The sequence below is a fragment of the Paracoccaceae bacterium genome (genome assembly GCA_019454225.1).
Classification (GTDB): domain Bacteria; phylum Pseudomonadota; class Alphaproteobacteria; order Rhodobacterales; family Rhodobacteraceae.
This window is the reverse complement of sequence record CP075370.1, coordinates 2,095,554-3,003,546: the sequence shown is the minus strand read 5'-3', so window position 1 is coordinate 3,003,546 and position 907,993 is coordinate 2,095,554. Positions and strand designations below refer to the sequence as shown.

Below are 907,993 nucleotides of genomic sequence, written 5' to 3'. Positions count from 1 at the left end.
TCTCGCGGATCGATTCGTCGAACAGCGCCGCGTTCTGCGTGACCACCGCAAAGGCCGCCCGCAGGTCCGCCAGCGCCAGCTGTTCGGCATCCTGCCCGCCGATCAGGATCTGCCCCGACGCGGGCCGCGCCAGCCCGGTCAGCAGGGAAAACACCGTCGTCTTTCCGGCGCCCGAGGGGCCGACGAGCGCCGTCATCCGCCCCGCCGGGGCCGTGAAGCTCAGGCCCGACAGCGTGGCGCCGGTGCCCGGATAGGCAAAGGCCACGTCGCGGAACGCGATCTCGGGTGCACCGGGGGCCAGGCGTGCCGTGGCGGGGGCGCGCGGGGCCGGCACGGTGTCGAACAGCCGGAACAGCCGTTCCAGCGATGTCGCCGCGACCTGCCAGAATCCCGACAGATCGCCCAGGCGCCGCAGCGGCTGGAAGGTCAGCGCCATTGCGGAAAAGAAGGCCATGAAATCGCCGATGGTGCGGGTTCCGTCCGCGATCTGGCGGCCCGCCAGCAGCAGCACCAGGAAAAAGCCCGCACCCGTCACCACGTCGATCAGCGCCGGAATGGTGGCCCGGCCTGCCGCCATCCGCACCTCGGCCCGGCGGATACGGGCGACCGTGGCCGCGAAACGCGCGGTCTGATACCCTTCCATCCCGTTCAGCTTGACCGCCTCGATGCCATGGAACACCTCGTCCAGCCGGGTGGCGCGGGCCTGCGCGTGGTCGCGCATCGCGCCGGTCTTGCGGCGGATGTAGCGCTGCACCGCAAGCGTCGGCAGGATCAGCAGCGGCGCTCCGACCAGCGCGGCGGCCGTCCAGACCGGATCGATCGACACCGCCACGACCATCAGCCCGACCAGCGCGATCGCGTCGCGTCCCGCGCCGGTGATGAACACGGTCCAGATGCCCTGCACCGCCGCCGTGTCGCCCTGCACCCGCTCGATCAGCGCGCCGGGTGGGTTGGTCTGGAAGAACCCCTGATCCAGCGTCAGCAGATGGCGCAGCAGATCGACCTGCAGCGCCGTCGCGGTGCGCTGCGCCACGATGGTCAGCAGCACCTTCGACAGGATCGAGGTGACGGCGCGCAGCAGGAACAGGCCCAGGATGCCGCCCCCCACCCACCAGATCATCGCGCCGCCGCCGCTGGCGAACACATCGTCGAACAGCGGCTTCAGCAGATAGCTCAGCGCCCCCAGCGTCGAACCCTCGACCACCATCACCGCGAAGGCCAGCGCCATGATACCGCGGTGCGGCCGCAGCCAGCCGCGCCACAGCCGCGCGAACAGGCGGCGCGAGGCATAGGGATTGGGCACGGGGCGGTCGGGTTCGGCCATGACAGGGGTGTAGGGGATGGGCTGGCCCGCGGCAAGGCGCGGGCCGCGCCGGTGCGCGCGCAGGGCGGCGGCCCGCAGCCTGCAGCCCGGACGGGGCGCTTGATTCCCCCGCCCGGCGATGCGACAGGGGCGGAACGGTCGGCAGGAGGCGGATGCGATGGAGGACGGCGGGGCCAGCGGGCGCAAGGTGCCGGACCACGAGCGCACCTATGCCCGGCTGCGCGACATGGTGCTGTTCGGCCATCTGGAACCCGGCCAGCCTGTCACCATCCAGGGCCTGATCCGCGATCTCGGTGCCGGCATGACCCCGGTGCGCGAGGCGATCCGGCGGCTGGTGGCCGAGGGCGCCCTGATGGCGCAGGACAACCGCCGCGTGCTGGTGCCGCCGATGACCGTGGCTCTGGTCGACCAGGTGGCCTTTGCCCGGCTGGCCATCGAGCCCCGCCTCGCCGAACTGGCCGCCCCGCATCTGGATGGCGCCCTTGTGGCCCGGCTCGAAGCTGCCGACGGCACGGTCGACCGGGCCATCCGGGCGGGCGACATCCCGGCCTATCTGGCCGGGAACCAGGCCTTCCACTTCGCGCTCTACGAGGCGGCGGGCGCCCCGGTGCTGGTCGACCTCGCGCGCTCGCTCTGGCTGCGCTTCGGCCCGTCGCTGCGCATCGTCTGTGCCCGCTACGGAGATCTGGAACTGCCCGACCGCCATGCCGAGGTGCTCGCGGCCGCCCGCGCGGGTGACGGCGCGGCCCTCGCCCGGGCCATCGAGCGCGACATCGCCCAGGGTGTCGACCAGGTCCGCGCCGTGCTTGCGGCACGCGGCTGACGGAATAATTTGATCAAATTCCTTGCGGCCCCGCCGCCTCCGGCCTATCCTGCGCCCAGGGGCAGGCGGCCGACTCGGGTGCCGCGCGATGCCAGACCGCAAAGGACCGCGCCATGAACATGATCACCAACAACCTGCCCACCGCCGAACTGCAGGCCCTGGACGCGGCTCATCACTTCCACCCGTTCACCGACAAGGCGGCACTGGCCGCCAAGGGCGCCCGCGTCATCCTTCGGGGCGAGGGCGTCTGGCTGACCGACAGCGAGGGGCATCGCATCCTCGACGGCATGGCGGGCCTGTGGTGCGTGAATGTCGGATACGGCCGCCGCGAACTGGCCCAGGTCGCCGCCCGGCAGATGGAGGAACTGGCCTATTACAACACTTTCTTCCAGACCACCCATGTCCCCGCCATCGCGCTGGCCGCCAAGATCGCCGAGGTCGCGCCGGGCGACCTGAACCATGTGTTCTTCGCAGGCTCGGGGTCCGAGGCAAATGACACCAACATCCGCCTGGTGCGCCGCTACTGGGATGTGATGGGCAAGCCCTGGCGCCGCATCATCATCTCGCGCTGGAACGGCTATCACGGCTCGACCATGGGCGGCGGCAGCCTTGGCGGGATGAAGCCGATCCACGCCCATGGCGGCATGATCGACGGCATCGCCCATATCGACCAGCCGCACTGGTGGGCCGAAGGTGGCGACATGTCGCCCGCCGAATTCGGCCTGGCCCGCGCCCGCCAGCTTGAGGAAAAGCTGCTGCAACTCGGCCCCGACAATGTCGCGGCCTTCATCGGCGAACCGATCCAGGGCGCCGGCGGCGTGATCGTTCCGCCCGAGACCTACTGGCCCGAAATCCAGCGCATCTGCGACAAGTATGGCATCCTGCTGATCGCGGACGAGGTCATCACCGGCTTCGGCCGCACCGGCAACTGGTTCGGCTCGCAGACCTTCGGCATCCGGCCGCACATCATGACCATCGCCAAGGGCCTGTCCTCGGGCTACCAGCCCATCGGCGGCTCGGTCGTCTGTGACGAGGTCGCCCGCGTCGTCGGCTCGGGGGGCGAGTTCTTCCACGGCTACACCTATTCGGGCCATCCCGTCGCCGCCGCCGTGGCGCTGGAAAACCTGCGCATCATCCAGGACGAGGGCATCATCGAGCATGTCCGCACCGTGGCCCATCCCTATCTGGCCGAGCGCTGGAACGCCCTGACCGATCACCCGCTGGTGGGCGAGGCGAAACTCGTGGGCCTGATGGGCTCGATCGCGCTGACGCCCGACAAGGCGAAACGCGCCCGCTTCGCCGCCGAGACCGGCACGGTCGGCCTGCGCTGCCGCGAACGCTGCTTCGCCAATGACCTGATCATGCGCCACGTCGGCGACCGCATGATCATCTCGCCCCCGCTGGTGATTTCGCCCGCCGAGATCGACATGCTGATCGACCGCGCCCGCAGGTCGCTGGACGAATGCCTGGACGGGCTCGTGAAGGACGGGCTGATGGTCGCGGCGGCATGAGGGCAGGGGACCGGCGCATCGTTTCGCCGGTCCTCTCCGCAGCCGCCGGGCCAGGCCGCAACCCGGTTCCCCCGATTCCCCTCGCATGGTTAACGCCATGTCGCCCCGCCGCGCGTCGGGACAGATGCCATACGCATGCCAGACGCGGGCCAGACGTTTGCCAGCACCGGAAAACAAAGCCGAAACAGCGGGTTGACCAACCGTTCGGTGCCCTGACGGACACCCCGCCCCGACACGCCGCTTCCCCCTGCCGCCCGGTCCGCACCTCCATGGTCCAGCGCAGGGCCCCAGACGCCAACGGAAGGTGCCGACGGGCAAACCAGACGGGTGCCCTTGCCGCATGTGACGATGTGGAGATTTGGCGCACCCGACAGGATTCGAACCTGTGACCTCTGCCTTCGGAGGGCAGCACTCTATCCAGCTGAGCTACGGGTGCCTGCCTGTTCTATAGCCGTGCAGGAATCCGGCCGCAACGCATAAGTCGCGCCTTGTGCGGTCAGGCCGGTGCGGCGTCGTCGAGGCGCAGCTCGATGCGTGTCCGCCCGCCCCAGTCGTTCCGGTCCAGCCGTCCGGCCAGATGGAACCGCGCCTGCGGCGGTGCCGAAAGCAGCGCGCCAAGCGGCCCGTCCGTCACCCCGAAGGCCACCGCCTCGATCCGGTGGTCGCCGTCGCGGGCGGTGAGGCGCAGATGCGTGTCACCCATCCGCCGTGCCGTCACGGTCACCGACGGCACGGCAAAACGCGGCGAGGGCGCGCCCTGGCCGAACGGTCCCGCGGCCTCGACCTGTGCATAAAGGTCGGGCGTCGCAGCGGCCGGGGCGATCAGCCCGTCGAGCCGAAGGTCCTGTGGCCCCACCGTGCCCGCGCCCTGCCGCGCCAGCAGTTCCGACAGCCGGGCCATGGCCGGTTCCACACGGTCCCGCGCCACCGTCAGCCCGGCCGCCATGCGGTGCCCGCCGCCCCGCAGCAGATGCCCCTCGACCTCAAGACGGTGGATCGCGGCGCCAAGGTCGACGCCCGCCACCGACCGGCCCGACCCCTTGCCGACATCGCCCTCCAGCCCGATGACCACGGCAGGGCGGTTGAACGCCTCCTTCAGCCGTGCGGCCACGATCCCCACGACACCGGGATGCCAGCCTTCCCCCGCCGCCCAGACCAGCGGGCCGGTTGCCCCCCGCGCCTCGGCCTGGGCCTGCGCGCTGGCACGCACCGCCGCCTCGATCTCGCGGCGCTCGGTGTTCAGCCGGTCCAGCCGTTCGGCCAGCGCCGCCGCCTCGGCCGGATCGTCGGTTGCCAGCAGGCGCGCACCCAGATCGGCCTTGCCGATCCGCCCCCCGGCGTTGACCCGCGGCCCGATCAGGAAGCCGAGCGCATGGGCATCCGGAGCCGCGGACATCCGCGCGACATCGGCAAGCGCCACCAGCCCCGGGCGTTCACGCCGTGCCATCACCTTCAGGCCCTGCCGCACCAGGGCCCGGTTCACGCCGGTCAGCGGCGCCACGTCGGCCACCGTGGCCAGCGCGACAAGGTCGAGCAGCGACAGCAGGTCCGGGCCGGTGTGCTCCCCGGCGCGCAGCCGGCGGTTCGCCTCGACCAGCACGAGGAACACCACCCCCGCCGCACAGAGATGTCCGAGATCGCCGGTCTCGTCCTGACGGTTCGGGTTGACCACAGCCAGCGCGGGGGGCAGCGTCGGTCCGCCAAGATGGTGGTCGAAAACCAGAACGTCGCAAGCCGCCGCCGCGATCGGCTCGTGGGACAGGGTTCCGCAATCGACGCAGACGATCAGGTCATGCGCGCGGCCAAGCGCCTGCATCGCGGGAACGTTCGGGCCATATCCCTCGTCGATGCGGTCGGGAATGTAGAGCGTCGCCTGCCGCCCCATCGCGCGCAGCCAGAGCGTCAGGACGGCGGCCGATGCGCCACCGTCCACGTCGTAGTCGGCAAAGATCGCGATCCGCTGTTGCATCCGCACCGCGGCGACCAGCCGGTCCGCGGCCACCGCCATGTCACGCAGGGTCAGAGGGTCGGGCAGCAGGTCGCGCAGGGCCGGGGCCAGATAGGCCGTCGCATCCGCCGGGGCGACGCCCTGCCGGGCGAGGATGCGGGCCAGCGACAGGGGAAGGCGGGCCGTCTGGGCAATGGCCTCGGCCTGGCGTTCCGTGGACTCGTCCGGTCCGACCCAGCGTCGGCCGGTCAGCGATGCCTCGACATTCAGGAAGGGGCGGGCCGTCATGGCCCGGGGATGCAGCAAGCGCCGCGGCGGCGCAAGGGCCGAGGCAATGCGGATGGGGGCGAAGGGTGTCCTGGTGCGATGCGGCCGGCCGGATGGGCGGGCGGGGCCCCCCTGTCCGTTGCCGCCCCTGTTGCTGCCCGTCGGCGGCATCCGTCCGCGCGGCGATGCCCGGCGTCAGGGCCGCCAGCCATGCCGGAACGCCGACATTCGACGCGCGTCATGGCTGCGCGGGGATGTTCAGCCGGACCACCTGACGCGGCTATTGCTGTTGTCCCAGCCAGACCGCGGCGCCGACGAGAACCGCGACGACGACGACCGCGACCGCGATCTTCCACGCGCTGTAGGGCCGTTCACCCCGGACCTTGCCGGTCTGGCCGTTCACCACGAAGCGATAGGTCTTGCCGTTGTACTTGTAGGCGGCCATCCACACGGGCAGCAGCACGTGCTTGAACGTCTCAAGGCTGAATTCGCTGTCGATATCGGCGATGCGCTGTTCATCGCCGCCGATGTCGCGCGTCACGTCGTCGCGAATCACGCCCGCCATGATCTGCCGCGCGCGGGCATGGCCGTCGGTCAGGGGCACGGTATAACCCTCGGCCGTGAAGCCCGCCAGGAAATCGGGCCTGTAGGGTTCGAGCGCCGAAAGATCCCAGGGCGCCAGCGCATCGGTATAGCCCTGCGGCAGCGACGTCGAGGCCAGGACCAGAACATCATCGAAATCGCGCGTCACCCAGCCCGATACCGGCTGCCACCTTGTCTTGCGAACCTGTTCCTGCCGCCGCTCGGGCTTGCCGTTGACCTGCACGGTCACGGTGCGGGTCTCGTAGTAGTGGGTGCCCCGCTCGCCCCGGTAGCGGCTGCGCGAGGCGGCATCGAAGGTCCAGTAGGGGGTATAGAGCCCGGCCAGCGCCCGGCCCTTGCGGGCGTATTCGACAAGGCCCGAGGGTGCGAACCACAGGCGGCCCAGCCATTTCGTCATGGCGTCGCGGGCCTGCCCCTCGGAAAGCCGGAAGGGAACCAGGGCCTGCGGCTTGATCTGCCGGTGCGTGCCGGTGCCCACCGCCACGGGCGAGGCGCAGAACGGGCATTCGGTGGCGTGTTGCGCGCCCTTGAATTCCACCAGCGCGCCGCAACTGGCGCAGCGCGTTGTCTGCGGTTGCTCCATCGCCGCGCCCGGCAGGGCATCGCGCAGCGCGGATTCCAGATCGTGTTCGCCAAGGGCGCGCTTCCGATCCTGCCGGTCGGTCTGCGGTATCTGTTGGCGATGTCCGCAATGGGCGCAGACGAGTTCGGTTGCGCCGGGGGCAAAGCGCAGGTCGGACCCGCAGGCTTCGCAGGGCCAGCGGTGGACGGTGTCGGCCATCGGTCAGACCCCGGGTGGCGGGGGTGGCGGCATGTGCGAGAACAGGCGCGACAGTTCGGTGTCGGCGGCGGGCTTCCATCCGTCCATGCCCGCACACCAGACCACGCTGGCGCGCGTCAGGGTGCCCGCCTGCACCATGGCCGCAAGGTCGGCGTCGGAATAGGGGCCGGTCGTGGCGCCGTTCGCGGCGATGTGCCATTGCCGCGCGGCGGGCGGCGGCGGTGGCGGCGGCGGAGGCGCGGCGGCGGCAGGGGCCGCGCCCCACGGGCCGGGTTGCGCCATCTGCGCCCCCATCTGCATCCCCATTCCGGCGCCCATGCCCGTGGCCATCGCCGAACCTGCGGCAGAGGCCGGGTTGCCCAGTGCCTCGGCCGCCGAGAACTGCATGTATTTCGACAGGTCGCCCGCGATCCCGACCGATGTGCGCTTGTCCAGCACCTTCTCGACCTCTTCGGGCAGGCTGATGTTCTCGATGTAGAATTCGGGGATCGACAGCCCGTAGTCGGCGATCTTCGGTGCGATCGCCTTGGTGACGATCGATCCGAGGTCGCCGGTGTTGGCGGCCATGTCCAGCACCGGGATTCCCGAGCCCGCAAGCACCTGGCTGACCTGCTGGAGGATCACGTTTCGGATCTGGTTCGACACCTCGTCGGTGGTGAATTCGCCGTCGGTGCCGACGATCTCCTTCATGAACTTCGCCGGATCGGCAACCCGCATCGAATAGGTACCGAAAGCACGGATGCGCACCGGGCCGAATTCGGGATCGCGGCACATGATGGGGTTCTTGGTGCCCCACTTCTGATCGTTGAAGCGCGTGGTGTTGACGAAATACACCTCGCTCTTGAACGGCGACTGGAACCCGTGGTCCCAGTGCTGCAGCGTCGTCATGATCGGCATGTTGTTGGTCTCGAGCATGTAGAGCCCGGGCGCGAAGACGTCGGCCAGCTGCCCCTCATGCACGAAGACGGCCGCCTGGCCCTCGCGCACCGTCAGCTTTGCGCCGTACTTGATCGCCTGGCCGCGACGTTCGAACCGCCAGACCATGGTGTCGCGCGTGTCGTCGAGCCAGGCGATGACATCGACAAACTCGCCTTTCAGGAAATCGAAAACCATCGCTGTCTCCCTGGGTCGTGCCGCTTCAACTCTCCCCGCCGACAAACGCGATGGCAAGGGATTCGACAATCGGGCTCGCCTCGGCCTCGGTCATCCCGGGACGCAGCGAGGGGTGGTAGAGCAGGCGCAGCAGCAGTTCGTCATGCGGGGTCAGCAGGGCGAATTCCTGGTCGTCGTTGAAGATCGACGGGCGCGCGCGCGGGCTGTCGTTGGGCAGTCCAAGCCCCTGGGCGATTTCCTCGTGCAGGCAGGACAGGAACATCAGGTCGGGATGCTCGGCCCGGATCACCGCCAGGGCACGTACGTAGACGCCGCTGCTGCGGTCGGACACGGCCGAGACCTGGCAGTAGGTCGAGGGCGGCATGCCGGTGAAGGCGCCGATCTCGACCGCCGAAAGCCCCGGCATTGCCGCCGCGATCTGTGGCCCCATGGCGCGGCGCTCGTCCTCGTCGACGATGTAGAGGAAAAAGTTCGGCGCCCCGTCGGCCAGCCTGATCGAGTGCCCGGTCACCCGCGACAACCGGGCAAGGTATGAGGCGACGCGCGCGCGTTCGACCGCCTGGCGCGCTGCCGGCACGCTGTCGCCGAAACGCAGGCTGACGCGCACCGGCGCCGCCCAGCGGCGCAGGATGCTGGGGGTCTCGCGCGCCGTGAACCCGCCGCCGGTCTGGACGTATTCGTCGTAAAGCGCGACGCGGACAAAGTTTTCAGCAAGCATCCGGGCACTGAACGGGGCGTCGGTGCGGCCCTGGTCGGTCCGCATCAGGCCGCGCGACAGCAGGCTGGATTGCACCTGCGCGTAATAGGCGGCCAGCGCACGGCTTTCCGCCGACGCCACCGGTGGCCCGGCCACGGCAGCGGGGGCGCGGGGCGGCGGGGCGATGGTGCCGGTCGCGGGAATGTCACAGCCCGCGACAAGGACCGCCAGGCCCGCCGCCGCGATCAGCCTTGGCGCAGGGCGCGGCAGGGCAGGGGGCCACGGGGGCATGGTGGTCGCGTCAGCCCGCCGCTTCGCCGACCGTCGCGCCAAGGCCGGTGGCCTTGGCCCGTGCGGCGGCCAGCGTGTCGCGGAGTTCCGTCTCCATCTTCTGCAGATCCTGTTCAGCGGCCGCGCGCTTGGCCTTGCCCTCATCGGCGATCTGCAACGATTCCTGGATCGTCGCGATCAGGGTGGCGTTGGCCTTCTTGACCGCCTCGATGTCGAAGACGCCGCGTTCCATCTCCTGGCGCACCACGCGGTTGGCCTGTTGCAGGTTCTCGGCATTCGCGGTCAGCAGTTCGTTCGTCAGGTCGTTGGCGCCGCGGATCGCCTCGGCGGCCTCTTTCGACCGCTGGATCGTGACCGCCTGCGCCAGCTGCGTTTCCCACAGCGGGACGGTGTTCACGAGGGTCGAGTTGATCTTGGTGACAAGGCTCTTGTCGTTTTCCTGCACCAGCCGGATCGAGGGCAGCGACTGCATGGTGACCTGCCGCGTCAGCTTCAGGTCGTGGACGCGACGTTCCAGATCGTCACGGGCGCCGCGCAGGTCGCGCAGTTCCTGCGCCACCTTGACCTGGTCGCCCTCGGGTGCCGCCGCCACGGCGGCCTCCTTCGCCGGGATCGTCTCGGCGTCGAGTTCCTTGAGCTTTGCCTCGCCCGCCGCGATGTAGAGCGCAAGCTCGTCGTAGAAGCTCAGTGTCTTGGCATAGAGGATGTCGAGCGCCTTGATATCCTTCAGCAGCGTGTGTTCGTGCCGCAGCAGGTTCTCGGTGATCTTGTCGATCTGGCCCTGGACCGACTCGAACCGTGCCACGAAATTGGCAAAGGGCGCAGCCTTTCCGGTCAGCTTTTCCCACCAGCTTTTCTTGCGCCGGACGTCCAGTTCGCTGACCGAGAACCCCCGGATCGTGGTGACGATGTCGCGCAGGGAATCGCCCGCAGGGCCGACATCCTTGTTCTTCACGTCCTGCAGCATCTCCTGGCTGATGACCTGAAGCTCGGCCTGGGCCTTGGACCCGAAGCTGATGATCGACTGTGTGTTGGCCATGTCGATCTCGGCCATGCGCTTGCGGATGTCATCGGCAAGCGGCGCCGGCGCGGCCTCGAGCGGCACGAGATCGCGCCCCGGTTCGGGCAGGATGACGGCGGTGACCTTGGCGACCTCGGCCAGTGCGGCCTCGGCCTCGGTGCGGACGGAACTGGTCATGACAGGCGGCTCCCGGGTTGTGCGGCGGCGGAGACCGCCGGGATTTTCCACAGACTGCGACAGGTGATGGCCGATTGCCAGCACGCTTTTCGGATGGGCGTGCGTCAGGTCTCGCGGGCCAGCCTGTCGCGCAGAACCTCGATCTCGACCGTCAGGTCGGTATGGTCGTTCTCGCGCAGCTTGGCCGTCGCCTGCGTGAAGTTGCGTTCCAGATCGTCCAGCAGCGCCTCGTAGTCGGTGCGCGCCTGCGGGTCGCGCGACCGGGCATAGAGATCGGCGAACTTCACGGTCGCGTCGCGGGCACCCATCAGGTAGACGCCCAGGTACTTGCGCGAGGCCGTAAGGTCGCGCGGATCGGCCTCGACCGCGCGGAACATGGCGCGGGCGGTGGCGGCAAAGCGGTCGACACGGCCCTCGATCCGCCGGTCGCCCGCGCGCAGGATCGCATCCTTCATCGCCGAAAGGTGCCGCTCGGCCTCATCCACGGCTCCGGCCACGCGGTCCGACTGGAACTGGTCGATTCCCTCGGCGCCCTTGTCGCGCAGCGGGTCGGCGCCGAAGGCTGCAAGGTGCAGCGCGCTGCCGATCGCCCCCAGCACCGCCGCGATCACCGGGCCCTGGCCTGCCATCACCGTTGCCGTCGCCAGCCCCGCACCCATCAGCGCGGCCCCGAATATCTTGCGGGGGATCGCGGGGCGGCGCGCGACGGCGCGCGCGTCATAGGCGTCCTGCGCGCGGATGCCGTCGCGTGTCAGCCAGGCGGACAGCATCATCAGGGCAAAGACGGCAAACGACAGGACCAGCGTTGCCGGATCGCCGGTGAAGGCCTTCCAGACGAACAGGAAGGGCAGCGCGAACAGCAGGTTCGCGCGCAGGCCCACGCCGCTCGGGCGCTGTCCGTCGAACGGGTTCGGGGCGGGCGCCTGCGCATGTTCGCCGGGGCCGGTGACGCGGCCGTCGGGGCTGTGCTTTCCGCCAAAGCGCTGCGCCATGTCACGCCGCCCCGAGGAAGGCCACGTAGAACACGAGGCCGACCAGAAGAATCCAGGCGGTCGTGCGCAATCCTGCCGATGACATGCTGACCCCGCGTGCGTTGCAGCGCGACGATAGCGGAAGCCCGGCGCACGATCCAGCGTGCCGCGTCAATGGCACGTCAATTGTGCCGGACCGGCTTTCCGTAGCGTCAAGCCCTTGTATGCTGGTATCCTGAACGCGCAGGCCATGCCCTGCGCGCAATGGCGGGGGGAGCCGATGGCCGACGCGCGCGACGAGGACCAGCCGACGGCCCTGCCCGAGGCCTGGATGGCCCTGATGGCGGGCCTTGCGGTCGACTACGACCTGATGAAGCCCGCCATGCCCGGCGCGTCGGATGCCCGAATCGCGGCACTGCTGGCCATCGCCGACGATCCCGCCCACCCGCGCCACGGCCGCTATGCCGTGGCCAACGAGATCGAGCGGCGTCTGGCCGGGCATGCCGATGCCGCGCGGCTTTCGGCCATGTCGGTGGTTCAGCTGGCAAGGGCGGAACGGATCGGGGTGCCCGGCCACGCTGCCCTTGCCGACCGCATCCGCGCGGCCGAAGAGGCGGGCGATGCCGATCGCCAGCGCGCGCTCGTCCTTGCGCTGTTCGATCAGGTTCACCGCCGTTTCGTCGATCGCCGGTCCGAACGGCGCTGCCGGTCCGAGGTGGCGATGCGGCTGTGCCAGTGGGGCTTCCTGCTTCTCGGCGGCGCGTTGCTGCTGCTGCTCGTCGGGTTCATCTACAGCCGCTTTCCCCAGCACCTGCCGCCGGGCATAGCCGGTCCGCCCGGCCTGGCGCCGACGATGTTCGACGTGATCGGCAAGTGGCATGTCACGGCGCTTGTGTGGTTCGGGTTCTTCGGCGCCTTCTTCTCGCGCCTGATCGCGTTCCAGACGCATGCGGGCGCGATGACATGGGACGACCTGCACAAGGGGTACAGGCACCGCGTGCTGATCGTGCGCATGATGATCGGCGGGTTTGCGGCCGTCATCGTCTACTACATGATCGCGGCCGGTCTGCTGGGCGGCGACCTGTTTCCCGACCTGACCGCCGCAGTCCCGGCACCGTTCTGGCGGCTGGGCGAGACGACCGCCCAAAGCGGCCAGGCGCTCGACTTCGCGCTGCCCACGCCGGAGTTCGCCAAGCTTGTCGTCTGGTGCTTCCTCGCGGGCTTTGCCGAGCGGTTCCTGCCCGACCAGCTGACCGCGCTCGAGGCGCGGGCGCGGACCGCGTCCTGATCGTCAGCGGCCGTGCGGGCCGGTGCGGGTGGGCCGCGCGGGTGCCATCGGCCCGGCCCCGCGCGGGGCGTTCCTGGCGCCGGGCGTTTGCGGCGGCTTGGTCGGCTTTGCCGCCGGTTTCGGCCCCTTGGCCGCCTGCGGCGCGGTCGCCCTGGTGCCCTGCGGCGGCCTTGGCCCGGCCTCGGCCAGCCCCAGCTGGTCGCGCAGCACGCGGCCCTTCACCTCTTCCACCGCACCCTCGGCCAGCTCGCCCAGCCGGAACGGCCCATAGCCGATGCGGATCAGGCGGTTCACCGTCAGCCCGATGGCGTTCATCGCGCGCCGGATCTCGCGGTTGCGGCCCTCGCGCAGGCCTACGGTCAGCCAGGCGTTGGCCCCCTGGATCCGGTCGACCGTCGCGGTCATCGGCTGGAAATCCTCGCCATCGACGGTCACCCCGCGCCGCAGCGGTTCGAGATCGGCGTCGGTCGGGTTGCCGTTCACCCGGACGCGATACTTGCGCAGCCAGCCGGTCGAGGGCAGTTCAAGCCGCCGCTTCAGCGCGCCGTCGTTGGTCAGCAGCAGCAGCCCCTCGGAATTCAGGTCCAGCCGTCCGACCGGCATGACGCGCGGCAGATCCCCGGGCAGGGCGTCGAAGATCGTCGCGCGGCCCTTCTCGTCCGAGGAGGTCGTCACCAGCCCGGATGGCTTGTGATACAGCCACAGGCGCGGCGGCTCGGGGGCGCCGACGGGTTCGCCGCGCACGGTGATCCGGTCGTCTGGCGTGACATTCAGCGCCGGGCTGTCGATGACACGTCCGTTCACCGCAACCTCGCCAAGCGCGATCATCCGCTCGGCCTCGCGCCGCGAGGCGACACCGGCGCGGGACAGGACCTTGGCAATGCGTTCGCCGGGCGGCGGGGTGGACATGGGCGGACCTTCCGGCCGCGTCACGGGGCGCGCGGCAGCCCCGGCGGCCAGATCTGCCCCCGGACGCCGAAGGTATTTGTGCCGGGCCGCAGGGGCAAGGCGATTGTGTCGGCGCAAGGGTCCGGGCATGACAGGGGCATGAGCGGTTTCCGGACCTTCATGGATGTGGCGCTCGACGAGGCGCGGGCGGCCGGCGCGCGGGGCGAGGTGCCCGTGGGCGCGGTGGTGGTGCGCGATGGCGTGGTCGTGGCGCGCGCGGGCAACCGGATGCGCGAACTGGCCGATCCCACGGCCCATGCCGAGATGCTGGCGATCCGCGCGGCCTGCGCAGCGGCGGGGTCGGAGCGGCTGGTCGGGCACGATCTCTACGCGACGCTGGAACCCTGCCCGATGTGCGCGGGCGCGATTTCCGCCGCGCGGATCGCGCGGCTCTACTATGGCGCGGCCGACCCGAGGTCGGGGGGGGTGGCGGCGGGGGCGCGGGTCTTCGCCCATCCCCAGTGCCACCATGTCCCCGAGGTCTACGACGGCATCGGGGCCGAGCCGGCGGCCGAACTGCTGCGCGGCTTCTTTGCGGTGCGGAGGTAGCGGGTTCAGGGCAGCAGGCGGCGCAGATGTGCGGCGGCCGCGGGCCAGGTGGCGAAATCCGAATGGAAGGGCAGGAAGGGAACACCCTCGCCCGCCATGAAGGCGTGGAGGTCGGCCAGCGCCCCGGCGCCCCGCACCTTTTCCACGTCGTTCAGCGACCCCATGACAGCCTTCAGGCGGGCGCCGAAGACGGCGCGGAAGGCGCGGATGGTCTCGGCCTCCGCGCCCTCGTTGTTCAGGCGCAGGACCACGGGACCCGCGGGCCGGGCCAGTCGCGCCACCGGATCCGCATTCCGGCGATTGGCGTGGACCCGGCCGCCCATCCCCTGATCGACCCGGACCTTCTGGACCCCGACGGCGACGGCTGGCTCTACGGCTACTGCTGAGGGTCAGAAGGCGAGCGGTTCCATGACCTGCGGTTCGATCACCCGGGTGCCGGGAAGCACGCCCTTGACCAGTGCCTCGGCCGATTGCGCCAGGGCCGGAAAGGTGCGGTAGTGGCAGGGGATCACGCTGTGGAAGCGGAACCAGCGGCGGCAGGCATAGGCGGCGCGGTCCATGTCCATCGTGTAGTGCCCGCCCGCCGACAGGATGCCGATGGAGGGCCGGTGATAGTCGGCCATCCACTCCATGTCGGCCATCAGGTCGGTATCGCCCGAGATGTAGATCGTCTCGCCTTCTCCCGCGATCATGAATCCCGCCTCGTGCCCGGCATAGACGGGGGCGCCGTCGGGGCCGGCGACCGAGGAGGAATGGCTGGCGTTCACCAGCGGGGACCCGGGCGCCTCCCAGGTCCACCGTGCCGCCCTTGTTGAAGCCGAGCCCGGCGATACCCTCTCGCGCGGACCACCAGCCGACCAGATCGTAGGTGCCGACCAGCACCGCCCCGGTCTCGCGGCAGATGGCGATGGCGTCGCCCGTGTGGTCGCCATGGCCGTGGGTCAGCAGGACATGGGTCGCGCTGCCAATGGCCTCGGCCCGTTTGTCTTGCGGAAACATCGGGTTGCCCGTCATCCACGGGTCGATCAGCAGCACCGCCTGTTCGATCTCGATGCGGAAGCCGGAATGGCCGAGCCAGGTGATTTTCATTCTGTCCTCCTTGCCTTGTCGCGCTAGAAGAAGTGCGATCGAGGACGGAGGCAAGCGTGGACTGGTTCGAGCAGGTGGACGGCTATTGCGAGCGGACGGGGCCGGAATACTGGTCGGAACCGATCAACGCATTGACGAACCTTGCCTTTTTGATCGCAGCCGCAATCATGTGGCCGCGTGTGCGGGGGATGGTCACGGGGCAGGTGTTGTGCGTCATGCTGGCGGTGATCGGGGTCGGTTCCTGGCTGTTCCATACGCATGCGAATCGCCTGACCGGGCTGATGGACGTGCTGCCCATCGTCGCCTTCATCCTGGCCTATGTCTTTGTGGCGACGCGGGATTTTCTGGGACAACGGCCCTGGGTGGCGGGCCTGGCGGCGGTCGGATTCGTGCCCTATGCGGTTCTGCTGACGCCGGTGTTCCGGTCGCTGCCGTTTTTCGAGGTCTCGGCCTTCTACTGGCCGGTGCCGGTGCTGATCCTTGTCTACAGCTGGTTGCTGAAGGCCCGCGCGCCCGCAACATCTGCGGGACTGGCCTGGGGTGCGGGCATCCTGATGGCGTCGCTTGCCTTCCGGTCGGTGGATCAGGCGTTGTGCGACAGCCTGCCCATCGGGACGCATTTCATGTGGCATGTGCTGAATGGCACGATGCTGGGATGGATGATCGAGGTGTGGCGGCGGCACCGGGTGGCAAGGCGCTGAAAAGGCGGGAAAACCCTGTCTGGCCGACGTCTGGCCTGCGTCTGGCATGCGTATGGCATCCGTCGGGCATTCCGGCGGCGCCGCAGCGCGGCCGTCAGGCCCAGAGCGCCGCGTCCGCGAACTCGACCGAGTTGCCTGCCGGGTCACGCACATAGATCGAGCGGCCGCCGCCCGGCCAGTCGATCCGGGCCTCGATCGCGATGCCTTCGGATTGCAGGTGGTCGCACCAGGCCGCCAGATCGCCCGAGGCCACGGCAAAGCAGAAATGCCCCGCGCCGGTGGCGCCGTGCGGCGGCACGGGCAGGGTGCCGGGTTTCGGGGGCTCGCGCGTCGCCGCCGGATCGAAGACCAGCAGCATCGAGGTGCCCGTGCGGAAAAAGACATGCCGCCCGTCCTGCCGCATGACGACGGGCAGCCCCAGCGTTCCGGCGTAGAACCGTTCGGCGGCGGCGAGGTCGGCCGCGTAGAGCACGGATTCCAGCGTGCCGAGGATCGGGGGGCGGGGCATGCGTTCTCCTTTCCCGTCGGGTTGCAGGATATGACGGCGGGCGCGGTCTTGCCAGCCTTGCACGGCGGGCACGCCGCCGCTAAACCGGCGCGGTTCCGGCAGGAGGCAGTGATGGCCATCGACATCGACACCGCGCGCAAGGTTGCGCATCTGGCCCGCATCCGGGTGGACGAGGGCGATCTGCCGCGCATCGCGCAGGAGCTTTCGGGGATCCTGAACTTCATGGAAGAACTGAACGAGGTGGACGTGTCGGGCGTGGAGCCGATGGTCAGCGTCACGCCGATGCGGCTGAAGCGACGGGCCGACCAGGTGACCGACGGCGGCTATCCCGCGCAGGTGCTGTCGAACGCGCCCGACGCGCGCGAGGGGTTCTTTGCCGTGCCGAAGGTGGTGGAATGACCGTTTCGCATGCCAACGAGATGACGATTGCCGCCGCGCGCGACGCGCTGCGGGCGGGCGAGATTTCGGCCGTCGACCTGACCATGGCCTGCCTGACGGCGATGGATGCGGGCGACGGGCTGAATGCCTTTGTCCACAAGACCCCCGAGATCGCGCTGGATCAGGCGCGGGCGGCGGATGCGAGGATCGCCGCGCGCGGACGATCCGGGGACGATGCCCCCGCGATGTGCGGCATCCCGCTGGGCATCAAGGATCTGTTCTGCACGAAGGGCGTGCCGAGCCAGGCCGGATCGAACATCCTGCGCGGGTTCCGGCCCGAATATGAATCGACCGTCACGGCGCGGCTGTTCGGCGCGGGCGCGGTGATGCTGGGCAAGCTGAACATGGACGAGTTCGCCATGGGGTCGTCGAACGAGACGTCCTGCTACGGCAATGCGGTGAACCCCTGGCGGCGGGGCAACGATCCGGCACCGCTGACGCCCGGCGGTTCGTCGGGCGGGTCGGCGGCGGCGGTTGCGGCCGACCTGTGCCTTGCGGCGACGGGCACCGACACCGGCGGGTCGATCCGCCAGCCCGCGGCGTTCACCGGCATCGTGGGGATCAAGCCGACCTATGGCCGGGTCAGCCGCTGGGGGATCGTGGCGTTTGCGTCCTCGCTGGACCAGGCCGGGCCGATGACCAAGACCGTGCGGGACGCGGCGATCATGCTGGGCGCGATGGCGGGCCATGACCCGCTGGATTCGACCAGCGCCGACCTGCCGGTGCCCGATTTCGAGGCGATGCTGACCGGCGACATCCGGGGGCAGGTGATCGGCATTCCCCGCGAATACCGCATGGACGGGATGCCCGCCGAGATCGAGGCGCTGTGGGCCGACGGCATCGCGATGATGCGCGATGCGGGCGCGGTGATCCGTGACATCAGCCTGCCGCACACGAAATACGCGCTGCCCGCCTATTACGTCGTGGCACCGGCCGAGGCGTCATCGAACCTCGCGCGCTATGACGGCGTGCGCTATGGCCATCGCGCCCGGCTGGCGCAGGGCGACGGCATCGTGGACATGTATGAAAAGACCCGCGCCGAGGGCTTCGGGCGCGAGGTGCAGCGCCGGGTGATGGTGGGAACCTATGTGCTGTCGGCGGGGTTCTATGATGCCTACTACAACCGCGCGCGGAAGGTGCGGGCGCTGATCAAGCGGGATTTCGAGACGGTCTTTGCCGAGGGGGTGGACGCGATCCTGACCCCCGCGACGCCGTCGAGCGCCTTTGGCCTGGGCGAGATGGCCAGCGCGTCGCCGGTCGAGATGTACCTGAACGACGTGTTCACGGTGACGGTGAACCTGGCGGGGCTGCCGGGGGTTGCGGTGCCGGTGGGGCTGGATGCCAAGGGCCTGCCGCTGGGACTGCAGCTGATCGGGCGGCCCTGGGGTGAGGGCGAGCTGCTCAATCACGCCCACGTGCTGGAGCGTGCCGCGGGCTTTGTGGCCAAGCCTGCGAAATGGTGGTAGAACCGGCGGTCAAGCGGGCCGGATGGTGAAGCAGGCCCCGGAGCGAGTGCGATGCGAGCGGTAGTTGCGGTTCTGACTCTGGCGGCCCTGGCCGCCTGTTCCACCCCCGTGCCCGACAGCGGCGTGGGGTTTGGCGACTATTCGGCCTATCTGCGCGAGCGCGAGCGCGCCCTGGCCAGCGGACAGCCCGTTGCCACGCCCCCGGCCACGGTGCCCGGGACGCCCGCGCCGGGCGGGTTCGACCCTGCCGCCATCGGATCGGCCATCGACCGCGCCGACGGGCGGACGGTGGCGCCCGGCCCCTCGGCCCCGGCCCCGGCGGCCGGTGCGCTGATCGGTGCCGAGGCGGCGCGCCCGCGCGGCGACGCGCCCGCCACGATCCGCCCGGAGGGCGGCGAGGTGCGCCAGTCCACCGGGATTTCGGACGAGCAGGACTTTGCGGCGGTGTCGGCCCGCGAGACCATCGAAAGCGATGCCGAGCGCATTGCCCGGGCGCGGGCGCAATACCAGGTGGTGCAGCCCACGGCGCTGCCCACGCGGACGGGTTCGGCGGGTCCGAACATCGTGTCCTTCGCGCTGAGCACGACACATGCGCCCGGCACGCCGATGTACCGCCGGTCCGCATTCGGGTCGCGCGATCCCTTTGCCAACTGCGGCAAGTTCGCCTCGCCCGACCTGGCACAGGAGGCGTTCCTGTCCGCCGGCGGCCCCGAGCGCGATCCGCAGCGGCTGGACCCCGACGGGGACGGCTTTGTCTGCGGCTGGGATCCGAGGCCGTTCCGCGCCGCGAAGCGGTGAGCGTCTCGCCCAACTGCGGCCCCCGTCGCGGGGGCGCGCGGCCCGATCTGGTGGTGATCCACTTCACGGCGATGGCGACCGCCGCGGCGGCGCGCGCCCGGCTGTGCGACCCGGGCGCCGAGGTGTCGGCCCATTGGCTGATCGACGCGGCGGGGCAGGCGGAATGCCTGGTGCCCGAGGATCTGCGCGCCTGGCATGCGGGGGCGGGGCAATGGGGGGCGGTGACCGATGTCAATTCGCGCTCGATCGGGATCGAACTGGCCAACGACGGCCGCTCGCCCTTTGCCGCGCCGCAGATGCGCGGGCTGGAGGCGGTGCTGCGGGGCGTGATGGACCGCTGGGGCATCCCGCCGGAACGGGTGATCGGGCATTCCGACATGGCGCCCGAGCGCAAGTCGGACCCCGGCGCGCGGTTCGACTGGCGCGGGCTGGCGCGGGCGGGGCTGTCGGTCTGGCCGGTTCCGGGGATGCCGGGCGATTTCCGCGCCGATGCGGCGGCCTTCGGCTATCCGCCGGTGGCGGAGGCGGCGCTGCTGCGGGCATTCCGGCTGCGGTTCCGCCCCTGGGGCCACGGCCCGCTGTGCGACGCCGACCGGGCGGTGGCGGCAGGTCTGCGCGCCTGGCCGGGACCGGGCGCCTGACCGGCGGCGGTCGGCCGTGCACCGGTGCGGCCCTTGGCGCGGCCCTTGACCGGCGGCCCGCCAGGGCCTAGACCCCCCGACGCGCGGATGGCCGGATGACCGCGGGGGGGCGACCCCACGAGGAAAGTCCGGACTCCATGAGACAAGGGTGCCGGGTAACGCCCGGCGGGGGAAACCCCAGGGAAAGCGCCACAGAGAACAGACCGCCCTGCATGCAGGGCAAGGGTGAAACGGTGGGGCAAGAGCCCACCGCGGACCGGGCAACCGGGACGGCACGGCAAGCCCCACCCGGAGCAATGCCAAATAGGGGCCTCGCGCGGGGCTGGTCCGGGGGCGAAAGCCCGGGGATACCGCCCGCAGGGACGTCTCAGCCCGAGAGGCCCGGGTTGGCAGCTTGACCGCCCTGGCGACAGGTGCGGCAGAGGAATGGTCATCCAGAGGGGGCAACCCCTTGGACAGAATCCGGCTTACAGGCCATCCGCGCAGCCGGCCCTCCGCCATCGTTCCTGTTGAGCCCTGCGCCCGATCCGTGGCAACCTCACCGGGGCAGGGCGGCTGGACAGGCGATGGACCCGAGGATCGAGGCATGGGTCAAGGCATTCTATGCCGTGCGGGGCTGGGACATGACACCCGCCCCCGTGACCAACCCCGGCGACATGCAGGTGGACGATCCGATGCAGGCCGCCAACGTCCTGCGCATCGAGTATGGGAACACCGTCAAGGTGCTCGAACAGCTTCGCCTCTGGCCACCCGACGGGATCGATCCCGAAGGGAGCCTGTTTGCGGCGGCGGACGAACACCGGGACGAGGCCGACACCGCCATTGTCGAGGGCGAGCTCGAAGCAGCCCGCGAGGCGCTGGATGCGCTGCAGAAGCAGATTCACAAGATCGCCACCTGGCGAAAGCCCGGCAAGGCCCCGCCTTCGCCACCGCCCGTGCCGGACGGGGTGCTTGGCTACGAATGGCATCGGATCGACCCGCCCGAGCGGCAGCAGTTCCGCATCGGGCTGGCCTTCGTCGAGGCCGAAGCACCGGAGGATGACGGGAACCAGACGGGCATGACCGGGCTGCCCGACATCGTCGAACTGAAAAGCCTGGCGGGACGGCCGCGCGGCAAGCACGGCGGGGCGCAGGGGCAGCATGTCACTGCCTTCGTGACCCTGCGCGAAACGCTGGTCAGCGCATGCGACGGGCGCACCGAGGACGAGGCATGGGAGAACATGCAGCACCTGTTCGCGGGGCTGCTGCTGTTTCCCGCCTTCGGCCCCGAGGGCATGCCAGACGGTCTGGACCCGGCCCTTGTCGCGCGGATCCGGGGGATCGCGCGGCAGGATGAGGACGTGCTGGGGGACATGACGCTGTCCGAGGCCATGGCGCTTTACATCGAGGTCCGCGACAGCCTGCCGGGGGCGACACTGGCGCGGGGCAGCTACAAGGATACCACCGGCAAGGCCGAGGCGCGGGCGGTCGCGGAGATTTCCAGGGCGGAAGGTACGCTCGACTATCCGCTTGAGGGCGAGGATGGCGAAGGCCGTCCGATGTCCCGCAAGGACGCCGACGCCCTTGTCAGGCAGATGCTCCGCCTGGTTGACCGCGGGGGCGCGCATCGGTTGACCGACGCGACCGCGCGCCGGCACGCGATGGAGACCTATGTGCTGGGCATGGCGCAGGCCTATCCGCGGGTCTTTGCGTGCCCCTGCCTGGTGGAGGACGACGACGAGGAGGAAACGGCGGGCGATCTGACCACGGTCGGAGAACTGCTGATCGAACGGGCGAACCTGGTGTTCGCCCAGGCCCCCGATCCGGAGGCAGGGGAGGACGGTGAGGACGACATCGACGAGGACGGGGACACGCTGGCCAGCGACCTGCAGGTCGCGGATCTGACCGACCGGGCAAAGCAGTGCGCGGCCATGCCGGTGCTGCGCCCGACCGGTGCGCGCCCGAAGATCGAGAGCTTTTCGGTGGGGCTCGACCAGGTTCCCGGCAAACCGCTGCGCCTGGATTTCACCGGGCGCCCGAGCGACTCGCTCAAGGATGCGGGCAAGATGGGCGACCATACCTGCGCGATGCGGCTGATGACGGCTGCGGTCAGCAACGCGCTTTTGCAGGGCGACGAGGCGATGCCCAGGCGATCCACGCTGAAGGCCCGTGTCGAGGACCTGCTGCGGACCTTCGATCCCGAAGGCTACGCGCCGCTGTTCGACCTCGCTGTGCTGCGGGGCGGCATTCAGGACGAGGAAGACGGCGAGGAAGACGAGGAAGAGGAAGAGGAAGAGGAAGAGGACGACACCGGCGACAGTTCCGAAGCCGTCACGCACCGGCGGCGGGTGCAGATGATGCGCCAGCAGGTGCAGATCCTGCGCGATGCCTGCGAGAAGCTGGCGGTGAACGGCGACGCGCCGGTGGACAGCCAGACGCTTCTCGCGATCGGCGAGGACGCGATGCGGCTGGTCGACCAGCGGCCGACCGCCGTCAGCTATCGCAAGGGCAAGAGCGACGGGCGCGGCGAGGGCAAGGCGGCCGGGACGCTCGACGACTATGAACGCAGGCTCAAGGCTGCCGACGGGAACACGGTCAAGATCGGCTGGGCGGAGGCGATCAAGGCCGCGCTGCTGACGCTTTACGATCCGGCCTCGGCGAATTTCCTGACCTTCGGCGTGGTCGAGGATGACCAGCAGGGCGCCACGCTGGCAAAGCTGGTCGACGAATTCCTGTGGTTCGCCCGATCCGCCTATCCGCGCTGCTGCGCAGAGGTCGGGGAGTTGGCGCTGAAGGCCGCGATCCAGGAGAAGATCGTTCTGACCCATCACGACGAGGACGAGAAGGACGGGGATCACAGTTCCGACGAGGACGAGCTTGACGAAAGCGAGGACGAGGAGGACAAGAAAGCCAAGAAGCGCCGCCTTTCATCCGCCAAGGGCAAGTCTTCGAGCCAGGTCGCAAAGAAGCCCAGACCGCGCGGCGAAGATGACGAGGAGGATGACTAGCCGGGCAATCCGCCGCGTTTCCCGGTTGACACCGCCCGCGCCGTCCGTAAAAGGCGGGCTTCAGGATTTCGACCGGGTGGACATGCCATCCCGGGGCTAGGAGAGACGACCATGGCGAAGCCGACGACGATCAAGATCCGTCTGAACTCGACGGCGGGCACGGGGCACTTCTATGTGACCAAGAAGAACGCCCGCACGATGACCGAGAAGATGGTGGTCAAGAAATACGACCCCGTGAAGCGCGAGCACGTCGAATACAAGGAAGGCAAGATCAAGTAGGATCGCCTGACTGTCTTCGGATTACGGGCCGCGCCGCAGGGTGCGGCCTTTTGCTTTGCGGGGTGCGGGATGACCCTTTCGCTGACGGTCCGGACGGCGCGGCCCGCCGATCTGGCGGCGGTGGACCTGCTGCTGTCGCGCAGCTATCCGCGCCTGCTGGCGGATGACTATCCGCCCTCGGTGCTTGTCACGGCGCTGCCGCTGATCTCGCGCGCGCAGCCGGGGCTGCTGGCGTCGGGGCGGTATTTCGTGGTGATGGCGGGCGACAGGGTGGCGGGGGCCGGCGGCTACAGCCTGGCGCCGCCGCAGGGGCGGGGCGAGCCCGGGGTCGGCCATATCCGCCATGTGGCCACCGACCCGGGGCTGGTGCGGCAGGGTGTGGGCGCGGCGCTGATGGCGCAGATCTTCGCGCAGGCTGCGGCGGAGGGGGTGCAACGGTTCGACTGCCTGTCCACCCGCACGGCGGTGCCGTTCTATGCGGCGCAGGGCTTTCGCGTGGCGGGTGAGGTCGAGGTGCGGCTGGCGCCCGGCATCGGTTTTCCGGCGGTCCGCATGGTGCGGTGACGCGCGTCACGACGGCGGGCTCCGGGCCGCACATGAAAAGGGCCGGTCTTTCGACCGGCCCTTCGGCTTTCCTGTCCGGCGCCCCCGCCTTATTCCCGGTTGCCCAGGAACTGCAGCAGGAACATGAACATGTTGATGAAGTCGAGATACAGCCGCAGCGCGCCCATGATCGCGGCCTTGCCCAGCCATTCCTGGTCGCCGTAGGTGGCGTGCTGGATGTACTCGTTCTTGATCGACTGCGTGTCATAGGCGGTCAGGCCGGCGAAGATCAGCAGGCCGATCACGCTGATCGCGAAATGCAGCGCCGAGGAGCCGAGGAAGATGTTCACGATCGAGGCGACGATGATGCCGATGAGGCCCATCATCAGGAACGTGCCCATCCCCGACAGGTCGCGCTTGGTGACATAGCCGTAGAGGCTGAGCCCCGCAAACGCGATGGCGGTGACCAGGAAGGTCTGCGCGATCGAGACGCCGGTGTAGACCGCGAAGATGAAGCTGATCGACAGCCCCATCACGGCGGCGTAGGTGTAGAAGAACAGCTGCGCGGCCGCGACCGACAGCCGGTTGATCAGCGCGCCGAACGCGAACACCATGATCAGCGGCGCGAACATCACGAGCCACTTGAGCGGGGTGCCGAAGATCGCGCCCAGCATCGCGTCATTGGTGCCAACGGCCCAGGCCACGCCGCCGGTCAGGAGCATCCCGACCGACATCAGGCCATAGACCTTGTTCATATGGGCGCGCAGACCTTCGTCGATCTGCGCGACTTGCGCGCCGGTCGCGGTGGCGGCGCGCATGGTTTGGAATTCTGCCATGTGGTCCCTCCGGTTGAACTTTCAGGACGGCGCGGGGGGCGCACACCCTTCGCGCAAGATATTGGCAGAGGGGGCGCGCAATTCAACCCGTCGCCTGCCAAAAGCGGCGGGAAATCTGCATGAATTTTCTAACCCTTGCGCCAGTGGTCGGGAACATCCCAGGGCGCGCGCGCGGCCTCGGCCTCGGCCTGCGCGCGGTCGAGGCCGATGTCGCGCAGAAGGTGGTCGTCAAGCGTCGCGAGCCGCGCGCGGCTGCGGGCCAGCGTGAGGGCCGCGACAAGGCGGGACAGCAGATGCGGGCGGCGCGTCTGGCGGGTGCGGGACAGGGCGGAAAGCATGGAACGTGCCTTTCGGTGATGGGTTTCGCTGTTCTGATCACGATGCTTGAAGGATGCGGCGTTTCGTGGCAGAAGTGAAACGAATGATTGTGGCGATATGCATCACGAAAGGTGAACCATGCCCCGCACGATGGACCTGACCGCGCTGCGCAGTTTTGTCGCCGTCGCCGAGGCGGGCGGGGTGACGCGCGCGGCAGGATTGCTGAACCTCACGCAGTCGGCGGTGTCGATGCAGCTGAAGCGGCTGGAGGAGATGCTGGGCGTGGCGCTGTTCCTGCGGGCGGCGCGGCGCATGGCGCTGACGCCCGAGGGCGAGCAGCTGCTGGGCTATGCCCGGCGGATGGTCGAGATGAACGACGAGGCGATGCTGCGGCTGACCTGTTCCTCGTTCGAGGGTGAAATCCGGCTGGGTGTGCCGCATGACATCGTCTATCCGGCGATCCCGGGCATCCTGAAGCGGTTGGCCGGGGCCTTTCCGCGGGTACGGGTGAACCTGGCGTCATCCTTCACGCTGCTGCTGAAGGACGGTTTCGCCCGGGGCGGGTTCGACGCCATCGTGACGACCGAGGCGCAGCCGGGTCCGGGGGGCGAGGTTCTGGCGCGGCGCAACCTGGTCTGGGTGGGGGCCACCGGCGGCCGGGCCTGGCACCGGCGGCCGCTGCGGCTGGGGTTCAAGGATACCTGCATCTTCCGCCCGGCGGCGCAGCTGGCGCTGGACGCGGCGGGGATGTCCTGGGAAATGGCCTATGACGGCGAGAGCGAGCAGGCGATCGAGGCGACGCTGGCCGCCGACCTGGCGATTTCTGCCCGGCTGGAGGGGGCGCTGCCCGCGGATACCGAAGTGATCGACTCGCGCGGGATGCTGCCCGACCTCGGGTCGCTGGCGATCTGCCTTTACACCGCGCCCACGCTGAAGGGGCCTGCCGCCGAGGCCCTGCTGCGGGAACTGCACTGCGCCTATGGCGGCGAGGCGGCGGCGGTCGCGGCCTGAGGCGTCAGTCCATCGTGACCACGACCTTGCCGGTGGCCCGCCGGTCGCGCAGCAGCGAAAGTGCCTCGTCGGCGCGCACCAGCGGCAGGACATGGCTGATGTGGGGATGGATCATTCCCCGGCTGTGCCAGTCCAGCAGCGTCATCAGGCTGTCCTTCAGGACGTGCGGCGCAAAGCGCAGGTAGCCGCCCCAGTAGAACCCGATGACGTCGATGTTCTTGACCAGCAGCAGGTTGGCGGGAACCTGCGGCACATCGCCCCCCGCAAAGCCGATGGCCAGCATCCGGCCCAGCGGCCGCATGGCGCGCAGCGCCTCGTGGAAGGCGGGGCCGCCCACCGCGTCATAGACCACGTCCACCCCGCCAAGCGCGCGCAGCGCGTCGCGCAGGCCGGGGCTTTCGCTGTCGATCAGGTGGTCGGCCCCGGCGGCCTGCGCGACGGCCAGTCGCCCCGCGCCCCGCGCGCTGGCGATCACCCTGGCCCCCAGCCGCTTGCCGATCTCGACCGCTGTCAGCCCGACACCTCCGGCCGCGCCCAGGACCAGCAGCGTCTCGCCGGGCTGCAGGCGGGCGCGGTGGGTCAGCGCCAGGTGGGAGGTGCCATAGGCGATCTGGAAGGCGGCGGCCTCGGTCCAGGACATGCTGTCCGGCAGCGGCATGCAGCGGTCGGCGGGGAACACCCCGGCATCGGCCAGCCCGCCCTGGCCCGCAAAGACCGCGACGCGCGTTCCCGGCGCCGGGCCGGTGACACCGGGGCCGAGCGCCGTGACCTCGCCCGCAAGTTCCATCCCCAGGGTGAAGGGGGTGGCGGGCGTATCCTGATACTTGCCGTCGATCATCAGGAGATCGGCGAAGTTCAGCCCGCAGGCACGGATCCGCAACGCCACCTGGCCGGGCCCGGGCTGCGGGTCGGGGGCAAGGGTCAGCCGGGGGGCCTGGCCGGTGGATTCGACGGTGTAGGCGCGCATTCTGTCAGGTCCCGTGATCCGGAGGTGACCGGCCGGGGCCGGGTCGTGGAGGACAGGCTGCCAGCGCTACAAGGCCGGATCAAGGCCCTCGGGCCAAGTTGCAAGATGCGATTCGTCGCAAATTGCAATGCATGGTGCAATACACCTATGACGCGAATCGTGGTGCCGAGGGCGTTACCTGAGCGCGACCCTGGGTGCCGCAGCCCGTCTTGTTGTTCGTCTGTATAATTGGACATATCCAAAAAGACAGGTTTTTGCCCCCCGGAGGGGATTCGCAAAAAAACCTGGGCCTCCGCCAGGAATGGCACGGAAATTGCTTGTAAGAGGGTATCGCAGACCGGACTGTCAGGAGTAGAGTATGAAGCACCCCGTCGACGCCCATGTGGGCAAGCGCATCCGCCACCGCCGCTGGATGGTGGGAATGACGCAGCAGCAGCTGGCCGACAAGGTGGGTATCAAGTTCCAGCAGATCCAGAAGTACGAGACCGGCATGAACCGCGTTTCGGCATCCCGCCTGTGGGACATCGCCGAGGCACTGGGTGTGCAGATCGCCTTTTTCTTCGAGGGGCTGGGCGAGACCCAGGCGCCGCAGTCGGTCGAGGGCGACATGCTGGCCGACCGCGAGGCGCTGGAACTGGTGCGGTCCTACTACGCGATCCCCGAGGCGCAGCGTCGCCGCCTGTTCGACCTGGCCCGGGTTTTGTCCGACGCCGCCTGACCGCCCGGACCCCGGGATTGACCGATACGCCCCCGCGCTGCTAGCGCGGGGGCGTATCGTTTTCCGGGAGAGAGATGGATGCGGGCGGATGCGCAGGACCTTATCGACACCGCCGCCGCACTGGCCGGGGCCGCGCGCGCGGCGACGCTGCGGCATTTCAGGGCTGACGGGCTGACCGCCGATACCAAGGAGGATGACCGTTTCGATCCGGTGACGGTGGCCGACCGCGAATGCGAGGCGGCGATGCGCGCGGTGCTGGCGGCGCGGCGGCCGCAGGATGCGATCCTGGGTGAGGAGTTTGCGGGCGTTTCCGGGACCAGCGGGCTGACCTGGGTGCTGGATCCGATCGACGGGACGCGCGGTTACCTGTCGGGGACGCCGACCTGGGGCGTGCTGATCGCGGCCTGCGACGAGACCGGGCCGATCTATGGCGTGATCGACCAGCCCTATATCGGCGAGCGGTTCGAGGGCGGGCTGGGGCGGGCGCAGGTGACGGGGCCGATGGGCACCCATCCGCTGCGGGCGCGGGCGCCGCGCGGGCTGTCGCAGGCGATCCTGTTCTCGACCTTCCCCGAGGTGGGCACGGTGGCGGAACATGCCGCCTTCCGCCGGGTGGCCGGGGCCGCGCGGCTGGTGCGCTATGGCATGGACTGCTACGGCTATGCCCTGGTTGCGGCCGGGCAGATCGACCTGGTGATCGAGGCGGGATTGCAGGCCTATGACGTCTGTGCCCCGATCGCGGTGATCGAGGCGGCGGGCGGCATCGTCACCGACTGGCAGGGGCGGCCCTGCCACGGCGGGGGGCAGGTGCTGGCGGCCGCAAATGCCGCGATCCATGCCGAGGCGCTGGCGCTGCTGGCGGCAGGCTAGGGCGGCGGTCCCGGGATAGTCCCGGGCGGGCGAAGGGGGTTTCCGCCCGGCGCGGCCTGCGGTAGTCTGCGCCCGCGCGGTGCCGAGTCCTTCGCCCCTTCTGTCGCCCGCGTCCGGTTCCGGTTCCCCGAAGGTGGCACATATGGGGGACCCATGCCTGAACACACCGAAATCCTGATCCGTGAAGCCGATGTCGTGGTGACGATGGATGCCGACCGGCGCGAGTTGCGCGGGGCTGATGTGCTGATACGGGGCGGCGTGGTCGCCGCCGTCGGCGCGGATCTCGTGGCGCCGGGCGCGCAGGTGCTGCGCGCGGCGGGCTGCGTGGTGACACCGGGACTGGTGAACACGCATCACCACCTGTACCAGACCCTGACGCGCGCGGTTCCGGGCGGGCAGGATGCGCTGCTGTTCGGCTGGCTGCGCAGGCTCTATCCGATCTGGGCGCGGTTCGGACCCGAGGAGATGTTCGTATCGGCGCAACTGGGGCTTGCGGAACTGGCGCTGTCGGGTTGCACGCTGACCTCGGACCATCTGTACCTCTTTCCCAACGGCGCGCGGCTGGATGACACGATCGCGGCGGCGGCCGAGGTCGGGCTGCGGTTTCATCCGACGCGCGGCGCGATGAGCATCGGGGAAAGCGCGGGCGGGCTGCCGCCGGACCGGCTTGTCGAAAACGAACATTCGATCCTGGAGGATTGCGTCCGGGTGGTGGATTGCTTTCATGATCCGAACTCCGGCGCCATGGTGCGGGTGGGTCTGGCCCCCTGTTCGCCGTTCTCGGTCAGCCGCGACCTGATGCGCGAGGCGGCCATCCTGGCGCGGGACAAGGGCGTGATGCTGCACACCCATCTGGCCGAGAATGCCGAGGACGTGGCCTACAGCCTGGCGACATTCGGCTGCCGCCCGGGCCAGTATGCCGAGGATCTGGGCTGGACGGGCGATGACGTGTGGCATGCGCATTGCGTGCAGCTTGACGCGCAAGAGATTGATCTTTTTGCAAGAACGCGGACGGGTGTGGCGCATTGCCCGTGTTCGAACTGCCGTCTCGGGTCCGGCATCGCGCCGGTGCGGGCGATGCGGGATGCGGGCGTGCCGGTGGGGCTGGGGGTCGATGGTTCCGCCTCGAACGATGCCGGCAACCTGGTGGCCGAGGCGCGGATGGCGATGCTGTTGCAGCGGGTGGCGCGCGGCGCCGATGCCATGGGATCGCGCGAGGCGCTGGAGATCGCAACCCTTGGGGGTGCGCGGGTGCTGGGACGGCCAGATGTGGGGGCGATTGCGCCGGGCCTGCGGGCCGATATCGCGATATGGGATGTGTCGGGGGTCGAATCCGCCGGGTCGTGGGATCCGGCGGCGATGTTGCTGGCGGGGCCGATGCGGGTGCGCGACCTGTTCGTCGAGGGGCGGCAGGTGGTGGCGGGCGGGGCGTTGACGACGGTCGACCTTCCGCGTCTGGTGGCACGGGCCAATGCGCTGGCGCGGCGGCTGGCGGAATAGGGGGCGGAGATGGCGAAACCCAAAGGGCACGACTGGGACGGCCAGCGGGCGGAAACCTTTGAAACCTTTGCCGAACTTGGCGAGATGTCCGATCTGCCGACGCGCGCGGTCGTGCATTTCCTGTTCATCGCCGAGAACGTCGAGCCGGACTGGGCCGGGTTCGAGGCGGCGTTGCGGGCCAAGGGCTTTGCCCCGGAGTGGGACGAGGACGAAGGCATGGTCGATGCCGCCTTCGGGCCGATGCCGGTGACGGCCGAGGCGATCTGGGCCAAGGAGCGCGAGGCGACGGAGATCGCGCTGCGGTTCGAGTTCTGGCCCGATGGCTGGGATATGCTCGAATCCTGACCCGCAACCCATTGCGAACGCTGACTTAACCGGCGCGACTGGCGGCGGGCCCGGGGGTGGCGGCCGTCCGGCCGCCGTCGGTTCCGCGTATGGCATCCGTCCCGACACTGTCGGGACGTTCGGCGCGTTCACCACGCAACGGGGCGGCGGCGGCGGGCGATTCGGGGTTCAGCGGGCGACGGGCTGCCCGTTCACCCAGACGGCGCGGATCGCCCGGTCGTCGCCCATCATGATGGTGGGAAAGAGCGCCTGCCACAGCGTCTCGGCCCGCGCCGAGGCCTGGGCGATGGCCGGGGTCGAGGCGAGGTCGATCACGGTCAGGTCGGCCTCCATCCCCGGGGCGATGGTGCCGATGCGGTCATCCGCGTGCAGGGCGCGGGCGGAACCGGCGGTCGCCAGCCACCAGAGTTCCGCCGGGTGCAGCGACTGGCCGCGCAGTTGCGCGACCTCATAGGCGGCGGCCATGGTGCGCAGCATCGAAAAGGACGAGCCGCCCCCCGTATCGGTGGCCAGCCCGACGCGCAGGCTGCGGGCCAGGCCCATGTCGAACAGGCCCGATCCGATGAAGGTGTTCGAGGTCGGGCAATGGATCAGGCTGGCGCCCGCCTCGGCCAGGCGCGACTTCTCGCGGGCGGTCAGGTGGATGGCATGGCCGTAGAGCGCGCCTTCGCGCAGCAGGCCCTGCGCCTCGTAGGTGTCGAGATAGTCGCGCGACTGCGGGAACAGGCTGCGCACCCACTCGATCTCGTCGGTCTGCTCGGACAGATGGGTCTGCATCAGGCAGTGCGGATATTCGCGCCAGAGCGTGCCGAGGGCGGCCAGTTGCTCTGGCGTCGAGGTGGGCGAGAAACGCGGTGTGATCACATAGGACAGCCGGTCGGTGCCGTGCCATTTCTCCAGCAGGGCGCGGCTGTCTTCATAGGCCGATTGCGCGGTGTCGCAGAGCCCGGGGGGGGCGTTGCGATCCATGCAGGTCTTGCCCGCCCAGATGCGCTGTCCCCGGCTGCGGGCGGCGGAAAAGATCGCGTCGACGCTGGCCGGATGGATCGTGGCATAGGTGCAGAACGAGGTGGTGCCATGCGCCAGCGCCAGGTCGCAGTATCGGGCGGCGATGGTGTCGGCATAGGCCGGATCGGCCAGCCGCATCTCCTCGGGGAAGGTGTAGAGGTTCAGCCAGTCGATCAGCCGCTTGCCCCATGAGGCGATGATGGCGGTCTGCGGATAGTGGACATGGGCATCGACGAACCCCGCCGAGACCAGGGCGGTGCCATAGTCGGTGACGCGGGCGCCGGGATTCGCCGCGCGCAGGTCCGCGCCGTCGCCCACCGCCGCGATGCGGCCGGCGCGGACCAGCACGCCGCCCCGCGACCAGTGGCGCGCGGCGCCGATGCCCGCCGCGAAGGGATCGGCATCGAAGGTCAGCACCTGGCCAAGGATCAGATCGTCCGTCATGCGCGCGCCCCCGTGGTTTCGCGGCACAGGCTAGGGCGTTTCTGCGGGCGCGTAAATTTCCCCCACCACCCTGTTTTTCCGAAACACCTTTCGCTAGGCTCGGGCAATCCGGCAACTGTGGACAGGGGAGAGTGGCATGGCGGACACCGCGCATGACGACCGGATGCTGGACCCCCGGCGCGTGGAGATGGTGCTGGCGGCGGTCGAGGCGCAGGATGCGCAGGCGCTGTCGGCGCTGCTGGAGCCGCTGCATCCGGCCGATATCGCCGACCTTCTGGAGCAGATCGGCCCGGCGGACCGGCGCAGGTTCCTGGCGCTGTGGTCGGGTGAGATCGACGGCGACGTGCTGTCGGAACTGGATGAGGCGATCCGCGAGGAGGTGATCGACGCGCTGCCTGCCACGGTGCTGGCCGACGCGGTGCGCGATCTCGATACCGACGACGTGGTGGACATCCTGGAGGACATGGAGAGCGAGGAGCGCGCCGGTCTGCTGGCGGCGCTGGATGCCGCCGACCGGGTCGCGGTGGAACAGGCGCTGTCCTATCCCGAATACTCCGCCGGGCGCCTGATGCAGCGCGAGGTGGTGGTGGCGCCGTCGCACTGGACGGTGGGCGAGACCATCGACCACCTGCGGGCCGCCGAAACCCTGCCCGACCAGTTCTATCACGTCATCCTGGTCGATCCCCGGATGCATCCGGCGGGCTATGTCACGCTGGGCCGCATCCTGTCGTCGCGCCGGGAGGTGGCCCTGCAGGCGATCACCGAGGACAGTTTCCGCACCGTCACCGCGACCGACAGCGAGACGGACGTGGCCTATCTGTTCAACCAGTACCACCTGATTTCCTGCCCGGTGGTGGACGAGGCCGGACGGCTGGTCGGGGTGATCACCATCGACGACGCGATGAACGTGCTGGACGAGGAGCATGAGGAGGACATGCTGCGCATGGCGGGGGTCGACGACGAGTCGAGCCTGTCGGACGGGGTCTGGGGCACGGTGGGGCGGCGGCTGCCCTGGCTGGCGGTGAACCTGTGCACGGCGACGCTGGCGGCCTTTGCGATCTCGCTGTTCGAGGGGACGATCGGGGCCATCGTGGCGCTGGCCGCGCTGATGCCGATCGTGGCCTCGATGGGCGGCAATGCGGGGACGCAATCGCTGACCGTGGCGGTGCGGGCGCTGGCGACCCGCGACCTGACGCGGTCGAACGCGGGGCGGTTCGTGCGGCGCGAGGCGGCGGTGGGCGCGATCAACGGCATGGTGTTCGCCCTGGTGCTGGCGGCGGTGGCGGCGCTGGTGTTCGACTGGCCGATGCTGGGGCTGGTGATCGGGCTGGCGATGGTGATCAACCTGATCGTCGCGGCGTTGGCGGGGGTTCTGGTGCCGATGGCGCTGGAGCGGCTGCGGCTTGACCCGGCGCTGGCCTCGGGCACCTTCGTGATGACGATGACCGATGTGGTGGGGTTCTGTTCCTTCCTGGGGCTGGCGACATGGCTGCTGATCTGACGGCCGAGAAGGCGGCGCTGCGGCGCGCGATGGTGGCGCGGCGCGCGGGGGCGCATGCGGCGGGGCAGGGCGCGGCGGCGGCGCATCTGGCGGCGCTGCTGGCGCCATGGGGCGACCGCGTGCTGTCGGGCTATCTGCCGATGCGGACCGAGATCGACCCGCTGCCCGCGATGGCGGCGCATCCCGGCCCGGTCTGCGTGCCCGTGACGCCACCCCGGGGCAACCCGCTGCGGTTCCGCGAGTGGCGGCCGGGCTGCGCGCTGGAAACCGGGCCGTTCGGGGCGATGGTTCCATCCGGGGGCGGATGGCTGGTGCCGCAGGTCCTGATCGTGCCGCTGCTGGCCTGGGACCGCCGGGGATACCGGCTGGGCTATGGCGGGGGATACTATGACCGGACGCTGGAAGGGCTGCGCGCGGCGGGCGGCTGCATCGCGGTGGGGTTCGCCTTTGCCGCGCAGGAGGTGGACGCGGTGCCGATCGACGCGACGGACCAGCGGCTGGACCATCTGGTCACCGAGGCGGGGCAGGTGTTCTGATGCGGTGGCTGGCGGTCGCCATGCTGCTGGCGGGCGGCGCGGCGGCGGCGGACGCGGGCTGTTTCGACCTGGCAGGGCGGGCGCCGCGCGCGATCACCTTCGACGGTGGCAGCGTGGTGCGCGACATCCGGCGCGACGGCGATGTGATCACCTACGAGACGCGCCACCCCGAGATCGGCGCGGTGCGGACCACCGCACATGCCGGGGTGTTCCCGCTGGGCGCCACGACGCGGCACGGCACCTCGCGCCATGTCTGGAGCGCGGCGCTTCCGCCGCGCGCGGCTCTGGTGCCGGGAGCGCGGTTCGAACGGTCGGGCGTTCTGGTCGGCGTGGGGGATGCGGTGCTGCCGGTGCGAATCGAGGTCGAGGCGGGGGCGTGGGGCGAGGCGCGGGTGGGCGCCTGCCGCTACCCCGCGCTGACGGTGACGACACGGATGACCCTCGGGGATCAGCCCGTGATCACCGTGCTGCGCCAGCTGGACCCCGAGACCCTGATCGTGTTCCGCAGCGTGACGACCCGCCCCAAGGGCGGCGGGCAACCGGCGATCCGCCAGGAATTCCGGGCGGTGCGGATCGAGTAGCGCCCGAGGGCGCTACTTCGCGATATGTTCGTCGCGCACGAACATGTTGCCCCAGGCGCGGTCGATCAGGTCGGGCGTCATCTGGTAGGGGATCTTCTCGAATTCGCAGACCGCGATCATCTGGTCGATCAGGAACACCGGCATGTAGTTGGCATAGCGGCTGTCGATGGTGGGGAACTTGACCTTCATCAGGTGGACAAGCGCCGATTCATCCAGCGGCATCTTCTTTTTCCGCGCGACCATCGCGAAGATCTTCAGGAAATTCTCCTGGCTCGGGCCATCGACCTTGATCTTGAAGAAGATCCGCCGCAGCGCCGCGCCGTCGAAGATTTCGTTCGGGTGGAAGTTGGTGGAAAAGATCACCAGCGTGTCGAAGGGCACCGTGAACTTCTCGCCGGATTGCAGGGCCAGGATGTCCTTGGCCTCTTCCAGCGGGACGATCCAGCGGTTCACCAGTTTCTGCGGCGGTTCCTGCTGGCGGCCGAGGTCGTCGACGATGAAGATGCCGCCGGTCGATTTCAGCTGCAGCGGCGCCTGGTAGGTGCGGGCCGTCGGGTTGTATTTCAGGTCGAGCATGTCGAGCGTCAGTTCCCCGCCGGTGATCACCGTCGGACGTTCGCAGTAGACATAGCGGTTGTCGAAGCGGTTCGACGTGCGGCGCAGGCTGGTCGGGTCGTCCACGGCCTGTTCGGCGGCGCGGTGGACGATCGGGTCATAGACGGTGATCACCTGGCCGGAATATTCCAGGGCGCGCGGCACATAGATCCGGTCGCCCATGGCATCGCGGATGCCGTTGGAAATGCTGGATTTCCCGTTGCCGGGCGGGCCATACATCAGGATCGAGCGGCCCGAGGTGATGGCCGGGCCGAGGTTCGACAGCAGATCGTTCGGCAGGATCAGGTGACCCATGGCGCGGGTCAGATCCTCGCGCGTCAGGCGGATGTCGCGCACCGACTGGCGCTTGCACTGTTCCTTGTAGGCTTCGAGCGGCACCGGCATGGCGCCGTAGTATTCCGACTGCGACAGCGCATCGAGCGCACGCGCCTTGCCGCCGTCGGTCAGCTGATAGCCCATCTCGTTGCCGCTGGTGGCGTGCAGCGTGCCAGTCGCCTCGAGCAGCTTCTGGCTGCGCGCGAGATCCACCAGTTCCTGCACCACGGGCACCGGCAGGCAGATCACGCGGCTCAGATGCGACACGAGGTCGAGGTTGGTGCGGAACATCGTCTTGAGGAGGATGTCGCGCATCATCACGACGGACAGGCCGACCTCGGTCATGTTGCGCGGCGCGGTGGGCGCGGTGACATTCGGGGCAGGCGGGCTGAAAGGCACGTTCATGATGACCCCCAACGGACGGAACAGCCGTGAACCTGCCGCATTACCGTGGCAGGAAAAGGGCAAGAACCGGGTAGATTATCAGCAGGCCCGCCAGCGACAGGCCGAAGGGAAATTTCCGGCTGGTCCAGCTGCGCCAGTCGGGCGTTGCGGCGCGCAGCGACGGGATGGCGCGGGCGGTGCGGTGGACTGCCAGCGCGGCCACGCCGCAGGCCGCGTAGAGCAGCATCACCGCGCGCGGATCGGCGCCGGTGAAGAAGGGTGCCATCGCGGCGGCGAATTTCGCGTCTCCGGCCCCGACGAGGCCGATCATGTTCAGCAGGAAGCCCGCCAGCAGGACCACCGCCATCAGCAGCACGCCCCAGAGCACCGCCTGCCACGGCAGGATCAGGGGCGAGATCAGCCAGACCGCAGCCAGTGCCAAAACCGCCTGGTTCGGGATCTTCATCCGCGCCATGTCGGACCAGGCGACCCAGACGGCGATCGGTGCGGTGAGGGGCAGGAACCACAGGAAGGCAGCCGGGTCGATCGGCGGCAGGTCGGGCAGCATCAGTTCGTCACATTGGCATCAAGCGCGGCCAGGGCGCGCGCCGCTTCCTCGAAATGCTGCGGGTGGGTATCCACGGCCTCCTGCAGCAGGCCCTTGCCGATGCGCAGGTCGCCCTGCTTGATCGCGGCGAGGCCCATGGTGTGCAGCAGCTGCGCGCGTTCCGTCTGCGACATCTGCACGACCGGCAGGTCGTACTTGCGCTGCGCACCGCGAGCGAGAACGAGGTTGTTCTTGGCGGTGAACAGCGCGGGGTCGTATTTCAGGGCATCGAGGAACAGCCGTTCCGCCCCCGCATGGTCGCCGCGCGTCAGCTTGGAAAAGCCCCAGTTGTTGTAGACCCCGGCCGGCGTGGTGGTCAGCCCGGCGGCGATCTCGTAGAAGCTGTCGGCCTTGGTCCAGGCCTTCTTGCTGTCGGCCACCATCGCCTCGAGCCGATAGCGCTGATAGCTCTCGTGGGTGGGGGGGATGCCGTTCAGCGTGGCCTCGGCGGCGGGCCAGTCGTTCGCGCGGATCTGGGCGTCGGCCAGTTCCACCTTGTCGTCCAGGGTCGCGCCAGGCATCGCCACGACCTGTTTCCAGGCCGCGACCGCCTCGGTCGCGCGGCGGGCGCGGACCAGCGACTTGGCCAGCCCCCGCTTCAGGTCGATGCGGTCGGGATTTTCGGTGCTGGCGCGGGTGAAGTAGGACACGGCCTCGTCCGGATCGCCCACCGTCAGCATGATGTCGCTGAGGTTCGATTCGTCGATGACGTTGACGGATTTCAGCGCCCTGTTGACCTGCGCGTCGTCATTGCGTCCGCATGCCGTCAGGGCCGCCGTGCCAAGGCACAGCGCGATCACGATGGGGTGGCGCATTTCGCGTCCTTTTGCTGCTCTTGCCCGTCATCCGCCCCTAGAGTTGCGACAGCAGGACGTATTGCCCCTTGTCGCGCCGCACCAGGGAGAAGGCCGGGCGATCCTCGGGATCAGTATAGACGTTGGCGTCGGTCCGCGCGATGGCGAGGCGCAGATTTTCGCGGATCGAGTCCGATTGGCCACTGTCCTGCGCGAAGGCCTGCTGAAAGACTGCCCGCGCCTCGCCCGCGCGGCCCTGTTCCATCAGCACCACGCCGAGATTGTTCATGGCGGGCACGAAGGTGGGATCGGCCTCAAGCGCGCGCTTCAGCAGGCGTTCGGCCTGGCCCAGGCGCCCCAGTTGCAGGTTCGCCGAGCCGAGCGCCGACAGGACATCGGCGTTCAGCCCCTGTTCGCCCGCCGCGCGCAGATAGGCCCTGAGCGCCAGCTCATGTTCACCCGAGGCCATCAGCCGGTGGCCGACGATCAGCCCGTCCTCGCCCTGGGCGCGGGAGGACACCGCGGGGGGGCGGTTCTCGCGCGTCGGGTCGGTGGTCGGGGCGCAGGCCGCCAGCCCCATGGCGATGGCCATCAAGGAAAGAAGCAAGGCGCGCACGGGGCGGCCTTGCGGTTGGTCGTCGCGTCGATTGTCGCGTCTCATGCGCGGGTACACTCTGCCTCATGCCCCGCGCCTTTGGTCTGAGTCCGCCGGTCAGCCGCCGCGACCGCCCATATGCGTGGCGATGCCGTGGATCGACGGGCCGATCAGGATGATCATCAGGGGCGGCACGGTGAACATCATTGTGCCGAGGGTCAGCTTGGTCGGCAAGGTGTTTGCCTTCTCTTCCGCGCGCATCACGCGCTTGTCGCGCATTTCGGCGGAATAGACCCGCAGCGCCTCGGCGATCGAGGTGCCGAAGGTGGCCGATTGCACAAGCGTGGTGACGAAGGACTGAACGTCGGCGATGCCCACGCGCTCGGCCATGTCCTTGAGGACCTGCACCCGTTCCTTGCCGGCCTTCACCTCATGGCTGACGATCTCGAACTCCTCGGCGAGCGCGGGATAGCCGGCGCGGCTTTCCCTGGCCACCCGCAGGATGGACTGATCCAGCGACTGTCCGGCCTCGACGCAGACCAGCATCATGTCGAGGGCATCGGGGAAGCCCTGGGTGATCTCGGTCTCGCGCTGCTTCACCCGCTTGTTCACGTAGTAGATCGGCGCGTAGTAGCCGAGCGCGCCCGGCAGGATGGTGTAGAGCACCATCTGCTGGCTGGTCAGCGCGCCCGATTGCGAGACGATCAGCGCATAGATGGTGCCCAGCGCCAGCAGGCCGAGGCCAAGGCAGAGCTGGGCAAAATGGAAGATGCGCACGGCGTTCTTCGACCGGTAGCCCGCCCGCAGCATCCGCATGCGCGAGGCCGAAAGCTCTTCGGCCGATTGCGGTTCGAGGAAGCCCGCGAATTTCTCGAGCTTGTCGACCTTCTTGGCCGAGCGCAGCATCTGGCCCTGCGGCGTGATCACCGCCGCGCGGGCCTGCGACTTGAGCTTGTCGAAAGGTTCGGGGCGGGCCCGCAGCATGGCGGGCAGGGTGGCCAGCACCAGCATGAACCCCAGGGCGCCCACCGCGATGAGCGGTCCGGCAGGGCCCAGGTTCGCGACCAGCATCGCTTCGATATTGGCGAGGAATTGCATGGATTTGCCCCTAGACCTTGATGTTGACCATGATCTTCATGAAGACCACGTTGGCGACGAGGAACGCACCCACGATCAGGGCGGCGGGAATGAAGGCCGCGGTTTCCTTCACCTCGTCGTAATAGTCGGGCTGGATGACGTTGATGAAGATCAGCGCCACGATCGGGAAGGCCGACAGGAACATGCCGGACCACTTGGCCTCGGCGGTGATGGCCTTGACGCGGCGGAACAGCTTGAACCGGGCGCGGATCACCTTGGCCAGCCCGTCGAGGATCTCGGCCAGGTTGCCGCCCGAGGTCTGCTGGATCGACACCGCCACCGCAAGGAAGCGGAGGTCCTGGTTGTCCATGCGCTCGGCGAAGTCCTTGAGGCTGTCGGCCACGTCACGGCCATAGGCGGCCTCGTCCGCGATCAGGCCGAACTCGGTTCCCAGGGGGTCGGCGACCTCCTTCGCGACGATGCCGATGGCGGAGGAGAAGGGATGGCCGACGCGCAGTGAGCGCACCATCAGTTCGACCGCATCGGGCAGCTGTTCCTCGAGCAGGGCCATGCGCTTCTTGGCCTTGCGGTTGACCCAGACATAGACGCCGCCCACCCCCATGCCCACGGCCATCAGCACGCGGACGGCAAGTTCCGCCCCGGTGCCGACCGTCAGCCCGAGGAAGGCAAACCCGGACAGCCCCGCCATGATCATGACCAGCTGTTTCGGCGTGAAGGCGATGTTGGCGCGCTGCGCCTTGGCGGCGAGCATCGAGTAGAGCGGTATGCCCTTGGCGGTCAGGTGCTGGGACATCTCCTTGCGGAGCTGCTCCAGCACCTGCTCGCGGTTGCCGTTCTTGGCGAGCAGGTCAAGACGGCGGGAAACCCTGGAATTCAGGCTGATCGACTTGCCGAAGACCGTGAGATACAGGCCCTCGACCAGCACCACGACGGCGACGAAGATCAGGATGTAGATGATGGGCGCGGCGCTGATCGTCATCGGGGCACCTTACGGAAGGGGTTCATAGATCGAGGCAGGCAGATCGAAGCCCCACTGGCGGAAGCGGTCGGAGTAATGGCTGCGCACGCCGGTGGCGTTGAAGCGGCCGATGATCTTGCCGTCCGGCGCGATGCCGAGGCGTTCGTATCGGAACACCTCCTGCATCGAGATCACCTCGCCCTCCATGCCCGTAAGCTCGGTGATCGACACCATGCGGCGGCTGCCGTCCTGCAGGCGGGAGGCCTGCACGATCAGGTTGACGGCGCTTGCGATCTGGCTGCGCACGGCCTTGAGCGGCATCTCGATGCCGGCCATGGCGACCATGTTTTCCAGACGGCTGATGCCGTCGCGCGGGTTGTTGGCGTGGATCGTGGTCATCGAGCCGTCGTGGCCGGTGTTCATGGCCTGCAGCATGTCGATGACTTCCTCACCCCGGGTTTCGCCGACGATGATCCGGTCGGGGCGCATCCGGAGCGCGTTGCGCAGGCAGTCCCGCTGGGTGACGGCGCCCTTGCCCTCGACGTTCGGGGGGCGGCTTTCCATGCGGCCCACATGGACCTGCTGCAGCTGAAGTTCCGCCGTATCCTCGATCGTCAGCACGCGTTCCTTGTTGTCGATGAAGGAGGACAGCGCGTTCAGCGTGGTGGTTTTCCCCGAGCCGGTGCCGCCCGAGACGATGATGTTCAGCCGGGTGGACACGGCGGCCTGCAGGTAGGCGGCCATTTCCTCGGTGAAGGCGCCGAAGCGCACGAGGTCCGGGATGCCCAGCTTTTCCTTCTTGAATTTCCGGATCGAGACGAGCGAACCATCCACCGCAACCGGCGGCACCATCACGTTGAAGCGCGACCCGTCGGCCAGGCGCGCGTCGCAGTAGGGGTTCGATTCGTCGACGCGGCGTCCCACCGCGCTCACGATCTTGTCGATGATGCGCAGCAGGTGACGTTCGTCCTTGAAGGTGATGTCGGTCAGTTCCAGCTTGCCCGAGCGTTCCACGAAGATCCGCTTGGGGCCGTTCACGAGGATATCGTTGACCGTGTCATCCTTCAGCAGCGGCTCCAGCGGGCCGAGGCCCATGACCTCGTCATAGAGTTCCTGGTTGAGGGTGGTGCGGTCTTCCTTGTTCAGGGCCACCGAAAGCTCGTCCAGCGCCTCGGAGGTGATGGCCGAGATTTCCTGCTTCAGGTTGGATTCGGTCGCATGTTCCAGCGCGGCAAGGTTCAGGTTTTCCAGCAGGCGCTTGTGAAGCTCGACCTTGAGCTCCATCAGCCGTTCCTTGCGCTTCTGCTCCTTGTCCGCAGCCATCGCCTCGGCCGGGCTGCGGCCGGCGGTGCCGTTGACCGGCCGCAGCGGGACGGCCGTCTTGTTGCCAGCCGTCTGCACGGGCGGGGCGACGCTGGGCGTCGCGGCACCCACGGCGACCGAGGGCGGAGCTTTCGGCGCGGCATCGCCGGGCTTCTTGAAGCGCGAGAACATCCGGTTACCCCTTGTGCGGCATGATGCGGGTGGCGGGCAGGCGGGTCATGATCACCCCTTGCCCGTCTCGACCGCCCGGTTCAGATCGTAGAGCGACTTGGCAAGCTTCTGCACCTCGCGGCGCAGCGCGTTCTTGGCAGCCCCTTCGGACAGCGGCAGGCCATGGTCGTTCGACTGGGTGACCTGGCTGCCGCCGTCGGGCAGCTGCACCTCGATGTCGATGTCCAGGCTTTCGGCCATCCGCTTGACGCGGGACTTGGCGCTGAGGTCGGTGAAGCGCGGCGCGCGGTTCAGCACGTAGCGCAGCTTTTCATGCGGCAGACCCTCGGCCTTGAGCGCGCGGGTCAGGCGCAGCACGTTCTGTGCCGAGCGCAGGTCAAGTTCCATCAGCGCGAAGTAGACATGGGCGCGGGTCAGCACCGTCTCGGTCCAGCCGACGATGGTGCGCGGCATGTCGACCACGACGAAATCGAAGTTCGACAGCGCCATGTCCAGGATGCGCGTGACATCCTCGCCGGTGATCATCTCCAGCGGCAGCATGTCGGGTGGTGCTGTGAAGACGTGCAGCCTGTCGTTGAAGGTGAGCATGGCACGCAGGAATGCCTCGCTGTCGAGGCTGGCGGTGTCCGACAGCACCTCGAACACCGCGTCGCGGCGGGGCAGGTCGAGCCCGGTCGAGACGGCGCCGAACTGCAGGTCGAAATCCAGCAGGCAGACGCGCGGGGCGTCCTGCTTGACGATGGTGGCGAGTTCCCAGGCCAGGTTGACCGCAAAGGTCGTGGCACCCACGCCGCCCGCCATGCCATGCACCGGCAGCAGCACGCCGTCACGGTCGCCCTTGGCGCGGAAGCTGGGGCTGTTGACGTTGGGCACCTCGGGCGCGACGGCCGCTGCCGGGGCTGCCGCGGCCGGAGGGGGCGCGGGCTTGCGCAGCCGCGCGATCGCGTCATGCAGCGCACCCTCGGGCAGGGGGTAGGGCACGAAATCCTCGGCGCCGAGGCGCAGCAGCTGGTGCAGCCCGACGGGGCTGATCTGCTGGGCGATCAGGATCACCTTGATCCCGCGCGCCTTGGCCTGGCGGATGATATCGGTAATGCGGGTCAGGTCCGCCTCATCCTCGCCGTCGACGGCGATGGCGACGAATTCCAGCGTGCCGGCATCGGGCTGTTCCAGAAAGACCAGCGCATCCTCGAACGAGAGGTCGCCCCAGCTTTCGCCAAGCTCCTGCTCCATGTCGTCGATCAGGAGGTCGAAGTTCTGCACATCGCGAGAGATGGTGCACGCCAGGATAGGTGCCGGTTCCGGCTGAAGATTAGCCACGCTCGTCATCGCCTTCTTTGCCCTCTGCCAACCAGGGCCGGGGGTCGAACCCGCGACACCCGGGTGCGGATTGATCCGCACGCCTGTCCCATTGCAGGGAAAATGCCGGGTGATGGTGGCGAGATTGGGGCTAAAAAATCGTTATTCTTTGATTTTTGTTGTTTTGCGAACAAAGCGGCCCCGCCGTTGCGGCGGGGCGCGCTGTGGCGTCACTGCAGCGCGGCGCCGACGGTCTGGTTCGCGGTGGTCGTCACCGGCGGATGGGGGCGCTTCGCAAGCTCGATGTACTCGCGGAAGATGACCTCGGCGTACTTGCCTTGCAGGACGGTCGGGTGGCGGCGCACGAAGCCCGTCACCTCGGTGACCGTGCGGCGGTTGCGCACCTCGGGGGCATTCGTCTGCACCAGCGGGCGGGTCTTGCCGAACGAGGCCACGGCCTCGAGCCGCGAGCGGCTGATGCCCTGGCGCACCAGGAAGTTCACCGCCGCCTGCGCCCGCCGCAATCCGAGCGCCTGGTTGTAGGCATTGCTGCCGACCAGATCGGTGTGCCCGTAGACGCGGAACCGCACCTCGGGGAACTGCTTGATCCAGTTGGCCTGCTGCACCAGCACGCGCTGCGACTCGCCGTCCAGCGTGGCGCTGTCGAAGGCGAAGTTGATGGTGTCGGGCACCTCTTGCGAGAAGCGCCCGGCAAGCGCCATCACATAGTCGCGCTGGCCCGAGTGGACCAGCACGTTGTTCATCGTGGCGTTGCCGAAGTCACCCATGTTGACCTCGCTGCCGGTTTCCCGGTCGGGGGCACAGGCTGCGAGCGCCAGAAGCGAGGCTGCAAGAAGCAGGGAACGCGTCATCGCCGTCACTCCATCACATAGCCGTAGGAACCGCCGAAGTCCTGCCGGGCAACCTCGCCCGCCGCACCCTGCTGGGCCTTGCGGCCCTCGATCTTGCCGAACAGGAAGAACTCCTTCTCGGTCGGCAGGCGCACGCGGTCGGTGGGCAGCGCCAGAGCCTCGCCCCGGGTCGGGGTCACGAGGTGCGGGGTCACGATGATCACAAGTTCCGACTGCGCCCGCTGGTATTCCGCAGAACGGAACAGCGTGCCCAGCACCGGAATGTCGCCCAGCCACGGCACCTGGCCGTTCAGGTTCTTGAAGTCATCCTGCAGCAGGCCCGCGATGGCAAAGCTCTCGCCGTCGCGCATCTCGACCGTGGTCGATGTCTCGCGCCGCTTGAAGGCGTTGACCGCGACACCGCCAGCCTGGATCGTGATGGTGTTGTCGATCGAGGATACGGCGGTCATCATCGTGAGGTTGATCACGTCGCCGTCCACCACAACGGGGGTGAAGTTCATCTCGACCCCGAACGGCTTGTACTGGATGCCGATGCCATTGTCGGTGGCCACGGGGATCGGATATTCACCCCCGGCCAGGAACTTGGCCTCCTGCCCGGAAAGGGCGGTCAGGTTCGGTTCCGCAAGCGTGCGGACGACGCCCTTGGATTCCAGCGCCTCAAGCAGGACGCCGAATTCCAGACTGCCGGCCGTGAAGCCCAGCGCGAGGGCAGAATTGGCGTCTGACCGCGTATTGACGGCATTGCCGGTGTTGATGCCGTTGCCGGGCGCCAGCCATGTGCCGGTTTCGCCGCTGACACCGATCTTGGTCCCGCCCTGCACCGCAAGGCTGGAGGACAGGTTCTTGGACACCGACCGCTGCATCTCGGCGAAGCGGACCTTGAGCAGAACCTGCTGCGTTCCGCCCACCGTCATCAGGTTCGACACGCGCTCCGGCGCATAGCGGTTGGCCAGGTCCAGCGCGCGGTCCAGCTTGACGGTCGAGCTGACCTGCCCCGACAGCACGATACCGTCATTCGCCGTGCGAACCTCGATCGGCTCTCCGGGCAGGATCTGGCGCAGCCGTTCCTTGAACTCGGCGATATCGGGGGCGACATGGACATCCACGTTCGAGATCAGCCGCCCGTCGGCGCCCAGCAGGGTCAGCGTCGTTCGACCCGGTGCCTTGCCCAGAACGTAGATCGACCTGTCGGAGAGGGTCGAGATATCGGCGATGCCGGGGTTGGCAATCGACAGTTCCGCAAAGGGAATGTCGCTTTCCACCACCACCGCGCGGTTCATCGGGACGCTCAGCGCGCTTGACGGCGAGCCGGTCATCACCCGCAGCGTCTCGGCCCCCAGGGGGGCAGGCGGCGCCAGGGCCAGCGAAAGGCCCAGGGCCGTCGCCGTCATCAGGATTCGAACGCTCATGTGACCTGCCTCTCCGATCACGCCTCTGTTCCGGGTCTTCATGCCCGGTCTTCTGTCGGCAGAGTGTGCCAGTTCAGGTTTTTTTGCAAGAATCATATGGTTGTGGCGCAACCTTTATGTGGATAACTTGCAACAGGGTGCAGGTGTTGTGTGCGGGCATGCGAAAAGGGCACCACATAGGGTGCCCTTGCCACATTGCCGGCCGGTTGCCGCAGCTGTCAGTTGGTGCAGGGGATCGGGATTTCCACGACATCGGCTCCGCGCCGCGTCTTGACCGAACACACCTTTTCCACCTCGACCTGCGCCTGCTGTTCGATGACGATGCCCAGAAGGCTGCGGCTGTCGACGTCGATCACGCCGCTGGCGGCGACATCGCCCTGGCCCACCAGCGACAGCGCCAGGCGGCCGGTCGCCTGGGCCTGTGCCAGCCGGGCGACCTGCTGGGGCGTCACCTCAACCGTCACCGTCCGGGCAACAAGCGCGCCCGAGCTGCGTTCGCTGTTGGCGATCTGGTCCACCGCCACGATCTGCACCGATCCTTCGATCAGGCGGGTCATCTCGCCCTCGATGTCGCGCGTCGTGCCGGTCCAGTAGATGTCGACGTTGTCACCCGGCTGCAGGAAGCCCGACACGCCCGAGGCGACGTCGACCTTGATCGCGAAGGCCCGCATGCCCTTGGCCAGGCGGGCCGTCAGCCCCGCGTCCTCGCCCGGTTCGGTGACCTTTACAGCCAGGATCGGTTCGGATTTCTCCATCTGTCGAACCACGAAGCGCGGTTTCAGATAGTCGCCGGGGAACAGCGCCGCCTCGTCGGTGAACACCGATTCGGGCAGGTTGTTCTTTGGCATCAGCACCTTGCGCACGTCGTCCCGGGTCAGGGGGGCACCGTAGACCAGTGCCTCCTTGGCGACGTAGACTTCGACAACCGGCCCGAGCTTTGCCCGGAACGCCCGCTCCTGCGTCAGTTCCGCCTGATTCTGGCCCACGTACTTCTGGACCATGTAGACGGCGAAACCCGCCAGTGCGAGCCCCGCGATGAAGACCAGTCCGAATATCGCACGCATGTGCGCCCATCCTTCGTATGCGGCCGCCGGTGGCGGCCTTGCCCCACGCGCCGCGGCAGAGCGGCGCTACCCATCCATCACGTCAGCGGGAAGCTGCCTCGGCCACGTCCTGCGCGATCCGCACACCCGCATTCTCATACAGCGACACCGTCAGCAGCTGGTGCAGCGCCATCACGACGCCCACGAGCGCCGCCGTCAGCACGACCCAGTCCACCGTCACCGCGCCACCTTCGTCCTGCGCAAAGCGCCGGACGGAAGCCTTCAAACCGTTGCCAATGCCGCGCATTGATGCTTGCTCCGCGTAAAGCGCCCCTCACCTTCCGGGGTATCGCCTGAATGTGGCGTCAAAGGGGCGGATTTGGATCGATTCCGCGGTTGCCCCAGCCTTTCCGGCCCGACCTGGCGGGCGCCCGCGGAAACGGAAAACGCGGCCCCGTTGGGGGCCGCGTCTTGGCGGGGGTGTGGTCGGCGGCGGCACCTGGCCGCCGCCTGACACCTCAGGATCAGCGCGAAGCGGCTTCTTCCAGGTCGGCAGCGATCTGGTCGCCGGCAGCGGTGATCGCCGGTTCGATCGCGTTCATCACGACGAGGCCCAGGCCGACGATGGCAGCGGTCAGCACGACCCAGTCAACGGTCACGGCGCCGTCTTCGTCTTTCGAGAAGTTCTTGAAGATGTTCAGCAGTTTCATGGTTCTGTCCCTTTCCAAGGAGCTGTCAGGTTCGGTTGCCAACCGCTTCGGATCGTCTTGGACCGGCCTCTGTTCCGCGTCCCTCTCCGTCTCGGTATGGTTGCTTTATCGACCCCGATTGTGTTGGGAATGCGCAGTCCGAGAGGCATTTTCGGGAAAATGCAGCCGATTGCAGGATTCTTTCAAGCCATTGAAAATATTGCGAAACACGAACGAACTTTCACAGAATGGCGTGGCCGTGGCTGTGGCCGGGGTGCCGAGTTTGGCGTTTTTGCCACATTTGACGGCCGAATTTGCTTGGCATGAAGGCGCGATTCCCGCAGCTTCACCGAAAAATAACGAGCAGGCGACAGGACGGCAGGCATGCGGGGCTCGAACAGGCTCCTTGCGGTGATTCTCGGCGTTGGAATCGGGACGGCTTCGGCGCAGGTGGCGGCGGCCGAGGATGATTTCACATTCCGGAGGGTCAAGCCGCCCTCGGCCGGAAGCGGCCCGCGAATCAATGTGCAGATCGACCCCGCCGAGCAGGCCCGCCGTCTGGCGGCATTGCCGAAGGTCGAACCGCGAAAGCCGGACGCGGCGCAGGAGCCCGCCGCGCAGGATGTGGCCGCGGCGCCCGCCGCGCCGCCCGCCACCGCCTATGGATGGTTCTGGGATCTGGTCTCGCCCGCCCGGGGGGCCGACGCGGGGCGGTTCCCGACGGCGATGGCCGCACTTTCGCAGGGGCCGGGCGGCGCCTCGGTGCGCGCCCCCCGCCTTCAGCACCTGCAGCAGGTCGCGCAGGCCCATGGCACCGAGATCCTCAAGGCCACGATCGGCACGCAGGTGTCGCCCGCGCTGGTCCTCGCGGTGATCGGCATCGAAAGCGCGGGCCGGGTCGATGCCGTCAGCCATGCCGGGGCAGAGGGGTTGATGCAACTGATCCCGGCCACGGCGGAACGGTTCGGCGTGTCGGATTCCAAGGACCCGGCGCAGAACATCCGGGGTGGTGTGGCCTATCTCGACTGGCTGATGACCGAGTTTGACCGCGACCCGCTGATGGTGCTGGCCGCCTACAACGCGGGTGAGGGCGCGGTCAGGGCCAACGCCGGTGTCCCGCCCTATGCCGAGACGCGCGACTATGTACCGAAGGTTCTGGCGGCCTGGCAGGTGGCGCAGGGTCTGTGCCTGACGCCGCCGGAGCTGGTCAGCGATCCCTGCGTGTTCCGCGTGGTGTCGGCGGCGCCGTGAGGTTTCACGCGGCGAAGACGTCCGCCCATTCCGGATGGCGCCTGCGCATCGCGTTCACGAAGGGGCACAGCGGCACCACCTTGAACCCCTCGGCGCGGGCGTCCGCCACCAGCCGCTCGACCAGGGCCAGGCCCGCCCCGGTGCCACGAAAGCTGTCGGGCACCAGCGTGTGATCGGCGATCACCAGGGTGGGCGTCGTGACCGACCAGGTCAGTTCGGCCTCTTCCCCGTTGCGGCGGATCACATAGCGGCCCTTGTGGCCCGCCACCTCGCGCGCGATGTCGAATGCGTCAGACAATGGTCGCCTCGGTGGCCGCGCGCAGATCGGCCTCTGAGACGCCCGGGGCGCATTCCACGATCTTCAGGCCGCCCGATACCACGTCCAGGACCCCGAGATTGGTGATGATCCGGTCCACCACGCCCGCGCCGGTCAGCGGCAGGGTGCAGCGTTTCAGGACCTTGGATTCACCCGCCTTGTTGGTGTGGTCCATCACCACGACCACGCGGCCGACGCCCGCCACGAGATCCATGGCGCCGCCCATGCCCTTGACCAGCTTGCGGGGGATCATCCAGTTCGCAAGGTCGCCGTTCTCGGCCACCTCCATCGCGCCGAGGATCGCCATGGCGATCTTGCCGCCGCGGATCATCGCGAAGGACTGGGCGGAGTCGAAATAGGCGGTCTGGGGCAGTTCGGTGATGGTCTGCTTGCCCGCGTTGATCAGGTCGGCGTCCTCTTCCCCCTCCCAGGGGAAGGGACCCATCCCGAGCATCCCGTTTTCGGATTGCAGCGTCACCTCGACCCCCTCGGGGATGTGGTTCGACACCAGCGTCGGGATGCCGATGCCGAGGTTGACGTACCAGCCGTCCTGCAGTTCCTGCGCGGCGCGCGCCGCCATCTGGTCGCGGTTCCACATGTCAGACGGTCTCCCGCTTGCGCACGGTGCGCTGCTCGATGCGTTTCTCGTGCTGCCCCTGGATGATCCGGTGCACATAGATGCCCGGCAGGTGGATCGCGTCGGGGTCCAGCGAGCCAAGCGGCACGATCTCCTCGACTTCCACCACGCAGACCTTGCCGCAGGTCGCGGCCGGCGGGTTGAAGTTGCGCGCGGTCTTGCGGAAGATGAGGTTGCCCGAGGGGTCGGCCTTCCAGGCCTTCACGATGGACAGGTCCGCGACGATCCCGGTCTCAAGGATGTAGTCCTTGCCGTTGAAGGTCTTCACGTCCTTGCCTTCGGCGATCACGGTTCCGACGCCGGTGCGGGTGTAGAAACCGGCGATCCCCGCTCCGCCCGCCCGCATGCGTTCGGCCAGCGTGCCCTGCGGGTTGAATTCCAGTTCCAGTTCGCCCGACAGGTACTGGCGCATGAATTCGGCATTCTCACCCACATAGGACGAGATCATCTTCCTGACCTGCCGGGTTTCCAGCAGCACGCCAAGCCCGAAACCGTCGACGCCCGCATTGTTGGATGCGACGGTCAGCCCCTTGGTCCCCGCGTCGCGGATGGCCGAGATCAGCAGTTCCGGAATGCCGCAGAGGCCAAAGCCGCCCGCCGCGATCGTCATGCCGTCAAACAGAAGCCCGTCGAGCGCCTCGGCCGCAGAGCCATAGACCTTTTTCATGCCACCCCCCGATGGTGTTGCCGCCCCCCTTTTGCCCGGGGCGGGGGGCCGCGTCAATCACGCTGCGGCGCGGCGTGACGGTCAGCGGGCCGCGCGGATGCGCGGCCGGTCGGCGGACATGAACAGAAGCACACCGTTGCCGTCGATCTCGAACCGGTCGATGGCCGACAGCGCATCGAGGAACGCGCGCTCGCGTGTCATCACGTCGGGCGGACAGGCCATCATGGTGCCCGCCGCCTGCGTGAAGCGCAGGGACTCGCCCGTAACCTCGATCCCCGCCATGTAGCGGTTGCAGCCCGAACGGCCCGCGACCCGGCCTTCGGCGAATTCCATCGTGACGTCGGCGCCCCCTGGAACCTCGTCGCCGTCGACGTGCAGCACGCGCCAGACGCCCCGCAACAGATCCTGCGGATCACCGGCGCAGCCCAGAAGCTGCATCCCGCGGCTGTCCAGCGGCGTTGCGGCGGCGGTCAGCGGATAGGGCATGCCGGTCATCGTGTCGCTGCAAGGGCCCGGCAAGAGGTCGACAATCAGCCAGCCCGGCACGACATAGGTGATCGCATCGGCGCGGACGATCGCGGGGGGCAGCATCGCCGCCTCGCCGGTCTGACCCGCCTCGGTCGTCAGCCGAAGGCCATCGGACGACATGTCCAGCCGCCAGCCCGGTTCGTTGCCGCGCGCGATGAGTGCCGACTGTTCCGGCATGGTGACGGCCCGGCATTCGGGCAGGGTGACCCCGAACCATGTGACCGTGGCCGCATCGCCCTTGGACCAGAATGCGGTCTCATTCCCCGCACCGTCCGAAAAACGTGCGCCGGAGGCGGATTCCACCGCGCCAAGGCGGCGGCTTTCCCCCGCCATCGACAGGATCGCCGCATCACCGGCAAAACCCGCCGTCACGAACTTCGCCCCGCAGGCAAAGGTGGTCGCAAAGCCCGCGGCGGCGTGGCGACGCAGCGGCAGGATCGGCAGCATGACATCGGCGCTTCCCGCGCCGATCTCGATGACCTCGGCCAGCCAGGTGATCGCCCCGCCCTCCTGTACCGCCGCCCGCAGCAGCAGCGGCGCATCCGGCACATCGGTCAGCCGGAAGGGCAGCGGCACCTGCCGCCCCTCTGACGGGATGCGTGCCTCGGCCACGACACCGTCGCGGCCGATGATCTCGACCACCAGCACCGCATCCGGGGCCAGGGCGATCCGCTCGGCATGGGCCACCCCGCCCTGAACGTCCCGCGCCTCGGCGGACGCGAGAGGCAGCACGAGCGCGGCGGCAAGCAGGAACGGGCGGAACATGGCATCACTCCGGTGCTGGATGGCGACGAGTGTCGCAGCGTGCCCGGCAGGGCGTCAACCGCGAGCGGACTTTACGCCGCCGCCGCGCCGCCTATGCTGCCCGCGCCTGCCCGCGTGGTGGAACGGTAGACACAGGGGACTTAAACTCCCCAGGCCGAAAGGCCGTGCCGGTTCGAATCCGGCCGCGGGCACCAGGGCGGCGATCGGCGGGCATGCGGCCAGGTCCAGGCAGCCCGGCGCGCGGCCGGGATGCCGCCCTAGCCCTCCTTCACCGTTTCCATGGCGACATAGGTCGATGTCTGCGCCACATGCGGCAGCGCCGAGATGCGTTCGCCCAGGACCCGCCGATAATCCGCGATGTCGGTCGTGCGCACCTTCAGCAGATAGTCGAACCGGCTGGCGATCATGTGGCATTCCTCGATCTCGGGGATCCCCTGCACGGCGCGGTTGAATGCGGTCAGCGCGGTTTCGCGCGTGTCGGACAGCCGCACCTCGACAAAGGCCACATGCGCGCGGCCCATCCGGACCGGGTCGAGCCGGGCATGGTAGCCCGTGATCACGCCGGACTCCTCCAGTCGCCGCAGCCGTACCTGCACGGGCGATTTCGACAGCCCGATCCGGCGGGCAAGTTCCGTCGCGCTGATCCGGCCGTCGGCGGCCAGATGGCGCAGGATCGCATGGTCGAAACTGTCCAGTTCATCCGGCATGCCACGCCCCCGGGTTTCAGGCGGATCGCCTGCATCCCGATACAATTCAGGAGAAACGCCCGGCAGACCTGCGGTATCATGGGCCTGACAGGAGAGCCAGACATGCCGCGCGACGACACCCCCGACCCCCGTCAGATCATCACCCACGGCGCGCTTGCCCCCGAGGCGCCCCTGGTGGCGGCCCTGGTCGCCGCCGCGGCGCTCGACGCCCCCGCGCGCGCCGCGATCGTGGCCGAGGGCGCGCGGCTGGTCACCCGGATCCGCGACAGCGCCAGGCCCGGGCTGATGGAGGTGTTCCTGGCCGAATACGGGCTGTCGACCGAGGAGGGCGTCGCGCTGATGTGCCTGGCCGAGGCCTTGCTGCGGGTGCCAGATGCCGACACCATGGACCGCCTGATCGAGGACAAGATCGCGCCGTCCGACTGGGGGCGGCACCTGGGCCGTTCGGCATCAAGCCTGGTCAACGCCTCGACCTGGGCGCTGATGCTGACCGGCCGTGTGCTGGACGATCGCGAGCCGGGGATCGCCGGGCACCTGAAGGCCGCGATGCGGCGGCTGGGCGAGCCGGTGATCCGCGCCGCCGTGGCCCGCGCCATGAAGGAGATGGGCCGCCAGTTCGTGCTGGGCGAAACCATCGCCGCCGCGATGGACCGCGCCGCGGAGGCCGAGGCGCGGGGCTATACCTACAGCTACGACATGCTGGGCGAGGCCGCCCGGACCGAGGCCGATGCGCGCCGCTATCACCTGTCCTATTCGCGCGCGATCGGAGCCATCGCCGGGGCCGCCCGGGGCAACGACATCCGCACCAATCCCGGCATCTCGGTCAAGCTGTCGGCGCTGCATCCGCGCTACGAGATGGCCAAGCGTGACCGGGTGATGGCCGAACTGGTGCCGCGCGTGGCGGCGCTTGCGGGTCTGGCGCGGGCCGCCGGCATCGGGTTCAACATCGACGCGGAAGAGGCCGACCGGCTGGCGCTGTCCTGCGAGGTGATCGAGACGGTGCTGTCGGATTCCTCGCTGGCCGGGTGGGACGGGTTCGGCGTGGTGGTGCAGGCCTACGGGCGGCGCGCGGGCGCGGTGATCGACTGGCTGCACGCCCTGGCCACCCGGCTGGATCGCCGCATCATGGTGCGGCTGGTCAAGGGCGCCTACTGGGATACCGAGGTCAAGCGGGCGCAGGTGCTGGGCCTTGCGTCCTTCCCGGTGTTCACCCGCAAGCAGGCGACCGATGCCAGCTACATCGGCAATGCCCGGAAACTGCTGGGGATGACCGACCGGATCTATCCCCAGTTCGCCACGCACAATGCGCATACGGTGGCGGCGGTGCTGCACATGGCAGGGCAGATGGGCGTCGATACGGCCGCCTATGAATTCCAGCGGCTGCACGGCATGGGCGAGCGGCTGCACGACATCGTGCTGGGCGAACGCGGCACCCGGTGCCGCATCTACGCCCCGGTGGGCGCGCATCGCGACCTGCTGGCCTATCTGGTGCGCAGGCTGCTGGAAAACGGGGCGAATTCCAGCTTTGTCAACCAGATCGTCGCGGCGGATGTGCCGCCCGAACGGGTGGCGGCCTGCCCGCTGGCGGCGGTCGAGGGCATGGCCGATACGGTGAACGGCGCAATCCTGCCGGGGCCCGAGATCTTTGCCCCCCGGGCGAATGCGCGGGGCTGGGATCTGACCGATGCGGGCGATCTCGCGGCGATCGGGGATGCCCGCGGCGCCCATGCCGAAACCCTGTGGGACGCGCGGCCACGGCTGGCCGGGCCCGTGGCCGGCGCGGTGCGGGCCGAGGTGCGCAACCCCGCGACCGGTACGCTTGTCGGCCATGTCATCCCCGCAGGCGCGCCCGATGTCGAGACGGCGCTGCGGCTGGCCGCGCCCTGGGATGCCGCACCCTCCGAACGCGCCGGGGTGCTGCGGCGGGCGGCCGACCTGATGGAGGCCGAACACGGCGCGATCTTTGCCCTGCTGGCGCGCGAGGCGGGCAAGACCCTGTCCGATTCGGTGGCCGAACTGCGCGAGGCGGTGGATTTCCTGCGCTACTATGCCGAGGGTGCCGTGTCGCTGACCGCGCCGCCGCGCGGTGTCTTTGCCTGCATCAGCCCCTGGAACTTCCCGCTTGCGATCTTCACCGGGCAGGTCGCCGCCGCGCTGGCGTCCGGAAACGGCGTCCTTGCCAAGCCTGCCGAACAGACTCCGCTGATCGCCACGCTGGCCGTCGACATCCTGCACCGTGCCGGGGTTCCCGCCACCGCGCTGCAATCGCTGCCGGGCGACGGACCGACGGTGGGCCGCGCCATCACCTCGGATCCGCGGGTGCATGGCGTGGCCTTCACCGGCTCGACCGAGACCGCACAGGCGATCCGCCGCGCGATGGCCGGGGGAATGGACCCGACCGCCCCGCTGATCGCCGAGACCGGCGGCCTGAATGCCATGGTCGTGGATTCGACCGCGCTGCCCGAACAGGCGGTGCGCGATGTCATCGCATCGGCCTTCCAGTCGGCCGGCCAGCGCTGTTCGGCCCTGCGCTGCCTCTATGTGCAGGAAGACATTGCCGAGGGCGTGACCGCGATGCTGACCGGCGCGATGGCCGATCTGTCGCTGGCCGATCCCTGGCATCTGACCACCGATATCGGCCCTGTGATCGACGCCGCGGCGGCACAGGACATCCGCGCCCATGTCGATGCGGCGCGTGCCGAGGGCCGGGTGATCCGCGAACTGGCCGCGCCGGGGCAGGGGCATTTCATCGGCCCCTGCGTGATCCGGGTGGGCGGCATCGCCGACATCCCGCGCGAGGTGTTCGGGCCCGTCCTGCATCTGGCCACGTTCCGCGCGGGCGATCTGGACCGCGTGATATCGGACGTGAACGCAACGGGTTACGGGCTGACCTTCGGGTTGCACACGCGCATCGACGACCGGGTTCAGGCGGTCGTCAGCCGGATCCGGGCGGGCAATACCTATGTGAACCGCAACCAGATCGGCGCCGTGGTGGGCAGCCAGCCCTTTGGCGGCGAGGGGCTTTCGGGCACCGGGCCCAAGGCCGGCGGGCCGCATTACCTGGCCCGCTTCACCCGGCAGGCGGCCCCCGGCCTGCCCGACGCCCCGCCGGGCGCGACACCCGAGGCAACCGTGGCCACCGCGCTGTCCTTCGCGCCTGCGGCCGGTGTGGCCGCGACGCTGGACCTGCCGGGACCGACGGGGGAATCGAACCGCCTGTCGCTGGTGCCGCGCGCGCCGCTCCTGTGCCTTGGCCCGTCCGCCCAGCAGGCGCTCGCGCAGGCCGAGGCGGTGCGGCGTCTGGGGGGGCAGGCGATCGAGGCGCCCGGGCTGGCGCCGGCCGCCCTGTCGCGGCTGTCGGGATTTTCCGGCGCGATCTGGTGGGGCGATCCCGAGGGCGGGCGGGCACTGGCCCTTGCGCTCGCCGCGCGCCCCGGTCCGATCCTGCCGCTGGTCGGCGGGATGCCCGACATCGGCCACGCGATGCTGGAACGCCATGTCTGCATCGACACCACGGCCTCGGGCGGCAACGCGCAGCTTCTCGCGGCGGGCAGCTGAGCCCCCCGGCTTGACCGCGCGCGCCGGATCGGGAAGGGTCGGGCGATGTTCCCGATACGCGACCACAATCCCTCGGGCCGCACGCCCATCGTCTGCTGGAGCCTGATCGCGATCAACGTCGCGGTCTTTCTGGGCTATTGGCACACGATACCCGGCGACCGCGCGATGATGATCTTCTTCGATACCTGGGGCCTTGTCCCCGCCGCCGTGGTGCAGGGCGAGGACTGGCACGGCTTCCTCACCTCGATGTTCCTGCACGGCGGCTGGATGCACCTGATCGGCAACATGCTGTTCCTGTGGATCTTTGGCGACAACATCGAGGATGAACTGGGCCACCTGCGGTTCCTGGGCTTCTATCTTCTTGCCGGGTTCCTTGCCGCTGCCGGTCAGGTTGTGGCCGAGCCCTATTCCCCGATTCCGATGGTCGGCGCCTCGGGGGCGATCGCCGGGGTGCTTGGCGCCTATCTGGTGATGTTTCCGCGCGCCAAGGTCGACGTGCTGATCATCATCGTGATCTTCTTCCGCATCTTCCCGGTTCCGGCCTGGATCATGCTGTGCCTGTGGTTCGGCCTGCAACTGCTGGGCGGTTTCTCGACCCCCTCGGACGAGGGGGGCGTGGCCTACTGGGCGCATGCCGGCGGGTTCCTGGCGGGGATGGTCCTGATCCTGCCGGTCTGGATCGCGCGGGGCGGGCCCGGGTTCTGGTCGCGCACCCATGGCACGCCACCGCATCCCGAGGCGCGCTATGCCGTGTCGAAGTCGCGCGTTCCCCAGGTGCCCCGGCGCTGATGCGCTGTCATTTCTTCTTTTTCTGCTCGCGCTCGTAGTCGTCCATGTATTTCCTGACCGAGGGGTGGTTCAGGATTTCGCTCTTGATCTCGTCCTCGAGCTTCTCGGGCTTGTCCTCGGCCTTCCAGCGGTCGAGCACCTCTTTCACCGCCTTCGGCCCCAACTGGTCCACCAGTTTCAGAAGCCCCTCCTGACCCGCCTTGTCGAGCTTTACCTTCTTGGAAATGCCCGCGAAATCGGCCTGGGTGAAGTGCTTTGACGCGCCCTTGCCGAACTTTTCGGCCACCGGCCCGAGCAGTTTCAGGCCCGCCCCCTTGATGAAGCTTTCGGCGGCGGCATCGACGAAATCGTCGAAGGTGAATTTCTTCTTGGGGTCGGTCAGGCCCTGCAGGCCCTTGATGCCGTCCTCGATCATCTGCTGCGCGCCGCCGTTGATCGAACGGTAGATGAAGGTCTTGAGCAGCGGCGAGCCCGCCTTCTTGATCGCCTTCTCGGAGACCTTGTCGAGGAACGGGCCCAGCTTGCCGCCCTTCAGGATCAGCCCCACCGTGCCGTCCACCACGGCCGCCATGAAGACGTTGACCACGCCATTCGGCACCGAATAGCTGGCGTCCTTGCCGGCCTTGCCGATCTCGCCCAGTGCCGCCTCATAGGCCGCGAGGCTGGCCGACACCGCGACCTGCGCCTGCCACGAGGCGCCGCCGGTGGCCACGGCCGCCGTGACCTGCAGCGTGATGATACAGGCGCTCTGCACCATCTCCAGCTGCTTGATCATGTCCTCGCCGCCGTCGAACATCGACTTGCGGTATTCGGACATGGCCTTGAAGGCGACGGCTATAGGCTTGACGCGGCTTTCGAATTCCCGGTCGGTCAGCATCCCGGTGCGGGCTTCCGCCTCCAGCGATTCCGCCGCCCTGACGGCGGCGGCCATCATCGAGGCCGAAGGAAAGTCGGCCCCCGTCCAGGTTTCGATCGCCTTGCCCCAGAACCAGTTGGCCTTGCGCGTCTGGTCATGCGCCTGCCAGTACATCTGCGCCTCGCGCGCCAGGCCGACCAGCTGGCGTACGGTGTCGCCCGCGACCTTGCCTGCGGCCTTGCGCATCTCGGCGACCTGCTGGGGGGTGGCCGCGACCTCGGTGCTGCCGATGCAGTAGAGCTTGCGCGGGATCGTCGCGTCCTTGATCGCCTTGAGCGTGGCGGCGTCGATCTCGCCCGAGGAGTGGCCGACGTTCAGCCGGGCCTGCACCTCGGCGATCACGGCGCGAAGTTCGTCGTCATAGGCGCCGGTCTCGGGCAGCTTGTAGCCGAGCTTCGCGTTCAGCATCTTCTGCAGCGCAGCAACCTGGGGGCTGCTGGTGCCGTATGTCATGGTGGCCATGGGGAACCTGCGGGACAAGGAAGTGGTTGGAAATCAATTGCCAACCGCTAGCGCGCCCATGGCGAAAATCAAGGGGAAATCCCCGTCAGGCCACCTTCTCCAGCACCACGCGCGGGGCGATGCCGAGGGCACGGCAGACCTCACGCGTCAGATGGGGCCGATTGAGCGTGTAAAAGTGAAGGTTTTCAATGCCTTCCTGGATCAGCCGGTCGCAGAGCATGGTGCAGTGCGTCAGCGCCAGAAGCTCTTCGCGGCCGTCGCGCGCGGCGGTCTGGAACGCCTCGTCCAGCCGGGCGGGGACGGCAGAGCCGCAGCGGCGGGCGAATTTCTTGGCGCCCTCCCAGGACTGGATCGGCAGGATGCCGGGAATCACCGGGGCGGTGATGCCCTCTTTCGTGCAGAGGTCGCGGAACCGCAGGAAGGTTTCGGCCTCGAAGAAGAACTGGGTGATTGCGCTGGTGGCCCCGGCGTCGATCTTGCGCTTCAGCCAGCGCACATCCGCCGCCGTATCGGGCGAATCCGGGTGCGGTTCGGGATAGGCGCCGACGCGGATGGTGAATTTCCCTGTCTTTGCAAGGGCCTCGACGAGTTCGACGCTGGAGGCGAAGCCCTCGGGATGGGGGGTGAAGCGGTCCGCGCCCTTGGGCGCGTCGCCGCGCAGGGCGACGATTTCGGTCACGCCGGCCGCCGCGTAGGTGTCGACGATCTCCATCGTCTCGGCGCGGGTCGCCTCGACGCAGGTGAGATGCGCGGCGACCTTGAGCCCGTAGTTGCGCCCGATCGTGGTCACCGCCTCGTGCGTCAGCTTGCGCGTCGTGCCGCCGGCCCCGTAAGTCACGGAAACGAATGAAGGATCCAGCGGCGCCAGGGTCTGCACCGTTTCCCACAGCCGGAAGGACGCATCGAGCGTCTGCGGCGGGAAGAACTCGAACGAGACGGACGGGATGCGGGACATGGGACTCTCCTTTCCGCCCTTGTCGCGCATGTCGGAGCGTGAGACAAATTCATAATCCTCAACATGGTCATGAGGCGAGGCGCAATATGCACATCGAATTCCGGCACCTGCGGACAATCCGCGCGATCCATCAGGCGGGTGGGCTGGCGCGGGCGGCGGAGGTGCTGAACACCACGCAAAGTGCCCTGTCGCATCAGGTGAAGGGTATCGAGGATCAGGCAGGCGTCGAGCTTTTTGTGAGGCGGTCCAAGCCCTTGCGCCTGTCGGCCGCGGGGCTGCGGATGCTGCGCCTGGCCGAGCGCATCCTGCCCGAGATCGAGGCGCTGGAAGAGGAGTTCCGCGGGCTGCGGTCCGGCAAGACCGGGCGGCTGCACATTGCCATCGAATGCCACGCCTGTTTCGAGTGGCTGTTCCCGGTGCTGGCCGAGTTCCGCCGTGCCTGGCCGGATGTGGATGTGGACATCCGCGCGGGCCTGGCCTTCGAGGCGCTGCCCGCGCTGGCGCGCGAGGAGGTGGACCTCGTGGTGTCGTCGGACCCGGTCAGCCTGCCCGGCGTGGTGTTCAACCCGCTGTTCGACTATGAGCCGCTGTTCGTGGCGGCTGCCAGCAACCCCTTGGCACAGAAAGAGGAAATCTCGGCCGAGGATTTCCGCGAGGTGACGCTGATCACCTACCCGGTGGCGCGGGACAAGCTGGACATCTTTACCGAACTGCTGAGCCCCGCCCGGGTCGAGCCGCGCGCGGTGCGGCAGGTGGAGCTGACGGCGGTGATCCTGATGCTGGTGGGATCGGATCGGGGGGTGGCGGTGCTGCCCGACTGGGTGGTGCGCGAGGTGCGGCTGAGCGCGGATTACGTGACGCGGCCGCTGGCTGGGCGGCCGGTGAAGCGGCTTTATGCGGCGACGCGGGAAGAGGATGCGACGCGGCCCTTCATGGCGCAGTTCCTGCGGCTGGGGCGGACGGAGCCGGTGAAATTGCAGGGCCGTGCCCGTTCGGCAGGTTAATTCACTGATATAGTTGGGTAAATCACGTATGGCAGCCGTCCTGCGCCCGTCGGTTCCCTGTACGGCATCCGTCCCGACAGGGCGTACGGTGATCCGACGTTAACGAATTTCAGCGGTCGGCCGCGAATCGGTGCCCGGCGGTCCGGCAGGGCCGCCGCCGCCCGGTGTCAGCGCCCGGTGTCAGCGCCGGGTGTCAGTGATGGGCGGACGCGGCGGACGACTGGTTCCCCAGCAGCAGGTCGCGCCCGGCGTAGATGTCGCCCGTCATCTGCAGCGACAGGCGTTCGGCGTCCCGGCGGCGCACGTCCTGAAGCACCTCTGTGACGGTCTCGGGCGCCTCGCCCAGACTGCGCAGCGCCTCGGCGCCCGTGGCCAGCGCCGACTCGAAGGTCTCGCGCATCTGGAAGGCGGCACCGGCGTGGACCAGTTCGATCGCGTGGCCGCGGTCGTAGGCCCGGGCGAGCACGGGGACCAGCGGGAATTCGTCGTGCATCAGGTGGGCGATGCGCGTCGCATCGGCGGCCCGGTCGACGGCGATCACCACCGCGCGGGCATGCCCGGCCCCGGCCGCGTGCAGGATGTCGAGCCGCGTGCCGTCGCCATAGAACACCTTGAAGCCGAAACTGCGGGCGGCGGTGATCATCTCGGGGTCGGAATCGATGGTGCTGACGGCATAGCCGCGCGCCAGCAGCGGCTGGCTGACGATCTGGCCGAAGCGCCCGAAGCCCACGATCAGCACATGCGCGCCTTCATCCTCGGGGCCGGCCAGCCCTTCGGCACTGGCCCGCGTGCGCGGCATCAGGCGGTCATGCAGCATGACGAACAGCGGTGTCATCACCATCGAGACGATGATGATCGCGGTCAGCATGGCGCTGCCCTCGGGGGTCAGCAGGCCCACGGCCAGCGCCGCGCCGTAGAGGACGAAGGCGAATTCGCCGCCCTGCGCCATCAGGACGACGCGTTCCACCGCCTCGGGATGGGAGGCGCGGAAGAACCGGGCCACCGCATAGATCCCCGCCATCTTGAGCGCGGTGAAGGCCACGACCGAGATCAGGATGATCCGCCATTCCGCCGCAACCACGGAGAGGTCGAGCGACATGCCGACGGCGAGGAAGAACAGCCCGAGCAGGATTCCCCGGAACGGTTCGATGTCGGCCTCGAGCTGGTGGCGCCAGGACGATTCGGACAGCAGGACGCCCGCCAGGAATGCGCCCATCGCGGTGGACAGGCCGCCGGTCTGCATCCAGAGCGCCGCGCCCAGCACGATGAGGAGTGCGGCGGCGGTCATCACCTCACGCGCGCGGGCGGCGGCCAGCAGGCCGAAGAACGGGTTCAGCAGGTAGCGCCCCGCGACCACAAGTGCCGCGATGGCGCCCAGGCCGATGGCGATGCCGGTCAGGCGTTCGGTCATCGTGACCTCGGCCGCGCCGGGGGCGAGGAAGGCCGCCAGTGCCAGGAGCGGCACGATCGCCAGATCCTCGAACAGCAGGATCGCGATGATCCGCTGGCCCTTGGGTGCGGTCAGGTCGCCCCGTTCGCCCAGCATCTGCATGACGATGGCGGTGGAGGTGAGCACGAAGCCGGTGCCCGCGATCAGCGCGGTGGCGAAGGGATAGCCCAGCGCCACGCCCACGACGCTGAGCAGCCCCATGCAGAGCACGACCTGCACCAGGCCGAGGCCGAAGATGTCGCCGCGCATCGCCCAGAGCTTGCCGGGTTCCATCTCGAGCCCGATGATGAACAGGAACATGACGACGCCGAGTTCCGCGACATGCAGGATCGTCATCGGATCGGCGAACAGGGCGAGGCCGAAGGGCCCGATCGCCAGCCCCGCCGCGAGATAGCCGAGGACCGAGCCGAGGCCCAGCCGCTTGAACAGCGGCACGGCGATGACGGCGGCGGCCAGCAGGATCACGGCTGAGGCGATGTCGGGGCCATGCGCCGCCGCATGGGCGGCGTCGGTGGCGGCGTCAGTGGCCATGGGTCATGTCCTTCAGGCGGGGGAGCAGCGCAGCGGCGGCCAGCGCCGCGGCGGCGGGCAGGGCGAAGTTGACGGCGAGGATCGGCAGTTCCTGCGCCACGGTGAACCCCGCGCGCGTCACGCCCACCCACATGTGCGCCAGGGTCACCGCCAGCCAGACCGGCAGGAACAGCCGGGCCGCCAGCACCGGCCCGTCGGGCACGCCGCCCCAGAGCCGCCCGAAGATCAGGAACACGGCAAGGAGCAGGAGCCCCGCGAGAAGCGTCAGGATGGTGTGCATGGCGTTGATCCGGGGCTGCGGCGCGGCGGGGTGGGGCGACTATCGGTCGCCCGGCGGGTGCTGGCAAGCCCTGCGGCGGTGGCCGATTTTCCTTCGGCCGCCGGGCGCGGCGCGCTATCCTGCGGGATGCCCCTGCGTCGCCCGCCGCTTCGCCCCTGCCTGACGGCCTGCCTTGCGGGCCTGATGGCGCTGGCGGCGGCCCCGGCGGATGCCTGCCGTCTGGCGCTGGCGCTGGCGCTGGATGTGTCCTGGTCGGTGGACGGGCGCGACTATGACATCCAGCGCGGCGGGCTGCTGGCGGCGCTGGCCGACCCGGCGATCCGGGCGGCGTTCCTGCGGGGCGATCCGGTGGCGCTGGCGGTCTACGAATGGTCGGGCGTGCAGCATCAGGATCTGGTGGCGGACTGGCGGCTGATCCTGTCGGAGGCCGATCTGGACCGGGTGTCGGCGCAGGTGGCGGGGCACGCGCGGTCGCCCTTCGGGCTGCCCACGGCGACGGGGGCGGCGCTGGCCTTCGGCGCCGAGCTGATGGCCCGGGCGCCGGCCTGCGCGGTGCAGGTGATCGACATCTCGGGCGACGGGCAGTCGAACAACGGGCCGGACCCCGACCGGGTAACGGCGGGCTGGACGGGGATCACGGTGAACGCGCTGGCGATCGGCCAGCACGAGATGGGGCTGGTGGACTATCTTCAGCGCAAGGTGATCCGGGGACCGGGGGCCTTTGTCGAATATGCCGCGCGGCACAGCGATTTTCCCGAGGCGATCCGGCGCAAGCTGTTCCGCGAACTGACCGAGCCGGTGTTCGGTGCGGCGCCTGCCGCGCCTGCCGGGCCTGCCGCGCGCACGGCGCCGGGGTAGGCGGGGCGCGAAATCCGCAGGCGGCGCGGGCGTGCCCCCTTTCCCCCGGGCGCGCTTGCCCCTATAGACCCGCCCTTGATCCGCACCCGCCCGGAGGCCCGCGATGCAAGGCAGCGCCAACCTGAACCTGATGATCAAGGCCGCGCGCAAGGCGGGACGGTCGCTGGTCAAGGATTTCCGGGAGGTCGAGAACCTGCAGGTGTCGTCCAAGGGGCCGGGCGACTTCGTTTCCAAGGCCGACCGCGAGGCCGAGCGGATCATCAAGGAAGAGCTGATGGGGGGCCGCCCGACCTATGGCTGGCTGGGCGAGGAGACGGGCGAGACCGCCGGCGAGGATCCGACGCGCCGCTGGATCGTCGATCCGCTGGACGGGACGACGAACTTCCTGCACGGGCTGCCGCACTGGGCGATCTCGATCGCGCTGGAGCACAAGGGCGAGATCGTTTCGGGCGTGATCTATGACCCGGCGAAGGACGAGATGTTCTGGGCCGAGAAGGGGCAGGGCGCCTGGCTGAACGACAGCCGCCGCATGCGGGTGTCGGGACGGCGCGACATGATCGAGGCGATCTTTGCCACCGGCGTGCCCTTTGCCAGCCGGCCCGCGCTGCCTGCCACGCTGCAGGATCTGGCGCGGCTGATGCCGGTCTGCGCGGGTGTGCGGCGCTGGGGCGCGGCGGCGCTGGACATGGCCTATGTGGCGGGCGGGCGGTTCGACGGGTTCTGGGAGCGCGGGCTGAGCCCCTGGGACATGGCGGCCGGCCTGATCCTGGTGCGCGAGGCGGGCGGATTTGCCGAGGGGCTGCGCGCGGGGCAGGATGCCTTTGCCTCGGGCGGCGTGATCTGCGGCAACGGCCTGCTGTTCCCGGCGTTCCGCGACATCATCCGCGGCGCCTGAGGCAAGGCCGGCGGCACGGGCCGTCAGGGCCGCCAGGACAGGAAGTTCGCGATCAGCCGCAGGCCGGTGGCCTGGCTTTTCTCGGGGTGGAACTGGGTGCCGACCATGGTGTCGCGCCCCACGATGGCAGTGACCGGCCCGCCATAGTCGGCATGGGCCAGCCGTTCCGCCGGGCGCGTCACCGTCATGTGATAGGAATGCACGAAATAGGCGTGGTCGCCGGTGCGGATTCCGGCAAGGACCGGATGGTCGGCCTCGACCACCAGGTCGTTCCAGCCCATGTGCGGCACCTTCAGCCCGGACGCGCCGGGCACGATGCGGTCGACCGTGCCGCCGATCCAGCCGAAGCCCGGGGTTTCGGCATGTTCCAGCCCGCGCTCGGCCATCATCTGCATGCCGATGCAGATGCCCAGGAAGGGGCGGGCGCGGGGGCCCGCCGCCTCGGCGATCGCGTCATAGAGGCCGGGGCGCGCCAGAAGCGCGCGTCGGCAGGCCGGGAAGGCGCCGTCGCCCGGCAGCACGATGCGATCGGCGCGGGCCACATCCTCGGGCCGGTCGGACACGATCACGCTGCCCGCGCCGGTCTGGTCGGCCATCAGGCGGAACGCCTTTTCGGCGGAATGCAGGTTGCCGCTGTCGTAGTCGACCAGAACCGTCAGCGCCATGTCCGCCCCCGGACCCCGCGGGTCACAGCGTGCCCTTGGTCGAGGGGATCGCGTCGGCACGGCGCGGGTCGGGTTCCACCGCCATGCGCAGGGCGCGGGCGGCGGCCTTGAACGCGGCCTCGGCGATGTGGTGGCCGTTGACACCGTGCGGCCGGTCGAGATGCAGCGTGATGCCGCCATGCGTCGAAAGCGCCTGGAAGAACTCGCGCACCAGTTCGGTGTCGAAACTGCCGATCTTCGCGGTCGGGAAGGCGACATTCCACACCAGATAGGGCCGCCCCGACAGGTCGAGCGCGCAGACCACCTGCGCGTCGTCCATCGCCAGCCGCGCCTCGCCATAGCGGCGGATGCCGCGCTTGTCGCCCAGCGCCCGGGTCAGCGCCTGGCCCAGCGCGATGCCGCAATCCTCGACCGTATGGTGATCGTCGATATGGGTGTCGCCGCGCGCCGTCAGCGTGATGTCGATCAGGCTGTGGCGGGCCACCTGGTCGAGCATGTGGTCGAAGAAGCCGACGCCGGTGTCGATCCTGGACTGGCCGGTTCCGTCAAGGTTCACCGCGACGGTGATGTCGGTCTCGGTCGTCTGGCGGGTCAGGCTGGCCTGGCGCATCGCGCGGTTCCTTTCGGCAGCGTCGGCGGGCCTTGTAGCGGGGGCGGTGCCGCTTGGGAAGGGTCAGGCGCGGCGGAGCGCGGCAAGGCCGAGGCCGACGCCCCCGGTGACCGCGATCATGCCGCTGGCGCTGACCGCCGCATGATGGCCCAGCGCCAGCGGGCCCCAGCCCGCCAGCACCGTGCCCGCGAGCGCGGTCGTCGCGGCGATGACGGCGCTGAGCGCCACCTGGCGGGGCAGGCGGTCGGTCAGCAGGCGGGCGGTGGCCGCGGGCAGGATCAGCATGGCGATGGTCAGGATGGCGCCGACGGCGGCGAAGGCGGCGACCGATGCGACGGCGGTGACCGCGACCAGCAGCAGGGACAGCCCGCGCACCGGCAGCCCCTGGGTGGCGGCGTGGACCGGATCGAACGAGGCCATGACCAGCGGGCGCCAGGCCATCGCCAGCGTCGCCGCGACCAGCCCCAGTGCGGCGGCCAGATGGAACAGCTCGGGCGGCAGGCCCGCCAGCGCGGCGGGGTCGAGCAGCGCGCCCCAGCCTGTCGCATCCAGCCAGATCAGCGATTCGAGGCTGCCGTAGAGCGCGTGTTCCACATCCAGATGGACACCGCCCGCGCCCGTCAGTTCCAGCATCAGGACGCCCGCGGCGAAGAGCGTGGTAAAGGTCATCGCCATGGCGGCGGGGGCGGGCACCGGGCCCGCCGCGCGGATCGCCTGGACCATGCCGACCGACAGCAGCGCCGCCGCCATGGCGCCGAGGGTCATCGCCAGGCCCGATGTCGACCCGGTGACCAGGAAGGCGGCGACGATGCCGGGCAGGGCGGCATGGGCCATCATGTCGCCCACCATCGCCTCGCCCCGCAGGATCAGCAGGTTGCCGGGCAGGGCGGTGGCCAGTGCCGCCAGAACGGCGGCGAGCATCGGCACCAGCGACAGGGCGACGAAATCGGCCGCCATCACGCCAACCCCCGCATCCGGCGCAGGGCCGCGGCCATGGCGAAGGCCGCGGCGGCGGCGCAGACGATCACCGCCCCGGTGGGCAGGCCCGGCACGGCGGCCGAGGCGGCGGCACCCAGCCAGCCCGCCGCGCCGCCGATCAGCCCCGACAGCATCGCCATGTGTCCGGACCGGTCCGTCGCTAGGCGGGCGGCGGCGGCCGGTGTCACCAGCAGCGCCACGATCAGCACCGCGCCCACCACCCGCAGGCCGGTGATCACCACGGCCAGCACCAGCGCCAGCAGGAGCGCGTCGAGCACCGACGGGCGCAGGCCCATCGCGGCGGCATGGGCGCGGTCGAAGGCGGTCATGGTCAGCGGGCGCCAGGCCAGCGCCAGCACCGCCAGCACCAGCGCCCCGCCCGCCCCGATGATGATCGCATCCGCGCGCAGCATCCCGGCGGTCGAGCCGAGCAGGAACCCTTCCAGCCCGGCCTGGCGGCCGCCCGGCAGGCCCTGGATCAGCGTCAGCAGCACGATGCCCGCGCCATAGGCCACCGACAGGACGGCGGCGGTGGCGGTGTCCTCGGCCAGCCGGGTGCGGGCAGTCAGCCGCTGCAGGGCCCAGAGCCCGGCCCCGGCCGTCAAGGCCCCGCCCAGCATCAGTGGCGCAAGGCCGCGCGATTCGGTGCCCAGCGCGGTGAGGGCCAGGAAGGCCAGCGCCACGCCGGGCAGGGTGGCATGGGCGATGGCATCGGGCACCAGCGACCGGCGGCGCAGGAACAGCGCCGCGCCGGTGGCCCCGGCTGCGACCCCCAGCATGGCGGCGCCCAGCGTCACCAGCGTGGCGTTGTAGCCGAGTTGCAGGGTCAGCGCCGACAGGAACATGCGATCAGGCCCGCGGCTCGGGCGGGCGGACAGGGCGGATCGGGGCGCGGGGCCGCATGGACGATCCCTTCAGGCCGCGTCGGCCACGACCGGCGCATAGGTGCGGCCGATCCGGTCGGCGGTGAAGGTCTCGGCCACCGGCCCTTCTGCCACGACGCGGCGGTTCAGCATCAGCACCCGGTCGAAGCGGTCGGATACGGTCGCCAGGTCGTGGTGCACCGCCACCACGGCCGCGCCCGCATCGCGCAGCGCCCGCAGGACGCCCATGATCGCGGCCTCGGTCGCGGCATCGACCCCGGCGAAGGGTTCGTCGAGAAGGTAGAGGTCGGCCCCCTGTGCCAGGGCCCGCGCCAGGAACACGCGCTGCTGCTGGCCGCCCGACAGGGCGCCGATCTGGCGCCGCGCAAGATCGGCCAGGCCGACGCGCGACAGCGCATCCATCGCCAGCGCGCGGTCGGCCCGGGTCAGCCTGCGGAACGGGCCGGTGCGGCGGTAGAGGCCGGTCGCCACAACGTCGAAGGCGGACAGCGGGAAATCCCAGTCGACGCCTGCGCGCTGCGGCATGTAGGCCACGCGGGCGCGGGCGGTGTCGAGCGCGGTGCCGAAGAACCGCACCGCCCCCTGCGACGGCACCAGCCCCAGCGCGGCCTTGATCAGGGTGGACTTTCCCGCACCGTTCGGGCCGACGATGGCGGTCAGCGCGGCGCCGGGGAAGGTCGCGGTGACGGCCTCGATCGCCGGGGCGCCCGCATAGTCGGCGGTCAGGCCCGCCACCGCCAGCGCCGGGGTGGCGGGCGGTGCAGCCAGGCGGGCAAGGGGTGCGGCATCCGTCGTCATGCGCCCGCCGCCAGCCGCCCGGCCATGCCGCGCGCCGGCGCCTCGCCGCCGAGCGCGCGGGCGATCACGGTGGCGTTGTGATCGACCATGCCGATCCAGGTGCCTTCATAGGTGCCGTCCGCACCCATCGCATCCGAGAACAGTTCGCCCCCGATGGTGACCTGGTGGCCCCGGGCGGCGGCCCCCTCGATCAGCGCGCGGACGGCGCGGGCGGGCACCGAGCTTTCGACAAAGACCGCCGGGACGTCACGGGTCACCAGCAGGTCCACCAGATCGGCGATGCGCGCCAGACCCGCCTCGCTGTCGGTGGACAGGCCCTGGATCCCCTCGACCTGCCAGCCGTAGGCGCGGCCAAAATAGTTGAAGGCATCATGCGCCGTGACCAGCAGGCGGCGATCGGCGGGCACCGAGGACAGTACGCGCGCGGCGTAGGCGCCCACCGCCCGGGCATCCGCCGCGAAGGCCGCCGCACCCTCGGCATGGATCGCGGCGCGGTCGGGAAAGGCGGTGTCGAGCGCGGCCGCCAGCGGCGCGGCAATGCCCGACCAGAGCGCCGGGTCGAACCAGACATGCGGGTCGAACAGGCCGGGATATTCGGGGTCGGGCAGCAGCGCATCCTGCGGCAGCGCCTCGGCCAGTGCGACCACCGGCTTGCGCGCCGCGAGGTCCGCCATCAGGTCGCGCAGCTGGGCCTCGAGGTTCAGGCCGTGCCACAGCACGAGATCGGCCCTGGCCAGCGCGGCGATATCGGTGCGGGTGGCACGCCAGGAATGCGGATCGATCCCCGGACCCATGAGGCCCTGCACCGGCGTTCCCGACAGGCGCCGGGCGGCATCGGCGATCATGCCCGTGGTGGCGACGATGCGCGGCGCGCCCTGTCCGAGGGCGCCGGGCGCGAAGGCCAGCGCGCCGAGGCTTGCCAGGATGGCGCGGCGGGTCGTGCGGGTGGCGGGCATCGGAAGGCTCCAGCTGGCGGGAATGCGGGGAAGATATGCGAACGAGTCGCAAAGTCAATGCGATTGAGAATTATTCGCAATCTCTCGCCGATCTGGTGCGGCGCCGCCTCAGCCCGCCAGCACGGGCCAGAGCGACAGAACCAGAAGCACCGCCATCGCGCGGTTGAAGGCCACCCGCCGGCCCGGCGCCTCGAGCCAGCGCCGCAGGCTCTGGCCTGCCGCCGCCCAGACCGCGACGGAGGGCAGGTTGACCGCGCAGAACACGGCCGCCACCAGCGCCATCGACGCGGTGCTGCGGTCGGGCGCATAGACCGCAGTGGCGGTCAGCGCCATGGCCCAGGCCTTGGGGTTCACCCACTGGAAGGCGGCCGCCTGCAGCGCGGTGAAGGGGCGGCCCGGGGCGGTGCCCGGCCGGGGCGGGGCGGCATGCGCGATCTTCCAGGCCAGCCACAGCATGTAGCCCACGCTTGCCAGCTTGAGCAGCGTCACCAGGCGCGGTTCGGCCAGGAACAGCCCCGCCAGGCCCAGGCCCACCAGGAACACCATCAGCGCATGGCCCAGGCTGACGCCCAGCATGTGCGGCACCGTTCGCCGCAGGCCGAAGTTCACCCCCGAGGCCAGAAGCATCAGGTTGTTCGGCCCCGGCGTGATGGACGAGGCGAAGGCGAAGCCCGCAAGGGCCAGGATCAGGTCGGTGCTCATGCGCGCAATCCTGCACCGGATCAAGCGGGTACGGATTGCAAAATGGTGCGTCCTGCGGCTACTCCTGCAATCCATGACGAAACTGGACGACATGAACCGCCGGATATTGCGCGAACTGTCGCGCGATGGGCGCATGGCCAACCTCGACCTGGCGGCACGGGTGGGTCTGTCGCCCTCGGCCTGCCTGCGCCGCGTGCAGGAGATGGAGCGCGCGGGGCTGATCCGGGGCTACCGGGCCGTTCTTGACCCCGCGAAACTGGGGGTCGGCTTCGTGGCCTATGTCACGGTCGGGCTGAACCGCCACACCAAGGACGCGCAGGAGGCGTTCGAGCGCGCGGTGGCCCGGGCCCCCGAGGTGCGGGAATGCCACAACATCACGGGCTCGGTCGAATACCTGCTGCGGGTCGAGGCCGCGGATCTGGCGGCCTACAAGCATTTCCATACCGAGGTGCTGGGCGTGCTGCCGCAGGTGCAGGCGCTGACCACCTTTGTCGTGATGGGCAGCCCCAAGGATGACCGGGCCTGACCGCCCCGGTGCCCGGCCGGTCCGCGCTTGCGCGAATCCCGCCTGCGCGGCACGCTGTCGGCACCGACCGCTGCGGGACGCCGGGAACTGAGCGGATCGGAACTGCTGCCACTGTTTCCAGCGAAGGAGGACAGAATGGGTGCAACCGTCGTCGATACGTCCCTGAAGGCTGCCACCTGGGAGAAGGTGAAACCCAAGGACTACAAGAACGGCGACCTGTCCAAGGCGCTCAAGGCGCTTGAGGGCGCGACAAAATCGTCGTTCTCGATGCCCGCCGACGTGCCGGGTCTGAAACTGTCCGAGATCGAGGCCTGCATCAAGACGCTCGAGGCCGCGAAGAAGGATCTCAAGCCCATGGTGGACGCGATGGGCGGCGTGGCCGATGCCGCCAAGTCCACGGCGGCGGAGTTGCTGAAGCTCGCCAAGGACAAGGAAGGCAAGGACAAGGGCGCCTATGAGGAGGCGAAGGGCGTGGCGGCCACCATGGCCACCAACGCCGCCAAGCGGAAGAAGGAGATGAGCTGACCGCTCAGCCCGACCGCAGGCCGGTTTCCACCAGCATGCCCCGCCGCTTGGCCTCGTAGTAATAGCCGCGCGCATACCACATGACCGCGCGTTCCTCGCTGCCGTCTGCCAGCAGCCAGGCGCCCCGCAGATAGCGGACGCCATAGGTCAGGTTCGTGTCGGCATCCAGCAGGTCCTGCGGCTGCCCCCGGAACCCCATGGTGCGGGCAGTCTGCGGCAGGATCTGCATCAGACCGTAGTAGGGGCCGTTGCGCGCCCCGGGCCGGTGGCGGCTTTCGCGGATCACCACCCGGTGCACCAGGCTGCGCGGCACACCGTTCGCATCCGCATGGTGGTTGATCAGCCGCCGCAGTTCCGGCGTTTCGTTGGCATGCAGCGGGGTGCTGTCGGACAGCGACGATGCCCCGCGCCCGCAGGCGGCAAGGGCGGCAAGCGACAGGATCAGGGCACGGCGGTGCATCGGTCTCTCCGGCAGGGGGCCGCTGCCCTGCTAGCCTATGCGCGCGCGCCGCGAAAGCCGGGCCGCGCCGCCTATGGCAGGGTTCCGCCCGGGGCGGTGTCGGCGGGGCGGCAGCGGCGGCAGGGCCGGAACCCCGCCGCCTGCGCCTGCGCAAGATCGGCGAACAGCCGCACGTTCCGCCGCAGCGGCGTGCGTGCGGTGCAGCCCGCGCGGCAGACGATGCCGGTCGTCACCACGGCATAGAACCAGGGCGACGGCGCCCGCGCGGCCAGCGCCGCCCATTCCTCGTCCTGCGGCGAACGTCCCGTCATGCCCGTGCCCCCCTTGTGACCAGCCAAAGACCCACCCCGATCAGCACCAGCCCCGCCACCTGCGCGGGCCCCACGTGCTCGGCCAGAAAGGCCACGCCCGTCGCGATCGCGCTGACCGGGATCAGGAAGGTCACCAGCGACAGGTTGACCGCCCCCGCCCGGGCCAGCAGCCGGAAATAGATCAGATAGGCCAGCGCGGTGCAGAGCACGGCGAGCGCCGCCACAGAGGCCAGCGCCGCCGCCCCCGGCGCGTCGCGCGTGAACGGTGTGTCATGGATCAGCACGACCGGCGCCAGCCACAGCGCGGCAGACGCCAGCATCCCGAAGGCGGCGGCGGGCGGCGACAGGCCAAGCCCGGCCAGCCGCCGCCCCCAGACCCCCGCCAGCGCATAGAGAAGGGCCGCGCCCAGGCACAGCGCCTGCGCCCCCGGCGCCCCGGCACCGCCGCCCATCAGGGCCGCGACACCCGCAAGCCCCGCAAGCACGCCCGCGACGCGCAGGCCGCCGACCCGTTCCACCCCGGCGGCGGCGGCCACGATCACGGTGAACAGCGGCGTCGTGGCGTTCAGCGTTGCCGCAAGGCCCGCGTCGATCTGCCCCTGCGCCACGGCGATCAGGGTGAAGGGCAGGGCGTTGTTCACCAGCCCCATCACCGCCAGCGCGCCCCAGGCCCGGCGCGGCGGCAGCGCGGTGCCGCCCGCCCGCAGCACCGCCAGCAGCACCAGCGCCGCCAGCGCGACGCGCAGCCATACCAGCGTCAGGGGCGCGAGTCCCCGCAGCGCCAGGGCCACGAACAGGAACGACCCGCCCCACAGGACCGACAGCAGCAGAAGAAGCGCCCAGTCGGCGCGGGACATCACAGGCGAGGGCATCGGTGGCTCCGGTCAGGCGGCCGTGCCATCCTGGCCCCGGGCCGCGTCGGGCGCGACCCGGTCCTTGCGGGTTATTTCACCCGTGTCCAGGTGCCGCCGTCGCGGCAGATGCCCAGGACGCAGCCCGATACCGCCAGGCTGTTGCCGTTCAGCTGCATCTTGGAATTGTAGGTCTTGTCGCGGTCGGGCGACCAGATCTTGCCGTCGCCATAGGCACCGCCGCCCTTGGCCTTCATGTCCCAGATGATCCGCTTGCCGACATTGGGCGAGGCCATTTCCTTGCCGTCCTTGCCGAAGGCCTTGACCAGCGTGCCGCAGACGGCGGCCCCACAGGCCTTGACGTCGACATGGCCGAAGTTGCCGTTGTCGTCGGGCTTGGTCTTCCAGACGCCCAGAACCGGGTCGGCGGCGGCCATGCCGGCCACGAGGGCCAGCGCGGTGGCGAGTGCGAGGGTGGTCTTCATGGTGTCCTCCTCCCTGAGGTGATGGCCGATTCTCTGCGCGCAGCGGGGGATTCGGGCAAGCGTGACGTGGGGTCCGGGGCATGCCGCGCCGGGTCGGGGGGCGGGCGCGGGGTCTTGGCAAGGCCATCCCCCCGTGCGACAGGGCGCCCGACGATCCACCGACGCGACATCCACCGGGGGCTGCGCATGATCCTCTATCCGGCCATCGACCTGAAGGACGGCGCCTGCGTGCGCCTGCTGCGCGGCGACATGGACAGCGCCACGGTCTTCGGCACCGACCCAGCCGCGCAGGCGGCCGCCTTTGCCGCAGCGGGCTGCGCCTGGCTGCATCTGGTGGATCTGAACGGCGCCTTCGCGGGCACCCCGGTCAACGGCGCGGCGGTCGGGGCGATCCTCGGGGCGGTCGATGTGCCCTGCCAGCTGGGCGGCGGCATCCGCGACATGGCGACCGCCGAGATGTGGCTGGCCGCAGGCGTGGCGCGCGTCATCCTCGGAACGGCGGCGGTCGAGGATCCGGGCTTCGTGCGTGCCGCCGCGCGGGCCTTTCCCGGCCGGGTGGCGGTGGGCATCGACGCGAAGGGCGGCATGGTCGCGACGCGCGGCTGGGCCGATGTGACCGAGGTGCAGGCCACCGATCTGGCGTTGCGCTTCGAGGATGCGGGCGTGGCCGCGCTGATCTATACCGACATCGACCGCGACGGCGCCATGGCGGGCCCCAACGTCGCGGCGACCGAGGCGCTTGCGCGGGCGGTCTCGATCCCGGTCATCGCCTCGGGCGGCGTCTCGCGGATGGACGACCTGATCGCCCTGCGCGATACCGGCGTGGTCGCCGGCGCGATCTCGGGCCGGGCGCTCTATGAGGGGGCGATCGACCTGGCCGAGGCGCTGGCGGTGCTGCGCGGCAACGCCTGACCGCGCCGCCGCGTCAGCCCCAGGGTGCCGCGCCCTCCAGCGTGATCTGGCCAAAGACGTTCTCGCGGTGCCATGCCAGGCTGTCGCGATGTGGCCAGTCGCGCGGGTCGCGCGGCAGGCACAGCCGCCCTTCCGGCCGGACCAGCCGGGCCGCCACCTCGGCCGGCACCTTGTTGCGCGAGACAAGGATCGTCATGTCCTCGGCCACCGACAGCAGGCCCCGGTCGAACATCCAGTGCACCGTGCCCGACAGGGCCAGCCCGTTGCGGACCGAGTCGCTGCCCTGGTGTTCCACCGGGCGGATATGCGCGGCCTGCACCTCGGGCCGCCCGCCGCCATTGCGCAGCCGCAGACCGGAGATCGCACAGCGATAGTCATAGGCGGCACGCACCTTGCGGCGAAAGGCGACATCCCGGTAGGGGCGGCTGGTCAGGCGCTCGATGACCGGCCGGTCAAACGGCGCCGCGGGATCCTCTGCCCCGGGGCGCTGCGGATCGTATCGCGCGGCTTCGGCCTCGATCAGGTCGGCGGGCAGGCCCAGCGCGACGATCCGGGCAAACTCGTGGTCGGGCAGGCGGCGCACCGCCAGCTGCTGCGCACCGCCCGATTTCGGCGAACCGTCCGCTGCCGCCAGTGCCGCCTCCAGCGGCCGGCCGTCGCGCAGGCGCGGAACCTCGCGGTCGAAGGGCAGATAGCTGTCCGGCGCGATAAGCGCCAGGAACCGCCCCTCGACCCCCGGCTTCGGCACGATCCCCCTGATCCTGGCCACGGCGAAATACCCGCGCGGCCCGGCCTTGACCGGCTCGTAGTAGATCGCCCAGTCACCGACCCCCTCCTGCATGGGCTTCAGGTAGGTCCTGGGGAAATCATAGACCACGTCAGGCTCGTCGTCGTAGATCGAGTCCGCCTTGTGCATCAGGATCAGCTTTGCCATGCCGCCAGGAAATCAATCCGGCGCGGTCTGGCAAGCGTTTTCCGGCCGTGGCATGCGGCCGTGGCGCCCCGCTTGGCGCTTGCCTTTCCGCGGTCGGCGCGGCAATCAGGCGCCATGCTGAAAACCCGCATCATTCCCTGTCTGGACGTGGCCGAGGGCCGCGTGGTCAAGGGCGTGAACTTCGTCGACCTGATCGACGCGGGCGATCCGGTCGAGGCGGCGGCAGCCTATGACGCGGCCGGTGCGGATGAGCTGTGCTTTCTCGACATCAAGGCCACGCATGAAAACCGCGGCACGATGTTCGATCTGGTCACCCGCACTGCCGAACGCTGCTTCATGCCGCTGACCGTGGGCGGCGGGGTGCGCGCGCCCGAGGACGTGCGTGCATTGCTGCTGGCCGGGGCGGACAAGGTCAGCCTGAATTCCGCCGCCGTGGCCGACCCCGACGTGGTGGCGGCCTGTGCCGACCGCTTCGGGTCGCAGTGCATCGTGGTGGCCATCGACGCCAAGGCGGTGGCGCCTGACCGGTGGGAGATCTTCACCCATGGCGGGCGGCGCCCCACCGGCATCGACGCGGTGGCGTTCGCCCGCCGCGTGGCCGAACGGGGCGCGGGCGAGATCCTGCTGACCTCGATGGACCGCGACGGAACGCGGGCCGGGTTTGACATCGCCCTGACGCGCGCCGTCGTCGATGCGGTGCCGGTGCCGGTCATCGCCTCGGGCGGGGTCGGTACGCTTGACCATCTGGTCGAAGGCGTGCGCGACGGTGGCGCGGCGGCGGTGCTGGCCGCCTCGATCTTCCACTTCGGCACCTATACGATCGCCGAGGCCAAGGCGCGCATGGCCGCCGCCGGCATCCCCGTGAGGCCCGCATGACCCATCCTTTCGACCGCCTTGCCGCAACCGTGGCCGCCCGCGCCGGCGCCGACCCGGCCAGTTCCTGGACCGCCAAGCTGCTGTCGGCGGGGCCCGAGACCTGCGCAAGGAAGTTCGGGGAAGAGGCGGTCGAGGCGGTGATCGAGGCGGTCCGTGGCGACCGCGACCGCCTGCTGTCCGAGGCCGCGGACGTCGTGTTCCACCTGACGGTCATGCTCGCCGCGCGCGGCGTGACGCTGGCCGAGGTCGGGGCCGAACTCGACCGCCGCGCGGGCGTGTCCGGGCTGGCCGAAAAGGCCGCGCGCCAGGGGTGATCCTGCGGCCAGGGCCCGGGCCGTCCGCCCCGCCGGATGGCGGGCCGGACGTCCGGATCCTCAGGCCGAGACCTGTTCGCGCAGGATCGCCGCCGTCATCGACACCATCAGGTAGATGCCCGCGAAGATCAGCATCGCCACCATCGTGTTCTCGAAGGCGCGGGGATAGGTTGCCTCGTCGGGCGGCACGGGGCTGACCGACAGCGACAGATAGCGCACCTGGCGGTTCGCCTCGACGCGCGCCGCTTCCATCGCCGACAGCGATTGCGCCAGCAGCATCTGGCGGGTCTGCACATCGGCCTGCGCCACCAGCAATTCGCCCTGCACCTTGGCGATCGAAAGGCCGTCGGCGCTGTCCTCGGTCAGCTTGGCGCGCAGCGCGGCGATCTCGGATTCGAGCGTGGCGATACGCCGGATCAGCGGGTCCATCCGGCTGGTGTTGGGGTTGGCATTGGCCTGCATCTGCTGCAACGACAGCCGGTCCTGTGTCAGCAGGGTTTCCAGTTGCCCGATCTGCTGGGTGATCAGCGAGACCTCGACCTCGGAGGACAGCACCTTGTACTGTTCCTGCAACTCGACCACGCGCCGCTGCGCATCGAGCATCTTGGCCTCGGCGTCCTCATAGCTCTGCCGCGCGCCCTGCATCTGGTCCTCGCGCAGGCGCTGCGTCAGCTGGTCCACCTGCCCCTCGGCATAGCGGATCAGCGCGCGCGAGAATTCCGCCGAGGTCTCGGGATCGGCGGCGATGACCTCCATCTTGATGATGCCCTCGGTCGGGTCATAGCTGATCTGGATGTTGTTCTGATAGGTCTTGTAGGTCTTCTCCGAACTCGCATCGGGTTCCAGCCGCACGATCGGGTCGAGCGTGGGCTGGCTGAAATGCGCGCGGAAGCCGTGGTCGGCATCCAGCCGCTGCATCGCCTCGCGCGACTGCAGATAGCCCTGCACGGCAATCGAATCCTGCTGCGTCGCAAAGGGCGACCCCTGCAGCAGCCCGCCCAGCCCCCCTGCGGCGGCGGCCGGGTTGTTCGACTGCTGGATCACGAATTCCGACTTGGTGGCGTAAAGCGGTGTGGCCACGATGTAGAAATACCAGCCGCAGATGAAGGTGGGCAGGCCCACGAAGAACAGCAGCCGCGCCAGCAGCAGCGCCGATTTCTTCTTGCGGCGGCGCGCGATGTCCTTCTGGATCTTCAGGATGTCGGCGGCATGGGCGGTATCGGCGCGCACCTCGGGGCTGGGCAGGCGCGGCGGCTTCACCGTCTGCGGAAGGCGCACGCCATCGCCTTCGCCCGGTGTGGTGGTCAGTGCCCGGCCGGTCGCGGGCGGTTCGGGCATGGCGGCGGGCAGGGTCTGCGCCTCCGCCCCCTCGGGCGGGGTTCCGGGCAGCACCAGATCCAGCACGTTGCCGCGCTGGAACGGGTCGATGCCCTTGCGGCGCAGCAGGCGCACCGCGTCGAAGTCGGATGTGGCGGCAAGGCCGTGCTTCTGCGCGATGCGCCGCGCCAGGCGCAACTGCCGGCCCGTCAGCCCCTCGCGCCGGATCGCGGCCAGATCGGCCTCTGACGCGACCTCGCCGGGGCCCGCGATGTCGCCCGGATTGGCGGCGGGAACGGCACGGGCGGCGGGCGGGGCGATCCCCGGCGGGCGGGCGGGGGCCTGCGGCGGCGGGGCCGGCGCCGGGGCGGCGGCGGTCGGAAAGGGCTCCGGCCCGAAACCGTCATCGGTCAGGTTGTCGAACAGCAGATCGTCCTCGCCGGCGGGCATCGGTGCGACCGCAGGAAATTCGGGGCGCCGCAGGCGGAACCGCCTAGCTTTGAGCTTCGTAGTCATACAGACGCTTCGCTTCCTCGAGGGTCTCGAACATGTAGAGCTGCCCGTGCCGCAGCACGGCCGCCTGACGGCAGAATTTCTCGATCGTCTGGGGCTGGTGCGACACCACCACCACCGTGGCCCGCGTCAGCCTCTCGCGCAGGATCGCGCCCGCGCGGCGGTTGAACTCGACATCCGAGGTCGAGGGCATCCCCTCGTCGATCAGGTAGATGTCGAACTCAAGCGCAAGCATCAGCGAGAAGGTGAAGCGCGCCTTCATCCCCTGGCTGTAGACACCCACCGGCCGGTCGAAATACTCGCCGATGCCGGCCATCCAGCGGCAGAACCCCTCGACATAGTCGGGGTCCAGCCCGTAGAGCCGCGCGATGTACCTGGAATTCTCGGTCGCCGTGTGCTTGGTCACGACCCCGCCCATGAAGCCCAGCGGAAACGAGATGCGCGAGGTGCGGAAGATCTGCCCCTCGTCCGGCTTCTCCAGCCCCGCCATCATGTTGATGATCGTGGTCTTGCCGGTGCCGTTCGGCGCAAGGATGCCCAGCGAGCGCCCCAGCTCCACCCGGAACGAAGCGCGGTCAAGGATCACCTTGCGCTGCGTGCCCGTCCAGAAGGACTTGCTGACATTCTCGAACGCGATCATCGCCTGTCCGCGGCCCCCGCCGCCCCCTGCCTGCTGCCCCGTGCCCCGCCATCACGCCCGCTGCGCCCCGGTTTCCGGCTGGTTCCGGAATACCGCACCATGGTGAACACCGCGCTACCACGGTCGGTCCGGTGGTGGCGCAGCATTGCGGCGCCAGTATGGCGCAGGACCCCGGTTCCGGCAATGCCGGGGCTGCCCGGGCTTGACAGCGCCGCGTCGGCGCGGCCACCTGCGCCCGGCCCCGAGGGAGGGGGCGCGCATGTCCGAACCGCTGCTGCTGATCCAGACCTCCGCCGACGCCGGACCGCGTGCCGGCCTGCTTGACGGCGATGCCTTCCGTCCGGCCGCCGACGGGGCATCGGTGCTCGACCTTGCGCAGCGCGCCATCGCGGCGGGCACGACACTGGCCGACACCGTCGCAGGCACCGTCTGGGGTGCTGCGCAGCCGGTGGCGGGGGTGGCGTTCCTGCCCCCCGTCACCCATCCCGATCCGACCCATCTGCACGCCACCGGCACCGGCCTGACGCATCTGGGCTCGGCCGACGCGCGCGACCGCATGCACGCCGCCACCGGCGCCGAGGTGACCGATTCCATCCGCATGTTCCGCGACGGCCTGGCGGGCGGCAAGCCTGCGGCGGGTGGCGTGGGCGTGCAGCCCGAATGGTTCTACAAGGGCAACGGGCACGTCATGGTGCCGCCCGGCGGCGACCTGCCGATGCCGCCCTTCGCCGAGGACGGCGGGGAAGAGCCCGAACTGGCCGGGATCTACCTGATCGGCCCCGACGGCACGCCGCACCGGCTGGGCTTCGCACTGGCCAACGAGTTCTCGGATCACGTGCTGGAACGGCGCAACTACCTGCTGCTTGCCCATTCCAAGCTGCGCGCCTTCTCGGTCGGGCCTGCGCTGCGGGTCGGTCCGCTGCCCGACGACATCCGCGGCACCAGCCGGGTGCTGCGCGGCGGGGCGGAACTGTTCGCCTCTCCCTTCCTGACGGGCGAGGCGAACATGAGCCACCACATCGCCAACCTCGAACACCACCACTTCAAGTATGACCTGTTCCGCCGCCCGGGCGAGGTGCATGTCCACATGTTCGGCACTGCCTGCCTGTCCTTCGCGGCCGGGGTCCGCACCGAGCCGGGCGACCTGTTCGAGATCGCGGCGCCTGGCTTCGGCCCTGCGCTCGTGAACCGCCTGGTGCGGACGGCGGGCGATGCCGGTGTTCCGATGCGCGTGCGCAGCCTGTGACCCTGCCGCGCCAGCGGCCCGGCCATCACCCTGATTGACGTACCTCATCCGCCGTCCGATACTCCGCGGCGGAGGAACCCATGCGGCCCACGGTGAACGACATCGCGCGCGAGGCGGGCGTCAGCCTGGCCACCGTGGACCGGGTGCTGAACGCCCGCCCCGGCGTCCGCGCCCGCACCGTCGATGCGGTCAACGACGCGATACGGCGGCTTGGCTATGTCCGCGACGTGGCCGCCGCCAACCTGGCCCGACAGCGTGTCTACCGCTTTGTCTATGTCCTGCCCGAGGTGTCGGGCCGCTTCGTCGCGGGCCTGCGCGCGGCGATTGCCGAGGCCGGTCGCGGCCTGATCGCCGAGCGCAGCGAGGTCGCGCTGCTGACGGTGCCGCCGCGCGACCCGCATGCGCTGGTCCTGGCCGTCGAGGCGGCGATGCAGGCGCCGCTCGACGGCGTGGCGATCATGGCGCATGAAACGCCCGAGGTGCGCGACCTGATCGCCCGGCTCCGGGCGCGCCGCATCGCCGTGGTGACCCTGGTCACCGACCAGCCCAAGGCGGCGCGCGACCACTTCGTCGGGATCGACAATATCGCGGCCGGGCGCACGGCAGGCACCCTGCTGGGGCGCTTTGTCGGCGCACGGCCGGGCAAGGTGGCGGTGGTCGTGTCGTCGATGCTGGCCCGCGACATGGTCGAGCGCCGCCTGGGTTTCGACGCCGTGCTGGCCGAACGCTTCCCCCATCTCGAACCGCTGCCCTCGGTCGAGGGGCATGATGACCGCGACCTGACAGGCCGCGTGACCGCCGCCTGCCTCGCCGCCAACCCGGGCGTGGTGGCGGTCTATGTGGCCGGGGCAGGGACCAGCGCGGTGACCGGCGCGTTGCGCGTGGCCGGGCTTGGCGGCCGGTCGGTGGTGATCGCCCACGAACTGACCCCCAGCACCCGCGCGGCCCTGATGGAGGGCACCATCGACGCCGTCATCGCCCAGGACGCGGGGCATATCGCGCGGTCGTCGCTGCGGCTTCTGCGGGCGGTGGCCGATGGCCTGCCGATCGACGAGGCGCAGGAACGCATCCGCATCAGCATCCTGCTGCGAGAGAACCTTCCGCCCCCCGGCTGAGGGCCGGAAACAGAATTGAGGGACGTACCTCAAAGAATCGTGGACAGGCCCGCCGGGGCAGGGCTATCGTTGCGTCAATGAAGAAGGCGGGCCGGACCCTGCCCGCACCAAACCTCTGGGAGGACTATCATGAAACGGACATCTCTGGCCGCCTCGGCGGCCATCGCGCTCGCATGGTCGGCGGGTGCAGCCCAGTCGGAAACCCTGACGCTGTGCTGGGCCGCCTGGGATCCGGCAAACGCGCTGGTCGAACTCAGCAAGGATTTCGAGGCCAAGTCGGGCCACACCATGCGGTTCGAGTTCATCCCCTGGCCCAACTTCGCCGACCGGATGCTGAACGAACTGAACTCGGGCGGCAAGCTCTGCGACCTGCTGATCGGCGACAGCCAGTGGATCGGCGGCGGCGCCGAGAACGGCCACTACGTCAAGCTGAACGACTTCTTCGACAGCGAAGGCATCAGCATGGACGATTTCGCCCCGGCGACCGTCTATGCCTATTCGACCTGGCCCAAGGGCGAACCCAACTACTACGCGCTGCCCGCGATGGGCGATGCGAACGGCTGGTTCTACCGCAAGGACTGGTTCTCGCGCCCCGACATCCAGGCCGCCTTCAAGGAAAAGACCGGCCGCGACCTGGCCGAGCCCAAGACCCAGAAGGAACTGCTGGAAATCGCCCAGTTCTTCCAGGGCCGCGAGATCGACGGCCAGACCGTCTATGGCGCCTCGATCTTCACCGAACGCGGGTCGGAAGGCATCACCATGGGCGCAACCGGCGCGCTCTACGCCTGGGGCTTCAAGTACGAGAACACGCCCGGCCAGTATGACATGGAAGGCGCGGTGAACTCGCCCGAGGCCGTGGAAGGCCTTGAATTCTACAAGGAACTCTACAAGACCGCGACGCCCCCGGGCTATACCAACGCCTATATGGAACAGTCGCTCGACGCCTTCAAATCCGGTCAGGTGGCGATGGCGATGAACTGGTTCGCCTTCTTCCCGGGCCTCTACGCCGATCCCACCGTCGGCGGCGACAAGATCGACTTCTTCGTGAACCCCGCCCAGAACATCGCCGCCTCGACACTGGGCGGCCAGGGGATTTCGGTCGTCAGCTACTCCGAGAAGAAGGACGCGGCGCTGGAATACATCAAGTGGTTCGCCGACCCCGAGGTGCAGAAGCGCTGGTGGTCGATGGGCGGCTATTCCTGCCACAAGGCGGTGCTGGAAGACCCGAACTTCGTCAACACGGCCCCCTTCGCGGCCGACTTCCTCGAGGCGATGGCAGGTGTCCAGGACTTCTGGCAGGAGCCGGCCTATGCCTCGCTGCTGCTTGCGATGCAGGAACGGCTGCACGACTACATCGTGGCCGACAAGGGCACCGCGCAAGAGGCGCTCGACGGCCTGATCGCCGACTGGACCGAAGTGTTCGAGGACGAAGGCAAGCTCTGACACGCCGCGCCGGGCAGGGGGCGGCCTCGCCGCCTCCTGCCCCGTGCCGGGCCGGTGCCACCGGCATCCGCCCGCCACCCGCCCTGAGCACCCCCCTCCGCCGGATGCGGCAGGGGTGTGCCCTTCACCCCGGCGCATCCGCGCCGACCCCGGAAGAGCCTGCCCCATGACCGACACGCCCGCCGACCGCATCGCCCGCGCGACCCCTCCCGCTGTCGCCCGCCGCATCCGGGGCCTGTCGGACCGCGCCATCGCCTGGATCTTCGTGGCGCCCACGATCTTCCTGCTGCTGGCGGTGAACATCTTCCCGCTGATCTGGACGGTCCGGCTGTCCTTCACCAACTTCCAGGCCAACCGCCCGAACCGAGAGGTCGAATGGGTCGGCCTGCGCAACTACGAACGCATCCTGACCGACGACGGCATCTGGGCCAACATGCAGGCCACGGCGCATTTCCTCGTCTGGACCATCGTGCTCCAGGTGATCCTGGGCTTCGCGCTCGCCTGGGCGATCAACCGGAAATTCCGGGGCAACGACCTGCTGACCACGCTGATCGTCCTGCCGATGATGCTGTCGCCCGCCGTGGTGGGCAACTTCTGGACCTTCCTCTACCAGCCGCAGATCGGGCTGTTCAACTATGCCGTCAGCTTCGTCTCGGGCGTCCCGCCCTCGTCCTTCGAGATGCTGGGTTCGGTGCGGCTGGCCCCCTGGGCGATCATCATCGTCGACACCTGGATGTGGACGCCCTTCGTGATGCTGATCTGCCTTGCCGGTCTGCGCTCGATCCCCGAATACATCTACGAGGCGGCCGAGATCGACCGCGCCTCGAAATGGCGGCAGTTCTGGACCATCACGGTTCCCATGGTCCTGCCCTTCCTTATGCTCGCGGTGCTGTTCCGGGGCATCGAGAACTTCAAGATGTTCGACCTTGTCGTGCAGCTCACCGGGGGCGGACCGGGTTCGGTGACGGAACTCGCCTCGATCAACCTCAAGCGCGAGGCCTTCGAGAAATGGCGCACCGGCTATTCCTCGGCCTATGCGATCATCCTGTTCGTCACCGTCTTCGGACTGGCGAGCATCTACGTCAAGGCCCTGAACAAGGTGAAGGAAAGATGAGCGCGGTTTCCATCACCGAACCCACGGCCCGGTCGAAATGGGTCGCCGGCATCCTTGTCACGCTCTACGCCGTGATCACGCTGATGCCGCTGGCGTGGATCATCATGACCGGCTTCAAGTCGGGGCCGGATTCGATTTCCTACCCCCCCAAGGTGGTGTTCGAGCCCTCGCTGGAAGGCTATGTGAACCTCTTCACCACCCGCACCCGGCTCAGCCAGCAGGCATTCCAGCAACTGCCACCCCCCGAAACCTGGTATGACCGCATCGTGCGCGATCAGGGGATGGTCATCGCCGGCCAGTCGCGTTTCGGCGAAAGGTTCATGAACTCGGTCATCATCGGCTTCGGATCGACCTTCCTGTCGATCTTCCTCGGCACGCTGGCGGCCTATGCCTTCAGCCGCTTCAAGGTTCCGCTGAAGGATGACCTGCTGTTCTTCATCCTGTCCACCCGGATGATGCCGCCCATCGCCGTCGCCATCCCGATCTTCCTGATGTACCGCACGCTGGGCCTCAGCGACACGCATCTCGGGATGATCATCCTCTACACGGCGGTGAACATCAGCCTCGCGGTCTGGCTGCTCAAGGGCTTCATCGACGAAATCCCCCGCGAGTACGAGGAAGCCGCGCTGATCGACGGCTACACGCGGTTCCAGGCCTTCCGCAAGGTCGTGCTGCCGCAGGCCACCACCGGCATCGCCGCCACCGCGATCTTCTGCCTGATCTTCGCCTGGAACGAATACGCCTTCGCGGTGCTGCTGACCTCGGGCGTTGCCCAGACCGCGCCCCCCTTCATCCCCACGATCATCGGCGTCGGCGGCCAGGACTGGCCGGCCGTCGCGGCGGGGGCCACGCTGTTCCTGCTGCCGGTGATGATCTTCACCATCCTGCTGCGCAAGCATCTCCTGCGCGGGATCACCTTCGGGGCGGTGCGTAAATGAAACCCTGCAGCACAGCGCGTCCTGTCGGGACGGATGCCATACGCCTGCCATACGCAAACCAGACGGGAAACAGACGGTGAATTCCTTTCTATCCGGCCTCGTCCGCCTGCGTCGCGGACCCTGGGAACTGGTCGCCTCGGTGCTGATCGGCCTCGGCGTCGTGATGCTGATGCAGCCCCTGTCGCTCTGGGCCTATGGCTGGTCCTTCGCGGTGACCCTGACCGGCACGGTGATGTTCATCGTCGTCTCGCATTTCCCGGACTGACCCATGGCCGAGATCGTCATCAGGGATTTGTGCAAGGAATTCGGGAACTTCACCGCCGTGAAGGGATCGTCCTTCACGATCCGCGACGGTGAATTCTTCATGCTGCTGGGCCCGTCGGGCTGCGGCAAGACCACCACGCTGCGGATGATCGCGGGGCTGGAACTGCCCACCTCGGGCCAGATCCTGATCGACGGCGAAGACGTCTCGCAACGCCCCGCCAGCCAGCGCGACATCGCCATGGTGTTCCAGATGTTCGCGCTCTACCCGCATATGAACGTGCGCAAGAACATCTCGTATCCCCTTGTTTCCCAAGGAGTTAGACGGCCAGAGGTGCAGGCCCGCGTGGCCGAGGTGGCGCGCATCCTGCGCATCGCCGACATTCTCGACCGCCCGGTGGGCGGCCTGTCGGGCGGCGACCGCCAGCGCGTCGCCCTGGCCCGCGCCATCGTGCGCCGCCCCAAGGCCTTCATGATGGACGAACCGCTGGGCGCGCTCGACGCCGAATTCCGCGAGATCATGGCCGAGGAACTGCGCAACCTGCACGACCGGATGGGGGCGACCACCGTCTATGTCACCCATGACCAGCTGGAGGCGATGCAGATGGGCGACAAGATTGTCGTTATGAATCATGGGGTTGTCGAACAGTTTGGAACCCCGCAGGATATCTATGACCATCCCGCCACGCTGTTCGTGGCCGATTTCATCGGCAGCCCCTCGATGAACATGCTGCGCTTCGACGGCGCCGTGGCGCCCGGTTCATCATCCGTCAACCTTGGCGGCGTAGAGATCGCGCTGCCCACCCTGCGCGAAGGCGCCCGGGGGCCACTGGTCCTGGGTGTCAGGCCCGAACATGTCCGCCTTGACGATGCCGCGCCCTACCGCGCGCGGATCGAGGCGGCAGAGTATCTGGGGACGACCCAGATCATCACGCTGACCGCCCCGCATGGCACGGTCAAGGCGCGCATCTCCTCGGCCGAAACGCTGCGCCCCGGTGACATGACCGGCCTCCGCCTCCTTGCCCCCACCCTGTCGCTGTTCGATGCCGGGACCGGCCGGGCGCTTGCGACCGAAGCCAACGAAAGGGTGCTCCGTGGCTGAGGTTGTCCTGTCCAGAATCCGGAAATCATTCGGAAAAACCCTGGCACTCTCGGATGTGACGATGACCGTCCCCGACGGCGCATTTGTCGTGCTGCTGGGCCCGACCGGGGCCGGAAAGACCACGACGCTGCGCCTGATCGCCGGCCTCGACCGGCCCGACGCAGGTGACATCCGCATCGACGGGGCCTCGGTCCTGAACGACACGCCGGCACAGCGCGACATCGCCATGGTGTTCCAGCAGTATTCGCTCTACCCCCACCTGACGGTCCGCGAGAACCTGGCCTTCCCGCTGCGCTCGCCGGTCCTTGCCTGGCCTGCGGACCGCATAGCGGCGCAGGTGAAGGACGTCGCGGAAGTTCTTAGAATCACACATAAACTCGACAACAAGGCGACGCAGCTGTCGGGGGGCGAGATGCAGCGCGTCTCGATCGGGCGGGCGCTCGTGCGATCTCCGCGCATCTACCTGATGGACGAACCGCTGTCGTCGCTCGATGCCAAGCTGCGCGCGGAATTGCGTATCGAACTCAAGCGGATACATCGAGATCTTCAGGCAACGTTCCTGTATGTGACGCATGACCAGATCGAGGCGATGACCATGGCCACCCATGTCGGCGTGCTGGACCATGGGCGCCTTGTCCAGTTCGGCACCCCGCGCGAGGTCTATGAGGATCCGGCCAGCGCCTATGTCGCCACCCGTCTCGGGCAGCCGCGCATCAACCTGCTGCCCGCGCGGGCCTTTCCGGGGGCGCCGCCCGGTGCTGCGCAGATCGGCCTGCGTCCCGAACATGTCGCGCTGGGCCAGGGCCAGCCCGCCCATGTCCATCGTGTCGAGCATCTGGGCGACCAGACGCGCCTGCACCTGCGGCTGGCGGACCATGACCTGATCACCCTGACCGACCCGCATACCACATTGGCCCCGGGCGCCGAAGTGGCCGTCGCGCCGCTTGGCGCGCTGTGGTTCGATGCTGAAGGCAATCGCATCCGGCAAGGATAAGACCATGAAACAGTTCATGAATGCAAAGGACACCCTGGTCACCGAGGCCGTCGAGGGCGTGGTTCGCGCCAGCGGCGGGCGCCTGGCCCGGCTGGACGGGTTTCCCCATATCAAGGTGGTCGTCCGGGCCGACTGGGACCGTGCGAAGGTCGCGCTCGTCTCGGGCGGGGGATCGGGGCATGAACCCAGCCATGCCGGTTTCGTGGGGCGCGGGATGCTGACAGCGGCGGTCTGCGGCGATGTCTTCGCCAGCCCGTCGGTCGATGCGGTGCTGGCGGGAATCCTCGCGGTGACCGGGCCTGCGGGGTGCCTGCTGATCGTCAAGAACTACACCGGCGACCGGCTGAACTTCGGCCTTGCCGCCGAACGCGCCCGCGCCTTCGGATTGCGGGTGGCGATGGTGGTGGTGGATGACGATGTGGCGCTGCCCGACCTGCCGCAACCGCGCGGGGTGGCCGGAACGCTGTTCGTCCACAAGATCGCGGGGGGCATGGCAGAGGCCGGCGCAGACCTGGAAACCATTGAAAAGATGGCGAGATCGGTAATTTCCGGCGCAATCTCGATCGGCATGAGCCTGGACACATGCACCGTGCCCGGCAGCCCCAAGGAAGATCGGATCGGCACTGGCAAGGCCGAGCTTGGCCTTGGCATCCATGGCGAGCCGGGTGTCGAGCAGGTGGATTTCGCCGGCGCGAGGGCGGCCATCGCGATGGTTGCGGATCGTCTGGCGCCGCATATGGGGCAGGGGCCGCAGGTGGCGCTGCTGAACAACCTCGGGGCCACGACACCGCTGGAGATGTCGGTTCTGGCCGAGGAACTGGCGCGGCACATGGGGGACCGGCTGGGCTGGCTGATCGGCCCCGCGGCGATGATGACCTCGCTCGACATGCACGGCTTTTCGGTCTCGCTGCTGCCGGGGACGGACGAGGTGATTTCTGCCCTGGCCACGCCGGTCGAGCCCGCCGCCTGGCCGGGCCTGGCGGTGGTGGGGCCTGTGGCGGTGCGGCCGCTGCCTGACGGTCTTGCGCCGATCCAGCCCATCCCCTCGGCCCATCCGGCCCGGCGCGATCTTGTGTTGCGCTGCTGCAATGCGTTGATTTCGCAGGAATCCGCGTTGAACAGCCTGGATGCGAAGTCGGGTGACGGCGATACCGGCACGACGCTTGCCACCGCGGCGCGGGCGCTGGTGACGGCGGTGGACCGGTTGCCGCTGGCCGACCCGACGCAGCTTTATCGTGCGATCGGCATGGAGCTGAGCCAGACCATGGGCGGATCGTCCGGCGTCCTGCTGGCGATCTTCTTCGCCGCGGCGGGCGATGCCTCGGCCTCGGGGCGGACGTGGATCGGCGCGCTGGCGGCAGGGCTGGATCGGGTGATGCAGGTCGGCGGCGCCGCCCCCGGCCACCGCACGATGATCGACGCGCTCGCGCCCGCGCTGGCCGCGCTGCCCGAGGGGCTGCCGGCCGCCGCTGCCGCGGCGCGGGCGGGTGCCGATGCGACATCGGGCATGACCCGCGCACGGGCGGGGCGCGCGAGCTATCTTGGCGCGGACAAGCTTGCCGGTCACAACGATCCGGGTGCCGAGGGTGTGGCGCGTCTTTTCGAAGTGCTTGCAAGGGGTTGAACACCGCCGGGCCGGGGCTCGGCGGATCGGTGCAGCCCGGTTCCGCGCGGGGCGCGGCGCGTGCGGGCCGCTGATCCCGGCGGGCCACGGATCATGGGACCACGCAGCACCCCCGCATGTCGGATAGCTCTTGACCGGCGGCGCCCTCCGCCGTCAGATTTACGCGGGGATAGTGTGATTTCGCGCCGCTGCGGCGCTCTTCGGCTTTCGAACGGATGGGGGGCATTGTGTCAAAGGAATTTCCGCTCGTCGACGATGCGGTCAAGAAGATCGTCAAGAAGTCGCGCGCCATGCCGGTGGCCTTCGGCTTCAACCCCGGCACGACCGACGAGGACGACGAATACCTCGCCGCCCATGTCCGCAAGAAGCCCGAGATGCTGGGAAAGCTGGCCCTGCATGATGGCGCGGGCACGAAATCCGCCTTCGGCACCTTCCAGGCCGTCGGGTCGGAAATCCACCTCACCTGCTTCCGGACGATCCCGCAGCTGGCGAAGAAGATCAAACGCTACCTGAAGCGCTACAAGGTGACGCTGAACGTGGTGGTGATGGACCCGGACGGAAACGTCATCGACAGCGATGTCGAGGTGCTGACCGAATGGTTCGACGAATCCGGGGACGAGGACGCCATCGAGGTTCCCGGGACCGCGCCCGACGAGGCGGCGGAAGATGCCGCCGCCGATCCGGTCGAGGCGGTTCCCGACCCGGCCGCCGACCCGGCGGAACTGGCGGCGCGGCTCAAGGCCCTGCAGCCGGAGGTCGCGGCCGCCCCCGCCGACGTGGCGGCCCGCGTCGCGCAGGGTTTTGCCGGGGCAGTCGCCCTGGTCAGGGGCGGCAAGCTGGTCGAGGCGGAAAGCGCGATTTCCAAGCTGGAGATGGTGGTGGCCAGGCTGGCGATGATGCGCGCCTCGGCGCCACCGGTGGCGCCACCCGCACCGTCCCCGGGCGATGACCAGCGGCTGCCGAAGCTGCGCCAGGCGATCGAGATGCTTCGCGGATCGGTCAATGCGCTTGCGGGCGCGGATGCGCTGTCCGGCCGGCTGGATACGGCGACCGGCCACGTCGATGCGGGCGAGCCCGAGGCCGCGATGGGCATCCTGCGCGAGGTCCAGTCCGGTGTGGCGGCATTGCAGGCCGCGCGGGACAAATGGACCAAGGCCGAGGCGATGGTGACGCCGCAGGTGGCGCAGGCCCTGTCGGCGCGCAGCATCGCCGATCCCGACGGGTTGCGGACCCGCTGGGCATTCGTCACCGGGCTGGCCGCCGACGGGGCCTATGACCGTGCGCTGGCCGCGCTGCCGCAGATCGTCGCGCTGCTGCGCAGCGGCCCGGCAGCGCCCGAGGTGGCGGCGGGCACCGTGGCGTTCCAGAAATCCCGGGTGCTGTGGGTCGGCGCGCGGTCGAGGATGATGGACGAGGCGCGCAAGCTGGCTGACGCCATCATCGCGCAATCCGCCGATGATGCCGACGCGGCCGAGATCGCGGAGGCCGCGCAGGAGATCCTGGACGAGGTCGCGGTGATCGACGACCGGCTTCAGGATGTGCTGGACCGCATCACCGAAGCGCCCGAAGGCCCCGCGCGCGACGGGCTGAAGCGCCAGGCCTCGACCGTTCTGGCGGAATATCATGGCCTTCTGGGTCAGGGCATCTTTGCCGTGATCGACTCCAACCCGTTTGCCGCCGTCTCGGTCACCTCTCGCGCGCGTGCCGCGCTGGATCAGGTGGCCCGGACCCTGGCCGCCTGAGCCCGGAAAGGTCATCCCGATGCCCACGCTCGACGAGAATCAGCGCGCCTGGCTGGACAAGGCGCTTCAGTCCAAGGGCCGCTTCACCCGCGCCGCCTCGATCCGCAAGGAATGGGAGGACTACCGCCGCCGCCGCGACAAGGCGGTGGCCAACAGCGCGGGCCTGCCGCCGGAACACCCCAACCGGAAGCTGATCGACAACGGCATCCGCGATGCCGACGCCCTGGCGAAGGACGGCAAGTTCGCCCAGGCCTACAAGGCGCTCGACTCGATCAAGAAGATGGGCGCGACCGCTTCGGTCGAACGGGCGCGCACGATCAGCATCTCCGGCATCGAGACCGAGCTGAACGTTCTGCGCTCGAAGATCGGCAACGTGAAATCCACCGTCGAGTTCGCGCATCGGTTCTATGGGGATGTGTTTGACCGTGTCGACCAGTTGACGCCCTGTTCGGCACAGCCGGACCTGACAGCCGCGACGCTGCATCTGAAGGGCCTCAACGAAACGGCCGCCGAACTGATGATCGAACTCGCGGTGCGCGAGAAGTGGATGTACCGTGCAAGCGACGAGGTCCGCGCCGCCGGTTTCCGCGACCATATCGAGCGCATCGAGCGGGACATTGCGGTTCACGTGACCGCCGGCCATGCCGACAAGGTGGCGAACGCGACCCAGCGGCTGCAATCCATGAAGGCCGAGATCACCACGCCGGACAACCGGTACTTCAATCCGGATTATGTGGTCTCGGCCGTTGCCGAGCGGCGCGGCACGTTCGAGACCGCGATGCGCGCGCTGCGCGACATCTCGATGTTCAAGGGCACGGTCGAAAACACCAGGGACCCCAGCACCGAGCAGGTGCGCGACAGGCTGGAGCCGACCACCAATCTCGAATGGCTGGAGCAGGAGGAAGAGGACCGGCTGGCCCTGGCCAGGCGGATGATGGTTTCGGCGGGCCTCAAGGACAGCACGCTGCAGTCGCGGACGAAGGAGCGCGATGTCGAGGTTGCGCCAGAACTCGACAGGTTCGACGGCGACACGATGTTCGAGGACCTGTCGGATGCGGTGTTCGGCCAGGGCAACGACATGCCCGAGGCGCTGACGATGTCGCAGATCGAGGCCCTGATCGCAGGTGCCGGGACGAAGCTGCGCGACGAGATCGCGAATCTCGACCCCGCCGGCGACGAGATGTTCGACCTGATGCTGAAGACTCCGAAGGAGCTTGCCAGCCTTGCCTGCCTGAAGCTGACGGGCATTGCCGACCTGTCGCAGGCGGGCGATGCGTTGAAGGAGCTCTTCACCCGGATGGGCAGGGAGATGCGCAAGGCGATCCTGGAGAATTCACCGAACCGGATGAAGGACGACAAGTCCGAGATCGTCGTGAACGGCCAGACCTACACATTGGTCGACACGATCGGCGAGGGGGCCAATGGTGCGATCCGCCGCTATACCGACGGCACGAAGACCTTCGTGGTCAAGTCGCTGAAGCGGGGCGAGGAACGGTCGTTCGGTGCGATGGCCGAGGAGATGCGCACGCACAAGCGGCTGATGGATGGTGCGGGCGAGGGGTCCGAGAACATCGTCGAGATGAAGGGTGCCGCCGTGTCGAACGACGGCGCGCTGCACATGATGATGGAAGAGGTCGAAGGCGGCGACATGACCACGGTGGGCAACAACCTCGTCATGCTCGAATCCCTCGGGGTGCTTCCGCCCGAGGCCAAGCGGGTGCTGTCGCTGGACCTGATCGCGCAGACCGTCAAGGGCATGATGGCGATGCAGCAGTCGGGCCTTGTGCACAACGACCTGAAACCGCAGAACATGATGATCGCCCGCGACGGGACGGTGAAGATCATCGACTTCGGCGAAAGCCGTTTCGTCGACGAGCAGACCGAAACGATCCCCGGCGCCGGGGATGGCGATTACAACACCACGCCCGGCTACGAGGCTCCGGAACACTGGGGCGGCGACCAGGGGGTCACCAGCAAGGCCGACAGCTTTGCCCTGTCCGGCATCATGAAGATCCTGATGGACCCGTCGATGAGCGAGGCATCGGTGCTTCGGGGCCAGAAGCCGGTGGGCGCGCTTGGCCGGATCGTCGCCGCGCTGTCCGATCCGGACCCCAAGAAGCGGCCCGCGCTCGACACGGTGCTGGTGTCATCGCTCATGGACCAGGTGTCGCAGAACGCGAACCCGCAGGATGTGCGTGACCTTCAGGTGGCGGCGGCCGAGGTGAACACGGCAATGCGCGGCCTGAAGGCGACGATCAGCGCCGAGGACCTGCGGGCGAACGCGCCGTCCGGCAAGGGCATGACCGACACGATGTGGCTGCCCTATCTGGAAAAGGGCCTTCAGAACGGGGCGGAAGTGCCGATTGCAGCCTTCCAGACGATGGTGACCAAGCTTGACGACAAGCTGAGAGAACTGCGCGGCAAGCTGGCCGGCGGTTCGCCCGATGGCGCGCAGGACCTGCGCGACAAGATCGCCGAGGCGGAACGGCAGAAGAAGTTCTGGATGGCCGAGGTGACACGCCAGATGGACGGCCATCGCGCCGAGGGCAAGAAGGAACTGGACGATCTGCTCGCCGATCCTGCGAACACGACCACGGTTCCGGGCAAGGGCGGCGGCAAGATGACCTTGAAGGACGCGGTCGCCCTTCGCGAACGCAACCTGTCCGACATCGACCGGCTGCAGAAGGATTTCTACACGCTGGCCAACGACCGGCCCGACATGGCGCAGGCCTGGCTGGACGAGACCAACGCCACGCTGAACGCGCTTGCCGATCAGGCGGCGGCGATCGAGAAGGCGGTGGTTGCTGCGGCCGGACCCAAGGCGCGCTACTTCCTTGCCGAACAGAAGATGTCCGAAATCGCGGCCCGCTTCGGCCCGCGCAAGACGACCGGCGAGGAGATCAGGGACAAGGCCACGCCCAAGAGCCCGCCGGTGCAGCCGCCCATGCCGCCGCAGGGCGGCGACAGGCCCAACCCTCCACCCCCGCCGGGCAGCTAGGGCGGGCCGCGACCGCCTGCGGGCACGGAGCCGGGACCAATTCCGATGCTTCCTGCGAAAAACCGCGGGCATTCGACGTTTTCTTCGCGGGGCAGGGTTGAATCTCGGCAATTGGTGAATAAAACTGACCAATAGGCACGGAGCACGAAGGCACCGGCCGCGACATGTCTGGGGAGGACAACATGACCAATTCCGGCAAGCCGGCGCTCTCGCGCCGTTCGTTCCTGCGCACGGGCGCGCTCGCGGGCGGCGCTGCAGCAGGTTCGGTTCTGGCCGCGCCCGCCGTGCTGGCGCAATCGCCCGTCGTGGTGAAGATGCAGACGTCCTGGCCGGCGTCGGACATCTGGATGGATTTCGCGCGCGAATACGTGACGCGGGTGCAGGAAATGTCGGGCGGCCGCCTGACGATCGACCTTCTGCCGGCGGGTGCCGTCGTCGGCGCTTTCCAGGTGATGGACGCAGTGAACGATGGCGTTCTGGACGCCGCGCATACCGTGCCGGTCTACTGGTACGGCAAGTCGAAGGCCGCGTCGTTCTTCGGGACCGGCCCGGTGTTCGGCGGTTCGGCGGGCACGATGCTGGCCTGGTTCTATCAGGGCGGCGGTGCGGAACTGTATCGCGAACTGACGCAGGACATCCTGGGCCTGAACGTCTACGGCTTCATGGGCATGCCGATGCCGGCCCAGCCCTTCGGCTGGTTCAAGGGCGAGGTGAACACCGTCGCCGACCTGCAGGGCTTCAAGTACCGGACCGTGGGTCTTGCCGCCGACCTGCTGCAGGCGATGGGGATGTCGGTTGCCCAGCTTCCGGGCGGCGAGATCGTGCCCGCGATGGAGCGCGGCGTGATCGACGCGTTCGAGTTCAACAACCCGTCGTCCGACAGCCGGTTCGGCGCGCAGGACGTGGCCAAGAACTACTACCTGTCGTCCTACCACCAGGCGTCCGAATCCTTCGAGTTCCTGTTCAACAAGGACTTCATGGATGACCTCGACCCCGACCTCCAGGCGATCCTGAAATACGGTGTCGAAGCCTCGGCGACCTCGAACCTCGCCCTTGCGATGCGCGAGTATTCGAGCGACCTGCAGAAGCTGCAGACCGAGTCGGGTGTCACCGTGCACCGCACGTCGAAGGAAATCCTGGCCGGCCAGCTGGAAGCCTGGGACAAGCTGATCGCCGATCTGGAAACCGATCCGTTCAACAAGAAGATCATGGACAGCCAGCGTGCCTGGGTGGAAAAGGTCGCCTACTACGAACTGATGAACGCGCCGGACCTCGCGCTTGCCTACGATCACTACTTCCCGGGCAAGCTGGCGCTCTGATCGCAGCTTCGCTACATCCTTCGGCCGGGGGCGTGATCGCCCCCGGCCTTGTCACAGAGGAACCCCATGCGCCGCTACATCGTGTTCGCCGACACCCTGTCGGCGTGGTTCGGCAAGACGTTCGGCTGGCTCATCATCCTGATGACCTTCGGGGTCAGCTATGAGGTTCTGGTGCGCTATGTCTTCAACGCACCGACCCCGTGGTCGCTGGATGTGTCCTTCATCATGTATGGCACGCTGTTCATGATGGGCGGCGCCTACACGCTGTCGCGCGGCGGGCATGTGCGGGGCGACTTCCTGTATCGCACCTGGCAGCCACGCACCCAGGCAATGGTCGATCTGGTCCTCTACATCTTCTTCTTCTTTCCCGGCATCATCGCCCTGATCCTTGCCGGATGGAAATATGCCTCGCGGTCCTGGGGCTATGCCGAGGTGTCGATCAATTCGCCCGCCGGAATCCCGATCTTCCAGTTCAAGTCGGTGATCGTCGCGGCGGGCATCCTGCTGTTCATCCAGGGCATCGCGCAGGTCTTCCGGTGCATCCTCTGCATGCGCGAGAACCGCTGGATGGTCGCCGACGAGGATGTCGAGGAAACCGAAACCATCCTGATCAAGCAGGCGCAGTCCGGCCAGACCCACGGCTGACCGCCTTTCCCGAACCGACCTTGCCGGAGTTCACCCCGTGACCGACCCCCAAGTCGCCCTGATGATGCTGGCCGTGTTCATCGGCTTCGTGTTCCTGGGCTTTCCCATCGCCTTCACGCTCATGGCCCTGGGTATCGGCTTCGGCTATTACGCCTACTACGATCCGACGCGGATGTGGCGGGCCTACAATCGCCTGACCGAGGATGCGGGCTGGGGCGAGAGCTTCGGCCTCTGGATCGAGGGGTTCTACAACAACCGCATCTTCGACCTGTTCGTGAACCAGACCTACACGGTCATCTCGAACGAGGTGCTGACCGCGATTCCGCTTTTCCTGTTCATGGGGTACATCGTCGAACGCGCAAACATCGTGGACAAGCTGTTCACGACGCTTGCCGTGGCCACGCGCAATGTGCCCGGGTCGATGGGCGTTGCCGCCCTGATCACCTGCGCGCTGTTCGCCACCGCGACCGGCATCGTGGGCGCAGTCGTCACGCTGATGGGCTTGCTGGCGCTGCCGGTCATGCTCAAGGCACGCTACAACCAGAGCTTTGCGTCAGGCATCATCTGTGCGGGCGGGACGCTCGGCATCCTGATCCCGCCGTCGATCATGCTGATCGTCTATGCGGCCTCGTCCGGCGTGTCGATCGTGCGGCTTTATGCGGCGGCGCTGCTGCCGGGTTTCACGCTGGTCGGCCTGTACCTGATCTACATCATGGGTCGGTCGATCCTGAACCCGACACTCGCACCCAGGCCGACCGAGGAGGAACTGCCCTCGGTCCCGCTCGGCCGGCTCTTGTGGATGCTGGTCACGTCGTTCTTCCCCCTGGCGTTCCTGATCCTGTCGGTGCTGGGCTCGATCCTGTTCGGCCTTGCCACCCCGACCGAGGCTGCGGCGATCGGGTCGCTGGGCGGCTTGCTGCTCGCCGCGGGCTACCGCGCGCTGACCTTCCAGCGGCTGCGCGAAAGCGTCTACCTGACGGTGCGCACCACGGCGATGGTCTGCTGGCTGTTCGTCGGCTCCTATACGTTCTCGGCCGTGTTCTCGTATCTTGGCGGCGAACACGTCATCGCCGATTTCGTGAAGAGCTTTGACCTCACGCCGTTCCAGTTCCTGATCCTGGCGCAGATCATCATCTTCCTTCTGGGCTGGCCGCTGGAATGGTCCGAGATCATCATCATCTTCGTGCCGATCTTCCTGCCGCTGCTGCCGCTCTACGGCATCGACCCGCTGTTCTTCGGGGTGCTGGTGGCGCTGAACCTTCAGACGTCCTTCCTCACACCACCCATGGCGATGAGCGCGTACTATCTGAAAGGGATCGCCCCGCCGCAGATCAAGCTGACCGAGATCTTCTCGGGTGTCCTGCCCTATGTCGGGATGGTCTTTGTCTGCATGGCACTGATGTACAGCTATCCGCAGATCGTGTTCTACCTGCCCGAGGCGTTCTATGGCCCATCCCGCTAGGTCCCGGCGCACGGCGCCCGAGGCGATCCTCGGGCTGTCCGCGGTCGAGTTGCGCGACCGGATCGCCGCCGGTGCGCTGAAGGCCGAGACCGTTGTCGAGGCCTGCCTTGCCCGCATCGCCGAGGTCGAGCCGCAGGTCGGCGCCTGGGCATGGCTTGACGGCGATCTGGCGGTCGCACAGGCCCGAGCGCTTGACGCGCGGCGGCAGTCCGGCGCCGCCCTCGGTCCGCTGCATGGCCTGCCGGTGGGGCTGAAGGACATCATCGACACGCGCGGTATCCCCACCTGCAACGGGACCGCGATCGATGCCGGCCGGGTGCCCGCGCAGGACGCCTGGGTTGTTGCGCGGATGCGGGCTGCGGGTGCGGTGATCCTGGGCAAGACCGTCACGACCGAATGCGCCTTCATGCATCCGGGAAAGACCGTGAACCCATGGAACCACGCGCATACCCCGGGCGGGTCGTCGCAGGGTTCGGCGGCGGCGGTGGCGGCGGGCATGGTGCCGCTGGCGATCGGCACCCAGACCGGCGGTTCGGTGATCCGCCCCGCCTCGTTCTGCGGCGTGGTGGGGTTGAAGCCGAGTTTCGGGCTGATCCCGCGCACCGGCGTCCTGATGCAGTCACCCTTCCTGGACACGCTCGGCATCTTTGCGCGCGATGCCGCCGACGCCGCGTTGCTGGCCGACGTGCTGGCCGGTCACGATCCCGCCGACCGCGCAACCGAACTGCTGCCGATGCCGCGCATTCTGGACACGCTGCGCGCGGGTGCCCCGGTCCGGCCGATGTTTGCCCGCCTGCGCCTGCCCGCCGAGGCCGAGGCCCACCCCGACATGGTCGCGGCCATGGATGAGCTTGCCGCCGCGCTTGGCGACCAGTGTTTCGACGTGCCGGTGCCGGGCCTCTTCGCCGAGGCCGAGGCACAGCGCCGCCGGATCAACTTTGCAGAGATGGCCAAGTGCTATTACGCGCTTGAACGCCGGGGCCGCGACCGGATGTCGACCCTGCTGACCGATGCGATCGACGAGGGCAAATCGGTGCTCGCCCGCGACTATCTGGCGGCACTGGACTGGCGCGACCTGCTGGGCGGCGCCCTGGCCGAGATATTCAGCCGCTGTGATGCCATCCTCTGTCCGGCGGCGCCCGGCCCTGCGCCGCAGGGGCTGGGCAGCACGGGCAGCGCCATCATGAACGGCGTCTGGACACTGGCCGGGACACCGGCCGTCACGCTGCCGCTGTTCCAGTCGGCCGACGGCCTGCCGATGGGCGTTCAGGTGGTGGGGCGACGGGGCGACGACGCCCGGCTGATGCGGACGGCAGGGTGGCTGGCCGACTGGGCCGGGAAAATGTCGAAGGGGGAAGGCACATGAACCGGACAATGGCGATGGTCGCGCTGGCCGTGCTGGCAGGCTTTCTGGGCATCCTGGTCTGGAAGGTCCCGCGGCTTGACCTCGTGACGGTCGTGGGCGTGACCTTCCTTCTGGCCGCCTGGGACATCTGGCAGACCTCGGGGTCCCGCAAGCGCTGAGCCGCAGGGTCAGCGCCCCCAGACGATCGCGTTCTCGTGGCGCTTGATCAGGTGGCGCAGGTCGTCGAACGATGTGGTGATATGGGCGGCGAACCGGTCCGCCGCCAGGCTGCGCCCGGTGCCCGCCCGGCGCAGAAGGCCCAGCGAACGGTTCGGCTGGGGGATGTCGAAGGGCAGGACCGTGATCCGGTTCTCCTTGCGATGGGCAAAGACGCAGGAATGCGGCAGGACCGCCAGGGCCGTGGTCTCGGCCATGTAGTTCATCACGCTCATCAGCGAACCGCCCGAGTAGCGGATGCTCAGTTCCGGTATACCCATGGCCAGCAGGATTGCGTGCAGGTCGGACAGCAAGGGCGATCCGGGCAGGGGGGCGACCCAGGGAAAATCGGTCAGGTCGGTCGTCGCCAGCCGCCGCTTGCGCAGCAGGGGATGGCCGACGCGGCAGGCCACGATATTGCGCCCCGGCAGGATCTCGATGAACTCGAATGCGGGATCGGCCTCGGTCAGGCCAAGCGGCACCACCGCAAGGTCGATCTGGTCGCCCTTCAGGGCCGCCGCCAGTTCCGCGTAGTGGCCATAGGACTGCTGCACCATGATGTCGGGTTCGCGGTTCTGGAACTCGGCGATCAGGCGGCTGACGATGGCATCCATGAAGAACGGCACCCCGCCCACGCGCACCGTGCCCTTGGTGCCCTTCACGAAGCCCTGCACGAGGTCGGAGGCCTTGCGCGAGGCCATCAGCATCGTCCGGCCGTGAGTGGCCAGCTGGCGTCCGATCTCGGTCGCCTGCAGGGGGCGCTTGCCCTTCACGAACAGCGGCTCGCCGACCCGCGCCTCGAGCATCGACAGCGACCGTGACACCGCCGGCTGTGACAATCCCAGGACCGCCGCGCCCTCGCTGACACCGCCCGCGTCCAGCACGGCGGCGAGCTGGATCAGGTGGCGCTCGCTCAGCTTCATAACAGAATGGTATATGGCGCGTCCGCAATCCGATCAACGCCCGTTCGTGGCGCGCTACCCTTGAGCGATCGCAATCCAGAGGGGGGATGGCGCGAATGATGGATGGTGCGCCACAGGACAGGTCCGCGGAACACCCCCGCGACGCCCTGGCGCGCCGTCTGGCCGAGGCGGGCGCGCAGCCCGGGGTGGTCGCGATGGTGACCGTGATCGACCATCTGCACCGCCTGGTGGCCGATCTGCGCCCGACCCCGGATGACCTGCGCCGGACGCTGGAGTTCCTGACCGAGGTCGGCCAGCAATCCGACGCCCGGCGCCAGGAATGGGTGCTGCTGGCCGATGTGCTGGGCGTCTCGACCGCGGTCGAGGATATCGCGAACCCGCGCCCCGAGGGCGCCACGCCGAATACCGTGGCAGGTCCGTTCTATCGACCCGACGCCCCGGAGCAGCCCATCGGCGCCGACATCTGCCGCGATGCGCGGGGCGAACCCCTGGCGGTCGCGGGGCGCGTGGCCGGGCTGGAGGGACAGGCGGTCGCCGGCGCGGTCGTCGAGGTCTGGCACGCCAACGGCGAAGGTCTGTACGAGAACCAGGAGCCCGACCGCCAGCCCGACATGAACCTGCGCGGGCGGTTCACCACCGATGCTGCGGGGCGTTTCGGCTTCAGGTCGATCAAGCCTGCGGGCTACCGTCTGCCCTGTGACGGGCCGGTGGGCCGGCTGGCACAGGCCCTGGGCCTGTGCCTGGAACGTCCCGCGCATCTGCACTTCCGCGTGACGGCGCCAGGGTTCCAGACGCTGACCACGCATGTGTTCGATCGCGACGATCCCGCCATCGGCCGCGATGCCCTGTTCGGGGTCAAGCCTGCGCTCTGCGTGCAGTTCCGGCCCCACGGCACGGCCGCCGCGCGGCACTGGACAGTTGAAACCACACTCGTGCTGGCGCCCCTGCGCGGCACGCCCACAGCATGAAGGAGACGGACATGGCACTTGTCAGCGGCTATCATCACCTCACGCTTTCCACCGATGGCGTGCAGGAAGACTTTGATTTCTATACGCGCACGCTCGGGCTCTATTCGATCAAGCGCACGGTGCTGTTTGACGGCACGATCCCGGTCTACCACCTGTACTACGGTTCGCAGAACGGCGACGCCTCGACCATCGTCACCACATTCCCCTTCCGCAAGCCTGCCATCTACGGCCGCCGGGGCACCAACCAGACCCGGACGATCATGCAGACGATCCCGGCCGGGGCGTCGGATTTCTGGGTCGACCGCCTGAACGCCGCCGGTATACCCGCCGAAAAGGGCAGCCGGTTCGGCCTGACGCGGGTGATGTTCGCGCATCCCTGCGGCATCCCGCACGAACTGGTGGAGAATCCCGCCGATACCCGTCCGCCGATTGTCAACGCCAGCCGGGGGATTGGCCCGCAGGTGGCGATACGCGGCATCTATGGCGGCGCGGTCGCCTGCTTCGACCCGTCGTCGATGGACGAATTCCTGATCGACGGCATGGGCCTGGTGCTTGAGGCACGCACTGACGAGGGCCTGATGTTCAGCGTTCCCGACACCCTCGGCCCGCATTCGGTGGTCGAGGTGATCGAGGATCGCGTCAGCCGCCAGGGCACCTGGATGCTGGCGGGGGGGACTGTTCACCATATGGCCCTGAACACCGGGACCGAGGAAAACCAGATCGCCCTCAAGGCGCGGCTCGAAGGGATGGGGTTCACCGACGTCAGCGAACAGAAGGACCGCAACTACTTCAAGTCGATGTATGTGCGGTCGCCCGGCGGCGCGCTGTTCGAGATTGCCTGGACGGTGCCCGAGGGCTGGGCCAAGGACGAACCCGTGGGCCAGACCGGGCGCAGCCTGGTGTTCCCGCCGTGGTTCGAGGATCGCAAGGCCGAACTGATCGCCGGGCTGGAACCGGCCGATTTCGGATGACCGGCCCCGCCCCCCTCATGCGTGGCGTGGCGCCCGGCCTTGCGCGGGCTGTCTGCGTGTTTGTCCACGGCCGCGGGCAGTCGCCCGAGGAGATGGACGCGCATGTTCTGGCCAGGGTCGAGGCGCCGCATGTCGCCTTCGTCCTGCCGCGCGCGGACGGGGGCGCGTGGTATGGCGCGCGGGCGGTCGACCGGCTGACCGACACGACGCGGGCCGAGATGGCGGACGCGCTCGACCGCATCGGGCGCGATCTGGCGGCGGCGCGGGCCGCCGCGCCCGGTGTGCCCGTTGTCCTGGCCGGGTTCTCGCAGGGGGCATGCCTGACGCTGGAATACCTTTGCCGCGAGGGTGCTGCCGTCGATGCGGCCTGTGCCTTTACCGGATGCCGCGTCGGCCAAGCGGGAGATGCGCGGCCGCGCGCCGATCTGGCGGGCCTGCCGGTGCTTCTGACGGGGTCGGACGCCGACCCCTGGATTCCGGTTGCCGCATGGGCGTCCGCTTCGGCCGAGCTTGGGTCGATGGGCGCGCGGCTTCGGGTCGAGGTTCTGCCCGGTCGGCCGCACGAGGTGTCAGATTTCGAACTGTCCGTGTTCTCGCAGATCCTGCAGCGGGTCTGTTCGGGGGCGGATCCGATGGCGGAGGCCGCGTGATGCGTCCCTTCCTGTTCCCCGGCATGACCACCCGTGTGATCTTTGGCGCGGGCACCCTGACGCAGGTCCCGGATGAGGTTGCGCGGCTCGGGCACGACCGGGCCATGATCCTGTGCACGCCGCATCAGGAGGCCGAGGCGCAGGCGCTTGCCGACACGCTGGGCGCACGGGCGGCCGGGGTGTTCGCGGGGGCCGCGATGCATACGCCGGTCGAGGTGACGGCAGGGGCGCTCGATGCCTATGCCGCATCCGGCGCCACCTGCGTCGTGTCGCTGGGCGGCGGCTCGACCACCGGCCTGGGAAAGGCGATCGCGGTGCGGACGGGCGCCGATCAGGTGGTGATCCCCACCACCTATGCCGGGTCCGAGATGACCGATATCCTGGGCGAGACGGAAGCGGGCCGGAAGACGACGCGCCGTGAGCCGGAAATCCGCCCCGAAACAGTGGTTTACGATGTGAACCTGACGTTGTCCCTGCCGGTCGGGATGACGATGACCTCGGCGTTCAATGCCCTCGCTCACGCGATGGAGGGGCTTTATGCCCCCGACCGCAACCCGGTGACCGACGCGCTGGCACGCGCGGCGCTGCCCGCGCTGCGGGACGGGCTGCCAAGGCTGGCCGCCGATCCGGCGGACCCAGAAGCACGGGCGCAGGTGCTCTATGCCGCCTGGTGCTGCTCCACGGTGCTGGGGCAGGTCAGCATGGCGCTGCATCACAAGCTGGCGCATGTGCTGGGGGGATCGTTCGATCTGCCCCATGCCGAAACCCATACGATCCTGCTGCCCCACGCCACCGCCTTCAACGCCGTGGCGGTGCCCGACCTGCTGGCGCCGATCGCCGAGACGTTCGGCGGTCCGCCGGGGGCGGCCCTGTGGGATTTCGCCGGCACCGTCGGGGCCCCGCGTGCCCTGCGCGACCTGGGCCTGACCGAGGCCGATCTGGACCGGGCGGCCGACATTGCGGTGCAGAACCCCTATGCCAACCCGCGCCCCTTCACCGCCCGCGACATCCGAGACCTGCTGGCGGCGGCATGGGAAGGACGTCGTCCAACAAATTGACATAACAAGGAAAAACGGGAGGATACCATGCTTACCAGACGGAAGTTCCTGCGCACGTCCACCGCAACCGGCCTGACGCTTGCGGCCTCGGGCCTGGCCGCCCCTGCCATCGCGCAGGGTGCGAAGATCCGGCTTGGCTATGTCTCGCCCCAGACCGGTCCGCTGGCGGGCTTTGCCGAAAGTGACGACTACAACATCCGCGCCTTCCTTGGCACGCAGGCGGGTGCCAACTTCGAGGTCTTCGTCAAGGACAGCCAGTCCAGCCCTAACCGCGCGGCGGAGGCGGCGAAGGAATTGATCATCAACGACGAGATCGACCTGATGCTGGTCGCCTCGACGCCCGAGACGACAAACCCGGTCGCCACGACCTGCGAGGCCGAGGGCGTGCCGGTCCTGTCGACCAAGGCGCCCTGGCAACCCTGGTTCATCGGCCAGCAGGGCAACCCGGGCGACCCGGCATCGTGGAAGCCGTTTGACTTCGCATTCCACTATTTCTGGGGTCTGGAGGACGTGATCGCGGTCTTCACCGCGATGTGGAACCAGCTTGACACCAACAAGCAGGTGGGCGGGCTGTTCCCCAATGATGCCGATGGCAACGCCTGGGGCGACCCCAATCTGGGCGTGGCACCCGGTTTCGCGGCGGCGGGCTACACCACCACCGATCCGGGCCGGTTCCAGAACTTGACCGACGATTTCACCGCCCAGATCAACGCCTTCAAGGCCGCGAACGCCGAGATCGTCACCGGGGTGGTGATCCCGCCCGATTTCACAACCTTCCGCAACCAGGCGATCCAGCAGGGGTTCAGCCCCAAGGCGCTGACGGTGGCCAAGGCGATCCTGTTCCCGCAGTCGGTGGAGACGCTGGGGACGGCGGGGCACAACCTGTCGTCCGAGGTCTGGTGGTCGGCCTCGCATCCGTTCGCGTCATCGCTGACCGGGCAGTCCTGCGCCGATCTGGCCGCCGATTTCACCGCCCAGACCGGGCGGCCCTGGACCCAGCCCATCGGCTTCGTGCATTCGCTGTTCGAGATTGCGGCCAACGTCATGGGCCGGGTGTCGGACGTGACCGACGCCGAGGCCGTGGCCGCCGCGATTGCCGCGACCGAGATGGACACGATGGTCGGGCGCATCGCCTGGAACGGCGCGGGGCTGCCGCCCTTTGCCGCGCAGAACGTGACCAAGACGCAGCTGGTGGGCGGCCAGTGGCGGCGCAAGGACGACGGGACCTTCGATCTGGTCGTGGTGGACAATTCCACCGCACCGAACATCCCCACCGGCGGCGTGATGGAAGCGCTGTGACCGATCCGCGCCCCGGCGACGGTGCCGGGGCGCGCCACCAAGGACGGCCCGATGACCGAAATCCTGACCCTGCGCGACGTATCGAAAAGCTTTGGCGCCCTGAAGGTGACCGATGGCGTCAGCCTGTCGGTCGCGCGGGGCGAGGCTTTGGGCATCATCGGGCCGAACGGCGCGGGCAAGTCGACCCTGTTCAACCTGATCACCGGCAACATCCTGCCCGATGCGGGACGCATCGCCTTTCTCGGACAGGACGTGACGCGCCGCCCGGCCATGGCGCGGGTGCGCATGGGGGTGGGGCGGTCGTTCCAGATCCCGCAGCCGTTCGAGGGCCTGACGGTCTTCGAGAACCTGGTCGTCGCTGCCGCCTTCGGCAGGGGCCTGTCCGAGGCGGCGGTCAGGGATGATTGCGTCGCCGTCCTGGAGGCCACGGAACTCATGCGCCGCGCCAACATCCCGGCCGGGGGGCTGAGCCTGCTGGAGCGGAAACGCCTTGAACTGGCGCGGGCATTGGCGACGGGCCCGGAACTGCTGCTGCTGGACGAGATCGCGGGCGGCCTGACCGAGGGCGAATGCAAGGCCCTGGTTGACACGATCCGCGCGGTGCATGCGCAGGGTGTCACGATCATCTGGATCGAGCATGTGCTGCATGCGCTGATCTCGGTGGTCACGCGGCTGGCGGTGCTGGATTTCGGCCGCCTCATCGGCGTGGGCGAGCCTGCAGCGATCATGGCCAGCCAGGAGGTGCGCGACATCTATCTGGGGATCGAGGCATGACGCTCTTGCAGACCCGGGGGCTGACGGCCGGATACGGCGATTTCCGCGCGCTGTTCGGCGTGGACATGATGCTCGAGGAAGGCGAGGCGGTGGCGGTGATCGGTGCCAACGGCGCGGGCAAGACCACGCTCATGCGGTCGATCACCGGCGTCCTGCGGAACGCGCCCGGCATGGTGCTGCACCGGGGCGAGGAGATCGGCGCGTTGCCCTCGGACGCGGTGATGAAGCGCGGCATCGCCATGGTTCCCGAGGGGCGGCGGCTGTTCCCCTCGCTGACGGTCGAGGAGAACCTGCTGATCGGCGGCCAGAACCGCCCCGCCCAGGGGCCATGGTCGCTGGCGTCGGTCTACGATCTGTTTCCGGTCCTGCAGGAACGCCGCCGTTCGCCGGGCACCGCCCTGTCCGGCGGCCAGCAGCAGATGGTGGCAATCGGGCGGGCGCTGATGTCGAACCCCGAGATCCTGCTTTGCGACGAGATCAGCCTTGGCCTGGCCCCTGTGGTGATCCGCGACATCTATGCCGCGCTGCCGCGGATCCGTGCCGAGGGCACGGCGGTGATGATCGTCGAACAGGATATCGGCCGCGCGCTGTCGGTGGCCGACCGGTTCTATTGCCTGATGGAGGGCCGCGTCACGCTGACCGGCGCTGCGGCGGGTGCAAGCCGCGCCGCGATCCATGATGCCTATTTCGGGGCGCATGCATGATCTGGCTCGATACCCTTGTGCAGGGCATCCTTCTGGGGGGGCTTTACGCGCTGTTCGCAGCCGGGCTGAGCCTGGTGTTCGGGATCATGCGGCTGGTCAACCTGGCGCATGGCGACCTGATCGTCTGCGCGGCCTATCTGTTGCTCGTGCTGGTCAGCCTGCTGGGGCTGCATCCCTTTGCCGCGCTGCTGGTGGCCGCCCCCGTGATGTTCGGCCTTGGCTGGGTGCTGCAGCGGGTGGTGCTGAACCGCACGCTGGGACGGGACATCCTGCCCCCCCTGCTGGTCACCTTCGGCCTGTCGGTCGTGCTGCAGAACGCGCTGCTGGAAGGGTTCAGCGCCGACAGCCGCCGGATTCCCGGCGGGATGCTGGAGACGGCCTCGGTGCCGCTGGGGCCGGTCACGGTGGGGGTGGCGCCGCTGCTGACGTTCCTGTCGGCGGTGGCGGTGATCGTGGCGCTGAATGCCCTCTTGTATCGCACCGCGCTCGGGCGGGCGTTCCGGGCCGTGTCGGACGATCCGGTGACGGCCGGCCTGATGGGCATCCGGCCCTCGCGGATCTTCGCACAGGCGACCGGGCTGGCCATGGTGGTGGTCACGATTGCCGCGATGTATCTGGGAATGCGGGCGAACTTCGATCCGTCGATCGGCCCGGCCCGGCTGATCTATGCCTTCGAGGCGGTGATCATCGGCGGCCTTGGCAGCCTGTGGGGCACGCTGGCGGGTGGCATCATCATCGGGGTGGCGCAGACCATGGGCGCGGCGGTGAACCCCGAATGGCAGATCCTGTCGGGCCATCTGGCCTTTCTGGCCGTGCTGATCCTGCGGCCGCGCGGGCTTTTCCCGAGGGCGGTGGACTGATGGCATACCGGGTGGAAACGCGGACGCGGGCGGGTGCTGTGGCCGGGATCGCGGCGGCCGGACTGGTCGTGGCGGGGTTCGTTCTGCCGGCCTTCGTCGGGCGGGGGGTGATCCTCGACCTGTTCTTCATCCTGACCATGCTGACCCTGGCGCAGCTGTGGAACCTGCTTGCGGGATATGGCGGCCTCGTCTCGGTGGGACAGCAGGCCTTTGTCGGGCTTGGCGCCTATGCGATGTTCGCGGGCGTGATCCTGTGGGGCTGGGACCCGATCGCCGCGATCGCGCTCGGCGGGGTCGCGGCGGCGGTGCTGGCGGTGCCGACCGCGTTCTTCGCGTTCCGGCTGGCGGGGGCCTATTTCGCCATCGGCACATGGGTGGTGGCCGAGGTCACGCGCCTGATCGTCGCGCAGTGGAAGGCCTTGGGCGGCGGCACCGGCACAAGCCTGCCGCGCGAGGCGACATCGGCGATGTGGGGCACCGAATTCGTGGCCGACCTTCTTGGCGTGCGGGCCGCCGCCGCGCGCGACATCCTGGCCTATTGGGTGGCGCTGGCACTGGCGGTGGCCACCATCGGCGGCATCTGGTGGCTGATGCGCAGCCGCGCCGGGCTTGCGCTGGCCGCGGTGCGCGACAATGCCGAGGCGGCGCGGTCTGTGGGGGTCGATGCAGGGCGCCTGCGATGGCAGGTGTTCCTGATCGCCGCCTTCGGCACGGGTCTGTGCGGGGCGCTGATCTTCGTGCAGACGGCGCGGATCTCGCCCGACGCCGCCTTCAGCGTGCTGCAATGGACGGCCTATGTGATCTTCATCGTGGTGATCGGCGGCATTGGCACGATCGAGGGGCCGATCCTTGGAATCCTTGTGTTCTTTGCCCTGCGCCAGACGCTGTCTGACTACGGGGCGTGGTATCTGATGGCCCTGGGCGGCATCGGCATCGCGGTGATGCTGTTTGCGCCGCGGGGTCTGTGGGGCCTGCTGTCCGAGCGCACCGGCCTGCATTTCTTCCCGCTGCGGCGGCGGCTGGTGGCCGCGCCGGGTGCGGCCGACCAACAGGAAAGGACAACATGATGGGCGATATCCGGACCGATGTGATGATCGTGGGCACCGGCCCCGCAGGCAGCGCCACGGCGGCGCTGCTGGCCAGCTATGGCATCGACTGTCTGGTGATCAACCGCTACCGCTGGCTGGCCAACACACCGCGCGCCCACATCACCAACCAGCGGACGATGGAGGTGCTGCGCGACCTGGGCCCCGAGGTCGAGGCCGAGGCCTACATGCATGCCGCCGAACAGGACCTGATGGGCGAAAACGTGTTCTGCGAAAGCCTGGCGGGCGAGGAAATCGGGCGGATGAAGAGCTGGGGCAAGCACCCGCTGTCGCGCGCCGAACACCTGATGTCGTCGCCCTGCCACATGAACGACCTGCCGCAGACCTTCATGGAGCCGATCCTGTTCAAGACCGCCTGTTCACGGGGCGCGCAAAGCCGGATGAGCACGGAATACCTTTCGCATCAACAGGATGCGGATGGCGTGACAGTGACCTGCCGCGACCGGCTGATGGGGCGCGAGTTCACGGTGCGCACGAAATACCTGGTGGGGGCGGATGGCGGCAACTCGCTGGTGGCCGAACATGCCGGCTTGCCATTCGAGGGGAAGATGGGTGTCGGCGGCAGCATGAACATCCTGTTCCGCGCCGATCTGTCGCGCTATGTGGCGCACCGTCCGTCCGTGCTCTACTGGGTGATGCAGCCGGGGGCCGATGTGGGCGGCATCGGCATGGGGCTGGTGCGGATGGTCCGGCCCTGGAACGAATGGCTGATCGTCTGGGGCTATGACATCAACCAGCCCGCGCCGGTGGTGGATGCCGCCATGGCCACGCAGGTGGCGCGGCAACTGGTGGGCGACCCGGGACTGGAGATCGACCTGATCTCGGCCAACACCTGGACCGTAAACAACTGTTTTGCCACGCATATGCAGAACGGTCGCGTGTTCATCATGGGCGATGCGGCGCACCGCCATCCGCCGTCGAACGGGCTGGGATCGAACACCTCGATCCAGGACGGGTTCAACCTCGCGTGGAAGCTGGCGGCAGTGGTGAAGGGGCAGGCGGCGCCTGGGCTGCTGGACAGCTACTCCGCCGAGCGTGCGCCGGTGGCGCGGCAGATCGTGACCCGGGCGAACCGGTCGATTGCCGAGTTCGGCCCGATTTTCGAGGCCCTGGGCATGGATGGCGGGGTCGACCATGACAAGATCCAGCGGTCGATGGCGGCGCGCTGCGATGCGACGCCGGCGGCCGCGACGCAGCGCGAGGCGCTGCGCAAGGCCATCGCCTTCAAGTCCTACGAGTTCGACTGCCACGGGGTCGAGATGAACCAGCGGTACAGGTCGGAGGCGGTGGTGACCGATGGCCAGCCCGAGCCGGGTTTTGAGAGGGACGCGGAATTGCATTACGCGCCAACCACTTGGCCGGGCGCGCGGATCCCGCATGTCTGGGTGTTCGACCGCGCCGGGCGGCAGCATTCGACGCTGGATCTGTGCGGAAAGGGGCGGTTCACGCTGATCACCGGCATCGGCGGCGAGCCCTGGGCCGAGGCCGCCCGCACCGAGGGGGCGCGGCGCGGGATGGAGATTGCCGTACATGTCATCGGGCCCCGCCGCGACTGGGAGGACCACACCGGCGACTGGGCACGGGCACGCGAGATCGCCGATGCGGGCTGCCTGCTGGTGCGGCCCGACCAGCATGTCGCCTGGCGCGCGCCGGGCCTGACGGCCGACCCGGCCGCCGATCTGGCGCGGGTTCTTACGCAAATCCTTGGAAAACAGGCATAATCATGACCGCCTATTTCACAGAACAGAACAGCGCCGCCGTCGTCACCGCCCGCAATGCCGCCGCCGACCCCCGGTTGCAGGCGATCATGGAGGTCGTCACCCGCAAGCTGCACGAGGCGGTGAAGGAGATCGAGCCGACGCAGGACGAATGGATGCGCGCCATCCTGTTCCTGACCGAGACCGGGCACATGTGCAGCGACTGGCGGCAGGAGTTCATCCTGCTGTCGGATGTGCTGGGGGTGTCGATGCTGGTCGATGCGATCAACAACCGCAAGCCTTCGGGGGCGTCGGAATCCACCGTGCTGGGCCCGTTCCACGTCGCGGATGCTCCGGAATTGCCAATGGGATCAGATATTTGCAAGGACGGCAAGGGTGAGCCGATGCGGGTATCGGGGCGGATTCTGGATACCCGGGGCAATCCGGTGGCCGGGGCCAGGATCGACGTCTGGCAGGCCAATGACGAAGGGTTCTATGACGTGCAGCAGAAGGGCATCCAGCCCGACTTCAACCTGCGCGGCGTGTTCCGGACGGGGGCGGATGGGGCCTACTGGTTCAGGGGCGTGAAGCCGAAATTCTATCCGATCCCCGACGACGGGCCGGTGGGCAAGCTGCTGGGGGCCTTGGGGCGGCATCCGTGGCGGCCTGCACATCTGCACTATATCATTGAGGCAGAAGGATTTTCCCCGCTGGTTACGCATATCTTCGATCCGGACGACCCCTATATCGCCTCGGATGCGGTTTTCGGCGTGAAGGAAAGCCTGCTGGCCGAGTTCCGCCGTGTCGAGGATGCGGCGGCGATTGCGGCGGCGGGGATGCCCGGGCCGTTCTGGGACGTCAATTTCGACTTCGTGCTGTCGCGCGGCTGAGGCGGCGCCCGAATCGGGGGGTTAACGGCTGAACGGGCTGGATTTTCCGCGTCGGTTTCCCGTCCCGCCCGCGTCGGTTCCGCGTATGGCATCCGTCCCGACAGGCCGCGCCCCGGGGGCGGGGTTAACGCAACGCGCGGCGATCCGGCGTCAGACCCGCGCGGCCGTCACCTCGACCTCGACCAGGAACGCGGGACGGGTGAAGCCGGAGACGATGACGAGGGTCGAGGCCGGCAGGCGGGCCACCCCGGCAAGCCAGGCGTCGCGCGCGGCCATGTAGCCCGCCATGTGGGCGCGGTCGGTGACGAAGGCGTTGATCCGGATGACATCGGCCGGGCCCATGCCGGCCTCGGCCAGGATCGCCGCGCAGTTGGCCAGGCAGAGCCGCGCCTGCGCCTCGGCACCCTCCGGCACGGTGCCGTCGGGGGCAAGCGCCAGTTGGCCCGATGTCACCACCAGCCGCGCGCCGGGCGGCACCTCGACCCCGTGGGCATAGGCCGCGAAGGGCGGGCTGATCGCGGCGGGGGACAGCATGCGCGGCCCGGGTTCGTGTGTCATCGTGTTGTCCTGCACAATATTTGGGCGCATTTTCGAACCCGAACCGCCACCGGCACGGGCCTGCGCATCTTTTTCCGGCAGGGCGGTCCGCCGCCCCTCGCACTTATCCTCTGGCGCCCTAGGCTTTTGGCAAGAGGAATCACGCCACATCCGGAGGTATCCCCATGGCCTGGACAGCCCGCATCCTTGGCGCCGCATCGCTGGCCGCGCTTGTCACCACACCCGCCCTTGCCGAGAACGCCAAGGTGGTCTTCGGGTCCAACTGGGTCGCGCAGGCCGAGCATGGCGGGTTCTACCAGTCGGTCGCGGATGGCACCTATGCCGCCTGCGGTCTGGACGTGACGATCCAGCCGGGCGGGCCGCAGGTGAACAACCGCGCGCTGATGATCGCGGGCAAGGTCGACTATCACATGGGCGGCAACCTGCTGGAGACGTTCAGCGCGGTGGCCGAGGGCATTCCGATCGTCGCGGTGGGCGCCTCGTTCCAGAAGGAGCCTCAGGTGATCGTGACGCATCCGGGCCGGGTGGCGAGTTTTGACGAGATCAAGACCCTGCCGCGCGTGTTCATCGGGGATGCGGGCTTTGCCAGTTTCTACCAGTGGATGATCAACGCCTACGGGTTCACGGCGGAACAGCGCGTTCCCTACACGTTCAACGCCGCGCCCTTCATCGCCGACAAGGACAGCGCGATGCAGGGCTATCTGTCGTCGGAACCCTATTACGTGGCGAAGGAGGGCGGGTTCGAACCCGATGTCTGGCTGATCGCGGATGCGGGCTATTCGACCTATTCGACGATCATCGAGACGATGGGCCCGACGGTGGCCGAGAAGCCCGAGCAGGTGAAGTGCTTTGTCGAAGGGTCGATCAAGGGCTGGTACAACTATCTCTACGGTGACAACACGGCGGCCAACGACCTGATCAAGAAAGACAATCCCGACATGTCGGATGAGGCCATCGCCTATGCCATCGCGAAGATGAAGGAGGCGGGCATCGTCGATTCCGGCGACGCGCTGGAAAAGGGCATTGGCGTGATGACCGAGGAGAAGGTGAAGGACTTCTACGACAAGATGGTGGCGGCGGGCGTCGTGGCCGCCGATCTGGACTGGGCCAGCGCCATCGACTTCACCTTTGCCGGGAACGGCGTCGGCATGGACCTGAAGAAGTAGGGCACCCCCGGGGGCCCGGCCGGGCCCCCGGAACCGCCGATGGCCGAGTTTCGCCCCACGCTTCCGCCGGGCCAGCGCCCCCGCGTCCTGACCATGCAGGACGTGGACAAGACATTTGCGGGCGGCGTGCAGGCGCTGAGCCGGATGCGGCTGACCGTGGGCGAGGGCGATTTCATCTCGCTGCTGGGGCCGTCGGGCTGCGGCAAGTCGACCGCGCTGCGGCTGATCGCAGGGCTGATGCCCCCCACGGCCGGGCGCATCGCCTGGGAAGGCGGAATGGCGGCGGGTGACCTGGGCGTGGTGTTCCAGGAACCCACGCTGATGCCCTGGGCCACGGTGGCGCAGAACGTCTGGCTGCCCTTCCGGCTGCGCGGCAAGAGCTATTCCTCGGTGCGCGACGAGGTGCTGGAGGCGCTGCGGCTGGTGGGGCTGGAGTCGTTCCTGAACGCCTATCCGCGCGAACTGTCGGGCGGCATGAAGATGCGGGTGTCGATTGCGCGGGCGCTGGTGACGAACCCCCGCCTGATCCTGATGGACGAGCCCTTTGCGGCGCTGGACGAGATCACCCGGCAGAAGCTGAACGACGATCTGCTGGCGCTGAAGGCGCGGATCGGCTGCACGGTGATCTTTGTCACGCATTCGGTGTTCGAAAGCGTGTTCCTGTCGGACCGCATCGTGATCATGGCGCCGCGCCCCGGCCGGGTGGTGCAGGAGGTGGCGGTGGATGCGCCCTATCCGCGCGACCTGGCCTGGCGGACCTCGGCCCGCTATGCGGCCCATGCGCTGGAGGTGTCGAAGGTGCTGCACGGCGCGATGGAGGCAGCGTGAGCACGCGGACCGAGATCGACGCCGACGAGGCGCGGCGCCAGCGGGCGCGGCGGGTGGAGAACATCGCCAAATGGGTGCTGCCGGTGGTGGTGCTGGGGCTGGGCCTGTGGCTGTGGGACCGCGTGGTGGTGTGGAACCAGATCCCGCATTACATCCTGCCCGGGCCGGGGCTGGTTCTGGAGACGCTGGTCAAGGACTGGGCGATCCTGTTCGACGCGCTGCTGGTGACGGTGCAGATCACGCTGATGGCGCTGGCGGTGGCGGTGGTGGGGGGCGTGGGCCTGGCCATCCTGTTCACGCAGAGCCGCTGGGCCGAGATGTCGTTCTATCCCTATGCGGTGATCCTGCAGGTCACGCCGGTGGTCAGCATCGCGCCGCTGATCTTCATCTATGTCGACAACCGGCTGGCGGGATTGCTGCTCTGTGCCTGGATCGTGGCGTTCTTTCCGATCCTGGCCAACACGACGCTGGGCCTGAAGTCGGCCGACCACAACCTGCGCGACCTGATGACGATCTATCGCGCGACGCGGTGGCAGCGGCTGCGCCTTCTGCAATTGCCCTCGGCCTTGCCCTATTTCCTGGGGGGGCTGCGCATCGCCGGGGGGCTGGCGCTGATCGGGGCGGTGGTGGCGGAATATGTGGCGGGGACAGGCGGCATCGGGTCGGGGCTGGCGTTCCGCATCCTCGAGGCGGGATACCGGCTGAACATCCCGCGGATGTTCGCGGCGCTGCTGCTGATCGCGGCGACGGGGGTGGTGATCTTTGCCGGCCTGTCGTTCCTGTCGCACATGCTGCTGCGCAAGTGGCACGAAAGCGCATTGAAGCGAGAGACATGAGCGGTTTCCTGACCCTTCCGCCGGGCCCGCTGCGGCTGGTGAATGCCACGGTGCCCGCCTGCCTGCTGGGGCAGGGGGGCGACCTGCTGCGCCATGCCTTCACCATCGCGGACGGGCGGTTTTCCGATGCGCCGGCGCCGGAACTGGATCTGCGGGGGGCCATGGTGCTGCCCGCCTTCGTCGACATGCACACGCATCTGGACAAGGGCCATATCTGGCCGCGCAGCCCCAATCCCGACGGCAGCTTCATGGGCGCGCTGACCACCGTGCAGGCCGACCGCGCCGCCCGCTGGACGGCAGCCGATGTGGCGGCGCGGATGGAATTCAGCCTGCGCTGTGCCCATGCCCATGGCACCCGCGCGATCCGCACCCATCTGGACAGCATTCCGCCGCAGGATTCGATTTCCTTTCCCGTCTTCGTCGAGAAACGCGCGGAATGGGCGGGCCGGATCGCGTTGCAGGCGGCCTGCCTGATCGGTGCCGAGGGGTTTTCGACCGACGGTCCGTTCCGCAGGACGGCGCGGATCGTCGCGGAATGCGGCGGGGTGCTGGGGATGGTGACCTATCCGCTGCCCGACATCCGCGACCGTATCCTGGCATTCCTGGCGATGGCCGCCGACCTGGGCCTTCCGGTGGATTTCCATGTGGACGAGACGCTGGACACCGCGTCGAACACGCTGCGGATGATCGCCGAGGCGGTGCTGGCCACCGGGTTCGCGGCGCCGGTCGTGGTGGGGCACTGCTGTTCGGTCAGCGCGATGGCCGAGGCCGAGGCGATGGAGACGCTCGATCTCGTGGCGCGGGCCGGGCTGAACGTGGTGAGCCTGCCGATGTGCAACCTCTACCTGCAGGACCGCCACGCCGGACGCACTCCGCGGATGCGGGGCATCACGCTGGTCCACGAGATGGCGGCGCGCGGCATCAACGTCAGCTTTGCCTCGGACAACACGCGCGATCCGTTCTACGCCTATGGCGACATGGACATGCTGGAAGTCCTGCGGCAGGCGGTGCGGATCGGCCATCTGGACCATGCGCGTCCCGACTGGGTGCAGGCGGTGCTGGGCAATCCTGCGCGGGCCTGCGACCTTGCCGCGCCGTCGCTGGCGCCCGGGGCGCCCGCCGATCTGGTGATCTTCCGGGCGCGGTCGTGGACGGAACTGCTGTCGCGCCCGCAGGCCGATCGCGTGGTGATCCGGGGCGGCCAGGCCATCGACACGACGCTGCCCGACTATGCCGAACTTGACCATCTGATGGGCTGACCATGAACATTGACGCCGCGAAGGCCGCCCTGCGGCATCTGGAGATCGACGAGAATCCGGTTTCGGTAAGGGCCAAGAGCCGCGATTTCTTCTGGTACTCGCCCGTCCTCAAGGCGCGGCTGGACCATGTGACGGCCGATTTCGTGGTGGCGCCCCGCACCGAGGCCGAGGTGATCGAGGTGCTTCGCGCCTGCCATGCGCAGGACGTGCCGGTGACGACGCGGGGCACCGGAACCGGCAACTATGGCCAGGCGATGCCGCTGGCCGGGGGATGCGTGCTGCACCTGAAGCACATGAACGCGGTGCGCGCGATCCACCCCGGGCGGGTGGTGGTGGAGCCGGGCTGCCTGCTGAAGGATCTGGATGCGGCCTGCCGGGCCCGATCGGGGCAGGAAATCCGGATGTTCAGCTCCACCTGGGCCACCGCCACGATCGGCGGCTTCATCGCGGGCGGCTCGGGGGGGGTCGGGTCCTGCACATGGGGGGCGCTGCGGGACCTGGGCAACATCATCCGCCTGCGGGTCGTGACGATGGAGGCCGAGCCGCGCATCCTGGAATTCACCGGCGAGGAACTGCACCGCGTCAGCCATGCCTATGGCACCAACGGCATCATCACCGAGATCGAGATGCCGCTGGCCCCCGCCTATGACTGGGTCGAGATCTTCGTGACGACGCCCGATTTCCCGATGGCGGCGGACCTGGCGAATGACCTGGCGAACGAGGACGGCATCCTGAAGAAACTGGTCTCGGTCTACGAGGCGCCGATCGCGCAGGCCTATTTCCAGCGGGTCGCGCCGCATGTGCGGCCGGGCGAGGCGGTTCTGGGGCTGATGATCGCGCCGCATGCGATGGACGGGTTCCTGACCTTTCTGGCGCGCCGGCCGGGCGCCCGGCTGATCTGGCGGTCGGACCGCCCCGACTGGGACCGCGAACCGGGCCCGGTGTTCGAATACGGCTGGAACCACACGACGCTGCGCGCGCTCAAGGTGGACCCGTCGATCACCTACCTGCAGGTGCGCTATGCCGCGCCCGACCATGTGGCAAAGGTCGAGGAGATCCGCGCGGCCTTTCCGGGTGGCGAGGTGATGCAGCACCTGGAGGTGATGAAGGAGAACGGCCGCAGCATGTTCGCGGGCCTGTCGCTGGTGCGCTTCACCACCGAGGCGCGGCTGGACGAGATCATCCGGATGCACGAGGCGATGGGCGCGATGGTGTTCAACCCGCATCGCTACACGCTGGAAGAGGGCGGGCGGCAGACGGTGGACGACCGGCAACTGGCGTTCAAGCGCGAGGCTGACCCGAAGGGCCTGCTGAACCCCGGCAAGATGATCGCCTGGGACGACCCGGGGTTCGACTATCGCGGGGTCTATGCCTATCGGGGCCTGAGGGCCGCGCCATGAGGCGGGCAGGGCAGGGGGGCTGTCTGCCCCCCTCTGCGGCTTGCGCCGCATTCACCCCCCGAGGGTATTTCGCACGAAGAAGAGAACGCGCCGGGTTCCCGTCTTCGCAAGGATACCCAGCCGAACCCGCCGCGGGCGCGGTGCCATGACCCGGGCGCTGGTGCTTGCCGCACACCCCTGCGCCGAAAGCTTCAGCCAGGCCCTGCATGGCGCGGTGGTCGAGGTGCTGCGCGGGCGCGGCTGGGAGGTGGACGACTGCGATCTCTATGCCGAGGGGTTCCAGCCCGTGCTGACCGGGGCCGAGCGGCGCGGGTATCACGACACGGGGACGAACGAAGCGCCGGTGGCGGACTATGTGGCGCGCCTGCGCGCGGCCGATGCCGTCATCCTGGTGTTTCCGGTGTGGAACTTCGGGTTTCCGGCGATCCTCAAGGGATTCTTCGACCGGGTGTTCCTGCCCGGCGTCAGTTTCCGGCTGGAGGAGGGCCGGGTGCTGCCGAACCTGACCCATGTGCGGAAGCTCGCCGCGGTGACCACCTATGGCGGCACGCGGATGCGGGCGTTCCTGGCGGGCGATCCGCCGCGGCATGTCGTCCGCCGCGCGATCTGGCATGTGTGCAGGCCGGACAGGATGCGATATCTTGCGCTCTATGACATGAACAGGGCCAGCGATGGCGACCGGGCGGCGTTTCTGGCCCGGGTCCGGGCCGAGATGGAGCGGTTCTGATGCGGGCGCTTGTGGTGTACTGCCACCCGAGGGAAGACAGCTTTACCGCCGCGGTGCGGGATGTGGTGCTGGAGCGGCTGGCGGCGGCCGGTGCCGAGGTGCGGCTGGCCGACCTGTACGGGCGGGGGTTCCAGCCGGTGCTGACCGCGCCGGAGTGGACGGGCTATCTGGACGTGCCGTCGAACACCGCCGGGGTGGCGCGGGATGTCGAGGATCTGCGGTGGTGCGACACGCTGGTCTTTGTCTACCCGACCTGGTGGTACGGGCTGCCCGCGATGCTGAAGGGCTGGCTTGACCGCGTGCTGCTGCCGGATGTGGCGTTCCTGATGCCGGACGACACCAGCCGGGTGATCCGGCCGGGCCTCGGCCATGTCACGCGGCTGGGGGTGTTCACGACCTGCGGCGCGTCGTGGTGGCTGACCACGCTGGTCGGCGCGCCGGGGCGGCGGACGCTGACGCGCGGGGTGGGCTTTCTCTGCGCGGCGCGACGGCGGCAGGTGTTTGCGGCGCATTACCTGATGGACAGCTCGACGCCGGAGAGCCGGGCGCGGCATCTGGCCAAGGTGGCGGCGCGCATGGAGCGGCTGATCGGGCGCCAGGCGGCGCGGCGCGAGGCGACGGCATGACCTGCCGCGACTGGGGCGACCTGCGGGCGCCGGAGTTCGCCGCGCTGGATCCGATGCGCGACATCGCGGTGCTGCCGCTGGCTGCGACCGAGCAGCACGGGCCGCACCTGCCCACCGGCACGGACAGCCTGATCATGGCGGGGATGCTGGAGCGGCTGCGGGCCGACTGTCCGGCGGATCTGTCGCTGATCCTGCTGCCGGTGCAGCAGGTGGGCAAGTCGAACGAGCATTCCTGGGCGCCGGGCACGCTGACGCTGACGGCCGAGACGGCGCTGCGGGCCTGGGTGGAGATCGGGCTGGCGGTGGCGCGCGCGGGGGTGCGCAAGGTGATCCTGGTCAACAGCCACGGCGGCAATCTGGACCTCATGTCGATCCTGTCGCGCGAGTTGCGGGTGCGGGCGGGGATGCTGGCGGTGCGCTGCCAGTGGGGATCGTTCGGGGTGCCCGAGGGGGCCTATTCACCGCGCGAGCTGGCCTTCGGCATCCATGGCGGGGATTACGAGACCAGTCTGATGCTGCATTTCCGGCCGGGGCTGGTTGACCGGGCGGCCTGCGGCGACCTGCCGAGCCGGGCGGAGGGGGCGGCGATCCCGCCGGTGGGGGGGATCGCCTTCGGCTGGATCGCGTCGGACCTGAACCCTGCGGGCGCGGTGGGCGAGGCGCATCTGGCGACCCCGGAGAAGGGGGCGGCGACGGCGGCGCATCAGGTGGCGGGGTTCATCGCGCTGGCCCGGCAGGTGGCGGGGCACGGGCTGGAGGGGTTCGCGCCGGTGCCGGGGCAGGGCGGGGCGTTCCCCTGAACCCCGTGCGTCGCCCCCGGGGGGCGTCCCACGGTGGGACGCCTTGCGGGGGTCAGCGATATCAAGGGCTTGCTCTTTCGTCTTAACGGTTTGTCAAGACATGCGGCCGCCGCACCGCGCGGCTGGCCCCCGCCTGTCGCGAGGGGCAGGCCGGATCACGGACCGGGCGGGGCCGCGTCACGCCATGCGCGAGAGATAGACCGCGCAGCCGGTAAGGGGGGCGTAATCGTCTTCCAGCAGGCGGACGGCGAAATTGCCCATGAAGCCCGCGAAGCGCCCCTTGTCGCGGAACGCCTCGGCAAAGCCCATCGGGCCCAGATGCGCGGCGAAGGCGCGGGCCACGCCGCCCACCAGGCAGATGCCGCCGAAGGGCAGGTGGATCAGCGCGAGGTTGCCGGTTTCGGCGCCCAGAAGCCGGGCGAACAGCCGGGCGGTATCGGTGGCGCGCGGGTCGGTGCCCGCGTCGATGGCCGCCATGATCTCGGCGGCGCGCGCCTCGTCCGGGGTTCCCGCCTCGGCGCAGACGAAGGACCAGAGGCGTTCGAGACCGCGCCCCGACAGCACATCCTCGACCCCCGGAAAGCCGTGGGCGGTTTCGACGAAACGCGCCAGCCGCAGGTCGGCCTCGGTGCGCACGGGCATGTTGACATGGCCGCATTCCGAGGCCGCGACCACCCGGCCGAAGGGGGTTTCGAGCACCGGGGCGGCGTTGAACCCGGTGCCCACGTTGACCACCAGCATGGCGCCGCCGGGTTCCTCGGGGCCGTCGATGACCGGGCGCAGCTTGTCGGCCGCGACATGGCCGAGCGCATGGCCCGGCGCCTGAAGGTCGTTCAGGATCGCCACCCGGGTTGTCCCGGTGGCGCGGATCAGCGTGTCGTGGTCGATCGTCCAGTCGAGATTGGTCAGCGTCGCCACGCCATCCTTGACCGGCCCGGCGGCGCAGACGCAGGCCCCCGTCACCGCCGGGGTGCCCGCGTCGCGCAGGTATTCGCCCAGCACCGTGGCCAGCCCCGGATAATCGGCATTGCGGAAGCGGCGGATGCTATCGGTGGCGACCGCCGTGCCGCTGGCCAGGGCCACGCGGGTGTTGGTGCCGCCGATATCGGCCACGAGGGACAGGGCAGCGGTCATCTGGGCCTCCGGGAGTGTCAGCGGGCGAGTGCGCGCGCCAGCGCGTGATAGGACGCCTTCGGCCGGCGCTGCAAGCTGTCGAAATCCACATGCACGAGGCCGAAGCGCTTTTCATAGCCCAGCGACCATTCGTAGTTGTCGAGCAGCGACCACAGGAAATAGCCCTGCACCGGCACGCCCGCCGCGATGGCGCGCCGCACGGCGGCAAGGTGGTCGCCGACATAGGCGATGCGGGCGTCATCCTCGATACGGTTCCGGGACAGGGTGTCCGGGTTCGCCATGCCGTTCTCGGTGACATAGAGCGGCAGGCCGCGCGCATAGTCGGCATGGGTGCGGCGCAGGAAGAATTCGAGGCCGTCGGGATAGATTTCCCAGCCCATCTGGGTTTTCGGCAGCGGGCCGTCGACCTCTTGCAGGGCGGGGAAGGGGCCGGGCGCGGGCGCGATCAGCTTGCGCGTGTAATAGTTGATGCCGACCCAGTCGATCGGGGCGGCGACGGTGGCCATGTCGTCCTGCCAGCCCTGCGGCATGTGGGGCGCCAGATGGTCGAGCACGTCCTGCGGATAGGCGCCGTTGCACATGCCGCCGAGGAACCAGCGGTTGTAGATGCCGTCATAGAGCCGGGCGGCGGCGGCAGCCCCGGGCGTGTCGTCGGCGGGCTGGCTGTATTCCATGTTGCAGACCGCGCCGAGGTTGCCCAGGCCTTCGGCGCGCATCGCCTGGATCGCCCGGCCGTGGGCCAGGCCCACATGGTGCATGGCGCGGGTGGCGGCACGGATGTCGCGCAGGCCCGGGGCGTGCAGGCCCATGAAATGCGAGAGCCAGGCGACGCACCAGGGTTCGTTGACGGGGGCGGCCGACCAGAGGCGGTCGCCGATGCGGCGGGTCAGGACGGTGGCGTATTCGGCGAACCATCCGGCGATGTCGCGGTTGCGCCAGCCGCCCTGGTCGGCAAGCGCCGAGGGCAGTTCCCAGTGGTAGAGCGTCAGGGCGGGCCGGATGCCGCGCGCCAGCATCCCGTCGACCAGACGGTCGTAGAAATCGAGACCCTGCGCGTTCACCTGGCCCCGGCCCTCGGGGATCACCCGGGCCCAGGAGGCCGAGAAGCGGTAGACATCGAGATTCGCCGCCGCGATCAGGTCGAGATCCTCGGGCCAGCGGTGCAGGTGGTCGCAGGCGCGGTCGCCGTTCTCGGCGCGCACCACGTTGCCCGGGGTGGCGGCGAAATCGTCCCAGTGGGTGCGGCCCGCGCCGCCCTGGGCGTGGCCCTCGATCTGATAGGCCGAGGTGGCGGTTCCGAACAGGAAGCCCGGGGGAAAGTCTGCTCGGGTCGGCAGCATGGGAAATCCTAGGGTCTGGGCGCGGGGCCGGTGGACTGACCGATGATGAGTTCGGCCTCGAGCAGGATCTGGCGCGCGGCGGTCGCCTCGCCGGCGATCATCGCCAGCAGCATCTCGGCGGCGCGGCGCCCGGCCTCGCGCACCGAGGAGCGGGTGGCGGTGTAGATCGGCAGGTCGTCGCCGTTGCGCAGATAGGACAGGTCGTCGTCATGGATGATGACCGAGACGTCGCGGCCAAGGCGCAGGCCGCGTTCCTCGACTGCGCGGCGCACGCCCATGCCCGACAGGATCGAGGCGGCGAGAAAGGCGGTGGGCGGGTCCGGCGCGTCGAGCATGCGCGTCGCGGCCTGGTGGCCGCGCACCTCGGTCATCTGGTCGGAGAACATCAGCGCGGGGTCGGGCGCGATGCCGCGCGCGGCCAGCGCCTCTTCGTAGCCGCCCTTGCGGCGGACGGCGAAATCCATGAACTCGAGCCCGTTGATCAGGGCGATGCGGCGGTGTCCGAGGTCGAGCAGGAAGTCGGTGGCGCGGCGGAAGGCGCGGCGGTTGTTCACATCGACCCAAGCATAGGGCAGGGCCGAGCCGGTGGCGCGGCCGTGGATGACGAAGGGCGTGCCGATCTCGGTCAGCAGCGGGATGCGCGGATCGTCAAGGCGCGGGGCATGGACGATCAGCCCGTCGACGGCGCCGCGTGCGCTGAGTTCGCGGTAGGTGGTTTCCTCGGCCTCGTCGGCGACGACCGACAGCAGCATGTCATAGCCGGAGCGCGAATAGACCTCGCCCGCGCCGGCGATGAAATCGGCAAAGATCGGGTTCACCACCTCGTGCCGGGTCGCCAGCGGGATCACATGGCCGATCGCCATCGAGCGGCCGGTGGCCAGCCGGATCGCGCGGGTGTTCGGGCGGTAGTTGTGCCGCCGCGCGGCGGCCAGCACCCGCTCGCGCGTGGCCTCGTTCACCTCGGGATATCCGTTCAGCGCGCGGCTGACGGTGGTCGGAGACAGCCCGAGCTTTTCGGCGAGTTCCTTGAGGTTCATGCGGGGCGGCCGGGCATTCTGGGTTCAAAGCGATTTGAGGCGTGGCGAAGTCTAATCATCGCAACCGCGTGCCGTCAAAGCGAAAGCCGCCGACCGCATGCCGAAAAGTGACCCCGCCCCGGCGTGTTCGCACTTGCAGAATAACGGTTTTCGGAGACCCCGCCGACCGCGTGACGATTGACTTGAGGCGGGTCATCGGCAACTGTGGCGTATCCAAAGCGGTTTGACCTTGATTCTGACCCTTGGGCTAAAACGGTGCGCCGCAGTGCGCGCGTCTCGGGAGGACGACAATGAGATCCGGATTTTATGCAAGCGCGGCGGCGCTTGCCCTGCTGGCCGGTCCGGCCATGGCGCAGAATCTGAAGTTCCCCGTCGGTGAGGGTGGCTTCAACTGGCAGAGCTTTGCCGATTTCGATGCGGCCCACAACCTTGAGGGGCAGACGCTGACGATCTTCGGGCCGTGGCGCGGCGAGGACCAGGTTCTGGTCGAGTCGGTGCTGGCCTATTTCTCGGCGGCGACGGGCGTGACGGTGAACTATTCGTCGTCCGAGAACTACGAGCAGCAGATCGTGATCGACACCCAGGCGGGCAGCCCGCCGGACATCGCCGTGCTGCCGCAGCCCGGCCTGATCGGCGACCTGGCATCGAAGGGCCTGATCGTGCCGCTGGGTGCGGAAACCGAGGCCTGGCTGGCCGAGAACTACGCCGCCGGTGCAAGCTGGGTGGGGCTGGGCACCTACAACGGCCGCGACGGCACCCCGGCGCTTTATGCCTTTCCCTACAAGATCGACGTGAAGTCGCTGGTCTGGTACGTGCCCGAGAACTTCGAGGACGCGGGCTATGAAGTGCCCACGACCATGGAGGAGCTGAAAGCACTGACCGACCAGATCGTCGCCGACGGCGGCACGCCCTGGTGCATCGGCCTGGGCTCGGGCGGTGCGACGGGCTGGCCCGCGACCGACTGGGTCGAAGACATGATGCTGCGCACGCAGCCGCCCGAGGTCTATGACCAGTGGGTTTCGAACGCCCTTCCGTTCGACGCGCCCGAGGTCGTCGCCGCGATCGAGGAGTTCGGGTATTTCGCGCGGAACGACGCCTATGTGGCGGGCGGTGCGGGTGCGGTGGCCGCGACCGATTTCCGTGACAGCCCCAAGGGCATGTTCGCCTCGCCCCCGGCCTGCTACATGCACCGGCAGGCGTCGTTCATCCCGTCGTTCTTCCCGGACGGGACGGTCGTGGGGCAGGATGCCGACTTCTTCTACTTCCCCGCCTATGAGGGCAAGGACCTGGGCCAGCCGGTGCTGGGCGCGGGCACGCTGGCCTTCATCACCAAGGACGGTGAGGCGGCGCGGGCCTTCATCGAGTTCCTGAAGACCCCGATCGCGCATGAGGTGTGGATGGCGCAGTCGGGCTTCCTGACGCCGTTCAAGGGCGCCAACCCCGACACCTACGGCAGCCCGACGCTGAAGAAGCTGGGCGAGATCCTGCTGAACGCCACGACCTTCCGGTTCGACGGATCCGACCTGATGCCGGGTGCCGTGGGCGCGGGCAGCTTCTGGACCGGGATGGTGGACTACACCGGCGGCAAGGATGCGGCGGCGGTGGCGGCCGGCATCCAGGCGTCCTGGCCCAAGTGATGCGGCACATCTGATCCGCCCGAGGGCGTGACGACAGGGGCGGGCCTTCGGGCCCGCACCCCAGGCCAAGGCAGCCGTTCGGGGAGGGACGCATGCATCCGGCATTACAGGCGGTCATCACCATCGTCATCGGCGTGGGCGGCTGCGTCGGCTATTTCTTCCTGTCGAACCTCGTGCTCGACAAGGTGCTGTATCCCGCCAAGGGGCCGGATGCCGGGCACAACATCAACCGCGCCAACCAGATACGCCCCTGGCTGTTCCTGTTTCCGGCGCTGGTCGCGCTGGGCCTCTACCTGGCCTATCCGGTCTTTGCGACCTTCTGGCTGTCGCTGCACCGCGAGGTGGGGGGCGACCGGACGTTCGTCGGCTTTGCCAACTATGTGCAGATGTCGGGCGAGGCGAAATTCTGGGAATCGATGCGCAACAACATGCTGTGGCTGGTCGTGGTTCCCGCGCTGTCCACCGCATTCGGCCTGCTGGCGGCACAGCTGACCGACCGGCTTCGCTGGGGCAACTTTGCCAAGGCGATGATCTTCATGCCGATGGCGATTTCCTTCGTCGGCGCCTCGGTGATCTGGAAGCTGATCTATGACACCCGCCCCCTGGGGCAGGAGCAGATCGGCATCCTGAACGCGATCTATCTGGCGCTGGGCGGGTCCGAGCCGCAGAACTGGCTGCAGATCCCGTTCTGGAACAACTTCTTCCTGATGGCGGTGCTGGTCTGGATCCAGGCCGGGTTCGCCATGGTCATCCTGTCGGCGGCGCTGCGCGCCATTCCCGAGGAGACGATCGAGGCGGCCATCATCGACGGCGCCGGTCCGTTCCAGATCTTCTTCAAGATCAAGGTGCCGCAGATCATGGGGACGGTGGTGGTGGTCTGGACCACGATCACCATCACGGTGCTGAAGGTGTTCGACATCGTGCTGGCCATGACCAACGGCCAGTGGGAGACGCAGGTTCTGGCCAACTACATGTACGACAAGTTCTTCCGGGCCTTCGACGTGGGCACCGGTTCGGCGGCGGCGATGGTCATCATGCTTCTGGTGATGCCGATCCTCGTCTGGAACGTGCACAACGCACGCAAGGAAATGCGGTAGGGGGGCCCGGGCCATGGACAATATCGCCGGACAGAAGGCGGGCCTGACCTGGGCCGTGCAGATCTCGGCGGCCCTGCTGGTGATCCTGTGGGTGCTGCCGACCTTCGGCCTGCTGGTGTCGTCGTTCCGCACCGGCGACCAGATCTCGACGAGCGGATGGTGGCGGTCGCTTTCGACGCAGGAAAGCCAGTTGTCGCCGATCCGCGTCGAGGGGCCGGAGGTCGAGCGCGACGGGGTCTTCGTGATCGAGGGCAACCTGTTCCGCGCGGCGGGTGCCACGATCAGCGCCTGGGGGACCAACGTGAACCGGCCGACCGAGTTCGCGCCCGGCGCGACCGCCACGCTGAATGACGGGCTGACGCTGACCTTGCAGGCCGACGGGGCCTATGTGCTGACCTCGCCCGTGACGACCGAGGGCACGCGCCTGCCGCGCGTGTTCGCCACCGCCTCGACCCCGCCCGAGTTCACCACGCAGAACTACGGCACGGTGCTGTTCAGCCCGCTGGCCGGGCAGAGCGTGGGGCAGGCGTTCCTGAACACGCTGACGGTGGCGATCCCGGCCACGGTCATTCCGATCCTCGTCGCGGCCTTCGCGGCCTATGCGCTGGCCTGGATGGATTTTCCGGGGCGCGCGCTGCTGATTGCCGCGATCGTCGGGCTGCTGGTGGTGCCGCTGCAACTGGCGCTGATCCCGCTGTTGCAGTTCCACAATGCCATCGGCATCGGGAAGGGGTATCTGGGCATCTGGCTGGCGCACACCGGGTTCGGGCTGCCGCTGGCGATCTATCTTCTGCGCAACTACATGGTCGGCCTGCCGCGCGACATCATCGAGAGCGCGCGGGTGGACGGGGCGACCGAGTTCCAGATCTTCACCAAGATCATCCTGCCCCTGTCGTTCCCCGCGCTGGCGAGCTTTGCCATCTTCCAGTTCCTGTGGACGTGGAACGACCTGCTGGTGGCGCTGGTGTTCCTGGGCACCGGCAACGACCAGCAGGTGCTGACCGGCAACCTCGTGAACCTGCTGGGATCGCGGGGCGGCGACTGGGAGATCCTGGCGACTTCGGCCTTCGTGAGCATTGCGGTGCCGCTGCTGGTGTTCTTCTCGATGCAGCGCTTCCTGGTGCGCGGGCTTCTGGCGGGTTCGGTGAAGTGAGCGCGATGGAGAAGCTGAAGGGCAGCGTGCTGGCCATGGACCCCGACTGGTGGCGGGGGGCGGTGATCTATCAGATCTATCCGCGCAGCTATCAGGATTCGAACGGCGACGGGATCGGCGATCTGGCCGGGATCGTGGAGCGGCTGGACCATATCGCGGGGCTGGGTGCCGACGCGATCTGGATCAGCCCGTTCTTCACCAGCCCGATGAAGGACTTCGGCTATGACGTCAGCGACTACTGCGACGTCGATCCGATGTTCGGAACGCTGGCCGATTTCGATGCGGTGATGGCGCGGGCGCATGAGCTGGGCCTGCGGGTGATGATCGACCTGGTGCTGTCGCATACCTCGGACCAGCATCCCTGGTTCGTCGAAAGCCGGAAGGACCGGACGAACCCCAAGGCCGATTGGTTCGTCTGGGCCGATCCGAAGCCCGACGGCACGCCGCCGAACAACTGGCTGTCGGTGTTCGGCGGGTCGGCCTGGGCCTGGGACGGGCGGCGCCGGCAATACTACCTGCACAACTTCCTGGCGTCGCAGCCCGACCTGAATTTCCACCACGCGCCGGTGCAGGAGGCGCTGCTGGACGTGGTGCGGTTCTGGCTGGCGCGGGGGGTCGACGGGTTCCGGCTGGACACCATCAACTTCTACATCGCGGACAAGTACCTGCGCGACAACCCGTCGCTGCCGCCCGAACTGCGCAACGATTCCATCGCGCCCTCGGTCAACCCCTACAATCACCAGCTGCACCTGTTTTCCAAGAACCAGCCGGAGAACCTGGAATTCCTGCGGAAGTTCCGCGCGGTCCTGAACCCCCATGGCGCCGCTGCCGTGGGCGAGGTGGGTGACGCGCAGCGCGGCCTCGAGATCATGGCGGAGTATACCAGCGGCGGCGACAAGGTGCAGATGTGCTATCCGTTCGAGATGCTGCAGCCCAAGCGGCTGACGGCGGCGGGCCTGGCGCAGACCTTCGCGCGGATGGACGCGGCGGCGCCGGATGCCTGGCCCTGCTGGGCCTATTCCAACCACGACGTGATCCGCCACATCACGCGCTGGAACCTGTCGGATGCGGCGGCGCGGACCTATACCGCGCTGATGGTCTGCCTGCGCGGGTCGCTGTGCCTGTATCAGGGCGAGGAACTGGGCCTGCCCGAGGCCGAGCTCGACCTGTCCGAGTTGCAGGACCCCTACGGGATCGAGTTCTGGCCCGAGTTCAAGGGCCGCGACGGGTGCCGCACGCCGATGGTGTGGGTGACCGATAACGCGGCCGCCGGGTTCACCACCGGCCAGCCCTGGCTGCCGGTCAAGGCGCCGCACCGTCCGCTGTCGGTGGCGGCGCAGGCGGCCGACCCGGGATCGCTGCTGAACCACTACCGCGCGGCGCTTGCCTTCCGGCGCGCGCATGGCGTGCTGCGGCAGGGCGAGATGACGCTGCCGCAGGCGGCCGGCGACCTTGTGACGTTCCGCCGGAGCGGCGACGAGACGATCCTCTGCGCCTTCAACCTCGGGGAGGGGACGGTCGCCTTCGACCGGCCTGCGGGGAACTGGGTGCCGGTGGGCGAGACAATGGGGGCCGTGCCGGCAACGGACGGGCGGCTTGGGCCGTGGCAGTATTGCCTGCTGCGCAACGGATAGGGGAGGAACAGCCATGGCCGATCTGAAACTGGTCGATGTGGAAAAAGCCTATGGCGAGGTGAAGGTTCTGAAGAACATCAACCTCGACATCCGGACGGGCGAGCTGATCGTGTTCGTGGGGCCGTCGGGCTGCGGAAAATCGACGCTTCTGCGGATGATCGCGGGGCTGGAGCGGATTACCGGGGGCGAGTTCACCATCGACGGCGTGCGGATGAACGACGTGCCGCCGGCGCAGCGCGGCATCGCCATGGTGTTCCAGTCCTACGCGCTTTACCCGCACATGACGGTGCGGGCGAACATGGAGTTCGCGCTGAAGCTGGCCAAGAAGACCCCCGAAGAGATCAAGGCGGCGGTGGACCGGGCAGCCAAGGTGCTGCAGCTGACGCCCTATCTGGACCGCCTGCCCAAGGCGCTGTCGGGCGGGCAGCGGCAGCGGGTGGCGATCGGGCGGTCGATCGTGCGCGACCCGAAGGTCTATCTGTTCGACGAACCCCTGTCGAACCTGGATGCGGCGCTGCGGGTGGCGACGCGGATCGAGATCGCGCAGCTGAAGGAGTCGATGCCGAACTCGACGATGATCTATGTCACCCATGACCAGGTCGAGGCGATGACGCTGGCCAGCCGGATCGTGGTGCTGGCGGGGGGCGGGATCAGCCAGGTGGGCAGCCCCCTGGAACTGTACGAGCGGCCGCAGAACGAATTCGTGGCGCAGTTCATCGGGTCGCCCTCGATGAACCTGATGCCGGGCGAGGTGACGGAGACCGGCGCGATGACGACGGTGCGGCTGGCCAATGGCGGAACCGCGCGGTCGTCCGTGGCGACGCTGCAGTCGGACATGGGGATGAAGGTGAACATCGGGGTGCGTCCCGAGGACTTGCTGGCCACCGATGGCGAGGCGCTGTTCTCGGGCGAGGTGGAGATCACCGAGGCGCTTGGCGAGGTGACGCTGCTGTATTTCCGGCGGCAGGGCGAGGCGGCGCAGGTGGTGGCCAAGCTGCCGGGCATCCATCCGGGGCTGCGCCACCAGACCGTCCGCCTGTCGGCGGACCCGTCGAAGGTGCATCTGTTCCACGCGGGCAAGTCGCTGCTGTACCGCTAGGCGCCGCGCGCGCGGTCAGCGCCGGGCGCGCGCGTCGAAGACGAAGCCCAGAAGGTTCAGCAGGATCTGCGCCGCCAGGATCGCGGTGGACCCCGTCGGGTCATAGTCGGGCGCGACCTCGACCAGGTCGATGCCTGCCACGTCATGCGCGCGGGCCGCGGCCTGCAGGATTTCCAGCACCTCGTAGTACAGGAAACCGCCGTGCGAGGGCGTGCCGGTGCCAGGCGCGATCGAGGGGCAGAAGCCGTCGATGTCGATGGTGATGTAGAGCCGCGCGCCAGGCGGGATGCGGGCGATGGTGTCGGCCACGCCCAGCTTGCGCACCTGGCGCACCGACAGGATGTCGTCGCCCATGGCGCGGGCGGCCTGATAGCCTTCGAGCGTGGTGGAACTGACATTGCGGATGCCAAGCGCGGTGATGCCCGTCACATGGTCCTGCTCGGCGGCGCGGCGCATCGGGTTGCCGTGGCCGTGGCGCACCCCGTGGCGGACATCGACGAAATCCAGATGCGCGTCGATCTGCAGGATGTGGATGGGCCCGCGACCCGCGAAGGCGCGGATGCAGGGGATGTTCACCGAATGGTCGCCGCCGATGACCACGGGCAGCGCGCCCGCGTCCAGGATGGCGCGGACGCCGGTCTCGATGTTGGCGTGGCTGGTCTCGGTATCGGTGTGGACGATGTCGGCATCGCCGATGTCGACGATCCGCACGTCGGGGCCGAGATAGGTACGGTCATCCTCGTGGTCATAGGCCCCGGCATGGCCGAAGGAGAACAGGGTCGAGGCCTCGCGCACCGCGCGGGGGCCGAACCTTGCCCCGGCGCGGAACTGCGTGCCGAAGTCGAACGGTGCCCCCAGGATCGCGGCATCGGCCCGGATGGCACGCCAGTCCTCGACATAGGGCCGCTTGCCGAAGGTGGGGATGCCGACGAACGGCAGGTTCAGCCGCCCGGTGTCGTAGCCATGTCCGGTCATCCGGTCCTCCGCTGGGTGCGCGGCGCAGGATGCGAGGCGGAACACCGCTTGGCAAGGCCCGGCGGGGCGGGGCAGAGTGGCACGAAACAGGAGGCGGATGTGGCAGTCACGGTCACCGACGAGATGGTGCGGGCCTATCAGCAGGACGGGGCCGTCCTGGTCCGGGGGCTCTGGGCGGAGGAGGTGGAGGCGTTGCGCGCGGGCGTCGCCCGCAACATGGCCAGCCCGACGCAGCAGATGGCGACGCTGAAGCCCGGGGAGCCGGGGTCGTTCTTTGACGACTACTGCAACTGGAGCCGGATTCCGGAATTCGAGCGGGTGATCCGCGACAGCGCGGTGGCCGAGGTGGCGGCACGGCTGATGGGGTCCCGGCGGGTGCAACTGTTCCACGATCATGTCCTGGTCAAGGAACCCGGAACCACCAAGCCCACGCCCTGGCACACCGACGGACCCTATTACTTTGTCGCCGGGCGGCAGACCGTCAGCTTCTGGTCGCCGCTGGACCCGGTGCGCGAGGCCAGCCTGCGCTGTGTCGCGGGCAGCCACCTGTGGGAGCGCGACGTGCTGCCGACCCGCTGGATGGCCGAGACGAATTTCTACCCCGGCGAGCATGACTACATGCCGGTGCCGGACCCCGAGGCAGAGGGGATGCGCATCCTGGAATGGGAGATGGAGCCGGGTGACGCCGTGGCCTTCAATTTCCGCACGCTGCACGGGGCGCGCGGCAACACCACCACGAACCGCCGCCGGGCGTTCTCGCTGCGGCTGGTCGGCGATGACGCGCGCTATGTCGAGCGGCCCGGCCCGACCTCGCCGCCCTTTCCCGGCCACGGGATGCAGCCGGGCCAGCGGCTGCGCGACGACTGGTTCCCGGTGCTGCGGGGGTAGCGGCCCGATGGGCCGGATGCCGGATCAGGGCGGGGACGAGGGCGGCAATGCGCCGCCTGTGCGCCGTGGCCGGGCGGGCGTAGCGGTGGCCGGACCCAGCGGAGCCATGCCATGACGCGCCCCCCGATCTTTCCGCCACCGCAGTTCCCTCCGGTGCGGCTGCCCGCCTTCGCGCGGATGCCGCCTGCGGTGTTCCCGGCGATCATGGGCCTGTTCGGGCTGGGACTGGCGCTGCGCCGGGTGGATGCGGCGGGGGCATTCGCCGACCTGCTGCTGGGGGCGGTGTCGGCGCTGTGGCTGTTCGCCGCCGGCGGCTATGTGGTCAAGGTGATGCGCCGCCCGGGCGTGGTGGCCGAGGACCTGCGCATCCTGCCCGGGCGCGCCGGGCTGGCGGCGGGGTCGCTGGGCTGCCTGCTGATGGCGGCCGCGATGGTGCCGCTTGCGCCCGGGCTGGCGCGGGGCCTGCTGTTCGGCGGGCTGGTGCTGCACGGGCTGGTGGCGGCGCTGATCCTGCGGGCGATCCTGGCGGGCCCGGCCGAGGCGCGGGGGGTGACGCCCGCATGGCATCTGGCCTTTGTGGGTTTCATCATCGGCGGGTTGTCGGCCGCGCCGCTGGGCCATGCCGCGCTGGCAGAGGTGCTGCTGTGGGCCATGCTCGCGGTGGCCGGGACGATCTGGGCAGCAAGCCTGTGGCAACTGGCAACCCGCGTGCCGCCGGGGCCGCTGCGGCCGCTGCTGGCCATTCACCTGGCCCCGGCCAGCCTGCTGGGCCTGGTGGCGGCGGGGCTGGGGATGGAGGGCATCGCGGCGGTCTTTGCCGGGATCGGCGCCGCGATTCTGCTGGCACTGGTCGCTGCCGCCCGGTGGATCACCGTGGCGGGGTTCAGCCCGCTGTGGGCGGCCTTCACCTTTCCGCTGGCGGCCTGGGCGGGGCTGGCGCTGGCGGTGGGCTGGACGGTTCCGGGCCTTGCCGCGCTGATCGCGGCATTCGGCATCGTGCCCTGGATCGCGGCCCGGGTGCTGCAGATGTGGGTTCGCGGCACGCTGGCCGCAAAGACCAACGCGGCGACGGCCTGAGCCGCCTCGATCAACCCGCGATCTGTGCCACGAAGGCCCGGGCGAGCGTCAGCCCGGCGGCATCGGCCGCAGCACCCTCGGCCAGGGCGCGGGCGGGCATGTCGGCACGGAAGGCCGGGTCAAGCCGGTCGACCGCCTGCGGAAAGCGGCGAGCCCAGTCGGCCACCACGGCGCGGCTGGCCTCGAAATGGAACTGCGTGGCCCAGGCGCGCGGACCGGCGCGGAACGCCTGCACGGCGGCGGCGGGCGAGCCTGCCAGATGGACGCAGCCCGGGGGCAGGGTGAAGGTATCGGAATGCCACTGGAAGATCGGGAACCGGTCGGGCAGGGACGAGAGCAGCGGGTCGTCGGCCCCTGTCCGCGTGACGTCGCACCAGCCGAACTCGGGCGCGGCGCCCAGGATGTTGGTGGCCCCCATGCCGCGCGCCAGCACCTGCGCGCCGAGGCAGATGCCCAGCACCGGCAGGCCGGCCCGCGCTGTCCGCGCCATCAGCGCGGCGAGTGCGGGCAGATAGGGATGCGCCGCATCGTCCATCGCCGACTGTTCGCCGCCGAACACGATCAGCGCATCGACGGTTTCGGGAAGCGGCTGGCCCAGGAACGGGCGATGGATGTCGATCAGCGCGCCCGCCTCGTGCAGGGCAACCCCGACCTGGCCGTGATGGGTGACGGCGGTGTTCTCGACGATGGTGACGCGCATGGATTCCCCGGCAGTCTGGCGGTCCTGAACAGCATGGCGGCACGCGCCGCGCAAGCCCCGCGCTCTTGCCTTTCCGCGACCCGCGTGAAAAGGGGAAGCGCCAATCGAACCCGGCTCCGGAGGGACCCATGGAGATTCGCGAGGCACTGACATTCGACGACGTGCTGCTGGTGCCTGCCGCCTCGTCGGTCCTGCCGTCCGAGGCCGACACCTCGACCTTCGTGACGCGCCGCATCCGCATGAACATTCCGCTGCTGTCCAGTGCCATGGACACGGTGACCGAGGGGCGCATGGCCATCGCCATGGCCCAGGCCGGGGGAATCGGGGTGATCCACCGCAACCTCGACCCCGAGGCGCAGGCGCGTGAGGTGCGGCGGGTGAAGCGCTTCGAAAGCGGTGTGGTCTACAGCCCGGTGACGCTGACCCCCGACCAGACGCTGGCCGATGCCAAGGCCCTGATGGAACGCTATTCGATCACAGGGTTCCCGGTGGTTCGGGATGGCAGGGTGGTGGGCATCGTCACCAACCGCGACATGCGCTTTGCCACATCCGACGACACGCCGGTGCGTGTGATGATGACGGCCGACAACCTTGCGATCCTGCGCGAACCGGTCGACCGAGCCGAGGCGATCTCGCTCATGAAGGCGCGGCGGATCGAGAAGCTGCTGGTGACAGATGCGGATGGGCGGCTGACCGGTCTGCTGACGCTGAAGGATACCGAGAAATCGGTGCTGAACCCCCATGCCTGCAAGGACGATCTGGGGCGGCTGCGGGTGGCGGCGGCGTCCACCGTGGGCGATGCGGGGTATGAGCGCAGCCAGGCGCTGATCGAGGCGGGGGTCGACCTTGTGGTGATCGACACGGCGCATGGCCATTCCGAGGGCGTGGCGCGCGCGGTCGAGCGGATCAAGCGGCTGTCGAACGAGGTGCAGGTCGTCGCGGGCAATGTGGCGACGGCCGAGGCGACGCGGGCGCTGATCGGTGCGGGGGCCGATGCGGTGAAGGTGGGCATCGGGCCGGGCAGCATCTGCACCACCCGCATCGTTGCGGGCGTGGGCGTGCCGCAGCTGACGGCGATCATGGATGCGGCGGGCGCGGCGGGCGACGTGCCGGTGATCGCGGATGGCGGCATCAAGTATTCCGGCGACTTCGCCAAGGCGATCGCCGCCGGGGCATCCTGCGCCATGGTGGGGTCGGCCATCGCGGGCACGGACGAAAGCCCCGGCGAGGTGATCCTGTACCAGGGGCGCAGCTTCAAGTCGTATCGCGGGATGGGGTCGCTGGGCGCCATGGCGCGGGGTTCGGCCGACCGCTATTTCCAGAAGGACGCGGCGTCCGACAAGCTGGTGCCTGAGGGGATCGAGGGGCAGGTGCCCTACAAGGGCGCGGTGGCGGCGGTGCTGCACCAGATGGTGGGCGGCCTGCGCGCTGCGATGGGCTATACGGGCAACGCCACCGTGGCCGCGATGCGCCGCAACTGCCGCTTCGTCAGGATCACCGGGGCGGGGCTGAAGGAAAGCCATGTGCATGACGTGCAGATCACCCGGGAAAGCCCGAACTACCGTCTGGGCTAGGCCCGGTGCCGCCCCTGCCGGGTGGGACGGGATAGCCACGAAATATCAGGCGACTGCGGCCACACCCTCATGTTCCGCATGAGGTTCGCATGACCCCCGCTGCCCGGATCGCCGCCGCCATCGGCGTGCTGGATCGCTGGCTGTCCGGAACCCCGGCCGAGCAGGCGCTGACAAACTGGGCGCGCGGCAGCCGGTTCGCCGGGGCCGGGGACCGGCAGGCGGTGCGTGACCTGGTGTTCGATGGCATCCGCTGCCGCCTCTCCTTCGCGCACATGGGCGGGGCCGGGACGGGGCGTGGCCTGATGATCGGGCTCTTGCGGGCGCGCGGGGACGACCCCGACAGCCTGTTCACCGGCGAGGGCCACGCCCCGGCGCCGCTCTTGCCGGCCGAGCGCGGCACGGCGGCGGACATGCCGGATCTGGTCGCGCTGGATTGTCCCGACTGGATCGCGCCCGCGTTGCGCGACAGTCTGGGCGACCGCTTTGCCCCGGTCATGCAGGCGCTGCGCAGCCGCGCGCCGATGTTCCTGCGGGTCAACACGGCCCGCATCACGCGCACGGCGGCGGCCGCGCGGCTGGCCGATGAGGGCATCGCCACCGAGCCGCATGCGCTGGCCGAGACCGCGCTGCGGGTGATCTCGGGCGGGCGCGGGGTGCAGCGTTGCACCGTCTTTGCCGAGGGGCTGGTCGAGGTGCAGGATGCGGCGTCGCAGGCCGTGGTCGAGACGCTGCCGGTCGCGGCGGGGGACCGGGTGCTGGACCTCTGCGCGGGGGGCGGTGGCAAGGCGCTGGCGCTGGCGGCGCGCGGGGCGCGGGTGACGGCGCATGACGCCAATGCCGGCCGGATGCGCGATCTGCCCGGGCGCGCGGCCAGGGCCGGTGCCCGCATCGACCTGTCGGACCGGCCCGAGGCGGTTGCGCCCTTCGATCTGGTGCTGGCCGACGTGCCCTGCTCCGGCTCGGGTGCGTGGCGCCGGTCGCCCGAGGAGAAGTGGCGGCTGACGGCAGGGGCGCTGGCGGACCTTGTGGCCCTTCAGGCGGCGATCCTGGATCGCGCGGCGGGGCTGGTGCGGCCGGGCGGATCGCTGGCCTATGCCACCTGTTCGCTGCTGAGGGCCGAGAACGATGCCCAGGCGCGCGGCTTTGCGGCGCGCCACCCCGGGTTCCGGCCGCAAATGTCGCGGCACTGGACGCCGCTGGACGGTGGCGACGGATTTTTTGTGGCGATTTTCGAGCGAGCGACCTAGCTTTCCATCAATCGCAGGATGTATCCCTTGTGCGGTTAAGCCGCGCTTAAGGATTCTGCCCCCGGTATGGGCGCATGCGAATCTGAAGGGGGCGGGCTTGGCCAGATCTCTTGCGCGAACCAGGGATGTCATCGCCACGGCGCGCGATCTGTCGCCGCGCGTCTGGATCCTCATCGGCGGCGCCTTCCTGTGCCTGGTGCTGGCGCTGTTCGCGCCCGACCGGGTGACGCAGCTGTCGGCGGTGGTGGCGGGCGTGACCTTCTCTGCGCTCGTCCTGGTGATCCGCGGGCTGGTGGCGGCGGCGGGCCTGTCGGAACGGCTGGCCGAGGCGCGGCTGGGCACGCTGGTGGGCCAGGATGCGACACCCTGCTTCACCACCAATGACATCGGCCAGATCGGATTCCAGAACCAGGCCGCGCGCGACCGTTTCCGCGCCGATGGCGGCGCCACGCTGGTGGCGACGCTGGGCGATCACTTTGCCAGCCCCGCCTCGGTCCTGTTCCGGCTGCAGAGCCGCGCGTCGAACCTGGGCTCGGCGCGCGAGGATGTGGTCACGCGGAGGGGCCACATGCGCCTGTCGGTGCATCGCATCGCGCCGCGCCGGTTTCTCTGGCGGATCGAGGAGTTCACCGAACGCGGCGCCAGCGGCCGGGGGGCCGAGACGCTGAGCCTGCCGATGCTGGTGGCGAACAAGGCCGGCGTTGTCCTGTTCTCGAACGAATCGATGCGCCGCCTGCTGGGGCAGCGTCCCAAGCGGCTGGACCGGGTGTTCCTGACGCCCGTCCTGCACCCGGGCGAAGAGGTGCAGGTGGCAGGCGTGGACGGCCCCGTGCGCGCCTTCCTGGCCGAAATCGAGGGACCGGGAGAGCGGCGCGAGATCTATCTGCTTCCCGTCGCCGACCGGCCCGAGGATACGCGCGTCCTCACCGACTTCGAGAATGTGCCGGTGGCGCTGGCACGGTTCCGCCCGGACGGCGAGTTGCTTGCGGCGAACCGCGCCGCGCGCGAGATCCTGGGGCTGGAGCCGGGCGCGCAGGCCCGGTTCCAGGAACTGTTCGAGGGGTTGGGGCGGTCGCTGTCGGACTGGCTGGACGATGTGGTCAGCGAAAGGCTGCCGCATTCCGCCGAGGTGCTGCGCCGCCACCGCGACGCCGGCGAGAGCTTCCTTCAGATCGCGCTGCGCCGGATGGTCGAGCAGGGGCGGCCCTGCGTGCTGGCAGTGATCCAGGACGCGACCGCGCTGAAGACGCTCGAGGCACAGTTCGTGCAGAGCCAGAAGATGCAGGCGATCGGCCAGCTGGCGGGCGGGATCGCGCATGACTTCAACAACCTGCTGACCGCGATTTCGGGCCATTGCGACCTGCTGCTGCTGCGTCACACGGCGACCGACCCGGATTTCGCCGATCTGGTGCAGATCCACCAGAACGCCAATCGCGCCGCGGGGCTGGTGGGGCAGCTGCTTGCCTTCTCACGCAAGCAGACGCTGAAGCCCGAGCGGGTGGACCTTGAAGAGGCGCTTTCGGATCTCGTGCATCTGCTGAACCGGCTTGTCGGCGAACGCGTGAAGCTGCGGTTCTCGCATTCGCCCGGACTGGGCGCGATCCGCGCCGACCGCAGGCAGTTCGAACAGGTGCTGATGAACCTTGTGGTCAACGCCCGTGATGCCATGCCCGACGGCGGCACCATCCGCATCGAGACCGGCGCGCTGTCGCTGGCCGAGCCCCAGCATCGCGGGCGGGCCTTCATGCCGGCGGGCGACTATGCGGTGATCCGCGTGATCGACAGCGGAACCGGCATTCCCGCCGACCGGCTGGACAAGATATTCGAGCCGTTCTTCACCACGAAAGGCGTGGGCGAAGGCACCGGTCTCGGCCTGTCCACGGTCTACGGCATCGTCAAGCAATCGGGCGGCTTCGTCTTCGTGACTTCGGAAACCGGGCAGGGCAGCACCTTCGAGGTGTGCTTCCCGATGCATGACGGCCAGCCGGAACCGGAACCGGCGCCGATGGACCCCGGCCTGTCGACGGCGACGGTCCGGTCCACCGGCATGGACGGTGGCGTGGCGGAGCGGCTTGCCGGGGCTGCACCGCGCGCCGGCCGGCAGGGCGAGGGCGTCGTGCTGCTGGTCGAGGACGAGGCGCCGGTGCGGGCCTTCGCCTCGCGTGCCCTGCGGTTGCGCGGCTACACGGTGATCGAGGCCGAGAACGCGGAGGAAGCGCTGAACGCACTTGCCGATCCCGCGCTGGAAGTGGACGTGTTCGTGACCGATGTGGTGATGCCTGGCATGGACGGCCCGTCCTGGGTGCGCGAGGCGCTGCGCGACCGGCCCGGGGTGCGTGTGGTGTTCGTGTCGGGCTATGCCGAGGACAGCCTGACCGAGGGACGCCACCACATCCCGAACGCGGTATTCCTGCCAAAGCCGTTCTCGCTCAATGACCTGGCCGCCACTGTGCAGGGGCAGATCCTGCACTAGGCGTTCGATCCGGCGGCTCGAGGGGGCGGTTCTTTCCCGGGCATGGGCGGAACCGTTCCGGGACGGGTTCGTCATGCGCGCGCGTCGATCGAAGGGGCACGTCCCCATCGGTTCGCGCCCGCTGGCGAGGGCACGCTGCCAGAGCGCACGGACCTGCGCCCCGGAACGTCGCGCGCCGCGAGGTCGGGTCTTGCCAGCCTGAAGGGGCAGCCGATGCGTGCGACAGAGCCGATTGAACCTGAGATCTGCTCATGTTGAGATGGTCAGCGTTCCCTCACGTCCAGACCCAGTCAGTCCGAGACTTCGTGCGCTTTCGGGTTCCGATCACTTCTTGAAGCCGATCGACAAGGCGAAGGCATAGCTGCCGTCAATCAATTCCTCTGGTGCAGCCGGGAAACGCCCGGCGCGCTCGACGGCCCTGAGTGCCGCTTGGTCGAGGACGGCACGTCCGGACGAACGCGAGACGCTCACGCTGATGAGGCGCCCGTCGCGCCCGACTACCAGTGAAAGCGCCACCTTGCCGTCGGCCCCATCGGCCTTGGCCGGATATTCCTTCCGTCGTTCGATGCGGGCGCGGATCCTGGCGCCCCAGCTTGCTTTCAGGTCGTTCACCTTCGATTGCGAAAGCGTTGCAGCTTCGGCATTTCCCCCGGTGCCAGCAGCGTCGTTCTTGCCCTTGCCAGCGGCGGTCTCGGCCTTGCGGCTTTCGCTTGGCGCCCGGGGTGCCTGGTGGGCAGGCGGTGCCGCCTCGGAAGCCGGCTTTCTGTCCGCGCGACGTTCCGGGTTCTGCGCCTCTGGAGGGTCTGGTTCCGGCAAGTGGCCATCCGCGGCCTTTGCTGTCGTATTCTGCGGCGTCTCGGGCAGTGGATCCGCAGACGGCGGAGCGGCATCAGCCAGGGGCGGGGGAGGCAGAACGTTCTCTGGTGCCCTGTCGGGCTCTGCCACTGCAGCCGATTGCGGCAGTTCGGGTCGGGCGAGCAGGGGGGGTAATGACCTCAGCACCGGTTCTGGAAGGATCGGCGGGCGTTCTTCGGGCGCCGGTTCAGGGACTGCGAGCCTTGGGGCCTGCGCCATGACATCGGGCGGTGGCGCGGGCCTGGTCCAATCCGGGACCAGTTCCACAATCATGGCCTGTGTTTGCCGCGCGGCCTGTGCCGACACAAGATCCCCGCCATCCGCCCCGTCCGACACGGCCCCGGGAACGGCGACAAGAAGGAAACTCAGCGGGGCAAGGTGCAGGGCAAGCGACAGCACCATCGGAAGCCGCTGCGCCCGGTCCGGTCGGTCTTGCGCAGGGCTGGTCGACCGCAGGGCAATGAGGTCGTCTGTTCTGACGCGCTGCCCGTCGTCCCGTGGGACCAGAACCGGCGCGACGGTCGCAGGAATCGGGCCCCGCGCACTTCCAAGCCGGACCCGGTGCGGGCTCACCGCCTCAATGTCCCGGCTTCTCGGTCTCCGCATCGGGGTCTTCCTCGGCGATGGCGTCGTAGGCATGGCTCCAGGCCGCAAGCAGGGGGCTGTCGCCGTGCAGCCTGCGCCATTGCCGCAAGCCGTTGCGCAGGCCCGCCCGGCCGGTGCGGCTGGCGGGGGCGGCATGTCCGTCGGGGCCTTGCGCCTGGGCGAGGGCCGTCCAGACAGCCGCCTTTGCCTGACAATAGGCCGTGGGCCCCCAGGCATTCAGAAGACTCTGGAACCGGTCAAAGGCGGCACGGTCCAGATCACGGTCTTCGCCCATGCGGCCGATGACCGGATTGCCCGGGTGGAAGTTCGCGCAAGGCACCCAACCCTCCGGGATCGGCGCATTGGCGGAATGGGTGCGGCCCGCCCGCAAGAGCTTTGGCAGGACATGGGTATGCGGACCCTCGGGCGAAACGCCGCCCGTGTCCGGCCCGCCGATCTTCTGGTAGACCTCCACACGGCCAAGACGGGTCAGTGCCACCCGATGCGGATGCGCCTTCAGGATCGCCATCATCGCCGGGTTGTCATGGTCGAACAGCGAGCGTCCGGCATTGGCGCGCAAGGTGGCCAGAAGGTCCGGATCGGCGGTGCGGATGCAGAAATCGACCTGCGGCTGGGCCAGCCCCATGTCGAACAGGATCGCGCCGCGGTCAGCCTCGCGCAGGGCGTCATGGTCCGGGCCAAGGTCGGTCAGGACGGTGCGGCGATGCATCATCGTCTGGGCCTCGGGCAGGCACAGCGCCACGGCCTGCGACCAGCGATGCGGGCGCGGGCTGAGGAGTTCGTAGGCCACCGGGCGCACGCCGTCCAGCCGCGCGATCTGCACGCCGCCCCGGGCGGTGATCTGGATGCCGGGTCTGACCACCGGCGGTGGCACTTCATCGCCGACATGGTGAAACTCGGCGATGGCCCCGAAGGACCCCATGTTCCAGCCGGTCTCGGCATTGGTCAGGCCTTGGGCCACCACCGTTTCAAGATCAAGCGTCATCCAAAGCCTCCCGTTTCCTGCGGTCTTCGATCCAAGCCCGCGCCCCGTCCAGCGTGGCGCGGTAGACGGCGGCACCAAGCGCCTCACCAACAGCGGTGTGCAGGCCGGCGTGATCGGCCTCGCCCGGCAGGGAGGCAATCGCCAGGCAATCAGTGCCGGTGCCTGTCGCCCGGCCCGTCGGCAGCTGGAACCCTGCGTCGATCACAGCTGCCGTGCGCGCCTCGGCCGCGATGCTGAGGGCCTCGATCAGCCCGGCCTGCGACAGGCCAATGTCAAGCATGGCGGCGATGTTGATGGTTCCCCAATTCGCTTGGCTGCGGTCCAGCCGGTGACCCACCCGTTCGGCATTCGACAGGCCGACCGTGGCCACGCAGGCGGCACGGACCCCTTCAACCACTGCATCCGTTCGGGTGAACTGCCGCACATCGCGCGAGGTCAGGAACGCGACCGCCTGATCGAACCGACGCCCGGCAAGTTCGGCCATCAGCCATTGGCGCGCATCGCGCCCCTCGGGCAGGTCGGCATTGCGCACCTCGCGCCAGACGATCTGGCTGGCCTCCACAAAGCCGGGCCGGTTCAGCGCCCAACTCAGGACCTGCATCCTTTGGCCCAGGTCGACCGTCAGCCAGGGCCTTGCCTCGGTGACGGTGATCATTCCAGCACCTCAAGCGGCTGGAACACCGGCCCCTGCGGCGTCGCCGCGACATAGGCCGTGATCGCAAAGCTTTCGCGCAGCCGGTCGGGCGACAGAACCTGCAACGGCGGGCCATCGGCCACGATCCGGCCCCGGTCCAGCACGACCAGTCGCGTGCAATGCCGCACGGCAAGACCCAGATCGTGCAATGAGACGACGACCGCCCGCCCCTCGGCCGCAAGCTCGGCGAAGATGCGCATGGTCGAGATCTGGTGTGCGGGGTCAAGGCCCGCAATCGGCTCGTCCGCCATCAGGATCGGCGTCTCTTGCGCCAGCGCGCGGGCGATCAGCGCGCGGGCCTGTTCGCCGCCAGAAAGTTCAGTCGCGGGGCGGTGGCGAAAGCCCTCCAGGTCCAGCCGCGCGATGGCGCGGTCCACCGCCCGCCGGTCGGCGTCACCAGGGCGCGCGGCGGGGCCAAGATGCGGCGTCCGGCCCAAGGCCACCAGCGTTTCCACCGACACCGGCCAGGCCACCTCTCGCGACTGCGGCATCCAGGCGACCTGCCGGGCGCGGGCGCGTGGCGACAGGGCGGCAAGCGAGGCGTGCCCCTCCAGCGGCAGCAGCCCCTGCATGGCGCGCATCAGCGTGGTCTTGCCTGCGCCATTGGCCCCGACCAGCCCGACCAGCTCACCACCCGCGACCGTCAGCCCGATGTCCTGCAACACCGGCTTGCCGTGACGGCGGACCGCCAGGTCCTTGACCGTGATCAGCGTCATGTCCCCCTCCGCGTGCGGTAGATCAGATGCAGGAAGAGGGGCGCGCCGATCAGTGCGGTCAGGACGCCCAGCTTCAGGTCGCGCGCAGGCAGCACGACCCGCACGGCGATGTCCGCCGCTAGCAGCATCACCGCCCCGCCCAGGGCCGACGCCCAGAGCAAGTGACCCGGCCGCCCGCCGACAAAGCCGCGCAGGACGTGTGGGACCACCAGGCCGATGAAGCCGATTGCCCCGGCCACAGCGGTCGAGGCACCGACGACCGCCGCCGTGCCGAAGATCAGCACCAGCCGCAGGCGGGTCATCCCGATCCCCATCGAGGCGGCCGCGTCCTCGCCCAGGGTCAGCGCATCAAGCCCCCGGCCCAGCGTGGCAAGTGCCAGCGACCCCACCACGATCAGCGGCAGCGCGATCCAGACATGGGTCATCGACCTGTCGGCCAGCGACCCCATCATCCAGAAGACAATCTCGTTCGCGGCGAAGGGGTTGGGCGACAGGTTCAGCACCAGCGAGGTCAGCGCCCCCGCAAGTGCCGAAATCGCGATCCCGGCCAGGATCAGAGTCAAAGACCCGCCGCGCGGTCCGGCCAAGGCCAGCACCAGCGCCACCCCGATGACGGCGCCGGCCAGGGCGGCGACGGGCAGGGCCAGCGTCGCCGTTCCGGCAATCCCGGTCTGGATCGCGATGACCGCTCCCAGCGCGGCAGACCCCGAGACCCCGATCAGGCCGGGATCGGCCAGGGGATTGCGCAGGTATCCCTGCATCGCCGCCCCGGCCAACCCCAGCGCCGCGCCGATGGCCAGCGCCAGAATCGCGCGCGGCAGGCGGATTTCGCGCATCACAAGGGTCATCGGCCCTTCGCCCCCTGCCAGCAGCGCGCGCAGGCTGTCGGTCGGGGCGATGTTGGCAGGTCCGATCAGAAGCGACCCGAGGAACAGAACTGCGACCAGCATCGCAAGGACAAGGGCAAGCCACCGCATGCTCACTCACCTTCCGTCAGTGTCTGGCGCAGCTTGCCCATCTCGGCCACCGCGCGCAGGACGTAAGGCGTGCCGCAGACCCAGTCGCGATCCGAGATCGCCCCCCGCGCGCGTTCGTCCTGACTGGCCAGAAGGGCCGGGTGGGACATCACTGCCTCGGATCGCGAGGCGCCCGGATGGGGGCGGCTGGTGATGATCGCCTCGGGTGTCAGCATGACCAGAAGCTCCAGCGGCAGGATCCCGCCACTGGCATAGCCCGCCTCGGCGGCCACGTTGGCGAACCCGGCCGCGCGCAGGATCTGCCCGGACAGGCTTTCGTCGCCCTGGGTATAGCCGTTCGCCGCATAGATCGCCGCGCGGGGGTTGCGGGCGACCTCGCCCCGGAACGCCGCAAGGTCCGCCTGATACTGGGCGACCATGGCCCTTGCCGCGTCGGACTGGCCGAGGACTTCGCCCATTCGCAGCATCTGCGGGGGGATCTCGTCCAGGCCATAGGCGGGCTCGAAAATCTCGACCCGGACGCCCAGATGCTGCAGCATCGACACCGTCGCGCGTGACGTGAAGGACCCGGCGATCACCAGATCGGGCTGCATGAGATAGATTTCCTCGGCCAGCCCCCGGTTTGGCGGATAGGCCTTGGCCTCGTCCGCCATCGCCGAGCCGCGCGGGTCGGACGCAAGATAGGACACCGACAGAAGCTGACCGGGCGCAGCCAGCAGCATGGCCAACTGGTCGGTGCAGAGGTTCATCGAGACCACCCGCAGCGGAGCCTCGGCGGCCAGGGGGGTGCCGTTCAGCACCCCCAGAAGTCCAAGGATTGCCAGCGGCCTAGAAGCGCGCATTGATCCCTACATAGACCGCGCGGCCCCGGGTGGCGTAGCCCCAGACATCGGTGGCCTCGCTGTCGAACAGGTTCTCGACCCGGCCGGTCAGGCGCAGGGTGTCTGTCAGATCATACGCGGCAGCGAGGTTGACCGTGGTGAAGGCCGGCAGCTTGACGGTGGCATAGCTGCCCCAGAACTGGGTGTCGAAATTTCCCGAGACATGCCGCAGATCGGCGGAAACCGAGCCGCGTCCGCCAAAGGCCGCCAATGTCGCGCCCAAGGTCAGCTCGTGGCGCGGGCGGCGGATCTCGACGCTTCCGTTGGGGTTCCTTGCGTCGATGTAGGTATAGGCCAGCCGCACCGACAGGTCATCGGTCACCTGCGCCTGACCCTGAACCTCGACCCCCTTCCGGTCGCTGTCCCCGGTCTGGTTGATGTAGCTGAAGGTGCCGGGCCCGGTGCTGACGGACGTGATCTCGTCCGTCAGGGCCTCGCGGAAGAGCGTGACATCCAGCGTGCCGCGGTCCCCGAAGATCGGGACCTCGACGCCGACGTCAAAGCTGCGGTTGCGTTCCGGTTGCAGGTTCGGGTTGCCGGTGAAGCCGGAGGCATTGGCGTAAAGCTCGAAATAGCTTGGGTTCACGACACCCGTCCCGGCCGAAGCGTGCAGGCGAACGCCGCTGTCCAGTGTGTAGGACAGGCCAAGGTTCCAGGTCGTCGCATCCTGGAAGACCGAGTTGTCGTCGAACCGAACCCCTGCCTGCAGGTCCAGCCCCCAGTCCAGGCTTCCCCGATACTCGACCGCAACCGAGGTCGCCTTGCGCCCATAGGCGGGATTGGAACTGCTGGAATCCTTGCGATGCTCCAGGAAGACGTTGAGGAGGTGGTCGGCCTCCTCGACGGTGCCGTCGATGCCGTAGCTGAGCCGGTACTTCAGCGCATTTGTCGTTGTCTCGGTCGGCGTCCCGCCGTTGAAGCTCTGGTCGTTGCGGGTCGTTTCGGCGGAAAGGCGATGTGTCAGCCGACCGCCAGGCGTGGACAGTTCGGCATAGGCCCCGAAGGTCAGTTCGTCACGGTCCGAGAACTGCGTCGGATCATCCACGACATAAGAGGCGGCGTCGGTCGCGACAAAGCTGGTGCTGTCATAGTCGTAGTCCTCTACCGACCGCCGCAGCGTGAACCCGAGCGTCAGAGTGTCGGTCACCAGATAGTCACCCGAAAGGATGGCGGTGGTCCGGTCGAGGCCATCCTTCTCGCCCCCGTCGCCGGACTGGTCGTATCCCCTGTCATCCGTCCGCGACAGCGACAGCGACACGCCCCCCCGTTCGTTGCGCCGCGCGATGAAGGCGGTGGCGATCGTGCCGCTTCCCACCTCAAGGCTGGCACGCGCGGTCGTACCGTCGCCCCCCTTCTTCGTGATGATGTTGATCACCCCGGCCGAGGCGTTCGAGCCATAGAACACCGACTGCGGGCCGCGCAGCACCTCGATCCGCTCGATGTTCGCGGTCTCGAGCCCGCTCAGGATGTATTCGCCCTCGCCACCGGCGGCGGCGATTCCATTGATCAGGATCAGCGTGTGGTTGGCCTCGCCGCCCCGGATGCGGACCTGCGTGAAACTGCTGCCCGAGCCGTTGACCGACACGCCTGGCAAGGCGCGCAGGGCATCCTGGACACTGGTGATGCCACGGTTTTCGATCTCTTCCGACGTGACCACACTGACAGCGCGGCCGTATCGTCCGGCCTGGATGGGCGAGAACCCGCCCGAGACGATGATGTCGTCCAGTGTGAACACCTCTTGCGCCTGACCAGGCACGGCAAGAAGGGCAAGCCCCGCAGCCGAGGCAAGGAATTGGAGTCGAGTCATGATATCCCCCACGAACGGCCCCGACGGGACCGCGATTTCAGAACAGATGTCAGTGAGGGATCAGGCCCCCGCAGACGGTGAAATCACCACGCGCGGAAGCTCCGCAGCCCGGAGCGCCCCTCGCGTCCGAACAGGGTGAACACCTTGGCAGGTCTCCTGACTTGCGGGTCATCGCTTCGCCGGACCTTCCCGCAACCCTTTGGGCCGCAGTGGCACTTCCCGGTTTCGCTCGCCGCCTACAGTTGCGGGGGCAGTTGTGGCTTCGGTGCCTGATGGCTACGCCTGACCACATTCCCTATTAACCATGCAGCGCACTGCACGGACCAAGATGCATAATGGTATCGCGACGGGCCGCCGGATGAAAAGCAGATTCTTGCTGCCCCGCCGCATCGTCATGCGTCGATGGTGACGCGGCCGATCGGGTTCGGGCAACAAGCAAGGATGAAGCCCGCAGCGATGTCGTCATCGCTGATGCCGCCGTTGTGCGCCATGTGGACCTCGCCTTCGGTCTTTTTCACCGTGCAGGTGCCACAGAGGCCGAAAGTGCAGCCCGAGGGGATGTTCAGGCCGGACCGTTTTGCCACTGCGAGGATCGTATCCGTCTGCGCGCAGGGCGCGGAAATGGCGCTGGCCGCAAAGGTGACAAGCGCGCCGGTATCCGCATCGGGCACCACATCGCCGTGAACCGGCGCTTCGGCCTCGGTCCGGACCGGGGCGCCAAGGCTTTCCTGATGGTAGCGCGCCATGTCGAGGCCCAGCGACGCGGTTGGCCAAATTATCCGGCCGCTCGCGGAAGATGATGTCCGACGGGCGGCGGGCGGCGTGGACAAAGACGATGTCCGGCATCTCGCCCGAATCCCAGGCCCAGGTCGTCATCGACATCATTCAATGAAGTCAAATGTGTATGGCGGACAGTGAGGGATTCGAACCCTCGAGACGGTTCCCCGCCTACACACTTTCCAGGCGTGCGCCTTCGACCACTCGGCCAACTGTCCGTCGCGCGTCGATACACGGGCGATGCGGGGGGCTGCAAGGGGTTTGCCGTCGGAAAACGGCGGGGGACTTCAGCACCGGGGCCGGGCGCGGGGGACCGGACCTGTCAGCGGACGACGGTCACGGCGGTGTCCTGCGTGTCGGCGCCGGTTGCTGCCTGTGGCATCCCTGCGCATGTCGCGAGCCGGCGCGCGCTGCGGCGGCAGGTTCGCCCTGGCCGTGCTGCGTGCGGGCTTGATCCGGAGGACGGGATCGGGTTCAGTCCCGTGCCATGACCGGAACGCCGCGCTACACCCCGCTTGTCGCCACGCTGCCCTCGACCGTGCCCTTTGTCGGGCCGGAGGCGCAGGAGCGGGCCAGGGGCGAGAGCTTCGTTGCCCGGCTCGGCGCGAACGAAAGCCTGTTCGGCCCATCCCCGCGGGCGGTGGCGGCGATGGCCGATGCGGCGGCCGAGGCCTGGATGTATGGCGATCCCGAGACGCATGACCTGCGCCATGCGATCGCGGCGCATCACGGGTTGACGCCTGCCCATGTCGTTGCGGGCGAGGGGATCGACGGGCTGCTGGGATATCTGGTGCGGCTGACCGTCGGGGCGGGCGATCCGGTGGTGACGTCGGACGGGGCCTACCCGACGTTCAACTTCCATGTCGCGGGGTTCGGCGGGGTGCTGCACCGTGTGCCCTATGCCGCCGACCACGAGGATCCCGGTGCCCTGCTGGATGCCGCGCGGCGGACCGGCGCGCGGCTGGTCTATCTGGCGAATCCGGACAATCCCATGGGGTCGCACCACCCCGGCCAGGTGATCGAGGAGATGATCGGGCGCCTGCCCGACGGAACGCTTCTGGTGCTGGATGAGGCCTATGTGGATCTCGCTCCCCCGGACACCACGCCGCGGGTCGACCCCGACGACCCAAGGGTCATCCGGATGCGCACCTTTTCCAAGGGCTACGGTCTGGCCGGGTTGCGGGTGGGCTATGCGCTGGCGGCGCCGGGGCTGATCGCGGCCTTCGACAAGGTGCGCAACCATTTCGGGCTCGGGCGCGTGGCCCAGGCCGGGGCACTGGCCGCGCTGCAGGACCAGGCGCATCTGGAGCGGGTGCGGTCGCAGGTGCATGCCGCACGCGCCCGGTTCGGCGCGGTTCTGCAGGCGAACGGACTTCGGCCCCTGCCGTCCGCCACGAACTTCGTCACCGCGGACACCGGGCGGGACGGGAGCTTTGCGCGACGCCTGCGCGATGCGCTCGTGTCGCAGGGGGTCTTCGTGCGGATGCCGTTCGTCGCGCCGCAGGATCGCTGCATCCGCGTGACACTCGGCACCGAAACGGAGTGTGCCGTGCTCGATCGGGTGCTGCCGCAGGCGCTGGCCCAGGCCGCGGCAGGCTAGCCGCGGCCGTTCGGGAAGGGCACGACGGGGCCGACGGGTGGCGCGGCCCCGGGTTCCGGCCGGGCGAGGGGAACCAGGACGGTGCGTTCCTCGGCCTCGTCCGGCACAAGGTCCGACATGTCGGTCATCGTCGGGGCAGCGGGGGGCGCGGCGGGCCGCGCCGTCGCCGCCGGTTGCACCACAGGGCGGCGGAATACCAGCATGTGATGGAAATGGGTTGCGGTGCCGGTCAGGCCGACACGTTCCTCGCAGGGCAGGGCGTCGGCGCGCAGGTATTCCCATCCGTCACGCGCCAGATCGTTCATCACATGCGCCAGCGCGACGCCGAAGCGTTCCGACACGGTTTTCGCGCCCTTCGTCTTCTCGCCCCGGCGCGGCGCGGGCACGACCCTGTATTCATAGTTCTGCATTGTCCGCCCGCTGCCCCTGTCGTTCAAGTCCCGGCAAGATAACGGCCGTTCCGCCCGGCGCCAAGTGCGGTGTCCCGTTGGTCACAGCCCTTGTGGCGGCGCGATGCCCAGGCGCGCGGCCAGCAGCGCGAGGGCCGCATCGTCCTCGGGGCTGCGGGGCGCCGCACGCGACAGGAAAAGCGTGGCCTGGCTGGCATGGATCAAGCCGTCCGAGAGGATTCGCAGATGGTTCGCCCTCAGCGTCTCGCCGGTCGAGGTGATGTCGGCGATGGCCTCGGCGGCGCCGTTGGCCACGGTGCCCTCGGTCGCGCCCTGGCTGTCGATCAGGGCATAGTCGGCAACGCCATGGGCGGTCAGGTGCTCGCGGACCAGCCGGTGGTATTTCGTCGCGATGCGCAGGCGGTGGCCATGCGCGGCGCGGAAGGCGGCGGCGGCGGCGTCCAGATCGTCCAGCGTGTCGACGTCGATCCAGGCGGCAGGCACGGCGATGACCAGATCGGCATGGCCAAAGCCCATCGGCGCGATCTCGGTCACCTGCGACGACCAGTCGGCCAGCTTGTCCCGCACGAGGTCCGATCCGGTGACGCCCAGATGGATGCGGCCCGCCGCGAGGTCGCGGGGTATTTCGCCCGCCGACAGCAGCACCGGCACCGCGCCGGGCAGCCCGTCGAGCGTCGCCGCATACTCGCGCCCCTCGCCGGTCTGGCGGATGGCGATGCCGCGCGCCGCGAACCATGCCAAGGCCTGTTCCATCAGCCGCCCCTTGGACGGCAGGCCGATCTTCAGCATCCTGCCCCCCCGAGCCGCAGGCCCATCTGCATGCCAAGTGCGGGCCCCTGCGCGGCCGACAGCTGCGCCACAAGCGCCGGGCGGATCACACCGCCAACGGCCGGAATCGAGCGGCCCTCGCCCAGGATCGCGGTCAGCGCGTCATAGCGTCCGCCCGAGGCCACGGGGGGCAGATCGGAGGCGACGAAGCTGAACACGAAACCGTCGTAGTATTCCATGGCGGTGCGGCCGTGGCTGGCCTCGAAGGCCAGGCGCCCCGTGTCCACCCCCCGCGCATCGAGCGCGTCAAGCCGGGCGGCGAACCGGTCGACTGCCGGGGCGATGGCGGGCAGCAGCGGCGTGATCCCGCGCAGATGCGCCAGGGCGGCGCGGGCCGGGGCGGTCAGCGTCAGCAGGTCATAGAGCAGCGCCGCCTCGGGGGCCGCAAGCGGCGGCGTGCCGGCATCGTCCAGCAGCGCCTGCGCGCGCGCCGCGATCTCGTCGGCGCCGCGCAGCCCGATGACCGGACCGGCGGCGGTGATCAGGGTGGCGGGGTCTGCCTGTGCCAGCCGTTCCAGCAGCGCCGCGCGTTCCACGGGCAGGGGCGCCCGCCCCGCAAACCGGTCGAGCAGGCGGCGGAACCGCTGTGGCCGCCAGATATGGCGCAGCAGCGCGGCGCGGCGGCGCTCGGTGGTGGCGAGGCCGCGCACGGCGGCCATCAGGATGCCGATGTCGCCGGTAACGGGGGTCAGGTTCAGCGGCCGCAGATGCCCCGCGAACAGCGCAAAGACCTCGGCATCCGCCTGTTCCGGCGCGCTGCGGTCGAACAGTTCGAACCCGACCTGCAGGTATTCGCGTGGGCGGTCGCCCGGGCGGTCCTGTGACCGGAACACCGGCCCCATGTAGCAGTAGCGCGCCGGATCGGCCCCGCCCGCCATATGGGCCTGCACCACGGGCAGCGTGAAATCGGGGCGCAGCATCATCTCGCCCGCCACCGGGTCGTGGGTGACATAGGCGCGGGCGCGGATGTCCTCGCCGTAGAGGTCCAGCAGGACCTCGGCCGGTTGCAGGATGTCGGCCTCGACCGGCACGGCACCGGCCTGCCGGAAGGCCGCAAAGGCGGCCTCGGCGGCGGTTCGGACGGCGGCGGCCCCGGGCGTCACGACAGCATCTTGCGGATTTCGGCCACCAGATCGGCGCGGGGAACCTCGACCTGCGCGGGGCGGTCCTTCCATTCCTCAAGCGTGGCGCTTTCGGCGATCTTCGCGCCCAGCACCAGGTCCTTCAGGATCACGGTTCCGGCGGCGGCCTCGTTCCCGCCCTGGATCACCGCGATGGGAGAGCCGCGCTTGTCGGCATATTTCAGCTGGTTGCCGAATTGCCTGGGGTTGCCCAGATAGACCTCGGCGCGGATGCCCGCGCTGCGCAACTCGCCCGCCATGGCCATGTAATCGGCCATCCGGTCCCGGTCCATCACCGTCACCACCACCGGGCCCGCCGTGTCGGCGGTGCTGCGGCCCTTGGCGCGCAGGGCGGCCAGCAGGCGGTCCACCCCGATGGAGACGCCCGTGGCCGGCACCTCCTGCCCGGTGAAGCGCTTCACCAACCCATCATAGCGCCCGCCGCCCGCCACCGAGCCGAAGTTGCGCGGTCGGCCCTTTTCGTCCTCGATCTGGAAGGTGAGTTCCGCCTCATAGACCGGACCGGTGTAGTAGCCGAGGCCGCGGACGACGCCGGGGTCGATCATGATGCGATCAGGGCCGTAGCCTTGGGCCTGGAGCAAGTCAGATATCTCGGCAAGCTCATCCAAGCCTTGAACCCCGGTCTGGCTATTCCAGACAATGCGTCGCAGGTGATCCTGAACAGCCCAATTCCAAGTGCGGCCTGCATATTCGCTTCGTTGATGCGGATCGGCGAGTTTCAAGCCCATGCCGCCGGGAATGCGATTGTCTGGTTTGGGAGGGCCGTTGAGCAGTTCTTGCTCAACAATGGCGGTTGCGCTCACAAACCCCATCACTACCTCGGCCTGGGCGTCACTCAACCCCGCGCCCTTGGTGAAATCCCCGCTCTCGTCGCGGCGCCCCTCGCCCAACAGCGCCCGCACCCCGTCCGGCCCCAGCCGGTCGATCTTGTCGATGGCGCGCAGGACGATGCCGCGTTCGGCCTCCTTGTCGTCGCCCGACAGGCCCGCGACCTCCATCACCCCGTTCAGCACCTTGCGGTTGTTGATCTTCACCACATAGTCGCCGCGCGGGATGCCGACGGCCTCCAGCGCATCCGCCAGCATCATGCAGATCTCGGCATCCGCCGCCACCGACGCCGACCCCACCGTATCCGCATCGCATTGATAGAACTGCCGGAACCGCCCCGGCCCGGGCTTTTCGTTGCGCCAGACCGGCCCCATCGCATAGCGCCGGTAGGGCGACGGCAGGTCATTGCGATACTGCGCCGCCACGCGCGCAAGGGGTGCGGTCAGGTCATAGCGCAGGGCCAGCCAGTCCTTGTCCTCATCCTGCCAGGCAAAGACGCCTTCGTTCGGGCGGTCGACATCGGGCAGGAACTTGCCCAGCGCCTCGACCGTCTCGACCGCGCTGGTCTCCAGCGGGTCGAAGCCGTAGCGCTGATAGACCCCGGCGATGGCGTCCAGCATTGCCTTGCGCTCGGTGACCTCGGCGCCGAAGTAGTCGCGGAAGCCCCGGGGCGGTTCGGCACGGGGGCGGCGGGAAGATGCGTCCTTGGCCATGGGAACCCTGTTCAGCCTGTCGCGCGCGGTGTAGCGGAAGGGGTGCGGGGCGGCAAGCCGGGGGCGGGGATGGAGCGGATCGAGCGGCTGGAAGAACGGATCGCGCATCTGCTGCGGACGGTCGAGGACCTGTCGGACGTCGTGGCGCAGCAGGGCGACGAGATCGACCGCCTGGTCCGCCGGGTGGCGCTGCTGATGGAACGCGAGGCGGCGCGCGAGGCCGAAGGCGGCGGCGGCGTGGTGCTGGGCGACGAACGCCCGCCGCACTGGTAGGCCGGGTCGCCCGGCCGTGCCGGTTTCGCGGTGGCGGGTCCAAGGGGGCGGTTGCACCCGGGCGTCGGCGGTGGTTTCAAGGGCCATGGCCGCGCTGATCCAGACCGAAACTGCCGATCGCCCCGTCGCGGGCGCGCTGTGGATGCTTGCCACGGGGCTCTGTTTCGTGGCCGTGACGGGCATCGTGCGCTATCTGGGCACCGATCTGCCGGCCGCGCAGTCGGCCTTCCTGCGCTTTGCCTTTGGCGCGGTATTCCTGATGCCGACGCTGGTTCCGGTGCTGCGGGCGGGATTCGCGCCGGGGGTGCTGGCATTGCACGCACAGCGGGGCATGGTGCATGTGGCGGCGGTGGTGCTGTGGTTCTATGCGATGGCGCGCCTGCCGGTGGCCGAGGTGACGGCCATCGGATACCTGAACCCCGTGCTGGTGACGCTGGGTGCCGCGCTGTTTCTGGGCGAAACCCTGGCGGCCCGGCGGCTGATCGCCGTGGGCGTGGCGATCTGTGGCGCGCTGATCGTGCTGCGGCCCGGCCTGCGCGAGGTGACCGACGGGCACTGGGCGCAGGTGGCGGCCGCCTTCTGCTTTGCCGCCTCCTATCTCTATGCCAAGCGGCTGTCGGCGCTTGCCGGTCCGGGTGCGGTGGTGGCGATGATGTCGCTGACGGTCACGCTGGGCCTTCTGCCCTTTGCGGTGTGGGTCTGGGTGCCCGTCAGTCTTGAACAGCTGGGTTGGATGGCCCTGGTGGCGGCCTTCGGTTCGGCGGCGCATTACTGCATGATGCGCGCCTTCGCCGCCGCGCCGCTTGCGGTGACGCAGCCGGTGACCTTCCTGCAACTCGTCTGGGCCACGCTTCTGGGCGTGCTGGTCTTCGATGAGCCGGTGGATGGCTTTGTCATCCTTGGCGGTGCGGTGATCATCGGGGCGATCAGCTATATCACCTGGCGCGAGGCGGTGCTGAAGCGCCGTGCCGTCACGCCGCCCCTCGCGGCGGGCTAGGCGATGGCAGGCCGGGCGCGCGCCGCATGGCTGGCAGCGATGCTGGTGGCGGGCACGGCGGCCGATGCGGCGCCCGTTGCCATCTGCGCCACCGTGCCGGGGGCGCCCGACGATCTGTGTTCCGCCTTTCTGGACCGCTTGCAGCAGAGCCATCCGGGCGCACTGGCGGGCCAGGACGCACGGGCGACGGTGCGGCTTGTCGTGCTGCGGGCCGGTCCGCGACGCATCGCGGCGCGGATCGACTGGCGCCAGGGCGACCGCTGGCGCAGCGGCCCGGTGATGGGCGCCGCCCGGTCGGGGGGCGAATGGGACAGGCCGGGCCTGACGCGGTTTCTGGACTGTCTGATCGCCCGCAGTCCGCAGCCCTGACGGCGACAGCGCGAGTTCTTCGCAAAGGCCGCTTTCCCGCCATCTTCGATTAAGTGCGGTTTCAGGCACCCGGGGCAGGGTCATCCCACGCGTGGGGACGCGAGTGGGGTTGGACGGATGCAGCGGCTCGATCTGGTCGGGACGGTGGGCGGCGCACGATTCGCCGTGCCCTCGGCGCATGTGGACATCGTGGCGGTGCCGGGCGGTTTTCGCGTGGTCAACTGGATCACGCGGGACTCGGTGACGCTTGCGGCCGTCGCGGGCGCGACGGGTGGAGAGACTGCGTTTGCCGCCCATTCCGGAACCCGTCTGCCGATGACGGTCGGCGGATTGTCCGGCTCGGTGCTGCCCGAGGTGGTCACGCTGGCGCGCGGACTGGATGGCGCGGCCTCGCTCACGGCATTTCTCAGCGCTTCGTCCATCACGACGACACAGATGGTGGAAATCGTGGCCGTGACGTCCGGCGGGGGAACCTGGGTCTATGCCGCGCGGCCCGCAGCGCAGGGGATTGCGGTGTTCGAGGTGCTGGCCTCCGGCGCACTTGCGGCGCGGCCGGGCGCGGCGGACAGCGCGGCGGCGCTGGCGTCCGGGGTATCGGCGCTGCTGGCGGTGCGGGTCGGGCCGCAGACGTTCCTTGTGGCGGCTTCGCTTGTCGAGCACGGGCTGACGGTGTGGCAGGTCGGCGCGGGTGGCGCGCTGACGGGCGGTGTCGCTATGGGCCCCGCACAGGGCCTGCCGGTGCAGGGGATCACTGCATTGCGGTCGGTCATGCTGGACGGGCAGAGCTATGTCATTGCCGCTGCGGCCGGATCGGGCAGCCTGTCGGTCCTGCGCATGGGGCCGGACGGGCGGCTGGTTCTGGTCGATCATCTGATCGACGATCTCGGGACACGGTTTGGCGGCGCAACCGTGCTCGACGCGATCGTGATCGACGACCGGGCGTTTGTCGCTGTGGCGGGCGCCGATGACGGCATCAGCCTGTTCACCCTGACACCGTCGGGCCGGCTCATACATCTGGACACACTGGCCGATTCGGTCGCCACGACCCTGGCGAACATCAGCGCCATCGCGATGCTCCGCGTCGGCAACGAAATCCAGGTGGTGACCATGTCGGGTGCCGAGGCAGGGGCGACGCTCCTGCGGATCAGCCTGGCGGGACTGGGGCAGGTGCTGGGCGCCTCGGCGTCGACGGGCATCGGCACATCCGGCCATGACCTGATGTTCCGCGCCGCGGGTCAGGGCACGCTGGAAGGGGGTGCCGGCAACGACATCCTGATTGACGGCGCAGGACAGGATGCCTTGCGCGGCGGTGCGGGGGCGGATGTCTTCGTGCTGACGGCAGACGGGCAGCCGGATACGATACTGGACTTCGAACCCGGCGTGGACCGTATCGACCTGTCGCTGTGGCCGTTCCTGCGCAGCACCTCGCAGCTGGCGGTGACGCCCACCGCGACCGGCGCGGTGATTGGCCATGGCGCGGAACGGCTGGTCATCGTGACCGCGACCGGGCGCCCCCTGACCGAGGCCGAGGTGCGCGGCTGGGCGTTGATCCCGGTGACGCGGGCGCTGCTCGACGGTGAGGTGCCGCCCGACCCGGGGCCCGGCGGCGGATCGTCCGGGCCCTCGGGCGGGGCGGATACGCTGGCCGGTGGCCCCGGGGCGGACCGGATCGCGGGCCTTGGCGGCGATGACGTGATCGCAGGTGGCGGTGGCGACGACACGCTGGAAGGCGGAGAAGGCAACGACCGCCTGTCGGGCGACACCGGCGACGACCTCATCGAGGGGGGGCCGGGGAACGACACGCTTGAGGGCGGAGAGGGCAACGACACGCTGATCGGCGGCCCGGGGGCTGACCGGCTGTTCGGCGGGGCGGGTTTCGATACGGCGGACTATGCGGCCGAAGATGCTGCGGTGCGCATCGACCTGTCGGGCGCATCGGCACCGGGCGGCGCGGCATCGGGGGACATGCTGGCCGGGATCGAGGCGGTGGTCGGCACCGTCCGCGACGACACGCTGACCGGCGATGCGGCGGCGAATGCGCTTTTCGGCGGTGGCGGCAATGACCTGATCGAGGGCGGGGCGGGCGATGACACGCTCTGGGGCGGGGCCGGAAACGACACGCTGTCCCCGGGGGCGGGCAGTGATGCGGTCTACGGCGGCGCGGGCGACGATCTGTTTCTGGCAGGCCCCGGCGCGACACTGTGGTTCGGCGGCGACGGCATCGACACGCTCAGCTTCGCCGAGGCGCCGGCGCCCGTGCGGCTGGCGCCGCTCGATCCCGGGTCGGGTGCCGGATGGGCCACGGGGCATGTGCTGGACGGTGTCGAGATCGTCCTTGGCAGCGCCTATGACGACCATCTGTCCACCGGCACCGGGACCGGATGGCGCCTGACAGGTGGCGCGGGGAATGACACGCTGCTCGGACTGGGCACCGATGTGTTTCTCGAAGGCGGCGACGGCGACGACCATATCGAAGGTGGCGCCGGCAACGATGCCCTGCGCGGGCAGGCCGGCAACGACACGGTCTACGGCGGCGCCGGGCATGACCTGATCCCGGTGGGCGACGGCAATGACCTGGTCTTCGGCGGTGACGGGAACGATACGGTGGGCGGCGGCAACGGCAACGACACCGTCCACGGCGATGGTGGCAACGATGTGCTGGTCGTCGGTCCGGGCAACGATCTGGTCTGGGGGGGGGACGGCAACGACAATGTCGGTGGCGGCTATGGCAACGACAATGTCTATGGCGGGCCGGGAAACGACACGCTAGCGGGAAGTTTCGGCGATGATCTGGTCGAGGGCGGGCCCGGCAACGATGCTCTGGGCGGCGGGGCGGGCCGCGACACGCTCGTGGGCGGCATGGGGAACGACTCGCTCGGGGGCGGTGACGAAGATGACCTTCTGTACGGGGGTGCGGGTGACGACCTTCTGTCGGGTGGCACGGGCAACGACCGGCTATGGGGCGGTGACGGCGCCGATCGGCTGAACGGCGGGTTTGGCAATGACACGCTCTGGGGAGGCGCGGGTGCCGATGTCTTCATCTTCTCGCAGCGGCGTGTGAGCGAGGTGGACACGATCGCCGATTTCCAGCAGGGCGCCGACCGTTTGCAGATGTCCTGGGTGCCCGGGGCCACGCCGGCCGCGCGGTTTGCCTCGCTGGCCATCGACAGCGTGACGGTCGATGGCCAGGTTCACGCGCGGATCGACTGGGGCGGCCATGCGATCCTGCTGGCGGGGATCGCGCCGGGTGATCTGGGGCCGGCGGATTTTCTGTTCGTGTGACCTGCGGGAAGATTGCGGCGCGCACCCAGGACTGCCCGAATAACGTGCGCCGCCCGGACACTGGCCCGCGATGCCGGAAGCTAGGGCTTGAGCCCCCGTGCCCTGCCCGATAAGCATGCGGCGCAACAGCAGGGATCGACATGACGGGACGCAAGGGGATCATTCTGGCCGGTGGCTCCGGTACGCGGCTCTATCCGATTACCGAGGGCGTGTCGAAGCAGCTGCTGCCGGTCTATGACAAGCCGATGGTGTTCTATCCGCTTTCGGTGCTGATGCTCGCGGGCATCCGCGAGATCGCCGTGATCACCACGCCCGAGGATCAGGCGCAGTTCCGCCGCCTGATGGGCGACGGCGAGCGCTGGGGCATCCGCATCGCCTGGATCGTGCAGCCTTCGCCTGACGGGCTGGCGCAGGCCTATATCCTGGCACGCGACTTCCTGAATGGTGCGCCGTCGGCCATGGTGCTGGGCGACAACATCTTTTTCGGCCATGGTCTGCCCGACATGCTGCGCGCCGCCGATCAGCAGCCGCAGGGTGGCACGGTCTTTGCCTATCACGTGGCCGATCCGGAACGCTATGGCGTCGTCGATTTCGAACCGGGGCCCGAAGGGCGCGACCGGGTGCGCAGGATCGTCGAGAAGCCGACGGTCGCACCCTCCAACTATGCGGTCACCGGGCTTTATTTCCTCGACGGAAGTGCGCCGGACCGTGCCGCGCAGGTGCGGCCCTCGTCGCGCGGCGAACTTGAGATCACCGATCTGCTGCAGACCTATCTGGACGAGGGGTTGTTGCAGGTCAGCCGGATGGGCCGCGGCTTTGCCTGGCTTGACACCGGCACCCATGGCAGCCTGCTGGACGCAGGCAACTTCGTGCGGACGCTGGAGGAACGGCAGGGCATGCAGACCGGCTGCCCCGAGGAAATCGCCTTTGCGCGCGGCTGGATCGACGCCGCGACCCTGCGCGCCGCCGCCGAGCGATACCGGAAAAGCCGTTATGGCGAGAACCTGTCGGCGCTGCTTGCGGCCGCGGCGCGCGATGGATGAGGTCGGCGCCCCGGGCCCGGTGCCCGAGGTTACCATCCTGATGGGGCTCTACAACGGGGCCCGCCACATCGAGGCGCAGCTGGACAGTCTTGCCGCGCAGGATCACCCGCACTGGCGTCTTGTCGCCCGCGATGACGGGTCGGTCGACGGAACGCCCGACCGTGTGGCCGCCTGGGCCCTGGCGCGTCCGGATGCCAGGATAGACCTGGGGCGGGGCCCCGGGCGGGGTGCGGCTGCCAACTATCTGCACATGCTGGCCGCGCTGCCGGAAAATCCCGGCTGGCTGGCCTTTGCCGATCAGGATGACGTCTGGCTGCCAGACCGGCTGTCCCGCGGTCTGGCGGCGCTCGCCCCCCGCCGGAAAGAGGTCGCGCTGTACTGCACCCGCAGCCTGATCACCACGGACCGGCTCGAGGGGCGCCGCCTGTCTCCGCCGCGCCCGCGCCCGGCGTCCTTTCGCAACGCGCTGGTCCAGAACATCGCCGCCGGAAACACCCAGCTGCTGACCCCGCCCGCCGCCGCGCTGCTGCGCGCTGCGGCGCAGGAGGCGGGCGATGTGGTGGTGCATGACTGGTGGGCCTATCAGATCGTGACAGGGGCGGGCGGCACGGTCGTGCATGATGACCATCCGACCATCCTGTACCGTCAGCACGAGGACAACCAGATCGGCGCCAACGATGGCTGGCAGGCACGCATCAGGCGGCTGGGGCAGGTGGCAGACGGCACGTTCCGGGGATGGAACGACGTGAACATGGTGGCGCTGCGGGCCTCGGCCGCACGCCTGACACCCGAGGCGCGTCGCCTGCTGGACGACTGGGACCGGATGCGCCACACCCCGGGCATGCCGCGTCGGCTGTGGCGGCTGGCCCGGCTGGGCCTTTACCGGCAGACCCTCGCAAGCACCCTGGCGCTGTGGTTGGCCGCCGTCATGGGGCGGCTCTGACCGGCACGCGGTGCCACCCCGGCCGGTTCAGCCGCGTGCTGCCGCCCAAGCCGCGCAGGCGGCGCCGAAGGCGCCGAACAGTGGCCGCGACACCGGATCGTCGCAGGCCCGCCATTCGGGATGCCATTGCACGGACAGCGTAAAGCCCGGCGCATCCCGGACATAGATCGCCTCGGGCGTTCCGTCGGGCGCGCAACCGTCGATCACGATGCGCGGGCCCGGCCGGGCAATTCCCTGGCCGTGCAGCGTGTTCGTCATCACCTCCGCCGCGCCCATCAGCCTGTGGAACGGGCCGCCTTCGGTGAACCGGACCGCGTGGCGCAGGGCGAATTTCTCCTCCAGCGTGCCGTCGGGTGGCATCCGGTGGTTCATGCGCCCCGGCAGATCGCGGATTTCCGGATGCAGCGTGCCGCCAAGCGCCACGTTGACCTCCTGAAACCCGCGGCAGATCCCCAGGAACGGCTGCCCCCGCTCGACGCAGGCGCGGATCAGGGGCAGCGTGATCGCATCGCGCCCCCGGTCAAAGGCGCCATGGGCCGGTGTTTCCTCTTCCCCATACTCGGAGGGATGGACGTTCGGCCGACCGCCGGTCAGCAGGAACCCATCGCAAAGGTCGAGCAGTTCGGCGACCGACACGAGCCGCGGATCGGACGGAATGATCAGCGGCAGGCAGCCCGCCGCATGGGCCACCGCCTCGGAGTTCGTGGCGCCGCAGGTATGGGCCGGGTAGCTTTCGTTCAGAAGATGCTGGTTGCCGATGATCCCGACGACCGCCCGGCGTGTCGTCGCAGGGCGGGCGGGGTCATGGCGGGACAGCGGGGACAGGTCGGTCATGGCGGGCGCGGGTCCGGTAACGGTCGCATGACAGGATAGCATCTGTTCGTGCGGGGTGAAGGGGAATCACCCTTCACCCCTGCACATCCAACGTGCGGGTGCCGCTGAAACGGGCAGCACCGCGCGGGCACGCAGCGTCATGCCATCCGATGCGGCGTCAGATCGCGGTCGAGGCGGTGACCCCGGCGGGCAGGGCCGATGGCGCCGGCGGTGCGACGGCCTCGACCGGCTTCGGCTTCTTGGGCGCCGGTGGCGGGATGATCAGGCGGTCGGCGCGGCTGCCGTCGGCCTTGAGCACGACGACCTTCGCCCCGGGTTGAACGCGCGCGGCCAGGTCGAGCACGTCCTGGTTGATCATGCGGATGCAGCCCGACGAGGCGTTGCGTCCGATCGACCACCATTCCGGAGTGCCATGGATCCGGTAACCATAGTCGCGTCCGTTGGTCTCCAGATAGATCGCCCGCGCCCCCAGCGGGTTGGTCGGGCCGCCGGGCTGGCCCTTTTCCCATTTGGCAAGCTTGGGGTCGCGCTCGATCATCTCGGGCGGGGGCGTCCATGTCGGCCAGGGTTTGGTCTGGGTCACCTGCGCCTCGCCCGCCCATTCGAACCCCGCGCGGCCGACCGAGATGCCGTAGCGGATCGCGGTCTTCGGCCCGGTCACGTAATACAGCAGCCGCTGGCCGGGATGGATGACGATGGTGCCCGGCACCTCGCCGCTTTCATAGGCAACGGCCTGGCGGCGATAGGCCTCGGGCAGCTTTTCCAGCGGCACCGCGACGATCGGGTGCGGGCCATCCATCGAGGACAGATAGATCTGCTCGGGTGGTGCGATCGCCGGGGTCGGCGCAAAGGCGGTCGGGCCGCCCTCCATGGTGCAGGCGGCGAGCGCGAGGGCAGAGAGGGCAAGGACAAGGGGGCGCAGGTGGGTCATTTCGCGGTCCGCTGGTGCCGGGCAGGAAGCGCCCGTTCACGCCGCAGGATACCGGCGGGACCGTGCGTCGTCAAAGCCTTGGGCGGCGCGCGCGGGTTTTCGCCTAGAGCGTGGTGCGCAGGTGCCAAAGTTCGGGGAACAGCTCGATTTCAAGCATCCGGCGCAGGTAGGACACGCCCGAAGTGCCCCCGGTTCCGCGCTTCAACCCGATCACCCGTTCCACCGTGGTCACGTGGTTGAACCGCCAGCGGCGGAAATAGTCCTCGAAATCCACCAGCTTCTCGGCCAGTTCATAGGCCTCCCAGTGGGTGGCGGGATCGCGGTAGACGATTTCCCAGGCTGCGCGCACGCCGTCATGCGCGGTCCATGCTGCGCGCAGGTCGCGATTCAGCACATCCGGCGGCATCGGCAACCCCGAACGGGCGGCAAAGCGCAGCGCCTCGTCATAAAGCGAGGGGCGCGCGAGTTCCGCCTCGAGCGCCGCCGTCACATCGGCCCGGTGGGCATGTGGCCGCAGCATCGCAAGGTTGCGGTTGCCGGCGGCATATTCGATCAGCCGGTACTGGTGGCTCTGGAATCCCGACGACTGGCCAAGGCCATTGCGGAAGGTCGAATAGTCCGCCGGGGTCATCGTGCGCAGCACGTCCCACGCACTGTTCAGCTGCTCGAAGATCCGGGCGATGCGCGACAGCATCTTGAACGCCTCGCGCGGACGGTCATCGGCAATCAGGCGCCGTGCAGCGTCAAGCTCGTGCAGCGCGAGCCGCATCCAGAGTTCCGAGGTCTGGTGCTGGATGATGAACAGGAATTCGTCATGCGCGCCCGTCAGCAGCGTCTGGGCGCCGAGGATGGCATCCAGGCGCAGGTAGTCGCCATAGGACATCCGCCCGTCAAACGACATCTGGGCGCCGTCCCGGGCAGGGTCGGGCGGCGTTGTCATGGCGCGGTCATGGTCAGGCGGCCGCGATGGCATCGACTTCGCACAGGAAGCGCGGCGCGGCCAGACCGGCAACGATCAGCAAGGTCGCCGCAGGCGGTGCGGCCGACCCAATCCAGGCATCGCGGCGCGCGCGATAGGTGGAAACGGAATCCGGCGTGTTTTCCGTAAGATAGACGGTGACCTTCACAAGATCGTCGCGGGTCATTCCGGCCTCGGCCAGCCCCGCATCGACATTCGCGAAGGCGGCATCCAGCTGCGCGGCCAGGTTGTCGGGCAGCTGGCCGTCCGGCAGCAGGCCCAGCTGTCCCGACAGCGTTAGCCAGCGTTGCGGTGCCTCGGTCAGCACCGCATGCGAATAGCCCGAGGCCGGCGGGGCAATCGTGGCGGGGTTCCATTTGCGATGCATCATGTCACCTTTGCGCGGGTCTTGTATTCGGGCCGGTCCCAGGCGCCGCTGCCCATCACATCGGCAATGATCGCCACGGCCGCGTCGACCTCGGTCGCGCCGATGAAAAGCGGCGTGAACCCGAAACGCAGGATGTCGGGTGCGCGGAAATCACCGATCACGCCGCGCGCAATCAGCGCCTGCATGATGGCATAGCCTTCGGGGTGCCGGAACGACACCTGGCTGCCCCGCTGCCCATGGTCGCGCGGGGTGGCAAGTGTCAGCGCGGGGCATGCCGCCTCGACGCCGGCGATGAAACGGTCCGACAACGCAAACGAGGCGGCCCGCAGCGCCCCCATGTCCACGCCGTCCCAGATGTCGAGGCTGGCCTCCAGCGCCGCGAGTTGCAGCACCGGCGGCGTGCCCACGCGCATCCGCTCGATCCCGCGACCGGGGCGATAGTCGGTATCGAAGGCGAAAGGCGCCTCGTGCCCGAGCCAGCCCGACAGCGCGGGACGGGCCAGGTCGGCATGGCGCGGCGCGACATAGATGAACGCGGGTCCCCCGGGGCCGGAGTTCAGATACTTGTAGGTGCAGCCCACCGCGAAATCCGCGCCGTCTCGCGCCACCGCGACCGGCAGGGCACCGGCCGAATGGGCCAGATCCCACACGATCAGCGCGCCGCACGCATGCGCCTTCGCGGTCAGCGCGGCCATGTCGTGCCGCCGGCCCGTGCGATAGTCGACCTCGGTGATCAACACGACCGCCACCTCGTCGTCGATCGCCTCAAGCACCGCTTCGGGTGCCACGGTCCTCAGCCGGTAGTTCTGGCCCAGGGTGCGGCACAGGCCGTCGGCCATGTAGAGGTCCGAAGGGAAGTTGCCGGTGTCCGACAGGATCACGCGGCGGCCGGGCCGCATCTCGATGGCCGACGCGAGCGCCTGGTAGACCTTGATCGACAGCGTGTCGCCCAGAACCACGGTCCCGGGTTCGGCGCCGATCAGCCGCCCGATCCGGTCGCCCAGGCGCGACGGCTGATCCATCCACCCCGCACGGTTCCAGCCGGTGATCAGCATCCTGCCCCACTCCTCGGTCACCGTCCGGGCGACGCGGGCGGCGGCGGCGCGGGGCAGGGGGCCGAGCGAATTGCCGTCAAGGTAGATCACCCCGGGCGGCAGGTCGAACAGGTCCTTCGTTGCGGCGAAATCGGTCATGCGTTTCTCCCTTGATGCCATAGAACCTGCAGGACGCATAAATTTCAAGCTTGAAATTGTTGGCGCCTGCGATCTGTGCTTGCCAGCGGGCAGGTTGGTCGGTCAGATGCCCGCGGGGAACATCGGAATGACCGTTCGCGAGATGATCGACCTGCCGCCGGTATGGCTGCTTGGCTGCCTGGGCGTGGCCAGGTCGCTTGACCTGCTTGTCCCGTGGAGCCTGTTCGGCCCGGCGGGCGGGCGCGTGGGTGCCGTGGTTGTCGCCATCGGGGTCGTGCTGATGCTGGCGGCCGCGGCGCAGATGGCGGCGGCCAGAACCACGCTTGTTCCGCGCCGCGAGCCCGCGGCACTGGTCACGGGCGGGGTGTTCCGGCTCAGCCGCAACCCGATCTATCTGGCGGACACGCTGATCCTGGCCGGGGCGATCCTGTGGTGGGACGTCGCGCATGCCGCGCCCCTCGTCTTCTTCTTCATGGCGCTGATCCAGTTCCGCTTCATCCTGCCCGAGGAAATGGCGCTGCGCCGCAGGTTCGGCGATTCCTATGACATCTGGGCCGCGCGCACGGGGCGCTGGATCAGTCCGCTGTGACATGCGGTGGAAATCAGCCGTTGAAATAATCTGTCGCGAAAGCTAGGACGCGCGAGGTTCGGCACTAGCTGACGCCCGGACACCAGACGGGGGAGATACACGGTGAAGATCGGAGCCTTGAGGGAAACCTATCCCGGCGAGAACCGGGTGGCGATGACGCCCGATTCCGCAGTCCAGCTTCAGAAACTGGGCCACGCCTGCGTCATCGAGACCGGCGCAGGTGCGCGCGCCGGGTTTTCCGACGCGCTCTATGCGGCGGCCGGTGTCGAGGTTCTGGCCAGCGCCGACGATGTGGTGGCGGTCGCCGATGTGGTGGTCAAGGTGCGCGGCCCCGAGGTTGCCGAGGCGCAGGCGATGCGGCCGGGCCAGACGCTGATCTCGTTCTTCTGGCCGGCCCAGAACGCCGAACTGCTGGAAATCGCCAGGGAACGCGGCGCGACCGTGGTCGCCATGGACATGGTGCCGCGCATCAGCCGCGCGCAGAAGATGGATGCGCTGTCGTCGATGGCCAACATCGCGGGCTATCGCGCGGTGATCGAGGCCGGGAACAACTTCGGCCGCTTCTTCACCGGGCAGGTGACGGCGGCGGGCAAGGTGCCTCCGGCCAAGGTCCTGATCGTGGGCGCGGGCGTCGCGGGCCTTGCGGCCATCGGCACCTCCGTCTCGCTGGGCGCCATCGTCCACGCCTTCGACGTGCGCCCCGAAGTGGCGGAACAGATCGAATCCATGGGGGCCGAGTTCGTGTTCCTAGAATTCGAGGACAAGCAGGACGGTGCCGCCACCGGCGGCTATGCCGCGCCGTCCTCGCCCGAGTTCCGGGAAAAGCAGCTGGCCAAGTTCCGCGAGTTGGCCCCCGAGATGGACATCGTCATCACCACCGCCCTGATCCCGGGCCGGCCTGCGCCAAAGCTCTGGACCACCGACATGGTCGAGATGATGAAGCCCGGTTCGGTGATCGTCGATCTTGCCGCCGAACGTGGCGGCAACTGCGACCTGACGGTGCCGGATGAAAAGATCGTCACCGAGAATGGCGTGACCATCGTCGGCTATACCGATTTCCCAAGCCGCATGGCGGCGCAGGCATCCACGCTTTACTCGACCAACATCAGGCACATGCTGACCGATCTTACGCCGAAGAAAGACGGTGTGATCGTGCACAACATGGAAGACGATGTGATCCGGGGTGCGACCGTTGCGCATCAGGGCGCGATCACCTATCCGCCGCCGCCGCCCAAGATCGCCGCGATCGCCGCCGCGAAGCCCAAGGAGAAGGTGCGCGAACTGACGGTCGAGGAACGGCGCGCGCAGGAACTCGCGGCATTCAGGAAGCAGACCCGTGATCAGGTGGTGCTGCTGACGGCTGGCGCCGCCGTGCTGCTGCTTGCCGGCCTGGTGGCGCCCGCAAGCTTCATGCAGCACTTCATCGTCTTCGTGCTGGCGGTATTCGTCGGCTTCCAGGTGATCTGGAATGTCAGCCACAGTCTGCACACGCCCCTGATGGCCATCACCAACGCGATTTCCTCGATCATCATCCTCGGCGCGCTGATGCAGATCGGCTCGGGGTCCTATCTTGTGATCCTGCTCGCCGCACTGGCGGTGTTCATGGCGGGGATCAACATCTTCGGTGGCTTCCTGGTCACCCGGCGCATGCTCGCCATGTTCCAGAAATCGTAGGGAGTCGGCGACGATGGATTACGGATTCACCACCGCCGCCTATGTGGTTGCGGCCGTGCTTTTCATCCTCAGCCTCGGGGGCCTTTCCGGGCAGGAAAGCGCCAAGCGCGCGGTCTGGTACGGCATCACCGGCATGGCGCTGGCCGTCCTGGCCACCCTGATCGGTCCGGGTGCGGGCAACTGGTTCGCTTCGGTCGTGATGATCGGCATGGGCGGCGCGATCGGCTGGGTCGTGGCGCAGCGCGTGCAGATGACCGAGATGCCGCAACTCGTGGCCGCGATGCACAGCCTTGTGGGACTTGCGGCGGTATTCGTGGGCTTCAACGCCGATATCGAACTCGCCCGCGTGCTGGCGCTTGACGCGACGGCGCGCCAGGCCCTCGACGGATTTGCCGCCGTCCTCGCAAAGAAGGACGGCGTGGAAATCGCCATCCTGCGGGTCGAGGTGTTCCTCGGGGTGTTCATCGGCGCCGTCACCTTCACCGGCTCGGTCATCGCCTTCGGCAAGCTGGCGGGCAAGGTGGACACGACCGCAAGGAAACTGCCGGGCGGCCACCTGCTGAACGCGGCGGCCGCGGCGGGATCGGTGCTGCTGGGCGTGATGTATTTCAACGACGCGGGCAGCTGGACGCTGGTGCTGATGACGCTTCTCGCGTTCTTCATCGGCTATCACCTGATCATGGGCATCGGCGGGGCAGACATGCCGGTGGTCGTGTCGATGCTGAACAGCTATTCCGGCTGGGCGGCCGCCGCGATCGGCTTCAGCCTGGGCAACGATCTGCTGATCGTCGTCGGTGCCCTGGTGGGGTCCTCCGGCGCGATCCTGTCCTACATCATGTGCAAGGCGATGAACCGGTCGTTCATCAGCGTGATCCTCGGCGGTTTCGGCACCACCACGGGCCCGGCGCAGCAGATCACCGGCGAACAGATCGCCATCGACACCGAGGGCGTGGCGGCGGCGCTGAACGATGCGGATTCGATCATCATCATTCCGGGCTATGGCATGGCGGTGGCGCAGGCGCAGCAATCGGTCAGCGAACTGACCCGCAAGCTGCGCGCCAGGGGCAAGACGGTGCGCTTTGCCATCCACCCCGTCGCCGGACGCCTTCCCGGCCACATGAACGTGCTTCTGGCCGAGGCGAAGGTTCCCTATGACATCGTGCTGGAGATGGACGAGATCAACGAGGATTTCCCCGACACCGACGTGGCCATCGTCATCGGGTCGAACGACATCGTGAATCCCGCCGCGCAGGAGGATCCGAACAGCCCCATCGCCGGGATGCCGGTGCTGGAGTGCTGGAAGGCCAAGCAGGTGTTCGTGTCGAAGCGCGGCCAGGGCACGGGCTATTCCGGGATCGAGAACCCGCTGTTCTACAAGGAAAACACGCGGATGTTCTATGGCGATGCCAAGAAGTCGCTGGATGCGCTTCTGCCGCTTGTCGACTGACCGGCGGGGCGGGCCACCATTGCGGTGGCCCGTCCGGTCTCGACCGTCCGCGCGGCACCGCAGCGACTTTTTTGCCGGTATCCGACAGTATTCCGCGCGGTCGCCGATGCGCCCCGGGTTGGTCGTTGACGACCGGTCCCGTTCCGCTACCGTCCCCGCAACGCGAACGAGACCGCCATGTCCCCAGTCCCAGACCATCCGCAACGGCTGAACACGGTCGCCGAACTGCATGCGCGGCCGTTTCCGTCGCTGGATGCGCCCTGCCACGCGGTCTATGTGGCCTTCAAGGAACCCGTCGATGCCGCCAACCGCGACCGGGCGCGCGATGCGGCGCATCTGGACGCGCTGCTTGACCACTACAGCGCACCCCACGCGGCCGAAGGGGCCACGCATTTTTCCGGTCCTATCGGCAAGTATGACCTGAAGTGGGAAAGCCACACCGAGTTCGTGACCTATTCGGCATTCGGCAAGGGGCTTTCGAAACGACCCTTCGATCCCGCCGAGGCCGAGGTCTTTCCCGAGCCGTGGGTTGCGGGCGCGCCGGGCAAGCGACTGGTCTCGCTGCTGGTCCGCGTCGAGTATCTGCCCGACGACCTGGGCGATGTGCTGACCCGGCTCGACGACTGGTTCGTGCCGGAAAGCCTGACGGCGGCGTGGGTTCTCGAAGGTGCCGCGATCGTGGCCGGCGATTTCCGCATTGATCCGGCGGGCCACATGCGCTTTGCCGTCTTCGTGAAGCCGGGAACCGGCGCGCGGCGGATCGGCCGGATCGTGCAGCGCGTCTGCGAGATCGAGACCTATCGCGCCATGTCGATGCTGGGGCTGATGCGGGCGCGGCAGCTGTCGTCGCGGCTGAATGCGCTTGATCCGCGGCTGTCGGCGCTCGTGTCCGGGCTGGACCGCGCCGAGGGCAGCCCCGAGGCGGCATTGCACGACCTGCTGGTGATTTCATCCGAGCTGGAAGGTCTGGCGGTGCAGTTCCAGTTCCGGTTCGGTGCAACCGCGGCCTATGAGGCGATCGTCAACGACCGGATCGCCGTGCTGCGCGAAGCCAGGATCGAGGGGCGCCAGTCCTTCACCGAGTTCATGCGCCGCCGCTATGACCCGGCGATGCGCACGGTCAAATCCGCCGAGCTGCGGCTGAAAGCCCTGGGCGAACGGGCGCAGCGGGCCGCCGAACTGCTCCGCACGCGCGTCGATGTCGAGCGCAGCGCGCAGAACCAGAAGCTTCTGGAAAGCATGGACCGGCGCGCCGACCTTCAGTTGCGGTTGCAGCGAACGGTCGAAGGGCTGTCGGTCGTGGCGATCAGCTATTACGCCGTCGGCTTGGCTGCCTACGTTCTCGTGCCTCTGGCAGAACCGTTCGCGCTGTCCAAGCCGGTGGTCACCGCCGCGCTTGTGCCTGCCGTCATGCTGGGCGTGTGGTATGTTCTGCGGCGCCTGCGCGGCCGCCTGCACTGAGCACCCGGTCGGTGGCGATGGCGCCACCCGCGATCGCCGCCAGCGTCAGCACGGCGGCAACCGAAAGCGCGGGCACGCCGGACAGCCCGGCGCCCAGGGTGCAGCCCCCGGCCAGCACGCCACCGATCCCCATCAGCACGGCGCCCGCCGCATACCGCCCGGTCTCGCGCGGTGCCGAAAAGCTCTGCCAGCGGAATGACCCGGCCCCGAGCGCGGCCAGCAGCGCGCCGGCCAGTGTGCCCAGGAACAGCCCCGTGCCAAAGGCCGGGGCGATAGCGGTGGACGCAATCGTCCAGAACAGCGTATCGGCCGCCGGCAGGGTAAAGCTCAGCGCCTCCATCGGGATCGGGTCAAAGTCGTCAAGCAGGACCAGTCCCGTGCCGACCCAGGCAATCGGCACCAGCAGGCCGATGGCGACGCCCGCGACGATCTGCAGCGGGGAAAGCCGTCCGCGCAGCGCCAGGGCCAGTGCGGCGGCCGCCAGAACGAACGCGGCAAGGCCGGGCAGGGCGGCGTTGTCACCCAGCGGCAGCGTGACCCCGGCAACGGTGGTCCGCAGCGGCGACAGCACGCCCTTCAGCATCGCATGGGCGACCACGGCAAAGACGATCAGGACCATGGCGGCGCGCAGGTTCCCGGTGCCCGCAAGCACCGTCAGCCGCGAGGCGCAGCCGCGCGTCAGGACCATGCCCGCCCCGAACAGCGCCCCGCCCGCGAGGACGGCCAGCACCGGCAGGTCGGCCGCGAGGAACCGATGCTCGTCAAAGCTGATCCACCCGGCCGCCACGGCGCCCTGCGAGCCAAGGATCGCGGTCACCAGTGCCAGCATCCACAGGCCGAGCGCCTGTCCCCGCTCGGCCGCGGGGCCGACAAGCCCGCGCCGCAGGCAGAAGCCCGACCGTTCGGCAAGCGCCCCGAAGGTCAGGCCAAGGACCAGACCGAAGATCACGGAGGCCGCGCGGGGCGTCAGCGTCTCGAACCCCAGTTCTGCAAACATGATCGCCTCCACGCAGAAGATTATCCTGAATGCAGTGAATTTTCCCGGTGATCAAGGCTGCGGGGGCGCCGCATTCGCGCCGGAACGCGGCGTTTGTTCCGAATCCGGCAGAGCGTCCGGACGACGTTCCGCAGCCGCGCGGATTCAGTGGTCCATTGTCGTGCTGCGCCCGTCGGCAGGGTTCGCGCCGTCCTTATTTCTCGGGCAAAGCCGTCCAGCGCATCAGGACGCGCAGCGTGGTGCGATTCTCGACCTCGACGAAACCTGCCCTGGCGAGCGACGGGACAAGCCCGGTAAAGCCCTCGCCCCAGGCGAACGATCCCCCCGGCCGCCGCGCTGCGGCCTCGACGGCCGCTGCCCCATGGCTTGACGCATGGGCGCAGGCCGCTCGGGCCAGCTGCGTCATCACGCCCTGCCGCCGCAGGTCGCGGCGGATGAAGAAGCACGACAGCGCCCAGGTCCCGGGCGGCGTGTCGGCGGCCGGGCGTGCGGATGTTGCGGTCTGGAACCGCGGAACATCGGCGCGCGGGGTGATCTGAACCCAGGCCGCCGGCCCCTGGTCGTCATGCGCGATCAGCCCGGGCGGATGGTCGGCCACGAGCGTCTCGAACCGCACGCGACGTTCGCCAGCGGGAAGCGCCGCACGCTCCCGCACCGGCAGGCGCCAGTGCAGGCACCAGCAGCCGCGCGCGACCGGGTCCGCCGCAAACAGCGTGCCGAGATCGCCCATCAGGTCGGGCGTCAGCGGGCGGATGTGCAGCGTCATCGGCCCCGGATGCGCGGATCCAGCGCGTCACGCAGGCCGTCACCCATGTAGTTGACCGAAAGCACCAACGCGGAAAGCACGATGGCGGGCCACAGCACACGTTCCGGCGACAGGTTGATGTAGGGCATCCCGTCGTTCAGCAGCCGCCCCCAGGTGGGAAAGTCGGGCGGAAAGCCAAGGCCAAGGAAGGACAGCGCGCTTTCCGTGATCACCGCGTTCGCCACGCCCAGCGTCGCCGACACCATGATGGGCGACAGGACATTCGGCAGGATGTGCCGGGTGATCATGCGGCGCGCGGGCGTTCCGATGGATTTCGAGGCCAGCACGAATTCCCGCTCCTTGATCGCCAGAACATCCCCCCGCACGATCCGCGCGGTGTTCATCCATGACGTGATCGAGATCGCCGTCACGATCAGGATGAAGATGCCGGTCTCCGGCCCGAAGCGCAGCACCAGCTGTTCCCGGAACAGCAGCACCATCAGCAGCAGCAGCGGCAGCAGCGGCAGGGCCAGGAACAGGTCGGTCAGCCGCATCAGCAGGCCGTCGATCCGGCGGAAGTACCCCGCGAGAACGCCCACCAGCGTGCCGATCACCATCGACAGGAACATCGCGGCCAGCCCCACCGCGATGGTGATCTGTCCGCCCGCCATCAGGCGGGCCAGCATGTCGCGGCCCAACTGGTCGGTGCCCAGCGGAAAGGCCATGCTCGGCCCCTGTTCCCGCATCCGGATGTTGATGTACTTGGGATCGACCGTCCAGATCAGCGGGCCGATGAACACTGCCGCGACCAGGAAAAGGAACACGAAGGTGCCGATCAGCGCGCCCTTGTGGGTGCGGTACTGATCCCAGACATCGCGCCACTGGCTGCGCGGTTTCTCGATTGCAACGTCAGTCATAGCGGATCCTTGGGTCGAGGATGCCGTACAGCACGTCGGCGATCAGGTTGAACAGAACGATCAGCACCGCGAAGATGAAGCTGATGGTCAGCACCATCGGCGCGTCGTTGCCCTGGATCGACAGCAGAAGCTGCTGGCCAAGGCCGTTCACCTTGAACACGTTCTCGGTGATGATCGCGCCGGTAAAGACACCGGGCACGCCAAGCGCGATGACCGTGACGACCGGGATCATCGAATTGCGCAGAACGTGCTTCATCACGACCACCCGTTCCGACAGGCCCTTGGCCCGCGCGGTGCGCACATAGTCCTGTGTCAGGTTGTCCAGCATCGAGGCGCGCATGTAGCGGCTGATCTGCGCAGCATTGTAGAGCGCCAGCACGAAGACAGGCATGACCATCTGGCGCACCTGTTTCCAGAAGCTCGCCCAGTCCGTCACCTTCAGCGTGGTGTCGTAGATCGAGGGAAACCAGCCCAGCCAGACCGAGAACACGACGATCAGCACAACCCCGGTCACGAAGGTCGGGACCGAGAAACCCACCATCGAGATGAACGTGCCGACCTGGTCGAACCAGGAATACTGCCGGTAGGCGGAAATGATGCCGATCGGCAGGGCGATCAGCACGCCGACCACGTATCCCATGCCCACCACCGTCATGGTCTGGGGCAGGCGCTCGAACATGGTGTCGAAGACCGGGCCGCGCGTCTGATAGCTCAGGATGCGCTGTGCGCCCCCGGCAAGGTCGGTGCCAAGCGCGGCATCGATCCAGTGGGCCGGTTCGGTGATGAACAGCGACTTGATCCACAGCAGGTAGCGGACATGCCAGGGCTGGTCGAGGCCCAGCGCGATGCGCATCTTCTCGCGCACTTCGGGCGGAATCGTCAGCGGCATGTCGGCCAGCGGGTCGCCTGGCGCGAGTTCCAGCAGCAGGAAGATCACGAGACTGATGAACAGCAGCGTGGGGATCGCCATCAGCAGGCGTCGGATGGTGAAGGTCAGCATGTGCGTGGCGGCCCCGGAAAAGGGAAAGGGGGCGCGCAATGCGCACGCCCCCCCTCCGTCACGTCACTTGATGCGGTACCAGTCGGCGACGTTCCAGGTCTCGCTGTCCCAGGTGTTCAGGATCACCCCGCCCAGCGTGTTGGAATGCGCCGACACGCGGCCACGGTCCACCAGCGGGATGATGGTGTAGGTGTCCTTGGTCAGCATGTCGTTCAGCTTCTTGGCCAGCTCATACCGCTTCTCGGGTTCGGCGGTACGGCCCAGTTCCGCCGCCATGGCGTCATAGGCCGGGTCGCAGAAGCGGTTGATGTTCTCGCCCTGCCACTGCGTCTCGGGCCGCGGGGCCTTGTCGCAGGTGTAGGCCGACAGATAGCTGGTCGGATCGGTGCCGTCGAAGTTGTTCGCGTACATCTCGACATCCGCGTAGAACTTCTCGAACGTGTCCGGGCTGTTCGGGTCACCGCCGAAGTAGACGCTGGCGGCCACGTTCTTCAGTTCGGTCTCGATGCCGATTTCCGACCACCACTGCTTGATCAGCGCCTGGAAGTCCTGGCGCACCGCGTTGGTCGAGGTCTGGTACAGAAGCTTGAGCTTCATGCCGTCCTTTTCGCGGATGCCATCGGCGCCCACCGTCCAGCCGGCTTCTTCCAGCAGCGCCTTGGCGCCCTCGATGTCCTGCACCAGGCAGTCGGTGTTGCTCGACGCATAGGCCTCGGGTGCGGGGACCAGGTTGCAGGTCGGGCGGCCGGCACGGCCATAGCCCACTTCGACCAGCAGCTCGCGGTCGATGGCCATCGACAGCGCCTTGCGCACGCGCAGGTCCGACAGGATCGGGTGCGGGTGCTTGGCGGTGGAACGCTCGCCCTCGGGCAGTTCGGGCGAGGGGTTGGTCATGTTGACCTCGATCCGCTCGACCAGCGTGCCGAATGCCGAGATCGCCTGGCCCTTGCCCGCGGCGGCCATGCTGTCGATGACCGAGGGGGCAAGCTGCAGGTTCCACGCATAGTCGAACTCGCCGGTTTCCAGAACCGCGCGGCCCGCGCCCTCGGCATCGCCGCCGCCCTTGAACGTCATCGTGGCAAAGCGCGGCTTGGCCGGATCGCGGTAGTTCGGGTTGGCCTCAAGCTGGATCACGTCATTCGTGCGGAACTCCACCACGCGGAACGGTCCGGTGCCGATCGGGCCGAAGTTCGCATCGGTGCATTCCGGCGCCTTGGCCCCCAGGCAGTCCTTGAACTGCGCCGCCTGAAGGATCGGCGACTGGCCGCCGACCAGCGGGCCGTAGGGGTTCGGACGCGCCTCGCCGAAGGTCACCTTGATGGTGCGGTCGTCGACCGCCTCGACATTCGTCACCCCTTCGTACTTCGACAGCTGCGCGCAGCCGCCTTCCGGATGGGTGCAGTACTGCCAGGTGAACACGGCGTCGGCCGAGGTCACCGGCGTGCCGTCCGACCAGAGCAGCCCTTCCTTCAGCTTCCAGGTGATGCTGGTCAGGTCGGCACTGACGCCGCCGTTGGCCAGCGTCGGGATCTCCTCGGCCAGGAACGGAACCAGCTGGCCGACTTCGTTGTAGCGCGCAAGCGGCTCCAGGATGATGGACGAGGATTCCACATCCTTGGTGCCGCCCGACAGGAACGGGTTCAGGATCGACGGCGCTTGCCAGTAGATGATGCTGACATGGCCGTCAGCGCCGCGTTCCGCCATCGCCGCGGGGGCGAAGGCGAAGGCGGCCGCTGCGCCCATCAGGGCGGTTCTCAGTTTCATGCGGGTTCTCCTTGTTGGATCAGCTCATTGGCCTCGGTCCGGCCGGTTGACCCGGCGCTCTGGGTTTGGGTGTAGAGATGGCAGGCGACAAGGCGCCCGGGTTCCACCTCGGCAATGTCGGGCTTGGTCTCGCGGCAGACCGGCATCACCTCGGGGCAGCGTGTGCAGAAATTGCAGCCCTTCGGCGGGTTTGCGGGCGAGGGCACGTCACCCTTGAGGATGATGCGCTGCCGCGTCGCCTCGCGCACCGGGTCGGGTTCGGGCACGGCGGACAGCAGCGCACGGGCATAGGGGTGCAGCGGCCGGGCGTACAGGGCATCGCGCGGGCTGAGTTCGGCAATCCGTCCCAGATACATCACCGCCACACGATCGGCGATGTGGCGCACCATGGACAGGTCATGGCTGATGAACAGATAGGTCAGCCCGAACCGTTCCTGCAGATCTTCCAGCAGGTTGACCACCTGCGCCTGGATCGACACGTCAAGCGCCGCGATGGGTTCGTCGCAGACGATGAACTTGGGGTTCAGCGCCAGGGCCCGCGCGATCCCGATGCGCTGCCGCTGCCCGCCCGAAAACGCATGGGGATACCGGTTCGCGAAGGCCCGGTTCAGACCCACGGCATCCATCAGCTCCAGCACGCGATCCAGCTTCTGCCGACGCGACAGGCCGGTGTGTTCGTCCAGCGGTTCGCCGATGATGCCCGCCACCGTCATCCGCGGGTTCAGCGAGGCCTGCGGGTCCTGGAACACCATCTGCATCTGCGGGCGCGCCTTGCGCAGGGCGTTCGCGTCCAGCCTGGCGATGTCCTGCCCGCCGATCCGCACCGATCCGGACGTCAGTTCGTAAAGCCGCAGCACCGCGCGGCCGACCGTGGACTTGCCGCACCCGGATTCGCCGACAAGACCAAGGGTTTCGCCCTGCCGGATGTCGAAGGAAACCCCGTCCACCGCCTTGACGTCGCCGGTGTGGCGGCGAAACAGGCCGGTGTGGATGGGAAAGTACATCCGCAGATCCCGAACCTCGACCAGCGGCGGCGCGGCGGCATCAGGCATGGGCGGCCTCCGGCACGGCGGGGGTGGCGGCGACATCGTAATGGCAGGCCATGTCGTGACCCTGGCCCAGCGGCACCCCGTCCAGCGGCCGCCGTCGCGGGTTCTCGCCATCGCAGCGGTCGAAGCGGTAGACGCAGCGCGCGCGGAACGGGCAGGCGGACGGCGCAGCCGACAGGATCGGGGGTTGGCCCTGGATCACCTTCAGCCGCGCCTCGCGCACGCCGGTCAGCGACGGGATCGTCTGCAGCAGCGCCTGCGTATAGGGGTGGCGGGGGTTCGCGAAAAGCTCCCGCACCGGCGCCTGTTCCACCACCTGCCCGCCGTACATCACCATCACCCGGTCGGCGATGCCCGCGATCACGCCAAGATCATGGGTGATCCAGACGATCGCCATGCCCAGCTTCTGCCGCAGGTCCTTCACCAGTTCGATGATCTGCGCCTGGATCGTCACGTCGAGCGCCGTGGTCGGTTCGTCCGCGATCAGCACCTCGGGGTCACAGGCCAGCGCGATGGCAATCATCACCCGCTGCCGCATGCCGCCGGAAAACTGGTGCGGATAGTCCGACAGCCGCCGCCGCGCATCGGGGATGCCCACCAGTTCCAGCAGTTCGACCGCCCGGGCCGCCGCCTGCCGCCGGTCCATGCCAAGATGCTGGCGCAGCGGTTCGGCCAGCTGGTCGCCCACGGTGAACACGGGGTTGAGGCTGGTCATCGGGTCCTGGAACACGAAGCCGATGCGCCGGCCGCGCACGGCCCGCAGTTCCTCGGGCGACATCCGCAGCACATCCTGCCCGCCAAGCAGCACCTCGCCCGCGCGCACCTCGGCCGGCGGAGAGGGCAGCAGGCCCAGCAGCGACATCATGGTGACCGACTTGCCCGAGCCGCTTTCCCCCACAACGCCCAGAAGCTCGCCGGGACGCAGGTGAAAGCTCACGTCATTGACCGCGTGAACCTCGCCCGAACGGGTGCGGAACACGGTCTTCAGCCCCCGGACATCAAGGACGGGCGCAGCCCTGTCGGGCATCAAGTACTCCCCAGACTATTGTTTTTCTTCGTTTTTTTCTGAGACCCGCCTGGGCGGATCCTGTTGGTCTGGCAAGTGTTAGCCATTTTTCTCGGCCCCGCAACATACTTTCGCGGCGGCGATGCTCTTTCCTGTGCGTCATCCACGCGCTGCATGCGCGATTGGCAGGGAAATGCCGCCAAAACGGGAAAATCCGCCGATCCGGGGGATGCAGCGCGCCCGCGCGGCATCTCGCAGACGGGGCGGGCTGCCCGATCACGCACCGACCGGACAGCCGCATGTCGGCCCGATCGGCGAAGCCGTTCCCGACGCGCGTCCCGCCTGTCCGTGGCTCTCCCGCCGATTGTGACGAAATCGTTGCGTGACTGTCACATTGGCTTTAGACCGAGTCGATACTGGCAGGGCACATGCCAGACATGGGAGGAATTCAGATGACCAGACTTCTGCTGTCTTCGGCAGCCTTTGCGCTGTCCGCAGGGGCCCTTTCGGCCCAGACCGAAATCCAGTGGTGGCACGCCATGGGCGGCGAACTGGGCGGCCGGCTCGAGCAGATCGCGGCCACGTTCAACGAAAGCCAGTCGGACTACAAGATCGTGCCGACCTTCAAGGGCACCTATCCCGAAACGCTGACCGCCGCCATCGCCGCCTTCCGGGCGCGCGAACAGCCTGCCATCGTGCAGGTGTTCGAGGTGGGCACGGGCACGATGATGGCTGCCAAGGGCGCGGTCTACCCGGTCTACCAGCTGATGGCCGACCAGGGCGAACCCTTTGACCCCGCTGCCTTCCTGCCGTCCGTCGTGGGCTACTACACCGACACCGAAGGCAACATGCTGTCGATGCCGTTCAACTCGTCCACGCCGATCATGTACTACAACAAGGACGTGTTCGAGAAGGCCGGGCTTGACCGCAACACGCCGCCCAAGACCTGGGAAGAGGTCGAATCGTTCAGCCGCCAGATCGTGTCGTCGGGCGCGGCCCCCTGCGGCCTGACCTCGGCCTGGATCAGCTGGATCCAGACCGAGAACTTCTCGGCCTGGCACAACACCTCCATCGGCACGAACGAGAACGGCTTCGGGGCGATCGACAGCCAGCTGAGCTACAACAACCCGCTGGTTGCGCGCCACTGGGAGAACCTGAAGAAGTGGCAGGACGAGGGGCTGTTCCAGTACGGCGGTCCGGTCGGCGGCAACGATGCGCCGCCCAAGTTCTACGCTCAGGAATGCGCGATCTACATGAACTCGTCGGCGGCGCGCGCGGCCGTGGTCAACAACGCCACCGCGTTCGAGGTCGGCTACGGCATGCTGCCCTATTATGCCGACGTGCAGGGCGCGCCGCAGAACTCGATCATCGGGGGCGCGACGCTGTGGGTGCTTCAGGGCCGCCCGGCCGAGGAATACGCGGGCGTCGCCAAGTTCTTCAGCTACCTGTCGAAGGCGGATGTCCAGGCTGCCTGGGCCGAACCCACCGGCTACCTGCCGATCACGCAGGCGGCCTACGAGTTCTCGAAGAACAACGGCTTCTACGCCGCGAACCCGGGTGCGGAACTGCCGATCCAGCAGATCACGCTGAACGAACCGACCGCCAACTCCAAGGGCCTGCGCTTCGGCAACTACGTGCAGATCCGCGACGTGATCGACCAGGAGTTCCAGGCGCTGCTCGGCGGGTCGAAATCGGCGCAGCAGGCGCTTGACGATGTCGTGGCGCGCGGCAACGCCCTGATCGCCGAGTTCGTGGCGGCGAACCAGTAGGCTCCGGAAGGACCAGGCGGGGCCCGCGCGTGATCGCGGGCCCCGTGCCTTTCCACTCGGGAGCCGACCGATGAAGCGCACGCTGTTCCGCAATCAGCTTCTGCCCTGGCTGCTGCTGGCCCCGCAACTGGCGGTCACGGCGGTGTTCTTTCTGTGGCCCGCGGGGCAGGCCATGTATCAGAGCTTCCTGCGCCAGGACCCGTTCGGTTTCCGGACCACCTTTGTCGGCTTCAGCAACTACAGCGCACTGTGGGCCGATCCGCTGTATCTCGCCTCCTTCAAGGTCACGCTGCTGTTCTCGGTATCGGTCACCATCCTGTCGATGGGTGTCGCGCTGCTGCTTGCCGTCGCCGTGGACCGCATGATCCGGGCCGGAACCACGTATACCACGCTGATCGTCTGGCCCTATGCCGTGGCCCCGGCCATCGCCGGCATCCTCTGGTGGTTCATGTTCAACCCGACCATCGGCATCCTGGCCTATGTGATGAAGGTCATGGGCTACAACTGGAACCACCAGCTGAACGCGGGCAATGCGATGACGCTGATCGTGATCGCCGCGGCATGGAAGCAGGTCAGCTACAACTTCCTGTTCTTCGTCGCGGGCCTGCAATCGATCCCCGCCTCGCTGCGCGAGGCTGCGGCGATCGACGGGGCAGGGCCGGTCAAGCGGTTCTTCACCATCACTCTGCCGCTGCTGGCGCCCACGACCTTCTTCCTGCTGGTCGTCAACGTCGTCTATGCCATGTTCGACACCTTCCCCGTGGTCGATGCCACCACCGAGGGGGGGCCGGCCCAGTCGACCACGATCCTCGTCTACAAGGTCTACAAGGACGGCTTCATCGGGCTGAACCTGGGATCGTCGGCCGCGCAGTCGGTGATCCTGATGGGCATCGTGGTCGTGCTCACCGTGATCCAGTTCCGCTTTGTCGAGCGCAGGGTGAACTACTGATGGTCGAGAATCGCCCCGTCCTGACCTTCCTCGCGCATCTGGTGCTGATCTTCGGCGTGGCGCTGGTGGCCTTCCCGGTCTGGATCGCCTTCGTCGCCTCGACGCACGACCCGGCGCGCTTCATGTCCGGCGTCATCCCGATGTGGCCGGGCGATCATGCGGTCGCGACCTACCGCACCATGCTGACCGCGGGCATCTCGACCTCGGGCGCGCCGCCGGTGTCGCTGATGCTGTGGAACAGCCTTGTCATGGCGGTGCTGATCGCGGTGGGCAAGATCGTGATCTCGCTGACCTCGGCCTTCGCCATCGTCTACTTCCGCTTCCCGTTCCGGCAGGCGGCGTTCTGGTGCATCTTCATCACCCTGATGCTGCCGGTCGAGGTGCGCATCCTGCCGACCTTCGAGGTGGTGGCGAACCTTGGAATGCTGAACAGCTATGCCGGGCTGACGGTTCCGCTGATCGCCTCGGCCACCGCCACCTTCCTGTTCCGGCAGGTGTTCCTGACCATTCCCGACGAACTGACCGAGGCCGCGCGGATCGACGGCGCGGGGCCGCTCAAGTTCTTCCGCGACATCCTGATCCCGCTCAGCCGCACGAACATCGCGGCGCTGTTCGTGATCCTGTTCATCTACGGGTGGAACCAGTACCTCTGGCCGCTGCTGATCACGACCGACGACGGCTATTACACCATCGTTGCGGGCATCAAGCGGATGGCCGAGGAGGCCGAATCCAACCCGCAGTGGAATTTCCTGATGGCGACGGCGGTCATGGCGATGCTGCCGCCGGTTCTGGTGGTGCTGCTGATGCAGCGGCTGTTCGTCAAGGGCCTTGTGGAGACGGAGAAATAGATGGCGGGCATCGCGATCGAGAAGGTGTCGAAGGTCTATGCGGGGGGTGTCGCCGCCGTGCGCGAGGTCTCGGTCGACATCCCCGACGGCGCCTTCGCCGTGCTCGTGGGGCCCTCGGGCTGCGGCAAGTCCACCCTGCTGCGGATGGTGGCGGGGCTCGAACCGATCACCAGCGGCGAAGTGCGCATCGGGGACCGCCGGGTGAACGACCTCGACCCCGCCGACCGCGACATCGCCATGGTGTTCCAGAACTACGCGCTCTACCCGCACATGAGCGTGCGCGAGAACCTCAGCTACGGGCTGCGCAACCGCAGGACGCCGAAAGACGAAATCGCCCGGCGCGTGCAGGCCACCGCCGACATCCTGCAGATCGGCATGCTGCTCGACCGCAAGCCGCGCGCCCTGTCGGGCGGCCAGCGGCAGCGCGTGGCGATGGGCCGTGCCATCGTGCGCGAACCGGCGGCGTTCCTGTTCGACGAACCGCTGTCGAACCTCGACGCCAAGCTGCGGGTGCAGATGCGTGCCGAGATCAAGCAGTTGCAGCGGCGCCTGGGCACCACCAGCATCTATGTCACCCATGACCAGCAGGAGGCCATGACGATGGCCGACAAGCTGATCGTGCTCAACGGTGGCGTGATCGAACAGGAGGGGCGGCCGCTCGACATCTATCGCCAGCCCGCCAGCACCTTCGTTGCCGCATTCATCGGTTCGCCGCCGATGAACCTGCTCGAGGCCCGGGTCGAAGCCGGACGGGTGACGATCGGCGGCGCCGTGGTGGCCGAGGGCGTGGCGCTGCCGGACCGGGCCGTGACGCTGGGCGTGCGCCCCGAGGACCTGGAACCGGGGGCAGGGGGCTTTGACCTGCAGGTGGCCTATGTCGAGGAGATGGGGGCCGAACGGCTGGTTCACGGCACCCACGCGGGCCAGACGGTGATCGTGACGCTGCCGCCCGACTATCCCCTGGGCGACCGCATCCGGCTGTCCGCCCCGCGCGACCGCCTGCACCTCTTCGATGCGGAAACCGGAACGCGCCTGGCCGCCTGAGGCCGCCATGCACGACCGGACCGGCGCCCTTCCGTCGCGTGCCCCGCAGGGCCGGGCCGCGTTCGTTCAGATGATGGCGCTGCGCACCTTGGCCGAAACCCATTCCGACAGGACCACCGTGGCCAGGATCACCACAAGGATCATCGTGACCTGGGGCCAGGCCAGGACGTTCAGCGAGCTTTGCAGCTTCAGGCCCAGCCCGCCCGCCCCCACCAGCCCGAGTATGGCGCTTTCGCGGATGTTGATGTCCCAGCGGAACACCGTGATCCCCCAGAAGGCGGGCAGGATCTGCGGCACGATGCCGTAGTTCAGCACCTGCGCCGGGCTGGCTCCGGTGGCGGTGATCGCCTCGATCTGGCGGACATCGGTTTCCTCGATCGCCTCATACAGCAGCTTTCCGATGAACCCGACCGATCGCAGGCCGATGGCGATGATCCCGGCCAGCAGTCCCGGCCCGAGGATCGCCACCAGCAGGAGCGCCCAGATCAGCGAGTTGATCGAGCGCGAGGCCACGATGACGAACAGCGCCACCGGCCGCAGGAACAGCACCGAAGGCGAGGTATTGCGCGCCGCGAGAAAGGCGGTCGGCACGGCCAGGATGACTCCCAGCGCGGTGCCCAGCGTCGCCATGTTCAGCGTGTCCCACAGCGGGATCAGCAGTTCCGGCAGATAGGACAGGCGCGGCGGGAACATCCGGTCGCCGATGTCGGCGGCCTGCCGGGGGGCATCCCAGACGAACATCCAGATCGTGTTGGCCGTCATGACCTGCCAGCAGTAGACGAACAGCGCGACCAGGCACAGCCAGCCGAACCACAGCGCCAGGCGCGCGCGCGGGCTGCGGAACTGCCAGGTATCGGGAAACCGCGTCATTGCAGGAACTTCCGCAGGTAGGACGACGAATACTCCGCCACCATCACGATGGCGATGATGATCAGCAGGATCGCCCCCGCGCTGTCATACTCATAGCGGTCGATGGCCGTGTTCAGAGTCCCGCCGATCCCGCCCGCGCCCACGATGCCGATCACGGCGCTTTCGCGGAAATTGATGTCGAGCCGGTAGAGCGACAACCCGATCAGCCGCGGCATGACCTGCGGCTGGATCGCGTAATTCACCAGTTGCAGCCAGCTGGCCCCGGTCGCGCGGATCGCCTCGGCCTGCGCCTCGTCGATATCCTCGATATCTTCGGCCAGCAGCTTCGAGATGAAGCCGATCGTGGCAAAGCTCAGCGTCAGGAACCCGGCGAACGGGCCGAAGCCGAACATGGCGACAAGAAAGATCGCGATGATCACCTCTTGCAGGGCACGGCTGACGGCAATGATGCTGCGACAGATGTAGTAGACCCAGGCGGGCGCCAGGTTCCGTGCCGCGCCGATCCCGATCGGAACCGATATCGCGACCCCCACGACGGTCGAGGTCAGCGTGATCGTCAGGCTTTCGATCAGCCCGTTCGAGATGTCCTTCCATCGCGACGAAAAGTCGGGCTGAAGAAAGCCCCGGATGAATCGCATGCCCCGCTCGCCACCCTCGACAATGCGGGCCCAGTTCATCTCGACACTGCCGAGGCCGAGCACCAGATAGGCCAGCACGGCAACGGTCAGCACCAGCCGCCACCGGCGGTCGGTCACGATCTGCGGCGGTCGGCGCCACGTGGTGGGGTAGCTCGTCATCCGCTGATCGCCGCCAGCCGGGCGACGGCCTCGGCCTCTGCCAGGCGGTCGGCTTCGCCCTCCTTGCGCATGGCCGTCCAGTCCTCCGCGCCGTAGATCGTCGTCAGCACGCTTTCGGTCAGCTGCTCGGGTGAACCGTCAAACACGATGCGTCCCGCGCGCAGGCCGATGATGCGCTGCATGAACTGCTGCGCCAGGGGCACGTCATGGATGTTGACGATCGCGGGCAGGCCCCGCTCGGCGCAGATCTCGATCAGCAGCCGCATGATCTGGCGGCTCGTCTTGGGATCAAGGCTTGCCGTCGGTTCGTCCACCAGCAGCAGTTCCGGTTCCTGGCTCAGCGCCCGGGCGATGCCCACCCGTTGCCGCTGCCCGCCCGACAGCGCATCGGCGCGCTTGTCCGCCTGGTCCATCAGCCCGACGCGGTCCAGCAGCCGGTAGGCCCGTTCGATGTCCTGCGGCGGAAACCGGCGGGTGAAGCTCTGCCAGAACGACACGTATCCCAGACGCCCGGACAGCACGTTCTCCATCACCGTCAACCGCTCGACCAGCGCATATTCCTGAAAGATCATGCCGATCCGCCGGCGTTGCTGCCGCAGCGCGCGGGTGCCAAGCCCCGTCAGCTCGGTGCCCGAAAGAAAGATCCGCCCGCCGGTGGGTTCCACCAGACGGTTGATGCAGCGCAGCAGCGTCGACTTTCCCGCCCCCGACGGCCCGATCAGGCCAACCACCTGCCCCTTCGGCACCGTCAGGCTGACCTCTGCCAGCGCCTTGTCCCCGGTGCGATAGGTCTTGGTCAGGTCGGTCAGCGTGAGCATGCGTATGTCCCTGGTGCGCAAGGAAAATGCGGGCGGTTTGGACCGCCCGCATCCGTGGTCTGTCCGTCGTTCACTGGCAGGCGTAGGACACGCCGGTTGCCGCGTCGATCTGGCGGATCACCGACCAGTTGTCCTTGAAGGTGATCGGGATGAACTGTTCCTCGCCCGACTTCGAGAACTCCTCTGCCAGCGACGTGCCTTCCCAGTTGAAGCCGAAGAAGCCTTCCTTGATCTTCTCCTGCAGCTCCGGCGTCAGGTTGTGCGCGACGCCGTAGCCGGTGGTCGGAAAGGTTTCCGACTTGTAGATCGAGATGATCTGGTCCGCCTTGATCACGTCACGCTCGATCATCCGGGTCATGACCGAATTCGCGATGGCCGCGGCCGGGTAGTCCTTGTTGGCCACGCCGAGGATCGAGTTGTCGTGCTTGCCCGAGAACACCGGCTCGAAGTCGGTTCCCGCCTTCAGGCCGTAGACCGACTCCAGCAGCGCCGACGGCGCCTTGAAGCCCGAGTTCGAGGTTTCCGAGGTGAAGGCCAGCTTCTTGCCCTTCAGGTCCTCGACCTTCTCGATGCCCGAACCGGGATGGGTGATGATCTCCATCTCGTAGCCGAAGCTGCCATCCTTGGCCGCCATCATCGCAAAGGGGCGGAAGCCCGCACAGGCCACGGCCAGCGGGTTCGACCCGGTGTTGAAGCCCGAGATGTGCAGACGGCCGGCGCGCATCGCCTCGATCTGGGCGGCGTTGCTGTCGATCGGGAAGAACTGGACCTTCTTGCCGGTCACGGTTTCCATGTGGGCGATGAAGTCGGCCCAGGCTTCGGCATAGACGGCGGGGTCTTCGACAGGGGTATATGCAAAGATCAGCGTGTCGGGATCGACAAGCTGGGCGGGATCGGACGGGATGTCCGCGATCATGTCGCCGTCGGCATCGGTGTAGCGGGCATCAAGGGCGAATTCGGCCTGCGCCGCCGTCGCCAAGACCATCGCGGCCACGGAAAGAAGAAGAGTTTTCATGGGGGGTGATCCTTCGCTGCAGTTCCCGTCCGCCCTACGGACAAAAGCTCAACCTGATGCGACGAATTTGTGACGCTTCCGCAAAATCGCCCGGTCCCGGGGCACGCCCGGGAAGCGGGCAGCCCGTGCCATCCGATGCCGTATGGCGCCCGCCCGCCCGCTATCCGGCTCCGGCCGCCAGTCGTCTTGCCAGCACCAGCGCCAGTATCACCGCCGCGACAAGGAACACCGCACCGACCATCCACGCGGTCGGCGTGGCGTGGATCTCGGCGACCGCTCCCGCCAGGACCAGCCCTGTCGCCGCCCCGAGTTGCTGGATGAGCGAACGAAGCGACAGCATCGTGGACCTCTGACGATCCTCCACGCAGCGATGCAGGATGCTGCTCGCAGGTGTCTCGCTCGCGCCGAGAAGGATCGAATACAGGACAAAGACGCCCACAAATCCCGCGATCCCCCCCTGCATCGCCAGGGCGACCTGAACGACCGCGAGGCATGCAAGGATCGCCGCCAGCGTGACGGCATGGCGACGCCGGAACATCCTGCCCAGATGGGGTGACAGCGACGCCCCGACGGCAATCGCGAAGAAGTAACCGGCCGTCAAAGCGCCAATCGCCGTGTTGGCATACTCCACGTCCAGCATGGGCTTGGCATGGGTCGGCCAGATCACCTCGACCGGGTTTGTCGCCATCAGGAACAGGGCCAGGGTCGCCAGAAGCATCGAAAGTGTCGGATGTCTCATTGCCAGGACACTGGCCTCGGCAATCACCGACGGGATCCTGGCGAACCCTTGCGCCAGTGCCTTGGGGTTCCGGGGGCGCGGGTCTTCGGTGATTGCGACCATGGTGTAGATCAGCACGCCGACCATCGCGACGAAGCTTGCGGCATAGGACACATCGTAGATGCTGATCCCGTGCCGAAGGCCCATCGCGCCCATCGCATCCGGCAAGAGACCCCCCAGAACGGCACCGACCGCCAGGCCCATCGCATTGGCCCATTGCGCCTTCGCAAGGGCGGGTTGCACATCCACATGCGGCGCAGCGGCCCTGAAGCCTTCGACAAACCACGCATCAAGCGTGCCTGACCGCAGGGCGCGTCCGAATCCGATGAAGGCGAAGGAAAGCGCCAGCACGGCAAAGTCGCTGGACGACAGGAAAAGCGCCACCGAAACCAGACTGGCAACAACCGCCGCAAGGAAGACCGGCTTGCGGCCGATGTTGTCCGCCAGACCGCCGAAGGGCAGTTCCATCGCCATGGTCGTAAGCGCGTAGACACCGAAAAGCAGCGAAATCTGGAACAGGTCCATGCCGCGATCCGTCAGCGCCAGTGCGACCACGGCCACGGTCAGCCCCATGGCAAGACGGTCAAGAAACTGGTGGACCTGGAACACCCGGATGTGGCGTCGTGCCGTGTCCGTCAAGGCTTTGAAAGAGAACTCGATTTCTGTCGGCATGGCGGCAGCATCCGCCTTTGCCGACCCCTGCGCAATGGCGCATCCCGAAAAAGCGGATCGTGCCTGCCACCGGGCTTTCGCACAGCCGACGGTGCCCGGCCATTCCTGCCGCTGCGACAACCGCCGGCGCACCCCGTCTGCGCCCCCCCGATCCCTAACAAACCCTTAACGCCGACACCCCAACCCATTGAAATCATTCAGGCTGGCAGGGCGTCCCATCGTGGGACGCCCCCGGGGACGGCTCAGCCCAGCAGTGCCCGCACCTTGGCCGCCACGGCCTCGGCGGTGATCCCGAACTCGCGGTACAGCACCTCGGCCGGCGCCGAGGCGCCAAAGCCGTGCATGCCGACAAAGCCCGACTTCTCGCGCTTGCCGCCCTCGCCGTAGAGCCAGCGGTCCCAGCCAAAGCGGACCCCGGCCTCGACCGCGACGCGGACCGGCCCGGGCGGCAGGACCTTGCGGCGGTAGGCTGCGTCCTGCTCCTCGAACAGTTCCCAGCAGGGGAAGGACACGACGCGGGTTCCGATGCCCTCGGCCTCCAGCAGGGCGCGGGCGGCCATCGCGATCTCGACCTCGGACCCGGTGGCCATCAGGATCGCCCGGCGCGGCGCCCCGGCCTCGGCCAGAACATAGGCGCCCCGCGCCACTTCGTTCCGCCGCCCCGCAGTGTCGCGCAGCGCGGGCAGGTTCTGCCGCGACAGGGCCAGCACGCTGGGGGTCTTGTCCCGGGTCAGCGCGATCTCCCAGGCCTCGGCGGTTTCCACCAGATCGGCGGGGCGGATGACCAGAAGGTTCGGGATCGCACGCAGCGCGGCCAGATGCTCGACCGGCTGGTGGGTCGGCCCATCCTCGCCCAGGCCGATCGAATCGTGCGTCATCACATGCACCACGGGAATCCCCATCAGCGCGGCCAGCCGGATCGCAGGGCGGGAATAGTCGGCAAAGCACATGAAGGTGCCGCCGTAGGGGCGAACCCCGCCATGCAGCGCCATGCCGTTCATCGCCGCCGCCATGCCATGCTCGCGGATCCCGTAGTGGATGTAGCGGCCCTTGCGGCTGTCGAGGTCGAACACGCCGAGATCGGGCGTGCGGGTGTTGTTCGAGCCGGTCAGGTCGGCCGAGCCGCCGATGGTTTCCGGCATCACCGGGTTGACCGCCTTGAGCACCGCCTCCGACGCCGCGCGGGTGGCAAGCTTGGGCTTCTTCTCGACCGCCTCGCGCTTGACCGCCGCGATGGCCGAGGCCAGCCGCTTCGGCACCTCGCCCGCCATCACCCGCAGGAATTCGGCCCGCCGCCGTTCGGGCAGCGCATCCAGCCGCGCCTGCCACTCCGCCCGCGCGGCGCCGCCCCGTGCGCCCGTCGCGGCCCAGTCGGCACGCACGTCGTCGGGAATGTGGAAGGCGGGATAGTCCCAGCCGTAGGCGGCCTTGGTATCCGCGATCAGCTTTGCATCGGTCAGCGCGCCGTGGCCCTTGGCCGTGTCCTGCGCCGCGGAGCCGAGCGCGATATGGGTGGTGCAGACCACCAGAACCGGGCGGTCGGCCCTTCTCGCGGCGGTCAGCGCGCGGTCGATGTCGGCCGGGTCGTGCCCGTCGCAGTCCAGCACCGCCCAGCCCGAGGCCGCAAAGCGCGCCTTCTGGTCGGTCGCATCGGCGATCGACACCTTGCCGTCGATGGTGATGCCGTTGTTGTCCCACAGCACGATCAGCCGCGACAGGCGCTGCCGCCCGGCAAGGGCGATGGCCTCCTGGCTGACGCCCTCCATCAGGCAGCCGTCGCCCGCGATCACCCAGGTCCGGTGATCGACGATCCCCCGTCCGAACCGGGCCCGGAGCGACTCCTCGGCGATGGCGAAGCCCACGGCGTTGGCGATGCCCTGGCCCAGCGGGCCGGTGGTGGTTTCCACCCCCGTGGCATGGCCGTACTCCGGATGGCCCGCGGTGATCGCGCCCCACTGCCGGAAGTTGCGGATCTGGTCGAGCGTCATGTCGGCATGGCCGGTCAGGTGCAGCAGGCTGTAGATCAGCATCGACCCGTGGCCCGCCGACAGGATGAAGCGGTCACGGTCGGCCCAGTGCGGCGCGGCAGGGTCAAAGCGCAGGTGGTTCGAGAACAGCACCGTGGCGACGTCGGCCATGCCCATCGGCATGCCGGAATGCCCCGAGTTCGCCGCCGCCACCGCATCGAGCGTCAGCGTGCGGATGGCTGCCGCCATGCGCCAGTGGCGGGGGTTCTGTTCGCGCAGGCGGGCGATGTCCATCGGCAGGTCCTTCGGCTGGGGGCAGGGCGGGCAGGGGGCCCGTGCGGTCCATACCAGCAACGCCGCCAAGATCAAGTCATGGGGCAGTTCGTCGCTGCCTGTCGCGTTCCTGTCAAATTGCGACTTGCGATGCGCGGGCGGGGGTGGCAGCGTGACCGCCAAGGCGCCCGCCAGCGGCGGCAGGAGAGCAGACAGGAAAGGCCCGCGCCATGTCCGATGAAAGTCCGATCGCCCAACACGAACGGCGGCTTTCCGCCGCGCTTGACCGCATTTCGAAGGCGGTGGACCGGATGGCGGCGGTGCCCGCCGCTGCGACCCCGCCCCGCCGCGCAGCGGCGGCCGCCGAACCCGGCGCTGCCGCCGAGATCGCGCGCCTGACCGAGGCGCTGGAGTCCGAGCGGGCCGCCAATGCGCAGCTGACCGAACGCTACAAGCGGCTGCGCGAGCGCAATGGCCTGATCCGGTCGCAGACCGATGCCCGCGTCGAGACGATGACCCAGCAGCTTGACCTGCAGGGGCTGGAGCTGACGCGGATGAAGAAGGTCACCATCCAGCTGCGCGAGACGCTGCGCGCGATGACCGAGGCGGCCGCGGCCGGCGCGACCGAACCGCATCTGATCAACAAGGCGATGCTTGCCGAGCTTGAGGCGCTGCGGGCGCAGCGCCATGCCGAGGTGCTGGAGATGGACGAGATCCTGACCGCGCTTGCCCCCCTTGTCGAGGAGGCCGAGACCGATGCCTGAACTGGAAATCACCATCGGGGGGCGGCCGTTTCGCGTGGCCTGCCAGGATGGCGAGGAGCATTTTCTGCGCACCGCGGCGCAGATGCTCGACGCCGAGGCCCAGCCGCTGATCGCGCAGCTGGGCCGGATGCCCGAGGCGCGGATGCTTCTGATGGCGGGCCTGATGCTGGCCGACCGCACGGCGGCGGTCGAGGATGACCTGCGACGCCTGAAGACCCGGCTTGCCGAGCTCGAGGCGCGGCCCCTGCCTGCGCCCGAGCGGATCGAGGTCGCGGTGATCCCGCCGCAAGTGACCGAGACGCTGGCCGAACTGGCAGCCCGTGCCGAGGCACTGGCCGCGCAGGCGGAGGAGAGGCTGAAGTCGGCATGATCCGCTGCGGGGCGGCGATGCTATGCTGCGCGATCGGCGCTGCGGCCATGACCCCGGCCGTCGCGGACGACCTGGTCAGCACGACCTATGGCTGCGATCGGGGCGTCGAGATTCGCGCCTGGTATTTCGGGGCAGGCGACCGGCGCCATGCGATCCTTGACCTGCCGCAGGGGGTTACGCTGTTCGAACTGCGTGCCGAGATGGGCGACGGCGCCGAATGGGTGGAACCCGGCGGGCTGGCGGCCGGGCTGATCTGGCGCACCAAGGGATGGGACGCACATCTGGCGCATGTGGCCTTTCGTGACTGGCGCACCGGCGAGGTGGAGCCCGAGAGGGTCGTGATCGACGGCTGCGGGGAATTGGGATGAGGCTGCTGCTGGCCGCGATCCTGATGCTGCCGGGGGTGGCGACGGCCGATCCGGAGTACCGCCGCTACGTTTGCCGCAGCGGCATCGACGTTGCGGTCGCGGCGATCCCCGGCGATGGCGGAAGCGTGCTCGTCATGGCGCCCGAGGGACGGCAGGTCATCCTGTTGCCCGCACCGTCGGGGGCGGCGGCGGTGTCGCTGCATGTCGAGACGCCCGAGTGGGCACATGCCGACGGGCGCTACCTGTGGCGCGAGCGCGAGAAGTCGGCCGATGAACTGGCCGACCCGTCGCGCCTGGCCTGGGTGGTCGAACTGGGCTGGCGGACGGCGAGGGGCGAGACGCTGGTCGACATGTGCCGCAGGCTGCCAGGCTGAGGCGCGCGCGCCCCGCCCGGGCCTGCGGTTCAGGCGTTGGCCTTGCGGATTTCCTCGGCCTTGGCCTTGTCATAGGCCACGCCCTTGGCCTCGAACAGCGCGTCGAGCTCGCCCGACAGCGTCATCTCGGTGACGATGTCGCAGCCGCCGACGAATTCGCCCTTGACGTAAAGCTGAGGGATCGTCGGCCAGTCGGAAAAATCCTTGATGCCCTGCCGGATATCGGGGTCGGCCAGCACGTTCACATCGGCGAATTCGACGCCCATGTAGTTGAGCACGCCCGCCACGCGGGACGAGAACCCGCATTGCGGCATCATCTTGGTGCCCTTCATGTAGAGCACCACGTCGTTCTTCTCGATCGTGTCCTTGATCCGGTCCTGCGCGGTCATCGCCCTGTCCTTCCGTTCCTGTGCTGCCCGGCGGTCACGCGGACGCGAACCCGCCGCCCTCCGCCCGGGCCGTCATCGTCATCATCTTCGTCTTTTCCGCGCGACTGGCCGGCGATCATCACCACCGCCAGAACCACCAGTGCAGCCAGCGCGATCCAGACCATCACTCGGGTGCCTTCGTCGTCAGCGCGAGGGCGTGCAACTCGCCGTGCGCGCCAGCCATCTTGCCCTTCAGCGCGGCATAGACCGCGCGCTGCTGCTGCACGCGGTTCTGGCCGCGAAAGCTTTCGTCGATCACCTCGGCGGCGAAATGCTGGCCATCGTCGCCCTCGACCCGGATGCGGGCGTTCGGAAAGGCGGCGCGGATGAGGTTCTCGATGTCCTGGGCTTCGATCGGCATGGGTCCGTCCTGCGGTTCAGGGGGAATCTAGGGCCGCCACGCGGCGGCTGCAAGCGCGATGCGCGGCGGATGTGGCGATGGCGAGGCACCGGCCATGCGGGAACGCGCCCCGGGGCACGTGCCGGGGCGGATGCGCGGCTACAGCGCCAGTGCGCGCGCGAAGGCGCCGCGCCAGAGTGCGGACAGGTCCGCCATCGGGCGGCGCGCGCCGCCGATCACCACATCGGGCCCCCCGAAGGTACAGGCCCGCTCGGCCGCGATGCCCGCGGCGGCGGCGGCCGCAATCAGGGCCTCGGCATCGGTTTCGCTGGCCGCGACCAGATAGCGCGCCTGGTCCTCGCCAAAGAGACCGGGGACATCGGCCGTGTCAAAGACCACGCCAATCCCCGCGCCTTCGGCCATTTCGAAGGCGGCCAGTGCCAGCCCGCCGTCCGACAGGTCGGTGCAGGCGGTGATGCGCGCGCGCTGGGCCAGGATGAACGCACCATGGGCCCGTTCCGCCGCAAGATCGACGGGCGGGGCATCCCCCGCCTCGATCCCGCGTTCGGCCAGCAGGGCGGACTGTCCGAGATGCCCGCGCCCGACGCCGATCACCACGCCGACCATGCCCGCGACAGGCCGGCCGGCGATGCGGTCCGCCGCGCGGGCGATCAGGCCCACGCCGCCGATGGTGGGGGTCGGCAGGATCGGCTGACCGTCGGTTTCGTTGTAGAGCGACACGTTCCCCGACACGATGGGAAAGTCGAGCGCGCGGCAGGCCTCGCCGATGCCTTTGATGGCGCCGACGAACTGGCCCATGATCTCGGGCTTTTCCGGATTGCCGAAGTTCAGGTTGTCGGTGGCCGCCAGCGGACGGGCGCCCACCGCGATCAGGTTGCGGTAGGCCTCGGCGACCGCCTGGCGTCCGCCCTGCACAGGGTTGGCCCGGACATAGCGCGGCGTCACGTCCGAGGTGAAGGCCAGCGCCTTGTCGGTTCCGTGAACGCGCACGATCCCCGAACCCGCGCCCGGCGGCAGCAGCGTGTCCGCCATCACCTGGCTGTCATACTGTTCCCAGACCCATGCCTTGTGGGCATGGTTCGGCGAAACCAGCAGCGAAACCAGACCCTCCATCGGGTCGATGGCGGGCAGATGCGGCAGGGGCGGTGCCGGGGGCGTTTCGACCCAGGGCCGGTCATATTCGGGGGCCTGGCTGGACAACTGGCTGAGCGGCAGGTCAGCCTTGACCTCGTTGCCATGCAGGATCAGGAACCGGTCCTCCGGGATCGTCTCGCCCACGATGGCGAAGTCGAGATCCCACTTGACGAAGATCGCGCGCGCCGCGTCCTCCATCTCGGGGCGCAGCACCATCAGCATCCGCTCCTGCGATTCCGACAGCATCATTTCGTAGGCGGTCATGTTCGTTTCGCGCTGCGGCACCGCGTCGAGGTTCAGCCGGATGCCCAGCCCCCCCTTGTCGCCCATCTCGACCGCCGAACAGGTCAGGCCCGCCGCGCCCATGTCCTGGATCGAGATCACCGCGCCGGAGGCCATCAGTTCAAGACATGCCTCCAGCAGCCGCTTTTCGGTGAAGGGGTCGCCCACCTGCACCGTGGGGCGCTTTTCCTCGATCGTGTCGTCGAATTCGGCAGAGGCCATGGTGGCGCCACCGACGCCGTCGCGGCCGGTCTTGGCGCCCAGGTAGACCACGGGCATCCCCACGCCGCTGGCCGCCGAGTAGAAGATGCCGTCGGCATCGGCCAGACCCGCGGCAAAGGCGTTCACCAGGCAGTTGCCGTTGTAGCTGCGGTGGAACCGCACCTCGCCGCCCACCGTGGGCACGCCGAAGGCATTGCCATAGCCGCCAATGCCCTCGACCACGCCCTTGACGAGGTGGGCGGTCTTGGGGTGCGCGGGTTCGCCGAAGGACAGCGCGTTCATCGCGGCGATGGGTCGCGCACCCATGGTGAACACGTCGCGCAGGATGCCGCCCACGCCGGTCGCGGCACCCTGATGCGGTTCGATGTAGCTGGGGTGGTTGTGGCTTTCCATCTTGAAGACCACGGCCTGTCCGTCGCCGATGTCCACCACGCCCGCGTTCTCGCCCGGGCCGCAGATCACCTGCGGGCCGGAGGTGGGCAGGGTGCGCAGCCATTTCTTCGACGACTTGTACGAGCAATGCTCGTTCCACATCGCCGAGAAGATGCCAAGTTCGGTGAAGGTCGGCACGCGGCCGACGATCTGCAGAAGCCGGTCATACTCGTCCGGCTTCAGGCCATGCGCGGCGACGAGTTCGGCGGTGATCTCGGGTTCGGTCATGGCGGCATCCTGTCGTTTCCCGCGCCCTGTTAGCGCAGGTGGGGCAGGGCGGAAAGGCCCCGCGTCCCTTCGGAACATCGCGATTTGCTTTGCCTGCGCCGCCGCGCGGCGCCTAGACTTCCGGTTGCATGTCGCGAGGGCGGAGGGAAGACTTGCAACGCATCCCGGGCTGGGTGGCCCTCGTGGTTCTGGTGCTGTCGGCCGGCATGGCCATGGCCGAACAGCTGCGCCTGACGGGGCGGATGACCGATCCGCAGGGGCGGCCGATGGCGCAGGAACGGTTCCGTCTTGTCCTGGGCAGCGAGGGTGATGCCCGCGCCCCGGGCGCGGGCCGCCATCTGACGACGGACGCGCAGGGGCGCTTCCACCTGACGGCGGATGTCACCCTGCCCAGTCGACGCATACGGACCGGCCTGCTGTTCGGCCACGCCGATGCGCGGCTGCTGGAGATCGGGATGGAGTTCGATCTGATCGGGCATCCGGCGCTGTACTGGGTCGAGGTCGATTTCATGCGCGAGGGCGCGCGTCTTGGCATATCGACCTTCGTGGCGGGCAACGGCGGGCGGTTCGATGTACCGCTGACCTTTCACGACACCGGGCATTCCTGGAGCATTCCGGGCGATCCGCGCGGATTGCGGCTGACCGGAACGGGCGCCGATGTGCGGATCGAGCACTCGGACGAGGGCGACGGCGGGATCCTGCGACTGGACATCGCGGTCATCCGCCATCGCTTCGAGATGCGCTGAGCGCCGCGCCGGCAGCCGGGCCCCGGGATCAGCCTTCGCTGCGGGACTGGCGCTTGCGTTCGTGCGGGTCCAGAAGACGCTTGCGAATGCGCACGATGCGGGGCGTGACCTCGACCAGTTCGTCGTCGTCGATATAGGCGATGGCCTCTTCCAGGCTCATCCGCACCGGCGTGGTCAGGCGCACAGCCTCATCCGTGCCGCTGGCCCGCACGTTGGTCAGTTTCTTGCCCTTGAGCGGGTTCACCTCAAGATCGTTGTCGCGGCTGTGCTCGCCGATGATCATGCCTTCGTAGACCTGTTCCTGCGCGCCGATGAACAGCTTGCCGCGTTCTTCGAGGTTCCACAGGGCATAGGCCACGGACACGCCGTTCTCCATCGAGATCAGGACGCCCTGGCGCCGCCCCTGGATCGGGCCCTTGTGCGGCACCCAGCCATGGAAGATGCGGTTCAGCACGCCGGTGCCGCGTGTGTCGGTCAGGAACTGCCCGTGATAGCCGATCAGGCCGCGCGAGGGCACATGCGCCACGATCCGCGTCTTGCCCGCGCCGGCCGGTTTCATCTCGACCAGATCGCCCTTGCGTTCACCCGTCAGCTTGTCGATCACCGCGCCGGTATATTCGTCATCGACGTCGACAATCACCTCTTCGACGGGCTCCAGCTTCTGTCCGTCTTCCTCGCGCAGGATCACGCGGGGACGCGAGATCGACAGTTCGAACCCTTCGCGGCGCATGTTCTCGATCAGCACGCCCATCTGCAGTTCGCCCCGGCCCGAGACCTCGAACGCCTCGCCGCCGGGTGTGTCGGCAACCTTGATCGCGACGTTGGTTTCGGCCTCCCTGTGCAGCCGTTCGCGGATCACGCGCGACTGCACCTTGGTGCCGTCGCGCCCGGCAAGCGGGCTGTCGTTGATGCCGAAGGTCACGGTGATCGTCGGCGGGTCGATGGGCTGGGCGGGCAGCGCGTCTTCGACGTCGGGCGTGCAGAGCGTGTCGGCCACGGTTGCCTTGGTCATCCCGGCCAGCGTGACGATGTCGCCTGCCACAGCCTCGTCGATCGCGGTCTGGGTCAGGCCGCGGAAGGCCAGGACCTTGGTGACGCGAAACTGCTCGATCCGGTCGCCGGTGCGCGACAGGGCCTTGAGCGCCGTTCCCACCGCGACGCGGCCTGATTCCACACGGCCCGTCAGGATGCGGCCGATGTAGGGGTCGGCCGACAGGGTGGTCGCCAGCATCCGGAAGGGTTCATCGGCGCGCGCGACCTGCGCGGGCGGCGGCACATGGGCGAGAATCAGGTCAAACAGCGCCGAGAGATCCTTGCGCGGCCCGTCGAGATCGCGGTCGGCCCAGCCCGCGCGGCCCGATGCATAGAGATGCGGGAAATCCAGTTGGTCGTCATCGGCGCCGAGGTTGGCAAAAAGGTCGAACACCTCGTTCAGCGCGCGGTCCGGCTCGGCGTCCGGCTTGTCCACCTTGTTCAGCACCACGATCGGCCGCAGCCCCAGGGCAAGTGCCTTGGATGTCACGAACTTCGTCTGTGGCATGGGGCCTTCTGCGGCATCGACCAGCAGGCAAACGCCATCGACCATGGACAGGATGCGCTCCACCTCGCCGCCGAAGTCGGCGTGGCCGGGGGTGTCGACGATGTTGACGCGCGCGCCCTTCCATTCGACGCTCGTGCACTTGGCAAGGATCGTGATCCCGCGTTCGCGCTCGATGTCGTTCGAATCCATCGCCCGCTCGGCCACGGCCTGCCCGGACCTGAAGGCACCCGACTGCTTCAGAAGCTCGTCAACGAGCGTGGTCTTGCCATGATCGACATGCGCGATGATGGCGATGTTGCGAAGCTCCATCGGGTGTCTGTCCTGCGGGTTTCTGCGGTTGCGAGGCCGATACAGCGTTTGCCGCGCAATGGCCAGAGGTTCAGACAGGCAAAAGGCCCGGGCGTTTCGGCCCGGGCCCCGAAGCCATGCCGCCGGATCAGCCCGCCAGCGCCTTGTTCAGGTATTCGTCCACCTTTTCCAGGTAGCCCATGGTGGTCAGCCATTTCTGGTCGGGTCCGACCAGCAGGGCGAGGTCCTTGGTCATGTGGCCGTCCTCGACCGTCTGCACCGTCACCTTTTCCAGAGTGTCCGCAAAGCGGGCAAGCTGCGCGTTGTTGTCGAGCTTGGCGCGGTGCTTGAGGCCGCCGGTCCAGGCGTAGATCGAAGCGATCGAGTTCGTCGATGTCGCCTTGCCCTTCTGGTGCTCGCGGTAGTGGCGGGTCACGGTGCCGTGCGCCGCCTCGGCCTCGACGACCTTGCCGTCGGGCGTCATCAGGACCGAGGTCATCAGGCCCAGCGAGCCGAAGCCCTGCGCCACGGTGTCCGACTGCACGTCGCCGTCATAGTTCTTGCAGGCCCAGACATAGCCGCCCGACCATTTCAGCGCGGATGCCACCATGTCGTCGATCAGGCGGTGTTCATAGATGATGCCCTTCTTCTTGAAGGCCTCTTCGAACTCTTCCTCATAGACCTTCTGGAACAGTTCCTTGAAGCGGCCGTCGTACTGCTTCAGGATCGTGTTCTTGGTCGACAGGTAGACCGGCCAGCCGAGGTTCAGGCCATAGTTCATGCTGGCGCGGGCGAAGTCGATGATGCTGTCGTCAAGGTTGTACATCGCCATGTAGACGCCCGAGGACGGCGCGTCGTAGACATCGCGTTCGATCACCGTGCCGTCGTTGCCCACGAATTTCATCGACAGCTTGCCGGCCCCCGGGAACTTGAAGTCCGTCGCGCGATACTGGTCGCCGAAGGCGTGGCGGCCCACGACGACGGGCTGCGTCCAGCCGGGCACGAGGCGCGGCACGTTCTTGCAGATGATCGGCTGGCGGAAGATCACGCCGCCCAGGATGTTGCGGATCGTGCCGTTTGGCGACCGCCACATCTGTTTCAGGCCGAATTCCTCGACCCGCTGCTCGTCGGCGGTGATCGTGGCGCATTTCACGCCCACGCCGTACTGGCGGATGGCATGCGCGCTGTCGATGGTGATCTGGTCGTTGGTGGCGTCGCGGCTTTCGATCGACAGGTCGTAGTACTTCAGGTCGATGTCCAGATAGGGCAGGATCAGCTTTTTCTTGATGAAGTCCCAGATGATGCGGGTCATCTCGTCGCCGTCGAGTTCGACGACGGGGTTTTCTACCTTGATCTTGGTCATCCGGGTGCCCTTTCCGTGACGGATTCGCTGGCGCGTGTCCTAGCGGAAAAGGGCGCGGAAGGCTAGACGGTATGCGACGGCATACCGAAATGTCGCGCTTCGCCCGTCATGCTTCGAAAAACACCCGCGTCCGGTCGCGCACCCAGTGCCAAAGGGCCGGAGCGCCGCGTGCGACCTTGCTGCCGACGCGCGACTCGAGCTGTTCGGCGGTGACGCCATAGGTGATCCATGTGCCGCCGCCCGAGGCCAAGTTCTGCATCACGGGCTGGACGCGATCGAGGCTCTTGGCAAACACCGCATCCGGGGTTTCGGCGGCCTCGAACTCTTCCCAAAGTGCACGAAGATCAATGCGCAAGCTATCGGGAAGAAGCCCGAATATCCTGTCTGCCGCAGCGGCTTCGGCGGCCAGGGTCTCGGCCGATCCATGCGCCGCGCCATTCGCGGCATGGATCGGCACGTCGCCGGTGTCGATCTCGACCAGATCATGCAGGATCAGCATGCGGATCACTCGGTCGATGTTCACCCCGGGCCCGGCCTGATCGGCAAGAACCATGGCATAGAGCGCCAGATGCCAGGAATGTTCGCCCGAATTTTCCCGCCGCGACCCGTCGCACAGCGTGGTGGCGCGCAACACCGATTTCAGGCGGTCCGCCTCGGCCAGAAAGGCGAACTGCGCGGCAAGCCTATCGTCTGCCGCAAGCGTCAATGCCCGCCGCCGGTGTCGCGGGGCCCGGAGGGCGCGGCGCGACCTTCGCGCTTTGCGCTCAGCACCTGGTCGAGGAAGGCCCGTGCCCGGCGCTCGGCCAGCAGCACGCGGATCGCCTTGAGATAGATCTCCTGCGTCGTGGGAGATACGTCGATCAGGATGCGGCTGATCTTGTCATGCAGCCGCTCGTCGCCCGTCTCGTCCATCGCGGCGAGCACGTCGCGGGCGAGCTGGTCGCACAGGTCGTCGATCATCGCCATGTCAGCGCGATCCTTCCGTCAGGCGGCGGCGGACATAGTCGCTGACCGTCTGGATCATCGGCTTCATGTGCGCCTCTTCATCCTTGAAGAAGTGGTCCGCGCCCTCGATCTGGGTATGGGTGATCTTGATGCCCTTCTGCTCATGCAGCTTGTTCACCAGCACCGCCGTATCCTTCGGCGGCGCGACCTTGTCGGCGGTGCCGTTAATGATCAGCCCGGAGGAAGGGCAGGGGGCAAGGAAGCTGAAATCGTACATGTTCGCCGGGGGCGCGACCGAGATGAACCCCGTGATCTCGGGACGGCGCATCAGCAGTTGCATCCCGATCCAGGCGCCAAAGCTGAAACCGGCAACCCAGCAATGCTTGGCGTTCTGGTTCATCGACTGAAGATAGTCGAGCGCCGAGGCGGCATCCGACAGCTCGCCGATGCCCAGGTCGTATTCACCCTGGCTGCGCCCGACGCCGCGGAAGTTGAAACGCAGCACGGTGAAGCCCAGATTGTAGAAGGCATAGTGCAGGTTGTAGACGACCTTGTTGTTCATCGTGCCGCCGAACTGCGGATGCGGATGCAGGACGATGGCGATCGGCGCGTCGCGTTCCTTCTGGGGGTGGTAGCGTCCTTCGAGCCGCCCCTCGGGGCCAGCGAAAATTACCTCGGGCATCGGTTCGGCTGCGCCTCGCTTGTGCTGTGGCCGCGTATTGACTAATGCCAGCGGCAGACCTGATCGGATTGAGGGACGCCGGGCCGTGCCGCACCCTCTCGACACCGTGAGGTAAGGGGTGGCGTGGCCCTCGTCAATGGAGCCCGGGCGCGCGGGTGCGGAGGTGGCATGAAGCTTTCGACGAAGGGACGCTATGCGATGGTCGCGCTGGCCGATCTGGCACTGGCGGGTCAGGACGATCTGGTCAGCCTGGCGGCGGTTTCGAAACGGCAGGACATCAGCTTGCCCTATCTGGAGCAGCTGTTCGTCAAGCTGCGCCGCGCCGGGCTGGTGGAGGCGGTCCGGGGGCCGGGTGGCGGCTATCGCCTTGCCCGCAGCGCCGATGCGATCCGCGTCAGCGAGGTGATGGAGGCGGTGGAGGAAACGGTCGATGCCATGCATACCGGCGCCGGGGCATCGGGCGGGCTGTCGGGAACGCGGGCGCAGAGCATGACCAACCGCCTGTGGGAAGGGTTGAGCGCACAGGTCTATGTCTTCCTGCACCAGACCCGGCTTTCGGACGTGGTGCAGAACAAGATGACACCCTGTCCGGCCGTCCCCTCGCTGTTCCGGGTGGTGGACGAGGACTGAAGCCCCGCGCCGGTTCAGGCGATGTCCGGGCGCCGCGTGGTCGATCAACAGGAAAGGTGACGGGTGGCGCGCGCTTATCTGGACTGGAACGCAACCGCGCCGCTGCGCGCCGAGGCGCGCGCCGCGATGATTGCGGCGATGGATCTGGTGGGCAATCCGTCGTCGGTGCATCTGGAAGGGCGGGCAGCCAAGGCCCTGGTCGAAAGGGCACGGGCACAGGTGGCCGAGGCCCTGGGGGCGATGGCGGCGGATATCGTCTTCACCAGCGGGGCGACCGAGGCCGCAGCCCTGGCCTGTGCGGGGCGCGGGCTGGCGTGCGGGGCGATCGAGCACGATGCCGTGGCCGCATGGTGCGATACGGTCCTGCCGGTCGACAGCGCGGGAATGGTGCAGATCGAAGACCCCGACGGGACCCATGCCCCGTTGGCCTTGCAACTGGCCAATTCCGAAACCGGGATCGTACAGGACGTCAGGCCCTGGATCGCGGTATCGGATCTGACGCAGGGGTTCGGGAAGCTTCCCCTGTCGTTCGACTGGCTGGGCCTGCAGATGGGGCTTGTCAGCGCGCACAAGCTGGGCGGGCCGAAGGGGATCGGCGCGCTTGTGGTCCGGCGTGGCCTTGACGTGCTCGCGCAGTTGCGCGGCGGCGGACAGGAGATGGGGCGGCGCGCGGGAACCGAGAACCTCATCGGGATTGCGGGCTTCGGCGCGGCGGCGGCGGCGGCGGCGCGCGACCTGGCGGATGGGGTCTGGGAGCGGGTTTCTGGAATTAGAAATATTCTAGAACAGGCATTGTCGCCCGACGGGAAGGAGACTATTCTTGTCGGGAAAGACGTGGCAAGGCTGCCGAACACGACCTGCGTGATCGCGCCCGGATGGAAGGGCGAGACGCAGGTGATGGCCATGGATCTGGCCGGTTTCGCCATCTCGGCGGGGTCGGCCTGTTCCAGCGGAAAGGTCAGGGTGAGTCGCGTGTTGCGCGCGATGGGCTGGGGCGAGGGCGAGGCCGGATCGGCGATCCGGGTCTCGATCGGGCCCACGACGAGAGAGGACGAGGTGCTGCGCTTTGCCGAAGCCTGGCACAGGGCGCGCCGGAAGCGCCGCGGATAGGAGACGGGTCGATGGATGGAACGGGCGTGGCCGATGATGTGCGCGAAGGCGTGGATCGCGAGACGATCGAGACCGTGCAGGCCATGGCCGGCAAGTACAAGCACGGCTGGCAAACCGAGATCGAGACGGAATATGCCCCCAAAGGGCTGTCCGAGGACATCGTGCGCCTGATCAGCCAGAAGAACGGCGAACCCGAGTGGATGCTGGAATGGCGGCTGGCCGCCTATCGCCGCTGGGTGCAGATGGAGGAGCCGACCTGGGCAATGGTGAAGTACCCCGCCATCGACTACCAGGACCAGTACTACTACGCCAAGCCCAAGAGCATGGCGGAAAAGCCGAAGTCGCTGGACGAGGTGGATCCGAAGCTGCTCGCCACCTATGCCAAGCTGGGAATTCCGCTGAAGGAACAGATGGTTCTGGCCGGAGTTGAGGGTGAGGCCGCGCCCCGGCAGGTCGCGGTGGACGCCGTGTTCGACAGCGTGTCGGTCGGGACCACCTTCAAGGCGGAACTGGCAAGGGCCGGTGTCATCTTCTGTTCGATCAGCGAGGCGGTGCGCGAGCATCCGGACCTGGTGAAGAAGTATCTCGGCTCGGTCGTGCCGCAGTCGGACAACTTCTTCGCGACGCTGAATTCGGCGGTGTTTTCGGACGGCTCGTTTGTCTATGTGCCGCCGGGCGTGCGCTGCCCTATGGAGCTTTCGACCTACTTCCGCATCAACGCCGAGAACACCGGACAGTTCGAGCGCACGCTGATCATCGCCGACAAGGGCGCCTATGTCAGCTATCTGGAGGGCTGCACCGCGCCCAAGCGCGATACCAACCAGCTGCACGCGGCGGTGGTGGAACTGGTGCTGCTGGATGATGCCGAGATCAAGTACTCGACGGTGCAGAACTGGTACCCGGGCGACGAGAACGGGGTCGGCGGCATCTACAACTTTGTCACCAAGCGGGCCGATTGCCGGGGCGCGCGGTCCAAGGTGATGTGGACACAGGTGGAAACCGGGTCTGCGATCACCTGGAAGTACCCGTCCTGCATCCTGCGGGGCGACGACAGCCAGGGCGAGTTCTATTCCATCGCCATCGCCAACAATGCCCAGCAGGCCGATACCGGCACCAAGATGGTGCATCTGGGCAAGCGCACGAAAAGCCGGATTGTCAGCAAGGGCATCTCGGCCGGCAGGGCGCAGAACACCTATCGTGGCCTCGTGTCGATGCACCCTCGGGCCGCCGACAGCCGCAACTACACCCAGTGCGACAGCCTGCTGATCGGCGACAGGTGCGGCGCGCATACCGTGCCTTACATCGAGGTCAAGAACACCTCGTCGCGGGTGGAACACGAGGCGACGACATCGAAGGTCGATGACGACCAGCTGTTCTATTGCCGCTCGCGCGGCATGGACGAGGAAGAGGCGGTGGCGCTGGTCGTCAACGGGTTCTGCCGCGAGGTTCTGCAGGCGCTGCCGATGGAATTCGCGATGGAAGCGCAAGCCTTGGTCGCGATCAGCCTCGAAGGCTCGGTCGGCTGACGGGTTTTCTTCATTATCAAGGGGTTGGACCATGATCCTGACAACGACGCATTCGGTCGAGGGCTATTCGATCGCAGAATACAAGGGCATCGTGGTGGGCGAGGCCATTCTGGGCGCGAACCTGTTCCGCGACATCTTTGCCGGGATCACCGATATCATCGGCGGCCGGTCCGGTGCCTATGAGGGGGAACTGGCCAAGGCTCGCGAGACCGCGCTGGCCGAACTTGAGGAACGCGCCGCGGCCGTGGGCGCGAACGCGGTGGTGGGTATCGACCTCGACTACGAGGTGATCAACAACATGATGATGGTGACGGCCTCGGGCACCGCAGTGAAGATCGCCTGAACGGCCAAGGGAAAGAAACATGCTGGAAATCAAGAACCTGCACGTCGAGCTTGAACAAGAGGGCAAGGCCATCCTGAAGGGTGTCGACCTGAGGGTCGACGCCGGGACGGTCCATGCCGTCATGGGCCCGAACGGATCGGGCAAATCGACCCTGTCCTATGTCTTGGCCGGGCGCGATGGCTATGCCGTCACCGGGGGAACCGCGACGCTTGACGGCGAGGACCTGCTGGCGATGGAACCCGAGGAGCGCGCGGCGGCGGGACTGTTCCTGGCCTTCCAGTATCCGGTCGAGATCCCGGGCGTTGGCAACATGACCTTTCTGCGCACCGCAATGAATGCGCAGCGCAAGGCACGTGGCGAGGCCGAGCTTTCTGCGGGCGACTTCCTGAAACTGGTGCGCGCCAGGGCCGCCAGCCTGAAGATCGACGCCGACATGATGAAGCGGCCGGTCAATGTGGGCTTTTCGGGCGGTGAGAAGAAGCGCAATGAAATCCTGCAGATGGCCATGCTGGAACCGCGCATGTGCATTCTGGACGAAACCGACAGCGGCCTTGACGTCGATGCGATGAAGCTTGTCGCAGAGGGCGTCAACGCGCTGCGCGATGCGGGGCGGGCGTTTCTGGTGATCACGCATTACCAGCGGCTGCTGGATCATATCCGCCCCGATGTGGTGCATATCATGGCCGATGGGCGGATCGTGAAGTCGGGTGGCCCTGACCTCGCGCTGGAGGTCGAGACGAACGGATATGCGGGCATCCTGTCGGAGGTGGCGTGATGGCCCTGCCGCAGGCGAAGGCCGAGGCGCTTTCGGCGCGGATCGGCGGGCTGGATCTTGATCAGGCGGGTTGGGCCGCGCCGGCGCGTGCGGCTGCGTTGACACGGCTGACGGCCATGGGGCTGCCCGGACGGCGCGACGAATACTGGCGCTACACCGATCCCGCGACCCTGACGGCGCCACAGGCGCCGCAAGCCGCCACCTTCGACTATTCGGACGAGCCGATGGTGTTCTCGGGCATGACCCGGTTGAAACTGGTGTTCGTGGACGGGGTGTTCGACCCGACGCAGTCGCATGATCCGGTGCTGTCGGGTGTCGAGATCGAGCTGCTGTCGAAGGCGCGCAAGGCCGATATCCACTGGGCGCAGGGGCTTTACGGATCGCTGGAGGCGCGGGGACAGACGCCGGTTGCGCGGCCGCTGGCGGCGCTCAACACGGCCTTCGCGACCGAGGGCGTCCTGATCCGGGTGACCGGGCGCGCGGCGCTGCCCGTTTCGCTGATTTATCTTCATACATCAGAGTCTTCCGACGCGATCCTGCATCATTGCGTGAAGGTTGAGCCCGGCGCGCAGATGACGCTGCTGGAGAACGGGCCCGGGGCGGCGCGGTTCAATACCGTGCTGGAGGTCGAAGTGGCCGACCGGGGCAGCTTCCACCACATCCGCGCCCAGGGCCGCGACCATGAACGCCGCGCCGCCACCCATATCTTCGCCCGTGTCGGGGCCGAGGCGAGTTTTCGGTCGTTCACGCTGACCGCGAACGGGCGGCTGACACGGAACGAGGCGGTGATCGAACTTGCCGGAGCGGACTCGCTGGCTCATGTCGCCGGGGCGGCGGTGGGTGATGGCAGTTTCCTGCATGACGATACGGTCTTCGTGACCCATGCCGCCGAACGCTGCGAAAGCCGGCAGGTGTTCAAGAAGGTCCTCAAGAACGGTGCCATCGGTGTGTTCCAGGGCAAGATACTTGTGACGCAGGGTGCGCAGAAGACCGATGGCTACCAGATCAGCCAGTCGCTGCTGCTGGACGAGGACAGCCAGTTCCTGGCCAAGCCCGAACTGGAAATCTATGCCGACGACGTGAAGTGCAGCCACGGTTCGACCAGCGGCGCGATTGACGAGACGGCCATGTTCTACCTGCGGTCGCGCGGTGTCCCGCTGGCGCAGGCAAGGGCGTTGCTGGTGCTCGCGTTTCTTGCCGAGGCGATCGAGGAGATCGTGGACGAGGAGATCGCCGACGATATCCGGCTGCGGCTGGAAAACTGGCTGTCACGGCACGCAGGCGCCTGATGCCCGTTCTGTCCGACATACGCGCGGCCTGGACGGCGCCCGGCGTGTTCCTTGGCGCCAAGCTGGCCGAGGGTGCGCGCGAGGATCGGGCGCTGGCGATCCTGATGGGGGCGTGCGGGCTGTCGTTTGTCGCGCAATGGCCCGGCCTGTCGCGTGCGGCGCATCTTGATGCGTCGGTGCCGCTGGATGCGCGGATGGGCGGCGCGCTGATGGGGGCGTTGTTCCTGCTGCCGCTTCTTGCTTACGGACTTGCCGGGCTTAGCCATCTGGTCGCACGGGTGCTGGGCGGCGGCGGCACATGGTTCGGCGCGCGGCTGGCGCTGTTCTGGGCGTTCCTGGCGGTGCAGCCGCTTGTCCTGCTGATGGGTCTGGTCGTCGGGTTCCTGGGTTCCGGCACTGCCGCGACCGTGACCGGGCTTGCGGTCTTCGCAGCATTCATGAACCTGTGGTTGCGGATGCTGGTCCGCGCCGAGACCGGAGCCGCGCAATGGACGTGACGCTGTCATCGCTTCTGACCATGGCGCGTGACAGCGTGTCGGATCCGCGCGGGGGCGCGCGGCGGGTGATGGCTGTAGGCCTTCCGCTGCGCGATGCCTGGTCGGCGCTGATGCTGATGGCGGTCGCCTCGGCAGTCCTCACGCATCTGGGCTATCTGGCGTCACCGCCGATGGCGCAGGATTTCCTGGCCGAGGCCATGTCGAGCCCGATCCGCACGGCGATCCTGCAATGGGTCGTGATGGGGGTGGGGGCCTGGGCGATGTACTGGTTCGGCGCGGCACGCGGCGGGCATGGAACGCTGCCCCAGGCGGTCAGCCTGGCCGCGTGGCTGCAGTTCATCCTGCTGGTGCTGCAGGTCGTCCAGCTTGTCGCGCAGGTGATCCTGCCGCCGCTGGCGGGGATCATCGGCATCGCGGGTGTGGTGCTGTTCTTCTGGCTGCTGACAAATTTTGTCGCCGAGATGCACGGATTCCGGTCTCTTCCCCTGACCTTTCTGGGCGTGCTTGCGGCGATGGTCGTTCTCGTGATGATCATGGCGATTGCCTTCGGGCTGCTGTTCGGCGTGCCGGGGCAGGAGGTCTGAGCGATGCTTGACGTGGAGCGGGTGCGGCAGGACTTTCCGATCCTGTCGAGACAGGTGAACGGAAAGCCGCTGGTCTACCTGGACAATGGTGCCTCGGCCCAGAAGCCCCAGGTCGTGATCGACGCGGTGACGCATGCCTATTCGCATGAATATGCAAATGTTCACAGGGGGTTGCACTATCTTTCGACAGTCGCGACCGAGAAGTACGAGGCGGTGCGCGGCATTGTGCGGCGGTTCCTGAACGCGCCCTCCGAGGATGAGATCGTCTTTACCTCGGGCACGACGGAAGGGATCAACCTGGTCTCCTATGCCTGGGCATCCCCGCGCCTTGCCCCCGGCGACGAGATCGTCCTGTCGATCATGGAGCATCACGCCAACATCGTGCCCTGGCATTTCCTGCGTGAACGACAGGGTGTGGTGCTGAAATGGGTGGATTGTGCGGCGGATGGATCGCTCGATCCGCAGGCAGTGCTCGATGCGATCGGCCCGCGCACGCGGCTGGTGGCCGTCACCCACATGTCGAACGTGACAGGCACCGTGGTCGATGTTGCGGCAATCTGCGCCGGGGCGCGGGCGCGGGGGGTGTCGGTGCTGGTCGATGGGTCGCAGGCTGCGGTTCACATGCCGGTGGACCTGACGGCGATGGGCTGCGATTTCTACGCCATCACCGGACATAAGCTATATGGACCAAGCGGTTCCGGGGCGATCTTCATCCGCCGCGATCGGATGGACGAGATGCGGCCCTTCCTGGGTGGCGGCGACATGATCCGCGAGGTGACCCGCGAGACCGTCACATGGAATGACCCGCCGATGAAGTTCGAGGCGGGCACTCCGGGGATTGTCCAGCAGATCGGGATGGGCGTCGCGCTGGAATACCTCATGGCGATCGGCATGGAGGATGTCGCCGCGCATGAGAAGGTCTTGCGCGACTATGCGCGCGATCGGCTGGCGGGGCTCAACTGGCTTCAGGTGCAGGGGAATGCGCCCGGCAAGGGTGCGATCTTCAGCTTCACGCTGGACGGTCCGGCGCATGCCCATGACATTTCGACCGTGCTGGACCAGCGCGGAATCGCGGTGCGGGCAGGAACCCATTGCGCGATGCCGCTGATGGTGCATCTGGGTGTCACCGCGACATGCCGGGCCTCGTTCGGCCTATATAACACGACGTCCGAGGTGGACGCGCTTGTGTCCGCGCTGGAGCTTTGCCACGACCTGTTCGCCTGACGGCAGAACCGCCAAGGCGGTGCATCAGGCGAATTCTGCCAGCAGGGCGTCGACCTTCGCCTCAAGATCGGCAAGGCCGCTGATCTGGCCTGTTCCGGGTGCCGCAGAGGCCACCATCGTCGGCAAGGAATCCAGCGCAGACTTCAACATGCCCAGCACGGCGCCTGCCTTTTTCTCATCCTTTTCGAGCGTCGAACTGAACATTCCCGCCAGGGCCGCCACCTTCTTGCCGACCGGGCTGCCGGTGGCAACGGCATCGGCAATCGCATCGGCCAGACCCTCGAACTCCTCGCGAAGCGCAGCGCCCGCCGAACCGCCATCCTCGGGCATGCCGTCCGCCGGTGCGATTCCGTCCTCCTGCGCGACCAGCGGGTCCTCGGCGCCGTCCTCATCCTCATCGTCGCCGATGCGGCTGCCATCGGGGCCGATGAACACCGGCTTGAACTTCAGCCCCTCGTCGCGGAGCTTCTGCTTCAGCGCCTTGAGCAGGGTCGCCGGGAAATCGTCGGTCAGGAACTGAACCTGAAGTTCCTTTCCGACGACGTTGCACACGCCCATGCCGCCCTTGGAGCCGCCGCCGAGCTTCTTGGCCTCGCGCCACATCACCTCGGGCGCCTTGCGGGGGTCGGCCGCGACCGAGAGGCCGTCCTTGCCGATGACGAGCGCGACGTTCATCGCGCGCTTGCGCGCCTGCTGGATGATCGTTGCCATGTCCTGAGCATCGCCATCGGAGCCCTTGGCTGCCATGCTGCTTCTCCTGAAATCGGGTCTCGTGTCGAAATCTGTGGTCAAATCGCCGGGCATGCTGCCGACGGCGCGAGCCTAGCACAGGGCCACCGGGCCACCAACATGAAATTGCCGATGCCGGTGGAACCCGGTTGATCGGAATCGCCAAAAGGGTGATTGTCGGTTGCGGCGCATCGCGTTTGTTGGGCGATCCGTACCGTTTCATTCAGCGCGATTTTCCGCGCGTTCCCCGTCTGCTTGCACACAGAGACCATTTAGTGACCGGAGATACAGCCATGGCCGTGACCATCGAAAAGATTCAGGACGCCGAGAAGCAGATCAACACGCTGGTCCGCCAGGAAAAGGCGATGGAACGCGAGTTCATGGCCGATGGCACCATCGATCCATCTGAAAAGAAACAGCTTTCGGCAATCGCCGCGAAGATCACCAAGCTGAAGGGCGTGGTTGCCGCGCTGCGCAAGGAACTGGAGGAGAACCGCCGCGAATGGGAAGGGCGGAAGGCTGACTATGCCCGGCTTCAGGCGCAGTTGCAGGAGCTGCGTGACTGGGGGCATGCCGACACCGCGGCGGTCGCGGCGGAGGTCGACAGGATCGCGGAGTTTCCGCCGGCCCAGCGCTGGAAGGAGGCGACGGCGGCGTTGGGTCAGGCGATGGTCACCATGGGCCCGGTTCATGCCGACTACACGAAGCAGGCGTCCGCCAAGGCCGAGTATGAGCCGCTGCGGGCCGATCTGGACGCCCGCTTCGACGCCGCCGAGGCCGCCGAGCCGCGCGAGGAGAAGATCGCGGGCGCGCTGGAATCGGTGTCCGCGAACACGGGCGTGATCGACGGTGCGGTGGCGGAACTCGACTACATCGATGCGCTGTCGGCGGTGCGGCTGGGACTTGAGCAGCTGGAGGTGATCGAAGAGGCCATCCGCGTTCTGCAGGATCAGAAGGCGGGGTTCGACACGGAATGGGGCGCGCTGAAGCCCCGGCTGGATGAGGTCGGTGTCTGCGAGTTTCCCGACCTGCTGCCCATGCAGGAAGATCTGCTGGCACTGCGTGACGAGATCGAGGCGGCCGGTGCGCGGCATGACTACCCCGCCGCCTTTCCCATGATGGATGACGCATCGACCAAGCTTGACACCTACATGACCGATTATGCCGCAGCGGTGGATGCGCGGACGCATTACGAGGCGCGGGTCGGTGGCATCCTGGCGGAGGTTGCCGAGACACAGGCCTGCGAGTTCGACGAGCTGATCCCGCAGCAGGACGAGATCAAGTCGGTCGCCGATGCGATGGAAGCCGCCGCGGCCGAGGGTCGTCACGAGGTCGCGATGGTCGAGATGGACCGCCTTGTGCCGCTGATCGATGCGTGGCGGCTGGCACTGGAAACCGCGCGGCTGAAGGCACAGTTCGACGAGGAACGCGCCGCGCTGTCGCCGCGGGTCGACGCGGTCGCGGTCTGTGAATTCGGGCCGTTGCTGCCGTTGTCCGAGGAGATCCTGAACGGGCGCGCCGATGCCGATTCGTCGGCGGCGGGGGGCGACTATGCGGCGGCGCTGCGCAGCCTGGAGGGCGTGCGCGCGAACTTGGACCGGTTCGAGGGGCTGGTGGTCGACCACCGCGCGGCGCAGGCGGACTACGAGGCGCGGGTGGATGGGGTGCTGAACCGCTTCGACGCCATCGCGCGCAGCGACTATCCGCAACTGGAGGCGCCCCGCGAGATGGCGCAGGCGCTGCATGACGACATGCTGGCGGCCGCGCAGGCGCGCGATTTCATCACCGCCCGCGACAACCTGGACCGCCTGGAAGCCGAGATCGGGTTCGTCGAGGATACGCTGGCCGACCTGGACGCGCGCCGCGCCGAATACGAAACCCGGCTGCCCGCGCTGATCAGCCGTTTCGACAGCTCGATGGTGTCCGACTATGCGGAACTGGAGGACGAGCGCGCCGACCTGACCACCGCGCGATCCGAGATGGAGGCAGCCGCAGCAGCGCGCGACTTCATGGTCGCGCTCGACATGCTGGATGCACTTGAGCGGATGCTGAACGATCTCGACGCGCAGATCGACAACCTCGACAACATCCGGCGGCAGTACGAGGAGCTTTACGCCCAGATCAAGGACAAGCTGGCGACCGTTGAGGGCTGTTCACATGCCGAACTGAAGCCCAAGAAGGATCCGATCATCGCGCTGCGCGACGCGATGCTCGCGGCCGCGCAGGCCACCGATTTCGCGACGGCGCTCGAGAAGGCGAATGCGCTGGTGGCGCCGCTGAACGAGTTCATGGAACTTGAGGAACTGCTTGAGGAATATCTGCGCCGCCTGAAGGTTGTGGAGCCCCGGATCGAGACCGCCCGCGGGTTCCCCTACAAGTCGCTCGACGCCGACAAGAAGGAGATCGAGACCCTTCTGGGCGACATGAAGGGCAAGGCGGCCGCAGCCGACCTGAAGCCCGCGCTTGAGGTCATGGGCAAGCTGGAGGACCTGGTTGGCAAGGTCATCGCGCGGAACGAGGAACTGAAGAAGCAGGAAGCGGTCTACAAGAAACTGCACGGCGACATGCAGGGCAAGATCGACCTTGTCGGCAAGAACAAGATCGAGAAAGCGAAGGACGCGGCCAAGGCGGTGCTCGACGCCCACAAGGCGATGGAGAAGCTGGGCGAGGAGCATGAATTCGAGAAGGCGGTCGAGAAGGCCGACGAAGTGCGCGACCTGATCGAGAAATACCTCGAGATTGTCGCGGAGTCCGAGGATGCCCGGCTTGCCTTCGAGACGCTGCGTGACATGGCGGATGAAGGCTACGCGGCCGCCAAGGCGAAGGCGGATGAGTACGAGGATCTGGAAAAGCCCTTCAAGGACCTGGAAAAGCACAAGTCGGCGATGGACGACGCCGCCAAGTCCGAGGATTGGGAAACCGCCAAGAAGAAGGCCGAGGCGCTGCTTGAGGCGGTGAAGACCTTCGATGCCGAATGGCAGAAGCTGACCGAGCGCGAAGCCGCGCTCGCGGCCGCCGCGCAGACACAGATCGACCGGTTCAAGGCCCTGCCGTCCGAGGCGAAGGACAAGGCGCAGGACGAGTATGACGACGCCTCCCGCTATGTCGATCGGATCAAGGACGCCCTGAAGGACAAGGAACTCGACCGTGTCGAGGAGCAGACCGGAAAGCTGAAGGACGCGCTCGACGCGATTGATGGCGCGCTCAAGACCCAGGCCGAGCACAAGGCCGAGTACGAAGGGCGCCTGAAATCGTTGCAGCGCGATCTCGAGGCCGCGCGGGGATCGGACTTCGCGAAGATCCTGGACTCGGAACTGAAGGCTGTGACCGCCGCGTTCGACGACATGACCGCGATGGCCGATCGCGAGGACTATGAGGGCGCCGTGAAGAAGGCCGATGACGTGGAAGCCGTCATCGCCGCGTTCCAGAAGGCCGAGTCTGCCTTGCAGATGGACCGCATCCGGTTCGAGGAGCGGATGGAAGGGCTGGCCAAGCGCTATGCCGAGGCCGCCGCCGTGACCAATATTTTCCTGATTCCGCGCGTGACGATGCTGAAGGCGCGGCACGCACAGGCCCTGAAGGAGGCGGAGGCCGGGGACTATGCCGCGGCCCTGGAATCGGCAGCCTGGGTCCGGACGGAGGCCGAGGCCATTCTCGACCTGATCGAGGAGGTCGAGGACGCCAAGGCGAAGGAGGAGGGCGAGAAGTCGAAGGCGGAGAAGGCCTGGGATCTGCTCAAGGATACCGTCCTCGACGAGGTGATCGACCGCCTGCCGCCGCCCTTCGACCGGGCCGCCGAGAAGGCGAGGACGGCCATCGACGTGGCCGGGAATGCCTATGATACGCTCGGCAATCTGTACGACGCCGCGGGCAACCTGCTGAGCGGGGATTTCGACAAGGCCTATGACAAGGCAAAGGACGCAGCGGGGACCGGATGGGATGCCGCCAAGGGCGTCGCCAAGCTGTCGCCTGCCGGGCAGATATATGAAGAGGCGATGGACGGGATCGAGAAGGTCAAGGAGATCGCCGAGACGATCAGCGACCTGACGTCGGATTGATCCCGGTCACCGCCGGGGCTTCGGGCAGGCACAGGGGCGTTGCGGACCGCGCGCATCGGCGTGCGGTCCGGCAATGCTTTGTTTTCTGAAGCGTGGGGATAGTCGCCGCCTACAGCGACGCGAGGCACGCCACGATGGACCGTACTCCCCTACTCGACCTGCCCTATATCCTGGCCGCGCAGGCGCAGAAACACGTCACCCACAACGAGGCGCTGCGGGTGCTGGATCTGCTGGTCCAGCCCACCGTTCTGGCGGCGGGTGTCAACGCACCGCCCGAGGGTCCGGACGAGGATGCGCGATACCTGACCGGGGATTCGCCCGTCGGGCCCTGGGCGGGCCAGCCCGGCAGGATCGCCTTTCTCGATCAGGGAACATGGCAGTTCCTGCGGCCGCAGGACGGCTGGGCCATGTGGGTTCTGGACCGGTCGGAATACGCGATCCATGTCGGCGGCGCCTGGCGGTTCGAATCCGAGCTGCCGCTCCGTGCCGCGCGGGTCGGGGTGGCCACGGAGCCGGATGATGTGAACCGTCTGGCGGTCGCCGGGGACGCAACGCTGCTGACGCATGGCGTGAACGGGGGACATCAGGTCAAGATCAACAAGGCCGCAGCGTCGGGCACCGCGAGCCTGCTGTTTCAGACCGGGTTCTCGGGTCGGGCAGAGATGGGAACCGTGGGCAGCGACGGTTTCGCAATCAAGGTCAGCACCGACGGCGCGAGTTTTGCCGAGGGTTTGCGACTGGACCCGGCCAGCGGCGCAATGACCGTGCCGGCTGGCATGAACCTGCCGGACGGAACGGCCGCGCTGCCCGGGCTTCGCTTCGGTTCGGACACCGATACCGGACTGGACCGGCCGGCCGCCAACCAGATCGGGCTTGTCGCCGGGGGTGCGCGGCGGGCGGTCCTGTCTGCCACGGCGCTGCAGCTGGACGTGCCGTTGACCGGCACCGCCGTGACCCAGAACGCGACGGATGCGACGGCCGGGCGGGTGACCCGCGTCGGGGATTTTGCGCTTGGCGGCCACACCACGGATGCGAGTGCAAGTGCGGCAGGGCTCGTGACGCGGTTCCTGCGTCTTGCGGCCGACGAACATGCCCCCGACGGCACCCGCTGGCATTGCGTCCATATCTCGCGCGTGCTTGACGCCCAGGGCGCGCAGATCGCGGTGCGCGAGAACAATCACGGCCTGGCCACGCGGCAGCGAAGCTCGGGCGGGACATGGAGCAACTGGAACCAGTACTACGGTCGGCTGAACATACTCGGTTCAGTCTCGCAGTCTGGCGGCGTGCCCGGCGGCGCGTTGATCGAAGCCGGATCGAACGCAAACGGGCGGTATCGCCGCCACGCCTGCGGGTTTCAGCAATGCTGGCGATCGGGCCTTGCGGTGGCGGATGCCACGATCTCGCTGGGCGCGCTGTTCCGCAGCGCGGATGTCACCTGGACCTTCCCGATCGCATTTGAGGCGACGGTGCAGCCGGTGGTGACGGGCGCGGTGGACGATGGCGACTGCTGGATCACGACGGTCAGCGTGACGCATCAGCAGGCCGTCCTTCGGGTGGTTTCGCCCATCTCCAAAGGATCGCCGCTGTCGCTGCGGGTTGCTGCCGTCGGCGGATGGACCACAGCCTGATCGAAAGGCGATTCTCTTTAAGGTTGTGTGCTTCGCGCTACACACCAATAGGTGGATGCCGGGGCATGCCTATGGCCGCCCCGGAACCCGCATCATCATTCGGCGCTTGCCAGAGGCCGGAATGCCCGGCCTTCGACGAACCCGGCAAGATAGAAATGCTCTGTCGCGCTCGACAGCTTGCCTGCCTTGATGGCCTTTGCGACATCGACATGGCGCGCGAGATAGTCCGCCTCGTCGATCTCGATCGGAAACGGCATCCGGCCTTCCATCATCCCGCTCATCGCGTAATGGTGCGCCGCACTTGTAAAAAACCCCTGCTTGATCGCCTGCGCGACGTCGGGATACCGGTTGGTGTACCAGATCTCGTCCACGTCGTTTTCGATCGCGGCATGCAGCAGTTCGACGAACATCGGATAGGGCACGTTTACCGGCTTGTCCTTTGCAATGGGCAGCAGCCGCAGGCGGCGCAGAAGGTCAATCGGGTTTCGGTTCTTCATCGGAGACGGTTCCAGATTCCAAAGGGTCGAGGCATCGAAGTCATGACTGTCCGATGCAACAAATTCAAGGCGAACATCGGTTAACTGCGCGAACTTATTGCCCTGCTGCCGGCTGGCGGTCGGTTTTTGCGCAGCGGTGCTTGCCCGTCCGGCGTGGCGTGATAACGTCGCTGCACCCGCAGCAGTACGAATGATGGCGCGATGCGAAACACGGCAACCGATCTGGCCGCAGTTGCCGCGAGAGTAGTTCGCGACTGTGCACCCAAGCGCCCGATGAAGCTGTCGGAGCGGGTGATCTGGTCGGCAAACGCTCATGACGGCGCCGCAAGCGTCGACGAGTTGCGCGGCGCTTTCTTGGGCCAGGCCTGCGGCACGCCGGGATCCGGCACCGTGGCTGTCCGGATGCGGTGACGGCGGATGGTCCCGCAGCAAACCACTGATCCCGAGATGCCGGGCGCGTCCCAGCGAAACAAGGATTTTCCATGACCGTTCAGACGATCAACCTGCATGTTGGCCACGGCAAGACCGGCAGCAGCTTCATTCAGTCGTCGCTGGCGCTGTCCCAAGAGGCGCTGGATGCATCCGGGGTCGCCTATCCGATCGACCCCCGGCACGAGGCTGCGGGCCGGGCCGGGCATATCTCGTCCGGTAACGTGAAGGCGGGGCCGGGGGGAATGGCGGAGGTGGTGCGCTGGGGCGAGCAGACCGGACATCCGGCCGTTCTGCTGAGCTCTGAGGCATTGTTCCTAACCCTGTCCGGCGAACTTGAGGGCGATGTCGCGGCGCTGCGCGCAGCCTTTCCCGATGCGCGCCTTCGTGTCCTGATCTACATCCGCGATCCGCTGGACCATGCGGCATCGACCTACCAGCAGCAGATCAAGCGCGGCGGATATACCGGCAGCTTTGCGGACAGTCTTGCGCGCTACAAGTTCCCGATGCGTGTCGCGCGGTTCGTGCCTGCGATGCAGGCGCATGGCGCGGAAGTGACGGTGCGCAACTATTCGCGTCACAGCAAGGCACTGCTGACGACCTTCGAAGACTGGCTGGGGCTGCCGTATGGATCGCTCGTGCGCCCGCCGGTCGACACGGTCAACCGGTCGATGACGCTGGCCGAACTGGAATTGCAGCGCCAGTTCAATACCCTCTTCGGCAGGGAAGCACGGCGTTTCGTCAGCGATCCGCTCTGCAACCTGTTGCCGGAGGTCCGGTCCGAGACACCTTCGCTGTCCGCCGATGATCTGGGTGCATTCCTTGAACGGATGGCGCAGATGGTATCCCACGACTCCGTCACCGCCGTGGTGCCCGCGGACGAAGCCTATCGCGTTCCCGCGCTCGACGAGGTTGCGGCGCGCTTCGCGCCGATCGACACACCGTTTCCATTCGCCTTCACGGCCGATCAGTTGCGGATCGTGGTGGAGGCGTTCCACGCCGAATTCCAGCGTCGGGTCGAGTATGCGCAACGTGGGATCGATCCAGCCGACGACAACAACCCGCGCCCGCGCGAGGCGCGCAAGCGCAAGATCCGCGCGTGATCAGCCGCGCTTTGCCTCAAGCTCCGCCTTGAGTTCGTTCACCTGCTTCTGCAGCGACAGGACCATCTGAAGCAGCAGACGGTCCATTTCCCACGGGGTTACGCTGCGCCGTTGTTCGTCCGGCGTGTCGAAGGTCAGCGGAGGTTGCCCCTGTTCGGCCAGCAGCGCGTTGAGCCGGTCAAAATCGGCACGGCAGGTCTCCTGGAGTGCCAAGAGGTCGGCGGTCGTGGGCAACAGGGCTTCCAGTGGCGCCACAGTTGACTGCCGGGGCCCCGAGATGCGCATCGGCGCGATCAGCGTCGCCATCAGTTCGGGCGGTGCCGGCTGGTCGATCTGGCTGTTGTGAACGACATAGGCTGCCAGCAGCGGATTCGACGGTGCCTCGTTCGCGCGCATCGAGGGGATGCCCGAAAGATCCGCGATGCCGCAGAAATGCGACACCGCATCATCGACCGCGTCCACGTTGTAGAGTTCGACAACGCCGGGGAATGCGCTGCGCCAGGTGTCCACCTGATCGGCAAAGGCGACCGGATGGCTTTCGACCCATTCTGCGAAGCTGCGAATCGGGCCGGGATACATCTTGCCCTTCAGGCCGAACTGCACATAGGCGCTGCGCGCCCATTTGTCGTGGCGGCGGACGTAGCAGACAATGCGCAGCGGCACGCCATCACGGGCAAGTCGCTGGATAATCGCGATGATGCGCTCTGAATTCGGCAGGAAAGCCTCGTTGCTCCAGACCACGCGGTCCACACCGGCTGCGGCAAACCGGTCCAGCCCGTCGCGGATGACGCGGTAGACTTCTTCGTCAACCCGGGCCCGTTCGCGCGGGGGCTGACGGAAGAACCGGTTGGGCTGTCCCTCGACGCACCAGTCGTGCTGGGTCGCGCCGGGCACATGTTCCAGCATCAGCCCGACATAGGCCGCGTTCTGTCCGGCAAGGACCTGCGGGTTGCGCTTCAGCGCGAACTGGATCGCGGTCGAACCCGCCTTGCCGGCACCGATATGCAGGATGAGTTGCGGAGGTCTGGTCATGGTGCTTCCTGCGGATTGGCGGGGCGTGCCGGTGCGGCGGGCAGGCGGTCAGCGTGCGGCTTTGTCGGCCCTGCGCGGCCGGTCCGGACGGGCGGGCCTATCGGGGCGCGGCGGGCGGTCGGGGCGTGACGGCTTGTCCTTGCGCACGCGCGCTTCTCGGCCCTCGTTCCGCTCGATCACGCCCTGCCACTTCCGGAAGAACTTGCGGGTGATCGGTCGACCGTCCTCGCGCACGAGGCCGCGCATGAAGGAAACCTGATCGGTCGGCAGGGCAGCCGCCAGCGCGGCCACTTCGTCGCGCACCTCGCTCAGAAGGAAGGGACGGTCGCGATTCAGCAGGGCATCGGCGCCGGTCGCCTCGAACGCCGTGATGGCCCGCGTTTCCGCCTCGGTGAAGCTGGGCGCATTCTGCGGGGCGGAATGCGACTTCGACTTCACGAGCCGGTCGTCGATGGCCGCCAGGTTGACCGGATCGAACCGGGCCGGTCCGAGATCGGGCAGCAGCCAGGACAGCGCGTGCCGTGTCGCGCCTTCCCAATCGGCGATCACCGCGCGGTTCGGCATGATCATCACATCATGCGATCCGAGTGCCGCCAGTGCCCGCAAGCAGGTCATGGAATCCGACACCGCGAACAGCGCACGCTTGCCGGGATCCCAGTCATCCTCGGGGTCGTCCGCCCGGCGCGCGAAGCTGAGCGCCACCGATTTCACGTCGCGCCAGCACACCACGCCCTTGCCCGGCGCGATTTCGTCCAGCAGGCCCTTCAGCCGGAAGATGTAGTTGGGCGTCTTGTTGCCGAAGAAGCGCAGCGTGTCGCCACGGCGGGCGATTTCGGCGGTCGAGACCCGCAGCAGCGCGGGGCGCGCGCGGCGCAGGCCACGGGGCGGCGGGTCCAGCGTCAGATCGTGATAGCAGCCGGGCGGGTGCAGCGTGCTGTGGTCCGTGCCCGGACCGAACAGTTCCAGGCTGCAATGCACCCCCTCGGCCGCAGAAAGATAGCGCGCGACCGCAGATGTGCCGCTGCGCCCGGTTCCGGCGACGATGAAGTCGAACCTGCGCTGCCGCGCGCCGGCATCATCGGCCGCGGTCATTGCTGCACCTGCATCCAGATGCTTCCCCCGGCATTCATGACAGGTTCGCCATAGGCTTCTTCGACGTCCTTGCGATAGCGCGTGAGGAAGTAGTTGTTGAACGCCGTCACGGGGAAGCGATGATTGTACATCAGAAAGGCCCGGAGGATGTAGACCTCGTTCCAGGAACGGCGCTTCTCGAAGATCCAGGCGTCCGGATACTCGAACGGGTGGTGGATGTCGTGCACATGCACGACGACACCCGGCTTCAGGCGTGGAAGGATCTCGAACATCTCGAAGCACACGTCGCTGCCGGTCTTCACGACATGCGTCGAGTCGATGAACAGGAAATCTCCGGATTCCAGCGTCTCGTACATCGCGGGATCGGTGCCCTGCACCAGACCCTCCACGATGGTCACGCGCTCGGCGTCACGCTCGGTCAGATTGCGGCGCAGGCGCGCGGGATTGGGTTCGATGCAGGTGATGGCCGTCGGAAGATCGAGCCTTTCGATGGTGTCCAGCATGCACGCCGTGGAAAAGCCGGAACCGATCTCGATGATCCTTTTCGGGCGGTGCCGCGCGATCATGGCGGCCAGCACGATGGCGTCGCCCACCGTGAAGATGCCATTCTCGGTATAGTATCGCGCGCCCTCGGTCTTGGTCTTTGGAAAGCGGTGACTGGAAATGAAAGGACGCAGGCGATCGAATTCCGCGCGAAGATCCGCATCGCGGATTGACAGGCCTGCCACCGAGTCGATTGGCTGGCGCCGGTCGACACTGAAGAACGTCCGCACCTCGGCGGGGTTGACGATCGGGGAATAGTAGTGGCCCGGCGGATGTTCCGGGTCGACGCCCGCGCGCGACTGGTATTCCGGCGAGGCCACCATCAGGTCGAAGGCCTGCGCGAAGCCAAGGCGTTCGCGCTCGGCGCGGCGCAGCCAGTTCGCCAGTTCGCCGGGGCGAAGGCTGCGCTTGAGAAGGTGCTGGGCGAGACGCTGAAGATCGGCATCGCTGACCGTGGCTGCCGGCCGGCTTTCCTGGTCCGTCGAAGTCATCGACGATGTCCTTCCATGCTGATGTCGCGGGTTTCGTAGCAGTGCCGCCGCACTGCCGCAACCGGGACATTGGAACGCGGCGTCCCCGATGTGATCGAGACTTGCACGGCGCCGAAAAATGTCTCTTTGTGAAGCGACTGGTGTGGCAAAGCCATCCATTCGTCATCGGAGAGCCTGCTTGGTTAAGATTGTTTATATCCTGGGTACGACTCGGTCGGGTACGTCGGCCATTCGCAACGCCCTCGCGACGACACGCTACAAAGGGTATGGTGAAGGTCATCTTATTGATATCCTGACTGAAATCATCTCGGTTGTTCGTCGGGAAGCGCGTGCCAACGAAGGTGCGAAGGTCGCTGGCAACGGCGTCAGCGCGCTGCGCGAGCGCGTGCTGATCCGGCATTTCTTCCATGGCTACGAACGCTATCTGGTCGAGAACCTGGGATCTTCGCATCTGCTGGACAAGACGCCCAACATCCACCCGATCGCCCACGCGCCGGACCTTCTGGCGTTCCACCAGCATGCCCGATTCATCCACTGCGCCCGCCGCCATGTGGATAACCTTCAGTCAAAGCGCAAGAAATTCCGCGACAAGCCGTTCGCGAACCAGTGCACGGAATGGGCCGAGTGCCACCGCGCCTGGGAGCGGGTGAAGCCGCAGCTTGGCAACTCCTATATCGAGTTCGATCATCACGATCTCGTCACAGACCGCGAGGGCACATGCCGCAGCATGGCGGAGCTTCTGGAGTTGGACGAGGCCGAGACACAGCGGATGATCGCCTATCTTGAATCGGAACGTCCCCAGGCAACAGCGCCCGGCGCCGATCTGGACCGGTTCCTGAAGTTCAGCGAGATCGACTGGTCGGAAGAAGACAAGGACTCGTTCCTGAGCATCTGCGGACCGGTCGGTGACAAGCTCGGCTACGGGCTGGAAACCTATTTCGCCTGAGCGCCGGCACGTCGCGGGCCATCCGCGATGGCCCGCCTTCCGTCACGCGGCGCCCGGCAGCGCCGCGATGCAGCTGCGGTGTTCCGCCCAGGCCTGATCCATCGAGATCTCGTCGGCAACGCCGGTCGAAAGCTTGGTCCAGAGTTCGGCATTGCCGGCCGTCCGCACGATCAGCCCGGCCAGTTGGCCCGTCGCGCCGGGTGCAAAGCTCAGGCCGTTGACACCGTCGATGATGCGGTTCGTGATGCCGCCGGCCCGCGCGCCGAGTATCGGACGCCGTGCATCCCAGGCCTCCGAGATCACGAGGCCGAAGGTTTCCGGCCAGACCGACGGCATCACCATCCAGTCCACCGCCGCCATCAGTTCGAACACGTTCTCCCGGGCGTAGGAACCAGCCTCCGTCACCTGCACGTTCTCGGGCATCTCGGCCATGATGGCCTCGATCCGCTTCAGATAGGGTTCGGACGCGTATTGCTTGTTGCCACCGTGGATCTTGATCTCGATCCGCGTCTCGATTTCGCGCGCCGCCGTGCTTGCAGCTTGCAGCAGTACGTCGATCCCCTTGGCGTCGACATACTGTCCGAAGAAGCCGTAGGTCGCGACGCCGGGGCTGTGCGAGGGCACCCAACCGGTCGGGCGGCAGGACTTGTGGCCGTTGGCGATGGTCGAGATACGGTCTGGCGCAATGCCCCAGGCGATGAACCGCTGGCGCAGGTATTCCGATGGCGCGATGAAATGGTCGACAAGCGCGAAGGCCCGCCGGAACCCGCGCCGGCGCAGCACGAAATCGTCCACCGACCGGTCGGGGAAGCAGCGCACGCATTGGTCGGGCGAGGTGTCGAGGCAGATCGCCGCCTCATGCCGCCGGTAAAGCTGGCCGTTCGCAAGACAGATCGGCAGGTATTCGTGCAGCGTGTAGATGATGCGCACGTCGGGCAGCACCTGGCGCGCAAGCTGCAGGAACTCCAGCCCCACCCACAGCGAGTGGTGAATGTGGATCACATCGGGGCGCACATCCTCGAGGAAACGCCGCAGTGCCTTGTTGCGCCGCGCGTCGTAGATGGTGTGGTAGAAGTCGTCGAAGCTGTGGCCGACCAGCAGAAACTCGTTCGGGCTGTCGGGCAGGGCGGTGATCGCCGACCCGACCTTGCCGTAACCCGGGAACATGCGTCCGTCGATGCCGGCCAGAAGCGTGGCCTCGACATCCGGATCGGCAACCGCCATGTCATGCAGATCTTTCGCGACCTGTTGGGCACCGCCCTTCATGACACGCGGATGATAGAGAGCGACAGTCAGGAATCGCACCGGGTTCCGGCTCCTACAAGAGTTCGAGGTCGTCGTGGCTGTCCACGACGAGGGGAGATGCTCCGAACCGTCGCGAGAACAGGCAACGGTTCAGCCACATGAAGCTGCGTTGCGGGGGGCTGAAGGCCTTGCCCGCGCCCTCCATGTGAATCCAGCGCGATGCACGGTCCAGGATGATCGGAATGCCGCGTTCGCGCAGGCGAAGGCAGAAATCGGCATCCTCGTAGTAGGCAAAGACGTATTCCGTCGAAAGGCCGCCGACTGTCAGGAAAAGCTCACGGTCGATCTTCCACAGCGCGGCCGAGACCAGCAGCACGTCGTCACGCAGCTTTCGCAGCGCGCCGTCGAGCGCGGCCGCATCGTCATCCACCCGGTGCGACAGGCCCTTGCCGAAATGCTCCACGCGCGCCGCCCGTGCCGCGGTGGCGCGGACCGCATCCACCACCGTATCGCAGACCGCATACATGCCCGCATGCATCAGCGCGCCATCGCCGTAGTACAGCATCGCCCCATGCAGTGCCTGACCCGGCGGATTGAACAGGAAGTCGCGCACGCCCTGGTCATGCGCGGGGTCTTCGGGCGGAAAGACGTCGGGGTTCATGAACACCAGCGTCTGGCCGCGCGCCACCTCGGCACCGAAGTTGTTGGCGTGCGAGAAGCCCGAGTTGCCGGAACACAGGTAAAGGCGCAGCGGCAGGTCCCAAAGCTGGCAGAACCCGCGCAGACGTTCGACAACCACCTCTGCGCCGACCAGTTCGTTGCAGACCACGACGATTTCGGTGCCCGAGCCCGCCAGCAGGGGTGCCAGCGATTCCAGCTGCGGGATCAGCATGTCGGCGCGACGGTACAGCGTGATGACGATCGATCGCTCCGCCGCGGCGTGCTGCGCGTTCTGGAAGGCGAGCACGAAGCCCAGCTTTGCCAGGAATGCCTGCCATACGCTCGCGAAGGGCTCATGCAGAACCTCTGACGCCGCCATCGACTGCCCGATCGGCAGATCCGCCACCGCGGCCACCGCGCCGAGCGTCTGGTTCAGGAACTGGCTCACCGATTGCCAGCGGGTGTTGCCCACGCGGTGAACCGGCTTGCCGTTGACCAGGATGGTCAGGTTGGGATGCGGCGTCACATCGTCCAGTTCAAGCAGCGCGAGATAGCCGGACGGCCGCTCGGTATCGCCGATCACGGCGGCGACGTCGGGGCGGCGGTACCATGCCGGTTCGATCTCGCCGAAATCGTAGCGTTCGTAGCCGACGTCGATGGTCACATGGAACTTGCGGATGTGGCGGCGATCCGCCCAACCGGACAGGAACACATGGCCCGACTCGGAACACAGCACGCCCTCGACCCGCATGTGTTCGGCGGCGTCGATGCCGCGCAGTTCGTTGCGTCCGTAGGTTTCATAGTGCGAACGCAGCAATAGTTCGTCATCCGCGCCGTAATGCTTGGCGACATCGGCGTTGTCGGTGGCGTATTTCGTGTGGAGGAAGGTCTTGCTGGCCATGCCCCTGCCTGTTGCGCTGCGGTCTATGATCACGTCAATGCAGGAAAAAATCCTGATGGATCAGCGCCTGTCCCTGTGTCGGCGGGCAACGTCCCCGGAAACAGTTGGCAAGTCAAGCCGCCATCGGCCTGTGCCGGTTGCGCGTTCTGCCTGTGCCCGCGAATGCGGCAGGGCGCGCTGTCCGGGCGGGCGGGCCATAAGTCGGCGCAGTTCTTCGACCTCCGCGGGCGCCGGGGTTGCGTTGGCGGACCTGGGCGCGGATAGAACGCGGGACTGCCGATTGTACGGAGCGATTCGATGAGCCGCGTCAAAGCGATCAACTGGCACGGCGACGGCTGGCTCGAGATCGAGGGCGCGCTGGCGATCGAGGGCCGTGGCGATGTCCAGGTGTCGTTCTTCCTGCCGCATGATGCGCGGCAGCAGTCGAGCAAAGTGGTCGCCGTCTGGGATGGACAGACCTGCCACCGTGTCGAGGTGACGCGCGGCAAGCTTACGAGGCTGCCGGTCTTCACCCTGCCGGAGGATGCAGAGGAACTGCGCCTGCACATATTCTGCGCGCATCGCGAGGCGGGCGGCAACGACATGCGTCGCCTCGGCGTGATCATGCGGTTGCAGGCGGCCGCCGACGCGGTGATCGAGCGGCGTCTGGATATTGCGGCGCCGGGCCGGGGCTTCGCGGCGCATCCGGACCGGGCGCTTGTCGCGGAGTTCATGAATGTCCCCGCCTATTGCCGGGGTTTCGCCCCGCGCGAGGTGCCGTCGGACCCGGTGCTGCACTATCTGATCCTGGGCGGAGTCACCGGGCGCGATCCGGCCCCGGGCTTTTCCTCGGAGGCATATCTGCGCGAGACACCGGCGGTGGCGGAAAGCGGAGCCAATCCGTTCGTTCACTACCTGCGCGAGGCTCTGGGCGAGGCAGCGCTGGCCGACTCCGCCGAACGACAGCCGCAGGTCGTCCGCGCCCTGCGGGCGCGGTTGTCGGGCGTATCGGAACCCGTCGCGGACCCGCAGCCTGCCGCGGCGCGACCGGCGACGACCGCTGCGGCCCCGCCCTTGCCCCGCAACCTGCAAGAGGCAAACGCCCACCTGGCCGCGGGCAATCGGGCCGAGGCATTCAGTCTGGCACTGTCCGCACTCATGTCGGGCGACCGCGCCCCGGCAGCGGCGACCATGCTGACGCATATCATCGGCACGCGGGACAGTTGGGACCGTGTCGAGGCATCGATGACCGACCTGTTCGATGCCGACTTCTATGTGGCGCAGAACCCGGGCCTGCCGCACGATGGCGCCGACCCAGAAGTTCACTACCTGCTGCACGGCTGGAAGGAGGGGCGGCTCCCCTCACCGCTGTTCGATCCCCGGCACTATGCCGCGCAACTGCCCGTCGGCCTGCCCGAAGGGGTATTCCCGCTGGCGCATTTCCAGCATGTCGGGCGCCCGGCCGGTATCCGGGGGGTTCCGGATGGCACCACGCTGTGGCCCGCGCCGCCGTTGCCGGAGGCTGCCGACCGGCTGCGCATTCCCCGGCTGCTGACCGACGACATCGTGGCAACCGTTCATGTCCTGATCGAGCCCGAGGGCGGCGATCCCCGCCCCACGATCATGTCGCTGCTGCGCAACCGGGGCGATGCGGCCTATGACGTGTCAGTTGTCGAGGTGGGCGACCGTGCCGACTGGACCGCCGATCTCGCCGCGCTGGACGAAGAGGGTCATGTCTTCTGGCGGACGGCGCCCCCCGGAACGCCCCGCAACGCACTGCTGCGCGACGTGCTGTCGGGGCAGGACCTGGGACGCGCGGCGGTGGTCGTCGCGCAGGATGCGCAGGTCTTCTCCGGCTGGTTCGGCCGCCTGATGGCGCATGCCGCCGACCCGGTCGCCACGGTCACCGCGCTGTCCACCCACGCGGCCTTCGCGGCCTATCCGCGTGCCGCGGCCGCGAACCTTGTGGCCTGCGAACCGTCCGCCGCGGCGATCGACCGTCTTGCCGGGACCGTCAACGCGGGCCGCGCGGTCGAGGTGCCGGGCGCAGACGGGGCCTGTGTGCTGGTCACGACGCAGGCGCTGGCCCTGCTGGCGCATGGTGGAGGCGACACCGATCCGGTGGAGCAGATCGGGCGCCGGGCCCGCCGCGCAGGTCTGCGGAATCTGGTGGCCTGCGACCTGTTCGTGCCGCGTGCCGGGGCCGGCGTGCCACGTTCGGCGCCTGCGCCGATTGTCGCGGCGGACAGTCTGCACAATGCCGCCGTGCGCACGCATCTGCGGGCCGATCCGCTGCGGTCCGCGCGCCGTGCGCTGGATCTTGCGCGGTTGGCGGCGCAGGGACAGGTGACTGCACTGCACATCAGCCATGGCATGGGCGGCGGCGTCGAGACCTATCTGGGTCAGGCGATCCGTCAGGTGCCGGGAGCCGCCATCCTGCGCCTGCACGATGGTTGCCGCATGACGGTCGAGACGGACGCGCGCAGCGGTATGTTCGTTCCCAATCTTTCGGCGGTGGACCTGCGCGGCGACCGGGGGCTTCTGGCGCGCTGCATCGCGGCCATGTCGCCGGGTCAGATTGTCGTGCACAGCCTGTCGGGCCTGTCCTGGCCGATGCAGGCGCAGGTGATTGAGGATCTGGCGGCCTTGCGGGGCGAGATCGTGTTCATCGGGCATGACTATGCCGCGATCAGTGCCCAGTATTGCCTGTTGCCGCCCGATGGGTCGCCCTGGCGGGGGCCGCCCGATACCGACACGCTGCAAGCCTGGGCCGCGATGACCGATCCGCTGGCCGAGGCAGGGCAGGGCGATCCGCTGCAGCGCCAGGCCGCCTATGCCGCGCTGTTCGACCGGGCGGACCGCCGCATCCTTCCCAGCGAGGCCGCCGCCGCGATCTTCCGGCGTTACTTTCCCCGCCACCGGTTCGAGGTGGTCGCCCATCCGCCGCACCTCGCCGCCGCCGCGCTGCCGCCGCGCAAGCCGGACGGTCGGCTGCGCATGGTGGTGCCGGGCAAGGTCTGGCCGCACAAGGGAAGCCGCGTGATCGAGGCGCTGGCCGAGACGGTGCGGCGCCGGGCCCTGCCGGTCGACCTGTCCGTGGTCGGCCACAGCGACATCGACGACCGGCTGCGGCAACTGGGTGTCCGCGTCACCGGCCCCTACCGGCGCGAGACCGAGGCGCTGGAACATCTGACACACCTGCATCCTGACCTGCTGTTCGTTCCCAGTCTCTGGCCAGAGACGCATTGCTACACGCTGTCATTCGCCGAAGCGCTGGGCCTCCGCGCGGCGGTGTTCGATCTGGGTGCACAGGCAGAGCGTGCGCGTGCCATGCCGGACGCGGTGATACTGCCGCTGCATCTTTGCGATGATGCCGACGCGCTGGCCGATGCGTTGCTGCCGCTGATGCCCTCGGTTCCGGAACCTCCCGCCGTGTGATCGCGCGGCGCGCGCGGCCAGACCGTTCAGGGCGGGGGGGAATCCGCACCAGACGCGGACCCCCCCCCGCCGCTAGGGGCCTGCGCGCTTGCCCTCTGGCACATGTCGTGCCAGCAGGCGCACGACATGCAGCGCCGGGCGCCCGGCGCCATCGGCGATCTGCTTGCGGCAGCTTGTGCCGTCGGCAAGGATCAGGTCGTCAGCCCCGGCCTTGCGCAGGGCAGGCAGCAGCGACAGCTCCGCCATCGCGACCGAGACGTCATAGGTTTCGGCCTGATGGCCAAAGGCGCCCGCCATGCCGCAGCAGGCCGATTCGATGTGGCGCACCTCGAGCCCGGGGACATGCGCCAGGATCTCCGCAACGGGGCCCATCGCACCGAACGCCTTCTGATGGCAATGGCCATGCAGGTGGGCGACCCTCGGGCCCAGGTCCCGCAGGGGCAGCGTGATGCGGCCCAGCGTCAAATCGGATGCCATCAGTTCCTCGACCAGAAATGCCGCCCCCGCGATCTGCCGCGACGCCTCGCCCGGCAGGACCGCCAGCAACTCGTCGCGCAGCGTCAGCAGGCATGACGGCTCCAGCCCCACGATCCGTGCCCCCCGCGCCACATAGGGGGCCAGCGCGCGGACGAGGCGTTCGGCCTCGATTCTGGCCTGATCCACCTGACCTGCCGCCAGGAAGGTGCGGCCGCAGCACAGCGGGCGGGCGGTCGGCGGTGCCACGCGGTGCAGCCGGTAGCCGGCGGCACGCAGCACCTGCCGCGCCGCCGTCAGGTTCTCGGGCTCGAAGTAGCGATTGAAGGTATCGGCGAACAGGACGATGTCCAATCCGTCACCCCTTACGTCCTCTGGCCGTGCGGGGTCGCCGGTTTCCTGCCAGGGCGCCGACCAGACGGGCAGGGCGCGGCGGGCCGACATGCCCAGCATCCGCTCGCTGGCCCAGGCAAGCCCCGGCACCCGGTCGCGCAGGTTGACAAGCCAGCGCAGGCGCGATGCCAGCGGGGCGTAGCGCGGCAGGAAGGCCACCAGACGCTCGCGCAGCGGCAGGCCGTGCCGCGCGTGGTGCTGATGCAGCACCTCGATCTTCATCTTCGCCATGTCGACGCCGGTCGGGCATTCATGGCGGCAGGCCTTGCAGCCGACGCACAGCGCCATGCTGCCCTTCATCTCGGCCGAACTCATGGCATCGGGGCCCAGTTGCCCCGAGATCGCCAGCCGCAGCGTGTTCGCCCTGCCGCGCGTGAGGTGTTTTTCCTCGCGGGTCACGCGATAGCTCGGGCACATGCCCCCACCGGCAAGCTTGCGGCAGGTGCCATTGTTGTTGCACATCTCGACCGCGCCGCCGAAGCCGCCCTCGGCCGGATCGCCCCAGTCAAGCGCCGTCCGTTCGGGTTGCGTGACGGCATAGCCGGGGGCAAAGCGCATCAGTTCGGGATCGTCCATCCGGTAGGGGCGCACGATCTTGCCCGGATTCAGGCGCTCGCCGGGGTCGAAGCCATCCTTCACCGCCTCGAACCCGCGCACCAGGCGCGCACCGAACATCCGTTCGTGGAACTCGGACCGTGAAATCCCGTCGCCATGTTCCCCGGAATGCGACCCCTTGAAGCGCCGGACAAGATCGCAGGCTTCCTCGGCAATGGTGCGCATCGCTGCCAGGCCACGCGGATCCTTCATGTTCAGGATCGGCCGGACATGCAGGCAGCCGACCGATGCATGGGCATACCAGGTGCCGCGCGTGCCATGGCGGTCGAACAGCGCCGTTATCGCGTCGGTGTAGTCGGCCAGGTGTTCCAGCGGAACGGCGCAATCCTCGATGAAGCTGACGGCCTTGGCGTCGCCCCGCGCCGACATCATGATGTTGAGGCAGGCCTCGCGCATGTCCCAGACCTCGCGCTGCATGACGGGGTCGGTGACGGCGACGATGGCGTCGGGATGGCCATGGTCGGCCATGCAGCTTTCCAGCCTGGCCAGTTGCTGCAACAGCGGTGCCGATGCATCGCCCGCGAACTCCACCAGCAACAGGCAGTCGGGCCGCCCCCTGGTGATCCGGTCCAGCGTCCGGCGGAACAGCGGCATGTCGGCACCGAGCGTCAGAACATTGTTGTCGACCAGTTCGACGGCCGTCGGCCCGAGGGCGACCAGATGGCGTGTCGTTTCCATGGCCGCGCGGAACGACGGGAAATGGCAGATGCCCAACACCCGGTGGCTGGGCAGGCGCGACAGCTTCAGCGTGACTGCCGTGGTCAGTGCCAGCGTGCCCTCGGACCCGACCAGAAGGCCCGCGTCATGCGGATCGGGCAGCAGCAGCCGGTCAAGGTTGTAGCCCCCCACGCGGCGCTGGACCTTCGGAAAACGGGCCTCGATCTCGGGGCGCAGGCGTTCGGCGAGGCTGCGCATCTCGTGCGCGATCGCCCAGGACCGGTCCGAATCGGCACCGTTGTGAAACCGGAACGGCGTCCCGTCGGCGAATAGCGCCTCGACCGACAGCACGTTGTCGACCATCTTGCCGTAGGCGAGCGAACGGGCGCCGCAGGAATTGTTGCCCGTCATCCCGCCGATGGTGCAGCGGCTGGCGGTCGAAGGCTCGACCGGAAAGAACAGCCCCTGCGCCCGCAACCGGGTGTTCAGGCGTTCCAGCACCACGCCGGGCTCGACCCTTGCGGTCATCGCGTCGGCGTCAACCTCCAGCACGGCATTGAAGTGGCGGCTGAAATCCAGCACCAGACCGGCACCCACCGGCTGCCCGTTCTGCGATGTCCCGCCGCCGCGTGCGATCACCGCAACATCATGGCGCGTCGCGGCATCCAGTGCTGCCTGCACGTCCTCGACATCCTTCGGAAAGGCAACCGCCGCCGGCATGATCTGGTAGATCGACGCATCGGTCGCGTAGCGGCCGCGCGAATACGGGTCGGCGGCGACCCCGCCCTTCATCCGCCCGACAAGATCGCGGGCAAGCGCACCGCCGTCGGGCGCGGCGGCAAACGGGCGCAGGAACTGCGTCGTTTCCGGCTTTTCGTTCATCGATCCATCCCGGTCGCCTGCGATCTGTCCAAAGAATCAGTTGCTCACATTGTATACATCGTGCTTCAAATAGAATACGCAGAAACCGTTCTGTTGTGCCAAACGATAAAAGCGGAAGACCCGATGCATCATCCCGGACGACATTTCCTTCAGATCCCAGGCCCGTCTAACACGCCGCTTCCGATCCTTGCCGCGCTGGCGATGCCGACGATCGACCATCGCGGGCCGGAGTTCGGAAAGCTTGGGACCGAGGTTCTGGCCGGCATACGCACGGTGTTCCGCACCGAGCAGCCTGTCGTCATCTATCCCGCCTCGGGCACCGGCGCGTGGGAGGCGGCGCTCGTCAACACCCTGTCGCCGGGTGACCACGTCCTGATGTACCAGACCGGCTGGTTTGCGTCGCTCTGGTGCAAGATGGCGGCCAAGCTGGGGATCGAGGCCGAGGTGATGGCCGGCGACTGGCGTTCGGGCGTCGAAGCCGAACGGATCGGCGCGCGCCTCGCCGAGGACCGTGCCCATGCGATCAAGGCCGTTTGCGTGGTCCACAACGAGACATCCACCGGCGTCACCTCGGACATCGCGGCGCTGCGGCGGGCGATGGATGCGGCGGGCCATCCGGCGTTGCTGCTGGTCGACACGATCTCGTCCCTGGGGTCCGTGGACTATCGGCATGACGAATGGGGTGTCGACGTGACGGTGGGCGGATCGCAGAAGGGGCTGATGCTGCCGCCCGGCCTTTCCTTCAACGCAGTATCGCAGAAGGCACGTGCCGCCGCGGCGAAGGCCCGCCTGCCGCGGGCCTTCTGGGAATGGGAGGACATGATCGCCGCCAATGCGCGGGGGTATTTCCCCTATACCCCGGCCACCAACATGCTGCAGGCGCTGAAGGTCGCGCTGGACATGCTGCAGGACGAAGGCATGGACAACGTCTTTGATCGGCACCGCAGGGCCGCCGAGGCGACCCGTGCCGCCGTGCGTCACTGGGGTTTCGAGACGCAGTGCAGGGTCGAGGCCGAGCATTCGCCCGTCCTGACCGCCGTGCGCCTGCCCGAGGGCCATTCCGCCGACGCGCTGCGGGCCGAGATCCTCGCACGCTCGAACATGTCGCTGGGCAACGGACTGGGGCCGCTGAACGACCGCGTGTTCCGTATCGGCCATCTGGGCGACTTCCACGACCTGATGGTGACGGGAACGATCTCGGGCGTGGAGATGGGGCTGGCCGCCTGCGGCATCCCGCACCGACCGGGCGGGGTCGAGGCGGCGATGCAATCGCTGTCGGGCAACGGGCCACCCGTGCAGGAGGCGGCGGAATGACACGGACGCGGCAAGCGAGGGGCGGCACAGCGCAATGAAGATCGTCGAGGTCCGGGCCAGCGTCCATGTGTTCGACACCGTCCTGCCACTGGTGGGGAAACCCGCGGGCGATTCCGTCCGCATCATCTGCGAAGTCGAGACCGACGCGGGCCATGTCGGTGTCGGCATGGCCTCGCGCTTTCTGCCGCATGCCGTCGCGGCGGCGGTGACCCGCCACCTGGGCCCCGCCGTGATGGGCGCCGACCCGCGCGACCTGGAGCGGATACACGGCCGCCTGCACACCCTCGTGTCCGAACGCGGCCAGACCATCGGGATCAACCTGTCCGCGCTGTCCTGCATCGACCTTGCCCTGTGGGACATCATCGGCAAGGCGTCCGGCCGCACGGTGGCGCAGCTGCTGGGGGGGCACAAGGACCATGCCGAGGCGTATTGCACCTTCGGTTTCGGTGCCTTCGACCGGGATCAGCTGGTTGCCGTTGCGCGCGACCTGCAGGCTCAGGGTCATCGCCGGTTCAAGATGCTGGTCGGGGTGGCGAAGGGCGGAATCCACGAGGATGCGGCGCGCGTGCGCCATGTGCGGGCGGCCCTCGGCCCCGAGGTGACGCTGGCGATCGACGCCAATGAAAGCCTGTCGCTGGATCAGGCGATGCGTCTCTGCGCGCTGCTGGACGGTCAGGACATCGCCTGGTTCGAGGATCCGGTGCATCGCAACGACCCGCGCGACATGGCCATGCTGCGCCGGCGCACTACGATCCCGCTGTCGGCGGGGCAGATGGACGGCCATTCCGACCGGTTCCGTGCCTTTGTCGAACATGACGCGATCGACATCTTCATGCCGAACAGCCTGTACAATGGTGGACTGACCGAGACGCGCCGGGTGGCGCATCTGGCCCAGATCTACAACCGGCCCCTGTCTGACGCGGGCGGCGGCGGGATATTCTCGCTGCACCATGTTGCGGGGTTCCGCAATGGCACGCTGGCAGAGTGCCACCTGGGCGTCGACCAGGTCGAGCGCAGCATATTTGTCGCTGTGCCGCATGTTCAGGACGGTCGGCTTGCCGTGCCTGCGGCGCCCGGCTTTGGCGTGACACTGAACCGCGATGCGATGCGCGACACGATGCGCGCCGGCTGACCCCGGCGCCTTTCTTCAACCGGCTCCGAAGATGGTGGCGCTTCGGATCGGACAAGAACAAAGCACACCGCACATATGGAGGAAAAACGATGACCATGTTCAGAAGCCTGAAAGGTGCGGCCGGTGCCTTCGCCCTGGCCGCCCTTGCTGCCCTGCCTGCCCCGGCGCTTGCGCAGACCCTGACGCTGCGGATTTCGGGCGAGAACCCGCTTACCGGGCTGGATATCCAGATGGCCGAACGTTTCGGCCAGAACCTGGAGGCCGCCCTCGGCGATGCTTTCGAGCACGAGCTGTTCCATACGCAGGCGCTCGGAAACGAAGAAGTCCACATGCAGATGATCCGCACGGGTCAGATCGACGTCTACCCGATGGGATCGGATGCCGTGTCGCTTGACAGCAAGTGGGCAGTCTTCGACATGCCGTTCCTGTTCAGCGATCGCGAGACGGTCGCACGCCTTCTGGACGGCGAGATCGGCCAGGCAATGCGGGAATCGATGCGCGCCTCGGCGGGCGTCGAGGTTCTGGCGTTCGGTGAACTCGGCTTCCGCAACATCACCAACAACGTGCGCCCGGTCGTCGTCCCCGCCGACCTTCAGGGGATCAAGCTGCGCGTGCCGGGCAGCAAGGCGCGCATTCTCGCCTTCTCGACCTTCGGCGCGCAGCCGGTGTCGATGAACATGGGCGAGCTGTATCTCGGCCTGCAGCAGGGTACCGTGGATGGTCAGGAGAACCCCTTGCTGGCCATCAAGAACCGGTCGTTCTTCGAAGTGCAGAAATACATGTCGCTTTCGCGCCACGTGTATTCGCCGGTCACGCTGGTGATGAACGCGCGCAAGTATGACTCGCTGACCGAGGAACAGAAGGCGGCGGTCAAGGCCGCGGCACAGGAGGCGGCCGTCTACACCCGCAACCTGGGCACCGAGGCGGATGCGGCTTTGGTCAGCGAACTGAGCGCCAGCATGGAAGTGAACGAGATCGACCTTGAGGCGTTCAAGGCGGCCGCCGTTCCGATCTGGACCGCGGTGGGCGAGATGGCCGGGGCGGACTTCGCCGCGCAGGTGGTTGCTGCCGCTTCGAACTGAGGCTGTGACCGATCCCTGCGGCACCGGATGGTGCCGCAGGGGTTCCGGCGGGCCGCCGATGGCCATCAGCCCTACCAGCATATCGCGAGGCGCAACTTCATGTCCCAGCCCCCCCGAGCCGAAGAATCCGGCGCCGATCTTGCGCATCAGGTGGATGCAGCCAGCCGCGCGATCGATGTCTTCGATCACGACGCGGGCAAGGGTCGGATCGACCGCGCCGTCAACAAGGCGGCCGAGGTCGCGGGTGTGGCCGTGCTGCTGTCGATCGTGCTGCTTGTGTTCGGCAATGCGGTATCGCGCTACATCGTCGGCCGCGCCCTGATCTGGAGCGATGAACTGGTTCTGGCGATGCTGCCGTGGCTGGGAATGCTGGGCATGTTCCTGTCGATCCGCAGGCGCCAGATCATCCGGATCGATTTCCTCTCGACGCGACTGTCCGACGGACCGCGCCGCGTCCTGGGCTATCTGACCGAACTGCTTGCCGCCGGGGCCTTCCTGTGGCTTGCGGTCGCCGGTTTCCAGTATGTCCAGTTCTTCGGCACCGATCGCACCATCTATCTGCAGATCCAGAAGGGATGGTTCCAGGCTGCCCTGATGATCGGTCCCCTGCTCGCCGCGCTGGCCTATGTCATGCTTGTGGTCGAGGACATGCGGGGCGGCGGCAGGTCACGCCGCTGACCGGCGGCCTGCACCGCCATATCCCTTCCCCAACGGAGCACCGGAGTGATCATTCCCCTTATTTCCATCGGCGTCCTGTTGCTGCTGCTCGTGCTCGGGACGCCGATGGTGGCCGCTCTGCTGCTGGCTGTCGCGATGAACTTCGTTCTTGGCGGACAATGGAGCCTGATGGTCCCGCAGACCATGGTATCCGGCGTCAGCCAGTTCACCCTGATCGCGCTGCCGCTGTTCGTGCTTGCCGGAACGGTGATGAACGCAGGCGGCATCTCGGGGCGCCTGTTCGACTTTGCGCGGGCGCTGGTGGGGTGGATGCGGGGCGGGCTGGCACAGGTCAACGTGCTGACTAGCATGTTCTTCGGCGGCATGATCGGATCCTCAACCGCCGACCTTGCGGGATCGGGCTCGATCCTGATCCCCGCGATGGAGAAGGAGGGGTATTCGCCCGAAATCTCGGCGGCGATCAGCGCATCTTCTTCGGGGATCGGCCCGCTGATCCCGCCGTCATCGCCGATGATCCTGTATTCGGCCGTCACTGGCACCTCGCTGGGGGCGCTGTTCCTGGCGGGACTGATCCCGGGGATCCTGCTGGGCCTGACCTTCATGCTGCAGATCGCGATCCTTGCGGCATTCCGTGGCTGGCGCCGCCATGGCAGCCTGTCCGCGCTGGAAATCCTGCGCAGCGGCAAGCGCGCCATCCTGGCGTTCGGGATGCCCGCCATCATCGTCGGCGGGCTGGTCCTGGGGGTCTTTACCCCTTCCGAAGGCGGCGCCTTCGCCGTGATCTATGCAATCTTCCTGTCGATGGTGGTCTACCGGTCGCTGAATGTTCGCGGGCTCTATCAGGTCTTTGTCGGCGCCCTGATGATGACCGGCGAGCTTCTGATCATCGTCAGCCTGTCCTTTGCGCTGGGCGCCAGCCTGTCGAGCGCGCAGGTGCCGCAGGCGCTGGCGGGCATTGTCGAGGTTCTGACCCCCGGTGACGGCATGTTCATGCGCCTGATGGTGCTGATGGTGCTGGCGATCATCGCAGGGATGTTCCTCGATCCGCTGATCCCGGTGCTGGTCCCGGTGATCCTGCCCGCGCTGCTGATCCATGATGTCGACCTGCTGCATTTCGGTGTGCTGATGGTCATGGCGGTGGTGATCGGCCAGCTGACGCCACCAATGGCCATCGCGCTGATCATCACCGGGCGCATCGCGCGGACCGACCAGTTGCGCGTGTTCGTGGCGAACCTGCCGTTCTTCGTGACGATTCTCGTGTTCACCATCCTTCTGATGGCGTTCCCGCAACTTGCAACCTGGCTGCCCTCGCTGATGCGCTAGGCCCTGCCGACGAACAGAAAGTGACTTCGATGTCGAACTCGGGCTATCAGGCCAACGACGGCGCGGCCTATGAGCGTTTCATCGGCCGGTGGAGCCGCCGCGTCGCCGACCGCATCGCCGAGACCATTCCCCTGCCGGGCGATGGACCGGTGTTGGACGTCGGCTGCGGCACCGGCAGCGTGACGGCGGCACTGGCCGCACGCTACCCCGGCCGTGCGTTGGTTGGCGTCGATGTGGCCGAACCCTATCTGGCCTTCGCACGCGGGCGCACGGACCAGCCTGGCGTCGCGTTCCAGCGGATGGACGCGCTGGAACTGGACTTTCCCGATGGCCGCTTCGACGCCGCCATCGCCCTGATCGCCCTGAACTTCATGAGCGATCCCCTGCGCGCGGCCCGCCAGATGGTGCGCGTGGTTCGGCCCGGCGGCATGGTGGTGACCGCAGCCTGGGATTTCCGGGGAGGACTGGTCTATCAGCGGCTGCTCTGGGACACGGCGGCAGGCATCGACCCGGTGGCGGCGTCGACGCGCGACAGGATCTTTGCCAATCCGCTCGCCAAGCCCGACGGCATGCCGGATCTGCTGCGCGCGGCGGGGCTGACGGATGTTGAGCGGCGGTCCGAGACGGTGCGGATGGACTTTGCCGATTTCGACGACTACTGGCAGCCGCTTCTCGGCGGGCAGGGGCCGGTCGGCGGATATGTGGCGGCGCTGGAACCCGCCCTGCGCGAACGCGTCGCTCAGGCCGTGCGCATGGCCTATCTGTCGGGCGATACCGACGGGCCGCGCTCGCTGACCGCGACTGCCTGGGTGGTGACCGGACGGGTTGCGAAATAGACGATGGAGAACCGAATGAACCTTTTCGACCGGATCGGCATGGATGTCGGCAGGTCGCTGCCGGTCGAGGATGCGATCCGCTGGGCGGCCGCCAATCAGGTGCGTTTCCTGGACGTGCAGACCGATCTTGCGCCGAACGCGCTGGCGACGATGCAGGACCGCAGCGCCGGTATCCGGGCGCTATGCGCCGAGACAGGCGTGACGCTGGGGCTTCATACGCTGTCGGGGGTGAACATCGCCGAAGTGTCGCCGTTCGTCACCGAAGCTGCCGATGCCTACCTGCGTGCCTATATCGACCTCGCGGTGACCACCGGGGCCGAATGGGTCATCGTGCATGCGGGCTATCACTTTACCGCCGACTACAAGGCCCGGCGCCTTGCCGGGCTGGAGCGACTGAAGCGCGCGGTCGGCTATGCCGAGGAACGTGGCGTGCTGCTTCTGCTGGAGAACACCAACCGCGAGCCGGACCATGCCGAGGTGCATTACCTCTGCGCGTCACTGGAGGAATGCCAGTGGTATTTCAGCGAACTGACCTCGCCCAACCTGGGCATGGCCTTTACCGCGAACCACGCGCATCTCTACCCCGAGGATGTGGCGGGGTTCGTCGACGGTCTCGACCTGCGGCGTTGCCGCGAGGTGCGGCTGGCGGATTGCCATGGCACCGTCGAGGAACACCTGAACCCCGGCGAGGGCACCATGGACTGGCCCGATATGTTCCGGCGGATCGAGGCGGCAGGCTTTACCGGCCACTACATGAACCAGTTCGGCACGCTGGACGACATGCTGGAAGGGCGCCGCTATCTGGTGGAACAGGCGCTCACGGTCGGGGTCGCTTGACGCGGCCGGCGTTGTCACGACCCTGTGCGGGCGGCACTTTCGGCGGCGTCGAGCGAAGCGAGAAGGTCGTTGAACCGCTCGCCCATCCCGCCGACATGCCCGCGCATCGCATCGGCCGCCGCCGCCGCATCGCCGCGCGCGATCGCCGCCGCGATCGTTTCGTGTTCCTGATACGAAGCGCGGATGCGGTCGCGGGCGCGCAACTGCATCCGGCGATAGGGTTTCAGCCGCTTCTGCAGGATTTCCGCCTGTTCCATCAGGAACTCGTTCCGCCCGGCCTGCCGGATCATGCCGTGAAACACCTCGTTCTCATAGTAGTAGGCATCGGTATCGCCAGACTTGAACGCCCGTCCGCAAGCGTCATGCGCCTCGTAGATCCGGCGCAGCGATTCATCCGTCACCCGGCGCGCCGCAAGCCGCGCGCACATCGCCTCGAGCTCGGCCATGACGTCGAACATTTCCATCAGCTGGCGCGGCCCGATCTTGGCCACCACGGCCCCGCGTCGCGGGCGGTTCTCGATCAGGCCGGAAGCCGACAGTTGCAGAAGCGCCTCGCGGATGGGCGTGCGCGACACGCCGTAGCGTTCCGCCAGCATCACCTCTTCCAGCCGATCCCCGGGGCGCCAATGCCCCGTCAGGATCTCTTCTTCCAGCATGTCCCGCAACTCATCCGACCGTTTTGCCATCGAGCGTCCCGTCTTTCGGTTTACGGCCTCATGTCGCTTCATGCGCCGAAGGCGATCAGGCCGCAAACCCGGGTATCACGCAACCCCGGACATGCCGCAATCCCTCTGACGAATGTATACATGGATATTGTTTTTGCATCCAGTTCTGAATAGGAATCCGGCTGGGGACCGACCGCATGTCTGCCGGGGTCCGGACCGGAGGGAGAAAGCAAGCGATGAAGGCCGCCGCGCTGTTCAGCGATCTTCTGGGCAAGGTGGCCGAGATCGGTCGCGCCATGTCGCTCACCGACGGACCCGGCGATACCCTGGCCGACCGCTGCGCCGCCTTGCTGGCGGGGCAGGGCGAGGCGACCGGGCTTGCGCTTGCGCGAGACATCCTTGACCGTTTCGCGCAGCTTGATCCGAACGGCAAGCGTGCCTTCCTGACCGAGGTTCAAGGCAGGTTCGGCGTCGATCGCGCGGCGCTTGACCGCGCCCTCGATGCCTATCGGCAGGCCGATGACGACATCACCGCCCGCGCGATCCATTTCGCCGGGGAACCGCGCAGCCAGGAACTGATCCGTCGGCTGAACCGTGCGCCGAACGGAACGCGCGATCTGGTGGCGATGCGCAGCGACCTGTTGCAGGCCATGCGTCTTGATCCGGCGCTCGGGACGCTGGACGCGGATTTCCGGCATCTTCTGGGATCCTGGTTCAACCGGGGTTTCCTGGAACTGCGACGCATCGACTGGACCACCCCGGCGGCGATCCTCGAAAAGGTCATCGCCTATGAGGCCGTGCACACGATCACTGGCTGGGACGATCTGCGCCGCCGCGTGGCGGCCCCGGACCGTCTGCTTTATGCGTTCTTCCATCCGGCGATGCGGGACGAGCCGCTGATCTTCGTCGAGGTTGCACTGGAAACGGCAATTCCCGCCGCGATCGGGCCCATCCTGTCGGAGGATCGCCGTGCCATCGACCCGGCAGCGGCAACCGTGGCGGCATTCTACTCGATCTCGAACTGCCAGGCGGGCCTTCGCGGCATCTCCTTCGGCAATTTCCTGATCAAGCAGGTGGTCGAGGAACTGCGGCAGGGGTTTCCGGGGCTGCGGACCTTCGTCACGCTGTCGCCGGTGCCGGGCCTGCGCCGCTGGGTGGCCGCAGAAATGACGCGGGGCGAGGAGGGTGTGCTGAGCGTGGACGAACGCGCGGCCCTGACCGATGGTGCCTTGGCCGATGGTGGCGCGGACCATGGCGGCATGCCGCCGCCTGACCATGCCGCATCCATTGCCGCGCGCTATCTCCTGCAGGGCCGCAACGCGGCCGGGATGCCCGCCGATCCGGTTGCAAGGTTCCACCTTGGCAATGGCGCGCGGCTGGAGCGCATCAATCTTTCGGCCGATCCGGGCGCGCGGGCGAGGGATGAATCCTGGGGCATCATGGTGAACTACCTTTACGATCTTGCCACGATCGAGAAGAACCACGAAGCCTTTGCCAATCGTGGGGTGATCGCGGCCTCGCCGCCGTTGCGAAGGCTGGTGCGGCAGCGGTGAACGGGAGAATGGCCATGCATGACGGAAATCACCTGATCGACCACCTGCGTGCCGCGTCGGTCGGGCGCGAGTCTGCCGTGTTCGCCAGACTGCCTGATGGATCGGACCTGACCTTTGGCGATCTGTTCGGTCAGGCCGAGCGGATGGCCGCCGCGCTGGTTGCCGCCGGGGTCGCGCCGGGCGACAGGGTTGCCGCGCAGATACCCAAGACCGCCGCCGCGCTGGCGCTGTATCTCGGGACCGTCATGGCCGGGGGCGTGTTCCTGCCTCTGAACACGGCCTACACGGCGGCGGAAGTGGCGTACTTCCTGGGCGATGCCGAACCGGCCGTCCTGGTCTGCGACCCCGCGACCGAAGCGGTGCTCGCCGACATCGCCCGGAAGCACGGCGCAAGCGCGGTGTTCACCCTGGGCCCCGATGGGGCCGGTTCGCTGACCGACGCGGCCGCGCGACAGGCTGCGGGCTTTGTGCCCGTCCCGCGCGGCCCCGACGATCTGGCGGCGATGCTTTACACCAGCGGCACCACCGGACGTTCCAAGGGCGCGATGCTCAGCCATGCCAATCTGTCCTCGAATGCGGCAGCGCTGGCAGAGATCTGGCGCTTCACCGCCGACGACGTGCTGATCCACGCCCTGCCCATCTTTCACACCCATGGGCTTTTCGTGGCGACCAACGTGGCGCTGGTCTCGGGTGCCTCGCTGATCTTCCTGCCCGGCTTCGATGCCGACGCCATCGTTGCGGCCCTGCCGCGGGCGACGGTGCTCATGGGCGTGCCGACCTTCTATGTGCGCCTGCTGGACCATCCGGGACTGACGCGGCAAGCCGTGGCCCACATGCGGCTTTTCGTCTCGGGATCCGCCCCGCTTCTGGCCGAGACCCATGCCCGGTGGGGCGCGGTGACAGGCCATGCGATCCTGGAACGCTACGGCATGACCGAGACGAACATGAACACCTCCAACCCCTATGACGGCCCGCGCATCGCCGGAACGGTAGGCTTTCCCCTGCCCGGGGTGGAACTGCGCATCACCGACCCCGCCAGCGGCGCGGAACTGCCGCAGGGTGAGGTCGGCGCCATCGAGGTGCGGGGCCCGAATGTGTTCAAGGGCTACTGGCGGATGCCCGAGAAGACCCGGGAAGAGTTGCGCGACAACGGGTTCTTCATCACAGGCGATCTGGGCATGATCGACGCGCAAGGCTATCTGTCCATCGTTGGAAGGTCCAAGGATCTTGTTATTTCAGGTGGTTACAACATCTATCCGAAAGAGGTCGAAGCCCTGATCGACGCCATCCCCGGCGTCACGGAAAGCGCCGTCATCGGGCTTGCGCATCCTGACTTCGGCGAGGCGGTGGTGGCCGTGGTGGTGCCCGCACCGGGTGCCGGGTTGACGGAAGATGCCATCCTGCACCCCCTGCGCGGCACCTTGGCCCGGTTCAAGCAACCCAAGGCGGTATTCTTCGTGCCGGAACTGCCCCGCAACACCATGGGCAAGGTGCAGAAGAACCTGCTGCGGGACCGGTTTGCCGGTTCCTTCGACGCCCCTGTCTGATACGACGCTGCCCGCGCGGCCACGCCTGGCCGCTGCCCTGCCGCCTGGAAGCGGCCGGGTCCGGCCCCGGGTACGTGCGCGCCGGTGCCATCGAGCGACCGGTCAAGGCCCCGCCAGGATTTCCGACTAAACGACTCGGATTGACTTGTCCGACTCATTCACTCAGTTTTCGTGCATGCCCGAGGTTCCCCGTTCCGCATGTCGCGGGAAGAATGACATCGGGCGAGGAGCCAGGCGATGACAAAGACCGATGACCCGGCGCAGCACCCGATTGGACGGTGCGGCGAATGCGGGACATCCGGTTTCAGGCCCGCCGACGAACAAGGACAGTGACATGATGACCATCCTTTCCACAGGCCTGCGGCTGGCCGTGCTGACCGTCGGTATGGCCGGGGCGGTGCAGGCCCAGACGGATCGTGCGGCGGTTCTCGACACCTATGCCGATATCGCCGCTGCCAAGTACGCCGACAGCCTGTCCACCGCAAAGGCGTTGCAGGCAGCGGTGGATGCCCTTGTCGCCACCCCGTCGGACGCCACACTGGCAGCGGCGCGCGAGGCCTGGCTGGCCGCTCGTGTCCCCTATCAGCAGACCGAGGTCTATCGTTTTGGCAATGCCATCGTCGATGACTGGGAAGGCAAGGTGAACGCCTGGCCCCTGGACGAGGGGTTGATCGACTATGTGGATGCGGCCTACGGCGGTCCGACCGATGCCAACGCCCTCGCCGCGCTGAACGTGATCGCGAACCCCAGGATCACCATTGCCGGCACCGAGATCGATGCGACCGCCATCACGCCCGCGCTGATCGCCGACACTCTGAACGAGGCGGACGGGATCGAGACGAATGTGGCGCGCGGATACCATGCCATCGAGTTCCTGCTCTGGGGCCAGGACCTGAACGGAACAGGCCCCGGTGCGGGCATGCGGCCGCACACCGACTATGTCCGTGGCGCGGGATGCACCGGCGGCAACTGCGATCGCCGTGCCGATTACCTGCGCGCGGCGACCGATCTGCTGGTCAGCGATCTGGAGGAGATGGCGAGTGCCTGGGCACCGGGCGGCGAGGCCCGGGCGGCCGTGACGGCCGATCCGGACGCCGGGCTGGTCGCGATGCTGACCGGCATGGGTAGCCTATCCTATGGCGAGCAGGCAGGTGAGCGGATGCGGCTTGGCCTGATGCTGAACGACCCGGAGGAGGAACACGACTGCTTCTCCGACAACACCCACAACAGCCATTACTATGACGGCCTCGGCGTGCGGAATGTCTATCTGGGGCGCTACCTCCGCCCCGACGGTTCGGTGATCGAGGGCCCGTCGCTTTCTTCCCTGGTGGCCGAGGTGAGTCCGGCGGTCGATGCAGAGATGCGCGAAAGGCTTGACGCGACGATGGCGGCGCTCGGTGCGATCAGGACGGCGGCGGAGGGCGGATTTGCCTATGACATGATGCTGGCGCAGGGAAATGCCGAAGGCGAGGCGCTGATCATGGCGGGCGTGAACGGCCTGATCGCCCAGACCCGGACGATCGAGCGGATGGTGACGGCGCTGGGGCTCGATGGCGTGGCCTTTGAAGGCTCTGACAGCCTCGACAACCCGTCGGCGGTGTTCCAGTAGGGCAGGTCGGCGCCATGACCGTGGCCCCGTGCCCCCACGCGGGCGGCAGAGGCGTGACGGCGCCGGCCTTGAGGATGACGAACGCGATGCGCCGATGGTTCAGGTCTGTCTGGCTTTCGCCCATGCTCCTGCTGGTCGCGGGCGGCGCCTGCGCGCAGGACCTGGGCGACCCGCATCTGCGGGTGATCCCGCGCACGGCGGCCGAGACCGCCCGTGTTGCCGCAGCGGTAGCCCTGCCAACCGGTTTCGCGGCTCCCGAACCCTTCGAGGATCTGCCCGCCGGCGCGGCAACGGTGCGAGCCCGGACCAACGCGGATGCGTTTTCGCAGCCCTCGGGCAATATCGGCTTCGGGCGGGAACTCGATTTCAAGGTGGGGAACGGTCTCTTCCGCAAGATCTGGGTTTCGGCACCTTCCTCGACGCAGGCGTCCGACGGGCTCGGGCCGCTCTACAACGCAAGAGGTTGCCAGAACTGCCACATCAAGGATGGCCGCGGGCACCCGCCCGAGGGGCCGGGCGATACCGCGGTGTCGATGTTCCTGCGGGTCTCGATCCCGGGTGCCCCGACCGATGTCGAGGCGGCCATGGCAGAAATCGGCGACTACATCGCCACCCTGCCGGATCCGACCTACGGTGGCCAGTTGCAGGACTTCGGCACGCCCGGACAGCCCGCAGAATACCGGCTGGACATCACCTACGAGGATGTCGCCGTCGCGCTGTCGGATGGTGAAACGGTCATGCTGCGGCGCCCCAGCTATCGCGCCGCCGACCTCGGGTATGGCCCGCTGCACCCCGACGCGATGCTGAGCCCGCGCGTCGCGCCGCAGATGATCGGGCTGGGCTTGCTGGAGGCGATCCCGGCCGCCGACATACTTGCCCTTGCAGACCCCGATGACAGCGATGGCGACGGCGTTTCCGGGCGGCCAAACATCGTATGGTCGGTGGAACATGCCCTGCCGATGCTCGGCCGGTTCGGCCTGAAGGCGGGGTCGCCCACCGTGCGCGAACAGTCGGCGGCGGCCTTCGCAGGCGATATCGGCATCTCGACCCCCCTGTTCCCGGACCCCTGGGGCGATTGCACGGCGGCGCAGGCCGCCTGCCGCGATGCGATCCATGGTGCCGACGCCGCGCAGGGTGGATTCGAGGTTGATGCACAGGGGCTCGACCTGGTCACGTTCTACAGCCGGAACCTGGCGGTGCCGGCCCATCGCGATCCGGGCGATGCAGAGGTCCTGCGCGGCAAGCAGATGTTCCACGAAGCTGGCTGCGCCGCGTGCCACCGGCCGAAATTCGTGACCCACAGGCTTGCCGACCAGCCTGAACAGAGCTTTCAGCTGATTTGGCCCTACACCGATCTTCTGCTGCACGACATGGGCGAGGGGTTGGCCGATCACCGCCCCGAGGGGCGGGCCACCGGCACGGAATGGCGTACTGCGCCGCTGTGGGGCATCGGCCTGACACGGCAGGTCAGCGGTCACGCCACCTATCTGCACGACGGCCGGGCGCGCAGCCTGATGGAGGCGATCCTCTGGCATGGCGGCGAGGCGCAGGCCGCCCGCGACCGCTTTGCGGCGATGCCGCGCGCCGGACGAGATGCCTTGATCCGGTTTCTGGAGAGCCTGTGATGCGTTGGTCGGCCTTGTTCGCCGCGATCCTGCTGTCGACCCCCGCAGGTGCGGATGTCGACGCGGCGATGGACGGTTTCATCCTGCCTGGTTTCCGCTCGTTTGCAGGGGCGGCGGCGGTGTTGGCGGCAGAGGCCCGGGACGATTGCCGGGCCGTCGCCCTGCGGCCGGCGTTCCATCTTGCGTTTGACGCCTGGATGGCTGTCGCCGACCTGCGGATCGGGCCATCCGAGGCGGGGGCGCTTTCCGTCGCCTTCTGGCCGGATGACCGGGGTTTCACCCAGCGTACCCTGTCGCGCCTCGTCACGGCAGAGGACCCGGCGGTGCTCGATCCGGCGGCCTATGCCGAGGTCTCGATTGCCGGGCGCGGGCTCCTCGCGCTGGACATGCTGCTGCATGATCCCGCTTTCGCGGGATTCGATCTGGAAAGCTACGGGTGCGCCCTGGTCCGGGCCATTGCCACGGATCTCGCGCAGCAGGCGGCGGCACTTGATGCCGCGTGGACCGAGGAGTTCGCGCCGATGCTGTCCTCGGCGGGGCAGCCGGGAAACCCCCTGTTCCTGACGCGGGACGAGGCCGTCCGCGCAATCTACACCCAGGTGCTGTCGAGTCTTGAATTCACTGCGGAACAGCGTCTTGGCCGCCCGATGGGCACTTTCGAGCGCCCGCGTCCCCGGCTGGCCGAGGCCTGGCGGGCCGGGCGCAGCCTGCGGAATGTGGTGCTGGCGGTCGAAGCCGCTCAGGCGCTGGCACGCGGTCTTGCCGGCCGCGACCTGCCCGCCACGGACGCCGCAGCGCGGCGGGTTCATGCCTTGGCGGCGGCGATTGCCGATCCTGGCTTTCAGGACATGGACAGCCCGCAGGCCCGCTTGCGTGTCGAGGCGTTGCAGCAGGCGGTTCGCGCGATGCGCGCCGCCGTCGCGGAGGAGATCGGCGCGCGGCTGGGAATTGCGGGCGGTTTCAACGCGCAGGACGGGGATTGATGCCATGGCGACAAGACGCGGATTTCTTGCCGCATTGCTCGCAGCCGGGGCGGCGCCGCAGTTTGGCTGGGCTGCTGCGGGCAGCCCGTCCTATCTGGCCGCGGCGCGGGAACCCGATGGCAGTTTCGCGCTCTTCGGCCTTGATGATGCCGGGGGTTTGACCTTTCGCGTGCCGCTGCCCGCGCGCGGCCATGCCGGGGCGGGCCATCCCCGGCGGGCCGAGGCGGTCGCCTTTGCGCGCAGGCCGGGCGCCTTCGCGCTGGTTGTCGATTGCGCCGGTGGCGCCGTGCGCCGGCGCCTGAGCCCCCCCGAGGGGCGCCAGTTCAACGGTCACGGGGTATTCGCCGCCGGGGGCGCGTTGCTGTTCACCAGCGAGCAGTCCAGCGCTTCCAGCGATGGCGTGATCGGCATCTGGAATGCGGACGCGGACTATGCCCGCATCGCCGAAGTGCCGTCCGGCGGGATCGGTCCACATGACCTGCGGCTGCTGCCGGATGGCAGCACGCTGGTGGTTGCGAACGGAGGAATCGCTACCGATCCGACAGACCGCAGCAAGCTCAACATCCCGACGATGCAGCCGAATCTGGCCTACCTGTCGGTCGAAGGTGCGCTGCTGGAACAGGTGACGCTGGCCCCCGAATACCAGAGAAACTCGATCCGCCACCTGGCGGTCCGGCGTGACGGGCTTGTGGCTTTCGCGATGCAGTGGGAGGGCAGCGCTGCCGACGCGCCGCCGTTGCTGGGCCTGCACCGGCGCGGCGCGACACCGGTTCTGGCTGCGGCGCCCCCCTTGGCAGAGGTGGCCATGCAGGGCTATTCCGGAAGCGTCGCCTTTGCCGGTGACGGGACCGAGGTCGCGATCAGTTCACCGCGCGGCGGCAGGGTGCATCGCTTCTCCGCCGAAGGCGCGTTTCTGGGGGCCGTTTCGCGTGCCGACGTCTGCGGCCTTGCCGCGCATCGCGACGGCTATCTTGCAAGTGACGGCCTTGGCGGCCTGCTCGTGATGGGGGCAGGCGGAAACCGTGCGATCGGCCTGGCCGCATGTGCCTGGGACAATCACATCGTCGCGCTCTGAACCCGCTTTGCCCGGCCAAGCCTTCGGACCCCGGGGGCGACCTCGCGGGCGCGGGGCACAGCCGCCGGGGCGGACCCAGGCCTTCCGTCGCCGGGGCCTGCAGGGGCACATCGTGCCGTGCCGGTGCAAGGACGGAGCGAAATAAATTTCATCGTACGGAATAAATCCAGATCACAGTTGACGCCCCGCGCGGCTGACCGATACCGCTGGCTCCGCAATGTCTTTCGGCATGCGAAAAAACTTGCAAGAATGGCGCGAGGCGCCGAGGTGAAGGGAGGAAGATATGAGCTACGTCAGGTCACTGATTCTGTGCGGGGTTTCGGCCGTTGCCCTGCTGGGCGCATCACCGGCGGCACGGGCCGAAGGCGGTCTCGCCTGCGAGCCCGGGGAAACCTATGTCATGAACGTCATGGTGATGGGGCATCCCTACTGGGTCCCCGTGTTCGAGGGGTTCAAGCAGGCGGCCGCCGCGCTTGGTTGCGAGGCGGTCTTTTCCGGAACGCCCGACTACGACATCACCAAGCAGATCGCATCCTTCGAGCAGGATCTGGTGAAGAACCCGGCGGGGATCCTGTTGCACCCGATGCAGGCCGATCCGTTCATCGACCCGATCAACCGGGCCATCGACGCCGGTGTGTCCGTCACCACCTTCGCCGCCGATTCACCCAAGTCGAAGCGCACAGGCTATGTCACCTCGGACAACCTGGCCGAGGCGGCCTTTGCCGCCGAGCAGATCGTCAGCACCGTCGGCGACAGCGCCGAATATGCCGTGCTGGAAAATCCCGGCCAGTCGAACCACGACCTGCGGGTGACCGCGCTGATAGCCTACATGGAAAAGAACTACCCCAACATGAAGCTGGTCGGCCGTCAGGCCACCAACCAGGATCCGAACGCGGCCTTCACGGCCGTTTCCGCCATGCTGCAGGCGAACCCCGACCTTGCCGCGCTGTGGATACCCGAGGCGGGTTCCGCGGAAGGGGCCGTTGCAGCCGTCAAGGCAGCGGGAGACACGTTGATGATCATCCATGCCGACATCACCCCGACGACGCTGGAAGAGATCAAGGCCGGCAACATCCACATGGCGCTGAACCCCAACCAGGGTGTGCAGGGCTTCCTGGGCTTCATGAACACCTTCCTCGGCGCCCGGCCCCAGCTGATCGACCCGTTCAACGACTACAAGGTGTCGGGTTTCAACCCGATGCAGTTTCCCTATTCCGACAACGGCTTTGCCGTGATCACCAAGGACAATGCCGAAAGCTTTGTCCTCGAGACCTACATGGCGAACCGCAAGTGACACCGAACGGCCCTGCCGCCGTCGCGGCGGGGCCGACCCTTTCCAGACACGCCGCCGGATCGACATGACCACCCCCCCGCTTCTCGAACTTCAGGATGTCTGCAAGTCCTTCGGTGCGATCCGCGCCCTGCGGGACGCGCGCCTTGATCTGCGGGCCGGGGAAATCCACGCGCTTGCGGGCGAGAACGGCGCCGGAAAGTCGACGCTCATGAACATCATCGACGGCATCCTGCGGCCCGACAGCGGCACGATCCGCATCGACGGACAGGATGTCGCCATCGATTCTCCTGCCACCGCGCAGCGGCTCGGCATCGGCTTCGTACATCAGGAAATCGCGCTCTGCGCCGAAATCTCGGTTGCCGAGAACATCTTCATGTCGCAGACGGCGCGCGCCAGACACCCGCTGATCGACACCGCAGACATGAACGCGCGGGCTGCGCGTGTGCTGGCGCCGCTGGCAGACATCGATCCGCGCGTTCCGGCGGGGCGCCTGTCGATATCGCAGCAGCAACTGGTCGAGATCGCCAAGGCCCTGACCCTGGACTGCCGCATCCTGATCCTGGACGAGCCGACAGCCGCACTGACCGAGCACGAGGCGCAGAAACTGTTCGCGATCATGCGCGACCTCGCTGCCCGGGGGATCGGGGTCATCTATATCTCGCACCGCATGGCCGAGATCTTCGCCAACTGCGACCGGGTGACGGTGATGCGTGACGGACGGCACATCCGCACCGACCGGACGGCCGATGTCACGCCCGCAGATGTCGTGAATGCGATGGTCGGGCGCAAGCTCGATACCCTCTATCCGCCCAAGCTGCAGGGTCCGTGCGGCTCCGAAATCCTGCGTGTCGAAGGCCTGACCGGACCGCGCTACCGCAATGTATCCTTCGACCTGCGCCAGGGTGAGATCCTCGGCCTAGCGGGACTGATCGGCGCCGGACGCAGCGAGATCGCGCGCGGCCTCACCCGGCTGGACCAGGGCGCGCGAGGCAGGGTGTGGCTGAAGGGACAGGAGGTCGTGCTGCGCGACTATGCCGCCTGTATCGCGCAGGGCATCGTCTATCTGTCCGAGGACCGGAAGGGCGAGGGTGTTTTCCTCGACATGCCGATTGCGGCCAATGTCTCGGCGCTGAACCTGCGGCAGGTGGCGGGACGCATGGGGGTGATCGACGGCGCGCGGGAAACCGCGCTCGCGCAGCGCCTGGGCGAATCCCTGCGGCTCAAGGCGGCCAGCATGGCGCATCGCGTCTCGACCCTGTCGGGCGGAAACCAGCAGAAGGTGGCGCTTGCAAAGCTTCTGGCGGTCGGTCCGCGGGTCATCTTCCTCGACGAACCCACGCGCGGCGTCGACGTGGGCGCCAAGGCCGAGATCCACGCGATCCTGCGAGGGCTGGCCGAAAGCGGGGTCGGCATCATCGTGATTTCATCGGAGTTGCCGGAACTGATCGGGCTGTGCGACCGCGTGCTGGTGATCAGCGAGGGGCGCGTGACCGGGGAACTGGCGGGCGATGCGATGACCGAATCCAACATCATGACAATGGCCGCGCCCGGGGCGCTGGTGCCCGCAGGGAACTGAACGATGACCGAAACCGCCCGCCACCGGCCGCTGCTGTCCCGCCTGTTCGGGGCCCGGGAATCCGGCCTGGTCCTGATCATCCTCGCGCTGTTCGTGGTCATGTCCTTCGCCTCGCCGCATTTCCTGACCTGGACGAACATGCGCGCCATGACGATGGCCTTTTCGGTCGAGGCCATCGTGGTGGTGGGCATGACGATCCTGCTGATCTCGGGCGGCATCGATCTGTCGGTGGGCTCGGTCACGGCGCTGTCGATGGTCGTCGCGGGCCTGTTGTTCCTGAACGGCGTGAACCCCTGGGTCGCCGCGCTGATGGCCATCGGCGTCTGCGCGGTCATCGGTTCGATCATCGGGTTCTTCGTCACCTATGTCGGCCTGCACCATTTCATCGTCACCCTGGCTGCGATGGTGATTGCCCGGGGCCTGTGTCTGCTGGGCACAGGCGGGCGGCCCCTGGGCCTGTTCGCGCTGCCCGACAGCTTCAAGTGGGTCGGCATCGGATCGATCGGTGTGATCCCGGTGGCGATCGTGATCTTTGCCGTCGTTGTGGTCGTGTTCGACTTCCTGCTGCGCCGCACCACGGCGTTCCGGCTGGTCTACTACACCGGCAGCAACGAGAAGGCCGCCGCCTATTCCGGCATCCGCACCAAGCGCGTGATCTTCCTGACCACGGTGCTGTGCTCGACGCTCTGCGGCGTGGCCGGCGTGATCTACATGGCCCGCTTCGGATCGGCGCAGCCGACCTTCGGCGTCGGCATGGAACTGAACGTCATCGCTGCGGCGGTGATCGGCGGGGCCAGCCTGTCCGGCGGCAAGGGCAGCATCCTGGGCGCGATCCTGGGCGCGATCCTGCTGTCGATGGTGTCGTCGTCACTCGCCCTGATGAACGTGTCGGTCTACTGGCAGGACATCATTCGCGGGTCGATCCTGCTGGCCGCCGTGACCTTCGACCACTACCTCGTGAAACGCCAGGCGGCAGGAGGCAGGGCATGAACGAGATCAACGACTTCAATTCGCTGCGGCAGATGCACGCGGTGCTGGTGCGCCATTTCGTTGAGGGCCGCCGGCAGGCCGAGATCGCGGAAGAGATGAACCTGTCCACGTCGAAGGTGAACCGGATCATCGCGCAGGCGCGGCGGTCGGGCATGGTCAAGATCAGCATCGAAACCCCGTTCCAGCGGCTGATGGATCTGGAGCGCAAGCTGGCATCCTCCGGTCTGGTGCAGTCCGCCATCGTGTCGCCGACCGTGTCGGACAATGACGGCACGCGCCTGCAACAGGTCGGCCAGGCCGCCGCCGCGCATCTTGCCGAGACATTGCGCGACGGTGACATCCTCGGCATCTCGGGCGGCAAGGCGGTCGCCGCGGTGGTCGATGCGCTGGCGGTCGACCGGCCCATCGACGTTCAGGTCGTGCCGCTGACCGGCGGCGTGCAGGGCAAGTATCACACCGACGTCAATCACCTCGCCTCTCGCATGGCGGAACGGCTGGGCGGCCGGTCGCTGCAACTGCACGCACCGCTGTTTGCCGAGCGTGCCGATCAGCGCGAGATGCTGATGAACCTTGGGGCGGTCAAGGAGGTGCTGGACCTCGCCCGCCGGGCCACGTCCTGCCTGGTGGGTATCGGATCGATCACCACGCCGGGGTCTTCGTACTTCGACTTGCATCCGCTGTCGGCCCCCGACCGTGCGATGCTGCCCGGCCTTGGCGTGATGGCCGAATTCCTCGGCCACCTCGTGCATGACCGGGGGCAGGTGGCGAACTTTGCGCTGAACCAGCGGCTTGTGGCGCTGCGCCCCGACGAGATCCGCAACTGCGGCCGGGTGGTTGCTGTTGCGGCCGGGGAAGACAAGGTCGGTCCGATCCGCTCGGTGCTGCGCGGTGGCTATGTGTCGGTGCTGGTGACCGACGAGGATACCGCATCGACCATCCTGATGGACAATGGAGAGCCGACATGAACCCGATGGTGAAAAGAGATATCGGCAGGACCGGCATTGCCGCATCGGCCGTGGGCCTCGGCACCTGGGCGATCGGCGGCTGGATGTGGGGCGGCACCGATGACTCGCTGGCCGAGACGGCGATCCGCACTGCACTGGACGAGGGTGTCACGCTGATCGACACCGCACCCGCCTATGGACTGGGCCACGCTGAAACGGTGGTCGGCCGCGCCATCCGGGGGCGGCGCGACGAGGTGGTGCTGGCCACCAAATGCGGTCTGGTCTGGCACAGCGCGCGCGGCCCCTATTTCTTCTCCCAGGCCGGGCAGGCCGTTCACCGTGACCTGAGCCCGGCCGCCATCCGGCATGAGGTGGACCAGAGCCTCCGCCGCCTCGACACCGACCGGATCGACCTCTACATCACCCACTGGCAGGACCCGACCACGCCGGTGGCCGACACCGTGGGGGCGCTTCGGGATTTGCAGGCCGAGGGCAAGATCCTCGCGTTTGCCGGATCCAACACCAGCCCCGACGACCTGGCCGCCTACCGTGCCGAGGGCGGCATCGCGGCGGTGCAGGAAGAGTATTCGATGCTGTCCCGGCGGATCGAGACCACGCACCTGCCCGAATGCCGCGCGTCCGGCATTTCGGTGATGGGCTATTCCGTCCTGGCCCTCGGGCTGCTTTCGGGCGCCATCACTGCTGACAGGGTGTTTTCGGGTGACGACCAGCGGCAAGCGGACCCGCGCTTTTCGGTCGAGAACCGGGCGCGGGTCGATCGGGTGATGCGCACCATCCGCCCCATTGCCGAGGCGCATCGCGCCAGCCCCGCACAGGTCGTCATCGCCTGGACACTCACCAGGCCCGGCCTGACCTTCGCCCTTTGCGGCGCCCGCAACCCCGAACAGGCGCGCGAGAATGCGCAGGCCGGGCGCCTTGCCCTGGCCAGCGACGAAATCGCGGCCCTGACCGCCGCCGTCGAGACCCATCTGCCCGCCGTGCCTGCCTGAGGCACACCACATCGCCGACCGACAGCAACTGCGGACCCTGTTTCCGCAAAGGAAGACGCCATGCCTGATGCGAGGCAAGCCCGGATCGACAGCATCGCCGCTGATGGCGCCTTTGACGTGATCGTCGTTGGCGGCGGGATCAACGGAATCGGCGTATTCTCGGATCTTGCGTTGCAGGGCCTGCGGGTGCTGCTGGTCGAGATGAACGACTTCTGTTCCGGCTGCTCCGCCGCGCCATCGCGGATGATCCACGGGGGCCTGCGCTATCTGGAGAACGGCGAGATCTCGCTGGTGCGCGAAAGTCTGGTCGAACGGGACCGGTTGCTGCGCAATGCCCCGCATTTCGTGCGCCCGCTGCCGACGACGATCCCTGTCGAGCGGCTCACATCCGGCATGGCCAACGCGGCGCGGGGGTTCCTGGGCTTCACGGGGCGGCCGCGCGCACGCGGCGCGCTGCCGGTGAAGCTTGGTCTGATGCTTTACGATGCCATCGCCGGGCGTGACCCGGTTCTGCCCCGCCACCGGTTTCGCGGCGGTGCGGCCACGAGGTCCGGCTGGCCTGCGCTGCGGCCCGGCATCCGGTTCTCGGCGACCTATCACGACGCCTGGATCTCGCACCCCGAACGGTTGGGCCTCGAACTGATCTGCGATGCGACCGCCGCAAATCCCCGGGCGATCGCGCTGAACTACGCCCGGCTTGCACCTGACGGAAAGGGGCTTGCCCTGACCGATCTCGAGACCGGACGCAGCCTGACGCTGCACGCGAAGCTTCTGGTCAATGCCACCGGTGCATGGATCGACGAAAGCGCCGCAGCATTGGGTGCCCGCCTGCCCGAACGTCTGGTGGCGGGCACCAAGGGGTCACACCTGATTCTCGACAACCCGTCGCTGGAACAGGCGTTGCAAGGGTACATGATCTATTTCGAGCATGCCGACGGGCGGATCTGCATCGTGTTCCCCTATCTCGGCCGCGTGCTGGCCGGGTCCACCGACATCCGGGTGACCGAGACGGGACGCACTGCCTGCACCACCGAGGAACGTGACTACATCCTCGGGGCCCTGAGCGCGCTGTTCCCGTCCATCCCGGTTCTGCCGTCCCAGATCGTCTACAGCTTTTCGGGCATTCGGCCGCTGCCGGTCAGCAATGCCGATTTCACGGGGCGCATTTCGCGCGGGCATTCCGTGCGCCGGTTGCCGGGCCAGATCCCGCAGATCGGCATGGTGGGGGGCAAATGGACCACCTACCGCGCTTTCGCGGAGGATGCGGTCGATCTGGTCCTGCGGGAACTCCGGCTGGTCAGGCAGGTGCAGACGGCGGACCGGCCGATTGGCGGCGGCGCCGGATTCCACCACGCCCTCGCCGACGATCTTGCCGCCCGCCATGGTCTTTCATCCGAAAGGGCGGCGCATCTGGTCAACCTCTACGGAGCGCGCGCGGACCATGTCGCGGCCTTCTGCGCGGCGCGCGACGACCGCCCGCTGCCCGGATCGGTGATGACCGAGGGAGAGATCGCCCGCTTTGTCCATGACGAACACGCCTTGCACCTGTCAGACGTCCTGCAACGGCGCAGCCCGCTGGCCATCCGGGGCGACCTGACGGCGGCGCTGATGGCGGCGGCGGCGCAGGCCATGGCCCGGGAATGCAACTGGTCCGATGAACGCAGGCGCGCCGAGGTGGCGCAATTCCTTTCCGATCTTGCAACCTATCACGGCGTCACGCTGACCATGTCCGAAGGAGACCTGCCATGAAGATCACCCCAAAGGTCCGGATGAACCGGATGTTCCGCCATGGCGGCTGTCTCGACGTGGCGGTCGATCACGGAGTGTGCAACGAACCGGGCTTTCTGGTGGGATTGGAAGATATGGGCCGCGTGGTCGACATGCTGGTCGCGGCGCAGCCCGATGCCATCCAGATGAGCTATGGTCAGGCCGACCTGCTGCAGGCGAGGCCCGAACGCGACAAGCCGGCACTGGTGATGCGCCTGGACATGGGAAACCCCTACAATGCCGCCCGCCACCGCGTCATGTGGGCCGAACTGCAGAATGCCGCCGAGCCGGTGCTGCCGGCGGTCGAGATGGATGCGGCCTGCGTGGTGGTCAACCTTTTCATGCTGCCGGACGAGCCGGACCTGTTCCGCCAGTGCGTCGCCAACATCGCGCGGGTCCGTGCGGACTGCACGCGCTATGGCATGCCCTTGATGATCGAGCCGCTCGTCATGTTGCCGAACGAGGTGCGCGGCGGCTATCAGGTGGATGGCGATGCCGAGAAGATCGTCACGCTGGTCCGGCTGGCGACCGAGATGGGGGCCGACATCATCAAGGCGGATCCGACCACCAACCCGGACGATTTCCACCGGGTGGTCGAGGCCGCCCGTGTCCCGGTGCTGGCGCGCGGCGGCGGCAAGGAAGACCTGCGGGTGGTTCTGGAAAAATCGGCGGCTCTGGTGGCGCAGGGCGCGCGTGGCCTGGTCTATGGCCGCAACATCTATCAGCACGCCAATCCGGGCGCCGTCGTGGCCGCCCTGATGGCGATCATCCACGACGGTGCGGACGGTCCGGCGGCATGGGAGATCTACCGCCGTGGCGCCTGACCTGATCCTTGGCATCGACATCGGCAACACCGTCGTCAAGGCCGTGCTGTTCGACCGGGCCGGACACCAGATCGCGCGGCATGGCATCGACGGCACCACGCTGAAACCTGCCGCCGGGATGGTGGAACGCCCGGTCGCCGAACTGTGGGCGAATGCGCGCACCGCAATCGCGGGCTGCCTGGAACAGGCCGGGGGCGCGGGCGGGCGCGTTGCCTGCATCGGGCTGGCCGGGCATGGCAACGGGCTGTATCTGCTGGACAGGCGCGGCCTGCCGATGCTGGGCATCCAGTCGCTCGACAGCCGGGGGGCCGCGCTGGCCGAGGCGCTCGACCGCAGGGCGGGGACGGCACTGCATGACATCTGCCTTCAGCGACCATGGCCCGCACAGACCCCGGTGCTTCTGGCATGGCTGAAACAGCATCGGCCCGACCTCTACGAACAGGCAGGAACGCTCTGCTTTGCCAAGGATGTTCTTGGATGGCACCTGACCGGGGAACGCCGGAGCGAAATCTCGGACATGTCGGGGGCGGGTCTGCTGCGCCTGCCCGAGGCGACCTATGACCCCGCGCTGATGGCGCTCTACGGGCTGGCGGATGCCATGCCCTTGCTGCCACCGCTAGCCCGTCCGACCAGCGTGACGGGCGCAGTGACGGAACATGCGGCGGCAGAGACAGGGCTCCGGCCGGGCACACCTGTTGTTGCGGGCTACTTCGACGTGGTGGCCTCGGCGCTGGGGTCGGGTGCGGTGGGTGACGGGGCCGCCTCGGTTGTCCTGGGAAGCTGGTCCATCAACCAGATCTTCGGTGCGGTCCCCCTGCGCGACCCGCGCGTCTTCATGGTCACCGCGTTCGGTCCGGGCCGCTTCGGCAGCATGGACAACAGCGCGACGTCTGCCGCCAATCTGGAATGGTATGTCCGGACACTGGTGGAGCGGGGCGCCCACCACGACGACCCCTTCGGACTTGTCAACGCCTGCGTCGGTGGCGTGACCCCGGCGGCGGATGACCCGATGTTCCATCCGTTCCTGTATGGCGGGCGGGGTGGCGCGCATCAGCGGGGCGGTTTCTTTGGCCTTGCCGGCTGGCACGGCGAGGGGCACATGCTGCGTGCGCTGTTCGAGGGGGTCGCCTTCGAACACCGCCGCCATGTCGAGGTGATGCTGGCGGCCGGTGCCGCGATCACCCAGGTGGCACTGTCGGGTGGAGGAACCCGCTCGCCGCACTGGCCGCAGATGATGGCGGATGTGCTGGGTCTGCCTGTCATGCTCGGCGCGGCCGAGGAGACGGGTGCGCTTGGCGCGGCCATTGCAGCGGCGGTCGGAACCGGGCTCTATGCCGATGAGGAGGCCGCCGTCGCCGCGATGACACGCCCAAAGGCATATCTGCGACCCGATCCCGCCGCCCGCGCCATGCATGACCGGCGCTTCGGTGTCTGGTCGCGTCTGGTCACGGCGATTGAACCGTTCTGGGCCGACCTGCAGGCGCTGGCGCGGCCATGACCGACGAAGGCAGCTATGACTACATAGTCGTCGGGGCCGGAACCGCGGGCTGCGTGCTGGCCAACCGACTGACGGCGGATGGCCGGGCCCGCGTCCTGCTGCTCGAGGCCGGGGGGTCAGACCGCTATCACTGGACCCGGATTCCCATCGGTTATCTCTACTGCATCGGCAACCCGCGCACGGACTGGATGATGCGGACGGTTGCGGAACCCGGCCTGAACGGGCGCAGCCTGGTCTATCCGCGCGGCAAGGTGCTGGGCGGCTGCACCTCGGTCAACGGCATGATCTACATGCGCGGGCAGGCGGCCGACTATGACCACTGGCGCCAGCTTGGCAACGCGGGCTGGGGCTGGGACGATGTGCTGCCCTATTTCCGCCGCTCCGAGGACCACTGGCGCGGCGCGACCGACCTGCACGGCGCTGGCGGCGAATGGCGGGTGGAACAGCAACGCCTGGACTGGGAGATCCTGCGCGCCGTTCAGGACGGCGCGCGAGAGTTCGGCATCCATCCGCGCGCCGATTTCAACGACGGGTCGAACGAGGGCTCGGGGTTCTTCGAGGTCAATCAGCGGCGCGGTGTCCGCTGGAGCACGGCGCGGGGCTTCCTGCGCCCTGCGATGCGGCGCGGCAACCTGCGCGTGGTGACAGGCGCATTGGTCCGCCGTCTGACCTGCGCGGGGCGGCGGGTGACGGGTGTCGAGTGGCTGGCCGACAACGCACCTTTCCATGCCGCGGCCGGGGCCGAGGTGATTCTCGCCGCAGGCGCGATCAACAGCCCGAAACTGCTGGAGCTTTCGGGGATAGGGCAGGCCGCGCGACTGGCATCGCTGGGCGTCGAACCGGTTCACGACCTGCCCGGGGTCGGCGAGAACCTGCAGGATCATCTGCAGATCCGCACGGTCTACAAGGTGCATGGGACGCGCACACTGAACGACATGGCGGGCAGCCTGTGGGGCAGGGCGCGGATCGCGCTGCGCTATGCGCTGACACAAAGCGGACCGATGGCGATGGCGCCCAGCCAGTTCGGGATGTTCACCCGCTCCGGCCCCGAACGGGAAACGCCCGACCTGGAATATCATGTCCAGCCCCTGTCGACCGACCGCCTGGGCGATCCGCTGCATCCGTTTCCGGCAATCACCGTGTCGGTGTGCAACCTGCGGCCGACCTCGACCGGGCATGTGCATGCAACGTCGGCGGACCCGGCGGTTCAGCCCGACATCCGCCTGAACTACCTGTCGACCGACGAGGATCGCCGCGTCGCGCTTGCCTCGATCCGGCAGGCACGCCGCATCATGGGCGCACAGGCCCTGCGGCGGTTCACACCCGAGGAATGGCTGCCGGGCCCCGGTTTCGACACGGACGAAGCGCTGATCGCCAAGGCAGGCGACATCGCCACCACGATCTTCCATCCGGTCGGCACGTGCCGCATGGGGACCGACCCGCAGGCCGTGGTCGACCCGCAACTCAGGCTGCGGGGCATGGACGGTCTGCGCATTGCCGACGCATCCGTCATGCCCCGTATCGTGTCGGGCAACACGGCCTCGCCCGTGATCATGATCGCCGAACGGGCAGCCGACCTGATCGCGGGGCGGGCCTGACGCGCCGGGTCCGGTGTCATCGGGGCGGCGGTCAGCGCACCGCGACGGTCATCGTGCCGATTCCGCCGATGCTTGCCCGCATCACGTCGCCGCCCTGAACGGGCGCCACACCCTCGGGCGTGCCGGTATAGATCAGGTCGCCGGGCATGAGGGTGTAGAAGGCCGATGCCATCTCGATCAGCGTCGCGACATCGCGCAACAGGGCAGAGGTCGAGGCTTTCTGCCGTGTCGCCCCGTTCACCGTCAGTTCCATTTCCAGCGCCGACGGGTCGGGGATTTCATCCGCCGTCACCATCCACGGCCCGAGCACGCTGTAGCAATCGCAGGACTTGCGCATGCTGCGCTCCTGCGTGCCCCGCACCGTCATGTCCAGCCCGATGGCATATCCCGCCACATGTGCCAGCGCCCCGGCCCGGCCCACGCGGTCGGCCCGGCTGCCGATGACGGCGACCAGTTCGATCTCATGGTCGTTGCGGGTCTCGGGAAAGCGGATGACCACAGGGGCCGACGGCCCGATGAGCGAACTGGTCGCCTTGAGGAACAGGCCGGCCTTGTCGATGGGCAGGATGTGCGTGCCGTGGTGAATTGCGGCATCGGCCAGCGCCTCGTCCTGATGCAGCCGGTAGTTCACCGGTGCCCCCACGATCTTGCGCGGCGAGGCAACGGGCGGCAGCAGATGCAGCGTCGCCAGGGGAATGCCGGGCTGGCGATCCGCCACGGCCTCCATCCGGGGGCGAAGTTCGGGCAGCGCGGCGACCAGCGGATCGTGATCGGGCAGGGGGTAGCGATGCAACGGCAGCGCCTCCAGCACCTCTGACACGTCATGCACGACGTTGCCGCGCACCACGCCAAGGCGGTTGTCATCGAACCGGCACATCCGCATCAGGCTGCTCCCACTGGCAGGGCATGGGCGGGCAGGATCCGACCCTCGCATGTTCCGAAGCCGATCCGCCGGCCGTCCGTTTCGCCCCACCCCGTCAGGGTGACCGTATCGCCGTCCTCCAGGAACCGGCGTACGCCGCCCCGTTCCAGCACCACGTCGTCGCGCCCGCCCCATGTCTGCTCCATCAGGCAGCCGAAATTCTCGCGTTCGGGGCCGGAGATCGTGCCTGACCCCAGCAGGTCGCCGGTATCCATACGGCACCCGCACAGCGCGTGATGGGCAAGCATCTGCGGGGCCGAGTAGTACAGGTGGCGCGTGTTGGTGCGCACGATCCGGCTGGCACCCGGCGCGCCCTCGGGCGTCAGATGTGCCTCGAGCGTCAGGTCGAGGAAATAGTCCTCCGGTTCATGCAGATAGGGAAGCAATGCCGTATCCCGATGCGGCGGGCCGCGGCGGAATGGTTCGAGCGCTGCGCGGGTGACGACCCAGGGGCTGATCGTGGTCGCAAAGGCCTTTGCCTGGAACGGACCCAGCGGCTGGCCTTCCCATCGCTGCACGTCGCGGGCCGACCAGTCGTTTAGCAGCACGAAGCCGAACAGGCGTTCCCAGGATTCGGCCACGGTCAGCGTCTGGCCCAGGTCGGTGGGCAGCGCCACGACCGCGCCGAACTCGACCTCAAGGTCAAGCCGGCGGGTCGGCCCGAGCACCGGCATCTCGGCCCCCTCGGGGCGGTACTGACCCAGCGGGCGCCGTACGGGCGTTCCCGACACGACGACGGTCGAGGCGCGGCCGTTGTAGGCGATGGGCATGTGCGGCCAGTTGGGTGTCAGGGCGTTCTGCGGGCCACGCAGCAGGGTGCCACCGTTCACCGCATGCTGGCGACCCGCATAGAAATCGGTGTAGCCGGATACGCAGAACGGAAGCTGCATCCGCGCTTCGGCCATCGGCACAAGTACCGCCGCGCATAGCGCAGCATTCCGGCGCAGGTCGTCCGCGCCACCCTCGGCCAGCAGATCGGTCAGCCGCGCCCGCATCGTCGCCCATGCTGCGGAACCCGCCGCCATGAACCGGTTGATCGCAGGCTGGTCGAAGCCGAGCTTTCCGGCCCCTTCGCCCAGAAGGCCCGCCGCCGACAGCGCCGCCAGGTCGACCACGCGGTCGCCGATCGCCACCCCGCAGCGCGCATCGCGGCCCGGCGCCGCAAAGACGCCGTAGGGCAGGTTCGCAAGCGGAAAATCGCAGGACGGATCGTTTGCCGTCTCGACCCATGACCGTCTCATGACAGACCCCCCCGTCGCCCGTGGAATCGTTGCGGCATCCCGTGGCCGCCGATCGAACCCCCGGACCTGCTACTGTATTCAGTCTTTCCAATGACGTCCGCAAATCAAGCGAATTTGGTTGACATCGGATCTTTTCGTATACACTTTTTGCATACACCGGCTGAGGACGGGTCATCGCGCATCGCCGCCAGAGCGTGCCGCCGACCTGCTGCGGAGAGTGGCCAGGTGTTTGGGAGGAGATACCAGAATGACTGCCACCATCAGGAGGCTGGCTGCGCCCTTGTGGCTGCCGGCAAGCATTGTCGCGCTTTGCGCACCGGCCGCCGCCCAGGATCTGGGCGAGCCGGTCCCCGACCTTCAGATCGCCTACTACTCGACCGACATGGGCCCGATGTACGAACAGTCGGCCCGCGTGATAAGCGAGGAATGGTCCAAGCTTGGACTGGGCTTCCGGATGCAGCCCGTCCAGTTCAGCAGCTTCATCTCCAACATCATGGTTGGCGGCGGGCTCGAGGACATGGCGGTGTTCACCGTCGGCGCCGACCCCGACCGGGTCGATCCGCATTACTGGCTGCATGACCTTGGTGCCTGCGGCGCACGCCGCAACGGTGCAAAATGGTGCGACGAGGCCTATACCGCCATGGTCAAGGGTCAGCGCGAGATCGTGGACCAGCCCGAGCGGATCGCGGCTGTGCATGCGGCCCAGCAGCATTTCTATGACGTGATGCCCTGGTGGCCCGCCACGAACACCGTCTACGGCATCCTGTGGAACAGCAAGAAATGGGAGAACGTCACCAGCCCGGCACCGGTTGCGGCGCACGAAGGCCTGGTCGACCCCTGGCTTTCCGCCCGCCCGCTGACCGACGACCGCATCCTTGACTGGGCGCATTACGAGGATGTCACCACCTACAACCCGATGGCCGAAGAGGGCGCGGTGGGCTGGATGCGGTTCATCTATGACACCTTCGCCAAGAACAACGCGCAGGGCCAGACCGTTCCCTGGGCCGCGACCTCGTGGGAATTCACCGATCCGACGACGGTAAGGATCACGCTGCGCGAGGGCATGCGCTTCCACGACGGCGAGGCGGTGACGGCCGATGACGCGGTGTTCACCATCAACAAGGTCGTGGAACTGCAGCCCCCGGCAATGTCGTCGCGCATCGCCAATCTGGCAGGTGCCGAGAAGATCGACGATCTGACCTTCAACGTGAAGCTGAAGGCGCCCGACGCGACCTTTGTCACGACCGTCCTGACCTATGCCTTCATCCTGCCGGAACATGTCTGGTCGGGCTATGCGGGTGACATGGTGGCGCGCGACGTGGTGGCGGATGGCGCGGCGATCGGCAGCGGGCCGTTCAAGTTCAAGTCGTGGCGCGTGAACGAGACGCACGAGCTGGAGACCTTCGCAGACCACTTCCAGGCCCCGGCCTATGACGGCCTGCGCCGCCTGGCCCTGGGGCAGGCCGATGCGATCCGCTCGGCCATGCTGGCGGGAACCGGAGATGTCGCCAGCATGGTGCTGCCCGTCGCCGCGATGAGCGACCTTGCCGCGCAGAACGATTTCCTCGACTTTCTGGAAATCCCCTCGCACGGCACGATGCTGGTCTGGCTGAACAACCAGAAGGAACCGTTCACCGACCCCGCTTTCCGCAAGGCGCTGCGCATGGCGACCTCCAAGGAACGTGCGGCGATCGAGGGCTGGCTGGGGTTTGCGGTGCCTGCGGGCGAGGGGCCGGTGCCCACGCAGCTGGGCATGTGGCACAATGCCGACCTGCCCACGATCCCCTTCGACGTCGAGGCGGCGCGCAAGGTTCTGGCCGATGCGGGCTATGGCTGGGATGCGCAGGGCCGCCTGCACTATCCCAAGAAGTAACTCCCCACCTTGGGCCCGCCCGCGCAGGGCGCGCGGGCGGGCCTTCTTTCCTCTTGCACCTTGCCGCACTCTGCCCGGGCGCCCGCTTGGCGCCCGAAAAATCCTGCCGCACCAGACCGGGTGATTCATGCGTGCCTACATCCTCCGCCGCCTGGCCCAGAGCGTGCTGGTCGTCTGGGCCGTCACCACGATCATGTTCTTCATGTTCCGCGTGATGCCGGCGGACCCGACCGCAATCCTGATGGAGCGTGGCATGACCGAGGAAGCCCGGCAGGCCCTGCTGGAACGCTGGGGCCTGACCGGAACGCTGTGGGACCAGTATGTCGCCTACCTCGGCAACCTGCTGCAGGGCGACTTCGGGTCGTCCTTCTTCTATCGCAAGCCGGTGTGGGAGGTGCTGTTCCCGCTGATCATCAACACGCTGTGGATTGCCGTTCCGGGGCTCCTGCTGGGCGCGGCTCTGGGGGCGGCCATCGGCACGGCCGTGGGCTGGGCCCGGCGCGGCGGACGGGTGGAACGATCGGGCATCTTCCTGGCCACGGTGATCCGGGGCGTGCCGAACTTCGTGATCGGGATCGCGCTGCTGACCGTGTTTTCCAGCACGCTGGGGTGGTTTCCGGGCTTCGGCATGGGCGATCCGGGCCAGACGACAGGGTTTGCACGCTATTTCACGCTGGATTTCCTGCATCATCTGGCGCTGCCGCTGCTGGCGGTCATCATCTACTTCCTGCCCGAGAACCTGCTGTTGATGCGCTCGGGCGTGGTGGAGAACCGGACCGAGGACTACATCGAGCTTGTCCGCGCGAAGGGCGTGCCACAATGGCGCGTGGCCTGGCATGCGGCGCGCAACTCGATGCTGCCGCTGATCACCTGGCTGTTCCCCGCACTGGCCGAGACCATCGCCGGGATCGTGGTGATCGAGATCGTCTTCAGCTGGCCCGGAGTCGGGCGGGAACTGGTGCTGGCCGTGACCCGGCAGGACTATCCGCTGGCGCAGGCCGCGTTCTTCCTGCTGGCGGTCATGATCGTGCTGGCCAACCTGGCCGCCGACCTGGCCTATGGCAAGCTTGATCCGCGGGTGGTGTACAAATGACCGATGCTCCCGATCCGCAGGTCATCCACGGCCGCAGCGCCCTTGGTGCCGCGCGGGAATCGTTCCGCAACCTGATGCAGGACAAGTTTGCCCTGGTGGGCATGGCGGTGCTGCTGGTGTTCGTGGTGATCGCCATTGCCGCGCCCTGGATTGCACCCTACGAGCCGTTCAAGGCGATGATGACCGAAAGCGGCCGGCTGAACCGGCTGTCTCCGCCCACCTCGGCGCATCTGCTCGGCACGACGGCTTTCGGAAACGATGTGTTCAGCCAGTTCCTGTACGGGTTCCGGGTGGCGCTGCTGGTCGGAATGGTCGCCGCCGTGGCCGTGGGGTTCATCTCGACGGTGGTGGGCGTCGTGTCCGGCTACTTCGGCGGCTATGTCGATGATGCGCTTATGCGACTGACCGACGTTGCGCTGTCGATTCCGACCTTGCCCTTCTCGATCGTCGCCGTGGCGCTTCTGGGCCCGAGCATCGAGAACATCATCCTGGTCATCACCATCCTGTTCTGGCGCAACGGCGCGCGGATCATCCGGTCGGCGGTGCTGACCGAACGGGAAAGGGTCTATGTGAAATGGGCGCGCGCGGCCGGCGCGTCGCATCTGCACATCATCATGCGGCACATCCTGCCCAATATCGTCCGGGTCGTCCTGCTGTGGGTCACGATGTCGGTCGCCTTCGCGGTGCTGACCGAGGCCAGCCTGTCCTTCCTCGGGCTGGGCGATCCGACGGTGATCAGCTGGGGTCAGATGTTGAACACCGCGTTCGGCAGCGGCAACCTGCGGACCGCCTGGTGGTGGGTCGTCCCGCCGTCGCTGGCCCTCGTGATGCTGGTATCCTCGCTCTACCTGATCGGGCGGGCCTATGAGGAACAGACCAACCCGCGCCTGAGGAGGCCGTGATGGCACCCGCTGTTCCCGCTCCGACGGTATCGGCAGTTGCAGGCGATCTTGCCCGGCTGAACGAGCGCCTGGCGGCCAAGCCCGCCGCTCGGTTGCAGGTTCGGGGCATGTCGGTGACCTATGCGACGTCGCGCGGCCCGTTCCGTGCGGTGGACGACGTCAGTTTTGACGTTCAACCCGGCACGAACCTCGGACTTGTGGGCGAAAGCGGCTGCGGGAAAAGCACGGTGGTCAAGGCGCTGATGGGGCTGCAGCCTGACACCGCCACCGTCGGCGGACAGGCGTTGCTGGATGGTCAGGACATCCTGCGCCTGTCGGACAGGGCGCTTGAGGACATCCGCTGGACCCGCATCGCGCTGATCACCCAAAGCGCCATGAACTCGCTGGACCCGGTCTATTGCATCGGTGACCAGATCATCGAGGCGATCCGCGCGCATGAACCGGTCGGACGGGCGGTGGCCTGGGCGCGGGCAGAAGAGATGTTTGCCCTTGTCGGGCTGCCCGCGTCCCGCCTGCGCGAATTTCCGCATCAGTTTTCCGGCGGGATGCGCCAGCGGGCAGTGATTGCGATGGCGCTGGCACTGAACGCCGGGATGCTTCTGGCGGATGAACCGACCACGGCGCTCGACCCGATCATGCAGGCGCAGATCATGTCGCGCATCCGGGGCATTCATGAACACATGCGCCGGTCGATGATTCTGGTGACGCATGACATCGCGGTCGTGGCCGAGATGTGTGAAACGACCGTGGTGATGTATGCGGGCAAGGTGGCCGAGACCGGCCCCACCGCCGATGTGCTGGAACGGCCGCTGCATCCCTACACCATGGGCCTGCAGAACGCCTTTCCGCGCCTGCCGGTGCGCGGTCAGCCGCGGCAGCCGCTTGTCTCGATCCCGGGAACGGTTCCCAACCTGCTGACACCGCCGCCGGGGTGCCGCTTTGCCGGGCGCTGCCCCTTCGCCACGGGTCGCTGCCATGCCGAGGCACCGGTCCCCGTCACCCTGGGCGGGCAGACGGCGGCCTGCCACCACGTCGACCAGGCGCACGCCTTCCGCGCGGCGGCCCGCCGCCCCGAAACCTGGCGCAACATGAAGGCCGGCACATGACCGCCCCCCCATCTCCGCTCTCCCCGGTGGTCGTCGATGCGCGCGACCTGAAGACCCATTTTCAGGGCAGGACCGGCATCTTCAGCGCGCTGGCGGGTGTCAGGCCGGCGGTCGCGCGGGCGCTGGACGGGGTCGATCTGTCGATCCGGGAGCGCGAGATCGTGGGCCTCGTGGGCGAATCCGGATGCGGCAAGTCCACGCTGGGCATGTCGCTGGTGCGGATGCACCAGCCGACCGGCGGCGGGATCACCTTTCGCGGCGAGGATGTGACCCATGTCGAGGGCCGCAGGCTCAAGGCCTATCGCCGTCAGGCACAGATCATCTTCCAGGATCCCTACAGTTCGCTGAACCCGCGCCTGACGGTCGGCCAGATCATCGAGGAGCCGCTGATCATCCACCGTATCGGCGACGCGGCTGACCGGCGGCGTCGGGTTGCGCGGGCGCTCGATCTCGTGCGGATGCCAGCAGCCGAGAACATTGACCGCTTCCCCAGCGACCTTTCCGGCGGCCAGCGGCAGCGCGTGGCCATTGCGCGTGCGCTCGTGCTGGAGCCGCGCTTCATCGTGGCGGACGAGCCTGTGTCGATGCTGGATGTGTCGATCCAGGCCAGTGTGCTGGAACTGCTGGACGAACTGTCGCGCGACCTTGGCCTGGCGGTCCTCTACATTTCGCATGACATCGCGACTGTGGGCTATATCTGCCGCCATGTCGCGGTGATGTATCTCGGGCGCATCGTCGAGGAGGGCCCGGCGGAAGACGTGCTCGCTGCGCCGCTGCATCCCTATACGCAGCGGCTGATGGCCGCGATCCCCCGGATGAATCCCGCCGAGGCGCCCGACCGCGTGGAACTTCGTGGCGATGTGCCCTCGCCGATGAACATTCCGCCCGGCTGCCGATTTTCCTCGCGATGCCCGCATGCGACCGACCTCTGCCGCGCGGTCGAGCCGCAACTCGGGTTGATGCCGGGGGGGCGCCGCGTGCGGTGCCATATCCACGACATGACCCTGACGGGTCAGTTTCCCGGCCTTGCGCGTCCCGCGGCAGATCGCGTGACAGAGGACGGCGATACCGGAATTCTGGCCCGACCACTGGGATGACCGCAGACATGACCGACCTGCAGCACGACTGGAAACACATCGCGTTTTCCGCGACCCGATCCTATACCGAAACCTATGGCTTTACCGGCTCGCAGGGGCTGACGCACCTGGAGGGCATTCTGATCCGCCCCAAGGGCCGTCCCTCGCGGACGCTGCTGATCTTCATGCATCCGGCATCGACGCTGCAACTGCTGCCGCTGCCGCGCGCACTGGCGGAGCGGGGCTTTCATGTGCTGTGCGCGGGCAGCCGCTATCAGCGGAACGACACCGCGCTGATCATGGAAAACGTCCTGCTGGACCTTGGCGCCTACATCCGGGCTGCCCGCCAGGACTGGGGCTACGACAGGGTGGTGCTCTGCGGCTGGAGCGGCGGCGGATCGCTGACCATGCTGTACCAGTCGCAGGCCGAACGGCCGACGATCACCCAGACACCAGCCGGCGATCCGGTTGATGTGGCCGGGGCGGGCCTGATCCCGGCGGATGCGGTGCTGAGCCTTGCCGCCCACTCCTCGCGCGCGCATCTGCTCGCGGAATGGCTCGACCCCTCGGTGCGGTCCGAGGACGATCCCGATGACCGCGACCCGGAGCTCGATCTCTATCATCCGGGGTATGAAAACCGGACGACTCCGTATGGACCGGACTTCCTTGCGCGGTTCCGGGCGGCGCAATCCGCCCGGATGGAGCGGATCACGGCACGGGTGCTCGAACGGCTGGCCGACCTGCGCAGCCGCCGCGGCAAGGAATTGGAACGTTCGTTCATTACCCATCGCACGATGGCGGATCCCCGGTTCCTCGATCCCTCGATCGACCCCAACGGGCGCCGACCAGGCTGGTGCTTTCTCGGGCACCCGGAAACCGTGAACAACGGCCCCGCCGGGCTCGCGCGGTTCTCGACCCTGCGCAGCTGGCTTTCCCAGTGGTCGCCCGCCCACAGCCGCGCGAACTCGCTGGTGACGGGCCGGGATGTGACGGTGCCGTTCCTGGCGGTGGAATGCGGAGCCGACGACGCCGCCCCGCAGCCGCACACATCCGCGATCTTTGCTGCCGTGGCATCCCAGGACCGCCACATGACGGTGATCGAGGGCGCCAATCATTACTTCGTCAATCAACCCGAAAAGCTTGCAGAGGCGACTGGCGTCGTTACGGATTGGCTGCATGCGCGTGGGTTCGCGTAGGGCGGGGCAGGAAGTGGACCGGACATGGCCGACGATATCTACGACAAGATTCGGGCCCTGATCGCCGCAGGGGTCTATATCGGGGGTGACGTGCTGCCCGAGGGTGAACTTGGTGCCCGCCTGGGTGTCAGCCGCACCCCGATCCGCGAAGCGCTGCGCCGACTTCAGGCCGAGGGCGTGATCCGGCGCGAGGCCTATCGCCGCGCCGTGCTTGTCGATCTCGATCCCGCTGAGGTGATCCACATCTTCACCGCCCGGTCTGCCCTTGAACCCGTGGCGGTCGGCATGGCGATGGCGCGGGCCGAGAAACCGTTCGTCGACAACCTGCGCGCGCTGCACGCCGACATGGAATCGGCGCTGCATGACGCCGGGCCCGACCGGCGGCTCTATCGCGAACTGAACGCGAGGTTCCATCGCGTCATCTGGGCGCAGGGCGGAAACGCCCTGTTCGCCGAACTGGTCAACCTGGTGGCACGCAAGCCCGTCGTCAGCCCGACCTTCAGCAACTGGACGCTGCACGAACTGGCGCGCAGCAATGCGCAGCACGGTGACCTCGTGGATGCCTTTGCCGCGCGGGACACGGATTGGGCCGAGGCCACGATGCGCGCGCATCTTCTGTCGGCACGCGCGGTCTATCGCCGGATCAGCGCCCTGCAGCCCGCGCCCGCCGGTCAGGACGACTGGACCTTCCCGGACCCGGAAGAGGCCCGGGCGGACGCAGGGGGGCTGTCGGCGGGATGCTGACCCTGCCAGGGCGCATGTGGGCGGCGATCTGCCGCGCGCCTGGATCGCGCCCCGCATGTGCGGCGCGGACTGATCCGCATTGCGGGCCTTGGCTGTTCTGCCATAGATAACGGCATGGATCGTAGACTGGCGCAGTTCCTTTCCCGCCTGCTGGCCGTGATCTGCACGGTGGCGGTTGTCGCCGTGTCTATGGCGCACCGCCCTCTCTCCGCGACGGCGGTTGCACCGGATCCGCAACTTCTGGCGTTCCTCGCCGCCGGTGGATCCGTCGACGATCTGTGCCATGCGGACCATTCGGGCACGCCCGGCCATGCGACGGGTGATTGTCCGGCCTGCACGCTTTCCAAGTCGTTCGCCGCGCCGCCTGCGGCGCCGGGTCTGCCGGCGCTGATCCGCAGCGCGCGGACCGTTCAGGCGCCCGTTGCGAGCCTGTGCGCCGCGGGCGCGATCATCGGGCTGCCCCCAGCGCGCGGCCCTCCCGTGCTGCAGATCTGACGGCAACCGGGGCAACTGCGCCGCAGTCTGCCCCTGACAGCACCCCCCAAGGGCGCCTGTGGCCGGCTGCGTTCGGTGCGGCCGATCTGGCGCTGGCGTCCGCAGGGGAAGCAAGACAACGACATCACAGGAAAACGAACATGAAAACAGTCATCTGCACGATGGCCGCCCTGGTGCTGGGTGCACCGGCCGCCCTGGCCCACGCCACCTTCGAGAATGCCGAGGCGGCACAGAACTCGACCCAGCGGATCGTCGCCCGCATCCCGCATGGCTGCGAGGGCGAGGCCACGTTGCGCGTGCGCATCCAGGTCCCCGAGGGTGTGATCTCGGTAAAGCCGATGCCCAAGGCAGGCTGGACGTTGAGCACGGTCAGCGGCGCCTACGCGCGATCCTACACGCTTTACGGCAGCGAAGTCGCCGAAGGCGTCAAGGAAATCGTCTGGGAGGGCGAACTGTCCGACGAACACTACGACGAGTTCATCTTCCGCGGCCGGTTCACCGATGCCCTCCCGGCGGGCGAGACGCTGTATATCCCGATCGTGCAGGAATGCGCGACCAAGGCCGAACGCTGGATCGAGATACCGGCGGCTGGTCAGGATGGCCATGACCTGCCGAGCCCTGCACCGGGCATCCGGATCGTCCCCGCCAGCAACTGAGGCGTCCCGCCCGCGGCCCCGGCATGGGGCCGGGGGCCCCCGCAAAGGCTGAACGCCGATGTTGTTTGCTCGCATTTTCCTGGCTGTGGTGGCGCTCATCCTCGCGCCATGCGCGGCGCTTGCCCATGCCCAGTTGCGCGGCGCCGAGCCACCGTCGCGCGCAATTCTCGACATCGCCCCCCCAGAGGTGGTGCTGACGTTCAACGAACCGGTCGGACCGCTGGCGGCGCTTTGGACGATGCCCGACGGGACGACCGCCGAAACCGCCGCGCGCGCAGTCGGAAACCGTCTGATCGTGACCGTGCCCGGGGATGCAGCGCGGGGCACGCATGTGCTGAGCTGGCGTGTTGTCTCGGCCGACGGGCATCCGCTGGCCGGCACACATGTCTTCTCGATCGGAGCGGAAACCGCCGTGATCGAGGCAGCCGCCGCTCAGGCGGCCGCGCAGCTTGCTGCGGCCGCGCGGGCGGCGCTGACGCTGTCACTGGCCTTCGGTGTCGGTGGGCTGGCGGCGGCGGCACTGTTCCGTTCGTCTGTGCCGAGGGCGGTCCGCGTGGGTGCCTGGGGCGTGGGCCCCGCTGCACTGGTGTTGCTGGCCGGGCAGGCGGCCGATCTGGCCGGGGGCATTGCGACGCTGGGCACGCCCGGGGCGTGGCGTTTGCTCATCCACTCGCCGTTCCTGACGGCGGCGGTCCTGGCGGGCGGGGCCCTTGCGATGGCGATGGCGGGGTCGCGCGGCATGGCGGTTGCGGCGCTGTGTTCCGCCGGCCTGTCCTTCGCGGTGGCGGGCCATGCCGGCACGGCTGCGCCGTGGTCGGCCGCTGTTGTGGCGTTGCATGCGGCGATGGCGCTGTTCTGGTCCGGCACGCTCTGCCTGTTGGTCACGCCGGGCGGGCGGATGGCCGCACTTGCACCCTTTGGCCGCGTCGCCCCGCCCCTGGTTGTGATACTGGTTGCGTCGGGTGCCGCGTTGTCTTGGGTGCAGCTGGAACCCGGGCTCCGCGGGGCGGGCGTGCTGCTGGCCACGGCCTATGGCCAGGTGCTTTCGGCAAAGCTGGGCCTTGCCGCAATGATCCTCGGGTTGGCCGCCCTGAACCGCTGGCGCCTTGCCCCTTCCGCGTCGCAGGGTCAGGCGGGGGCGTTCTGCTGGTCGCTGAGGACCGAGATCGCCCTGATGGCGATGCTGCTGGCGCTGACCGGCGCGTTCCGCCTGACCCCGCCGCCCCGCGCCATGGCCGAACCTGTGGTGGTTGCCCATGTCCACGGACGGCTTTCAGGGGGGGACCTGCAGATCCTGCCCGGTCAGCCGGGTGTCAACCGCATCCAGATCGCGCCGCATGATCCTGATTTCCATCCGGTTCATCCCAAGGCGGTGGATCTTGTCTTCACCCATCCCGGCACCGGACTCGGCCCGGTCGAGGTCTCCGGGCGCTCGGTCGGCGATGGGCTGTGGCAGGCCGATGCCATCCTGCCGGCCGCGGGCGAATGGGATGTCGTGGTGCGCATCCTGATCGACGACTTCACGCTGGAACGGCTGGGCACCACGATTGTCCTGGGCGTGGCCGAGTGACTCGCGAACAGTCCGACCGGCGAGGGCAGGGTGTGCCGCTCCGACACCCTCGCCGCGGGGGGCCTCGGTGCCGCTGGACCCGCGGAACCTGCCAATGGCGGTGGCCCGTTCGCTAGGCCGCCGCCATCCCGCCGCGCAACTCGGCAAGGACCTCTGCGGCGATCCCGAAGGACCGGACCCGTGCACTGTGGTCGTGTATCATCCCCGTCACCATCAGTTCATCCGGGGCGTGAAGCGAGAGGATCGCCTGCAGCCGGTCCCGGACCGTCGTGCGCGAGCCGGTCGCCGAACAGGACAGTGCCTGCCCGACCTGCGCCAGGACCGCCGCCGGAATCTCCTGCTCGATGTCATGGACGGGCAGGGGAAGCTTGCCCGGCTTCCCCGTCCTGAGGCGCGCGAACGCCAGAACCTGCGAGGATCGCAGGAACGCGGCCTCGGCGTCGGTCTCGGCAGCGCAGACACCCGCCGCGATCATCACATAGGGTTCCTGCAGTCGCTCAGAAGGCCGGAAGGTGCCGCGATACACGGCAAGCGCCTCGCCCAGCATCGCCGGAGCGAAGTGCGAGGCAAAGGCGAAGGGCAGGCCCAGATGCGCGGCCAGTTGGGCGCCATAGAGGCTCGACCCGAGGATCCAGACCGGGACCTGCGTCCCCTCTCCGGGAATGGCCCGCACATGCCTTCCCTCCGTCGGCTCCCCGAAATAGCCGATCAGTTCCTGGACGTCGTGGGGAAAGCTGTCGTCCGGCGCCATGTGGCGGCGCAGCGCCCGGGCGGTGGCCATGTCGGTGCCGGGTGCGCGGCCCAGCCCCAGGTCTATCCGGCCGGGAAACAGCGTCGCGAGTGTCCCGAATTGTTCCGCGATCACGAGCGGGGAATGGTTTGGCAGCATGATGCCCCCGGCGCCGATGCGCATCGACGTTGTGGCGGCGGCAACCTGCCCGATGACAACGGCGGTTGCGGCGCTGGCGATGCCTGGCATGTTGTGGTGTTCGGCCAGCCAGTAGCGGTGATAGCCGAACCCCTCCGCGGCGCGGGCCAGGTCGATCGTGCAGGCGAGCGCGTCTGCGGCGGTCTTCCCTTCCGGGATCGGGGAAAGATCAAGAAGCGAGAATTTATGCATGGCGCCCTCCGGTGCAGTTCACCTAGGCAGTGCAAGGACGCAAGCCAAGGGCACGCTCGCCGATCGCGCATCGCCGCAGCAGTGCAATGGATCCTGGGCCACGCAAGCCCAAAGGATCCCGACCGGGCGCATCCCCCGCCGTACCCCCGGAACCGGCGCGCTTCTTTTCAACGCGATCGGCGATGTGTCGAAGAAATGCCTCGCCGCCGTGGCCGACATCGCAATTTCGCGGCTACGAGAGCGGTTACGCCTCCGCTCCGTCGAGCTTTGCTGTCCTCGCCACATCCAGGAACGCGCGGACCAGGGCGGACATCCGGCGCCTTGTGGCCATGACGGCATGGACCTCGACGGGCTGGCGCGTCCAGCCGGACAGGACCGGTGTCAGGCTTCCTGTGGTGACGAAGGGCGTTGCCTGGAACCGGGGCAGCAGCGCAATGCCAAGGCCCGCGACGGCCATGTCGCGGACGGCCATGTTCGTATTTGCGAGGTAGCGGGGCCGCGCGGGCAGCGCGCAGGTCTCGGTGCCGCGCACGACCTCGGCGGGCGAACCCGTGAAGCCGATGAAGCCATCTGCGACAAGTTCGGCCGGATGCCTGGGCGCACCATGCGCGGTCACGAATGAGGGAGCGGCGTAGAAGCCATAGCTCACTTCGCACAGCTTGTGCGCGATCAGGTCGCTGTCAGCCATGCGCCCGACGCGGATGGCGAGGTCGAAGCCTTCGTACACGATATCCGCCACGCGATTGGTGAAATCGACTTCCACCGAAACCTCGGGCCAGCGGTCCAGGAACACGCGCACCCAGCCATTCACCGCCAGCAGCCCGAACTCGTAGCCGCAGGTTATGCGCAGGCGACCGCGCGGATGATCGGCACGACCCTTGAGCGCATCCTCGGTCTCGGCAAGTGCGTCGAGGATCGCGCGTGCACGGACCGCAAGTTCCCGCCCTGCATCGGTGGGCGAAAGCGACCGGGTCGATCGGTTCAGCAGCCGCGTGCCGAGCTGATCCTCAAGCCGGGCGATGATCCGGCTGACATGCGCCTTGTCGCTGCCCGCGAGGTTGGCCGCACGCGTGAAGCTGCCCGCCGCCAGCACGGTCAGGAACAGGCGCAGGTGATCGGTGTTCAGTGTTGCCTCCATGGACAACAGTCTGAGGCTTCAGCGCAGATTTTTCAACCTTCCGGCATCGAAGAAACTGCGGGGCATCGAAACCGAAAGGAACCGCCGATGACCCGCCGGGACTTCTTCACGGCAACCGCCGTCGCCGCGCTTTTCCCCCTTCCAACCCAGTCAAAGGTGTCCGCCATGGCCGCACGCCCCTTCACCATCGCCGTACCCGATGCCGTTCTCGAAGACCTTGAAACCCGCCTGCGCTTGACCCGCTGGCCCGACCGCATCGAAGGCGCGGCCTGGGACTATGGGATCGACACCGACAGGCTCCGTCCATTGGTCGAGCACTGGGCCGAGGGGTTCGACTGGCGTGCGGTCGAGCGAGACCTGAACGCGCTGCCGCAGTTCGTGGCCGAGGTCGACGGTGAGGCGATCCACTTCATCCATGCCACGGGGCAAGGGGGCCGCCGTGTCCCGCTTCTGGTCCTGCACGGCTGGCCGTCGTCCTTCCTTCAGATGACCGACCTGATCCCGCTCCTGACCGCCGAACGCGCGGGCCTGAGTTTCGACGTGATCGTGCCCTCGCTGCCGGGCTTCGGCTTTTCCGCTCAACCCAGAACGCGCGGCATGGGCGTGGCGCGCATCGCCGGCCTGATGACCCGGCTGATGACCGGGGTCCTGGGATACGACCGTTTCGCCGGGCGGGGCAGTGACCTGGGTGCCGGAGTGCTGCAGCAGATCGCGCTGCAATCGCCTGACCGGCTGATGGGCCTGCACCTGTCGGGGACCAATCCCTACATCGGTCATGTCCCCGACGACCTGTCACCCGAAGAGGCCGAATTCGTCGCCCGCGCGCAAGCCTGGATGCAATCCGAGATGGCCTACGCGATGCTGCATGCGTCGAAGCCCGACACCCTTGCCGTCGCACTGAACGACAGCCCCGCGGGTCTTGCCGCCTGGGTGCTGGAAAAGTTCCACGCCTGGACCGACGCCGACGATTTCGTCGCCCGCTATGGCCGCGACCGGCTCTTGGCGAACCTCACCCTCTACTGGGCGACGGGGACCATCGGATCGTCCATGCGGCTCTACTACGAGACCCTGCGCGCCCCGGGCCAATGGGGCCGGGTCGCGGTGCCGACGGCCATGCTGATGACGCCGCACGACATGTTCGCCACCCCCCGCGCCTGGGCGGAGCGAAGCTACAACGTGCAGCGCTGGACCGATATCGACCGGGGCGGGCATTTCCTTGAATGGGAGGAGGCTGCTATCGTTGCGGATGACATGCGCGACTGGTTCCGGGGGCAGAGGTGATGGCGGCTGGCAGCAATCTGCCGCGGGTCGAGGTGACAAGCCGGTCACAGTTGCGCGCCTGGCTCGCGGAGCATCACGCAACCTCCGGCAGCATCTGGCTGGTCACATGGAAGAAGCAGAGGCCGGACCTCCATCTGCCCTACGATGCGATCGTCGAAGAGGCCCTGTGCTTCGGCTGGGTGGACAGCCTGCCGCGAAAGCTGGACGCAGGGCGCACGATGCTGCTTCTTTCGCGGCGCAAGCCTCGCAGCGCGTGGTCGGCGGCGAACAAGGCGCGCGTCGCGCGCTTGACGACGGCCGGCCGGATGGCGCCGGCGGGACTGGCGGCTGTCGATACGGCACGGGCCGATGGATCGTGGGCCTTTCTCGACGACGTCGAACGGCTGGAGGTGCCCGTCGATCTGGCCGCCGCAATGGTGATGTATCCCGAGGCTGCGGCGCATTTCGCCGCCTTTCCGCGATCCGTCCGGCGCGGCATCCTGGAATGGATCAAGCAGGCGAGGCGGCCGGACACGCGGGCGAAACGGATCAGTGAGACAGCCAGTCTTGCAGCGCAGAACAAACGGGCAAACCAGTTCCGCTGATCGTTCTGGCCAGTCCAACGGGGAATCGAGCGTTCGACCATGGTTCGATGCGGGTCGATGGCGGAGGGGATGGGCATGCCGTCGAACCTTCTCCACCTGATTAACATCCTAATCATCTGTTTTCATTACAAATCTGAACAGGCTCCCACCGCGATCCCCGATGCATTCAACAAGGATCGGTGTTTGCATTGACATGTCTTCCGCTTCAGTTTCAGAACTGTCGAGCAAGGCGATGTCGGTAGCCGGCCCAGCCGTCATGTCGACATAAGCCAAGTCCGACATGCGAAAAGCGTAGGTGTCCAAGACGCGGGAGTATTGCGGCAATGAATGCCGCCAAGGAAACTCGATCGTCAGCAGGATGACCGACGTATCGCAGTAGCGGCCCTCGACAATCAGAAACGGTTCCGGATCGTTCGCACCCTCGCCGTCAAACTCGTAGTGTGCCTGTCGGCCCGTTGTTTTGTCGGTCAGATAGATATCAAATCGGTCCTCGCCTTGTGGTCGCAGTTCAACCCGGAGCTCAGCGGTTTCTACCGAAGGGCCATCGAAGATTGTTTGACCAACGGACCGGCTGGCGAGGCCCATAAGCAAGACAACAGCAAGGAGCCGAAGGGCGCTTCTCATTCCGCATCCTCGAAGCGCGGGCGAGAGACGGAGAACCGACAGACGTTTGCGAAGACCCCCGACTCGCTCAGCCGACGAACGTTTTCCCAGCGCTGCCCATAGGAGTCCGTCCCACGATTGATGATTGCAGTAATGCTATCGGCAGCAGCACGGTTAATACCTGCGTCCGCCAGCGAAAAGAGATTGTTGGCGTGCCAGAACCAAAGGGCCGAACGAACGGCGTAGCGCGGTGTTCCCAGCAAGTCCGGCTCGGCCTCGAAGTCGATCTGTTCACCGAACATTCGCGTGTGTTCTTCGGCGAAGGCCCGATAGTTGGCGCGGCCGGTGACTTGCTTCAGACCGCGACCGCGGAATCTCCACCCGTCACCACTCTCGACATTCCCGTTGCCGTTGCGGTCCGCATAGGCACGGTTTGCGATGGCTTCCTGATCTGCCGGATGGTCGGCAGTTCTCCCGTAGAGCAAGGCTTCTTCCGGGTTACGCCTGAAGTAGCTGAAGATCGATCCTAGGCGGTCCGCCCGATAGTCGAGGCTCTCCACGAGTCGCATTCGTTGCCCGACCTCTTGAAGCACCTGACCGAAGAAATGCGCCAGTCGTTCGGGACTGTTCAACTCGGCCGTCACGATCTGCAGGTCGATCTCCCTGGCAACTTGCGTCAGACGGGCTTCGTCGGCATCCGGGAATACATCGGAAAGACGATCCCCTGTCAGGATGTCGCAGACCGCTCCCTCTGGAAGAATCTGGGGATCAATGATTGGTTCTGCCGTGCACCGGCAATTCCATGCCTCGCCGGGATGCCCGCCGGCAGGAGGATTGGCCCACGCGAAGACCCGATCGTCGTGGTCTGCATGCGCAGCGCGAACACGGGCATCGTCCTGACTGCGCCAGATGTAGGTTGCGAGCTGCAGCGCATCTCTTTGAAAGTGGCCGTTCAGCGCCTCAGCATATCGCGCAAGGATCGCATTGATGACTGGGTCGTTGGGATTGACCGGCACGCCCGTTTCGTTCAGGCGACCCGCAACCGAACTGCGCAGTTGATCCCTGATCGCGGTGAGGTCGACCGACGTGATGTCAATGCTGACACCCTCGGGGAGAAAGCCATTCAGCCGGGCAACGCCTGTAGCCAGCGCATCGTCGATGATGCTGTCAAGCAGCCTGTCAGGGACCACCGAGAACTTGACTTCCGGCGCCTGAACCGGACCAAGCGGCAAGACGAAGACGCTGTTGCCGCCTGACCTGATCCAGGCCGCAAACTTGGTTTCGTGCCGCATCGGTTCCTCCGGGTCGTTGCCCGAAAGCAGTATCAGTCTGGCGCTAAGGTTGCATTAACTCTCCGAACGCGCCGGCGCATCTGGCAGAGATCGTTGGATTTCGGGGGCGTTCGGGTGGCGGAGAGGGTGGGATTCGAACCCACGGTGGGCGCAAACCCACAACGGTTTTCGAGACCGCCCCGATCGACCACTCCGGCACCTCTCCGCGTCAGGGGTCTTCGTGACGCGCTCTTAGCGAAGTGACACAGGGGCTGCAAGGGGCATCCTGACAGGTTGCGGGCGGGAAACGGCCGGCTCCTGTGCCGGGTGCTTGGCAACGGGGGGGCCAGGCATTACCTGCGAAGGGAAGGGTGCATGGGGCGCCCGTTCGGGGGGTGGACATGCCGGGAATCCGTATTCGACTGCTGACGGTTTGCCTGGTTGGCGCGCTTGCCGCCGCGCCGGTGGTTGTGCTGCCCCGGGGTGTGCTCGCACAGGCGGCCGGCGAAAGCGCGGCGCGCGCGGCCGATCTGACGGCGCTTCTGAAGATCGACGACTTCCTGGCCGTGATGCGGGACGAGGGGTTGGCCTATGGCAGCGAACTCGAGGACGAACTGTTCCCGGGGCGCGGCGGGGCCGACTGGACGGGCGCGGTGCAGGCGATCTATGACCCGCCGACCATGCTTGCGCGGTTCGAGGCGGCGATGGCGGCCGAGATCGGTGGAGATGCCGACACGCTCGCGGCCGCGCGGGCATTCTTCGGCACGGATCGCGGCAGACGCATCCTGACGCTCGAGATCGAGGCGCGGCGGGCGCTGCTGGACGAAGCGGTGGAAGAAGCCGCCCGCATCGAGGTCGAGGACATGACGGCACGGGGCGATGCGCGGCTCGACCTGCTGCGCCGCTTTGCCGAGGCGAACGACCTGATCGAGGCCAATGTGCAGGGCGCGCTCAACGCCAACCTCTCGTTCTACCGCGGCATGGCCGCCGCCGGGGCGATGGGCCAGGGCGTGAGCGAGGAGGAGATGCTGGCCGATGTCTGGGGGCAGGAACCGGAGATCCGCGCCGAGACCGAGGCCTGGCTGTTCCCCTATCTTGCCCTGGCCTACGGGCCGGTGTCGGACGCCGACCTTGAGGGCTACGTCGCCTTCTCGATGAGTCCGCAGGGTCAGAAGCTGAACCACGCGCTGTTCGCCGCCTTCGACGCGGTGTTCGGCCAGGTGTCCTATGACCTTGGCCGCGCGGCGGCGCTGCAACTCATGGGGCAGGACATCTAGGGGCCGGAGATCTGGCGCGCGCGCGTGGGCCCGGCGCTTGACAAGCCCGGGGCTGCGGATCATAAGCGCGCATCCCGGCGGGGCCTGTGCTTTGCCGGGTTTTACATTGATGACGCTCCCGCAGGGGGCGCGCTGTCCGAAGGCACCAAACGCCGGAGCGATCCGGGGCCGCAGGGCGCGGAAACCGAGAGAAGGAAGCGGCCCATGTTTGCGGTCCTCAAGACCGGCGGCAAGCAGTACAAGGTGCAGGCGGGAGACGTTCTGCGCGTTGAGAAGCTTGATGCCGAGGCTGGACAGAAGATCCAGTTCAACGACATCCTGATGGTCGGCGGCGAGACGCTGACGGTCGGCACGCCCTTCGTGGCCGGCGCCGCCGTGCAGGCCGAGGTGATCGACCAGATCAAGGGCGAGAAGACGATCCACTACGTCAAGCGCCGCCGCAAGCATTCGTCGCAGCGGACCAAGGGCCATCGCCAGCAGCTGACGCTGCTGCGTGTGACCGACGTGTTGGGCACGGGCGCCGAGGCGACCGGCGTTGCGGCCGCGACCGGAACGGCCGCCGCGCGCCGCGCCGCGCATGGCACCGCACCCGCGGCTGTGGAAGCACCCGCCAAACCCAAGCGTGCCAAGGCGGCCAAGCCCGCCGACGCCGCAACCGCGTAAGGAGCCCGTTCCATGGCACACAAGAAGGCAGGCGGTTCGTCCCGCAACGGTCGTGACAGCGCAGGTCGCCGTCTGGGCGTCAAGCTGTTCGGCGGTCAGGCGGCCATTCCGGGCAACATCATCGTGCGCCAGCGCGGCACCACCTGGCATCCGGGCGCGGGTGTCGGCATGGGCCGCGACCACACGATCTTTGCGACGGTCGAGGGTCATGTGACGTTCAAGCGCGGGCTCAAGGGCCGTACGTTCATTTCGGTGGTCCCCGCAGCCGAGGCAGCCGAGTAAGCCGAACCTTTACATCCGGGATGTAAGCAGGGGATCGGCCGGAAGGCCGGTCCCCTTCCTCATTTCCGCCGGGTTCGGCGGGCAGAAAGGGCCCCGGCGGCCGCAGGGCGACACGCCCGCGATGGTTGCGACCGGGTTGCAGCGTTCCCACATCATGTGTGGGACAGGAAATTTCGCGGGGTGGCGGGTGCCGCTCCGTCCGTGGTTTCGAGGAGGGAAGCCATGACACTCGACCTGAACAGGGCGGCAGCGGCGCCGCCGCCCCTTGCCGTGCCCGAGGGTGCGATCGCGTCCGGGCGCTTTGCGCTGCGCCCGGCCCGGCGCGCCGATGCCGGGCTGTTCGCCCTCTATGCGGGCGACCGGCGGGTTGCCGAGGCCACCCGATCCATCCCCCATCCGCTGCCGCCCGGTGCGGCAGAGGCCTTTGTCACCCGCGCGATGAAGCGCGGCGCGGGCGAGGATATCTGGGTCATCGACGGCACGCAGTCCGGCCTGCCCGAGGTTCTGGGCGTGATCAGCCTCAAGGCAATGGACCGCGGACAGTCCGAAATCGGCTACTGGGTGGCGCCCGCCTTCTGGAACATCGGCATCGCTTCCGAGGCGGTGCAGGCGCTGCTTGCGGCGAACCCGCAGGCCAACCGCACGATCTTTGCCGAGGTGTTCCAGGACAATCCCGGTTCGGCGCGGGTGCTGACGAATGCGGGCTTCGAATACATCGGCGACGCCGAGAGCTTTTCGGTCGCCCGCAATGCCCGCGTGCCGACCTGGACCTATCTGAAACGCCTTGGCTGACCACCCGTCCCCCCACCCGGCTGGTGCCGGGGGGCGCCCTTGATCCCGCGCCCGCAGGAGAGTATCGCCACAGGGCCCGCGACATGGGCCGCAGCCGAAGGCCCGTCCCATGAAGTTCCTCGATCTCGCCAAGGTCTATATCCGTTCCGGCGGCGGCGGCGGGGGCTGCGTGTCGTTCCGGCGCGAGAAGTTCATCGAGTTCGGCGGGCCGGACGGGGGCGATGGCGGCAATGGCGGCTCGGTCTGGGCCGAGGCGGTCGAAGGGCTGAACACGCTGATAGACTTCCGCTACCAGCAGCACTTCTTTGCCAAGAGCGGCCAGCCCGGCATGGGATCGCAGCGCACCGGCAAGTCGGGCGACGATATCGTGCTGAAGGTGCCCGTGGGCACCGAGATCCTCGACGAGGATGAGGAAACGGTGATCGCCGACCTGGTGACGCCGGGCCAGCGCGTGCAACTCGCCCGCGGCGGCAACGGCGGCTGGGGCAACATGCAGTTCAAGTCGTCCACCAACCGGGCGCCGGCCAACGCCAACCCGGGCCAGCCGGGGGTGGAACGCACGATCTGGCTCCGGCTGAAGCTCATCGCCGACGCGGGCGTGGTGGGCCTGCCCAATGCGGGGAAATCCACGTTCCTTGCCGCCGTGTCGAACGCCCGACCCAAGATAGCGGACTATCCCTTCACCACGCTGGTGCCGAACCTCGGCGTCGCGGCGGTGGACGGGCGCGAACTGGTCATCGCCGACATCCCCGGCCTGATCGAGGGGGCGAGCGAGGGTCGCGGCCTTGGCATGCAGTTCCTGGCGCATGTCGAGCGCTGTTCGGTCCTGCTGCACCTGGTGGACGGAACGTCGACATCCATCGTCAGGGACTACCGCACCATCGTGGCCGAGCTCGAGGCCTATGACGAGGTGCTGGGGGAAAAACCGCGCGTGCTGGCGCTGAACAAGGCTGATGCGGTGGATGCTGCGACGCTGTCGCGCCGTCGCCGGGCGCTTGAAAAGGCCAGCGGCGGGCCGGTTCTGGTGCTGTCGGGCGTCACAGGGCGCGGCGTGACCGAAGTGTTGCGGGCGCTGATGGCAGAGATTCAGGCTGCGCGCGCCGATGAGCCCGAGGATGCGCCATGGTCGCCGTGATGCAGGCGGTTGCCCCCGACGTGCGGCTGGCGCGGCGTCTGGTCGTCAAGATCGGTTCTGCCCTGCTGGTCGGCCCGTCCGGCCTTCGGTCGGACTGGCTGCTGGCGCTGGCGCAGGATGTGGCGGCGGTGCGTGCGCGGGGCGCCGATGTGGTGATCGTGTCGTCTGGGTCCATCGCGCTTGGCCGCAAGGTGCTGGGTCTGCCGCCGGGCGCCCTGGCCCTTGAACAGGCGCAGGCTGCGGCGGCCGTGGGCCAGATCCGTCTGGCCCGCGCCTATGAGGAGGTTCTGTCACCCCATGGCCTGACCACGGCGCAGGTTCTGGTGACGCTTGAGGATACCGAGGACAGGCGGCGCTATCTGAACAGCCGCGCCACGATGCAGACGCTGCTGTCGATGGGTGTCGTGCCCATCGTGAACGAGAACGACACGGTGGCGACCGACGAGATTCGCTTTGGCGACAACGACCGCCTTGCCGCGCAGATTGCCGTGACGGTGGGGGCCGATCAGCTCGTGCTGCTGTCCGACGTGGACGGGTTCTATTCTGCGAACCCCAAGACCGACCCCGCCGCCCGGCGCTTCGATCTGGTCGAGCGCATCACGCCCGAGATCGAGGCGATGGCAGGCGATCCGGTCAGCGGGCTGTCGAAGGGCGGGATGAAGACGAAGCTGATGGCAGCCAAGACCGCCGTCGCCGGCGGCTGTGCGATGGCGATCATGGAAGGCTCGGTGATGCGTCCGCTGTCCGCCCTTGCGGGCGACGCGCCGCGCACCTGGTTCGTGCCCGAGGGCGATCCGCAGGTCGCGCGCAAGCGGTGGATCGCAGCGATGAAGCCGCGTGGCGAGGTCAGGGTGGATTCCGGTGCCGTGGCCGCCCTGGCGCAGGGCAAGTCGCTGCTGCCTGCCGGGGTCATCGCGGTCACCGGCGGTTTCGGGCGGGGCGAACCCGTGGCGATCATCGGGCCCTCGGGCGAGGCCCTGGGCAAGGGGCTGATCCGCTATACGGCCACGGAAGCGCGCGCCATCGCGGGCCACCGCTCGGGCGAGATCGAGGCGATCCTGGGCTACCCCGGGCGCGCCGCACTGGTCCATCGGGACGACATGGTGATGTGACGGCAGGCGGGGCCTGACGCGGCCCCGCGCAGGACGGAGGATGCGATGGACGGGCAGGTCGATACCGGGCAGGTCGATACCGGGCTGATCGAGACGATGGGGCGGGCCGCGCGTGCGGCTGCCGCCGATCTTGCCTTCGCGCCCCCTGCGCAGAAGCAGGCGGCCATTGCTGCCGCGGCCGATGCGGTTCTGCAGACGCTGCCTGCGATCCTCGAGGCCAATGCGCGGGACATGGGGGCGGCCCGTGACAAGGGGCTGTCGCCCGCGATGTCGGATCGGCTGCGGCTTGACGCGGGGCGGGTGCAGGGCATCGCCGAGGGCCTGCGGGCCGTCGCGGCGCAGAATGACCCCGTGGGCCGCGTGCTGGCGGAATGGACGGTGCCCTCGGGGCTGACGATCCGGCGCGTGGCGACCCCCCTGGGGGTGATCGGCGTGATCTACGAGAGCCGCCCGAACGTGACGGCCGATGCCGGTGCGCTGTGCCTCAAGGCGGGCAATGCCGTGATCCTGCGGGGCGGTTCCGAGTCGCTCCATTCGTCGATGGCGATCCATGCGGCGATGGTCGCGGGCCTGCGCGCCGCCGGTCTGCCCGAGGCGGCGATCCAGCTGGTGCCCAGCCGCGACCGGGCATTCGTGGCCGAAATGCTGCGTGCGACCGACTGGATCGACGTCATCGTGCCGCGCGGTGGCAAGGGCCTCGTCGGCCTGGTCCAGTCCGAGGCGCGGGTACCGGTCTTTGCGCATCTGGAAGGCATCTGCCATGTCTACCTCGACCGTGCCGCCGATCCGGCAAAGGCGCGCGCGGTGGTGCTGAATGCCAAGACACGGCGCACCGGAATCTGCGGGTCTGCCGAATGCCTGCTGATCCATCGCGATCTCGTGGCGGGGCTTGGCGCGCAGGTGATCGCCGATCTGGTGGGCGCTGGGGTCGAGGTCCGGGCGGGCGAGGGGCTGCACCATCTGCCCGGGGTGAAACCGGCGTCGCCCGACGACTTCGGGCGCGAGTTCCTCGACATGATCATTGCCGCCGCCGTGGTCGATGACGTGGACGGGGCGATTGCCCATATCCGCCGCCATGGCAGCAGCCATACCGAAAGCATCCTGACCGAGGACGACGCGGCGGCCGACAGGTTCTTTACCCGGCTGGACAGCGCCATCCTGATGCGCAACGCCTCGACCCAGTTCGCGGATGGTGGCGAGTTCGGCATGGGCGCCGAAATCGGCATCGCCACGGGCAAGCTGCATGCGCGCGGGCCTGTCGGCGCCGAGCAGTTGACCAGCTTCAAGTATCTCGTCACCGGCGACGGGACGGTGCGCCGCTAGGCGCGCGATCAGAACGCGATCCGTATCGCGGTATCGGAGATCTCGACCGTCAGCTGGCGGCCAACGCGGTCGGCCGCCAGCGGGATCAGCGCGAAATGCACATGGGCGGGTGCCGGAACCGGGCCGCTGCCCTGTGTCAGCCCCCGCCAGAGCTCCGGGTCCACCCGCAGCCGCGCGCCTTCGGCCATGGCCAGCCAGCGACCGTCATCATCCAGCGTCACCGTGATGCGCCCGCCGAAGGGCAGGGCGGTCTCGCAGGCCATGATCACAAGGCAGGCAAGCTTGGCCTCCGGGCGCGACAGATCGGCGGGCGACTGCCAGCGGGTGACGATGCGGCCGCCGCGTGTCAGGTCAGCCAGGACCTGCACGATCTCTGACCGGCCGATCCGCTGCCCGGCCGACGCCGCCCCGAAGGCCACACGGAAGAACCGGACGCGGGCGTTGGCCTGGGCCACGCTGTCGGCGATCAGCGCCACCTCCGGGCTTTTCGTGCCGGATTCCATCATCAGAAGCTCGACCCCGTTGCCGATCGCCCCGATCGGGCTGATAAGGTCGTGACAGATGCGCGACCCGATCAGTGCGGCAAGATCGGTGTCGTTCGCAGGCTGGCTGGCAGAGGGGTCTTCGGTCGCGTCGTCGCGCATCGGGGTCTCGATCCGAAAAGGCGGCCTGGCCGCAAGCGGGGAACCTTGGCATGTCGAACGCAGTCCTTTCGCCCGGCATGCTGGTCGTTCATCCCGGTCAGCCCGACTGGGGGCGCGGCCAGGTGCAATCGGCCATCGGCGACCGGATCACGGTCAACTTCGAACACGCGGGCAAGGTGGTGATCGACGGGCGCATGGTCGAACTGACACCCGTCTTCGGCTCCCCCCCCGATCCGCACATCTGACGCTAGGGATGGGCCGTCCGAAGTTCAACCACAGATTGTTGCGTCCCCGGTACATGGCGGCGAAGGCTGTTGCATCGCTGCCGCCCCACCCCTAATACGGCGCCAGCCGCAGGGGACGGCGCTCCGGGAGAGGCGATGAAGGCGGACGATCCGCATCTTGTCTTGCGTCTTGCACGCGACGAACGCGATCTGCGGGCGGCGCAACGGCTGCGGTATGCCGTGTTCGTGCAGGAACTTGGGGGCGACGGCCCGCTGGTCGATCATGCGGCGCGGTTGGAGATCGACGAATTCGACACGGTCTTTGATCATCTGATCCTGGTGGACACGCGGCGCGATGCCGCGGCGCTTGATGACGTCGTGGGGGTCTATCGCCTGCTGACATCCGAACGCGCCGCAGGGTTCGGCCGCTTCTATTCCGACAGCGAATACGACCTGTCGCCGCTGGTCGCCACGGGCCGGCGGCTGGTGGAACTCGGGCGGTCCTGCGTGCATGTCGATTACCGTGGCGGTTCCGCGATGTTCCACCTGTGGAACGGGTTGGCCGACTATGTGCTGTCGCGGGGAATCGAGGTGCTGTTCGGCGTGGCAAGCTTTCACGGGCGCGATCCGGCACCGCTGGCACAGCCGCTGTCCTGGCTGTACCACCACCACCTGGCACCCGCGCCGATCCGTGTGCGCGCGCGTCCCGAACACCGGCAGGAGATGGACCTGCTGCCGCCCGAGGCACTGGACCGCAAGGCGGCGATGCTGGCCACGCCCGCGCTGATCAAGGCCTATCTGCGACTGGGTGGCTACGTCGGTGACGGGGCCTGGATCGACCACGCCTTCAATACCACCGATGTCTGCCTGATCATGGACACCACCCGGATGAGCGACCGGCATCGCGATTTCTACGCCCGCAAGCAGGACCGCGCCCCGGCATGAGCGACTGGCTTGCCGCGCGCCTGCCGCCCTGGCGGCCCGGCCCGGGTGACTGGCTGCGGATCGTGCTGCGGGGGGCGCCGCTGTTCGCCGTGACCTACGGCTGCCTTGTGATTCTGCTGCTGGTGCGACTGGTGGAGCGGCCGCTTTGCGGGCAGGCCCGCCCGGTGACGCCATACATCACCCGCTTCGTCTGCCGCAGTGCGCTGCGGTTCATGGGGCTGCGGCTGGTGCGCCACGGACAGCCGATGCGACAGAAGGGCGCGGTCGTGGCGAACCACGCCACCTGGCTGGACATCTTCGTGCTGAACGCCTGCGACTGCGTGTATTTCGTCGCCAAGTCCGAGGTGGCGGGATGGCCGGGCATCGGCTGGCTGGCACGCGCGACCGGCACGGTGTTCATCGCCCGCAAGGGCGCCGAGGCCAAGGACCAGGCGGCGGTTTTCGAGGCGCGGCTGAAGGCCGGGCATCGCCTGCTGTTCTTCCCCGAGGGCACATCGACCGATGCGCTGCGGGTGCTGCCGTTCAAATCCACGCTGTTCGCCGCCTTCTTCGCCGAGGATCTGCGCGACAGCCTGCATGTCCAGCCGGTCAGCGTGGTCTATCATGCCCCGAAGGGCCAGGATGCGCGGCTTTACGGCTGGTGGGGCGACATGGAGTTCGGCAGCCATCTGGCGCGCATCCTTGCACAGCCACGGCAGGGGCGGGTCGAGGTGACGTTCCATCCGCCGGTCGCGGTTTCCGCCTTTCCCGACCGCAAGGCGCTGGCGCAGCATTGCGAGCGGGTGATCCGGTCCGCCCATGACGCGGGGCATGCGGCCGGGTGACCGGGCCCCACGCGCCGCGCCGGTCGGCGTCAGCCCAGCGGCGCGATCAGGTCCCTCAGCGCCGCGACCGGATCGTCCTGCCGCCAGATCTCCTCACCCACCGCGAAGAAATCGGTCACCGGCCCCAGGCGGGCGACCAGGTCGGGCGTCAGGCCGCCCTCGGCCACCACCGGCACCTCGATCATCTGCGACCACCAGTCGAACAGGTCGGCCCCGGCGCGGCTGCCGTCGCCCAGCCCGGTGTCGCCGACCGGGGCAAAGGCCGCATAGTCGGCGCCCGCCTCTGCGGCATTGATTCCCTCGTGCCGGGTGATGCCGCAGGCGGCGCCGATGATGGCATCGCCGCCCAGATCCTTGCGCAGTTTCCGGACCGACCTTGCGCCATCCGTCAGATGGACGCCATCAAGCCCCAGCCGGGTCACCAGCACCGAATGGCTTTCGATCACCAGCGGCACGTCGCGGTCATGTGACAGCATGCGCAGCGCATCCGCCGCCCGGGCGATCATGTCCAGATCCCGTCCGGCAACGGCAAGGCGCAGGCAGGCGATGTCGGTCGCGTCCAGCACCCGGGCCAGCCTGTCGGGAAACAGGTCGAGGTCGATGACGGGCGGGGTGACCAGGTAGATCTGCGGGCGGTCGGCTTCGGGCATCGCGGGGTCTTTCCGAAAGGATCGCCTGCCCTTAGCCCAAGTTTCGGGGCTTGGCTACTTCGGCGGCAAGGCCTGCACGAAGCCAAGCGCCATGGCCATGAGTTGCCCACGCCGCACGTCGTCCGCGCAGGCCGCGTCGGAGCAGCCCACCATGCCGGTCATCGGCCGCCCGGTGAACATCATCGGCGACACGCCGGGAATGGCGCGTGCCGCCGCCTCGTTCGGGCGGCCGACGCGGAACATGGCGCCGCCCTTGTGGATGCCGCAGACCATGTGCCCCCCCACCAGAAAGGCCAGCCCGCCGAACATCTTGCGCTCCTGCACGGCCTCGTTTGCCAGATCGTCGCGCAGCAACTGCGCAAGCCCTTCGTCCCAGGCCATGCCTGCCTCCTTGCCCCGGCGGCCGCCTGCCGCTATCTGCGCCGCATCATGGCCGATCCCGTTCCGCCCGTCTTTGTCCTCGTGCGCCCCCAGATGGGCGAAAACATCGGTGCCGCCGCGCGGGCCATGCTGAACTTCGGGCTGACGCGGATGCGGGTCGTGGCGCCGCGCGACGGCTGGCCCAACCCCAGGGCGGTGGCGATGGCCAGCGGGGCGGGGCGGCTGCTGGATCAGGCGGGGCTGTTCGGCGATGTCGGTGCGGCGATCGCGGATTGCGACCACGTCTTTGCCACGACCGCCCGGGGCCGCGAGCTTGTCAAGGCGGTGGTGACGCCCGAACGCGCCATGGCACAGGCGCGCGCGCTGTCGGCAGCGGGGCGCCGGGTCGCCGTGCTGTTCGGACCCGAGCGCACGGGGCTGGAGAATGACGAGATCATCCCCGCCAATGCCATCGTCACGGTCCCGGTCAACCCCGAGTTCCCGTCGCTGAACCTGGCGCAATGCGCACTGCTGATGGCCTACGAATGGCAGCGGCAGGGGTCCGGCATGCCGCCCGAGACGCTGAACCTTGCCGGTGGCGACGTCGCCACGCGGGAGGAGGTGGCGCGCCTCGGCGACCATTTCGAGGAACGGCTCGATGCGGCCGGGTTCTTCTTTCCGCCCGACAAGGCGCCGCACATGAAGGCCAACCTGCGCAACATCTGGGCAAGGCTGGGCCTGACCCGGGCCGAGGTGCAGACCTTCCACGGCATGCTGCGCCAGATCGCATGGAAGCTGAAGCGCCAGGACGGCTGAGCCGCCGCCCCTTACAGCCGCGACGACACGATCCCCGTGTTGATGCCGCCCATCCGCAGTTCGCCGAACAGCCGCTGCCATTCCTGTTTCGGGCAGCGGTTCTGCACCACGGTCAGTCCCCGGCCCCGCGCGAGGGCCGCGGCCTCGGGGTGGCGGATGCCGATCTGCATCCAGAAGGTGCGCAGATGGGGCAGGTGCGCCAGCGCGGCCTCGAGAACCGCAGGCACCTCTTCGGCGCGGCGGAACACATCGACCATGTCAACCGCGGCCTCGGGCGGAATGTCGGACAGCTGCGCCACCGCGACCTCGCCCAGCACCGTCTGCCCTGCAAGCCCCGGGTTCACCGGGATGATGCGCATCCCCCGAAGCCCAAGATAGCGTGCCACGAAATGCGACGCCCGCAGCGGATTGGCGGACAGGCCCACCACGGCCACCACGCGCGTGCCGGTCAGGACGGCGCGCAGCGTCGCGTCGTCGGGGGCGTCGGGAACGGGTTCGGGCGGTGTGTCGGTCATGGTCGCAGGCTATCGCCGGCCCGCGCGCCCCGCCAGCCCCCTCAACCCAGAACACCGGGCCAGTTCGCGCGGCCGCGCGCGATGTTGCCGGGAATGTCGCGTTCCCAGCGGCTGCGCACGCCCCGCGAATAGTTCAGGTAGAGCTGACCCTGATGCACGGTGAAGGCCTCGGGATCGGTCGAGGCAAGATAGCCCTCGGCCACGCCCCAGGCGCACCAGCCGCCGAACTGCGGGGCATTGGCGGCGGGATCGGCAGCGAACCGGTCACGGTGGGCGGCGGTGGCGAACCGCCATGTGGCGCCCATCCAGTCATGGCTGAATTCGGCCTTGCCGCGCAGCGGGCGCCCCTGTGTCAGATAGCCGACCGGATCGAACCCGCCGATCGCCACCCCGTCCGGTCGCGCGAACACCGCCGCACGGGATGCCCGCGCGGCGCCGGGCAGCGCGGCGCCAAGCCCTGCGAATGCCAGCATGGCCAGGAATTGGCGGCGCGTGGGGTGGGGCAGGGTCATCGGCGGGCTTCCTTGCATGATGGGTGCGCAGGGCCATTCGCATGGCCCCGGTCCAGGTTACGCGACCTGCCCCCTGCCGGGGATGACGATTCCGTGCTGTCGCGGACCGAAGCTGGGCCAAACAAAAAGACGCCCGGGCCATGGGGCCGGGCGCCAAGTGGCGGAACGAGGGACAGTGAAGGTGACGCAGGGTTCCGGCCTGCGCCCCTGCCATCAGAGGTGGGATCGGCAGGCGCGCGGGAAAAGGCCCGGGGCGGGCCTATCGCGCAACTGTGAAACCCATGTCAGCGGGTGGCGGCGGCATAGAGCGCCACGGCGGCGGCGTTCGAGACATTCAGCGACCCGAAGGCGCCCGCCGCCGGGATGCGGGCCAGCGCGTCGCAGGTGTCGCGGGTCTTTTCCCGCAATCCGTCGCCCTCGGCCCCCATGACCAGCCCCAGCGGCCGCCCGTCCTGTGCCGCCACCGCCTCGGCCAGCGTTGCCGTCGCGGTGCCCTCCAGCCCGATCAGCCGGTAGCCCATCGCGCGCAGGTCCTCCATCGCCTCGGCAAGGTTGGTGACCCTCAGGTAGGGCTGGCGCTCCAGCGCGCCCGAGGCCGCCTTGGCCAGCGCGCCGGTCTCGGGCGCCGAATGGCGGGCCGTCGCGATCACCGCCCGGGCGCCGAACACCTCGGCCGACCGCAGCACCGCGCCGACGTTGTGGGGGTCGGTCACTCGGTCCAGCAGCACGACGATCGGCAGGCCCGCGCCCGATGCCGCCACGTCGCCCAGCGGCCCCCAGTTGAGCGGCCGCACCTCCAGCGCCGCGCCCTGGTGCACCGAGCCCGGGTCGATCGGCACCTCGAACCGGCGGGGATCGACCACTTCCGGCTCCATCCCCGAGGCGGCGACCGCCTCGGCAATGCGGTCCAGCGCGTTCTTGGTGACCACCAGCCGCAGGCGTTCGCGGGCCGGGTTCAGCAGCGCGTCGCGTACCGCATGCAGCCCGAACAGCCACACGGTTTCCCGCGCGCCGTCGCGCCGGGCCCGTTCCTTGTCGATGACCCAGGCGGGTTTCTTCATTGTCGCATCCTTCCTGCTGTCCCCTCATAGGGGTTGTGCGGCGCGGGGAAAAGCCGGACCGATCGGCCTTGACGCCCCCCGGGGCCTCGGCTATTCCCCGCCGTCAGTGGGCGACGTGCTGCAAGGTGCGGCAGCGGACTGTAACTCCGCCGAGGCGACTCGTGCCTGGTTCGATTCCAGGGTCGCCCACCATCCTTCTCGAAATTTCCGGTTTATCAATCCAGATCAATGGCTTACGCCATGATCCTGATGTGTCGTCCGGGTCGAAACGCGAACGGCCGGACCTGCTGGCCCGGCCGCGCAACCGAATGATGCCGTGTTCAGCCTTCGGCCGCCTTCGGGCCGGAAATCGCCAGCTGCGGCGCGCGGCCGGCGGCCAGCGGATCGTCGGCACGCTGCACCGATCCCTCGAAATGCGCGCCCGACTCGATGGCGATGGTCTTGTGGATGATGTCGCCCTCGACCCGGGCGGTCGAGGTCAGGCGGACCTTCAGACCGCGGACCCGACCGATCACGCGGCCGTTCACCACGATGTCATCGGCAACGATCTCGCCCCGGATGGTCGCGGTTTCGCCGACCGTCAGCAGGTGGGCGCGGATGTCGCCCTCGACCGTGCCCTCCACCTGGATGTCGCCGGTGGTACGCAGGTTGCCGGTGATCGTCAGGTCGGACGACAGCACCGAGGCGGGTGCCTTCACCTTGGGGGCATTGGGAGTATAGTCCATCGACGGCTTTCCGGTGGGGGGCAATCCTTCGGGTGCCCGGGTCTTTTCGGCTTCGGCCTGTTTCGGCCCTGGCTCGTTGATGCGGCTCTTAGAAAACATTGCTTGCTGCCCTGATGAAGGTCATCGGGTTGACGGGACGCCCCCCGATCCGGACCTCGTAGTGAAGATGTGTGCCGGTTGACCGGCCCGAGGAACCCATATCACCGATCCGGTCCCCGCGCGATACCCTTTGGCCCTTGGTCACGCGGATCTGGCTGAGATGGGCATAGACCGTTTCAATGCCGAATTCGTGGCGGATGCGCACGGTGCGTCCATAGCCCGAATCCCAGTCGGCATGGACCACCGTGCCGTCGCCGGTGGCGTAGATCGGCGTTCCGTGGCCTGCGGCGAAATCCGTGCCTTCGTGCATCCGTGTTCCGGCACCCTTGGGATCGCGGCGATAGCCGAAGCCGCTGGTGAAGCGGAACGATGATTTGACCGGCATCGCGAACGGCGACTTGACCGCCGCGAGCCGATAAAGGTTCATGCGGTCAAGGCCTTGAAGGATGGCGTTCGCGCGCACCTCTTCGGGGGAAAGCGTCGCGGCGCCGGATGTGGACAGGCTGATCGGGGTCAGCGGGCCGCCCTGTCCGGAATAGCCGCGCCGCACCTCGCGGAGCAGGTCGTCCGGTGCCATGCCGGCGGCGCGGAACATCTTGTCGAGCGGTTCCATCGAGATGGTGACGGCCTCTTCCAGCCGGGCGAAGATCGCATCGTTGCGGGCCAGCAGGGCGCGTTTCTCGGCCTCGACCACGTCGGTTTCGGCCTGCGCCGCCTCGGCCGCCAGCACCATCGCGTCGCGTTCCGCCGCGGTTCCGCTCAGCGCGCTCGCCAGCACGCCCAGCGTTGCGGCGGTGTCCTGGCCGCGCCCCTCGCCCGTCCGGGAGGACCCGGTTTCGCGCTTCAGGGTTGCGGCCAGCGCCTGCACCTCGCCGCGGGCGGTGTCGCGCTCGGCGATGGTGCGGCGCAGCGTGTCCTGGATGACCTCGACGCCCTTTTCCAGTTCGCGCCGTGCCTCCTCGGTCTCGAGCAGGCGCGACTGCATGGCCGAGACCTCGGCCAGCGCCAGGTTGAACCGTTCCTGCGCCCGGGCCGCCTCGTCGGCGCGCAGGTCGCGGTCTGCGGAAAGCGCGGTCAGGCGGGATTCGTAGATCGCCTGCTGGCGCTGCGTCTGGGCAGCGGCGTCGCCTGCGCCGATATTGTCCATCAGGATCAGGGCGGTGGCGAGGATGGTCCAGCCGAACACGGCGGTGCCGACCACGACGGACAGCGCCTGGGTGCCGGGCGAGAGGCGGACGAAGCGGGTTTCCTGATCCGATTTCAGGAACAGGCGGCGTTCCGGAAAGCGGCGTTCAAGCGCCGCATGGATGCGGTAGGAAACCCGTTTCAGCACGCGCGATGTCCTGTCTGTGGTCTGCCCCTGTCCGGTGCCCGCAGCGCGTGGCTGCCGGGTGCCGATCCCCAAGCGATTGGATAGTCAGGGAAAGGCAGGGGCGCAACCGCGATGGACGGCGACCCGGGCTGCCGGGGGCGCAACCGGCGGGATTATGCCGATCTCAGCTGTCGGCGATGCGGTCATCGCCGGCCAGGGGCCAGTAGAAATCGGGTGGGATGCCGGCCTCGGCGCGTTTTTCCTCGTTGAACGGCGGCTTCAGCGCGCCGTGGAAGTAGCGGCGCACGAGGCTGTGGAATTCGTCCTTCGGATCAAGCCCCTCGCGCCCGCACAGCCAGTTGAACCACTTGGACCCGTAGGCCACATGGCTGACCTCCTCGGCATAGATCACGCGCAGGGCGGCGATGGCGCCCGTGTCGCCCGCACGCTCGAAGATCTCGATCATGCCGGGCGTCACGTCCAGCCCGCGCGCCTCCAGCACCATCGGCACCACGGCCAGCCGTCCGCGCAGGTCGGTGACGGTATCCTCGGCCGCGCGCCACATTCCGGCATGCGCGGGCAATGCGCCGTAATGCGATCCATGCGCTTCAAGAACGTCGGATATCAAATTGAAATGCTTTGATTCTTCGTCGGCCGCCTTGACCCAGTCGTCATAGAACCCAAGCGGCATCGGATGGTCCGCGAAGCGGGCGATGACATCCCAGTGCAGATCGACCGCGTTGAGTTCGATATGCGCCACGGCATGCAGCAGCGCCAGCCGCCCGGCCAGCGTGCCGGGCCTGCGGCGCGGCATGTCGCGGGGCGACAGAAGCGCTGGTCGGGCAGGGCGCGCGGGCCGGTCGGGCGGCGCCGCGCTGCCCACCGGAACCGGCGTTCCCGCTGCCCGTGCGGCAAACCAGGCGGCGGCATGGGCCCGGGACAGGGCCGTCTTGGCGCGTCCGTCTGCCGTGGTCAGAACCTCGGTTGCCATCTGCGCAAGGGTGGTCATCGCGTCCTCCGGGGGCTGCCGCCGCTGTCCCGTATCCGTCGGTTTTCCGTACCGCAAGCGTATGGCATCCGTCCCGACAGGCCGCGCCCCGGGGTGACGGGGCGTTAACCCGGCGCCGGTCCCGGCGTCAGAGCGCCCGCGCTGCCGCCAGCACCTCGTCGGCATGGCCCTTGACGCCGACCTTGGACCAGACGCGCGCCACCTTGCCTTCGCCGTCGATCAGGAAGGTGGACCGTTCCACGCCCATGTAGGTCTTGCCGTACATGCTTTTCTCGACCCAGACGCCATAGTCCTCGCAGGTGTGGCCATGCTCGTCCGAGGCCAGGATGATGCGCAGGCCATGCTTCTTGCAGAACTTGTCATGCGCCTTGATGCTGTCCTTCGACACGCCGATCACCGTGGTGTCGGCGGCGCTGAAGTCGGCCAACCGGGATGTGAAGTCGAGCGCCTCGGTCGTGCATCCCGGGGTGTCGTCTTTCGGGTAGAAATAGAGCACGACCTTGCCCGGCCGAAGGGCCGAAAGCGTGATGTCGGTTCCGCCGTCGCGCGGCAGGGTGAAGTCGGGGGCGGTGTCGCCCTGGGCGATGGAAGGCATGGCGTCCTCTGGCGTTGGGGGTGTGCTTGGTGTTCTAGGTGCCATGGGGCAAAGTCAAAGGGCAAGGCGGCATCGGCCGCAGGAAGCGGATGGCGGCGTGACGGACGGGGCGGCGGACCAGCGGAGCGAGGCGGCGGAAGGGCAGGGCGACGCGCCGCTGCCCGTGGCTGCGCCCGTGCCGTCGCCCGTCGCGCTGGCGCAGAGCCTGGCGCCCGAGCCGCCGCCCGCCCCGCCGCCGCGCCGCCGGTCGCGTGCGCCGCGCATCTACCGGGCGCGGGTGCCCTGGGCCTTCATCGTGCTGATGTTCCTGGTCATCGCGATCGGGGCGCTGGCGGCGGGACTGCGCGGCGTGCCGATCCGCCTGCCGGTCTGGGCGGTGGCCGAGGCCGAGACGCGGATGAACGGTGCGCTGCGTGCGGCGCTTGCGCAGGGGCGCACGATGGCCGCGGCGGAGGGGGCGACGGTATCGCTGGGTGGCGCCGTCCTGACGGTGGACGAGGACTGGGTGCCGCGCCTGCGGCTGGAGGACCTGCGGCTGATGCAGGCGGGGGGCGAGGCCCTGCTGATCCTGCCGCAAACACGGGTCACGGCGGACCCCGGGGCGCTGCTGGGGGGTGAGTTGCGGATCAGCACGCTGCGCGTGACCGGCGCGCGGCTGGACGTGCGGCGGCTGGCCGACGGCCGGCTGGACCTGTCGCTGGGTGGCGGCCTGCCGGCCTTTGCCTTCGACAGCCTTGCCGGGCTGTTCGACGCCGCCGAGGACGTCGCGGCGCTGCCCGCGCTGGACCGTCTGCGCCATATCGAGGCCGAGGGGCTGACACTGACGGTCGCCGACGCGCTGGCGGCCCGGGTCTGGCAGATGGGCGACGGGCGGCTGCGGGTGGAACGGCGCGAGGGCGGCGGCCTTGCCGCCGAGATGGGCCTGTCGCTGATCGGCGGCGGGGCGGCGCCCGCGCGGGCGGTGCTGACGGCGGTGACGGATGGCGGCACTGCCGGGGCCCGGCTGTCGGCCGAGGTCGACCAGGTGGCGGCCAGCGACCTGGCCGCGCTGGCCGCGCCGCTGGCGTTCCTGGGCGTGCTGGAGGCGCCGATCTCGGGGCGGCTGGATGCGGGGCTGGCCGAGGACGGTGCGCCGGACCGCCTGGCGGCGCGGCTGGACCTGGGGGGCGGGGCGCTGGCGGCCGGGGGCGCCGCGCCGGTGGCGTTTGACCATGCGGCGCTGGCGTTTTCCTTCGACCCGGCCCGTGACCGGCTGGAGATGTCGGAGATCGCGGTCGAGGGCCCGTCGCTGCGCCTGTCGGCCCGAGGCCACGCCTATTTTCCCGGTGCGACCGAGGGCCTGCCGCAGGAGATGCTGGCGCAGATCGCGTTCCGCGAGGTGCGGATGGACCCCGAGGGGCTGTTCGTCGCGCCGGCCGTGTTCACCGGCGGGGCGCTGGACCTGCGCCTGCGGCTGGACCCGTTCAGCGTCGAGATCGGGCAGCTGCAGCTGCTGGACGGCGCGCGGCGGCTGTCGGCCGAGGGCTGGGCCGAGGTCGCCGAGGGCGGCTGGCGGGTGGCGCTGGACGTGGGCATGGATGCCATCGCGCATGACCGGCTGGTCGCGCTGTGGCCGCTGGGGCTGGTGCCGCAGACCCGGGCCTGGCTGGCCGAGAACGTGCAGGAGGGCACGCTGTCGAACCTGCGCGCGGCTGTGCGGCTGACGCCCGGCAGCGCGCCGCGCATGTCGCTGACCTATGACTATGAAGGGGCGGGGGTGCGGTTCCTGCGGACGCTGCCGCCGATCGAGGGGGGGGTGGGCTATGCCGCGCTGGACGGCGCACGCTATACGCTGGTGCTGGACCGGGGCGCGGTGGTGCCGCCCGAAGGCGGGCGGATCGACGTGGCGGGGTCGGTCTTTGCGGTGCCCGACATCACGCGGCGGCCGTCGGCGGCGGATGTCACCCTGCGCACCGACGGCAGCCTGACCGCGACGCTGTCGCTGCTGGACCAGCCGCCCTTCGGGTTCCTGACCAAGGCGGGACGGCCGGTGACGCTGGGCGAGGGGCGCGCGCGGGTCGAGGCGCGGCTGACCGTGCCGCTGGTGCAGCGGGTGGAGCCGGGCGATGTGGTCTGGCGGGTCGAGGGCACCATCGCCGACGTGCGGTCGGATGTGCTGGTGCCCGGGCGCGCCATGGCGGCCGACCTGCTGCGGGTGGCGGCCGACCCCACGGAACTGGTGATCGCGGGCGAGGGGACGCTGGATGGCGTGGCCTTCGACGCGGCCTACCGGCAGCCGCTGGGTCCGGGCGAGGGCGGCGCGACGGTGACCGGAACGGTCGAGATGTCGCCCGAGGCGGCCGAGCGGCTGCGGCTGGGTCTGCCGCGGGGGCTTGTGTCGGGCGCGGGGCGCGGGCGGGTGGAGGTGGACCTGCCACGCGCCGGCACCCCGGTGCTGCGCCTGACGTCCGATCTGCGGGGCGTCGGCCTGTCGATTCCCGAGATCGGGTGGAGCAAGCCACGCGCCGGGGCGGGGCGGCTGGAGGTGACGGCCCGGCTGTCGGCGCCCGCCGCGATCGAGCGGCTGGCGGTCGAGGCGCCGGGGCTGTCGGCGCAGGGCACGGTCAGCCTGCGGCCCGGCGGCGGGCTGGACCGGGCGCGGTTCGACCGGGTGCGCGCGGGCGCCTGGCTGGACGCGCCGGTGACGCTGGTCGGGCGCGGCGGGGCGGCGCCGGGGGTCGAGATCGGCGGCGGCACGGTCGACCTGCGGCGGATGCCCGACCGGATGGGCGGCGCGGCGCGCGGCGCGGGCGGCGGCGAGATCGCGGTGCAGTTCGACCGGGTGACGGTGTCGGAGGGAATCGCGCTGACCGGGGTGCGGGGCACCTTTGCCACGGCGGGCGGTTTCGGCGGGCGGTTCCTGGCCCGGGTGAACGGTCAGGCGGTGGTGCAGGGAACGGTCGCGCCGTCCGAGGGTGGATCGGCGGTGCGGGTGACCGCGCAGGACGCGGGGGCGGTTCTGGCCTCGGCCGGGCTGTTCCCCAATGCGCGGGGCGGCGATCTGGTGATGGTGCTGCGGCCGCGCGCGGGTGGCTATGACGGGCGGGCCGACATCACCAACGTGCGGCTGCGCGGCACACCGGTTCTGGCCGAACTGCTGAACGCGGCCTCGGTCGTGGGTCTGCTGGACCAGCTGAACGGGCAGGGCATCCTGTTCGGCGAGGCCGACGCGGATTTCCGCCTGACCGCGCGGGCGGTCGAGGTGACGCGCGCCGCCGCCGTCGGGGCGTCGATGGGGATTTCGCTGGCGGGCGTCTATGATGTCGAGCGGCGGCGGCTGGACATGCAGGGGGTGGTGTCGCCCTTCTATCTGGTCAATGCCATCGGCGCAGTGCTGACGCGGCGGGGCGAGGGGCTGATCGGCATCAGCTTTCGCCTGACCGGATCGGCGGACAATCCGCAGATCTCGGTCAACCCGCTGTCGATCCTGACGCCGGGCATGTTCCGCGACATCTTTCGCCGCCCGCCGCCACGGATTAACGAGGCCACCGGCGCGGCCCCCGCGCCCGCGCCCCGCGCGCCCGCCCCGCAGCCCCGCGACGAGAGATGAAGCTCAGCGATTTCGATTTCGACCTGCCCGAACGGCTGATCGCCACGCGCCCCGCCCGTCCGCGCAGCCACGCGCGGATGCTGGCGGTGGGGCCCGGTGCGATGGCCGACCTGCATGCCCATGACCTGCCGCGCCTGCTGCGGCCGGGCGACCGGCTGGTGCTGAACGACACCCGGGTGATTCCGGCGCGGCTGGCGGGCGAGCGGCAGCGCGGCGATGCGGTGGCGCGGATCGAGGTGACACTGATGGAGCCTGCCGCGACCGGGGGGTGGCGGGCCATGGCACGGCCGCTGCGCAAGCTTGCCCCGGGCGACCGGCTGCGCTTTGCCGGCGGACTGTCGGCGCTCGTGGCGGAGCGGGGCGAGGCCGACGCCCGGCTGGTGTTCGACCGCGAGGGCGCCGCGTTCGAGGCGGCGCTGGCGGTGGCGGGCACGATGCCGCTGCCGCCCTATATCGCGGCGAAGCGGGCGCCCGACGCGCAGGACGCGACCGATTACCAGACGGTGTTCGCCCGCCATTCCGGCGCGGTCGCCGCGCCGACCGCATCGCTGCACCTGGACGCGCCGCTGCTGGCGGCGGTGGCGGCGCGCGGTGTGGCGCTGACCTTCGTCACGCTGCATGTGGGCGCGGGCACCTTCCTGCCGGTCAAGGTCGAGGATGTGGCGACGCACCGGATGCATGGCGAATGGGGCGAGGTCACGCCGCAGGCCGCGGCCGAGATCGCGGCGACGCGGGCGGCCGGGGGCCGGGTGATCCCGGTGGGCACGACGGCGCTGCGGCTGATCGAAAGCGCGGCGGCGGGCGGCGCCATCGCGCCGTTCCGGGGCACCACCGAGATCTTCATCCATCCCGGCTATCGATTCCGGGTGACCGACGCGCTGATGACCAATTTCCACCTGCCGAAATCGACGCTGCTGATGCTGGTCTCGGCGCTGATGGGGGTCGAGCGGATGCGCGCGGCCTATGCCCATGCCGTGACGCAGGGATACCGGTTCTTCAGCTATGGCGATGCCTCGGTGCTGTTTCCGGGCGGCTTCGAGATCGCGGGCTGAGCGCTACCACAGGTGGTGCACATGCGGGCGGACCAGCCGGTCATAGACCGCGCGGACGCGTTGCATGGTTTCGGCAGGCAGCGGCGGCAGATCGGCGGCGGCGAGGTTCGCCGTGACCTGCGCGGGCGATTTCGCGCCGGGAATGACCACGGTGACCGCATCCTCCATCAGGCACCAGCGCAGGGCCAGGGCCGCCATCGTGGCGCCCTGCGGGACGAGCGGGCGCAGGGCGTCGACGGCTTCGAGCGCCGCGTCATAGGGCACGCCCGAAAAGGTCTCGCCCTTGTCGAAGGCCGCGCCGTCCCGGTTGAAGGCGCGATGATCCTCGGGGTCGAAGGCGGTGTCGCGGGTCATCTTGCCGGTCAGCAGGCCCGATGCGAGCGGCACGCGGGCGATCACCGCCACGCCGCGCGCCCGGGCGGCGGGCAGGAAGGCCTGCGCGGGCTTCAGGCGGAACATGTTCCAGATGATCTGGACCGAGGCGAGGCCGGGCCATTGCAGCGCGGTCATCGCCTCGTCCACGGTTTCGACCGACACGCCGTAATGCGCGATGATCCCCCGCGCGCGCAGCGATTCCAGCGCGTCGAACATCCGGGCATCGGAGAACACCGCCGTGGGCGGGCAGTGCAGCTGCACCAGGTCGAGGCGGTCCATCGCCAGATTGGCGCGGCTGCGGTCGATGAAGGCGGCGATGGCCGCGCCGGTGTAGCCTGCCGCGACATGCGGCGACAGGCGGCGGCCTGCCTTGGTGGCAACAAGGGGGCGGGGGCCCGGCCGTTCGGCCAGCACCGCCGCGATGATGCGTTCGGACCGCCCGTCGCCATAGACATCGGCGGTGTCGATGAAATCGACGCCTGCGTCGAGCGCGGCATGCAGGGCGGCGCGGGCCTGATCCTCGGGCACCTCGCCCCAGGTGCCGCCGATCGCCCAGGCGCCGAAGCCGATGGGGTGCACGGTGCGGCCGGTGGGGCCGAAGGGGCGGGGCGGCAGGGGCATGGCGTTCTCCTTCTTTGTGCGGGGTTCTAGCCCGGGATGCGGCGGCTGGCCATGGGGGCGGGATGCCTGCGGCGGGCTGGCCCCTTTCGCGGCGATGCGCGCTGGGCTAGGGCTGGCGCATGGTTCTTGCCGTCACCGATCTGTCCTGCGCCCGGGGGGGCGTTCCGATCCTGCGGGGCGTGCGCCTTGCCGTTCCGGCGGGGGGCGCGCTGATCCTGCGCGGGCCGAACGGCGTGGGCAAGACCACGCTCTTGCGCTGCGTGGCCGGGTTGCAGCCGCCGCTGGCGGGGCGGATCGACGCGCCGCCCGACGGCGTGGCCTATGCCGCCCATGCCGACGGCATCAAGGCAACGCTGAGCGTGGCCGAGAATCTGGCGTTCTGGGCGGGCGTCTATGGCGGGGCCGAGGTGCCGGCCGCGATGGCGGCGATGGACCTGACCGGGCTGGCCGACCGGCCCGCGCAGAACCTGTCGGCGGGGCAGAAGCGGCGGCTGGGCCTGGCGCGGCTGCTGGTCACCGGCCGCAGCGTGTGGGTTCTGGATGAGCCCACGGTGTCGCTGGACGCGGCCTCGGTGGCGCTGTTCGGGCATGTGGTGCGGCGGCATCTGGCCGCCGGAGGGGCGGTGCTGGCGGCCACCCACATCGACCTCGGTCTGCCCGAGGCGGTCGAACTGGACCTGTCGCCGTTCCGGGCCGGGCCGCCCGCCGCCGATGCGACGGGCTTTGACGGGGCCTTTGCCGGGGACTTCGCATGAGGGTGCTGATCCTGCGCGACCTGCGGCTGGCGATCCGTGCCGGCGGCGGCTTTGGCCTTGGGCTTGCGTTCTTCCTGCTGGTGGCGGTGCTGGTGCCGCTGGGTGTCGGCCCCGAGCCGGCCACGCTGGGCCGCATCGCGCCGGGCATCCTGTGGGTGGGGGCGCTGCTGGCCTGCCTGCTGACGCTGGACCGGATGTTCGCGCTGGACCGCGAGGACGGATCGCTGGACCTGCTGGCCACCGCGCCGATCCCGCTGGAGGGGGTCGTGGCGGCCAAGGCGCTGGCGCACTGGGTCACCACGGGGCTGCCGCTGGCGCTGGTCTCGCCGGGGCTTGGCGTGCTGCTGAACCTGCCGCCGGGCGCGATGGGCTGGCTGGTGCTGTCGCTGATGCTGGGCACGCCCGCGCTGTCGGTGATCGGCGCCTTCGGTGCGGCGCTGACCGTCGGGCTGAAACGCGGGGGGCTGCTGCTGTCGCTGCTGGTGCTGCCGCTTTACGTGCCGACGCTGATCTTCGGCGCCGAGGCGGTGAAACGCGCCGCGACGGGGGGCGATGCGGTGACGCCGGTGCTGCTGCTGTCGGGGATCACGGCGGGGGCGCTGGCCATGCTGCCCTTCGCGGCGGCTGCGGCAATCCGCGTCAATCTGCGGTGAGCGCGGCCATGCTACACCTTGCCTCTGCCCGCAACCGACGCTAGGTCGCCCCCATGTCGCTCTGGGACTACGCCAACCCCCGCCGTTTCATGCAGACCTCTGCCGCCGTCCTGCCCTGGGTAGCGGGAATGGCGGTCACCTGCCTGGGCGTCGGGCTGTTCTGGGGGTTCTTCCTGACGCCTGACGACTTCCGGCAGGGATCGACGGTCAAGATCATCTACCTGCATGTGCCCGCCGCGATGATGGCGATCAACGCCTGGGTGATGATGCTGGTGGCCAGCCTGATCTGGCTGATCCGCCGCCATCATGTCAGCGCCCTGGCCGCCAAGGCGGCGGCGCCGGTCGGGCTGACCTTCACGCTGGTGGCGCTGGTGACGGGGGCGCTGTGGGGGCAGCCGATGTGGGGCACCTGGTGGGCCTGGGACCCGCGGCTGACCTCGTTCCTGATCCTGTGCCTGTTCTACATGGGCTATATCGCGCTGTGGTCCGCGATCGAGGACCCCGACACGGCGGCCGACCTGACCTCGGTGCTGTGCATGGTGGGGTCGGTGTTCGCGCTGCTGAGCCGCTACGCGGTGAACTTCTGGAACCAGGGGCTGCACCAGGGGGCGAGCCTATCGGTCGACCGGCAGGAGAATGTGGCGGATGTGTTCTGGGTGCCGCTTCTGGTGTGCATCGCGGGGTTCGTGCTGCTGTTCGTCCTGCTGGTGCTGATGCGGACGCGCACCGAGATCCGGGCGCGGCGGCTGGCCGCGCTGCTGGCGCGGGAAAGGATGGCATGAGCATGATGCCCGATCTGGGAAAATACGCCGATGCGGTGATCGGGTCCTACGCGGCGTCGATGCTGCTGATCGCGGGTCTGGTGGCGATCACGATCTGGCGGGGCGCGCGGGTGCGCGCGGCGCTGCGCGAGGTCGAGGCGCGGCAGGGGCGCGACGCATGATGCGGTTCCTTCTGCTGCTGCCGCCGCTGCTGTTCGCGGCACTGGCGGCGCTGTTCTGGGCCGGGATGCAGCGCGACGATCCCGAGGGTCTGCCCTCGGCCCTGGCCGGGCGGATGGCCCCCGCGGTGGCGCTGGCGCCGCTGGGCGCGGCGGCGCCGTTCGACGATGCCGCGCTGCGCGCGCCGGGGGTGAAGCTGGTGAACTACTGGGCAAGCTGGTGCGCGCCCTGCCGGGCCGAACACCCGATGCTGGCCGAGATCGCAGCCACCGGCATCCCGATCTACGGGGTGAACTACAAGGATCCCGCTGCCAAGGCGCTGGCATTCCTGGAGGAGCTTGGGAACCCCTTCGCCGCCATCGGGGCCGATGCCACGGGCCGCATGGCGATCGACTGGGGTGTCTACGGCGTGCCGGAAACCTATGTGATCGACGGCGAGGGCCGGATCGTGCTGCGCTTTGCCGGGCCGATCACGCGGCAGGAACTGGACCGCACGCTGCGCCCGGCCATCGAGAAGGCGCGCGGCAACTGACCGGTCAGCCGCCTGCGGTGATCATCAGGGCAAAGCCCAGGATCAGCGCGGCGCATTCGGCCCAGGGCAGCATGGGCAGGACGGCGGCACGGGTGCGGGCGGGGTGTTTTCGGGTCATCGGGCGGTTCCCTGGCAGGGGGGGTTCCGGGCAGGCTGCGCCCGCATCGTGAAGATCGGGTTAACAATCGACGGCAGGCGCCAGGCAACCGCAGGATGCGGCTACTTCCGGGTCCGCACCATCTCGACCGTGTAGAGCGCGAGCGCGGCCCAGATCAGGCCGAAGGCCATCAGCCGGACCGGGCCGAAGGGTTCGCCGAACAGGAATACCGCCTGCAGGAAGATCATCGTCGGCGCGATGTACTGCATCATCCCGATGGTCGACAGCCGCAGCAGCTTTGCGCCATTGGCATAGATCATCAGCGGCCCCGCCGTGACCAGCCCGCAGCCCAGCAGCAGCAGGATGTCGGTCGTGCCCCGGAAATGGCCGGTGCCGGCTGATTCGACCCAGATCACGACGGCCAGCGCGACCGGCGACAGGATCAGCACCTCGAGCATGAAGCCCTGGTTCGGCCCGATCGGCAGCGTCTTGCGGAAGAAGGCGTAGAAGCCCCAGGTCAGCGTCATTCCGAGCGCGACCAGCGGCAGCCCGCCCGCCTGCCATGTCAGCACGGCCACCGCCGCCAGCGCCAGTCCGATGGCCGCAAGCTGCAGCCGCGTCAGGCGCTCGCCCAGCAGCACGGCGCCGAGGGCCACGCTGAACAGCGGGTTGATGTAGTAGCCCAGCGCCGCGTCGAGCGCGCGGCCCGCCCCGATCGACCAGACGTAGAGCCCCCAGTTCACCGACAGGATCGCCGCCGTCATCCCGGCCATCGCCAGGGTGCGCGGCTGCGCCAGCGCGCGGCGCAGGTCGGCGGTGCGGCCAAGGATCACCAGCACCGCCCCCGCGATCGGGATCGACCACAGGACGCGATGCGCGATCACCTCGACCGGCGGAATATGCGCCACCGCCTTCATGTAGAGCGGCAGGAACCCCCACAGCAAATAGGCCGCCAGCGCGAAGGCGAAGCCGCGCGCGGTGTCCTCGTTGGCGGGCGGCGGGGTGGTGGGTGTGTCGGCCATGCGTGCGGCCTAGCCCAGCGGTGGCGCCGGGGCCATACCGATCTTGTCGCCGTCACAATCCGCGCCGCCGCGCCAGATAGTCCCGGGTGAAGGCGGCATAGCCCGGCGCGGTGACCTTCAGATGCGCCCGCATCAGCCGGTGCAGGTCGGGCAGGCGGTGGAAGGGCACCGCCGGATGCACATGGTGTTCGGTGTGAAAGGGCATGTTCCAGGCCAGGAAGCGCAGGGCGCGCGTGGTCAAGGTGGTGCGGGTGTTGGCGAACATGTCGGCCACGCGGGGGCAGTCGCCATGTTCTGCCAGCAGGTACAGCCGCAGCCAGGGCTGGCCCAGCAGCACCGGCACGATCCATGTCCACAACAGCAGCGGCGACCAGAACAGGCTGGCCGCCACCGCCGCATAGGCCACCAGCATCAGCCGCGCCTCGAACCCCAGGCGGCGCAGCGCGGCGGCCGGAAGGTAGGCGGCGCGCTCGCGTCCGGCGGCCAGCCGCAGCACCAGCCGTCCGCCCGCGATCCAGTAGGGCAGGCCCGACACATGCCACAGCCAGCCGCGCAGGGTTTCGGGCTTGCCGCCGTCCAGTTCGGGATCCTGCCCCTCGATGTTCGTCCAGCGGTGATGCGCCAGATGGAACAGCCGGAACCAGCCGAACGGCAGCAGCAGCACCAGGCCGCAGGCATGGCCGACCGTCTCGTTCAGGCGCTCGCTGGCAAAGGGGGTCTTGTGGGTGCATTCGTGTTCCAGCGTGAACAGGAACACCAGCAGCACGCCCTGCAGCGGCAGCAGCAGCCCCCAGCCCGGCACGCGCGCCGCGATCAGCCCGCCGACAAGAAGGATCGCCCCGGCATGGCCCGCCAGATGGACGAGCCCGGCACGGTCGGACCGTTCGGTCAGCCCGGCCCGCAGACCGGGCGGCAGCGCGGCAAGGAAGGCGCGGTGGTCCATGGCGCGCTCAGGCCGGGGGGATGTCGAAGCCGGGCTGCGCCAGTTCGAACCCGGCGAAGCGGAATCCCGGGCTGACGGTGCAACTGACCAGCGTCCAGTCGCCGGTGGATTCGGCGGCCTGCCAGTGGTGGGCGGGCACGACCGCCTGCACGGCATGCCCGGCCAGCACGTCGGGCCCCAGGCGGACCGACTGCGCGGGCAGCGCGGCACGCGCCGACATCCGCAGGACCAGCGGCGCCCCGGCATGGAACAGCCAGATCTCGTCGGCATCCACGCGGTGCCAGTGGCTTCGCTCGCCCGCCCGCAGCAGGAACAGGATGGCGGTGCCGCTGGCGCGGCCCGCGACCGGCGGCCCTTCCCAGGTCTGGCGGTAGTGGCCGCCTTCGGGATGCGGCTGCAACCCCAGCCGTTCGATCAGCGCCGCCGCCTGGTCCATCCTGCCGCCCCCTCTCTCCTGTCCTGCGAGTATCCCCCGCGGGGTGACCGATCTCAACACCCTTCCGGCGCCGCAGGAACGGCGCTAGCCTCGGCCGCCAATGGAGGAACGGCGATGGCAGGAGTCTCGGGCAGGGTGGCGCTGGTCACCGGGGCGGGCAGCGCGGGCGGCATCGGCATGGGCTGCGCCCGGGCCCTGCGCGATGCCGGTGCGCGGGTGGCGATCACCTCGACCACCGCGCGCATCCATGACCGGGCCAGGGAGCTTGGACCGGGCACCCACGCCGCCATCGCCGACCTGACGCGCCAGCCGGACATCGACGCGCTGGTCGCAGGGGTGGAGGCGGCCCTTGGCCCCATCGACATCCTTGTGAACAACGCGGGCATGCAGCAGACCGGGGTGCACCATCCCAGGTCGCAGCTGGCCGACCTGCCCGACACGACATGGGACCATGGCCTGGCCATTTCCCTGACCTCGGCGTTCCGGATGTGCCGGGCCGTGCTGCCGGGAATGCGCGCGCGGGGCTACGGGCGGATCATCCAGATGTCCTCGGTGACCGGGCCGCTCGTCGGCATCGACGGCTCGGGCACCTATGCCGCCGCCAAGGCCGGGCTGATGGGCATGACCCGGGTGATGGCGATCGAGACGGGCGGTCGGGGCATCACCGTGAACGCCATCGGACCGGGCTGGATCGCCACGGAAAGCTCCGACGCGGCGGAACTGGTGGCGGGCCGCCATACCCCGGTCGGCCGCCCCGGCACACCGGCCGAGGTTGCCCATGCCGTGCTGTTTCTGGCCGCCGAGGAGGCGAGCTATGTCACCGGGCAGCTGATCGTCGTCGACGGTGGCAACACGTTGCAGGAATTCAAGGTGGCGCTGCAGGCCCCGGTCGCGCCCTAGCCGCCGGGCCGGGCGCAGCGCCGCCCGCGCAGGCAGTCGAGCGCGCGCTTCCAGTTGGCCTTGTCGGTATCCAGGAACGGCTCGCACAGCTCGTGGACGGCGGCATAGCCCCGGGGCGTCCGTTCCAGCCAGACCAGCCCGGTCTGGCCCGGCAGCCAGCGCGCCAGCGCATCGGGATCGGTCTCGCCGCCCGCAATGCCGGAGAAAAGCGGGACCACGATGGTCACCTCGGCGTCCATCGGCTGGTCCCAACCCCGGCTCGACGCGCTGTGCCCGGCAAAGCGCGCCGTCCACAGCACGCGGTCCTTGGCCCGGTCATGGCGCAGTTTCCGGAGATCGCTGAAGGTGCCGACCGCCGGCAGCCAGGTTTCGGGACGGTCGCTGTAGCGCCAGAAGGTCGCGCGGACATCCGGTTCCAGACAGGACAGGGCGGCGGCGGGCGCCGCGATCAGGGCCACCACGAGGGCCAGCACCGCGGATTGCAGCGCCCGCATCGCCCTAGCCCCGCAGCACCGACCGACCCGCGTATTCCGCCGTCTCGCCCAGGATTTCCTGGATGCGGATCAGCTGGTTGTACTTCGCCAGGCGGTCCGACCGCGCCAGGCTGCCGGTCTTGATCTGGCCGCAGTTGGTGGCCACGGCCAGGTCGGCGATGGTGGCATCCTCGGTCTCGCCCGAACGGTGGCTCATCACGTTGGTGAACCGCGCGCGATGCGCCATCTCGACCGCTTCCAGCGTCTCGGTCAGGGTGCCGATCTGGTTCACCTTGACCAGCATCGAGTTGCCGCAGCCGCGCCGGATGCCTTCGGCCAGACGGCGCGGATTGGTGACGAACAGGTCGTCACCCACCAGTTGCAGCGTGCCGCCCAGCCGTTCGGTCAGCAGCTTCCAGCCGTCCCAGTCATCCTCGGAGCAGCCATCCTCGATCGAGATGATCGGATAGTCGGCGGCCAGTGCCGCCAGATAGTCGACGTTTTCGGCGGGAGTCAGGGATTTTCCTTCTCCCTCAAGCTCGTACTTGCCGTTCTTGAAGTACTCGGTGGCGGCGCAGTCCAGCGACAGATAGATGTCCTCGCCCGGACGGTAGCCCGCCTTCTCGATCGAGCGCAGGATGAAGTCGAGCGCGTCGCGGGCAGAGTTCAGGTTCGGGGCAAACCCGCCCTCGTCGCCCACGCCGGTCGACAGGCCGGCCGCCGACAACTCCTTCTTCAGCGTGTTGAACACCTCCGACCCCATGCGCACCGCGTCGCGCAGGTCGTCGGCGCCCACCGGCATGATCATGAATTCCTGGATGTCGATCGGGTTGTCGGCATGGGCGCCGCCGTTGATGATGTTCATCATCGGCACCGGCAGGACCCGGGCCGAGGTGCCGCCGACGTAGCGGAACAGCGGCTGCCCCAGCGCCGCCGCCGCCGCCTTGGCAACGGCCAGCGAGACCCCGAGGATCGCGTTGGCGCCCAGGCGGCCCTTGTTCGGGGTGCCGTCCATCTCGATCATCGTGCGGTCGATGCCGATCTGGTCGGTGGCGTCGAAGCCCACGATCTCTTCGGCAAGCTCACCGTTCACCGCGGCCACGGCCTCGAGCACGCCCTTGCCCAGATAGCGGTTCTTGTCGCCGTCGCGGCGTTCCACCGCCTCGTGGGCGCCGGTCGAGGCGCCCGAGGGCACGGCGGCGCGCCCCATGGCGCCCGATTCCAGATAGACGTCGACCTCGACGGTGGGATTGCCACGGCTGTCGAGGATCTCGCGGGCGGTGATGTCGATGATGGTGGTCATGGGCGGGCCTCCGGTTCCGGGGTTATGTTGGCGCTAACAATGCCGCTTCCGCGCCTGTCTAGCCTGCGCAGGCGCTCGCGGTAAAGCGTATAGAGGCCCGAGGCGACGATCAGCGCGGCCCCTGCGAGGGTCGGCGCGTCGGGCACCTCGGCAAAGATCAGCCATGCCACGACGAGGGCAAAGACCATCCGGGTGTAGCGGAAGGGGGCGATGGCGGCCGCGTCGCCGGAGCGGGTGGCCTCGACGATGGCCCAATAGGCGGCGATGCCGATGGCCAGCGCGCCGCCGAGCTGGGCCGCCGCGACGGGGGGCGGCAGCCGCGCGCCGCCCGAGACCGCCAGCATGAGACCCCCGGCGATGCTGACCGCCGCGAAGGCGGTGGCGGCGACGACGTGGGTGGGCAGGGCGGGGGGCATGCGGCCGGTGATCAGGTCGCGCGCGGCGAGGCCGGTCACGCCCAGCACCGCCCAGAGCGCGTTGGCGTCGAACCCGTCCATCCCGGGCCGCAGGATCAGCATCACACCGGCAAAGCCCGCGACCACGGCGGCCCAGCGGCGCCAGCCGACCGCCTGCCCCAGGAACACCGCCGCCCCGGCCGTGACCAGCAGCGGTGCCGCCTGCAGGATGGCGGATGCGGTGGAGAGCGGGATCAGCGCGAGCGCGGTGACAAAGCCCACGGTGCCCACCATCTCGGCCGCGTTGCGGGCCAGCAGGGCCGGGGACAGCAGGGCGCGGGTCAGCACGCGGTGGCCCTGCGCGCGGGCCAGGGCGGCGAAGACGGGGGCGCCGGCGACGCCCAGCATCATCAGGACCTGCCCGGGCGGAAGCGATCCGGTGGCGAGCTTGATCAGCGCGTCCTCGACCGCGAAGGCGGCCATGGCGACCGTCATCAGGACGATGCCGCGCAGGGTGGATGACATGGGTGGCCTTTCCGGGCCGTCGGTCAGCCCTTCTTGAGGGGCACGCCATAAAGCTCCAGCCGGTGCCCGGCAAGGCGGTATCCCAGCCGGGCGGCGATGCGTTCCTGAAGTTCCTCGATCTCGGGATCGACGAATTCGATGACCTCGCCGGTGGTCATGTCGATCAGGTGGTCGTGGTGGTCGCGGATCGAATCCTCGTAGCGGGCGCGGCCGTCGCCGAATTCGTGGCGGTCGAGGATGCCGGATTCCTCGAACAGCTTCACGGTCCGGTAGACGGTGGCGATCGAGATGCGGGGGTCAAGTGCTGCGGCGCGGGCGTGCAGTTCCTCGACATCGGGGTGATCCTCGGCCTCGCCGATCACCTGGGCCACGGTGCGGCGCTGGTCGGTCATGCGCAGGCCCTTGGCTTCGCAGCGGGCGATGATGTCGGTCATGGGGCCGCTCCCGTCTCAGGTGATACAGGATTACGGCATGGGGCGCGCGTGCTCCACCCCTTTTCCTGCGAGCGTCCCACGGTGGGACGCAAAACCGTGGCTTTGATATCAATGGCTTGGCTGCGCGGATTCATCTTTCGTCAACTTTTTTGCCCCGCGCCGCCCTTGACCCGGCGCAGCCGCCGCCCTCTGGTGGCGGCCGGCGGGGTGCGGGGGGATCATGCGCAGGGACAGGCTTGACGCTTTCGGCGCGGCGGCGCTGACCGGGATCGCGGCGCTGCTGGCCTTCAACCAGGTGGTGATCGTCTGGGTGAACGAAGGGCTGCAACCGGTGTTTTTTGCCGGGCTGCGGTCGGCGCTGGCCACGCTGTTCGTACTGGCCTGGCTGGTCCTGCGCGGCCGTCCGCCTCGGGTCGGACCCGGGCAGGCGGGGGCGGGCGTCCTGATGGGCGCCGTCTTTGCGGCCGAGTTCCTGTGCCTGTTCGTGGCGCTGGACCTGACGACGGTCAGCCGCGCGGCCGTCATCTTCTATTCCATGCCGGTGTGGCTGGCGCTGATGGCGCATTGGGGTCTGCCGGGCGAGCGGCTGACGGCGCGGCGCATGGCGGGCCTGGGCCTGGCCTTTGCAGGCACGGCGCTGGCGATCCTGGACGGCCGGGGCGCCGGGGCGGGCAGCCTGGCGGGCGACCTGTGCGCGCTGGGCGCGGCGCTGGGCTGGGCGGGCACGGCCTTTGTCGCCAAGCGGCCGGTGATGCGGGCGGCGGGGCCGGAGATGCAGCTGTTGTGGATGGTCGCGGTGTCGGCGCCGATTCTGCTGCTGGCATCGCTGGCCTTCGGTCCGCTGATCCGCGAGTTCCGGCCCGAGCACGGGTTGTGGCTGCTGTTCCAGTCGGGCGTCGTGGTGGCGGGCGGGTTCATTGCCTGGCTGTGGCTGCTGTCGGTCTATCCGGCCGCGATCGTGGCCTCGTTCAGCTTTCTGACGCCGGTCTTCTCGGTGGCGCTGGGCTGGCTGCTGCTGGGCGAGGCGCTGACCCCGGGACTGGTTGTCGCGGCATCGCTGGTGGCTGCGGGAATCGTGCTGATCAACCGGGGTTGAGTCGGCCAGTTCACACGCGAAATCAGCCTGTTGCGCCAAGTGTTTTCACTGGTTGCCAAAATCCCGGCGACGCGCCGCGCACAGGTGCGTTTGTCCCCCGGTCTGTCCACATATCCACAGGTTTTCCCCACGGATTGGGGTAGGGCTGCGTCAAGATACTTTATTTTGTGTTACGACACTTTTTCGCGTTGATCGGCGCCCGCGAATACGACACTTTGACAAAGCGCCGAAACGACACACCAGATGTTGTGGCTGGCGTGGGACAGGGATCAACCACCAGAGCATCAGCCGCGTCAGGCTGACCTGCTTCGCCACTGCGGAGCGGGGCGCTGTTTCCTGTGCCCGCAGACGGGACCACGGGCGCCGGGGCGCGCCATAACGAGAAACGGAGCGAGGCAGATGAGGATCGAGCGGAAGTTCACCACCGAGGCCACCGGTGCCTATGGCGCCATGGCCTTTGCCACGATGACCAGCGAAATCCGGAACCCCGACGGCAAGGTGGTGTTCCGCAACGACGCCGTGGAGGTGCCCGACGGGTGGAGCCAGGTGGCGGGTGACGTTCTGGCGCAGAAGTATTTCCGCAAGGCCGGCGTGCCCGCGCGTCTGAAGAAGGTGCGCGAGAAGGGCGTGCCCGAGTTCCTGTGGCGGTCGGTCGCCGACGAGGAGGCATTGGCCGCGCTGCCCGAGGGCGAGCGGATCGTCGGCGAGACCAGTGCCCGGCAGGTGTTCGACCGGCTGGCGGGGGCCTGGGCCTACTGGGGCTGGAAGGGCGGCTATTTCACCGCCGAGGCCGATGCCCGCGCCTATTATGACGAGATGCGGTTCATGCTGGCCCGCCAGATGGCGGCGCCGAACAGCCCGCAGTGGTTCAACACCGGGCTGCACTGGGCCTACGGGATCGACGGCCCGTCGCAGGGCCATTTCTATGTGGACCACCGGACCGGCAAGCTGACGAAATCGGACAGCGCCTACGAACATCCGCAGCCGCATGCCTGCTTCATCCAGTCGGTCAGCGACGATCTGGTGAACGAGGGTGGGATCATGGACCTGTGGGTCCGCGAGGCGCGGCTGTTCAAGTACGGCTCGGGGACGGGGACCAATTTCTCGTCGCTGCGGGGCGAGGGCGAACGGCTGTCGGGCGGCGGCAAGTCGAGCGGCCTGATGGGGTTCCTGAAGATCGGCGACCGCGCGGCGGGGGCGATCAAGTCGGGCGGCACCACGCGGCGTGCGGCCAAGATGGTGATCTGCGACATGGATCACCCCGATATCGAGCAGTTCATCAACTGGAAGGTGATCGAGGAGCAGAAGGTCGCCTCGCTGGTCGCCGGGTCGAAGGCGCATGAGGCGCGGCTGAACGAGATCTTTGCCGCGATCCGGGTCTGGGACGGGGCGGCGGCGGATGCGGCGGATGCGGCGAAGAACCCGGCGCTGAAGGCGGCGCTGCGCGCGGCGAAGAAGGCGATGATCCCCGACACCTATGTGAAGCGCGTGCTGGACTATGCGCGGCAGGGATTTTCCTCGATCGAGTTCCCGACCTATGACACGGACTGGGATTCGGAAGCCTATGCCAGCGTGTCGGGCCAGAACTCGAACAACTCGGTGCGGGTGACCGATGCCTTCCTGCGCGCGGTGGCGGAGGACCTGGACTGGGAACTGGTGCGCCGCACCGATGGCCGGGTGTCCAAGACGGTGAAGGCGCGCGACCTGTGGGAACAGGTGGGCCATGCCGCCTGGGCCTGCGCCGATCCCGGCATCCAGTTCCACGACACGGTGAACGCCTGGCACACCTGCCCCGAGGACGGGCCGATCCGGGGGTCGAACCCGTGTTCGGAATACATGTTCCTCGACGATACCGCCTGCAACCTGGCCTCGATGAACCTGCTGACCTTCCTGAAGGACGGGCGGTTCGACGCCGAGGGCTATGTGCATGCCACGCGGCTGTGGACGGTGACGCTGGAAATCAGCGTGATGATGGCGCAGTTCCCGTCGAAGGAGATCGCGCAGCTGTCCTATGACTTCCGCACGCTGGGCCTTGGCTATGCCAATATCGGCGGGCTGCTGATGAACATGGGGCTGGGATATGACAGCCCCGAGGGCCGGGCGCTGTGCGGGGCGCTGACCGCGGTGATGACCGGCGTGTCCTATGCGACGAGTGCCGAGATGGCGGCGGAACTGGGCGCCTTCCCGGGCTATGCGCGCAATGCGTCCCATATGCTGCGGGTGATCCGCAACCACCGGGCGGCGGCGCAGGGGACGGCGGAATACGAGGGGCTGAACGTGGCGCCGGTGGCGCTGGATGCCCGGAACTGCCCGGACAAGGGGCTGGTGGCGCTGGCCCGGTCGGCCTGGGACGAGGCGCTGACGCTGGGCCAGGCGCACGGGTTCCGCAATGCGCAGGTCACGGTGATCGCGCCGACCGGCACCATCGGGCTGGTGATGGACTGCGACACCACCGGGATCGAGCCCGATTTCGCCCTGGTGAAGTTCAAGAAACTGGCGGGCGGCGGCTATTTCAAGATCATCAACCAGTCGGTGCCCGCCGCCCTGGCCAAGCTGGGCTATGGCCCGGCGCAGGTGGCCGAGATCGTGGCCCATGCCGTGGGCCATGGCAGCCTGGGGCAGGCGCCCGGCATCAACCACACGGCGCTGATCGGCCACGGGTTCGGCGCGGCCGAGATCGCCAAGGTCGAGGCGGCGCTGCCCACCGCGTTCGACATCCGCTTCGTGTTCAACCAGTGGACGCTGGGCGAGGAGTTCTGCCGCGGCACGCTGGGCATTCCGGCCGAGCGTCTGGCCGACCCGACCTTCGACCTGCTGACGCATCTGGGGTTCAGCCGGGCGCAGATCGCCGCCGCCAACGACCATGTCTGCGGGACGATGACGCTGGAGGGCGCGCCGCATCTGAAGGCCGAGCATCTTGCGGTCTTCGACTGCGCCAATCCCTGCGGCAAGACCGGCAAGCGGTTCCTGAGCGTCGAATCGCATATCCACATGATGGCCGCCGCCCAGAGCTTCATCTCGGGGGCCATTTCCAAGACCATCAACATGCCGAACGCGGCCACCATCGAGGATGTCAAGGCGGCCTACGAACTGTCGTGGTCGCTGGGCGTGAAGGCCAATGCGCTCTACCGCGACGGATCGAAACTGTCGCAGCCGCTGGCCGCGGCCCTGGTCGAGGACGACGAGGAGGCCGAGGAGGTGCTGGCCAGCGGCTCGCCGCAGGAAAAGGCCATGGTCGTGGCCGAGAAGATCATCGAGAAGGTGATCGTGAAGGAGATCGTGCGGTCGCACCGCGTGAAGCTGCCCGAACGCCGCAAGGGCTATACCCAGAAGGCCATCGTGGGCGGCCACAAGGTCTATCTGCGGACCGGCGAATACGGCGACGGCTCGTTGGGCGAGATCTTCATCGACATGCACAAGGAAGGCGCGGGCTTCCGGGCGATGATGAACAACTTCGCCATCGCCGTCAGCGTCGGCCTGCAATACGGCGTGCCGCTGGAGGAATTCGTGGAGGCCTTCACCTTCACCCGGTTCGAGCCGGCGGGCATGGTGCAGGGCAACGACAGCATCAAGAACGCCACCTCGATCCTCGACTACATCTTCCGCGAACTGGCGGTCAGCTATCTGGACCGCACCGACCTGGCGCATGTGAAGCCGCAGGGCGCGAGCTTTGATGACCTCGGCCGCGGCGAGGAGGAAGGCAAGCGCAACATCGGCGAGATCAGCGACGCGGCCGCCACCAAGTCGGTGGAACTGCTGAAGTCGATCAGCTCGACCGGCTATCTGCGCAAGCGGCTGCCGCAGGAACTGGTGGTGCTGCAGGGCGGGCAGGCGGCGGCGTTTTCCGGCGATGCGGCAGGGCTGACCCTGGCGCTCGGCGCCACGGCGATCGCCAGCGGCACGGTCGCGCTTGACCCCCGCGCCAAGGCCAAGATGCAGGGCTACACGGGCGATCCCTGCGGCGAATGCGGCAACTACACGCTGGTGCGCAACGGCACCTGCCTGAAGTGCAACACCTGCGGCGGCACGAGCGGGTGTTCGTGAGCGGGCCGGGCGGGGGGCTGGCCCCCCGCGCGCCCGGGCATATCTGAGCGCGGCGCAGGGGCATCCGGGGTCGGGTGCCCCTTGTGCTGGCGGAGGGCGGGGCGTGGCAGGGAACGGGCGGATCTGGCAGCTGGACGCGGCGCGCAGCGCGGCGCTTGTCGCCATGGCGGTCTATCACTTCGCCTATGACCTGGAGATGTTCGGCCTGGTCGCGCCGGGCACGGTGCTGTCGGGGGGCTGGTACTGGCTGGCGCGCGGCACGGCCGCGTCGTTCCTGTTCCTCGCGGGGGTCAGCCTGTGGCTGGCGCATGGTGGCGGCGTCGCCTGGCGACCGGCGCTGCGGCGGCTGGCGGCGGTGGGCGGCGCGGCGGCCGCGATCTCGGCGGCGACCTGGTTCGCGATGCCCGACCGCTGGGTGTTCTTCGGCATCCTGCATGCCATCGCCTTCGGGTCGGTCGCGGGGCTGGCCGTGCTGCGGCTGCCCTGGCCGGCGATCGCCGGGCTGGCGGCGGCGGTCGTCTTCATCGACCGGCAGGTGGCCGCGCCGGTCTTCGACCTTGCGGGGGTGCAGTTCCTGGGGCTGGGAACGGTTGTTCCGCTGACGGTGGACTATGTGCCGGTGTTTCCGTGGTTCGCGGCGGTGCTGGCGGGGATCGCGGCGGCCCGGGCGGCGGAGGATGCGGGCCTCTGGCAGGCGCTGCGGGCCGCGCCGCCGCCGGGGCCCGGTCTGCGGCGGCTGGGCTGGCCGGGGCGGCATTCGCTGGCCATCTATCTGCTGCACCAGCCGGTGCTGATCGGCGGGATCTGGGCCTGGCTGCGGATCACCGGCTAGGGCTGTCGGGGACGGGGGCCCAGATCACATCGTCGATGCGCGGCGCATGGGTCGCCAGCATCGCCAGCCGGTCGAACCCCATGGCGATGCCGCTGGCGGGGGGCATCAGGGCCAGCGCCGCCAGGAAATCCTCGTCCAGCGGGTAGCGCTCGCCGTAGAGCCGCGCCTTCTCGTCCATGTCGGCCAGGAAGCGGCGGCGCTGTTCGGGGGCGTTCGTCAGTTCGCCGAAGCCGTTGGCCAGCTCGACCCCGCAGGCATAAAGCTCGAACCGTTCGGCAAAGCGCGGATCGTCGGGGCAGGGCCGGGCCAGCGCCGCCTCGGGCACCGGGTAGCGGTCGAGCGCGGTGGGCCGGCCGTGGCCGAGATGCGGCTCGATCCGGTCGGCGAGGACGCGGCTGAACATGTCGGACCAGGTGTCGGAGGGATCGGTGCGGACGCCCGCCTGCGCGCAGGCCCGCGCCATCGCCGCCGGGTCGGGGCTGCCGTCGGGGGACATGGTGGCGGGCAGGTCGATGCCCGCGTGGCGTGCGAAGGCCTGGGCCAGCGTCAGGCGTTCGGGTTCCGCGAACGGGTCGCAGGTGGCATCGCCATGGCGCAGCAGGGTGCTGCCCGCCGCGCGCGCGGCAAGCTGCAGGAACGCCGCGCAATCCCTTATCAGAACGTCATAATCCGCCCCGGCCCGATACCATTCCAGCATCGTGAACTCGGGGTGGTGGCGGGCGCCGCGCTCGCGGTTGCGGAACACGTGCGACAGGGCGAATATCCGCGTCTCGCCCGCCGCCAGCAGTTTCTTCATGGCGAATTCGGGCGAGGTGTGCAGGTAGGCCGGCCGCCCGACACCGTCGTTGCCGATCATCGTGGTGGCGAAGGCGTGCAGATGCGTCTCGTTCCCCGGCGAGGTGGCGAGAATCGACGGATCGACCTCGGCAAAGCCCTGATCGTCGAACCAGCGGCGCAGCGCCGAGACGATGCGGTTGCGCGCCAGCAGGGCCGGGCGGCGGCCCTCGTGCCGGGCGGGGTGCCACCAGGGGGTGTCGGCGGGGGACTGGGGCATCGGGGCCTCGGGGCTGGCGGATTGGCGCAGGATGCGCTAGGGGCATGCGGGATTGCGCGGCTACCGCGCCTTTCCGTCATTCACAAGGGTCCAAACGTGGTCAAGGTCATCGCTTCATCGTTGCGCAAGGGGAACGTCGTCGAGATGGACGGCCGCCTGTATGCCGTGCTCAAGGCCGAGAACTTCCATCCCGGCAAGGGCACCCCCACGACATCGGTCGACATGCGCCGCATCTCGGACGGCGTGAAGGTCAGCGAGCGGTGGAAGACCACCGACCAGGTGGAGAAGGCGACCGTCGACGAACGGGAGTATGATTTCCTCTACGAGGATGGCGAGGGGTTCCATTTCATGGAGCCCGAGACCTATGAGCAGGTCGTGGTCACCGGCGACGTGATGGGCGACAGCAAGGTCTATCTGCAGGAAGGCATGCGCTGTTACCTCAAGACCTTCGACGGCGTGCCGATCGCCATCGAGATGCCGCAGAAGATCACGGTCGAGATCACCGAGACGGAACCCGTGGTGAAGGGGCAGACCGCCAGCTCCAGCTACAAGCCCGCCACCACCGACAGCGGGCTGCGGGTGATGGTGCCGCCGCATATCGGGCCGGGCACCCGCATCGTGATCAACACCGACGACAACAGCTATGTGGAACGCGCCAAGGATTGATCCGCCGTGCCGTGAAACGCACCGGGGCCCTGCGGAAACGCGGGGCCTTTTGCATTCCATGCCCCGCGTGTCGGAATGTTCCCTGTTCGTCTTCGCATGTTCTTAAAAAGTTCTTGACGACCATCCGGAGTTTGTGAGAACAATCAGGCAACACGAAAGCGAAGGAGATGCCCGATGTCCACAGCCCTGATGGATCGCCTGCTGCGCGAGACCGACAGCCCGGCGGCGGATGCGGCGGGCGTTGCCGCGCTGTTCCTGATGCTTCTGGCGGCGCTGTCGCTGCCCGGCCTGTTCTAGGCCCCCGGTTCCTGCCTGCGTTCTGAACCCGGGCGCGCAATGCCATTCCGGCGCGCCCCTGGGCTGTCCCGCCCCGTCAGACACGCGCACTTGCCGCCGCCCCTACAACGGGCGGCGGTTTTTTTTGGTGGCCCGCGATGCGGTGGGGGCGTCGCGCCCGCGCGGGAAAGGGGCGGGTTGGCGGCCCCGGGCTGGACGGCTCAGGCGCTCGCGGCCGCGCCCTCGGCCGCCGCCACCGCCTCGGCCGCCGCCTCGATCGCCAGCAGGATCGAGGCATGGCGGTTGCGATAGTCGCGCGCCGGGGTCAGAACCTCGAACCCGTCCCAGGGGGCGGGGGGCACCGGCCCGCCGTCCTTCAGCATGGCGCGCAGGCCGTCGCGCCCGACCTCGATCTCGGCGCGGCTGCGCCCGATCAGCGCGGCGCCGGTCACCGCCGCGGCCGCCTGGCCCAGGGCGCAGGCCTTCACGTCCTGCGCGAAATCGGCCACCCGCCCGTCCTTCATCACCACGTCCACCGTCACCGTGGACCCGCAGAGCGGCGACCGGCGCCGCGCCGTGCCCTGCGGCGCGGTCAGGCGCCCGGGGCGCGGAACATCGGCCGCAAGGTCGAGGATGCGGGCAGAGTAGAGCTTGATCAGATCGGGGTCGGACATGGCGATGCTCGGGCTTTCCTTGCCGGTCCGGCAAAGATAGACCCGGGCGCGCGACTTGCAAAGGAGGCAGGCCCATGTCCTTCGATCCCCGGACGCTTGGCTATGACGACCGCGGCCTGATTCCCTGCATCGCGCAGGACCATGCCACGGGCGAGGTGCTGATGATGGCCTGGATGAACGCCGAAAGCCTGTCGCGCACGATCGAGACGGGGCGCGTGACCTATTGGTCGCGGTCGCGGTCGGCGTTCTGGGTGAAGGGGGAAAGCTCGGGCCATGTGCAGCGCCTGGTCGAGCTGCGCATCGACTGCGACAGGGACTGCCTGCTGGTGCTGGTGGACCAGACCGGCCCGGCCTGCCACACCAACCGCCGGTCCTGTTTCTATACCGCGCTGCGCGACGGCGGCGAGGTCGAGATCATGGCGCCGCTATAGGCCGACCATGGCCCGGATATCGGCCGGCGCCGCACCCTCGGCGCGGTATCGCGCGATGGCGCGGGCGTCGTCGCGCTTGGCAAGCCGCTTGCCCCGATCGTCGCGGATCAGCCGGTGGTGGTGGTAGACGGGCGTCGGCAGGCCCAGCAGGTGCTGAAGGATCACCTGGATCGGCGTGAAGGCGAAAAGGTCCTCGCCCCTGACGACATGGCTGATGCCCTGGTCGGCATCGTCGAAGGCCGAGGCCAGGAAATAGGCCACGATATCCTCGCCCTTGCGCGACAGGACGACATCGCCGATCTCGGCCAGCGCGGTCTCCGGCCGCACCTGGTGGGACCCTGCAAAGCGCGGGCCGGTTTCGGCATGGCCCAGATCGGCCCCCGCCAGCATGCGCAGCGCCGCCGCCAGGTCCAGCCGCAGCGCGTCGCCGGGCAGGCGGCTGTCGATGCCGCGGCCCCGGCAGGTGCCGGGATAGACGTTGTGCGCAACGCCCTCCTGCGGGGCCGACAGGGCCGCACGGATGTCGGAACGGGTGCAGGAACAGGGATACAGAAGCCCCCGGTCGACCAGCGGCTGCAACCGCGCGGTGTAGCCGGGAATGTGGTCGGACTGGCGGTGGACGGGTCCGTCCCAGGTCAGGCCCAGCCAGGCCAGATCCTCGATGATCCCGGCCTCGAATTCGGGGCGGCATCGGTCGAGGTCGGTATCCTCCATCCGCAGCAGGAACCGTCCGCCCGCGGCCCGGGCCATGTCATGCGCCAGCATCGCGGAATAGGCGTGGCCAAGATGCAGCGGCCCGGTGGGCGAGGGCGCGAAGCGGGTTACGAAAGCCATTCCGCGAAGGCCGCCTTGGCGCGGTCGGTATAGGCCTTGTAGCGGTCCTTGCGGCCCTTGCGGCCCCCCCTGGCGTCGATCGGGGGAAACAGGCCGAAGTTCACGTTCATCGGCTGGAAGGTTCTGGCATCGGCGCCGCCGGTGATGTGGGTCACCAGCGCCCCCATGGCGGTTTCCGGCGGCGGTGGCGGCAGGTCGCGGCCAAGGATCGCCGCGGCCGCCATGCGCCCCGCCAGCAGCCCCATGGCGGCGCTTTCGACATAGCCCTCGACCCCGGTGATCTGTCCCGCGAAGCGGATGTTCGGCCGCGACTTCAGGCGCATGCGGTCATCCAGCAGCGTGGGCGAGTTGATGAAGGTATTGCGGTGGATCCCGCCAAGGCGGGCAAAGCTGGCATCCTGAAGGCCGGGAATGCGCCTGAAAACATCAACTTGCGCGCCGTGCTTCATCTTGGTCTGGAAGCCCACGATGTTGTAGAGCGTGCCCAGCGCATTGTCGCGGCGAAGCTGGACCACGGCATAGGGCTTTGCCGGACTGTGCGGGTTCGTCAGCCCGACGGGCTTCATCGGTCCGAACCGCAGCGTCTCGCGGCCGCGTTCGGCCATCACCTCGATCGGCAGGCAGCCATCGAAATATCCGGCGGTCTCGCCGTCGTGGAAGGTCGTCTTGTCGGCGGCCAGAAGCGCGTCGATGAAGGCGTCGTATTGCGCGCGGTCCATCGGGCAGTTGATGTAGGCCGTCTGTTCCTCGACCGTCTCGCCCTTGTCATAGCGCGATTGCCGCCAGGCCACGGACATGTCGACGCTTTCGGCATAGACGATCGGGGCGATGGCATCGAAGAAGGCCAGATGCTCGGCCCCGGTGGCGGCACGGATGCTCTGGGCCAGCGCCCCGCTGGTCAGCGGGCCGGTCGCGACGATCCAATGGCCGTCTGAGGGAAGCTCTGCAACCTCCTCATCCACAACGGTAATCAGGAAATGCGCGCGCAGTTTCGCGGTGACGGCCGCCGCAAAGGGATCGCGGTCAACCGCCAGCGCGCCACCTGCGGGCAGGCGATGCGCGCGGGCGGTCTGGATGATCAGGCCGCCGGCCCGGTCCATTTCCCAATGCAGCAGACCCACGGCATTGCGTTCGTCGTCGTCCGACCGGAACGAGTTGGAACAGACCATCTCGGCCAGGTCGCCGGTGCGGTGGGCAAAGGTGCCGGTGCGGGGGCGCATCTCGTGCAGGATGACGGGCACGCCCATGCCGGCCGCCTGCCAGGCCGCCTCGGACCCCGCCATGCCGCCGCCGATGATGTGCAGGGGTTCGGTCATGGCCGCGGTCCTGCGGCCTGCGCGGCGGCGAAAAGCGCGCCGCGTTCCCGCGCGGCCAGTGCCGCAGGGTCCGATGTGTCACGGCCCAGGGCCGCCGCCGCGTCGAAGAAGCCGCGCGCGGGCAGGCCGCCCGACAGGCGCCCGGCCATCAGCGCGGCACGCAGCGGCCGCCCGGCGGCCGCATCCTCGCGCATCAGGGTTTCGAGCGCCGCGGTGAGCACTGCCATCGGAACTTGAAGTTCGCGCGCCATCTGTCCGTACAGCATGGTTTTTCCGTCACACGCCATCTGCTGCAGCAGGGATTCCAGCCGGTCCCTCACGCCTCGCCCTGTTCGGCCACGCGGGCGACCGAGACAACCTCTTCCTCGGGGCCCACGTTGAACACGCGCACCCCGCCGGCCGAACGGGACCGGAAGCTGACCTGCTCCACCGGAACCCGGATCGACTGGCCGGTCGAGGTGGCCAGCATGATCTGGTCGGTCATCTCGACCGGGAACGAGGCGACGATCCGCCCGCCACGCGGCCCGGGCGAGATCGCCTTGACCCCCATCCCGCCGCGGCCGCGCACCGGGTAGTCGTGGCTGGATGAAAGCTTGCCCGAACCGCCCGCCGTGACGGTCAGGATCAGGTCCTCGGCCGCCGACATCTCGACATAGCGTTCGGGGCTGAGCTGGCCTGCGGCAACGGTTTCCTCTTCGTCATCCGACTCGTCCTCGGTGACGCCGGCCATCAGCCGGCGCTGCTTCAGATAGGCCTCGCGGGTGGCGGGATCGGCCTCGAAATGGCGGATGATGGCCATCGAGACCACGCGGTCGCCATCGGCCAGCCGGATGCCGCGCACGCCGGTGCTGCCGCGTGACTTGAACACCCGGATCTCGGTGGTGGGGAAGCGGATGGCGCGGCCCCCGGCGGTGACCAGCATCACGTCGTCATCCTCGTCGGCGATGGCCGCGTTCACCAGCGTCACGCCCTCGGGCAGGTTCATCGCGATCTTGCCGTTGCGCTTGACGTTGGTGAAGTCGGACAGGTCGTTCTGCCGCACGTCGCCGTCCGAGGTGGCAAAGACGATCTGCAGCGCGTCCCATTCGGCCTCGGGCACGTCGACGGGCATCAGGGCGGCGATCGTGACGCCGGCCTGGATCGGCAGGATGTTGACGATCGCCTTGCCCCGGGCGGTGCGCCCGGCCAGCGGCAGGCGCCAGGTCTTGAGCTTGTAGACCATGCCGTCGGTCGTGAAGAACAGCAGCCAGGTATGTGTATTCGCGACGAAAAGCGTCGTCACCACATCGTCTTCCTTGGTCTGCATCGAGGCCAGTCCCTTGCCCCCGCGGTTCTGGGCGCGGAATTCGGCAAGGGGGGTGCGCTTGATGTAGCCGCCCGAGGTGATGGTCACGACCATGTCCTCGCGCTCGATCAGATCCTCGTCCTCGAGGTCGCCGCCCCATTCGGTGATCTCGGTGCGGCGCGGCACGGCGAACAGCGATTTCACCTCGGCCAGTTCGTTCGAGATGATCGCGAGAATCCGTTCACGGCTGGCAAGAATGGCCAGGAAGTCCTTGATCCGGCTTGCGAGTTCGGCAAGCTCGTCCGTCACTTCCTTGACCCCGAGCGCGGTCAGCCGCTGCAGGCGCAGATCGAGAATCGCGCGGGCCTGGGCCTCGGACAGGTTGTAGGTGCCATCGTCGTTGATCGTGTGCGAGGGGTCGTCGATCAGGCGGATGTAGTCGGCGATGTCCCGCGCGGGCCAGCGGCGGGTCATCAGCCGTTCGCGCGCCTCGGCCGCGTCGGCGCTGGCGCGGATGGTGCGCACCACCTCGTCCACGTTCGACACCGCCACGGCCAGACCGCAGAGGATATGGCTGCGCTCGCGCGCCTTGCGCAGTTCGAACGCGGTGCGGCGCGATACGACATCCTCGCGGAAGGCGATGAAATGCGTGAGGAAATCGCGCAACGCCAGTTGTTCGGGGCGGCCGCCGTTCAGGGCCAGCATGTTGCAGCCGAACGAGACCTGCATCGGCGTGAAGCGCCAGAGCTGGTTCAGAACCACATCGGGCGTGGCGTCGCGCTTGAGTTCGATCACCACGCGCACGCCGATGCGGTCGGATTCGTCCGCAACATGGCTGATTCCCTCGATCTTCTTCTCGCGCACACATTCGGCGATGCGTTCGACCATGGTGGACTTGTTCACCTGATAGGGAATCTCGTCCACGATGATGGCGAAGCGGTCCTTGCGGATTTCCTCGACATGCGTCTTCGCGCGGATGATCACCGATCCGCGCCCCTCGAGATAGGCCTTGCGCGCGCCGGAGCGGCCGAGGATCAGGCCGCCGGTGGGGAAATCGGGGGCGGGGACGATCTCCATCAGTGCCTCGGACGACAGGTCCGGGTTGGCGATGAGGGCGAGCGTCGCGTCGATCACCTCGCCCAGGTTGTGGGGCGGGATGTTCGTGGCCATGCCGACGGCGATGCCGCCGGCACCGTTGACCAGCATGTTGGGAAAGCGGGCGGGCAGGACGGTCGGTTCGCGGTCCTTGCCGTCGTAGTTGTCCTGAAAGTCGACCGTGTCCTTGTCGATATCGGCCAGCAGGAACCCGGCGGGCTTGTCCATCCGCACTTCGGTATAGCGCATGGCAGCCGGGTTGTCGCCGTCCATCGAGCCGAAATTCCCTTGTCCGTCAAGGAGTTTCAGCGACATGCTGAACGGCTGCGCCATCCGCACGAGGGCGTCGTAGATCGCGGAATCGCCGTGGGGGTGATACTTGCCCATGACATCGCCGACGGGGCGGGCGGACTTGCGGTAGGGCTTGTCGTGGGTGTTGCCGGTTTCGTGCATTGCGTAAAGAATGCGCCGGTGCACAGGTTTCAGGCCGTCGCGCAGGTCGGGGATGGCGCGGCTGACGATGACGGACATGGCATAGTCGAGATAGGCGGTGCGCATCTCGGCGGCGATGTCTACCTGCGGACCGGCATGCGGCATTCGCGGGGTTTCTTCTTTTTCGTCAGTGTCTTCCGGGGTGTCGCTCATGTGATGCGCGAGCCTTGTGCTGGGGCGCCAGATCGTGTTGCCCGGGTTATAGACCATACCGGATATGGGGGCAATGCGCGCGGTCCGCGCCTTGTGTCAGCCACCGGTGATGAGTGACAACATGTTGTTATTGTTGAAAATAAAATCGTTTGGCGCATCATCGGAAACCAGGGGCCAACACAGGAGCAAGGAATGCCCGCGACCGAGACCGAACTGATGCTGAAGGGATATGGCCTGACGACGGCCGAACTGTTTTACCGGATGCCCGATTATCGTAATGTTCTCAATACCTTCGTCTGGCAGGACTATGATCTGGCGCCGGACTATCCGAAGCTGTTCGGCTTCATCGAGTTCTGGCAGGAACGCATCGAGGGGCCGCTGCATTCGATCCGTTTCACGCATCGCAAGCTGATCGCGCCGGGCGAGTGGCGCAACGTCAAGGGCGAATTCCGGCTTCACTGACGAAAGGTTAACGGTCTGGCCCGCGTATGGCAGGCGTCTGGCCTGCGTCTGGCGCGGTCAGGCGGCGGCGCGCAGGATCATGCCGAACAGGTCGCGCGGGTCGTCGGGGTCGGCGATCATGTCGAGCTGCTGGCAGAGCCCGGTTTCCGCCAGCTTGCCATGGACGTAGCGCAGCGCCGCGAAATCCTCGATGGCGAAGCCCACGCTGTCGAACAGCGTGACCTCGGCCGCGCCGCGGCGCCCGGGCGCGCTGCCTGCGATGACCTGCCAAAGCTCGGTGACCGGGTGGTCCGGGGCAAGCTGCTGGATCTCGCCCTCGATCCGGGTCTGCGGCGGGTACTCGACGAAGATGGAGGACCGCATCAGGATGTCGCGGTGCAGTTCGGTCTTGCCCGGACAGTCGCCGCCGACGCCGTTGATGTGGACGCCCGCGCCGACCATGTTGTCGGTCAGGATGGTGGCGTTGGACTTGTCGGCGGTGCAGGTGGTGATGACCTGCGCCCCCAGCATCGCCTCTTGCGCGGTGGTGCAGGGCACCACGGCGAGCCCGCGCCCGGCAAGATTGCGGGCGCATTTGGCGGTGGCGGCCGGGTCGATGTCGTAGAGCCGCACCTCGGTGATGCCGCAGATCGCCTTGAAGGCGAGGGCCTGGAATTCGGCCTGCGCGCCGTTGCCGATCATCGCCATGGTGGTGGCGCCCGCCGGGGCGAGCCAGCGGGCCGCCATCGCCGAGGTGGCGGCGGTGCGCAGGGCGGTGAGGATGGTCATTTCCGACAGCAGCACCGGATAGCCCGTCTCGACATCGGCCAGCAGGCCGAAGGCCGTCACCGTCTGAAGCCCGCGCTTCATGTTGCCGGGGTGGCCGTTGACATACTTGAAGCCATAGGTCTGCCCGTCGGACGTGGGCATGAGTTCGATCACCCCGACGTCCGAATGCGAGGCGACGCGCGGCGTCTTGTCGAACAGCGGCCAGCGGCGGAAATCGGCCTCGATCTCGGCGGCGAGGTCGGTCATCACCCGTTCGATGCCCAGCCGCAGGACCAGCCGCATCATGTGGTCGACGCTGACGAAGGGCACGAGGTTCAGCGCCATGTCACTTGCTCCGTGTGGGGCGGTCGAACACCTTGCGGCCCATCAGGCTGCCGACAAGATCGACCATCAGTTTCGCGGTCATGCCGCGGTCATCGAGGAACGGGTTCAGTTCCACCAGGTCCAGCGAGGTGACGAGGCCGGATTCGTGGAGAAGTTCCATCACCAGATGCGCCTCGCGGAAGGTGGTGCCGCCGGGCACGGTGGTGCCCACGGCGGGGGCGATGGCCGGGTCGAGGAAATCGACGTCGAGCGACACATGCAGGTTGCCGCCCGCCCTGTGCACCTGGTCGAGAAAGGCGCGCAGCGGCGCGACGATGCCAAGCTCGTCAAGCCTGCGCATGTCGACGGGGGTGATGTTGTGGGCCAGCAGCGCCGCATGTTCGGCCGGATCGACCGAGCGGATGCCGAACAGGCAGATCCGGTCGGCCGGGACGGGGGCGGGGAAGGGCGGGAAGGCATCGAACCCGTCGCGCCCGGCGACATAGGCCACGGGCGTGCCGTGCAGGTTGCCGCTGGTCGATGTGAGCGGCGTGTGGAAATCGGAATGCGCGTCGAGCCAGAGCACGAACAGCGGGCGGCCGGCGCGGGCGGCATGGGCCGCCGCCCCGGCGACCGAACCCAGCGCCAGCGAATGATCGCCCCCCATGACGATCGGCAGGCCGCCTTCGGACAGGGCGTCATCGACGCGGTCCATCAGGATTTCCGTCCAGCCCACGGTTTCGGCCAGCGCATGCACGGCCGGATTGGGGCAGTCGGCGGGGCGCAGCGCGGGCAGGCCGAGGTCGCCCCAGTCGGCCACGGCATGGCCCTGGTCGCGGATGGCGCGGTCGAGGCCCGCGACGCGGTAGGCGGCCGGGCCCATCAGGCAGCCGGGGCGCTTCTGCCCGCTGTCGATGGGGGCGCCGATGAGGATGCATCTGGCCATGGAAAGCTCCTTTTGCCGGGATGATGTGACCGTCTTGCGGAGGATCATAGCAGCGTTATTGTCGATACGGTCAGGGGATTGTCCGGAACGGCGGGGGAAATGACCATGCTGGACGATGTGGATCAGCGTCTGGTTGCCGAACTGCGGCGCGACGGCCGCGCCGCGCTGTCCGATCTGGCGGACCGGCTGGGGATGAGCCGGGCGACGGTGCGGGCACGGATGGAGCGGCTGGTGGCGCGCGGCGAGATCGCCGGGTTCACCGTGGTCACCCGGGGCGACGCGGGCACCGCGCCGGTGCGGGCGCTGATGCTGATCGGGATCGAGGGACGGGGGGCCGAGCGGATCATGGCGCGGCTGGCGGGGTTTCCGCAGGTGCTGGCGGTGCATTCGACCAACGGACGCTGGGACCTGATCGCGGAACTGGGGGCGCAGACGCTGGCGGAGCTGGACGAGGTGATCTTTCGCATCCGCGAGGTCGAGGGCGTGATGACCAGCGAGACCAACCTGCTGCTGTCCACCCGGCGGGCGGGGCGCCGGTAGGGGGCGGGCGGCGGGTTCACCGTTTCGTCAGGCTGCCGCGGCATCGGCGCGCAGGGCGTGGCGGGCGGGCGCGGGATGGCCTAGGATCGGCACCACAGGTGGGGGAACGGCATGATCGTCGAGCTTGGGCATTTCGCGTTGGTCCTGGCGCTGTGCGTCGCGCTGGTGCAGTCGGTCATGCCGCTGGTCGGCGCGGCGCGGGGCTGGACCGGGTGGATGGCGGCGGGCGAGACGGCGGCCACGGTGCAGGTGCTGCTGGTCGGCTTTGCCTTTGCGGCGCTGACCTGGGCCTTCGTCACCTCGGATTTCAGCCTGGCGCTGGTGGTGGCGAATTCGCACACGCTGAAGCCGATGATCTACAAGATCTCGGGCGTCTGGGGGAACCACGAGGGGTCGCTGCTGCTGTGGGTGCTGATCCTGGCGCTGTTCGGGGCCTGCGCTGTGTGGTTCGGGGGCAACCTGCCCGACCGGCTGCGCGCGCGGGTGATCGCGGTGCAGGGGATGATCGGGGTGGCGTTCCTGCTGTTCATGCTGCTGACCTCGAACCCGTTCCTGCGGCTGGCCGATCCGCCGTTCGACGGGCGCGACCTGAACCCGCTGCTGCAGGACCCGGGCCTCGCGTTCCATCCGCCGTTCCTGTACCTCGGCTATGTCGGCCTGAGCATGGCGTTTTCCTTTGCGGTGGCGGCGCTGATCGAGGGGCGCGTGGATGCGGCCTGGGGGCGCTGGGTGCGGCCCTGGACGCTGGCGGCCTGGATCTTCCTCACCATCGGGATCGCGCTGGGGTCGTGGTGGGCCTATTACGAACTGGGCTGGGGCGGGTTCTGGTTCTGGGACCCGGTCGAGAACGCCAGCTTCATGCCCTGGCTGCTGGCGGCGGCCCTGCTGCATTCGGCGATCGTGGTGGAAAAGCGGGAAAGCCTGAAGGCCTGGACGATCCTTCTGGCGATCATGGCCTTCGGGTTCAGCCTGATCGGCACGTTCATCGTGCGGTCGGGCGTGATCACCTCGGTCCATGCATTTGCCAACGACCCCGAGCGCGGCGTGTTCATCCTGCTGATCCTGGGGGTGTTCCTGGGGGGCGCGCTGGTGCTGTTCGCGGCGCGGGCGGGGGCGATGGAGGCAAAGGGCGTGTTCTCGCCGGTCAGCCGCGAGGGCGCGCTGGTGGCGAACAACGTGATCCTGGCGGTATCCTGCCTTGTGGTGTTCATCGGCACGATCTGGCCGCTGGTCGCCGAGATGGGCTGGGGCGCCAAGCTGAGCGTGGGTGAGCCGTTCTTCAACGCCGCGTTCTCGCCGTTCTTCGTGCTGCTGTCGGCCATCCTGCCGGTGGGGGCGATGCTGGCGTGGAAGCGGGGGACGTTCGGGCGCGGGCTGCGCCCGCTGGTCCCGGCGGCGATCCTGGCGGTGGCGGTGATGGGGCTGGCCTTTGCGATGCAGACCGGGCGTTCGGCGCTGGGCCCGGTGGGGGCACTGCTGGGGGCCTGGGTGGTGTTCGGGGCGATGGCCGACATCTGGACCCGCACCGGCCGCGAGGGCCTGGCGGCGCGGCTGGGGCGGTTGACGCGGCTGCCGCGTGCCGACTGGGGCAAGGCGGTGGCCCATGCGGGGCTTGGGATCACGGTCTTTGCCTGCGCGGCGATGAACGCCTGGGTGACCGAGGACATCCGCGTGGCGCGCGAGGGCGAGGCCTTTCCGCTGGGCCCCTATCAGGTGACGCTGGTGGATGTGCGCGCGGTCGAGGGGCCGAACTACCTGTCCACCATGGCGGTGATGGAGGTCACCCGCGACGGTCGGCCGGTGGCGACGCTGACGCCGGAAAAGCGCGTCTATCCGGTGGCGGGGATGCCCACGACCGAGGCGGCGCTGGACATCGGATTCTGGCGCGATCTGTATCTGGTGATCGGCGACCGGCAGGACGGCGGGGGCTGGGCGGTGCGCAGCTACATCAAGCCCTTTGCGAACTGGATCTGGGGCGGCGCGTTCCTGATGTCGCTGGGCGGATTGCTGAGCCTGACCGACCGGCGCTATCGCGTGGCGGCGGGGGCGCGGCGGAACACTGCGGCCGGGGTGCCCGCCGAATGAGCGGGCCGCGCGCCCGATCGGGGCGGGGCCCGGCCCGCGTGCTGGCGGCGGTTGCCGCGCTGTGGCTGATGGCGATGCCGGGCCTGGCGGTCCAGCCGGACGAGGTGCTGGACGACCCGGCGCTGGAGGCCCGTGCCCGGGCGCTGAGCAAGGGGCTGCGCTGCCTGGTCTGCCGGAACGAGAACATCGACGATTCGAATGCCGAACTGGCGCGCGACCTGCGGCTGCTGGTGCGCGAGCGGCTGGTGGAGGGCGACACGGATGCCGAGGTGCTGGCCTATCTGGTCGACCGCTATGGCGACTATGTGCTGCTGAACCCGCCGGCGCAGGGGGCAAATCTGGCGCTGTGGCTGGCGGGGCCGGTGCTGTTGCTGACGGCGGGCGGCGTGGCCTTTGCCTATCTGCGCCGCCGCCGGTCGGCGCCCGAGGACGCCGGCACGCTGACCGCCGAGGAAGAGCGCCGGATTTCCGAACTCACGCGCGAGTGACGCGGGGTTCCGCTTTTCCCGCGCCGCGGCCCGCGCCATGATCGCGCCGGGCAGGCAGGGAGAGCGCGCCATGATCTATGAAACCATCCGCAGCGAGATTTCGGCGGGGGTGGCCACCGTCACGCTGGCACGGCCGGACGTGATGAACGCGCTGTCGTCGCAGATGCGGGCGGAACTGCTGCATGCGGTGCGCGAGGCGGGCCGGGCCGCGCGGGTGCTGGTGATCACCGGAGAGGGGCGGGCGTTCTGTTCGGGGCAGGACCTGGGCGACCGCGCGCGGCTGTCCTCGGCCGATCTGGAACGCACGCTGCGCGACGAGTACGAACCCCTGCTGCGGGCGATCTGGGACTGTCCCATCCCGACGGTGTCGGCGGTGAACGGCACGGCGGCGGGGGCGGGGGCGAACCTGGCGCTGATGGCCGATGTGGTGATCGCCTGCGAGAGCGCCAGCTTCATCCAGGCCTTCACGCGCATCGGGCTGATGCCGGATGCGGGCGGCACCTGGCTGCTGCCACGGCAGATCGGGCAGGCGCGGGCGATGGGGGCGATGCTGTTCGCCGACCGCATCGCCGCCCGGCAGGCGGCCGACTGGGGGATGATCTGGGAATGCGTGCCGGATGCCGATTTCGCGGCGCATGTGGCGGGCCGGGCGGCGCATCTGGCGGCGGGGCCGACGCAGGCCTATGCGGGCATCAAGGCCGCGCTGCGCGCGACCTGGAGCAACGACCTTGAGGCGCAGCTGAACCTCGAGGCGCAGCGGCAGGGAGCCTGCGGGCAGACGCAGGATTTCAAGGAAGGCGTGATCGCGTTCCTGGAAAAGCGCCCGGCGCGGTTCGAGGGGCGGTAGGCGCGGCGTCAGACCCCCCGCGCCAGCGCCGCAACGCCGGTGCGGGCAATCTCGCGCAGGCCGAGGGGACGCATGAGTTCGGCGAAGGCGTCGATCTTCTCGGGTGTGCCCGTCATCTCGAACACGAAGCTTTCCAGCGTCGAGTCGACCACGTTCGCCCGGAAGATCTCGGCCAGGCGCAGCGCCTCGATGCGGTGGTCGCCCTTGCCCGCCACCTTGATCAGCGCCAGTTCGCGCTGCACCGCCGGACCCTCGGCGGTCAGGTCATGGACCTCGTGCACCGGCACCATGCGCGAAAGCTGCGCCTCGATCTGGTCGATCACGGCGGGGGTGCCGGAGGTGACGATGGTGATCCGCGAGCGATGCCCGGTGTGGTCGGTCTCGGCCACGGTCAGGCTGTCGATGTTGTAGCCGCGCCCCGAGAACAGGCCGATCACCCGCGCCAGGACCCCCGGTTCGTTGTCGACCAGAACGGCCAGCGTATGCGTCTCGATCACCTCGGCGTTCGGGTCGCGCAGGTCGTAGGCGGAGTGGCTGGAGGCGCCCTTGCGGATGTTCAGCGGAGACATGGGTCGGTTTTCCTTTGCCTTGGGGCGCTGGCGCCCCGTAAGATCACGCGCGGTTCGTTGCAAGCCGCAAGTGGAGGTTTCGGTAATGTTTCAGCGCCTGTTCGCAGCCATCCTGACCCTGGCCCTGTCTGCCGCCGTGGCCCCGGCACAGGTGTCGGTCTACACGCAGGGCGGCGTCAAGGTGATGTCGAATGCCCAGCTTGGCCCGAACCAGCGCAGCGGATTCGGCCGGTTCAAGAGCCGTGCGCGGGAATTCCATGGCGCCTTCTACATCTCGACCGGATCGGATGACGCAAGCTGGTGGGTGGACGAGCACCGGCTGGAGGATGCCAAGACCTCGGCCCGCCGCAACTGCGAGGCCTTCCAGAAGGCCAAGGGCGCGCGCTGCGTGCTCTATGCCGTGATCCTGCCCGCCGGGGCGCCCAAGGGGCAGGGCAAGGCGCTGCCCAACGTGAATGCGACGCTGTCGCGGGAACTGTCGCGGTCGATGGGCAAGGGCGGTGCGGGAAGCTGGTTCGCGGTGGCGGCCGACCGGGGCGGCAACTGGGGCGTGGCCTGGGGTCACAAGACCCGCGACGCGGCGCGCAAGGACGCGCTGCTGACCTGCAACAAGCGGCTGGCCAGCAAGAACTACCGCGAACAGATGGCGCCCGCCGCCTTCAACGAGGCGCTGTCTGCCGGCAGGTTCGACTGCAAGCTGGTCCGGGAGTGGCAGCGCTAGATCGGCGCGCATCGGCGTTCATCCTGCTGTGTTGCGTGCCCCGCCGCCTGCGGGGCCGCCGTGGCCGAGCCTGACCAGTCCGCGATTGCAGTCCGCCAACAGGCGGGACCCTTGGGGGCGACGGTGCCCCCCGGAGGCGCCTATACCAGCACCGCGCCCTTGGCGCCGATCACCCCTTGGGTATCGGCATCGCCCAGCAGCATCTCGTTGTGCGGCTTGCCCGAGGGGATCATCGGGAAGCAGTTCTCGTGCTTTTCCACGAGGCAGTCGAAGATCACCGGGCCGTCATAGGCCAGCATCTCGCGGATCGCGTCGTCGAGGTCCTTCGGGTCGGAACACTTGATGCCCTTGCAGCCGAAAGCCTCTGCCAGCTTCACGAAATCGGGCAGCGATTCGCTCCACGAATGCGAATAGCGCTCGCCGTGCAGCAGTTCCTGCCACTGGCGCACCATGCCCAGGCGTTCGTTGTTCAGGATGAACTGCTTGACGGGCGCGCGGAACTGAACGGCCGTTCCCATCTCCTGCATGTTCATCAGCCACGATGCCTCGCCCGCCACGTTGATCACCAGCGCCTCGGGGTGGGCGATCTGCACGCCGATGCTGGCGGGCAGGCCATAGCCCATGGTGCCGAGGCCGCCGGAGGTCATCCACCGGTTCGGGCCTTCGAAGTGCAGGAACTGCGCGGCCCACATCTGGTGCTGGCCGACCTCGGTGGTGATGTAGCGGTCCATGCCCCGGGTCAGCGCCTCGAGCCGTTCGAGCGCGTATTGCGGCTTGATCGTCGTTTCGCTGGGCCTGTAGGTCAGGCACTTGACCGCGCGCCATTCGCCGATCTTCGTCCACCACTGCGCCAGGGCCGTCCTGTTCACCTTGCGGCCGCGCGCCTTCCAGATGCGCAGCGCATCCTCGAGCACATGGGCCACGTCGCCGACAATGCCGACGTCGGTGCGGATGACCTTGTTGATCGACGAGGGGTCGATGTCGATGTGGACCTTGGCGGAGCCCGGGCTGAAATCCTTGATGCGGCCGGTGATGCGGTCGTCGAAGCGTGCGCCGATATTGATCATCAGGTCGCAGCCATGCATCGCCAGATTGGCCTCGTAGAGCCCGTGCATCCCCAGCATGCCGATCCAGTGCTTGCCGCTGGCCGGATAGGCGCCGAGGCCCATCAGGGTGGAGGTGATCGGGAAACCCGTCGCCTCGACGAATTCGCGCAGGAGCTGGCTGGCCGCCGGGCCCGAGTTGATGACGCCGCCGCCGGTGTAGAACACCGGGCGTTCGGCGGTCTCGATCATCTCGACCATGCGGCTGATGGCGTCGATGTCGCCCTTGACCCGGGGCTGGTAATGCGCGGTGCGCGCCTTCTGCGGCGGGGTGTAGGGGGCGGTGGCGAACTGCACGTCCTTGGGAATGTCCACCAGGACCGGGCCGGGGCGGCCGTGGGTGGCGACATGGAAGGCCTGGTGGATGACGTCGGACAGTTTCGCGGTGTCCTTCACCAGCCAGTTCATCTTGGTGCAGGGGCGGGTGATGCCGACGGTATCGGCCTCCTGGAACCCGTCGGTGCCGATCATGAAGGTGGGAACCTGGCCGGTCAGCACGACCAGCGGGATCGAATCCATCAGCGCATCGACAAGGCCGGTCACGGCATTGGTGGCGCCGGGTCCGGATGTGACCAGCACGACGCCGGGCTTGCCGGTGGAACGGGCATAGCCCTCGGCCATGTGGACGGCGCCCTGTTCGTGGCGCACAAGGATGTGGCGGATGTCGTTCTGCTGGAAGATCTCGTCATAGATCGGCAGGACAGCGCCGCCGGGATAGCCGAACACGGTATCCACGCCCTGATCCTTGAGCGCCTGCACGACCATCCGCGCGCCCGTCATCGCCTTCGTCATCTTCCGTTCCTTCCGCGATCCGTCTGTCCTGCGATCCGTCCGTCTGCGCCCGTGGCGCGACCCTCATGTCAACGAAACGCCCCCGGGCGGGTCCGACCGGGGGCGCATGGGAACCGTGATGGTCAAACCGTCACCGGCCCATGCGCGCAATCCCTACGATGACAAGAAGTACGGCCATCCGCCTTCGCCCCTTCGCTGACGGTCGGCACCATAGGCGGGGTGCGTGGGGCCGTCAATGGGCCGAAAGCCGGTGTTTCGTGTGTTCATGTCGCATGAGCCCCGAATTTCGGAAGAAAGTTGCGTCCAAGGGGCCTTTCAGGCCGATTCCGCAAAGCCTTCTGCGGCAAGGGCCCCCGTGATGGCGCAGATATCGGCCAGAATCGCCTGCGGCGGGGTGTCGGGGAAGGCGTCGGCGAGGGTTGCGGCAATCGCGGCCGGGGCGATGCCGCCCGGGGTTTCGGCGATCAGCGTCCAGACCGCCTGCGCCACGGGGTTCAGCCGCCACAGGCGCATGTCGCCCGCGCGCCACAGGAAGGCGCCGCCATCGCGCCGCCGCAGCACGCAGCCGGCCACCGCCGCCACCGGGGTGCCGGGCGCCAGGGGCGCGGCGGCGGGAATGTCGTCGGTGGCGGGCAGGGGGGCGGCCGGATCGGGCTGCGCGCCTTCCGCGAAGGCCGCGACGAGCAGGGCCGCCGCATCGTCGAGATCGGCGTAGACCAGCGTCATCGCGGGCAGGCCCGCCGTCATCCGGTCGGCGCGGGCAAAGGCATCCTCGGCCGAGGCGAAGCAGGACAGCGATTGCGACAGCATCAGGTGCAGCGCCTCGGCCCGGTCCATGCGGTGCAGGCGCGCGGGTGTGCCGGGCGCGCCGCGATGCAGGCGGATCAGCGCGCCGGGTGCCAGGCGCGTGCCGTGGGGCACGAGGTTCGGGGGCGACAGATAGGCGTAGCGGTCGTCGGCGACCGCCGTATGGCGTGCCAGGTGGCCGGCAAGAACCGGCCCCGCCCCGGGGGGCAGCGGCAGGCGCAGGCGCGGCGGGATGCCCAGCGCGATGGCGCGCCCGTGGGCATCGAGCGGCAGGACATCGTCGCAGACGGTGCGTGCGCCGGGTTCGGCGGACAGCCGGGCGACCAGCGTGCTCTTGCCCGCCTTGTGCCGCCCCGTCAGCAGGATCAGGCAGCCGCCGATCTCGACGGCGCCGCAGTGCAGGCCGATGCCGCCGGGCAGGGCGTCGCAGAAACCCATCGCCAGATCCGCCACCACGGCGCAGACCGCCGAGGCGGCGGGCAAGCCGGTCAGCGGCGGATCGAGGTCGCGGGCGGCGTGGACATAGTGGCCGGGCGTGCCGGGGTCGGGCAGGGTGGCGCAGAGCGGGCGCGGCGCGGTGCCGCCCCAGGGCGCGGGCGTCCAGCCCGACAGGCAGCGCGCCAGGGCCTGCGCCATGGCATCGGACGGGCTGGGCAGGACGACGGGCGCCGCCACGCCGGGAAACCGCAGGTGGCGCAGGTCGGGCGCGGGGCGACCGGGGGCGGGGCGCCCCCGGTGCCCGCGCACCGCTGTCGCGGTGCGGGGCCGCATCTCAGAACCCGAGGCGGCGCAGCATCCGCATCAGGTCGGCCTCGGCCGAACCGCCGCCGCGACGGCCGGGACGCGAGGCCCCCGAACGCCCGGTGCGGCCACGGCTGGGACGCGAACGGCTGGGGCCCGAACGGCTGGGGCCCGAACGGCTGGGGCCCGAACGGCTGGCACCCGACCCGCCCCGGCCGCGCCCCGACCCGCCCGATGCCCCCGATGCGCCCGAGGCATGTGCCGCGTTGAAGCCCACCATGGCCGGGGCCACATAGGCCGCCCCCGCCGCCAGCCCCAGACGCCGCAGCATGGCGCGGCGGCTGATGGCCTTTGTCTCGGTCTTTCCGGTCATGTCATTCTCCTTTCCGATGTGCGCCGCCGGGTGATCGGCGACACAGGGGAAACGAGGATGTCGGGCTTTTCTTCCCGGCTGCCCGGAAATATGACGGATCCGTGAAGGTTCGTGACCCCGGCGCCGGTCTGTCAGGCCACCGCCATGCCCGCCACATAGACGGCATAGAGCATCAGAAAGCCGATGCCGGCGATGCGCGGCATGCCGCCCGAGAAGCGCAGGATGGCGACCAGCAGGACAGAGACCGCCAGCATCACCGGCACGTCGACCGACAGGAACCGCGCCTCGGCGCCGAACGGGGCGATGACGGCGGTTGCACCAAGGATCGCCAGCACGTTGAACACGTTCGAGCCGATGACATTGCCCAGCGCGATCTCGCGCTGGCCCTTCAGGGCGGCGGCAACCGAGGTGGCGAGTTCGGGCAGCGAGGTGCCGATGGCGACGATGGTCAGGCCGATGACCGCCTCGGACACGCCGAAGGCGCGGGCAATCTCGGTTGCGCTGTTGACCATCAGGTTGGCGCCGACCATCAGCGCGACGAGACCGGCCAGCACCATCACCGTGGCGCGCAGGGCGGGCATGACGACAACGTCGGCCGTGTGGTCCGCCGTGCCGACGCGCATCAGCGCCATGCCCAGGTAGGCCGCGATGCCAGCCAGCAGGATCACGCCCTCGACCCGGCCGACCTGCCCGTCCCAGAGGATCGGGAGCAGTGCGAAGGACGCGGCCAGCATCCAGACGATATCGCGCCGCAGTTCGGTGAAGGACGCAACCAGCGGCCCGATGGCGGCCGAGAGCCCGAGGATCAGCAGGATGTTTGCCAGGTTCGATCCGACCACGTTGCCGAGCGCGATGCCGCCCGCGCCCGCCAGCGCGGCCTGCACGGACACCAGGAGTTCGGGGGTCGAGGTGCCGAAGCCGACGATGGTGAGCCCGATCACCAGCGGCGGCACGCGGAAGCGCAGCGCGATCGCCGAGGCGCCCTTCACCAGCCAGTCACCACCGAAGAACAGAAGACAAAGGCCGAGGACGAACAAGAGATAGGTCAAGGCAAACTCCGGTCTGCGGCTGGCGGCGGCACAGCCCTGCGCCAGATGGCGCCTCGGCTGGCCGGGCGAAAGGGGTCGGGCGAACTATTTTTCGTAGTGGACGGCGGCGGCCTTGTTTCCGTCAGGGTCGCGGACATAGGCGGCAAAGAAGCCCGGGCCATAGTGCGGCCGCAGGCCCGGGGCGCCTTCGCTGGTGCCGCCGCAGTCCATCGCGGCCGCATGGAAGGCCTCGACCGCCGCGCGGTCGGGGGCCAGGAAACTGACCATCGTGCCGTTTCCGGGGGCTGCCGCGCGACCGTCGAAGGGGCGCGTGACCCACAGATGCGGGCCGGGATCGCCGGTGCCCCAGGCCGAGGAGGTCTGGTCGTCATATCCGTCGATCCGCCGGTGCCCCAGCGGTGCCAGCACGGCATCCCAGAACGTCCGGGCCCGGTCGATGTCATCGGTCCCGATGCAGACATAGCTGAACATGCGCGTCCCCCCTGTCGCGGCCATCAGCGGCCGGTGCCTTGGAGCACGCCATGTTCCAGCGCGTAGCGCGTCAGGCCCGCCGTCGAGGCGATGCCCAGCTTGCGCTTGATGTTCTTCCGGTGCGTCTCGACCGTGCGGACGCTGATGTCCAGCGCCAGCGCCACCTCCTTGTTGGACCGGCCCTGCGCCAGTTCCAGCAGGATCGTCTGTTCCCGCGAGGTGAGCGGTTCGCGTCCGCCGACATCGCGCGGGGCCAGGCAGGCCGAGGCCCCGGTGCACAGATAGCGTTCGCCGCGCATGACGGCGTCGATCGCGGTCTTGACCTCTTCCGTCGGCACGTCCTTGAGCACATAGCCCATCGCGCCGTGCGACAGGGCGGTCGAGACATATTCGGGGCTGTCGTGCATGCTGAGGATCAGGATGCGCGTGTCGGGGCGGCGTTCGAGGATCATCTCGGTGGCGGTCAGCCCGTTGACCTGCGGCATGTTCAGGTCGAGCAGCATCACGTCGGGGTCGAGATCGACGACGCGGTCGATGGCCTCGCGTCCGTTGGCCAGGGTGCCCGCCACCTCGATGTCGTCATAGGTTTCCAGAATGCGGCGCATGCCCTGGGCCACCATCGGGTGATCGTCCACGATCACCACGCGCGTGCGGTCGATGTTCATGCCACCCCTCCCGATGCCCCGGTCTGCGCCGATCCGGTGGGGGGCAGCATGTGCGACAGCGGCACCTGCGCCTCGATCACCGTTCCGCCTGCCGATGACAGGATGCGCAGGGTGCCGTCAAGCCGTTCGACGCGCTCGGCCATGTTGCGCAGGCCAAGGCCGGTGCCCTCGCGCCCGCCCTGCGGCATGCCGCGGCCGTTGTCCTGGATGCGAAGGACCGCGCCGGTCTTGGTGCCGCGCACCAGCATCTGCACGCGGGTGGCGCCGGAATGGCGTTCGACATTGGTCAGCGCCTCCTGCGCGATGCGGTAGAGGGCGATCTTGGCCTCGCTGTCCAGACGGTTGCGGAAGGGGACGGTCTCGAACACCACCTCGATTCCGGTGCGCCGTCCGAATTCCTCGGACAGGGCCTGGATGGCCGGGCCGAGGCCGAGGTCGTCGAGCACGCCCGGCCGCAGGTCGCGGCTGATGCGCCGCACCTCGCGCATGGCGCCGCCCAGGGCATCGATGCCCTCGTTCAGGCTGTCGCCCGCCCGCGCATCGCCCGAGGAAAAGCGGCGGCGCGCCAGTTCCAGCGTGTAGCGGACACCGACGAGAAGCTGGCTGATCGAATCGTGCAGTTCGCGGGCGACGCGGCCGCGCTCTTCCTCCTGTGTCTCGAAGATGCGCTGGGTCAGGGCCTTGAGCTTGGCATCAGCCAGCCGCCGTTCGCGGATGTTGATGACAAGGCCCGACAGGAACACCAGCAGCACCGCGGCCGCGGTGATCAGGCCGATATAGATGAAGGTGCGCGTCACCCGCGCCTCGGATTCCGCGCGGGCGGCGGCGACCGAGGCCAGCACGTCGTCGACGAACACGCCGGTGCCGACCACCCAGCGCCAGTCCTGAAGGCCGATCACGGCGGCGATCATCTGCGCCTCGCGCCCGGACGAGGGCTTGGGCCAGACATATTCGTGATAGCCCGCCCCCTGGCGCGCCAGCCGGATCAGGACATCCACGACCGGGGTGCCCTGGCTGTCGGTCAGCCCGGCCCAGTTCCGCTCGATCAGCCAGGTCTGGCGGGGCGACACGATGTTCCGGCCGTCATAGTCATAGACGAAGAAGAACCCCTCGGTGCCGTAGGTCATGGCGGCGAGGATCTGGGCCACGCGGGTCTTGGCGGCCTCGTCATGGGGCAGGGCGTTGCCATAGATCGGACCGAAGGCGGTGCGGGCGATGTGCAGGTAGTTGCGCAGTTCGGCCCGCTTGGCGGCGAGAAGCTGCGCTTCGAGCCCGGCAATCTCGCGTTCCGAGACCTCGCGCGCCTCGCGCGTCACCAGAACGGCGAGAAGGGCCATCGACAGGACAAGCGGCAGGGTCGCCAGCAGGAACAGCTTCTGGCCATAGGACAGCCGCGTCTTGGTCCTTTCGCCGTCCTGCATCGCCCTGCATCCCCGACCGGCGCAGGATGCGGCGCGGCCCGCCATCCGTCAACGGGGCGCAGAATGGGGCGGCTGCTCCGTAGTCGTGGGTATTCCCCTGCCGCGCTCCTGCCGTTACGGTCCGGCCACTTCATAAGAACGGCCCGCGCGAAGGCCGGGCCCAACATGTCAACCGGGAGGACACCATCCGATGGATCGCCGTTCATTTCTGAAGAAGGCCACCGTGGGGGGCGCCACAGCCGCCGCCGCCTCGACGCTTGCCGCCCCCATGTATGCGCAGGGCAACCGCACCCTGACGCTGGTCACCACCTGGGGCCGGGGTCTGGCCGGGGTGCATGACAGCGCGCAGCGCAGCGCCGACATGATCACGGCGCTGACGGATGGCCAGCTGACGGTCGACCTGAAGGCGGCGGGCGAACTTGTGGGCGCCTTCGAGGTGTTCGACGCGGTCACCAGCGGCCAGGCCGACATGTACCACGGTGCCGACTACTATTTCGTCGGCCAGCATCCGGGCTATGCGTTCTTCACCGCCGTGCCGATGGGCATGACCGCGCAGGAACTGTCGAACTGGTACTATCAGGACGGCGGCATGGCGCTGCATGACGAGCTTGGCCAGATCTTCGGGCTGAAGTCGTTCCTGGCGGGCAACACCGGGGCGCAGGGCGGCGGCTGGTTCCGCAACGAGATCAACTCGGCGGCGGATTTCAACGGGCTGAAGTTCCGGATGCCGGGCCTTGGCGGGCGTGCGCTGGGCAAGATGGGGGCCTCGGTCCAGAACATCCCGGGCGGCGAGATCTATCAGGCGCTGTCCTCGGGCGCGCTGGACGGCACCGAATGGATCGGGGCCTGGGCCGACGAGAAGATGGGCTTCCAGGAAATCACCAAGATCTACTACACCGCCGGTTTCCACGAACCGGGCGCGGGCCTGAGCCTGGCCTTCAACCGCGATGTGTTCGAAAGCTTCACCCCCGCGCAGCAGAAGATCTGCGAGATCGTCGCGGGCGAGGGGCACCAGTGGAACCTGTCGCAGTTCCTGGCCAACAACGGCGCGGCGCTTGCCCGCCTGCAGTCGGCGGGCGTGAAGGTGCTGAGCTTCCCCGATGACGTGTGGGATGCCTTCGGCAAGGCCACGGACGAGGTGCATGCCGAATACATGGGCGACGAACTGTACAAGAAGATCTACGACAGCGCGATGGCCTCGATGAAGTCGTCCTCGGCCTGGCTGAAGCTGACCGACGGCGCCTACACCGCGCAGCGCGACCGCGTTCTGGGCGGCTGATCCGGCGATCCGCGTGACATGACACCCCCGGCCCAGTGGCCGGGGGTTTTCCGGCGCATGGGCGTCATCGGTGTCGGGCAGGGGAATACGCCATGATCGACGGGATTCTTTGGGTCCTCCAGAGTATCGGGCTGGCCTTCGTCAATTTCTTCCGCGCGGTGACGCAGCCGTCGCTGTGGCTCGACTGGTCGAACATGCAGTCGGTGGGGCGGGTGATCTATTACGGCGCCTCGGTCGAGTTCTTCTTTGTTGTCCTGACGTTCTTCCTGGTTCTGACGCTTTGCGGCCTGATCTGGAACGGTTTCCTGTGGCGGCTGGTGCGGGGGCTGGAGTTCTTTGCCAACGGCATCGGCCGGTTCTTTGCCTGGGCCGGGTTCCTGATGGTGCTGCAGCAGATCATCATCATCTTCCTGCAGCGGATCTTTCGCGTCTCGTCCATCGAGTTCGGCCCCTTTGCGCCGTTCGGCTATCCGGTCATCCCGGGCCCCGTTCTGCTGCGGTTCGACCTGTCCTGGTGGTCGGAGGAACTGAAGCTCTATAACGCGATGGTCGTCTGCCTTTGCGTCACCTACACCTTCGTTCAGTCGGGCCATGTGCGGGTCGACCTGCTGTATGCGGGCGCCCGGTTCCGCACGAAGAAGGTCATCGACATGCTGGGTGCGCTGTTCTTCATGATCCCGGCGGCGGTGCTGACCTGGCTTTATGCCTGGTTCTTCCTGTGGCGCAGCCTTGTCACGCCCAAGGTTTCCGCCTCGGAATCGATCGAGCAGATCATGCGCAAGGCCAATGTGATGAAGTGGAACGTCGAGACCATCGGGTTCTCGCCCAACGGGTTCAACGCCTACTTCCTGTTCAAGGTGCTGATGGTGTCCTACTGCCTGCTCGTGTTCCTGCATGCCTGGGCATTCTTCTGGCGCAGCTGGCTCGAATGGCGCGAGGGCCCGGCGAGCGACGGCAAGCATCTCGACCGCGACAGCATACCCGACGCCACCATCAAGCCGACGCACTGAGGGGACACGCACCATGCCTTTCGGACTGGACGGGATCGAGGTCGGTCTCATCATCGTGTTCCTCTGCCTGTTCGCGGGAATCGTTTCGGGTTTTCCCGTGGCCTTTGCGATCGGCGGTGCGGGCGTCATCAGCTTCGGGATCATCGCCTCGCTGGACAGCGCGGGGCTGCTGATCCACCAGGCCATCGACACCTCGTCGCAGGGCTATCGCGACCTGATCGCGGCGGGCATCCCGACCATCGACATCACCACCTTCCGATATCCCGACCTGCCGCGCGTCGAGCAGGCGATATTCCCTGGCGGCTGGGAACAGGCGATGGACCGCAACCTGTCGTTCATCGTGAACCGGATGAACGAGCGGGTGATCGCGGGGCAGTCGATCGAGACGCTGCTGGCCGTCCTGATGTTCGTGATGATGGGCATCACGCTGGAGCGGTCACGCATCGCCAACGACCTGCTGACGACCATGGCACGGGTCTTCGGGCCGCTGCCCGGGGGGCTTGCGGTTTCGGTTGTGGTGGTGGGGGCGTTCCTGGCGGCGTCGACGGGCATCGTCGGTGCCACCGTAGTGACGATGGGCCTGCTGTCGCTGCCGACGATGCTGCGCGCGGGCTATTCGCCGCAGCTTGCGACCGGGGTGATCGCCGCCAGCGGGACGCTGGGGCAGATCATTCCGCCGTCGATCGTGATCGTGCTGCTGGGCACCATGGCGGGCGACCTTTACGCCGCCGGGCAGGAAACCCGGGCGCAGGCGGCAGGCTGCACCGATGCGCTGACCTATCTGGGCAAGGCAGCGGTGATTTCCGTTGGCACCCTGTTCCAGGCGGCCATCCTGCCGGGCATCCTGCTGGCGGTGCTCTACGCCGCCTATGCCTTCGGTTTTGCGCTGCTGAATCCTGCGAAGGCGCCTGCGGTGCAACTGGCGTCGGGCGCGCGTGGCGAGGTCATCACGCGGCGCGAGGCGACGCTTTGGTTCCTTGGCGTGCCGGTGGCGCTGATCGGCGGATTGCTCATCGCGATGCAGGTGAACCTGGTGGGCAGCCAGAACCTGACGGTCGACAGTTTTTCCGATGCGGGCCAGACGGCCGAACTGCGCACCAACGTGCCCGAACGCTGCAAGGCCAGCATGATCGCGCTGCACGGGCAGGAAAAATGGGACCGCGCCGTCGCGCAGCAGGAGGCCATCAATACGGCGGGCGGCGTGGCGCAGGCGCGGGCGCTGACCCCCGAGGAACGGACGGCGGCGCAGGCCGAACGGCTGGCGTCGCGCGCACCGGTCGGCACCGGGGTCGCCACGCTGGTGCTGCTGCTGGCGCTGGTGCTGACCACGGCGCGCGGCGTCGCCCCGTCGGGCGATCATCGCCCGCTCTGGATCGGTCTGGCCGGGTTGGGCGTGGCGCTTCTGGCCGATGTCGCGCTGATCGCCCCGAGCGCCTCGCCCGGGTTCACCTGGGTGGTGCTGGCGGCGCCTTTGGCGGTGGCGCTGTGGGGCTGCTGGCATGCGGTGGGCATGCTGGGGCGGAACGACCTGATCCGCGTGGTGTTCCCGCCGCTGGTGCTGATCGTGGCGGTGCTGGGGTCGATCCTCGGCGGCATCACCAACCCGACCCCGGCGGCGGCGCTGGGTGCGGGCGGCGCGATGCTGCTGGCGGCCTATCGCCGGTTGCAGGACGAGGGTCGGTCGGGTGCCGTGGTGGTGATGACGGCGTTCGCGCTGGTCATCATGCTGCTGGTCGGCATCAATTTTGACCTTCGGGTGCAACTGGATGGCACGACCACCGAACAGTGGGTCGCCTGGGGCGTCGCCGTTGCCGCCTACAGCGCGATGATGGCGGGCATTCTGTATGCCTGCTGGGTCCTTCTGCGCGCCAGGATCCTGCCGTCCGTGGTGCGCGAGACGGCCAAGGTGACCTCGATGGTGTTCACCATCCTGATCGGATCGCAGATCCTGAACCTTGTGCTGATCTCGTTCGGCGGCGAGCACTACATCCAGTCGTTCCTGCGCAGCTATGACAGCGAGCTGACGGTGTTCCTGATCGTCATGCTGGTGCTGTTCATCCTGGGCTTCGTGCTCGATTTCCTCGAGATCATCTATATCGTCGTGCCGATCGTGGGGCCCGTGATCTATGGCGGCACCTTCGATCCGTCCTGGGTGACGATCATGATCACGGTGAACCTGCAGACCTCGTTCCTGACGCCGCCGTTCGGGTTCGCGCTGTTCTACCTGCGGGGGGTGGCGCCGAAGGAGGTGACGACGGCCCATATCTATCAGGGCGTGATTCCCTTCGTGGTGATCCAGGTGGTCGCGCTGGTGCTGCTTTACCTGTTCCCCGAGGTGGTCACGATCGTGCCGCGCCTGCTGGGCTGACCGGTGCGCCCCTGTCCGGGGCGCGCGCCGGTTCGATCAGGTCCCAGCGGTTGCCGAACGGGTCGCGCCAGACCGCGACGCGGCCATAGGGTTCGTCGCGCGGCGGCTCTTCCCAGACGGCGCCTGCGGCAGTGAGGCGCGCCGCTTCCGCCGCGAAATCGTCGGTCTCCAGAAACAGGAACACCCGGCCACCGGCCTGGTTTCCCACGGCGGCGGCCTGCTGCGCCGTCTCGGCGCGCGCCAGCAACAGGGCTGCGCCACCTCCGCCCGGAGGTGCCACGCGCACCCAGCGCTTGTGGCCCTGGTCGATGTCGTCCAGAAGGTCGAACCCCAGGCCCCGGACGAAGAACGCGATGGCCTCGTCATAGTCGGGCACCACCAGTGCGATGGTGGCCACCGCCGTCATTTGCCGTCGCGGGGGACCGGATCGCGGGCGGGGCGGCCGTCGGGCAGGCTGATGCGCGCGACCTGTTCCGCGATCGGATCGACCGACAGCGGGTGCAGTTCGGTGCGGTGGCGCGAGGGGTCGCCGATGTCCTGCCAGCGCCCGCCCTTGTAGATCTCCAGCGCGTCGAACGCGGCCTTGTAGCCCATCTTGCGGCTGCCGGGCACCCAGTAGCCCAGATAGACATAGGGCAGGCCCGCCTCGCGCGCGATGTCGACATGATCGAGGATCAGCTGGGTGCCAAGGCTGCGCGACGTCATGTCGGGATCGTAGAAGGAATAGACCATGCTGAGCCCGTCGTCGAACACGTCGGTCAGGCACACCGCGGTCAGCACCCGCGCGCCCTGTTCGCCGGTCGCATCCGGATCGGGGATGCGGGTATATTCGATCACGCGGCTGCGGATCGGCGTTTCCTCGATCATCGCGGCGAACTCGAAGATGTCCATGTCGGCCATGCCCCCGGTGGCATGGCGCGCGTCGAGATAGCGCCGGAACAGCGCAAACTGGTCCTCGGTCGCCCAGGGGCTGGTGGCATTGCGCCGCAGATCCGCGTTGCGCCGGAGGATCCGGCGCTGGGTGCGGTTGGGCTGGAAGTCGGCCACCCGGATGCGGGCCGACAGACAGGCCGAACATTCCGCACAGGACGGCCGGTAGAGCACGTTCTGGCTGCGCCTGAAGCCCTGCTTGGACAGGGTGTCGTTCAGCTTCTGCGCGTGTTCGCCCTGGAGTGCGGTAAACAGCTTCCGCTCCATCCGCCCGTCGAGATAGGGGCAGGGCTGGGGGGCCGTCACATAGAACTGCGGGGCGAGCGGAAGGGTGTGGCGCATCAGGGGAGGAACCGGGTTTCGACGCGCCAGCCTAGCAAGCCCCCAAGCGCTCGCCTAGGGGGTGTGTGGCGGGTTCAGACGGAACCGGGGCGCCGGATCGCCGCCGTGCCGATGACGATGTCGGTCAGGCCCTGTCCCCGCCCCGAGGTGGCCATCAGCGCGACCGACAGGATCTGCGGCAGGACGAATGTCCAGGACAGGACATAGCCCAACGTGTGCAGGAAGGCGGTGCCGCCGTCCAGGCGTCCGCCGTCGGACCCCCGCAACTCGATCCCTGCCAGCGCCATGCCGGGCGTCGCCGACCACGCGGCCAGCGTCGCCCAGCGCCACGCCGCATTCACGGTGGCGAACAGGAGCGGCAGGAAGAACAGGCCGGTGAAGGCCGTGAAGGGCAGGATAACGACCGTCAGGATCGCGGTGGCGAGGCTGTCCACGACCCAGGCGACGACCCTGCGCGACGCGGTGCCCGCATAGAAGGCCGCGTGACGTTCGGGATCGGGAAGGGATGAGGGGAAGGGCAGCATCGTGTCACCTGCAAGCAAGGGCCCCCCGGCGTGGGCCGGGGGGCGGTCTGGTCAGTAGCCGGCGGCGGGGTTCGCCGGGGGCGCGTCGGGCGCCGGGGCGGTCGCCTGGCGGGCGCGTTCGTTCATGAAGGTGTCGAACTCGGTCTTGTCCTTGGCGTCGCGCAGGCGTTGCAGGAAGGCCTCGAACGCCTCCTGTTCGTCCTGCAGGCGGCGCAGGGTCTCGGCCTTGTAGGCGTCGAAGGCGGTGTTTCCCGAGCTGCGGAAGGCTGCGCGGGCGGTATCGAGGTGCTGGCGGCGATGGCCGCAGGATCGGCTGAACATGCGTTTGCTCCAGATCATGTAGGCGAGAAGGGCAAGGCCGAGCGGCCAGAAGACAACGAAGCCCAGAACCATGGCGACGATCCAGGCGGCCTTGCCGCGCGCATCGAGCCAGTCTTCGGCCCGCCGAAGCCATCCGGAGAAGCCGCCGGATGCGGAAGAGTGGGTGGTCGTGTCATACATCGGTGGTCCTCCGGTTCGACGTGAATGTTTATCATCTTCACATCGCCAACATCGGATGCCTTGCCCTCGGGTTCAAGGGGGTATGTTAAAGAAATTCACATCGGGCTGCGCGACAGGTCCGCGTGTCGTTCAGGACGGCGCGCAGAAGGGTGCGACAGTGGCGCTGGCCAAGGCGCGCAGCTGATCCGGTGCGATCCGGAAGATGTGGCGCGGCGTTCCGGCGGCTGCCCAGACCTGCGCGAAGTCCATCAGGCGGGGGTCCATCCAGACGGGCAGGGGGGAAAGATGCCCGATCGGGGCGACGCCGCCGATCGCAAAACCCGTGACCGCACGCACCTGACCCGCGTCCGCACGACCCAGCGGTACCCCTGCCAGGGCCGAGGCGGACGCCGGATCGACCTGGTTTCCGCCAGCGGTCAGGAACAGGAACAGCTGCGCATCGGGACCGGCGAACAGGATCGACTTCACGATCTGGTCCAGCGCGCAGCCCGCCGCATCCGCCGCCTGCTGTGCGGTGCGGGTGTCGGTCGGCATTTCCAGCGGCTCGGTCATCACGTTGCCCGCCCGCAGGGCGGCACGCACGCGTTCCAGGCTCTTGCTCATCCGGTTCTCCTGTCGGGGGAATCTGCCCGCTGTCGCAGGGCGTTGCAACCCCGGCCACGGCCCGCCATGGTGGCATTATGTGTGCTGCCTCCGCCTTTGCCGCCCGCCTGACGCGCTGCCCGATCCCGTTCGAGCCGCAAGCCGCCGCCGACACGCGGGCCGCGTTCGCCGATCTTGCGCCGGACCTGCGCGACCTGCTTGCGGGCACGGCGGGATGCAGCCCGTTCCTGAAGGGGCTGATCACGCGCGAGTCGGTGTGGCTGCGCGTGGCGCTGACCCTTGCGCCCGAAACCGCCCTGCGTGCCGTGCTGGCGCCGCTGGACGACCTCGGGCCGGATGACCTGCCCCGCGCGTTGCGGCAGGCCAAGGCGCGCGTGGCGCTGCTGGCGGGGCTGGCCGATCTGGGCGGTGTCTGGCCGCTCGAATCGGTGACCGGTGCGCTGACCGCGCTCGCGGATCGGGCGGTCCATCTGGCGATGATGGCGCTGGTCGCCGAGGAAATCCGCCGGGGCCGGCTGCCGGGCGCGACGGCCGAGGATGCCGCCACGGCGGGCGGCATGGTGACGCTGGCCATGGGCAAGATGGGTGCGGCGGAGCTCAACTATTCCTCCGACATCGACCTGATCTGCCTGTTCGACGACGCGCGCTATCCCGGCGCGGAACAGGAGGCGCGCGCGGCCTTCATTCGCGTCACGCGCAAGATGTCGGCCTGGCTGTCCGACATGACCGCCGAGGGCTATGTGTTCCGCACCGACCTGCGGCTGCGCCCGGATGCGGCGGTCACACCGGTCTGCCTGTCGATGGCGGCGGCCGAGCATTATTACGAGGCCCAGGGCCGCACCTGGGAGCGCGCGGCCTATATCAAGGCCCGGCCCTGTGGCGGCGACCTTGCGGCAGGCGCGCGGTTCCTGAAGGCGCTGACGCCGTTCGTCTGGCGCAGGCACCTGGACTTCGCCGCGATCCAGGATGCCCATGACATGCGCCTGCGCATCCGCGACCACCGCCGCCTGCATGGCCCCGTGGTGCTCGAGGGGCACAACCTCAAGCTCGGTCAGGGCGGCATCCGCGAGATCGAGTTCTTTACCCAGACCCGGCAACTGATCGCAGGCGGCCGCGACGCGACGCTGCGCGACCGGGGCACTGTCGGCGGTCTGGCGGCGCTGGCGGCGCGGGGCTGGGTGCCCGCCGCCGTGGCGCGGGAACTGACCGACCACTATCGCGCCCATCGCGAGGTCGAGCATCGCATCCAGATGGTCAACGATGCCCAGACCCATGACCTGCCGGGCACGCCCGAAGGGATCGAGCGCATCGCCCGCCTTTCGGGGCAGGCCGACACCGCGATGTTCCGAAAGACCCTGCTGGACCGGCTGGCGCAGGTCGAGGGGCTGACCGAAGGATTCTTTGCCCCCGGTCGGGTCGAGGATGGCCCGCCCCTGTCAGAGGCCGCGCAGGCGGTGGTTGACGGATGGAAAGGCTATGCCGCCTTGCGATCGGACCGCGCGCGCGAGGTGTTCCGGCGCCTGCGGCCGCAGATCCTGAAACGCCTGGCCCGCGCGGCCAGCCCGGATGAGGCGCTTGCCGCGTTTGACGGGTTCCTGCGCCGGTTGCCGGCCGGGGTGCAGGTGTTTTCGCTGTTCGATGCGAACCCCAGCCTGATCGACCTGATGGGGGACATCGCCGGCACATCGCCGGCGCTGGCGCGGCATCTGGCCCGGAATGCGGGCGTGCTCGACGCCGTGATCGGCGGCGACTTCTTTGCGCCCTGGCCGGGCGTGCCGGCACTGACCGCCGACCTGGCGGGGATGCTGGACGGCGTGCCGGACTATGAGCGAAAGCTCGATCAGGCGCGGGCCTGGGCGCGGGAATGGCATTTCCGAACGGGCGTTCATCATCTGCGGGGCCTGATCGACGCCTTCGAGGCGGGCAAATGCTACGCCGATCTGGCCGAAGCGGTGATTGCCGGACTCTGGCCGTCGGTGGTGGCCGAGTTCGCCCGCAAGCACGGCATGCCGCCCGGGCGGGGCGCGGTCGTGCTGGGCATGGGGTCGGTCGGGGCGGGGCGTCTGAACGCGGGCTCGGATCTGGACCTGATCGTGATCTACGATGCGGAGGGGGCCGAGGCGTCCGAGGGGCCGCGGCCGCTGGCCGCGCGGGCCTATTTCGCGCGGCTGACACAGGCGATGGTGACGGCGCTGACGGCGCAGATGGCCGAGGGGCGGCTCTACGAGGTGGACATGCGCCTGCGACCATCCGGGCGTCAGGGGCCGGTGGCAACCTCGGTCGCGTCCTTCGAAAGCTACCAGATGGACGAGGCCTGGACCTGGGAGCATCTGGCGCTGACGCGGGCACGGGTGCTGGCGGGCAACCCCGGCCTCGGCGCCGATGTCGAGGCGATCCGGCGCCGCGTGCTGGTTGCCAAGGGACCGGGGCGCAAGGTGATCGGCGATGTGGCGGCGATGCGCGCGCGGTTGCGCGCGGCCAAGCCGATGGCCGGCGTCTGGGAGGCCAAGAACGGCCCCGGGCGGCTGATGGACATCGAACTGCTGGCGCAGACCTGCGCGCTGACGGCAGGCGATCCGGCGCGGCGCGTCGAGGCGCAGTTGCGCTGTGGCGTCCGCAGCGGATTCCTGACGGCCGCCGAGGAATGCGCGCTTCTGGCCGCCTACCGCCTGTGCTGGCGGTTGCAGGCGGGCACGCGGCTGTTGACCGACCGGCCGCTGGAAATGGAAAAGCTTGGCGAAGGCGGACGCGCGTTTCTGGCGCGCGAGACGGGCGAGACCGATGCCGCGTCGCTGATCGCGCATCTGACGGCGGCAACGGATGCGGCCGCGGCCGTGATCGGTGCGAAACTGCCCGAAAGCGAGGGGGACGGCGATGACACCGGATAAGGCCGATCCGAAGGGGCTGATCCGTGAAGCCTACCGGATCGAGGGAATCGGGCCCGGGGAATGCCGGTCGATCTTTGTCGACTGGGCGCTGAGCCTGGCGCCCGGGGCCGACGTGGCACCGGCGCTGGAGGTTCTGATCGGGCACTATGGATCGGGGGCACCCGACCATCCGATGACCCGCGTGCTGCACGAGGGCGCGACCCCCGCCTTGCCGCCCAAGCGGCGCGGCGGGCGGGCCGCCCGCGTCAGTGCAGCGCCGCCGCCTCTGCCGCCAGAGCGGTGATGGCCGACCAGTCGCCGCGCGCCACGGCATCCCTGGGCGCAACCCAGGACCCGCCCACGCACAGGATGTTCGGCAACGACAGGTAGTCGCGCGCATTCTTCAGCCCGATGCCGCCCGTCGGGCAGAAGCTGACCTGGGGGATCGGCGAGGCAATGGATTTCAGATAGGCCGCTCCGCCCGCCTGTTCGGCGGGAAAGAACTTCTGCACCGTGTAGCCGCGTTCCAGCAGTGCCATGATCTCGGACGCGGTGGCGGCCCCTGGAAGCAGCGGCAGGCCATGTTCGGCGCAGGCATCGAGGATGCGGTCGGTCGCGCCGGGCGACACGCCGAACCGCGCACCCGCCGCCTTGGCCGCCTTCACATCCGCCGGTGTCAGCAGCGTGCCGGCGCCGACGACACCGCCCGGAACCTCGGCCATCGCCCGGATGGCATCCAGCGCGGCGGGTGTGCGCAGCGTGACCTCAAGCGCCGGAAGCCCGCCGGAAACAAGCGCTTGCGCCAGGTTCTTCGCGTGCGCCGCATCCTCGATCACCAGCACCGGCACAACCGGGGCAAGACGGCAGACTTCGGCAGCCTTCTGGGACTGTTCGGCCGGGGTCATCGGGTTCTCCTTTCCCGCATCGGCGGGTTTCGTAGCAGAGGTCCAGCAATTCGCAAGGCTTGCGCCCTGTCGTCACACCACGACGGCCGCGCCTTCCGTCGAGTTGCCGACCGTCCGACGGAACGCCTCGAACAGCTCGCGACCGATGCCGTGGCGGTTGGCCGACAGGTCGGCGGTGACCGGCGCGCGGTCATCGAAATCGGGGGCAAGGCAAGACAACCGGCCTGCCACCGCATCGAGCCGCACCATGTCGCCATCGCGCAGCCTGGCAAGCGGGCCGCCCACCGCTGCCTCCGGCGCCACATGGATCGCGGCGGGCACCTTGCCGCTGGCCCCCGACATCCGGCCATCCGTGACCAGCGCGACCCGTAGCCCGCGATCCTGCAGGACCGAAAGCACCGGTGTCAGCGAATGCAGTTCCGGCATTCCATTGGCCTGCGGGCCCTGGAACCGCACGACGACCACCGTATCCGAGGTGAATGCGCCTGCCTTGAAGGCCTGCTTCACCTCCTCCTGGTCGTGGAAGATGCGGCAGGGCGCCTCGATCACGTGGCGCTCGGGCGCGACGGCCGATACCTTGATCACACCGCGTCCGAGATTGCCAGACAGTTGCGTCAACCCGCCCGTCGTGGCGAAGGGGTCGGCGGCAGGGCGCAGGATGCGGTCGTTCAGCGTTTCCGCCGGACCCTCGCGCCAGCCCAGTTTCCCCTCGGCCAGCACCGGTTCCTGCCGGTAGAGGGCAAGACCATCCCCCGCGACGGTTTTCGCGTCGGGATGCAGCAGGCCCGCATCAAGAAGCTGGCCGATCAGGAACTGCAGCCCGCCCGCCGCGTGGAAGTGATTCACGTCGGCAAGACCGTTGGGATAGACCTTGGCCATCAGCGGGACGGCGGCGGAGATTTCGGCAAAATCCTCAAGGTCGAGGATCACGCCCGAAGCCCGCGCCATCGCGGGCAGATGCAGAACAAGGTTCGTCGATCCGCCCGTGGCCATCAGCCCGACAAGTCCGTTCACATAGGCGCGTTCGTCCAGCACCTCGCCTGCCGGGCGGTAGTCGTTGCCAAGCTGGGTGATCGCGGCGGCACGTTCCACGGCCGCCACGGTCAGCGCCTCGCGCAGCGGCGTGTTGGGGTTCACGAAACTTGCGCCCGGCAGGTGCAGCCCCATGAATTCCATCAGCATCTGGTTGGTGTTGGCAGTCCCGTAGAAGGTGCAGGTGCCGGGCCCGTGATAGCTGGCCATCTCGGCCGCCATCAGTTCCTCGCGGGTGGCCTTGCCTTCTGCATAGGCATTGCGCACGCGGGACTTTTCGTCATTCGGGATGCCGCTGGTCATCGGGCCTGCGGGAACAAAGACGCTGGGCACATGACCGAAGGTCGCGGCGGCGATGATCAGCCCCGGCACGATCTTGTCGCAGACGCCGAGGTAGAGCGCCGCATCGAACGTGTTGTGGCTGAGCGCGACGCCGGCGGCGAGCGCGATCACGTCGCGCGAGAACAGCGACAGTTCCATGCCCGGCTGACCCTGGGTCACCCCGTCGCACATCGCCGGAACCCCGCCTGCCACCTGGGCGGTTGCGCCGACCCGCCGGGCCGCGGCGCGGATCAGCCTGGGGAAATCCTCATAGGGCTGGTGCGCGGACAGCATGTCGTTGTAGGCGGTCACGATGCCGATGTTGGGGGCCCGCGCCGTTGCGAGTGCGGCCTTGTCGGTTCCCATCGCGGCATAGGCATGGGCCTGGTTGCCGCAACTCAGGTGCGCCCGTGCAGGGCCCGAGGCCGCGGCGCGCGCCATGCGGTCGAGGTAGTCGCCACGCGGCCGTTCGGAGCGCTTGCGGATGCGGTCTGTCACACGGGCTATGCTGGGGTGGAGCGACATGCGGGGTCTCCTGCCGGGATGGCGCAAGTTTAGACTGTTACCGCTAACAGCGCAACCGCGCGGCATTCATTCCGACGTGATTTGTCATGTGCCGCCCTGTTTACAGGCGCAGGGGGGCGGACATACTCTCGGGTCCATGCGGTATCTGATCCTGGCAATCCTCCTTGCCCTGCTGCCCGCGCGGCTGGGCGCGCAGTTCTGGCCTTATGATCCTTCGCTCATGCCGCTGGTCGAAGCGCTGGAAGCCAAGGTCGAGGCGGGCGACTGGGAGGGCGCGGTGGAAGAGGCGCGGGCGCTGGTCGAGGCGTCGGCGCGTGTCCATGGCGAGTTCGCCGTGCAGACCCTGGAGGCGCGCCACGCGCTTGCGACCCAGACCGGAAACATCGCCGCGCTCAGACCGGAGTCGCTGGCCATGTTCCGTGCGCTCGTGGCGGACTGGGCGCGCCATCATTCCACATGGCATCCGAGCGCACAGGATCCCAAGATGGGCCTTGCGATGCGGCTTACCGATCTGGGCGCCCCGCAGGAGGCCTTGCCGATTGCCCTGGATGCCCTGGGCATGATCGAGGCGGTGGCGGGAAAGGGGGCGCCAAAGGCCGTTCTCTGGCGGTACAACGTGGCCGGGATCTATGTCGATCTGGGCTATTGGGTCGAAGGGCTGGCCGCCTACGAGATCACCGCGCGCGATCTGCGTGCCCTGGGCGATCGCATGTCGATGCTGCGGCTTGCGGTGGTGGAGCGCGAGCGGGGCAGGCTGTTGCGGCAGCTGGGGCGCGGCGCGGACGCGGTTGCGGCCTACGCGGTCGCGCTGGAGCTGTTCGAGACACATTATGGCACCCACCACCCCCGCACCATCGACACCATGAACGAGTATGCGCTTGAACTGTGGCGCGAGCGGATGACCGACCCGCTGGGGCGTATCGTGATCGAGGCGGCGGCGCGGGCCGAGTCGACGTTCGGACCGGAAAGCATCCAGGTGCTGGACGCGCAGGCCATTTCCGCGCTGATGCGCACGCGGGCCGGGCCGGGGGCCTCGGGTTTTGACGAGGGTCTTGCGCTGATGGGCGACACCGTTGCGCTGGCATCGCGGCTTTTCACGCCCGGGGTTCGGCGGCTGGGCGAGTTGCGGCTGGACTATGCGGCAATGCTGATCGACGTGGGCCGTGGCGGCGAGGCGCTGGAGCAGATGCGCGGGGCGGAGCGTGCCGACGTGAATTCGCGCGGCACCTACTATGACGCCATCGTCGCGGCCGAGGCCGACGGCACGCTGTCCCCCGAGGCCGCCCTTGCGGAAGCTTTCCGTATCGCCCAGGAAAGCCATCTGAGCGGTGCGGCGCAAGCCTATCGCCAGCTTGCGCGTCGCGTGGTGGCCGATGACCCGGCCAAGGCGGAAGCCTATCGCAGAACGACGGATCTGATCCGCAGCGAGGCGGCGTTGCAGGCCGAACTGGTCGCCCGCCTGTCCCTCGCCCCGGAAGAGCGCGACACGGCGGCCGAAACGGCCCTGCGCGCCCGTCTGGAAGAGATCGCCACCGAGGTGAGCGCCGGCATCTCGGCGCAGGCCGATACTGATGCCGCGTTCGCCGATCTGGCCGGCAATGGCGTGCTGGCGCTGGATGATGTGCAGGCGTTGCTGTCGCCCGATCAGGCGGTGGTGCTGATCGACACCGGCGCGCAGGACTGGGAGCGCAGCTTCATCTTTGCCGTGACACGCGACCGCGCCGTCTGGCGCGAGATGGCCGTGGCCCCCGGAGACCTTGCCCTTGCCGTCGCGGATGCGCGCGAGGGTGTCGAGACCCTGCTGGGCGTGCGTGCCGCCGTCGCGCTGGACGCCCCTGCGCCCGTTGCGGGCCCGGGGTTCAATGCCTTTGCCGCGCACTGGCTCTATCGGCGCACCTTGGGCGAGGTCGCGGATGTCATCGGTGACAAGCCGCATCTCCTGATCGAGACGCGGGGCGCGCTGTCGGGCTTGCCGCCGCAGATGCTGCTGCGCGCGCCATTCGAGGGCGATGACCTGTCAGGTGCCGACTGGCTGGTGCGGCACCACGCGATCTCGATCCTGCCATCGGTGTTCTCGCTGAAGTCGGCGGCCCTGGCGGGTGCGCGGGCACGGGCGCCCAACCCGATCATGGCGCTGGCCGATCCGGTGTTCGAAACGCGGCCGGGTGGCGTGCAGGTGGCAAGCCTGGGCGCGGGGCAGGGTGCCTTGCGCGGTGCGCTTGCCCCGTTGCCCGAAACCGCGACCGAGGCGCGTGCCGTGGCGACCGCCCTTGGTGCGGGGCCGGAGGCGGTTCTGACGGGCCCGCGTGCGACGCGGGCGGCGGTGCAGGGCGCGGCGCTCGACCAGTTCCGCGTCCTCTATTTCGCAACCCACGGGCTTGTCGCGGGGGACAGGGTGCAGGATGGCGAACTGGCGGAGCCCGCGCTTGCGCTGACCGCCGATGGCGATGACGGGATGCTGACCCAGACCGATATCGCGCGGCTGCGGGTGAACGCCGACTGGGTGGTCCTGTCGGCCTGCAACACCGCCGTGGGCGACAGCCCGGGCGCCGAGCCGCTGTCGGGCCTCGCACAGGCCTTTGTCTATGCCGGGGCGCGTGCGCTGCTGGTCAGCCACTGGCCGGTCGAAAGCCGCAGCGCCGTGCGCCTGATGACCGAAACCTTCCGTATCAGCGCCGAAACGCCTGGCATCACCGGTGCCGAGGCGCAGCGCCGTGCCATCCTGTCGATGATCGACAGTCCTCCCGACGCCCGATGGTCCCATCCGGCCTATTGGGCGCCGTTCGTCCTTGTCGGATCCCCCGACTGAGGCGCACCAGGTCGCCGCCCCTGGCATGTCGGATGCCCGGATGATGGCGCGGGCTGGGCTGGTATCCCCGATATCGGTCACCTTGGGCTGACAGTCGGCATGCGCAGGGTCGGCCGTCACATCGCCGGATCAATTGCGCCGATGTGGCACAATTGTTTCCACTGTTGCGCAGAAACCCCGACAACGGACCGGGCGTTTCCTTTTTTTGCCACAATCGCCCGCAACACTGGTCCGAAGAGCAGGGGCAGAACGCCCGGAGGGATGGTCATGCGGCATTACACGCGGTTGGTGGTTCTGGTATCGGCACTTGCCCTGTCGGCCTGTGCGGGCAAGGAGCCCGCATCGCGCGGTGCCGCAGGTGTCGGGCTGGGGGTAACACAGGCGGCCACCGACGGGTCGGACCTGCGGCTTGCCGTCCCCCAGTACACCGTGCGCGAGGTGCGTGTGAACGTTCCCCGGTCGCTGTCCGTGTCCGAGGCGAACCTCTACTATCCGGTGGCCGACATCGTCTGGCGAGGCGAACCCACGGGTGACCGCTACATGCAGGTTCATCAGATGTTCACCGAGGCCTTCGGTTTCGTGACCCCCGAACTGCAGACCGGTCCCGAGGTCATTGTCGAGGCGCAGGTGCGGCGGTTCCACGCCCTGACCGAGAAGACCCGCTACACCTTTGGCGGTGTCCATTCGATCCGCTTCGACCTGACAGTGAAGGACGCCAAGACCGGCGCCATTCTGGACGGACCCCGCTTTGTGGTGGCCGACACGCCGGCCTCGGGCGGACGCAAGGCGATTGCCGAAGAACAGGCGGGACGCACCCAGCGTGTCGTCATCATCGAGAACCTTGCCCGGGTGATCCGGCGCGAACTGGCCCCGCCGCCCGAAGCGCCCGCGTTGCCCGCGCCGGTCGTCGGCGCCCGTGCCGTTCCCGGGGCGGACCTGCCCGTGGGGGCGGTGCCCGTGACCCTGCCACCGGAACCGGGCGTGACGCAGTCCGCAGCCGCCCCCGCGACCGCGCCGCTGCGCGAGCGCGGCTGGCTGTGGTCGCTTCACGGGTCGATCTGACCCTTCCGCAGCGCGATGCGACGGGATAGGAGGGCAGGATGATGCCCTCCGATCCCATGTCCCCGAACGACACGCCCGGCCATGGCCGCCCGGTGGTACGCCTTCGTCCCAAGGCCGAGGCACGCGCCATCCGTCATGGCTTTCCCTGGGTCTATGCCGACGAACTGGTGCTGGACCGGCGCACGCAGGCGCTGCGCCCCGGCACGCTGGCGGTTCTTGAAGATTCCGACCGGCGGGCCATGGGTCTTGTGACCGTCAACCCGGCGTCGAAGATCGTGGCGCGGATGCTCGACCCTGATCCGGGTGCGGAACCGGGGCTTGAGTGGTTCACGCGGCGGCTTGCCCGCGCGCTTTCGCTGCGCGAACGGCTTTTCGACGCGCCGTTCTACCGGCTTGTCCATGCCGAGGCCGATGGCCTGCCCGGTGTGGTGATCGACCGTTTCGGCGATACCGCGGTGATCCAGCCGAACGCCGCCTGGGCCGAGTCGCATCTGGAAGCACTTGTCGCTGCGCTGGTCGCGGTGACCGGCGTCTCGGCGGTCGTCAAGAACGGAACGGGGCGCGCCCGCGGACTGGAAGGCCTGCCCGACGAGACCCTGGTGATCCGGGGCAGGGCGGACAGCGCCATCCCGGTGCCGATGAACGGGGCCACCTATCTTGCCGATGTGACCGGAGGCCAGAAGACCGGCCTGTTCTTCGACCAGCGACCCAACCATGCGTTTGCCGCGCGCCTTGCCCGCGATGCAAGGGTGCTGGACGTGTTCTCGCATGTCGGCGGCTTCGCATTGGCCGCGCTTGCCGCCGGGGCGGCGCAGGCCCTTGCGGTCGACGCATCGGCCGCCGCGCTGGCGCTTGCCACCCGGGGCGCCGAGGCATCGGGCGTCGCCGCGCGTTTCGGCACGCGGCAGGGCGACGCTTTCGCCGTGATGGAGGCCCTGGGCGCCGAGTCGGCGCGCTTCGATCTGGTGATCTGCGATCCACCGGCCTTCGCGCCAGCCAAGCCGGCGCTCGAGGCCGGCCTTCGCGCCTATGAGCGGGTGGCCCGTCTGGCCGCGCCGCTCGTCGCGCCGGGTGGCTATCTGGTGCTGTGTTCGTGTTCGCACGCAGCGGATCTGGCGGCCTTCCGCAACGCCTGTGCGCGCGGCATCGGGCGGGGCGGTCGGCGCGGGCAGATCATCGCCACGGGCGGCGCGGGGCCGGATCATCCGGTGTTGCCGCAGCTTGCCGAAAGCGGATACCTGAAGGCCCTGTTCTTCCGGCTGGACGGATGAAGGCGGTTCTGGACGCCTGCGTGCTGGTGCCGCCGGTGGTCCGCGAATGCCTGCTGGGCGCGGCGCGCGCGGGAATGTTCCGGCCGTTCTGGTCCGCCCGGATCGTCGCCGAATGGCAGCACGCCGCCGCCCGGCATGGGGCGGGTTCGGCCGTCGAGGCGGCGGAAGCGCTGCGCATCGCGGCCCAGGCCTTTCCGGCGGCCATGGTGCCGCCCGCGCCGGGACTGGAGGCACGGTTGCATCTGCCGGATCAGGACGACATCCACGTCCTTGCGACGGCGGTCGCCGCAGGCGCGGACGCGATCGTCACCTGGAATGCCGCCGACTTTCCGCGCGGTGTCCTGGCTGCCGAAGGGATCGCGCGCCGCGATCCGGACGGCCTGCTGTGGGAGTTCTGGTCGGGATCGCCCGCCATCATGGATGCCGTCCTCGAAACGGTGCGTGCCGAAGCCGAACGCCGTGCCTCTGCGCCGGTCGCTCTGCCTGCGCTGCTGAAACGCGCCCGGCTGACCCGGCTGTCCAGGGCGTTGCGATAGCGGCGCGGCGGCGGATCAGCCCTGGGGCGGGACCGCCCAGCGGGCCTCGCGCTGCTCGATGCGGGCGATGCGCTCCTCGGTGCGGGGATGGCTGCGCAGCCAGTCCGGCATGCCTTCGCCGACCGCGCCGGTCAGGCGCTCCAGCTTGCGAAACAGCGATTTCTGCGGCCCCGTCCCGATCCCGGCCTTGACCAGCAATGCCGAGGCGTAGGCATCGGCCTCGTGCTCGGCACGGCGCGACAGGGTGGCGGCAAGCGCTACGCTGACCATCTGCGCAATCCAGACACCGACAAAGGGGATGAACCGCGAAAGCAGCGCCGACAGTGCGATGAACACGGCATTCTGCCCCGTCACGTCGATCATCCGCCGCTTCGCGTGGCCGAGCGCCACGTGACCGAGTTCATGGGCGATGACCGAGGCCAGTTCCTCGGCCGTCACAAAGCCCATCCGGTACTTGTCCAGAAACCCGCGCGTCAGGAAGATGCGCCCGTCGGGTGCCGCGAGGCCGTTCACCTGTGCCATGTCGAAGACATGTACGCGGATCGCGGGAATGCCCAGTGCCTCGGCCATGCGTGCCGCAAGCGCATTCAACCGCGCATCGGTCAGCGGGCGGGACTGGCTGGTCAGGATCGCTGCGGTGCGCCGCGACGAATACCAGTAGATCGCCAGGGCGATGGCAACCGGGATCAGGAGGGGAAGCAGGCGGATCATGCCCGATCATATGGGGCGCGGCGAGCCGGCCGCAACGCCCCCGGATGAACGTCGTCAGGCTGTCGCCATCGCGCCTTCGCAGGCAAGTTCCAGCCCTTGCGCATAGATCACGGCAGGAACATCGAACCGCAGCAGGAAGAGCCGCACATCGCGCCGCGCCTCGGCGCGGATGTATTCGCCATCGGCCAGCCGGGTGGCCGGGATCATCGCACGATCCGTGCCCGCCAGTGCGGGTGCGCGCCAGTCACGCAGCAGGATCGGCTGGTCAGCGGCCAGAACGATATCCGCCTCGGGCCGGTCCGGCCCGAGCGCCGAGGCTGACACACGCATCAGGCGCGCGCGGGCCACGATCCGCTCTTCCACCTCGGTCAGGCGCAGCGCGCCCGCGCGGGTCACGATCCGGTCACCGGGGCGGAGGTTCTCCACCGGCTGCGGTCCGCGCAGGGTCTGCACGGTACTGCCCTCGGTCAATCCGTAACCCGCACCGTCCTGCGACGCCGCATTGTCGATATCCATGGCCATTGTGCCGGACCCCGCTCGCTGCCTGTCATCTGCCGCCGTTTCTTTTTCCAGACACATTAAGGCAGGAATGCGCCCGCGGCGAGACCTTTTCGCGCACGGACCCTCTCGCCCCCGGTTTGCAGCGATGATAGATGCGCAGAGCGTGCGGGTGTGGCGGAACTGGCAGACGCACCGGATTTAGGTTCCGGCGCCGCAAGGCGTGGGGGTTCAAGTCCCTTCACCCGCACCATTTTGGTATAATTGTATAAAATTTCGTTTGGCTAGCAAGAGAGGGCGGGACCTCCGTCAAGCTGGGTGGCGCATGGGTGACAAAACTACCGATTCCACGTCATCTACGTGAAGTGTCTTTTGATGTTCGGCGTCTCGGTCGCAGGTCACCTAGGGTCAGGACCCATTGATCTTGCACTGGCGGCGTGATTCAGCCTCCGCAAGGAGACTGACCGATGAGCAACCTTTTCTGGCTGACAGACGCGCAGATGGCGCGGCTTCAGCCCTTCTTCCCGAAGAGCCATGGTAAGCCCCGTGTCGATGATCGGCGGGTTCTGAGCGGCATAATCTTCATCAATCGCAATGGCTTGAGGTGGTGCGATGCACCCCGCGAATATGGCCCGTCGAAGACCCTCTACAACCGTTGGAAGCGGTGGAGCGACAAGGGGGTGTTCGCCCGGATGATGGATGGTCTGGCTGCCGAGGCGGCCGTTCCGAAGACGGTGATGATCGACGCGACCTATCTCAAGGCGCACCGCACGGCGACCAGCCTGCGGTCGAAAAAGGGGGAACTGGCGACCAGAGGGGCCGCCTGATCGGTCGAACCAAGGGCGGGATGAACACCAAACTGCATGCCGTCGCCGATGCCGATGGGCGCCCGATCCGCTTCTTCATGACCGCAGGCCAGGTCAGCGACTACACCGGCGCGGCTGCCCTGCTGGGCAGCTTGCCAAAGGCAGACTGGCTGCTGGCTGACCGCGGCTATGATGCCGACTGGTTCAGGGAAGCTCTGAAAGACAAGGGGATAAAGCCCTGCATCCCCGGCAGGAAGTCGCGCGGCAAGCCCATCAAGCATGACAGGCGCCGCTACAAACGTCGCAACCGGATCGAGATCATGTTCGGGCGCCTCAAGGACTGGCGGCGCGTCGCAACACGCTACGACAGATGCCCAAAGGTCTTCCTCTCCGCCGTCGCACTCGCCGCAACCGTCATGTTCTGGCTATGATGCAAGAACGAGTCCTGACCCTAAGGGGTGGGCATTCGTCTGATTGCTTTGCGTCAACCACCTCACGAAGCTTGACCTCGAACTCCCCCGGTCCTGCAGTCAGGTAGATAGTCTTGAACCTCATCCTGTGGCCCTGCAGGTCCATCCACTCGTCGACGGCCTTGACACCGTGACGGTGAAGGTGGCCATGTCGGGCTCTGCCATAGCCGGATGTTCTTCGTGCGTGCCTACCCTTCGCGACGAAAAATGGAGAGAGTGACGGCAATCAGGATGATCACGGGCGACAGCAGCGCAATGGCGGTAGAAAGTGCGTCGAGAGCGTGCGTTCCGGAAAACAGGCGCACAAGCCCCGAGGCCAGCAGGGTTCCGCAGCACACGGTGAATACGACAACGCACGTTCGACCTGCCCGAGCGGCCATGCGAACCGCGGATGGATCGCAATCGTCGTTTCCGCCAACCTCCATCGCTGTTCCTTCCCAGACCAACCAGAGTGGCAGTTGACCCGGTTCGGGTTAAGCATCCGATAATGGAATTACATCGGAGAGGTCGCGCGGGCAGCAGCTACTGCGTTACGGTCGTCGCGAGTCGGTAGGCCAGCATCTCTTCTTCCACCAGCAGGTATATTTCATCTGGCGGGGTCTTCAGGGCGGGAACGACGATCAGGGGATCAACCCCCATCTCGTTAAGGTACTCCATCACCTCTGCCTGCCCGGTCTGAATCGAACGCACTGCGAAGAACACCGGGACCACCAACGATTGGTCAAAGTAGGATTGGTGCAGTCCCACCCAGGCTGCCTCGGAAACGGTACGCTCTATGCCACCCGCAAGAATATAGGGACAGGCCGAAAGACAGGCAGCGTCCGGGGACACGTGCGTGGCGAAGCCGCGTTCGCGGATCAGGCGGCCAATCTGCAGCGATTGCAAGACATTTCCGCCAGGGCTGTGGAGCGCTACCGTGTCCGGCGGATCAGTGAGGTCTTCGAGATAGCTGCGGAAGCGCCTTGCGGCGCTGTCGTCTATTTCTCCTGACATAAGCAAGACCAGACCCCGCTCCTCGGTTTCCTGGATCGTGAAGGTCAGCCGGGTGGGCAGCGACTCGGGGATCGTAATCGGAGCCAGAAAGCGCCGCTCGCGGTCGGGCCGTGATGGCACCTCCGCCGGAGAATAAGGGCGCGTCTGATCGCCAGGCGCTACGGGCAGCGTCGTGATCGTCCTGACCTCGTCCCGGCCGTGGAACTGAATGGCGCGCCAGATGTTCTCGGAAAAGACCAGAAGCGCCACCATGGCCTGAAGCAAAAGGAAGGCAACCATTGTCCTGCGGACCGAGGGCAACCACCGGCGCAGCACTTCTCCTTCGGCCATTGGCTATTCCGCCGCGTCGGCTGGTGCGGAACTCATGCCCGGGCGGACAGAGGAAACCCGCGGTCCAAGGCGCGACAGCAGCTCCTCATCCGCAGAGCCAATCGATCTCTCGATGTCCTTCATTGCCCGAAGTGCCGTGCGCAGTTCCCTGAGGGTCAGGGTGTCCTCGACCGTTTCGCCCTCCCTGCCTCGCCGGATCGCCGCTTGCGTGATCGCAAGGATGAACACAAGCACGCCGGGCAGCAGATCAATCGCTATCGCGCCTGCCCAGGCAGGCATGAAGTTCTCGGCATAGACGATGACGGCGTCGGCGCTTGAGATCGGCGTATAGGTCGTTTCTACCGGTGGCGGAATGTCGAGAATTTCTTCGGCCGCTGCCTTCAGCGTCCTGGCGCGACCGTCCAGAGCCGCAAGCACGGATGTGATGGTCGCCTCCTGATCGACGCGCACCCGCGCGCTGCGCCCATCAAGTTCGGGAAGCACGACCGAGGCGCGCAGATCCTCTGCAGCACGCACGACGAGCGTCGCAACCTGAAGCTGGCGCAGAGTCGTTACCACGCCCGCAAGCCGAACTGACTCCTCCGAGAAAGCCACCGACCGTTGATCAACCGGACCCTGTTCGACGATCAGTCTTCGCATGCGGCTCAGGATCGCGTTGCCTTCCTCGAAGGCCATGGCGATCGGTTCGGTCTGTTCTGCGATCTGGCTTTCGAGCGATCGAAGCTCTGCACTCTTCTGAGTGAGAAGGCGAAAGACGGCGCCCTGGCCCGCAGTACCTGAGAGGGCGCCGCTTTGCTCTTGCTCAGAGAGATCATCAAAATTCTGACGGGCTCGAGCCACGTCCCGCTCCAGTCCCTGCGCCCGTACCGCTATATCATGGGCTCGTTCGAGGTTGCTCTGGTAGTCTTGGACGGTGTTCTTGAGATGCTGCTCTACGGCGGCGCCGCCTGCGAGTGCAGCGGCGTTCAACCAGCTCGACATAGCGATGATCGCCAGTGACCCGACCATCGTCGCCACGGTCAGGCCAAGAAAGCTCGCCGCAGTCCGCATGGCAGGCAAAAGCCGCAGCAGGTAGCTCCAGAAGACGAAGATGCCGACCGATACCGCAACCGAATAGGCGACCGCCGCGAGGAACGTCAGCGGACCCGATCCATCAAGCAGCGAAGAGACGCCCAGATAGGTGTATATTCCGGATGCGATTGCCAGCACCCCAAGTGCCGCAGGCGTAAAGGCTTCGAGCCAGGTCAAGTGGCCTTCCAGCTCCTTCGCCGAACGCAGGCCCTTAACTTCTTCTCTCGTCAGTTTCTCGTCAGACACGGCTCCCCCCGACCAGCGATGGCCAGCCGCGATGGCCGCACAGTTCCCTAGCTGAGTCAACGACACCTACTCTCTCGTAGGGCGTTGCGCTCATCCCAAACATGCCCACCGCGACGTGCAGTGGCAAGCAGGAACGGCTGCAGTTCGTCGATGGCAGCGTCAGGGCGGGCCTCTTGCGTGCTGTCGCAACGTGTCCTACCGTTGCCCAATGCCGAGTGGGCAAGGAGAAGCACCCGTGCATTCGCCAGTTCGAGGACGATGACCGACCGTCTATCGTGCCGGCAGCCAATAATCCGCTTGAGCGATGTGACGGTTACGATTCCGACCTGTTGCACGCTTATGTGCTTCAGCAAAAATCAAACGCGGTGGTAGCTCAGTTGGCAGAGCATTGGTTTTCCAAACCGAGGGTCGCCGGTTCGAATCCGGTCCGCCGCTCCAAGTTGCTTTCGCGCTCAGGGCGCGGCGAAGTCCGTTCTGTCGTAGACTGTCTTGCATTCCTGCGAGACGACAAAGCTCTGAAGTGCCTCGGTCTGCGATGCGATCACCCGTCCAGCTGCTCAAGAAGACCCGCCCTGATGGTTCTCAATGCCGGAAGAACGTCGCATTCGGTCAGCAGCTCCCGAAGCTGATGCTCAAAACTGTCGAAGATCTTCGAAACGGCAACCCCTTCCGCATCCTCCGTTGCTGCCGCGATGAACGCGTCTACCATTTCGTCTGACAGTTCCGAAAGGTCGCCGTCAGGATCGATCAACTCGTCGACATTGGACCGGACAAGGTCCATCGCTTCGCCTCGATCCGACAGCACCGACCAGACGACCCCACTGCCGGTAGTTTCGTAGCCAACCACATCGCAACGCTCCGGCCCGATTAGGTCCAGTTTGCGGTCTGATGCACTGCTGTCAACGCCTCGCACGATCAGGGCGACCATCCCATCCAGCCAGATGCTGCCGAGCGCATCCTCAGCCATATCCGCGTCATCCTCCATGGCCAAAGCGCTCAGAAACACTTGTGCGTGGCGCGGCAGTTGACCTGCCCCCCGGTCGTCCCTCGTTCATAACGAGAGTCCTTGGTGTTGATAGTGGTCGGTTTCGGGTTGGGCAAGCGCGCCGGGCGCTGAGCCCTCAGATTGCTCAAGCGCCCGGCGCGCGTCGGACGGGGTCTTGTTGCCCAGCGAGGAATGGGGCCTGACGTTGTTGTAGTCGTATCGCCACGGGGCCAGCGTGCGGGGGGCATCGGCCATGCTGTCGAAGATCTCCTCGTTCAGGCATTCGTCGCGCAGGCTACCATTGAAGCTTTCGATGTAGCCGTTCTGCTGCGGCTTGCCCGGATCGATGTAGTGCCATTCGACGCCGTTCTCGTTGGCCCATTTCAGGATCGCCTTGCTGGTGAACTCGGTGCCGTTGTCCGACACGATGCAGACCGGTTTGCCGTAGATCCTGACCAGGGCATCCAGTTCCCGCGCGACCCTGGCCCCCGAGATGCTGGTGTCGGCGATCAGCGCCAGGTTCTCGCGGCAGCAGTCGTCGTTCACGGCCAGGATGCGGAACTTGCGGCAGGCCCCGAACGTGTCGGACAGGAAGTCTAGGGACCAACGCTGGTTCGGCCGCAGCGGCACTGGCATCGGGGATCGGCTGCCGCGCCCGTTTGCGGCCACGGCGTCGGCGCACCGACAGGCCCTCTTCCCGGTAGATGCGGTAGAGCTTCTTCTCGTTCATGATCATGCCCTTGCGCTCCAGCAGGATGCCCACACGCCGATACCCGAACCGGCGGCGCTTCTCGGCGATCTTGTGCATCTCCTCACGGATTTCCGGGTTATCGGGCGGCCTGTCACGCCGCACCGTCTTCGGATCGACACCGATCAGGACGCAGGCCCGGCGTTGAGAGATCGGATGATCCTTCAGCACCCGCAGGACTGCCTCCCGCCGTTGCACCGGCGTCGTCAGGGCTTTCCCAAGAGATCCTTGTGCACGACGTTGTCCAGCATCGCATCCGCAAGCAGGCGCTTTAGCTTCGCATCCTCGTCGTCGAGCTGCTTCAGCCGCTTGGCGTCGGACAGGTCCATCCCGCCATACTTGGCCTTCAGCTTGTAGAACGTCGCAGGGCTCAGCCCGTGCTTTCGGCAGAGCTCGGAGGTCGGCAAACCAGCCTCCTGCTCCTTGATCATCCCGATGATTTGCGCCTCGGTGGAACGGCTTTTCCTCATGTCGTCTGCTCCTTCTCAGGTTGGGCAGACTCTACATCACGGCAAGGGAACTTCCGGGGGGCAGGTCAGTGCCAGTGATCCCCATGCGGAAATCCCGAAAGCTACGTGTGGCAGTCGACCGCAAGCTCTACCGACTGCGCAACCTTGTGGAGCGCTGCTTCAACAAGCTCAAGAATGCAAGACGAGTGGCAACCCGTTACGACAAGACCGCCGAAAGCTTCTTGGGCTTCATCGACATCACGTCGATCCGCCTCTGGCTCCGCCATTTGTCAACATGACCTAGTCTACCCACCGTTCTTCGATACTCTACACACTAGCAGGCCGGAAAAGATCGGATTTCATATTGAATATCAAAAACTTAAAAAATCACCGATTCGCGTAACACATTATTTAGCACAGAAATAACACCCCACCGCTGTGGATAAGTATTCGTTCAAGGATGACAGAGGGTTCCAAAGTGCATACCTTGAAAGGAAGAAATCTACCAGTGAAGGCGAACCGACATGGCTGAGAAAGCGGAACAGGACCCCCTGGATGAACTCGTCAGCATCAACCTGAAGGTCCCGGAACGAGAACGAAGGACGTTCAAAGTGTGGTGCGCCGAGCGCGGCATCACGCAAGTGGACGCTTTCCGTAAGGGGTTTCAATTGCTTAGAGTAAAAGAGGAAGAGGCGCGCTGATGAGTTTCGGTTACAACATTCCTCTGCTCACCTCCGTCTGCGACATCAGCCCGGACGTCTTCTCAATGAGCCGGTCCGAGCAGGTGGAGCACCTCTCCTCCATCGGGGACGCGGACATCTCCACTGCGCGCGCCTTCTACGCCCGCAACCACGTGACCTCCGGCATGTCCGAGTTCCTCCGCGGCGCCCTGAAACGCCTCGCCGGCCAGAGCCAGCAAGCCGTGTTCGAGCTGCGCCAGGCGATGGGGGGCGGGAAGACCCACAACATGATCGCCCTCGGCCTCCTGGCCAGGTTCCCGGAGCTGAGGGACCAGCTCCCGGGCACGATCACCGTCGGGATGATCGACGAGCCCGCCGTGATCGCCACCGTGAACGGCCGGGACGTCCGGAACTTCATCTGGGGGGACATCGCCGAGCAGCTCGGCCGGGCGGAGGCGTTCCGGGACCACTGGGTCAACGGGCCGAAGGAGATGAGCGAGGGGGACTGGGTCCGGCTGATCGGGGACCGGCCCACCCTGATCATGCTCGATGAGCTCCCCCCGTACCTCGCCATGGCGCACACGAAGACGATCGGTCAGGGGACCCTCCTCGACCTCCTGAAATACTCGATCGCCAACCTGTTCTCCGCCGCGATGAAGCTCAAGCGCTGCGTGGTCGTGGTCGCCTCCCTGGACGCCGCCTATGACGAGGCGCGCCGGATCCTCGGCGGCCAGCTCGCCGACCTCCAGAAGGAGACCAGCCGCGGCGCCAAGTCCATCACCCCGGTCGACCTGAACACGGGCGAGATCTATGACATCCTGAGGAAGCGCCTGTTCGTCAAGCTGCCGGACCCGGAGGGGCCGGAGGTGGAGCGCGTCGCGCAGGCCTATCTTACCACCTACCAGGAGGCGGTCCGGGGCCGGGCGCTGGCGAAGTCCGCCGAGCAGATGGCGGACGAGATCGTCGGCTCCTACCCGTTCCACCCGAGCTACAAGGACATCCTCTCCCTCTTCAAGGAGAACGAGAAGTTCCGCCAGACCCGGGGCCTGATCCAGTTCACCGCGAACCTGATGCGCGGGGTCTGGGGCCGGAAGGACCAGGAGGAGGTGTTCCTGATCGGGGCGCAGTCCCTCGACTTCTCGGACCAGGAGACCCGGGACCAGGTGAAGGAGATCGAGCGGTCCCTCGAGTCCGCGCTGGCGAGCGACGTCTATGACACGGACGGGTCCGCCCACGCCCAGGGGATCGACGGGGACCGGAACGACCGGGCCGCGTCCCAGGTGGCCACCCTCCTGTTCATCTCGTCCCTGTCGGACAATACGGACGGGATCCGGGGCCTCCCCCGCGACACGCTCGTGGAGTACCTGGTCGCCCCGGGCCAGGAGCCGACCCGGTTCATCGAGGCGTTCGAGACGCTGCGGGACCGGTGCTGGTACCTGCATAACCGGGACGGGGACCGGTGGTACTTCTCCGACATCGCCAACGTCCGCAAGCAGATCGAGGACAAGGTGGGGAAGATCCCGCAGGACCGGGTCGACGATGAGATGCGTCGCCGCCTGACGGACATCTTTCGGCCGTCGAACAAGCTCGCCTACTCCGAGCTGGTCGTCCTGCCCCGGGTCGATGACGTGAACCTGACCCCGTCCAAGCGGACCTGCCTCGTCCTCTCCCCGGACGCGAAGTCCCCGCCCGCCGCGGCGGCCCGGTTCTTCAACGATCAGGTCTACAAGAACGCGTTCTGCGTGGTGGCCGGGGACGGGTCAAAGATGGCGAGCGCGGAGGACAGCGTGCGCCGCCTCCTCGCGATCGCCGCCGTGAAGACGATCGTGGCGGACACACCCCGGCATCAGCGGGAGATCGAGACGGAGCTGGAGACGACCGAGATCGGGTTCAACTCGACCGTGAAAAGCCTGTTCAACGCGGTCTGGTACCCGCAGACGAAGGAGCTGAAGAGCGCCCGGATCGACCTCGGCCACTTCCAGGAGCGCGGGGTGATCCAGGGGGAGAAGGCGGTCGAGACGGCCCTCTCCGGGGGCGGGGCGAAGAAGCTCGTGGAGCTGGACCCGGAACGGATGGACGGGCTGATCCAGCGCTGCGAGGACCAGCTCTTCCCGGAGAACCAGTCCCGGACCCGCTGGTCGGACGTGCTCGAGCGGTCCGCGTCGAACCCGCGCTGGATCTGGCTCCCCCCGAAGGGGATGGAGGAGATCAAGGCGGCCGCGCTCGCAGAGGGCCGCTGGGTCGAGGAGAACGGCTACGTCGACAGGAGCCCGCCCCCGCCGCAGCCCCTGATTCGGGTCACCCGGATCGGCGGGGACGAGGCGACCAGGGAGAGCGAGCTGGAGCTCGCCGTCTCGAACGCGGGCCGCGCGCCGGAGGTGCTGGTCGCCCCCACCCGGGAGGGGCTCGACGCGGGCGAGGTGATCACGGACCGGACCTGGAAGACCACGGAGGTGGAGCTCTGGTTCCAGGCGCGCAACCTGGAGAACGGGGAGGTCAGTGAGCCCTACCGCTGGGCCGGGTCGATCACGATCACCCATGAGCGGCGCGACAACGCCGGCATGTGGCAGGTGACCCTCGCGGCCCGGCCGGAGGCGGAGCTGCGCTGGAACACTACGGGCATCAACCCGAAGGACGGGGCCGTCTATGACGGGGCCCCGATCGAGATCGACGGGCGCCAGAAGACCACCCTCTACGTCTACGCGGTCAAGGGCGGGGTGAACGCGTCCCGGACCTTCACCTTCGACCCGGTCGGCGCGAAACGGACCATCGACAACGAGCGCCCCGCCAGGGCGAAGCGGGACTTCCAGTTCGCCTCCAAGGGGGAGGTGCTGCGGGTGGTCCGGGCCGCCAAGGGGAAGGAGAGCGTCCGCTTCCACGGGGTCAGCGTCACCGTCGGCGAGGGGGAGCGGAGCCTGCGGGTCCGCAGCGGGGGGGACGTCGCCCTCTCCGGGGCGGACATCGAAACCATGATCGAGGGGCTGCGCGGCGCGCTCGGGGTGCCGGACGCGGAGGTGCAGCTCCGGTTCCGGGAGGCGGACTTCCCGGACGGCTACACCCTGAAGGACTTCGCGACCCAGGTCGGGGTGGACATCTCCGTCGACGACGTGGAGCAGGAGGCCTGATGTCGGACAAGCCGATCACCCACGGGTTCGGGGTCCCGAACGACGCGGCCCCGCACCAGTTCCTGGTCCGGGTCCCCGCCGGCCGGACTGACCCGGTCGAGGTCTGGGAGGACTTCGGGGCGGCCGCGCTCGGGACCGCGGCGCAGAAGCTCTGCCGGGTTGCGATCCCGCGCGACACCTGGCGGCAGGTGGCGGAGGGGGTGAAGGCGCACCTGAACCGGCGCCTGAAGGAGAAGGACCTCAAGGCGTCCCGGTTCAACACCGGGGACAACCGGGTGGAGCGGATCCTCGGGCGGGAGCTCTGCGTGCTCGCCTGGGCGATCGAGGACGCGACCCCAGACGAGGCGGCGATCGCCTTCACACGCTGGTCCTCGCACCGGCCGGAGGAGCTCTGGTGGCTCTTCCAGCAGATCGACCGGGACGGGGGGGAGTGGGACAGCCCCAGGACCGGGTGGCGGATCGCGATCCGGCACGCCCTGATCCGGGACGGGGAGGAGGCGCCCAAGACGGCCCGCCGCCCGCGCCCCGTGATCCCGGCCGAGAAGACCCCCGACCTGTTCAGCAAGTTCTGAGGATTGATGATGACCCTGACCGCCCCCGAGAAAGTCGCCCGAGAGAAGACCGGGGTCGTGCCGTTCGGCCTGAAAGACGCCCCGTCCCTCATCGAGCGGGCCTGGCCGACGGCGAAGATCTCGGCGGAGACCCAGAAGGAGCGGAAGGCGGTTCACGGTCAGACCCTGACTGGGCTGGGCTCCTACTGGAAGGGGCGCAAGCCTCTGATCCTGACCCGGGCCTGCGTCCTCGCCTCCTTGATGCCAGCGACGGATGATTTGGAGCGGGATATCGAGATCTTTGAGAAGTTGATGGGGATGGCCGATGAGACGTTCGGGCGTCGCTTTGTCGATGGTCCTGCTGCGTTCAACCGCCTGTTCTCGGATCACGCCAACCAGGTGATCGATTATTCAGGCCGAGCCCTCCGTTGGAGGGACGATCTTTCTGATCAGGAACGCCAACGGCGGATCACGAAAGCCTTCATGGACCTTCCCTACGCTGAACGTCTGGACAAGGTGAAGCGTCCAGAAGAGCTGACCGAACACGAACTTCTCTCGGGTGTTTGGGATGAGGTTAATGATCATCTGGGAACTCGCGCCAAGTCGATCCCTGAACTGGTTGAACAGCTCGGGATCATGCGTTTCGGGCGCCGCCCAAAGTTCGCCGACACCTTCAGTGGGTCAGGACAGATCCCCTTTGAAGCCGCTCGGGTGGGTTGTGACGTGTATGCGTCTGACCTGAACCCCATTGCATGCATGCTGACGTGGAGCTCCTTCAATATCGTTGGCTTGAGCCCGTCTGAACGGGTTCGCATGGATCAGGAAAGGGATACGGTTCTCGCTGAGGTTGACGATGAAATCACCGCTCTGGGCGTTGAGCATGATGAAGCGGGCAATCGGGCGAAAGTCTATCTGTACTGTCTCGAGGCAAAGTGTCCTCGGACCGGTTTCATGGTTCCCCTTGTCCCGTCTTGGGTGATCTCGAAGAAGCGTCGGGTGATTGGCGAGCTTGTCCCCGACCACGTCAACAAGCGTTACGATGTCCTGATCCGTTCCTACGTCAGTGAGGATGAGCTCGCTGCGGCCGATCTTGGAACAGTTAGGAGCGGGCGGGTCTTCCATCCCGTTCTTGATGACGAAATCGGCGTTTCACTCAAGGAAATTCGGGGAGATTTTACGGACGAGGCCGGGGAGAACCAGAACCGCTTGCGTCGCTGGACGAAGGACGATTTTTGCCCTCGCGAGGATGATATTTTCCAGGAACGTCTCTATGCGATCCAATGGATCGATGGTGATGACATCAAGAAAGGGAAGTCAAACCCTGGCACCTGGTTTGCTGCGCCGACACCTCAGGATGAGGACCGGGAGCAGTTGGTAAAGGACATAGTCGGGAAGAACCTCGTTACCTGGCAGGCAGCCGGGTTCGTGCCGGACATGGAGATCGAGCCTGGGAACAAGACGGATGAGCCGATCCGGACTAGGGGATGGACCCACTGGCATCACCTGTTTTCACCTCGGGACCTTCTTCTTATTCATATCCTGAGGAAACATGCAGCTCAGCATCCCGATCTTTATCCGGCGGTTTGTATCGCGGCGAATAATCATTCCCGCCTCGCACGCTGGACGTTCTCTCAGTCAGGAGGTGACGGGGGCACTAAGGCGGTCTTTTCAAACCAAGCCCTGAACACCCTTCTGAACTATGCGCATCGTGGTGGGTATGGGGTCCGAGAGTATGGTTCTTTCTCCTCCACGCCCGTTTCGTGCAGCGCTGTCTCCATTAATCAAAGGGTCGCGCAGGACATTGAGGATGAACAAGATATCTTCATCACTGACCCACCCTATGCCGATGCGGTCCAGTATGACGAGATCACCGAGTTCTTCATCGCCTGGCTCCGGAAGAACCCGCCCGCGCCGTTCGATGAGTGGATCTGGGATTCCCGCCGAAACCTCGCCATCAAGGGCGAGGGTCAGTCCTTCAAGGTGTCGATGATCGACGCCTACGGCGCGATGACCGAGCACATGTCTGACAACGGGCTCCAGATCGTCCAATTCACCCACCAGGACGCCAAGACCTGGTCCGACATGGCCCAGATCTTCTGGGGCGCGGGCCTCCAGGTGGTCCAGGACTGGTACGTCTCAACGGAGACGATGACCGAGCTGAAGAAGGGCGGCTACGTCCAGGGGACGCACATGATCGTGCTCCGGAAGCGCCGGGGCGAGCAGTCCGGCTACCAGGACGAGATCCTCCACGAGATCCGGGACGAGGTGGAGCGCCAGATCCGGGACATGATCGGGCTCAACGACCAGATGGACGCGGCCCGCGGCGAGAACATCTTCAACGACGCGGACCTCCAGATGGCCGGCTACGCGGCCGCGCTCCGGGTCCTGACTGCCTACACGAAGATCGACGGGCAGGACATGACCCGGGAGGCGCTGCGCCCCCGCAGACGAGGGGAGAAGACCCTCGTCGACGAGCTGACCGAGTTCGCGGTCCAGACCGCCAACGAGTTCCTGGTCCCGGAGGGGCTGGAGCGGGAGCTGTGGCTGGAGCTGAACGGGGCGGAGCGGTTCTATCTCAAGATGATGGACATCGAGGAGGCGGGCGAGGCAAAACTCGACCAGTTCCAGAACTTCGCCAAGGCGTTCCGGGTCGGCGATTACGACGACCTGATCGCGTCTAAGACCCCGAACAACGCGAGGCTCAAGACCGCCAAGGGGCTCGGCCGCGCCGCGATGGCGGAGGGGGTCCAGTTCGGCCGGGACAGCATCGTCCGGCTCGCCCTGCGCGCCATCTGGCGGGTCGGGAAGGAGGACGAGGTGGAGGACGTGCTCGACGAGCTGCGCGACCTGATCCCGGACTACCTGCGCAAGCGGGACGCGCTGCGCCAGATCGTGGCCTACGTGGCCGCGAAGCGGGAGCGGACGGACAAGGAGGAGGCGAGCGCGGCCCGGATCCTCGGGACCGCGATCCAGACGGAGCGGATCTGATGAGGGGGCGCGGACCGTGCCGGACCTGATCTCCCGCTTCTCCTCGCGCAACCAGCGCCTCTCCCACGTGTTCCTCAAGGACCGGCTCAAGGGGGCGGAGACCTATGACCGGATCGCCGGGTATTTCCGCTCCTCGATCTTCGACCTGATCCACGAGGAGATCAGCACGATCGGCCGGGTCCGGATCGTCTGCAACGCGGACCTGGACCCGCGCGACCTGACCGCGGCGACCCTGAGCCAGAAGGCGCGCGACCAGGCGCAGGTGGAGCGGTGGCACGAGCAGGGGGACGAGATCGACGCGCTCCTCGAGCGGCCCCGCTGGCGGCGCCTTCATGAGCTCCTGACCGCCGGGAACGTGGAGATCCGGGTCGTCTCGTGCGACAACGCCCCGTTCCTGCACGGGAAGGCGGGGGTGATCACCCGCCCGGACGGGACCACGTCGAGCTTCATCGGGTCCATCAACGAGACCGCGAACGGATGGGCCCAGTCCTACGAGATGATCTGGGAGGACCCGTCCCCGGAGGCGGCCGCCTGGGTCCGGTCCGAGTTCGACTGGCTCTGGAAGAAGGGTGTCCCCCTCTCCCAAGCGGTGATCGACGAGATCGGCCGGACCGCCGAGAAGGTCGAGGTCCAGGTCGAGGCGATGCGCGCGGACCCGGTCGGGCTCGCGAAATCCGTCACCGTGGAGAGCCCGCTGGTCCGCCGCGGCGAGGGGCTCGCCCCCTGGCAGAAGGCGTTCGTGAAGATCTTCGTCGAGCATGACCAGAAGTACGGGGCGGCCCGGCTCCTGCTGGCCGACGAGGTGGGGGTCGGCAAGACCCTCTCGATGGCGGCGACCGGGGCGCTCACCGTCCTGATGGGGCAAGGGCCCTTTCTGATCCTCTGCCCGGCCACCCTGACCCTCCAGTGGCAGATGGAGCTCTGGGACAAGCTGGGGCTCCCCTCCTGCGTCTGGGCCCGGGCCCCGCAACGGGGCTGGGTGGACCACCGCGGCCACCTCTTCCGGTCCCGGGACCCGGAGGACGTGCTGCGCTGCCCGGGCCAGATCGGGATCGTCTCGACCGGGCTCCTGGTCCGGGGCGGGCCGGAGGCGCAGGCGCTGATGCGCGGGACCTACGGGATGATCGCGCTCGACGAGGGGCACAAGGCCCGGGTCAAGCGCGGGATCGGGATAGAGGAGCCGGAGCCGGGCAAGCTCTACCGGGCGATGGAGCGGCTTGCCGGTCGGACCCGGCATCTGGTGATCGGGACCGCGACCCCGATCCAGACGCACCGGGCGGAGATCTGGGACCTCATGAAGCTGCTCGCCTACGGGCAGGATCACGTCCTCGGCCGGCCGAGCGCGTCGCGCTGGTGGGACCCGGAGCAGGCGCTCGACTTGATCTCCGGGCGGACGACGCTGCCGGACCCGGAGGCGGCCTGGCCCTGGCTCCGCTCCCCGCTCCCGCACGCCTGCGAGGCGACCGTGTTCAGCGATATCCGGTACGATCTTCGGATACCGGAGGACGAGTTCTTCACCGACAAGGGGGTTTCAAGTCTCGAAGAGGACACGCGCGACAACCTTGAGGAGGTTCTGGAGATCGGGGAGATCGCCCGTCGGCTCCCGTTCATGCGCTATCACAACCCGCTCGGCCGCCACGTGGTCCTGCGCCGCCGCAAGACGCTCGAGGAGGCGGGGCTGATGGACCGGATCGCGGTGAACATCCACCCGCGCCCCGGCGCCGCACCGGGGGTGTTCGAGCGCAGCGCGGTCCGGACCCCGCACTTCTACGACCGGGCCTATGAGGAGGTCCGCCTGTTCACCCGGGCGATGAAGGCGCGTCAGGCCGGGACCGGGTTCCTGAGGAACCTGATGATGCAGCGGATCTGCTCCTCCGTCGCCTCCGGGATCGCGACCGCGACGAAGATGCTGGAGAGCCGGCGCGCGGGGCTCCTCCTCGAGGAGTCTGCCGACCCGGACCTTCTGGAGGCGATCGAGGAGATGGGGGCTGAGGCCTACGCCGCCGCAGTGGACGTGGAGGCGATCCACCTCGAACGGGTGCTTGAGATCCTCACCTCCGCCAAGCAGGAGGACCCGAAGGGGCGCGCCGTGCTCCACTACCTCGATCAGGAGGGGTGGCTCGGGCTCGGCTGCATCATCTTCTCCCAGTATTACGACACGGCCCGCTGGGTGGGGGAGCTGATCAGCGCGACCCATCCGGGCGAGCCGGTCGCCGTCTACGCCGGGGTCGGCAAGTCCGGGATCCTGCTGGACGGGGAGTGGCGGACGATCGACCGGGAGGACATCAAGCGGGGGGTGAAGGAGCGCAAGCTCCGGGTCGTCTGCGCGACGGATGCCGCCTGCGAGGGGCTGAACCTCCAGACCCTCGGGACGCTCATCAACGTGGACCTCCCCTGGAACCCGAGCCGGCTGGAGCAGCGGATCGGCCGGATCAAGCGCTACGGGCAGCAGCGTCGCGAGGTGGACATGGCGAACCTGGTCTACGCCGGCACGATCGATGAGCGGGTCTACCAGCGCCTCTCCGAGCGGATGCAGGACCGGTACGACATCCTCGGCTCCCTGCCGGACACGATCGAGGACGACTGGATCGAGGACATCGAGAAGGTCGAAGCGGAGCTGAAAAGCTTCACCAGGCCGGAGAGCCCGGCGGACGTGTTCAGCCTGCGCTACGGGGACTTCCTGAGCGTGGACGGGGACGACCGGGGCTGGGAGGTCTGGACCAAGGTGGTGGCCCGCAGGGACATCGAGGAGCGGCTGATGCGGCCGTGGAACGGGCGGGCGTCATGAAGCTGGTGCGCGACGCCAGGACGCTCAAGGAAAAGGCGATCGCCTCGCTGAAAATCGCCATGGCGACCTTCAATTCCTATGAGGAGGAAGGGCGGATCACATCGGTCCTGCTTCACCTTCAGCATGCGTGTGAGATGCTGCTGAAGGCGGTCCTCGTTCAGAACCGGGCGGCAGTTTTCGACAAGGGGACGGGAAAATCGATCGGTTTCGAGAAGTGCCTGCGCCTCTGTCTGTCTAACCACGGGCTGAAGTCGGAGGAGGCCGGCGTCATGCGAGCGGTCGATGCCATGCGGGACGCATGTCAGCACTGGTTCGTCTTCGTTTCTGAAGACCTTCTGTACATGCAAACCCGGGCCCTCATCTCGGCCTTCGACGATTACCTGAAACGGGCCTTGGAGGATGACCTTCATAAGCATATTCCGCCGCGCGTCCTCCCGGTGTCCACGAAGCCGCCAGGGGATTTCGAGTTCCTGATCGACCGGGAATACAAGCTGGTCGCGGATCTCCTGCGCCCCGGGAAGCGCCAGAGGGACGAGGCCCGGGCCAGAATCCGCTCCCTGCTTGCGATGGAGGCCTTGACCACCGACGAGGTTGAAATCAGTGAGCGGGATATCGACCGGATCGAGAAGGCGGTCAGGGCGGGTGCCGAGATCGGGAAGGTGTTCCCGCGTCTTATCACCGTTTCGACCGAGACCTCGGGTGAGGGCGTGACGCTGAAGGTCCACTTCTCAAAGAAGGAAGGGGCCCCGGTCCGGTACGTTAGCGGTGATGACCTGGAGGAGGCGGCTGCCGTACGCGAGGTCGATATCCGCAAGAAGTTCCACATGCGGGCGGGAAATCTGGCGAAGGCGATGAAGCTGACAGAGCCGAAATCCAAGGCGCTACGCTGGCATATAGGCATCGACGAGGACCCTGACTGTCTCCATGTATTTGAGTTCGGGAAAAGCTCCTTTGCGTGCTTCTCGGACAACGCGAAGAACAAGATGAAACAGGCGCTGGCCGACGGGCTCGACATGACCGCGGTCTGGAGGGCCTACAAGGCGAGGGAGTGACGAAGATGCTGGTCGCCCTGATCACCTGATGATCTGGAAAATCGCCAGTTTGGTTTTCCTTACGGCTGGACCGGCAATCGCCGATCGTATTATCGAGGGCCGGGTCACCGTGGTGCGCGACATGGACACGATCGTCGTAGCCGGGACACCACTTACCGTTCTGCTGTGATCGGCGCGGACGAGGTACATCACTCCGCCCTCGATCACCGCGACCCAAAGATCGGGGAGCAGCTTGCAAGTCCGTGCCCATGTACCCATGTACGGGGAGGGCCGATACTAGGAGCGATGATGACACTGACCGTGACCACGCCAGAGGATATGACAAAAGCGGAACGGGCAGAATTCATCGCGCTCGTGAAGGAGGCGGGGGAGGTCGATCCGAAAACCCTGCCACGGCTGGTTGACGAAGCCGTCGCCCTGGTCACGATCTATGATGGTGAGACCCTGATCGGCACGGCCGCCCTGAAACGACCATCGGCAGACTATCGCAAAAAGACCTTCAAGAAGGCGGGCGAGGGAGCGGGTGAGGCGGCGCACCCGCTCGAACTGGGCTGGGTGCATGTCCACAACGACTACGAGTGCCAAGGGCATGGCCAACGCCTGGTGCAAGCCGCCCTCGACGCCGCCAAGGGCGCCGGGGTCTATGCCACGACGAAGAATGATGTGATGCGCCGGATGCTCCCGAAGCTGGGGTTCGGCAAAGCGGGCGGCGACTACCCCTCCAAGCGCAAGCCCAAAGAGAAGCTCTCACTCTTCACCCGCCCGCCGAAAGCGCAGGAATTGTCAATCGGCACGCAAAACTGACTCTGACTCAGACTTGGTGCAGCCTTTCACGGTGTGGCGACGAGGCGGGCGCGGAGGAGGTCCATGCCCGCGCGGCTGTACATCTGGCGTTTCAGGGTTTTCAGCCGGCTGATCTGGCCCTCCGTCTGGCCGTTCGACCAGGTTTCCCGGAGTGCCGCGGTCACGGCCGTGACGTCGGCGCGGAGGCCGCGAACGAAGGAGGCCAGGGGACTGCGCTCCGCGTCGGAGAGCCAGTCCGGTAGGTCTTCGGCGCGCCCAGTGCGCACCATGTCGGCAAATCGGTCGGTCAGGGACCGGGCTGTCGCGAGGGCGGGAATCGCGGTCTCGATCCGGGCGACGATTAGGGTATCAGCCCGCGACAGCCGATACCGCGCCGTCATCATCATGGCGATCCGTCGCGCGGGCGGGCAGCTGCCGCCCTTGGCCGGCATTGCCGCCTCGGCTCGTCGCCGCCTCGTGGTCCATTCCGTGACAACCCGCAAGCTGCTTGCGAAGCCGGCGGCCCGGAGGTGGCGCCAGAGTTCCGCGCCGTTTCGGCAACCGGCGTCCCAGTCCCGCTCGAGGCGGGGCAGCCAGGGGTCGAGGCTGCTCTGACGGTTCCGGAATGGCAGGCTGCGGTCCGTCACAAGGCCTTGTGGACAAAAGGGATTCACAGGGCGCGCTGATCGTGATTCAAGGTGGTAACTGCGATGGAGACCAGCTTGGCACGAGGCCTGATGTCGGACGAGGAGTGGGCGTTTCACGAGCGCTTCATCTTGGCTTTCCGCGCGCCGCATGGACGCAAACCCACGAAACATCGGCTTGTTCTTGATGGGATTTTTTTTGATCGCCCGGACCGGATCGCCGTGGCGTGACCTGCCCGAGGAGTTCGGCAAGTGGTCGTCCGTCTACCGCCAGTTCCGCCGCTGGACATTAGCCGGGCTATGGGAAGGGATCATGGAAGCGTTGAACGACAGCAGACTGGTTCCCGACGCGCTTCAAATGATCGACAGCACCGTGGTTCGCGCCCATCATCAGGCAGCGGGCGCAAAAGGGGGACTCCGCGACAGGGTTTCGGCCGTTCGCGCGGTGGTTTCACGACCAAGATCCACCTCCGCGTCAATGGTGCAGGCCTGCCCATGAGGTCGGACATCACCCCGGGTCAGACATCGGACTATCTGGGCTTCGACCTGGTCATGGACGGCAACCTGCCCGAGCCCAGCGTCCTGCTCGCGGACCGGGGCTATGACTCTGACAACGTTCGAAAAACTATGGAAGCGCGCAACGTCGTGCCAGTGATCCCCATGCGGAAATCCCGAAAGCTACGTGTGGCAGTCGACCGCAAGCTCTACCGACTGCGCAACCTTGTGGAGCGCTGCTTCAACAAGCTCAAGAATGCAAGACGAGTGGCAACCCGTTACGACAAGACCGCTGAAAGCTTCTTGGGCTTCATCGACATCACGTCGATCCGCCTCTGGCTCCGCCATTTGTCAACATGACCTAGGACAGGGTCAGCGAGAAATCCAGCGCCAACCGGGTGGCAACACAAGCCCTGGTCATCGCCTCCACCGCTTCAACATCGCCCATTCCGCCTCCCACATCACCGCTTCGAGAGCATGGGACTTGTCCCACAGCCTGTAATAGGTGCGCCAGCGCATCCGCTTCGGCTTTTTCGGAAAGGGCGCAATGGTGCCGCCCTCGGTCTGACCCAGCCTTTCCCGCAGTTCGATCGCCCTCCTGATCCTGCGGGATCGCACCGAAAGGCGTTCGGAGAGGTATCGCCCGTTGGCACAGAGGCGGCAGAACAGCGGATAGAGGATGGCGCATCGACGCCCGCAGTTCGGGCACAGGAACCAAAGGCGCTGCCCTCCGAGATGGCAAGGCGTTCGCGTGAGCCGCACCTTTACACCCAGCACGAAGGTGAAGTCGTCGGCGGTGCGGCCGAGTTGCCTAATGTGGGTCTTGTACGCGCGTTCACAAATCATTTGGCTAAACTCCTCGATTTTCGATTTAGTCTTTTACGGTCAGATACTTAAGTTGTCGACATTGGGAGCGATCGATTACCTGCCCGCAACGTTCTGCTGCGGGCTGCTCTGGGCGATCACCAGGAAGTCGATTCGTAGGCAAGCCGGAGAGGGATTCTTTTCTTGAGCGAGCGGGACGCGGTACGCTTTTCGCCGAGGTGGGTGCAAATGGCCGGTGAGCTTCTGCCACCACCAACACCCCACACCCCTAAAAAGGGAGGGGTGGTGGGTGCAGGTTGCAGGCACGTGCGGCAGGTGGGTGCAAGGTGGGTGCAAGTGGGTGCAGGTGGGTGCAGGTGGGTGCAGTCATTCCGCCACCTCGACAGGGTTATTCGGGCCGGCGACAAGACAAGGCACGGATTTCCGGTTCGGACCGACGGGCAAGTTCTGCTTCGCCAGTACCCCGGAAGCTATCCAGCCTTGCAGCATGCTGCCGATCCGCGCCTTGTCGGCCTTCTTCGCTGGATCAAGGCCCAGCACCTCGGCCACCACATACCCGGCCCAATCCTTCGCCTGCGCGTTTTCGCGCGGCGGCCTGCCATCAGCGGAACGGGCGGCGATCGCGGCCCTCACTCGGGAGGCATCGTTGATGGTCACGCCGGCGAAGGCTTCGGGCCAGGACCAGCGCTTGACGGCTGGGTAGAAGGCACCGTTGCCGATGGCGATGCTGGTCTTTTCGAACCAGTTGTTCCGTGTTGATGACGGCGGGGCGAGGTTGCTTTCGGTCTCGGCAATGCGGAAGTAGTGGCGGAAATCGTCAACACCGGCCTTGGCGCCTTCGCCGTCAGTCATCGGCACCAGAAGCCGGTTGAAGCGCGCCACCCCGCGCAACGCCGATCCGCCGCGGCCATCGTCCATCGTCGGCTGCACCCCGGCGCTGGGCTTGCGGGTGTGATGCACCAGGCCCAGCGCGACCCCTGTATTTGCCGCCAGCCGCCGGACGCGGGCGCCCAGCGCGCGGAATGCGTCGTTCGTCTCGGGGCTTTGCGACAGGTCTTGCAGCGGGTCGAATATCGCCAGCTTGATCCTTTCGCGCCGGAACAGATCGGCAAGGAAGGCGAAGGCTGGTTCGTTGATTGTCGCATTGTTTCCGCTGATCAGCACCAGTTGCCGATCCTCTGGCACCCCGGACACTGCCAACAGGCGGCCTGCGATTTCCGACTGCTTCACCCCATGCGCCATCGTTGCAGCCACTACCCGCGCATTCAGCACGTCCTGGTCATCCTCGGCGTTGAAGTACAGAACCGCCATGGGGTCGGCCGGTTTGCCGGTCAGAAAGCCCCGGCCTGATGCGGCATCCACGGCCTCAGCTATTCCGAGAAGGGACTTCCCGACCTTGGGCGCCGCCAAGGTGACGGTCAGGTATCCCGCCGCGTAGGTGTCGCCATAGGCGAAGCGGGTTTGAGGGATAGCGGCCGGGTTGATAACGCACCAGGGCGCGAAGCCAGCGGCGCTGGGCACGGGCGGGGGTGCCTCGACATTCATGCCAGGGGGAAAAGGGATAAGCTTGATGTGCGTCATGCCGCCACCCCTTTACGCAGCAGGTCGTTGAAGTCGGCTCCGTCGCCGGGGTCGAGAAGACCGACTCGCCAGCCCAACCCATACGCCCGTTCCGCCAGCATCAGCGCTGCGGCGCGGCCCGGCGCGTCGCCGTCACAGGCCACAGTCAGGCGGCCCGTACAGGCGGGCAGCTCAAGCGCCCGCATGCCTGAAGTGGACAGCGCGGCCCAGACCGTCGCGGGTTCACACAGCAGGCCCGAGGCAAGGCTCAATGCCGTCTCGATTCCCTCGGCCACCACAAGTGGTCCTGACGCCCTTGCAAGCTGCACTGCCCCGCCCTTGACGGCCCCTAGCATTGCCTTCTGCGGCTCCACTTCGGCCTTCCCGTTGCCGTCCTGGCGCAGAAAGGTCCGGTGCACGGCGAAGCTGCTGGATCCGTCCACACGCGCCACCAGCGCAGGCAGGCGCCGGGCGGTCGGGCCGTGCCATGCCTCGGGGTGAAAGCGCAGCGAGTCGGGAAGGTCGCAGGTGATGCCCCGCCCGCGCAGGTAGGTTTCCGCGATGGTGCCGGAGATCGGCGCGGCCTCGACCCAGATCGTCCGCGCCTGTCTGGCGCGCTTCTCGGCTTCGGCCTGGCGGTCCGCTGCGTGCTGAGCAAGGATCGCCGGGTTGGGGGCCGAGAAGGTGCCCGGCGTGATGCCCAGCGCTGCCGCCACGTCGCGGAAGGCGCACCCGGTCTTCTTGCAATGCGCCAGCAACCCCTTGGCGCCATCGGACAGGGTCAGGGCATTCTGTCCCGGCCGGGCCTCGGGCTGACACAAAGGGCACGGCAGGGTGCCGTAGCGGCCATACCAGCGACCACCGCGGGAAAGCGTCAAAAGCTGGGCGTCGCAAACCGACGCAACCATGTCAGTGTTTGGATGCACTGCGCCGCGCTTAGCCATGGCTGCGGTCACCGAACAGGGCGCGGATTCCCGGGGCCAACTTTGCCCGAGAGTATCCGGCGTGTGCGGCTGCGTGAAAGAAACACCAGCTTCGAAAGGCGAGCAACTCGGCAGTCCGCATTGCGTACCGCGTAAGCAACAAAGCCTGACGCTGGGTCGACCATTTCGGAAGACAAGCAGATGGCGTGGGGAGGGTCGCCGATCACGGCGTCATACCCTTCCGCTTGGGGCCGCCGATCATCGGCTCTTGAGCCGTCGATGTAAAGCGGTGGGCACGAAGGGTATCCACCCATTCGCGCAAGTCCGCTTCGACATACTCAATCCGGCCGAGAACGCGACGGTAGGTCGGACCGCCCCCATTCATCCGTTTAGCTGCAAGTGTGCTGGTCTTGACGGGAACCTTAAGTTCCTCAGTCAGGAAGGTCGCGGCTTCGCGCTCAAAGAAAATCCGGGAGGTCATGAATAGGGCCCTTGTTGGAGTGGCCCAGTCCATTTATCTCATTCTACGGTGCAGATGTTCGGAAATCTATCACACCGAAGACACCGAATTTCATTTGCCCTTCAAGAGAGCGCTGGCACGCTTGTACAACCCATCCGGCGCGGAAATTCTTGAATCATCTGCTCCCCAGTGCTGCCCTCGTCCAAGCGTTGCTATAGCTTGTCTGCATGCGTCTGCCACGGATCGGGCCTTCCCGATTGCCATGAGTTCCACCGCAAGATTGGCATGGAGGTCATAGCGGCCCGGGCCAAGGGACGGTGATGTTGGGGGAGGGGGAGGCAGAACCTCGCACCATAGCCCGCCTGGATAGACCCAACCATTCATTCCAGGGCAACCATTCTCGTGATCGGGCGTACCGCCGCAAAAAATATGCATGGGCTCCAAGACTGCAGTTCGACGGCAACGGCAAGCCGCAGGCGCATCTTCACTAGACCGCCAAACCGAAACGCGACCACTGAGATGAGTCATAAGTTGCTCTCCTCTTCGGTGCTGGCAGCCGCATCAAGCTCTACAATCTTACGAAGAGTCAGGTCCCAGCTTGCCGCGACTTTGCGCATCGACGCGATGCGCGCTGATAGACGGCCTTGATGCCGGTCCGCTTGTGTTGAAGCCACCTGTCGCAGGCGTCCACGTCGATCTCGTGATCTGCATCGGCCAGAAGTGTCACCACCGTACGACGAAGGTCGTGGAACCGCCATTCCGTCACACCGGATAACGCGTCCAGCCTGTCCTTCACATCACTACCCAGGCTGACAGGCCCGCCCTGTCGCCCACGGAAGACCAGACCGTCCCGCGTCGGCTGGCGGGCCAAAATGTCCACTGCCATGTCGCATAGAGGCAAGATGAACGTCTCGGCGGCCTTGTTGCCCTTAGCAGTTGCGGGGATCGTGAGCGTCTTGGCTGCCATGTCGATCCAGGTCCAGGTCATTAGTCTGACCTCTGACAACCTGACTGGCATGGCGATTAGGAACCGAACGGCGTCTCCGGGCCTGCCTAGTGCGCTGCAGGCGCTCCACGCTGCGGCAAGTTCCTCTGGAGAGAGATACCGCTCGCGTGGCACGGATGCTGCAGGCAGTGTAAAGCTGGCGGCTGGGTTGTCGGCGATGTGCCCGACGTCCTGGGCGTAGGCCATCACCATAGTCAGCGCGCCGAACGCCCGGCGCTTCACTGCGGGGCTAACGTCCTCGGCCAACAGCTTCGCCCTGAAACTCCGGATAGCCTTGGCATCAATTTCGTTGATTCTTGTTGAGGCGAAGTTGTTCAGAGCGCGCTTCAGATCGGTAGTCATGCCCGCAATAGAGGCGGGGCGGGGCGCCTTCCGCCCGATCTTGCCCGCCACCCAGCGCCCCTGGAACTCCGCCGCTATGTCACCGAAGATTTGGGGCGCTACTGTGTGAAGCTTTACTGGGTCGTCGCCAGCCCGCATTTGGTTCCGGATCGACATCGCCCGGTCGCGCGCCTCGGATGCCGACATGGTGGCTGCGTCGCCGATAGTGATCTTGCGCCGAATGCCGGTACCCGCGACCCGGCCCTCCATGACGTAACGTGCCGACTCCCGGCGGACACGCAGCGCGAAGCCCGTCAGATCCTTGTCGCGAATTAGCAGTTCCAATGCGCCGTCGGGCAGGGCGGAGTGACGGGTAGCGGCACCGATTTTCGCCGTCTTCGAGAAGGTCGTCGCCTTCCGGGCAGCTTGTCTCATTTGTCTAGTTGTCCCTACTCACGATTCCGGATGCAAACTTCTGGGTGCCAACTGGGTGACACGTGGACTGATACCGCACTCAGGGCAGACTTAGACCAGATCGACGCAGAGTTCGACATAAATCGCATGACTTGTTGAATATATGGCTTCGAGTCGCTGTCGATGACTGGATACTCTGGAGAGCGGCATCAGATTTAGGTTCCGGCGCCGCAAGGCGTGGGGGTTCAAGTCCCTTCACCCGCACCAGCCTGCCTCCGCTGGTGGCGCGCATTTCCCCCTCGCATCCCTCCTTTGGCTTTGCTAGAAGGCGCGCGATTGGCCGCCCCCGCCAGACCGGGGACGGCCTTGCGCATCATGGGCGGACCTTCCGCCCCGACCCGGACAGACGAAGGACCGCACGCATGCAGATTGCCGAAACCGTGAATGAAGGCCTGAAGCGTGGCGTCACGATCACCGTGACCGCCGCCGAACTGGACGCCAAGGTCCAGGCCAAGCTGGTCGAGGCGCAGCCCGAGATCGAGATGAAGGGCTTTCGCAAGGGCAAGGTGCCGCTGCCGATCCTGAAGAAGCAGTTCGGGCCGCGCATCCTGGGCGATGCGATGCAGGACGCGATCGACGGCGCGATGAAGGACCATTTCGACCGCACCGGCGACCGCCCGGCGCTTCAGCCCGAGGTCAAGATGGTGGGCGGTGATACCTGGTCGGAAGGCCAGGATGTCGTGGTCGAGATGACCTATGAGGCTCTGCCCGCAATCCCCGAGGTCGACATGGCGTCGATCGCGCTGCAGCGTCTGGTCGTGAAGGCCGATGACGCTGCTGTGGCCGAGGCGCTGGCCAACCTGGCGGAGACCGCCAAGGTCTATGAGGACCGCGAGGCCGGCGCGGCGGCCGTCGATGGCGACCAGGTGGTGATCGACTTCAAGGGTTCGGTCGATGGCGAGCTGTTCGAGGGCGGATCGGCCGAGGACTATCCGCTGGTCCTGGGTTCGAACTCGTTCATCCCGGGTTTCGAGGCGCAACTGGTCGGCGTGAAGGCCGGTGACGAGATCAACGTCAGCGTCACCTTCCCGGAAGCCTATGGCGCCAAGCATCTGGCAGGCAAGGACGCGGTCTTTGCCTGCACGATCAAGGCGGTGAAGGCCGGAAAATCGGCGGCCGTCGATGACGAGATGGCCAAGAAATACGGCGCCGACAATCTTGACGCGCTGCGCGGCCAGATTTCCGAACGGCTCGAGGCCGAGTACCAGGGCGCTTCGCGCGCCGTCCTCAAGCGCGCGCTGCTGGACCAACTGGACAAGATGGTCACGTTCGATCTGCCCGCCAAGCTGGTCGAGGCCGAGGCGAACCAGATTGCCCATCAGCTCTGGCACGAGGAAAACCCGGACCATCAGGGCCATGACCATGGCTCGATCGCCCCGACCGACGAACACAATGCGCTGGCCGTGCGCCGCGTGCGGCTTGGCCTTGTGCTGGCCGAGATCGGACGCAAGGCAGAGGTGGTGGTGACCGATGCCGAGATGACGCAGGCCGTGCTGCAGGCGGCGCGGCAATATCCCGGCCAGGAACGGCAGTTCTTCGAATTCGTGCAGAAGAACCCGCAGATGCAGCAGCAGCTGCGCGCGCCGATCTTCGAGGACAAGGTGGTCGATCACATCCTGTCGGCAGCCACCGTGACCGAACAGACCGCGACGAAGGACGACCTTCAGAAGGCCGTCGAAGCCCTGGACGAGATGTGAGACATGGCCCTGGTCCGGGCGGGGCGATGCGCCCTGTCCGGGGCAGGGGCACGCCGATGGCAGGGGCCGCACGGGTGAAACGACTGTTCAGGGCGCTGTTTCCGTCCAGGCTGACATCTGCGGCCGCTGCGCTGGGGCTGCGCCGCGAGCGTTCGGATCAGGGGCAGGCGGGCGACGGCGGGCTGACGCCCGAGGGACGGCCGGATCCCCGCCCGACCCCCTTCGCACCGCGCGGCACGCATGCCCCGGTGTTCTTCATGCATATTCCGAAGACATCGGGTTCCAGCATCAATACGTTCCTGTCGCAGGTCTATGGATCTGACAACTTCATTGCCCATGCAGAATACCGCATGCCCAGCCTGATGCACCGGCGCGAACCGACGCTGGAAATCGACGGGGTCTCTGCGCATGTTCCGCTGTGCCGCTGGACACTGCTGCGCGGCACCGATGCCTATGCCCGCGCGACGATCCTGCGCGATCCGTGGGAGAGGCTGGTCAGCCATGTGAACTGGGTGGACCGCTTCAACCATGGCGAGCCGTTGCCCGAAGGCGCAACGGCCGCGGCGGTCAAGCGCGTGGTCGGCCAGATGGCCCGCACGGACTACAGCAATGCGGATGACCTTCTGGCGCTGATGGCGGTGGTCGCCGACGAGGCCGAGTTCACCGCGTTCGACAACATGCAGGTGCGCATGCTGCTGACGGGCGATCACCGGGCGGTGTTCAAGCGGCTGGTCGAGGGGGATGTCGATGTCGCCCTGCGGTCGCTGGATGATTTCATGGTGGTGGGGATCTGCGAGGATCAGGCCCGGTTCCAGCGTGATTTTCTTGCCGCGACGGGTCTGGAGGCACCGATTGTCCCCCGGCATGAGAACATCGGGGCGCCCAAGGCGCTTCGCGCCGACAACGATGTGGCGCGGCAGGTGCTGGCACCCTGGATCGCGCTGGACCAGGTGCTTTACGATACGGCAAAGCGCGCGATGGGCTTGGCCTGACGAGTTGCCCGGCCGGAAGCGCCGAACCCCGCCGGTTCCGTCCTGGACCATGCAACCATCCGGAAACGCAAACGCGCGCGGGAAGCCCGCGCGCGTTCGTATTGCCGGCAACGGCAGGATCAGGCGTCTTCCGACGCGGCCCCGCCGATGTCGTCGAACAGCTCGGCGATCTCGAACTCGGCCGCAGCTTCCGCTTCGGCGGCGAGTTCCTGGATCGACTTGCCCGCGGCCTGAAGCTCGGCCTCTTCCGGCGATCGCGCGACGTTCAGCGTGATCTTGGCGACAACTTCGGGGTGCAGCACGACCGTGACGGTGTGCAGGCCCAGGTCCTTGATCGGGCGGTCCAGCACGACCTGGGCGCGGTTGACGGTGAAGCCGCCGTTGGTGGCCGCGTCGGCGGCGTCCCGCGTGGTAACCGACCCGTAGAGCGCACCCGCGTCGGACGCCGAGCGGATGATCACGAAGGTCTGACCGTCAAGCTTGGCGGCAACCGCCTCGGCCTCTTTCCGCGTTTCCAGGTTCTGGGCCTGGAGCTGGGCCTTCTTGGCCTCGAAGGACTTGATGTTGCCTTCGGTGGCGCGCAGCGCCTTGCCCTGCGGCAGCAGGAAGTTGCGGGCGTAGCCGTCCTTGACGTTCACGACCTCGCCCATCTGGCCAAGCTTGGCCACGCGTTCAAGCAGGATGACTTGCATCTTCGTCTCTCCTCACTTCACGGCATAGGGCAGCAGGGCGAGGAACCGTGCGCGCTTGATCGCGGCGGCCAGTTCGCGCTGCTTTTTCGACGACACGGCGGTGATCCGCGCCGGCACGATCTTGCCGCGTTCGCTGATGTAGCGTTGCAGCAGCCGCACATCCTTGTAGTCGATGGCGGGGGCATTGTCGCCCGAGAACGGGCAAACCTTGCGGCGGCGGAAAAATGGTTTGGTAGCCATGGGTTACGATCCTTTTCTCAGACGCTGATCAACGACGGCGATCGCCGCCGAAGCCGCCGCGGTCACCACCGAAGCTGCGCTCGGGACGCGGCCCGCGGTCACCGCGGTCGCCCCTGTCGCCACGATCGCCGCGCTCGCCGTCGCGGTCGTCGCGCTTCTGCATCTGGATCGACGGGCCCTCGCCATGCTTTTCGACCTTGATGGTCAGCACGCGCATCACGTCGTCGTGCAGGCGCATCAGACGCTCCATTTCCTGCACCGCGGCCGAGGGCGCGTCGGTCTTCAGGAAGGCATAGTGACCCTTGCGGTTCTTGTTGATCTTGTAGGCCATCGTCTTGACGCCCCAGTATTCCTTTTCGACGATGGCACCGCCGTTGTCGGTCAGGACGGTCGAGAAATGGTCGATCAGACCCTCGGCCTGCGCGCTGGACAGATCCTGCCGCGCGATGAAGACATGCTCGTAGAACGGCATGTGATACCTCTTGTCAGGGCGCATTTCATAGGACGGGCAACATCCCTCCGCGGCCCGTCCACGAGAGGCTGCGCCGGTTCGTGTGATTGCGGAAGGATGCGGCCTTATACACGAGGATTGCCGCCGTGCAAGGCACCCTGCGGTGCCCCGCGGGGACGACGCGCGCCGTGCGTGCGCACACAGGTGATGTTTGGGTCTGCCGGATTGGCACGGCCGATGCTGCAGTGCAGCTTGCGCCACAGCCGATTTCCGGCATGTCCCAGAACCGCAGGATGGAATCCCGATGCTTCGCTCTCTGCTGCCGGCCGCTTTGCTGGCCTTCGCGTCCCCGGCGCTTGCCGCACCCGAAACCTACACGATCGATTCAAGCCATGCCCAGATCGTGTTCAGCTACAACCATCTCGGCTATTCGACCGGCTACGGCATGTTCGGCGGGTTCGGGGGCGAGATCGCCTTTGATGCGGCCGATCCGGCAGCCTCGTCGGTCACCGTGGCATTTCCGGTGCGGTCGATGCTGACCGGCTGGCAGGCCCGCTTCGACCACTTCATGTCGCCCGACTTCTTCGATGCGGCCGATGACGAGATGGTCAGCTTCACCTCGACCGCGATCGAGGTGACCGGCGAGACGACCGCCCTGATCACGGGTGACCTGACGCTGAATGGCGTCACCCGGCCCGTCGTGCTGGACGCCGTGCTGAACCAGGCCTCGACCCATCCGATGGAGGGCAAGCCCTGGGCCGGTTTTTCGGCGACGACGACGCTGCTGCGGTCCGAGTTCAACCTGGGTCTGTTCGCCCCCTTCGTGTCGGACGAGGTCCAGGTGCAGATTTCGCTCGAGGCGATGAAGGCCGAATGATCGCGGCACGATTGTGATGTGATGAACGGCCCGCCCGGGTGAACCGGGCGGGCCTTTCGCCTGTGTCGGCTGGTCAGCGCCGCGTGGCGGTCAGCACGACATCCACGGTGACCGCGAACCCCACGGTGCCCTCGTCGCCATAGGCCCGGCCGATCCCGAAGTCCCGACGGTCGATGGCGGTGCGGCCCGACATCCGCGCGATTCCCTCCTCGATCGCAAGGTCGAAGGGCAGGGCAACCGGCACCGCGACCCCGGCAAGCGTCAGGACGCCATCCGCCACGTAGCCGCCGTCATCCCGCCGGATCTCGGCGGTGAAGGTTGCCGCAGGGTGTCCGGCGACGTTCAGGAACTCCGGGCCCTGTGCCTGGGCGGTCACGGACCCGATTGTGCTGCTGGCCATGTCGATCATCACGTCGACCCTGCCCGCCGCGCCCATTGCGACGGTGTCATCAAAGGTGATCCTTGCGGTCCAGGTGGCGAACCGCCCCTCGACGGTCGATCCCATCTGCCGCAGCGTGAAGCTCAGCGTGCCCTCTTCCACCTGCCAGTTGCCCGCCTCGGCCGTTGCGGGCGCGGTGGTCTCGACAGGGCCGGCATCGGGCGCCGTCAGCGCCACCGCCAGCCCGACACCCGCGGCATAGGCGGCGACCGCGGCCAGCAGCGGACCGCGCGCCCGATGCGGTTGCGGGTTCCGCGGCGCGGAGGTGCCGCGCCACATCCGCGCAACCGTGGCGTCGCGGTCGATCACCGCGTGCTTCACCGCCCCCGCGACGTGCAGAAGGATCGCGGCGATCAGCAGTTTCGTGAAAACCCAATGCGCCGCTGCGGCACCGTGTTCGACGGCGGCCGACTTGGGGATCATCGGCAGGTCCTGGCCCAGGGGCCACAGGATCGGCGCAAAGCCCGCCGTTGCGGCGTGATGCACCCATCCCGACAGCGGAACCGCAATCAGCGATATGTAGAGCAGCCAGTGGACCGCCTCGGCCGCCCGCGTCTCCCAGGTCCGGTCGGGATGCAGCGGCGCGGGGCGCGGCTGCGTCAGCGCCCACAGGATGCGCGCAAGCGCCACGAAGAACGCGGCCACGCCGACCGTCTTGTGCCAGGAAAACACCTGTGCCTTCCAGGCAAGCGCCGCAGACGTGTCATAGGCCAGATCGTTGGCGACGATGCCCAGCGGAATGGCGGTCAGGATCAGCAGCGCGGTCAGCCAATGCAGGGCGCGCGCGACCGAGCCATAGCGGGTGGCGGAATTGAGCAGAGGCATGGGCGGTCCGTTCCATGGGGAGTCGCGGCAATCTGGACCGTGCCGCGGCGGTTCGGAACCGCAGGCGCCGCACAGCCCCTGTGCATCGCATGCCTCAGCGTCGTGCCTCGAAAACCGCCGTCACAGGCTGGTGGTCACTGTGGCGGAACCCGAGGTCCGTGCCCGCGACCCCGCGTACCGCGACATTCGGCGACGCGATGAAGCCATCGATGACCAGCACATGGTTTTCGCCCGCCACATAGGGCTTGTGCGCCGTGCGGACACTTGGCACCGATGGATCGGCCGCGATGGTCCAGCCCTCCGGGATCAGCTGTCTTGGCAGGTCGCGGATCCAGAACTTGAACCGTTCCTCGGTCGTGTCGGGGAACCGCGTGGCCACCAGTCTCAGGTTCCAGTCGCCCCCGATGACCACGTGGTTTCCCTTGCGGTATTCCTGTTCCGCAAAGGCCATCAACGCCGTCACCTGCTTCGCGCGCACGTCATCCTCGACACTGTCGAAGGTGCTCAGATGGATGTTGATGATCACCCAGCTCCGGCTCTCGTCGATGCGAAGGATGTGCATGCGGTAGCCCTTGCGGAACACGCCAAGCTGGAAGGTGGGCTCCAGCGGCAGGCCGCGCCATTCCGCGGCCGTCGGACGGATCCGGGAAAAGACGGCATTCCCGACCTCGACGCGAAACGGTCGCGGGATGCCGAGTGTCTGGATGTCGGGCCAGAAGAAATGCGCATGGCCGGGCAGGGCGCTCACGACCCCGGCAAGCACATCCCGGCCCCAGGTCACCCAGGACGGTCGGGCAACCTCTTGCAGCAGCACGATATCGCTGTCCAGATCGCGCAGGAACCGGGTGATTTCGGCAAGGTTCCGATCGACAAGCGCGCCCGAGAGCGGGCGTCTCTGTTCCCCCAGATCCAGCACGAAGTCGGATTCGGCGCCCATGCCCGCATAGCCGATGTTCCACGTCGTGACGGTCAGCCGGTCAGGCATGCCGCGGGTGGCGCGGTCGATCCCCTGGATATCGGCGGTCTGCAACGCGGGCGGCGTGTTGAACCGGTTCGCGATGGCGCAGGCGGCAAGCGCGGAAAGCGCGCCAAGGCAGACGAGCAGGATGGTCACGCGCCTCATGCCTCTTTGTGCGGGTCGGGGGTGGCGACGGCCATGCCAGGAGCCTGCATCACATCAACCGGATCGGCGGCGGCCGGGGGGCTGGCGGGCGTGGGCGCCGCGGCCGGCGGCGGGGGGGCGACAACTGGTGCGGCCACAGGGTCCTCCTCGTCGTCGCCGCCCGTGTTTGCGGCATAGCGTATGACGTTGGCCGCAAGCTGCACGAACAGGGCCATGATCACCACACCCAGCAGGTTCACGAAAACCATCGCCCCGACGATCAGCGCGATATAGGTGACAAACAGGCCAAGCGACATCCATCTCACCGGCCAGACCCGGATGCGCCGCAGCCGCCGGGCGAGCGCGCGTCTTTGATCATCGGTCAACCCGGCCTCTGGCCCCTGGCGCAGCATGGCAAGGCGCCGCGTGCGCCCGCTCAGCGCCGCGACGTAAAGCCAGACGGTCATCAGACCGACAACGATCAGCATGATCAGAAACAGTCCGATCCCGGTCAGCACGAATTGCAGGTTCACGGTCTGCACGTCCATCGCGGCCCCGACCGAAAGCAGGCGGTCAATGACCGTGCCGATGTCCCTGAACCCCGACATGTCGCGGACGGCCGCCGCCAGCGATCCGAAGACCATGTCATGCAGATCCGAGAAATCCGGCGCACGCAGGAACACGTTCTGCAGGTGGACCCCAAGCGCCATGAACGCGGTCAGCAGTCCCGCGACGCAGAGGTAGAAGAACAGCGGCTCGAAGACCTCGAAACCGCAGCGATCGTCGTGAACATAGGGGTCTGGCACCAGAAGCAGGCCCTGACGCGCCAGCGATCCCGCCCCGAGAAACATCGGCAAGGCAGCGAACCAGAACAGTCCCGCGACCATCACCGAGGCGAATATCAGCGCGACCCAGATATAGGCGGCGCCGGAGAACAGGATGTTGGCGGTCGGATCGACACCGCTGCCGGGGAACAGCGCCGCCACCGACCAGTCGAATTCATAGGTTCCGTGGCTGAGGCTGATGGTGGGGATTACCCCTGCCGCCACCTCGGGCTGGTTGAGCCATCGCAGGACAACCGGCACGAAGTCCTCGACGATGATCAGCCAGAACACCAGAACGAAGACGACCGGAAAGACCCATAGGCAGCGCCGGGCAAGCGCGTTCCAAGACCCGATGAATGCCGCCTTGTCGACCGGGGCGCCGTCAACCCGACGGATCAGTTCGCGGTCCACCAGCGCTTCGAGCGTGGGCTCGATCGTTCCCCGCGCCGCGCACAGGAACAGCAGGATCAGCGGGATGAACACGATGCAGGATACGCCCCAGTTGGGTGCGTATAGAAAGCCGACGTTCTTCACCATTCCGGTCCGGAAACCGCTCAGCGGCACATCGGCGACCACGCCGTGAAAGGTCACGTGCATCAGCCCAAGGCTCAGCCCCGCGACGCAGAGCGTCGCCCCGATCCCGAGTGCGAACAGCGATACCGGAACCGGATTTTGCCCCGCTGTCCGCCACCAGTTTTCCAGAATGCCGATCATGGCCCGCAACCCCGTACGCACGATTCCTGATGCAGCCTATCCTGGATTTGACGGCGCGCCACAGGCTATCGGTCGGTTTTGCCATCGGTGCGATCTTGCACTGGTGATTGCGTGGGCGCGCGGCACAGGCTATGCGCCCGGGGCGAATTGCTGATGATTGCGGGGGGTATTGGCGGGATGCGGGCATTTGTCTTTCCGGGGCAGGGGGCACAGACGGTGGGCATGGGGCGGGCGCTGGCCGAAGGATGGCCCGCCGCGCGCGCCGTCTTTGACGAGGTCGACGCGGCACTGGGCGAAAACCTGTCGGCCCTGATCTGGGAGGGCGATCTCGACCGGCTGACGCTGACCGAGAATGCGCAGCCTGCGCTGATGGCCACCTCGATGGCGGCGCTGGCGGCGCTTGCGGCCGAGGGGATGCCGCTGGTCGGCACGGCGGATTTCGTGGCCGGGCACAGCCTGGGCGAATACTCGGCGCTGTGCGCCGCCGGGGCGCTGACCCTGTCCGACACCGCGCGCCTGTTGCGGCTGCGCGGTCTGGCGATGCAGCAGGCGGTGCCGGTCGGCGTGGGGGCGATGGCGGCGCTTCTGGGCCTCGACTATGCCACCGCCGCCGAAGTCGCGGCCGAGGCAGCCCAGGGCGAGATCTGCCAGGCCGCGAACGACAACGATCCCGCGCAGGTCGTGGTGTCGGGGCACCGGGGCGCGGTGGAGCGTGCGGTCGAGATCGCCCGGACGCGCGGCGCGAAACGTGCCATCCTGCTGCCCGTCTCGGCACCGTTCCATTGCGCCCTGATGCAGCCTGCCGCCGCCCGCATGGCCGAGGCGCTGGCGGGGGTCGTGATCTCGGCGCCGGTCGTGCCGGTCGTGGTGAACGTGCGCGCCGAGGGCGTCACCGAACCCGACCGTTTCCGCGACCTGCTGATCGCCCAGGTCACCGGGGCCGTGCGCTGGCGCGAAAGCGTCGAGTGGATGGCGCGCGCAGGCGTCACCGACTATTGGGAGATCGGCGCCGGCAAGGCGCTGTCCGGCATGATCCGCCGGATCCAGAAGGAGGCGGCGACCCGCGCCGTGGGCACCGCCGACGATGTGGCCGCCGCCCGGGGCTGACCCGCCTTCCAGCCATGCCGGAAACGTCAGGTATCGCGCTTTGCGCCGACCGATTAGCTGTCGGGTAGCGGAACCTGCGCGGCTTTGATAGGGCAGGGCGCGATTGTTTCAGGGAGGGTTCGGCGACCATGTTCGATCTGACGGGAAAATGCGTTCTGGTGACCGGAGCCTCCGGCGGGATCGGCGGCGAGATTGCCCGCGCCCTGCATGGCGCAGGCGCGACGGTCGCCCTGTCCGGCACCCGCGAGGCCCCGCTGGTCGCCCTGGCCGAAGCGCTGGGCAGCCGCGCGCATGTGCTGACCTGCGACCTGTCCGACCCCGCCGCCGTCGAGGCCCTGCCGAAGCGCGCGGCCGAGGCGATGGGCCAGGTCGATATCCTGGTGAACAATGCGGGCATCACCCGGGACGGCCTGATGCTGCGGATGTCGGATGACGACTGGCAGGCCGTGATCGACGTCAACCTGACGGCGGCGTTCCGGCTGTCGCGCGGCGTGCTTCGGGGCATGATGAAGACGCGCTGGGGCCGCATCATCAACATCACGTCGGTTGTCGGAACCGGCGGCAACCCGGGACAGGCCAACTATGCCGCCGCCAAGGCCGGGCTTGTGGGCATGTCCAAATCGCTTGCCGGTGAGGTGGCCAGCCGGGGCATCACGGTCAACTGCGTGGCGCCCGGCTTCATCGCGACCGCGATGACCGACAAGCTGACCGAAGACCAGAAGAAGGGTCTGCTGTCCGGCGTGCCCGCTGGCCGCATGGGCGAGGCGGTCGAGGTTGCGGCGGCCGTGCTGTATCTGGCCAGCCCCGAGGCCGCCTATGTCACCGGTGCCACGCTGCACGTCAACGGCGGGATGGCGATGGTCTGACCGGCCCATCGCCCGGCATCGGGAAAGGGTTTGCCTTGCCCCCGGACGCTTGCTATAGGCGCGCAGGACTCGCCCGGGGTGTCGAACACTGCGGGAGACGGGGCGCCAACGCCCCTCGGGACAGGGACAGACGGACCGGGACGTGAGGGCCCGCAGCAAGAGGACGGAACATGAGCGACATCGCCGACCGCGTGAAGAAGATCGTCGTCGAGCATCTGGGCGTCGAAGAGGACAAGGTGACCGAGAATGCCTCGTTCATCGATGACCTCGGCGCCGACAGCCTCGACACGGTCGAGCTTGTGATGGCCTTCGAAGAGGAATTCGGGATCGAGATCCCCGATGACGCCGCCGAGACCATCCAGACCTTCGGCGACGCCGTGAAGTTCATCAGCGAGGCGCAGGCCTGACAGCCGCACCGCGCGATGCGGACAGGGCGCCTTCGGGCGCCCTTTTCATTTGCCGTGCCCGTGCTGCCGTCGCAGTCTGGCGTGCGTGACAGATTTGGGGGCGGGGCGCATGGCGACGCTTGCGGAAATGTTCGGGGGCGGGGCCGAGACCTTCATGGGCCTGCCCGCCGATGACGGGCGGACAGCGCATCGCGCCGTGATCCTGGGGGCCGACGGCTGCACGCCCTATGCCTCGGTCGGGTTCTACTGCGAGGGTGGTCCCGCCGCGATCCGGGCGGCGGGCGCCGCCTATGCCGCGAACCTGCACCACGTGAACTTCGATCTTGGCGGCCCGGTCCTGCCGCCCGGGGTGACGATCGCGGACGCCGGCAATGTGCCGGTCACGCCGGATGATCCCGATGGCAACCGCGACCGGCTGCGTCGCGCGGTGTCGGGGATCGCGGCGCGGGGTGCGGTGCCGGTTCTGCTGGGGGGCGACGACTCGCTTCCCATTCCGATGCTGCAGGCGCTGTCGGGTCGGGATCGCCCGCTGACGATCCTTCAGATCGACGCGCATGTCGACTGGCGTGATGAGGTCGCGGGCGAACGGCTGGGCCTGTCATCCACCATGCGCCGCGCGTCCGAGATGGCGCATGTCGGCACGATGATCCAGGTGGGCCAGCGCGGCATCGGTTCGGCCCGTCCGGGCGATCTGGCCGATGCGCAGGCGCGCGGCGTGGTGTTCGTGCCGGCCTCCCGGGTATTCCGTGACGGAACGGACGCGGCACTCGCGGCGATTCCCCCGGGGTCGGACATTGCGATCTGCCTTGATGTCGATGCGCTCGACCCGGCGATCATGCCCGCCGCCATCGGGCGCACGGCCGGAGGGCTGACCTACTGGCATGTCGTCGACCTGATCGCCGGTGCGGCGGCGCGGGGCCGGATCGTGGCCTTCGACATGGTCGAACTGATGCCCGCGCGCGACATTGACGGTCAGGGAGCGATGCTGGCCGCGCAGCTGCTGGCAACGGTGCTGGGCATCATCGCGCGGCAGTCGGGCTGAGCGTCTGCATGGCCCGCCGCGGCCGGGAGAGCCGGGGATGCCCGGCGATCAGCCCGCCGCCAGCCGCACCCCGTGCCGTGCGGCGAGGTCGAGGAAGAACTGCCAGGCCACCCGCCCTGACCGCGCGCCGCGGGTCGCCTGCCATTCGATCGCCTCGGCCCGCAGCGCGGCCTCGTCGACGCTCAGCCCATGCGCGGCGCAGTAGCCCCGGATCATCTCCAGGTATTCGTCCTGCGTGCAGGGGTGGAAACCCAGCCACAGGCCGAACCGGTCCGACAGGGATACCTTTTCCTCGACCGCCTCGGAAGGGCTGATCGCGGTGGACCGCTCGTTCTCGATCATGTCACGCGGCATCAGGTGGCGCCGGTTCGACGTGGCGTAGAAGATCACGTTCCCGGGCCGCCCCTCGATCCCGCCGTCCAGCACCGCCTTCAGCGACTTGTAGTGCTGGTCGTCGTGGCTGAACGACAGGTCGTCGCAGAACAGGATGAACCGCCGGTCCGCCGCCGCCCGCAGATGCCGCAGCAGCCGCGTCACCGAAGGCAGGTCATCGCGGCTGAGTTCGACCAGCACCAGCGCCAGCCCCTCGGCCCGCACCGCGGCATGCACCGCCTTGACCAGCGATGACTTCCCCATCCCCCGCGCGCCCCACAGAAGGGCGTTGTTCGCCGGCAGGCCCCCGGCAAAGGCCCGGGTGTTGGCCAGCAATGTGTCGCGCGACCGGTTCACCCCCACCAGCAGCGACAGATCCACGCGCGCCACCTGATCAACCGGGTCCAGGCGGTCTGGGCCCGTGTGCCAGACAAAGGCATCGGCCGCCGCAAAATCGGGGGCCGGGGCGGGCGGCGGGCTCATCCGCTCAAGCGCCGCCGCAATGCGTTCCAGCGTCGCCTCGCTCATGCCTTGCCCTTCGGGACGTCGGGGGTCTCGTCATCGGGTTCCGGGTCCACCCACAGCCCCTCGGCCCGCAGCCGCGCCTCGCGCCGACGCTCGATGCCCGAGACAAGGAAGATCGAGATCTCGTAAAGCCCGAAGACCACGGTGAACAGGATCACCTGGGTGATCACGTCCGGCGGCGTCACGATCGCGGCCAGAACCAGAATGCCCACGACCGCGTATTTGCGCACCGACTTCAGCCCGGCCGCCGACACCAGCCCCGCCTTGCCCATCAGGGTCAGCAGCACCGGCAGCTGGAAACAGATGCCGAAGGCCATGATGAACTTGGTGGTCAGCGACAGATATTCCTCCATCGAGCCTTGGAACAGGATGCCGGCAGCCCCCGGCTCCACCGCCGCCACGGCGCCCGCCTCGGCACCTTCGGGCACGACGGCGGGTCCGAACTGCTGGAAGTTCAGGAAAAAGTCGAAGGCCAGCGGCAGGACCCCATAGAACGCAAAGGCCGCCCCCAGTGCGAACATGACCGGCGAGGCGACCAGGAAGGGCAGGAAGGCGCCCTTTTCCGATTTGTACAGGCCCGGCGCCACGAAGCGCCACATCTGGAAGGCGATCACCGGGAATGCCAGCGCGAAGCCGCCCAGAAGCGAGATCCGGATGGCCACAAAGAACCCTTCCTGCAGCTTGATCAGGTAAAGCCCGCAGTCCTGGCCGCGTTCGGCCAGCGCCGAGCAGATCGGATTCGTCAGGAAATTGAAGATCGGGTTCCACACGGTGAAACAGATCACCATGCCGATCAGGAAGGCGATCACCGACTTGATCAGCCGGTTGCGAAGTTCGGCCAGGTGCTCGATCAGCGGGGCGGAACTGTCGTCGATGTCATCCGTCTGGCTCATCCGTCCGTGCCCTCGGTCGTGTCACCCGCCTTGCCCGGGCTGCGCGCCTGACGCAGCGTGGCGGCCTGCGCCTCGGCCTCGGCGCGCTTGGCGGCCTGCGCCTCGGCCAGGGCCTGTGTCGCCGGGCCCATCGGGCGCGCGGGGGCCGGTGCCGGTTCGACGGCCCCGGGATCGGCGGCCCCGGGATCGGCGACGGTGGATGCGGCCTTCGCAGCCTTGGGCGCGGCGGCCTTGGTCGCCTTCAGCGGATCCCAGGTCTCGAACTTGCGCGCCGCTTCCTTCACCGCATCCATGCCCGTCTTGGGCATGTTCGCGGCGTTGCGGATGTCCTTGGCCACGTCCTTCACGCCGGATTCGTCAGCCGCCGCCTCCATCGCGCGCGAGAACTCGCGCGCCATCCCGCGCGCCTTGGCGGTGAACCGGCCCAGGGTGCGGAACATTTCGGGCAGGTCTTTCGGGCCGATCACGATCAGCGCCACGATCCCGATAAGCAGAAGCTCGGTCCAGCCGATGTCGAACATCGCGTTTCATCCCGTTCCGGGCAGAGCCTCAGACCTTGTCCTTGTCGGCGGTGGGCGTCACGTCGCGCGCGTCCTTGGCGGCGGCCTCGATTTCCGCCGTCTCCTCCTTCACGCCGCGCTTGAAGGCGGTGATGCCCTTGCCCACCTCGCCCATCAGCGACGAGATCTTGCCGCGCCCGAACAGCACAAGCACGACAACCGCGATCAGAAGAAGGCCGGGAAGGCCGATATTGTTCAGCATGGGGGATCTCCCTGTGGATGCCCGATGCCCCGCGACGGGCGGGACCTGTCATGAACGACGGTCTAGCCCCTTCGCTTCCCCCCCGCAAAGCAGAAGGCGGCGCTGCGCGCAGGCAACTGACAGTATTTTGTCAGTATCCCCCGTTGACCCGCGCCCGGACTGGCCCGACCCTGCCGCGATGAAGCGCGATGACCGCATCTATGCCCTGATCCGCATCCTGCGCGACGGACGGCTGCACACTGCGGCGGAACTGGCCGCCGCGCTGGGCGTCTCGACCCGGACGATCTGGCGCGACATGGCGGTGATGGCGGCGACCGGACTGCCGGTGACCGGGGGCAGGGGGCTTGGCTATATCCTGCGGGCGCCGCTGATGCTGCCGCCGCTGATGCTGACGCAGGACGAACTGGACGCGCTCGTGGCCGGGCTGAACGATCAGGCCGCAGAGCAGGGCGTGCGCGCGCGCGGCGCGAAAAGCCTGCTGGCCAAGATCGCGATGCTCCTGCCGCAGGCCGACGTGCCGGACCCCCACGGCAACTGACACACCCTGTCGGCAGGCGCCGTCCATAAGGGCGCACCAGCAACCCAGACGGAGTTCCCCGATGCGCCTTCTGCCCTGCCTTGTCCCGACGCTTGCCCTTGCCGCCCCCGACGCCGCCCGCGCAGCGGGCGACGGCCCGGTGATCGAGGTGGTGTCCTTCCGCCTTGTCGCCGGAACGCCCGAGGCCGATTTCCTGGCCGCCGCAGCCGCGACCGAACCGCCGCTGCGGACCGCACCCGGCTTTGTCGCGCGCCGTCTTGTGCGGGCCGAGGGCGGCGTCTGGACCGATCTTGTGGAATGGTCGTCGCTGGGGGCCGCGCAGGCCGGTGCGCAGGCGATGACCGCCGAACCTGCCTTCGGTGCCTTTGTCGCCCTGATTGACATGGACAGCCTGACCATGCGCCACGATGCCCTGCGCTGGCGCATGGATTGACGCCGCCAAAGGGCCGCGACAGGTTGGGCCATGCCGCAGACCACGCGCCTGTTCGACCTGATCCAGATCCTGCGCGACGGGCGGTTGCACACCGCCCGCGCCATCGCTGACCGGCTGGAGGTATCGACCCGCACGGTCTGGCGCGACATGGCGCGCCTGCAGGCCGCAGGCTGGCCGGTCGAGGGCGAGCGGGGCCTGGGCTACATGCTGCGCGAGTCGGTGGACCTGCCGCCGCTGACCCTGACGGTCGAGGAAATCGAGGCGCTGCGGCTGGGCGCGGCGCTGGTGGCGCGGGGGGCGGACCCGGGGCTTGCCCGCGCGGCCGGGAACCTGACGGCCAAGATCGTCGCGGCCCTGCCGCCGCGGCTGGCCGCGGCGCCGGGTCCGGCACCCTTTGTCTATACCGCCACCGAGACCGAGACGGGGGCCCGCCATCTGGCGGCCCTGCGCCGGGCGGTGCGCGATGGCCTGGCCACGCGCATCGACTATTGCGACGAAACCAGCCGCGCCACCGCGCGCGACATCCGCCCGCTGCAGCTTGAATTCTGGGGACGGGTCTGGACGCTGGCGGCGTTCTGCGACCTGCGCGGCGATTTCCGCAGCTTCCGGCTGGACCGGATCGCGGACTGCCAGGTTCATGACCACCCCTTCGTCCGCGAACCCGGGCGCGACCTGGCCGCCTGGCAGGCGCGTAGCGGGCCTGCGGTCGGCCTGCAAGGGTAGCGGCCGGACCGCGCTATCGCGCTGCGGCGGGAAACACGAAGCACCGGTCGCGGCGGATCATCAGCCACAGCACCGTGCCCGGCCTTGGCAGGAAGACCCCGGGAACCGAGGCTGTCAGCCGCCCACCGTCGAAATCCATGCGGAAATCCACCAGGCTCTCGCGCCCCAGATAGCGCGCCCTCAGCACCGTGCCCCGCGCGGGCGTGCCGTCCTGCGGGGTGGGGTTCGGACCCCGCCCGCCGCGGTCGAAGTCGATCTTCAGATGCTGCGGGCGGATCACGATCTCGACCTCGGCGCCATCGGCGTGGCCCGGCGTCAGGAAGGCGCCGAACGGCGTTTCGGTCAGCGCGCCGCGCGACGTTCCGCGGATTACGTTCACATCGCTGAAGAACGCGGCGGCCGCGCGGTCGGCGGGGGCGTTGTAGATGTTGTAGGGGCTGCCGCGCTGCACGATCCGGCCGCCGCGCATCAGCGCGATCTCGTCGCCCATCCGCAGCGCCTCGTCCGGTTCGTGGGTCACCAGAACCACCGCCGCACCCTCGTCCTTCAGGATGTCCAGCGTGGTGTCGCGGATGCCGTCGCGCAGGCGGTTGTCCAGCCCGCTGAACGGCTCGTCCATCAGCATCACGCGCGGACGCGGCGCCAGCGCCACCCGCTGCTGTTCTCCCCCCGACAGTTCATGCGGATGCTTGGCGGCAAAACCGGTCAGGTTCACCCGTTCCAGCAGTTCGCCGACCCGCGCATCCCGCGCCGCCCGGTCGCCGCGCAGGCCGAAGCCCACGTTCTGCGCGACCGTCAGATGCGGGAACAGCGCGAAGTCCTGAAACATCAGCCCCACGCCGCGGGACTCGGGTGGCATGAACTGCCCGGCACCCGACATCACGCGCCCGTCGATCGCGACCTCGCCCGCGTCCGGGCGGTCCACCCCCGCGATCATCCGCAGCGTCGTTGACTTGCCGCATCCCGAAGGCCCGAGCAGGCAGGTCACCTGACCGGCCGCCACCCGCAGCGACAGGTCGTCCACCACGGCCATGCCGCCCAGCCGCCGGGTCAGCCCGGTGACGGCCAGCCGGGCAGGGGCCGCGGCCTCCGGTCGGTCGTGCTGTGTGAGGGGCACCGGTTCTCCACCAAAACCGTAAGGATTTGGGCGGTCCTAGCAGCCGGGACCAACCGCGACAAGGGGCGGGCCCCGCGTCACATCCTACAGGATCAGGTCGCTGTCGGTCATGGCCGCCACGTTCCGCATCAGGATCTCGAAATCCGCCACCCCGTCGCCATTCACGTCGCCCAGCAGGCTGCTGCTCGCCCCCGCCTGCAACCGCAACTGCCCCGCGACGCCGGTGAATGCGCCGGTGCCGATCCAGACAAAGGCCTGGTCGCCGGTGACGGTGGTGTTGGCGTCGATCATCGACAGGTCGATCAGGTCGACCCCGATCTCGAAATCCTCGACCGTATCGCGCAGGCTGCTGCCCACCGGGGAATCCGCCACCGTGCGGAACTGGAAGATGTCGGCATCCAGCCCGCCCCACAGCCGGTCGCGCCCGCCGCCCGCCACCAGCAGATCGTCGCCGTCGCCGCCATAGAGGAGGTCGTTGCCACCACCGCCCAGCAGCGTGTCGTCACCATTGTCGCCATGGAGCGTGTCGCGCCCGGCCTGGCCCGCGATGCGGTCGTCGCCCTCGCCGCCCGATGCGCTGTCGTCGCCGCGCCCGCCGTGGATCAGATCGTCGCCCGCCCCGCCCCATGCCGTATCGTTGCCATCGCCACCATAAAGCCGGTTGCGCGCCGCATTGCCGATGATCTGGTTGTCCAGCGCGTTGCCCGACCCGATCACCCCGCCCGGCAGCAGCACCAGCGCCTCGACCTCGGGCGTCGCGCCCAGGTCCCAGTCGACCGCCGCCTCGATGGTGTCCTGTCCGCCGCCGGCAAGCTCGACGATCGCCACCGGAATGGCCCCGATCCGGTACAGGTCATTGCCCGCCCCGCCCGCCACGGGCCCCGCCACGGTGCCACCGATCGTGTCGAACACATCGTCGCCGGCGCCCAGGTCGACCGGCCCCTCGATGCGTCCGGTGTTGGTTACCCGGTCGTGGCCCGACCCCAGCGCGATGCCCTGCGCCCCGGCCATCAGCCCTGTGTTCGCCAGCGTCACGGTCTGCGCGGCCGTCAGCGCCCAGCCGTTCAGCCCCAGGATCGATCCGCTGTTGGTGATCGACAGGATCCCGCCGGCCTCGCCGCTGATGGCCGCGGACGATGCCGAAGCGCCGACCGTGATGCGCCCTGTGTTCACGAAGGTGGCCGTCCCCTCCAGCACCACGCCATTGCTCAGATGTGCGCTGCCCGCGATGTCGCCGTGGTTCGTGAACCCGCCGCCCCCGGCAAACAGCAGGCCATGCGCCATTCCCGACAGCACGCCATGGTTCACCCCCGTCGACGCCACCCCCAGGATCGAGACGGCGCCCGCGCTGCTGCTGGTGCTGCTGACCGTTCCGCGATTCGTGAAGCTCGACCACCCCCCCGACATCGACACCGCCGAGGCGGCGCCCGTGGGATGCGACGCGCTGACCGCGCCCGCCGCCCCGATGACCAGCACCGATCCCTGCGCCTCCAGCGACACCGCGATCGCCTCGCCGGACGCAACAGTGCCGAAAAGCGTCACGCCGATGTCGCTCAGCGTGTCTGCGGCATGGATAACCGACCCCTCGGGGTTCAGCATGAAGAAGTTGGGCAACAGCACAAGACTGTCGCCCGGGTTCTGGAACGTATAGCCCGTTCCCGTCAGAAACGCGTTGCTGGCCTGGAAATGTGTGGGCATGCGCGCCTCCTCTCGCCCGGGTTGCGAGAGGCTAGCGACATACACTCATCCCGGTAAAGTCCCTTGCGGGCCCCCCCGGTTCCTGCCGTCAGATCGTGGCATTCGTGGCGCCGCCATCCAGCAGGATGTTCTGCCCGACGATGAACCCGGCATGCACCGAACAGAGGAAGGCGCAGGCCGCGCCGAACTCGGCCGCGGTGCCGTATCGCCGCGCCGGGATCGTGGCCTCGCGCGCACGCCGCGCGTCCTCGGCCGAGCTGTTGGCGGCCCGCGCCGCCCCCGCATCCAGCGCCACGGCGCGGTCCGTGTCATGGATTCCGGGCAGCAGGTTGTTGATCGTCACGCCATGCTGCGCGACCTGCCGCGCGGTTCCCGCGACAAATCCCGTCAGCCCGGCCCGCGCCGTGTTCGACAGGCCCAGCTGGGGGATCGGCGCCTTGACCGATTGCGAGGTGATGTTGACCACCCGTCCCCAGCCCCGCCCGATCATCCCGGGCAGCATGGCCTGCATCAGCGCCACCGGCGTCAGAAGGTTGGCATCCAGCGCGCGGATGAAATCGTCGCGGCTCCAGTCCGACCACAGGCCGGGGGGCGGCCCGCCCGCGTTGGTCACCAGGATGTCCACCTCTCCCGCCGCCGCCAGCACCTCGGCCCGGCCCTCGGGCGTGGTGATGTCGGCCGCGACCGCCGTGACAGTGACGCCATGTGCCGCGCGGATCGCCTCGGCCGTCGCCTCCAGCACCGCCGCGCCCCGCGCATTCAGGACGATGTCGACGCCCGCCGACGCCAGCGCCTCGGCACAGCCGCGCCCCAGCCCCTTCGACCCCGCGCAGACCAGTGCCCGCCTGCCGCCGATACCCAGATCCATCCCGTCCTCCTGTCCTGCATCTCCCGTGCCCTAGCAGCCCGGCCCCCGCAGGCCAAGCCCCCGGAAAGGTTGACGCGCGGCGCCCCGCTCTGCTAGCGCCGGGGCATCCGGCGGCCCGCAGGACCGCAGAATGTCAGGTGATCCGTGTCCGAACCCGTCCCCGTCCAGACCTGTGCCGTTTTCGCCGCCGATGATCTCTACGTCCGGCAGGGTGTCGCGCAGGGGGACGGGCTGACCGGCCCCGAGGATGTCTGCACCGGCGATGTCTACTGGCTCGACCCCGACGCGCTGCCCCGCCACCTGTCCTTCCTGCGCGATGGTCAAGGCCAGCGCGTCGCCCCGGGGTCCGAGGTCGGCCGTCCCGGCGAAACGGTCATCGTGCGCGCGCGCTACCGCCTCCTCGGCCCCGAAGGCGACGGGGTGGACGTGCTGCTGCTGGATGTGGGCGGCGATCTCTTTGCCCTGCCGCTGGCCCCGGTGGTGCCCCGGGCAGACCACACGCTTGTCACCGTCGATGCGACGCCCGCGGCGCTGCCCCTCGCCGACCTGATGAGCCTTTCCTTCGCGCGCGGCACCCGCGTGACGATGGGCGACGGCAGCCAGCGGCCGGTCGAGACGCTGCGCCCCGGCGATCTGGTGCTGACGCGCGACCACGGGCGCCAGCCGCTGCGCTGGCTGGGCCAGGCAACGCTGCGCGCGGTCGGCGCCTTTGCCCCGGTGGTGATCGGCAAGGGCACGCTTGGCAACGCCGACGACCTGGCGGTGGGGCCGCACCACCGCATCTTCCTCTATCTCCGCCGCCGCGACCCCGCGCTGCCCACCGCCGAGGTTCTGGTGCAGGCCCGCCACCTGATCGACGGCGAGGCGGTATGGGCGCGCGAAGGCGGCTTCGTCGACTACTTCGGCCTGGTCTTCGACCGGCACGAGATCATCTATGCCGAGGGCATTCCCGTCGAAAGCCTGCTGGTCAACGAAGCGACCGTGCCGCGCCTGCCCGCCGGGCTGGCGGATGAGGTGACAGCCAGCCTGCCGGGCCTGCGGCAAAGCCAGCACTTCGGCACCGAGGCCGACACCCGGGCGATGGCTGCCATCGCGGGGATGCTGGGCCTGGGGGCGGGGCAGGGCGGCGGGCGCTAGCCCCCCGCTACTGCAGGAACTCCACCGGATCGACCGAATCCGCCCCGCGCCTGACCTCGAAATGCAGGAAGGCCGGGTCGGCGCGTCGGATCACCGCGATCTGCTGGCCGCGTTTCACCGTGGCCCCGCGCGTCACCGACAGGGCGTCGATCCCGGCATAGACGGTCAGCAGGTTGCCCTCGTGCCGGATCACCACGATGGGCACCTGATCCGTGTCCTTGGTGATCGCGGCCACCGTCCCGTCGGCGGCGGCGCGCACCGGGCTGCCTGCGGCGGCCGCGATGTCGATCCCGTCATTGCGGCCCTTGGCATAGGGCCGGATGATCCGCCCCTCCGCCGGCATCGCCATGCGCGCGGCCGAGGCGGGCGTCCGGGTGGCACCCAGCCCGGGCGATGGCGGCGTCTCGGGCGGCTTGGCCGCGGCCGCCGTCGGGCGTTCGGCGGGCAGGGGCTGGGCGGCCGAGGGTGGTGTCGGCGTCGCCGATCCCGCCCCCGGGGCCGAGGCGTCGGCCGTCGCCGCCGGGGCAGGGGCCGCCGCCGCCGTCGGGATCAGCAGCGTCTGCCCCTCGCGCAACGCCAGATCGGGGCCAAGCCCGTTCCAGTCGGCCAGCGCCCGCGCGCTGACGCCGTAGAGCCGCGCCACCGAATAGGCCGTCTCGCCCCGCGCGACGCGGTGGCGGCGCGGTTCCGGCCCCGCTGCCGGGGCGGGCGCGGCAGGGGCGGCCGCCGGCGCCGCGCGGTCGATCGCGGCGCCCGCGATCGTCGTCACGTCGATCGGCCCGCCGATCACCGCGCCGGGCGCCGCGGTCGCGCCCTCCGCAGCCGGGGCCTCGGCGACGCGGCGGGGCAGCGCCAGGATTTCGCCCGCCCTCAGGCTGTCGCCCGGTTGCAGCGCATTGGCCCGTGCCAGTTCCTCGGGCGTCAGGCCCACGCGCGACGCCACGCTGGCCACCGTGTCGCCGCGCCGCGACATCGCCACCTGATAGCCCGGATAGGACAGCACGCCCCGCGAATCCGGCGACGGGCGCGGCGCGGTGGCGCGCTGCGCCGCCTCGGCGGTCGATCCCTGGTCGCGGCCCCGCAGGTCCCAGTCCAGCACCCCGGTCGGCGAACAGGCCGACAGCAGCAGCGCCATCGCACCGCAGGCCGACATCGCCCTCGCAAGGCCCGGGCGCCGGTCCCGCATGGCCCGTGCCCCCGGCCGCACCGCTGCGCCTACGCGCGAAATGTCGATCATCGCTCTGCCTCACCTTCGGCGCCCGGGTTGGCCCCGGGTCGCACCCTTGCGTCGCTCCGGCGGTCAGTCCGCCGCAAGCCCCTCGACCAGCGGCACGAAACGCACCGCACGCAGTTCCTCATAGTCGAACCCGCCCGTGCGCCGCGTCACCTTGATCAGGCTCTGCACCGCATCCGACTGGCCGACCGGAACCACCATGATACCGCCGATCTTCAATTGTGCCAACAGGGGCCCCGGCGGGTCTTCGGCGGCAGCGGTCACAATGATGCGGTCGAACGGGGCCTGATCGGGCAGGCCGTGGCTGCCATCGGCGGCAAAGGCCGTCACATTCGCAAGGCCCAGGCTGCGGAACACCTCGACCGCCTCGCGCACCAGCCGCCGGTGGCGGTCCACCGTCCACACCCGGCGGGCAAGCTGGCTCAGGATCGCGGCCTGATAGCCCGACCCCGTGCCCACCTCCAGCACCGTGTCGCGCGGCCCGGGGTTCAGCGCCTGGGTCATGATGCCCACGACCGAAGGCTGGCTGATCGTCTGGCCGCAGGCGATCGGCAGGGGCATGTCCTCCTGCGCGCGGGCGGCGAACAGGCCGCGCACGAAATGTGCGCGGTCGATGCGTTCCATCGCCGTCAGAACCCGCGTGTCGGTCACGCCCCGCGACCGCAGCGCAAACAGGAAACGCATCTTGGCGGTGGCCGGATCGTCATCCGCATCGCCGCCCGTCTCGGTCATGCCAGGCGGCGCTCCAGATCGGCCAGCGCGTCATGGGCGGTCAGGTCGGCCCGCATCGGCGTCACCGAGACATGCCCGTCCAGGTTCACCGCCACATCGGTGCCGGGCAGCGTCGGCGTGTGCTGCGGCCCGCCCTTGATCCACAGGAACTTGCGTCCCGAGGGCGAGATATGCGGCTCGACCCCGAAAAAGCTGTCGCGCCGATAGCCCTGCGCCGCCACCTTCACGCCCTTCACCCGCGCCGCCGGGATCGGCGGGAAGTTCACGTTGTAGAACAGCCGGTAGTCATCGCCGCCGTTCCACAGGCCCTTGTCCAGCAGGTCGCGCACCACGGTCGCGCCATGCGCACGCGCGGCCTCGAACGGGTCGGTCAGCCCCTCGGTCTCGGGGCCCAGGAACTGCGACAGCGCGATGGCCGGCAGGCCCTGCAGCGCCGCCTCCATCGCGCCCCCGATGGTGCCGGAATACAGCACGTTCTCGCCCGCGTTGTTGCCCCGGTTCACCCCCGACAGCACCAGATCGGGCCGACCGCCCTGCAGCACGTCGTAAAGCGCCGCCAGCACGCAGTCGGCCGGGCTGCCCTCGGCCGCATAGCGGCGATGGCCCAGCTTCGCGATCATCATCGGATGGGTATAGCTGATGCAATGGCCCACGCCCGATTGTTCGAAGGCGGGCGCGACGGTCCAGACCTCGCCCTGCGGCCCCGCGATCTCGGTGGCGATGGCGGTCAGAACCTCCAGCCCCGGTGCGTTGATGCCGTCGTCATTGGTGATCAGAATGCGCATGCTGCCCCCTTGCATGCCCTTCCTAGACGATGGGCGGGCAGGGCGGCAATCGCCCATTCGCCACAGGGCTTGCCCGAATCGCGCGCCGGGGCGACGCTTCGTGCAACCTGCGCGGGAGGCGGACCATGGCACAGCGACACGACGGCAGCCGCCCGGGGGTCCTGATGGCGCTGTGCCTCGCCGTGGCGCTGCTGCTGCCTGGGGGCGCGCTCGCGCAGGCGACCGCCCGGGCCGAGGCGGTAGCCCAGCCCGGCGATCTGGTCGTGACCGGCATCTCGCCGGGCAGCACGGTCAGCCTGCGCGCGGGGCCGGCCAATGCCTTTCCGGCCGTGGCCGATGTGCGCCACGGCCAGGTGCTGCGCGGCCTCGGCTGCGCGAACCACATCACCGGCCGCTGGTGCGAGGTGGAAACGCGCGAGGCGCGGCCCAGGCGCGGCTTTCTGAAGGACGATTTCGTGACCGAGGCCGTCCTGCGCCCGCCGCCCGAAGACCCGGCGGGCGGACCCGACTACTATGCCGTGCGCGGCCTGCCGCCGGGCGACCGTCTCAATGTGCGGCGCGAACCCTCGGCTCTGTCGCCCGCCCTCGCGACCCTGCGCGAGGGCGAGGTCGTGCAGAACCTCGGCTGCCGCACCACCGGCGGCGCGCGCTGGTGCCGCATCCGCTCGACCGAGGGCATCGACGTGACCGGTTGGGTCGCGGGCCGCTTCCTGCGGGAATCCGGGCCGCCGCGCCCGCCACCGGGCGGAGGCGACATCTTCGTGGTCGCGGGCCTGCCTGCGGGTGACCGGCTGAACCTGCGCGCCGAGCCTTCCACCCGTGGCCGTATCCTCGCCACCCTCGGGCCGGGCGAACGGGTGCGCAACCTCGGCTGCCGCAGCTCGGGCAGCACGCGATGGTGCCAGGTGCGCACACTGGGCGGCGTGGAGGTGACGGGCTGGGCCAGCGGCCGCTACCTGCGCGGGGGCTGAGACCGCGCCACCCCCGCCGCCCCGGTCAGAAGGTCAGCAGATCGAAGCGGGAAATGGTCACCTCGCTGCCGCCGTCGGCGATGTTGCAGCCGCGGAATCCCATGCGGAACTTGCCGACCAGCGGCATCCCCTGATCCCAGCCCCGGCAGATGTACAGCTTGTCGCCGTTCGCCTCGTAGCCGCCCTCGACCGCATCGGACGGGATCGCGCCGTCAAACGCCCGCCAGTTGCCCTGGCCGGTCAGCAGCTGATAGGGCGCCACGCGATGCTCGGCGCCGCCATAGCCGATGGCGCAGATGTCGCTGCTCCACATCCCCGTCATGCCGGGGTGAAAGCCGCCGTTGAAGAAGGCGCCGCAGACGAACACCTGCATCCCGTCGGGCGCAAGCCCGCCCATCACCAGATGACCGCCCAGCGAACCGGGGCCCGCGTTGATCCAGCCATAGCTTTGCGGTGCCGCGGCCTGCGGCGGCTGCGCCGGCGCCGTGGCTGCGGGGTTCTGCACGCAGTCGTAGATGCGCCTGGTCATCATGTTCGACCCGCGCAGCGAAAAGCTCACCGTCTCGTAGCCCCGCCCCGGCACGTCATAGCCGAAGCTGATCGCGCTGCGGTTGGCGAACATGTCCAGAAGGCCGTCGGGTTCGTCGTTGGGCGACTGGTAGACCCGCCATTCGGGCCAGTGCGGCATTTCGATCTGCGTGGCCGTGCGCGGATCGCTGTCAAAGAACACATCGACCCGCTCGCTGCCGCCCGGAACATGGCTGCGGCCGGTGCGGAAGCCGAAGGCGGTGAAGGCGGCGTTGTGCTCGAACACCAGCGCCGAGCCATCGGCCGCCGAGAGCACTGCGTGGCAGTGCTGCACGCGCCCGCCCTCGGCGGTGCGCATCAGCGTCCAGTCGTCCACCCTGTCGAAGGGTTGGGTCTCGGCAAGGGCGGGGATCGGCAGCGCAAGCGCCATGGCCAGCAGGGTGCAGCGCATCAGGGACGGCATGAAAGACCTCCGGGAGGGTGACATCACGCGATCGTGTATCACGCCCCCAGACCCGCGGTCACCGGATTCGGGCCACCCCCGCCCTGCCGCAGGTTCAGCCGAGTTCGCCCAGCCGCGCGAGCGCCGACTGCAAGGCCGCCGCCTCCTCCTCGCGCGCCTCCAGATTGGCGCGGGCCTCGTCGATCACGTCCTCGGGCGCCGACCGCACGAAGTTCGGGTTGTCCAGCCGCCCGCGCAGCCCGCCGATCTCCTTGCCCAGCTTTTCCATGGCCTTGGCCAGCCGCGCCTTCTCGGCGGCGATGTCGATCACGCCCTCCAGCGGCAGGGCGAACCGCGCGCCCTCGGCCGCCACCGTCAGGCTGCCCCTCGGCGCCGCAGCCTGCTCGGTCAGCGTCTCGATCCGCGCCAGCCGCCGGATCAGCGTGGCGTTCCGGTCCCAGGCGCCGCGCGCCGCCTCGTCCATCGCCAGCGCCACCATGTCCAGCTTCAGCCCCACCGGAACCCGCACCTGCGCCCGCGCCGACCGGATGTCGTCGATCAGCCGGATCACCCAGTTCATCTCGCGGTCGGCCTGCGGATCGATCAGCGCCGTGCCATAGTCGGGCCAGCGCTCCAGCGCCAGCGTGCCGGGATCGCGGCGGGTGTCCTGCCACAGCGCCTCGGTGACGAAGGGCATCATCGGATGCAGCAGGATCATGCACTGGTCCAGCACCCAGCCCATCGTCGCCCGGGTCTCGTCCGCCGCCTCGCCGTCGAACAGCGGCTTGGCGAATTCCACGTACCAGTCGCAGACCTTGCCCCAGACAAAGCGGTACAGCGCATCGGCCGCCTGGTCGAACCGGTACTCGGCCAGCGCCGCATCCACCGCGGCCCGCACGCGGCCGGTCTCGCCGATGATCCAGCGGTTGACGGTGGCGGTGGCGGCGGGCGGTTCGGTCAGGGTCCGGTGCCCCTCCCACACGCCGTTCAGTTCCGCAAATCGGCAGGCGTTCCACAGCTTCGTGCCGAAATTCCGATACCCGGCAATGCGTTGCGTGTCGAGCTTCAGAACCCCGCCAAGGCTGGCCATCGCCGCATTGGCAAAGCGGAGCGCATCCGCGCCGTATTCGTCGATGATCTCCAAGGGGTCGATGACGTTGCCCAGCGACTTCGACATCTTCTTGCCCTTGGCGTCGCGCACCAGGCCGTGCAGGTAGACGGTGTGGAACGGGATGTCATCCACCACGGCCAGCTGCATCATCATCATCCGGGCAACCCAGAAGAACAGGATGTCCTGCCCGGTGATCAGCACCGAGGTCGGGAAATAGCGCTGCATTTCCGGGGTGTTCTCGGGCCAACCCAAAGTGCCGATGGGCCAGAGGCCCGACGAGAACCAGGTGTCGAGCACGTCGGGGTCGCGTGACAGATACACCTCGGCGCCCTTGCCCTGTTCGTCGGGCAGCTTGAAGGACGTGGCCCGATCGATCAGGTGGATCTCAACCTCCGGCCCGTAGTAGGCGCGGGCCTCGGCCAGGAACTCTGCCTCGGTTGCGGCGCAGAATGTCCGCCACTTCGGGTGTTTCCCCAGGACGCCCAGGTCCCGTTCGACCGGCACGCCATCAACCACCTCCGGCCCATACCAGACCGGAATCTGGTGCCCCCACCAGAGCTGGCGGCTGACGCACCAGGGCTCGATGTTCTCCAGCCAGTGAAAGTAGGTCTTTTCGCCGCTCTCCGGGATGATCTTCACCCGGCCCGACCGCACCGCCTCCAGCGCCGGTTCGACGATCTTGGCCGTATCGACGAACCACTGGTCGGTCAGCATCGGCTCGATGACGGATTTCGACCTGTCGCCAAAGGGTTGCATGATCTTCTTCGCCTCGACCAGCGGCACCGGGGCGTCGGCCCCCTCGGTGCCGGGTTTCAGCGCGGCCTTGCCGAGGCGCGGATCGTCCGCGCGCGTCATGACGGCCAGGCCTTCCGCCGTGATCTGCTGCACCACCAGGTCGCGGGCATCCGCGCGATCCCGGCCCCTGAGGTCCATCGGCACGAGGTTGACGTGGTCCGTCTCCTCTTCGGTCAGCACCCGTTCGCCACGGGCAACCTGTCCGGCAATCCTGGCGGCGAACTCCGCGGGCATTCCGTCGTTGCGCATCCGCGCGCCGGCGTCCATCAGCCGGTAGCAGGGAATGCCGTGCCGCCGGGCCACGGCATAGTCGTTGAAGTCATGCGCGCCGGTGATCTTGACCGCGCCCGACCCGAACGCGGGATCGGGATATTCGTCGACGATGATCGGGATCAGCCGCCGTTCGCTCTTGGGGCCAATCGGAATTTCGCAGAGTTTGCCGACGATTGGCGCGTATCTCTCATCCGATGGATGAACGGCCACCGCGCCGTCGCCCAGCATCGTCTCGGGCCGGGTCGTGGCGATGCTGATATAGTCCCGCGTTTCGCGCAGGGTCACGTTGCCCTCGGCGTCGCGCTCGACATACTCATAGGTCTCCCCCCCGGCGAGGGGATACTTGAAATGCCACATGTGGCCGTCGACCTCGATGTTCTCGACCTCCAGGTCGGAAATCGCGGTCTCGAAATGCGGGTCCCAGTTCACCAGCCGCTTGCCGCGATAGATCAGGCCCTTGTTGTAAAGGTCCACGAACACCTTGATCACGGCGTCGTGGAAATTGCCCGCCTCGTCCGCGGGCGCCCCCGGCGCCCCCGACATGGTGAACGCCTCGCGGTCCCAGTCGCAGCTTGCCCCCAGCCGCTGCAACTGCCCGATGATCGTGCCGCGCGACTTCCGCTTCTGCTCCCAGACGCGGGCGGTAAAGGCCTCGCGCCCCATGTCACGGCGCGACGGCTCGCCGTTCCTCGCCATCTCGCGCTCGGTCACCATCTGCGTGGCGATGCCCGCATGGTCGGTGCCGGGTTGCCACAGCGTGTCGTGGCCCCGCATCCGGTGCCAGCGCGTCAGGATGTCCTGCAGCGTGTTGTTGAAGGCATGGCCCATGTGCAGGCTGCCCGTCACGTTCGGCGGCGGGATCATGATGCAGAAGGTCTCGGCCCCCGGCGCGGCCCCCGCGCCGGCCCGGAAACACTTGCGGTCCTGCCACAGGCGGCTGATCCGCGCCTCGGCCTCGGCGGTGTTGAAGGTCTTGTCCATCGGCATCCTCGGGTCGTCCGGCGCGGGGTGTAGCGCGCGGGGGGGCGAAGGGAAAGGGTTCAGAACGGGCCCGCGTCGATCACCCGGAAGGCATTGGCCCGGCGCCGCCGGTCCTCGGCCCGGGCCGCGTCGATCGCCGCCAGCACGTCGCCCTGCACCCCCGTCAGCCCGCCGCGCAGCGTGGCGTCGCGGTCGGCCGCAAGACCCGCCGCCACCGCGGCCAGCGCCCCGCCATGATCGCCCGCCCGCAACAGCACCCGCGCCAGCGTGTGATGCACATGCGGCACGCCCGGCGACAGGCCGCAGGCCCGGCGCGCATGGTCCCCGGCCGCCGCCTCGCCCAGGGCCAGCGCCGCCTCGGCCCGCACCCGCCACAGGTCGGCGTCCAGCGGGTTCAGCGCCAGCCCCCGCACCGCCAGCGCATCGGCCGCCGCCGCCTCGCCCGCCGTCAGCAGCAGGAAGAACGCGGCCTCGCGCATCAGGTGCCAGTTCCAGGGTTCCGCCGCCACGAGCGCGGCATAGCCCGCCCGCGCGCGCTCGATCCGCCCGGCCCGGGCCGCCTCGCGCGCGGCCTCCAGCGCGGTCTCGCCCTCATGCACCCGCAGCGCGCCATGCCGGGCCGTCACCACCGCGCCCAGGTCCGGCCCCGCACCGCGTTGCAGCACCCGCGTCCGCAGCGCCCCCGCCTCGTCCTCCGGCTTCCACAGCCGCAGGTCGCGCCGCGCCTCCAGCACCGCATCGAGCGCGGCAAAGTCCAGCCCGGTCGAGATCGAGGTGCCATAGCCCTCGAACTCCGGCACCGCGCCGCCGCCGGGGGGCGTGGCATGGGCGTAGTCGGAAAACACCATCACCCCGCCCGGCCGCAGCAGGCCGAGGCAGCGGTCGATCGCGTCCAGCGCGCCGAAGTGATGCGTCACGGGCAGCACCTGCCCCCAGGTCGTGACGGGCAGCGCCTCGGGCCGGGGCAGGGCGGCACGGTCCACCGGCACATGGCGCACCTGCAACCCCAGGCGCGGCCCCAGCCATGCAAGATCGACCAGCCCGGCATCCGGCCCGGCCAGCGCCGCCCGCAGCGCGGGCGCCATCGCGGCATCCGCCCCGTCCAGCACGCCGCGCACCTCGCGCCGCCAGACCTGCGCATCGCGGACCGCCAGCAGGTCGAAGGGCATCACGTCCAGGATATAGGTGCCCAGGATCGCGTCGAACCCGCCGCCCGGGTCATCGCCAGGTATCGCCAGGTCGAACACCCGCGTCTCCGCCACCCCCGCGTGCCCCTCCAGCACGCCCGAGGCGGCCATCGCCTCCAGCACCGAGGGCGACCCGTCGCTGACCACATAGCGCGTCGCGGCATGGACATCGGGCGCCCGGTCCCGCAGCACCGACAGGAAGATCCGGGCAAAGACACCGGTTCCCGCCCCGATCTCGAGAATCCGGAGCCCGCGCGCCCCGGGCCGGGCCGCCAGCACGATCTCGGCCGCATCCTCGGAAAGCCGCCCGCCGCAGGTCGCCGCGTAGGGCACATCGCCCGACAGGAACGGTTGCGCCCCCTGCGCCTGCCAGCCCGCCCGCGCCAGCCGGAACCGGGCCGAGGTCCAGACCGGCCCGAACTCCTCGACCGGCACACCCCGCGCGGCACCCTGGCGCAGGGCGTCGGCGGCGGATGCGGGGTCGGGCGGGGTCATGGCGGGCACCTCGGCAGCGGCGCCCGACCTTGGCACGGCCCGCGCCCCCGGGCCAAGCGGCTTTGCCAGCCTCAGTTCACCGGCGGCACCCGCTTCAGATAGGCGGCGATGGCGGCGCGGTCGGTCTCGGGCAGGCGCGCCATGTTTTCCACGACATGCGCCATATGCCCCCCGGCCACGTCATATTCGGGCGTGAACCCGGTGGTCAGATAGGCCACGATGTCCTCTTCCGACCAGTCCAGCGCGCCCGGCGTGATGTTCGGCACCCGCCCCGGCCCGGACGGATTCGGCGCCCCGGCCAGCCAGCGCGCGCGGTCCAGCCCCCCCAGCGCGTTGCGCGGGGTGTGGCATTCGCCGCAATGCGCCAGCGCCTCGACCAGATAGCGCCCGCGCCCCTCGGTCGGGGTCAGGTTTCCGGCCAGCGCCCAGTCGCCGCCGCCGAACAGCAGTTTCCAGCCGCCAAGGCTGCGGCGGATGTTGAAGGGAAACCCCACCTCATGCGGCAGGCTCGGCGTCGCGTCGGCGGGCAGGCGCGGCCAGAAGGCCCAGAGGTCGGCGATGTCCTGCAGGCTTGCCCTGCCATAGGCGGCATAGGGGAAGGCGGGGTAGTAATGCTGCCCCTCGGGCGACACGCCGCGCTGCACGGCGCTGGCGAAATCCGCCAGCGACCAGTCGCCGATTCCCTGTGCCGGATCGGGCGAGATGTTCGGGGCGATGAAGGTGCCGAAGGCGGTGGCGAACCGCTGGCCACCCGACAGGACGCGCTGCGCCTCGCCCGTGGCGCCCGGCGCCATGTGGCAACTGGCGCAGCCCGCCGCATGGAACACCGCCTCGCCCCGGTCGGCGTCGCCCGACAGCCCGGCGGTGGCCGACGGCGGCAGCGCCCGCGCGCCGGTCAGCCACCATCCCGCCCCCGCGCCCAGGATGATCAGCCCCAGAAGGATGCGCCCCAGTCTCATGCCTGCCTCCGTTGTTCCGGCTTTCGCGCAACCTTGGGCTGCGCGCCGCACGCGGGCAAGACACGAAGCCGCAACCGGCCGCGCACCGGCAATCCGCCGCCGGATCAGAACCGGGGCGGGCGCGGCGTCCGATCCAGCGTCAGCCAGTCGGGCCAGCCGATGAACATCTCCACCGCCACCAGCAGCAGGCAGGCGGCGATCACCCCGACCACCAGCACCACCCGGCCCCAGGACGGCGGATTCTGCGCCAGGCGCCGCATCCGCAGCAGCAGTCTCAGCGGATCCATTCCGGCCCTCCCGCCCCCTGCGCCCGTTGCGCATCCCCCGTTGCCGCCGCGCGCCCTGTCGGGACGGATGCCATACGCGGAACCGACGCGGGCGGGACGGCTGCGGGACGGGGCAGGGCGGCAAGGTGGTCCGCCATCTCCTGCCAGGGCCCGATGCGGAAATGGCTGCGGGCCAGCCCCGAGGGCGACGGCAGCGCAAAGATCGCCACCCCCGGCAGCCGGTCGTCGCCGGCCTGCCGGCCGGGCCGCACGTCGCGCCGCCCCAACCCGATCCGCGCCGCCGTCAGCGAGGTGAAGCCCACCGCCCGGGGCGCGATGGCGGCCATCGCGGCCAGGAACCGCCCGGGGTCGAAGGCATCCGGCGGCAGGTCGGCGTCCTGCCCGGCCACGGTCTTTGCCAGGTCGGTCAGGCCCAGCCCCAGGGCCGGCAAGGTCCGGTCCTCGGCCGGGGAAAGCCGCCTTGGCGTCATCCCGGTCTCATGAAGAATCGTCCAGAACCTGTTGCCCGGATTGGCATAATAGTGACCGCGCCGGGCCGACGCATGGCCCGGCGCGGTGCCGCAGAACACCGCGAGCAGTCCCGGCGCAAGGTGGTCGGGCAGGATCATGTCGCATCCGTGAACCGCACCTTGCCGATATAGGGCAGGTTGCGATTGCGTTGCGCAAAGTCGATTCCGTAACCCACGACGAACTCGTCCGGAATCGAGAATCCCACCCAGTCGGCCGCCACCGGCACCTCGCGCCGCGACGGCTTGTCCAGCAGCGCGCAGACCTTCAGCCGCGCCGGCCTGCGCGCCCGCAGCAGCGTGATCACATGCGACAGGGTAAAGCCGGTGTCGATGATATCCTCGACCACCAGCACGTCGCGGCCCGCAATCTCGCCGCGCAAGTCCTTGAGAATCCGAACTTCCCGGCTGGATGTCATCGCGTCGCCATAGCTCGACGCCTCCAGGAAGTCGACCTCGACGGGCAGGTCGATCTCGCGCACAAGGTCCGCGATGAACACGAAGGACCCGCGCAGCAGGCCCACCACGACCAGCTTGTCGGTGCCGTGGAAATGCGCCGTGATCTCGCGCGCCAGCGCCTCGACCCGGGCCGCGATGGCCTTGGCGCTGATCATGCTGTCGATGACATATGGGGTCTGAGACATGCCGCCCTCTTGATTTCCCGTCCCGTCCTACGCAATTGGCAGGCTCGTGTCACCAGAGCCCAAGGCCGCATGCCCACCCATCGCGAAGTCAAGTCCCTGCCGTGGTCGGCCGCCCAGATGTATGCGCTGGTCGCCGATGTCCCGAGCTATCCGAAGTTCCTGCCCTGGAACGCCGCCGCCCGTGTCCGGTCACGCAGCCCGATCCCGGGCGGCGAGGTGATGGAAGCCGATTTGGTGATAAGTTTCAAGGTGTTCCGCGAAAAGTTCGGCAGCCGTGTCACGCTCTATCCGCAGCGCCACCGCATCGAGACCGAGTATATCGACGGCCCCTTCAGGCACATGCGTTCCACCTGGGAATTCCGCCCGCGCGACGATGGCGGATGCGAGGTTGATTTCTTTGTGGATTTCGAGTTCCGCAACGCCATCCTGCAGGGCATCATCGGGGTCGTCTTCAACGATGCGATGCAACGCATCGTGCGCGCCTTCGAGCGCCGCGCGGCCGAACTTTACGGGCCGGGCGTCATATCAAAAAAACACTGATTTCTCGGCATATTGCGAGCCATTGCTGCGATACCGCATGAAGGCCCGCCGTCAGGCCAGCGCCCGCAGGACCATGGCCAGCGCATGATCCCGCGCCGTGGCCCGCACCGCGGCCCGGCCGCGGGCGCCGAACTCCACCGTCTCGGTCAGCGTGTCGCGTCCCGCAACCGCAAGCCCGAAGCACACGCGCCCCTCGGGCTTGAACTCGGATCCGCCGGGCCCGGCGATTCCCGTCACCGAGACCGCCACCTGCGCCGCGGACCGCGCCAGCATCCCCTCGGCCATCTCGCGCGCCACCGCTTCGCTGACCGCGCCATGGGCGGCCAGCGTCGCCTCGGCCACCCCCAGCAGGTCGCGTTTCGCCGCGTTGGAATAGGTGACGACACCGCGGTCGAACACATCCGACGATCCCGCCACATCGGTCAGCGCCGCCGCCACCATCCCGCCGGTGCAGCTTTCCGCGGTCGCCAGCCGCCACCCTGCCGCCCGCGCCGCCGCCAGGATTCCGGCCGCCGCGCTCATCGCGGCACCATGTGCCACAGCCCGCCCAGGACCACCACGCCACAGCCGGCGAACACCCCGGCCCACAGGTCGTCCAGCATCACCCCCGCCGGGTCGCCGCGCCGGTCGGCCTGGCCCACCGGACCCGGTTTCCAGATGTCGAACAGCCGGAACAGCGCAAGACCCGCCAGCCATGCGGGCCAGGGCATCCAGCCCGCATGGCCCATCGACCAGAAGGCATAGGCCGGGAAGCACAGCGTCATCCACATGCCCGCGACCTCGTCGATCACGATTTCGGCCGGGTCCTCGCCCGGGCGGTTCCGCAATGCCACGCCGCAGGCCCAGAGGCCCAGCGCGGTCACCGCGACAGTGGCCGCGACCAGGCCCGGGAAGCCGCCGAAACGGGCGATGACCAGCCCGAGCGGCAGGGCAGCCAGCGAACCCCAGGTGCCCGGCGCCGGGCGCAGCAGGCCGACATAGCCGAATGTGGTGATGGCGCGGATCATGGGCTGACCAGCGTGACCGTGGCGATGGCCGCGATCCCCTCTTGTCGGCCGGTGAAGCCAAGCCGCTCGGACGTGGTGGCCTTGACGCTGACGCGGCTTGCCTCAACCGCCATGATGCGACCGAGTTCCGCAGCCATCTCAACGGCATGCGGGCCGATCTTCGGACGCTCGCAGATCAGCGTCACATCGGCGTTGCCGATGCGGAATCCGCGCGCCGCCGCGCGGTCCGCCGCATGGCGCAGGAAGATGTGGCTGGCCGCGCCCTTCCACTGCGGGTCCGAGGGCGGGAAATGCCGCCCGATGTCGCCCTCGGCCAGCGCGCCATAGATCGCGTCGGTCAGGGCATGCATGCCCACGTCGGCATCGGAATGGCCCAGAAGGCCCCGGTCATGCGGCACCTTCACGCCGCAGAGCCAGACATGGTCGCCCTCGCAGAAGGCGTGCACGTCGAACCCGTTGCCCGTCCGGATATCCATCGACCGTCCTCGCATGATCGCCTCGGCCCGGGCGAAATCGCCGGGGAAGGTGAGCTTCAGGTTGTCCTCGTCGCCCTCGACGATGGCCACGTCAAGCCCCGCCGCCCGCGCCACCGCCACATCGTCGGCGGCCTCGCCGGCATGGCCCCGGTGCGCCGCAAGGATCGCGGCAAACCGGAACGCCTGGGGGGTCTGCGCCCGGTAGAGCCCCGCGCGGTCCTGCACCCCGGCCACCAGCCCCCCGGCCCCCCGCCACAGCGCGTCGCTGACCGGCAGCGCCGGGGCCGCGGCGGGGTGGCCGTTCAGCGCCGCGATCAGGCGCGCGACCAGCCCGGCCGTCGGGAAGGGCCGCGCGCCGTCATGGATCAGCACGATGTCGGGCGGATCGTCGGCCAGCGCCTCCAGCGCCGCGCGCACCGATGCGGCGCGCGTCTCGCCGCCCTCGACCAGCCGCAGGCCGGGCAGGGCGGCCTTGGCCATCGCGCGGTCGGCGGGGTGGATCGCGGCCACCACGGGCCCGTGGGCGGCCAGCGCCGCGGCAGCATGGGCGGCCAGCGGGCGACCGGCCAGCGGGCGCCACTGCTTGGGCAGGTCGCCGCCCATCCGCGTGCCGCGCCCCGCCGCGACGATGACCGAGGCGATGCGCATCGCCACCCCCTGACCCGTTTGCTCCGTCAGGCTTAGTCGACCGCCCGCCGCCTGACAATCGGGCGGGTCGCGCCGCGTCACTGCCCAAAAAACAGGCAAAGCCCGGAAATGTGACATTCGCAGTCCGGCGCGGATTTGCTCCGGGGGCGGGTTCCGGGTAGGTCTGGAAAGGTTCGCACAAGGAAAAGGCACATGCCCCCCCGCGCCCTGTTCCGCCTGCCCGATCCGCCGGTGCTGCTCGCGCCGATGGCAGGCATCACCGACCTGCCGTTCCGGCGGATCGTGGCGCGTTTCGGTGCCGGGCTGACGGTCAGCGAAATGGTCGCCAGCGACGAGGTTCTGCGCGACCGCCCCGAGGCGCGGGCCCGTGCCGCCGGTATCGGGCCCGGCGAGGCGGTGCAGATCGTCGGCCGCGACCCCGCGCTGATGGCCGATGCCGCACGGCTGGTGGCCGATGCCGGCGCCCGCCAGATCGACATCAACATGGGCTGTCCCGCCCGCCGCGTGACCACCGGTGCCTGCGGCGCGGCGCTGCTGGCCGAACCCGACCGCGCGCTGGCGATCATCGATGCGGTGGTGGCGGCGGTGGACGTTCCCGTGACGCTGAAGACCCGGCTGGGATGGGACGACACCGCCCACACCGCGCCCGGCCTCGCCGCCCGGGCCGAGGCCGCAGGGGTGGCCATGATCACCATCCATGGCCGCACGCGCTGCCAGTTCTACAAGGGCCGGGCCGATTGGGCCGCGATCCGCGCGGTGCGCGCGGCCGTCGCGGTGCCGGTCATCGCCAACGGCGACATCACCGGCGCCGACAGCGCCCGCGCCGCGCTGGACGCCTCGGGGGCGGCGGGCGTGATGATCGGGCGCGGCGCGCAGGGCCGGCCCTGGGTCCTGGCGCAGATCGCCCATGCGCTGCACGGCGGGCCCGCGCCGCAGGTCCCCCGGGGCAGCGCCCTGGCCGATCTGGTCGAGGAACATCATGCCATGGCGCTGGCCTTCTACGGGCGCGACCTGGGCACCCGGGTCGTGCGCAAGCATCTGGCCTGGTATCTGGATGCCGCAGGGGCCACGCGCGGCGCGGCGCTGACGTCGGACGATCCGGCGGCCGTTGCCCGCCACCTGCGCGCCGCGCTGTCCGATGCGCCCGAAAGGGCCGCGGCATGACCGCCTATCGCGCGCCCTACCCGGTTCCCGGGGTCATCTGGGCATCCCTGCCCATCCCGGCGCTGCTGATCGACGGGGCAGGCAAGATCATCGAGGTCAACCCCGCCGCCGAAAGCTTCCTGAACGCCTCGGTCCGCAGCCTCAAGGGCGCGCCGGTCTGGGACCGCGTCTATATCGACGCGCCGATGGACGAGGCGCTGACGCGGGTGCGCGCCAACCGCGCGGCCATGGTCATCAACGAGGCGCATGTCACCACCGGCGAACGCCCGCCGGTCTCCTGCACGGTGCAGGTGGCGCCGATGCACGACAACCCGGGCATCGTGATGCTGCTGATCTCGCCCCGCGAACTGGCGGGGCGGCTCGGCCGCGCCTCGGCGGTGAAATCGGCCGCGAAATCGGCGATCGGCATGGCCGAGATGCTGGCGCATGAAATCAAGAACCCGCTGGCCGGCATCACCGGCGCGGCGCAACTGCTGGCCATGGGCCTGTCGCCCGAGGACCGCGAGCTGGCCGACCTGATCGTCGAGGAAAGCCGCCGCATCGTCAAGCTGCTGGAGCAGGTCGAGCAGTTCGGCAACCTGCGCCCGCCCGAACGCCGCGCGGTCAACATCCATGACGCGCTCGACCGCGCGCGGCGGTCGGCGATGGTGGGCTTCGCCGCCCGGATGACCATCGTCGAGGACTACGATCCCTCGCTGCCCCCCACCTATGCCGACCCCGACCAGCTGATGCAGGTGTTCCTGAACCTGATCAAGAACGCCTCCGAGGCGGCCGGATCGCAGGGCGGCACGATCCGGCTGCGCACCTATTACGACCTGTCGCTTCGCCTGCGCCGCAAGGACGGGCCCGGCCGCTCGCTGGCGCTGCAGGTCGAGGTCATCGACAACGGCCCCGGAATCCCGCCCGACATCGCCGGAAACGTGTTCGAACCCTTCGTCAGCGGCCGCGAGAACGGCACGGGGCTGGGGCTGGCGCTGGTCAGCAAGATCATTTCCGACCACGACGGATGGGTCGCGGTGGATTCCGTGCCGGGGCGCACGGTGTTCCGCGTGTCGCTGCCGGTGGCCACCCGGGAGGACGGGGCGATGACACCCGAAAGCTGATGCGGCCAGCGGGCGGACCGCGCGGCGCGGCCGCGCTTCCGGCCGCGATGCGGGATTTTGAGGCAAGAGCAGGGGCAGGCCGCAGGTGCGGTTGCCCGGGGAAGGAATAGGCGATGGATGGCACGGTTCTGGTAGCCGACGACGACCGCACGATCCGCACGGTGCTGACGCAGGCGCTGACACGCGCGGGGTGCAAGGTGCACGCGACATCCAGCCTGATGACGCTGATGCGCTGGGTCGAGGAAGGCAAGGGCGACCTCGTGATCTCGGACGTGATCATGCCCGACGGCAACGGTCTGGATGCCCTGCCGCGCATCGGCAAGCTGCGCCCGGGTCTGCCGGTCATCGTGATCAGCGCGCAGAACACGATCATGACGGCGATCCAGGCCGCCGAGGCCGAGGCCTATGACTACCTGCCGAAACCCTTCGACCTGCCCGACCTGATGAAGCGTTCGGCCCGCGCGCTGGACCTCAAGCGCCGTGCGCCGGCCCGCCCGGCCTCGGCCCCGCGCGAGGCGGGCGACGAACTGCCGCTGGTCGGGCGCACCCCCGCCATGCAGGCGCTGTACCGTCTGGTCGCGCGGGTGATGAACAGCGACCTCGCGGTGCTGATCACCGGCGAATCCGGCACCGGCAAAAGCCTGATCGCCCGCGCGATCCACGATTTCTCGGACCGGCGGAACCAGCCCTTCGTGGTGGCGCAGGCCGCCGACCTGGCGGGCGTCGAGGGCCCCGCGCAACTGATGAACCGGGTGCGCGGCGGCAGTCTCGTGTTTGACGAGGTGGCCGACTACGACGAGGAGACGCAGGCCCGCATCGTCCGCATGCTCGACCTGGCGACCGATCCGGCCCCGCGCGTGATGGCGACCAGCCAGGTCGACCTGTCGGCGCGGATGGAATCCGGCCAGTTCCGGCAGGACCTGTTCTACCGGCTGGGTGGCGTCACGCTGCATGTTCCGGCCCTGCGCGAACGGGTCGACGACATCCCGCTGCTGGCCGAGCATTTCCTGGCGCGCGGCGAACGCGACAGCGGGCAGGTCCGGAAACTGTCGTCCGAGGCGCGCGAACTGGTGCGCAGCTATTCCTGGCCGGGCAATGTGCGGCAGCTTGAAAACACGCTGAAGCGCCTTCTCGTCACCAGTTCGGAACCCGAGATCACCCGCGCCGAGGTCGAGGCCGTGCTGGGCAGCCAGCCCGCGCTGGAACCGCTGCGCGGCGGCGGCGAGGGCGAAAAGCTGTCGGCCAGCGTGGCCCGCCACCTGAAGCGCTATTTCGACCTGCACGGCGGCGCGCTGCCACCCCCCGGCGTCTATCAGCGCATCCTGCGCGAGATCGAGGCGCCGCTGATCGAGATCGCGCTGGATGCCACCGCCGGGAACCAGGCACGCTGTGCCGACCTTCTGGGCATCAACCGCAATACCCTGCGCAAGAAGATCACCGATCTCGATATTCGCGTGACACGGCGTCGAAAGCTGATGTAAAACCGCCACAGGGTGCGTGACGCAAGAGTCGCGCCCCAAGATGTGGGGGCGTGCCGGTTCGGCCTGCGCCCTGTGGAGGGTTCATTCGGTGGTGGCCAGCATGTCGAGCACGGGCGCCGGGCGGACGTGGGATCGGCTGTCGCGGCTGCGCCGCCAGCGCCGGGTGCAGGCCGCCATGACCTTCGGCCTGGTGGTCCTGGGGCCGGTGCTGGCGCTCGGCACCTTCCTGATCCTCGGACCGATGAACCAGGGCGCGAACTCGCCCGCGCTGCGGCTGATCCTGCTGGCAGACTTCGTCTATGTGCTGGTCGTGGCGGCGCTGGTGCTGGCCCGGGTGGCGCGGATGATCTCGGACCGGCGCAGCCAGTCCGCCGGGTCGCGCCTGCACCTTCGTCTGTCGGGTGTCTTTGCGTTTGTGGCGCTGGTGCCCACGGTGATCGTGGCGGTCTTTGCCGTGCTGACCGTCAATGTCGGGCTCGAGGGGTGGTTCTCGCAGCGGGTGCGCGATGTGGTCGGCACCTCGCTGGCCGCCGCGCAGGCCTATGACGGCGAACACCGCCGCGACCTGACCGAGGATACCGGCGCGCTGGCCGCCTATCTGAACGTGGCCAAGCAGTCGACCTTCTTCCTTGCCGACGACCAGTTGCGCCCGGTGCTGACGCAGGGCCAGGCAGCGATCCAGCGCGGCCTGAAGGAGGTGTTCCTGATCGACGGCGCGGGCACGCTGATGACGCGGGGCGAACGGTCCTACCTGTTCGATTTCGAAACCCCGCCGCAGGAGGTGATCGACCGCGCGCGGGAAACCGGCGAGACGGTGCTGATCGACGACTGGCCGAACGACGAACTGCGCGCGGTCGTCCATCTGGATGCCTATGCCGACCGTTACCTCTATGTCACGCGTACCGTCGACGGCTCGATCCTGTCGCTGCTCGACGACACCCGCGAGACCGTGCGCCTGTATCAGCAGCTCGAGTCCGAGCGCGGGCGGCTTCTGTTCGAGTTCGGGCTGCTCTACCTCGGCTTTGCCCTGATCCTGATCCTTGCGGCGGTCTGGCTGGGCCTGTCCTTTGCCGAACGGCTGTCGCGCCCGGTGGGGCGGCTGGCCAGCGCGGCGCAGCGGGTCGGCGGCGGCGATCTGGACGTGCAGGTGCCCGAGGAGGACGGCGACGACGAGATCGCGATGATGGGCCGCCTGTTCAACCGGATGACGCGCCAGCTCAAGGCGCAGCGCGAGGCGCTTGTCGAGAACACGCGGGCGATCGAGGGGCGCCGGCGGCTGTTCGACTCGGTCCTGTCCTCGGTGACCGCCGGGGTGATCGGCCTCGATGCCGAGGGGCGCATCGACTTCGTGAACCGCGCGGGCGAACGGCTGCTGGACATGGGTGCCGCGCATGGCCTGTCGATCGACGCCGCCGTGCCGGAATTCGCCCCGCTGTTCGAACGGCTGCGCGACGGGGTCGGGGCGGCCGTGCAGGAAGAGGTGCGGCTGACCCGCAAGGGGCGCATGGAAAGCCTGCTGGTCCGCATGGCGGGCCGCCGGTCGGACACCGGGCGGCTGGAGGGCTATGTGGTGGCGTTCGATGACGTGACCGATCTGGTCAGCGCGCAGCGGATGGCCGCCTGGGGCGACGTCGCCCGCCGCATCGCGCATGAGATCAAGAACCCGCTGACGCCGATCCAGCTGTCGGCCGAACGCATCAAGCGCAAGTTCCGTGGCCAGGTGGACAACCCTGACGACCTTGACCAGTATGCCGATGTCATCGTGCGCCAGACCGGCGATCTGCGCCGCATCGTGGACGAGTTCTCGAAATTCGCCCGCATGCCCGAACCCGACCGGCGCGAGGAAGACATCGTTCGGCTGGTCCGCGATGCGGTGACACTGCAGACGGCGGGGATGCCCGGGGTCCGCCTGGTGTCGGACCTGCCCGAAGGGCCGGTGACGATGGATCTGGACGCCACCATGATCGGTCAGGCCCTGACGAACCTGATCAAGAACGCAGGCGAGGCCATTGAAACGCTTCAGCAAAAAGGCGCGCCGGACGGGCACGTGCCCGAGGTGCGCGTGGCGCTGGAAACCGGCCCCGACCAGGTGGTGATCCGGATTTGCGACAACGGCACGGGCCTGCCGCCCGATCGCGCGCGGCTGTTCGAACCCTATGTGACGACACGCGAAAAGGGCACCGGCCTGGGCCTGCCCATCGTCAGGAAGATCATCGAGGAACACGGCGGCACACTGGCGCTTGAAGACGCCGATCCCTTCGCCCCGGGTGCGCATCCCGGCGCCATGGCGGTGATCCGCCTGCCGCGCCTGGTGCGTGCCGCGCGGCGGCGGGGTGCCGCAGGACAGGCGGGATAGGAGAACTGGAATGAGCATCCTGATCGTGGACGACGAAAAGGATATCCGCGAACTGATCGGCGACATCCTGCGCGACGAGGGCTATGCCGTGCGTCTGGCGGGCAATTCCGACGACTGCATGGCCGAGATCAACGCCGAGGCCCCGGCGCTGATGGTGCTGGACATCTGGCTCAAGGACAGCCGGATGGACGGGATCGACATCCTCAAGACGGTCAAGCGCGACAACCCCGACGTGCCGATCATCATCATCTCGGGCCACGGCAACATCGAGATCGCGGTGGCCGCGATCAAGCAGGGCGCCTATGACTTCATCGAAAAGCCCTTCAACATCGACCAGCTGCTGGTCGTGGTCAGCCGCGCCATGGAAACCTCGCGCCTGCGCCGCGAGAATACCGACCTGAAGCGCCGCGAGGTCTCGTCGGCCGAGATGCTGGGCGGCTCGCCCGCCTTCCGCACCCTCAAGGGCCAGCTGGACAAGGTGACCAAGTCGAACGGCCGGGTGATGCTGACCGGCCATCCCGGCAGCGGCAAGGAACTGGCCGCGCGTTACATCCACACCCATTCGAACCGCGCGCAGGCGCCCTTCGTCACCGTCACATCGGCCACGATCGAGCCCGAGCGCATGGAAGAGGTGCTGTTCGGCCGCGAAACCCCCGAGCGAGGGGTCGAGAAGGGGCTGCTGGAGCAGGCCCACGGCGGCGTGATCTATTTCGACGAGGTGGGCGACATGCCCATCGGCACGCAGTCGAAAATCCTGAGGGTCCTGGTCGAACAGCAGTTCACCCGCGCCGGCGGCACCGACAAGGTGCGGGTCGACCTGCGCGTGATCAGCTCGACCTGCCGCGACCTCGCCGCCGAGATCCGCGCGGGCCGGTTCCGTCAGGAACTGTTCGACCGGCTGAACGTCGTGCCGATCGCGGTGCCCAGTCTCGAGGAACGGCGCGAGGACATCCCCGAGCTTGCCGCGCATTTCATCGGCCATTTCCACCGCACACAGGGCCTGCCACAGCGCCGCCTGTCCTCCGAGGCCGAGGCGATGCTCCAGACGATGCAATGGCCCGGCAACATCCGTCAGCTGCGCAACGTGATCGAGCGGGTGCTGATCCTCGGCGACGGCGGCGAGGTGATCGAGGCGCGCGAACTGCCGGGGCAGGACACCCCGTCCGACGGCGGCGGGCGCATGTTCCTGGGCGGCACGATGGCCACGCTGCCGCTGCGCGAGGCGCGCGAACTGTTTGAAAAGGAATACCTGCTGACCCAGATCAACCGCTTCGGCGGCAACATCAGCCGCACTGCGGGCTTTGTCGGCATGGAACGCAGCGCGCTGCACCGCAAGCTTAAATCGCTGGGCGTGGTGACCACTTCCAAGTCCGGCATGCGCGTGGCGCAGGCCGATGACGACGGGATGGACGACGACGACTGACAGGCCGCTGCGCCGGCCCGGCGCGGGCGGGACAGGGCGGTATGTCGAATCGGCGGGGTGTGATAGCCTTCAGGCCGCACAGATTGCGCATTTCCCGAGGAGTTCAGTCATTCCAGTAATGTAAGGATCGTTCCATGCCGACCTACGTGATTTCTTCGACGACCGACTTTTCCAACCAGATCATCCCCGAGGTCGATGCCGTCACCTTCCAGTCGTTCGCCGGCTCGGGTACCCTCACGGCGACCTTTCACATCGCCCAGTTCAACCACTCCGAGGCGGATCCGCCGCCGATCACGATCACCGGCGGTCTGGGGCGCAATCACCTGGTCCTGCACTTCGGGCAGCATTTCGGCACATCGCCGCAATACAATCTCGAGGATGACTTCCAGTTCGTGAACTGGTCCTTCCAGGATCGCGTGACACTCTATGGCACCGGCGGCGACGACCAGGTCCGCGGGACGTCGGCAAGCGAACGGATCTATGGCGGGAGCGGCGAGGACTTCCTGGTTGGCAATGGCGGCATCGACACGCTCTATGGCGGTGCCGGCAACGACTGGATCGTTCTGGATGACGACGGCGACACGGCCTACGGCGGTTCGGGGAACGATCTGATCGGCGTTCACGGCAGCGGCACGGCTTCGGCGAACATCGATCTTTCGACCGGAAACGGCACGGTCGGGAACTCCACCTTTTCCGGCTTCGAACGGATCGACTTCGAGGCCGAGGGCGGCACCCACACCGTGCTGGGCGCCAACGGGCAGGACACGCTCCGGGCCTTCCAGGAGGCTCTGGTGACCTTCGATGGCGGTGGCGGCAATGACAAGCTGCGGATCGGCCATGGCGTGACGGGCAGCGTGGACGGGGGCAGCGGCTTTGACGACCTGATCTTCCTGCCCTCGTTGGGCATCGGAGGCGGCATCTTCGTCGAATCCATCGCCCTGACGATCGACATCTCGGACGGCGGCGGTGGCCGTGACATCGGCACGGGGCTGACGCTCAGCGGCATCGAACAGTTTCTGGTCGTGCAGGGCGGCACCGCCGGCGACTACATTCGCGGCAGGTCGGCGGATGATTTCATCCAGGGACACGACGGCAACGACACCATCATCGGCGGCATGGGCGCCGATGCCCTTTTCGGCGACAACGGCATCGACACGCTCAGCTATGCGTTCGACAGGGCGGGCGTGAACGTCAATCTGGCAACCGGCGCCGCCTCCGGCGGCGAGGCCGAGGGCGACTCGTTCCAATCCTTCGAGAACCTCACCGGCGGTCTGGGCAACGATACCCTTACCGGTTCGGCAGGGACCAACGTGCTGACCGGAAACCGCGGCAACGACGTTCTGGACGGCGGCGCCGGCAACGATTCGCTGTTCGGAGGCTCGGGCAACGATACGCTGGTCGGCGGCAACGGCGCCGATGTCATGACAGGCGGTTCCGGTGCAGATGTGTTTGTGTTCCGTCGCGTGGCTGAAAGCGGCCCGACCAAGTCCGACCTGATCACCGATTTCACGCGCCGGCAGGACATCATCGACCTGTCGGAAATCGGCGTGGTGCGCGGCTTCGACACGCTGGTGTTCAACTTCATCGGCACGGCCGCCTTCACGGCCGGAACGCCCGGCCAGCTGCGATACGAACTCGGCGTGGGCACCACCACGATCTATGGCGAGACCACCGGCGACGGCGTGGCGGACCTTCGGATCGTGCTGACGGGCACCTACAAGCTGACCGCCGACGACTTCGCGCTCTGACCCCCGCCGTTGACCGCGCCCGACGGTTCTGCGATGCAGAGCCGTCGGTCCGGGTGGAGCCTAGGGGATGAAGGTGATCATCTGCGGCGCGGGCCAGGTCGGCTGGCAGATCGCCCGCCATCTGGCAGGCGAAAGGAATGACGTGACCATCGTGGACGTCAGCGCCGATCTGGTGCGCCGCGCCACCGACACGCTGGACGTGCAGGGCGTGGTGGGCTTTGCCTCCTGGCCCGACGTGCTGGAACGCGCGGGCGCGCGCGACGCCGACATGATCATCGCCGCCACCCATTCCGACGAGGTGAACATGGTCACCTGCCAGGTGGCCCATTCGGTGTTCGGCATCACCCGCAAGATCGCCCGGCTGCGCGCGCAGAACTATCTGGCCGACCGCTATGCCGATCTCTACCGCCGCGACCACCTGCCGATCGACGTCGTCATCAGCCCCGAGCAGGAGGTGGCCGAGGCCGCGCTGCAACGCATCGCGGCCCCCGCGACCTTCGACACCGAAAGCTTCATGAACGGCCGGGCGCAGCTGCTGGGCATCCTGCTGGACGATGACTGCCCGGTGCTGAACACACCGCTTCGGCAGCTCACCGAACTGTTCTCGACCCTGCGGGCCATCGTGGTGGGCGTGCGGCGCGACGAACGTCTGTTCGCGCCCGATGCGGGCGACCAGCTTTTCGCGGGCGACCGCATCTATGTGTTCACCCATACCGAGGATGTGAACCGCACGCTGGACATCTTCGGCAAGACCACGCGCAAGTTGGAACGCATCGTCATCGTGGGCGCGGGCAATGTGGGACTCGGCGTTGCCCGGGCGCTTGAAACCCGCGCCGACCGGATGCGCGTCAAGCTGATCGAGAAAAGCCGCACCCGCGCCGAGATCGCCGCCGACACGCTGGAACGCACCATCGTGCTGAACGGCGACGGGCTCGACATCGCGCTTCTGGAAGAGGCGGGCATCGACAAGGCCGACGTGATGCTGGCGGTGACCGACGACGACAAGACGAACCTGCTGGTGGCCGTGCGGGCCAAGCAGGCGGGCTGCCGCATGTCGATCGCTCTGGTGAACGACCCGACGCTGGTGCCGCTGATGGGCGCGCTCGACATCGACGCCTACATCAACCCGCGCGGCACCACCGTGTCGTCGATCCTGCGGCACATCCGCCATGGCCGGGTGCGCGCGATCTATTCCATCGGCGATGCCGAGGCCGAGGTGATCGAGGCGCAGGTCCTGTCGACCTCGCCGCTCTCGGGCCGCCTGATCCGCGAGATCGAGTTTCCCGAGGGCGTGCTGGTCGGCGCGCTGATGAAGGGCGACCGCGTGCTGAAACCCACGGGCGACCTGCGCGTCGATGAGGGCGATGTGATCGTGCTCTGGGCCATGGCCAAGGACGTGCCCGAGGTGGAGCGCCTGTTGCAGGTCTCCATCGACTTCTTCTGACGGCCGCCGCGGTGCGCGCGATCCTCGGCCTGCCGCTTCTGGTGATCCTGACCGGGCTTTCCGCCGTGGTCATGCTGGTCCCTGCGGTCTACGGCCACCTGCATGACGATCACCGCGTGGCCCGCACCTTTCTTTACGCCGGTGTCACGATCTTCCTGCTGACGGCCATGGTCGGGGTCGCCATGGCGGGCCAGCGGCCGCGGAACGTGCCGCGCCGGCATCTGGCGATGCTGGCCGGGGCCTATCTGCTGCTGCCGCTGCTCTATGCCGTGCCCTTCGACCAGGCGGTGCGCGACACCTCGTTTGTCAACGCCTGGTTCGAGATGGTGTCCTGCTTCACCACCACCGGCGCCACGGTCTACGAAACCCCCGGCCGCCTCTCCCCCACGCTGCACCTGTGGCGCGGGCTGGTGGGCTGGTTCGGCGGGCTGTTCGTGCTGATCTCGGTGTCCGCGATCCTGGCGCCGATGGACCTCGGCGGCATCGAGGTGGCATCGGGCCGCGTGCCGGGGCAGGGCGGTGCCGCGCGCGACGCGCCCACGCGCCTGACCGACCCCTCGGCGCGGCTTGTGCGGCAGACGCTGGTCATCGCCCCGGCCTACGCCGCCCTGACCCTGCTGCTCTGGGTCGGGCTGCTGACGGCGGGCGAAAGCGCGCTGCCCGCCCTGATGATGGCGATGGCCACGGTCTCGACCAGCGGCATCGTCGCCGGGGCGGGAAACGGGCTGCACCAGTCGCCCGTCGGCTTTGCGGGCGAGGCGATGGTCTTTCTCGTTCTGCTCACCGCGCTGACCCGGCGCAGCCTGCCCGGCGCCGTGCGGATCGACCTGTCGCCCGGCCCGATGTCCGACCCCGAGATCCGCCTGGCAGCTGCCTTCCTGGTCACCGTGCCCACCGTGCTGTTCCTGCGCCACTGGGCGGGGGCATGGGACGGCGACACCGTCAACGATCTGGGCGCCGGGGCGCGGGCGCTCTGGGGGGCGCTGTTCACCACGCTGTCGTTCCTGACCACCACCGGGCTTGAAAGCGCCGACTGGCAGGCTGCCCGGTCATGGTCGGGCCTCGGCGCGCCGGGGCTGATCCTGCTCGGCCTCGCGATGATCGGGGGGGGCGTGGCCACCACGGCGGGGGGGCTGAAGCTGCTGCGCGTCTACGCCCTGATCCGTCATGGCGAGCGCGAGATGGATCGCCTTGTCCATCCGTCCTCGGTCGGCGGGGGGGGCGAGACGGCGCGGCGCCTGCGCAACCAGGGGGCCTATGCCGCATGGATATTCTTCATGCTCTTCGCCCTGACCCTGACCGTCGGGGTCGGGGCGCTGGCGCTTGCGCGGTTGCCCTTCGAACCCGCGCTGGTGCTGACCATCGCCGCGCTCACCACCACCGGCCCGCTGGCGAACCTTGCCGCCGAGACGCCGATCTCGATCATCGAACTGTCGACCACGGCCAAGGCGATCCTCGGCGTCCTGATGGTGCTGGGCCGGGTCGAGGTGCTGGCGATCCTCGCGCTCCTCGCGCCGTCGGGCTGGCGGCGCTAGGCGGCGCTGATGCAGGCCGGGCACGGCTGCGCCGGGTTCGGCTGTAACGGCCTGTTTTTGGGGCTGGATTGTCGGGGTGCCGAGGCCCATAGTGGCAAAGGTGCCCGGTGGGCACCGGGGACAGACGGGGCAGGCCGTGCGGGCGACGCCGGACATGTCCTGACGGACGAACCGCAAGAACCGCAAAGAAAAAAAGGCAACTCGACATGGCGGCCGACAAACAGAACCTTCAGGATGCGTTCCTGAACCATGTCCGCAAGGGCAAGGTGCCGGTGACGATATTCCTGATCAACGGGGTTAAACTTCAGGGTGTGATCACCTGGTTCGACAATTTCTGCGTGCTCCTGCGCCGGGATGGACAGTCGCAGCTTGTCTACAAGCATGCGATCTCCACCATCATGCCGGGCGCACCCATCAATCTCTACGAGGCAGACGACTGATCCCGCAGGACGAAGACGCTGCAGACGACGACGTTTCCGCCACCGCGCGCGGCCCGCGCGGCCAGGACACGGCGGCAAGGAACGAGATCGGCTATGTGCTGCATCCCGACCTGCGCGCGGCGCGGGCGCGCCGCCTGCCGGAACACGGGCTGGCCGAGGCCGTGTCCCTGTCCGCAGCGCTTCCCGGCCTGACCCTTGCAGGGGCCGAGGTCGTGCGCATCGCCCGTGCCCATCCCGGCCTGCTGTTCGGTTCCGGCAAGGTCGAGGAACTGAAGGCCCGCTTCCGCGACCTGGGGGTGACGCTGGTGCTGGTGGACGGCCCGGTCAGCCCGGTGCAGCAGCGCAATCTTGAAAAGGAATGGGGCGTCAAGCTTCTGGACCGGACCGGCCTGATCCTGGAAATCTTTGCCGACCGCGCCCGCACGCGCGAGGGCGTGATGCAGGTGGAACTTGCCGCGCTCAGCTACCAGCGCACGCGCCTGGTGCGGGCCTGGACCCACCTGGAACGCCAGCGGGGCGGCTTCGGCTTTGTCGGCGGCCCCGGCGAAACCCAGATCGAGGCCGACCGTCGCGCCATCGACGAACAGGTGATCAAGCTCCGCCGCCAGCTTGACCGGGTGGTCAAGACCCGCGAACTGCACCGCGCGGCCCGGCGCAAGGTGCCGTTTCAGGTGGTGGCCCTGGTGGGCTATACCAACGCGGGCAAGTCGACCCTGTTCAACCGGTTGACCGGGGCCGAGGTTCTGGCCAAGGACATGCTGTTCGCCACGCTTGACCCCACCATGCGGGGCGTCCGGCTGCCGTCCGGGGCGCGGATCATCCTGTCCGACACCGTGGGCTTCATCAGCGACCTGCCGACACAGCTTGTCGCCGCCTTCCGCGCCACGCTGGAAGAGGTGCTCGAGGCCGATCTGATCCTGCATGTGCGCGACATCAGCCACCCCGAGACCGCCGAACAGGCGGCGGATGTCGAGGATATCCTGCGTTCGCTGGGCGTGGCCGAGGGGACGTCCCGGATCGAGGTCTGGAACAAGCTCGACCTCGTCGAGGGAACGGCCCGCGCGGCGGTGCTGGCGCAGGCGGGCACCGCCGCGCCGGTGGTGCCCGTCTCGGCCCTGACCGGCGAGGGGGTGGCCCGGCTGATCGACCTGGTTGCCGCCGCCATCGACGCGCCACGCACGGCGGCGGACCTGCGGCTGGGCTTTGCCCAGGGCAAACGCCGCGCCTGGCTGCATGACGCGGGCGTGGTCACCGCCGAGTCCGAGGATGATGACGGCTGGACGCTCTCGGTCCTCTGGACCGACCGGCAGGCCGAATCCTTCGCCGCCCTGCCTCTGGCGGGCTGACGCCGCGCCGTCAAAGTCTTAACAAGACATGAATCCGGCCAGGTCAACCCATTGAAATTGCTTGGCCTGGCGCGCGTCCCATCGTGGGACGCCCGCGCCACGCCCCGCATCGGGGCAAGGCCGGGGGCCACCCCGGCACCCGGCTCCGGTCAGCGCAGCGCCGCCGTCACGATCACTTCGACCCGGTAACCCGGCGCCGCCAGCTTGGCCTCGCCCGTGGCGCGGGCCGGGGTATGCCCCTGCGGCACCCAGCCATCCCAGACCGCGTTCATCGCCGCGAAATCCGCGATGTCCGCCAGCCAGATCTGCGCCGACAGGATGCGGGTCTTGTCGGTCCCGGCCGCAGCCAGGATCCGGTCCACCTCGGCCAGGCACTGCCGGGTCTGGTCGGCCACCGGATCGCCTGGCGTGCCCACCTGTCCGGCGACCCAGAGTATCCCGTTGTAGGCCACGCCCTCGCTCATCCGGGGGCCGGGGCCGAAGCGGGTGATATCGTCGTTCATCTGCGCCTCCATGCTGCTGCCGGGCATGGCTATACGCTGCGCCGGTCAAAGGAAAGCAGCCCCGCCCGCGGATTCCCGCCGAACGGCCGCCCCGCATCCGGCGGCGGGCCGCCGAGGCCGCGAGGGGCCGGGAACCCTTGCGCGCCCCCGCGCGTTGTCTGCCTGCAACCACAACCGGGGAAGAACCCAGATGAAGAAATTCCTGTTGATCCTGCCGCTCTGCGCCCTCGCAGCCGCGGGCTGCACCCCCACCACCGCCGACCAGCGGGCCGTTCTTGGCGGCATCGGTGGCGCCGCCGTGGGCGCCGCCGTGTCCAGCCCGAGCGACCGCACCCAGGGCGCCCTGATCGGCGCGGCGGTGGGTGTCGCGGCCTCGACGCTGATCGGCCCGGCGCCGACCGCAGGCCAGTGCTACTACCGCAATTCCCGCGGCGAACGCTTCATCGCGCCCTGCCAGTAAGGCGGGCGCGTCGACCGGTGGCGCGGGGATGGAGCGGGTGAAGGGAATCGAACCCTCGTCGTAAGCTTGGGAAGCTTCTGCTCTGCCATTGAGCTACACCCGCGACAGCTTGGAGGTAAGCCAACCGGGCCGGTGCGTCAAGCGGGCTCGGGGCCGCGGTCGCGCCGGCTGGCAGCAACAAGGGCCGCCCCGAAGGGACGGCCCTCTTTTCCCGTGCGATGCCTCGTCGGGGGCAATGTCGGCACCACCCGGAACTGCGCCCGGCCCGGCGCCGAGTGACGCGGCGGGCCGGACCGGGCAGGCGCTCCATCACATCGCGGGCAGAAGCACCCGGTCGATCACATGGATGACGCCGTTCGATTGCTTGACATCGGCGATGGTGACGGTCGCGACCTCACCCGCCCCGTCGCGGATCTGCACCTTGCCGTCGGTCACCATCGCGGTGAATTCGCAGCCGCCCACCGTCGTCAGGGTGAACATGCCGCCACCATCGGCCGCCATCTTGGTGACATCGGCCGCCATCGCGGCGGCGGGCACCACGTGGCAGGTCAGGATCTTCACCAGCTGATCCTTGTTCTCGGGCTTCAGCAGCGTCTCGACGGTGCCCGCGGGCAGCGCGGCGAAGGCGTCGTTGGTGGGGGCGAACACGGTGAAGGGGCCGGGCGTCATCAGCGTCTCGGCCAGACCTGCCGCCTGCACGGCAGCGACAAGCGTCGTGTGATCGGCCGAGTTCACGGCGTTCTCGACGATGTTCTTGTCCTCGAACATCGGCGCGCCGCCGACCATCGGGTTGGCGGCAAGCGCGGCGCCCGATGTGGCGGCGACAACCGCCAGGGCGGAAAGGGATGAGCGTAGCGTCATGGATCGTGCTCCCGGATCTGGGGCAGGGACCGTCCCTGCCTCGTGTCCCGGAAACGGACGGGGCGGGGGTGAAGTTTCACCCCCGCCCCGCGATCCGATCACGGATGCGTCAGATGTCCTGTGCAACGACGACGCCGGTCACCAGGACAGGCCCGGTCGGGGCCCCGGTGGTCGAACCGCCCGCGGGTTCAAGACTGACCGCCAGCACCGCGCCTTCTGGCAGCGCGGGCAGGCTGCGGCGCGTCTCGGGCGCGTCGATCAGGCCCAGAGACACCGGCGCGGCGTCCCCGGCGATCAGCCACAGTTCGTGCGCCTGTCCGGCAGGCGGGGCATCGCCCCCGGTCCGGGTCAGCACCAGCGTGTCGCCTTCGTAGCGCGCGGCCAGGATCAGGGCCTGACCCTCGGCGGCAAGCGTTGCCGTGAACACCGGACCTGCCGGGGCCACGGGCGTGGGCGGCACTGGCGGGGGCAGGGTGGCCAGCACCAGGACGGCCAGCAGGCCTGCGGCGGCCGAACCGCCAAAGAATCGCAGCCACCAGCCGCCGCCCGCCGCCCGGGCCTTTGCGGCGCCCTGGGCCTTCTGCGTCTCGGCGGTGCCGAACAGCCGCGCCTCGATCTGCGGCAGAAGGTTCGGCGCCTTCACCTCGGGGAAGCCGCCGTTCATCCCGGCAAGGTCGAACTCCCATTTCGTCACGCGCCCGGCAAAGACCGGATCGGTCTTGATCCGTCGCTCGGCGGCGGCGCGTTCGGGCAGGTCGAGCACGCCCAGCACATATTCGGCGGCGAGGGCCGCATCCTCTTCGTCGCGGGTAAAGGTGTCGGTCATGACTCAAGACACTCCCGCAGGCGGAGCAGGCTGCGGCGCAGCCAGGTCCGCATGGTATTCAGCGGCACATTGTACTTGTCGGCAAGGTCCTGGTAGCTCAGGCCCTGAAGATAGGCGCCGCGCACGGCGCCCGCGCGGTCGGGTTCAAGCTGACCCATGCAATCGACAACGCGCCGTGCCTCGCCCCGGGCGATCAGGTTGCCCTCGGCGCCAAGGCCGGGATCGGCCAGGGCGGCAGTGCCGTCATCCTCGTCCTCGCCGGTCCGGTGGGTGGCCGCCGCCGGAGGACGGGCACGCAGGCGGTCTATGGCGAGGTTGCGGGTGATCGCGATCAGCCAGGACATCCCCTTGCCCATCGCGGGGTCATAGCGACCCGCCCGCGTCCAGACCCGTGTGTAAACCTCCTGCAAGGCATCCTCCGCTTCCGCTTTCGAAGCAAGGATACGGAACAGGACACCCATGAGTTTCGACGAGGTTGCAGAATAGATGTCGCGAAAGGCGGCCCGGTCGCCTTCCGCAATGCGCAACAGCAGCGGCGCGATCGGATCTTCGGTGGACATGTCGGTCACGGCGGCTGTGTCACCTTTCTGAAAGGGTGGCGGCACCCGCCGCAAATCGACATTGAAGATACGCTTTTGGCATGGGATGCCAAGCCGTTACCGACGCCGTCGGCGGCCTTCCCCGCCGCTGGTGTTGAATGCAACCTCTGGCAGAGTGACGATGCGCGACAGTTCCGCGAATGGTGCCGTTGCGTGGGGGATCGCGTTCGCGGAAACAAAGTGTTCCTGGAACCGGGGCTCGATGGCCGTCTCGACCTTGTGGATGTTGCCCACGGTCGCCTCGATCCCGGCCCGCGCGGCGACGTTGCACAGCGCGATGCGCGCACCGGTTCCGGCGGCGTTGCCCGCGCTTGTCACCCGGTCCAGCCGCGCGTCGGGAATCATGCCCAGCACCATCGCGTGCTTCGGGCTGATGTGCGCGCCGAAGGCCCCGGCCAGAACCACGCGGTCGACCCCGTCCACGCCCATCTCGTCCATCAGCAGGCGCGCGCCGGCATAGAGCGCCGACTTGGCAAGCTGGATGGCCCGGATGTCGCCCTGCGTGACGGTGATGCGCGGCCCGCCGTCTGCGCTGCCGTCGTGGATCAGATAGCTGTGGGTGCGGCCCTCGGCGATCATGCGGGGGCTGCCGACCTGTTCGGCCGACCCGATCAGCCCGCCCGCATCCACCAGCCCGGCCATGCGCATCTCGGCCACCGCCTCGATGATGCCGGAGCCGCAGATGCCGGTGATGCCCGTCGATGCCGTGGCTGCGGCGAAACCCGGCGCATCCGACCACAGGTCGCAGCCGATGATGCGGAAGCGCGGCTCCTTGGTGGCCGGGTCGATCTCCAGCCGCTCGATGGCACCGGGCGCGGCGCGCTGCCCGCTGGAAATCTGCGCACCCTCGAAGGCCGGGCCGGTGGGCGAGGAACAGGCCAGAACGCGGCTGCGGTTTCCCAGCAGGATCTCGGCATTGGTGCCGACATCGACGATCAGCACCAGATCGTCGGAGTTCTGCGGTTCTTCCGCCAGGGCGACGGCGGCGGCATCGGCGCCCACATGCCCCGCGATGCAGGGCAGCATGTAGGCCCGTGCCGCCGGGTTCACGTTCGACAGGTCCAGATCGCGCGCGGCGAAGGACAGCGCGCCCGAGGTCGCCAGCGCGAAGGGCGCCTGGCCCAGCTCGACCGGGTCGATCCCCAGCAGCAGATGGTGCATCACCGGGTTGCAGACGATCACCGCCTCATAGATCGAGGCCGCCGATATTCCGGCCTCCTGTGCCAGGGCGCCGGCAAGCTGATCGAGCGCGGCGCGCACCGCGCGCGTCATCTCGACATCGCCGCCCGGGTTCATCATTGCATAGGACACCCGGCTCATCAGATCCTCGCCGAACCGGATCTGCGGGTTCATCAGGCCCGACGAAGCCAGAACCCGGCCGTCGGTCAGGCTGACCAGATGTGCGGCGATGGTGGTCGAGCCGAGGTCGATGGCAAGGCCGTGCAGATCCGCCTCGTGAAAACCGGGGAACAGGTCGAGGATGCGGGGCGGGCCCTTGTGGTCACGGAACAGCGCCACGGTGACCGACCAGTTGCCCTTTCGCAGCACCGGCTGAAGGCGCCGCAACAGGCCGAGGTCGATCTGCACGCCATCGACCTTCCATTGCTCGCGCAGGGCGGCGGCGAGGCGTTCGAAATCGCCCGATGGTTCGTGCATGTCGGGTTCGGCGACCTCGACGTAAAGCAGGCGCGTGGCCGGGTCCATCGCGATGACGCGGTCGCTGGCGGCCTTGCGGATCACCTGCTTGTGCAGCTGGCTTTCGGGGGGCACGTCGATGACCACATCGCCCGCGATGCGTGCCTGGCATCCCAACCGACGCCCGTCGATCAGCCCCCGCTTGGACTTGTAGCGTTCCTCGACCGCGTTCCACTCGGTCAGCGCGTCGGCGGCCACCGTCACGCCATGCTTCGGAAATTCACCGTAGCCGGGCGTGATCTGGCATTTCGAGCAGATGCCGCGCCCACCGCACACGCTGTCGAGATCGACGCCGAGCTGACGCGCGGCCGTCAGCACCGGGGTGCCCAGCGGAAAGCGCCCGCGCTTGCCCGATGGCGTGAATATGACGAGTGCGTCGCTCATGCTGCCCCCTGCCGCTTGCAGGTCCGTTCTAGGCGCACCATCGGCGGCTGCAAGCACCGCTTGCGACAGGATGCGGGCAGGCGGCGTCAGGACAGAAGGATGAAGTCGCGCGCCGACAGCGACACATCGACCGTGCTGCCGGGCTGGGGTGGCGGCGTGTCGGCCCGGTTGAACGTGTCAAGCGATACCAGCGAACCCGCAGCCTCGGCCCTGACGCGGATCACCGCGCCCATGAACTGCACATCCGCAACCGTTGCGGGAATCGTCACCTCGCGTCCTTCGGCCTGGCCCAGATGCAGGGCCTCGGGGCGCAGTGCCAGCGACACGGTGGCGCCCTTTGGCGCCTCGATCGGTTGACCGAGCTTCATCAGCGCCCCGCCCAGCCGGACGATGCCGCTGGCGGGCATCTCGACCACGGCCTCGAAGGTGTTGAGCGTGCCCACGAAGTTCGCCACGAAGCGGGTGGCCGGCTGGTTGTAGACCTGGAACGGCGTGCCGACCTGTTCCGCGATGCCCCCGTTCATCACCACGATGCGGTCGGAAATCGACATCGCCTCTTCCTGATCGTGGGTCACGAAGACGGTCGTGATCCCGAGTTCGCGCTGGATCGTCCGGATTTCCGTGCGCAGCGATACCCGCACCTTGGCATCAAGCGCCGACAGCGGTTCGTCCAGCAGCAGGACCTTGGGTCGCGGCGCAAGTGCGCGTGCCAGTGCTACGCGCTGCTGCTGCCCGCCGGACAGCTGGAACGGGTATCGTCCGCCCATCTCGGGCAGGCCGATCAGCTTCAGCATCTCGGTCACGCGCGTGTCGCGTTCGGCCCGGGCCACACCCGCGACGCGCAGCCCGAAGGCCACGTTCTCGGCCACGGTCAGGTTCGGGAACAGCGCATAGGCCTGGAACACCATGCCGATGTTGCGCTGGTTCGGGCGCAGCCGCGTCACGTCCTGCCCGCCGATCTGGATGGTCCCGGCCGAGGGAGCCTCGAACCCCGCGACCATGCGCAGCACGGTGGTCTTGCCGCAGCCCGATGGTCCGAGGAGCGAGATGAACTCGCCCTGCGCGATGGGCAGGGTGAAATCCTTCACGACGCGGGCGCTGCCGAAGGATTTTTCCAGGTGCGAGATGTCAAGATAGGCCATCAGCGGGCGACCCTTGTGTGTTTCTGGAACCGAGTCACCAGCTGGATCAGCGCCATGCAGGCCCATGTCAGCCCGAAGGCGATCACCGCCAGGGCGGCCGGCTCATAGGCCTTGTTCGCGCCCACGATCTGAAGATAGGGGCCGAAGGCGGGCCGGTTCAGTAGCGCCGCCATGGTGAATTCGCCCAGCACGATGGCGAAGGTCAGGAAGGCGCCGGACAGCACCGCAACCAGGACATTCGGCAGGATGATGCGGCCGAGGATCGTGCCCCATCCCGCGCCGAGCGATTGCGCCGCCTCGGTCAGAGTGGCGACGTCGATGGTGCGCAGCCCGGTGTCGACCGCGCGGTACATGTAGGGCAGGGCAAGCGTGGCATAGCCGAACATCAGCAGGATGTTCGTTCCCGTGGTCGACCCGGTCAGCGGCAGGAATGACGAAGTATTGTACAGCCGGATGTATCCGAAGACGATGACGATCGCCGGGATGACCAGCGGGAGAAGCGTGATGAATTCGATCACCGGCCGCAGTTCGGGCATCCGCAGGCGCACCCAATAGGCCGTCGGCACCACCAGAAGCACGCCGAAGGCGATGGTGAACAGTGCCATGACCACCGAATACATGAAGGTCGCGCGGAACTGCGGGTCGGCCAGCACCGAGGCATAGGCATCCAGGGAATAGACGCCCCGCCGCATCGACAGCGAGAACTCGGTCATCCCGAACAGCGGCAGGATGAAGACCATGGAACCCAGGATGAAGGCCGCCCAGGCCAGAGTGCGCATCATTTCAGCCACCGTTCCGACCGGGCGCGCAACCAGATGTAGATCGCGTTCGCGGCGCCCGTGATCACGATCATCCCGAAGGCGAGCGCATAGCCGAGCCCGGGACTGCCCAGCACATCGCCCCGGATCTGGCTGAACAGCAGGATCGGCGCGATGTTCAGCTGCGGTCCGGCAAGCGCAAAGGCAGTGGCGACCGCGCCGAAGGAATTGGCGAACAGCAGCGCGAAGGTACCCAGAAGCGACGGAAACAGGATCGGCAGGGCAACCATGCGCCAGTACTGCGGGCCGGTGGCACCCAGAACCTCGGCGGCCTCGCGCCATTCCCGCTTCAGTCCGTCCAGCGCGGGCGTGATGATCAGGATCATCAGGGGCACCTGGAAGAACAGGTAGGTGACGATGAGCCCGGTCGAGGAGAACAGGTTGAAGCCGTAGGCGCGCAGGTTGATGCCGAACTCGGTGCGCAGCCACAGGGTGATCAACCCTGCCGGGCCGATGGTGGCGATGAAGGCGAAGGCCAGCGGGACGCCGGCAAAGTTCGAGGCCACGCCGGAGAATGTCAGCAGGGGCGAGCGCACGGCCTTTGGCAGGCCGCCGAAAACCACGGCCGCCGCCATCGCAAAGCCGATGGAACAGCCGAGTATCGCCGACCAGAAGCTGACCCGGATCGAAACCCAGTAGGCATTGCGGATGGTGCGCGTGTTCAGGCCCAGCACGTTGTCGAAGGTCAGGCTGCCGTCGGGGGCCCGGAACGCACCGACGACGATGTAGAGCGCCGGAAGGATCAGGAAAAGGAACGCAAAGGCGAAGAAGGGCGCAACGCCAAGCCAGCGCAGTGGCAGCCGTCGCAGGACAGGGTTCGGCTGGGACATGCGGGAATGATCCTGCGGCGGGCGTCGGGTGGGTGCCGCCCCCAAGGGCGGCACCCGGAGATGTCAGATCACTGCACGACGTCCGCGCCGACGACCTTGTCCCAGCCTTCCTTGACGGCGGCCGAGTTGGCGTTGACCGCGTCGATCGACGGGAACACCGCACGCTCGTAGGCGTCGGCCGGGGGCAGCGCGTCCATCAATTCCTGCGGGACGACGCCGCGCGCAACCAGATCGTTGAACCGGATCGGGTGGCAGTAGCCCTTGAGCCAGCCAAGCTGACCCTCGTCGCTGTAGAGGTATTCCATCCACAGTTTCGCGGCATTCGGCTGCGGCGCGTAGGCGCTGATCGCCTGCACATAGACACCGGCCAGCGTCACGTCGGACGGCACGATCACCTCGACCGGCGGGTTGCCGTTCAGCGAATCGCGGGTGGCGAGGGCATTGTAGTCCCACTGGATCACGATGGGCGTGGTGCCTTGCGCCAGTGTGCCGGCCTTGCCGATGACGGGGACGAAGTTGCCCGCGTCATTCAGTTCCTTGAAGAACTGCAGCCCGGCCGCCGCCGCTTCCGCGCCGGGTGCCGCGCCGCGCGCCATGCCGGCCGCCAGCACGGCAAGGATCGCCTGGTTCGACGCGCGCGGGTCGCCGGCAAGCGCCACCTGGCCCGCGTATTCCGGCTTGAGCAGGTCGGCAAACGAGGCGGGCGGGTTGGGCACGAGGTCGGTGTTCACGGCAAAGGACATCACGCCGTAGTAGTCGCCGTACCAGTTGCCGTCGGCATCCTTGGCATCGGCCGGGATCGTGTCCCAGGTCGAGACCTTGTAGGGTTGCAGCAGCCCTTCGCCCTGTGCCGCAGGGCCGAAGGACAGGCCGATGTCCAGCACGTCGGGGGCCTGCGGGCCCTTGTTGTCCTTGTTGGCGCGCACCGCTTCCAGTTCGTCGGCGCTTCCCGCATCCGGGTTCAGTTCGTTGATCGTCAGGAAGGGATACTTCGCCTTGAACCCGGCGATGACATCGCCATAGCCGCACCAGGAATGCGGCAGCGCGATGGTCGTCAGCATGCCTTCCTTCTGCGCGCCCGCAATCAACTCGTCCATCGTTTGCGCGGGCAGGGCGGTAGCACCCAGCATCGCCGCAATGCCGGCCGACATGGCCAGAGTCGCACCCATCTTCATGGAATCCCCCTTGGTTGAACCGTTCGTTCGTGTCGCCGCCGATCTTGCAGGCCCGGTGATCGCCGGGGGCGGCCTGACGCGACGCTAGCAACTGTCAGCCCTGTGTGACAATCGCATGACAAACCGGACGGTCAAAAAAATTTCGCGGCCCTAGGCCGGACCCCGCGCCAGACCTGCGGCGATGATCCGGGGAACCTCGGGATGCTCGCCCACGGCCGGCAGGAGCGGCCCGCGGAACCCCGCCTGTTCCAGCGCATCCGGCACGTCCTCGGCGACATGCCCGGCACGCAGGGCAAAGAACGGCAGGCAGATCGCGGTGCCCAGACCGCGGGCGACATCGAACAGGTGTGGCGGTTCCTCGATGAACCCGGTCAGCACCCGGCGGAAGGGCGCCATATGACCCAGAAGTGCCGCGATCGCCCGGGCGCCTTCGGCCGAAGCGCGCGAGACTTGGCTGCCATGTGCCGCGATCAGCAGTGTCGTTTCCTGTGGAACAAGGCCGTGCATCTGCGCGCCATCGATGGCCGCGCGGGCCGCGATTGCAGGCAGTTCCGGTGCCACGCCGAAGGCCGGAAGACGGGCGAGCGTGCCATGGCCCGCTTCGCGCAGACGACGGGGCAGGGCGGTGCGGGTGAACCAGCCCTCGGCCATGAAGAAGGGATAGATCAGCGGCCTGTCGAGGTCTGCAAGCGCCCGCTCGAGCGCGCCCTCGGCGGCAAGGGTTGCGCCCCTGACACCCCAGCCGGGCAGTCGCGCCGAGACGCGCGCGGCAAGGTCGATCAATGCGTCCTCCTGGGGCCCGGGATCTGCGGGCGAACCATGGGCAACGATCAGGGCAGCAGGCATGATGGGTCTGTTTCCGGACGAAGCTGTCCATCACGGTAGTGTGAACCCGGCCCTCGTCCAGTCAGGCGCCGCTGAAATCTTGTGCGAATGTCTGATGCGACCCGTTTCGGCGGGCGGTCTGTCACCGTCCCGTGATCCAGTTGCCAAGCGCGCCGAGCCGCGAGGGCCGTGTCGCGCCCGGCCGCATCTCGCGGCGATCCGCCGCGTTCAGCAGCGCATACATCCCCCGCACCCCAAGCCATCGCAGCGGTTCCGGCTCCCATCGCCGCACGCGATGGTTGACCCAGGGCAGGCGGGTCAGTGCCGTGTCCGCCCCGACCGCCAGATCGGCGAGCGTCCGCCCCGCCAGGTTCGAGGTGGACACGCCGACGCCGACATAACCGCCCGCCCAGCCCAGCCCGGTGGCCGGGTCGAAGCCGACGGTCGCGCACCAGTCGCGCGGGACGGCCAGCACGCCGCACCAGGCATGGGCCACGCCCACATCCCGTGCCGCGGGAAAGTGCCGACGCAGAATCCGTACCAGGCGCCGAACGGTTTCATCGTCGGGGGCGCCGCCGGTGTCGGTGGCCGAACCGAACCGATAGGGCACGCCGCGCCCGCCGACGGTGATCCGCCCTTCGCGCGTGCGCTGGCAGTAGCAATAGGCATTGGCGAAATCCCCAAGGATCTCGTTACCCTGCCACCCGATCTGCGCCCAGACCTCGGGCGGCAGGGGATCGGTCACGATCTGCGCGGAATTCAGCGGCAACCAGTCGCGACGGCAGCCGGGCAGCCCGGCGGTGAACCCTTCGGTCGCGCGCAGGATGACACGCGCCGTCACCGTGCCCCGGTCGGTCTCGACCCGTCCCGGCCGGATGGACAGGGCGGCCGTGCCTTCGGCGATGCGGATGCCGCGACGCTCCACCGCGGCCGCCAGACCGCGCACCAGTTTGGCGGGTTGAACCCGTGCCACGCCACCCACTACCATGGCACCAAGCGCACCGGGGATGTTCACGCGCGCCGCCGTCTCGCGGGAACCGATCGCGGTCACACGGTCCTCGCCCCAGGACTGCCGATGCGCGACCTCTGCCTGCAGGCGCACCGCTTGGGCAGGGCTGACGGCCACCATCAGCTCGTCCGTGCGACGGATGTCCGCGTCAATTCCCTCGGCCTCGGCGACGTCGATCACCTCGTCCACGGTGCCGCCCATTGCGGCGACCATGGCGCGCACCTGCGCGGCGGTGGCGCCGCCCGTCACATATCTGTCATGGTGCCAGGCGAAACCGCCGGTCAGCCAGCCACCGTTGCGCCCGGAAGCGCCGAACCCGGCGAATTCCCGTTCCACGACCAGGATCGTCCAGTCCGGCCGTGCGCGATGGAGGTAGAAGGCAGTCCAGAGGCCGGTGTATCCTGCCCCCACGATGCAGACATCGACCTTGGCGTCGCCCGCCAGCGGCGCGCGGCGGGCAGGCGGCCCGCCGATATCGGCATACCAGAACGAGACGCCCCCCGTGGCTGCTGGCAGGTCGGGTGTCTGACGGGTGGTGGGCATGGCGCCTCGCAGGAAGGTCAGCGCGCAGATTGACCGGCGGCGGCAGCCGGCGCAAGGCTTGCGCGACTGCGGTTTCCCGGTAGGCTGTCGCGGCGCATTTCGCAGAAGGTAGGGACCGCAGCATGTGGGATTTCAGCATCGGACAGGCGCTTGGCCTGATGGCGCGGACCGCGCCCTTCGTCCTTTTCCGGGTCGTCGTCTATTTCGGGGTGACGGTTGCGCTCATCCTGGCTACCGGGACCGGCGCGGGCCTTGGCTGGGGGATCGGCGGGTTCGGGGACGAAGAGTTCCGGGCAAGCTCGACCGCCTGGGGTGCCTTTGGCGGCTTCGGCCTGGCCGCGGGCGCGGTGTTCTTTCTGCGTGACTACCTGCTCTACATCGTCAAGGCGGGCCATATCGCCGTGATGGTCGAGGCGCTGGAGGGCCGCGCGCTGCCCGCCGGACGCGCGCAGATCGACCACGCGGTAGCCGTGGTGAAGGACCGCTTCGGCGAGGCATCGGCCCTGTTCGCCCTGGATCAGGTGGTCAAGGGGGTGGTCGGTGCGATCTCCGGGCTGATCCAGGGCCTGCTGTCGATCCTGCCGATTCCGGGGCTCGACCGGATCATGGGCGTGGTGCGTGCCTATCTGCGCCTTGCCGTCGGTCTTGTGGACGAGGTGATCCTGGCCCATGCCATTCGCAGTGGCTCGTCCAATCCGTGGAACAGCGCCCGGGATGCGCTTGTTCTCTACGGCCAGAACGCGCGGCCCATGCTGATCAATGCCGCATGGCTGACCGCGATCGTCTGGGGCCTTTCGTTCGTGGTCTTCCTGCTGATGCTGGCACCGGCCGCCTTTGTCGTCTGGCTGCTGCCCGGCGCATGGTCTGCGGGCGGGCTGGTCTTTGCGCTGGTCTTTGCATGGGCGGTCAAGGCCGCGCTGATCGAGCCCTTTGCCATAGCCTGCCTGCTGCAGGTCTTCTTTCGCGTGACCGAGGGGCAGACCCCCGACCCGGCCTGGGTGGCGCGCCTGGAACAGGCGTCGGACAAGTTCCGCAGCATGGGCGCGCGGGCGATGTCCTGGGCCGGCAACCGCTTCGGCGGCAGCACCGCATCGGCATCGTCCTGAGCGCCGAGCACGGTTGCGCGGGGCGGTCGGCTGTGGCATCACCCTTGAGGGCAATCTGAACCGATGGGTTTACTCATGGCCGATTTCGTTACGCGCCGCAGGATGATGGTCGATACCCAGGTGCGCCCGTCCGACGTGACCAAGTTTCCGATCATCGACGCGATGCTGGCCGTGCCGCGGGAGGCCTTCGTGCCCGATGACCGGCGTGAGGCCGCCTACATGGGCGAGAATCTGCCGCTGGCTTCGGGTCGGGTGATCCTTGAGCCGCGGACGCTGGCCAAGATGCTCGACGCGCTGGACCTGCAGCCCGGCGATCTTGTGCTCGATGTCGGAACGGGGCTGGGCTATTCGGCCGCCGTGGTGGCGCGGATGACCGAGGCGGTGGTCGCGGTCGAGGAGGACGAGGCGATGGCGGCAGATGCGCAGCGCCGCCTGTCCGACCAGGGCGCCGACAATGTCGTCGTCGTGCAGGGACCTCTGGCCGGGGGGGTGCCGAAGCACGCGCCCTATGATGCGATTCTCGTTCAGGGCGGGGTCGAGGTGCTGCCCGGCGCGATCGCCGAACAGTTGCGTGACGGCGGCCGCATCGCCTGCCTTTTCGTCGAGGGACGGCTGGGCACGGTGCGCATCGGGGTGAAGCAGGGCGATGTGATCGCGTGGCGGCACGCATTCAACGCGCTCGCCCCGGTATTGCCGGGTTTCGCGAAAGCGCGGGAGTTCACGCTTTGACCCGCGGCGGCGGCCTGCGCGCTCTGGCAGTTGCGGCCTTTGCGGCGCTGTCGGCCGTGCCCGCCGGGGCAGAGACCTTGGCCGATGCGCTGATCTCGGCCTATCGCAACTCCAATCTCCTTGAACAGAATCGCGCGGTGCTGCGCGCCGCCGACGAGGATGCCGCACAGGCTCTTGCCGCGCTGCGACCCGTTCTGCGCGCCTCGGGCGGTCTCGGCTATTCGAACCAACGCACCGACCAGTTGCAGGCAAGCCTCGATTTCCAGGCGCAGATCACGATCTTCGATTCGGGGTCGAACGCCCTTGCGCTGGAGTCCGCGCGTGAATCCGTGCTTGCGACCCGCCAGTCGCTTGTGAACCTGGAACAGCAGGTCCTGCTGTCGGCGGTGCGCGCCTATGTCGGCGTGCGTCTGCAGGCCGACATCGTGGCCCTGCGCGAGGCGAACCTGCGCCTGATCACGCAGGAACTGCGCGCTGCCCAGGACCGGTTCGAAGTGGGCGAGATCACCCGCACGGATGTCGCGCAGGCCGAGGCCCGGCTTGCTGCGTCGCGGTCGGAACTGGTGGGCGCGCAGGGCGATCTTGCCATCGCGCGCGAGGGCTATCTGCTGGCCGTCGGACGGGAACCGGGGCGGCTTTCGCCGGTGCCGCGCCTGCCGCGGACGGCCGACAGCCTTGCCGCCGCCAAGCGCGTTGCGCAGGCCGGTCACCCGCTGATCCGGCAGGCACAGCATCAGGTGACGATTTCGGAACTCGGCATCGCGCGATCGAAGGCTGCCATGGGCCCCACGATCACCGGCACCGTCACGCAGAGCTATCGTGACGTCGGCAAGCCGTCGCTGTCCGGCGGGCTGACAGTCAACCAGACCCTCTATGCGGGCGGGCAGTTGTCGTCGCTCTATCGCCAGTCGCTGGCGCGTCGTGACCAGGCACGGGCAGGTCTGCATCAGACCGTTGCAGAGGTAGGCCTGGGCGTGGGCGAGGCCTGGGCGAACGTGGCCGTGGCGAATGCCTCGATCGAGGCGTCCGACCGCCAGATCCGCGCCGCGCAGACGGCCTTCGAAGGTGTGCGGGAAGAGGCGCGGCTGGGCGCACGCACGACGCTCGACGTGCTGGATGCAGAGCAGGACTTGCTGCTGGCCCGGACCAACCGGGTCTCGGCGGAGGCGACGCGGGTCATCCAGGTCTACACGCTGCTGGCGGCGATGGGCCTGCTGACGGCGGATCACCTGGGGCTTGGCATTCCGACCTATGATCCTGCGGCGTACTACAACGCGGTCAAGAATGCGCCCGCCACGTCGGCGCAGGGCCGAAAGCTCGACCGGGTTCTGGAAGCCATCGGCAAGACGCGCTGAGGCGCGCGGGGCACGATTCGTTAACCCTTGTGCTGCCAGCGTTCTTGTATCGCCGGGCTACGGCGGGTAGATTGCGGGACAGATGGCGCTAAGCCGCGTTTTGACCGCAGGGGTCGCATCCCAGGGGCAGGGGGCAGCATGTCGGACGCGATGACAACGGGCGAGATCGAGGACATCCTGTCGTCGATCCGGCGTCTCGTATCAGAAGACCTGCGCCCCGCCACGCGCACCGGCGCAACGACGCTGGTATCGGACAGCGAACAGGCTGCGGATCGGCTGGTGCTGACGCCCGCCTTGCGCGTGGTACCGCCCGTGGCGGTGCCGGACAGCGCGACGCCGGTTTCGCTGACTGAATTCGAACATCAGGCTCCACCATTGCTGCTGACGCCCGCCGCGCATCCCGCCGGTGACGCCTGGCACGAAGAGGCCGAGGGCGACACCGGCCCGGCCGAGGTGCCTGCGGACGTCGCGGATGACGTGACTCAGGACGCGGATGCGCCGGCGACCGGCGATGCTTGGGCGATGGACACGGCCGACCACGGCGGCGCAGAGGCAGAGACCGGTCCCGTCGAGTCACCCGCCGACGAAGTCGCCCGGGATGGCACGGATCGGGAACCCCGGCAGGAAGACCGCGTCGCAAGGATCGCCGCGGCGACCGGTCGGACGGCCCATCCGGAATGGGAGGCAGAGACCGGTGACGCGCCAGCCACGCGGCTCAGCTGGATCGACGTGGCCGCGGCGGCCGATGAGGATCCTGGCCCAGCGCCGACCTTCGTTCACCGCCAGCAGGCCGCCGCGACGCAGCAGCGGCCGGGCCCCGACGAGGCGGCACTGATCGGCACGACCGAGGATGTGCTGGACGAAACCGTTCTGCGCGAGATCGTGCGCAGCGTGCTCCGCGAGGAACTGCAGGGGCATCTGGGAGAACGGATCACCCGCAACATCCGCAAGCTGGTTCGGGCCGAGGTGCATCGCGCCATCGCGCTGCGCGACTACGAATAGCGCTGTCGAAGCTGCGGGAAAAAGGAAACGCGCCCCGTGGGGCGCGTTTGCGTTCCCGACAGTCCCGCCGGGGATCAGGCCGCCTCGGCCTGCTCCAGGGCGTGGCGCCGTTCGCTTTCCTCGCGCGACAGGGCGACCGAGGTGCGCACGCCCTTGGACACGAATTCCATCAGCCCCTTCACGACACGCTCATTCGGGTCGATCCCGGCGCAGGACAGAACCTCGCGCCCGTCCTTCGAACGTGCCCAACGGGCGATCTGCTCGGGGCCATTGCCGTATTTCTTGTCATCGGCAATCGCATCATCCAGCGCAGCCAGCACAACGGCCGCAAAAAGCTTGCGCGCACGCTGCCCCTGTTCGAAGTTGAACGCGGTACCATCCACGAAATCGACCATTGTCGTCGTCCTTGTTCTTGCTCTTGCGTTTTCGGGCGTCCGGGCAATATGGCGGTTTGCGCGCGATTCGGTATCCCGTTCCCGACATGCCTGCCATGCAAATGGCGCATGACTGCAGCGTCGGCATACCGTATATCGTCACAACCCGCACCGGGCTGCCGCGATATATAGCGACTGCCCGGAATTCTTCAACCTTTCTTCACAATTGTGCCCGATTCCCGGCAGCGTGCCGCCGATCAGAGCGGGCGGATCTTCAATCGTGTCAGGCGGTTCTCCTGCCGGGCGGCGACCTCGAAGCGGAACCCGTGGAAGGAAAAGACCTGCCCGGCCTTGGGAATGGTCTGCGCCTCGTGGATCACCAGGCCCGCAACGGTATTCGCCTCGTCGTCGGGCAGGTTCCAGTCCATCATCCGGTTCAGGTCGCGGATCGTGGTCGCACCGTCCACGATGTAGTCACCCGCCTCGGTGGGTTTCAGCACCGGTTCCTTCTCGACCACGTCGAATTCGTCGGCGATGTCGCCCACGATCTCTTCAAGAATGTCCTCGAGCGTGATCAGGCCGCGCAGCGTGCCGTATTCGTCCACCACCAGGGCGAAATGCGTGCGCCGTTTCAGGAACTGGCGCATCTGATCGTCGAGCGGCGTTGTCTCTGGCACGAAATAGGGTTTCATCGCGACCTTGAGCACGTCGAGCGCGTCAAGCTGCGCAATGTTGCCCTCATCCCCGCGCACCAGCCGGTCCACCTCGCGCAGCAGATCCTTGGCATGCACGACACCGAGGATGTTCTCGTCCGATCCGCGATAGACGGGCAGGCGGGTATGCGGGCTTGCAAGGACCTGGCTAATGATATCTCCGGGGGCGCGGTCGGCGTCGATCATCTCGATCTGGCGGCGGTGGCGCATCACCTCCTCGACCGTGCGTTCGCTGAGATCGAGCGCGCCGAGCAGGCGATCGCGGTCTTCCTTCTGCACGGCCCCCTCGGAATGGCCAAGCTGGATCGCGCCCGCGATTTCCTCGCGCAGTGCCAGCATGGCGCCATCCGGATCGGTGCGCATGCCGAACACCCACAGGATGCCGCGCACCAGCCCGCGCACCACCGAGACCACGGGCGAGAACACCGCCACGATGACACGCACCACCGGTGCCACGAAGGTGGCGGTCGGCTCGGGGTGGGTGATCGCATAGGTCTTGGGCAGCACCTCGGAAAAGATCAGGACAAGCGCCGTCATGATCAGCGTGGCCAGCGCCACCCCCCCCTCGCCGAACAGCCGCGTCAGCAGCGCCGTGGCCAGCGCGGCCGACAGGATGTTGACCACGTTGTTCCCCAGCAGCAGGGCCCCGATCAGGCGTTCGTTGTCCTCCTTTATGTTCAGCGCAACCTCGGCCCCGCGCGATCCCTTGTCGGCCTGCGCCTTCAGCTTGGCCCGGGACGCGGCGGTCAGCGCCGTTTCGGAGCCCGAGAAGAAGGCCGAAAGGAACAGCAGGGCGATGATCGCCACCGTGGTGAACCAGAAGGCGGCGTCGAGCATGTCGGCGGTCGGAGCGGTTGGCATGGAGTCCTGAATTGTGTTGGCGCGGCAGCGTCAGTCGCTGCGCGGGGTCTTTGAGAGAGGATGGTGATCGAAGACAAGTGTCTTCAGGTGGTCGTCAAGTACATGGGTATAGATTTCGGTCGTGGCGAGGTCGGCATGGCCAAGGAATGTCTGGATGACCCGAAGATCTGCACCACCGGCCAGCAGATGCGTCGCAAAGGCATGTCGCAGGACATGGGGGGTGACCCGCTCGGGCTCGATGCCCGCGGCCCGTGCGGCCTGCTTTGCCAGGACGAAGAACTGTTGCCGCGTCAGGTGCCCCTCCTTTCCGCGGCCGGGGAACAGGTGGCGCGAGGGTGACCGGCCCGCCTTGCGCGCGACCTCTTCCGCGGCGTCGCGGTGGCTCAGCCAGTCCACCAGCGCCGCCCGTGCCGGGGCGGACAGTGGCACCATTCGTTCCTTGCCGCCCTTGCCGCGCACGAGGATCATCGCCGGATCGCCGCGTGCGGCGGCAACCGGCAACTCGACCAGTTCCGACACCCGCATGCCCGTCGCATAGATCAACTCGAACAGCGCGCGGTTGCGGGCGCGTTCCGTCGCGTCGCGCCCAAGGGCAACGGCCGCAGGAAGGAGTGCCCCGACCTCCTCGCGACTCAGCGTTCTGGGCAGGCGCGCCGCGCGCCCCGGACCCTTGAGTCGCAGGGCCGGATCATCGTCGCGCCAGCCCTCCTCGACGGCAAAGCGGTACAATTGGCGTATGGACGACAGGCGCCGTGCCCGCGTGGCACGCGCCAGGCCTTGCGCATCGCAGAAGACCAGATACGCCTCGACATCCCCCCGCGCGGCCTCGGCGAAGGTCTTGCCATGGCGATCCAGCCACAACGCGAAGTCGGCCAGGTCGCGGCCATAGGCAAGGCGGGTGTTGCGCGCGGCGTCGTGGTCGGCCGCCTGGGCGTCGAGAAAGGTAGAGATCCAGCGCGCGGCTTCGGGGTGAAGCGGGGCATCGGTCATCCGCGTCGCTCCAGCAGCATCAGTTCGAGCGCCGTGCGCCGCGCCGCGTTTTCCAGCCCGACGGCGCGCAGCAGCGAGAGTCCCTCCGTCACACCCCGCAGATCCCCCTGCACGCCACGGCGCACCCGGTCTACGGCCATCAGGATGGCTTCGCCCTGCCTGTCCTCGGCGACAAGCGCCGCAAGCTCCGCGCCCGTTTCCTGTCGCAGGAAGGCGGGTGCGATGGCGCGTGCCAGGCTGTCGGGTGGCGTCACTCCGGACAGGTCACCGCGTGCAAGGCCGATCAGGAAGGCTTCGGTTCCGTCCGCCGGGCTGCGCGCGAGGGCCGCCCGTTCATACTGCGGGGACAGCAGCGCAATGCGGAACGCCAGCGCGCCGGATTCGCCAGTCAGGGGCAGCCGCATCAGGCGCGCCGCAAAGAGGCTGGCAAACGGCACTTCCAGCTCCGCCTCGACCATGCGATCCCAGGCGCGCGGCAGGCTGGCCGCGACCGCGCCCGGGTCGCCTGCCGCAAGGGCCGTGTCGAAGCGCTGGAACGCCTCCACCCGGTCCCAGACCCCGCCCGAAGCGGCCGGAAGCCGTGCGGTATAGATGCCGAGCAGCGCGTTCGGATCGAGCACGCCCGCCCGCGCCAGCCGCTCTGCCGCCTCGATCTGCGCTTTCCACCCGGCGGTCTCCCGCAGTTCGGCATGCGCAAAGGCCAGGGGCAACGCGGTCGTCGGCATGCCCTCGCCGATCGCCTCGAGCAGGCGCCATGTCAGCGGCGTGACGGGGCGCGGGATCTCGGGCAGGGGTTCTTCCTCGTAGAGGTCGGGGTCGAGAAAGCGCGACAGGAGCGCGTCCTCGGCAGGGCCGATGTGGCCGAGGGCCTGCGCCGTCCGCAAGGTCAATGCGGCCGCGTTCCAGTCGCCCGCGCGCGCCAGGCAGAAGATGCGCGCCGGGAAGGTGGGGGCGAGGCGTGGCGCCACCCGCATCGCGGCACAGGCGCGGTCCTCGGTTCCGGTCAGCATCGCGACGTCGAAGTCGCGGCGGAACAGGTCGGCCTCGGGCGCGCCGCCGATCCGCCCCGCCGCGGCGACCAAGGCGCCCGCCTCCTCGATGGCGCCCATGTCGAGAAGCTTGTCGACCCGCATCAGCAGCAGCCGACCGGCGCCGGTGGCGTCGGCCGGCGGTTCCGTCTCGGCCAGCAGCACCGTGACCAGCAGCGACCGCAGCGCAGGCAGCACGTCGGCCCGGTCGACCGCGATCAGGCGCAGGATGTCCTCGGTCCGCCCGAGCCCCCACAGACGACGGGGCAGGCCGGTGACCGAGGTCGGCAGCGTCCCCGCGGCATCCGCCGATGGCGCGTCCAGAACGCTGACGGCCACGTCTGAGGGCGCGGCGCCATTGGATGCGACCGGCGCTTCCGGCTCCGGCGTGCTCTGCGGCCGGGTCACCGATTCGGACAGCCAGTCGATGGCCGACATCGGCGCCTCGGCGCGGACCTGGTGCGGGGCCAGCGCCGCCAGGATCAGGCACAGGACTGTCAGTGTCAGACGCGGATCAGGGTGCATTCAGCGTGACCGGCTTCGTGACAGGCACCTGTGGGGGCGACAAATCGCCCAGGTAGGCATAGGCAACAAGGCCCAGAAAGGCCGCAACCGCCAGCACCAGAACCGCCTTGATGATCCGTCCCATGTCCAGCCTGCCTTTCAGTCTGCCCGTTTCTTGTGATCCGCGCCGCTGCGGGCGCCTGTTCAGGGTGAATATATATGGCATTCGGGCGGAGTTCACGCCATTCAGACGCCCTGAGGAACGCGCGGTGCCGGAAAGGTCGGCGTGACGGGGCAGGGCGGGGACGACGGGCACATGGCTCGGTTGAAGAAAACCGTTGTTCTGGTGGGCATGATGGGCGCTGGCAAGACCGCCGTCGGCACCGCCCTGGCGCGGCTTCTGCACGTGCCGTTCCTTGATTCGGACGACGAGATCGTGCGTGCCGCGAACCGCACCATTCCCGAGATCTTCGAACGCGAGGGCGAACCCTTCTTTCGCGACAAGGAAGCGCAGGTGATCGGAAGGTTGCTGCGCGGGCCGCCCTGCATCCTGTCCACCGGGGGCGGGGCCTTCATGTCGGAACGCAACCGGCAGCAGGTCGCGGAACATGGCGTGTCGGTGTGGCTGCGCGCCGACCTGCCGCTGCTGTGGTCGCGGGTGCGGCACAAGACGAACCGGCCGCTGTTGCGCACCGCCGATCCGCAGGCCACGCTGGCCGCCCTTCTGGCGCAGCGCGGGCCGGTCTATGCGCTGGCCGATGTGGTCGTGGATGCCGAGGCCGGCCTTCCGGTCGAGGCGATGGCGCGCAAGGTTCTGGCGGCCCTGAACGCGCGCGCGGATGTGACGGAGGCGGGGGCATGACCGAAACGGTGCGCGTGGAACTCGGGGCGCGGTCCTATGACGTGCGGATCGGCGCGGGGCTGCTGGCGCAGGCCGGGGCTGCCGTCGGCCCGCTGCTGGCGCGGCGCCGGGTTGCGGTGATCACCGACGAGACGGTCGCGGCGCTGCACCTGCCGGCGCTGAGCGCGGCGATGGAGTCGGCGGGCATCGCGGTGTCCGCCCTGATGCTGCCGCCCGGCGAGGCGACGAAGGGCTGGCCGCATCTCGAGCGCGCCGTCGAATGGCTGCTGGAGCAACGGATCGAGCGGCGCGACATGGTGATTGCGCTGGGCGGCGGCGTGATCGGCGATCTGGCGGGGTTCGCCGCCGCGATCCTGCGGCGCGGCGTGCGCTTCGTGCAGGTGCCGACCTCGCTGCTGGCGCAGGTCGACAGTTCGGTCGGCGGCAAGACGGGCATCAACACCGCACAGGGCAAGAACCTCGTCGGGGCATTCCACCAGCCTTCGCTGGTGCTGTGCGACACCACGCTGCTGGATACGCTGCCCGCGCGGGAGTTCCTGTCAGGCTATGGCGAGGTGGTGAAGTATGGCCTTCTGGGCGATGCGGCCTTCTTCGACTGGCTCGAGGCCGCGGGGCCGCGGCTGGCGGCGGGCGAGGCGGCCGCACGGGTGCATGCCGTAACCACGTCGGTCCGGATGAAGGCGGGGATCGTTTCGCGGGACGAGACCGAAGAGGGTGAGCGGGCGCTGCTGAACCTTGGCCACACGTTCTGTCATGCGCTGGAAAAGGCCACCGGATACTCCGACCGCCTGCTGCATGGCGAGGGCGTGGCCATCGGATGCGCGCTGGCCTTCGACCTGTCGGCGCGGCTGGGCCTTTGCGCGCAGGAAGCCCCCAGCCGCGTGCGGGCGCATCTGGCCGCAATGGGCATGCGCGCGCGGCTGGCCGACATTCCGGGCGATCTGCCCCCGGCCGAGGCGCTCTTGTCGCTGATGGGGCAGGACAAGAAGGTCGTCGACGGCCGCTTGCGCTTCATTCTGGCGCGGGGGATCGGCCAGGCGTTCGTGGCCGATGATGTTCCAGCCGGGGCCGTGATCGAATGCCTCAGGAATGGATAACTAACATCAGATAGTTGCAGACCGATCCTCATGTTCTGGATGAGGAATCTGCCATGCGCAATGCGTCGTTGCGCGACTCGGCATGCTGCGACTACTCTCGAAAGGATAGTTGGGCCCGCGCGACGGGTTGCAGGCGTTATTTTTCGATGAGGTAGTCATGGCCGATTCCAAGACCGCGGATCCCGCAAAGGAACTCGAAGACCTGATCGCGTCCGCGCGGAAGACCGAGCACAACTTCGTCATGATGAAGACCAAGGAAGGCGTCGTGATCGAAGCCTCCAAGGTCAAGACCTGCGAGGCGCTGATCCCGATCGCCAAGTCCAAGGGCGGCATGTCCGCCATGATGGTCTCGGGCATCATGAAGGTCGACGGCAAGGTGATGAACCTGCGCTCTGCCGAGGAGGACGTGGCGCGCAACCTGCCGCGCCTGGCCAAGCGGCATTTCAAGAACGTTGGCATCAAGTGCAAGGTGATGATCCACCTGCCGGGCGGTGGCACGCTGGATGACGAGGATGAAGGCGCCGAGGGCGAGGTCGAGGAACAGAAGGTCGGCGACGGCATGGTCGCACCGGTCGAGCCCGGGGACGGCGAGGACCTGAAGGCCCAGTTGACCGAACGCATGAAGACAATCGTGCCGCAGGTCAAGGCCGCCTCCGACCAGGCGCTTGCCGGGGCGGACAAGCTGGTCACGGCGGTCAAGGCTGCGGCGGGCGAACTGGCCGCCGGAGGTTTCGAGCGTGCCGGAAAGCTGCTGGACGCGATCGAGGCGGGGCTGAAATCACTGGCACCGGCCGGGCCGGACCCGGCCGCAATGCGTGAGCAGCTGCAAAGGGATTTCAACGCGCTGCGCGACGATCTTCAACGCGTCATGGCCGCTGCCGCCAAGCCCGTGGCGGGCAAGGCCCGCACCCTTGCCGATATGTTCGCCACCGAGATCGGACGCGATCTGAAGAAGGCGCAGCAGGCACTGGGCGTGTTGAAGGGGCTGGTGGCGACCGAGGTCGGCAAACTTGGAAGCGAGGGCAAGTCGGTCCTGCAAAGCGTCAGCGACGGCCTGTCGAACCTTTTCGAGGAAGGCGTCGCGCTGGGCGAGGATGTCAAGGAGGGCATCGAGAAGAAGGCGGGCGAGGTCGTCGGAACGATGACCGAGATGGGCAAGTCGGTGGTCGAGGGGATCGGCAAGGCAAAGGACGGGGTCGAGGACTTTGTCACCAACCTGACCGCCACACCGGAGGTGCGCGCCGACACGGCGATGCTGGATGGGCTGGGCGTGTCGCGCGATGAACGCATCCGTCTGCTCGAAGAGTGGGAAAAAGACCCAGCAAAAGCAAAGGCCTACAAGACGAAGTTGTTGTCCGACGCGAAGATCCCCGAAGATCGGCGCGAGGCGCTGCTGAAACTTCAGGCGTCATCGCCCGATACCTTCCTGCAGATGCTCGGCACATTGAAGGCGATGGAGCAGGGTGGCGAGACGGATACCAGCCCTGCCGCCACGCAGCAGGCAATGCAGAAGGCCGAGGCTGCGCGGCTTGAGGTCGAGGCCAAGCTGAAGGCCCTGGCGGATGCGAACAGGGCCGCGACGGCCGGCATGCAGAGCCGGACCGAAGCCCTGGGCAAGCGCGACACGGCCAAGAACACCGCCGATCTGGCGGCCCAGGCCATCAAGGATCACGAGATCACGCCCGAGGCGCTGAAGCTGCTGTCGCCGCAGGAGCAGAACGACTGGCACGCCGCCACGACGCGGCTGATCAATGCCAACGAGGCCGCGAAGAAGGCGCTGGCCGAGGCTGAAAAGGCGCTGGCCGCCGCCGACAAGGAGGTCGAGAAGCTGAACGACGCCTCGCGGACGGCCTTTGACGGGTTCCAGAAGGCCGAGGCAGGCAAGGCCAAGGAAGACGCGGCGCTGGAAAAGATCAGGGCCAAGCAGGGGCTGCTGGATGCCGTCAGCTTCGGCCCGCTGTCGGCCGATGCCAAGCCGCCGATGAAGGATGACGACAAGGCGAAGCTTGCGGCGCTCTACGGCACGGATGCGCGGCTGGCGGATGACGCCATCGCGGCGGCGCGCGGATCGAAGGACCCCTCGGCCGTGGCACAGAACGCCGCCTTCGTGGCGGGGAAGTTCAAGGATGGTTTTGCGGACGGCAGCGGGAAGAAGCTTGAACTGCCTGCCGACCAGATGCGCGACATGGCGGCCAACGCGTTGCGCATGGGTGCCCAGATGGGCCCGGACTACTTCAAGGGTTTTGAGGATTATCTCAAGACAGGCAAGCAGTTCGACGCCGATCCTCATGGCGGGATGGCAGCGCCGGATCCCGATCCGGCGAAAGAGAAGGTGCGGGTAAAGCAAGTCGCCCAGGCGCGCACGCGCGCCATGGCCGACGCGGCGCTTGGCGACGATGGCGCGGTCGACTTCGGCAGCGTCAAGGCCAAGGGCGCGATGGATCACATGCTGTTCCATCCCGGGTCGCTGAACACCTTCACGCCGCAACTGAACGAAAAGACCGCCGAGACCAAGAAGCTGTTCACGGATCCGGCGACGAAGGACAAGGCGCAGGGAACCATCACGGCAACCACGTTGCCCGGCGCCTCGACCCTGGCCAAGCCGACCTCGCCCGGCACGGCGAAGGAGATCATCGGCCGGACGGTCGGCAAGGCGCCGAATGCCCTGACCGACAACGATGCGCGGGCCTCGGTCCTGACGGCGATGATGACGCCGCTGTCGCAGGGTCCGGTCGGTTCGTGCTTCTCGACCGCGCCGGTGCGCTCGATCCGCGAAACCGATCCGCTGCGCGCGATGGAGGAATATTCCAAGATCGCGAGCACGGGCATGTTCAAGCCCGATGGCAAGCCCCCGGTTCCCGCAAACAAGCGCGAACATCCGGGCGAGAACCCGCTGCTGCGGTCCTGGGAATACTCGGTCGCCACCGCGGCCGCGAACGAGGAGGACAGCGTCCAGCGGAACCGCCTGACCACGTCGATGTTCCGTTCGACCGACTCGGCCAACAACCTTGGGGCCATCCAGGGGATCATGGGGGCCGACGACCTGACCTGGTACGGCTATACCGACACCAGCACGGGCGACGTCGTCGAAGGTATCGAGAGCAAGATCTTCGCAGCGACCAAGCGGGATCTGGTGTTTGTCTACAACCCGACGGCGCCCAAGGCGGGCGGCGGCGGCGACGGGCGTTCGTCCGAGGGTCGCTATGAACTGATGCACGGGTCCAAGGCGATCCGCAGCGAGGCCGACTTCTCCGCGGCCATCGCGACGATCGCGCTGGCAGCCTGCGGCGAGACGGCCACCAGCCCCAAGGGCGCGCAGATCGTCACGCTGGTCAGTTCGGCGGCATTCATCCAGTCCGTGATCGACGCGATGAAGGATCCCTCGGGCAACGGCAAGGATTACAAGCCATGGGAGCTTTCGTCCGGCGGGTTCGAGGCGAAAGCCCAGAAGGTGCTGGACGGCGGCGATCCGAAGCGCGAGCAGGTTCTGGCCAAGCCGGGCACGCCGGCGCCCAGCCGGTCGGACCGCACGGCGGGCATCCTGACCAGCATCCTGGGCAAGCACGGGTCGATGCCGGGCGACATGCACCTGCTGGCGACATCGGGGGTGGATGCCGGCCATGCGTTCAACGCCCTGCCCAAGCATCCGTCGATGGACAAGATCCGCGATCCCGATTCGGCGGCCAAGATCCAGAGCGAACTGGTTCAGCCCGGGCAGCGCATGGCCAGCACGAAAATGCCCGCCGCGCAGGCCGCCAAGCTGTTCCGCGAGCAGATCGAGGCGATGATGGAGAGCGCGAGCGAGCCGATGCGGGCCGAACTGGTGAAGGCGATCAAGAACGCGCCGACGTCGGACATGACGCCCTCCGAGGTCTCGGCGAAGATCAAGACCGAGGTCGACGCGGCAACGACCATCGCCGCGCAGAAGCGCGCGGACAAGTACATTGCCGAGGACGAGCCGGGCGCGAACCGGGCGCGGCGCCGCGAGATCCTCGACTTCTACAAGGACCAGGTGAACGACGAGACCGAGGCCGCGCTGCGATCGCGGCTTGTCGCCGAGCTCGGGCCGCCGATGGTTGTTGTGGCCGACAGCAACTGGGGCGGGGCAGAGAGCCAGGACTATTTCGTCGCCGCGCCCGATCCGATGACCGGCGACCTGATCATGTGGACGCGCACGGAACCGGGCGGCAAGATGGTGCCGCTCGGCCAGAACTGGGAGGATGGACCATGGTCCTGGATCAAGCCCTGACCGCCCGCCACCCCACCATTGAAGGAGCAGCCTGACCATGGCCGACGGACTTCCGCCCATTGCCTTCTACCTGAACGACAGCGGGGCGCCTGTGATCATGGTCGCGCGCGAACCGGTGGACAATCTGCCAGAGGTGCTGGCGCGCGTGCCCGACCTTGCGGATCCGCACTGGATCAAGGTCTATGCCCGCGTCGTGAACCACCTGACCTATGGCTACGACTACGAGATGATCATGGACCCGGCGGCCTTCGAGGCCGAATATCGCGCGGCCTGGGCCGCCGAGCCCGAGACTGTACCAGAGGACACGCCCGTGGCCCCGGTGCGGCTGCGCGACATGGGCATGCCCGAGTTCGGCATGATCCGCCCGCCCGAGAAGGTGGACGGAAACCTGGTGTTCTACGTTCGCAGCGGGTTTTACCGGATCCCGTACCAGGTCGTCGTCACGCCGGACGGACAGGCCACCTATGTGCCTGTTCCGATGCGGGAATGATGCGCGCGGGAAGGTGGCTGGGGCGCTAGGATTCGAACCTAGGTATGGCGGTACCAAAAACCGCTGCCTTACCGCTTGGCGACGCCCCAACTGCGGCGGGTTCTAGCGAAGGCGCCCGGGGGGTGCAAGGGGTGCGCGCGCGCGCTTGCGCGAAAAACCGACGTTGCGGGGGCGGGGCAGGGTGGCTAGATGCTGCCCATGCAAGTGGATGTCGCGATCCTTGGGGCCGGTGCGGCAGGGCTGTTCTGCGCGGGCGAGGCGGCACGGCGCGGTCGACGTGTGCTGGTCATCGACCATGCCGAACGCCCGGGCGAGAAGATCCGCATCTCGGGCGGCGGGCGCTGCAATTTCACCAACCTCGGCGTCGCTCCGGACCGGTTTCTGTCCAAGAACCCGCGCTTTGCGATTTCGGCGCTGAAGCGGTTCACGGCTGCGGATTTCGTGGCCCGTGTCGACGGTGCCGGGATCGCGTGGCACGAAAAGACGCTGGGCCAGCTGTTCTGCGACGGACCGGCCACCCAGATAACCCGGATGCTGCTGGATGGGCTTGCCGGAGCGGCGCTTTGGACCGGGTCAAGGGTTGGCGATGTTCACAAGCATGATCAGATATTTAAGATTGAAACTTCACGCGGCGTGGTAACTGCGGCGCGGGTCGTCGTGGCCACCGGCGGCAAGTCGATACCGAAGATGGGGGCGACCGATGCGGGCTATCGGATTGCCCAGTCCTTTGGTCTGCCAATGGTTGAGACGCGGCCGGGCCTGGTGCCGCTGACCTTTGCCGAGCAGGAGCTGACATGGCTGCGTCCGCTGGCCGGGACCGCCGTGCAGGGCCGGGTATCCTGTGCCCGTGCGGGGTTTGACGAGGCGGTGCTGTTCACCCATCGCGGTCTGTCCGGCCCGGCGGTGCTACAGGTGTCGAACTACTGGCGCGAGGGTCAGCCGATCACGGTCGACCTGTCGCGGGGGCGGAGTGCCGCGGCGCATCTGCGCAACTTGCGCGCCACACAGGGCCGGATGGCGGTCGCAACCGCGGTTGCAACACTGTTGCCGGAACGTCTGGCCCGGCATGTCGTGGCGCAAGTGCGACTGGCGGGAAACCTGGCGGACCAGCCGAACACCGCACTCGACATGCTGGACCGTGCAATCCACGCGGCCGAACTGCGACCGGTCGGGACCGAGGGGTACCGCACCGCCGAGGTGACACTGGGTGGTGTGGATACCGATGCGCTGGATCCGCGCACGATGGAGTCACGCGCCGTGCCTGGCCTGTACTTCATTGGCGAGGTGGTCGATGTGACCGGATGGCTGGGCGGATACAACTTCCAGTGGGCATGGTCTTCGGGCTGGGTCGCCGGGCAGTCCGTCTGACGCGGCGCCGTGCCACCGGCGAGACCGCGATGCCGGACGAGGTGCACCGCCTTCCGAGATACGTGACTCGCATAATCAGTATTATGTAATGTGTGGAGACCCGCAAACCCCCTCAGACCACCGCACGTTCGCGCAAGGGCTTGCCCTCCAGGATGCGGTCGGCCGCGAGGTCGGACAGGTCGATGCTCTGCCAGGCGCCGGTGAGAATGTGCTCGGCCAGCCCACGTCCGACGCCCGGAGACTGCTGCAGCCCGTGGCCGGAAAATCCGTTGCACAGGAACAGGTTCGGCATCGCCGGATGCGGACCCAGAATGGCGTTCTGGTCCAGCGTGTTGAAGTCGTAGTGGCCAACCCAGTGGCGCACGACCTTCACCGCATCGAACCCCGGGCAACGCGCATAGAGCTGTTCCCAGATCACATCCTCGAACAGATGAAGATCCGGATCGAAATCGTTGGCGTCACAGGCAGAATCGTTCTGCGGAACGGTCGCCGTGATCCAGTGGCCGCGTTCCGGCCGCAGGTAGAAGCCCCGGTCGATCAGCAAGGGTGCGCCAGGATGGCGCGCGTTCGGTGCGTCAATGACAAAGACCGTGCGCTTGCGCGGCTCCACCGGCAGCGGCAGGCCAGCCATGGCCATGACCTGGGCCGCCCGCGTTCCCGCGGCGTTGACCACCGTGCCGCAGGCAAGGTCGCCACCCGCGGCCAGCCGGACTGCCGAGACCCTGCCACCGGTGACGGCAAGCCCCGTAACCTCATCGGTCACGAACCTTGCCCCCGCCGCGCGCGCCGCGTTGCGGAATGCGGCCAGCAGGCCCATGTTGTCGAACCACCCTTCGTCGCGCGGTCCGAATGATCCGGCGACGAGGTCGCCGGTTTCGATCCAGGGGAAGCGCGCCGCAATCCCCTCCGGTGTCAGCACCTCGGTCGCGGCACCCTCGGCACGCTGCATCGCCGCCACCTCGGTCATCACCCGGGCCGCTTCGGTGGAGCCGGTCACGAACAGGTAGCCGTTCAGCGTCAGGCCCAGATCGCGCACGCCGCCCTCTGGTCCGGTCCATTCCGCAATCCCGCGCAGGAACGCGATTCCGAACCGCGACAACCGCACATTCACGGCGGTGCTGAACTGCTGGCGGATCGAGGCGACCGACAGTGCCGTCGCGGCCCGCGCGTGGGTCGGATCGCGCTCGATCACCGTCACGCGCAGGCCCGGCGACATCCGCGTCAGCCAGAACGCCACCGAGGCGCCCATGACACCACCGCCCACCACCGCCACATCCGTGCCGCCCATTGTCCGCGCCCTGCCCACCCCGTCAAACGCCCGTCAAATGCCCTGTCGCCGCGCTCGACACAATGGGCGGCGGCGCCGTATCACTGCGGATGGGGATGATTGTCGCCGCTGCCCCGTGCCGCGGCGCCTGAATGGGGCAAACTGACGGGTGAGCGATATCCTGCACCTCCTGGGGCGGATAGCCCAGGCGCAGCGCATTGACGAGGCATGGTCGGCGGCTGCCGGCTACTTCACGCCGATGGGATTCCAGCGGCTGAACTACGGGCTGACCCGGTTCCGCACCGAAACCTCGATAGGCGACCCGGAGGACGCCCTGTTCCTGTCCACCTCGGAGGAGGAATACACCCAGCTCTATGTCCGCGACGGCTTCTTCAAGAAGACGCCGGTCTATCGCTGGCTGATGCGCAACACCGGCGTGACGACGTGGCGCTGGGTGCATGACGACTTTGCGGCCGGGCTGTTGCCGCCGGACGAGGCCGAGGCGGTGCGGGTGAATGCCCGTTTCGGCATCTTTGCGGGCGTCGCCATCAGCTTTCCCGAAACGCAGCGCACCAAGGGGGCGTTGGGGCTGACCGCCGATCCGGGGCTCGACCATGACGACGTCGATGACATCCTGGCACGGCATGGCCCGGGGATCGTGGCGGTGGCACACATGATGCACCTGCGGATCATCAGCCTGCCGGCCAACTATGTGCGGCGGGGCCTGACACCCCGTCAGCGCGAGGTGCTGGAATGGGTGGCCGACGGCAAGACGACACAGGACATCGGCATCCTGATGTCGATCTCGCCGGCGATGGTCGAAAAGCACCTGCGCCTTGCCCGCGCCGCGCTGAACGTCGAGACGACGGCCCAGGCCGTTGCCAAGGGCACCCTGCTGAACCTGATCTTCACCAAGGCCGATGACGAGGCCGGTGCCCCCGCCTCGGTGCCCCTGCCGACGAACGGGGGCAACTCGCTTCGGCACGCTCACGAGCCATCACGAAGTGGTAAGGATTCCCCTACTTTCGCGAAACCGCGCCTCGGTGCAAAGTGGCCTCGTTCCGTGAGTGAAGGCTAAGCCTTGGAACTCTCCGGTCGGGTCGGGAGCGCGATTTTCGCTCCGGCACTTCCGGGCGGTCGTCGGGTTGCCCGATCGGCCAAAATCCTGGGCCGCCTTTAGTCGGCGGTGCGGGGCGTCCAGTGTCAGTGCGCCAATCTCATCCCCAGTGTGAGGCGCGTCGAACGGAAACGGGGCAGCCTTGGGCTGCCCCGTTGCCGTTTCGGGTTCGTGGAACCGGTGCCGTCGGCATGCCGTGGCCGGGGGACCGGTGTTCCAGCCCCCCTGCCCCGTGCCGGTTCAGCCCTGCGCCATCTTCGCGACTTCCGCCGCGAAATCCTCTTTCTCTTTCTCGATCCCCTCGCCCACCGCCATCCGGACGAATCCCGTCACCTCGATCCCGGCCTCCTTGGCGGCCTGGCCCACGGTGATTTCGGGGTTCATCGCGAACTTCTGTCCCAGAAGCGTGACCTCCTCGAAGAACTTCGCCATCCGGCCGACGATCATCTTCTCGATCACCGCCTCGGGCTTGCCCGATTCGCGGGCCTGCTGGCTCAGGACGTTCTTTTCCCGTTCGATCAGCGCCGGGTCGAGATCCTTCTCGGACAGCGACGCCGGGTTGAAGGCCGCGATGTGCATCGCAATCTGCTTGGCGGTGCCGTTGTCCTTGCCGTTCACGCCAACCAGAACGCCGATCTTTCCCATGCCCTCGGCCGCAGCGTTGTGCACATAGGCGGCAACCGAATCGCCGGTGACCGTCGCCATGCGGCGCAGCGTCATGTTTTCGCCGATCGTGGCGATCGCCGAGGTCAGCGCGGTCTCGACCGTGTCGCCCTGCGGCAGCAGCGGCTGCGCCTTCAGCGCCTCGATGTCGTCCACCGCCAGCGCGGCCTTGCTGATGCCCGCGACAAGCGACTGGAAATCGCCGTTCTTTGCAACGAAGTCGGTCTCGGAGTTCACTTCGACCGCGACACCGCGCCCATCCGCGACGGCCACGCCGACCAGGCCCTCGGCCGCGACGCGGCCGGCCTTCTTCGCGGCCTTGGCAAGGCCCTTGGTGCGCAGCCAGTCCACGGCGGCTTCCATGTCGCCGTTGGTCTCGGTCAGCGCCTTCTTGGCATCCATCATGCCGGCGCCGGTCGAATCCCGCAGTTCCTTCACCATCGAAGCGGTGATGTTCATGTCCGTCTCCTGAAAATCGGATGGGTCGCGGCGGGGGCTATCCCCGCCGCGTAACAGCCGTGCGACGGCCGGCTCAGGCCAGCGTCGCCTCTTCCTCGGGTGCGGTTTCCAGCGCGCCCAGGTCGACGCCGGCGGCGCCCAGCTGCGCCGACATGCCGTCAAGCGCCGCGCGGCTGACCAGATCGCAGTAAAGCTGGATCGCACGGGCCGCGTCGTCATTGCCCGGGATCACATGGGTGACGCCCTTGGGCGAGCAGTTGGTATCGACCACGCCGACCACCGGGATGCCCAGCTTCTGCGCTTCCAGGATGGCCAGGTCTTCCTTGCCCACGTCGATGATGAACAGCAGGTCGGGTGTGCCGCCCATCTCGCGGATGCCGCCCAGCGACGCCTGCAGCTTGGCCTGCTCGCGCTCGATGTTCAGCCGCTCCTTCTTGGTCAACCCTTCGGCGCCATGCGCCATCAGCTCGTCGATCTGCTTCAGGCGCTGGATCGACTGCGACACGGTTTTCCAGTTGGTCAGCGTGCCGCCCAGCCAGCGGTGGTTCATGTAGAACTGCGCGCAGCGTTCCGCAGCCTCGGCCACCGCCTTCTGCGCCTGGCGCTTGGTGCCGACAAACAGGATGCGGCCGCCCTTGGCGACCGTGTCCCGCACGACCTTCAGCGCCTGGTCCAGCAGCGGAACGGTCTGGGTGAGGTCGATGATGTGGATGCCGTTGCGGTCGCCGTAGATGTACTCGCCCATCTTCGGGTTCCAGCGTGCGGTCTGGTGGCCATAGTGAACGCCAGCCTCAAGCAGCTGACGCATGGTGAACTCGGGGAGCGCCATGTCGTGTCCTTTCCGGTTTGCGCCTCGGCGGAGTGATTTCAGGGTTTCCCCCAACCGGTGGACCGCCGGGGATGTCTCCCCCGGAAGCCCGCACTCCGCCTGTGAAGTGGCGCGCGTCTAGACCATGACGGGCCGATGCGCAAGCGCATAGGACGCAGGCGGGGCAGCACGCCCTCGCGGCGGCGGATCAGCGCGGCAGCCGCTTGATCAGCGACGAGGTGTCCCAGCGGTTGCCGCCCATCGTCTGCACCTCGGCATAGAACTGATCGACCAGAGCGGTCACCGGCAGGCTGGCGCCGATCTCGCGCGCGGTGGCGAGGCAGATGCCCAGATCCTTCCGCATCCAGTCGACGGCAAAGCCGAAGTCGAACTTGTCGTCCAGCATCGTCTTGTGACGGTTCGCCATCTGCCAGGACCCGGCGGCACCCTGGCTGATGACCTCGACCACGGCGGCGCCGTCCATGCCGGCCTTCTGTCCGAAGGCCAGCGCCTCGGACAGACCCTGCACCAGGCCCGCGATGCAGATCTGGTTCATCATCTTGGCGATCTGCCCCGACCCGCTTTCGCCCAGGCGGCGGCAGATGCGGGCATAGGCGGCCATCACCGGCTCGGCGCGGGCATAGTCGGCCTCGCTGCCGCCACACATGATGGACAGCACGCCGTTCTCGGCCCCGGCCTGACCGCCCGACACCGGCGCGTCGACAAATCCCTTGCCCTGTGCGGCGGCCGCCGCCGACATCTCGCGCGTCACCTGCGCCGACACGGTGGTGTGATCCACAAACACCGCACCCGCCGACATCCCGGCGAAGGCACCCTCGGCGCCCATGCAGACCGCGCGCAGGTCGTCATCGTTGCCGACACAGGCCATCACGAAATCCTGACCTTCCGCGGCGGCCTTCGGCGTCGGCGCGGAATGCCCGCCGTGCTTGGCCACCCAGGCCTCGGCCTTGGCGGCATTGCGGTTGTAGACGGTCACCTGATGGCCCTTGGCCGCCAGATGCCCCGCCATCGGAAAGCCCATGACCCCGAGCCCCAGAAACGCCACCTTTGCCATCTTGCCCCTCGCGATTGCCTGATCCGATCGGATGTCCTAGGTATCGGCTGGTCTCCCGAGGTCAAGCGTTCTTCCCATGCTTCTCGCCTTCCGCTGGCTCCTGCGCATATTTACCGGGCTGGCACTGCTGGCCGCGCTGGCGCTTGCCATCGTCTATGTGTTCCTGACCCGGTCGTTGCCCGACTATTCGGAACGGTTCGCCCTGCGGGGCATTTCCGGCCCGGTCGAGATCGTGCGCAACAACGCGAACATCCCGCACATCTTCGGCCAGACGGACGAGGATGTGTTCTTCGCCCTCGGCTTCGTCCATGCGCAGGACCGGCTGTGGCAGATGACGATGCTGCGCCGCACCGCGCAGGGCCGGCTGTCCGAAATGTTCGGCGCACGCACCGTGCGCATCGACGAGATCCTGCGCCGCTTCGACCTCTACACGCTCGCGCTCGGTTCGGTCGAGGCGCAGGACGATGACACGCGGCGCGCGCTCGAAGCCTACGCGCGTGGCGTGAACGCCTGGATCGGCGAGGTCAACGCCCGGGCCCGCGGCCGTGGCGCGCCGGAATTCTTCCTGTTCTCCAGCGAGATCGCCGCCTGGGCGCCGGCCGACAGCATCGCCATCATCAAGCTGATGGCATTGCAGCTTTCGGGCCACCTCGAGGCCGAGGTCCTGCGCGCGCGCACCTCGCTGCTGCTCGCGCCGGAACGTCTGTCCGACATCCTGCCCGACGACCCGAACGATGCGGTCACCGCGCTGCCGCAATACGGGCTGATCGTGCCGGGCGCCGTGCCGGGCCAGATGCCCACGCGGCTGGCAGAGGATCCGCTGTCGCCGTTCCGCCGCCTGCCCTTCGCCGGTGCGTCGAATGCCTTCGCCGCCGAACCGCGCCGGGCGGCGGCGGGCGGCACGCTTCTGGCGAACGACCCGCACCTGGGGTTCACCGCCCCCGCAATCTGGTATCTCGCGCGGCTGGAGCTGCAATCGGGCGGCGTGATCGGCGGCACGATTCCCGGCATGCCGGTGGTGCTGACCGGCCGGTCGCAGGCGTTGGGCTGGGGGCTGACGACAGCCTATGTCGACGATCAGGACGTGTTCATCGAGCGCCTCAACCCCGACAATCCCGAAGAGTACGAGACGCCCGAGGGCTGGAAACCCTTCGACACGCGCCGGTCCATCATCACCGTGAAGGATGCCGAGCCCGTCACCGTCACCCTGCGATGGACCGACAACGGCCCGGTGCTGCCAGGATCGCACTACGACCTTGCCACGGTCACCCCGGCGGGCCATGTCGCCGCGCTGTCCTGGACGGCCCTTTCGCCGCGCGACACCTCGATGACCGCCGCCCTGCGCCTGATGCGGTCACAATCGGTGGCCGAGGGGATCGAGGCGGGGCGCCAGTACGTGGCGCCCGCGCAGAACCTGACACTGGCCGACAAGGACGGCATCGCCATGCAGGTGATCGGCGCCGTCCCGCGCCGCGATCCCGCCCATGCCAGCCAGGGCCGCATGCCGAGCCTTGGCGCCCAGGCCGCGAACCGCTGGCAGGGCATGTTCCCCTATGAGGACAATCTGCGGGTCGTGAACCCGCCCTCGGGCCTGATCGGAAATACCAACAACAAGACCGTCGATGCCCCCTTCCCCGCCCACCAGTCGTTCCTGTGGGGCGATACCCATCGCATCCGCCGCTGGCTGACCCTGATGGCCACGCGCGAGGTGCATACCCGCGAAAGTTTCATCGAGGCGCAGCTCGACACCGTGTCGCCCGTTGCCCGGGCGATCCTGCCGCTGATCGGCGCGGATCTGTGGTTCACCGGCACGCCGTCGCCCGACGGGACGCCCGAGCGGTTCCGCGAGCGGGCGCTGGTCCTGCTGGCGGAATGGAACGGCGAAATGAACGAGCACCTGCCCGAGCCGCTGATCACCGAGGCCTGGCTGCGGGCATTGCAGCAGCGCCTGATCCGCGATGAACTGGGACCGCTGGCGGACGAATTCACCCATGCCGACCCGGTGTTCCTGGAGCGTGTGTTCCGCAACACCGGCGGGGCAGGCAAATGGTGCGACGTGATCCAGTCCGCCGCCATCGAGACCTGTACCGAAATCGCCCGGCTGGCACTGGACGAGGCGCTGCTGCGCCTGTCCGAACGCTACGGCACCAATCTGGAAAGCTGGCGCTGGGGCGATGCCCACCAGGCCACGCATGACCATGCCGTGCTGGGCGAGGTGCCGGTGATCCGGCATTTCGTGAACATCCGGCAATCCACCAGCGGCGGCGACAGCACCCTGCTGCGCGGGCGCACGCGCGGTACCGATCCGGATCCCTTTCTGAACGTGCATGGTGCGGGCTATCGCGGCGTCTACGACTTTGCCGATCCCGACAGTTCCGTGTTCATCCTGTCCACGGGCCAGTCCGGCCACCCGCTGTCGCGCCATTACGACGATCTGGGCGAGTTGTGGCGGCGCGGCGAATATGTGCCGATGTCACTGGACCCCGGGCTTGCGCGTGCCGCGGCGGTCGGCGTGACGACGCTGACACCCGCCCCCTGACGCCGCGACAGGTATGGAAATCCTTCGTTGCGCCCCATGATGGCCATCGGTATCGTTTGCAGGATTATGTTCCGGGCGCGTCTCTGCCCCGTGAAAGGAATAGGGCATGGCGGTCCTTGCTGAACCGAACACCTCTTCGCAGGTGGTTCTGGAGGCGCAGAAACTTCTGAACAAGGCATCGCGGCAGTCCCGCACGCCTGAAAACGGCGCCTTTGACAAGGCGACCGTGGCTGCGATCAAGCAGTTCCAGATCGAAAGCGGCCTGCGCCCCACGGGCGTCCTCGACGACAAGGTGATGGAGGTGCTGCGCAAGGCCTCCAGCGGCGAGCCGCCGAAATGGCAGGTCACCGTCAACGGCAAGGTCTATCTGCTGACCGAATCCGACCACCGCGCCCTCATCGAACGCGTGAAGAAGGAATTCCGCGCGCCGATGATCATGCTCAAGGGCGCCGTCGAGGAAGCGCGGATGCTCTTCGACGACATGAAGAAACTGCGGTCTGACCAGTACATCGTCGGGTGGTGCATCGACGCGGTCAAGGGCATCAGGCTGCCGTCGGAATCGGTCATCAAGAATGCCGAGGCCGCCGCCTCATCGGCGCAGAAGATGCTGGACGCGGGCAATCTCAAGGCCTTCGCCATCGTGTTTCCCAAGGCCCAGACCGAGGCGAACAAGGCCCGGGCCGAGATGAAGGCCTATGTGTCGTCGATCATCGACGGCGGAGAAAAGATCGTCACCGGCCTCGAGATCGTGCGCGACACGTCCTTCGTCGTCGTGGGTGTGATCGCGGCGCCGGTCGCGGCCAGCTATGGCCTTGGCGCGGTGGCGGCGGGCGTTGTCGCCGGCGCGGGAACGGCCGCGGTCGAGACCATCGCCAACGAGGTCGGAAAGGGCATCGCGGGCCAGTCCAAGGGTATTGGCGATGCCAGCCTGAACGTCCTGAAGGATGCCTTCATCGGCGGCTCGATCGGCGCGCTGATCAAGGGCGGCGCGGCCGACAAGATCCTCGCGAAACTCGGCCCCGAGGTCGCAAAGCGGCTTGGCGGCGAGATGTTCAAGAAGGCGTCCGAAAAGGTCGTCGTCCAGTGGCTGATCAACTATTTCAAGGCCAACGGGAAGGACATCCTGGAAGGCGTCATGAAAGAGACGCTCAAGGCCTACAAGTCAAACGCCGGCGGCCTGACGGTGGAAAAGTTCGTGCAGATCGTCGCCAAGGAGGTGGTTACCGCAGGCCCCTTCAAGAAGCTGGAAAAGCTGGGCGATTTCGCGGGCAAGGAACTGGTCGGCGCGCTGTCGTCCTCGACGAAGAAGAAGCTCTTGCAAAGCCTTGGCGAAAAGGCCACCGACAAGGAACTGGCCGAGGTCATGGGAAAGGTCTTCGGCGAGGCGTCGAAGGAAATCGCGGGCAAGGTCTACGACCAGGTCCTGTCGGGTTCCTCGGGCAGCGAAAGCCCCGATGCGCTGGAGAAAAAGGCGCTCTCGGCCTTCGCCACCAACGCCAAGCTCATCAAGGCCGTCGAGGACGAATGCGAGAAGCGCGGCAAGCGCAAGAAATGACGGCCCGGCAAGGGCTTGCCGGGCAATCTTCGCGTCAGTCGCCCGATCCGCGCAGGAATGCCACCAGGGCCGCGGTGGACCCGTCCTTGCCCTCGGTGCCCTGCCGCCCCTCAAGGATCGGCTGCAGGGCCAGGGCCAGTTCCTTGCCCAGTTCCACCCCCCACTGGTCATAGGAATTGATGCCGAGGATCGCGCCCTCCACGAACACGCGGTGTTCGTAGAGCGCGATGATCTGGCCCAGCACGAAGGGGGTCAGCTGCGGATAGGCGATGGTCACCGACGGCCGGTTGCCCGGAAACACCCGGTGCCGCGCCTGCCGGTCCAGTTCCGCCCCCGTCAGGCCCTTCTTCGCCATGATCGCCGTCGCCTCGGCCAGCGACCGCCCGCGCAGCAGCGCCTCGGATTGGGCCAGGCAGTTCGAAACCAGCAGCAGGTGCTGATGCGCCAGGTCCGGCTCGTGCCCGGCGCGCGCCACCAGGAACTCGCAGGGCACGACCCGTGTGCCCTGGTGGATCAGCTGGTAGAACGCGTGCTGCCCGTTGGTGCCCGGCTCGCCCCAGACCACCGGGCCGGAATGGCCGGTCAGGTCAGTGCCGTCCATGCCCACGCGCTTGCCGTTCGATTCCATCTCCAGTTGCTGCAGATAGGCCGGAAGCCGGGCAAGCCGCTGGTCATAGGGCAGCACCGCCCGCGTCGCATGCCCGCAGATCTGGTTGTGCCAGATGCCGACCAGCGCCAGCAGCACCGGCAGGTTCTGCACCAGGGGCGCGCTGCGGAAATGGTCATCCATCGCGCGGCCTCCCGCAAGGAACGCGTCGAACCGCGCAGGGCCCACGGCGATGTCCAGCGCCAGTCCGATCGGACCCCACATCGAATACCGGCCGCCCACCCAGTCCTCGAATCCGAACACTCGTTCATCATCAATTCCGTAGGCGGCGGTCCGGTCGGCCGCCGTCGACACGGCCGCGAACTGCGCGCCGGGGTTCGCCACCCGTTCGGCCATCCACCGCTTCGCCGTATCGGCATTGGTCATGGTCTCGATCGTGGTGAAGGTTTTCGAGGCCACGATCACCAGCGTCGTGCCGGGGTCCAGCGCCCGCAGGGTGTCGGCCACATGCGCGCCGTCCACGTTCGAGACATAGTGCACGCGCGGCCCGTCATGGAACGGGGCCAGCGCCAGCGTGGCCATCGCCGGGCCAAGATCAGACCCGCCGATCCCGATGTTCACCACATCGGTGATCCGGCCACCCTGCCCCGTGAACCGGCCCTGCCGCACGTCCTCGGCAAAGGCGTGCATGCGTGCCCGCGTGGCGCGCACGGCGGGCAGCACATCCTTGCCATCCACCGTCACCACCGCATCGTCGCCCGCCCGCAGCGCCGTGTGCAGAACCGCGCGCCCCTCGGTCTCGTTGATCCTTGCCCCGGCAAACATCGCGTCACGCTTGGCCGCCACATCCGCCGCCGCGGCCAGCGCCATCAGCAGATCGCGCGCCTGCCCGTCGATGTTGGTCTTGGCATAGTCGAGCAGCATGCCATCCGACCGGGCCGAAAAATCATCCGCCCGCGCCGTGTCGAACAGCGACAGGATCGCCCTGTCCGCCACGCCTTCATGGTAAGAACGCAAGGCATCCCATTGAGATTTCATGGCTTACTCCGCCCAGTGAACGGTTGCGTGATCCAGCACGGCGCGCACCGGCGCCACCTCCGGCGGCAGGGTCGCGGCACGCTCCAGCGCCGCGCGCTTCTCGGTTCCGGTGATCAGGATGTGGATGTTCATCGCCCCCGCCAGCACCGGCGCCGTCAGTGTCACGCGCGGCTCTCCCGCCGCCTCGGCGCGCATCGCCATCAGCACCGGCGCATCCGGCGCCAGCGCCTCGGCCAGGCGGTCGGCGCCCGGGAACAGCGATGCCGTGTGCATGTCGGCGCCCATGCCCAGCAGCAGCACCGAAATCGGCAGTTCCGCCGCCACGCCCCGGCCCAGCTCCGCCAGCCGGTCCTCGGGCACCGCGGCGGGCGCGAACAGCGGCACCAGCCGTGCCGCGGCCGCCCGGCCCCGCAGCAGCCGTTCCCGCAGCAGCCGCGTGTTCGAACGCGGGCTGTCCTCGGCCACCCAGCGCTCGTCGTTCAGGAACACCGCCACCGACGCCCAGTCCAGATCCACCCCCGACAGGATGTCGAACAGCGGACCGGGCGTCGTGCCCCCGGGAACCGACAGCGAGGCACGCCCCTCGCGCCGCAGGAAATCGGCCAGCTGCCCCGCAATGTCGTTGGCAAGGCTGAGGAACAGCATGTCGCGATCGGCATATTCCTGAATATTCATTCGCGTATTTCCCGCCACCGCCGCCCATCCCGATGCATCAGCATCAGCGCGTCCTCCGGTCCCGACGACCCGGGATCATAGCCGCGCGGCCGGTCGCCCCGCGCCTCCCATCCCGCGATGACCGGATCGGTCCAGGCCCAGGCGGCCTCGACCTCGTCGCCGCGCATGAACAGGGTCTGGTTGCCGCGGATCACGTCCATGATCAGCCGTTCATAGGCATCGGGCGCATCCGCCGCCTCGGCGCCCAGCGCCTTGGCAAATGACATGTCCAGCGGCACCGAGGTCAGGCGCATGCCCCCCGGCCCCGGTTCCTTGATCATCACGCTCAGGTTCATCCCCTCGTTCGGCTGCAACCGGATCACCAGCTGGTTCTCGCGCCAGCCGCCCTCCTGATCGAAGATCGAATGTGGCGGCTCCTTGAACACCACGGCGATTTCCGAGGTGCGCGCCCGCAGCCGCTTGCCGGTGCGCAGATAGAAGGGCGTGCCCTTCCAGCGCCAGTTCGACACATGCACCTTCAGCGCGATGTAGCTCTCGGTGCGGCTGTCGGGGTTTTCGGAATGCTCGACATACCCGCCCGCCGTGCCGTTCGCCAGGTATTGCCCCCGCACGATGTCGCCCGGGCTGACCGGGTCGAGCGCGCGGATCACCTTCAGCTTCTCGTCCCGCACCGCGTTCGGGTCGAAATGGTAGGGCGGTTCCATCGCGATCAGGCACAAGAGCTGCATCAGGTGGTTCTGCACCATGTCCCGCATCGCGCCCGACCTGTCGTAATAGGCCCCGCGCCCCTCGACCCCCACGGTCTCGGCCACGGTGATCTGCACGTGGTCGATGTACTGCGCCTTCCACAGCGGCTCGAACAGGATGTTGGCGAACCGCACCGCCATCAGGTTCTGCACCGTCTCCTTCCCGAGGTAGTGGTCGATGCGGTAGATCTGCCGTTCCGCGAAATACTCCGCCAGCGTCGCGTTCAGCGCCCTTGCGCTGGCAAGGTCGCGGCCGAACGGCTTTTCCACCACGATCCGCGCCTCCGGCCCGGCGATGCCGTGGCGGTGCAGCCGTTCGGCCAGCGGCCCGAACAGGCTGGGCGCCACCGAGAAATAGAAGGCCTGCACCACATCCGTGCGCACCTCGTCCTTCAGTGCCGTCCAGCCGCCCTCGCCGGTCGCGTCGATCGCGACATAGCCGATGCGGTCCAGAAAGGCCGCGGTGCTGCCCGCGTCGCGCCGCTCCTCCGGCACGAAGGTGGCGATCGCCTCGGCCACGCTGTCGCGGAACGCCCCGGCCGTCATCTCGGACCGGGCGGCGCCGATGATGCGCGCCTCGGGCGGCATCTGCCCGTCCCGGAACCGTCGATAGAGGCCGGGCAGGATCTTGCGGCGTGCCAGATCGCCGGTGCCACCGAAGATGACGAGGTCGAAGGGTTCGACCGGGATGACGCGCGAAACCATGGATGGCCCCCGAGGTCTGGGCGATCACCTGCGGGGCAATCGCAGTTAGCGCTAACAGGGGTTCATTACCCTGCCTGCAATCACAAGTCCAGCGCCCCTCCCCCGGCGCCGGTTCCACGCGGACCGGCGGTCCTAGGCCATCACGCACAACAGTTCGAACATCACCGAGGCCCCCAGCCAGGCGGTGATCCCGCCGCTGTCGAAGGGCGGCGACACCTCCACCAGGTCGGCGGCGGCGATGTTCAACCCCTGCAACCCCCGCACCGCCGCAATCGCCTGCGCCGAGGTCGGCCCGCCCACCTCGGGCGTGCCCGTCCCGGGCGCAAAGGCCGGATCGACGAAGTCGATGTCAAAGCTCACATAGACCGGCGCATCGCCCGCCCGCGCCCGCGCCTCCTGCATCACCGGGTCGGCGCCGCGGTCCAGCAGCGTCTCGGCCGTCACGATGCGGATGCCGTGCCTTGCGGCGAAATCCCGGTCGGCGGTGTCATAGGTCGTGCCGCGCATCCCGATCATTGTGGATCGCGCCGGGTCGATCAGTCCCTCCTCCACCGCCAGGCGGAACGGGTTGCCGTGCGTCAGCGCCTTGCCGCCGAAATAGGCCGGGTAAAGGTCGGTGTGGCTGTCGAACAGGATCAGCCCCAGCGGCCGCTGCCGGGCGATGCCCCGCAGCACCGGCAGGGTGCACAGATGGTCGCCCCCGACGGACAGGGGCCGCACCCCGGCGGCGGCCAGCCGGGCGAATCGCGTCTCGATCCGTGCCAGCGTGTCGGCCATGTCCACCGGGTTCGGCCCGACATCGCCCAGGTCCGCAATCCGCCGCCGGTCGAAGGGGCGCACCCCGGTCACGCCATGCTGCGCCCGGATCATCGTCGAGGCATCACGCAGCGCGCGCGGCCCGTGCCGCGCCCCCGGCCGGTTCGACGTGCCGCCATCCCAGGGCAGTCCGATGATCCCGATCTCGACATCGGCCGCGCGCGGATGGTCCTCGGGGACCAGCGGCAGGCGCATGAAGGTCGCAAGCCCCGCAAAGCGCGGCAGGTCCATGCCCGAGACGGGGGTGAAGAACGGATCGGGCATGGGTTTCTCCGGCAGGTTCGGCGCAATCATGCCGCCGACGCGGCGCCGCGCCAAGCGGCAATCAACCCTCGTCCATCGCCGTCCAGGACACGCGCATCAGCCCCGGTTCGGCCGCCAGCCGCTGCAGCGCGGCCTCGACCATCGCATCGGTCATCCCCTCGCCGGTCACCATGGCCGACAGCGCGATGCCACCCTCGGGCGAGGGCCCCGCCGCGATCTCGGACAGGTGCAGCCCCGACACGACCAGCGTGCGCAGCATCAGCGATCGCACCGGCCCCTCCTGGTCCACCGGACAGGTCAGCATCACGCGGAACTGCCGTTGCAGGGGCTGGCCGGCCTTGGTCTTTTTCTTGAGCCATCGGACGAAGGGCCGCAGCCCCAGGTTCACGAACACGACCAGTCCGGTCAGCAGCGCCGCGAAGGCCAGCGCCCCCGCCCCGGCCAGCATTCCGACCGCCGCCGAACACCACAGCGTCGCTGCGGTGTTCAGCCCGTGCACGTTGAACCCGTCGCGAAAGATGATCCCGGCGCCCAGGAACCCGATGCCCGAGACGACCTGCGCCGCCACCCGCGTCGGGCTGACCTCGTCGGGGAACAGCGCCGCAAAGACCACGAAGCTGGCCGCGCCCAGGGCCACCAGCGCGTTGGTGCGCAGCCCCGCCATGCGCTGGCGCACCTGCCGTTCGATCCCGATGACCGCCCCGCATCCCAGCGCGACGGACAGGTTCAGGGCGGCAATCTCGATCGAAACGGGCATGGCGGAAGACCCCTTGGCACGGCCTTCCCTGTCGATCACAGACGCGCGGAAATGTGAAGCTTTTGTAAAAGAAATGTAACGGTGGCGGGCCGGGGGACGTCAGCCCTCCAGCTCGGCGTCCCAGTACAGATAGTCGAGCCATGTGTCATGCAGGTAGTTCGGCGGAAAGCGCCGCCCGTGCGTCTGCATTTCCTCGGCCGTCGGTGCGCGCGGCTTGCGCGCAAGGGTGAAACCCACCTGCCGCAGCGTCCGGTTGCCCTTCTTCAGGTTGCAGGGCGAACAGGCGGCCACCACGTTCTCCCAGCTTGTCACGCCGCCCTTCGAGCGCGGCACCACGTGATCGAAGGTCAGGTCGCCCTTCGCGCCGCAGTACTGGCAGCAGAATTCGTCGCGCAGGAAAAGATTGAAGCGCGTGAAGGCCACGCGCTTCTGGGGTTTCACATAGTCCTTCAGCACCACGACCGAAGGGATCCGTATGACCGACCTCTGGCTTCGCACCACCTGGTCATATTCCGCGACGATCTGCACCCGGTCGAGGAAGGCGGCCTTCACCGCCTCCTGCCAGGGCCACAGCGACAGCGGGTAATAGGACAGCGGACGGTAGTCGGCATTCAGCACCAGCGCCGGCCAGTGCTTCAGCGCGGACGGCTCCCGCACGAACTGTGTCCTGAATTCGCCTTCGATCCCCACGGGTGACTCCATTCCCGCCTTGCCTGCCATCCGGCACCAAGGCGGGCGCCCCGCCCCGATGACCCGGACTATATATGGCGTAAACCGCCTGACAAGCCCCGCGATACAGCGATGCTGCCGCAGCATGGGCTAGCGCGAAAACGTGACAGCGCGGTGACTGCGCGGCGCCTAGCCCGGCAGGACGTCGCGCAGGAACGACAGCGCGGCCCCCAGCCCGTCGGGCGCGATGCCGTGCCCGGTGCCGCGCATCACATGGCCATAGGTCTCGAACCCGGCCGCGACCAGCGCATTGCCCGCGCGCCCCATGTCGTCGAAGGGCACCACCGGATCCTGGTCGCCATGCACCAGCAGCACCGGCGGCTTCACCGCGGCCTCGGCGGCCAGCCGCTCGGGCGCCAGCAGGCGGCCCGAGATCGCCACCACGCCCGCCACCGCCGCGGCCCGGCGCGGCGCCACCTCCAGCGCCATCATCGCGCCCTGGCTGAACCCGATCAGCGCCATCCGTTCCGGCGCCAGTCCCGCCGCGTTCAGCCGCGCGTCGAGGAACCCGTTCAGGTCATCCGCCGCGCGCGCCAGCCCGGCCTGCGCCTCGGCCTCCGAGGAACCGTCCAGCCAGGGAATCGGAAACCACTGCCGGCCGAAGGGGTTGCCCGCGCAGGGTTCGGGCGCGTCCGGGGCCAGAAAGGCGGTTCCCGGCATATGCTCGCCCAGCACATCGGCCAGGCCCAGCAGGTCGGCCCCGTCCGCCCCGTAGCCGTGCAGGAACACCACCATCCGCCGCGCATCCTGCGGCCCGCGCCGCCCGAAGGCCAGTTCCCGCCTCACCTGATCCCCTCCCTGTCCGCCGCCACCCGGTAATAGGCCCACAGCATCCGCGCCGCCACCCCCCGCCAGGGCGACCAGGCCTCGGCCATGCCGCGCAGTGCCTTCTCCTTCGGACGCTCGGGCAGGTCGAACAGGCGCCGCGCCGCCTCCTGCAGCGCCAGGTCGCCCGGCGCGAAGACATCGGCGCGGCCCAGGCTGAACATCGCATAGATCTCGGCCGTCCAGGCCCCGATCCCCGGCACCGCCACCAGCGTCGCGATCACCTCATCGGTCGGCGCGCCCCCCAGCCGGTCAAAGTCGATCCCCGCCGCCGCCAGCGCCCGGCCATAGCGAATCTTCTGCCGCGACAGCCCGCAGGCCCGCAGGTCCTCGTCGCTGGCCGCAGCCACCCGCGCGGGCGCGGTCAGCCCGGCGGCCTCCAGCCGTCCCCAGATCGCATCGGCCGATGCCACGCTGACCTGCTGGCTCACGATCGCGTCGAACAGCGCCGCGAACCCGCCCGGCCGCCGCCGCAGCGGCGGGGGCCCGGTCAGCGCATAGGCATGGGCGAAACGCGGCTCGCGCGCCGCCAGCCAGGCCGCGCCCTCGGCCACGCAGGCCTCGGTCTCGATGATCCGTCCGACCATGCACACCTCCGGTTCCGCTTGTCTCGCGTCCCGCCGGTCCGTGCAACGGCGAAACGGCAGCCTGTGCCCCGGCGACCCGCCAGCGGGCCGCCGCCGTCTGCTGCCGCCGTCTTGTGGCCGCGCCCGCGCGGGGCTAAGGCTGCGAGACCATGACCGATGCCGCGCTTCCCGCACCCTCCGACGCCCGCGCCCGGCGCAACGTGCTCGTCCTCGTGGCAGCCCAGGCGATCCTCGGCGCGCAGATGCCGATGATCTTCACCATCGCCGGGCTGGCGGGCCAGTCCCTCGCCGCCAATGCCTGCTGGGCGACGCTGCCGATCTCGCTGACGGTGATCGGCTCGATGCTGTCGGCGACGCCGCTCTCGGCGATCATGCAGCGCTACGGGCGGCGCACCGGTTTCGTGATCGGCGCGCTGATGGGCGCGCTCGGCGCGGTGTTCGGCGCCTGGGGCCTGTCCACATCCTCCTTCCCGCTGTTCCTGCTCGGCGCGCTCTGCACCGGCAGCTACATGAGCGCGCAGGGCTTCTACCGCTTCGCCGCCGCCGACACTGCCTCGGACGCGTTCCGCCCCAAGGCGATCTCCTGGGTCATGGCGGGGGGCCTGCTGTCGGCCGTGGTCGGCCCGCAGCTGGTCAAGGTCACGGCCGAGGCGATGGTGGTGCCCTTCCTCGGCACCTATCTGGCGGTCATCGCGCTGAACCTTGGCGGGGCGTTCCTGTTCCTTGGCCTCGACATCCCCAAACCCCGCCCCCCCGCCCCCGGCGCCGATCGCGGCCGCTCGCGCATCGACCTCCTGCGCGACCCCCGCATCGCCGTCGCGGTGATCTGCGCCACCGTCTCCTATGCGCTGATGAACCTGGTGATGACATCCTCGCCGCTGGCGGTCGTGGGCTGCGGCTTCACCACCGGCAACGCCGCCGATGTGGTGACGGCGCATGTCCTTGCCATGTATGCCCCCAGCTTCATCACGGGCCATGTCATCGCGCGCATCGGGGTCGAGCGGGTGGTGGCGCTGGGCCTGCTGATCCTGGCCGCCGCGGGCGCCGTGGCCGTGGCGGGCGTGGACCTGGCGAATTTCTTCGTGGCGCTGGTGCTGCTCGGGATCGGCTGGAACTTCGGCTTCATCGGCGCGACCACGATGCTGACCACCGCCTACCGCCCCGAAGAACGCGGCCGCATGCAGGGGCTGAACGACCTGATCGTCTTTGCCGGGGTCACGATGGCCTCATTCTCCTCGGGCGGGCTGATGAACTGTTCGGGCGGCTCGGTGCAGGCGGGCTGGCAGGCGGTCAACATCGCCATGGTGCCCTTCCTGGCGCTGGCCGGCGGTGCGCTGATCTGGCTCTGGCTGCGGCCGCAGGCGATGCGGCGCTGAACCGCCGGGCCGGCGCGCTACCAGCGCCCCGTTGCCGCCGTCCACAGCAGCCGCCCGCGCCGGGCGAATTCCGACAGCGCCAGCCGCCCCGCAACCACGCGCCCGGGGTCACGCGACGCCTGCGCCAGCAGCGCGCCCGCGCCAAAGGCGGCATGCGTCGCGGGCAGCGCGGGGCCAAGGGCCGCCCGCGCCTTGCGCGCCGCCGCCAGCCAGCCCAGCCCGCGCGCCGCCATCGCCCGCACGGCGGCGTCCGAGGCATCGACCAGCGGCACCCGCCCCCGCGCCGCCAGCGCCGCCGATGCCGCCAGGAAATTCGCCATGGCCAGCGCCCGCCCCAGGTCGCGCGCCGCGCCTTCGGCCCTGTCAGGCGCATCCAGGGCCCGCGCCGCCAGCCACATCAGCCCGCCGCCGGTGTCCTCCAGATAGGTCTCGAACGCCTCCATCCCGTCGAAGGGCTCGCTCCACACGTCCCAGCGCCGCGCCGCGACCAGACGGTCCAGCACCTCGGGCGGCAGCTGCCGGTCGCGGATCAGTTCATGCAGCGGTCCGGCCACCTCATGCGCGCGGGCCGCGCCTGACCCGGCGGCGGCGATCACGTCGCGCCACCATTGCAGCCGCATCTCGGCGATCATCGGCTCTGCCGTCACCCAGGGGGCGCGGGCAACCTCCAGGTTGAAGGCATAAAGCGGGAACAGCCGCGCCCGCGCCGCCACCGGGGCGGCCATCACGGCGGCGAAACGGTCGGGGTCGCCGCGTTCCACCAGCGCGGCGCAGGCGTCGATGGTCATTCCGGCACCGCCACGCAGACCAGATAGCCAAAGGTCATCCCGTGCTGCCGCCACAGCGCGATCTCATGCCGGAAGGCCGCCGCCATTGCCCGGGTCTCCAGATCGCGCGAGGCTTCGGCGGCCCCAAGACGCGGCTCCAGCGGCAGGTAGTAATCGGCCCATGCGCTGTCGGGCATCCAGAAGGTATCGACAACGCGGAACCCCGCCGCCGCAACCTCGGCCCGCAGCGCAGACTCGCCCCGCAGGGTCACACCCTCGGCGGCGAAGAAATCGGCCAGTTCAGGGGCCACGCCCGGCGCTGCGAAAGGGTCGCCCATGAAGGGCGCCGCATCCCCCCGCAGCACCAGATCGCTGAACGCCACCCGCCCGCCCGGCGCCAGATGCGCGCGCCATGCCCGCAACGCCGGCGTCACGCCAAGATTGTAGATCGCGCCCCCCGACCAGATCAGGTCGAACGGCCCGCCCGGCGGATCGGCCATGTCGCCGCAAACCGCCCGCACCTGCGGACAGGCCGAGGCCACATGCGCAACGAAAGGCTCCGCCGCATCCACCGCCACCACCCGCGCCCCCGGCACCGCCGCCAGGATCGCGGGCAGGTCGCCGCCCCGCCCGCAGCCCGCATCCAGCACCGCGGCACCCGGCGCCAGCCCCGCGCAGACCCGCGCCACGCTGGCCGCGTCACCCGGCGCGCAGCGGTCCAGCCCGGCGAACAGATCGAAGATCGTCATGCCGTCACCGGCACCGCCCCGTCGCGGATCAGCTTCCAGACGATCGCATCCAGCAGCGCCTCGAAACTCGCGTCCACGATGTTGGCCGACACACCCACGGTCGACCAGCGGTGCCCCGCCCGGTCCTCGCTGTCGATGATCACCCGCGTCACCGCCTCGGTGCCGCCCTGCGTGATCCGCACCTTGAAATCGACCAGCCGGATATCGTCGATCGCCGCCTGATAGGGCCCCAGGTCCTTCTGCAGCGCCTTGGCCAGCGCGTTCACCGGCCCCCGGTCGGTGCCGGTCTCGTCCATGCTCTCGGAAACCGACAGGGTCTTGCGCTCGCCGATCTTCACCACCACCACCGCCTCCGACAGGCTGACCATCCGGTCGTACTTGTTCTTCCGCCGCTCCACCGTCACCCGGTAGCGCTTGACCTCGAAGAACGCGGGGCACAGGTCCAGTTCGCGCCGCGCCACCAGCTCGAAACTGGCCTGCGCGCCGTCATAGGCATAGCCGTTGTCCTCGCGCGCCTTGACCACCTCCAGGATGCGCCCCAGCCGCGCGTCGCCGGGCGCCACCTCGATCCCGGCCGCCGCCAGCCGGGCCCGCAGGTTCGACTGCCCTGCCTGGTTCGACATCGGGATCACCCGCGCGTTGCCCACCACGCCGGGGTCCACATGTTCATAGGTCGCGGGGTCCTTCAGGATCGCGCTGGCATGCAGCCCCGCCTTGTGGGCAAAGGCCGAGGCGCCCACATAGGGCGCCGCGCGCAGCGGCACGCGGTTCAGGATGTCGTCCAGCATCCGGCTGATCCGCACCAGCCCGGCCAGCCCCGCGCGCGTCACCCCCGTCTCGAACCGCCCGGCATAGGGCGCCTTCAGGAGAAGCGTCGGGATCAGCGTGGTCAGGTTGGCATTGCCACAGCGCTCGCCCAGCCCGTTCAGCGTGCCCTGCACCTGGCGCGCGCCCGCGTCCACCGCGGCCAGCGAACAGGCCACCGCATTGCCGGTGTCGTCATGGCAATGGATGCCCAGCCGCCCGCCCGGCACCCCCGCCGCGATCACCTCGGCCGTCACCCGGCCCACCTCGGCGGGCAGCGTGCCGCCGTTGGTGTCGCACAGCACCACCCAGGCCGCCCCCGCCTCCAGCGCCGCCCGCAGGCAGGCCAGCGCATAGGCCGGGTCGGCGCGGTAGCCGTCAAAGAAATGCTCGGCGTCGAACAGGCATTCGCGGCCCCTGGCGACGACATGGGCGACCGAGGCGCCGATGCACTCCAGGTTCTCGTCGCCGCTGATCCCGAGCGCGGTGGCCACATGGAACGGATGCGCCTTGCCCACCAGGCAGACGGCGGGCGTGCCCGCGTCCAGCACGCCCGCCAGCACGTCGTCATTGGCCGCCGACCGCCCTGCCCGCTTGGTCATGCCAAAGGCGGTCATGGTGGCGCGCGTCGCGGGCGCCTCGCGGAAGAACGCGCTGTCGGTCGGGTTGGCCCCGGGCCAGCCGCCCTCGATGTAGTCGACCCCCAGCGCATCCAGCGCCTGCGCGATCTGCGCCTTCTCGGCCACCGAGAACTGCACGCCCTGCGTCTGCTGCCCGTCGCGCAGCGTGGTGTCGAAAAGGCAGAGGCGTTCGGGGGTCACAGCAAAGACCCAGCTTTTTGCGCGAGAGCAAGAAGATCAATGTCGATTTCGTCAGGAATATCCCTGACAATTACGGTCCAGTCATCAGTGATATAATCTGTCCCACTTAAAGAGCGTTCCGTTTTCGAGTCTACGAGTATCCCGCGCTTACGTGCGATAACGTCCAATTCATCACGGTCAATCCATCTATTGCCATCTGCGTCCGAAAGTTCATATAGCTTCCGCCAGCCTCTAACTTGGCCCGCATATGATGGGATCCAAGAGGTCGTTTTCCCGTCAGATACAGTGACTCCAGCTACCTCAAGGACAGCGCGAAGGAAGTCAGATCCGGAAAAATCCTTGTTATCTCTCGCTCTCTTGCGAGCCTGAACAATGTCCTCAACTGCCCTTCTCGTTGCATCGTCAACCTTTGGCCGAAACCATTCACCCTCTGTTGATGAAAGCAATCCCAGGAAGTTCGCTGATGCCTTCAGTTTTGCGAATTCCCCCATCTTGTAAAGTTCCCGCAAGCGATTGATTGCGCCAGAAGTATTGAGATCCGTTGCAAGCGCCTCAACCAAAGCGTTATCAAGCACTAGATTGCCCTTCACTTCTTCAGTTGCAAACCACCAGCTTCGCAATTCTTTTTTTGCATCTGCAACAGTCTTCCTGCGCCAATCCATGGGCTTTCCATAGTGAGTCAAGAGAAATACATACCGGATCACCTCGCCCGGCACCTTCCAGCCGCCGCTCCAGTTGCCGTCCAGCAGATCCCGCACGGTGAAGAAGTTGCCCAGGGACTTGGACATCTTCCTGCCCTCGACCTGCAGCATCTCGTTGTGCATCCAGACCTGCGCCATGTCGCCCGGGCCCTTGCCCCCGTGCGCGCAGCAGCTTTGCGCCACCTCGTTCTCGTGGTGGGGGAACTGCAGGTCCAGGCCCCCGCCGTGGATGTCGAAGCGCTCGCCCAGCAGCGCCTTGGCCATCGCCGAGCATTCGATGTGCCAGCCCGGCCGCCCCCGGCCCCAGGGCGACGGCCAGCCCGGCAGCTCGTCGTCCGACGGCTTCCACAGCACGAAGTCCATCGGGTCTTCCTTCCAGGGCGCCACCTCCACCCGTGCGCCCGCGATCATGTCGTCGACCGAGCGTCCCGACAGGCGCCCGTATTCGGCATAGGACCGCACGCGGAACAGCACATGCCCCTCAACCTCATAGGCATGGCCCTGCGCGATCAGCCCCGCGATCATCGCCACCATGCCGGGGATGTGTTCGGTCGCCCGTGGCTCGTGGTCGGGCGGCAGGGTGCCCAGCGCGCCCATGTCCTCGTGATACCAGCGGATCGTCTCGTCCGCCCGCTCGCGGATCAGGTCCTCCAGCGTCCCCGCCGCGCCCGCCGCCCGCCGCGCGCGGGCGGTGTCGTTGATGCGGTCATCCACGTCGGTGAAGTTGCGCACATAGGTGACGTGTCCGGCGCCATAGACATGCCGCAGCAGCCGGTACAGCACATCGAACACCACCACGGGCCGCGCGTTGCCCAGATGCGCCCGGTCATAGACGGTGGGGCCGCAGACATACATGCGCACATTGGCCGGATCGAGCGGCGCGAACGCCTCTTTCTTCCGGGTGGCGGTGTTGGTCAGCCTGATCGTCGTCATGTCCTCGGCCCTTGGCATGGGGGACCCCGGGGGCGGGCATAGCAACTTCCGTATCGCTGGGAAACCGAAGACGCGAGGACCGCCGACCGAAGTCAGCAGGTGATGCAGCAGATGATGCAGCGCGTCGTCATGGGCGACCAGATAGACCGAACGGCGCCATTCCGCCACCGATTCGGCGTTGCGGGTTAACGCGCCGCGCGTCCCGACAGTGTCGGGACGGATGCCATACGCGGAACCGACGCATACGGGACCGATGCCATACGGGTATTTTCCAGCCGAATCCAAGGGTTGACACCGCGCACGCAACCCCTTGCCAAGCCCGCCCCGACCATGCCCCACTTCCCCGGGGGGATGCCATGGACCACGACGACCTGCACGACTGGACGATCCGCGCCGCCGGTTGGGTGCGCGACTATCACGCGGGCCTGCGCGACCGCCCGGTCCGCGCGCCGCTGGTGCCCGGCGCCGTTTCGGCCCTGCTGCCGCCCGCGCCGCCCGAGGCGCCCGAACCGATGGACCGCATCTGGGACGACTTTGCCCGCATCGTGCCGCCGGGGCTAACCCATTGGCAGCACCCGCGTTTCTTCGCCTACTTCCCGGCAAACGCCGCCCCCGCCTCGATCCTGGCGGAACATCTGGCCAATGCCATCGCGGCGCAGGGCATGCTGTGGCAGACCGCCCCGGCGGCCACCGAGATCGAACAGGTCATGGTGGCATGGCTGGCACAGGCCCTTGGCCTGCCTGCGCATTTCCAGGGCACGATCCACGACAGCGCGACCACCGCGACGCTTTCGGCCGTGCTCGCCATGCGCGAGGCGGCGACCGGATGGCAGGGCAATGACGCCGGGCTGTCCGCCCTGCCCCGCCTCCGCCTCTACGCCTCCGACGAAACCCACTCCTCGGTCCTCAAGGCCGCCCGGATCGCCGGGATCGGCGGCGAGAATCTGGTCCGCATTCCCACCGGCACCGACCTGTCGATGAAGCCCGGCGCACTGGCCGGCGCCATCGCCGCGGACCGCGCCGCGGGCCACCTGCCCGCAGGCGTCATCCTCTGCGCCGGCGGCACCTCGGTCGGCGCCTTCGACCGGATCGCCGACTGCATCGCCGTCGCCAAGGCCGCGGACCTGCCCGTCCATGTCGATGCGGCCTGGGCCGGATCGGCGATGATCTGCCCGGAGTTCAGGCACTTGTGGGCCGGAGTTGAAGCGGCGGACTCGATCGTGTTCAACCCCCACAAATGGCTTGGCGCCCAGTTCGACTGCGCCGTGCAGTTCCTGGCCGACCCCGGCCCCCAGGTCCGCGCGCTCAGCCTGAAACCGGCCTACCTGGCCACCCCGGGGCCGGATCACCCGCCGGATTTCAACGACTGGACCATCCCGCTCGGCCGCCGTTTCCGCGCATTGAAGCTCTGGTTCCTGCTGCGCGCCTACGGGCTCGAAGGCCTGCGCGGCCGCATCCGGAACCATGTCGCCTGGTCCCGGGCCGCCTGCGCGGCGCTGCGCCAGATCCCGGGAATCGATGTCGTGACAGAGCCTTCGCTGTCACTCTTCACCTTTGCGCTGAACACGGATGCCGCGACCGAGGGCCTGTTGCAGCGCATCAACGACGACGGGCGCATCTACCTGACCGGCACCCGGCACCGGGGCCGCTTCGTCATCCGCGTGCAGGTCGGCAGCTTCGATGCGACGGCCGCCGACGTGGCCGCGATCTCGCAGGTTGTGGCGGAACTCATGTAGGAAAATCAATGCGCTGGCTTGCGATCCTTTGCCTTGTCCTGCTGCCGGCCATGGCCCCGGCACAGACGGTTCCGCCGCCGCTGTCCGACACGGTCAACGACTACGCCGATGTGCTGCCGCCCGAGGTCGAGGCGCGGCTCACCACGGGGCTGCAGGCCGCCCGGGATGAAACCGGCGTGCATGTGGTGGTCGTCATCATCGAACGCCGCGCCGCCTATGGCGGCTCCGACCGGCTGGATGCCTTCGCCAAGGCCTGGTTCAACAGCTGGGGCATCGGCGATGCCACCCGCAACGACGGCATCCTGATCCTCGTGGCAACGCAGGACCGCGAGGTCCGCATCGCCCTGGGCGCGGGCTATCCGGCGGTCTATGACGGCCGGGCGCAGCGGGTCATCGACACGGCGATGCTGCCAGCCTTCCGCCAGGACAGGATTGCCGAGGGCGTCGAGGCGGGCGTGGATTCGGCCATCGAACGGCTGGCACGGCCTTTCAAGGACGGTTTGCAAGTAACGGAATCAGAAGGGTTTCCTGAAGACTCCGATCTGCCGCTCTACCTGTTCCTCGCCACCTTTGCCGGTCTGACCGCCTTTCGTTTCCGGCGGGGCCTCGGCGATCTTGCGGTGCGGATGCGCCGCTGCCCAAGCTGCGGCGCACGCAGGATGGAACGGGAACGCACCGTCACGCGGCAACCCACCACGGCCGCGAAGGGCGAGGCCGAGGAGCATACGCGCTGCCGGTCCTGCGGGCATGACAGGGTGCGCATCTATCCCGTGTCGATGCGCAGCACGTCGCGCGGCTCGGGGTCGTCGGGCGGGTTCGGCGGCGGCCGGTCATCCGGCGGCGGGGCGTCGGGGCGGTGGTAAGGATCACCCCGCAACCAATTGCAGATGAAAGGAATTCAGGGATGATCGGGAATGCAGCGAAAGGCGCGGCCGCCAGCTTGGGAAGGAGCCGCCCATCCGCCCGTGCCGCCATTCTGGGCGGTGTTGCCGCCGGCCTGTCGCTGATCGCTGGCCCGGTCGCGGCCCAGACCATGCTGGACAGCCATTTCACCGGCAAATCAGGATGTTACCTGAGAGAGTACACAGCGGACCATCTGGCGTCGCATCCGGTGCAGCGGACGCGGATCATCGCCATCGGTCCCGATGGCTGGGCGCCGCCGGGCGGTTGGGGGGGCGACGGGGCGCCTTTCGTGCTGCGCCTGCATGTCACCCTGCGGGACCTGCGCAGGCTGGAGGCGCTGGCCTACTGCGAGGCCGCAGCACCCGGACTGGCCTGCGCGATGGAGGGCGACGCCGGGGCCTTCACGCTGGAACCGGCGCGGCGCGGTGCGGTGATGCTGCGCCCGGTGCGCGAAGGGATCCTGCTGGAAGACGATCAGGGGCTGGTGATCCTGGCGTCCGACGCGGGCGACGACCGGGCATTCCTGATCCCGCCCGTTCCGGCGGATGCCTGCCCGTAACCCGTTCAGCCATCGGCCTTTTCCGCCAGGCGCAGCCATTCCTCCTCGGCCGCGGCCAGCGCGGCCTGGCGGTCGGTCAGCATCTGGCCGGCGCGTGCGAACTTCACCGGTTCGCGGGTGAACAGCCCGGGGTCGGACAGCAGGTCGGACAGCTTGCCGATCTCGGCCTCCAGCCGCGCGATCTGCGCCGGCAGATCGTCGAGGCGCTTCCTCTCGACAAAGGTCAAGCCATCGGTGGGCTTCTTCACCCTGGTTGCGGGCTTTGGTGCCGTTGCCGTTGATTTTTCAATGATTTCGGCGATCTCGGGGCGCTGCGCCGCATAGTCCGACCAGCCCCCGGGATAGACGCCCACACGGCCGTCGCCCTCTAGCGCCACGGTCTGCGTCGCCACACGATCGATGAAATCGCGGTCATGGCTGACCAGCAGGACGGTGCCCGGATAGTCGCCCAGCACATCCTGCAGCAGGTCCAGCGTCTCGATGTCGAGGTCGTTCGTCGGTTCGTCGAGGATCAGCAGGTTCGATTCCCGCGCCATGATCCGCGCCAGCAGAAGCCGCGCCTTTTCGCCGCCCGACAGGCTTTTCACCGGCGCGCGCACCTGCCGTTCGTCGAACAGGAAATCCTTGAGATAGCCCACAACATGCCGGGGCTGGCCGCGCACCATCACCTGGTCGCCCTGCCCCGTGACGCCCATTGCCGGATCGCCGGTCAGGCTGTCCCACAGCGTCGCCTCGGGGTCGAGCGCGGCGCGGGTCTGGTCATAGGTGGCCATGGCGATGCCGCTGCCCAGCGTGACGCTGCCCGCCTGCGGTGCAAGACGTCCCGTCAACAGGTTGAGAAGCGTGGTCTTTCCGGCGCCGTTGGGGCCGACGAAGGCAACGCGGTCGCCGCGCATCACCCGCAGGTCAAGCCCCCGCGCGATCACCCGGTCACCGAAGGCATGGCCGAGGCCCCGCGCCTCGATCACCCGCGCGCCGGACTGTGGCCCGGCGTCGAGCGCCATGGCCGCGGTGCCCTGCCGGCGGATCTGCGCGGCCCGTTCGGCCCGCAGCGCAGCCAGCGCCCGCACCCGGCCCTGGTTGCGCTTGCGCCGGGCCGAGATGCCCTCGACCGCCCATTTCGCCTCGGCCCTGATCTTGCGGTCAAGCTTGTGACGGGCCTCGTCCTCCTCGGCCCAGAGTGTCTCGCGCCAGTCCTCGAACCCGTCGAAACCTGCCTCCCGCCGCCGCACCTGTCCCCGGTCGATCCAGACGGTGGTGCGGGTCAGCGCGGTCAGGAAGGCGCGGTCGTGGCTGATCAGCACGAAGGCCGCGCGGGTGTCGCGCAGCGTCGCCTCGAGCCATTCGATCGCCGCGATGTCGAGGTGGTTCGTCGGCTCGTCCAGCAGCATCAGTTCGGGCGCCTCGGCCATCAGCTTGGCCAGGGCGGCGCGGCGCCGCTCGCCGCCCGATGCTGTGGCCACGGGCGCGTCCGGGCGAAATCCCAGCCCCTCGGCGGCCGCATCGACCCTCCAGCCCTCGCCGGGAGGAAGCCCCGAGGCGGCATAGTCGCCCAGCGTGGCAAAGGCCGAAAGATCGGGGTCCTGTTCCATATAGCCGACGGCAACGCCCTGCGGCGCCACACGGGCGCCCCGGTCGGGTTCGACAAGTCCCGCCATCACCTTCATCAGCGTGGATTTTCCCGAACCGTTGCGGCCGACAAGCGCGATGCGGTCGCCATCCTGGACCACCAGGTCCAGCCCGTCGAACACGGGGTTTCCGCCGAAGGTCAGCGAGATCGAGGAAAGTTGCAGAAGCGGAGCGCGGGCCATGCGGGCGACCTATGCCCGGGCGCGGGCGCCGTCAACGGGAAGGTGCGTTGCGACTCTGCCCGCAGAATGGGCACACTCGCGGCACATGCCCGCAAATCAGGCGGACATGAGGCCGGGCGCGGCGCGGCTGCCCAATCCGGTTGCGCGGGTCGGGAACGGGTGGTCGTCTGGCCGGCAGGAGGTGGCGATGTTGGACGGGACAGCGCACAGGGGATTGGCCGCACCGCCCGCCATGCAGCGGGCTGCGGGCGTGGCCGATGTCCGGCTGAAGCCGGGGCCGCATGGCGCCATTCCCGACCGGCTGGTGCAGCAGGGATCGGCCAAGGCCATGCTGCACCTGGACGGCCCCGCGCCCGAGGTGGTGTTCCTGAATACTGCGGGCGGCCTGACGGGCGGCGACCGGCTGGCGCTGTCGCTGGAGGTTCCGCCCGGGCTGGTCGCCACCGCGACGACGCAGACGGCGGAGCGCGCCTATGCCGCGGGCGGCGGGACGGCGCGCGTCGACGTGGCGCTGCGGGTCGGCGCGGGCGGCTGGCTGGACTGGCTGCCGCAGGAGACGATCCTGTTCGACGGCGCCAGCCTGGAACGCGAGGTGTCGATCGATCTGGCGCCCGGCGCGGGCTGCCTGTTCCTGGAAAGCGTGATCCTCGGCCGGCACGCGATGGGCGAGCGGGTCGAGGGGCTGCTGTTCCGCGACCGGCGCGAGGTGCGGCGCGACGGGCGGCCGATATGGGCGGAACCGCTGGCCTTCGACACCCGGACGCTGTCGCGCGCCGAAAGCCCTGCGGTTCTGGGCGGCGCGCGAGCCTTCGCGACGATCGCCCTGATCCGCCCCGACGCGGGTGACCTGCTGGAACCGCTGCGCGCCGTGCTTGACCAGCCCGAGGTCGAATCCGGCGCCTCGGCGATGGAGGGGCGGCTGGTGCTGCGCCTGATCGCCTGGGATGGCCTTCCGCTGCGCCGCCAGATCCTGCGCGCGCTGTCGGTGCTGCGCCCCGGCCCCCTGCCCCGCGTGTGGCAACCCTGAGTCCGACATGAACCTGACCCCACGCGAAAAAGACAAGCTTCTCGTCAGTCTTGCGGCCATCGTGGCGCGCGGGCGCCTGGCGCGCGGCGTGCCGCTGAACCACCCCGAGGCCGTTGCCCTGATCACCGATTTCGTGGTCGAGGGTGCGCGCGACGGGCGCAGCGTCGCCGATCTGATGGAGGCCGGCGCGCATGTGATCACCCGCGACCAGTGCATGCCCGGTATCCCCGAGATGATCGAGACCGTTCAGGTCGAGGCCACCTTTCCCGACGGCACCAAGCTCGTGACCGTCCACCATCCGATCCGCTGAGAGGTTCCCATGCCCGCCACATCCCGCGCGCGCGCCCTGCCAAGGCCGGGCCTTCCTGTCTGGTCCCTGCCGCTGGCGGGGATCGTGCTGATGATCCCGGCGCTGGCCTTCGGGCACAGCGGCGACCATGGCGCATCGCCGCTTGCCTCGGGCCTTGGCCATCCGGTCGGCGGGGCGGATCACCTGCTGGCCATGGTGACGCTGGGCGTTCTGGCGGTGGGGATCGGCGGTCGCGCGCTCTGGGCGATGCCGGTCGCATTCGTCGCCGCGATGGTTGCGGGCGGGGCCATGGGTGCTGCCGGCCTGCCCTTTCCGGGGGTGGAGCCGATGATCCTTGCCTCGATCGTGGTCTTCGGGGCCCTGGCTGCGCTGGCGCTGCGGCTGCCGCTGGCGCCGGTGCTGGCGATGGTCGCGGCGTTCGGCGCCGCCCATGGCTGGGCGCATGGCGCCGAGGGGCCGGCAGAGGGGCTGGTGCCCTATGCGGCGGGGTTCGCGGCGGCAACGATGATGCTGCATCTGGCGGGCATCGGGCTTGGCACCGTGACCGGGCGCCTTGCGGCCTGGGCGCCCCGTGTGGCGGGTGCGGGGGCCGCGCTTGCGGGCCTCGGCCTGGCGTTCGGCTAGGGCGCGGCGATGATCCCGGGAGAGATCATGACGGCCGAAGGCGAGATCACCTTGAACGCCGGCGCCGTGGTGACCACCTTGCTGGTGGCAAACACCGGCGACCGTCCGGTGCAGGTCGGCAGCCACTATCATTTCGCCGAGACCAATCCGGCGCTGTCCTTCGACAGGGCGGCGGCCCGGGGCCAAAGGCTCGACATCGCGGCAGGAACCGCGGTGCGGTTCGAGCCCGGCCAGACACGCGAGGTGCGGCTTGTGCCCTTCGGCGGGTTGCGGGCCGTCTACGGATTCAACGGGGCTGTCATGGGCCCGCTCTGACGCCCGGCCGGTTACCCAGCAAGGAACACACGCATGCCCCCGATGACGACCCCGGCCGACCTGATCGCCCTGTCGATCAAGACCTCGATCATGCTGGCGCAGGCCAACATGGTGATCACCATGCGGATGCTCGGCCTGATGGGCATGTGGCGCGTCCTGCCGACCGAGAACACGCGCATGTCGTCCGAGAAGATGACGGCGGCGCGCCACAGCGGCCAGGCCATGGTGCGCGCGACGCTTCAGGGCAAGTCGCCCGCCAAGGTCGCCGAGGCCGGGTTGCGACCCGTCGCACGCGTGACCCGCGCCAATGCCAAGCGCCTGGCCGCCCGTGGCCCGGGCGCCCCTGCCTGAGGACACGCAAGATGCCCGCAACGATCAGCCGCGCCGCCTATGCCGCCATGTTCGGCCCCACCACGGGCGACCGGGTGCGGCTGGCCGATACCGATCTGGTGATCGAGGTCGAGCGCGACCTGACCACCTATGGCGAGGAGGTGAAGTTCGGCGGCGGCAAGGTGATCCGCGACGGCATGGGCCAGAGCCAGATCACGCGGGCGCAGGGCGCCATGGACACGGTGATCACCAACGCGCTGATCGTGGACTGGACGGGCATCTACAAGGCGGATGTGGGGCTGCGCGACGGACGCATCCATGGCATCGGCAAGGCAGGCAACCCCGACGTGCAGCCCGGCGTGACCCTTCCGATCGGCCCGGGCACCGAGATCATTGCGGGTGAAGGGCGCATCCTGACCGCAGGCGGGTTCGACGCGCATATCCATTTCATCTGCCCCCAGCAGATCGACGACGCGCTGCATTCGGGCATGACCTGCATGCTCGGCGGCGGCACCGGGCCCGCGCATGGCACCTTGGCCACCACCTGCACGCCGGGGCCCTGGCATATCGGGCGGATGCTGCAGGCCTTCGATGCCTTCCCCATGAATATCGGCCTGTCGTCCAAGGGCAACGCAAGCCTTCCCGCCGCACTGGAAGAGATGGTGCGCGCGGGTGCCTGCGCGATGAAGCTGCATGAGGACTGGGGCACCACGCCTGCCGCGATCGACTGCTGCCTGACGGTCGCCGATGCGATGGACGTGCAGGTGATGATCCACACCGACACGCTGAACGAAAGCGGCTTTGTCGAGAACACGCTGGCCGCGATCAAGGGCCGCACGATCCACGCGTTCCATACCGAGGGCGCAGGCGGCGGACATGCGCCCGACATCATCAAGGTCGTGGGATCGCAGAACATCCTGCCGTCCTCGACCAACCCGACGATGCCCTATACCGTGAACACGCTCGAGGAACATCTCGACATGCTCATGGTCTGCCACCATCTTGACCGCCGCGTGCCCGAGGATGTGGCCTTTGCCGAGAGCCGGATCCGCAAGGAAACCATCGCGGCCGAGGACATTCTGCACGACATGGGGGCGTTCTCGGTCATGGCCTCGGACAGCCAGGCCATGGGGCGGGTGGGTGAGGTGATCATCCGCACCTGGCAGACCGCCCACAAGATGAAGCTGCAGCGCGGCCGGATGGATGGCGAACAGGGCGCGAACGACAATCTGCGCGTGCGCCGCTACATCGCGAAATACACCATCAACCCGGCCATCGTGCATGGCATGTCGGACCACATCGGCAGTGTCGAGGTGGGCAAGCGCGCCGATCTGGTGCTGTGGTCGCCCGCCTTCTTCGGCGTCAAGCCCGAGATGGTTCTGCTGGGCGGCACGATCGCGGTGGCGCAGATGGGTGACCCCAACGCCAGCATCCCGACCCCGCAGCCGGTCTACACCCGCCCGATGTTCGGCGCCTTCGGACGTTCGCGCACCGCATCGTCGGTCACTTTCACAAGCCAGGCCGCGCAGGACGATGCGGTCGGCGGGCGTCTTGGCCTGGCGAAAGAGACCGTCGCCGTCCGGGGCACGCGCGGGCTGGCCAAGCGCGACATGAAGCTGAACGATGCGACGCCGCAGATCGAGGTGAACCCCGAGACCTACGAGGTGCGGGCGGACGGCGTGCTGCTGACCTGCGAACCGGCGCGCGAACTGCCGATGGCGCAGCGGTATTTTCTGTACTGACAGAGCGCCCGCCGGGGTTATCCTGCTTCTGCACAAATCCGGACCGACATGAGCCGCGCCATGCCCGATAACCCTGCGTTCGCCGCATCCGCCATGCACTGTGTGCAGACCGGGGCTGCGCAATGGGCGGTTGTTCCGGGCGTCCGCACCATCCACATTGCGCAACAGGGAGGGAACGACTTGAGAAATCAGGGGGTTTCCCATGACTGTACTGACCACGAACACGACCGCCGCCCGTCCGGGCCTTCTGTCCCGCGCGGTGTCCGGCTTCTGGAACTTCCTTGTCCTTCTGGCCGAAAGCGGCCCGATGATGGAACAGGTGCGTCGCCTGAACGCGACCACGGACGAGGATCTTGCGGCCCGCGGCCTGACCCGCGAGGGCGAGGTGCGCCGGATCTTCGGCGCGCGCATGGGTCTCTGACACCGGCCCGGGGGGCGGTCGCGTGACCGGCCCCTTCGACAGACCCGACCTGCCGCACGCCGTTGCCCTGCACCGGCGCGGTCACGGGCCCGACCGGGTGCCCTATGACCTTGTCGTGCTGGCCTATGATGAACGCCTGCTGCGCCGCCGCCGTCTGGTGACGGCGCATGAAGAGGGGTTCTTTGTCGACTTGCCGCAGGTCATCGGGCTGGATCAGGGCGACCGGTTCGAGCTTGCCGACGGCCGGCTGATCGAGGTGATCGCGGCCGAGGAGGAACTGCTGGAGGTGACGGGCGATCTGCCACGCCTGGCGTGGCATGTGGGCAACCGCCATACCCCCTGCCAGATCGAAGCGGGGCGATTGCTGATCCGGCAGGATCACGTTCTGGAAGCGATGTTGCACCAGTTGGGTGCGCATATGCACCGCATCAGCGAACCCTTCATGCCCGAGGGGGGCGCCTATGGCATGGGCCGCACGATGGGCCATGACCATGGGCACGGTCATGCCCACGGGCACGGACACGGACACGGGCATGGCCACGGGCACGCACATGACCACCACCATGACCATGGCGGCGATCCGCCGGCGCGTCAGCCGCAGGTGATTACCCGGGGCGTGGTGTCGGGCACCGGTCCGGTGCCACATCAGTTGCCGCCACACGGCCCGTTCGACGAACCGGCATGACCGCGCCGCTGCGCGATGCCCCGGCCGCAGCCTGGGCCTGCGATCCGGCAGCCCTGATGACGCTGGTGCAGTGGCTGTCGCCGGCCTTCCCTACCGGCGCCTTCGGCTATTCGCACGGCATGGAAACGGCGATCCAGCGGGGCGAAGTCCCCGATTCGTCGTCCGTGCGCGCCTGGATCGGCGACGTGCTGGCCCATGGCGCGCCGCGCGGCGATGCGATCCTCCTGGCCCATGCCCTGCGCCCCAATGCGGACCATGCCGCGCTGGCCGATCTGGCGCGGGCGCTGTCGGCCACGGCCGAACGCCTGCGCGAGACCGAAGAACAGGGTGCCGCGCTGTCCCGCGCCACCAATGCGCTGCGCGCGACCGACCACCCGCCGCTGCCCTGGCCCGTCGCACTTGGCCGCGCTGCGGGGCCGCTGGGCCTGCCTGTGCCGGTGGTGCTGGGCCTTGCGCTGCAATCCTTCGCGGCGAACCTGGTCACCGTGGCCGTGCGCTTCGTTCCGCTCGGCCAGACCGAGGGGCAGGCGGTGCTCGCATCGCTGCAGGCCCCGATCCTGAGGCTGGCGGAGGAGGCCGCCACCGCGCCCCTGTCGGCCATCGCCTCGGCCGCGATCCGTGCCGACATCGCCTCGGCCCTGCATGAAACCCTGAACGTCCGGATGTTCCGCACATGATCCCTGCCCCGCCGCCCCGCCACCCCAGCCCCAACGGTCCCCTGCGCGTGGGGATCGGCGGCCCCGTCGGCGCGGGCAAGACGACGCTGACCGAGATGCTGTGCCGCCATTTCCGCGACCGGCTGTCGATGGCGGTGATCACCAACGACATCTACACGCGCGAGGATGCGGACTATCTGATGCGGGCGCAGGCGCTGTCGCTCGACCGGATCCGGGGCGTGGAAACGGGGGGCTGCCCGCATACGGCGATCCGCGAGGATGCCAGCATCAACCTGGCCGCCGTGGCCGACCTGACCCGCGCGATCCCCGATCTGGAGTTGATCCTGATCGAAAGCGGGGGCGACAACCTGGCGGCGACCTTCAGCCCGGAACTGGCCGATCTGACGATCTATGTCATCGACACGGCGGCCGGTCAGGACATCCCGCGCAAGCGCGGCCCCGGGGTGACACGCTCTGACCTGCTGGTGGTGAACAAGACCGATCTTGCGCCGCATGTCGGTGTCGATCTTGCGCTTCTGGAAAGTGATACCCGCAGGGCCCGGGGCGCGCGGCCCTTCGTGCTGGCACAGTTGCGGCACGGCGGCGGAGTGCCCGATGTGGCGGCCTGGCTGGCGCGTGCGGGGGGACTGGTGGGTGATGAGAGACTCGAACTCCCGACATCCTCGGTGTAAACGAGGCGCTCTACCAACTGAGCTAATCACCCGGGCCGACCGCGGGAATAGACCATCGCGGCGCGCCGGGCAAGCCGGGGCCTCGGTTGCCAATCACCGGGGTGCGGGATAGCGTCGCGCCAGAACGGGGGGCGTGCGTTGCGGGTGCTTGTCATCGGAACAGGATCGATCGGGCGGCGTCATGCCGCGAACCTGACCGATCTGGGCGCGACCGTAGCGGCCCTGTCCTGGCGCGAAACCACGCTGGCCGAAATCGAGGGCCGTCTTGCCAGTTCCGATGCGGCCGTGATCGCCACCGCCACCGACATCCGCCTGCCGCTGGTCGTGGCCTGCGCGGCGGCAGGTGTTCCGTTCTATTGCGAAAAGCCGCTCGCCTTCCGGCAGGCCGATCTTGACGCGCTGATGGCGGCGGCCGCACCTGTCGCGGCGCGCTCCATGGCGGGTTACATGATGCGCTGGCATCCCGCGTTCCGCGCTCTGGCGCAGGCTGACCTCGGGGATGTCTATCGCTTTTCGTTCGAGATCGGGCATGACGTGAACGCCTGGCGGGCTGACTGGCGGTTCACTGACAGCTATGCCGCCCGGGCCGAGGGCGGCGGCGTGTTGCTTGATCTCTGCCATGAGATCGACATGGCAGCCTGCCTGTTTCCCGGGTTGCGGCTGGCGGGCGTGGAAAGCCTGGGCCACCGCCGCTTTCCGGGTGTGGACATGGCCAGCCGCCTTGCGCTGGCGACCCCGGGCGGCATCCAGGGCAGCATCGCCATGGACTATCTTGCGCCCGCCCTGATCCGCCGGGCGCATCTGGCCGGGCAGCGCATGTTGCACGACTGGGATTTCGCGGCGCAGTGCTATGCCGTGACTGGCGCAGGGGGGCGGCAGACGGTCGATCTGCCGCATGCGCGCAATGCCATGTTCCTCGACGCGATGCGCGATTTCATGGCCCTTGTCACGGGCGCCCCGGTCTCGGATGTCGAGCATCTGCCGCGCCTTGACCGGCTGGGCGATGGCCCGGCGCTGACCTGCGCGGCATGGGCGCAGCGCCGCTTTGCCGGAACCATCGAGAAGGACCTGTCATGATCCTGGGGCATATCGGCGCGCGCAAGGGGTCGAAGGGCGTGCCCGGCAAGAACACGCGGATGATCGCCGGCAAGCCGCTGGTCGACTGGTCGCTTGACCAGTTGCTGCAAAACCCGCGGGTGGGCGCGGTGGTGGTATCCACCGATGACCCGCTGCTCTACGACCATGCTGTCGCCCGGGGCTGTCTGGCCATCGGCCTGCGCCCTGATCATCTGGCCACCGATGGCGCGGGCAAGTGGGGTGTCTGGCAGCATGCCCTTGCGGCATCCGCGCCGCTGCTGCGCGAACCGGTGACCGCCTTTCTCGATCTCGACTGCACCTCGCCGCTGCGCCTGCCCGAGGATATCGACGCGGCGCTCGACCTTTATGCGCGGGAAGCCCCCGACATGGTCATGTCCTGCTGCGAGGCGCGCAAGAATCCCTATTTCAACCTGGTCGAGCCGGATGCGACCGGCGCGCTGCACGTGTCGAAGCCGCTGCCTGGCGGTGTCGTGGCGCGGCAGCATGCGCCCGCGGTCTATGAACATGCCGCCTCGACCTATGTCGTCTCGCCCGACTACCTGCGCCGCTCGGCGGGACTGTGGGAAGGGCGCGTGATCCCCTTCCTGATGCCGCCCGAACGCTGCATGGACATCGACACCCCCTTCGACTTCGAACTCGTCGAATGGCTGCTGACAAGGAAAACCCCATGACCGACCTTTCCTCCCGCACCGTCTTCATCACCGGATCGGGGGGCGTGCTGGGCCGTGCCTATGTGCGCCGGATGCTGGCGGCGGGGGCGCGTGTGATCACCTCGGACCTGCCGGGGGCACGCGCCGACGCCCTGGTGGCCGACTTCGGAGATAACCCGAGCTTTGCCTTCTATCCACTTGACGTATCTGATGAAACGCAGGTTGTTGGCGTCTTTTCGCGGATGCTGGCAGATGGCTGGCAGCCGAATGTCGTGCTGAACAATGCCGCCATCACCGGCGAACTGCTGATGGGGGCGGGCAAGCCCTTTCCCGATTTCGCCAACACCAGTGTCGAGGACTGGGAACGCACGCTGCGCACCAACCTGACCGGCGCCTTCATGGTCGCCCGCCAGATGGATCGCGACATCGTCGGCAAATGGCCCTGCACCCTGATCAACGTGGCTTCGATGTATGCGCTGAACGGGCCGCATCACGCGATCTATGAAGGCATGCCCTTCCGTTCGTTCAGCGCCTACTCCACCACCAAGGCGGGCATCCACGGGCTGACACTGTGGCTCGCGGGCTATTGGGCGCCGCGCGGCGCCACGGTGAACACCATCGCCCCGGGTGCCGTGTTCAACGGCCATTCCGAGGAATTCCAGCGGCGCGTCGGTGCGTTGATCATGCAGGGCCGGATGGCCCAGCCGGACGAGATTGCCGATGCGATGCTGTTTCTTGCGAGCCCGCAGGCAGGCTACATGACCGGCCAGCTGGTGAATGTGGACGGCGGGTTCAGCGGCTGGTGAAACGGTCAAGCGCCGCAAGCGTGCGCGCGGCTGCCCCGGAATGTGCGGCAACGAAGGCGGCGATGTCGGCGGGATCGGGCGGCGGAGCCAGAACCCCGGCAAGCAGCCCCTCGGCATCCGGCACGCTTTGCGCGATACCCGCGGCGCGCGCCTCTTCGAACGGATACTCGATGGGCCAGGTCACCGGACCGGTCAGGACAGGTCGCCCCATCTTCAGCGGCTCGATGATGTTATGCGCCCCCCGCGGTGTGAATCCGCCGCCCACGATCACCCGGTCCGCCATCGCGAGATAGCCGAACATCTCGCCGATCGAATCTCCCAAAAATACATCCATTTCAGGACATTCCGCGCCGATCCGGAAATCGCGCGACAAGATCGCCGACCGCCTTTCGACACGGAGGCCCGCCGCGGTGAGCAAATCCCCCGCGGCGCCAAATCGTGCCGGTTGACGCGGCACATAGATGACCAGCGGCGCAGGTTCATCCCTTCTCTGAAAATCGGCCCGCAATAGTCTGATGAAATTCACATAAAGGTCGTCCTCACCCTCGACGGCGCTAGCGATGGCGAGCGTCGGCCTGCCCGCCGCAAGGCGTTGACGCAAGGCAGTGCCCGCCGCGACGAGCGGCCGGGGCAAAGGCTGATCAAAGCGCGTCTCGCCCGTCACCGCGATCCGCGTCAGGCCCGCCGAGCGGAAGCGGGCGGCCTGGAGGTCCGACTTGACCATGGCCCCTGCATATCGCCCCACCGCCTGAAACCGCCACCTGCGGCGCGTCCGGTCGCGGTCGAAGCTGCCGGCTGGATACTGCGCATTGCAGGGGAACAGCGGAACGCCCGCGGCCTGAGCGGAAAGGATCATCCTTGGCCAGTGCTCGACCTCCATGACCAGACCGGCACGCGGGCGGAACGCCCGAAAGAACCCGTTGCAAGCCCATGATGTTTCAAGAGGAACCCAGACAGACGCCAGCTGTCCCCCGGCGATCTCGGCGGCGAAGGCGCGGTCTGTTTCCGAGCGGCCTGCGGGGGTGAAGTGGGTAATCACCACCCGTTCCCCCCGATCCAGCAGCGCGCGGATCACCGGCACCGCGGAACGCACCTCGCCCAGGCTGACGGCATGCACCCAGACCGGCCCCGCCATGCGCTGCCGATAGAGGCCGAACCTTTCGGCCAGATGTGCCCGGTAGCGCGGGTCGCGCCGCCCGCGCCACCACAGATAGGCCAGCACAACCGGCAGCCCCAGATGCCACAGCAGACCGTAGAGCGGCAGGAACCACCGCAGGCTCATCTTGCCAGCCCCGCAAGCGCATCGGCCAACCCGGGCAGCGCCGCCATCCCGCGGTCGGCAAGCGCCTGCCCGCGCCGCGCCATCGCGGGCATTTCCGCATCGTCGAGTGCGGCGATGATCTCGGCGGGCCCGGTCACCGAACGCGCCGCAGATTCGGCATGGAATGCCCTGTAGTCACTGGCGAAATTCCGAACATCGGGGCCGTGCAGCAGCGCTGCGCCCAGACGCGCGCCTTCCCACGGGTTGTGGCCGCCCACCCCGAAACCGCCCCCCACCAGCACGACGGGGGAAAGCCTATACCACAGCCCGGTCTCGCCGAAGCTGTCGGCCACATAGACGCCCGGCACCGGCATGGCGCCGGCCGACCGCCGCGCGACCGGCAAGCCTGCGGCCACGGCGGCGGCCACGACCTCGTCCGATCGCGCGGGCAGTCGCGGCACAAGGATCAGGATCGCACCCGGATCGCGGGCCATCAGTGCCACATGGGCCGCCATCGCCGCCGCCTCATCCGCCGGGTGGGTCGAGATGGCCGCCCAGACGCGCCGCCCGGAAAGCACCGCGCGCAGCCGCGACAGTTCCGCATCGTCGCAGGCAAGGGGCGGAGCCGCCGCCTTGAGCGAACCCGATACCCGAACATCCGTGGCGCCCAGCGAGGCAAGATGACCGGCGGTTGCCGCATCCTGCGCGTCGATCAGCGCGAACCGGGCATAGAGATCGCGATAGAGCCCCCGCACCCGCTTCCGCGCACGAAAGGCCCGGTCGCCCATCCGGGCATTGACCAGGGCCAGGGGCACATGCCGTGCCGCCGCCCGCGCCACGAGGCGGGGCCACAGGTCCTGCTCGGCCCAGATCGACAGCGCGGGCCGCCAGTGGTCCAGGAACCGCGTCACCGGCCCGGGAAGATCAAGCGGCAGGAACTGGTGGATCGTGCGCGGCGGCATCTGGCGCGCCAGCACCTGTGCCGAGGAGAGCGCCGAGGAGGTGACCAGGAAATGCGCCTCTGGCAGCCGGTCCGACAGCGCGCCGATCAGCCCGCGCAGCGCCAGCACCTCGCCCAGGCCCACGGCATGCAACCAGACCAGGCGACCGTCCGGACGCGGTGCCATCCCCTGCCCCAGCTTTTCCGGCCAGCGTTCCCGATCCTCGCGTCCCCTCGCCAGTCGGCGGCGCAGGTAGGGGGCGGCCAGCGGTGACAGGGCCGCCGTCAGGCCGAGGTAGAGGGGCAGCGCCAGGCTAGCCAATGTCGCGGAACTCTTTCTGCAGCCCGCGGGCCCAGAATTCCGGGTCGCGCAGCACCGCCGCAAAGCGGTCTGCGGCCCTGCCTTCGCCAAATCCGGTGTGGCGGGTCCAGGCTCGCCCCCATTCGGTCGTCAGGAACCCCAGGATCGCGGCCCGGTCCGCCGCAGCACAGGACCGGATCGAGGGCGCATCCGACCGCCCGTTCTGCCGCGTTCCCACGTCGAGCGACGGCAGGCCCAGGAACGGCGCCTCGCGCACCCCGGCACTGGAATTGCCGACCATGCAGGCCGCATGCTTCATCAGCTCCGAGAAATGCGCGAAGCGCATCGAGGGCAGCACGCGGAACCGGGCGGCGGGCAGGCCGCGCAGCACCGCAAAGATCGCGTCGGAACCCGGGTCGTTGTTGGGGGCGATCACCACGAAATGCCGGCCGCTTTCGACAAGTGCCCCGAACAGCGCCTGCGCCTGCGCGCCCATCGTGTCGGCCTCGGAGGTCACCGGGTGGAACACGGCGATCCCGTATTCGGCAAAGGGGATGGCATAGCGCGCGCGCACCGCGTCAAGCGTCACGCCCGAGGGCTGGCCGTGGAAATCAAGTTCGGGCGAGCCGATGACGTGGATCGCTTCGACCGGTTCGCCGAGCGCCCGCACCCGCGCCGCCGCCGCGTCGGACGACACGAAATGCGCATAGGCCAGCTTGGTGTTGCAGTGGCGGAACATCTCGTCGATCGTGCCCGATACCTCGCCCCCCTCGACGTGGGCGGTGCGGATGTAGTTGATCGCGCCGACCAGGGTGCCGGCCAGAGCCTCGACACGGTCGCCATGGGTGACGATCAGGTCGGGGCGGTGTTCGGTGATGTAGTCGCTGAATCCCGTGACGGTCTTGGCCAGCACGATATCCTGCCCGTCGCCCGGACGCTGGTTCAGGAACTCGTGCACCGCCACGCCCGGCATGCGCTGCACTTCGTGCTTGGTCAGGCCATAGCGGTCCAGCATGTGCATTCCGGTGACGAAAAAGCCCACCCGGTGCCCACCGTCGCGCGCAGCGGCGGCCAGCGGCTCCAGCTTGCCGAAATCCGCACGGGTGCCGGTGAGGAAAAGGAGGTGTCGGGTCATCGGTCCAGACCGGGTTGCATGCCGGTGGTGGGTATGGACAGTATGGGGCCGATTGTCTAGCGATGCGGGCCACGCAACCCCGACGGACAGGTGCGACACCGGATGCAGAAGGATCGCGTCGTTCTGTGCATGAAGTGGGGCGAACTGTTCCCGGCCGCTTACGTCAACGTGCTGTTCCGTGCCGCCTCGGCGCATCTGGCGCCGGGGTTCAGGTTCATCTGCCTGGCAGACAGCGCGCAGGGGCTGGCTCCGGGAATTCAGGCCGCACCCATTCCCGACATCGGGCTGACACCGGGGCAGATCGCGGCACCGGGGGTTTGGCGCAAGCTGGCGTTGTTCCATCCCTCCGTCGCGGCGCTCGCGCCCGGGGCACGCGCGCTGTTCATCGATCTGGACATGATGATCCTTGGCCCGCTTGCCCCGTTCTTTGCGGCTGACAGTGCGATTGTCCTGCTGGACACCGGGCGGGACTGGCGCCCGCGCGAGGCCGTTCAGCCCTCGACAGGGGTGTTCGCCTTCACGCTGGGGGAACAGCAACAGATCCTGCACGCTTTCCAGGCCGATCCGTCGGCCGCGATGGCGCGGTTCCGCAACGAACAGGATTTCGTCGCCGCCCATGCGACGGGTGTCTCTCTCTGGCCGACGGGAGCGGTCATCAGCTTCAAGCGCCATCTTGTCCGCCGCTACTGCCGCGACCTGTTCCTTGCGCCGCACGAACCGCCCGCCGGTCCCGCGATCCTGGCATTTCACGGCGACCCGCGCCCCGCTGACTTGATGCGCAAGGGACTCTGGGGTCGCTTTCCGCATCTGGGGCGTGGCCCAGTCGGCTGGATGCTGCACTACTGGCAGCGATACGGTGAGCGGGCATGACCGTCGTCGGCACCGGTTTCCTGTTCATCCACGTTCCCAAGGCTGCGGGGCAGTCGCTGTCAGCCCGCCTGGGCGGTGTCAGCCGCACGCTTCCGGGCCATGCGCCGCTGTGGTGGATCGACCCGGCGATCCGCAAGGATCGGTTCGCCTTCGGTTTCGTGCGCAACCCCTGGGACCGGCTGGTGTCGCTGTACGCATTCCAGTCGACCAAGACCGTGAAGAACGGCGAAAGCGCTGAATATCAGGCATTCATCCGGTCCATCGGCTTCACGCGCTGGCTGCTGGAGGACCGGATGTTCATGCCGCAGGACGCGGCCTGGATGGCGCCGGACCTTCCCCCGATGCAGCAGCGCAGCCAGATGTGGTGGGTCGACGGTTGCGACTTCGTCGGCAACGTCGAGACCCTGGATGCCGACTTTGCCGGTATCGCGCCGCGATTGGCCCTGCGCCGAGGCTGGCGCGAGGTGCTGGGCCTTCGCCCCCGGATGGCGCATCGCAACCGATCCGCCCGGGCAGGATACCGGGACTACTACGATGCAGGCACGACCGCGTTCGTCGCCCGCCATTTCGCACCGGAGATCGAGCGGTTCGGCTATCGGTTCTAGAGCAGGGCCGATCCTTCGCCCGGGTGCGGGGTGCCGAAGGTCAGCGCTCCGCGGCGCAAGAGCAGGTCGCCGATGGTCCTGGCGGTCGTCGCGGCGTTGGACGCCTCGTCCATTTCGGGTGCCATGTCGCGGTAGACCGGCTCGATCACCCCGTCATGGCAGCGCGCCATCAAGCGGCCCACGGCGCTCTCCAGGTCCTCATGCGGGAAGGTGAAACGGGCGATGGCCTCGGGGTCGATATAGTCGTGATAGGGAAAGATGCCGGGCAGCGACTTGTACCAGGCATTTCCGAACACCAGTGCCGGGCGGCCCTTGCGCACGGCCTCCCATGCGGCGGTTCCCGTAACGGTGGCGACAAACTGGCAGCGCGCCGAAAGCTCATGGGTCGAGGCATCCAGCGGCGCCATCCGCACGCCCCGGATCGACGTCAGGCGATGAAAATGCATGGGCCCCCGCGCAAAGGCGCCCTGGCGGGGATTGTCCTTCACATAGATCAACCAGTCGGGCGGCAGGTGGCGGGCAAGCACCTCGACCATCAGGACCTGATCGCGGAACGCCCCGCCGAGCGACGAGGTCGACATCTCGGGCTGGTTGTGCAGCGGCACATAGACAAACTTCTGGGACAGGTCGAGTTTCCTGCCTTCGTACTGGGCCAGATGCTCGAAGTAGGCCAGTTCGTTCGTGTGAAAGAACTGCGCGAAGGGGTCGCGCCAGTCAGGCAGTGCGCCATAGATGTCGCGCATCCGCGCCAGGGTATCGCGGATGTATCGCGGCTGGAGGAGCCTGCCGGGTTGTCTCAGCAGCAGATGCCGCATCAGCTGGCCGACGGCCCTTATCCCCAGCCTGCCGCGCGCGCTTTCCTTCTGCCAGCGGTCATCCATGTAGAACAGGTCGGGCGCCGAACCTTTCTCGATCGGGAAAGGGACAGTCGCACGGTGGTCGTCGGCAAAAGTGCCCAGGTCGTCGATCCTCCGCATCGAGAAATAGCGGCTGGGAAAGATCGTCTGGCAGAGCACGAGCGTCCTGAGCCCCAGTGCCTGCGCAACCTGATACAGCACGGCGTCATAGGCCAGGTGCGGGACATTGAGAAAGACCGCGTGGGTCGCCCCCGACTCCTCGATCTCCTGCGCGAAGGCATTGGCAAGGAGGTGATAGTAGTCGAGGTAGTCCTGAAGGTTGACGATGTTGTGCGCGCGGTAGCGATAGAAACTGGCGTTGCGCTGCATCTGGTCCACGGCGGTTTCCACCAACTGGTGAAAGTCGGGCTGCGCCAGCAGAGGCATCTGCGCGCCGGTGCCCTGCCGGCCATGCAACAGATGCCCCTTGCGGCCCATCCGTACCTCCAGCCGTTGCAGGCAGGGGCCGTGAAAGTCGGCGTCGCGATCGCCGATGTGCAATGCAAGATCGATTTCGCCAGGCGCATCAGACAGGATCTGCTGCAACAGCCGTTTGCGGAACGCGCCGCGCGCGTCGGCCAGCAACCGGATCGTCACGCCAGATCGCTCCACTGCAACTGCGTGTTGCGCGTCACCGCGCGGGTCAGGCGCTTACCCACCACCTTGTCGAAGTCATAGCCCGCGATCTCGCCCGATCCCGGGCGGCGCGCCCAGATGTCGGCTTCGGCGATGACATGGCCCGCAGGCAGGTCGCGGTCGGCCACGACGCTGGCGCGGGCGAAGCGGTAGACGGGTTCTTCGGCGGCGGTGCGCTGCTTGGGGTTGTTGGCGGCGATCCAGATCTCGCGCGAGCGGTCGATCAGGTGGCGCAGTTCCGACGGGTCCATCGAGTTGATGATGTCGGGCCCCTTGCGATAGCGCGTGTCGGTGTAGTGCCGTTCCAGGATGCAGGCTCCCAGGGCCACCGAGGCCAGTGCCATCTCGGGGCCGATGGAATGGTCGCTGAACCCCACCACGGCCCGTGGAAAGGCATGGCGCAGGTCCGTCACGCCGCGAAGGCTGACGATCTCGGGCGGGCTGGGGTAGAGATTGGTGCATTCCAGCAGGGCATAGTCGATCCCCGCCGCATCGAGGATGGCGACGCTCGCGCGGATGCTGTCGATCGTCTGCATCCCGGTGGACATGATCACGGGCTTGCCCTTGCGGGCGATGTGGCGGATCAGCGGCAGGTTGTCGGCCTCGCCCGACCCGATCTTGTAGGCCGGCACATCGAGGGTTTCGAGGAAGTCGGCGGCCGCGCGGGAAAACGGCGTGGAGATCCAGATCATCCCCAGGCTTTCGGTGTAGCGCTTCAGTTCCGCCTCGTCGTCCCGCGACAGGGCGCAGCGTTCCATCACATGCCAGATCGAGACATCGGCATTGGGCGGGAAGATCGACTTGGCCTCGTCGGTCATCTCGTCCTCGATGATGTGGGTCTGGTGCTTGATCATCTCGCATCCGGCACCTGCGGCGAGGCGCACCATCTCCTTTGCCACGGCAAGATCGCCGCCGTGGTTGATGCCGATCTCCGCGATCACCAGGGGCGGATGGTCCGGCCCGATCTTCCTGCCTGCAATCTCCATCGTCACACCTCTTTCAAGCCGGCCCGGAACCGCGCGGCGTTCGCCCGGTATCCGGCGGCACTGGCCACCAGTCTTTCGCGGGCGGCGCCATCCAGCGCGCGCACGACCTTGCCGGGGCTTCCCATCACCAGGCTGCCATCCGGTATCTGCTTGCCCTCCGTGATCAGCGCACAGGCCCCGATCAGGCAGTCGCTGCCGATCGTCGCGCCGTTCAGTATGGTCGCACCCATGCCGATCAGCGAGCGGTCGCCGATGGTGCAGCCGTGCAGCATGGCGCGGTGGCCGATGGTGCAGCCGCTGCCGATCACCAGAGGGTAGCCGATATCGGTGTGGAGCACGCTGTTTTCCTGGATGTTCGAGCCTTCGCCCACCTCGATCCATTCATTGTCGCCGCGCAGGACGGCCCCGAACCAGACCGACGCCGATGCCGCGAGCCTCACGCGGCCAATGACATGTGCACCCGGCGCGATCCAGGCGTCGGGATGTATCTCGGGGGAAAGACCGTCAAGTGACCAGATCATCGCGTCTCGAACTCCCGGTTCAGGCCGCGCACGAATTCGGCGAGACCCGGCTGACGGTCGCGGCGTTCACGCTCGGCCTCAAGAATGCCCTGCAATCGGCTGTAAGTACTATGCAAATCGTCATTCACCAGGACATAGTCATATTCGGCCCAATGGCTGATCTCATCGCGACTTTTCGCCATGCGTCCGGCGATCACCTCGTCACTGTCCTGGGCACGGCCACGAAGCCGGCGCTCAAGCTCGGCAATCGAGGGCGGCAGCACGAAGACCGATACGACATCGCGGCCAAGCGCCGAAGACCGGATCTGCTGGCCACCCTGCCAGTCGATGTCGAACAAGGTGTCATGGCCTTCCGCCATGGCCTGCTCGACCGGCGCGCGCGGGCTGCCATAGAGGTTGCCGAACACCTCGGCATGTTCCAGCATCTCGCCCTTCTCGACCTGCGACAGGAAATCCCCGCGCGACAGGAAGTAATAATGCTGGCCGTCCACCTCGGCCGGGCGCGGCGGGCGCGTGGTGGCCGATACCGAGAACCGGATCGTCGGATCCCAATCCATCAGCATCCGCGCAAGCGTGGATTTCCCCGCCCCGGAGGGCGACGAGAGGATCAGCAGCAACCCCTTGCGCGCCATGTTCATTCGACGTTCTGGACCTGCTCGCGCATCTGGTCGATCACGACCTTGAGGTCGAGCCCGATCCGGGTGAGCGGCGCGGATTGTGACTTGGAGCAGAGCGTGTTCGCCTCGCGCAGGAATTCCTGCATCAGGAAATCGAGCTTGCGCCCCGTCGGGCCCTTCTCGGCCAGATGGTTCCGGGCGGCGGCGACATGAGCGGTCAGCCGGTCGATTTCCTCGGTCACATCCGACTTGATGGCCAATAGCGCCAGTTCCTGGGCCACCCTCGCGGGGTCGGCGTCGCCGGCGCCGTCAAGCACACGGGCCAGCGCGGTGCGCAGCGAATCTGCAGCGGCCGGGCGCCGCGCCTCGGCCTCGACGCGGGCCGCCTCGGTCAGCACCGCGATGCGATCGACCTGCCCGGCGATCACGCCTGCCAGGGCGGTGCCCTCGGCACGGCGCGAAGCCGCAAAATCGGCGAGAAGCGGCGCGAGGTCGGCAAGCAGCGCAGATCGCAGCGGGCCGGTGTCTTCGTCCTCGGCCGGACCTTCGGTGACACCGCGCAGCGCGAGAACCTCGGCCTGACTGGCCTGCCGCAGCGTCATCCCCGCATCCATCGCCGCCGCCTCGACCTCGCGCAGGGCGGCAAGAGCGGCGGCAAGCGCGGCGGGGTTGATCCGCAGACCCGATCCGGACGATTCGTCCCGCGCCACCTTCAGCGTCAGCGACACGTTGCCCCGTGAAAGGCTGCACGCCACCTCGGCGCGGATCATCGGTTCCAGCCCTTCGATCCAGTCCGGCAGCCGGAGCCGCAGGTCCAGCCCCTTGCCGTTCACCGAGCGCAGATCCCAGGTCCAGGTGCAGCCCGCACCCTGCCCCCGCCGCGCGGCGAAGCCAGTCATGGAAAGCGTCATGCCGCCTGCCCGGAATTTACCATTTGCCTCGATTTCCCGCCGAATCCGCGCGATCTGCGCTATGTTAAGGGGCCGGTAACAGGTGTTGCACCAGGGTTAATCCTGTTGGCGCCAGACCGGGGTTGCCGGGCCGTGTGGTAGCAGAGCGCGGGCGCAGGGGCAACGGCGGGTCCGGTGCAGGGAGGTTCGCGATGGTCACATCGTTCTTCGGCGGATCGGGGCGGCGGTCGGTCGCCGCAGATGCCATTTTCGCCGAACTGCGCGGCTACTGGCAGGGGCAGATCGGCCCCGACGGCCTGCCACCATTGCGCAGCGTGATCGATCCGCGCGGGATCGCGGGCACGCTGGACTGCGCCTTCATCGCCGACCGCGTTGCGCCCGGCGTGGCACGGTTCCGGCTGGCGGGCGCCGCGATTGCCGATCTGCTGGGCATGGACGTGCGTGGCATGCCGATGCTGAGCCTGATCGATCCGCCCGCACGCGCGGGGTTTGGCCGCATCGTCGAGGAGGCGCTGATGCGGCCCGCCGAGCTGCAGATGGATCTGGAGGCGGATCGCGGGATCGGCCGCCCTGCCCTGTCGGGCAGCGTCCTGATGCTGCCATTGCGCCGTGCGGACGGCTCGGGCGGGCTTGCGCTGGGTTGCCTGGTGTCCGACGGGTCCATCGGCAGGCCGCCGCGCCGCTTTGCGATTGCGCGGCACCGCCTGACCCCGATGGACGTGACCGTCAGCGCAGCCGCGCCCGCGCCCGGCATGGCCGAGGACCCCGCACCGTTTCATCCGCGCGGCGAACGGCCCTATCTGCGGCTGGTCAAGACGGACCGGCCCGCATCATGACGGACCGGCCCCGACAGGATGTCAGAGCGCCACGCGGCGCACCGCATCCCGCCGCGCGGTAAGTTCCTCGGCCACAAGGAACGCGAGCTCGAGCGACTGGCTTGCATTCAGGCGCGGGTCGCAGGCCGTGTGATAGCGCGACGACAGGTCTTCATCCGTCACCGCGCGAAGACCGCCAGTGCACTCGGTCACATCCTTGCCCGTCATCTCGAAATGCACACCGCCGGGAACGGTGCCCTCGGCCTTGTGGATGGCGAAGAACTCGCGCACCTCGGACAGCACGGAATTGAACGGCCGGGTCTTGTAGCCCGACGCCGCCTTGATCGTGTTGCCATGCATCGGGTCGCAGGACCACACGACATTCGCGCCCTCCTCGCGCACCGCGCGGATCAGGCGCGGCAGGTGTTCGCCCACCTTGCCCGCGCCGAACCGGGCGATGAGGGTCAGGCGGCCCGGCTCGTTCTCGGGATTCAGCTTCGCCATCAGGATCTTCAGATCCTCGGCCGACGTCGTGGGTCCGCATTTCAGCCCGATCGGATTCAGGACGCCGCGGGCGAATTCGACATGTGCGCCATCCGGCTGCCGCGTGCGGTCGCCGATCCAGATCATGTGGCCCGAGCCCGCGACCGGCTGGCCGGTGATCGAGTCGATGCGGCACAGCGCCTCTTCGTATTCGAGCAGCAGCGCCTCGTGGCTCGTGTAGAACTCGACGGTCGCCAGTTCGTGGCTGGTGTCGGCGTTCACGCCCGCCGCGTTCATGAAGTCGAGCGCGTCCGAGATGCGGTTGGATAGGTCGCGGTAGCGCTCGGCCTTGTCATGTTCGGCGAAACCGAGCGTCCAGGAATGCACCCGGTGGATATCGGCGAAACCGCCTGTCGAGAAGGCGCGCAGCAGGTTCAGCGTGGCAGCGGCCTGCGTGTAGGCCTGCAGCATCCGCGAGGGATCGGGACGGCGCGCCTCGGCGCTGGCCTCGAAGCCGTGGATGATGTCGCCGCGATAGCTGGGCAGTTCCACACCGGCCACGACCTCGGTGGGCGCCGAGCGCGGCTTGGCGAACTGTCCGGCCATGCGCCCGACCTTGATCACGGGCACCTTGGCGCCGTAGGTCAGCACCACGGCCATCTGCAGCATCACCCGGAACGTGTCGCGGATGTTGTCGGCGCTGAATTCGGCAAAGCTTTCGGCGCAGTCGCCTCCCTGCAACAGGAACGCCTTGCCCTCGGCCGCGAGTGCCAGTTGCTTCTTCAGCTTGCGCGCCTCGCCGGCAAAGACCAGCGGGGGGTATTTCGCCAGTTGCGCCTCGACCGCGTTCAGCGCCGTCCGGTCGGGATAATCCGGCATCTGTACACGCGGCTTTGCGCGCCAGTCCGATTTCGTCCATCCCTTGGCCATGATCCCCTCCGTTCGCGGTAACGGCGGCGGTATAGGGGGAAAGGCGCCGGGGTGCAAAGGGGAAAGGCCGGACCGGCACGGCCGGACCCTTGCAGGGCGCGCGGTTTCCTGCTTCCTTGGCGCCGGAAAACGACGCAGACAGGTCGCAGGCATGTCCTCCCCCCAGAAGAAGGCCACGGCGACGGCCAAGCACAGCGGCCCGCGCCGGTTTGTGTTCCTGCTGCTTGACCGTTTCACGATGCTGGCGTTCGCGGGGGCCATCGAACCCCTGCGCATCGCGAACCGGGTATCCGGTCGGCCGCTCTACAGCTGGCTGCTGGCCGGAGAGGGCGGCAAGAGCGTGACCTGCTCGAACGGGGCCGAATTCCGGCTCGACATCGGACTGGACGAGATCGAGCGTGACGACACGCTGCTGGTCTGTGGCGGAATCGACGTCCAGAAAGCCGCGACCAAGGGTGTTCTGAACTGGCTGCGGCGCGAGGCGCGGCGTGGCGTCACCGTCGGCGGTCTTTGCACCGGCGCCTGGGCAGTGGCGCGGGCCGGGCTGCTCGACGGCAAGAAGGCCACGATCCACTGGGAGAATCAGGACGGTTTCCTTGAGGAGTTCGAGACGGTGAAGCTGACGAAGTCGGTCTTCGTGATCGACGGCAACCGGATGACGACCGCCGGGGGCATCGCGTCACTGGACCTGATGCTGAAGATCATCGCGGCGGATCACGGCGACGACATCGCCAACACGGTGGCCGATCAGTTGATCTACAGCCAGATTCGCACCGATCAGGACACACAGCGCCTGTCGATCCCCACGCGGATCGGCGTTCGGCATCCGAAGCTGTCGCAGGTCATCCAGCAGATGGAGGCGATGATCGAGGAACCGGTCAGTCCGTCCGATCTGGCCGAAGATGTGGGGATGAGCACGCGGCAGCTCGAACGCCTGTTCCGCCGCTATCTGAACCGCAGCCCGAAGAAGTACTACATGGAACTGCGCCTGCAGAAGGCGCGCAACCTGCTGATGCAGACCGACCTGAGCGTGATCAACGTCGCGCTTGCATGCGGGTTTGCGAGCCCCTCGCATTTCTCGAAATGCTACCGGGCACATTACAACACGACCCCCTACCGCGAACGCGGCACGCAAGGGTCGGTGCCGGTTCCCCGCCTGTCGTTCTGATCGCGCGGGCGACCGCTGGCGGTTCAGGTGGCCGCCAGCCGCCACAGCGTTCCGCGCCCGACCGACAGGAACCACAGGGATCCGTCCGGCGCCTCGCGCACATCGCGCACGCGCGCCGTCTCGCGCCCCGCCAGCCGCGTCTCGCGCCATCCGTTCGCCGGGTCGAGGCGGGCGATGTGATCGCTGTTCAGGCTGCCTGTCAGGAAATGACCCCGCCAGGCCGGAATCCCGCGCCCCGAATGAATGACCAGGCCCGAAGGCGCGATCGAGGGGTCCCAGTAATGCGCCGGCTGCTCCATCCCGGCCCGCGCCGTGCCTTCGCCAATGGGGGCGCCGTTGTAGTTCACGCCATAGGTGATGACCGGCCAGCCATAGTTGCGCCCGGCCTGCGGCTGGTTGATCTCGTCGCCGCCGCGCGCGCCATGCTCGACGGTCCACAGGCGGCCTTGCCCATCCAGTGCCGCACCCTGGATGTTGCGGTGCCCCAGGGACCACAGACCGGGAACAACGGCCTGCCCGGCAAAGGCGGGCGCTGTCCGGGCGCGGCCGTCCGCGTCGAAGCGCAAGACCTTGCCCTCCGGCCGCGACGGATCCTGGGCCAGCGGCCCCTGCCCCCGGTCGCCCGTGGTCAGAAAGACCGATCCGTCCCGCGCCTCGACCACGCGCGATCCGAAGTGCTGGCCGCGCGACGAGGGCGGGCCGGAATGGACCCGGGCAAAGCCCTCGATCGCGGCTCCGTCCGCAGAGAGGCGCCCGACGCCGAGGCCGGTGGACGCGCCATTCCCGCCGGGATGGGAATAGCTGAGCCAGATGCGGCGCGACGTGGCAAAGTCGCGGGGCACCATCACATCAAGCAACCCTCCCTGGCCTGATGCCCTGACCTCGGGAACGCCCTTCACCCTCCGCGGTCGGGCGGAGGGGGCGGCGTAGTGCAGAAGGTTCCCGCCGCGTTCCGTGACCAGAAACGCGCCACCGGGCAGGAACGCCAGGCTCCATGGCTGGTCGAGACCGGTTGCCATGGCCTCGGCGCCAAGACCCTGTGCGGCAAGCCCGCGCGACAGCCACGGAAGCGCCACGGCTGCGCCGGCCAGCGACGACAGGAGGCTGCGGCGTGTGGGGTGCGATCGGGGGGTCATGATGCCTCCTGTCCGGGTTTGCCTGATGCAACGTGATCGCCACGCCCCCGTGCGGCAATAGCCCGGGGTTCACGCAAGGCTCACCTCTGCGTCAGCGACCGGACAACCCCTGCGCGCATCCCGCCCCGTTGCCGCACGGGAGACCTGTCTTTGCGCGCCCGGCGCACACTGTGCGCTTTTCTTTTACCTGGGCGCGGACTAGGTTCTTCGCAGGATTTCGATCCAACATGGGAGAGTTCAATGAAAAAACTGCTTCTGGCCTCGGCCGCGACCCTTGGCCTTGCTGCGGGTGCCGCCCAGGCCCAGGACATCAAGCTCGGGATCATCCTTGGGTTCACCGGCCCGCTCGAATCGCTGACGCCGCAGATGGCGCAGGGCGCCGAACTGGCGATCGCCGAGATCAATGCCGCCGGCGGCATTCTGGGCGGGCAGACCGCGACGGGCGTGCGCGCGGACTCGACCTGCGTCGATGCCGCTGCGGCAACGGCTGCGGCCGAGCGCCTGATCACCTCGGACCGTGTGAATGCGATCATGGGGGCCGACTGCTCGGGCGTGACCAATGCGATCCTGCAGAACGTTGCGCGTCCGAACGGCGTCCTGATGATTTCGCCCTCGGCGACCTCGCCGGGCCTGACGACCGCCGAGACCGACGGCCTGTTCTTCCGCACCTCGCCTTCCGATGCGCGGCAAGGCGTCGTGATGACCGAGAACATCATGGATCGCGGGATCAAGACCGTCGCCGTGACCTACACCAACAACGACTACGGCAAGGGTCTGGCCGACAGCTTCCAGGCGGCCTTCGAGGCTGCGGGCGGCAAGGTCACGATCAACGCCGCGCATGAGGACGGCAAGGCCGACTATTCGGCCGAGGTTGCCGCGCTGGCGGCGGCGGGCGGCGATGCGCTGGTGCTGGCGGGCTATATCGACCAGGGCGGCGGCGGCGTGCTGCGTGCCTCGCTCGACAGCGGCGCGTTCTCGACCTTCGTGTTCCCGGACGGCATGGTCAGCCAGGCCCTGGAAGATCGCTTCGGGGCCGAGATCAACGGATCGTTCGGCCAGAATCCGGCATCCTCGGCCGAGGGCGCGGGCATTTTCCACGAGATGGCCAAGGCCGGCGGCTTCGACGGAACCTCGCCCTTCTCGGCGGAAAGCTATGACGCAGCAGCGTTGATCCTGATGGCGATGGAAGCCTCCGGTTCGACCGACTCGAAGGTCTTCAAGGACAAGATCCTCGAGCTTGGCAACGCGCCGGGCGAGCCGATCCAGCCCGGCGAGCTTGGCAAGGCGCTGGAGATCATCCGTTCGGGCGGCGACATCGACTATCAGGGCGCGACCAACGTCGAATTCGTGAACGGCCGCGAGGCTGCAGGCAGCTACCGCGAGATCGAGTTCAAGGACGGCAAGCTGGCGGTGGTGCGCTACCGCTGACCGCCTGACGACAGGACGACAACGGCCCGGGTGCTTCCCGGGCCGTTGCCACACAAGAACAAGCGGTCCCGGGGTGGCGCTGCCGCCGATGGAGATCGCAACAACGGGGAAAGGGGAACCCGGCGCATGATCGTCGTCGAGGACCTTCACAAGCATTTCGGCGGCTTCCGCGCCGTCGACGGCGCATCGCTGCGGATCGAGACCGGCTCGATCACCGGGTTGATCGGGCCCAACGGTGCCGGGAAGACCACGCTGTTCAACTGCATCGCGGGGCGCTACACGCCGACGTCCGGCCGCGTCACCATGGCCGGCGAGGACATCACCGGCCTTCCTCCGCATGACCTGTTCCACAAGGGTCTTCTGCGCACCTTTCAGATCGCCCATGAATTCGGGTCGATGACGGTGCGCGAGAACCTGATGATGGTGCCCGCGAACCAGTCGGGCGAGCGGCTTTGGAACACGTGGTTCCGCCGTGGCCGCGTGGCCGAAGAGGAACGGCGCATCCGCGACCAGGCCGACGCGGTACTGGAGTTCCTGACGATCAGCCATCTGGCCGACCAGAAGGCCAGCCAGATTTCCGGCGGGCAGAAGAAGCTTCTGGAACTGGGCAGGACCATGATGGTCGAGGCCAAGATCGTATTCCTGGACGAGGTGGGCGCAGGGGTCAACCGGACGCTGCTGAACACCATCGCCGACGCGATCCTGCGCCTGAACCGCGAGCGCGGTTACACGTTCTGCGTGATCGAGCACGACATGGACTTCATTGCCCGCCTTTGCGACCCTGTCATCGTGATGGCCGAGGGCAGGGTTCTGGCGCAGGGCACGGTGGACGAGGTCAAGAACGACGAGCGTGTGATCGAGGCCTATCTGGGCACGGGGCTGAAGAACAAGGCCAAGGCGGAGGGGTTCCATGTGTGACCGGCTGCTTGGCGCGGCACTTCTGGCCGCCCTGTCCGTTGCCTCGGCGGCCTCGGCCGCAGACTGCGCGCCGATCACGCCGCATTTCGACATCTGCCCCGGCGCGTCGGACTGGGCCATCGCGGAATGGGAACAGTTCGGTGACGGCGCGGCGCTGCACCTCGGGGCCCTGACGCTGGATTTCACCGAGCACTGGGCGGCGCGCGACGACGCGGACCCGCATGTCGCGGCGGCACTTGACGGATTGCTGACCGCTATGCTCGACGGCGAGGCGCACAGCACCCTGCAGGCCGACAGTCTGTCGCTCGACGGGATGACGGTGGCGCGAAAGGTGCAATCGATCACTTTCGCCGGCGATCCGACGATCCTGCGCGCGACGATGATCGTCGAAGGCGGCGGGAACCGCATGATGCTGATGCTCACCGGGCCGGGTGACACGGAACCCGGCCTGATCGATGCCCGGTCGCGCGAGGTCGCCGCGCTGATCCGCCCGGCTGGGGAGGGGCGGTGATGGCCGAACCCTTCCTGATCGGAGAGAACATGACGGGCGGCTATGGCGGCGCCGACATCCTGCATGGCTGCACTATCGCGGTCGAAAAGGGCGAGATCGCAGTCATCGTCGGCCCGAACGGAGCGGGCAAGTCGACCGCCATGAAGGCGGTGTTCGGCATGTTGCGCCTGCGCGAGGGCGGCGTGCGGCTTGCGGGCGAGGACATCACCACGCTGTCACCGCAGGACCGCGTGGCAAAGGGCATGGCCTTCGTGCCGCAGACGTCGAACATCTTCACCTCGATGACCGTCGAGGAGAACCTGGAAATGGGCGCCTTCCTGCGCCGTGACGACATTCGCGCCACGATGGAACAGGTGTTCCACCTTTTCCCCATCCTGCGCGACAAGCGGCGGCAGGCGGCGGGCGAGCTGTCGGGTGGACAGCGCCAGCAGGTTGCGGTGGGCCGGGCGCTGATGACCCAGCCGCAGGTCCTGATGCTGGACGAACCCACGGCAGGCGTCAGCCCGATCGTCATGGACGAGCTGTTCGACCGGATCATCGAGGTGGCGCGCACCGGAATCTCGATCCTGATGGTGGAACAGAACGCGCGGCAGGCACTGGAGATTGCCCACAAGGGATATGTGCTGGTCCAGGGCGCGAACCGATTTACCGACACCGGGGCCGCGCTGATGGCGGACCCCGAGGTGCGTCGGTCGTTCCTTGGTGGCTGACGCATGGGGAACGCGCAGTTCGTACTGGTCGTGGCGGTGTTCATGGTCGTGGCGACCGTCATGCTGACCATTCCGGTGATCATGCCCGGCCCCTCTGGCACGGGCCAGACTGTCACCGCCTGCCGGTACGAGCGTTTCTGCGCCGCAGGCGACTGTGCCGCGCCGCTCCCCCCCGATTTCCGCATTCTCGCCGAGGATGCCGGCGATGGCGCAACCCTTGAAATCACCGGGCGCGCGTCGCCGCTTTCGGTCACGCGACGCGACGCGGCCACCATCTATGCCGGTTCCATCGAGGGGGCCGACATTCTGACCATCAGCATCTCGGCAACGGGCGCGTTCCAGAGCGAGACCCGACGTGGCGACAGTTCTGCCGAGATGCTGGCCGCGGGCAACGGCCATTGCACGCCGGCCAAGACAGGGGACGAAGGCTGATGGACATTCTCAACGCGCTTGTCGCCTTCCTGAACTTCGTATTCATCCCGGCCACGGCCTATGGCGCGCAACTGGCCCTGGGCGCGCTGGGCGTGACGCTGATCTACGGTATCCTGCGGTTCTCCAATTTCGCGCATGGCGACACCATGGCGCTGGGAACCACCTTCGCCATCCTCATAACCTGGGCCCTGCAAGGCGCAGGCATAACGGCCGGGCCGCTGCCCACCGCGCTGATCGCCCTGCCCTTCGCCATCGGTGCGACCGCGCTTTTCGTGCTGGGCACCGATCGCGCCGTGTACCGGTTCTACCGCCGTCAGAAGGCGGCACCCGCGATCCTGGTCATCGTGTCGCTGGGCGTCATGTTCGTGATGAACGGTGTCGTTCGCTTCATCATCGGCGTGGACGACCAGAACTTCGCCGATGGCACCCGGTTCGTGATATCGGCGGGCGATTTCCGCGCCATGACCGGGCTGGCCGAGGGGCTGGCGCTGCGGTCCACGCAGGTGATCACCGTGGTCGTCGCCATTCTGGTGGTGGCCTGGCTGTTCTGGTTCCTGAACCGCACGCGCACCGGCAAGTCGATGCGCGCGTTTTCCGACAACGAGGATCTGGCGTTGCTGTCTGGGATCAACCCTGACCGGGTGGTGGCGGTTACCTGGATCATCGCGGCGGCGCTAGCGACCATCGCGGGGGTTCTTTACGGCCTGGACAAGAGCTTCAAGCCCTTCACCTACTTCCAGCTTCTGCTGCCGATCTTCGCCTCGGCGATTGTCGGCGGGCTTGGCAATCCGCTGGGCGCGATCGCGGGGGGATTTGTCATCGCGTTCTCGGAGGTGACGGTGACCTATGCCTGGAAGAAGGTCGTGACCTATGTGGTGCCCGAAAGCATGGCGCCCGAAGGCCTGGTCCAGTTGATGTCGACCGACTACAAGTTCGCGGTCAGCTTCACGATCCTGATCATCGTCCTGCTGTTCATGCCCACCGGGCTATTCAAGGGGAAATCGGTATGACCCTGCGCAACCCGGCGCTGTTCCTGGGCGTCGCCGTCCTGTTCCTGCTGACCGGCCATTTCCAGAGCTGGAACCTGGCCATGTCGATCTTCAACATGGCGCTGATCTCGGCGGTCATGGCGCTGGGCGTGAACATGCAGTGGGGATACGCGGGCCTGTTCAACGTCGGCATCATGGGGTTCGTCGCGCTTGGCGGGCTTGCCGTGGTGCTGGTGTCGGCTGCGCCCGTACCGGAGGCATGGGCCGCCGGTGGACCCGGAATCGTGCTTGGCCTGCTCCTTGGCGCGGCCTCGATCGGGGTGGCGGTTCTGGTATGGCAGCGGATGGCCCCGGGCCGGACGCGCGTGCTGGCGATGCTGGCGGTGCTGGTCGTGGGTTTCATTGTCTACCGGGCGGTGTTCGACCCTGCCGTGGGCGCCGTCGAAGCGGTCAACCCCGCCGCCACAGGATTTCTGGGCGGGTTGGGTCTGCCCGTGCTTCTGGCATGGCCGGCGGGAGGTGTTCTTGCCGCCGGTGCTGCCTGGGTGATCGGCAAGACAGCGCTGGGCCTGCGGTCCGATTATCTGGCCATTGCGACGCTGGGTATCGCCGAAATCGTCATCGCGGTGCTGAAGAACGAGGACTGGCTGGCGCGCGGCGTGAAGAACGTGATCTCGCTGCCCCGCCCCGTCCCCTACGAGGTCGACCTGCAGCGCTCGACGGCATTTCTGGACTGGGCCGCACGATGGGGGTTCGATCCGGTCACGGCCTCGTCGCTGGTCGTCAAGCTGATGTATGCCGGGCTGTTTCTTGTGGTGCTGCTGATCATCGTCTGGCTGACCGAGGCGTCGCTGAAATCGCCCTGGGGCCGGATGATGCGCGCCATCCGCGACAACGAGGTCGCGGCCGAGGCGATGGGCAAGGACGTGACGCGCCGCCATCTGCAGGTCTTCGTGCTGGGCTGCGCCGTGGTCGGCATCGCGGGCGCGATGATGACCACGCTCGACAGCCAGTTGACCCCTGGCAGCTATCAGCCGCTGCGCTTTACCTTTCTTGTCTGGGTCATGGTGATCGTCGGCGGATCGGGCAACAACTGGGGCGCGGTGCTGGGTGGTTTCCTGATCTGGTGGCTCTGGGTGATGGTGGAACCGATCGGGCTTTACGTGATGGGGGCGCTGACAGCCGGTCTTGCGGACGGATCCTGGCTGAAGGGCCACCTGGCCGATGCCGCCGCGCACATGCGGCTGCTGACCATGGGCCTCATCCTGCTGCTGGTGCTGCGGTTCAGCCCGCGCGGGCTGATCCCGGAAAAGTAGGATCGGGCCGGCGCTCCGGTCGCTTGCACCGCGGGCGTGGCATGTCGCACCGCGCGAACCGCACCATCAAGGCCTGATCACGACATATCCCGTCGCAGGATGACATGCCGCTTGGTCCCGGGCATCGGACCTTGCGGCAAACCTGCGCGAGGCATCCCCCATGAAAACCCATACCCGTGTCCTGGTCATCGGCGGCGGCGTCGTCGGCTGTTCGGTGCTGTATCACCTGACCAAGCTCGGATGGTCGGACGTCACGCTGGTCGAACGGTCGGAACTGACATCCGGTTCGACCTGGCACGCCGCCGGCGGGTTCCATACCCTGAACGGCGACACCAACATGGCGGCGCTGCAGGGCTATACCATCCGGCTCTACAAGGAGCTTGAGGCGATCACCGGCATGTCCTGCGGGCTGCACCATGTGGGCGGTATCACGCTGGCCGACAACCAGGCACGGTTCGAGATGCTGAAGGCCGAACGCGCCAAGCATCGCTACATGGGGCTGGACACCGAAATCCTGGGCCCCGACGAGATCCACAAGCTGACCGACGGGATGGTCAACCTCGAAGGCATCATCGGCGCGCTCTATGACCCGCTGGATGGGCATCTGGACCCGTCGGGCACCACCCACGCCTACGCCAAGGCCGCGCGGATGGGCGGGGCCGAGATCGTGCTGCACAACCGCGTGCTGGAAACCAACCCGCGCCCCGACGGATCGTGGGAGGTCGTGACCGAGAAGGGCACGATCATCGCCGAGCATGTCGTCAACGCGGGCGGCCTCTGGGCGCGCGAGATCGGCGCGATGGCGGGCGTCTATCTGCCGCTGCTGCCGATGGCGCATCAGTATCTTGTCACCGACGATATCCCCGAGATCATGGACATCCTCAGGTCGGGCCGCGAGTTCCCGCATGTCATGGACCCGGGCGGCGAAAGCTATCTGCGCCAGGAAGGCCGGGGCCTGTGCATCGGGTTCTATGAAAAGCCCTGCGAGCCCTGGGCCGTGGACGGGACGCCCTGGACCTTTGGCCATGAGCTTCTGAACGAGCAGTTCGACAAGATCGAGGACTCGGTGAACTTCGCCTACCGGCGGTTCCCCGTGCTGGAACGGTCGGGGGTGAAGCGTGTCATCCACGGTCCCTTCACCTTTGCACCGGACGGCAACCCGCTGATCGGCCCCGTGCAGGGCCTGCGCAACTACTGGTCCGCCTGCGCGGTGATGGCGGGCTTCAGCCAGGGCGGCGGCATGGGCCTGGCACTGGCGCAATGGATGATCCACGGCGAGGTGGAGCGTGATCCCCGCGGCTTCGACGTGTCGCGGTTCGGCACCTGGACGACCCCCGGCTACACCGTTCCAAAGGTGATCGAGAACTACCAGATGCGCTTCTCGGTCAGCTATCCGAACGAGGAACGGCCGGCCGCCCGCCCGTTCCGGACCACCGCGATGTACGACACGTTCAGCCAGATGCGCGCGGTCTGGGGCCAGCAATATGGTCTGGAGGTGGTGAACTACCACGCCCTGCCCGGCGAGCCGCTGTATGAAACCCCAAGTTTCAAGCGCTCGAACGCATGGGACGCGACAAAGGCCGAGGTTCTGGCCGTTCGCAACGGCGTTGGCATCAATGAACTGCAGAACTTCGGCAAGTATCGTGTCACCGGCGCGCGCGCGCGGGCGTGGCTTGACCGGATCATGGCAGGCGCGATCCCCGCGCCGGGACGCATAGCCCTGACCCCCATGCTGGCGCAGAGCGGCCGGATCATCGGCGATTTCACGGTGTCCTGCATCCACGAGCAGGAATTCATGCTGACCGCAAGCTATGGCGCGCAGGGCTGGCATCACCGGTGGTTCGAGAGCCATCTGGAGGATGGTGTGCGCGTCGAGAACATCTCGGACATCCGGACGGGGTTCCAGATCGCCGGCCCCCGGGCGCGCGAGTTGCTGTCGCGCGTAACGCGCGCGGATGTTTCCGCAGGTAAATTCCGGTTCATGGACACCCGGCGGATGACTGTCGGCATGGCCGATTGCCTGGTCCAGCGGGTCAGCTATACCGCCGACCTCGGGTTCGAGATCTTCTGCGACGCGCCATCGCAACGGCACCTGTGGCAGACGTTGTGGACTGCGGGGCAGGACCTCGGGCTGCGACCATTCGGGATGCGGGCGATGATGTCGCTGCGGCTGGACAAGTGGTTCGGTTCCTGGGGTCGCGAGTTCAGCCCGGACTATACGCCTGCCGAGACCGGCCTCGATCGTTTCATCCGCTGGAACAAGACGGCCGACTGGATCGGCAAGGCGGCCGCAACGGCGGAAAAGGCAGCCGGACCCAAGCGACGGCTTGCAACCTTCATCGTGGATGCCGACCAGGCGGATGTGACGGCCTGGGAGCCGATCTGGCTGGATGGAACGGTGCAGGGCTTCTGCACGTCGGGAGGCTATTCCCACACGACCGGACAGTCGGTTGCCTATGGCTTCCTGCCTGCCGATCGCCTGCAGGATGGCCAGACGGCAGAAATCGAGATCCTGGGTGACCGTCGCCCGGCGCGGGTCCATCTGGCACCGATCTGGGATGACGGCGGACGGATGCGGGCGTGACCTTGCCCCGCAATGGCGTGCGACTTACCCTTGCCTTCTGAAGGGCGGGGCGCCGCGCCCTGCCCCACCGGAAACACGTGATGCGTCCCGAGGTGGCGATCCTGATCCTTGCAGCCGGTGCCTCGTCGCGGATGCGCGGGCGCGACAAGCTGCTGGAACGTGTCGGCGGTCAACCCGTCCTTCGGCATGTCGCGCAGCAGGCCGTCGCAACGGGCGCGCCGACGGTCGTGATCGTGCCGCCGGATCGTCCCGAGCGCGCCGCCGTGCTTGCCGACCTTGCGGTGACGGTTGCGGTAGCAAAGGATGCCCGGCTTGGCATGACAGCCTCGTTGCGCCGGGGTCTTGCGGTTGCGGCACCTGGGGCGGCCGGGGTGATGATCTTGCCTGCGGACATGCCGGCGATCACCTCGCGCGACCTGGCGGTGATGTGCGCGGCCTTCGCCGAAGCGCCGGGAATGATCCTGCGGGGCTCCACGGCCGACGGACAGCCCGGCCACCCGGTCATCTTTCCGGCCGACCTGGTTCCGGCATTGATGGCCCTGTCCGGTGACGAGGGGGGCCGATCCGTGATCGCGGCGCATCGCGACCGCCTGCGGCCCGTCGTGCTTCCCGGCGACCACGCGATCCTCGACCTCGACACGCCCGAGGATTGGGCCGCCTTCCGCGACCGCTCAGGCCGCCAGGACTAGCCGCGCCTCATGCGCCTTCAGTGTGGCACGGGCGGCGGCGATGCGTTCGCCCCGCCGCAGCATCGGGAACAGCGCCAGCAGCTCGTCGCGGGCCGCGTCATCCAGGCCGGCAACGCTGGCAGGGCCGGGCTGGTAGCTTTCGGTCCAGGCGCCGTCGGCACGGATTACCTCGTGGCGGTCGAACATCAGATGCAGATAGCTGACCGGCGACGGATCGACGAGGCGCGAGACACCCGGGCGGCCCAGCAGATGAACCGCAGCGGCGAAGACCTCCCGCTCGCCGAACAGCAATTCGGGTCTGGCACCGGCGACCAGCATCCGGTGCTGCGGCGAAACGATCAGGTCACGTTCGGGCAGGCCATGGCCAAGCGCCCCCTGCGCGATCCGGACCGGCCGGAAGGCGGGATTCTGCCAGACCTCGGCCAGGGACAGGTCGCGCCGCCCGACCCAGCGGATCTCCTGGTATCCGCTGTCGCGGGTCAGAACGCGGTCACCCAGGCGCAGCGCCTGCACCGGAAGTTCGCCCCGGTCCGTCGAGATCAGCGCGCCGGGCGTGAAGCACGGAATGATGCGCTCGATATTGCTGAAGGACAGCGTGCCGATCGGCGTGGTCCCGTCGGTATCGTAGAAGGTGACGGTGCCGTTCTCGCGATTGCCCGGATCGAAGGCGATGTCGGTAAAGGTCTTGCCCCAGGCCCGAAGGTCAAGCACGTCGACATCAGAGTTGTCCGCATCCTCGCTGCCGTCGACCGTGCCGCCCGGGCCCCCAAGGATCGTGTCCGATCCGAAGCCGCCGATGATCGTGCTGGAACCGGCGCCACCGTCGATCAGGTCGTTCCCGTCGCCGCCATAGATCGTGTCGGCCCCGTCTCCGCCGAGGATCGTGTCGTTGCCCTCGCCGCCCTCCAGGAGGTCATTGCCAGGACCACCCGACAGGTGGTCGTTGCCCGACCCGCCGAACAGCTGGTCATCGCCGTCGTCACCCTGCAGGCTGTCGTCGCCATCCTCGCCGAACAGGATGTCGTTACCGCCGCCGCCCAGCAGCGTGTCGCCGCCGCCGCCGCCATACAGGACATCGTTGTCCGCACCGCCGTCCAGCAGGTCGCCACCATCGCCGCCAAACAACTGGTCCTGACCGCCACCGCCGTACAGCGCATCGTCCTCGGTCCCGCCATCCAGCGTGTCATTGCCGGTGCCGCCGATCAGCGTGTCATTCCCGGCCCCGCCGAAGAGCGAATCATCACCCCCCCGGCCGTCCATCAGGTCATTGCCGCCACCGCCGTAGAAGATGTTGGTGAAGGTCGCATCGAAAGCATCGAAGCCGGACAGCGTGTCGTCGAAGTCCGACCCGATGATCCCGTCCATGCCGCCGCCGAGCGAATCGTCGGCGACCAGGCTGCCGCTCATCGCCCCGCTGGCCAGGTCGATGTTCACCCCGGACGTCGCCGCAGTGACATCCAGATAGTCCATCCCGGCGCCGCCGAAATAGGTGTCGGCACCCTCGCCCGCGACCATCGTGTCGTCGCCGGTCCCGCCGTCGAGCAGGTTGGCGCCCGCGCCTCCGATCAGGCGGTCGGCGCCATCGCCACCGCGCAGCGTGTCGTTGCCGATGCCCCCCTGCAAGGTGTCATCCCCGGCGCCACCTTCCAGGCTGTCATCGCCGGTTCCGCCGTAGAGAACATCGTTGCCGTCCTGGCCCAGAAGCGTGTCACTGCCGTAGCCGCCTTCGATGGTGTCGTTGCCCGCACCCCCCTCGACAACATCGTCGTCGACATAGACCCCGTCAAAGTGGATATCGGACAGGCGGATCGCCTGCTGGGCGTTGGCAAGGTCGGTGTAGGACACGACAAAATATGCGACGGGCCCGGAGATCTCGAACAGGGCGGAACCCGCCAGTTCGTTCGGAAAGACCGCGCCGCCGGTTGCGGTAACGGTGTTTCCGCTCAGCGACAGCGAGCTCGATGACACTGTGATCGTGACGGGTATCTCCGCACCCTGTGCATCATAGGCCCGCACCGTCACGGAATCCGTGAAGCCAGACCTGTCAATGTCGGACACGCGGAAACGGACGTTGGTCACCTCGTCGGCCAGACCGGAACCCGCTGCCGAACCAAAGCTGAAGGTTACCTGCGAGCTGGAGTTGATTCCGCCGTCCGCAGGCCGGAAGAGTTCGGCACTCGAATTCGGATTGAAAGGCTCGCCGTTGGCCACATGGATCGGGTATTCGCGCTCGTTGCCCCCCGACGTTGATCCCGTCGTCTCGGCCGAGAAGGTCGCACCCGAAACACCGCCGCTGTAGGTCACGGAAACGTCGACGCCGCCCGTGCTCTGCGTGAACGGCCCGGTAAAGGCAGTCTCGTCCGCATAGGTCGTCCAGGTGAAGGCAAGCGGTGTCGTTGGCGCCGCACCCTCGGGCCCCGCGGTGATCAGGTCATCGCCGTCCCCGCCGAATATCGTGTCGCTGCCCGTGCCACCGGTGATCGTGTCGGCGCCCGCGCCCCCTGACAGGACGTTGTCGCCCGCTGTCCCGGTGATGGCATCATCGCCGCTGCCGCCCGTCGCGTTCTCGATCGAGATCAGCGTGTCATTGCCCGCCCCGGACGCGGTGCCACCCGCGAGGCTGATGGTCAGGTCAGCGGTCTCGGCGGAATAATCGGCCGTGTCGGTCCCGGCGCCGCCGTTCAGCGTGTCGTTCCCCGTGCCGCCGTTCAGCAGGTCGTCGCCATCGCCGCCGAACAGCTGGTCGGTGCCCGCGCCACCGAACAGCGTGTCGTTGCCGCCGCCGCCGTTCAGCGTGTCGTTGCCGCCCGCGCCGTCCAGCACGTTCGCGTTGCCGTCGCCGGTGATGCCGTCATTGGCGCTGCCGCCGGTGACATTCTCGATTCCGATCAGCTGGTCGGTGCCACCGCCACCCGTCGCATGGTTCGAGGCGGCCGCGAGGTTCACGGTGATCGCCGAAGTGATGCCGGTGTAATCCGCCGTGTCGATCCCGGCGCCGCCGTTCAGCGTGTCGTTCCCCGTGCCGCCGTTCAGCAGGTCGTCGCCATCGCCGCCGAACAGCTGGTCGGTGCCCGCGCCACCGAACAGCGTGTCGTTGCCGCCGCCGCCGTTCAGCGTGTCGTTGCCGCCCGCGCCGTCCAGCACATTCGCGTTGCCGTCGCCGGTGATGCCGTCATTTGCGCTGCCGCCGATGACATTCTCGATTCCGATCAGCTGGTCGGTGCCACCGCCACCCGTCGCATGGTTCGAGGCAGCCGCGAGGTTCACGGTGATCGCCGAGGTGATGCCGGTGTAATCCGCCGTGTCGATCCCGGCGCCGCCGTTCAGCGTGTCGTTCCCCGTGCCGCCGTTCAGCAGGTCGTCGCCATCGCCGCCGAACAGCTGGTCCGCGCCGCCGCCGCCAAGCAGCGTGTCGCTGCCCAGGCCACCGTAAAGCGAGTCGCTCTGCCCGCCACCGTCGAGGCTGTCGTCGCCGTCCTCACCATTCAGCGCGTCGGCCCCGTCGCCGCCAAAGACCGTGTCGTTGCCACCACCGGCGTTGACAGAATCTGCACCTGCGAGCGCGGTGATGAGATCGGCATCCGCCGTTCCCGTCAGCGTGTCGTTTCCGGTGGTCCCGTTGATCGTGGCCATGGTCGCCCTCGCACTCGTCCGACTCCCGGCCGATGCACCGGCCTGGAGATTTCTTTCGGTCTAGCGGGGGCGCGGGGCGTGAATACGGTGAAACCGCAGCAACAAACGGCGGAAATGCGGCAGATTGGGACAACTATGCAATGCAAACGGGGGCCAACCGGCCCCCGCTACAACCCTGGGCTTATCGCCCGGGGTGGCTGCATAACTCTGGTCAGCGCAGCAGGAGCGACGCCTCGTGTTTCTTCAGGGTCTTGCGGGCCGCCTGATAGTCGGCGAGGCCCTCGACGGTCCGCAGTTCCGGGAAGATCTCGAAGATCTCCTGGCGCTGAGCATTGCCCATGCCCTTAAGCGTATAGTCGCCCGGCTGGAAGCTTTCGGTCCAGGCGCCATCCGCCAGAAGCACCTCATGCCGGTCGAACATCATGTGCAGATAGGTCACCCCCGCTGCATCGACGGACTGAACTCCGCGCGCACCCACAAGATGCTTTGCGGCCACCAGCACCTCGTGCTCTTCGAAGTAGAGCGCGGTGCGGTCGTTGGCGACCAGCATGCGGTGGTTCGGGCTGACCAGCATGTCGCGTTCCGGCAGGCCATGGCCAAGGCTGCCCTTGCGGATCAGCACCGGCTTCAGATGCGGATTGGCGCAGAGAACCGCCCAGTCGAGATGCTTGGCGCCCGACCAGCGGATCTCCTGGATGCCGTTGTCGCGGGTCAGCACCTTGTCGCCGACCTTCAGTTCCTCGACAGGCACCTCGCCCTTCGGCGTCGCGATCATCGTGCCCGGCGTGAAGCAGGGAATGACGTTCTCGATGTTCACGAAGGTCAGGCTGCCCGTCTCGTTGCCGTCGTCATCGAAGAAGGCAACGGTGCCGTTCTCGGGGTTGTCTTCCGAGAAGGTGACACGCAGCGGGCCCGCGCCACGCAGATCCAGCGTGTCGTAGTCGTCGCCTTCCTCGTTGCCGTCGATCACGTCGCCGATCCCGTCACCCGGCCCGTTGACGATGAACACGTCGCGGTCGGCACCGCCCGACATGGTGTCGGCACCTTGGCCGCCAACGATCGTGTCGTTGCCCGCACCGCCAAACACAAGATCATTGTCGATCCCGGCATCGAGGTAGTCGTCGCCATCGTCGCCATGGATCGTGTCGTTGTCGTCCATCCCGTAGATGGTGTCGTTGCCGCGGCCGCCAAAGATCAGGTCGGTGCCGTTGTCGGGCCGCAGGTCGCCTGCGTCATCGCGGATGTTCACCGCGTCCGGCACGCCAGGGCCGTAGCCGCCATAGATCACGTCGTTGCCGTCATCGCCGTGCAGTTCGTCCGCACCCTCGGCCCCGATGATCGTGTCGTTGCCGGTGCCGCCATAGACGGTGTCGTCGTCGAAGCCCGCGTCGACCAGATCGTTGCCACGGCCGGCATAGACGAGGTCGTTGTCGTCGCCGGTCATGATCGTGTCATTGCCCCGCCCACCATAGACGGTGTCGCGGTCGTTGAACGGGTCGCTGTCGGCAGGGTAGAGGCCGGGATAGTCGCGATCTGGCAGGGGCGTGGCACCGCCACCCGAGGTGTCGATCAGATCGTCGCCGCGCCCACCATAGACAATGTCATTGCCTTCGCCCGCATACACGGTGTCATTGCCGTCACCGGCGAAAACGCGGTCGTCGTTCGGGCCGTCGCCCGGGATGATCGCATCCTCGTTGTCGATGCGGTCGCCATCGGGGTCGACATAGTCGCGGTCGATCAGGTCATCGCCGGGCGTGCCGTACACGATGCCGTCGCGCTCCGGACCCCCGGTGTTGTCCACGGTGTCCGAGATCTCGAAATACTCGACCGAACCCTGGAAGTAATTGCCAAGATTGTTCAGCAGTGCCGGGTCCGAGGTCGACTGGCCGACACCGATCATCCACTTCTGGTTGATCGGACCCATGTCCATGGTCAGGCCCGGGGGAACGGCCGCCGTGTAGGTCGCGCTCGACGTGAGATTCACGAGGTCGAGCTGGCCCGGCCCCGTCTCGCTCCAGGAATAGGTCAGCCGAACCTCGTCGCCGGGCGACAGGAAGCCTGCGGCAGAGGAGAACACGGTCGAACTTCCAGCAGATTCATGCGTGACCACAACCGCGCCGTCGGGCATCACCTCGACACGGTATCCGCCTGCGGTTTCGCCGACGCTGTCGCGCGACAGCACGGTGTTCGGTCCGCTGCCGGTCTGCGCCGTCTGGCTGAACTGGATTTCCAGGGTGCCCTGCGACAGCTGGAACGCGCTGTCGTCAAAGATCTTCAGCTTGTCGTCCACCCCGTCCAGGACCGCGCGCCCGCCGACCGACGCCGCCCCGTCCAGATAGGTTCCGTTCTGGGCGCCATTGCCGGTGGCCGAGTCGGCCGCTTCGGTCCCGATGTCATCCAGTTCGTAGCGCGCGATCACAGGCATAGTTCACATCCCCAAGCAGCCGGGCCCGGCGGGTCCCGTGGAAACCATCTGCGGCACCCCCGAATGGGTGCTGCACCCGGACGCGCCAGACGGCGCGGTCGGATCGACTGGCCGACTATCGGAATGAGGGATTGAGAGGGTGCACACGACCGGCGGGCGCCGAAGGCCCGTGGATGGAAACGCGGCAGCATCTCGTACCGATACGCCTCGCGGCGCACCACACTCCGATAGGCCGCCCCCACGGCCTGTGTCTTACCCAGCAAGACCTCTGCTTGATAACCCTTCGTTAAGCCTGCGGCCAAGGGAAAAAAGGTGGAAACGCGGCGGGGTTCGGACCGCGTCGGTCGACCGGCGGAACCGCCCACAACCCATGCGAGAAGATTGTTTCCCCTTCGGGAACAGATGTTCCGCCCACGAACCGCAACCCTCGGCTGAAGACCAACGCATTCCGGCACCTTGCAAAAAAATGTGCTGCAACCGGCCGAGACGGCTGTTTCCATTTTCGAACCGGCAGGAAGATGCCTGTTCGCGTTAACCACATGCGCCATTCCTGCCGTTTCACTGCCACAGTTGCCGCGTCACCGTTGCCGGGGCTGCACAAATCGGCGTCAAGACGCGCGATTCCGGCAGATCCGTCAAAGATCAGCGTTAACGCCGGGACGAATCACTCCGGCCCGGATTCCGTCTTGTCGCGATCCCGCCTTGATCCCGCCACAGTCCTGAAACGTCGCGTGTCGGTATGACGCAACAGATCGGAATCGGTCGCGCGGCCGCCGGACGCCTGTGGTGACGACATCGGCCCGGCTCCGTGCTGCCACGGCCTTCGCCCGATTGCTCCATCGAAAGGGGCCGCCCAGTGATGCGCGCAGACCGATGGCCGACAAGGCCGGAGGCTGCGTGGCAGCCCCGGCCGGCGCGATCGGCGGGCACCCTTACGGCTTGCCGGGTGTGGACTGCGCGAACATGCGGCGCAGCTTGGCCGCGAGATCGCGCCTGCGATAGGGTTTCTGCAGCAACTGGATGCCGGGATCGAGCCGCCCGTTATGAACGATGCTGTTCTCGGTATAGCCCGACGTGAACAGCACCTTCAGGCCCGGTCGCAGCTGCGTGGCCTCGTCCGCCAGTTCCCGCCCGGTGATGCCGCCGGGCATGATCACATCGGCGAACAGCAGGTCGATGTCCGCCATCTGGCGGATGCATTCCAGGGCGTCGGGACCGTTCGCTGCGGCGGTGACCCGGTAGCCCAGGCCCTGAAGCTGCATGACGACATGTTCGCGCACCAGCCGGTCATCCTCGGCAACCAGGATATGTTCGTGCCCGCCGACCGACCGCTCCTCGATCCCCACGCCCGCCACCTCGTCACCGACCTCCAGCGACCGCGGGAAGTAGAGCTTCACCGTCGTGCCGAAGCCCTGTTCGGAGTAGATGCGCACGTGGCCGCCCGACTGCTTGGCAAAACCGTAGACCATGCTCAGCCCCAGGCCGCTGCCCTTGCCCACGTCCTTGGTGGTGAAGAAGGGATCGAACGCTCGTGCAACCACGTCCGGCGCCATTCCCGTGCCGGAGTCCGTCACCGCGACCTGCACGTACTGGCCGGGCGGAACCTCGCCATTCGCTTCGGAATAGGCATCGTCCAGTCGGACATTCGCCGTCTCGACGGTCAGGCGCCCGCCACGCGGCATCGCATCGCGGGCGTTGATCACCAGGTTCAGCAGCGCGACCTCAAGCTGTCCGGGGTCGATCTCGACCAGCCACGGACTGCCCGAATGCACGATCTCGATGTCGATCTCTTCGGGCAAGGTGCGGCGGATCAGCGCCTCCATGCCGGAGACCAGCCGGTTCAGGTTCACCACCTTCGGCTCAAGGGTCTGCCGTCGTGCGAATGCCAGCAGCCGCGCGGTCAGCTCGGCGCCGCGCTGTGCCGCCGTCGCCGTCATCTCGGCCATCAGCCGCATGCGGTTGTTGCTGGACAGTCCTTCGGTCAGAATCTCGGCGTTGCCGAGGATCACGGTCAGCAGGTTGTTGAAGTCATGCGCGACACCGCCGGTCAGCTGGCCGACGGCTTCGAGCTTCTGAGACTGGCGCAGGCGGGCCTCCATCTCTTTCTGCTCGGTGACGTCGATCATGCTGCCGACCATCCGCACCGCACGCCCGTCCGAATTCCGGATGATGAAGCCCCGGTCGATCACGTCCCTTATCTCGCCGTCAAGCGTGCGAACGCGATAGGCCAGCGTCCAGGTCGTGTCGGGGCCGTCGATCGCCTCGTAGAGTGACTCGAGCACCCGCTCGCGGTCGGTCTCGTGGATGCACGGGGCCCAGCCCTCGGGCCCTGGCGGTATCGCCGTGGGGTCCCTGCCGATCAGGCTGGCCATGCCCTCGTTCCGCCAGACCTGCCCTGCCTCGAAGTCCCAGTCATAGATCGCGTCACTTGTCGCCTTGCTGATCAGCAGGAAGCGCTCGGTGCTGATGCGCAGTTCCTCGTCCAGTCGCTTGCGTTCGGTGATGTCCCGCTCGATGGCGACGAAATGCGTGACCTTGCCAAGCCCGTCGGACAAGGGGACAATCTCGACCTCGATCCAGTAGGGCATCCCGGCCTTGGTGTAGTTGACAAGTTCCGTCCGCACCGGCCGCCGTTCCCGAAGCGCCTGCCGGATCCGTTCCCGTTCGACGCGCGAGGTGTCGGGGCCCTGCAGCAGGCGGGGCGTCCGTCCCATAACCTCAGCCGACGCATATCCCGTGATCCGCTCGAAAGCCTCGTTGACAAAGACGATGGGTGGGCCGTCCGGGGCGTCGATCGGATCGGCCGCCGTGATCAGCACGATGTCGTTCATCCGCGACACCGCATTCTCCAGAAGGTGCATGCGTTCCTGCTGGGCACGCTCCTGCGTTACGTCGCGGAAGTAGACCGCAATCCCTTCCGGCACAGGATAGCCCACCGCCTCGAACCATGCGCCCAGCGGCGCATAGTGCTGCGTGAAGCGCACGGTTTCCCTTGCGATCAGGACGCGTTCGTAGACCGACTGCGACTGTGTTCCGATGGCGTCGGGAAACTCGTCCCAGATGCGCCGGCCGATCAGGTCGTTGCGCGACCGCTGCAGGAAGGTCTCGGCCCGTTCGTTCAGATAGGTGAAGCGCCAGTTCCGGTCGAGCATGAAGAAGGCATCGCTGATGTGTTCCAGCGTGACCGCCAGGCGGTCGGACACTTCGGCAAGCTTTGTCCGGGCCTGAACGAGTTCGTCGATATCCTGAAAGGCACCCTGGATGGCAATGACCGCACCGGTGGAGTCGAAAAGCGGCGCGCCGACACTGCGCACCCAAAGACGCCTGCCCTGAACGGTCACGATCTGCAGCACGACGTCGAACGCCTCGCCACGCTGGATCGCCGCGTCAAACAATCCGGCCATCGTGTCGCGGTGTTCCTCGGGAAAGAACGAGAGTGCGCGTTCGAGCGTCATGTCCGTCCCGGGCGGAAGACCGTGGATCGCCGCCGTCTCGGTCGTCCATGTCAGCCGCCCGGTATCAAGATGGATACGCCAGCCGCCCAGCCGCGCCGCTTTTCCCGCGATCTGCAGCAGATGCGACGCGCTTTCCAGTTCGCGGCGCGAGGTGACGGATGCCGTCATGTCCTGCAGCATGCCCTGCAGACAGAGCCGGCCCGCGCCATTCCGCCCGAGTTCGCCCACGGCCGCCACGTGGATCGTCGACCCGTCGTCCGGTCGAACGATGCGATACGCGGCGCGGAACACATCCTGGCCGCTGTCGGGAAACGACATGAAGGCGATGCGGGTCCTGTCCCGGTCCTCGGGATGGATGATCTGCCACCAGTCTTCGAGCGGCATGTCGGCAATCGACGGGTCGATCCCGGCAATGTCGTGCAACGCGGGCGCGATGCTGACTTCCATCAGGTCGAGGTCGACCGACCAGAATGCAAGCTTCAACAATGCGGGCGCGGCGCTGCGTGTCAGCAGTTCCTCGGAAAACGCCTGCGGAACTTCGTTGCCCGGGTCGAAATCGGGCCCGGCAGCCCCCTGCCCTGTCCCGGGCGGATCGTCGGGTGACGGCATCTCCTCGTCGTCGGCGTCGGCGGTATCGTCCCCGCCGACATCGAGGAACCGTGTCACGTCACGGATACTCGTCAACCAGGCGGAATCCGACGCCGCCCCGATGCGACGGGAGACGACATCGGCAAAGAACACCGATCCGTCCTGCTTTTGATGCAAGGTCACATGCCGACGCACGGTCCGTTCGGGGCCATGCGTGCCGCCTTCCGCCGTCGGCGGATCGACTGCGATCATGTCGACGGTCATCTGCGCAAACTCGCTTGCGGACCAGCCGTACAATTCGGTTGCGCGAACGTTTGCTCGCAGAATCCGCCGCGTGCCGGCCTCCTCGATCCACATCGGATCGGGGTGGGCCACGAAAAACCAATCGTCACCGGCGTCCATATGCACCTTCCGAAGCAAGATCGCGCAGTTCCGCCAAAACAGAACATCAAACCGGCGGCGCCGTTGCAGACTGCGGTGAATTCCGCCCTACGTCTATACCATGCGGCGATCAAAACTCCTCAACCCTCGCGCTTTGGATGAAGCGGCGCTGTCCTTGCGCGTCGAAAAGGCCAGCCGTTGCGGCGGATACCGCCATGCTGCCGCGTCAATAGGCATCCAAAAACGCAATGTTTGGCTTGCAGCATCGCGCTGCGGTTGTTCTAACGCTTGCAGGATCGTGCTGCGCGACCCAGGGGCGCCCGCTGGCGACGGATGGGAAGATGGCTGATGCGTCACCCGGAGTTTCGGACCCCGCCGCATCGCGTCTGCGGCGGATACCCTTTCGTGTCTATGTCGCGTTGCGCATGGTTCCGGTTCTTGTGGCGCTGGCCGTGGCCCTGGGCTTTGTGGCGTGGATCGTCACCGACGAGGCCGCGGACCGGACCGCCCGCACCGCCTTCGACGGCAAGTCCGAACTGGCGCTGGCAGAGGTGGCGCGTCTCTACGAGTCGGCGCGGGCCGCCGCAGCGGCGCTCTCGCTTCATCCGGCGATCGTCAACGGCACGGATGCCAATGACCACGACGCGCTGCAGGAACTTGCCACGCTTCTCGTCGCATCTCCGGCCCTTGAGGCGGCCTATGTCGGCTGGCCGAATGGTGACTTCACCCTGCTGCGGCACATGCGCGGGCGCCATTCGACGTTCGACGCACCGCTCCAGGCCATGTGGCTTGCACAACTGGTGAGCGGCGGGCGGTCGCGGTTCGAGTTCCTGGACGAGGCGCTTGTGGTCGTCGAGTTTCGCGACGACGTGGACTATCCCATCGACCCCTCGCAACGCCCGTGGCACCGAGAGGCGCTGCTGACAGAAGACGCGATCCTGACGGAACCCTACCTGTTCTTCACGACGGGAGAGCCCGGCGTCTCGGCGGCCCGGCGGGCAACAAGCGGCGCGGTCGCAGGCGTCGACCTGTCACTGCGCGACCTGTCATCGCGGTTGTCCGCGCTGAGCCTGCCGGAGGGAGGCGAGGCTGCGCTGGTCACCAGTGGCGGCAATGTGTTGGCCGATGCGGATACCGCACGGATCATGGCGGTGATCGAGAACGCGGACCGCCCGGCCAAGGTCCTGCCAAATCTCGCGGACCTGGGGGACTCCGTCATTGCCGCGATCGCACAGCAATCCGCGCTGCCCTACTACGGCGAGATCATGCACGGTGGGCGCCATTGGATCGTGCAGATGTCGGATGTCGATCAGCGTGATCTTCGGCTGGCTATGGCGATTCCGGTGTCCAGTCTCTCCGGCGCTTCGGGAACGCTTGGATCGACGTTCATCGGTTTGTTCATCCTCGTGTCCATTGCAACGCTGGCAACCGTCTGGGCGGTGGCAAACCGGATCGGTCGCAGGTTGGCCTCCTTCGCACTCGAGGCCGAGCGCACGGCGCAGCTGCGGTTTGGACACGCGGCGCTGTCAGACGACGGCATCGCCGAGTTCGCCCGCCTTGGGGCCACCCTGACCACCATGAGCGGATCGCTGTCCGCGATGGCCCGGATCGGTGAGATCGTCGCAAGGACCGATGCGCCCGACACGCTGCTGCCGGAGATCGTCGAGGTCCTTGCGGACTGGACCGGAGCGCAATCGGGTGTGATCAGGCTGGGTGATCCCGCCAAGACCGGCCCGATGGACACGGTCGCGCAATTCGGACCCGTGCCGTCACCCGAGCAGCTCGGCGCCCCGGTGCAAGACCACCTGCAAGACAGCGCCGCCGATGCACGGACCACGCTGGCCGGCAGGCTGACGCAGCCGATCCTCGACGGTGCGGGCGCGACACTGGGAATGATCGACCTGCGAACCGAAGACCCTCGTGCCGCCTTCAGCCCGGCCGCCCGGGCCGCAGCCGCCTATGCCGCGAGGTCGATCGGCCTTGCCGTCGATCGGCACCGGATGGCCGAGGCCTGGTCGAATGATCGGCGCGAGGCGTCGACGGTCTTTGCCTCGGTGGCGGACGGGATCTTCATCCTCGACCTTGACGGGCATATCCGCGCGCAGAACGCCGCGGCAGCTGACGTGCTCGGCTGGACCGACGAAGAGGTCTTCGGCCGCCCTGCGCATGAAACCCTTTCCGGTCGGAACGCCGAGGGAACCCTATATACGGCCAGCGACTGCCCTATCGGCCAGACCCTGCGTGACGGAGAAACCAGGCGCATCGCGGGTGATTCATTCTCCGACCGCAACGGGCGCCAGATCCCTGTGGACTATGCCTGTTCACCGCTGCGCGGCGATGACGGGACCGTCACGGGCGCCGTGCTAAGCTTCCGCGACGTCTCCGACAGGCGCCGCGCCGAGGCGCAACTGATCGAGCGGATCAAGGAACTGCGCTGCCTCTACAGCGTCGTCGCCCTTCTGCAGGGAGCGCCGGGGACCGCGACCGACAATTTTCCGGCAATGGCAGAGCTTCTGGTGCAAAGCGTGCAGCATGTCCGCCTTGCCGTTGCCCGGCTCAACGTCGAGGGCATCGAATACCGCAGTGCCAACTGGTCTCCGCCGGTCATCACGCTCCACGCCGACATCGGTGACAAGGGGCGCAACGGGTTCGTCGAGATCGGCTATGTCGAGATGCCACCGCCCAGCATTGTCGGCGACGCGGGCTTTCTGGACGAGGAACACAACATGCTGTCCGTGGTGGCGTCGCACATCGCCCGGATGCTGGAGCGGCGCGACATGCGCGAACGGCTGAACCAGACGGAACGGCTTCGCGCGGTGGGCGAACTGACGGGTGGCATCGCCCATGATTTCAACAATCTCCTGACCATCATCGTCGGCGGTGCCGAAACGCTGGAGGAACGTCTGGCCCACGATGATGACGCGCGGCGCATCGCAGTGATGATCCATCAGGCGGGAATGAACGGTGCCGAACTGACACGCGGCCTGCTGGCCTTTTCCCGCAAGCAGTCGCTGGCACCAAAGCCCGTTGCGGTGGATGCGCTGATCGGCGCGATGTCGGCGATGGTGGAGCGAACGATCGGCGAGCATCTTCGCTATGTCACGCATTTCGAACCGGGGCTTTTGCTGGCGCTGGCCGATCCGGCGCAACTTGAGAGCGCCATTCTGAACCTGGTCATCAATGCCCGCGATGCGATGCCGGATGGAGGCCTGCTGACGGTGGAGGTTGCCAACACCTGGCTGGACGAAACCTTTGCCGCCTCGAACGACGAGGTCACACCAGGCCCCTATGTCATGATCGCCGTAACGGATACCGGGATCGGCATGTCGCCGGAACTTGTCGCGCGGGCGTTCGAACCGTTCTTCACCACCAAGTCCCTGGGGCATGGCACAGGGCTTGGCCTGTCGATGGTCTGGGGTTTTGCCAAGCAGTCGCGCGGCCATGTCCGCATCTATTCAGAGCCTGGCGAAGGCACGACGGTAAAGCTGTTCCTGCCCTGCGCGGACCCCGCCGAGGAACAATCGGTCGTCGTGCCGCCACCGCGACAGGACTCGGCGCGGGGTTCGCGCATCCTGCTGGTCGAGGACGATTCCCTGGTCCGGGAGCACGCCACGATGGTGCTTCAGGGCCTGGGATTCCAGGTGGACGCACACGCCGACGGGCCAAGCGCGATCAATGCGGTGCGCGAGGGGCTGGAGTTCGATGTCCTGTTCACCGACATGGTGATGCCCGGCGGCATGAACGGTCGAGAGCTTGCGATTGCCATCAGGGAATTGAAGCCCGACATGCGCGTGGTCTTCACGTCGGGCTATGCCGACAAGGCGATCATCCGGCAAAGCCGTCTGGAGGCGGGCAGCCTTTTCATCAGCAAACCCTACCGACGCGCCGATCTTGCCGACGTGATGCGCCGGGCGCTCGGCTGATCGGCCCAAGACACAACCGTCTCAGGCGCGGCGTGCCGCGCTTGGCGGCGCCTCGTAGGGTCGGCCGAGGAAATAGCCCTGTGCCATATCGCAACCCAGATCGCGCACGATGGTCAGGGTTTCAGCATTTTCGACCCCTTCGGCCGTGATCGACATGCCAAGCGCCTTGCCCAAGGCGGTAACCGCCGCCACGACCTTGCGTGCCTCGCCCGAGCGGGTCAGGTCGCGCACGAACAGCCGGTCAATCTTGATCTCGGTGAATGGGAGTTGCACCAGACGCTGGATCGAGGACTGCCCGATGCCGAAGTCGTCGATCGCCAGCTTGTGCCCATCCAGGCGGATGCGCGTCAGCGTCTCGATGTCGCCGGCCAGAATCTCGCTGGTGCCGTTTTCGGTCAGCTCAAGTATGACCTGCCCGGGATCGATCCCGTGGTGTTCGCGCAACTCGCGCAGCATCGGCAGGAATTCGGGCCTGCGGATCACGCTCAGCGACACATTCACCGCGATATGCAGCCCCGGTGCGCCGCTGGCCACGAGATGCCCGAACGCGAGGTCCAGCATGCATCGCGCCAGATCGAATTCCTGGCCCGATGCCTCGACCTGCGACAGGAACATGCCTGGCGGCAACACGCGGTGCACCGGGTGGTGCCAGCGTGCCAGAGCCTCGTAGCCCGCCTTCTCTCCGGTGGCGCAGATCACCTTGGGCTGAAGGTACAGTTTGACGTCCCCGGTGCGGAGGGCACGGGCGAAGGCGCGGGCGTCGAGCGCGGGATCGGCCTGGGTGGCGTCGCGAGATGCGGCAACACGCCCGGGCGGCACCGACATCAGGTCCCGCAGCCGGGCAAGACGGAAGGGTTTCTCCAGCACGCCGACGACATCAAGGCCAAGCTCGACCGCCGAATGGCGCATCGACTCAAGAATTTTGCCGCCATGTCCGCTGGTCACGATGATGCGCGCCCGGCATCCGCGCCGCGCCAGTTCGCGCAGCACCTCAAGTCCATCCATCCCGGGCAGCGACAGATCCACGATCATGTGGGTCGGTCGCAGGTTCGGGACCGCCGCAAGAAAGGACTTGGCCTCCGTGAAGCAATGACTGCGCGCGCCAATCCTCAGCAGGGCCGAGACCACGAGCTCCGCCACCGCGCAATCGTCATCAAGGATCAGCACATGGGCGTCATGATCCACCATCGCTGTGGCCTTTGTCGGGTCGACAAGGATCTTCATCACATGTCTCGCGTCCATGAAGGTTTCAGGCCTATGTTCGGCAGGACGGGGCATCATGCGGCCAGCATCACCCGGTTGCGCCCCTGATGCTTCGCCTCATAAAGCGCCACGTCGGCATTCGCGATCCAGTATTCCACCCCCTCGGCGGGCAGTTCGATCTCGGCCAGACCTATGCTGGCCGTGACCGCCCGCCCGCGGAGTTCCGGCAGCACCAGGGCGCTGATCGCGGCGCGCACCCGTTCGGCGATGCGCTGCGCCTGGACGATGTCGGTATCCGGCATCAGGATTCCGAACTCCTCGCCGCCAAGCCGGCCGAAACCGTCGCTGCCACGCAGCGCGGCGCGCACCGCGCGGGCCAGCCGTGTCAGCACCAGATCGCCGACCGGATGGCCGAAGGCATCGTTGATCGACTTGAAATGGTCGATGTCAATCAGGGCAAGCGTGGCGCGGCGTCCGGCGGTCCGGGCGGCGGCCACCGCGTCGGCAAGCAAGGACTCGAAGGCGACGCGCGACAGCGCACCCGTCAGGGCGTCACTGCGGGCAAGCTGGCGCAACTCGAACTGCGTGACGACGATGCGTGCAAAGCTTTCAAGCATCTCGCGCTCGGCCCGGCCGAAGCTGCGCGCCTCCTGCCCCATGACGCAGAGCGCACCAACGTTGTATCCATCGGGCGTGGTCAGCGGAACGCCCATGTAGCTGCGCACGGCGGTCGTGCCGGTCACGAAGGGATTCATGCAGAAGCGCGGATCCTGAGCGGCATCGCCGGAAACCAGGGTCTCGTTCGACCGGATCGTGAAATCGCATAGCGCGTCGCGCCGGGGCACTTCCCTCACCTCCAGCCCGACCGATGCCTTGATCCACATGCGGTCTTCGTCGATCAGGGTGATCGCCGCGATCGGCACGCCGAAGATGCGGTGAACCAGGGCGACGATCTCGTCGAAATCCTGCTCGTCGCCGCTGTCCAGAATCTCGTAGCGACGCAGCGCGGCGAGCCGGCCCCGTTCGTCGTCGATGTGAAGCGGGCTGTAGGAAATCGACATGTTGGCCCTCGGATCTTGCGGATGCGGCACGCATTCGTGCCAACTGTTGCGGTGTGTTGGGCACAGGCACGGGCATAGGGGCAGTGGTCGCAGCGGTGACGACCCCTTCTCTGTCCGTCGTCCCCACCCGGGTTTCGACTTGAGAAAAAGGTAGTCGGACCGTTTGCACGATCTTTGCGGCAATTGTGAAAATATGTCTCGATCTGCGCGGCCTTGCGCCGATCAGCTGTCGAGCACCTGGCGAACCTTGGACACGAGGTGCTGGCGGCGGTAGGGCTTGGCCAGCAGGTGCACATCCGATGCCAGCCGCCCCTCGGACAGCATCACGGTGTCGCTGTATCCAGAGGTATAGAGAACCTTCATCTGCGGCCGACGCGTCAGCGCAGCCTCGGCGAGCTGACGGCCGTTCATGCCGCCCGGCATCATCACGTCGGTCAGAAGCAGATCGACATCCCCGATCGTGTCGAGAAGGTCCAGTGCCTCGTGGCCCGACGCCGCCTCGAAGATGCGATAGCCCACATCCTGCAGAACGCTGACGACATGGATGCGGACGAGGTCGTCGTCATCCACGACCAGGATTGATTCATGCATGCTCATCCGCGCCAACGACCTTGAAGACAGCGCCCGGAAGTTCCCATTCGGATGTGTGTGGAGTCGATTGCGCGAAACCGCAAGAAAATCCCATGCACGCCATGAGTCCAGGCAAACAGATCGGCAATCGGGGGCCGGACTGTGTCGGTGGTGCAATCAGATCTTCGCCGAAAAACAACTGCTAGGAGAGTAACTCCGGAATGAGGATGCTTACGGTTGTTCCCGACCCCGGTGCGGTAACGAATCGCACCCTCCCCCCGGCGTTTTCCGCAAAGGTTCTGACGCTGGTCAGGCCAAGGCCGGTTCCCTGTGCGCTGTCCTTGGTCGAGAAGAAGGCATCGAAGGCACGAGCGGCGACCTCAGGCGACATGCCGCAGCCGTCGTCGCGAACCGAGATGCGGACATAGGGGCCGGGCGCCAGCCCCGCCTCCGTCGCCTCGGCACCCGAGACCGCGACGCGATCGGCTGTCACCCTGATCACGGACCCTGCGGGCGACGCATCGCGCGCGTTCAGGATCAGGTTCATCAGCGCGCCATCCAGCATCGCCACCTCGACGAAGATCATCATCCGTCCAGCCGATGTGGTCACCTGCAACTGTGCGTGCGGGGCGATGGCCTTGGCTGCCAACCCTTCAATCTGGCGCAACCACTCGGCCACGTCCAGCTCGCGCGGGGCCGCCGGGCGCTGGCGGGCAAAGGCCAGCAGTCGGGCGACAAGCTCGGCGCCGGATTCACCCGCCCGCAGAACCTGTTCGACCCGCGCCCTGGCCTCGGGTCGGTCGTGCAGCAAATCCTGCAGCGTCTCGGCATTTCCGATGATGACCACCAGAAGGTTGTTGAAGTCATGCGCGATGCTGCTGGCAAATAGCCCGACCGTACGCAGGTTCTGGGACTGCGCCGCCATCTTCGCCGCACGTTCGGCCCGCATCAGTTCCGCGCGCGTGAGGATGCCGATCAAACCGGCAGACAGGATAACGAAGAATATGCCCTTCAACGTGTCCACCCGGGGTGTCCACCCCAGACGGCCACCGCCAAGAACAATCCAATCCGAAACGATGATGTAGACGACACCGAGAACCAGATAGATTCCGGCAACACGATAAGATCCGAAGTGTTTCGGGAAACGCAGCTTCAAAGCGGACGATCTCGGGCAAGTTCGTCCCAGAGTTGCACAAATGGCAAAGCCCGGCCAGATGAAACTCTGGCCGGGGCCTCCGGGAAGAATCGTGTCGACTTTGCTGCAACGCCTTGTCAGGCGTAGGCCTCATCCGTCTTGGAAGAGGTCCGGAAATACGAAACGCCCCAAGCGAGCGCCAGCAGCCCCAGCCCGACTGCCCAGCCGGCGCCGAAATATGCCAGAACGATGCTGCCCGCCCCGCCGCCGCCGACCGCTGCCAGGATCGCTGCCACAATCCCGGCAATGCCGCCGCACAGGAAGGCCACCACCGCCATCACTGGCTCCGCCCGATGCCGGCCGCCGGCGTGGCACGCCCTGCGGCGGACAGAAGGAACGCCGGACCCGCAATGCGATGGTCCTCGAACCAGGCCTGCAACTCGTCCCAGATGTCCGCGGGCGAGCAGCTTGCGTAGCTCAGCGCATCAAGGAGCCGAAGCTCCAGATCGCGCGGAAGCTTCTCGGGCCAGTTGCCGGTGGGAATTTCGTGGTTCCAGTTCTTCAGTTCGCTCATGACGCGTGCCCGCCCTTGCCGATCCATCGTCCCTGGCAGCTGGGTACCGTTCGGGACATGGATCCGGTTGTCGGACAGGTCCTTGCAACGCGTTTCGATGAAATGTGCAAATTCGTGCAAATCGCTCGGGGATGGCCAATCATCTGGCCTTGCACAACCACTGTGTGTATCGTTCGTGACCGCAACCCGTTCCAAGGGGGGCAATGGCGTTGTGATGGAAGACTGACGTGTCAAGACCCCGCATTCTGGCCGTGGACGACGAGGCGGCAATACTTGAACTGCTGGCGAACACGCTCGAAAGCGAGGGATACACGGTTGAGGGTGTGACCACCGTCGCCGCATTCCGTGAGCGCGTGCGCGAAGGCGCGTTTGAGATGTTCATCATCGACCTGACGTTGCCGGACGGAAACGGCTTCAACCTGATCCGCGAGCTGCGTCCGACCACGCAGGCCGGCATGATCATCCTCACCGGCCGCGGCAGCGAGACCGATCATGTCGTGGGTCTGGAGATCGGCGCGGACGACTACGTCACCAAGCCATTCCGCCCGCGCGAACTTGCCGCGCGGGTGAACGCCGTGCATCGCCGGTCGTCGGCGATGCAGCAGGCCGCGCATACGGTAGCGGATCCTGTCCCCGCCCCGGTCCCCACGCGCGGTCCCGCCATCGACCATGAGTTTGACGGCTATCGTGTCAGCACATCGGCGCGCCAGGTCTGGTCACCCGACGGCGAGGAGGTCATGCTGACGACGGCGGAGTTCTCGGTTCTCGTGGCGCTGCTGGAGCGCAGGGGCCGCGTGCTGTCGCGCGACCAGATCATGACGCTGGCCAAGGGGCGGGATTGGGAAAGCTATGACCGGGCCATCGACGGGCTGGTGAGCCGCCTGCGTCGCAAGATACCCAAACCGGCGGGCGGCGGTCACTATATTCGAACGGTTCACAGCGTGGGCTATGTCTTTGGCGGTTGAAGGAAGGGCGCGCGGAGCACGATGACCCTCTTTGACCAGTTCAACGGCAATGTCCGGAACTTCTTTGACGTGATCCCCACGCCGATGTGGATCTTCGACCGCGAGACGCTGGCCATCCGCGATGCGAACCGGGCCGTCTGCACCCTTCTCGGATATGGCCGCGACGAGCTTTGCACCAAGACGATCGCCGATCTGCGGCCACCACCCGAGGCCGAGGCGATATGGCACTCGGTGGCGCGGTTCACGCCGCCGGAGGCAGCCGGGGGCCGCTGGCACCTGCGGCACCGCTGCGGCACCTATGTGCTGGCGCAATTCCATTGGCAGGCCATCACCCATCTCGGACGGCCATCGATCCTGGCCACGATCCATGATCTCAGCGCCGAAGCGTCGCTCGAATCCGAACGCCAGGACCTGCTCGACACCACTGAACGGCTGCGCCGCGAGGCCGAAATCGCCGCGCGGCAGTTCCAGAACCTGTTCGAGTCCCTGCCTGGCCGGTTCCTCGTGCTGACGGCCGATCCGGCCAGCCTGATCGTCACGGCGAGCAACAACTATCTCGACGTCACGATGACCCGCAGGGAAGACATCGTGGGGCGGTCGCTCTATGAGGTGTTTCCCGACGACCCCGAGGACCCCGATGCCGACGGGACCGAGGCGATGCGCCAGTCTCTGGCATATGTCGTGTCCTCCGGAGTGCCGGACGCCATGGGCATCCGGCGCTACCCGATCCCGCGCCCTGCCGCCCTGGGTGGCGGGTTCGAGGAAAGGTACTGGAGCATCATCAACGCGCCGCTGCATGACTCCACCGGAAAGGTGGGCTTCATCATACATCGCGTCGAGGACGTGACCGACTTTGTGCGCCAATATGCCAGCACCGGAACGCTCAACCCTGATCTTGCGACGGAACTGCTGACCCGCACGCGCGAGCTTCAGTCGGCGAACGACCGGCTGAAGGAGGTCGGCGCCAACCTGCGCACGGCGCAACGGCTGATGAAGCTGGGCCTGTGGCGGCTGAATGTGGAAACCGGCGCGGTCTGGACATCCGGGAACTTCGACCATCCGGTCGAGATCGACCATGCCGGCCGGTCGACGCAGCTCGACCGCTTTTTTCAGGCCATCCATGCCGAGGACCGCGAGCGGACCGAGCAGGAACTGAAGGACTTCATCGACGGTGACGCCAAGACCTACGGCTTCGAGTTCCGCACGATGGCCCGGGACGGCACGATCCGGCATCTGCGGGGCGCGGGAGAGAAGACCGAAACCGACGCGGGCCGCTTTGTCACCGGCGTCGTCCAGGACGTCACCGAGACGGTTCAGGCAGGGCAGCGGCTGGACCGGGCAAGCCAGCTTATCCAGATCGCGGGATCGATCGTCCGGGTCGGCGGCTGGTATCTGGATCTCGAGCGCCAGGAATTCGAGTGGACCTCGGAAACCGCGATCATCCACGGCTTCAACCCCGACCATTCCCCGACGATCGACGAGGCGGTCGAGTTGTTCATCCCGTCCGACCGTCCGCGCATACGCGAGCTTGTCTCGACCTGCGTGCGGGATGGCACCGCCTATGACGAGGTGATGCACATCGTCCGCCAGACCGGCGAGGAAGTCCCGGTTCGGGCTGTCGGTCGGGCCCTGCGCAATGCCGACGGGCGGATCGTCGGCCTCTACGGGGCGATGCAGGACATCACGGAACTCGTCGCGATCCACGACCGCAACGAGGAACTGCGCCTCCGGCTGCTGCGTGCATTCGAGAGCATGGGCGATTCCGTCTATATCATCGACCGGGACGGGCGGCTGGAATATGTGAACGCGCAGGCCGAGCGCAGCACGGGCGCACCGCGCGCGTCCCTGATCGGGCGTTCGATGGAAGATGTCTTTCCACCCGCCGCCCACACGCCGATCCGCGAGGCCCATGCCCGCGCGGTGGCCGACGGGGCTGCCGTGCGGATCGAGCAATACCTGCCCGAACCGCTGGACCGCTGGCAGGAGATCACGATCGACCCCGGAGAGGACAGCTTTGCAGTCTATGTGCGCGACGTGACCCGCGACCGACAGCAGACCGAAAAGCTGCGCCTCATGGAAGCGGCCGTCTCGCATCTGAGCGATGCGGTGACGATATCGGAACTGTCGGATGCGCCGGGCGGCCCGGTTGCCAGGATCGTGCATGTCAACGCCGCCTTCGAGCGACGGACCGGCTTTGACAGGGCCGAGGTCATCGGCAAGACGTCGGCGATCCGCCACGGTCCCGAAACCGACACCGCTCTGGCGCGGGCGATGCAGGCGGCCGTTTCGCTCGGGCGCGCGGCACGTGGCGAACTCGTCGTCTACAGCCGAAATGGTCAGCCGACCTGGATCGAGACCGAGCTGACGCCGATCCTCGGGGCAGACGGAACGCCTACGCATTGCGTGGCCGTGGACCGCGACATCAGTTCGCGCAAGCTGGCCGAAGAGGTTCTGCGGGTCTCGGAACAGCGGTTCCGTCTGGTGGCCGAGGCGACGAACGAGGCGATCATCGACCTCGACGCGACCACCGACCGCGTCTGGTCGAACGAACGCATGTTCCAGCTGTTCGGGTATCGCGCGGGCGACCTCGCCGCAACGGAATCCTCCTGGTTCGCCCGCATCCATCCCGATGATCGCCACCGCGTTCGGTCGAGTTTCGAGGCCGCCGTGGCCTCTGACACATCCAGCTGGACGGAAACCTATCGCTACCGTCGTGCAGACGGCAGCTTTGCCACCATCCAGCATCGCGGCACCCTGGTGCGCGCGCCGGACGGCAAGATGACCCGGTTCGTCAGCCTGATCGATGACCAGACAGAGACGATCCGGGCGACCGAGCACCTGCGCGAGGCACAGAAGCTCGAGGCGCTGGGGCAACTGACCGGCGGCATCGCGCATGATTTCAACAACCTGCTGACGATCATTCTGGGCAATGCGGAACTTCTGTCGGAACAGATCACCGACCCCCGCCTGCGCAGGATGGCAGAGCAGTCGGTGACTGCCGCCGAACGGGGTGCCGAACTGACCAGTCGGCTCCTGTCCTTCGCGCGACAGCAGCCTCTGGCCCCCAAGGTGTTCGATCTGGGCGCCTTCCTTCTGTCCATGAAACCACTCCTGCGGCGCGCGCTGACCGAGGATGTGGAGATCGACTTTGCCATTCCGGCGGAAAAGCGTCTGGCCGAGGTCGATCCGGGGCAGTTGGAACTTGCCATCCTGAACCTTGCCATCAACGCCCGCGATGCCATGCCTGACGGCGGAAAGCTGACCGTCGGCATCGCCGACAAGCCCGAGGCGGCATCCGCGCCGACGGAAGACGGGCTGCGCATGGGCGACTATGTCGAACTCTACGTTGCCGACGAAGGGCACGGCATGACCCAGGAGGTGCTCGAACGTGCCTTCGAGCCCTTCTTCACCACGAAGCCCGACGGCACCGGAAGCGGTCTCGGGCTCAGCATGGTCTATGGCTTCGTCAAGCAATCCGGTGGCCATGTCGAAATCCGGACGACTCCTGGCGCAGGATGCACGGTGCGCCTGTTCCTTCCCGCCGTCCTCGAACCCGTGCGCGACGCTGCGTCATCGGTCGGCGGGTCCACCGAGGCTCCGTCGTCGCGACGCATCCTGGTTGTCGAGGATGATGAATTCGTGCGCGAGCACGTCATGCAGCAGTTGCGCAGCCTCGGCTATGTCGTCGTGACGGCGGAAGACGGAAATCGCGCCATCTCGTACTTGCAGACCGGGGAAGCCGTTGACCTGCTGCTGACCGATGTCGTGATGCCCGGCGGGATCAACGGGCGAGCATTGGCCGAAACCGCGCGTCGCCTGCGGCCCGGGATCCGGGTTCTGTTCACCTCGGGCTACACCGAGGACGCCTTGATGCAGAACGACCGCCTGGCACCGGGGACGCTTCTGCTGTCCAAACCCTACCGCCGCAACGATCTGGCCCGCATGGTCGCCGTCGCGCTGGACACGCGACCGGATGGCGCAACGGTCGACTGACCGCGCAGAATTGCCCAAGAGTGGTGGTTTCAGGCCCCGCCCGCCCCTGTTCCGCTGCTTGAACGGGCAGCGCGGGCGGCGTTTGCAAGAATTGTAGAAGAATTTTCGCAAAACTCACGGTTTCACACAGCGCGCCCGAACACCCGCACAGACTGGCACGTCTGCCGGAAACCTCCTGAAAGCCCCGCCCTTACCCACGGCCCTGACCGGAGCGGCATGACAGGGCACGACACCTCGTCCTTGCAGCCGTCCCCGGAGGAACGCGCTGGCAGGGGGACGGGACTTGATCAACTTCCGGATCAATCCGAACGAGATCGCGACGAACATGATGGACGGCGGGCAGGCCGTGATGGCGCCCGGGCTGTTCGGTGGAATCTCGGTCAACCGCAGCGGCACGGAAGGCCAGGCGTTCCAGCAGTCGGTCGGAGAGCTTGGCCTGACCCATCTGAGATGGCCGGGTGGCACCCTGTCGGAGACCGCGATCGTGACGCCGGGCGGTTCGGTCCGGCTCGACTACAATCCGGCGCACAGCTACGCCTATGACCTTGGCTATCCGGATCTCCTGCACCATGCGGCCCTGTTCAACGCGGATGGAACACCGACCGGGCGGTCGGGCTTCACCGAGATGCTGCAGACCGCTATCCAGAATGATGCGTCATTCTCGGTCATCCTTCCAACGCTCCGCTATCTGGACGATCCGTCCGAGGCAGGCGAGGACACGACCGATTTCCTGAACGCGCTGTTCGTCGAGGGCCGCTGGAACGGCGGCAAGCTGCCCAAAAAGATGATCCTCGACGTCGGCAACGAAAACTACGATCCGGAATCCTACGCGCGCGTGTCCATCGAGATCCTGCGCAGCGTTGCCGATTTCCGCGCCGAGCACCCGGAGATCGCGTTCGACATCGCGTTCCAGGCGATGCAATCGGGCGAAGAAACCACTCTGCTGATCGACTGGATGACAAGCCTTCAGCAACCCGGCGACGAAGGCATCCTTGCCGAGATCGACCATGTGCGGGTTCACGACCTGCGCCACGGCCTGCACAACCTTCGCAACATCGAGCATGGCAAGAAGGCCGATGCGCTGTTTGAACTGCGCGACGCGATCCTCGAGGACCGCATGGCACTGGGGCTGGACAACCTGCCAGAGGTGGGCGTGTACTTCTCGGCCTGGACCGTCAGCCCCAACGATGTCGACCCCAGCCTTCTGCTGCCGATGCCGAGCGCCTCGGCAATGCTGTCGCTGTTCACCGGCATGGCCGAACTGGGGACAGACCACGCGGCGGCCTGGGGCGTCGGGATGGAGAACGCCACCAGCCCCGTCACGATGACGTGGCAAGACCCTGCCACCGGCGATTTCCACCTTTCGCCGCATGGCGAGGTGTTCCGCCAGATGTCGGAAATCCTGCCCGGCATGCGCCTGGTGGACCATGCCGCGCTCGACGCGGGCCGCACGACGCCGGTCAACCTCTATGCCTTCAGTGACGATGCCAAGGTCGTCATCTTCCTTGCGGCAAACGACCTGCCCGCCAACGGCATGCCGGTCGAGATCGACCTCTCGGAATACGGCCCGATCGCCAATGTCTGGGCAGAAAGCGTGTCCGTCGAGAACGGCATCACGGGCAAGCCCGTCGTCACCAATCCTGCCGTGACCGTCGACGGATCGAGCGTCGCGGTTGACATGACCGACGATTACCAGGTGATCCGCATCGTGGTGACCCGCACGAACCCCGGCGACGATCCGGTCTGGATGCGGGGTGGCGACGGCAATGACGCACTGGTCGGCAGCACGGCGGACGACCGGCTGGAGGGTGGTGCGGGCGACGACACGCTGTCGGGCGGCAAGGGCAACGACAGGCTGTTCGGCGGCGCGGGCAAGGACAGGCTGAATGGTGGCGTCGGCAACGACCTGCTGCACGGCGGCGACGGCGACGACACGCTGGAAGGCGGCAGCGGCGACGACACGATTCACAGTGGCAACGGCAATGACTTTGTGTTCGGCGGCATGGGTGCTGACACGCTGGTGATCGGTGGCGGCAGCAACAGCGTGTCCGGCGGAATGGGCGCCGACAGGTTCTTCATCGACCCGAACGGCGAGACGGTGCTGATCGACTTCGATCCGTTCAAGGGCGACATCCTGTCGTTCGGCGATCTCTACGGCGACCGCGAGGCTTTCGACAAGGCGCTGTCGGTGGGTGATTTCACCAACGCGGGCGAGGCGCGCGACCTGAAGATCACACATGCGGGCATGGGGGCCACGGTGATCCTGGGCGGTGCGTCGATGGTCGACGCGGTTGCGCATTCGGTCCTGAACCTGGGCGGCGCCCTGCCCGCCCCGACGGCACCGACGGAGGGCGTCTGGCAGAACCCCACGTCTTCCGCGGCCCCGCCGCCCGCGGCGCCGGTTTCGCCCATCCCCCAGCCCCCTGCCGCACCGCCGGCCCCCACCTCTCCGACATCGCCCGCCGATCCCGGCACCGGTGCCGGAAATCCACCTGCACCGGGCGGCAATGATGACGGCCTGATGCGGCCCCCCCGACCTGGCGAGGGGGATGACGACGACGAAGAGGACGACGAGGAGGACGAGGACAGCGACGGCGGCAGCTCCGACGGCGCGAACGGTGCCTGTTTCGTCGCGACGGCGGCCTATGGCAACCGCCTTCACCCCGAAGTCGTCTGGCTGCGGCACTGGCGTGATACCGTGCTCGTCCGTTCGGCCGGTGGCCGTGCCTTCATCCGGTTCTACTGGAAGGTCGGTCCTGTGATGGCACGGCATGTGCGGCCCGAGCAGCGCAGCGGCCGGTTCTTCCGCAGCCTGATCCGCGGCATCATCGCCGTCCTGCGGCACATCCACTGATATTCAACCATAAGGCGATATAAACTCGCGTTATGGTTTTGGCCGAACCCTCGCCGCATCGCTGACGCATTCCCGGGGCATCCTGCCTTCTGTGGCGACGCGACCGGCGAATCGCGCCATTGCACGTCCACTTCGGTTCAGACCGGCTGCAAATGCGGTTTGCAGCACGGGTCCTGTGACGCGGACCGACCGATTTGTACATTTTGACACAAATCGCGCACGACCTTGCATAGCTCCGCACAGCGCTTGGGAACTTCAACGGATTCTTTTTTCTAACGTCCCCTCAAGCAGCAAGGCAGCCGGATGGTTTGCGCCCTCGCTGCGACACAGGGCCGATGCCCCGAACGGGCGAAGCGGCGGGGCAAACGGACGGACGAGGAACAGAGCCATGCAAGCATCGATGATCCAAAAGGCAAGACTGGGGCGCAACGAAGCCATCTCGCGCCGCCTGAACCTGGCTGAAGCCAGCCATGCTGACACCGGCGCCGAGATGCTGCGGAAAGCGCGTCAAGGTCGTCTGGACGCGCTCTATGCGCGCCACGGCGGCAAGATCATCCTGTTCCGCCAGCCGAACCGGCTGCCGCAACTGAGCCTGTCGGCATCCATGCGCGTGGTCCCCTTCGGCAAGACCTCCGTCGCGGCACGCGACATCGGCTACCCGCAGCTGGTCCAGTAGTCGGCTGAACACATCGGGCCGGAGCCGCTCCGCCGGATAGGGCAACCGGTATCGCGCGGCTCCACGCGGCCTCTCCTAAGATTGAAATGGTGGGAAAACATGAAACGGCTTTACCTGATTCATCGCGATGCGGCCTTCGCCAAGCGCTGTGTTGCTGCGTTTGATCCGAACGAATACGAGGTCGAGGTGTTCCGCAATCCGGACCTCGCGCTGACCGCGTTCTTCCGTCGCATGCCGGATGCCGTGATCCTGGACATCAGCGACGAAAGCCTCGACGGCATCCGCATCATGCACAAGATGCGCGCCACGTCGACCGTCCCGGTCATCCTTCTGACGACGAACTCGGAAGAGATCGACGAAATCATGGGGCTGCGGCTGGGCGCGGATGCGGTGCTTCGGCAGAGCATCTCGACGCATCTTCTGGCGGAATGGGTGAAGTCGCTGATCAAGCGGCATCAGGAGCTTCTGGGCGCAGGCAAGGATGGCAAGCTGATCGAGAAGACGCTGAAGGCGGCCGATCTGGTGATGGAGCCCTCGCGGCTGGTGGCCTACTGGCGGGAACATGAAATTCCGCTGACCCTGACCGAGTTCAAGCTTCTTTCGGCCCTGGCCGCCCGCCCCGGCGTGGTCAAGTCGCGTGAATCGCTGATCGAACTGATCCACAGCAACGGCGAATATGTCGACGAGCGCACGATCGACAGCCATGTGAAGCGCATCCGCGCCAAGGTGCGGGAAGCGGATCCCGAATTCGCCTGCATCCAGACCGTCTATGGCATCGGCTACCGCTTCAACGCCGCCAAGACCGACCGCAAGCCGCGGATCGAATCCGATCTGGGCGCCTATCCGGCACGGCTGAACGGCTGAACAGCACACACGCCAAAGACAAGGGCCACGCCGATAGCGTGGCCCTTGTCTTTTTGGCGCCGTCCCGGAGCACGCTGGTGCGGGTGGTCGGAGTCGAACCGACATACCTTGCGGTGGGGGTTTTTGAAACCCCTGCGTCTACCATTCCGCCACACCCGCACGCCGCATGGTCTCGGTGCCATTGCCGGCCCGGAACCCTTGCTCCGCCATCCATACAGGGCAGACCAGCCGTCCCGCAAGGGCCTGGGGGCGCGGGCGGACGCTGCAGCGTCGGCGAATTCCGCCCCTTCCTGGCTGGCGCGGCTTGACCGCGCTGCGGGCGCGTGATGCATGGCGGCGATCGCGAGGAAGGCCGCCATGATCCGCCGCATGTATGACTGGACGCTCGCCCTGGCGGCACATCGGCACGCGATATGGTGGCTCGCGGCCGTGGCCTTTGTCGAAAGTTCGGTCTTTCCGATCCCGCCCGACATCCTGATGATCCCGATGATCATCGCGGCACCGCGTCGGGCGTTCCTGATCGCGGCGGTCGCGACGCTGTTCTCGGTTCTGGGCGGCCTCTTCGGCTACTGGATCGGTGCCGTCCTGTTCGAAAGTGTCGGCCTTCCTGTGCTGACCTTCTATGGCAAGACCGACGGCTTCACGACCTTTGCCCAGGCCTACAACGACTGGGGGGCCTGGGCCGTCCTGATCGCCGGTGTCACGCCCTTTCCCTACAAGGTCGTCACCATATTGTCGGGATCGACCGGCCTGTCGCTGCCGGTGTTCATCCTGGCCTCGATCCTGGCCCGAGGGCTTCGGTTCTTCGTCGTGGCGGCCCTGCTGTGGCGGTTCGGCGCACCGATCCGTGACTTCATCGAGCGGCGGCTCGGCCTTATGTTCACCATCGCCGTCGTGCTTCTGCTCGGCGGCTTTGCGGCGGTGAGGTTCCTGTGACGCGCAACGCTTGGGTTCTTCTGGCGACCTGCGGATCGGCCGCGCTGCTGCTGGGCGCGCTGGCGTTCCAGTACGTCGGCGGGCTGCATCCGTGCGTCCTGTGCATATGGCAACGCTGGCCGCATCTCGCTGCGGTGGCGATCGGGATCGCGGCGCTGGCGCTTCCGGGCCGGTTGCTGCCCGTGCTGGGGGCGGTGGCGGCACTGACGACGGCTGGCATCGGCCTCTTCCATGCCGGGGTGGAACAGGGCTGGTGGGAAGGGCTGGCCTCTTGCTCCGGTGGATCGCTCGCGGGCCTTTCGGCGCAGGCATTGCTCGATCCGACCGTCACGGTCGCAGCGCCGGTGCGCTGTGACGCCGTGGCATGGGCATTCGCCGGCCTGTCGATGGCAGGCTGGAACCTGGTGATCTCGGTGGCGCTCGCCGGTGCCTGGCTGATCGCGGCGCGGGCGCCCGCACGCGGTTGAACCGGCGCGCGGCGCTTTACGAATCGCGCGCAGGCGCTAGATGTTTGTTCCATGAATGTTCTGCTCTGGTTCAAGCGTGACCTGCGCATCCACGACCATCCCGCCCTTGCCCATGCGGCGGGCCTGGGTGCCGTGCTGCCGCTCTACATCGTCGAGCCGGAGTACTGGCATCTTCCCGACACCTCGGCCCGGCAATGGGCCTTTGCGGCCGAAAGCCTGGCCGACCTTCGGGCGGCGCTGGCCGATCTGGGGGCACCGCTGGTGGTGCGGACGGGTGACGCGGTCGAGGTGATGTCGCGGATGGTCCGCCAGCACCGCGTCGACCGCATCGTCAGCCATGAGGAGACCGGAAACCTCTGGACCTACGCGCGGGACCGGCGCGTCGCGGCATGGGCACGAAACTTGGGCATGCCCTGGGATGAACTTCCGCAATCGGGCGTGGTGCGGCGCCTCGCGTCGCGTGACGGCTGGGCGGCGCGGCGCGAAGCCTTTGTCGCCGCGCCGCAGGCGGAGACCCCGGCAGCGCTGCGCGCTGTTCCCGGGGTGGAACCCGGCGCCATACCCACCGCACGCGCCCTGCGTCTGGCCGAGGATCGCTGCCCCCATCGCCAGCCCGGCGGGCGTGCCCAGGCGCTGTTGCTGCTGGAAGGGTTCCTGACGGCGCGTGGCCAGACCTACCGCAGCGACATGTCCTCGCCCGTCAGCGGCGAACGTGCCTGTTCGCGCGTATCGCCGCATCTGGCCATGGGCACGCTTTCGGTGCGCGAAGCCAGCCAGGCCGCCGCCACCCGGGCGGGCGCACGCCCATCCGGGGGCTGGGCCGGATCGCTTGCCTCGTTCCAGTCGCGGCTGGCCTGGCGCGACCACTTCACGCAGAAGCTCGAGGATCAGCCCACGATCGAGACCCGATGCCTGCATCCGGCGACCGAGGCCCTGCGGCCGCGACACCCTGACGCTGTCCGCCTGAAGGCATGGGCGGCCGGTGAAACCGGTGTGCCCTTCGTCGATGCATGCATGCGCTATCTGGCCGCAACCGGATGGCTCAACTTCCGCATGCGGGCCATGGTGACGTCGTTTGCGGCCTATCACCTCTGGCTCGACTGGCGGGCGACAGGTCCGGTGCTTGCACGGATGTTCACCGACTATGATCCGGGCATCCACTGGCCACAGGTGCAGATGCAGTCGGGCACGACCGGCATCAACACGATCCGCATCTACAATCCGGTGAAGCAGGGCTACGACCAGGACCCCGGCGGCGTTTTCATACGCCGCTGGTTGCCCGAGCTGGCCTCGGTGCCCGCCGGTTTTCTGCACGAGCCGTGGCGCTGGCCCGACGCCCGCACCCTGCGCTACCCCGAACCGGTGGTCGATCCCGCAGCCGCCGCACGGCTGGCACGGGAAACGGTATGGGTGGCACGGCGCGGCGCCGCGTTTCAGGCCGAGGCGGCGCGCATCGCCGACCGCCATGCAAGCCGCGCCGACGCCGCTGGCCGCTTTGTCAATGACCGTGCCCCACGCCCCCGCCGCACCGTGGCAACGGCGCAGCTGAGCCTGGATCTGTGATGCCGCGCGGCGTGAAGAAGACCGATCTGCCGGAAAAGACCTGCGTGACCTGCGGTCGCCCCTTCACCTGGCGCAAGGCCTGGGCCAAGGTCTGGAATGACGTGAAATATTGCTCGGATCGCTGCCGGGGCACAAGGAAGACGCGCGCGCCCGGTGGATGACGACCCGCAGCGGCGCCTATCCCAGATCGAGTGCAAGCGCATGGATGCGCGTTGTCAGGTCACCCAGGGCACGATGCACCGCCCGGTGGCGCTCGACCCGCGACAGCGGTGCAAGGGCCGCCGCACGCAGTTTCACGCGAAAGTGGCTTTCGCCCGACCCGTCGTCGCCCGCATGCCCCGCGTGGCGATGGCTGTCGTTCACGACCTCGATCACGTCGGGTGCAAAAGCCTGTGTCAGGCGGTCGCGCAGCAACTGTTCCATCGCCATTTGGCCCCTGCCCCCTTCAATCCGCCACACATTCCCCTAAACTCTGCCCTCCGAGTCGAAAAGGCCCCTCCCGGCCCCATCGGAAAGGATCCCTGATGGCTGACCGCCCGCCCTTCGAATTCGACATGCGCGTCTCTGCCGACAAGAAGCGGCGCAAGACCGGACGACGCGGCCTGACCGGTGCGGTCGAGGGTGCCGACCGGCCCTGCGACTTTGCCGGATGCCGGGAACCCGGTCAGTTCCGCGCACCCAAGTCCCCCGAACGGCTGGATGAATACTTCTGGTTCTGCAAGGATCATGTGCGCGAGTACAATCTGAAGTGGAACTTCTTCCAGGGGACCACCGACGAGGAATTCCAGGCCTTCCTGAACACCGACCGTGTCTGGGGCCGCGCGACGCAACCCTTCGGCAAGCGCCCTGACGAAGGTCGCGTCTGGTCGCGGCTGGGCGTGGACGACCCGGTCGGCATCCTGGGCGAGAAAGCCACCAAGAACCCCGGCCCGACGTCCAGCGCAACCCGCAAGCTGCCGCCGACCGAACGCAAGGCGCTGGAGATACTGGATGCCAGGGATACCTGGACGAGAACAGAAATCAGAAAGCAATACAAAAGCCTGGTGAAGGATCTTCATCCTGACATGAACGGCGGCGACCGCAGCGACGAGGATCGCCTGCAAGAGGTCGTCTGGGCCTGGGACCAGTTGAAGGACAGCCGGTTCTTCCGCGAATGAGCCTAGCCCACGCCGATCAGCCGGATCGCCCGGTCCTGATCCAGCAGCCAGAGCAGCATCCGCACCGCCGCCCCTCGGGCTGATGCAAGTTCGGGGTCGGATGCGAGCAGCGCGCGCGCGTCGCTCTGCGCCACAGCCATCAGCGCCGCCTGCCGTTCCAGATCAGCAATGCGGAACCTCGGCAGGCCGGATTGCGCCGTCCCGATCAGATCGCCCGCGCCCCGCATTGCCAGGTCCTCCTCGGCGATACGAAACCCGTCCTCAGTGTCGCGCAGGATCTTCAGGCGACGCTCGGCCGCCTCGGACAGCGGCGCCTGATACATCAGCAGGCAGGTCGACTGCGCCGCCCCGCGGCCGACCCGGCCGCGCAACTGATGCAGTTGCGCCAGTCCGAAGGTCTCGGCCCGCTCGATCACCATGATGCTGGCGGCGGGCACGTTCACCCCGACCTCGATCACCGTCGTCGCAACCAGCAGCCGCGTATCCCCTGCCACGAAGCGCGCCATCGCCGCATCCTTCTCGGTCACGGGCATCTGGCCGTGGACCAGGCCGACGACACCCTCGCCAAAGGCCGCGCGAAGCGCGGTGAACCGCGCCTCGGCGCTGGCGTAGTCCAGCACCTCGCTGTCCTCGACCAGCGGACAAACCCAATAGGCCTGTCGCCCGTCGGCCAGGGCGCGGTGCAGATGCGCGATCACTTCATCAAGCCGTCCGGCCGAAACCATGGCCGTGGACACAGGTTTCCGCCCGGGCGGTTTCTCATCCAGCACCGACACATCCATGTCACCATAGGTGGCCAGCGCAAGGCTTCTTGGAATCGGTGTGGCGGTCATCACCAGCACATCTGTCGCGGCCCCCTTGGCGCCCAGCTCCATGCGTTGCGCCACGCCAAACCGATGCTGTTCATCGACAACCGCCAGCCGCAGGTCGTGAAACTCCACATCCCGCTGGAACACGGCATGCGTGCCCACCAGAATTTGCAACCTCCCGTCGCGCAGCGCTGCCAGCTTTTCCGAACGGTCCGACCCCTTGTCGCGCCCGGTCAGGATGTCGAGCCGGACACCCGCCGTGTCCGCCAGCGGCTGCAACCCCGCCAGATGCTGCCGGGCGAGGATTTCGGTAGGCGCCATCATGACGCCCTGCCCCCCCGCCTCGACCGCGATCAGCAATGCAAGGAAGGCGACCAGTGTCTTGCCCGACCCCACGTCGCCCTGCAGCAGCCGGTTCATCCGCAGGGGCGCCGCCATGTCGGTGGCTATCTCGGCGACCGCCCGGGTCTGGGCGCCGGTCGGGGCATAGGGCAGCCGGGTCAGCACGCGCCGTTGCAGCGCGCCGGTGCCCGCCGTCGTGCGCCCCTTGCCGCGCCGCTGTACCTGGCGCGCAAGGGCCAGCGTCACCTGATGCGCGAACAGTTCGTCATAGGCAAGACGTGCGCGGGCAGCAGCCGTGGGAGCCAGATCGACCACGCCGCGGGGTCCGTGCGCCGCCGTGACGGCCGCCCGCCAGTCCGGCCAGCCCTCGCGCAGCTTCAGCGCCGGGTCGATCCACTCGGCCAGATCCGGGGCCCGACGGATCGCCCCCTGCACGGCGCCCGCCACCTGGCGCTGTGTCAGCCCGGCGCCCAGCGGATACACAGGCTCGAACAGGGGCAGGTCATCAGCTTCTTCCGGGCGCAGCATATGGTCGGGGTGGACCATCTGTGCGATGCCATCGAACAGTTCCACCTTGCCCGAAACCACCCGGCGCGTGCCTGTGGGCAACTGCGCCGTCAGCCACTCCGCCCGGGCGTGGAAGAAAACGAGCTGAAACTCCAGTTCAGCGTCCTGGACCATGACGCGATAGGGCTTGCCGCGCGACCGGGGCGGCAGGTGGACGCCGACGGTCACCTCGACCGTGGCCACCGCAGGCAGCACCACATCGCGCAGCGAGGCCCGGCGGGACCGATCGATCCCCCCTGCAGGCAGGTGATAGAGCAGATCCTTCGGCCGCGTCAGGCCGAGCGCTGCCAGGGCCTTGGCGCCCTTGGGCCCCACGCCCTCAAGCGTTTCAAGCTCCGCGAACAGCGGAAAAAGTTCGGGTGGCCGCGTCATGCGTCGCCGACAAGGGCAAGCCAGCCATCCTCGTCAATCGTCCGCACACCCAGTCGGGCGGCCTCTTTCGCCTTTGATCCCGCCCCGGGGCCAGCGACCAGAAGATCCGTGCGCGCGCTGACCGATCCGGCCACCTTTGCGCCCAGTGCCTCGGCCCGTGTCTTGGCCTCGGCCCGGGTCATCCGCTGAAGCGTGCCGGTGAAGACAACCGTAAGGCCCGCCACCGGGCTGGCCACCGGCGCCCGCGCGGCGACCGGCTGCACATCCAGATGCGCGACGAGCGCATCGATGGCGGCGCGTTCGGCCGGGTTGGCGAATGCGGCGACCAGGCTGTCCGCCAGCGTCTCGCCCACGCCGTCAATGGACAGCAGCGCCTGCCAGTCGGGGCCCGCCCGGTCGTCTGCGGCCGTGATCGCGGCCTCGAAGGCCGGCCACGTGCCATAGTGCCGGGCCAGCAGGCCCGCGGCCACCTCGCCCACGTGCCGGATGCCGAGTGCAAAGATCAGGCGGTCCAGCGGGATGGTTCGCCGCGCCTCGATCGCCGCGAACAGGTTGTCGGTCGACCGGTCTCCAAATCCCTTGCGGTTCCTGAGCTTGCGCAACGGGTTTGCGGCATCGCGCGCAGCCAGCGTGAAGATGTCGGCGGGCGTCCTGACCGACAGGTCGGCATCGGCAAAGAACATCTCGATCTGTTTCGCGCCCAGGCCCTCGATGTCGAAGGCGCCCCGGCTGACGAAGTGCTTGAGCCGCTCGATCGCCTGGGCGGGGCAGATCAGGCCACCCGTGCAGCGGCGCACCGCATCGCCGGGCTCGCGCACCGCCGGGCTGCCGCATTCCGGGCACTCCGTCGGAAAGACAAAGGGGTCTGTGCCATCCTTGCGAAAGGACAGATCGACATCGGCGATCTTCGGGATCACGTCGCCCGCCCGGTACACCTGCACCCGGTCGCCCGGCCGGATGTCGCGTCCCGCGCGGATCGGGTTGCCCTTCGCATCCCGTCCGGCAATGTAGTCTTCATTGTGAAGCGTCGCATTGCTGACGACCACGCCCCCCACCGTCACCGGCCGCAACCGCGCCACGGGACTCAGCGCGCCGGTTCGGCCCACCTGGATGTCGATCCCGTCAAGAATCGTCCAGGCCAGTTCTGCCGGAAACTTGTGCGCGATCGCCCATCGGGGCGTGGCCGAGCGGAACCCCAGACGACGCTGCAGCGCAAGGTCGTTGACCTTGTAGACCACGCCGTCGATGTCATAGCCCAGTGTCGCGCGCTGCGTCTCGACTGCGGCGTAGTGGGCAAGCAGATCTTCGGGACTGTCGCAGAGGCGGGTCAGCGGGTTCACCGAGAACCCCAGCGTGGCCAGCCGTTCGATGGCCCCCATCTGGGTCTCCGCCAGCGGCTCGGACAGTTCCCCCCAGGAATAGGCAAAGAACCGCAGGGGACGGGCCGCCGTGATGCGCGCATCAAGCTGGCGCAGCGAGCCTGCCGCAGCGTTGCGCGGATTGGCAAAGGTCTTGCCGCCCTGGGCGGCCTGCCGCTCGTTCAGCGACGCAAAGTCGGCGTGGCTCATGTAGACTTCGCCGCGCACCTCGACGATGGCAGGCACTGGCGCGCCGGAAACCACCGAAACCCCGGCACCACGAGGCGCCCAGCCGCCATCGTCCGCAGGTGTTGCGGAACGGGATGGATCGGTATCGTCCCCGCCCGGGACAAGCAGCTGCGGGATATCGCCGATGGTGCGGGCATTCGCGGTCACATCCTCGCCCGTCTCGCCGTCGCCGCGTGTCGCTGCCTGCACCAGCCGCCCGCCCTCGTAGCGCAGCGACAACGACAGCCCGTCGATCTTGGGTTCTGCCGTGAAGGCCAGCGGTCCGGAATGGTTCAGATAGTCGCGCACACGACCGACGAAATCCTCGACGTCCGCTGCGTCGAAGGCATTCTCGAGGCTCAGCATAGGCACCGCATGGCGCAGCTTGCCAAAGCCCTCTGCGGGTGCGGCGCCGATGCGGTCCGAGACGCTGCCCTGGCGCTTCAGGGCGGGAAAGCGCGCCTCGATCGCCGCGTTCCGCCGCTTCAGCATGTCATAGTCGGCATCCGGAATGTCGGGCGAATCCTCGGTGTGATAGGCACGATTCGCCGCCGCGATCTCCGCTTCCAGCCGGAGAAGCTCGGCCGTGGCCTCTGCCCCGGTCAGGGCATCGACCGGCTTTGACGCCAGATCCTGCCCGGTTCCACCCTGCGCGCTTTTCATCCGCCCCTCCGCCGCCGCGGACAGAGGTTTAGGCGCCACCCGCCCCCGCGTAAAGCGTCATGCCCCGAGCGCGAGGCGCGCCGACACCCCCGGACCCGGATCGCGCAGCACATAGCCGCGCCCCCAGACGGTCTCGATGTAGTTCTGCCCCCCGGTCGCCTCGGCAAGCTTCTTCCGAAGTTTGCAGATGAAGACATCGATGATCTTCAGCTCGGGCTCGTCCATTCCGCCATAAAGATGGTTCAGGAACATCTCCTTGGTCAGCGTGGTGCCCTTCCGCAGGCTGAGCAGTTCGAGCATCTGGTATTCCTTGCCGGTCAGGTGAACCGCCTTTCCCTCTGCATCGACCGTCTTGGCGTCGAGATTGACCGCGATCTTGCCGGTCCGGATGACCGACTGCGCATGGCCCTTGGACCGGCGGATGATGGCGTGGATGCGTGCCACCAGTTCCTCGCGATGGAACGGCTTGGTCATGTAGTCGTCCGCGCCGAAGCCGAAACCCTTTAGCTTGCTGTCGGTGTCGTCCGACCCCGACAGGATCAGGATCGGCGTCTCGATCCGGGCCATGCGCAACTGGCGCAGCACGTCATGCCCGGACATGTCGGGCAGGTTCAGGTCCAGCAGGATCAGGTCATAGTCATAGAGTTTCGCCAGGTCGATGCCGTCCTCGCCCAGATCGGTGCAATAGACGTTCAGGTTGGCGTGGGTCAGCATCAGTTCGATGCTGCGTGATGTGGTCGGGTCATCCTCAACCAGAAGGATCCGCATCGTGCACTCTCCGCGTGGCAGCCGCTTCGTTAACGACACTGGTGTGCAATGGTTAACGCAGGGTTACTCTGTCAGAGATTGCAGTATAAACAACTTAAAGTTGTCTATACTTCTGTATCGCCGTGACTTTCAGCGCCTTCTCGCCATGCGCCTCGACCGCACGGCGCCAGAGCGCGAACTCCTCGGCCGAAAGTCCATAGCGATCCAGCGCCTCGGATTCGGTGATCAGGCCAAATACGACAGCCCGGACCACCATCGCCTTGCGGCTGGCCACCCAGCGCCGCGTATCGGGCGCGGGCAGATCGGCCCGGTTCAGAACGCTGCCATCCGGCAGCGTGACCTGCCGTGGCCCGTCCACACGTTTGAGATACATCACACGACCCTCGTCCATCCCGGGGCATCGTTGCGCAACTGGCTTAAGCAAGGGTGAAGCCACCCGGTTGCGCGTAGATTGCATTTTCCTGTATTGCAGGGCTTCCCCGGAGAAACCCATGCGCGACCTGCCCCTCAACACGCTCGGCCTGCCAAAGGCACCCCAGGATACCCGTGTCGTGGTGGCGATGTCGGGCGGTGTCGATTCGTCGGTCGTGGCGGCGATGCTGAAGGACGAAGGCTATGACGTGGTCGGCGTCACGCTGCAGCTTTACGATCACGGTGCCGCGTTGGCAAAAAAGGGCGCCTGCTGCGCCGGGCGCGACATTCATGACGCGCGGCGCGTCGCCGAGACGATGGGCTTTCCGCATTACGTGCTGGACTACGAGAACACGTTCCGCGAGGCGGTGATCGACGAGTTTGCCGACGCCTACCTGGCGGGGGCGACGCCGGTTCCCTGCATCCGGTGCAACGAACGGGTGAAGTTCAAGGACCTTCTGGAAACCGCGAAGGATCTTGATGCCGACTGCATGGCGACGGGCCACTATATCCGGCGCCGGATGGGCCCGGGCGGACCGGAACTGCATCGTGCCGCCGACCCGGCGCGGGATCAGAGCTATTTCCTGTTCTCGACGACGCGCGCGCAACTCGACTACCTGCGTTTTCCCCTTGGCCACCTCACATCAAAGGCCGAGACCCGTGCCCTTGCGGCGCGCTATGGCCTGCCCGTGGCGGACAAGCCCGACAGCCAGGACATCTGCTTTGTGCCGAATGGCAACTACGCCGCGGTAATCGAGAAGCTGCGCCCCGGCGCGGCCGATCCCGGCGAGATCGTGGACACCGAAGGCCATGTTCTGGGCCGTCACCGGGGCGTGATCCACTACACCGTCGGGCAGCGCAAGGGGCTCGGCATCGGGGGATTGGGCGAGCCGCTGTTCGTCCTGCGTCTCGACCCCGCGACGCGGCAGGTCGTGGTCGGACCCAAGGCGGCACTGGCCACCCGCCGCGTGCCGCTGCGCGAGGTGAACTGGCTGGGTGACGAAGCGCTGTCGGACGGATCGGCGCATGATGTGCTGGCGCGGGTCCGGTCCACCCGCGAGCCCCGGCCGGCGATCCTGCGGGGGTTGCCGAATGGCGAGGCCGAGGTGGAGCTTCTGTCAGCCGAAGAAGGGGTCAGCCCCGGGCAGGCCTGCGTCTTCTATGCACCCGACAGCACGCGGGTGCTGGGCGGTGGCTGGATCTGGCGCGGCCGCTGACGCGGCCCCCGCCATGTTCCACTCCCTGAGCGCAGGCATGGTTGGCGCCGGCCCGTAACGGCTGGCGCCAACTCAGGATCAATGCGCGGCCGCCACCGCGCGCTTGGTCATCACCTTGACCAGATGCGCGCGATACTCCGGTGTTCCGTGCAGGTCGGCGATCATGTCATCGGCGGCCGGCGGGGAAAGCGCCTCGATGGCCGCCGCCGTGAAGCTTGCCGACAGGGCCGCCTCGGCCTCGGCCCAACGGAAGACCCCGTTGTTCGAAGCCCCGGTGATCGCAACCCGCACACCATCCGGATACTTCGCCACGAACGCCGCTGTCAGCGCAAAGCGGCTGGCCGGTTGCACGAACTTGGCATAGGCGGCCTTCTGCGGAACGGGAAAGGCAACTTCGGTGATGATCTCTCCCTCGTCCAGGGCCGTGGCGAACATGCCCTGGAAATAGTCGTCGGCCGCGATGTGGCGGCGGTTCGTCACGATTGTCGCGCCGGACGCCAGCGCGCCCGCCGGGTAGCAGGCCGACGGGTCATTGTTGGCCAGGCTGCCGCCGATGGTGCCACGGTTGCGCACCATCGGATCACCGATCTGGCCGGCCAGCGCCGCCAGGGCCGGGTAATGCGCCGCCGCGTCCCGCGCGACATCGGCATGGGTGGTGGCCGCGCCGATGGAAAGGCCATGGTCGCCCATGCAGACGCCCTTCATCTCGGCAATCCCCGTCAGCGAGACCAGCACCGCCGGAGCCGCCAGGCGCTGCTTCATGGTCGGCGTGAGCGTTTGCCCGCCCGAAAGCGCCTGTGCCCCCTCGGCCGAAAGCGCGTTGACCGCCTCGGCCAGGGTCGCGGGCTTCACGAACTCGAAATTGTGCATCGCAACCTCCTCAGGCGTTCATCGCGGCCCAGACGCGCGCCGGCGTCAGGGGCATGTCGATATGGGTGATGTGGGTATGGCCTGCCCGGTGAAGCGCATCGATCACCGCGTTGACCACCGCCGGGGGCGACCCGATGGCCCCTGCCTCGCCACAGCCCTTCACCCCCAGGGGGTTGTGGGTGCAGGGCGTCACGCAGGAATGGTCGACATTGTAGAACGGCAGGTCGTCGGCGCGTGGCATGGCATAATCCATGAACGACCCTGACAGAAGCTGCCCGTTCTCGTCATAGGCGCAGTTCTCCAGCAGTGCCTGGCCGATCCCCTGCGCCAGCCCGCCATGCACCTGCCCCGACACGATCATCGGGTTCACCACGTTGCCGAAATCGTCGGCCGCGCTGAACGCGAGGATCTCGACCCTGCCGGTCTCGGGGTCCACCTCGACCTCGCAGCCATAGGCACCGGCCGGATAGGTGAAGTTCGACGGATCGTAGAAGGCCGTTTCCTCCAGCCCCGGTTCCATCGATTCCAGCGGATAGTTGTGCGGCACATAGGCGGCGAGGGTGACGCCGACCCAGTCGACCGACTTGTCGGTGCCGGCCACGCTGAACTTGCCGTCCTTGAGCTCGATGTCGCCCTCGGACGCCTCGAGAAGGTGGGCTGCGATCTTTTTGGCCTTGTTGATGATCTTGTTCGTCGCCTTGACCAGTGCCGAACCGCCGACCGCAAGCGAGCGAGAGCCGTAGGTGCCCATGCCCATCGGCGTGTTCGAGGTGTCGCCATGCACGATCTCGACCTGGCTTGCGTCGATCCCGATCATCTCGGCAACAACCTGGGCAAAGGTCGTCTCATGGCCCTGCCCGTGCGAATGCGAGCCGGTGAAGACGCTGATCGAGCCGGTGGCATTCACCCGCACCGTGGCGGACTCATACAACCCCGCCCGTGCGCCCAACTGCCCCACGAGGTTCGACGGCGCGATGCCGCAAGCCTCGATGTAATGGGCAATCCCGAAGCCGCGCAGCTTGCCGCGTGCCTTGCTTTCCGCCGCCCGCGCCGCGAACCCGGCATGGTCCGAGATGTCCAGCAGCTTGTCCATCGTCGCCTGGTAGTTGCCGGTGTCATAGACCACGGCGACCGGCGTCTGATAGGGAAACTGGTCGGGCGTGATGAAGTTCTTGCGCCGCAATTCCACCGGATCGACGCCCAGCTCGCGCGCCGCCTTGTCGACGATCCGTTCCAGCTGGAACGTCGCCTCGGGCCGCCCCGCACCGCGATAGGCATCGACCGGCACGGTGTTGGTGAACACCGCCTTCACGTTCACATAGATCAGCGGCGTCTTGTAGTTGCCCGCCATCAGCGTGCCGTGCAGCCACGTCGGGATCGAAGGCGCGAATGTCGAAAGGTAGGCGCCCATGTTGGCGTAGGTTTCGGTGCGGATCGCGGTGAAGTTGTGATCGGCGTCCAGCGCCAGTTCCATCTTCGTGACATGGTCACGGCCCTGGGCATCGGAAATGAACGCCTCGCTGCGCGATGCGGTCCACTTGACCGGGCATTTCAGCTGTTTGGCCGCAAAGGTCACCGCGGCCTCTTCGGCATAGTGGTAGATCTTCGATCCGAACCCGCCGCCCACATCCGGCGCCACCACACGAAGCTTGGATTCGGGGATGCCCAGCACGAAGGCGCCCATCAGCAGGCGGATCACATGCGGGTTCTGGCTGGTGGTGTAGAGCGTGTGCATCCCCGAGTGATCCTCGTAGTCGCCCACGGCGACACGGGGTTCCATCGGGTTGGCCACCAGCCGGTTGTTCACCAGCTCCAGCGTGATGTGATGCGCGGCCTTGTCGAAGGCCTCGTTCACGGCCGCCTTGTTGTCCTCGACAAAGCCCCAGTCGTAGCAAAGGTTCGACGTCAGCTCGTCATGCACCTTGGTGGCGCCCTCGGCCAGTGCGGCCTTCATGTCCAGAACCGGCGGCAGTTCCTCGATGTCGACGGTCAGCGCCTCGGCGGCGTCGCGCGCCCGTTCCAGCGTGTCGGCCACGATCATGGCAATGGGGTCGCCGACATGGCGCACCTTGCCGTCGGCCAGCACCGGGTGCTTCGGTTCCTGCATCGGCTTGCCGTGGCGGTCGGTCACCTGCCAGCCGCAGGGCAGCCCGCCCACCCCGGCGAAGTCGGCAGCCGTGAAGACGCGGTGCACGCCGGGCATCGCGGCGGCCGCAGCCGTGTCGATGCCCAGAATACGACCGTGCGCCACCTCGGACCGCACGAAATGCGCATGAAGCTGGCCACGAATGTTGATGTCGTCGGTATAGCGGCCCTTCCCGGTCAGGAACCGCACGTCCTCGCGCCGCTTGCTGCTGGCGCCGATGCCACCGTCTTTGGGCATGTCTCTCTCCCTGGGTTCTCGATGGCGCCGCGCAGAATGGCGCGGCACCCTGTCCTGCCGGGGCTGTGCCGATGGGCACCCCGCCCCATGGGCCTCAGGCGCGTGCAGCCACGCACCAGCCGCCCGTCACTCCGCCGCGATGGCGCCCACGTCCTGCCCGCTTGCGGCCAGCACGGCCTTGACGATGTTGTGGTAGCCGGTGCAGCGGCAGATGTTGCCTTCCAGATGGTGGCGCACCTCGGCCTCGCTGGGTCTTGGGTTGTCGGCCAGAAGGGCGGCCGAAGCCATCACCATGCCCGGCGTGCAGAACCCGCACTGCAGCCCGTGATGATCCTGGAACGCCTGCTGCAGGACCGACAGCGATCCGTCGGCATTCGCCATCCCCTCGATCGTGCGGACCTCGGCGCCGGCCACGTCCATGGCGAACACGTTGCAGGATTTCACCGCCTTTCCGTCCACATGCACAGCGCAGGCACCGCATTGCGCGGTGTCGCAGCCGACATGCGTGCCGGTCAGGCCCAGGCCGTCGCGCAGGAACGACGACAGCAGCGTTCGCCCCTCCGCCTCGGCCGAGACCGCCTTGCCATTCACGGTCATCGTGATCTTTGTCATTGCTTCCTCCCTTGGGATACCTGGGTGAGGCGAGGGTTCAGCCGATCAGGCGGCGGAACCAGCCCTTTTTCTTTTCCGGTCCTGCCGTATCGCTCTCGGCGGCAACCGCCTCCGGTTCGGCAGGGCCCTCGACCGCGTCCTGGAAACGCGAGAAGAACTCGTCGGCCAGCTTCTTGGCAAAGCCGTCGATGATGCGGCTGCCGAGTTGCGCCAGCTTGCCCCCGACATTCGCCTCGACATCATAGGTCAGGCGCGTACCGCCCTCGATGGCGGCAAAGGTGACGTTGGCGCCGCCCTTGGCAAAACCCGCAGGTCCGCCCTTTCCCTCGCCCGAGATGCGCAGCGACTGGCCCTCGACGATGTCCGAGATCCTGACAACCCCGGTAAACGTGGCGCTGACCGGCCCGACCTTCTGCTTGACCACGGCCTCGTAGCCATCGCCGACCGAACCCGTCAGGCTCTGGCAGCCCGGCACGCAGACCTTCAGCACTTCGGGATCAAGGATCGCGGCCCAGACCGTCGCCGGATCGGCCTTGATGTCACGCGCATCGGAAAGCTGCATGGTGTGGTCCCCCTCCGGTCTGTCCGGGACCATACGAAAGGCCCCTGTCGCATGCTATGCGACCTTGATCGTAAAGCCTGTTCCGGTCCAGCCTTTTCCCCCGTTCAGTCGCCAAGCGAGGCCAGGAAACCGCCCAGATCGCGCGCGTCGACCGGCTTGTAGAGAATGTCGATTCCCGCGGCCGCGGCCTGCGCCTTGACCTCGGCCGTCCGGTTTGCAGTGATCAGCCGCGCGGGCACCGGACCATGGCGCGCGCGCAGGACCGCGACGAACTCGATCCCTGTCATGCCCTCTCCCAACTGGTGATCGACCAGGAAGAAATCGGGCAGGATGCCGATCTCCTCGATCAGCGCCAGCGCCTCCTCGCCACTTGCCGCGTCCAGGACGCTCAGCCCCCATTTCTCCAGCAGCAGCGTCAGCGCGCGGCGAAGCTCGGCGTCATTCTCGACCAGAAAGGCGATGCGATCCGATTTCGGCAGGGGCGGCGGCACCGGCCGCGCAGGCGTCCGCAATGCCGCCTGGGCCCCCGCGGCCTCGGCCAGCGGCACCTGGATCATGAAGCACGATCCCCGTCCCGGTTCCGAGGTCAGGCCGAGCGGATGCCCCAGCAGCGCGCAGGCACGCTCCACGATGGCCAGCCCCAGCCCCATGCCCTCGGATGCACTTGCGCGGGCGTTCAGGCGGTGGAACTCCTTGAAAATGTCGTCCTGCTCGGCCTCGGGAATGCCCGGTCCGGTGTCCCACACCTCGATCCGCACACCCGTCCGCACCCGCCGCGCGCCCACCAGCACCCGGCCCGACGGGGTATAGCGGATGGCGTTGCCGATCAGGTTCTGCAGGATCCGGCGCAGATAGGCCGGGTCCGACTGCACGACCACACCGCATGGCCGCACCGCCAGCCGCAACCCCTTGCGCGCGGCCAGCGGTGCGAACTCTTCCGACAGCTGCCGCAGCACCGCGTCCAGCCGCACCGGCCCCACGCTGACCGCCGCCTTGCCGCTTTCCAGTTTCGAGATGTCGAGCAGCGCCCCGAGGATACCCTCGACCGAGTCGAGCGCGTTCTGGGCCTTCTCCAGGGCCGCGGTGGTGCGCGGGTCCGTGCCCTCGCCCCCGGCCGAGGCGATGAACAGCTTGGCGGCCGACAACGGCTGCAACAGGTCGTGGCTGGCCGCCGCGACAAAGCGCGACCGTGCGGCATTGGCGCGTTCGGCATTGGCCAGTGCGTCCTCCAGCTCCAGCGTGCGCTCCATCACGCGGGCCTCCAGCGTCTCGTTGGCGCGCGAGAGCGCCTCGATGGCAGTGCGTTCGGCCGTGACATCGGTGAAGGACATCACAAAGCCGCCGTCCGGCATCTCTTGCGCAAAGACGTCCAGGATGGCGCCGCCGCGCGCCACCGCGAAACTCAGCGGTTCCCGCCCGGTGCGTCCCTCGACCCACCCGGTCAGCAACCGGGGTGTCATGCCGCCCTCGAACCGGCTTTCCTCGTGGAAACGTGCCAGCAGCGCCTCGAAACTGGCCCCCAGCCGCAGCCGCGTGATGGGAATCGCCAGCAGCGTGCCAAGCCGCTGGTTCCATCCGACAAGGCGCCCCTGGGGGTCGAAGATGCAGACACCCTGGTTGATGTGGTCCAGCGTCGCGCGGATCACGCGCGCCTGATCGTCCAGCAGCTTGCCGCGCTCCTGCCGCTCCATGCGGATGATGTCGGTCACATCGGTCTGCAGGATGACGGTTCCGCCATCGGCGGTGCGGTGCTCGGACACCTGAACCCAGCGGTCCCAGATCATCCGCACGTTGAAGATGACATGCCTGTCCTGATGGCGACGCTTGCGCCGCACCGCCCAGTCCTCGGGCCGCTCGCTGTCGGGCAGTTCCAGATAGCGCGACAGGCTGACGCGCTCGACATAGTCGTCAAACGCCAGCCCCGGCTTCAGATCGTCGCGGATGTCCAGCATGTGCATCCCGAAGCGCGAATTGCACAGCACCAGCACGTCCTGCGCGTCGAACAGCGCAAAGCCCTCCTGGATCGTCTCGATGGCATTGGCCAGGTTCTGCCGCGCCGCCTCGATCTGGCGGTTCGCCTCGGCGAGCCGGGCGTTCGAGTCGTTCAGCAGGTCCAGCGCACGCTCCAGGTCGCGCGTGCGCTCGCGCACCTGATCCTCCAGCATCGCGGCCCGCTGGAACTGCGCATAGGCAATCCCGCCGTCGTCCGTGTCCTGTTCGACGCGCCGCATCAGCACCTGCGCGATATGCAGCAGCTTTTCGCGCTGGCGTTCGGGGCTGTCGGCGGGGTTGATCAGGGTCTCGATCATCGGTCAGGCACCGGGCGGATAGATCGCCACGCCGGTCATCGTCTGGTTCACATGCATGGCGTTCAGTTGTTCGCCATAGGTGGAAAACCCCGTCACCCGATGCACCTGCAGCAGCCGTGACACCGCGCCATACATCTGTTTTTCCTGGGCCTCCAACCGGCGCAGGATGCAGTCGCAGGCCAGGATCGCCGCCGGGGCACCACCCGCCGACAGCGCCATCAACTCGCGCTCCAGATGCGCGACCATGTCCTGAGGCTCGGCCAGCGTCAGGACCAGCCCCTCGTCGATCGCCGAGAAGAAGATCAGGTCGCCGTTGACATCGACCCGCTGGATTGCCCGCACATGATGCCGCCCGCCGATCCGCACCACCACCGGATGCGCGGCAAAGGTGAAAGGGGTCAGTTGCGCGGGATCCTTGCCAAGCAGGCGCGCATATTCCAGTGCCGCGGGCTCGGCATTGATGCGCCGCACGATGCGCCGGGCGGGATCGGCCTCGGTCACCACCATGCGCCGCTCGGTCGGGATCAGGTGATCGAGGTTGAACACCTTGACCCGGCACGCCGTCCTGACCAGCGTGACCACGGCGGCATTGCGCAGCAGCTGCCCGTCATGCAGCACCCAGGTCTGGGCAAAGCGCGTGCCATCGCCCGCAGACCCCCCGAACAGCGGCACCGGCCCCAGGCCCGAGGCCAGCGCCGCCGCCAGTTCGTCCTCGCGCACCGACAGACCGTCCACCAGGAGAAATGCAAACTCGCTGTCCCACTGCGGCCGCGCCCGCGCCAGCACGGCGCGTGCCCGGATCAGTTGCCCCACGATATCCTGCGGAACGATCCGGCCCAGATCCGGAATCAGCATCGCCTCGGTCACGAACTGCGCGGTCGGCAAGGCCATCGCCACGATCTCGTCCTCGGCATAGCCCTGGGCCGAAATCTCGCCGGCGGTGGTGCAGCCGGTCACCGTCGCACCCGGAAACGCGCCCTGAACGTCGCGGGCCAGACGGTCCAGGTCGACGCGGGGCGAGATGAACAGGAACACGGCGGCGAACGGTCCGGGCCCCAGGGCCTGCACCAGCCCCGCCACCGGGTCGGCCGCCAGCGCCGACACATGCGCGGATACCGGCCATGGGCCTGGCGTCGCCGCCGCATGGGCGAAGGCGCTCGCGGGCGCTCGCGCGGGGTCGCGGGCACGCATCATCGGTATCCTCCCTGAGCGGAAGCTAGGGCCGGGCATCCGGGCTGGCAAGCGCGGGGTCGCGCCCGGGTCAACCGTTCTCGGGCATCAGCGCGGCAAAGGATGTCTCCCGGGCGATCAGCACGGCCTGCGTGCGGCTCTGCACCCCGAGCTTGCGCATGATGGCCGTGACATGCGCCTTGACCGTCGTCTCGGCGATCGACAGGTCATAGGCGATCTGCTTGTTCAGCATCCCCTCGCAGATCAGCTGCAGGATGCGCGCCTGCTGGCGGGTCAGCAGCGACAGGCGGGCGATGGCCTCTTCCCGTTGCGTCGCGGGTGCCGCCGGATCAGCCTGCGGCACAAACCCGTCGGGCGCGTAGATGCGTCCTGCTCTTACGGCCTCGAACGCGGTGCGGAACACCTCGCGCCGCGAATGCTTGGGGATGAAACCCGCGGCGCCCGCCCGCAATGCGGCGCCGATGACCCGGTTGTCGGCCAGGGACGACACCACGACCACCGGCACGTCCCCCGCCGATGCGCGCAGCCGGATCAGCCCGTCCAGCCCGTTCACGTCCGGCAGGTTCAGATCCAGCACGATCACGTCGGGCATCGGCAACAGGTCGATGCGCGTCAGCGCGGCCTCAAGACAGTCGGCCGTCTCGATCTGCGGCAGGCCCGCCACGGCCTTCAGTGTCATCGACAGGGCGTCGCAGAACAGCGGATGGTCATCCACGATCAGCGCAAGCGACAGCGGACGAGGCTCGGCGGGGCGCGGGTCGGGGTCGGGCATGGCGTCACTCTGGTCTGGTCCGCGCAGGATACCATCCGCGCCGCCGCCGCGAAGCAAGCCTAAAGTCCTATGCGCTCAGTACCAGGCATCCGCGGCACCGGCCTTGCGCCGCGCCACGAAGTCGCGCAGCGCTTCGGCCGTGCCCTCATCCAAAGGCGGTGCCTCGTATTCGGCCAGCCGCCGCTTCCAGGCCCGGTTGGCCCGTGTCGCGGCATCCTCGGACCCCGCCGCCTCCCATTTCTCGAAGGGTTCGTTGTCGGCCAGCCCGCTGTCCCAGAACGCCGTCTGGTAATGTGCCATGGTGTGCGAGCAGCCGAAGAAATGGTTGCCGGGGCCGACTTCGGCGAAGGCGTCGACGGCCAGTTGGTCGTCATCGACCCGGACCCCGTCGAGGTAGGCGTGCAGCGCCCCGCACAGGTCATCGTCCAGCATGAACTTCTCGTAGGACATCGACAGCAGCCCGTCGAGAAATCCGGCCGAATGCAGGATGAAATTGGCGCCGCAGTGGATCGCCGCAAGCATCGACATGGTGCCTTCGGTCATCGCCTGCGCATCCGGCAGCTTGGAGGTGGTGAAGTTGCCCGAACAGCGAAGCGGCAGGTTCAGCCGGCGCGCAAGCTGGCCGATCACCATCGACCCGATGGCGGGTTCGGGCGTTCCGAAGGTGGGTGAGCCCGACCGCAGCGACATCGACGACAGGAAGTTGCCGAAGATCACCGGCGCACCGGGGCGTTCGAGCTGGGTCAGGGCACAACCCGCCATCGTTTCGGCCAGCGATTGCGCGATCGCCCCGGCCGAGGTGACCGGACCCATCGCACCGCCCAGGATGAACGGCACGATCACGGCCGCCTGGTTGGCGCGCGCATAGGCGCGCAGCGAGCGCGTCATCGTTCCGTCCCAGACCAGCGGAGAGTTGACGTTGACGTTTCCCAGGATCACGCAGTTCGCATCGACGAAGGCCTCGCCGAACAGGATTCGGCACATCTCGATCGAATCCTCCGACCGTTCCTCGGCCGTGACCGATCCCATGAAGGGCCGGTCGGACAGTTCGATATGCGCCATCACCATGTCCAGATGGCGCTTGTTCACCGCGACATCCGTCGGTTCGCAGATGGTGCCGCCGGAATGGTGCAGGTTCGGGCTGGACTGCGCCAACCGGATGAAGTTGCGGAAATCCTCCAGCGTGCCGAACCGCCGACCCCGGTCGAGGTCCATCACGAAGGGCGAGCCGTAGGCCGGGCTGAAGACAACGGATTTTCCCCCGATTTCAACGGACTTCGCGGGGTTTCTTGCGTGCTGCGTGAACTGCGCGGGGGCGGTTTTCAGGATCTCGCGGCACAGGCCGGGCGGAAACCGCACGCGCAGGTCATCGACCTGCGCACCCGCCCGGCGCCAGTGTTCGAGCGCCGCCGGATCGTCGCGGAAATCGATGCCCGTCTCCCAGAGGATGCGGTCGGCCGCCGCCTCGATGCGCGCCAGGCCCTCCTCGGACAGCACGTCGTAGGGCGGGATGCCGCGCAGGATGTAGGGGCGACCGATGGCCCCGCCCCGATGGGCGCGCGCCTCGGCCCGCGCCTGCCGCCCTGCCCGCCGCACCTCGCCCATCGCCCACTCCCCCAGCCGCCTGCGGCCAGTCAACAGCCTGCCGATGCCCACCGCTGCGGCAAGGGCGACCTGCCAGGGTCCGAACGCGTCGGAATGCGGCTGCCGGCGCTCAGGTCACCACGTCGGGCGCGGTCCGCCCGATATGTGCGGCGATCCCCGCAATGTCATGCGCAGCGCGGACGATGGGGGCCAGCGCCACCTGCGGATCCTCGTGCAGGCCGCCGGGCCCCGGGGCATAGCGTTCAAGATACAGGCGCAGCGTCGCGCCCTCGGTCCCCGTCCCCGACAGCCGCATCACAAAGCGCGACCCGCCATCGAACATCACCCGCACGCCCTGCGCCTTCGACACCGATCCGTCCACCGGATCGCTGTAGGCGAAATCATCGGCCGCCGCGACGGTCATTCCCTCGACCGCCGTCCCCGGCAGCGCGCCCAGACGCCCCCGAAGCGCCGCCATCATCGCATCGGCCCGGTCCACCGGGATCGCCTCGAAGTCGTGGCGGCTGTAGTAGTTGCGGCCGAACCGCGCCCAGTGCTCCGCCAGGATCTCGGCCACCGTCTGACCGCGCGCCGCCAGGATGTTCAGCCACAGCAGCACCGCCCAAAGCCCGTCCTTCTCGCGCACATGGTCGGACCCCGTGCCAAAGCTTTCCTCGCCGCAGATCGTGGCACGCCCCGCATCCAGCAGGTTTCCGAAGAATTTCCACCCGGTCGGCGTTTCGTAGCTGGCGATCCCCAGCGCTGCCGCGACACGGTCGGCAGCCGCCGAGGTGGGCATCGACCGCGCCACCCCCTTCAGCCCGGCCTTGTAGCCGGGCGCCAGATGCGCATTCGCGGCCAGCACCGCCAGCGAGTCCGATGGCGAGACATAGATTCCCCGCCCGACGACCATGTTGCGGTCGCCGTCACCATCGGATGCCGCCCCGAAGTCCGGCGCGTCCGCCCCGAACATCTCGTCCATAAGGGCCTTGGCCCAGGTCGGGTTGGGATCGGGATGCATGCCGCCGAAGTCGGGCAGCGGTGTGCCGTTGACCACCGTGCCCGGAGACGCGCCCAGACGGCGTTCCAGTATCTCCACCGCATAGGGGCCGGTCACGGCGCACATGCTGTCCATCCGCATCCGGAACCCGCCGGCGAACATCGCCGCAATGGCGGGGAAATCGAACAGCGTCTCCATGAGCGCCGCGTAGTCGGCCACGGGGTCCACCACCTCGACCACCATCCCGCCCAGGGCATGGGTGCCGATGCTGCCAAGGTCCACGTCCTGGCCTTCCCAGATGCGGTATTCCGACAGGCCTTGCGTCCGGGCGAACATCGCCTCTGTCACGCCCTCGGGCGCGGGGCCGCCGTTCGGCATGTTGAACTTGACCCCGAAATCCTCGTTGGGGCCGCCGGGGTTGTGGCTGGCCGACATGATGATCCCGCCATCCGTGCGGTTCAGCCGGATCAGGTGGCTGGCCGCCGGGGTGGACAGGATCGCCCCCTGCCCCACGATCACCTTCGACGCGCCGTTGGCCGCCGCCATCCGCAGGATCACCTGCGCCGCCCGGTCGTTGAAATAGCGCCCGTCGCCCCCGAGAACGAAGGTCTTGCCCGCCGCCCCCACGGTGTCAAAGATCGCCTGCACGAAGTTCTCCAGATAGTGCGGCCCCATGAACACCGGGGTCTTCTTGCGCAGGCCGCTGGTGCCGGGTTTCTGACCCGCGATGGCTTGGGTGGCGACGGTGCGGATGGTCATGGCAGTCTCCCTTCGGGCGCTGTGCCGGCAAAGACCAGCACGGATTGGGCGGGTGCGGTCATCGCCGCGCCCGGCGTCTCGGATTCGACATCGGGCCGGGTGGTGTCGAGAACCAGTTGCCATCGGGCAGTGTCCGGCAGGTTCAGCGGCACGGCAGGCCCGGCATTGAACACCGCCAGGATCGCGGCCTCGCCTGCGTCCCGCGCCTCTGCCGCCATGCGCAGCTCGACCGCAAGGCAGCGGAAACCGGCGTCGTGCCAGTCTTCCGGGCGCGGTGTCGCGCCATCGGCGCGGCGCCAGATGACATCGGGCATGCCCCCCTCGCCACGCGGTCGCGCGTGCAGGAACCGCCGCTGCCGCAGCACCGGATGCGCAGCGCGCAGCGCGGACAGCCGCGCGACAAAGGCCGCCAGCAGACCATCCGCCATGGCCCAGTCGACCCAGCCGGTCGCATTGTCCTGCGCATAGGCGTTGTTGTTGCCGCCCTGGGAATTGCCGATCTCGTCCCCCGCGAGGATCATCGGCGTGCCCTGCGCCAGGAACAGCGTGGCCAGCAGGTTGCGCTTGCGCAGGTCGCGCGCGGCGCGCACGCGCGCGTCATCCGTCGGTCCCTCGACACCCAGGTTGTCCGAATGGTTCTCATGGTGGCCATCCCGGTTGTCCTCACCGTTGGCGAGGTTGCGCTTGACGGTGAAGCTGACCAGATCTTCCAGCGTGAAGCCGTCATGCGCCGTCACGAAGTTGAGGCTGGACGTGGCCGCGCGCCCGCCATGGTCGAAACGCTCGGCACTGCCCAGCAGCCGCCGCGCAAGATCGGGCGCCATGCCCGGGTCGCCCCGCCAGAACCGGCGCACGCCATCGCGGAACCGGTCGTTCCATTCGGCGAAGGGATGCGGATAGGCGCCCAGCTGATAGCCCCCCGGTCCGATGTCCCAGGGTTCCGCGATCAGCTTCACCTGCGCCAGAACCGGGTCCTGCCGGATCGCATCGAAGAACCCGCCATGCGGATCGAAGCCACCCGCCTCACGCCCCAGCACGGTGGCAAGGTCAAAGCGGAACCCGTCCACATGCGCCACCTCGACCCAGTAACGCAGGCTGTCCATCACCATGCGCAGCACCATCGGCTGCGTCAGGTCCAGCGTGTTGCCGGTGCCCGTATCATTGACATAGTAGCGTCCACCGTCCCGCAGCCGGTAATAGCTGCGGTTGTCGAGTCCCCGGAAGCTCAGCGTCGGCCCGAACTCGTCGCCCTCGCCGGTGTGGTTGTAGACCACGTCGAGGATCACCTCGATCCCCGCCGCATGGAAGCGCCGCACCATCGCCCGGAATTCCCACAGCGCATCGCGGCTCATGTAGCGGCTGTCCGGGGCAAAGAAGGCGATTGTCTGGTAGCCCCAGTAATTGCGCAGTCCGCGGCTGACCAGGAACCGGTCGTCGATGAAGCTCTGGACCGGCAGCAGTTCCACCGCCGTCACGCCAAGCCGCAGCAGGTGCTCGATGACGGGGTCGGACGCAAGGCCCAGATAGCTGCCCCGCAGGCCCGGCGCCACGCCCGGATGCTGCGCCGTCATGCCCTTCACATGCGTCTCGCAGATCACCGTGCGGTCCCAGGGGCGGCGCGGCGGCGCGTCCTCGCCCCAGGTGAAGGCGGTATCGACCACGACCGATTTCGGCACGGCAAAGGCGCTGTCGCGGGTGTCAAAGGAAAGATCGCCCCGCGGGCTGCCGATGCGATAGCCCATCAGCGCGTCCGACCACCGCAGGCGCCCGTCCAGCCCGCGCGCGTAGGGGTCGATCAGCAGCTTGTTGGGGTTGAAGCGATGGCCCTCCTCGGGCGCATAGGGGCCGTGGGCGCGATAGCCGTAGCGCGCACCGGGCATCAGGCCGTCGACATGCACATGCCAGACATCGCCGTCCCGCGCCTCGAGCGGCACCCGCGCCAGCTCGCGGCGCCCGTCGTCGGAAAACAGGCACAGTTCGATCGCTTCGGCATGGGCCGAGGCGACGGCAAAATTCACCCCGTCACCCTGCGGCGTCGCCCCCAGCGGAAACGCCCGCCCGGGGCCGGGCACATGCCCCGGCAGATGCCCGGGCAGGCCGCGGGTTGCGGGGCTCATCCGGAGATGTCCGCATAGAGCCGGGCATAGGCGGCGGCGCTGGCGCCCCAGCCCACGTCCGACGCCATCGCATTGGCCTGCAGCCGCGCCCACAGGTCGGGGTCGGCATGCGCCGCCACGACCCGCCGCAGCGTCTGGCCAAAGGCCAGCGCGTCGGTCGGATGAAAGGTGAACCCCGTCGCAACGCCCGCCGACACGGCGGCCGGCGAGGCATTGATCACGGTGTCGGCCAGTCCGCCCGTCTCGGCCACCACCGGCAACGTGCCGAACCGCAGGCCATACATCTGGGTCAGCCCGCAGGGCTCGAACCGGCTGGGCACCAGCACCGCATCGCCACCCGCGAACATGCGGCGCGACAGTGCCTCGTCATAGCCGATGCGCAGGCCCACCCGCCCCGGATGCCGCCGTGCCAGGTCGCGCATCGCAGCCTCGAGCGCCGGATCGCCGGAACCGAGGATCACGATCCCGCCCCCGGCCTCGATGAAACCCGGCAGCACGGCAGGCAGCAGGTCGATCCCCTTCTGGTCGGTCAGGCGGCTGACCAGAATCGCCAGCGGGCCCGGCACCTCCAGCCCGAATTCGTCGCACAGCGCCACACGCGCCGCCGCCTTGCCCGCCGCGTCGGCATAGGGCGGGCTCCAGACCGCGGTATCCACGCCGTTCAGGATACCCCGAACCGCGCCCGCCCGCGCGGCGATCACGCCTTGCAGGCCCATCCCGAACTCGGGACGCATCAGCTCGTCCGCATAGGTCGGCGACACCGTGGTGATCGCATCCGCCGTCACCAGCCCCGCCTTCAGTGCCGAAAGACCACCGTAGTATTCCAGTGCGCCCGGGTGGAACTCATGCGCGGGCAGCCGCAGCGCGGACAGAAGCGCGGCAGGCGCCCAGCCCTGGAAGGCGATGTTGTGCACCGTGATCACGGTCGCCACGTCTCGCGGACCGCCAAAGGCCAGGTAGGCGGGCGCAAAGCCCGCCTGCCAGTCATGCGCATGCACAACCTCGGGGCGCCACCCCTCGGCCGTGCCGTTCCGCCCGATCTGCGCCGCCGCCCAGGACAGCGCGGCAAAACGCTGGGGATTGTCCGGCCAGTCGCCCCCGGGCGGGCCGTAGGGGCCGCCCTCGCGGTCGAACAGATGCGGCGCGTCCAGCATCAGCATCGAGACACCGTCCACGACGCCCGCCAGAACCCTGCCACGACCGCCGAACAGGTCGTCCTCGGCCCAGACCTCGGGCCAGGCGGCGCATCGCTGCCGCAACGGGCGATAGGCGGGCATCAGAACCCGCATGTCCCAGCCATGCGCGGCAAGCGCCCCGGGCAGCGCCCCCACGACATCGGCCAGCCCGCCGGTCTTCAGCAGCGGCACGCATTCCGACGCAACCGACAGTACCCGCCTGCCCATGCCGATCCCCGTTCTCCTTCACGTCCCGACGCGCCTGCGGGCCCGATGCGGGCCTCAGCCCAGCTTCGCCGCCCGCGCGTCCAGCATCTCCTGCGTGATCAGCACGATACCTGACTCGGTCCTGCGGAACCACTTGGCATCCTCTTCGGGATCGGCGCCCACCACCAGTCCCTCGGGGATGATCACGCCACGATCGATCACGCAGTTCTTCAGTTCGGCCTTTCGGTTCACGATCACCTGCGGCAGCGCCACGACATATTCGAGGCTCGACCACGAATGCGTGCGGCACCCGGTGAACAGCAGGCTGTTCGACACCGCGGAACCGGACACGATGCAATCCCCCGACACCAGCGACGATACCGCCGAGCCACGGCGACCGTCCTCGTCATGGATGAACTTCGCCGGGGGCACGATCTCGGCATAGGTCCAGATCGGCCAGGCATTGTCGTAGAGGTCGAGCTTCGGGACGAAATCGGTCAGGTCGATGTTCGCCTGCCAGAAGGCGTCGATGGTTCCGACGTCCCGCCAGTAGGGTTCCTCCTCCAGCCCCGAGGTCACGCAGCTGTCCGAGAACTTGTGCGCCACGGCCTTGCCGTTCTTCACGATATGCGGGATCAGATCGAAGCCGAAATCATGGGTCGAACTGTTGTCGGCCATGTCGCGCACCAGAAGGTCGCGCAGGAACGCCCAGTCGAACACATAGATGCCCATCGAGGCCAGCGCGTGATCGGGGTCGCCGGGAATCGGTGGCGGATCCTTGGGCTTTTCCAGGAAGGCGGTGATCCGCATGTCCTTGTCCACATGCATCACGCCGAAGGCGCGCGCTTCAAGGCGCGGAACCGTCAGGCAGCCGATGGTCACGTCGGCGCCGCTGTCGACGTGCTGGCGGATCATCACCTCATAGTCCATCTTGTAGATATGGTCGCCGGCCAGGACGACCACATACTTGATGTTGTAGCTGTCGATGATGTCGATGTTCTGTGCCACTGCATCCGCCGTGCCGCGGTACCAGTTCACCTCATCCATACGCTGGCTGGCGGGCAGGATGTCCAGGTATTCGTTCCGCTCGGCGCGAAAGAAGTTCCACCCGCGCTGGCAGTGCCGGATCAGGCTGTGCGCCTTGTACTGCGTGGCGATCGCCATCTTGCGGATGCCGGAGTTCACCGCGTTCGACAGCGCAAAGTCGATGATCCGCGTCTTGCCGCCGAAATAGACCGCCGGCTTGGCCCGCCGGTCGGTCAGTTCCTTCAGACGGCTGCCCCGCCCCCCGGCCAGCACGAAGGCCATGGCCTGACTGGACAGTCGCGCGTTCGGTCTCGGTTTCATGTCGTCCTCCCCTGCGGCGCCCGCGCGCCTATGACTGCCGGAAATACACGGTCGCAAGCGGCGGCAGCACGATGCCGGCCGAATGGTCCTGGCCGTGCCAGCCCTTCTTTTCTGCCTTCACGGTTCCAAGGTTCCCGCGGTTGCCGCCGCCATAGATCCCGGCGTCGGTGTTCAGGATTTCCTCCCACAGTCCCGCCGCAGGCAGCCCGAGCCGATAGTGCCGCTCGACCGGGGTCATGTTGACCACCGCGATAACCATCGGATCGCCCGGGCGGCCGCGGCGCACCCAGGCATAGACGGACGCCGCCGCGTCGTTCGATTCGATCCACTGGAACCCCTCAGGGCGCGCGTCGTTCACGTGCAGCGCAGGATTCTCGCGGTAGACACGGTTGAGATCGCGCACCAGCGCCTGCACGCCGGCATGGGCCGGGACGTCCAGCTGATGCCAGTCCAGGCTGCGATTGTGGTTCCATTCCGCGCCCTGCGCAAACTCGCAGCCCATGAACAGCAGCTTCTTGCCAGGATGCGCCCACATGAAGCCGTAATAGGCACGCAGGTTTGCGAACTTGTGTTCACCATCCCCCGGCATCTTGGCCAGCATCGAGCCCTTGCCATGCACCACCTCGTCATGGCTGATCGGCAGGATGTAGTTTTCCGACCAGGCATAGTGCAGGCCAAAGGTCATCTGGTGGTGATGGTACTGGCGGTACAGCGAGTCCTTCTGCATGTAGGACAGGGTGTCGTTCATCCAGCCCATGTTCCACTTGAAGCCGAATCCCAGGCCCCCGTGGTTCGCGGGCCGCGACACGCCCGGGAATGCGGTGGACTCCTCGGCGATGGTGACAATCCCGGGCACCTCGCCATAGGCGGTGATGTTCATCCGCTGAAGCATGGCAATGGCTTCATAGTTCTCGCGCCCGCCGTCGCGGTTCGGCACCCATTCGCCATCCTTGCGGCTGTAGTCGCGGTAGAGCATCGAGGCCACGGCATCGACGCGCAGCCCGTCGATGTGGAACTCCTCCAGCCAGTAGAGCGCGTTCGACACGAGGTAGTTCTGCACCTCGACCCGGCCGTAGTTGTAGATCAGGGTATTCCAGTCCTGATGGAACCCCTCGCGCGGGTCCTGGTGTTCGTACAGGGCCGTGCCGTCGAACCGGCCCAACCCATGCGCGTCCGTGGGAAAATGCCCCGGCACCCAGTCCAGCAGCACACCCAGGCCCCGGCGGTGCGCGGCATCGACGAAGGCGCGGAACTCCGTCGGCGTGCCATGCCGGATCGTCGGCGCGAACAGGCCCACGGGCTGATAGCCCCACGATCCGTCAAAGGGGTATTCCGATACGGGCAGCAGCTCGATATGCGTGAACCCCATGTCGGCAACATAGTCCACAAGCTGGTCGGCCAGTTCCAGATAGCTCAGCATCCGGTCGCCCGGCGCCCGCCGCCAGGACCCCAGATGCACCTCGTACACCGACACCGGCGCGTCGATGGTCTGGTGCGCCAGCCGCTTCGCCATCCAGTCGCCATCCGACCAGTCGCCGGCGATTTTCCTGACAACGCTTGCGTTTGCGGGCGGATGTTCAGATCCGAACCCGACCGGGTCTGCCTTCAGCGGCAGCAGCGCCCCGCCCGGCCCCCGAATCTCGTACTTGTAGGTCGCGCCTTCGGTCAGACCGGGGATGAAGGTCTCCCACACCCCCGTGGGCCCGCGCCGCCGCATCGGGTGGCGCCGCCCGTCCCAGATGTTGAAGTCACCCACGACCGACACACGCTCGGCATTCGGCGCCCAGACCGCGAAATGCACGCCCTCGACGCCCTGATGCGCGATCGCATGCGCACCCAGCACCGTCCACAGGCGCTTGTGGGTGCCCTCGCCCAGAAGATACTCGTCCATTTCGCCCAGCACGGGGCCGAAGCGGAAAGGGTCTTCCCATTCCCACTCCGCGCCGTGCCCGAACGCCCGCAGCCGATAGTCGGCCTTGCGGGGCAGCGCCGCCCACCAGACCTCGCCCGCCGCCGCGTGGCGCGACATCGCCACGGGCTTGCCCGACTTGCCGGTCAGCACCTCGACCCGGTCGGCCCCGGGGACCAGCGCGGTGACCACCCAGACGCCGTCGCGCCGGTGCAGCCCCAGCGCCGCGAACGGGTCGCCATGCCGCCCCTCGGCAAGGGCCCGTGCCGCATCGTCGTCGATCATCGGTCCGGTCATGCCTTCCTCCCCGAAAGCGGCCGAGCGGTGGTCAGAGCGCGGGTTCCACCCCCCAGATATCGGCCATGTATCCCCGGATCGTGCGATCCGACGAAAAGAAGCCCGAGCGCGCGGTGTTCATCGCCGCCATGGCCAGCCAGCGGTCGCGGTCGGCATAGGCCGCATCGACATCGCCCTGCGCCTGCAGATAGGCGTCGAAGTCCGACGCGACGAGAAAATAGTCATAGTGCCACATGCCGTGGACCAGCCCGTGATAGCGGTCGGGCTGGCCGGGGCTGAACCGGCCCTCGGCGATCATCTGCAGCACGTCCTGCATGGTCCGGCTGGCCTCGATGGCCTTGCGCGCGTGATCGGTGTCGCGCCGCCGCTCGACGACCTCGGCCGCCGTCAGACCGAACAGGAAGAAGTTCTCGGCCCCGACCTCCTGCAATATCTCGACATTCGCGCCGTCCAGCGTGCCGATGGTGGGGGCGCCGTTCATCATGAACTTCATGTTGCCGGTGCCGCTGGCTTCTTTCCCGGCGGTCGATATCTGCTCCGACAGGTCCGAGGCGGGGATCACCCGCTCGGCCAGGCTGACGTTGTAGTTGGGCGGATAGACCACCTTAAGCAGGTCGCCGACGTCGGGATCGGCATTAACAACGGCCGCCACATCGTTGACAAGATGTATGATTTCCTTGGCGACGGCATATCCCGGCGCGGCCTTGCCGCCAAAGATCTTGACGCGCGGCACCCATGGCCCCGCAGGGTTCTTCTTGATCGCGTCGTAATGCGCGATGGTCTGCAGGATGTTCAGCAGCTGCCGCTTGTATTCGTGGATCCGCTTGATCTGCACGTCGAAGATGGCATCGGGGTTCACCGACACGCCCATCTCGCGCCCGATCCAGTCCGACAGCGCGGCCTTGTTCGCCCGCTTCGCGCTGTCGAAGGCGTCGCGGAACCCCTTGTCGGCGACATGCGGCTCCAGTTCGCGCAGGCGGTCCAGATGATCTTCCCAGCCCGGCCCGATCGTGTCGGTGATCAGGCCCGCCAGCGGCCGGTTGCACATCCGCAGCCATCGGCGCGGCGTCACGCCGTTCGTCTGATTGATGATCCGCCCGGGGTGCAGCCTGTCGAGTTCGGGGAACAGGTTCGCCTTCACCAGGTCGGAATGCAGCGCCGACACGCCGTTCACCTTGTGGCTCATCACGAAGGCCAGTTCGCCCATGCGCACCTCGTGATGCTTGACGATCCCGACATAGTGCGGCCGCGAATGGTATTCGTCCTTGTGCCAGGCGTCGATGCGCTCGACGATCTGCATGTGGCGCGGCAGGACATTGCCGAAGGTAAAGGTCGCCCAGCGCTCCAGCGCCTCGGGCAGCAGCGTGTGGTTGGTATAGCCCAGACAGGCCCGCGCGATGTCCAGCGCCTCGCCGAACGGGATGCCGTGCTCATCCGACAGCAGCCGTATCAGTTCGGGCCCCGCAATCGCGGGGTGCGTGTCGTTCATCTGGATCGCGACATGGGCGGGCAGCGCCCGCAGGTCCAGCCCGGCCGCCAGATGCCGCCGCAGGATATCCTGCAACGCCGCCGAGGTCAGGAAGAACTCCTGCTTCAGCCGCAGTTCCTTGCCCTGATAGGTCGTGTCATCCGGATAGAGCACCCGCGACAGCGTGCGCGCCAGCGCCTCGGGTTCGGCGGCAGCGGCATAGTCGCCCCTGTTGAACCGCTCAAGGTCGAACATGGTCGTGGGCTTGGCGCCCCACAGGCGCAGCGTGTTGGCCCAGCGCCCCTGCCAGCCCACCACCGGCGTGTCATGCGCCGAGGCGATCACGGTCTCGCCGGGTTCCCAGACCTCGCGCCCGTCATGGTGGCGCACCTGCCCCTTGAACGGGATCACATAGGCCGCCTCGGGGCGCGGGAACTCCCAGGGATGCGCCTCCTTCAGCCAGTCCTCGGGCGTTTCCACCTGCCGCCCGCCCTCGAACCGCTGGCGGAACAGGCCGTGCTCGTAGCGGATGCCATAGCCATAGGCGGGACAGCCCAGGGTCGCCATGGACTCCATGAAACAGGCGGCAAGCCGGCCAAGCCCGCCATTGCCAAGCGCCGCGTCGGGCTCGTCCTCGATCACGGCGCGCAGGTCCTGCCCGAACCCCGCCATCACCTCGGCCGCGCTGTCGTAGAGGCCGAGGTTGATCGTCGCGTCCTCCAGGATGCGGCCGATCAGGAATTCCATCGACAGGTAGTAGACGCGCTTGCGCCCCTCGGCCCAGGTGCGGCGGGTCGAGGTGAACCAGGGCCCGACGATGCGGTCGCGAATCGCGAGACTGAGCGCGAAGCGCCAGTCGTACAGCGCCGCGTGGTCCGCATCCTTGCCCAGCGAATAGGTCAGATGGCGCAGCACATCGGCGCGCAGATCCCCGGCGCCGGCGGGGGGCACGGCCACGAGAGCGGAATCGGGGGGAAGCCCGGACTGGTTGATCGTCATCCTCTCATCCCTTTCCATGGGGCACGATCCGGCTTCCGCCGGTCGCGCATCCCTCCCCGTTGTGATTGGCCGCCGTGGCGGCGGGGCTGTCAAGCCCGCCGGTTGCCCCGGTCCGTCCAAAGCGGATCGGATGCCGGGATGCCGCTGTTAGCGCAATCACGAGGCCAAGTATTCCGCCGTTTTGCAATCTGGCGCAAGGGATGATTCAAAGCGGTTTGGATGGGATGCAAGATGACAACATGCGCCGCGCGGGGCCCGACCGTGCGGGGCGGCCCGATATCAGCGGCCCGTGCCCCGGATCAGGGCCTGCGCGGTGTAGGCAAGGATCGTCAGGCCCACCGCCCCCGCCGCCGCGATGGCGATCAGGATCACCACGTCGATCGGCCCGCCGATGTCGCGCAGCCCGGAATTGGTGATCCAGAACACGAAGACCACCCCCGCGACGGCCCCCAGCGGCGCGAACAGCTCGGCCCGCACCAGCCGCCGCGCGGCGATTCCCCGGTCGCGCCACAGCACCGCCAGGAACGCCACCGTGACCAGCACCGCCGCCGCGACCAGCGCCCAGAACAGGCCGCGCCCGAACATCTCCTCGAACACCGCGATCAGCGTGCCCAGCGTCAGATCCTTCATCGCATGTCTCCTTCAGGCCAGTCCGCGCAGCATCGCGTTGTAGGTGGCCTTCAGCGCCACCTCCTTCATCAGCCAGCTGACCCACAGTTCCTCCAGCGGCGCGATCACGCCCGGGAAGCTCGGCACCAGATTGTTCTTGTAGTCGAACTCGACCAGCATCGCCCGCCCGACCCGGGTGATCAGCGGGCACGAGGTATAGCCGTCATAGCTCTGGCTGCCCTTGCCGCCCGCGATCTCGGCCACCAGGTGATCCTCGACCACCGGCACCTGCCACTTGACCGAGGCCGCCGTCTTGCCCTTGGGCACGCCCGCCACGTCGCCCACCGCGAACACCTCGGGAAAGCGCAGGTGGCGCAGCGTCGCCTGATCCACCTCGACCCAGCCCTGGTCGGCCCATTTGTCCGCCCAGGACAGGCCCGATTGCCGCACCACATCGGGCGCCCGCATCGGCGGGATCACGTTGGTAAAGTCATACTCGACCTCGTGGTCCAGCCCGTCCTTGTCGGCGAAGGTGATGACCTTGCGGGCCGGGTCGATGGCCCGCGCGGTGTGCTGCATCAGCGTCGCGATGCCGCGCTGCTCGAACAGCATCCGCACCTTCTCGGCCACGATGGGCACGCCGAACAACGCCGCCTGCGGCGCCGCATAGGTGATCTGCACGCGGTCCCGCATGCCTGCCCGGGTGGCGTGATCCTCGGTCAGGAACGCGTATTTCAGCGGCGCGCCCGCGCATTTCATCTCGGTCTCGGGGCGGAAGAACACCGCCCGCCCGCCCTTGCGGGCAAAGCGGTCCATCTCGCGCCATGTCGCCTCGGCGGCCTCCGGGCCCGCATAGACCGCACCGACGCCGTCCTTGCCGATCATCTCCGGCGAGAACCCCTCGATCGCGCCCCAGTCGAGCACCAGGCCCGTTGCCACGATCAGGAAGTCATAGTCGATGCCCGCGCCGCCTGCCGTCGTCACGCGCCGCGCCACGGGGTCGATGCCTGCCGCCGCCTCTGGGACCAGATCCACCCCCTGCGGCAGCCAGTCGGTCGTGGCGCTGACCGAATAGGCGGCCGGCTTCAGCCCCGCCGCGATCAGCGTGAAGCCGGGCTGGTACAGATGCCGCGCCCTGCCGTCCACCACCGTGATCCGTGCGCCATCCAGCCGCGCCGCCAGCCGGTTCGCCATCGCCGTTCCGGCCGCACCCGCGCCCAGGATGACGATGCGCGCCGTCGTGGCAACCTTCGCCGCCGCGGCGGGCCGCGCGGCCGACGCCGCCATCGCCCCGCCCAGCAGAGCCAGAAATCCCCGGCGCGAGGCCGCCCCCGTCATGAAATCCGTCATCGCCACTCCTCCGTTGGCACGGGGACCTACAACATATTCACGATCCATCATCTGATCTGGATCAATCCGCGCCGCCCCCCGGCGCGAAACCTGCATTCGCCATGCGATTTTCATTCCGCCACCCCGCGCGATTGATCCGGATCAAGGCCGCGGGCGATTCCGCAGCCCACACAGGGCGCAAAGCCGGAGATCGCCGATGCGACTGACCATCCGCACCAACCTTGCGCTGCGCACGCTGATGTTCTGCGCGGTCAACAACGACCGCACCGTCCGCAAGCACGAGGTCGCGGTGGCCTGCCGGGGGTCCGAGAACCATCTGGCGCAGGTGATTCATGCGCTGGCCATCGCGGGTTTCCTGACCACGGTGCGCGGCCGCGCCGGCGGCCTGCGACTGGCGCGTCCGGCAACGGCGATCACCGTGGGCGATGTGGTGCGCAAGTTCGAGGGGCCGGTGCCCTTTGCCCCCTGCATGGACCCCGGCGACACCTCCTGCCCGCTGATCGGCTGCTGTCGGCTGACCTGCGTGCTGGCGGCGGCGCTCGAGGCGTTCCACGCGGCTCTGGACCGCGTGACCGTGGCCGATCTTGTCGATGGAAACGCGCCGCTGGCCGACATCCTGCGCGTCACCTGATCGCGCAGGCCGAAACCTGTTGTAACAGCCTGTGATGCCCTGCGCGGGCGTCCAGCCTTGCACCTCCGCAGCCGGCGGCCTAGCTGCCTTATGTCTGACACAAAAAGGTCACGCGCCCGCCCGGATGGCCGCGCAACCTGAAGGTTCGGACCCCTCGGCAACCCGGGCACAACGGGAACGCGGGACGCAGACGAGCAGCACGGCACAGAGTGAGTATGATGACCAAACCCGAAGGCACCACCCCGCAACAGGGTGGCACCAAAGCCCCTAAGCCCCAGCAGCAGGGGCAATCCGCCCCCCAGACACCGCAGCAGGGACAACCGATCTTCAAGGATTGGGCGTCGATCTGATCGACCCTCCCCGGGGCGATACCGTCGCCCCGCCTTGCGGCGCCCCCGCGGGACCGTTCCGGTTGCTCTGACCGCGTGGCAGGCGCATTGCCGCCACAGCAGACCTGGCAGCCCGCTTGGCTGCCTTGCCATGTGCAGCACGGGCCGCGATGCTGACCCGAGCGCCAGTCTGCCGGTCCGTCATGCCCGAACCCGTCTCCTCGATTCCCAACCTCGGCCCCGCGTCCGAGGCCGCCTTTGCCCGTGCCGGCATCCATTCCGCCGATGAAATCCGCGCGATGGGGGCCGACGCAGCCTATCTGCGGCTGATCGAATCGGGCAGTGCCCCGCATTTCATCGGCTACTACGTCCTTGTGATGGGCCTTCAGGGCCGCCCCTGGAACGACTGCAAGGGAGACGAGAAAACCGCGCTGCGCGCCCGGTTCGACGCGCTCAAGTCGCAGGCCCGTCGATCCGATGCAGGTCAGCGCTCGGCGCTCGAATCGGCGCTGGACGCACTTGGCGTGGTGCCGCGCCGCGCCTGACACCTTGCCCCGGCGCGCTTCGCATCCTAGTAGCTTCGCATTGTATACCATGGCGGACTGAACCGCCGACGCAAAGCTGGGGGAACCGCATGTCCGACCACATCGCCCGCGCCGGGCTCTCCGTTGACGCAGCCCTTGTCGCCTTTGTCGAGGATCACGCCCTTCCCGGAACCGGCGTGGATGGCGCTGCCTTCTGGGCCGGGCTGGCGCAGGCGGTCGAACGCCTCGGCCCGGAAACCCGCGCCCTGCTGGCCCGCCGGCAAGAGCTTCAGGCCCGCATCGACAGCTGGCACCTGTCCCGCCGCGGCCAGCCCCACGATCCCGCCGCCTACCGCGCCTTCCTCTCGGACATCGGCTATCTGGAGCCCGAACCCGAAGCCTTCGCCATCGACACCGCCAACACCGACCCCGAGATCGCCAGCGTGCCGGGGCCGCAGCTTGTGGTCCCGGTGATGAACGCGCGCTACGCGCTCAACGCGGCGAATGCCCGCTGGGGCTCGCTCTACGACGCGCTCTACGGCACCGACGCGCTGGGCGACACCGCGCCCGATGGCCCGTTCGACGCCGCACGCGGCCAGCGTGTCATCGCCTGGGGCCGCAGCTTCCTCGATGACGTGGCCCCGCTGGCCGCCGGGTCGCATGCCGATGTCGCGGCCTATTCGGTGCAGGGCGGCGCGCTGCACCCGGCCCTGCGCAACCCCGCCCAGTTCGCGGGCTGGCAGGGCGATGCGGCCCGCCCCTCGGCCGTCATCCTGCGCAACAACGGCCTGCACATCTGGCTGTCGATCGACCCTGCGCATTCCGTGGGGCGCATCGACCGGGCCGGGGTGGCCGACATCCGGCTGGAATCCGCGCTGTCCGCCATCATGGACTGCGAGGATTCGGTGGCCGCCGTCGACGCCGCCGACAAGGTCGTGGCCTATGGCAACTGGCTGGGCCTGATGCGCGGCGACCTGACCGAGGCCATCACCCGGAACGGCCGCATGGTGCTGCGCGAACTGGCGCCCGACCTCACGATCCGCACGCCCGGCGGCGATGCCACGCTGAAGGGCCGCGCGCTGATGCTGGTGCGCAATGTCGGCCACCTGATGACCACACCCGCGATCCTCGACGCGGACGGGCAACAGATCGGCGAAGGGCTGATGGACGCCTTCATGACCACGCTCTGCGCCATGCACGACCTGCAAAAGACCGGCGGCCTGCGCAATTCGGCCCATGGTTCGGTCTATGTCGTCAAGCCCAAGATGCACGGTCCGGCCGAGGTCGCGCATGCCGTGGCGATCTTCGATGCGGTCGAGGACACGCTGGGCCTGCCGCGCAATACGGTGAAGCTCGGCATCATGGACGAGGAGCGCCGCACCTCGGCCAACCTCGCCGCCTGCATCCGCGCCGCCCGCCAGCGGGTCGCCTTCATCAACACCGGCTTCCTCGACCGCACCGGAGACGAGATCCACACCGCGATGGAGGCCGGCGCCATGGTGCGCAAGGGCGACATGAAGGCCAGCCGCTGGATCACCGCCTATGAGGACCGCAACGTCGACATCGGCATCGCCTGCGGCCTGATGGGCCGGGCGCAGATCGGCAAGGGCATGTGGGCCGCCCCCGACCGCATGGCCGACATGCTGGCGCAGAAGATCGGCCATCCCCGCGCAGGCGCCAACTGCGCCTGGGTGCCCTCGCCCACCGCCGCCACGCTGCATGCCACGCATTATCACCGCGTGGACGTGATCGCGCGCCAGCATGAACTGGCCCGGCACCTGTCGGCCAAGGGCCCGCGCGCCGGGCTCGACGACCTGCTGACGCTGCCGCTGGCCGGTGGCGCCAACTGGTCGGCGGAAGAGCTTCAGGCCGAGATCGAGAACAACGCGCAGGGCATCCTGGGCTATGTGGTGCGCTGGGTCGACCAGGGGATCGGCTGTTCCAAGGTGCCCGACATCCACGATGTCGCCCTGATGGAGGATCGCGCCACCTGCCGCATCAGCGCCCAGGCCCTGGCCAACTGGCTGCATCACGGCGTGGTCAGCGCCGCGCAGGTCACCCAGGCCATGCAGAAGATGGCCGCCGTGGTCGATCGCCAGAACGCGGCGGATCCGGCCTATGTGCCGATGGCCCCCGGCTTCGACGGGCTGGCCTACCAGGCCGCCTGCGATCTTGTGTTCAAGGGCCGCGACCTGCCCTCGGGCTATACCGAACCGGTCCTGCACGCACGGCGCGCGCAGGTCAAGGCCGCCCGCCAACCGCTTGCAACCAGGGGATAATCCGAATGACGATCACGATCCGCAAGGCGCGCACCATCCTCAAGGCTACGCTGGCCAAGGGGCGCGAGATGAACCTGAAACCGCTGGCGGTCGCCGTGCTCGACGCCGGCGGCCACCCGATCGCCTTCGAGCGCGAGGACGGCAGCGCGCCGGGCCGGTTCGACCTGGCGCGCGGCAAGGCCTATGGCTGCCTGATGCTGGGCCTCGGCGGCAAGGCGATCAACGCCCGCGCCGAAAGCCAGCCCTATTTCGTGCAGGCGATGAACGGGCTGTACGAAGGCCGCTTCGTGCCGGTGATGGGCGGCGTCCTGGTGCGCGATGCCAAGGGCAATGTGGTGGGCGCCGTCGGTGTCACCGGCGACACGTCCGAGAATGACGCCGCCGCCGCCGCCGTCGGGATCGAGGCTGCGGGCCTCGTGGCCGAGGTCTGACGGGCCCGAACTTGCGGAGCGGGCCGGATGAGACTATATCTGGTCTCATCCGATCCCGCCGCCGCAGAGGCCCGCCATGACCGCCCTCGCCCACGCTGATCTCGCCGGAAACGGCGCGCTCGCCATGATCCGCCGGATCGAGGATGGGCTGCCCGCCGGGATGCTCGAATCCCTCGCGGCGGTGCTGGCGCCCGGTGATGCGGCCTTCAAGTACCGGATCGTTCCCAAGGCGACCTGGGCACGCCGCAAGGGCGGGCGGCTGACCCCGGCCGAAGGGGCGGTCGTTGCCCGCCTCGCCCGGCTCTGGGACGATGCGCTCGACCTCTGGCAGGACCCCGGCGATGCGCGCCACTTCCTGACGCGGCCCCACATGATGCTCGAGGATCAGCGCCCGCTCGATCTCGCCATCACCAGCGAATTCGGCGCCGACGCGGTGCGCGAGATTCTGGCACGCCTGCGCTACGCCATCCCTGCATGACGGCCCAGCGGCTGGACCGGACGCTCGCGGCCTGCCGGATCGGGGATGCGCAGGGCCGCTTTCCGATCTTCGATCCGGGGGGCGCCGCCCTTGTCGCCGGACGCTGGCACGATACCGACCACCCCGTGATCTATGCCAGCGAGCATTTCGCCACGGCCATGCTGGAAATCCTCGCGCATTCGGGCGGCGTCATGCCGCCGCGCCAGCACTGGATCGCGATCACCCTGCCCTATGGCCTGTCATACGAGGTGTTTCCCGAAGCCACCCATCCCGACTGGGCGGCACCCGATTGCGCCACCGCGCGCGCCTACGGCTGCACCTGGCGGGCCGAGGGGCGCAGCGCCATCCTGCTGGTGCCCAGCATCGTGGCACGGGTCGAACGCAACATCCTGATCAACCCCGACCACCCGGAATTCCGGCGCATCGAAACCGGCCTGCACCAGCCCGTCGCCTGGGATTCCCGCCTGTTCCGCGGCTGATTGGCCCGGGGGCACGCGCCCCGCAGGGCGCAACGGGCTGGGCGCCGGCCGGCGCCCAGCCCCGCAGCGTCAGCCGACCAGTTCGAGACCCGAGAAGAAATAGGCGATCTCGACCGCCGCAGTCTCCGGGGCGTCCGAGCCGTGCACCGAATTCTCGCCCACCGACAGGGCGAATTCCTTGCGGATCGTGCCGTCGGCGGCGTTGGCGGGGTTGGTGGCGCCCATCACTTCGCGGTTCTTGGCAATGGCGCCCTCACCTTCCAGCACCTGCACGACCACCGGTTCGGAGGCCATGAACTCGGTCAGTTCGCCGAAGAACGGACGGTCCTTGTGAACCTCATAGAACTTCTGCGCCTGGGCGAGGCTCAGGTGGATGCGCTTCTGCGCGACGATGCGCAGGCCCGCTTCCTCGAACTTGGCATTGATCTTGCCGGTCAGGTTGCGGCGGGTCGCGTCGGGCTTGATGATCGACAGGGTGCGCTCGATGGCCATGGTCGTCTCCGGTAAAGGGGGCGGATCGGGCCGCCCGCGATTGCCGGGGCCTGCTAGCACGGCTGTGTGACAGGTTAAAGCCGCCTCAGAACACCGCCTGCCGCGCCCGGCTCAGCGTGAATCCCCGGCCCTCGCGGTTCTGGCAGGTCATCCCGCTGCGTTCCGAAGTGCAGAGCACCCCGCCCAGGCTGACCGATTGCCCGTATCCCAGCACCGGCGAACCGGGCATCGCCACCGTGTCGCCCGCGCAGACCGGCGCTGCCCGCCCGCGCGACGGCACCTCGAAGGCATGCCCCCAGTCCAGGTCGCAATCGGCGGGCGCCTGGGGAAAGCTGCGCGTCGCCTCCAGGATGTCGCAGCGCGCGCCCCACCAGTCGCCGTCCCCCGCGAACATGTAGCAATGGATGTTGCCCGTGGGCGACTGGAACTGCACCGCGTCCTGCGCCGCCGCCGCCACCGGCGCAAGCGCCAGAACCCCCGCCAGAACCCGCCGCATCGCCTTCCTCCGCCCTGTTCCGGCCAGCCTAGCGCCCCGGCGCACCGCCGCGCAACAGCCGCGCCGCGCCTGAACGCCCACCGTTGACGCCGCCCGGCCCTTCGGGCAAGCCCCGCCCATGCTCAGGATCGAGAACATCACCTATTCCGTCGAGGGCCGCCCCCTGTTCGAGGGCGCCTCGGCCACCATTCCCTCCGGCCACAAGGTCGGCCTCGTGGGCCGCAACGGTGCGGGCAAGACCACGCTGTTCCGCCTGATCCGGGGCGAGCTTGCCCTGGAAGGCGGCGAGATCGCCCTTCCCGCCCGCGCCCGCATCGGCGGCGTCGCGCAGGAGGTGCCGTCCTCCGCCACCTCGCTGATCGACACCGTGCTGGCCGCCGACACCGAACGCGCCGCCCTGCTGGCCGAGGCCGACACCGCCACCGATCCCGCCCGCATCGGCGCCATCCAGACCCGGCTGGCCGACATCGACGCCTGGTCGGCCGAGGCGCGCGCCTCCGCCATCCTCAAGGGCCTGGGCTTCGATACCGACGCCCAGCGCCGCCCCTGTTCCGATTTCTCGGGCGGCTGGCGGATGCGGGTGGCGCTGGCCGGTGTCCTCTTTGCCCAGCCCGACTACCTGCTGCTGGACGAACCCACCAACTACCTCGATCTCGAGGGCGCGCTCTGGCTCGAATCCTATCTCGCGCGCTATCCCCATACCGTGCTCATCATCAGCCATGACCGGGGCCTGCTGAACCGCGCCGTCACCGGCATCCTGCATCTCGACGCGCGCCGCCTGACCTACTGGTCCGGCCCGTATGACCAGTTCGCCCGCCAGATGGCCGAACGCCGCGCCGTGCAGGCGGCCGAGGCCAAGAAATACGAACTGCGCCGCGCCCACCTGCAATCCTTCGTCGACCGGTTCAAGGCCAAGGCCTCCAAGGCCGTGCAGGCGCAGTCCCGCGTCAAGATGCTGGAGAAGATGACGCCGATCACCGCGCCCGAGGATGCGCGCAAGGTCGTCTTCACCTTCCCCGCGCCCGAGGAACTGGCCCCCCCGATCATCAACCTCGACAATGCCGCCGTCGGCTATGGCGGGCCGCCGGTCCTGAAACGCCTGTCGCTGCGCATCGACCAGGACGATCGCATCGCGCTCCTCGGCCGCAACGGCGAGGGCAAGTCGACCCTGTCCAAGCTGCTCGCCGGGAAACTCGCCCCGGCCGAGGGGCGGATGCACCGGTCGGGCAAGCTGCGCATCGGCTATTTCGCGCAGCACCAGGTCGATGAGCTTCACATCGACGAGACGCCGCTCCAGCACGTCATGCGGATGCGCCCGGCCGAGGGGCAGCCGCGCCTGCGCGCGCGCCTGGCGGGCTTCGGCCTGATGGCGGACCAGGCCGATACCGTGGTCGCGCGCCTGTCGGGCGGGCAGAAGGCGCGGCTCTCGCTGCTTCTCGCCACCATCGACGCGCCGCACCTCCTGATCCTCGACGAGCCGACCAACCACCTCGACATGGAAAGCCGCGAGGCGCTGGTCGAGGCGCTGACCGCCTATTCCGGCGCCGTCATCCTCGTGTCGCACGACATGCACCTCTTGGGGCTGGTGGCCGACCGGCTGTGGCTGGTCAAGGGCGGCGCCGTGACCCCCTATACCGAGGACCTGGACGCCTATCGCCGCCAGTTGCTGGCCGGCGACGACGAGGTGAAGATCGCCGCGAAACCCGTTGAGGTCAAAAGGAAAACCAGCAAGGAGGATGTGGCGGCCCTGCGCGCCGAGGTGCGCAAGTGCGAGGACCGGCTGACCAAGCTGAACGACATGCGCGACAAGCTGGCCAAGAAACTGGCCGACCCCGCGCTCTATGAGGATGGCCGGGTGGGCGAGCTGGAAACCTGGAACCGCAAGTATGCCGAGGTCATGGAGGCGCTGGACCGCGCCGAGGCGATGTGGCTGGACGCGCAGGGGAGGCTGGAGGCGGCGGGGTGACACTTGCGGCCCTGAGCGAACTTTCATGCCTGCCGCTATGAATGACGGGTCCTGGCCCGAAAGCGGACCGTGAAAACGTGGAGAAACCCCCTGAAGAGCGACCGCGCGTACATCACGCCTCGACAATCCTTAGTTGCCAACGACACGCAATATTTGGTATCTGCAAAGTAACCTCCCCCAGCATACGGCGGCATCGTTGCTTATTCGTCCTCGTCTTACAGATTATCATGGGATCCACGCCGCACAGGTCGATCTCGACTTCGCGATTCCGTTTCTGGACGAAGACATTCCTCTATACCTTGACCCCTTCATGCTGTGGCGGTCGCCCTCTCAGCAGGATCAGGCGCTACACACAGGCCTGATCAACGCCTTCAATCATCTTGGCGTTCTCGCCGCGAAGGGCAAAGAGGCGCAGGCGGTTGAAACGTTGAACATCGCCTCAGAGTGCGACGAAGTCGGCTTGGGCACGTCTCTTACCCGAAAGGGAAAGCGAATTGGTGCAGACAAGGCTCGCGAGATCATCGACTTATTCAAGGCGATTCCGCGCTATCAACAGAGCGGGTTCAGACATTTCGAGGAGATTCAGTTCTTCATCGAGGGAATATCAAAGGACCGCATTTCTGATATTGGCTGCAACTTCCTCAAGTCGTTCTTAATCGACTTCACGATTGAACAATGCCAAAAGCTCGGCGTTCCAACTCAGTACTGCACCGTCGAGCATGTTTATGACGCCCGCGCAGGCATGTTTAAACTGGAAGTAGGCGTACCATTGCCTGTGAACCCTGGAAATGGCTCACCGATTATCTTTGTGCCAAAGCGGTGGCTGCGGTTTGCGCCGTGGATTAGCTACGACGAGTACTTTGAAAAGCACTGCCCGCAGGATGAGATTTCACACAAGCCCGAGGAACTGACGCGGGTTAAGGTTCTCAGCTATAATCGCCAAAACTACGGCGTTATTGATCACTATATCCAGCAAAAGGAACGCACAGCAGACGATTGCGCGAACGATCCACTGTTCTCACAAATCCCCGTCACTTCGGCAAAGCGGGTATTTGCCGAGATAAAGAAGCTGCCGACAGGGAAAACCAACGGCGCAGATGCGAAGTATGAACGGTTGGTCGGACGGCTACTCCCGTCACTGTTCTATCCGCACCTTGACTTTGCTCAGGAGCAGGCGCGAACGGACGACGGAGTGTCCATCCGCGACTTGATCTTCTACAACACCCGCTCGACGCCACTTCTGCAAGAATTGATGGACGACTACGGGTCGCGACAGATCACCTTTGAGATGAAGAACGTGGCAGCGATTGAGCGAACGCATATCGACCAGATCAACCGCTACTTGACAGACGAGCTTGGCAAGTTCGGGGTCTTCGTGACACGAAATCCGCTTAAGAAGGCCGAAATGACGCGGACAGTCGGCCTTTGGGCTGGGCAGCGGAAGGTAGTTATCACTTTGACCGACGCCGACCTAGAACAGATGGTCGAGGTCTTCGACAGTAAACAACGTGCGCCGCTCGACATTCTGAACAAGAAATACGTCGAGTTTCGGCGCGCTTGCCCATAGGAGAGATCATGGACAGCAAGGAAGATGTGGAACGGCTTGAAAAACTCGTAGGACAACTGCAAGGGCTTTATGCAGAAATCGGGGCTCTTGCAAAAAAGAGCCCGAATGATGCGGTGAACCCTTTTAAGCTCAAGCTCATCAACCGTGTGCTTGCGATGGGCAACGAAGTACTTGGTGACAAGTATAAGCCGTTTGAGGAGTTTGATCAGTTCGATCCTGACGACGCGCCGTCAACGAGCGACGTGACCATGGTCATTTCTCAGTACATGGAGGAAGCAGAACGATTCCGTTCCGACAACGTGATCGTCAATTTTAGCAGTTGGTACTATGTGATTGACGGTCAGGCGAGCGATATCCGCTCTGGGCCGCCCACGAAGATTGGGAGAAAGTAATGGCATTTGAAGACTACTACTATTTTCCGAATATCACGACAGACGCTAAAGTCTCTGAGTATGAAGCGAGTCACGACGTATTCTCCTCCTTGCTCGACGAAGTGAAAGAGCTCTCAAAGAAAAAACCCGACGCATCTATGAGTGCGGGCAAAGTCAAAATCGTGAACCGCGTTCTCGAAAACCTGTTGATCGTGCTCGAAGGTCAGCCAGACGCAAAATATCTTGAGGCTCTAGACGACGATGACCTGCCGCAGGTCAGCGACGCCGTTCTTGTCATGGTGCAGTTCAAGTCTGCCCTCGCTTCATTCAAGGAAAGGCACTATCGGCACGTTTCGCGGATGGGCTATCAATGGATCACCGAGGAATTGATTGATCAACTCAAGGCCGAGTACGAAGAAGACCCAGATGCTGCTGAGGACGAGGCGTTATAGAACATCAGCGAAGGCTGCAGCGGCTTGTTCATTTTCGAGGTAAGCGGCGATACAACGACTTTGCTGCGTCTGCTTGCTTCGCTGAGCTGCCGTACACGCAAACCGCAACGAATGACCGCTTGCCGCCCATACCGCCCGCCAATCCCTAACAACCCCTTAACACCCCCACCCTAACCCCTTGAAATCACACACTCCAAAAAATGTCCCACCGTGGGACGCCCCCTCCGGACAGACCCGGGAGAGCCCTTGCGGCCCCCACCCAACACCCCCTTGCCCCCCCGCCCCCGCCCCGGCTAGCCTGCCCCATGGACAGCGCCTTCCTGATCACCGCCTTCGCCACCATGTTCGTGGTGATCGACCCCCCGGGTCTGGTGCCGCTGTTCATCGCCCTCACCCAGGGCATGACCCCCGACCAGCGCCGCGCCATGGCGCTGCGGGGCTGCCTGGTGGCGGCGGGCCTCTTGACCGTGTTCGGACTGGCGGGCGAGGCGGTGCTGGGCTTCATCGGCATCTCGATGCCCACCTTCCGGATCGCCGGGGGGATCCTCCTGTTCCTCACCGCCCTCGACATGCTGTTCGAACGCCGCACCCAGCGGCGCGAGGGGCAGAAGTCGGACCCCGACCACGACCCCTCGGTGTTCCCCCTTGCCATCCCGCTGATCGCGGGGCCGGGGGCCATCGCCTCGATCATCCTCCTGATCGGCCAGGGCGGGCCGGGCTGGGGCGGCACCTTCGCCGTGCTGGGCCTGACCTACGGGATGATCCTCGTGACCTTCCTGTTCCTGCTGGCCTCGCCGCCGCTGGAACGGATGCTGGGCCGCACCGGCACCATCGTGATCACCCGGCTTCTGGGGATGCTCCTGGCCGCCCTGTCGGTGCAGTTCGTGATCGACGGCGTGCGGCAGACCGGGCTGATCGGCTGACCGTTCCGGTTGCGCGCCGCGCTCCGCCCCCCTACATCGCCAGAAAGGAGACGCCATGGACGGCACCGAGATCGGACGGCTGGCCTATCTTGTCCTGCTGCTGGCGGCGGTGGGCGGCTGGGCGATGATGGAGTATCGCGGGCGTCTGGGCTTTGCCCTGCGCACGGCGATGGCCTGGGGGTTCATCTTCCTGGGCGTGATCGCGGGCTACGGCCTGTGGCAGGACATCCGGTCCACCGCCCTGTCGGTGCAGTCGGTCAGCGACAGCGGCCGCATCGAGGTGCCGCGCGGCGCCGACGGGCATTTCCACCTGACGCTGGACATCGCCGGAACGTCGGTGCGTTTCCTGGTCGACACCGGCGCGACCAACGTGGTCCTGGGCCGGGCGGATGCCGCGCGACTGGGCATCTACCGCAACGGCCTGGCCTTTACCGGCACCGCAAACACCGCCAACGGCACGGTGCGCACGGCGCGGGTGCAGCTGGCCGACGTGACGCTCGGCCCGTTCCGCGACGACCGGATCGCCGCCTATGTGACGGACGGCGAGATGGAGGGGTCGCTCTTGGGCATGGACTATCTGCGCCGCTACCGCATCGAGATCGCGGGCAACCGGATGGTGCTGACGCGCTAGGGCCGATCGCGCCGGGCCGGGCGTTCATGCGGCGATGGTGTCGAGGATCGGCATCATCGCCACCGCAAGGGTGAGGCGCCTGATGATCGGCTCGTTCCCTTTCATCCGCTCGACACGGTCGGCCAGCCCGTTGGTGCCGCCGTTCCACCGGCGGACATAGGCCTTGAAGTCGCCCGCGTCGGCCAGCGCGTTCAGGTCCTTCCAGGCGACAAAGGCGGCCAGGATGGCTGGTTGGTGCACCGGCAGCGTCGCGAGTTCAGGCGCCTCGACCAGGTCCAGGCCGGCCCGCCTGCCGACCTGCCGATAGCCGTCGCGCCCGGTGATCTGCGGCCCGCCCCGGCCGATGTAGCGCGAGCCGTCATCGGTGCCGGGACGGTTGCCCATGCGCCGACCGTAAATGTCATCGAAAGCCTTCTTCTGCCAGCCCTTCGCGGTTCCATACCTGGCCTGCACGGCGGCCGCATTGGCGAAGCGGTTCGGCCAGACCTCGGCCATCCGCTTGGCGGAATAGCCGATGTTCTCGGTCAGATCCTTGATCGCAAAGCCGCCGCATTCGTGCTCGACATTCGCCAGGGCATAGGCGAGGCGCGTGCGGCTGCCGGTGATGCCTGCCGCGTCGAGCGACCCTGCCCCGGCAACGAAGGCATCGATCACCGCAACCGGCGCCTTCGGAAACAGGTCGACCCAGTCCTTGCGTGACAGCACAAGCGCCATGGCAGTTCCCCCGGAATTCAACACTGGGAAACTGTGCCATGGCCGCCGAAGCCTTGCGCGTCAATCATCCGTCAAAGGCGCGGGTGCGGGGTCAAATCAGCCGGGGGCGCCCTGCGCGGCGGCCTTCTCGATCTTCATCGCCCAGCGGCCGGACTCCTCGGACCAGTACTGCGCCGCCAGCCCCAAGTCGGTCAGCCGCCGCCATTCGCCCCGCGCCGCCTCCACCGCGGCCGGGTCCTGCCCGTCGAACAAGAGCCACAGCCGCTCCGCCCCCCGCGCCTCGGCCTCGCTGACCGTCGCGCCATCGACCAGCAGGAAGGCCCGCGCACCGTTCGCCGCCGCACCTCGTCCGATCAGCACCGGTTGCCGCGCGTCATGCGGCCCGCCCTCAAGCCCGTGCGGCAGGAAACCCTCGTCGCTTTCCGTCCACAGCCAGTCGTCCAGCCGGGCAAGCCGCGCGGCATCCGTGCCGCGCAGCATCACCGGCCAGCCCTGCCCGACAGCCCGCGCCAGCAGGGACCGCGCCGTGGCCTCGGCGGTTGAGCGTGTCAGGTGGTAGAACATCGCAGCCACGGCCCCGCATCCCCCGGCCTAGCCCTTTTCAAGCCTCGTCCGGATCAGCCGGTCCAGCGTCATCACCCCCCAGCCGGTCGCCCCCTTGGGCGCCAGATCGGTATCCGCCTTGGCCAGCGTGACCCCCGCGATATCGAGGTGAACCCAGGGTGTGTCCGGCTTGACGAAGCGGGCCAGGAACTGCGCCGCGGTGATCGCGCCGCCCTCGCGCCCGCCGACGTTCATCATGTCGGCCAGCCGCGACTTGAGCTTCTTGTCATAGGCCTTGCCCATCGGCATGCGCCAGGCGCCCTCGCCCTCGGCGCGGGCGGCGGCCAGCAGGGCGTCGGCGAGGGCGTCGTCATTGGCGAACACCCCGGCATTCTCGGACCCCAGCGCGATGATGATCGCACCGGTCAGCGTGGCAAGGTCGACGATGCCGGTGGGCGTGAACCGTTCCTGCGCATACCACAGCACATCGGCCAGAACCAAACGCCCCTCGGCATCGGTATTGATCACCTCGATCGTGTCGCCCTTCATGGATTTCACGATGTCGCCCGGCCGCTGCGCGCGCCCGTCGGGCATGTTCTCGACCAGACCGACAAGGCCCACGACATTGGCCTTGGCCCGGCGCAGCGCCAGCGTGCGCATGACGCCCGCCACGACAGCCGCGCCGCCCATGTCCATCGTCATTTCTTCCATGCCGCCCGCAGGCTTGATCGAGATGCCGCCGGTGTCGAACACCACGCCCTTGCCCACGAGGGCGAAGGGTGCCGCGCCCTTCTCGCCGCCGTGCCACTGCATCACGACCACCTTGGACGGGCTTTCGGACCCCTGCCCCACGCCCAGAAGCGCACGCATGCCCAACCGTGTCAGATCCTCCTCGTCGAGGATCTCGACGTCCAGCCCGATTTCCTGCATCGCCGCCAGGCGCGCGGCGAAATCGTAGGTTGTCAGCACGTTGGCGGGTTCGTTCACCAGGTCACGGGTAAAGCACACACCCTCGGCCAGTGCGGCCAGCGGGGCGGCCTCGGCGGCCAGAGCCTCGGGCTTGGCCGCCATCACGGTGACAGGTCCCCTGGCCTCGGTTTCGCCCGTCTTGTGCGTGGCGAAATCATAGGCGCGCAGCACCAGGCCGAAAGACAGGTCAGCGGCCGCGCGGGTGGCACCCGGCAGCACGATCGCCCCGGCCTTTCCGATCCGGGCGCCGATGGCGCCGCCCGCCTTTCGGGCGAGGTCGGGCGCGGCGCGCGGATCGAGCTTGACCACCTGCAGCGCCTCGGCCGCAAGCCCGCCGGGCCAGGCAAGATCGGCCGACTCGCCCTGTGCCAGCCTGGCCCAGGCATCGGAACCCAGATAGCGCCCAAGCCCGCCGCGCATCGCGCGGTCGATGCCCCTGGCCACACCCGCGCTAGCCTTGGCGTCGGCAGGCAGGATCAGCGCGACACGACCCGGAAAGGCCAGCACGGCGGCGGGATCGACAGGATCGAAGCGGAGCGGGATCGGATGCGACATGGGCGAAAGGGTCCGTCTGTTGGGATGACGCGCAGGCTAGTGCGCCGCCCGGGGCTTGACCAGACCCGGCGCGCAGGCTTGCGCCAAACGTCGCCCGCCTGCCCCGAATGCCCGTTTTCGCGGCGGCCGGATTGGTCTAGGGTCGGTCGAAAGCAGCAGGGAACCCCGGCCCCGTGTCCAGATTCGACCGCTATCTGACAGCGCAGTATCTGACGCTTTTCGGTTTCTTTGCCCTGATCCTTGTGATGGTCTACTGGGTCAACCGCGCCGTCGGCCTGTTCGACCGGCTGATCGGCGATGGCCAGTCGGCCCGCGTTTTCCTGGAGTTCTCGTTGCTGACGCTGCCCAACGTGGTGCGGCTGGTGCTGCCGGTGGCCGCCTTCGCGGCGGCCGTGCATGTGACCAACCGGCTGAGCCAGGACGGCGAACTGGTGGTGATGCGCGCGACGGGCTTTTCGGCGTGGCGGCTGGCGCGCCCGGTCATGTGGTTCGGTGCGACGGTGGCGGTGATGATGCTGCTGCTCATGCATCTGGCAGTGCCGGCGAGCCGGGCGATGCTGGCGGAACGCTCGGCCGAGATCGAGGCCAACGCCACGGCACGCCTGCTTTCGGATGGCCGCTTCATGCACCCGTCCGACGGGCTGACCTTCTACATCCGCGAGATTGCCCCATCCGGCGAACTGCGTGACATCTTCCTGTCCGACGACCGCGCGCCCGGCAGCCGGATCACCTATACGGCCCGCCGCGCCCTGCTGGCGCGGGGCGAAAGCGGTGCGATGCTGATCATGTTCGAGGGCATGACGCAGGAGCTGGCCAATGCCAGCGGGCGCCTGTCGGTGACGCATTTCGCGGATCTGACCTATGATCTTTCGGGTCTGCTGACGCCGGGTACACGCGCCGCGCCGACGCTTGACGAGTTGACGACACCGGTGCTGATCGCTGCGACGCCGGAGATGCAGGCCCTGACGGGGCAGTCGGCGGCGCGGATGCGGGCCGAGGTTCATGCCCGGATCGCGCAGCCGTTCCTGGCCCCGGCCGCCGCGCTGATCGGATTTGCGGCGCTGATGCTGGGGGCGTTCAGCCGCTTTGGCCTGTGGCGGCAGATCCTGTTCGCCATCGTGCTGCTGATTGCGGTGCAGATGGTGAACAACGCGGCAAGCGGCGCCAGCCTGCGCAACCCCGACGCCTGGATGCTGGCCTATGCGGCGCCGGTCCTGGGCATCGGCATGGGCTGTGCGTTGCTGTGGCTGTCGGAACGGCCGCGCCGCGTGCGGCGGCCGCCCGCCGGTGCGGCGGAGGCAAGGGCATGACGCTGAGCCTCTATATCGCGCGGCGGTTCCTGAAGGTCCTTGCGATGGTGTTCCTGGTGTTCTTCGGCATCATGATGCTGATCGACATGGTGGACCAGTTGCGCAGGTTCGCGCCGCAGGGGCTGGGCATGACCGAGATCGCCACACTGTCGGCGCTGAACGTGCCGGCAACGATCTATCGCATCCTTCCGCTGATCTTCATCCTGTCGGCCATCGCGCTTTTCCTTGCGCTGGCGCGGTCGTCCGAACTGGTCGTGGTGCGGGCGGCTGGCCGGTCGGGGCTGCGGTTCCTGCTGGCCCCAGTGATCGCGGCGCTGATCGTCGGCAGCCTGGCCGTTGCGGTACTGAACCCGATCGTCGCCGCGCTGTCCAAGGAATACGAGGCGCTTTATGCCCGCCATGCGCGCGGGCAGGAAAGCGTCCTGTCGGTGTCGTCCTCGGGTCTCTGGCTGCGGCAGGGCGGCGCCGAGGGCCAGACGGTGATCCAGGCGCGGCGGGCCGATCTGGACGGCACGCGGCTTTACGCCGCCACGTTCCTGACCTTTGGCCCTGACGGCACCCCGCTTGCGCGGGTCGAGGCGAGCGAGGCGCTGCTGGTGCCGGGGGCCTGGAAACTGACCGGGGCCAAGACCTGGGATCTGACGGCGACCAACCCGGAGCGCGGCGCGCAGACCGTGACGGATGCGACCCTGCCCTCGGACCTGACGCGCGAGCGCATCCGTGACAGTTTCGGCAGTCCGGCGGGCATTCCGATCTGGCAGCTTCCCGAATACATCGAGCGGATCGAGGCGGCGGGCTTTACCGCGCGGGCGCATCGCGTCTGGTTCCAGATGGAACTGGCCCTGCCGCTGCTGCTATGCGGCATGGTCCTGCTGGCCGCCGGTTTCACCATGCGGCACGCCCGGTTCGGCCGGACCGGGCAGATGGTGATGCTGGCGATCCTGGGCGGGTTCGCGCTGTTCTTCCTGCGCAATTTCGCGCAGGTTCTGGGCGAGAACGGGCAGATTCCCGTGGCGCTGGCCGCTTGGTCGCCCCCCCTGGCGGCGGTGCTGTCGGCGCTCGGACTGCTTCTGCACCTCGAGGATGGGTGATGCGGCGCTTGCTGGCGATCCTGCTGCTGCTCCTGCCCCTGCCGCTTGCGGCGCAGGACATGGCGAGCCTTGTCGCGGACCGGCTGGCGATTGCCGGGCAGGATGTGCTGGTCGCTGAGGGCAACGTCGAGGTGTTCCACCAGGGCCGCCGCCTGCGCGCCACGCGCATCACCTACAACGGCTCGACCGACCGCCTGACGATCGAGGGACCGCTGGTGCTGACCGACGACAGCGGCACGTTCCTGCTGGCCGACTCGGCCGACCTGTCGGCCGATCTTGCCGAGGGGGTGCTGACATCCGCCCGCCTTGTCCTGAACAGGCAGTTGCAGCTTGCCGCGTCCGAGGTTCAGCGGATCGGCGGGCGCTATACCCGGCTGGGCCGCACCGTCGCATCGTCCTGCCGGGTCTGCGCCGGGGACGGCGCGCCGCTGTGGGAAATCCGCGCCCGCCGCGTGATCCATGACACGGTCGAACGGCAGATCTATTTCGACCGTGCGCAACTGCGCATCGCGGGGATGCCGGTGGCGCTGATCCCGCGCCTGCGGATGCCCGACCCGACGCTGAAACGGGCGACAGGTGTGCTGATCCCCGAACTCCGGTCATCGTCGGACCTCGGCACGGGGTTGCGGATTCCGTATTTCATCCGGCTGGGCGATCATCGGGACCTGACGCTCTTGCCCTACCTGTCCACCAACGCGGGCCGCACGCTGGGACTGCGCTATCGGCAGGCCTTCGCCAGCGGCTCGATCGAGTTCAGCGGTGCGCTCTCGCGCGACCGGATCCGGCCGGGCGAAACACGCGGCTATGTGTTCCTGGACGGCGGATTTGCATTGGCGAACGGGTTCAGGCTGACCCTGCGGGGCGAAGCGGTCACCGACCCCGGCTATTTCATCGACTACGGCATCACCGACCGCGACCGCCTGATCAGCCGGATCGATCTGACCCGGACCCGGCGAGACGAATATATCTCGGCGCGCCTGACGCATTTCCGGTCCATCCGCGAAGGCGACGTGAACTCGCGCCTGCCGTCGATCCTGGGCGATTTCACCTACACCCGGCGCTTCCGGCCCGCAGTGCTGGGCGGCACTGGCGCGCTGACATTCCAGACCCACAGCCACTATCGCAGCGCCGACCTGTCGAACGACAGCGACGGCGACGGGATCGGCGACGGGCGCGACATGGCGCGTGCCACGCTGCGCCTGAACTGGCGGCGCGAAATGACCTTCGGCCCCGGATTGCAATTCGCGGCGCTGGCCGAGGGGGCGGCGGATGTCTACGGCATCCGGCAGGATGATCTTGTGGCCGGCACGCAGACCCGGCTGTCGGGTGGCGCGGGTTTCGAACTGCGCTGGCCGCTGGTCCGCGCCGAAGCCGGTGGCGCCATGCAGGTGCTGGAGCCTGTCGTGCAGGTGATGTGGTCGCCCGACCGTCTCCGCGCCATCCCGAATGAGGATTCCGTGCTGGCCGAGTTCGACGAGGGCAACCTGTTCTCGACGCGGCGCTTTCCCGGCAACGATGGCGTCGAGCGCGGGCGCAGGGTGAACGCGGGCCTGACGTTCTCGCGCATCTCGGCTTCGGGTGCCACCGTGTCGCTGGCCTTCGGGCGCATCCTGAGGGACCATGACGAAGACGGCTTCAGTGCCGCGTCGGGCCTTGCCGGACAGCGGTCAGACTGGCTGGCGGCCGTGCGCTACAATCCGCGCCCGGGGTTGAGCCTGACGGGCCGCGCGGTGATCGACGATGACGCGGGCATGACCAAGGGCGAGTTGCGCATCGACCTTGACCGGCCCCGCTATGCGCTGTCGTCCAGCTATATCTGGATGCGCGCCGACGCCACCGAGGGGCGCAGCGTGCCGGTCAGCGAGTTGCTGGTCGATGCACGCTATGACGTGACCGAGGCATGGACCACCCGGCTGGCCACGCGTTATGACTTCGAGGCCAACCGCGCGGCCTCGGCGGGGATCGGCCTTGCCTGGCGCAACGAATGCCTGAAGGTCGATCTTTCCCTCTCGCGCCGGTTCACGTCCTCGACTAGTGTGACGCCGCGCACCGACTGGGGCCTGTCGGTCGAGCTTCTGGGTTTTGGCGGCGGCTCTGCCCCCGGACCCACCCGGCAATGCCGTGGATAGTGGCGCGATTCCGGCCCGGACGATCCGCGCCCGACACAGCATTGACGAGACTGCCGCATGATCCGCCTTCTTCTCGCCCTCGCCACCACCATCGCGGCCCTCGGCCTTCCGGGCACCGCCGCTGCGCAGGGCCTTTTCAGCCCGCGAATGATCGTGAACGAGCAGGCGATCACCGGGTTCGAAGTGGACCAGCGTGCGCGCATGCTGCAACTGTTCGGCGCCCCGGGGGATGTCGCGGAACAGGCGCTGAACGGGCTGATCGAGGATCGGCTTCGCCGGGGCGCTGCGCTGTCGCTGGGGCTGGCCGTCGGCGAGGATCAGATCCGCGCCGGCATGGAGGAATTCGCCGGTCGTGCGAACCTTACGGCGGAGGAATTCGTCACCATCCTCAACCGCGCGGGCGTCGCGACCGAGACATTCCGCGACTTCGTCCTGGCGGGCCTGCTGTGGCGCGAGGTGGTGCGCGCGCGCTTCCTTGCGCGTGCGCAGATCACCGAGGCCGAGATCGATCGCGCGATCGGCCAGACCAGCGGGGCAACAGCCGTCCGGGTGCTGCTGTCGGAAATCGTGCTGCCTGCCCCCCCGGGCGGCGAGGCACAGGCCCGCGCGCTGGCACGTCGGCTTCGGGGCGAGGCGCGGAGCGAGGCTGCCTTTGCCGCGGCGGCGCGGCGCTACTCGGCCGCCGGATCGGCCGCGAACGGCGGCGCGCTGGATTGGCGCCCGGTTTCGGCCCTGCCGCCGACGCTTGCGGCGGCGGTGCTGGGGCTGGCCCCCGGGCAGGTCTCGGAACCCATCGACGTCGATGGCGGCATCGCGCTGTTCCAGCTGCGCGGGCTTGAGCAGTCGCAGTCCGGTGCTCCGGTGTCGATGGTGGTGGAGTATGCGCAGTTCCTGATCCCCGAAGGCCCGAACGCCCCGGCCGAGGCCGCGAAGGTGCGGACGCGCGTGGACACCTGTGACGACCTCTATGGTGTGGCCAGGGGCCTGCCGCCCGAACGCCTGATCCGCGAAAGCCGGACAATGTCGGAAATACCGAACGATATCGGTCTGGAACTCGCGCGCCTCGATGCGGGCGAGGTTTCGACATCGCTGGTGCGGGCCGGGGTGCGTGTGGTGCTGATGCTCTGCGGGCGGACACCGCAGGTCGATGCAGCCCCCAGCCGCGAGGCGATACGCAACGAACTGCGCAACCAGCGGCTCGCGTCCTATGCCGACGGCTATCTGGAAGAACTGCGCGCCGACGCGATCATCCGCACGCCGTGACAGCCCCTGCCGCCGACTTGCCCCCGATCGCCGTCAGTTGCGGCGAACCGGCGGGGATCGGACCCGAACTGGCCGCAAAGGCCCGCGCGGTGCTGGGTGCTGCGCTGCCCTTTGTCTGGATCGGCGATCCGCGCCACCTGCCGGCCGGCACCCCGATCCGCGAGGTGGCCTGCGCCATGGACGCGCGGGCGGTTCCGGACAGCCACCTGCCCGTCCTGCCGATCGACATGGGCCCGGCCCCGCTTGCCGGCCAGCCTGCCCTCGCCAACGCGGCCGGTGTCATCGAAGCGATCGCCCGGGGCGTCGCCATGGTGACCGCGGGCGAGGCTTCGGCGCTGACCACCCTGCCGATCAGCAAGAAGGCGGTGCAGGACGGTGCGGGCTTTTCCTATCCGGGCCATACCGAGTTTCTGGCAGCCCTGGCCGGGGTGGACAGGGTGGTGATGATGCTGGCCTGTGATGCGCTGCGGGTCGTGCCTGCCACGATCCACATCCCGCTGTCCCGGGTGCCGCAGGCGCTGACCGCCGACCTGCTGGAGGCGACGATCCGCATCACCCGGGCGGCGCTGATCCGGGATTTCGGCATCGCCGTGCCACGCATGGCGGTGGCCGGGCTGAACCCGCATGCGGGCGAAGGCGGCACCATGGGAGACGACGAGGCGCGGCTGATCGTTCCGGTGCTTGACCGCCTGCGCGACGACGGGTTCGACCTGGCAGGCCCGCTGCCCGCCGACACGATGTTCCATCCGGCGGCGCGCGCAGGCTACGATGCCGCGGTCTGCATGTATCACGATCAGGCGCTGATCCCGATCAAGACCATCGACTTCGCGGGTGGCGTGAACGTGACGCTTGGCCTGCCCTTCGTGCGCACATCACCCGATCATGGCACCGCCTTCGACATCGCGGGTCGTGGCATCGCCGATCCGTCCAGCACGGTCGCGGCGCTGCGCATGGCGGCGCGCATCGCGGCGACCAGGGCGCGGGGGGACTGATCGGCATGGCCCAGATCGACGGTCTGCCGCCGCTGCGCGAGGTGATCGCCACCCATGGCCTTGCCGCCAGGAAGGCGTTGGGCCAGAATTTCCTGCTGGACCTGAACCTCACGGCACGGATTGCGCGGCTCGCGGGCGACCTGTCGGGATCGGATGTGCTGGAAATCGGTCCGGGACCGGGTGGACTGACCCGGGGTCTGCTGGCAGAGGGCGCCCGAAGGGTCGTGGCGGTCGAGAAGGACGCGCGCTGCCTGCCCGCCCTGGCCGAGATCGCGGCAGCCTGCCCCGGACGCCTTGACGTGATTGCGGGCGATGCCCTGGGCTTTGATTGGGCCGCACATCTTGTGCCCCCCATCAAGGTTGTGGCCAACCTGCCCTACAACATCGGCACGGAACTGCTGATCCGCTGGTTGACACCACCTGTGTGGCCACCGCCTTGGCAGAGCCTGACGCTGATGTTCCAGCGTGAGGTGGCCGAACGCATCGTCGCGCGGCCCGGGTCCGATGCCTATGGCAGACTGTCGATCCTCGCGCAGTGGCGCACCACCGCACATATCGCGCTGACACTGCCGCCCGAGGCGTTCACGCCACCGCCCAAGGTACATTCCTCGGTCGTCCAGATCACGGCCCTTCCGGAGCCGAGGTTCGCCGCAAGGGCCGAAACGCTGTTCCGCGTCACCGCCGCCGCCTTTGGCCAGCGGCGCAAGATGCTGCGGTCCAGCCTGCGCAGCCTAACCCCGGATATCGAGGGCCGGCTGGCAGAGGCAGGCGTGCTGCCGACCGCACGGGCGGAAGAGATTTCGGTGGAAGGATTCTGCGCCATCGCCCGCGCCCTGGAATAGGGCGCGGAAACATGCGTGCCTATTCGGCGGCTTCGCGCGGACCGTCGCCCTTTTCGGCATCGGTTTCGGCCGTGGCGGCATCGCGCGGCTTGCGCGGACCGCGCGGACGGCGCGGCGCACGCGGCTTGGTTTCGGCCGCTTCGGTGGCGGGCGCCGGTTCAGCGGCGGGCGCGGGTTCGACCGCTGCGGCCGAAGGCGCCGGCGCCTCGGCCGAGGGGGCCGCAGGGCGGTCGCGCCGGTCATCGCGCCGGTCGCGACGCGGCGTGCTCTCCGAAGGTTCGCGCCGGTCGGCGCGTGCCTCGGGCGTTTCCACAAGATGCCCGTCATCCTCGGCCGACAGGTCGATCACCTCGACCCCGCCGCGCGGCGCTTCCGACCGCCGGTCGTCGCGCGGCTCGGTCCGGTAGTCGGCCCGCTGCTCACCGCGCTGTTCAGGGCGATAGTCCGACCGGCCGTCGCGCCGGTCGCCCTGACCGTTGCCATTGCCGTTCCCATAGCTCTGCCGGTTGTCCCCGCCCTGTCCCTGCCAGCCGGGATCGCGATCGTCCCGGCGCTGACCCTGGCCGGGCTGACCCTGCTGCTGACGGGCCTCCTGTTCGGCGGCCATCTCGCGCTGCGCTTCACCCAGCATGCGGGTATAGTGCTCGGCGTGCTGCATGAAATTCTCGGCGGCAACACGGTCATTCGACAGCTGCGCATCGCGCGCGAGGATCAGGTATTTCTCGATGATCTGCTGCGGCGTGCCGCGCACCTTGCCCTCGGGCCCGGAGCTGTCGAAGACACGGTTGACAATATTGCCGAGGGTGCGCGGGCGGTTCGCCTTGGAACGCGAGCGTGACTTGGAAGAGCGCATGTTGTCCTTGTTATCCAGTTAGGACTGGCTTTGCCCGGACGCCCGCGCCGAACGGCGCAAAAGGAAAAGGCATCATGTGGCAGGCAGAGCAGACGGGAGAGCAAAGCTCAGCCCCGGCTGGCAACGATTAATCACAGGCCATCGGGGCTGACAAGTGGAATCTGCCCGGATCGCGGCATCGCGTGCCCTTGTGACCGTCATGTCGCGGCCATTGCCGCAACGACACGGTCGCGACCGTCCAGGTCGGTCAGAACCTCGACACCGGCAAGCCCAGCGTCCCGGAACAGGGTGGTGACGGCGGCGCCCTGGGCTGGCCCGATTTCGACGAACAGGCGACCGCCGGGCATCAGACGGGCCCCTGCCCCGGCCGCAATGGCGCGATAGGCGTCCAGCCCGTCGCCCCCCGGCGTCAGGGCCAGATGCGGCTCCCATTCACGCACCTCGGGGGCCAGACCGGGCATCTCGGAGGCCGCGATATAGGGCGGGTTCGAGACGATCAGGTCATAGCGTCCGGTCACCGCGTCGAACCAGTCCGACAGCACGAACGCTGCCCGGTCGCCGACCGCGTGATCCGCGGCGTTGCGCCGTGCCACACCGAGCGCTCCGGGCGAGACGTCAACCCCGAGTCCGGTGGCCGACGGCCGATCGGCCAGAAGCGAGATCAGGATACAGCCGGATCCGGTGCCAAGATCGAGGATGCGTGCGAAGGGCTGTGCGAGTGCGGCGGACACCAGCACCTCGGTCTCGGGGCGGGGATCGAGCACATCGCGCGTGACCCGGAATGACCGGCCCCAGAACAGCCGCTGCCCGGTGATCTGGGCCAGCGGCTGCCGCGCGCAACGGGCGGCGACCAGCGATTCCAGCCGGACGGCCGCGTCAGTCGGCACCTCGCCCTGCGGGTCGAGCGCAAGTCGGTCGGGGGCAACGGCCATGGCATGCGCCAGCAGCAACCGTGCATCGCGCGTCGGCTGGTCTATCCCTGCATCACGCAACCGGGCAGCAGCCGCACGCAGAATATCCGACACCCGCGCCGTCAAATCCCCGCCTCGGCCAGCCGCCGCGCCTGATCGTCCGCGACAAGCGCGTCGATCACCCCCCCCAGATCGCCCGCCATGATCTGCGGCAGGGCATAGAGCGTCAGGTTGATGCGGTGGTCGGTCATCCGTCCCTGGGGAAAGTTGTAGGTCCGGATGCGTTCGCTCCGGTCGCCCGTGCCGACCTGCGCGCGCCGGTCTGCGGCACGCTCGGCATCGCGCCTTGTCCGCTCGGCGTCATAAAGCCGCGCGCGCATCACGGCCATGGCGATGGCGCGGTTCTGGTGCTGGCTCTTTTCCGAACTGGTCACGACGATGCCGGTCGGCAGGTGGGTGATGCGCACCGCGCTGTCGGTCGTGTTCACATGCTGCCCGCCCGCCCCGGACGATCGCATCGTGTCGATGCGGATGTCGGTTGCCGGGATGTCGATGTCGACCTCCTGCGCTTCGGGCAGCACGGCGACGGTGGCGGCGCTGGTGTGGATGCGGCCGCCAGCCTCGGTTTCCGGGACACGCTGCACGCGGTGGACGCCGGATTCATACTTCAGCCGGGCATAGACGCCCTCGCCCTGCACATGGGCCGTGAACTCGCGCAGCCCCCCGAGATCGCTGTCCTGCCGGTCCAGCACCTCCCACCTCCAGCCCTGCGCCTCGGCATAGCGCTGATACATCCGGGCAAGATCGGCGGCGAACAGCGCGGCCTCCTCGCCGCCCGTGCCGGGTCGGATTTCCAGGATCGCGGGTCGGGCATCGGCGGCGTCCCGGGGCAGCAGCGCCAATCGCAGCGCCGCCTCCAGTTCCGGCAGGCGGGCCCGCAACCGCGACAGTTCATCCTCGGCCAGCGCCTTCATCTCGGGGTCCGACAGCCAGGCCTCCGCCTCGGCAATGTCGGACAGCGCCCGGCGATAGGCCGCGATATCGGCCACCAACGGCTTCAGATCGGTGTAGTCGCGCGACAGTGTCGCGATATCCTCGGGCGCCGCGCCCGCATTCAGCCGCGCCTCGATGAATTCAAAGCGTTCGGTGATCTGCGACAGGCGGTCGAGGGGGATCATTCAGGGTCCGGTGTGGATGGCGTGGCGTATGCCCGGGATATGTGCGTCCGCCGGAAAGGGCAAGCCGGGGTCAGCGGCCGATGCGGGCAAGCCAGTCGCCAAGCCGCGCGGCGTTCACGCCCAGATCGGCCGCGCCGAAGCGCAGGCGTGCATGCAGGTCAAGCCGCGTGCCCACGCCATCGGAACGGGCCGAGGCCGTGGTATAGTCCGGGAACCCCCAGATCAGGGACCGGGTTTCCCAGGTCATGTGCCCCTCGGCGGGCGAACCTGCAATGCGCTGCGTGCGCGGAGTTGCCAGGGCGATGGCATCGAGCCGCGCCAGCAGCGCCTCGGGTGTACCGCCCATCAGGCAGGCCGCGCGCGCCGATCCCGCATCGCGCCTGATCGCGCAATCGGGAATGGTGACGGTGTGGGCGCTGGTATGCCAGCGCGCCGGATCGGTCGGGGCAAGGCGCACCATGGCGGCCACCCCGACCAGAAGCGTGACGGCGGCGATCGCCGCAGATTGTCTCACCGCCGTGTCCGCGCCCAGTGATAGAGGCAGATCAGATCATGCGCGACATGCGCGCCGGCAATCGCGGTGGCGCCTGTCGTGTCATAGGGCGGCGACACCTCGACGACATCGCCGCCGACCAGATTGATCCCTGCCAGATCGCGCAGGATCGCGCTGGCCTGCCAGGATGCCAGCCCGCCCCAGACCGGCGTGCCGGTGCCGGGCGCATAGGCCGGATCGAGTGCGTCGATGTCGAAGCTCAGATAGCAGGGCCGGTCGCCGACGATCTGCCGGATGCGGGCGACGGTGGCGGCGACGCCGCCTTCATGCACTGTTCGCGCGTCGATCACCCCGACGCCGAGGTAATCCTCGGTCGTGGTGCGAATGCCAACCTGCACCGAGGCGGCTGGATCCACCAGACCCGTCTTCACCGCCTTGTAGGTCATGGTGCCATGGTCGATGCGCGTGAGGTCGTCATCCGGCCACAGGTCGGAATGCGCGTCGAACTGGATCAGCGCGACCGGACCGTATTTCTCGGCATAGGCGCGCAGGATGGGATAGGTGATGTAGTGATCCCCGCCCAGGGTGATGCTGCCCGCTCCGGCGGCCAGGATGGTGCGGATATGGGCGGTCAGCGCGTCCGGAAAGTCCGATACCTTCGCATAGTCGAAGGCCACATCGCCGTAGTCGATGACATTCATCTCCTCCAGCGGGTCGGTACCCCAGCCAAAGGGCGGGTCGTAGGGTTGCAGCGCCGACGCCTCGCGGATCGCGCGCGGGCCGAACCGCGTGCCGCTGCGATGCGACACCGCCTGGTCGAAGGGAACGCCCGTGATGGCAAGATCGACGCCGGCAAGGTCCTTGGTGTAGGTGCGGCGCAGGAAACTCGTGGCCCCCCCGAATGCATTCTCGAACGAAAGCCCCCTGCGGCTTTCACGGGTAAAGGCCGTATCGACCTGGGAACGGGCGTCTTGAAGCGCCATGTCCATCTCTCCGGATCAGGAACAGCGGGCGTCGTTGACGATGCCGGAGACGCCTCCCGATCCGGCGGCAGGAAGGGACACGATGGCCGTGCCCCTGTCAAGCCCCCGGATCATTCCAGCCGATAGCCTTCCCGCACCAGATCGTCCGCCACCTTGCGGATTGCCCTGCCCAGCGTTTCTGCCGTGAAGTCGATCTGGTCCGCCGTCACCACCAGGGGCGGCGACATCACGTTCAGATGGGCCATCGGGCGCACCAGAAGACCCATCGACTCGCAGCAGTCCGATATTCGTTTGGACTCGTTGGCCTCGTCCGGCAGGATCGTCTTTGCCCGCTTGTCGGCCACCGTCTCGATACAGGCCATCAGCCCGCGCCCCCGCACGTCACCCACCATCGGCAGATCGGCCAGCGGTGCCAGCGCGTCGAGGAACCGCCGCCCCATCGCCTGCGCCCGGGGCAGCAGGTCCTCGGCCTCGATGATGCGGATGGTTTCAAGACCCGCGGCGCAGGCAACCGGGTGGCCCGAATTGGTATAGCCGCTGGTGAACCACCGTTCCCCGCCCGCCGCCATCGCCTGCCAGAGGCGGTCGGAAAAGATCACGGCGCCCAGCGGCTGATAGCCGGCGGTGATGCCCTTTGCCACGCAGATCATGTCGGGCATCACCCCGAAATCGTCATGCGAGGCGAACCAGTGGCCAAGCCTGCCGAAGGCCGTGACAACCTCATCGGCGATGAACAGGATGTCATGGCTGCGGCAGACTGCGGCCATGCGGGCCAGATAGCCATTCGGCGGAACGATCACGCCACCCGATGCCTGCACCGGTTCGGCGATGAACCCGCCGATCCGGTCCGCGCCCACCCGGTCGATCAGCGCCTCGAATTCCGCAACCAGATGATCGCAGAACTCGGCCTCGGTCATGCCCTCGGGGCGGCGATAGGGGTCGGGGGCGGACAGGTGATGAATGCCGTCGGTCACATAGCGGAACTCGGGCACGCGGTCGCCTGGACGGTTGCCTACCGACTGCGACAGATGGGTGGACCCGTGATAGCTGCGGTGGCGTGCGACGATGTGGGTCTTTTCCGGGCGGCCCAGACAGGCCTGAACATACCAGACCATCCGCACCGCGGTATCGACGGCGGTTGATCCCCCCGTGGTGAAATGCACCCGGTTCAGATCACCCGGCGCGCGTGCAGCCAGTGCCGACGCGAGTTGGGCCGCAGGTTCGTTCGTCATGTCGACAAAGGTGTTGCAGAACGCCAGCCGCTCGGCCTGCGCAGCGATGGCCTGCGCCATGTCGCGGCGGCCAAGGCCCAGCGTCGTGTTCCAGAGCCCGCCCACGGCATCAAGATACCGCCGCCCCTGCGCGTCCCACAGCCAGCAGCCCTCGCCCCGCGCCACCACAAGCGCCCCGTCGCGCGCAAAGCTGCCGAACTGGGTCCAGGGGTGCAGGCTGTGGTCTCGGTCCATCTGCCAGAGGGTATCGGGGGCGGGCAGGTCAAGTGTCATGGTGTGGCATTCCGATATTGACTGAACAGTCAATAGCCGATGGGCACCGGCAACGCCAGCCCCCACGCGTCAGAGCACCGAAAGTACCGAGCGCGCAGCCCGGATGCCGGGTGGCTCGCCTCCCCTGCCGAGGCGATCCATGGTGATCGCCATGGCCCCGGTCTGCGCCGCCCGCGCCTCTGGATCGGTCAGTAACCGGGCAACGGCGGGCGCGATCCGTGCCGCCCGGCAATCGCGGCCCAGAAACTCGGGCACCGCCCGCGTGTCGCTGACCAGGTTGACCAGTGTCACCGTGTCCACCCGCGCCATGCGCCGCATCAGCCACATGGTCAGAGGATGCATGTCATAGGCCACGACCATTGGGCATCCCGCCGCCGCAAGCTCCAGCGAAACCGTACCCGAGGCGGCGATGGCCACATCGGCGGCGGCAAAGGCCCCCCGCCTCAGCCCAGCGTCCTCGACAATACGCGGGCGCACGGGCCAGCCCGCCGTCACCTCGGCGACCAGATCGCGGACCCCGGCGACGGTGGGCAGGACGACGCGAAGGTCGGGAAACCTGGGGCGCAGCAAGGCCAGCGTGGTGCCGATGACGGGCGCAATGCGCGCCACCTCGCCCCGTCGCGATCCGGGCAGCGCAAGGACCAGCGGCGCGGTGCCATCAAGGGCGCGGCGTTCGGCAGGGCTGGCGCCGGGTTCGGCCACCACCGGATGCCCCACGAAATCGCAGGTCATGCCGGCGGCTGTCATGTAGGGCGGCTCGAACGGCAGCAGTGCCAGCACATGGTCGATCACCCGCGCCATCCGCGCGGCCCGCCCCGGCCGCCAGGCCCAGACCGAGGGCGCGACATAGTGAATGGTCCGCAGGTCCGGCCGGGTCGCCCGGACGATCCTGGCGACGCGCAGACAGAAATCCGGGCTGTCGATGGTGATCAGCGCCGAGGCCCCGCTGGCCAGAACCGCCTCGGCCGTCTCGCGAATTCGCCGCTTGAGATGCAGGTACCTGGGCAGCACCTCGGCGATCCCCATCACCGACAGCTCCTGCATCGGGAACAGGCTGGTCAGCCCCTGCGCCTGCATGGCGGCGCCGCCGACCCCGGCAAAGGAAACCCCGGGCGACAGGTCCTGCAACCCTGCCATCAGCGCCCCGCCAAGCCGGTCACCCGAAGGCTCACCCGCGACGAGGAACAGCTTCATCGGGCGCGCGACCACAGGAACAGGCCCGCATCTTCAGCCGCGGCGATCGTGGCGCTCCGGTCCAGAACGATGACACTGCCAGCCTCCCATGCGATGCCGCCGAGCCCCGCCGCGGCTGCACCGGCCACCGTTCCCGGGCCGATGGCGGGCAGGTCGATGCGGCGGTCCTGCCCGGGCTTCGGCGCCTTGTACAGGACGCCGCGCCCGCGCGCGGGATCGGGGCGATGCGACAGATCCATGCCCGCAACCGACGCCAGCATGGCATCGGTTCCGGGCAGCGCCTCGACCGCGAGGCACAGGCCCTGCTGCACCACTGCGCCCTGTCCGACATCGACGGCACCCAGTGCCGCGACGATGGCGGCGGCGCGCTCGGCATCGGCGCGGTCGCGGGGCGTCACCTGCCCGGCCAGTTCGCCCTCGGCGGGCAGCAGGCCGGGGGCGATATCCTCGATCCCTGCCACGGGCAGGTCATGTTCCTCGAACAGCGCGATCACCGCGCGCAGCGTGGCATCGTCGCCCGCCTGCATGGCCGCCAGAAGGCGCGGCACGATCTGCGCCGTTGCCGGATCGAACATCGCCGGGTCCAGGACCGGGCGGGTCACGGCGCCGGCGAACACCACCCTGCCCACCCCCGCGTCCTGCAACCGGCGAAGAAACGGCACCAGGCGTTCGATGCGGAAGGTCACTTCGGGCACGATGCCTGCGGGCGCGAAGCCATCGACCGCCGCAACCAGCGGCGCCTCCGGCAATGCCGCCGCCAGCGCGGCGGGCAGTGCCCCGCGCCCCGCAATGATGGCGGTGCGCGCCGAGCCGGTCATTTCGGCGTCAGAAAGCTGCGGTCACTGGCCGAAAGGATGAAATCGGTGATCTCGCGCACATGGGGACTGGTCGTTTCCGCCGAAAGCCGCCGCGCGCGGTCGAGAAAGGACCCCTCGCCCTGCGCCAGCATCTGATAGGCAGCACGCAGCGCGGTGATCTCGGCACGCTCGACCCCGCGGCGCTTGAGCCCCACAAGGTTCAGCCCGTCCAGCTCGCCCCGCGGCGCCTGCACGAGGCCATAGGGGATCACGTCGTTCGTCACCATGGTGACCGCGCCGATGATCGCTCCCTTGCCGATCCGCACCCATTGATGCACGCCCGACAGCCCACCGACGATCACGTCGTCCTCGATATGCACATGGCCCGCCACGCCCACGCTGTTGACCAACGTCACCCGGTCGCCGATGTGGCAATCATGCCCGACATGGGCGTTGGCCAGAAACAGGCAGTCGTCGCCGATCGTGGTGACGCCGCCACCGCCATCTGTGCCCGTGTTGATGGTGACGCCTTCGCGGAACCGGCCGCGCTTGCCGATCACCAGCCGGGTGCGCTCGCCTGCAAACTTCTTGTCCTGGGGAATCTCGCCGATGCTCGCGAACTGCCAGATCGTGGTATCCTCTCCCACCTCGGTCCAGCCCGTGACGACCACATGCGATTTCAGTGTGACCCGCGCGTGCAGCACCACCTCTGGCCCGACAATGCAGAATGGGCCGATCGAGCATCCCTCACCGACGCGCGCGCCATCCTCGACAATGGCCGACGGGTGGATTCGGGCAGTCGGATCGATCATCACACGGCCTTGGGCAGGTCGAACATGGCGGTGAAGGTCGCCTCGGCGGCCAGTTCGCCCGACACGATCGCGCGGCCCTCGAACTTCCACACCCGCCCGCCGCCGCGCAGCGCCTTCACATGCAGTTCGAGCACGTCGCCGGGCACCACCTTGCGACGGAACTTGGCCCCCTCGACCCCCATGAAGAAGACATTCGCGCCCTTGTCGACAAGATCCATCGACAGGCCCACCAGCACCCCGGACGTCTGCGCCATCGCCTCGATGATCATCACGCCCGGCAGGATCGGCATTCCCGGAAAGTGGCCCTGGAACTGCGGTTCGTTGTAGGTGACATTCTTGATGCCCACGCAGGACACGTTGATGACCACGTCCACAACCCGGTCGACCAGCAAGAACGGATACCGATGCGGGATGATGCGCTGGATCAGCGACAGATCGGCGGTTCCCGTGGCGGGCTGGTCGGTCATGCGGTTCCTCCTGTCCTGAATCCGGCGGCCGATGGCGGCAACGCCCGTTTCCGTGACTAACAACTCGCCGGGCGACGGGCAAGGCGGGCTAGGGCGCGTCCTGTGAGGGCGAAGGGGCGGCGTCCGGCGTGCCGGGCGGTTGCGGGGCGGGATCTGGCAGCACCGGGTCGGCGAGGTCGCCCGCTCCGATCCGCGCATCGACCCGCGCCACAGCCTCGTCCGTGATGTCCACGCGATCGAAACTCAGCACAACGACCTGCTGGTCAAGGATCACCAGCCCACCGCGCTCCGACATGATCTCGGCCAGCACCGGCACCGCGGCCTGCAGGAAGCGCCCGCGATCCTCATCGCGCAGGCGGGCCACCGCCCGTGCCTTGGCATCCTGTGCCGTCCGGATCTGCTCGACCTTGTCGTTGAACGCCTCGGCCAGCGCGCGGAACTCGTCCGGCGGCAGGGTCGGCCGACGCGCCGTCAATGCCCGTTCTTCGGCCTCGAGCGCCGCCTCGATCTGGCGGTTCTCGGCGATCAGGGCGCGCGATGCGGACTCGCGACGGTCCAGCGAGGCCCGGCCAAAGGCAGACCGCTCGAAGAACTCTTCCTGCCGCAGCACAAGAACGGGGGCCTGCTCGCTGCCCGGCGACAGCGGAACGGCCGCCGGCGCATCGCCCGGTGCAGTCTGCGCCACCGCGCCAGGCGCCGCGGCGAGCAGAACCGCGACCGCCGCGCCCGCGACGCGCATCAGAACTGCGTCGAGATGGTCAGGTCGAAGGTCTGTTCCTTGTCATAGGGCTGCTTTTCAAGCGCCCGCGACAGGTTGAACCGCAGCGGACCGACCGGCGTATCCCAGAACAGCGACACCCCGATGGAAGACCGCAGATGCAGGCTGTCATCGACCTCGATCCCGTTCGTGCCGATGCGGTTGTTCAGCCCCCAGACCGATCCGACATCGAAGAACAGGCCGCCCTTGATGCCGTATTCCTCGGGCAGGCCCAGAGGGAACTCTGCTTCGAAACGCGCAACAAAGAAGAAGTTGCCGCCAAGCGCGTCCTGGTTCGGAGATTCCAGGTCGCGCGGCCCAAGCCCGAACCGTTCAAATCCGCGGATCTTGCCGATGCCGAAAAAGCGCTCGGTCACGCGGCTCTCGCCGTCGATCATGTTGATCGCGCCGCCCTCGAACACCGCACGAAGCGTCACCTCGTCGTTCAGGATGCGCCGCTCGCCAAGCGCGGTCACGCTGGTCTGCACGAACTTCGTATCCCCGCCGAGACCTGCGAAATCCTGGCCGAAGCGCAGCAGCACGCCGCCCGACGGGTTCAGCCCGGTGCGCCGGCTATCATAGGTATAGCTGTAGCCAAGGGACGAGGTGACAAGCGCACCCAGCGTTGCCTCTTTCTGAATGATCGCCGAGCTTCCATCCGGAACCCCGGTGATCCGGTCCTGGCTGATCCGGTAACGCAGGTCGAAGCGCGAGTTCTCGCCCACCGGGAAGCCAAGCGACGGGCGAAGACCGACGTTGCGCGTATTGTAGAGCGAGTCCTCGCTATCATTCTCGGTATAGTAGAGATCGAGACCAAACCGCAGGTCACGCCCCAGGAAGGCCGGTTCGCCAAAGCTCAGCGTCGCGCTCTTGCTTTCGCTGGCGGTGGTGACGCCGAGCGAAAGCGACTGTCCGCGGCCAAGGAAGTTGTTTTCGCTGAAGCTGATGTTGAAACCGATCCCGCTGTCCACACCGTAGCTTGCGCCGAGACCCAGCGAGCCGGTCGGCTGTTCCTCGACATCCACGTTCACGATGACCTGGTCCGAACCCGAGCCCTGCTCGGCCTCGACATTCGCATTCGAGAAGAAGCCCAGCGCCCGGATGCGCTCGGCAGCCTGACGGATTTCGCGGGGGTTGAAGGGATCGCCCTCGACGGTACGGAACTGCCGGCGGATCACCTGATCGAGCGTGGTGGTGTTCCCCTCGATGTCGATCCGCTCGACGAAGATGCGCGGGCCACGGGTGATCGCGAACTCGACATCCAGCGTAAGGTCGCGGTCGTTGCGGGTGATCCGGGGTTCGACACGGACGAAGTTCAGGCCCTTGCGCAGCGCGAGGTTCTCCATCCGGGTGATGTTTGTCTCGAGGACGGTGGGTGTGTAGGTCACGCCCGACCGCAGCCGCATCACGCTGCGGAATTCCTCGGCATCGGCCTCGTCGATCTCGGACACGACGCTGACCGAACCCACGCGAAAGCTCTGCCCCTCGCGGATCGTGAAGGTCACGAAGAAGGCGTCGCGTTCGCGGGTGATCTCGGCACTGGCGTCCAGCACCTCGAAATCGACATAACCGCGCGACGCATAGAAGTCGCGCAGAAGCTGCTTGTCGAATTCCAGACGGTCGGCAACGAACGTATCGCGCGAGATGATCTGGCGGAACAGACCCGCCTGCTTGGTTGCCAGAACCTGCCGCAGGCGGCGGTCGCTGATGTTGCGGTTGCCGACAAAGCCGATGCGCTCGATCTCGCTGACACGGCCCTCGCGAATCTCGAACACGAGATCGACACGGTTGCCGGACCGGCGGATGATGCGCGGATCGACCGTCGCGGCGACCCGGCCCGCATTCTCGTAGGCTTCGGTGATGGTGGTGGCGTCGGCTTCGGCCTGCGCGGGCGAATAGACACGGCGCGACTGCGACCGGATCAGTGCCTGCAGGTTCTCGTCCTTCAGGCGGCGGTTGCCCTCGAAGTTGATGACGTTGATCGTCGGATACTCGCGCACCCGGATCAGCAGCCTGTTGCCCTGCGGCACCATCTCGACGGTTTCGAACAGCCCGGAGTCCACGATCCGCTGGTAGGCGTCGTTCAGTTCGCCCCCGCTGACACGCTGGCCGCGCCCGATTCCGGCGAAGGACAGGATGGTGGCCGCGTCAACGCGCTCGTTCCCCTCGATGGCGACGTTCGAAAAGGAATAGGTCTGTGCAAGGGCCGGGCCGGACCCCAGCAGCAGCAACGTCGGAGAAGCCGTTGCGACCGCAAGAAAAACCGGAACAAGCGCCAGCCGGGCCGCAAAAGTTATCCACATCTTGCGTGCCAAAATGCGACCAAACGCAATATCCATCGTCCCGCCCCGTCCATTCCGTGCTTCCGGACTGGTTAGCGGGAATGCCCCGGGATGTCAAAAGCCACGGCGCGGCGATGGTTTGCAGGTTTCGAACGGATCGCCGCAGGCGGTGGTTGCGGCGGGCTGCCGGAATGCGAAAGGCCCCCGAAACGGGGGCCCCTGGAGGTGCCGAAACGGCCACGCCGTCACTGGATGGGCTGGACGATGGCCTGACCGAGGAACGCGCCAGCAAGCAGGCCCACGAGGATCGTGCCCAGCGTGAAGAGCCTGTCGAAGTTCAGGTACAGGATCAGCGAGATCCCGCGATAGCCATCCATAACCGTCTGCATGTCGTCCCCGCCACAGTCGTCTACCCGCGTTTGGTCTAGACCGCGACTGTGGCGTCATTGCGGCGCGCGATTGACGCAATTGTCGTCAGGGACAGAACAGATCGTTTCCAAGCGCGAAAAGCATCAGTGACAGCAGCAGGGTCAGGCCCGCACCCATCAGCACCCGCAGCGCGCGGTCCGAGGGCGGACGGCCGGTCACCGCTTCCCATGCGTGAAACACCAGATGTCCGCCGTCCAGGACCGGCACGGGGAACAGGTTCAGCAGCCCCACGGCGGTGGACAGCATGGCCACGAACAGGATGAACGACACCGTCCCCTGCGATGCGGCGGCGCCCGAGCTTTCGGCGATTCCCACAGGGCCCTGAAGGTTGCAGGTCGAGATCGCTCCCGTGATCATGTGCCACAGGCCCGAAAGCGAGGTCGTGGCGATCCGCCAGGTCTCGGATATCCCCAGGCCGATCCCCTCGAACACACCGGGCACGCGGGTCTGCGGTTCAAAGACCAGCCCCCCCGACAGCCCGATCAGCCAGCGGGTCTCGAATCCGCCCTCTGGCAGCGGCAGGTCCATGCGGCGCGGCGTCAGCGCAATCTCGACGGTCTCGCCCCCGCGCCACAGGGTCAGGCGCAGTTCGCGGCCAACGGAATTGCCGACGATGTCGCGCAGTTGCTGGAAGGTCTGGATCGGCTGGCCATCGACCGCCGTCACCAGATCCCCGCGCTGCATCCCGGCCGCCTGGGCCGCAGACTGCGGCCCCACCCCGTCGGCCAGTGGCGGGAACGGATGGGGGCCCGCGAAGGTCATCACCTGACCCGACCGGTCGACCCGGTATTCGGCCACATCCCCCGGCGCCATGGCGGTCGACGCCGCGACCAGAGCGGCCAGATCGGGCGTGTCCACGCCGTTCAGGGCAAGCACACGGTCGCCCGGACGAAGGCTTTCGCCTGCAAAGGGTGTCGCCTTCATCTGGCCGACCACGGGCGCCTCGGTGGCCACGCCGTTCAGCAGGAACCAGCCGGTGAAGATCAGGATCGACAGCACGAAGTTGAACACCGGTCCTGCAGCGACCGTCGCCGACCGCGCCCACAGCGGCGCGCCGTGCACCGTGCGGCGCCGTTCGGCCGGCGACAGGCGCGACATCAGCGCGCCGTCCTTGCCCGATGCCGCGTCGGCATCGCCGAGGAACTTCACGAACCCGCCGAACGGCAGCGCCGCAACCTGCCACTTGGTGCCGCGCCGATCCATGCGGCTCCAGACGACCGGGCCGAAGCCAAGGCTGAACACCTCGGCATGGATTCCCGACCAGCGGCCGACGATGTAGTGACCGTATTCATGGACCGCGACGATGACCGAAAGGGCCAGAACGAACACCGCCAGCGTGAACGCCAGGTTTCCGAATGAGGGGATCAGTCCGATCAAGTCCACGCGGTTCACCTGCCCTGTTGCCGCTCGACCGCCTCGGCCGCCGTCTGCCGTGCGAGATGGTCCATGAACAGCACGTCCTCAAGCCCGCTCGCGGCTTTTTCAAGGCGCGTATCGCGCGAAAGCCGGGACAGCGTCTCTTCCACCACCTCGGCCATCTGCAGGAAGCGCAGGCCGCCGCCGATGAAGTGGTCAAGTGCCACTTCCTTCGCCGCGTTGAAGGCGGCGCCCGACAGGCCGCGCGCCGCCATCACCTCGCGCGCCAGGCGAAGCGCGGGAAACCGCTGCGCATCCGGGGCCTCGAACGTCAGGCTGCCCAGCCGCGCAAGGTCAAGCCGCTCGACCGGCAGGGCGGCGCGGTCGGGCCAGTTCAAGGCATATCCGATGGCGTGGCGCATGTCGGCCGGACCGAGGTGCGCCATGATGCCGCCATCGCGGAACCCCACCATGGCGTGGATGATCGACTGCGGATGCACCACCGCCTCGATCTGCGCGGGATCAAAGCCGAAGAACTCGCGCGTCTCGATCAATTCGAGCGCCTTGTTGAACATCGAGGCCGAATCGATGGAAATCCGCTGGCCCATCGACCAGTTGGGGTGCGCGACCGCCTCGCACACGGTAGCCTGCGACAGCCGCTCCAACGGCCAGTCGCGGAACGGGCCGCCGGAGGCGGTGATGATCACCCGCTCCACCGCCTCGCGCGGTTCGCCCGTCAGCGCCTGGAACACGGCGGAATGTTCGCTGTCGACCGGCAGGATGCGGGCGCCATGCGCGGTGGCCGTGGCCAGAAGCAAGGGACCGGCGGTGACCAGGCTCTCCTTGTTGGCCAGCGCCAGCGTGCCGCCATGCCGCAGCGCGCGCAGGCCAGGCACCAGGCCCGCCGCGCCCACGATCGCGCTCATCACCCAGTCGGCCGGGCGGTCCGCCGCCTCGGCCACCGCCTCGGGCCCGGCCGCAGCCTCGGTCCCCGACCCGGCAAGCGCCGTCCGCAAATCCCCCAGCCGCGCCGGATCGGCAGTCACTGCCACCTCGGCGCGCAGCGCCTTTGCCATCTGCGCCAGCCGGTCCACGTTCTGCGCCCCCGTCAGCGCGACCGTGCGGAAGGTCTGCGGCCCGCCTGCCCGCATGACCAGGTCAAAGGTGCTTTCACCGACGGAACCGGTCGCACCAAAGATCGACAGGCTGCGCATCGCTACGGTCCCCCGAACGGCAAGCCGAACGGATGCGGGGCGGGCAGCGGCAGGTTGGCCACGAGGCCCAGCAGCATCACGGCCACCACCGCGCCCGTCAGCGCATCGAACCTGTCCATCAGCCCGCCATGGCCCGGGATCAGGTTGGAACTGTCCTTCACCCCCGCACGGCGCTTGATCCAGCTTTCGCCGATGTCGGCCATCTGCCCGGCCACCGCGACCAGCGGCGACACCGGCACCAGCAGCCAGCCGGCCGGTCCGGCCAGCCCCGCCGCCACGAACCCCGCGCCGACGCCCGCCGCGCCGATCCAGCCCGCCACGGTCCCCGACCAGGTCTTCTTGGGGCTGATCGCGGGCCAGAACTTCGGCCCTCCCATCATCCGCCCCACGAAATAGCCCAGCACATCCGACGCGACGACGACGAGGATCAGCCACAACAGCGCCGCCGTCCCCGATCCCTCGCGGATCGAGACCAGGCCATAGCCCGCCACCATCGCCGCAGCGGCCCAGGCCGCCGACAGCCTGCGGTCGCGTCGGCGCGTCAGGGCAAAGGCAAAGGCCGGTACCAGCAGGATGATCGCTGCGAAGGACGCATCGTTCAGGAAGGTCATGACAAGCGCCGCGCCGCCTCCGGCGCCCATCAGGATCGCATCCTGCGGGCGCGAGGGTGCGGTCAGCCGCGCCAGTTCCCACAACATGCCGCCGGTGATCAGCACCACGAGCACCGCAAAGGCCGCGCCGCCCAGCCACACCTCGACCGCGCCCACCGCCACCATGACCACCGCCGAGGCGACACGCTTTCGCAGGTCGCTCCAGCGCGGCGGGCGTGGGGGGACGTGATCCTCGGCCGTCATCCGCGCAGCACCCCGCCGAACCGGCGTTCGCGGTTCGAGAACCGCCGCAGGATCGCCGCCAGTTCGTCCGGCGTGAAGTCGGGCCACAGCGTTTCGGTGAACTCCCATTCGGCATAGGCGGTCTGCCAGGGCAGGAAGTTGGAACTGCGGAACTCGCCGCTTGTGCGGATCACCAGATCGGGGTCGGGCAGGCCCCCGGTATCCAGCCGTGCCGACACTGCCGCCTCGGTGATGTCTGCGGGGTCGAGCCGACCCATCGCCGCATCCTGCGCCAGACCGCGCGCGGCGCGCGCGATTTCGTCGCGCCCGCCATAGTTGATCGCGACAGTCAGGTTCAGCCGCGTGAACCCCGCCGTCCGCGCCTCGATCCCGCCCATCAGCTTCTGCAGCCGCGGGTCAAGGCGCGACCGTTCCCCGATGAACCGCATCCGCACGCCCTCGGCGGCCAGCCGGTCGGCCTCACGCTGGATGTAGCGGCCGAAGATCGCCATCAGGCCCAGCACCTCCTCGGTCGACCGTTTCCAGTTCTCGGTCGAGAAGGCATAGATGGTCAGCCAGCGGATGCCGAGATCGGGCGCGACACGCACGATCTCCTTCACCCGCTCGGCGCCGCGACGGTGGCCGACCAGCCGCGGCCAGCCGCGCGACGTGGCCCAGCGCCCGTTGCCATCCATGATGATGGCCACATGGTCGGCATGTCGTGCGGCGGGTTCGGGAGAGCGGGTCAAACGGTCCTCGCCGTGATGGGATCGGAAATCGGCGTCTCGCGCGGGCGGCGGAACGCCTCAGACCTGCATGATCTCCGCCTGCTTGGTTTCCAGCGCCTTGTCGACGGCAGCGATCGCCTTGTCGGTCAGCGCCTGAACCTCGTCTGCATACATCTTCTGGTCATCCTCGGCCATTCCGGCGGCCTTGGCCTTCTTGATCTGGTCCATGCCGTCGCGCCGCACGTTGCGGATCGCCACCTTTGCGCTTTCGGCATATTGCGCCGCGACCTTGGTCAGTTCACGCCGCCGCTGTTCGTTCAGTTCCGGGATCGGCAGCCGGATCAGCGGCCCGTCGGTCACCGGATTGATGCCGAGGCCGCTCTCGCGGATCGCCTTTTCAACCTTGCCGATCATGCCCTTGTCCCAGACGTTGATAACCACCATCCGCGGTTCCGGCACGTTCACCGTGCCCAGCTGGTTGATCGGCGTCATCTGGCCGTAGGCGTCGACCTGGATCGGCTCCAGCATCGAGGCCGAGGCGCGGCCCGTCCGAAGGCTCGCGAATTCGGTGCGCAGCGCCGTCATCGCGCCGTCCATCCGGCGCTCCAGCGCGTCAAGGTCGATATCGAGGTCGTCTTGCGACATGGGATGGTCCTTCCTGTCGTCCGTCGCGCGGTTCTAGCAGCCTGCGCACGGCGTGGGTAGGGCGCGCGTCAACCCGACACGCGCGTGTAGGTGCCCTGCCCCGCCAGGATGCCCCGGAACCCGCCGGGTTCGTCGAGGCTGAACACGATGATGGGCAGGTTGTTGTCGCGGGCCAGCGCGATGGCGGTGGCATCCATCACGCCCAGATGCTTCTCCAGGCATTCGTCATAGCTGACGGTCGTGTATCGCCTTGCATCCGCGTGCTTGCGCGGATCCTTGTCATAGACGCCATCCACCTTGGTTCCCTTGAAGATGGCCTGGCAGGCCATCTCGTTGGCGCGCAGCGTGGCGGCCGTGTCGGTGGTGAAATAGGGGTTGCCGGTCCCGGCGGCAAAGATGCAGACGCGCTTCTTCTCCAGGTGGCGCACGGCGCGGCGGCGGATGTAGGGTTCGCAGACCTGGTCCATCGGGATGGCGCTGATCACCCGGGTGAATACCCCGATCGATTCGAGCGCCGACTGCATGGCAAGCGCGTTCATCACCGTGGCCAGCATCCCCATGTAGTCGGCCGTGGTGCGCTCCATGCCCTGCGCCGACCCCTGCAGCCCGCGAAAGATGTTGCCGCCGCCGATCACCATGCAGATCTCGACGCCCATGTCGCGGACCGACTTCACCTCCTGCGCGATGCGCGTCACGGTGGGCGGATGCAGGCCATAGCCCTGGTCGCCCATCAGCGCCTCGCCGGATATCTTCAGCATGACGCGGGAATAGGCGACCTTCGGTTCCGTGTCGGTCGTCATGTTCCCCTGCCCCTTGTCCCTGCCGACGGTCGGCGCGCAAGATAAGGGGAAAGGGCGGCGGGGTTCAACCCGCGCCGGGGGAATGCGAAGGGGTATCGCGTGGACGGCTGGATGCGAACGATCTCGCGCGAGGCGCCGGTGCTGATCGCGGGACCCACCGCCAGCGGCAAGTCCGCGCTGGCGCTGGAAATCGCCGCCCGCGACGGCCGTGTCGTCGTCAACGCCGACGCGCTGCAGGTCTATGGCTGCTGGCGTGTCCTGACCGCCCGCCCCGGTCCTGCCGACGAGGCTGCGGCGCCCCACGCGCTCTACGGCCATGTCGCGCGGGATGACACCTGGTCGGCGGGCCACTGGCTGCGGCAGGTGGCGCGCCTTCTGGAAGGTGATCGCCCGCTGGTGATCGTGGGCGGCACCATGCTGTATTTCCGCGCCCTGACGCGGGGGCTGGCCGAAGTGCCGCCGGTCCCGCCCGAGGTGCGCGCCGAGGGCGACGCGCTGCGCGCTGCGGGCGGGGTGGCGGCGCTGCTGGCGGGCATCGATGCCGCGACGGCGGAGCGGATCGACCGGGCCAATCCGGCGCGGGTCCAGCGTGCCTGGGAGGTCCTGCGCGCCACCGGCCGCGGTCTGGCCGACTGGCAGGACGCGCCGACTCCCCCGACCCTGCCGCTCGACCACCCGGCGGCGGCGATAGTCCTTCAACCGCAGCGCGACTGGCTGCACGCCCGCATCGAACGCCGTTTCGCCGCGATGCTGGATGCGGGCGCGCTGGACGAGGTGCGCGCCATCCTGCCGCACTGGGCACCCGCACGCCCCTGGGCGCGGGCCATCGGGGCGCCCGAACTGGTCGCGCATCTGAAGGGACAGATGACCCTGTCCGAGGCGCGCGATGCCGCGACGCTGGCGACCCGGCAATACGCCAAGCGCCAGGGCACCGCCTTTCGCGGGCTGGGACAGGGATGGCGCCCGATTACCCGGGGTTGAGCGGACCGCCGCGCGGTCTGCTGCCGACGGACGATCTTTTCGCTTGGGAAGCAGGCGCCGGGGTGGTTATCACTGTCAGGCAGAGCCCCGCAGGACCGCCGATGACCGCGATTGCCGAATCCTTTCCCTCGCTGCCCGCCGGACCGAAGGCAGGCGCGCCGCGCATCATGCCGATCCCGAAGCTTGCCGTGGGCGGCCGTTGGCGGGTCGAGGCGATGCGCTCGCTGTCCGAACCCCTTTTCCTCTGGTTCACCAAGGGCCAGGGACGGATCACGATCGCGGGAAGCACCCGGGGCTATACCGCGAACAACGCCATCCTGATACCCGCGGGGGTCATGCACGGGTTCGAGGTCGGGCCACAGGTCTTTGGCACCGCCGTGTTCTTCGGCCGCGGCTCCGGCATTCCGCTTTCCGCCGCGCCACTGCACCTGCGCATCCGCGAGACCCATGTGGCGCAGGATCTGAATGTCCTGCTCGACGCCATCGGGCGGGAAATGGCCAGCCAGAGCCCGGGTTCGGCACGGGCGGCGGGGCATTATCTGGGGCTTCTGGGCGTCTGGATCGAGCGCCAGGCCGACAAGATCGCCGCCGATACGCCAAAGCCTGATGCCGCGCGCCGTCTCGTGGCGCGCTACGCGGCGCTTCTGGAACGCGACTTCCGCTCGGGGCTCGGCGTGGGCGACTTCGCCGAGGCCCTGGGCGTGACCGCGACGCACCTGACGCGGTGCTGCCGACAGGCCTGCGGACGCCCCGCGTCGGACCTGTTGCACGACCGGCTGATATTCGAGGCGCGGCGGATGCTGGCCGAGACGGATCTGCCGGTCAAGGACATCGCGCAGATGCTGGGATTCACCTCTCCCGCCTATTTCACGCGGGCCTTCCACCACCGCACCGGGAAGGCCCCGACAGTGTTCCGGCGCAGCGCCTGACTGGTGCTGAGTCAAGCCGTGCATGTCGTATTTCTGCGGCCCGATGACGAATCCAGCCGTTGACGTCGGGGGACAAACAGTGCCGAATAGGCGCGGGCCGGGGTTCGCCGCCGCCCAGCGCCGCGTGTCGGTGCGGGGCATATCACGGTTTCCGCCTGGCCGCTTCGACACCAAAGAAGGCCGCCCGCCATGCACGGGGCCGCCACCACAGGGAGACGACGATGACCGCACAGATTCGCAGCCGGGACATGATTCACCCGGCCGCCACTGCCTATGCCGACGAAGTAAAGGCGGGCACGATGAGCCGCCGCGAATTCCTCGCCCGCGTCACCGCACTCGGGGTGGCCGCCCCCGCAGCCTACGGGCTTCTCGGCCTTGTCGCCCCCAGTCCGGCACTCGCACAGGGCAAGCCCGGCGGCACCCTGCGCATGTCGATGGAGACCAAGGGCGTCAAGGACCCGCGCACCGCCGACTGGAGCCAGATTGCAAACTTCACCCGCGGCTGGCTGGAGTATCTGGTCGAGTACAACAACGACGGCTCGATCCGTGGCATGCTGCTGGAAAGCTGGGAGGCGAACGCCGACGCCACCGAATACACCCTGAAGGTGCGTGCCGGTGTGAAGTGGAACAACGGCGACGATTTCACCGCCGATGACGTCGTTCACAACATCGTCCGCTGGTGCGACGGTTCGGTCGAGGGCAACTCGATGGCGGGCCGCGTCTCGGCGCTCGTCAACCCGGACACCAAGGCCATGCGCGACGGCGCGGCCGTGGTGGTCGATCCGCTGACCGTGAAGCTCACGCTGGCCTCGCCCGACATCACCATCATCGCCGGCATGGCCGACTATCCGGCTGCCGTGGTGCACCGGTCCTATGACAACGGCGACCCGGCCGCGAACCCGATCGGCACCGGCCCCTACCTGCCCGAGGTCAATGAGGTCGGTGTGCGCCAGGTTCTCGCGCTGAACACCAACCACACCTGGTGGGGCACGGCCGTCTATGGCGGCCCGTACCTCGAGCGGATCGAGTATATCGACCTTGGCACCGATCCCGCCGCCGAAGTGGCGGCCGCCGGTTCGGGCGAGATCGACGCCACCTACCAGTCCACGGGCGAATACATCCAGGTTCTGGACGGCCTGGGCTGGACCCGGTCCGAGGCGGTGACGGCGGCGACGATCGCGGTGCGGTTCAACCAGCTCGCCGAGGAATACCAGGACGTGAACGTCCGCCGTGCCTTGACCATGGCGGTGGACAACAAGGTGGTTCTGGAACTCGGATACTCCGGCCTCGGCACGGTGGCGGAAAACCACCATGTCTGCCCGATCCACCCCGAATACGCCCAACTGGCCCCGGTCGAGGTGAACCCCGCCAAGGCCAAGGAGATGATCGCGGCGGCCGGCAAGGCCGATTTCGAGTTCGAACTGATCTCGCTCGACGACGCCTGGCAGGCCGCAACCTGCAACACGGTGGCGGCGCAGGTCCGCGACGCGGGCATCAACGTCAAGCGCACGGTTCTGCCGGGATCGACCTTCTGGAACGACTGGACCAAGTATCCCTGGTCGGCGACCGAATGGAACATGCGCCCTCTGGGCGTGCAGATCCTCGCGCTCGCCTACCGCACCGGCGAGGCCTGGAACGAGGCTGCCTTCTCCAACGCCGAATTCGATGCGGAACTGGCCAAGGCCCTGTCGATCGCCGATGCGGATGCGCGGCGCGAGGTCATGGTGCGGCTGGAGACGATCATGCAGGAGGAGGGCGTGATGATCCAGCCCTACTGGCGCTCGATCTACCGCCACTTCGATCCCAAGGTGAAGGGCGCCGACATGCACGCGACGTTCGAGCATCACCACTACAAGTGGTGGATCGACGCCTGACCGGCACCGCCGACCGGTCCCGCGCGGCGACAGGCCGCGCGGGACCTGCTTCCGGGGCCGCCGTCCCGGCCCCCGCCTGAGCCCGCAGGGCCACCACCGCGACCGGTGGCCCCGCCCCCTTCCGCCGCGTCCGCGCGAAAGGAATTGCCATGGCCACCTTCATCCTTCGCCGCCTTGCAGTGATGGTGTTGACGGCGATCTGCCTGACATTCGTCGTGTTCTACATGACGAACCTGCCGCCAAACCTGGAAAAGCTCGCGAAATCCGAAGCTTCGGTGCGGATGACCGACGACGCCGTGGAAACCTGGCTGAACCGCAACGGCTATGCCCGGCCCACGGTGGTGCGCTATGGCGAATGGCTGGGCGTGGTGCCCGGCTGGCGCTCGACCGACCCAGGCACCGGCGCCGTCACCGGTCGCTGCCTTCGCGGGCATACCGTTGAAACCGCACCGCGCTTCTGCGGCATCCTGCAGGGCGACTGGGGCTATACGACCGTGTTCAAGACCGACGTGGGCGCGATCCTTGCGCGTTCGCTGGGCCTGACCGGCTGGCTGATGTTCTGGGTCATGGTCGTGATGGTGCCCGTGTCGCTGCTCATGGGGGTCCTGGCGGGGATGCGCGAGGGTTCGCGCATGGACCGCACGCTGTCCACCATGGCCATCGCCTCGACGGCCACCCCCGAATATGTCTCGGGGGTGATCCTGATCGCGCTCCTCGCCTCGGCGACGACCGGCCTGTCACCGGTTCTGGCCGAGGCCGGGCTGCTGTCCGGGCGCACCCTGTTCCAGGGCACCGCAACGGCGGCAATGGACAAGCTGACATTCTGGAACTTCGGCCTGCCGGTGATGACCATCGCGCTCTACGGCATCGGCTACATCGCCCGGATGACCCGCGCCTCGATGACCGAGGTGATGACGCAGCAATACATCCGCACCGCCCGGCTCAAGGGCGTCGGCTTCCGCGAGGTGGTCATGCGGCACGCGCTGCGCAATGCGCTGATCGCGCCGTTCACCGTGATCATGCTGCAGTTCCCCTGGCTGCTGAACGGCGTGGTGATCGTGGAAACCCTGTTCAACTACAAGGGCTTCGGCTGGACGCTGGTGCAGGCCGCCGGCAACAACGACATCGAGCTGCTGCTCGGCTGTTCGGTCGTCGCGGTCTTCGTCGTGCTGGTGACGCAGCTGATTTCGGACATCGGCTATGTCTTCCTGAACCCCCGCATCCGACTGGCCTGAGGAGAGACGCATGGACCCGATCACCTGGACCGGCGCCTTCGGCCCCATCCTGAACCCCCTGGCGGCGGCGCTGGTCGTCGCGCTCGCCGTCGCGGTCGTCGCGCAGATCATCCTGTCGTTCTTTTCCGGCCCCGGCACCGTGACACAGGCCGACGGCACGCTTGTCGTCACCCGCAGCCCCGCAGACATGGCCGCGACTGCGGCACGGTTCACGGTGCTGGGTCTTGCCGGCATCGCCGTGCTCTATGCGCTTCAGGGCTATCTCTCGTCCGACCCCGCCCGCCAGGGCATCCTGGGGGCGATGGCCGCGCGGTTCTGGCCTGTCTGGCTGGCGCTGATCGTGACCTTCGCCGTCTCGATCCGGTGGAAACGGCGACTTGGCCTCTATGGCAAGCTGTTCGACAGCACGGTCGGCATGGCGGGCTTCGCCATCGTGATGTTCTGGGTCTACACCGCCTTCTTCGCCGACCTGATCATCACCTTCGACCCCCTGGCGCAGATCTCGGGCATGAAGAACCTGTCGCCCGGCAGCCCCGTTGCAGGGCAGGAAAATGCCATCTACCTGCTCGGCGGCGACAACCTGGCGCGCGACGTGTTCAGCCGCATGGTCATGGGCGCACGCCGGGTGCTGGCCATCGCCCCGGCCGCCACCGCCTTCGCCTTCATGGTCGGCATCACGCTGGGCCTGCCCGCCGGCTATTTCGGCGGGCGGCTGGACACGATCCTGTCGTTCTTCGCCAACCTGGTGCTCGCCTTCCCGGTGATCCTGCTGTTCTACCTGCTGGTCACCCCGGAAATCCGCGTCACCGGCATTCCCATCGTGCTGGCGGCCGTGCTGTTCCTGTTCCCGGTCATCTTCCTCTGCGTGCTGTGGAACAGCCGGTTCTTCACCGATCCGAAAAAGCGCAACATCTATGTCGCGATCACGCTGGTCATCGGCCTCTGGGCCTATTCGGGCCTTGCGTTCAACGCCGACCCGCTCGGCATCTGGTCGATGGAGCCGAACCTTCTGAACGTCTTCGTCTCGGTCGTCTTCGTGAACGCCCCCACCGTGTTCCGCATCGTGCGCGGCATCGTGATGGACCTGAAGGCGCGCGACTATGTGTCGGCGGCCCAGACCCGGGGCGAAGGCCCGTGGTACATCATGCTGTGGGAAATCCTGCCCAATGCGCGCGGCCCGCTGATCGTCGATTTCTGCCTGCGCATCGGCTACACCACCATCCTGCTGGGAACGCTGGGCTTCTTCGGCCTCGGCGTCTCGCCCGAGTCGCCCGACTGGGGATCGACCATCAACGACGGGCGGCGCCTGCTGGCGCTCTATGTCCATCCGGCGGTGGTGCCGGCGCTGTCGCTGATGTCGCTGGTGCTGGGCCTCAACCTGCTCGCCGACGGTCTGCGCGAGGAATCGCTTCGTGACTGACCGCCGTTCCGCTTCTTCGTAGAAATGCCCCCCGGGGGGTCCGGCACCCGTCCGGACCCCTCCAGCCCGCGCGAGGCCCGCCATGTCAGACTGGGACCCCAGCCAACCCATCCTCGAAATCGACCACCTGTCGATCTCGTTCTTCACCCGCCTGCGCGAGATCCCGGCGGTGATGGATTTCTCCTGCAAGGTCATGGCCGGCGAGGCGATGGGGCTGGTGGGGGAATCCGGCTGCGGCAAGTCGACCGTGGCGCTCGCGGTGATGCGCGACCTCGGCAAGACCGGCCGCATCGTCGGCGGCAGCATCAAGTTCAAGGGCCGCGACCTGACGCGCATGTCGGATGAGGAACTGCGCCAGATCCGCGGCTCCGAGATCGCGATGATCTACCAGGAACCGATGGCCTCGCTGAACCCGGCGATGAAGATCGGCGCGCAGCTTGCCGAGGTGCCGATGATCCATCAGGGCATGGGCAAGGACGAGGCCTGGGCGCTGGCCCGCCAGATCGTCGCCGATGTGAAGCTGCCCGATCCCGACCGCATCCTGCGCGCCTATCCGCACCAGTTGTCGGGTGGCCAGCAGCAGCGCATCGTCATCGCCATGGCCCTGATGGCCAAGCCCGCGCTCCTGATCCTCGACGAACCGACCACCGCGCTCGACGTGACGGTCGAGGCGGGCATCGTCGATCTGGTGCGCGAACTGGGCGAGAAATACGGCACGTCGATGCTGTTCATCAGCCACAACCTCGGCCTCGTGCTCGAGGTCTGCGACCGGCTTTGCGTGATGTATTCGGGCGAGGCCGTCGAGACCGGCGCCGTGGCCGAGGTGTTCAACCGCATGCGCCATCCCTACACGCAGGCCCTGTTCCGCGCGATTCCCCTGCCCGGCGCCGACAAGACGACACGTCCGCTGGTCGCCATTCCCGGCAACTTCCCCCTGCCCCACGAACGCCCGAAGGGCTGCAACTTCGGCCCGCGCTGTTCCTACTTCGACAAGGGCCTCTGCGACGCGGGCGATGTGCCGATGTTCGACGCCGGCGGCGACCGCCACGGCACCCGCTGCGTCAAGTGGGAGCAGATCGATTGGGCCGCGCCGCCCATGGCGGGCCGCGTGGTCGAGAAGATGCCCGTCGGCGATGTCGTCCTGCGGATGGAGGACCTGCGCAAGTATTACGAGGTCACCAAGGGCGCCTTCGGCGGCGGCGACGTCCGCGTGGTCAAGGCGAACGAAACCCTCAGCTTCGAGGCGCGCGAGGGCGAGACACTGGCGATCGTCGGCGAATCGGGCTGCGGAAAATCCACCTTCGCCAAGGTCCTGATGGGGCTGGAAACCGCCACCAGCGGCAAGATCGTGCTCTACAATCAGGACATTCAGGACACGCCCATCGAAAAGCGCGGCACCGACACCGTGTCCTCGGTGCAGATGGTGTTCCAGAACCCGTTCGATACGCTGAACCCCTCGATGTCCGTGGGTCGCCAGATCATCCGGGCGCTGGAAATCTTCGGCGAGGGCGACAGCGATGCCGCGCGCGAGGCGCGGATGCTCGAACTCCTCGATCTCGTGAAACTGCCGCGCGAATTCGCCATCCGGATGCCCCGGCAACTGTCGGGCGGCCAGAAGCAGCGCGTGGGCATCGCCCGGGCCTTCGCGGGTGGCGCCAAGGTCGTGGTGGCCGACGAGCCGGTCAGCGCGCTCGACGTCTCGGTTCAGGCCGCCGTCACCGACCTTCTGATGGACATCCAGCGCACCAAGCGCACGACGCTTCTGTTCATCAGCCACGACCTCAGCATCGTGCGCTATCTCAGCGACCGGGTCATGGTGATGTATCTGGGACATGTGGTGGAACTCGGCACCACCGACCAGGTGTTCAGCCCCCCCTATCACCCCTATACCGAGGCGCTGCTGTCCGCCGTGCCCATCGCCGATACCCGGGTGACCAAGCAGCGCATCGTGCTGGAAGGCGACATCCCCTCGGCGATGAACCCGCCCCCCGGCTGCCCGTTCCAGACCCGCTGCCGGTGGAAGTCGCAGGTGCCCGGCGGCCTGTGCGACCGCGAGATGCCGCCCAACCGCACATTGGCGGCGGGCCATCAGATCAAGTGCCACCTTTCGACCGATGTGCTGAACGGGATGCAGCCGGTCATCAGCATCGCCGCCGAATGACAGCGGGGAACTGAAGCCGGGCGGCGTGCCCGCCCGCCATCCGATATCCGCCATCTCGCCTCTGGCAATCGCGCCCGCGCGGGCATACATGGCGCCCAAGGCGGTGCCCGCCCCCTTCGCTTGAACATCGCATCCGCCGTCGATAGGGTGCGCCACCGCAAATCCGGGGGGCACGCGCCCGCCCTGACCTGACCAGAGGACGCCTCATGTTCGCAACTCCCGCCTATGCCCAGGCCGCCGGCGGCGCCGGCAGCGCATTCGCCTCCTTCGTCCCGCTGATCCTGATCTTTGCGATCATGTATTTCCTGCTGATCCGTCCGCAGCAGAAAAAGCTCAAGGAACACAAGGCAATGGTCGAGGCGCTGCGGCGCGGGGACCAGGTGCTGACGCAGGGCGGCATCGTCGGCAAGGTCACCAAGGTCGGTGAGGACAACATCGTCGAGGTGGAAATCGCCGACGGCGTGAAGGTCCGCGTGCTCAAGCACACGATCGCCCAGGTCATGGCCAAGACCGAACCCGCAGCCTGACACCGCACCAACCGCAGAGGCGCGCCCGATGCTGGATATCCCTGCCTGGAAACGCGTGCTGATCTGGGCCGTCTGTGCGGCCGGAATCGCGTTCTCGGCCCCGAACCTGATGTATTCCCGGGTCGAGGCGCACAATGACGCCAAGGCCGCGGTCGCCGCGGGCGCCGCGCCCACGCCCGCGCTGGAAACGGCGATCGGCGCCTGGCCGTCCTTCCTGCCCGCGACGCTGGTCAACCTCGGGCTCGACCTGCGCGGCGGCGCGCATCTGCTGGCCGAGGTCAGGGTGGCCGATGTCTATGCGGCACGCATCGACGGGCTATGGCCCGAGGTGCGCGACGCGCTGCGCGACAAGCGCGATCAGGTTGGCACGGTCCGCCGCCAGCCCAGCCCGGATGGCGTGCTGCGCGTCGCCATCTCGAACCCCGCCGGCCTCCAGTCAGCGGTCGAGACGGTCCGGGCGCTGGCCCAGCCGGTCGTCACGCTGACCGGCATCGGCGCCGAGGACATCGAGGTGTCGGTCGACCAGGGCGAGATCGTGGTGCAGCTTTCCGCCGCCGAACGCGAGGCCACCGACAACCGCACCATGCAGCAGTCGCTGGAAATCATCCGCCGCCGCGTGGACGAGGTGGGAACCCGCGAACCGACGATCCAGCGCCAGGGCGAGGACCGCATCCTGATCCAGGTGCCCGGCATCGGATCGGCCAGCGAACTCAAGGCTCTGATCGGCACCACGGCACAGCTGACCTTCCATCCGGTCGTCCGCCAGACCAGCGACGCGGGCGCCGACCCCGGTGCGCGCAACCGGCTTCTTCCCGCCTCCGACGAACCCGGCGTCTATTACGTGGTCGAGGGGACGCCGGTCGTGACCGGCGAGGAACTGGTCGATGCCCAGCCCGCCTTCGACCAGAACAACCGCCCGGCGGTCAACTTCCGCTTCAACCCGTCCGGGGCGCGCAAGTTCGGCGACTACACGGCAGCCAACATCGGCACGCCCTTTGCCATCGTGCTGGACGACGAGGTGATTTCGGCCCCGGTGATCCAGAGCCATATCCCCGGCGGTTCGGGCATCATCACCGGCCGCTTCACGGTCGAGGAATCGACAAACCTCGCGGTGCTGCTGCGCGCGGGCGCCCTGCCCGCCGAAATGACCTTTCTGGAAGAACGCACCATCGGCCCCGAACTCGGGCAGGATTCGATCGAGGCCGGGCGCTTCGCCTCGTTGATCGCCATGTGCGCCGTCGTGGTGTTCATGGTCGCCAGCTACGGCCTTTTCGGCGTGCTGGCGGTCCTGGCGCTTGGCCTGAACGTCGCGCTGATCTTCGGCGCGCTCAGCGTGATCGGTGCCACCCTGACCCTGCCGGGCATCGCGGGCATCGTGCTGACCATCGGCATGGCCGTGGATGCGAACGTCCTGGTCTTCGAACGCATCCGCGAAGAGATGCGAACGGCGCGGGGCCCGGCCCGGGCCATCGAGCTTGGCTATCAGAAGGCGCTGTCGGCGATCATCGACGCCAACATCACCACCTTCATCACCGCGGCCATCCTGTTCATGGTGGGCGCAGGCCCGGTGCGCGGCTTTGCCGTGACGCTGGGCATCGGGATCATCACCTCGGTCTTCACCGCCGTCTTCGTCACCCGTCTTCTGGTGGTGACCTGGTTCGAGCGGGCGCGGCCCAAGACCCTGCACGTGTGAGGACAAGATGCGCCACCTGAGGCTGGTCCCCGACAAGACCAACATCAACTTCTTCGCCGCCGCCAGGGTCACCTTCGGTGCCTCCATCGTCATGATGGTGCTGTCCGTCGTGTTCGTCGCGATGTTCGGGCTGAACTTCGGCATCGACTTCCGCGGCGGCACGACAATCCGCACCGAAAGCACCCAGGCCGTCGACATCGCGGGCAAGCGCGCGGCGCTGGCGACGCTGGAGCTTGGCGACATCTCGATCACCGAGGTGTTCGACCCCACCTTCGGACCCGACCAGAATGTCGCGATGATCCGCATCCAGGCGCAGGACGGGCAAGAGGCGGTCACCCCCGAGATGATCGCCGCGGTCGAGAACACGCTCAAGGAACTCGATCCCGCGATCCGCTTCGCCTCGGTGGAATCGGTCGGCCCCAAGGTGTCGGGCGAACTGATCTGGTCGGCGATCCTGTCGGTGGTCGGCGCCACCACCGCCATCCTCATCTACATCTGGCTGCGCTTCGAATGGCAGTTCGCGGTCGGCGCCGTGCTGGCGCTGGTGCATGACGTGCTGGTCACCGTGGGCGTCTTCGCGCTGTTCCAGATCCGTTTCGACCTGGCGGTGATCGCGGCGCTGCTGACCATCCTTGGCTATTCGATCAACGACACCGTCGTGGTGTTCGACCGGCTGCGCGAGAACCTCATCAAGTTCAAGACGATGCCGCTGGTCGAGGTGATGAACCTCAGCGTCAACGAAACCCTGTCGCGCACCCTGATGACCACCGGCACCACGCTGATCGCGCTGATCGCGCTTCTGGTGCTGGGCGGCGACGTGATCCGGGGCTTCGTCTTTGCCATCACCTTCGGTATCGTCATCGGCACCTATTCCTCGGTCTACATGGCCAAGAACGTGGTGCTGTGGCTGGGGGTGCGGCGCGACTGGTCGAAGAAGGATGACGAGGGCGGACCGGCGGGCACCCAGTTCGCCAAGCCGGAAGCCTGAGCGCCGCCATGCGGCTGACCGAGATCACCTACGACTCCGCGATGCCGGTCGAGGGCTACGGGCCGGGCTTCTTCCGCATCGGCGGGCGCGTGCTGCGCGGCCGGTGCCTGATCACGCCCTGGGATGCCGGCGCCTGGGGCGGCTATGACGATACCGCCGCGCCCCTGACGCTGGCCGGGCGGATCGACGTGCTGTTCGTCGGCACGGGGGCCGAGATCGCCCATCCGCCCAAGACCTTCCGCAGCGTGATCGAGGATGCCGGGATCGGCGTCGAGCCGATGTCCTCGCCCGCCGCATGCCGCACCTACAACGTGCTTCTGTCCGAAGGGCGGCGCGTCGCGCTGGCGCTGTTTCCGGTCTAGTCAGGCCCGCCCGCCGTCCAGCGTGGCCAGCGCCCCGTAGAGTTCGGGGCGTCGGTCGCGGAACAGCCCCCAGGAGGCCCGCAGCGCCGCCGTCTCGTCCAGATCGACCGTCGCCACCTCGACCGCAGCACCCTCGCGCGGGGCGCGCGCCAGCAGCGTGCCGGTCGGCCCGGCGACAAGGCTCGACCCGTAGAACGTCACCTCCACCCCCTCGGGCGCGGTCTCGGTGCCGACGCGGTTCGACGCCGCCACCGGCAGGATGTTCGCGGCCGCATGGCCGCGCATCACGGTTTCCCAATGCGGCTGGCTGTCATAGCCGGGCGCGGGCGGCTCCGACCCGATCGCGGTGGGATAGAGGATCGCCTCGGCACCCAACAGCGCCATGGCCCGCGCCGCCTCGGGGAACCACTGGTCCCAGCAGATTCCCACGCCGATCCGCCCCATGGCGGTATCCCACACCCGGAACCCCGTGTCCCCGGGCGAGAAATAGTACTTCTCCTCATAGCCCGGGCCCTGCGGGATATGGCTCTTGCGGTAATGGCCCAGAACCCGGCCATCGGCATCCACCATCGCCACGGTGTTGAAATGCGCCTGCCCCGCCCGCTCGAAGAAACTGACCGGCAGCACCACGCCCAGTTCCCGCGCCAGGCCGGCAAAGCGCGCCACCACCGGATGCCCGGCGGCGGGCAGCGCCAGGCCCAGGTATTCCGCCCGCTCGGTCTTGCAGAAATAGGGCGCGGCGAACAGCTCGGGCAGCAGGATCACCCCCGCCCCCCGCTCGGCGGCGGCACGCACCGCGGTCTCGGCGGCATCGAGGTTCGCGGGCAGGTCCCAGGTCATCGCGAACTGGGTGACGGCAAGGGTCAGGGGGCGCATGGGTCTCTCCGGCTTCGGGCCCCACCCTGCCCCGCCGCGCCGCCGCGGAAAAGCCCCTTCACAGCGCGCCCGCGGCTTGCCACAACGGACCCATGCCGCAGGACACCCCCATGCCCGATCCGATCTATGCCGAAACCCTGGCGGATATCCCGCCGCGCGACCTGCTTCTGTCGATGTCGGGCCGCGATTTCATGGAGGGGATGCTGGCGGGCCGCCTGCCGCATCCGGCGATCTCGCGCCTTCTGAACTATCGCCTGGTCGAGGTCGGCGACGGCCGCGCGGTGTTCCGCGGCGCGGCGGGCATTGCCCAGACCAATCCGGTAGGGGGCGTCCACGGCGGCTGGTATGGTACGGTGCTCGACAGTGCCATGGGCTGCGCGGTGATGACCCGCGTGCCGCAGGGCAAATGGTACACCACGCTGGAATACAAGATCAGCCTGATCCGTGCCCTGCCGCTGGGGGTCGATGTGCTGGCCGAGGGTCTGGTCGACCATGCGGGCCGGTCCACCGCCGTCGCGCGGGCCGAGATCCGGGGGGCCGCCGACGGCCGCCTTTACGCCACGGGCACGACGACCTGCATTCTGCTCGACTGATCCGGCCGCCGGTCGCGTCAGAACGGGCCGGGCACCGTGGCCGCGGCAGGCGGCCCCTCGGGGGGCGGGGCAGGCATCGCGGTGGGGTGGATGCGTTCCGACCGGTCGCGCCCCACCACACGGCGGCGGCGCAGCAGGAACACCGCACCCCAGCCCCGCCAGGTGCCGGCCATCGGCGCCTGCGCATCGCAGGGAAACCGCGCGCGCCAGTCCTCGGGCAAGGCCAGGCCGCAGCTTTCCGCCCGGTCCAGCATCCAGACCAGCGGAATGTTCGACAGCGGGCGCGCCGCCACGAAATGGCCGATCTGCCCGCCCACGTCGCCATGCGCCCCCCGGAACCACATCTGTTCCACGTTGCCCTGCCATTCCGGCGGGCATTGCCACAGCACCGGCGCGAACACCGCCCGAGTCTCGTGCAGCGCCAGCGCATGGAACCCGTGCCGGATCGCCGGGCCCAGCTGATGGTTGTGGAACGAATTGCGCCCCTCGGTCAGCATCCACAGCAGCGGCAGCCGCAGGCCCAGCGCCTTCACCGTGTCCCAGACGCCGACCATCTCGATCGGCGCGTCCCGGTGGCAGTTGCGCCGCACGAAGGCGCGCGCCGTGGCGCGTTCCGGTCCATGGCGATAGTGGCGGAAGGCGATCTTCACGTTCCGCTCGATGGCGCAGTCCTGCCGCAGCAGGCCGATACGGTCGATCACCCCGGCCAGCGACCGCACCGCATAGGCCCCGCGCGAATAGCCCAGCAGCCAGATCCGGTCGCCCGGCCGGTAATGGCTGCACAGCCATCCATAGGCCCGGCGGATCTGCCGGTTCAGGCCCTTGCCCTGAACGACATCCTGGAAATGCCGCCAGCTTTCCCATTGCAGGCCGGGTTCGTAATACACCGTCCGATGTGCGCGCGGCCCACCCTCGGACAGCAGCTTGTAGGTGATGCCCGCATTCGTCTCCATCCCCTCGGCCAGCGACGACATCGTGCCATCCAGGATGATCACGTGATCCACCTGTCCGCGCAGCCGCCCCGGCGGAGCGGCCGCAATCCCCTCGGACCGCAGAACCGGCACCGGTTCGCGGCGCAGGAACCTGCGCAGAAGGTCAGACAGGGCCAGATTGCGCCTCCCTCAGATGCGCCCAGACACGGCCGGGCGAGAACGGCATCTGCATCGCGGGCGCCCCGGCCTGGGCCAGCGCATCCGCCACCGCGTTCGAGAGCGCGCCCAGCGCCCCCACCGTCCCCGCCTCGCCGCAGCCCTTCATGCCCAGCGGGTTGGTCGCGGTGGGCACCGGCTCGGTGGTGAAGCGCGGGCGCGGCATGTCGGCGGCGCGCGGCATCGCGTAGTCCATGAAACTCCCGGTCAGCAACTGGCCCTGGCCGTCAAAGACCACCCGTTCCGTCATTGTCTGGCCAAAGCCCTGCGCGATGCCGCCATGCACCTGCCCCTCGACCAGTTCCGGGGCCAGCATCGTGCCGAAATCGTCGGTGACCGTATAGCGGTCCAGCGTGACAAGCCCGGTCTCGGGGTCGATCTCGACCTCGGCGGCGTGGGCGCCATTGGGAAAGCTGCGCGCCGCAAGCGTGATCGCGCGCTCGTGCGACAGCAGGTCCGCGCGCCCCGCCGCGCGCGCCCGCTCCGCCGCCTCGATCAGCGTCGGCCGCAGGTTCGTCCCCGGCGCGTGAAAGCTGCGCCCGTCGAAGGCCACGCCATCGCCCATGTCATCGGCGAGATAGGCCGCGAAGGCCGCGACCATGGCCGCCACCGTCTCGACCGTGGCCGAGCCCTGCACCGTCACTGACCGCGATCCCCCGGTGCCCCCGCCCGCCGGGATCGCGTCGCTGTCGCCCTGCACGATGCGGATCAGATGCGGCGCGATGCCCGTCCGCTCCGACAGCAGGCGGGTATAGACCGTCTCGTGCCCCTGCCCGTTCGACTGCGTGCCGACGAACAGCGTCACCGTCCCGTCGGGGTCGAAGGCGATCCGCGCGGTTTCGGCCGGATCGCCCAGCACCGCCTCGATATAGCTGGCCAGCCCGAAGCCGCGCAGCCGCCCCCGGGCCGCGCTCTCGGCCCGCCGGGCGGCGAACCCCGCGTGGTCGCACTCCGCCTCCAGCCGGTCCAGGATGCGCAGGAAATCGCCGTCGCGGATCGTCTCGCCGTTCATCATGCTGTGCGGAAAGGCCCGGATCGCATTGCGCCGCCGCAGCTCGAAGGGCGACACGCCCAGCACCCGCGCCGCCGCATCCATCGCCCGCTCGATCGTCAGGATCGCCTCGGGCCGCCCGGCACCCCGGTAGGCATCGACCGGCGTCGTGCTGGTGTAGTAGCCGCGCGCCGTCAGGCAGGCCATCGGCAGGTCGTAGATCCCGGTGAACACCTTGCCGAACAGGACCGACTGGATGTTCTGCCCGAACTGCGAATTGTAGGCCCCCATGTTCGACCGCACCGCGCAGGCATATCCCGTCAGCCGCAGGTCGGCGTCGAACCCCAGGTCGGCCACCGCCGTCAGGTCGCGCGCGCCATTGTCCGCCAGCATCGCCTCGCCCCGGTCCGATGTCCATTTCACCGGCCGCCCCAGCATCCGCGCCGCCTGCGCCAGCGGCACATATTCGGGATAGGTCATCACCTTCATGCCGAACCCGCCGCCGACATCCGGGTTGGTCACCCGCACCCGGTCGCGCGGCAGGCCCAGCATCCGCGCCAGCTCGGCCTTCTGGGTCCAGACCCCCTGCGCGCAGGTGCAGAAATGCAGCCGCTCGCCATCCCATTCGGCAAAGGCGCCGCGCGGCTCCATGCTGGCGGCAAAGACCCGGGGCTGCGCCACCTCAACCTGCAGGCGGTGGTGCGCGGCGGCCAGCGCCGCCGCCACCGCCGCCTCGTCCCCCAGCACATAGTCATAGGCCAGGTTCCCCGGCGCCACGGCGTGGATCGCGGGGCCCTCGCCCCCCAGCCCCAGGGCGGGCGCAAGCTCCGCGTGGTCCAGCACGATGGCCTCGACGGCGTCGCGCGCCACGGCGGCACTGTCGGCCACCACCATCGCCACCGGCTCGCCCAGATGCCGCAGCACCGACTGCGCCAGCACCGGCCGCTCCGGTCCCGCGCCACGGGCGCCGCCGCGCCCCGAAATCCGCATGCCCTGCATGGCCAGCGCCACGCCCTCGGCCGCCAGCGCCGCGGCATCCAGCACCAGATGCACCCCGGGCATCGCCTGCGCCGCGCTCAGGTCCAGCGACAGGATGCGCCCATGCGCCACCGGCGACCGCAGGAACATCGCCACCAGCGCGCCCTCGGGCGCGATGTCATCCACAAAGCGGCCCTGCCCGGTCAGGAACCGGTGATCCTCGATCCGCCCTGCGGGCTGCGCCTTGCCGAACTGCTGCATCCGTTGCTCCCGGGCCATCCTGCCCGGGAAACACTAACGACCTGCCGAGGATTGTCCAACCGGCGACCGGACGCGGCGGCGGCACCCCGCAGGGTGCCGCCCGCGCCATGTCACAGCTTCTGCGACAGCACCGTTGCCATGCCCAGTTCGCCAAAGCCGTTGAACCGGGTGTTGGTGACCGTCGAATAGGCGCCCATGCCATGCACCACGACAAAGTCGCCTTCCTCGATGTCGGCGGCCAGCGGAACCTCGCCCGGCAGCCGGTCGACCGAATCGCAGGTCGGGCCAAAGATGATGCGCGGCGCCGTCGGACCGCCCTTGATCTCGCCCGAGGGCGCCATGACCGTCAGCCTGTCGATCACCCCGATCAGCGGCAGTTCGGTCAGCGCGCCATAGACCCCGTCGTTCAGGAACACATGCGTGCCATCGCGCACCGCCTTGACCCGCGCCGCCAGCGTGAAGGCATCGCCGCACATCGACCGGCCGGGCTCGCAGACCAGCATCGGGCGATCCGCGCCAAAGGCTTCCGCCGTGGCCCGGTCGATCAGCGCAAAGGTCTCGTCCAGCATCGGCACCACGGCATCCAGCCGGTGCGACGGGAACCCGCCGCCCACGTTCAGCCGGGCGATCGTCACACCCGCCTCGGCCGCGATCCAGGCCGCCTTGCGGATATAGGCATCCCAGGCCGCCGGGTCGGTGCATTGCGTGCCCGGATGGAAGGTGATCGACGGGATGAACCCGGCCTCGGCCACCCGCTGCAGCAGCGTCACGGCCAGTTCGGCCGTCGCCCCGAACTTGGCGCCAAAGTTGTAGGCCGCCCCCGACACGGGCAGCTTGAAGCGCACGGTGATCTCGGTGCCTTCGGCCGGCACCATCTCGATCAGCTTCTCAAGCTCCGACGCGCTGTCGACGGAATAGGATTTCACGCCCAGTTCCACCGCCACGGCAATCTCGTGACGGGCCCGCACCGGGTTGTTGTAGTGCATCGCCGCATCCGGCGCGAGCCGCCGGATCAGGTGCATCTCGAAGGGCGAGGCCACGTCGAACCCGCGCAGGCCCGCCGCCACCAGATTCTCGATCACCGCCTCTTCGGGGTTCGATTTCACCGCATAGGTGACCATGCCCGGAAACCCGTCGATGAAGCGCCGCGCCTGCCGCTGCAGCGCCTGCGGGCTGAAGAACAGCACGGGGTTCTGCGGCGATACGGTCCGCAGGTATTCGGTCGGATTCGTCCAGATCGTCTTCGAGAGTCCCATCGGCGCTGCCCTTTCTTGTGGCCAACAGAACGCATTGCCCGCCCGGGTTCGTTGCCGGGGGCGCACCTGCGCGGTTTCATGAACCAGGCAAGGTGCGTATGAGCCGCCCTTTTTCCTGAAAACGAGGATGCCGCATATGGGGCACAATTTCACCGTGCGAAACGACAGAAATGTGATATTCGTTCGTCAAAATGACGAAACGGCAAGGCAATCTGTATGGACGACCTCGATCGCAGCATTCTGGCCCTGCTGGGGGCTGACGCCCGCATCTCGGTGGCCGTCCTGGCGCGGCGGCTGAAGGTCGCGCGCTCCACCATCCAGGCCCGGCTGGAACGGCTGGAAACCACCGGCGTGATCGCGGGCTACACCGTGCGGCTGGGCGAGGCCGCCCGCCAGGGCCGGCTGCGCGCCACCGTGCTGGTGATGATCGAACCGCGCGCGCAGGCCGCGATCCTGACGCGGCTCAAGTCGATTGCCGAGGTCGAGCGCTGCCACACCACCTCGGGCCGCTTCGACCTGCTGCTCCAGATCGCCGCGCCGAACACGCAGGTTCTGGATCAGGTGCTCGACCAGATCGGCGCCCTGACCGGGGTGAAATCCTCGGAAAGCCTGATCCACCTGTCCAGCAAGATCGACCGCGCGGTCTGACGCGGCCGAATCGCCCGTTGCAGGTCAGCGGGGTGCTGCGAACGCGCTGTCGGGACGGATGCCATACGCCCGCCATACGCGAACCAGACGGAAAACGGCCGCCGCCGGCTCCGCCCCATCCCCGATTAATCCAGCGTCCTCAGCCGGTTGCCCGGCAAAGCTCAGCGCTTGCGGAACAGCGTGCCCAGCACCCCCCGCATCACCGCCTGCCCCGACCGGCTGCCCAGCGACCGTGCGAAACTTTTCGCAAAGGCTTCGCCCACGCTGTCGGACGACCGGCTGCGGCTGCTGGTCTTGGTGGCGCGGGGCATCTTGGGATCATAGCGCCGGGCATTGCGGAACTCGCGCTCGGCCTCCTTGTCCGCCGCCTCGCGCGCCTCGGCTTCGGCCGCCTCGCGCGCTGCCGCCTCGGCCCGCGCCCGCAGCCGTTCCCAGGCCGAATCGCGGTCCAGCACCGTGTCGTACTTGCCCCGCAACGGGCTTGCGGCAATCACCTGCCCGCGCGCTGCCGGATCAATCGGCCCCAGTTGCGACATCGGCGGCCGCACCAGCGTGCGCTCGACCATGCCGGGTATCCCCTTGCGTTCCAGGAAGGATGTCACCGCCTCGCCCGTGCCCACCTCGCGGATCGCCGCCTCGGTGGAAAAGCGCGGGTTCGCCCGATAGGTCTGCGCCGCCTTGCGCAGGTCGGTCTGGTCGCGCGCGGTAAAGGCCCGCAGCGCGTGCTGAACCCGATTGCCCAGTTGCGCCAGGATCGTCTCGGGCACGTCGGCGGGCCGCTGCGTCACGAAATACACGCCCACGCCCTTCGACCGGATCAGCCGGGCCACCTGTTCGACCCGGTCCACCAGCCCCTTCGGCGCACCATCGAACAGCAGATGCGCCTCGTCGAAAAAGAACACCAGCCGCGGCTTCTCGGGGTCTCCAACTTCCGGCAATTCCTCGAAAAGTTCCGAAAGCAGCCACAGCAGGAACGTGGCGTAGAGGCGCGGCGACCCCATCAGCCTGTCGGCCGCCAGCACCGACACATAGCCCCGCCCGTCCGGCGCCATCCGCATCATGTCGGCCAGATCCAGGGCCGGCTCGCCGAACATCCCGGCACCGCCCTGGTTCTCCAGCACCAGAAGCCGCCGCTGGATCGCGCCCACCGAGGTGGTGGACACCAGGCCATAGCGCGCCGAGATCTCGCGCGCATTCTCGGCGATGAAGGTCAGCATCGCCTGCAGGTCCTTCATGTCCAGAAGCGGCAGCTCCTCGTCATCCGCCAGGCGGAAGGCCACGTTCAGCACGCCCTCCTGCGGCTCGGTCAGTTCCAGCAGCCGCGACAGCAGCAGCGGCCCCATCTCGGCCACGGTGGTCCGGACCGGATGGCCCTGTTCGCCGAACAGGTCCCAGAAGATCACCGGAAATGCCTGCGACCGCAGTTCCCAGCCGATGGTATTCGACCGCGCGCGGAATGCATCCAGCAGCTTGCCCTGCGGATTTCCGGCGACCGCGATGCCCGACAGGTCGCCCTTGATGTCGGAACAGAAGACCGGCACCCCCGCGGCAGAAAACCCCTCGGCCAGCACCTGCAGGGTCACGGTCTTGCCGGTGCCGGTGGCCCCGGCCACCAGACCGTGGCGGTTGCCATAGCCCAGCAGCAGGGTCTGCGGCACCGCATGGCCCTCGCCCCCGCCGCCCACGAAGATGCCTGCTTCCTCGCCCATTCCGCCCGCCCCATCCTGTCGCCGTCTGCGTTGCGCCCTGACAATACATCGTTAACCCCGTTCTGCCAGAGTGGGCATGTCCAGCCGCGAAGGTGCCGCGCGCCGGATGTGACTTCCTCCCTGTTCGACTGGCCGCGCCCCTGAAAAGGCGCGGCTTTTTTCCTGCCTGCAAAGTGATCCGGGCGCGTCGGATTCCCTGTTGACGGCGAAGTGCCGCCCGCATACCTTCCCGCCATGAAGTCGGCCAGTCCGACAGGGAGCAAAAACAATTCAGTGCAAGGGCCGGTTTGCCGGCCCTTGTTCATTTTGCGGCCCACCCCTGCGCGGACCCTTGCCCGGCCCCGTTCAAGCCTGCGGCACGCCGCTGTTTTCGCCCTGACTTCCCCGAAAGACCGTGCTAAGCCGCCACCCGACACGACCTGATTGCCGGATGATCACATGACCCGCACGACCCCGATCCTTGCCGTCCTGCTTGGCCTGGCGCTGGCGGTGCCCGCTGTGGCGCAGGAAACGCCCGCTGCCCCGGCCCCCGCGGCCGACCCCGTTCCGAACCCCGACGACCTGTCGCTGGGGCGCGAGGAAAATGCCGACGGCATCGGATCGAACTATACCGCCGCCACGCATGGCGACTGGGAAATCCGCTGCCTGCGCGCCGAGGACGGATCGGACCCGTGCCAGCTTTACCAGCTGCTGAAGGATGCCGAAGGCAACCCGATCTCGGAGTTCACCATGGTGAACCTGCCCGCCGGCCAGCAGGCCGCCGCGGGCGCCACCGCGATCGTGCCTCTGGAAACCCTGCTGACGCAGGAGCTTTCGCTGCAGGTCGATGGCGGCGCGGTCAAGAAATACCCCTTCGCCTGGTGCAGCCCGATCGGCTGCATCGCGCGGATCGGCTTCACCCAGCCCGAAATCGACGCGATGAAGCGCGGCAACCGGGTGAACGTGACCATCGTTCCGGTGGTTGCCCCCGAACAGAAGGTGACGGTGGCCATGTCGCTGCGCGGCTTCACCGCCGGCTATGACGCGCTGGTCTCGGGCAACATCCCGAAACAGCCGGCCGTGACGGCAGAACCCGCACCGGCCGCCGCGCCCGGCGGAAACTGACCCGGCCGCCGATGAACCGCCGCCGATGAACCGACGGGCCCGCGCATCGCGCGGGCCCGTTCGCGTTCCGGCAGTCCGGAACCGTCAGACCCGGCGCAGCGCGATCACCGCATTCAGCCCGCCAAAGGCAAAGGCGTTCGACAGCACCACATCGACCTTCGCCTCGCGCGCCACGTTGGGCACGACGTCAAGCGCGCATTCCGGATCGGGTTCCTCGTAGCCGATGGTCGGTGCGATCACCCCTTCGCGCAGCGCCATCAGGCAGGCCAGCAGCTCGACCGCACCGGTCCCGCCGATCAGGTGCCCATGCATCGACTTGGTGGACGACATCATCAGCCGGTCCGCATGGTGCCCGAAGGCATGGGCCACGGCCGCGCATTCCGTCTTGTCATTGGCGGCGGTGCCGGTGCCATGGGCGTTGATGTATCCCACATCCTCGGGGTTCAGCCGGGCATCCCGCAGCGCGCCGGTGATCGCGCGCTCGGCCCCCTGTGCCGAGGGCATCACGATGTCGGCGGCATCCGACGACATGGCGAAACCCAGCACCTCGGCCAGGATGTCGGCCCCGCGCGCCCGGGCGTGGTCATAGTCCTCGAACACGAAGACGCCCGCTCCCTCGCCCTGCACCATCCCGTTGCGGTTCGCGCTGAACGGGCGGCAGGCGTCCTTGGACATGACGCGCAAGCCTTCCCAGGCCTTGATCCCGCCAAAGCACAGCATCGCCTCGGACCCGCCGGTCAGCATGGCGCGCGCCGCGCCCGACCGCACCATCTGGAACGCAAGGCCCATCGCGTGATTCGAACTGGCGCAGGCCGTCGCGACGGTGAAGGTCGGCCCGCGCAGCCCGTATTCCATCGACAGGTGGCTGGCCGCCGCATTGTTCATCAGCTTGGGCACGACAAAGGGATGAACCCGGTTCCTCCCCTCCTCGTAGACCGCCCGGTAATTCTCGTCCCAGGTGTTCACGCCGCCGCCGGCCGTGCCCAGCACCGCCCCGGCCTCAAGCCCCAGCGACCCCTCGAACTCGATCCCCGACTGTTCCACCGCCTGCCGCGCGGCCAGCAGCGTGAACTGGGTGAACTTGTCGTAAAGGACGATCTGCTGGCGGTTGAAATGCGCCTCGGGGTTCCAGTTGTGGACCTGGCCGCCGATCTGGATCGACAGACGCTCGCGGTCGCGGATTTCCAGCGGTGTGATGCCGCAACGCCCGTCGCGGAACGCGGCAAAGGTGCCCGGAACGTCATGCGCAAGTGCGTTGATGGTCCCGGCCCCCGTGATGACCACCCGCCGCATCGGAATCAGGCGCCCTTCTGTTCGGCGACCAGCCGTTCGACCGCCGCGACGATGGCCGCGACCGACGAGATGTCGAACTCGCTCTGCGCCGGATCGTTGGCGTTGAACGGCACCGAGATGTCAAAGGCTTCCTCGATGGCGAAGATCGATTCGACCAGCCCCAGGCTGTCGATCCCCAGGCTTTCCAGCGTCGCGTCCATCTTCACGTCCGCCACGTCCAGCACTGCCTGTTCGGCGACGATCGCCACCACCCTGTCCCGCACGCTGTCGGTCATCCGCCCGCCCCTTCTTCCGGTCGGCCCCGGGTCTAATCGTTCCCGTCGGCGATGGGAACGGCTTTCTTCAGCGCGGCAACCGCGGCGGCCAGGCGCGGCAGGCGGCGCAGCGCCTTCTGCATCTCGACATGCGTCTCCATCTTCACCGCCGGATAGCCCAGCAGCACGCGGCCGGCGGGCGCATTGGTGAAGATCTTGGTCGCCCCGCCCGCGATCACGTCGTCGCCGACAAAGATGTTGTCGTTCACGCCGCACTGGCCGCCCAGCACCACCCGGTCGCCGATGCGCGCCGACCCGGCGATGCCCACCTGTCCGCACAGCAGGCAATCGCGCCCCACCGTGACATTGTGCCCGACATGCACGAGGTTATCGAGCTTGGTTCCCGAGCCGATCGCGGTATCCCGGATCGTGCCGCGGTCGATGCAGGCGTTCGCCCCCACTTCGACATCGTCGCCGATGGTCACCGCACCCAGGCTGTGAATGCGCGTCCAGCTTTGTTCGCGGATTTCGTCGCGTTGTCCGAGGCTTGCGCGAACATCTTCAACCCCCGACCGCTCGGGCGTGACAAAGGAGAATCCGTCCGCCCCGATCACCGCCCCGGGCTGGCAGATGAACCGGTCACCGATCGTCACCCGCGCACCGATCCGCGCGCCCGGCAGGATCAGGGCATCCTCGCCGATCCGCGCGCCCTCGCCCACCGAGACATGGGCGGCAATGCGCGCGCGCGGCCCGATCACGGCACCCGCGCCGATGGTGACGAAGGGGCCGATGGCCGCACCGTCGCCGATCCGGGCCGAGGGCGCGATCACCGTCATCGGATGCAGGCCCGGCGCGATGTCGGGCCCGGCGTCCATCAGCCGCGTCAGCCCCGACAGCGCCAGCCGCGACCGCGGCGCAAAGATTGCCGCCCGCAACCCCATGCCCCGCCAGTCGGCCCCGGGCCACAGCAGCGCGGCAACCGCGCGCCCCTGCGCGATGCCGCCGCCATAGCGCGGGTCCATGGCCAGGGCCAGGTCTTCGGGCCCCGCGGCGGCCGGCTCCGCCGCCCGCGCGATGCGGATCGACAGGTCGCCCTCCGCCTCGGCCCCGATGGCGGCGGCGATCTCGGCAATGGTGTGGGACATGGCCTCCTCCGGGTGATCGCTCACCCGCAGGATTAGCTGTCGGCGGCGGCGGTGACCACCCCGGCCTGCACGAGCGCCCGGAAGATCGCCGCGTCCCGCCCGTACATGTCGCGCCGGTACTGCATCTGCCCGCGCGGGTTGCTGAAGGCGGTGCGGTACTCCAGATGGATCGGCACCGGCTCCTTCAGGAAGATGCGCTCCTGGCGCCGTGTGTCCAGCACCTTGTGGAACGCCGTGCGGGGGTCGGCCTCCTGCCGCGACAGCAGTTCGTAGGCAAATTCGAACGGATCGTTCAGCCGCACGCAGCCCGAGGAGTATGTGCGCACCTCACGGCCGAAAAGATGCTTCTCCGGCGTGTCATGCAGATAGATCGCGTGCGGATTCGGGAACATGAACTTGACCCGGCCAAGCGCATTGCCGTCCCCCGGCGCCTGCCGCAGGTTGAAGGGAAAGTTCGACGCCGAATAGGCGGCGAAGTCCACCGATCCGCGCGGCACCACCCGGCCCCGCCGGTCGATCAGCTGCAGATGCCCCAGGGCGTTCGGGTTGGCCTTGAGCTTGGGCAGGTAGTCGCGCTTGATGATGCCCCCGGGCACCGTCCAGTCGGGGTTCAGCTCCATGTAGGTCATCTTGTGGCTGAACTCGGGGGTGTTCTTGTCGATCTTCTGCGCCCCCACCACCGCGCGGGTCTGGAAGGTCACGCGCCCGTCATCGACGATCTGGGCCGAGAAATCGGCCAGGTTGACCCAGATGTGGCGCTTACCCCGCTCGATGTTCAGCCAGCGTTCCCGCTCCATCGCGACGATGACGGCCGCAAGCCGCCGTTCCGGCCCGACGTTGATCTCGGCCAGCGTCGTGGCACCGGCCACGCCGTTCACTTCGATCCCGTGGTCCGCCTGAAAGGCGCTGACGGCCTTGCGGATCGTGTCGTCATAGCTGGCCGCGGCGGCATTGCCGGGAAGGTAGCCCATCGCCGCCAGACGGTCGCGCAGCGCGATCAGCGCCTCGCCCGTGGCGCCGGGTTCCAGCGACTTGGCGCTGACCGGTGCGCCCCATGATCCTTCGGCCGCCGCGCGTTCCAGCATGAAACGCGCCTTCATCAGCCGGACATATTCCTGCGACCGGGGCGGCAGCGACGTCAGGAAGGCCAGCGGATCGGCGGCGCGGGCAAAGCCGTCCAGATTGCCCCGGCGGTCGCGCACCGGGACCTCGCGCACGATGCCCGGTGCCACCTTGGACGGCACCAGTGCGCCGGTCTGAACGTCGCGCGCATAATCCAGCAGCGCCAGCGTCATGCGCACCTCAAGCCGGCCCCGGTCGCCCTCGGTGCGGGCGGCGCGGAATGCCGCGATCAGGTCGGCAGGGTCGTAGCGGCCGACCGGCAGCCCGTGCATTCCCGCCCCGGCCAGCGCCTGCAACAGCGCGGCGCGGCGCGGCGCGTCCTCGGGCCCGGTCCAGAACGGCGCATAGGCGCGGTCGCGGTAGAAACCGGCCACCGCCTCATCCGCCACCGCCGCCTCGGCCAGGGCATTGCGGAACGCCGACTGCGCCGCCGCCGAAACCTGGACCTGCGATGTCAGCGCGGGAACGGATTGCGCAACGGCCCCCTGCGTCCAGACGGCACCGGCAATGGCCAGCGCGGAAACCCCTGCCGCGAAACGCGCGGCGCCGCGTGATGCAATCGTCATTCCGACCTCGATCAGCATTCTCAATGTCCCGCCCAGAATCGCCGCCCCGGCGCAGGTGTCCATTCACATTCCGCGCGAGCCGCCCCTGCGTGCCGGAAACCCCGCGGACTGTCGCAATCCGATCACATTTCTTCCGGTTCCCTGCCCGTCGTCACGTCCTGCCACGTTCAGCGAATTTTTGCCGATTCCCCTTGTAATGCCGCGGTGCGGCCTTTCTGCGCTTCATATCCGATTCCCGGCGTGCCATAACGTTCGGGCACTGGGGATGGTGCGATGGCAGAGACAAGCCGCCGGCACAGGCGGCTATGATAGAAGAATGCGGGACAGGCCTAGCAGAATGACGGAAAACAGCTCATCGGCGATCACGCGGCGTGGATTGCTGGGTGTGTTTGCGGCGACGATGGTCGCGGCCGCACCGACCTACTCCAACGCCTTCGGGCTTCTGCGCGGGTCGGGCGATATCCGGCGGGTGCGGATGTATTCGGGCCGCACCGGCGAGGCGATCGACACGATATACTGGATCGACGGCAAGTACATTCCCGAAGTCATCAAGGAAATCAACCACTTCATGCGCGACTGGCGGTCCGGGGCAACCACCCAGATCGACACGCGGACGGTCGACATCATGGCGGCTGCGCATCGCCTGATGGATGTGTCGGAACCCTACATGATGCTGTCGGGTTATCGCAGCCCGCAGACCAACGCGATGCTGCGGTCGAAATCGCGCGGTGTCGCCCGCGACAGCCTTCACATGCGCGGCCAGGCCGCCGACCTGCGCCTGAAGTCGCGGTCCGTCAGCCAGATCGCCCGCGCGGCCGAGGCCTGCGCCTCGGGCGGCGTGGGCCGCTATTCCCGGTCGAACTTCGTCCATATGGACTGCGGCCCGGTCCGCCACTGGGGCGGCTGATCGCCGGCATAGCCCGACCGGGGATCACCCGGTCATCGGCGTCACGCGGCCCCGTCGTCGTCGATCTCGGCGGGCCGCCCGCGAAATCCCTGCGCCACCACGAACTTCTCGGAACTGTCCGCGCGGCTGGCCGGTGGCTTGACGTTGGCGACCTTGCGGAACGCGCGCTTCAGACGGGATTGCAGCTCGTTCTCGGCGCCGCCCGCCAGCACCTTGGCGACAAAGGTTCCGCCCTCTTCCAGCACGTCAAAGGCGAACTCCGCCGCGGCCTCGCACAGGGCGATGATCCGCAGGTGATCGGTCGCCTTGTGGCCGCTCGACGCGGCGGCCATGTCGCTCATCACCACATCGGCGCGGCCGCCCAGCCAGGCCTTCACCTTGTCGTCCGCGCCATCCGACAGAAAGTCGAGCTGGTGGATCTGCGCCCCCGGAATCGGGTCCACCGGCTGAAGATCGACGCCCAGCACCGTCCCCACCGGCTTGCCCCCGCGCTGGCCGAGGGCGTTCACCCGCTCGACCGCCACCTGACACCAGCCCCCCGGCGCGCAACCCAGGTCGACCACCCGCGCCCCCGGGGTCAGGAACCCGTACTTGTCGTCCAGTTCAAGGATCTTGAACGCCGCGCGGCCGCGATAGCCCTCGCGCTTGGCGCGGATCACGTAGGGGTCGTTCAACTGCCGCTCCAGCCACAGCGTCGACGACAGCTTGCGCCCCTTGGCGGTCTTGACCCGCACCCGCAGATCGCGCGAGCCCCGGCCCGAAGTGTTCTCGGTCATTCGAGCGGTCCATCCTCTAGCATGCCGTCGGCGCTCATCTGGGCGTAGAGCAGCCCCTCGCGCAGCCCCCGGTCAGCCACCGACAACCGGTCGGTGGGCCATATCCGCATCAGCGCCTGAAGGATAGCCGCACCCGACATGATCAGCGCATGGCGATCCCGCCCGATGCGCGGATCGGTGCGCCGCCCCTCGGGACCAAGCGACAGGTAGTCGCGGATCACGGTGTCGATCTGCGCCGATGTCATGCGCAGCCCGTCCACCTTGGCCCGGTCATAGCGCTTCAGGCCCAGGAAGGACGCGGCAACCGTGGTGATCGTTCCGCTGGTGCCGACGATCTGGAACCCCTCGCGCGGGTTCTCGGCGTTGTAGGGCGAGAAGTTCGCCAGATTCTCCTCGAAGAACCAGGACATCAGCGCAAAGCGTGCCGAATCGTCCTCGACGTCGCCGAACTGGTCCTTCAGCGTCGCCACGCCCAGGGGCACCGAGATCCAGTCGACAACCCGGGCCAGCCCGTCGCCGGCCTCGCGGCTCAGGCCCTGCCGAAGCCGCATGATCGACCGCGGCCGGTCGGGTGGCGCAACGCGGCTCAGGTCGATCCACACCAGTTCGGTCGACCCGCCGCCGATATCCACCACCAGCAGCTGCTCGGTGCGCTTGGACACCAGCGGCGCGCAGGAAATCACCGCCAGACGCGCCTCTTCCTCGGGCTGGATGATCTCCATCGGCAGGCCGGTCTCGCGCCGGACCTGGCGGATGAAGTCCCGCGCGTTGCGCGCCCGCCGGCAGGCCTCGGTCGCGACCAGCCGCATCCGCGTCACGCCGTGCTTCTCGATCTTCTTCTGGCAGATGTGCAGCGCCGCCACCGTGCGCGCCATCGAGGCACGCGACAGCCGCCCCGAGGCCTCCAGCCCGTGCCCAAGCTGCACGGTCTTGGAAAAGCTGTCGACGACATGAAAATGCGCGCCCCGCGGGCGGGCAATCAGCATCCGGCAACTGTTCGTGCCGAGATCGAGCGCAGCATAGAGCGCGCCCGGCCCGGCCGGGTGGGAGGTTGACGGCTCGACCGGGGGGACGGCCTTGGCTGCAAGGGTCGCGCCGGATGCGTCCGGCGCGGGTTGCGCCCCCGGGATCGCGTCCTCCTCCCGGGGACGCTCGGGCGTCATGACCGCCCTCCATTCGTGGTTGATCCCGATGGTAACGGCGACGGCCGTGTCGTGCAAGCGGCGATCCCCGGCCCCGCCCAGACCCCGTCCCGGCCAGATGCGGCGCGGCTCAGGATGAACATGAGAATTTCGGGGCCTGGCCCCCATCGCCGCAGCGCCGCGAAGGCGCTAGATTGCGCCGTCGCAAGGCGCGCGGGACAGGTCGAAATCCGACCTCGCATGTCGCGGACTTGCGCCTACACAGGGCCCAGACGCAACGGGGGAATCAGCCTTGCCAGACGTGACGGTGGTGTACTGGCGCGACATTCCTGCCCAGGTGATCGTGGGCAAGGGACGGCGCGGATCGAAGGTGCAACTGCCCGAACGCTTTGAACAGGCGATCGACCGGGCGGCCATGAAGGCGGGCGCGCGCGATACCGACAGCTATCTGGCGGAATGGCGCAAGGCCCCCCCCTACACGGTCGAAGGCGACCCCGACGAGATCGCGAAGGCCGAGGCCGCGCGGATCGAGGCGGAATACGACACGGCGCGGCTCAAGGCGCTGATCGACAACAACGGCTGGGCCTGAATGGTCCGCTCGCTCTGGAGAAGCGCAATGGCACTGTTCAGTTTCCGCCGCGAGGCACCGACACCCGCCCCCGCCCCGCTCGCGGAGTTCCTGGCGGGCTACTCGATGGAGGTGATGCCCCGCACCGCCGAGAAGATCGCGGATTTCCGCGACCTTCTGCCTGCGGGCACGCGCGTCTACATCGCCCATATCGACGGAACGCCGATTGACGAGATGGTGGCCACCGCCGCCCGCCTGCGCGCCGAAGGCTACGAGCCGATGCCGCACATTCCCGCACGCATCATCCCCGACCGCGCCACGCTGGCCGACTGGATCGCGCGCTACCGGGCCGAGGCCGGGGTGCGCCAGGCGCTTCTGCTGGGTGGCGGCCTGTCGGCACCGCGCGGCACCTTCGAGTCGTCGATGCAGCTGATCGAGACGGGCCTGTTCGACGGCTTCGACCGCCTGCATGTGGCGGGCCACCCGGAGGGCAACCGCGACATTGACCCCGACGGGTCCGACCGCATGGTGATGGAGGCGCTGCGCTGGAAACAGGCCTTCGCCGACCGCAGCGACGCGGCAATGGCCATCGTCACCCAGTTCAGCTTCGAGGCGGCCCCGATCATCGCATGGGCCGACCGGCTGGCGGCCGAGGGCATCCGCCTGCCCGTCCACATCGGCATCGCCGGCCCCGCCAAGCTTCAGACGCTGATCAAGTTCGCCATCGCCTGCGGTGTCGGCCCCAGCCTGCGCGTGCTGCAGAAGCGGGCGATGGATGTGACCAAGCTCCTGCTGCCCTACGAGCCCTTCGAGGTGCTCGAGGCACTGGCCCGCCACAAGGCGGCGCATCCGGAATTCGGGATCGAACAGGTGCATTTCTTCCCGTTGGGTGGCATCAAGGCCAATGCCGACTGGGCCATCGCCCAGGGCGGCGACGCCACCGCGCCCGCATCGCAGAAAGGTTGAGGAATGACCCGCACCGTACTGGAATCCAAGACGAAAACCGTCGTCATCGGGTTCGATGAGCCATTCTGCGTGATCGGAGAGCGCATCAACCCCACGGGCCGCAAGAAACTGGCGGCCGAGTTGGAGGTCGACAATTTCGAGACGGTGATCAAGGACGCGCTGGAACAGGTCGCCTGCGGGGCGACCGTGCTCGACGTCAACTCGGGCGCCGTGTTCACCAACCGCATGGCCGCCGACCCGCGCTATGCCGACAACAACTTCGTCGAACCGCCGCTGATGAAGGCGCTGATCGAGATCATCCAGCAGACGGTCGACGTGCCGCTGTGCATCGACAGTTCGGTCCCCGGCGCGCTCGAGGCCGGCCTGATGGCCTGCGAAGGCCGCCCCCTTCTGAACTCGGTCACCGGCGAGGAGGAACGGCTGGAGCGCGTGCTGCCGCTCGTCAAGAAATACAACGTGCCGGTGGTGGCGATCTCGAACGACGACACCGGCATCTCGCCCGATCCCGACGTGCGCTTTGCCGTGGCGAAGAAGATCGTCGAACGGGCGGCGGATTTCGGCATCCCGGCGCATGACATCGTGGTCGATCCCCTGGTGATGCCCGTCGGCGCGATGTCGACGGCTGGCCGCCAGGTCTTTACCCTGGTCCGCCGCCTGCGCGACGAACTGGGCGTGAACACCACCTGCGGCGCGTCGAACATCAGTTTCGGCCTTCCGCACCGCCACGGCATCAACGCGGCCTTCCTGCCCATGGCGATCGGCGCGGGGATGACGAGCGCGATCATGAACCCGGTCCGCCAGGTCGAGATGGAGGCGATCCGCGCCGCCAACTTCCTGATGGACCATGACGCGAACGGCGGCGAGTGGATCCGGTTCGCCCGGGTGATCGAGGCGGTCGAGGGCGGCCTGTCCTTTGCCGAGGCCTCGGCTGCCGCCAGCCAGGCCACCAGCGGCCGCCGCGGCGGCCGCCGCGCCCGGGGCTGATGCGGCGCGGGGGGATACCCCCCGCACACCCCGAAGCCGCCCGCGGACAGACACCACGAGCGCGGGTCAGCATCGTGCCCGGCGCCGCCCGCTTGCCCGTGGGTCTTGCCGTCCGCTACCGGTCGGGCGGCAGCAGGCCAAGTCCGCGCAGATAGATGCCGATGGCCGCCTCCAGCAGATCCTCGGGCGCATAGGGCGACCGGGCGCCGGGCCTGCCACGCGCGAACAGCTCGACAATCCCGTGGCTCAGCGCCCAGACATGCGCCGAGAACATCGTGGCGGGCGGCCGCTTGCCCGGCGGCAGATGGTCTGACAGGCGCGCGGCGGCCTTTTCCAGCACCGCCCGCGCCCGTGCCGCCGCAGGCAGCAGTTGCGGATGGTCCTGCTCGGACAGCCCGCTTTCGAACATCGCCTGGTAATGCCCGGGATACTTGCGCGCAAAGGCCAGATAGGCGCGCCCCGTCGCCTCGAAGGCGGCCAGGGCCGAGGGCTTGCCGTCGTTGTAGGCATATTCCATCAGCGCGGCGAAGATCTCGTAGCCCTGCCGCGCGCCCTCCGCGATCAGTTCGTCGCGGCCGGTGAAATGGCGATAGACGGCGGCGGGTGTCACATCCGCCGCCTTGGCCGCCTCGGACAGCGTGAAGCCCTGCGGTCCCTTTTCCTCGATCAGCGTCAGCGCCGCCTCGACCAGGGCCTGCCGCAGGTTCCCATGGTGATAGCCGCGTTTGCCCTCAGTCATTCTCGTCGGCGGTCCAGATGTCCGGTCCGCCGCAGATCAGCGGATCGGGCGTGCCGATCGCCGCATCGTCGCGCCCGGCAAAATCGCACAGCCGCAGCACGGTCTGGATCGCCGCGATCCGCGCGCGCAGCTTGTCGTCCGACCGGACGACCGTCCAGGGCGCAAAGGGAAAATGGCTGCGATCCAGCGTTTCGCGGATCGCGCGCGAATAGGCGTCCCACTTCGGCAGCCCGTCCACATCAATCGGCGACAGCTTCCATTGCTTCAGCGGGTCCTGCTCACGGTCGAGGAACCGGCGCAGCTGTTCCGCACGGCCGACGTTCAGCCAGATCTTGGCGAAATGGATGCCGTCATCGGCCACCATGCGCTCGAAGTCGGGCAACTGGCGGAAGAAATGCTCCCGCTGCGTCGGCGTGCAGAAGCCGAAGACATGTTCCACCACCCCGCGGTTGTACCAGGACCGGTCGAAGATCGCCATTTCCCCGGCGGCGGGCAGCCAGTCGACATAGCGCTGGAAATACCATTGCGCCGCCTCGCGGTCCGAGGGCTTGGACAGCGCCACGACATTGCAGACGCGCGGGTTCAGGTTCTCGCGCAGGCGGCTGATCGTGCCGCCCTTGCCGGCGGCATCGCGCCCCTCGAAGACCACGACCACGCGCTTGCCGCTGGCCTTGATGTCGGCCTGCAACCGCACCAGCTGGCGCTGCAGCGCGTCCATCCGCGCCTCGTAGTCCTTCTTCTTCATCTCCTCGCGATAGGGATAGCCGGGCGACAGCATGTCGTCCTTGCCCGCCTTCTCGATGGTCTTGCGCAGCCCGGCGGGGGCGCCCTCGCGGAAATAGCGGCTGATCGCGCCGTCAAAGGGAAGCGTCATGGTCGGTCCTCCGTCGCCCGACATTAGGCGGCGGCGGGGCGAAGCGAAAGGGGATCAGACGGCAAGGCGGCGCAGCGCGGCCACCACCGTCTCGGGGTGGGAATGGTGGGGCATGTGCCCCGCCCCCTCGATCAGCGTCAGCCGCGCCGCGGGCAGCAGCGCGGCCAGCGGCTCGGCATGGGTGCGGTGCGGCACGATGGTATCGGCCGTGCCATGCACGATCTCCACCGGCACGGTCAGCCGCGCGTAGTTGCCGGACATCGCCTGAAGATAGGGCTTCAAGGCATTGACCTGCCTTGCATTCGCCCGAAGCGTGTCGCGCCGCAGGGTCAACCCCGCCCCGACATGCGCCACATAGCCCGGCGGCACCGGCGCGGGCGCGAAGATGCCCGCCACCGCCCCCTCCGCGCGTTCCAGCGAGGCGTAGGCCGAAATCAGCGGCACCACCGTCGCCCCGCCGATGGCCGACGAGGTGATCGCATACCACGGCCCCAGCCCGCCGGGCCATGGCATCGTCGCCCCCGACAGCGCCACCACGCCCCGCACCGACGGGTCGCGCAGCGCCCAGGCCATCGCCACGGCGCCGCCATAGCTGTGCCCCAGGACCACCGGGCGCCGGAGGCCCAGCACCGCCGCCGCCGCGCGCAGGTGATCGGCCTGCGCAACAGGCGACAGCCCCGCCTCGCCCAGGTCATCCGACCAGCCAAGCCCCGGACGGTCGAACGCGGTCACCCGGTAGCGGCCGGTCAGGCGGCGCATGAAGGAAAAGGTAAAGTCGCGCAGGTTGCCGCTGGCGCCGTGAATCAGCACCACGTCCGGGCCCTGCCCCTCGGTCTGGGCATGCACCTTGCGCCCCGCCACGTCGATCAGGCGCCCGGTCGGCGGATAGGCGGTCTCGGCCTCGCGTTCCCGCTCGGCCGCACGCCGCTGCACCGCAGGGCCGCAGCCCAGAAGCAGCAGTCCCGCCGCGACGCTAAGTGCCGATCGCCTGGATATCATAGGGGGTGGACTGGTAAATCTCGTTGATCCAGTTGCCATATAGAAGGTGTGCGTGACTTCTCCACCGATTCAGCGGCGGTCTCGCGGGATCGTCATCGGGATAATAGTTCGCCGGCACGTTGATCGGCGTGCCATTGGCCACGTCGCGGTCGTATTCCTGTTTCAGCGTGTCGCTGTCATATTCGAAGTGGTTGAAGATATACAGCGCCCGGTGCCCGGGGTCGGCGATCAGGCAGGGGCCCACCTCTTCCGACCCCAGCAGCGTCACCAGTGCCGGTCGGGCCTCGACCTCGGGCTGCCGCACCTCGGTCCAGCGGCTGACCGGGATGATGCAGTCATCCGAAAAGCCCCGCAGGTAGGGGCTCGCGGGCGCGAGGTTCCGCTGCCGGAAACAGCCAAAGGCCTTGGCAGGCAGCATGTGCTTGGGCAGTCCGTGGAAATGCCAGGCCATCGCCATGCCACCCCAGCAGACCCCGAAGGTCGACTGCACGTTGGTCTGCGTCCAGTCCATCACCTCGCGCAGCTCGTCCCAGTAGGTGACGGCCTCGAAGGGCAGGTGCTCGATCGGCGCGCCGGTGATGATCAGCCCGTCGAACTTCTCGGCCTTCACCGCCTGGAACGGGCGATAGAAGGTCTCCATGTGCTCGGCTGCCGTGTTCCGGGTCTGGTGCTCGGACATGCGGATCAGGTGCAGGTCGATCTGCAGGGGCGTCGCACCGATCAGCCGCGCGAACTGGTTCTCGGTCTGGATCTTCTTCGGCATCAGGTTCAGCAACCCGATGCGCAGCGGCCGGATATCCTGCCGCGCCGCCCGTTCGGGCGACATCACCATCACGCCCTCGCGCCGCAGCACGTCATAGGCGGGAAGGGTTTCGGGCAGGGTGATGGGCATCGGCGTTGGTCTCCGGGCAGGGTCGCGACCTAGGCGGACGCGGCGCGACGATCAAGGGCAAGCGCCACGAGGTCGTCGAAATCCCGCGCGTCGCGCACCATCCTGACCTCGTCCGCCGTCACCCGGATGCCCCAGTCGGCCATCGCGGCATAGCGCGGCTGGCGATGCGCCAGGGCACGCGCATAGGTCCAGCGGACGAAGGCATCGGGATCGCAGCTTTCTTCGGTCACGGAATGGGTTGCGCGGTATTCCTGCCATGCAGCATGAAGAAACGCGGGTTGGTAGTACATGGGTTTCGGCGCCCGGTCGAACCGCGCGACCAGATCGGCGGTATGGGCCTCGGACCCCTCGATCCAGATCATCAGCATATGCGACGACAGGACCTTCAGCACCGGATCGTCGCGGTCCCGGGGGTCGACCACCTCGCAGATCGAGCCGCCGCTGTCGCAGACGAAATGGGCATAGCCATAGATGTCCTCGGCCCGGGTGATGAAGCGCGGCGTATCCAGCAGCGCCGCGATCTCGGCCTCGCGGTGCTGGTCCTGGCGGCGCATGTACTCGGCAAAGGGCAGTCCGCCCTTCGCGGGATCGCCGGGCTTGCCAAGGTAGGTCGACAGCGGTGCAAGATTGTCGAAGGTGATGTTCGACGCGATGTAGACGCTGTCGGTCATCAGCAGTTCGCGCAGCAGCGGCACCTTCATCGCCTCGCGCTTGAAGTTGTCGGCGATCAGCTCGCCCATGTAGCGCGTGCCGATGCGGTAATCGACGCTGTAGTGGAACCAGCCGCCCGCCGCCCGCAGCAGGTTCGCCAGATGGGTCTTGCCAAGACCCGACATGCCGAACAGCAGCACCCGCCTGCGCGCGCCGCCCCGCCACTCTGCCACCGATGGGATCATGCCCGCCCCCTGCCCGCACCGACCGCCTGTTACCCCGACCGCCGGTCACGGAAAAGCCCCGCCGTTTCCGGCGGGGCCGATCGTCCTGCCCTGAGGGCCGCTCTCAGAACCGGTAGCCGACCGAAAGGCCGAAGCCGACCGCATCATTTCCGGCAAAGCGCGTGCTCGACCCGTCGATCGCATCGCCAAGCTTGATGTATTCCACCCCGGCGGTGATCTTCATGTTGTCCTTGGTATAGGTGCCGCCGATGCCGATGCTGCGCGAACCGTCGGTCGGCGACAGGCGCGACGCCACGCCGCCGTTGGCCTTTTCATAGCTGGCGCGGGCGAACACCGACCAGTTTTCGTTCAGCCGCCGTCCGACACCCAGCTGGTAGGTGATCACGTCGTTGTCGAAGCTGGTGATGTCGGTGTTGAAGATGCCGTCGTAGCCTGCCGGGCGCACTTCCCAGACCGACCATTCCGACCAGCGGATCGCACCGAACACCAGCGTGTCCTTGGCGACACCCGACTGGAAGTCCAGCGTGATCGACTTCGGCATCTCCACGGTCGTGACCGAGGAAAAGCCGGTGAACAGCGCGGGCAGGTTCTCGACCGTGTCGAACTTGTGGTCGAAGCCGCTTTCATAGGTCAGGCCGACGCGCAGCGCGATCTCGGGCTTCTCATAGGCCGCCCCGATCACGAAACCCACGCGCCCGTCGGTATCGCCGTTCGCGTCATAGGCCAGCGTGCCCGCGGGGGCATTGGCCGCGATCGCGGCCGCCTGCGCGTTGCCCTGCGCCCCGGCCGCCGCAAGGCCGCCCCGGATCAGCGCGTCGGGAATGTTGATCGCCGCCGAAGACCGCACATAGCGCAGCCCGCCGTAGACCGAAACCGAGGGCGTCACCTCATACTTCAGCAGAGCCGCGACCTGGCGGCTTTTCCACTTGGCGTTCAGCCCGTTGTAAAGGCCCGCCGCATAGAACGCGTCGGCGCCGTAGGGCGTGTTGATGTAGAACCCCAGGGCCAGCCGATCCGTCAGGTCACGCTTGTAGCTGAAGCTCAGCGTGGTGAAGTCGTTCGCCATGTCACCCGTGGTGGTGCCGAACATCGGGCTGGCATAGTCGCCCGACACCTTGGGCGCCACATGCGTGAACCCGAACTCCATGTAGTTGCCCTGCTCGAACAGCAGGCCATAGCTCAGCCGTGTCCGCTCGATCCCGCCCGCCGAAGCGGCCCCGGCCGTGACAGCCAGCAGGGCAGCACCCGCCACCAGATTCTTCATGCCGTCTCCTCCCCGAAACTGCGCGCGGCGCATCGACCGCCGTCGTGATGTGACAGCGTTAGGCATGGCCTCCGAAGCGGTCAATCACTGACGCGGCGTCACAGTTTCGTGACGCGGAACTTGTTGCGCTGATGCCGCCCGGGTCGCCCGCAGGTTGACAAGGATCGCAGCGCAGATCAGCGCCGCCCCGAGCCAGACATTCAGGCCCACGCGCTCGTCATAGATCAGCCAGCCGACCCCGGCGATCACCGGCAGCCGGGCGAAATCCACCGGCACGACGATGCTGGCGGGCGCCAGCGACAAGGCGGTGGTCAGGCAGAAATGCGCCACCAGCCCGCAGACCCCGATCAGCGCCAGCCAGGGCAGGGTCGCCGCCGTGGGCAGCGCCAGATCGCCGTCCCAGCCCGCCGCGACCAGGCCAAGGCCCAGTTGCATCAGCGTCAGCCAGAACAGGATCGACACGATGCTTTCGCCCCGCGTCAGCGCCTTGGTCAGGATCGCGGTGGCGGCAAAGCACACCGCGCTGGCCGCCGCCGCCACGACGCCGGCATCCAGCGCCGCGAAATCCGGCTGCGCCACCACCAGGATGCCCGCAAAGCCCAGGGCGGCAGCCAGCGCCTTGGCGGCGGTCAGCCGCTCGCCCAGAAACACCGCAGCCAGCAGGATCACCCAGACCGGCGAGGTGAATTCCAGGGCAAAGACCTGCGCCAGCGGAATCATCGTCAGCGCCCAGAACCACAGGTTCTGTCCCGCGAAATGGAAGGTGTTGCGCAGCAGGTGGCTGGCCAGCCGGTCGCGCCGCACCTCGGTCAGGCGCCCCAGGGCAAGCGCCACCGACACCACCACCAGGAAACCGATCACCGATCGCCAGGTCATGATCTCGAACGTGTCATGCACGCCCGCAACCGACCGCCCGGCCACCGCCATGGCCGAAAACGACGCGATCGACCCGGTCATCCACAGCGCAGCCGCCAGCGGCCGGTGAACCGTCTGCCCCTGCATGATCCGACCTTCCTGCAACCCCGGCATCCGCGCCCGGCGCCACCTTAGCCGCCAGATCGGCAGAGTCGAGCCGGGGGCGACCCGCGCCCGGGCAGCGTCAGCGGAACAGCACCAGCGCGCCCGGCGACCAGGCGACGCGCGCCCGCGTGCCGATGTCCAGCACCGGGCGGCCGAACACGTTCCGCATCGAGATGCGCAGCGCCTTTTCGGTGCCGTCCAGCCGCACGTCGTAATAGGTCATGTCGCCGTAATAGACGACCTCCTCGACCGTCGCCCAGCTTTCGCGGTCGGTCGCGGTCTGGCCGTCGAACAGGATGGTCAGCGTCTCGGGGCGGAAACCGATGGCGGTCTCGCCGGTGGCACCCTGCCCCATGCACTGATCGGCATCCAGCTCCAGCCGCCCGAATCCCTGCACCTCGGCCTCGACCTTGCCGCCCGACTCGGACAGGATCTGTGCGGGCAGAAAGTTCATCGTGCCGATGAAATCGGCCACCTTGCGGCTGTTGGGGCGGCGATACAGCGTCTCGGGATCGGCAAGCTGCGCGATCTCGCCCTCGAACATCACGGCGATGCGGTCCGACATCACCAGCGCCTCTTCCTGGTCATGCGTCACCAGGATGAAGGTGATCCCGACCTGCCGCTGCAGGCGGATCAGCTCCATCTGCATCTGCTCGCGCATCTTCTTGTCCAGCGCCGACAGCGGCTCGTCCAGCAGCAGCACCTTGGGCTTCAGGATCAGCGCGCGGGCCAGCGCCACGCGCTGCCGCTGGCCGCCCGACAGGGCATGCGCCGCGCGCTTGCCGAAGCCCTTCAGGCCCACCATCTCCAGCGCCTCGTCCACCGCGCGGGCCTTCTCGGCCTTCGACATCGGATCGCGGCGCAGGCCGAACCCCACGTTTTCCTCGACGCTCAGATGCGGAAAGATGGCGTAGGACTGGAACACCATGTTCGTCGGCCGCACGTTGGCGGGCACCCCGGCCATGTTCTTGCCGTCGATCATCACCATGCCGGAACTGATGTCCTCGAACCCCGCGATGGTGCGCAAGAGCGTGGTCTTGCCGCAGCCCGACGGACCCAGCAGCGAAAAGAACTCGCCGGCCTTGATCGTGGCGGTGATCCCCCGCAGCGCGTGGTAGTCGCCATAGTATTTCTGCACGTCCTGGAACGCGATCATCACGGGTTTGTCGTTCACAGGAAGCCTCCGGTATCCTTGGCGCCCGACCGGGCGATGCCGCGGCGGCGGAAATATTCGGCAATGGCCAGCAGCGTGATGGACAGCAGGACAAGGATCGTCCCCAGCGCCATCACCTTCGGCACGTTCGCGGGGAACCGGAACTGCCCGTAGATATAGGACGACAGCATCGGCTCGGTGCCCGCCAGGAAGTAGGCGACGATGAATTCGTCCAGGCTGACCGTGAAGCAGATCAGGAAGGACGAGATGATGCCCGGCATCACCAGCGGCAGGATGATCAGCCGGAAGGTCGATGCAGGGGTCTCGCCCAGGTCATAGGCCGCCTCCTCCAGCGACTTGTCCAGCGACGAGAAGGCCGAGGACAGGATCGCCACGGCAAAGGGCGTGCAGATCAGCACATGGCCCACGATCACCGTCAGGATCGACAGGTTGACCCCGATCGCCAGCAGCGCCACCAGCAGCGACATCGCCAGGATCATCTCGGGCAGCACCAGCGGCAGCATGATCAGCCCCATGATCCCGCCCTTGCCGGGAAAGGCAAACCGGGTCGAGGCGCGGGCCGCGAACAGGCCCAGGATGGTGGCGATGGTCGCGGTCGACAGCGACACGGTCAGCGAGTTGCGCAGCGCGTTGAACATCTGCACGTCGTTCCACATCTGCCCGAACCACCTCGTCGTGGTGCCCGACAGCGGGAAGGCGATCACCACGCTGTCGTTGAAGGCAAACAGCGGCAGCAGGATGATCGGCGCATAGAGAAAGACCAGATAGAGGATCGCATAGCTCAGCAGGGGTGTCGCGCGCATCACCGTCCCCCCCCGCGCAGGAACCGCCGGTTCAGGATCAGGAACAGGATCGTCACCGCCGCCACGATCAGCATCGCGCTGACCGCCAGCGCCGACCCCAGCGCCCGGTTGTTGAGCTTGAGCATCTGCGTCTCGATGGTGTTGGCGATCATCGGCAGCCGCCCGCCGCCGATCAGGTCGGGCGTCACATAGTCACCGACCGTCGGGATGAACACGATCATCACCGCCGCGATCACCCCCGCCATCGACAGCGGCAGCGTCACCCGCAGGAAGGTCACGAACTTCGACTCGCCCAGGTCCTGCCCCGCCTCCAGCAGGCTGCGGTCGATCTTTTCCAGCGCGACGAAGATCGGCAGGATGGCGAAGGGCGCATAGGCATGGGCCAGCGTCACCACCAGCGCCTGCACGTTGTAGTTGATGACGGTCAGCGGCTCGTCGATGATCCCGATCGACATCAGGCCCGAATTGATCACCCCGTTGTAGCCCAGGATCACCTTCCACAGGAACACCCGGATCAGATAGCTCGTCCAGAACGGGATGGTGATCAGGAACAGCCACAGCGACTTCTTCGACTGCGGCACGTGGAAGCTGACGTAATAGGCGATGGGATAGGCCAGCAGCACGGTGATCAGCGTCACCGACATCGACACGGTCAGCGACCGCAGCATCAGCGCGCGATAGATCTCGCTCGACCAGACGTCGATGTAGTTCTGCAACGTCAGGACCGGCAGCGCGGTGCGCAGGCCGGTCTCGGTCCGCCCGTCGGTGAAGAAACTGACCAGCAGCACCGTGCCCAGCGGAATGGCCAGCAGCAGGATCACATAGAACCCCGGCAGGCCGATCATCGCCAGCCCGCTGGCCGCCTCGGAACGCCGGAACCGCGCCCAACCCGACGTCTCTGCCATACGCACCCCGTCCCCTGACCGGCGACTTACGCGCCCCTTGCAGGTTTTCTGGCACATCCCCAGGCATGTGGGAAGCCCCCGGTCCGGTGCCCCGCCACCGAAATCACCTCCGCCCCGCCCGCCGCACGGGCATTCGCCCGCGAAACAGGCAGCCGGTCAGCCGCCGATGCGTTCCACGGGAATCGCGCGCTTCTTCAGTTCGGCCATCAGCGCGGGCACCACCCGCAGCGCGCCCACCGCCTCCGACAGGGCGTCGGCCAGCCGGTCCTCGTCGACGCGATGCGCCTCGTCGACGCGCCAGACCATCCGGCGGCTCACGCCGTCGTCGAACACCACTTCCAGCACCCCCGCCCGGGTGCGGCGATAGCCAAGGAAATTCGCGCCGCCGTTCGGCGCGTGAAAGCCTGTCTGGTATCCCATTTTCGGGTCTCGTTTTTTGCTCGATACCGGCCACGATGTGCGGTGCCTGCCGATGCGTCAAGCGGCCCGGACCGGATGCGCGGCGGGCTGAGTCCGCGATGCAACAGCCGTCAGACCGAAAGCTCGGCCGGCGGCGACAGCAGCAGCCGCGCCAGCGTGGCGCAGGCGGCCTCGGTCGCGTCCCGGGTCAGCTGCCCGTTCAGCGCCAGCCGCACCGCATGCGGCGCCCGCCCCCCGATCAGCGCGAACTCGTCCGCCGACCGCAGCAACACCCCCTCCGCCTCGGCCATCCGCGTGAAGGTCGAGGCCCGCCACCCCGAGGGCAGCGTCAGCCAGACGAAGGGCAGGCCCTGTTGCCACTGCAGGTCATGGTTGCCCAGCCGCGTGACCACCGCCTCCAGCTGGTCGGCAAAGACCGCCCCCACCTCGGCCCGCAGCCGCGCCGCCTCGCCGCTGGTGAACAGCGACAGGCACAGGTCCGACACCGGGCGGGCCAGCGCAAAGAAAGAATGCTGCGCCGTCAGCCGCGCGGCATGGCCCATGCCCTGCGGGCAGGCCACCCAGCCAAAGCGCAGCGCCGCCGACACGGTCTTCGACAGGCTGCCCACATGCCAGGTGCGTTCCGGGGCCAGCGCCCGGATCGCGGGCAGGTCGGCCTGCGCCGGTGTGTAGCAGTCATCCTCGATGATCTGCAGGTCATGCGCCCGCGCCACGGCCACGATCTCGTCGCGCCGCGCGGCGGGCATCTGCACGCCGGTCGGGTTCTGCGCCTCGGGCGTCAGGCACAGCACCTGCGCCGGGTGGCGGCGGCAGGCCGCGTCCAGCGCGTCGGGGCGCAGCCCGTGCTGGTCAAGGTCGATGCCCACCACCTCGGCCCGGGCCGCCCGCGCGGCATGGCGGAACCCCGGATAGGCCAGATCCTCGATCAGGACATGCGGCCGGTCCCCGCGCAGCACGCAGGCCAGCACGATGACGATGGCATTCTGCCCGCCCATTGCCAGCGCCACATCCTCGCCCGTCACCGGGCCCAGCTGCCGGTCTGCCAGCCACTGCGCCACCGCCTCGCGCAGCGGCGCCTCGCCGCGCTGGAACGGATAGTCCAGCCAGTCGCCGCGCATCGTCGCGGCAAGCCCGGCAAAGGCGGCGGCGATCGCCTCGCCCTGCCCCACGTCCGGCAGGCGCGGCGACCGCAGGTCGGCCTTTCCGGCCACGCGCGCCGGGTCGCGGTCGACCGCCAGCGATGCGGTCGGCCCAAAGCGCGGCGCCGCCGCCGCGACAAAGGTGCCCCGTCCCACGGTCGCGGCCAGCAGCCCCTCCTGCGTCGCGATCTGGTAGGCGCGGCTGACCGTGCCGGGCGTGACCTTCAGCTCCCAGGCCAGATCGCGCACCGTGGGCAGTTGCGCCCCCGGCACCAGCCGCCCGTCGCGGATCGCCTCGCGCAGCGCCCGCGCCAGCGCCAGATACTTCGGCCCGTCGTATTGTTGCAGATTGTTCGCCCAGTTTGTATCGGCCACAATGTTCCTCTGGCGTTCTTCCCGGGATATTGTATTGTTCATCCATAGGCCAATCGGTCTATTGTATCAATACAAATCTGGCCAGAAAGAAGCACGCCATGATCCTCGCATCCCGTCACCCCGCCCAGTCCCGCCCGATGCCGCCGCTGGCCGCCGTGCTGTTCCGTGTGGCACAGGTGGTCGCCGGATGGGAGGAGCGCCGCGCCACGCGCCGCGCCCTGTCGCAGCTCGACCCGCACATGCTGCGCGACATCGGCCTGACGCCCGAGGCCCGCACCGCCGAGGCCGACAAGCCGTTCTGGCAGCCCTGACGCGTCCGCCATCCGCTCCCCTGACCTGGGGCCGGGTTTTCCCGGCCCCTTTTCTTTGGCAGGGGGCGGACTCCGTGGCGGCGGGAACCATCCGCCACTGCCGCCGCAACGGCGCCGGGGGTTAAGAAAGGGTGAACACGGGCAGGTCAACCCATTGATTTTGCTGATCCCGCTTCGCGTCCCATCGTGGGACGCCCCGAAACGCAAAAGGCCCGCCCCTTCCGGGGCGGGCCTTTCCATGTTCCGTCCGGGCGCGTTCCCGCACCCGCCGCCGGGATCAGCGCTTCGAGAACTGGAACGACCGGCGGGCCTTGGCCTTGCCGTATTTCTTCCGCTCGACCACGCGGCTGTCGCGCGTCAGGAATCCGGCGGCCTTCAGCGCCGGACGCAGGGCCGGCTCATAAAGCTGCAGCGCCTTCGAGATGCCGTGCTTCACGGCCCCCGCCTGCCCCGACAGCCCGCCGCCGGCAACCGTCGCCATCACGTCGAACTGGCCTTCCACGCCCGCGATCGAGAACGGCTGGCGCAGGATCATCTGCAGCACCGGGCGCGCGAAGTACTTCGAGTAGTCGATGAACTCGCCCTTGTTGTTGCGGATCACGAACTTGCCGGAACCCGGCTTGATCCAGACGCGGGCCACCGCGTCCTTCCGCTTGCCGGTCGCATAGCTGCGGCCCAGCGCGTCGCGCTTGGGGGTGCGGGGCGCCGCCACCGGAGCCTCGGCCACCGCCGCCGCCGTCCCGGCCACCGCCGATTTCAGATCGTCGAGGGATTTGATGTCAGCCATGATCAGGCGCTCCGGGTGTTCTTCGGGTTCAGGGGCCGCAGGTCCATCACGACCGGCTGCTGCGCTTCATGCGGATGCTCGGCCCCGGCATAGACGCGCAGGTTGGTCATCTGCTGGCGTCCCAGGCGGTTGCGGGTGATCATGCGTTCGACCGCCTTGACCACCACACGCTCGGGGTGGTTGCCTTCCAGCACCTGCCGCGCGGTGCGGAACTTGATCCCGCCCGGATAGCCGGTGTGCCAGTAGTAGCGCTTGTCCTCGCGCTTGTTGCCGGTCATCTGCACCTTGTCGGCATTGATGACGATCACGTTGTCGCCCATGTCCATGTGCGGCGTGAAGGTCGGCTTGTTCTTGCCGCGCAGGATATTGGCCACGATGGTGGCGAGGCGGCCCAGAACGATGCCCTCGGCATCAATCAGGATCCACTTCTTGTCGATATCCGCCGGCGTCGCGGTGAAGGTTTTCATCGTCTGTCCCATGACATCTGGCGGGGGAGGACCCCCGGGAATCTCGGATGGCGGTGTATCTGCGATGCGGCATGCGGCGTCAAGCGGCAGTCATGTGATTTTATCATTCAAAATCATGGGTATGAAAAATAGGTAATCAGATACCCCATGTTCGTCGCCCTATCGCAGGCGCGGCGGCCCCTGTGTTCCGGGTGGTGGCGGCGGTGCTGCGACGGCAGGCGCGGGCGGTGCGGGCAGGTCGATGCGCAGCCCCGCCCGCGCGATCGCGGCCAGCGCCGGGTCGCCGGGCGGCGGAAAGGCCACGTCGATCTCGCCCGCCTCGAGGCCCGAGAACACCAGAGCCTCGGCCACCGCGCGGGCCAGCGCGGCCTCGGCACCGGGGCTGACCCCGGCGAAGGCCAGAAGATGCCCGCGGCGCCCGTCGTGATAGGTCACCCCCGCCAGATGCGCGGCGCGGGCCAGCGCCCCCGCGCGCGCCAGCCGTTCGTCCAGCGCCCCCAGAAGGACCGGCGGCAGCGCGCCGGGCGGGTGGAACGACACCGGCCGCCCCTGCAGCTCCTGCGGCGCATGGTCGAGCGTCACGGCCAGCCAGCGCAACGCATCCGGCGGGATCAGGTAGGCGGGCGCCCCGGCGCCGAGGTTGATGCCCAGCGCCACCCCATGCCCCGCGTCATCGGCAAGGCCCGCCAGCGCGCGCACCGCAACACGGCCGGGAAGCGCGGCATAGGGCACGGCCTGCCCGGCAGCCTCGGCCAGCCGCTCCTCGCGGTCGAAGGCCAGCACGACCGGCCCGTCGCCGGTCTGGAACACGCGCGGCGCCAGCGTGTCGCCAGCCGCCTCGTCGGCAAGCCACAGCCACAGCAGACTGTCGGCCAGCCGCGCGTAATAGCGCAGCCGGGCCGCGTCATCCTCGGGCGCGGCCTCCATCGCGGCATGCGCCAGGTCAAGCGGCGATGGCTCTGCCCCTGTCTCGCCCCCGGCCATCCGTCACCCCTTTCGCCGCTGCGTCCAGCCTCCAGCTAGCCCCGCTGTCCGGCACGGGCAAGCCCGCAGCGTCCGATGCGCCCCCGACACAGCCGCGCCGCGCCGCGCCCCTGCACCGTTGCGGCAGCGCGCGCGCGGCACTACCACCAGAAAACACCCAGCCGAAGGACCGCGCCCCGCCGTGACCCCCGTATCGCCACATCTGACGCGCGCCGCCTGGGCCTTTCTGGCCGGTTCCGCGGTGGCGACGCTGGCCGCGACGCTGGTGCCGGGCAGCTATTACGACGCGGTCGAGTGGCGCCTGTTCGACCTGCCCGCATGGCTGATCCCGGGACGCGACAGCATTCCGCGCACCTTCACGCCGATGCAGGTGGTCGAGGAAATCGTGATGGCCGCCGTCCTGTTCCTGTTCGCCAAGGAAGGGTGGGAGGCGGTGCGCTGTGAAAACGGCGCCTTTGCCGGGCGGCAGGCGCGGGGGCCGCTGCTGGCGGCGGCGGCGGGCATGGCGGTGGCGGCGGCGATCTGGGCGGCTGCGGCATGGCTGACCGAAACCGCGCCCGAGGCCGAGGGCACGCCCGGCTGGGCGGTGCCGATCGGGGGCGAGGTCCTGCTGGCCTGGCTGGTGGCGCGCACGTTCCTGGGCGCGCGGTCGGCTGCGGTTCAGCTGGTGCTGTTCATGGGAATCGCGGGGCTGGTGATAGGCACCGTCGTCGGCGGCCTGGCCGCGCCCGGTGGCGCAGGGTTGCGTCCGCTGTGGCTGGGCCTGCCCGCGGCCGCGGCCCTTGCGGGATACCTGGCGCTGACCCGTCCCCTGGCCCACCCCGACCTGGCCGAGCGGATGCGCGCGAGGCTTGATGCCGTGTGGCCCTGGGCGGGCCTGGCCGCGCTGTCCTGGCTGGGCGTGGCGCTGGCGGGACTGCCGCCCGCGCTGGGCTTCCTGCCCATCCTGCCCGCGATGCCCCATGCGCGGCAATCCTTCGGCCTGTTCGCCGCCGCCGAAACCTTCCTGTCCGATCCGCTGAACCGGGTGTCGCAGGTGGCGCTGCCGCTGCTGCCGCCCGCGATGCTGGCCTTCGGGCTGACACATGGCGGTGTCGACGCCGGTGCGACGGCGGCCGCGACCGGCGCCGCACTGGCGGCACTCGTGCTGGCCAAGCCCGCCGGGATCGCGGCGGGCCTGGCCGTGGTGCGGCGGCTGGACCCTGCCGCGCTGCCGCAGGTGGCGCAGCCGCGGGACCTGCTGGCGGTGGCCCTGGCCGGCGGGATCTCGGTGACCGGGGCAACCCTGCTGCTGGAACCCGCGCTTCCCGGCGGTGCGGTGCGCGAGGCGGCGCGCGCCGGTCTGTGGATCTCGGCCGCCGTGCTTGCCCTGGCCATCGTCGCCCTGCGTGCCGCGCGGCGCGGCGACTAGGCGGCAGACTCGCGCGTGGCGCGGGCCAGCAGGGCCACCGCCGCCAGCCCGACCAGCATCACGATCAGCGCGGCGGGCGCCGCATCGCCCAGCCGCTCCAGGCTCGCCTGTTCATAGACCCGGGTGGACAGCGTGTTCCAGTTGAACGGCCGCAGCAGCAGCGTCGCCGGCAGTTCCTTGACGCAGTCGACAAAGACGATCAGCAGCGCCACCCCGACCGAGCCCCGCATCAGCGGCAGGTAGACCGCAGCCAGCGCCCCGCCCGGCCCGCGCCCCAGCGACCGCGCGGCCAGCGGAAGCGTCGGCTTGACCCGGCCGAAGGCCGCATCGACCGCGCCCTGCGCGATGGCAAAGAACCGGACCGCATAGGCCAGCACCAGCGCCGCCGCCGTGCCCGTCAGCATCAGCCCGGGGTCGTATCCGGTGACCGCCAGAACCAGATCGGCCAGCCGGTGATCAAGCGCCGCCAGCGGCACCAGGATACCCACCGCCAGCACCGCCCCCGGCGCGGCATAGCCAAGGGTGGTCAGCGGGGCCAGCCGGCGCGGCAGGGCGCGGCCCGACAGGCGCACGCCATAGGTCATCACCAGTGCCGCCCCCACCGTCAGGGCGGCCGCCGTCATGCCCACCGCGACGGTGTTCCAGGCCGCCCCGGCCAGCCCGGGCGCCACCCAGGCGGCGGGGTGGCGCAGCCCGTGCCCCAGCATCACCCCCACCGGCAGCAGAAAACCCACCGCGACCGGCAGCGCACAGGCGGCAAAGGCGGCCCAGCCACGCCAGCCCGCCAGCGGCTGCGCCACGATGGGCCGCGACGACCGGCTGAGCCGGTGGAACCGCGCCCGCCGCCGCCCGGCGCGTTCCACCGCGATCAGCGCCGCCACCACGGCCAGCAGCACCAGTGCGATCTGTGCCGCCCCGCCGGCATTGCCCCCCGTCAGCCAGACCGAGAAGATCCCGCTGGTCAGCGTCGGCACCCCGAAATGCGCCACCGTCCCGTAATCCGCCACCACCTCCATCAGCGCCAGCGCGACGCCGGTGGCCACTGCCGGGCGCGCCATGGGCAGGCCCACCCGCCAGAACAGCCCCCAGGGCCCCGCGCCCAGGGCACGCGCCACCTCGTAGGTGCAGCCCGAGGCTTCGCGGAATGCGGCGCGGGCCAGCAGGTAGACATAGGGGTACAGCGCCGCCGACAGCACGACGATCGCCATCCCCTCGCTGCGGACCGCCGGGAACCAGTAGTCGCGCGAACTCTGCCAGCCCGCGACCTGCCGCAGTGTGGATTGCACCCAGCCCGAATAGTCCAGGAAATCGACCACCGCATAGGCCCCGACATAGGCCGGGATCGCCAGCGGGAACAGCAGGGCATGGGTCAGCCAGCCGCGCCCCGGAAAGCGGTACATCGCCACCAGCCAGGCCGTGCCGGTGCCCGCCACTGCTGTCATCACGCCCACCCCGGCCATCAGCAGCGCGGTGTTCGCCCCCTGCCGCGGCAGGACATGAGCCACCAGATGCGGCCAGATGTTCTCGGTCGGTGCGAAGGCCAGCACCACGACGGCAACCACAGGCGCCAGCACCACGAGCGCCACGACCAGCGCCGCCACCGACCAGGGGTCGGGGCGCGGCGGGCGCAGGGTGATGCGCGGGGGCGATGCCTGAGCGTTTTGGTCGGTCACGGTCCGGGGGCGTAACCGAAAGCGGTTTCGCTGTCCAGAAATCCCTCTATGATCCGCCGCGTAACGGGACATGGGGCATCATGCGCATCGTCTATCACCTGGGCGTCCACTGCACCGACGACGAACGTCTGCTGCGCTGCCTGCTGAAGAACCGCGCCGCGTTGTCGGCCGAGGGGATCGTGGTTCCGGGGCCCGCGCGATACCGAACGCTGCTGCGCGATACCGCGATGCAGTTGCGCGGCCAGCCCGCAAGCCGCGACACCCAGGCGCTGCTGCTCGACCAGATCATGGACGAGGATCGCGCCGAACGGCTGGTCCTGTCCTGGGACAACTTCATGGGCTATGCGCAAAGTGCTGTGCGCGAACGGTTCTATCCCGCCGCCGCGGAACGCATGTTCGCCTTTGCCCAGGTGTTTCCGGAAATCGAGTGCGAATTCCACCTGGCCGTCCGCAACCCCGCGACCTTCCTGCCCGCCGTCGCCGCCAAGCAGCAGGCCATGACAGTCGAGGATTTCCTGGCCGCCACCGACCCCGCGCAGCTGCGCTGGTCCGACCTTGTGGCGGCGCTGCGGCAGTCCTGCCCGGATGCGCCCGTCACGCTGTGGTGCGACGAGGATACGCCCCTGCTGTGGCCCGAGGTTCTGGCCGCCGTGTCGGGCCACGGACCGGCCACCGTGCTCGAGGATGCCGACGACCTGCTGGCCGCGATCATGCATCCCGACGGATTGTCGCGAATGCAGGCCTGGCTGGCCGCGCATCCCCCCGCCGATGCCGCCGAACGCCGCAAGGTGGTGTCGGCCTTCCTCGACAAATATGCGCTGCCCGAGGCGGTCGAGGTCGACGTGGAACTGCCCGGCTGGACGGATGCCACGATCGCCGACCTGACGGCCGCCTATGACCGCGACATGAGCCGCCTGATGGGCATGAGCGGGGTGACCGTGCTGATGCCCTGATGGCACCGGGCAGGCACCCTGCCCGGCCCCGCCTCAGGCCATGCCAAGCGCGGCCTTGTAGACCTCGAGGATCTCCTCTTCCTCCGCCACCTCGTCGGGCTTGCGCTTGCGCAGGGCGATCACCTTGCGCATCACCTTCGTGTCGTATCCCCGGCCCTTGGCCTCGGCGAACAGTTCCTTTTCCTGTTCGGCGATGTCGCGCTTCTCGGCCGCAAGCTGTTCGGCGCGTTCGATGAACTGGCGCAGCTCGTCGGCGGTGACGTTGTAGGCATCGGGCGATGCGGACATGGGGCAAACCTCTCGCGGGGGAAACAGGCCCCGCGTCCTACCCCGGCGCGCCGGGCGCTTCAACCCGGGCGATCAGGCCATCCGCGCGATGCGGTCGAACCCCAGCCGCGGCAGACGGGGGCGATTCGCCGCCGGATCGGCAAAGCCGATGTTCATCAGGAAATCCACCTGCCACTCGGCCCGGTCGGGCCCATCCAGAAACGCCGCCGTCACCGCAGCCGCATCGAAACCCGACATCGGCCCCGCCCCCAGCCCCAGCGCGCGCGCCGCCAGGACCAGGTATCCGGCCTGAAGCGTGGCGTTGCGCGTCGCACTGGCCAGCGCCGCCTCGGGCCTGCCGTCATAGAAGCCCCGCACATCCTGCGCCGGCCACAGGTCCGGCAGGTTGCGCCAGAATCCCAGGTCGCGGCACAGGATCGCCGTCACCGGGGCCGCCATCGTCTTGTCGCGGTTGCCGCGCGACATGGCGGGTGCCAGCCGCGCCTTGCCCTCGGCCGAGGTCACCAGGATCACCCGCAACGGCTGCTGGTTGAAGGCGGTGGGGCCCATCCCGGCCAGGTCGACCATCCGCCGCAGCAGGCTTTCCGGCACCGGCCGGTCCTGCCAGCCATGCGCGGTATGCGCGGCAAAGATCGTCTCCAGCGCCGCCTCGTCCACCGCCATGCCGATCCCCCGCCGCTTGCCTGCGCCCGCCCCCCGGGTTAGGGCCGGAGCGACCGGGGCGCAAGCGGGGTGCGGCGATGGAATGGCTGGTGTGGATCGGCGCGGCAGTGGCGCTGGCGGGTGTGGCGGGGCTGGTCTGGTGCGTGGTCACCGTGACCCGCGCGCGCCGCGCGGGCCTGCCCGACGATGCCCTGCGCGCGGTGCTGCAACGGGTCGTCGTGCTGAACATGGCCGCTCTGGGCGTGTCGGCGCTGGGGCTGATGTGCGTGGTCGCAGGCATCCTGCTGGGCTGAGGCGCCTCAGTCGTTCAGCGCGGCCATGCGGATGTCGTTCTGGACCAGTTGCTGCACCATCGGGGCGGGCGCCCATATGTCGGGCGCCTCCTGCCCCCATCGCGCCAGATCGGCCCGCAGCACGATCAGCCCGCGCTCCTCGGCCCAGAGCATGGGCGGCGCCACATGGCGCGGCCAGCCCAGCCCGGCCACCATCGCCACGTCGATGTCGGACGGGCGCTGCGCTGCGCCCTCGCCCAGCAGGCGGAACCCGGCATTGGCCATCGCCGCGATCAGGCGGTCGGCCAGCCCGGCGGGGGGCGGCGCATCGCCCGCGATCCCTGCCACGCCAAGGTTCCATCCCTGCAGCACCCGCGCCACGGCCCCCGCGCCCGCCCGCGCCGCCATGTGCCGTGCCGCCGCCGACAGCGCCCCGGTCAGCGGCCCGATGATGCCGCGCCCGCCAGCCTGAACCGGCAGCCGGTCGATCCGCTTCAGCACCGCCAGAACCGTGGCCACTGTCTCGGGCGCCGTGGCCGCGCCGACCAGCAGTTCGGCCAGCCGCCGCCCCGGCGGCAGCACCAGCCCGACGCCCTGCGCGCCGCTGCGCCCGTAACGGCCCAGCGTCACCACCGGCGCCCCGTCGGCGCGCGTCCGGCCGATCGGCGGCATCTCGACGCCGGGGGCGGCAAATCCGTCGGCCAGCACCACCATGTCGGGCGGCGGCGCATCGGGATCGGGCGGACCATCCGCCAGCGCCGGGGCCAGGCGCGCCCAGTCCGCCTCGCGCGCGTCCGGGGCCAGACGGCCCGCCGCCACGGCGGCCTCCTGCGTGGCCGCGATCCGCTCCAGCCCCGCCACCAGCGCGGGCCTGTCGGCATCGGCCAGCGTCACCCGCAACCCTGCGGCCAGCAGGGCGCGCGCCACATCGGCGCCCGCCTCGCCCGCCCCGATCACCAGCACCGCCCGCACCGGCCGTGCCCGCGCCTCGGCACCGGGCATCCGGGCGGCGCGGCGTTCGGCGAAGAAGGCCGCGCGCAGCGCCCGCGCCTCGGGCGAATCGACCAGGTCGACAAAGGCCGCACGCTCGAACGCCATGCCCTGCTCGAACGGCAGCAACAGCGCCGCCTCGACGCAATCGACGATGCGCGGCGGCGCGGGCAGGGCCTGGGCCCCGGCCTGCGCGCGGGCGGCGGCCACGGCGGCCACATAGGCCCGGCCGTCGCGCATCCCGTCGCGTCGCTCGCGCGTGGGGCGCGGCGCCTCCAGCGCCGCCGCCATCTCGACCGCCGCGGCCGCCGGATCGCCCTCGACCACCCGGTCCAGCATCCCGAGGGCCAGCGCCTCGGCCGCCGGCACGGGACGGCCGCTCAGCATCAGCCGCAGCGCCTGTTCGGCCCCGATCAGGCGCGGCAGGCGCTGCGTGCCGCCCGCCCCCGGCAGGATGCCCAGACTGACCTCGGGCAGGCCCAGCCGCGCGCTGTCCGCCGCCACCCGGGCATGCGCAGCCAGGGCCAGTTCCAGACCGCCCCCCAGCGCCTGCCCGTGGATCGCCGCGACCACGGGTTTCGCGCAGCCTTCAATCAGATCCAGCACCTCGGGCAGCAGGGGCGGAACCGGGGTCTTGCCGAACTCGGCAATGTCGGCCCCGGCGGGAAAGGTGCGGCCCTCGGCCCGGATCACGATCGCGCGGACGGCGGCATCGCCTGCCGCAGCCCCGACCTCCTGCCAGAGCCCCGCGCGCACCGCATGGCCCAGCGCATTGACCGGCGGGGCGTCGATGGTGATGACCATCACCGCACCGGCGCGGTCGCTGCGCACCGCCGGGCGTTTGCCGCCCTCGCCCCCGTCATCCATCCCCTTGCCCCTGCGCGGGTTTTTGTCCGGCGCCATTAAGGCCCGGGACCCGCCCCTTGGCAATCCCGGGATGGCATCATACCGGCATGTTGTCGAAATCGCTCTCATCGGCCTCGGGGGCCACGGTCACGTTCGGCATCCCCGGCACCAGCCGGAACAGCGCCCGCATCTCGGCCAGCAGCGGCGCCAGCCCGTGATCGGGCGGAACGGGCGGCGGCTCGCGCAGCCGCGCGTCCAGTGCGCCCCCGTCATCGGCCAGTATCACCAGTCCGTCGCGTGCCACCTTCATGCCTGCCTCCCGCCTGCGCAGTCCCGGCACAGCGCCACCCAGGGCAGAATCTCCAGCCGTCGCGCCTCGATCGCCTCGCCGCAGCGGGCACACAGGCCATAGTCACCGGCCTCGATGCGCGCCAGCGCGGCGCGGATCGCCCGCATCTCGGCCTGCCCCGACACGCCCAGCCCCTCCAGCACCTCGTCCCCCTCGCGCTGCGTCGCCAGATCTTCCCAGTCGGGGTCATGATGGCTGTCAAGCTCGGTCTCGATGTCCTGCAGCCGCGACGAAAGCTCGGCCAGGCGAGCCTCCATCGTCGCCTTGTGAACGGTCATCTCGGCCATGCGCTCCTCCCGTCTTGCCCTTTGGCAGGGTGGCGCCCAGACTGGGCCCCTGCATTGACTCAGGTCAACCGCGCGGATCCGACGCAGGCGCGGGACGCACACATTCAATTCTTGAAATATGATAGCCTCTGCCCATATGATGCCCGCAACCGGAATCCCACGAGGCCGCCATGACACCCACCGTCCACGCCTTCTTCGACGAAGCCACCAACACCCTCACCTATCTCATCCGCGAACCGCAGGGGCGTGCCTGCGCCGTGGTCGATTCGGTGCTCGACTTCGACTACGCCTCGGGCCGCACCGATACCCGGTCGGCCGACGCGGTGATCGACTTCATCCGCACCGAGGGGCTGGATCTGCAGTGGATCCTCGAAACCCATGTCCATGCCGACCACCTCTCGGCCGCGCCCTACATCCAGGAACGGCTGGGCGGCAAGATCGGCATCGGCGACCGCATCACCGTGGTGCAGGACACCTTCGGCAAGATCTTCAACGAAGGCACCCGGTTCCAGCGTGACGGATCGCAGTTCGACCGGCTGTTCAAGGAAGGCGACAGCGTCATGATCGGCCAGATGCGCGCCGACGTGCTGCACACCCCCGGCCACACGCCCGCCTGCCTGACCTATGTGATCGGCGATGCGGCCTTCGTGGGCGACACGCTGTTCATGCCCGATTTTGGCACCGCGCGCTGCGACTTTCCCGGCGGCTCGGCCGAGGCGATGTGGGACTCGATCCAGAAGATCCTGTCCCTGCCCGAGCAGACACGCATCTTCGTCGGCCATGACTACAAGGCCGAGGGCCGCGACGACTATGCCTGGGAAACCACGGTGGGCGACCAGAAGCGCCAGAACAAGCATGTCGGCGCGGGCCGGTCCAAGGATGACTTCGTGGCGATGCGGCGGGCCCGCGACGCGACGCTGGCGATGCCCCGGCTGATCATCCCCTCGCTGCAGGTCAACATGCGCGCAGGCCAGATGCCGGAGCCCGAGGACAATGGCGTCAGCTATCTGAAGGTGCCGGTGAACGGCATCTGATGCACCCTGTCCGAGGAGTCACGACATGTTCGACCTGATCCGGCCCGAATGGGCCTGGGGGCTCGCCGGGGGCCTGATCATCGGCCTCGCGGCGGCCGTCTTCCTGCTGTTCAACGGCCGCATCATGGGGGCCTCGGGGCTGGTGGGCGGCCTCGTCGACGGCACCGGGCGCGGCAGCGCCGCGGAACGGCTGGCGTTCCTCGGTGCGCTCGTGGCGGTGCCGGGCCTGGCGGTGCTGGCCGCTGGCGGCGCCGACACCCACGTCACCCCGAACCTCGCGGTGCTGGTGGTGGCGGGGCTGGCGGTCGGCGTCGGCACGCGGATTGCGAACGGCTGCACCTCGGGACACGGGGTCTGCGGCATCTCGCGCCTGTCGCTGCGCGGGATCGTGGCGACCGTCTTCTACCTGCTCGGCGGTGGCATCGCCGTTCTGGTGGCGCGGCATCTGCTGGGGGTGATCTGACATGGCACGGATGCTGTTCGCGGCCCTGTCCGGCGGCCTTTTCGGCCTCGGCCTGCTGATCTCGGGCATGACCGACACGCGGCGCGTGCAGGGCTGGCTCGACGTCTTCGGCAACTGGGATCCGACCCTCGCCTTCGTGCTGGGCGGCGCCATCGTCCCGATGTTCGTGGCCTGGCGCATCGCCGCCCGGCGCAGCGCATCGGTGCTGGGCAGTGCCCTGCCCGCGCCCCCCGACCCGCGGCTGGGCCACAACCTCGTCCTCGGTTCGACGCTGTTCGGCCTGGGCTGGGGCCTGGCGGGGCTGTGTCCCGGCCCGGCGATGGCCTCGATCACCTGGGGCGGAACCGGCGGGCTGGTCTTCCTTGCGGCGATGCTGGCCGGTATGGTGGCCGCGCCTGCGGTGCGGCTGCGCGTCGACCGGCTGGCCGCAACGCCCACCTGAGAGAGCCCGATGGACATCCGCCAGATCACGCCCGACTATGCCGTCTCGCCCCAGATCGCCCCCGAAGACCTTCCCGCGATTGCCGCGCAGGGCTTCACCACGGTCATCGACAACCGCCCCGACGGCGAGATCCCGCCCGACTGGCACACCGCCGCGATGCGCGCGGCGGCCGAGGCGGCGGGGCTGACCTTCGTGGCCAATCCGGTGATCGGTGGCGCGCTGACCATGGCCAATGTCACCGCCCAGGCCGCGGCCATCGCCGCCGCGTCCGGCCCGGTGCTGGCCTATTGCGCCAGCGGCAACCGGTCGTCCATCGTCTGGGCGCTGGCCCATGCGGGCAAGCTGCCGACCGACGACCTGATCGGCCTGCCCGCCCGCCACGGCTACCAGTTGGAAGGGCTGCGCGCCCAGATCGACGCGCTGGCCGCCGGGGCCTGAACGGCCCCGTCGGACCTAGCCCGTCCCGGTGCGCCGCACCGCCTCCTCCGCCGTCGCGATGCCCGGTGCCAGCGAGCCCTGGCCCCGCGCCGCGGCCGGGCTCTCGGGCTGGATGCGCAGCGCGCGCATGCCCCGGGTCTGGCCCATCCGCCCGCCCGCGACGCGCAGCCCGTCGGGCCCCTCCAGGTCGATCCGGTCGATTGCGGCGGCGCCAAGGCGCAGCACCTCGCCCGGCGCCAGCGCCATCACCTGAGACAGGGGCAGCGTCACGCGGGCGATCACCGCCTCCAGCGTGGCACCCGCGCCCATCACCTGTTCGGCCAGCGCGGCGCGGAACACCATCGCCGCCGCCGCATCCCCGGCCGCGCTGCGCGGCGGCGGCGCGCTGCCCCGTCCCGCCGCCGGCAGCGCCAGAACCACGGCGCCGGACTTGGCGCCGCCGCCGAGGCTCGCCTCGACCCGCAGCAGACGGAAGGACGCATCCTCCAGCAGCAGGCCCAGCGGCCGCGCATCCTCCAGATGCACGGAACTGCGGAAGCCCGCCGCCCATACCCGATCACCGTCCTCCTCCAGCGCCGCGTCCAGCGCGGCGAGCGCGCCATCGACCAGACCGGCGGCAATCGCCGCATCGGTGCGCGTCGGCCGGCGCGGCGCGACCGCACGCGCCGTCACGCGGCCCAGCGTCTGCCGTTCGACCAGCGCCGCCAGAACGGCGGGGTCCAGCGCCATGATGCCGGTTGCCCCGCCCGGCCCCTGCAGCACCATGATCAGCCCCCGCTCGGGCAGCAGATCCAGCACCTCGGCCAGGCTGGCAACGCCACCGCGCGGATCGCCCGCCACAAGGTCGAGCCCGCCCGCCCCCTGCGCCGCCCGCGCCAGCGCCAGCGGCCACTGCGCCTCGGCCCCGCGGCCCGCGGCGGCCGGGGGGGCCGATGCCCCGATCTTGCGCCTGATCCCGTTCACGCCGCCCTCCGTGCCTGCCCGCAGGCTAGACACGCCGGGCTTGCCAAAGCGTTAAGCGCCGCAGGTCACGCAGCCTTCTCCAGCCGCAGCGGCAGCGTCACCCGGAACGCGGCCCCCCCCTGCCCCGGAAGATAGCCGATGGTGCCGCCCAGATTCGCCATCACCTCGCGGCAGATCGCCAGTCCCAGACCCGCCCCCCCGGCGCGGGTCTGGTCGGTCAGCCGCGCGAACTTCTCGAAGATCAGGCCCTGCTTGTCGGCCGGAATCCCCGATCCGTTGTCGATCACGTCCACCGTCACCCGGCCCGCGCGCTGCCGCACGTTGATGCGCAGCTCCGGCGCCGCCGCGTCGCAGTATTTCCGCGCGTTCGAGATCAGGTTGATGAACACCTGCGTCAGCCGGTCGCCATCGGTGCGCACGTGGATATCCTCGGCCCCCGGGTCGCGGTGGATCACGAAATGCCGTTCGGGCCGGGTATGGGCGGCGGCCGTCACGGCGCGGTCGATCATGCTGCGCAGGCTGACCAGCCCGAGGTTCAGCTGCACCGTCCCGTTCTCCAGCACGCTCAGATCCAGCAGGTCGTCCAGCAGGCGGGTCAGACGCTTTGCCTCGTCATGGATGATGCCCGCATATTTCGCCGACAGTTCAGGCGGCGTGTCGCCCTCCATCATGATCTCGGAAAACGCCCGGATCGAGGTCATCGGGGTGCGCAGCTCGTGGCTGATCTGGCTCAGGAAGGCATCCTTCTGCACGCTCAGCTGCGTCAGCTTCTCGTTCGCCTCGCGCAGGGCCCGGGCGGTGCGCGTCAGCTCCACCTCGCGCGCCTCCAGCCGGGCGGAATACTCCATGATCTGCGCGGCCTCGTTGGCCACCGCCATCAGATCCTCGACCGACACGGCCGCCCGCCCCGCGATCTGGCTGATCATCGCATGGGCGGTCGCGGCGCCCACGGAACCCGCCAGCCGCCGCTCCAGCCCCGCGATGAAGGCCGGCGTCGGGTCCGGCAGCATGCCTGCCTTGCCCTGCGCCCGCGCCTCGCCCTCGAACAGCGCCTGTGCCGCCTCGTCGCCGAGGATCCGCTGGGCCATCACCAGCAGCGCCTCGGGCTCCGCGCCGCCCCGGCTCCATTCCTCGGGGCCGCCGCGCTCGTCGAACACGTTGACGAAGGCCGCGCCCTGCACCCGTTCGACCGGGCCGGGGAATGTGGCGATCGACACTGTCAGGAAGGCCGCCGCGTTCAGGATCAGCGACCAGAACAGCGCATGGATCAGCGGGTCCATGCCCGTCACCCCGAACAGCGCGCGCGGCCGCAGCCAGCCAAGGCCCCACGGGCCCTCGGCAAAGACCCGGGCCGGGATCACCGCATCGGGGCCGAAGGACGGCAGGAACAGCGTGTACATCCAGACGACAAAGCCGATCGACAGCCCCGCCGCCGCCCCCGCGCGCGTGGCCCCGCGCCAGAAGATGCCCCCCACCATCGCGGGCAGGATCTGCGCCACGCCGACAAAGGCGATCAGCCCGATGGCGGCCAGCGCCGCCGACCCGCCCGACAGCCGGTAATAGGCATAGCCCAGCGCCAGAACCGCCGCGATCGACAGCCGCCGCGCCGTCAGCACCAGCCGCCGCAGGTCGCCCGCCACCGCCGCACCCGGCTGGAACCGCAGCCACAGCGGCATCACCACATGGTTCGACACCATCGTGGCCAGCGCGATCGCCTCGACGATCACCATCGAGGTGGCGCTGGAAAACCCGCCGAGGAAGGCCAGCATGGCAAGCCCGCCCTGCCCCTCGGACAGGGGCAGTGTCAGCACGAACATGTCGGGGTTGGCGCCCTCGGGCATCCGCTCCAGCCCGACCACGGCGATCGGCACCACGAACAGGCTCATCAGGAACAGGTACAGCGGAAAGGCCCAGCTTGCGGTGGCCAGGTGCCGCTCGTCGGCATTCTCGACCACCAGCACCTGGAACATGCGCGGCAGGCAGATCACCGCCGCCCCCGCGCAGAACAGCAGCCCCGCCCAGCGCGACGGGTCCAGATCCCAGTCGCCGATGCGGCTGGCGTCGATCCGCGCGATCACGTCGGCGGGCCCCCCGGCCAACCCCCAGACGACGAACACCCCCACCGCCAGCAGCGCCACAAGCTTGACCACCGCCTCGACCGCGATGGCCGTCACCACCCCGGTATGCTGTTCGTTGGCATCGAGGTTGCGGGTGCCGAACAGGATGGTGAACAGCGCCAGCCCCCCCGCGACCCAGATCGCCGTTGTCCCCGCCTCGCCCCCGAACCCCTCGGGCGCGTCCTGCACGAACACCCCGAAGGACAGCGTGACCGACTGCAACTGCAGCGCGATGTAGGGCGTCGCCGCCACCACGCAGAGCAGCGTCACGATCACGCCCAGCAGGTTCGACTTGCCGTAGCGGCTGGAGATCAGGTCGGCGATCGAGGTGACGCGCTCGCGCCGCCCGATCCGCACCAGCTTGCGCAGAATCCACCACCAGCCGACGAACACGATGGTCGGCCCCAGATAGATCGTCAGGAACTCCAGCCCCGACCGCGCCGCATAGCCGACGGCGCCATAGAACGTCCAGGCTGTGCAATAGACCGACAGCGACAGCGTATAGACCAGCGGGCTGCGCAGCCAGCCCACCCGCCCCTCGGCGGCCCGCCGCTCGACCAGAAAGGCCACGAGGAACAGGAACACCACATAGGCCAGCGAGGCGAGGACAAGCAGGTTGAAGGGCATGGCCTAGTCCTCGCCCTCCCGCCCGCGCGCTTCGTCCGCAGCCAGCCGCCGCGACAGCAGCACCGCCGCCAGAACCAGCGCCGCCCAGACCGCGAACAGGTAGATCCCGTCGGGCGCGGTGTCGCGTGTCTCGGTCTGGCCCGGCGCCCAGAGGATCGGCAGCAGGCACAGGAAGATCCCGATCACCGGCAGCAGCCGCGCCGCATCGTGCAGGCGGCGGCGGCGATAGTGCCCGGCATTCAGGAACAGCGGCCGCTTGCCCGTCATTCCCGCGTCACCCGCGCAAGGCCCCGCACCGCCTCCAGGAAGGCGGCATTGGCAAAGGGCTTGGCCATGAACAGGTCGGCCCCCGCCGCCTCGGCCTCGGCCCGGTCGCGGCCCTGGCTGCGCGCCGTCAGCATCAGCACCGGCAGCGTGGCGGTCGCCGGATCGGCCCGCAGCGCCGCCAGCACCTCGACACCGCTGATCCCGGGCAGCATCACGTCCAGCACCAGCAGGTCGGGCGACAGCTGGCGCACCATCCCGGCCGTTTCCCTGCCCCCGGCATCCACCGTCACCCGCCAGCCCTCGCGCTGCAGCAGATAGCGCATCGCCTCGGCAATGTTCGGCTCGTCCTCGATGACCAGCACATGCCCGGGCGCGTCGCACCCGCCGCCGGAAGACGCGGCCGCCGGATGCCCGATGCCAGGTTCACCCATCGCTCCCTCCACCCGCCGCCTCCCCGCGCCGGTCGTCCGGTCCGACTATCGACCGAAACCCCTGCCCCTGCCAAGCCCCGCGTCATCCCAGCCCGGCCCGCGCCGCCGCGCTGGCCGCCGCCGCCGTCGACAGGATCGACGGTTCGCGCCGCGCGGCGCAGCCGTCGCGCGGGCAGACGCGGCAGGCCCCGCCCAGCCGCAGCACCCCGCCCTCGCCCCCCTCGGGCGAGATCAGCATCGCCGCCCGGCGCAACTCCGCGCCGCCGAACCCGTCCGGATGCCAGGCCTCGCAATAGGCGCGCAGCCGGAACCGGCGGGGGATCAGGCCCGGCACCTCGCCCAGCGCCTCGACCGGCTGCATCGGCCGCCCCAGCGCGGCATAAAGCGGCCAGAGCGGGCAGGCCCCGCCGCCCCGGGGCATCGGAAAACCTGCCATCCCCTTGCGGATCAGGATCGCGCCCGAGGCATCGCAGATCACCAGGCCCTCGGCCGCCCCCGGCAGCATGGCCACCCGGCGCATCGCCGCCACGCCACCGGCACCGAACCGCGCCCCGGCGCGCAGCGGATCGCCCCCGGCCTCTGCCAGCGCCGCGCGATAGGCCGCCGCGGGCATCCGCGCCGCATCGCGCGCCGCCTCGTTCACCCAGTCCGCCGCCAGCCGCCGCGCCGCCCCGCTGGCCATCCGCGCGATGCCGTCGGCCAGCGCCGCGGGCCCCGGTCCGCCCGGCTCCAGTTCCGGCAGGTGCCAGCCGCGCGCCGCCAGCCAGTCCTCCAGTTCCTCCAGCGGAGCCGCCGCCACGCCCGCCGCCGCCGCCTCGCCCGCATCCAGATAGGCCACCAGCGCCTCGGCCCCGGCCACCAGCCGCTCGCTGTCCTCGTGCAGGTTCGCGTGGAACCGGCGACGCCACTCCGGCGCGATGTCCTCGCCCTCGGCCAGGATCGCGGCGGTCGACCGCACGCTCGCCGCCGCGCTCAGCACCTCGTGCAGCGCCTGGCTCAGGTGGGTGTCCTGCCCGATCCGGTCGGCCAGCGCCTCGACCAGCCGGTCAAGCTGCCCGATCCGCCGCGCCTGCGCCTGCACCAGCGCGGCCCAGCCCGGATAGCGCCCCGCCAGATCCTCGGCACGGTCGGCCTCGGCCCCCGCCTGCGGCATCGCCGCCGCCGCCAGCCGCATGTCCTCGACCCGGGCCGACACCCCGGCCTCGGCCAGGCTCTCGGGCTCCACCCCCAGGACCGCCCCGATCCGCGCCAGCAGATCGGCCCCGATCCGCCGCCGGTCATGCTCGATCAGGTTCAGATAGGCGGCCGAGATCCCGGCACGCCGCGCCAGTTCGGCCTGCCGCAGCCCCAGCCGCTCGCGCGCCGCGCGCACCCGCGCCCCCGCCTGTGCCGCTACCGCCATGGCCACCCCCGCCGCGCGCCCCCGCAGCGCCAGCCTGCCCCGGCCGGGGCGCGTTTACAACAGGCTGTAAATTCCGGCCCCCCGCCGGCCGCGAAACCGCGTACCGCCCGGCCCGTCCGGAATCACAGGGGGCGCGCCGGTTCCCCGGCGCGCCCCCTGCCCCTGTCACCGGCTCACTTCAGCGCGGCGTCGGTGATCTCCAGCGTATAGGCCATGCCCTCGGGCGCCTTGGTGATCGCCGGGTTCTCCGCCGACACCGCCGACAGCAGCGAGGCCACCGTCTGCTCGAAATCCGCCGGGTCGAGCGCGCCCGACGACCCCGCCGTCAGCTTGGCGACCTCGCCCATCATGTAGGTCTGGTGCTCCAGCGTCTGCAGGCCGGTCTGGTCCGCGTCTACGACGATCTGCGCCGCCTCGGCCGGGTTGGCCTCGGCATATTTCCAGCCCTTCATGCTGGCCCGCACGAAGCGCACCATCTGGTCCTTGAACGCCGGGTCGGCCAGACGGTCCTCCATCACGTAAAGCCCGTCCTCCAGCACCACGACGCCCTGGTCACGATAGCTGAAGAACGCCAGGTCGTCGGGCTTGTAGCCCGCATCCAGCACCTGACCGTATTCGTTGTAGGTCATCACGCTGATGCACTGCGCCTCACCCTTCAGCAGCGCCTCGACGTCGAAGGCCTGCTTCAGCACCGTGACGCCGGCCGCGCTGCCGTCGGTGGCCAGGCCCAGCTTGGCCATCCAGGCATAGAACGGGTATTCGTTGCCGAAGAACCAGACCCCCAGCGTCTTGCCCGGGAACTCGGCGACCGAGGTCACGCCCAGGTCCTTGCGGCAGACGAACGACAGCCCGCCGTTCTTGAACGGCTGCGCGATGTTGACCAGCGGCACGCCGCGTTCCCGCGCCGCCAGGCCCGCCGGCATCCAGGTGGTGATCACGTCGGCGCCGCCGCCCGCGATCACCTGCTCCGGCGCGATGTCGGGCCCGCCCGGCAGGATGTCCACGTCGAGGTTCTCCTCGGCATAGAAGCCCTTCGCCTCGGCGACGTAATAGCCCGCGAACTGCGCCTGCGTCACCCATTTGAGCTGCAGCCGCACCTTGTCCTGTGCAAATGCGCCGGTGGCCGCAAAGGCCATCACCAGCGCTGCCGTCAGTGTCCGTTTGATCATCCCGACCTCCATGTTGTCATCCCCGCCCTCGCTGCGACGGGTGCCAGAACGTGACCCGGGCCTCGGCCCAGGCCACGAGCCCGTAGAACGCGGTGCCCGCAAGGGCCGCCACGCATATCTGTGCCCAGACCATCGGCAAGGCCAGCGATCCGACCGCGGTCGAGATGCGGAACCCCATGCCGCGGGTGGGAGAGCCGAAAAATTCGGCAACGATGGCCCCGATCACCGCCAGGGTGGTGGCGATCTTCAGGCCGTTGAAGACAAAGGGCATGGCTGCGGGCAGCCGCAGCTTCCACAGCGTCGGCCAGTAGCCCGCGCCATAGGTGCGCATCAGGTCGCGCTGCATCCGCTCGGCGGCGGCCAGGCCCGCCACCGCATTCACCAGGACCGGAAAGAACACCATGGCGAACACCACCGCTGCCTTCGACTGCCATCCGAAACCGAACCACATCACCATGATCGGCGCCACCCCCACGACGGGCAGGGCCGCCACGAAATTGCCCACCGGCAACAGCCCCCGCGTCAGGAACGGCGACCGGTCGATCAGCACCGCCACCGCCACGGCCGCGCCGCAGCCCATGGCATAGCCCGTCATCGCCCCCTTGACGATGGTCTGCACGAAATCCGACCACAGGATCGGCAGGTTCCCGGCGAATGCGGCCGCGATCACCGTGGGCGCCGGCAGGATCACCTCGGGCACCGCGAAGGCCCGCACCGTGCCCTCCCACAGCGCCAGGACCGCCAGCCCGAACAGCGCCGGAACGGCGATCCGCGCCGACCCCCGCAGCCGCGCCGCCAGCCAGATGTTCAGCCCCCAGGCCGCCAGCCAGAACGCCACCGCCGGCACCAGCGCGCTCATGGCCTGACCCCCATGCGCCGGTCGGTCAGCCGCTGCAGCGTGCCCACCGCCACGATCAGCACACCCGCCACGATGGCGGCCGCGAACAGCGAGGCCCACATCAGCAACGGCTGGCCGAACTGGCTGGCCACCAGCATCCGCGCGCCCAGGCCCTCGACCGCGCCCGTCGGCAGCTCGCCCACGATCGCGCCCACCAGCGCCGCCGCGATGGCGATCTTCAGCGAGGCAAAGAAATAGGGCATCGACGCCGGCAGGCGCAGCTTGACGAAGCCCTGCACCGGGCTGGCGTTCCAGGTGTTCAGCAGGTCCACCTGCATCGCATCCGGGCTGCGCAGCCCCTTGACCATTCCGACCAGCACCGGAAAGAACGACAGGTAGGCCGCGATGATCGTCTTCGACACCAGCCGGTTCTCCACCCCCAGCCGCTCGCCCAGGCCCAGCGAATTCGACAGCACCACGATCATCGGCGCCAGCGCCACGATCGGGATGGTCTGGCTGATCACCGCCCAGGGCATGACCGAGGCTTCCATAACCCGCGACCAGACGATCGCGATCGCCAGGCCCACCCCCACGACGATGCCCAGCCCGAACCCCGTCAGCGTCGCCTGAAGCGTGATCCAGCCGTGATAGACCAGGCTGCGCTTCGATGTCACCGGCTGGCCGGTCACACCCTTCCACAGCTCCGCCGCCACCTGATGCGGCGCCGCCAGCAGCGGCCGCGCCTCGGACATCGTCGCGGCAACCACCTGCCCGGTGGTCAGCTCGACGCCCGCCCGCGCCGCCGCCTGCCGCACCTGCGGCGCGTTCATCCACACCGTCGCGGCATACCACACCGCCAGGATGATCCCCAGAACGGCCAGGACGGGCAGCGCCTTGCTCATGCCAGACCCCTGTGGCGGCAGACTGACGGCCAGACGCGGGCCAGACGCGGGCCAGACGGATGCCAGACCGTTAACCCTCCGTTCATCATCGGCCGGTCACAACGCATCGCCATGCCCCGCCCGCAGCCCTTCGCGCACCCGGTGCGCGATCTCGATGAATGCGCGGCTGTCGCGGATATCCAGCGGCCGGTCGCGCGGCAGGGGGCTGTCGATCACGTCGGTGATGCGCCCCGGGCGCGGCGACATCACCACGATGCGGGTCGACAGGAAGACCGCCTCGGGGATGGAATGTGTAACGAATCCAATGGTTTTTCCCGTCCGTGCCCAGAGCTTCAGCAACTCCTCGTTCAGCCGGTCGCGGACAATCTCGTCCAGCGCGCCAAAGGGTTCGTCCATCAGCAGGATGTCCGCGTCATAGGCCAGCGCCCGGGCGATGCTGGCACGCTGCTGCATCCCGCCCGACAGCTGCCAGGGAAACTTCCCGCCAAATCCATCAAGTTCAACCAGTTGCAGCGCGTTCTTCACACGCCGTTCCTGTTCGTCCCGGTCATAGCCCATGATCTCCAGCGGCAGCCGGATGTTGCCCGCGATGGTCCGCCACGGATACAACCCCGCCGCCTGGAACACATAGCCATAGGCCCTTGATTTCCGGGCTTCTTCCGGGCTCATGCCGTTCACCGTCAGCACCCCCTCGGTCGGCGTCTCCAGCGCCGCGACACAGCGCAGGAAGGTCGTCTTGCCGCACCCCGAAGGGCCGATGAACGACACGAAATCGCCCTTTCCGATCAGCAGGTTGACATCCTTCAACGCATGCACCGGTCCGTCGGCGGTGGCAAAGGTCAGCCCGACCCCGCGCGCCTCGATCACCGGATGCACCGGCACGTCGCGCGGCATCAGACCGACCTCATCAGGCCGCCGTCCACGCGCAGGCTCTGCCCCGTGATGTATCCCGCACCCGCAGACAGCAGGAACGCCACCGTTGCCGCGATTTCCTCTTCCTTTCCATAGCGTTGCATCGGAACGGCCGCGCGCCGCTCCGCCGTCTCGGGCAGGCTGTCGATCCAGCCCGGCAGCACGTTGTTGATGCGGATGTTCTGCCCCGCATGGCTGTCGGCGTAGAGCTTGGCAAAGGCACCAAGCCCCGCCCGGAACACCGCCGATGTCGGAAACATCGCCGAGGGTTCGTCCACCCAGGCGGTCGAGATGTTGACGATCGCGCCGCCGCCCTGCGCCTGCATGATCGGGGTGACCAGGCGCAAGGGCCTGACGACGTTCAGGAAATACACTTCCATCCCGGTCGCCCAATCGGCATCGGACAGATCCAGCAGCGGTGCGCGCGGCCCGTGGCCGGCCGAATTCACCAGCGCGTCGATCCTGCCCCAGCGGTCCATCGCGGCATCGACCAGGCGGCGCAGGTCCGCCTCGGACCGGTTCGAACCGGTCACACCCACCCCGCCCAACGCCGCCGCAAGCGCCTCACCCTTGCCGGAAGACGACAGGATTCCAACCTCATAGCCGTCATCCTTCAACCGGCGCGCACAGGCGGCCCCCATGCCGCTGCCGCCCGCGGTGATCAGCGCAACCTTCACTCAGACCCCCGTGGCGGGCACGCCCGTCCGTTCCACGGGGCGCGGCGCGGTCAGCGCCTTCCACTGGCTCAGCGCGCGGTTCACGGCGGGCCGCGCGGCACGGCCGACGAACTGCCCGTGCCCCTCTTCGGTCCGCACCGCGCCGTCCTGCACCGCAACCTTGCCCCGGGTCAGGGTGAACCGCGGCAGGCCCTTCACCGCAACCCCCTCGAACACGTTGTAATCAATGGCGGATTGCTGCGCCCCTGCGGTGATCGTCTTTGCCTTCTCGGGGTCCCAGACCACCAGATCGGCATCCGCCCCCACCAGAACCGCACCCTTCCTCGGATACAGGTTCAGGATTTTCGCGATGTTCGTGCTCGTGACCGCAACAAATTCATTCGGCGTCAACCTTCCGGTGTTAACGCCATGGGTCCAGAGCACCGGCATCCTGTCCTCCAGCCCCCCCGTCCCGTTGGGGATCTTCGAGAAATCACCCATCCCGAACCGCTTCTGCGCCGTCGTGAACGCACAATGATCCGTCGCCACCACCGACAGCGACCCCGACTGCAGCCCGGCCCACAGGCTCGCCTGATGCGCCTTCGACCGGAACGGCGGGCTCATCACCCGCCGCGCGGCATGGTCCCAGTCGGGGTGGAAATACTCGCCCTCGTCCAGCACCAGATGCTGGATCAGGGGTTCGCCCCAGACGCGCTTGCCCTGGGCACGCGCCCGGCGGATCGCCTCATGCGCCTCCTCGCAGGAGGTATGCACAACATATAGTGGCACGCCCGCCATATCCGCCAACATGATGGCCCGGTTGGTGGCCTCGCCCTCCACCTGCGGCGGGCGGCTGTAGGCATGCGCCTCCGGCCCCCGGTTCCCCTCGGCCAGCAGCCGCGCGGTCAGTTCCGCCACCACGTCGCCGTTCTCGGCATGCACCATGGCCAGACCGCCAAGGTCTCCAACCCGCTGGAACGACTGGAACATCTCGTCGTCGTTCACCATCAGGGCGCCCTTGTAGGCCATGAAGTGCTTGAAGCTGGTGACGCCCGCCTTCACCGCGTCCGCCATCCCCTCCCACACCTTCTCGCCCCACCAGGTCACCGCCATGTGGTAGCTGTAGTCGCAGTTCGCCCGCCCCGCCTTGTTGTGCCACATCTGCATGGCGTCCATCGGCGCCTGCCCCTGCCCGGGCAGCACGAAATCCACCACCATCGTGGTCCCGCCCGACAGCGCGGCGCGCGTGCCGCTCTCGAAATCATCGGCCGAATAGGTGCCCATGAAGGGCATCTCCAGATGCGTATGCGGGTCGATCCCGCCGGGCATCACATAGCAGCCGGTGGCGTCAAGCACCTGATCTCCCTTCAGGTTTTCCCCGATGGCCGCGATCCGCCCGCCCTCGACCAGCACATCCGCCGCATAGGACAGATCCGCCGTCACCACCGTCCCGCCCCTGATCGCAACCGAACCCATGGCCCGCTCCCCGTTCTCTTCTTTGCCCAAATACCCTGGGGGTCCGGGGGTGAAACCCCCGGGCGGCCGCCTCAGGATACCACCTCCGCCACCTCAAGCACCGCATGCAGCAGCACATCCGTCCCCGCCGCCGCCCAGTCCGGGCTGATCTCCTCGGCCTCGTTGTGGCTGAGGCCATCCACGCAGGGGCACATGATCATCACCGTCGGCGCCACGCGGTTGATCCAGCAGGCGTCGTGGCCCGCGCCGCTGACGATGTCCATGTGGGAATACCCCAGATTTTCAGCAGATTGCCGGACGATCTTCACCAGGCCGGGGTCGAAGGTGACGGGGTCGAAGTGGCCCACGTCCTCGATCTCGCAGCCCAGCCCCAGCTCCCTCGCCACCGCATGCGCCGCCCGCATCACCTCGGCCTTCATCGCATCGAGCTTCGCCTGCTCGGGGCTGCGGATATCGACCGTGAACACCACGCGGCCCGGGATCACGTTGCGCGAGTTGGGGTAGACGTTGCACTGGCCCACCGCACCCACCGCGTTCGGCTGGTGGCTCATGGCGATCTGATGCACCCGTTCGGTGATCCGTGCCATCCCGAGGCCCGCATTCACCCGCATGTGCATCGGGGTCGAGCCGGTGTGGGCATCGCGGCCGGTCAGCGTGACCTGCAGCCACCAGAGCCCCTGCCCGTGGGTCACCACGCCGATGTCCTTGCCCTCGGCCTCCAGAATCGGCCCCTGCTCGATGTGCAGTTCCAGCATGGCGTGCATCCGGCGGGCGCCGACCGTCTCATCCCCGACCCAGCCGATCCGCTTCAGCTCATCGCCGAACGTCTTCCCCTCGGCATCGACGCGGCCATAGGCGTAGTCCTGCGTGTGCATGCCCGCAAAGACGCCAGAGGCCAGCATGGCGGGGGCAAAGCGGGTGCCCTCCTCGTTGGTCCAGTTGGTCACGACGATCGGGCGGCGGGTTCTGACCCCCATGTCGTTCATCGTCCGCACCACCTCGAGCGCGCCCAGAACCCCCAGAACTCCATCATATTTTCCGCCCGTGGGCTGGGTATCCAGATGGCTGCCCATATAGACGGGCAGCGCCTCGGGGTCGGTGCCCGCGCGCGTTGCGAACATCGTGCCCATGGTGTCCACCCCCATGGTCATGCCTGCATCCGCACACCAGCCCGCGAACAGGTGCCGCCCCTCGCTGTCGGCATCGGTCAGGGTCTGGCGGTTGTTGCCGCCCGCGATGCCGGGGCCGATCTGCGCCATCTCCATCAGGCTGTCCCACAGCCGCGCGCCGTTTATGCGCAGGTTCTCGCCGGGTGCTGGCATCCGCTTGCTCTCCCTGTCCGCCGGGGCTGTGGTCGCCCCGTTCGTGGCCACGGGACCGATTCCGATCCTGACCGATTGGTAAAAAGGAGCGCACCATGCCCCGCAAGGCCGGTCAAGAAAAATCCCGCCCCTTTCGGGGGCGGGATGCCGCATCGGCAGGCAGGTGCCTGAAAACGGATCAGGCGGCAGCCGGGCGCAGGCCGCCCGTCGCGGCCCTGCGGCGCGCCGCCGGAAGATAGCGCGCATAGCCAAGGTCGGCATGCTCGATCTCGGGCCGCCGCCCCGACACCACGTCGGCCAGCACCCGGGCGGAACCGGCCGCCATGGTCCACCCCAGCGTGCCATGCCCGGTGTTCAGCCAGAGGTTCGGCATCGTCGAGGCCCCGACGATCGGCGTTCCGTCGGGCGTCATCGGGCGCAGCCCGCACCAGAAGGAGGCACCCTTCAGGTCGCCGCCGCCGGTGAAAAGTTCGCCCACCGATTTCTCCAGCGTGGCCCGGCGGCGCGGGTTCAGCGACAGGTCAAACCCGGCGATCTCGGCCAGACCGCCCACGCGAATGCGGCTGCCCAGTCGCGTGATGGCGACCTTGTAGGTCTCGTCCATGACCGTCGAGACCGGCGCGCGGCCCTCGTCGATGATGTCGGCGGTGATCGAGTAGCCCTTCACCGGATAGACCGGCAGGCGCATCCCCAAGGGCGCCGCCAATGCCGGCGAATGCGACCCGAGCGCCAGCACGAAGCCATCCGCCGTCAGGAATCCGTCCGTGGTCATCACGCCGGTGATGCGACCGGCGCGCTCCACCAGATGCGCGATCCCCACCCCCCAGCGGAAGGTCACGCCCAGGTCCCGGGCCTTGTCGGCGAGGGCGGTGGTGAACTTGAAGCAATCGCCGGTCTCGTCCCCCGGCAGGCGCAGCCCGCCCGCGATCAGATGGGCCGAACCCGCAAGCCCCGGCTCGGCGGTCACGCAGGCGGCGCGGTCCAGCACCTCGAAGGGAACCCCGTCGGCCCGCAGGACGGCGATGTCCTTTTCCGCCGCCGCGACCTGCTTTTCGGTGCGGAACAGTTGCAGGGTGCCTTGCGTGCGCTCGTCATACCGCACGCCGGTTTCCGCGCGCAGGCCGATCAGGCAGTCGCGCGAATATTCGGCAAGCCGCACCATGCGCGACTTGTTGCGCTTGTAGGCCGGGGTCGTGCAGTTCGACAGCATCCGCGCCATCCATTCGACGCGCTGCATGTCCAGCCTGGGCTGGAGGACCAGCGGCGCATGGGCCTGGAACATCCACTTCAGCGCCTTCATCGGGATGCCCGGGGCGGCCCAGGGGGCCGAGTAGCCGGGGCTGACCTCGCCTGCATTGGCGAAGGAGGTTTCCATCGCCGGGCCGGACTGGCGGTCGATCACCGTCACCTCATGGCCCTGCCGCGCCAGTTCGAAGGCCGATGTGACCCCGATGACGCCCGCACCCAGAACGATGATCCGCATGTCCGCCTCCTGCACCCCGGCGGACCGCTGCCCGCTGCGGCAGGAGATGCCAGCATCAGCGGCGAATATCTTCGCGTTTCCTTGCGGTGCGGTGGAGGTTCATCGAAGATTCGTCGGCACTATCATTCTTTTGCGCAACATCGCGCCCGGCATCGGCGAATCACGCGACGAATCCGCTTCGGAAAGGTCATGCCGCGCGGGTTTCTGCGGCCGGGCGCCCCTGCGGCATGCCCGCGCGATCAGACGCCTGCGCCGGGCAGGCCCGCGGCGGCCAGCCCGTCGCGGATGCGCGCCTCGTCCGCCGGGGACAGCGGCAGGCGGGCGAGATGGGCGTCAAGCGAATACTCCGGGTTCAGGTCGGCCAGTTCCGCCCAGGTCCGCCGCGCGGCGGCCACCTCGCCCAGATGGCCCAGGGCCGAGGCCAGCATGGCGCGCGACAGGTCGGTCTGCGGCGCGACCCGGATGCGTTCGCGGAACGTGTCGGCGGCGGTGCGGTACTGCCCGCCCACCAGATAGGCCAGCCCCATGAAATGCAGGAACTGCTGCGCGAACACCGGATCAAGCCGGATCGCCCGTTCCAGATGCGGCACCGCCGACAACGGGTTGCCGCGATACACCAGGATGTGCCCCAGGGTGCCATAGCCATTGGCAAAGTTCGGGTTCAGCCGGATCGTGCGCTCGGCCGCCGCCTGGGCGCCATCCAGGTCCTTGCGGTGCAGTGCCACGATGGCCATGGCGTTGTGCGCCAGCGGCTCCTCGGGGTTCTTCGCCAGGGCCAGCGCGGCATAGCGGGCCGCATCGCCCAGCGGGTCGGGCGCGTCGGTCAGCCGGTTGGTCAGGTCGACCGTGTGCAGGATGCTGAGAAACGCATAGGCCCGCGCGTAGTTCGGATCGAGGTCGATCACCTCGTGCATCATCCCCAGAACCTTGAGGAACATGTCGCGCCCGCCGCTCGGCTGGTGCAGCATCTTTTCCCAGTGCTCGCGCGCCCGCAGCAGCAGGTCATGCGCCGCCATGTTGGTGGTGCCCCGGTCGGCCAGAAGGGCGCGCTCGACCGGGCGCAGCCGCACCTTCAGGGCGCCCACGATCTCCATCGTCACCTCGTCCTGCACGGCGAAGATGTCGGTCATGTCCCGGTCATAGCGATCGGCCCACAGGTGATGGCCGGTGCGCGCGTCGATCAGCTGCGCGGTGATCCGCACGCGGTTGCCGGCCTTGCGGATCGAGCCTTCCAGCACCGACGTCACGCCAAGGTCGCGCCCGACCTCGCGGATGTCGACGGTCCGGCCCTTGTAGACGAAGGACGAATTCCGCGCGACGACGATCAGCCCGCCGACCTTCGACAGGTCGGTGATGATGTCCTCGGCCATCCCGTCCGAGAAATACTCCTGCTCGGGATCGCCCGACATGTTGGTGAAGGGCAGCACCGCGATCGACGGAATCTCGGGTTCGGCGGCGGCCACGCCAGAGGCGCCGGCCAGCCCGCCCCATGCCCAGGCGCGCACCGGCGCCGCGATGTTCTTCAGCACAAGCTCCCCCGCGTCGGAGAAATCCAGCGGCACCTTGCCGCGCACCTGCGCATGCACCGCGTCCGACACAAGAAGCCCGCCCTTGGGCGCCAGCGGCTCCAGCCTGGCGGCCACGTTCACGCCGTCGCCGAAGATGTCGCTGCCCTCGATCACGATGTCGCCCAGGTTGATGCCGATGCGGAACAGGATCGGCGTCTGGCCGTCACGCGCGGCGTTGAAGGCGGTCATCGCACGCTGCACCGCCACCGCCCCCTCGACGGCATCGACCGCGCTGCCGAACTCGACCAGGGCGCCGTCGCCCATCGTCTTGACGACACGCCCCTCGCGCGCTGCCACGGCCGGGTTGAACACCTTGGCCCAGACGTCGCGCAATGCCGACAGCGTGCCCGCCTCGTCGGTCCCCATCATCCGCGAATAGCCCGCGACATCCGCCGCCAGAACCACCGCCAGCCGTCGCTGCACGCGCGCCTCGGTCATCCGTATCCATCCTTCCGCCCGGCCGCCCCGGTCGGTGCGGAGTGCCTTGCGCCCCATGTCGTCATTCCGGGCGCAAGGTTCAATGCACCACGCCGCCCTGCACAACCGTTGCGCGCCGTTGTGCCGAACGGCCCCGCCTCAGTGCAGCCGTTTCAGCACATCGGCCAGCGTGCCGATCAGCGTGTCGATGTGATGCGTCTCGATCATCAGCGGGGGCGACATGGCGATGATGTCGCCGGTCGTGCGGATCAGGATGTTGCGGTCATAGGCATCGAGGAAGGCGCTGAAGGCACGCTTGGTGGGCTCGCCCGCGATGGGGTCGAGTTCCACCGCACCGATCAGCCCCATGTTGCGGATGTCGATGACATGCGGCAGGCCGCGCAGGCTGTGCAGCGCCTCTTCCCAATAGGGGGCGATGGCGGCAGCACGCTCGAACAGGCCCTCCTCGCGATAGACCTCCAGGGTCGCGATCCCGGCCGCGCTGGCGATCGGGTTGCCCGAATAGGTGTAGCCGTGGAACAGTTCGATCATGTGCTCGGGGCCCTGCATGAAGGCATCATGCACCGCGGCCGTGGTCAGCACCGCGCCCATCGGGATCACCCCGTTGGTCAGGCCCTTGGCAGTGGTCATCATGTCGGGCAGCACATCGAAATACTGCGCGGCAAACGGCGCACCCAGGCGGCCGAACCCGGTGATCACCTCGTCGAAGATCAGCAGGATGCCGTGCTTCCGCGTGATCGCGCGCAGCTTTTCCAGGTATCCCCTGGGCGGAAGGATCACGCCCGTCGACCCGGCCACGGGTTCGACGATCACGGCAGCGATGGTCTCGGCCCCGTGCAGCGCCACGATCCGCTCCAGATCGTCGGCCAGATGCGCGCCGTGCTCGGGCTGGCCGCGCGTCCAGCGGTTCTGGTCGGGCACATGGGTATGCGGCAGGTGGTCGACGCCGCCCAGCAGCGTGCCGAACACCTTGCGGTTGTTGACGATCCCGCCCACCGAGATGCCGCCGAAGTTCACCCCGTGATAGCCGCGTTCGCGCCCGATCAGCCGGGTGCGGGCGCCCTCGCCCCGGGCGCGGTGATAGGCAATCGCCAGTTTCAGTGCGGTTTCAACACTTTCCGAGCCGGAGTTCGTGTAGAACACATGCTCGATGCCCTTGGGCGCAATGTCGATGATCCGGTTCGCCAGTTCAAAGGCCACCGGATGCCCCATCTGGAAGGCCGGCGCGTAATCCAGCTCGGCCGCCTGCCGCTGGATCGCCTCGGTGATCTTGGGGCGGCAATGCCCGGCGTTGCAGCACCACAGGCCCGCCGTGCCGTCCAGCACCTGACGGCCGTCGCTGGTGGTGTAGTGCATGTCCCTGGCGCCCACGAACATGCGCGGCGCCTTCTTGAACTGCCGGTTCGCGGTGAACGGCATCCAGAAGGCATTCAGGTCGTTGGGCGTGGGCTTGCGGTCGAGCGCCATGGCAGGGTCCTGTCGGGTAAATGGGGGGCGCCCGGCGAAGCGTTTGACCGGACGGTCAAGGCCACGTTAGCATCCCGCCCCGTGCCGTCAAGGCCGGGCCCGAATCCCCAAAGGCTGCCGACATGCCCCTACCCCGCCCGCGCACACGCATCCAGCAGAAGAACCGGGAAACGATCCTCGATGCGGCACTCGAGGTGTTCTCGGCGCTCGGGTTCCGCGGCGCCACGCTGGACCAGATCGCCGAGGTGGCGGGCCTGTCCAAGCCGAACCTGCTGTACTACTTCCCCTCGAAGGAAGCGATCCACCAGGCCTTGCTGACCGAGCTTCTGGATACCTGGCTCGACCCGCTGCGCGCGATGAACCCGTCGGGCGACCCGGTGGACGAGGTGCTGGCCTATGCGCGCCGCAAGCTCGATCTCGCGCGGGACTATCCGCGCGAAAGCCGCCTGTTCGCCAACGAGATCCTGCAGGGCGCGCCCCGCATGCGCGCCGCGATCGAGGGCGATCTGAAAACGCTGGTCGATGACAAGGCCGCGCTGCTGTCGCGCTGGATGGACGAGGGGCGGCTGGCCCGCGTGGCGCCGCATCACCTGATCTTCTCGATCTGGGCGCTGACCCAGCACTATGCGGATTTCGACGTGCAGGTGCGCGCGGTCCTGGGCCCCGGGCACGATCCCTTTGCCGAGGCGGGCGATTTCCTGAACACGCTGCTGCACCGGGTGCTCGAACCCCGGCCCTGACAGCGTCAGACGGCGGCGCGATCGCCCGACCCGCGCCGTGCCCGGTCGCGCGCCTCAAGCTGCGCCAGCACCGACAGCAGCGTCTCCGACCGGCTGGCCCGGGCCGCGGGCAACGCGGCGGCCCGCACCAGGAACGCCACCTCGGGTTCCGGCGCCGCATGCAGGACGGCCGCGCGCGGCATCACCGCGACCGCCGCCGCCGACAGGACCGAGGCCCCGACCAGCCGCAGCTTGGTGCCCCGCCCCGTGCGGGCGCGGCGGGTGATGCTGTCATGCCCGGCACGCGCGACTTCGGTTCCGATCGCGCCATAGATGCGCCGTGCCGCCTCGATTCCCGGGCGGCAGGACAGCGGCAGCGCCGCCACCCCGGCCCCGGCGCGGATGTACAGCCTGTCCGCCTCGGCCAGCAGCCGCGCCACCATGGCGCGCACCGCCGGCGTGGGCTCGGGCCGGCGCAGAAAGGCGGCCTCGGACATGCCGGCCGCCGCCAGCCAGTCGCGCGGCAGATACAGGCGCCCCGCCCGCGCATCCTCGCCGACGTCCCGGGCGATGTTCGTCAGCTGCATGGCCAGCCCCAGGTCGCAGGCCCGCGCCAGCGTGTCGGGCGCGCGGGCACGCATCAGGACGCACATCATCGCGCCCACCGCCGCCGCGACGCGCGCGGAATAGTCCAGAACCCCCGACAGCGTGTCATAGCGCCGCCCCACCGCATCCCAGGCCAGCCCCTCGAGCAGCGCGTCCGGCAGCGCGCGGGGCATCGCGAACCCGTCCACCACGGCGGCGAAGGCGCGGTCGGCGGGTGCATTGCGGGGGCGCCCGGCATAGACCAGGTCCAGCCGGTCGCGCAGCGCCAGGACGGCACGGGTCTTGTCTGCGCCCTCGGCTTCGGCGCCCTCGTCCACCGCGTCGTCGGCCAGCCGGCAGAAGGCATACAGCGCCAGGGCCGGGTCGCGCACCGATGGCGGCAGCAGGCGCGAGGCGGCATGGAACGACAGCGACCCGGTGCGGATTGCCGCGCGACAGGCCGCCAGATCGGCCGCGGGGATCGCCACCGCCCTCACTCGGCGGCCATCCGTGCGCCCGGCACGCCGCCGCGCGGTGCCCGACGGGCGCGCGGGGCGGCATCGGGCACGATCTGCGCCAGCACCTCGGCCGAGGCGACGACCCCCGGCAGCCCTGCCCCCGGATGCGTGCCTGCCCCCACCAGATACAGGCCCGGCAGTTCCTCGGACACGTTGTGCGGACGGAACCACGCCGACTGCAGGATGCGCGGCTCGATCGAAAATCCCGAACCCAGCGGCGACAGATAGCGGTCGCGGAACGTCTCGGGCGTGAAGACCAGGCTCTCGGTGACACGGCCACCCAGCCCGGGCAGCACCCGTTCCTCCAGCATCGCCTGCACGCGCTGGCGGTAGGGTTCGGCCTCGGCCGCCCAGTCCACCCCGTTGTCATGGCCCAGGTGCGGCACGGGCGACAGGGCATAGAACGTGTCGTCGCCCTCGGGTGCGGCGGAAGGGTCGGTGACGGTAGGCCGGTGCAGGTACAGCGACATGTCCGGCGCCAGGCGCCCGCGGATGAAGATGTCGCGGATATGCTCGCGATAGCGCGGCCCGACCAGGATCGTGTGATGCCCGGCCCCGGGCCACAGGCCACGCGTGCCCTGCGTTCCGAAATACCACACGAACAGCCCCATCGACCACCGCGACCGCGCCAGCCGGGCGGACGTCCAGCGGCGCCGGGGCCGGTTGCGCAAGAGCCGGTCATAGGTGTGGCCCGCGTCGGCATTCGACACCACGACATCCGCCGGGATCACCCGGCCGTCGACCAGCCGCAGCCCGCGCGCCCGGCCCCCCGCCACCAGCACCTCGTCAACCTCGGCGTCCAGGATCACCCGGCCGCCCTGGTCGGTGACGGCATGGGCCATGGCGGCGGCAATCGCCTGCACGCCACCCATGGCGTAGTGGACGCCGAACGCCTTTTCCAGATGGTTCACAAGGATATACATCGAGGTGACGTTGAACGGGTCACCGCCGATGAACAGCGGATGGAACGACAGGGCAAAGCGCAGGCGCTCGTCGGTCACGCGCCGCGCGGCGTGGTCATAGACCGACCGGTCCGCGCGGTGCCAGCCGAAGCGGGGCAGCGCCTTCAGAAGGTCGCGGAAGGCATGCATGGGCCGCCGCCCCAGATCCTCGTAGCCGAACCAGTATCGCGCCTCGCTGTCCCTGAGGAACCGGTCATACCCGGCCAGATCGCCGGGCGACAGGCGCGACACCTCGGCCCGCATCGCGGCCGTGTCCTGCCGGGCGGTGAAATGCGACCCGTCCGGCCACAGGATGCGGTAGAACGGGTTCATCGGGCGCAGGTCGACATCGGCGTCGAAGTCCCGCCCCACGGCGGCCCAGAGATCGCGCAGGCCCTGCGGCACGGTCACGATGGTCGGGCCAAGGTCAAAGCGGTGCCCGCCCCGGGTGATCGACGATCCGCGCCCGCCCACGCGGTCCAGCCGGTCCACCACGGTGACGGCATAGCCCTTTGCGGTCAGCCGCATGGCTGCGGCCAGCCCTCCCATCCCGGCCCCGATGACAGCGGCGCGGGGCTGCGGGGAATCGGTGGGATCCTGCGGCGTATCGTTCAGCATGGGGAAATGATAAAGTGTCCAGTCAGATTTACAAGTTCGGCGTTGGCGCAGATCGCCGTGCAGTATTCATATCGTTTTTTCCCTGACTGGACTTTCCTTGAACGGGAATTACTGTCAATCTGGCCTGACAGGTGGGAACGCGGTCCTTCGTTCCGCCGGGCAGGCCAGAGGGGCCCTTGCAATGCAGACCGTCACGCTCAGCCTGTTCCGCTTCGGTCGCCTCGGCGACCGGCTGTGGGTGCTGGGTCAGATGGGCGCGGCGCGGCTCGATTTCGCGCGGATGCGCGACGCGACCTTCTGGAAGCTCTGCGGTTCGGGCACTGGCGAGGGGTTCACCCCCCGCCCCAACACCGCCGTCTGGGCAATCCTCGCGGTCTGGCCCGACCTTGCCACCGCGCAGGCCCGGGTGACCGGCGCGCCGGTCTATGCCCGCTGGCACGACCGCGCGGCCGAGGCCTGGACGATCTATCTGACGCCGCGCACGGCGCGCGGCGCCTGGGCCGGCGTCTCGCCCTTCGATGCCGTCCCCGCCACCGAGGATCCGCCCGGCCCGCTGGCCGCGCTGACCCGCGCCACGCTGCGCCCGTCCCGCATGCTGCGGTTCTGGGACCGCGTGCCCGACATTTCCGCAGCCATCGGCGCCGACCCGAACGTGATGTTCAAGATCGGCATCGGCGAGGTGCCCTGGCTGCATCAGGTGACCTTCTCGATCTGGCCGGATACCGCCGCCATGGCCGCCTTCGCGCGCGGCGATGGCCCGCATGGCCGCGCGATCCGCGCCGTGCGCGAGGGTGGCTGGTTCCGTGAAGAACTCTATGCCCGTTTCCGCATCCTCGGCACGGCGGGCACCTGGGGCGGCGGCGATCCGCTGGCCCGCCTGCCCCTGCCCGCCCTTCCCCAACCGGACCTTGCCGCATGACCAGCCAGACCGCGATCGTCGCCCGCACCGCCCCGGCCCCCTTCCCCTTCACCGCCATCGTCGGGCAGGAGGACATGAAACGTGCCATGGTGCTGACCGCCATCGACCCCGCCATCGGCGGCGTCCTGGTGTTCGGCGACCGGGGCACCGGCAAGTCCACCGCGGTCCGCGCGCTTGCGGCGCTGCTGCCGCCGATCCGCGCGGTCGAGGGCTGTCCGGTCAACTCCGCCGATCCCGCGCAGGTGCCCGACTGGGCCACCACGGCGACGCGACGCATCGTCACGCGCCCCACGCCGGTCATCGACCTGCCGCTCGGCGTGACCGAGGACCGGGTGGTCGGCGCGCTGGACATCGAGCGCGCCCTGACGCGCGGGGAAAAGGCGTTCGAGCCGGGGCTTCTGGCGCGGGCGAACCGCGGCTACCTCTATATCGACGAGGTGAACCTGCTTGAGGATCACATCGTCGACCTGCTGCTGGATGTCGCGCAGTCGGGCGAGAACGTGGTCGAGCGCGAGGGCCTGTCGATCCGCCACCCGGCGCGTTTCGTGCTTGTCGGCTCGGGAAACCCCGAGGAGGGCGAGCTGCGCCCGCAGTTGCTGGACCGGTTCGGCCTGTCGGTCGAGGTGCGCAGCCCCCGCGACGTGGCGACGCGGGTCGAGGTGATCCGCCGCCGCGACGCCTATGAGCGCGACCGCGAGTCCTTCCTGAAGGCCTGGAAGGGCAAGGAGGGCGCGCTGCGCCGACGCATCGTGGCGGCGCGGGATGCCCTGCCTGCCGTTGCGACCCCCGATTCTGCGCTCGAGGATTGCGCGACCCTGTGCATCGCGTTGGGGTCGGACGGGCTGCGCGGGGAGTTGACACTGCTGCGCGCGGGCCGGGCGCTGGCCGCGTTCGAGGGGGCCGATCGCATCGGCCGAGCGCATCTGCGCGCCGTGGCACCCATGGCGCTGTGCCACCGCCTGCGCCGCGACCCGCTGGACGAGGCGGGCAGCGGCGCCCGCGTGGCGCGCATCCTGGACGAAACGCTGCCCGCAACGCCGGACCGGTGACGATGGGCCGCGTCCGCCTCCCCGCTGCCGCGCCGCTCTCGCCGCGATCCGGCGAAAGCCCGGCGCCGGGCTCGCGCGGACAACCGACGTGACGCGCGGCACCTTCCTGCCCTGGGCCCGGATCGAGGCCGCGGTGACCCTGCTGGCCGTCGATCCTGTCGGGCTGGGCGGCCTGTGGCTGCGTGGCCGGGCTGGCCCGCTGCGCGACCGGGTGGTGGCGGGCCTGGCCGCCCTGCCGCGCCCGCTGGCCCGGCTCCACCCCGGCGCCGGGGACGAGGTGCTGACCGGCGGGATCGACCTTGCCGCCACGCTGGCCGCGGGCCGGGCCGTCCGGTCGCAGGGGCTGCTGGCGGGCGACCCCGCGCTGATCCTTGCCATGGCCGAGCGTTGCCCCCCGGGGCTTGCGGCCCGGCTTGGCCAGTGGATCGACGCGGGCGGCGGGCCGGTGATCGCGCTTGACGAGGGCGTGGAACCCGATGAGGCGCCACCCCCGGCCCTGACCGAACGGCTGGGCCTGTTCATCGATCTCGACGGTCTCGGCTGGGGCGAAAGCCGCGAGATGCGCATCGACCCCGCGCGCCTTGCCGCCGCCCGTGCCCGCCTGCCCGACATCGGCCTGCCGTCGGACCCGCTGTCCGCCATGGTCCGGGCGGCGGCGGACCTGGGCATCGCCTCGCTGCGCGCACCGCATCTTGCGCTGGCCGCCGCCCGCGCCTCGGCCGCCTTCCGCAATGCGGGCGAAATCCGAGAGACCGATCTGGCATTGGCGGCCGGGCTGGTCCTGGCGCATCGCGCCGCCGTCCTGCCCGAGGCGGAACCCGCCGAGCCGCCGCCCCCGCCACCCGAATCCGGTGACGAGGACGAGAACAACCGCACCCCGCCGCCCGAGCCGTCCGGCATTCCGGCGGATTTGCTGCTTGACGCGGTTCGCGCGGCGCTTCCGGCCGATGTTCTGGCCCGCCTCGCCGCAGGCCGTGCCGCGCGGGGCGCCAAGGGCGCCAGCGGCAGCGGCGACCGGCACCGGGGCAATCGCCGGGGCCGCCCCCTGCCGCCGCGCCCGGGCATGCCCGATGGCGCCGCCCGCATCGACCCCGTGGCAACGCTGCGCGCCGCCGCCCCCTGGCAGCCGCTGCGCCGCCGCCTGACACCCGACCGCCCCGGCGTCCTGATCCGGCGCGAGGATTTCCGCCTGCGCCGGTTCCACGAGGCATCCGACCGCCTGCTGATCTTTGCGGTGGACGCTTCCGGCTCGGCGGCGCTGGCGCGGCTGGCCGAGGCGAAAGGCGCGGTCGAGGTGCTGCTGTCGCAGGCCTATGCCCGACGCGACCATGTGGCGCTGGTCGCCTTTCGCGGCACCGGGGCCGAGGTTCTGCTGCCGCCGACGCGCTCGCTGGTGCAGACCAAGCGCAGGCTGGCCGCCCTGCCGGGCGGCGGCGGCACCCCGCTGGCCGCCGGGCTTTCGGCGGCCATGGACCTTGCCCGGCAGTCGCGCGGACGGGGGATGACGCCAACGATCGCGCTGCTGACCGACGGGCGCGCCAACGTGTCGCGCGCGGGCAAGGGCGACCGCGCCCTTGCCATGTCCGAGGCCACCGCAACCGCACGCGGCATCGCGGCCCTCGGCCTGCCCGCGCTGGTCATCGACACGGCCAACCGGCCGCAGCCCGACTTGCGCGCGCTGGCCCTGGCAATGGCGGCCACCTACCTGCCCCTGCCGCGCGCCGATGCGCGCGTGATGGGCCGGGCGCTGGCGGCCGCGCTGGGAACCTAGCGGTGGCGCGGGCCGCCCCCGCCGCGGGCACGGGTGCCCCGCCGCCCGACCTGCCGCCCGACTGGCCGCACCGGTCGCTGTCGCATCAGGTGGGCGCCACGCTGCACCGCTGGCATGTCCAGATCGCAGGCGATGGCCCGGTCTTGCTGCTGCTGCACGGGGCGGGCGGCGCGGCGATGTCGTGGCGCGGGCTGCTGCCGATCCTTGCCGGCCGGTTCCGCGTCATCGCGCCCGATCTTCCCGGCCAGGGGTTCAGCCGTTCGGGCCGCAGCGACCGCTACGGCATGGATGCCATGGCGCAGGATCTCGCCGCGCTCTGCGACCGGCTGGGCAGCCCGCCCGCCGCGATCGTCGGTCATTCGGCAGGCGCCGCCCTGGCCCTGCGCATGGCCGAGGCGCGGCCCTGCCCGGTCGTCGGGATCAATGCCGCGCTCGGCACCTTCCAGGGCCTTGCCGGGGTGATGTTCCCGGCCCTCGCCCGGGCCTTCAGCGCCGCGCCCTTCCTGCCGCAGGTGGTCTCCTCGCTCGCGGCGACCCCCGCGCGCATCGCCGCCCTGCTGGCCGCCACCGGGTCGAGGATCGACGACGACGGGGCCGACCTTTACCGCAGGCTGGTGGCGCGGCCCGCGCATGTCGAGGGGACGCTGGCGATGATGGCCGCATGGCGGCTGGAACCGCTGCTGGCGCGGTTGCACGCACTGCGCTTTCCCGTGCTTCTGGTGGCGGGCGGCAATGACCGCACCGTCCCCGCCGAGATCTCGGCCCGCGCCGCCCGCGGCATTCCCGGTGCGGCGCACGCCCTGCTGCCCGGCCTCGGCCACCTGGCGCAGGAAGAGGCGCCAGAGGCCGTGGCGGCGGCGATCATGCCGTTTCTCGCGCAGGCGGCGGCGCCGCAGGACAGACCGCATCCGCGGCACGCCTGACCGCCCTGCGCTGCGGCGACGGGGTCAGCGGCGGGCGGGCGGCGCCTGCACCACCTTTTCCGCCAGGTCACGGGCGATCGCATAGGCGCCCTTGATGCGCTCGGCCTCGGTCCTGAAGCTGGCGGTCTGCACCACCTTGTTGCCCTGAACCCGCGCCGCCCCGGCCTGCGCCTTCAGCCAGTCCACCAGCCCCGCCGGATTGGCGAAACGGTCCTGGTGGAACTGCACCGTCGCGCCCTTGGGCCCCGCGTCCAGCCGGGCGATTCCGGCACGCTTGCACATCGCCTTGATGCGGACGACCAGCATCAGCGTGTTCACCTCGCGCGGCAGCGGCCCGAACCGGTCGATCAGCTCGGCGGCAAAGCCCTCAAGCTCCACCTTGCTCTGCAGGCCGGACAGGCGGCGGTAGAGGCCAAGGCGCACGTCCAGATCCGGCACATAGTCCTCGGGGATCAGCACCGGCACGCCCAGGTTGATCTGCGGCGCCCACTGGTCATCGGCCTCGGTCAGCCCGCCGATCTCTCCCGACCGCAGCTTGCGGATCGTGTCCTCCAGCATCTGCTGGTAGAGTTCATAGCCCACTTCGCGGATGTGGCCCGACTGTTCCTCGCCCAGCAGGTTCCCGGCGCCGCGCAGGTCAAGGTCGTGGCTGGCCAGCGTGAAGCCCGCCCCCAGACTGTCCAGCGACCCCAGAAGCCGCAACCTCTTGGTCGCCTGCGGGGTCAGCGGCGCGCGGGGTTTGGTGGTCAGATAGCAGTAGGCCCGGGTCTTGGCCCGCCCCACCCGGCCCCGGATCTGGTAAAGCTGCCCCAGACCGAACATGTCGGCCCGCCAGATCACCATGGTGTTCGCCGTGGGGATGTCGAGCCCCGACTCCACGATCGTGGTCGCCAGCAGCACATCATGTTTGCCGTCGTAGAACTGGTTCATCCGGTCATCCAGATCCCCGGCGGCAAGCTGCCCGTGGGCGATGACATAGCTCGCCTCGGGCACGTGGCTGCGCAGGAAATCCTCGATCTCGGGCAGGTCGGCGATGCGGGGCACGACAAAGAACGTCTGCCCGCCGCGATAGCGTTCGCGCAGGATCGCCTCGCGGATCGTCACGGTATCGAATTCGGACACATAGGTCCGGATGGCAAGACGGTCGACCGGCGGCGTCGCGATGATCGACAGGTCGCGCACCCCGGTCAGCGACAGTTGCAGCGTGCGCGGAATCGGCGTGGCCGTCAGCGTCAGCACATGCACCTCGGACCGCATTTCCTTCAGCCGTTCCTTGTGGGCCACGCCGAAATGCTGTTCCTCGTCGATCACCAGAAGGCCCAGATGCTTGAACCGGATGGCCTTGGCCAGCAGGGCATGGGTGCCGACGACAATGTCCACCGACCCGTCCGCCAGCCCCTCGCGCGTGGCCGCCGCATCCTTTGCCGACACGAAACGCGACAGGGGCCGGACGCGGACCGGAAACCCCCGGAACCGCTCGGCAAAGCTGCGGTAGTGCTGGCGGGCCAGCAGGGTGGTGGGGCAGACCACCGCCACCTGCATTCCCGCCATGGCCGCCACGAAGGCCGCGCGCATCGCCACCTCGGTCTTGCCGAACCCGACATCGCCGACGATCAGCCGGTCCATCGGCGATCCCTTGTCGAGGTCGGCCATGACATCGCCGATGGCGGAAAGCTGGTCGTCGGTCTCGGTATAGGGGAAACGGGCCGCAAAGGCCTCCCACATCCCGTGCGGCGCCTCCAGCACGGGGGCCTTGCGCAATGCCCGTTCGGCGGCAATCCGCATCAGCCGGTCGGCGATCTCGCGGATGCGATTCTTGAGCTTGGCCTTCTTGGCCTGCCAGGCGCCGCCGCCCAGCTTGTCCAGCAACCCCTCCTCATGGCCATAGCGCGACAGCAGCTCGACGTTCTCGACCGGCAGGTACAGCTTGGCCGCCTCGGCATATTCGATCGCCAGGCATTCATGCGGCGCCCCAAGCGCGGTGATGGTCTCCAGCCCCAGATAGCGGCCCACACCGTGTTCGACATGCACCACCAGGTCGCCGGGCGACAGGGCGTCGGCGTCGCGCAGGAAATTCTCGGCCTTGCGGCGACGCTTCGGCTTGCCGACCAGCCGGTCGCCCAGGATGTCCTGTTCCGACACCACGGCAAGGCCGGGCGCGGTGAACCCCGCCTCCAGCGCCCAGACCACCAGGAACAGCCCCCGCTCGGGCAGCGCCCGCAGGTCGGCAACCGGCATCGCGTCGCGGATGCCCTGATCCGTCAGCAGCCCCGCCAGACGCTCGCGCGCGCCCTCGGACCAAGACGCGACAACCACCGGCCCGGCTTCGCGCAACACCCGAAGATGATCGGCCAATGCCCCGAAAAGGTTCAGGTTCTCGCTCTGCCGCTCTGGCGCGAAATTGCGTCCGGCGCGGCCCCCGGCATCCAGCACCCCCGGCCCAGGCGACTGTGGCAGCGGCGACAGCCGGATCACCCGGCGGGGCGCAAGCTCGGCCTCCCAGGCCGCCTCGTCCAGATACAGCAGGTCCGGCGGGCAGGGCTTGTAGACCGTGTCGATCCGGCCCTTCGCCCCCATCGCCTCGCGTCGCGCGTCGTACTGGTCGGCAATGCCGTCCCACCGCGCGATCCGCATCGCCGGCACCGCATCGTCCAGCATCACCGCCGCATCCGGCACATAGGCAAAGATCGTGTCCAGCCGGTCGTGGAACCACGGCAGCCAGTGTTCCATGCCCTGATGCTTGCGCCCGGCGCTGACCGCTTCGTACAGCGGATCGCCCGACCCGCCCGCACCGAATTCGGCCCGGTAGGTCTGGCGGAACCGCGTGATCGCGGCCTCGTCCAGCACCACCTCGCTGACCGGCGCGAGGTCGATGCGCGACAGCTTTTCCGTCGTGCGCTGCGTCTCGGGGTCGAACCGCCGCAGCCCGTCCAGCTGGTCGCCGAAGAAATCCAGCCGCACCGGCCCCGACGGCCCCGGCGGAAAGATGTCGACGATCCCGCCGCGCAGCGCGAAATCGCCCGGCTCGGCTACGGTCGAGGCCGGCGAGAACCCCATGCGCGCCAGGAACGTCCGCAGCGCGCCCTGGTCCATGCGGTCGCCCACCCGGGCTGCAAGGCTGGATGCGGCGACGGTGTCGCGCGCGGGCACGCGCTGCGTTGCCGCGTTCAGCGTGGTCAGCAGCACGAAGGGGCCCGCCACCCCCTGCGCCAGGGCGGCCAGGGCCGCCATCCGCCGGGACGAGATGTCGGGGTTGGGCGATACCCGGTCATAGGGCAGGCAGTCCCAGGCCGGAAACTCGATCACCGGCAGATCGGGCGCCATCACCGCCAGCGCATCGCGCATCGCCGCCATGCGCTTGTCGTCGCGCGCGACATGCACGACCGGCGCGCCGCGCCCGGCCTCGCGGGCCAGAAGACGGGCGTCGAAACCCTCGGGCGCACCACCGAGCAGGATTCGGGCAGGGTCGGACATGCGCGGTCAGGTATCAGGCCGGGCGCCGGGGGCAAGGGGCTGCACACCCGCTGCGGGCGTCAGGCGCCGATCAGTAGGCCCCGATGTTCAGGTTCTGGTACATGCCCCACAGCGCGGTGGCAAAGATCGCCACCACGCCCACACCCTGCACCGCCATCCGGTGCAGGGTCAGGCGGCGCCACAGCGCCGGGCCGCTGGCCGCCTCGGCCTCGATCCGCAGCGCGGTGCGGAACGACAGCAGGCCCACCACCGTCATCGGCCCGGCCAGCAGCAGCACCGCCTGCGCGAATTCCTGCCGGTACCAGAACCCCATGATCATCAGCGCCGTCAGCATGAACGCGATGATTGCCGTCAGCCACAGCCCCGACACCCGCACGATGTAGAGGATCCGGCGCGCGTTGATCCGCACCAGCGTATCCAGATCCTCGGCCGCCGTCCCGCCATGGCGCCGCGCCCGGGCCACCATGTCGAACGGCACCCCCAGCACCCAGTGGCTTGCCGAGGACCACAGCACGGCAACCGCGATCCAGAACCACAGGTTCGAGAAGGATCGCATGTCGATGACTTCGAAGACGGTCTTGGTCCAGTCCACGCTTGCGCCGATCCCTTCCAGAGGCCCGCCCGCCGGGCCCCGCCACTTTGGCTTGAGCCGCGCGCCTTTCCATGGCAGGCAACACCCTGGGGCGCAACCCCCCCGCCCCGTCGGGCAGCACCCGACCGCCACATGGGACACGACCCGATGCAGCCAGTCCACGCCCCCTTCCCCGGCACCCGGTTCCGCCGCCTGCGCCGCACCGATGCCCTGCGCCGCCTGGCGCAGGAAAACGTGCTGACCACGGCCGATCTGATCTGGCCGATCTTCCTCTGCGACGGGACCGACATCGCCGATCCGGTGGCCTCGATGCCCGGCGTGGCGCGGCTGTCGCTGGACCGCGCGGTGGCGGCGGCCGAGGAAGCCGCCGAGCTCGGCATTCCGGCGCTCTGCCTGTTTCCCTACACCGATCCCGCCCTGCGCACCGAAACCTGCGAAGAGGCCTGGAACCCCGGGAACCTGGCAAACCGCGCGATCCGTGCCATCAAGGCCGCGGTGCCGCAGATCGCGGTGATGACCGATGTCGCGCTCGACCCCTACAACGCCAACGGGCACGACGGGCTTGTGGTCGATGGCGTGATCCTCAACGACGAGACGGTCGAGGCCCTGGTCCGCATGAGCCTGGCACAGGCCGACGCCGGGGCCGACATTCTCGGCCCCTCCGACATGATGGACGGCCGCATCGGCGCGATGCGCGACGCGCTGGAACAGGCCGGGCACGGGGATGTGGCGATCCTGTCCTACGCGGCGAAATATGCCAGCGCCTTCTACGGCCCGTTCCGCGACGCGGTGGGCGCGGGATCGCGGCTGGTGGGCGACAAGAAGACCTATCAGATGAACCCCGGCAATTCGGACGAGGCGCTGCGCCTGGTGGCGCGCGACCTGGCCGAGGGCGCCGACATGGTGATGGTCAAGCCGGGGATGCCCTATCTCGACATCTGCCGCCGGGTGAAGGACGCCTTCGGCGCCCCGACCTATGCCTATCAGGTGTCCGGCGAATACGCGATGATCCGCGGCGCGGCCGCGAACGGCTGGATCGACGGCGAGAAGGCCATGGTCGAAAGCCTGCTGGGCTTCAAGCGCGCCGGGTGCGACGGCATCCTGACCTATTTCGCGCCGGCGGTGGCGCGCCTGCTGCGCGGCTGACCGCGCGCAGAGCCCCCGGCGCCGCGCAGCCCGATCGGCGCCCCCCCGCCGCCCCGCCGCGCAGGGCAGGTGACAGGCCGCACCCCTTGCGCTATATCTTGCGTGCAGGGACCGCAGAGTCCCAAGGATAACCGGGCAGCGAGGCGGCAATGGGCAAGATACTGGGACGTCGGACAATTCTGCTGGGCGGTGGCGCGGCGCTGCTGTCGGCCTGTGCCAACGGTGTCGGCACCGACAACGCACAGCGGCTGGACGCGCGGGTTGATGCCACCCGCGACTTCCTGTTCTCGCGCTATCCCGGCACCCGCGACCTCGCGGGCAAATCCTTCGGCGTGCTCTACATGCCCCTGATCACCGAGGCCGGGTTCGGCATCGGCGGCGGCTATGGCAGGGGCGCGCTGCGCATCAACGACATCACGGTCGACTACTATTCCGCCACCCGCGCCACCTTCGGTTTCCAGATCGGCGCCCAGCAATATGCCCACGCCCTGTTCTTCCTGACCGACGCGGCGCTGTCCGAGTTCCGCCGCTCGCCCGGCTGGGCGGTCGGCGCCGACGTGCGCTACGCCACCCCCGAACAGGGCGCGTCGCTCGGCAAGGAAACGACCGAGATCAACCCGGTCATCGCGCTCGTGTTCGGGCAGTCTGGCCTGATCGCGGGCGCGACGCTTGCGGGCGTGAAATACAGCCGCATCATTCCCTGAGCCGGGCCCCGAACCGCGCCCCCAACCGGGTCAGACCGCCGGAAGGCTCAGGCGCCGCCGCACCGGCCGGGCAAACGGCCGCCCCGTGCTTTCGACAAGGCTGACCGCGGGCGCGTGGACACCGCCAAGCGCCAGCGTCGCATCGCGCAGCGCCGCGATCCCCTCGTCGGCCCGCGCGGGCAGGTCGGCGGCGGCGATGGGCGTGCCGACGGTCACCCGGAACGGCTGGGTGTCCTTGTTCAGCACCTCGTGGAACAGGGTGATGTCGCGCAGCGTCGGGTGGATCAGGTCGAACAGGTAGAACAGCGCCGAGTTCCGTGCCCGCAGATGGACCGGCACGACCGGCACGTCGAACTTGCGGGCGATAGTGGCGGCCGAGGCCATCCAGGGACGCTCGTGCAGCCGCAACCCCACCCGTTTCGCCAGCCGCCCCGAGGGGAATATCACGCCCAGCCGCCCGGCCTGCATCGCGGCGCGGGTGAACTCCATCGTCTCGCGGGTCTTCTGGTGGCTCCGCTTCTCGGCCCGCCACTCGACCGGCGCGATCACCCCGGCCATCTGCGGAAACACCCGCAGGATATCGCGGTTGGCATAGTAGAACAGGTCGGGCCGCAGCGGCGACAGAACCCGGTGCAGGATCACCCCGTCGGCGATCCCCGTGGGGTGGTTCGCAACGATCAGCGCGCCGCCGTCGCGCGGCAGATGATCAAGGCCCGACACCTCCACATCGCGCGCCACGAGGTCGGCCACCAGGTCGAAGCAGGCCGCGGCGGGCAGGTCGCGCATCATCTCGGCCAGGGCGATGGTGCGCCCATAGCCCAGCATCCGCATGAGAACACGGAAGGCCAGCCGGTCCCGCGCACGCCCCGAGAACAGCCAGGGTGCGCGTTCGGCGATCAGGGGGTCGATTCGGTCCCGCATGCCGCCAGAAACCACGCCCCGGTGACGTCGGCATGACGCTGCATCGGCACCGCCTGCACCCGGTCCGCCGGTTCACGGGGCTCGGGACGACGAAGATCGCCGTCCTGATCGTCGCGCAGGCGCTTGTCCTGCCGAAGGCGGCGGCGCATGGCGGCAGGTGCCGCACAGGCCAGCCCCCGGGAACTGCTGCCACATGGACAACCGCGACGGCCGCGTCCACGGCCGCTGACCGGCCGTCGCGCCGCGCGGTCTCAGCGCCCGCCGGTGACCTCGATCGTGGTCCCGGTCACATAGGTCGCATCCTCGACCAGCCAGCGGATCGCCTCGGCCACCTCGTCCACCCTGCCCGGCCGCCGCATCGGGATCGCGGATGCCAGCCGCGCCGCACGGTCGGGGTTGCCGCCCTTGGCATGGATTTCGGTGTCGATCACGCCCGGGCGCAACGACACGACGCGCACGCCCTCCGGCGCCATCTCGTCCGACATGCCCTTGGCCAGCGTGTCGAGCGCGGCCTTCGACGCCGCATAGTCGGCATATTGCCCGCCGCTCCCCAGCCGGACCGCGACCGAGGACACAAGCACAATCGCCCCGCCCGGCCCGCCCGCCGCCGTCGACAGGCGCCGCCCCGCCTGCCCCGCGCACAGGATCGCCGACACCGTGTTCACCGTGAACATCCGCACCAGGCGCGCCGCCGACATCTCGGTCACCCGGGCGGGAACGTCCACGATCCCCGCGTTCACCACCATGGCGTCAAGCCGGGGAAAGGCCGCGTCGAAGCCCGAGAACAGGGTCTCGACCGCGGCCGGATCGCCCAGGTCTGCGGGCAGCAGCACCGTGCGGGCGCCCACCGCGCCGCAATCGGCGGCCACGGCCTCGGCCCCGGCGCGGTTGCCGCCGTAATGCAGCGCGACATCCCAGCCGCGCCCGGCCAGCAGCCGCGCCGCCCCCGCGCCGATGCCCGACGACGCGCCCGTGATCAGGACGACCCGTCTCATCCCAGCATCCGCCCCGCCATTTCCGCCAGATCGCGGCTGACCCCGGGACTGGCCAGCATCCGCTGCAATTCGCCCCGGATCAGCGCCTGGCGGTCCGCGTCATAGCGCGCCCAGGTCTCGAACGCCGTCGACATCCGCGCCGCCGTCTGCGGGTTCACCGGGTCCAGACGGATCAGCCAGTCGGCCACCGCCCGATAGGCCGCCCCGCCCGCCTCGTGGAATCCCGCATGGTTGCCGGTCACCGCGCCGATCACCGACCGGAACCGGTTGGGGTTCTTCCAGTCGAAATCGGGCCGCGCCGTCAGCCGCGCGATTGTCGCGGCCGTGTCGCCCGGTCCCGCGTGGATCACCTGCAGGGCAAACCACTTGTCCATCACCAGCCGGTCGCCCCGCCACCGCGCCTCGAACAGGCCCAGTTCCTCCTGCCCCCGGCCGATCTCCAGCAGGATCGACAGCGTGCCCTGCTGTTCGGTCATGTTGTTCGCCGCGCGGAAGGCCGCCGCCGCAGCCGCACCGCCGTCCAGCCGCGCCTGGAACCCCAGGGCCGCCAGCCGCAGCGCCCGCCGACCCGCCCCGGCCGCGCCGGGGGTAAAGGGCCCGGGCTCGCGCAGCCCCTCGATCAGGCCGGGCAGCCCCGCCGCCAGCCGCCCCGCCACGGCCTGCGCCGCCCGCAGCCGCACGGCGCGGATCGCCGCCGGGTCCGGCACATGCCCCGCGTCATGCAGCGTCTGCGCCATGTCGTCGTCGCCGGGCAACCGCAGCGCCAGGGCGCGGAACGCGGGGTCCAGCCCCTCGTCAAAGGCCACGGCGGCCAGCGCATCCAGCCAGCCCGGCCCCGGCGCCGCACCTTCGGTCACCATGCGCGCCAGCACCTCCTTGGCCAGCGCGCGCCCCGCCTCCCACTTGTTGAACGGGTCGGTGTCATGTGCCAGCAGGAAGGCGCGCTCCTCGGCGCCGACCTCCCGGTCCAGGATCACCGGCGCCGAGAACCCCCGCAGGATCGACGGGATCGGCCGCGCCGCCAGCCCGTCGAACACGAACGACTGTTCGGCCTCGGTCACCTCGCACAGCGTGGTCGGCAAGACCTCGTCGCCGTTCGGGTTCAGCAGGCCCACCGCCACCGGGATCACCTTCGGGTCCTTGCGCGGCTGGCCGGGGGTCGGCGGGTTCTCCTGCCGGAAGGTCAGCACATAGCGGCCGCCCGATCCGGCAGGCTGCCAGTCCTCGGTTACATGCAGCCGCGGCGTGCCTGCCTGCGTGTACCACAGCCCGAACTGCGTCAGGTCGCGCCCGGTGGCATCCTCGAACACGCGCAGCCAGTCCTCGATGGTGCAGGCCTGCCCGTCATGCCGGTCGAAGTACAGGTCAAGCGCCCGGCGATACCCGTCCTCGCCCACCAGCCGCTTCAGCATGCCGATCACCTCGGCGCCCTTCTCATACACTGTCGCGGTGTAGAAGTTGTTGATCTCGATATAGGAATCGGGCCGGACCGGATGCGCCAGCGGCCCCCCGTCCTCACGGAACTGCCGCGCGCGGAGCGTCAGCACATCCTCGATCCGCTTCACCGCGGCAGACCGCATGTCGCCGGTGAACTGCTGGTCGCGGAACACCGTCAGCCCCTCCTTCAGGCACAGCTGGAACCAGTCGCGGCAGGTGATCCGGTTGCCCGTCCAGTTGTGGAAATACTCATGCGCCACGATCGCCTCGATCCGCGCGAAATCCTCGTCGGTCGCGGTCTCGGGCAGGGCCAGCACATACTTGGAGTTGAAGATGTTCAGCCCCTTGTTCTCCATCGCCCCCATGTTGAAGTCGTCCACCGCGACGATGTTGAACACGTCCAGATCGTATTCGCGGCCATAGGCCGTCTCGTCCCAGCGCATCGACCGGATCAGGCTGTCCATCGCATAGGCGCAGCGCCCCTCATCCCCCGGGCGCACCCAGATGTTCAGGTCCACCTGCCGCCCCGAGGCGGTGGTGAACGCCCCCCGATGCGCCAGCAGGTCGCCCGCCACCAGCGCGAACAGATAGGCGGGCTTGGGCCAGGGGTCGTGCCATTCGGCCCAGCCCGGACCGGACGCCACCGGATTGCCGTTCGACAGCAGCACCGGCAGGTCGGCGTCGATGCGCACGCGGAACGGCGCCATCACGTCGGGCCGGTCGGGGTAATAGGTGATGCGGCGGAACCCCTCGGCCTCGCATTGCGTGCAGTACATGCCGTTCGACATGTAAAGCCCTTCCAGCGCGGTGTTGTCCACGGGGTCGATCTCGACCTCGGTCTCGATCACGAAGGGCCCCCCGGGCAGCATCGCCGCCGGAAGGGTCAGGCCCGTCGCATCGGGCGTGATCGCCACCTCCCGCCCGTCCAGCCGCAGCGACAGAAGCCGCGGCCCCTCGCCGTCCAGCCGCAGGTCGCCCTGCCCCGCACCGAACCCGATCCGCGCGCCCACCCGCGTGCCCCGGGGTGCAAGCCGGAAGGCCAGGTCGACCCCGGTGACCGGATAGGGAAACGGCCGGTAGTCGGACAGGTGAACGGGGTCGCGGTCGTGGAACGTGTCGGGCATGGGAACCTCTCGGGGCGTCGTCTCGTCGCCCACAGATAGCCGCCCCCGGACCCGAGGCCAACGGTCCTCGGCACCCGATGGCTGCGGTGGGCGGGCACCCGGCACCGCCGCTTTCGCTTCGGGTTCGGGTTCGTTCGCGATGATCCCTGCGAATTCACCGCGCGCCCGCAATGCCGAAGCATCGACCAGGTGTTCCGGCACCGCGCCGATACCGCCTGCCGGGGACCAGCAGGCCGACAGCAGGCACAGGGTCAACCGCGAACGGCCATCGGCTCGGCATGGCCGCCGCAAGGACCGGGAATTCTTGACAAAGGGTTAAGGCGCCCACCCCAACCCATTGAAATCACTGGGTCCGAAAAATGTCCCACCGTGGGACGCTATCCGCACAGCCGCCCGTGTTCCTGCAGGGCAAACCGGTCCGTCATCCCCGACACATAGTCCGCCACGATCCGGGCCAGCGCCGTCTCGCCATCGACCGCCGCGATATCGGCCCGCCATTCGGGGGGCAGCAGCCCGGGGTCCGCCATGAACAGCGGGAACAGGTCGTTGATCACCGCCGTCACCCGCGCCCGTTCCCGCATCACCGGCTCGGCGCGATACATCCGGTGGAACAGGAACGACCGGACCGCCTTGAGTTCCTGATAGAGCGGCTTTGAAAACCGGATCACCGTCCCCTCCATCGCCCGGATCTCCTCGACCGACTGCGGCTGCGCCGCGTCCAGCCGGACCCGCGCCACGGCGATCACATCCTCGACCATCCGCCCGAACACCCGCCGCAGCGCCTCATGCCGCCGCCGCATCCGGTCAAGCCCCGGATAGATCCGGTCCACCTCCTCGAAGGCCGGGCCGGTCACCGGCAGGTCCATCAGGTCGGCCTCGTCGAACAGGCCCGACCGCAACCCGTCGTGCAGGTCGTGGTGGGAATAGGCCACGTCATCCGCGATCGCCGCCACCTGTGCCTCGGCACTGGCAAAGCTGTGCAGTTCCAGGTCCCAGTCGGCATTCACCTCGGCCAGCGCGTAGGGCAGCGGGCCCGCGTGCCTCGCATCGGCAAACGGCCCCGTCACCGGCCCGTTGTGCTTGGCGATACCCTCCAGCGCCTCCCACGTCAGGTTCAGGCCGTCGAAATCGGCATAGTGCCGTTCCAGCCGCGTGACGATGCGCAGCGCCTGCGCGTTGTGGTCGAACCCGCCATAGGGCGCCATCAGCGCGCCCAGCGCATCCTCGCCGGTGTGGCCGAAGGGGGTATGGCCAAGGTCATGGGCCAGCGCCACGGCCTCGGCCAGATCGGTGTTCAGCCCCAGCACCCCGGCGATGGTGCGCGCCACCTGCGCCACCTCGATCGAATGGGTCAGGCGCGTGCGATAATAATCGCCCTCATGTTCCACAAAGACCTGCGTCTTGTGCTTGAGCCGCCGGAAGGCAGAGGAATGGATCACCCGGTCGCGGTCGCGCTGGAACGGCGAGCGGAAGGTGGACATCTTCTCGGGCCAGCGGCGCCCGCGCGAGGCGTCGGGAGGACAGGCATAGGGGGCGGACATGGCGGCTTCTTGTTGCGGGGTCTCGCAGGTCCTATATTCGCCGCGTGACGGAATTCCTACAGGAATGGCGCTGATGGACCTGACCCTTCCCCCCCGTGTCACCGACCGCGCCTTTGCCCGCCTGGCCGAGATCGCCGACATGACCGGCGAGGACCGCGCACTGCGCGTCGCGGTCGAGGGTGGCGGCTGCTCGGGCTTTCAGTATGACATCCGGCTGGACGACCCGGCCGAGGACGACCTGATCCTGGAAAAGGACGGCCGCCGCGTGCTGGTCGATGCGGTGTCCCTGCCCTTCCTTCAGAACGCGGTGATCGACTTCACCGAGGAACTGATCGGCGCGCGCTTCGTGGTGCAGAACCCCAACGCAAGCGCATCCTGCGGCTGTGGCACCTCGTTCTCGATCTGAGGTCTAGTCACCCGCGGGCGCGGGATCATCAACCGCGGTGTAGGCAAGCCGCCGGACCAGTGCCCGGCGTTCCCAGGCGCAGGCCTCGCGCGCTGTCGCGCGGTCCAGCAGCGGTTGCCAGGGCGACGGGACACCCGGCTGCGGACAGCCGGCGCGGCGGCGCTGGCTGCAGGCTTCCTGCATCACGCGGATCACGCGGACCGTGGGGCAGACCACCGCCCTGTCGAAGTCGGCCTTGGCGAAGGCTGTCGTTCCCGTCCGGTCGACCGCGTCGATGTTGCGCCGGTCGAGCACGTCCCAGACATGGCGGTTGTAGCCTTCGAGCGAGCGCAGGGCATCGAAGCCGTGGTTGGTCAGGACGACGCCGTTGACGAAGTGGTTCCGGATGCGCTCGATCTCGTCCAGCGTGACGGTTCCGAAGTCCAGCGTGCGCTGCATCATGTGGCCGTAGCGCGACCAGGTTTGCCCGTCGTAGGGCGCGAGGTCGAACAGGGTGGAAAAGATCGCGTCGATCTCGCGCGGGTCGGCGACGGTGCCGTTCGCCTCGGCCGCGGCGAACAATGCGTCGGCAAGCTGGACAACCAGCGTCACGCTGCCCGGGTGGAAATCCACCGCCTCGCGCAGGCGCGGAAGCTCGGTCGACAGGGACAGGCGCGTCACCGGTCCGGGTGACGGGTCTCCGGGCTGCCAGCGCAACTGGTCGAGCATCGCCGCCGACTCGAGGTCAAGCGGCCCGCGTTCCGCCAGGGTCTCCAACACGGCAATCGCGGCCTGCGGGTCATGGAACGCGTACTCCTGCGCATGGGCGCGCCGCGCGTGGTCGAGCACGGGGTGGGCCAGGCCTTGCAGGGACTGCGCGGCAGCATCGCGCAGGGGCCCGTGATACCCGGCCCCGAACACGAGATCGACAACGCAGACCTCGGGCGAATAGTCGGGAACATCGGCGATGCGAGCCGCGTGGGCGGTGCAGGCGGTGACCGGCCAGTCTTCCGGCCCGCCGGACCACGCCGGCGACATGGCCCGGGCCGCGTGCATCAGGCTGCGGCGCGTCGGGTGAAGGTCCATGATCCGCGCGAATTCGCGCAGGCTTTCGCGGTGCTGCCCCGTGGTCAGCGCCGAGGCCATGAGAAGGTCGGAGGCCGGCAGCAGGCCGGGGGCAGCCGCGACGGCGCTGCGGGCCAGTTCAAGCGCCTCGCCATGCCGCAGGGCAAGCTGGCGCCCTGCCTCGGGATGGATCGTTTCGGCCACGTCGAGACCGCGCATCGCCCAGCCGGTGGCATGCAGGTACCAGCCCCGCGCGACCTGGGCGGCGGGATCGTCGGGCGTCTCGGCCAGCAGCGCGGCGCTGATCCGGCCGGCCGCGGGGTGGGCAGTGTCGAAGGCCGCGAAGGCGCGGCGCGAGTCCGCGGCGCCCTCCACCGCCAGCGCGGCGCGGACGGCCGGCAGGTCGCCCGCCCGGATCAGGGCTGTCACCTCATCCCGCAGGTCAGCCGTGGCGGGGCCGGGCATGGCAAGAAGGGCGGCGATCACCGGGGCGACGACACGGCGCATGACAGGTCTCCGGGCTGGAACAGGCGCGGCAAGGATGGCCGGGCAATGCGGCAGGAAGTTGGCAGCGGCCCGCACTGGCATTCCGCGCGGCGCGCGGCTAGGCTCGGCGTCATGAAGATCGCGACGTTCAACATCAACGGCATCAAGGCCAGGATCGAGGCGCTGCCGCGCTGGCTGGCGAACGAGGGCGCCGATGTCGATGCCGTCTGCCTGCAGGAGATCAAGTCGCAGGACAAGGATTTCCCGCGCGAAGTGTTCGAGAGGCTGGGCTACCGGGTCGAGACGCATGGGCAGAAGGCCTTCAACGGCGTGGCGATCCTGTCGCGCCTGCCGCTTGAGGATGTGACGCGCGGCCTGCCGGGCGACGGGGACGACGAACAGGCGCGGTGGATCGAGGCGACGGTGATCGGTGACCGGGCCGTCCGCCTCTGCGGGCTCTACCTGCCCAACGGCAACCCGGCCCCGGGGCCGAAATATGACTACAAGCTGGCGTGGATGGCGCGGATGCAGGCCCGGGCGCGTGACCTGCTGGCGACCGAGGAACCGCTGGTTCTGGCGGGCGACTACAACGTGATTCCCCAGCCCGAGGATGCCGCAAGGCCCGACGCCTGGACGAACGATGCGCTGTTCCTGCCCGAAAGCCGGGCGGCATTGCGCCGCCTGCAGCATCTTGGCCTGACCGACGCGATACGGACGCGGGATGAATCGGCCGGGCTGTTCACCTTCTGGGACTACCAGGCCGGTGCCTGGGAACGGAACAACGGCATCCGCATCGACCATCTGCTGCTGTCGCCGCAGGCGGCCGACCTGATGACCGATGCCGGGATCGACCGGGGGGTGCGCGCGGGCGACAAGCCGTCGGATCACGTGCCGGTCTGGGTGCGGCTCGACGCCTGAGGGTCAGGCGCGCCCCGCGTCACGTCATGGCCATAGAGCCAGTCGAACCGCCCCAGCACCGCGCCCGGCGCCATCGCCCCGGCCGCCCGCAGCCCCAGATGCGCGATCCCGCGCCAGGGCGCGCGCAGGTGATAGTTGCGGGCATTGGCGTCGGCGGCGGCAACCGTCCGCGCCACCCGCGCCGCCCGCGCGGCCTGATAGGCCGCCAGCCCGCTGGCGCGGTCGTCATGCCGGTCAAGACAATCGGCCAGCACCCAGGCATCCTCGAGCGCCATGTTCGCCCCCTGCGCCAGGAAGGGCAGCGTGGGATGCGCGGCATCGCCCAGGATCGCGACGCGCCCGCCGTCGTGCCAGGCCTTCGCCACCGGATGCCGGAACAGGCCCCAGAGCCAGACATCCTGAACCGCGTCCAGCCAGCCGCGCACCCGTGGCGCAAAGCCTTCGAAGGCCAGCCGCAGTTCCATTGGATCGTCGCGCAGCGACCAGCCCTCCTCGACCCAGCGGCGGCGTTCCTCGACGGCGACGATGTTGCGCAGGGTGCCGCCGCGCAGCGGGTAGCTGACCAGATGGCGCCCCGGCCCCATGTGAACCTCGGCCTCGGCCGGATCGGCAGGATCGCCGGGGATCGTGGCGCGCCAGGCAATCTGGAAGGTGAAGAACGGGGCCACGCCGCCGTTCAGCGCCGCCCGCACCCGCGAATGCAGGCCATCCGCCCCGATCAGAAGGTCAGGCCGCATCTGCGCCCCCTGCGCCATCGCCAGCAGGGGCCGGTCACCCGAAAGCTCCACGCGGTCCACCCGTTGCAGCAGGCGCAGCTCGACACCCGCCGCGCGCGCGCCATCCAGCAGCAGGGCGATCAGGTCCGCCCGGTGGATCAGGTGATAGCCCGGACCGGCGGGATCGCGGGCGATGTCCAGGCGCAGCACCTGCGACCCCGACAGGCCGTCAATCAGCCGCACCGCCTGCGCCCGCAGGCCTGCGGTCTCAAGCGCCGGGCCAAGGCCAAGCGCCCGAAGCACCGCCGCGCCGTTGGGGCTGACCTGAAGGCCCGCGCCGACCTCGCGGATGGCGTCCGCCTGCTCCAGCACGGTCACGCGCGCGCCCCGCAGGGCCATGGCGCGGGCCGCCGCCAGCCCCGCGATGCCCGCGCCCAGCACCGTGACCTCGGCCCCGCTCAGCCCCATCGCATCCTCCGCAACGAAAACGCCGGACCGCACGGGCCCGGCGCATGTGTCTTCGCCCGCATCCCGCGCGCTCAGTCGTCGCGGTGCACCCGTTCGCGCCGCTCGTGCTTTTCCTGCGCTTCCAGAGTCATCGTGGCGATCGGGCGCGCATCCAGACGCTTCAGGCTGATCGGCTCGCCGGTCGCCTCGCAATAGCCATACTCGCCGTTCTCGATGCGCCGCAGGGCCGCGTCGATCTTGGCGACCAGCTTGCGCTGCCGGTCGCGGGTCCGCAGTTCGAGGGCACGATCGGTTTCCTCGGAGGCGCGGTCGGTGATGTCGGGGACATTGCGCGCGCTGTCTTGCAGGTTGTCGATGGTCTCGGCCGACTGGCTCAGAAGTTCCTGCTTCCAGATCATCAGCTTGCGGCGGAAGTATTCCAGTTGCCGTTCGTTCATGAAAGGTTCGTTCTCGGCGGGGCGGTAATCGTCGGGAAGGAAAACTTCGGCCTTCATCGCTATCTCCTGATCGCCGGGCCGTGCCGACAGGGGGCTTGCTGTCATGACACGCTCCTGTTGGGCGCGTCTCTAGCGGATGGCGGTTGGCTTGTCACTAGCGGTTGCGACGAATTGCGGCGCTTGCTAGACCGGCCGGGTCACAACCATGAAGAGCATTGAGACTCCGATGAAATTCGCCTCGACCGCCGCCTATGTCGCGCCGCCCGACCTGACGGTGGCGGTGAATGCGGCCGTGGCGCTGGAGCGGCCGCTGCTGGTCAAGGGCGAGCCGGGCACCGGCAAGACCGAACTGGCGCGGCAGGTCGCTGCCGCGCTGGGTCTGCCGATGCTGGAGTGGCATGTGAAGTCGACCACCAAGGCGCAGCAGGGGCTTTATGAATATGATGCCGTCAGCCGCCTGCGCGACAGCCAGCTGGGCGAGGCGCGGGTGCATGACGTGGCCAACTACATCCGCAAGGGCAAGCTCTGGCAGGCCTTCGAGGCGCCCGGCCGGGTCGTCCTGCTGATCGACGAGATCGACAAGGCCGACATCGAGTTTCCCAACGACCTGCTGCAGGAACTCGACCGCATGGAGTTCTTCGTCTACGAGACCGGCGAGACGATCCGCGCGCGCCACCGCCCGGTTGTCATCATCACCTCGAACAACGAAAAGGAACTGCCCGACGCCTTCCTGCGGCGCTGCTTCTTCCACTACATCCGCTTCCCCGACATGGAGACGCTGCGCGCCATCGTCGCGGTGCATTTCCCGGGGATCAAGGATGCGCTTCTGTCCGCCGCGCTGACCCAGTTCTTCGAGATCCGCGAGACGCCGGGGCTCAAGAAGAAACCCTCGACCTCCGAGGTGCTGGACTGGCTGAAGCTGCTGCTCGCCGAGGATCTGGCCCCCGAAGACCTGAAGCGCGACGCGAAATCGGCACTGCCGAAACTGCATGGGGCGCTGCTGAAGAACGAACAGGACGTCCACCTGTTCGAGCGGCTTGCCTTCATGGCCCGCGCGGGGCGCTGACGGCGGATCGCCGGCGCGGGCCGCTTCCGATGGCACGACCGGCCCGACCCTACCGCCGGTTGTAGCGGATGAACGGCGTCCTGATGCCGACCTGATCGTAGAGCATCCTGCCGCGATAGTTGAATTCCTGCGTCAGCCAGTAGACGGCGGGTGCCCCCTCGGCATCGGCGGCGGCATAGACCGCCTCGATCAGCGCCCGGGCCACGCCCAGCCCCCGAACCTCGGGGTCGGTGAACAGGTCCTGCAGATAGCAGACGTTCTCGATCTTCCAGCAATGGCGGTGGAACAGGAAATGCACCAGACCCACGGCCCGGCCTTCGGAAAGTGCCAGAAGACCCCGGAACTCGCCCGCGCCCCCGGACAGCAGGCGCGCGAAGGTGCTGTCATAGACCTCGGGTGTCACGCGGGTCTCGTAATAGTCCAGGTATCCGGTCCAGAGCCGTGCCCAGTCGTCGCGGTCCGCGGCAGCGATGGGGCGTAGCGTCAGCGGAACGGCGGAGCGAGACATGGCATACCTTCGGCGGGTGGCTGGAGCGGCTGCCGGATGCTGGCGCGGATTGTACGATCCGTGCAAGACCGGGTTTCGCGATCGCCTCAGCGGGATGTGAAGAACGCCCCGCAAGCAGCACGCAATATTGAGAGAATCGGGCAAGAGGTTCCACGCCCCCGCCACCGGATTGCCTTGATCTCGACACAATTCGATCACGCGATTCGGATTCGTGAAATATTCTGACATACTTCGTGATGACGTGCTGCCACATCTGGCGATGCACCCCCGCCACCGCCCCCAAGGCTAGACCGGGCCCGGCCCGGCCGATTCCGCAAGATTGACACCGGAACGCCCCTATCCCGACACTTGCCCGATGTTGTCTGACACCGCTGCCAGATGCTGCCCCGAAGCTGCCCACGGACCTGACAATGACCCTGAATTCCCGCGCCCGGCCCGCATGCCGGAAGGCCGCATGACATGCGCCTGACTGCCGTCCTGTCGCTCTGCGTCCTGACCGCGTGCGTGCCGACGCCGGGCGCCGAGGTTTCCATGAACCAGTCGCGGCTGGCGCTGTCGGCCTCGGCCCAGATGCCCGCCGCGGTGCGGAACTTCGGCACCAGGCCCGGCGCGGCCCCGGCACGGGCGAACGCCGATATCGCGCGGGACTTCCTCGACCTTGCCTTCCGCATGGAAAGCGGACGCACGATCACCCGGTTCAGCCGCTTCGAGGGCCCGATCCGGCTGCGCACGGCCGGGCCGGTCCCGGCGTCGGCCGCCACCGACCTCGGCCGCCTGATCGTCCGGCTGCGCAGCGAGGCGGGGATCGACATCTCGGAAGTTGCCGGGGGCGAGGCCGAGATCACCATCGAGTTCGTGCCGCGCGGCCGCATCCAGGCAACCTATGCCAATGTCGCCTGTTTCGTGATCCCGCGCGTTTCGGGCTGGTCCGAGTTCCAGCAGGCCCGCAACACCCCCGCGACCGACTGGACCACGCTTGCCCGGCGCGAACGGGTGTCCATCTTCATCCCTTCGGACGGATCGGCGCAAGAGGCGCGCGACTGCCTGCACGAGGAACTGGCACAGGCGCTCGGCCCGCTGAACGACCTCTACCGGCTGTCCGACAGCGTCTTCAACGACGACAATTTCCACAGCGCGCTGACCGGCTTCGACATGCTGATCCTGCGGGCCTACTACGACCGCGACCTGCGGTCGGGCATGTCCGAGGACGAGGTGGCACGCCGCCTGCCCGCCATCCTGGACCGGCTGAACCCCGCAGGCCGGGGCCACGCGCCGCAGGGCGCGGGGCCGACGCCGCGCGTCTGGATCAACCAGATCGAAAGCGCGCTCAGCACCCGGGCGCCGATCCCGGCACGCGAGGCGGCGGCGCGGCAGGCGCTGGCCATCGCCCGCGCCCAGGGCTGGACCGACTCGCGCCTTGCGCTCAGCCATTTCGCGCTGGGGCGGCTGACCCTCGGGCGCGATCCCGACACGGCGGTTGCCGCCTTTGCCGAGGCCGGGCGCATCTGGGACGGCCTGCCGGGCGGCGAGGTGCACCGCGCGCATGTCTCGATGCAGCTTGCAGCCCATGCCCTGACGCGCGGCAACCATGCGGGCGCCGCGCAACTGATCGACAGCGCGATCCCCGTGGTCGCGCGGGCCGAGAATGCGGCGCTGATGGCGACGCTCCTGATGATGAAGGCCGAGGCGATGGACCACATGGACCGCCGCATCGAGGCCGACGCGCTGCGCCTCGACAGTTCGGGGTGGGCACGCTATGGCTTCGGCTCGGATGATCAGGTGCGCGCGCGCGCACGGGAAATCGCGGCACTGGCGCGGCGGTCCTGACGCGCGTCCCGACCGCCTGTCGTCATGGGCAGGGCGGAAGGACGTGCGATGATCGTGTTGGCAGGACTGGCGGGTGGCGCCCTTTACGGCGCGATGCTGGCCCGGCGCCGTGGCGGAAGGCGGCTGGACCAGCTGCAATACGCCGCGGGTTTCGCCATCGCCTTCGCGCTGGCCGGGGTTTTCCTCACGATCCTGATCGAGCGGATGGTCTGAGACGGGCCGGGGGCGCCATGGCGGACTATGGCGACATCCTGACACGGCACGCCCCGGACGATCCGGCCCTGTTCCGCCAGGTCGTCGACGCGCCCGCCGGCGACGCGGCGCATGACCAGACCACCCTGCCCGGCAAGATCGCGCAACTGGCGCGGGCATTCGACGGCCGGCCGCTGGTCTGGCTGTATCACGCCGCGCTGATCGTCTGCCTGCGCCGCGGCATCGACAGCGGAACCGCGGCCGCTCGCTTTCAGGCGCTGTGGAACCATCACGGCGACCGCATGATCCGCGACCTGGACAGCCGCTGGCTGGTGTCGGCCTGCGACACGCTGGCCGACCATCACCCCGACCCGATGACACGCAGCGCCGCGCTGGCGGTATCCTCCGTGATGACAACCCTTCGGCTGGGCGAGACCGAACGCCTTGCGCGGGGTGCCTTTCACCAGCCGCTCGGTCGTCCGCGGGGCGATCTCAACCTCCACGACGGATTGCGCTGGTTCGAGATCGGGGCGGGCGACACGATGGCCAACCTGTCCGCGCGCCTTCGCCGGATCGAGGCCGACGGCACCCTGCCCGGCCGCATCCTCGCCGAACTTTTGCGGCGGGCGCAGGCGGCCGACACGGTGTTCCGCCGCTTCGCCGATGCCCACGACCTGCCCGCCACGGCCTGGGCACCGAAATCCCCGCCGCGGATCCGGGTCACGCTGTTCAACGACACCGGCGCGGTGGGTCATTACGGCTGCACCGCCGTCAGCAAGGCCATCGACAGCCTGTTCGGCGACGCGGGCATCGCCATCGGCTGGCGCCACCACGTGACCAGCGATGCCCTGACCGACCCCGGCACCCGCCCCGCCATCGACGCCGCCGACGCCGTCGTGGTGAACGGCGAGGGCTCGATCCACAGCAGCAGCCGTCGCGCCCGGTCGCTGGCCGCGCTCGGCCCTCTGGCACATGCGGCGGGCAAGCCTGCCTGGCTGATCAATGCCACGCTGCAGGGCAACGACGATGCGCTTGTCACGGACTTGCGCGCCTTCCGCCACATCTGGGTGCGCGAGGGCGCGTCGGCGGCCTGGGCGCGGGAGCGGGGGCTTCCGGTGACCCTCGCCCCCGATCTTTCGCTGTGCCAGCACTTCGAATACCTGCCCCGGCGCGGCGGGGCGCAGGGGACGGTCGTGCTCGATTCCGTCCTGCAGGCGGACAATCCGGCCCTGCACCGCATCGCGCGGGCAACGGGCGGCCCGCTGTGGTCGATGAAGCATGACGCCGAAGGCCGCATGCAGGTGCTGCGCGGCATCCCGTCAGGCGCGGGCGCCCGCCCCGGGTTCGAAGCCGTCCCGCGCGGCCCGGTGCGCGACCTGGCGGCCTTCATGGCCTTTCTCGCGCGCCATGAACGCATGGTCACCGGCCGCTTCCACGCCGTGACGCTGGCCTGCCTGCTGCGCCTGCCGTTCCATGCCTTCGCCTCGAACACCTGGAAGATCGAGGCGTTCCTGGCAGACGCCGGGCTGAACCCCGCGCGCCTTCTGCCGCCGGGTTCCGGCCCGCCCGGGCCGCTGCCCTTCACGCCCGACGAACGGGCCGGGATCGACCGCATCATCCGCCGCGCGCGGATCGAGGCGGGCGAAATGGTCTTGCGCATCCTGTCGGGGCAGTGACACTCGGCCCCGGCCCAGTGCGGAGACACCGATGTTCCTGCCCTTCTTCGACACGCTGCGCCGCACCGGCGTGCCGGTGTCGCTGCGCGAATTCCTGTCCTTCCTGGAAGGCGTCGCGGCCGGGCTGACCACCTTCGATGTCGAGGGGTTCTATCACCTCGCCCGCACCGCGATGGTCAAGGACGAACGCCATCTCGACCGGTTCGATCGTGCCTTTGCCGAGGCGTTCCGCGGTCTGGACGCGATCACCGAGCAACAGGTGCTGGAGGCGCTGGACCTGCCCTCCGACTGGCTGGAGAAGCTGGCCGAACGGCACCTGACGGCCGAGGAACGCGCCGCCGTGCAGGCCCTGGGCGGATTCGACAGGCTGATGGAAACGCTGCGGCAGCGCCTGGCCGAGCAGAAGGGCCGCCATCAGGGCGGGAACAAGTGGATCGGCACGGCCGGCACCTCGCCCTTCGGCGCCCACGGCTTCAACCCGGAAGGCGTGCGCATCGGCCAGGACGAGGGGCGCCACGGCCGCGCCGTCAAGGTCTGGGACAAGCGCGAGTTCCGCAACCTCGACGACCAGGTCGAGCTTGGCACCCGCAACATCAAGGTGGCGCTGCGCCGCCTGCGCCGCTGGGCCCGCGACGGCGCGGCGGAAGAGCTGGATCTCGATGCCACCATCCGCGCCACTGCCGACCACGGCTGGCTGGACGTGCAGACCCGCCCCGAGCGCAGGAACGCCGTCAAGGTTCTGCTGTTCCTCGACATCGGCGGCAGCATGGACCCGCATGTGAAGGTGGTCGAGGAACTGTTCAGCGCCGCCCGGTCCGAGTTCCGCCATCTCGAACACTTCTACTTCCACAACTGCCTGTACGAAGGCGTCTGGCGCGACAACCGCCGCCGCTGGGATGCGCAGACGCCGACATGGGACCTGCTGCGCACCTACGGGCCCGACTGGAAATGCATCTTCGTCGGCGACGCCACCATGAGCCCCTACGAGGTGCTGCACCCCGGCGGCGCCAACGAACACTGGAACGCCGAGGCCGGACAGGTCTGGCTGGCGCGCGCGGCGGCGCAATGGCCCGCGCATCTGTGGATCAACCCGGTGCCCGAACGGTTCTGGGACCATACGCATTCGATCCGGCTGATCCGCCAGATCTTTCCCGAACGCATGGTGCCGATGACGCTGGACGGCATCGCCCGGGGAACCCGCGCCATCGGCCGCTGACCGGGCGACGCGCCGTCACGCCGCCGTTACAGGCGGCGGGCAGGCTTGGCCGATGGCACCGCCCCTGACCGAACTGATTGCCACCGCCGACCCGGCCCTGATCCTTGCGCTTGTCGCGGGGATGGCCTGCATCACCGGCCTTGGCGTGCCGGGGCCCGCGTCGCTGGTTCTGGCGCTGGGCGGGGCGGCCGCCGCGGCCGGACTGGTCTGGCTGCCCGCCGTGATCGCCGCCGGCACGGCCGGGGCGCTGGCGGGCGATCTGGGCGGCCTCCGGCTGGGAGCGTCCTGCGGCGGCGCGATCCGCGCGCGCGCGGCGTCGCGGCCACGCCTGTCCGCCTGCCTCGGCCGGGCCGAGGTCATGCTGTCGCGCCACGGCCTTGCCGCCGTGTTCGTCACGCGCTGGCTGATCCCGCCGCTCGGCCCCGCGACCAGCCTTGTCGCCGGTGCCGCGGGCCTGCAGGTCCTGCCCTTCGCAGGCGTGGCGCTGGCGGGACGCGTGCTGTGGGCGGCGCTTTATGCCGGCCTCGGATGGATCTTTGCCGATACGGCGCAGCAAGCCGCCGGCGGCGCCGCGACGACGGGGGCCATCCTTGCGGTCGCGGCGGTCGCGCTGGGTCTTGCGGCGCGTCGCTGGCGGCCCCGCATGCGGGCTTGACGCGGGCCGCGCCCGCGCCGACGCTGCGGGCCTGCGCGAGGATTGCGTCATGCCCGCCGCCCCGGTCTTTGCCATCGACCCCGCCGCCTTCGCGGCCGATCCCTACCCGACGCTGGCCCGGATGCGGGCAACGGCACCGGCATGCCTTGTCCCGCAGCTCGGCGCCTTGCTGGTCACCCGGCGCGACGACATCTTCCGCGAGGAAAAGCGCACGGATGTCCTGTCATCGAACCAGCCCGAGGGCCTGATGACCCGCCTGATGGGCGAGAACATGATGCGCAAGGACGGCGCCGCGCATCAGGCAGAGCGGCGCATCCTGTTTCCCGCGCTCAGCCCGCGCACCGTGCGCGACACCTGGGTTGCGGGTTTCCGCGCGGCGGCGGCGCGCCTGCTGGACGATCTTGCCCCGCGCGGCGGCTGCGATCTGGTGGCGGACTATGCGATGCCGCTGTCGGGCGCCGCGCTGGTGGCGATCACCGGGCTTGCCGGCATGCCGCCGCAGGAAATGGACCGCGTCAGCCAGGCGATGATCGACGGCTGCGCCAACTACGCCGGGGATGCGGCGGTCGAGGCGCGCTGCCACGCCGCCACCGCCGCGATCGACGCCCATATCGACCGCCGGATGCCGGAACTGGCGGCAGCGCCGGACCTCTCGGTCCTGTCGGTGCAGATGCAGGCGGGGCTGCCGATGGACAGCATCCGCGCCAATGTGAAGCTGGTGATCTCGGGCGGGCAGAACGAGCCCCGCGACGCCATCGCCGGGGCCGCCTGGGCGGTTCTGGCGCATCCCGGGCAGCGGGCGCTGCTGCGCGACGGCGGGGCCGACTGGGCGCAGGTCCTTGCCGAATACGGCCGCTGGATCGCCCCCATCGGCATGTCGCCGCGCCGCGTCGCGCGGGACGATGTCGTCGCGGGCGCCACGGTGCGCACCGGCGACCGGGTGTTCCTGATGTTCGGGTCGGGCAACCGCGACGCCGCGCATTTCACCGACCCTGACCGGTTCGACCTGACGCGCGACTGCAGCGCCGCCCTGACCTTCGGCGCGGGCCCGCATTTCTGCGCCGGTGCGGCCGCATCCCGCGCGCTGATCGCCGATGTGGCGCTGCCGATGCTGTTCGAACGCCTGCCGGGCCTGCGGCTGGACGGGCCGGTCCGGTTCCACGGCTGGGCCTTCCGCGGCCCGGTGGCCGTGCCGGTCGCCTGGTAGCGCGCCGCTACAGCCCCAGGGCGCGGAACACGCCCGGCAGCATCTCGGGCAGGTCCTCGGCGATCAGGCCGGGGCCGAAGGCACGGGCGCATTCCACATGCAGCCAGGCCGCCATCGTGCCCGCCTCGAAGGGCACCAGCCCCCGCGCCATCAGCCCCGCCACGAACCCCGCCAGCACATCGCCGGACCCCGCCGTGGCCAGCCAGGGTGCCGCGCGGTCGCCCGTCGCCGCGTTCACCGCCACGTCGCCCGCGGGCGTCGCCACCACCGTCTCGGCCCCCTTGAACAGCACGACGGCCCCGGCGCGCCGCGCCGCCTCGCGCGTGGCCTCAACCTTGGCCTCGGGATAGGTCGGTGCCTGCAACCGGGCGGCAAGGTCGGGGAACAGGCGCCGGAACTCGCCGCCATGCGGGGTCAGGATCGCGTCGGGATGCAGCATGGCGAACAGGGCCTGCGGTGCCTCGGCATAGGCCGACAGCGCGTCGGCATCGATCACCACCCGCCGTCCCGACCGCAGCGCCTGAGGCAGCAGCGCGCGCGCCCGGTCATAGCCCATCCCCGGCCCCAGGCAGAGCGCATTGTACCGCGCATCCTCCAACAGCCGCGCCAGCGCCGCACCGTCATGCAGCGGACGCAGCATGATCGTGTCCAGCCGCGCCGAGTTTTCCGACAGCGCCGACATCGGGCAGGCCACCGTCACCAGCCCCGCCCCGATGCGCAGCGCGCCCCGCGCCGACAGCCGCGCCGCCCCGCCCTCGCCCGGGCCGCCCGCCAGGATCAGCGCATGGCCATAGGCGTACTTGTGCGCCTCGGCCCGCTTGGCCAGGCGGTCGCGCAGCATTTCGCGGTCGGGTTGGATCGGTTCCATCTGCATCGTCAGGAAGAAGCGCGCGGCAACCCGATGTCAACGACCACGACACGCGCGCCCGCGGCACGCATCGCCCGGTGCGCCGGCTTCGGCGCGTGGAAGGTCACGGTCAGGCAGGGCGTGGCGGGGTCCAGACCGTCCCGCAGCGTGGCCCCGTCGGGCAGGTCGTCCGACAGGCCCGAGGGCACGTCGACCGCGACCAGATGCAGCCTGCCCACCGGCAACAGGGTCGCGGCGGTGTCGATGAACGCCTGCCAGGGCCGCATCACGGCATCGCCCAGGGGCCGCGACAGGCCGATCCCGAACAGCGCATCCACCACGACCAGCGGCCGGTCCGCGGCATGGGTCGCGGCGGCACGCGCCAGGTTTTCGGCGGTGTAGTCCTGCGTCGGCGCGATCACGGTCCAGGCCGCATGCGCGGCGCGGGCATCGGGCGGCAGGCGCGCGGGGTCGCCCAGCAGGAAGGCCGACACCCGCCACCCCCGCGCCGCCAGCAGTCGCGCCACCACGAACCCGTCGCCGCCGTTGTTGCCCGGTCCGCAGAGCACGAGCGCAGACTGCGGCCCCTGCGCCAGGGCGGGCCATTCGGCCAGCATCGCCGCAACCACGCCCTGCCCGGCCCGGTCCATCAGCGCGGCGCCCGTCACCGTTCCCGTGGCAATCGCCGCCGCCTCGATGGCGCGCATTTGGGCAGATGTGACGACATCATCCATGACACGCCCCGATCCGTTCTCAAACTGCCCGTTTCATAGGCGTATTGCACACTTACGCGGCAACTTCCACAGAATCGCCCCGCACCCGCAACACCCCCGCCCCTGCCCGATTGTCCCCGCCGGGCAGAAATGGTCACTCGGACAGCAGACCGAGGTGCGGGGGAGAGTCGGCGCATGAAGAAGATTGAGGCGATCATCAAGCCCTTCAAGCTCGACGAGGTGAAGGAAGCCTTGCAAGAGGCCGGAATCCAGGGCCTCAGCGTGACCGAGGTCAAGGGCTTCGGCCGACAGAAGGGCCATACGGAACTGTATCGCGGTGCCGAATATGTGGTCGATTTCCTGCCCAAGGTGAAGATCGAGGTGATCCTGCCCGACGATCTGGTGGAACCCGCCGTCGCCGCGATCATCGCCGCCGCCCGCACCGACAAGATCGGTGACGGCAAGATCTTCGTCTATCCCGTCGAACAGGCCATCCGCATCCGCACGGGCGAAACCGGCGACGACGCGATCTGATCCATTCCGGGGGGACCGACGCCCCCTGCACGATCCATCCAGAGGAGACTTATACCGATGAGCAAGGTCAAGGACGCTCTCAAACTCATCAAGGAGGAGGAGGTCGAATACGTCGACATCCGTTTCACCGATCCGCGCGGCAAGCTGCAGCACGTCACGCTGATCGCCGATCTGGTGGACGAGGACTTCTTCGAGGAAGGCTTCATGTTCGACGGATCGTCCATCGCCGGCTGGAAGTCGATCGACCAGTCCGACATGAAGCTGATCCCGGATGCGGGTTCGGTCTACATCGACCCGTTCTACGCCGAAAAGACCATGTGCGTGCATTGCAACGTGGTCGAGCCCGACACCGGCGAGCCCTACAGCCGCGACCCGCGCGGCACCGCCGTGAAGGCCGAGGCCTACCTCAAGTCCACCGGCATCGGCGACAACGCCTACTTCGGCCCCGAGGCCGAATTCTTCATCTTCGATGACGTGCGCTATTCGGTGACGCCCGCCAAGGTGGCCTACCAGATCGACGCGGAAGCGGCGGCATGGAACACCGACGCCGAGATGGAAGGCGGCAACCTCGCCCATCGCGCGGGCCACAAGGGCGGCTACTTCCCGGTGAACCCCATTGACGAGGCGCAGGACCTGCGGTCGGAAATGCTGTCCACGATGAAGCGGATGGGCATGAAGGTGGACAAGCACCACCACGAGGTCGCCACCTGCCAGCACGAGCTTGGCCTGGTCTTCGGCGGCCTGACCGAACAGGCCGACAACATCCTGAAATACAAGTACGTCATCCAGAACGTGGCGCATGCCTATGGCAAGACCGTCACCTTCATGCCCAAGCCCATGAAGGGCGACAACGGCTCGGGGATGCACGTCAACATGTCGATCTGGAAGGACGGCAAGCCGCTCTTCGCGGGCGACAAGTATGCCGACCTCTCGCAGGAAGCCCTGTACTTCATCGGTGGCATCCTCAAGCACGCCAAGGCGCTGAACGCGCTGACGAACCCGGGCACCAACAGCTACAAGCGCCTGATCCCCGGTTTCGAGGCCCCGGTGCTGCGCGCCTATTCGGCCCGCAACCGTTCGGGCTGCGTCCGCATTCCGTGGACGGAATCGCCCAAGGCCAAGCGTGTCGAGGCCCGCTTCCCCGATCCGTCGGCCAACCCCTACCTGGCCTTCGCGGCGCTGCTGATGGCCGGCCTCGACGGGATCCAGAACAAGATCGACCCCGGCCCCGCCTCGGACAAGGACCTGTACGACCTGCCGCCCGAGGAACTCGCCGCCATCCCCACCGTCTGCGGCTCGCTCCGCGAGGCGCTGGAGGAACTGGAGAAGGACCACGACTTCCTGCTCAAGGGCGACGTGTTCACCAAGGACCAGCTGGAAGGCTACATGGCGCTGAAGTGGGAAGAGGTCTACGCCTACGAACACACGCCGCACCCGGTGGAATACCAGATGTACTATTCCTGCTGAGCGGGTCCTCCCCCGCCGGGCAGAGAGGGGCCGCGCCACATGGCGCGGCCCTTTCGCTTGCGCCGGTCACAGCAGCATGTCGGTCGCGTCCAGCTGGGCAAGGGTCAGACCCGCCGTGATCAGGATGTCGCCGCCGCCCACCGACGACAGGTCGATGAACAACCCGTCCGCCCGCGTTTCCGCCAGGGCGATGACGGCAGCCGCATCGGCGAAGGCGAACACTCGCAGGTCCAGCCTGTCGGTGTTGTTCTGGAAATCGGTCACCACATCGCTGCCGCCCGCGCGTTCGAACACGAAGCGGTCCGAGTTCGCGCCACCCGTCAGCGTGTCGTTCCCCCGTCCGCCCGTCAGCGTGTCGTTGCCCGCGCCGCCCGACAGCCAGTCATCGCCATCGCCCCCGCTCAGGCCATCGCGGCCATCCCCGCCTTCCAGCGTATCGTTGCCCGCGTCGCCCGCGATGGTGTCGTCGCCTGCGCCGCCACGCAGCATGTCGCTACCCGCGTCGCCACCCAGCACGTCATTGCCGTCGTCCCCCTCGATGACATCGTCGCCGCGCCCGCCAAGGATCGTATCGTCCCCGGTTCCTCCGTACAGCAGATCCTCGCCGTCGCCACCAAGGATCCTGTCGTTGTCGGCACCGCCATACAGGATGTCGTCCCCGGTGCCGCCAAAGAGCGAGTCGTTCCCGCCGTCGCCGTGAAGCTCGTCGTTGCCGTCAACGCCGCGCAGGTTGTCGTTGCCGTCGCCGCCAGAGATGAAGTCGTTGCCGCGCCCGCCTGCGATATCGTCGTTGCCCGCCCCGCCCTCGACATAGTCGTCGCCGTCGGCGCCGCGGATGTTGTCGTCGCCGTCGCCGCCGTAGATCTCGTCATCGCCGCCGTAACCGCGGAGCCGGTCGTTGCCGCCGCCGCCGGAAAGGCGGTCGAAGTTCTCGCTGCCCAGCAGCGTGTCGTTGCCGCCGCCGCCGTCGATATTCGCGCTGGACTGGTTGCCGCTGCGGCCGTCGAAACGGTCGTTGCCGCCGCCCATGTTGACGGCGCCGACGATGGTGCCGGTGCTGGTGATGTTCATCTGCCCGCTGCCACCATTGGTGATCGCATTCTCGCCGGTGATCGTGCCGGTGTTCAGGATGCGGATCGGGCCGGTGCCCCCCGTATGGTGGATCCCCCCCTGGATGGTGCCGGTATTCTCGACCCGGAACGCGCCGTTGCCCCCGCCCAGGATTCCGTTGTCGCCGGCGATGACACCGCTGTTGAGGATATTGATCTGGGCCGAACTGTTGACGGATGCGCCGATGATCGCCCCGCTGACATGCCCGTCGTTGATGACGCGGACCGCCCCGCTGGATGCGATGCTCACGCCCGTGCCCACCGTGCCGGTGATCATGCCGGTATTGAATACGCTGACATTGCCGCCATCGGCCACGAACACGGCGTCGAATCGGCCTTCGATCAGGCCCGCATTGGCGACCGTCGTGCTGGCACCGGGGCCGCCGACCTGAAGGACCTGCCCGATGATCGAACCAGAGGCCGCATTCGTGACCCGCATGTTTCCGACGCCGATGACCGCGGCCCCGTCCTCGGCAAGGATCAGCCCGCTGACGAACAGCGTGGCATCGTTCACGACCACGGCGTTGTTGCCGCTGAAGATGATCGCGCCGTTCGGCAGCACCGCGCCGATCTCGCCCGGACCCAGGTTTTCCGGCGTCGTCGAGCCGGAGCCGATGATGAAATTGGCCATTCAGTCACACTCCCCACACACCTGCCCACCTCGGGCCGGATACCTGGCCCGCGTCCCGACCGGGCGGCGGGTCTTTCCCCACCGCAACCGGGGGACGCGCGGCGAACCCACGCACGAAACGGTATAGGAGCGGTGGCCTGCCGTCTATCGGGCCATGCGTCCGACGCCCCTGCGGCACCCGCTGTGACGCGGATTTCGCGGGGCAAGGCACCGCAACGCGCGGTTCCCGGCAATTCACCGTTTCCGCCCCGGGGCTCCTTTGCCACAATTCCGCCATGAAAAAACCGGCGGCACGCCACGCCCGGGCGGCATCACAGGCGTTGGTTGCCGCTGCCCCGGATCCCGCACGATGACATCCTATTTCTCCGATCCCCGGTTGCCCGGGGACAAGCCCAAGGCGCGACCGCCGATCTGGTCGGGGGGACGCTCCGCGCGCCCGCGCATCGACCTGCGCGGCTTCGGCCGTGCCGCACTGGCCGAAACCCGTCTCTGGGGTGCGCCGGTGGTGGCCGGGGCGGCCCGGCATCTCGACAGGCTGGGCGACCGGGTCGCGCTGGGCGAATTCCGCATCCCCGAGGCGCGGCTGGGCCGGTCGGGGCGCTACCTGCCCACCGTCGGACAGGTCGGCGCGGCGATGAAGGGCAGCGCCCGATTCATCGGGGCCGCGGGCGAAACCGTCGCCCCGCCGCCGCCGCTGGAAGGGCTGGCCATCCGGCCCTGGGCCGGCGCACCGGGGGCCCGGGCCGCCGCCGCTCCGCCCGCCCCCGAGGCGGTCGCCCCGCCCGCCGCCGCTCCGGTCGCCCCGCCCGCCGCCGAGGCAGTCACCCCGGTCGCCGCCGCTCCGGTCACGCTGCCGCCCGATGCCGCCGCCGATCACCCGCGCCACCCTGCGGCGCGCCCCGCGCCCGCCGCGCGCAGCGCCAAGCCCGCGGATGCGGGCGCGCCCGTCGCCGATGCCGAGCGTGATACGCTGGAATCCATCCGCCTTCTGATGAAGGCCGAGGCGCGGCCCGTCCGGCCCATGCGCGCGGCGACGCCGGAAACCGCGCCGGAACCCGCCGCCGCGCCCGATCGCGGGCCGCGCGGCGCCTCGGCCCTGCCGCCGCTGGAACCCGCGCTGCCCACGCCGCCCGGCCTGATCTGGCGCGGCGCCAGCCATGTCACCGGTCTGGCGCTGATCGGCCTGTTCCTGCCGGTGGGCGCCGCCCGCGCGGCCCTTGCCCGCCTGCGCGGCGAAACCTTCCCCGACGCGGAGTGACCGCGCCGCGTCAGGCCGACCGGTGGATCGGATGCGCGGCCAGGGCCTCGGCCTGTTCCGCCGTCAGGTTCTCGGCCCGCACCACATAGGTGTGGATCGAGAACACCACCGCCCGGCTTTCCGGCAGCCGCAGCAGGCATTGCCGTTCCGACCGGATATAGGGCATCCCCCCCTCGGCCATGTCCTTGGGGTCGGCCTCCGACAGCGGATTGAACAGCGGCGCGCGCGACCGGTGGCCGTTCGCCCGCCACAGCGGCGCGCCCGGCCGCACCGCATCCATCAGCCGCTGCACCCGCCGCCCCACATCCTCGGTGTATTTCGCAACCGGCAGGTGGATGCGCATCATCGGGCGGCCCAGCTTTTCGGCCAGCCGCCAGCCTGCCGGAAAGCACAGGATCGCCGCCGACAGCAGGTGTTCGCCTGCGCCGTCCTCCTGCATCAGGCAGAAATCGTTCTGGCACAGCCGCCCCAGCGTGACCAGGGGCCGCGCCGGGTCCAGCGGCACCGTCACGCCGTCGGGCCGCAGCGCGCCGCCCCCCGCGATCCGGAACCCGAGGCCCGGCAGCAGCGGCAGCACCGTCGCGTACAACTCGTCCGCCGCCGCCGCCGCCATCGGCAGGCAGCCATGCACCGCGTCCAGGTGCCCGGCGATCAGCCGGTCGCGCAGGGCCATCTGGCCCGCATAGGCCTCGTCCACCCGCAGCCAGTCCGCCATGTCCAGCGGCAGCGTCCCCGGCAGGCGGCGGGTGCGCGGGTCGGCCCAGGGGGCGAAGGGCAGCCTGTCATGCAGCACGATGGTCATGCCGCCTGACTACCCCGCCGCCCGCGCGGTGAAAAGCCGCCTCGCCCGACGCCTGCCTGCGACATGCCCCGTCGCCCCCGGACAAGCGCGGCCCGCCCCCGCGCAGGACCGTCCCCTGAACCCCGGAGGTGCCCTGATGTCCGTTCCCTACGCCGCCCGCCGCAAGATCGACCCGACGCGCGGCGACCGCCTTGCCGACGGCAGCCTGAATGACAACGACCGGGTCGAGATCGGGCCGACCCCGCTGGCCTTCGCCGAATGGGCGGCGGCGGGGCTGACGCCGCCCGACCTGGCGACGATGCGGCAATACCGGCTGGACCGGCTGGTCGCGGCGCTCCGGGCGCGCGACTATGGCGGACTGCTGATGTTCGATCCGCTGAACATCCGCTACGCCACCGACACCACCAACATGCAGCTGTGGAACAGCCACAACCCGTTCCGCGCCTGCCTTGTCACCGCCGACGGACACATGGTGCTGTGGGACTACAAGCAGGCGCCCTTCCTGGCCGCGCACAACCCGCTGGTGCGCGAAATCCGTTCGGGCGCCTCGTTCTTCTACAACGTCTGCGGCGACCATACGGCGCAGGATGCCGCCAGCTTTGCCGCCCAGGTGACCGAGGTGATGACCGCCCGCGCGGGCAGCAACCGGCGGCTCGCGGTGGACAAGATCATGGTCCACGGCCTGCGGGCGCTGGAACGCGCGGGTTTTTCCGTGATGGAGGGGGAAGAGGTCACCGAACGCGCCCGCGCCATCAAGGGCCCGGACGAGATTGCCGCGATGCGCTGCGCCGCCCATGCCTGCGAGGCCGCCGTGGCCGGGATGGAACGCTTCGCCCGCGCCGAGATACCCCGGGGCGGCGTGACCGAGGATGCGATCTGGGCCGAACTGCACGCGGGCAACATCCGCCGCGGCGGGGAATGGATCGAGACGCGCCTGCTGGCCTCGGGGCCACGCACGAATCCCTGGTTTCAGGAATGCGGCCCGCGCGTCGTGCAGCCGGACGAGATCGTGGCCTTCGACACCGACCTGATCGGCGCCTATGGCATCTGCGTCGACATCAGCCGCACCTGGTGGGTGGGCGACGGGCGGCCCGGCAACGCCATGGTCTCGGCCTTCCATCACGCGATGGACCATATCCGCACCAACATGGCCATGCTCGGGCCCGGCGTGACGATCCGCGAACTGACCCATGGCGGGCACCAGCTGGCGCCGGAATACTGGCGGCAGAAATATTCCTGCAAGATGCACGGCGTGGGTCTTTGCGACGAATGGCCCTTCGTCCCCTACCCCGACGCCTGGGTGGACGGCGCCTTCGAGGTGACGCTCGAACCCGGCATGGTGCTATGTGTCGAGGCACTGGTCAGCCCCGAGGGCGGCGATTTCTCGATCAAGCTGGAAGACCAGGTGCTGATCACCGAAACCGGCGTCGAGAACCTGACGCGCTATCCCTTCGATCCCCGCCTGATGGGCTAGGGCGCGGGCGGCGCTACAGCCGCCCGTCCAGCACCGCGCGCACCAGTGCCGCAAGGTCGCGCCGCACCTCGGCGCCCGAGGTCAGCCGCAGATGCGCAAAGCCGATCATCGCGGCATAGACCGCAGCCCCGCCGCGCGCCGCCGCCGCGGCCCCCAGCCCGGCACCCGCCAGCGCCTCGCGCAGCGCCGCCTGCCGCCCGGCATCGACACGGGCCAGCACGCCGCGCGCCTCGGGATCGATCCGCGCCCAGTCGCGCACTGCGGGCTCGACCGCCTGGCCGTCCGTCTCGCCGCCCGGTTCCGCCGACACCAGATCGACCAGCAGCATCACCCGCTTGCGCGGTGGTGCATCGGGCTGGCCCAGCGTGGCCGCCAGATCGGCGGCCGCCATCGACTCCCACGCCGCCAGGACGGCGGCGCGCAGGTCGGGCGCATCCCGGAAATGCCAGTAGAACGACCCCTTGGTCGCCCCCAGCCCGCGTGCGATCGCCTCGACCCGCAGGCCGGCCGGCCCCTCGGCCACCAGGGCCCGCAACCCGGCCTGCGTCCAGTCGTCCCGCGACAGGCGGGTGCGGGCGGCATCGGGCGGGGCGGGCGCGTCAGGGGCGGCGGTCGCGGTCATGCGCAGACCCTAGAAAGCCGCAGGCCCCGGCGCAAGCCCGCGCAGGGGCCCTACAGGTCGACGTAGCGCATCACCTGCACCCGCCCGTCCTCCCAGACGAAGCGCAGGTCCAGCCCGCGCGGATGGCGCTCGACCCGCGCGCATCCCGGCGGTTCCTCCAGGCACAGCCGCGCGCCATCGACCCGCCATCCCGTCCAGCGCGGATCGCGCCGCCCCGCCACGTCGCTCAGCGCCCGGCCATCCTGCAGGAAGTTCCAGGTCCGCCCCTGCCCCGCCAGCGGCCAGCCCGCGCCCTTCTCCACCAGCGTGCGCGCCGCCAGCGCCGCGCGCAGCGCATCGTCGGCCAGCGGCTGCCAGGCGGGTTCGGCCGCCGCCGTGCCCGCCGCCAGGATCGCCGCCATCGCCAGCCTCCGCATCGCCCGCTCTCCCTTGCGCCGCGCTGTCGCGCAGTCTAATCGCCCCCCGAACCCCGCGCCAAGGGAGGCCCCGATGATCCCCCGCTATTCCCGCCCCGAGATGGTGGCGATCTGGTCCCCCGAAACCCGGTTCCGCATCTGGTTCGAGATCGAGGCCCATGCCTGCGACGCGCAGGCCGCGCTCGGGGTGATCCCGAAGGAAAACGCCGAAGCCGTCTGGAAGGCCCGCGACGCCGAATTCGACGTCGCCCGCATCGACGCGATCGAGGCCGTCACCCGGCATGACGTCATCGCCTTCCTCACCCACCTGGCCGAGATCGTCGGCGCCGATGCCGCCCGCTTCGTCCACCAGGGCATGACCAGTTCCGACGTGCTGGACACCACGCTGAACATCCAGCTTGTGCGCGCCGCCGACCTGCTGCTGACGGGGCTGGACCGCGTGCTGGCCGCCCTGAAGACCCGGGCCTTCGAGCACAAGGATACCGTCCGCATCGGGCGCAGCCACGGCATCCACGCCGAACCCACGACCATGGGCCTGACCTTCGCGCGCTTCTACGCCGAAATGTCGCGCAACCGGCAGCGGCTGCAAAACGCCCGCGCCGAGGTCGCCACCGGCGCCATCTCGGGCGCCGTCGGCACCTTCGCCAACATCGACCCCCGCGTCGAGGACCATGTCTGCCGCATGCTGGGCCTGACGCCCGAGCCGATCTCGACCCAGGTCATCCCGCGCGACCGCCACGCCATGTTCTTTGCCACGCTGGGCGTCATCGCCTCGGGGATCGAGAACATCGCCACCGAAATCCGCCACATGCAGCGCACCGAGGTGCTCGAGGCCGAGGAATTCTTCAGCCCCGGCCAGAAGGGCAGCAGCGCCATGCCGCACAAGCGCAACCCGGTCCTGACCGAGAACCTGACCGGCCTCGCCCGTCTCGTGCGCATGGCCGTGGTCCCGGCGATGGAGAACGTGACGCTCTGGCATGAACGCGACATCAGCCATTCCTCGGTCGAGCGGATGATCGGCCCCGATGCCACCGTCACGCTCGACTTCGCCTTGCACCGGCTGGCGGGCGTCGTCGAAAAGCTGGTGATCTATCCCGCGAACATGCTGAAGAACCTCAATACCTTCAAGGGTCTGGTGATGAGCCAGCGGGTTCTTCTGGCCCTGACGCAGGCAGGCGTCAGCCGCGAGGATGCCTACGCCATGGTGCAGCGCAACGCGATGAAGGTCTGGGAACAGGGCGCCGACTTCCGCACCGAGCTTCTGGCCGACCCGCAGGTCACAGCCGCCCTGACGCCCGCCGAGATCGACGAGAAATTCGACCTCGGCTATCACACGAAACATGTCGACACGATCTTTGCGCGGGTTTTCGGCAGCGTCACGAAAGGGTGATCGCCCGGGGGCGGCCCGGCGGGAAAACCGCTTTGACCTTGCGTCAGCCGTGCTAGTCTCCGGTTCAGGGATACGCGGCGGCCCGGTTTGCCTGCCGTCCGGCGCGGCGCCCGTTGGACCTGACACATCTGACGAAAGGACGCCCCGATGAAGCTGAAACTGACGCTGGCCGCGATCGCGCTGGCCCTGACCCCCGGCCTTGCCGCCGCCATGTGCAAGGACGGCCACACCAAGATCACCGCCTCGGCCTGCGGCGAAGGCCAGGTCTATGACGCCGCCAGCGGCGCCTGCGTGCTGAAACCCACCTCCTGAGGCGTTCAGCCCGCGTTAACCCCGGCCGCCACAGTCTGCCCCCGACACCGTCAGGAATCAGGGGCTGACCATGGCCGAGGCACTGGCCCGCATCGTACCGAACCGCATCACGGCCCCGGTCGCGCCTGCCGCGCCCGGGGCCGCCTCCGTCGTGCCGCGCCGCCTGTCGCCGCGCGAAAAGGCCGCCGTGATCGTGCGGCTGATGCTGGCCGAGGGCACGCCCCTGCCCCTCTCGTCTCTTCCCGAACACATGCAGGCGGCGCTGACCGAACAGATGGGCCAGATGCGCCTTGTCGATCGCGTCACGCTGTCGGCGGTGGTCGACGAATTCCTGGCCGAGCTTGAATCGGTGGGCCTGACCTTTCCGGGCGGGATCGAGGGGGCGCTCGGCCTGCTCGACGGCCATATCTCCTCCACCGCCGCCAGCCGCCTGCGCCGCCTGGCGGGCGCCTCGGCCAAGGCCGACCCGTGGGATCGCATCGCGGCCCTGTCGCCCGAACGCCTGCTTCCCGTGGTCGAGGCGGAATCGGTCGAGGTGTCGGCGGTGATGCTGTCGAAACTGCCCGTGCCCAAGGCGGCCGAACTGCTGTCGATGATGCCGGGCGACCGCGCGCGCCGGGTTGCCCATGCCGTCTCGATGACCGGCGGTGTCGACCCCGAGGCGGTGCGCCGGATCGGTCTGGCCATCGCCGCGCAACTCGATTCCCAGCCTCCCCGCGCCTTTGATGCCGGGCCGGTGGAACGGGTCGGCGCCATCCTGAACGTCTCGCCCGCCGCCACGCGCGACGATGTTCTTGCCGGGCTCGAGGCCGAGGATGCCGCCTTCGCGGCCGAGGTCCGGCGCGCCCTGTTCACCTTCGCCCATGTCCCGCAGCGGCTGGCCGCCCGCGACGTGCCCAAGGTGGTGCGCCTGGTCGACATGCCGGCGATGGTGACCGCGCTTGCCGGGGCACAGGCCGACGAGGCGACGGCCGCGACGGCGGAATACCTGCTGGCCAACATGTCGGGCCGCATGGCCCAGGGCCTGCGGGAAGAGGCGGCGGCACGCGGCCGGGTCCGCCCCAAGGACGCCGAGGCCGCGATGGGCGCGGTCATCGCCGCCATCCGCCAGCTTGAGGCGGCAGGCGAAATCGCCCTGATCCAGCCCGACGACTGACCCCGACCGCCGGTCCCGCGCCCTGCGGCCCCGCCCCCGGCGCAAAGGGGGCGGCTTCCGCACGCCAGGGCCCCTGCTGGTTCCCCCGATGCTTCCCGCGTCACCCCGCCCGGGCAAGGCCCGCCCGCGCGGGCCGCGCGTTGCGTTAACCCCGCCCCCGGGGTGCGGCCTGTCGGGACGGATGCCATACGCGGAACCGACGCGGGCGGGACGGGAAACCGACGCGGAAAATCCAGCCCGTTCAGCCATTAACCCCCGATTCGGGCGGCGTTGCGCGGTGCCGCCGCCACAGCCCTGCCGCCACCCGCCACGCCTTGCCCCTGCCCCGCGCAACGCCTAAGGGCAGGCGGGACAGGACGGAAAGGGCGGGATCATGACAGTTGCGGCAAGACCAGGCCGCAAGGCGACAGGCCGGGGCATCCTGCTCATGGTGCTGGCCATCGCGCTGTTCACGCTGATGGACGCGCTGGCCAAGGGGTTGGTCAGCCGATATCCGGTCAACCAGATCGTGTTTGCCCGCTTCGCGGGCCAGCTACTGATTGTGGCGGTGATCCTGAACACCGCGCTGCTTCCCCGTGTCCGCACGCGCCATCCGATGCTGCACCTGTTCCGTGCGGCCACCCAGCTGGCCGCCTCGGGGCTGTTCTTCCTGTCGCTGACCCGCATCGGCCTGGCCGAGGCGACCGCGCTGTCCGACATCAACCCGATCCTCATCACGCTCGGCGCCGCGCTGTTTCTGGGCGAACGGTTGGGGCCACGCCGCCTGCTGGGCATCGCAGCCGCCTTCATCGGCGCCCTCATCATCCTGCGACCCGGCCTGGGCGTCTTCACCCCCTGGGCCGTCCTGCCGCTGCTCGGCGCCTGCGCCTACGCCGCCAACGCCCTCGTCACCCGCGCCATCGGCCCGCGCGAAACGCCCTGGCCCGCGATGTTCTGGGGCGCCGCGATCTGCACCCTTGCCATGGCCGCCACCCTGCCCGGCTCGCATGCCCCGGTCGCCCCGGGCGATCTCTGGGGCTTCGCCCTGATCGGCTGCATCGGCACCGCCGCGCAACTTTGCATCATCCGGTCCTTCACGCTGGCCGAGGCGTCGGCCGTGGCACCCATAGCGTATCTGGGCATCGTGGCCGCTACATTCTGGGGCTGGCTGTTCTATGGTGAACTTCCCGACCTGGCCACGATCCTTGGGGCGGTTGTGATCGTGCTGTCCGGTCTCTATGTCTGGCACCGCGAAACCAGGGCGGGCGGCGGACGTGACGGATGAAACGACAGCGCGCGGCGACGGCCTGCAATCGGTCCTGCTGCGGGGCCTGATCGGCGGCCTGCTGCTGCTGCCCTACCGCTGGCGCGTGCCGCTCTGCGGCTGGGTGGTGGCCCGGATCATCGCCCCCCTGGCAGGCTATGACCGGCGGGTGCGCGAAAACCTGGCCCTGGTGCTGCCCGACCTGCCCGCCGCCGAGGTGCGCCGCCTGATGCGCGAGGTTCCCCGCAACGTCGGCCGCACCCTGATCGAAATCTATTCCGGCGCCGAGTTCGTCGCCCGCGCCACGGCCGGACCGATCCGGGGCGCGGGGCTGGCAGCGCTCGACGCCGCCCATGCGGCGGGGCGGCCGGTGATCCTGATCACCGGCCATTTCGGCAACTACGATGCCAGCCGCGCCGCCCTGATCGCCCGCGGGTTTTCGGTCGGCGCGCTGTACCGCCCGATGCGCGACAGCGCGTTCAATGCGCATTATGTCAAGGCGATCAGTGGCATAGGAACCCCGGTCTTTCCCCGGGGGCGGCAGGGCATGGGCCAGATGCTGCGATTCCTGAAGGGCGGCGGGATGCTGGGCATGCTGATCGACCAGCACATGGGGCATGGCGCCCCCCTGTCGTTCTTCGGCCACACCGCCTTTACCGCGCTGTCGGCGGCCGAGCTTGCGCTGAAATACGGCGCGCTTGTCGTGCCCACCTATGCGATCCGCCGCGCCGATGGCCTGACCTTCGACATCCTGGTCGAACCGCCGATCCCCGAGGGCACGCCCGAAGCGATGACCCAGGCGCTGAACGACAGCCTGGAACGTCTGGTCCGCCGCCACCCCGAACAGTGGTTCTGGATCCATCGCCGCTGGAAAGGCAGGCTGCCGCCGCGCGAGGCCGAGATCGAGACCGAGACCGAGGACTGATGGCGCCGCCGCAGCTCAGCGCAACTCCACCGCCGCCAGCACCGCCCCCGGCCCCTCGTCCTGGACGATCACCACGGCAGGGTCGCTGCCGGGCGAGGGCGTGGTCAGTGTCAGCGGCGCCGTGGCGCGCCATTCGCCCACCAGTTGCCACGAGGTGACGATATTGTGGTAGGTAATGCTATGGCCCGCATTCTCGCCCCGCGCGATATCCACCTGCGCCTTCGGGCGATAGCGCACCAGTTGCACGCGCAAGCCCCGGTCCGTCGGCGGCACGGCCTCGGCGCGGATGACGATCTGGTCGTCCTGCCGCTCGACCGTCAGGCGCACCACCTGGCCGCGCGCCGAGGCCGCAAGCGCATGGCGGCGGATCGCCGCCTCGACCGCCTCGGGGTCGTTGCCGACCACGCTGTCCTGCCCCGCCACGATCATCTGCGGCGTGAACACCATCTTGCGCCCGCCCGCCTTGGCATAGACCTTCTGCCGCTTGGTGAATTCGGGCCGGGCGAAATCATCCTTCCAGCCCAGATAGTCCCAGTAGTCGACATGCAGCGCCAGGGCGATCACGCGGGGGTCGCCGCTCAGCCCGGCCAGGATGGCATCGGCGGGCGGACAGGACGAACAGCCCTGCGAGGTGAAAAGCTCCACGACAACCGGATGCGGCGCGTCGCCGGGCGTGCCCTGCGCGAGGCCGGCCCCGGCAGCGGCACAGCCGAGCCACAAGCCAAGCGCGGCCCTGACAATCTGTCGCATATGGGTTCCCCTGATCCCCGTGGTCCCCTTTGCGATATCGGACAGGCCCACCCCCTGCCAATCAAGGTTTTGAGAGGGAACAACAGCGTGACACGGGCGTGTCCCGTGGGCCATGGTCTGTGGTAAAGGGTCTGGAATTTTGGCATACCATCGTATACAAATACCCCGACTCCGGTTCGAACCGCGCCACGGCGCAGCGTCGGACCACCCCGAAGCCAGCAAAACCAGAGCCCGCCCAGCCAGGAGGCCCGCATGACCGTCATCGTCGGACACGACAGCCTGAAGACCCGCCGCAACCTTTCCGCAGGCGGCGCCAGCGTCGCCTACTACTCGATTTCCGCCGCCACCGAGGCGGGCGCGGGCGATTTCGCCCGGCTGCCCGCCAGCCTGAAGGTGGTGCTGGAGAACATGCTGCGCTTCGAGGACGGCAAGACCGTCACCGTCGATGACATCCGGGCCTTTGCCGAATGGGGTGCGGCGGGCGGCAAGAACCCGCGCGAGATCGCCTATCGCCCGGCCCGGGTGCTGATGCAGGACTTCACCGGCGTTCCGGCCGTGGTCGACCTGGCCGCGATGCGCGACGGGATCATCGGCCTTGGTGGCGACGCCCAGCAGATCAACCCGCTGAACCCTGTCGATCTGGTGATCGACCATTCGGTGATGATCGACGAGTTCGGGCACCCCCGCGCCTTCCAGCTGAACGTGGACCGCGAATACGAGCGGAACATGGAGCGCTACACCTTCCTGAAATGGGGCCAGCGGGCGTTCGACAACTTCCGCGTGGTGCCCCCCGGCACCGGCATCTGCCATCAGGTCAACCTGGAATACCTGGCCCAGACCGTCTGGACCGACAAGGACCAGACCGGCGCGCAGGTCGCCTATCCCGACACGCTGGTCGGCACCGACAGCCACACCACGATGGTCAACGGCCTGGCGGTGCTGGGCTGGGGTGTGGGTGGCATCGAGGCCGAGGCGGCGATGCTGGGACAGCCCGTGTCGATGCTGATCCCCGAGGTCGTGGGCTTCAAGCTGACCGGCGCGATGCGCGAGGGCACCACCGCGACCGACCTGGTGCTGAAGGTCGTGCAGATGCTGCGCAAGCACGGCGTGGTCAACAAGTTCGTCGAGTTCTGGGGCGACGGGCTGGATCACCTGCCGCTGGCCGACCGTGCGACCATCGCCAACATGGCGCCCGAATACGGCGCCACCTGCGGCTTCTTCCCCATCGACGGCGAGACGCTGCGCTACCTGCGCCAGACCGGCCGCGACGAGGCGCGCATCGCCCTGGTGGAAGCCTATGCCAAGGCCAACGGCATGTGGCGCGGCGCGGACTATGCGCCGATCTACACCAGCACGCTGGAGCTTGACATGGGCACCATCGTGCCCGCGATCTCGGGCCCCAAGCGGCCGCAGGACTGGCTGCCGCTGACCGACGCCAAGGCCGGTTTCGCGCGCGAGATGGAAAGCTCGTTCAAGCGTCCGCAGGGCAAGGAAGTCGCGGTCGAGGGGCAGGACTGGACCATGTCGTCGGGCAAGGTGGTGATCGCCTCGATCACCTCCTGCACCAACACGTCGAACCCCTATGTGCTGATCGGCGCGGGCCTTGTGGCGCGCAAGGCGCGCGCCCTGGGGCTGAACCGCAAGCCCTGGGTCAAGACCTCGCTGGCGCCGGGGTCGCAGGTGGTGTCGGAATACCTGAACGCCGCGGGGCTGCAGGATGATCTGGACGCCGTGGGCTTCAACCTGGTGGGCTATGGCTGCACCACCTGCATCGGCAACTCGGGCCCGCTGGCGCCGGAAATCTCGAAGGCCATCGCCGAGGGCGACCTGGTCGCCACCGCCGTTCTGTCGGGCAACCGCAACTTCGAGGGCCGCATCAGCCCGGACGTGCGCGCGAACTACCTGGCCTCGCCGCCGCTGGTGGTGGCCTATGCGCTTGCCGGTGACATGAACATCGACCTGACGACCGAGCCGCTGGGCCACACGCCCGAGGGCAAACCCGTGTACCTGAAGGATATCTGGCCCACCAACCGCGAAATCGCGGACATCGTCGATGCGGTGGTGACGCGCGAGGCATTCCAGACGAAATACGCCGATGTCTTCAAGGGCGACGAGAAGTGGCAGGGCGTGAAGGTGACCGAGCGCGAGACCTATGACTGGCCCTCGACCTCGACCTATATCCAGAATCCGCCCTACTTCCAGGGGATGGCGCGCGAACCCGGAATCATCACCGACATCTCGGGCGCCCGCATCCTGGCGTTGCTGGGCGACATGATCACCACCGACCACATCAGCCCCGCCGGTTCGTTCAAGGACAAGACGCCCGCCGGCCGGTATCTGACCGATCGCCAGGTGCCCGTGCGCGACTTCAACAGCTACGGGGCGCGGCGCGGCAACCACGAGGTGATGATGCGCGGCACCTTCGCGAACATCCGCATCAAGAACGAGATGCTGGATGGCGTGGAAGGCGGCTATACCAAGGGGCCGGACGGCGCGCAGACCTCGATCTTCGATGCCGCGATGGAATGGCAGGATCGCGGCGTGCCGCTGGTGATCTTCGGCGGCATCGAATACGGCGCGGGGTCCAGCCGCGACTGGGCGGCCAAGGGCACGGCACTGCTGGGCGTCAAGGCCGTGATCGCCGAGTCGTTCGAGCGCATCCACCGGTCGAACCTGGTGGGCATGGGGGTGATCCCGTTCGAGTTCACCGATGGCCAGAACCGCAAGTCGCTGGGTCTGACCGGTGACGAACAGGTGTCGATCACCGGGCTGGCGGGCGACCTGAAGCCCCTGTCTCTGGTGCCCTGCACGATCCGGCGCGCGGACGGGTCGGAGACCGTGATCACGCTGAAGTGCCGGATCGATACCGAGATCGAGATCGACTATGTCCGCCACGGCGGCGTGCTGCACTACGTGCTGCGCAACCTCGCCGCCGCCTGAACCGCGACCGCTGCGCCCCCCGGCCGTCGGGCCGGGGGGCGTGCCTTATCAGGGCTGACTGACCGTTCCGCCGCCCACGGCCGCCCCTACGCCCGTGGTGCCCGGACCCGAGGTCGGCAGCCCCATGGCCACCCGCACCGCGAGAAAGGCGAAGGCCTGCGCCTCGAGCATGTCGCCGTCGAGGCCGACCGCCTCGACCGGCGCGACATCGACCGGCAATCGTGCGGCCAGGGCCGCCATCAGCGCCGCGTTGCGACGACCGCCCCCCGCCACGAGGAGCCGCGACACCGGCGTCGGGAAATGTTCGGTGCCCCGGGCCACGGCCGCCGCGGCACAGGCGGCCAGCGTGGCCGCCGCATCGGCGTCGGACAGCCCGCCCACGGCCTGCAGAAGCGCGGGAAAGGCGTTGCGATCCAGCGATTTCGGCGGCATCCGCAGGAAGAACGGATGGTCGAGGAACCCTTCGACGATCGCGGCATCGACGCGGCCGGACTGCGCGAGATCGCCACCCTCGTCCTGCGCGATGCCGCGCCGGGCGCGCATCAGGTCGTCAATCGGCGCGTTCGCAGGCCCCGTGTCGAAGGCCAGGCAGGCACCGGGCGCCTCGGGTCCGCCATGGCGCGGGTCGACCCAGGTGACATTCCCGACCCCCCCGAGGTTCAGGAAGGCGACAGGCATCGCCGCACCGACATGGCGGGCCAGGGCAAAATGATAGAAGGGCGCCAGCGGCGCCCCCTGCCCGCCCAGCCGCACGTCGGCGCTGCGGAAGTCCCAGACCACCGGCACCCCCAGCGTGCGGGCCAGCAGCCCGCCATCGCCCGCCTGGTGCGTGCCGCGCCCGCGCGGATCATGGGCCAGCGTCTGGCCATGGAACCCCACGATCTCGACCCCCGAGAACCGGGCCAGCACCTCGGCATGGGCGGATTCCACCACCTCGGCGGCAAGGTCGACCCCGGGATCGCCCGGCCACAGGCCCTGCGCCGCACGCAGGATGGCACGCTCGGCCTCGGAATACGGACGGTAGGCGGATGGTCCGAACTCCAGCACCCGATGCCCGTCGGTCAGCACCATCGCGGCGTCCACCCCGTCCATGGATGTGCCCGACATCGCCCCGAGCGCCCAGACCGCGCCACCCTTCAGCATGGCTTTTCCTTCCCTGCCCGCGCCGCTATACCGCCGCCGACACCATGGGGGCGCCAGCCATGACCTACCATCCCAAATCCGACTTCCTGCGCGTGATGATCGAGCGCGGCTTCCTTGCCGACTGCACCGATTATCAGGGGCTGGACGATGCCATGGTCAAGGGGGTGGTGCCGGCCTACATCGGCTATGATGCCACGGCGGCCAGCCTGCATGTCGGCCACCTGATGAACATCATGGTGCTGCGCTGGCTGCAGCGCTGCGGGCACAAGCCGATCACGCTGATGGGCGGCGGCACCACCAAGGTGGGCGACCCGAGCTTTCGCGCGGACGAACGCCCGCTGCTGTCGGCCGCGCAGATCGACGCGAACATCGCGGGCATGCAGCGCGTCTTTGGCCGCTACCTCGACTATGGCACCGGCGCGACCGATGCCATCATGCTGAACAACGCCGAATGGCTGGACAGCCTGAACTACCTCGATTTCCTGCGCGACATCGGGCGGCATTTCAGCGTCAACCGGATGCTTTCGTTCGAAAGCGTCAAGTCCCGGCTGGACCGCGAACAGTCGCTGTCGTTCCTCGAATTCAACTACATGATCCTGCAGGCCTACGACTTTCTGGAACTCTACCGCCGATACGGCTGCCGGTTGCAGATGGGCGGATCGGACCAGTGGGGCAATATCGTCAACGGCATCGACCTGACCCGCCGGGTGCTGGATGCCGAGATCTGGGGCCTGACCACGCCGCTGCTGACCACCAGCGACGGGCGCAAGATGGGCAAGTCGGCGTCGGGCGCCGTCTGGCTGTCTGCCGACATGCTGAGCCCCTATGAATTCTGGCAGTTCTGGCGCAACACCACCGATGCCGACGTGGGGCGGTTCCTGAAGATCTTCACCGAACTGCCGGTCGAGGAATGCGACCGTCTGGGCGGCCTTGGCGGGTCCGAGATCAATGCGGCCAAGGTGATCCTGGCGAACCAGGCGACCACGCTGCTGCACGGCGCCGATGCGGCCGAGGCGGCCGAGATGACCGCCCGCGCGGTGTTCGAGAAAGGCGGGATCGGCGACGACCTGCCGACCCTGACGCTGGGCGCCGACGAGGTGGGCGACGGCGTGACCGTCGCGCAACTGTTCGTGCGCACCGGTCTGGCGAAATCGGGCAAGGACGCCAAGCGCCTGATCGCCGAGGGCGGGGCGCGGCTGAACGACGAGCCGGTGCTGGATTCAGCCATGCTGGTCGGGGCCGGCATGCTGTCCGAGCCGGTGAAGCTGACCGCCGGGCGCAAGCGTCACGCCAGGGTCGTCCTGGGCTGAGGATCAGGGCAGGCGCGGCGCGCCCTGCCCTGTCCGGTTCATTTCGCGACGGTGACCTTCACCATCATGTCCGCGGGGTCAGCCACGGCGCCCGACTGGCCACGTCCGCGCTTGATCGCATCGACGATCCTCATCCCGTCGATGACCCGGCCAACGACCGTGTACTGGCCGTCCAGGAACGAACCCGGTTCGAACATGATGAAGAATTGCGAATTGGCACTGTTCGGGTCCTGCGCCCGCGCCATGCCGACGATCCCGCGGTCAAAACTGACCTGAGAGAATTCGGCCGGAATGTCGGGCAGGTCCGAACCGCCCATGCCGGCCCGGCCCAGATCACCGCCGGCGCGGCCGAACTGAACGTCGCCGGTCTGGGCCATGAAGCCCTCGATCACGCGGTGAAAGATCACGCCGTCATAGGCGCCGCGTTCGGCCAGCGTCACGATCTGGGCCACATGCTTCGGCGCCACGTCCGGCAGCAGGTCGATCACCACGGTGCCGTTGGCCTGCCCGGCGATCTCGATCACCAGGTTCGGCCCGGGGCCATCGGCGGCATCCTGCGCCAGGGCAGGTGCGGCCAGCAGCGACAGGATCAGCGCCTCACGCCACATCTGCGGCCACCTTGACGCTGATCATGTGATCGGGCTTCGCGGGCGGTTCGCCGCGCGTGATCCGGTCGACATGTTCCATGCCCGACAGAACGCGGCCATAGACGGTGTACTGACCGTTCAGGAAATGGTTGTCGCTGAAGTTGATGAAGAACTGGCTGTTCGCGCTGTTGGGGTTCGACGACCGCGCGGCCCCGAGCGTGCCCCGGTCATGCGGCAGCCGCGAGAACTCGGCCGGAAGGTCGGGCATGTCCGACCCGCCCGTCCCGGCGCGGCGGGGGTTGTAGTCCTTGGTCGTATTGCCATGCTCGACATCGCCGGACTGGGCCATGAACCCCTCGATCACCCGGTGGAACACGACGCCGTCATAGGCGCCCGCGCGTGCAAGGTCCTTCATCCGGGCGGAATGCAGCGGCGCGACATCGGGCAGAAGCTCGATCACGACGGTGCCGTGGGAAAGCTCCATCAGGATGGTGTTCTCGGGGTCCTTGATCTCGGCCATGCGGGTCTCCTTTCGGTTTGGCGCGCACCCTATGCGGGGCCGTTGTCGGCGAAAAGGGCAAACCTGCGTGAACGCGCTGCGACAAGCGGGCGATTGACGCAGGCCTGCGGATCGGTTGCAAAGGCGGCACGCTGCCAAGGGAGGGACGCATGGCCTGGAAGACGCTCGACGACATCGACCTGACAGGCAAGACCGTGCTGACGCGGGTGGACATCAACGTGCCCATGGAAGACGGCCGCGTGACCGACACCACACGGATAGACAAGATCGGGCCGACCGTGGCCGACATTCTGGCCAGGGGCGGAAAACCCGTGCTGCTGGCGCATTTCGACCGGCCCAAGGGCAAGGTCGTGCCCGCGATGAGCCTGTCGCATGTGGCAGGCGCGGTCGAGGCGTCGCTGGGCCGCCGCGTGGTGTTCGGGGCGGATTGCGTCGGCGCCGCCGCGACCGCCGCCATCGCAGCCGCCGGCCCCGGTGACGTGGTGCTGCTGGAAAACACCCGCTTCCACCCCGGCGAGGAAAAGAACGACCCCGCCCTTGCCGCCGCGATGGCGGAACTGGGGCATGTCTTCGTGAATGATGCGTTCTCGGCCGCGCATCGCGCCCATGCCTCGACCGAGGGGCTGGCACATCTGCTGCCCGCCGCGGCGGGCCGACTGATGGAGGCCGAACTGCGGGCACTCGACGCGGCGCTCGGCAATCCGGCGCGTCCGGTGGTCGCGGTCGTCGGCGGAGCCAAGGTCTCGACCAAACTCGACCTGCTGGGCAACCTCGTGACCAGGGTCGACCATCTGGTGATCGGCGGCGGCATGGCCAACACCTTCCTCGTGGCCCAGGGGATCGAGGTGGGCAAGAGCCTTGCCGAACGCGACATGGCCGCGACCGCGCGCGAGATCGTCGAAAAGGCGGCAGCCGCCGGTTGCACCATCCACCTGCCGGTCGATGTGGTGGTAGCGCGCGAGTTCCGCGCCGGTGCGGCCAGCGAAACCGTTCCCGTCAGCGCCTGTCCGCCGGACGCGATGATCCTGGATGCAGGCCCGGCCACGGTGGCGCGGCTGTCCGACGTGTTCGGGCAGGCAAGGACGCTGATCTGGAACGGCCCTCTCGGCGCATTCGAGATCACCCCCTTCGACGCCGCCACGAATGCCGCCGCCGCCGAGGTCGCGCGGCTGACCCGGGCGGGGCGACTCGTGTCGGTTGCCGGTGGCGGCGACACCGTTGCAGCGCTGAACCAGGCGGGTGCGGCGGATGACTTCACCTTCATCTCGACGGCCGGAGGTGCCTTTCTGGAATGGATGGAAGGCAAGGTGCTGCCCGGCGTTGCGGCATTGGGCTGACGTTGGCGCTAACGTCATGGACGCGTGCGCGCGCGCCCGCTAATGCGGGCGCAGCATGATCAGCAGGGGATATCGTCCATGACCACAGCGCAGATGACGGAACGTGTGCGGGCCGGACAGGGCTTCATCGCGGCGCTCGACCAATCGGGCGGCTCGACGCCCAAGGCGTTGCGGCAGTACGGCCTTGCCGAAAGCGCGTGGTCGTCGGACGCCGAGATGTTCGACCTGATCCACGCGATGCGCGCCCGCATCATCACCTCGCCGGCCTTCACCGGCGACAAGGTGGTGGGTGCCATCCTGTTCGAACAGACGATGGATCGCACCATCGACGGCATTCCGACCGCGGCCTACCTGTGGGACAAGCGGCGTGTCGTTCCGTTCCTCAAGATCGACAAGGGGCTCGAGGCAGAGGCCGACGGGGTGCAGCTGATGAAGCCGATCCCGGGCCTTGACGATCTGCTGGCGCGGGCGGCCCGGGCGGGCATCTTCGGCACCAAGGAACGCTCGGTCATCAACGCCGCCAACCCGGTCGGGATCGCCGCGATCGTGGCGCAGCAGTTCGCCCTCGGCGCACAGGTGATCGCGCATGGCCTGATGCCGATCATCGAACCCGAGGTGACGATCTCGATCGCCGACAAGGCCGAGGCAGAGGCGATCCTGCGGTCCGAGATCCTGACGGCGCTCGACGCGCTGCCCGAAGGTCAGCAGGTGATGCTGAAGCTCACCCTGCCGACCGCGCCGAATTTCTACGCCCCGCTTGTCGATCATCCGAAGGTGCTGAAGGTGGTGGCGCTGTCGGGCGGGTATTCGCGCGATCAGGCCAACGCGATCCTCGCGCAGAACCGCGGCGTGATCGCCAGCTTCAGCCGCGCCCTGACCGAGGGACTGTCGGCCCAGCAGTCCGACAGCGAATTCGATGCGGCCCTCGGCGCGGCCATCGGTTCGATCCACGCCGCGTCGGTGGCCGGCTGACCGTCGCACAAGCCCTTGCTTCGGGTGCGGTTTCGGGATTCACAACGCCCTCGTTCCATGCCATGATCTGCGTCGCGGAACCACAACCCGCGACGCAGACGGAACCGGGCGCCACGACCCGGACAGGCAGGATGGAATGAGCAACGAAAGCAGCGCCCGCAGTCTGGCCTCGCTGGCCCTTGCTGTCGCGGCCCTGACGGTGGGGGCCTACTTCACCTTTGCGGCGGTTCAGGGCGAATATGGCGTGTTCCGCCAGATCCAGATTGCGGCGGACAGCCGCGACCTGACGGCCAAGCGTGACGCGCTTGCGACCGAACTCGCCACGCTGGAAAACCTGACGCGGCGCCTGTCCGACGAATTCCTCGACATCGACCTTCTGGATGAACGCGCGCGCGACGTGCTGGGCTACATGCGCGCCGACGAAATCGTCATCCGCTGAACCCTGCCCATGACCCGTCCGACAGGCCGCGACGCGGCCCTTACGGTCGTTTGCCCCTTGTTTTTCCGATGCGAGTGCGATTGTTTAACGTTGAACAATCGCCCTTCGCCCGGAGGATTCGCCCATGGCCGCACGCAAAGCCGCCGAAAAACCCAACGTGTCCCGCGACGAACTGCTGAAATACTATCGCGAGATGCTGCTGATCCGCCGGTTCGAGGAAAAGGCCGGGCAGCTTTATGGAATGGGTCTGATCGGCGGGTTCTGCCATCTCTACATCGGGCAGGAAGCGGTCGTGGTGGGGCTCGAGGCTGCGGCAAAGGAAGGTGACAAGCGCATCACCTCCTACCGCGATCACGGGCACATGCTGGCCTGCGGGATGGACCCGAAGGGCGTCATGGCCGAACTGACCGGACGGATCGGCGGCTATTCCAAGGGCAAGGGCGGCAGCATGCACATGTTCTCGAAGGAACGCCATTTCTATGGCGGCCACGGGATCGTGGGCGCGCAGGTGCCGCTGGGGGCGGGGCTGGCATTCGCCGACAAGTACCTTGGCAACGACAATGTCACCTTCACCTACTTCGGTGACGGCGCCGCCAACCAGGGCCAGGTCTACGAGACCTACAACATGGCGGAACTGTGGAATCTGCCGGTGATCTTCGTGATCGAGAACAACGGCTATGCCATGGGCACGAGCGTGAAGCGCTCGACCAAGTCCACCACGCTGTTCGGGCGCGGAACCGCCTATGGCATCAAGGGCGAACAGGTGGACGGCATGGACGTGCTTGCCGTGAAGGCCGCGGGAGAGAAGGCCGTGGCAGCCTGCCGCGCCGGTGACGGGCCCTACATCCTGGAAATGATGACCTACCGCTACCGCGGGCATTCGATGTCGGACCCGGCGAAGTACCGGACGCGCGAAGAGGTCGAGAAGATGCGCTCGGAAAAGGACGCCATCGAGCATGTCCGCGACCTTCTGGTGACGGGCGGGCTGGCCAGCGATGATGACCTGAAGGCGATCGACAAGGAAATCAAGGCCATCGTGAACGAGGCCGCCGAGTTTTCAAAGGACAGCCCCGAACCGCCGCTTTCGGAGCTGTGGACGGACATTCTGGCCTGATCGGGAGGAAGAGACATGGCAACGCAGGTTCTGATGCCCGCCCTTTCCCCCACGATGGAAGAGGGCACGCTGGCGAAATGGCTGGTGAAGGAGGGCGACACGGTGAAGTCCGGCCAGATCATGGCCGAGATCGAGACCGACAAGGCGACGATGGAATTCGAGGCGGTCGATGAAGGGATCATCGGCAAGATCCTCGTGGCCGAGGGTACGGCGGGCGTGAAGGTCAACACGCCGATCGCGGTGCTGGTCGAGGAAGGCGAAAGCGCCCATGCGGCACCCGCCTCCCCCAAGGCCGCCGAGGCGCCTGCTGCGGCCGAGCCGGCCGCCAGGGCCGCCCCTGCGGCCGCCGCCGCCACGCCGGCGGCCGTCGTGTCGAAGGCCAGCCCCGACTGGCCAGAGGGCACGCCGATGAAGACCATGACGGTCCGCGAGGCCCTGCGCGAGGCGATGGCCGAGGAAATGCGCCGCGACCCCACGGTATTCCTGATGGGCGAGGAGGTGGGCGAGTACCAGGGCGCCTACAAGATCAGCCAGGGGCTGCTCGATGAATTCGGGCCGAAACGCGTGGTCGACACCCCGATCACCGAAATCGGCTTTGCAGGGATCGGCGTCGGCGCCTCGTGGGGCGGCCTCAAACCGATCGTCGAGTTCATGACCTTCAACTTCGCGATGCAGGCCATCGACCACATCATCAACTCGGCGGCCAAGACGCTCTACATGTCGGGGGGCCAGATGGGCAGCCCGATGGTGTTCCGTGGTCCGAACGGCGCGGCCGCGCGCGTGGGCGCCCAGCACAGCCAGGACTACGCCGCCTGGTATGCGATGATCCCGGGCCTGCAGGTCGTGATGCCCTATTCGGCATCGGATGCGAAGGGTCTGATGAAATCCGCAATCCGCGATCCGAACCCGGTCATCTTCCTGGAGAATGAAATCCTCTACGGGCGCAGCTTCGAGGTTCCCGATCTGCCCGACTTCACCATTCCGTTTGGCAAGGCCCGCATCTGGCGCGAAGGCAGCGACGTCACCATCGTCAGTTTCGGGATCGGCATGACCTATGCCCTCGAAGCCGCCGACAAGCTCGCCGCCGAGGGGATCAGCGCCGAGGTGATCGACCTGCGCACCCTGCGCCCGATCGACTACGACACCGTGATCGCATCGGTTCAGAAGACCAACCGCTGCGTGACGGTGGAAGAAGGGTTCCCGGTGGGGGCCATCGGCAACCACCTGTCCTCGGTGATCATGACGCGGGCGTTCGACTACCTCGACGCCCCGGTGATCAACTGCACCGGCAAGGATGTGCCGATGCCCTATGCCGCAAACCTGGAAAAGCACGCCCTGATCACCACCGCCGAGGTGATCGAGGCCGTGAAATCCGTCTGCTACCGCTGAGGAGGGCACCATGGCCACGCAAATCCTGATGCCCGCCCTTTCCCCCACGATGGAAGAGGGCACGCTGGCGAAATGGCTGGTGAAGGAGGGCGACACGGTGAAGTCCGGCCAGATCATGGCCGAGATCGAGACCGACAAGGCGACGATGGAATTCGAGGCGGTCGATGAAGGGATCATCGGCAAGATCCTCGTGGCCGAGGGTACGGCGGGCGTGAAGGTCAACACGCCGATCGCGGTGCTGGTCGAGGAAGGCGAAAGCGCCGATGCGGCACCCGCCTCCCCCAAGGCCGCCGAGGCACCTGCTGCGGCCGAGCCGGCCGCCAAGGCCGCCCCTGCGACCGCCGCCGCCACGCCGGCACCGGTCACCTCCGGAGGGGCCCGTGTCTTCGCCTCGCCGCTCGCGCGCCGGATCGCCGCGGAAAGAGGGGTGGACCTGACCCGCATCAAGGGATCGGGCCCCCACGGCCGAATCGTGAAGGCGGATGTCGAAGGCGCAGCGGCCACACCCGCCGCCACAGTGGCCCCTGCCCCCACGGCCACGGCGCCCGCAACCGTTGCGACCGTTGCGGCAGCGCCCCAGGGCATGACCGCGGATACCGTCAGGAAGATGTTCGCAGACCGGACCTATGAAGAGGTCCCGCTGGATGGCATGCGCAAGACCATTGCGGCACGCCTTACAGAGGCCAAGCAGACGATCCCGCACTTCTACCTTCGGCGCGATGTGCAACTCGACACGCTGATGGCCTTCCGCGAGACGCTGAACGGCCAACTCGCCGCCCGGAACGTCAAGCTTTCCGTGAATGACTTCATCATCAAGGCCGCGGCGCTCGCGCTCCAGGCAGTCCCCGACTGCAACGCGGTCTGGGCGGGCGATCGGATTCTGAAGATGAAGGCATCGGATGTGGCGGTGGCCGTCGCGATCCCCGGCGGGCTCTTCACCCCCGTCCTTCGCGACGCCCACACGAAGTCGATCACTGCGCTGTCGGCAGAGATGAAGGATCTTGCCACGCGCGCCAAGGCACGGAAACTCGCACCGCAAGAGTATCAGGGCGGCAGCTTCGCTATCTCGAACCTCGGGATGATGGGGATCGAGAACTTCGACGCAGTCATCAACCCGCCACACGGCTCGATCCTTGCCGTGGGTGCGGGCGTCAAGAAGCCTGTCGTCAACAAGGCAGGAGAGATCGTGGTGGCCACCATGATGTCGATGACGCTCAGCGTCGATCACCGGGTGATCGACGGCGCACTTGGGGCCGAGTTCCTCAAGGCCCTGATCGACAATCTCGAAAACCCGCTGGCCATGCTGGCCTGAGCCTCGGAGTTCAGAATAACGCCCCGGAATCATCGGATTCCGGGGCGATCTTCATGCGATGCGTGACGTTCAGTCGCAATCCACGCAACCGGTCAGCTTGTGATCCATGGCCACCGAGGGCTGCGAACAGCCCGCCTCGCCGACGATCCGTGCCGGCACGCCCGCCACTGTCTTCATCGGCGGGATATCGTGCAGAACCACCGAACCCGCCGCGATGCGCGAGCAGTGGCCGACGTGAATGTTGCCCAGCACCTTCGCCCCGGCCCCGATCAGCACACCGTTGCCGATCTTCGGATGCCGGTCGCCATCCTCCTTGCCGGTCCCGCCCAGCGTCACGGAGTGCAGCATCGACACGTTGTCGCCCACCACGGCCGTCTCGCCGATCACAATGGAATGGGCATGGTCGATCATGATCCCCCGCCCGATCCTTGCCGCCGGATGGATGTCGACGCCGAACACCTCGCTGACCCGCATCTGAACGAAATAGGCCATGTCGATCCGTCCCTCGCGCCACAGCCAGTGCCCGACCCGATAGGCCTGCACCGCCTGATAGCCCTTGAAGAACAGGATCGGCTGAAGATACCGATGGCAGGCGGGGTCACGGTCATAGACCGCCATCAGATCCGCCCGCGCCGCAGTCCCGATCTCGGGATCGCTGGCATAGGCCTCGTCCGCGATCTCACGCAGGATCTGTTCGCTCATCTCGCCCGATGCGAGCTTGAGCGAAAAGCGGTAGGCCAGCGCGCGCTCGAACGTCGCGTGATGCAGCAAACCCGAATGGATCAGACCGCCCAGCAGCGGTTCGGCCAGAACGGCGGCCCTTGCCTCATCGCAGACCCGCGACCAGACCGGATCGACAGTGGAAAGCGCGCGGATCATCTCGGCCATGGCCGTTCTCCTTCCTCGGGATGCCGCAGCATATAACGTCACGCGCGCGCCGTCCAATGCCCGGACGTGATCGCGATCATGCGCGATGGTGATGGCCGTCAGACGGATGCTGCGACCGCACGGAACGGCCCGGGCCCGAACCGGTCCGACATCTGTGCCACCTCCACCCGGAACATGCCCGCCACGCCATCCGCGGCGCGATCGGCCGCGGTATAGACCCAGGTGCGCGCCGTCACCTCCACCTGTCTCCGGACCGCCTCGTCCGCCACGACCCGAACCACATAGGCCTCGCGCTCCTCACCCAGCGGAACCTCCGTCGACGCCCAGTTGTCGCCGTCGATCCGCGTGCGCCGCACCCATCCGACAGCAAGATCATCGCCCGACCACCCGGCCCGCAGATGCACCGGCGCATAGGGCCGCAGCCCGATGCCATCGAAGGCGAGGATCTGTTCGACCACGTCGGGATCGTCGAAGCCGCGCGCCGAGGCACCGATGCGCCATGTGCGCGCGAGGCCCCGGGCCGACAGCGGCAGATCAACCTGTGACGGCGCCCCGTCCAGCAGAACGACCCGGCTGCCAGTCGGCCAGACGTCGGGCATCAGCGCATCGGTGCCCGCCTGCCCGCGCAACCGCAGCGAAAGGTCCCACGTCAGCGGCGCCACCAGCTCTGCACGGGCGAACTGGAACACCTCCCAGCGGTCGGCGCTGCCGTCCCCGATCGCGATCGCATTCGCCCCGTTGAGCACGGCGGCCTCGTCGGCCGAGGAAAGCCCGACCCGGCCCATCCGCACCCGCAATGGCGCCCCACGGTCCCAGCGGGCCGGTTCGGCACGCCACAGTGGGCTTTCCGTCGTCCCGATGACCGCCGGAGCGACCACCAGACCGTTCAGCGAAAATCCGTCCCCGCCAACAGCATTCCATACCCCCACCGCACCGGGCCATGGGTCCGCAGCAACGGCCAGATGCGGGGCATGAGGCATCTCGTCACCCTTCAGCAGCGGCAGATCGAGAAACTGTGCCGTCACCGGAACCGGAGCTGCAAAGGGGCGAGGGATCACCCTCACTTCGGCCGTGTCCGATGCCACATAGACCGAAGGTTCCACCCGGACCGCCTCCACCAGAGCGGCATCTCCCTGCCCCACGCGGTCAAGCCGGTAGAGCACACCGTCAAGATCAACCACATCACCCGGACCCAGATCGGCAGCCGAGGGCGGAATTGCAAAGCGTGCGCCATCGCGCGCGACGCGCGCCTCGGCCAGCCAGCGCTCTGCCGTGGCCCGGGCCTCGGCGGCAGTAAGCATCAGCGCCAGCTCGCTCTCCGCAACGCCCCGCGCGACCTCATCGGGAAACACCGCCTCGGCACTGCGGGGCGCGAAATCGCCGTCAGCCTCGACATAGGCCAACCGCACCTTGCCCGCGACCTCCGCCTCGGCGGCGCGGGTCATCTCGACACCTTGCGCCGCGTCACCCGTGACCGCGAGGCGCTCCGGGTCAAGCGTCACCGCCACCCCTTCACCGCGCATCCGGAACCGCAACTCACCGTCGCGCTCGACCGCCTCGAACCCGTAGGCAATCATCAGGGGCTGCAACGCCGCGCGGGCAGTGCCGATGCCTTCTGCCAGATAGCCGCGCACCGCCCCGTAAAGCCGCGACACATCCGCGCCTTCAACCCCGGATTGGCGGCAAATCTCGTCCACCACCCCGGCAAGCGCCTGGCCCGTCGCCCGACCTGTCAGCCAATGCCCCCGCGCGTGGTTCTCGCCATCCGACCATATGTCGGTGCGGTTCGGAAACGCCGGAAAGGGCCGCGCATCCCAGGCCCAGGCATGGGCGTGGTCCATGTCCACCATTGGCCCGCCGTAGAGTGGCGATACCGGGTTGGCATCCGGATCCGCCCAATGCGCCGCCACCGCGCGCAGGTACTGCATCTGCATGAAATCATCGCGGCGACCGCTCGAGTACCGCGGCAGGGCGGATTCCGATGACTTGGGGTCAAGGAACCGGTTCGGCTCGTTGGTGCCGCGGTCAATCGCGGCGCAGCCGTACTCGGTGAACCTGATCGGCTTCGATCCCGGAACCCAGGCGGTTGCCTGCTCCTGCCGTTCACCGCCGATCCGTTCGTGGTGTGGGTTCTCCCACCAGCCGCGCAGATCCTTGTAGCGAAACACCCAGGGCTCGCCGTGTGCCCCGTCGGTGATCGGCAGGCGGCGTTGCACCGCCTCGCCCTCCGGGCTGTCGTAGTACCAGTCGAACCCCTCGCCCCCCGCCACATTGGCGCGAAGATAGTCGAGATTGTGGATCGCCCCGAAACCGGCATCGGCATGGGAAGCGCCGTCGCGCCAGTCCGACAGCGGCATGTAGTTGTCGATGCCGATGAAATCGACATCGGGGTCGGCCCACAGCGGATCCAGATGGAAATAGATGTTCCCATCCGCATGATAGCCGAAATATTCCGACCAGTCGGCGGCATACGATATCCGGACTTCCGGCCCCAGGATCGCCCGTACCTCGGCCACAAGGTCGCGGAACGCGGCCACTGCGGGAAAGCTGTCGCCGGGGCCGCGCACCTGCGTCAGCCCGCGCATCTCGGAGCCCACGCAAAAGGCATCCACTCCACCCGCGGCGGCGCAAAGATGGGCATAGTGCAACAGGAATCGCCGGTATCCCCAGTCCTGGGGATCGCCCGAATAGGTGACGGTATCCCCCGATACGGCGAAGTCGCCCGGTTGAACCGCGCCGAAGAACGCCGCCACCTCGGCGGCCGCGGCTGATGTCCTGTCGGTCGTTCCCGCCCGCCCGGGGGCCACCGCTGTGGTGATCCGGCCACGCCACGGCAGCACCGGCTGGTCGGGCGCGTCCGACCAGGGGTCGGGGCGACCGTTGCCTGCAAGCTGTTCCATCAGGATGAACGGATAGAACATCACTTCCATGCCCCGTCCCCGGATCGACCGTATCGCCTCGATGACCGAGGCGTCGGCGGGCGTGCCGCCGTAGATCGACTGCCCGTCCACCCGCGCTACCTCCACCGCGGCGTCCCGGCCGATCCCGCCCGCACGCCAGGGCATCGGCGTGCCGTCCCGATCCCTCTGCTCGACCTTGGGCTTCACCCGGCATGACCCGCAGCGAAGGTCGTCCCCGAACCACGACACGATCAGCCCGACCGACCCGACCGCAGGCAGTTCCCGTTCCAGATGGTCCAGCGACAACGACAGGTCGGTCCGCCCGCCCGGCACATGCACGTTCAGGGACCGCCGCACCCCCGGCGCATCCTCGACATGCACGCGGCTCGTCGCCAGCGCGTACTCGCCCGTGCCCGGCATCAGCGCCACGGCCCTCACCGCGTCGGCCAGGACGCCGGCACCGCCCTCGGGCTGTGCCGGCCGGATCACCTCGAACGAGAACTGAGGCACGCGATTGCCGTAGTCGGAAAGCTCCAGATCCTCGATCACGACATAGGCAACGCCGCGGTAGGCCGGTGCCTCGGTCGTGCCTTCGACCGCCGCGATCTTTGGGTCGGGCAACTGATCCTCGCCGCCGCGATAGACGCGCAGGTTAAGTGTGGCCGCATCTACCTCCATGCCGTCGGCCCAGACGCGACCCACCCCGGCGATGACACCCTCGCAAAGCGCCACGGCAAGGCTGACCGAATACGAGAAGCGCTCCACCCGAGGCCGGGGAGCGCCCTTGCCGCCACCCTCGCGCGTCACGCTCTCACGGAACTGGGTCGCCCAGATGACCTGGCCGGCCACGCGCATGCGGCCCCAGACCTGCCCCAGTCCGGCGCCTTCCGACGCGCCCATCAGGCGGAACCGGTCCACCCGGCCCACCTGCACCGGCTCCGACCCCGAACCCATCAGCCGCTGGTCGATCGCACGACCCAGGGTCGCCCCGACGGCCCGTCCGATCACCGCGCCGGAAAGACCAAGCACCGTGCCGCCAAAGCCTGCGCCCAGCGCGGCCCCCGCCGCACCCAGAAGGATCGTCGCCATTACCGCATCCCTTCAGGAAACCGGAACCGCGCCACAACCCGGCGCGCCCAAGGGCCCGACAGCGGGCTCTCGACAACCCCATGCCCCGAATAGGCATGGACAAAGGCCGCTTCCGCCACCAGCACACCCAGATGCTTGGCGACCGCCCCATCCCGCATCCGGAACAGGATCACATCGCCCGGCCCCGCGGCAACGACAGGCACGAGGAAGCGGCTCGCCGCGTCCATGAGCAGTTCGCACCCCCCCGCCTCACCCCAGTCCGGGGTGTAGGCGGGCATGGCTTCGGGCTCCGGTCCCAGCACCGCACGCCAGATCCCCCGAACCAGGCCCAGGCAATCCGCCCCGGCACCCCGACAGCTCGACTGATGCACATAGGGCGTGCCGACCCAGGCCCGGGCCTCGGCCACCACCGCATCCCGAAGCAGGCTCAACGTAACAGGCTCCCACCGCCCGTCTGCCCGGCGCGCGCCGGATAGGACGTCAGCCAATCCTCACCCGGCACATGCGGGAAGCCCCTGAAATTCAGGAAGTTCCCGAACTTCAGCCGACAGGTCTCCGGCCGCTTGTCGCAGCCCGCCTCGATCCGCACCAGGTCGCCGGGGGCCACGGCGGCAGCCAGCCCCTGCCAAAGCTCCACGCTCCGGCCGATGCCTCCGATCCGGTCGTTCTTCACCACGCCCAGCAATCCCGCCGCATCCCCGCTCAGCACGCGCAGCCGTCCCCGCTCGAACCAGCGGTCATCGAACCCGGAAAGACCATGGAACCGGAACAGGCGCGCATCCTCGACAGCGCCGATCGGCGCCTCTACCGAATAGCCGGGCTGCGCCAGGTCGAACCGGCACTGGCCGTCACCCAGGACGGCAGAGCACTGCCGCTGGATCGCCCGTCCCTGTGGTCGGTTCAGCCCCTCGGTCAGACCGCGCAATTCGGCCTGAAACGCGCCGCCAGACCGCACGACCTCGCCGATATGGCCCCGGAACAGCACCATCCGCGCCGCGGGATCAGCCCAGTTCACCCGCCAGGCCGTCACCTCGGCCCCGTCATAGCGCCCCGCCAGAAGATCCGCCTCGGTCACGCCTGCAGCCGAAAGCGCGCCTTCCGCCTCGGTATTGTCCACCGACAATCCCGTCGTCTGTACCAGCACCCGCGCCGACAGGCCGGTCCCCGCCCGAAAGGTCACCCCGTCGAAGGCCAGATCGTCGTCATGGTCCGTGAAGCCCAGCACGACGCCGTCCGTGCGCACCAGGCGCCAGGCCCTGCAGACGGTCGTGGTTCCTCCGGCCAGATGCTCAAGAATCGCGCTCACAGCCGCAACTCCACCACGGGAACACTCGGCACTTCGCCCGCCTTGAACGACGCGACCGAGGTCTGGATACGGTCGGTGTCGAACCGCACCGGCACGTCGAACTCGAAACCGGCCGTGATCGCCGTGCCCAAATCCGGCGGCGCGACAAAGGTGACGGTGCCCGTCGCCGGATCGACCGTGAACTCCAGTGCCTCCACCTTTGCATCCCCCGCCACCGCGACCCGGACAGTGCCGGGCACGGGCTTGCGGATCGGGCGCACATAGGCCTGGTCGCCCGACCGATAGGTCTTGGACAGATCAAAGCTCACGCGCAGGCCGTCGCCCGTGCCGATCCGCTGATCCAGCGCAGATACGGCGCGTTTCGCCTCGGCAGACCGATAATCCGCCCAGTCCTTCCAGCGGAACCCGTAAAGCTGACCGCGCCGCGCCTCGAAGAACGCGATCAGTGCCTCCACATCGTCCAGGCTGCGCAGACCGACGCCTGCGTCATAGCGGCGGCGCGAATGCGCCCACGGGGTGTTGCGCTCCTCGAACCCGTTCTGCAGCGTCACGATCTCCGTCCGCCGCTCGGGTCCCCCGACCGACCCGAAGCTCAGGTTGGCCGGAAACCGAACCTCATGAAATCCCATCGTCCCCTCACCGGTTCCGCTGGCCGCGCGCCAGCGCCCGCGCGGCATCCGCAGCGATCTGGCTCTGACTGCGGCGGAAGCCCTGCACATCGGGTGTGGTGATGTTCATCACCACGGTGACCGGTCGGCCGCCACCCGCGGCCTGCACCCCCAGACGCCCGTCCGCCCCCCTCGCCAGCGGCATGATCGCCTCGGGTCCGGCCTCGCCCATCAGGCCGCGACCGCCGCGCATCGGAAACATCACGGGCGAACTGACGATGCCGCCGTTCGCGAATGGCATCACCCGCCCCTGGGTAAAGGCGCCGCCGCGCTCGAACGGCATGATGCCGGAAATCAACCCGTTTATCCCGCCGGCAATCGCCCCCCCGATCGCATTCTGAACGGGTCGCAGCGCCATGCTGTAGAATGTGTTGGCAATCGACTGGCCCAGCCCGCGCATCGCGTCGGACAGCTTCATCCCGTCGAACATCAGCCCGTCAAAGGCGCGCCGCAGCCCGCCGCCGATGCCGCTCGACAGCTGGCCAACCTCGCGCCCGGTCCAGACCATGCTGTCCCGCATCCGCGAAAGCTCGCCGTCAAAGGCCGCCGCAATCCCGGCCGCCGATCCCATCGTCGCCTCCAGCGCCGCAATCTGCGCCTCGAAGTCGTCCTGCTCCGCCATCGCATCCGTCCTTTCCACGATCCGGAAACGCGGCGGCCAGTTCGGCCAGCCGCGCGCGCGTCAGCGGGGCGACTGTCGCCTCCGCTCCCAGCATGATCCGCAGTTCCACGGGCGTCAGCCGCCAGAACACCTCGGGCGCCAGGCCGAGCCCGTGCAACCCCGCCCGCATCAGCCCCGCCCAGTCGATCCGCCGTCCGGGCACCCCGGTCCTCACGTCTCGCCAGGCACGGAAAACGCACGCGCCAGCAGCAGTGCCGCCACCCGCGCCGCCTCGACCGGCCCGCCCGCGATCTCGGCCGTCATCAGATCGGCCGCCGTCCCCTGCCAACCGCCACCGCGCAAACCCGCCACCACCAGCGACAGCACGTCTCGGGTCGAGAATCTCCCTTCCTCGAACCGCTCGGCCAGATCGACGAATGACCCGGCCTCAAGCGCCGCCTCCAGTTCGGCCAGGGCGCCCAGCGTCAGCCTTGCAACATGCGGCCGACCATCCAGCGTGATCGCCACCTCGCCCGCAAAGGGGTTCATCACAGCGCCGTGAAGGTCAGGGCGCCGGCCGATGCCATCGTCAGCTCATAGGTCGCCTCGCCGTTGTAGCTGCCCGCATATTCGATGGCCGATATCTGGAATGGCCCCTCGACCATCCCGAAGGACGGAATGACGACCTGGAACGCGGGCACCTCGCCGTCAAAGAAGATCTGGCGGGCCCGCGCATCCGTGGCCGCATCGCGGAATACCCCCGAACCCGAGATCGTCGCGGATTTCATGCCCGCCCCTGCCAGCAGTTCGCGCCACCCGCCCGCGCTTTCCAGGCTGGTCACGTCGACCGTCTCGGCGTTGAAGCTGATCCGCGTCGCCCGCAACCCCGCAATGGTCTCGAAGGTCGCATCCCCCGTCATGTCCAGCTTGACCAGAAGGTCCTTGCCGCTCTGCACCGCCATGTCTGTCTCCGATCTGTCTGCCACACCGGCCCCACTCCGGGGCGCCTCAAGGGATTGTCATGCCGGGCTAGATTTCGACCCTCGCCCGGAACGTCAGGTCGATCCGGCGGGCCGCGCCGCTGTCCAGCCGCCGCGCCGCCGCCCGCAGGAATCGCATCGACACCAGCCGGCCCCGCGACAGCACCAGCGTCGCGTCCGTCAGTTCATCCGACAGGGACACCGCGACCTCCTTCGCCGCCAGGAAACCGGCCGCGTCGGATATCACACTGATCGTCAGACGGTGCTCCGCGCCTCCGCCCGACCCGTCCGACGCATCCACGGCCTCCTCCGGCCCGATCAGCACGAACGTACCCCGACCCGCCCCTTTCGGCAGGGCATCGACCACCGGCACCCCGGCCAGCGCCGTTGCGCTGGAAAGCCTCTGCCAGATTGCCGCCTGCAGCGCCGCCGCCCCCGCATAGCTCATGCCGGTTCCTCCTCGCGCGCCGTGCAGACCAGATAGCGCCCCTCAGCATCTGCCTCGGTCACCGCCAGGATCGAAAAGACCCGGCCACCGGCCCGCAGCCGCTGGCCCGCGACCGGTCGCGATGGCGCGCCGACCGGGGTACCGCGCACCCAGACGCGGAATGACTGGCTTGAAAGCGCCACCTCGACCCCGGCGGCCTCTCGACCGGTTCCCGGCACGATGGCGCCCCACAACCGTCCGATCGGCAGCCATGTCCGGACGAAACCGCCGGCGCCGTCCGCGGATACCGCCTCGCCCTCCAGGTCGAGGGCACGGTTCAACCGCGGCGGCCTCATCGCGCACCCCCAAGGATACGCACCGTCCGCCAGCGCGCCACCAGCGCCTGAACCGCCTGCGGCAGCCCCTCGCCGTGGCGCATGCCGCCCTCGTGCCGCATCTCGTAATACTCCGCCGCCAGCAGAAAGACCGCCTGCGCCAGATCGGCCGGCACCGCGTCCCACGCGCCGAAGCCGGCGGTGAAATCGATCTCGATCCGCCCGCCGGATGGCACCATCGGCAACAGATGCCCGGCCGCCACGATTCGCGGCCGGTGGGCATCCGGTACCAGCCGCCAGCGGTCCACTGCGACGGTTGTCTCGGCACCCGCGGCGTCGACCAGGCGAACCGCGGCGACGGCCACCACCGGCGCCACAGGCAGCGGCTGTTCCCCCGCCTCGCGCCAGTCGGCCAGCGCCAGCCGGAAATCCCGCGCGATCAGCACCTTGGCAGTCCGGCCCTCGATGGTTGCAAGGGCCGCCCGCAGATAGCCCTCGGCCAGCCCGTCCTGCACCGCGTCATCCGCAAATCCCGATCCCAGGCGCAGATGATCCTTCAGCGCCGCCAGCGGCAGCGCCGCACCCGGCACCAGGCCGGTCTCTGTCAGATACATGGCAATCCCCGTTTCCCGTCCGCTCGATTGAACCCGGGCGCGCGCCCCGCACCGCTCGGACGGAGGGAGCTGCTAGACGGCACGGTCGGGGCAAGCCCCCGCGCGCGCCCGGCGTCCGGCGTCAGATGACGCCGGACATCGCTACGCCAGTCACGAAGTGGCGAAACGCAGCAGCTTGATCGCCGCGAAGTCGGTCACGTCCCCGCCCACACGCTTCGAGGCGTAGAACAGGACATGCGGCTTGGCGCTGAACGGGTCGCGCAGGATGCGCAGGTCCGGGCGTTCGGCGATGGTGTATCCGGCCGCGAAGTCGCCGAAGGCAATCGCGAAGGCGTTCGCCGCGATGTCGGGCATGTCCTCGGCGATCAGGACGGGATAGCCCATCAGGCGCGGGGGCTCGCCGGCCTGCAGGCTGTCCGACCACAGGAACCGGCCGTCCGCGTCCTTCATCTTCCGCACCGCACCGGCGGTCTTGGAATTCATCACGAAGGACGCATTGGCGCGATAGTCGGCGCCCAGCGCATAGACCAGGTTGACGATGCAGTCGGCCGCATTGACCGCCGGGAAATCCCCCGCCGCACCCGAGGGCACATAGCCGAGGTTTCCCCAGGTCCAGGATGCGTTGGCGACCTTCGTCGGCAGCAGGAACCCGCGCGGCTTGTCCACGCCATCGCCCGACACGAAGGCCGCGGCCTCCGCCCGGATGAACCGCGTGGCGATCTTGCCGGCCAGCCAGCCCTCGACATCGAAGGCACTGTCGTCCAGCAGGCGCTGGCTGGCCTTCGGCATCGCCGAAAGCTCGTGCAGCTTGATCGAGATGCGCTCGATGGTGGGGGTCGCGGTCTCGGTCTGGGGGCCTGCCTCGGTCGCCCAGCCGGACCCGACCTCGCTCCGGTCGATCAGCACGTCGAAGCTCGTGGCCTCGACCTGCACGACATTGGCGATGGCCCGGATCGACGCCGTCGACACCAGCATCGACCGGATCGTGTCCGCCGTCTGCGGATCGACCAGATAGCCCCCATCCGCCGCCACTGCGGTGGACATGGCCTTGCCCTCAAGGACAAGGCCACGCAGGCCGTCGTCATCGCCCGACCGCAGATAGGCGCCAAAGGCCTTCTTGTGCGGCACATCCTGTTCGGCCGCGGCGGAAAGCACCGGGCGTCCGTAGTGGGTGGTCTTGCGGTCCAGCATGGTCATGCGCTCGTCCTGTTGTTGCAACGCAGTCTTCACTTCGGCATGGAAGCGTTGGAATTCGCTCAGAAATCCGGTCATGGCGACAGTCACGTCCTCACCCGGATCACGGGCGCGGGGCAGCCCTTCCCCGGCCCGGGCCTTGCACTCGGTCATCGTTCTTTCCCTCAGGTTGGTCGTGATCGGGCCTCAGCGCCCGGCCAGCATCCGCCGCGCATCCTCCAGGATCGCGGCCAGGTCACGCCAGGCGGCGGCGTCAGGCGTCTCGCCCTTCGCCGCAACCCGCGCCTCCGGCAGCATCGGAAAGGTCACCAGCGACACTTCCCAAAGCTCCAGTTCCGACAGCAGGCGCTGTCCCTTCGCGTCACGCTCTGCCCGGACCGTGCGATACCCGATCGACAGACCGTCGATCGCCCCCGCACCCAGCAGTGCCATGGCCTCGCGCCCCTGGGCCACGTCGGTCAGGATGCGACCCTTCACCCACAGGCCGCGCTCATCCTCGCGCACGTCGTCCCACACGCCGATGGGTTGTGCGGGGTCGTGCTGCCACAGCATCTTCACCCGCCGCCCCGCCGCCCCAAGCGCCTTCAGCGAGGCGCCATAGGCCCCCCGCTGCACCACATCGCCGCCCTGGTCACGCTGCCCGAACAGGCTCGCATAGCCCTCGATCCCGGCCTCGCCGGTGACGGTGAACGCCGCGCCGGTCTGGAACTTCAGTTCCGGCGCGCCGCATATCTGGTATCGTCCCATCTGCCTCACCTCATCGCCGCCCTGATCAGGGCCTCGGCGCCCTGCGTCAGCAGGAAGGCCGCCACCCCGTAAACCCCCAGCCAGATGCGCCGTTCCAGCCGCTCCAGCGTGCCCTCGATCTGCGCAAGCCGGTATTCCAGCGCGCCCCATCGCTCCTCGGCAACCCGTTCGTTCGCCTCGATCCGTGCCTGCGCCGCATCGAAGCTGTCGAACAGGTAGCGCGATCCCCCGGTCACCCGCCGCGTCATGCCTGTTCCGCCAGCGGCGGCAGGCCCAGCAGCGCGCGCTTTTCGCCCAGGCTCAGGAAATCCGCAGCCGCCACCCGCGCCCATTGCTGGTCGCGCTCGACCGCCAGCGCGGGCACCTGGTCCAGATCGGGCCGCAACTCGATCGCCTCGCCGGTGAAACCCTGCAGCCAGTGCGAAATCGCCCCGGTGACCTTGGCCGCCAGCGGCAGCACCGTCAGGCGGAAGAAGGCCCTGTTGGCCTCCTGATAATTCGCATAGGTCGCATCGCCCGGTATCCCCATCAGCATCGGCGGCACGCCGAAGGCGATGGCGATCTCCCGCGCCGCGCTTTCCTTGGTGCGGTGGAATTCCATGTCGCTGGGCGAGAACCCCATGGGTTTCCAGTCCAGCCCGCCCTCCAGCAGCATCGGACGCCCCGCGTTGCGCGCGCCCTGATGGTTCGCCTCCATCTCGGACACCAGCCGGTCATACTGTTCGGCGCTCAGCCCTGCCGCCCCGTCCGCCCCCTTGTAGACGATGGCGCCGCTCGGCCGCGCCGCATTGTCCAGCAGCGCCTTCGACCAGCGCGCAGCGCTGGCATGCACGTCGATGGCCACCGCGGCAGCCTGCAACGGTGAAAACCCGTAGTGGTCGTCCTGCGGATGAAACGCCCGTACGTGGCACAGCGGCGCCACCGCGCCGGTCATGTCGAACCGGTGCTTGCGCCCGGCCACCGCATAGTCATAGGCCACCGGCCAGCCATCGGCCCCCGGAACCACCGCCACCCGGTCCGATCGCAGCACATGCAGCTCGACCGGCAGCGCCCCAGACCCCGGAACCGCCTCCAGATAGGCGTTTCCCGACAGCAGCAACTGGCCATAGACCGCCTCCAGCAGCTCGGCCCGCCCCTGCCCCGGGTTCGGGCGGCGGATCAGGTCGATCACCGGGTGCGTCTCGTAGCGGCGGGCACAATCCTGCAGCACCAGCGGCAGCGCCGCCGCAGCCTCGGCGATCAGCTTGACGGCCCGGAACCCGATGGGATTGCCCAGAAACCCCGTGCGCGTCAGGCTTGTCGTGTCGCGCGGGCTCCACGCGACCCTGCCCCCGGCCGCAAGGGCCACCACCCGCCCGGTGGCCGAGGCCTTGGCCTCCGGCGCGGCATCGCCGGGCATGCCTCGATCGCCCGCCGGGGCCGCACCGCCCCGCCGCAGAAAGTCGAACACCATGTCGGATGTCTCCTGTTGTCCGCCAGGGGCATCGCCCCCGGCCGTCCTCCTGGCCGATCGCCCCGCCCCGGTGCGATCACATGTAGCGCAGGCGCGGCACGCCGACGGGGGTCTTGCCCGCCGGCTCGATGATCAGATCGGTCAGCGCCCAGACCAGCGCATCCACGCGGTCGGGCGATCCCGACCCCTTGAAGCCCTGCACCGTCATGCGGCACATCTGGTCCTCCAGCAGGGCAAGACCGCGCCGGTGCTTCACCCGCCCCTGCTCGTACAGGGCGGCCACCGGTTCGGCGCGCACGCGCTTGTCCTTCGACGCATGCACCTTGCGGATCGGCAGCGCGCCATGAACGCTGTTCAGCACGCTCGCCACCATGTCGCCGCCCATGTTCACCTCGGCCACCACGCGGTCGGCACGGTGGCGCTCGTACGCCGAGGCGACGGCCCGCGCCCACCCCTCCGGTGACACGCCCTGCACGCTGGCATCCTCCAGAACGACGGCCCGCCAGTGCTGCACCTCGCCCCGGCACTGCACGCCCGCCACCACGATGCCGCAGGTGTCGGCCTTTTCCTTGCCGCTCGCCGGCGGGTCCACGGCCACGACAATCCGGTCGAACCCCTCATCCTCGCCCGGCCGCGCCTCGGCGGCGGCGATCATCGCGGTCGTCCACAATGCCCCTTCGGCATCCTCGATCAGTTCGCCGCCCAGTTCCTGCCGCCCGTTCCGCGTTCCGCCATAGCGCTGATACACTTCCCGCAGGAAGCTCTCGGCCAGGTAGGCGCGGTTGGCCTCGGTCGGCGCATGCGTCAGCACGGTCGAGGGGTTCCGCAGGATCGCCTTCAGAACAGGCACGTTCTGCGGCGTCGTCGTCACCACCGCGCGCGGATCATCCCCCAGCCGCAGTGCGAACTGCAACTGGTCCCAGGCTTCCTCACCCCGGTGCCACTTCGCCAGTTCGTCCACCCAGGCCGCATCGAACTGCGGCCCCCGCAGGTTGTCCGGGTCATGCGCCGAAAACACCTGCGCAACCGCGCCGTTCGGCCAGACCAGGCGCTTCCGCGTCGCTTCCCACTCCGGCCGCCGGTCCGGGGGCGAACAGGCAAGGATGCCGCTGTCCCCCATCACCATCACCTCGCGCACCTGCTCGATCGTCTCGCCCACCAGCGCCACGCGCCGCGCCCTGCCGGCGTCCATGGGCCGTGCGCCCTCCACCTGCGCACGCACCCATTCGGCACCGGCGCGGGTCTTGCCCGCGCCGCGCCCCCCCATGATCACCCAGGTCCGCCACACCCCCTCGGGCGGCAGCTGATGCGGCAGGGCCCAGAACTCGAACAGCCATGGCAGGGCCAGAAGCGCATTCTCGCCAAGCCCCGCCAGAAAGCCGTCAATCGCCTCCGGCGTCGCGGAGGCAAGCCAGACGGCGCCCGACTTCATTGCGCGCGGCGTCCATGTCGATGGCATAGCCGTGGACGATTCCGGCTGCCTGTCTGCGGAGTTTTTCAACCCGAGCCCTCTCTTCCTGCACCAGATGGAATGCGGCCTTGAGGTCGCGCACGGCGGCCAGCGCCGTTTTCGCCTCTTCGATCCGCCCCTCCTTCACCGCGGTCAGCGCCTGCGCCAGGGCCAGCGCCGCCTCGGTGAACTGCTCCTCCGTAAAGGCCAGCAGGTCGATCTGCTGGCCCAGGTCCCCTTCTGCGAAGGTGATCGTCATCTTGCCTGTTGCCCCGCCTCTCATGCCTGTTCCGCACGAGCGAAATGAAAAAGCGGCGCCGGGGTCACCCCCCGTGCCGCTTGCCCACCTCTTCTAGCATGTCACAAGGTATGCCCGAAACCGTGCGCCGGGTCAAGATAAAAACGCATGCAGATCAAATGCTTAGCGTGCTTCGCGTTTACCTTCCGTTAAACCTTCGCAGAAAACCCAGCCACACCAGCGTCTTGGCCTCAATCGGTCTGCACCCCGGTTGCCGCCTCGGCCGCACCGCGCTGCCGCTCGATCTCGCGCCAGCGGGCCACGTTCTCGTTGTGCTCGGCCAGCGTCACGGCAAAGGCATGGCCGCCGCTGCCATCCGCCACGAAAAAGATGTAGGGCGTGGAATCGGGGTTCAGCGCCGCCTCGATGCTGGCTCGGCCCGGATTCGCGATGGGCGTCGGCGGCAGCCCGTCGATCACATAGGTGTTGTAGGGCGTCGCGCGCCGCAACTCGCTCTGCCGAAGGCCCCGCCCCAGCACGCCCTGGCCGTTGGTGACGCCATAGATCACCGTCGGGTCGGTCTGCAATTTCATGCCCCGCACCAGCCGGTTGACGAACACGCTGGCCACCTGGCCGCGCTCCTGCGGCACGCCGGTTTCCTTCTCGATGATCGACGCCATCACCAGCGCCTCCTCGGGCGTCTGGTAGGGCAGCCCCTCGGCGCGCGCGGTCCAGAGATCGGCCAGAATCCGCGTCTGCCGTTCCTGCATCTGCGCGACAAGCTGCACCCGGTCGCCACCGCGCGCCACCTCATAGCTGTCAGGCGCAAGGCTGCCCTCGGGCGGCGTGGCGGCCACCGTTCCTTCCAGGAAATCCGCGCGCTTCAGCGCTTCGACCACCTGCCAGACCGTCGTGCCTTCGGCCACCGTCACCCGGAACCGCAGGTCACGGTCGTCGGCCGCATCCACATAGACCTGGGGGGCGGCCTCGGTGGCAGGGTCCCATTTCGCCACCTCGACATAGCGCGCCGTCGCCGGGTCAAGCTCGCGCAGCAGCACGTCGTTCGAGTTGACCCCGATCCGGAAGTTCACCTCGCGCCCGCAGGTCGACTGCCCCCCGACCGTCAGCGCATCCAGCACCTGACCCATCGTGGCATGGGGCATCAGCAGGTAGGACCCGAACTTGAGATCGGACTCGCGGTCGGCATAGTCCGCCCCGATCCGGAAGATCCGCGCATCCGCGATCACGCCCTGCGCCTCCAGCGCGCGGCTTACCTGGCTCAACGACGCGCCACGGTCCACGCGGAAACACACCGCATCGGTCAGCGGGCCCGGGCCATTGTACATTTCGCGACCCCAGGCCAGAATCCCGGCCGCCACCACCAGCAGGACGATGATCAGCGTCAGGAAATTCGAGGCCAGCGCGCGCCACATCAGCTTGGCCCCCGCCCCAGCACCAGGCTCGCGTTGGTGCCGCCGAACCCGAAGGAATTGGACAGCGCCACATCTATCCTGCGCCGCACCGCCGCGTTCGGTGCCAGGTCCAGCACCGGCTGCACGGCGGGATTGTCAAGGTTGATCGTCGGCGGCGCGACCTGATCACGGATCGCCAGCACGCAGAAGATCGCCTCGACCGCGCCCGCCGCGCCCAGCAGATGCCCGATCGACGACTTCGTCGAACTCATCGTCGCCTTCGCCGCCGCCTCGCCCATCAGCCGCTCCACAGCGCCCAGTTCGATCGTGTCCGCCATGGTCGATGTGCCATGGGCGTTGATGTAGTCCACGGCCCCGGGCGCCAGCCCGGCGCGGTCAAGCGCCATTGCCATCGACCGGAACCCCCCCTCGCCATCCTCGGACGGGGCGGTGATGTGGTGGGCATCGCCTGAAAGCCCATAGCCCAGAACCTCGGCATAGATCCGGGCACCCCGGGCCACCGCATGCTCATGGGCTTCCAGTACCACCACGCCCGCACCCTCGCCCATCACGAAGCCGTCACGGTCGGCGTCATAGGGGCGGCTGGCGCGTGCCGGGTCGTCGGCCCGCTTGGTCGACAGCGCCTTGCAGGCGTTGAACCCGGCGATGCCGATCTCGGAAATCGGGCTTTCCGCGCCGCCGGCGACCATCACGTCGGCATCGCCCCACTGGATCAGCCGCGCCGCATCGCCGATGGCATGGGCGCCGGTCGAACAGGCGGTGACGACCGCGTGGTTCGGCCCCTTGAACCCGAAGCGGATCGACACCTGCCCCGACACCAGATTGATCAGCGCGCCGGGAATGAAGAACGGAGAGACCCGCCTGGGCCCCTTCTCCTTGATCAGCACGGCGGTCTCGGCAATCGAGGTCAGACCGCCGATCCCCGATCCGATCATCACGCCGGTGCGCAGCTTTTCGGCGTCGGACAGGCTGTCGATGCCCGCATCCTTCACCGCCTGCTCTGCGGCGGCCATCCCGTACAGGATGAAGTCATCCACCTTGCGGCGATCCTTGGGCTCCATCCACTCGTCGGGATTGAACGTTCCGTCGCTGCCGTCGCCGAAGGGAATCTCGCAGGCGTATTTGGTGGCCACGTTCTCGGGGTCGAACCGCGTGATCGTCCGCGCGCCCGATTGCCCGGCAAGCAGACGGCCCCAGGTGGGCTCCACGCCGCAACCCAGCGGCGTGACCATCCCAAGGCCCGTGATCACAACCCGCCGCATGCCCGCCCCCGCCGCTGCCCGAAATCCGCCCGCCTGATACTACGCGTGCCAACAGGGCGCAACTGCGGGGCCGAGGGCGGGCGGTCCGCCGCCCGCCGGGCCGCAACCGGTCAACTGCCGTAAAAGAACTCCTCGCGCACGATCCGGCCATCCGCGACGTGATAGACCGCGACCTCGCGCATCTGCATGCGCTGCCCGGTCTGGCGGTTCTCCACGTCCATGTCGAAGATCACCGCGAACCGGTCGTCGCCGTGGGTGAAGGGCCCCTCCACCGCGCCGCCGTGGACGATGTGGGCACCTTCCCACCACGCATGCTTGCCCAGGATGGCGTCGAGCCCCGAAACGGCAGCCCCCTGGCCGTCCATGTCCGCGCCCTCGACCGAGACGGCGTCGGGGGCATAGAGCAGGCGCAGATTCTCCTTCTCGCGGCCCTCGCGGCAACCGGCGACAAGCGCGTTCGCAATCTCGATCAGCGTCATGGCGACTCTCCCTGATGTTCGCTTTATGTTCCCATCATGCCATGCTCGGATGACGCCGCCAAGACAGTTGCGCGGTGCGGGTCAGAGAAACACGAAATCCCCGGCACCAAAGGTTGTCAGGCCATCCGCCGTGGTGAACTGCAGCGTCGCGATCAGCACCGCCGCCCCCGCGCCGTTGCCGTCGGCGTCAAAGAACACACGCCCCGCGCCTCCCCCTGCATTGTCGAACAGCAACTGCGCCGCGCCGTTTGCCGCGGGGGTCGCATTGGCACTGCCCGTGAAGCGCGCCGCAATGTTGCCTGCGTCGATGTCGCCGAACGCGTCCAGCACCAGCCCGATCCTGTCCACACCGGGGGTGAAGTCGCGCACCCGGTTGTTGTTCCCCGCGGCGTCGAAGACGAAGGTATCGGCGCCAAGCCCCCCCACCAGCGTATCGGCCCCGCCGCGACCGAACAGGATGTCGTCACCCGCCCCGCCGACCAGCCGGTTCGCGGCCGCATCGCCCGCAAGAAAGTCGTTGCCCTGGCTTCCCGTCAGATTCTCGATGCCCGTGAAGGTGTTGCCGTCGGGCGCAAACGCGGCCAGCGCGGCCAGCGGGTCGAAACTGCCCGTCAGATCGGCATAGACCCCTTCCTGGTTCGCACCGATCTGGGTGCGGGCATAGCTGGCCGTGTCGTTTCCGGCGTCTCCCGCGATCACATTGCCCGTGCCCGTGACAAAGATCACGTCGTTGCCGTCGCCACCAAAGACCAGGTCATCGCCGTCGCCGGTGACCAGCGTATCGTTGCCTGCACCGCCGAACATCGAATCGTCGCCCGCACCGCCGTCGATCACGTCGTTGCCATCGCCGCCCTGCAGCAGGTCGTTGTCCGCCCCGCCGCGGATGGTGTCGTCGCCGAGGCCCCCGAACAGCACGTCCGCCCCGGCCCCACCGAACATCAGGTCGTTGTTCTGGCCGCCGTCCAGCGTATCGGCGCCCTGTCCGCCCTCCAGCGTGTCATCGCCGTTGCCGCCGATCAGGCTGTCGTCGCCCGCCCGCCCGACGACATGGTCGGCGCCCCCGCCCGCATGCAGCACATTGGCGCCCGCCGTGCCAAAAAGGACGTCGGCGCCATTGCCGGTGGTCAGGTTCTCGATGCTGTCCAGATACGGCCCGCCCGGAAACGCGTTGCTGTTCGCCAGGTCGATCGTCCGGGCGATGTTCCCGGTCATCACCACGGCGTCGCTGCCCGCGCCGCCGAAGATCGTGTCGTTCGCGTTCACCGAAAGGAACGTGTCGTCAAACGCCGAACCGACATAGGCATCGGCTCCCGCCGATGCGGTCACCGTCACCCCGGTCACGCGCGGGTCGACGATCAGGCGGAACACGTCGCTGCCCATCAGCCCGTTCGGCGCGCTGTAGGTCACCGCCACGCGACCGTCCGCCAGCATCGTGGCCAGGATCGTCAGGCCTTGCAGCTCTGAAAGCTGGCCGATGGCGCGCAGCAGCGTCGCAGCCGCCTCGATGTTTCCGGTATGTGCATTGTAGACCGAGGCATAGATGCCCGACTGACCCGTGAAGGTGCCGTTGCCCCTGAACGCCCCCCATATCATCAGGATGCGCCCGTCGCCGAGGTTGACCATCTCGCGGGCGGTGATCGTGGCATCGACCAGCGTGCCGGTGCCGGTGATCTGGGCCGCGACGACGGTCGGACCAATGGCATACCCCGCCAGGTTCGTGCCGTCGTCGAAGGTCGCGGTCAGCCGCGGCAGGTGCGAGTTCGTGACACTGCTCATGATCACATAGAGACCCGGCTGCAGCAGCAGGATGTCCGTGGCAGTGGAGAAGGGGCCGCCCGCGATGCTGGAGCCCGATGGATCGATCACCGTGCCGTTCGTCCCGTTCGAGACAAGCGCGAAGTCATGGGTCGGGTTGGTCGTCGCGACGACCTCGCGCACGCTTGTCCCGGCGGTGAATGTCGTGATGATGCTGGTCGAGGTCAGGGACGACTGGGTGGGGTCGGCGGTCGAAACGCGCAGCACGCCATCGGCCGTGGAATAGGTCACGCGGACCACATCGCCCGTCGTCGCATCAAGCTGCGCGCCATTGACCGTCGTGCCGGGAATGCTGAGCCCGAGGAAACTGGTCTGCGCCAGGGTCACCGGGTCGACGTGGCGCACCTGAATGAAGCTTGAGAAACTGAACGCGAAGACGATGGTGCCGGCTGCGGTCAGTTCCAGATCGTGCAGCGTGCCACCGGTGATGTTCGTGTCGATCACCGCGCCGACAGCCGAGCCCAGCGCGTCGTAGCGCTGCATCCAGATCTTGCCCCCGGTCGAGAGCGGGTCATTCCACATGACGATGAAATCGCCGTTGGGCAGCGCCAGGGTCTTGGCGTTCGACTGTTCGCCCGCCAGCCCGGCAGTGTTCACGATGGATGGCGGCACGGTCACGGTCACGGTCATGGGAAATCTCCTTGATCAAAAATTGACGTAACGTAAGGCTGGGCGCCGCCCCGAGTCGAGTCAACTGCGTTTCACGGCAGGCGCAGCCACCGCCCGGTTTACGCGGCACCCGCCGCAGGCTATCAGCCCTGCATGACAAACCGTGCCCCGCTTCCCCCCGAAATCGCCCGCCGCCGGACCTTTGCGATCATCTCGCATCCTGATGCGGGCAAGACGACCCTGACCGAAAAGTTCCTGCTGTTCGGCGGCGCGATCCAGATGGCAGGCCAGGTCCGCGCCAAGGGCGAGGCGCGGCGCACCCGGTCCGACTTCATGAAGATGGAGCAGGAACGCGGCATTTCCGTTTCGGCCTCGGCCATGTCCTTCGAGTTCCGGACCTACCGGTTCAACCTGGTCGATACGCCCGGACACAGCGACTTTTCCGAAGACACCTATCGCACGCTGACGGCGGTCGATGCCGCGATCATGGTGATCGACGGGGCAAAAGGCGTGGAAAGCCAGACGCGGAAACTGTTCGAGGTCTGCCGCCTGCGCGACCTGCCGATCCTGACGTTCTGCAACAAGATGGACCGCGAGAGCCGCGACACCTTCGAGATCATCGACGAGATCCAGGAAAACCTGGCCATCGACGTCACCCCGGCCTCCTGGCCCATCGGCATGGGGCGCGACTTCATCGGCGCCTATGACCTGCTGCACGACCGGCTGGAAATCATGGACCGCGCCGACCGCAACCGGGTGGCCGAGTCGGTCAAGATCAGCGGGCTGGACGATCCGAGACTGGCGGACCACATTCCGGCCGATCTTCTGAAGAAGTTCCTGGAAGAGATTGAAATGGCGCGCGAACTCCTGCCCGCCTTCGACCGCGCCGCATTCCTGAACGGGTCGATGACGCCGATCTGGTTCGGCAGTGCCATCAATTCCTTCGGCGTCAAGGAACTGATGGACGGCATGGGCGAATTCGGCCCTGAACCGCAGCCGCAAAAGGCGGCCGAACGGCAGGTTTCGCCAGAGGAATCAAACGTTTCCGGCTTTGTCTTCAAGGTTCAGGCGAACATGGACCCGAAACACCGCGACCGCGTGGCCTTCGTCCGCCTCGCCTCGGGGCATTTCGAGCGCGGCATGAAGCTGACCCATGTGCGCACGAAAAAACCCATGGCGATCGCCAACCCTGTGATGTTCCTTGCCGCCGACCGCGAGCTTGCCGAAGAGGCCTGGGCGGGCGACATCATCGGCATTCCGAACCATGGACAGCTGCGCATCGGCGATGCGCTGACCGAGGGCGAGGCGCTGCGCTTCACCGGAATTCCCAGCTTCGCCCCCGAACTGCTGCAGGGCATCCGCGCGGGCGACCCGATGAAGGCCAAGCACCTCGAAAAAGCGCTGATGCAGTTCGCCGAGGAGGGTGCCGCCAAGGTGTTCAAGCCGATGATCGGCGCGGGCTTCATCGTCGGCGTCGTCGGCGCCCTGCAGTTCGAGGTGCTGGCCAGCCGGATCGAACAGGAATACAGCCTGCCCGTCCGCTTCGAACCCAGCCAGTTCACATCGGCCCGCTGGGTCTCGGGGCCGAAACCCGAGGTCGAGGCCTTCGTGAACGTCAACAAGGGCCACATCGCGCAGGACAGCGACGGCGACATGGTCTATCTGACCCGCCTGAAATGGGACATCGACCGGGTGGAGCGCGACTATCCCAAGGTCAGGCTGACCGCGACCAAGGAAATGATGGTCTGACCCTTCAGCGTCTTGCCCACGGGTGACATCGTGGCGCATTCGGCGCGCGACACGCTGATGGGACATCGCGGCATCCTGCATGACGGCGCGCCAAAGCTGGGTTTCGCCACATGGTGGCATCCACAACGGTTTTCCGCCTGCGTCCTTAAACGGTCGCCCGATGCCCACGGGAGCCATACCGCGCTGTTCTTTCTGGATGAGGCGGTCGCGATGCCGGCCGGGCACCGCCCCTGCGCCGCTCGTCGCCGAGATGGCCGCAGGTGATAGGGCTGCGCTGCATCCTCCGGCGCAGGCCGATCCATGATCCTCAGGTGTGCCCTGACCGACACGCCCGGAAACGGTGCTTACTGAGACGCCGGTTTGAGTGGACAGCCGCAGCGTCACGATTCAACCTGATTCCAAACAAGAAACCATGAGGCAGTCATGACAGGCACAGGAACGCAACGGCTGAAGCCGGCACATTTCGGGTATTTCAAGGCGGGCTGGCCATGAGCCGCACCTTCCTGGTTGCTACCGTCCGGAACGAGGCGCCCTATCTGCTGGAATGGGTCGCGCATCACATCGAAACCGGCTTCACCGACATCGCCATCTACCAGAACGACAGCGATGATCTCACGCATGAGACGCTGAGCGCGCTGCGTGACATCGGCGCCATCCGCTATTTCTACAACCGCGCCGGGCGTGGCCAGCATCAGGTGCGCGCCTACACCCGCGCTTCGGCCCTGCCCGAATACGCGGCCGCCGACTGGGCCATGGCGCTGGACCTTGACGAATTCCTTCTGGTCAAGACGGGCAATGGGCGCTTGGCGGACCTTCTTGCCGCGGTGCCGGAGGTCGATTGCCTGCATCTCAACTGGCGGCTCTTCGGGCATGGAGGGCACCTCTTGCCCTCGGACGATCTGGTCACGGAACGCTTTCAGCATGCCCGGTCGCAGCTGGGACGCCCCGACGATTACGGGCCGTACAAGTGCCTGTTCCGCCCAGGGCTTTTTGCACGCCCCGGCATCCATCGCCCCGCCGACCCGCAGGTTCCGATTGACACTATCCGCACCGCCAACGGCAGCGGGCTCGCTCCGCCCGATTACCTGCTGCGCAACTTCAATGCCACCGACCCCGGCGGTTGTCGCCTGGCGCAAATCAACCACTACATCACCCGCGATGTTGCAAGCTTCCTGCTCAAGGGCCAGCGCGGATCGGCGCATCAGGCAGACCGGCCCATCGGGCGGCGCTACTGGACCATGCGCAACCACAACGAGGATAAGGATTTCACCATCCTGCGGTTTCTGCCGCGCATCCGTGCGCGCATGGCGACGCTGGATGCGGCCTCTGGCGGGCGGTTGATGGAACTGCGCGACATGGCATTGCATGTGCATCTAGCCCGGTTTCACACGCTGATGCAGGATCCCCAGCATCGCCAGTTCTACGCCTTCTGCCTTGCAAACGACTGCGGCCTGACCAAACCGCAGGCCGATGTGGCCCCGGCCGCAGACGCCAGACCTGAGCCCCGTCGCAAGAAGTTCCGCAACGCCCGTCCATGACAGAGCCACCCTCACTGACCTACCCCGGCGCCCCGGCCAGCCTGATCGCCCGCTGGCAGTCCCGCCGGTCCCGCATGGCGCTTGCCGAGGGCGAGGCGCTGCCCGATCCGCGCTGCGACCTGGCGGCCATGGCGGCCACCCCCGCCGCCCCGCCCGCGCCGCTGCCCGAAGGCGCCAGCATGCACGCCCGGAAGGCTGCCGAGGTCCGCGGCGCGTTGCAGGGCCATTCGGAACTCGCCGTGCTGAACGGATTGCTGATCGCGCATCTGCGCAAGCGCCGCGCGCCGCGCGGCACTGCCGCCCTGTTCCGCCGCATCTGGGTGGAACAGGGACCCGCCCTGATCGCGGAACTGCCCGGGCGATGGCTCGTCTCCTCGGCCATCACCTTCGGCGACCACGGGCTGACCGAGGGCGAGCGCTCGCTGGGGCGCGAGGTCAACGTGCTGTTCTCGCTGATCAAGCTTTACGAGCACGAACGCCTGCAGGGCGGTCTTGCGCCGGATGCGGCACGGATGCGCAATGCCCATCCCGGCCCCCTTCCGCTGGGGATGGAACCCTTCTCGCTGTTGCGCGGGGGGCTTGACATCAACCTGCTTGCCCCGATCTGGGAACGCGCGGAATCCGAACCCGTGCTGGGCCCGCTTGTCGTGGCGCTGATGGAACGGCTGAATGCCGACCCCGGCACGATCTTCCGGCGGCTGGCGACGCTGCGGGAACGCCGCCGCGCGCGCAGGGCGCCTTGACCTTTTCCACCACATCCACTAAGGCGCCCCTGCGGACCATCCGGCCCGCAAGACGCCGGGGCGCCCGGTTAGCCGCGTCCCAAACCCCATGCGGGCCGATCCCGCATCGATCAGGACGCTTATGACCAAATTTTCCGACCTCGCGCTGGACCCGCGCGTCATTCAGGCCGTCACCGAAGCCGGCTATGAAACACCCACGCCGATCCAGGCCCAGGCCATTCCGCACGCCCTGGAGGGCCGTGATGTGCTGGGGATCGCCCAGACGGGCACCGGCAAGACCGCCAGCTTCACGCTGCCGATGATCACGCTGCTGGGCAAGGGCCGCGCCCGCGCACGGATGCCGCGCAGCCTCGTTCTCGCGCCGACGCGCGAACTGGCCGCGCAGGTGGCCGAGAACTTCGATGTCTATGCGAAATACACCAAGCTGACCAAGGCGCTGCTGATCGGCGGTGTCAGCTTTGGCGAGCAGGACAAGCTGATCGACCGCGGCGTCGATGTGCTGATCGCCACGCCGGGCCGCCTGCTGGACCATTTCGAGCGCGGCAAGCTGCTGCTGAATGGCGTGCAGATCATGGTGGTGGACGAGGCCGACCGGATGCTGGACATGGGGTTCATCCCCGATATCGAGCGGATCTTCAGCCTGACCCCGTTCACCCGGCAGACCTTCTTCTATTCCGCCACCATGGCCCCCGAGATCGAGCGGATCACGAACACCTTCCTGTCCTCGGCCGTCAAGATCGAAGTCGCGCGCCAGGCGACAGCCTCCGAGACCATCGAACAGGCGCTGATCCAGTTCACACCGTCGCGGCGCGACCGCAGCTTTGCCGAAAAGCGGGCGGTCCTGCGCGCCCTGATCCGGGGCGAGGGCGAGGCCTGCACCAATGCCATCATCTTCTGCAACCGCAAGATGGATGTGGATGTGGTGGCCAAGTCGCTGAAGCAGCACGGGTTCAACGCGGCCCCGATCCATGGCGACCTTGACCAGTCGGTGCGGACGAAGACGCTCGACGCGTTCCGTGACGGGTCGCTGCATCTTCTGGTCGCCTCGGACGTGGCGGCGCGGGGGCTGGATATTCCTGCGGTCAGCCATGTGTTCAACTTCGACGCGCCCAGCCACCCCGAGGACTACGTTCACCGGATCGGCCGGACCGGCCGCGCGGGCCGTTCGGGGCGGGCCTTCACCCTGGCGACGCCGAACGACGAGAAGTACGTCACCGCCATCGAAAGCCTCATCAAGAAGCAGATCCCGCGTGGCACCCTGCCCGAGGGCTTCGTGATGCCCGCGGGCGACGACCGCCCCGAGGCGCCGCGCGGCCGTGATGACCGGCGCAGCGGCGGCAGCGGACGCGACCGCGGCACCCGCCGCGACGCCCCCCGGCGCGAGACCGCCCCGGCAGCCGCCCCGGAGGCCGAAACCGTGGTCGCCGCGACCCCGGCGGCACCCACCCCCGCGCCGCGCCGCGAGGAGCCGCGCGAGGACCGCCGTGAACACCGCCGCGACGATCATCGCCGCGACCGGCGCGAGGACCGTGTCCATGACCGGGTCGTCGGCATGGGCGACCATGTGCCGGATTTCATCCTGAGAAGCTTTGCCCTTTCGGGCACGGCAACGCCGGACGAACCCGAGGCAGAGGCGCCGGCAACCGGCACCGAGGGCTGAGGGCGCCGCGCGCCCCTTTCCGCCCGCATCCCTGCGACATGGGCCTGACGTGCCGCCCCCATCGGGGCGCGGATCCCGTGCCACACGGCGCGGCGGCTTTGCGGGCAAGGCCCCAGCCGGGGCCCGCCCGCCGTGATCGTCAGCCCTCGGCCAGCCGGCTGATCACCACCGTGACCTCGGGCTTCTTGCCGATCTCGTTCATCGCCACCTGACGCACCTGGCGGCGCAGCGCCTCGTCCAGCTTGTCGTCGTCGCGCAGCATCTTGGCACCGGCGGCATCGAGGAAACCGGTCAGCTCGCGCTCCAGCACCTCGCCGAGGTCCGCACCGTTGCGGCCCGCCGGGGGCAGGCCCATCAGTTCCACCCAGGCCTCGCCCAGCGGGCGGTCGTCCTCGTCCAGGATCACCGTCACCATGACATGCCCGTTCAGCGCCATCCGGATGCGGTCGCGCACCACGCCATCCCGCGCCCCGATCATCACGCTGCCGTCCAGATAGGTGCGGCCCGCCTCGATGTACTCCACCACTTCCGGCATCTCGCCGGTCAGGTCCACCATCATGCCGTTGGTCACCACCTCCGACGCCCGGCCGCCATCCGCCGCAAGCTTCGCATGTTCCCGCAGCATGCGGTGGTCGCCATGCTGCGGAATCACGATCCGCGGATTCAGGATGTCGTGCACCGTCGCCAGGTCCGGCCGGTTGGCGTGGCCCGAGACGTGATAGCGCCCGCCCTGGTCGTCGACCACGTCAACACCCATCTCGGAAAACGCGTTCATGATCTGCAGGACGCCGCGTTCGTTGCCCGGGATGGTCTTGGACGAGAACAGGAAGGTGTCGCCCTCCTTCATCTCCAGCCCCAGATAACGGCCGCGCGAAAGCTGCGCCGTGGCCGCACGGCGTTCGCCCTGGCTTCCGGTGACGATCAGCATCAGGTTGCGGCGCGGCACCTCGGCCGCCTCCTCGGCGGTGATGATGCGGGGAAAGCCCGTCAGCACGCCGGTTTCCTCGGCCGTGCGGACCATCTTCTGCATCGCGCGGCCCAGCAGGCAGACCGATCGGTCCGCCGCCACCGCCGCCTCGGCCAGCGTCTTCAGCCGCGCCACGTTCGAGGCAAAGGTGGTGGCCACCACCATGCCGGGTGCCTGGCGGATCAGGTCGGTGACGGCCTCGGCCAGACTGGCCTCGGACCGCCCGGGATGGGTGGAAAAGACATTCGTGGAATCGCACATCAGCGCATGGACCGGGCGCTCGGCGGCGATGGCGGCAAAGGCGTCGGGGTCCCAGGGTTCGCCGACCAGCGGCGTCGGGTCGAGCTTGAAATCGCCCGAGTGCACGATGCGCCCTGCGGGCGTGTCGATCACCAGGCTTGCGCATTCCGGGATCGAATGGCTGATCGGCTGAAACTGCACCGAGAACGGCCCCGCCTGCACCACGGCAGGGCGGGCCTCGACCGTGCGGATCGCCTCGCGCGGGTGGCCTGCCTCGTCGAACTTCAGGCGGCCGAGGGCGGCGGTGAACCGGCGCGCATAGATCGGTGCCTTGAGCGCGGGCCAGAGATGGGCGATGGCGCCGATATGGTCCTCATGCCCGTGGGTGATGAAGATCGCGTCCAGCCGGTCCGCCCTCTCGATCAGCCAGGAAAGGTCGGGCAGGATCAGGTCGACCCCCGGCGTCCCGTCCATGTCGGGAAAGGTCACCCCCAGATCGACCAGGATCAGACGCTCGCGATCCTCGGGGCCGTAGCCGTAGACATAGGCATTCATGCCCACTTCGCCCGCCCCACCGAGGGGCAGGTAGATCAGCCGGTTGGTCATCGTCGTCGTCCTCGCGTCGTCATCGGCGGGGTTCGCCCCCCGCGGGCTATTCCATTCCGGCGCGGTCCGGGGCGTGACCCGTGGCGCCCCGCGGCCCCGTCGCCGGTCGGCGACCAAGGCCACAGGGCCGCACGGTCGCCCGCTCAGCCCGCGTTCAGCCGGTGGATCAGGACAAGACCATGCATGGTCAGATCGTCCTCCACCGCGTCGAAAACCGTCGTGCCCTGATTGATGAGGGAGGCCAGGCCGCCCGTCCCCACCACCTTCATGGGCCGCTCGCGCTCGGCCCGGATGCGGGCCACGAGACCTTCGACCAGACCGACATAGCCCCAATACACACCCGACTGCATGCAGGCCACCGTATTCGTGCCGATGACCGACTGCGGCCGGGCGATGTCCACATGCGGCAGCGCCGCGGCGGCCATGTGCAGCGCCTCAAGGCTCAGGTTCACGCCGGGCGCGATGACCCCGCCGATATAGGCGCCATCCGCATCGACCACGTCAAAGGTCGTCGCGGTGCCGAAATCCACGACGATCAGATCGCCGCCGTGGCGGTCATGCGCGGCCACCGTGTTCACCAGGCGGTCGGGGCCGACAGTGGTGCCCTGATCCACGCGCGGCGGCACCGGCAGGCGGCAGTCGGGCCGCCCGACCACCAGGGGCCGGGTGTCGAAGTAGCGGTTGCACAGCACGCGAAGGTTGAACACGACGCGCGGCACGGTTGACGAGATGATGGTGGACGAGATGTCCACATCCACCTTGCGGATCGTCATCAGCGTCTTCAGCCAGACATAGTATTCGTCGGCCGTCCGCTTGTGATCGGTGGCAATGCGCCAGGTCGCCAGGAACCGGTCGCCATCCCAGATCGCGAAGACGGTGTTGGTGTTGCCGCAGTCGATGGTCAGAAGCACGCCCGCCCCCATCAGAAGAATACATCCGCCGCCGGAATCGCCTGTCGTCCGCGCGGTCCGCGCAGGATCAGGGCGCCGGTCTCGTCCAGCCCGTCAAAGATCCCCTCATGCGTGGCGGTGCCGGTGCGGGCGCGTATGGTCTCTCCCAGACGGGCGGCCCGGGCCAGCCATGCCTCGCGCAGCGGCGCGAAACCCTCGGCCAACAGCCGCGTCTCCCAGCGGGCGAAGGCCGGCGCCAGCACGTCGAGCATCCGATCGGGCGCCACGCGCATGCCCGTCTCGGCCAGCAGCGTGACCGGGGCCACCGCGCCCGGCTCGATCATCGCGGCATCGGGCGCGGCAATCAGGTTCACCCCGATTCCGACGCACAGATGCGCGACCGCGCCGCCCTGCCCCTCTGATTCCAGCAGGATGCCCGCCACCTTGCCGCCGTTGCACAGCACGTCGTTCGGCCATTTCAGGGTGAACGGCGCGGCCGTTCCGGACACGGCGGCAAGCGCCTCGTGCAGGGCGAGGGCCGCGACGAAACTGCGCAGCGCGACGGTGGCGGGCGGACCCTCGGGCCGCATCACAAGCGTGGCATGGAAGTTGCCCGGCGGGCTGGCCCAGGCACGGCCGCGACGTCCCCTGCCGCCGGTCTGCTCACCCGCCAGAATCCACGCTGGCCCGGCCAGCCCCGACGCGATGCGGGCACCATGGGCGTTGGTGCTGTCAACGCTGTCCAGCACCACGCGGGAGGTGCCCGCCGGCCAGGGATCAGCGGACAAGCGTCTCGGCCGCCAGCGCCGCAGGCCCCTCGATCCCGAAGAGGTTGACGATGCCCACGACCATCACCGCCGCCGAGGCCACCATCATGACCCAGGGGATTGTCGGCATGCGCGGGTCGATCGGGTCCTTCTCGACACCGAAGTACATGAAATAGACGATCCGCAGGTAGTAGAACGCGCCGATGACCGAGGCGATCGCCCCCGCGACGGCCAGCCAGGCCATGTCGGCCGCAATCGCCGCCTGAAGGACCGAGACCTTGGCGAAGAAGCCCAGCATCGGCGGCACCCCCGCCATCGAGAACAGCAGCACCAGCAGCGCCAGCGCAGGCAGCGGCGCCCGCGCCGACAGCATGTGCAGGCTGCCGATGTCGGTGACATGCTTGCCATCGCGTTCCATCGACAGGATGAAGGCGAAGGCGCCGATGTTCATGACGACATAGATCGACATGTAGATCAGCATGGCCTGGACGCCCTGCGCCGTTCCGGCCGCGAGACCGATGAGCGCAAAGCCCATGTGGGCGATCGAGGAATAGGCCATCAGGCGCTTGATGTCGCGCTGCCCGATGGCGGCGATCGCACCGACGAACATGGACGCGGTCGCCAGCAGTGCCAGAACCTGCCCCCAGTCGCCCGGGATCGTGCCGAAGGCGTCGTGCACCAGGCGCGCCAGCAGGGCCATGGCCGCCACCTTGGGTGCGGTGGCGAAGAAGGCGGTGACGGGCGTGGGCGCCCCTTCGTAGACATCGGGGGTCCACATGTGGAAGGGCGCCGCCGAGACCTTGAAGGCCAGCGCCGACAGCAGGAACACCAGCCCGAACAGCAGGCCCAGCGGCGGCTCGCCCGACAGGGTCGACAGGATGCCCGCGAAATTCGTGGTGCCCGCAAAGCCATAGGTCAGCGACGCGCCATAGAGCAGCAGACCCGACCCGAGCGCGCCCAGCACGAAATACTTCAGCCCCGCCTCGGTCGATTTCACCCCGTCGCGGCGGATCGCCGCGATGACGTAGAGCGCGAGCGACTGCAGCTCGACCCCCATGTAGAGCGTCATCAGGTCGGCCGAGCCGACCATGACCATCATGCCCAGCACCGACAGCGCCACCAGCACCGGGTATTCGAACCGGTCGAGCCCGCGGCGGCGCATGTAGTCCTCGCTGACCGCCAGCACGGCCGCGGCCGACAGCAGCACCGCGATCTTGCCGAACCGCGCGAAGGGATCGTCGATCATCAGCCCGCCGAACACGGAGCGCGCGCCGCCGCCGGTCGTGCCGATGAAGAAGGCCAGCAGCAGGAACACCACGACCGTGGTCCAGGTGATCGCCCCGGTCAGCCGGTCCTTGCCCCCCCAGACACCGAACATCAGGGCGGCCATGGCATAGAGGGCCAGGATGATCTCGGGCAACGCGGTCGAGAAATCGGCAGATGTCATCGTCGTCAGCCCTTCGTCAGTGTCCGGCCAGCTGCGTGTCCCCGCCATGGGGCAGCGCGGCCTGGTATTGCGTCAGCATGGCCTCAAACGGCGCGCGGGTGATATCGGTCACCGCAGCCGGATAGATGCCAAGCCACAGCGTCGTGGCAACCAGCGGGATCAGGATCGCCTTTTCCCGGCGGTCCATGTCGGTGATCTGTTTCAGCGCGGCCTTGATCAGGTCGCCGAACACCACCCGCCGATAGAGGTAGAGCGCGTAGGCAGGCGACAGGATCACCCCCGTCGCCGCCACGGCGGCCACCCAGGTATCCACCTGGAAGGCGCCCATCATCGCGAGGAATTCGCCCACGAACCCGCTGGTGCCCGGCAGGCCCATGTTGGCCAGCGTGAAGTACATGAAGAACAGCGCATAGGCCGGCATCCGGATCACCAGGCCTCCGTAGGCCGAGATCTCGCGGGTGTGCATCCGGTCGTAGATCACGCCGACACAGAAGAACAGCGCGCCCGAGATCAGCCCGTGACTGATCATCTGGAACATCGCGCCATCAAGCCCCTGCTGGTTGGCCGAGAAGATGCCCATCGTCACGAAGCCCATGTGCGCCACCGACCAGTAGGCGATGAGCTTCTTCATGTCCTCCTGCGCCAGCGCGACCAGCGAGGTATAGACCACGGCGATCGCGCTCATCCACAGGCCGACCGGGGCGAGGTAGTCCATCGCGACGGGGAACATCGGCAGGTTGAAGCGGATGAAGCCATATCCGCCCATCTTCAGCAGCACCGCCGCCAGCACCATCGACCCGGCCGTGGGCGCCTGAACGTGGGCGTCGGGCAGCCAGGTGTGGACCGGCCACATCGGCATCTTGACCGCGAAGGACACGAAGAAGGCCAGGAACAGCAGGGTCTGAAGGCCGCCCACGATCTGCATCCCGCCGATGCTGAACGTCTCGGACGAGAAGGTATGGCGCAGCAGCGTCGGAATGTCGGTGGTGCCCGCATCGACATACATGGCGATCATCGCCACCAGCATCAGGACGGACCCGAGGAAGGTGTAGAGGAAGAACTTGAAGGACGCATAGATGCGGTCCTTGCCGCCCCAGATCCCGATGATCAGGAACATCGGGATCAGGCCCGCCTCGAAGAACAGGTAGAACAGCACGAGATCGAGCGCGCAGAACACGCCGATCATCAGCGTTTCCAGCACGAGGAAGGCGATCATGTATTCCTTGACCCGGTGCTCGACCGTCCAGCAGGCGGCGATGGTGATCGGCATCAGGAATGTGGTCAGGATGAGCAGCAGCATCGAGATGCCATCGACGCCCATCTTGTACTTGAGGCCCATGATCCAGTCGTATTCCTCGACGAACTGGAAGCCCGGGTTGTCATAGTCCCAGCCGATCAGCACGAAGAGCGACGCGATGAAGGTCGTGCTGGTGGCGATCATCGCCACACGCTTGGCGTTCAGCCGCGCCGCCGCATCGTCCCCGCGCAGGAACAGCGCGAGCACGCCGGCGGCGACGGCCGGCAGGAAGGTGATGATGGACAGAAGGTTTTCCATTCAGTTGGCCCCCCCGCCAAGTGTCATCAGCGTGATCAGGATGGCGATCCCCACCACCATCGCGAAGGCATAGGTGAAGATGTAGCCCGACTGCGCGCGGCCTGCCGCGCGGGTGATGCGGGGGATGATCCCCAGGGCAAGCCCGTTGATCGCGCCGTCGATCACGTTGCCGTCGCCCTTTTTCCAGAAGAACTGTGCCAGCCACATGGCCGGGCGCACGATCGTCCAGTCGTACAGTTCGTCGAAGTACCACTTGTTCAGCAGGAACAGGTACAGCGGCCGCTGGCTTGCGGCCAGGCGCCCCGGCAGGTCGGGACGGCGGATGTAGAACAGCCAGGCCAGCGCCAGCCCGAACAGCATCGCGAAGAAGGGTGACAGCTTTACCCAGGTCGGCACGTAATGCGCATCGTGGATGACCGTGTTCTCGGGATGGAAGAACACCGCACCCTTGGGCGCCACCGCCGCGGCATGCGCGGCATCGGCGGCGCCATGCGCTGCCGTATCGGCGGCGGCGTGGCTGTCGGCCGGGGCGGCGGCAGGGTCGGCGGTGCCCGATGCGTGGTCATCGCCATGCCCTTCGGCGGACTGGTGATGCGCAGGCTCCAGCCCGAACCAGGCGCGCATCGCGTCCTCTTTCCCGAAGAACACACTGTACCACAGCATCCCCGAAAAGATCGCCCCCAGCCCCAGCACCGCCAGCGGCACCAGCATCACACGCGGGCTTTCATGCGGTTCGTGGTGGCCGTGGTCATCGTGTGCATGATCATGGTTGCCATGGCCCTGCGCGTGATGCCCGTGGGAATGGGCGGACGCCCACCGCGGTTCACCGTAGAACGTCATGAACATCAGCCGCCAGGAATAGAAGCTGGTCATCGCCGCGGCGGCCACCAGCAGCCAGAACGCGCCCTGCGATCCGACATAGGCACTTTCGATCACCGCGTCCTTCGACAGGAACCCGGCAAAGCCGATGGGCAGGCCGACCAGATCGTAGCTGAACGGAATCCCCACCCCGGTGATCGCCAGCGTACCGACCATCATGGCCCAGAATGTCATGGGGATGTGCTTGCGAAGGCCGCCGTAGTTGCGCATGTCCTGTTCGTGGTGCGTCGCGTGGATGACCGAACCCGCGCCGAGGAACAGCATGGCCTTGAAGAAGGCATGCGTGAACAGGTGGAACATCGCGACCGGATAGGCCCCGACGCCCGCCGCCACGAACATGTAGCCAAGCTGCGAACAGGTCGAATAGGCGATGACGCGCTTGATGTCGTTCTGCACAAGGCCCACCGTCGCCGCGAAGAAGGCCGTGAACGCCCCGAGCGCGGTGATGAAGGCCAGGGCCGACGGTGCGTATTCCAGCAGCGGCGACATGCGGCAGACCAGGAACACGCCCGCCGTTACCATGGTTGCGGCATGGATCAGCGCCGACACGGGTGTCGGCCCCTCCATCGCGTCGGGCAGCCATGTGTGCAGGATCAGTTGCGCCGATTTCCCCATCGCGCCGATGAAGATCAGCACCGAAATGAGTTCGGCGGCATTCCACCCGGTCCAGAGAAAGCGGATTTCGGTTTCGGCCAGTTGCGGCGCGGCGGCAAAGATGTCGTCGAACCGCACGCTGTCGACGAGCAGGAACAGCGCGAAGATGCCCAGGGCAAAGCCGAAGTCACCCACCCGGTTCACGATGAACGCCTTCATCGCGGCGGCATTGGCGCTGCCCTTGCGGTAATAGAACCCGATCAGCAGATAGCTGGCGACGCCCACGCCTTCCCAGCCGAAGAAGATCTGCACCAGGTTGTCGCCGGTCACCAGCATCAGCATGGTGAAGGTGAAGAACGACAGATAGGCGAAGAAGCGCGCCTTGTAGGCCTCGCCCTCCTTCCAGTTGTCGTCATGCGCCATGTAGCCGAAGGAATAGAGGTGGACGAGCGCCGAGACGGTGTTGACCACCACCAGCATGATCGCCGTCAGCCGGTCCAGCCGGATCGACCAGTCGGTCGACAGGGTGCCGGATTCGATCCAGCGCAGCAGGACGATCTGCTGCGACTCGCCGTCGAAGGTGAAGAACACGATCCAGGACAGGAAGGCCGCGAGGAACACGAGGCCGGTGGCGATGGCCTGGGCCGCCGTCTCGCCCACCGCGCGCCAGCCGAAGCCGCAGAGGATGGCGCCGACGATCGGCGCGAAGAGAATGACCTGAAGCATGCGGCTAGCCCTTCATCACGTTGGCGTCTTCCACGTCGATCGTCCCGCGGTTGCGGAAGAACACGACGAGGATGGCAAGCCCGATCGCGGCCTCGGCGGCCGCCACGGTCAGCACGAACATGGTGAAGACCTGCCCCACCAGATCGCCCAGATGCGAGGAGAAGGCGACAAGGTTGATGTTGACCGCCAAGAGCACCAGTTCGATCGACATCAGGATGACGATCACGTTCTTCCGGTTCAGGAAGATGCCGAAGATGCCGATGACGAACAGCGCCGCCGCCACCGCAAGGTAATGTTCCAAGCCCACTGTCACCATCGTCGTTCCCTCCGGGTCTGTTGCCCGTTGTCGTTCCTCGCGGATCGCTCCGCATCTTGTCAGGCGGGCTTCTGCCCGGGCCTGTTCCTAACCCGTCCAGCCGGGGTCGCAGACGCAGGACCTCTTGTCGCCCGGACCTGTCCGTGCGGTCGCGCCCGCCTCGCGCAGCCGCGACGCCACCTCGTCTGCGCCGCGCTGCCCCGGCGGAATCTCATGCCCGTGGACCGCGTCCACGATCGCCCGGTGAATGGCCCGACTCTCGGCCGTTTCCGGCAGTTCGGGGGCAGAGGGATCGTCGCTCGGATAGGGGAAGGGTGCAAAGCCGCGGACCCCGACCCCGACGCCTGTCGGGCAGTGCAGCAGCGTCCAGCGGTCGAACAGGAAACCACCGTCGGGTGACGCCGGCGCCTGCGAGAAGAACTCGACCCAGTCGCGCCCCGCCCCGTGCCAGCCGGTGATCATCCGGTGGATGCTGCCATCGTTGCAGCCCGGCAAGGGCTCTGCCGTCGCCGGCAGCGCGCACCCGACAAGAACCGCAACCCCCATCCGCATGCCCTACAACCCCTGCCCCGGCTTCACGTCGCGCAGTTCCATCGCCTTGGCCGGGTCGCGGTACATCTGCGCCAGCACGTCCTGCCGCTTGATGTCCTTGCGGTGGCGCAGCGTCAGCAGGATGGCCCCGATCATCGCCACCAGCAGGATCATCCCGGCAAGCTGGAACAGCAGCAGGTACTTGTCATACATCAGAAGGCCCAGCGCCCGGGTGTTCTCGACCTGGGCCTGATCGGGCGTCACCGCCTGCCGCAGGCCCATGGCACCGTCGGCCTGCACCCAGGCCCCCATCGCCAGCCCGAACTGCAGCAGCAGCACAAGACCCATCAGCAGCGCCAGCGGCATGTAGCGTGCCATCTCGCCCTTCAGTTCCGCGAAATCGACATCCAGCATCATGACGACGAAAAGGAACAGCACCGCGACAGCGCCGACATAGACGATGACCAGCAGCATCGCCACGAACTCGGCCCCCAGCAGCACGAAAAGGCCCGCCGAGGACAGGAACGCCAGGATCAGCCAGAGGACCGAATGCACCGGGTTGCGGCTGACGGTGACGAGAAGTGCCGCGAGGACCGCGACGACCGCGAAGGCGTAGAAGGCATAATCGGCCAGCGTCATTCCGGTTTCTCCTTCGCGTCGGTCTCGGCAAAGACGCCCTGCGCGATTTCCAGCGCCTTCTGCATCGCAGGCAGTCCGCCGAACATCGACATCTGATAGATCGTTTCCGCAATCTCGCGCTGCGTGGCGCCTGCCTCGAGCGCATGCCGCACGCTCAGCCGCAGTTGCGGTTCGGCCTGCGCGCCCAGCACCGTCAGCGCGGCGATGGTCACCAGCATCCGCGTCTTGGCGTCCAGCCCGTCGCGGTTGAAGGTGCGGCCGAAGGCCATTTCCATGAAATCCTTGGACATGGTGGGGATCATGTCCTCGAACCCTTTGACCTTGAAGGTTTCCAGCGCGGGGTTGAAGGCGCGCGCCATCTGCTGGGACTGTTCCAGCATCGACTGCATCATCTTCTGCCAGGCATCGGTCATCGCGGGGCCCTACCGGTAGGGGGCGTCGAGTTCGAGGTTGCGCGCGATCTGCGCTTCCCACCGCTCGCCGTTTTCCAGAAGCTTTTCCTTGGTGTAGAACAGTTCCTCGCGCGTTTCCGAGGCAAACTCGAAGTTCGGGCCTTCGACGATGGCATCCACGGGGCAGGCCTCCTGGCAGAAGCCGCAGTAGATGCACTTGGTCATGTCGATGTCATAGCGCGTGGTGCGGCGGCTGCCGTCCTCGCGCGGTTCGGCGTCGATGGTGATCGCCTGCGCCGGGCAGATCGCCTCGCACAGCTTGCAGGCGATGCAGCGCTCCTCGCCGTTCGGATAGCGGCGCAGCGCGTGTTCGCCGCGGAAGCGGGGCGAGAGCGGCCCCTTTTCATGCGGATAGTTCAGCGTGACCTTGGGGGCGAAGAAGTATTTCATCCCCAGGGCAAAGCCCTTGATGAAATCCTGCAGCAGGAAATAGCGGGTCGCGCGGTTCCAGTCGATTTGGGTCATGGGAGTAGCTCCTCTTTCTGTGCCAGCCGCCATTCCCAATCCAGCGGGCTTTCAGGCAACCCGAGAGTCGCCAAATCAACGCCATTTGGAGGAGAGAATGTGTGGCCTCCTGCAGCGTCGTCAGCCGCAGCCTCAGCACTATGATATGATCCAAGGTTTTCGTCGTCATAGACGATAGCGTAGCGGCCACTCTTTTGAGGCCACAAATAAACTGTACCTTTTTTTGTGTCGTAGCGAAAAATGCGGGGCCAGTGGCTCATCATCAGCCCCCCACCGTCCAGCGCGCCCAGGCCCCGCCCAGCACCTCGAACTTCGCCAGGAAGGCCACCAGCACCACCCAGCCGAGCGACATCGGCAGGAACACCTTCCAGCCGATCCGCATCAACTGGTCATAGCGGTAGCGGGGCACGATCGCCTTCACCATGGCGAACAGGAAGAAGAAGAACGCCATCTTGGCGATCATCCAGAACGCCCCGTCCGGCAGCCCCGGGATCGGCGACAGCCAGCCGCCGAAGAACAGCAGCGACATCAGCGCGCACATCAGGAAGATGGCGATGTACTCGCCCGCCATGAACAGAAGATAGGGGGTCGAGGAATATTCCACCATGAATCCGGCGACCAGTTCGGATTCTGCCTCGGGCAGGTCGAAGGGCGGGCGGTTCGTCTCGGCCAGCGCGGATATGAAGAACAGCGCCACCATCGGCAGGTGCGGCAGCCAGTACCACGAGAAGAACCCGTAGGGCCCATCCTGCGCGGCCACGATATGCGACAGGTTCATGCTGCCCGTCGAGATGATGATGCCGATGATGATCAGCCCCAGCGAGACCTCGTAGCTGATCATCTGTGCGGCCGAGCGCAGCGAGCCGAGGAACGGATATTTCGAGTTCGACGCCCAGCCGCCCATGATCACGCCGTAGACCTCGAGCGAGGACACGGCGAACACGAACAGGATGGCCACGTTGATGTCGGCCAGCACCCAGCCTTCGTTGAAGGGGATCACCGCCCAGGCCAGCACCGCCAGCACGAAGGACAGCATGGGGGCGAGAAAGAACACCGGCCGATCCGCCCCGGCGGGCACGACGATTTCCTTGACCACGTATTTCAGCGCATCGGCCACGGTCTGCAGCAGGCCCCAGGCGCCCACCACGTTCGGGCCGCGCCGCATCTGCACCGCCGCCCAGATCTTGCGGTCGCCATAGACGAGGAACAGAAGGCTGATCATCACGAAGCCGATGACCAGCAGGCTTTGCGCCGCGATCACCAGCGCGATACCTGCCCCTGTCTGGAAGAATCCGTCCATCCGTCGCCCCTATACCGTCGGTATCCCTTGCGCGCCGCAGTCCCGCACCACGACCTCCGCGTCAAGCGTGCGGATGCCGCGCGGCAGCGACGGCGAGACGGTGTAAACCGCATCCGCGCGCCAGACGCCACCCCGTTCCGCCGCGGCCGTGCGCACATGCCGCGCAAAACCGAAGCCGCGGATCAACGCATACTGAGCCGCGGCGCAGCGTGCATAGTCTTCCACGTCCCCACGCCCCCGCGCGCCCGTCATCGCCACGCGGAAATTCACCAGATCGCCATCCAGCAGGACCGTCTCGATCCCCTGATACTGCGGCGAGAAATCGGCACGCCCCACGCCCGCGCCACCTTCGGGGGCGCAGGCCGCTGCCCCCCCGAGGCACAGCGCAAGGATCAGGGCGCGCGCCATGGTCATTCCGCCGCCATCGGGGCCGCTGCCTGCCGGCCCGCCGCCAGCCGCGAACACTCGGCCATCAGCGCCGATGCGCGGGCGACCGCGTTCGTCAGGTAGAAGTCCGTGACCACCGACGGGAAATCGCCGCTGCCCAGCGTTCCGGCCGGCAGGGCGACAAGCGTGTTCGCGGGCACCGAATCGATCTCGCCAAGATGCGGATGCGCGGCCACCAGCGTCCGGCGCAGCGCGGCAAGGCTGTCCCAGGGCAGGGTCTGGCCGATCTCGGCCGACAGCGCGCGCAGGATTGCCCAGTTCTCCTTCGCCTCGCCCGGCGGGAAACCGGCGCGGAGCGCAAGCTGCGGACGGCCCTCGGTGTTGACGAACAGGCCGTTCTCCTCGACCCAGGCAGCGCCCGGCAGGATGATGTCGGCGCGATGCGCGCCCCGGTCGCCGTGATGACCCTGATAGATCACCGTCGGTCCCGGCGGGATGTCGATCTCGTCCGCACCGAGGTTGTACACGGTCGCGGCCCCGTCCAGCGCCGCCGCAATCCCGCCCTCGGCCACGGCGCCCACGTCCATCGCCCCGACGCGCGACGCGGCGCCATGCAGCACCAGAAGCTTCGACCCCGAAAGCTCGGCCGCCTTCGCGACCGCGGCCAGCACCGCGGCGCCATCGGCGCCGGTCAGGGCGCCCTGCCCCAGGATGATGACCGAGGGCCTGGCCCGTGCCTCATCCCAGCTTTCCTTGCCGACAAAGGCGGCAAGGGCCGCCCGCCCGCTGCCCAGATGGGCATAGTCATAGGTCAGGTCGACCGGCTGTCCGATCAGCGCGACCTCGGCGCCGAGGGTCCAGGCCTTGCGGATGCGCGCGTTCAGCACCGGCGCCTCGTCGCGCGGGTTGGTGCCGATCAGCATGATCAGCCGGGCGCTGTCGATATCCTCGATCCGCGCGGTCCCGGCGTAGGCGCCGCGATTGCCCTCGGGCAGCGCCGCGCCGTCGGTGCGACACTCCACCTTGCCACCCAGCCCCTCGACCAGCCGCTTCAGGCTGAAGGCGGCCTCGACCGGGGCCAGATCGCCCACGATCCCCGCAACCTTTCCCGCCGTCATGGCGCGCGCGGCCGCCGCCAGCGCCTCGGGCCAGGTCACGGGCTTCAGTTTCCCGTCGACCCGCACATAGGGCCGGTCCAGCCGCTGCCGACGCAGCCCGTCCCAGACAAAGCGCGTCTTGTCGGAAATCCATTCCTCGTTCACGCCGTCATGGTTGCGCGGCAGGATGCGCATGACCTCGCGGCCCTTGGTATCGACGCGGATCGACGACCCCAGCGCATCCATCACGTCGATGGTTTCGGTCTTGGTCAGTTCCCAGGGCCGCGCGGTGAAGGCATAGGGTTTCGACGTCAGCGCGCCGACCGGGCAAAGGTCGATGATATTGCCCTGAAGGTTCGAGTGCAGCGTCTGGTTCAGGTAGCTGGTGATCTCGGCATCCTCGCCCCGGCCGGTCTGGCCCATCTGCGTGATGCCCGCAACTTCGGTGGTGAACCGCACGCAGCGGGTGCAGGAGATGCAGCGCGTCATCCTGGTTTCGACCAGCGGGCCAAGGTTCAGGTCTTCGCTGGCACGCTTCGGCTCGCGGTAGCGGCTGAAGTCGACCCCATAGGCCATCGCCTGATCCTGCAGGTCGCATTCGCCGCCCTGGTCGCAGATCGGGCAGTCGAGCGGATGGTTGATCAGCAGGAACTCCATCACCCCCTCGCGGGCCTTCTTCACCATCGGCGAGTTGGTCTTGACCACCGGCGCCTCGCCGTTCGGACCGGGGCGCAGGTCGCGCACCTGCATGGCGCAGCTGGCCGCGGGCTTCGGGGGGCCGCCGACAACCTCGACCAGACACATCCGGCAGTTGCCCGCGATGGTCAGCCGTTCGTGGTAGCAGAAGCGCGGGATCTCGATCCCGGCCACTTCCGCCGCCTGGATGATCGTCATCGCGCCGTCGACCTCGACCTCGATCCCGTCGATGCTGATTTTCTTGAGGTTGGTCATGGCTTTACTCCGCCGCCACTTGGGCGCAGCCGTGGGTTTTCCACAGCCGCGCCTCTTTCAGATATTTCCAGCCGAAGGCGAAATCGCCGTCGCCATGCGCCCGCATGTGGTCCAGCCGTTCCAGAGCCTCGTCCAGCGTGGGCCGGTGGCCCGCAGGCACCCACCACATGACGAAATGCATTTGTCCCAGCACCTCGAACCATTCCTGGCGCCGCTCATAGAACGCGCGGTGGACGGTGTTCCAGACGAAATGCTCCAGCGTCTCGACGCTTTCCCAGACCGTCAGGTTCGACACATACTGCGGATCGCCGCCGATCTTGGCCTCGGTGTTGCCGGTGCCCGGTTCGCCGGAACCTTCCATCATCCAGACGAACCCCGGCATCCGCTTGCCCAGACCGTTCACCCGGTCCAGCGCGGCCATGAATTCGGCCACGCGCGGGTCATCGGTGGGGGCGACCAGCCGTCCGACGTTGAGTTCGGCCAGATGCATCGTCATCCCGACACCCGCAGCAACTGTCCGGTCAGCGTGCGCCGACGCACCTCGTCGCGCGCCACGCGGCAATAGCTTTCGGCATCGCCCTGCACCGCACCGGCCTGCGCCAGATAGTCCTCGGCCAGCTTGCGGATGCGCGCCTTCTCGGCCTTGTCCTTGAGGAAGGCACGCACCTCGGTCTCGGAATAGCCCTGTTTGCGGGCGTAGGATTCAAGATCGTTCAGCTTGCCAAGGACCACGAGCATCCGGGCGCTTGCGACCGGGCAGGTCTTGCGCAGAATGTCACCCACCTGCGCCGCCAGAAGCTGTTCGTTGATGTGCCTTTCCTCGGCCAGCGGCACGGGTGCGGCAGCCGCCAGCGGCGCCGCCATGGCAAGCACGAGGGCAAGGGTCGGGATCGGGCGGTTCATCGGATTCTCCTTGTTCCGGATGCCCGGAAACATGAAGGGATCCCGGCTGCTATGCGATGACAGGCCGCCGCCAGGCGACCGGAACCGGCAAGGGTTGGGTGCAGCGGTCTGTCCATCAGCCCACCATCGAGTTCACGGGGGGATGCACCGGATCCTTGTCCAGCACGATGATCGAATCGTAGACATGCAGCCCCGACACGCTGCGCCCGAACCCGGCGGCCTGCTCGGGCTTGCCATGATAGGGGTGGTGGATGTCGTCGATCACGCCGCGCAGGTCGTGGAACACGTTCTCGGGCACGCCGAACCCGCCGCCCCAGCGCGGCCAATAGGCCGTGTGCATGTCCTCGATCATGTAGGTCCCGCCGGTTTCAAGCCGCGGGAAAAGCACAGCCAGCGTCTTGCGGACATGCGGCATCATGTGGCTGCCGTCATCCAGCACCACGTCCACGCCGCCCATCTCGTCGACGACGGCGTTCAGGAAGACCTCGTCATCCTGCGATCCGATGCGCACGCGGCCCGCCTGCCCGTCCAGCCGCGCGCAGTCGGGCCGGATGTCGATGCCGAAGATCACCGCGTCATCCCCCAGATACCTGCGCCACATCTGCAGCGAACCGCCACGCGCCACGCCGATTTCCAGGAACCGCACGGCGGTGCCGCGACGACGCGCGAAATGCCGGTCATAGATCGGCAGGTAATGGTGCCACTTGTTGATCGCCGGGCCACGATGCCCTGCATAGATATCCAGCAGATCGCCCTGAAAGCCGTACTTGCCCCGGATATCGCCCGCAACATCGTCGCCCTCATAGCCGAAGCGCCGGGCGGGCTTGGGTGGCGGCTCTGCCGGTGCGGCGGCGGCAGCCGGGGAAGCGGGTGCCGGAGCAACCCGTGCCGGACCCGCGGCGGCGACGGCTGCCGCCGGTGCCGGAGGCACGGCAAAGGCCGCCCTTGCGGCCCGCATCGCCGCAAGACCCCGCCGCGCCATGGTCCGGAGCCCTGTCACCGGCAGCCCTCCCGGAACACCCATTCGCCGGCCGCGCGATCGTAGCGGTCATAGATCGACGTCCGCACGCCCCCTGCCCCGCATCGCGCATCGGCCAGCCGCTTCGCATCGGCGCCCTGCCAGTGCTGCAACCCCGCGACGCGCAGCGGGGTGCCGGACCCCCGCGGGCTCTCGGCCACAGGTGCCGCACAGGCGGCCAGCGCCGCCATCCCGAGCGTGAGGCCGGATACCGCCCGCATCAATCGGCCCCCTTCGCGAGGAACCGGCCGGTGGCGCCCGGTGTTGCAGCAGGCGGCAAGGCCGCCAGCGCCACGATCCCCGGAACCCGAACCGCGCGGCCCATTCCTGTCACTCCGCCGCCACGGCCGACACGCGGCCCGTCTTCTTTGCCACGATGCGATCCTCGATCTCGTCGCGGAAGGCGCGGATCAGGCCCTGGATCGGCCAGGCCGCCGCATCGCCGAGTGCGCAGATCGTATGCCCCTCGACCTGCTTGGTCACCGACAGCAGCATGTCGATTTCCTCGATCTCCGCCTCGCCCCGCACCAGCCGGTCCATCACCCGCATCATCCAGCCCGTGCCTTCGCGGCACGGCGTACACTGGCCGCAGCTTTCGTGCTTGTAGAACTTCGAAAGCCGCCAGATCGCCTTGATGACGTCGGTGGACTTGTCCATCACGATCACCGCCGCCGTGCCCAGGCCCGACCGCTGTTCCCGCAGCCAGTCGAAATCCATGATCGCGTCATCGCATTGCGCCTGCGTCAGAAGCGGCACGGACGATCCGCCCGGGATTACCGCCTTGATGTTCTTCCAGCCGCCCCGCACGCCGCCGCAATGGCGTTCCAGCAGTTCCTTCAGCGGGATCGACATCGCCTCTTCCACCACGCAGGGGTTGGCGACATGGCCCGAGACGGCGAACAGCTTGGTCCCCGCATTGTTCGGGCGGCCGAAGCCCGCGAACCATTCCGGGCCGCGCCGCAGGATCGTCGGCACCACCGCAATCGATTCCACGTTGTTCACCGTGGTCGGGCAGCCGTAGAGTCCCGAGCCTGCCGGGAACGGCGGCTTCATCCGTGGCATGCCCTTCTTGCCCTCGAGGCTTTCCAGAAGCGCCGTCTCCTCGCCGCAGATGTAGGCGCCCGCGCCGTGATGCAGGTAGAGGTCGAAATCCCAGCCCGACCCGGCGGCGTTCTTCCCCAGAAGCCCCGCGTCATAGCATTCGTCGATCGCCGCCTGCAGCGCCTCGCGCTCGCGGATGTATTCGCCGCGGATGTAGATGTAGCAGGCATGCGCGCCCATGGCGAAACTGGCGATCAGGCAGCCCTCGATCAGCGTATGCGGATCATGCCGCATGATCTCGCGGTCCTTGCAGGTGCCGGGCTCGGACTCGTCGGCGTTCACCACCAGATACGACGGTCGCCCGTCCGACTGCTTGGGCATGAACGACCACTTCAGCCCGGTGGGAAACCCCGCGCCGCCCCGGCCGCGCAGCCCGCTGGCCTTGACCTGGTCGATGATCGTCGCCGCGCCGCGCGCGATGATTGCCGCCGTGCCGTCCCAATGCCCGCGCTTCCTGGCCCCTGCCAGCGTGCGGTCATGCATGCCGTAGAGGTTGGTGAAGATGCGGTCCTGATCCTTCAGCATCGTCCTGTCCTTACTTCTGCCGCTGCCGCCACAGCCGCCATGTCACCGCCATCGTCCAGACGAAGGCCGCAATCGCCATCAGATCGAAAAGGAAGGCAAACCGCGCCTCCCATCCCAGTTTCCCGCCCAGCCACTGCGCGCCCATCCACAGGATCATCGTCGCGGCCAGCACGAAGGCCGCCAGCCGTGCCTGCCGCACGCGCGCCAGATCATCGGGGCTGGGACCGGGCACGGTGGTCATGCGGGTTGCCCCCCCGCCGCCAGCACGCGCGCCTGCGCCACCCAGTCGTCGCGCGTCACGCGGCCCTTGAAACCTTCCAGGTTGTCATCGACCCAGGCGATCTCGGCGGGCGTCCATGCCGCGATCTGGTCGAAGTGATAGTAGCCCAGCGAATGGCAGAGCAGTTCAAGCTTCGGCCCGATCCCCTTGATCAGCTTCAGATCGTCCGCCTGCCCGCCGCGCGCCGCGCTCAGGCCCTGCGGACGGGCCGGTGCCGGAACCTCGGCCTCCGGGGCGGGCGTCGCGGTCCATTCCGCCGTCCTGGTCTCGACCCACGCCGTCTCGGCCGGGGACATCTGCGCAACCATCATCGACGGCGTCAGCGGCCGCTCCGCCTCTGCCGCGGCGGCTTCGTCATCGCCTTCCTCGCGCGCGGGCATACCCAGGATCAGCCCGACCGTCACGAACAGGACCGCGGCCACCATCACGGCGCCGGCCGAGGACAGCCCCACCGGGCCGACGGCGGCGCCAAAGCCCGTCGCGGCAGCGCCCGCCGCCACAAGCCAGCCCCAGAGTTGAGGGGCGTTCTTCATCGGAACATCCGTCATCCTTCGCCGTCTCCTTCGGGGCCCGGAGCTTGCCGCGGGCCGGTTGCCGTTCAGTCGTAGACGCCACCCTTCTCAACACGTTTCGAGAATTCCGTATCGCCGCCCGCCGCAAGGATCCGGGCCTGCGCCACCCAGTCATCCCGGGTCACCCGGCCCTTGAACCCCTCGAGATTGTCATCGACCCAGGCGATCTCTGCCTCGGTCCAGGACGCGATCTGGTCGAAGTGGAAGAAACCGAGCCGATGGCAGAGCGCTTCAAGTTTCGGGCCGATACCCTTGATTTCCTTCAGATTGTCCGGCTTTCCCCCGCGCGCCTCCGGCAACGCCTGCGGCCGCGTGCCGGTCGTGGCGGGTGCCTTTGCCCCCGGCGTGGCGGCGGGTGTCGCGTTCGGTGCATCGCCGTCCGCTTCGGGCCTGCCCCTGGATCGCGCCGGCGCCTCCTGCACCGTCGCGCCGGTGTCATCGGCGGCGCGGCCCGCGCCGGGCTTCGGCTCGGCGGCCGCACCGGCGGCGGGGGTCGCGGCATCGGCCCGGCCCTTCCAGGGTGTCACCAGCGGCACCTCGGTGCCGTCGATCCGCCTGACCGTGTCGCCCAGGTCGACCGCCGCCTGCGCGCTGGCGTTGTACTGCCGCCGGCCGCTTTCGAAATCGCGCAGCGTCGTCAGCCCGGTCAGCGGCTCTGCGGCATAGCGGCCGTTCTGCGGCCCCGGAACCGGCACCTCGCCCGCCGCGAAACGGGTGATCAGGCCACGCAGTCTTTCGGCGGTCAGATCCTCGTAGTAATCCTTGCCGATCTGCGCCATCGGCGCGTTCGCGCAGGCGCCCAGGCATTCGACCTCCTCCCAGCTGAAACGGCCGTCCGGCGACAGCGCATGCGGCTTGGCATTGATCATCTCCTTGCAGACGGCAACCAGGTCCTCGGCGCCGCAGATCATGCAGGACGTGGTGCCGCAGATCTGGATATGGGCCACAGAACCAACCGGTTGCAGCTGGAACATGAAGTAGAAGGTGGCGACTTCCAGCGCCCGGATATAGGCCATGTCCAGCATCTTGGCGACGTATTCGATGGCGGGACGGGACAGCCAGCCTTCCTGCTCCTGCGCGCGCCACAGAAGCGGGATGATCGCCGATGCCTGCCGCCCTTCGGGGTACTTGGTCATCTGCGCGCGCGCCCAGGCCTCATTGGCCGGGGTGAAGGCGAAACTTGCGGGCTGGTGGGGGTGCAGGCGGCGCAGCATCAGGGCGTTCCGTTCGTCATGTGGGCCGCCAGCGCAAGACCGGCCGCCGAAAGGTAAAGCAGGGCCGCCACCAGATGCGGCCCGTGGGGCCGCCCGGCGCGGAGATAGATGAACACGTCACCGAACCCGGCGATCCCGACCACCGCCAGGAACCATGCCAGCAGCCACCAGTCGCCCCAGAGCAGCACGCCCAGCAGCAGAAAGGCGGTCCCGATGTAGCGGTCCGACATGACAAGCGGCAACTGCGCGGGCCAGTGCGACGCCGCCTTCATACCCTTTTCGGGGTTCAGCGCGAACAGCACGCCGAAACCGCCGGTCAGGACCATGCAGAGCGTCGCGAGCAGCAGGGCGGCGTTGCCGGTCATCGGTCAGAACCTCAGGATCATGGCGGCGGCCACGAAGGGCACGGCCACGGGCATCGACAGGATCACGATCACCGCGAAGGGCAGGATGCCGATCATCGTCACCGGTCGATCTCCCCGAACACCACGTCCATCGTGCCGATGATCGCCGACACATCGGCCAGCTGGTGACCCTTGCAGATATAGTCCATCGCCTGCAGGTGCAGGAACCCGGGCGCGCGGATCTTGGCGCGGTAGGGGCGGTTGGTGCCGTCGGCCACCAGGTAGACGCCGAATTCGCCCTTGGGCGCCTCGACGGCGGCGTAGACCTCGCCCGCTGGCACATGGAACCCTTCGGTGTAGAGCTTGAAGTGATGGATCAGCGCCTCCATCGAGGTCTTCATCTCGGCGCGGCGGGGCGGCGTGATCTTGCCGCGCGCCAGCACGTCGCCGGGTTCCACGCGCAGTTTCGCGATGGCCTGGCGGATGATCGCCGTCGATTCCCGCATTTCCTGCATCCGGCACAGATAGCGGTCATAGCAGTCGCCGTTCTTGCCGACGGGAATCTTGAAATCGAACTCGTCATAGCACTCGTAGGGCTGCGCGCGCCGCAGGTCCCAGGCGAGGCCCGACCCCCGCACCATCACGCCGGAAAAGCCCCAAGCCTGGATATCCTCTTCGGTCACCACGCCGATGTCGGCGTTGCGCTGCTTGAAGATGCGGTTCTCGGTCAGCAGCGTGTCGATGTCGTCCAGAACCTTCGGAAATGCCTCGGCCCAGGCGTCGATGTCATCGATCAGGTCGGGCGTCAGGTCCTGATGCACGCCGCCGGGGCGGAAATAGGCGGCATGCAGACGCGCCCCGCAGGCGCGTTCGTAGAACACCATCAGCTTCTCGCGCTCCTCGAACCCCCAGAGCGGCGGGGTCAGCGCGCCCACGTCCATCGCCTGGGTCGTGACGTTCAGCAGGTGGTTCAGGACGCGCCCGATCTCGGAATACAGAACCCGGATGAGGCTGGCGCGGCGCGGAACCTGCACACCCGTCAGACGCTCGATCGCCAGACACCAGGCGTGTTCCTGGTTCATCGGCGCCACATAGTCCAGCCGGTCGAAATAGGGCAGGTTCTGCAGATAGGTGCGGCTTTCCATCAGCTTCTCGGTGCCACGGTGCAGCAGCCCGATATGCGGGTCGCAGCGTTCGACGATCTCGCCGTCAAGTTCCAGCACCAGACGCAGGACACCATGTGCCGCAGGGTGCTGCGGCCCGAAGTTGATGTTGAAGTTGCGGATCTTCTGTTCGCCGGTCAGGGCGTCGTCAAAGCCACCGTCCATCATCCGCTCACCTCGTCCATGTTTTGCCGCCAGGCGGCGGGCAGGGTATGCCGCCGCGCCACCGCCGCATATTGCGGGGCCAGCAGGGCGCGCAGGCGCGCGCGCTGCGCATCGGTCATCTCGACGGGCGCCGACGCGAAGACGCGGCGCCCGAAATCCGGGTTGCCCTGCCGGATACCCAGGAACGTGCACAGCCGCGCATAGCCCGGCGCGGTCATCAGGTCTTCCTGGAACATCGCCAGGAACCGCCCGGGCGCCACGGCGGCATCCAGCCGCGCCAGGGCCCCGGCATAGTCACCCCGGTCCACCGCCGCCGAGGGCCGGCCGTCCAGAATGGCGTCCAGCAGCGCCCGCGCCGCATCCGGAACCTCTGCCGCGACCTTTGTCATGCGTTCGGCGATCATGCGCACATGGCTCCAGAAGCGGGACACCGGGTCGCGCATCAGATAGAGGACGCGCACATCCGCCGCCATGCCGGCCATCTGCCGCAACCGCTGCTCGGGCAGGCTGGCATAGGCGGGCGTCACGTCCATCACCAGCCGCCGCCCGGCCCGCGCGCCGCCGAACAGATAGGCAAGATAGGCCGGGATATCCTCGACCCTGCGGCGCAGCACCGCGATCCATTCCGCAACATCGGCACGGCGCTGCGCCTGCAGCGCGGCGTCGCCCCGGCCCGACGCGGCCAGCTTTTCGGCGCGCGCCTCCTGCAGCTTGATCTGGCGGCCGAAGGTGTTGTTCTCCAGCGTGTCGAAATAGTGCAGTTCCTTGATCGCCCGCGCATGGCAATCGGGGTGCGCGGCCAGATGGTCCCACAGCCATGTGGTGCCCGCCTTGGTCGCGCCCACGCCCAGAAGAATGGTCGGCTCGCCGCCCACGCGCCTCAGCCCTTCTTCTCGTCGCCCGGCAGGACGTATTGCGCGCCCTCCCACGGGCTGAGAAAATCGAACTGGCGGTATTCCTGCACCAGTTTCACGGGCTCATAGACCACGCGCTTCTGCGCCTCGTCCCAGCGCACCTCGGTATAGCCGGTGGTGGGAAAGTCCTTGCGCAGCGGGTGGCCACGGAACCCGTAGTCGGTCAGCAGGCGCCGCAGGTCGGGGTGACCCGAGAACAGGATGCCGAACATGTCGAACACCTCGCGCTCGAACCAGTCGGCGGACGGGTGGATCGCGGACACCGACGGCACCATCTCGTCCTCATGGACGGGCACCTTCACCCGGATGCGGTGGTTCCGGTACATCGACAGGAAATGATAGACCACATCGAACCGCGCCGGACGGTCGGGATGGTCGATCGCCGTGATGTCGACGAGCGAGGTGAAGCGGCAGGCGGCATCGGTCTTGAGATACTCGATGAAGGCCGACAGATGCGGCAGCGTCACCTCGACCGTCAGTTCGCCATGCGCGACATGCGTCGAGGACACGGCATCGGGACGGCGAAGTTCCAGATGGGCGGCCAGTTCCTGAAGGGCGGCGGTCATCGGGTCACCTCACCAGCGTGCCGGTGCGGCGGATCTTCCGCTGCAACTGCAGGATTCCGTACAGCAGCGCCTCGGCCGTGGGCGGGCAGCCGGGAACGTAGATGTCGACCGGCACGATCCGGTCGCAGCCCCGCACCACCGAATAGCTGTAGTGGTAATACCCCCCGCCATTCGCGCAGGACCCCATGCTGATCACGTAGCGCGGTTCTGGCATCTGGTCATAGACCTTGCGCAGCGCCGGGGCCATCTTGTTGGTCAGCGTGCCCGCCACGATCATCAGGTCCGACTGGCGGGGCGAGGCGCGCGGCGCCGTGCCGAAGCGTTCGAGATCGTAGCGCGGCATCGAGGTGTGCATCATCTCGACCGCGCAGCAGGCCAGCCCGAAGGTCATCCAGTGCAGCGACCCGTTGCGCGCCCAGTTGATCACATCCTCGGTCGCGGTCAGCAGAAAGCCCTTGTCCTGCAACTCACGATTGAACTCGATCACCTGCGCGTCGCGGTCGGGACCGGCGGCGTTCCCCGTCATCACTCCCATTCCAGGGCCCCTTTCTTCCATTCATAGGCAAAGCCCACGGTCAGCACGGCCAGGAACACCATCATCGACCAGAACGCGGTCATCGAGATTTCGCCGAAGGCCACCGCCCAGGGGAACAGGAACGCCACTTCCAGGTCGAAGATGATGAACAGGATCGACACGAGATAGAACCGCACGTCGAACTTCATGCGCGCGTCGTCGAAGGCGTTGAAGCCGCATTCGTAGGCCGAGACCTTCTCGGGGTCGGGGTTGCGCACGGCGATGATCGCGGCGGACAGCATGAGCACCAGCCCGAGCCCCACGGCGATCGCCAGAAAAATGAGAATCGGCGCGTAGTCTCGGAGAAGTGTGTCCACGAGGCGGGCTCCTTCGGCTGGCGACACAGGCAACCCGCCGCCTCTTGCGGGCGGCCCCGGTCACCTCGCATCCGTTTACTCTGCGCCCCCGCCGGGGTCAACCGAAGGCGGTGGCCGCACCTGGGCCAGACCGTCGCGGAGGGCCGATGTATGCAGCGGTGTGCAAAGGAGAATCCGGATCGCGCTGCGATGCCGCAAAGATTCTTCTGCATTGCCGCAGAACCGTGGCCCGCGCCGCGACCGGCGGCGGCCGCGACGGGCAGGCAATTGCCGTGTTGGACGAATCTCTCGGCGGTGCCACCGTGCCGCAAGCCACCGCCCGACCGGAGACGCCGATGCGCCGCGCCATCCTGACTGTGCTGCTTGCCCTGCCGGTTCCGGCCGGGGCCGATACGTTCTGCGAAGATCTGTGGATTGCCCGGAACACCATCTTCCACCGCGCCGGATACTGCTTCGGCAGCGCCCTCGGCCAGGGTCTGTTCGGCAACGCGGGATGCATCGGAACGTCGCCGCAGCTCGCATCCGCCGATGCCGAGGCCGTCGACCAGATCCGCCTGATGGAGAACGACGCGGGCTGCCGCGTCGCCACAACCAGCGCCCCCACCGCACGCATGCGGACCGAGGCCGCGCGCCTGTCGCGGCTGCGCGACATACCGGCGGCCGATCACAACGGCTGGGCCTGCCTCGGCTACACCGGCCCCGGCCTGACGCTGCGCAGCGGCGCCTCGGCGGACAGCCCGGTCACCGGGCAGGCGACAGCGGGGCAGTTCCTGTTCTCCGAGTACCTGCTGCGCGACGGGTGGAAGTTCGTCGTCGCCACCACCGGGCACGGGCGCCCGACCGTTGCCGAGGGCTGGACGCGCGACACCACCGCCCCCGGCGAATGCCTGGAAGAGGCGGGCTAGGTCAGACGGCCCAGCCGGGCTTGCGGCGGTCAAGGAATGCACCGGTGCCCTCGGCCACCTCCGGGCTGTCCCAGCGCGCGACAAGCGCCGCGATGCTGTCATCGACCATGGCGGGGGTCACGGGCGCCGCCAGGTTGCGGATCAGCGCCTTGGCCTCGGCCATCGCCCCCGGCGCGCAGAGCAGCGCCGCCGCCGTCTCGTCGGCCACCGCATCATCCAGCGCGTCGGGCGCCACGGCGCGCGTCACCAGGCCAAGGCGCAGCGCCTCGTCCGCGCCAAAGCCGCGTGCAGTGACGAACAGGCCGCGCGCGGCCCCTGCCCCGATCCGCGCCAGCACATAGGGCCCGATGGTGGCCGGGATCAGGCCCAGCCGCGTCTCGGTCAGGCCGAAGCGGGCGGTCTCGGCCGCTACACAAAGGTCGCAGACCGCCATCATGCCCAGGCCACCGCCAAAGGCATTGCCCTGCACCCGCCCGATCAGCGGCTTCGGCAGCGCGTCCAGCGCGGACAGCATCCCGGCCAGCCTGCGGGCCTCGACCGCTCGGCCGGGGCCGTCGGCGGCCGCCTGCGCGCGCATCCAGCCCAGGTCACCACCGGCACAGAAGCTCGGCCCCAGCGCATCGAGGATCACCACGCGCACGCCCGCATCGGCCGCCAGCGCCCGCGCCGCCGCCGTCAGTTCATCCATCATCGGTGCCGACAGCGCGTTGTGCTTTTCCGGCCGCGCCAGCGTCAGCCGCGCGACACCCCGCGCATCGGTTGCAACCCTGATCGTCTCGAACATTCCCGCCTCCCTGGGCCGCACACCCCGGACACCATCATCCGGATGGATGCCGCCACGCTCAGCCGCCACGCATCGCGCGCGCCATTTCGGCGGCGCGTGCCAGCACCGTTTCGTCAAGACCGGTCGACCAGCCCTCGGCCGCCAGCCACCGCGCCACCCGTTCCGTCGCCACGTTCCCCGCCGCACCCGGCGCATAGGGGCAGCCGCCCAGACCGCCGACAGCCGCGTCGAACACGCGCAGCCCGCGCCCGAGCGCGACCGCGATGTTGTCCAGCGCCCGCCCTGCGGTATCGTGGAAATGCCCCGCCAGCCGGCCGGGCGGCAGGTCATCCAGCACCGCCGCCAGCATCGCGTCGACCGCCTCGGGCGTGCCGCGCCCGATGGTATCGCCCAGGCTGACCTCGGCGCAGCCCATGTCGCGCAGTGCTGCGGCCACGCGCGCCACCTCGCCCGGCGGCGTGGGCCCGTCGAACGGGCAGTCCGTCACGCAGGACACATAGCCGCGCAGCGCGATGCCGTCGGCCCGCGCCGCATCGGCCACCGGGCGCATCCGTTCCAGGCTTTCGGCAATGCCCGCATTGAGATTGGCGCGCGAGAACCCCTCGGAGGCCGAGGCAAAGACCGCCACCTCATCCGCCCCCGCCGCCCGCGCGGCCTCGTAGCCCCTGAGGTTCGGGGTCAGCACCGCGTAGCGCACCCCGGGCGCCCGGGCGATGCCCGCCATCACCGCCGCGCCATCCGCCATCTGCGGCACCCATTTCGGGCTGACGAAGCTTGCCGCCTCGATCCGCCGGAATCCGGCCCGCGACAGCAGGTCGATCAGCGCGACCTTCCGTTCGGTCGGGATGAACCGCGCCTCGTTCTGCAGCCCGTCGCGGGGGCCGACCTCGACAATCTCGACGCTGCGGGCACCGCTCATCCCGCATCCTCCAGCGCGATCAGGGGGGCGCCCGCCTCGACCTGCGCGCCGGGCGCCACCAGCACCTCGGCCACCACGCCGTCGCGGGCGGCGGTCAGGACATGTTCCATCTTCATCGCCTCCAGCACGGCCAGCCGGTCGCCCGCCTTCACCGCCTGCCCGGCCACGACATGCACTGCGCGCACAAGGCCCGGCATGGGCGATCGGGTGATGTTGCCCGCCACCCCCTCGGCCGCCGCGCGGTCAAGCGGATCGGTGCGGGCCAGCGACAGCGTGCGGCCGGGGGCGAAGACATGGATCGCGCCGGACCGCTCGACCACGTCCAGCGGCCCCCGCCCCTCGACGATCCAGCCGCCGGGGCCGCGTTCGGCCAGGATCAGCAGTCCGTCGAGTTCCACCTGCGCGGCGTCGGGGCCGGTCAGGGTGATGCGGGCAGACCATGGGTCGTCACCGTGCCGCAGCACCACGACATGCCCCGGCGCCGTCCACAGCGCGAAACCCGCCAGCGGCCCCCGCGGCAGTTCGGCCGCAGCCAGGAAGGCGGTCGCGGCCATCGCAAGGTCAAGATGGTCGCGGTCGCGCGGCGCGGTCAGGGCGGCGAGGTCGCGGGCGATCAGGCCCGTATCGACCTCTCCGGCGGCAAAGCCGGGGTGGCGGGCCAGCGCCGACAGGAAGGACAGGTTCGTCACCGTCCCGGCCACCTGCGTCGCCTCGAGCGCGGTGGCCAGCCGGTTCAGCGCCACGGCGCGGGTCGGGCCATGGGCGATGACCTTGGCGATCATCGGGTCGTACCACGGGCTGATGGCGTCGCCGCTGGCCACACCGGTATCGGCGCGCACGTCCGGCGGGAAGGCCAGATGTGCCAGCCGCCCGGTGGCGGGCAGGAACCCGGCCGCCACGTCCTCTGCGTAGAGCCGCGCCTCGAAGGCGTGGCCGGTGATCGTCAGATCCTCCTGCCGGGCGGGCAGCGCCTCGCCCGACGCGACGCGCAGTTGCCATTCCACAAGATCGACGCCGGTGATCGCCTCGGTCACCGGATGCTCGACCTGCAGGCGGGTGTTCATTTCCATGAACCAGAACCCGTCCTCGCGCAGGCCACCGGCGCCGTCGACGATGAACTCGACCGTTCCGGCCCCGCTGTAGCCGATGGCGCGGGCCGCACGCACGGCGGCGGCGCCCATCGCCGCGCGGACCCCTGCCGTCATGCCGGGGGCCGGGGCCTCTTCGATGACCTTCTGGTGGCGGCGCTGCAGCGAGCAGTCGCGTTCGAACAGGTGCAGCGCATCCCGGCCGTCGCCGAACACCTGCACCTCGATATGGCGGGGGCGCTCGACGTATTTCTCGATCAGGACGGCGTCGTTGCCGAAGGCGCCGCGTGCCTCGGCCTTGGCGGATTCGAGCGCGGCGATGAAATCGGCCGGGCGGTCCACGCGGCGCATCCCCTTGCCGCCGCCGCCCGCCACGGCCTTGACCAGCACCGGGTAGCCGATCGTCGCGGCCTCGAGCTCCAGCCGGGCGGGTTCCTGGTCGTCGCCGTGATAGCCGGGCACCACCGGCACGCCAGCCGCCTGCATCAGCCGCTTGGCGGCGTCCTTCAGCCCCATGGCGCGGATCGCGGCGGCCGAGGGGCCGATGAACACCAGCCCCGCCGCCGCGACCGCCTCGACGAAATCAGGGTTCTCGGACAGGAAGCCGTAGCCGGGATGGATCGCCTGGGCGCCAGTCAACTCGGCGGCCGAGATGATCCGGTCGGCGCGCAGGTAGCTGTCGGCGGGGGCCGGGCCGCCGATCGGCACCGCCTCGTCGGCCATCAGGACATGGCGCGCCCGGCTGTCGGCGGTGGAGTGGACCGCCACCGTCGCCACCCCGAGACGGCGGCAGGTGGCGATGATCCGGCAGGCGATCTCGCCCCGGTTGGCGATCAGGATCTTCTGGAACATCGGGCGGTCTTTCGCTGGGCGGGCCTTTCGGGGTGGGCGTCCCACGATGGGACATGTTTCGGCATCAACGATATCAAGGGGTTGCGTTTTGATCTTAACCCCTTGTCAAGATTTCCGCGCGCCGGGCGCGCGGGTGGTCACATCCGGAACACGCCGAAGCGTGTTTCCTCGACGGGGGCGTTCAGGCTGGCCGCCAGCGACAGCGCCAGCACCGCGCGGGTCTTGCGCGGGTCGACGATGCCGTCGTCCCAGAGCCGGGCCGAGGCGTAGAGCGGGTGGGACTGGCGGTCAAACATCTCGACCGTGGGGCGCCGGAACTCGGCCTCGTCAGCGGCCGACCAGGTGCCCCCTGCCCGCTCGATCCCGTCGCGCCTGACGGTGGCCAACACCCCCGCCGCCTGTTCGCCCCCCATCACCGAGATGCGGCTGTTCGGCCAGGACCACAGGAACCGGGGCGAATAGGCGCGGCCCGCCATGCCGTAGTTGCCCGCGCCGAAGCTGCCGCCCAGAAGCATGGTGATCTTGGGCACCGCCGTGGTGGCCACCGCCGTGACCATCTTGGCGCCGTGACGGGCGATGCCCTCGTTCTCGTACTTCCGGCCGACCATGAAGCCAGTGATGTTCTGGAGGAACACCAGGGGGATGCGGCGCTGCGAGCAGAGTTCGACGAAATGCGCGCCCTTCACGGCGGCCTCGGAGAACAGCACGCCGTTGTTGGCAACGATCCCCACCGGAATGCCCATGACATGCGCAAAGCCGGTCACCAGCGTCTCGCCGTAACGGGCCTTGAATTCGTCAAGGCGGCTGCCGTCGACCACGCGGGCGATGACCTCGCGGATGTCGTAGGGGGTGCGCAGGTCGGCGGGCACCACGCCGAGGATCTCGTCGGGGTCGAAGGCGGGCTCTTCCGGAACGGCCATGGCGACGTGGGCGGCGGGCGCCCGGTTGAGGTGGCGCAGCGCCTCGCGCGCGAGGGCAAGGGCGTGGGCATCGTCCTGCGCCAGATAGTCGGCCACTCCGGACAGGCGGGTGTGGACATCGCCGCCGCCCAGATCCTCGGCGGTGACCACCTCGCCTGTGGCCGCGCGAACGAGGGGCGGCCCGGCCAGGAAGATCGTGCCCTGGTCCCTGACGATGATCGTGACGTCCGACATCGCCGGCACATAGGCGCCCCCCGCCGTGCAGGACCCCATGACGACCGCGACCTGCGGGATGCCGGCCGCGCTCATCCTGGCCTGGTTGTAGAAGATGCGGCCGAAATGGTCGCGGTCGGGGAACACCTCGTCCTGGTTGGGCAGGTTGGCACCGCCCGAGTCCACCAGATAGACGCAGGGCAGGCGGCATTCGGCGGCGATTTCCTGCGCGCGCAGGTGTTTCTTGACCGTCATCGGATAGTAGGTGCCGCCCTTCACGGTGGCATCGTTGCAGACCACCATGACATCGGCACCGTGAACCCGGCCGATGCCCGCGATCACGCCCGCACAGGGTGCGGCGCCGTCATACATGCCATGCGCGGCGGTGGCGCCGATTTCCAGAAACGGCGCGCCGGGGTCCAGCAGGCCCGCCACCCGGTCGCGCGGCGCCATCTTGCCGCGTGCGGTGTGGCGTTCGAGCGCCCGGGGGCCGCCGCCCGCGGCCGCCAGCGCGGCGGCCTGTTCGACCTGGGCAAGCAGCGCCAGATGCGCCGCGCGGTTGGCGCGGAAGGTTTCCGACGACGGCAGGGCGCGGGAGGTCAGGCGCATCGGTGCGGGCTCCGGTGGGCAGGGGGCATGGCGGGGACGGGCATCTCAGGGCACCCCGCGCAGCATCAGGCGCGCGGTCTGTTCGACGGTGTGGCGGAACAGGCAGTCAACCGCGACCACCTCGCCCTCGCTGCTGCCGGGGGGCCAGGCGGCGCGGTCCGAGGCGCAATCGGCCTCGCGGAACGCGGCGAAGGCCTGTTCGGCGATGCGCAGGGTCTCGCCCGCAAGCGGGCCGCCCGGCGGGCGGCGGGCATCGGCCGCATCGAAATCGGCCAGCTTGCGGCCGAGGAGCTGGAGGCGCACCACCTCCCATGCGGTGATGTTCGCGCGATGGCAGGGCTGGAACCCGCCGGGGGCATCGTAGCACGCCCGCTCGGTCTCATCGGCGCAGGCGAGGGCGGCCTCGCGCCAGGAATCGGTCACGCAGGCGGCGGCGGCGGCGATGACCCGGGGATCGGGGGGCGGCAGGTCGGCCATCAGGCTGGCGGCAGGCGGCGGCGGCACTGTCGGCTGCGTGCCGGTCTGCGCCGCCGCCGGAGCGGCGGACAGCAGCGCCAGGGCGGCAAGGGCGTGGCGCAGGGGGGCCCGGGGCATGGCTCAGGTCTCCGGCAGGGCGGCGGGGGCGGTTTCGCGGACGATCCAGCCCAGCCGGTTCACGTGGTAGTCGCGCGCAAGGCCGTCGGTGCGGCAGGTCACCACGAGCCATGACATCCAGCCCGATCCCGGCCGCGCCTGGCAATCGGTGGCGCGCGCGGCCTGACCGGCCCGGGCCAGATGGCGCGAGGCCACGGCCTCGATCACCGGGGTTTCGCCGCGGGCGGCGGCGCGCAGGCCCGCGACCGCGCCCAGCATGCCCGACAGCGCCACGAGCGCGGCCACCGGCAGCCAGAGCGTGCGCGGGCGGATCATGGCGCAGGCTCCGGCGACTGGCCAGTGAAGGCGCGCGCGCCGGGGTTCATCCGGCGCCCATCAGTTCGCGCCCGACCAGCATCCGGCGGATCTCGGACGTGCCGGCGCCGATCTCCATCAGCTTGGCATCGCGGAACAGGCGACTGACCGCGCTGTCGGCAAGGAACCCCGCGCCGCCCAGGGCCTGCACGGCCTGGTGCGCCTGCACCATGGCCTGTTCGCTGGCGTAGAGCACGCAGGCGGCGGCATCGGCGCGCGTCACCTCGCCCCGGTCGCAGGCGCGGGCGACCTCGTAGACATAGGCGCGGGCGGAATTCATCGCCGTGTACATGTCGGCCAGCTTGCCCTGCATGAGCTGGAACGACCCGATGGGACGGCCGAACTGGTGGCGTTCGCGCAGGTAGGGCACGACCTCGTCCAGGCAGGCGGCCATGATGCCGGTGCCGATGCCCGACAGCACGACCCGTTCGTAGTCGAGCCCCGACATCAGCACCGCGACGCCGCGCCCTTCCTGGCCGATGACATTCTCGAAGGGCACCTCGCAGTCGTCGAAGATCAGCTCGCCCGTGTTCGACCCGCGCATCCCCAGCTTGTCGAAATGCGGGCTGGTGGAAAACCCCTTCATCGACTTCTCGACCAGAAAGGCGGTGATGCCCTTCGATCCGGCCTCGGGGTCGGTCTTGGCATAGACCACCAGCACATCGGCATCGGGGCCGTTGGTGATCCAGTATTTCGTGCCGTTCAGGATGTAGCGGTCGTTGCGCCGGTCGGCGCGCAGCTTCATGCCCACCACATCGGATCCCGCCCCCGCCTCGGACATGGCGAGCGCGCCGACATGTTCGCCGCTGACCAGTTTCGGCAGGTAGCGCGCGCGCTGCTCGGCGGTGCCGTTCAGCCGGATCTGGTTGACGCAGAGGTTGGAATGCGCGCCGTAGGACAGCGAGACCGAGGCCGAGGCACGGGCGATCTCCTCGACCGCGACGACATGGGCGAGATAGCCCATGTCGGCCCCGCCGAATTCCTCGGGCACGGTGATGCCGAGGAGCCCGAGGTCACCCATCTCGCGCCAGAGCGCGGCGGGAAAGACATTCGTGCGGTCGATCTCGGACGCGAGGGGCTTGACCCGTTCCTGCGCCCAGCGATGCACCGTGTCACGCAGCGCGGCGATGTCCTCGCCCAGGTCGAAACGCATGGATGCGGTGAACATCGCTCCCCTCCCCGGGAAATGAACGCCTGTTCATTTCTTACCCGCCGCCGTCTCTCCGGTCAACTGGCGTCGGCGCCTGCGGCGCCGCGACGCCGGCCGTCGGGGCGCGCCGCCGGCCCGCCGCGCGGGGACCGTCCCGCATCAGTCGGCACCCCGCGCGGGTCCGTCGGGCGCGGCGGCGTTCGATACCGCCTCGGCCGCGATGATGGCGGCGATCAGATCGGCGTCGGCGGGGGTGAAGGTCAGCGGCAGGCGCAGGTCGATCAGCCCGGCAAGGATGCGGTCGGTCTGCGGCAGGACGGGCGGCGCGGCATAGCGCCAGTGCGCATAGCGCGAGGTGAAGCCGTGCGGATCGGCCGCCCCGAACCACTTGAGTTCGACACCGCGCGCGGCGCAGCGGGCCAGGAACGCCATGATCCAGGCCGCGTCGCGGTCGGGCAGCCGGAACTGGAAGGACGAGCCGACGAAGGTTTCGCGCGGGTCGCGCGGGATCAGCGCCAGGCCCGGCGTGCCCGCAAGCCCGGCCGTCATCCGGTCATGCAGCACCCGCCAGCGCGCGACGCGATCAGCCAGCAGGCGCAGCTGCGGGCGCAGGATGGCGGCGCGCAGATTGTCCATCCGGCCCGAGATGTTGGGCGTGTCGGGCACCAGCGCGGCAAAGACCTCGGGCGGCGGGGCCGCGCGATGGCGGGGGTAGAGCATGTAGCTGCCCGACAGCAGGATCGCGCGGGCGGCCAGCACGGGATCGTCGGTGGTGACCAGCCCGCCCTCGCCGCTGTTGATGTGCTTGTAGGTCTGGGTCGAATAGCAGGCGATGGCGCCATGCCGCCCCGAGGGCCGCCCGGCCCATGCCGCGCCCATCGTGTGCGCGCAATCCTCGACCACGCGCACCCCGGCGGCGTCGCAGATCGCCATCAGGCGGTCCATGTCGCAGACATGCCCGCGCATGTGCGACAGCAGCAGCACCCGCGCCCCGCTGTCGGCGATCCGCGCCGACAGGTCGCGCAGGTCGATGGTGAGGTCATCGGCGGTTTCCACGAACACCGGCCGCGCGCCCACGGCGGCGATGGCGCCGGGCACCGGGGCAAGGGTGAAGGCGTTGGACAGCACCGCCGCCCCCTGCCCCACGCCCAGCGCGCGCAGCGCGGTGGCCATGGCATAGCCGCCCGAGGCGACCGCCAGACAATATCGCGCACCGGTGAAGGCCGCGAATTCCTCTTCCAGCGCGGCGACCTCGGGCAGTTCGCCGGGGGTCGTGTTGTAGCGGTGCAGCCGGGCATGGCCCATCGCGGCCAGCGCCGCAGCGACGCCATCCTCGGGGATCGGTTCCTGCTGGGTGAAGCTGCCGGTGAAGCGGGGGGATGCGGGATCGGACATGGCCCGGACCATGCGGCGGCGGCCCGGCCCCGTCAATCGCTGCGCAGGCCGCGCTTGCGCGCGGGGGTCGGCCGGACGTGGCGTTCCACCGCATCGAACAGCGCCGCGGCGACGTTGCGGCCCGAGGCACGCTCGACCCCCTCGAACCCGGGCGAGGAATTGACCTCAAGCACCTTCGGCCCGTCGGCCGAGCGCAGCAGGTCGACCCCGGCCAGCCCGAGGCGAAAGGCGCGCGCGGCCCGGACCGCCACCTCGCGCTCGGCGCGGCTGATGCGGACCGCCTCGGCGGTGCCACCCTGGTGCAGGTTCGACCGGAATTCGCCCGGTGCCGCCCGCCTGCGCATGGCGGCCACCACCCGGCCGTCCAGCACCATGCAGCGGATGTCGCAGCCCCTGGCCTCGGCCACGAACCGCTGCACCAGGAAATCGGCCTTGAGGCCCCGGAAGGCCGAGATCACGCTGGCCGCTGCGGCGGGGGTTTCGGCCAGCACGACGCCGCGGCCCTGGCTGGATTCCAGCAGCTTGACCACCAGCGGGACGCCCCCGACAAGCTCGATCAGGTTGCCGGTGTCCTTGGGGCTGGAGGCGAAGGCCGTGGCCGGCATCGGCACGCGGTGCCGCGCCAGAACCTGATGTGCCTGCAGCTTGTCGCGGCTTTGCACGATTCCGTCGGGGCCGTTCACCAGCCAGGTGCCCCGGGCCTGGAACTGCCGCAGGATCGCCGCGCCATAGGCCGTGACACGGTGGCCGATGCGGGGGATGACGGCGTCGAAATGCGGCAGGCGCGCGCCGTCGCAGTGGATTTCGGGTGCCAGCGGCCCGATCCCCACATAGAGCCGCGTGGTGTCGAGCACCTCGACCACATGCCCGCGGCGGGTGCCCTCCTCGACGATGCGGCGGGTGGAATAGGCCCCGCCGTCGCGCGACAGGACGGCCACGCGCAGGGTGCGGGCCGGGGCGGCCGCCAGCACCCGCGCCGAATGATAGACGTCATGGCTGAGGACGCCGTGCAGGAACCCCTCGGCCACCGAGACCATCGCCCCCTCGCCCAGCGCCTGCCGCCCCAGCAGCATGCGATAGGCCATGCCGCCGCGATCGGTCAGGCTGACCTCGATGGGCCAGCGGCGGGCGCCCAGCACCACCTCGGTCTCGATCACCAAGCGGGTCTCGGTCTCGCCGTTCGAACTGGTGATCTCGCGGCGGTCGCGGATCGGGGCGGAACAGGCGATGGTGACATCCTCGCGCCCCGGGATCGGGTGGATCAGGAAGCGCACATGCGGGGCCGAGGCCGGGCCGAAGGGTTCGATGTCGAAGGCATGCAGCGCCGAGGTGCGCGCGCCGGTGTCGACCTTTGCCCTGAGCGCGGGCAGGCCGAGGCCCGGCAGGGCCACCCATTCCTCCCACCCCAGCCGCAGCGGGGCCAAGGTGGTGCCGCCATCCGATTCGCCGATCCTGACCGCCTGCATCGCCGCCCCCTGCTGCCCCACGGGGTGATGGCGCCGCATGGTGACAGGCAGGTGACGCCCGGCCGTGCATCGGGCCCGGCCGCCTGACCCGATTTCGGCAGGGTGGCCAGAGGAAAATTGACCCGGGGGCAGGGCTGTGTCACATGTTGGTGAATGCGCGTGGTGCCCCACAACCTTTGTGTGCGCGGGCAAGGCGCTGTGGACATAGCATCGGGGGGTGCCACATGTTGCGTGATCTGATCCGGCTTTCCGGCATGCCGAAGGCCATCGCCCTTGCGGGCGCGGTGCTTGCAGCCCCGGCCGCGACCGCGCAGGAGGTGCGGCTGACCGAGGACCGGGCCGAGGCGCGCATCGTCCTGAACGGCCAGCCGGTGACGATTGCCCGCAACCAGGACCAGAGCGCGACGGTGACGGGCGATTTCGCCAAGACCTCGCGCCCCTGCCCGCCGTTCTGCATCCATCCGATGCAGGCCGCGCCGGGTGTCGAGACGCTGGGCGAACTGGAACTGATCGCGTTCCTCGAAACCGCAGTCGCGGGCGGCACGGGGGTGCTGATGGATTCGCGCCTGCCGGAATGGTACGCCAAGGGCAGCATCCCCGGCGCGGTGAACGTGCCCTTTGCCACGCTGGCCCCGGGCAACCCCTACCGCGACCAGATCCTGCTGGCGCTGGGCGCGCAGCCCCGCGCCGCGGGCGGGTTCGACTTCGGCACTGCGCTGGACCTGGCGCTGTTCTGCAACGGGCCCTGGTGCGACCAGAGCCCGCGCGCCATCCGCTATCTGATCGACGCGGGCTATCCGCCGGAAAAGCTGCACTATTATCGGGGTGGCATGCAGAACTGGCTGATGCTGGGCCTGTCCGTCGTCAAGCCAGAGGGCCAGGGCTGACGCGGCCCGCACCGGCCCGCCCGATCCCGCCCGCAGGAGACCGCCATGAAACGCCTTGCGATCATCTATCTGGCCATCGTCGTCCTCGCGAGCCTCGCGATCACCGTGGATCCGCTGAAATGGCTCGTGCTGTCCAGGGACACGGCGGGGACCGCGACGCCGCCGCCCGCCAAGGCCGAGGCCGAACCGGTGCTGGCGCGTGCCGCCACCGATCCCGCCGCCGTTGCCCCCGCGCCCGCGCCGGCACCGGCGCCGCGCACCCCCGCGGTCAGCGATCTGGAGGCGACGACGGCGGCGGTTCTGGCAGGTCTGGCCGGGCCGCAGGCGGCCCCCGCGCCGGCGCCGCCCGGCGGCGGCGACGATGCGATGGCGGCGATGTCGCTGGCCGCGCTGTCGGGCCTGCGCGGCCTGACGGCGCGTCCCGACGCCACGCCGCAGGTCACATTGCAGGGGATCGTGTCGCAGGCGCTGCGGCAGGGCCAGTCGGATGCCTACATCGACGCGCTGGTGAACGAGGCGGTCGGCAGCGGCGCGGTGTCGGCACCCGCCGGTCTGGTCACCGCCGAGGGGCGGGTGGATACGGCGGTGCTGCTGGCCGCGATCGTCGCCCGGTCACAGGCCGAGGATCTGGGCGAGGGCGATGCGGCCGACCCGACGGCCGAGATTGCCGCGCTGCCCTCGGCATCGGCCACCGACGTGACCTATACGGTCGCGCCGGGCGACTCGCTCGGGGCGCTTGCCCTGCGGTTCTATGGCGACGCCGCCCGATATCCCGCGATATTCGAGGCGAACCGCCGCGTCCTGTCGGCGCCCGACCGCATCGCCGTGGGACAGAAACTGCTGATCCCGGCGTTGTCGCGGCTGTAGCGGGCGGCCTGCCCTTACCCGCCCGTATGGCTCATGTGGCGTGTGACCTGGCCCGCGACGGACTGGCGCGAATAGTCGAAGTCATGGCCCTTCGGCTTGCGCGCGATGGCCGCGCGGATCGCGCGTTCCAGCGCCTCGTCCCCGGCCTCGGCCCGCAGCGGCGCGCGAAGGTCGGCCATGTCTTCCTGCCCGAGGCACATGTACAGCTCGCCCGTGCAGGTCAGCCGCACGCGGTTGCAGCTTTCGCAGAAATTGTGCGTCAGCGGCGTGATGAACCCGATCTTCTGCCCCGTCTCCTCCAGCCGCACGTAGCGGGCGGGGCCGCCGGTGCGTTCGGCCAGGTCGGTAACCGTGAAGCGTTCGCCGTAGCGCGCGCGCAGGTCCCTGAGCGACCAGTACTGGTCCAGCCGGTCCTCGTTGCCGAGGTCGCCCATCGGCATGACCTCGATCCAGGTCAGGTCGTGGCCCTGTCCGGCGCACCATTCGGTCAGGCTGAACTGCTCCTCCTCGTTGAACCCCTTGAGCGCCACGGCGTTGATCTTGACGCGCAGCCCCGCATCCTGCGCGGCGGCGATGCCGTCCAGCACCTGCGGCAGGCGGCCCCAGCGCGTCACCTGGGCGAATTTCGCCGCATCCAGCGTATCGAGCGACACATTGATCCGCCGGACACCGCAATCCGCAAGCTCGGCGGCAAAGCGGCGCAGCTGGCTGCCGTTGGTGGTCAGCGTCAGTTCCCGCAGCGCGCCGGTCTCCAGGTGCCGCGACATGGCGCGGAAGAATGTCATGATGCCCTTGCGCACCAGGGGCTCGCCCCCGGTGATCCGCAGCTTGTCGACCCCCAGCCGCACGAAGGCGGAACACATGCGGTCAAGCTCTTCCAGCGTCAGAAGTTCGGCCTTGGGCAGGAACGTCATGTTCTCGGCCATGCAGTAGACGCAGCGGAAATCGCAGCGGTCGGTGACCGACACCCGCAGGTAGCGGATCGCGCGGGCGAAGGGGTCGATCAGCGGCGGGGGCGACAGGCTGGCGGTCATGCACATCAGGTTATGCCCCGGCGCCCCCTCGCGCAAGGGCCCGGCCGGACGTTGCGGCGCACGGCCGGGGGAACTAAGGTCGCGGCCATGATGCCCTTGCGCTTCCTCCTGCTTGCCCTGCTTCTGTCCGGCCCTGTCGCGGGCTGCGCGCGGATCGCCGCCCTGCTGCCCGGCGATCGCGCCGCCGACGCGCCTGCGGGGGCCGACGCCCCGGCGGCCGACGCCCCGCCGGCCGAAAGCCCGCGGCCCCCCGCCCCGCCCCCGGGCGCGCGCACGGCGGCCGCGCTCGACACGACATCGGCGGCGGACAAGGCGGCGGCGCTGGCCGCACCCGCCGCCCCGGCATCGGAACGCGAACTCGGCCGCGTGGCCGTCAGCCTGGGCAATCCGGCCGAACCGGGGTTCTGGCTGCGCTCGGCGCTGGTCACCGCCGCGGGACCCGGCCGCGTGGTGACCGAGGGCGGCGCGTCGCTGGCCGTCGACCTCTTGCCCGGCGAGGGGGCGGCGCAGCTGTCGCTGCCCGCGTTCCGCGCGCTGGACCTGCCGCTGACGGCGCTGCCCATGGTGACGATCCTCGCGCGATAGGCCGGGCGGGCCCGCCCTTGCCCCGCTGGGCGTTCCTCTCTAAGGAATGCCGGACCTTTGCCCGAGAGCGTGCCCATGGCCAGACCCGCCCCCGAGACAACGACACCCAGGAAGAAGAAAGGCGGCATCGCCAACATCTTCGTCTGGATCATGCTGGTCCTGCTGATCGTGGGTCTTGCCGGGTTCTCGATCACCAATTTCGGCGGCGGGGTGACCAGCGTCGGCCGGGTCGGAGACCGCGACCTCACGGTCACCGACTATGCCAATGCGCTGCGCGCCGAGATGAGCGCGTTCTCGGCGCAGGTGGGCCAGCCCGTGACCTTCGAGATGGCGCAGATGCTGGGCCTTGACCGGCAGGTGCGCCAGCAGCTTGTCACGCAGGCCGCACTGGACAACGAGGCGGCGCGGATCGGCATTTCGGCGGGCGATACCCGGGTGGCGCGCGAGATCGCGGAGATTCCGGCCTTCCAGGGCGTGAACGGCCAGTTCGACCGCGAGACGTATCGCTTCACGCTGGAACGCAACGACATGACGCCCGCGCAGTTCGAGGTGCGGCTGCGCGACGACCTTGCGCGCTCGGTGCTGACCGGCGCGGTATCGGGCGGCTTTGCCGCGCCCGATGCGCTGACCGACACGCTGTTCGCCTGGGTGGCCGAGCGCCGGGGCTTTTCGCTGCTGCGGCTGACCGCGGCGGACCTGGCCGACCCCCTGCCCGACCCCACGGATGCCGACCTGACCGCGCATTACGAGGCCAGCATCGCCGCCTTCACCCGGCCCGAGGCCCGGCGCATCGCCTATGCCGCCCTGCTTCCCGCCGACCTTGCCCCGGGGATGGACCTGGACGAGGCCGCGCTGCGCCGCCTGTATGACGAACGCATCTCGGAATTCGTGCAGCCCGAGCGCCGTCTGGTCGAACGGCTGGTGCTGCCCGACCAGGCCACGGCCGAGGCCGCGAAGGCACGGGTCGATGCGGGAGAGCCGTTCGAGACGCTGGTGTCCGAACGCGGCCTGACGCTGGACGACATCGACATGGGCGATGTCGCCCGGGCCGATCTGGGGGACGCGGGCGAGGCCGTCTTTGCGCTGTCCGAGCCCGGCGTGGTCGGACCCTTCGCAACGCCGCTGGGCCCCGCGCTGTTCCGCATGAACGGCATCCTTGCGGCGCAGGAGATCACCTTTGACGAGGCCCGCGAGGACCTGTCGGCAGAACTGGCCGCCGACAGCGCGCGCCGTGCCATCGCTGACCGGCGCGAGGCGATCGACGATCTGCTGGCAGGCGGCGCGAGCGTCGCCGAACTGGCCGCCGACGAGGGGCTGACGGCCGGCACGCTGGACCTGGTCCCGGGATCGGAGGAACCGATCGCCGGGTATCCCGCCTTCCGCGAGGCGGCCGCCCGGCTGAACCCCGGCGATTTCCCGGTGCTGGTCGATCTGGACGACGGCGGGCTGGTCGCGCTGGAACTGACCGAGATCCTGCCCCCGGCCCCCCGCCCCTTCGACGAGGTGCGCGACGCCGTGGCCGAAAGCTGGCGCAGCGCCGAAACCGCGCGGCGGCTGGGCGACCGGGCCGTCGCCATCAAGTCCGAGATCGAGGCGGGCGCCAGCCTGGGCGCCTATGGCATCGTCGACGTGACCGCCCGCATCGCCCGCGACGGATTCGTCGAGGAGGCGCCGCCCGCGCTGATCGAGGCGGTGTTCCAGATGCAGCCCGACGAGGTGCGGGTGATCGAGGGGCCGGGGTTCACCGCGCTCGTGCGGGTGGACCGGATCTATCCCGCCGATCCCGCCGACCCGGCTGTCGCGCCGCTGCACCAGGCCATCGCGGCACAGGCCGAGGCGGCGCTGGCGCAGGACGCCTTTGCGCTGTTCAGCAACGGCCTGACCCAGGGTTCGGGCATACAGTTCAACGAAGGCGCGCTGAACGCCGTCCACGCGCAGATGCGGTAACGGCATGGCCGAGCTTTTTCCCGATTTCGCCAGCTTCGAGAAGGGCTGGAAACTCGGTCGCAACCAGGCGGTCTGGGCGCGGCTGGCGGCCGATCTGGACACGCCGGTCTCGCTGATGCTGAAGCTGGCCGAGGCCCGCGCCGATACCTTCATGCTGGAAAGCGTGACGGGCGGCGAGGTGCGCGGGCGCTATTCCGTCGTCGGCATGAAGCCCGACCTGATCTGGCGCTGCCGGGGCGAGACGGTCGAGATCAACCGCGAGGCCCGGTTCGACGCCGAGGGGTTCCGCCCCGATCCGGGCCATCCCTTCGACCGCCTGCGCGCCCTGATCGCCGAGAGCGCCATCGAGATGCCCGAAGGGCTTCCCGCCATCGCGGCGGGGCTTTACGGCTATCTGGGCTATGACATGGTGCGGCTGGTCGAACGCCTGCCGCTGGGCGACAAGCCCGATCCGCTGGACCTGCCTGACGCGGTGCTGATGCGGCCATCCGTCGTGGCGGTGCTGGATGGGGTGAAGGGCGAGGTGACCGTGGTCGCCCCCGCCTGGGTCAGCACCGGCCTGTCGGCCCGCGCCGCCTATGCGCAGGCGGCCGAGCGGGTGATGGACGCGCTGCGCGATCTCGACCGCGCCGCCCCCGTGGCGCATGACCTGGGCCAGGCGGCGCCCGCCGGCGAGGCGGTGTCGAACATCGCCCATCCCGACTATCTGGGCATCGTGGAGCGCGCCAAGGACTATATCCGCGCCGGCGACATCTTTCAGGTGGTGCCCTCGCAGCGCTGGCGGCAGAGCTTTGCCCTGCCGCCCTTTGCCTTCTACCGCAGCCTGCGGCGCACGAACCCGTCGCCGTTCATGTTCTTCTTCAACTTCGGCGGCTTCCAGGTGGCGGGCGCCAGCCCCGAGATCCTCGTGCGGCTGCGGGATGGCGAGGTCACGATCCGCCCGATCGCGGGCACGCGCAAGCGCGGCCAGACGCCCGAGGAGGACCGCGCGAACGAGGCCGACCTGCTGGCCGACGCCAAGGAGCGCGCCGAGCACCTGATGCTGCTGGACCTCGGGCGGAATGATGTGGGCCGCGTGGCCAGGGTCGGCACGGTGCGGCCGACCGAGCAGTTCATCATCGAACGCTACAGCCATGTCATGCACATCGTGTCGAACGTGGTGGGCCAGATCCGGGACGGCGAGGACGCGCTGTCGGCCCTGCTGGCGGGCCTGCCTGCGGGCACGGTGTCGGGGGCGCCCAAGGTGCGGGCAATGCAGATCATCGACGAGCTGGAACCCGAAAAGCGTGGCGTCTATGGCGGCGGCGTGGGCTATTTCGCGGCCAACGGCGAGATGGATTTCTGCATCGCGCTGCGCACGGCGGTTCTGAAGGGCGGGCAGCTCTACACCCAGGCGGGCGGCGGCGTGGTCTATGACAGCGACCCGGAATCGGAATTTCAGGAAACCGTGAACAAGTCCCGCGCGCTGCGCGCGGCGGCCGAGGATGCGGGCCGCTTTGCCGGGCGTGGCAACGGCTGACGGCGCCATGGGGCCGCCGCCCGCCGGGGGCGGCCGGGACCAGACGCAGGCGGCGGCGCGGCCCGTTCCGCGATCAGGAAACGCCGGGGGATGGATCGGCCGCAGGCTCTGACGGCGGCAGGGGGGGCGGCTTTCCGCCCTCCAGATGCCGCGCGGCCTCGGCGCGGGCGAAGGGCCTGAGCCGGTGGCCATGCGCCGACAGCCACGCGCGGGTGCGCGCCGGATCGTGGCGCGACAGGTCGCGCAGCCACCAGGCCACGGCCTTCTGGATGAACCAGTCGCGATCCCCGGCCAGCGTCGCGCACCAGCCGAGCACGCGGTCACGGTCGGCGCGTTCCTGGGCCGACGGGTGGTTCTGCCTGGTCCAGGGCAGCGTCATCACCAGGGCGGCGCGGCGGGTCCACATGTGGGGCGATGCCACCCAGTCCTGCACCTGGTCCAGCCGCGACGGGTCGGCCACCAGCCGCCGCGACCCGGCCGCCGCCGCGTGATCGGCCAGCGCCCAGCCGTCGAAATCGGGCACCCAGCCCGCGACCACGTCCCAGACCGCCGCGTCGGGCCGGATGCGCGCCTGGGTCAGCAGACGGGCGGCGGCCACCCGCGCCTCGTGCACGTTGCTGGCCCACAGCCCTTGCGCCAGCGCCAGCCGGTCCTCCAGCGTCAGGGCCGCGCGCCAGCCCTTCGCCAATGCGTCGATGACCGGCACCGGCACGCCCAGATAGCGCCGCGCGGCCTTGTGGTAGGCCGCCATCTGGGCCGCCCTCGCGGCATCCGCATGCGCCTCGATCTCTGCCAGCGCGCCCCCCGGGTTCATTCCACCGTCACCGATTTCGCCAGGTTGCGCGGCTGGTCGGCGTCGGTGCCCTTGGCGATGGCGGTATGATAGGCCAGAAGCTGGGCAGGCAGCGCGTAGAGCACCGGCGCCAGCTCTGCCGGGACCGATGGCAGCACCAGCACCTGCCAGCAGCCCGCGCCCGCCTCCCGCGCGCCCTCGGCATCGGTGATCAGGATCACCCGGCCATGCCGCGCCATGACCTCCTGCATGTTCGACACGGTCTTGTCGAACAGCCCGTCGCGCGGCGCCAGCACGATCACCGGCACCCGCGCGTCGATCAGCGCGATCGGCCCGTGCTTGAGTTCGCCCGAGGCATAGCCCTCGGCATGGATATAGCTGATTTCCTTGAGCTTCAGCGCCCCTTCCAGGGCCAGCGGATACATCGGCCCGCGCCCCAGGAACAGGATGTCCTGCGCCTCGGCCAGGCTTTCGGCGATCCGCGCCACCTGCGGCGCCATGCCGAGCGCCGCATTCATCAGCCCGGGCAGCGCCACGAGGTCGGCCAGCCGCCGCGCCAGGCCCGCCGCGTCAAGCCGCCCCCGATCCGCCGCCGCCTTCAGCGCCAGCAGGTAGAGCGTGACCAGCTGCGCGGTGAAGGCCTTGGTCGAGGCCACGCCCACCTCGATCCCGGCGCGGATCGGCAGCACCAGATCGGACTCGCGCGCGATGCTGGAGGTCGGCACGTTCACCACCGCGACGATGCGCGCCACCCGATCCCTGACATGACGCAGCGCGGCCAGCGTGTCGGCGGTCTCGCCCGACTGGCTGACAAAGATCGACCAGCCACGCTCCGACAGCACCGGTTCGCGATAGCGGAACTCGCTGGCGATGTCGGTTTCGGCGGGCAGGCCCGCGATCTGCTCAAACCAGTATTTCGCCACCGCACAGGCGTAATGCGCGGTGCCGCAGGCCACCAGCGTCACGCGGTCGACCCCGGTGAAATCCACCTCGGCGGGCAGCGACAGCACGGGGTTCGCCCCGCCGATCCCCACGGCGCGCAAGGCATCGGCGATGACGCGCGGCTGTTCGTCGATCTCCTTCGCCATGAAATGCCGGTATCCGGCCTTGTCCACCCGCGCCGCCCCCGCCGCCACGCGGGTCTCGGGGCGGTTCGCCAGCCGCCCCTCGGCGTCGCGGATCACCGCGCCCGCCCGGGTGATGACCGCCCAGTCGCCCTCTTCCAGATAGGTGATGCGGTCGGTCATCGGCGCCAGCGCGATGGCGTCCGACCCCACGAACATCTCGCCCTCGCCATGCCCGATGGCCAGCGGCGACCCCCGGCGGGCGGCGATCATCAGGTCGCTTTCGCCGTCGAACAGGAACGCCAGCGCGAAGGCGCCGGTCAGCCGCCCCAGAACCGCCTGTGCCGCATCCTCGGGGCTTGCCCCCCGGTCGATGCGCATCTGCACCAGCAGCGCCACGGTCTCGGTGTCGGTCTGGCTTTCATGGGCATAGCCCGCCGCCTCGACCTCGGCCCGCAGGTCGCGGAAATTCTCGATGATGCCGTTGTGCACCACCGCGACGGTGCGCGCCCGGTGCGGGTGGGCGTTGCTGACGGTCGCGGCGCCATGCGTGGCCCAGCGCGTATGGCCGATGCCCGCCTTGCCCGGCAGCGGCTGATGCACCAGCAGGTCAGACAGGTTGATCAGCTTGCCGACCGCCCGGCGACGGTCCAGCCGGCCGTCATGGACCGTGGCGATGCCGGCACTGTCATAGCCCCGGTATTCCAGCCGCTTCAGCGCCTCGACGATCAGGGGCGACACCTCATGCTTCCCCAGGACACCAACGATTCCACACATTTATTGGCCTTTCTTCGCAGCCTTCATCGCCCTGAGCCGCGCCATGAAGCGGGTGGCGAAGCCGGGCTTCACCTCCTGCCGCGCGCGCGCCACGGCCAGCGCCCCATCCGGCACATCGGCGTTGATCACCGAACCGCTGGCCGTCATCGCCCCCGCCCCTACCCGCACCGGCGCCACCAGCATCGTGTCCGAACCGATGAAGGCATGGGCGCCGATCTCGGTGCGGTGCTTGAACACCCCGTCGTAGTTGCAGGTCACGGTGCCGGCGCCGATATTGGCATGTTCCCCCACATGCGCGTCGCCCAGATAGGTCAGGTGGCCGACCTTCACGCCTTCGTCCAGAATCGCGTTCTTGATCTCGACGAAGTTGCCCACATGCACATCCTCGGCCAGTTCGGCGCCGGGGCGCAGGCGCGCGAACGGCCCGACCGTGGCGCCACGGCTGATGTGGCAGCCCTCCAGATGGCAGAAGCCCCGCACCTCGGCGCCGGATTCCACCGTGACGCCGGGGCCGAAGATCACGCAGGGGCCGATCACCGCATCGCGCCCGATCACCGTGTCCAGCGCGAGATAGGTGGTTGCCGGATCGACCAGCGTCACCCCGTCCTCCAGCGCGGCGGCGCGTGCGCGGTTCTGGAAAATACCCTCCGCGACAGACAGTTCCGCGCGGGTATTGATGCCCAGCGTCTCGGATTCGTCGCATTTCACGACACCGGCCGAAAGGCCCCGCGCGCGCGCCAGTTCCACGATGTCGGTCAGGTAGTATTCGCCCTTGGCATTGGCATTGCCCACCGCCGAAACCAGGTCGCCCAGCAATCCGGCCCCGCACGCGACAACGCCGGAATTGCAAAGGGTTATGGATCGTTCCTCATCTGTCGCATCAAGATATTCGACGATCCTCAGCAGGTCGTCGCCCGCCGTCACCAGCCGGCCGTAGCGCCCGGGGTCGGCCGCATCGAACCCCAGCACGACGACGGCGTGGCGGGCCAGCGCCTCGAGCATGGCGGCAAGCGTTTCCTCGCGGACGAACGGCGTGTCGCCATAGAGGACGATGGCCGCGCCCTCGCCCGCCAGCCAGGGACCGGCCTGGCGCACGGCATGGGCGGTGCCCAGCTGCTCGGCCTGGTGCGCGATCTCGGCGGCGTCGTCGAAGGCGCGGGCGGCGGCGGCCACCTGCGCGCCGCCATGGCCCGCAACCACCACGATGCGCGAAGGTTCCAGCCCGCGCGCCGCCGCCATGGCATGATGCAGCAGCGGCACGCCGCCCAGCGGGTGCAGGACCTTCGGCAGGTCCGAGTTCATCCGGCTGCCCTGCCCTGCGGCCAGCACGATCACGGTGAGCGACATGTTTCCTGCCTTTCCTGCCCGTGCCGCCCCTTTTATACGGACCCGAGGGGGTGGCAACCCGCCCCCGCTTCACGCCGCCTTGCGGCCTGTTACAGGGGGTAGGCGGCATGCGGACGGTGGTGTTCGATCTGGACGGGACGCTGGCCGATACCAGCGCCGATCTGATCGCGGCGGCGAACCATTGCTTTGCCGGGCTGGGTCTGGGCGCGCTGCTCGACCCGCAGGCCGATGCGGCAACCGCCTTCGCGGGGGGGCGGGCGATGCTGCGTCTGGGGTTTTCCCGGGTGGGCGCCCCGGGCGAGGAGATGGTCGATGCGCAGTACCCGCTGCTGCTGGCCGCCTATGCAGCGGCCATCGACCGGCATACCCGGCTGTATCCCGGGGCCGCCGAGGCGGTCGAGGCGCTGCGGACGCAGGGCTTTGCCACGGCGATCTGCACCAACAAGCCCGAGGGGCTGGCCGAGACGCTGACCCGTCGGCTGGGCATCCGCGACCTGTTCGGCGCCCTGATCGGCGCCGACACGCTGCCGGTGCGCAAGCCCGACCCCGCGCCCTATCGCGCGGCCGTGGTGCGCGCGGGGGGCGATCCGGCGCGGTCCTGCCTGATCGGCGACACGGTGACGGACCGCGACACCGGCCGTGCCGCCGGGGTGCCGGTGGTGCTGGTCACCTTCGGCCCCGAGGGAACCGGCGTGGCGCGGCTGTCGCCCGACGCGCTGCTGCACCGCTATGACGACCTTCCGGGGCTGGCGGGGCGGCTGCTGGTCTGAACCGTCAGGCGGCCGGCATCCGCGCCTCGACCATGCCCGCATACCAGGACGCGCCGAAGGGGATGGCGTTGTCGTCGAAATCATAGGCGGGGTGATGCACCATCGCGGTGTCGCCGTTGCCGAGGAAGATGTAGGCGCCGGGGCGTTCGTTCAGCATGAAGCTGAAATCCTCGGCCCCCATCAGCGGCGGGGTATCGGTGTTGACGGCGGGCGAGATGGCCCGCGCGACCTCGGCGGCATAGGCCGTGTTCTCGGCCGTGTTGACGGTGACGGGATAGCCGCGCTGGTAATCCACCACGGCACTGGCGGCCAGCGCGGTGGCGGTACCTGTCACGATCTCGGAGATGCGGCGTTCCACATAGTCCTGCACGGCCGGGTCCATGGTGCGGACGGTGCCCTTCATCTTGACGACCTGGGGAATGACGTTGTGGGCGGGGCTGTCGGTCTCGACCGTGCAGACCGAGACCACGACCTGCTTCATCGGGTCCACCCCGCGCGAGGCGATGGTCTGCAGCGCCACGATCACATGGGCGGCGACCACGGTGGTGTCGATGCAGTCATGCGGTTTCGCGGCATGGCCGCCCTTGCCGGTGATGGTGATCTCGAACTGGTCGGCGGCCGCCATCATCGCGCCGGGGCGGATGGCGAAGTGGCCCACGGGGATGCCGGGCATGTTGTGCATGCCGTAGAATTCCTGGATGCCCCAGCGGGTGACCAGACCGTCCTGCACCATCTCGCGGCCGCCGCCGCCGCCTTCCTCGGCGGGCTGGAAGATCACCACGGCGGTGCCGTCGAAGTTGCGGGTCTCGGCCAGGTACTTCGCCGCGCCGAGCAGCATGGTGGTGTGGCCGTCATGGCCGCAGGCGTGCATCCTGCCGGGGGTCTTCGAGGCGTGGGGCGCGCCGGTCTTTTCCAGGATCGGCAGCGCGTCCATGTCGGCGCGCAGGCCGATCACCCGGCCCTGCGTGTCGGTGCGGCCCTTGATCACGCCCACCACGCCGGTCCGGCCGATGCCCGTCACCACCTCGTCGCAGCCGTAGTCGCGCAGCAGGTCGGCGACGCGGGCGGCGGTGCGGTGGACCTCGAACAGAAGTTCGGGGTTCTCGTGGAAATCGCGGCGGATCGCGGTGAGTTCGGGCAGCATCTCGGCGAAGCGGTTCTTGACGGGCATGGCGGCTCTCCTTTGCACCCAAGGTGAACCCTCGGGCGGGCGGGGGCAAGTCCGGGCGATGTGACGGACACAAATCCGGGGCGTCCCACGATGGGACATTTTTCCGGATCAACGATTCCAATGGCTTGGGGTGCCCGCATTAACACTTTGTCAGGAAACGCCGCCCGCTGTCAGAGCGACGGGCCCGGCGCGATGCGCGTGCCGTCGGAAAAGCGCGACAGGCGGAAGCGCGACAGGTCATGCCCGGGGGCGCGGCCCGTGACCAGATCGGCCACCACCCGCCCGAGGCCCGGACCGATGCCGAAGCCATGGCCCGACAGGCCGGTGGCGATGGTCAGGCCGGGGACCGGCGCGTGGTCGATCACCGGCACCACATCGGGCATGGTGTCGATCATCCCGGCCCAGGCGGCGCGCAGTTTCGGGCGGCCGAGCGCGGGGAAGGCACGGGCAAAGCCGTCCTGCACGCGGCCGAGCGCCGCCATGTTCGGTGCCGGGTCGAGGATGCGGCAGGCCTCGAATGGCGAGGCGCCGTCAGGCCAGCGGCGCGGGGTGCCCCAGGCATCGGGATAGCCGCGCGGGGCCATGGCGCGGAACCGGGTGGACCGGAAATCCTTTTTCAGTACGGGCAGATAGACGGCCAGGCTGCGAAAGGCATCGGGGCCGATGAAGAAGTCATGCTCGGCCCCCGGGGCGATCGAATAGCCGCCGTCGACGCGGCGGCGGAAGGCGAAGTCGGGATCGGCGGCATTGCCCGGAAAGACCTCGGGCATCGGTTCGGTGGCCGCGACCGAGGCAAGAACCGAAAGCTGCGGGATGCGCACGCCGGCGGCCCCGAGGAACAGCCGCGACCAGGCGCCCGCCGCCACGACCACGGCATCGGCCGCGATGCGCCCGCCTTCGGTGACCACGCCCGCGACCCGGCCCCCGGCCAGGTCGAGCGCCCGCACCGCGCAGCCCTCGACGATGCGCACGCCACGGGCGGCGGCGGCCCGCGCGATCAGGGGCAGCGCCGCCCAGGGTTCCGCCCGGGCGTCCGAGGCGGTCCAGAGACCGCCGACCCAGCCGCCCTGCCCGCCCAGCCGTTGCTCGACCTGGGCCTGTGTCAGCATCACGGTATCCAGCCCGTTCGCCCGCGCATGGACCATCCAGCCCTCGAAATCCGCCATCTCGGACGCCGATCTGGCGAGATACATCACGCCGCAGGCGCGGAACCCCAGGCCGTCGCCGAGGGCGTCGGCCAGCGACTGCCACTGCTGCCGCGCCTCGACCATCACCGGCAGTTCGGCAGGGTCCCGGCCCTGCTGCCGAACCCAGCCCCAGTTGCGCCCCGACTGTTCGCCCGCCACGCGGCCCTTTTCGACCACGACGGCGCGCAACCCCTGCCCGGCCAGATGCCAGGCGGTCATCACGCCCATGATGCCGCCGCCGACGATCACCACATCGGCGCGGTCGGGCATCGGCCCCGGATCGACCGGCGGGGTCGCCAGGGTGATCGGAAAGGTCATGCGAGTTCGGCCAGCAGGCGGCGCATGAAGGCCTCGCCGGCCACGAATTCCGACAGTTCGATGAATTCGTCGGCCTGATGCGCCTGCGCGATGTCGCCCGGGCCGCAGACCACGGCGGAATAGCCCTCGGCCTGGAACTGCCCGGCCTCGGTGCCGTAGCTGACGACGTGGCGGCCGTTGTCGCCGGTGATCCGCCGCACCAGCGTTTCGGCGGCGCCCTCGGCCTCGGGGGCGAGGGGCGGCAGCGTGAAGTAGCGGTCAAGCTCGATCCGGCAGCCCGGGTGAACGGCCTGCATCGCGGCCTCGACCCCGGCGCAGGCGGCGCGGAAGCGGGTTTCCCAGTCATCCTTGGATTCGCCGGGCACCACGCGGAATTCGAAGGAGAACCGGCAGTCGGCCGCGGTGATGTTGTGGGCGGTGCCGCCGCTGATCATGCCGGTGTGGAGCGTGGTGAAGGGCGGGTCGAACATGGCGGCGAGCGGGCCGGGCGGCGCGGCGCGCAGCGCGGCGTTGGTGTCGTTCGCCCACATGATCAGGCGCGCGGCCTCCATGATCGCGCTGACACCCTGCGGCAGCAGCGAGGAATGCACCTCGTGCCCCCGGACATGCACCTTGAAGCCCGAGCCGCCCTTGTGGCCGGTGACCGCCTTCATGCGGCTGGGTTCGCCCACGATCACCGCCTCGGCCTTCGGCAGCACGCCCTGCATTGCCGCGATCATCGGGGGGGCGCCGGTGCAGCCGATCTCTTCGTCATAGGAGAGGGCGATCTGCAGCGGGCGGCGGACGCCGGCCAGATGCGCCTCGACCAGGGTCCAGATCGCCAAGGCGTCGAACCCCTTCATGTCGCAGGTGCCGCGCCCGTAGAGGCGGCCGTCGCGTTCGGTGACCGTCCAGGGGTCGGAGGACCAGGCCTGGCCATCGACCGGCACCACGTCGGTATGGCCCGACAGCACGACGCCGCCCGGTTCCCAGGGGCCGACATGGGCGAAAAGCGCGGCCTTGGTGCCGTCATGGTGCCAGTGGCGGTGCGCGGCGATGCCGAAGCCGCCCAGATAGCCCTCGACCCAGTCGACCAGCGGCAGGTTGCTGTCGCGGCTGACGGTGGGAAAGGCGACGAGGCGGTCGAGGATCTGGCGCGGGGTCAGACGGGCGGGGGGCATCGCGGTCTCCGGTTCGGCGGGGGCAGGCTGACGCCCGGCCCGGGCGGCGTCAACCCCGGCCCGGGGGGCGCCTTCGCGTCTTCTGAAACCGCTTGGGGGAATCGCGGTGCTGCGGATAGCTTCGTGCCGGTCGAGGGGCGCCACGGAGGGGTCAGGGAGATGACGGACAGCAGCAACCCCGAGCCGCCCACCCTGCCGCAGCAGGTCGGGGCGTGGGTCGGCAAGGTCTACAGCTACCTGAGCTGGGAGACCATCGGTGCGCTGAGCCCGTTCAGCAAGTCGGTGCCCAAGGGTCCGACGCCGGCCCAGGAAATGCGCATGAAGCTGGAGACGGCGCCACCCGACGGCGTGCAGGTGCCCGCGGGCGCGACGGTGCCGGAAACGACGTCGATCACCCAGGCGATGCAGGTGCTGATGACGCATCTGGAGCAGCATGACGGCAGCGACAACCTGGACGAGGCGGGCAAGCTGCTGACGGCGGTGATGCAGCGGGTCGCGGAGGTGCGGCAGGCAGTGGCCGGCCGGCTGGCGCAGCGGCAGAAGGAGCTGACCGACAAGCTGGCCAAGGTGGCGGTGCCCGACGGTGCGCCGGTGGCGGACCTGCGCAGCGCGGCCAAGCGGCGGGGCGACCTGGGCCGCGCGATCGGGTCGGCGGCGGATATCGCGGCGCTGGTACCGGTCGATACGGATATCGACACCTTCGCCAAGGACATGGGCGATCTGCTGGCGATGGTGCCGCTGCGGGCCGAGGCGGCCGCCGACCTGGCGGCGTTCCGGGCCGAGCAGAAGGCGCTGGCGATGATCGTGGACCGCGGGTTCCACGGCTATCTGCTGAAGGTGCTGGCCGATGCCGACAAGGCGCTGACGGCCGCGGCGAAGCCGGGCGACCTGACGGCAATGCGCAAGACGCTGACCGATGCGCGCGACAAGACGAATGACGCCAAGGCCTATGCCAAGGACTACGAGACCTGGTCGCGCAATGCCGAGGTGTTCATCGCGGTCGCGGCCGCCGTGACGGACAAGGACGACCTGTTCAAGCTGAAGGTCACGCTGGCGGACGCGGCGGCGAAGAAGGCCGGGGCGCTGGACTTCGCCGGGGCACGGGCGGAACTGGCGAAGTTCAAGGCCGACGGGCGGGTCGGCGCGAACCTCGACGAGCCGGCCGAGTTCGCGGAGAAGGTCGGCCGCCTGATGGAATCGGGCGAGATCGCCACCATCAAGGCGGTCAAGCCGCAGGGCTGGAACAGCATCGACACGGACTTCGCGGCGGCGCGCAAGAAGGGCATCAAGGACAACGACTTTGCGGCGGCCATCGTCATGCTGGACACGCTGATCGACAAGGTCGAGGGGCTGATGAAGGTGTGCCCGCACTGGGCCAAGGTATCGCCCCTGGTGGGGGCGCTGCCCAATTCGGACCCGGTCAAGGTGGCGTTCAATGCCGCCAAGACCGACTGCACCGGCGGCCTGTGGGACGATGCGGTGTCGAAGCTCACGTCGCTGGCGCCGAACATCCTGGCCGGGATCGAGGCGAAGGCGCGGCTGCGGAAGCTGACGGATGACCTGGCCAAGCGGGTGCCGGGAACCGAGGTCGATGCGCAGGCGCATGTGCAGGGCTTCCTGACGCAGGCGGGGGTCGAGATCGGCACCCCCGATCTGGTCAAGGCCGGGGCCGAGATGGACAAGGCCGAGACGGCCATCGCGGCGATCGAGCCCTGGGCGAACCAGGTCGCGGATGTGCGGGCGCTGCGCGCCAAGCATGACAGCGCCGACGACTACAAGCTGATGGAACCGGCCAAGCTGAAGTCGGATGTCCATGACTACAAGGAAGCGCTGAAGCTGCTGCGGACAGCGGCGGCGGGCTATGGGGAACTGGTGGAATACCGGGCGAACCTGGCGCAGGTGACGCTGCTGAAGACTGCGGCGGACCCCGTGTCGGATGCGGGCAAGGCGATTGCCAAGGCGCTGACCGATGCCGATGACCTGGGCCGGGTGCAGAAGAAGATCGGGGATGCGCGCAAGGTTCTGCTGGCGATCCTCGCCATGCCCGACCTTGCCGAGGCCGGGGCCGAGGCCGGGCAATGGGTGGCGATCCACGGCAAGGTGGATGCCCGCCACAAGAAGATCGCGCCCACGGTCGAGCCGGCCGCCGCGAAGAAGACGGTCGATGACAGCCTGTCGGCGGCGGTGACCAAGGCCGATGTCGATCACGACTATCCGGCCGCCACTGCCCTGCTGGAGGCGCATGACACGCTGCTGACCGATGCGCGCGACTATGTGGCGCTGCGCAAGCGCGCGGTTCAGGTGAAGGCGGCACTGGACCGCGCGGCCAAGACCTTTGCCTCGGACCCGACGCTGGTGGCCAAGATCCTGGGCGGACCGGATGACACCAAGCTGAAGCAGGAGATGGCCGAGGTCGACAAGCTCGCGGTGGCCGGGGACGTCTCCAAGGCGGCCGCGGACTATGCCAAGCTGCTGAAATCGTGGAAGACCAACATCTCGGAAGCGGGCAAGGCACATGAGGATGCCGATGGCAAGGATTCGAACGCCGGGCATTCGCTGGCCCGCCACGGCCCCGAGGTGGACGACACGCTGCTGCTGAACCGGCTGGTGACGGGGATCGCGGCGGACGGCAAGGAATCGACCACCAAGAAATCCTCGCGCTTCGACAATTTCGAATCCTGGCTGCAGGCGCGCGAGGAATCGGCGCGGCAGGCCGAGGCGGTGATGGACTGCAACGGCAACCCGCTGGATCTGTCGGCCAAGTCGATCCCGATCGACACCGGCAAGGTGCCGCCCTTCGTGGACCGGGTCGACAACATCACGATCGACCACGGCGGGCCGATCGACAAGGCCTATGTGGGGGTGAAGCCGGGCGTCGTGGTGAACACCGGCGACGGCAAGATCGAGCGCAAGGACGTCTACGAGACCTATGAGGAGCTTACCGGCATCAGCAAGAGCAAGGCGCTGTGGCTGTTCGAGATCGACTGGACGGCGCTGACCGCGCCGCCGTTTAGCCCGATCCCGAACAATCACCCCAAGACACCGGCCGGGTATCTGTCGCTGTGGCAGGCGCGCAAGTCGTCCGATCCGCTGCCGACATCGGTGCCGGGCAAGTGGGTGATGATGCAGCTGTTCCCGATCGTGGACAACTGGAACCAGGAATTGCAGGACTATGTCTGACGTGGGGGCGCAGGGATGAAGGTGAACAGCCATGCCATCGAGAAATACCTCTGGATGCTGACGAACGGCGCCCAGGCGTCGCAGCCCAGGCCGATGACGAACCTGGCCGATTTCGACGTCGACATCGGCCGCATGGCCGCCGCCGCGCGTGCGGCGGGGGAGGAGGACCTGCTGCGTATCGCCATCGATTCGCTGGTGGCGGACCCGACGGGGCGCATCCACATCTTTTCGGGGCAGATCTACGATTTCAGCGACGACGAACTGGTCGACCTGCTGGGCCATGCGCTGGACACGATCTGGCCCGATCACATCCGCAGCCTGCCGGGCGACGGGGCGCCGATGGAGTTCATTCCGATGTCCGATGCCGAATGGGCGGCGCGGCAGGGCAAGACAGCCTAGGGGGCGTGCATGGCCGATCCAGCCGAAGATCCCGTATTCGACGCCGACGAGATCGGCAGTCTTTTCAAGAAGTCGGCCGCCAGCGGCAACGAGTTCAACTTTGCCTTCGGCCTGGCCTCGAAGCCCGACCTGTGCGGGCTGCTGGTGGATCTGCGCAAGCAGGGATCCGTGCTGAAGAAGCAGTTGAAGGGGTCGTCCAAGGACATCCGCAAGGTCTGTTTCGGCACCTTCACGGTGGTCTCGGGCGATGTGCTGTTCCGGCCGACCAAGCCGCTGAAAGGGCTGGTGAAACAGCTGAAGAAGCGGTTCCGCGACGCCGGGATGATGAAGTACAACCCGGTGATGGTCGACGCGACCGGCGCGCCGATCGACGAGGATTCGCTGCCCGAGCCCGGCGATGACGACGATGACGACGACGCCCCGCCGCCCGCCCCGCCGGGCACCGAGGCCGCCGCGGCGCCCGCCGCCGATCCGGGGCTGAAGGACCGGCTGGTGGCCATACGGGCGCGGATCGAGGCGCTGCCGCGCGACCAGACCGCGCAACTTGTGGCGGCCTTCGGCAAGGCCGTCGCCCTGGTGCGCGACGGCGATCCGGCGGCGGCGGCCACGGTCGAGACGCTGGAGCGGGTGCTGGACCGGATGGCCGCGGCCGCCGAGACGGCGCCGCCCGCCGCCCCGCCGCCCCCGCCCCAGCCCGATGCCGCGGCCCGGATCACGGCGGCGCTGGCCGCGCTGGTGCCGCGCATCCGGGCGCTGCCGTCCGAGGCGCAGGGGCCGCTGGCCCAGGCGGCGCGGGCGGCGCAGGGGCTGATCGCCTCGGGCGACCTGGCGGGGGCGGCGACCGCGATCCGCGCGCTGGCCGCCGCGCTGGCGGGGGCCGAGTCGGGCGCGCCCGCCGATGGCGCGGGCCCCGATCCGGCGGCGCCGCTGGACATCTGGAACGCGGCGAAGGAAGCGACCGATGCGGGGGTCGAGAAGCTGCAGCAGGCGCTGCGCGCGCAGCGGCATCCGGCCACCGACCGCATCGCCGAGTTCGGCCTGGCCGGGCTGAGCGGCGGCGGGGTGCAGACCGCGCTGATGGCATCGCTGATGGGCTATGCCCGGGCGCCCGCCGAGGGGCGCGAGGCGGCGGCGCAGCAGGTGGCCGCGGCGGTGTCGGGGTATCGGGCCTTCCTGTCGGGCAATGCGCTGGTGGCGCTGTGCGACGAAAACCCGTTCGGCGTGGCGCTGGATCTGCGCGGCACGCTGGGCGGCGCGCTGGACCGGATCGAGGCCGCCATCGCGGCCTGATCCCGCCGTGTCAGTCGCCGGGGTGGTGCGGCACCTTGCGCGAGGGGGCGGCGTAGGGGCGGCTGACATCCTCGAGCCGGATTTCCAGCGCCTCGACGCCGAGGGCGATGCTGCCGTCGCCTGCCAGCGTCAGCAGCACCTCGCCCCCGCCCTCCGCGCCGGGGTGCCAGGAGACCGACAGCACCGACAGGACCAGATCGCGGTTGTCGCGCGTGATGCCCTGCGACCGCACCGCCAGCACATCCTCGACCACCAGCAGGCAGCGCACCCGTTCATAGGCCCGCCCTGCCCGTTCGGCCGCCGCGCGGTCTTCCCAGCGGAACCGGCCCAGCAGGACGGCAAAGCGACGGCGGCGGCGATCCCATGTCATCTCGCCCGCGGTCAGCACCGCATCCTGCACCAGTGCCGACAGCACCGGCACATCGGCCGCGTCCTGCGCGATCAGCCGCAGGGGCCGTTCCGCCCCGTCCGCGAACCGCGCGTCGCCGGTCATCCGGGCACCCGTTCGATCAGGGCGCCGACGGCGCGCAGCTTTTCCTCGACCCGCTCATAGCCCCGGTCAAGGTGGTAGACGCGGCTGACCACGGTCTCGCCCTCGGCCGCCAGCGCGGCCAGGATCAGCGACACGCTGGCACGCAGGTCGGTGGCCATCACCGGCGCACCGCGCAGCCGTTCGACGCCGGTGACACGCGCGGTTCCGCCCGACACCTCGATCCGGGCGCCCATGCGCATCAGTTCGGGCGCATGCATGAAGCGGTTCTCGAAGATGCGTTCCTCGAGCACCGAGGTGCCGTCGGCGGTGCAGAGCAGCGCCATCATCTGCGCCTGCAGGTCGGTCGGGAAGCCGGGGAAAGGGGCGGTCGCCACATCGACGGCGCGGACACGGCCGTTGCGGCGCGTGACCTTCAGCCCCTCCTGCGTCTGGGTGACGCTGATGCCCGCCGCGTCCAGCCGTTCGGCGAAGGCCGACACGAGGTCCATGCGGCCGCCGAGGCATTCCACCTCGCCGCCGCAGATCGCGGGGGCCAGCATGTAGGTGCCAAGCTCGATCCGGTCGGCGACCACGCGATGCGTGGCGCCGCCCAGCGCATCGACCCCCTCGATGGTGATCGTGCCGGTGCCCTCGCCCTCGATCCGGGCGCCCATCCGGCGCAGGCATTGCGCCAGGTCGACGATCTCGGGCTCGCGGGCGGCGTTGCGCAGCTCGGTGGTGCCGCGTGCCAGCGTGGCGGCCATCAGTGCGTTTTCCGTGGCCCCGACGGAGACGATGGGAAATTCGATGACGGCGCCCTTCAGCCGACCGCCCGGCACGCGGGCGTGGACATAGCCGTCGCGCAGATCCATCTCGGCGCCCATGGCCTCGAGCGCCTGGAGGTGCAGGTCGACCGGCCGGGCGCCGATCGCGCAGCCACCGGGCAGGGACACCTCGGCCCGGCCATCGCGCGCCAGCATCGGACCCAGCACCAGGATCGAGGCGCGCATCTTGCGCACGATGTCATAGTCGGCGCGATGGCTGGTCAGCGCGTGGGAGGACAGCGCCAGCACCTGCCCCTGTTGCAGCGCGGCGACCTCGGCCCCGAGCGAGCCCAGAAGCTGGGTCATCGTGCGGATGTCCGACAGGCGCGGCGCGTTGGTCAGCGTCAGCGGCTGGTCGGTCAGCAGCGTGGCCGGCATCAGCGTGAGGCAGGCGTTCTTGGCACCCGCGATGGGGATCTGGCCCGACAGCGCCCCGTTTCCCTTGACCCGTATCGAATCCATGCCTGTGTGCCCCTAGCGGTTGTCCTGCCCATCCGTCCCGTCTTCGGGATCGGCCGTCTTGTCTGCCCGCGCCCTCGCCTGCGCCTTGCGCCGCGCCATGTTGGCCTTGAGCGCGGCCTTCAGGCGATCGGCGCGGGGCGGATCGGCATCGGGCGGGCGCGGCGTGGCCTTGCGGGGGGGGATCGGGTCGGTCATCGCCATCGTTCCTATCGCAGCGGCGCGCGGCGGTCCAGATTGCGCCGGGGGCGGGGGCGGAGGGGCGCCAATTCCGCCCTTGCAAGGCCCGGCGAAGGCGGTTATCTGCGGCAGCGTTCCGGCGGCGACAGGCCCGACGGCAACACCGGCGCTGCGGTAGCTCAGTGGTAGAGCACTCCCTTGGTAAGGGAGAGGTCGAGAGTTCAATCCTCTCTCGCAGCACCATAGATCGGTTCAGGATCGGCCGGAACGGCGCGGGGCGGTCAGGCGTCTGCCGCGTCCGGGATGATATCGCGCGTGTGGCCCGGCAGGTCGGTGTCGGAAAAGAAGTCCGGATGCGCGGCGGCGATCCAGGACAGGGCGCGCAGGATCTCGCGCAGGTGGCGCCGCATCGCCTGCGCGGCGCCTTCCGCGTCGCCGTGCTGCAGGCGGTCCACGATGTCTTCGTGCTGCCGGATCAGCAGTTCCAGCGGCGAGGCATGGGGCAGCGACAGAAGGCGGACACGATCGGTCTGGAAGCGGGCGGCCTCGACGATGCGCCAGGCGTAGTCGCTTTGCACGATATCGGCGATGGCGCGGTGAAAGCCCTCGTCGAAGGTGTTGAACCTGCGGTAGTCCTGGGCGGCCGCCGCCATCTGCTGCTGCGCGATCAGGCCGCGCAGCCCGGCGATCTGGGCGGGCGTCGCCAGCCGCGCGGCATTTCGCGCGATGTCGCTTTCGATGGCCTCGCGCACGAAGCGCGCATTCGCCACCTCGCGCACCGAGATCTTCATGACATAGGTGCCGCGGCTTGGGCGGATCTCGACCAGTCCGGCCTCGGACAGCTTGATGAAGGCCTCGCGCACCGGCTGGCGGCTGACGCCGAAACGGGCGGCGATGTCCTTTTCCGACAGGGCGTCGCCCGGCCGGATCTGCATCTCGACGATGCCCTGCTTCAGGGCGGCGACGATCTGCGGCGCGATGGCTTCCTTGATGCGAAGCAGTCCGTTCATCGCAAAACAATCCTTGTCATGGCCCCTCGCATAAGTAACATACCGGTATGGTGCCATACCGCAAGCGCGCTGTGGCGACCGGACAGCAATGGGGAGGATTGCCATGAGTTCGCAAAGGGGGGGGTTGACCCTCGGACGACGGATGTTCGTGTCATCGGGCGTGGCGGCGCTGGCGATGCCGGCGATTTCGATGCGCGGCTTCGCGCAGGACAAGTTCGTCTGCAAGATCGCCCATACCGAGGGGATCGGAACGCCGATCACCAATGCCTTCGACGCATGGGCCGCGACGCTGAACGAAAAGAGCGGCGGACGTATCGAGGCGCAGCATTTCCCGGCGGCGCAGCTGGGCGGGCTGGCCGAGGCGCTGGAAGGCAGCCGGATCGGCACCATCCAGGTGACGACGGCGGGGCCCGATTCCGAAGAGGCGATCGCGCCCGAGATTGCGGCCTTCGGCGGGGCGCCCGGCTTCATCTACAAGAACGAGGCGCATGTCGATGCCGTGCTGCAGGGCGAACTGGGCCAGCAGTGTTCCGATATCGCCCGCGCCAAGACCGGCGTGGAGTTCGTGGCCTATGGCGAGACCGGGTTCCGCCACATCCTGTCGAAGCGCCCGGTGGGGTCGCTGGCCGATCTGGCGGGGCTGAAGATCCGGGTGCCGCAACTGCGCATCTGGGTGGATTTCTGGACCCTGCTGGGCGCGGCGCCGACACCCCTGCCCTACAGCGAGCAGTATTCGGCCCTGTCGACCGGCATCATCGACGCCATCGATTCGGACGTGTTCTCGATCGTCGGGTTCAAGTTCCATGAACAGGCGAAACACCTGACGCTGACCGGCCACTGGTTCCTGCCCAAGGCCGTGCGGGTGAACGCCGCGTGGCTGGACAGCCTGCCCGAGGACCTGCGGGCGATGTTCCGGGAAACCGCCAGGGAAGCCTTTGCCGAACAGCGCCGGGTCAACCGCGCCATGGCGGCCGAGACGCTGGAACAGCTCAAGGGGCTGGGTGTCGAGGTGCAGGCGCTGCCGGCCTCGGAGCTGACGGCCATGGAGGAAAAGACGGCACAGCTGTTCGACGAGTTCGGGTCCAAGAGCCCCGAGACCGCCGAGATGATCCAGAAGATCCGCGCGCTGGGCTGAGAACGGAACGATGGAAGGTCAGGAAAGGGCGGAGGCCGCACCGGTGGGTGCGGCTTCCGGTGTGACGGCAACCCGTCTGGCCACCGGGCTCGACAGGGTGCTGGAGACGTTCTGCGTGATCGCGCTGCTCGTGGCGGTGGGGGTATCCTGCCTGCAGGTGGTGCTGCGCTATGTGTTCAAGGCCGGTCTGCCCTGGCCCGAGGAACTGGCGACCTGGGTCTTTGCCTGGGCGGTGTTCGTGGGCATGGCGGTGGCGACCAGCCGCGACGCCCATATCTCGATCGACGTCGTGCTGCGCCTGCTGCCAGAGGGGCCGCGCGCGCGGCTGGTGCTGTTCAACCGGGCGGTGATGGCCGCCGCCAGCATCGTGCTGGTGATTCACGGCATGGATTATGTCAGCCGCGCGATTGCCGCGTCGCCCGCGCTGCAATTGCCGATGAAGTATTTCTTTCTGGCGGTGCCGGTGGGCGGGGCGCTGAACCTGCTGTTCCTGGCCTGGCCCTCGGCGGGGCGCAGCCTGACGCAGGGCCTGGTCGTGCTGGCTGGCGGCATCCTGATCTATCTGGCGATCCGCCATGGCGCATCCAGCCTCTATGGCGAGAGCGGCAGCGCCATCGTGCTGGTGATCGTGGGGATCGTGGCCATCATCATCGGCGTGCCGGTGGCCTTTGCGCTGGCCTTCGGGGCCTTTGCCGCCTTCGCGCCGCTGAGCCAGGTGCTGCTGGTCACCATCTCGCAGAACATGGGCGCGTCGCTGAACTCGTTCACGCTGCTGGCGATTCCGTTCTTCATCCTGGCTGCGGCGGTGATGAACGCTGGCGGCATCACGCCGCGCCTTGTGGATCTGGCGATGCAGCTTGTGGGCCACCTGCGGGGCGGCCTGGGGCAGGCCAATGTCATCACCAACACCATGCTGGCGGGCGTGTCGGGGTCGTCCACGGCGGACGCCTCGACGATCGCCAAGCTGATGGTGCCCGAAATGGCGGCGCGCGGCTATCCGCGCCCGTTCAGCGCCGCACTGACCGCCGCCGCCTCGACGCTGGCGAACCTGATCCCGCCCAGCCTGGGGCTGATCATCTATGCGGCGCTGGCCTCGGTGTCGGTGGGGGCGCTGTTCGTGGCCACCATCGTTCCCGGCCTGATGGTGGCCGCGACGCTCATGCTCGTGGTGTCCGTGATGTCGCGCAACCGCGGATATGGCGGCGACATGCCCAAGGCCGGGCTGCGCCAGCGCCTCGGGTCGCTGGGCCTTGCGGTGCCTGCCCTGATCCTGCCCGCGATCATCGTGGGGGGCGTGCGGTTCGGCGTCTTCACCGCGACCGAGGCCGGGGTCATCGCCTTCATCTATGCGCTGCTGTGCGGATCGCTGCTGTATCGCAAGCTGACGCCCGGCAACCTGCTGGCGGCGATCCGCGAATCGATGCTGGACACGGTGGTGATCGTGATCATCATCGCCGCGGCGGCGCCCTTTGCCTGGGTGCTGGCCTTCGAGCAGGTGCCGCAGAAGATCGCGCAGCAGCTTGGCGGGCTGGTCGCGCAACCGCATCTGCTGATGCTCGCCATCCTCTTGTTCCTGCTGGTCGTCGGCCTGTTCATGGAGATGATCGCGGCCCTGGTCATCCTGGTGCCGATCCTGGTGCCGCTGGTCAAGGCGGCGGGCGGCGACCCCATCCAGTTCGGCATTGTCATCGTGATGAGCCTGGTCATCGGCGCCCTGACGCCACCGCTCGGGGTGCTGGTCTTTACCACCGCCCGGGTCGGCGGGGCGGGCCAGACCGAGACCTTCCGCGCCATCATTCCCTTCGTCCTGGCGATGATCGCGGTCCTGCTGGTCATCACCTATGTCCCGGCGCTGACACTGGTGCCGGTGTCCCTGTTCGGGCCGTGACCGGCCCGGTATCCGCGAAAGGCCCTGCCGTGAACAAGACCCGCATCGCAATCGTCGGCCTTGGCATGGCGGTGACGCCCCATGCCCGTGGCCTGATGGACCTGTCCGGAACCGTCGAGGTCGTCCATGCCTTCAGCCCCAGCGCGGCGCGGCGTGCGGCCTTTGCCGAGCGTTTTCCCTTTCCGCCGTGCGACAGCCTTGAGCGCATCCTCGACGATGACCGCGTCGAGGCGGTGGCGGTGTTTTCCCCGGCCAACACGCATTGCGACATCGCCATGCGCTGCGCGGCGGCAGGCAAGCATGTGCTGATGGAAAAGCCGCTGGACATCACCACCGCCCGGGCCGAGGCGCTGGTGCGGGCCTGCCGGGATGCCGGGGTGACGCTGGGCGTGGTGCTGCAGCACCGGTTCCGCCCGGCGGGCATGGCGCTGGCCGATATCCTGCGCGAGGGCACGCTGGGCCGGATCGTCGGCTGTTCCACCACCATCCGGCTGTGGCGTCCGCAGAGCTATTATGACGAACCCGGGCGCGGCAGCTTTGCGCGCGACGGCGGCGGGGTGCTGATCTCGCAGGGGATCCACACGCTCGACCTGATGCTGAGCCTGGCCGGGCCGGTGGCCGAGGTGACGGGCTTTGCCACCACCACCACGGTTCACCGCATGGAAACCGAGGACATGGTCTGCGCCGCCGCGCGCTTTGCCTGCGGCGCCTTCGGCACCATCGACGCGACGACCGCCGCCTATCCGGGCTTTGCCGAGGAAATCGTGCTGACCTGCGAAGGGGGCACCGCCCTGCTGCGCGGGACCGAACTGCTGGTGCAGTTTCACGACGGGCGGCGGGTGGCGATCGAACCCGACCGGTCGGCGGGCGGCACCGGCGCCGACCCGATGGCCTTTCCGCATGACTACCACCGCGCCGTCATGGCAGACTTCACCGATGCCATCCGCAGCGGCCGGGCGCCGCGGGTGACGGGCGACGAGGCGCTGCGCGTCCACCGCCTGATCGACGCGCTGATCGAGACCGGGCGCAGCGGCCATCCGGTGCGGGTGGCGCCATGACCGGGCGGCCGCTGCGCTTTGCCGCCATCGGGCTCGACCACCGCCACATCTATCACATGGTGGGCGAGATGATCGCGGCGGGCGCCGAATGCGCGGGCTACTGCCCCCGGACCAGCGACGCCCGCGTGCTGGAGGGGTTCCGCGAACGGTTCCCGCAGATCGTGCCGGTGGACCGCGAACGGCTGTTCGACGACCCGTCGATCGACATCGTGGCCTGCGCCGCCATCCCCTGCGACCGACCGGCCATCGCGATCCGCGCGATGCTGGCGGGCAAGGACGTGATGGTGGACAAGCCCGGCGCCACCGCGCTGGACCAGGTGGAGGCCATCGCGGCCACCGCGCGCGATACCGGGCGGATATTCTCGATCTGCTTCTCCGAACGTTTCGTCGTGCGCGCCTGCGAGGCTGCCAGCCGCCTTGTGGCATCGGGCGCCATCGGCCGGGTGATCCAGACCACCGGGCTGGGGCCGCACCGGCTGAACCGCGCGATCCGGCCCGCGTGGTTCTTCCGGCCCGACGCCTTCGGCGGCATCCTGACCGACATCGCCTCGCACCAGATCGACCAGTTCATCCACTACACCGGCGCCCGGGATGCCCGGGTGGTTTCGGCCTTCGTGGCGAACCGGGGTGTGCCGGATGTGCCGGAATTCCAGGATTATGGCGAGATCCTGCTGCGGTCCGAAGGTGCGGCGGGCTTTGTGCGCGTCGACTGGTTCACGCCGGACGGGCTGCCGACCTGGGGCGACGGGCGGCTGTTCCTGCTGGGAACCGAGGGCAGCATCGAATTGCGCAAGTATCTCGACATCGCGGGACGGGCCGGCGCCGACCACCTGTTCCTGACCGACCGCCACGGCACCCGCCATATCGACGCCAGCGGCGAGGACCTGACCTATTTCCGCAACTTCCTGCATGACGTGCGCCACCGCAGCGCCACGGCGATGCCCGAGGGGCACGCGCTGGCCGTCACCCGGCTGGCGATCGGCGCGCAGGCGCTGGCATCGGGGGCCTGAGTCACCCGGCGGGGCGGGGTTGCGGCGCGCTGCGCGCCACCGCCGCAAGCTCGTGGTCCAGCCGCGCCGCCTCGGCCGCGCGGGGCCGCGACAGCCCGGCCAGCAGGCGATACACAACCGGTGTCAGGTACAGCGTCGCCACCGTCGCAAGCCCCAGCCCCCCCACGATGATCCAGCCCAGCGCCACCCGCGCCTCGGCCCCGGCGCCCGAGGCATAGACCAGCGGCAGGCCGCCCAGCACGGTCGAGGCCATGGTCATCATCACCGGACGCAGACGTATGGCACAGGCCTCCTCGATGGCCGCGCGCACGTCGCGGCCCGCGTCGCGCAGCTGGTCGGCGAACTCGACGATCAGGATGCCGTTCTTGGCCATCACCCCGACCAGCAGCACCAGCCCGATCTGCGAATAGACGTTCATGCTGCCACCGGTCAGCGCCAGCGCGAAGATTGCGCAGGCCAGCCCCAGGGGCACCGTGGCCATCACGATCACCGCCGACACCACGCTTTCGAACTGGGCGGCAAGCACCAGGAACACGATCAGGATGGCAAAGCCGAAGGTGATCATCAGCCCCGACGAGGTTTCCGTCAGCGTCGCGGCCTCGGCCAGCGGCACGATCCGCATCGACGGGTCCAGCACCTCGGCCGCGACGGCCTGCACCTCGGCCAGCGCGTCGCCCAGCGACAGGTCCGCCGTCAGCCCTGCCGTGATCTCGACCGCGCGCAGCTGGCTTTCGCGGCCCAGTTCCGGCGCGACGGCACGTTCCTCCAGCCGGACGAAGGTGGAAATCGGGATCATCTCGCCGCCCGAGGCGCGGACGAAGATGCGGTCCAGGTCGCCCGGATCGTCCACCGGATCGGCGGTCGAGACCAGCTTCACGTCAAAGGCGCGTTCGCCCACGAAGACCTGCGCCACCGTGCGGCCATCCAGCACGGCCTGCAGCGCCTCACCCAGACCCTCGATGGCCACGCCCAGGTCGGCGGCACGCTCGCGATCGACCTCGATGAACAGCTGCGCCTGCGTCGTCTCGTAGTTCAGGCGCACCTGGCCCATGCGGGGGTCGGCCTCCAGCCGGTCGACCAGCGCCTGCGCGGCGGGTCCCAGCGCCTCGTAGGTGCCGCCGGCGACGGCAAAGGTCAGCCCCCGCCCGGCGCCCCGGATGCCCAGCGAGTTGGGTTGGATCACGAAGGCCCGTGCGCCGATGACCGGCGCGATGCGGCGGTTGATCTCGGCCACGATCTCCTGCTGGCCGCGGTCGCGTTCGCCCCAGGTGGCCAGGGTCAGCACCATGAAGCCCCGGTTCGACCGGCCGCCGGACCCGGCGATGGCGAAGACATTCGTCACCTCGCCCGAGGCGACCAGCGGGGCGATGGAATCCTCGAGCAGCCGCATCTGCGCATCGGTGTATTCCAGCGACACACCCTGCGGCGTGGTCACGCTGAGCAGCGCCAGCGACCGATCCTCGCGCGGTGTCAGTTCCTGCCGGATGCCGCCCGCCATGAAGACGGCGGTGGCCGCGAACAGCGCCGCGACCAGCACCACGACCAGCGGATTGGCCAGCGCGCCCCGCAGCGTCATCAGGTAGAACCCGGTCAGGGCGTCGCCGAACCGGTCGCCCAGGCCGGGCCGGGCGGCGACCCGCGCCGGGCCCAGCAGCCGGCTGGCCAGCACCGGGCAGAGCGACAGCGCCACCATCGACGACAGCGTGACCGAAATCGCCAGCGTGAAGCCGAATTCGCGGAACAGCCCGCCGGTCTGGCCGGGCAGGAAGGACAGCGGCACGAACACCGCCGCCAGTGTGGCCGTCGTGGTGATCACCGCAAAGAACACCTGCCGCGTGCCCAGCACCGCCGCGGCGCGCGGGCCCATGCCTTCGGCCCGGCGGCGGACGATGTTTTCCAGCACCACGATGGCGTCATCCACCACCATGCCGGTCGCCAGCACCAGCGCCAGCAGCGTCAGCACGTTCACGCTGAACCCCGCCAGCCAGATCGCCGCAAGCGTGCCGACCAGCGCGACCGGCAGCGTCGCCGCCGGGATCAGCGTGGCGCGCCAGTCGCGCAGGAACAGGAAGATCACCGCCACCACGATCGCCGCCGCAAGGCCCAGCGAGAACGCCACCTCGCGGATCGCCCCGGTCACGAAGACCGCATCGTCCGAGGTCACGAAGATGTCCACGCCGGCGGGCAGCACCGGGCGCAGGTCATCCACCGCCGCGCGCACCGCCTGCGAGATCGACAGCGTGTTCGACTGCGCCGCGCGGATGATGCCCAGCCCCACCCCCGCCTCGCCGTTGGCGCGCAGCACGCTGGCGCCGGGGGCGGCCCCCAGCGTCACCCGCGCCACATCGCCAAGGCGCACGCCGGGGGCCACCGGCAGCGCCTCGAACTGGACCGGCGTGGTCACGGCGGCAGTGGTGCGCACCACGATCGACTGGTCGGGCGATGACAGCGCCCCCGCCGGGGCGTCGAAGGCCACGTCCCGCAGGGCGCCGCGGATGTCGGCCAGGGTCAGGCCGCGCGCGGCCATCTGCATCAGATCGACGTCGACGCGATAGACCTCGGACCGTTCGCCGAAGATCTGCACGTCCGCGACCCCCGGCGCCGACAGCAGCCGGTCGATCACGTCGTCATTGACGATCTGGCTCAGCACCTCGGGCGTCAGGGTGGCCGATGTCACGGCCAGCCGCATCACCGCCTCGGCATTCGCATCGGCCTTGACGACACGCGGATCCTCGACCCCGGCGGGCAGGCTGTTGCGGATGCGCGCGATGTTGTCGCGGGCGTCCGCCGCCGCGACATCCAGTTCGACACCGTCGGCGAACTCCACCGTCACGCGGCTGTTGCCGAAGCGCGAGGCCGAGCTGATGGATTTCACCCCGGCGATGCGGCCCGCCGCACCCTCGATCACGCCGGTCACCTCGCGGTCGACGGTCTCGGGGGCCGCGCCCGGGAAATCGGTGGCGATGGTGACCACGGGCCGGTCGACGTCGGGCAGTTCGCGCACCTCGGCGCCGATCAGCCCGGCGACGCCGGCGATCGCCACCAGCACGTTCAGCACGATCGCAAGGATCGGGCGGCGCACGAAAAGCGCGGGCCCGCTGCGCCCGGCCTCGACCGCATCCTCGGCTGCGCTCATGTGCGCGGCCCCGGCAGCGCGGCCTGCGCCGCCGACAGCACCGACGTCACCTCGGCGCCCGGCCGCAGCGACTGGACGCCCTCGCGCACCACCAGATCGCCCGGCAGGAAATCGGCGCGCACCAGAACCGCATCGGCGTTGCGCTGGATGATCTGCACCGCCAGCCGCTGCGCCCGGCCGTCGCGCACGATCCAGACGAAGGCCCCCGACGTGCCCCATTGCAGCGCCAGCGGCGGCACCGAGGGCAGACGCTCGCCCGCCACCTCGAACCCGATCTCGAACGCCATCCCGGCGCGGAACTGGTCATCGGCGTTGTCGATGGCCGCCTGCAGGCGCAGCGTGCGGCTGGCCGGGTCCACCCGGTTGTCCAGCGCCGAGATGATCCCTTCGGCCGAGGCGTCGGACCGTGCCAGCGCCCGCGCCTGCACCCTGTCACCCGCCGCGATGCGCCCGACGAACCGTTCCGGCACGCGGAAATCGACCAGCAGGCGCGCCCGGTCGTCGATCCGGGCGATTTCGGTGCCGGGGGTCACCGGTTGGCCGACCTCGACATCCAGCAGCCCGACCCAGCCGCCGATCGGCGCCCGGATCACCCGGCGGTCGAGGTCGTAATCGGCCTGCCGCAGCCGCAGTTCGGCCTGCCGCAGCACCAGTTCCGCCTCGCGGATCTGGATCTCGGTCGCGCTGCCGGTCGATTGCAGGCGCGCCACGCGGTCATAGCGGTCGCGCGCGTCGACCAGCATCAGGTCGGCCTGGGCCAGCGCGATATCCTCGGCCTCGCGCTCCAGTTCCACCAGCACGGTGCCCGGCTCGATCCGGGCGCCCGGGCTGACGGCCAGCCGGACGATCCGGCCGGACACCTCGGGCGAGACGGCGACGCTTCGCTGCGCCTGCGCGGTGCCGATGGCGGCCACCCGGTCGCCCGCCTGCGAGAACCCGGGCGCCTCGGCGACCACGGTCGCGCCGCCGCGCTGTCCGCCGGCGGCGGCGGCGGGCGCCGGGGCCGCCTCTTCCGGCACCAGCCCGGCGGATCGCAGCGGGCCGAGCACCCCCAGCCGGTCAAGCCAGGCGTGCGAGGCAGGAACATGGCGCGCCCAGATCACGGCGGCCACCGCCGCGACCACGCAAGCCAACAGCACCTGTCTGAGGATCGCCAGCATCCCTACTCCCTGCCCTTGCCCCTGGCGCGAACCATAGCGCCCGAAGCCCCGTCGCACAGCGGGTTTTCACACAACCGCCACCGATGGTGCCGCACGTTGCATCACGAAGGGGTGAAATGCCGCGCCACCGGGCGTATAGTCGGCGATCCGGTCATCCGCGCCCCGCCTCCAGCACCGCCAGATGTGCCCGGAACGCAGGCTGCGCCATCAGCGCGCGGCAACGGGCAAAGCGGCCGTCCGCATAGGCGCGGAAATCGTCGGCCGGATTGCCGTTCGCCAGCTGGATAAGCCCCCACAGCGTCCAGAGCAGATCGCACATCGCCTTGCTGATCACCATCCGCGCCCGGTCGGCGGGCGGGGGCGGGCCGTCGAAATAGGCCGCCAGCATGGCCTCGTCCTGACCCGCGTCAAACCCGGCCTCGACCGAAAGGTCGCCCAGATCCCACATCGGATCGTTCATGCCCGAATATTCCCAGTCGACGATCCACATCCGGTCGCCGGTATCCAGAAAGTTCTCGCACAGCGGGTCGCAATGGCAGGGCACGGCCGCCACGGGGTCGCGCGCCAGCGCCGCCCGCACCGCCCCGGCCTCGTCCACCACCGCGTGATAGCCATCGGGAAGGGCCACGTCCCGGCCCGACAGCAGGCGCAGATAGTCGTCGATCATCCCGAACAGGTCGAACCGTGCCGGAAACCGCTGGCCGGACCGGTGCAATTGCCGCAGCGCCCGGGCCGCGCGGGCGGGTGCGCCGGGGCGCAGGCGGAACGCCTCGGGCGTCATCGTCACCGCGCCGGGCACGAAGCGTGTCACCATCAGCCCGCTGGCCGCGTCCACATGCAGCACCTCGGGCGACACGCCCGCCGCCGCCGCCGACCGCGCCGCCTCCGCCTCATGCGCGCGGTCGATGTATTCGGCCGTGCCCTCGCCCGGCACCCGCAGGATCGCGTCACCCAGCCGATAGACCCGGTTGGTCAGCCCGCCCAGGCGCTGCGCCTCGCCCTGCCAGCCCGCCAGCGCCGGAATGCGCGCCGCGATCGCCGCGACATCGTCCTGCATGCGCCACTCCTGCCGTTGCCTTCCGGCGGACTGTGCCGCAACCTCGGCCCCGGGGAAAGCACGGAGTCCGCGATGAACAGGGCAGACGGTCGGCACGAGGGGCATCTGGGCGCGGTCTATGACGCCAGGGCGCCCGATGAGGTGGCCGCGCTCTATGACGGCTGGGCCGCGACCTATGACGCCGAGATGGCCCGCGCGGGCTATCGCCACCCTTCGGTCGGGCTGGCGCTGCTGGCCCGGCACGCGCCGCGCGGCACCGGGCCGGTGCTGGACGCGGGCTGCGGCACCGGGCTGCTGGGCGACTGGCTGGGGATCCTCGGCTTTGCGCCGGTCGAGGGGCTGGACCTGTCCGAGGGGATGCTGGCCGTCGCCCGGCAGAAAGGCAGCTATGCCCGGCTGCACCGGCTGGCACTGGGGGGCCCCCTGCCCTTTGCCGACGGCCATTTCGGCGCGACCATCTCGACCGGGGTGTTCACCACCGGCCATGTCGGGGCCGAGGGGCTGGCCGAACTCGTGCGCATCACCCGGCCCGGCGGGACGATCGTGCTGACCGTCAAGACAACGCTCTGGGAGGCCGGGTTCGCGGCCGCGCTGCATGCCATGCCGGGCCTGACCGTGGTCGAGACGACCGCCCCCTATGTCTCGATGCCGGGCGAGACGGGGACGGTGCCGTCACTCGCCCTGGCCGCCCTGCGCAAGGACCAGCGCGGTTCCTGACGCGGCCATCGCGGCGGCGATCGCGGGCGGCGGCGCCCGGTCGGTCACCATCTCGTCGATCCGGTCGAAGCCCGCGACCCGGACCAGCCCGCGCCGCCCGAACTTGGAGGCATCGGTCACCACCAGCCTGCGCTCGGCGCAATCCAGCATCGCACGGGCAAACTCGGCCTCCTGCATGTCGAAATCCATCACCCCGCTGGCATCGACAGCCCCGGCCGAGATGATCGCGTGCTGGGCCGCGAAGCTTCGGACGAACGCCAGCGCCGAGGCACCCAGCGCGGCACCGGAATCGCCGCGCAGCTCGCCCCCCGCCATGAACACGCGGTTGCCGTTCACCGTGGCCAGGGTGCGGGCGATGTCGGAGGAATTGGTCACGACGGTCAGCCGCCGGTGCCCCAGCAGTTCGCGCGCGACAAAGCTCGTGGTCGTGCCGGTGTCCAGCATCAGCGACTCGCCATCGCCCACCCGCGCCGCCAGCGCCCGCGCGATGGCGCGCTTGGCCGCCGCGTTCTCGCGCATCCGGCGGTCGAACGGCGCCTCGCCGATCCGCCCGGCCAGGCCCACGGCCCCATGCACCCGCACCGCCGCCCCGGCCTCGACCAGCGCGCGGATGTCGCGCCGCGCGGTTTCGGCCGACACGCCCAGGTCGCGCGACAGCGCCGCGACCGACAGCGACCCATGCGCCTCGAGCAGTTTCAGGATCGCCCCATGCCGTTTGGTCAGCATCGCCCAAGGCCCGTGTCATGTGGATAGTTCCCGATACTCTGCCCGTTTCATCGCGCGAATACAAACAAACGGGCAGGAAATCCGCAAATTGCCGGAATCATCGTTGACAGGTGCCCGATGTCGGCGCGTTACTTGGGGACAGACGAACGGCACAGGGGCGGGCCGCCCCACCGCATGTCGGAACTGTCCCACAGGCCGCGCCGCGGCCCCCTCCAACCGCAGGAGTGACCGATGCGCCTGACCCTTCCCAGCCTCGCCGCCGTGCTGCTCGCCTCGACCGCGATGGCGCAGGAATCCGCAGACCCGATCAAGCTGACGCTGCACGACTGGACCGGACAGCTGATCACCACCCAGCTCATGGGCGAGGTGCTGAAGAAGGCGGGCTACAACGTCGAATATGTCCAGGCCGACTATCTGGCGCAGTTCGCGGGTCTGGAAACCGGCGACCTGCATGTCGCGATGGAGATCTGGGAAACCACCGGGCGCGAGGCGATGGATGCGGCAACCGCGACGGGCAATGTCACGGTTCTGGGCCCCACCGGCATGCAGGCGAAAGAGGAATGGTGGTATCCCGCCTACATGAAGCAGATCTGCCCCGGCCTGCCGAACTGGCTGGCGCTGAAGGATCCGGCCTGCGCCGAGGCCTTCTCGACGCCCGAGACCGCGCCCAAGGGCCGCTACCTGGGCGGGCCCGTCACCTGGGGCGGGTTCGACGAGGAACGGATCGAGGCGCTGGACCTGCCGTTCGAGGTGATCCACGCGGGCACCGACGCGGCGCTGTTCGCGGAGCTGGAAAGCGCCTACCAGCGCCAGGCGCCCATCGTGCTCTGGGTCTACGCGCCGCACTGGGCCCCCGCGAAATTCGAGGGCGAATGGGTCGAGTTCCCGGAATACACCGCCGAATGCTACAGCGACCCCGCCTGGGGCGAGAACCCCGACGCGGCCTATGACTGCGGCAAGCCCTTCGGCGAGATCTGGAAGGTCGGCTGGAGCGGGATCAAGGACAAGTGGCCGGGTGCGCAGAAGGCGATCGAGGCCTTCACCATCGACAACACCGAGATGGGCGCGATGATCACCGAGGTCGACCTGAACGGCAAGACCGTGGATGCCGTGGTCGCCGACTGGATGGCGGCGAACGAGGCGCGCTGGCAGGGCTGGATCGCCCGCTGACCGTCCCCGGCCCCCGTTCCCAGCATGGCCGGGGCCCGCGCCCCGGCCCGCCGACCTGCCACGGCCGCCGATGACCGAGACCGACGACACCCCCCGGGACACCCTGGTCTGCCGCAACGTCTGGAAGGTGTTCGGCCCCCGCGCGGCCGAACATCTGGCGGCGCTCGGCCCCTTTCCCGATGCCGCGCACCTGGCCGCGCGCGGCCTCGTCCCCGCCGTGCGCGCGGTGGACCTGACCGTCCGGCGCGGCGAGATCTTCGTGATCATGGGACTGTCTGGCTCTGGCAAGTCGACCCTCGTGCGCTGCCTGTCGCGGCTGGTCGAGCCGACGGCGGGCGAAATCCTGTGGAATGGGCAGAACCTGCTGGCCGCCTCCGAGGCCGAGATGACGCAGATCCGGCGGCACCGGATGGGCATGGTGTTCCAGCATTTCGCGCTGCTGCCCCACATGACGGTGCTCGACAACGTGGCCTTCCCGCTGGAGGTGCAGGGCGTGGCACGCGCCCCGCGCGAGGCCCGCGCCCGCGAGATGATCGCCCTTGTCGGGCTTGGCGGGCGCGAGGGCGCCTATCCCCGCCAGCTGTCCGGCGGCCAGCAGCAGCGCGTCGGCATCGCCCGGTCGCTGGCGGGCGAACCCGACCTGTGGTTCCTCGACGAACCCTTCTCGGCGCTCGACCCGCTGATCCGGCGCGAACTGCAGGATGAATTCATCCGCCTGCAATCACGGCTGAAGAAGACCATCGTCTTCATCACCCATGACTTCGACGAGGCGATCCGCCTGGCCGACCGCATCGCCATCATGAAGGATGGTGCCGTGGTGCAATGCGGCACGCCCGAGGCGCTGGTGCTGCATCCGGCCACCGACTATGTGCGCGAATTCACCCGCGCCGTGCCGCAGGCCAAGGTGGTTCGCCTGGCGTCGCTGGTGCAGCCCGGCCCGGTGCCCGGCGGACTGCCCCGCCTGCCCGCCCGCACCACGGTGGCCGAGGCCGGACCGGCCTTCCTGGCCGGGGCCGAGGCCGTCGGCGTGGAACAGGACGGCCAGCCCCTGGGCCTGGTGCGGCGCGACGACGTGATCCGGCTCCTGCTCGGGGGGGGCACATGACGGCGCTGCCCCTCGCCCCGCCGCGCGCGCTGGACGGACGGCTGGTCTGGGCCGCCGCCCTGCTGCTGTCGGCTGCCGTCTGGCTCTGGGGGCAGCCGGTGATCCCCTTCGCCTTCGACTGGCCGCGCGAATGGCGCATCCCGGCCGCCCGATGGATCGGCGACGCGACCACCTGGCTGGTGAAGGAGGCCGCGATCGGCCCGCTCGCCTTCTCCGATGTCACCCGTTTCCTGGCCGCGGTGATCGACCTGCCCTACCGCCTGGCGCTGGCGCTTCTGGCCAACGGGCTGGAACGGGCCGAATCCGGCACCACGCTGCGGTTGCTGCCGCCGCTGTCCTGGGTGGCGGTGACCGGCATCGTGGCGCTGATGGGGCTGTGGGCCGGTGGCGCGGGCCTAGCCGCGCTGACCGCCGTCTGCTTCGGCTTCATCGCCGTGTTCGGGCAGTGGCACAGCGCCATGGTCACGCTGGCCTCGATCCTGGTCGCGGTGCCGCTGGGGGTTGCGGGGGGCCTGGCGCTGGGCATCCTGGCCTGGCGCTGGGCCTGGTTCGACCGCGCGCTGCGCCCGTTTCTCGACCTGATGCAGACCATGCCGGTCTTTGCCTATCTCGTGCCGATCCTGATCCTGTTCGGCTTCGGCCCGACCGCCGCCGTGGTGGCGACGCTGATCTATGCCATGCCGCCGATGACGCGGGTCACCACGCTGGCCCTGAACCGGGTGCCGTCCGAGGCGCATGACCTGGCGCGCATGGTGGGCTGCACCCCGCGCCAGCGGCTGTGGCGCGTGCTGGTGCCATCAGCCCGCGAACCGCTGATGGTGGGCGTGAACCAGGTGATCATGCTGTCGCTGAACATGGTCATCATCGCCTCGATGATCGGCGCGGGGGGGCTGGGGTTCACCGTGCTGAACGCGCTGCGCCGGCTGGACTTCGGCACCGGGCTGCAGGCCGGGCTGGCCATCGTGGCGCTGGCCGTGGCGCTGGACCGGCTGAGCCAGGCGGTGGCGCATCGCGGCTATCGCGCCGCGCCGCCGGGCGGTCCGCTGCGCCGCCATCCCTATCTGTTCGCGGCCTTCGCGCTGGTCGCCTTGACCTTCGTCGCGGGCCTTGCGGTGCCGGCGGTGCAGACCTACCCCGCCTCGGCCCAGATCTCGACCAGCGCCTTCTGGGCGGCCACGGTCGAATGGATCAACGTGACCTTCTTCGACACGCTCGAGGCGATCAAGACGGCCGTGCTGGTCTGGCTCCTGGTGCCGGTCAAGCGGTTCCTGCTGGCGATGCCCTGGCTGGTGGCGGTGGGACTGCTGGGGCTGGCCGGGTGGCGGCTGGGCGGCTGGCGGCTGGCCCTGCTGGTCTCGGGCCTGTCCTTCCTGATCGTGGCGACGGGGCAATGGGAAAAGGCCATGATCACCGTCTATCTCTGCGGCATCTCGGCACTGATCGCCATGGCCATCGGCCTGCCCCTCGGCATCTGGGTCGCCGGGCATGACCGGGGCTGGGCCGTCACCCGCGCCCTCATCGACACGCTGCAGACCCTGCCGTCCTTCGTCTACCTGATGCCGGTCGTCATGCTGTTCCGCGTCGGAGACTTCACCGCCATGATCGCCGTGGTCGCCTATGCCGTGACCGCCTCGATCCGCTACACCGTGCTGGGCCTGCGCGGCGTCGACCCCCGGCTGATCGAGGCCGGGCGCGCCATGGGTGCGACGCGCTGGCAGATCCTCACGCGGATACGGCTGCGTCTGGCGCTGCCGGAAATCCTGCTGGGCCTGAACCAGACGATCATGTTCGCCCTGTCCATGCTGGTGATCACCGCGCTGGTCGGCACCCGCGACCTCGGGCAGGATGTCTATATCGCGCTGACCAAGGCCAACCCCGGCAACGGGCTGGTCGCCGGGCTGGCCATCGCCTTCATCGCCATCATCGCCGACCGCCTGCTGTCCGCCGCCGCGCGGGCCAGCCGCGAACGTCTGGGACTGGAGCGTTCCGCATGATCCCCGATGCGATCCGCGCCCTGCCCTGCTGGCAGGGCCTTGCCGCCGCAGAACCGCTGCCCGGCGGCCTGTCGAACGAGATCTGGAAGGTGACCGACGCGGCAGGCCATCACGTGCTGCGCTTCGGCCGCGATTTCCCCTTCCACCACGTCGACCGCGCACGCGAGGCGATGACGGCGCGCGCCGCCCATGCGGCGGGCTTCGGCCCCGCCGTCGAACATTCCGCGCCGGGGGTCAGCGTCGTGGCCTTCATTCCCGGCCGCACCTTCGCCGCCGCCGATGTCCGCGCCGCGCCCGACCGCATCGGGCGCCTGCTGCGCCGCTTTCACGATGCGATGCCCGCCCATGTCTCGGGCGCGGCCTTCCTGTTCTGGCCGTTCCACGTGATCCGCGACTATGCGCGCACCATCGCGGCCGGCGGATCGCCCTTCGCCCCGCGCCTGCCCGGCTTCCTCGACCTCTCGGCCCGGCTCGAGGCGGCGCAGATCCCCCTGCCGCTGGTCTTCGGCCATCACGACCTGCTGCCCGCCAACATCCTCGATGACGGCGCGCGGCTCTGGCTCATCGACTACGAATATGCGGGTTTCGGCACCGCCATGTTCGACCTCGCGGGCGCCGCCTCGAACGCCGGCATGGACGCGGGCGAAACCGGCGCGCTGCTGCGGGCCTATCTGGGCGATGCGCCCGACGCCGGTTTCCTGCGCGCCTTCGACGCCATGCAATGCGCCAGCCTGCTGCGCGAGGCGATGTGGGCCATGGTGTCGGATCTGCACCTGTCCGCCCCCGGCGCCGACTACCGCGCCTATGCCGCCGAAAACCTCGACCGGCTCGACGCCGCCCTCTCCGCCTTCACCGCACGCCACGGGACACCCTGACCATGACCCTGCCCGCCCACGCCCAGATCGTCGTCATCGGCGGCGGCATCATCGGCTGCTCCACCGCCTATCACCTCGCGCGCGACCACAGGGCCGACGTGATCCTGCTGGAACAGGGGCGGCTGACCTCGGGCTCGACCTGGCACGCGGCCGGGCTTGTCGGGCAGTTGCGGTCCTCGGCCTCGATCACGCGGGTGCTGAAATACTCGGTCGAGCTCTACAAGGGCCTCGCCGCCGAGACCGGCCTCGACACCGGCTGGAAGATGACGGGCTGCCTGCGCCTCGCCACCACCCCCGACCGCTGGACCGAGTTCCGCCGCCTCGCCACGACCGCGAAAAGCTTCGGCATGGAGATGCACCTGATCTCGCCGGCCGAGGTGCAGCGGATGTGGCCGCTGATGGATGTCTCCGATCTGGTCGGCGCGTCGTGGCTGCCGACCGACGGGCAGGCAAGCCCGTCCGACATCACGCAATCGCTGGCCAGGGGCGCGCGGATGCACGGCGCCCGCATCCACGAGGGTGTCGCCGTCACGGGCTTTGCGATGCAGGGCAACCGCATCACCCATGTGGAAACCACGCAGGGCACCATCGCCTGCGAAAGGGTGGTGAACTGCGGCGGCATGTGGGCCCGCCAGATCGGCGCGATGGCGGGCGTCGCGGTGCCGCTGCACCCGGTCAAGCACCAGTACATCGTGACCGAGCGCATTCCCGGCCTGTCGCCCGACGCCCCCACCCTGCGCGACCCCGACCGCCGCACCTATTTCAAGGAAGAGGTCGGCGGGCTGGTGATGGGCGGATACGAACCCGACCCGCAGGGCTGGGTCACCGGCGACATTCCCGGGAACTGGGAATTCCGCCTGTTCGGCGATGACTACGACCATTTCGCGCAGCACATGGAACAGGCCGTCGCCCGCATCCCCGCGCTGGAAACCGCCGGGGTCAAGCAGATGATCAACGGCGCGGAATCCTTCACCCCCGATGGCAACTTCATCCTGGGGCCCGCGCCCGAATGCGCCAACATGTACGTGGGCGCGGGTTTCAACGCCTTCGGCATCGCCTCGGGCGGCGGCGCGGGCTGGGTGCTGGCCGAATGGGTGATGCGCGGCGAGGCGCCGCTCGACCTCTGGGCGGTCGACATCCGCCGCTTCTCGGGCCTGCACCGCGACCGCGACTGGGTGGCGATGCGCACCCTGGAAGCCTATGGCAAGCACTACACCGTCGCCTTCCCGCATGAGGAATACAGCTCCGGACGCCCCCGCATCGTGTCGCCCCTCTACGAACGCCTGAAGGCCCGGCGCGGGGTCTTCGGCTCGAAACTCGGCTGGGAACGCCCCAACTGGTTCGCGCCCGAGGGTGTCGAGGCGCGCGACATCTATTCCATGGGCCGCCAGAACTGGTTCGCCCCGGTGGGGCAGGAACATGCCCATGTCCGCGCGCATGCCGGGCTGTTCGACCAGTCGTCCTTCGCCAAGTACGAACTGTCCGGCCCGAGGGCGGCCGAGGCGCTGGAATGGATCTGCGCCAACCGCGTGGCGCGCGAACCGGGGCGGCTGACCTATACCCAACTACTGAACACCCGCGGCGGCATCGAGGCCGACCTGACCGTGGCCCGCCTGTCGGACGACCGCTTCTACATCGTCACCGGCACCGGTTTCCGCACCCACGACTTCGGCTGGATCGCCGACCACCTTCCCGCGGAGGGCGTGACCTTCGAGGACGTGACCGAAGGCTGGGGCACGCTGTCGCTGATGGGGCCGCAGGCGCGCGCCATCCTGTCGGCGGTGACATCCGATGACGTGTCGAACGCGGCCTTCCCCTTCGGCCATGTCCGCAGCCTCGACATCGCCGGAACCCGGGTCCGCGCCCTGCGTGTCACCTATGTCGGCGAACTCGGCTGGGAACTGCACATCCCCCTCGACCGGCTGGGCGAGGTCTATGACGCGCTGATGGCGGCCGACCCGGCCCTGCGGCCCGTGGGCTATCGCGCGCTCGAATCGCTGCGGCTGGAAAAGGGCTATCGCGCCTGGTCCTCCGACATCACGCCCAACGACACGCCGTTCGAGGCGGGCCTCGGCTGGGCGGTCAAGATGCGGGGCAACACCCCCTTCCTCGGGCGCAGCGCGCTGGAAGGGCTGGCGGGCGCGCCCCTGGCCAAGCGCCTGATGACCCTTGCCGTCGCAGACCCCGCCGCGGTGCTTCTGGGCCGCGAGACGATCCTGCGCGACGGCACGCCGGTGGGCTATCTGACCTCGGGCGGGCATGGCTATACGGTCGGCCGGGGCATCGGCCTGGGGTATCTGCGCCACCCGGCAGGCGTCACCGATGACTGGCTGGCGGCAGGCAGCTATGCCCTTGTGGTGGCGGGCGACATCGTGCCCGCGACCCTGGCCGCCGGGCCCCTGCACGACCCCGCCGGAACCCGTATCCGCGCCTGACCGGCGGGTCAGGCGGCGGCCCTGTCGCCCAGGATCTCGGGCAGCTTCACCTCGACCCAGCCGGCCAGCGCCAGCACCCGCTCCGCCGCCTCGCGGCCCAGCGGCGTCAGCGAATAGTCCACATGCGGCGGCACCACCTGATGCGCCACGCGCCGCACCATGCCATCGGCCTCCAGCACCTGCAGGGTCTGCGCCAGCATCCGCTCGCTGACCCCGCCGATCCGGCGGCGCAATGCGGAAAACCGGTGCGTGCCGGTCGACAGCGCCACCATCACCAGCACCCCCCAGCGGCTTGTCAGATGCTGAAGGATCGCCCGCGACGGGCATTCCGCCGCCATCACGTCGCCCCGCCCGATCCTGTCCAGCAGGGCGATGGCATCGGTTTCGGGGGTGCTTTCGGGGGGCATCGGAACCTCGTCGCTCTCGCTGCACGCGCGATACTTACACAAATGTAGGTACTTCCCTTTCGTAAGTAAAGCGCTATCTCCCTCCCGCACAGCCACGAAAGGATCGCCCGCCATGACCACCATCGCCGTCACCGCAGCCACCGGCCAGCTCGGCCGCCTGGCCATCGAGGCCCTCAAGAACCGGGGCGCCGCCCCCGTCGCGCTCGCCCGCAGCCCCGGCAATGCCACCGGCCTGGGCGTCGCCGTGCGCGCCTTCGACTATGCCTCCGCCGATCCCGCAGCGCTGCGGGGGGTGGACGTGCTGGTCCTGATCTCGTCGAACGACCTGCAGGACCGGGTGGGCCAGCACCGCGCCGCCATCGCGGCGGCCCGCGCGGCGGGTGTCGGCCGCATCGTCTATACCTCGCTGCTCCGGGGCGCGGCGAACCCGATGCTGCTGGCGCTCGACCACGGCCCGACCGAGGCCGCGCTGGCCGAAAGCGGCATTCCCGCCACGATCCTGCGCAACGGCTGGTATACCGAGAACTACACCGGCGCGCTGGGCGCGGCGCTGGCCCATGGCGCCATCCTCGGCGCGGCGGGCCATGGCCGCGTGTCCTCGGCCGCGCGCCGCGACTATGCCGAGGCGATTGCCGTCGCGGCGCTCGATCCGGCCCATGCGGGCAAGATCCATGAACTCGCCGGCGACAGCGCCCACACCGGCGCCGAACTGGCCGCCGCCGTGGCCGCCGCGTCCGGCAAGCCCGTCGCCTATGTCTCGATGCCCGCGGCCGACTACGCAACCGCGCTGGAAGGGTTCGGCCTGCCGCCGGTCTTTGCCCGCGCCCTGGCCGACAGCGAGACCCACGCCGCCCGGGACGTGCTGTTCGACGACAGCCGCACCCTGTCGCGCCTGATCGGACGGCCCACCACGCCGATGCCCGACACCGTCGCAGCGGCGCTCGCCGCGCTGTGACGGGAACGGCCGGGGCGCGGCAAGCCGGATTGCCGCCCCCGTGGCACCCGTCTATCCTGCCCGCAACATCAGGGAGCCACGCATGTCCGATACCGCCCGCGCCACCATCGCCGCCTATTACGATGCCTTCAACGCGGGCGATGCCGCCGGGATGCTGGCGCAGGTCACCGACGATGTCGAACACCGCGTGAACGAGGGCGGCATCCGCCGGGGCCGCGCGCTCTTTGCCGAATTCTGCGCCCACATGGGGGTCAGCTATCGCGAGACGCTGCGCGACATGGTGATCTTCGCCAACCCCGAGGGCACGCGCGGCGCCGCCGAATTCACCGTCCACGGCACCTATCTGCAAACCGACCCCGGCCTGCCCGAGGCGCGGGGCCAGACCTACATCCTGCCCGCCGGGGCCTTCTTCGACCTGCGCGACGGCAGGATCGCGCGCGTCACCACCTTCTACAACCTCAGGGACTGGGTGGCCCAGGTCTCGGCCTGATCCGGGGCGCGCACGCGCGCGCGGGTCTTGACCCTGCGGGGCCCCGCGCGTCAGGATCGGACCACAGGAGGGGGGCACGCAGGATGGCCGGGGGTTGGGCAAGGGACGGCGCGGTCGAGGAACAGATCGAGGCCTCGATCGCCGAGGAACTGGCCCGCCTGCGCGCCCGCAACCCCCTGCCCGCCGGCACCAGCCGCGACACCTGCGCCGAATGTGACGAACCGATCCCCGAGGCGCGCCGCGCCGCCCTGCCCGGCGTCAAGCTCTGCATCGACTGCCAGTCCGCGCGCGACGCCCGGCCGCAGTCGCGGGGCGGCATCAACCGGCGCGGGTCCAAGGACAGCCAGCTGAAGTGACGGTCGCGCTGCGCACCCTGACCGGCGCCGCGCTCGACGGCGCCCTTGACGACCTTGCCGCGCTGCGCATCGCGGTGTTCCGCGACTGGCCCTATCTCTATGACGGCGACACCGCCTATGAACGGGCCTACCTGCAGACCTATCGCGACAGCCCCGGCGCCATCCTCGTCGGAGCCTTCGACGCGGAACGGCTCGTCGGCGCCGCCACCGGCACCCCGATGGAAGATCACGACGGCTTCGCCACGGCCTTTGCCGGAACCGGCCACGACCTGTCGCGCATCTTCTACTGCGCCGAGTCGGTGCTGCTGCCCGCCTACAGGGGCCGGGGCCTGGGCCATGCCTTCTTCGACGCGCGCGAGGCCCACGCCCGCCACCTCGGCCGCAGCCACAGCGCCTTCTGCGCCGTGATCCGCCCGCCCGACCATCCCGCCCGGCCCACCGACTACCGCCCGCTGGATACCTTCTGGCGCAGGCGCGGCTACGCCCCGCTGCCCGGTGTCACCGCCGCCTTCCGCTGGCGCGACCTGGGCGAGACGGCCGACAGCGAAAAGCGCCTGCAGTTCTGGCTCCGCACCCTCTGATCCCGCCCGGCCGGTCCCCGGCCCGCGCGTTGCGTTAACCCCGGATGCCGCGCGCTGCGTGTCGGGACGGATGCCATACGCCGAACCGACGCCTGCGGGACGGCGGCCAGCCACCCGCCAACCCCGGATTTCAAGGCGTTAACCCCCGATTCGCAGAATTCGCTTGAAATCCCGCCCGCTGCGGCGCATATGCCCCCCGCAGCCCGCCGCCGCGCGGGCCGGAACCCATTGCGGAGAGACCATGGCCAAGGAAGACATCCTCGAATTCCCCGGCGTCGTGAAGGAACTCCTGCCCAATGCGACGTTCAAGGTCGAACTCGAGAATGGCCATGAACTCATCGCCACGATGGCAGGCAAGATGCGCAAGAACCGCATCCGTGTTCTGGCGGGCGACAAGGTGCAGGTCGAAATGACCCCCTACGACCTGACCAAGGGCCGGATCAACTATCGCTTCAAGTAACCGTGTCAAATCAACAGGTTGGCCACCCGCGTCTGATCCTCGGATCGGCCAGCCCCCGGCGCCTCGAACTGCTCGGCACGCTGGGCATCCGGCCCGATGCCATCCGCCCCCCCGACATCGACGAAGATCCCCGTCCGGGGGAACTGCCGCTGCCCTATTGCCTGCGGCTGGCCCGTGAAAAGGCGCTGGCCGTCACGGCGGGCAATGACGATGTGGTGCTTTGCGCCGACACCACCGTGGCGCTCGGCCGCCGGATCCTCGGCAAGCCCCGAGATGCCGCCGAGGCCGCTGATTTCCTTGTGAAACTTTCGGGACGCCGGCACCAGGTGATCACCGCCGTCGCGGTCCGCCGGGGTGAACGCCTCTGGCTGCGCGACAGCCGGTCCGAGGTCAAGGTCAAGCGCCTGTCCGATCTGGAACTGAACGGCTACCTCGCTTCGGGCGACTGGCAGGGCAAGGCGGGGGGCTACGGCATCCAGGGCCTCGCCGGGGCTTTCATCCCTTGGATATCAGGCAGTTACACCGGCATCATGGGCCTGCCCGTGGCCGAGACGGCGGCCCTTCTGGCCGCCGCCGGATACCCCGTCTGGAGCATCGCATGACCGGTCGCCTCGTCCTGCTCGACACCGTCGCGGGCCGCCCCGCCGCAGCATTGCTGGTCGATGGCCAGCTTGAGGATCTGCTGGTCGACCCCGAGGGTGATGACCTGCTGCCCGGCGCCATCTGCCGCGCGCTGGCCGACCGCCCGATGAAGGGAATGGGCGGCATGTTCCTGAAATTGCCGGGAAATCAGACCGGATTCCTGCGCCAGACCGATGGCGTCGCGGCCGGTCGTCCGCTGGTCGTGCAGGTCACCGGCCCGGCCGAACCGGGCAAGGCGCTGCCGGTCAGCACCCGCCTGCTGTTCAAGTCGCGCCACGCCATCGTCACCCCCGGCGCGCCCGGCCTCAACATCTCGCGCAAGCTGCGGGACGAAACGCTACGGGCGGAACTCGAAGCGCTCGCCACCGCGGGCATGGCAGGTGCCCCCGGGGATTTCGGGCTGATCCTGCGCTCGGCCTGCGCCCATGCCACCGACGACGAGATCGCCGAAGACATCGCCGCCATGCGCGGTCTGGCCGAGGCGGTGACGCAGGATCTGACCGGCCCGCCCGAGCTGCTGGTCGAGGGCGCCGGCGCCCATGAAACCGCCTGGCGCGACTGGGCCGACCCGCCCCCCGATGCCGTCGAGCAGGGCACTTTCGCCGCCCACGGCCTGCCCGAGATGATCGACACCCTGCTGTCGCCCCGCGCCCCCCTGCCCGGCGGCGGCCATCTCTGGATCGAGCCGACGCGCGCCCTCGTCGCCGTTGATGTCAACACCGGGTCCGACAGCTCGCCCGCCGCCGGGCTGAAGGCGAACATCGCCGCCGCCCGCGACCTGCCCCGCCAGTTGCGGCTGCGTGGCCTGGGGGGACAAGCCGTTGTGGACTTCGCCCCCTTCCCCAAGAAGGAGCGGCATATCCTCGACCAGGTGATCCGCGCCGCCTTCAAGGGCGAGGGGGCGGAAACCGCGCTTTCGGGATGGACGACGATGGGGCTCTACGAACTCCACCGCCGCCGCGACCGGCTGCCACTGGCCAGGCTGCTGCCCGGGGGCGTGCCCTGATGCCCTGCCCGGTCTGCCGCAAGCCCACGGTGCCCGAACACCGCCCCTTCTGTTCCCGCCGCTGCGCCGACGTCGACCTCGGGCGCTGGCTGACCGGCAGCTACGTCCTGCCCGGCCCCCCTGCCGAGGATGACGACCCCGCCCCGCCGCGCCCGACAGAACCGCTGTGATCCGCAAAACCCCTCTGGACAGCCCCCCCGCCCTCGACTAAACCCCCCACACCCGCGCGGGGGTCCCCGCGCAGACGGGGCCCAGATAGCTCAGTTGGTAGAGCAGCGGATTGAAAATCCGCGTGTCGCTGGTTCGATTCCGGCTCTGGGCACCACTTTCCCCTCCGAAAACAACCGATGACATCCAATATCTCTTGGTTTACAAGGGTTTTGTATCTTGGTTTGTCCGATGTGCTCCACCCTTGTCCGCGTCGATCCGGCCGGTTTGGGGGTATAGGTGGGGGTATCGTCGGGCCTTTGGTAAAGGCGGTACCCCCAGATGCCCTTGAGTGATGCAGCGGTCAGGAACCTGAAGCCGCGCGAGATGCAATACAAGGTCGCGGACTTTGACGGGCTTTTCGTTCTCGTGAAGCCCACTGGCGCGCGGCTGTGGCGGTTCAAGTATCGGATCGGCGGCAAGGAAAAACTGCTGTCGATCGGCCCCTATCCGGAAACGAGTCTGGCCGAAGCCCGGGCAAGGCGCGACGAGGCCCGGTCGATGGTTGCCAAGGGGGTCGATCCCAGCGAGGCCAAGCAGGCGCAGAAAAGGCAGGATCAGGTTCAGGAAAGCCTGACCTTCGCGGCTCAGGCCCGCGAATACCTCGACAAGGTTCATCGCGAAGGGCGCGCAGACATGACCATGCGCAAGCTGGAATGGCTTCTCGACATGGCCGTTGCAGATCTAGGCGATCGTCCGATCCAGGACATCACCGCCCCCGACGTTCTGCGCTGTCTGCGCAAGGTGGAAGCGCGCGGCACCCATGAGACGGCGCGCCGACTGCGCTCCACCATCGGCACGGTGTTTCGCTTCGCTGTCGCCTCGGGGGCTGCAACAACCGATCCGACCCATGCCCTGCGCGATGCGCTCGTGCGCCCGACGGCCACGCCAAGGGCTGCCATAGTCGATGCGGCGGAACTGGGCAGGTTGATGCGCGCCATCGCGGGATATGAAGGGCAGGCGGTTACCAGGATTGCGCTGGAGCTTCTGGCGCTGCTGGTGCCGCGACCCGGCGAACTGAGGCAGGCGCGCTGGAGCGAAGTGGACATGGCAGCAGCTATCTGGTCGATCCCAGCCGAACGGATGAAGATGCGCCGCCCGCATCGCGTACCGCTGCCGGAACGGGCGCTTGTCTTGCTGAAGGATCTGAAGGCCCTGACCGGGCACACCGAGTTTCTGCTGCCCTCCCTTGTCTCGGTGAAGCGTGTGATGAGCGAAAACACGTTGAACACAGCCCTGCGCCGCATGGGCTATGGCGCCGACGAAATGACCGCGCATGGCTTCCGGGCAAGCTTTTCGACGCTGGCGAACGAAAGCGGCCTCTGGAACCCCGATGCGATCGAGCGGGCGCTGGCCCATGTCGAGGCCAACGACGTGCGCCGAGCATATGCGCGGGGCGAACATTGGGGAGAGCGCGTCAGGATGGCCAGTTGGTGGGCGGAGCGGCTTGAAGCCTTGACCGCCGCGGCCTGAGATGAACGGCAAGGGTGGGCAAATGGTGGATGACGATGAAAGGGCCGATCTGATCCAGCGGATCATCGACGGAGCGCTAGGGCCGCTGGCACAGTGGCGGCGGCCGGTTTCGCACCCGAGTGTCGGCCCGGCCTTTCCGGAGGTCTTCGACCGGTTCGAGCAGGACATTTCCCAAATGCGCACCGCGCTGGAAAATCGCCTCGCGCTGTGGTCGATGGCGGAACTCGGCGATATCCAGATCGAGAGTGAAGCACCCGGATTGAATCCCTTGTTCGACAAGGGCGGAAGGCTTTCACGGCTGGCCGCCGACCTGCAACGCCTCAAGAACCATGTTCCCGCAGATTTCCTGGGTGGATGGTCTGTCGGGGGGAAAGAAATCGACCTTCCTTACTGGACCGCGTTCCAGTCGGTTGCTCTTGACGAAGCGGTATTCCTGAGCCTTGGCCGGGAACCGCGAAAGGCGAACATCGATGCCTTCTGGGCGCGTTACGGGCAATCTGACGAAGAAGACACAATGTTGTATTTCCTCGAGGACAGGCGGGAACTGATCGCCAATGCCATGGGCTGTGACCCTGAAAGCGGCAAGGGACGCGTGGTGTTGAAGTCCTTCCTCGACTGGGTCGAAGAAACCCGACTTCCGATCGACACCGGGTTTCACCAAGCCTTGAGGACGCGCTTCCTGCCGGAAGGGGGCAGCTCCGGGGCCGAAGCCATGCCGCCTGCACCGGTTGGCAACCCCGACAATCGCATGATCGAGTCTCGTGAGCGCAACTCGCTTGCCAAGCTGATCACCGCAATGGCGATCGACGGTTACAACTTCGACCCGAAAACGCCGCGCAGTCATGTCCCCAAGAAACTGGAAGGCATCGCAGCGCTCTTGGGGCTTGAGATCACCGCTGACACGATTCGCAAGTATCTGAGGCTTGGCGCCCAGTATCTGCCGGATGGGTGGAACAGGAAAGGCGACTGATCCCAGCAGGATTAGCGGTTTTTGAATTATAATAAAAACAGAGACTTGTCGCTATTCGTCTTGCTGATCTGCTGTTCCGCCTCAGACTGAACGGTACCACGCGAATTGACCTCGTCCTGCAACGCATTCCCTTGCACCGAGGTGAACGAAGATGTCCGTCAACGACTTTCCCGAGACCGGTCTTGTCCGGCTTTCCGCCATCCTTGCGCCGGTTGGCCCAATCCCCGTTGCGAAATCAACCTGGTGGGCGGGGGTGCGCACGGGGCGCTTTCCGCAGCCCCTGAAGCTTGGCCCTCGCACCACTGTCTGGCGTGCGGAAGACATTCGCGCCCTGTTCGAAGGGACGCGCGATGCGTGAAAGGATCCGGATTGCATCGATCAGATCCGCCCGCGTGATGACCATCCCCGAGACGGCGCGTGCGATCGGCGTTTCGACGGGGGCCGTGCGGGACTGGATCCGCAAAGGGCTGCCGGTCCTGGGGGATGACAGGCCGACCCTCGTTCGGGGCGCCGATCTCAAGGCCTGGCTGGCTGCGCGCAAGCGAAGCCGCCGCATCGATCTCGCACCGCATGAGTTCATGTGCCTGCGCTGCAAGGCCGCCCGCGTGCCCCTTGGCGGTCTGGTCGATTGCCGGGTTCAGAACGGCCGCACGCTGCGCCTCGAAGCCATATGCCCCGATTGCGACACGCAGATGCACCGCTTTGCGGCACAGGCCGCCCTCGCCGAAATCGTCCGCCTGTTCGATGTCAATCTCATCGAGCGGCGGAAGCCCTGAAAGAGACCTTCACCCCCCTCTCAAACCATCACTTCCGAAGGAACGCCGATGTCGAGCAAGATCAACGAAAAGAACGAACGCATGAAGCGCCTCTACGCACGCTGGAAGGCCGAGGCCCGGCGCGCCGACCAAAGCACCGTCGACAAGGCGCTGGACGCCATCGATCGATTCAGTCGGCATACGGCTGCAAGGGATTTCCGCGCCTTCTCGGTGGAACAGGCGATCAGCTTCAAGCGGTCCCTTGAGGAAACGCCGAGTGCGCGCACGGGCGCTCCGCTTTCGAAGGCAACGGTCGACGGCATTCTCCGCGCGGTCAAGGATTTCTTAGACTGGCTTGCCGATCAGCCGGGCTATCGCTCGCGCATCCAGCGGCGGGACCTCGAGTACTTCAATCTGGGCGCCAAGGGCGTTCGCATCGCGCATGCTGTGCGGTTCAAGCGTGTTCCGACGCGGGAACAGTGCGACCATGCCTTTCGTCAGATGCCGGAAAGGACCGTGTTCGATCAGCGCGACAAGGCGATCTTTGCCATGCTGATGCTGACTGGCGCCCGGGACGGTGCGCTGGCGTCCTTTCAGTTGGGCAATGTCGATCTGGTTGACGGCTGCGTTCATCAGGATGCGCGGCAGGTGAACACCAAGTTCGCGAAGTCCTTCACCACCTGGTTCTTCCCGGTCGATCCTATCTATCGTGCAACGCTCGAGGCCTGGATTGGGACGCTGCGCCAGCAGCACATGTTCGGCCCTGGCGATCCCCTGTTTCCCAAGGCCCGCATGGGCGTCATCGACGGCGCCTTCACGGCGGTCGGCCTGTCGCGCGAACCTTTCGGCAATGCCGCCAAGGTCCGCGAAGTGGTCAAGCGGGCCTTTCAGGCTGCGGAGCTGCCCGCGGTCAACCCACACAGTTTCCGCGACATGCTGGTGGCTTTCGGGAGCGAGATCTGCGTTGGCCCCGCCGCCTTCAAGGCGTGGTCGATGAATCTGGGCCATGACAGCGTGGTGACGACGATGAGCGCATACTGCAACATCCCGGTGTCCAGCCAGCGGGAGGTAATGAAGGGTATGCGGGCGTAGTCGCATTGTTCATCCTCCGACAATGGGCCGGCCGTAGCCATCATCGGCCCGCCGCGCTCGTCCAGAGTGCAGCATGTACTGCCGGCCCGGCCTTTCTGGGGAGCGCCTCTCTTTATCGTTGCGCCGGGTCACCATGCAGTCGCGTGTTGATGAGACCACCCTGTCGACGTCAATTGCCTTTGACAAACCCCTGATCCTGCAGCCGCCCAAGTGCTTCGAGGGCGTGGCGGGCCTGAATGTCGGAGGGAATCCGGCGCGGCATGGAAGCACATACCTCGAGGATCTGCATGTCCTTTGGCGTGAGGCGCTTCCGTTCTCGCCCCCAGACAAGGACATCCTGCCAGAAATTCGCGCCCAGCGTCACGACTTCCGATTGGGCGTTGATGCCTTCGGTCATCGCCTTCTTCGCCTTCTCGTCGCGCTTTGTGGCCCGAGCGGTGTCCACGAGGGTCAGGCAGCTTTCGAAGTCTTCGGCGTAGTCGAGCCTGCGACCCTTGATGCCATTCCAGCATGCCTGCTGTTTCGCCCATTCCGACATGTTGCGTACACCAGCCGGGGGATTGGTGATGACGTCGTGCGCCTCGGCTGCAGCCAGAAGCAGCGCGCGCTGAAGGGCTTCGGATACAGACTGCCTCCGCCAGATCGCATCGAGGTCGAGGACCTGTTTTTCGCCGTTGCCATCGTGAAAAACCTTCGCCATGGCGTACGTGACGATGTTGGCACGATAGCCACCCTCGTACCAGGGCTGCTTCGGAACCTCGGTCTCGAGCAAGCGAAACACGATCGCCTTCGAGATCAGGCGCTTGTACCAGAGCTCGTCATACTTGGCATCGCTCTTCGACCATGCCTCACCGATCTCCTTGGCGAACTCGGCGAAGTTCTTCTGGGCGCCTGACGTTGCCCCCGACCTTTATCCAGCGTGAGCGAGACTCCGGGTTTGAGTTTTGCCCATTTGGGCGGTTTGGGCAACGGGGGCTGGCGCGGAGCTTTGCGGGTTGCGCAGCGTCAGGCCCCATTGCGGGGTGAAGGTTTGGGCGAACTCGGCAGGGGTCTGCCATCCGAGGCGGGAGTGGGGGCGTTCGGTGTTGTAGTCCTTGCGCCAGGCCGCGAGCGTGGCGCGGGCGTGGTTCAGGGACGGGAACAGCGTTTCGTTCAAAAGCTCGTCGCGCAGGCGGCCATTGAAGCTCTCGATGAAGGCGTTCTGGGTCGGCTTGCCCGGCGCGATGTAGTGCCAGTCGATCTTGCGGTCGTCCGCGAAGGTCAGGATCGCGTTCGAGGTGAACTCGGTGCCATTGTCGCTTACCACTGTTCCTGGCTTGCCGTGGGTCTCGAACAGCGTGGCCAGTTCCCGCGCCACCCGTGCGCCTGAGAGCGAGGTGTCGGCGATGAGGGCGAGGCATTCCCGTGTGCAGTCGTCGACCACGGTCATGATCCGGAAGCGGCGGCCATCGGTCAGCTGGTCGGAGACAAAGTCGAGCGACCACCGCTGGTTCGGCATCAGCGGCAGCGCCATCGGGGCTCGCGTGCCAATGGCCCGTTTGCGGCCACCGCGACGCCGGACATGCAGCCGTTCTTCGCGGTAGATGCGGAACAAGCGCTTATGGTTCACCTCGTGGCCTTCGCGGCGCAGAAACACATGCAGCCGCCGATAGCCGAACCGGCGGCGCACCCTCGCCAACTCCTTCAGCCGCTCGCGCAGCACAGGGTCGTCCTGCCGGATCGCCTCGTAGCGCATGGTCATCCGGCAACAGCCGATCACCCGACACGCCCGCCGTTCGCTCATCCCGTGGCCCGCCACCAGATGCGCGACTGCTTGCCGCTTCGCGGCGGGCGTCACCACTTTTTTCCAAGGAGATCCTTCAGCGCGGCATTATCCAGCATCGCGTCCGCCAGCAGCCGTTTCAGACGGGCGTTCTCGTCCTCGAGCCCCTTCAGGCGCTTGGCCTCGCTGACATCCATGCCGCCATACTTGGCCTTCCACTTGTAGACGGTCGCATCGCTGACGCCGTGCTTGCGGCACAGATCGGCAACGGAAACCCCGGCCTCATGCTCCTTCAGAATGCCGATGATCTGATCTTCAGTGAACCTGCTGCGCTTCATCTCTGGTCCTCTCGGTTGGGCCAGAACCTATCTCGAACTGGATTAGGTGGAGGGGGCAACGTCACCCCGCGCCGCGCCTTGACCTCGATGCAGTCGGCCTTCAGCTCGAAATCCTTTGGTGCGCCAGAAGGCCCCGTCCAGGCGGTCAGCGCCGGTTTGGCACCGAGCGTGGAAATCAGCAGCTTCAGCACTTCGATCTCGCCGATCAAGCCCTTCTGGGCTTCTTCCGACAGCACTTCGAGCTTTCCGCCGCGTAGCAGATAGTGCCAGCGGAAGGTGCGGCCGATGGCGCGTTCGAGCGCCTCGGGCTCCGTCTCGGCAAGCTCGCCAGCCGCCATCACATCCCGGCAGAGGGTCTCGAACAGCTCCAGCTGGGCGCTGTCCTTGAGGCGGATGTAGAGGATCGGGCCACCGGGCAGTGTCTGGAACCGGATTTCGAGGTTACGCAGCTTTGGCAGGTCTGGGGCGGGTTTCGGCAGGTTGGACAATTGCAGGACAAGGGCCACATCCGCCCGCGGCATCACTGCCCAGAACCAGTTCCACCGTGCCGATGCCGAAACCCGGCGCGTGTCCACCTTTCCGGCCTCGAGGCCGGACCATGGCGTGTCAGTCGGTATCACCGCGCGCCTCCTCCTCGATGTCTTCATCGCCAAACATCTCGCGCATGCGGATGGTATTGACGATGTATTCCACCGTGCCGCCTGCGATCTTGCTGGACGGGAACGAAAGACCCCAGGCGAGGACGTCTTTTCCATAGATGAGCTTGCCATCCGCATCTTCGATTTTCGGCCGCACGAGTCGCATGATCAATAGCGGTCGTCGTCCCGCTACCGACCTGTAGTAACTGGGGTTGATGGTAGACTTCGGTTTTGCATCGGGACGGTCGCGCCTGAAGGCCTCCTCTGCAGCCGCGATCTGTTCGTCCGTCAGCCCTTCGCGTTCATCCTCGGCCGAACCGACTCGGCGGCTTGTGCCGCTGATCGTCAGAACGCCCTTTGCGAAGTCGCGGGGGTCGACCGACCGTCCGTTTGGCACAAGACTCAGATGCCCAAAGCCGACTGGATCGAACTCCTTTCTCGTCGAACTGGCAATGAATACGTCCCACAGCCGCAATTCACTGTCGGCGCGGGCGGCGATGTAGTCGCGGATCAGCTTGGGGTCCGTCAGAAGGTCAGCCGGCACATTTGCCGGATCCGTGCGGAAGGTCCGCACGAACGCGTCGATCCGGCCGACTGCCACTCCCTTCACCATGTGACCGCGGCTTCGCTGCTCGAACGCAAGACCATCTGAAACCATGTCCCGCAGCAGCGCCTCGCCTGCCGCAAGGTTGCGCCGCATCAAGCCCTCATCGGCAACGATGCGTGTCGTTTCGACCAGTTTCTCTTCCAGGCTGACCTTCATGGGGAACTCGCGCCCCGTGCCCATCTTGTTTCTCGCCGTCACGATCAGCGATTCCGGGTGGCTGCGGACGGCGAGGCCGAATTGCTCGGGCGTCGCCTTGGCCAGTTCCATGCGCTTCAGTTGGGTCTGCAGGTCGTCCATCGCCTCGTGGATATGGGCATACCAGCCCACTCCATCGGCAGGGATCCAGATCCGGCACAGATCCTCGTAGCCCGGCCGGTAGCCGAACCATCGACCCATCTGCATCAGGGTGTCATACATCATGGAGTTCCGCAGGAAATAGCTGATGGTCAGCCCTTCCAGCGTCAGCCCGCGCGAGAGGGAGAAACCGCCGACGGCAATCACCGTCACGCCATGTTCGCCGCCTTGGTCATAGTCGAGCGGCTGCGACCGCTTTGATGCGTTGACCTCGACAACCCGCGCGGCAACTACAACCTCGTGCAGGCGAGCTTGGACGTTGGGCCAGTCCGCACCTCCGGCCTCGGCGAACTCGGACTCCCAGACCGCATGCAGGGCAGCGATCTCGGGGTTGCGCAGCGCTGCCTTCCCTTTGGCCCCGTCGACCGCGACCGCGTCCCGCATCCTGTCGACCACATCGGCCACTCGAGACCGCAACCGCCCCTGGACATCAGTGAAGCGTGAGGCGTTGATCAGCATCGAGGCATGCGCTGCCTGCTGGCCCCGGGCATTTCGGATCGCCCGCGCGACGACAAAGGCGCGCACGGCACGGATGAGGCTCTCCGGCAGCACATCGACCGGATGGTCGATCTTGTGCTTCATCGGCAGGACATCCTCGTTGTCGTCGATCAGACGGACATGCAGTTCGCGGGCATCGAGAAACACCTTCTGCGCCCCGAAGTAGTTGGACGGCGCATCGAGGCCGATGATGAAGTGCCGCGGGAACAGGTCCTGCTTCAGCGCATCGTCATCGGTATCCGGGTCGATGAAGATGTTGGCGAAGGGCGTCGCCGTGTAACCGACATAGCAGCTGCGGTGGAACATCGACAGCAGCTGCCGGAGCTGCCCGTTGATCCGGGTCACCTCGTCGCGCGAATAGGCTGTGTTGATCGAGGCGTTGTCGGCCTCGTCGTCGATCAGCAGCATGGGCTGGCTGACCATCCTCTTTGCCCCGGTTGCGGAGTGTTCCTCCAGCCATTCCAGCAGGTTCTTCAGCGTGCTGGAGTTCTTCTTGATCACCAGCACGACGGGCACGTTATATTGCCCGATCTGGCTGGTGTTCGTGGTCGCCGTAGCCTTGTTGAAGTCGCGCAGAGTGTTGGTGAGAGAAACCGGAAACTCCCGCTGATCGAACTGGCCGACACCGATGATCTTCTGGCGCTGCGCCTTGTTGGCGTGGGCCAGCCGACCGGTGTCCCGGCCAATGAAGCCCTCGTCGATGCGCGCCTGGGTCTGGTTGCGCAGGTTGTTGTGGATCCCTGCGATCACGACGATCAGGCGATAGCCCGCATCCGCCGCCTTGCAGATCAGCCCCGTGTAGTTGGCGGTCTTGCCGCTCTGCACATGGCCCACGACCATGCCGCGGCGACTCCAGGGGCTGAGGTTGCGGGGATTGCCCAGCCGATCCAGCACCCGATCCGTCACCTCGTCCGTCGCGTCGATCACCGACTTCGGCAGTCCCTTCAGGTTCAGGAGCTTGCGATACCGGCCCCAGTAGAAGTCCTCGATTTCGCCATTGATCCGGGCGTCATGCAGCCAGGGGCGGAAATCCTCGGAATCGACGATGGCGCCGAAGCCCATGCTGATGCCGTATTTTTCCTCGATGTGGGGTCGCTCGGAGGCGATCAGCCCCGAGTGGTTGTTGAATCTTGTCTCAGACGTGCGATGCTGGCTGCCTGTCCCGTCGGTACGGAGCGTCGCGTTGGAAGAGCCTGGTTCAAACTGGTCCGTTGAGGCCGTTGAACTCGCGGTTGCGGGCTACTTCGATCTTTGGAAACTAAATCTGGAGGGACAATCTCCGGTCAAGCTGCACAAATATCGCGAGATCGCCGAAGTTACTGGCCGGAATGTAAAGTCGGTGGAGCGCAAATTCCAGAATATCAGCGCCGTTCTTGAGCGGATCGGACTTCCCTGGCTGCCTGGTCTTGCGCCCCTAAGAAATTATCAGCATGCTTTGATTGCGGCTGTCGAAGCCCGAGTCGATGGTTTCTGGAACTTTGAATTTCCTGACAAGCGTGACGACACAGATCTTGCAGATGCGACCATTCTCTTCCCCGAGCAAACGCCTCTGATCGAGCCTCCTGTGGTTTCGACGAACTCGGACCTGGAGCGGCTTGCCCGCAAATTTGATCCTGCTCTACGCGATCTTCGGAACAGAAAGACCGGCCTGATTGGCGAAGAGCTTGTCTATCACTCCGAAATTGCTCGGCTCTCTCAGGCCGGGCGTCCCGACTTGGCAAAGAAGGTGAAGTGGGTCTCGCAAGAAGAAGGAGACGGGGCCGGATATGATATCCGATCGTTCGAAGCCGACGGAACTGAGCGTTTCTTTGAGGTCAAGACCACAATTGGGCACAGACGCACACCGTTCTTCCTGTCCCGGAACGAGCGCGAATTTGCAGAGGAAGCGCCGGACAAGTTCCGGATTTTCAGGCTCTACGAAGTTGGCAAGGCGCCGCGCTCGTTCCTGATCGCACCCCCACTCGACTCTGCACTAATCTTGGAGCCATCCGTCTATCGCGCATCCTTCGGCTGACGTTCCCTAGGCGGGCAGCCTCGCGAACCGTCAGGCTGCGGCACTGCAACGGGTCCGGGTGGATGAAATAGTGCCCGTCATTCGAAGTATGGCTGGTCACGGTCGTCGAAGGCTCGTGTGCAAGCTGGACGCGAAAGCGGTCATTGAAGACGCCGCTGAGCCAGTTACGGTGATCCGGGCTGAGGGCTAGCGGAAAGTCGGCCGCCTTGGGGCTGAAGCCACGCACCTTGCCGAAGACCGTGGCAAACAGGTAGCGGCCGAGGTCCGCGGCCATGTGACCCCTGGTTTCGTGCTGGGCCAGCGCGCGCAAGCCGGGACGCTCCAGCCAGCGCATCAGGTCGTCATTCGATGTTCCATAGCCCGCAGGGAGCATGGTGGAAGAGCGTCTGGTTTCGGCGCCGTGCTTCAGCAGTTCCGCGACTTCAAGAAACCTGGGCCGCAGGGCACCGTCCTCCTTGCCCTTGAATATCTTCGCGAGAAGCTTTGCGACGTCTGCGACCTCCCTTCGCCACGCCGCGGGCGTGTCGACAGCGCGGCTGATGCCGCTGCGCAGGGGCGGCATGTTGCCGATGGTCTCTGCGACTGTGCGGGTTGGGCCTGACACCGCGATCCTGGCGCCGGTGGCCCGAGTTGCCAGATCCGACCTGATGCCGACGATGATGACGCGGTGGCGGCGCTGCGGAACACCGAACGCCTCGGCACGCACGATGAAGTCGGCTGGCCTCATGGCCTCTTGCAGAGTGGCCCATCCGTCCGCGAGACGGATCGCCCGCAGCTCGTAGTGATGGCCGTGCCCCGTGCCAAGGGAAGCCAGATCCTCCATCAGCATCTCGAACACGAGGCGGCTTTCGACGGTCGAGGACAGCATGCCCTTGACGTTTTCCATGATGAAGGCGGCGGGTCGCAACCGGTCCAGCACCCGGATGTATTCCCGGAACAGGTAATGCCGATGGTCTTCTTCCGGCACGTAGTCCGCCTTGCCCCGCGAGCGTGCCCTTCCAACCAGCGAATAGGCCTGGCAGGGTGGACCGCCGATCAGGATCGTGTCGTCGAAGCTCCGTCGCAGCCGATCGATGGACTCGTCGATGGCCGCGGCGGCATCTTCACTGCCCAGTTCGAGACAGCGCGACTCAGCCGTCGCCTCGGCCCATGCGGCGGCGTCCACCGCGCACCAGTCCGGTTCGTCCGCAAGGCCGGCATGGAACGTAACGAAGGCATCCGGCAGGGCGCCGTGTCGCGAGACATGGGCACGCACAAACGCGCGCAGCCGGAGCGTCCGGTGTGCCGATGCCTCCTTCTCGACCGAAATCCCGATCTGGAAAGGGTGCTGACCGCCAGCCTCCAGAGCGGCAAAACCCTCTCCAAGGCCGCCCGGACCGGCGAAAAGATCGACAATGCCGAAAGTGGCTGGCAAATCAGGGACCTCTCGCAAACGAAACATCGGGTGTATAGCAGGTCAAGAGGCCGAGGCCAGGAGCCAAATGACCGACGTCGTCGACAGTCATACGCGATCCCGCATGATGGCTGGCATTCGGGGAAAGGATACGAAGCCGGAAATGATCCTCCGGCGGTCCCTGCACGCGCTTGGCTTCCGATATCGTCTGCACGGAAAGTGGCTGCCCGGCACGCCTGATCTGGTGCTGCCGAAATACAGGGCCGTCATCTTCGTTCACGGGTATTTCTGGCATCGCCATGATGGCTGCCGATACACGACGATCCCGTCTACGCGGCCCGAGTTCTGGATGGCCAAGTTCGCGGCGAATGTGGCACGAGATGAGATGAACCGAGCCGCCTTGCTGAGTGCTGGCTGGCGGGTCGCGATCGTTTGGGAGTGCGCTCTTCGCAGCGCGCAGGGCGCCGCTGCGGCAAGTGACAGCGTGGCGGACTGGCTTCGCAATGCGGGAACGGTGACGGAAATCGGGCAGAATACGGGGCAGAGGTCCGCCTCCGACTGACATCGGAAGCCTGCCAGTTCAGACTCCAAGGCAAGGGCTCTGCCGTATTCGGTCTCGGTCCAGGACGAGGACATCGCCATTCTTGTGCTCAGTTCACATCGTTTCCACTAAACACGGACGCCGGCTGTGATCACCTGATGCTCGGGGCATGGTTGTCCAATCGGTTGTCGGGACTTGTCCAAAACTCGAGCAGGCCAAGGCCCCAGCTACGATGAACTCCCCTACGCGTGCTTGCCATGGCAGTGCGCAAGGTGCGAAATCACGGGCGAAAGCCGCCCCCTTGCTGCGCCACCGCGCATTGGCCCCAGTTCGCTCATCTCGAGCCTCGACGCAGAGATGAGATGGGGAGAGAGTTTCAGACGGCGCCACGGCGGATGAGAAGTACCGAGATCATCGATTGACGGAGGCAATTTTGGAACCGCCGTGCGTACGGCCTCGGGGCAGTTCCACCCTTTGGGGGTACCATTGGGGGTATCGAAGATTTCAGAAGAATGTTTATTGTTTTATTTCATGTCCTTGTCGTGAAAATGCGAGTGCGGCTCTGGCACCACCTAAATCCCTGAAATCGACAGCCTTTGTTTCCACACCGATTTTTCTATCGGTTCGGGTTTGACGCTCTTGGCGGAAGGTTTGAAAATCCGCGCCCGCCGCGCGTTCTCGGTTTCCAGAGTCGCCATGGTCTCGCGGTTCTTGGCGGCGAGGGAGCCCTCGGTCCAGAACACATCAAGGGGTGCAGGACTACCCCGAACTCCTGGCTGGCGAACGGGTTCGACGACCGCTCAGTGGCGGGGCGGGATCGGGGCGGTCGCTGCCGTTCGCACTGTCGAACAGCCGGGCGACGGCGGCGAAGACGGCGTCAGGGGCGTGATACAGGACAAGCTGACCGCAGTCCGGCAGAAGGTCGAGCACGGCGCGCGGCCCGAGGCGGGAGGCAAACTCCTCGACCGAGGCGGCGGACACCACAGGGTCATGGCGGCCATGGACAAGGGCGACCGGCACCCGCGAGCCCTCGACCAGCGCCGTCCAGTCGCGCACGACATGGTGGCTGTCGATCTCGAAGGCCGAGTGTCCCTGCGACACGGCGAATTCGTAGCCGAGTTTCAGGGCATGAAACACGTCCGGGTCCGTGACCTTCGCCATGTCCGGAGCGCTGTTTTCATAGAGCGCCGAGACAAAGTTCTTCGCCCCGTTGTAGTCAAGCTGGCGGATACCCGCGCGCAGCACGAACGGGAGGGCGCCTGGGGCGTAGAGCGCGGTATAGGCCACCAACCGCTGGCGGCGGGACATCGTTGCGAACTGTCGGACCGACAGGATCGGCACCCCGCCTGCCACCGAGACGATCCCCGCCACCCGGTCCTGCAACCGCGCTGCGACGGCAAAGGCATAGACCGACCCCGCCATGTGGCCAAGGATCGCCACGCGCCGCAGACCAAGCTGATCCAGCGCCGCCTCGACATCCCTGGCCAGCCGGTGCGGGGCGGTCTCGACCGGCCCCTCGTCGGCGGGGGCGGTGCCAAAGCCGGGCCGGAACGGGGCGATCAGCCGGATGCGGTGGCGGACCAGCGCGGCCTCGATGGCGGGTGTAGGCGTGCAGCCGTCCAGCATCCCGTGCAGGAACAGCACCGGCCGCCCGCCCGGAGGGCCGTGAAAGACCACCGGCATGGCGCGGCCGGACGGGGTGGCCAGCATCAGCGGCTCGGCTGCGACGCGGGGTGTCGCCTCGGCCCGGTTCAGGACATGGCCGAGCGCGAGCAGCAGCCGCACCAGGTCCAGTTGACCGGTCACCCCGGTCTTGGACAGCAGCACCTTGACCTGACTGCGCACGGTCAGCACCGAAACCCCGCGCCGCGCCGCGATTTCCTCGGGGCGCTGGCCATTGGCAAGCGCCGTGGCCACCGCCGTTTCCGCCTCGGTCAGGCCAAAGGTCGCCTGCAACATCCGTTCCACCTCGGGCGGCGGCGCGGTCATCAGCGGGGCGAACAGGATCAATCGCTGGCCATCCCGGTCGGTCACGGGCCGCGCGATCTGGAACAGGGTCCGGTCCGGCAGGTCCAGCCGCAGGATGCGTTGCGCTTCGGTGTCCCCTTCGGCAAGCGCCGAAAGGTCGCGCAGCAGGCGGCTGATGGCACCGGGTGGATGGGCGTGGCTGTCCAGCCCGGCGATCTGCGCGCGGGTCTCCAGCCCCAGCCCCGCCGCAGCCGCCCGGTTCAGCCAGACCACCACCCCCGCCGCATCGACAAGCATGCGCGGCCCTTCGCCATCCATCGGCGGGCTGCTCTCGGGCCTGCCGAGTTCCTGCAGGATGTTGAAGGCGGTCTCGAAATGGGTATCGATCTCGGGGTCGGTCAGGCTTGTGCCGTCATGCAGGGCCGTCAGGTCGTCAAGGGCCTGCGTCAGGTTCCTGTCCCAGTGGTCCATGAACACATCATAGGACCGGGGTTCCAGCGCGATCCGGTAGATCGCATGGATCAGCGCCGCACGGTCGGCGGGGTCGGCCGGGCCAGTGGCATTCGTCGCTTCGGGCATCGCCCCCGTTTCGCTGGCAAGTGACAGGTTAACTGCGCCATCATACCCAATTTTGGGGATGCCGGACAGACCAGCTCTCCGTAGCGTTCGGGGCAGGCATGGATTGGTGCCCCCAGAGTTCGTTTTTTGCGGCAGGAGACGGCCATGAGCTATTACCTCGACCAGATCGCCCAGAGTGCCGGCCACCAAGATTTCAGCGCCTTCCTTGTGTCTCGGGGTCTGTCGTCCGACTTTGCTGCCGCGAACTCGATGTTCGGCATCACCGACCAGATCATCAACATGGTCAGCACGGCACAGTCCGAGTTGTACCAGGCGTCCCAAAGCGGGGCCATCTCGAACGCCTCGTCGGCGGTCTCGATTCTGGTGCTGCTGGACGGTGCCTTTGCCTCGCTGCAGAACATGCGTCAGCTTTCGGCCAACCTGACCCAGCTGAATTCCATGGGCGATCTGCAGGGCGGGCTTGCCTCGGTCGGCTCGCTTGCGGGCAATATCGGGCTGGGGCTGACGGCGGCGGCGGGTGCCCTGTCCACCATCGTGGGGACGGCGGGGCTGGTCGGGTCCACGGCGCCCGCCCTTGTGCCGTTGGCGCTGGCCTCGGTCGGGCTGAGTGCGGCAGGGGCGGCGCTGACGGTGATCCAGAACGCCACCGCGCAGTTCAACGTGTTGATCGACACGATCAACAATGCCTTGAACCAGGCCGCCAGCACCGGGCTGCCGGTGGTTCTGTATGATCCTCCCGACCCGGCCTCAAGCCAGAGCGGGTCAGGCTCCACCGGCAACACGGGTGGCACACCGGGCAATTCCGGCGGCACCGAGGCCCCGCCGATCCAGCCCGTGGTGATCGAACCGACGGACACATGGGATACCCTGAACCTCGACCCCGACCAGTCCCAGGCGGTTCTGGAAAATCCCGGTCTCGCGCCGCCGCCCACGACCCCCCCGGCCCCGCCGCAGCCGGACCCTCCCGGGCCGACCAGCGAGGAGGAATTCGAGAGGATCCAGGAAGCCTACAATGAGGTGCAACAGTTCCTCGACCAGTTCCGCGACATCTGGGGATTGCCGTCTGGCAACGGCGGCGGCGGTGGCGGCGGTGGTGGTGGCGGGGGAGGCGGCGGGGGAGGCGGCGGCGGTCCGGGCGAAGGCAGCGGCTTTGGCCCCGGCCTGCCTTCGCCCAGCCAGTATCGCCCGCGCGACCCGCTGATCCTTGACCTTGACGGCGACGGGATCGAACTGACCAGCCTCAACAACCCGCCGGTGTTCTTCGATGCCGACGGCAGCGGCGTCGGCACCCTGACAAGCTGGGTCGGCCCCGACGACGGCATCCTTGGCCGCGATCTGGACGGCGACGGGCTGATCAGCACCCAGGCAGAACTTTTCGGTGACACCTTCATCGACGCGCTGACCGATCTGGCGAAGAACGACGACAACGGCGACGGCATCATCGACGCCAGTGACGCGATCTGGCAAAGCCTGCGCGTCTGGCGCGACATCGACCAGAGCGGGTCCAGCAGCGCGAACGAAATCCAGACGATGGAAGAAGCCGGGATCGTGTCGATCTCGCTGACGGCCCTTCCCGGCAATGTCGTCAGAAACGACAGCCTGATCTTTTCCAGCAGCACCTACCAGACCGTTGCGGGAGAGGTGCGCGGGACGGCGGCGGTGTTCTTCGGCATCGACACGCTGTTTTCGCGCAGCACCTATCCCGACGGGTTCGAACTGGACGCGAGCCTCCTTGCCCTGCCCAACATCAAGGGCTTCGGCACGATGCCGGACCTGTGGGTGGCGGTATCGGGCGATGCCGCCCTGCGCGCCATGGTCGAGTCGCTCGTGCCGCTGGCCGGAACCGTCCGCGGAGCCGAGTTCCTGGCCGCGTTCGAGACCATGGCCCTGCACTGGGCCGGGGTCGCCGGGGTGACCACCGAACCGGCCGATCTTGGCTTGAACCCGCAGAAGTTTGCCTTCCTCGCCGCGATCACGGGCACCACCGCCGCGCCGCCCGAACTGCAGTCGCAGGTCATGCAGATCGAGGACGCCTACAATGCCGCCATCCTGTCGCTGGCCCTGCGCTTCGGCATCGACCTGACGCGGGCCCTGCATGCGCAGGCCGCGACAATCGAGGAAAGCCTTGCCGTTCCACAGAATCCGTTCTTCGCGCTGTCCTTCCTCAGCGTCGATCCGCAATGGGGGTTCGTGACCGGCGGGCTGGAACGGCTGGTCTATGAAATCGTCAACCGCATGCCCGACGGCAGGGATGCCGCCATGACGCATCTCGACGCGGTGGCGCCCCTGATCATGGCGCTGCGGGGCGAGTATTTCCCGAACTTGCCCTCGGGTCGCGCGGACTTTGACGAGATGGTCACGGGTGTGCTTGACCGCTACCTGACCGATCCGTTCCTGCGCGCCTATGCGGAAGAGGCGCGTCTGGCCTACCGGGTGTTCGTCGGGGATGCGGGGGACAATGCGCTGTCCATCGATCTGGATGGTGCGATTGGCCGGCTGTATCCGTCGGTCATCGTCGATGGCGGGGCGGGGGATGACGCATTTTCCTTCGCCTCGGAATTCGGATACCTGCAGAAACGCCTGGCCCTGGTCTATCGCGCAGGCGACGGCGACGACACCGTTGACCTGTCCGGGCTGCGCGGCAGCGTCCGCATCTTCGCCCCCGACAGTCAGGCCTTCCAGATCGACATGCGCAAGGTCGCGGCCGACACGGGCGCGGTGATCCGTTTTGCCAACGGGGGGACGATCACGATCACCGGCTTCAATCCGCTGGACGTGACGATCGAGGTCATCACCGGCGACGGCGCCGTGCTGACCTTCGATCCGTTCCGCTTCCATGGCACCGGGGCCGACGAGACCTTTACCGGCCAGTCCTGGGCCGAAACCTATGTCTACGAGGTGCCGGGCGGCGGGGCGGATACCATCAACGAACCGTTTTCAAACTTCTCCAGCACGGTCGTTGACCGGCTTGTGCTGATGGGCACGACCCCCGACCAGTTGATCCTGACGCGCGACGGGGCCGATCTGGTGCTGACCTTTGCCAATGGCGGGCCGGGCGACAGCATCCGGCTGGTCGGGCAGCATTCCACCGGCTTTTTCGGTGGCGCGGTGCAGTACCGCATCGAGCAAGTCCTGTTCGATGACGGCACGGTGATCACGGCAAGGGACCTGCACACGCTGGCCTTTGCCCAGCTTTCGACACCGGGCAACGACAGCATCACCGGCACCAGTGCCGACGAGGTCCTGACCCTGTCGGAGGGCGACGACACCCTGTCCGCCGGGTCGGGAACCGACACCTATGTCATGCCCGCCGGGATCACCGTGAACACCACGATCCGGAACGGCGGCCAGTTGGCGCAGACCGATACGCTGGTGCTGAACGGGGTGACGGCGGCCGAGGCAAGCTGGGCGCGCAGCGGCAACACAGTAATCCTGACCCTGCCCAACGGCACCATCACCCTTGTCAACCAGATGGCGGCGGCAGGGGGCGACACGATCAACCGCTTCGTCTTTGACGACGTGACGCTGACCGCCCTGCAGGTCGCCGCGCTGATCATCCCTGAAAGCGGCACGGGCAACGCGGTCAGCGGCACCGGCGCCGATGGTGCGCTGAACGGCACCACGGGCGACGACACCTTCACCAGTGGCCCCGGCAATCAGGTGATGAACGGCGGCGCGGGCAGCGACCTTTACCTTTGGGGCGCGGGCGAGGGCAATGACGAGATCAACGAGACCACGGGCGAGAACAGCCACCGCAGCATCGACCGGCTGCGGCTGATCGACCTGAACCCCGAGGACCTGGAGTTCACCCGTATCGGCAACGATCTGGTGATCCGCATCCTCGAAACCGGCGAGACGCTGATCGTGCGGGTGCAGTTCGGCACTGTCACGACGCGGCGGATGGAGTTCTTCGAATTCGCCGACGGCACCGTCTGGAACGAGGCGGCGATGCAGGCGGCGGCGGCCTATCGCGGCTCCGCCGGGGCCGACACGATCGACGGATCGGGCCAGAGTGACACGATCATCGGCGGGCCGGGCAACGACCTCATGCGCGGCGGGGCCGGATCGGACACCTATGTCCTTCGTCCCGGCGACGGAATGGACACGATCAACGACCCGGCCCTGAGCAACGAGGTCCGGGTGAACGTCCTGCGTCTGGAGGGGGTCCTGCCCGGCGATGTCCGGATCGAGCGGGTCTCGCATGACAGTCTTGACGCCCGGCTGCACTATGGCAACGGCGACAGCGTCCTCTTGCCCTGGCAACTGCTGACCGGATCGGGCTCGGCGACCCTGCGGACGATCCAGGAGGTGCGTTTCGACGACGGCACGATCTGGACCGAGGCCGATCTGATCGCCATGGCCAGGATCTACGGCGGCCCGGGCAACGACGCGATCACCGCGACCGGCCCCGTCGATGGCGGGGCGGGTGATGACACGATCACCGGGCTGAACAACACGGATGAAATCTATTACTTCGGGGCCGGATCGGGCAACGACACGGTGATCGACCGCTCCCGCGATACCGGGCGCGACATGGTCCGCCTTGAAGGGTTGAACCGGTCCGATGTGATGCTGTCGCGCGACGGCGATGACCTTCTGGTCACGATCATCGCCAGCGCCGAGGTGCTGCGTGTCACAGGCCAGCACGCCCCGGCAGACGGGGCGTTTCTTCTGGGCGTCCGGTCGCTTGTCTTCGATGACGTGACACTGAACCGCAACGGCATCGCCAACGCCTCGCTGACGCCAGGCACGGCCGGTGAGGACACGATCCTTGGCGGTCCGGACTGGGAAACGCTGGAGGGCAAGGGCGGGCCCGACCATCTGGATGGGGCGGACGGATCGGACCGCTACATCTGGCGCATCGGTGACGGCAACGACGTGATCGAGGACAGCGGGGTATGGGATGACCTTGACCTGCTGGACCTCGTCGATGTGCCCGGCCCGGCAGCGGTGGCGTTGATCCGACCCGGCGACGCGCCCCTGGATCTGATCATCCGTGTGCTGGCCACCGGCGAGGAAATCCGCCTGCCGAACCAGTTCGGCGGGGGCAACATCGAGGCGATCCGCTTTCAGGACGGCACCATCCTCTTCGCCCCGCAACTGCCGGCCCTGTCCACGATCACGGGCCTGCCCGAGGGCGGGCGGATCACCGGCCACTACTGGTCCGAAATCCTGCGTTCCGGCCCGGGCGAGCATGTGATGGACGGCCGCGAAGGCGCCGACACCTATGTCTGGACGCGCGGCGACGGCCATGACGTGATCGAGGAGACCACCACCGAATATGGCCCTGCCGAAGGGGAGGAGGGCGGCGATCCCTATGAGGCGCCGCATGACGGGCCGGGCGATACGCTGCGGCTGCCGGGCCTGACCAGGGCCGACGTCGCCTTCTCGCGCCCCGACGGCACCTCCGACCTTGTCATCACCATCCTCGATAGCGGCGAAACCCTGACCATCAGGGGCACCTTCGACGCCCCCCTGCGCGGGATCGAACTGTATCTCTTTGCCGACGGTCCGATGACCCGGGCCGAGGTCTATGCGGCGGCGGGGATTGCGGTCATCACGGGCGGGCCGCTCTTGCAGGGCAGCTTCCTGCCCGAACATTTCCTGCTTGGCCCCGGGGATGAAACCGTCGTCACCGGCGGCGGCAAGGATACCGTCGAGATCGGCCCGGGCGGCGGCCATGACCGGATCGAGGGGTTCCAGAAAGGCACCGGCGGCACCGTTGTCCTGCTGACGGCGGCCCCGTTTGCCAGCTTCGCGGACCTGCTGGCGGCGGCCAGCCAGAGCGGAGATGACGTTGTCATCGCACTGGGCGAGGGCGCAAGCCTGACTCTCGTCGGGTTGGATCTGACCGACCTGCTGCCCCAGAACTTCGGCTTTGACCGGGTGATGCCGCAAGGGTCCGCCGCCGCCGATTTCATTGTCCTCTCGGAACTTGGCGACCGCGTTCAGGCCCTGCGGGGCGATGACTCCATCCTTGGCGGCAGCGGCCATGACGAAATCATCGGCGGCCTCGGCAACGACACGCTGATCGGCAACGACGGCAACGACACGCTGCGGGGCGGGGCTGGCGACGACTTCCTGCGCGGCATGGTCGGGGATGACCTGGTGCTTGGCTCTGCGGGCAACGATGTGCTGCGGGGCGAACAGGGGCATGACACGCTCCGCGGCGGGGATGGCGGCGACACGATCTTCGGCGGCAGCGGCAATGACCGGCTGGGGGGCGACGCGGGCGACGATGTCCTTCAGGGCGGATCGGGGACAGACACGCTGCGGGGCGGCGCGGGCAATGACACGCTTGTCGGCGGTTCGGACAACGATCTGCTGTTCGGCGACGCCGACGACGATCTGCTGCAGGGCGGGGACGGCAGCGATACCCTGCGCGGCGGCGAGGGGGCCGATACGCTGCAGGGCGAGGCTGACGACGACCTGCTCTTTGGTGACGTCGGCAACGACGACCTGTCCGGGGGCGACGGCAACGACACGATCCGGGGCGGTGACGGGGATGACCGCCTTGACGGCGGGGCGGACCACGACACGCTCTTTGGTGAGGCGGGCAACGACCTGATCCAGGGCGGCACCGGTGACGACCTGCTTCTGGGTGGCGATGGCGATGACACGCTGGAGGGAGGGGACGGCGAGGATTTCCTGCGCGGCGACGCCGGTGATGACGTGCTTGACGGCGGCACCGGCAACGACAGCCTGAGGGGCGGCGGAGGCAATGACTCGCTTTATGGCGGCGACGGCGATGACCTGCTGCGTGGCGAGCATGACAACGACCTCCTCGACGGAGGTGAGGGTCAGGACACACTGATCGGCGGGGCCGGGAACGACACGCTGAACGGCGGCGATGGTGACGACGTGCTGACGGGCGGCGGTGGGCGGGACGTCTTCGTCTTCCACGGCGATCATGGCGGGGCGGACCGGATCACCGACTTCACCACGCGTGTGGACAGGATCGATCTGTCCGGCCTCGGCATCGGCGACGACGCGGCGCTATCCGCAAGCGGCGCCCTGTCCGACACGGAAGACGGGGTGCTGATCGACCTCTCGCTCGTGGGTGGGCAGGGATCGGTGCTGCTGGACGGGTTGGCGCTGTCGATGCTCCAGCCTGACGACTTCATCCTCTGACGGGATCACCCCCGCCCGGCCCGTATCGACGGGCCGATCCGCGAACGAACCTGTGGCCGTATCCCTTCCGCACACCAGATCAATGTGTTGCAGGTTGAAGCTGAGACGTGAGAGGTCGCCGGAATCGGCACCGATCCGGCCGCATGTCGCACGGGTCATGGCGGACCAGCCGCCCCGCGTGGCGGCGACGGAGCCCTGCGTCAGCGCCCACCATCGGACGCAGGCGATGGATGAATCGGGGCTCCCCCCGCGCGGCCTCAGCCCCCGCGATCGGCACGCGCAGGCGGTCGTCATCCAGATCGCCTGCCCGAAAGGCCGCCTCGATGGCCTCCTCCGCTTCGATTAGCCGGGCACCGGCCACGACGGCCTCGCGCCGCATCTGGTCGAGGACCGCCTGGATGGCCGCCACCTGACCGGCGCCGCGTTGCACACCCTGGCCTGCGCATGCCGTCCTGCGATCACGCTGGACTGTCAGGATGGGTCCCTCACGGAACCTGTGCACCCGGGCGCCTGCCTACCCCGCCATGCGCCGCCAGAACGGTGCGATCACCCGGGTGGCCAGCGGGATCAGCAGCACCCCCAGGCCCAGCCCGAACACCCCGTCCATCGTGGCCTTGGCCAGCCATTCCACGAACCCCTCGGCCGGCGGCACCAGATGCGCCACCGCCGCCGCCCAGTCATGGATGTGATGGCCCAGCCAGCCCGCCCCCAGCACCTCGAGCCCGTGGATCACGATCGACCCGCCGACCCACAGCATCGCCGCCGTGCCGACCGTGGACAGCACCCGCAGCAGCACCGGCATGCCCTGCACCAGCCCCCGCCCCATGGCACGCCAGGGCCGCGTCCGCCCGGTGGCGGCCATGTGCAGGCCGATGTCGTCCATCTTCACGATCAGCGCCACGGCGCCATAGACGAAGACCGTGATCAGCACGCCCACGACGGCCAGCGTCACCGCCTCCTGCCAGATCGAGGTGGCGGGGATCTCGGCCAGCGCGATGGTCATGATCTCGGCCGACAGGATGAAATCGGTCTTGATCGCGCCCGCGACCTTGGCCTCTTCCAGATGCGCCGGGTCGCCGGTGGCATGGTCGGCCTCGACATGTGCGTCGCCATGCGGAAACAGGACGTGGAACACCTTTTCCGCCCCCTCGAAACACAGGTAGGCGCCCCCCAGCATCAGCAGCGGGGTGATCGCCTGCGGCAGGACCGCGTCCAGCGCCAGAAGCCCGGGCAGCAGGAAGACCAGCTTGTTCTTCAGCGAGCCGAGCGCGATGCGGCCGATGATCGGCAGTTCGCGGTCGGCCGAGAACCCGGTGACGTATTTCGGCGTCACGGCCGCATCGTCGATCACCACGCCCGCCGCCTTGGCCCCCGCCTTGGCCGCCGCCCCGGCAATGTCGTCGACCGAGGCGGCCGCCACCTTGGCGATGGCCGCCACATCATCCAGCAGCGCCAGAAGCCCGCTCATCCCCGCACCCCGCAGAGGCCGGTCCGACCGCCGGAGCCGCCTCGCGCGACGCTAGCGCCGCCGCCCGCGCCGCGCCAGCTCCCGCAGCGCGGCAATTGGGGGCGGTGCGGCACCCTGCCCCTTGCGCCCGCCCGCCCCGCCCCGCCAAAAGGCCGGACAGCCGCCAACAGATGCGCGCGGCGGCAGAACGGATGGCGCAGGGCATGGCAATTGGCTATGAACACGGGCGAAACGCCTTGCAGACGGGTCAGCCCATGTCGAACCGCGCCGCCCTTGTGCTTGGCCTCGTGATCGTGGCGGCCGCCGTCGCCGATCAGGTGGCCAACGGCGGCACGGCCACGCTGTTTCTGGGCCGCAAGCTGGTGTCGCTGATCGAATATGCGGCGTTCTGGCGATAGGGATTGATCGGCGGGCTCTGCCGGTGTTAGCGCAAACAGGGGTCCGGCGGACCCCGAGGTCAAGGAGGACTGGGACATGACGGTGAAAGTGGCCATCAACGGCTTCGGACGGATCGGGCGCAACGTGCTGCGCGCCATCGTGGAATCGGGACGCACCGACATCCAGGTCGTGGCGATCAACGATCTCGGCCCGGTCGAGACCAACGCGCATCTGCTGCGCTACGATTCGGTGCATGGCCGCTTCCCCGCCACCGTGACCACGACGGAAAGCACCATCGACGTCGGCCGGGGGCCGATGCGCGTGACGGCGATCCGCAACCCGGCCGAACTGCCCTGGTCGGACGTCGACATCATCATGGAATGCACCGGCATCTTCACATCCAAGGACAAGTGCATGGCGCATCTGTCCACCGGCGCAAAGCGGGTGCTGATCTCGGCGCCCGGCGACGGGGCCGACAAGACCATCGTCTACGGCGTCAACCACGACACGCTGACGAAGGATGACGTGGTGGTGTCGAACGCCTCCTGCACCACCAACTGCCTGTCGCCGGTGGCCTCGGTGCTGCACAAGGCTATCGGCATCGAGAAGGGGATGATGACGACCATCCATTCCTACACCGGCGACCAGCCGACGCTCGACACGATGCACAAGGATCTGTACCGCGCCCGCGCCGCCGCGCTGTCGATGATCCCGACCTCGACCGGGGCGGCCAAGGCCGTGGGCCTGGTGCTGCCCGAACTGAAGGGCAAGCTGGACGGTTTCGCCATGCGCGTGCCGACCCCCAACGTCAGCGTGGTGGACCTGAAGTTCATCGCCCGGCGCGCCACGACGGTGGACGAGGTCAACGCCGCCATCAGGGCCGCCGCCGACGGGCCGATGAAGGGCATTCTGGGCTATACCCTGGAAAAGCTGGTCTCGTCCGACTTCAACCATGACCCGCATTCCAGCGTGTTCCACATGGACCAGACCAAGGTGATGGACGGAACCTTCGTGTCGGTGCTGTCGTGGTACGACAACGAATGGGGCTTCTCGAACCGCATGGCCGATACGGCGGTGGCGATGGGCAAGCTGATCTGACGCACGCCCCATGGCACATGTTGCGGGCCGGTCACGAAAATTTACCGGCCCGCATCTTTCCTAGCCCCCGCCCGTGCCGCATCTAGAGGCATGGACATTGCGGTTCTCCTCGGCGTTCTTTCCGGCCTCATTTTCGTCATCGCGCTGACCGAGCCGGTGGCCGACCGACTGCGGCTCCCAGCTTCCGTGGTGCTGGCCGTGCTGGGCATCGCCATCGGCGCGGGCGCGTCCTGGTTCTGGGCGACACCGCTGACCGACGCGCTGAACCCGGTGGCGCTGGCGATCCTGCGGCTGCCGATCTCGTCGGACGTGTTCCTGTATGTGTTCCTGCCGATCCTGATCTTCCAGGTCTCGCTGACGCTGAACCTGCGGCGCATGCTGGACGACTGGGTGCCGATCCTGACGCTCGCCGTGGTGGCGGTGCTGGTGGCGACGGCGGTGATCGCGCTGGCGCTCTGGCCGATCTCGGGGCTGCCGCTGATCGGCTGCCTGCTGATCGCGGCGATCGTGTCCACCACCGATCCCTCGGCCGTCGTCTCGATCTTCCGCGCGACCCCCGCGCCGCAGCGGCTTGCCCGCATCGTCGAGGGCGAAAGCCTGCTGAACGACGCCGCCGCCATCGCGCTGTTCGGCGTGTTCCTGACCGACGTGATCCGCCGCGTCGAGGAACCCGAGATCCTGCTGGCGCTGTCGCGCTTTCCGTTCATCATCGTCGCCGGGGCGGCGGTGGGCTGGTTCATGGGGCGCATTGCCGTGGCGGCGATGGGGCGCATCGCGCCCTATCCGCTGGGGCAGGTGACGATCTCGCTCGCCCTGCCCTTCGCGTCCTACATCCTGGCCGATCGGATCGTCGGGGCCTCGGGCGTGGTGGCGGTGGTGGCGGCCGGGATGACGGTGAACTTCCTGGCCCCGGGCCGGCTGTCGCCCCCCGCGCTGGCGCAGTTGCGCGATGCCTGGGGGCTGATGGCCTATTGGGCGGGCGGGCTGATCTTCGTTCTGGCCGCGCTGCTGGTGCCCAAACTGGTGCCCTCGATGACGCTGAAGGATCTGGGGCTGATCCTGGTCACCGCGCTGGCGGCGCTGATGGCAAGGGCGCTGGTGCTCTACGGCCTTCTGCCGCTCCTGACGGTGGCGCGGCTCTCGCCCCGGGTCGATCCGCCCTACCGCGTGGCGATCCTCTGGGGCGGGCTGCGCGGCGCGGTGACGCTGGCGCTGGCGCTGGCTGTCACCGAAAGCTTCGGTGTCCCGGCCGAGGTGAAGCGGCAGGTCGGCGTGATCGCCGTGGGCTTCACGCTGATCACCCTGCTGGTGCAGGGCACCACCCTGCGCCCGCTGATCCACTGGCTGGGGCTGGACCGGCTGTCGCCGCTCGACCGGGCGCTGGCCGACCAGGTGGTCGCGGTCGCCCTCCAGTCGGTGCGCGAGACGGTGGCCGAAACGACACGGCAGCTCGATCTCCAGCCCGCCATCGTGCGGGATGAGGCCAAGCGCTTCGGCGAACGGCTGGGCGGCGCCGTGGACCGCGCGGACGAGGCGCGCGACATCCTCGACAAGGACCGCGTGACCCTGGGACTGGTCGCGCTGGCGGGGCAGGAACGCGACATCATCCTTGCCGCCTTCCGCGACGATCTGATGCCCGCCCGGCTGGCAGAACGGCTGCTGGCCGATGCAGACCGCCTGATCGAGGCGACGCGGGTCGACGGGCGGTCGGGATATCGCGTCACGTCGAAATCCGCCATCCGCACCGGCCGCACGCACCGGCTGGCCGAGGCGCTGCATCACCGGCTGCGGGTCTCGGCCCCGCTGGAACGGCTGACCGAGGACCGGTTCGAGCAGCTCGTGGCGCTCAGCCAGGTGTTGCGGGCCCTGCACGGCTTCATCGACCGGCGCATCCTGCGGATTCACGGGCGGCGGGTGGCCGATCTGCTGCATGACCTGCTCGACCGGCGCGGCGACGATGTGGACAAGGCGCTCGAAGGGCTGCGCCTGCAGTTTCCCGGCTATGCCGACCGGCTGGAACGCCGACTGATCCGCCGCACGACGCTGGCGCAGGAGGCCCGCGAATACCAGGCGCTGACCGAGGACGGGCTGATCGGGCCGGAACTGCACAAGGCGCTGATGGCCGAGGTGGCAACGGGCCGCGCCACGCTGGCGGCGCGGCCGCGCCTTGATCTCGATCTGCAGAAGGGCGATCTGGTGCGCCGCTTTCCGCTGTTCGCCGAGATGGAGCCGACCGCGCAGGAACGGCTGGCCAGCCGCCTGCGCACCGTCTATGTGGCGCCCGGCGACGTGATCCTGCGGCACGAGGAAGTCGCGCGCTCGGTGTATTTCCTGGCCTCCGGCGCCATCGAGATGCTGCAGGCCGGGCAGGTCACCCGGCTTGGCCGGGGCGAGATGTTCGGGGAACTGGCGCTGCTGCTGCGGCGGGCGCGGCGGGCGCGGGTGACGGCGATCACCCATTGCACGCTTCTGGTGCTGGACGAGGCGCGGTTCCTCGACCTCGTGCGCGAGAATCCGGGCCTTCGGCGGCTGGTCGAGGAACGTGCGGGCAAGCGCGGTGTCACGCTGGACCCCGCGATCTTTGCGCCGCGCACCGGCCCGGGCCGTTCGCCGCTGGCCTGGCTGCAACGCGCCCTGCACCCGGCGGAATAGCCATGCACCCGGCACATGGCGCCACGCCGGCCAAGGCTCTGGCATATCGCGGCCCTAGGCTCCATCTTTCACGCATACCGCGCCCTCAAGGGAGGGAGGCGCGGCAGAACGAAGAAGGAGACCCCGCATGACACGGATCATCGAAGACCTGAAAACCCGCCTGCACGACCACGCCCGCTACCTGCGCACCCGGGACGAAATCGCCCGCCTGCCGCTGGATGTGGCGCTGGATCTGGACATCTTCCCGGGCGACGCCGACCGGATCGCGCGCCGCGCCGTCTACGGCGACTGACGCGGCCCTCCCGCCGCCGTCGCGGCCAAACCTTGACAAAGGGTTAATCCGCGCTGCCAAGCCATTGATCTTGCTGGGCGCGAAAAGCGTCCCACGATGGGACGCCTCCGCGCCTAGCCGAACCGCGCCTTCAGCGCGGCCGCCACCGGCGCCGGCACGAACTTCGACACGTCACCGCCCAGCCGGGCGATTTCCTTGACAAGCTTCGACGCGATCGCCTGCCGCTGCGCGTCGGCCATCAGGAACACCGTCTCGATATCGTGGTTCAGCGCCCGGTTCATCCCGACCATCTGGAACTCGTACTCGAAATCCGCGACCGCACGCAGGCCGCGGATGATGAAGGTCGCGCCCACGTCGCGGGCGCAGTCGATCAGCAGGTTCTCGAACGGATGCACCACGATCTCGCCGCCGGCCCGCGCCGCGATGGGCCGGATCTCGGTCTCGACCATCGCCACGCGCTCCTCCAGGCTGAACAGCGGCCCCTTGTCGCGGTTGATCGCAACCCCGATCACCAGCCTGTCGCACAGCGCCATCGCGCGTCCGATGATATCGACATGCCCGAGTGTCACGGGATCGAAGGTGCCCGGGTAAAGTCCGATGCGCATGGGTCCTCCAGGGATGGCGCCTGCGACGGGCACGCAACGATATTGCGCGCGGCTTTGCAAGGGGCCAGTCGGCCGCGCCCGCGGACAGGCGCTAGAACCCCTTGATCATCCCCTCCAGCGCGTCCTTCTCCATCGCCAGTTCGCCCAGCCGCGCCTTCACCACGTCGCCGATCGAGATGAGCCCCACCATCTCGTCCCCCTCCATCACCGGCATGTGGCGGAAACGGCCGTCGGTCATCTTCTGCATCACGTCCTCTGCCGTGTCGGTGACGCGGCAGCCGATGATGCGGGCGGTCATCACGTCATCCACCTGGTCCGACAGGCAGACCGCGCCCCGTCGCCCAAGCTCGCGCACGACGTCGCGCTCCGACAGGATGCCTGCCACCCGCTTGCCGTCCGCCGACACGATCACCGCGCCGATGCGCCGCGCCGAGAGGAGTTCGACCGCCTTGGCAAGCGTCGTGCCGGGGGCGACCGTCACGACACCGTCGTCGGATTTCGATTTGAGGATCTGCTGGACCAGCATCCGGGCCTCCCTTCCCAATGACCTGTCGATAGGCAAGGGTCTATCGCGTGCGCCACCCTGTCAAGTCGGCCATTCCCCGCGCAGGACTGCGCCCTGCGTCGGGCGGGTCACTTCGCGGCGTTCGCCTCCTTCATGGCCGGGCCAAGCGCCTTCTTGTAGGCGCTCAGAACCGCTTGCTTGTCGGCGATGACCTTGCTGATCGCGGTCTGGGTCGCAGCGTCGTTCGTAATCATGGTCTGCAAGGCATCCAGATGCGACACGGTCAGCAGTTTCGCCCAGGTGCCCTTCTGCTGCTGGGCCTCCTGTGCGGCATCCTGAAAGTCCTGCATGGCTTTCGCGATCGTCTTCTGCGCCGCCTCGGCTGTCTTGATGTAGTCCTCCAGCGTCACGATGACGAGCGTTATGCCCTCGACATAGGCTTCCATCGCGGCCTTGTAGGAGGTGTGCTTCTTCGACTTCCCCCAGCTTTTTCCGTCCTTCTTCGGAGGCTCGGGCTTTTTCGGTATCTCGGTGGAAAGCTCTGCGGCGGAGCGCTTGATCTCGAACGTGTTTGCCTCGAGCTTTGCAACCTGCGCCTTGATCTCGTTCCCCTTCAGGAGCGTCTTGAGGGCATCCTTCAAGAGGTCGATGTGCGTCTCGTAATAGATGGCGGCTTTCTTGAGCGGAACCTGAAGCAGCTTGTTGGCGCCCTTGGCGCCCAGATCAATGATGAGATCGGACATGGAAGGCATTGACTTTTCTCCTTTACTGGCACTGTCACACGGACTTGCGCCGGCATGATTGCCCGACATCGCCCGCCGATCAAGGTCTTTTCAGTGCGGCAAGGTCAGGACCGAAACGCCCCGCATCGGGAACGGCGAAAGGCTGCCCCCGCATGCGCGCGCACCCGTCGCGGATGCCTTTCCGGCCGGGCGTGGCCTATCGCTCCAGCCGCGCCACTTCGGCCCTGAGACCCGCCACCAGTGCGGAAGCGAAGCGGTCCAGCCTGTCCGACCGCGTGTCCGCGTCGTGCCGGATCAGCCAGAAGGCACGGGTCAGCGCGATGCCCGGCAGCACAGGCACCAGTTCGGGGGCGTAGGGCATGGCAAAGGCATGGACCATCCCGATCCCCGCACCCTCGCGCAGCCACATCAGCTGCACCGGGATCGAGTTCGACCCGAGCGCCACACGCTCGACGCCGATCGCGGCCAGGTAGTCGAGTTCGGGGTCGAAGATCATGTCGGGGATGTAGCCGACCATCCGGTGCCCCCGCAGGTCGTCGGGCACCGCAGGCGCGCCCGCACGGGCGAGATAGGCGCGGGATGCCGCCAGATGCAGCCGGTAGTCGGTGATCTTCTGCACCGTCAGGCGACCGGCGGCCGGACGGCTGACCCCGATGGCCATGTCGGCCTCGCGCCGGCTGAGGTTGAAGACCCGCGGCAACGCCACGACCTGCAGGTCAAGGCCGGGGTTCTCGTCGGCGATGCGCGCCAGAACCTGCGGCAGCAGGTAGTTGGCGCAGCCATCCGGGGCCCCGAGGCGGATCTGGCCTGAAAGACCCTGCGCCTCGCCGCGCGCCGCCTCCTCGGCGCCCGCCATCGCGGCCTCGGCGCGTTCGGCATGGGGCAGAAGGCGCGCGCCTTCATCCGTCAGGGCATAGCCCTGCGGTGATTTCAGGAACAGCCGACGCGCCAGCCGGTCCTCGAGCCGGGCGATGCGGCGGCCCACCGTGGCCGGGTCGAGGCGCAACAGCTGCCCTGCGCCCGAAAGGCTTTCGGCGCGCGCCACGGCAAGGAAGATGCGCAGATCGTCCCAGTCCAATGCTTTGCATTCCCGCAAGATGGCTTTGGCACTTTGCCCCTTTATCCCGCATTTCTGCAAGCCTATCCTGACCGCGTCATTCGGGGAGGAACCCATGAAAGAGATCGGTCACTGGATCAACGGCAAGCGCGTCCCGGGCACGTCGGGCCGCCATGCGGATGTGTTCAACCCGGCCACGGGCGAGGTGCAGGCCCGCGTGGCGCTGGCCTCGTCGGCCGAGCTGGATGCCGCGGTCGCGGCGGCTGCGGCCGCGCAGCCGAAATGGGGCGCCACCAACCCGCAGCGCCGCGCGCGGGTGATGATGGAGGTGGTGCGCCTGCTGAACCGCGACATGGACAAGCTGGCGGAGGCGCTGTCATCGGAACATGGCAAGACGCTGCCGGATGCGAAGGGTGACATCCAGCGTGGGCTGGAGGTGGTGGAATTCTGCATCGGTGCGCCGCATCTGCTGAAGGGTGATTTCACCGACAGCGCGGGCCCGGGGATCGACATGTACTCGATGCGCCAGCCGCTGGGCGTGGCGGCGGGGATCACCCCGTTCAACTTTCCCGCGATGATCCCGCTGTGGAAGATGGCCCCCGCGCTGGTGTGCGGCAATGCCTTCATCCTGAAGCCGTCCGAGCGCGACCCCTCGGTGCCGCTGATGCTGGCCGAGATCTTTCAGGAGGCCGGTCTGCCCGACGGCGTCTTGCAGGTGGTGAACGGCGACAAGGAAGTGGTGGACGCTATCCTTGACAACCCGGCCATTGCCGCCGTGGGCTTCGTGGGATCGACCCCGATCGCGCAGTATATCTATGGCCGTGGCTGTTCGAACGGCAAGCGCGTGCAGTGCTTCGGCGGTGCCAAGAACCACATGATCATCATGCCCGACGCCGACCTCGACCAGGCGGCGGACGCGCTTGTGGGGGCGGGCTATGGCGCGGCGGGCGAGCGTTGCATGGCGATCTCGGTTGCCGTGCCGGTCGGCGACAAGACCGCCGATGCGCTGATCGAGCGGCTGGTGCCGCGGATCGAGAAGCTGAAGGTCGGCCCCTACACCGCCGGGTCGGACGTGGACTATGGCCCGGTGGTGACTGGCGCGGCCAAGGCCAACATCCTGCGCCTGGTGAACCGTGGCGTCGAACAGGGCGCGAAACTGGTCGTGGACGGGCGCGGCTTCACGCTGCAGGGCTATGAGGACGGCTTTTTCGTGGGCCCGCACCTGTTCGACCATGTGACCCGCGACATGGACATCTATCGCCAGGAAATCTTCGGACCGGTGCTGTCGACCGTGCGCGCGCAGAGCTACGAAGAGGCGCTGTCGCTGGCCATGGATCATGAATACGGCAACGGCACCGCGATCTTCACCCGCGACGGCGATACGGCACGCGACTTTGCCAATCGGGTGAACATCGGGATGATCGGGATCAACGTGCCGATTCCGGTGCCGCTGGCCTATCACACCTTCGGGGGCTGGAAGAAATCCGGCTTCGGAGACCTGAACCAGCATGGACCGGATGCCTTCCGGTTCTATACACGGACGAAAACGATCACGTCGCGCTGGCCGAGCGGCATCAAGGAAGGCGCCGCCTTCAACTTCAAGGCGATGGACTGAGGCCATAGCGTCCGGGTCGGCGCGTTTGCCAGGCCCGCGACCGAAACACTTGCGCAAGGTTGGGGCGCTACCCCGCGCCCTGACCGCCCCAGGGGAGAGAGGCGTCTTGGCCAGTACCGACCTCTGTGCACGGCTTGGCATCCGCCTGCCCCTGCTGCAGGCGCCGATGGCAGGCTATGCCACGCCCGCGCTGGCCGCTGCGGTGACCAATGCCGGCGGGCTGGGTGCGCTGGGGACCGCCACGCTGGCGCCGGACGCGATGGCCGCACAGGTCGCCGACCTGCGGGCGCGCACGAACGGCGCGTTCAACCTGAACTTCTTCTGCCATGCCGAACCGGACGCCTCGGTTGCGTCAGGCGCACTGGCGGCCATCTGGCCCGCCTTTGACAGCCTGGGTCTGCCCAGGCCCGACCGGTTGCCGCCCGCACCCTACCCCGCCTTCGGTGCGGTGCAGCTGGAATGGCTGATGGCGCATCCTCCGGCGGTGGCGAGCTTTCATTTCGGGCATCCCGGGGCCGCGGCCATCGCGCGCCTGCGGTCTGCGGGCATTGCCGTGATCGCCACGGCGACCTGCGTGGACGAGGCGCGGGAACTGGACGGTGCGGGCGTGGATGCGGTGATCGCGCAGGGGTGGGAGGCGGGCGGACACCGGGGCGCCTTCGCCGCCGAACCTGCGGACCGGGGCGTCGGGCTGATGGCGTTGTTGCCGCAGGTGGTCCATGCCGTATCCGTGCCGGTGATCGCCGCGGGTGGGATCATGGACGGGCGCGGCATCGCTGCGGCGCTGGCGCTGGGCGCGGCGGGGGTGCAGATGGGGACGGCGTTCCTGCGCTGCCCCGAGGCGGCGACGGCGCCCGCCCATGCCGCCACCCTGCAGTCGGCCCGCGACGATGACACCCATCTGACAGCCGCCTATTCCGGGCGCCCGGCCCGCGCGCGGCGCACCGCCTTTGGCGCGGCGCATCCGGACGGGTTTGCCCCCTATCCGCTGCCGCGCCCGCTGACCCAGGCCCTTGCCGCGACCGGATCGGCCGAGCACCAGTTCCATCTTCACGGTCAGGGGGCGCCGATGGCGCGCGTTGTGCCCGCGGCCGATCTGGTGGCGCAGCTTGTCACCGAAACCCGCGCTGCACTGGCGGACATCCGAGGGAGAGCATCATGGATTTCGGCCTGACCGAGGAGCAAGGCGCGATCTTCGACATGGCCAGAGACTTTGGCCAGGCCGAGATTGCCCCCCATTCCCGTGCATGGGAAGCCGCGGGAACCATCCCGCGCGACCTGTGGCCGAAGGTCGGGGCGCTTGGCCTTGGCGGGCTCTACGTGTCCGAGGATCATGGCGGGTCGGGTCTGTCGCGGCTGGATGCGACGCTGGTGTTCGAGGCGCTGGCCATGGCCTGCCCCGCCGTGTCGGCCTTCCTGTCGATCCACAACATGGTCGCGGGCATGATCGACCGCTACGGTTCGCCCGACCAGAAGGCCCGGTTGCTGCCCGGGCTTTGCGCGATGGAGACCGTTGCGTCCTACTGCCTGACCGAGCCGGGATCGGGATCGGACGCGGCGGCGCTGCGCTGCCGCGCGGTGGCAGGGGGCAACGGGTGGCGCCTGACGGGAACCAAGGCCTTCATCTCGGGCGGCGGTTATTCCGATCTTTACGTCGTCATGGCGCGCTCGGGTGCCGAAGGGCCACGGGGCATTTCGGCCTATCTGGTGACCGCCGGTGCCGACGGGCTGTCGTTCGGCGGGCTGGAGGACAAGATGGGCTGGCGCGCGCAGCCCACGCGCGCGGTTCAGCTGGACGGGGCGCCGGGCGACCTGCTGGGTGAGGAGGGACGCGGCTTTGCCTATGCCATGGCGGGGCTGGATGGAGGTCGCCTGAACATCGCCGCCGCGGCGCTTGGTGGGGCGCAGGCCGCGCTGGATGCGACGCTGCGCTACATGGGCGACCGCCGCGCCTTCGGGCAGCGGCTGACCGAGTTCCAGGCGCTGCAGTTCCGGCTGGCCGATTGCGAGGTGCGGCTGGCATCGGCCCGGGCCTTCCTGCGGCAGGCGGCGATGATGCTGGACGCAGGCCATCCGCTGGCCACCAAGCACTGCGCGATGGCCAAGCTGATGGTCACGGATGCCGCCTTCGACGTTGCCAACCAGTGCCTTCAACTGCACGGTGGCTATGGCTATCTGGCCGACTACGGCATCGAGAAGATCGTGCGCGACCTGCGCGTCCACCAGATCCTGGAAGGCACGAACGAGATCATGCGCGTGATCGTGGCACGTTCGATGATCGGCGCCCGCGCATGACCGACATCATCATCCGGCGGGACGGCCGCGCGGGGCGGATCACGCTGAACCGTCCGGCGGCGCTGAACGCGCTGACCGACGGGATGGTGCGGGCGCTGGATGCCGCGTTGATCGACTGGCTGCGGGACGATGCCGTGGACCTGATCGTGATCGACGCGGCCGGAGAACGCGCCTTCTGCGCAGGCGGCGACATTGCCGAGCTTTACGCGCAAGGCCGGGCCGGAAACTTCGGCCATGGGCAGGCGTTCTGGCGGCGGGAATACCGGATGAACGCGCGGATCGCGGAGTATCCGAAGCCGGTGGTCAGCCTGATGCAGGGCTTCACAATGGGCGGCGGGGTGGGCGTGGGATGCCATGCCACACATCGCATCGCGGGCGAGAGCAGCCGCATCGCCATGCCGGAATGCGGCATCGGCCTGGTGCCGGATGTCGGAGGATGCTTTCTGCTGGCGCTGGCACCGGGGCGGATGGGGGAATACCTGGGCACCACCGGCGCGCGGATGGCGGCGGGCGATGCGATCGACGCGGGCTTTGCCGATTGGTTCGTGCCCGAGGCGGGTTGGCCCGACCTGATTGCCGCGCTTTGTGCGACCGGCGACGCCACGGCGATCGAGACCGTGGCATGCCCTGCCCCGCCCGGGACGCTGTGCGCGGACCGCGCCGAGATCGAGACGCATTTCGCTGGCGAGACGCTGGGTGACATCTGGCGCAGCCTTGCGGCATCGGACAGCCCGTTTGCCGTCGCCACCCGCCAGGCGTTGCGACGGGTCTCGCCGCTGGCGGCGGCCTGCACGATCGAGATGCTGCACCGGCTGGGCGACGCGCCGACGCTGCGGCGGGCGCTGGAACTGGAATACCGGTTCACCCACAGGTCGCAGGAACACAGCGACTTTCTGGAAGGAATCCGCGCCGCCGTGATCGACAAGGACCGGTCGCCGCGCTGGCGGCACGCCGGACCGGACACGGTCACCGGGCTTGAGGTCGCGCGGATGCTGATGCCTCTGGGCAAGGACATGATGCGGTTCGAGGAGGACGTTGCATGAAGGTGGCAGTGATCGGTCTGGGCAACATGGGCGGCCCGATGGCGGCAAACCTGGTCGCCGCCGGGCATGCGGTCGCGGGCTTTGACGTGACCGGAAAGGGACCGGCCGGCGTGACCATGGCGGAGAGCGCGGCGGCGGCGGCGGCGGACGCCGAGGTGGTTGTCACCATGCTGCCGAACGGGACGATCCTGCGGACGGTGGCCGGACAGGTGATCCCGGCGATGGCGCCGGGCGCTGTGCTTTGCGACTGTTCCACGGTCGATGTCGAAAGTGCCCGCGCGGTGGCGGCTCAGGCGGCCGGGGCCGGGCTGATGGCACTGGATGCGCCGGTGTCGGGCGGCACGGGCGGTGCGGCGGCAGGAACGCTGACCTTCATGGTGGGCGGCCCGGCGGCGGCCTTCGACCGGGTGCGGCCCCTGTTCGACGTGATGGGGCGCAAGGCGGTGCATTGCGGCGAGGCAGGCGCCGGCCAGGCTGCCAAGATCTGCAACAACATGATCCTGGGCGTCACGATGATCGCCACCTGCGAGGCATTTGCGCTTGCCGACAAGCTGGGGCTTGCGCGCGACCGGATGTTCGACGTGGTCAGCACCTCGTCCGGGTCGTCCTGGTCGATGAACACCTATTGCCCCGCCCCCGGCGTCGGCCCGCAATCACCCGCCGACAACGGCTATCGCCCGGGCTTTGCCGCCGAACTGATGCTGAAGGACCTGCTGCTGAGCCAGCAGGCCGCCGAAGGCGTCGATGCCGATACTCCGATGGGACAGCTGGCCACCGCGCTGTACCGCCGTTTCGTCGAGGACGAGGACGGGCGCGGGCAGGACTTCAGCGCGATGCTGCCGCGGTTCGAGACGCGCGGGCGGGGATGATGGGCTGGACCGCCGCGATCGGCACGGCCTGCGCCGATGCCCTGGCACGACTGGACGCGCTGACCGAGCGCGAATTCCCGCGCGGCACCTTCCTGTTCCGCCCGGGCGAGGCGGCGCAGGGGTTTGTCGTCGTGCTGGCGGGGCGGGTCGAGGTGAACCTGGCCGGACCCTCGGGGCGCGAGATCCTGCTTTATGCCGTGGAGCCCGGTCAGTCCTGCATCCAGTCCACCTTGGGCCTGCTGGGCGATGAGCCCTATGCAGGCGAAGCGGTCTGCGCGACCGAGGTGCGCGCCGTGGTGATCCCGCGCGCGCTGTTCCTGACGCTGATGGAACGCGACGCGGCCTTCCGCCTGTATGTACTGCGCGCCTTTGCCCGCCGGATGCAGGACATGACACGGCTGCTGGAGCGGGTGGCCTTCGGGCGGGTGGAATGCCGCCTGGCCGATGCGCTGCTGTCGCTGGCCGAGGGCGACATCGTGCATGCGACGCAGGCAGAACTGGCCACCCGGATCGGCACCGCACGCGAGGTCGTATCGCGCGGGCTTGGTGCGCTGTCGCGCGCCGGGATGGTGGATACGGTCCGTGGTGCGGTGCGGCTGACCGATGCGGCGGGGCTGCGGCGGCTTGCCGCGGCGGGGGTGTGACCTGCGTCACAGACCGGATGCCGACCGTGGCGTAGCGTGACGGCCTGACCCCTGCCGGGTCGCCATCGGAGGACCATCATGTTCGCAACAAACGTCGGCGGAATCGACCGCATCCTGCGCATCGTCGTCGGCCTTGCGCTGATCGCCGGCTTCTTCCTGAACAGCGAGGCCAGCATGCGCTGGCTGTATCTGATCGGCATCGTGCCGCTGGCCACCGGCCTGCTGCAGACCTGCCCGCTGTACTCGGTACTGGGCATCAGCACCTGCCCCACGAAGAAGGGCTGAGGCGCGTCACGGGCGGCGGTCAGCGCCGCCCGATCCGGCCCAGATGCGTATCCTGGAATCCGGTCGGCTCCTTCAGGCCGTAACCCAGCATGCGGTCAAACCCGACATGGGCCAGCCACAACAGACCCGCGAAGACCAGTGGTCCTGCCGCAAAGGCAACCCCGAAGCCCGCAAGAAGCAGGCCCCAGCCGTAGAGGTGCAGCAGGTTGTAGACCGTCGTACCGATGCGCGGCCCGCCCAGATAGGCCGCGAAGGCGACATCGGGCGCGAAGAACAGCGCGATGGCCTGCCACCATGGCAGGTCGCGGCCCACCGATCCCGTCAGCGCGGCAATCAGGATCGCGGCGGCGAAAACCAGTCCGCCCTCGATGCGCTGCCACGCAACGGTGGTCATTCCGCAGCGACCCGTCGTCTGGGTTTCAGCATGTCGCGCAGATAGCGCCCGGTATGGCTGGCCTCGACCCGGGCCACATCCTCGGGCGTTCCGGTGGCCACGATCTGCCCGCCGCCGTCGCCGCCCTCGGGGCCGATGTCGATGATCCAGTCGGCAGTCTTCACGACGTCGAGGTTATGCTCGATCACCACCACCGTGTTGCCCTGCTCGACCAGTTCGTGCAGCACCTCCAGCAGCTTGCGCACATCCTCGAAATGCAGGCCGGTCGTGGGCTCGTCGAGGATGTAGAGCGTCCGGCCCGTCGCGCGGCGCGACAGTTCCTTGGACAGCTTCACCCTTTGCGCCTCGCCCCCGGACAGGGTCGTGGCCTGCTGACCGACCTTGATATAGCCAAGGCCCACCTCGCACAGCGCCTCCATCTTCTCGCGGATCGCCGGAACGGCCGAGAAGAATTCGCGCGCATCCTCGCACGTCATGTCAAGAACGTCCGATATACTTTTGTTCTTGAACTTTATTTCCAGGGTTTCCCGATTGTAGCGATGGCCCTTGCAGGTCTCGCAGGTGACATAGACATCGGGCAGGAAATGCATCTCGATCTTGATGACGCCATCGCCCTGGCAGGCTTCGCAGCGGCCGCCCTTGACGTTGAAGCTGAAACGGCCGGGCTGGTAGCCCCGCGCCTTGGCCTCGGGAAGGCCCGCGAACCAGTCGCGGATCGGCGTGAAGGCCCCGGTGTATGTTGCAGGGTTCGACCGGGGCGTGCGCCCGATCGGCCGCTGGTCGATGTCGATGACCTTGTCGAGATGTTCGAACCCCTTGATCGTCTCGCAGGGCGCGGGGGTCTCATGCGCGCCGTTCAGTCGCGTCGCCGCGGTCTTGAACAGCGTCTCGATGGTCAGCGTGGACTTGCCCCCGCCCGATACCCCGGTCACGCAGACGAACTTGCCCAGCGGAAACTCTGCGGTGACGTTGCGCAGGTTGTTGCCGGTGGCCCCCACCACTGTCAGCGTCTTGCCGCTGCCCTTGCGCCGCGTGCGGGGCACCGCGATCTCGCGGGTGCCGGCGAGATACTGGCCGGTCAGACTGGCAGGGTCTGCGGCGATCTGAGCAGGCGTGCCATGCGAGACCACACGCCCGCCATGGACCCCGGCACCCGGACCGAGATCATAGACATAGTCGGCCTCGCGGATCGCATCCTCGTCATGCTCGACCACCAGCACGGTGTTTCCCTGGTCGCGCAGGTTCTTGAGCGTGGTCAGCAAGCGGTCATTGTCGCGCTGATGCAGGCCGATCGAAGGTTCGTCCAGCACGTAGAGCACGCCGGTCAGGCCGCTGCCGATCTGGCTGGCCAACCGGATGCGCTGTGATTCCCCGCCGGACAGGGTGCCGGCGTTGCGGCTGAGCGTCAGGTAATCGAGGCCGACATTCACCAGGAACCCCAGGCGCTCGCGGATTTCCTTGAGGATGGCGCGCGCGATCTCGTTGCGCTGCGGTGTCAGCGATGCAGGCACCGTCTCGACCCAGGCATGGGCCTCGCGGATCGACAATTCGGTGACCTGTCCGATGTGGCGGCCGGCGATCTTGACCGCCAGCGCCTCGGGCTTCAGGCGGTAGCCATGGCAGGTGCCGCAGGGACGGTTGGCCTGATAGCGCTCCATCTCCTCGCGGCTCCAGGCGCTGTCGGTCTCCTTGTAGCGACGCTGCATGTTCGGGATGATCCCCTCGAACACGCGGCGCACCTTGTAGACACGCCCGCCCTCGTCATAGGAGAAATCGATCTCATCGCCGCCGGACCCGTGCAGGAACAACTGCTTGACGCTGTCGGGCAGGTCCTTCCATTTCTTCTTCTTGTCAAAGCCATAGTGCCGCGCCAGCGCGTCGACGGTCTGGGTGAAGTAGGGCGACTTCGACTTGGCCCAGGGTGCGATGGCGCCGCCCGGGATCGTCAGGCCCTGGTCCGGCACGACCAGCCGTTCGTCAAAGAACAGTTCCACGCCCAGGCCGTCGCAGGCCGGGCAGGCCCCGAAGGGCGCGTTGAACGAGAACAGTCGCGGCTCGATCTCGGCAATGGTGAAGCCACTGACCGGGCAGGCGAATTTCTCGGAATAGGTGATCCGCTGCGGCGCCTCGCCCTCGGCCGCGTCGGCCAGTTCGATCACCGCGATTCCATCCGCCAGGTTCAGCGCGGTGCGGAAGCTGTCAGCCAGCCGCACCTCCAGCCCCTCGCGCACCACAATACGGTCCACAACCACGTCGATGTCATGCCGCAGCTTCTTGTCCAGCACCGGCGGATCGTCGAGTTCATGGAAAGCCCCGTCGACCTTGACCCGCTGGAAGCCCTGCTTGCGCAGGTCCAGCATCTCCTTGCGGTATTCGCCCTTGCGGTCGCGCACGATGGGGGCCAGCAGATAGGCGCGCGTCCCCTCGGGCATCGCCATCACCGCGTCGACCATGTCCTGCACCTGCATCGCCGCGATCGGCAGCCCGGTGGCGGGGGAATAGGGCACGCCGACACGGGCGAACAGCAGGCGCAGGTAGTCGTAGATCTCGGTCACCGTGCCGACGGTGGACCGCGGGTTCTTCGACGTCGTTTTCTGTTCGATCGAAATCGCGGGCGACAGGCCGCTGATGTGGTCGACGTCGGGCTTTCCCATCATGTCGAGGAACTGGCGGGCATAGGCCGACAGGCTTTCGACATAGCGGCGCTGTCCTTCGGCATAGATCGTGTCGAAGGCCAGGCTGGACTTGCCCGACCCCGACAGGCCGGTGATCACGACCAGCCGGTCGCGCGGGATGTCGACGTCCACGCCCTTGAGGTTGTGCTCGCGCGCCCCCCGCACCGAAATGAACTTCGCTTCCGCCATGACCCGCCCCTGACCGATCCTTCACACATAGGCCGGGGCAGCCGAGTCTCCAACCGCATTTTGTGAACGAAACGTGAATTTCCTGGGCATCTCAGGGTCTGCCGCCGAGGCGGAGGGCACCTCAGGCCGGAAGATGCCCGCCCGCCCAGGGCAGATAGCCCGCCGCCGCGTAGCACAGATAGCAGAGACCCGCCGCAACCG

Annotated in this window: 839 protein-coding genes, 13 tRNA genes, 1 other RNA gene, 7 pseudogenes and 1 riboswitch (2 of these 861 only partly in view); of the genes and pseudogenes, 407 read left to right on the top strand and 453 right to left on the bottom strand. The window is 68.3% G+C overall.

Going from position 1 to position 907,993, the window contains the following annotated elements; translation table 11 throughout:
* Positions 1–1,324 carry the 5' portion of an ABC transporter ATP-binding protein gene (locus KF887_14240; GenBank protein ID QYK40568.1) on the bottom strand. It extends 437 nt beyond the left edge of the window, so only the first 1,324 of its 1,761 coding nucleotides appear in the window; the start codon lies at positions 1,322–1,324; its stop codon lies off the left edge, out of view.
* Between the two features lie 157 nt (positions 1,325–1,481).
* Between KF887_14240 and KF887_14235 the strand changes: the two genes are divergently transcribed.
* Both KF887_14235 and KF887_14230 read left to right on the top strand, forming a co-directional pair.
* Entirely contained in the window at positions 1,482–2,147 is a 666-nt protein-coding gene (locus KF887_14235) for a GntR family transcriptional regulator (GenBank protein QYK43582.1), read from the top strand.
* Positions 2,148–2,260: 113 nt separating this feature from the next.
* Positions 2,261–3,658 carry an aspartate aminotransferase family protein gene (locus KF887_14230; GenBank protein QYK40567.1) on the top strand — a complete coding sequence of 466 codons (1,398 nt, stop codon included), beginning with the start codon at positions 2,261–2,263 and terminating at the stop codon, positions 3,656–3,658.
* Positions 3,659–4,017: 359 nt separating this feature from the next.
* On the opposite strand, the gene KF887_14225 is transcribed toward KF887_14230, so the two are convergent.
* From KF887_14225 to KF887_14195, 7 genes are all read right to left on the bottom strand, one after another.
* Positions 4,018–4,094: transfer RNA gene (locus KF887_14225), tRNA-Arg, on the bottom strand.
* Between the two features lie 60 nt (positions 4,095–4,154).
* The gene (gene recJ, locus KF887_14220; GenBank protein ID QYK40566.1) at positions 4,155–5,894 is read right to left on the bottom strand and encodes a single-stranded-DNA-specific exonuclease RecJ; all 1,740 of its coding nucleotides are present in this window, start codon (positions 5,892–5,894) and stop codon (positions 4,155–4,157) included.
* Between the two features lie 259 nt (positions 5,895–6,153).
* The gene (locus KF887_14215; GenBank protein QYK40565.1) at positions 6,154–7,257 is read right to left on the bottom strand and encodes a primosomal protein N' (replication factor Y) - superfamily II helicase; all 1,104 of its coding nucleotides are present in this window, start codon (positions 7,255–7,257) and stop codon (positions 6,154–6,156) included.
* Positions 7,258–7,260: 3 nt separating this feature from the next.
* Positions 7,261–8,370 (bottom strand): SPFH domain-containing protein, encoded by a 1,110-nt coding sequence (locus KF887_14210; protein QYK40564.1) that lies wholly within the window; start codon positions 8,368–8,370, stop codon positions 7,261–7,263.
* Positions 8,371–8,395: 25 nt separating this feature from the next.
* The gene (locus KF887_14205; protein QYK40563.1) at positions 8,396–9,358 is read right to left on the bottom strand and encodes a DUF2927 domain-containing protein; all 963 of its coding nucleotides are present in this window, start codon (positions 9,356–9,358) and stop codon (positions 8,396–8,398) included.
* A 10-nt stretch (positions 9,359–9,368) separates the two neighbouring features.
* Positions 9,369–10,556 (bottom strand): toxic anion resistance protein, encoded by a 1,188-nt coding sequence (locus KF887_14200; GenBank protein QYK40562.1) that lies wholly within the window; start codon positions 10,554–10,556, stop codon positions 9,369–9,371.
* Between the two features lie 104 nt (positions 10,557–10,660).
* Complete coding sequence (locus tag KF887_14195) at positions 10,661–11,548, bottom strand: 5-bromo-4-chloroindolyl phosphate hydrolysis family protein (protein QYK40561.1); 888 nt, start codon at positions 11,546–11,548, stop codon at positions 10,661–10,663.
* A gap of 259 nt (positions 11,549–11,807) precedes the next feature.
* On the opposite strand from KF887_14195, the gene KF887_14190 reads away from it, so the two are divergent.
* Positions 11,808–12,815: a hypothetical protein gene (locus KF887_14190; protein QYK40560.1), complete on the top strand. Its 1,008-nt coding sequence runs from the start codon at positions 11,808–11,810 to the stop codon at positions 12,813–12,815.
* A gap of 3 nt (positions 12,816–12,818) precedes the next feature.
* Here the strand turns inward: KF887_14190 and KF887_14185 are convergent, their stop codons facing one another.
* Positions 12,819–13,724, bottom strand: a complete 906-nt coding sequence (locus KF887_14185) for a pseudouridine synthase (GenBank protein QYK40559.1) — start codon at positions 13,722–13,724, stop codon at positions 12,819–12,821.
* A 159-nt stretch (positions 13,725–13,883) separates the two neighbouring features.
* Between KF887_14185 and KF887_14180 the strand changes: the two genes are divergently transcribed.
* Positions 13,884–14,312 (top strand): nucleoside deaminase, encoded by a 429-nt coding sequence (locus KF887_14180; protein ID QYK43581.1) that lies wholly within the window; start codon positions 13,884–13,886, stop codon positions 14,310–14,312.
* 5 nt (positions 14,313–14,317) lie between these two features.
* On the opposite strand, the gene KF887_14175 is transcribed toward KF887_14180, so the two are convergent.
* Positions 14,318–14,593: a hypothetical protein gene (locus KF887_14175; protein ID QYK40558.1), complete on the bottom strand. Its 276-nt coding sequence runs from the start codon at positions 14,591–14,593 to the stop codon at positions 14,318–14,320.
* A gap of 108 nt (positions 14,594–14,701) precedes the next feature.
* A pseudogene (locus KF887_14170) lies at positions 14,702–15,401 on the bottom strand (metal-dependent hydrolase).
* 56 nt (positions 15,402–15,457) lie between these two features.
* On the opposite strand from KF887_14170, the gene KF887_14165 reads away from it, so the two are divergent.
* On the top strand, positions 15,458–16,102 hold the full coding sequence (locus tag KF887_14165; GenBank protein QYK40557.1) for a ceramidase domain-containing protein: 645 nt from the start codon (positions 15,458–15,460) through the stop codon (positions 16,100–16,102).
* 94 nt (positions 16,103–16,196) lie between these two features.
* On the opposite strand, the gene KF887_14160 is transcribed toward KF887_14165, so the two are convergent.
* Entirely contained in the window at positions 16,197–16,610 is a 414-nt protein-coding gene (locus tag KF887_14160; protein QYK40556.1) for a VOC family protein, read from the bottom strand.
* A 111-nt stretch (positions 16,611–16,721) separates the two neighbouring features.
* On the opposite strand from KF887_14160, the gene gatC reads away from it, so the two are divergent.
* The 8 genes from gatC (at position 16,722) to KF887_14120 (ending at position 23,783) form a co-directional block, all read left to right on the top strand.
* Positions 16,722–17,009, top strand: a complete 288-nt coding sequence (gene gatC / locus KF887_14155) for an Asp-tRNA(Asn)/Glu-tRNA(Gln) amidotransferase subunit GatC (GenBank protein ID QYK40555.1) — start codon at positions 16,722–16,724, stop codon at positions 17,007–17,009.
* A complete protein-coding gene (gene gatA / locus KF887_14150; protein ID QYK40554.1) occupies positions 17,006–18,514 on the top strand; it encodes an Asp-tRNA(Asn)/Glu-tRNA(Gln) amidotransferase subunit GatA in 1,509 nt (502 codons plus the stop codon). The genes gatC and gatA overlap by 4 nt, the downstream gene beginning before the upstream one ends.
* Before the next feature lie 51 nt (positions 18,515–18,565).
* Positions 18,566–19,312, top strand: coding sequence for a hypothetical protein (locus KF887_14145; GenBank protein QYK40553.1), 747 nt, complete (start codon positions 18,566–18,568; stop codon positions 19,310–19,312).
* Positions 19,309–19,953: an N-acetylmuramoyl-L-alanine amidase gene (locus tag KF887_14140; protein QYK40552.1), complete on the top strand. Its 645-nt coding sequence runs from the start codon at positions 19,309–19,311 to the stop codon at positions 19,951–19,953. Before KF887_14145 ends, KF887_14140 begins: the two co-directional genes overlap by 4 nt.
* 83 nt (positions 19,954–20,036) lie before the next feature.
* Positions 20,037–20,439, top strand: an RNA gene (rnpB, locus tag KF887_14135) — RNase P RNA component class A.
* A gap of 80 nt (positions 20,440–20,519) precedes the next feature.
* Positions 20,520–22,940 carry a hypothetical protein gene (locus KF887_14130; GenBank protein QYK40551.1) on the top strand — a complete coding sequence of 807 codons (2,421 nt, stop codon included), beginning with the start codon at positions 20,520–20,522 and terminating at the stop codon, positions 22,938–22,940.
* 111 nt (positions 22,941–23,051) lie between these two features.
* Entirely contained in the window at positions 23,052–23,219 is a 168-nt protein-coding gene (rpmG, locus tag KF887_14125) for a 50S ribosomal protein L33 (protein QYK40550.1), read from the top strand.
* A 69-nt stretch (positions 23,220–23,288) separates the two neighbouring features.
* Positions 23,289–23,783 carry a GNAT family N-acetyltransferase gene (locus KF887_14120; protein QYK40549.1) on the top strand — a complete coding sequence of 165 codons (495 nt, stop codon included), beginning with the start codon at positions 23,289–23,291 and terminating at the stop codon, positions 23,781–23,783.
* A gap of 89 nt (positions 23,784–23,872) precedes the next feature.
* Here the strand turns inward: KF887_14120 and KF887_14115 are convergent, their stop codons facing one another.
* Together KF887_14115 and KF887_14110 are read right to left on the bottom strand one after the other, a co-directional pair.
* Entirely contained in the window at positions 23,873–24,598 is a 726-nt protein-coding gene (locus tag KF887_14115; GenBank protein ID QYK40548.1) for a Bax inhibitor-1/YccA family protein, read from the bottom strand.
* A 128-nt stretch (positions 24,599–24,726) separates the two neighbouring features.
* On the bottom strand, positions 24,727–24,936 hold the full coding sequence (locus KF887_14110; protein ID QYK40547.1) for a DUF1127 domain-containing protein: 210 nt from the start codon (positions 24,934–24,936) through the stop codon (positions 24,727–24,729).
* Between the two features lie 118 nt (positions 24,937–25,054).
* Between KF887_14110 and KF887_14105 the strand changes: the two genes are divergently transcribed.
* Entirely contained in the window at positions 25,055–25,927 is an 873-nt protein-coding gene (locus tag KF887_14105) for a LysR family transcriptional regulator (GenBank protein ID QYK40546.1), read from the top strand.
* A gap of 4 nt (positions 25,928–25,931) precedes the next feature.
* Here KF887_14105 and KF887_14100 read toward each other — a convergent pair whose 3' ends face one another.
* Complete coding sequence (locus KF887_14100; GenBank protein QYK40545.1) at positions 25,932–26,894, bottom strand: NADPH:quinone oxidoreductase family protein; 963 nt, start codon at positions 26,892–26,894, stop codon at positions 25,932–25,934.
* Positions 26,895–27,252: 358 nt separating this feature from the next.
* Between KF887_14100 and KF887_14095 the strand changes: the two genes are divergently transcribed.
* From KF887_14095 to KF887_14080, 4 genes are all read left to right on the top strand, one after another.
* Positions 27,253–27,612 (top strand): helix-turn-helix transcriptional regulator, encoded by a 360-nt coding sequence (locus KF887_14095; GenBank protein QYK40544.1) that lies wholly within the window; start codon positions 27,253–27,255, stop codon positions 27,610–27,612.
* 78 nt (positions 27,613–27,690) lie between these two features.
* Entirely contained in the window at positions 27,691–28,482 is a 792-nt protein-coding gene (locus KF887_14090; protein ID QYK40543.1) for an inositol monophosphatase family protein, read from the top strand.
* Positions 28,483–28,635: 153 nt separating this feature from the next.
* Positions 28,636–29,982: an 8-oxoguanine deaminase gene (locus KF887_14085; protein ID QYK40542.1), complete on the top strand. Its 1,347-nt coding sequence runs from the start codon at positions 28,636–28,638 to the stop codon at positions 29,980–29,982.
* Positions 29,983–29,991: 9 nt separating this feature from the next.
* Positions 29,992–30,327 carry a hypothetical protein gene (locus tag KF887_14080; protein QYK40541.1) on the top strand — a complete coding sequence of 112 codons (336 nt, stop codon included), beginning with the start codon at positions 29,992–29,994 and terminating at the stop codon, positions 30,325–30,327.
* A gap of 168 nt (positions 30,328–30,495) precedes the next feature.
* On the opposite strand, the gene guaD is transcribed toward KF887_14080, so the two are convergent.
* Positions 30,496–31,779 carry a guanine deaminase gene (gene guaD, locus KF887_14075; protein ID QYK40540.1) on the bottom strand — a complete coding sequence of 428 codons (1,284 nt, stop codon included), beginning with the start codon at positions 31,777–31,779 and terminating at the stop codon, positions 30,496–30,498.
* Between the two features lie 136 nt (positions 31,780–31,915).
* On the opposite strand from guaD, the gene mgtE reads away from it, so the two are divergent.
* Genes mgtE through KF887_14060 form a run of 3 tightly spaced genes read left to right on the top strand, consistent with a single transcriptional unit; the run spans position 31,916 to position 34,397 of the window.
* Positions 31,916–33,280, top strand: coding sequence for a magnesium transporter (mgtE, locus tag KF887_14070; protein QYK40539.1), 1,365 nt, complete (start codon positions 31,916–31,918; stop codon positions 33,278–33,280).
* Positions 33,265–33,816: a 5-formyltetrahydrofolate cyclo-ligase gene (locus KF887_14065; protein QYK40538.1), complete on the top strand. Its 552-nt coding sequence runs from the start codon at positions 33,265–33,267 to the stop codon at positions 33,814–33,816. The genes mgtE and KF887_14065 overlap by 16 nt, the downstream gene beginning before the upstream one ends.
* On the top strand, positions 33,816–34,397 hold the full coding sequence (locus KF887_14060) for a hypothetical protein (protein ID QYK40537.1): 582 nt from the start codon (positions 33,816–33,818) through the stop codon (positions 34,395–34,397). Before KF887_14065 ends, KF887_14060 begins: the two co-directional genes overlap by 1 nt.
* A 12-nt stretch (positions 34,398–34,409) precedes the next feature.
* On the opposite strand, the gene KF887_14055 is transcribed toward KF887_14060, so the two are convergent.
* The 13 genes from KF887_14055 to KF887_13995 form a co-directional block, all read right to left on the bottom strand.
* Positions 34,410–35,732 carry an ATPase gene (locus KF887_14055; GenBank protein ID QYK40536.1) on the bottom strand — a complete coding sequence of 441 codons (1,323 nt, stop codon included), beginning with the start codon at positions 35,730–35,732 and terminating at the stop codon, positions 34,410–34,412.
* A gap of 40 nt (positions 35,733–35,772) precedes the next feature.
* Complete coding sequence (locus tag KF887_14050) at positions 35,773–36,279, bottom strand: prepilin peptidase (GenBank protein QYK40535.1); 507 nt, start codon at positions 36,277–36,279, stop codon at positions 35,773–35,775.
* Positions 36,279–37,133: a tetratricopeptide repeat protein gene (locus KF887_14045; GenBank protein ID QYK40534.1), complete on the bottom strand. Its 855-nt coding sequence runs from the start codon at positions 37,131–37,133 to the stop codon at positions 36,279–36,281. The genes KF887_14050 and KF887_14045 overlap by 1 nt, the downstream gene beginning before the upstream one ends.
* A gap of 37 nt (positions 37,134–37,170) precedes the next feature.
* Positions 37,171–37,704, bottom strand: a complete 534-nt coding sequence (locus KF887_14040; GenBank protein QYK40533.1) for a tetratricopeptide repeat protein — start codon at positions 37,702–37,704, stop codon at positions 37,171–37,173.
* A 120-nt stretch (positions 37,705–37,824) separates the two neighbouring features.
* Positions 37,825–38,805 (bottom strand): type II secretion system F family protein, encoded by a 981-nt coding sequence (locus KF887_14035; protein QYK40532.1) that lies wholly within the window; start codon positions 38,803–38,805, stop codon positions 37,825–37,827.
* 10 nt (positions 38,806–38,815) lie between these two features.
* Positions 38,816–39,784 carry a type II secretion system F family protein gene (locus KF887_14030; protein QYK40531.1) on the bottom strand — a complete coding sequence of 323 codons (969 nt, stop codon included), beginning with the start codon at positions 39,782–39,784 and terminating at the stop codon, positions 38,816–38,818.
* 9 nt (positions 39,785–39,793) lie between these two features.
* Positions 39,794–41,257 (bottom strand): CpaF family protein, encoded by a 1,464-nt coding sequence (locus tag KF887_14025; GenBank protein QYK40530.1) that lies wholly within the window; start codon positions 41,255–41,257, stop codon positions 39,794–39,796.
* 51 nt (positions 41,258–41,308) lie between these two features.
* Positions 41,309–42,586, bottom strand: a complete 1,278-nt coding sequence (locus tag KF887_14020) for an AAA family ATPase (GenBank protein ID QYK40529.1) — start codon at positions 42,584–42,586, stop codon at positions 41,309–41,311.
* 200 nt (positions 42,587–42,786) lie between these two features.
* Entirely contained in the window at positions 42,787–43,428 is a 642-nt protein-coding gene (locus KF887_14015; GenBank protein ID QYK40528.1) for an OmpA family protein, read from the bottom strand.
* A gap of 5 nt (positions 43,429–43,433) precedes the next feature.
* Positions 43,434–44,837, bottom strand: coding sequence for a type II and III secretion system protein family protein (locus KF887_14010; protein QYK40527.1), 1,404 nt, complete (start codon positions 44,835–44,837; stop codon positions 43,434–43,436).
* A 218-nt stretch (positions 44,838–45,055) separates the two neighbouring features.
* Positions 45,056–45,901, bottom strand: a complete 846-nt coding sequence (gene cpaB, locus KF887_14005) for a Flp pilus assembly protein CpaB (GenBank protein ID QYK40526.1) — start codon at positions 45,899–45,901, stop codon at positions 45,056–45,058.
* 82 nt (positions 45,902–45,983) lie between these two features.
* Positions 45,984–46,166 carry a hypothetical protein gene (locus KF887_14000; GenBank protein QYK40525.1) on the bottom strand — a complete coding sequence of 61 codons (183 nt, stop codon included), beginning with the start codon at positions 46,164–46,166 and terminating at the stop codon, positions 45,984–45,986.
* 238 nt (positions 46,167–46,404) lie between these two features.
* Positions 46,405–46,590: a hypothetical protein gene (locus KF887_13995; GenBank protein ID QYK40524.1), complete on the bottom strand. Its 186-nt coding sequence runs from the start codon at positions 46,588–46,590 to the stop codon at positions 46,405–46,407.
* 363 nt (positions 46,591–46,953) lie between these two features.
* Here KF887_13995 and KF887_13990 point away from each other — a divergent pair, with 363 nt between their 5' ends.
* Positions 46,954–47,820 carry a lytic transglycosylase domain-containing protein gene (locus KF887_13990; protein QYK40523.1) on the top strand — a complete coding sequence of 289 codons (867 nt, stop codon included), beginning with the start codon at positions 46,954–46,956 and terminating at the stop codon, positions 47,818–47,820.
* 4 nt (positions 47,821–47,824) lie between these two features.
* Here KF887_13990 and KF887_13985 read toward each other — a convergent pair whose 3' ends face one another.
* The 4 genes from KF887_13985 to KF887_13970 all read right to left on the bottom strand — a co-directional run bounded on the left by KF887_13985 (position 47,825) and on the right by KF887_13970 (position 50,733).
* On the bottom strand, positions 47,825–48,118 hold the full coding sequence (locus KF887_13985) for an N-acetyltransferase (GenBank protein QYK40522.1): 294 nt from the start codon (positions 48,116–48,118) through the stop codon (positions 47,825–47,827).
* Entirely contained in the window at positions 48,111–48,734 is a 624-nt protein-coding gene (locus KF887_13980; protein ID QYK40521.1) for a CoA transferase subunit B, read from the bottom strand. Before KF887_13980 ends, KF887_13985 begins: the two co-directional genes overlap by 8 nt.
* Position 48,735: 1 nt before the next feature.
* Positions 48,736–49,440, bottom strand: coding sequence for a CoA transferase subunit A (locus tag KF887_13975; GenBank protein ID QYK40520.1), 705 nt, complete (start codon positions 49,438–49,440; stop codon positions 48,736–48,738).
* Between the two features lie 81 nt (positions 49,441–49,521).
* Positions 49,522–50,733: an META domain-containing protein gene (locus tag KF887_13970; GenBank protein QYK40519.1), complete on the bottom strand. Its 1,212-nt coding sequence runs from the start codon at positions 50,731–50,733 to the stop codon at positions 49,522–49,524.
* Between the two features lie 108 nt (positions 50,734–50,841).
* On the opposite strand from KF887_13970, the gene KF887_13965 reads away from it, so the two are divergent.
* Positions 50,842–50,927 (top strand) — tRNA-Leu (locus tag KF887_13965).
* 63 nt (positions 50,928–50,990) lie between these two features.
* On the opposite strand, the gene KF887_13960 is transcribed toward KF887_13965, so the two are convergent.
* The gene (locus KF887_13960; GenBank protein QYK40518.1) at positions 50,991–51,440 is read right to left on the bottom strand and encodes an Lrp/AsnC ligand binding domain-containing protein; all 450 of its coding nucleotides are present in this window, start codon (positions 51,438–51,440) and stop codon (positions 50,991–50,993) included.
* Between the two features lie 102 nt (positions 51,441–51,542).
* Here KF887_13960 and putA point away from each other — a divergent pair, with 102 nt between their 5' ends.
* Together putA and KF887_13950 are read left to right on the top strand one after the other, a co-directional pair.
* The gene (gene putA, locus KF887_13955; GenBank protein ID QYK40517.1) at positions 51,543–54,998 is read left to right on the top strand and encodes a bifunctional proline dehydrogenase/L-glutamate gamma-semialdehyde dehydrogenase PutA; all 3,456 of its coding nucleotides are present in this window, start codon (positions 51,543–51,545) and stop codon (positions 54,996–54,998) included.
* Between the two features lie 45 nt (positions 54,999–55,043).
* Positions 55,044–55,787 carry a rhomboid family intramembrane serine protease gene (locus KF887_13950; protein QYK40516.1) on the top strand — a complete coding sequence of 248 codons (744 nt, stop codon included), beginning with the start codon at positions 55,044–55,046 and terminating at the stop codon, positions 55,785–55,787.
* 7 nt (positions 55,788–55,794) lie between these two features.
* Here KF887_13950 and KF887_13945 read toward each other — a convergent pair whose 3' ends face one another.
* Both KF887_13945 and metF read right to left on the bottom strand, forming a co-directional pair.
* A complete protein-coding gene (locus KF887_13945) occupies positions 55,795–57,165 on the bottom strand; it encodes a peptidoglycan-binding protein (GenBank protein QYK40515.1) in 1,371 nt (456 codons plus the stop codon).
* Positions 57,166–57,250: 85 nt separating this feature from the next.
* The gene (gene metF, locus KF887_13940; protein QYK40514.1) at positions 57,251–58,120 is read right to left on the bottom strand and encodes a methylenetetrahydrofolate reductase [NAD(P)H]; all 870 of its coding nucleotides are present in this window, start codon (positions 58,118–58,120) and stop codon (positions 57,251–57,253) included.
* Positions 58,121–58,206: 86 nt separating this feature from the next.
* On the opposite strand from metF, the gene KF887_13935 reads away from it, so the two are divergent.
* Complete coding sequence (locus KF887_13935; protein QYK40513.1) at positions 58,207–59,124, top strand: LysR family transcriptional regulator; 918 nt, start codon at positions 58,207–58,209, stop codon at positions 59,122–59,124.
* 193 nt (positions 59,125–59,317) lie between these two features.
* Here the strand turns inward: KF887_13935 and KF887_13930 are convergent, their stop codons facing one another.
* A complete protein-coding gene (locus tag KF887_13930) occupies positions 59,318–61,105 on the bottom strand; it encodes a monovalent cation:proton antiporter-2 (CPA2) family protein (GenBank protein ID QYK40512.1) in 1,788 nt (595 codons plus the stop codon).
* Positions 61,095–61,385: a hypothetical protein gene (locus tag KF887_13925; protein QYK40511.1), complete on the bottom strand. Its 291-nt coding sequence runs from the start codon at positions 61,383–61,385 to the stop codon at positions 61,095–61,097. The genes KF887_13930 and KF887_13925 overlap by 11 nt, the downstream gene beginning before the upstream one ends.
* Positions 61,386–61,511: 126 nt before the next feature.
* Here KF887_13925 and KF887_13920 point away from each other — a divergent pair, with 126 nt between their 5' ends.
* Both KF887_13920 and KF887_13915 read left to right on the top strand, forming a co-directional pair.
* The gene (locus KF887_13920; protein QYK43580.1) at positions 61,512–62,243 is read left to right on the top strand and encodes a DUF1194 domain-containing protein; all 732 of its coding nucleotides are present in this window, start codon (positions 61,512–61,514) and stop codon (positions 62,241–62,243) included.
* Between the two features lie 103 nt (positions 62,244–62,346).
* The gene (locus KF887_13915) at positions 62,347–63,138 is read left to right on the top strand and encodes an inositol monophosphatase (GenBank protein ID QYK40510.1); all 792 of its coding nucleotides are present in this window, start codon (positions 62,347–62,349) and stop codon (positions 63,136–63,138) included.
* A gap of 23 nt (positions 63,139–63,161) precedes the next feature.
* Here KF887_13915 and hisH read toward each other — a convergent pair whose 3' ends face one another.
* The 7 genes from hisH to KF887_13880 all read right to left on the bottom strand — a co-directional run bounded on the left by hisH (position 63,162) and on the right by KF887_13880 (position 68,731).
* On the bottom strand, positions 63,162–63,803 hold the full coding sequence (hisH, locus tag KF887_13910) for an imidazole glycerol phosphate synthase subunit HisH (GenBank protein QYK40509.1): 642 nt from the start codon (positions 63,801–63,803) through the stop codon (positions 63,162–63,164).
* Positions 63,804–63,825: 22 nt separating this feature from the next.
* Positions 63,826–64,413, bottom strand: coding sequence for an imidazoleglycerol-phosphate dehydratase HisB (gene hisB, locus KF887_13905; GenBank protein QYK40508.1), 588 nt, complete (start codon positions 64,411–64,413; stop codon positions 63,826–63,828).
* Positions 64,414–64,476: 63 nt separating this feature from the next.
* Complete coding sequence (locus tag KF887_13900) at positions 64,477–65,370, bottom strand: metal ABC transporter permease (GenBank protein ID QYK40507.1); 894 nt, start codon at positions 65,368–65,370, stop codon at positions 64,477–64,479.
* Positions 65,370–66,236, bottom strand: coding sequence for a metal ABC transporter permease (locus KF887_13895; GenBank protein QYK40506.1), 867 nt, complete (start codon positions 66,234–66,236; stop codon positions 65,370–65,372). The genes KF887_13900 and KF887_13895 overlap by 1 nt, the downstream gene beginning before the upstream one ends.
* 69 nt (positions 66,237–66,305) lie before the next feature.
* Positions 66,306–67,073 carry a metal ABC transporter ATP-binding protein gene (locus KF887_13890; protein ID QYK40505.1) on the bottom strand — a complete coding sequence of 256 codons (768 nt, stop codon included), beginning with the start codon at positions 67,071–67,073 and terminating at the stop codon, positions 66,306–66,308.
* Positions 67,070–68,029 carry a zinc ABC transporter substrate-binding protein gene (locus KF887_13885; protein QYK40504.1) on the bottom strand — a complete coding sequence of 320 codons (960 nt, stop codon included), beginning with the start codon at positions 68,027–68,029 and terminating at the stop codon, positions 67,070–67,072. Before KF887_13885 ends, KF887_13890 begins: the two co-directional genes overlap by 4 nt.
* Before the next feature lie 108 nt (positions 68,030–68,137).
* On the bottom strand, positions 68,138–68,731 hold the full coding sequence (locus tag KF887_13880) for a LysE family translocator (protein QYK40503.1): 594 nt from the start codon (positions 68,729–68,731) through the stop codon (positions 68,138–68,140).
* Positions 68,732–68,804: 73 nt separating this feature from the next.
* Between KF887_13880 and KF887_13875 the strand changes: the two genes are divergently transcribed.
* Together KF887_13875 and KF887_13870 are read left to right on the top strand one after the other, a co-directional pair.
* Positions 68,805–69,257, top strand: a complete 453-nt coding sequence (locus KF887_13875; GenBank protein ID QYK40502.1) for an Lrp/AsnC family transcriptional regulator — start codon at positions 68,805–68,807, stop codon at positions 69,255–69,257.
* 135 nt (positions 69,258–69,392) lie between these two features.
* The gene (locus KF887_13870) at positions 69,393–69,782 is read left to right on the top strand and encodes a hypothetical protein (GenBank protein QYK40501.1); all 390 of its coding nucleotides are present in this window, start codon (positions 69,393–69,395) and stop codon (positions 69,780–69,782) included.
* A gap of 4 nt (positions 69,783–69,786) precedes the next feature.
* Here KF887_13870 and KF887_13865 read toward each other — a convergent pair whose 3' ends face one another.
* The 4 genes from KF887_13865 to KF887_13850 form a co-directional block, all read right to left on the bottom strand.
* The gene (locus tag KF887_13865) at positions 69,787–70,242 is read right to left on the bottom strand and encodes a lytic transglycosylase domain-containing protein (GenBank protein QYK40500.1); all 456 of its coding nucleotides are present in this window, start codon (positions 70,240–70,242) and stop codon (positions 69,787–69,789) included.
* Between the two features lie 71 nt (positions 70,243–70,313).
* The gene (locus KF887_13860; protein QYK40499.1) at positions 70,314–70,553 is read right to left on the bottom strand and encodes a hypothetical protein; all 240 of its coding nucleotides are present in this window, start codon (positions 70,551–70,553) and stop codon (positions 70,314–70,316) included.
* A complete protein-coding gene (locus tag KF887_13855; GenBank protein QYK43579.1) occupies positions 70,550–71,410 on the bottom strand; it encodes a DMT family transporter in 861 nt (286 codons plus the stop codon). Before KF887_13855 ends, KF887_13860 begins: the two co-directional genes overlap by 4 nt.
* A gap of 86 nt (positions 71,411–71,496) precedes the next feature.
* Positions 71,497–71,889 (bottom strand): DUF2147 domain-containing protein, encoded by a 393-nt coding sequence (locus tag KF887_13850; GenBank protein ID QYK40498.1) that lies wholly within the window; start codon positions 71,887–71,889, stop codon positions 71,497–71,499.
* A gap of 186 nt (positions 71,890–72,075) precedes the next feature.
* Between KF887_13850 and hisA the strand changes: the two genes are divergently transcribed.
* A complete protein-coding gene (gene hisA, locus KF887_13845) occupies positions 72,076–72,801 on the top strand; it encodes a 1-(5-phosphoribosyl)-5-[(5-phosphoribosylamino)methylideneamino]imidazole-4-carboxamide isomerase (protein ID QYK40497.1) in 726 nt (241 codons plus the stop codon).
* A 13-nt stretch (positions 72,802–72,814) separates the two neighbouring features.
* On the opposite strand, the gene KF887_13840 is transcribed toward hisA, so the two are convergent.
* Positions 72,815–73,735: an HNH endonuclease gene (locus KF887_13840; GenBank protein ID QYK40496.1), complete on the bottom strand. Its 921-nt coding sequence runs from the start codon at positions 73,733–73,735 to the stop codon at positions 72,815–72,817.
* A gap of 114 nt (positions 73,736–73,849) precedes the next feature.
* Here KF887_13840 and hisF point away from each other — a divergent pair, with 114 nt between their 5' ends.
* Together hisF and KF887_13830 are read left to right on the top strand one after the other, a co-directional pair.
* Positions 73,850–74,611, top strand: coding sequence for an imidazole glycerol phosphate synthase subunit HisF (gene hisF, locus KF887_13835; GenBank protein QYK40495.1), 762 nt, complete (start codon positions 73,850–73,852; stop codon positions 74,609–74,611).
* The gene (locus tag KF887_13830; protein QYK40494.1) at positions 74,608–74,925 is read left to right on the top strand and encodes a phosphoribosyl-ATP diphosphatase; all 318 of its coding nucleotides are present in this window, start codon (positions 74,608–74,610) and stop codon (positions 74,923–74,925) included. The genes hisF and KF887_13830 overlap by 4 nt, the downstream gene beginning before the upstream one ends.
* A 60-nt stretch (positions 74,926–74,985) precedes the next feature.
* Here KF887_13830 and KF887_13825 read toward each other — a convergent pair whose 3' ends face one another.
* Positions 74,986–76,758: a capsule biosynthesis protein gene (locus KF887_13825; protein ID QYK40493.1), complete on the bottom strand. Its 1,773-nt coding sequence runs from the start codon at positions 76,756–76,758 to the stop codon at positions 74,986–74,988.
* Positions 76,736–77,395: an ATP-binding cassette domain-containing protein gene (locus KF887_13820; protein QYK40492.1), complete on the bottom strand. Its 660-nt coding sequence runs from the start codon at positions 77,393–77,395 to the stop codon at positions 76,736–76,738. Before KF887_13820 ends, KF887_13825 begins: the two co-directional genes overlap by 23 nt.
* A gap of 259 nt (positions 77,396–77,654) precedes the next feature.
* Here KF887_13820 and KF887_13815 point away from each other — a divergent pair, with 259 nt between their 5' ends.
* The 16 genes from KF887_13815 to KF887_13740 all read left to right on the top strand — a co-directional run bounded on the left by KF887_13815 (position 77,655) and on the right by KF887_13740 (position 96,922).
* Positions 77,655–78,641 (top strand): GguC protein, encoded by a 987-nt coding sequence (locus KF887_13815; GenBank protein QYK40491.1) that lies wholly within the window; start codon positions 77,655–77,657, stop codon positions 78,639–78,641.
* A gap of 80 nt (positions 78,642–78,721) precedes the next feature.
* The gene (locus tag KF887_13810; GenBank protein QYK40490.1) at positions 78,722–79,756 is read left to right on the top strand and encodes a LacI family DNA-binding transcriptional regulator; all 1,035 of its coding nucleotides are present in this window, start codon (positions 78,722–78,724) and stop codon (positions 79,754–79,756) included.
* A 129-nt stretch (positions 79,757–79,885) separates the two neighbouring features.
* Positions 79,886–81,199, top strand: a complete 1,314-nt coding sequence (locus tag KF887_13805; GenBank protein ID QYK40489.1) for an extracellular solute-binding protein — start codon at positions 79,886–79,888, stop codon at positions 81,197–81,199.
* Between the two features lie 166 nt (positions 81,200–81,365).
* Positions 81,366–82,313 carry a sugar ABC transporter permease gene (locus KF887_13800; GenBank protein ID QYK40488.1) on the top strand — a complete coding sequence of 316 codons (948 nt, stop codon included), beginning with the start codon at positions 81,366–81,368 and terminating at the stop codon, positions 82,311–82,313.
* Complete coding sequence (locus tag KF887_13795; protein QYK40487.1) at positions 82,310–83,251, top strand: carbohydrate ABC transporter permease; 942 nt, start codon at positions 82,310–82,312, stop codon at positions 83,249–83,251. The genes KF887_13800 and KF887_13795 overlap by 4 nt, the downstream gene beginning before the upstream one ends.
* Positions 83,252–83,327: 76 nt before the next feature.
* The gene (locus KF887_13790) at positions 83,328–83,516 is read left to right on the top strand and encodes a hypothetical protein (protein QYK40486.1); all 189 of its coding nucleotides are present in this window, start codon (positions 83,328–83,330) and stop codon (positions 83,514–83,516) included.
* A gap of 3 nt (positions 83,517–83,519) precedes the next feature.
* A complete protein-coding gene (locus KF887_13785; GenBank protein ID QYK40485.1) occupies positions 83,520–84,614 on the top strand; it encodes an ABC transporter ATP-binding protein in 1,095 nt (364 codons plus the stop codon).
* Positions 84,607–85,608 carry an ABC transporter ATP-binding protein gene (locus tag KF887_13780; protein QYK40484.1) on the top strand — a complete coding sequence of 334 codons (1,002 nt, stop codon included), beginning with the start codon at positions 84,607–84,609 and terminating at the stop codon, positions 85,606–85,608. Before KF887_13785 ends, KF887_13780 begins: the two co-directional genes overlap by 8 nt.
* Positions 85,609–85,612: 4 nt before the next feature.
* Positions 85,613–87,232, top strand: coding sequence for a dihydroxyacetone kinase subunit DhaK (locus KF887_13775; GenBank protein QYK40483.1), 1,620 nt, complete (start codon positions 85,613–85,615; stop codon positions 87,230–87,232).
* A gap of 227 nt (positions 87,233–87,459) precedes the next feature.
* Positions 87,460–88,974, top strand: coding sequence for a hypothetical protein (locus KF887_13770; GenBank protein ID QYK40482.1), 1,515 nt, complete (start codon positions 87,460–87,462; stop codon positions 88,972–88,974).
* A 19-nt stretch (positions 88,975–88,993) separates the two neighbouring features.
* On the top strand, positions 88,994–91,972 hold the full coding sequence (locus KF887_13765) for a protein kinase family protein (protein ID QYK40481.1): 2,979 nt from the start codon (positions 88,994–88,996) through the stop codon (positions 91,970–91,972).
* 182 nt (positions 91,973–92,154) lie between these two features.
* Positions 92,155–93,291 carry a TRAP transporter substrate-binding protein gene (locus KF887_13760; GenBank protein ID QYK40480.1) on the top strand — a complete coding sequence of 379 codons (1,137 nt, stop codon included), beginning with the start codon at positions 92,155–92,157 and terminating at the stop codon, positions 93,289–93,291.
* Between the two features lie 66 nt (positions 93,292–93,357).
* Complete coding sequence (locus KF887_13755) at positions 93,358–93,936, top strand: TRAP transporter small permease subunit (protein QYK40479.1); 579 nt, start codon at positions 93,358–93,360, stop codon at positions 93,934–93,936.
* 37 nt (positions 93,937–93,973) lie between these two features.
* Positions 93,974–95,398, top strand: coding sequence for a TRAP transporter large permease subunit (locus tag KF887_13750; GenBank protein QYK40478.1), 1,425 nt, complete (start codon positions 93,974–93,976; stop codon positions 95,396–95,398).
* Positions 95,382–96,764, top strand: a complete 1,383-nt coding sequence (locus tag KF887_13745) for an amidase (protein ID QYK40477.1) — start codon at positions 95,382–95,384, stop codon at positions 96,762–96,764. The genes KF887_13750 and KF887_13745 overlap by 17 nt, the downstream gene beginning before the upstream one ends.
* Positions 96,761–96,922 carry a hypothetical protein gene (locus KF887_13740; protein QYK40476.1) on the top strand — a complete coding sequence of 54 codons (162 nt, stop codon included), beginning with the start codon at positions 96,761–96,763 and terminating at the stop codon, positions 96,920–96,922. The genes KF887_13745 and KF887_13740 overlap by 4 nt, the downstream gene beginning before the upstream one ends.
* A gap of 9 nt (positions 96,923–96,931) precedes the next feature.
* On the opposite strand, the gene KF887_13735 is transcribed toward KF887_13740, so the two are convergent.
* Complete coding sequence (locus KF887_13735) at positions 96,932–97,882, bottom strand: LysR family transcriptional regulator (GenBank protein QYK40475.1); 951 nt, start codon at positions 97,880–97,882, stop codon at positions 96,932–96,934.
* An 86-nt stretch (positions 97,883–97,968) separates the two neighbouring features.
* Here KF887_13735 and KF887_13730 point away from each other — a divergent pair, with 86 nt between their 5' ends.
* Genes KF887_13730 through KF887_13680 form a run of 11 tightly spaced genes read left to right on the top strand, consistent with a single transcriptional unit; the run spans position 97,969 to position 108,859 of the window.
* A complete protein-coding gene (locus KF887_13730; protein ID QYK40474.1) occupies positions 97,969–98,850 on the top strand; it encodes a 6-chlorohydroxyquinol-1,2-dioxygenase in 882 nt (293 codons plus the stop codon).
* Positions 98,851–98,861: 11 nt separating this feature from the next.
* Positions 98,862–99,821, top strand: a complete 960-nt coding sequence (locus KF887_13725; protein QYK40473.1) for a VOC family protein — start codon at positions 98,862–98,864, stop codon at positions 99,819–99,821.
* Entirely contained in the window at positions 99,818–100,471 is a 654-nt protein-coding gene (locus tag KF887_13720; GenBank protein ID QYK40472.1) for a dienelactone hydrolase family protein, read from the top strand. Before KF887_13725 ends, KF887_13720 begins: the two co-directional genes overlap by 4 nt.
* The gene (locus tag KF887_13715; GenBank protein QYK40471.1) at positions 100,471–101,529 is read left to right on the top strand and encodes a maleylacetate reductase; all 1,059 of its coding nucleotides are present in this window, start codon (positions 100,471–100,473) and stop codon (positions 101,527–101,529) included. Before KF887_13720 ends, KF887_13715 begins: the two co-directional genes overlap by 1 nt.
* Positions 101,530–101,556: 27 nt before the next feature.
* Positions 101,557–102,828 (top strand): ABC transporter substrate-binding protein, encoded by a 1,272-nt coding sequence (locus tag KF887_13710; GenBank protein ID QYK40470.1) that lies wholly within the window; start codon positions 101,557–101,559, stop codon positions 102,826–102,828.
* Positions 102,829–102,879: 51 nt separating this feature from the next.
* Positions 102,880–103,602, top strand: a complete 723-nt coding sequence (locus KF887_13705; GenBank protein QYK40469.1) for an ABC transporter ATP-binding protein — start codon at positions 102,880–102,882, stop codon at positions 103,600–103,602.
* Positions 103,599–104,306 (top strand): ABC transporter ATP-binding protein, encoded by a 708-nt coding sequence (locus KF887_13700; protein QYK40468.1) that lies wholly within the window; start codon positions 103,599–103,601, stop codon positions 104,304–104,306. Before KF887_13705 ends, KF887_13700 begins: the two co-directional genes overlap by 4 nt.
* Positions 104,303–105,166 carry a branched-chain amino acid ABC transporter permease gene (locus KF887_13695; GenBank protein QYK40467.1) on the top strand — a complete coding sequence of 288 codons (864 nt, stop codon included), beginning with the start codon at positions 104,303–104,305 and terminating at the stop codon, positions 105,164–105,166. Before KF887_13700 ends, KF887_13695 begins: the two co-directional genes overlap by 4 nt.
* Complete coding sequence (locus tag KF887_13690; GenBank protein QYK40466.1) at positions 105,166–106,233, top strand: branched-chain amino acid ABC transporter permease; 1,068 nt, start codon at positions 105,166–105,168, stop codon at positions 106,231–106,233. The genes KF887_13695 and KF887_13690 overlap by 1 nt, the downstream gene beginning before the upstream one ends.
* The gene (locus KF887_13685; protein QYK40465.1) at positions 106,230–107,993 is read left to right on the top strand and encodes an FAD-dependent monooxygenase; all 1,764 of its coding nucleotides are present in this window, start codon (positions 106,230–106,232) and stop codon (positions 107,991–107,993) included. The genes KF887_13690 and KF887_13685 overlap by 4 nt, the downstream gene beginning before the upstream one ends.
* A gap of 2 nt (positions 107,994–107,995) precedes the next feature.
* Positions 107,996–108,859 carry an intradiol ring-cleavage dioxygenase gene (locus KF887_13680; GenBank protein ID QYK40464.1) on the top strand — a complete coding sequence of 288 codons (864 nt, stop codon included), beginning with the start codon at positions 107,996–107,998 and terminating at the stop codon, positions 108,857–108,859.
* A 150-nt stretch (positions 108,860–109,009) separates the two neighbouring features.
* On the opposite strand, the gene KF887_13675 is transcribed toward KF887_13680, so the two are convergent.
* Positions 109,010–109,417: a RidA family protein gene (locus KF887_13675; protein ID QYK40463.1), complete on the bottom strand. Its 408-nt coding sequence runs from the start codon at positions 109,415–109,417 to the stop codon at positions 109,010–109,012.
* 164 nt (positions 109,418–109,581) lie between these two features.
* Here KF887_13675 and KF887_13670 point away from each other — a divergent pair, with 164 nt between their 5' ends.
* The 8 genes from KF887_13670 to KF887_13635 all read left to right on the top strand — a co-directional run bounded on the left by KF887_13670 (position 109,582) and on the right by KF887_13635 (position 117,059).
* On the top strand, positions 109,582–110,583 hold the full coding sequence (locus tag KF887_13670; protein QYK40462.1) for an ABC transporter substrate-binding protein: 1,002 nt from the start codon (positions 109,582–109,584) through the stop codon (positions 110,581–110,583).
* A 93-nt stretch (positions 110,584–110,676) separates the two neighbouring features.
* Complete coding sequence (locus KF887_13665; GenBank protein QYK43578.1) at positions 110,677–111,411, top strand: ABC transporter ATP-binding protein; 735 nt, start codon at positions 110,677–110,679, stop codon at positions 111,409–111,411.
* The gene (locus tag KF887_13660; GenBank protein ID QYK40461.1) at positions 111,408–112,247 is read left to right on the top strand and encodes an ABC transporter permease; all 840 of its coding nucleotides are present in this window, start codon (positions 111,408–111,410) and stop codon (positions 112,245–112,247) included. Before KF887_13665 ends, KF887_13660 begins: the two co-directional genes overlap by 4 nt.
* Complete coding sequence (locus KF887_13655) at positions 112,244–113,506, top strand: cytosine deaminase (protein QYK40460.1); 1,263 nt, start codon at positions 112,244–112,246, stop codon at positions 113,504–113,506. Before KF887_13660 ends, KF887_13655 begins: the two co-directional genes overlap by 4 nt.
* 2 nt (positions 113,507–113,508) lie before the next feature.
* On the top strand, positions 113,509–114,906 hold the full coding sequence (locus KF887_13650) for an FAD-binding oxidoreductase (protein QYK40459.1): 1,398 nt from the start codon (positions 113,509–113,511) through the stop codon (positions 114,904–114,906).
* A gap of 145 nt (positions 114,907–115,051) precedes the next feature.
* Complete coding sequence (locus KF887_13645; GenBank protein ID QYK40458.1) at positions 115,052–115,633, top strand: NAD(P)H-dependent oxidoreductase; 582 nt, start codon at positions 115,052–115,054, stop codon at positions 115,631–115,633.
* Complete coding sequence (locus KF887_13640) at positions 115,633–116,259, top strand: NAD(P)H-dependent oxidoreductase (protein QYK40457.1); 627 nt, start codon at positions 115,633–115,635, stop codon at positions 116,257–116,259. The genes KF887_13645 and KF887_13640 overlap by 1 nt, the downstream gene beginning before the upstream one ends.
* On the top strand, positions 116,256–117,059 hold the full coding sequence (locus KF887_13635; protein QYK40456.1) for a creatininase family protein: 804 nt from the start codon (positions 116,256–116,258) through the stop codon (positions 117,057–117,059). The genes KF887_13640 and KF887_13635 overlap by 4 nt, the downstream gene beginning before the upstream one ends.
* A 177-nt stretch (positions 117,060–117,236) precedes the next feature.
* On the opposite strand, the gene KF887_13630 is transcribed toward KF887_13635, so the two are convergent.
* From KF887_13630 to KF887_13620, 3 genes are read right to left on the bottom strand one after another with little or no spacing between them, the layout of a single operon-like run.
* Positions 117,237–118,193, bottom strand: coding sequence for a glucokinase (locus KF887_13630; GenBank protein QYK40455.1), 957 nt, complete (start codon positions 118,191–118,193; stop codon positions 117,237–117,239).
* A 17-nt stretch (positions 118,194–118,210) separates the two neighbouring features.
* Positions 118,211–119,533 (bottom strand): beta-glucosidase, encoded by a 1,323-nt coding sequence (locus KF887_13625; protein ID QYK40454.1) that lies wholly within the window; start codon positions 119,531–119,533, stop codon positions 118,211–118,213.
* An 8-nt stretch (positions 119,534–119,541) separates the two neighbouring features.
* Positions 119,542–120,570, bottom strand: coding sequence for a substrate-binding domain-containing protein (locus KF887_13620; protein QYK40453.1), 1,029 nt, complete (start codon positions 120,568–120,570; stop codon positions 119,542–119,544).
* Positions 120,571–120,860: 290 nt separating this feature from the next.
* On the opposite strand from KF887_13620, the gene KF887_13615 reads away from it, so the two are divergent.
* From KF887_13615 to ugpC (KF887_13595), 5 genes are all read left to right on the top strand, one after another.
* A complete protein-coding gene (locus KF887_13615; GenBank protein ID QYK40452.1) occupies positions 120,861–122,207 on the top strand; it encodes a carbohydrate ABC transporter substrate-binding protein in 1,347 nt (448 codons plus the stop codon).
* Between the two features lie 92 nt (positions 122,208–122,299).
* The gene (locus KF887_13610) at positions 122,300–123,304 is read left to right on the top strand and encodes a sugar ABC transporter permease (GenBank protein ID QYK40451.1); all 1,005 of its coding nucleotides are present in this window, start codon (positions 122,300–122,302) and stop codon (positions 123,302–123,304) included.
* A gap of 13 nt (positions 123,305–123,317) precedes the next feature.
* Entirely contained in the window at positions 123,318–124,457 is a 1,140-nt protein-coding gene (locus KF887_13605) for a carbohydrate ABC transporter permease (GenBank protein ID QYK40450.1), read from the top strand.
* Positions 124,458–124,462: 5 nt separating this feature from the next.
* Entirely contained in the window at positions 124,463–126,091 is a 1,629-nt protein-coding gene (locus KF887_13600; protein ID QYK40449.1) for a DUF3459 domain-containing protein, read from the top strand.
* 13 nt (positions 126,092–126,104) lie between these two features.
* Entirely contained in the window at positions 126,105–127,190 is a 1,086-nt protein-coding gene (gene ugpC, locus KF887_13595; protein ID QYK40448.1) for a sn-glycerol-3-phosphate ABC transporter ATP-binding protein UgpC, read from the top strand.
* Between the two features lie 15 nt (positions 127,191–127,205).
* Here the strand turns inward: ugpC (KF887_13595) and speB (KF887_13590) are convergent, their stop codons facing one another.
* Entirely contained in the window at positions 127,206–128,165 is a 960-nt protein-coding gene (gene speB / locus KF887_13590; protein ID QYK40447.1) for an agmatinase, read from the bottom strand.
* A gap of 123 nt (positions 128,166–128,288) precedes the next feature.
* On the opposite strand from speB (KF887_13590), the gene KF887_13585 reads away from it, so the two are divergent.
* Both KF887_13585 and KF887_13580 read left to right on the top strand, forming a co-directional pair.
* Positions 128,289–129,053 carry a phytanoyl-CoA dioxygenase family protein gene (locus tag KF887_13585; protein ID QYK43577.1) on the top strand — a complete coding sequence of 255 codons (765 nt, stop codon included), beginning with the start codon at positions 128,289–128,291 and terminating at the stop codon, positions 129,051–129,053.
* Between the two features lie 111 nt (positions 129,054–129,164).
* On the top strand, positions 129,165–130,130 hold the full coding sequence (locus KF887_13580; GenBank protein ID QYK40446.1) for a tellurium resistance protein: 966 nt from the start codon (positions 129,165–129,167) through the stop codon (positions 130,128–130,130).
* Between the two features lie 10 nt (positions 130,131–130,140).
* On the opposite strand, the gene KF887_13575 is transcribed toward KF887_13580, so the two are convergent.
* Positions 130,141–130,830, bottom strand: coding sequence for a type 1 glutamine amidotransferase (locus KF887_13575; protein QYK40445.1), 690 nt, complete (start codon positions 130,828–130,830; stop codon positions 130,141–130,143).
* Positions 130,831–130,958: 128 nt separating this feature from the next.
* On the opposite strand from KF887_13575, the gene guaB reads away from it, so the two are divergent.
* The 3 genes from guaB (at position 130,959) to KF887_13560 (ending at position 136,124) form a co-directional block, all read left to right on the top strand.
* Positions 130,959–132,404 carry an IMP dehydrogenase gene (gene guaB / locus KF887_13570; GenBank protein ID QYK40444.1) on the top strand — a complete coding sequence of 482 codons (1,446 nt, stop codon included), beginning with the start codon at positions 130,959–130,961 and terminating at the stop codon, positions 132,402–132,404.
* Between the two features lie 89 nt (positions 132,405–132,493).
* On the top strand, positions 132,494–133,651 hold the full coding sequence (locus KF887_13565) for an RsmB/NOP family class I SAM-dependent RNA methyltransferase (protein QYK40443.1): 1,158 nt from the start codon (positions 132,494–132,496) through the stop codon (positions 133,649–133,651).
* Positions 133,652–133,748: 97 nt separating this feature from the next.
* Positions 133,749–136,124, top strand: a complete 2,376-nt coding sequence (locus tag KF887_13560; protein ID QYK43678.1) for a response regulator — start codon at positions 133,749–133,751, stop codon at positions 136,122–136,124.
* Between the two features lie 324 nt (positions 136,125–136,448).
* Here the strand turns inward: KF887_13560 and KF887_13555 are convergent, their stop codons facing one another.
* From KF887_13555 to KF887_13515, 9 genes and pseudogenes are all read right to left on the bottom strand, one after another.
* On the bottom strand, positions 136,449–137,381 hold the full coding sequence (locus KF887_13555; protein QYK40442.1) for a TonB family protein: 933 nt from the start codon (positions 137,379–137,381) through the stop codon (positions 136,449–136,451).
* Positions 137,382–137,556: 175 nt separating this feature from the next.
* Positions 137,557–138,570 carry a hypothetical protein gene (locus tag KF887_13550; GenBank protein ID QYK40441.1) on the bottom strand — a complete coding sequence of 338 codons (1,014 nt, stop codon included), beginning with the start codon at positions 138,568–138,570 and terminating at the stop codon, positions 137,557–137,559.
* Entirely contained in the window at positions 138,560–139,225 is a 666-nt protein-coding gene (locus tag KF887_13545; GenBank protein ID QYK40440.1) for an adenosylcobinamide amidohydrolase, read from the bottom strand. The genes KF887_13550 and KF887_13545 overlap by 11 nt, the downstream gene beginning before the upstream one ends.
* On the bottom strand, positions 139,222–139,980 hold the full coding sequence (locus KF887_13540) for an ABC transporter ATP-binding protein (GenBank protein ID QYK40439.1): 759 nt from the start codon (positions 139,978–139,980) through the stop codon (positions 139,222–139,224). Before KF887_13540 ends, KF887_13545 begins: the two co-directional genes overlap by 4 nt.
* Positions 139,977–140,957, bottom strand: a complete 981-nt coding sequence (locus KF887_13535) for an iron ABC transporter permease (protein ID QYK40438.1) — start codon at positions 140,955–140,957, stop codon at positions 139,977–139,979. Before KF887_13535 ends, KF887_13540 begins: the two co-directional genes overlap by 4 nt.
* Before the next feature lie 2 nt (positions 140,958–140,959).
* Positions 140,960–141,799 (bottom strand): ABC transporter substrate-binding protein, encoded by an 840-nt coding sequence (locus KF887_13530; GenBank protein ID QYK40437.1) that lies wholly within the window; start codon positions 141,797–141,799, stop codon positions 140,960–140,962.
* Positions 141,786–143,645, bottom strand: coding sequence for a TonB-dependent receptor (locus KF887_13525; protein QYK40436.1), 1,860 nt, complete (start codon positions 143,643–143,645; stop codon positions 141,786–141,788). The genes KF887_13530 and KF887_13525 overlap by 14 nt, the downstream gene beginning before the upstream one ends.
* A 128-nt stretch (positions 143,646–143,773) precedes the next feature.
* Positions 143,774–143,988: riboswitch (cobalamin riboswitch) on the bottom strand.
* 49 nt (positions 143,989–144,037) lie between these two features.
* Positions 144,038–144,530, bottom strand: a pseudogene (locus tag KF887_13520) (2Fe-2S iron-sulfur cluster binding domain-containing protein).
* Between the two features lie 20 nt (positions 144,531–144,550).
* Positions 144,551–144,640: transfer RNA gene (locus KF887_13515), tRNA-Ser, on the bottom strand.
* A gap of 269 nt (positions 144,641–144,909) precedes the next feature.
* On the opposite strand from KF887_13515, the gene KF887_13510 reads away from it, so the two are divergent.
* Positions 144,910–146,022 carry a pyridoxal phosphate-dependent aminotransferase gene (locus KF887_13510; GenBank protein ID QYK40435.1) on the top strand — a complete coding sequence of 371 codons (1,113 nt, stop codon included), beginning with the start codon at positions 144,910–144,912 and terminating at the stop codon, positions 146,020–146,022.
* Here the strand turns inward: KF887_13510 and KF887_13505 are convergent.
* The 4 genes from KF887_13505 to hisS form a co-directional block, all read right to left on the bottom strand.
* On the bottom strand, positions 146,019–146,432 hold the full coding sequence (locus tag KF887_13505; GenBank protein ID QYK40434.1) for a DUF4177 domain-containing protein: 414 nt from the start codon (positions 146,430–146,432) through the stop codon (positions 146,019–146,021). The two genes, KF887_13510 and KF887_13505, sit on opposite strands and share 4 nt — an antisense overlap.
* Positions 146,433–146,513: 81 nt before the next feature.
* Positions 146,514–147,221, bottom strand: a complete 708-nt coding sequence (locus tag KF887_13500) for an ATP phosphoribosyltransferase (GenBank protein ID QYK40433.1) — start codon at positions 147,219–147,221, stop codon at positions 146,514–146,516.
* Entirely contained in the window at positions 147,215–148,435 is a 1,221-nt protein-coding gene (locus KF887_13495) for an ATP phosphoribosyltransferase regulatory subunit (protein QYK40432.1), read from the bottom strand. Before KF887_13495 ends, KF887_13500 begins: the two co-directional genes overlap by 7 nt.
* Entirely contained in the window at positions 148,360–149,943 is a 1,584-nt protein-coding gene (gene hisS, locus KF887_13490; GenBank protein QYK40431.1) for a histidine--tRNA ligase, read from the bottom strand. The genes KF887_13495 and hisS overlap by 76 nt, the downstream gene beginning before the upstream one ends.
* A gap of 78 nt (positions 149,944–150,021) precedes the next feature.
* On the opposite strand from hisS, the gene KF887_13485 reads away from it, so the two are divergent.
* The 6 genes from KF887_13485 (at position 150,022) to KF887_13460 (ending at position 156,850) form a co-directional block, all read left to right on the top strand.
* Complete coding sequence (locus KF887_13485) at positions 150,022–150,216, top strand: SlyX family protein (GenBank protein QYK43576.1); 195 nt, start codon at positions 150,022–150,024, stop codon at positions 150,214–150,216.
* Positions 150,217–150,358: 142 nt separating this feature from the next.
* Positions 150,359–151,213, top strand: a complete 855-nt coding sequence (locus KF887_13480) for a DMT family transporter (protein ID QYK43575.1) — start codon at positions 150,359–150,361, stop codon at positions 151,211–151,213.
* A gap of 3 nt (positions 151,214–151,216) precedes the next feature.
* Complete coding sequence (locus tag KF887_13475; GenBank protein ID QYK40430.1) at positions 151,217–151,582, top strand: hypothetical protein; 366 nt, start codon at positions 151,217–151,219, stop codon at positions 151,580–151,582.
* Positions 151,583–151,699: 117 nt separating this feature from the next.
* Positions 151,700–154,864, top strand: a complete 3,165-nt coding sequence (locus KF887_13470; GenBank protein ID QYK40429.1) for a calcium-binding protein — start codon at positions 151,700–151,702, stop codon at positions 154,862–154,864.
* 140 nt (positions 154,865–155,004) lie between these two features.
* The gene (rfbA, locus tag KF887_13465) at positions 155,005–155,907 is read left to right on the top strand and encodes a glucose-1-phosphate thymidylyltransferase RfbA (GenBank protein QYK40428.1); all 903 of its coding nucleotides are present in this window, start codon (positions 155,005–155,007) and stop codon (positions 155,905–155,907) included.
* Positions 155,900–156,850: a glycosyltransferase gene (locus KF887_13460; GenBank protein ID QYK40427.1), complete on the top strand. Its 951-nt coding sequence runs from the start codon at positions 155,900–155,902 to the stop codon at positions 156,848–156,850. The genes rfbA and KF887_13460 overlap by 8 nt, the downstream gene beginning before the upstream one ends.
* A 27-nt stretch (positions 156,851–156,877) precedes the next feature.
* On the opposite strand, the gene KF887_13455 is transcribed toward KF887_13460, so the two are convergent.
* From KF887_13455 to kynU, 5 genes are all read right to left on the bottom strand, one after another.
* Complete coding sequence (locus KF887_13455) at positions 156,878–157,684, bottom strand: gamma-glutamyl-gamma-aminobutyrate hydrolase family protein (GenBank protein ID QYK40426.1); 807 nt, start codon at positions 157,682–157,684, stop codon at positions 156,878–156,880.
* Between the two features lie 157 nt (positions 157,685–157,841).
* A complete protein-coding gene (locus KF887_13450) occupies positions 157,842–158,615 on the bottom strand; it encodes a L,D-transpeptidase (protein ID QYK40425.1) in 774 nt (257 codons plus the stop codon).
* 103 nt (positions 158,616–158,718) lie between these two features.
* Positions 158,719–159,555: a tryptophan 2,3-dioxygenase gene (gene kynA, locus KF887_13445; GenBank protein QYK40424.1), complete on the bottom strand. Its 837-nt coding sequence runs from the start codon at positions 159,553–159,555 to the stop codon at positions 158,719–158,721.
* Between the two features lie 13 nt (positions 159,556–159,568).
* Complete coding sequence (locus KF887_13440; protein QYK40423.1) at positions 159,569–159,964, bottom strand: RidA family protein; 396 nt, start codon at positions 159,962–159,964, stop codon at positions 159,569–159,571.
* Positions 159,961–161,154 carry a kynureninase gene (kynU, locus tag KF887_13435; protein ID QYK40422.1) on the bottom strand — a complete coding sequence of 398 codons (1,194 nt, stop codon included), beginning with the start codon at positions 161,152–161,154 and terminating at the stop codon, positions 159,961–159,963. The genes KF887_13440 and kynU overlap by 4 nt, the downstream gene beginning before the upstream one ends.
* A gap of 127 nt (positions 161,155–161,281) precedes the next feature.
* Here kynU and KF887_13430 point away from each other — a divergent pair, with 127 nt between their 5' ends.
* The 4 genes from KF887_13430 to KF887_13415 all read left to right on the top strand — a co-directional run bounded on the left by KF887_13430 (position 161,282) and on the right by KF887_13415 (position 166,325).
* Entirely contained in the window at positions 161,282–161,743 is a 462-nt protein-coding gene (locus KF887_13430) for an isoprenylcysteine carboxylmethyltransferase family protein (GenBank protein ID QYK40421.1), read from the top strand.
* 102 nt (positions 161,744–161,845) lie between these two features.
* A complete protein-coding gene (locus KF887_13425) occupies positions 161,846–163,417 on the top strand; it encodes a Re/Si-specific NAD(P)(+) transhydrogenase subunit alpha (protein QYK40420.1) in 1,572 nt (523 codons plus the stop codon).
* A gap of 13 nt (positions 163,418–163,430) precedes the next feature.
* The gene (locus tag KF887_13420; protein ID QYK40419.1) at positions 163,431–164,864 is read left to right on the top strand and encodes an NAD(P)(+) transhydrogenase (Re/Si-specific) subunit beta; all 1,434 of its coding nucleotides are present in this window, start codon (positions 163,431–163,433) and stop codon (positions 164,862–164,864) included.
* A 177-nt stretch (positions 164,865–165,041) separates the two neighbouring features.
* Positions 165,042–166,325, top strand: coding sequence for a DUF3422 domain-containing protein (locus KF887_13415; GenBank protein ID QYK40418.1), 1,284 nt, complete (start codon positions 165,042–165,044; stop codon positions 166,323–166,325).
* Here the strand turns inward: KF887_13415 and KF887_13410 are convergent.
* From KF887_13410 to KF887_13380, 7 genes are all read right to left on the bottom strand, one after another.
* A complete protein-coding gene (locus KF887_13410; GenBank protein ID QYK40417.1) occupies positions 166,273–167,322 on the bottom strand; it encodes a YeeE/YedE family protein in 1,050 nt (349 codons plus the stop codon). The two genes, KF887_13415 and KF887_13410, sit on opposite strands and share 53 nt — an antisense overlap.
* 193 nt (positions 167,323–167,515) lie before the next feature.
* Positions 167,516–168,088 carry a GNAT family N-acetyltransferase gene (locus tag KF887_13405; protein QYK40416.1) on the bottom strand — a complete coding sequence of 191 codons (573 nt, stop codon included), beginning with the start codon at positions 168,086–168,088 and terminating at the stop codon, positions 167,516–167,518.
* Entirely contained in the window at positions 168,085–168,984 is a 900-nt protein-coding gene (locus KF887_13400) for an ABC transporter permease (GenBank protein QYK40415.1), read from the bottom strand. Before KF887_13400 ends, KF887_13405 begins: the two co-directional genes overlap by 4 nt.
* Positions 168,977–169,984: an ABC transporter permease gene (locus tag KF887_13395; protein ID QYK40414.1), complete on the bottom strand. Its 1,008-nt coding sequence runs from the start codon at positions 169,982–169,984 to the stop codon at positions 168,977–168,979. Before KF887_13395 ends, KF887_13400 begins: the two co-directional genes overlap by 8 nt.
* Before the next feature lie 63 nt (positions 169,985–170,047).
* Positions 170,048–171,748 (bottom strand): peptide ABC transporter substrate-binding protein, encoded by a 1,701-nt coding sequence (locus KF887_13390; GenBank protein ID QYK40413.1) that lies wholly within the window; start codon positions 171,746–171,748, stop codon positions 170,048–170,050.
* Entirely contained in the window at positions 171,745–172,800 is a 1,056-nt protein-coding gene (locus KF887_13385; GenBank protein ID QYK40412.1) for a dipeptide ABC transporter ATP-binding protein, read from the bottom strand. Before KF887_13385 ends, KF887_13390 begins: the two co-directional genes overlap by 4 nt.
* Positions 172,793–173,824 carry an ABC transporter ATP-binding protein gene (locus tag KF887_13380; GenBank protein QYK40411.1) on the bottom strand — a complete coding sequence of 344 codons (1,032 nt, stop codon included), beginning with the start codon at positions 173,822–173,824 and terminating at the stop codon, positions 172,793–172,795. The genes KF887_13385 and KF887_13380 overlap by 8 nt, the downstream gene beginning before the upstream one ends.
* A gap of 431 nt (positions 173,825–174,255) precedes the next feature.
* Between KF887_13380 and ugpB the strand changes: the two genes are divergently transcribed.
* The 4 genes from ugpB to ugpC (KF887_13360) all read left to right on the top strand — a co-directional run bounded on the left by ugpB (position 174,256) and on the right by ugpC (KF887_13360) (position 178,413).
* Positions 174,256–175,572, top strand: a complete 1,317-nt coding sequence (gene ugpB, locus KF887_13375) for a sn-glycerol-3-phosphate ABC transporter substrate-binding protein UgpB (protein QYK40410.1) — start codon at positions 174,256–174,258, stop codon at positions 175,570–175,572.
* Between the two features lie 70 nt (positions 175,573–175,642).
* The gene (gene ugpA / locus KF887_13370) at positions 175,643–176,521 is read left to right on the top strand and encodes a sn-glycerol-3-phosphate ABC transporter permease UgpA (GenBank protein ID QYK40409.1); all 879 of its coding nucleotides are present in this window, start codon (positions 175,643–175,645) and stop codon (positions 176,519–176,521) included.
* A complete protein-coding gene (ugpE, locus tag KF887_13365; GenBank protein QYK40408.1) occupies positions 176,521–177,369 on the top strand; it encodes a sn-glycerol-3-phosphate ABC transporter permease UgpE in 849 nt (282 codons plus the stop codon). The genes ugpA and ugpE overlap by 1 nt, the downstream gene beginning before the upstream one ends.
* Complete coding sequence (gene ugpC, locus KF887_13360; GenBank protein QYK40407.1) at positions 177,370–178,413, top strand: sn-glycerol-3-phosphate ABC transporter ATP-binding protein UgpC; 1,044 nt, start codon at positions 177,370–177,372, stop codon at positions 178,411–178,413.
* Between the two features lie 66 nt (positions 178,414–178,479).
* On the opposite strand, the gene phnE (KF887_13355) is transcribed toward ugpC (KF887_13360), so the two are convergent.
* The 6 genes from phnE (KF887_13355) to tkt all read right to left on the bottom strand — a co-directional run bounded on the left by phnE (KF887_13355) (position 178,480) and on the right by tkt (position 185,624).
* The gene (phnE, locus tag KF887_13355) at positions 178,480–179,283 is read right to left on the bottom strand and encodes a phosphonate ABC transporter, permease protein PhnE (GenBank protein QYK40406.1); all 804 of its coding nucleotides are present in this window, start codon (positions 179,281–179,283) and stop codon (positions 178,480–178,482) included.
* Positions 179,280–180,080, bottom strand: coding sequence for a phosphonate ABC transporter, permease protein PhnE (phnE, locus tag KF887_13350; protein ID QYK40405.1), 801 nt, complete (start codon positions 180,078–180,080; stop codon positions 179,280–179,282). Before phnE (KF887_13350) ends, phnE (KF887_13355) begins: the two co-directional genes overlap by 4 nt.
* A complete protein-coding gene (gene phnC / locus KF887_13345) occupies positions 180,077–180,898 on the bottom strand; it encodes a phosphonate ABC transporter ATP-binding protein (GenBank protein QYK40404.1) in 822 nt (273 codons plus the stop codon). The genes phnE (KF887_13350) and phnC overlap by 4 nt, the downstream gene beginning before the upstream one ends.
* 70 nt (positions 180,899–180,968) lie before the next feature.
* Positions 180,969–181,913 (bottom strand): phosphate/phosphite/phosphonate ABC transporter substrate-binding protein, encoded by a 945-nt coding sequence (gene phnD / locus KF887_13340; GenBank protein QYK40403.1) that lies wholly within the window; start codon positions 181,911–181,913, stop codon positions 180,969–180,971.
* Positions 181,914–182,073: 160 nt separating this feature from the next.
* Complete coding sequence (locus tag KF887_13335) at positions 182,074–183,363, bottom strand: MFS transporter (GenBank protein QYK40402.1); 1,290 nt, start codon at positions 183,361–183,363, stop codon at positions 182,074–182,076.
* A 242-nt stretch (positions 183,364–183,605) separates the two neighbouring features.
* Positions 183,606–185,624 carry a transketolase gene (gene tkt, locus KF887_13330; GenBank protein ID QYK40401.1) on the bottom strand — a complete coding sequence of 673 codons (2,019 nt, stop codon included), beginning with the start codon at positions 185,622–185,624 and terminating at the stop codon, positions 183,606–183,608.
* Positions 185,625–185,833: 209 nt separating this feature from the next.
* Here tkt and KF887_13325 point away from each other — a divergent pair, with 209 nt between their 5' ends.
* From KF887_13325 to KF887_13310, 4 genes are read left to right on the top strand one after another with little or no spacing between them, the layout of a single operon-like run.
* The gene (locus KF887_13325; protein QYK40400.1) at positions 185,834–186,367 is read left to right on the top strand and encodes a hypothetical protein; all 534 of its coding nucleotides are present in this window, start codon (positions 185,834–185,836) and stop codon (positions 186,365–186,367) included.
* On the top strand, positions 186,360–186,737 hold the full coding sequence (locus KF887_13320) for a cell division protein ZapA (GenBank protein QYK40399.1): 378 nt from the start codon (positions 186,360–186,362) through the stop codon (positions 186,735–186,737). Before KF887_13325 ends, KF887_13320 begins: the two co-directional genes overlap by 8 nt.
* Before the next feature lie 47 nt (positions 186,738–186,784).
* Positions 186,785–187,105, top strand: a complete 321-nt coding sequence (locus KF887_13315) for a hypothetical protein (GenBank protein QYK40398.1) — start codon at positions 186,785–186,787, stop codon at positions 187,103–187,105.
* Complete coding sequence (locus tag KF887_13310; GenBank protein QYK40397.1) at positions 187,102–187,479, top strand: hypothetical protein; 378 nt, start codon at positions 187,102–187,104, stop codon at positions 187,477–187,479. The genes KF887_13315 and KF887_13310 overlap by 4 nt, the downstream gene beginning before the upstream one ends.
* A gap of 29 nt (positions 187,480–187,508) precedes the next feature.
* Here KF887_13310 and grxD read toward each other — a convergent pair whose 3' ends face one another.
* The 4 genes from grxD to purL form a co-directional block, all read right to left on the bottom strand.
* Positions 187,509–187,868 (bottom strand): Grx4 family monothiol glutaredoxin, encoded by a 360-nt coding sequence (gene grxD / locus KF887_13305; GenBank protein QYK40396.1) that lies wholly within the window; start codon positions 187,866–187,868, stop codon positions 187,509–187,511.
* Positions 187,865–188,032, bottom strand: coding sequence for a hypothetical protein (locus tag KF887_13300; GenBank protein QYK40395.1), 168 nt, complete (start codon positions 188,030–188,032; stop codon positions 187,865–187,867). Before KF887_13300 ends, grxD begins: the two co-directional genes overlap by 4 nt.
* Entirely contained in the window at positions 188,032–188,268 is a 237-nt protein-coding gene (locus KF887_13295) for a BolA family transcriptional regulator (GenBank protein ID QYK40394.1), read from the bottom strand. The genes KF887_13300 and KF887_13295 overlap by 1 nt, the downstream gene beginning before the upstream one ends.
* 138 nt (positions 188,269–188,406) lie before the next feature.
* Positions 188,407–190,566 carry a phosphoribosylformylglycinamidine synthase subunit PurL gene (purL, locus tag KF887_13290; protein ID QYK40393.1) on the bottom strand — a complete coding sequence of 720 codons (2,160 nt, stop codon included), beginning with the start codon at positions 190,564–190,566 and terminating at the stop codon, positions 188,407–188,409.
* Between the two features lie 152 nt (positions 190,567–190,718).
* Here purL and KF887_13285 point away from each other — a divergent pair, with 152 nt between their 5' ends.
* Complete coding sequence (locus KF887_13285) at positions 190,719–191,312, top strand: hypothetical protein (GenBank protein QYK40392.1); 594 nt, start codon at positions 190,719–190,721, stop codon at positions 191,310–191,312.
* Between the two features lie 28 nt (positions 191,313–191,340).
* Here the strand turns inward: KF887_13285 and typA are convergent, their stop codons facing one another.
* From typA to KF887_13260, 5 genes are all read right to left on the bottom strand, one after another.
* Positions 191,341–193,161 carry a translational GTPase TypA gene (typA, locus tag KF887_13280; GenBank protein ID QYK40391.1) on the bottom strand — a complete coding sequence of 607 codons (1,821 nt, stop codon included), beginning with the start codon at positions 193,159–193,161 and terminating at the stop codon, positions 191,341–191,343.
* A 127-nt stretch (positions 193,162–193,288) separates the two neighbouring features.
* Positions 193,289–194,503, bottom strand: a complete 1,215-nt coding sequence (locus KF887_13275; GenBank protein QYK40390.1) for an NADP-dependent isocitrate dehydrogenase — start codon at positions 194,501–194,503, stop codon at positions 193,289–193,291.
* Between the two features lie 106 nt (positions 194,504–194,609).
* The gene (locus KF887_13270) at positions 194,610–195,209 is read right to left on the bottom strand and encodes an HD domain-containing protein (GenBank protein ID QYK40389.1); all 600 of its coding nucleotides are present in this window, start codon (positions 195,207–195,209) and stop codon (positions 194,610–194,612) included.
* Complete coding sequence (locus KF887_13265; GenBank protein ID QYK40388.1) at positions 195,206–195,469, bottom strand: hypothetical protein; 264 nt, start codon at positions 195,467–195,469, stop codon at positions 195,206–195,208. Before KF887_13265 ends, KF887_13270 begins: the two co-directional genes overlap by 4 nt.
* A gap of 1 nt (position 195,470) precedes the next feature.
* On the bottom strand, positions 195,471–196,130 hold the full coding sequence (locus KF887_13260) for an alpha/beta hydrolase (GenBank protein QYK40387.1): 660 nt from the start codon (positions 196,128–196,130) through the stop codon (positions 195,471–195,473).
* Positions 196,131–196,298: 168 nt separating this feature from the next.
* On the opposite strand from KF887_13260, the gene KF887_13255 reads away from it, so the two are divergent.
* From KF887_13255 to KF887_13215, 9 genes are all read left to right on the top strand, one after another.
* Positions 196,299–196,760 (top strand): Rrf2 family transcriptional regulator, encoded by a 462-nt coding sequence (locus tag KF887_13255; GenBank protein QYK40386.1) that lies wholly within the window; start codon positions 196,299–196,301, stop codon positions 196,758–196,760.
* Between the two features lie 63 nt (positions 196,761–196,823).
* Positions 196,824–197,870 carry an aminotransferase class V-fold PLP-dependent enzyme gene (locus KF887_13250; GenBank protein QYK40385.1) on the top strand — a complete coding sequence of 349 codons (1,047 nt, stop codon included), beginning with the start codon at positions 196,824–196,826 and terminating at the stop codon, positions 197,868–197,870.
* Between the two features lie 11 nt (positions 197,871–197,881).
* Complete coding sequence (gene sufB / locus KF887_13245; protein ID QYK40384.1) at positions 197,882–199,396, top strand: Fe-S cluster assembly protein SufB; 1,515 nt, start codon at positions 197,882–197,884, stop codon at positions 199,394–199,396.
* 31 nt (positions 199,397–199,427) lie between these two features.
* Positions 199,428–199,739: a heavy metal-binding domain-containing protein gene (locus KF887_13240; protein ID QYK40383.1), complete on the top strand. Its 312-nt coding sequence runs from the start codon at positions 199,428–199,430 to the stop codon at positions 199,737–199,739.
* Between the two features lie 19 nt (positions 199,740–199,758).
* The gene (gene sufC, locus KF887_13235) at positions 199,759–200,514 is read left to right on the top strand and encodes a Fe-S cluster assembly ATPase SufC (protein QYK40382.1); all 756 of its coding nucleotides are present in this window, start codon (positions 199,759–199,761) and stop codon (positions 200,512–200,514) included.
* Positions 200,514–201,803, top strand: a complete 1,290-nt coding sequence (locus KF887_13230; protein QYK40381.1) for a SufD family Fe-S cluster assembly protein — start codon at positions 200,514–200,516, stop codon at positions 201,801–201,803. The genes sufC and KF887_13230 overlap by 1 nt, the downstream gene beginning before the upstream one ends.
* Complete coding sequence (locus KF887_13225; GenBank protein QYK40380.1) at positions 201,803–202,300, top strand: YIP1 family protein; 498 nt, start codon at positions 201,803–201,805, stop codon at positions 202,298–202,300. The genes KF887_13230 and KF887_13225 overlap by 1 nt, the downstream gene beginning before the upstream one ends.
* Positions 202,291–202,884: a YIP1 family protein gene (locus KF887_13220; protein QYK40379.1), complete on the top strand. Its 594-nt coding sequence runs from the start codon at positions 202,291–202,293 to the stop codon at positions 202,882–202,884. Before KF887_13225 ends, KF887_13220 begins: the two co-directional genes overlap by 10 nt.
* A 3-nt stretch (positions 202,885–202,887) precedes the next feature.
* Positions 202,888–204,108 carry a cysteine desulfurase gene (locus KF887_13215; GenBank protein ID QYK40378.1) on the top strand — a complete coding sequence of 407 codons (1,221 nt, stop codon included), beginning with the start codon at positions 202,888–202,890 and terminating at the stop codon, positions 204,106–204,108.
* 24 nt (positions 204,109–204,132) lie between these two features.
* Here KF887_13215 and KF887_13210 read toward each other — a convergent pair whose 3' ends face one another.
* A complete protein-coding gene (locus KF887_13210; GenBank protein ID QYK40377.1) occupies positions 204,133–204,855 on the bottom strand; it encodes a hypothetical protein in 723 nt (240 codons plus the stop codon).
* A gap of 275 nt (positions 204,856–205,130) precedes the next feature.
* Between KF887_13210 and KF887_13205 the strand changes: the two genes are divergently transcribed.
* Together KF887_13205 and KF887_13200 are read left to right on the top strand one after the other, a co-directional pair.
* Positions 205,131–208,895, top strand: coding sequence for a hypothetical protein (locus KF887_13205; GenBank protein QYK40376.1), 3,765 nt, complete (start codon positions 205,131–205,133; stop codon positions 208,893–208,895).
* A gap of 134 nt (positions 208,896–209,029) precedes the next feature.
* A complete protein-coding gene (locus KF887_13200; GenBank protein QYK40375.1) occupies positions 209,030–210,523 on the top strand; it encodes a DUF2793 domain-containing protein in 1,494 nt (497 codons plus the stop codon).
* Between the two features lie 95 nt (positions 210,524–210,618).
* On the opposite strand, the gene KF887_13195 is transcribed toward KF887_13200, so the two are convergent.
* The gene (locus tag KF887_13195; protein ID QYK40374.1) at positions 210,619–211,452 is read right to left on the bottom strand and encodes a hypothetical protein; all 834 of its coding nucleotides are present in this window, start codon (positions 211,450–211,452) and stop codon (positions 210,619–210,621) included.
* 50 nt (positions 211,453–211,502) lie between these two features.
* On the opposite strand from KF887_13195, the gene KF887_13190 reads away from it, so the two are divergent.
* Entirely contained in the window at positions 211,503–212,552 is a 1,050-nt protein-coding gene (locus tag KF887_13190) for a hypothetical protein (GenBank protein QYK40373.1), read from the top strand.
* Here KF887_13190 and KF887_13185 read toward each other — a convergent pair whose 3' ends face one another.
* The 3 genes from KF887_13185 to KF887_13175 are packed head-to-tail and all read right to left on the bottom strand — an operon-like array spanning position 212,553 to position 215,710.
* On the bottom strand, positions 212,553–213,584 hold the full coding sequence (locus KF887_13185; GenBank protein QYK40372.1) for a hypothetical protein: 1,032 nt from the start codon (positions 213,582–213,584) through the stop codon (positions 212,553–212,555). It abuts the gene before it with no gap.
* A gap of 48 nt (positions 213,585–213,632) precedes the next feature.
* On the bottom strand, positions 213,633–214,676 hold the full coding sequence (locus tag KF887_13180) for a sulfotransferase (GenBank protein QYK40371.1): 1,044 nt from the start codon (positions 214,674–214,676) through the stop codon (positions 213,633–213,635).
* On the bottom strand, positions 214,673–215,710 hold the full coding sequence (locus tag KF887_13175) for a class I SAM-dependent methyltransferase (GenBank protein QYK40370.1): 1,038 nt from the start codon (positions 215,708–215,710) through the stop codon (positions 214,673–214,675). The genes KF887_13180 and KF887_13175 overlap by 4 nt, the downstream gene beginning before the upstream one ends.
* Before the next feature lie 178 nt (positions 215,711–215,888).
* Here KF887_13175 and KF887_13170 point away from each other — a divergent pair, with 178 nt between their 5' ends.
* Positions 215,889–216,656 carry a sulfotransferase gene (locus KF887_13170; GenBank protein QYK40369.1) on the top strand — a complete coding sequence of 256 codons (768 nt, stop codon included), beginning with the start codon at positions 215,889–215,891 and terminating at the stop codon, positions 216,654–216,656.
* Positions 216,657–216,698: 42 nt separating this feature from the next.
* Here KF887_13170 and KF887_13165 read toward each other — a convergent pair whose 3' ends face one another.
* Both KF887_13165 and KF887_13160 read right to left on the bottom strand, forming a co-directional pair.
* Complete coding sequence (locus KF887_13165; protein ID QYK40368.1) at positions 216,699–217,880, bottom strand: glycosyltransferase; 1,182 nt, start codon at positions 217,878–217,880, stop codon at positions 216,699–216,701.
* Positions 217,881–217,974: 94 nt separating this feature from the next.
* A complete protein-coding gene (locus tag KF887_13160; protein QYK40367.1) occupies positions 217,975–219,462 on the bottom strand; it encodes a glycosyltransferase family 2 protein in 1,488 nt (495 codons plus the stop codon).
* A gap of 297 nt (positions 219,463–219,759) precedes the next feature.
* Between KF887_13160 and KF887_13155 the strand changes: the two genes are divergently transcribed.
* The gene (locus KF887_13155; GenBank protein ID QYK40366.1) at positions 219,760–222,879 is read left to right on the top strand and encodes a hypothetical protein; all 3,120 of its coding nucleotides are present in this window, start codon (positions 219,760–219,762) and stop codon (positions 222,877–222,879) included.
* Between the two features lie 72 nt (positions 222,880–222,951).
* Here KF887_13155 and KF887_13150 read toward each other — a convergent pair whose 3' ends face one another.
* Entirely contained in the window at positions 222,952–225,900 is a 2,949-nt protein-coding gene (locus tag KF887_13150) for an FAD-binding protein (protein QYK40365.1), read from the bottom strand.
* Between the two features lie 123 nt (positions 225,901–226,023).
* Here KF887_13150 and KF887_13145 point away from each other — a divergent pair, with 123 nt between their 5' ends.
* The 7 genes from KF887_13145 (at position 226,024) to KF887_13115 (ending at position 233,102) form a co-directional block, all read left to right on the top strand.
* Positions 226,024–227,214 (top strand): aminotransferase class V-fold PLP-dependent enzyme, encoded by a 1,191-nt coding sequence (locus KF887_13145; GenBank protein QYK40364.1) that lies wholly within the window; start codon positions 226,024–226,026, stop codon positions 227,212–227,214.
* Positions 227,215–227,248: 34 nt separating this feature from the next.
* The gene (locus tag KF887_13140) at positions 227,249–228,346 is read left to right on the top strand and encodes a mandelate racemase/muconate lactonizing enzyme family protein (protein ID QYK40363.1); all 1,098 of its coding nucleotides are present in this window, start codon (positions 227,249–227,251) and stop codon (positions 228,344–228,346) included.
* 89 nt (positions 228,347–228,435) lie between these two features.
* A complete protein-coding gene (locus KF887_13135; GenBank protein ID QYK40362.1) occupies positions 228,436–229,428 on the top strand; it encodes a TRAP transporter substrate-binding protein in 993 nt (330 codons plus the stop codon).
* Positions 229,429–229,527: 99 nt separating this feature from the next.
* Positions 229,528–230,106, top strand: a complete 579-nt coding sequence (locus tag KF887_13130) for a TRAP transporter small permease (GenBank protein QYK40361.1) — start codon at positions 229,528–229,530, stop codon at positions 230,104–230,106.
* 48 nt (positions 230,107–230,154) lie between these two features.
* Positions 230,155–231,429 (top strand): TRAP transporter large permease, encoded by a 1,275-nt coding sequence (locus KF887_13125; GenBank protein ID QYK43574.1) that lies wholly within the window; start codon positions 230,155–230,157, stop codon positions 231,427–231,429.
* A gap of 29 nt (positions 231,430–231,458) precedes the next feature.
* Entirely contained in the window at positions 231,459–232,265 is an 807-nt protein-coding gene (locus KF887_13120; protein ID QYK40360.1) for a class I SAM-dependent methyltransferase, read from the top strand.
* A 15-nt stretch (positions 232,266–232,280) separates the two neighbouring features.
* Entirely contained in the window at positions 232,281–233,102 is an 822-nt protein-coding gene (locus tag KF887_13115; protein QYK40359.1) for a sugar phosphate isomerase/epimerase, read from the top strand.
* A 14-nt stretch (positions 233,103–233,116) separates the two neighbouring features.
* Here the strand turns inward: KF887_13115 and KF887_13110 are convergent, their stop codons facing one another.
* On the bottom strand, positions 233,117–233,788 hold the full coding sequence (locus tag KF887_13110; protein QYK40358.1) for a GntR family transcriptional regulator: 672 nt from the start codon (positions 233,786–233,788) through the stop codon (positions 233,117–233,119).
* A gap of 215 nt (positions 233,789–234,003) precedes the next feature.
* Between KF887_13110 and KF887_13105 the strand changes: the two genes are divergently transcribed.
* The 15 genes from KF887_13105 to KF887_13035 all read left to right on the top strand — a co-directional run bounded on the left by KF887_13105 (position 234,004) and on the right by KF887_13035 (position 253,660).
* Positions 234,004–235,320 carry a malonyl-CoA decarboxylase gene (locus KF887_13105; protein QYK40357.1) on the top strand — a complete coding sequence of 439 codons (1,317 nt, stop codon included), beginning with the start codon at positions 234,004–234,006 and terminating at the stop codon, positions 235,318–235,320.
* A 14-nt stretch (positions 235,321–235,334) separates the two neighbouring features.
* Positions 235,335–236,867: a malonyl-CoA synthase gene (locus KF887_13100; protein ID QYK40356.1), complete on the top strand. Its 1,533-nt coding sequence runs from the start codon at positions 235,335–235,337 to the stop codon at positions 236,865–236,867.
* Positions 236,868–237,201: 334 nt separating this feature from the next.
* Complete coding sequence (locus KF887_13095) at positions 237,202–238,476, top strand: peptidase (GenBank protein QYK40355.1); 1,275 nt, start codon at positions 237,202–237,204, stop codon at positions 238,474–238,476.
* A 122-nt stretch (positions 238,477–238,598) separates the two neighbouring features.
* Positions 238,599–240,101 carry a c-type cytochrome gene (locus KF887_13090; GenBank protein ID QYK40354.1) on the top strand — a complete coding sequence of 501 codons (1,503 nt, stop codon included), beginning with the start codon at positions 238,599–238,601 and terminating at the stop codon, positions 240,099–240,101.
* Positions 240,101–241,084 (top strand): imelysin family protein, encoded by a 984-nt coding sequence (locus KF887_13085; GenBank protein QYK40353.1) that lies wholly within the window; start codon positions 240,101–240,103, stop codon positions 241,082–241,084. The genes KF887_13090 and KF887_13085 overlap by 1 nt, the downstream gene beginning before the upstream one ends.
* A 4-nt stretch (positions 241,085–241,088) precedes the next feature.
* The gene (locus KF887_13080) at positions 241,089–242,159 is read left to right on the top strand and encodes a DUF1513 domain-containing protein (protein QYK40352.1); all 1,071 of its coding nucleotides are present in this window, start codon (positions 241,089–241,091) and stop codon (positions 242,157–242,159) included.
* Between the two features lie 283 nt (positions 242,160–242,442).
* The gene (locus tag KF887_13075) at positions 242,443–243,453 is read left to right on the top strand and encodes a substrate-binding domain-containing protein (GenBank protein QYK40351.1); all 1,011 of its coding nucleotides are present in this window, start codon (positions 242,443–242,445) and stop codon (positions 243,451–243,453) included.
* Between the two features lie 64 nt (positions 243,454–243,517).
* Positions 243,518–245,029, top strand: a complete 1,512-nt coding sequence (locus tag KF887_13070) for a sugar ABC transporter ATP-binding protein (GenBank protein QYK40350.1) — start codon at positions 243,518–243,520, stop codon at positions 245,027–245,029.
* Between the two features lie 3 nt (positions 245,030–245,032).
* On the top strand, positions 245,033–246,019 hold the full coding sequence (locus KF887_13065; protein QYK40349.1) for an ABC transporter permease: 987 nt from the start codon (positions 245,033–245,035) through the stop codon (positions 246,017–246,019).
* Positions 246,016–246,984 (top strand): sugar-binding transcriptional regulator, encoded by a 969-nt coding sequence (locus KF887_13060; GenBank protein QYK40348.1) that lies wholly within the window; start codon positions 246,016–246,018, stop codon positions 246,982–246,984. The genes KF887_13065 and KF887_13060 overlap by 4 nt, the downstream gene beginning before the upstream one ends.
* A 5-nt stretch (positions 246,985–246,989) precedes the next feature.
* Positions 246,990–247,973, top strand: a complete 984-nt coding sequence (locus KF887_13055; protein QYK43573.1) for an aldo/keto reductase — start codon at positions 246,990–246,992, stop codon at positions 247,971–247,973.
* A gap of 60 nt (positions 247,974–248,033) precedes the next feature.
* Positions 248,034–249,722 (top strand): glycerol-3-phosphate dehydrogenase/oxidase, encoded by a 1,689-nt coding sequence (locus KF887_13050; GenBank protein QYK40347.1) that lies wholly within the window; start codon positions 248,034–248,036, stop codon positions 249,720–249,722.
* The gene (locus KF887_13045) at positions 249,719–250,564 is read left to right on the top strand and encodes an aldolase (protein ID QYK40346.1); all 846 of its coding nucleotides are present in this window, start codon (positions 249,719–249,721) and stop codon (positions 250,562–250,564) included. Before KF887_13050 ends, KF887_13045 begins: the two co-directional genes overlap by 4 nt.
* Positions 250,554–252,062, top strand: coding sequence for a carbohydrate kinase (locus KF887_13040; protein ID QYK40345.1), 1,509 nt, complete (start codon positions 250,554–250,556; stop codon positions 252,060–252,062). Before KF887_13045 ends, KF887_13040 begins: the two co-directional genes overlap by 11 nt.
* A complete protein-coding gene (locus KF887_13035) occupies positions 252,059–253,660 on the top strand; it encodes a GMC family oxidoreductase N-terminal domain-containing protein (protein ID QYK40344.1) in 1,602 nt (533 codons plus the stop codon). The genes KF887_13040 and KF887_13035 overlap by 4 nt, the downstream gene beginning before the upstream one ends.
* Before the next feature lie 31 nt (positions 253,661–253,691).
* Here the strand turns inward: KF887_13035 and KF887_13030 are convergent, their stop codons facing one another.
* Positions 253,692–254,543: a fumarylacetoacetate hydrolase family protein gene (locus tag KF887_13030; protein ID QYK40343.1), complete on the bottom strand. Its 852-nt coding sequence runs from the start codon at positions 254,541–254,543 to the stop codon at positions 253,692–253,694.
* Entirely contained in the window at positions 254,543–255,823 is a 1,281-nt protein-coding gene (gene fahA / locus KF887_13025) for a fumarylacetoacetase (protein ID QYK40342.1), read from the bottom strand. The genes KF887_13030 and fahA overlap by 1 nt, the downstream gene beginning before the upstream one ends.
* Positions 255,824–256,070: 247 nt before the next feature.
* Here fahA and KF887_13020 point away from each other — a divergent pair, with 247 nt between their 5' ends.
* The 10 genes from KF887_13020 to KF887_12975 all read left to right on the top strand — a co-directional run bounded on the left by KF887_13020 (position 256,071) and on the right by KF887_12975 (position 266,534).
* On the top strand, positions 256,071–257,696 hold the full coding sequence (locus KF887_13020; GenBank protein ID QYK40341.1) for a hypothetical protein: 1,626 nt from the start codon (positions 256,071–256,073) through the stop codon (positions 257,694–257,696).
* A gap of 127 nt (positions 257,697–257,823) precedes the next feature.
* A complete protein-coding gene (locus KF887_13015; protein ID QYK40340.1) occupies positions 257,824–258,789 on the top strand; it encodes an ABC transporter permease in 966 nt (321 codons plus the stop codon).
* A complete protein-coding gene (locus KF887_13010) occupies positions 258,786–259,691 on the top strand; it encodes an ABC transporter permease (protein ID QYK40339.1) in 906 nt (301 codons plus the stop codon). Before KF887_13015 ends, KF887_13010 begins: the two co-directional genes overlap by 4 nt.
* A complete protein-coding gene (locus KF887_13005; GenBank protein QYK40338.1) occupies positions 259,691–260,797 on the top strand; it encodes an ABC transporter ATP-binding protein in 1,107 nt (368 codons plus the stop codon). The genes KF887_13010 and KF887_13005 overlap by 1 nt, the downstream gene beginning before the upstream one ends.
* The gene (locus KF887_13000; protein ID QYK40337.1) at positions 260,794–261,894 is read left to right on the top strand and encodes an ATP-binding cassette domain-containing protein; all 1,101 of its coding nucleotides are present in this window, start codon (positions 260,794–260,796) and stop codon (positions 261,892–261,894) included. Before KF887_13005 ends, KF887_13000 begins: the two co-directional genes overlap by 4 nt.
* 8 nt (positions 261,895–261,902) lie before the next feature.
* Complete coding sequence (locus tag KF887_12995) at positions 261,903–263,069, top strand: alpha/beta fold hydrolase (protein ID QYK40336.1); 1,167 nt, start codon at positions 261,903–261,905, stop codon at positions 263,067–263,069.
* A 24-nt stretch (positions 263,070–263,093) separates the two neighbouring features.
* On the top strand, positions 263,094–263,813 hold the full coding sequence (locus KF887_12990; protein QYK40335.1) for a GntR family transcriptional regulator: 720 nt from the start codon (positions 263,094–263,096) through the stop codon (positions 263,811–263,813).
* Positions 263,814–263,870: 57 nt separating this feature from the next.
* On the top strand, positions 263,871–264,308 hold the full coding sequence (locus tag KF887_12985; protein ID QYK40334.1) for a hypothetical protein: 438 nt from the start codon (positions 263,871–263,873) through the stop codon (positions 264,306–264,308).
* Between the two features lie 140 nt (positions 264,309–264,448).
* Positions 264,449–264,964 (top strand): DUF1775 domain-containing protein, encoded by a 516-nt coding sequence (locus KF887_12980; GenBank protein QYK40333.1) that lies wholly within the window; start codon positions 264,449–264,451, stop codon positions 264,962–264,964.
* 61 nt (positions 264,965–265,025) lie between these two features.
* Entirely contained in the window at positions 265,026–266,534 is a 1,509-nt protein-coding gene (locus KF887_12975) for a copper resistance protein CopC (protein QYK40332.1), read from the top strand.
* 112 nt (positions 266,535–266,646) lie between these two features.
* Here KF887_12975 and KF887_12970 read toward each other — a convergent pair whose 3' ends face one another.
* Complete coding sequence (locus tag KF887_12970; GenBank protein ID QYK40331.1) at positions 266,647–267,654, bottom strand: LLM class flavin-dependent oxidoreductase; 1,008 nt, start codon at positions 267,652–267,654, stop codon at positions 266,647–266,649.
* 244 nt (positions 267,655–267,898) lie between these two features.
* Positions 267,899–268,792 carry a LysR family transcriptional regulator gene (locus KF887_12965; protein ID QYK40330.1) on the bottom strand — a complete coding sequence of 298 codons (894 nt, stop codon included), beginning with the start codon at positions 268,790–268,792 and terminating at the stop codon, positions 267,899–267,901.
* Between the two features lie 87 nt (positions 268,793–268,879).
* On the opposite strand from KF887_12965, the gene KF887_12960 reads away from it, so the two are divergent.
* Both KF887_12960 and KF887_12955 read left to right on the top strand, forming a co-directional pair.
* Positions 268,880–270,073 (top strand): epoxide hydrolase, encoded by a 1,194-nt coding sequence (locus KF887_12960; GenBank protein ID QYK40329.1) that lies wholly within the window; start codon positions 268,880–268,882, stop codon positions 270,071–270,073.
* Positions 270,073–270,657, top strand: a complete 585-nt coding sequence (locus KF887_12955; protein ID QYK40328.1) for a YdeI/OmpD-associated family protein — start codon at positions 270,073–270,075, stop codon at positions 270,655–270,657. The genes KF887_12960 and KF887_12955 overlap by 1 nt, the downstream gene beginning before the upstream one ends.
* Before the next feature lie 108 nt (positions 270,658–270,765).
* On the opposite strand, the gene KF887_12950 is transcribed toward KF887_12955, so the two are convergent.
* From KF887_12950 to KF887_12940, 3 genes are all read right to left on the bottom strand, one after another.
* Positions 270,766–271,281, bottom strand: coding sequence for a hypothetical protein (locus KF887_12950; GenBank protein QYK40327.1), 516 nt, complete (start codon positions 271,279–271,281; stop codon positions 270,766–270,768).
* Complete coding sequence (locus KF887_12945; protein QYK40326.1) at positions 271,278–272,552, bottom strand: hypothetical protein; 1,275 nt, start codon at positions 272,550–272,552, stop codon at positions 271,278–271,280. The genes KF887_12950 and KF887_12945 overlap by 4 nt, the downstream gene beginning before the upstream one ends.
* A gap of 115 nt (positions 272,553–272,667) precedes the next feature.
* Positions 272,668–272,757, bottom strand: a tRNA-Ser gene (locus tag KF887_12940).
* Between the two features lie 175 nt (positions 272,758–272,932).
* Between KF887_12940 and KF887_12935 the strand changes: the two genes are divergently transcribed.
* From KF887_12935 to KF887_12905, 7 genes are all read left to right on the top strand, one after another.
* Positions 272,933–273,808, top strand: coding sequence for a DUF2059 domain-containing protein (locus KF887_12935; GenBank protein QYK40325.1), 876 nt, complete (start codon positions 272,933–272,935; stop codon positions 273,806–273,808).
* A gap of 204 nt (positions 273,809–274,012) precedes the next feature.
* A complete protein-coding gene (gene rplU, locus KF887_12930; GenBank protein ID QYK40324.1) occupies positions 274,013–274,471 on the top strand; it encodes a 50S ribosomal protein L21 in 459 nt (152 codons plus the stop codon).
* 12 nt (positions 274,472–274,483) lie between these two features.
* Positions 274,484–274,753 (top strand): 50S ribosomal protein L27, encoded by a 270-nt coding sequence (gene rpmA, locus KF887_12925; GenBank protein QYK40323.1) that lies wholly within the window; start codon positions 274,484–274,486, stop codon positions 274,751–274,753.
* Between the two features lie 222 nt (positions 274,754–274,975).
* Positions 274,976–275,545, top strand: a complete 570-nt coding sequence (locus KF887_12920; protein ID QYK40322.1) for a GNAT family N-acetyltransferase — start codon at positions 274,976–274,978, stop codon at positions 275,543–275,545.
* 109 nt (positions 275,546–275,654) lie between these two features.
* Complete coding sequence (gene obgE / locus KF887_12915) at positions 275,655–276,680, top strand: GTPase ObgE (GenBank protein QYK40321.1); 1,026 nt, start codon at positions 275,655–275,657, stop codon at positions 276,678–276,680.
* Entirely contained in the window at positions 276,668–277,792 is a 1,125-nt protein-coding gene (locus KF887_12910; protein QYK40320.1) for a glutamate 5-kinase, read from the top strand. Before obgE ends, KF887_12910 begins: the two co-directional genes overlap by 13 nt.
* A gap of 45 nt (positions 277,793–277,837) precedes the next feature.
* Positions 277,838–279,115: a glutamate-5-semialdehyde dehydrogenase gene (locus KF887_12905; protein ID QYK40319.1), complete on the top strand. Its 1,278-nt coding sequence runs from the start codon at positions 277,838–277,840 to the stop codon at positions 279,113–279,115.
* A gap of 8 nt (positions 279,116–279,123) precedes the next feature.
* Here the strand turns inward: KF887_12905 and KF887_12900 are convergent, their stop codons facing one another.
* Positions 279,124–279,759, bottom strand: a complete 636-nt coding sequence (locus tag KF887_12900) for a histidine phosphotransferase (protein ID QYK40318.1) — start codon at positions 279,757–279,759, stop codon at positions 279,124–279,126.
* Between the two features lie 50 nt (positions 279,760–279,809).
* Here KF887_12900 and KF887_12895 point away from each other — a divergent pair, with 50 nt between their 5' ends.
* The 3 genes from KF887_12895 (at position 279,810) to KF887_12885 (ending at position 281,752) form a co-directional block, all read left to right on the top strand.
* Positions 279,810–280,004 (top strand): DUF3553 domain-containing protein, encoded by a 195-nt coding sequence (locus tag KF887_12895; protein QYK40317.1) that lies wholly within the window; start codon positions 279,810–279,812, stop codon positions 280,002–280,004.
* A gap of 135 nt (positions 280,005–280,139) precedes the next feature.
* On the top strand, positions 280,140–280,928 hold the full coding sequence (locus tag KF887_12890; protein ID QYK40316.1) for a GNAT family N-acetyltransferase: 789 nt from the start codon (positions 280,140–280,142) through the stop codon (positions 280,926–280,928).
* Positions 280,925–281,752: a 1-acyl-sn-glycerol-3-phosphate acyltransferase gene (locus KF887_12885; GenBank protein ID QYK40315.1), complete on the top strand. Its 828-nt coding sequence runs from the start codon at positions 280,925–280,927 to the stop codon at positions 281,750–281,752. The genes KF887_12890 and KF887_12885 overlap by 4 nt, the downstream gene beginning before the upstream one ends.
* A gap of 29 nt (positions 281,753–281,781) precedes the next feature.
* Here KF887_12885 and KF887_12880 read toward each other — a convergent pair whose 3' ends face one another.
* The gene (locus KF887_12880) at positions 281,782–282,402 is read right to left on the bottom strand and encodes a thiamine phosphate synthase (GenBank protein QYK40314.1); all 621 of its coding nucleotides are present in this window, start codon (positions 282,400–282,402) and stop codon (positions 281,782–281,784) included.
* 54 nt (positions 282,403–282,456) lie between these two features.
* Positions 282,457–282,783 carry a TfoX/Sxy family protein gene (locus tag KF887_12875; GenBank protein QYK40313.1) on the bottom strand — a complete coding sequence of 109 codons (327 nt, stop codon included), beginning with the start codon at positions 282,781–282,783 and terminating at the stop codon, positions 282,457–282,459.
* Positions 282,784–282,831: 48 nt separating this feature from the next.
* Here KF887_12875 and KF887_12870 point away from each other — a divergent pair, with 48 nt between their 5' ends.
* Complete coding sequence (locus tag KF887_12870) at positions 282,832–283,578, top strand: RNA methyltransferase (GenBank protein QYK40312.1); 747 nt, start codon at positions 282,832–282,834, stop codon at positions 283,576–283,578.
* 11 nt (positions 283,579–283,589) lie between these two features.
* On the opposite strand, the gene KF887_12865 is transcribed toward KF887_12870, so the two are convergent.
* The 3 genes from KF887_12865 to rlmB form a co-directional block, all read right to left on the bottom strand.
* A complete protein-coding gene (locus tag KF887_12865; protein ID QYK40311.1) occupies positions 283,590–284,093 on the bottom strand; it encodes a CoA-binding protein in 504 nt (167 codons plus the stop codon).
* Between the two features lie 41 nt (positions 284,094–284,134).
* Complete coding sequence (locus KF887_12860; GenBank protein QYK43572.1) at positions 284,135–284,566, bottom strand: YHS domain protein; 432 nt, start codon at positions 284,564–284,566, stop codon at positions 284,135–284,137.
* 323 nt (positions 284,567–284,889) lie between these two features.
* Positions 284,890–285,666 carry a 23S rRNA (guanosine(2251)-2'-O)-methyltransferase RlmB gene (gene rlmB, locus KF887_12855; protein ID QYK40310.1) on the bottom strand — a complete coding sequence of 259 codons (777 nt, stop codon included), beginning with the start codon at positions 285,664–285,666 and terminating at the stop codon, positions 284,890–284,892.
* A 108-nt stretch (positions 285,667–285,774) separates the two neighbouring features.
* Here rlmB and KF887_12850 point away from each other — a divergent pair.
* Positions 285,775–285,858: transfer RNA gene (locus KF887_12850), tRNA-Tyr, on the top strand.
* A gap of 128 nt (positions 285,859–285,986) precedes the next feature.
* On the opposite strand, the gene KF887_12845 is transcribed toward KF887_12850, so the two are convergent.
* From KF887_12845 to KF887_12830, 4 genes are all read right to left on the bottom strand, one after another.
* Entirely contained in the window at positions 285,987–286,490 is a 504-nt protein-coding gene (locus KF887_12845) for a polymer-forming cytoskeletal protein (GenBank protein QYK40309.1), read from the bottom strand.
* A complete protein-coding gene (locus KF887_12840; protein QYK40308.1) occupies positions 286,480–287,823 on the bottom strand; it encodes a peptidoglycan DD-metalloendopeptidase family protein in 1,344 nt (447 codons plus the stop codon). Before KF887_12840 ends, KF887_12845 begins: the two co-directional genes overlap by 11 nt.
* Positions 287,824–287,986: 163 nt before the next feature.
* Positions 287,987–288,793: a ferritin-like domain-containing protein gene (locus tag KF887_12835; GenBank protein ID QYK43571.1), complete on the bottom strand. Its 807-nt coding sequence runs from the start codon at positions 288,791–288,793 to the stop codon at positions 287,987–287,989.
* Between the two features lie 145 nt (positions 288,794–288,938).
* Positions 288,939–289,406 carry a peroxiredoxin gene (locus KF887_12830; GenBank protein ID QYK40307.1) on the bottom strand — a complete coding sequence of 156 codons (468 nt, stop codon included), beginning with the start codon at positions 289,404–289,406 and terminating at the stop codon, positions 288,939–288,941.
* A 301-nt stretch (positions 289,407–289,707) separates the two neighbouring features.
* Between KF887_12830 and KF887_12825 the strand changes: the two genes are divergently transcribed.
* Together KF887_12825 and queA are read left to right on the top strand one after the other, a co-directional pair.
* A complete protein-coding gene (locus KF887_12825) occupies positions 289,708–292,995 on the top strand; it encodes a hypothetical protein (protein QYK43570.1) in 3,288 nt (1,095 codons plus the stop codon).
* Complete coding sequence (gene queA / locus KF887_12820) at positions 292,992–294,047, top strand: tRNA preQ1(34) S-adenosylmethionine ribosyltransferase-isomerase QueA (GenBank protein QYK40306.1); 1,056 nt, start codon at positions 292,992–292,994, stop codon at positions 294,045–294,047. The genes KF887_12825 and queA overlap by 4 nt, the downstream gene beginning before the upstream one ends.
* A gap of 3 nt (positions 294,048–294,050) precedes the next feature.
* Here queA and KF887_12815 read toward each other — a convergent pair whose 3' ends face one another.
* Positions 294,051–295,043: an aldo/keto reductase gene (locus KF887_12815; protein ID QYK40305.1), complete on the bottom strand. Its 993-nt coding sequence runs from the start codon at positions 295,041–295,043 to the stop codon at positions 294,051–294,053.
* 119 nt (positions 295,044–295,162) lie between these two features.
* On the opposite strand from KF887_12815, the gene ccmA reads away from it, so the two are divergent.
* The 5 genes from ccmA to KF887_12790 are packed head-to-tail and all read left to right on the top strand — an operon-like array spanning position 295,163 to position 297,924.
* On the top strand, positions 295,163–295,798 hold the full coding sequence (ccmA, locus tag KF887_12810) for a heme ABC exporter ATP-binding protein CcmA (protein ID QYK40304.1): 636 nt from the start codon (positions 295,163–295,165) through the stop codon (positions 295,796–295,798).
* A complete protein-coding gene (gene ccmB, locus KF887_12805; protein ID QYK40303.1) occupies positions 295,795–296,451 on the top strand; it encodes a heme exporter protein CcmB in 657 nt (218 codons plus the stop codon). Before ccmA ends, ccmB begins: the two co-directional genes overlap by 4 nt.
* A 53-nt stretch (positions 296,452–296,504) precedes the next feature.
* Positions 296,505–297,233 carry a heme ABC transporter permease gene (locus KF887_12800; protein ID QYK40302.1) on the top strand — a complete coding sequence of 243 codons (729 nt, stop codon included), beginning with the start codon at positions 296,505–296,507 and terminating at the stop codon, positions 297,231–297,233.
* Between the two features lie 2 nt (positions 297,234–297,235).
* Positions 297,236–297,394, top strand: coding sequence for a heme exporter protein CcmD (gene ccmD / locus KF887_12795; protein ID QYK43569.1), 159 nt, complete (start codon positions 297,236–297,238; stop codon positions 297,392–297,394).
* Complete coding sequence (locus KF887_12790; GenBank protein QYK40301.1) at positions 297,391–297,924, top strand: DsbE family thiol:disulfide interchange protein; 534 nt, start codon at positions 297,391–297,393, stop codon at positions 297,922–297,924. The genes ccmD and KF887_12790 overlap by 4 nt, the downstream gene beginning before the upstream one ends.
* A gap of 219 nt (positions 297,925–298,143) precedes the next feature.
* On the opposite strand, the gene rarD is transcribed toward KF887_12790, so the two are convergent.
* From rarD to KF887_12775, 3 genes are read right to left on the bottom strand one after another with little or no spacing between them, the layout of a single operon-like run.
* Positions 298,144–299,043 carry an EamA family transporter RarD gene (gene rarD / locus KF887_12785; GenBank protein ID QYK40300.1) on the bottom strand — a complete coding sequence of 300 codons (900 nt, stop codon included), beginning with the start codon at positions 299,041–299,043 and terminating at the stop codon, positions 298,144–298,146.
* Between the two features lie 52 nt (positions 299,044–299,095).
* Positions 299,096–299,986 (bottom strand): fatty acid desaturase, encoded by an 891-nt coding sequence (locus KF887_12780; protein ID QYK40299.1) that lies wholly within the window; start codon positions 299,984–299,986, stop codon positions 299,096–299,098.
* A 7-nt stretch (positions 299,987–299,993) separates the two neighbouring features.
* Positions 299,994–300,422: a cupin domain-containing protein gene (locus KF887_12775; protein QYK40298.1), complete on the bottom strand. Its 429-nt coding sequence runs from the start codon at positions 300,420–300,422 to the stop codon at positions 299,994–299,996.
* Positions 300,423–300,536: 114 nt separating this feature from the next.
* Between KF887_12775 and KF887_12770 the strand changes: the two genes are divergently transcribed.
* Positions 300,537–301,322: an SDR family oxidoreductase gene (locus KF887_12770; protein QYK40297.1), complete on the top strand. Its 786-nt coding sequence runs from the start codon at positions 300,537–300,539 to the stop codon at positions 301,320–301,322.
* On the opposite strand, the gene KF887_12765 is transcribed toward KF887_12770, so the two are convergent.
* From KF887_12765 to KF887_12750, 4 genes are read right to left on the bottom strand one after another with little or no spacing between them, the layout of a single operon-like run.
* Positions 301,319–301,816 (bottom strand): hypothetical protein, encoded by a 498-nt coding sequence (locus tag KF887_12765; protein ID QYK40296.1) that lies wholly within the window; start codon positions 301,814–301,816, stop codon positions 301,319–301,321. The genes KF887_12770 and KF887_12765 overlap by 4 nt on opposite strands.
* 4 nt (positions 301,817–301,820) lie before the next feature.
* Positions 301,821–303,098: a phosphopyruvate hydratase gene (gene eno / locus KF887_12760; GenBank protein QYK40295.1), complete on the bottom strand. Its 1,278-nt coding sequence runs from the start codon at positions 303,096–303,098 to the stop codon at positions 301,821–301,823.
* On the bottom strand, positions 303,095–304,018 hold the full coding sequence (locus tag KF887_12755) for a DMT family transporter (GenBank protein ID QYK40294.1): 924 nt from the start codon (positions 304,016–304,018) through the stop codon (positions 303,095–303,097). The genes eno and KF887_12755 overlap by 4 nt, the downstream gene beginning before the upstream one ends.
* Before the next feature lie 23 nt (positions 304,019–304,041).
* The gene (locus KF887_12750) at positions 304,042–304,452 is read right to left on the bottom strand and encodes a transcriptional repressor (protein ID QYK40293.1); all 411 of its coding nucleotides are present in this window, start codon (positions 304,450–304,452) and stop codon (positions 304,042–304,044) included.
* A gap of 217 nt (positions 304,453–304,669) precedes the next feature.
* Here KF887_12750 and KF887_12745 point away from each other — a divergent pair, with 217 nt between their 5' ends.
* The 3 genes from KF887_12745 (at position 304,670) to KF887_12735 (ending at position 310,424) form a co-directional block, all read left to right on the top strand.
* Entirely contained in the window at positions 304,670–305,548 is an 879-nt protein-coding gene (locus KF887_12745; protein ID QYK43568.1) for a DMT family transporter, read from the top strand.
* A gap of 399 nt (positions 305,549–305,947) precedes the next feature.
* The gene (locus tag KF887_12740) at positions 305,948–309,592 is read left to right on the top strand and encodes a vitamin B12-dependent ribonucleotide reductase (GenBank protein QYK40292.1); all 3,645 of its coding nucleotides are present in this window, start codon (positions 305,948–305,950) and stop codon (positions 309,590–309,592) included.
* 103 nt (positions 309,593–309,695) lie between these two features.
* Positions 309,696–310,424 (top strand): DUF1624 domain-containing protein, encoded by a 729-nt coding sequence (locus tag KF887_12735; protein QYK40291.1) that lies wholly within the window; start codon positions 309,696–309,698, stop codon positions 310,422–310,424.
* Here KF887_12735 and genX read toward each other — a convergent pair.
* A complete protein-coding gene (gene genX / locus KF887_12730) occupies positions 310,414–311,478 on the bottom strand; it encodes an EF-P lysine aminoacylase GenX (protein ID QYK40290.1) in 1,065 nt (354 codons plus the stop codon). The two genes, KF887_12735 and genX, sit on opposite strands and share 11 nt — an antisense overlap.
* Before the next feature lie 96 nt (positions 311,479–311,574).
* Between genX and efp the strand changes: the two genes are divergently transcribed.
* A complete protein-coding gene (efp, locus tag KF887_12725; protein ID QYK40289.1) occupies positions 311,575–312,144 on the top strand; it encodes an elongation factor P in 570 nt (189 codons plus the stop codon).
* A gap of 497 nt (positions 312,145–312,641) precedes the next feature.
* On the opposite strand, the gene KF887_12720 is transcribed toward efp, so the two are convergent.
* Entirely contained in the window at positions 312,642–313,094 is a 453-nt protein-coding gene (locus tag KF887_12720; GenBank protein QYK40288.1) for an iron-sulfur cluster assembly scaffold protein, read from the bottom strand.
* A 74-nt stretch (positions 313,095–313,168) separates the two neighbouring features.
* Here KF887_12720 and hisI point away from each other — a divergent pair, with 74 nt between their 5' ends.
* Positions 313,169–313,525 carry a phosphoribosyl-AMP cyclohydrolase gene (hisI, locus tag KF887_12715; protein ID QYK40287.1) on the top strand — a complete coding sequence of 119 codons (357 nt, stop codon included), beginning with the start codon at positions 313,169–313,171 and terminating at the stop codon, positions 313,523–313,525.
* On the opposite strand, the gene gluQRS is transcribed toward hisI, so the two are convergent.
* The 4 genes from gluQRS to gyrA form a co-directional block, all read right to left on the bottom strand.
* Positions 313,520–314,359 (bottom strand): tRNA glutamyl-Q(34) synthetase GluQRS, encoded by an 840-nt coding sequence (gluQRS, locus tag KF887_12710; protein QYK40286.1) that lies wholly within the window; start codon positions 314,357–314,359, stop codon positions 313,520–313,522. The genes hisI and gluQRS overlap by 6 nt on opposite strands.
* Positions 314,347–315,675, bottom strand: coding sequence for a methylenetetrahydrofolate--tRNA-(uracil(54)-C(5))-methyltransferase (FADH(2)-oxidizing) TrmFO (gene trmFO / locus KF887_12705; GenBank protein ID QYK40285.1), 1,329 nt, complete (start codon positions 315,673–315,675; stop codon positions 314,347–314,349). The genes gluQRS and trmFO overlap by 13 nt, the downstream gene beginning before the upstream one ends.
* Positions 315,672–315,902: a hypothetical protein gene (locus tag KF887_12700; GenBank protein QYK40284.1), complete on the bottom strand. Its 231-nt coding sequence runs from the start codon at positions 315,900–315,902 to the stop codon at positions 315,672–315,674. Before KF887_12700 ends, trmFO begins: the two co-directional genes overlap by 4 nt.
* Positions 315,903–315,991: 89 nt before the next feature.
* Complete coding sequence (gyrA, locus tag KF887_12695) at positions 315,992–318,700, bottom strand: DNA gyrase subunit A (protein QYK40283.1); 2,709 nt, start codon at positions 318,698–318,700, stop codon at positions 315,992–315,994.
* 192 nt (positions 318,701–318,892) lie between these two features.
* Between gyrA and KF887_12690 the strand changes: the two genes are divergently transcribed.
* On the top strand, positions 318,893–319,162 hold the full coding sequence (locus KF887_12690) for an usg protein (GenBank protein QYK40282.1): 270 nt from the start codon (positions 318,893–318,895) through the stop codon (positions 319,160–319,162).
* A 57-nt stretch (positions 319,163–319,219) separates the two neighbouring features.
* Here KF887_12690 and KF887_12685 read toward each other — a convergent pair whose 3' ends face one another.
* Together KF887_12685 and rocF are read right to left on the bottom strand one after the other, a co-directional pair.
* Entirely contained in the window at positions 319,220–320,254 is a 1,035-nt protein-coding gene (locus KF887_12685) for an ornithine cyclodeaminase (protein ID QYK40281.1), read from the bottom strand.
* 1 nt (position 320,255) lies between these two features.
* On the bottom strand, positions 320,256–321,179 hold the full coding sequence (gene rocF, locus KF887_12680) for an arginase (protein ID QYK40280.1): 924 nt from the start codon (positions 321,177–321,179) through the stop codon (positions 320,256–320,258).
* Positions 321,180–321,287: 108 nt separating this feature from the next.
* On the opposite strand from rocF, the gene KF887_12675 reads away from it, so the two are divergent.
* The 4 genes from KF887_12675 (at position 321,288) to KF887_12660 (ending at position 325,139) form a co-directional block, all read left to right on the top strand.
* Positions 321,288–321,719, top strand: coding sequence for an Lrp/AsnC family transcriptional regulator (locus KF887_12675; GenBank protein ID QYK43567.1), 432 nt, complete (start codon positions 321,288–321,290; stop codon positions 321,717–321,719).
* A 111-nt stretch (positions 321,720–321,830) separates the two neighbouring features.
* Positions 321,831–323,804, top strand: coding sequence for a heme lyase CcmF/NrfE family subunit (locus tag KF887_12670; protein QYK40279.1), 1,974 nt, complete (start codon positions 321,831–321,833; stop codon positions 323,802–323,804).
* Between the two features lie 68 nt (positions 323,805–323,872).
* On the top strand, positions 323,873–324,292 hold the full coding sequence (locus KF887_12665; GenBank protein QYK43566.1) for a cytochrome c-type biogenesis protein CcmH: 420 nt from the start codon (positions 323,873–323,875) through the stop codon (positions 324,290–324,292).
* A 70-nt stretch (positions 324,293–324,362) separates the two neighbouring features.
* Positions 324,363–325,139 (top strand): enoyl-CoA hydratase/isomerase family protein, encoded by a 777-nt coding sequence (locus tag KF887_12660; GenBank protein QYK40278.1) that lies wholly within the window; start codon positions 324,363–324,365, stop codon positions 325,137–325,139.
* Between the two features lie 8 nt (positions 325,140–325,147).
* Here the strand turns inward: KF887_12660 and ilvN are convergent, their stop codons facing one another.
* On the bottom strand, positions 325,148–325,708 hold the full coding sequence (gene ilvN, locus KF887_12655) for an acetolactate synthase small subunit (GenBank protein ID QYK40277.1): 561 nt from the start codon (positions 325,706–325,708) through the stop codon (positions 325,148–325,150).
* Between the two features lie 85 nt (positions 325,709–325,793).
* Between ilvN and KF887_12650 the strand changes: the two genes are divergently transcribed.
* On the top strand, positions 325,794–326,429 hold the full coding sequence (locus KF887_12650) for a hypothetical protein (GenBank protein ID QYK40276.1): 636 nt from the start codon (positions 325,794–325,796) through the stop codon (positions 326,427–326,429).
* Between the two features lie 140 nt (positions 326,430–326,569).
* Here KF887_12650 and KF887_12645 read toward each other — a convergent pair whose 3' ends face one another.
* From KF887_12645 to KF887_12615, 7 genes are all read right to left on the bottom strand, one after another.
* Positions 326,570–328,324, bottom strand: coding sequence for an acetolactate synthase 3 large subunit (locus KF887_12645; protein QYK40275.1), 1,755 nt, complete (start codon positions 328,322–328,324; stop codon positions 326,570–326,572).
* A 315-nt stretch (positions 328,325–328,639) separates the two neighbouring features.
* Positions 328,640–329,902, bottom strand: a complete 1,263-nt coding sequence (locus KF887_12640) for a PqqD family peptide modification chaperone (protein ID QYK40274.1) — start codon at positions 329,900–329,902, stop codon at positions 328,640–328,642.
* A 1-nt stretch (position 329,903) separates the two neighbouring features.
* Positions 329,904–330,245 (bottom strand): hypothetical protein, encoded by a 342-nt coding sequence (locus tag KF887_12635; GenBank protein ID QYK40273.1) that lies wholly within the window; start codon positions 330,243–330,245, stop codon positions 329,904–329,906.
* Positions 330,246–330,376: 131 nt separating this feature from the next.
* On the bottom strand, positions 330,377–331,294 hold the full coding sequence (locus KF887_12630) for a calcium/sodium antiporter (GenBank protein ID QYK40272.1): 918 nt from the start codon (positions 331,292–331,294) through the stop codon (positions 330,377–330,379).
* Positions 331,295–331,378: 84 nt separating this feature from the next.
* The gene (locus tag KF887_12625) at positions 331,379–331,765 is read right to left on the bottom strand and encodes a VOC family protein (GenBank protein QYK40271.1); all 387 of its coding nucleotides are present in this window, start codon (positions 331,763–331,765) and stop codon (positions 331,379–331,381) included.
* A 23-nt stretch (positions 331,766–331,788) separates the two neighbouring features.
* Positions 331,789–332,430, bottom strand: coding sequence for a response regulator transcription factor (locus tag KF887_12620; GenBank protein ID QYK40270.1), 642 nt, complete (start codon positions 332,428–332,430; stop codon positions 331,789–331,791).
* Entirely contained in the window at positions 332,427–333,851 is a 1,425-nt protein-coding gene (locus tag KF887_12615; GenBank protein QYK40269.1) for a cache domain-containing protein, read from the bottom strand. Before KF887_12615 ends, KF887_12620 begins: the two co-directional genes overlap by 4 nt.
* A 190-nt stretch (positions 333,852–334,041) precedes the next feature.
* Here KF887_12615 and KF887_12610 point away from each other — a divergent pair, with 190 nt between their 5' ends.
* From KF887_12610 to KF887_12600, 3 genes are all read left to right on the top strand, one after another.
* Complete coding sequence (locus KF887_12610; protein ID QYK40268.1) at positions 334,042–335,130, top strand: twin-arginine translocation signal domain-containing protein; 1,089 nt, start codon at positions 334,042–334,044, stop codon at positions 335,128–335,130.
* A gap of 92 nt (positions 335,131–335,222) precedes the next feature.
* The gene (locus KF887_12605; protein QYK40267.1) at positions 335,223–336,140 is read left to right on the top strand and encodes a C4-dicarboxylate ABC transporter permease; all 918 of its coding nucleotides are present in this window, start codon (positions 335,223–335,225) and stop codon (positions 336,138–336,140) included.
* Positions 336,141–336,153: 13 nt separating this feature from the next.
* Positions 336,154–338,508 (top strand): TRAP transporter large permease subunit, encoded by a 2,355-nt coding sequence (locus KF887_12600; GenBank protein ID QYK40266.1) that lies wholly within the window; start codon positions 336,154–336,156, stop codon positions 338,506–338,508.
* Here the strand turns inward: KF887_12600 and KF887_12595 are convergent.
* The 5 genes from KF887_12595 to KF887_12575 form a co-directional block, all read right to left on the bottom strand.
* On the bottom strand, positions 338,480–338,914 hold the full coding sequence (locus KF887_12595) for a VOC family protein (protein ID QYK40265.1): 435 nt from the start codon (positions 338,912–338,914) through the stop codon (positions 338,480–338,482). The two genes, KF887_12600 and KF887_12595, sit on opposite strands and share 29 nt — an antisense overlap.
* Positions 338,911–339,780, bottom strand: coding sequence for an arginyltransferase (locus KF887_12590; GenBank protein QYK40264.1), 870 nt, complete (start codon positions 339,778–339,780; stop codon positions 338,911–338,913). The genes KF887_12595 and KF887_12590 overlap by 4 nt, the downstream gene beginning before the upstream one ends.
* A 74-nt stretch (positions 339,781–339,854) precedes the next feature.
* On the bottom strand, positions 339,855–340,304 hold the full coding sequence (locus KF887_12585) for an RDD family protein (GenBank protein ID QYK40263.1): 450 nt from the start codon (positions 340,302–340,304) through the stop codon (positions 339,855–339,857).
* Between the two features lie 51 nt (positions 340,305–340,355).
* Complete coding sequence (locus KF887_12580) at positions 340,356–340,805, bottom strand: DUF2852 domain-containing protein (protein QYK40262.1); 450 nt, start codon at positions 340,803–340,805, stop codon at positions 340,356–340,358.
* Between the two features lie 129 nt (positions 340,806–340,934).
* Complete coding sequence (locus KF887_12575) at positions 340,935–341,408, bottom strand: YbaK/EbsC family protein (GenBank protein QYK40261.1); 474 nt, start codon at positions 341,406–341,408, stop codon at positions 340,935–340,937.
* A 74-nt stretch (positions 341,409–341,482) separates the two neighbouring features.
* Between KF887_12575 and KF887_12570 the strand changes: the two genes are divergently transcribed.
* A complete protein-coding gene (locus KF887_12570; GenBank protein ID QYK43565.1) occupies positions 341,483–344,296 on the top strand; it encodes a glutamine-synthetase adenylyltransferase in 2,814 nt (937 codons plus the stop codon).
* On the top strand, positions 344,283–344,579 hold the full coding sequence (locus KF887_12565) for a hypothetical protein (protein QYK40260.1): 297 nt from the start codon (positions 344,283–344,285) through the stop codon (positions 344,577–344,579). The genes KF887_12570 and KF887_12565 overlap by 14 nt, the downstream gene beginning before the upstream one ends.
* Here the strand turns inward: KF887_12565 and eda are convergent.
* A complete protein-coding gene (gene eda / locus KF887_12560; protein QYK40259.1) occupies positions 344,542–345,180 on the bottom strand; it encodes a bifunctional 4-hydroxy-2-oxoglutarate aldolase/2-dehydro-3-deoxy-phosphogluconate aldolase in 639 nt (212 codons plus the stop codon). The genes KF887_12565 and eda overlap by 38 nt on opposite strands.
* A 72-nt stretch (positions 345,181–345,252) precedes the next feature.
* The gene (gene edd / locus KF887_12555) at positions 345,253–347,058 is read right to left on the bottom strand and encodes a phosphogluconate dehydratase (protein QYK40258.1); all 1,806 of its coding nucleotides are present in this window, start codon (positions 347,056–347,058) and stop codon (positions 345,253–345,255) included.
* Positions 347,059–347,194: 136 nt separating this feature from the next.
* Between edd and KF887_12550 the strand changes: the two genes are divergently transcribed.
* Complete coding sequence (locus tag KF887_12550; GenBank protein QYK40257.1) at positions 347,195–349,867, top strand: CHAT domain-containing protein; 2,673 nt, start codon at positions 347,195–347,197, stop codon at positions 349,865–349,867.
* Positions 349,868–349,983: 116 nt separating this feature from the next.
* On the opposite strand, the gene KF887_12545 is transcribed toward KF887_12550, so the two are convergent.
* Positions 349,984–350,136: a hypothetical protein gene (locus tag KF887_12545; GenBank protein ID QYK40256.1), complete on the bottom strand. Its 153-nt coding sequence runs from the start codon at positions 350,134–350,136 to the stop codon at positions 349,984–349,986.
* Between KF887_12545 and KF887_12540 the strand changes: the two genes are divergently transcribed.
* The 3 genes from KF887_12540 to KF887_12530 are packed head-to-tail and all read left to right on the top strand — an operon-like array spanning position 350,135 to position 352,736.
* Positions 350,135–350,929: a hypothetical protein gene (locus KF887_12540; protein ID QYK40255.1), complete on the top strand. Its 795-nt coding sequence runs from the start codon at positions 350,135–350,137 to the stop codon at positions 350,927–350,929. The two genes, KF887_12545 and KF887_12540, sit on opposite strands and share 2 nt — an antisense overlap.
* A 56-nt stretch (positions 350,930–350,985) precedes the next feature.
* Positions 350,986–352,200, top strand: a complete 1,215-nt coding sequence (locus KF887_12535) for a class I SAM-dependent rRNA methyltransferase (GenBank protein ID QYK43564.1) — start codon at positions 350,986–350,988, stop codon at positions 352,198–352,200.
* Complete coding sequence (locus KF887_12530) at positions 352,197–352,736, top strand: PIN domain-containing protein (protein QYK40254.1); 540 nt, start codon at positions 352,197–352,199, stop codon at positions 352,734–352,736. The genes KF887_12535 and KF887_12530 overlap by 4 nt, the downstream gene beginning before the upstream one ends.
* 15 nt (positions 352,737–352,751) lie before the next feature.
* On the opposite strand, the gene KF887_12525 is transcribed toward KF887_12530, so the two are convergent.
* Positions 352,752–353,447 carry a M48 family metallopeptidase gene (locus KF887_12525; protein ID QYK40253.1) on the bottom strand — a complete coding sequence of 232 codons (696 nt, stop codon included), beginning with the start codon at positions 353,445–353,447 and terminating at the stop codon, positions 352,752–352,754.
* Between the two features lie 54 nt (positions 353,448–353,501).
* Complete coding sequence (locus KF887_12520; protein ID QYK40252.1) at positions 353,502–353,963, bottom strand: Hint domain-containing protein; 462 nt, start codon at positions 353,961–353,963, stop codon at positions 353,502–353,504.
* A 150-nt stretch (positions 353,964–354,113) separates the two neighbouring features.
* Between KF887_12520 and KF887_12515 the strand changes: the two genes are divergently transcribed.
* A tRNA-Leu gene (locus KF887_12515) sits at positions 354,114–354,198 on the top strand.
* A 214-nt stretch (positions 354,199–354,412) separates the two neighbouring features.
* A pseudogene (locus KF887_12510) lies at positions 354,413–355,182 on the top strand (IS5 family transposase).
* A 561-nt stretch (positions 355,183–355,743) separates the two neighbouring features.
* Here the strand turns inward: KF887_12510 and KF887_12505 are convergent.
* Both KF887_12505 and KF887_12500 read right to left on the bottom strand, forming a co-directional pair.
* Positions 355,744–356,544 carry a hypothetical protein gene (locus tag KF887_12505; protein QYK40251.1) on the bottom strand — a complete coding sequence of 267 codons (801 nt, stop codon included), beginning with the start codon at positions 356,542–356,544 and terminating at the stop codon, positions 355,744–355,746.
* A gap of 3 nt (positions 356,545–356,547) precedes the next feature.
* Entirely contained in the window at positions 356,548–357,861 is a 1,314-nt protein-coding gene (locus tag KF887_12500) for a hypothetical protein (protein QYK40250.1), read from the bottom strand.
* Between the two features lie 362 nt (positions 357,862–358,223).
* Here KF887_12500 and KF887_12495 point away from each other — a divergent pair.
* Positions 358,224–358,299 (top strand) — tRNA-Gly (locus KF887_12495).
* Between the two features lie 103 nt (positions 358,300–358,402).
* Here KF887_12495 and KF887_12490 read toward each other — a convergent pair.
* Positions 358,403–358,846, bottom strand: coding sequence for a hypothetical protein (locus tag KF887_12490; GenBank protein ID QYK40249.1), 444 nt, complete (start codon positions 358,844–358,846; stop codon positions 358,403–358,405).
* A gap of 66 nt (positions 358,847–358,912) precedes the next feature.
* Positions 358,913–360,064 (bottom strand): annotated as a pseudogene (locus KF887_12485) (IS3 family transposase).
* A gap of 65 nt (positions 360,065–360,129) precedes the next feature.
* Here KF887_12485 and KF887_12480 point away from each other — a divergent pair.
* From KF887_12480 to KF887_12440, 9 genes and pseudogenes are all read left to right on the top strand, one after another.
* Positions 360,130–360,342 (top strand): annotated as a pseudogene (locus KF887_12480) (transposase).
* 225 nt (positions 360,343–360,567) lie between these two features.
* Positions 360,568–360,744 carry a hypothetical protein gene (locus KF887_12475; protein ID QYK40248.1) on the top strand — a complete coding sequence of 59 codons (177 nt, stop codon included), beginning with the start codon at positions 360,568–360,570 and terminating at the stop codon, positions 360,742–360,744.
* Positions 360,744–363,848: a DUF499 domain-containing protein gene (locus KF887_12470; protein ID QYK40247.1), complete on the top strand. Its 3,105-nt coding sequence runs from the start codon at positions 360,744–360,746 to the stop codon at positions 363,846–363,848. The genes KF887_12475 and KF887_12470 overlap by 1 nt, the downstream gene beginning before the upstream one ends.
* A complete protein-coding gene (locus tag KF887_12465; protein ID QYK40246.1) occupies positions 363,848–364,420 on the top strand; it encodes a DUF3780 domain-containing protein in 573 nt (190 codons plus the stop codon). Before KF887_12470 ends, KF887_12465 begins: the two co-directional genes overlap by 1 nt.
* Positions 364,421–364,429: 9 nt before the next feature.
* Entirely contained in the window at positions 364,430–367,387 is a 2,958-nt protein-coding gene (locus KF887_12460; GenBank protein ID QYK40245.1) for a DUF1156 domain-containing protein, read from the top strand.
* Between the two features lie 16 nt (positions 367,388–367,403).
* Positions 367,404–370,175: a hypothetical protein gene (locus tag KF887_12455; protein QYK40244.1), complete on the top strand. Its 2,772-nt coding sequence runs from the start codon at positions 367,404–367,406 to the stop codon at positions 370,173–370,175.
* Positions 370,172–371,227 carry a hypothetical protein gene (locus KF887_12450; GenBank protein ID QYK40243.1) on the top strand — a complete coding sequence of 352 codons (1,056 nt, stop codon included), beginning with the start codon at positions 370,172–370,174 and terminating at the stop codon, positions 371,225–371,227. The genes KF887_12455 and KF887_12450 overlap by 4 nt, the downstream gene beginning before the upstream one ends.
* 28 nt (positions 371,228–371,255) lie before the next feature.
* The gene (locus KF887_12445; GenBank protein QYK40242.1) at positions 371,256–371,396 is read left to right on the top strand and encodes a hypothetical protein; all 141 of its coding nucleotides are present in this window, start codon (positions 371,256–371,258) and stop codon (positions 371,394–371,396) included.
* 119 nt (positions 371,397–371,515) lie between these two features.
* Entirely contained in the window at positions 371,516–372,031 is a 516-nt protein-coding gene (locus KF887_12440) for a GNAT family N-acetyltransferase (GenBank protein ID QYK40241.1), read from the top strand.
* Positions 372,032–372,057: 26 nt separating this feature from the next.
* Here KF887_12440 and KF887_12435 read toward each other — a convergent pair whose 3' ends face one another.
* Positions 372,058–372,462 (bottom strand): transposase, encoded by a 405-nt coding sequence (locus tag KF887_12435; protein QYK40240.1) that lies wholly within the window; start codon positions 372,460–372,462, stop codon positions 372,058–372,060.
* A gap of 258 nt (positions 372,463–372,720) precedes the next feature.
* Here KF887_12435 and KF887_12430 point away from each other — a divergent pair.
* Positions 372,721–373,509, top strand: a pseudogene (locus KF887_12430) (IS5 family transposase).
* 57 nt (positions 373,510–373,566) lie between these two features.
* On the opposite strand, the gene KF887_12425 reads toward KF887_12430, so the two are convergent.
* The 5 genes from KF887_12425 to KF887_12405 form a co-directional block, all read right to left on the bottom strand.
* Positions 373,567–373,995, bottom strand: a complete 429-nt coding sequence (locus KF887_12425) for a hypothetical protein (GenBank protein QYK40239.1) — start codon at positions 373,993–373,995, stop codon at positions 373,567–373,569.
* 345 nt (positions 373,996–374,340) lie between these two features.
* On the bottom strand, positions 374,341–375,555 hold the full coding sequence (locus tag KF887_12420; GenBank protein ID QYK40238.1) for an AAA family ATPase: 1,215 nt from the start codon (positions 375,553–375,555) through the stop codon (positions 374,341–374,343).
* Positions 375,552–376,442, bottom strand: a complete 891-nt coding sequence (locus KF887_12415) for a toprim domain-containing protein (protein QYK43563.1) — start codon at positions 376,440–376,442, stop codon at positions 375,552–375,554. The genes KF887_12420 and KF887_12415 overlap by 4 nt, the downstream gene beginning before the upstream one ends.
* Before the next feature lie 238 nt (positions 376,443–376,680).
* The gene (locus tag KF887_12410; protein QYK40237.1) at positions 376,681–376,938 is read right to left on the bottom strand and encodes a hypothetical protein; all 258 of its coding nucleotides are present in this window, start codon (positions 376,936–376,938) and stop codon (positions 376,681–376,683) included.
* Positions 376,939–377,503: 565 nt separating this feature from the next.
* A complete protein-coding gene (locus KF887_12405; protein QYK40236.1) occupies positions 377,504–378,679 on the bottom strand; it encodes an integrase family protein in 1,176 nt (391 codons plus the stop codon).
* 401 nt (positions 378,680–379,080) lie between these two features.
* Here KF887_12405 and tig point away from each other — a divergent pair, with 401 nt between their 5' ends.
* On the top strand, positions 379,081–380,415 hold the full coding sequence (gene tig / locus KF887_12400; protein ID QYK40235.1) for a trigger factor: 1,335 nt from the start codon (positions 379,081–379,083) through the stop codon (positions 380,413–380,415).
* Between the two features lie 56 nt (positions 380,416–380,471).
* On the top strand, positions 380,472–381,407 hold the full coding sequence (locus KF887_12395) for a sulfotransferase family 2 domain-containing protein (protein QYK40234.1): 936 nt from the start codon (positions 380,472–380,474) through the stop codon (positions 381,405–381,407).
* Positions 381,408–381,526: 119 nt separating this feature from the next.
* On the opposite strand, the gene rplI is transcribed toward KF887_12395, so the two are convergent.
* From rplI to rpsF, 3 genes are read right to left on the bottom strand one after another with little or no spacing between them, the layout of a single operon-like run.
* A complete protein-coding gene (gene rplI, locus KF887_12390) occupies positions 381,527–382,099 on the bottom strand; it encodes a 50S ribosomal protein L9 (protein QYK40233.1) in 573 nt (190 codons plus the stop codon).
* 12 nt (positions 382,100–382,111) lie between these two features.
* Positions 382,112–382,339, bottom strand: a complete 228-nt coding sequence (gene rpsR, locus KF887_12385) for a 30S ribosomal protein S18 (protein ID QYK40232.1) — start codon at positions 382,337–382,339, stop codon at positions 382,112–382,114.
* A gap of 28 nt (positions 382,340–382,367) precedes the next feature.
* Positions 382,368–382,811, bottom strand: coding sequence for a 30S ribosomal protein S6 (rpsF, locus tag KF887_12380; protein QYK40231.1), 444 nt, complete (start codon positions 382,809–382,811; stop codon positions 382,368–382,370).
* Between the two features lie 283 nt (positions 382,812–383,094).
* Here rpsF and KF887_12375 point away from each other — a divergent pair, with 283 nt between their 5' ends.
* On the top strand, positions 383,095–383,667 hold the full coding sequence (locus KF887_12375; protein QYK40230.1) for a polyisoprenoid-binding protein: 573 nt from the start codon (positions 383,095–383,097) through the stop codon (positions 383,665–383,667).
* Positions 383,668–383,740: 73 nt separating this feature from the next.
* Here the strand turns inward: KF887_12375 and KF887_12370 are convergent, their stop codons facing one another.
* From KF887_12370 to KF887_12360, 3 genes are all read right to left on the bottom strand, one after another.
* Complete coding sequence (locus KF887_12370) at positions 383,741–384,931, bottom strand: cytochrome b/b6 domain-containing protein (GenBank protein QYK40229.1); 1,191 nt, start codon at positions 384,929–384,931, stop codon at positions 383,741–383,743.
* A gap of 94 nt (positions 384,932–385,025) precedes the next feature.
* The gene (locus KF887_12365) at positions 385,026–386,054 is read right to left on the bottom strand and encodes an endonuclease/exonuclease/phosphatase family protein (GenBank protein QYK40228.1); all 1,029 of its coding nucleotides are present in this window, start codon (positions 386,052–386,054) and stop codon (positions 385,026–385,028) included.
* Positions 386,051–387,571, bottom strand: coding sequence for a hypothetical protein (locus KF887_12360; protein ID QYK40227.1), 1,521 nt, complete (start codon positions 387,569–387,571; stop codon positions 386,051–386,053). The genes KF887_12365 and KF887_12360 overlap by 4 nt, the downstream gene beginning before the upstream one ends.
* A 177-nt stretch (positions 387,572–387,748) precedes the next feature.
* Between KF887_12360 and fabD the strand changes: the two genes are divergently transcribed.
* The 4 genes from fabD to KF887_12340 all read left to right on the top strand — a co-directional run bounded on the left by fabD (position 387,749) and on the right by KF887_12340 (position 390,993).
* Entirely contained in the window at positions 387,749–388,678 is a 930-nt protein-coding gene (gene fabD / locus KF887_12355) for an ACP S-malonyltransferase (protein ID QYK40226.1), read from the top strand.
* A gap of 128 nt (positions 388,679–388,806) precedes the next feature.
* Complete coding sequence (gene fabG / locus KF887_12350) at positions 388,807–389,544, top strand: 3-oxoacyl-[acyl-carrier-protein] reductase (GenBank protein QYK40225.1); 738 nt, start codon at positions 388,807–388,809, stop codon at positions 389,542–389,544.
* A 170-nt stretch (positions 389,545–389,714) separates the two neighbouring features.
* The gene (locus KF887_12345) at positions 389,715–389,951 is read left to right on the top strand and encodes an acyl carrier protein (protein QYK40224.1); all 237 of its coding nucleotides are present in this window, start codon (positions 389,715–389,717) and stop codon (positions 389,949–389,951) included.
* A gap of 109 nt (positions 389,952–390,060) precedes the next feature.
* Positions 390,061–390,993 (top strand): arginase family protein, encoded by a 933-nt coding sequence (locus KF887_12340; GenBank protein ID QYK40223.1) that lies wholly within the window; start codon positions 390,061–390,063, stop codon positions 390,991–390,993.
* A gap of 48 nt (positions 390,994–391,041) precedes the next feature.
* On the opposite strand, the gene KF887_12335 is transcribed toward KF887_12340, so the two are convergent.
* From KF887_12335 to tatA, 4 genes are read right to left on the bottom strand one after another with little or no spacing between them, the layout of a single operon-like run.
* Positions 391,042–391,893, bottom strand: a complete 852-nt coding sequence (locus KF887_12335) for an ATP-binding protein (protein QYK40222.1) — start codon at positions 391,891–391,893, stop codon at positions 391,042–391,044.
* Positions 391,890–392,783, bottom strand: coding sequence for a twin-arginine translocase subunit TatC (gene tatC / locus KF887_12330; GenBank protein ID QYK40221.1), 894 nt, complete (start codon positions 392,781–392,783; stop codon positions 391,890–391,892). The genes KF887_12335 and tatC overlap by 4 nt, the downstream gene beginning before the upstream one ends.
* Positions 392,780–393,304 (bottom strand): Sec-independent protein translocase protein TatB, encoded by a 525-nt coding sequence (tatB, locus tag KF887_12325; protein ID QYK40220.1) that lies wholly within the window; start codon positions 393,302–393,304, stop codon positions 392,780–392,782. Before tatB ends, tatC begins: the two co-directional genes overlap by 4 nt.
* Positions 393,305–393,332: 28 nt before the next feature.
* The gene (gene tatA, locus KF887_12320) at positions 393,333–393,545 is read right to left on the bottom strand and encodes a twin-arginine translocase TatA/TatE family subunit (protein ID QYK40219.1); all 213 of its coding nucleotides are present in this window, start codon (positions 393,543–393,545) and stop codon (positions 393,333–393,335) included.
* 178 nt (positions 393,546–393,723) lie between these two features.
* Between tatA and KF887_12315 the strand changes: the two genes are divergently transcribed.
* From KF887_12315 to KF887_12305, 3 genes are all read left to right on the top strand, one after another.
* The gene (locus KF887_12315; protein QYK40218.1) at positions 393,724–394,083 is read left to right on the top strand and encodes an HTH domain-containing protein; all 360 of its coding nucleotides are present in this window, start codon (positions 393,724–393,726) and stop codon (positions 394,081–394,083) included.
* 61 nt (positions 394,084–394,144) lie between these two features.
* The gene (locus tag KF887_12310; GenBank protein QYK40217.1) at positions 394,145–394,516 is read left to right on the top strand and encodes a hypothetical protein; all 372 of its coding nucleotides are present in this window, start codon (positions 394,145–394,147) and stop codon (positions 394,514–394,516) included.
* Between the two features lie 30 nt (positions 394,517–394,546).
* A complete protein-coding gene (locus KF887_12305) occupies positions 394,547–395,239 on the top strand; it encodes a YafY family transcriptional regulator (protein ID QYK40216.1) in 693 nt (230 codons plus the stop codon).
* Positions 395,240–395,252: 13 nt separating this feature from the next.
* On the opposite strand, the gene KF887_12300 is transcribed toward KF887_12305, so the two are convergent.
* The 3 genes from KF887_12300 to KF887_12290 form a co-directional block, all read right to left on the bottom strand.
* The gene (locus KF887_12300) at positions 395,253–396,272 is read right to left on the bottom strand and encodes an ABC transporter ATP-binding protein (protein ID QYK43562.1); all 1,020 of its coding nucleotides are present in this window, start codon (positions 396,270–396,272) and stop codon (positions 395,253–395,255) included.
* A 168-nt stretch (positions 396,273–396,440) separates the two neighbouring features.
* Positions 396,441–398,054 (bottom strand): M10 family metallopeptidase C-terminal domain-containing protein, encoded by a 1,614-nt coding sequence (locus KF887_12295; GenBank protein QYK40215.1) that lies wholly within the window; start codon positions 398,052–398,054, stop codon positions 396,441–396,443.
* Between the two features lie 88 nt (positions 398,055–398,142).
* Entirely contained in the window at positions 398,143–398,922 is a 780-nt protein-coding gene (locus tag KF887_12290; protein ID QYK40214.1) for an SDR family oxidoreductase, read from the bottom strand.
* A 144-nt stretch (positions 398,923–399,066) separates the two neighbouring features.
* On the opposite strand from KF887_12290, the gene KF887_12285 reads away from it, so the two are divergent.
* The gene (locus KF887_12285) at positions 399,067–400,059 is read left to right on the top strand and encodes a Hint domain-containing protein (GenBank protein QYK40213.1); all 993 of its coding nucleotides are present in this window, start codon (positions 399,067–399,069) and stop codon (positions 400,057–400,059) included.
* Between the two features lie 7 nt (positions 400,060–400,066).
* Here the strand turns inward: KF887_12285 and KF887_12280 are convergent, their stop codons facing one another.
* The 3 genes from KF887_12280 to surE all read right to left on the bottom strand — a co-directional run bounded on the left by KF887_12280 (position 400,067) and on the right by surE (position 402,810).
* On the bottom strand, positions 400,067–401,212 hold the full coding sequence (locus KF887_12280) for a peptidoglycan DD-metalloendopeptidase family protein (GenBank protein ID QYK43561.1): 1,146 nt from the start codon (positions 401,210–401,212) through the stop codon (positions 400,067–400,069).
* A gap of 147 nt (positions 401,213–401,359) precedes the next feature.
* Entirely contained in the window at positions 401,360–402,025 is a 666-nt protein-coding gene (locus KF887_12275; protein QYK40212.1) for a protein-L-isoaspartate(D-aspartate) O-methyltransferase, read from the bottom strand.
* The gene (gene surE, locus KF887_12270) at positions 402,022–402,810 is read right to left on the bottom strand and encodes a 5'/3'-nucleotidase SurE (GenBank protein QYK40211.1); all 789 of its coding nucleotides are present in this window, start codon (positions 402,808–402,810) and stop codon (positions 402,022–402,024) included. The genes KF887_12275 and surE overlap by 4 nt, the downstream gene beginning before the upstream one ends.
* A 125-nt stretch (positions 402,811–402,935) precedes the next feature.
* On the opposite strand from surE, the gene KF887_12265 reads away from it, so the two are divergent.
* The gene (locus tag KF887_12265) at positions 402,936–403,781 is read left to right on the top strand and encodes an SH3 domain-containing protein (protein ID QYK40210.1); all 846 of its coding nucleotides are present in this window, start codon (positions 402,936–402,938) and stop codon (positions 403,779–403,781) included.
* Between the two features lie 25 nt (positions 403,782–403,806).
* Here KF887_12265 and KF887_12260 read toward each other — a convergent pair whose 3' ends face one another.
* The 7 genes from KF887_12260 to hpt all read right to left on the bottom strand — a co-directional run bounded on the left by KF887_12260 (position 403,807) and on the right by hpt (position 411,989).
* A complete protein-coding gene (locus KF887_12260; protein ID QYK40209.1) occupies positions 403,807–404,772 on the bottom strand; it encodes a DUF3421 domain-containing protein in 966 nt (321 codons plus the stop codon).
* Between the two features lie 94 nt (positions 404,773–404,866).
* Positions 404,867–407,917: a valine--tRNA ligase gene (locus KF887_12255; GenBank protein QYK40208.1), complete on the bottom strand. Its 3,051-nt coding sequence runs from the start codon at positions 407,915–407,917 to the stop codon at positions 404,867–404,869.
* A 53-nt stretch (positions 407,918–407,970) separates the two neighbouring features.
* A complete protein-coding gene (locus KF887_12250) occupies positions 407,971–409,593 on the bottom strand; it encodes a hypothetical protein (protein QYK40207.1) in 1,623 nt (540 codons plus the stop codon).
* A gap of 71 nt (positions 409,594–409,664) precedes the next feature.
* On the bottom strand, positions 409,665–410,552 hold the full coding sequence (locus KF887_12245) for a cytochrome c (GenBank protein QYK40206.1): 888 nt from the start codon (positions 410,550–410,552) through the stop codon (positions 409,665–409,667).
* 104 nt (positions 410,553–410,656) lie between these two features.
* Positions 410,657–410,839, bottom strand: coding sequence for a hypothetical protein (locus KF887_12240; protein QYK40205.1), 183 nt, complete (start codon positions 410,837–410,839; stop codon positions 410,657–410,659).
* Entirely contained in the window at positions 410,827–411,447 is a 621-nt protein-coding gene (locus KF887_12235) for a mismatch-specific DNA-glycosylase (GenBank protein QYK40204.1), read from the bottom strand. The genes KF887_12240 and KF887_12235 overlap by 13 nt, the downstream gene beginning before the upstream one ends.
* Entirely contained in the window at positions 411,444–411,989 is a 546-nt protein-coding gene (hpt, locus tag KF887_12230) for a hypoxanthine phosphoribosyltransferase (protein QYK40203.1), read from the bottom strand. Before hpt ends, KF887_12235 begins: the two co-directional genes overlap by 4 nt.
* Before the next feature lie 69 nt (positions 411,990–412,058).
* On the opposite strand from hpt, the gene KF887_12225 reads away from it, so the two are divergent.
* The gene (locus KF887_12225) at positions 412,059–412,529 is read left to right on the top strand and encodes a type II toxin-antitoxin system RatA family toxin (protein ID QYK40202.1); all 471 of its coding nucleotides are present in this window, start codon (positions 412,059–412,061) and stop codon (positions 412,527–412,529) included.
* A gap of 51 nt (positions 412,530–412,580) precedes the next feature.
* Here the strand turns inward: KF887_12225 and KF887_12220 are convergent, their stop codons facing one another.
* Genes KF887_12220 through KF887_12210 form a run of 3 tightly spaced genes read right to left on the bottom strand, consistent with a single transcriptional unit; the run spans position 412,581 to position 414,660 of the window.
* On the bottom strand, positions 412,581–413,051 hold the full coding sequence (locus KF887_12220) for a nicotinamide-nucleotide amidohydrolase family protein (GenBank protein QYK40201.1): 471 nt from the start codon (positions 413,049–413,051) through the stop codon (positions 412,581–412,583).
* On the bottom strand, positions 413,048–413,536 hold the full coding sequence (locus KF887_12215) for a phosphatidylglycerophosphatase A (protein QYK40200.1): 489 nt from the start codon (positions 413,534–413,536) through the stop codon (positions 413,048–413,050). The genes KF887_12220 and KF887_12215 overlap by 4 nt, the downstream gene beginning before the upstream one ends.
* Entirely contained in the window at positions 413,533–414,660 is a 1,128-nt protein-coding gene (locus KF887_12210; protein QYK40199.1) for a bifunctional 2-C-methyl-D-erythritol 4-phosphate cytidylyltransferase/2-C-methyl-D-erythritol 2,4-cyclodiphosphate synthase, read from the bottom strand. The genes KF887_12215 and KF887_12210 overlap by 4 nt, the downstream gene beginning before the upstream one ends.
* 192 nt (positions 414,661–414,852) lie before the next feature.
* On the opposite strand from KF887_12210, the gene dusB reads away from it, so the two are divergent.
* The 10 genes from dusB to hflX all read left to right on the top strand — a co-directional run bounded on the left by dusB (position 414,853) and on the right by hflX (position 428,700).
* Complete coding sequence (dusB, locus tag KF887_12205; GenBank protein ID QYK40198.1) at positions 414,853–415,824, top strand: tRNA dihydrouridine synthase DusB; 972 nt, start codon at positions 414,853–414,855, stop codon at positions 415,822–415,824.
* Positions 415,821–416,927 (top strand): PAS domain-containing protein, encoded by a 1,107-nt coding sequence (locus tag KF887_12200; GenBank protein QYK40197.1) that lies wholly within the window; start codon positions 415,821–415,823, stop codon positions 416,925–416,927. The genes dusB and KF887_12200 overlap by 4 nt, the downstream gene beginning before the upstream one ends.
* Before the next feature lie 113 nt (positions 416,928–417,040).
* Positions 417,041–418,408 carry a response regulator gene (locus KF887_12195; protein QYK40196.1) on the top strand — a complete coding sequence of 456 codons (1,368 nt, stop codon included), beginning with the start codon at positions 417,041–417,043 and terminating at the stop codon, positions 418,406–418,408.
* 100 nt (positions 418,409–418,508) lie between these two features.
* Positions 418,509–420,764: a PAS domain-containing sensor histidine kinase gene (locus tag KF887_12190; GenBank protein ID QYK40195.1), complete on the top strand. Its 2,256-nt coding sequence runs from the start codon at positions 418,509–418,511 to the stop codon at positions 420,762–420,764.
* A gap of 10 nt (positions 420,765–420,774) precedes the next feature.
* Positions 420,775–422,187 (top strand): sigma-54-dependent Fis family transcriptional regulator, encoded by a 1,413-nt coding sequence (locus KF887_12185; protein QYK40194.1) that lies wholly within the window; start codon positions 420,775–420,777, stop codon positions 422,185–422,187.
* Positions 422,188–422,321: 134 nt separating this feature from the next.
* Positions 422,322–423,935: a M10 family metallopeptidase C-terminal domain-containing protein gene (locus tag KF887_12180; GenBank protein ID QYK40193.1), complete on the top strand. Its 1,614-nt coding sequence runs from the start codon at positions 422,322–422,324 to the stop codon at positions 423,933–423,935.
* Positions 423,936–424,002: 67 nt separating this feature from the next.
* Positions 424,003–425,379, top strand: a complete 1,377-nt coding sequence (gene trkA / locus KF887_12175) for a Trk system potassium transporter TrkA (GenBank protein QYK40192.1) — start codon at positions 424,003–424,005, stop codon at positions 425,377–425,379.
* 71 nt (positions 425,380–425,450) lie between these two features.
* Positions 425,451–426,914: a TrkH family potassium uptake protein gene (locus KF887_12170; protein ID QYK43560.1), complete on the top strand. Its 1,464-nt coding sequence runs from the start codon at positions 425,451–425,453 to the stop codon at positions 426,912–426,914.
* A 206-nt stretch (positions 426,915–427,120) separates the two neighbouring features.
* Positions 427,121–427,354: an RNA chaperone Hfq gene (gene hfq / locus KF887_12165; protein QYK40191.1), complete on the top strand. Its 234-nt coding sequence runs from the start codon at positions 427,121–427,123 to the stop codon at positions 427,352–427,354.
* A gap of 95 nt (positions 427,355–427,449) precedes the next feature.
* Entirely contained in the window at positions 427,450–428,700 is a 1,251-nt protein-coding gene (gene hflX, locus KF887_12160) for a GTPase HflX (GenBank protein QYK40190.1), read from the top strand.
* A gap of 149 nt (positions 428,701–428,849) precedes the next feature.
* Here hflX and KF887_12155 read toward each other — a convergent pair whose 3' ends face one another.
* Positions 428,850–429,203: a RidA family protein gene (locus tag KF887_12155; GenBank protein QYK40189.1), complete on the bottom strand. Its 354-nt coding sequence runs from the start codon at positions 429,201–429,203 to the stop codon at positions 428,850–428,852.
* A 190-nt stretch (positions 429,204–429,393) separates the two neighbouring features.
* Here KF887_12155 and KF887_12150 point away from each other — a divergent pair, with 190 nt between their 5' ends.
* The gene (locus tag KF887_12150) at positions 429,394–429,663 is read left to right on the top strand and encodes a glycine zipper 2TM domain-containing protein (GenBank protein ID QYK40188.1); all 270 of its coding nucleotides are present in this window, start codon (positions 429,394–429,396) and stop codon (positions 429,661–429,663) included.
* Positions 429,664–429,692: 29 nt separating this feature from the next.
* On the opposite strand, the gene KF887_12145 is transcribed toward KF887_12150, so the two are convergent.
* From KF887_12145 to KF887_12095, 11 genes are all read right to left on the bottom strand, one after another.
* Positions 429,693–429,766 (bottom strand) — tRNA-Gly (locus KF887_12145).
* Between the two features lie 206 nt (positions 429,767–429,972).
* Entirely contained in the window at positions 429,973–430,524 is a 552-nt protein-coding gene (locus KF887_12140) for a fasciclin domain-containing protein (protein QYK40187.1), read from the bottom strand.
* A gap of 109 nt (positions 430,525–430,633) precedes the next feature.
* Entirely contained in the window at positions 430,634–431,350 is a 717-nt protein-coding gene (locus KF887_12135) for an anti-sigma factor (GenBank protein ID QYK40186.1), read from the bottom strand.
* Positions 431,347–431,910 carry a sigma-70 family RNA polymerase sigma factor gene (locus KF887_12130; protein QYK43559.1) on the bottom strand — a complete coding sequence of 188 codons (564 nt, stop codon included), beginning with the start codon at positions 431,908–431,910 and terminating at the stop codon, positions 431,347–431,349. The genes KF887_12135 and KF887_12130 overlap by 4 nt, the downstream gene beginning before the upstream one ends.
* Before the next feature lie 96 nt (positions 431,911–432,006).
* Positions 432,007–434,028, bottom strand: a complete 2,022-nt coding sequence (locus tag KF887_12125) for a DUF4445 domain-containing protein (GenBank protein QYK40185.1) — start codon at positions 434,026–434,028, stop codon at positions 432,007–432,009.
* An 86-nt stretch (positions 434,029–434,114) separates the two neighbouring features.
* Positions 434,115–435,170: an ABC transporter ATP-binding protein gene (locus KF887_12120; GenBank protein ID QYK40184.1), complete on the bottom strand. Its 1,056-nt coding sequence runs from the start codon at positions 435,168–435,170 to the stop codon at positions 434,115–434,117.
* On the bottom strand, positions 435,170–435,949 hold the full coding sequence (locus tag KF887_12115) for an ABC transporter permease (GenBank protein QYK43558.1): 780 nt from the start codon (positions 435,947–435,949) through the stop codon (positions 435,170–435,172). Before KF887_12115 ends, KF887_12120 begins: the two co-directional genes overlap by 1 nt.
* The gene (locus tag KF887_12110) at positions 435,949–436,818 is read right to left on the bottom strand and encodes an ABC transporter permease subunit (GenBank protein ID QYK40183.1); all 870 of its coding nucleotides are present in this window, start codon (positions 436,816–436,818) and stop codon (positions 435,949–435,951) included. Before KF887_12110 ends, KF887_12115 begins: the two co-directional genes overlap by 1 nt.
* 68 nt (positions 436,819–436,886) lie before the next feature.
* A complete protein-coding gene (locus tag KF887_12105; GenBank protein ID QYK40182.1) occupies positions 436,887–437,993 on the bottom strand; it encodes an ABC transporter substrate-binding protein in 1,107 nt (368 codons plus the stop codon).
* Between the two features lie 150 nt (positions 437,994–438,143).
* Entirely contained in the window at positions 438,144–438,839 is a 696-nt protein-coding gene (locus KF887_12100; GenBank protein ID QYK40181.1) for a cobalamin biosynthesis protein CbiX, read from the bottom strand.
* 121 nt (positions 438,840–438,960) lie between these two features.
* Positions 438,961–440,370, bottom strand: coding sequence for an FAD-dependent oxidoreductase (locus tag KF887_12095; protein QYK40180.1), 1,410 nt, complete (start codon positions 440,368–440,370; stop codon positions 438,961–438,963).
* Between the two features lie 122 nt (positions 440,371–440,492).
* Between KF887_12095 and KF887_12090 the strand changes: the two genes are divergently transcribed.
* The 4 genes from KF887_12090 to KF887_12075 all read left to right on the top strand — a co-directional run bounded on the left by KF887_12090 (position 440,493) and on the right by KF887_12075 (position 444,562).
* Positions 440,493–441,476 carry a hypothetical protein gene (locus KF887_12090; GenBank protein ID QYK40179.1) on the top strand — a complete coding sequence of 328 codons (984 nt, stop codon included), beginning with the start codon at positions 440,493–440,495 and terminating at the stop codon, positions 441,474–441,476.
* Positions 441,477–441,551: 75 nt separating this feature from the next.
* Positions 441,552–442,205 carry a protein-L-isoaspartate O-methyltransferase gene (locus KF887_12085; GenBank protein QYK40178.1) on the top strand — a complete coding sequence of 218 codons (654 nt, stop codon included), beginning with the start codon at positions 441,552–441,554 and terminating at the stop codon, positions 442,203–442,205.
* Between the two features lie 14 nt (positions 442,206–442,219).
* On the top strand, positions 442,220–443,560 hold the full coding sequence (locus tag KF887_12080; GenBank protein QYK43557.1) for a TolC family outer membrane protein: 1,341 nt from the start codon (positions 442,220–442,222) through the stop codon (positions 443,558–443,560).
* Between the two features lie 138 nt (positions 443,561–443,698).
* A complete protein-coding gene (locus tag KF887_12075) occupies positions 443,699–444,562 on the top strand; it encodes a hypothetical protein (GenBank protein ID QYK40177.1) in 864 nt (287 codons plus the stop codon).
* Positions 444,563–444,636: 74 nt separating this feature from the next.
* Here the strand turns inward: KF887_12075 and KF887_12070 are convergent, their stop codons facing one another.
* From KF887_12070 to KF887_12055, 4 genes are all read right to left on the bottom strand, one after another.
* Positions 444,637–444,957, bottom strand: coding sequence for an elongation factor P (locus KF887_12070; GenBank protein ID QYK40176.1), 321 nt, complete (start codon positions 444,955–444,957; stop codon positions 444,637–444,639).
* Between the two features lie 236 nt (positions 444,958–445,193).
* Positions 445,194–446,486, bottom strand: a complete 1,293-nt coding sequence (locus KF887_12065) for an HlyC/CorC family transporter (protein ID QYK40175.1) — start codon at positions 446,484–446,486, stop codon at positions 445,194–445,196.
* 54 nt (positions 446,487–446,540) lie between these two features.
* The gene (locus KF887_12060; GenBank protein QYK40174.1) at positions 446,541–447,500 is read right to left on the bottom strand and encodes a tyrosine recombinase; all 960 of its coding nucleotides are present in this window, start codon (positions 447,498–447,500) and stop codon (positions 446,541–446,543) included.
* Positions 447,497–448,966, bottom strand: a complete 1,470-nt coding sequence (locus KF887_12055; GenBank protein QYK43556.1) for a hypothetical protein — start codon at positions 448,964–448,966, stop codon at positions 447,497–447,499. Before KF887_12055 ends, KF887_12060 begins: the two co-directional genes overlap by 4 nt.
* A gap of 382 nt (positions 448,967–449,348) precedes the next feature.
* On the opposite strand from KF887_12055, the gene KF887_12050 reads away from it, so the two are divergent.
* From KF887_12050 to KF887_12035, 4 genes are all read left to right on the top strand, one after another.
* Positions 449,349–449,894, top strand: a complete 546-nt coding sequence (locus KF887_12050; protein ID QYK43555.1) for a shikimate kinase — start codon at positions 449,349–449,351, stop codon at positions 449,892–449,894.
* Complete coding sequence (aroB, locus tag KF887_12045; protein QYK40173.1) at positions 449,891–450,991, top strand: 3-dehydroquinate synthase; 1,101 nt, start codon at positions 449,891–449,893, stop codon at positions 450,989–450,991. The genes KF887_12050 and aroB overlap by 4 nt, the downstream gene beginning before the upstream one ends.
* A gap of 109 nt (positions 450,992–451,100) precedes the next feature.
* A complete protein-coding gene (locus KF887_12040; protein QYK40172.1) occupies positions 451,101–455,240 on the top strand; it encodes a hypothetical protein in 4,140 nt (1,379 codons plus the stop codon).
* A 37-nt stretch (positions 455,241–455,277) separates the two neighbouring features.
* Positions 455,278–455,730: a hypothetical protein gene (locus KF887_12035; protein ID QYK40171.1), complete on the top strand. Its 453-nt coding sequence runs from the start codon at positions 455,278–455,280 to the stop codon at positions 455,728–455,730.
* Positions 455,731–455,744: 14 nt separating this feature from the next.
* Here the strand turns inward: KF887_12035 and KF887_12030 are convergent.
* Positions 455,745–455,819 (bottom strand) — tRNA-Gln (locus tag KF887_12030).
* 109 nt (positions 455,820–455,928) lie between these two features.
* On the opposite strand from KF887_12030, the gene KF887_12025 reads away from it, so the two are divergent.
* Positions 455,929–457,098, top strand: coding sequence for an NAD(P)/FAD-dependent oxidoreductase (locus tag KF887_12025; protein QYK43554.1), 1,170 nt, complete (start codon positions 455,929–455,931; stop codon positions 457,096–457,098).
* 112 nt (positions 457,099–457,210) lie between these two features.
* Here the strand turns inward: KF887_12025 and KF887_12020 are convergent, their stop codons facing one another.
* Positions 457,211–458,386 (bottom strand): FAD-binding oxidoreductase, encoded by a 1,176-nt coding sequence (locus tag KF887_12020; protein QYK40170.1) that lies wholly within the window; start codon positions 458,384–458,386, stop codon positions 457,211–457,213.
* 148 nt (positions 458,387–458,534) lie between these two features.
* On the opposite strand from KF887_12020, the gene KF887_12015 reads away from it, so the two are divergent.
* Positions 458,535–459,443 (top strand): autoinducer binding domain-containing protein, encoded by a 909-nt coding sequence (locus tag KF887_12015; GenBank protein QYK40169.1) that lies wholly within the window; start codon positions 458,535–458,537, stop codon positions 459,441–459,443.
* A 279-nt stretch (positions 459,444–459,722) separates the two neighbouring features.
* Here KF887_12015 and KF887_12010 read toward each other — a convergent pair whose 3' ends face one another.
* The 3 genes from KF887_12010 to KF887_12000 all read right to left on the bottom strand — a co-directional run bounded on the left by KF887_12010 (position 459,723) and on the right by KF887_12000 (position 462,487).
* Positions 459,723–460,604 carry an elongation factor Ts gene (locus KF887_12010; GenBank protein ID QYK40168.1) on the bottom strand — a complete coding sequence of 294 codons (882 nt, stop codon included), beginning with the start codon at positions 460,602–460,604 and terminating at the stop codon, positions 459,723–459,725.
* Between the two features lie 73 nt (positions 460,605–460,677).
* A complete protein-coding gene (gene rpsB / locus KF887_12005) occupies positions 460,678–461,433 on the bottom strand; it encodes a 30S ribosomal protein S2 (GenBank protein QYK40167.1) in 756 nt (251 codons plus the stop codon).
* A gap of 187 nt (positions 461,434–461,620) precedes the next feature.
* On the bottom strand, positions 461,621–462,487 hold the full coding sequence (locus tag KF887_12000; GenBank protein QYK40166.1) for an NAD(P)-dependent oxidoreductase: 867 nt from the start codon (positions 462,485–462,487) through the stop codon (positions 461,621–461,623).
* Positions 462,488–462,563: 76 nt separating this feature from the next.
* Here KF887_12000 and KF887_11995 point away from each other — a divergent pair, with 76 nt between their 5' ends.
* Both KF887_11995 and KF887_11990 read left to right on the top strand, forming a co-directional pair.
* Positions 462,564–465,026 (top strand): penicillin acylase family protein, encoded by a 2,463-nt coding sequence (locus tag KF887_11995; GenBank protein QYK40165.1) that lies wholly within the window; start codon positions 462,564–462,566, stop codon positions 465,024–465,026.
* Between the two features lie 106 nt (positions 465,027–465,132).
* On the top strand, positions 465,133–466,581 hold the full coding sequence (locus tag KF887_11990) for a peptidoglycan-binding protein (protein QYK40164.1): 1,449 nt from the start codon (positions 465,133–465,135) through the stop codon (positions 466,579–466,581).
* Between the two features lie 34 nt (positions 466,582–466,615).
* On the opposite strand, the gene pgi is transcribed toward KF887_11990, so the two are convergent.
* The 8 genes from pgi to KF887_11950 form a co-directional block, all read right to left on the bottom strand.
* Positions 466,616–468,226, bottom strand: a complete 1,611-nt coding sequence (pgi, locus tag KF887_11985; GenBank protein ID QYK40163.1) for a glucose-6-phosphate isomerase — start codon at positions 468,224–468,226, stop codon at positions 466,616–466,618.
* Positions 468,227–468,229: 3 nt separating this feature from the next.
* On the bottom strand, positions 468,230–468,901 hold the full coding sequence (gene pgl / locus KF887_11980) for a 6-phosphogluconolactonase (protein ID QYK40162.1): 672 nt from the start codon (positions 468,899–468,901) through the stop codon (positions 468,230–468,232).
* Positions 468,898–470,352, bottom strand: coding sequence for a glucose-6-phosphate dehydrogenase (gene zwf / locus KF887_11975; GenBank protein ID QYK40161.1), 1,455 nt, complete (start codon positions 470,350–470,352; stop codon positions 468,898–468,900). The genes pgl and zwf overlap by 4 nt, the downstream gene beginning before the upstream one ends.
* A gap of 132 nt (positions 470,353–470,484) precedes the next feature.
* Positions 470,485–471,432 carry an agmatinase gene (gene speB / locus KF887_11970; GenBank protein QYK43553.1) on the bottom strand — a complete coding sequence of 316 codons (948 nt, stop codon included), beginning with the start codon at positions 471,430–471,432 and terminating at the stop codon, positions 470,485–470,487.
* Positions 471,433–471,493: 61 nt separating this feature from the next.
* A complete protein-coding gene (locus KF887_11965) occupies positions 471,494–472,189 on the bottom strand; it encodes an MgtC/SapB family protein (GenBank protein QYK40160.1) in 696 nt (231 codons plus the stop codon).
* A 99-nt stretch (positions 472,190–472,288) separates the two neighbouring features.
* Positions 472,289–472,873, bottom strand: coding sequence for an HNH endonuclease (locus KF887_11960; protein QYK43552.1), 585 nt, complete (start codon positions 472,871–472,873; stop codon positions 472,289–472,291).
* A gap of 174 nt (positions 472,874–473,047) precedes the next feature.
* Positions 473,048–473,704, bottom strand: a complete 657-nt coding sequence (locus tag KF887_11955) for a dienelactone hydrolase family protein (GenBank protein ID QYK40159.1) — start codon at positions 473,702–473,704, stop codon at positions 473,048–473,050.
* Positions 473,701–474,330: a DNA-3-methyladenine glycosylase 2 family protein gene (locus KF887_11950; protein ID QYK40158.1), complete on the bottom strand. Its 630-nt coding sequence runs from the start codon at positions 474,328–474,330 to the stop codon at positions 473,701–473,703. The genes KF887_11955 and KF887_11950 overlap by 4 nt, the downstream gene beginning before the upstream one ends.
* Before the next feature lie 149 nt (positions 474,331–474,479).
* On the opposite strand from KF887_11950, the gene KF887_11945 reads away from it, so the two are divergent.
* The gene (locus KF887_11945; protein QYK40157.1) at positions 474,480–475,706 is read left to right on the top strand and encodes an MFS transporter; all 1,227 of its coding nucleotides are present in this window, start codon (positions 474,480–474,482) and stop codon (positions 475,704–475,706) included.
* Between the two features lie 17 nt (positions 475,707–475,723).
* Here KF887_11945 and KF887_11940 read toward each other — a convergent pair whose 3' ends face one another.
* Genes KF887_11940 through cysS form a run of 4 tightly spaced genes read right to left on the bottom strand, consistent with a single transcriptional unit; the run spans position 475,724 to position 480,481 of the window.
* Positions 475,724–476,494 (bottom strand): squalene/phytoene synthase family protein, encoded by a 771-nt coding sequence (locus tag KF887_11940; protein QYK40156.1) that lies wholly within the window; start codon positions 476,492–476,494, stop codon positions 475,724–475,726.
* Positions 476,491–477,222: a methyltransferase domain-containing protein gene (locus KF887_11935; protein QYK40155.1), complete on the bottom strand. Its 732-nt coding sequence runs from the start codon at positions 477,220–477,222 to the stop codon at positions 476,491–476,493. The genes KF887_11940 and KF887_11935 overlap by 4 nt, the downstream gene beginning before the upstream one ends.
* Complete coding sequence (cimA, locus tag KF887_11930) at positions 477,219–478,847, bottom strand: citramalate synthase (protein QYK40154.1); 1,629 nt, start codon at positions 478,845–478,847, stop codon at positions 477,219–477,221. Before cimA ends, KF887_11935 begins: the two co-directional genes overlap by 4 nt.
* Complete coding sequence (cysS, locus tag KF887_11925) at positions 478,844–480,481, bottom strand: cysteine--tRNA ligase (GenBank protein ID QYK43551.1); 1,638 nt, start codon at positions 480,479–480,481, stop codon at positions 478,844–478,846. The genes cimA and cysS overlap by 4 nt, the downstream gene beginning before the upstream one ends.
* A 356-nt stretch (positions 480,482–480,837) precedes the next feature.
* On the opposite strand from cysS, the gene KF887_11920 reads away from it, so the two are divergent.
* The 3 genes from KF887_11920 (at position 480,838) to KF887_11910 (ending at position 483,679) form a co-directional block, all read left to right on the top strand.
* A complete protein-coding gene (locus KF887_11920) occupies positions 480,838–482,217 on the top strand; it encodes an aspartate aminotransferase family protein (GenBank protein QYK40153.1) in 1,380 nt (459 codons plus the stop codon).
* Positions 482,218–482,225: 8 nt separating this feature from the next.
* Positions 482,226–483,080 (top strand): TPM domain-containing protein, encoded by an 855-nt coding sequence (locus KF887_11915; protein QYK40152.1) that lies wholly within the window; start codon positions 482,226–482,228, stop codon positions 483,078–483,080.
* A 77-nt stretch (positions 483,081–483,157) separates the two neighbouring features.
* Positions 483,158–483,679, top strand: coding sequence for a hypothetical protein (locus KF887_11910; GenBank protein QYK40151.1), 522 nt, complete (start codon positions 483,158–483,160; stop codon positions 483,677–483,679).
* A 5-nt stretch (positions 483,680–483,684) separates the two neighbouring features.
* On the opposite strand, the gene KF887_11905 is transcribed toward KF887_11910, so the two are convergent.
* Positions 483,685–485,490 carry an ATP-binding cassette domain-containing protein gene (locus KF887_11905; protein ID QYK40150.1) on the bottom strand — a complete coding sequence of 602 codons (1,806 nt, stop codon included), beginning with the start codon at positions 485,488–485,490 and terminating at the stop codon, positions 483,685–483,687.
* Positions 485,491–485,677: 187 nt separating this feature from the next.
* On the opposite strand from KF887_11905, the gene KF887_11900 reads away from it, so the two are divergent.
* The 10 genes from KF887_11900 to ureG all read left to right on the top strand — a co-directional run bounded on the left by KF887_11900 (position 485,678) and on the right by ureG (position 492,292).
* The gene (locus tag KF887_11900) at positions 485,678–486,517 is read left to right on the top strand and encodes an urease accessory protein UreD (protein ID QYK40149.1); all 840 of its coding nucleotides are present in this window, start codon (positions 485,678–485,680) and stop codon (positions 486,515–486,517) included.
* Positions 486,518–486,524: 7 nt separating this feature from the next.
* A complete protein-coding gene (locus tag KF887_11895; protein ID QYK40148.1) occupies positions 486,525–486,827 on the top strand; it encodes an urease subunit gamma in 303 nt (100 codons plus the stop codon).
* Between the two features lie 90 nt (positions 486,828–486,917).
* On the top strand, positions 486,918–487,451 hold the full coding sequence (locus KF887_11890; GenBank protein QYK43550.1) for a HupE/UreJ family protein: 534 nt from the start codon (positions 486,918–486,920) through the stop codon (positions 487,449–487,451).
* A 9-nt stretch (positions 487,452–487,460) separates the two neighbouring features.
* Positions 487,461–487,766 carry an urease subunit beta gene (locus KF887_11885; GenBank protein QYK40147.1) on the top strand — a complete coding sequence of 102 codons (306 nt, stop codon included), beginning with the start codon at positions 487,461–487,463 and terminating at the stop codon, positions 487,764–487,766.
* A gap of 33 nt (positions 487,767–487,799) precedes the next feature.
* Complete coding sequence (locus KF887_11880) at positions 487,800–488,117, top strand: antifreeze protein (GenBank protein QYK40146.1); 318 nt, start codon at positions 487,800–487,802, stop codon at positions 488,115–488,117.
* Between the two features lie 11 nt (positions 488,118–488,128).
* Complete coding sequence (gene ureC / locus KF887_11875) at positions 488,129–489,838, top strand: urease subunit alpha (GenBank protein ID QYK40145.1); 1,710 nt, start codon at positions 488,129–488,131, stop codon at positions 489,836–489,838.
* 202 nt (positions 489,839–490,040) lie between these two features.
* Complete coding sequence (locus KF887_11870) at positions 490,041–490,259, top strand: DUF1127 domain-containing protein (protein QYK40144.1); 219 nt, start codon at positions 490,041–490,043, stop codon at positions 490,257–490,259.
* Between the two features lie 49 nt (positions 490,260–490,308).
* Positions 490,309–490,944 carry an urease accessory protein UreE gene (locus tag KF887_11865; protein ID QYK43549.1) on the top strand — a complete coding sequence of 212 codons (636 nt, stop codon included), beginning with the start codon at positions 490,309–490,311 and terminating at the stop codon, positions 490,942–490,944.
* Positions 490,941–491,621 carry an urease accessory protein UreF gene (locus KF887_11860; protein QYK40143.1) on the top strand — a complete coding sequence of 227 codons (681 nt, stop codon included), beginning with the start codon at positions 490,941–490,943 and terminating at the stop codon, positions 491,619–491,621. Before KF887_11865 ends, KF887_11860 begins: the two co-directional genes overlap by 4 nt.
* Positions 491,618–492,292 carry an urease accessory protein UreG gene (ureG, locus tag KF887_11855; protein QYK43548.1) on the top strand — a complete coding sequence of 225 codons (675 nt, stop codon included), beginning with the start codon at positions 491,618–491,620 and terminating at the stop codon, positions 492,290–492,292. The genes KF887_11860 and ureG overlap by 4 nt, the downstream gene beginning before the upstream one ends.
* Here ureG and KF887_11850 read toward each other — a convergent pair.
* Positions 492,249–492,324: transfer RNA gene (locus KF887_11850), tRNA-Val, on the bottom strand. The two genes, ureG and KF887_11850, sit on opposite strands and share 44 nt — an antisense overlap.
* A gap of 106 nt (positions 492,325–492,430) precedes the next feature.
* On the opposite strand from KF887_11850, the gene KF887_11845 reads away from it, so the two are divergent.
* Genes KF887_11845 through KF887_11835 form a run of 3 tightly spaced genes read left to right on the top strand, consistent with a single transcriptional unit; the run spans position 492,431 to position 494,846 of the window.
* Positions 492,431–493,369, top strand: coding sequence for a Gfo/Idh/MocA family oxidoreductase (locus KF887_11845; GenBank protein QYK40142.1), 939 nt, complete (start codon positions 492,431–492,433; stop codon positions 493,367–493,369).
* Complete coding sequence (locus KF887_11840) at positions 493,366–494,061, top strand: acylneuraminate cytidylyltransferase family protein (GenBank protein ID QYK40141.1); 696 nt, start codon at positions 493,366–493,368, stop codon at positions 494,059–494,061. Before KF887_11845 ends, KF887_11840 begins: the two co-directional genes overlap by 4 nt.
* Positions 494,058–494,846 (top strand): SDR family oxidoreductase, encoded by a 789-nt coding sequence (locus KF887_11835; protein ID QYK40140.1) that lies wholly within the window; start codon positions 494,058–494,060, stop codon positions 494,844–494,846. The genes KF887_11840 and KF887_11835 overlap by 4 nt, the downstream gene beginning before the upstream one ends.
* On the opposite strand, the gene KF887_11830 is transcribed toward KF887_11835, so the two are convergent.
* From KF887_11830 to neuC, 3 genes are read right to left on the bottom strand one after another with little or no spacing between them, the layout of a single operon-like run.
* Entirely contained in the window at positions 494,833–496,128 is a 1,296-nt protein-coding gene (locus KF887_11830; protein QYK40139.1) for a 3-deoxy-D-manno-octulosonic acid transferase, read from the bottom strand. The two genes, KF887_11835 and KF887_11830, sit on opposite strands and share 14 nt — an antisense overlap.
* Positions 496,125–497,369 (bottom strand): 3-deoxy-D-manno-octulosonic acid transferase, encoded by a 1,245-nt coding sequence (locus tag KF887_11825; GenBank protein ID QYK40138.1) that lies wholly within the window; start codon positions 497,367–497,369, stop codon positions 496,125–496,127. The genes KF887_11830 and KF887_11825 overlap by 4 nt, the downstream gene beginning before the upstream one ends.
* Positions 497,362–498,483 (bottom strand): UDP-N-acetylglucosamine 2-epimerase (hydrolyzing), encoded by a 1,122-nt coding sequence (gene neuC, locus KF887_11820; GenBank protein ID QYK40137.1) that lies wholly within the window; start codon positions 498,481–498,483, stop codon positions 497,362–497,364. The genes KF887_11825 and neuC overlap by 8 nt, the downstream gene beginning before the upstream one ends.
* Positions 498,484–498,612: 129 nt before the next feature.
* Between neuC and KF887_11815 the strand changes: the two genes are divergently transcribed.
* Both KF887_11815 and KF887_11810 read left to right on the top strand, forming a co-directional pair.
* A complete protein-coding gene (locus KF887_11815; protein ID QYK40136.1) occupies positions 498,613–499,353 on the top strand; it encodes a hypothetical protein in 741 nt (246 codons plus the stop codon).
* Positions 499,350–499,958, top strand: coding sequence for a sulfotransferase family 2 domain-containing protein (locus tag KF887_11810; GenBank protein QYK40135.1), 609 nt, complete (start codon positions 499,350–499,352; stop codon positions 499,956–499,958). The genes KF887_11815 and KF887_11810 overlap by 4 nt, the downstream gene beginning before the upstream one ends.
* On the opposite strand, the gene KF887_11805 is transcribed toward KF887_11810, so the two are convergent.
* The 5 genes from KF887_11805 to KF887_11785 are packed head-to-tail and all read right to left on the bottom strand — an operon-like array spanning position 499,955 to position 504,525.
* A complete protein-coding gene (locus KF887_11805) occupies positions 499,955–501,466 on the bottom strand; it encodes a hypothetical protein (protein QYK40134.1) in 1,512 nt (503 codons plus the stop codon). The genes KF887_11810 and KF887_11805 overlap by 4 nt on opposite strands.
* Complete coding sequence (locus tag KF887_11800) at positions 501,448–502,476, bottom strand: N-acetylneuraminate synthase family protein (GenBank protein QYK40133.1); 1,029 nt, start codon at positions 502,474–502,476, stop codon at positions 501,448–501,450. The genes KF887_11805 and KF887_11800 overlap by 19 nt, the downstream gene beginning before the upstream one ends.
* 2 nt (positions 502,477–502,478) lie before the next feature.
* Positions 502,479–502,997 carry a gamma carbonic anhydrase family protein gene (locus tag KF887_11795; GenBank protein QYK40132.1) on the bottom strand — a complete coding sequence of 173 codons (519 nt, stop codon included), beginning with the start codon at positions 502,995–502,997 and terminating at the stop codon, positions 502,479–502,481.
* On the bottom strand, positions 502,994–503,629 hold the full coding sequence (gene gmk, locus KF887_11790; GenBank protein QYK43547.1) for a guanylate kinase: 636 nt from the start codon (positions 503,627–503,629) through the stop codon (positions 502,994–502,996). Before gmk ends, KF887_11795 begins: the two co-directional genes overlap by 4 nt.
* A gap of 2 nt (positions 503,630–503,631) precedes the next feature.
* On the bottom strand, positions 503,632–504,525 hold the full coding sequence (locus KF887_11785; protein ID QYK40131.1) for a YicC family protein: 894 nt from the start codon (positions 504,523–504,525) through the stop codon (positions 503,632–503,634).
* 191 nt (positions 504,526–504,716) lie between these two features.
* On the opposite strand from KF887_11785, the gene KF887_11780 reads away from it, so the two are divergent.
* Positions 504,717–505,361 carry a PAS domain-containing protein gene (locus tag KF887_11780; protein QYK40130.1) on the top strand — a complete coding sequence of 215 codons (645 nt, stop codon included), beginning with the start codon at positions 504,717–504,719 and terminating at the stop codon, positions 505,359–505,361.
* A gap of 21 nt (positions 505,362–505,382) precedes the next feature.
* On the opposite strand, the gene KF887_11775 is transcribed toward KF887_11780, so the two are convergent.
* A complete protein-coding gene (locus tag KF887_11775) occupies positions 505,383–506,753 on the bottom strand; it encodes a 3-deoxy-7-phosphoheptulonate synthase class II (protein ID QYK40129.1) in 1,371 nt (456 codons plus the stop codon).
* Positions 506,754–506,904: 151 nt separating this feature from the next.
* Here KF887_11775 and KF887_11770 point away from each other — a divergent pair, with 151 nt between their 5' ends.
* Complete coding sequence (locus KF887_11770; GenBank protein QYK40128.1) at positions 506,905–507,921, top strand: GlxA family transcriptional regulator; 1,017 nt, start codon at positions 506,905–506,907, stop codon at positions 507,919–507,921.
* Between the two features lie 23 nt (positions 507,922–507,944).
* On the opposite strand, the gene KF887_11765 is transcribed toward KF887_11770, so the two are convergent.
* Entirely contained in the window at positions 507,945–509,057 is a 1,113-nt protein-coding gene (locus tag KF887_11765) for a PQQ-dependent sugar dehydrogenase (protein QYK40127.1), read from the bottom strand.
* A 240-nt stretch (positions 509,058–509,297) separates the two neighbouring features.
* Here KF887_11765 and KF887_11760 point away from each other — a divergent pair, with 240 nt between their 5' ends.
* From KF887_11760 to KF887_11720, 9 genes are all read left to right on the top strand, one after another.
* The gene (locus KF887_11760; GenBank protein QYK40126.1) at positions 509,298–510,485 is read left to right on the top strand and encodes an ABC transporter substrate-binding protein; all 1,188 of its coding nucleotides are present in this window, start codon (positions 509,298–509,300) and stop codon (positions 510,483–510,485) included.
* 126 nt (positions 510,486–510,611) lie between these two features.
* A complete protein-coding gene (locus KF887_11755) occupies positions 510,612–511,403 on the top strand; it encodes an ABC transporter ATP-binding protein (GenBank protein ID QYK40125.1) in 792 nt (263 codons plus the stop codon).
* Complete coding sequence (locus KF887_11750) at positions 511,396–511,914, top strand: hypothetical protein (protein ID QYK40124.1); 519 nt, start codon at positions 511,396–511,398, stop codon at positions 511,912–511,914. The genes KF887_11755 and KF887_11750 overlap by 8 nt, the downstream gene beginning before the upstream one ends.
* Complete coding sequence (locus tag KF887_11745) at positions 511,914–512,624, top strand: ABC transporter ATP-binding protein (GenBank protein QYK40123.1); 711 nt, start codon at positions 511,914–511,916, stop codon at positions 512,622–512,624. The genes KF887_11750 and KF887_11745 overlap by 1 nt, the downstream gene beginning before the upstream one ends.
* Before the next feature lie 3 nt (positions 512,625–512,627).
* Entirely contained in the window at positions 512,628–513,056 is a 429-nt protein-coding gene (locus tag KF887_11740; protein QYK40122.1) for a hypothetical protein, read from the top strand.
* The gene (locus tag KF887_11735; GenBank protein ID QYK40121.1) at positions 513,056–514,066 is read left to right on the top strand and encodes a branched-chain amino acid ABC transporter permease; all 1,011 of its coding nucleotides are present in this window, start codon (positions 513,056–513,058) and stop codon (positions 514,064–514,066) included. The genes KF887_11740 and KF887_11735 overlap by 1 nt, the downstream gene beginning before the upstream one ends.
* A complete protein-coding gene (locus tag KF887_11730) occupies positions 514,063–515,361 on the top strand; it encodes a branched-chain amino acid ABC transporter permease (protein ID QYK40120.1) in 1,299 nt (432 codons plus the stop codon). The genes KF887_11735 and KF887_11730 overlap by 4 nt, the downstream gene beginning before the upstream one ends.
* A 160-nt stretch (positions 515,362–515,521) precedes the next feature.
* Positions 515,522–517,945: an FAD-dependent oxidoreductase gene (locus KF887_11725; protein ID QYK40119.1), complete on the top strand. Its 2,424-nt coding sequence runs from the start codon at positions 515,522–515,524 to the stop codon at positions 517,943–517,945.
* Positions 517,946–518,025: 80 nt separating this feature from the next.
* Complete coding sequence (locus KF887_11720; GenBank protein ID QYK40118.1) at positions 518,026–518,634, top strand: nucleotidyltransferase family protein; 609 nt, start codon at positions 518,026–518,028, stop codon at positions 518,632–518,634.
* On the opposite strand, the gene KF887_11715 is transcribed toward KF887_11720, so the two are convergent.
* From KF887_11715 to KF887_11705, 3 genes are all read right to left on the bottom strand, one after another.
* Positions 518,617–522,267 (bottom strand): Hint domain-containing protein, encoded by a 3,651-nt coding sequence (locus KF887_11715; GenBank protein QYK40117.1) that lies wholly within the window; start codon positions 522,265–522,267, stop codon positions 518,617–518,619. The two genes, KF887_11720 and KF887_11715, sit on opposite strands and share 18 nt — an antisense overlap.
* A 211-nt stretch (positions 522,268–522,478) precedes the next feature.
* Positions 522,479–524,692: a Hint domain-containing protein gene (locus KF887_11710; protein ID QYK40116.1), complete on the bottom strand. Its 2,214-nt coding sequence runs from the start codon at positions 524,690–524,692 to the stop codon at positions 522,479–522,481.
* A 932-nt stretch (positions 524,693–525,624) separates the two neighbouring features.
* Positions 525,625–528,999: a PAS domain S-box protein gene (locus KF887_11705; protein QYK40115.1), complete on the bottom strand. Its 3,375-nt coding sequence runs from the start codon at positions 528,997–528,999 to the stop codon at positions 525,625–525,627.
* 365 nt (positions 529,000–529,364) lie between these two features.
* Between KF887_11705 and KF887_11700 the strand changes: the two genes are divergently transcribed.
* Positions 529,365–533,039, top strand: a complete 3,675-nt coding sequence (locus KF887_11700) for a response regulator (GenBank protein ID QYK40114.1) — start codon at positions 529,365–529,367, stop codon at positions 533,037–533,039.
* 21 nt (positions 533,040–533,060) lie between these two features.
* Here the strand turns inward: KF887_11700 and KF887_11695 are convergent, their stop codons facing one another.
* From KF887_11695 to KF887_11670, 6 genes are all read right to left on the bottom strand, one after another.
* Positions 533,061–534,281, bottom strand: coding sequence for an EAL domain-containing response regulator (locus KF887_11695; protein ID QYK40113.1), 1,221 nt, complete (start codon positions 534,279–534,281; stop codon positions 533,061–533,063).
* Between the two features lie 35 nt (positions 534,282–534,316).
* Positions 534,317–535,303, bottom strand: coding sequence for a sensor domain-containing diguanylate cyclase (locus KF887_11690; GenBank protein QYK40112.1), 987 nt, complete (start codon positions 535,301–535,303; stop codon positions 534,317–534,319).
* Positions 535,304–535,525: 222 nt separating this feature from the next.
* Positions 535,526–535,894, bottom strand: a complete 369-nt coding sequence (locus KF887_11685) for a response regulator (GenBank protein ID QYK40111.1) — start codon at positions 535,892–535,894, stop codon at positions 535,526–535,528.
* A 181-nt stretch (positions 535,895–536,075) separates the two neighbouring features.
* The gene (locus KF887_11680) at positions 536,076–537,029 is read right to left on the bottom strand and encodes a hypothetical protein (protein QYK40110.1); all 954 of its coding nucleotides are present in this window, start codon (positions 537,027–537,029) and stop codon (positions 536,076–536,078) included.
* Positions 537,030–537,145: 116 nt separating this feature from the next.
* Positions 537,146–537,346 carry a hypothetical protein gene (locus KF887_11675; GenBank protein QYK40109.1) on the bottom strand — a complete coding sequence of 67 codons (201 nt, stop codon included), beginning with the start codon at positions 537,344–537,346 and terminating at the stop codon, positions 537,146–537,148.
* Positions 537,346–537,582 carry a hypothetical protein gene (locus KF887_11670; protein QYK40108.1) on the bottom strand — a complete coding sequence of 79 codons (237 nt, stop codon included), beginning with the start codon at positions 537,580–537,582 and terminating at the stop codon, positions 537,346–537,348. The genes KF887_11675 and KF887_11670 overlap by 1 nt, the downstream gene beginning before the upstream one ends.
* Positions 537,583–537,809: 227 nt before the next feature.
* Between KF887_11670 and KF887_11665 the strand changes: the two genes are divergently transcribed.
* The 5 genes from KF887_11665 (at position 537,810) to KF887_11645 (ending at position 546,934) form a co-directional block, all read left to right on the top strand.
* Positions 537,810–538,547, top strand: a complete 738-nt coding sequence (locus KF887_11665) for a response regulator transcription factor (protein QYK40107.1) — start codon at positions 537,810–537,812, stop codon at positions 538,545–538,547.
* Positions 538,548–538,568: 21 nt separating this feature from the next.
* The gene (locus tag KF887_11660) at positions 538,569–542,540 is read left to right on the top strand and encodes a PAS domain S-box protein (GenBank protein QYK40106.1); all 3,972 of its coding nucleotides are present in this window, start codon (positions 538,569–538,571) and stop codon (positions 542,538–542,540) included.
* Positions 542,541–542,865: 325 nt separating this feature from the next.
* Positions 542,866–545,394 (top strand): hypothetical protein, encoded by a 2,529-nt coding sequence (locus KF887_11655; GenBank protein QYK43546.1) that lies wholly within the window; start codon positions 542,866–542,868, stop codon positions 545,392–545,394.
* Between the two features lie 388 nt (positions 545,395–545,782).
* Positions 545,783–546,070, top strand: coding sequence for a hypothetical protein (locus KF887_11650; GenBank protein ID QYK40105.1), 288 nt, complete (start codon positions 545,783–545,785; stop codon positions 546,068–546,070).
* 99 nt (positions 546,071–546,169) lie between these two features.
* Positions 546,170–546,934: a winged helix-turn-helix domain-containing protein gene (locus KF887_11645; GenBank protein QYK40104.1), complete on the top strand. Its 765-nt coding sequence runs from the start codon at positions 546,170–546,172 to the stop codon at positions 546,932–546,934.
* A gap of 75 nt (positions 546,935–547,009) precedes the next feature.
* Here KF887_11645 and KF887_11640 read toward each other — a convergent pair.
* Positions 547,010–547,093 (bottom strand) — tRNA-Leu (locus tag KF887_11640).
* A gap of 198 nt (positions 547,094–547,291) precedes the next feature.
* Between KF887_11640 and KF887_11635 the strand changes: the two genes are divergently transcribed.
* Genes KF887_11635 through KF887_11620 form a run of 4 tightly spaced genes read left to right on the top strand, consistent with a single transcriptional unit; the run spans position 547,292 to position 550,061 of the window.
* A complete protein-coding gene (locus tag KF887_11635) occupies positions 547,292–547,870 on the top strand; it encodes a DedA family protein (protein QYK40103.1) in 579 nt (192 codons plus the stop codon).
* Positions 547,867–548,337, top strand: coding sequence for a disulfide bond formation protein B (locus KF887_11630; GenBank protein QYK40102.1), 471 nt, complete (start codon positions 547,867–547,869; stop codon positions 548,335–548,337). Before KF887_11635 ends, KF887_11630 begins: the two co-directional genes overlap by 4 nt.
* Positions 548,338–548,388: 51 nt before the next feature.
* Positions 548,389–549,900 (top strand): deoxyribodipyrimidine photo-lyase/cryptochrome family protein, encoded by a 1,512-nt coding sequence (locus KF887_11625; GenBank protein QYK40101.1) that lies wholly within the window; start codon positions 548,389–548,391, stop codon positions 549,898–549,900.
* Entirely contained in the window at positions 549,900–550,061 is a 162-nt protein-coding gene (locus KF887_11620) for a DUF2256 domain-containing protein (protein QYK40100.1), read from the top strand. Before KF887_11625 ends, KF887_11620 begins: the two co-directional genes overlap by 1 nt.
* Before the next feature lie 16 nt (positions 550,062–550,077).
* Here the strand turns inward: KF887_11620 and KF887_11615 are convergent, their stop codons facing one another.
* Positions 550,078–550,329 carry a BolA family transcriptional regulator gene (locus tag KF887_11615; GenBank protein ID QYK40099.1) on the bottom strand — a complete coding sequence of 84 codons (252 nt, stop codon included), beginning with the start codon at positions 550,327–550,329 and terminating at the stop codon, positions 550,078–550,080.
* Positions 550,330–550,424: 95 nt separating this feature from the next.
* On the opposite strand from KF887_11615, the gene KF887_11610 reads away from it, so the two are divergent.
* Entirely contained in the window at positions 550,425–551,057 is a 633-nt protein-coding gene (locus KF887_11610; protein ID QYK40098.1) for a J domain-containing protein, read from the top strand.
* A 2-nt stretch (positions 551,058–551,059) separates the two neighbouring features.
* On the opposite strand, the gene recG is transcribed toward KF887_11610, so the two are convergent.
* The 4 genes from recG to KF887_11590 form a co-directional block, all read right to left on the bottom strand.
* Complete coding sequence (gene recG, locus KF887_11605; GenBank protein QYK40097.1) at positions 551,060–553,147, bottom strand: ATP-dependent DNA helicase RecG; 2,088 nt, start codon at positions 553,145–553,147, stop codon at positions 551,060–551,062.
* Positions 553,144–555,396 carry an NAD-dependent DNA ligase LigA gene (ligA, locus tag KF887_11600; protein QYK40096.1) on the bottom strand — a complete coding sequence of 751 codons (2,253 nt, stop codon included), beginning with the start codon at positions 555,394–555,396 and terminating at the stop codon, positions 553,144–553,146. The genes recG and ligA overlap by 4 nt, the downstream gene beginning before the upstream one ends.
* Before the next feature lie 57 nt (positions 555,397–555,453).
* Complete coding sequence (locus KF887_11595) at positions 555,454–556,164, bottom strand: response regulator transcription factor (GenBank protein ID QYK40095.1); 711 nt, start codon at positions 556,162–556,164, stop codon at positions 555,454–555,456.
* A gap of 94 nt (positions 556,165–556,258) precedes the next feature.
* A complete protein-coding gene (locus tag KF887_11590; GenBank protein QYK40094.1) occupies positions 556,259–556,537 on the bottom strand; it encodes a DUF1153 domain-containing protein in 279 nt (92 codons plus the stop codon).
* A gap of 118 nt (positions 556,538–556,655) precedes the next feature.
* On the opposite strand from KF887_11590, the gene mnmA reads away from it, so the two are divergent.
* Entirely contained in the window at positions 556,656–557,792 is a 1,137-nt protein-coding gene (gene mnmA / locus KF887_11585) for a tRNA 2-thiouridine(34) synthase MnmA (protein QYK40093.1), read from the top strand.
* 78 nt (positions 557,793–557,870) lie between these two features.
* On the opposite strand, the gene KF887_11580 is transcribed toward mnmA, so the two are convergent.
* The 16 genes from KF887_11580 to KF887_11505 all read right to left on the bottom strand — a co-directional run bounded on the left by KF887_11580 (position 557,871) and on the right by KF887_11505 (position 581,300).
* A complete protein-coding gene (locus tag KF887_11580) occupies positions 557,871–558,662 on the bottom strand; it encodes an FAD binding domain-containing protein (GenBank protein ID QYK40092.1) in 792 nt (263 codons plus the stop codon).
* Positions 558,663–558,672: 10 nt separating this feature from the next.
* On the bottom strand, positions 558,673–561,045 hold the full coding sequence (locus tag KF887_11575; GenBank protein QYK40091.1) for a xanthine dehydrogenase family protein molybdopterin-binding subunit: 2,373 nt from the start codon (positions 561,043–561,045) through the stop codon (positions 558,673–558,675).
* A 126-nt stretch (positions 561,046–561,171) separates the two neighbouring features.
* Positions 561,172–561,657: a (2Fe-2S)-binding protein gene (locus tag KF887_11570; GenBank protein QYK40090.1), complete on the bottom strand. Its 486-nt coding sequence runs from the start codon at positions 561,655–561,657 to the stop codon at positions 561,172–561,174.
* 37 nt (positions 561,658–561,694) lie between these two features.
* Positions 561,695–562,219, bottom strand: coding sequence for a carbon monoxide dehydrogenase subunit G (locus KF887_11565; GenBank protein ID QYK40089.1), 525 nt, complete (start codon positions 562,217–562,219; stop codon positions 561,695–561,697).
* Positions 562,220–562,323: 104 nt separating this feature from the next.
* Complete coding sequence (locus KF887_11560) at positions 562,324–564,528, bottom strand: PAS-domain containing protein (protein QYK40088.1); 2,205 nt, start codon at positions 564,526–564,528, stop codon at positions 562,324–562,326.
* A 3-nt stretch (positions 564,529–564,531) separates the two neighbouring features.
* Positions 564,532–565,719, bottom strand: a complete 1,188-nt coding sequence (locus tag KF887_11555; GenBank protein QYK43545.1) for an FIST C-terminal domain-containing protein — start codon at positions 565,717–565,719, stop codon at positions 564,532–564,534.
* A 70-nt stretch (positions 565,720–565,789) separates the two neighbouring features.
* Entirely contained in the window at positions 565,790–566,491 is a 702-nt protein-coding gene (locus KF887_11550) for a response regulator transcription factor (GenBank protein ID QYK40087.1), read from the bottom strand.
* A 75-nt stretch (positions 566,492–566,566) separates the two neighbouring features.
* A complete protein-coding gene (locus tag KF887_11545) occupies positions 566,567–568,096 on the bottom strand; it encodes a trimethylamine methyltransferase family protein (protein QYK40086.1) in 1,530 nt (509 codons plus the stop codon).
* 109 nt (positions 568,097–568,205) lie between these two features.
* Positions 568,206–569,834, bottom strand: a complete 1,629-nt coding sequence (locus KF887_11540) for an alpha-D-glucose phosphate-specific phosphoglucomutase (GenBank protein QYK40085.1) — start codon at positions 569,832–569,834, stop codon at positions 568,206–568,208.
* A complete protein-coding gene (gene glgX, locus KF887_11535; protein ID QYK40084.1) occupies positions 569,831–571,951 on the bottom strand; it encodes a glycogen debranching protein GlgX in 2,121 nt (706 codons plus the stop codon). The genes KF887_11540 and glgX overlap by 4 nt, the downstream gene beginning before the upstream one ends.
* Positions 571,948–573,354 carry a glycogen synthase GlgA gene (glgA, locus tag KF887_11530; protein QYK40083.1) on the bottom strand — a complete coding sequence of 469 codons (1,407 nt, stop codon included), beginning with the start codon at positions 573,352–573,354 and terminating at the stop codon, positions 571,948–571,950. The genes glgX and glgA overlap by 4 nt, the downstream gene beginning before the upstream one ends.
* 54 nt (positions 573,355–573,408) lie before the next feature.
* Positions 573,409–574,680: a glucose-1-phosphate adenylyltransferase gene (gene glgC, locus KF887_11525; GenBank protein QYK40082.1), complete on the bottom strand. Its 1,272-nt coding sequence runs from the start codon at positions 574,678–574,680 to the stop codon at positions 573,409–573,411.
* A gap of 28 nt (positions 574,681–574,708) precedes the next feature.
* Positions 574,709–576,874 carry a 1,4-alpha-glucan branching protein GlgB gene (glgB, locus tag KF887_11520; protein ID QYK43544.1) on the bottom strand — a complete coding sequence of 722 codons (2,166 nt, stop codon included), beginning with the start codon at positions 576,872–576,874 and terminating at the stop codon, positions 574,709–574,711.
* A gap of 43 nt (positions 576,875–576,917) precedes the next feature.
* Positions 576,918–579,353, bottom strand: coding sequence for a glycogen/starch/alpha-glucan phosphorylase (locus KF887_11515; GenBank protein QYK40081.1), 2,436 nt, complete (start codon positions 579,351–579,353; stop codon positions 576,918–576,920).
* 279 nt (positions 579,354–579,632) lie between these two features.
* On the bottom strand, positions 579,633–579,983 hold the full coding sequence (locus KF887_11510) for a DUF5368 domain-containing protein (GenBank protein QYK40080.1): 351 nt from the start codon (positions 579,981–579,983) through the stop codon (positions 579,633–579,635).
* Positions 579,984–579,995: 12 nt separating this feature from the next.
* Positions 579,996–581,300, bottom strand: a complete 1,305-nt coding sequence (locus KF887_11505; GenBank protein ID QYK43543.1) for an NAD(P)/FAD-dependent oxidoreductase — start codon at positions 581,298–581,300, stop codon at positions 579,996–579,998.
* A 208-nt stretch (positions 581,301–581,508) separates the two neighbouring features.
* On the opposite strand from KF887_11505, the gene KF887_11500 reads away from it, so the two are divergent.
* From KF887_11500 to KF887_11475, 6 genes are all read left to right on the top strand, one after another.
* Positions 581,509–581,943 (top strand): Rrf2 family transcriptional regulator, encoded by a 435-nt coding sequence (locus tag KF887_11500; GenBank protein QYK40079.1) that lies wholly within the window; start codon positions 581,509–581,511, stop codon positions 581,941–581,943.
* Between the two features lie 532 nt (positions 581,944–582,475).
* Complete coding sequence (locus KF887_11495) at positions 582,476–582,817, top strand: TfoX/Sxy family protein (GenBank protein QYK40078.1); 342 nt, start codon at positions 582,476–582,478, stop codon at positions 582,815–582,817.
* Between the two features lie 89 nt (positions 582,818–582,906).
* Positions 582,907–585,075, top strand: a complete 2,169-nt coding sequence (locus KF887_11490; GenBank protein ID QYK40077.1) for a malate synthase G — start codon at positions 582,907–582,909, stop codon at positions 585,073–585,075.
* 5 nt (positions 585,076–585,080) lie between these two features.
* Positions 585,081–585,506 (top strand): heme-binding protein, encoded by a 426-nt coding sequence (locus KF887_11485; GenBank protein ID QYK40076.1) that lies wholly within the window; start codon positions 585,081–585,083, stop codon positions 585,504–585,506.
* 76 nt (positions 585,507–585,582) lie between these two features.
* Positions 585,583–585,984, top strand: a complete 402-nt coding sequence (locus KF887_11480; protein QYK40075.1) for a DUF2384 domain-containing protein — start codon at positions 585,583–585,585, stop codon at positions 585,982–585,984.
* Entirely contained in the window at positions 585,981–586,463 is a 483-nt protein-coding gene (locus KF887_11475; GenBank protein ID QYK40074.1) for an RES domain-containing protein, read from the top strand. Before KF887_11480 ends, KF887_11475 begins: the two co-directional genes overlap by 4 nt.
* Before the next feature lie 69 nt (positions 586,464–586,532).
* Here KF887_11475 and ndk read toward each other — a convergent pair whose 3' ends face one another.
* Positions 586,533–586,955: a nucleoside-diphosphate kinase gene (gene ndk / locus KF887_11470; protein QYK40073.1), complete on the bottom strand. Its 423-nt coding sequence runs from the start codon at positions 586,953–586,955 to the stop codon at positions 586,533–586,535.
* Positions 586,956–587,040: 85 nt separating this feature from the next.
* Positions 587,041–587,451: a hypothetical protein gene (locus KF887_11465; protein QYK40072.1), complete on the bottom strand. Its 411-nt coding sequence runs from the start codon at positions 587,449–587,451 to the stop codon at positions 587,041–587,043.
* Between the two features lie 118 nt (positions 587,452–587,569).
* Between KF887_11465 and KF887_11460 the strand changes: the two genes are divergently transcribed.
* From KF887_11460 to KF887_11435, 6 genes are all read left to right on the top strand, one after another.
* Positions 587,570–589,417, top strand: coding sequence for an ABC-F family ATP-binding cassette domain-containing protein (locus KF887_11460; GenBank protein ID QYK40071.1), 1,848 nt, complete (start codon positions 587,570–587,572; stop codon positions 589,415–589,417).
* 310 nt (positions 589,418–589,727) lie between these two features.
* Positions 589,728–590,984 carry a hypothetical protein gene (locus KF887_11455; GenBank protein QYK43542.1) on the top strand — a complete coding sequence of 419 codons (1,257 nt, stop codon included), beginning with the start codon at positions 589,728–589,730 and terminating at the stop codon, positions 590,982–590,984.
* Between the two features lie 8 nt (positions 590,985–590,992).
* Complete coding sequence (locus KF887_11450) at positions 590,993–591,376, top strand: hypothetical protein (protein ID QYK40070.1); 384 nt, start codon at positions 590,993–590,995, stop codon at positions 591,374–591,376.
* 137 nt (positions 591,377–591,513) lie between these two features.
* Positions 591,514–591,807, top strand: coding sequence for a hypothetical protein (locus KF887_11445; protein QYK43541.1), 294 nt, complete (start codon positions 591,514–591,516; stop codon positions 591,805–591,807).
* A gap of 305 nt (positions 591,808–592,112) precedes the next feature.
* Complete coding sequence (locus KF887_11440; GenBank protein ID QYK40069.1) at positions 592,113–592,730, top strand: MarC family protein; 618 nt, start codon at positions 592,113–592,115, stop codon at positions 592,728–592,730.
* A gap of 55 nt (positions 592,731–592,785) precedes the next feature.
* Positions 592,786–593,361: a retroviral-like aspartic protease family protein gene (locus KF887_11435; GenBank protein ID QYK40068.1), complete on the top strand. Its 576-nt coding sequence runs from the start codon at positions 592,786–592,788 to the stop codon at positions 593,359–593,361.
* A 24-nt stretch (positions 593,362–593,385) separates the two neighbouring features.
* On the opposite strand, the gene KF887_11430 is transcribed toward KF887_11435, so the two are convergent.
* The 3 genes from KF887_11430 to KF887_11420 all read right to left on the bottom strand — a co-directional run bounded on the left by KF887_11430 (position 593,386) and on the right by KF887_11420 (position 596,142).
* Positions 593,386–594,075 carry a hypothetical protein gene (locus tag KF887_11430; GenBank protein QYK40067.1) on the bottom strand — a complete coding sequence of 230 codons (690 nt, stop codon included), beginning with the start codon at positions 594,073–594,075 and terminating at the stop codon, positions 593,386–593,388.
* A 96-nt stretch (positions 594,076–594,171) separates the two neighbouring features.
* Positions 594,172–594,639, bottom strand: a complete 468-nt coding sequence (locus KF887_11425) for a DNA polymerase III subunit chi (GenBank protein QYK43540.1) — start codon at positions 594,637–594,639, stop codon at positions 594,172–594,174.
* Positions 594,640–594,666: 27 nt separating this feature from the next.
* The gene (locus tag KF887_11420; GenBank protein ID QYK40066.1) at positions 594,667–596,142 is read right to left on the bottom strand and encodes a leucyl aminopeptidase; all 1,476 of its coding nucleotides are present in this window, start codon (positions 596,140–596,142) and stop codon (positions 594,667–594,669) included.
* 173 nt (positions 596,143–596,315) lie between these two features.
* Between KF887_11420 and lptF the strand changes: the two genes are divergently transcribed.
* Genes lptF through rsmA form a run of 6 tightly spaced genes read left to right on the top strand, consistent with a single transcriptional unit; the run spans position 596,316 to position 603,769 of the window.
* Positions 596,316–597,452, top strand: coding sequence for an LPS export ABC transporter permease LptF (gene lptF, locus KF887_11415; GenBank protein QYK40065.1), 1,137 nt, complete (start codon positions 596,316–596,318; stop codon positions 597,450–597,452).
* Positions 597,449–598,543, top strand: coding sequence for an LPS export ABC transporter permease LptG (gene lptG / locus KF887_11410; protein ID QYK40064.1), 1,095 nt, complete (start codon positions 597,449–597,451; stop codon positions 598,541–598,543). Before lptF ends, lptG begins: the two co-directional genes overlap by 4 nt.
* Entirely contained in the window at positions 598,543–600,672 is a 2,130-nt protein-coding gene (locus tag KF887_11405; protein ID QYK40063.1) for an LPS-assembly protein LptD, read from the top strand. Before lptG ends, KF887_11405 begins: the two co-directional genes overlap by 1 nt.
* A 57-nt stretch (positions 600,673–600,729) precedes the next feature.
* Positions 600,730–601,935 (top strand): peptidylprolyl isomerase, encoded by a 1,206-nt coding sequence (locus tag KF887_11400; protein ID QYK40062.1) that lies wholly within the window; start codon positions 600,730–600,732, stop codon positions 601,933–601,935.
* 17 nt (positions 601,936–601,952) lie between these two features.
* Positions 601,953–602,927: a 4-hydroxythreonine-4-phosphate dehydrogenase PdxA gene (gene pdxA, locus KF887_11395; GenBank protein QYK43539.1), complete on the top strand. Its 975-nt coding sequence runs from the start codon at positions 601,953–601,955 to the stop codon at positions 602,925–602,927.
* A gap of 5 nt (positions 602,928–602,932) precedes the next feature.
* The gene (rsmA, locus tag KF887_11390; GenBank protein ID QYK40061.1) at positions 602,933–603,769 is read left to right on the top strand and encodes a 16S rRNA (adenine(1518)-N(6)/adenine(1519)-N(6))-dimethyltransferase RsmA; all 837 of its coding nucleotides are present in this window, start codon (positions 602,933–602,935) and stop codon (positions 603,767–603,769) included.
* Between the two features lie 19 nt (positions 603,770–603,788).
* Here rsmA and KF887_11385 read toward each other — a convergent pair whose 3' ends face one another.
* The 19 genes from KF887_11385 to pyrH form a co-directional block, all read right to left on the bottom strand.
* The gene (locus tag KF887_11385; GenBank protein ID QYK40060.1) at positions 603,789–604,622 is read right to left on the bottom strand and encodes a DUF4167 domain-containing protein; all 834 of its coding nucleotides are present in this window, start codon (positions 604,620–604,622) and stop codon (positions 603,789–603,791) included.
* 197 nt (positions 604,623–604,819) lie between these two features.
* Positions 604,820–605,659, bottom strand: a complete 840-nt coding sequence (gene prmC / locus KF887_11380; protein ID QYK40059.1) for a peptide chain release factor N(5)-glutamine methyltransferase — start codon at positions 605,657–605,659, stop codon at positions 604,820–604,822.
* A complete protein-coding gene (gene prfA, locus KF887_11375; GenBank protein ID QYK40058.1) occupies positions 605,656–606,711 on the bottom strand; it encodes a peptide chain release factor 1 in 1,056 nt (351 codons plus the stop codon). Before prfA ends, prmC begins: the two co-directional genes overlap by 4 nt.
* Positions 606,712–606,781: 70 nt before the next feature.
* Positions 606,782–607,171 (bottom strand): DUF1499 domain-containing protein, encoded by a 390-nt coding sequence (locus tag KF887_11370; protein ID QYK43538.1) that lies wholly within the window; start codon positions 607,169–607,171, stop codon positions 606,782–606,784.
* A gap of 50 nt (positions 607,172–607,221) precedes the next feature.
* On the bottom strand, positions 607,222–608,187 hold the full coding sequence (speB, locus tag KF887_11365) for an agmatinase (protein QYK40057.1): 966 nt from the start codon (positions 608,185–608,187) through the stop codon (positions 607,222–607,224).
* Positions 608,188–608,297: 110 nt separating this feature from the next.
* Entirely contained in the window at positions 608,298–609,692 is a 1,395-nt protein-coding gene (locus KF887_11360; protein QYK40056.1) for an aminotransferase, read from the bottom strand.
* A gap of 69 nt (positions 609,693–609,761) precedes the next feature.
* Positions 609,762–610,886, bottom strand: a complete 1,125-nt coding sequence (gene lpxB, locus KF887_11355; protein ID QYK40055.1) for a lipid-A-disaccharide synthase — start codon at positions 610,884–610,886, stop codon at positions 609,762–609,764.
* Positions 610,883–611,704 carry a UDP-2,3-diacylglucosamine diphosphatase LpxI gene (lpxI, locus tag KF887_11350; protein QYK40054.1) on the bottom strand — a complete coding sequence of 274 codons (822 nt, stop codon included), beginning with the start codon at positions 611,702–611,704 and terminating at the stop codon, positions 610,883–610,885. The genes lpxB and lpxI overlap by 4 nt, the downstream gene beginning before the upstream one ends.
* On the bottom strand, positions 611,701–612,495 hold the full coding sequence (gene lpxA / locus KF887_11345) for an acyl-ACP--UDP-N-acetylglucosamine O-acyltransferase (GenBank protein QYK40053.1): 795 nt from the start codon (positions 612,493–612,495) through the stop codon (positions 611,701–611,703). The genes lpxI and lpxA overlap by 4 nt, the downstream gene beginning before the upstream one ends.
* Complete coding sequence (fabZ, locus tag KF887_11340; GenBank protein QYK40052.1) at positions 612,495–612,962, bottom strand: 3-hydroxyacyl-ACP dehydratase FabZ; 468 nt, start codon at positions 612,960–612,962, stop codon at positions 612,495–612,497. Before fabZ ends, lpxA begins: the two co-directional genes overlap by 1 nt.
* An 88-nt stretch (positions 612,963–613,050) precedes the next feature.
* A complete protein-coding gene (locus KF887_11335; GenBank protein QYK40051.1) occupies positions 613,051–613,701 on the bottom strand; it encodes an OmpH family outer membrane protein in 651 nt (216 codons plus the stop codon).
* Positions 613,701–616,058 (bottom strand): outer membrane protein assembly factor BamA, encoded by a 2,358-nt coding sequence (gene bamA, locus KF887_11330; GenBank protein QYK40050.1) that lies wholly within the window; start codon positions 616,056–616,058, stop codon positions 613,701–613,703. The genes KF887_11335 and bamA overlap by 1 nt, the downstream gene beginning before the upstream one ends.
* A 188-nt stretch (positions 616,059–616,246) precedes the next feature.
* Positions 616,247–616,390, bottom strand: a complete 144-nt coding sequence (locus KF887_11325) for a hypothetical protein (protein QYK40049.1) — start codon at positions 616,388–616,390, stop codon at positions 616,247–616,249.
* Between the two features lie 85 nt (positions 616,391–616,475).
* A complete protein-coding gene (gene rseP / locus KF887_11320; GenBank protein QYK40048.1) occupies positions 616,476–617,813 on the bottom strand; it encodes an RIP metalloprotease RseP in 1,338 nt (445 codons plus the stop codon).
* Positions 617,814–617,818: 5 nt separating this feature from the next.
* The gene (gene dxr, locus KF887_11315; protein QYK40047.1) at positions 617,819–619,000 is read right to left on the bottom strand and encodes a 1-deoxy-D-xylulose-5-phosphate reductoisomerase; all 1,182 of its coding nucleotides are present in this window, start codon (positions 618,998–619,000) and stop codon (positions 617,819–617,821) included.
* A 2-nt stretch (positions 619,001–619,002) separates the two neighbouring features.
* Positions 619,003–619,854, bottom strand: coding sequence for a phosphatidate cytidylyltransferase (locus KF887_11310; GenBank protein ID QYK40046.1), 852 nt, complete (start codon positions 619,852–619,854; stop codon positions 619,003–619,005).
* Positions 619,851–620,528: a di-trans,poly-cis-decaprenylcistransferase gene (gene uppS / locus KF887_11305; GenBank protein ID QYK43537.1), complete on the bottom strand. Its 678-nt coding sequence runs from the start codon at positions 620,526–620,528 to the stop codon at positions 619,851–619,853. Before uppS ends, KF887_11310 begins: the two co-directional genes overlap by 4 nt.
* 111 nt (positions 620,529–620,639) lie before the next feature.
* Complete coding sequence (gene frr / locus KF887_11300; protein QYK40045.1) at positions 620,640–621,206, bottom strand: ribosome recycling factor; 567 nt, start codon at positions 621,204–621,206, stop codon at positions 620,640–620,642.
* Positions 621,207–621,274: 68 nt separating this feature from the next.
* Complete coding sequence (pyrH, locus tag KF887_11295) at positions 621,275–622,006, bottom strand: UMP kinase (protein ID QYK40044.1); 732 nt, start codon at positions 622,004–622,006, stop codon at positions 621,275–621,277.
* Between the two features lie 111 nt (positions 622,007–622,117).
* On the opposite strand from pyrH, the gene miaA reads away from it, so the two are divergent.
* The 10 genes from miaA (at position 622,118) to KF887_11245 (ending at position 634,176) form a co-directional block, all read left to right on the top strand.
* Positions 622,118–622,987, top strand: coding sequence for a tRNA (adenosine(37)-N6)-dimethylallyltransferase MiaA (gene miaA, locus KF887_11290; protein ID QYK43536.1), 870 nt, complete (start codon positions 622,118–622,120; stop codon positions 622,985–622,987).
* A gap of 101 nt (positions 622,988–623,088) precedes the next feature.
* Positions 623,089–623,916, top strand: coding sequence for a helix-turn-helix domain-containing protein (locus KF887_11285; protein QYK40043.1), 828 nt, complete (start codon positions 623,089–623,091; stop codon positions 623,914–623,916).
* 221 nt (positions 623,917–624,137) lie between these two features.
* Positions 624,138–625,790, top strand: coding sequence for an ABC transporter substrate-binding protein (locus KF887_11280; GenBank protein QYK40042.1), 1,653 nt, complete (start codon positions 624,138–624,140; stop codon positions 625,788–625,790).
* Positions 625,791–625,939: 149 nt separating this feature from the next.
* Complete coding sequence (locus tag KF887_11275) at positions 625,940–627,025, top strand: ABC transporter permease (protein ID QYK40041.1); 1,086 nt, start codon at positions 625,940–625,942, stop codon at positions 627,023–627,025.
* A gap of 10 nt (positions 627,026–627,035) precedes the next feature.
* Positions 627,036–628,445, top strand: a complete 1,410-nt coding sequence (locus KF887_11270) for an ABC transporter permease (protein ID QYK40040.1) — start codon at positions 627,036–627,038, stop codon at positions 628,443–628,445.
* An 82-nt stretch (positions 628,446–628,527) separates the two neighbouring features.
* Entirely contained in the window at positions 628,528–630,606 is a 2,079-nt protein-coding gene (locus KF887_11265; GenBank protein QYK40039.1) for an ABC transporter ATP-binding protein, read from the top strand.
* 206 nt (positions 630,607–630,812) lie between these two features.
* Positions 630,813–631,133: a preprotein translocase subunit YajC gene (yajC, locus tag KF887_11260; protein QYK40038.1), complete on the top strand. Its 321-nt coding sequence runs from the start codon at positions 630,813–630,815 to the stop codon at positions 631,131–631,133.
* 28 nt (positions 631,134–631,161) lie between these two features.
* The gene (secD, locus tag KF887_11255; GenBank protein QYK40037.1) at positions 631,162–632,826 is read left to right on the top strand and encodes a protein translocase subunit SecD; all 1,665 of its coding nucleotides are present in this window, start codon (positions 631,162–631,164) and stop codon (positions 632,824–632,826) included.
* A gap of 7 nt (positions 632,827–632,833) precedes the next feature.
* Complete coding sequence (secF, locus tag KF887_11250; GenBank protein QYK40036.1) at positions 632,834–633,814, top strand: protein translocase subunit SecF; 981 nt, start codon at positions 632,834–632,836, stop codon at positions 633,812–633,814.
* A gap of 8 nt (positions 633,815–633,822) precedes the next feature.
* Positions 633,823–634,176, top strand: a complete 354-nt coding sequence (locus tag KF887_11245; protein ID QYK40035.1) for an Mth938-like domain-containing protein — start codon at positions 633,823–633,825, stop codon at positions 634,174–634,176.
* Here KF887_11245 and aguB read toward each other — a convergent pair whose 3' ends face one another.
* Positions 634,177–635,052, bottom strand: a complete 876-nt coding sequence (aguB, locus tag KF887_11240; GenBank protein QYK40034.1) for an N-carbamoylputrescine amidase — start codon at positions 635,050–635,052, stop codon at positions 634,177–634,179. It abuts the gene before it with no gap.
* Positions 635,053–635,162: 110 nt separating this feature from the next.
* Here aguB and KF887_11235 point away from each other — a divergent pair, with 110 nt between their 5' ends.
* Positions 635,163–635,645, top strand: a complete 483-nt coding sequence (locus KF887_11235; protein QYK40033.1) for a PaaI family thioesterase — start codon at positions 635,163–635,165, stop codon at positions 635,643–635,645.
* A 17-nt stretch (positions 635,646–635,662) separates the two neighbouring features.
* On the opposite strand, the gene KF887_11230 is transcribed toward KF887_11235, so the two are convergent.
* From KF887_11230 to KF887_11220, 3 genes are all read right to left on the bottom strand, one after another.
* Entirely contained in the window at positions 635,663–636,754 is a 1,092-nt protein-coding gene (locus KF887_11230) for a DUF2235 domain-containing protein (GenBank protein QYK43535.1), read from the bottom strand.
* Positions 636,741–639,023 (bottom strand): xanthine dehydrogenase family protein molybdopterin-binding subunit, encoded by a 2,283-nt coding sequence (locus tag KF887_11225; protein ID QYK40032.1) that lies wholly within the window; start codon positions 639,021–639,023, stop codon positions 636,741–636,743. Before KF887_11225 ends, KF887_11230 begins: the two co-directional genes overlap by 14 nt.
* Positions 639,024–639,133: 110 nt before the next feature.
* Entirely contained in the window at positions 639,134–640,279 is a 1,146-nt protein-coding gene (locus KF887_11220; GenBank protein ID QYK40031.1) for a type III PLP-dependent enzyme, read from the bottom strand.
* A 216-nt stretch (positions 640,280–640,495) separates the two neighbouring features.
* Here KF887_11220 and KF887_11215 point away from each other — a divergent pair, with 216 nt between their 5' ends.
* Entirely contained in the window at positions 640,496–640,927 is a 432-nt protein-coding gene (locus tag KF887_11215; protein ID QYK40030.1) for an Lrp/AsnC family transcriptional regulator, read from the top strand.
* Positions 640,928–641,088: 161 nt separating this feature from the next.
* Here KF887_11215 and KF887_11210 read toward each other — a convergent pair whose 3' ends face one another.
* The gene (locus KF887_11210) at positions 641,089–642,636 is read right to left on the bottom strand and encodes a DUF853 family protein (protein QYK40029.1); all 1,548 of its coding nucleotides are present in this window, start codon (positions 642,634–642,636) and stop codon (positions 641,089–641,091) included.
* A 438-nt stretch (positions 642,637–643,074) separates the two neighbouring features.
* Between KF887_11210 and KF887_11205 the strand changes: the two genes are divergently transcribed.
* Complete coding sequence (locus tag KF887_11205) at positions 643,075–643,740, top strand: invasion associated locus B family protein (GenBank protein QYK40028.1); 666 nt, start codon at positions 643,075–643,077, stop codon at positions 643,738–643,740.
* Between the two features lie 84 nt (positions 643,741–643,824).
* Here the strand turns inward: KF887_11205 and KF887_11200 are convergent, their stop codons facing one another.
* Genes KF887_11200 through KF887_11185 form a run of 4 tightly spaced genes read right to left on the bottom strand, consistent with a single transcriptional unit; the run spans position 643,825 to position 648,120 of the window.
* A complete protein-coding gene (locus KF887_11200; GenBank protein QYK40027.1) occupies positions 643,825–645,033 on the bottom strand; it encodes a beta-ketoacyl-[acyl-carrier-protein] synthase family protein in 1,209 nt (402 codons plus the stop codon).
* Positions 645,034–645,038: 5 nt separating this feature from the next.
* Complete coding sequence (locus KF887_11195; GenBank protein ID QYK40026.1) at positions 645,039–645,308, bottom strand: acyl carrier protein; 270 nt, start codon at positions 645,306–645,308, stop codon at positions 645,039–645,041.
* A 32-nt stretch (positions 645,309–645,340) separates the two neighbouring features.
* Positions 645,341–646,432 carry a UDP-3-O-(3-hydroxymyristoyl)glucosamine N-acyltransferase gene (locus KF887_11190; GenBank protein ID QYK40025.1) on the bottom strand — a complete coding sequence of 364 codons (1,092 nt, stop codon included), beginning with the start codon at positions 646,430–646,432 and terminating at the stop codon, positions 645,341–645,343.
* Positions 646,433–646,464: 32 nt separating this feature from the next.
* Positions 646,465–648,120, bottom strand: a complete 1,656-nt coding sequence (locus KF887_11185) for a L,D-transpeptidase family protein (GenBank protein QYK43534.1) — start codon at positions 648,118–648,120, stop codon at positions 646,465–646,467.
* A 337-nt stretch (positions 648,121–648,457) separates the two neighbouring features.
* Here KF887_11185 and KF887_11180 point away from each other — a divergent pair, with 337 nt between their 5' ends.
* On the top strand, positions 648,458–649,027 hold the full coding sequence (locus KF887_11180; protein ID QYK40024.1) for a DUF882 domain-containing protein: 570 nt from the start codon (positions 648,458–648,460) through the stop codon (positions 649,025–649,027).
* 41 nt (positions 649,028–649,068) lie between these two features.
* Here KF887_11180 and KF887_11175 read toward each other — a convergent pair whose 3' ends face one another.
* Both KF887_11175 and KF887_11170 read right to left on the bottom strand, forming a co-directional pair.
* Positions 649,069–649,803, bottom strand: a complete 735-nt coding sequence (locus KF887_11175) for an RlmE family RNA methyltransferase (protein ID QYK40023.1) — start codon at positions 649,801–649,803, stop codon at positions 649,069–649,071.
* Positions 649,800–650,966, bottom strand: coding sequence for a Ppx/GppA family phosphatase (locus tag KF887_11170; protein QYK43533.1), 1,167 nt, complete (start codon positions 650,964–650,966; stop codon positions 649,800–649,802). The genes KF887_11175 and KF887_11170 overlap by 4 nt, the downstream gene beginning before the upstream one ends.
* 271 nt (positions 650,967–651,237) lie before the next feature.
* Here KF887_11170 and KF887_11165 point away from each other — a divergent pair, with 271 nt between their 5' ends.
* From KF887_11165 to KF887_11155, 3 genes are read left to right on the top strand one after another with little or no spacing between them, the layout of a single operon-like run.
* Positions 651,238–651,534: a virulence factor gene (locus KF887_11165; protein QYK40022.1), complete on the top strand. Its 297-nt coding sequence runs from the start codon at positions 651,238–651,240 to the stop codon at positions 651,532–651,534.
* A 27-nt stretch (positions 651,535–651,561) separates the two neighbouring features.
* A complete protein-coding gene (locus KF887_11160; GenBank protein ID QYK40021.1) occupies positions 651,562–652,479 on the top strand; it encodes a methylenetetrahydrofolate reductase in 918 nt (305 codons plus the stop codon).
* Positions 652,480–652,482: 3 nt separating this feature from the next.
* Positions 652,483–653,463: a methyltetrahydrofolate cobalamin methyltransferase gene (locus KF887_11155; protein QYK40020.1), complete on the top strand. Its 981-nt coding sequence runs from the start codon at positions 652,483–652,485 to the stop codon at positions 653,461–653,463.
* A gap of 115 nt (positions 653,464–653,578) precedes the next feature.
* Here KF887_11155 and KF887_11150 read toward each other — a convergent pair whose 3' ends face one another.
* The 12 genes from KF887_11150 to KF887_11095 all read right to left on the bottom strand — a co-directional run bounded on the left by KF887_11150 (position 653,579) and on the right by KF887_11095 (position 664,963).
* Positions 653,579–654,202, bottom strand: coding sequence for a TetR/AcrR family transcriptional regulator (locus KF887_11150; GenBank protein QYK40019.1), 624 nt, complete (start codon positions 654,200–654,202; stop codon positions 653,579–653,581).
* Positions 654,195–655,076, bottom strand: coding sequence for a polyphosphate kinase 2 (gene ppk2, locus KF887_11145; protein ID QYK40018.1), 882 nt, complete (start codon positions 655,074–655,076; stop codon positions 654,195–654,197). The genes KF887_11150 and ppk2 overlap by 8 nt, the downstream gene beginning before the upstream one ends.
* Positions 655,077–655,130: 54 nt before the next feature.
* Positions 655,131–656,075 (bottom strand): alpha/beta hydrolase, encoded by a 945-nt coding sequence (locus KF887_11140; protein QYK40017.1) that lies wholly within the window; start codon positions 656,073–656,075, stop codon positions 655,131–655,133.
* Positions 656,050–656,967 carry a homoserine O-succinyltransferase gene (locus tag KF887_11135; protein ID QYK40016.1) on the bottom strand — a complete coding sequence of 306 codons (918 nt, stop codon included), beginning with the start codon at positions 656,965–656,967 and terminating at the stop codon, positions 656,050–656,052. The genes KF887_11140 and KF887_11135 overlap by 26 nt, the downstream gene beginning before the upstream one ends.
* Positions 656,968–656,996: 29 nt before the next feature.
* Positions 656,997–657,863 carry an ATPase gene (locus tag KF887_11130; GenBank protein QYK40015.1) on the bottom strand — a complete coding sequence of 289 codons (867 nt, stop codon included), beginning with the start codon at positions 657,861–657,863 and terminating at the stop codon, positions 656,997–656,999.
* A gap of 103 nt (positions 657,864–657,966) precedes the next feature.
* Positions 657,967–659,127: a hypothetical protein gene (locus KF887_11125; protein ID QYK40014.1), complete on the bottom strand. Its 1,161-nt coding sequence runs from the start codon at positions 659,125–659,127 to the stop codon at positions 657,967–657,969.
* 84 nt (positions 659,128–659,211) lie between these two features.
* A complete protein-coding gene (locus tag KF887_11120; protein QYK40013.1) occupies positions 659,212–660,129 on the bottom strand; it encodes a DMT family transporter in 918 nt (305 codons plus the stop codon).
* A gap of 97 nt (positions 660,130–660,226) precedes the next feature.
* On the bottom strand, positions 660,227–661,303 hold the full coding sequence (locus KF887_11115) for an ABC transporter ATP-binding protein (GenBank protein QYK43532.1): 1,077 nt from the start codon (positions 661,301–661,303) through the stop codon (positions 660,227–660,229).
* Positions 661,304–661,317: 14 nt separating this feature from the next.
* The gene (locus KF887_11110; protein ID QYK40012.1) at positions 661,318–662,124 is read right to left on the bottom strand and encodes an ABC transporter permease; all 807 of its coding nucleotides are present in this window, start codon (positions 662,122–662,124) and stop codon (positions 661,318–661,320) included.
* Complete coding sequence (locus KF887_11105; GenBank protein ID QYK40011.1) at positions 662,124–663,029, bottom strand: ABC transporter permease; 906 nt, start codon at positions 663,027–663,029, stop codon at positions 662,124–662,126. Before KF887_11105 ends, KF887_11110 begins: the two co-directional genes overlap by 1 nt.
* 156 nt (positions 663,030–663,185) lie before the next feature.
* Entirely contained in the window at positions 663,186–663,449 is a 264-nt protein-coding gene (locus KF887_11100) for a hypothetical protein (GenBank protein ID QYK40010.1), read from the bottom strand.
* A gap of 110 nt (positions 663,450–663,559) precedes the next feature.
* Positions 663,560–664,963, bottom strand: a complete 1,404-nt coding sequence (locus KF887_11095) for a PLP-dependent aminotransferase family protein (GenBank protein QYK40009.1) — start codon at positions 664,961–664,963, stop codon at positions 663,560–663,562.
* A 98-nt stretch (positions 664,964–665,061) separates the two neighbouring features.
* On the opposite strand from KF887_11095, the gene KF887_11090 reads away from it, so the two are divergent.
* Positions 665,062–665,274 (top strand): DUF1127 domain-containing protein, encoded by a 213-nt coding sequence (locus KF887_11090; protein ID QYK40008.1) that lies wholly within the window; start codon positions 665,062–665,064, stop codon positions 665,272–665,274.
* Between the two features lie 277 nt (positions 665,275–665,551).
* On the opposite strand, the gene rpsI is transcribed toward KF887_11090, so the two are convergent.
* The 3 genes from rpsI to KF887_11075 form a co-directional block, all read right to left on the bottom strand.
* Complete coding sequence (rpsI, locus tag KF887_11085) at positions 665,552–666,061, bottom strand: 30S ribosomal protein S9 (protein QYK40007.1); 510 nt, start codon at positions 666,059–666,061, stop codon at positions 665,552–665,554.
* A 2-nt stretch (positions 666,062–666,063) separates the two neighbouring features.
* Complete coding sequence (rplM, locus tag KF887_11080) at positions 666,064–666,528, bottom strand: 50S ribosomal protein L13 (protein ID QYK40006.1); 465 nt, start codon at positions 666,526–666,528, stop codon at positions 666,064–666,066.
* 159 nt (positions 666,529–666,687) lie between these two features.
* A complete protein-coding gene (locus tag KF887_11075; GenBank protein ID QYK40005.1) occupies positions 666,688–667,512 on the bottom strand; it encodes an SseB family protein in 825 nt (274 codons plus the stop codon).
* A gap of 181 nt (positions 667,513–667,693) precedes the next feature.
* Here KF887_11075 and KF887_11070 point away from each other — a divergent pair, with 181 nt between their 5' ends.
* Positions 667,694–668,923 (top strand): Na+/H+ antiporter NhaA, encoded by a 1,230-nt coding sequence (locus KF887_11070; protein QYK40004.1) that lies wholly within the window; start codon positions 667,694–667,696, stop codon positions 668,921–668,923.
* Here KF887_11070 and KF887_11065 read toward each other — a convergent pair.
* Positions 668,920–670,668: an iron ABC transporter permease gene (locus tag KF887_11065; protein ID QYK40003.1), complete on the bottom strand. Its 1,749-nt coding sequence runs from the start codon at positions 670,666–670,668 to the stop codon at positions 668,920–668,922. The genes KF887_11070 and KF887_11065 overlap by 4 nt on opposite strands.
* A gap of 8 nt (positions 670,669–670,676) precedes the next feature.
* On the opposite strand from KF887_11065, the gene KF887_11060 reads away from it, so the two are divergent.
* On the top strand, positions 670,677–671,549 hold the full coding sequence (locus tag KF887_11060; protein QYK40002.1) for a hypothetical protein: 873 nt from the start codon (positions 670,677–670,679) through the stop codon (positions 671,547–671,549).
* 33 nt (positions 671,550–671,582) lie between these two features.
* Here the strand turns inward: KF887_11060 and KF887_11055 are convergent, their stop codons facing one another.
* Positions 671,583–671,837, bottom strand: a complete 255-nt coding sequence (locus tag KF887_11055; GenBank protein ID QYK40001.1) for a DUF2312 domain-containing protein — start codon at positions 671,835–671,837, stop codon at positions 671,583–671,585.
* Positions 671,838–671,909: 72 nt separating this feature from the next.
* On the bottom strand, positions 671,910–672,500 hold the full coding sequence (locus KF887_11050; protein QYK40000.1) for a malonic semialdehyde reductase: 591 nt from the start codon (positions 672,498–672,500) through the stop codon (positions 671,910–671,912).
* 77 nt (positions 672,501–672,577) lie between these two features.
* Here KF887_11050 and KF887_11045 point away from each other — a divergent pair, with 77 nt between their 5' ends.
* Positions 672,578–672,793, top strand: coding sequence for a hypothetical protein (locus tag KF887_11045; protein QYK39999.1), 216 nt, complete (start codon positions 672,578–672,580; stop codon positions 672,791–672,793).
* A gap of 6 nt (positions 672,794–672,799) precedes the next feature.
* Here KF887_11045 and KF887_11040 read toward each other — a convergent pair whose 3' ends face one another.
* From KF887_11040 to KF887_11030, 3 genes are all read right to left on the bottom strand, one after another.
* Positions 672,800–674,629, bottom strand: a complete 1,830-nt coding sequence (locus KF887_11040) for an enoyl-CoA hydratase/isomerase family protein (GenBank protein ID QYK39998.1) — start codon at positions 674,627–674,629, stop codon at positions 672,800–672,802.
* A 76-nt stretch (positions 674,630–674,705) separates the two neighbouring features.
* A complete protein-coding gene (locus KF887_11035; GenBank protein ID QYK39997.1) occupies positions 674,706–674,918 on the bottom strand; it encodes a hypothetical protein in 213 nt (70 codons plus the stop codon).
* Complete coding sequence (locus KF887_11030) at positions 674,915–675,244, bottom strand: TraR/DksA family transcriptional regulator (protein ID QYK39996.1); 330 nt, start codon at positions 675,242–675,244, stop codon at positions 674,915–674,917. Before KF887_11030 ends, KF887_11035 begins: the two co-directional genes overlap by 4 nt.
* Before the next feature lie 170 nt (positions 675,245–675,414).
* On the opposite strand from KF887_11030, the gene KF887_11025 reads away from it, so the two are divergent.
* From KF887_11025 to KF887_11010, 4 genes are read left to right on the top strand one after another with little or no spacing between them, the layout of a single operon-like run.
* Positions 675,415–676,278, top strand: coding sequence for an MBL fold metallo-hydrolase (locus KF887_11025; protein ID QYK39995.1), 864 nt, complete (start codon positions 675,415–675,417; stop codon positions 676,276–676,278).
* A gap of 37 nt (positions 676,279–676,315) precedes the next feature.
* Positions 676,316–676,741, top strand: a complete 426-nt coding sequence (locus tag KF887_11020; protein QYK43531.1) for a YeeE/YedE family protein — start codon at positions 676,316–676,318, stop codon at positions 676,739–676,741.
* Between the two features lies 1 nt (position 676,742).
* Entirely contained in the window at positions 676,743–677,183 is a 441-nt protein-coding gene (locus KF887_11015) for a hypothetical protein (GenBank protein QYK39994.1), read from the top strand.
* Between the two features lie 9 nt (positions 677,184–677,192).
* Positions 677,193–677,621: a TIGR01244 family phosphatase gene (locus KF887_11010; protein QYK39993.1), complete on the top strand. Its 429-nt coding sequence runs from the start codon at positions 677,193–677,195 to the stop codon at positions 677,619–677,621.
* 15 nt (positions 677,622–677,636) lie between these two features.
* Here KF887_11010 and KF887_11005 read toward each other — a convergent pair whose 3' ends face one another.
* The 15 genes from KF887_11005 to KF887_10935 all read right to left on the bottom strand — a co-directional run bounded on the left by KF887_11005 (position 677,637) and on the right by KF887_10935 (position 695,659).
* Positions 677,637–678,584, bottom strand: a complete 948-nt coding sequence (locus KF887_11005) for a FliM/FliN family flagellar motor switch protein (GenBank protein ID QYK39992.1) — start codon at positions 678,582–678,584, stop codon at positions 677,637–677,639.
* 65 nt (positions 678,585–678,649) lie between these two features.
* Positions 678,650–681,328: a sodium:solute symporter gene (locus KF887_11000; protein QYK39991.1), complete on the bottom strand. Its 2,679-nt coding sequence runs from the start codon at positions 681,326–681,328 to the stop codon at positions 678,650–678,652.
* Positions 681,329–681,331: 3 nt separating this feature from the next.
* A complete protein-coding gene (locus KF887_10995) occupies positions 681,332–681,595 on the bottom strand; it encodes a hypothetical protein (protein QYK39990.1) in 264 nt (87 codons plus the stop codon).
* Entirely contained in the window at positions 681,592–682,026 is a 435-nt protein-coding gene (locus KF887_10990; GenBank protein QYK39989.1) for a response regulator, read from the bottom strand. Before KF887_10990 ends, KF887_10995 begins: the two co-directional genes overlap by 4 nt.
* A gap of 82 nt (positions 682,027–682,108) precedes the next feature.
* Positions 682,109–683,428: a helix-turn-helix domain-containing protein gene (locus tag KF887_10985; GenBank protein QYK39988.1), complete on the bottom strand. Its 1,320-nt coding sequence runs from the start codon at positions 683,426–683,428 to the stop codon at positions 682,109–682,111.
* 173 nt (positions 683,429–683,601) lie between these two features.
* Positions 683,602–684,597 carry an ABC transporter substrate-binding protein gene (locus KF887_10980; GenBank protein QYK39987.1) on the bottom strand — a complete coding sequence of 332 codons (996 nt, stop codon included), beginning with the start codon at positions 684,595–684,597 and terminating at the stop codon, positions 683,602–683,604.
* A 16-nt stretch (positions 684,598–684,613) separates the two neighbouring features.
* Entirely contained in the window at positions 684,614–685,456 is an 843-nt protein-coding gene (locus KF887_10975) for an ABC transporter permease (GenBank protein QYK39986.1), read from the bottom strand.
* Positions 685,453–686,337: an ABC transporter permease gene (locus KF887_10970; protein ID QYK39985.1), complete on the bottom strand. Its 885-nt coding sequence runs from the start codon at positions 686,335–686,337 to the stop codon at positions 685,453–685,455. The genes KF887_10975 and KF887_10970 overlap by 4 nt, the downstream gene beginning before the upstream one ends.
* Positions 686,338–686,433: 96 nt before the next feature.
* Complete coding sequence (locus KF887_10965; GenBank protein QYK39984.1) at positions 686,434–687,231, bottom strand: ABC transporter ATP-binding protein; 798 nt, start codon at positions 687,229–687,231, stop codon at positions 686,434–686,436.
* Positions 687,231–687,890 (bottom strand): SDR family oxidoreductase, encoded by a 660-nt coding sequence (locus KF887_10960; GenBank protein QYK43530.1) that lies wholly within the window; start codon positions 687,888–687,890, stop codon positions 687,231–687,233. The genes KF887_10965 and KF887_10960 overlap by 1 nt, the downstream gene beginning before the upstream one ends.
* 36 nt (positions 687,891–687,926) lie before the next feature.
* Positions 687,927–689,381, bottom strand: coding sequence for a dihydropyrimidinase (hydA, locus tag KF887_10955; protein QYK39983.1), 1,455 nt, complete (start codon positions 689,379–689,381; stop codon positions 687,927–687,929).
* A gap of 71 nt (positions 689,382–689,452) precedes the next feature.
* Entirely contained in the window at positions 689,453–690,703 is a 1,251-nt protein-coding gene (locus KF887_10950) for a Zn-dependent hydrolase (protein QYK39982.1), read from the bottom strand.
* A 178-nt stretch (positions 690,704–690,881) separates the two neighbouring features.
* Entirely contained in the window at positions 690,882–692,186 is a 1,305-nt protein-coding gene (locus KF887_10945) for a D-amino acid dehydrogenase (GenBank protein ID QYK39981.1), read from the bottom strand.
* Positions 692,187–692,425: 239 nt separating this feature from the next.
* Complete coding sequence (locus KF887_10940; protein ID QYK39980.1) at positions 692,426–694,192, bottom strand: tetratricopeptide repeat protein; 1,767 nt, start codon at positions 694,190–694,192, stop codon at positions 692,426–692,428.
* A gap of 138 nt (positions 694,193–694,330) precedes the next feature.
* On the bottom strand, positions 694,331–695,659 hold the full coding sequence (locus tag KF887_10935; GenBank protein ID QYK39979.1) for an aspartate aminotransferase family protein: 1,329 nt from the start codon (positions 695,657–695,659) through the stop codon (positions 694,331–694,333).
* A 122-nt stretch (positions 695,660–695,781) separates the two neighbouring features.
* On the opposite strand from KF887_10935, the gene KF887_10930 reads away from it, so the two are divergent.
* The gene (locus tag KF887_10930) at positions 695,782–696,399 is read left to right on the top strand and encodes a TetR family transcriptional regulator C-terminal domain-containing protein (protein QYK39978.1); all 618 of its coding nucleotides are present in this window, start codon (positions 695,782–695,784) and stop codon (positions 696,397–696,399) included.
* 5 nt (positions 696,400–696,404) lie between these two features.
* Here KF887_10930 and KF887_10925 read toward each other — a convergent pair whose 3' ends face one another.
* Together KF887_10925 and KF887_10920 are read right to left on the bottom strand one after the other, a co-directional pair.
* The gene (locus KF887_10925) at positions 696,405–697,445 is read right to left on the bottom strand and encodes a phytoene/squalene synthase family protein (protein ID QYK43529.1); all 1,041 of its coding nucleotides are present in this window, start codon (positions 697,443–697,445) and stop codon (positions 696,405–696,407) included.
* Positions 697,446–697,456: 11 nt separating this feature from the next.
* Complete coding sequence (locus KF887_10920; protein ID QYK39977.1) at positions 697,457–699,040, bottom strand: phytoene desaturase; 1,584 nt, start codon at positions 699,038–699,040, stop codon at positions 697,457–697,459.
* A 181-nt stretch (positions 699,041–699,221) separates the two neighbouring features.
* Here KF887_10920 and KF887_10915 point away from each other — a divergent pair, with 181 nt between their 5' ends.
* The 4 genes from KF887_10915 to KF887_10900 all read left to right on the top strand — a co-directional run bounded on the left by KF887_10915 (position 699,222) and on the right by KF887_10900 (position 703,702).
* A complete protein-coding gene (locus tag KF887_10915) occupies positions 699,222–699,959 on the top strand; it encodes a spheroidene monooxygenase (protein QYK39976.1) in 738 nt (245 codons plus the stop codon).
* A complete protein-coding gene (gene bchI / locus KF887_10910) occupies positions 699,956–701,008 on the top strand; it encodes a magnesium chelatase ATPase subunit I (GenBank protein ID QYK39975.1) in 1,053 nt (350 codons plus the stop codon). Before KF887_10915 ends, bchI begins: the two co-directional genes overlap by 4 nt.
* Before the next feature lie 106 nt (positions 701,009–701,114).
* On the top strand, positions 701,115–702,779 hold the full coding sequence (locus KF887_10905; protein QYK43528.1) for a magnesium chelatase subunit D: 1,665 nt from the start codon (positions 701,115–701,117) through the stop codon (positions 702,777–702,779).
* Positions 702,780–702,829: 50 nt separating this feature from the next.
* Positions 702,830–703,702, top strand: coding sequence for an alpha/beta fold hydrolase (locus KF887_10900; GenBank protein QYK43527.1), 873 nt, complete (start codon positions 702,830–702,832; stop codon positions 703,700–703,702).
* Positions 703,703–703,726: 24 nt separating this feature from the next.
* On the opposite strand, the gene mfd is transcribed toward KF887_10900, so the two are convergent.
* Complete coding sequence (gene mfd, locus KF887_10895; protein QYK39974.1) at positions 703,727–707,176, bottom strand: transcription-repair coupling factor; 3,450 nt, start codon at positions 707,174–707,176, stop codon at positions 703,727–703,729.
* A 70-nt stretch (positions 707,177–707,246) separates the two neighbouring features.
* The gene (locus KF887_10890) at positions 707,247–707,768 is read right to left on the bottom strand and encodes a component of SufBCD complex (GenBank protein ID QYK39973.1); all 522 of its coding nucleotides are present in this window, start codon (positions 707,766–707,768) and stop codon (positions 707,247–707,249) included.
* Positions 707,769–707,915: 147 nt separating this feature from the next.
* Between KF887_10890 and hemB the strand changes: the two genes are divergently transcribed.
* Positions 707,916–708,914, top strand: a complete 999-nt coding sequence (gene hemB / locus KF887_10885; GenBank protein QYK39972.1) for a porphobilinogen synthase — start codon at positions 707,916–707,918, stop codon at positions 708,912–708,914.
* A 149-nt stretch (positions 708,915–709,063) separates the two neighbouring features.
* The gene (locus KF887_10880) at positions 709,064–709,618 is read left to right on the top strand and encodes a twin-arginine translocation pathway signal (protein ID QYK39971.1); all 555 of its coding nucleotides are present in this window, start codon (positions 709,064–709,066) and stop codon (positions 709,616–709,618) included.
* A gap of 30 nt (positions 709,619–709,648) precedes the next feature.
* Here the strand turns inward: KF887_10880 and KF887_10875 are convergent, their stop codons facing one another.
* From KF887_10875 to KF887_10855, 5 genes are all read right to left on the bottom strand, one after another.
* Positions 709,649–710,539, bottom strand: coding sequence for a lysophospholipid acyltransferase family protein (locus KF887_10875; protein QYK39970.1), 891 nt, complete (start codon positions 710,537–710,539; stop codon positions 709,649–709,651).
* Positions 710,515–710,688 carry a hypothetical protein gene (locus KF887_10870; protein QYK39969.1) on the bottom strand — a complete coding sequence of 58 codons (174 nt, stop codon included), beginning with the start codon at positions 710,686–710,688 and terminating at the stop codon, positions 710,515–710,517. Before KF887_10870 ends, KF887_10875 begins: the two co-directional genes overlap by 25 nt.
* 102 nt (positions 710,689–710,790) lie before the next feature.
* Positions 710,791–711,534 (bottom strand): SDR family oxidoreductase, encoded by a 744-nt coding sequence (locus tag KF887_10865; GenBank protein ID QYK39968.1) that lies wholly within the window; start codon positions 711,532–711,534, stop codon positions 710,791–710,793.
* Complete coding sequence (pepN, locus tag KF887_10860) at positions 711,531–714,095, bottom strand: aminopeptidase N (GenBank protein ID QYK39967.1); 2,565 nt, start codon at positions 714,093–714,095, stop codon at positions 711,531–711,533. The genes KF887_10865 and pepN overlap by 4 nt, the downstream gene beginning before the upstream one ends.
* A 377-nt stretch (positions 714,096–714,472) precedes the next feature.
* Positions 714,473–715,636, bottom strand: a complete 1,164-nt coding sequence (locus KF887_10855) for a deoxyguanosinetriphosphate triphosphohydrolase (GenBank protein ID QYK39966.1) — start codon at positions 715,634–715,636, stop codon at positions 714,473–714,475.
* A gap of 79 nt (positions 715,637–715,715) precedes the next feature.
* On the opposite strand from KF887_10855, the gene KF887_10850 reads away from it, so the two are divergent.
* Complete coding sequence (locus KF887_10850) at positions 715,716–716,042, top strand: iron-sulfur cluster assembly accessory protein (protein ID QYK43526.1); 327 nt, start codon at positions 715,716–715,718, stop codon at positions 716,040–716,042.
* 3 nt (positions 716,043–716,045) lie between these two features.
* Here the strand turns inward: KF887_10850 and KF887_10845 are convergent, their stop codons facing one another.
* Complete coding sequence (locus KF887_10845) at positions 716,046–717,593, bottom strand: hypothetical protein (GenBank protein QYK39965.1); 1,548 nt, start codon at positions 717,591–717,593, stop codon at positions 716,046–716,048.
* Positions 717,594–717,704: 111 nt separating this feature from the next.
* On the opposite strand from KF887_10845, the gene xth reads away from it, so the two are divergent.
* Positions 717,705–718,490: an exodeoxyribonuclease III gene (xth, locus tag KF887_10840; protein QYK39964.1), complete on the top strand. Its 786-nt coding sequence runs from the start codon at positions 717,705–717,707 to the stop codon at positions 718,488–718,490.
* On the opposite strand, the gene KF887_10835 is transcribed toward xth, so the two are convergent.
* A complete protein-coding gene (locus KF887_10835; protein QYK39963.1) occupies positions 718,457–719,674 on the bottom strand; it encodes an FAD-dependent monooxygenase in 1,218 nt (405 codons plus the stop codon). The two genes, xth and KF887_10835, sit on opposite strands and share 34 nt — an antisense overlap.
* 71 nt (positions 719,675–719,745) lie before the next feature.
* A complete protein-coding gene (dksA, locus tag KF887_10830) occupies positions 719,746–720,168 on the bottom strand; it encodes an RNA polymerase-binding protein DksA (protein QYK43525.1) in 423 nt (140 codons plus the stop codon).
* Positions 720,169–720,337: 169 nt separating this feature from the next.
* Between dksA and KF887_10825 the strand changes: the two genes are divergently transcribed.
* Positions 720,338–721,177, top strand: a complete 840-nt coding sequence (locus tag KF887_10825) for a MoxR family ATPase (protein QYK43524.1) — start codon at positions 720,338–720,340, stop codon at positions 721,175–721,177.
* Positions 721,178–721,226: 49 nt separating this feature from the next.
* Here the strand turns inward: KF887_10825 and KF887_10820 are convergent, their stop codons facing one another.
* Positions 721,227–721,685, bottom strand: coding sequence for a GNAT family N-acetyltransferase (locus KF887_10820; protein QYK39962.1), 459 nt, complete (start codon positions 721,683–721,685; stop codon positions 721,227–721,229).
* Between the two features lie 459 nt (positions 721,686–722,144).
* Between KF887_10820 and KF887_10815 the strand changes: the two genes are divergently transcribed.
* Genes KF887_10815 through KF887_10790 form a run of 6 tightly spaced genes read left to right on the top strand, consistent with a single transcriptional unit; the run spans position 722,145 to position 728,458 of the window.
* Positions 722,145–723,512 carry a DUF2927 domain-containing protein gene (locus KF887_10815; GenBank protein QYK39961.1) on the top strand — a complete coding sequence of 456 codons (1,368 nt, stop codon included), beginning with the start codon at positions 722,145–722,147 and terminating at the stop codon, positions 723,510–723,512.
* 48 nt (positions 723,513–723,560) lie between these two features.
* Positions 723,561–723,725, top strand: a complete 165-nt coding sequence (locus KF887_10810) for a hypothetical protein (protein QYK39960.1) — start codon at positions 723,561–723,563, stop codon at positions 723,723–723,725.
* 17 nt (positions 723,726–723,742) lie between these two features.
* A complete protein-coding gene (locus tag KF887_10805) occupies positions 723,743–725,380 on the top strand; it encodes a polysaccharide pyruvyl transferase family protein (GenBank protein QYK39959.1) in 1,638 nt (545 codons plus the stop codon).
* 31 nt (positions 725,381–725,411) lie between these two features.
* Positions 725,412–726,596 carry a VWA domain-containing protein gene (locus KF887_10800; protein QYK39958.1) on the top strand — a complete coding sequence of 395 codons (1,185 nt, stop codon included), beginning with the start codon at positions 725,412–725,414 and terminating at the stop codon, positions 726,594–726,596.
* Positions 726,597–726,648: 52 nt separating this feature from the next.
* The gene (locus KF887_10795) at positions 726,649–727,251 is read left to right on the top strand and encodes a VTT domain-containing protein (GenBank protein ID QYK39957.1); all 603 of its coding nucleotides are present in this window, start codon (positions 726,649–726,651) and stop codon (positions 727,249–727,251) included.
* A 49-nt stretch (positions 727,252–727,300) separates the two neighbouring features.
* Complete coding sequence (locus KF887_10790; protein ID QYK39956.1) at positions 727,301–728,458, top strand: cytochrome P450; 1,158 nt, start codon at positions 727,301–727,303, stop codon at positions 728,456–728,458.
* Between the two features lie 7 nt (positions 728,459–728,465).
* Here KF887_10790 and KF887_10785 read toward each other — a convergent pair.
* Positions 728,466–730,039, bottom strand: a pseudogene (locus tag KF887_10785) (NAD(P)H-hydrate dehydratase).
* A 174-nt stretch (positions 730,040–730,213) separates the two neighbouring features.
* On the opposite strand from KF887_10785, the gene KF887_10780 reads away from it, so the two are divergent.
* Both KF887_10780 and glnA read left to right on the top strand, forming a co-directional pair.
* Positions 730,214–730,552, top strand: a complete 339-nt coding sequence (locus tag KF887_10780) for a P-II family nitrogen regulator (GenBank protein ID QYK39955.1) — start codon at positions 730,214–730,216, stop codon at positions 730,550–730,552.
* A 57-nt stretch (positions 730,553–730,609) separates the two neighbouring features.
* Positions 730,610–732,019, top strand: coding sequence for a type I glutamate--ammonia ligase (gene glnA, locus KF887_10775; protein QYK39954.1), 1,410 nt, complete (start codon positions 730,610–730,612; stop codon positions 732,017–732,019).
* 66 nt (positions 732,020–732,085) lie between these two features.
* Here the strand turns inward: glnA and KF887_10770 are convergent, their stop codons facing one another.
* Positions 732,086–733,759, bottom strand: coding sequence for a hypothetical protein (locus KF887_10770; protein QYK39953.1), 1,674 nt, complete (start codon positions 733,757–733,759; stop codon positions 732,086–732,088).
* A 349-nt stretch (positions 733,760–734,108) separates the two neighbouring features.
* On the opposite strand from KF887_10770, the gene KF887_10765 reads away from it, so the two are divergent.
* Complete coding sequence (locus KF887_10765) at positions 734,109–735,017, top strand: hypothetical protein (protein ID QYK39952.1); 909 nt, start codon at positions 734,109–734,111, stop codon at positions 735,015–735,017.
* Positions 735,018–735,027: 10 nt separating this feature from the next.
* Here the strand turns inward: KF887_10765 and KF887_10760 are convergent, their stop codons facing one another.
* Positions 735,028–735,819, bottom strand: coding sequence for a DUF3445 domain-containing protein (locus KF887_10760; protein QYK39951.1), 792 nt, complete (start codon positions 735,817–735,819; stop codon positions 735,028–735,030).
* A gap of 136 nt (positions 735,820–735,955) precedes the next feature.
* On the opposite strand from KF887_10760, the gene KF887_10755 reads away from it, so the two are divergent.
* Positions 735,956–737,293 carry an aminopeptidase P family protein gene (locus KF887_10755; GenBank protein QYK39950.1) on the top strand — a complete coding sequence of 446 codons (1,338 nt, stop codon included), beginning with the start codon at positions 735,956–735,958 and terminating at the stop codon, positions 737,291–737,293.
* Between the two features lie 13 nt (positions 737,294–737,306).
* Here the strand turns inward: KF887_10755 and KF887_10750 are convergent, their stop codons facing one another.
* Together KF887_10750 and KF887_10745 are read right to left on the bottom strand one after the other, a co-directional pair.
* Positions 737,307–737,915: a TetR/AcrR family transcriptional regulator gene (locus KF887_10750; protein ID QYK39949.1), complete on the bottom strand. Its 609-nt coding sequence runs from the start codon at positions 737,913–737,915 to the stop codon at positions 737,307–737,309.
* 50 nt (positions 737,916–737,965) lie between these two features.
* Positions 737,966–738,331 (bottom strand): hypothetical protein, encoded by a 366-nt coding sequence (locus KF887_10745; GenBank protein ID QYK39948.1) that lies wholly within the window; start codon positions 738,329–738,331, stop codon positions 737,966–737,968.
* A gap of 73 nt (positions 738,332–738,404) precedes the next feature.
* Here KF887_10745 and KF887_10740 point away from each other — a divergent pair, with 73 nt between their 5' ends.
* From KF887_10740 to KF887_10720, 5 genes are all read left to right on the top strand, one after another.
* Positions 738,405–739,721, top strand: a complete 1,317-nt coding sequence (locus KF887_10740) for an adenylosuccinate lyase (GenBank protein ID QYK39947.1) — start codon at positions 738,405–738,407, stop codon at positions 739,719–739,721.
* Positions 739,722–739,868: 147 nt separating this feature from the next.
* Positions 739,869–740,033 (top strand): hypothetical protein, encoded by a 165-nt coding sequence (locus KF887_10735; protein QYK39946.1) that lies wholly within the window; start codon positions 739,869–739,871, stop codon positions 740,031–740,033.
* A gap of 70 nt (positions 740,034–740,103) precedes the next feature.
* Positions 740,104–741,189, top strand: a complete 1,086-nt coding sequence (locus tag KF887_10730) for a flagellar motor switch protein FliG (protein QYK39945.1) — start codon at positions 740,104–740,106, stop codon at positions 741,187–741,189.
* A 373-nt stretch (positions 741,190–741,562) separates the two neighbouring features.
* Positions 741,563–742,453, top strand: coding sequence for a DMT family transporter (locus tag KF887_10725; protein ID QYK39944.1), 891 nt, complete (start codon positions 741,563–741,565; stop codon positions 742,451–742,453).
* On the top strand, positions 742,407–743,357 hold the full coding sequence (locus KF887_10720) for a lysophospholipid acyltransferase family protein (protein ID QYK39943.1): 951 nt from the start codon (positions 742,407–742,409) through the stop codon (positions 743,355–743,357). The genes KF887_10725 and KF887_10720 overlap by 47 nt, the downstream gene beginning before the upstream one ends.
* Positions 743,358–743,372: 15 nt before the next feature.
* On the opposite strand, the gene KF887_10715 is transcribed toward KF887_10720, so the two are convergent.
* Positions 743,373–744,107: a DUF1223 domain-containing protein gene (locus KF887_10715; protein QYK39942.1), complete on the bottom strand. Its 735-nt coding sequence runs from the start codon at positions 744,105–744,107 to the stop codon at positions 743,373–743,375.
* A 252-nt stretch (positions 744,108–744,359) separates the two neighbouring features.
* Here KF887_10715 and acnA point away from each other — a divergent pair, with 252 nt between their 5' ends.
* Positions 744,360–747,047 (top strand): aconitate hydratase AcnA, encoded by a 2,688-nt coding sequence (gene acnA, locus KF887_10710; protein ID QYK39941.1) that lies wholly within the window; start codon positions 744,360–744,362, stop codon positions 747,045–747,047.
* A 48-nt stretch (positions 747,048–747,095) separates the two neighbouring features.
* Here the strand turns inward: acnA and KF887_10705 are convergent, their stop codons facing one another.
* Entirely contained in the window at positions 747,096–748,190 is a 1,095-nt protein-coding gene (locus KF887_10705; protein ID QYK39940.1) for an anhydro-N-acetylmuramic acid kinase, read from the bottom strand.
* Between the two features lie 59 nt (positions 748,191–748,249).
* Between KF887_10705 and KF887_10700 the strand changes: the two genes are divergently transcribed.
* Positions 748,250–749,500 carry a tyrosine--tRNA ligase gene (locus KF887_10700; GenBank protein QYK39939.1) on the top strand — a complete coding sequence of 417 codons (1,251 nt, stop codon included), beginning with the start codon at positions 748,250–748,252 and terminating at the stop codon, positions 749,498–749,500.
* 38 nt (positions 749,501–749,538) lie between these two features.
* Here KF887_10700 and KF887_10695 read toward each other — a convergent pair whose 3' ends face one another.
* Positions 749,539–750,108: a peptidylprolyl isomerase gene (locus KF887_10695; protein QYK39938.1), complete on the bottom strand. Its 570-nt coding sequence runs from the start codon at positions 750,106–750,108 to the stop codon at positions 749,539–749,541.
* Positions 750,098–750,607 carry a peptidylprolyl isomerase gene (locus tag KF887_10690; protein QYK39937.1) on the bottom strand — a complete coding sequence of 170 codons (510 nt, stop codon included), beginning with the start codon at positions 750,605–750,607 and terminating at the stop codon, positions 750,098–750,100. Before KF887_10690 ends, KF887_10695 begins: the two co-directional genes overlap by 11 nt.
* Positions 750,608–750,756: 149 nt before the next feature.
* Here KF887_10690 and KF887_10685 point away from each other — a divergent pair, with 149 nt between their 5' ends.
* From KF887_10685 to KF887_10660, 6 genes are all read left to right on the top strand, one after another.
* Positions 750,757–751,944: a phosphoglycerate kinase gene (locus tag KF887_10685; protein ID QYK39936.1), complete on the top strand. Its 1,188-nt coding sequence runs from the start codon at positions 750,757–750,759 to the stop codon at positions 751,942–751,944.
* A gap of 78 nt (positions 751,945–752,022) precedes the next feature.
* Positions 752,023–752,916, top strand: a complete 894-nt coding sequence (locus KF887_10680) for a fructose bisphosphate aldolase (protein QYK39935.1) — start codon at positions 752,023–752,025, stop codon at positions 752,914–752,916.
* Between the two features lie 136 nt (positions 752,917–753,052).
* On the top strand, positions 753,053–753,355 hold the full coding sequence (locus KF887_10675) for a septum formation initiator family protein (protein ID QYK39934.1): 303 nt from the start codon (positions 753,053–753,055) through the stop codon (positions 753,353–753,355).
* A 124-nt stretch (positions 753,356–753,479) separates the two neighbouring features.
* Positions 753,480–754,469 carry a pyruvate dehydrogenase (acetyl-transferring) E1 component subunit alpha gene (gene pdhA / locus KF887_10670; GenBank protein ID QYK39933.1) on the top strand — a complete coding sequence of 330 codons (990 nt, stop codon included), beginning with the start codon at positions 753,480–753,482 and terminating at the stop codon, positions 754,467–754,469.
* A gap of 15 nt (positions 754,470–754,484) precedes the next feature.
* Entirely contained in the window at positions 754,485–755,858 is a 1,374-nt protein-coding gene (locus KF887_10665; GenBank protein QYK39932.1) for a pyruvate dehydrogenase complex E1 component subunit beta, read from the top strand.
* A 10-nt stretch (positions 755,859–755,868) separates the two neighbouring features.
* On the top strand, positions 755,869–757,170 hold the full coding sequence (locus tag KF887_10660) for a pyruvate dehydrogenase complex dihydrolipoamide acetyltransferase (GenBank protein QYK39931.1): 1,302 nt from the start codon (positions 755,869–755,871) through the stop codon (positions 757,168–757,170).
* A gap of 69 nt (positions 757,171–757,239) precedes the next feature.
* On the opposite strand, the gene cysE is transcribed toward KF887_10660, so the two are convergent.
* The 22 genes from cysE to KF887_10550 all read right to left on the bottom strand — a co-directional run bounded on the left by cysE (position 757,240) and on the right by KF887_10550 (position 777,679).
* Positions 757,240–758,058 carry a serine O-acetyltransferase gene (cysE, locus tag KF887_10655; GenBank protein QYK39930.1) on the bottom strand — a complete coding sequence of 273 codons (819 nt, stop codon included), beginning with the start codon at positions 758,056–758,058 and terminating at the stop codon, positions 757,240–757,242.
* Between the two features lie 98 nt (positions 758,059–758,156).
* A complete protein-coding gene (locus KF887_10650; GenBank protein ID QYK39929.1) occupies positions 758,157–762,047 on the bottom strand; it encodes a glycoside hydrolase/phage tail family protein in 3,891 nt (1,296 codons plus the stop codon).
* The gene (locus tag KF887_10645; GenBank protein ID QYK43523.1) at positions 762,047–762,472 is read right to left on the bottom strand and encodes a C40 family peptidase; all 426 of its coding nucleotides are present in this window, start codon (positions 762,470–762,472) and stop codon (positions 762,047–762,049) included. The genes KF887_10650 and KF887_10645 overlap by 1 nt, the downstream gene beginning before the upstream one ends.
* A 2-nt stretch (positions 762,473–762,474) precedes the next feature.
* A complete protein-coding gene (locus tag KF887_10640) occupies positions 762,475–763,353 on the bottom strand; it encodes a DUF2163 domain-containing protein (protein QYK39928.1) in 879 nt (292 codons plus the stop codon).
* The gene (locus tag KF887_10635; protein QYK39927.1) at positions 763,350–763,982 is read right to left on the bottom strand and encodes a DUF2460 domain-containing protein; all 633 of its coding nucleotides are present in this window, start codon (positions 763,980–763,982) and stop codon (positions 763,350–763,352) included. The genes KF887_10640 and KF887_10635 overlap by 4 nt, the downstream gene beginning before the upstream one ends.
* A 7-nt stretch (positions 763,983–763,989) precedes the next feature.
* Positions 763,990–764,643 carry a phage tail tape measure protein gene (locus tag KF887_10630; protein ID QYK39926.1) on the bottom strand — a complete coding sequence of 218 codons (654 nt, stop codon included), beginning with the start codon at positions 764,641–764,643 and terminating at the stop codon, positions 763,990–763,992.
* Positions 764,558–764,812, bottom strand: a complete 255-nt coding sequence (locus KF887_10625; GenBank protein QYK43522.1) for a phage tail assembly chaperone — start codon at positions 764,810–764,812, stop codon at positions 764,558–764,560. Before KF887_10625 ends, KF887_10630 begins: the two co-directional genes overlap by 86 nt.
* A 41-nt stretch (positions 764,813–764,853) precedes the next feature.
* The gene (locus tag KF887_10620; protein ID QYK39925.1) at positions 764,854–765,174 is read right to left on the bottom strand and encodes a gene transfer agent family protein; all 321 of its coding nucleotides are present in this window, start codon (positions 765,172–765,174) and stop codon (positions 764,854–764,856) included.
* Complete coding sequence (locus KF887_10615; GenBank protein ID QYK39924.1) at positions 765,171–765,584, bottom strand: phage major tail protein, TP901-1 family; 414 nt, start codon at positions 765,582–765,584, stop codon at positions 765,171–765,173. The genes KF887_10620 and KF887_10615 overlap by 4 nt, the downstream gene beginning before the upstream one ends.
* A gap of 67 nt (positions 765,585–765,651) precedes the next feature.
* On the bottom strand, positions 765,652–766,050 hold the full coding sequence (locus KF887_10610) for a DUF3168 domain-containing protein (protein QYK39923.1): 399 nt from the start codon (positions 766,048–766,050) through the stop codon (positions 765,652–765,654).
* Positions 766,047–766,385, bottom strand: a complete 339-nt coding sequence (locus tag KF887_10605; GenBank protein QYK39922.1) for a head-tail adaptor protein — start codon at positions 766,383–766,385, stop codon at positions 766,047–766,049. The genes KF887_10610 and KF887_10605 overlap by 4 nt, the downstream gene beginning before the upstream one ends.
* Positions 766,382–766,978 carry a hypothetical protein gene (locus KF887_10600; GenBank protein ID QYK39921.1) on the bottom strand — a complete coding sequence of 199 codons (597 nt, stop codon included), beginning with the start codon at positions 766,976–766,978 and terminating at the stop codon, positions 766,382–766,384. Before KF887_10600 ends, KF887_10605 begins: the two co-directional genes overlap by 4 nt.
* A 150-nt stretch (positions 766,979–767,128) precedes the next feature.
* Complete coding sequence (locus KF887_10595; protein ID QYK39920.1) at positions 767,129–768,325, bottom strand: phage major capsid protein; 1,197 nt, start codon at positions 768,323–768,325, stop codon at positions 767,129–767,131.
* A gap of 33 nt (positions 768,326–768,358) precedes the next feature.
* The gene (locus KF887_10590) at positions 768,359–768,919 is read right to left on the bottom strand and encodes an HK97 family phage prohead protease (GenBank protein QYK39919.1); all 561 of its coding nucleotides are present in this window, start codon (positions 768,917–768,919) and stop codon (positions 768,359–768,361) included.
* A 5-nt stretch (positions 768,920–768,924) separates the two neighbouring features.
* Positions 768,925–769,167 carry a hypothetical protein gene (locus KF887_10585; protein QYK39918.1) on the bottom strand — a complete coding sequence of 81 codons (243 nt, stop codon included), beginning with the start codon at positions 769,165–769,167 and terminating at the stop codon, positions 768,925–768,927.
* Complete coding sequence (locus tag KF887_10580) at positions 769,164–770,372, bottom strand: phage portal protein (protein QYK39917.1); 1,209 nt, start codon at positions 770,370–770,372, stop codon at positions 769,164–769,166. The genes KF887_10585 and KF887_10580 overlap by 4 nt, the downstream gene beginning before the upstream one ends.
* Positions 770,373–770,448: 76 nt before the next feature.
* The gene (locus KF887_10575; GenBank protein QYK39916.1) at positions 770,449–771,804 is read right to left on the bottom strand and encodes a DNA-packaging protein; all 1,356 of its coding nucleotides are present in this window, start codon (positions 771,802–771,804) and stop codon (positions 770,449–770,451) included.
* Positions 771,755–772,081, bottom strand: coding sequence for a hypothetical protein (locus tag KF887_10570; protein QYK39915.1), 327 nt, complete (start codon positions 772,079–772,081; stop codon positions 771,755–771,757). The genes KF887_10575 and KF887_10570 overlap by 50 nt, the downstream gene beginning before the upstream one ends.
* A 230-nt stretch (positions 772,082–772,311) precedes the next feature.
* Positions 772,312–773,493, bottom strand: a complete 1,182-nt coding sequence (mltG, locus tag KF887_10565) for an endolytic transglycosylase MltG (GenBank protein QYK39914.1) — start codon at positions 773,491–773,493, stop codon at positions 772,312–772,314.
* Positions 773,493–774,755, bottom strand: a complete 1,263-nt coding sequence (gene fabF, locus KF887_10560) for a beta-ketoacyl-ACP synthase II (protein QYK39913.1) — start codon at positions 774,753–774,755, stop codon at positions 773,493–773,495. Before fabF ends, mltG begins: the two co-directional genes overlap by 1 nt.
* 110 nt (positions 774,756–774,865) lie before the next feature.
* A complete protein-coding gene (locus tag KF887_10555; GenBank protein ID QYK39912.1) occupies positions 774,866–775,234 on the bottom strand; it encodes a nuclear transport factor 2 family protein in 369 nt (122 codons plus the stop codon).
* 81 nt (positions 775,235–775,315) lie between these two features.
* Positions 775,316–777,679 (bottom strand): hypothetical protein, encoded by a 2,364-nt coding sequence (locus tag KF887_10550; GenBank protein QYK39911.1) that lies wholly within the window; start codon positions 777,677–777,679, stop codon positions 775,316–775,318.
* A gap of 132 nt (positions 777,680–777,811) precedes the next feature.
* Between KF887_10550 and KF887_10545 the strand changes: the two genes are divergently transcribed.
* The 5 genes from KF887_10545 to KF887_10525 all read left to right on the top strand — a co-directional run bounded on the left by KF887_10545 (position 777,812) and on the right by KF887_10525 (position 783,348).
* Positions 777,812–779,407, top strand: a complete 1,596-nt coding sequence (locus KF887_10545; protein ID QYK39910.1) for a peptide chain release factor 3 — start codon at positions 777,812–777,814, stop codon at positions 779,405–779,407.
* A gap of 12 nt (positions 779,408–779,419) precedes the next feature.
* The gene (locus KF887_10540; GenBank protein QYK39909.1) at positions 779,420–779,671 is read left to right on the top strand and encodes a hypothetical protein; all 252 of its coding nucleotides are present in this window, start codon (positions 779,420–779,422) and stop codon (positions 779,669–779,671) included.
* A 224-nt stretch (positions 779,672–779,895) separates the two neighbouring features.
* A complete protein-coding gene (locus tag KF887_10535; GenBank protein ID QYK39908.1) occupies positions 779,896–780,945 on the top strand; it encodes a glycosyltransferase family 2 protein in 1,050 nt (349 codons plus the stop codon).
* Complete coding sequence (locus KF887_10530) at positions 780,942–781,688, top strand: hypothetical protein (protein QYK39907.1); 747 nt, start codon at positions 780,942–780,944, stop codon at positions 781,686–781,688. Before KF887_10535 ends, KF887_10530 begins: the two co-directional genes overlap by 4 nt.
* Positions 781,689–781,809: 121 nt before the next feature.
* Positions 781,810–783,348 (top strand): DEAD/DEAH box helicase, encoded by a 1,539-nt coding sequence (locus tag KF887_10525; GenBank protein ID QYK39906.1) that lies wholly within the window; start codon positions 781,810–781,812, stop codon positions 783,346–783,348.
* A 139-nt stretch (positions 783,349–783,487) separates the two neighbouring features.
* Here KF887_10525 and KF887_10520 read toward each other — a convergent pair whose 3' ends face one another.
* From KF887_10520 to KF887_10385, 28 genes are all read right to left on the bottom strand, one after another.
* A complete protein-coding gene (locus tag KF887_10520) occupies positions 783,488–785,161 on the bottom strand; it encodes a ribonuclease J (GenBank protein ID QYK39905.1) in 1,674 nt (557 codons plus the stop codon).
* A gap of 143 nt (positions 785,162–785,304) precedes the next feature.
* The gene (locus tag KF887_10515) at positions 785,305–786,072 is read right to left on the bottom strand and encodes a type III pantothenate kinase (protein QYK43521.1); all 768 of its coding nucleotides are present in this window, start codon (positions 786,070–786,072) and stop codon (positions 785,305–785,307) included.
* An 11-nt stretch (positions 786,073–786,083) separates the two neighbouring features.
* A complete protein-coding gene (locus tag KF887_10510; protein ID QYK39904.1) occupies positions 786,084–786,839 on the bottom strand; it encodes a biotin--[acetyl-CoA-carboxylase] ligase in 756 nt (251 codons plus the stop codon).
* On the bottom strand, positions 786,829–788,265 hold the full coding sequence (gene nuoN, locus KF887_10505; GenBank protein ID QYK39903.1) for an NADH-quinone oxidoreductase subunit NuoN: 1,437 nt from the start codon (positions 788,263–788,265) through the stop codon (positions 786,829–786,831). Before nuoN ends, KF887_10510 begins: the two co-directional genes overlap by 11 nt.
* Positions 788,266–788,281: 16 nt before the next feature.
* Entirely contained in the window at positions 788,282–789,820 is a 1,539-nt protein-coding gene (locus KF887_10500; GenBank protein QYK39902.1) for an NADH-quinone oxidoreductase subunit M, read from the bottom strand.
* Complete coding sequence (gene nuoL / locus KF887_10495; protein QYK39901.1) at positions 789,821–792,019, bottom strand: NADH-quinone oxidoreductase subunit L; 2,199 nt, start codon at positions 792,017–792,019, stop codon at positions 789,821–789,823.
* Between the two features lie 4 nt (positions 792,020–792,023).
* Entirely contained in the window at positions 792,024–792,335 is a 312-nt protein-coding gene (nuoK, locus tag KF887_10490; GenBank protein ID QYK39900.1) for an NADH-quinone oxidoreductase subunit NuoK, read from the bottom strand.
* An 87-nt stretch (positions 792,336–792,422) separates the two neighbouring features.
* On the bottom strand, positions 792,423–792,887 hold the full coding sequence (locus KF887_10485) for a hypothetical protein (protein ID QYK39899.1): 465 nt from the start codon (positions 792,885–792,887) through the stop codon (positions 792,423–792,425).
* A gap of 3 nt (positions 792,888–792,890) precedes the next feature.
* Positions 792,891–793,505 (bottom strand): NADH-quinone oxidoreductase subunit J, encoded by a 615-nt coding sequence (locus KF887_10480; protein ID QYK39898.1) that lies wholly within the window; start codon positions 793,503–793,505, stop codon positions 792,891–792,893.
* Positions 793,502–793,918 carry a carboxymuconolactone decarboxylase family protein gene (locus KF887_10475; protein ID QYK39897.1) on the bottom strand — a complete coding sequence of 139 codons (417 nt, stop codon included), beginning with the start codon at positions 793,916–793,918 and terminating at the stop codon, positions 793,502–793,504. The genes KF887_10480 and KF887_10475 overlap by 4 nt, the downstream gene beginning before the upstream one ends.
* A 9-nt stretch (positions 793,919–793,927) precedes the next feature.
* Positions 793,928–794,422, bottom strand: coding sequence for an NADH-quinone oxidoreductase subunit NuoI (gene nuoI / locus KF887_10470; protein ID QYK39896.1), 495 nt, complete (start codon positions 794,420–794,422; stop codon positions 793,928–793,930).
* Between the two features lie 262 nt (positions 794,423–794,684).
* Complete coding sequence (gene nuoH, locus KF887_10465; protein ID QYK39895.1) at positions 794,685–795,722, bottom strand: NADH-quinone oxidoreductase subunit NuoH; 1,038 nt, start codon at positions 795,720–795,722, stop codon at positions 794,685–794,687.
* 9 nt (positions 795,723–795,731) lie between these two features.
* On the bottom strand, positions 795,732–796,130 hold the full coding sequence (locus tag KF887_10460) for a hypothetical protein (protein QYK43520.1): 399 nt from the start codon (positions 796,128–796,130) through the stop codon (positions 795,732–795,734).
* Positions 796,131–796,132: 2 nt separating this feature from the next.
* Positions 796,133–798,157, bottom strand: a complete 2,025-nt coding sequence (nuoG, locus tag KF887_10455; GenBank protein QYK39894.1) for an NADH-quinone oxidoreductase subunit NuoG — start codon at positions 798,155–798,157, stop codon at positions 796,133–796,135.
* 4 nt (positions 798,158–798,161) lie between these two features.
* Complete coding sequence (locus KF887_10450) at positions 798,162–798,653, bottom strand: DUF3291 domain-containing protein (protein ID QYK39893.1); 492 nt, start codon at positions 798,651–798,653, stop codon at positions 798,162–798,164.
* Positions 798,650–799,060, bottom strand: coding sequence for a DUF5333 domain-containing protein (locus tag KF887_10445; GenBank protein QYK39892.1), 411 nt, complete (start codon positions 799,058–799,060; stop codon positions 798,650–798,652). Before KF887_10445 ends, KF887_10450 begins: the two co-directional genes overlap by 4 nt.
* A gap of 115 nt (positions 799,061–799,175) precedes the next feature.
* Positions 799,176–800,060: a class I SAM-dependent methyltransferase gene (locus tag KF887_10440; GenBank protein ID QYK39891.1), complete on the bottom strand. Its 885-nt coding sequence runs from the start codon at positions 800,058–800,060 to the stop codon at positions 799,176–799,178.
* Entirely contained in the window at positions 800,057–800,299 is a 243-nt protein-coding gene (locus KF887_10435; protein QYK39890.1) for a hypothetical protein, read from the bottom strand. Before KF887_10435 ends, KF887_10440 begins: the two co-directional genes overlap by 4 nt.
* 109 nt (positions 800,300–800,408) lie before the next feature.
* A complete protein-coding gene (gene nuoF, locus KF887_10430; GenBank protein ID QYK39889.1) occupies positions 800,409–801,704 on the bottom strand; it encodes an NADH-quinone oxidoreductase subunit NuoF in 1,296 nt (431 codons plus the stop codon).
* Between the two features lie 10 nt (positions 801,705–801,714).
* Positions 801,715–801,945, bottom strand: a complete 231-nt coding sequence (locus tag KF887_10425; GenBank protein ID QYK39888.1) for a DUF5337 domain-containing protein — start codon at positions 801,943–801,945, stop codon at positions 801,715–801,717.
* On the bottom strand, positions 801,942–802,517 hold the full coding sequence (locus KF887_10420) for an NADH:ubiquinone oxidoreductase (protein ID QYK39887.1): 576 nt from the start codon (positions 802,515–802,517) through the stop codon (positions 801,942–801,944). Before KF887_10420 ends, KF887_10425 begins: the two co-directional genes overlap by 4 nt.
* 65 nt (positions 802,518–802,582) lie before the next feature.
* On the bottom strand, positions 802,583–803,770 hold the full coding sequence (locus KF887_10415) for an NADH-quinone oxidoreductase subunit E (GenBank protein ID QYK39886.1): 1,188 nt from the start codon (positions 803,768–803,770) through the stop codon (positions 802,583–802,585).
* Positions 803,770–804,135 (bottom strand): hypothetical protein, encoded by a 366-nt coding sequence (locus KF887_10410; GenBank protein QYK39885.1) that lies wholly within the window; start codon positions 804,133–804,135, stop codon positions 803,770–803,772. Before KF887_10410 ends, KF887_10415 begins: the two co-directional genes overlap by 1 nt.
* A 98-nt stretch (positions 804,136–804,233) precedes the next feature.
* Positions 804,234–805,442 (bottom strand): NADH-quinone oxidoreductase subunit D, encoded by a 1,209-nt coding sequence (locus tag KF887_10405; protein QYK43519.1) that lies wholly within the window; start codon positions 805,440–805,442, stop codon positions 804,234–804,236.
* Positions 805,442–806,317, bottom strand: coding sequence for a sulfotransferase (locus tag KF887_10400; GenBank protein QYK39884.1), 876 nt, complete (start codon positions 806,315–806,317; stop codon positions 805,442–805,444). The genes KF887_10405 and KF887_10400 overlap by 1 nt, the downstream gene beginning before the upstream one ends.
* Before the next feature lie 5 nt (positions 806,318–806,322).
* Positions 806,323–806,922: an NADH-quinone oxidoreductase subunit C gene (locus KF887_10395; GenBank protein ID QYK39883.1), complete on the bottom strand. Its 600-nt coding sequence runs from the start codon at positions 806,920–806,922 to the stop codon at positions 806,323–806,325.
* A 4-nt stretch (positions 806,923–806,926) separates the two neighbouring features.
* Positions 806,927–807,448: an NADH-quinone oxidoreductase subunit B gene (locus KF887_10390; protein ID QYK39882.1), complete on the bottom strand. Its 522-nt coding sequence runs from the start codon at positions 807,446–807,448 to the stop codon at positions 806,927–806,929.
* Positions 807,448–807,813: an NADH-quinone oxidoreductase subunit A gene (locus tag KF887_10385; GenBank protein QYK39881.1), complete on the bottom strand. Its 366-nt coding sequence runs from the start codon at positions 807,811–807,813 to the stop codon at positions 807,448–807,450. Before KF887_10385 ends, KF887_10390 begins: the two co-directional genes overlap by 1 nt.
* Before the next feature lie 335 nt (positions 807,814–808,148).
* On the opposite strand from KF887_10385, the gene KF887_10380 reads away from it, so the two are divergent.
* A complete protein-coding gene (locus KF887_10380; protein ID QYK39880.1) occupies positions 808,149–808,718 on the top strand; it encodes a DUF4453 domain-containing protein in 570 nt (189 codons plus the stop codon).
* Position 808,719: 1 nt separating this feature from the next.
* Here the strand turns inward: KF887_10380 and KF887_10375 are convergent, their stop codons facing one another.
* The 9 genes from KF887_10375 to rimK all read right to left on the bottom strand — a co-directional run bounded on the left by KF887_10375 (position 808,720) and on the right by rimK (position 819,062).
* Positions 808,720–809,502 carry a crotonase/enoyl-CoA hydratase family protein gene (locus tag KF887_10375; GenBank protein QYK39879.1) on the bottom strand — a complete coding sequence of 261 codons (783 nt, stop codon included), beginning with the start codon at positions 809,500–809,502 and terminating at the stop codon, positions 808,720–808,722.
* A 58-nt stretch (positions 809,503–809,560) separates the two neighbouring features.
* Positions 809,561–810,421 (bottom strand): hydroxymethylglutaryl-CoA lyase, encoded by an 861-nt coding sequence (locus KF887_10370; GenBank protein ID QYK39878.1) that lies wholly within the window; start codon positions 810,419–810,421, stop codon positions 809,561–809,563.
* On the bottom strand, positions 810,418–812,361 hold the full coding sequence (locus KF887_10365; protein ID QYK39877.1) for a biotin/lipoyl-binding protein: 1,944 nt from the start codon (positions 812,359–812,361) through the stop codon (positions 810,418–810,420). The genes KF887_10370 and KF887_10365 overlap by 4 nt, the downstream gene beginning before the upstream one ends.
* Before the next feature lie 137 nt (positions 812,362–812,498).
* Positions 812,499–814,103, bottom strand: coding sequence for a methylcrotonoyl-CoA carboxylase (locus tag KF887_10360; protein QYK39876.1), 1,605 nt, complete (start codon positions 814,101–814,103; stop codon positions 812,499–812,501).
* Between the two features lie 45 nt (positions 814,104–814,148).
* Complete coding sequence (locus KF887_10355) at positions 814,149–814,697, bottom strand: DUF1311 domain-containing protein (protein QYK39875.1); 549 nt, start codon at positions 814,695–814,697, stop codon at positions 814,149–814,151.
* 3 nt (positions 814,698–814,700) lie between these two features.
* A complete protein-coding gene (locus KF887_10350) occupies positions 814,701–815,012 on the bottom strand; it encodes a hypothetical protein (protein ID QYK39874.1) in 312 nt (103 codons plus the stop codon).
* 46 nt (positions 815,013–815,058) lie between these two features.
* The gene (locus KF887_10345) at positions 815,059–816,219 is read right to left on the bottom strand and encodes an isovaleryl-CoA dehydrogenase (GenBank protein QYK39873.1); all 1,161 of its coding nucleotides are present in this window, start codon (positions 816,217–816,219) and stop codon (positions 815,059–815,061) included.
* 141 nt (positions 816,220–816,360) lie between these two features.
* Positions 816,361–817,596 carry a DegT/DnrJ/EryC1/StrS family aminotransferase gene (locus KF887_10340; protein ID QYK39872.1) on the bottom strand — a complete coding sequence of 412 codons (1,236 nt, stop codon included), beginning with the start codon at positions 817,594–817,596 and terminating at the stop codon, positions 816,361–816,363.
* Positions 817,597–817,628: 32 nt separating this feature from the next.
* Positions 817,629–819,062, bottom strand: coding sequence for a 30S ribosomal protein S6--L-glutamate ligase (gene rimK, locus KF887_10335; protein ID QYK43518.1), 1,434 nt, complete (start codon positions 819,060–819,062; stop codon positions 817,629–817,631).
* 254 nt (positions 819,063–819,316) lie between these two features.
* On the opposite strand from rimK, the gene KF887_10330 reads away from it, so the two are divergent.
* Together KF887_10330 and KF887_10325 are read left to right on the top strand one after the other, a co-directional pair.
* Complete coding sequence (locus KF887_10330; protein ID QYK43517.1) at positions 819,317–819,949, top strand: rhodanese-like domain-containing protein; 633 nt, start codon at positions 819,317–819,319, stop codon at positions 819,947–819,949.
* A 45-nt stretch (positions 819,950–819,994) separates the two neighbouring features.
* A complete protein-coding gene (locus KF887_10325; protein QYK39871.1) occupies positions 819,995–820,816 on the top strand; it encodes a LysM peptidoglycan-binding domain-containing protein in 822 nt (273 codons plus the stop codon).
* Between the two features lie 14 nt (positions 820,817–820,830).
* Here the strand turns inward: KF887_10325 and moaA are convergent, their stop codons facing one another.
* Entirely contained in the window at positions 820,831–821,850 is a 1,020-nt protein-coding gene (gene moaA / locus KF887_10320; protein ID QYK39870.1) for a GTP 3',8-cyclase MoaA, read from the bottom strand.
* Positions 821,851–821,937: 87 nt separating this feature from the next.
* Here moaA and KF887_10315 point away from each other — a divergent pair, with 87 nt between their 5' ends.
* From KF887_10315 to KF887_10305, 3 genes are all read left to right on the top strand, one after another.
* Positions 821,938–822,435, top strand: a complete 498-nt coding sequence (locus tag KF887_10315; protein ID QYK39869.1) for a hypothetical protein — start codon at positions 821,938–821,940, stop codon at positions 822,433–822,435.
* 75 nt (positions 822,436–822,510) lie between these two features.
* Positions 822,511–824,382 (top strand): SurA N-terminal domain-containing protein, encoded by a 1,872-nt coding sequence (locus KF887_10310; protein ID QYK39868.1) that lies wholly within the window; start codon positions 822,511–822,513, stop codon positions 824,380–824,382.
* A 4-nt stretch (positions 824,383–824,386) separates the two neighbouring features.
* The gene (locus tag KF887_10305; GenBank protein QYK39867.1) at positions 824,387–825,901 is read left to right on the top strand and encodes an anthranilate synthase component I; all 1,515 of its coding nucleotides are present in this window, start codon (positions 824,387–824,389) and stop codon (positions 825,899–825,901) included.
* Between the two features lie 73 nt (positions 825,902–825,974).
* On the opposite strand, the gene KF887_10300 is transcribed toward KF887_10305, so the two are convergent.
* From KF887_10300 to glmU, 3 genes are read right to left on the bottom strand one after another with little or no spacing between them, the layout of a single operon-like run.
* Positions 825,975–826,715, bottom strand: a complete 741-nt coding sequence (locus KF887_10300; GenBank protein ID QYK39866.1) for a DNA alkylation repair protein — start codon at positions 826,713–826,715, stop codon at positions 825,975–825,977.
* Entirely contained in the window at positions 826,712–828,535 is a 1,824-nt protein-coding gene (gene glmS / locus KF887_10295) for a glutamine--fructose-6-phosphate transaminase (isomerizing) (protein QYK39865.1), read from the bottom strand. Before glmS ends, KF887_10300 begins: the two co-directional genes overlap by 4 nt.
* Positions 828,536–829,882: a bifunctional UDP-N-acetylglucosamine diphosphorylase/glucosamine-1-phosphate N-acetyltransferase GlmU gene (gene glmU / locus KF887_10290; GenBank protein QYK39864.1), complete on the bottom strand. Its 1,347-nt coding sequence runs from the start codon at positions 829,880–829,882 to the stop codon at positions 828,536–828,538.
* 107 nt (positions 829,883–829,989) lie between these two features.
* Between glmU and KF887_10285 the strand changes: the two genes are divergently transcribed.
* Complete coding sequence (locus KF887_10285) at positions 829,990–830,652, top strand: HAD-IA family hydrolase (protein ID QYK39863.1); 663 nt, start codon at positions 829,990–829,992, stop codon at positions 830,650–830,652.
* A 4-nt stretch (positions 830,653–830,656) separates the two neighbouring features.
* On the opposite strand, the gene KF887_10280 is transcribed toward KF887_10285, so the two are convergent.
* The 3 genes from KF887_10280 to argE all read right to left on the bottom strand — a co-directional run bounded on the left by KF887_10280 (position 830,657) and on the right by argE (position 834,488).
* On the bottom strand, positions 830,657–831,823 hold the full coding sequence (locus KF887_10280) for an amidohydrolase (protein QYK39862.1): 1,167 nt from the start codon (positions 831,821–831,823) through the stop codon (positions 830,657–830,659).
* A 170-nt stretch (positions 831,824–831,993) separates the two neighbouring features.
* A complete protein-coding gene (locus KF887_10275; protein QYK39861.1) occupies positions 831,994–833,328 on the bottom strand; it encodes an FAD-binding oxidoreductase in 1,335 nt (444 codons plus the stop codon).
* On the bottom strand, positions 833,325–834,488 hold the full coding sequence (gene argE, locus KF887_10270; GenBank protein QYK39860.1) for an acetylornithine deacetylase: 1,164 nt from the start codon (positions 834,486–834,488) through the stop codon (positions 833,325–833,327). The genes KF887_10275 and argE overlap by 4 nt, the downstream gene beginning before the upstream one ends.
* Before the next feature lie 159 nt (positions 834,489–834,647).
* Between argE and KF887_10265 the strand changes: the two genes are divergently transcribed.
* The 3 genes from KF887_10265 to KF887_10255 are packed head-to-tail and all read left to right on the top strand — an operon-like array spanning position 834,648 to position 839,357.
* Entirely contained in the window at positions 834,648–837,668 is a 3,021-nt protein-coding gene (locus tag KF887_10265) for a hypothetical protein (protein ID QYK39859.1), read from the top strand.
* A gap of 15 nt (positions 837,669–837,683) precedes the next feature.
* On the top strand, positions 837,684–838,067 hold the full coding sequence (locus tag KF887_10260; protein ID QYK39858.1) for a hypothetical protein: 384 nt from the start codon (positions 837,684–837,686) through the stop codon (positions 838,065–838,067).
* Between the two features lie 9 nt (positions 838,068–838,076).
* Positions 838,077–839,357: a hypothetical protein gene (locus KF887_10255; GenBank protein QYK39857.1), complete on the top strand. Its 1,281-nt coding sequence runs from the start codon at positions 838,077–838,079 to the stop codon at positions 839,355–839,357.
* A gap of 10 nt (positions 839,358–839,367) precedes the next feature.
* Here the strand turns inward: KF887_10255 and KF887_10250 are convergent, their stop codons facing one another.
* Genes KF887_10250 through KF887_10240 form a run of 3 tightly spaced genes read right to left on the bottom strand, consistent with a single transcriptional unit; the run spans position 839,368 to position 841,310 of the window.
* Entirely contained in the window at positions 839,368–839,850 is a 483-nt protein-coding gene (locus KF887_10250; GenBank protein QYK39856.1) for a DUF2948 family protein, read from the bottom strand.
* Positions 839,847–841,115, bottom strand: a complete 1,269-nt coding sequence (murA, locus tag KF887_10245) for a UDP-N-acetylglucosamine 1-carboxyvinyltransferase (GenBank protein QYK39855.1) — start codon at positions 841,113–841,115, stop codon at positions 839,847–839,849. Before murA ends, KF887_10250 begins: the two co-directional genes overlap by 4 nt.
* A gap of 12 nt (positions 841,116–841,127) precedes the next feature.
* Positions 841,128–841,310 carry a hypothetical protein gene (locus KF887_10240; protein QYK39854.1) on the bottom strand — a complete coding sequence of 61 codons (183 nt, stop codon included), beginning with the start codon at positions 841,308–841,310 and terminating at the stop codon, positions 841,128–841,130.
* Positions 841,311–841,460: 150 nt separating this feature from the next.
* Here KF887_10240 and KF887_10235 point away from each other — a divergent pair.
* Positions 841,461–841,535: transfer RNA gene (locus tag KF887_10235), tRNA-Thr, on the top strand.
* 38 nt (positions 841,536–841,573) lie between these two features.
* On the opposite strand, the gene KF887_10230 is transcribed toward KF887_10235, so the two are convergent.
* The gene (locus KF887_10230) at positions 841,574–842,302 is read right to left on the bottom strand and encodes a GntR family transcriptional regulator (GenBank protein ID QYK39853.1); all 729 of its coding nucleotides are present in this window, start codon (positions 842,300–842,302) and stop codon (positions 841,574–841,576) included.
* Positions 842,303–842,405: 103 nt separating this feature from the next.
* Here KF887_10230 and KF887_10225 point away from each other — a divergent pair, with 103 nt between their 5' ends.
* The 4 genes from KF887_10225 to KF887_10210 are packed head-to-tail and all read left to right on the top strand — an operon-like array spanning position 842,406 to position 847,393.
* Complete coding sequence (locus KF887_10225) at positions 842,406–843,437, top strand: TRAP transporter substrate-binding protein (GenBank protein QYK39852.1); 1,032 nt, start codon at positions 842,406–842,408, stop codon at positions 843,435–843,437.
* 43 nt (positions 843,438–843,480) lie between these two features.
* Positions 843,481–845,325 carry a TRAP transporter large permease subunit gene (locus KF887_10220; GenBank protein QYK39851.1) on the top strand — a complete coding sequence of 615 codons (1,845 nt, stop codon included), beginning with the start codon at positions 843,481–843,483 and terminating at the stop codon, positions 845,323–845,325.
* Positions 845,326–845,354: 29 nt separating this feature from the next.
* Complete coding sequence (locus KF887_10215; GenBank protein ID QYK39850.1) at positions 845,355–846,383, top strand: Gfo/Idh/MocA family oxidoreductase; 1,029 nt, start codon at positions 845,355–845,357, stop codon at positions 846,381–846,383.
* Entirely contained in the window at positions 846,380–847,393 is a 1,014-nt protein-coding gene (locus KF887_10210; protein ID QYK39849.1) for a Gfo/Idh/MocA family oxidoreductase, read from the top strand. Before KF887_10215 ends, KF887_10210 begins: the two co-directional genes overlap by 4 nt.
* Before the next feature lies 1 nt (position 847,394).
* Here KF887_10210 and KF887_10205 read toward each other — a convergent pair whose 3' ends face one another.
* The 3 genes from KF887_10205 to KF887_10195 all read right to left on the bottom strand — a co-directional run bounded on the left by KF887_10205 (position 847,395) and on the right by KF887_10195 (position 852,746).
* The gene (locus KF887_10205) at positions 847,395–850,529 is read right to left on the bottom strand and encodes an efflux RND transporter permease subunit (protein ID QYK39848.1); all 3,135 of its coding nucleotides are present in this window, start codon (positions 850,527–850,529) and stop codon (positions 847,395–847,397) included.
* The gene (locus KF887_10200; protein QYK39847.1) at positions 850,526–851,689 is read right to left on the bottom strand and encodes an efflux RND transporter periplasmic adaptor subunit; all 1,164 of its coding nucleotides are present in this window, start codon (positions 851,687–851,689) and stop codon (positions 850,526–850,528) included. Before KF887_10200 ends, KF887_10205 begins: the two co-directional genes overlap by 4 nt.
* A gap of 151 nt (positions 851,690–851,840) precedes the next feature.
* Entirely contained in the window at positions 851,841–852,746 is a 906-nt protein-coding gene (locus KF887_10195) for a phosphotransferase (GenBank protein ID QYK39846.1), read from the bottom strand.
* Between the two features lie 72 nt (positions 852,747–852,818).
* Between KF887_10195 and KF887_10190 the strand changes: the two genes are divergently transcribed.
* Positions 852,819–853,463, top strand: a complete 645-nt coding sequence (locus KF887_10190; GenBank protein QYK39845.1) for a class I SAM-dependent methyltransferase — start codon at positions 852,819–852,821, stop codon at positions 853,461–853,463.
* Here the strand turns inward: KF887_10190 and KF887_10185 are convergent.
* A complete protein-coding gene (locus KF887_10185; protein QYK39844.1) occupies positions 853,419–854,189 on the bottom strand; it encodes a DeoR/GlpR transcriptional regulator in 771 nt (256 codons plus the stop codon). The genes KF887_10190 and KF887_10185 overlap by 45 nt on opposite strands.
* 231 nt (positions 854,190–854,420) lie before the next feature.
* On the opposite strand from KF887_10185, the gene KF887_10180 reads away from it, so the two are divergent.
* The 5 genes from KF887_10180 to KF887_10160 all read left to right on the top strand — a co-directional run bounded on the left by KF887_10180 (position 854,421) and on the right by KF887_10160 (position 861,768).
* The gene (locus tag KF887_10180) at positions 854,421–855,359 is read left to right on the top strand and encodes an ABC transporter substrate-binding protein (protein ID QYK39843.1); all 939 of its coding nucleotides are present in this window, start codon (positions 854,421–854,423) and stop codon (positions 855,357–855,359) included.
* Positions 855,360–855,429: 70 nt separating this feature from the next.
* Positions 855,430–856,464, top strand: coding sequence for a betaine/proline/choline family ABC transporter ATP-binding protein (locus tag KF887_10175; GenBank protein QYK39842.1), 1,035 nt, complete (start codon positions 855,430–855,432; stop codon positions 856,462–856,464).
* Positions 856,461–858,458: an ABC transporter permease subunit gene (locus KF887_10170; protein QYK39841.1), complete on the top strand. Its 1,998-nt coding sequence runs from the start codon at positions 856,461–856,463 to the stop codon at positions 858,456–858,458. Before KF887_10175 ends, KF887_10170 begins: the two co-directional genes overlap by 4 nt.
* Entirely contained in the window at positions 858,455–859,333 is an 879-nt protein-coding gene (locus KF887_10165) for a phosphotransferase (protein ID QYK39840.1), read from the top strand. The genes KF887_10170 and KF887_10165 overlap by 4 nt, the downstream gene beginning before the upstream one ends.
* A 2-nt stretch (positions 859,334–859,335) precedes the next feature.
* Complete coding sequence (locus KF887_10160) at positions 859,336–861,768, top strand: FAD-dependent oxidoreductase (GenBank protein ID QYK39839.1); 2,433 nt, start codon at positions 859,336–859,338, stop codon at positions 861,766–861,768.
* An 8-nt stretch (positions 861,769–861,776) separates the two neighbouring features.
* On the opposite strand, the gene KF887_10155 is transcribed toward KF887_10160, so the two are convergent.
* Complete coding sequence (locus tag KF887_10155) at positions 861,777–862,175, bottom strand: helix-turn-helix transcriptional regulator (GenBank protein QYK39838.1); 399 nt, start codon at positions 862,173–862,175, stop codon at positions 861,777–861,779.
* 112 nt (positions 862,176–862,287) lie between these two features.
* Between KF887_10155 and KF887_10150 the strand changes: the two genes are divergently transcribed.
* From KF887_10150 to KF887_10085, 14 genes are all read left to right on the top strand, one after another.
* Positions 862,288–863,130 carry an NmrA family NAD(P)-binding protein gene (locus KF887_10150; protein ID QYK39837.1) on the top strand — a complete coding sequence of 281 codons (843 nt, stop codon included), beginning with the start codon at positions 862,288–862,290 and terminating at the stop codon, positions 863,128–863,130.
* Between the two features lie 82 nt (positions 863,131–863,212).
* Positions 863,213–863,620, top strand: coding sequence for a nuclear transport factor 2 family protein (locus tag KF887_10145; protein QYK39836.1), 408 nt, complete (start codon positions 863,213–863,215; stop codon positions 863,618–863,620).
* 83 nt (positions 863,621–863,703) lie between these two features.
* On the top strand, positions 863,704–863,976 hold the full coding sequence (locus KF887_10140) for a DksA/TraR family C4-type zinc finger protein (GenBank protein QYK39835.1): 273 nt from the start codon (positions 863,704–863,706) through the stop codon (positions 863,974–863,976).
* Positions 863,973–864,557 (top strand): GNAT family N-acetyltransferase, encoded by a 585-nt coding sequence (locus tag KF887_10135; GenBank protein QYK39834.1) that lies wholly within the window; start codon positions 863,973–863,975, stop codon positions 864,555–864,557. The genes KF887_10140 and KF887_10135 overlap by 4 nt, the downstream gene beginning before the upstream one ends.
* Before the next feature lie 241 nt (positions 864,558–864,798).
* Positions 864,799–865,017 carry a translation initiation factor IF-1 gene (gene infA / locus KF887_10130; protein ID QYK39833.1) on the top strand — a complete coding sequence of 73 codons (219 nt, stop codon included), beginning with the start codon at positions 864,799–864,801 and terminating at the stop codon, positions 865,015–865,017.
* Positions 865,018–865,019: 2 nt separating this feature from the next.
* Positions 865,020–865,619: a septum formation protein Maf gene (maf, locus tag KF887_10125; protein QYK39832.1), complete on the top strand. Its 600-nt coding sequence runs from the start codon at positions 865,020–865,022 to the stop codon at positions 865,617–865,619.
* Positions 865,616–866,665 (top strand): ribonuclease E/G, encoded by a 1,050-nt coding sequence (locus KF887_10120; GenBank protein QYK39831.1) that lies wholly within the window; start codon positions 865,616–865,618, stop codon positions 866,663–866,665. Before maf ends, KF887_10120 begins: the two co-directional genes overlap by 4 nt.
* Positions 866,665–866,835, top strand: coding sequence for a DNA gyrase inhibitor YacG (yacG, locus tag KF887_10115; protein QYK39830.1), 171 nt, complete (start codon positions 866,665–866,667; stop codon positions 866,833–866,835). Before KF887_10120 ends, yacG begins: the two co-directional genes overlap by 1 nt.
* 79 nt (positions 866,836–866,914) lie before the next feature.
* Positions 866,915–866,990, top strand: a tRNA-Phe gene (locus tag KF887_10110).
* Positions 866,991–867,154: 164 nt separating this feature from the next.
* Positions 867,155–868,345: an integrase arm-type DNA-binding domain-containing protein gene (locus tag KF887_10105; protein QYK39829.1), complete on the top strand. Its 1,191-nt coding sequence runs from the start codon at positions 867,155–867,157 to the stop codon at positions 868,343–868,345.
* Between the two features lie 22 nt (positions 868,346–868,367).
* Positions 868,368–869,315, top strand: coding sequence for a hypothetical protein (locus tag KF887_10100; GenBank protein QYK39828.1), 948 nt, complete (start codon positions 868,368–868,370; stop codon positions 869,313–869,315).
* Between the two features lie 151 nt (positions 869,316–869,466).
* Positions 869,467–869,673, top strand: coding sequence for an AlpA family phage regulatory protein (locus KF887_10095; protein ID QYK39827.1), 207 nt, complete (start codon positions 869,467–869,469; stop codon positions 869,671–869,673).
* A gap of 37 nt (positions 869,674–869,710) precedes the next feature.
* Positions 869,711–870,091, top strand: a complete 381-nt coding sequence (locus tag KF887_10090) for a helix-turn-helix domain-containing protein (protein QYK39826.1) — start codon at positions 869,711–869,713, stop codon at positions 870,089–870,091.
* Between the two features lie 48 nt (positions 870,092–870,139).
* Positions 870,140–871,162: a site-specific integrase gene (locus tag KF887_10085; protein QYK39825.1), complete on the top strand. Its 1,023-nt coding sequence runs from the start codon at positions 870,140–870,142 to the stop codon at positions 871,160–871,162.
* Between the two features lie 169 nt (positions 871,163–871,331).
* On the opposite strand, the gene KF887_10080 is transcribed toward KF887_10085, so the two are convergent.
* The 4 genes from KF887_10080 to KF887_10065 all read right to left on the bottom strand — a co-directional run bounded on the left by KF887_10080 (position 871,332) and on the right by KF887_10065 (position 876,421).
* Positions 871,332–872,018, bottom strand: coding sequence for an AIPR family protein (locus tag KF887_10080; GenBank protein ID QYK43516.1), 687 nt, complete (start codon positions 872,016–872,018; stop codon positions 871,332–871,334).
* A 54-nt stretch (positions 872,019–872,072) separates the two neighbouring features.
* Positions 872,073–873,262 (bottom strand): IS3 family transposase gene (locus KF887_10075; protein QYK39824.1). Its coding sequence is split into 2 segments (ribosomal slippage): positions 872,073–873,004 and positions 873,004–873,262, totalling 1,191 coding nucleotides; the frame shifts between segments, so codons are not numbered across the junction.
* Positions 873,259–873,882, bottom strand: a complete 624-nt coding sequence (locus KF887_10070) for a PD-(D/E)XK motif protein (protein ID QYK39823.1) — start codon at positions 873,880–873,882, stop codon at positions 873,259–873,261. The genes KF887_10075 and KF887_10070 overlap by 4 nt, the downstream gene beginning before the upstream one ends.
* Complete coding sequence (locus KF887_10065) at positions 873,869–876,421, bottom strand: Z1 domain-containing protein (protein QYK39822.1); 2,553 nt, start codon at positions 876,419–876,421, stop codon at positions 873,869–873,871. The genes KF887_10070 and KF887_10065 overlap by 14 nt, the downstream gene beginning before the upstream one ends.
* Here KF887_10065 and KF887_10060 point away from each other — a divergent pair.
* Positions 876,405–877,373 (top strand): DUF3883 domain-containing protein, encoded by a 969-nt coding sequence (locus tag KF887_10060; protein ID QYK39821.1) that lies wholly within the window; start codon positions 876,405–876,407, stop codon positions 877,371–877,373. The two genes, KF887_10065 and KF887_10060, sit on opposite strands and share 17 nt — an antisense overlap.
* Here KF887_10060 and KF887_10055 read toward each other — a convergent pair.
* Positions 877,267–878,787, bottom strand: coding sequence for a DNA cytosine methyltransferase (locus KF887_10055; GenBank protein ID QYK43515.1), 1,521 nt, complete (start codon positions 878,785–878,787; stop codon positions 877,267–877,269). The two genes, KF887_10060 and KF887_10055, sit on opposite strands and share 107 nt — an antisense overlap.
* Positions 878,788–878,854: 67 nt before the next feature.
* Here KF887_10055 and vsr point away from each other — a divergent pair, with 67 nt between their 5' ends.
* A complete protein-coding gene (gene vsr, locus KF887_10050) occupies positions 878,855–879,328 on the top strand; it encodes a DNA mismatch endonuclease Vsr (GenBank protein ID QYK39820.1) in 474 nt (157 codons plus the stop codon).
* Positions 879,329–880,066: 738 nt separating this feature from the next.
* On the opposite strand, the gene KF887_10045 is transcribed toward vsr, so the two are convergent.
* Positions 880,067–881,854: an alpha/beta fold hydrolase gene (locus tag KF887_10045; protein QYK39819.1), complete on the bottom strand. Its 1,788-nt coding sequence runs from the start codon at positions 881,852–881,854 to the stop codon at positions 880,067–880,069.
* 144 nt (positions 881,855–881,998) lie between these two features.
* Between KF887_10045 and KF887_10040 the strand changes: the two genes are divergently transcribed.
* Positions 881,999–888,985 (top strand): hypothetical protein, encoded by a 6,987-nt coding sequence (locus tag KF887_10040; protein ID QYK39818.1) that lies wholly within the window; start codon positions 881,999–882,001, stop codon positions 888,983–888,985.
* 514 nt (positions 888,986–889,499) lie between these two features.
* On the opposite strand, the gene KF887_10035 is transcribed toward KF887_10040, so the two are convergent.
* A complete protein-coding gene (locus tag KF887_10035) occupies positions 889,500–890,453 on the bottom strand; it encodes a DUF808 domain-containing protein (GenBank protein ID QYK39817.1) in 954 nt (317 codons plus the stop codon).
* Between the two features lie 170 nt (positions 890,454–890,623).
* Here KF887_10035 and KF887_10030 point away from each other — a divergent pair, with 170 nt between their 5' ends.
* The 4 genes from KF887_10030 (at position 890,624) to KF887_10015 (ending at position 894,873) form a co-directional block, all read left to right on the top strand.
* Positions 890,624–890,851, top strand: coding sequence for a hypothetical protein (locus KF887_10030; protein ID QYK43677.1), 228 nt, complete (start codon positions 890,624–890,626; stop codon positions 890,849–890,851).
* Between the two features lie 76 nt (positions 890,852–890,927).
* A complete protein-coding gene (gene gap / locus KF887_10025) occupies positions 890,928–891,929 on the top strand; it encodes a type I glyceraldehyde-3-phosphate dehydrogenase (protein ID QYK39816.1) in 1,002 nt (333 codons plus the stop codon).
* 90 nt (positions 891,930–892,019) lie between these two features.
* The gene (locus KF887_10020) at positions 892,020–894,581 is read left to right on the top strand and encodes a cation:proton antiporter (GenBank protein ID QYK39815.1); all 2,562 of its coding nucleotides are present in this window, start codon (positions 892,020–892,022) and stop codon (positions 894,579–894,581) included.
* 127 nt (positions 894,582–894,708) lie between these two features.
* On the top strand, positions 894,709–894,873 hold the full coding sequence (locus KF887_10015; GenBank protein QYK39814.1) for a hypothetical protein: 165 nt from the start codon (positions 894,709–894,711) through the stop codon (positions 894,871–894,873).
* A 113-nt stretch (positions 894,874–894,986) separates the two neighbouring features.
* Here the strand turns inward: KF887_10015 and coaD are convergent, their stop codons facing one another.
* The 4 genes from coaD to KF887_09995 all read right to left on the bottom strand — a co-directional run bounded on the left by coaD (position 894,987) and on the right by KF887_09995 (position 897,804).
* Positions 894,987–895,478 (bottom strand): pantetheine-phosphate adenylyltransferase, encoded by a 492-nt coding sequence (gene coaD / locus KF887_10010; protein ID QYK39813.1) that lies wholly within the window; start codon positions 895,476–895,478, stop codon positions 894,987–894,989.
* Positions 895,479–895,569: 91 nt separating this feature from the next.
* A complete protein-coding gene (locus tag KF887_10005; protein QYK39812.1) occupies positions 895,570–896,004 on the bottom strand; it encodes a CBS domain-containing protein in 435 nt (144 codons plus the stop codon).
* Between the two features lie 107 nt (positions 896,005–896,111).
* Entirely contained in the window at positions 896,112–896,726 is a 615-nt protein-coding gene (locus KF887_10000) for a hypothetical protein (protein QYK39811.1), read from the bottom strand.
* A 196-nt stretch (positions 896,727–896,922) separates the two neighbouring features.
* Positions 896,923–897,804, bottom strand: coding sequence for a LysR family transcriptional regulator (locus KF887_09995; protein ID QYK39810.1), 882 nt, complete (start codon positions 897,802–897,804; stop codon positions 896,923–896,925).
* Between the two features lie 94 nt (positions 897,805–897,898).
* Between KF887_09995 and KF887_09990 the strand changes: the two genes are divergently transcribed.
* The 7 genes from KF887_09990 to KF887_09960 all read left to right on the top strand — a co-directional run bounded on the left by KF887_09990 (position 897,899) and on the right by KF887_09960 (position 904,534).
* Positions 897,899–899,398: a CoA-acylating methylmalonate-semialdehyde dehydrogenase gene (locus KF887_09990; GenBank protein QYK39809.1), complete on the top strand. Its 1,500-nt coding sequence runs from the start codon at positions 897,899–897,901 to the stop codon at positions 899,396–899,398.
* Between the two features lie 106 nt (positions 899,399–899,504).
* Entirely contained in the window at positions 899,505–900,572 is a 1,068-nt protein-coding gene (locus KF887_09985; GenBank protein QYK39808.1) for a nitronate monooxygenase, read from the top strand.
* The gene (locus KF887_09980) at positions 900,557–901,693 is read left to right on the top strand and encodes an acyl-CoA dehydrogenase family protein (GenBank protein ID QYK39807.1); all 1,137 of its coding nucleotides are present in this window, start codon (positions 900,557–900,559) and stop codon (positions 901,691–901,693) included. The genes KF887_09985 and KF887_09980 overlap by 16 nt, the downstream gene beginning before the upstream one ends.
* On the top strand, positions 901,690–902,736 hold the full coding sequence (locus tag KF887_09975) for an enoyl-CoA hydratase/isomerase family protein (protein ID QYK39806.1): 1,047 nt from the start codon (positions 901,690–901,692) through the stop codon (positions 902,734–902,736). Before KF887_09980 ends, KF887_09975 begins: the two co-directional genes overlap by 4 nt.
* Positions 902,733–903,605, top strand: coding sequence for a 3-hydroxyisobutyrate dehydrogenase (gene mmsB / locus KF887_09970; protein QYK39805.1), 873 nt, complete (start codon positions 902,733–902,735; stop codon positions 903,603–903,605). The genes KF887_09975 and mmsB overlap by 4 nt, the downstream gene beginning before the upstream one ends.
* Positions 903,602–904,249 carry a Crp/Fnr family transcriptional regulator gene (locus tag KF887_09965; protein ID QYK39804.1) on the top strand — a complete coding sequence of 216 codons (648 nt, stop codon included), beginning with the start codon at positions 903,602–903,604 and terminating at the stop codon, positions 904,247–904,249. The genes mmsB and KF887_09965 overlap by 4 nt, the downstream gene beginning before the upstream one ends.
* 78 nt (positions 904,250–904,327) lie before the next feature.
* Complete coding sequence (locus KF887_09960) at positions 904,328–904,534, top strand: DUF2892 domain-containing protein (GenBank protein ID QYK39803.1); 207 nt, start codon at positions 904,328–904,330, stop codon at positions 904,532–904,534.
* Positions 904,535–904,553: 19 nt separating this feature from the next.
* On the opposite strand, the gene KF887_09955 is transcribed toward KF887_09960, so the two are convergent.
* From KF887_09955 to KF887_09945, 3 genes are all read right to left on the bottom strand, one after another.
* The gene (locus KF887_09955; protein QYK39802.1) at positions 904,554–904,928 is read right to left on the bottom strand and encodes a DUF4260 domain-containing protein; all 375 of its coding nucleotides are present in this window, start codon (positions 904,926–904,928) and stop codon (positions 904,554–904,556) included.
* Positions 904,925–907,792 (bottom strand): excinuclease ABC subunit UvrA, encoded by a 2,868-nt coding sequence (gene uvrA / locus KF887_09950; protein ID QYK39801.1) that lies wholly within the window; start codon positions 907,790–907,792, stop codon positions 904,925–904,927. The genes KF887_09955 and uvrA overlap by 4 nt, the downstream gene beginning before the upstream one ends.
* Positions 907,793–907,913: 121 nt before the next feature.
* Positions 907,914–907,993, bottom strand: partial view of a hypothetical protein gene (locus KF887_09945; protein ID QYK39800.1) — the 3' portion only. It continues 130 nt past the right edge of the window; the window shows 80 of its 210 coding nt (coding positions 131–210); its start codon lies beyond the right edge, outside the window; it ends in the stop codon at positions 907,914–907,916.

Bases quoted from the DNA above. Each gene is read 5' to 3' on its own strand.
- KF887_14235 (QYK43582.1), top strand. From the start codon at position 1,482: ATGGAGGACGGCGGGGCCAGCGGGCGCAAGGTGCCGGACCACGAGCGC.
- KF887_14230 (QYK40567.1), top strand. From the start codon at position 2,261: ATGAACATGATCACCAACAACCTGCCCACCGCCGAACTGCAGGCCCTG.
- recJ (QYK40566.1), bottom strand. From the start codon at position 5,894: ATGACGGCCCGCCCCTTCCTGAATGTCGAGGCATCGCTGACCGGCCGA.
- KF887_14215 (QYK40565.1), bottom strand. From the start codon at position 7,257: ATGGCCGACACCGTCCACCGCTGGCCCTGCGAAGCCTGCGGGTCCGAC.
- KF887_14210 (QYK40564.1), bottom strand. From the start codon at position 8,370: ATGGTTTTCGATTTCCTGAAAGGCGAGTTTGTCGATGTCATCGCCTGG.
- KF887_14205 (QYK40563.1), bottom strand. From the start codon at position 9,358: ATGCCCCCGTGGCCCCCTGCCCTGCCGCGCCCTGCGCCAAGGCTGATC.
- KF887_14200 (QYK40562.1), bottom strand. From the start codon at position 10,556: ATGACCAGTTCCGTCCGCACCGAGGCCGAGGCCGCACTGGCCGAGGTC.
- KF887_14195 (QYK40561.1), bottom strand. From the start codon at position 11,548: ATGGCGCAGCGCTTTGGCGGAAAGCACAGCCCCGACGGCCGCGTCACC.
- KF887_14190 (QYK40560.1), top strand. From the start codon at position 11,808: ATGGCCGACGCGCGCGACGAGGACCAGCCGACGGCCCTGCCCGAGGCC.
- KF887_14185 (QYK40559.1), bottom strand. From the start codon at position 13,724: ATGTCCACCCCGCCGCCCGGCGAACGCATTGCCAAGGTCCTGTCCCGC.
- KF887_14180 (QYK43581.1), top strand. From the start codon at position 13,884: ATGGATGTGGCGCTCGACGAGGCGCGGGCGGCCGGCGCGCGGGGCGAG.
- KF887_14160 (QYK40556.1), bottom strand. From the start codon at position 16,610: ATGCCCCGCCCCCCGATCCTCGGCACGCTGGAATCCGTGCTCTACGCG.
- gatC (QYK40555.1), top strand. From the start codon at position 16,722: ATGGCCATCGACATCGACACCGCGCGCAAGGTTGCGCATCTGGCCCGC.
- gatA (QYK40554.1), top strand. From the start codon at position 17,006: ATGACCGTTTCGCATGCCAACGAGATGACGATTGCCGCCGCGCGCGAC.
- KF887_14145 (QYK40553.1), top strand. From the start codon at position 18,566: ATGCGAGCGGTAGTTGCGGTTCTGACTCTGGCGGCCCTGGCCGCCTGT.
- KF887_14130 (QYK40551.1), top strand. From the start codon at position 20,520: ATGGACCCGAGGATCGAGGCATGGGTCAAGGCATTCTATGCCGTGCGG.
- rpmG (QYK40550.1), top strand. From the start codon at position 23,052: ATGGCGAAGCCGACGACGATCAAGATCCGTCTGAACTCGACGGCGGGC.
- KF887_14120 (QYK40549.1), top strand. From the start codon at position 23,289: ATGACCCTTTCGCTGACGGTCCGGACGGCGCGGCCCGCCGATCTGGCG.
- KF887_14115 (QYK40548.1), bottom strand. From the start codon at position 24,598: ATGGCAGAATTCCAAACCATGCGCGCCGCCACCGCGACCGGCGCGCAA.
- KF887_14110 (QYK40547.1), bottom strand. From the start codon at position 24,936: ATGCTTTCCGCCCTGTCCCGCACCCGCCAGACGCGCCGCCCGCATCTG.
- KF887_14105 (QYK40546.1), top strand. From the start codon at position 25,055: ATGCCCCGCACGATGGACCTGACCGCGCTGCGCAGTTTTGTCGCCGTC.
- KF887_14100 (QYK40545.1), bottom strand. From the start codon at position 26,894: ATGCGCGCCTACACCGTCGAATCCACCGGCCAGGCCCCCCGGCTGACC.
- KF887_14095 (QYK40544.1), top strand. From the start codon at position 27,253: ATGAAGCACCCCGTCGACGCCCATGTGGGCAAGCGCATCCGCCACCGC.
- KF887_14090 (QYK40543.1), top strand. From the start codon at position 27,691: ATGCGGGCGGATGCGCAGGACCTTATCGACACCGCCGCCGCACTGGCC.
- KF887_14085 (QYK40542.1), top strand. From the start codon at position 28,636: ATGCCTGAACACACCGAAATCCTGATCCGTGAAGCCGATGTCGTGGTG.
- KF887_14080 (QYK40541.1), top strand. From the start codon at position 29,992: ATGGCGAAACCCAAAGGGCACGACTGGGACGGCCAGCGGGCGGAAACC.
- guaD (QYK40540.1), bottom strand. From the start codon at position 31,779: ATGACGGACGATCTGATCCTTGGCCAGGTGCTGACCTTCGATGCCGAT.
- mgtE (QYK40539.1), top strand. From the start codon at position 31,916: ATGGCGGACACCGCGCATGACGACCGGATGCTGGACCCCCGGCGCGTG.
- KF887_14065 (QYK40538.1), top strand. From the start codon at position 33,265: ATGGCTGCTGATCTGACGGCCGAGAAGGCGGCGCTGCGGCGCGCGATG.
- KF887_14060 (QYK40537.1), top strand. From the start codon at position 33,816: ATGCGGTGGCTGGCGGTCGCCATGCTGCTGGCGGGCGGCGCGGCGGCG.
- KF887_14055 (QYK40536.1), bottom strand. From the start codon at position 35,732: ATGAACGTGCCTTTCAGCCCGCCTGCCCCGAATGTCACCGCGCCCACC.
- KF887_14050 (QYK40535.1), bottom strand. From the start codon at position 36,279: ATGCTGCCCGACCTGCCGCCGATCGACCCGGCTGCCTTCCTGTGGTTC.
- KF887_14045 (QYK40534.1), bottom strand. From the start codon at position 37,133: ATGCGCCACCCCATCGTGATCGCGCTGTGCCTTGGCACGGCGGCCCTG.
- KF887_14040 (QYK40533.1), bottom strand. From the start codon at position 37,704: ATGGCCATCGCCATGGGGCTGGCGGCCTGCGCCCCGACCACCGACCCG.
- KF887_14035 (QYK40532.1), bottom strand. From the start codon at position 38,805: ATGCAATTCCTCGCCAATATCGAAGCGATGCTGGTCGCGAACCTGGGC.
- KF887_14030 (QYK40531.1), bottom strand. From the start codon at position 39,784: ATGACGATCAGCGCCGCGCCCATCATCTACATCCTGATCTTCGTCGCC.
- KF887_14025 (QYK40530.1), bottom strand. From the start codon at position 41,257: ATGTTCTCGCGCTTCAAGAAGCCCGGCGATGCCGCGCCGAAAGCTCCG.
- KF887_14020 (QYK40529.1), bottom strand. From the start codon at position 42,586: ATGACGAGCGTGGCTAATCTTCAGCCGGAACCGGCACCTATCCTGGCG.
- KF887_14015 (QYK40528.1), bottom strand. From the start codon at position 43,428: ATGACGCGTTCCCTGCTTCTTGCAGCCTCGCTTCTGGCGCTCGCAGCC.
- KF887_14010 (QYK40527.1), bottom strand. From the start codon at position 44,837: ATGAGCGTTCGAATCCTGATGACGGCGACGGCCCTGGGCCTTTCGCTG.
- cpaB (QYK40526.1), bottom strand. From the start codon at position 45,901: ATGCGTGCGATATTCGGACTGGTCTTCATCGCGGGGCTCGCACTGGCG.
- KF887_13995 (QYK40524.1), bottom strand. From the start codon at position 46,590: ATGAAACTGCTGAACATCTTCAAGAACTTCTCGAAAGACGAAGACGGC.
- KF887_13990 (QYK40523.1), top strand. From the start codon at position 46,954: ATGCGGGGCTCGAACAGGCTCCTTGCGGTGATTCTCGGCGTTGGAATC.
- KF887_13980 (QYK40521.1), bottom strand. From the start codon at position 48,734: ATGTGGAACCGCGACCAGATGGCGGCGCGCGCCGCGCAGGAACTGCAG.
- KF887_13975 (QYK40520.1), bottom strand. From the start codon at position 49,440: ATGAAAAAGGTCTATGGCTCTGCGGCCGAGGCGCTCGACGGGCTTCTG.
- KF887_13970 (QYK40519.1), bottom strand. From the start codon at position 50,733: ATGTTCCGCCCGTTCCTGCTTGCCGCCGCGCTCGTGCTGCCTCTCGCG.
- KF887_13960 (QYK40518.1), bottom strand. From the start codon at position 51,440: ATGCCGGATGAACTGGACAGTTTCGACCATGCGATCCTGCGCCATCTG.
- putA (QYK40517.1), top strand. From the start codon at position 51,543: ATGCCGCGCGACGACACCCCCGACCCCCGTCAGATCATCACCCACGGC.
- KF887_13950 (QYK40516.1), top strand. From the start codon at position 55,044: ATGTTCCCGATACGCGACCACAATCCCTCGGGCCGCACGCCCATCGTC.
- KF887_13945 (QYK40515.1), bottom strand. From the start codon at position 57,165: ATGGCCACCATGACATACGGCACCAGCAGCCCCCAGGTTGCTGCGCTG.
- metF (QYK40514.1), bottom strand. From the start codon at position 58,120: ATGTCCCGCATCCCGTCCGTCTCGTTCGAGTTCTTCCCGCCGCAGACG.
- KF887_13935 (QYK40513.1), top strand. From the start codon at position 58,207: ATGCACATCGAATTCCGGCACCTGCGGACAATCCGCGCGATCCATCAG.
- KF887_13930 (QYK40512.1), bottom strand. From the start codon at position 61,105: ATGGCCACTGACGCCGCCACCGACGCCGCCCATGCGGCGGCGCATGGC.
- KF887_13925 (QYK40511.1), bottom strand. From the start codon at position 61,385: ATGCACACCATCCTGACGCTTCTCGCGGGGCTCCTGCTCCTTGCCGTG.
- KF887_13920 (QYK43580.1), top strand. From the start codon at position 61,512: ATGCCCCTGCGTCGCCCGCCGCTTCGCCCCTGCCTGACGGCCTGCCTT.
- KF887_13915 (QYK40510.1), top strand. From the start codon at position 62,347: ATGCAAGGCAGCGCCAACCTGAACCTGATGATCAAGGCCGCGCGCAAG.
- hisH (QYK40509.1), bottom strand. From the start codon at position 63,803: ATGGCGCTGACGGTTCTGGTCGACTACGACAGCGGCAACCTGCATTCC.
- hisB (QYK40508.1), bottom strand. From the start codon at position 64,413: ATGCGCCAGGCCAGCCTGACCCGCCAGACGACCGAGACCGACATCACC.
- KF887_13900 (QYK40507.1), bottom strand. From the start codon at position 65,370: ATGGCGGCCGATTTCGTCGCCCTGTCGCTGGTGCCGATGCTCGCCGCC.
- KF887_13895 (QYK40506.1), bottom strand. From the start codon at position 66,236: ATGTTCCTGTCGGCGCTGACCCTGCAACTCGGCTACAACGCCACGCTG.
- KF887_13890 (QYK40505.1), bottom strand. From the start codon at position 67,073: ATGACGACGGATGCCGCACCCCTTGCCCGCCTGGCTGCACCGCCCGCC.
- KF887_13885 (QYK40504.1), bottom strand. From the start codon at position 68,029: ATGCCCGCCACCCGCACGACCCGCCGCGCCATCCTGGCAAGCCTCGGC.
- KF887_13880 (QYK40503.1), bottom strand. From the start codon at position 68,731: ATGAGCACCGACCTGATCCTGGCCCTTGCGGGCTTCGCCTTCGCCTCG.
- KF887_13875 (QYK40502.1), top strand. From the start codon at position 68,805: ATGACGAAACTGGACGACATGAACCGCCGGATATTGCGCGAACTGTCG.
- KF887_13870 (QYK40501.1), top strand. From the start codon at position 69,393: ATGGGTGCAACCGTCGTCGATACGTCCCTGAAGGCTGCCACCTGGGAG.
- KF887_13865 (QYK40500.1), bottom strand. From the start codon at position 70,242: ATGCACCGCCGTGCCCTGATCCTGTCGCTTGCCGCCCTTGCCGCCTGC.
- KF887_13860 (QYK40499.1), bottom strand. From the start codon at position 70,553: ATGACGGGACGTTCGCCGCAGGACGAGGAATGGGCGGCGCTGGCCGCG.
- KF887_13855 (QYK43579.1), bottom strand. From the start codon at position 71,410: ATGTCCCGCGCCGACTGGGCGCTTCTTCTGCTGCTGTCGGTCCTGTGG.
- KF887_13850 (QYK40498.1), bottom strand. From the start codon at position 71,889: ATGAAGACCACCCTCGCACTCGCCACCGCGCTGGCCCTCGTGGCCGGC.
- hisA (QYK40497.1), top strand. From the start codon at position 72,076: ATGATCCTCTATCCGGCCATCGACCTGAAGGACGGCGCCTGCGTGCGC.
- KF887_13840 (QYK40496.1), bottom strand. From the start codon at position 73,735: ATGGCAAAGCTGATCCTGATGCACAAGGCGGACTCGATCTACGACGAC.
- hisF (QYK40495.1), top strand. From the start codon at position 73,850: ATGCTGAAAACCCGCATCATTCCCTGTCTGGACGTGGCCGAGGGCCGC.
- KF887_13830 (QYK40494.1), top strand. From the start codon at position 74,608: ATGACCCATCCTTTCGACCGCCTTGCCGCAACCGTGGCCGCCCGCGCC.
- KF887_13825 (QYK40493.1), bottom strand. From the start codon at position 76,758: ATGACTACGAAGCTCAAAGCTAGGCGGTTCCGCCTGCGGCGCCCCGAA.
- KF887_13820 (QYK40492.1), bottom strand. From the start codon at position 77,395: ATGATCGCGTTCGAGAATGTCAGCAAGTCCTTCTGGACGGGCACGCAG.
- KF887_13815 (QYK40491.1), top strand. From the start codon at position 77,655: ATGTCCGAACCGCTGCTGCTGATCCAGACCTCCGCCGACGCCGGACCG.
- KF887_13810 (QYK40490.1), top strand. From the start codon at position 78,722: ATGCGGCCCACGGTGAACGACATCGCGCGCGAGGCGGGCGTCAGCCTG.
- KF887_13805 (QYK40489.1), top strand. From the start codon at position 79,886: ATGAAACGGACATCTCTGGCCGCCTCGGCGGCCATCGCGCTCGCATGG.
- KF887_13800 (QYK40488.1), top strand. From the start codon at position 81,366: ATGACCGACACGCCCGCCGACCGCATCGCCCGCGCGACCCCTCCCGCT.
- KF887_13795 (QYK40487.1), top strand. From the start codon at position 82,310: ATGAGCGCGGTTTCCATCACCGAACCCACGGCCCGGTCGAAATGGGTC.
- KF887_13785 (QYK40485.1), top strand. From the start codon at position 83,520: ATGGCCGAGATCGTCATCAGGGATTTGTGCAAGGAATTCGGGAACTTC.
- KF887_13775 (QYK40483.1), top strand. From the start codon at position 85,613: ATGAAACAGTTCATGAATGCAAAGGACACCCTGGTCACCGAGGCCGTC.
- KF887_13765 (QYK40481.1), top strand. From the start codon at position 88,994: ATGCCCACGCTCGACGAGAATCAGCGCGCCTGGCTGGACAAGGCGCTT.
- KF887_13760 (QYK40480.1), top strand. From the start codon at position 92,155: ATGACCAATTCCGGCAAGCCGGCGCTCTCGCGCCGTTCGTTCCTGCGC.
- KF887_13755 (QYK40479.1), top strand. From the start codon at position 93,358: ATGCGCCGCTACATCGTGTTCGCCGACACCCTGTCGGCGTGGTTCGGC.
- KF887_13745 (QYK40477.1), top strand. From the start codon at position 95,382: ATGGCCCATCCCGCTAGGTCCCGGCGCACGGCGCCCGAGGCGATCCTC.
- KF887_13740 (QYK40476.1), top strand. From the start codon at position 96,761: ATGAACCGGACAATGGCGATGGTCGCGCTGGCCGTGCTGGCAGGCTTT.
- KF887_13735 (QYK40475.1), bottom strand. From the start codon at position 97,882: ATGAAGCTGAGCGAGCGCCACCTGATCCAGCTCGCCGCCGTGCTGGAC.
- KF887_13730 (QYK40474.1), top strand. From the start codon at position 97,969: ATGGCGCGAATGATGGATGGTGCGCCACAGGACAGGTCCGCGGAACAC.
- KF887_13725 (QYK40473.1), top strand. From the start codon at position 98,862: ATGGCACTTGTCAGCGGCTATCATCACCTCACGCTTTCCACCGATGGC.
- KF887_13720 (QYK40472.1), top strand. From the start codon at position 99,818: ATGACCGGCCCCGCCCCCCTCATGCGTGGCGTGGCGCCCGGCCTTGCG.
- KF887_13715 (QYK40471.1), top strand. From the start codon at position 100,471: ATGCGTCCCTTCCTGTTCCCCGGCATGACCACCCGTGTGATCTTTGGC.
- KF887_13710 (QYK40470.1), top strand. From the start codon at position 101,557: ATGCTTACCAGACGGAAGTTCCTGCGCACGTCCACCGCAACCGGCCTG.
- KF887_13705 (QYK40469.1), top strand. From the start codon at position 102,880: ATGACCGAAATCCTGACCCTGCGCGACGTATCGAAAAGCTTTGGCGCC.
- KF887_13700 (QYK40468.1), top strand. From the start codon at position 103,599: ATGACGCTCTTGCAGACCCGGGGGCTGACGGCCGGATACGGCGATTTC.
- KF887_13695 (QYK40467.1), top strand. From the start codon at position 104,303: ATGATCTGGCTCGATACCCTTGTGCAGGGCATCCTTCTGGGGGGGCTT.
- KF887_13690 (QYK40466.1), top strand. From the start codon at position 105,166: ATGGCATACCGGGTGGAAACGCGGACGCGGGCGGGTGCTGTGGCCGGG.
- KF887_13685 (QYK40465.1), top strand. From the start codon at position 106,230: ATGATGGGCGATATCCGGACCGATGTGATGATCGTGGGCACCGGCCCC.
- KF887_13680 (QYK40464.1), top strand. From the start codon at position 107,996: ATGACCGCCTATTTCACAGAACAGAACAGCGCCGCCGTCGTCACCGCC.
- KF887_13675 (QYK40463.1), bottom strand. From the start codon at position 109,417: ATGACACACGAACCCGGGCCGCGCATGCTGTCCCCCGCCGCGATCAGC.
- KF887_13670 (QYK40462.1), top strand. From the start codon at position 109,582: ATGGCCTGGACAGCCCGCATCCTTGGCGCCGCATCGCTGGCCGCGCTT.
- KF887_13665 (QYK43578.1), top strand. From the start codon at position 110,677: ATGCAGGACGTGGACAAGACATTTGCGGGCGGCGTGCAGGCGCTGAGC.
- KF887_13655 (QYK40460.1), top strand. From the start codon at position 112,244: ATGAGCGGTTTCCTGACCCTTCCGCCGGGCCCGCTGCGGCTGGTGAAT.
- KF887_13650 (QYK40459.1), top strand. From the start codon at position 113,509: ATGAACATTGACGCCGCGAAGGCCGCCCTGCGGCATCTGGAGATCGAC.
- KF887_13645 (QYK40458.1), top strand. From the start codon at position 115,052: ATGACCCGGGCGCTGGTGCTTGCCGCACACCCCTGCGCCGAAAGCTTC.
- KF887_13640 (QYK40457.1), top strand. From the start codon at position 115,633: ATGCGGGCGCTTGTGGTGTACTGCCACCCGAGGGAAGACAGCTTTACC.
- KF887_13635 (QYK40456.1), top strand. From the start codon at position 116,256: ATGACCTGCCGCGACTGGGGCGACCTGCGGGCGCCGGAGTTCGCCGCG.
- KF887_13630 (QYK40455.1), bottom strand. From the start codon at position 118,193: ATGACCGCTGCCCTGTCCCTCGTGGCCGATATCGGCGGCACCAACACC.
- KF887_13625 (QYK40454.1), bottom strand. From the start codon at position 119,533: ATGCTGCCGACCCGAGCAGACTTTCCCCCGGGCTTCCTGTTCGGAACC.
- KF887_13620 (QYK40453.1), bottom strand. From the start codon at position 120,570: ATGAACCTCAAGGAACTCGCCGAAAAGCTCGGGCTGTCTCCGACCACC.
- KF887_13615 (QYK40452.1), top strand. From the start codon at position 120,861: ATGAGATCCGGATTTTATGCAAGCGCGGCGGCGCTTGCCCTGCTGGCC.
- KF887_13610 (QYK40451.1), top strand. From the start codon at position 122,300: ATGCATCCGGCATTACAGGCGGTCATCACCATCGTCATCGGCGTGGGC.
- KF887_13605 (QYK40450.1), top strand. From the start codon at position 123,318: ATGGACAATATCGCCGGACAGAAGGCGGGCCTGACCTGGGCCGTGCAG.
- KF887_13600 (QYK40449.1), top strand. From the start codon at position 124,463: ATGGAGAAGCTGAAGGGCAGCGTGCTGGCCATGGACCCCGACTGGTGG.
- ugpC (QYK40448.1), top strand. From the start codon at position 126,105: ATGGCCGATCTGAAACTGGTCGATGTGGAAAAAGCCTATGGCGAGGTG.
- speB (QYK40447.1), bottom strand. From the start codon at position 128,165: ATGACCGGACATGGCTACGACACCGGGCGGCTGAACCTGCCGTTCGTC.
- KF887_13585 (QYK43577.1), top strand. From the start codon at position 128,289: ATGGTGCGGGCCTATCAGCAGGACGGGGCCGTCCTGGTCCGGGGGCTC.
- KF887_13580 (QYK40446.1), top strand. From the start codon at position 129,165: ATGACGCGCCCCCCGATCTTTCCGCCACCGCAGTTCCCTCCGGTGCGG.
- KF887_13575 (QYK40445.1), bottom strand. From the start codon at position 130,830: ATGCGCGTCACCATCGTCGAGAACACCGCCGTCACCCATCACGGCCAG.
- guaB (QYK40444.1), top strand. From the start codon at position 130,959: ATGGAGATTCGCGAGGCACTGACATTCGACGACGTGCTGCTGGTGCCT.
- KF887_13565 (QYK40443.1), top strand. From the start codon at position 132,494: ATGACCCCCGCTGCCCGGATCGCCGCCGCCATCGGCGTGCTGGATCGC.
- KF887_13555 (QYK40442.1), bottom strand. From the start codon at position 137,381: ATGGTGCTGTCGCTTGCCCTGCACCTTGCCCCGCTGAGTTTCCTTCTT.
- KF887_13550 (QYK40441.1), bottom strand. From the start codon at position 138,570: ATGACGCTTGATCTTGAAACGGTGGTGGCCCAAGGCCTGACCAATGCC.
- KF887_13545 (QYK40440.1), bottom strand. From the start codon at position 139,225: ATGATCACCGTCACCGAGGCAAGGCCCTGGCTGACGGTCGACCTGGGC.
- KF887_13540 (QYK40439.1), bottom strand. From the start codon at position 139,980: ATGACGCTGATCACGGTCAAGGACCTGGCGGTCCGCCGTCACGGCAAG.
- KF887_13535 (QYK40438.1), bottom strand. From the start codon at position 140,957: ATGCGGTGGCTTGCCCTTGTCCTTGCGATGCTGGTCGCAGTTCTGTTC.
- KF887_13530 (QYK40437.1), bottom strand. From the start codon at position 141,799: ATGCGCGCTTCTAGGCCGCTGGCAATCCTTGGACTTCTGGGGGTGCTG.
- KF887_13525 (QYK40436.1), bottom strand. From the start codon at position 143,645: ATGACTCGACTCCAATTCCTTGCCTCGGCTGCGGGGCTTGCCCTTCTT.
- KF887_13510 (QYK40435.1), top strand. From the start codon at position 144,910: ATGACCGGAACGCCGCGCTACACCCCGCTTGTCGCCACGCTGCCCTCG.
- KF887_13505 (QYK40434.1), bottom strand. From the start codon at position 146,432: ATGCAGAACTATGAATACAGGGTCGTGCCCGCGCCGCGCCGGGGCGAG.
- KF887_13500 (QYK40433.1), bottom strand. From the start codon at position 147,221: ATGCTGAAGATCGGCCTGCCGTCCAAGGGGCGGCTGATGGAACAGGCC.
- KF887_13495 (QYK40432.1), bottom strand. From the start codon at position 148,435: ATGGAAGGACCGCCCCGCGCAGGTCGAGGTTCCCCGCGCCGATCTGGT.
- hisS (QYK40431.1), bottom strand. From the start codon at position 149,943: ATGGCCAAGGACGCATCTTCCCGCCGCCCCCGTGCCGAACCGCCCCGG.
- KF887_13480 (QYK43575.1), top strand. From the start codon at position 150,359: ATGCTTGCCACGGGGCTCTGTTTCGTGGCCGTGACGGGCATCGTGCGC.
- KF887_13475 (QYK40430.1), top strand. From the start codon at position 151,217: ATGGCAGGCCGGGCGCGCGCCGCATGGCTGGCAGCGATGCTGGTGGCG.
- KF887_13470 (QYK40429.1), top strand. From the start codon at position 151,700: ATGCAGCGGCTCGATCTGGTCGGGACGGTGGGCGGCGCACGATTCGCC.
- rfbA (QYK40428.1), top strand. From the start codon at position 155,005: ATGACGGGACGCAAGGGGATCATTCTGGCCGGTGGCTCCGGTACGCGG.
- KF887_13460 (QYK40427.1), top strand. From the start codon at position 155,900: ATGGATGAGGTCGGCGCCCCGGGCCCGGTGCCCGAGGTTACCATCCTG.
- KF887_13455 (QYK40426.1), bottom strand. From the start codon at position 157,684: ATGACCGACCTGTCCCCGCTGTCCCGCCATGACCCCGCCCGCCCTGCG.
- KF887_13450 (QYK40425.1), bottom strand. From the start codon at position 158,615: ATGACCCACCTGCGCCCCCTTGTCCTTGCCCTCTCTGCCCTCGCGCTC.
- kynA (QYK40424.1), bottom strand. From the start codon at position 159,555: ATGACAACGCCGCCCGACCCTGCCCGGGACGGCGCCCAGATGTCGTTT.
- KF887_13440 (QYK40423.1), bottom strand. From the start codon at position 159,964: ATGATGCATCGCAAATGGAACCCCGCCACGATTGCCCCGCCGGCCTCG.
- kynU (QYK40422.1), bottom strand. From the start codon at position 161,154: ATGACCGATTTCGCCGCAACGAAGGACCTGTTCGACCTGCCGCCCGGG.
- KF887_13430 (QYK40421.1), top strand. From the start codon at position 161,282: ATGACCGTTCGCGAGATGATCGACCTGCCGCCGGTATGGCTGCTTGGC.
- KF887_13420 (QYK40419.1), top strand. From the start codon at position 163,431: ATGGATTACGGATTCACCACCGCCGCCTATGTGGTTGCGGCCGTGCTT.
- KF887_13415 (QYK40418.1), top strand. From the start codon at position 165,042: ATGTCCCCAGTCCCAGACCATCCGCAACGGCTGAACACGGTCGCCGAA.
- KF887_13410 (QYK40417.1), bottom strand. From the start codon at position 167,322: ATGTTTGCAGAACTGGGGTTCGAGACGCTGACGCCCCGCGCGGCCTCC.
- KF887_13405 (QYK40416.1), bottom strand. From the start codon at position 168,088: ATGACGCTGCACATCCGCCCGCTGACGCCCGACCTGATGGGCGATCTC.
- KF887_13400 (QYK40415.1), bottom strand. From the start codon at position 168,984: ATGACTGACGTTGCAATCGAGAAACCGCGCAGCCAGTGGCGCGATGTC.
- KF887_13395 (QYK40414.1), bottom strand. From the start codon at position 169,984: ATGCTGACCTTCACCATCCGACGCCTGCTGATGGCGATCCCCACGCTG.
- KF887_13390 (QYK40413.1), bottom strand. From the start codon at position 171,748: ATGAAACTGAGAACCGCCCTGATGGGCGCAGCGGCCGCCTTCGCCTTC.
- KF887_13385 (QYK40412.1), bottom strand. From the start codon at position 172,800: ATGCCTGATGCCGCCGCGCCGCCGCTGGTCGAGGTTCGGGATCTGCGG.
- KF887_13380 (QYK40411.1), bottom strand. From the start codon at position 173,824: ATGCCCGACAGGGCTGCGCCCGTCCTTGATGTCCGGGGGCTGAAGACC.
- ugpB (QYK40410.1), top strand. From the start codon at position 174,256: ATGACCAGACTTCTGCTGTCTTCGGCAGCCTTTGCGCTGTCCGCAGGG.
- ugpA (QYK40409.1), top strand. From the start codon at position 175,643: ATGAAGCGCACGCTGTTCCGCAATCAGCTTCTGCCCTGGCTGCTGCTG.
- ugpE (QYK40408.1), top strand. From the start codon at position 176,521: ATGGTCGAGAATCGCCCCGTCCTGACCTTCCTCGCGCATCTGGTGCTG.
- ugpC (QYK40407.1), top strand. From the start codon at position 177,370: ATGGCGGGCATCGCGATCGAGAAGGTGTCGAAGGTCTATGCGGGGGGT.
- phnE (QYK40406.1), bottom strand. From the start codon at position 179,283: ATGACGCGGTTTCCCGATACCTGGCAGTTCCGCAGCCCGCGCGCGCGC.
- phnE (QYK40405.1), bottom strand. From the start codon at position 180,080: ATGACGAGCTACCCCACCACGTGGCGCCGACCGCCGCAGATCGTGACC.
- phnC (QYK40404.1), bottom strand. From the start codon at position 180,898: ATGCTCACGCTGACCGACCTGACCAAGACCTATCGCACCGGGGACAAG.
- phnD (QYK40403.1), bottom strand. From the start codon at position 181,913: ATGAAAACTCTTCTTCTTTCCGTGGCCGCGATGGTCTTGGCGACGGCG.
- KF887_13335 (QYK40402.1), bottom strand. From the start codon at position 183,363: ATGCCGACAGAAATCGAGTTCTCTTTCAAAGCCTTGACGGACACGGCA.
- tkt (QYK40401.1), bottom strand. From the start codon at position 185,624: ATGGACATCGCCCGCCTGCGCGAACAGAACCCCCGCCACTGGCGCATG.
- KF887_13325 (QYK40400.1), top strand. From the start codon at position 185,834: ATGTCCGATGAAAGTCCGATCGCCCAACACGAACGGCGGCTTTCCGCC.
- KF887_13320 (QYK40399.1), top strand. From the start codon at position 186,360: ATGCCTGAACTGGAAATCACCATCGGGGGGCGGCCGTTTCGCGTGGCC.
- KF887_13315 (QYK40398.1), top strand. From the start codon at position 186,785: ATGACCCCGGCCGTCGCGGACGACCTGGTCAGCACGACCTATGGCTGC.
- KF887_13310 (QYK40397.1), top strand. From the start codon at position 187,102: ATGAGGCTGCTGCTGGCCGCGATCCTGATGCTGCCGGGGGTGGCGACG.
- grxD (QYK40396.1), bottom strand. From the start codon at position 187,868: ATGACCGCGCAGGACCGGATCAAGGACACGATCGAGAAGAACGACGTG.
- KF887_13300 (QYK40395.1), bottom strand. From the start codon at position 188,032: ATGGTCTGGATCGCGCTGGCTGCACTGGTGGTTCTGGCGGTGGTGATG.
- KF887_13295 (QYK40394.1), bottom strand. From the start codon at position 188,268: ATGCCGATCGAAGCCCAGGACATCGAGAACCTCATCCGCGCCGCCTTT.
- purL (QYK40393.1), bottom strand. From the start codon at position 190,566: ATGACCGAACCCGAGATCACCGCCGAACTCGTCGCCGCGCATGGCCTG.
- typA (QYK40391.1), bottom strand. From the start codon at position 193,161: ATGGAGCTTCGCAACATCGCCATCATCGCGCATGTCGATCATGGCAAG.
- KF887_13275 (QYK40390.1), bottom strand. From the start codon at position 194,503: ATGACCAAGATCAAGGTAGAAAACCCCGTCGTCGAACTCGACGGCGAC.
- KF887_13265 (QYK40388.1), bottom strand. From the start codon at position 195,469: ATGGCGATGATCGACGACCTGTGCGACCAGCTCGCCCGCGACGTGCTC.
- KF887_13260 (QYK40387.1), bottom strand. From the start codon at position 196,130: ATGCCCGAGGTAATTTTCGCTGGCCCCGAGGGGCGGCTCGAAGGACGC.
- KF887_13255 (QYK40386.1), top strand. From the start codon at position 196,299: ATGAAGCTTTCGACGAAGGGACGCTATGCGATGGTCGCGCTGGCCGAT.
- sufB (QYK40384.1), top strand. From the start codon at position 197,882: ATGGATGGAACGGGCGTGGCCGATGATGTGCGCGAAGGCGTGGATCGC.
- KF887_13240 (QYK40383.1), top strand. From the start codon at position 199,428: ATGATCCTGACAACGACGCATTCGGTCGAGGGCTATTCGATCGCAGAA.
- sufC (QYK40382.1), top strand. From the start codon at position 199,759: ATGCTGGAAATCAAGAACCTGCACGTCGAGCTTGAACAAGAGGGCAAG.
- KF887_13230 (QYK40381.1), top strand. From the start codon at position 200,514: ATGGCCCTGCCGCAGGCGAAGGCCGAGGCGCTTTCGGCGCGGATCGGC.
- KF887_13225 (QYK40380.1), top strand. From the start codon at position 201,803: ATGCCCGTTCTGTCCGACATACGCGCGGCCTGGACGGCGCCCGGCGTG.
- KF887_13220 (QYK40379.1), top strand. From the start codon at position 202,291: ATGGACGTGACGCTGTCATCGCTTCTGACCATGGCGCGTGACAGCGTG.
- KF887_13215 (QYK40378.1), top strand. From the start codon at position 202,888: ATGCTTGACGTGGAGCGGGTGCGGCAGGACTTTCCGATCCTGTCGAGA.
- KF887_13210 (QYK40377.1), bottom strand. From the start codon at position 204,855: ATGGCAGCCAAGGGCTCCGATGGCGATGCTCAGGACATGGCAACGATC.
- KF887_13205 (QYK40376.1), top strand. From the start codon at position 205,131: ATGGCCGTGACCATCGAAAAGATTCAGGACGCCGAGAAGCAGATCAAC.
- KF887_13200 (QYK40375.1), top strand. From the start codon at position 209,030: ATGGACCGTACTCCCCTACTCGACCTGCCCTATATCCTGGCCGCGCAG.
- KF887_13190 (QYK40373.1), top strand. From the start codon at position 211,503: ATGACCGTTCAGACGATCAACCTGCATGTTGGCCACGGCAAGACCGGC.
- KF887_13185 (QYK40372.1), bottom strand. From the start codon at position 213,584: ATGACCAGACCTCCGCAACTCATCCTGCATATCGGTGCCGGCAAGGCG.
- KF887_13180 (QYK40371.1), bottom strand. From the start codon at position 214,676: ATGACCGCGGCCGATGATGCCGGCGCGCGGCAGCGCAGGTTCGACTTC.
- KF887_13175 (QYK40370.1), bottom strand. From the start codon at position 215,710: ATGACTTCGACGGACCAGGAAAGCCGGCCGGCAGCCACGGTCAGCGAT.
- KF887_13165 (QYK40368.1), bottom strand. From the start codon at position 217,880: ATGGCGGTTGCCGATCCGGATGTCGAGGCCACGCTTCTGGCCGGCATC.
- KF887_13160 (QYK40367.1), bottom strand. From the start codon at position 219,462: ATGGCCAGCAAGACCTTCCTCCACACGAAATACGCCACCGACAACGCC.
- KF887_13155 (QYK40366.1), top strand. From the start codon at position 219,760: ATGAGCCGCGTCAAAGCGATCAACTGGCACGGCGACGGCTGGCTCGAG.
- KF887_13150 (QYK40365.1), bottom strand. From the start codon at position 225,900: ATGAACGAAAAGCCGGAAACGACGCAGTTCCTGCGCCCGTTTGCCGCC.
- KF887_13145 (QYK40364.1), top strand. From the start codon at position 226,024: ATGCATCATCCCGGACGACATTTCCTTCAGATCCCAGGCCCGTCTAAC.
- KF887_13140 (QYK40363.1), top strand. From the start codon at position 227,249: ATGAAGATCGTCGAGGTCCGGGCCAGCGTCCATGTGTTCGACACCGTC.
- KF887_13135 (QYK40362.1), top strand. From the start codon at position 228,436: ATGACCATGTTCAGAAGCCTGAAAGGTGCGGCCGGTGCCTTCGCCCTG.
- KF887_13130 (QYK40361.1), top strand. From the start codon at position 229,528: ATGTCCCAGCCCCCCCGAGCCGAAGAATCCGGCGCCGATCTTGCGCAT.
- KF887_13120 (QYK40360.1), top strand. From the start codon at position 231,459: ATGTCGAACTCGGGCTATCAGGCCAACGACGGCGCGGCCTATGAGCGT.
- KF887_13115 (QYK40359.1), top strand. From the start codon at position 232,281: ATGAACCTTTTCGACCGGATCGGCATGGATGTCGGCAGGTCGCTGCCG.
- KF887_13110 (QYK40358.1), bottom strand. From the start codon at position 233,788: ATGGCAAAACGGTCGGATGAGTTGCGGGACATGCTGGAAGAAGAGATC.
- KF887_13105 (QYK40357.1), top strand. From the start codon at position 234,004: ATGAAGGCCGCCGCGCTGTTCAGCGATCTTCTGGGCAAGGTGGCCGAG.
- KF887_13100 (QYK40356.1), top strand. From the start codon at position 235,335: ATGCATGACGGAAATCACCTGATCGACCACCTGCGTGCCGCGTCGGTC.
- KF887_13095 (QYK40355.1), top strand. From the start codon at position 237,202: ATGATGACCATCCTTTCCACAGGCCTGCGGCTGGCCGTGCTGACCGTC.
- KF887_13090 (QYK40354.1), top strand. From the start codon at position 238,599: ATGCTCCTGCTGGTCGCGGGCGGCGCCTGCGCGCAGGACCTGGGCGAC.
- KF887_13085 (QYK40353.1), top strand. From the start codon at position 240,101: ATGCGTTGGTCGGCCTTGTTCGCCGCGATCCTGCTGTCGACCCCCGCA.
- KF887_13080 (QYK40352.1), top strand. From the start codon at position 241,089: ATGGCGACAAGACGCGGATTTCTTGCCGCATTGCTCGCAGCCGGGGCG.
- KF887_13075 (QYK40351.1), top strand. From the start codon at position 242,443: ATGAGCTACGTCAGGTCACTGATTCTGTGCGGGGTTTCGGCCGTTGCC.
- KF887_13070 (QYK40350.1), top strand. From the start codon at position 243,518: ATGACCACCCCCCCGCTTCTCGAACTTCAGGATGTCTGCAAGTCCTTC.
- KF887_13065 (QYK40349.1), top strand. From the start codon at position 245,033: ATGACCGAAACCGCCCGCCACCGGCCGCTGCTGTCCCGCCTGTTCGGG.
- KF887_13060 (QYK40348.1), top strand. From the start codon at position 246,016: ATGAACGAGATCAACGACTTCAATTCGCTGCGGCAGATGCACGCGGTG.
- KF887_13055 (QYK43573.1), top strand. From the start codon at position 246,990: ATGGTGAAAAGAGATATCGGCAGGACCGGCATTGCCGCATCGGCCGTG.
- KF887_13050 (QYK40347.1), top strand. From the start codon at position 248,034: ATGCCTGATGCGAGGCAAGCCCGGATCGACAGCATCGCCGCTGATGGC.
- KF887_13045 (QYK40346.1), top strand. From the start codon at position 249,719: ATGAAGATCACCCCAAAGGTCCGGATGAACCGGATGTTCCGCCATGGC.
- KF887_13035 (QYK40344.1), top strand. From the start codon at position 252,059: ATGACCGACGAAGGCAGCTATGACTACATAGTCGTCGGGGCCGGAACC.
- KF887_13030 (QYK40343.1), bottom strand. From the start codon at position 254,543: ATGCGGATGTGCCGGTTCGATGACAACCGCCTTGGCGTGGTGCGCGGC.
- fahA (QYK40342.1), bottom strand. From the start codon at position 255,823: ATGAGACGGTCATGGGTCGAGACGGCAAACGATCCGTCCTGCGATTTT.
- KF887_13020 (QYK40341.1), top strand. From the start codon at position 256,071: ATGACTGCCACCATCAGGAGGCTGGCTGCGCCCTTGTGGCTGCCGGCA.
- KF887_13015 (QYK40340.1), top strand. From the start codon at position 257,824: ATGCGTGCCTACATCCTCCGCCGCCTGGCCCAGAGCGTGCTGGTCGTC.
- KF887_13010 (QYK40339.1), top strand. From the start codon at position 258,786: ATGACCGATGCTCCCGATCCGCAGGTCATCCACGGCCGCAGCGCCCTT.
- KF887_13005 (QYK40338.1), top strand. From the start codon at position 259,691: ATGGCACCCGCTGTTCCCGCTCCGACGGTATCGGCAGTTGCAGGCGAT.
- KF887_13000 (QYK40337.1), top strand. From the start codon at position 260,794: ATGACCGCCCCCCCATCTCCGCTCTCCCCGGTGGTCGTCGATGCGCGC.
- KF887_12995 (QYK40336.1), top strand. From the start codon at position 261,903: ATGACCGACCTGCAGCACGACTGGAAACACATCGCGTTTTCCGCGACC.
- KF887_12990 (QYK40335.1), top strand. From the start codon at position 263,094: ATGGCCGACGATATCTACGACAAGATTCGGGCCCTGATCGCCGCAGGG.
- KF887_12980 (QYK40333.1), top strand. From the start codon at position 264,449: ATGAAAACAGTCATCTGCACGATGGCCGCCCTGGTGCTGGGTGCACCG.
- KF887_12970 (QYK40331.1), bottom strand. From the start codon at position 267,654: ATGCATAAATTCTCGCTTCTTGATCTTTCCCCGATCCCGGAAGGGAAG.
- KF887_12965 (QYK40330.1), bottom strand. From the start codon at position 268,792: ATGGAGGCAACACTGAACACCGATCACCTGCGCCTGTTCCTGACCGTG.
- KF887_12960 (QYK40329.1), top strand. From the start codon at position 268,880: ATGACCCGCCGGGACTTCTTCACGGCAACCGCCGTCGCCGCGCTTTTC.
- KF887_12955 (QYK40328.1), top strand. From the start codon at position 270,073: ATGGCGGCTGGCAGCAATCTGCCGCGGGTCGAGGTGACAAGCCGGTCA.
- KF887_12950 (QYK40327.1), bottom strand. From the start codon at position 271,281: ATGAGAAGCGCCCTTCGGCTCCTTGCTGTTGTCTTGCTTATGGGCCTC.
- KF887_12945 (QYK40326.1), bottom strand. From the start codon at position 272,552: ATGCGGCACGAAACCAAGTTTGCGGCCTGGATCAGGTCAGGCGGCAAC.
- KF887_12935 (QYK40325.1), top strand. From the start codon at position 272,933: ATGCCGGGAATCCGTATTCGACTGCTGACGGTTTGCCTGGTTGGCGCG.
- rplU (QYK40324.1), top strand. From the start codon at position 274,013: ATGTTTGCGGTCCTCAAGACCGGCGGCAAGCAGTACAAGGTGCAGGCG.
- rpmA (QYK40323.1), top strand. From the start codon at position 274,484: ATGGCACACAAGAAGGCAGGCGGTTCGTCCCGCAACGGTCGTGACAGC.
- KF887_12920 (QYK40322.1), top strand. From the start codon at position 274,976: ATGACACTCGACCTGAACAGGGCGGCAGCGGCGCCGCCGCCCCTTGCC.
- obgE (QYK40321.1), top strand. From the start codon at position 275,655: ATGAAGTTCCTCGATCTCGCCAAGGTCTATATCCGTTCCGGCGGCGGC.
- KF887_12910 (QYK40320.1), top strand. From the start codon at position 276,668: ATGGTCGCCGTGATGCAGGCGGTTGCCCCCGACGTGCGGCTGGCGCGG.
- KF887_12905 (QYK40319.1), top strand. From the start codon at position 277,838: ATGGACGGGCAGGTCGATACCGGGCAGGTCGATACCGGGCTGATCGAG.
- KF887_12900 (QYK40318.1), bottom strand. From the start codon at position 279,759: ATGCGCGACGACGCGACCGAAGACCCCTCTGCCAGCCAGCCTGCGAAC.
- KF887_12895 (QYK40317.1), top strand. From the start codon at position 279,810: ATGTCGAACGCAGTCCTTTCGCCCGGCATGCTGGTCGTTCATCCCGGT.
- KF887_12890 (QYK40316.1), top strand. From the start codon at position 280,140: ATGAAGGCGGACGATCCGCATCTTGTCTTGCGTCTTGCACGCGACGAA.
- KF887_12885 (QYK40315.1), top strand. From the start codon at position 280,925: ATGAGCGACTGGCTTGCCGCGCGCCTGCCGCCCTGGCGGCCCGGCCCG.
- KF887_12880 (QYK40314.1), bottom strand. From the start codon at position 282,402: ATGCCCGAAGCCGACCGCCCGCAGATCTACCTGGTCACCCCGCCCGTC.
- KF887_12875 (QYK40313.1), bottom strand. From the start codon at position 282,783: ATGGCCTGGGACGAAGGGCTTGCGCAGTTGCTGCGCGACGATCTGGCA.
- KF887_12870 (QYK40312.1), top strand. From the start codon at position 282,832: ATGGCCGATCCCGTTCCGCCCGTCTTTGTCCTCGTGCGCCCCCAGATG.
- KF887_12865 (QYK40311.1), bottom strand. From the start codon at position 284,093: ATGACCGACACACCGCCCGAACCCGTTCCCGACGCCCCCGACGACGCG.
- KF887_12860 (QYK43572.1), bottom strand. From the start codon at position 284,566: ATGCTGGCATTCGCAGGGCTTGGCGCCGCGCTGCCCGGCGCCGCGCGG.
- rlmB (QYK40310.1), bottom strand. From the start codon at position 285,666: ATGAAGAAACCCGCCTGGGTCATCGACAAGGAACGGGCCCGGCGCGAC.
- KF887_12845 (QYK40309.1), bottom strand. From the start codon at position 286,490: ATGTTTTCTAAGAGCCGCATCAACGAGCCAGGGCCGAAACAGGCCGAA.
- KF887_12835 (QYK43571.1), bottom strand. From the start codon at position 288,793: ATGGCAACCGAGGTTCTGACCACGGCAGACGGACGCGCCAAGACGGCC.
- KF887_12830 (QYK40307.1), bottom strand. From the start codon at position 289,406: ATGCCTTCCATCGCCCAGGGCGACACCGCCCCCGACTTCACCCTGCCG.
- KF887_12825 (QYK43570.1), top strand. From the start codon at position 289,708: ATGTTCCTGGTCATCGCGATCGGGGCGCTGGCGGCGGGACTGCGCGGC.
- queA (QYK40306.1), top strand. From the start codon at position 292,992: ATGAAGCTCAGCGATTTCGATTTCGACCTGCCCGAACGGCTGATCGCC.
- KF887_12815 (QYK40305.1), bottom strand. From the start codon at position 295,043: ATGCCCCTGCCGCCCCGCCCCTTCGGCCCCACCGGCCGCACCGTGCAC.
- ccmA (QYK40304.1), top strand. From the start codon at position 295,163: ATGGTTCTTGCCGTCACCGATCTGTCCTGCGCCCGGGGGGGCGTTCCG.
- ccmB (QYK40303.1), top strand. From the start codon at position 295,795: ATGAGGGTGCTGATCCTGCGCGACCTGCGGCTGGCGATCCGTGCCGGC.
- KF887_12800 (QYK40302.1), top strand. From the start codon at position 296,505: ATGTCGCTCTGGGACTACGCCAACCCCCGCCGTTTCATGCAGACCTCT.
- ccmD (QYK43569.1), top strand. From the start codon at position 297,236: ATGATGCCCGATCTGGGAAAATACGCCGATGCGGTGATCGGGTCCTAC.
- KF887_12790 (QYK40301.1), top strand. From the start codon at position 297,391: ATGATGCGGTTCCTTCTGCTGCTGCCGCCGCTGCTGTTCGCGGCACTG.
- rarD (QYK40300.1), bottom strand. From the start codon at position 299,043: ATGGCCGACACACCCACCACCCCGCCGCCCGCCAACGAGGACACCGCG.
- KF887_12780 (QYK40299.1), bottom strand. From the start codon at position 299,986: ATGGACCACCGCGCCTTCCTTGCCGCGCTGCCGCCCGGTCTGCGGGCC.
- KF887_12775 (QYK40298.1), bottom strand. From the start codon at position 300,422: ATGGACCAGGCGGCGGCGCTGATCGAACGGCTGGGGTTGCAGCCGCAT.
- KF887_12770 (QYK40297.1), top strand. From the start codon at position 300,537: ATGGCAGGAGTCTCGGGCAGGGTGGCGCTGGTCACCGGGGCGGGCAGC.
- KF887_12765 (QYK40296.1), bottom strand. From the start codon at position 301,816: ATGCGGGCGCTGCAATCCGCGGTGCTGGCCCTCGTGGTGGCCCTGATC.
- eno (QYK40295.1), bottom strand. From the start codon at position 303,098: ATGACCACCATCATCGACATCACCGCCCGCGAGATCCTCGACAGCCGT.
- KF887_12755 (QYK40294.1), bottom strand. From the start codon at position 304,018: ATGTCATCCACCCTGCGCGGCATCGTCCTGATGACGGTCGCCATGGCC.
- KF887_12750 (QYK40293.1), bottom strand. From the start codon at position 304,452: ATGACCGACATCATCGCCCGCTGCGAAGCCAAGGGCCTGCGCATGACC.
- KF887_12740 (QYK40292.1), top strand. From the start codon at position 305,948: ATGAGGATCGAGCGGAAGTTCACCACCGAGGCCACCGGTGCCTATGGC.
- genX (QYK40290.1), bottom strand. From the start codon at position 311,478: ATGCCCCAGTCCCCCGCCGACACCCCCTGGTGGCACCCCGCCCGGCAC.
- KF887_12720 (QYK40288.1), bottom strand. From the start codon at position 313,094: ATGTCCGACCCCGATCTGATCAAGCTCTACTCTGCCCGCATCCTCGAC.
- hisI (QYK40287.1), top strand. From the start codon at position 313,169: ATGTCCTTCGATCCCCGGACGCTTGGCTATGACGACCGCGGCCTGATT.
- gluQRS (QYK40286.1), bottom strand. From the start codon at position 314,359: ATGGCTTTCGTAACCCGCTTCGCGCCCTCGCCCACCGGGCCGCTGCAT.
- trmFO (QYK40285.1), bottom strand. From the start codon at position 315,675: ATGACCGAACCCCTGCACATCATCGGCGGCGGCATGGCGGGGTCCGAG.
- KF887_12700 (QYK40284.1), bottom strand. From the start codon at position 315,902: ATGGCAGTGCTCACCGCGGCGCTCGAAACCCTGATGCGCGAGGATGCG.
- gyrA (QYK40283.1), bottom strand. From the start codon at position 318,700: ATGAGCGACACCCCGGAAGACACTGACGAAAAAGAAGAAACCCCGCGA.
- KF887_12690 (QYK40282.1), top strand. From the start codon at position 318,893: ATGCCCGCGACCGAGACCGAACTGATGCTGAAGGGATATGGCCTGACG.
- KF887_12685 (QYK40281.1), bottom strand. From the start codon at position 320,254: ATGGCGCTGAACCTCGTGCCCTTCGTCAGCGTCGACCACATGATGCGG.
- rocF (QYK40280.1), bottom strand. From the start codon at position 321,179: ATGGCCAGATGCATCCTCATCGGCGCCCCCATCGACAGCGGGCAGAAG.
- KF887_12670 (QYK40279.1), top strand. From the start codon at position 321,831: ATGATCGTCGAGCTTGGGCATTTCGCGTTGGTCCTGGCGCTGTGCGTC.
- KF887_12665 (QYK43566.1), top strand. From the start codon at position 323,873: ATGGCGATGCCGGGCCTGGCGGTCCAGCCGGACGAGGTGCTGGACGAC.
- KF887_12660 (QYK40278.1), top strand. From the start codon at position 324,363: ATGATCTATGAAACCATCCGCAGCGAGATTTCGGCGGGGGTGGCCACC.
- ilvN (QYK40277.1), bottom strand. From the start codon at position 325,708: ATGTCTCCGCTGAACATCCGCAAGGGCGCCTCCAGCCACTCCGCCTAC.
- KF887_12650 (QYK40276.1), top strand. From the start codon at position 325,794: ATGTTTCAGCGCCTGTTCGCAGCCATCCTGACCCTGGCCCTGTCTGCC.
- KF887_12645 (QYK40275.1), bottom strand. From the start codon at position 328,324: ATGACGAAGGCGATGACGGGCGCGCGGATGGTCGTGCAGGCGCTCAAG.
- KF887_12640 (QYK40274.1), bottom strand. From the start codon at position 329,902: ATGCGGCCCCGCACCGCGACAGCGGTGCGCGGGCACCGGGGGCGCCCC.
- KF887_12635 (QYK40273.1), bottom strand. From the start codon at position 330,245: ATGACCGGAAAGACCGAGACAAAGGCCATCAGCCGCCGCGCCATGCTG.
- KF887_12625 (QYK40271.1), bottom strand. From the start codon at position 331,765: ATGTTCAGCTATGTCTGCATCGGGACCGATGACATCGACCGGGCCCGG.
- KF887_12620 (QYK40270.1), bottom strand. From the start codon at position 332,430: ATGAACATCGACCGCACGCGCGTGGTGATCGTGGACGATCACCCGATG.
- KF887_12615 (QYK40269.1), bottom strand. From the start codon at position 333,851: ATGCAGGACGGCGAAAGGACCAAGACGCGGCTGTCCTATGGCCAGAAG.
- KF887_12610 (QYK40268.1), top strand. From the start codon at position 334,042: ATGGATCGCCGTTCATTTCTGAAGAAGGCCACCGTGGGGGGCGCCACA.
- KF887_12605 (QYK40267.1), top strand. From the start codon at position 335,223: ATGATCGACGGGATTCTTTGGGTCCTCCAGAGTATCGGGCTGGCCTTC.
- KF887_12600 (QYK40266.1), top strand. From the start codon at position 336,154: ATGCCTTTCGGACTGGACGGGATCGAGGTCGGTCTCATCATCGTGTTC.
- KF887_12595 (QYK40265.1), bottom strand. From the start codon at position 338,914: ATGACGGCGGTGGCCACCATCGCACTGGTGGTGCCCGACTATGACGAG.
- KF887_12590 (QYK40264.1), bottom strand. From the start codon at position 339,780: ATGCGCCACACCCTTCCGCTCGCCCCGCAGTTCTATGTGACGGCCCCC.
- KF887_12585 (QYK40263.1), bottom strand. From the start codon at position 340,304: ATGCTGCCCTTCCCCTCATCCCTTCCCGATCCCGAACGTCACGCGGCC.
- KF887_12580 (QYK40262.1), bottom strand. From the start codon at position 340,805: ATGTATGACACGACCACCCACTCTTCCGCATCCGGCGGCTTCTCCGGA.
- KF887_12575 (QYK40261.1), bottom strand. From the start codon at position 341,408: ATGAGCAAGAGCCTGGAACGCGTGCGTGCCGCCCTGCGGGCGGGCAAC.
- KF887_12565 (QYK40260.1), top strand. From the start codon at position 344,283: ATGACACCGGATAAGGCCGATCCGAAGGGGCTGATCCGTGAAGCCTAC.
- eda (QYK40259.1), bottom strand. From the start codon at position 345,180: ATGACCCCGGCCGAACAGTCCCAGAAGGCTGCCGAAGTCTGCCGTCTT.
- edd (QYK40258.1), bottom strand. From the start codon at position 347,058: ATGTCGCTCCACCCCAGCATAGCCCGTGTGACAGACCGCATCCGCAAG.
- KF887_12550 (QYK40257.1), top strand. From the start codon at position 347,195: ATGCGGTATCTGATCCTGGCAATCCTCCTTGCCCTGCTGCCCGCGCGG.
- KF887_12540 (QYK40255.1), top strand. From the start codon at position 350,135: ATGCGGCATTACACGCGGTTGGTGGTTCTGGTATCGGCACTTGCCCTG.
- KF887_12545 (QYK40256.1), bottom strand. From the start codon at position 350,136: ATGACCATCCCTCCGGGCGTTCTGCCCCTGCTCTTCGGACCAGTGTTG.
- KF887_12535 (QYK43564.1), top strand. From the start codon at position 350,986: ATGTCCCCGAACGACACGCCCGGCCATGGCCGCCCGGTGGTACGCCTT.
- KF887_12530 (QYK40254.1), top strand. From the start codon at position 352,197: ATGAAGGCGGTTCTGGACGCCTGCGTGCTGGTGCCGCCGGTGGTCCGC.
- KF887_12525 (QYK40253.1), bottom strand. From the start codon at position 353,447: ATGATCCGCCTGCTTCCCCTCCTGATCCCGGTTGCCATCGCCCTGGCG.
- KF887_12520 (QYK40252.1), bottom strand. From the start codon at position 353,963: ATGGATATCGACAATGCGGCGTCGCAGGACGGTGCGGGTTACGGATTG.
- KF887_12505 (QYK40251.1), bottom strand. From the start codon at position 356,544: ATGGCCGAAGGAGAAGTGCTGCGCCGGTGGTTGCCCTCGGTCCGCAGG.
- KF887_12490 (QYK40249.1), bottom strand. From the start codon at position 358,846: ATGGAGGATGACGCGGATATGGCTGAGGATGCGCTCGGCAGCATCTGG.
- KF887_12475 (QYK40248.1), top strand. From the start codon at position 360,568: ATGGCTGAGAAAGCGGAACAGGACCCCCTGGATGAACTCGTCAGCATC.
- KF887_12470 (QYK40247.1), top strand. From the start codon at position 360,744: ATGAGTTTCGGTTACAACATTCCTCTGCTCACCTCCGTCTGCGACATC.
- KF887_12465 (QYK40246.1), top strand. From the start codon at position 363,848: ATGTCGGACAAGCCGATCACCCACGGGTTCGGGGTCCCGAACGACGCG.
- KF887_12460 (QYK40245.1), top strand. From the start codon at position 364,430: ATGACCCTGACCGCCCCCGAGAAAGTCGCCCGAGAGAAGACCGGGGTC.
- KF887_12450 (QYK40243.1), top strand. From the start codon at position 370,172: ATGAAGCTGGTGCGCGACGCCAGGACGCTCAAGGAAAAGGCGATCGCC.
- KF887_12445 (QYK40242.1), top strand. From the start codon at position 371,256: ATGATCTGGAAAATCGCCAGTTTGGTTTTCCTTACGGCTGGACCGGCA.
- KF887_12440 (QYK40241.1), top strand. From the start codon at position 371,516: ATGACACTGACCGTGACCACGCCAGAGGATATGACAAAAGCGGAACGG.
- KF887_12435 (QYK40240.1), bottom strand. From the start codon at position 372,462: ATGCCGGCCAAGGGCGGCAGCTGCCCGCCCGCGCGACGGATCGCCATG.
- KF887_12425 (QYK40239.1), bottom strand. From the start codon at position 373,995: ATGATTTGTGAACGCGCGTACAAGACCCACATTAGGCAACTCGGCCGC.
- KF887_12420 (QYK40238.1), bottom strand. From the start codon at position 375,555: ATGACGCACATCAAGCTTATCCCTTTTCCCCCTGGCATGAATGTCGAG.
- KF887_12415 (QYK43563.1), bottom strand. From the start codon at position 376,442: ATGGTTGCGTCGGTTTGCGACGCCCAGCTTTTGACGCTTTCCCGCGGT.
- KF887_12410 (QYK40237.1), bottom strand. From the start codon at position 376,938: ATGACCTCCCGGATTTTCTTTGAGCGCGAAGCCGCGACCTTCCTGACT.
- KF887_12405 (QYK40236.1), bottom strand. From the start codon at position 378,679: ATGAGACAAGCTGCCCGGAAGGCGACGACCTTCTCGAAGACGGCGAAA.
- tig (QYK40235.1), top strand. From the start codon at position 379,081: ATGCAGATTGCCGAAACCGTGAATGAAGGCCTGAAGCGTGGCGTCACG.
- KF887_12395 (QYK40234.1), top strand. From the start codon at position 380,472: ATGGCAGGGGCCGCACGGGTGAAACGACTGTTCAGGGCGCTGTTTCCG.
- rplI (QYK40233.1), bottom strand. From the start codon at position 382,099: ATGCAAGTCATCCTGCTTGAACGCGTGGCCAAGCTTGGCCAGATGGGC.
- rpsR (QYK40232.1), bottom strand. From the start codon at position 382,339: ATGGCTACCAAACCATTTTTCCGCCGCCGCAAGGTTTGCCCGTTCTCG.
- rpsF (QYK40231.1), bottom strand. From the start codon at position 382,811: ATGCCGTTCTACGAGCATGTCTTCATCGCGCGGCAGGATCTGTCCAGC.
- KF887_12375 (QYK40230.1), top strand. From the start codon at position 383,095: ATGCTTCGCTCTCTGCTGCCGGCCGCTTTGCTGGCCTTCGCGTCCCCG.
- KF887_12370 (QYK40229.1), bottom strand. From the start codon at position 384,931: ATGCCTCTGCTCAATTCCGCCACCCGCTATGGCTCGGTCGCGCGCGCC.
- KF887_12365 (QYK40228.1), bottom strand. From the start codon at position 386,054: ATGAGGCGCGTGACCATCCTGCTCGTCTGCCTTGGCGCGCTTTCCGCG.
- KF887_12360 (QYK40227.1), bottom strand. From the start codon at position 387,571: ATGATCGGCATTCTGGAAAACTGGTGGCGGACAGCGGGGCAAAATCCG.
- fabD (QYK40226.1), top strand. From the start codon at position 387,749: ATGCGGGCATTTGTCTTTCCGGGGCAGGGGGCACAGACGGTGGGCATG.
- fabG (QYK40225.1), top strand. From the start codon at position 388,807: ATGTTCGATCTGACGGGAAAATGCGTTCTGGTGACCGGAGCCTCCGGC.
- KF887_12345 (QYK40224.1), top strand. From the start codon at position 389,715: ATGAGCGACATCGCCGACCGCGTGAAGAAGATCGTCGTCGAGCATCTG.
- KF887_12340 (QYK40223.1), top strand. From the start codon at position 390,061: ATGGCGACGCTTGCGGAAATGTTCGGGGGCGGGGCCGAGACCTTCATG.
- KF887_12335 (QYK40222.1), bottom strand. From the start codon at position 391,893: ATGAGCGAGGCGACGCTGGAACGCATTGCGGCGGCGCTTGAGCGGATG.
- tatC (QYK40221.1), bottom strand. From the start codon at position 392,783: ATGAGCCAGACGGATGACATCGACGACAGTTCCGCCCCGCTGATCGAG.
- tatB (QYK40220.1), bottom strand. From the start codon at position 393,304: ATGTTCGACATCGGCTGGACCGAGCTTCTGCTTATCGGGATCGTGGCG.
- tatA (QYK40219.1), bottom strand. From the start codon at position 393,545: ATGCTGAACAATATCGGCCTTCCCGGCCTTCTTCTGATCGCGGTTGTC.
- KF887_12315 (QYK40218.1), top strand. From the start codon at position 393,724: ATGAAGCGCGATGACCGCATCTATGCCCTGATCCGCATCCTGCGCGAC.
- KF887_12310 (QYK40217.1), top strand. From the start codon at position 394,145: ATGCGCCTTCTGCCCTGCCTTGTCCCGACGCTTGCCCTTGCCGCCCCC.
- KF887_12305 (QYK40216.1), top strand. From the start codon at position 394,547: ATGCCGCAGACCACGCGCCTGTTCGACCTGATCCAGATCCTGCGCGAC.
- KF887_12300 (QYK43562.1), bottom strand. From the start codon at position 396,272: ATGGCCGTGGTGGACGACCTGTCGCTGCGGGTGGCGGCCGGTCAGGTG.
- KF887_12295 (QYK40215.1), bottom strand. From the start codon at position 398,054: ATGCCCACACATTTCCAGGCCAGCAACGCGTTTCTGACGGGAACGGGC.
- KF887_12290 (QYK40214.1), bottom strand. From the start codon at position 398,922: ATGGATCTGGGTATCGGCGGCAGGCGGGCACTGGTCTGCGCGGGGTCG.
- KF887_12280 (QYK43561.1), bottom strand. From the start codon at position 401,212: ATGTCGGCCTGCGGTGCGATGGCGCTGCTGCTGTCGGCCTGTTCGCCG.
- KF887_12275 (QYK40212.1), bottom strand. From the start codon at position 402,025: ATGACCGAGACGGGCGGCGATGCGGATGACGATCCGGCCACCGCCAAG.
- surE (QYK40211.1), bottom strand. From the start codon at position 402,810: ATGCGCATTCTGATCACCAATGACGACGGCATCAACGCACCGGGGCTG.
- KF887_12265 (QYK40210.1), top strand. From the start codon at position 402,936: ATGGCACAGCGACACGACGGCAGCCGCCCGGGGGTCCTGATGGCGCTG.
- KF887_12260 (QYK40209.1), bottom strand. From the start codon at position 404,772: ATGCCGTCCCTGATGCGCTGCACCCTGCTGGCCATGGCGCTTGCGCTG.
- KF887_12255 (QYK40208.1), bottom strand. From the start codon at position 407,917: ATGCCGATGGACAAGACCTTCAACACCGCCGAGGCCGAGGCGCGGATC.
- KF887_12250 (QYK40207.1), bottom strand. From the start codon at position 409,593: ATGACCCCGCCCGACCCCGCATCCGCCGCCGACGCCCTGCGCCAGGGT.
- KF887_12245 (QYK40206.1), bottom strand. From the start codon at position 410,552: ATGAGACTGGGGCGCATCCTTCTGGGGCTGATCATCCTGGGCGCGGGG.
- KF887_12240 (QYK40205.1), bottom strand. From the start codon at position 410,839: ATGGATCCGCTGAGACTGCTGCTGCGGATGCGGCGCCTGGCGCAGAAT.
- KF887_12235 (QYK40204.1), bottom strand. From the start codon at position 411,447: ATGATCCTGCCCGACCACCTTGCGCCGGGACTGCTCGCGGTGTTCTGC.
- hpt (QYK40203.1), bottom strand. From the start codon at position 411,989: ATGTCTCAGACCCCATATGTCATCGACAGCATGATCAGCGCCAAGGCC.
- KF887_12225 (QYK40202.1), top strand. From the start codon at position 412,059: ATGCCCACCCATCGCGAAGTCAAGTCCCTGCCGTGGTCGGCCGCCCAG.
- KF887_12220 (QYK40201.1), bottom strand. From the start codon at position 413,051: ATGAGCGCGGCGGCCGGAATCCTGGCGGCGGCGCGGGCGGCAGGGTGG.
- KF887_12215 (QYK40200.1), bottom strand. From the start codon at position 413,536: ATGATCCGCGCCATCACCACATTCGGCTATGTCGGCCTGCTGCGCCCG.
- KF887_12210 (QYK40199.1), bottom strand. From the start codon at position 414,660: ATGCGCATCGCCTCGGTCATCGTCGCGGCGGGGCGCGGCACGCGGATG.
- dusB (QYK40198.1), top strand. From the start codon at position 414,853: ATGCCCCCCCGCGCCCTGTTCCGCCTGCCCGATCCGCCGGTGCTGCTC.
- KF887_12200 (QYK40197.1), top strand. From the start codon at position 415,821: ATGACCGCCTATCGCGCGCCCTACCCGGTTCCCGGGGTCATCTGGGCA.
- KF887_12195 (QYK40196.1), top strand. From the start codon at position 417,041: ATGGATGGCACGGTTCTGGTAGCCGACGACGACCGCACGATCCGCACG.
- KF887_12190 (QYK40195.1), top strand. From the start codon at position 418,509: ATGTCGAGCACGGGCGCCGGGCGGACGTGGGATCGGCTGTCGCGGCTG.
- KF887_12185 (QYK40194.1), top strand. From the start codon at position 420,775: ATGAGCATCCTGATCGTGGACGACGAAAAGGATATCCGCGAACTGATC.
- KF887_12180 (QYK40193.1), top strand. From the start codon at position 422,322: ATGCCGACCTACGTGATTTCTTCGACGACCGACTTTTCCAACCAGATC.
- trkA (QYK40192.1), top strand. From the start codon at position 424,003: ATGAAGGTGATCATCTGCGGCGCGGGCCAGGTCGGCTGGCAGATCGCC.
- KF887_12170 (QYK43560.1), top strand. From the start codon at position 425,451: ATGCTGGTCCCTGCGGTCTACGGCCACCTGCATGACGATCACCGCGTG.
- hfq (QYK40191.1), top strand. From the start codon at position 427,121: ATGGCGGCCGACAAACAGAACCTTCAGGATGCGTTCCTGAACCATGTC.
- KF887_12155 (QYK40189.1), bottom strand. From the start codon at position 429,203: ATGAACGACGATATCACCCGCTTCGGCCCCGGCCCCCGGATGAGCGAG.
- KF887_12150 (QYK40188.1), top strand. From the start codon at position 429,394: ATGAAGAAATTCCTGTTGATCCTGCCGCTCTGCGCCCTCGCAGCCGCG.
- KF887_12140 (QYK40187.1), bottom strand. From the start codon at position 430,524: ATGACGCTACGCTCATCCCTTTCCGCCCTGGCGGTTGTCGCCGCCACA.
- KF887_12135 (QYK40186.1), bottom strand. From the start codon at position 431,350: ATGACCGACACCTTTACCCGCGACGAAGAGGATGCGGCCCTCGCCGCC.
- KF887_12130 (QYK43559.1), bottom strand. From the start codon at position 431,910: ATGTCCACCGAAGATCCGATCGCGCCGCTGCTGTTGCGCATTGCGGAA.
- KF887_12125 (QYK40185.1), bottom strand. From the start codon at position 434,028: ATGAGCGACGCACTCGTCATATTCACGCCATCGGGCAAGCGCGGGCGC.
- KF887_12120 (QYK40184.1), bottom strand. From the start codon at position 435,170: ATGGCCTATCTTGACATCTCGCACCTGGAAAAATCCTTCGGCAGCGCC.
- KF887_12115 (QYK43558.1), bottom strand. From the start codon at position 435,949: ATGCGCACTCTGGCCTGGGCGGCCTTCATCCTGGGTTCCATGGTCTTC.
- KF887_12110 (QYK40183.1), bottom strand. From the start codon at position 436,818: ATGTCCCAGCCGAACCCTGTCCTGCGACGGCTGCCACTGCGCTGGCTT.
- KF887_12105 (QYK40182.1), bottom strand. From the start codon at position 437,993: ATGAAGATGGGTGCGACTCTGGCCATGTCGGCCGGCATTGCGGCGATG.
- KF887_12100 (QYK40181.1), bottom strand. From the start codon at position 438,839: ATGCCTGCTGCCCTGATCGTTGCCCATGGTTCGCCCGCAGATCCCGGG.
- KF887_12095 (QYK40180.1), bottom strand. From the start codon at position 440,370: ATGCCCACCACCCGTCAGACACCCGACCTGCCAGCAGCCACGGGGGGC.
- KF887_12090 (QYK40179.1), top strand. From the start codon at position 440,493: ATGTGGGATTTCAGCATCGGACAGGCGCTTGGCCTGATGGCGCGGACC.
- KF887_12085 (QYK40178.1), top strand. From the start codon at position 441,552: ATGGCCGATTTCGTTACGCGCCGCAGGATGATGGTCGATACCCAGGTG.
- KF887_12075 (QYK40177.1), top strand. From the start codon at position 443,699: ATGTCGGACGCGATGACAACGGGCGAGATCGAGGACATCCTGTCGTCG.
- KF887_12070 (QYK40176.1), bottom strand. From the start codon at position 444,957: ATGGTCGATTTCGTGGATGGTACCGCGTTCAACTTCGAACAGGGGCAG.
- KF887_12065 (QYK40175.1), bottom strand. From the start codon at position 446,486: ATGCTCGACGCCGCCTTCTGGTTCACCACGGTGGCGATCATCGCCCTG.
- KF887_12060 (QYK40174.1), bottom strand. From the start codon at position 447,500: ATGACCGATGCCCCGCTTCACCCCGAAGCCGCGCGCTGGATCTCTACC.
- KF887_12055 (QYK43556.1), bottom strand. From the start codon at position 448,966: ATGTCGGCCATCGACTGGCTGTCCGAATCGGTGACCCGGCCGCAGAGC.
- KF887_12050 (QYK43555.1), top strand. From the start codon at position 449,349: ATGGCTCGGTTGAAGAAAACCGTTGTTCTGGTGGGCATGATGGGCGCT.
- aroB (QYK40173.1), top strand. From the start codon at position 449,891: ATGACCGAAACGGTGCGCGTGGAACTCGGGGCGCGGTCCTATGACGTG.
- KF887_12035 (QYK40171.1), top strand. From the start codon at position 455,278: ATGGCCGACGGACTTCCGCCCATTGCCTTCTACCTGAACGACAGCGGG.
- KF887_12025 (QYK43554.1), top strand. From the start codon at position 455,929: ATGCAAGTGGATGTCGCGATCCTTGGGGCCGGTGCGGCAGGGCTGTTC.
- KF887_12020 (QYK40170.1), bottom strand. From the start codon at position 458,386: ATGGGCGGCACGGATGTGGCGGTGGTGGGCGGTGGTGTCATGGGCGCC.
- KF887_12010 (QYK40168.1), bottom strand. From the start codon at position 460,604: ATGAACATCACCGCTTCGATGGTGAAGGAACTGCGGGATTCGACCGGC.
- rpsB (QYK40167.1), bottom strand. From the start codon at position 461,433: ATGGCGCTCCCCGAGTTCACCATGCGTCAGCTGCTTGAGGCTGGCGTT.
- KF887_12000 (QYK40166.1), bottom strand. From the start codon at position 462,487: ATGGCAAAGGTGGCGTTTCTGGGGCTCGGGGTCATGGGCTTTCCGATG.
- KF887_11995 (QYK40165.1), top strand. From the start codon at position 462,564: ATGCTTCTCGCCTTCCGCTGGCTCCTGCGCATATTTACCGGGCTGGCA.
- KF887_11990 (QYK40164.1), top strand. From the start codon at position 465,133: ATGGCGGTCCTTGCTGAACCGAACACCTCTTCGCAGGTGGTTCTGGAG.
- pgi (QYK40163.1), bottom strand. From the start codon at position 468,226: ATGAAATCTCAATGGGATGCCTTGCGTTCTTACCATGAAGGCGTGGCG.
- pgl (QYK40162.1), bottom strand. From the start codon at position 468,901: ATGAATATTCAGGAATATGCCGATCGCGACATGCTGTTCCTCAGCCTT.
- zwf (QYK40161.1), bottom strand. From the start codon at position 470,352: ATGGTTTCGCGCGTCATCCCGGTCGAACCCTTCGACCTCGTCATCTTC.
- speB (QYK43553.1), bottom strand. From the start codon at position 471,432: ATGCCCGATCCGTTCTTCACCCCCGTCTCGGGCATGGACCTGCCGCGC.
- KF887_11965 (QYK40160.1), bottom strand. From the start codon at position 472,189: ATGCCCGTTTCGATCGAGATTGCCGCCCTGAACCTGTCCGTCGCGCTG.
- KF887_11950 (QYK40158.1), bottom strand. From the start codon at position 474,330: ATGGTCGGACGGATCATCGAGACCGAGGCCTGCGTGGCCGAGGGCGCG.
- KF887_11945 (QYK40157.1), top strand. From the start codon at position 474,480: ATGACCGATGCCGCGCTTCCCGCACCCTCCGACGCCCGCGCCCGGCGC.
- KF887_11940 (QYK40156.1), bottom strand. From the start codon at position 476,494: ATGACCATCGACGCCTGCGCCGCGCTGGTGGAACGCGGCGACCCCGAC.
- KF887_11935 (QYK40155.1), bottom strand. From the start codon at position 477,222: ATGACGATCTTCGATCTGTTCGCCGGGCTGGACCGCTGCGCGCCGGGT.
- cysS (QYK43551.1), bottom strand. From the start codon at position 480,481: ATGACGACGATCAGGCTGACCAACACCGCCACCCGGAAGAAAGAGGCG.
- KF887_11920 (QYK40153.1), top strand. From the start codon at position 480,838: ATGGACCACGACGACCTGCACGACTGGACGATCCGCGCCGCCGGTTGG.
- KF887_11915 (QYK40152.1), top strand. From the start codon at position 482,226: ATGCGCTGGCTTGCGATCCTTTGCCTTGTCCTGCTGCCGGCCATGGCC.
- KF887_11905 (QYK40150.1), bottom strand. From the start codon at position 485,490: ATGGCCCGCGCTCCGCTTCTGCAACTTTCCTCGATCTCGCTGACCTTC.
- KF887_11900 (QYK40149.1), top strand. From the start codon at position 485,678: ATGTTGGACGGGACAGCGCACAGGGGATTGGCCGCACCGCCCGCCATG.
- KF887_11895 (QYK40148.1), top strand. From the start codon at position 486,525: ATGAACCTGACCCCACGCGAAAAAGACAAGCTTCTCGTCAGTCTTGCG.
- KF887_11890 (QYK43550.1), top strand. From the start codon at position 486,918: ATGATCCCGGCGCTGGCCTTCGGGCACAGCGGCGACCATGGCGCATCG.
- KF887_11885 (QYK40147.1), top strand. From the start codon at position 487,461: ATGATCCCGGGAGAGATCATGACGGCCGAAGGCGAGATCACCTTGAAC.
- KF887_11880 (QYK40146.1), top strand. From the start codon at position 487,800: ATGCCCCCGATGACGACCCCGGCCGACCTGATCGCCCTGTCGATCAAG.
- ureC (QYK40145.1), top strand. From the start codon at position 488,129: ATGCCCGCAACGATCAGCCGCGCCGCCTATGCCGCCATGTTCGGCCCC.
- KF887_11870 (QYK40144.1), top strand. From the start codon at position 490,041: ATGACTGTACTGACCACGAACACGACCGCCGCCCGTCCGGGCCTTCTG.
- KF887_11860 (QYK40143.1), top strand. From the start codon at position 490,941: ATGACCGCGCCGCTGCGCGATGCCCCGGCCGCAGCCTGGGCCTGCGAT.
- ureG (QYK43548.1), top strand. From the start codon at position 491,618: ATGATCCCTGCCCCGCCGCCCCGCCACCCCAGCCCCAACGGTCCCCTG.
- KF887_11840 (QYK40141.1), top strand. From the start codon at position 493,366: ATGATCCTGGGGCATATCGGCGCGCGCAAGGGGTCGAAGGGCGTGCCC.
- KF887_11835 (QYK40140.1), top strand. From the start codon at position 494,058: ATGACCGACCTTTCCTCCCGCACCGTCTTCATCACCGGATCGGGGGGC.
- KF887_11830 (QYK40139.1), bottom strand. From the start codon at position 496,128: ATGAGCCTGCGGTGGTTCCTGCCGCTCTACGGTCTGCTGTGGCATCTG.
- neuC (QYK40137.1), bottom strand. From the start codon at position 498,483: ATGACCCGACACCTCCTTTTCCTCACCGGCACCCGTGCGGATTTCGGC.
- KF887_11815 (QYK40136.1), top strand. From the start codon at position 498,613: ATGAAGTGGGGCGAACTGTTCCCGGCCGCTTACGTCAACGTGCTGTTC.
- KF887_11810 (QYK40135.1), top strand. From the start codon at position 499,350: ATGACCGTCGTCGGCACCGGTTTCCTGTTCATCCACGTTCCCAAGGCT.
- KF887_11800 (QYK40133.1), bottom strand. From the start codon at position 502,476: ATGGAGATTGCAGGCAGGAAGATCGGGCCGGACCATCCGCCCCTGGTG.
- KF887_11795 (QYK40132.1), bottom strand. From the start codon at position 502,997: ATGATCTGGTCACTTGACGGTCTTTCCCCCGAGATACATCCCGACGCC.
- gmk (QYK43547.1), bottom strand. From the start codon at position 503,629: ATGGCGCGCAAGGGGTTGCTGCTGATCCTCTCGTCGCCCTCCGGGGCG.
- KF887_11785 (QYK40131.1), bottom strand. From the start codon at position 504,525: ATGACGCTTTCCATGACTGGCTTCGCCGCGCGGCGGGGGCAGGGTGCG.
- KF887_11780 (QYK40130.1), top strand. From the start codon at position 504,717: ATGGTCACATCGTTCTTCGGCGGATCGGGGCGGCGGTCGGTCGCCGCA.
- KF887_11775 (QYK40129.1), bottom strand. From the start codon at position 506,753: ATGGCCAAGGGATGGACGAAATCGGACTGGCGCGCAAAGCCGCGTGTA.
- KF887_11770 (QYK40128.1), top strand. From the start codon at position 506,905: ATGTCCTCCCCCCAGAAGAAGGCCACGGCGACGGCCAAGCACAGCGGC.
- KF887_11765 (QYK40127.1), bottom strand. From the start codon at position 509,057: ATGACCCCCCGATCGCACCCCACACGCCGCAGCCTCCTGTCGTCGCTG.
- KF887_11760 (QYK40126.1), top strand. From the start codon at position 509,298: ATGAAAAAACTGCTTCTGGCCTCGGCCGCGACCCTTGGCCTTGCTGCG.
- KF887_11755 (QYK40125.1), top strand. From the start codon at position 510,612: ATGATCGTCGTCGAGGACCTTCACAAGCATTTCGGCGGCTTCCGCGCC.
- KF887_11750 (QYK40124.1), top strand. From the start codon at position 511,396: ATGTGTGACCGGCTGCTTGGCGCGGCACTTCTGGCCGCCCTGTCCGTT.
- KF887_11745 (QYK40123.1), top strand. From the start codon at position 511,914: ATGGCCGAACCCTTCCTGATCGGAGAGAACATGACGGGCGGCTATGGC.
- KF887_11740 (QYK40122.1), top strand. From the start codon at position 512,628: ATGGGGAACGCGCAGTTCGTACTGGTCGTGGCGGTGTTCATGGTCGTG.
- KF887_11735 (QYK40121.1), top strand. From the start codon at position 513,056: ATGGACATTCTCAACGCGCTTGTCGCCTTCCTGAACTTCGTATTCATC.
- KF887_11730 (QYK40120.1), top strand. From the start codon at position 514,063: ATGACCCTGCGCAACCCGGCGCTGTTCCTGGGCGTCGCCGTCCTGTTC.
- KF887_11725 (QYK40119.1), top strand. From the start codon at position 515,522: ATGAAAACCCATACCCGTGTCCTGGTCATCGGCGGCGGCGTCGTCGGC.
- KF887_11720 (QYK40118.1), top strand. From the start codon at position 518,026: ATGCGTCCCGAGGTGGCGATCCTGATCCTTGCAGCCGGTGCCTCGTCG.
- KF887_11715 (QYK40117.1), bottom strand. From the start codon at position 522,267: ATGGCCACGATCAACGGGACCACCGGAAACGACACGCTGACGGGAACG.
- KF887_11710 (QYK40116.1), bottom strand. From the start codon at position 524,692: ATGCCTGTGATCGCGCGCTACGAACTGGATGACATCGGGACCGAAGCG.
- KF887_11705 (QYK40115.1), bottom strand. From the start codon at position 528,999: ATGACCGTCGACATGATCGCAGTCGATCCGCCGACGGCGGAAGGCGGC.
- KF887_11700 (QYK40114.1), top strand. From the start codon at position 529,365: ATGTTTGGCTTGCAGCATCGCGCTGCGGTTGTTCTAACGCTTGCAGGA.
- KF887_11695 (QYK40113.1), bottom strand. From the start codon at position 534,281: ATGGACGCGAGACATGTGATGAAGATCCTTGTCGACCCGACAAAGGCC.
- KF887_11690 (QYK40112.1), bottom strand. From the start codon at position 535,303: ATGTCGATTTCCTACAGCCCGCTTCACATCGACGACGAACGGGGCCGG.
- KF887_11685 (QYK40111.1), bottom strand. From the start codon at position 535,894: ATGCATGAATCAATCCTGGTCGTGGATGACGACGACCTCGTCCGCATC.
- KF887_11675 (QYK40109.1), bottom strand. From the start codon at position 537,346: ATGGCGGTGGTGGCCTTCCTGTGCGGCGGCATTGCCGGGATTGTGGCA.
- KF887_11670 (QYK40108.1), bottom strand. From the start codon at position 537,582: ATGAGCGAACTGAAGAACTGGAACCACGAAATTCCCACCGGCAACTGG.
- KF887_11660 (QYK40106.1), top strand. From the start codon at position 538,569: ATGACCCTCTTTGACCAGTTCAACGGCAATGTCCGGAACTTCTTTGAC.
- KF887_11655 (QYK43546.1), top strand. From the start codon at position 542,866: ATGATGGACGGCGGGCAGGCCGTGATGGCGCCCGGGCTGTTCGGTGGA.
- KF887_11650 (QYK40105.1), top strand. From the start codon at position 545,783: ATGCAAGCATCGATGATCCAAAAGGCAAGACTGGGGCGCAACGAAGCC.
- KF887_11645 (QYK40104.1), top strand. From the start codon at position 546,170: ATGAAACGGCTTTACCTGATTCATCGCGATGCGGCCTTCGCCAAGCGC.
- KF887_11635 (QYK40103.1), top strand. From the start codon at position 547,292: ATGATCCGCCGCATGTATGACTGGACGCTCGCCCTGGCGGCACATCGG.
- KF887_11625 (QYK40101.1), top strand. From the start codon at position 548,389: ATGAATGTTCTGCTCTGGTTCAAGCGTGACCTGCGCATCCACGACCAT.
- KF887_11620 (QYK40100.1), top strand. From the start codon at position 549,900: ATGCCGCGCGGCGTGAAGAAGACCGATCTGCCGGAAAAGACCTGCGTG.
- KF887_11615 (QYK40099.1), bottom strand. From the start codon at position 550,329: ATGGCGATGGAACAGTTGCTGCGCGACCGCCTGACACAGGCTTTTGCA.
- KF887_11610 (QYK40098.1), top strand. From the start codon at position 550,425: ATGGCTGACCGCCCGCCCTTCGAATTCGACATGCGCGTCTCTGCCGAC.
- recG (QYK40097.1), bottom strand. From the start codon at position 553,147: ATGACGCGGCCACCCGAACTTTTTCCGCTGTTCGCGGAGCTTGAAACG.
- ligA (QYK40096.1), bottom strand. From the start codon at position 555,396: ATGAAAAGCGCGCAGGGTGGAACCGGGCAGGATCTGGCGTCAAAGCCG.
- KF887_11595 (QYK40095.1), bottom strand. From the start codon at position 556,164: ATGCGGATCCTTCTGGTTGAGGATGACCCGACCACATCACGCAGCATC.
- KF887_11590 (QYK40094.1), bottom strand. From the start codon at position 556,537: ATGTATCTCAAACGTGTGGACGGGCCACGGCAGGTCACGCTGCCGGAT.
- mnmA (QYK40093.1), top strand. From the start codon at position 556,656: ATGCGCGACCTGCCCCTCAACACGCTCGGCCTGCCAAAGGCACCCCAG.
- KF887_11580 (QYK40092.1), bottom strand. From the start codon at position 558,662: ATGCACAATTTCGAGTTCGTGAAGCCCGCGACCCTGGCCGAGGCGGTC.
- KF887_11575 (QYK40091.1), bottom strand. From the start codon at position 561,045: ATGCCCAAAGACGGTGGCATCGGCGCCAGCAGCAAGCGGCGCGAGGAC.
- KF887_11570 (QYK40090.1), bottom strand. From the start codon at position 561,657: ATGACAAAGATCACGATGACCGTGAATGGCAAGGCGGTCTCGGCCGAG.
- KF887_11565 (QYK40089.1), bottom strand. From the start codon at position 562,219: ATGCAGCTTTCCGATGCGCGTGACATCAAGGCCGATCCGGCGACGGTC.
- KF887_11560 (QYK40088.1), bottom strand. From the start codon at position 564,528: ATGATCGAGACCCTGATCAACCCCGCCGACAGCCCCGAACGCCAGCGC.
- KF887_11555 (QYK43545.1), bottom strand. From the start codon at position 565,719: ATGCGTGCCCGCGACCCCGCGCGAGCGCCCGCGAGCGCCTTCGCCCAT.
- KF887_11550 (QYK40087.1), bottom strand. From the start codon at position 566,491: ATGCCCGACCCCGACCCGCGCCCCGCCGAGCCTCGTCCGCTGTCGCTT.
- KF887_11545 (QYK40086.1), bottom strand. From the start codon at position 568,096: ATGGGCGAGGTGCGGCGGGCAGGGCGGCAGGCGCGGGCCGAGGCGCGC.
- KF887_11540 (QYK40085.1), bottom strand. From the start codon at position 569,834: ATGACCATCCGCACCGTCGCCACCCAAGCCATCGCGGGTCAGAAACCC.
- glgX (QYK40084.1), bottom strand. From the start codon at position 571,951: ATGAGCCCCGCAACCCGCGGCCTGCCCGGGCATCTGCCGGGGCATGTG.
- glgA (QYK40083.1), bottom strand. From the start codon at position 573,354: ATGGGCAGGCGGGTACTGTCGGTTGCGTCGGAATGCGTGCCGCTGCTG.
- glgC (QYK40082.1), bottom strand. From the start codon at position 574,680: ATGAAACCGAGACCGAACGCGCGACTGTCCAGTCAGGCCATGGCCTTC.
- glgB (QYK43544.1), bottom strand. From the start codon at position 576,874: ATGATCGACGACGATGCGGCACGGGCCCTTGCCGAGGGGCGGCATGGC.
- KF887_11515 (QYK40081.1), bottom strand. From the start codon at position 579,353: ATGACGATCAACCAGTCCGGGCTTCCCCCCGATTCCGCTCTCGTGGCC.
- KF887_11510 (QYK40080.1), bottom strand. From the start codon at position 579,983: ATGAAGGATCTGACGCTGGGCACGCTGATCGCGGTGTTCGAGGAGATG.
- KF887_11505 (QYK43543.1), bottom strand. From the start codon at position 581,300: ATGACGGGGGCGGCCTCGCGCCGGGGATTTCTGGCTCTGCTGGGCGGG.
- KF887_11500 (QYK40079.1), top strand. From the start codon at position 581,509: ATGCGACTGACCATCCGCACCAACCTTGCGCTGCGCACGCTGATGTTC.
- KF887_11495 (QYK40078.1), top strand. From the start codon at position 582,476: ATGCCCGAACCCGTCTCCTCGATTCCCAACCTCGGCCCCGCGTCCGAG.
- KF887_11490 (QYK40077.1), top strand. From the start codon at position 582,907: ATGTCCGACCACATCGCCCGCGCCGGGCTCTCCGTTGACGCAGCCCTT.
- KF887_11485 (QYK40076.1), top strand. From the start codon at position 585,081: ATGACGATCACGATCCGCAAGGCGCGCACCATCCTCAAGGCTACGCTG.
- KF887_11480 (QYK40075.1), top strand. From the start codon at position 585,583: ATGACCGCCCTCGCCCACGCTGATCTCGCCGGAAACGGCGCGCTCGCC.
- KF887_11475 (QYK40074.1), top strand. From the start codon at position 585,981: ATGACGGCCCAGCGGCTGGACCGGACGCTCGCGGCCTGCCGGATCGGG.
- ndk (QYK40073.1), bottom strand. From the start codon at position 586,955: ATGGCCATCGAGCGCACCCTGTCGATCATCAAGCCCGACGCGACCCGC.
- KF887_11465 (QYK40072.1), bottom strand. From the start codon at position 587,451: ATGCGGCGGGTTCTGGCGGGGGTTCTGGCGCTTGCGCCGGTGGCGGCG.
- KF887_11460 (QYK40071.1), top strand. From the start codon at position 587,570: ATGCTCAGGATCGAGAACATCACCTATTCCGTCGAGGGCCGCCCCCTG.
- KF887_11455 (QYK43542.1), top strand. From the start codon at position 589,728: ATGCTGTGGCGGTCGCCCTCTCAGCAGGATCAGGCGCTACACACAGGC.
- KF887_11450 (QYK40070.1), top strand. From the start codon at position 590,993: ATGGACAGCAAGGAAGATGTGGAACGGCTTGAAAAACTCGTAGGACAA.
- KF887_11445 (QYK43541.1), top strand. From the start codon at position 591,514: ATGAGTGCGGGCAAAGTCAAAATCGTGAACCGCGTTCTCGAAAACCTG.
- KF887_11440 (QYK40069.1), top strand. From the start codon at position 592,113: ATGGACAGCGCCTTCCTGATCACCGCCTTCGCCACCATGTTCGTGGTG.
- KF887_11435 (QYK40068.1), top strand. From the start codon at position 592,786: ATGGACGGCACCGAGATCGGACGGCTGGCCTATCTTGTCCTGCTGCTG.
- KF887_11430 (QYK40067.1), bottom strand. From the start codon at position 594,075: ATGGCGCTTGTGCTGTCACGCAAGGACTGGGTCGACCTGTTTCCGAAG.
- KF887_11425 (QYK43540.1), bottom strand. From the start codon at position 594,639: ATGTTCTACCACCTGACACGCTCAACCGCCGAGGCCACGGCGCGGTCC.
- KF887_11420 (QYK40066.1), bottom strand. From the start codon at position 596,142: ATGTCGCATCCGATCCCGCTCCGCTTCGATCCTGTCGATCCCGCCGCC.
- lptG (QYK40064.1), top strand. From the start codon at position 597,449: ATGACGCTGAGCCTCTATATCGCGCGGCGGTTCCTGAAGGTCCTTGCG.
- KF887_11405 (QYK40063.1), top strand. From the start codon at position 598,543: ATGCGGCGCTTGCTGGCGATCCTGCTGCTGCTCCTGCCCCTGCCGCTT.
- KF887_11400 (QYK40062.1), top strand. From the start codon at position 600,730: ATGATCCGCCTTCTTCTCGCCCTCGCCACCACCATCGCGGCCCTCGGC.
- rsmA (QYK40061.1), top strand. From the start codon at position 602,933: ATGGCCCAGATCGACGGTCTGCCGCCGCTGCGCGAGGTGATCGCCACC.
- KF887_11385 (QYK40060.1), bottom strand. From the start codon at position 604,622: ATGCGCTCTTCCAAGTCACGCTCGCGTTCCAAGGCGAACCGCCCGCGC.
- prfA (QYK40058.1), bottom strand. From the start codon at position 606,711: ATGATCCCCCTCGACCGCCTGTCGCAGATCACCGAACGCTTTGAATTC.
- KF887_11370 (QYK43538.1), bottom strand. From the start codon at position 607,171: ATGGTGCGCCTTGCCCCGACCGATCCGGCGCGCTGGCATACCAGCGCC.
- speB (QYK40057.1), bottom strand. From the start codon at position 608,187: ATGGCGCTTCAAGACGCCCGTTCCCAGGTCGATACGGCCTTTACCCGT.
- KF887_11360 (QYK40056.1), bottom strand. From the start codon at position 609,692: ATGACACTTGACCTGCCCGCCCCCGATACCCTCTGGCAGATGGACCGA.
- lpxB (QYK40055.1), bottom strand. From the start codon at position 610,886: ATGAAGCTGTTCCTCGTCGCGGGTGAGCCTTCGGGTGACCGGCTTGGC.
- lpxI (QYK40054.1), bottom strand. From the start codon at position 611,704: ATGACCGGCTCGGCGCGCACCGCCATCATTGCGGGGCGCGGGGCACTG.
- lpxA (QYK40053.1), bottom strand. From the start codon at position 612,495: ATGATCGATCCGACTGCCCGAATCCACCCGTCGGCCATTGTCGAGGAT.
- fabZ (QYK40052.1), bottom strand. From the start codon at position 612,962: ATGACCGACCAGCCCGCCACGGGAACCGCCGATCTGTCGCTGATCCAG.
- KF887_11335 (QYK40051.1), bottom strand. From the start codon at position 613,701: ATGCGCGTCGCGGGCGCGGCGGTCGCGGTTCTGCTCGCCGCGGCGCCT.
- bamA (QYK40050.1), bottom strand. From the start codon at position 616,058: ATGGATATTGCGTTTGGTCGCATTTTGGCACGCAAGATGTGGATAACT.
- KF887_11325 (QYK40049.1), bottom strand. From the start codon at position 616,390: ATGCAGACGGTTATGGATGGCTATCGCGGGATCTCGCTGATCCTGTAC.
- dxr (QYK40047.1), bottom strand. From the start codon at position 619,000: ATGCGCAGCCTGTCGATCTTTGGTGCGACCGGTTCCGTCGGTGAAAGC.
- KF887_11310 (QYK40046.1), bottom strand. From the start codon at position 619,854: ATGACGGCCGAGGATCACGTCCCCCCACGCCCGCCGCGCTGGAGCGAC.
- uppS (QYK43537.1), bottom strand. From the start codon at position 620,528: ATGGATGGCAACGGGCGCTGGGCCACGTCGCGCGGCTGGCCGCGGCTG.
- frr (QYK40045.1), bottom strand. From the start codon at position 621,206: ATGTCGCAAGACGACCTCGATATCGACCTTGACGCGCTGGAGCGCCGG.
- pyrH (QYK40044.1), bottom strand. From the start codon at position 622,006: ATGACGACCGACACGGAACCGAAGGTCGCCTATTCCCGCGTCATGCTG.
- miaA (QYK43536.1), top strand. From the start codon at position 622,118: ATGCGAACGATCTCGCGCGAGGCGCCGGTGCTGATCGCGGGACCCACC.
- KF887_11285 (QYK40043.1), top strand. From the start codon at position 623,089: ATGACCGCGATTGCCGAATCCTTTCCCTCGCTGCCCGCCGGACCGAAG.
- KF887_11280 (QYK40042.1), top strand. From the start codon at position 624,138: ATGACCGCACAGATTCGCAGCCGGGACATGATTCACCCGGCCGCCACT.
- KF887_11275 (QYK40041.1), top strand. From the start codon at position 625,940: ATGGCCACCTTCATCCTTCGCCGCCTTGCAGTGATGGTGTTGACGGCG.
- KF887_11270 (QYK40040.1), top strand. From the start codon at position 627,036: ATGGACCCGATCACCTGGACCGGCGCCTTCGGCCCCATCCTGAACCCC.
- KF887_11265 (QYK40039.1), top strand. From the start codon at position 628,528: ATGTCAGACTGGGACCCCAGCCAACCCATCCTCGAAATCGACCACCTG.
- yajC (QYK40038.1), top strand. From the start codon at position 630,813: ATGTTCGCAACTCCCGCCTATGCCCAGGCCGCCGGCGGCGCCGGCAGC.
- secD (QYK40037.1), top strand. From the start codon at position 631,162: ATGCTGGATATCCCTGCCTGGAAACGCGTGCTGATCTGGGCCGTCTGT.
- secF (QYK40036.1), top strand. From the start codon at position 632,834: ATGCGCCACCTGAGGCTGGTCCCCGACAAGACCAACATCAACTTCTTC.
- KF887_11245 (QYK40035.1), top strand. From the start codon at position 633,823: ATGCGGCTGACCGAGATCACCTACGACTCCGCGATGCCGGTCGAGGGC.
- aguB (QYK40034.1), bottom strand. From the start codon at position 635,052: ATGCGCCCCCTGACCCTTGCCGTCACCCAGTTCGCGATGACCTGGGAC.
- KF887_11235 (QYK40033.1), top strand. From the start codon at position 635,163: ATGCCCGATCCGATCTATGCCGAAACCCTGGCGGATATCCCGCCGCGC.
- KF887_11225 (QYK40032.1), bottom strand. From the start codon at position 639,023: ATGCAGCAGTTCGGCAAGGCGCAGCCCGCAGGGCGGATCGAGGATCAC.
- KF887_11220 (QYK40031.1), bottom strand. From the start codon at position 640,279: ATGGGACTCTCGAAGACGATCTGGACGAATCCGACCGAATACCTGCGG.
- KF887_11215 (QYK40030.1), top strand. From the start codon at position 640,496: ATGGACGACCTCGATCGCAGCATTCTGGCCCTGCTGGGGGCTGACGCC.
- KF887_11210 (QYK40029.1), bottom strand. From the start codon at position 642,636: ATGGGCGAGGAAGCAGGCATCTTCGTGGGCGGCGGGGGCGAGGGCCAT.
- KF887_11205 (QYK40028.1), top strand. From the start codon at position 643,075: ATGACCCGCACGACCCCGATCCTTGCCGTCCTGCTTGGCCTGGCGCTG.
- KF887_11200 (QYK40027.1), bottom strand. From the start codon at position 645,033: ATGCGGCGGGTGGTCATCACGGGGGCCGGGACCATCAACGCACTTGCG.
- KF887_11195 (QYK40026.1), bottom strand. From the start codon at position 645,308: ATGACCGACAGCGTGCGGGACAGGGTGGTGGCGATCGTCGCCGAACAG.
- KF887_11190 (QYK40025.1), bottom strand. From the start codon at position 646,432: ATGTCCCACACCATTGCCGAGATCGCCGCCGCCATCGGGGCCGAGGCG.
- KF887_11185 (QYK43534.1), bottom strand. From the start codon at position 648,120: ATGACGATTGCATCACGCGGCGCCGCGCGTTTCGCGGCAGGGGTTTCC.
- KF887_11180 (QYK40024.1), top strand. From the start codon at position 648,458: ATGACGGAAAACAGCTCATCGGCGATCACGCGGCGTGGATTGCTGGGT.
- KF887_11175 (QYK40023.1), bottom strand. From the start codon at position 649,803: ATGACCGAGAACACTTCGGGCCGGGGCTCGCGCGATCTGCGGGTGCGG.
- KF887_11170 (QYK43533.1), bottom strand. From the start codon at position 650,966: ATGACGCCCGAGCGTCCCCGGGAGGAGGACGCGATCCCGGGGGCGCAA.
- KF887_11160 (QYK40021.1), top strand. From the start codon at position 651,562: ATGGCACTGTTCAGTTTCCGCCGCGAGGCACCGACACCCGCCCCCGCC.
- KF887_11155 (QYK40020.1), top strand. From the start codon at position 652,483: ATGACCCGCACCGTACTGGAATCCAAGACGAAAACCGTCGTCATCGGG.
- KF887_11150 (QYK40019.1), bottom strand. From the start codon at position 654,202: ATGACTGAGGGCAAACGCGGCTATCACCATGGGAACCTGCGGCAGGCC.
- ppk2 (QYK40018.1), bottom strand. From the start codon at position 655,076: ATGACGCTTCCCTTTGACGGCGCGATCAGCCGCTATTTCCGCGAGGGC.
- KF887_11140 (QYK40017.1), bottom strand. From the start codon at position 656,075: ATGATATCCAGGCGATCGGCACTTAGCGTCGCGGCGGGACTGCTGCTT.
- KF887_11135 (QYK40016.1), bottom strand. From the start codon at position 656,967: ATGCCCATCACCCTGCCCGAAACCCTTCCCGCCTATGACGTGCTGCGG.
- KF887_11130 (QYK40015.1), bottom strand. From the start codon at position 657,863: ATGATCCCATCGGTGGCAGAGTGGCGGGGCGGCGCGCGCAGGCGGGTG.
- KF887_11125 (QYK40014.1), bottom strand. From the start codon at position 659,127: ATGAAGAATCTGGTGGCGGGTGCTGCCCTGCTGGCTGTCACGGCCGGG.
- KF887_11120 (QYK40013.1), bottom strand. From the start codon at position 660,129: ATGCAGGGGCAGACGGTTCACCGGCCGCTGGCGGCTGCGCTGTGGATG.
- KF887_11115 (QYK43532.1), bottom strand. From the start codon at position 661,303: ATGATCGCGTTCCAGGACGTGCAGAAATACTATGGCGACTACCACGCG.
- KF887_11110 (QYK40012.1), bottom strand. From the start codon at position 662,124: ATGCGCGCGACACCCCTGCTGAGCTATGCGATCCTCTATCTGGTCTTT.
- KF887_11105 (QYK40011.1), bottom strand. From the start codon at position 663,029: ATGGCAGAGACGTCGGGTTGGGCGCGGTTCCGGCGTTCCGAGGCGGCC.
- KF887_11100 (QYK40010.1), bottom strand. From the start codon at position 663,449: ATGGGATACCAGACAGGCTTTCACGCGCCGAACGGCGGCGCGAATTTC.
- KF887_11090 (QYK40008.1), top strand. From the start codon at position 665,062: ATGATCCTCGCATCCCGTCACCCCGCCCAGTCCCGCCCGATGCCGCCG.
- rpsI (QYK40007.1), bottom strand. From the start codon at position 666,061: ATGGCTGACATCAAATCCCTCGACGATCTGAAATCGGCGGTGGCCGGG.
- rplM (QYK40006.1), bottom strand. From the start codon at position 666,528: ATGAAAACCTTCACCGCGACGCCGGCGGATATCGACAAGAAGTGGATC.
- KF887_11075 (QYK40005.1), bottom strand. From the start codon at position 667,512: ATGGCCGGGGGCGAGACAGGGGCAGAGCCATCGCCGCTTGACCTGGCG.
- KF887_11065 (QYK40003.1), bottom strand. From the start codon at position 670,668: ATGTCCCGTTACGCGGCGGATCATAGAGGGATTTCTGGACAGCGAAAC.
- KF887_11060 (QYK40002.1), top strand. From the start codon at position 670,677: ATGCGCATCGTCTATCACCTGGGCGTCCACTGCACCGACGACGAACGT.
- KF887_11055 (QYK40001.1), bottom strand. From the start codon at position 671,837: ATGTCCGCATCGCCCGATGCCTACAACGTCACCGCCGACGAGCTGCGC.
- KF887_11050 (QYK40000.1), bottom strand. From the start codon at position 672,500: ATGGCGGTGGACGAGGCGGCGCTGGAGACGATCTTTGCCGCGCATACC.
- KF887_11045 (QYK39999.1), top strand. From the start codon at position 672,578: ATGGAATGGCTGGTGTGGATCGGCGCGGCAGTGGCGCTGGCGGGTGTG.
- KF887_11040 (QYK39998.1), bottom strand. From the start codon at position 674,629: ATGGATGACGGGGGCGAGGGCGGCAAACGCCCGGCGGTGCGCAGCGAC.
- KF887_11035 (QYK39997.1), bottom strand. From the start codon at position 674,918: ATGAAGGTGGCACGCGACGGACTGGTGATACTGGCCGATGACGGGGGC.
- KF887_11030 (QYK39996.1), bottom strand. From the start codon at position 675,244: ATGGCCGAGATGACCGTTCACAAGGCGACGATGGAGGCTCGCCTGGCC.
- KF887_11025 (QYK39995.1), top strand. From the start codon at position 675,415: ATGACACCCACCGTCCACGCCTTCTTCGACGAAGCCACCAACACCCTC.
- KF887_11015 (QYK39994.1), top strand. From the start codon at position 676,743: ATGGCACGGATGCTGTTCGCGGCCCTGTCCGGCGGCCTTTTCGGCCTC.
- KF887_11010 (QYK39993.1), top strand. From the start codon at position 677,193: ATGGACATCCGCCAGATCACGCCCGACTATGCCGTCTCGCCCCAGATC.
- KF887_11000 (QYK39991.1), bottom strand. From the start codon at position 681,328: ATGCCCTTCAACCTGCTTGTCCTCGCCTCGCTGGCCTATGTGGTGTTC.
- KF887_10995 (QYK39990.1), bottom strand. From the start codon at position 681,595: ATGACGGGCAAGCGGCCGCTGTTCCTGAATGCCGGGCACTATCGCCGC.
- KF887_10990 (QYK39989.1), bottom strand. From the start codon at position 682,026: ATGGGTGAACCTGGCATCGGGCATCCGGCGGCCGCGTCTTCCGGCGGC.
- KF887_10985 (QYK39988.1), bottom strand. From the start codon at position 683,428: ATGGCGGTAGCGGCACAGGCGGGGGCGCGGGTGCGCGCGGCGCGCGAG.
- KF887_10980 (QYK39987.1), bottom strand. From the start codon at position 684,597: ATGATCAAACGGACACTGACGGCAGCGCTGGTGATGGCCTTTGCGGCC.
- KF887_10975 (QYK39986.1), bottom strand. From the start codon at position 685,456: ATGAGCGCGCTGGTGCCGGCGGTGGCGTTCTGGCTGGCGGCCTGGGGG.
- KF887_10970 (QYK39985.1), bottom strand. From the start codon at position 686,337: ATGAGCAAGGCGCTGCCCGTCCTGGCCGTTCTGGGGATCATCCTGGCG.
- KF887_10965 (QYK39984.1), bottom strand. From the start codon at position 687,231: ATGCCGCGCGACGTGCCGGTGCATCCGGTGATCGAGGCGCGCGGGGTC.
- KF887_10960 (QYK43530.1), bottom strand. From the start codon at position 687,890: ATGGGGGCCGCCTGTGCGCGCCGGTTGAAGGATGACGGCTATGAGGTT.
- hydA (QYK39983.1), bottom strand. From the start codon at position 689,381: ATGGGTTCGGTTGCGATCAGGGGCGGGACGGTGGTGACGGCGGATCTG.
- KF887_10950 (QYK39982.1), bottom strand. From the start codon at position 690,703: ATGCCAGCACCCGGCGAGAACCTGCGCATAAACGGCGCGCGGCTGTGG.
- KF887_10945 (QYK39981.1), bottom strand. From the start codon at position 692,186: ATGCGGATCATCGTTCTGGGTGCGGGCGTCATCGGGGTCACATCGGCC.
- KF887_10940 (QYK39980.1), bottom strand. From the start codon at position 694,192: ATGACCGAGGCGCGCGTGCAGCGACGGCTGGCGGTGGTTCTGGCGGCG.
- KF887_10935 (QYK39979.1), bottom strand. From the start codon at position 695,659: ATGGCGCTCGACCGCAAGCCCACGCCCAACGACCTGAATGCCTTCTGG.
- KF887_10930 (QYK39978.1), top strand. From the start codon at position 695,782: ATGCCCCTACCCCGCCCGCGCACACGCATCCAGCAGAAGAACCGGGAA.
- KF887_10920 (QYK39977.1), bottom strand. From the start codon at position 699,040: ATGCTGAACGATACGCCGCAGGATCCCACCGATTCCCCGCAGCCCCGC.
- KF887_10915 (QYK39976.1), top strand. From the start codon at position 699,222: ATGCAGACCGTCACGCTCAGCCTGTTCCGCTTCGGTCGCCTCGGCGAC.
- bchI (QYK39975.1), top strand. From the start codon at position 699,956: ATGACCAGCCAGACCGCGATCGTCGCCCGCACCGCCCCGGCCCCCTTC.
- mfd (QYK39974.1), bottom strand. From the start codon at position 707,176: ATGTCCGACCCTGCCCGAATCCTGCTCGGTGGTGCGCCCGAGGGTTTC.
- hemB (QYK39972.1), top strand. From the start codon at position 707,916: ATGCAGCCAGTCCACGCCCCCTTCCCCGGCACCCGGTTCCGCCGCCTG.
- KF887_10880 (QYK39971.1), top strand. From the start codon at position 709,064: ATGGGCAAGATACTGGGACGTCGGACAATTCTGCTGGGCGGTGGCGCG.
- KF887_10875 (QYK39970.1), bottom strand. From the start codon at position 710,539: ATGCGGGACCGAATCGACCCCCTGATCGCCGAACGCGCACCCTGGCTG.
- KF887_10870 (QYK39969.1), bottom strand. From the start codon at position 710,688: ATGCGCCGCCGCCTTCGGCAGGACAAGCGCCTGCGCGACGATCAGGAC.
- KF887_10865 (QYK39968.1), bottom strand. From the start codon at position 711,534: ATGAGACGGGTCGTCCTGATCACGGGCGCGTCGTCGGGCATCGGCGCG.
- pepN (QYK39967.1), bottom strand. From the start codon at position 714,095: ATGCCCGACACGTTCCACGACCGCGACCCCGTTCACCTGTCCGACTAC.
- KF887_10855 (QYK39966.1), bottom strand. From the start codon at position 715,636: ATGTCCGCCCCCTATGCCTGTCCTCCCGACGCCTCGCGCGGGCGCCGC.
- KF887_10845 (QYK39965.1), bottom strand. From the start codon at position 717,593: ATGCGCCGTGTCGTCGCCCCGGTGATCGCCGCCCTTCTTGCCATGCCC.
- xth (QYK39964.1), top strand. From the start codon at position 717,705: ATGAAGATCGCGACGTTCAACATCAACGGCATCAAGGCCAGGATCGAG.
- KF887_10835 (QYK39963.1), bottom strand. From the start codon at position 719,674: ATGGGGCTGAGCGGGGCCGAGGTCACGGTGCTGGGCGCGGGCATCGCG.
- dksA (QYK43525.1), bottom strand. From the start codon at position 720,168: ATGAAGGCCGAAGTTTTCCTTCCCGACGATTACCGCCCCGCCGAGAAC.
- KF887_10825 (QYK43524.1), top strand. From the start codon at position 720,338: ATGAAATTCGCCTCGACCGCCGCCTATGTCGCGCCGCCCGACCTGACG.
- KF887_10820 (QYK39962.1), bottom strand. From the start codon at position 721,685: ATGTCTCGCTCCGCCGTTCCGCTGACGCTACGCCCCATCGCTGCCGCG.
- KF887_10815 (QYK39961.1), top strand. From the start codon at position 722,145: ATGCGCCTGACTGCCGTCCTGTCGCTCTGCGTCCTGACCGCGTGCGTG.
- KF887_10810 (QYK39960.1), top strand. From the start codon at position 723,561: ATGATCGTGTTGGCAGGACTGGCGGGTGGCGCCCTTTACGGCGCGATG.
- KF887_10805 (QYK39959.1), top strand. From the start codon at position 723,743: ATGGCGGACTATGGCGACATCCTGACACGGCACGCCCCGGACGATCCG.
- KF887_10800 (QYK39958.1), top strand. From the start codon at position 725,412: ATGTTCCTGCCCTTCTTCGACACGCTGCGCCGCACCGGCGTGCCGGTG.
- KF887_10795 (QYK39957.1), top strand. From the start codon at position 726,649: ATGGCACCGCCCCTGACCGAACTGATTGCCACCGCCGACCCGGCCCTG.
- KF887_10790 (QYK39956.1), top strand. From the start codon at position 727,301: ATGCCCGCCGCCCCGGTCTTTGCCATCGACCCCGCCGCCTTCGCGGCC.
- KF887_10780 (QYK39955.1), top strand. From the start codon at position 730,214: ATGAAGAAGATTGAGGCGATCATCAAGCCCTTCAAGCTCGACGAGGTG.
- glnA (QYK39954.1), top strand. From the start codon at position 730,610: ATGAGCAAGGTCAAGGACGCTCTCAAACTCATCAAGGAGGAGGAGGTC.
- KF887_10770 (QYK39953.1), bottom strand. From the start codon at position 733,759: ATGGCCAATTTCATCATCGGCTCCGGCTCGACGACGCCGGAAAACCTG.
- KF887_10765 (QYK39952.1), top strand. From the start codon at position 734,109: ATGACATCCTATTTCTCCGATCCCCGGTTGCCCGGGGACAAGCCCAAG.
- KF887_10760 (QYK39951.1), bottom strand. From the start codon at position 735,819: ATGACCATCGTGCTGCATGACAGGCTGCCCTTCGCCCCCTGGGCCGAC.
- KF887_10755 (QYK39950.1), top strand. From the start codon at position 735,956: ATGTCCGTTCCCTACGCCGCCCGCCGCAAGATCGACCCGACGCGCGGC.
- KF887_10750 (QYK39949.1), bottom strand. From the start codon at position 737,915: ATGACCGCGACCGCCGCCCCTGACGCGCCCGCCCCGCCCGATGCCGCC.
- KF887_10745 (QYK39948.1), bottom strand. From the start codon at position 738,331: ATGCGGAGGCTGGCGATGGCGGCGATCCTGGCGGCGGGCACGGCGGCG.
- KF887_10740 (QYK39947.1), top strand. From the start codon at position 738,405: ATGATCCCCCGCTATTCCCGCCCCGAGATGGTGGCGATCTGGTCCCCC.
- KF887_10735 (QYK39946.1), top strand. From the start codon at position 739,869: ATGAAGCTGAAACTGACGCTGGCCGCGATCGCGCTGGCCCTGACCCCC.
- KF887_10730 (QYK39945.1), top strand. From the start codon at position 740,104: ATGGCCGAGGCACTGGCCCGCATCGTACCGAACCGCATCACGGCCCCG.
- KF887_10725 (QYK39944.1), top strand. From the start codon at position 741,563: ATGACAGTTGCGGCAAGACCAGGCCGCAAGGCGACAGGCCGGGGCATC.
- KF887_10720 (QYK39943.1), top strand. From the start codon at position 742,407: ATGTCTGGCACCGCGAAACCAGGGCGGGCGGCGGACGTGACGGATGAA.
- KF887_10715 (QYK39942.1), bottom strand. From the start codon at position 744,107: ATGCGACAGATTGTCAGGGCCGCGCTTGGCTTGTGGCTCGGCTGTGCC.
- acnA (QYK39941.1), top strand. From the start codon at position 744,360: ATGACCGTCATCGTCGGACACGACAGCCTGAAGACCCGCCGCAACCTT.
- KF887_10705 (QYK39940.1), bottom strand. From the start codon at position 748,190: ATGCTGAAGGGTGGCGCGGTCTGGGCGCTCGGGGCGATGTCGGGCACA.
- KF887_10700 (QYK39939.1), top strand. From the start codon at position 748,250: ATGACCTACCATCCCAAATCCGACTTCCTGCGCGTGATGATCGAGCGC.
- KF887_10695 (QYK39938.1), bottom strand. From the start codon at position 750,108: ATGTGGCGTGAGGCGCTGATCCTGTCGCTGCTGGCCGCACCTGCCCTG.
- KF887_10690 (QYK39937.1), bottom strand. From the start codon at position 750,607: ATGGCCGAGATCAAGGACCCCGAGAACACCATCCTGATGGAGCTTTCC.
- KF887_10685 (QYK39936.1), top strand. From the start codon at position 750,757: ATGGCCTGGAAGACGCTCGACGACATCGACCTGACAGGCAAGACCGTG.
- KF887_10680 (QYK39935.1), top strand. From the start codon at position 752,023: ATGACCACAGCGCAGATGACGGAACGTGTGCGGGCCGGACAGGGCTTC.
- KF887_10675 (QYK39934.1), top strand. From the start codon at position 753,053: ATGAGCAACGAAAGCAGCGCCCGCAGTCTGGCCTCGCTGGCCCTTGCT.
- pdhA (QYK39933.1), top strand. From the start codon at position 753,480: ATGGCCGCACGCAAAGCCGCCGAAAAACCCAACGTGTCCCGCGACGAA.
- KF887_10665 (QYK39932.1), top strand. From the start codon at position 754,485: ATGGCAACGCAGGTTCTGATGCCCGCCCTTTCCCCCACGATGGAAGAG.
- KF887_10660 (QYK39931.1), top strand. From the start codon at position 755,869: ATGGCCACGCAAATCCTGATGCCCGCCCTTTCCCCCACGATGGAAGAG.
- cysE (QYK39930.1), bottom strand. From the start codon at position 758,058: ATGGCCGAGATGATCCGCGCGCTTTCCACTGTCGATCCGGTCTGGTCG.
- KF887_10650 (QYK39929.1), bottom strand. From the start codon at position 762,047: ATGGCGACGATCCTTCTGGGTGCGGCGGGGGCCGCGCTGGGCGCAGGC.
- KF887_10635 (QYK39927.1), bottom strand. From the start codon at position 763,982: ATGGGATTTCATGAGGTTCGGTTTCCGGCCAACCTGAGCTTCGGGTCG.
- KF887_10630 (QYK39926.1), bottom strand. From the start codon at position 764,643: ATGGCGGAGCAGGACGACTTCGAGGCGCAGATTGCGGCGCTGGAGGCG.
- KF887_10625 (QYK43522.1), bottom strand. From the start codon at position 764,812: ATGCGGGCGGGGTTGCACGGGCTCGGCCTGGCGCCCGAGGTGTTCTGG.
- KF887_10615 (QYK39924.1), bottom strand. From the start codon at position 765,584: ATGGCGGTGCAGAGCGGCAAGGACCTTCTGGTCAAGCTGGACATGACG.
- KF887_10610 (QYK39923.1), bottom strand. From the start codon at position 766,050: ATGAGCTATGCGGGGGCGGCGGCGCTGCAGGCGGCAATCTGGCAGAGG.
- KF887_10605 (QYK39922.1), bottom strand. From the start codon at position 766,385: ATGAGGCCGCCGCGGTTGAACCGTGCCCTCGACCTGGAGGGCGAGGCG.
- KF887_10600 (QYK39921.1), bottom strand. From the start codon at position 766,978: ATGTATCTGACAGAGACCGGCCTGGTGCCGGGTGCGGCGCTGCCGCTG.
- KF887_10595 (QYK39920.1), bottom strand. From the start codon at position 768,325: ATGACCGAGTGCAAGGCCCGGGCCGGGGAAGGGCTGCCCCGCGCCCGT.
- KF887_10590 (QYK39919.1), bottom strand. From the start codon at position 768,919: ATGGGACGATACCAGATATGCGGCGCGCCGGAACTGAAGTTCCAGACC.
- KF887_10585 (QYK39918.1), bottom strand. From the start codon at position 769,167: ATGACGCGGCGGGTGACCGGGGGATCGCGCTACCTGTTCGACAGCTTC.
- KF887_10580 (QYK39917.1), bottom strand. From the start codon at position 770,372: ATGGTGTTCGACTTTCTGCGGCGGGGCGGTGCGGCCCCGGCGGGCGAT.
- KF887_10575 (QYK39916.1), bottom strand. From the start codon at position 771,804: ATGAAGTCGGGCGCCGTCTGGCTTGCCTCCGCGACGCCGGAGGCGATT.
- KF887_10570 (QYK39915.1), bottom strand. From the start codon at position 772,081: ATGACGATCACCTTCGCAGAAGGGGACCTGGGCCAGCAGATCGACCTG.
- mltG (QYK39914.1), bottom strand. From the start codon at position 773,493: ATGTGGCGCGCGCTGGCCTCGAATTTCCTGACGCTGATCATCGTCCTG.
- fabF (QYK39913.1), bottom strand. From the start codon at position 774,755: ATGCGGCGGGTTGTGATCACGGGCCTTGGGATGGTCACGCCGCTGGGT.
- KF887_10555 (QYK39912.1), bottom strand. From the start codon at position 775,234: ATGACGCTGATCGAGATTGCGAACGCGCTTGTCGCCGGTTGCCGCGAG.
- KF887_10550 (QYK39911.1), bottom strand. From the start codon at position 777,679: ATGACCGTGACCGTGACCGTGCCGCCATCCATCGTGAACACTGCCGGG.
- KF887_10545 (QYK39910.1), top strand. From the start codon at position 777,812: ATGACAAACCGTGCCCCGCTTCCCCCCGAAATCGCCCGCCGCCGGACC.
- KF887_10535 (QYK39908.1), top strand. From the start codon at position 779,896: ATGAGCCGCACCTTCCTGGTTGCTACCGTCCGGAACGAGGCGCCCTAT.
- KF887_10530 (QYK39907.1), top strand. From the start codon at position 780,942: ATGACAGAGCCACCCTCACTGACCTACCCCGGCGCCCCGGCCAGCCTG.
- KF887_10525 (QYK39906.1), top strand. From the start codon at position 781,810: ATGACCAAATTTTCCGACCTCGCGCTGGACCCGCGCGTCATTCAGGCC.
- KF887_10520 (QYK39905.1), bottom strand. From the start codon at position 785,161: ATGACCAACCGGCTGATCTACCTGCCCCTCGGTGGGGCGGGCGAAGTG.
- nuoN (QYK39903.1), bottom strand. From the start codon at position 788,265: ATGACATCTGCCGATTTCTCGACCGCGTTGCCCGAGATCATCCTGGCC.
- KF887_10500 (QYK39902.1), bottom strand. From the start codon at position 789,820: ATGGAAAACCTTCTGTCCATCATCACCTTCCTGCCGGCCGTCGCCGCC.
- nuoL (QYK39901.1), bottom strand. From the start codon at position 792,019: ATGCTTCAGGTCATTCTCTTCGCGCCGATCGTCGGCGCCATCCTCTGC.
- nuoK (QYK39900.1), bottom strand. From the start codon at position 792,335: ATGGTGACAGTGGGCTTGGAACATTACCTTGCGGTGGCGGCGGCGCTG.
- KF887_10485 (QYK39899.1), bottom strand. From the start codon at position 792,887: ATGCGGATGGGGGTTGCGGTTCTTGTCGGGTGCGCGCTGCCGGCGACG.
- KF887_10480 (QYK39898.1), bottom strand. From the start codon at position 793,505: ATGACGCTGGCCGATTATGCCTTCTACGCCTTCGCGGTCGTCGCGGTC.
- KF887_10475 (QYK39897.1), bottom strand. From the start codon at position 793,918: ATGACCGATGCCTGGCAGAAGATGATGCAGTCGATGCTGGAACAGTCC.
- nuoI (QYK39896.1), bottom strand. From the start codon at position 794,422: ATGACCCAAATCGACTGGAACCGCGCGACCCGCTATTTCCTGCTGCAG.
- nuoH (QYK39895.1), bottom strand. From the start codon at position 795,722: ATGGACGGATTCTTCCAGACAGGGGCAGGTATCGCGCTGGTGATCGCG.
- KF887_10460 (QYK43520.1), bottom strand. From the start codon at position 796,130: ATGGCGCGCGCCCTGATCCTTGCGCTGTGCCTCGGGGGGGCAGCGGCC.
- nuoG (QYK39894.1), bottom strand. From the start codon at position 798,157: ATGACCAACCTCAAGAAAATCAGCATCGACGGGATCGAGGTCGAGGTC.
- KF887_10450 (QYK39893.1), bottom strand. From the start codon at position 798,653: ATGACGATGCATCTGGCCGAACTCAACGTCGGACGGCTGGTCGCCCCC.
- KF887_10445 (QYK39892.1), bottom strand. From the start codon at position 799,060: ATGAACCGCCCGATCCCGACCCTTGCCCTCGTGCTTGCCATGGCGGCG.
- KF887_10435 (QYK39890.1), bottom strand. From the start codon at position 800,299: ATGCGGGCGGTATCCGGCCTCACGCTCGGGATGGCGGCGCTGGCCGCC.
- nuoF (QYK39889.1), bottom strand. From the start codon at position 801,704: ATGCTGAAGGATCAGGACCGCATCTTCACCAACCTCTACGGCATGCAT.
- KF887_10425 (QYK39888.1), bottom strand. From the start codon at position 801,945: ATGACCACCGTGCCCGGTCCCAGCCCCGATGATCTGGCGCGCGTGCGG.
- KF887_10420 (QYK39887.1), bottom strand. From the start codon at position 802,517: ATGAAGAACGCCCCTCAACTCTGGGGCTGGCTTGTGGCGGCGGGCGCT.
- KF887_10415 (QYK39886.1), bottom strand. From the start codon at position 803,770: ATGCTGCGCCGCCTGCACCCCCACCAGCCCGCAAGTTTCGCCTTCACC.
- KF887_10410 (QYK39885.1), bottom strand. From the start codon at position 804,135: ATGACCGGCAACGCCGCCCTGCTGCTCGCGACGCTCTGCATGGTCCTG.
- KF887_10405 (QYK43519.1), bottom strand. From the start codon at position 805,442: ATGGACGGTGGCTTTGACGACGCCCTGACCGGCGAACAGAAGATCCGC.
- KF887_10395 (QYK39883.1), bottom strand. From the start codon at position 806,922: ATGACCGCCGCCCTTCAGGAACTGGCCGCCCATCTGGAACTTCGCCGT.
- KF887_10390 (QYK39882.1), bottom strand. From the start codon at position 807,448: ATGACGGGGAACGCCGCCGGTCCCGACCGCGACGCGCAGGTGATCGAG.
- KF887_10380 (QYK39880.1), top strand. From the start codon at position 808,149: ATGCGCCGCGCCATCCTGACTGTGCTGCTTGCCCTGCCGGTTCCGGCC.
- KF887_10375 (QYK39879.1), bottom strand. From the start codon at position 809,502: ATGTTCGAGACGATCAGGGTTGCAACCGATGCGCGGGGTGTCGCGCGG.
- KF887_10370 (QYK39878.1), bottom strand. From the start codon at position 810,421: ATGAGCGGTGCCCGCAGCGTCGAGATTGTCGAGGTCGGCCCCCGCGAC.
- KF887_10365 (QYK39877.1), bottom strand. From the start codon at position 812,361: ATGTTCCAGAAGATCCTGATCGCCAACCGGGGCGAGATCGCCTGCCGG.
- KF887_10360 (QYK39876.1), bottom strand. From the start codon at position 814,103: ATGCGCCTGACCTCCCGCGCCCTGCCGTCGTCGGAAACCTTCCGCGCC.
- KF887_10355 (QYK39875.1), bottom strand. From the start codon at position 814,697: ATGCCCCGGGCCCCCCTGCGCCACGCCCTTGCCGCCCTGGCGCTGCTG.
- KF887_10350 (QYK39874.1), bottom strand. From the start codon at position 815,012: ATGATCCGCCCGCGCACGCTCTGGCTGCCGGTGGCCGCGCTCGTGGCG.
- KF887_10345 (QYK39873.1), bottom strand. From the start codon at position 816,219: ATGTTCACCGCATCCATGCGTTTCGACCTGGGCGAGGACATCGCCGCG.
- KF887_10340 (QYK39872.1), bottom strand. From the start codon at position 817,596: ATGTCCGATCCCGCATCCCCCCGCTTCACCGGCAGCTTCACCCAGCAG.
- rimK (QYK43518.1), bottom strand. From the start codon at position 819,062: ATGCAGGCGGTCAGGATCGGCGAATCGGATGGCGGCACCACCTTGGCC.
- KF887_10330 (QYK43517.1), top strand. From the start codon at position 819,317: ATGCCGAAGGCCATCGCCCTTGCGGGCGCGGTGCTTGCAGCCCCGGCC.
- KF887_10325 (QYK39871.1), top strand. From the start codon at position 819,995: ATGAAACGCCTTGCGATCATCTATCTGGCCATCGTCGTCCTCGCGAGC.
- moaA (QYK39870.1), bottom strand. From the start codon at position 821,850: ATGACCGCCAGCCTGTCGCCCCCGCCGCTGATCGACCCCTTCGCCCGC.
- KF887_10315 (QYK39869.1), top strand. From the start codon at position 821,938: ATGATGCCCTTGCGCTTCCTCCTGCTTGCCCTGCTTCTGTCCGGCCCT.
- KF887_10310 (QYK39868.1), top strand. From the start codon at position 822,511: ATGGCCAGACCCGCCCCCGAGACAACGACACCCAGGAAGAAGAAAGGC.
- KF887_10305 (QYK39867.1), top strand. From the start codon at position 824,387: ATGGCCGAGCTTTTTCCCGATTTCGCCAGCTTCGAGAAGGGCTGGAAA.
- KF887_10300 (QYK39866.1), bottom strand. From the start codon at position 826,715: ATGAACCCGGGGGGCGCGCTGGCAGAGATCGAGGCGCATGCGGATGCC.
- glmS (QYK39865.1), bottom strand. From the start codon at position 828,535: ATGTGTGGAATCGTTGGTGTCCTGGGGAAGCATGAGGTGTCGCCCCTG.
- glmU (QYK39864.1), bottom strand. From the start codon at position 829,882: ATGTCGCTCACCGTGATCGTGCTGGCCGCAGGGCAGGGCAGCCGGATG.
- KF887_10285 (QYK39863.1), top strand. From the start codon at position 829,990: ATGCGGACGGTGGTGTTCGATCTGGACGGGACGCTGGCCGATACCAGC.
- KF887_10280 (QYK39862.1), bottom strand. From the start codon at position 831,823: ATGCCCGTCAAGAACCGCTTCGCCGAGATGCTGCCCGAACTCACCGCG.
- KF887_10275 (QYK39861.1), bottom strand. From the start codon at position 833,328: ATGACCTTTCCGATCACCCTGGCGACCCCGCCGGTCGATCCGGGGCCG.
- argE (QYK39860.1), bottom strand. From the start codon at position 834,488: ATGCCCCCCGCCCGTCTGACCCCGCGCCAGATCCTCGACCGCCTCGTC.
- KF887_10265 (QYK39859.1), top strand. From the start codon at position 834,648: ATGACGGACAGCAGCAACCCCGAGCCGCCCACCCTGCCGCAGCAGGTC.
- KF887_10260 (QYK39858.1), top strand. From the start codon at position 837,684: ATGAAGGTGAACAGCCATGCCATCGAGAAATACCTCTGGATGCTGACG.
- KF887_10255 (QYK39857.1), top strand. From the start codon at position 838,077: ATGGCCGATCCAGCCGAAGATCCCGTATTCGACGCCGACGAGATCGGC.
- KF887_10250 (QYK39856.1), bottom strand. From the start codon at position 839,850: ATGACCGGCGACGCGCGGTTCGCGGACGGGGCGGAACGGCCCCTGCGG.
- murA (QYK39855.1), bottom strand. From the start codon at position 841,115: ATGGATTCGATACGGGTCAAGGGAAACGGGGCGCTGTCGGGCCAGATC.
- KF887_10240 (QYK39854.1), bottom strand. From the start codon at position 841,310: ATGACCGACCCGATCCCCCCCCGCAAGGCCACGCCGCGCCCGCCCGAT.
- KF887_10230 (QYK39853.1), bottom strand. From the start codon at position 842,302: ATGAACGGACTGCTTCGCATCAAGGAAGCCATCGCGCCGCAGATCGTC.
- KF887_10225 (QYK39852.1), top strand. From the start codon at position 842,406: ATGAGTTCGCAAAGGGGGGGGTTGACCCTCGGACGACGGATGTTCGTG.
- KF887_10210 (QYK39849.1), top strand. From the start codon at position 846,380: ATGACCGGGCGGCCGCTGCGCTTTGCCGCCATCGGGCTCGACCACCGC.
- KF887_10205 (QYK39848.1), bottom strand. From the start codon at position 850,529: ATGAGCGCAGCCGAGGATGCGGTCGAGGCCGGGCGCAGCGGGCCCGCG.
- KF887_10200 (QYK39847.1), bottom strand. From the start codon at position 851,689: ATGCTGGCGATCCTCAGACAGGTGCTGTTGGCTTGCGTGGTCGCGGCG.
- KF887_10195 (QYK39846.1), bottom strand. From the start codon at position 852,746: ATGCAGGACGATGTCGCGGCGATCGCGGCGCGCATTCCGGCGCTGGCG.
- KF887_10190 (QYK39845.1), top strand. From the start codon at position 852,819: ATGAACAGGGCAGACGGTCGGCACGAGGGGCATCTGGGCGCGGTCTAT.
- KF887_10185 (QYK39844.1), bottom strand. From the start codon at position 854,189: ATGCTGACCAAACGGCATGGGGCGATCCTGAAACTGCTCGAGGCGCAT.
- KF887_10180 (QYK39843.1), top strand. From the start codon at position 854,421: ATGCGCCTGACCCTTCCCAGCCTCGCCGCCGTGCTGCTCGCCTCGACC.
- KF887_10175 (QYK39842.1), top strand. From the start codon at position 855,430: ATGACCGAGACCGACGACACCCCCCGGGACACCCTGGTCTGCCGCAAC.
- KF887_10170 (QYK39841.1), top strand. From the start codon at position 856,461: ATGACGGCGCTGCCCCTCGCCCCGCCGCGCGCGCTGGACGGACGGCTG.
- KF887_10165 (QYK39840.1), top strand. From the start codon at position 858,455: ATGATCCCCGATGCGATCCGCGCCCTGCCCTGCTGGCAGGGCCTTGCC.
- KF887_10160 (QYK39839.1), top strand. From the start codon at position 859,336: ATGACCCTGCCCGCCCACGCCCAGATCGTCGTCATCGGCGGCGGCATC.
- KF887_10155 (QYK39838.1), bottom strand. From the start codon at position 862,175: ATGCCCCCCGAAAGCACCCCCGAAACCGATGCCATCGCCCTGCTGGAC.
- KF887_10150 (QYK39837.1), top strand. From the start codon at position 862,288: ATGACCACCATCGCCGTCACCGCAGCCACCGGCCAGCTCGGCCGCCTG.
- KF887_10145 (QYK39836.1), top strand. From the start codon at position 863,213: ATGTCCGATACCGCCCGCGCCACCATCGCCGCCTATTACGATGCCTTC.
- KF887_10140 (QYK39835.1), top strand. From the start codon at position 863,704: ATGGCCGGGGGTTGGGCAAGGGACGGCGCGGTCGAGGAACAGATCGAG.
- infA (QYK39833.1), top strand. From the start codon at position 864,799: ATGGCCAAGGAAGACATCCTCGAATTCCCCGGCGTCGTGAAGGAACTC.
- KF887_10120 (QYK39831.1), top strand. From the start codon at position 865,616: ATGACCGGTCGCCTCGTCCTGCTCGACACCGTCGCGGGCCGCCCCGCC.
- yacG (QYK39830.1), top strand. From the start codon at position 866,665: ATGCCCTGCCCGGTCTGCCGCAAGCCCACGGTGCCCGAACACCGCCCC.
- KF887_10105 (QYK39829.1), top strand. From the start codon at position 867,155: ATGCCCTTGAGTGATGCAGCGGTCAGGAACCTGAAGCCGCGCGAGATG.
- KF887_10100 (QYK39828.1), top strand. From the start codon at position 868,368: ATGGTGGATGACGATGAAAGGGCCGATCTGATCCAGCGGATCATCGAC.
- KF887_10095 (QYK39827.1), top strand. From the start codon at position 869,467: ATGTCCGTCAACGACTTTCCCGAGACCGGTCTTGTCCGGCTTTCCGCC.
- KF887_10090 (QYK39826.1), top strand. From the start codon at position 869,711: ATGACCATCCCCGAGACGGCGCGTGCGATCGGCGTTTCGACGGGGGCC.
- KF887_10085 (QYK39825.1), top strand. From the start codon at position 870,140: ATGTCGAGCAAGATCAACGAAAAGAACGAACGCATGAAGCGCCTCTAC.
- KF887_10060 (QYK39821.1), top strand. From the start codon at position 876,405: ATGGCGCCGAAGCCCATGCTGATGCCGTATTTTTCCTCGATGTGGGGT.
- KF887_10065 (QYK39822.1), bottom strand. From the start codon at position 876,421: ATGGGCTTCGGCGCCATCGTCGATTCCGAGGATTTCCGCCCCTGGCTG.
- vsr (QYK39820.1), top strand. From the start codon at position 878,855: ATGACCGACGTCGTCGACAGTCATACGCGATCCCGCATGATGGCTGGC.
- KF887_10045 (QYK39819.1), bottom strand. From the start codon at position 881,854: ATGCCCGAAGCGACGAATGCCACTGGCCCGGCCGACCCCGCCGACCGT.
- KF887_10040 (QYK39818.1), top strand. From the start codon at position 881,999: ATGAGCTATTACCTCGACCAGATCGCCCAGAGTGCCGGCCACCAAGAT.
- KF887_10035 (QYK39817.1), bottom strand. From the start codon at position 890,453: ATGAGCGGGCTTCTGGCGCTGCTGGATGATGTGGCGGCCATCGCCAAG.
- KF887_10030 (QYK43677.1), top strand. From the start codon at position 890,624: ATGCGCGCGGCGGCAGAACGGATGGCGCAGGGCATGGCAATTGGCTAT.
- gap (QYK39816.1), top strand. From the start codon at position 890,928: ATGACGGTGAAAGTGGCCATCAACGGCTTCGGACGGATCGGGCGCAAC.
- KF887_10020 (QYK39815.1), top strand. From the start codon at position 892,020: ATGGACATTGCGGTTCTCCTCGGCGTTCTTTCCGGCCTCATTTTCGTC.
- KF887_10015 (QYK39814.1), top strand. From the start codon at position 894,709: ATGACACGGATCATCGAAGACCTGAAAACCCGCCTGCACGACCACGCC.
- coaD (QYK39813.1), bottom strand. From the start codon at position 895,478: ATGCGCATCGGACTTTACCCGGGCACCTTCGATCCCGTGACACTCGGG.
- KF887_10005 (QYK39812.1), bottom strand. From the start codon at position 896,004: ATGCTGGTCCAGCAGATCCTCAAATCGAAATCCGACGACGGTGTCGTG.
- KF887_10000 (QYK39811.1), bottom strand. From the start codon at position 896,726: ATGTCCGATCTCATCATTGATCTGGGCGCCAAGGGCGCCAACAAGCTG.
- KF887_09990 (QYK39809.1), top strand. From the start codon at position 897,899: ATGAAAGAGATCGGTCACTGGATCAACGGCAAGCGCGTCCCGGGCACG.
- KF887_09980 (QYK39807.1), top strand. From the start codon at position 900,557: ATGGATTTCGGCCTGACCGAGGAGCAAGGCGCGATCTTCGACATGGCC.
- KF887_09975 (QYK39806.1), top strand. From the start codon at position 901,690: ATGACCGACATCATCATCCGGCGGGACGGCCGCGCGGGGCGGATCACG.
- mmsB (QYK39805.1), top strand. From the start codon at position 902,733: ATGAAGGTGGCAGTGATCGGTCTGGGCAACATGGGCGGCCCGATGGCG.
- KF887_09965 (QYK39804.1), top strand. From the start codon at position 903,602: ATGATGGGCTGGACCGCCGCGATCGGCACGGCCTGCGCCGATGCCCTG.
- KF887_09960 (QYK39803.1), top strand. From the start codon at position 904,328: ATGTTCGCAACAAACGTCGGCGGAATCGACCGCATCCTGCGCATCGTC.
- KF887_09955 (QYK39802.1), bottom strand. From the start codon at position 904,928: ATGACCACCGTTGCGTGGCAGCGCATCGAGGGCGGACTGGTTTTCGCC.
- uvrA (QYK39801.1), bottom strand. From the start codon at position 907,792: ATGGCGGAAGCGAAGTTCATTTCGGTGCGGGGGGCGCGCGAGCACAAC.